The sequence below is a fragment of the Chelativorans sp. J32 genome, assembly GCF_000518985.1.
In the GTDB taxonomy this organism is placed as follows: domain Bacteria; phylum Pseudomonadota; class Alphaproteobacteria; order Rhizobiales; family Rhizobiaceae; genus Chelativorans.
The window spans coordinates 1-653,793 of the sequence record NZ_JAEQ01000001.1 but is presented as its reverse complement, the minus strand read 5'-3'; the positions used below and the strand labels follow the sequence as shown (position 1 = coordinate 653,793).

Annotated in this window: 600 protein-coding genes, 8 tRNA genes, 1 other RNA gene, 10 pseudogenes, 1 riboswitch and 1 other annotated feature; of the genes and pseudogenes, 301 read left to right on the top strand and 318 right to left on the bottom strand. The window is 61.4% G+C overall.

Annotated features, from left to right (window positions below; translation table 11 throughout):
- The coding region (locus CHEJ32_RS0103175; protein WP_028032551.1) for a cbb3-type cytochrome c oxidase subunit I at positions 1-425 on the bottom strand (425 nt) is incomplete at its 3' end.
- A 635-nt stretch (positions 426-1,060) separates the two neighbouring features.
- Here CHEJ32_RS0103175 and CHEJ32_RS23790 point away from each other — a divergent pair.
- A complete protein-coding gene (locus CHEJ32_RS23790; protein ID WP_156936576.1) occupies positions 1,061-1,795 on the top strand; it encodes a hypothetical protein in 735 nt (244 codons plus the stop codon).
- Between the two features lie 124 nt (positions 1,796-1,919).
- On the opposite strand, the gene CHEJ32_RS26075 is transcribed toward CHEJ32_RS23790, so the two are convergent.
- Complete coding sequence (locus CHEJ32_RS26075; RefSeq protein ID WP_051469372.1) at positions 1,920-2,366, bottom strand: c-type cytochrome; 447 nt, start codon at positions 2,364-2,366, stop codon at positions 1,920-1,922.
- Between the two features lie 269 nt (positions 2,367-2,635).
- Here CHEJ32_RS26075 and CHEJ32_RS23780 point away from each other — a divergent pair, with 269 nt between their 5' ends.
- From CHEJ32_RS23780 to CHEJ32_RS0103140, 5 genes are read left to right on the top strand one after another with little or no spacing between them, the layout of a single operon-like run.
- The gene (locus CHEJ32_RS23780; protein ID WP_034657718.1) at positions 2,636-4,402 is read left to right on the top strand and encodes a PQQ-binding-like beta-propeller repeat protein; all 1,767 of its coding nucleotides are present in this window, start codon (positions 2,636-2,638) and stop codon (positions 4,400-4,402) included.
- 60 nt (positions 4,403-4,462) lie between these two features.
- On the top strand, positions 4,463-5,308 hold the full coding sequence (locus CHEJ32_RS0103155) for a transporter substrate-binding domain-containing protein (protein ID WP_028032550.1): 846 nt from the start codon (positions 4,463-4,465) through the stop codon (positions 5,306-5,308).
- On the top strand, positions 5,305-6,252 hold the full coding sequence (locus tag CHEJ32_RS0103150; protein ID WP_028032549.1) for an ABC transporter ATP-binding protein: 948 nt from the start codon (positions 5,305-5,307) through the stop codon (positions 6,250-6,252). The genes CHEJ32_RS0103155 and CHEJ32_RS0103150 overlap by 4 nt, the downstream gene beginning before the upstream one ends.
- Positions 6,249-7,094, top strand: coding sequence for an ABC transporter permease (locus tag CHEJ32_RS0103145; protein ID WP_051469370.1), 846 nt, complete (start codon positions 6,249-6,251; stop codon positions 7,092-7,094). The genes CHEJ32_RS0103150 and CHEJ32_RS0103145 overlap by 4 nt, the downstream gene beginning before the upstream one ends.
- Positions 7,095-7,096: 2 nt before the next feature.
- Complete coding sequence (locus CHEJ32_RS0103140; RefSeq protein ID WP_028032547.1) at positions 7,097-7,885, top strand: ABC transporter substrate-binding protein; 789 nt, start codon at positions 7,097-7,099, stop codon at positions 7,883-7,885.
- A 3-nt stretch (positions 7,886-7,888) separates the two neighbouring features.
- Here CHEJ32_RS0103140 and CHEJ32_RS0103135 read toward each other — a convergent pair whose 3' ends face one another.
- Entirely contained in the window at positions 7,889-8,524 is a 636-nt protein-coding gene (locus CHEJ32_RS0103135) for a hypothetical protein (protein WP_028032546.1), read from the bottom strand.
- A gap of 242 nt (positions 8,525-8,766) precedes the next feature.
- Between CHEJ32_RS0103135 and araD (CHEJ32_RS0103130) the strand changes: the two genes are divergently transcribed.
- From araD (CHEJ32_RS0103130) to CHEJ32_RS0103120, 3 genes are read left to right on the top strand one after another with little or no spacing between them, the layout of a single operon-like run.
- Positions 8,767-10,434, top strand: a complete 1,668-nt coding sequence (araD, locus tag CHEJ32_RS0103130; protein WP_371179761.1) for an L-arabinonate dehydratase — start codon at positions 8,767-8,769, stop codon at positions 10,432-10,434.
- Positions 10,435-10,447: 13 nt separating this feature from the next.
- Positions 10,448-11,173 (top strand): ribonuclease activity regulator RraA, encoded by a 726-nt coding sequence (locus CHEJ32_RS0103125; protein WP_028032544.1) that lies wholly within the window; start codon positions 10,448-10,450, stop codon positions 11,171-11,173.
- Positions 11,174-11,183: 10 nt separating this feature from the next.
- Positions 11,184-12,116, top strand: coding sequence for a 2-hydroxyacid dehydrogenase (locus CHEJ32_RS0103120; RefSeq protein WP_028032543.1), 933 nt, complete (start codon positions 11,184-11,186; stop codon positions 12,114-12,116).
- Positions 12,117-12,122: 6 nt separating this feature from the next.
- On the opposite strand, the gene CHEJ32_RS23775 is transcribed toward CHEJ32_RS0103120, so the two are convergent.
- From CHEJ32_RS23775 to CHEJ32_RS0103085, 7 genes are all read right to left on the bottom strand, one after another.
- Positions 12,123-12,986 (bottom strand): DMT family transporter, encoded by an 864-nt coding sequence (locus CHEJ32_RS23775; RefSeq protein WP_051469367.1) that lies wholly within the window; start codon positions 12,984-12,986, stop codon positions 12,123-12,125.
- On the bottom strand, positions 12,983-14,623 hold the full coding sequence (locus CHEJ32_RS0103110) for an ABC transporter ATP-binding protein (RefSeq protein WP_028032542.1): 1,641 nt from the start codon (positions 14,621-14,623) through the stop codon (positions 12,983-12,985). The genes CHEJ32_RS23775 and CHEJ32_RS0103110 overlap by 4 nt, the downstream gene beginning before the upstream one ends.
- The gene (locus CHEJ32_RS0103105; RefSeq protein ID WP_028032541.1) at positions 14,620-15,549 is read right to left on the bottom strand and encodes an ABC transporter permease; all 930 of its coding nucleotides are present in this window, start codon (positions 15,547-15,549) and stop codon (positions 14,620-14,622) included. The genes CHEJ32_RS0103110 and CHEJ32_RS0103105 overlap by 4 nt, the downstream gene beginning before the upstream one ends.
- Positions 15,546-16,469, bottom strand: coding sequence for an ABC transporter permease (locus CHEJ32_RS0103100; protein ID WP_028032540.1), 924 nt, complete (start codon positions 16,467-16,469; stop codon positions 15,546-15,548). The genes CHEJ32_RS0103105 and CHEJ32_RS0103100 overlap by 4 nt, the downstream gene beginning before the upstream one ends.
- Before the next feature lie 87 nt (positions 16,470-16,556).
- Positions 16,557-18,029 (bottom strand): ABC transporter substrate-binding protein, encoded by a 1,473-nt coding sequence (locus CHEJ32_RS0103095; RefSeq protein ID WP_034657716.1) that lies wholly within the window; start codon positions 18,027-18,029, stop codon positions 16,557-16,559.
- 145 nt (positions 18,030-18,174) lie between these two features.
- Positions 18,175-19,140, bottom strand: a complete 966-nt coding sequence (locus tag CHEJ32_RS23770) for a dihydrodipicolinate synthase family protein (RefSeq protein ID WP_156936575.1) — start codon at positions 19,138-19,140, stop codon at positions 18,175-18,177.
- Positions 19,141-19,210: 70 nt separating this feature from the next.
- Positions 19,211-19,948, bottom strand: coding sequence for a FadR/GntR family transcriptional regulator (locus CHEJ32_RS0103085; RefSeq protein ID WP_245260931.1), 738 nt, complete (start codon positions 19,946-19,948; stop codon positions 19,211-19,213).
- 98 nt (positions 19,949-20,046) lie between these two features.
- Here CHEJ32_RS0103085 and CHEJ32_RS0103080 point away from each other — a divergent pair, with 98 nt between their 5' ends.
- The 7 genes from CHEJ32_RS0103080 (at position 20,047) to CHEJ32_RS0103050 (ending at position 26,877) form a co-directional block, all read left to right on the top strand.
- A complete protein-coding gene (locus tag CHEJ32_RS0103080) occupies positions 20,047-20,730 on the top strand; it encodes a GntR family transcriptional regulator (RefSeq protein WP_371179754.1) in 684 nt (227 codons plus the stop codon).
- A gap of 184 nt (positions 20,731-20,914) precedes the next feature.
- Positions 20,915-21,907, top strand: a complete 993-nt coding sequence (locus CHEJ32_RS0103075) for an ABC transporter ATP-binding protein (protein WP_028032536.1) — start codon at positions 20,915-20,917, stop codon at positions 21,905-21,907.
- Positions 21,904-22,713 carry an ABC transporter permease gene (locus tag CHEJ32_RS0103070; protein ID WP_028032535.1) on the top strand — a complete coding sequence of 270 codons (810 nt, stop codon included), beginning with the start codon at positions 21,904-21,906 and terminating at the stop codon, positions 22,711-22,713. Before CHEJ32_RS0103075 ends, CHEJ32_RS0103070 begins: the two co-directional genes overlap by 4 nt.
- Positions 22,710-23,432, top strand: coding sequence for a hypothetical protein (locus tag CHEJ32_RS0103065; protein ID WP_028032534.1), 723 nt, complete (start codon positions 22,710-22,712; stop codon positions 23,430-23,432). Before CHEJ32_RS0103070 ends, CHEJ32_RS0103065 begins: the two co-directional genes overlap by 4 nt.
- A 180-nt stretch (positions 23,433-23,612) precedes the next feature.
- Positions 23,613-24,137: a c-type cytochrome gene (locus tag CHEJ32_RS26070; RefSeq protein WP_051469363.1), complete on the top strand. Its 525-nt coding sequence runs from the start codon at positions 23,613-23,615 to the stop codon at positions 24,135-24,137.
- A gap of 52 nt (positions 24,138-24,189) precedes the next feature.
- Positions 24,190-25,953 (top strand): PQQ-binding-like beta-propeller repeat protein, encoded by a 1,764-nt coding sequence (locus tag CHEJ32_RS0103055; RefSeq protein ID WP_028032533.1) that lies wholly within the window; start codon positions 24,190-24,192, stop codon positions 25,951-25,953.
- An 84-nt stretch (positions 25,954-26,037) separates the two neighbouring features.
- Positions 26,038-26,877, top strand: coding sequence for an ABC transporter substrate-binding protein (locus CHEJ32_RS0103050; protein ID WP_034657715.1), 840 nt, complete (start codon positions 26,038-26,040; stop codon positions 26,875-26,877).
- Positions 26,878-26,880: 3 nt separating this feature from the next.
- Here the strand turns inward: CHEJ32_RS0103050 and CHEJ32_RS0103045 are convergent, their stop codons facing one another.
- On the bottom strand, positions 26,881-27,486 hold the full coding sequence (locus tag CHEJ32_RS0103045) for a hypothetical protein (protein ID WP_028032531.1): 606 nt from the start codon (positions 27,484-27,486) through the stop codon (positions 26,881-26,883).
- Between the two features lie 223 nt (positions 27,487-27,709).
- Between CHEJ32_RS0103045 and CHEJ32_RS0103040 the strand changes: the two genes are divergently transcribed.
- Together CHEJ32_RS0103040 and CHEJ32_RS0103035 are read left to right on the top strand one after the other, a co-directional pair.
- Entirely contained in the window at positions 27,710-28,678 is a 969-nt protein-coding gene (locus CHEJ32_RS0103040; protein ID WP_028032530.1) for a YihY/virulence factor BrkB family protein, read from the top strand.
- 154 nt (positions 28,679-28,832) lie between these two features.
- Complete coding sequence (locus tag CHEJ32_RS0103035; RefSeq protein ID WP_028032529.1) at positions 28,833-31,148, top strand: Tex family protein; 2,316 nt, start codon at positions 28,833-28,835, stop codon at positions 31,146-31,148.
- 2 nt (positions 31,149-31,150) lie between these two features.
- Here CHEJ32_RS0103035 and CHEJ32_RS0103030 read toward each other — a convergent pair whose 3' ends face one another.
- Entirely contained in the window at positions 31,151-32,065 is a 915-nt protein-coding gene (locus CHEJ32_RS0103030) for an SMP-30/gluconolactonase/LRE family protein (RefSeq protein WP_028032528.1), read from the bottom strand.
- Positions 32,066-32,087: 22 nt separating this feature from the next.
- On the bottom strand, positions 32,088-32,618 hold the full coding sequence (locus CHEJ32_RS0103025; RefSeq protein ID WP_051469361.1) for a gluconokinase: 531 nt from the start codon (positions 32,616-32,618) through the stop codon (positions 32,088-32,090).
- A gap of 235 nt (positions 32,619-32,853) precedes the next feature.
- Between CHEJ32_RS0103025 and CHEJ32_RS0103020 the strand changes: the two genes are divergently transcribed.
- The 3 genes from CHEJ32_RS0103020 (at position 32,854) to CHEJ32_RS0103010 (ending at position 37,289) form a co-directional block, all read left to right on the top strand.
- Positions 32,854-33,762 (top strand): DMT family transporter, encoded by a 909-nt coding sequence (locus tag CHEJ32_RS0103020; RefSeq protein ID WP_028032526.1) that lies wholly within the window; start codon positions 32,854-32,856, stop codon positions 33,760-33,762.
- 111 nt (positions 33,763-33,873) lie between these two features.
- Positions 33,874-34,878, top strand: coding sequence for a deoxyribose-phosphate aldolase (gene deoC / locus CHEJ32_RS0103015; RefSeq protein ID WP_245260928.1), 1,005 nt, complete (start codon positions 33,874-33,876; stop codon positions 34,876-34,878).
- Positions 34,879-34,889: 11 nt separating this feature from the next.
- Positions 34,890-37,289 carry an aldehyde dehydrogenase family protein gene (locus CHEJ32_RS0103010; protein WP_028032524.1) on the top strand — a complete coding sequence of 800 codons (2,400 nt, stop codon included), beginning with the start codon at positions 34,890-34,892 and terminating at the stop codon, positions 37,287-37,289.
- Between the two features lie 63 nt (positions 37,290-37,352).
- On the opposite strand, the gene CHEJ32_RS0103005 is transcribed toward CHEJ32_RS0103010, so the two are convergent.
- On the bottom strand, positions 37,353-37,592 hold the full coding sequence (locus CHEJ32_RS0103005; RefSeq protein WP_028032523.1) for a hypothetical protein: 240 nt from the start codon (positions 37,590-37,592) through the stop codon (positions 37,353-37,355).
- Positions 37,593-37,615: 23 nt separating this feature from the next.
- Positions 37,616-38,905, bottom strand: coding sequence for an isocitrate lyase (gene aceA / locus CHEJ32_RS0103000; RefSeq protein ID WP_028032522.1), 1,290 nt, complete (start codon positions 38,903-38,905; stop codon positions 37,616-37,618).
- A 238-nt stretch (positions 38,906-39,143) separates the two neighbouring features.
- Between aceA and CHEJ32_RS0102995 the strand changes: the two genes are divergently transcribed.
- A complete protein-coding gene (locus CHEJ32_RS0102995; protein ID WP_034657774.1) occupies positions 39,144-40,559 on the top strand; it encodes a short-chain fatty acyl-CoA regulator family protein in 1,416 nt (471 codons plus the stop codon).
- A 46-nt stretch (positions 40,560-40,605) separates the two neighbouring features.
- Here CHEJ32_RS0102995 and CHEJ32_RS0102990 read toward each other — a convergent pair whose 3' ends face one another.
- The 7 genes from CHEJ32_RS0102990 to motA form a co-directional block, all read right to left on the bottom strand.
- Positions 40,606-41,583: a threonine/serine dehydratase gene (locus tag CHEJ32_RS0102990; RefSeq protein ID WP_028032520.1), complete on the bottom strand. Its 978-nt coding sequence runs from the start codon at positions 41,581-41,583 to the stop codon at positions 40,606-40,608.
- 132 nt (positions 41,584-41,715) lie between these two features.
- Positions 41,716-42,150 carry a hypothetical protein gene (locus tag CHEJ32_RS0102985; protein ID WP_028032519.1) on the bottom strand — a complete coding sequence of 145 codons (435 nt, stop codon included), beginning with the start codon at positions 42,148-42,150 and terminating at the stop codon, positions 41,716-41,718.
- Positions 42,147-43,244, bottom strand: coding sequence for a flagellar biosynthesis protein FlhB (gene flhB, locus CHEJ32_RS0102980; RefSeq protein ID WP_028032518.1), 1,098 nt, complete (start codon positions 43,242-43,244; stop codon positions 42,147-42,149). Before flhB ends, CHEJ32_RS0102985 begins: the two co-directional genes overlap by 4 nt.
- A 4-nt stretch (positions 43,245-43,248) precedes the next feature.
- The gene (locus CHEJ32_RS0102975) at positions 43,249-44,259 is read right to left on the bottom strand and encodes a flagellar motor switch protein FliG (RefSeq protein WP_084032650.1); all 1,011 of its coding nucleotides are present in this window, start codon (positions 44,257-44,259) and stop codon (positions 43,249-43,251) included.
- Positions 44,260-44,278: 19 nt separating this feature from the next.
- Entirely contained in the window at positions 44,279-44,644 is a 366-nt protein-coding gene (fliN, locus tag CHEJ32_RS0102970) for a flagellar motor switch protein FliN (RefSeq protein WP_028032516.1), read from the bottom strand.
- 12 nt (positions 44,645-44,656) lie between these two features.
- Positions 44,657-45,598, bottom strand: coding sequence for a FliM/FliN family flagellar motor switch protein (locus CHEJ32_RS0102965; protein ID WP_028032515.1), 942 nt, complete (start codon positions 45,596-45,598; stop codon positions 44,657-44,659).
- A 7-nt stretch (positions 45,599-45,605) separates the two neighbouring features.
- Positions 45,606-46,493 (bottom strand): flagellar motor stator protein MotA, encoded by an 888-nt coding sequence (gene motA, locus CHEJ32_RS0102960; protein WP_028032514.1) that lies wholly within the window; start codon positions 46,491-46,493, stop codon positions 45,606-45,608.
- Between the two features lie 140 nt (positions 46,494-46,633).
- On the opposite strand from motA, the gene CHEJ32_RS0102955 reads away from it, so the two are divergent.
- The 36 genes from CHEJ32_RS0102955 (at position 46,634) to CHEJ32_RS0102780 (ending at position 76,091) form a co-directional block, all read left to right on the top strand.
- On the top strand, positions 46,634-47,410 hold the full coding sequence (locus CHEJ32_RS0102955; protein ID WP_028032513.1) for a DUF1217 domain-containing protein: 777 nt from the start codon (positions 46,634-46,636) through the stop codon (positions 47,408-47,410).
- Between the two features lie 2 nt (positions 47,411-47,412).
- Positions 47,413-48,132 carry a flagellar basal-body rod protein FlgF gene (flgF, locus tag CHEJ32_RS0102950; RefSeq protein ID WP_028032512.1) on the top strand — a complete coding sequence of 240 codons (720 nt, stop codon included), beginning with the start codon at positions 47,413-47,415 and terminating at the stop codon, positions 48,130-48,132.
- Positions 48,132-49,526 carry a flagellar protein export ATPase FliI gene (fliI, locus tag CHEJ32_RS0102945; protein ID WP_028032511.1) on the top strand — a complete coding sequence of 465 codons (1,395 nt, stop codon included), beginning with the start codon at positions 48,132-48,134 and terminating at the stop codon, positions 49,524-49,526. Before flgF ends, fliI begins: the two co-directional genes overlap by 1 nt.
- Positions 49,516-50,151, top strand: coding sequence for a hypothetical protein (locus CHEJ32_RS23760; RefSeq protein ID WP_051469360.1), 636 nt, complete (start codon positions 49,516-49,518; stop codon positions 50,149-50,151). The genes fliI and CHEJ32_RS23760 overlap by 11 nt, the downstream gene beginning before the upstream one ends.
- 169 nt (positions 50,152-50,320) lie before the next feature.
- Positions 50,321-50,698, top strand: a complete 378-nt coding sequence (gene flgB / locus CHEJ32_RS0102935) for a flagellar basal body rod protein FlgB (protein ID WP_028032510.1) — start codon at positions 50,321-50,323, stop codon at positions 50,696-50,698.
- A gap of 2 nt (positions 50,699-50,700) precedes the next feature.
- On the top strand, positions 50,701-51,120 hold the full coding sequence (flgC, locus tag CHEJ32_RS0102930; protein WP_028032509.1) for a flagellar basal body rod protein FlgC: 420 nt from the start codon (positions 50,701-50,703) through the stop codon (positions 51,118-51,120).
- The gene (locus tag CHEJ32_RS0102925; RefSeq protein ID WP_028032508.1) at positions 51,117-51,422 is read left to right on the top strand and encodes a flagellar hook-basal body complex protein FliE; all 306 of its coding nucleotides are present in this window, start codon (positions 51,117-51,119) and stop codon (positions 51,420-51,422) included. Before flgC ends, CHEJ32_RS0102925 begins: the two co-directional genes overlap by 4 nt.
- Before the next feature lie 11 nt (positions 51,423-51,433).
- Entirely contained in the window at positions 51,434-52,222 is a 789-nt protein-coding gene (gene flgG, locus CHEJ32_RS0102920; RefSeq protein ID WP_028032507.1) for a flagellar basal-body rod protein FlgG, read from the top strand.
- Between the two features lie 2 nt (positions 52,223-52,224).
- The gene (gene flgA, locus CHEJ32_RS0102915; RefSeq protein ID WP_028032506.1) at positions 52,225-52,695 is read left to right on the top strand and encodes a flagellar basal body P-ring formation chaperone FlgA; all 471 of its coding nucleotides are present in this window, start codon (positions 52,225-52,227) and stop codon (positions 52,693-52,695) included.
- A 26-nt stretch (positions 52,696-52,721) separates the two neighbouring features.
- On the top strand, positions 52,722-53,798 hold the full coding sequence (locus CHEJ32_RS0102910) for a flagellar basal body P-ring protein FlgI (protein ID WP_245260947.1): 1,077 nt from the start codon (positions 52,722-52,724) through the stop codon (positions 53,796-53,798).
- A 16-nt stretch (positions 53,799-53,814) separates the two neighbouring features.
- Positions 53,815-54,327, top strand: coding sequence for a MotE family protein (locus CHEJ32_RS0102905; RefSeq protein ID WP_028032504.1), 513 nt, complete (start codon positions 53,815-53,817; stop codon positions 54,325-54,327).
- Positions 54,324-55,031 (top strand): flagellar basal body L-ring protein FlgH, encoded by a 708-nt coding sequence (gene flgH / locus CHEJ32_RS0102900; protein WP_028032503.1) that lies wholly within the window; start codon positions 54,324-54,326, stop codon positions 55,029-55,031. Before CHEJ32_RS0102905 ends, flgH begins: the two co-directional genes overlap by 4 nt.
- Positions 55,032-55,045: 14 nt before the next feature.
- Complete coding sequence (locus CHEJ32_RS0102895; RefSeq protein ID WP_028032502.1) at positions 55,046-55,549, top strand: flagellar basal body-associated FliL family protein; 504 nt, start codon at positions 55,046-55,048, stop codon at positions 55,547-55,549.
- Entirely contained in the window at positions 55,549-56,283 is a 735-nt protein-coding gene (fliP, locus tag CHEJ32_RS0102890) for a flagellar type III secretion system pore protein FliP (RefSeq protein ID WP_028032501.1), read from the top strand. The genes CHEJ32_RS0102895 and fliP overlap by 1 nt, the downstream gene beginning before the upstream one ends.
- Positions 56,284-56,461: 178 nt before the next feature.
- Positions 56,462-57,331, top strand: a complete 870-nt coding sequence (locus CHEJ32_RS0102885; protein WP_028032500.1) for a flagellin — start codon at positions 56,462-56,464, stop codon at positions 57,329-57,331.
- Between the two features lie 160 nt (positions 57,332-57,491).
- Complete coding sequence (locus tag CHEJ32_RS0102880; RefSeq protein ID WP_028032499.1) at positions 57,492-58,373, top strand: flagellin; 882 nt, start codon at positions 57,492-57,494, stop codon at positions 58,371-58,373.
- 113 nt (positions 58,374-58,486) lie between these two features.
- The gene (fliF, locus tag CHEJ32_RS0102875) at positions 58,487-60,130 is read left to right on the top strand and encodes a flagellar basal-body MS-ring/collar protein FliF (RefSeq protein ID WP_028032498.1); all 1,644 of its coding nucleotides are present in this window, start codon (positions 58,487-58,489) and stop codon (positions 60,128-60,130) included.
- Positions 60,130-60,750, top strand: a complete 621-nt coding sequence (locus CHEJ32_RS0102870) for a hypothetical protein (RefSeq protein WP_028032497.1) — start codon at positions 60,130-60,132, stop codon at positions 60,748-60,750. The genes fliF and CHEJ32_RS0102870 overlap by 1 nt, the downstream gene beginning before the upstream one ends.
- Complete coding sequence (locus CHEJ32_RS0102865; RefSeq protein WP_028032496.1) at positions 60,747-62,123, top strand: MotB family protein; 1,377 nt, start codon at positions 60,747-60,749, stop codon at positions 62,121-62,123. The genes CHEJ32_RS0102870 and CHEJ32_RS0102865 overlap by 4 nt, the downstream gene beginning before the upstream one ends.
- 14 nt (positions 62,124-62,137) lie before the next feature.
- Positions 62,138-63,319 (top strand): chemotaxis protein, encoded by a 1,182-nt coding sequence (locus tag CHEJ32_RS0102860; protein WP_245260926.1) that lies wholly within the window; start codon positions 62,138-62,140, stop codon positions 63,317-63,319.
- On the top strand, positions 63,316-64,551 hold the full coding sequence (locus tag CHEJ32_RS26065; RefSeq protein WP_028032494.1) for a flagellar hook-length control protein FliK: 1,236 nt from the start codon (positions 63,316-63,318) through the stop codon (positions 64,549-64,551). The genes CHEJ32_RS0102860 and CHEJ32_RS26065 overlap by 4 nt, the downstream gene beginning before the upstream one ends.
- Positions 64,520-65,074: a transglycosylase SLT domain-containing protein gene (locus CHEJ32_RS0102850; RefSeq protein ID WP_028032493.1), complete on the top strand. Its 555-nt coding sequence runs from the start codon at positions 64,520-64,522 to the stop codon at positions 65,072-65,074. The genes CHEJ32_RS26065 and CHEJ32_RS0102850 overlap by 32 nt, the downstream gene beginning before the upstream one ends.
- A 131-nt stretch (positions 65,075-65,205) precedes the next feature.
- The gene (locus CHEJ32_RS0102845) at positions 65,206-65,877 is read left to right on the top strand and encodes a response regulator transcription factor (RefSeq protein ID WP_028032492.1); all 672 of its coding nucleotides are present in this window, start codon (positions 65,206-65,208) and stop codon (positions 65,875-65,877) included.
- Between the two features lie 74 nt (positions 65,878-65,951).
- On the top strand, positions 65,952-67,235 hold the full coding sequence (locus tag CHEJ32_RS0102840) for a flagellar hook protein FlgE (protein WP_028032491.1): 1,284 nt from the start codon (positions 65,952-65,954) through the stop codon (positions 67,233-67,235).
- Positions 67,236-67,283: 48 nt separating this feature from the next.
- Positions 67,284-68,744 carry a flagellar hook-associated protein FlgK gene (gene flgK, locus CHEJ32_RS0102835; RefSeq protein ID WP_028032490.1) on the top strand — a complete coding sequence of 487 codons (1,461 nt, stop codon included), beginning with the start codon at positions 67,284-67,286 and terminating at the stop codon, positions 68,742-68,744.
- A 2-nt stretch (positions 68,745-68,746) separates the two neighbouring features.
- On the top strand, positions 68,747-69,796 hold the full coding sequence (locus CHEJ32_RS0102830) for a flagellar hook-associated family protein (protein WP_028032489.1): 1,050 nt from the start codon (positions 68,747-68,749) through the stop codon (positions 69,794-69,796).
- Between the two features lie 21 nt (positions 69,797-69,817).
- Entirely contained in the window at positions 69,818-70,165 is a 348-nt protein-coding gene (flaF, locus tag CHEJ32_RS0102825; protein WP_028032488.1) for a flagellar biosynthesis regulator FlaF, read from the top strand.
- Positions 70,162-70,599: a flagellar biosynthesis repressor FlbT gene (flbT, locus tag CHEJ32_RS0102820; RefSeq protein WP_028032487.1), complete on the top strand. Its 438-nt coding sequence runs from the start codon at positions 70,162-70,164 to the stop codon at positions 70,597-70,599. The genes flaF and flbT overlap by 4 nt, the downstream gene beginning before the upstream one ends.
- 2 nt (positions 70,600-70,601) lie before the next feature.
- Positions 70,602-70,991, top strand: coding sequence for a flagellar hook assembly protein FlgD (gene flgD / locus CHEJ32_RS0102815; RefSeq protein ID WP_028032486.1), 390 nt, complete (start codon positions 70,602-70,604; stop codon positions 70,989-70,991).
- Position 70,992: 1 nt separating this feature from the next.
- Positions 70,993-71,259: a flagellar biosynthesis protein FliQ gene (fliQ, locus tag CHEJ32_RS0102810; protein WP_028032485.1), complete on the top strand. Its 267-nt coding sequence runs from the start codon at positions 70,993-70,995 to the stop codon at positions 71,257-71,259.
- Positions 71,260-71,322: 63 nt separating this feature from the next.
- Positions 71,323-73,410, top strand: coding sequence for a flagellar biosynthesis protein FlhA (gene flhA, locus CHEJ32_RS0102805; protein WP_028032484.1), 2,088 nt, complete (start codon positions 71,323-71,325; stop codon positions 73,408-73,410).
- Positions 73,411-73,415: 5 nt separating this feature from the next.
- Positions 73,416-74,162 (top strand): flagellar biosynthetic protein FliR, encoded by a 747-nt coding sequence (gene fliR / locus CHEJ32_RS0102800; protein WP_028032483.1) that lies wholly within the window; start codon positions 73,416-73,418, stop codon positions 74,160-74,162.
- A 21-nt stretch (positions 74,163-74,183) separates the two neighbouring features.
- Complete coding sequence (locus tag CHEJ32_RS0102795) at positions 74,184-74,555, top strand: hypothetical protein (protein ID WP_245260924.1); 372 nt, start codon at positions 74,184-74,186, stop codon at positions 74,553-74,555.
- Positions 74,556-74,636: 81 nt separating this feature from the next.
- Positions 74,637-75,176 (top strand): rod-binding protein, encoded by a 540-nt coding sequence (locus CHEJ32_RS0102790; RefSeq protein WP_028032481.1) that lies wholly within the window; start codon positions 74,637-74,639, stop codon positions 75,174-75,176.
- Between the two features lie 22 nt (positions 75,177-75,198).
- Positions 75,199-75,597 carry a hypothetical protein gene (locus tag CHEJ32_RS0102785; RefSeq protein WP_028032480.1) on the top strand — a complete coding sequence of 133 codons (399 nt, stop codon included), beginning with the start codon at positions 75,199-75,201 and terminating at the stop codon, positions 75,595-75,597.
- Positions 75,598-75,605: 8 nt separating this feature from the next.
- Complete coding sequence (locus CHEJ32_RS0102780; protein WP_028032479.1) at positions 75,606-76,091, top strand: hypothetical protein; 486 nt, start codon at positions 75,606-75,608, stop codon at positions 76,089-76,091.
- Between the two features lie 25 nt (positions 76,092-76,116).
- Here CHEJ32_RS0102780 and CHEJ32_RS0102775 read toward each other — a convergent pair whose 3' ends face one another.
- The 9 genes from CHEJ32_RS0102775 to CHEJ32_RS0102735 form a co-directional block, all read right to left on the bottom strand.
- Entirely contained in the window at positions 76,117-77,361 is a 1,245-nt protein-coding gene (locus tag CHEJ32_RS0102775; RefSeq protein ID WP_028032478.1) for a Gfo/Idh/MocA family protein, read from the bottom strand.
- 88 nt (positions 77,362-77,449) lie between these two features.
- Positions 77,450-78,511, bottom strand: coding sequence for a LacI family DNA-binding transcriptional regulator (locus CHEJ32_RS23750; protein ID WP_051469358.1), 1,062 nt, complete (start codon positions 78,509-78,511; stop codon positions 77,450-77,452).
- Positions 78,508-79,500, bottom strand: a complete 993-nt coding sequence (locus tag CHEJ32_RS0102765; RefSeq protein ID WP_034657713.1) for an ABC transporter permease — start codon at positions 79,498-79,500, stop codon at positions 78,508-78,510. The genes CHEJ32_RS23750 and CHEJ32_RS0102765 overlap by 4 nt, the downstream gene beginning before the upstream one ends.
- The gene (locus tag CHEJ32_RS0102760) at positions 79,497-80,483 is read right to left on the bottom strand and encodes an ABC transporter permease (protein WP_028032476.1); all 987 of its coding nucleotides are present in this window, start codon (positions 80,481-80,483) and stop codon (positions 79,497-79,499) included. The genes CHEJ32_RS0102765 and CHEJ32_RS0102760 overlap by 4 nt, the downstream gene beginning before the upstream one ends.
- The gene (locus tag CHEJ32_RS0102755) at positions 80,483-81,985 is read right to left on the bottom strand and encodes a sugar ABC transporter ATP-binding protein (RefSeq protein ID WP_028032475.1); all 1,503 of its coding nucleotides are present in this window, start codon (positions 81,983-81,985) and stop codon (positions 80,483-80,485) included. Before CHEJ32_RS0102755 ends, CHEJ32_RS0102760 begins: the two co-directional genes overlap by 1 nt.
- A 62-nt stretch (positions 81,986-82,047) precedes the next feature.
- Positions 82,048-83,028, bottom strand: coding sequence for an ABC transporter substrate-binding protein (locus CHEJ32_RS0102750; RefSeq protein WP_371179760.1), 981 nt, complete (start codon positions 83,026-83,028; stop codon positions 82,048-82,050).
- 283 nt (positions 83,029-83,311) lie between these two features.
- Positions 83,312-84,337 (bottom strand): Gfo/Idh/MocA family protein, encoded by a 1,026-nt coding sequence (locus CHEJ32_RS0102745; RefSeq protein WP_028032473.1) that lies wholly within the window; start codon positions 84,335-84,337, stop codon positions 83,312-83,314.
- A 26-nt stretch (positions 84,338-84,363) separates the two neighbouring features.
- Positions 84,364-85,542 (bottom strand): mannonate dehydratase, encoded by a 1,179-nt coding sequence (uxuA, locus tag CHEJ32_RS0102740; protein WP_028032472.1) that lies wholly within the window; start codon positions 85,540-85,542, stop codon positions 84,364-84,366.
- Positions 85,539-87,023: a mannitol dehydrogenase family protein gene (locus CHEJ32_RS0102735; protein WP_028032471.1), complete on the bottom strand. Its 1,485-nt coding sequence runs from the start codon at positions 87,021-87,023 to the stop codon at positions 85,539-85,541. The genes uxuA and CHEJ32_RS0102735 overlap by 4 nt, the downstream gene beginning before the upstream one ends.
- Before the next feature lie 165 nt (positions 87,024-87,188).
- Between CHEJ32_RS0102735 and uxaC the strand changes: the two genes are divergently transcribed.
- From uxaC to CHEJ32_RS0102695, 8 genes are all read left to right on the top strand, one after another.
- Complete coding sequence (uxaC, locus tag CHEJ32_RS0102730) at positions 87,189-88,598, top strand: glucuronate isomerase (protein WP_028032470.1); 1,410 nt, start codon at positions 87,189-87,191, stop codon at positions 88,596-88,598.
- A gap of 35 nt (positions 88,599-88,633) precedes the next feature.
- The gene (locus CHEJ32_RS0102725; protein WP_028032469.1) at positions 88,634-89,614 is read left to right on the top strand and encodes a TRAP transporter substrate-binding protein; all 981 of its coding nucleotides are present in this window, start codon (positions 88,634-88,636) and stop codon (positions 89,612-89,614) included.
- Positions 89,615-89,675: 61 nt separating this feature from the next.
- Positions 89,676-90,266 carry a TRAP transporter small permease gene (locus CHEJ32_RS0102720; RefSeq protein ID WP_034657710.1) on the top strand — a complete coding sequence of 197 codons (591 nt, stop codon included), beginning with the start codon at positions 89,676-89,678 and terminating at the stop codon, positions 90,264-90,266.
- The gene (locus tag CHEJ32_RS0102715; protein ID WP_028032467.1) at positions 90,266-91,546 is read left to right on the top strand and encodes a TRAP transporter large permease; all 1,281 of its coding nucleotides are present in this window, start codon (positions 90,266-90,268) and stop codon (positions 91,544-91,546) included. Before CHEJ32_RS0102720 ends, CHEJ32_RS0102715 begins: the two co-directional genes overlap by 1 nt.
- Before the next feature lie 8 nt (positions 91,547-91,554).
- Positions 91,555-92,367 carry a FadR/GntR family transcriptional regulator gene (locus tag CHEJ32_RS23745; RefSeq protein WP_051469357.1) on the top strand — a complete coding sequence of 271 codons (813 nt, stop codon included), beginning with the start codon at positions 91,555-91,557 and terminating at the stop codon, positions 92,365-92,367.
- The gene (gene kduI, locus CHEJ32_RS0102705) at positions 92,364-93,212 is read left to right on the top strand and encodes a 5-dehydro-4-deoxy-D-glucuronate isomerase (RefSeq protein WP_028032466.1); all 849 of its coding nucleotides are present in this window, start codon (positions 92,364-92,366) and stop codon (positions 93,210-93,212) included. The genes CHEJ32_RS23745 and kduI overlap by 4 nt, the downstream gene beginning before the upstream one ends.
- A complete protein-coding gene (kduD, locus tag CHEJ32_RS0102700) occupies positions 93,209-93,967 on the top strand; it encodes a 2-dehydro-3-deoxy-D-gluconate 5-dehydrogenase KduD (protein WP_028032465.1) in 759 nt (252 codons plus the stop codon). Before kduI ends, kduD begins: the two co-directional genes overlap by 4 nt.
- Before the next feature lie 106 nt (positions 93,968-94,073).
- Entirely contained in the window at positions 94,074-94,403 is a 330-nt protein-coding gene (locus CHEJ32_RS0102695) for a cupin domain-containing protein (RefSeq protein ID WP_028032464.1), read from the top strand.
- Between the two features lie 67 nt (positions 94,404-94,470).
- Here CHEJ32_RS0102695 and CHEJ32_RS0102690 read toward each other — a convergent pair whose 3' ends face one another.
- The 3 genes from CHEJ32_RS0102690 to CHEJ32_RS26060 all read right to left on the bottom strand — a co-directional run bounded on the left by CHEJ32_RS0102690 (position 94,471) and on the right by CHEJ32_RS26060 (position 97,068).
- Positions 94,471-95,757 (bottom strand): rhodanese-like domain-containing protein, encoded by a 1,287-nt coding sequence (locus CHEJ32_RS0102690; protein ID WP_028032463.1) that lies wholly within the window; start codon positions 95,755-95,757, stop codon positions 94,471-94,473.
- 130 nt (positions 95,758-95,887) lie between these two features.
- Entirely contained in the window at positions 95,888-96,613 is a 726-nt protein-coding gene (locus tag CHEJ32_RS0102685) for a cytochrome c biogenesis CcdA family protein (protein ID WP_028032462.1), read from the bottom strand.
- A 23-nt stretch (positions 96,614-96,636) separates the two neighbouring features.
- Positions 96,637-97,068 carry a thioredoxin family protein gene (locus CHEJ32_RS26060; protein WP_051469356.1) on the bottom strand — a complete coding sequence of 144 codons (432 nt, stop codon included), beginning with the start codon at positions 97,066-97,068 and terminating at the stop codon, positions 96,637-96,639.
- Between the two features lie 194 nt (positions 97,069-97,262).
- On the opposite strand from CHEJ32_RS26060, the gene CHEJ32_RS0102675 reads away from it, so the two are divergent.
- Positions 97,263-98,180 (top strand): sulfurtransferase, encoded by a 918-nt coding sequence (locus CHEJ32_RS0102675; RefSeq protein WP_028032461.1) that lies wholly within the window; start codon positions 97,263-97,265, stop codon positions 98,178-98,180.
- A gap of 66 nt (positions 98,181-98,246) precedes the next feature.
- Positions 98,247-99,458, top strand: a complete 1,212-nt coding sequence (locus CHEJ32_RS0102670; RefSeq protein ID WP_028032460.1) for a YeeE/YedE family protein — start codon at positions 98,247-98,249, stop codon at positions 99,456-99,458.
- A gap of 64 nt (positions 99,459-99,522) precedes the next feature.
- Here the strand turns inward: CHEJ32_RS0102670 and CHEJ32_RS27000 are convergent, their stop codons facing one another.
- A complete protein-coding gene (locus tag CHEJ32_RS27000; RefSeq protein WP_034657768.1) occupies positions 99,523-99,879 on the bottom strand; it encodes a hypothetical protein in 357 nt (118 codons plus the stop codon).
- A 34-nt stretch (positions 99,880-99,913) separates the two neighbouring features.
- On the opposite strand from CHEJ32_RS27000, the gene CHEJ32_RS0102660 reads away from it, so the two are divergent.
- On the top strand, positions 99,914-100,525 hold the full coding sequence (locus CHEJ32_RS0102660; protein WP_028032459.1) for a hypothetical protein: 612 nt from the start codon (positions 99,914-99,916) through the stop codon (positions 100,523-100,525).
- Between the two features lie 36 nt (positions 100,526-100,561).
- Here CHEJ32_RS0102660 and CHEJ32_RS0102655 read toward each other — a convergent pair whose 3' ends face one another.
- From CHEJ32_RS0102655 to CHEJ32_RS0102640, 4 genes are all read right to left on the bottom strand, one after another.
- Positions 100,562-102,112, bottom strand: coding sequence for a SpoVR family protein (locus CHEJ32_RS0102655; protein WP_028032458.1), 1,551 nt, complete (start codon positions 102,110-102,112; stop codon positions 100,562-100,564).
- Between the two features lie 8 nt (positions 102,113-102,120).
- Positions 102,121-103,434, bottom strand: a complete 1,314-nt coding sequence (locus CHEJ32_RS0102650; RefSeq protein WP_028032457.1) for a YeaH/YhbH family protein — start codon at positions 103,432-103,434, stop codon at positions 102,121-102,123.
- Positions 103,435-103,452: 18 nt separating this feature from the next.
- Positions 103,453-105,402: a PrkA family serine protein kinase gene (locus tag CHEJ32_RS0102645; protein ID WP_028032456.1), complete on the bottom strand. Its 1,950-nt coding sequence runs from the start codon at positions 105,400-105,402 to the stop codon at positions 103,453-103,455.
- A 330-nt stretch (positions 105,403-105,732) separates the two neighbouring features.
- Positions 105,733-106,593: a DMT family transporter gene (locus CHEJ32_RS0102640; RefSeq protein WP_028032455.1), complete on the bottom strand. Its 861-nt coding sequence runs from the start codon at positions 106,591-106,593 to the stop codon at positions 105,733-105,735.
- Between the two features lie 105 nt (positions 106,594-106,698).
- Between CHEJ32_RS0102640 and CHEJ32_RS0102635 the strand changes: the two genes are divergently transcribed.
- Positions 106,699-108,099 (top strand): PLP-dependent aminotransferase family protein, encoded by a 1,401-nt coding sequence (locus CHEJ32_RS0102635; protein WP_028032454.1) that lies wholly within the window; start codon positions 106,699-106,701, stop codon positions 108,097-108,099.
- Between the two features lie 3 nt (positions 108,100-108,102).
- Here CHEJ32_RS0102635 and CHEJ32_RS23730 read toward each other — a convergent pair whose 3' ends face one another.
- Positions 108,103-108,735 (bottom strand): lipid kinase, encoded by a 633-nt coding sequence (locus CHEJ32_RS23730; protein WP_371179750.1) that lies wholly within the window; start codon positions 108,733-108,735, stop codon positions 108,103-108,105.
- On the opposite strand from CHEJ32_RS23730, the gene CHEJ32_RS27975 reads away from it, so the two are divergent.
- Together CHEJ32_RS27975 and CHEJ32_RS0102625 are read left to right on the top strand one after the other, a co-directional pair.
- Positions 108,713-109,024, top strand: a complete 312-nt coding sequence (locus tag CHEJ32_RS27975) for a hypothetical protein (protein WP_371179749.1) — start codon at positions 108,713-108,715, stop codon at positions 109,022-109,024. The genes CHEJ32_RS23730 and CHEJ32_RS27975 overlap by 23 nt on opposite strands.
- 1,099 nt (positions 109,025-110,123) lie before the next feature.
- A complete protein-coding gene (locus tag CHEJ32_RS0102625) occupies positions 110,124-110,456 on the top strand; it encodes a hypothetical protein (RefSeq protein WP_028032453.1) in 333 nt (110 codons plus the stop codon).
- Between the two features lie 7 nt (positions 110,457-110,463).
- Here the strand turns inward: CHEJ32_RS0102625 and CHEJ32_RS0102620 are convergent, their stop codons facing one another.
- From CHEJ32_RS0102620 to CHEJ32_RS0102590, 7 genes are all read right to left on the bottom strand, one after another.
- The gene (locus CHEJ32_RS0102620; protein WP_371179748.1) at positions 110,464-111,354 is read right to left on the bottom strand and encodes a carbohydrate ABC transporter permease; all 891 of its coding nucleotides are present in this window, start codon (positions 111,352-111,354) and stop codon (positions 110,464-110,466) included.
- Between the two features lie 11 nt (positions 111,355-111,365).
- Positions 111,366-112,301 (bottom strand): carbohydrate ABC transporter permease, encoded by a 936-nt coding sequence (locus tag CHEJ32_RS0102615; RefSeq protein ID WP_028032451.1) that lies wholly within the window; start codon positions 112,299-112,301, stop codon positions 111,366-111,368.
- Between the two features lie 80 nt (positions 112,302-112,381).
- A complete protein-coding gene (locus CHEJ32_RS0102610; protein ID WP_028032450.1) occupies positions 112,382-113,695 on the bottom strand; it encodes an ABC transporter substrate-binding protein in 1,314 nt (437 codons plus the stop codon).
- Between the two features lie 107 nt (positions 113,696-113,802).
- Positions 113,803-114,870 (bottom strand): ABC transporter ATP-binding protein, encoded by a 1,068-nt coding sequence (locus tag CHEJ32_RS0102605; protein ID WP_028032449.1) that lies wholly within the window; start codon positions 114,868-114,870, stop codon positions 113,803-113,805.
- An 18-nt stretch (positions 114,871-114,888) separates the two neighbouring features.
- On the bottom strand, positions 114,889-115,665 hold the full coding sequence (locus CHEJ32_RS0102600; protein WP_028032448.1) for an SDR family oxidoreductase: 777 nt from the start codon (positions 115,663-115,665) through the stop codon (positions 114,889-114,891).
- Positions 115,655-116,650: a D-erythronate dehydrogenase gene (denD, locus tag CHEJ32_RS0102595; protein ID WP_028032447.1), complete on the bottom strand. Its 996-nt coding sequence runs from the start codon at positions 116,648-116,650 to the stop codon at positions 115,655-115,657. Before denD ends, CHEJ32_RS0102600 begins: the two co-directional genes overlap by 11 nt.
- A 221-nt stretch (positions 116,651-116,871) precedes the next feature.
- Positions 116,872-116,946: transfer RNA gene (locus CHEJ32_RS0102590), tRNA-Thr, on the bottom strand.
- A 401-nt stretch (positions 116,947-117,347) separates the two neighbouring features.
- Between CHEJ32_RS0102590 and murA the strand changes: the two genes are divergently transcribed.
- The 8 genes from murA (at position 117,348) to yacG (ending at position 122,651) form a co-directional block, all read left to right on the top strand.
- Complete coding sequence (murA, locus tag CHEJ32_RS0102580) at positions 117,348-118,637, top strand: UDP-N-acetylglucosamine 1-carboxyvinyltransferase (protein WP_028032446.1); 1,290 nt, start codon at positions 117,348-117,350, stop codon at positions 118,635-118,637.
- Between the two features lie 58 nt (positions 118,638-118,695).
- On the top strand, positions 118,696-119,133 hold the full coding sequence (locus CHEJ32_RS0102575) for a DUF2948 family protein (RefSeq protein WP_028032445.1): 438 nt from the start codon (positions 118,696-118,698) through the stop codon (positions 119,131-119,133).
- A gap of 13 nt (positions 119,134-119,146) precedes the next feature.
- Entirely contained in the window at positions 119,147-120,439 is a 1,293-nt protein-coding gene (gene hisD / locus CHEJ32_RS0102570; protein WP_028032444.1) for a histidinol dehydrogenase, read from the top strand.
- 9 nt (positions 120,440-120,448) lie between these two features.
- Positions 120,449-120,934: a UPF0262 family protein gene (locus tag CHEJ32_RS0102565; RefSeq protein ID WP_028032443.1), complete on the top strand. Its 486-nt coding sequence runs from the start codon at positions 120,449-120,451 to the stop codon at positions 120,932-120,934.
- A gap of 2 nt (positions 120,935-120,936) precedes the next feature.
- Complete coding sequence (locus CHEJ32_RS0102560) at positions 120,937-121,434, top strand: low molecular weight phosphatase family protein (protein ID WP_034657709.1); 498 nt, start codon at positions 120,937-120,939, stop codon at positions 121,432-121,434.
- Between the two features lie 132 nt (positions 121,435-121,566).
- Positions 121,567-121,785: a translation initiation factor IF-1 gene (gene infA, locus CHEJ32_RS0102555; RefSeq protein ID WP_011579535.1), complete on the top strand. Its 219-nt coding sequence runs from the start codon at positions 121,567-121,569 to the stop codon at positions 121,783-121,785.
- 20 nt (positions 121,786-121,805) lie between these two features.
- Entirely contained in the window at positions 121,806-122,435 is a 630-nt protein-coding gene (locus tag CHEJ32_RS0102550) for a Maf-like protein (protein ID WP_028032441.1), read from the top strand.
- A gap of 3 nt (positions 122,436-122,438) precedes the next feature.
- A complete protein-coding gene (yacG, locus tag CHEJ32_RS0102545; protein WP_028032440.1) occupies positions 122,439-122,651 on the top strand; it encodes a DNA gyrase inhibitor YacG in 213 nt (70 codons plus the stop codon).
- A 181-nt stretch (positions 122,652-122,832) separates the two neighbouring features.
- On the opposite strand, the gene CHEJ32_RS0102540 is transcribed toward yacG, so the two are convergent.
- Entirely contained in the window at positions 122,833-123,114 is a 282-nt protein-coding gene (locus tag CHEJ32_RS0102540) for a DUF1127 domain-containing protein (RefSeq protein ID WP_051469354.1), read from the bottom strand.
- A 182-nt stretch (positions 123,115-123,296) separates the two neighbouring features.
- On the opposite strand from CHEJ32_RS0102540, the gene CHEJ32_RS0102535 reads away from it, so the two are divergent.
- The 3 genes from CHEJ32_RS0102535 to CHEJ32_RS0102525 all read left to right on the top strand — a co-directional run bounded on the left by CHEJ32_RS0102535 (position 123,297) and on the right by CHEJ32_RS0102525 (position 126,745).
- A complete protein-coding gene (locus CHEJ32_RS0102535; RefSeq protein WP_028032438.1) occupies positions 123,297-124,256 on the top strand; it encodes a LysR substrate-binding domain-containing protein in 960 nt (319 codons plus the stop codon).
- A 110-nt stretch (positions 124,257-124,366) separates the two neighbouring features.
- Positions 124,367-125,926: an exodeoxyribonuclease VII large subunit gene (gene xseA / locus CHEJ32_RS0102530; RefSeq protein WP_028032437.1), complete on the top strand. Its 1,560-nt coding sequence runs from the start codon at positions 124,367-124,369 to the stop codon at positions 125,924-125,926.
- 282 nt (positions 125,927-126,208) lie between these two features.
- The gene (locus CHEJ32_RS0102525) at positions 126,209-126,745 is read left to right on the top strand and encodes a Dabb family protein (protein WP_028032436.1); all 537 of its coding nucleotides are present in this window, start codon (positions 126,209-126,211) and stop codon (positions 126,743-126,745) included.
- 88 nt (positions 126,746-126,833) lie between these two features.
- Here the strand turns inward: CHEJ32_RS0102525 and CHEJ32_RS0102520 are convergent, their stop codons facing one another.
- The 3 genes from CHEJ32_RS0102520 to CHEJ32_RS0102510 all read right to left on the bottom strand — a co-directional run bounded on the left by CHEJ32_RS0102520 (position 126,834) and on the right by CHEJ32_RS0102510 (position 128,835).
- Entirely contained in the window at positions 126,834-127,775 is a 942-nt protein-coding gene (locus CHEJ32_RS0102520) for a glutaminase (protein ID WP_028032435.1), read from the bottom strand.
- A 319-nt stretch (positions 127,776-128,094) separates the two neighbouring features.
- A tRNA-His gene (locus CHEJ32_RS0102515) sits at positions 128,095-128,171 on the bottom strand.
- A 220-nt stretch (positions 128,172-128,391) separates the two neighbouring features.
- On the bottom strand, positions 128,392-128,835 hold the full coding sequence (locus tag CHEJ32_RS0102510; protein ID WP_028032434.1) for a phasin: 444 nt from the start codon (positions 128,833-128,835) through the stop codon (positions 128,392-128,394).
- Positions 128,836-129,076: 241 nt separating this feature from the next.
- On the opposite strand from CHEJ32_RS0102510, the gene CHEJ32_RS0102505 reads away from it, so the two are divergent.
- From CHEJ32_RS0102505 to CHEJ32_RS0102495, 3 genes are all read left to right on the top strand, one after another.
- A complete protein-coding gene (locus CHEJ32_RS0102505; protein WP_028032433.1) occupies positions 129,077-132,679 on the top strand; it encodes a PAS domain S-box protein in 3,603 nt (1,200 codons plus the stop codon).
- 208 nt (positions 132,680-132,887) lie between these two features.
- Positions 132,888-133,892, top strand: a complete 1,005-nt coding sequence (locus CHEJ32_RS0102500) for a Fe(3+) ABC transporter substrate-binding protein (RefSeq protein WP_034657767.1) — start codon at positions 132,888-132,890, stop codon at positions 133,890-133,892.
- A gap of 64 nt (positions 133,893-133,956) precedes the next feature.
- On the top strand, positions 133,957-135,657 hold the full coding sequence (locus CHEJ32_RS0102495) for an iron ABC transporter permease (protein ID WP_028032431.1): 1,701 nt from the start codon (positions 133,957-133,959) through the stop codon (positions 135,655-135,657).
- Positions 135,658-135,886: 229 nt separating this feature from the next.
- Here the strand turns inward: CHEJ32_RS0102495 and CHEJ32_RS0102490 are convergent, their stop codons facing one another.
- Positions 135,887-137,845, bottom strand: coding sequence for an acetoacetate--CoA ligase (locus CHEJ32_RS0102490; RefSeq protein ID WP_028032430.1), 1,959 nt, complete (start codon positions 137,843-137,845; stop codon positions 135,887-135,889).
- A 200-nt stretch (positions 137,846-138,045) separates the two neighbouring features.
- On the opposite strand from CHEJ32_RS0102490, the gene CHEJ32_RS0102485 reads away from it, so the two are divergent.
- On the top strand, positions 138,046-139,863 hold the full coding sequence (locus tag CHEJ32_RS0102485) for an AsmA-like C-terminal region-containing protein (protein WP_028032429.1): 1,818 nt from the start codon (positions 138,046-138,048) through the stop codon (positions 139,861-139,863).
- A 10-nt stretch (positions 139,864-139,873) separates the two neighbouring features.
- On the opposite strand, the gene CHEJ32_RS0102480 is transcribed toward CHEJ32_RS0102485, so the two are convergent.
- The 4 genes from CHEJ32_RS0102480 to CHEJ32_RS0102465 all read right to left on the bottom strand — a co-directional run bounded on the left by CHEJ32_RS0102480 (position 139,874) and on the right by CHEJ32_RS0102465 (position 143,915).
- On the bottom strand, positions 139,874-140,692 hold the full coding sequence (locus CHEJ32_RS0102480) for an ABC transporter permease (RefSeq protein WP_028032428.1): 819 nt from the start codon (positions 140,690-140,692) through the stop codon (positions 139,874-139,876).
- A gap of 2 nt (positions 140,693-140,694) precedes the next feature.
- The gene (locus CHEJ32_RS0102475) at positions 140,695-141,606 is read right to left on the bottom strand and encodes an ABC transporter permease subunit (protein WP_028032427.1); all 912 of its coding nucleotides are present in this window, start codon (positions 141,604-141,606) and stop codon (positions 140,695-140,697) included.
- A 2-nt stretch (positions 141,607-141,608) separates the two neighbouring features.
- On the bottom strand, positions 141,609-142,748 hold the full coding sequence (locus CHEJ32_RS0102470) for an ABC transporter ATP-binding protein (protein ID WP_028032426.1): 1,140 nt from the start codon (positions 142,746-142,748) through the stop codon (positions 141,609-141,611).
- A gap of 69 nt (positions 142,749-142,817) precedes the next feature.
- A complete protein-coding gene (locus CHEJ32_RS0102465) occupies positions 142,818-143,915 on the bottom strand; it encodes a polyamine ABC transporter substrate-binding protein (RefSeq protein WP_028032425.1) in 1,098 nt (365 codons plus the stop codon).
- A gap of 430 nt (positions 143,916-144,345) precedes the next feature.
- Between CHEJ32_RS0102465 and CHEJ32_RS23725 the strand changes: the two genes are divergently transcribed.
- From CHEJ32_RS23725 to edd, 7 genes are all read left to right on the top strand, one after another.
- Positions 144,346-144,777 (top strand): two-component system response regulator, encoded by a 432-nt coding sequence (locus tag CHEJ32_RS23725; RefSeq protein ID WP_051469350.1) that lies wholly within the window; start codon positions 144,346-144,348, stop codon positions 144,775-144,777.
- Positions 144,778-144,891: 114 nt separating this feature from the next.
- Positions 144,892-146,319, top strand: a complete 1,428-nt coding sequence (locus CHEJ32_RS0102455) for a glutamine synthetase family protein (protein ID WP_028032424.1) — start codon at positions 144,892-144,894, stop codon at positions 146,317-146,319.
- A 42-nt stretch (positions 146,320-146,361) separates the two neighbouring features.
- Positions 146,362-146,727 (top strand): four helix bundle protein, encoded by a 366-nt coding sequence (locus CHEJ32_RS0102450; protein ID WP_028032423.1) that lies wholly within the window; start codon positions 146,362-146,364, stop codon positions 146,725-146,727.
- A 34-nt stretch (positions 146,728-146,761) separates the two neighbouring features.
- On the top strand, positions 146,762-148,048 hold the full coding sequence (locus tag CHEJ32_RS0102445; RefSeq protein WP_028032422.1) for an FAD-binding oxidoreductase: 1,287 nt from the start codon (positions 146,762-146,764) through the stop codon (positions 148,046-148,048).
- Positions 148,049-148,205: 157 nt separating this feature from the next.
- Positions 148,206-149,678 (top strand): glucose-6-phosphate dehydrogenase, encoded by a 1,473-nt coding sequence (gene zwf / locus CHEJ32_RS0102440; protein ID WP_028032421.1) that lies wholly within the window; start codon positions 148,206-148,208, stop codon positions 149,676-149,678.
- Positions 149,678-150,388 carry a 6-phosphogluconolactonase gene (pgl, locus tag CHEJ32_RS0102435; RefSeq protein ID WP_028032420.1) on the top strand — a complete coding sequence of 237 codons (711 nt, stop codon included), beginning with the start codon at positions 149,678-149,680 and terminating at the stop codon, positions 150,386-150,388. Before zwf ends, pgl begins: the two co-directional genes overlap by 1 nt.
- Before the next feature lie 52 nt (positions 150,389-150,440).
- A complete protein-coding gene (gene edd, locus CHEJ32_RS0102430; RefSeq protein ID WP_028032419.1) occupies positions 150,441-152,261 on the top strand; it encodes a phosphogluconate dehydratase in 1,821 nt (606 codons plus the stop codon).
- An 8-nt stretch (positions 152,262-152,269) separates the two neighbouring features.
- Here the strand turns inward: edd and CHEJ32_RS23720 are convergent, their stop codons facing one another.
- Positions 152,270-153,733 (bottom strand): class I SAM-dependent methyltransferase, encoded by a 1,464-nt coding sequence (locus CHEJ32_RS23720; protein WP_051469346.1) that lies wholly within the window; start codon positions 153,731-153,733, stop codon positions 152,270-152,272.
- On the bottom strand, positions 153,730-153,993 hold the full coding sequence (locus tag CHEJ32_RS23715) for a hypothetical protein (RefSeq protein ID WP_034657707.1): 264 nt from the start codon (positions 153,991-153,993) through the stop codon (positions 153,730-153,732). Before CHEJ32_RS23715 ends, CHEJ32_RS23720 begins: the two co-directional genes overlap by 4 nt.
- Positions 153,994-154,188: 195 nt before the next feature.
- Between CHEJ32_RS23715 and CHEJ32_RS0102415 the strand changes: the two genes are divergently transcribed.
- The gene (locus CHEJ32_RS0102415; RefSeq protein WP_028032418.1) at positions 154,189-155,871 is read left to right on the top strand and encodes a hypothetical protein; all 1,683 of its coding nucleotides are present in this window, start codon (positions 154,189-154,191) and stop codon (positions 155,869-155,871) included.
- Between the two features lie 107 nt (positions 155,872-155,978).
- A complete protein-coding gene (chrA, locus tag CHEJ32_RS0102410; protein WP_028032417.1) occupies positions 155,979-157,373 on the top strand; it encodes a chromate efflux transporter in 1,395 nt (464 codons plus the stop codon).
- A gap of 1 nt (position 157,374) precedes the next feature.
- Here chrA and CHEJ32_RS0102405 read toward each other — a convergent pair whose 3' ends face one another.
- Complete coding sequence (locus tag CHEJ32_RS0102405) at positions 157,375-158,271, bottom strand: bifunctional methylenetetrahydrofolate dehydrogenase/methenyltetrahydrofolate cyclohydrolase (protein ID WP_028032416.1); 897 nt, start codon at positions 158,269-158,271, stop codon at positions 157,375-157,377.
- Between the two features lie 190 nt (positions 158,272-158,461).
- Between CHEJ32_RS0102405 and proC the strand changes: the two genes are divergently transcribed.
- Positions 158,462-159,271, top strand: a complete 810-nt coding sequence (proC, locus tag CHEJ32_RS0102400; protein WP_028032415.1) for a pyrroline-5-carboxylate reductase — start codon at positions 158,462-158,464, stop codon at positions 159,269-159,271.
- Between the two features lie 18 nt (positions 159,272-159,289).
- Complete coding sequence (locus CHEJ32_RS0102395; RefSeq protein ID WP_028032414.1) at positions 159,290-160,129, top strand: purine-nucleoside phosphorylase; 840 nt, start codon at positions 159,290-159,292, stop codon at positions 160,127-160,129.
- A 16-nt stretch (positions 160,130-160,145) separates the two neighbouring features.
- On the opposite strand, the gene CHEJ32_RS0102390 is transcribed toward CHEJ32_RS0102395, so the two are convergent.
- The 3 genes from CHEJ32_RS0102390 to CHEJ32_RS0102380 all read right to left on the bottom strand — a co-directional run bounded on the left by CHEJ32_RS0102390 (position 160,146) and on the right by CHEJ32_RS0102380 (position 164,448).
- A complete protein-coding gene (locus CHEJ32_RS0102390; RefSeq protein ID WP_051469343.1) occupies positions 160,146-160,703 on the bottom strand; it encodes an HdeD family acid-resistance protein in 558 nt (185 codons plus the stop codon).
- Between the two features lie 213 nt (positions 160,704-160,916).
- Complete coding sequence (rhaI, locus tag CHEJ32_RS0102385) at positions 160,917-162,209, bottom strand: L-rhamnose catabolism isomerase (protein WP_028032412.1); 1,293 nt, start codon at positions 162,207-162,209, stop codon at positions 160,917-160,919.
- A 136-nt stretch (positions 162,210-162,345) separates the two neighbouring features.
- The gene (locus tag CHEJ32_RS0102380; protein ID WP_028032411.1) at positions 162,346-164,448 is read right to left on the bottom strand and encodes a bifunctional rhamnulose-1-phosphate aldolase/short-chain dehydrogenase; all 2,103 of its coding nucleotides are present in this window, start codon (positions 164,446-164,448) and stop codon (positions 162,346-162,348) included.
- Positions 164,449-164,631: 183 nt separating this feature from the next.
- Between CHEJ32_RS0102380 and CHEJ32_RS0102370 the strand changes: the two genes are divergently transcribed.
- The 12 genes from CHEJ32_RS0102370 to CHEJ32_RS0102315 all read left to right on the top strand — a co-directional run bounded on the left by CHEJ32_RS0102370 (position 164,632) and on the right by CHEJ32_RS0102315 (position 174,924).
- Entirely contained in the window at positions 164,632-165,441 is an 810-nt protein-coding gene (locus CHEJ32_RS0102370; protein WP_028032410.1) for a DeoR/GlpR family DNA-binding transcription regulator, read from the top strand.
- 44 nt (positions 165,442-165,485) lie between these two features.
- Entirely contained in the window at positions 165,486-166,481 is a 996-nt protein-coding gene (gene rhaS / locus CHEJ32_RS0102365; RefSeq protein WP_028032409.1) for a rhamnose ABC transporter substrate-binding protein, read from the top strand.
- A 130-nt stretch (positions 166,482-166,611) separates the two neighbouring features.
- Positions 166,612-168,156, top strand: coding sequence for a sugar ABC transporter ATP-binding protein (locus CHEJ32_RS0102360; RefSeq protein WP_051469341.1), 1,545 nt, complete (start codon positions 166,612-166,614; stop codon positions 168,154-168,156).
- Positions 168,153-169,127: an ABC transporter permease gene (locus CHEJ32_RS0102355; protein WP_028032407.1), complete on the top strand. Its 975-nt coding sequence runs from the start codon at positions 168,153-168,155 to the stop codon at positions 169,125-169,127. Before CHEJ32_RS0102360 ends, CHEJ32_RS0102355 begins: the two co-directional genes overlap by 4 nt.
- Positions 169,124-170,119 carry an ABC transporter permease gene (locus CHEJ32_RS0102350; RefSeq protein ID WP_028032406.1) on the top strand — a complete coding sequence of 332 codons (996 nt, stop codon included), beginning with the start codon at positions 169,124-169,126 and terminating at the stop codon, positions 170,117-170,119. Before CHEJ32_RS0102355 ends, CHEJ32_RS0102350 begins: the two co-directional genes overlap by 4 nt.
- Complete coding sequence (rhaM, locus tag CHEJ32_RS0102345) at positions 170,119-170,436, top strand: L-rhamnose mutarotase (RefSeq protein WP_028032405.1); 318 nt, start codon at positions 170,119-170,121, stop codon at positions 170,434-170,436. Before CHEJ32_RS0102350 ends, rhaM begins: the two co-directional genes overlap by 1 nt.
- Positions 170,433-171,818 carry an FGGY-family carbohydrate kinase gene (locus tag CHEJ32_RS0102340; RefSeq protein WP_028032404.1) on the top strand — a complete coding sequence of 462 codons (1,386 nt, stop codon included), beginning with the start codon at positions 170,433-170,435 and terminating at the stop codon, positions 171,816-171,818. Before rhaM ends, CHEJ32_RS0102340 begins: the two co-directional genes overlap by 4 nt.
- Before the next feature lie 123 nt (positions 171,819-171,941).
- Positions 171,942-172,508: a YceI family protein gene (locus CHEJ32_RS0102335; protein WP_028032403.1), complete on the top strand. Its 567-nt coding sequence runs from the start codon at positions 171,942-171,944 to the stop codon at positions 172,506-172,508.
- Between the two features lie 102 nt (positions 172,509-172,610).
- Positions 172,611-173,000 (top strand): hypothetical protein, encoded by a 390-nt coding sequence (locus tag CHEJ32_RS0102330; protein ID WP_051469339.1) that lies wholly within the window; start codon positions 172,611-172,613, stop codon positions 172,998-173,000.
- A 3-nt stretch (positions 173,001-173,003) separates the two neighbouring features.
- Positions 173,004-173,507, top strand: a complete 504-nt coding sequence (locus tag CHEJ32_RS0102325; RefSeq protein ID WP_028032401.1) for a sigma-70 family RNA polymerase sigma factor — start codon at positions 173,004-173,006, stop codon at positions 173,505-173,507.
- Positions 173,504-174,274: an anti-sigma factor gene (locus CHEJ32_RS0102320; RefSeq protein ID WP_028032400.1), complete on the top strand. Its 771-nt coding sequence runs from the start codon at positions 173,504-173,506 to the stop codon at positions 174,272-174,274. Before CHEJ32_RS0102325 ends, CHEJ32_RS0102320 begins: the two co-directional genes overlap by 4 nt.
- Positions 174,271-174,924, top strand: a complete 654-nt coding sequence (locus tag CHEJ32_RS0102315) for a cytochrome b (protein ID WP_371179744.1) — start codon at positions 174,271-174,273, stop codon at positions 174,922-174,924. Before CHEJ32_RS0102320 ends, CHEJ32_RS0102315 begins: the two co-directional genes overlap by 4 nt.
- Here CHEJ32_RS0102315 and CHEJ32_RS0102310 read toward each other — a convergent pair.
- Positions 174,921-175,823 (bottom strand): glycerophosphodiester phosphodiesterase family protein, encoded by a 903-nt coding sequence (locus CHEJ32_RS0102310; RefSeq protein WP_051469338.1) that lies wholly within the window; start codon positions 175,821-175,823, stop codon positions 174,921-174,923. The genes CHEJ32_RS0102315 and CHEJ32_RS0102310 overlap by 4 nt on opposite strands.
- Positions 175,824-176,262: 439 nt before the next feature.
- On the opposite strand from CHEJ32_RS0102310, the gene CHEJ32_RS0102305 reads away from it, so the two are divergent.
- On the top strand, positions 176,263-177,048 hold the full coding sequence (locus tag CHEJ32_RS0102305; RefSeq protein WP_028032397.1) for a ThuA domain-containing protein: 786 nt from the start codon (positions 176,263-176,265) through the stop codon (positions 177,046-177,048).
- A gap of 10 nt (positions 177,049-177,058) precedes the next feature.
- Positions 177,059-178,105 (top strand): Gfo/Idh/MocA family protein, encoded by a 1,047-nt coding sequence (locus tag CHEJ32_RS0102300; RefSeq protein ID WP_028032396.1) that lies wholly within the window; start codon positions 177,059-177,061, stop codon positions 178,103-178,105.
- A gap of 72 nt (positions 178,106-178,177) precedes the next feature.
- On the opposite strand, the gene CHEJ32_RS0102295 is transcribed toward CHEJ32_RS0102300, so the two are convergent.
- The 8 genes from CHEJ32_RS0102295 to CHEJ32_RS0102260 all read right to left on the bottom strand — a co-directional run bounded on the left by CHEJ32_RS0102295 (position 178,178) and on the right by CHEJ32_RS0102260 (position 186,932).
- The gene (locus CHEJ32_RS0102295) at positions 178,178-179,689 is read right to left on the bottom strand and encodes a sulfatase (protein ID WP_028032395.1); all 1,512 of its coding nucleotides are present in this window, start codon (positions 179,687-179,689) and stop codon (positions 178,178-178,180) included.
- Between the two features lie 47 nt (positions 179,690-179,736).
- Entirely contained in the window at positions 179,737-180,543 is an 807-nt protein-coding gene (locus tag CHEJ32_RS0102290) for an inositol monophosphatase family protein (protein WP_028032394.1), read from the bottom strand.
- Between the two features lie 7 nt (positions 180,544-180,550).
- A complete protein-coding gene (locus CHEJ32_RS0102285) occupies positions 180,551-181,552 on the bottom strand; it encodes a LacI family DNA-binding transcriptional regulator (protein WP_028032393.1) in 1,002 nt (333 codons plus the stop codon).
- Positions 181,549-182,313, bottom strand: a complete 765-nt coding sequence (locus CHEJ32_RS0102280) for a glycerophosphodiester phosphodiesterase (RefSeq protein WP_028032392.1) — start codon at positions 182,311-182,313, stop codon at positions 181,549-181,551. Before CHEJ32_RS0102280 ends, CHEJ32_RS0102285 begins: the two co-directional genes overlap by 4 nt.
- Positions 182,310-183,368 carry an ABC transporter ATP-binding protein gene (locus CHEJ32_RS0102275; protein ID WP_028032391.1) on the bottom strand — a complete coding sequence of 353 codons (1,059 nt, stop codon included), beginning with the start codon at positions 183,366-183,368 and terminating at the stop codon, positions 182,310-182,312. Before CHEJ32_RS0102275 ends, CHEJ32_RS0102280 begins: the two co-directional genes overlap by 4 nt.
- Positions 183,368-184,192, bottom strand: a complete 825-nt coding sequence (locus tag CHEJ32_RS0102270; RefSeq protein WP_028032390.1) for a carbohydrate ABC transporter permease — start codon at positions 184,190-184,192, stop codon at positions 183,368-183,370. Before CHEJ32_RS0102270 ends, CHEJ32_RS0102275 begins: the two co-directional genes overlap by 1 nt.
- A 9-nt stretch (positions 184,193-184,201) precedes the next feature.
- Positions 184,202-185,506 (bottom strand): carbohydrate ABC transporter permease, encoded by a 1,305-nt coding sequence (locus CHEJ32_RS0102265; protein WP_028032389.1) that lies wholly within the window; start codon positions 185,504-185,506, stop codon positions 184,202-184,204.
- Between the two features lie 85 nt (positions 185,507-185,591).
- The gene (locus CHEJ32_RS0102260; protein ID WP_028032388.1) at positions 185,592-186,932 is read right to left on the bottom strand and encodes an extracellular solute-binding protein; all 1,341 of its coding nucleotides are present in this window, start codon (positions 186,930-186,932) and stop codon (positions 185,592-185,594) included.
- Positions 186,933-187,235: 303 nt separating this feature from the next.
- Between CHEJ32_RS0102260 and CHEJ32_RS0102255 the strand changes: the two genes are divergently transcribed.
- Positions 187,236-188,906, top strand: a complete 1,671-nt coding sequence (locus tag CHEJ32_RS0102255) for a Na/Pi cotransporter family protein (protein WP_028032387.1) — start codon at positions 187,236-187,238, stop codon at positions 188,904-188,906.
- On the opposite strand, the gene CHEJ32_RS27615 is transcribed toward CHEJ32_RS0102255, so the two are convergent.
- Entirely contained in the window at positions 188,893-189,936 is a 1,044-nt protein-coding gene (locus CHEJ32_RS27615) for a polysaccharide deacetylase family protein (protein WP_028032386.1), read from the bottom strand. The two genes, CHEJ32_RS0102255 and CHEJ32_RS27615, sit on opposite strands and share 14 nt — an antisense overlap.
- Positions 189,937-189,949: 13 nt before the next feature.
- Positions 189,950-190,792, bottom strand: coding sequence for an ATP-grasp domain-containing protein (locus CHEJ32_RS27610; RefSeq protein ID WP_245260920.1), 843 nt, complete (start codon positions 190,790-190,792; stop codon positions 189,950-189,952).
- A gap of 547 nt (positions 190,793-191,339) precedes the next feature.
- Between CHEJ32_RS27610 and CHEJ32_RS23710 the strand changes: the two are divergent.
- Positions 191,340-191,818: pseudogene (locus CHEJ32_RS23710) on the top strand (VOC family protein).
- A gap of 79 nt (positions 191,819-191,897) precedes the next feature.
- Here CHEJ32_RS23710 and CHEJ32_RS23705 read toward each other — a convergent pair.
- The 10 genes from CHEJ32_RS23705 to CHEJ32_RS0102190 form a co-directional block, all read right to left on the bottom strand.
- Positions 191,898-195,518 (bottom strand): autotransporter domain-containing protein, encoded by a 3,621-nt coding sequence (locus CHEJ32_RS23705; protein ID WP_028032384.1) that lies wholly within the window; start codon positions 195,516-195,518, stop codon positions 191,898-191,900.
- 821 nt (positions 195,519-196,339) lie between these two features.
- Positions 196,340-197,392, bottom strand: coding sequence for an ABC transporter ATP-binding protein (locus CHEJ32_RS0102230; protein WP_028032383.1), 1,053 nt, complete (start codon positions 197,390-197,392; stop codon positions 196,340-196,342).
- 3 nt (positions 197,393-197,395) lie between these two features.
- Positions 197,396-198,238: a carbohydrate ABC transporter permease gene (locus CHEJ32_RS0102225; RefSeq protein ID WP_028032382.1), complete on the bottom strand. Its 843-nt coding sequence runs from the start codon at positions 198,236-198,238 to the stop codon at positions 197,396-197,398.
- Positions 198,228-199,100 (bottom strand): carbohydrate ABC transporter permease, encoded by an 873-nt coding sequence (locus tag CHEJ32_RS0102220; protein ID WP_198023808.1) that lies wholly within the window; start codon positions 199,098-199,100, stop codon positions 198,228-198,230. The genes CHEJ32_RS0102225 and CHEJ32_RS0102220 overlap by 11 nt, the downstream gene beginning before the upstream one ends.
- Positions 199,101-199,186: 86 nt before the next feature.
- Positions 199,187-200,455, bottom strand: a complete 1,269-nt coding sequence (locus tag CHEJ32_RS0102215; protein WP_028032380.1) for a sugar ABC transporter substrate-binding protein — start codon at positions 200,453-200,455, stop codon at positions 199,187-199,189.
- A gap of 26 nt (positions 200,456-200,481) precedes the next feature.
- The gene (locus CHEJ32_RS0102210) at positions 200,482-202,092 is read right to left on the bottom strand and encodes an FAD-dependent oxidoreductase (RefSeq protein ID WP_028032379.1); all 1,611 of its coding nucleotides are present in this window, start codon (positions 202,090-202,092) and stop codon (positions 200,482-200,484) included.
- 2 nt (positions 202,093-202,094) lie between these two features.
- Positions 202,095-203,129: a LacI family DNA-binding transcriptional regulator gene (locus CHEJ32_RS0102205; RefSeq protein ID WP_028032378.1), complete on the bottom strand. Its 1,035-nt coding sequence runs from the start codon at positions 203,127-203,129 to the stop codon at positions 202,095-202,097.
- Positions 203,130-203,236: 107 nt separating this feature from the next.
- Positions 203,237-204,055, bottom strand: a complete 819-nt coding sequence (locus CHEJ32_RS23700; protein ID WP_034657705.1) for an ABC transporter ATP-binding protein — start codon at positions 204,053-204,055, stop codon at positions 203,237-203,239.
- The gene (locus tag CHEJ32_RS0102195; protein ID WP_028032377.1) at positions 204,048-205,118 is read right to left on the bottom strand and encodes an iron ABC transporter permease; all 1,071 of its coding nucleotides are present in this window, start codon (positions 205,116-205,118) and stop codon (positions 204,048-204,050) included. Before CHEJ32_RS0102195 ends, CHEJ32_RS23700 begins: the two co-directional genes overlap by 8 nt.
- On the bottom strand, positions 205,115-206,107 hold the full coding sequence (locus CHEJ32_RS0102190) for an iron ABC transporter permease (RefSeq protein ID WP_245260918.1): 993 nt from the start codon (positions 206,105-206,107) through the stop codon (positions 205,115-205,117). Before CHEJ32_RS0102190 ends, CHEJ32_RS0102195 begins: the two co-directional genes overlap by 4 nt.
- Before the next feature lie 102 nt (positions 206,108-206,209).
- Between CHEJ32_RS0102190 and CHEJ32_RS0102185 the strand changes: the two genes are divergently transcribed.
- The 12 genes from CHEJ32_RS0102185 (at position 206,210) to CHEJ32_RS0102130 (ending at position 221,702) form a co-directional block, all read left to right on the top strand.
- Entirely contained in the window at positions 206,210-207,130 is a 921-nt protein-coding gene (locus tag CHEJ32_RS0102185) for an ABC transporter substrate-binding protein (RefSeq protein ID WP_028032375.1), read from the top strand.
- Positions 207,131-207,463: 333 nt separating this feature from the next.
- Positions 207,464-208,171 carry a CerR family C-terminal domain-containing protein gene (locus tag CHEJ32_RS0102180; protein WP_051469332.1) on the top strand — a complete coding sequence of 236 codons (708 nt, stop codon included), beginning with the start codon at positions 207,464-207,466 and terminating at the stop codon, positions 208,169-208,171.
- Complete coding sequence (hlyD, locus tag CHEJ32_RS0102175; RefSeq protein WP_028032373.1) at positions 208,161-209,192, top strand: secretion protein HlyD; 1,032 nt, start codon at positions 208,161-208,163, stop codon at positions 209,190-209,192. Before CHEJ32_RS0102180 ends, hlyD begins: the two co-directional genes overlap by 11 nt.
- 10 nt (positions 209,193-209,202) lie before the next feature.
- The gene (locus CHEJ32_RS0102170) at positions 209,203-210,933 is read left to right on the top strand and encodes an ATP-binding cassette domain-containing protein (RefSeq protein WP_028032372.1); all 1,731 of its coding nucleotides are present in this window, start codon (positions 209,203-209,205) and stop codon (positions 210,931-210,933) included.
- Positions 210,930-212,090 carry an ABC transporter permease gene (locus tag CHEJ32_RS0102165; protein ID WP_028032371.1) on the top strand — a complete coding sequence of 387 codons (1,161 nt, stop codon included), beginning with the start codon at positions 210,930-210,932 and terminating at the stop codon, positions 212,088-212,090. The genes CHEJ32_RS0102170 and CHEJ32_RS0102165 overlap by 4 nt, the downstream gene beginning before the upstream one ends.
- Positions 212,091-212,094: 4 nt before the next feature.
- Positions 212,095-213,207, top strand: a complete 1,113-nt coding sequence (locus CHEJ32_RS0102160; protein ID WP_028032370.1) for an ABC transporter permease — start codon at positions 212,095-212,097, stop codon at positions 213,205-213,207.
- Between the two features lie 152 nt (positions 213,208-213,359).
- Positions 213,360-215,405, top strand: coding sequence for a M3 family metallopeptidase (locus tag CHEJ32_RS0102155; protein WP_028032369.1), 2,046 nt, complete (start codon positions 213,360-213,362; stop codon positions 215,403-215,405).
- A gap of 37 nt (positions 215,406-215,442) precedes the next feature.
- On the top strand, positions 215,443-216,726 hold the full coding sequence (locus CHEJ32_RS0102150; protein ID WP_028032368.1) for an FAD-binding oxidoreductase: 1,284 nt from the start codon (positions 215,443-215,445) through the stop codon (positions 216,724-216,726).
- 60 nt (positions 216,727-216,786) lie between these two features.
- A complete protein-coding gene (locus CHEJ32_RS0102145; RefSeq protein ID WP_028032367.1) occupies positions 216,787-218,313 on the top strand; it encodes an aldehyde dehydrogenase family protein in 1,527 nt (508 codons plus the stop codon).
- Positions 218,314-218,545: 232 nt separating this feature from the next.
- Positions 218,546-219,457, top strand: coding sequence for a LysR family transcriptional regulator (locus CHEJ32_RS0102140; RefSeq protein WP_084032644.1), 912 nt, complete (start codon positions 218,546-218,548; stop codon positions 219,455-219,457).
- A gap of 18 nt (positions 219,458-219,475) precedes the next feature.
- The gene (locus CHEJ32_RS0102135) at positions 219,476-219,769 is read left to right on the top strand and encodes a hypothetical protein (RefSeq protein WP_028032365.1); all 294 of its coding nucleotides are present in this window, start codon (positions 219,476-219,478) and stop codon (positions 219,767-219,769) included.
- Between the two features lie 700 nt (positions 219,770-220,469).
- Entirely contained in the window at positions 220,470-221,702 is a 1,233-nt protein-coding gene (locus CHEJ32_RS0102130; RefSeq protein ID WP_156936571.1) for a hypothetical protein, read from the top strand.
- On the opposite strand, the gene CHEJ32_RS26985 is transcribed toward CHEJ32_RS0102130, so the two are convergent.
- The 9 genes from CHEJ32_RS26985 to CHEJ32_RS0102090 all read right to left on the bottom strand — a co-directional run bounded on the left by CHEJ32_RS26985 (position 221,620) and on the right by CHEJ32_RS0102090 (position 230,392).
- Positions 221,620-222,072 (bottom strand): hypothetical protein, encoded by a 453-nt coding sequence (locus tag CHEJ32_RS26985; protein WP_156936570.1) that lies wholly within the window; start codon positions 222,070-222,072, stop codon positions 221,620-221,622. The genes CHEJ32_RS0102130 and CHEJ32_RS26985 overlap by 83 nt on opposite strands.
- The gene (locus tag CHEJ32_RS0102125; RefSeq protein WP_028032363.1) at positions 222,069-223,145 is read right to left on the bottom strand and encodes a hypothetical protein; all 1,077 of its coding nucleotides are present in this window, start codon (positions 223,143-223,145) and stop codon (positions 222,069-222,071) included. Before CHEJ32_RS0102125 ends, CHEJ32_RS26985 begins: the two co-directional genes overlap by 4 nt.
- Before the next feature lie 33 nt (positions 223,146-223,178).
- Complete coding sequence (locus CHEJ32_RS0102120; RefSeq protein ID WP_028032362.1) at positions 223,179-223,502, bottom strand: hypothetical protein; 324 nt, start codon at positions 223,500-223,502, stop codon at positions 223,179-223,181.
- Positions 223,503-223,652: 150 nt separating this feature from the next.
- Positions 223,653-224,549, bottom strand: coding sequence for a sugar phosphate isomerase/epimerase (locus CHEJ32_RS0102115; RefSeq protein WP_028032361.1), 897 nt, complete (start codon positions 224,547-224,549; stop codon positions 223,653-223,655).
- Positions 224,550-224,616: 67 nt separating this feature from the next.
- Positions 224,617-225,555 (bottom strand): ABC transporter substrate-binding protein, encoded by a 939-nt coding sequence (locus CHEJ32_RS0102110; protein WP_028032360.1) that lies wholly within the window; start codon positions 225,553-225,555, stop codon positions 224,617-224,619.
- Positions 225,556-225,634: 79 nt separating this feature from the next.
- Positions 225,635-226,618 carry a ribose ABC transporter permease gene (locus tag CHEJ32_RS0102105; protein ID WP_028032359.1) on the bottom strand — a complete coding sequence of 328 codons (984 nt, stop codon included), beginning with the start codon at positions 226,616-226,618 and terminating at the stop codon, positions 225,635-225,637.
- A 23-nt stretch (positions 226,619-226,641) separates the two neighbouring features.
- Complete coding sequence (locus CHEJ32_RS0102100) at positions 226,642-228,204, bottom strand: sugar ABC transporter ATP-binding protein (protein ID WP_028032358.1); 1,563 nt, start codon at positions 228,202-228,204, stop codon at positions 226,642-226,644.
- A complete protein-coding gene (locus CHEJ32_RS23695) occupies positions 228,201-229,610 on the bottom strand; it encodes an FGGY-family carbohydrate kinase (RefSeq protein ID WP_034657704.1) in 1,410 nt (469 codons plus the stop codon). The genes CHEJ32_RS0102100 and CHEJ32_RS23695 overlap by 4 nt, the downstream gene beginning before the upstream one ends.
- Positions 229,607-230,392, bottom strand: a complete 786-nt coding sequence (locus tag CHEJ32_RS0102090) for a DeoR/GlpR family DNA-binding transcription regulator (protein WP_028032357.1) — start codon at positions 230,390-230,392, stop codon at positions 229,607-229,609. The genes CHEJ32_RS23695 and CHEJ32_RS0102090 overlap by 4 nt, the downstream gene beginning before the upstream one ends.
- A 179-nt stretch (positions 230,393-230,571) precedes the next feature.
- Between CHEJ32_RS0102090 and CHEJ32_RS0102085 the strand changes: the two genes are divergently transcribed.
- From CHEJ32_RS0102085 to CHEJ32_RS0102065, 5 genes are all read left to right on the top strand, one after another.
- A complete protein-coding gene (locus tag CHEJ32_RS0102085; RefSeq protein WP_034657702.1) occupies positions 230,572-231,627 on the top strand; it encodes a class II aldolase/adducin family protein in 1,056 nt (351 codons plus the stop codon).
- Between the two features lie 2 nt (positions 231,628-231,629).
- A complete protein-coding gene (locus CHEJ32_RS0102080) occupies positions 231,630-232,898 on the top strand; it encodes an FGGY-family carbohydrate kinase (protein WP_028032355.1) in 1,269 nt (422 codons plus the stop codon).
- On the top strand, positions 232,895-233,731 hold the full coding sequence (locus CHEJ32_RS0102075) for a TIGR01459 family HAD-type hydrolase (RefSeq protein WP_034657700.1): 837 nt from the start codon (positions 232,895-232,897) through the stop codon (positions 233,729-233,731). Before CHEJ32_RS0102080 ends, CHEJ32_RS0102075 begins: the two co-directional genes overlap by 4 nt.
- Before the next feature lie 74 nt (positions 233,732-233,805).
- A complete protein-coding gene (locus CHEJ32_RS0102070) occupies positions 233,806-234,990 on the top strand; it encodes an acetyl-CoA C-acyltransferase (protein ID WP_305803852.1) in 1,185 nt (394 codons plus the stop codon).
- Between the two features lie 133 nt (positions 234,991-235,123).
- Positions 235,124-235,753, top strand: coding sequence for a LysE family translocator (locus CHEJ32_RS0102065; protein WP_028032352.1), 630 nt, complete (start codon positions 235,124-235,126; stop codon positions 235,751-235,753).
- An 82-nt stretch (positions 235,754-235,835) separates the two neighbouring features.
- Here the strand turns inward: CHEJ32_RS0102065 and CHEJ32_RS23690 are convergent, their stop codons facing one another.
- Positions 235,836-236,540 carry a FadR/GntR family transcriptional regulator gene (locus CHEJ32_RS23690; RefSeq protein WP_051469330.1) on the bottom strand — a complete coding sequence of 235 codons (705 nt, stop codon included), beginning with the start codon at positions 236,538-236,540 and terminating at the stop codon, positions 235,836-235,838.
- An 87-nt stretch (positions 236,541-236,627) separates the two neighbouring features.
- Here CHEJ32_RS23690 and CHEJ32_RS0102055 point away from each other — a divergent pair, with 87 nt between their 5' ends.
- Entirely contained in the window at positions 236,628-237,635 is a 1,008-nt protein-coding gene (locus CHEJ32_RS0102055; protein ID WP_245260916.1) for a bile acid:sodium symporter family protein, read from the top strand.
- A 39-nt stretch (positions 237,636-237,674) separates the two neighbouring features.
- On the opposite strand, the gene CHEJ32_RS0102050 is transcribed toward CHEJ32_RS0102055, so the two are convergent.
- Complete coding sequence (locus tag CHEJ32_RS0102050) at positions 237,675-237,899, bottom strand: hypothetical protein (RefSeq protein ID WP_028032350.1); 225 nt, start codon at positions 237,897-237,899, stop codon at positions 237,675-237,677.
- A gap of 107 nt (positions 237,900-238,006) precedes the next feature.
- Complete coding sequence (locus tag CHEJ32_RS0102045) at positions 238,007-238,216, bottom strand: cold-shock protein (RefSeq protein WP_028032349.1); 210 nt, start codon at positions 238,214-238,216, stop codon at positions 238,007-238,009.
- 735 nt (positions 238,217-238,951) lie between these two features.
- Here CHEJ32_RS0102045 and CHEJ32_RS26050 point away from each other — a divergent pair.
- Positions 238,952-239,572 carry a hypothetical protein gene (locus tag CHEJ32_RS26050; protein ID WP_156936568.1) on the top strand — a complete coding sequence of 207 codons (621 nt, stop codon included), beginning with the start codon at positions 238,952-238,954 and terminating at the stop codon, positions 239,570-239,572.
- Between the two features lie 124 nt (positions 239,573-239,696).
- Positions 239,697-241,256: a glycosyltransferase gene (locus tag CHEJ32_RS0102035; RefSeq protein ID WP_034657697.1), complete on the top strand. Its 1,560-nt coding sequence runs from the start codon at positions 239,697-239,699 to the stop codon at positions 241,254-241,256.
- A 1,657-nt stretch (positions 241,257-242,913) separates the two neighbouring features.
- On the opposite strand, the gene CHEJ32_RS0102015 is transcribed toward CHEJ32_RS0102035, so the two are convergent.
- Positions 242,914-242,989 (bottom strand) — tRNA-Phe (locus CHEJ32_RS0102015).
- A 309-nt stretch (positions 242,990-243,298) separates the two neighbouring features.
- On the opposite strand from CHEJ32_RS0102015, the gene CHEJ32_RS23675 reads away from it, so the two are divergent.
- The 3 genes from CHEJ32_RS23675 (at position 243,299) to hemA (ending at position 245,746) form a co-directional block, all read left to right on the top strand.
- Positions 243,299-243,691, top strand: a complete 393-nt coding sequence (locus tag CHEJ32_RS23675; protein ID WP_034657695.1) for a hypothetical protein — start codon at positions 243,299-243,301, stop codon at positions 243,689-243,691.
- A gap of 106 nt (positions 243,692-243,797) precedes the next feature.
- A complete protein-coding gene (locus tag CHEJ32_RS0102005; protein ID WP_028032345.1) occupies positions 243,798-244,316 on the top strand; it encodes a hypothetical protein in 519 nt (172 codons plus the stop codon).
- Positions 244,317-244,468: 152 nt separating this feature from the next.
- Entirely contained in the window at positions 244,469-245,746 is a 1,278-nt protein-coding gene (gene hemA, locus CHEJ32_RS0102000; protein ID WP_028032344.1) for a 5-aminolevulinate synthase, read from the top strand.
- A gap of 213 nt (positions 245,747-245,959) precedes the next feature.
- On the opposite strand, the gene mscL is transcribed toward hemA, so the two are convergent.
- Positions 245,960-246,376, bottom strand: coding sequence for a large conductance mechanosensitive channel protein MscL (mscL, locus tag CHEJ32_RS0101995; protein WP_028032343.1), 417 nt, complete (start codon positions 246,374-246,376; stop codon positions 245,960-245,962).
- Positions 246,377-246,572: 196 nt separating this feature from the next.
- Between mscL and CHEJ32_RS0101990 the strand changes: the two genes are divergently transcribed.
- Complete coding sequence (locus tag CHEJ32_RS0101990) at positions 246,573-250,064, top strand: PAS domain-containing hybrid sensor histidine kinase/response regulator (protein ID WP_028032342.1); 3,492 nt, start codon at positions 246,573-246,575, stop codon at positions 250,062-250,064.
- Between the two features lie 9 nt (positions 250,065-250,073).
- Here the strand turns inward: CHEJ32_RS0101990 and CHEJ32_RS0101985 are convergent, their stop codons facing one another.
- Both CHEJ32_RS0101985 and CHEJ32_RS0101975 read right to left on the bottom strand, forming a co-directional pair.
- Positions 250,074-250,730 (bottom strand): response regulator transcription factor, encoded by a 657-nt coding sequence (locus CHEJ32_RS0101985; protein WP_028032341.1) that lies wholly within the window; start codon positions 250,728-250,730, stop codon positions 250,074-250,076.
- A gap of 212 nt (positions 250,731-250,942) precedes the next feature.
- Positions 250,943-251,392 (bottom strand): hypothetical protein, encoded by a 450-nt coding sequence (locus CHEJ32_RS0101975; protein WP_028032339.1) that lies wholly within the window; start codon positions 251,390-251,392, stop codon positions 250,943-250,945.
- A gap of 121 nt (positions 251,393-251,513) precedes the next feature.
- Between CHEJ32_RS0101975 and CHEJ32_RS0101970 the strand changes: the two genes are divergently transcribed.
- Together CHEJ32_RS0101970 and CHEJ32_RS0101965 are read left to right on the top strand one after the other, a co-directional pair.
- Positions 251,514-251,861 (top strand): DUF952 domain-containing protein, encoded by a 348-nt coding sequence (locus CHEJ32_RS0101970; protein ID WP_084032643.1) that lies wholly within the window; start codon positions 251,514-251,516, stop codon positions 251,859-251,861.
- Positions 251,861-252,949: a quinone-dependent dihydroorotate dehydrogenase gene (locus CHEJ32_RS0101965; protein ID WP_028032337.1), complete on the top strand. Its 1,089-nt coding sequence runs from the start codon at positions 251,861-251,863 to the stop codon at positions 252,947-252,949. Before CHEJ32_RS0101970 ends, CHEJ32_RS0101965 begins: the two co-directional genes overlap by 1 nt.
- Positions 252,950-252,952: 3 nt before the next feature.
- Here the strand turns inward: CHEJ32_RS0101965 and CHEJ32_RS0101960 are convergent, their stop codons facing one another.
- Positions 252,953-254,215 carry an MATE family efflux transporter gene (locus CHEJ32_RS0101960; RefSeq protein ID WP_084032658.1) on the bottom strand — a complete coding sequence of 421 codons (1,263 nt, stop codon included), beginning with the start codon at positions 254,213-254,215 and terminating at the stop codon, positions 252,953-252,955.
- A gap of 142 nt (positions 254,216-254,357) precedes the next feature.
- Positions 254,358-254,624, bottom strand: coding sequence for a DUF6460 domain-containing protein (locus tag CHEJ32_RS0101955; protein ID WP_198023807.1), 267 nt, complete (start codon positions 254,622-254,624; stop codon positions 254,358-254,360).
- Positions 254,625-255,212: 588 nt separating this feature from the next.
- Between CHEJ32_RS0101955 and CHEJ32_RS0101950 the strand changes: the two genes are divergently transcribed.
- Complete coding sequence (locus CHEJ32_RS0101950; RefSeq protein WP_028032334.1) at positions 255,213-255,902, top strand: outer membrane protein; 690 nt, start codon at positions 255,213-255,215, stop codon at positions 255,900-255,902.
- Positions 255,903-256,310: 408 nt separating this feature from the next.
- Here the strand turns inward: CHEJ32_RS0101950 and CHEJ32_RS0101945 are convergent, their stop codons facing one another.
- Together CHEJ32_RS0101945 and CHEJ32_RS0101940 are read right to left on the bottom strand one after the other, a co-directional pair.
- Entirely contained in the window at positions 256,311-257,360 is a 1,050-nt protein-coding gene (locus CHEJ32_RS0101945) for an IS110 family transposase (protein ID WP_028032333.1), read from the bottom strand.
- A 184-nt stretch (positions 257,361-257,544) separates the two neighbouring features.
- Positions 257,545-257,619, bottom strand: a tRNA-Gly gene (locus tag CHEJ32_RS0101940).
- A gap of 191 nt (positions 257,620-257,810) precedes the next feature.
- Between CHEJ32_RS0101940 and CHEJ32_RS0101935 the strand changes: the two genes are divergently transcribed.
- A complete protein-coding gene (locus CHEJ32_RS0101935; protein WP_028032332.1) occupies positions 257,811-258,614 on the top strand; it encodes a DUF2189 domain-containing protein in 804 nt (267 codons plus the stop codon).
- Between the two features lie 96 nt (positions 258,615-258,710).
- Here the strand turns inward: CHEJ32_RS0101935 and CHEJ32_RS0101930 are convergent, their stop codons facing one another.
- Entirely contained in the window at positions 258,711-259,796 is a 1,086-nt protein-coding gene (locus CHEJ32_RS0101930; RefSeq protein WP_028032331.1) for a 2'-deoxycytidine 5'-triphosphate deaminase, read from the bottom strand.
- A 79-nt stretch (positions 259,797-259,875) separates the two neighbouring features.
- A riboswitch (SAM riboswitch) is annotated at positions 259,876-259,953 on the top strand.
- Positions 259,954-259,991: 38 nt separating this feature from the next.
- Here CHEJ32_RS0101930 and CHEJ32_RS0101925 point away from each other — a divergent pair.
- Positions 259,992-261,182 carry an O-succinylhomoserine sulfhydrylase gene (locus CHEJ32_RS0101925; protein ID WP_028032330.1) on the top strand — a complete coding sequence of 397 codons (1,191 nt, stop codon included), beginning with the start codon at positions 259,992-259,994 and terminating at the stop codon, positions 261,180-261,182.
- Between the two features lie 73 nt (positions 261,183-261,255).
- On the opposite strand, the gene CHEJ32_RS0101920 is transcribed toward CHEJ32_RS0101925, so the two are convergent.
- Positions 261,256-261,861 carry a CDP-alcohol phosphatidyltransferase family protein gene (locus tag CHEJ32_RS0101920; RefSeq protein WP_028032329.1) on the bottom strand — a complete coding sequence of 202 codons (606 nt, stop codon included), beginning with the start codon at positions 261,859-261,861 and terminating at the stop codon, positions 261,256-261,258.
- A 115-nt stretch (positions 261,862-261,976) separates the two neighbouring features.
- Between CHEJ32_RS0101920 and apaG the strand changes: the two genes are divergently transcribed.
- Positions 261,977-262,369, top strand: coding sequence for a Co2+/Mg2+ efflux protein ApaG (apaG, locus tag CHEJ32_RS0101915; RefSeq protein ID WP_028032328.1), 393 nt, complete (start codon positions 261,977-261,979; stop codon positions 262,367-262,369).
- A gap of 17 nt (positions 262,370-262,386) precedes the next feature.
- Here apaG and CHEJ32_RS0101910 read toward each other — a convergent pair whose 3' ends face one another.
- Positions 262,387-263,874 (bottom strand): PLP-dependent aminotransferase family protein, encoded by a 1,488-nt coding sequence (locus tag CHEJ32_RS0101910; protein ID WP_028032327.1) that lies wholly within the window; start codon positions 263,872-263,874, stop codon positions 262,387-262,389.
- Positions 263,875-264,016: 142 nt separating this feature from the next.
- Between CHEJ32_RS0101910 and pgi the strand changes: the two genes are divergently transcribed.
- Together pgi and CHEJ32_RS0101900 are read left to right on the top strand one after the other, a co-directional pair.
- Positions 264,017-265,657, top strand: coding sequence for a glucose-6-phosphate isomerase (pgi, locus tag CHEJ32_RS0101905; protein ID WP_028032326.1), 1,641 nt, complete (start codon positions 264,017-264,019; stop codon positions 265,655-265,657).
- Between the two features lie 84 nt (positions 265,658-265,741).
- A complete protein-coding gene (locus tag CHEJ32_RS0101900; RefSeq protein ID WP_028032325.1) occupies positions 265,742-266,086 on the top strand; it encodes a multidrug efflux SMR transporter in 345 nt (114 codons plus the stop codon).
- 19 nt (positions 266,087-266,105) lie between these two features.
- Here the strand turns inward: CHEJ32_RS0101900 and CHEJ32_RS0101895 are convergent, their stop codons facing one another.
- Complete coding sequence (locus tag CHEJ32_RS0101895; protein ID WP_305803851.1) at positions 266,106-268,358, bottom strand: long-chain-fatty-acid--CoA ligase; 2,253 nt, start codon at positions 268,356-268,358, stop codon at positions 266,106-266,108.
- A gap of 179 nt (positions 268,359-268,537) precedes the next feature.
- The gene (locus CHEJ32_RS0101890) at positions 268,538-269,089 is read right to left on the bottom strand and encodes a DUF924 family protein (protein WP_028032323.1); all 552 of its coding nucleotides are present in this window, start codon (positions 269,087-269,089) and stop codon (positions 268,538-268,540) included.
- Positions 269,090-269,315: 226 nt separating this feature from the next.
- Here CHEJ32_RS0101890 and CHEJ32_RS0101885 point away from each other — a divergent pair, with 226 nt between their 5' ends.
- The 6 genes from CHEJ32_RS0101885 to CHEJ32_RS0101860 all read left to right on the top strand — a co-directional run bounded on the left by CHEJ32_RS0101885 (position 269,316) and on the right by CHEJ32_RS0101860 (position 276,850).
- Entirely contained in the window at positions 269,316-270,911 is a 1,596-nt protein-coding gene (locus CHEJ32_RS0101885; RefSeq protein ID WP_028032322.1) for an ABC transporter substrate-binding protein, read from the top strand.
- Positions 270,912-271,029: 118 nt separating this feature from the next.
- Positions 271,030-272,034: an ABC transporter permease subunit gene (locus CHEJ32_RS0101880; protein WP_028032321.1), complete on the top strand. Its 1,005-nt coding sequence runs from the start codon at positions 271,030-271,032 to the stop codon at positions 272,032-272,034.
- 10 nt (positions 272,035-272,044) lie between these two features.
- On the top strand, positions 272,045-272,971 hold the full coding sequence (locus CHEJ32_RS0101875) for an ABC transporter permease subunit (protein WP_051469394.1): 927 nt from the start codon (positions 272,045-272,047) through the stop codon (positions 272,969-272,971).
- A gap of 2 nt (positions 272,972-272,973) precedes the next feature.
- Positions 272,974-273,828 carry an ABC transporter ATP-binding protein gene (locus tag CHEJ32_RS23670; RefSeq protein ID WP_084032642.1) on the top strand — a complete coding sequence of 285 codons (855 nt, stop codon included), beginning with the start codon at positions 272,974-272,976 and terminating at the stop codon, positions 273,826-273,828.
- Positions 273,825-274,676 carry an ABC transporter ATP-binding protein gene (locus CHEJ32_RS0101865; protein WP_028032319.1) on the top strand — a complete coding sequence of 284 codons (852 nt, stop codon included), beginning with the start codon at positions 273,825-273,827 and terminating at the stop codon, positions 274,674-274,676. Before CHEJ32_RS23670 ends, CHEJ32_RS0101865 begins: the two co-directional genes overlap by 4 nt.
- 284 nt (positions 274,677-274,960) lie before the next feature.
- A complete protein-coding gene (locus CHEJ32_RS0101860; RefSeq protein ID WP_028032318.1) occupies positions 274,961-276,850 on the top strand; it encodes an MFS transporter in 1,890 nt (629 codons plus the stop codon).
- A gap of 113 nt (positions 276,851-276,963) precedes the next feature.
- Here CHEJ32_RS0101860 and CHEJ32_RS0101855 read toward each other — a convergent pair whose 3' ends face one another.
- The 5 genes from CHEJ32_RS0101855 to CHEJ32_RS0101835 form a co-directional block, all read right to left on the bottom strand.
- The gene (locus tag CHEJ32_RS0101855) at positions 276,964-277,470 is read right to left on the bottom strand and encodes a DUF1993 family protein (RefSeq protein WP_028032317.1); all 507 of its coding nucleotides are present in this window, start codon (positions 277,468-277,470) and stop codon (positions 276,964-276,966) included.
- Between the two features lie 169 nt (positions 277,471-277,639).
- A complete protein-coding gene (locus CHEJ32_RS0101850; RefSeq protein WP_028032316.1) occupies positions 277,640-278,440 on the bottom strand; it encodes a xanthine dehydrogenase family protein subunit M in 801 nt (266 codons plus the stop codon).
- A 114-nt stretch (positions 278,441-278,554) separates the two neighbouring features.
- The gene (locus CHEJ32_RS0101845) at positions 278,555-280,903 is read right to left on the bottom strand and encodes a xanthine dehydrogenase family protein molybdopterin-binding subunit (RefSeq protein WP_028032315.1); all 2,349 of its coding nucleotides are present in this window, start codon (positions 280,901-280,903) and stop codon (positions 278,555-278,557) included.
- Between the two features lie 122 nt (positions 280,904-281,025).
- Complete coding sequence (locus CHEJ32_RS0101840; protein WP_028032314.1) at positions 281,026-281,511, bottom strand: (2Fe-2S)-binding protein; 486 nt, start codon at positions 281,509-281,511, stop codon at positions 281,026-281,028.
- Between the two features lie 145 nt (positions 281,512-281,656).
- A complete protein-coding gene (locus CHEJ32_RS0101835; RefSeq protein WP_084032641.1) occupies positions 281,657-282,613 on the bottom strand; it encodes an omptin family outer membrane protease in 957 nt (318 codons plus the stop codon).
- 320 nt (positions 282,614-282,933) lie between these two features.
- On the opposite strand from CHEJ32_RS0101835, the gene CHEJ32_RS0101825 reads away from it, so the two are divergent.
- The 6 genes from CHEJ32_RS0101825 (at position 282,934) to CHEJ32_RS0101800 (ending at position 290,036) form a co-directional block, all read left to right on the top strand.
- A tRNA-Thr gene (locus CHEJ32_RS0101825) sits at positions 282,934-283,009 on the top strand.
- Between the two features lie 493 nt (positions 283,010-283,502).
- Entirely contained in the window at positions 283,503-285,104 is a 1,602-nt protein-coding gene (locus CHEJ32_RS0101820; protein WP_028032312.1) for a peptide ABC transporter substrate-binding protein, read from the top strand.
- A gap of 60 nt (positions 285,105-285,164) precedes the next feature.
- On the top strand, positions 285,165-286,088 hold the full coding sequence (oppB, locus tag CHEJ32_RS0101815) for an oligopeptide ABC transporter permease OppB (RefSeq protein ID WP_028032311.1): 924 nt from the start codon (positions 285,165-285,167) through the stop codon (positions 286,086-286,088).
- The gene (locus CHEJ32_RS0101810) at positions 286,081-287,220 is read left to right on the top strand and encodes an ABC transporter permease (protein WP_028032310.1); all 1,140 of its coding nucleotides are present in this window, start codon (positions 286,081-286,083) and stop codon (positions 287,218-287,220) included. The genes oppB and CHEJ32_RS0101810 overlap by 8 nt, the downstream gene beginning before the upstream one ends.
- Position 287,221: 1 nt before the next feature.
- Positions 287,222-288,856 carry an ABC transporter ATP-binding protein gene (locus CHEJ32_RS0101805; protein ID WP_028032309.1) on the top strand — a complete coding sequence of 545 codons (1,635 nt, stop codon included), beginning with the start codon at positions 287,222-287,224 and terminating at the stop codon, positions 288,854-288,856.
- A gap of 166 nt (positions 288,857-289,022) precedes the next feature.
- Positions 289,023-290,036, top strand: coding sequence for a hypothetical protein (locus CHEJ32_RS0101800; protein ID WP_028032308.1), 1,014 nt, complete (start codon positions 289,023-289,025; stop codon positions 290,034-290,036).
- A 12-nt stretch (positions 290,037-290,048) separates the two neighbouring features.
- Here the strand turns inward: CHEJ32_RS0101800 and CHEJ32_RS0101795 are convergent, their stop codons facing one another.
- Together CHEJ32_RS0101795 and CHEJ32_RS0101790 are read right to left on the bottom strand one after the other, a co-directional pair.
- On the bottom strand, positions 290,049-291,653 hold the full coding sequence (locus tag CHEJ32_RS0101795) for a cisplatin damage response ATP-dependent DNA ligase (protein WP_028032307.1): 1,605 nt from the start codon (positions 291,651-291,653) through the stop codon (positions 290,049-290,051).
- On the bottom strand, positions 291,653-292,660 hold the full coding sequence (locus CHEJ32_RS0101790) for a ligase-associated DNA damage response exonuclease (protein ID WP_034657759.1): 1,008 nt from the start codon (positions 292,658-292,660) through the stop codon (positions 291,653-291,655). Before CHEJ32_RS0101790 ends, CHEJ32_RS0101795 begins: the two co-directional genes overlap by 1 nt.
- A gap of 95 nt (positions 292,661-292,755) precedes the next feature.
- Between CHEJ32_RS0101790 and CHEJ32_RS0101785 the strand changes: the two genes are divergently transcribed.
- From CHEJ32_RS0101785 to pdeM, 3 genes are all read left to right on the top strand, one after another.
- The gene (locus CHEJ32_RS0101785; RefSeq protein ID WP_028032305.1) at positions 292,756-293,730 is read left to right on the top strand and encodes a class I SAM-dependent methyltransferase; all 975 of its coding nucleotides are present in this window, start codon (positions 292,756-292,758) and stop codon (positions 293,728-293,730) included.
- 264 nt (positions 293,731-293,994) lie between these two features.
- Complete coding sequence (locus tag CHEJ32_RS0101780; protein WP_028032304.1) at positions 293,995-296,514, top strand: ligase-associated DNA damage response DEXH box helicase; 2,520 nt, start codon at positions 293,995-293,997, stop codon at positions 296,512-296,514.
- The gene (gene pdeM, locus CHEJ32_RS0101775; protein ID WP_028032303.1) at positions 296,511-297,212 is read left to right on the top strand and encodes a ligase-associated DNA damage response endonuclease PdeM; all 702 of its coding nucleotides are present in this window, start codon (positions 296,511-296,513) and stop codon (positions 297,210-297,212) included. The genes CHEJ32_RS0101780 and pdeM overlap by 4 nt, the downstream gene beginning before the upstream one ends.
- A 7-nt stretch (positions 297,213-297,219) precedes the next feature.
- On the opposite strand, the gene CHEJ32_RS0101770 is transcribed toward pdeM, so the two are convergent.
- The 3 genes from CHEJ32_RS0101770 to CHEJ32_RS0101760 form a co-directional block, all read right to left on the bottom strand.
- Positions 297,220-298,008: a TIGR02186 family protein gene (locus CHEJ32_RS0101770; RefSeq protein WP_028032302.1), complete on the bottom strand. Its 789-nt coding sequence runs from the start codon at positions 298,006-298,008 to the stop codon at positions 297,220-297,222.
- Complete coding sequence (locus CHEJ32_RS0101765; RefSeq protein ID WP_028032301.1) at positions 298,008-298,922, bottom strand: sulfite exporter TauE/SafE family protein; 915 nt, start codon at positions 298,920-298,922, stop codon at positions 298,008-298,010. The genes CHEJ32_RS0101770 and CHEJ32_RS0101765 overlap by 1 nt, the downstream gene beginning before the upstream one ends.
- A 202-nt stretch (positions 298,923-299,124) precedes the next feature.
- Entirely contained in the window at positions 299,125-302,856 is a 3,732-nt protein-coding gene (locus CHEJ32_RS0101760) for a peptidoglycan-binding protein (protein WP_028032300.1), read from the bottom strand.
- A gap of 372 nt (positions 302,857-303,228) precedes the next feature.
- Here CHEJ32_RS0101760 and CHEJ32_RS0101755 point away from each other — a divergent pair, with 372 nt between their 5' ends.
- The 7 genes from CHEJ32_RS0101755 (at position 303,229) to CHEJ32_RS0101725 (ending at position 311,171) form a co-directional block, all read left to right on the top strand.
- Complete coding sequence (locus CHEJ32_RS0101755; protein WP_028032299.1) at positions 303,229-303,666, top strand: MerR family DNA-binding transcriptional regulator; 438 nt, start codon at positions 303,229-303,231, stop codon at positions 303,664-303,666.
- A gap of 185 nt (positions 303,667-303,851) precedes the next feature.
- Positions 303,852-305,648 (top strand): acyl-CoA dehydrogenase C-terminal domain-containing protein, encoded by a 1,797-nt coding sequence (locus CHEJ32_RS0101750; protein ID WP_028032298.1) that lies wholly within the window; start codon positions 303,852-303,854, stop codon positions 305,646-305,648.
- 37 nt (positions 305,649-305,685) lie between these two features.
- Positions 305,686-306,894: an acetyl-CoA C-acetyltransferase gene (locus CHEJ32_RS0101745; RefSeq protein WP_028032297.1), complete on the top strand. Its 1,209-nt coding sequence runs from the start codon at positions 305,686-305,688 to the stop codon at positions 306,892-306,894.
- 19 nt (positions 306,895-306,913) lie between these two features.
- Positions 306,914-309,136, top strand: coding sequence for a 3-hydroxyacyl-CoA dehydrogenase NAD-binding domain-containing protein (locus tag CHEJ32_RS0101740; protein WP_028032296.1), 2,223 nt, complete (start codon positions 306,914-306,916; stop codon positions 309,134-309,136).
- A gap of 63 nt (positions 309,137-309,199) precedes the next feature.
- Complete coding sequence (locus tag CHEJ32_RS0101735) at positions 309,200-309,745, top strand: thioesterase family protein (protein ID WP_028032295.1); 546 nt, start codon at positions 309,200-309,202, stop codon at positions 309,743-309,745.
- A gap of 65 nt (positions 309,746-309,810) precedes the next feature.
- The gene (locus CHEJ32_RS0101730) at positions 309,811-310,428 is read left to right on the top strand and encodes a 2-hydroxychromene-2-carboxylate isomerase (protein ID WP_028032294.1); all 618 of its coding nucleotides are present in this window, start codon (positions 309,811-309,813) and stop codon (positions 310,426-310,428) included.
- Between the two features lie 98 nt (positions 310,429-310,526).
- Complete coding sequence (locus CHEJ32_RS0101725; protein WP_028032293.1) at positions 310,527-311,171, top strand: helix-turn-helix transcriptional regulator; 645 nt, start codon at positions 310,527-310,529, stop codon at positions 311,169-311,171.
- Positions 311,172-311,208: 37 nt separating this feature from the next.
- On the opposite strand, the gene CHEJ32_RS0101720 is transcribed toward CHEJ32_RS0101725, so the two are convergent.
- Entirely contained in the window at positions 311,209-312,870 is a 1,662-nt protein-coding gene (locus CHEJ32_RS0101720; protein WP_028032292.1) for a lysine--tRNA ligase, read from the bottom strand.
- A 184-nt stretch (positions 312,871-313,054) separates the two neighbouring features.
- Here CHEJ32_RS0101720 and CHEJ32_RS0101715 point away from each other — a divergent pair, with 184 nt between their 5' ends.
- Positions 313,055-313,492, top strand: coding sequence for a tellurite resistance TerB family protein (locus tag CHEJ32_RS0101715; protein ID WP_084032640.1), 438 nt, complete (start codon positions 313,055-313,057; stop codon positions 313,490-313,492).
- Here the strand turns inward: CHEJ32_RS0101715 and CHEJ32_RS0101710 are convergent.
- Positions 313,486-314,322, bottom strand: a complete 837-nt coding sequence (locus CHEJ32_RS0101710; RefSeq protein ID WP_028032290.1) for a transporter substrate-binding domain-containing protein — start codon at positions 314,320-314,322, stop codon at positions 313,486-313,488. The two genes, CHEJ32_RS0101715 and CHEJ32_RS0101710, sit on opposite strands and share 7 nt — an antisense overlap.
- A 393-nt stretch (positions 314,323-314,715) precedes the next feature.
- Here CHEJ32_RS0101710 and CHEJ32_RS23665 point away from each other — a divergent pair, with 393 nt between their 5' ends.
- Positions 314,716-316,728: a glycosyltransferase gene (locus tag CHEJ32_RS23665; protein ID WP_245260914.1), complete on the top strand. Its 2,013-nt coding sequence runs from the start codon at positions 314,716-314,718 to the stop codon at positions 316,726-316,728.
- Here CHEJ32_RS23665 and ppk2 read toward each other — a convergent pair.
- Entirely contained in the window at positions 316,650-317,549 is a 900-nt protein-coding gene (gene ppk2, locus CHEJ32_RS0101700; protein WP_028032289.1) for a polyphosphate kinase 2, read from the bottom strand. The genes CHEJ32_RS23665 and ppk2 overlap by 79 nt on opposite strands.
- A gap of 85 nt (positions 317,550-317,634) precedes the next feature.
- Between ppk2 and CHEJ32_RS0101695 the strand changes: the two genes are divergently transcribed.
- Both CHEJ32_RS0101695 and phoU read left to right on the top strand, forming a co-directional pair.
- Positions 317,635-318,900 carry an ATP-binding protein gene (locus tag CHEJ32_RS0101695; protein ID WP_051469324.1) on the top strand — a complete coding sequence of 422 codons (1,266 nt, stop codon included), beginning with the start codon at positions 317,635-317,637 and terminating at the stop codon, positions 318,898-318,900.
- 121 nt (positions 318,901-319,021) lie between these two features.
- Entirely contained in the window at positions 319,022-319,750 is a 729-nt protein-coding gene (gene phoU / locus CHEJ32_RS0101690) for a phosphate signaling complex protein PhoU (RefSeq protein WP_028032287.1), read from the top strand.
- Positions 319,751-319,854: 104 nt separating this feature from the next.
- On the opposite strand, the gene CHEJ32_RS0101685 is transcribed toward phoU, so the two are convergent.
- Complete coding sequence (locus CHEJ32_RS0101685; RefSeq protein WP_028032286.1) at positions 319,855-320,391, bottom strand: GcrA family cell cycle regulator; 537 nt, start codon at positions 320,389-320,391, stop codon at positions 319,855-319,857.
- 375 nt (positions 320,392-320,766) lie between these two features.
- On the opposite strand from CHEJ32_RS0101685, the gene CHEJ32_RS0101680 reads away from it, so the two are divergent.
- The 3 genes from CHEJ32_RS0101680 to CHEJ32_RS0101670 are packed head-to-tail and all read left to right on the top strand — an operon-like array spanning position 320,767 to position 323,899.
- Complete coding sequence (locus tag CHEJ32_RS0101680; RefSeq protein WP_028032285.1) at positions 320,767-321,972, top strand: aspartate aminotransferase family protein; 1,206 nt, start codon at positions 320,767-320,769, stop codon at positions 321,970-321,972.
- Positions 321,969-322,886 carry an ornithine carbamoyltransferase gene (argF, locus tag CHEJ32_RS0101675; RefSeq protein ID WP_028032284.1) on the top strand — a complete coding sequence of 306 codons (918 nt, stop codon included), beginning with the start codon at positions 321,969-321,971 and terminating at the stop codon, positions 322,884-322,886. Before CHEJ32_RS0101680 ends, argF begins: the two co-directional genes overlap by 4 nt.
- Positions 322,883-323,899: an Hsp33 family molecular chaperone gene (locus CHEJ32_RS0101670; RefSeq protein WP_028032283.1), complete on the top strand. Its 1,017-nt coding sequence runs from the start codon at positions 322,883-322,885 to the stop codon at positions 323,897-323,899. The genes argF and CHEJ32_RS0101670 overlap by 4 nt, the downstream gene beginning before the upstream one ends.
- A gap of 22 nt (positions 323,900-323,921) precedes the next feature.
- Here the strand turns inward: CHEJ32_RS0101670 and CHEJ32_RS0101665 are convergent, their stop codons facing one another.
- Positions 323,922-325,718 carry an IlvD/Edd family dehydratase gene (locus CHEJ32_RS0101665; RefSeq protein ID WP_028032282.1) on the bottom strand — a complete coding sequence of 599 codons (1,797 nt, stop codon included), beginning with the start codon at positions 325,716-325,718 and terminating at the stop codon, positions 323,922-323,924.
- 307 nt (positions 325,719-326,025) lie between these two features.
- On the opposite strand from CHEJ32_RS0101665, the gene CHEJ32_RS0101660 reads away from it, so the two are divergent.
- Positions 326,026-326,496: a carbon monoxide dehydrogenase subunit G gene (locus tag CHEJ32_RS0101660; protein ID WP_028032281.1), complete on the top strand. Its 471-nt coding sequence runs from the start codon at positions 326,026-326,028 to the stop codon at positions 326,494-326,496.
- A gap of 43 nt (positions 326,497-326,539) precedes the next feature.
- The gene (gene rpe, locus CHEJ32_RS0101655; protein WP_028032280.1) at positions 326,540-327,214 is read left to right on the top strand and encodes a ribulose-phosphate 3-epimerase; all 675 of its coding nucleotides are present in this window, start codon (positions 326,540-326,542) and stop codon (positions 327,212-327,214) included.
- A gap of 2 nt (positions 327,215-327,216) precedes the next feature.
- Here the strand turns inward: rpe and CHEJ32_RS0101650 are convergent, their stop codons facing one another.
- The 11 genes from CHEJ32_RS0101650 to CHEJ32_RS0101600 all read right to left on the bottom strand — a co-directional run bounded on the left by CHEJ32_RS0101650 (position 327,217) and on the right by CHEJ32_RS0101600 (position 337,953).
- Positions 327,217-327,978, bottom strand: a complete 762-nt coding sequence (locus CHEJ32_RS0101650) for a molybdopterin-synthase adenylyltransferase MoeB (protein ID WP_034657694.1) — start codon at positions 327,976-327,978, stop codon at positions 327,217-327,219.
- 32 nt (positions 327,979-328,010) lie between these two features.
- Positions 328,011-329,186, bottom strand: a complete 1,176-nt coding sequence (recF, locus tag CHEJ32_RS0101645; protein ID WP_051469320.1) for a DNA replication/repair protein RecF — start codon at positions 329,184-329,186, stop codon at positions 328,011-328,013.
- Entirely contained in the window at positions 329,183-330,301 is a 1,119-nt protein-coding gene (dnaN, locus tag CHEJ32_RS0101640) for a DNA polymerase III subunit beta (RefSeq protein ID WP_028032277.1), read from the bottom strand. The genes recF and dnaN overlap by 4 nt, the downstream gene beginning before the upstream one ends.
- A gap of 191 nt (positions 330,302-330,492) precedes the next feature.
- Positions 330,493-332,025 (bottom strand): chromosomal replication initiator protein DnaA, encoded by a 1,533-nt coding sequence (gene dnaA / locus CHEJ32_RS0101635; RefSeq protein ID WP_028032276.1) that lies wholly within the window; start codon positions 332,023-332,025, stop codon positions 330,493-330,495.
- A 785-nt stretch (positions 332,026-332,810) separates the two neighbouring features.
- Positions 332,811-333,077: a 30S ribosomal protein S20 gene (gene rpsT, locus CHEJ32_RS0101630; protein WP_028032275.1), complete on the bottom strand. Its 267-nt coding sequence runs from the start codon at positions 333,075-333,077 to the stop codon at positions 332,811-332,813.
- A gap of 128 nt (positions 333,078-333,205) precedes the next feature.
- Positions 333,206-333,979 (bottom strand): enoyl-CoA hydratase, encoded by a 774-nt coding sequence (locus CHEJ32_RS0101625; RefSeq protein WP_028032274.1) that lies wholly within the window; start codon positions 333,977-333,979, stop codon positions 333,206-333,208.
- Positions 333,980-334,011: 32 nt separating this feature from the next.
- Positions 334,012-334,905, bottom strand: coding sequence for a bifunctional DNA-formamidopyrimidine glycosylase/DNA-(apurinic or apyrimidinic site) lyase (mutM, locus tag CHEJ32_RS0101620; RefSeq protein WP_028032273.1), 894 nt, complete (start codon positions 334,903-334,905; stop codon positions 334,012-334,014).
- A complete protein-coding gene (locus CHEJ32_RS0101615; RefSeq protein ID WP_028032272.1) occupies positions 334,898-336,124 on the bottom strand; it encodes a phosphopentomutase in 1,227 nt (408 codons plus the stop codon). The genes mutM and CHEJ32_RS0101615 overlap by 8 nt, the downstream gene beginning before the upstream one ends.
- Before the next feature lie 113 nt (positions 336,125-336,237).
- Complete coding sequence (locus CHEJ32_RS0101610) at positions 336,238-336,855, bottom strand: TadE/TadG family type IV pilus assembly protein (protein ID WP_028032271.1); 618 nt, start codon at positions 336,853-336,855, stop codon at positions 336,238-336,240.
- A 21-nt stretch (positions 336,856-336,876) separates the two neighbouring features.
- Complete coding sequence (locus CHEJ32_RS0101605; protein WP_028032270.1) at positions 336,877-337,446, bottom strand: TadE/TadG family type IV pilus assembly protein; 570 nt, start codon at positions 337,444-337,446, stop codon at positions 336,877-336,879.
- A gap of 108 nt (positions 337,447-337,554) precedes the next feature.
- Positions 337,555-337,953 (bottom strand): pilus assembly protein N-terminal domain-containing protein, encoded by a 399-nt coding sequence (locus tag CHEJ32_RS0101600; protein ID WP_371179758.1) that lies wholly within the window; start codon positions 337,951-337,953, stop codon positions 337,555-337,557.
- 306 nt (positions 337,954-338,259) lie between these two features.
- Here CHEJ32_RS0101600 and CHEJ32_RS0101595 point away from each other — a divergent pair, with 306 nt between their 5' ends.
- Both CHEJ32_RS0101595 and CHEJ32_RS0101590 read left to right on the top strand, forming a co-directional pair.
- Positions 338,260-338,445 carry a Flp family type IVb pilin gene (locus CHEJ32_RS0101595; RefSeq protein WP_028032268.1) on the top strand — a complete coding sequence of 62 codons (186 nt, stop codon included), beginning with the start codon at positions 338,260-338,262 and terminating at the stop codon, positions 338,443-338,445.
- A 157-nt stretch (positions 338,446-338,602) separates the two neighbouring features.
- Positions 338,603-339,124 (top strand): prepilin peptidase, encoded by a 522-nt coding sequence (locus CHEJ32_RS0101590; protein ID WP_028032267.1) that lies wholly within the window; start codon positions 338,603-338,605, stop codon positions 339,122-339,124.
- A gap of 66 nt (positions 339,125-339,190) precedes the next feature.
- On the opposite strand, the gene CHEJ32_RS0101585 is transcribed toward CHEJ32_RS0101590, so the two are convergent.
- From CHEJ32_RS0101585 to CHEJ32_RS0101545, 8 genes are all read right to left on the bottom strand, one after another.
- Positions 339,191-339,742: a Kazal-type serine protease inhibitor domain-containing protein gene (locus CHEJ32_RS0101585; RefSeq protein WP_034657693.1), complete on the bottom strand. Its 552-nt coding sequence runs from the start codon at positions 339,740-339,742 to the stop codon at positions 339,191-339,193.
- A gap of 63 nt (positions 339,743-339,805) precedes the next feature.
- On the bottom strand, positions 339,806-341,044 hold the full coding sequence (locus CHEJ32_RS0101580; RefSeq protein ID WP_028032265.1) for a lytic murein transglycosylase: 1,239 nt from the start codon (positions 341,042-341,044) through the stop codon (positions 339,806-339,808).
- 12 nt (positions 341,045-341,056) lie between these two features.
- Positions 341,057-341,662, bottom strand: coding sequence for a recombination mediator RecR (recR, locus tag CHEJ32_RS0101575; protein WP_028032264.1), 606 nt, complete (start codon positions 341,660-341,662; stop codon positions 341,057-341,059).
- Between the two features lie 109 nt (positions 341,663-341,771).
- Entirely contained in the window at positions 341,772-343,346 is a 1,575-nt protein-coding gene (gene ubiB / locus CHEJ32_RS0101570) for a 2-polyprenylphenol 6-hydroxylase (protein WP_028032263.1), read from the bottom strand.
- A gap of 6 nt (positions 343,347-343,352) precedes the next feature.
- Entirely contained in the window at positions 343,353-344,129 is a 777-nt protein-coding gene (gene ubiE, locus CHEJ32_RS0101565) for a bifunctional demethylmenaquinone methyltransferase/2-methoxy-6-polyprenyl-1,4-benzoquinol methylase UbiE (protein WP_028032262.1), read from the bottom strand.
- 602 nt (positions 344,130-344,731) lie between these two features.
- Positions 344,732-345,391 (bottom strand): peroxiredoxin, encoded by a 660-nt coding sequence (locus CHEJ32_RS0101555; RefSeq protein WP_028032260.1) that lies wholly within the window; start codon positions 345,389-345,391, stop codon positions 344,732-344,734.
- Positions 345,392-345,577: 186 nt separating this feature from the next.
- The gene (locus tag CHEJ32_RS23660) at positions 345,578-346,447 is read right to left on the bottom strand and encodes a prephenate dehydratase (protein WP_051469318.1); all 870 of its coding nucleotides are present in this window, start codon (positions 346,445-346,447) and stop codon (positions 345,578-345,580) included.
- The gene (locus CHEJ32_RS0101545) at positions 346,447-347,202 is read right to left on the bottom strand and encodes a 3-deoxy-manno-octulosonate cytidylyltransferase (protein WP_028032259.1); all 756 of its coding nucleotides are present in this window, start codon (positions 347,200-347,202) and stop codon (positions 346,447-346,449) included. Before CHEJ32_RS0101545 ends, CHEJ32_RS23660 begins: the two co-directional genes overlap by 1 nt.
- 195 nt (positions 347,203-347,397) lie before the next feature.
- Here CHEJ32_RS0101545 and CHEJ32_RS23655 point away from each other — a divergent pair, with 195 nt between their 5' ends.
- The 7 genes from CHEJ32_RS23655 (at position 347,398) to CHEJ32_RS0101510 (ending at position 357,016) form a co-directional block, all read left to right on the top strand.
- Entirely contained in the window at positions 347,398-348,231 is an 834-nt protein-coding gene (locus tag CHEJ32_RS23655; protein WP_051469388.1) for a cytochrome c family protein, read from the top strand.
- Positions 348,232-348,354: 123 nt separating this feature from the next.
- The gene (locus tag CHEJ32_RS0101535; protein ID WP_028032258.1) at positions 348,355-350,223 is read left to right on the top strand and encodes an extracellular solute-binding protein; all 1,869 of its coding nucleotides are present in this window, start codon (positions 348,355-348,357) and stop codon (positions 350,221-350,223) included.
- A gap of 14 nt (positions 350,224-350,237) precedes the next feature.
- Positions 350,238-352,112: an extracellular solute-binding protein gene (locus CHEJ32_RS0101530; protein WP_028032257.1), complete on the top strand. Its 1,875-nt coding sequence runs from the start codon at positions 350,238-350,240 to the stop codon at positions 352,110-352,112.
- 54 nt (positions 352,113-352,166) lie between these two features.
- Positions 352,167-353,267, top strand: a complete 1,101-nt coding sequence (locus tag CHEJ32_RS0101525) for a microcin C ABC transporter permease YejB (protein ID WP_028032256.1) — start codon at positions 352,167-352,169, stop codon at positions 353,265-353,267.
- The gene (locus CHEJ32_RS0101520; RefSeq protein WP_028032255.1) at positions 353,268-354,419 is read left to right on the top strand and encodes an ABC transporter permease; all 1,152 of its coding nucleotides are present in this window, start codon (positions 353,268-353,270) and stop codon (positions 354,417-354,419) included.
- A complete protein-coding gene (locus CHEJ32_RS0101515) occupies positions 354,416-356,044 on the top strand; it encodes an ABC transporter ATP-binding protein (protein WP_028032254.1) in 1,629 nt (542 codons plus the stop codon). The genes CHEJ32_RS0101520 and CHEJ32_RS0101515 overlap by 4 nt, the downstream gene beginning before the upstream one ends.
- Before the next feature lie 15 nt (positions 356,045-356,059).
- A complete protein-coding gene (locus CHEJ32_RS0101510; protein ID WP_028032253.1) occupies positions 356,060-357,016 on the top strand; it encodes a glyoxylate/hydroxypyruvate reductase A in 957 nt (318 codons plus the stop codon).
- A 110-nt stretch (positions 357,017-357,126) separates the two neighbouring features.
- Here CHEJ32_RS0101510 and CHEJ32_RS0101505 read toward each other — a convergent pair whose 3' ends face one another.
- Together CHEJ32_RS0101505 and lepA are read right to left on the bottom strand one after the other, a co-directional pair.
- On the bottom strand, positions 357,127-359,769 hold the full coding sequence (locus tag CHEJ32_RS0101505; protein ID WP_198023803.1) for a hypothetical protein: 2,643 nt from the start codon (positions 359,767-359,769) through the stop codon (positions 357,127-357,129).
- A 297-nt stretch (positions 359,770-360,066) separates the two neighbouring features.
- Positions 360,067-361,875, bottom strand: a complete 1,809-nt coding sequence (gene lepA / locus CHEJ32_RS0101500; RefSeq protein ID WP_028032251.1) for a translation elongation factor 4 — start codon at positions 361,873-361,875, stop codon at positions 360,067-360,069.
- 325 nt (positions 361,876-362,200) lie between these two features.
- On the opposite strand from lepA, the gene CHEJ32_RS0101495 reads away from it, so the two are divergent.
- Together CHEJ32_RS0101495 and mbfA are read left to right on the top strand one after the other, a co-directional pair.
- Positions 362,201-362,956 (top strand): CerR family C-terminal domain-containing protein, encoded by a 756-nt coding sequence (locus CHEJ32_RS0101495; protein ID WP_051469316.1) that lies wholly within the window; start codon positions 362,201-362,203, stop codon positions 362,954-362,956.
- Between the two features lie 37 nt (positions 362,957-362,993).
- A complete protein-coding gene (gene mbfA, locus CHEJ32_RS0101490) occupies positions 362,994-363,977 on the top strand; it encodes an iron exporter MbfA (protein ID WP_028032249.1) in 984 nt (327 codons plus the stop codon).
- 71 nt (positions 363,978-364,048) lie between these two features.
- Here mbfA and CHEJ32_RS0101485 read toward each other — a convergent pair whose 3' ends face one another.
- A complete protein-coding gene (locus CHEJ32_RS0101485; RefSeq protein ID WP_028032248.1) occupies positions 364,049-364,555 on the bottom strand; it encodes a ferritin-like domain-containing protein in 507 nt (168 codons plus the stop codon).
- 603 nt (positions 364,556-365,158) lie between these two features.
- Here CHEJ32_RS0101485 and CHEJ32_RS0101480 point away from each other — a divergent pair.
- Positions 365,159-365,389: pseudogene (locus CHEJ32_RS0101480) on the top strand (alpha/beta hydrolase fold domain-containing protein); the annotation flags it as partial.
- Between the two features lie 830 nt (positions 365,390-366,219).
- Here the strand turns inward: CHEJ32_RS0101480 and CHEJ32_RS0101475 are convergent.
- The 3 genes from CHEJ32_RS0101475 to CHEJ32_RS0101465 all read right to left on the bottom strand — a co-directional run bounded on the left by CHEJ32_RS0101475 (position 366,220) and on the right by CHEJ32_RS0101465 (position 369,772).
- Positions 366,220-366,579 (bottom strand): DUF1850 domain-containing protein, encoded by a 360-nt coding sequence (locus tag CHEJ32_RS0101475; RefSeq protein ID WP_028032246.1) that lies wholly within the window; start codon positions 366,577-366,579, stop codon positions 366,220-366,222.
- 4 nt (positions 366,580-366,583) lie between these two features.
- A complete protein-coding gene (locus CHEJ32_RS0101470; protein WP_028032245.1) occupies positions 366,584-368,707 on the bottom strand; it encodes a TRAP transporter permease in 2,124 nt (707 codons plus the stop codon).
- Between the two features lie 108 nt (positions 368,708-368,815).
- Positions 368,816-369,772, bottom strand: coding sequence for a TAXI family TRAP transporter solute-binding subunit (locus tag CHEJ32_RS0101465; protein ID WP_028032244.1), 957 nt, complete (start codon positions 369,770-369,772; stop codon positions 368,816-368,818).
- 361 nt (positions 369,773-370,133) lie between these two features.
- Here CHEJ32_RS0101465 and CHEJ32_RS0101460 point away from each other — a divergent pair, with 361 nt between their 5' ends.
- Both CHEJ32_RS0101460 and cydB read left to right on the top strand, forming a co-directional pair.
- Complete coding sequence (locus CHEJ32_RS0101460; RefSeq protein WP_028032243.1) at positions 370,134-371,570, top strand: cytochrome ubiquinol oxidase subunit I; 1,437 nt, start codon at positions 370,134-370,136, stop codon at positions 371,568-371,570.
- A 5-nt stretch (positions 371,571-371,575) separates the two neighbouring features.
- Entirely contained in the window at positions 371,576-372,580 is a 1,005-nt protein-coding gene (cydB, locus tag CHEJ32_RS0101455) for a cytochrome d ubiquinol oxidase subunit II (RefSeq protein ID WP_028032242.1), read from the top strand.
- 16 nt (positions 372,581-372,596) lie between these two features.
- Here cydB and CHEJ32_RS0101450 read toward each other — a convergent pair whose 3' ends face one another.
- From CHEJ32_RS0101450 to CHEJ32_RS0101430, 5 genes are all read right to left on the bottom strand, one after another.
- A complete protein-coding gene (locus CHEJ32_RS0101450) occupies positions 372,597-372,869 on the bottom strand; it encodes a hypothetical protein (protein ID WP_028032241.1) in 273 nt (90 codons plus the stop codon).
- 82 nt (positions 372,870-372,951) lie between these two features.
- The gene (locus tag CHEJ32_RS0101445) at positions 372,952-373,752 is read right to left on the bottom strand and encodes an oxaloacetate decarboxylase (protein WP_028032240.1); all 801 of its coding nucleotides are present in this window, start codon (positions 373,750-373,752) and stop codon (positions 372,952-372,954) included.
- 91 nt (positions 373,753-373,843) lie between these two features.
- Positions 373,844-374,329, bottom strand: coding sequence for a dUTP diphosphatase (gene dut, locus CHEJ32_RS0101440; RefSeq protein ID WP_028032239.1), 486 nt, complete (start codon positions 374,327-374,329; stop codon positions 373,844-373,846).
- 179 nt (positions 374,330-374,508) lie between these two features.
- On the bottom strand, positions 374,509-374,997 hold the full coding sequence (locus CHEJ32_RS0101435) for an SRPBCC family protein (protein ID WP_028032238.1): 489 nt from the start codon (positions 374,995-374,997) through the stop codon (positions 374,509-374,511).
- Entirely contained in the window at positions 374,997-375,311 is a 315-nt protein-coding gene (locus CHEJ32_RS0101430; protein WP_028032237.1) for a helix-turn-helix transcriptional regulator, read from the bottom strand. The genes CHEJ32_RS0101435 and CHEJ32_RS0101430 overlap by 1 nt, the downstream gene beginning before the upstream one ends.
- A 141-nt stretch (positions 375,312-375,452) precedes the next feature.
- On the opposite strand from CHEJ32_RS0101430, the gene CHEJ32_RS0101425 reads away from it, so the two are divergent.
- Positions 375,453-377,051, top strand: coding sequence for a peptide chain release factor 3 (locus CHEJ32_RS0101425; protein WP_028032236.1), 1,599 nt, complete (start codon positions 375,453-375,455; stop codon positions 377,049-377,051).
- A 4-nt stretch (positions 377,052-377,055) separates the two neighbouring features.
- Here the strand turns inward: CHEJ32_RS0101425 and CHEJ32_RS0101420 are convergent, their stop codons facing one another.
- Positions 377,056-377,475: an HIT family protein gene (locus tag CHEJ32_RS0101420; RefSeq protein WP_028032235.1), complete on the bottom strand. Its 420-nt coding sequence runs from the start codon at positions 377,473-377,475 to the stop codon at positions 377,056-377,058.
- 110 nt (positions 377,476-377,585) lie between these two features.
- Here CHEJ32_RS0101420 and ffs point away from each other — a divergent pair.
- The 5 genes from ffs to CHEJ32_RS0101400 all read left to right on the top strand — a co-directional run bounded on the left by ffs (position 377,586) and on the right by CHEJ32_RS0101400 (position 381,879).
- Positions 377,586-377,683: signal recognition particle sRNA small type (gene ffs, locus CHEJ32_RS26540), an RNA gene on the top strand.
- Between the two features lie 107 nt (positions 377,684-377,790).
- Positions 377,791-379,611 (top strand): DNA polymerase III subunit gamma/tau, encoded by a 1,821-nt coding sequence (locus CHEJ32_RS0101415; RefSeq protein WP_028032234.1) that lies wholly within the window; start codon positions 377,791-377,793, stop codon positions 379,609-379,611.
- 12 nt (positions 379,612-379,623) lie between these two features.
- Positions 379,624-379,947, top strand: coding sequence for a YbaB/EbfC family nucleoid-associated protein (locus CHEJ32_RS0101410; protein ID WP_028032233.1), 324 nt, complete (start codon positions 379,624-379,626; stop codon positions 379,945-379,947).
- A gap of 175 nt (positions 379,948-380,122) precedes the next feature.
- Positions 380,123-381,361, top strand: a complete 1,239-nt coding sequence (gene coaBC, locus CHEJ32_RS0101405; protein WP_028032232.1) for a bifunctional phosphopantothenoylcysteine decarboxylase/phosphopantothenate--cysteine ligase CoaBC — start codon at positions 380,123-380,125, stop codon at positions 381,359-381,361.
- On the top strand, positions 381,358-381,879 hold the full coding sequence (locus CHEJ32_RS0101400) for a GNAT family N-acetyltransferase (protein ID WP_028032231.1): 522 nt from the start codon (positions 381,358-381,360) through the stop codon (positions 381,877-381,879). Before coaBC ends, CHEJ32_RS0101400 begins: the two co-directional genes overlap by 4 nt.
- Here the strand turns inward: CHEJ32_RS0101400 and CHEJ32_RS0101395 are convergent, their stop codons facing one another.
- From CHEJ32_RS0101395 to phnG, 17 genes are all read right to left on the bottom strand, one after another.
- Positions 381,880-382,245, bottom strand: a complete 366-nt coding sequence (locus tag CHEJ32_RS0101395; protein ID WP_028032230.1) for a hypothetical protein — start codon at positions 382,243-382,245, stop codon at positions 381,880-381,882.
- Positions 382,242-382,652: a VOC family protein gene (locus CHEJ32_RS0101390; RefSeq protein ID WP_028032229.1), complete on the bottom strand. Its 411-nt coding sequence runs from the start codon at positions 382,650-382,652 to the stop codon at positions 382,242-382,244. Before CHEJ32_RS0101390 ends, CHEJ32_RS0101395 begins: the two co-directional genes overlap by 4 nt.
- Positions 382,649-383,113: an SRPBCC domain-containing protein gene (locus tag CHEJ32_RS26045; protein WP_051469314.1), complete on the bottom strand. Its 465-nt coding sequence runs from the start codon at positions 383,111-383,113 to the stop codon at positions 382,649-382,651. The genes CHEJ32_RS0101390 and CHEJ32_RS26045 overlap by 4 nt, the downstream gene beginning before the upstream one ends.
- Positions 383,100-383,624: an SRPBCC domain-containing protein gene (locus CHEJ32_RS23645; protein WP_051469313.1), complete on the bottom strand. Its 525-nt coding sequence runs from the start codon at positions 383,622-383,624 to the stop codon at positions 383,100-383,102. The genes CHEJ32_RS26045 and CHEJ32_RS23645 overlap by 14 nt, the downstream gene beginning before the upstream one ends.
- A gap of 53 nt (positions 383,625-383,677) precedes the next feature.
- Entirely contained in the window at positions 383,678-384,217 is a 540-nt protein-coding gene (locus CHEJ32_RS0101375) for an SRPBCC family protein (protein WP_028032228.1), read from the bottom strand.
- Positions 384,218-384,234: 17 nt separating this feature from the next.
- Positions 384,235-384,699 carry an SRPBCC family protein gene (locus CHEJ32_RS0101370; RefSeq protein WP_028032227.1) on the bottom strand — a complete coding sequence of 155 codons (465 nt, stop codon included), beginning with the start codon at positions 384,697-384,699 and terminating at the stop codon, positions 384,235-384,237.
- An 18-nt stretch (positions 384,700-384,717) separates the two neighbouring features.
- Complete coding sequence (locus CHEJ32_RS0101365) at positions 384,718-385,188, bottom strand: SRPBCC domain-containing protein (protein WP_028032226.1); 471 nt, start codon at positions 385,186-385,188, stop codon at positions 384,718-384,720.
- On the bottom strand, positions 385,185-385,541 hold the full coding sequence (locus CHEJ32_RS0101360) for a helix-turn-helix transcriptional regulator (protein ID WP_028032225.1): 357 nt from the start codon (positions 385,539-385,541) through the stop codon (positions 385,185-385,187). The genes CHEJ32_RS0101365 and CHEJ32_RS0101360 overlap by 4 nt, the downstream gene beginning before the upstream one ends.
- Before the next feature lie 158 nt (positions 385,542-385,699).
- Entirely contained in the window at positions 385,700-386,185 is a 486-nt protein-coding gene (gene bfr / locus CHEJ32_RS0101355; RefSeq protein ID WP_028032224.1) for a bacterioferritin, read from the bottom strand.
- Positions 386,151-386,462, bottom strand: a complete 312-nt coding sequence (locus CHEJ32_RS0101350; protein WP_028032223.1) for a (2Fe-2S)-binding protein — start codon at positions 386,460-386,462, stop codon at positions 386,151-386,153. The genes bfr and CHEJ32_RS0101350 overlap by 35 nt, the downstream gene beginning before the upstream one ends.
- 309 nt (positions 386,463-386,771) lie before the next feature.
- Positions 386,772-387,398 (bottom strand): DapH/DapD/GlmU-related protein, encoded by a 627-nt coding sequence (locus CHEJ32_RS0101340; RefSeq protein ID WP_028032222.1) that lies wholly within the window; start codon positions 387,396-387,398, stop codon positions 386,772-386,774.
- On the bottom strand, positions 387,395-388,102 hold the full coding sequence (phnL, locus tag CHEJ32_RS0101335; protein WP_028032221.1) for a phosphonate C-P lyase system protein PhnL: 708 nt from the start codon (positions 388,100-388,102) through the stop codon (positions 387,395-387,397). The genes CHEJ32_RS0101340 and phnL overlap by 4 nt, the downstream gene beginning before the upstream one ends.
- A gap of 4 nt (positions 388,103-388,106) precedes the next feature.
- The gene (phnK, locus tag CHEJ32_RS0101330; protein WP_028032220.1) at positions 388,107-388,883 is read right to left on the bottom strand and encodes a phosphonate C-P lyase system protein PhnK; all 777 of its coding nucleotides are present in this window, start codon (positions 388,881-388,883) and stop codon (positions 388,107-388,109) included.
- On the bottom strand, positions 388,880-389,788 hold the full coding sequence (locus CHEJ32_RS0101325; protein ID WP_028032219.1) for an alpha-D-ribose 1-methylphosphonate 5-phosphate C-P-lyase PhnJ: 909 nt from the start codon (positions 389,786-389,788) through the stop codon (positions 388,880-388,882). Before CHEJ32_RS0101325 ends, phnK begins: the two co-directional genes overlap by 4 nt.
- Positions 389,785-390,897, bottom strand: coding sequence for a carbon-phosphorus lyase complex subunit PhnI (locus CHEJ32_RS0101320; RefSeq protein WP_028032218.1), 1,113 nt, complete (start codon positions 390,895-390,897; stop codon positions 389,785-389,787). Before CHEJ32_RS0101320 ends, CHEJ32_RS0101325 begins: the two co-directional genes overlap by 4 nt.
- Positions 390,898-390,899: 2 nt before the next feature.
- A complete protein-coding gene (phnH, locus tag CHEJ32_RS0101315) occupies positions 390,900-391,502 on the bottom strand; it encodes a phosphonate C-P lyase system protein PhnH (RefSeq protein WP_028032217.1) in 603 nt (200 codons plus the stop codon).
- Positions 391,502-391,957, bottom strand: a complete 456-nt coding sequence (phnG, locus tag CHEJ32_RS0101310) for a phosphonate C-P lyase system protein PhnG (protein WP_028032216.1) — start codon at positions 391,955-391,957, stop codon at positions 391,502-391,504. The genes phnH and phnG overlap by 1 nt, the downstream gene beginning before the upstream one ends.
- Before the next feature lie 108 nt (positions 391,958-392,065).
- Here phnG and phnF point away from each other — a divergent pair, with 108 nt between their 5' ends.
- From phnF to CHEJ32_RS0101275, 7 genes are all read left to right on the top strand, one after another.
- Positions 392,066-392,815, top strand: coding sequence for a phosphonate metabolism transcriptional regulator PhnF (gene phnF, locus CHEJ32_RS0101305; protein ID WP_028032215.1), 750 nt, complete (start codon positions 392,066-392,068; stop codon positions 392,813-392,815).
- Between the two features lie 94 nt (positions 392,816-392,909).
- Positions 392,910-394,127, top strand: coding sequence for an ABC transporter substrate-binding protein (locus CHEJ32_RS0101300; protein WP_028032214.1), 1,218 nt, complete (start codon positions 392,910-392,912; stop codon positions 394,125-394,127).
- 103 nt (positions 394,128-394,230) lie between these two features.
- The gene (locus CHEJ32_RS0101295) at positions 394,231-395,910 is read left to right on the top strand and encodes an ABC transporter permease (RefSeq protein ID WP_028032213.1); all 1,680 of its coding nucleotides are present in this window, start codon (positions 394,231-394,233) and stop codon (positions 395,908-395,910) included.
- Between the two features lie 4 nt (positions 395,911-395,914).
- Positions 395,915-396,556, top strand: coding sequence for an ATP-binding cassette domain-containing protein (locus tag CHEJ32_RS0101290; RefSeq protein WP_028032212.1), 642 nt, complete (start codon positions 395,915-395,917; stop codon positions 396,554-396,556).
- A 198-nt stretch (positions 396,557-396,754) separates the two neighbouring features.
- On the top strand, positions 396,755-399,220 hold the full coding sequence (gene hrpB / locus CHEJ32_RS0101285) for an ATP-dependent helicase HrpB (RefSeq protein ID WP_028032211.1): 2,466 nt from the start codon (positions 396,755-396,757) through the stop codon (positions 399,218-399,220).
- Between the two features lie 38 nt (positions 399,221-399,258).
- Complete coding sequence (locus CHEJ32_RS0101280) at positions 399,259-400,575, top strand: ActS/PrrB/RegB family redox-sensitive histidine kinase (RefSeq protein ID WP_028032210.1); 1,317 nt, start codon at positions 399,259-399,261, stop codon at positions 400,573-400,575.
- 69 nt (positions 400,576-400,644) lie between these two features.
- Positions 400,645-401,211 carry an ActR/PrrA/RegA family redox response regulator transcription factor gene (locus CHEJ32_RS0101275; RefSeq protein WP_028032209.1) on the top strand — a complete coding sequence of 189 codons (567 nt, stop codon included), beginning with the start codon at positions 400,645-400,647 and terminating at the stop codon, positions 401,209-401,211.
- Positions 401,212-401,223: 12 nt separating this feature from the next.
- On the opposite strand, the gene CHEJ32_RS0101270 is transcribed toward CHEJ32_RS0101275, so the two are convergent.
- Positions 401,224-401,724, bottom strand: coding sequence for an MmcB family DNA repair protein (locus tag CHEJ32_RS0101270; RefSeq protein ID WP_028032208.1), 501 nt, complete (start codon positions 401,722-401,724; stop codon positions 401,224-401,226).
- A gap of 263 nt (positions 401,725-401,987) precedes the next feature.
- Between CHEJ32_RS0101270 and CHEJ32_RS0101265 the strand changes: the two genes are divergently transcribed.
- Positions 401,988-402,608 (top strand): L,D-transpeptidase, encoded by a 621-nt coding sequence (locus CHEJ32_RS0101265; protein ID WP_028032207.1) that lies wholly within the window; start codon positions 401,988-401,990, stop codon positions 402,606-402,608.
- Positions 402,609-402,678: 70 nt separating this feature from the next.
- On the opposite strand, the gene CHEJ32_RS0101260 is transcribed toward CHEJ32_RS0101265, so the two are convergent.
- From CHEJ32_RS0101260 to CHEJ32_RS0101240, 5 genes are all read right to left on the bottom strand, one after another.
- Entirely contained in the window at positions 402,679-403,248 is a 570-nt protein-coding gene (locus CHEJ32_RS0101260; protein ID WP_028032206.1) for a NifU family protein, read from the bottom strand.
- A gap of 93 nt (positions 403,249-403,341) precedes the next feature.
- Positions 403,342-403,833, bottom strand: coding sequence for a universal stress protein (locus tag CHEJ32_RS0101255; RefSeq protein ID WP_028032205.1), 492 nt, complete (start codon positions 403,831-403,833; stop codon positions 403,342-403,344).
- 87 nt (positions 403,834-403,920) lie between these two features.
- The gene (gene trpS / locus CHEJ32_RS0101250; protein ID WP_028032204.1) at positions 403,921-404,988 is read right to left on the bottom strand and encodes a tryptophan--tRNA ligase; all 1,068 of its coding nucleotides are present in this window, start codon (positions 404,986-404,988) and stop codon (positions 403,921-403,923) included.
- 88 nt (positions 404,989-405,076) lie between these two features.
- Entirely contained in the window at positions 405,077-406,666 is a 1,590-nt protein-coding gene (gene murJ / locus CHEJ32_RS0101245; RefSeq protein WP_028032203.1) for a murein biosynthesis integral membrane protein MurJ, read from the bottom strand.
- Between the two features lie 58 nt (positions 406,667-406,724).
- Positions 406,725-409,532, bottom strand: coding sequence for a [protein-PII] uridylyltransferase (locus CHEJ32_RS0101240; protein WP_028032202.1), 2,808 nt, complete (start codon positions 409,530-409,532; stop codon positions 406,725-406,727).
- A gap of 116 nt (positions 409,533-409,648) precedes the next feature.
- Between CHEJ32_RS0101240 and CHEJ32_RS0101235 the strand changes: the two genes are divergently transcribed.
- On the top strand, positions 409,649-410,617 hold the full coding sequence (locus CHEJ32_RS0101235) for a small ribosomal subunit Rsm22 family protein (protein ID WP_028032201.1): 969 nt from the start codon (positions 409,649-409,651) through the stop codon (positions 410,615-410,617).
- 22 nt (positions 410,618-410,639) lie between these two features.
- Here the strand turns inward: CHEJ32_RS0101235 and mutS are convergent, their stop codons facing one another.
- A complete protein-coding gene (mutS, locus tag CHEJ32_RS0101230; protein WP_034657749.1) occupies positions 410,640-413,345 on the bottom strand; it encodes a DNA mismatch repair protein MutS in 2,706 nt (901 codons plus the stop codon).
- Positions 413,346-413,482: 137 nt separating this feature from the next.
- Between mutS and CHEJ32_RS0101225 the strand changes: the two genes are divergently transcribed.
- The 4 genes from CHEJ32_RS0101225 to CHEJ32_RS23640 all read left to right on the top strand — a co-directional run bounded on the left by CHEJ32_RS0101225 (position 413,483) and on the right by CHEJ32_RS23640 (position 418,083).
- Positions 413,483-415,768, top strand: coding sequence for an NADP-dependent malic enzyme (locus tag CHEJ32_RS0101225; RefSeq protein ID WP_028032199.1), 2,286 nt, complete (start codon positions 413,483-413,485; stop codon positions 415,766-415,768).
- Between the two features lie 17 nt (positions 415,769-415,785).
- A complete protein-coding gene (locus CHEJ32_RS0101220) occupies positions 415,786-416,217 on the top strand; it encodes an EamA family transporter (protein ID WP_156936581.1) in 432 nt (143 codons plus the stop codon).
- 88 nt (positions 416,218-416,305) lie between these two features.
- Positions 416,306-416,434, top strand: coding sequence for a hypothetical protein (locus tag CHEJ32_RS27880; RefSeq protein ID WP_256375642.1), 129 nt, complete (start codon positions 416,306-416,308; stop codon positions 416,432-416,434).
- 89 nt (positions 416,435-416,523) lie between these two features.
- A complete protein-coding gene (locus tag CHEJ32_RS23640) occupies positions 416,524-418,083 on the top strand; it encodes a phospholipase D-like domain-containing protein (RefSeq protein ID WP_034657691.1) in 1,560 nt (519 codons plus the stop codon).
- On the opposite strand, the gene CHEJ32_RS0101205 is transcribed toward CHEJ32_RS23640, so the two are convergent.
- Positions 417,990-418,946, bottom strand: coding sequence for a lysylphosphatidylglycerol synthase domain-containing protein (locus CHEJ32_RS0101205; RefSeq protein ID WP_028032197.1), 957 nt, complete (start codon positions 418,944-418,946; stop codon positions 417,990-417,992). The two genes, CHEJ32_RS23640 and CHEJ32_RS0101205, sit on opposite strands and share 94 nt — an antisense overlap.
- Before the next feature lie 116 nt (positions 418,947-419,062).
- On the opposite strand from CHEJ32_RS0101205, the gene CHEJ32_RS23635 reads away from it, so the two are divergent.
- Positions 419,063-419,863, top strand: coding sequence for an endonuclease/exonuclease/phosphatase family protein (locus tag CHEJ32_RS23635; RefSeq protein ID WP_084032637.1), 801 nt, complete (start codon positions 419,063-419,065; stop codon positions 419,861-419,863).
- Here the strand turns inward: CHEJ32_RS23635 and CHEJ32_RS0101195 are convergent.
- Complete coding sequence (locus tag CHEJ32_RS0101195) at positions 419,837-421,003, bottom strand: Mrp/NBP35 family ATP-binding protein (protein ID WP_028032196.1); 1,167 nt, start codon at positions 421,001-421,003, stop codon at positions 419,837-419,839. The genes CHEJ32_RS23635 and CHEJ32_RS0101195 overlap by 27 nt on opposite strands.
- Before the next feature lie 145 nt (positions 421,004-421,148).
- Here CHEJ32_RS0101195 and CHEJ32_RS0101190 point away from each other — a divergent pair, with 145 nt between their 5' ends.
- The 6 genes from CHEJ32_RS0101190 (at position 421,149) to CHEJ32_RS0101165 (ending at position 428,194) form a co-directional block, all read left to right on the top strand.
- Positions 421,149-422,045, top strand: a complete 897-nt coding sequence (locus tag CHEJ32_RS0101190; protein WP_028032195.1) for a LysR family transcriptional regulator — start codon at positions 421,149-421,151, stop codon at positions 422,043-422,045.
- Between the two features lie 98 nt (positions 422,046-422,143).
- Complete coding sequence (locus CHEJ32_RS0101185; RefSeq protein ID WP_028032194.1) at positions 422,144-422,617, top strand: formate dehydrogenase subunit gamma; 474 nt, start codon at positions 422,144-422,146, stop codon at positions 422,615-422,617.
- Positions 422,614-424,170, top strand: coding sequence for an NADH-quinone oxidoreductase subunit NuoF (locus CHEJ32_RS0101180; protein ID WP_028032193.1), 1,557 nt, complete (start codon positions 422,614-422,616; stop codon positions 424,168-424,170). Before CHEJ32_RS0101185 ends, CHEJ32_RS0101180 begins: the two co-directional genes overlap by 4 nt.
- Before the next feature lie 11 nt (positions 424,171-424,181).
- Positions 424,182-427,055, top strand: coding sequence for a formate dehydrogenase subunit alpha (fdhF, locus tag CHEJ32_RS0101175; RefSeq protein ID WP_028032192.1), 2,874 nt, complete (start codon positions 424,182-424,184; stop codon positions 427,053-427,055).
- Positions 427,056-427,137: 82 nt separating this feature from the next.
- The gene (gene fdhD, locus CHEJ32_RS0101170; protein ID WP_028032191.1) at positions 427,138-427,959 is read left to right on the top strand and encodes a formate dehydrogenase accessory sulfurtransferase FdhD; all 822 of its coding nucleotides are present in this window, start codon (positions 427,138-427,140) and stop codon (positions 427,957-427,959) included.
- A complete protein-coding gene (locus tag CHEJ32_RS0101165; protein WP_028032190.1) occupies positions 427,949-428,194 on the top strand; it encodes a formate dehydrogenase subunit delta in 246 nt (81 codons plus the stop codon). Before fdhD ends, CHEJ32_RS0101165 begins: the two co-directional genes overlap by 11 nt.
- A 1-nt stretch (position 428,195) precedes the next feature.
- On the opposite strand, the gene CHEJ32_RS0101160 is transcribed toward CHEJ32_RS0101165, so the two are convergent.
- From CHEJ32_RS0101160 to CHEJ32_RS0101150, 3 genes are all read right to left on the bottom strand, one after another.
- Positions 428,196-428,888 carry an HAD family hydrolase gene (locus tag CHEJ32_RS0101160; RefSeq protein WP_028032189.1) on the bottom strand — a complete coding sequence of 231 codons (693 nt, stop codon included), beginning with the start codon at positions 428,886-428,888 and terminating at the stop codon, positions 428,196-428,198.
- Positions 428,889-428,958: 70 nt separating this feature from the next.
- Positions 428,959-429,762 (bottom strand): aldo/keto reductase, encoded by an 804-nt coding sequence (locus CHEJ32_RS0101155; protein WP_028032188.1) that lies wholly within the window; start codon positions 429,760-429,762, stop codon positions 428,959-428,961.
- A 69-nt stretch (positions 429,763-429,831) separates the two neighbouring features.
- Positions 429,832-430,866: an aldo/keto reductase gene (locus CHEJ32_RS0101150; protein WP_028032187.1), complete on the bottom strand. Its 1,035-nt coding sequence runs from the start codon at positions 430,864-430,866 to the stop codon at positions 429,832-429,834.
- Positions 430,867-431,009: 143 nt separating this feature from the next.
- Between CHEJ32_RS0101150 and CHEJ32_RS0101145 the strand changes: the two genes are divergently transcribed.
- Positions 431,010-431,459, top strand: a complete 450-nt coding sequence (locus CHEJ32_RS0101145; protein WP_028032186.1) for an RbsD/FucU family protein — start codon at positions 431,010-431,012, stop codon at positions 431,457-431,459.
- On the opposite strand, the gene CHEJ32_RS0101140 is transcribed toward CHEJ32_RS0101145, so the two are convergent.
- Positions 431,456-432,181 (bottom strand): sulfate transporter family protein, encoded by a 726-nt coding sequence (locus CHEJ32_RS0101140; RefSeq protein ID WP_028032185.1) that lies wholly within the window; start codon positions 432,179-432,181, stop codon positions 431,456-431,458. The genes CHEJ32_RS0101145 and CHEJ32_RS0101140 overlap by 4 nt on opposite strands.
- A gap of 158 nt (positions 432,182-432,339) precedes the next feature.
- On the opposite strand from CHEJ32_RS0101140, the gene CHEJ32_RS0101135 reads away from it, so the two are divergent.
- Positions 432,340-433,332, top strand: a complete 993-nt coding sequence (locus CHEJ32_RS0101135; protein ID WP_028032184.1) for an adenosine kinase — start codon at positions 432,340-432,342, stop codon at positions 433,330-433,332.
- Here the strand turns inward: CHEJ32_RS0101135 and CHEJ32_RS0101130 are convergent.
- The 4 genes from CHEJ32_RS0101130 to hrcA form a co-directional block, all read right to left on the bottom strand.
- The gene (locus CHEJ32_RS0101130; protein ID WP_028032183.1) at positions 433,329-433,961 is read right to left on the bottom strand and encodes a trimeric intracellular cation channel family protein; all 633 of its coding nucleotides are present in this window, start codon (positions 433,959-433,961) and stop codon (positions 433,329-433,331) included. The two genes, CHEJ32_RS0101135 and CHEJ32_RS0101130, sit on opposite strands and share 4 nt — an antisense overlap.
- A 118-nt stretch (positions 433,962-434,079) precedes the next feature.
- On the bottom strand, positions 434,080-434,748 hold the full coding sequence (gene grpE, locus CHEJ32_RS23630; RefSeq protein WP_051469310.1) for a nucleotide exchange factor GrpE: 669 nt from the start codon (positions 434,746-434,748) through the stop codon (positions 434,080-434,082).
- An 87-nt stretch (positions 434,749-434,835) separates the two neighbouring features.
- The gene (locus CHEJ32_RS0101120; protein ID WP_028032182.1) at positions 434,836-435,132 is read right to left on the bottom strand and encodes a putative quinol monooxygenase; all 297 of its coding nucleotides are present in this window, start codon (positions 435,130-435,132) and stop codon (positions 434,836-434,838) included.
- Between the two features lie 18 nt (positions 435,133-435,150).
- Positions 435,151-436,221 (bottom strand): heat-inducible transcriptional repressor HrcA, encoded by a 1,071-nt coding sequence (gene hrcA / locus CHEJ32_RS0101115; protein ID WP_028032181.1) that lies wholly within the window; start codon positions 436,219-436,221, stop codon positions 435,151-435,153.
- Between the two features lie 151 nt (positions 436,222-436,372).
- Here hrcA and rph point away from each other — a divergent pair, with 151 nt between their 5' ends.
- Genes rph through hemW form a run of 4 tightly spaced genes read left to right on the top strand, consistent with a single transcriptional unit; the run spans position 436,373 to position 439,312 of the window.
- Entirely contained in the window at positions 436,373-437,089 is a 717-nt protein-coding gene (gene rph / locus CHEJ32_RS0101110) for a ribonuclease PH (protein ID WP_028032180.1), read from the top strand.
- 5 nt (positions 437,090-437,094) lie between these two features.
- The gene (locus CHEJ32_RS0101105) at positions 437,095-437,508 is read left to right on the top strand and encodes a VOC family protein (protein ID WP_028032179.1); all 414 of its coding nucleotides are present in this window, start codon (positions 437,095-437,097) and stop codon (positions 437,506-437,508) included.
- Positions 437,505-438,152 (top strand): RdgB/HAM1 family non-canonical purine NTP pyrophosphatase, encoded by a 648-nt coding sequence (gene rdgB, locus CHEJ32_RS0101100; RefSeq protein WP_028032178.1) that lies wholly within the window; start codon positions 437,505-437,507, stop codon positions 438,150-438,152. Before CHEJ32_RS0101105 ends, rdgB begins: the two co-directional genes overlap by 4 nt.
- Positions 438,149-439,312, top strand: coding sequence for a radical SAM family heme chaperone HemW (hemW, locus tag CHEJ32_RS0101095; RefSeq protein WP_028032177.1), 1,164 nt, complete (start codon positions 438,149-438,151; stop codon positions 439,310-439,312). The genes rdgB and hemW overlap by 4 nt, the downstream gene beginning before the upstream one ends.
- A 4-nt stretch (positions 439,313-439,316) precedes the next feature.
- Here hemW and CHEJ32_RS0101090 read toward each other — a convergent pair whose 3' ends face one another.
- On the bottom strand, positions 439,317-440,525 hold the full coding sequence (locus CHEJ32_RS0101090) for a penicillin-binding protein activator (RefSeq protein ID WP_028032176.1): 1,209 nt from the start codon (positions 440,523-440,525) through the stop codon (positions 439,317-439,319).
- Positions 440,526-440,661: 136 nt separating this feature from the next.
- On the opposite strand from CHEJ32_RS0101090, the gene rsmI reads away from it, so the two are divergent.
- Positions 440,662-441,537, top strand: coding sequence for a 16S rRNA (cytidine(1402)-2'-O)-methyltransferase (rsmI, locus tag CHEJ32_RS0101085; RefSeq protein ID WP_051469308.1), 876 nt, complete (start codon positions 440,662-440,664; stop codon positions 441,535-441,537).
- Positions 441,527-441,904: a YraN family protein gene (locus CHEJ32_RS0101080; protein WP_028032174.1), complete on the top strand. Its 378-nt coding sequence runs from the start codon at positions 441,527-441,529 to the stop codon at positions 441,902-441,904. The genes rsmI and CHEJ32_RS0101080 overlap by 11 nt, the downstream gene beginning before the upstream one ends.
- Here the strand turns inward: CHEJ32_RS0101080 and CHEJ32_RS0101075 are convergent.
- A complete protein-coding gene (locus tag CHEJ32_RS0101075; protein WP_028032173.1) occupies positions 441,889-443,289 on the bottom strand; it encodes a cytochrome P450 in 1,401 nt (466 codons plus the stop codon). The two genes, CHEJ32_RS0101080 and CHEJ32_RS0101075, sit on opposite strands and share 16 nt — an antisense overlap.
- 122 nt (positions 443,290-443,411) lie before the next feature.
- Here CHEJ32_RS0101075 and CHEJ32_RS0101070 point away from each other — a divergent pair, with 122 nt between their 5' ends.
- A complete protein-coding gene (locus CHEJ32_RS0101070; RefSeq protein WP_028032172.1) occupies positions 443,412-443,609 on the top strand; it encodes a CsbD family protein in 198 nt (65 codons plus the stop codon).
- Between the two features lie 70 nt (positions 443,610-443,679).
- On the opposite strand, the gene aztD is transcribed toward CHEJ32_RS0101070, so the two are convergent.
- Both aztD and CHEJ32_RS0101060 read right to left on the bottom strand, forming a co-directional pair.
- Complete coding sequence (aztD, locus tag CHEJ32_RS0101065) at positions 443,680-444,888, bottom strand: zinc metallochaperone AztD (RefSeq protein WP_028032171.1); 1,209 nt, start codon at positions 444,886-444,888, stop codon at positions 443,680-443,682.
- 94 nt (positions 444,889-444,982) lie between these two features.
- The gene (locus CHEJ32_RS0101060) at positions 444,983-445,960 is read right to left on the bottom strand and encodes a zinc ABC transporter substrate-binding protein (protein ID WP_028032170.1); all 978 of its coding nucleotides are present in this window, start codon (positions 445,958-445,960) and stop codon (positions 444,983-444,985) included.
- A gap of 90 nt (positions 445,961-446,050) precedes the next feature.
- On the opposite strand from CHEJ32_RS0101060, the gene CHEJ32_RS0101055 reads away from it, so the two are divergent.
- From CHEJ32_RS0101055 to CHEJ32_RS0101045, 3 genes are read left to right on the top strand one after another with little or no spacing between them, the layout of a single operon-like run.
- Positions 446,051-446,905 (top strand): metal ABC transporter ATP-binding protein, encoded by an 855-nt coding sequence (locus tag CHEJ32_RS0101055; RefSeq protein WP_028032169.1) that lies wholly within the window; start codon positions 446,051-446,053, stop codon positions 446,903-446,905.
- Positions 446,895-447,716: a metal ABC transporter permease gene (locus CHEJ32_RS0101050; RefSeq protein WP_028032168.1), complete on the top strand. Its 822-nt coding sequence runs from the start codon at positions 446,895-446,897 to the stop codon at positions 447,714-447,716. Before CHEJ32_RS0101055 ends, CHEJ32_RS0101050 begins: the two co-directional genes overlap by 11 nt.
- Positions 447,713-448,117 carry a Fur family transcriptional regulator gene (locus tag CHEJ32_RS0101045; RefSeq protein ID WP_028032167.1) on the top strand — a complete coding sequence of 135 codons (405 nt, stop codon included), beginning with the start codon at positions 447,713-447,715 and terminating at the stop codon, positions 448,115-448,117. Before CHEJ32_RS0101050 ends, CHEJ32_RS0101045 begins: the two co-directional genes overlap by 4 nt.
- Positions 448,118-448,206: 89 nt before the next feature.
- On the opposite strand, the gene CHEJ32_RS0101040 is transcribed toward CHEJ32_RS0101045, so the two are convergent.
- The 13 genes from CHEJ32_RS0101040 to cysG all read right to left on the bottom strand — a co-directional run bounded on the left by CHEJ32_RS0101040 (position 448,207) and on the right by cysG (position 461,730).
- Positions 448,207-449,205, bottom strand: a complete 999-nt coding sequence (locus CHEJ32_RS0101040) for a type II secretion system F family protein (protein WP_028032166.1) — start codon at positions 449,203-449,205, stop codon at positions 448,207-448,209.
- A 6-nt stretch (positions 449,206-449,211) separates the two neighbouring features.
- Positions 449,212-450,225, bottom strand: coding sequence for a type II secretion system F family protein (locus CHEJ32_RS0101035; protein WP_028032165.1), 1,014 nt, complete (start codon positions 450,223-450,225; stop codon positions 449,212-449,214).
- The gene (locus CHEJ32_RS0101030) at positions 450,225-451,691 is read right to left on the bottom strand and encodes a CpaF family protein (RefSeq protein ID WP_028032164.1); all 1,467 of its coding nucleotides are present in this window, start codon (positions 451,689-451,691) and stop codon (positions 450,225-450,227) included. Before CHEJ32_RS0101030 ends, CHEJ32_RS0101035 begins: the two co-directional genes overlap by 1 nt.
- 8 nt (positions 451,692-451,699) lie before the next feature.
- Positions 451,700-452,968, bottom strand: a complete 1,269-nt coding sequence (locus CHEJ32_RS0101025; protein WP_028032163.1) for a CpaE family protein — start codon at positions 452,966-452,968, stop codon at positions 451,700-451,702.
- A gap of 10 nt (positions 452,969-452,978) precedes the next feature.
- Positions 452,979-453,656: a CpaD family pilus assembly protein gene (locus CHEJ32_RS0101020; RefSeq protein ID WP_028032162.1), complete on the bottom strand. Its 678-nt coding sequence runs from the start codon at positions 453,654-453,656 to the stop codon at positions 452,979-452,981.
- 11 nt (positions 453,657-453,667) lie between these two features.
- Positions 453,668-455,224, bottom strand: coding sequence for a type II and III secretion system protein family protein (locus CHEJ32_RS0101015; RefSeq protein WP_028032161.1), 1,557 nt, complete (start codon positions 455,222-455,224; stop codon positions 453,668-453,670).
- Between the two features lie 22 nt (positions 455,225-455,246).
- The gene (gene cpaB, locus CHEJ32_RS0101010) at positions 455,247-456,059 is read right to left on the bottom strand and encodes a Flp pilus assembly protein CpaB (RefSeq protein ID WP_028032160.1); all 813 of its coding nucleotides are present in this window, start codon (positions 456,057-456,059) and stop codon (positions 455,247-455,249) included.
- Between the two features lie 565 nt (positions 456,060-456,624).
- Positions 456,625-456,852, bottom strand: coding sequence for a 30S ribosomal protein S21 (gene rpsU, locus CHEJ32_RS26535; protein ID WP_084032636.1), 228 nt, complete (start codon positions 456,850-456,852; stop codon positions 456,625-456,627).
- 200 nt (positions 456,853-457,052) lie between these two features.
- Positions 457,053-457,475, bottom strand: coding sequence for a DUF934 domain-containing protein (locus CHEJ32_RS0100995; protein WP_371179741.1), 423 nt, complete (start codon positions 457,473-457,475; stop codon positions 457,053-457,055).
- A 115-nt stretch (positions 457,476-457,590) separates the two neighbouring features.
- Positions 457,591-458,328, bottom strand: a complete 738-nt coding sequence (locus CHEJ32_RS0100990; protein WP_028032157.1) for a phosphoadenylyl-sulfate reductase — start codon at positions 458,326-458,328, stop codon at positions 457,591-457,593.
- Positions 458,303-459,973 (bottom strand): nitrite/sulfite reductase, encoded by a 1,671-nt coding sequence (locus tag CHEJ32_RS0100985; RefSeq protein ID WP_028032156.1) that lies wholly within the window; start codon positions 459,971-459,973, stop codon positions 458,303-458,305. The genes CHEJ32_RS0100990 and CHEJ32_RS0100985 overlap by 26 nt, the downstream gene beginning before the upstream one ends.
- A gap of 9 nt (positions 459,974-459,982) precedes the next feature.
- On the bottom strand, positions 459,983-460,291 hold the full coding sequence (locus tag CHEJ32_RS0100980) for a DUF2849 domain-containing protein (RefSeq protein ID WP_028032155.1): 309 nt from the start codon (positions 460,289-460,291) through the stop codon (positions 459,983-459,985).
- Positions 460,288-461,730, bottom strand: a complete 1,443-nt coding sequence (gene cysG / locus CHEJ32_RS0100975; RefSeq protein WP_028032154.1) for a siroheme synthase CysG — start codon at positions 461,728-461,730, stop codon at positions 460,288-460,290. Before cysG ends, CHEJ32_RS0100980 begins: the two co-directional genes overlap by 4 nt.
- Before the next feature lie 223 nt (positions 461,731-461,953).
- On the opposite strand from cysG, the gene CHEJ32_RS0100970 reads away from it, so the two are divergent.
- Positions 461,954-462,406, top strand: coding sequence for a host attachment protein (locus tag CHEJ32_RS0100970; protein ID WP_028032153.1), 453 nt, complete (start codon positions 461,954-461,956; stop codon positions 462,404-462,406).
- On the opposite strand, the gene CHEJ32_RS0100965 is transcribed toward CHEJ32_RS0100970, so the two are convergent.
- Together CHEJ32_RS0100965 and CHEJ32_RS0100960 are read right to left on the bottom strand one after the other, a co-directional pair.
- Complete coding sequence (locus CHEJ32_RS0100965; protein ID WP_371179740.1) at positions 462,403-463,173, bottom strand: SDR family NAD(P)-dependent oxidoreductase; 771 nt, start codon at positions 463,171-463,173, stop codon at positions 462,403-462,405. The two genes, CHEJ32_RS0100970 and CHEJ32_RS0100965, sit on opposite strands and share 4 nt — an antisense overlap.
- A gap of 65 nt (positions 463,174-463,238) precedes the next feature.
- Positions 463,239-465,407 (bottom strand): transglycosylase domain-containing protein, encoded by a 2,169-nt coding sequence (locus CHEJ32_RS0100960; RefSeq protein ID WP_028032151.1) that lies wholly within the window; start codon positions 465,405-465,407, stop codon positions 463,239-463,241.
- 538 nt (positions 465,408-465,945) lie between these two features.
- Between CHEJ32_RS0100960 and CHEJ32_RS23615 the strand changes: the two genes are divergently transcribed.
- A complete protein-coding gene (locus CHEJ32_RS23615; RefSeq protein ID WP_084032635.1) occupies positions 465,946-466,380 on the top strand; it encodes a YidH family protein in 435 nt (144 codons plus the stop codon).
- Here CHEJ32_RS23615 and CHEJ32_RS0100945 read toward each other — a convergent pair.
- The 6 genes from CHEJ32_RS0100945 to CHEJ32_RS0100915 all read right to left on the bottom strand — a co-directional run bounded on the left by CHEJ32_RS0100945 (position 466,377) and on the right by CHEJ32_RS0100915 (position 471,490).
- Positions 466,377-466,772 carry a nuclear transport factor 2 family protein gene (locus tag CHEJ32_RS0100945; protein ID WP_034657687.1) on the bottom strand — a complete coding sequence of 132 codons (396 nt, stop codon included), beginning with the start codon at positions 466,770-466,772 and terminating at the stop codon, positions 466,377-466,379. The two genes, CHEJ32_RS23615 and CHEJ32_RS0100945, sit on opposite strands and share 4 nt — an antisense overlap.
- A gap of 80 nt (positions 466,773-466,852) precedes the next feature.
- Positions 466,853-468,349 carry a bifunctional diguanylate cyclase/phosphodiesterase gene (locus tag CHEJ32_RS23610; RefSeq protein ID WP_051469304.1) on the bottom strand — a complete coding sequence of 499 codons (1,497 nt, stop codon included), beginning with the start codon at positions 468,347-468,349 and terminating at the stop codon, positions 466,853-466,855.
- A gap of 138 nt (positions 468,350-468,487) precedes the next feature.
- The gene (locus CHEJ32_RS0100935) at positions 468,488-469,105 is read right to left on the bottom strand and encodes a ribonuclease D (protein WP_028032149.1); all 618 of its coding nucleotides are present in this window, start codon (positions 469,103-469,105) and stop codon (positions 468,488-468,490) included.
- Positions 469,106-469,313: 208 nt separating this feature from the next.
- The gene (locus tag CHEJ32_RS0100925) at positions 469,314-470,312 is read right to left on the bottom strand and encodes a BMP family protein (RefSeq protein ID WP_028032148.1); all 999 of its coding nucleotides are present in this window, start codon (positions 470,310-470,312) and stop codon (positions 469,314-469,316) included.
- Between the two features lie 168 nt (positions 470,313-470,480).
- Positions 470,481-471,143, bottom strand: a complete 663-nt coding sequence (msrA, locus tag CHEJ32_RS0100920) for a peptide-methionine (S)-S-oxide reductase MsrA (RefSeq protein ID WP_028032147.1) — start codon at positions 471,141-471,143, stop codon at positions 470,481-470,483.
- Between the two features lie 26 nt (positions 471,144-471,169).
- Positions 471,170-471,490, bottom strand: coding sequence for a hypothetical protein (locus tag CHEJ32_RS0100915; protein ID WP_028032146.1), 321 nt, complete (start codon positions 471,488-471,490; stop codon positions 471,170-471,172).
- 202 nt (positions 471,491-471,692) lie between these two features.
- On the opposite strand from CHEJ32_RS0100915, the gene CHEJ32_RS0100905 reads away from it, so the two are divergent.
- The 3 genes and pseudogenes from CHEJ32_RS0100905 to CHEJ32_RS0100895 all read left to right on the top strand — a co-directional run bounded on the left by CHEJ32_RS0100905 (position 471,693) and on the right by CHEJ32_RS0100895 (position 472,838).
- Positions 471,693-471,782, top strand: a tRNA-Ser gene (locus CHEJ32_RS0100905).
- A gap of 319 nt (positions 471,783-472,101) precedes the next feature.
- Positions 472,102-472,296 (top strand): annotated as a pseudogene (locus tag CHEJ32_RS0100900) (transposase); the annotation flags it as partial.
- Between the two features lie 50 nt (positions 472,297-472,346).
- Positions 472,347-472,838: an N-acetyltransferase gene (locus CHEJ32_RS0100895; protein ID WP_034657686.1), complete on the top strand. Its 492-nt coding sequence runs from the start codon at positions 472,347-472,349 to the stop codon at positions 472,836-472,838.
- A 96-nt stretch (positions 472,839-472,934) separates the two neighbouring features.
- On the opposite strand, the gene CHEJ32_RS0100890 is transcribed toward CHEJ32_RS0100895, so the two are convergent.
- From CHEJ32_RS0100890 to istA, 6 genes are all read right to left on the bottom strand, one after another.
- Positions 472,935-473,324, bottom strand: coding sequence for a hypothetical protein (locus CHEJ32_RS0100890; RefSeq protein WP_028032143.1), 390 nt, complete (start codon positions 473,322-473,324; stop codon positions 472,935-472,937).
- Positions 473,321-474,655: a recombinase family protein gene (locus CHEJ32_RS0100885; RefSeq protein ID WP_028032142.1), complete on the bottom strand. Its 1,335-nt coding sequence runs from the start codon at positions 474,653-474,655 to the stop codon at positions 473,321-473,323. The genes CHEJ32_RS0100890 and CHEJ32_RS0100885 overlap by 4 nt, the downstream gene beginning before the upstream one ends.
- Positions 474,652-475,161, bottom strand: coding sequence for a DUF2924 domain-containing protein (locus CHEJ32_RS0100880; protein ID WP_084032655.1), 510 nt, complete (start codon positions 475,159-475,161; stop codon positions 474,652-474,654). The genes CHEJ32_RS0100885 and CHEJ32_RS0100880 overlap by 4 nt, the downstream gene beginning before the upstream one ends.
- Before the next feature lie 414 nt (positions 475,162-475,575).
- The gene (locus CHEJ32_RS23605; RefSeq protein ID WP_210164586.1) at positions 475,576-476,457 is read right to left on the bottom strand and encodes an ImmA/IrrE family metallo-endopeptidase; all 882 of its coding nucleotides are present in this window, start codon (positions 476,455-476,457) and stop codon (positions 475,576-475,578) included.
- A 326-nt stretch (positions 476,458-476,783) separates the two neighbouring features.
- Positions 476,784-477,518, bottom strand: coding sequence for an IS21-like element helper ATPase IstB (istB, locus tag CHEJ32_RS0100865; RefSeq protein WP_028032140.1), 735 nt, complete (start codon positions 477,516-477,518; stop codon positions 476,784-476,786).
- Entirely contained in the window at positions 477,451-479,019 is a 1,569-nt protein-coding gene (istA, locus tag CHEJ32_RS0100860) for an IS21 family transposase (protein ID WP_028032139.1), read from the bottom strand. Before istA ends, istB begins: the two co-directional genes overlap by 68 nt.
- 198 nt (positions 479,020-479,217) lie before the next feature.
- On the opposite strand from istA, the gene CHEJ32_RS0100855 reads away from it, so the two are divergent.
- A complete protein-coding gene (locus tag CHEJ32_RS0100855; protein ID WP_028032138.1) occupies positions 479,218-479,472 on the top strand; it encodes a hypothetical protein in 255 nt (84 codons plus the stop codon).
- Between the two features lie 2 nt (positions 479,473-479,474).
- On the opposite strand, the gene drmC is transcribed toward CHEJ32_RS0100855, so the two are convergent.
- The 9 genes from drmC to CHEJ32_RS0100810 all read right to left on the bottom strand — a co-directional run bounded on the left by drmC (position 479,475) and on the right by CHEJ32_RS0100810 (position 495,435).
- Entirely contained in the window at positions 479,475-480,236 is a 762-nt protein-coding gene (drmC, locus tag CHEJ32_RS0100850; protein ID WP_028032137.1) for a DISARM system phospholipase D-like protein DrmC, read from the bottom strand.
- The gene (drmB, locus tag CHEJ32_RS0100845; RefSeq protein ID WP_028032136.1) at positions 480,236-482,077 is read right to left on the bottom strand and encodes a DUF1998 domain-containing protein; all 1,842 of its coding nucleotides are present in this window, start codon (positions 482,075-482,077) and stop codon (positions 480,236-480,238) included. The genes drmC and drmB overlap by 1 nt, the downstream gene beginning before the upstream one ends.
- Positions 482,074-486,063 carry a DISARM system helicase DrmA gene (gene drmA / locus CHEJ32_RS0100840; protein ID WP_034657682.1) on the bottom strand — a complete coding sequence of 1,330 codons (3,990 nt, stop codon included), beginning with the start codon at positions 486,061-486,063 and terminating at the stop codon, positions 482,074-482,076. Before drmA ends, drmB begins: the two co-directional genes overlap by 4 nt.
- Positions 486,064-486,065: 2 nt before the next feature.
- Entirely contained in the window at positions 486,066-490,193 is a 4,128-nt protein-coding gene (locus CHEJ32_RS23600; protein WP_198023802.1) for an Eco57I restriction-modification methylase domain-containing protein, read from the bottom strand.
- Positions 490,190-493,309: a DISARM system SNF2-like helicase DrmD gene (gene drmD / locus CHEJ32_RS0100830; protein WP_051469295.1), complete on the bottom strand. Its 3,120-nt coding sequence runs from the start codon at positions 493,307-493,309 to the stop codon at positions 490,190-490,192. The genes CHEJ32_RS23600 and drmD overlap by 4 nt, the downstream gene beginning before the upstream one ends.
- Positions 493,300-493,740 (bottom strand): very short patch repair endonuclease, encoded by a 441-nt coding sequence (locus CHEJ32_RS0100825; protein WP_028032133.1) that lies wholly within the window; start codon positions 493,738-493,740, stop codon positions 493,300-493,302. The genes drmD and CHEJ32_RS0100825 overlap by 10 nt, the downstream gene beginning before the upstream one ends.
- Complete coding sequence (locus CHEJ32_RS23595; RefSeq protein ID WP_051469293.1) at positions 493,712-494,809, bottom strand: DNA cytosine methyltransferase; 1,098 nt, start codon at positions 494,807-494,809, stop codon at positions 493,712-493,714. Before CHEJ32_RS23595 ends, CHEJ32_RS0100825 begins: the two co-directional genes overlap by 29 nt.
- Positions 494,802-495,053, bottom strand: a complete 252-nt coding sequence (locus tag CHEJ32_RS23590) for a helix-turn-helix domain-containing protein (protein ID WP_051469291.1) — start codon at positions 495,051-495,053, stop codon at positions 494,802-494,804. Before CHEJ32_RS23590 ends, CHEJ32_RS23595 begins: the two co-directional genes overlap by 8 nt.
- Before the next feature lie 181 nt (positions 495,054-495,234).
- Positions 495,235-495,435, bottom strand: coding sequence for an AlpA family transcriptional regulator (locus CHEJ32_RS0100810; RefSeq protein ID WP_245260912.1), 201 nt, complete (start codon positions 495,433-495,435; stop codon positions 495,235-495,237).
- Positions 495,436-495,908: 473 nt separating this feature from the next.
- Between CHEJ32_RS0100810 and CHEJ32_RS23585 the strand changes: the two genes are divergently transcribed.
- Positions 495,909-496,736, top strand: coding sequence for a hypothetical protein (locus CHEJ32_RS23585; RefSeq protein ID WP_051469289.1), 828 nt, complete (start codon positions 495,909-495,911; stop codon positions 496,734-496,736).
- A gap of 184 nt (positions 496,737-496,920) precedes the next feature.
- Here the strand turns inward: CHEJ32_RS23585 and CHEJ32_RS0100800 are convergent, their stop codons facing one another.
- Positions 496,921-497,400: an SRPBCC family protein gene (locus CHEJ32_RS0100800; RefSeq protein WP_028032131.1), complete on the bottom strand. Its 480-nt coding sequence runs from the start codon at positions 497,398-497,400 to the stop codon at positions 496,921-496,923.
- Positions 497,384-497,734, bottom strand: coding sequence for a helix-turn-helix transcriptional regulator (locus CHEJ32_RS0100795; protein ID WP_028032130.1), 351 nt, complete (start codon positions 497,732-497,734; stop codon positions 497,384-497,386). Before CHEJ32_RS0100795 ends, CHEJ32_RS0100800 begins: the two co-directional genes overlap by 17 nt.
- A gap of 110 nt (positions 497,735-497,844) precedes the next feature.
- Between CHEJ32_RS0100795 and CHEJ32_RS23580 the strand changes: the two are divergent.
- A pseudogene (locus tag CHEJ32_RS23580) lies at positions 497,845-498,476 on the top strand (dihydrofolate reductase family protein).
- Positions 498,477-498,541: 65 nt separating this feature from the next.
- Here CHEJ32_RS23580 and CHEJ32_RS27875 read toward each other — a convergent pair.
- Complete coding sequence (locus tag CHEJ32_RS27875) at positions 498,542-498,667, bottom strand: hypothetical protein (protein ID WP_256375640.1); 126 nt, start codon at positions 498,665-498,667, stop codon at positions 498,542-498,544.
- A complete protein-coding gene (locus tag CHEJ32_RS23575) occupies positions 498,657-499,598 on the bottom strand; it encodes an AraC family transcriptional regulator (protein ID WP_034657737.1) in 942 nt (313 codons plus the stop codon). The genes CHEJ32_RS27875 and CHEJ32_RS23575 overlap by 11 nt, the downstream gene beginning before the upstream one ends.
- A 96-nt stretch (positions 499,599-499,694) precedes the next feature.
- Between CHEJ32_RS23575 and CHEJ32_RS0100775 the strand changes: the two genes are divergently transcribed.
- The gene (locus tag CHEJ32_RS0100775; RefSeq protein WP_028032129.1) at positions 499,695-500,444 is read left to right on the top strand and encodes an SDR family oxidoreductase; all 750 of its coding nucleotides are present in this window, start codon (positions 499,695-499,697) and stop codon (positions 500,442-500,444) included.
- Between the two features lie 152 nt (positions 500,445-500,596).
- Entirely contained in the window at positions 500,597-500,989 is a 393-nt protein-coding gene (locus CHEJ32_RS26530) for a GFA family protein (protein ID WP_084032633.1), read from the top strand.
- 19 nt (positions 500,990-501,008) lie between these two features.
- Here CHEJ32_RS26530 and CHEJ32_RS23570 read toward each other — a convergent pair whose 3' ends face one another.
- The 4 genes from CHEJ32_RS23570 to CHEJ32_RS23565 all read right to left on the bottom strand — a co-directional run bounded on the left by CHEJ32_RS23570 (position 501,009) and on the right by CHEJ32_RS23565 (position 505,867).
- Entirely contained in the window at positions 501,009-502,853 is a 1,845-nt protein-coding gene (locus CHEJ32_RS23570) for a right-handed parallel beta-helix repeat-containing protein (RefSeq protein ID WP_084032632.1), read from the bottom strand.
- Between the two features lie 185 nt (positions 502,854-503,038).
- Positions 503,039-503,218, bottom strand: coding sequence for an EF-hand domain-containing protein (locus CHEJ32_RS27605; protein ID WP_245260941.1), 180 nt, complete (start codon positions 503,216-503,218; stop codon positions 503,039-503,041).
- A 480-nt stretch (positions 503,219-503,698) separates the two neighbouring features.
- Positions 503,699-504,949, bottom strand: a complete 1,251-nt coding sequence (locus CHEJ32_RS0100760; protein WP_028032127.1) for a S41 family peptidase — start codon at positions 504,947-504,949, stop codon at positions 503,699-503,701.
- Positions 504,950-505,093: 144 nt separating this feature from the next.
- Positions 505,094-505,867 (bottom strand): helix-turn-helix domain-containing protein, encoded by a 774-nt coding sequence (locus CHEJ32_RS23565; RefSeq protein ID WP_371179757.1) that lies wholly within the window; start codon positions 505,865-505,867, stop codon positions 505,094-505,096.
- Between the two features lie 134 nt (positions 505,868-506,001).
- Here CHEJ32_RS23565 and CHEJ32_RS0100750 point away from each other — a divergent pair, with 134 nt between their 5' ends.
- A complete protein-coding gene (locus CHEJ32_RS0100750; protein WP_028032126.1) occupies positions 506,002-507,216 on the top strand; it encodes an MFS transporter in 1,215 nt (404 codons plus the stop codon).
- A gap of 53 nt (positions 507,217-507,269) precedes the next feature.
- On the opposite strand, the gene CHEJ32_RS0100745 is transcribed toward CHEJ32_RS0100750, so the two are convergent.
- Positions 507,270-507,839 carry an NADPH-dependent FMN reductase gene (locus tag CHEJ32_RS0100745; protein ID WP_034657680.1) on the bottom strand — a complete coding sequence of 190 codons (570 nt, stop codon included), beginning with the start codon at positions 507,837-507,839 and terminating at the stop codon, positions 507,270-507,272.
- Between the two features lie 514 nt (positions 507,840-508,353).
- On the opposite strand from CHEJ32_RS0100745, the gene CHEJ32_RS0100740 reads away from it, so the two are divergent.
- The 5 genes from CHEJ32_RS0100740 (at position 508,354) to CHEJ32_RS0100720 (ending at position 512,590) form a co-directional block, all read left to right on the top strand.
- Positions 508,354-509,466 (top strand): glycine betaine/L-proline ABC transporter ATP-binding protein, encoded by a 1,113-nt coding sequence (locus tag CHEJ32_RS0100740; protein ID WP_245260911.1) that lies wholly within the window; start codon positions 508,354-508,356, stop codon positions 509,464-509,466.
- Positions 509,466-510,419 carry a proline/glycine betaine ABC transporter permease gene (locus tag CHEJ32_RS0100735; protein ID WP_028032123.1) on the top strand — a complete coding sequence of 318 codons (954 nt, stop codon included), beginning with the start codon at positions 509,466-509,468 and terminating at the stop codon, positions 510,417-510,419. Before CHEJ32_RS0100740 ends, CHEJ32_RS0100735 begins: the two co-directional genes overlap by 1 nt.
- Positions 510,420-510,491: 72 nt before the next feature.
- On the top strand, positions 510,492-511,529 hold the full coding sequence (gene proX / locus CHEJ32_RS0100730) for a glycine betaine/L-proline ABC transporter substrate-binding protein ProX (RefSeq protein WP_028032122.1): 1,038 nt from the start codon (positions 510,492-510,494) through the stop codon (positions 511,527-511,529).
- A gap of 192 nt (positions 511,530-511,721) precedes the next feature.
- Positions 511,722-511,973 carry a hypothetical protein gene (locus CHEJ32_RS23560; protein ID WP_034657678.1) on the top strand — a complete coding sequence of 84 codons (252 nt, stop codon included), beginning with the start codon at positions 511,722-511,724 and terminating at the stop codon, positions 511,971-511,973.
- Positions 511,970-512,590 carry a disulfide bond formation protein B gene (locus CHEJ32_RS0100720; protein ID WP_245260910.1) on the top strand — a complete coding sequence of 207 codons (621 nt, stop codon included), beginning with the start codon at positions 511,970-511,972 and terminating at the stop codon, positions 512,588-512,590. The genes CHEJ32_RS23560 and CHEJ32_RS0100720 overlap by 4 nt, the downstream gene beginning before the upstream one ends.
- Here CHEJ32_RS0100720 and CHEJ32_RS0100715 read toward each other — a convergent pair.
- From CHEJ32_RS0100715 to CHEJ32_RS0100700, 4 genes are read right to left on the bottom strand one after another with little or no spacing between them, the layout of a single operon-like run.
- Positions 512,577-513,878 (bottom strand): MFS transporter, encoded by a 1,302-nt coding sequence (locus CHEJ32_RS0100715; RefSeq protein WP_028032120.1) that lies wholly within the window; start codon positions 513,876-513,878, stop codon positions 512,577-512,579. The genes CHEJ32_RS0100720 and CHEJ32_RS0100715 overlap by 14 nt on opposite strands.
- A complete protein-coding gene (gene otnC, locus CHEJ32_RS0100710) occupies positions 513,875-514,525 on the bottom strand; it encodes a 3-oxo-tetronate 4-phosphate decarboxylase (RefSeq protein ID WP_034657677.1) in 651 nt (216 codons plus the stop codon). Before otnC ends, CHEJ32_RS0100715 begins: the two co-directional genes overlap by 4 nt.
- Positions 514,522-515,790, bottom strand: a complete 1,269-nt coding sequence (gene otnK / locus CHEJ32_RS0100705) for a 3-oxo-tetronate kinase (protein WP_028032118.1) — start codon at positions 515,788-515,790, stop codon at positions 514,522-514,524. The genes otnC and otnK overlap by 4 nt, the downstream gene beginning before the upstream one ends.
- Positions 515,790-516,719, bottom strand: a complete 930-nt coding sequence (locus tag CHEJ32_RS0100700) for a 2-hydroxyacid dehydrogenase (RefSeq protein ID WP_028032117.1) — start codon at positions 516,717-516,719, stop codon at positions 515,790-515,792. Before CHEJ32_RS0100700 ends, otnK begins: the two co-directional genes overlap by 1 nt.
- Positions 516,720-516,982: 263 nt before the next feature.
- On the opposite strand from CHEJ32_RS0100700, the gene CHEJ32_RS0100695 reads away from it, so the two are divergent.
- On the top strand, positions 516,983-518,455 hold the full coding sequence (locus CHEJ32_RS0100695) for an MmgE/PrpD family protein (RefSeq protein WP_028032116.1): 1,473 nt from the start codon (positions 516,983-516,985) through the stop codon (positions 518,453-518,455).
- A 61-nt stretch (positions 518,456-518,516) separates the two neighbouring features.
- A complete protein-coding gene (locus tag CHEJ32_RS0100690; protein ID WP_245260909.1) occupies positions 518,517-518,870 on the top strand; it encodes a non-heme iron oxygenase ferredoxin subunit in 354 nt (117 codons plus the stop codon).
- Positions 518,871-518,890: 20 nt separating this feature from the next.
- On the opposite strand, the gene CHEJ32_RS0100685 is transcribed toward CHEJ32_RS0100690, so the two are convergent.
- Positions 518,891-519,790: a LysR substrate-binding domain-containing protein gene (locus CHEJ32_RS0100685; RefSeq protein WP_028032114.1), complete on the bottom strand. Its 900-nt coding sequence runs from the start codon at positions 519,788-519,790 to the stop codon at positions 518,891-518,893.
- A gap of 130 nt (positions 519,791-519,920) precedes the next feature.
- On the opposite strand from CHEJ32_RS0100685, the gene CHEJ32_RS0100680 reads away from it, so the two are divergent.
- The 8 genes from CHEJ32_RS0100680 (at position 519,921) to CHEJ32_RS0100645 (ending at position 529,138) form a co-directional block, all read left to right on the top strand.
- On the top strand, positions 519,921-521,201 hold the full coding sequence (locus CHEJ32_RS0100680; protein ID WP_028032113.1) for a Rieske 2Fe-2S domain-containing protein: 1,281 nt from the start codon (positions 519,921-519,923) through the stop codon (positions 521,199-521,201).
- Positions 521,202-521,265: 64 nt separating this feature from the next.
- A complete protein-coding gene (locus tag CHEJ32_RS0100675; RefSeq protein WP_028032112.1) occupies positions 521,266-522,504 on the top strand; it encodes an NAD(P)/FAD-dependent oxidoreductase in 1,239 nt (412 codons plus the stop codon).
- Complete coding sequence (locus CHEJ32_RS0100670) at positions 522,504-523,229, top strand: SDR family NAD(P)-dependent oxidoreductase (RefSeq protein WP_028032111.1); 726 nt, start codon at positions 522,504-522,506, stop codon at positions 523,227-523,229. Before CHEJ32_RS0100675 ends, CHEJ32_RS0100670 begins: the two co-directional genes overlap by 1 nt.
- An 83-nt stretch (positions 523,230-523,312) precedes the next feature.
- Complete coding sequence (locus tag CHEJ32_RS0100665; protein WP_028032110.1) at positions 523,313-523,756, top strand: hypothetical protein; 444 nt, start codon at positions 523,313-523,315, stop codon at positions 523,754-523,756.
- A gap of 353 nt (positions 523,757-524,109) precedes the next feature.
- Positions 524,110-525,633, top strand: coding sequence for an ABC transporter substrate-binding protein (locus tag CHEJ32_RS0100660; protein WP_028032109.1), 1,524 nt, complete (start codon positions 524,110-524,112; stop codon positions 525,631-525,633).
- Positions 525,634-525,666: 33 nt separating this feature from the next.
- Positions 525,667-527,334 carry an ABC transporter ATP-binding protein gene (locus CHEJ32_RS23555; RefSeq protein ID WP_084032631.1) on the top strand — a complete coding sequence of 556 codons (1,668 nt, stop codon included), beginning with the start codon at positions 525,667-525,669 and terminating at the stop codon, positions 527,332-527,334.
- A gap of 4 nt (positions 527,335-527,338) precedes the next feature.
- Positions 527,339-528,262, top strand: a complete 924-nt coding sequence (locus CHEJ32_RS0100650; protein WP_028032108.1) for an ABC transporter permease — start codon at positions 527,339-527,341, stop codon at positions 528,260-528,262.
- A gap of 18 nt (positions 528,263-528,280) precedes the next feature.
- Entirely contained in the window at positions 528,281-529,138 is an 858-nt protein-coding gene (locus tag CHEJ32_RS0100645) for an ABC transporter permease (protein ID WP_028032107.1), read from the top strand.
- Between the two features lie 71 nt (positions 529,139-529,209).
- Here the strand turns inward: CHEJ32_RS0100645 and CHEJ32_RS0100640 are convergent, their stop codons facing one another.
- The 3 genes from CHEJ32_RS0100640 to CHEJ32_RS0100630 all read right to left on the bottom strand — a co-directional run bounded on the left by CHEJ32_RS0100640 (position 529,210) and on the right by CHEJ32_RS0100630 (position 531,418).
- Positions 529,210-529,869, bottom strand: a complete 660-nt coding sequence (locus CHEJ32_RS0100640; RefSeq protein ID WP_028032106.1) for an aspartate/glutamate racemase family protein — start codon at positions 529,867-529,869, stop codon at positions 529,210-529,212.
- A gap of 68 nt (positions 529,870-529,937) precedes the next feature.
- A complete protein-coding gene (locus CHEJ32_RS0100635; protein WP_028032105.1) occupies positions 529,938-530,618 on the bottom strand; it encodes a substrate-binding domain-containing protein in 681 nt (226 codons plus the stop codon).
- Positions 530,619-530,737: 119 nt separating this feature from the next.
- Complete coding sequence (locus CHEJ32_RS0100630) at positions 530,738-531,418, bottom strand: RraA family protein (RefSeq protein WP_028032104.1); 681 nt, start codon at positions 531,416-531,418, stop codon at positions 530,738-530,740.
- A 148-nt stretch (positions 531,419-531,566) separates the two neighbouring features.
- Here CHEJ32_RS0100630 and CHEJ32_RS0100625 point away from each other — a divergent pair, with 148 nt between their 5' ends.
- Both CHEJ32_RS0100625 and CHEJ32_RS0100620 read left to right on the top strand, forming a co-directional pair.
- Positions 531,567-532,484 carry a LysR family transcriptional regulator gene (locus CHEJ32_RS0100625; RefSeq protein ID WP_028032103.1) on the top strand — a complete coding sequence of 306 codons (918 nt, stop codon included), beginning with the start codon at positions 531,567-531,569 and terminating at the stop codon, positions 532,482-532,484.
- 93 nt (positions 532,485-532,577) lie between these two features.
- A complete protein-coding gene (locus CHEJ32_RS0100620; RefSeq protein ID WP_028032102.1) occupies positions 532,578-533,378 on the top strand; it encodes a hydroxypyruvate isomerase family protein in 801 nt (266 codons plus the stop codon).
- Positions 533,379-533,475: 97 nt separating this feature from the next.
- Here CHEJ32_RS0100620 and CHEJ32_RS0100615 read toward each other — a convergent pair whose 3' ends face one another.
- The gene (locus tag CHEJ32_RS0100615) at positions 533,476-533,784 is read right to left on the bottom strand and encodes a septal ring lytic transglycosylase RlpA family protein (protein ID WP_245260936.1); all 309 of its coding nucleotides are present in this window, start codon (positions 533,782-533,784) and stop codon (positions 533,476-533,478) included.
- Positions 533,785-534,109: 325 nt separating this feature from the next.
- On the opposite strand from CHEJ32_RS0100615, the gene CHEJ32_RS23550 reads away from it, so the two are divergent.
- Positions 534,110-534,739, top strand: a complete 630-nt coding sequence (locus tag CHEJ32_RS23550; protein WP_084032630.1) for an SH3 domain-containing protein — start codon at positions 534,110-534,112, stop codon at positions 534,737-534,739.
- A gap of 216 nt (positions 534,740-534,955) precedes the next feature.
- On the opposite strand, the gene CHEJ32_RS0100605 is transcribed toward CHEJ32_RS23550, so the two are convergent.
- The 6 genes from CHEJ32_RS0100605 to CHEJ32_RS0100580 form a co-directional block, all read right to left on the bottom strand.
- A tRNA-Leu gene (locus CHEJ32_RS0100605) sits at positions 534,956-535,040 on the bottom strand.
- A gap of 72 nt (positions 535,041-535,112) precedes the next feature.
- On the bottom strand, positions 535,113-535,910 hold the full coding sequence (locus tag CHEJ32_RS0100600; protein ID WP_028032100.1) for an ABC transporter permease: 798 nt from the start codon (positions 535,908-535,910) through the stop codon (positions 535,113-535,115).
- Entirely contained in the window at positions 535,907-536,788 is an 882-nt protein-coding gene (locus CHEJ32_RS0100595) for an ABC transporter permease (RefSeq protein WP_028032099.1), read from the bottom strand. Before CHEJ32_RS0100595 ends, CHEJ32_RS0100600 begins: the two co-directional genes overlap by 4 nt.
- Positions 536,781-537,848, bottom strand: coding sequence for an ABC transporter ATP-binding protein (locus tag CHEJ32_RS0100590; protein WP_028032098.1), 1,068 nt, complete (start codon positions 537,846-537,848; stop codon positions 536,781-536,783). Before CHEJ32_RS0100590 ends, CHEJ32_RS0100595 begins: the two co-directional genes overlap by 8 nt.
- Before the next feature lie 48 nt (positions 537,849-537,896).
- Complete coding sequence (locus tag CHEJ32_RS0100585) at positions 537,897-539,021, bottom strand: extracellular solute-binding protein (RefSeq protein WP_028032097.1); 1,125 nt, start codon at positions 539,019-539,021, stop codon at positions 537,897-537,899.
- A 149-nt stretch (positions 539,022-539,170) separates the two neighbouring features.
- On the bottom strand, positions 539,171-539,929 hold the full coding sequence (locus CHEJ32_RS0100580; RefSeq protein ID WP_245260935.1) for a tetratricopeptide repeat protein: 759 nt from the start codon (positions 539,927-539,929) through the stop codon (positions 539,171-539,173).
- A 169-nt stretch (positions 539,930-540,098) separates the two neighbouring features.
- On the opposite strand from CHEJ32_RS0100580, the gene CHEJ32_RS0100575 reads away from it, so the two are divergent.
- The 3 genes from CHEJ32_RS0100575 to CHEJ32_RS0100565 all read left to right on the top strand — a co-directional run bounded on the left by CHEJ32_RS0100575 (position 540,099) and on the right by CHEJ32_RS0100565 (position 542,747).
- Positions 540,099-541,466, top strand: coding sequence for a M17 family metallopeptidase (locus CHEJ32_RS0100575; protein ID WP_028032095.1), 1,368 nt, complete (start codon positions 540,099-540,101; stop codon positions 541,464-541,466).
- A gap of 76 nt (positions 541,467-541,542) precedes the next feature.
- On the top strand, positions 541,543-541,893 hold the full coding sequence (locus tag CHEJ32_RS0100570; RefSeq protein ID WP_028032094.1) for a MarR family winged helix-turn-helix transcriptional regulator: 351 nt from the start codon (positions 541,543-541,545) through the stop codon (positions 541,891-541,893).
- Positions 541,890-542,747 (top strand): NlpC/P60 family protein, encoded by an 858-nt coding sequence (locus CHEJ32_RS0100565; RefSeq protein WP_028032093.1) that lies wholly within the window; start codon positions 541,890-541,892, stop codon positions 542,745-542,747. Before CHEJ32_RS0100570 ends, CHEJ32_RS0100565 begins: the two co-directional genes overlap by 4 nt.
- On the opposite strand, the gene CHEJ32_RS0100560 is transcribed toward CHEJ32_RS0100565, so the two are convergent.
- From CHEJ32_RS0100560 to CHEJ32_RS0100545, 4 genes are all read right to left on the bottom strand, one after another.
- A complete protein-coding gene (locus CHEJ32_RS0100560; protein ID WP_051469281.1) occupies positions 542,748-543,245 on the bottom strand; it encodes a hypothetical protein in 498 nt (165 codons plus the stop codon).
- 80 nt (positions 543,246-543,325) lie between these two features.
- On the bottom strand, positions 543,326-543,964 hold the full coding sequence (locus tag CHEJ32_RS0100555) for a nucleoside triphosphate hydrolase (RefSeq protein ID WP_084032629.1): 639 nt from the start codon (positions 543,962-543,964) through the stop codon (positions 543,326-543,328).
- Positions 543,949-544,638 carry a D-lyxose/D-mannose family sugar isomerase gene (locus CHEJ32_RS0100550; protein ID WP_028032090.1) on the bottom strand — a complete coding sequence of 230 codons (690 nt, stop codon included), beginning with the start codon at positions 544,636-544,638 and terminating at the stop codon, positions 543,949-543,951. The genes CHEJ32_RS0100555 and CHEJ32_RS0100550 overlap by 16 nt, the downstream gene beginning before the upstream one ends.
- Before the next feature lie 63 nt (positions 544,639-544,701).
- Positions 544,702-544,938 (bottom strand): Lrp/AsnC ligand binding domain-containing protein, encoded by a 237-nt coding sequence (locus tag CHEJ32_RS0100545; RefSeq protein ID WP_028032089.1) that lies wholly within the window; start codon positions 544,936-544,938, stop codon positions 544,702-544,704.
- A 145-nt stretch (positions 544,939-545,083) separates the two neighbouring features.
- Between CHEJ32_RS0100545 and CHEJ32_RS0100540 the strand changes: the two genes are divergently transcribed.
- The 4 genes from CHEJ32_RS0100540 to cml all read left to right on the top strand — a co-directional run bounded on the left by CHEJ32_RS0100540 (position 545,084) and on the right by cml (position 552,272).
- Positions 545,084-545,515: a Fur family transcriptional regulator gene (locus tag CHEJ32_RS0100540; protein ID WP_156936564.1), complete on the top strand. Its 432-nt coding sequence runs from the start codon at positions 545,084-545,086 to the stop codon at positions 545,513-545,515.
- 66 nt (positions 545,516-545,581) lie between these two features.
- Positions 545,582-546,997, top strand: coding sequence for an NADP-dependent phosphogluconate dehydrogenase (gene gndA, locus CHEJ32_RS0100535; RefSeq protein WP_028032087.1), 1,416 nt, complete (start codon positions 545,582-545,584; stop codon positions 546,995-546,997).
- Between the two features lie 823 nt (positions 546,998-547,820).
- Positions 547,821-550,757: a DNA polymerase I gene (gene polA / locus CHEJ32_RS23545; protein ID WP_034657675.1), complete on the top strand. Its 2,937-nt coding sequence runs from the start codon at positions 547,821-547,823 to the stop codon at positions 550,755-550,757.
- A 309-nt stretch (positions 550,758-551,066) separates the two neighbouring features.
- Positions 551,067-552,272 carry a CmlA/FloR family chloramphenicol efflux MFS transporter gene (gene cml, locus CHEJ32_RS0100520; RefSeq protein WP_028032086.1) on the top strand — a complete coding sequence of 402 codons (1,206 nt, stop codon included), beginning with the start codon at positions 551,067-551,069 and terminating at the stop codon, positions 552,270-552,272.
- 131 nt (positions 552,273-552,403) lie between these two features.
- On the opposite strand, the gene CHEJ32_RS0100515 is transcribed toward cml, so the two are convergent.
- Positions 552,404-553,405: a D-glycerate dehydrogenase gene (locus tag CHEJ32_RS0100515; RefSeq protein ID WP_028032085.1), complete on the bottom strand. Its 1,002-nt coding sequence runs from the start codon at positions 553,403-553,405 to the stop codon at positions 552,404-552,406.
- A gap of 226 nt (positions 553,406-553,631) precedes the next feature.
- Between CHEJ32_RS0100515 and CHEJ32_RS0100510 the strand changes: the two genes are divergently transcribed.
- Positions 553,632-554,177: an SH3 domain-containing protein gene (locus CHEJ32_RS0100510; RefSeq protein ID WP_028032084.1), complete on the top strand. Its 546-nt coding sequence runs from the start codon at positions 553,632-553,634 to the stop codon at positions 554,175-554,177.
- Between the two features lie 113 nt (positions 554,178-554,290).
- Here the strand turns inward: CHEJ32_RS0100510 and irrA are convergent, their stop codons facing one another.
- On the bottom strand, positions 554,291-554,734 hold the full coding sequence (gene irrA / locus CHEJ32_RS0100505; RefSeq protein WP_084032652.1) for an iron response transcriptional regulator IrrA: 444 nt from the start codon (positions 554,732-554,734) through the stop codon (positions 554,291-554,293).
- Between the two features lie 267 nt (positions 554,735-555,001).
- On the opposite strand from irrA, the gene fabA reads away from it, so the two are divergent.
- Genes fabA through fabI form a run of 3 tightly spaced genes read left to right on the top strand, consistent with a single transcriptional unit; the run spans position 555,002 to position 557,636 of the window.
- Complete coding sequence (fabA, locus tag CHEJ32_RS0100500) at positions 555,002-555,514, top strand: 3-hydroxyacyl-[acyl-carrier-protein] dehydratase FabA (RefSeq protein ID WP_028032082.1); 513 nt, start codon at positions 555,002-555,004, stop codon at positions 555,512-555,514.
- Between the two features lie 48 nt (positions 555,515-555,562).
- Complete coding sequence (gene fabB / locus CHEJ32_RS0100495) at positions 555,563-556,783, top strand: beta-ketoacyl-ACP synthase I (protein WP_028032081.1); 1,221 nt, start codon at positions 555,563-555,565, stop codon at positions 556,781-556,783.
- Positions 556,784-556,790: 7 nt separating this feature from the next.
- Positions 556,791-557,636, top strand: a complete 846-nt coding sequence (gene fabI, locus CHEJ32_RS0100490) for an enoyl-ACP reductase FabI (protein ID WP_028032080.1) — start codon at positions 556,791-556,793, stop codon at positions 557,634-557,636.
- Between the two features lie 14 nt (positions 557,637-557,650).
- Here fabI and CHEJ32_RS0100485 read toward each other — a convergent pair whose 3' ends face one another.
- The 10 genes from CHEJ32_RS0100485 to rimP all read right to left on the bottom strand — a co-directional run bounded on the left by CHEJ32_RS0100485 (position 557,651) and on the right by rimP (position 570,475).
- Entirely contained in the window at positions 557,651-558,661 is a 1,011-nt protein-coding gene (locus CHEJ32_RS0100485) for a class I SAM-dependent methyltransferase (RefSeq protein ID WP_028032079.1), read from the bottom strand.
- Between the two features lie 166 nt (positions 558,662-558,827).
- Complete coding sequence (gene pnp, locus CHEJ32_RS0100480) at positions 558,828-560,975, bottom strand: polyribonucleotide nucleotidyltransferase (RefSeq protein ID WP_028032078.1); 2,148 nt, start codon at positions 560,973-560,975, stop codon at positions 558,828-558,830.
- Positions 560,976-561,230: 255 nt separating this feature from the next.
- Positions 561,231-561,500, bottom strand: coding sequence for a 30S ribosomal protein S15 (rpsO, locus tag CHEJ32_RS0100475; protein WP_028032077.1), 270 nt, complete (start codon positions 561,498-561,500; stop codon positions 561,231-561,233).
- Positions 561,501-561,644: 144 nt separating this feature from the next.
- Positions 561,645-563,384 carry a sensor histidine kinase gene (locus tag CHEJ32_RS0100470; RefSeq protein ID WP_034657674.1) on the bottom strand — a complete coding sequence of 580 codons (1,740 nt, stop codon included), beginning with the start codon at positions 563,382-563,384 and terminating at the stop codon, positions 561,645-561,647.
- Between the two features lie 71 nt (positions 563,385-563,455).
- Positions 563,456-564,391, bottom strand: coding sequence for a tRNA pseudouridine(55) synthase TruB (truB, locus tag CHEJ32_RS0100465; RefSeq protein ID WP_028032075.1), 936 nt, complete (start codon positions 564,389-564,391; stop codon positions 563,456-563,458).
- Positions 564,392-564,419: 28 nt separating this feature from the next.
- Positions 564,420-564,824, bottom strand: coding sequence for a 30S ribosome-binding factor RbfA (gene rbfA, locus CHEJ32_RS0100460; protein ID WP_028032074.1), 405 nt, complete (start codon positions 564,822-564,824; stop codon positions 564,420-564,422).
- Between the two features lie 119 nt (positions 564,825-564,943).
- Entirely contained in the window at positions 564,944-567,529 is a 2,586-nt protein-coding gene (infB, locus tag CHEJ32_RS0100455) for a translation initiation factor IF-2 (RefSeq protein ID WP_028032073.1), read from the bottom strand.
- Positions 567,526-568,161, bottom strand: coding sequence for an RNA-binding protein (locus tag CHEJ32_RS0100450; protein WP_028032072.1), 636 nt, complete (start codon positions 568,159-568,161; stop codon positions 567,526-567,528). Before CHEJ32_RS0100450 ends, infB begins: the two co-directional genes overlap by 4 nt.
- A gap of 38 nt (positions 568,162-568,199) precedes the next feature.
- Entirely contained in the window at positions 568,200-569,807 is a 1,608-nt protein-coding gene (gene nusA / locus CHEJ32_RS0100445) for a transcription termination factor NusA (protein ID WP_028032071.1), read from the bottom strand.
- 2 nt (positions 569,808-569,809) lie between these two features.
- Positions 569,810-570,475: a ribosome maturation factor RimP gene (rimP, locus tag CHEJ32_RS0100440; RefSeq protein WP_028032070.1), complete on the bottom strand. Its 666-nt coding sequence runs from the start codon at positions 570,473-570,475 to the stop codon at positions 569,810-569,812.
- Positions 570,476-570,714: 239 nt separating this feature from the next.
- Between rimP and CHEJ32_RS27335 the strand changes: the two genes are divergently transcribed.
- Positions 570,715-570,879 (top strand): hypothetical protein, encoded by a 165-nt coding sequence (locus CHEJ32_RS27335; protein ID WP_198023800.1) that lies wholly within the window; start codon positions 570,715-570,717, stop codon positions 570,877-570,879.
- Here CHEJ32_RS27335 and CHEJ32_RS0100430 read toward each other — a convergent pair.
- The 14 genes from CHEJ32_RS0100430 to CHEJ32_RS0100360 form a co-directional block, all read right to left on the bottom strand.
- Positions 570,876-571,574 (bottom strand): tRNA (guanosine(46)-N(7))-methyltransferase TrmB, encoded by a 699-nt coding sequence (locus tag CHEJ32_RS0100430; protein ID WP_028032069.1) that lies wholly within the window; start codon positions 571,572-571,574, stop codon positions 570,876-570,878. The two genes, CHEJ32_RS27335 and CHEJ32_RS0100430, sit on opposite strands and share 4 nt — an antisense overlap.
- Before the next feature lie 8 nt (positions 571,575-571,582).
- On the bottom strand, positions 571,583-572,860 hold the full coding sequence (gene metK / locus CHEJ32_RS0100425; RefSeq protein WP_210164587.1) for a methionine adenosyltransferase: 1,278 nt from the start codon (positions 572,858-572,860) through the stop codon (positions 571,583-571,585).
- 93 nt (positions 572,861-572,953) lie between these two features.
- A complete protein-coding gene (locus CHEJ32_RS0100420) occupies positions 572,954-573,376 on the bottom strand; it encodes a helix-turn-helix domain-containing protein (RefSeq protein ID WP_028032067.1) in 423 nt (140 codons plus the stop codon).
- A gap of 625 nt (positions 573,377-574,001) precedes the next feature.
- Positions 574,002-575,063 (bottom strand): hemolysin family protein, encoded by a 1,062-nt coding sequence (locus CHEJ32_RS0100410; RefSeq protein ID WP_028032066.1) that lies wholly within the window; start codon positions 575,061-575,063, stop codon positions 574,002-574,004.
- A 27-nt stretch (positions 575,064-575,090) separates the two neighbouring features.
- Entirely contained in the window at positions 575,091-575,576 is a 486-nt protein-coding gene (gene ybeY, locus CHEJ32_RS0100405) for an rRNA maturation RNase YbeY (protein WP_028032065.1), read from the bottom strand.
- A complete protein-coding gene (locus CHEJ32_RS0100400; RefSeq protein ID WP_051469379.1) occupies positions 575,569-576,567 on the bottom strand; it encodes a PhoH family protein in 999 nt (332 codons plus the stop codon). The genes ybeY and CHEJ32_RS0100400 overlap by 8 nt, the downstream gene beginning before the upstream one ends.
- 44 nt (positions 576,568-576,611) lie before the next feature.
- Positions 576,612-578,060, bottom strand: coding sequence for a tRNA (N6-isopentenyl adenosine(37)-C2)-methylthiotransferase MiaB (gene miaB, locus CHEJ32_RS0100395; protein WP_028032063.1), 1,449 nt, complete (start codon positions 578,058-578,060; stop codon positions 576,612-576,614).
- 51 nt (positions 578,061-578,111) lie between these two features.
- Positions 578,112-578,900, bottom strand: coding sequence for a 1-acyl-sn-glycerol-3-phosphate acyltransferase (locus CHEJ32_RS0100390; protein ID WP_028032062.1), 789 nt, complete (start codon positions 578,898-578,900; stop codon positions 578,112-578,114).
- Between the two features lie 24 nt (positions 578,901-578,924).
- On the bottom strand, positions 578,925-579,419 hold the full coding sequence (gene rimI, locus CHEJ32_RS0100385; protein WP_028032061.1) for a ribosomal protein S18-alanine N-acetyltransferase: 495 nt from the start codon (positions 579,417-579,419) through the stop codon (positions 578,925-578,927).
- 2 nt (positions 579,420-579,421) lie between these two features.
- On the bottom strand, positions 579,422-580,096 hold the full coding sequence (tsaB, locus tag CHEJ32_RS0100380; RefSeq protein WP_028032060.1) for a tRNA (adenosine(37)-N6)-threonylcarbamoyltransferase complex dimerization subunit type 1 TsaB: 675 nt from the start codon (positions 580,094-580,096) through the stop codon (positions 579,422-579,424).
- Between the two features lie 27 nt (positions 580,097-580,123).
- A complete protein-coding gene (locus tag CHEJ32_RS0100375; protein ID WP_034657673.1) occupies positions 580,124-580,573 on the bottom strand; it encodes a GNAT family N-acetyltransferase in 450 nt (149 codons plus the stop codon).
- Positions 580,548-582,743 carry a malate synthase G gene (locus CHEJ32_RS0100370; protein ID WP_028032058.1) on the bottom strand — a complete coding sequence of 732 codons (2,196 nt, stop codon included), beginning with the start codon at positions 582,741-582,743 and terminating at the stop codon, positions 580,548-580,550. Before CHEJ32_RS0100370 ends, CHEJ32_RS0100375 begins: the two co-directional genes overlap by 26 nt.
- A gap of 188 nt (positions 582,744-582,931) precedes the next feature.
- Complete coding sequence (locus CHEJ32_RS0100365) at positions 582,932-583,291, bottom strand: hypothetical protein (protein ID WP_028032057.1); 360 nt, start codon at positions 583,289-583,291, stop codon at positions 582,932-582,934.
- A gap of 311 nt (positions 583,292-583,602) precedes the next feature.
- The gene (locus CHEJ32_RS0100360; protein WP_028032056.1) at positions 583,603-583,911 is read right to left on the bottom strand and encodes a hypothetical protein; all 309 of its coding nucleotides are present in this window, start codon (positions 583,909-583,911) and stop codon (positions 583,603-583,605) included.
- 213 nt (positions 583,912-584,124) lie between these two features.
- On the opposite strand from CHEJ32_RS0100360, the gene CHEJ32_RS0100350 reads away from it, so the two are divergent.
- A tRNA-Arg gene (locus tag CHEJ32_RS0100350) sits at positions 584,125-584,201 on the top strand.
- Positions 584,202-584,339: 138 nt separating this feature from the next.
- Here CHEJ32_RS0100350 and CHEJ32_RS0100345 read toward each other — a convergent pair.
- Positions 584,340-584,939: a TetR/AcrR family transcriptional regulator gene (locus CHEJ32_RS0100345; RefSeq protein WP_028032055.1), complete on the bottom strand. Its 600-nt coding sequence runs from the start codon at positions 584,937-584,939 to the stop codon at positions 584,340-584,342.
- A gap of 50 nt (positions 584,940-584,989) precedes the next feature.
- Between CHEJ32_RS0100345 and CHEJ32_RS0100340 the strand changes: the two genes are divergently transcribed.
- The 4 genes from CHEJ32_RS0100340 (at position 584,990) to CHEJ32_RS0100325 (ending at position 587,001) form a co-directional block, all read left to right on the top strand.
- Positions 584,990-585,430, top strand: coding sequence for a VOC family protein (locus CHEJ32_RS0100340; protein ID WP_028032054.1), 441 nt, complete (start codon positions 584,990-584,992; stop codon positions 585,428-585,430).
- Positions 585,431-585,451: 21 nt separating this feature from the next.
- On the top strand, positions 585,452-585,751 hold the full coding sequence (locus CHEJ32_RS27595) for a cupin domain-containing protein (RefSeq protein ID WP_245260908.1): 300 nt from the start codon (positions 585,452-585,454) through the stop codon (positions 585,749-585,751).
- A 574-nt stretch (positions 585,752-586,325) separates the two neighbouring features.
- Positions 586,326-586,610 carry a hypothetical protein gene (locus CHEJ32_RS26035; protein WP_051469278.1) on the top strand — a complete coding sequence of 95 codons (285 nt, stop codon included), beginning with the start codon at positions 586,326-586,328 and terminating at the stop codon, positions 586,608-586,610.
- Between the two features lie 4 nt (positions 586,611-586,614).
- Complete coding sequence (locus CHEJ32_RS0100325) at positions 586,615-587,001, top strand: VOC family protein (protein WP_028032053.1); 387 nt, start codon at positions 586,615-586,617, stop codon at positions 586,999-587,001.
- Positions 587,002-587,089: 88 nt separating this feature from the next.
- Here CHEJ32_RS0100325 and CHEJ32_RS0100320 read toward each other — a convergent pair whose 3' ends face one another.
- The 13 genes from CHEJ32_RS0100320 to CHEJ32_RS0100255 form a co-directional block, all read right to left on the bottom strand.
- Positions 587,090-587,647, bottom strand: a complete 558-nt coding sequence (locus CHEJ32_RS0100320; protein WP_028032052.1) for a DUF2076 domain-containing protein — start codon at positions 587,645-587,647, stop codon at positions 587,090-587,092.
- Positions 587,648-587,678: 31 nt separating this feature from the next.
- On the bottom strand, positions 587,679-588,398 hold the full coding sequence (locus tag CHEJ32_RS0100315) for a Bax inhibitor-1/YccA family protein (RefSeq protein ID WP_028032051.1): 720 nt from the start codon (positions 588,396-588,398) through the stop codon (positions 587,679-587,681).
- Positions 588,399-588,421: 23 nt separating this feature from the next.
- The gene (locus CHEJ32_RS0100310; protein ID WP_028032050.1) at positions 588,422-589,195 is read right to left on the bottom strand and encodes an anti-sigma factor; all 774 of its coding nucleotides are present in this window, start codon (positions 589,193-589,195) and stop codon (positions 588,422-588,424) included.
- Positions 589,179-589,718 (bottom strand): sigma-70 family RNA polymerase sigma factor, encoded by a 540-nt coding sequence (locus CHEJ32_RS0100305; RefSeq protein WP_028032049.1) that lies wholly within the window; start codon positions 589,716-589,718, stop codon positions 589,179-589,181. Before CHEJ32_RS0100305 ends, CHEJ32_RS0100310 begins: the two co-directional genes overlap by 17 nt.
- 138 nt (positions 589,719-589,856) lie before the next feature.
- Positions 589,857-590,879, bottom strand: coding sequence for a TerC family protein (locus tag CHEJ32_RS23530; protein WP_051469276.1), 1,023 nt, complete (start codon positions 590,877-590,879; stop codon positions 589,857-589,859).
- Positions 590,880-591,190: 311 nt separating this feature from the next.
- Positions 591,191-594,985, bottom strand: coding sequence for a methionine synthase (metH, locus tag CHEJ32_RS0100295; protein ID WP_028032048.1), 3,795 nt, complete (start codon positions 594,983-594,985; stop codon positions 591,191-591,193).
- 345 nt (positions 594,986-595,330) lie between these two features.
- The gene (locus tag CHEJ32_RS0100285) at positions 595,331-596,347 is read right to left on the bottom strand and encodes a DNA-directed RNA polymerase subunit alpha (RefSeq protein ID WP_028032046.1); all 1,017 of its coding nucleotides are present in this window, start codon (positions 596,345-596,347) and stop codon (positions 595,331-595,333) included.
- Positions 596,348-596,506: 159 nt separating this feature from the next.
- Positions 596,507-596,893 (bottom strand): 30S ribosomal protein S11, encoded by a 387-nt coding sequence (gene rpsK, locus CHEJ32_RS0100280; RefSeq protein WP_028032045.1) that lies wholly within the window; start codon positions 596,891-596,893, stop codon positions 596,507-596,509.
- An 85-nt stretch (positions 596,894-596,978) separates the two neighbouring features.
- A complete protein-coding gene (locus tag CHEJ32_RS23525; RefSeq protein ID WP_051469274.1) occupies positions 596,979-597,527 on the bottom strand; it encodes a hypothetical protein in 549 nt (182 codons plus the stop codon).
- Between the two features lie 219 nt (positions 597,528-597,746).
- On the bottom strand, positions 597,747-598,184 hold the full coding sequence (gene rnk, locus CHEJ32_RS0100270) for a nucleoside diphosphate kinase regulator (protein ID WP_028032044.1): 438 nt from the start codon (positions 598,182-598,184) through the stop codon (positions 597,747-597,749).
- 305 nt (positions 598,185-598,489) lie between these two features.
- The gene (locus tag CHEJ32_RS0100265) at positions 598,490-598,954 is read right to left on the bottom strand and encodes a group III truncated hemoglobin (protein ID WP_028032043.1); all 465 of its coding nucleotides are present in this window, start codon (positions 598,952-598,954) and stop codon (positions 598,490-598,492) included.
- A gap of 119 nt (positions 598,955-599,073) precedes the next feature.
- Positions 599,074-600,234 (bottom strand): cystathionine gamma-synthase, encoded by a 1,161-nt coding sequence (metB, locus tag CHEJ32_RS0100260; RefSeq protein WP_028032042.1) that lies wholly within the window; start codon positions 600,232-600,234, stop codon positions 599,074-599,076.
- 170 nt (positions 600,235-600,404) lie between these two features.
- The gene (locus tag CHEJ32_RS0100255) at positions 600,405-601,265 is read right to left on the bottom strand and encodes a LysR family transcriptional regulator (RefSeq protein ID WP_028032041.1); all 861 of its coding nucleotides are present in this window, start codon (positions 601,263-601,265) and stop codon (positions 600,405-600,407) included.
- Between the two features lie 119 nt (positions 601,266-601,384).
- Between CHEJ32_RS0100255 and CHEJ32_RS0100250 the strand changes: the two genes are divergently transcribed.
- On the top strand, positions 601,385-602,038 hold the full coding sequence (locus CHEJ32_RS0100250) for a 5-formyltetrahydrofolate cyclo-ligase (RefSeq protein ID WP_028032040.1): 654 nt from the start codon (positions 601,385-601,387) through the stop codon (positions 602,036-602,038).
- Between the two features lie 27 nt (positions 602,039-602,065).
- Here CHEJ32_RS0100250 and CHEJ32_RS0100245 read toward each other — a convergent pair whose 3' ends face one another.
- A complete protein-coding gene (locus tag CHEJ32_RS0100245) occupies positions 602,066-602,416 on the bottom strand; it encodes a DUF488 domain-containing protein (RefSeq protein ID WP_028032039.1) in 351 nt (116 codons plus the stop codon).
- Between the two features lie 333 nt (positions 602,417-602,749).
- Between CHEJ32_RS0100245 and CHEJ32_RS0100240 the strand changes: the two genes are divergently transcribed.
- Positions 602,750-604,015, top strand: coding sequence for a Glu/Leu/Phe/Val dehydrogenase (locus tag CHEJ32_RS0100240; protein ID WP_028032038.1), 1,266 nt, complete (start codon positions 602,750-602,752; stop codon positions 604,013-604,015).
- Between the two features lie 338 nt (positions 604,016-604,353).
- On the opposite strand, the gene CHEJ32_RS23520 is transcribed toward CHEJ32_RS0100240, so the two are convergent.
- Together CHEJ32_RS23520 and nth are read right to left on the bottom strand one after the other, a co-directional pair.
- Entirely contained in the window at positions 604,354-604,884 is a 531-nt protein-coding gene (locus CHEJ32_RS23520; RefSeq protein WP_245260907.1) for an NUDIX hydrolase, read from the bottom strand.
- Between the two features lie 620 nt (positions 604,885-605,504).
- Positions 605,505-606,287 (bottom strand): endonuclease III, encoded by a 783-nt coding sequence (gene nth / locus CHEJ32_RS0100225; protein WP_028032036.1) that lies wholly within the window; start codon positions 606,285-606,287, stop codon positions 605,505-605,507.
- Between the two features lie 21 nt (positions 606,288-606,308).
- Between nth and CHEJ32_RS0100220 the strand changes: the two genes are divergently transcribed.
- From CHEJ32_RS0100220 to trxA, 15 genes are all read left to right on the top strand, one after another.
- The gene (locus CHEJ32_RS0100220) at positions 606,309-606,794 is read left to right on the top strand and encodes a DUF2244 domain-containing protein (protein WP_028032035.1); all 486 of its coding nucleotides are present in this window, start codon (positions 606,309-606,311) and stop codon (positions 606,792-606,794) included.
- 114 nt (positions 606,795-606,908) lie between these two features.
- The gene (locus CHEJ32_RS0100215) at positions 606,909-607,793 is read left to right on the top strand and encodes a bifunctional helix-turn-helix domain-containing protein/methylated-DNA--[protein]-cysteine S-methyltransferase (RefSeq protein WP_028032034.1); all 885 of its coding nucleotides are present in this window, start codon (positions 606,909-606,911) and stop codon (positions 607,791-607,793) included.
- Between the two features lie 78 nt (positions 607,794-607,871).
- Entirely contained in the window at positions 607,872-608,765 is an 894-nt protein-coding gene (locus CHEJ32_RS0100210; protein WP_028032033.1) for a ribokinase, read from the top strand.
- Positions 608,766-609,065: 300 nt separating this feature from the next.
- Positions 609,066-609,767 (top strand): response regulator transcription factor, encoded by a 702-nt coding sequence (locus tag CHEJ32_RS0100205; RefSeq protein WP_028032032.1) that lies wholly within the window; start codon positions 609,066-609,068, stop codon positions 609,765-609,767.
- 12 nt (positions 609,768-609,779) lie between these two features.
- A complete protein-coding gene (locus tag CHEJ32_RS0100200; protein WP_028032031.1) occupies positions 609,780-611,549 on the top strand; it encodes a sensor histidine kinase in 1,770 nt (589 codons plus the stop codon).
- Positions 611,550-611,560: 11 nt separating this feature from the next.
- A complete protein-coding gene (locus CHEJ32_RS0100195; RefSeq protein WP_198023805.1) occupies positions 611,561-612,028 on the top strand; it encodes an HPr kinase/phosphatase C-terminal domain-containing protein in 468 nt (155 codons plus the stop codon).
- A gap of 232 nt (positions 612,029-612,260) precedes the next feature.
- Positions 612,261-612,662, top strand: coding sequence for a PTS sugar transporter subunit IIA (locus CHEJ32_RS0100190; RefSeq protein WP_028032029.1), 402 nt, complete (start codon positions 612,261-612,263; stop codon positions 612,660-612,662).
- Positions 612,659-612,964: an HPr family phosphocarrier protein gene (locus CHEJ32_RS0100185; protein WP_028032028.1), complete on the top strand. Its 306-nt coding sequence runs from the start codon at positions 612,659-612,661 to the stop codon at positions 612,962-612,964. The genes CHEJ32_RS0100190 and CHEJ32_RS0100185 overlap by 4 nt, the downstream gene beginning before the upstream one ends.
- Positions 612,965-613,187: 223 nt before the next feature.
- Entirely contained in the window at positions 613,188-614,585 is a 1,398-nt protein-coding gene (gene ahcY / locus CHEJ32_RS0100180) for an adenosylhomocysteinase (protein WP_028032027.1), read from the top strand.
- 187 nt (positions 614,586-614,772) lie between these two features.
- Positions 614,773-617,295 (top strand): PAS domain-containing sensor histidine kinase, encoded by a 2,523-nt coding sequence (locus CHEJ32_RS0100175; protein WP_028032026.1) that lies wholly within the window; start codon positions 614,773-614,775, stop codon positions 617,293-617,295.
- A gap of 1 nt (position 617,296) precedes the next feature.
- Positions 617,297-618,793, top strand: coding sequence for a tRNA (adenosine(37)-N6)-threonylcarbamoyltransferase complex ATPase subunit type 1 TsaE (gene tsaE, locus CHEJ32_RS0100170; protein WP_028032025.1), 1,497 nt, complete (start codon positions 617,297-617,299; stop codon positions 618,791-618,793).
- Positions 618,790-619,512: a nucleotidyltransferase family protein gene (locus tag CHEJ32_RS0100165; protein ID WP_028032024.1), complete on the top strand. Its 723-nt coding sequence runs from the start codon at positions 618,790-618,792 to the stop codon at positions 619,510-619,512. The genes tsaE and CHEJ32_RS0100165 overlap by 4 nt, the downstream gene beginning before the upstream one ends.
- Positions 619,509-622,637 carry a double-strand break repair protein AddB gene (gene addB, locus CHEJ32_RS0100160; protein WP_028032023.1) on the top strand — a complete coding sequence of 1,043 codons (3,129 nt, stop codon included), beginning with the start codon at positions 619,509-619,511 and terminating at the stop codon, positions 622,635-622,637. The genes CHEJ32_RS0100165 and addB overlap by 4 nt, the downstream gene beginning before the upstream one ends.
- Positions 622,634-626,155: a double-strand break repair helicase AddA gene (gene addA, locus CHEJ32_RS0100155; RefSeq protein ID WP_028032022.1), complete on the top strand. Its 3,522-nt coding sequence runs from the start codon at positions 622,634-622,636 to the stop codon at positions 626,153-626,155. Before addB ends, addA begins: the two co-directional genes overlap by 4 nt.
- A gap of 513 nt (positions 626,156-626,668) precedes the next feature.
- Positions 626,669-626,992, top strand: coding sequence for a thioredoxin TrxA (trxA, locus tag CHEJ32_RS0100150; protein ID WP_028032021.1), 324 nt, complete (start codon positions 626,669-626,671; stop codon positions 626,990-626,992).
- A 466-nt stretch (positions 626,993-627,458) separates the two neighbouring features.
- Here trxA and CHEJ32_RS23515 read toward each other — a convergent pair.
- The 3 genes and pseudogenes from CHEJ32_RS23515 to CHEJ32_RS0100135 all read right to left on the bottom strand — a co-directional run.
- Positions 627,459-628,361: pseudogene (locus CHEJ32_RS23515) on the bottom strand (YifB family Mg chelatase-like AAA ATPase); the annotation flags it as partial.
- Positions 628,362-628,438: 77 nt separating this feature from the next.
- Positions 628,439-628,530: a sequence feature (AL1L pseudoknot), on the bottom strand.
- Positions 628,440-628,811: pseudogene (locus CHEJ32_RS0100140) on the bottom strand (transposase); the annotation flags it as partial. Its footprint overlaps the feature before it by 91 nt.
- A 576-nt stretch (positions 628,812-629,387) precedes the next feature.
- A complete protein-coding gene (locus tag CHEJ32_RS0100135; RefSeq protein WP_051469269.1) occupies positions 629,388-630,557 on the bottom strand; it encodes a mandelate racemase/muconate lactonizing enzyme family protein in 1,170 nt (389 codons plus the stop codon).
- A 329-nt stretch (positions 630,558-630,886) separates the two neighbouring features.
- On the opposite strand from CHEJ32_RS0100135, the gene araD (CHEJ32_RS0100130) reads away from it, so the two are divergent.
- Positions 630,887-632,614 (top strand): L-arabinonate dehydratase, encoded by a 1,728-nt coding sequence (gene araD / locus CHEJ32_RS0100130; RefSeq protein WP_028032018.1) that lies wholly within the window; start codon positions 630,887-630,889, stop codon positions 632,612-632,614.
- A gap of 12 nt (positions 632,615-632,626) precedes the next feature.
- Positions 632,627-633,337 carry a hypothetical protein gene (locus CHEJ32_RS0100125; protein WP_028032017.1) on the top strand — a complete coding sequence of 237 codons (711 nt, stop codon included), beginning with the start codon at positions 632,627-632,629 and terminating at the stop codon, positions 633,335-633,337.
- Between the two features lie 115 nt (positions 633,338-633,452).
- Here CHEJ32_RS0100125 and CHEJ32_RS23510 read toward each other — a convergent pair whose 3' ends face one another.
- The 6 genes from CHEJ32_RS23510 to CHEJ32_RS26030 form a co-directional block, all read right to left on the bottom strand.
- Complete coding sequence (locus tag CHEJ32_RS23510; RefSeq protein ID WP_051469268.1) at positions 633,453-634,316, bottom strand: ABC transporter permease; 864 nt, start codon at positions 634,314-634,316, stop codon at positions 633,453-633,455.
- On the bottom strand, positions 634,313-635,230 hold the full coding sequence (locus tag CHEJ32_RS0100115) for an ABC transporter permease (protein ID WP_028032016.1): 918 nt from the start codon (positions 635,228-635,230) through the stop codon (positions 634,313-634,315). The genes CHEJ32_RS23510 and CHEJ32_RS0100115 overlap by 4 nt, the downstream gene beginning before the upstream one ends.
- 69 nt (positions 635,231-635,299) lie before the next feature.
- Positions 635,300-636,166: an ABC transporter ATP-binding protein gene (locus CHEJ32_RS0100110; RefSeq protein ID WP_028032015.1), complete on the bottom strand. Its 867-nt coding sequence runs from the start codon at positions 636,164-636,166 to the stop codon at positions 635,300-635,302.
- 6 nt (positions 636,167-636,172) lie between these two features.
- Positions 636,173-637,177, bottom strand: a complete 1,005-nt coding sequence (locus CHEJ32_RS23505) for an ABC transporter ATP-binding protein (RefSeq protein ID WP_245260905.1) — start codon at positions 637,175-637,177, stop codon at positions 636,173-636,175.
- 3 nt (positions 637,178-637,180) lie between these two features.
- Positions 637,181-638,419: an ABC transporter substrate-binding protein gene (locus CHEJ32_RS23500; RefSeq protein ID WP_084032626.1), complete on the bottom strand. Its 1,239-nt coding sequence runs from the start codon at positions 638,417-638,419 to the stop codon at positions 637,181-637,183.
- A 9-nt stretch (positions 638,420-638,428) separates the two neighbouring features.
- On the bottom strand, positions 638,429-638,680 hold the full coding sequence (locus tag CHEJ32_RS26030) for a hypothetical protein (protein WP_051469262.1): 252 nt from the start codon (positions 638,678-638,680) through the stop codon (positions 638,429-638,431).
- 144 nt (positions 638,681-638,824) lie between these two features.
- On the opposite strand from CHEJ32_RS26030, the gene CHEJ32_RS23495 reads away from it, so the two are divergent.
- Positions 638,825-639,592 (top strand): FadR/GntR family transcriptional regulator, encoded by a 768-nt coding sequence (locus CHEJ32_RS23495; protein ID WP_051469259.1) that lies wholly within the window; start codon positions 638,825-638,827, stop codon positions 639,590-639,592.
- Positions 639,593-640,308: 716 nt separating this feature from the next.
- On the opposite strand, the pseudogene CHEJ32_RS23490 reads toward CHEJ32_RS23495, so the two are convergent.
- From CHEJ32_RS23490 to CHEJ32_RS0100050, 8 genes and pseudogenes are all read right to left on the bottom strand, one after another.
- Positions 640,309-640,515: pseudogene (locus CHEJ32_RS23490) on the bottom strand (transposase); the annotation flags it as partial.
- Positions 640,516-640,580: 65 nt separating this feature from the next.
- Positions 640,581-640,712: pseudogene (locus CHEJ32_RS0100080) on the bottom strand (transposase); the annotation flags it as partial.
- 104 nt (positions 640,713-640,816) lie between these two features.
- Positions 640,817-641,986 carry a mandelate racemase/muconate lactonizing enzyme family protein gene (locus CHEJ32_RS0100075; RefSeq protein ID WP_028032012.1) on the bottom strand — a complete coding sequence of 390 codons (1,170 nt, stop codon included), beginning with the start codon at positions 641,984-641,986 and terminating at the stop codon, positions 640,817-640,819.
- 23 nt (positions 641,987-642,009) lie between these two features.
- The gene (locus CHEJ32_RS0100070; RefSeq protein WP_084032625.1) at positions 642,010-642,690 is read right to left on the bottom strand and encodes a GntR family transcriptional regulator; all 681 of its coding nucleotides are present in this window, start codon (positions 642,688-642,690) and stop codon (positions 642,010-642,012) included.
- Positions 642,677-643,666 (bottom strand): NAD(P)-dependent oxidoreductase, encoded by a 990-nt coding sequence (locus CHEJ32_RS26520; RefSeq protein ID WP_084032624.1) that lies wholly within the window; start codon positions 643,664-643,666, stop codon positions 642,677-642,679. Before CHEJ32_RS26520 ends, CHEJ32_RS0100070 begins: the two co-directional genes overlap by 14 nt.
- A gap of 4 nt (positions 643,667-643,670) precedes the next feature.
- Positions 643,671-645,149 carry a tripartite tricarboxylate transporter permease gene (locus CHEJ32_RS0100060; protein ID WP_028032010.1) on the bottom strand — a complete coding sequence of 493 codons (1,479 nt, stop codon included), beginning with the start codon at positions 645,147-645,149 and terminating at the stop codon, positions 643,671-643,673.
- Between the two features lie 6 nt (positions 645,150-645,155).
- Positions 645,156-645,692, bottom strand: a complete 537-nt coding sequence (locus CHEJ32_RS0100055; RefSeq protein ID WP_028032009.1) for a tripartite tricarboxylate transporter TctB family protein — start codon at positions 645,690-645,692, stop codon at positions 645,156-645,158.
- Positions 645,673-646,614, bottom strand: a complete 942-nt coding sequence (locus CHEJ32_RS0100050) for a tripartite tricarboxylate transporter substrate binding protein (RefSeq protein ID WP_028032008.1) — start codon at positions 646,612-646,614, stop codon at positions 645,673-645,675. The genes CHEJ32_RS0100055 and CHEJ32_RS0100050 overlap by 20 nt, the downstream gene beginning before the upstream one ends.
- A gap of 192 nt (positions 646,615-646,806) precedes the next feature.
- Between CHEJ32_RS0100050 and CHEJ32_RS0100040 the strand changes: the two genes are divergently transcribed.
- From CHEJ32_RS0100040 to CHEJ32_RS26510, 4 genes and pseudogenes are all read left to right on the top strand, one after another.
- Positions 646,807-647,448 (top strand): hypothetical protein, encoded by a 642-nt coding sequence (locus tag CHEJ32_RS0100040; RefSeq protein WP_156936561.1) that lies wholly within the window; start codon positions 646,807-646,809, stop codon positions 647,446-647,448.
- Between the two features lie 27 nt (positions 647,449-647,475).
- Positions 647,476-649,131, top strand: coding sequence for a recombinase family protein (locus tag CHEJ32_RS26015; protein WP_051469253.1), 1,656 nt, complete (start codon positions 647,476-647,478; stop codon positions 649,129-649,131).
- Between the two features lie 233 nt (positions 649,132-649,364).
- Positions 649,365-650,083, top strand: a pseudogene (locus CHEJ32_RS26515) (IS3 family transposase); the annotation flags it as partial.
- Positions 650,084-650,419: 336 nt separating this feature from the next.
- Positions 650,420-650,662 (top strand): hypothetical protein, encoded by a 243-nt coding sequence (locus CHEJ32_RS26510; RefSeq protein WP_084032622.1) that lies wholly within the window; start codon positions 650,420-650,422, stop codon positions 650,660-650,662.
- A gap of 1,112 nt (positions 650,663-651,774) precedes the next feature.
- Here the strand turns inward: CHEJ32_RS26510 and CHEJ32_RS27590 are convergent.
- Both CHEJ32_RS27590 and CHEJ32_RS0100015 read right to left on the bottom strand, forming a co-directional pair.
- Positions 651,775-651,909 (bottom strand): annotated as a pseudogene (locus CHEJ32_RS27590) (SOS response-associated peptidase); the annotation flags it as partial.
- Positions 651,910-652,052: 143 nt separating this feature from the next.
- Positions 652,053-652,808: an oxidoreductase gene (locus CHEJ32_RS0100015; protein WP_028032004.1), complete on the bottom strand. Its 756-nt coding sequence runs from the start codon at positions 652,806-652,808 to the stop codon at positions 652,053-652,055.
- A gap of 85 nt (positions 652,809-652,893) precedes the next feature.
- On the opposite strand from CHEJ32_RS0100015, the gene CHEJ32_RS0100010 reads away from it, so the two are divergent.
- Both CHEJ32_RS0100010 and CHEJ32_RS0100005 read left to right on the top strand, forming a co-directional pair.
- Positions 652,894-653,439 (top strand): TetR/AcrR family transcriptional regulator, encoded by a 546-nt coding sequence (locus tag CHEJ32_RS0100010; protein ID WP_028032003.1) that lies wholly within the window; start codon positions 652,894-652,896, stop codon positions 653,437-653,439.
- Complete coding sequence (locus CHEJ32_RS0100005; RefSeq protein ID WP_028032002.1) at positions 653,420-653,653, top strand: hypothetical protein; 234 nt, start codon at positions 653,420-653,422, stop codon at positions 653,651-653,653. The genes CHEJ32_RS0100010 and CHEJ32_RS0100005 overlap by 20 nt, the downstream gene beginning before the upstream one ends.
- Positions 653,654-653,793 lie beyond the last annotated feature (140 nt).

Genomic DNA, 653,793 nt, shown 5'->3' with positions numbered 1-653,793 from the left:
AGGATGAAGGCCGGCGGCAGCAGCCAGAACGAAATGTTGTTCATGCGCGGGAAGGCCATGTCCGGCGCGCCGATCATGATCGGCAACATCCAGTTGGCAAACCCGCCGATCAGGCCCGGCATGACCATGAAGAAGATCATGATCAGCCCGTGGGCCGTGGTGAACACGTTGTAGAGTTCCTTGCCGGCATCGATGGCCGCGGCACCCTCATAGCCATAGACCATGGAGGCGAGACCGTGGAAGATCTGGATCCCGGGCTCTGCAAGTTCCCAGCGCATCATCACCGACAGGAAGCCGCCGATGACGCCTGCGATGATCGAAAAGATCAGGTAAAGAGTACCGATATCTTTGTGATTGGTGGAGTAGACCCAGCGCACCCAGCCCTTTGGCTTGTGGTCATCCATATGCACTGCAGCGCCTGCCATATCCTACGCTCCAAATTCCCTTGATGGCCGCCCGCCGTATTCCTCCGGCGAACGCGGACTGTTCCTGATTTGCCGTTTCTCTTTCATTTCAACGGCGGGGTTTTTATTTGCCACCCCTTTACCCCCTTCCCATGAAGAAAGGTAAAAAGCAAATCTCCTGCCCGACCCTTTCCAAACATTAAAAAGCACCTTCAGATACGCAGCCAAAAAAACCTTGATCTTTTCCTATTTATGCGCGATTCAAACTTCCTTATTTTTCCAGTGTTTCGCAACGGGATTTGCATATTTTCTATCAGTTCCTATCTGTTCTTTTATTTTCTTGCGCGTCGCGCGTCATCTAGCCGCACGCGTAACAAGGTGAAGGGTCATCGGTTTTCCGGGAAACAGATGCAGCATCAGCCACGTAGAAACGGATGGTCCGACAAGCAAAAGCTGCCGATTTTGAAGCAGATCCGCGCGTTTGTGATTCCGAATATCTGCGCGATCTTTCCATTGCTCGCCGGAACCAGGGCAAACAATGGGTTTGGGTTGCTGCGTCCCGCGAAGAGGCGCAGCAACCCAGAGACCTCCCAAACGAAGCATATCTGACGGGCAGCCAAGCAGTCGGCGACCCGAATAAATCGCTGGGGATGAGCATGGAAATGTGGGCCGAACTGGCAAGGGCCGGCAATCAGGCCGGCGACGAAATCATTTTACGCAGGAGAGGCGACATTTACGAAATCCGCTACAATGGATGGGAGTTGATGTCGAACTTCAATCACCGGTCCGAGGTGCTTCTGGCGGAGCGGTCCCTGAGACTTCTCGGCCGTCCTGCAAAAAGGGTGCTGATTGGCGGATTGGGGATGGGGTTCACCCTCGGAGCCGCGCTGGAGTATCTCGGACCTGACGCCAAGGTAACCGTCTGCGAACTCATCCCCGAAATCGTCGGATGGCACGATGAACATTTAGGCCAACTGGCCGGGCATCCCCTCCGCGACCGGCGGGTGGAAATCTATCTAGGCGATGTAATGGACGTCCTCAGGGATCGCCACGCGACCTACGATCTCATCCTCATGGACACGGACAACGGGCCGGACAGTACGGTTCGCGACGCGAACAACCAAATCTACGGCCATGATGGGCTGGGCGCGGTCGAACGATCATTGAAGCCCGATGGGATCGCAAGCTTCTGGTCGGCGACAATTTCTCCAAAATTCGAAACGAATCTGAATGCGCGCAGCCGGGCCTGGAGGCGCGACGACGTCCTCCTTGCCGGAGGCAGAGCGGACGCCTTCCACTACATCTACTTCCTAGGCCCAGGCAGACAGGCCGCCGCGGACTCCCACGAAAGATTCGGCAGCAGAAGCTTGGAAACGGCGATATCGTTTTGAACAGAGCCACGACAAGTCGCATCCGAGCGCCTCTCGGAAACCGAGAAGCGCGCTCGGATGCGCTGCCGGCGAACTGCCGGGAGGCCGTTGGCCGAGGCTTTGGGACTGGCGCCGAGGATAAACCTCAGCGGATTTCCACCTTACTCAAGGCTTCGCTGTCGGCGGGAAGCTCGGCCGCACCTGCCTGCAGGCCGTTCCGGCTGAGGATATAGGCCACGAGATCTGCATAGGTCTGGTCGTTGAGAGCGCCGGGGCGATCCGGAGGCATGGTGGCCTTCACGAAATCGAACAGGCCGTCCGCGGTGTTGTTGAACCACTTTTCCTTGAAGCTCATGCCCTTGAGAGGCGGCCCACCAAATTCGCCATCGTCCAGATTCGCTCCATGGCAGTCGACGCAATTGGTCTGGTATGCGGACCGCCCACGATCTGCCTGTGCAGTCGTAAAGCTTACAACCGGAAGCTCAGCTTCCTGTCCAATGGCAGGCATACCTGAAAGAACGGTCGTCGCTCCCGTAGCCACGAGCAAAGCGCCTCCACCGACCAGCGCACGAAACGAATCTACAAGCTTCAACTTCACTCCTCCTCGCAGTTTCTGAACTTCGAAATGCAATAAGATCTAAGTATCTCACCAGAAACGGGCCGGCAATCGCATCATTATCGAGGCCGGCGCCGACCGCCTTTCCCGATGCGACGGAAAGTCGCGTTATCAAAGAAGGAAAGGAGCTAAGGGAGACTTATTGACGCAGCAGGTAACGAGATGCATGATCATGCGGTCGACGGGCGGGGTTCCCATCGATGCCATCAATGCTCGCTCCATAAACCTCGGAGGAGGAGGTTCCAATGCAAAGACGGTATCTACTTGCGGCCTCGGCTGCGGTATCGCTGCTTTTATCCACAAGCAGTCATGTGTTCTCACAGGATTCGCAGGAGAAGAATCGGCTTGATTCGTTCACTCCGGTGACGGACGATGTTCTTCTCAATCCGCCTGATGGCGATTGGCTGCACTGGCGCCGCACTTACGACGGCTGGGGCTACAGCCCTCTCGACCAGATCAACAAGCAAAACGTAAAGGATCTTTCCGTCGCGTGGACCTGGTCGCTCACGCCGGGCGCGACCGAGACGACGCCGATCGTCCGTGACGGCGTGCTCTACATCCACAACAATCTCGACAAGATCCAGGCCCTGGACGGGGCCACGGGCGATCTTCTCTGGGAATACACGCGCGACCTGCCGGAAGCCGTGGTCGAGGCTGGCGGCAACACTGCCACCAAGCGCAATATGGCGATTTACCAGGACAAGCTTATCGTCGCCACGTCGGACACCCACATCATCGCGCTTGATGCGAAGACCGGACAGCTCGTCTGGGACGTCCAGCCGGCCGACTGGAACAAGGGCTGGCGCTATTCCTCCGGCCCGGTCGTGGCCGATGGCGTGATCATCCAGGGCATGACGGGCTGCGGCAACGCACAGCCCGGCGGCTGCTTCGTCACGGGTCACGATCCGGAGACGGGCAAGGAACTGTGGCGCTTCCACTCGATCGCCCGTGACGGCGAGGAGGGCAACAGCTGGAACGGGCTGCCGCTCGAGAGCCGCTTTGGCGCATCGGTCTGGATTGCAGGCACCTATGATCCGGAAACCAAGACCGTGTTCACGGGGGTCGGCCAGCCTTATCCCTGGATCGCCGAAATGAGCGGTCTTCTGCCGGCGAGCAGCGAACCGGGCGTCACGAACGAAGCCCTCTATTCGGACTCCACCCTAGCGCTCGACCCGAAGACCGGCGACCTCAAGTGGTATCACCAGTATCTGAAGAACGACACTTGGGACCTCGACTACGTCTATGAGCGCATCCTCGTCGACCTGCCGTTCCGCGGATCCGACAGGAAGCAGCTGATCACCACCGGCAAGCTCGGCATCATCGAATCGATCGATCGCGAGAATGGCGACTGGCTGTGGGCAAAAGAAACCGTGCCGCAGAATGTGGTGGCCTCCATCGATCCCGAAACGGGCGAGAAGACCATCAATGAGGAAGCCATCCCGCATATCGGCCAGACCACGCTGAACTGTCCGGCCGACCCCGGTGGCCGCGGCTGGCCGGCGACGGCTTATAGCCCGCGCACTCAGACGCTCTACCTGCCGCTGGCGGAGTACTGCTCCAACACCACACCGCAGCCGCTCGACCCCGGGCAGGTCTACACCGGCGGCGGTCGCGCCACCTTCGCCCGCATTCCGGTGGAAGGAAGCGACGGCAATATCGGTCGTGTCGACGCCATCAAGCTGACCGATCAGTCGACGCTGTGGAGCCATCGCCAGCGTGCGCCGATGACAAGCGCACTCCTGCCGACGGCAGGCGGCGTCGTGTTCGGTGGCGATTGGAACCGCTACTTCTACGCGTTCGACGACGAGACCGGGGAAGTGCTGTGGAAGATCCGCACCAATAACGCCATCAACTCGTTCCCGGTCAGCTACGAAGCCGACGGGAAGCAATATGTGGCCGTAGCCGTTGGAAACGGATCGAGCCAGGCCCGCTCGCTCGCGACGCTCACGCCGGAACTGCGCAATCCTGCCGCCGGTTCTGCCCTGTGGGTCTTCGCGCTCCCTGAGAACTAATGATCGCGGCGCAGGCGCCCCGTGCGCCTGCGCCCGTCCATCCCGCAAAGGATCGTGCTTATGGCAGTACCGCGTGCCGCCGGCCGACGGCTGATCCTCTGTGTTCTTGCGATCCTTGTTGGAAACAGGCTGGCGCTAAGCCAGAGCGGTCTCAGGCCGGAACTGCCCGACGAGGAGAAATTCGGCCGCCCCGCAGATGAATTCGCCTTGAGCTATTGCGTCGATCCGCGCGATCCCGGCTGGGAGATGGACAATGCGATCGGCCAGGCCATCGCAGATAGGCTTCTCCTGGAAGCGCGCCCTCATATCGTTGCGGATACGAGCCAAAGGGCAGAGATCGACGACCTCTACCGGCATCTTCTGGCGGACTGCCGCATCTATTTCGGATTCAAGTTGATCCCCGGCGCCTATCCGGACTGGCTGACGGTGACGCGTCCCTATTACGAGACGGGCTATGTCTTTGTCGGACCGGCCTCGGCACCGTCCCGACTTGCCGATATTCCGGCGCACGAGCCGATTGGCTCGACTCTCGGGTCCAGCGGTGATTTCCGGCTGGTCCAATACAACAACAGCCTGCCCGCCGACCGCCGCTGGAAGCGTTTCCCCTTTGGGAGCGACGCATCGGCGATGGAAGCGGTGGTGGACGGCACGGTGACGGCCGCTCTCGTTTGGGCGCCGGCCTTCGCCCAATCTCGCAAGTCCGATTCCGCCATAGGGGCCTTGAAGGTGATCGCGTCGGAGCCGCTCAATATCCCCGCAATGCAGGTGGGCGCGGTGCTCCTGAGCGAAGACACGTTTTTGAGGTCGAATGTGGATAAGGCCATAGAGGCCATCGTAGCCGATGGAACGGTGGAGAAGATCCTGAAGGACCAGGGCATGCCTGGTACCCCGCCGCGCTCGCAATGATGGACATTCCTGCTGTCGAATTCCAGGATATCGGCAAGCGATATGGCCGCAAAGTCGCGCTCGAAGGGATCACCTTCACGGTAGAGCCTGGCACAGTCTTTGCGCTTCTCGGGCCGAATGGCGCGGGGAAAACCACGCTTCTCCATATACTTTGCACGATCCTGCCGCCGGATAGCGGGACGGCGAAGATCATGGGCGCCGATGTCGTGCGCCAGCCCACCCAGGCTCGCCGCAGGCTGGGGGTGGTCTTTCAGCAATCGAGCCTCGACGGCCGGCTTACTGTCGAAGAAAACCTGGAATTCCACGGCATCGTCTATGGCGTGCCGCGCGCGCTCCGCCGCAGGCGCATTGCGGAAATGCTGGATGCGGTGGAGCTTTCGGATCGCCGCGCCGCCCTTGTGCAGACGCTTTCGGCCGGACTGCGCAGGCGGCTCGAGATCGCCCGGGCCCTGATTCATGACGCCCGCATTCTGATCATGGACGAGCCGACAGTCGGATTGGACGCCCGATCACGCGAGAATATGTGGCGCTACGTTGACAAGCTTCGCGCCGAGCGCGGCCTCACCGTCATCGTGACCACACACTATGTTGAAGAGGTCGAAGGCAGCGACAAAGTCTGCATCATCGACCACGGAAAAATCCTCGCGCTTGATACGCCCGAGCGGCTCAAGGCAATGCATGGGCAAGAATATATCAGGCTTGTGCCCGTTGATGCCGAGGCAGGAGAAGCCATAACCAGCCGTTTTCCGGATCTGGTGACGCCCGCCCCGGACGGCCTCCTGGTTCGCATTCCCGATGAAGGGTTTCGGCGGAGCTTCCTGCTGGAATTTGGCGATTCCATCAGCCAGCTTTCCTTCGACCGGCAAAGCCTAGAAAGCGTTTTCCTCGCCATAACGGGGCGGCAACTCGCTCCCACGGCGACCACGGGAGGAACGGGCAAATGAGCGCCCCCGCTTCCACGGAAGAACAAGCCGGCCCGGGCATCATCGCCCTTGCTCTTGGGGTCTACGCCATCTGGCTCCGTGAATTGAAGCGGGCCATACGCGATCGCGGCCAGCTGATCGGCGGTGTAAGCCGTCCCTTGCTGTGGGTCCTCATCTTGGGAATAGGCCTCAATCCCTATTTCAGAGGCGAGGTCTATGGACAGGTCCGGTTTGTCATCCCCTTCACCTATTTGCAGTTCATCTTTCCGGCCGTCATCGCCCTTAACATCATGTACACGTCGGTTCAGTCTGCCGTGTCGCTGATATGGGACAGGGAATTCGGCTTCCTGCGGGAAGTCTTGGTCTCGCCCATGCCGCGCGTCCTCGTGATGCTTGGCAAAGTGCTCGGCGGAGCGACCGTCGCGATGCTGCATGGCTGCCTCGTGCTCATCCTGGCCCGTTTCGCCGACGTGCCGATCTATCCATCGAGCATCGCGTATGGATTGCTTTTGATGTTCCTGCTTTCCTTCGGGCTTACCTCGCTCGGCGTGCTCATTGCCAGCAGGGTACGCAGTTTCGAGGGCTTTGGCGTCTTCTCGAACGCGGTCATCCTCCCCCTTTATTTCCTTTCGAGCTCGATCTTCCCGCTGGACCCGGCGCTCTCGCGCGCTCAGGCGGCCATCATCTATCCCGAGTGGCTTGTGTTCCTGATCGAAATCAACCCGATCACCTATGCGGTGGATGCTCTGCGCGGCAACTTCATCGGTTTCAACCAGTTCGCCCCGGATCTCGGCCCGATGGTGCTGGTGGGCATGTGTATCGTCTTCTTCGCCCTCGCTTATCTGGATTTCCGTAGAGGTTAGCGATGCGAGTTGGGCTGGCCGACGTTGCCAAGCGCTATTTATGGCTTCTGGCCGGAATAGCGCTCCTGGGCTCGGTCTATCTTCTGCCGCCGGATACATCGCTGAAGCAGGTGCAGAAAAACGGGCTGCTGACCGCCTGCATTCCCCCATCGCGGCCACCGCTCGTCATCAACGAGGCCGAACGGCCCGGCATGGAAGTGGAATTGTTGCAGGCAATAGCGCGGGAAATCGGTGTGGAACTCAATCTGTACCGGGTTACCGGCATGGATCGGGGTTTCGACCCGCGCAGCTGGGGGATCACGCGAGCACAATGCTCGATTATCGCCGGTGGCGTGGTCGATTCAACACTCACCCGCTCTTTCCTCGACGTCACCCCGCCCTTTGCGGAAACGGGGCTTATCGCTCTTTCCCGCGCTCCGATCGAGACGATCTCCGGCTTGCGGGCCGCGATTCCCGTCACCCTGCAGGGCGTGGACAGGCTCGCCCTTTCCGGCTTCCTTCGAAGTGAAAATGTTGTCACGCATCTGGTCCGTGGGGACGACCAGGCGGTGACAGCCGTTCTCGACGGTACCGCCGATTTCGCCATTGTAGAGGCGGCCGAGGGTAGGACAGCGGTGATGGAACATGCGCTGGAGACAGTCGAACTGCCGCCGCGTTTTGCCTCCCAGCCACTCGTATTCGGGCTGTGGAAGGGAGACCTCACCCTCAAGCGCGCCATCACTTCCGCTCTGCGCCACCTATCGGAAAGCGGCGACGTGGAGAAGCTCATCCAGAAATATTCGGACGCCTGACCTTCAGCGCAGCGTCGAAACCATGGGGGCGCCGCGCGAGAGGAAGCGCAGCAAGTCTTGGTTGACGGGCGCAAGCGCACGACCCGGAAACGACGTGGCAAGCAAGGCGAGCATCACCAGCCCGACAATCGTCCGGCGAGAATCAAGCGCTGCACAAAGCCGCGGATACACGGAAAACAGGAACTGCCCCGCCGTGGTTGGCGGCAGTGGCACAAGGTTGAAAAGCGCAAAGCCCACCGCAAGGCGCGCCAAAACCACCAGGAAGCCGCCGACCACCGGCGCACCCGAATAGGAGAACGTCGTCGCGGCCCATGGCAGGAGCAGTATGGCTATCGACGCAAGCAGGAGCAGTGAAAGGAAACCACAAAGAAGCACAAGGAGGAGTCCTGCCGCATTCCATCGCAATGTGCCGGGATCGACGGAAAACGGGCGCATCCAACCCATACCGAAGATCAGGAACGCGATCGCGCCGAGAATATCGAGATGGGCGAAGGGATTGAACGTCATCCTCCCATCTTCCGCCGGGCCGGGATCGCCCATTCTGGCTGCAGCCCAGGAGAGCACAAGGCCATATACGGCGAGAATGACGAACAGGGCGACTATTCGCGTCAGCAGTGTGGCAAGCGTAATGTCGTGCAAATGCTACTCCGGCAAATCACGTCGTGGCCTAGGAGTTATACCTAACAGCTTGAGGATGCCCACGCGTTTTCCGTGCGTTCTCCGCCGAGAGCGCCTCCCAACCCGCCAGATATGCTTTACTCTGCAACACTAATACATTAGTGTTGCAGAGTTGAAGGAGGGGGAGAATGGCTGAGAAACCGATGCGACGGAATGCGCAGCTGAGAAGCGCCCGCTGGTTCGCCCAGGACGATCTGCGTTCCATGGGGCACCGCTCACGTATGCTCCAGATGGGCTATGACGAGGCGGATTTCACCGGAAAACCGGTCATTGCGATCATCAACACCTGGTCGGACACGAATCCCTGCCATGCCCATTTCAAGCATCGCGCAGAGGACGTGAAGCGAGGGATACTGCAGGCCGGCGGCTTCCCGGTAGAGCTTCCCGGCCTTTCGCTTTCGGAGAGCCAGCTCAAGCCTACCTCCATGCTTTATCGCAACATGCTGGCGATGGAGACGGAAGAGATGCTGCGCGCCCATCCAGTGGACGGCGCAGTCTTGATGGGCGGCTGCGACAAGACCACGCCCGGCCTTGTGCTGGGCGCCGTCAGCGCGGGGTTGCCCTTTATCTTCCTGCCAGCCGGGCCGATGCTGAGAGGGAACTATCGTGGTCAACCGCTGGGTTCCGGCTCGGATGCCTGGAAGTATTGGGACGAGCGCCGGGCAGGCGTGATCGGGGCCCGGGAATGGCGAGAGGTGGAACAAGGCATTGCCCGTTCCTATGGCCACTGCATGACCTTCGGCACAGCAAGCACCATGACGGCCATTGCCGAGGCGTTGGGCCTAACATTGCCGGGGGCGAGCTCGATTCCGGCCGCGGATGCCAATCACATAAGGATGTCCACCCAGACGGGCCGGCGGATCGTCGAGATGGTGGCGGAGGACCTGCGCCCGCAGAAGATATTGACGCGCGCGGCAGTGGAGAACGCCGTCACGGTAGCCATGGCCACCGGATGCTCGACCAATGCGGTCATTCATCTGCTCGCCATGGCCAGGCGCGCCGGCGTCGATCTCGCTCTCGAGGATTTTGACACGGCGAGCCGTACCACGCCGGTGCTGGCTAATATCCGCCCTTCGGGCAAGCACTATCTGATGGAGGACTTCTACTATGCCGGCGGCCTGCGCGCTCTGATGAGCCAGTTGGTGGACCGGCTCCACCTTGATGCGCTCACCGTGTCCGGCAAGACGCTCGGCGAAACGCTGGAGGGTGCGGAAATCTACAACACCGACGTCATCCGCCCCATCGATAACCCGGTCTATCATGAGGGCTCCCTGGCGGTGCTCAGGGGAAACCTGGCGCCTGACGGCTGTGTCATCAAGCCTTCTGCTTGCGAGCCGCGCCTGCTCGTCCACGAAGGCACTGCTCTTGTCTTCGACAGCTATCCCGAAATGAAGGCGGCAGCCGACGACGAAAATCTCGACGTCACGCCCGACCATATCATGGTGCTGCGCAATGCCGGTCCGCAGGGCGGCCCCGGCATGCCGGAATGGGGGATGCTGCCGATACCGGTTAAGCTGCTCAAACAGGGCGTTCGCGACATGCTGCGCATTTCCGACGCGCGCATGAGCGGCACGAGTTACGGTGCCTGCATTCTCCATGTCGCACCGGAAGCCCATATCGGCGGTCCGCTTGCCCTTCTCAGGACGGGCGATCGCATCCGGGTCGACGTGCCGGCACGACGCATCGACATGATGGTGGACGACGCGACGCTCGCGGAGCGCAGATCCGCATGGATCCAACCGAAGCCCCGCTTCGAGCGCGGCTTTGGCTGGATGTATGTCCGCCATGTTACCCAGGCCAATGAAGGCTGTGACTTCGACTTCCTGGAAACCCGCTTCGGCACCGCCGCCGGCGAGCCGGACATCTACTGACCCCGGAGAAACCATGACGCATACGCCGTTGAGCGCGGAGACGCGTGAGAAGCTTAGATATGTCAGCACCGCCACACTCTCGACGCTGCTTTTCAAGCGCGGCTTGAGGAACCAGTTCATCCAGGATGTGCGGCCGCTCAGCCCAAAGCCGGAGAACATGGTGGGCGAGGCCTTCACGCTCCGCTACATCCCCGCCCGCGAGGACCTGAACCCGCTCAGCGTGTTTCAGAACCCGCAACATCCCCAGCGTCTTGCCGTCGAGCAGGCACCGGCCGGCAGCGTCATGGTGTTCGACAGCCGCAAGGATCCCCGTGCCGCCTCGGCAGGCGCCATCCTGGTCACGCGCCTCATGGCGCGCGGCGTGGAGGGTGTTGTAACCGATGGGGGATTCCGCGACAGTCCCGAGATCGCGCAGCTGGCGATCCATGCCTATCATAACCGCCCGTCCGCGCCCACCAACCTCACCCTGCACCAGGCGCTGGATATCAATGTGCCGATCGGCTGTGGCGATGTGGCGGTATGGCCCGGCGATGTGATCGTGGGCGATCAGGAGGGGGTGATCGTCATCCCGCACGAGATCGCCGGCGAGATCGCGGACGAAGCAGTCGAGATGACGGCTTTCGAGGATTTCGTGATCGAGCAGGTCGGCAACGGTGCCAGCGTCATCGGGCTCTATCCGCCGACCAGGGAAGAAAGCGTCGTGGCATTCCGCGAATGGCGCAGCAGGAACGGCCGATAGGAGGGTGGGCATGTCCAACCGGGTTTCGATCCTGAAAGCCGCGATCCTGCCGGAAAAGACGACGGCAGAGCTCACCGCCCGTTTCCACGTGCATGAGTTGCCCCAGGACGCGTCATCACGAGACGAGTTCTTTCACGCGTTCGGCCCCGAGATCCGTGGGATCGCCGTGCGCAAGACCTATATCGACCGCGCCTTCATCGACGGTCTTCCACGGCTCGAGATAATCGCCAGCTACAGCGCGGGCCTTGAGAACGTCGATGTGGCTTATGCGCAAAGCCGCGGCATCCGCATCACCAACACCTCGCATATCCTTGCCGAGGAAGTCGCCAATCTCGGGCTCGGGCTGGTGCTGTCGCTTACCCGGGGGATCGTGGCAGGCCACGCCTTCGTGCAGACCGGACGCTGGGAGAGAGGTAGCTTTCCCCTGGGCCGGTCGGTGCGGGGGATGCGCGTCGGCATTGTCGGCCTCGGCCATATCGGCGCCGCGCTCGCGCTGCGGCTTGAGATGCTCGGCGCACGGATTGCCTATACAGGACCGCGCCCCAAGGACGTGGACTACACTTTCCACGCCGACATCCTTTCGCTTGCCCGCTGGAGCGAAGTGCTCGTGTTGACCTGCCCGCTCACGCCGGAGACGCGCGGGCTCATCGGACGCGAGGTCATCGAGTGTCTCGGCCCTCAAGGCTATCTGGTCAATATCGCTCGAGGCGGCGTGGCTGATGAGCGCGTACTGATCGAAGCGCTGGCCAGCAACAGCATCGCAGGCCTCGCCCTCGACGTCTTCCAGGGGGAGCCGCATGTGCCCGAGGCATTGCGGGCCGATCCCCGTGTTGTGCTGACGCCGCATATCGGCAGCGGCACGGTGGAGACCCGCCTGCGCATGGGCGACGCCGTGGTGGATGCGCTGTCCGCCCATTTCGGCCTGCCGCCGGTCGAGCGATAAGCGCTTTCAAGCCTGTCTGCTTCTGTGTCTCTCGCGATAGGCGCTGAAGAGCACGCCGGAGAAGATCACGGTGCCGCCCAGGAGGACCCAGATCTGGACGGGCTCATGGAACAGGGCAAGCCCCAGGATTGCAGCGATCGGCAGCCGAATGAAGTCGACGGAGATGATGAGGGAAGCATCGGCCAGCTTCATCGCCCGCGCGAAGGAAATCTGTGCAAAGAGCCCGCCCACACCCTGCAACGCCATCAGGCCCAAGGCCATGGGGGAGGGCCAGGTCCAGACAGGCAGCGCCAGAACAAGCGCGAGCGGGACAGTCAGCAACAGGTTGTACCAGACAATCCGCATCGGATCTTCCTGGCCGGAGGTCACTTTCATGAGGAGTGCCACCGCGGCGAGTGCCATGGCCGAGGACAATGCGAACACCAGCCCCATGCCGAACTCAACACCGGGCGGCTGCAGGATGATGAGCATGCCGAGCAGTCCGGCAAGCAATGCCGCCGCCTTATGCGCGCTCAGCCGCTCACCGAGAATGAGCCATGAGCCGAGCGTGACGAAGAGCGGCATGGTGAAGGCCACGGCCGTCACCAGTGCGATCGGCAGCATCGTTATGGCCATGAAATAGAAGATGAGGCCCGCAAGCTTGAGCACGGCACGCGCCCCATGGATCGGCCACAACCCGTTGGCGTCGAGGTTGCGCTCCGCCGGCTTGAGCATGAATAGGAGCGCCACAAGGCTGAAGAGATTGCGAAAGAACGCGATTTCCAGCGCATGAACCTCACCGGCCACCAGCCGCACGAAAACCGTGTCGAGCGCTGCCATGGACGCGTTGAAGGCCATAAGGGCAAAGGCCGCCGTCGCCGGAGACATCATGAGGCCATGGCTTGCGCTTGGTCCCATTTGGGTTTGGGAGCGGCCTGGATAAGCATGCGCGTGTAATCCTCGCGCGGGTTCCGGAAGAGAGCTTCTGTCATACCCTCCTCTACCACACGCCCCGATTTCATCACGAGGATACGATCCGCAAAATTGCGCACGATCGGCAGATCATGGGTGATGAAGATATAGGCGAGGCCCAGGCGGTCGCGCAGATCCGCCAGGAGCGAGATGATCTGCATCTGGATGGAGACGTCGAGCGCCGACACCGCCTCGTCGCATACCAGCACTTCCGGATCGCAGGCGAGTGCCCGGGCAATGGCGATACGCTGCCTCTGTCCACCGGAAAACTGGTGTGGGAAGCGGCGCGCGTGTTCCGGCCGAAGACCCACCAGTTCCAGAAGCTCTGCGACCCGCTCCTCCCACCGCGGCTTTTCCAAGATGTCGCCGTGGATGCACCACGGTTCCGAGATGATGGAAAAGACGTTCATCCGCGGGTTCATCGAGCTGTACGGATCCTGGAAGACCATTTGAACCCGCCGACGAAAGGCCAGGAGTTCTCGGCGATCCATCTCGAAAATGTTGCGGCCGCGGTAAAGAGCGGTGCCAGCGGTCGCCTCCGCAAGCCGCAGGAGCAGACGCGCCACCGTCGACTTGCCCGAGCCTGATTCGCCGACAATGCCCAGCGTCTCGCCCGGACGAAGCACAAAGGAAACGTTGTCGAGGGCCTGAAGCGCCTTCTTCTTGCCGAACATCCCAGGGGAGAGCTGATATATTTTGGTGAGGTTGCGAACTTCCAGAACCGGGGCACCCTCCGCCTCGTCAGCGCGTTCCTTATGCTCGTCGTGATCGGGAAGCGCGCTCATCAGTCTTTGCGTGTAGGCGTGCTTCGGTGCCGTGAAGACCTCCCGCGCCGGCCCCTCCTCCACGATTTTCCCGCTGTTCATGACCACGATGCGGTCGGCCATGTTCGCCGCCACCTCCAGATCATGCGTGATCATGACGATCGCAAGCCCCTCCTCCCTCTGCAGCTTCTTAAGAAGCTCGAGGATCTGCGCCTGGACGCTGACGTCGAGCGCGGTCGTGGGCTCATCGGCGATCAGGATCTCCGGCCCAAGCGCAATGGCCATGCCGATCATGATGCGCTGGCGCTGGCCGCCGGAGAATTGATGAGGGTACCAGTCCATCCGCGTTTCAGGATCGGGAATGCCCACCCGGCGCAGGATATCTATGGAGCGTCGGCGCGCTTCCTCGCCGCCGGCGATTCCATGGACTGAAAAGACCTCGGCCAACTGCCAACCCACCGTATAGACCGGGTTCAGATGGGCGAGCGGGTCCTGGAAGATGATGGCTATCCGCCGGCCGTTGAGGTCGCGCCGGCGTTCGGCCGGCATGTCCACGATGTCCTCGCCGCGATAGCGGATGCGTCCAGAGACGATTTCGCCCGGCGGCGTGTCGATCAGCCCCATGATGGCGCTGGCGCTGACCGATTTGCCCGAGCCGCTTTCGCCGAGAATAACGAGCGTTTCGCCTTCGTGGACATGGAAGCTTACGCCGTCCGTCGCCCTGAAGCGCCCGTCTCCGGAGAGGAAGTCGACTGTCAGATTCTCGACGGCGAGGATAGGAGCCGTGCTCATTTCCTATGCCTCCGCGCAAGCTCCAATCGCCAGCGTTGTTGCGGGTCGGAATAGGTACGCCACCAGTTCGACAGTATGTTGAGTGAAAGGGTGGTCAGGAGGATCATCAGCCCCGGCCAGAAGGCAACCCACCAGGCATTGGCGAGATAGCCTCGCCCGGTCGCCACCATCGAGCCCCACGTGAATTGCGGCGACTGGATTCCAAGCCCCAGGAAGCTTAGCGAGGATTCGGCCAGCACAACCGTGGCGAAGTCGATCGCCCCGATTGTCAGCAGCGTGGGGATCACCATTGGCGCGATATGGCGGAAGATGAGGCGCGAATGGCTCGCGCCAAGCGCGACGGCGGCATTGACGAACATACGCTCGCGCACTTCCAGAACCTCTGCCCGCGTGGTGCGCAAATAGATGGGTATGCGGGTGATCGCGAGCACGAGAACCAGGTTGGGAACGGATGGGCCTAGGCTGAACAAGACCACCAGGGCCAGAAGCAGCGAGGGGAAGCTCATCACGATATCGGTCGCCCGCATGATGAGATTGCCCAAGGCGCCACGCGAATAGCCGGCAATCAGGCCCAAAGTCCCGCCGATAACGAGCGAACAGAGCACCGCCGCGGTGGCGATGCCGAGCGTATTGCGCGCGCCGACGACCAGGCGCGCAAGAAGGCTGCGGCCCAAAGTGTCTGCGCCCAGAATGTAGGCGAAACCCTGCTCCAGGCTGAAGGGCGGCATGTTGCGCGCGCGGAAATTGGGCTTCTCGATCAGATCGCCTATGAGAAATGGTCCGGCCACCGCGCAGACCACCACGACGACCAGAAAGGCGAAGGCGAGCGTGGCGAGTGGATCGCGCAGCAGAAGCCGGAAAATCCGAGCAGGGCCGGAGGCGGTGCGTTTCTCAGCGTCGGGAGTTTGCAGGGAGAGCGTGCTCATGCGGTCTGATGCCGGATACGCGGATCGAGCGCGGCGTAGACGAGGTCGATCACGATGTTGAGGAAGAAGATGGCGATTGCCGTGATCAGCACCGTGGCCTGGACCAGCGCGAAGTCGCGCCGCACGATGGCATCGATCATCAGTTTGCCGATTCCCGGCCAGCCGAAAATCGTTTCCACGACCACGGCGCCATTGATGAGGCTGGCCGCCAGATCGCCGGCTACGGTGATGACGGGGAGAAGCGCGTTGCGCAACGCGTGCACGAAAACGATCTTCGTGCGACGCACGCCCTTCGCCTGGGCGGTCTTTATATAAGGCGAGGTCAGCACGCCCATCATCGAGCCGCGCACCACCTGCGTGAGAAGGCCGAAGGGCCGCAGCATCAGCACCCCGATTGGCATGATCCAGTGCAAGGGTGTTCCCGTGCCTGATGTGGGCAGGAGGCCGAGCGAAACAGAGAAGAAGAGGATGGCCACGATCGCCACCCAGAAATCCGGCGCGCTGGCGCCCGCAAGAGAGATGGTGGTGGCCAGCCGGTCAAAGATGCCACCGGGCTTGGTGGCGGCAAGCGCGCCCACGACAATCGCCAGGACCAACGAAAGCGTCATGGCGATCGCGGCAAGCTTCAGGGTTTCCGGAAAGGCTTCGAGCGCCACCTCCATGGCCGGCCGGTTGCGGCTGAGCGCGGTACCGAAATCAAAATGCAGAAGATCAGCAAGATAGCGGCCGAACTGTATGTAGAGCGGGTCGTCGAACCCGTGCAGTTCGTTGAAAGCCTGGCGCTGTGCCTCCGTCGAATCGAGCGGCAGATAGAGATAGGCCGGGTCGCCGGTCAGCCTGGAAAGGAAGAAGACGAGCACCAGCAAGCCGGCAACGGCAACGAGGCTTTGCAGGGAACGTTTGAACACATAGCCGAACATTGTGCACTCCCCTCCCCGCTAGAACGGACTGCTTTGCAGACCGGGCACCATGGGCGGCCACCCCCGGTGGAGCGGCCGCCTCAAGGTTCACTGTTTGAACTTGATTTCCGCCAAGCGGATTTCGCTGTTGGTCTTCAAGTCCGGAGTCCAGTCCAGCCGAGGGCCGACACGGACATAGCCAATCATGTGGTACATAGGCACGTCGGCGATGATCTCGTCGTGAACCACCCGGAACGCCTCCTGGAAGAGCTTTTCACGCTCCTCGCCCGTGGACGACATGGCTTTCGTGATGACCTGGTCGAGGTCCTTGTCGGCAATGGTCGAGTACTGACCTTCGCTCGTATACATCACCGGCACCGTGAAGCCAGCGTCTCCGGTATTGTTGTCATGCTGCTGCTGGAACAGGGTCGGCCCGCGCCCTTCCGGGAAGGGCTTGTCGAGATAGCGGACCCAGTCCGCAGCTTCCATTTCGCGGATGGTCACGTTGAGGCCGATCTCCTGCCAAAGCGCCTGCATCGCCTCCAACGATTCCGACGCATTTGGGAAAAAGCCGTTGCGGCCGATGATCGTGATCTCGGTATCGACGGGCACTCCATCCGCTCGCGCCTCCTCGATCAGCGCCTTGGCTCGTTCCGGATCATAGGGCCAGGGCTTTATATCTGGATTGTGGCCCAGCACGCCGGGAACCACCATTTGGGACGCGCGAAGCACGTCCGTGCCGAACAGCGCCTCGCCCATGCCGTCCCAATCGATGGCGAGATTGAGCGCCTCGCGGACGCGAATATCGTCGAGAGGCGCGATCTGCGCATCGATGCGCATGCGTGTCGTCTCGGAATTCAGATAGGCGAAATCGGTCTCTGGATTGGTGGCATCCTGAACGGCGATCGCCGGCGTGAGGTCGGTCTCGCCCGACTCCACCATAGCGGCACGAATGGCCGACTCGCTGCGCCAGCGATAGGTCGCTTTCGTGACTTCCGGAGCCTCACCCCAATAGTCGTCACGGCGCACAAGCACGATGTGCTCGTTATCCGCCGCCTCGAGTTCGTATGGCCCCGTTCCGACCGGTTTGTTCACTTCCTGGTCGAAGGGCATGTTGGGTGAAACGATTTGCACCGTTCCCATGAGCGTCGGCATGATCGGAATGGGAATGTCCGAGACGATCTCAACGGTGCCCTCGTCCACCGCTTTGGGCGTGAGCGTAACATCACCGAACTTGGAACGGCTATCGCAAGTGAGCTTCGGATTCATCAGGCGATTGATGGATTTCACTACCGCCTCGGCGTTGAAGGGTGCGCCATCCTGAAAGGAAACGCCCTCACGCAGCTTGAAGCGCCAGGTCTTGTCATCCACCTGCTCCCAGCTCTCGGCCAGATGCGGCGTGACCTGCGCGGTCTCCGGCTCGATGATCGTGAGGGTCTCGGTGATGTTCATGTTGATCACCCGGCCGATATCGGCGCGGATGGAGCGGCAAGGCTCCAGATTGGCCGGCTGTTCCGGCAAGACGATCGTGATTTCCTCGGCACCGGCGGCCGACAGTGATGCGGCCAGGGCTAACACCATTCCCCCTGCCAAACAGACTGGCTTGATCCTCATTCTTTCCTCCCGATCAACTCCGCTGATGCGGAGCTCCACGTCCTTATGTGTGACGTTTCCGTTGCGCGTTTGCCCGCTGCAGTCCACACTAGAGCACTAATGCATTAGCGAGTCAACTCGTCGGCTCGACCCCGGGCGCCGCCTGTGGCCGGGCCGTGCGAGCTTCCCGCTCCACCTGCTGGAGCGCCTCGACCAGCGGCGCGATGGCAGCCTTCCCCGCCTCGTCCAAGTTGGAAACCATGGGTGAAAGGCATCCGCAGTCTGCGATGCCGGAAACGGTCACCGCGTCGTGGAGTACGGCAATGCCCCCGAGCCTGGCGCGCTCGCGCTCGAAATCGAGGAAGGGCTTGGCGAGGCGGTCGGCCTTTTCGGTCTCTCCTGCGCGATAGCTTGCAAGCAGCGCATTGGCAGCCGCCGGGGCGATGCAGACCGCACCCGAGGTAAAGGTGGCGAGTCCCCGCCTGCCGATATGGTCATGGATCGGGGTTTCGCCCATGCCGCTGGCGATCATCTCCTTTCCGAGCGCAGCGATAAGAGCGTCCAGGTAGGAATCCGCCTCCGGCCTCTCCCTCTCGACGGCATATTTGACGAAAGTGACGGCGCCTTCCTCCGTGAGACGGGCAAGATCGTCCGGCGCGACATAGCCATCGCGCTTCACGTAAAGAACGATCCCTGTGCCCAGCTTTTCCGCGATCCTGCGCACGCCTTCCGCCACGCCCTTTGCGTCAGACGGAAAGGCGGTGGGCAGCAGCATGACATTGTGCACGCCGGCTTGCCGCACCGCCGGGACCTGATCCATCGCCTTGCCGAAATCCGGCCCGATGGAGAACAGGAGTTGCACGCGCCCGGCACAGGCTTCTGCGAGGACGGAGAGCGCTTGGCGGAAGGCGCGATCACCGAAGTGATAAAGGTTCGCGTTCCCGCCATAGAGTAGCGTGGCGATGCCACCAGCCGCAATATGGGCGACGATCCGCCTGTTCTCCTCAACGGACACGGCTTCGGATGCCTCGAAGGCGATGGGCGGGACCGCGACGACTGATCGCCGATAATCAGCCGCGGTCAACAGATTTGATGGCACGTCGAGCACTCCCCAATGTTGTAGGGAATGTTTACATGTTGCGCTGACAACTTGTCAACTATTTGCGCATCTAAGGTGCGAGCGACCTATCCAGCATGCGCCGGCGGGCTTGGACGATGTGGAACTCCATCGCGACCCGAGCGCCTACGCTGTCACGCGCCCGGATGGCGTCAACGATGTTGGTATGTTCGCGAACGACCAGCTGCCCGCGTTCGGCCGAACGAGAGCTGGTGAGGGAGAGCGAAACGGTCATGAAGTCTTCGAGCGAGACCTCCGGCCCCTCCAGACTGCGGGGGAAGAACTCGTTGCCCGATGCTTCAGCGATAGCGAGATGCACCGCTCGGTCGGATTGCCAAAGAAACTTGCCTTCAGCGACTTCCCGCACGAACCGATCATGGGCCGCCTGGATGCTCTGCATGGCGGCCTCCGATCTCCGCTCGGCAGCAAGTGCGGCAGCAGCGCCCTCCACCACCAGACGAAATTCCTGGTAGCGCTGATAACGTGCCACCTGCGCCAGGTCTGCCACCGAGGAAAGATCCTCGGGGGGCGTGGCAAGCACGAAGCTGCCGCTGCCCTTCCGGGATTCGATCAGGCCATCCCGCTGCAGGCGGCTCAATGCAACCCGCACGACCGGGCGGGAGACACCGAATGTTTCGCCGAGCTGCTTTTCCGACGGCAAGCGCGCGCCCTTCGGATAGACCCCTGTCATGATGGCCGAAAGGATGCGGCCATAGACTTGATCGGGAAAGGTTGATGGCCTTCCCTCGAAATTGTCCTTACCGCTCATATGGTCGTCGGGCTTCAGCAAGTTTACTCCAAGGCTCCATGGTGGCTGGCATTCGCCGCGCTTAAGTAGTAATGCATCAGTCGACCTCAACGCAATTGCGTACCGACCGAATGACCTCCTTGGCCTCCAAGAACCGCGTCCAGCTCGACCGTACCCGGCAGATCGCGCCGCAGATTGTGGAGTATCTGCGCGAGCGCATTCTTGCGCTTGAATTGGCCCCCGGCACCACACTTTCCCGCACAACGCTGCAGCAGCAGTTCGGGTTGAGCCAAACGCCGGTGCGCGATGCGCTTATAAAGCTGGAAGAGGAAGGCCTGATCACGGTCTATCCGCAATATGCGACGCTGGTCTCCCGGATCAATCTCGATCTGGCGCGGCAGACTCATTTCATGCGCCGTGCCATCGAGACCGATGCGGTGCGGCACCTGGCGGAGCACTCGACGCCTGAGATCGTCCACGATCTTCGAAAGGCCAATGACGAGGTCGCCCTGCATGCCGACAGGAAGGATTATTCCCAATTCCTGATTGCGGACCGGCAATTTCATTATACGATCTTTTATCATGCCAAGCTTCTGGAGCTCTGGCCCATTCTCCGTCGTCACAGCGGTCACCTGGACCGCCTGCGCCGGCTGAACCTGCCCAATATCGGCATGGATCGCGTCGTTCGCCTGCATGGGGAAATCATCGACGGAATCGCCGCCGGCAGCCCGGACGAGGCAGGCCGAGCGTTGCGGGAGCATCTTTCAAAGACATTGGCCATGCTCGATTGGGTGGCCGAGAACTATCCCGAATACATCGAGTAACACCCCCGCTATCTGGCCCGCGAAGAGCAGTCCGGCGAGCACATTAAACTGCACGATCGTTAGCCAGGACATGTCTTCTTTCAAGGAAGAGGCCGCATGGATATTGAGCCGCCCTTCTCATTAGACTATGCCGGGGCATGAGCCTCGCAAAGTCGCGCCAAAAAACCCACTTTCCAAAGCCGAAATGACGACACAAGACACACCCGCAGAGCCCGCCGTGCTCGTGCAAGGAGTATCGCTGCGCTATGGGAGCCAGATCGCGCTCGAAGACGTTTCGCTGGAGATTTCCCGCGGAAGCTCCTTTGCGCTTCTTGGCCCCAACGGTGCGGGCAAGACCTCTTTGATGTCGGTCTTGGCCACTCTGCGCACTGCCGACGCCGGCAGGGTCGTCGTCGCGGGTCATGATGTGAACCGAGCGCCGCGCAAGGTCAGGGAATCGATTGGGATGGTCTTTCAAGATGCCAGCCTGGACGATCGGCTTACCGCAGAGGAAAACCTGGATTTTCACGGCCGCGTCTATGGCATGCCCGGGAACGCGCGACGCTCGGCCACCGACAGGGTGCTTGAACTTGTCGAGCTTTCCGAATGGCGCGAGGCGCCGGTGCGTACATTCTCCGGTGGCATGAAGCGGCGGCTCGAGATCGCGCGGGCGCTGATGCACGATCCCGAGATCCTTTTCCTGGATGAGCCGACCGTCGGGCTCGATGCCCAGACGCGCGAGCGGATCTGGACCTATCTCGACAATGAGCGCCACACGCGCGGCCTGACGCTGCTGACCACGACACACTATATCGAGGAGGTCGACCGGGCTGACTGGATTTGCATCATCGACAAGGGTCGGGTGATCGCCCAAGGCTCGCCATCTGACTTGAAACAGAAGCACGGCAAGCCTTACCTGCATGTGGTCGCCGCGCTGCCCGAAATCCGCTCCGCACTGCTCGACACCTATCCGGACGCTCGCACGACCGGCCCCGAGCAGATTTCCATACCAGCTGACGGCGAGGAGTTCGTGCCGGAATTCCTGTCCCGCTTCGGCAGCCGCTTGCATGAAATACGTTTCGAGGCGCCGACGCTCGAAGCCGCATTCCTCAACCTGACGGGCCGAACGCTCCGGGACCGGGCTGACGGAGAGCGCGAAGCACAGCGAGCCGCGGGCCGGAGGGCAGGACGGCAATGACCGATTTCCTCCCCATTCTCCGCGGCATCCATGGCGTCTGGCTGCGCGAAATCATGCGTGCGACGCGCGACAGGGGCCAGCTTCTGGGCGGCGTGAGCCGGCCGCTTATATGGCTCCTGATCCTGGGTGTCGGGCTCAATCCCTATTTCCGCGGCGAAGTCTTCGGCGAAGTGCGGCTGGTGTTGCCCTACAACTACCTCCAGTTCCTCTTCCCCGCCGTGATCGTGCTCAACATCATGTATACCTCGATCCAGTTCGCGGTGTCGGTGATATGGGACCGAGAGTTCGGCTTCCTGCGGGAAGTCCTCGTTTCCCCCATGCCGCGATGGGCTGTGCTGCTGGGAAAGGTTCTGGGCGGGGCGACGGCGGCAACCGGCCATGGCATCCTCGTGCTCATCCTGGCGCGCTTTGCCGACGTGACCCTCACGCCGTTGGAGGTCGTCGAGGCCATCATCTATATGTTCATGCTCTCCTTTGCCCTGACCTGTTTCGGGGTCGTTCTGGCGGGCAAAGTGCGCAGCTTCGAGGGCTTCGGCGTATTCTCCAATACGGTGATCTTGCCGCTCTATTTCGCTTCGTCGTCCGTATTTCCGCTCGATCCATCGCTCACGCGCACACAACTCGTGGTGACCTATCCGGAATGGCTGGTCGCGCTGATCCGGGTCAATCCGATTACCTACGCCGTCGACGTGCTGCGCGGGATCCTGATCGGCTTCAATCAGTTCCCGCCTTATATCGGCCTGGGTCTGGTGGCTGCGGGAATGGTCGTCTTTTTCTTCATGGCGCTTAGAGGTTTCGGCAAGTGACCGGTGGCTGGAAACGCTGGCGCCGCCCCGTTCTTGATATTGGCCTGATCGCGGCGTTGTTGGCGGCGTTGAACTTCCTGCCCTCCGACAACTCTCTTGCCGACCGGAGAAAGCAAGGCGTCCTACGCTATTGCGTGTCAGAGAGCGCGAACGCCCTCGCCGAACCGCGTGAGCTGCGGCTTGCCGAAGGAATCGCCCGGCAACTTGATCTCAGGCTCGAGGTTCAGACGGTGGCCAATATCGGCCGCTCGTTCAACCCGCGCGACTGGAACCTCAGCCGCGGCCAATGCGACATGATCGGCGGCCTCGCCAATACCGAAACGAACCGCAATTTCCTGACGCTCCTGCCGAACGGCAGCCGAATAGCCCTTGTGCGCGCCGGCCCTGCCGAAGCTCCTCCGCGCGGCGCGGAAATGGGGGTCTATCTAAGGGCTCCAGGGCTCGACCGGGTCAGGCTCGCCTCCTATCTGCGCGCACAGGGCTGGCGCGCGCAACCTTTGCGCACACCGGAGGCGCTTTCCGGCTGGCTCGCCGGTGGCGGACAGGCCATCGTCTCCACGCTCACACAACTGCCGCCGGACACAGGGACAAATCCCCTGCCCCCGGAGGCCGGAGAAAGCACCGACCTTGCCTTCGGGCTATGGCGGGGAGACGTGACGCTCACCCGCGCCATAAGGAATGCGCTGGAACGGGAGCTCGATCATATTCCTCCGGAGTGAGCATCTCGCTCTTTCCTCCCCGTCCTCAGCTTTGTATACAGATTGCTCAACTCGGTCTGGCTGCGGCAACCCGTTTCTGTTACTTGGCCCATGCACGAATCAAGACGACCAGCTATGGACGTCCTGTGGGCCCAGACTCGGGTGTACGGGTGTTCCGGGTCTTTTAGAGGGAGATTTTTGATGCGAGCTATTCACTTGGGACGACCTTACGTCCTGGCCAGCGCTTCAGCCCTTGTGCTGGGCTTCTCGATCGGGTCTGCATTCGCAGGCGGCTTCACGGCGGAGCAGGCCGAGGCGGGACGCACCGCCTATCAGGCGGAATGCGCTCAGTGCCACGGCGCACGCCTTGAAGGTCCCGAGGCGCCCGGCCTCATCGGCCAGGACGTCATGGGCAACTGGTCGACCGCCGGTGGCCTGTACGATTTCATCTCGGTTGCCATGCCCCCTGCAGCCCCCGGGAAGCTCGGTGAGGAAACCTATCTGAACATCGTGGCCTACATCATGGAAATGAACGGCGCGCAGCCGGGCGACGAGCCGCTGGTGGCCGATCCGGACAAGCTTGCCGCCGTCAACCTGGTGGAAGAGACCAAGGAAGGCGCAGCGCAGAGCGCCGCCGCCAATCAGGAGACGACCATCGAGGCCGGCGACACGAACGTTCCCCAAGCCTATACCTGGGGCAAGGAACTCCCCCAATACAAGCCGTGATCCGTTTGTTGCAGGAAGAACCCATTCGGCGCCTGCCTATTGGAGAGACGATATGACATTGAACATTCGCAAGACGATTTTGGCCGCATCCATTGCGCTGGTTTCGTTCGCGCCCCTGGCGTCGGCCCAGAGCGTGCTTGACAACTATTCGCCGGTCACCGCTGACCTTCTGGCCAATCCGCCCAAGTCCGATTGGCTGTTTTGGCGCGGCAACTACGCCAATCACGGCTTCTCCCAGCTTGATCAGATCAACAAGGACACCGTGAAGGATCTCGAGCTTGCCTGGGCATGGCCGATGGCCGACGTGGGCATTCAGGAAACGGTGCCGCTCATCCATGATGGCGTGATGTTCCTGCAGACCTCGAACGGTATCGTCGAGGCGCTGGATGCCAAGACGGGCGACCTCCTGTGGACCTACCGCCATGTCCTGCCGGAGCTGCCGGCCTCCTGGTCGTACCAGGCCAACCAGGCGCGCCGTCAGAAGAACTCGATCGCCCTTGCCGGCGACAAGGTGATCCTGACCACGCCGGACGCCAAGCTGGTGGCTCTCGAGGCCAAAACCGGCAAAGTGGCGTGGGAAAAGCAGGTGCTCGACTGGCAGAAGGGCTATTCCTACACAATCGGCGCGCTCATCGCCGACAACAAGATCATTTCGGCGATCTCCGGCTGCTCCATCGCGGGCACCGCGGGCGGCTGCTATATCATGGCGCACGACCTGGAGACCGGCGAAGAGATCTGGCGCTTCAACACGCTCGATGACCCAAAGAACCCCAAGCAGGGCGAGTCCTGGGGCGAAGTGCCGCCGGAAAACCGCTGGGGCGGCACGCCCTGGGCGACCGGCGCTTATGATCCGGAACTCGGCCTCACCTTCTGGGGCGTTGGCATGCCCGGTCCTTATGCCGAGCTGATCCGCGGCTCCGGCGAAGGCGAGGTGCTTTACACCAATGCCACCATCGCGCTCGACGTAAAGACCGGCGAGCTGAAGTGGTATTACCAGCACCTGCCGCGCGACAACTGGGACCTCGACAGCCCGTTCGAGCGCGTGCTGGTCGACCAGGAGATCGACGGGAAGGTCCACAAGCTTCTGATCTCGGTGCCGGGCAAGAACGGTATCGCCTTCGCGCTTGACCGGGAGACCGGCAAGTATCTCTGGTCGAAGGAGACGGTCAAACAGAACGTGGTCAGCAAGATCGATGAGGACGGTACGGTTCACATCAATGAGGAGCTGGTTCCGACCGCGGTCGGGCAGCCGGTCCTCGCCTGTACCTCGGTTTCCGGCGGCAAGCTCTGGCAGGCTGGCGCATATAGCCCGCTGACGCAGACTTTCTACGTGCCGCTGACCGAAGCCTGTAACGAGGTGACCCCCACGCAGTCCGAGTTCACCGCGGGCAATGCCGTGGGCTCCGTCAAGTTCGGTCCGCGCGTCCTGCCGGAAGGCATCGACCAGGCCGGCCTGTTCGAAGCCCTGTCGATCACCCCGACGGCGGGCGATCACAAGTGGCAGCACCGTCAGCGGCCCACGCCGACCTCTTCGGTCCTGGCGACGGCCGGCGGCCTGGTTTTCGGCGGCGATGCCGGCCGTTACATCAAGGCCTTCGATCAGGAGACCGGTGAAGTCCTTTGGCAGCAAAGGCTGAACGCGCCGATCGGCGGCTCGCCTGTTTCCTATGAGGTTGATGGCGAGCAGTATCTGGTGGTCCCCACCGGCTATTCGAACTCGGCTTCGTCGATCTCCTCGGCCTTCCCCGAGGTGCCGCTTCCCAACGGCAACGGCAACTCCATCTTCGTGTTCAAGCTGAAGCAGAACGCGCAGTAAGACGAAGAACCTCTGGAATCGAAAAGGGGCCGCTCGGCCCCTTTTCTCTTTGTATGCCCGCAGGCTGAAAAGGAGATGCATGTCATGATCAAGTGGCTGATTGCAGCAATGCTGAGCCTGGCGGTCGGCACCAGCGCGCTCGCGCAAAGCTACGGTGTACCTTCCGAGTTGCTGAAGAACACCCGCCGCCTCGAGGGCGACACGTTGCATGTCTGCTCCGATGCGTCCGGCAAGATCCGCGACTTCGACCACAGGGTGGCCAGTGCCATTGCGGAGATGCTCTTTCTCAAGGCCGAATTCCATGAGGGGTTCGGCGGCTATCCCACCAGCGGCGACGGCTTCCTGGACGAGCTCCAGATCGCCATGACGAATACATGCGACATCATGATGGGCATGACGGTGCAGGAGAACTCGCCATTCCCGGAATGGGCCGTGCTGAGCCGCCCCTATGTCAGCCTGCCCTATGTGCTGGCGGTGAAGGACGAGGAATACACCCGGCTCAGAGACATTCCTGTAAGCCGGAAGCTCGGCACCGCCCTCTCTTCCATGGGCGAGCGGGTCTTCATCACGTGGAATCAGCAGCAGCCCAAGGAGCGGCGCTACACGCGCCTGCCTTACGCCGACATGGACCTGATGACGAAGCGCGTCGCCGATGGTTCAATTGGCGGCATGATCGTTTGGCAGCCGGTTCTTGCGGCGCTGCGCAAGAACAATCCCGAGGCGGCGCAGCTGCGGACAATCCCGATGGACCCCGTGCCGGAAACGGTGACTCGGGTGGGCGTGTTGATGAAGGCGCGCGATACATTCCTGCGCAGCCAGATCGACGAGGCCATTGACGCACTGGTCGCGGACGGCAGCATCGCCGAGATCATGGACGAATTCGGCTATGAGGGCGTGCCAGGCGATGCCCGCGGTGTGCAGTAGAGGCTAAACCACCCGCAACAGCGCCACCAGCGGCGCGACATTCGGGAACCAGCCGATAATGAGAAGCATCGCGACGAGCGCGCGGCCGATCCCAGCCGCCTTGCGGTAACGTTTCTCGATCACCGGGAACATCGGCGGGAGGGCCGAGCCGAGCAACATCCCCGGCAACGGCAACAGGCCCAGGCAAACCGACCCGACCAGAACGATCTGCAGCGTATCGATCGTGGAAAGCACCGCATATCCTGCCGTTCGCGGCAGGATTTCGTGAAGGGGCGCGCGCGCCAGATCAAGCAAGGGCACCAAGGCCAACAGAACTGCGAAACTGACGAGCAGAGCCGCCAGCGGCCGCAAACGCTCTGCCCACCGCCGCCCCGGCGCAAACGGCAGTGGCTCGAGCCAGTTCATCCTGAACGCGACCGTGAGGAAAATACCCGACAAGAGCACGTGATTGAACGGGTTGAAGGTCATCCGCCCGTTTTCCGCTGCGCGACGATCCCCGGCGATCCGCAGGAGGAGTGCCAGCAGCCCGCCCTGCAATCCGGCATGGATGAGCGCAGCCAAGATCCGGCGCAGGATCTCCGGCATGGTCAAGTCGTAGAGGAATGTCATTTCACCTCGGTATCAAGTCGTCCAGGACACTGCGGCGCGTGCGCTCGCGGCGACACATGCGACCTAATAGTGCTTCCGGGAAATCCTGAGAAGGGCAGGCTCCTGCCTTCCCGGACTGTTCCACGAAGTCCGGAAGAATGCCGCGCCCCGCATGCTTGGCCCCGGATGACAGTCGGAACGTTTCTGCCTCGGTTCGATTTGGAACGCATCATCGAGGCGAGGCATGGCAGGCGCAGCGGATCACCAGAACGAACGAGGGCGGAACGCGCGTTGGCCGTCCGACATACCCGTTTCCGGGTGGAAGGACATCGGCTGGCGCGTCTTCAGAGAAATCGGAGAAGATCGCATTCTGCTGATTGCAGCAGGTGTGACGTTTTATCTTTTGCTGGCGCTCTTCCCCGCGCTGGCCGCGTTCGTCTCCCTCTACGGGCTTGTCTCCGACCCGGTGACCGTGGCCGATCACATCGCCTTTCTCGGTGGCCTCCTGCCACCCACCGTGATTGACGTTGTGCGGCAGCAGCTGCAGTCGCTCGTCACCGAACAGGACCGGTCTCTTGGAATAGGCTTCCTGATAGGATTGGCCGTCGCCCTTTGGAGCGCGAACAATGGCATCAAGGCACTCTTCGAAGCCATGAACATCGCCTATGATGAGACGGAGAAACGAGGCTTTATCCACCTCAATCTGCTCTCGCTTTCTCTGACGCTTGGCGCACTTGTCCTGGGAATCGTGCTCATCCTGGCCGTCGGGATTGTTCCTGCGATTCTGGCCGTCCTCGGACTGGCGCCATGGGCGGAATTGCTGATCAGCCTCGCACGCTGGCCGGCACTCATCATCGTAAGCATTTTTGCCATCCTGCTGCTTTATCGCTTCGGGCCAAGCCGCGAGAGGCCGAAATGGCGCTGGCTCACCTGGGGTGCGGTATTCGCCGCGGTGGTGTGGCTCGCTGCTTCCATTGCCTTTTCTTACTATCTTCAAAATTTCGCCGACTACGACGCCACCTATGGATCCTTGGGAGCTGTCATCGGCCTGATGATGTGGACCTGGATTTCCGTCATCGTTCTCATCGTGGGTGCTGAGATCGATGCCGAAATCGAACACCAGACCTCCCACGATTCGACCACCGGATCACCGGAACCCATGGGACGGCGGGGCGCAGTGGTCGCGGACACCCTCGGCGACCCCACCGACTAGACTGGACGATCAGCGACCACGCCGGCTCTTCGATTGGCCGGCTGCCTAGCTCCGCTGTTACAATCACCGGCTTGCCAATTGTGGATAAGCACTGCTGGCCCGGGCAGCCGAATGCCACTATGTTCGCCGCCCAAAAACAGATTCAGGGACTGGCATGGCTACAGATAAAAACCATATCGCCGCACTCATTGCAGCCGAGATTGGCGCCCGGCCGGAGCAGACCCAGGCAGCCATAGCATTGTTGGACGAGGGAGCAACCGTCCCCTTTATCGCGCGCTACCGCAAGGAAGTGACCGGCGGACTGGATGACACCCAGCTTCGGCTTCTTTCCGAACGCCTGGTTTATCTGCGCGAGCTGGATCAGCGGCGCGAAGCGATCCTTTCCTCGATCCGTGAACAGGGCAAGCTTACTCCAGAACTCGAAACCAAAATTGCGGCCGCCGCCACCAAAGCGGAACTTGAGGACATCTATCTGCCCTATAAACCCAAGCGGCGCACCAAGGCCGAGATCGCGCGCGAACGCGGACTAGGCCCGCTCGCCGAAGCTATCCTTGCAGATCGCGCCGCCGTGCCCACGGAGTTGGCGCAAGCCTATATCACTGAAGATGTGGCAGATGTGAAAGCCGCGCTGGAAGGCGCTCGCGACATCCTGGCGGAGCAGTTCTCGGAAAACGCCGACCTCGTCGGCCGCCTCAGGACCTATATGAAGGAGAAGGCCTTCCTGCGCTCACGCGTGGTCGAAGGCAAGGAAGAGGCCGGCGCGAAATTCTCGGACTATTTCGACCATGTGGAGCGTTGGTCGGGCGTGCCGAGCCACCGGGCGCTTGCCATGCTGCGCGGCCGTAACGAAGACGTGCTCACATTGGACATCGAGGTGGATGCGGACGATGCCTCGCCCGTGAAGCCCGTGGTGCGCATGATCGCCGAAGCCTATCAGATCGGCAGCGCTCTTCCGGGCGACCAGTGGCTCATGGAAGTCGCGGGATGGACCTGGCGCGTGAAGCTCTCCCTGCATCTGTCGCTCGACTTGATGCGGGACCTGCGCGAGCGGGCAGAAGAGGAGGCCATCAATGTCTTTGCGCGCAACCTGAAGGATCTGCTCCTGGCAGCGCCCGCCGGTTCCCGCCCGACCATGGGTCTGGATCCCGGCATTCGCACGGGCGTCAAGGTGGCGGTCGTGGATGGCACCGGCAAACTGGTCGCCACAACCACCGTCTATCCCTTCCCGCCGCGCAACGACATTCGGGGCGCACAGGCCGAGCTTGCCTCCCTTATCCGCAAGCATGGCGTGGAACTGATCGCCATCGGCAACGGCACCGCAAGCCGCGAGACGGACAAGCTCGTTGCCGACATGCTCTCCGACATGCCTGCGCCCAAGCCTTTAAAGGTAGTGGTCTCCGAGGCGGGAGCCTCGGTCTACTCTGCCTCCGAGACCGCGGCGGCCGAATTCCCGGACCTCGACGTATCCTTGCGCGGAGCGGTATCGATTGCGCGCCGGCTGCAGGACCCGCTTGCCGAGCTCGTCAAGATCGAGCCCAAATCCATCGGGGTCGGGCAGTATCAGCACGATGTCGATCAATACAAGCTGGCACGGTCGCTGGACGCGGTGGTGGAAGATGCGGTGAATGCCGTCGGCGTCGACCTCAACACCGCCTCTGCCTCATTACTCGCCCGCGTCTCCGGTCTTGGTGCCTCGCTTGCGGAAGCCATTGTTGCGCACCGCAACGCAAACGGCCCCTTCGCCAGCCGCCAGGAACTGCTCAAGGTGGCAAGGCTGGGCCAGCGCACCTTCGAGCAATGCGCGGGTTTCCTCCGCATCGCGGATGGAACCGAGCCGCTTGATGCCTCCTCCGTGCACCCGGAAGCCTATCATGTGGCGCGTAAGATTGTGTCGGCCTGCGGCCGCGACGTGCGTTCGCTGATGGGCGACAGCGCAGCCCTCAAGGCGCTCGATCCGCGCGTATTCGTGGACGACCGCTTCGGCCTTCCTACCGTGCGCGACATCATCGCGGAATTGGAGAAGCCCGGCCGCGACCCGCGCCCGGCCTTCCGCACCGCGACCTTTGCCGACGGGGTTGACGACATCAAGGACCTGAAACCCGGCATGATGCTGGAGGGAACCGTCACAAACGTCGCGGCCTTCGGCGCCTTCGTCGATATCGGTGTGCATCAGGACGGGCTGGTGCACGTGTCCCAGCTCGCCGACCGGTTCGTGAAGGACGCACACGAGGTGGTGAAGGCCGGCGACGTGGTGAAAGTGCGCGTTCTCGAAGTCGACATAAAGCGCAATCGCATCAGCCTTACCATGCGGAAGGATGGCGATACCGGTGCCCGGCCGCAACAGCCGCGCAGCGGGAAGCCCGCCCAAAGATCCGCACCGCGCGAGAACCGGGCTGGTTCAGGCGGCCAGGGTGCCGCGGCGCAGGGCGCCTTGGGTGCAGCGCTCATGGAAGCACTGAAGCGCAGATAAGGTCAGTAGGTCTTAAGACCGTTCACCATCAGGGCCACACGGTAAAGCGAGTTGGTGGCGGCAATATAGAGGCGATTGCGCTTGGCCCCGCCGAAGACGCAGTTGGCCACCACCTCCGGCACTCTGATCTTCCCGATCAGGGTGCCGTCCGGATGGTAGCAATGGATCCCGTCCCCTGCGCTGGTCCAGATACGGCCGTCTTCATCCAGTCGAAAGCCGTCGAACAGGCCTGCCGTGCATTCCGCGAAAACGTCGCCCCCGGACACGCCACCCGTCTCGTCCACCTTGAACACGCGAATATGAGCGGGGTTCTCCGCTCCGTGCGTGCGGCCCGTATCGCCGATATAAAGCTTCGTTTCGTCGGGTGAGAAGGCAATCCCGTTCGGTTTCACCATATCGGTTACAACCGCCTCGACAGAGCCGTTCAGGGGATCTACGCGATAGACATAGGAGGCGCCCATCTCGCTTTCGGCCCTATGGCCTTCGTAATCGCTATCGATGCCGTAAGTCGGATCGGTGAACCAGATGGAACCGTCAGACCTCACCACAATATCGTTCGGCGAGTTGAGCCGCTTGCCTTGCCAGGCATCGGCTATGACGGTGATCGTGCCGTCATGTTCGGTCCGGGTGATTCTGCGATTGCCGTGCTCGCAGGTGATCAGGCGGCCCTGCCGGTCGACGGTGTTGCCGTTCGAATAACCCGCCGGCTGGCGGAACACGCTGACAGTTCCGTCGGTCTCATCGAAGCGCATCATCCGGTCGTTCGGAATGTCAGACCAGACGAGATATCGGCCCGCGGCGAACCAGGCCGGCCCTTCCGACCAGGCGCAGCCGCTGTAAAGGCATTCCAGCCTGGCGTTTGCGCTGAAGAGACGGCGAAATCGCGGATCGAGAATCTCGTAAATGCTGTCAGGCATAATTTCCTCCTCCCCCGGAGCGTCAGGGCACGTGCTCTGCTGCCTTTTTCCGCAGAAAATCGACCGCGACGGAGACCTGCTCTTCTACCGGCAGAAGGCCGTCCACCGACAGGACCAGCTCTTCCGCCCTCGCCGGCTCCAACGTGGCAAACTGGCTCGCGACGAGGCTTTGCGGCATGAAATGCCCTTCGCGGCTTGCGACGCGCTGGCGTGCCGTGTCCGGACTGATTTCCAAATGAATGAAAACGAGTCCGGGATTGAGGCTTCTCAACTGATCGCGATAACGGCGTTTCAGAGCAGAGCAGGCGGCCACAGCACCACCGTTCCGGCGCATGTTTCCGGCGATCGCCCGACCGACCGAGTCGAGCCAGCCTGCCCGATCCTCGTCGGTCAGAGGCTCTCCCCTTGCCATTTTCGCGACATTTTCCGGCGGATGCAGATCATCCCCCTCAACGAAGGCAACGCCGAGCGCCTTGGCAAGCGCGGAACCGACGACCGTCTTCCCGCTGCCCGCCACTCCCATGACCACCACCGGCGGCGTCGGATTTTCCAAGGCTCTCCCTTCTCCCGCGCATGCACGCAGGCCGCTGACAAGTGCATCGACTCTAGACCAGCAGCCTCGTTTTTCCAAATCGGATGAAGAGGATCCAGCGACCGTCGGACTTCTGTTCCGCATGGCCGATACTGGCCCAAGCAATCCTTCCGGCAGCGCCCTTCCCAGCAGCACTGCCGGCGTATAAGTCGTCATGGACAGGCTCTCACAGGGTCCATCCGCATCGAAAGGCAGCATGACTACCCAACCGGCCGCGCCATTAGCTGAAACTCACGACACGACGCGGCTCGGCATCCTCGTCATGCTCGCGGCGATGCTTCTCTTCTCGCTTAACGACGCGCTGGGGAAATGGCTGGTTGCCACTTACACGGTGGGACAGGTTCTGTTGCTGCGGAGCATCGCCGCCCTAATCGTGCTTTCCCCCTTTCTCTGGAAGGTCGGGCTGAAGCCCCTGCTTCAGGTGGAGCGGCCCGGCCTCCAGGCCCTGCGCGTTGTGATTTCTGCCGGTGAAAGCTTCGGATTCTATTTCGCGGTTGCCTATCTTCCGCTGGCAGATGTGATGACCTACTGGCTTGCCGCACCCATTTACGTGGCGGCTCTTTCCCCCCTGCTTCTCGGTGAAAAGGTGGGCTGGCGAAGATGGACCGCAATCTTCATCGGCTTTATCGGGGTGATGATCGCGCTCGAGCCATCGGCGGCAGCTCTCAGCCCGCCCGCCATCATCTCCATCCTCGGAAGCCTCGCCTTCGCATTCATAATGCTTTTGTCACGCACGCTACGCGGGACTCCCGATACGACGCTGGTCTTCTGGCAGATTCTCGGCGCCGGAGCCCTCGGGCTTTTCACCGCCCCCTTCGAGTGGGTGACACCGAGCGCGGGCGATCTCGTCCTGCTGGGTCTCGTTGGGGTCGTGTCGATGCTCGGACATATGGGCGTCAACCGCGCCATGAAGCTGGCCGATGCCGCGACGGTCGTACCCTTCGAATATACATTGCTGCCGTGGGCGGTGATCTTTGGGTGGGCCTTTTTCGGCGATGTGCCGCGTCCGTCGGTTCTCATTGGCGGAGCGGTCATTATAGCCGCAGGTCTGTTCATTTTCTTCCGCGAGCGCAATATCAAAACTCCGGTCGTGGCCGAGCACTAAGCTCCAGTTCAATGCCTCTCCACCTTGCTCAGATTGTCTATCCAAAGGGGATGGCCGGCCTTATCATCGCGTCGACCGTCCGCTCAACGCATGACATTGGAGGGATCGAGCATGATCCTGCCGGAAAAGCACCCGACCATCAAAGCCGTGCCCGCGCCCGAGGAGCATGAAGCCCGGAACAAAGGCACTGCGCTCACCCCCGAGTGGTTCGAGGATGTGGCAGTAAACCTTTCCGCTGCAGAGAGGCGTGCGGCGACGCTGACCACGCGCCGCACGGTGAAAAAGGAGTGGCAGGCGGCCTGGCTGGTGCGGGCCATCACCTGCATGGACCTCACAACGCTTTCAGGCGACGATACTGCAGGCCGTGTGCGCCGGCTCTGCGCCAAGGCGAAGAAGCCGCTTTCTGACGAATTGCAGACGGCCCTCGGCCTCGCTGAGGAGCGGATCACAGTGGGTGCTGTCTGCGTCTACCCCACCATGGTGCCCCATGCGGTGAAGGCGCTGCAAGGTTCAGGCATCCCGGTGGCCTCCGTCGCCACCGGCTTCCCGGCGGGTCTCACGCCCCTCCCGCAGCGGCTCGCCGAGATCCGTTATGCGGTGGAGGAAGGTGCGGGCGAAATCGACATCGTGATCACCCGCGAGCATGTCCTGACGCAGAACTGGCAGGCGCTCTATGACGAGGTGCGCGCTATGCGCGAGGCCTGCGGGCACGCGCATTTGAAGGCTATTCTCGCCACGGGCGACCTCGCCACGCTCAGAAACGTCTACCGCGCCTCGATGGTGGCCATGCAGGCGGGCGCCGATTTCATCAAGACTTCCACCGGCAAGGAGGAGGTGAACGCCATCCTGCCGGTGGGCCTCACCATGGTGCGCGCCATCCGCGACTATCAGGAATTCTCCGGTGAGAGCGTAGGCTTCAAACCCGCCGGCGGCATGCGTACCGCCAAGGATGCGCTAGCCTGGCTTATCCTCATGAAGGAGGAGTTGGGCACTGCCTGGACCATGCCGGACCGTTTTCGGCTGGGCGCGAGCTCCATGCTCGGCGATATCGAAAGACAGCTCGAACATTTCGCCACCGGGCGCTACTCCGCGTCCTACCGGCATCCCCTCGCCTGAGGAAGAAATCCATGGAACAGATCAGGGATATCATGCGCAGCATGAAATACGGGGCCGCGCCAGAGGCCAACGAGGACGTGGTCGCCTGGCTGAAGGCACGCGCGGGCGGGATCGGCCATTTCATCGGCGGAAAATTCACTTCCCCCAGGAGTGAGGAAAGCTTCGCCACCATCAACCCGGCAACCGAGGCGGAGCTTGCGCGCGTGGCTCAGGGGACCGCCGCGGATGTAGATGCTGCGGTGAAGGCCGCGCGCGAGGCTTATCCCAAATGGGCAGCTCTCTCCGGGCATGAGCGGGCGCGCTACCTTTACGCGATTGCACGGCATATCCAGAAGCGGGAGCGCTTCTTCTCGGTGCTCGAGAGCATGGACAACGGCAAGCCGATCCGCGAGACGCGCGACATCGACATCCCGCTTGTGGCCCGCCATTTCTATCACCATGCCGGCTGGGCGGAGATGGTGGAGAGCGAGTTCGAAGGCTTTTCACCCGTAGGCGTGTGCGGACAGATCATCCCATGGAATTTCCCGCTGCTGATGCTCGCCTGGAAGATCGCCCCGGCGCTCGCCGCTGGCAACACCGTGGTGCTGAAGCCGGCCGAGCTGACGCCCCTCACCGCCGCGGCCTTTGCCGAAGTCTGCCTGGAGGTCGGCCTTCCCGCGGGGGTGGTCAACATCGTCCATGGCGATGGGCGCACGGGTGCCGCGATCTGCGAACACGAAGACATCGACAAGGTCGCCTTCACCGGCTCGACGGAAGTGGGCCGCATCATCCGCAAGCAGCTTGCAGGCTCGGGCAAGAGGCTTTCGCTCGAACTCGGCGGCAAGTCGCCCTTCATCGTCTTCGAGGATGCGGACTTGGACGGCGCGGTGGAAGGCGTGGTCGACGCCATCTGGTTCAACCAGGGCCAGGTCTGCTGTGCCGGCTCGCGCATCATCGTGCAGGAGGGCGTTGCGGAGCGCTTCTACGGTAAGCTGCGTCGGCGCATGGAGACGCTGCGCGTGGGCTGCCCGCTCGATAAGGGCATCGACGTGGGTGCGATCGTCTCGGCGGAGCAGTTGAAGCGCATCATTTCACTCGTGAGAAAAGGTGAGGAGGAAGGCGGCACGCTGTGGCGCGCTTCGGGAGATCTTCCGGAAAAAGGCTTCTACTTTCCCCCGACCTTCTTCACCGATGTGGACCCGGCAGCAACCGTCTGCAATGTTGAGATTTTCGGGCCGGTGGCCATCGCCATGACCTTCCGCACGCCGGCCGAGGCGGTAGCGCTCGCGAACAACACGCGGTACGGGCTCGCAGCCTCCATCTGGTCGGAAAACATCAATCTCGCGCTGGACACGGCCGCCAAGGTGAAGGCCGGCGTGGTGTGGGTGAACTGCACCAACATGCTCGACGCGGGCGCTGGCTTTGGCGGCTATCGCGAAAGCGGTTTCGGTCGCGAAGGCGCGCGCGAAGGCCTTTACGAATACCTCGTCAGCGATGTCGAGAAGGCGCTGAAGCCGGCCGAGGAATTGGCTCCCTTCAAACCGGGCGGCGCGGCGGAGGAAGAACGCCGCTTCGCGGGTCTCAGCCGCATCGACCGCACGGCGAAAATGTATATCGGCGGCAAGCAGGCGCGGCCGGACGGCGGCTATTCTTATGACGTGCTGGGCAAAGGCGGCGCCGTCATCGGCCAGGCACCGCTGGGCAACCGCAAGGACATCCGCAACGCGGTCGAGGCAGCAGCGAAGGCTGGAAGCTGGGGCGTGGTAACCGCACACAACCGTGCGCAGGTGCTCTATTATGTGGGCGAGAACCTCGATGCGCGGCGCGAAGAATTCATCGAACTCCTCTCCGAAAGCACAGGCCAGAACGCCAAAGCTTCAGCTGCCGAGTTCGACATCGCTCTGCGCCGCATCTTCTATTACGCCGCCCAGGCGGACAAATATGACGGCGCGGTACATGCCACGAAATCGCGCCACGTCACGCTCGCAATGAACGAACCCTGGGGCGTGGTGGGCGTGGTTGCGCCGGAAGAAGCGCCGCTCGCCGCCTTCATTTCCCTGGTGCTGCCGGCGATCGCCATGGGCAACCGCGTGATTGCGGTGCCGTCGACGCGGCATCCGCTGATCGCCACCAATCTCTACCAGGTTTTCGACACCTCAGACGTTCCGGGTGGCGTGGTGAACATCGTCACCGGGGAGAAGGATGTGCTCGCCAAAACGCTTGCGGAACACGACGAGGTGGCGGCCATGTGGTATTTCGGCGGCAAGGATGGCAGCGCTATGGTGGAGCGCGCCTCCTGCGGCAATCTCAAGGCCACCTGGGTCAGCGGCGGCAAGGGGCGTGACTGGCTGGATGACAGGCAGGCCAAGGGCCGAGAGTTCCTCCGTCGGGCAACCCAGGTGAAAAACATCTGGGTGCCCTACGGCGAATGAAGCTTTCCGACCCCGCGCAAGTGAACGAGGTCGGAAAGCGCCAGGTTCGTGGACTGGCTGGGGTTATTCGCTCGATCCCGCATTCCTCACGATGATGGGCATCAGGAGATCGCCCCAATTGCCGTCACCGCCATGGTGGCGAGCCGTGCGGATCAGCTCCACCGACAGGCCGGCCTGGACCGCCTCGACGACGGCCTGATTGAGCCGGTGCAGATCATTTGCGACCCGGCGCATAGCCACCTGTTGCATATCGCCCATCTCGGTCGTCTGCGCCTCGATACGTTCTTTGACTGAGATCTTCATGCTTTGCTCCTTCCCGGCAGCCTTCACTCGGCCGCCTGAACGAATTGGTCATGTTCGGTCGATTCACCCATGGCGGTGGTGGAGGACTGACCTCCAGTGATCGCCAGGGAAACGGCATCGAAATATCCCGTGCCTACCTCGCGCTGGTGCTTGGTGGCCGTGTAGCCGCGCGATTCCGCGGCGAATTCCGCCTCCTGCAGCTCCGCATAAGCTGCCATCTGACGCTCCCGATACCCGCTCGCCAGCTCGAACATGCCGTAGTTGAGCTGATGGAAGCCCGCGAGCGTGATGAACTGGAACTTGTAACCCATGGCACCCAGTTCACGCTGGAACTTGGCGATGGTGCCGTCGTCCAGGTTCTTCTTCCAATTGAAGGAGGGCGAGCAGTTGTAGGCCAGCATCTTGCCCGGATGATGCTTGTGTACGCCTTCGGCGAATTTCCGCGCCTGCTCCAGATCGGGTTTCGAAGTCTCGCACCAGATGAGGTCGCTGTAGGGCGCGTAAGCAATGGCACGGGCGATGCAGGGCTCCAGCCCGTTCTTTACCCGGTAGAAGCCCTCCACCGTGCGGCCAGCCTCGTAATCGACGAAAGGCTGATCGCGCTCATCGATATCTGAGGTAAGCAGCTTCGCCGCCTCCGCATCCGTGCGGCAGATGACGAGCGAGGGCACACCTATCACATCTGCGGCAAGACGCGCGGCGGTGAGGTTGCGGATATGGGCCGCCGTGGGGATCAGCACCTTGCCGCCGAGATGGCCACACTTCTTCTCCGAAGCGAGCTGGTCCTCGAAATGGACGCCGGCAGCACCCGCCTCGATATAGGCCTTCATGATCTCGAAAGCGTTGAGCGGGCCACCGAACCCCGCTTCGGCATCGGCCACGATGGGCGCAAACCAGGTTTCGACCGAAAGCCCCTTCCCCTCCGAGACCTCGATCTGGTCGGCGCGCTGCAGGGTGCGGTTGATCCGCCGTGCCAGCTCCGGCCCGGCATTGGCCGGATAAAGGGACTGGTCGGGATACATGGCCGAGGCAGTATTGGCGTCGGCGGCCACCTGCCAGCCCGAGAGATAGATTGCCTTCAAGCCGGCCCGCACCATCTGCATCGCCTGGTTGCCCGAAAGCGCACCCAGTGCATTCACGAAATCGTCTTGATGCAGGAGCTGCCAGAGCCGGTTGGCGCCCTCCTCCGCAAGAGTATGGCGGATGGCCACCGAGCCACGCAGCCGGCGCACATCTTCTGCCGAATAGGTCCGCTCAATGCCGTCGAAGCGGCCCTTGGGAGCTGATGGGACAAGGCTGTAAAAGTCTGTCATAGTGTCTCCGCCAAATCGTGGGTTCGCGTTAAGGATGGACCCAGGCAGTTCTGCCCTGATCGTTGTGACAGGATTTACGACGGGCACCTTGAAAAGGCACGCAGATGGCGGGATAAAAGAAGGCATTTCGGGTGATGATGTCTGATCTTGTCACACCCGAGGCCGTAAATTTGTAAATCCTGTAAAGGCGCCGAAAGCTCAACAGCGCTTGTAAAGGGATGTAAAGGAACACCGATTGCTGAATGCGCAGAAGATTTTCGCGGGCGCCCGCGTCAGGCGTATCCGTCACGCCAAGGGCCTGACGCAGACTGCAATGGCCGAGGGGTTGGGCATTTCGCCCTCCTATCTCAACCTCATCGAGCGGAATCAGAGGCCCTTGACCGCGCAGTTGATCCTCAAGCTGGTCTCGGTCTACAGGGTGGAGCCTGAGGAATTGCAGGCGGAGTCCGGCGCCTCGCTTGGCGCTCTCAGGGAAGTCTTTTCCGATCCGCTGCTTGTGGGCGAGCTTCCCGGCGAGAGCGAGTTGCTCGACCTTGCCGACGCCGCGCCCAATGCCGCTGCGGCCCTGATCAAGCTTTATCGCGCCTATCGCGAGCAGGCGACGCGCCTGTCCGACCTCTCCGGAATGCTCTCGGAGGAAGGCCACACAGCTGCCGTTTCCGCCACAAGGCTGCCGGTGGACGAAGTCCGCGATGTTCTCGAGCGACGCCCCAACCACTTCCCTGCACTGGAGGAGGAGGCTGAGGCTTTTCACCGCGTATTGGATTCCGGGGGCGATTTGCCCGGCGCGCTCAAGGCATGGTTCGCGCGGGAGCATGGCATTAGCGTGCGCGTGCTCCCCGCCGCAACCATGCCGAACTGGCGGCGGCGTTACGACCGCCATTCGCAGCGGCTCTTCATCTCCGAACGGCTTTCACCGGCCGACCAGCTGCGCGAGATCGCGATCGAGGCCGCGCTCATCCGCATGCGGGCTGCCATTGCCATTGAGATCGAGGCGCTCAGACTGCATTCGGACGAGGCGAAGCGGCTCGCCCGCTTTGAGCTCGGACGCTACGCCGCCCATGCGCTCATGATGCCTTACGAGCCGTTCCTCGCGGCAGCCGAGCGGTCGCGATACGATATTTCAGTCCTTTCCGCGAGGTTCCAGGTCTCGTTCGAGCAGGCGGCAAACCGTCTGACGACGCTCGGGCGGGAAGGCACGGCAGGCATCCCGTTTTTTCTGCTCGAGGTGGATGCTGCAGGCAACCGGCTGAGGCGTGCCGGCGCGCAGGGCTTTCCAGCCAATCGTTTCGGCGGCGGTTGTCCCAAGCTTACCATCCATGCCGCCTTCGCCCAGCCGGGACAGATCCTCGCCGACGCAGTGGCGATGCCTAATGGGGAAGCCTACCTCACGATCGCCCGCACGGTGGACGGCCCTCAGGCTGCATTCAGCGAGCGGCCGCGTCGCACGGCGCTGCTGCTCGGTTGCGAAATAACGTACAAGGACCGGGTCATCTACGGCGATGCCCTGCCAGCTAATCTCGTCACACCCATTGGTCCTGCCTGTCGGCTCTGTGAGCGGCAGGGATGCCTTGCAAGGGCAGAACCGCCCCTCACCCGCCCTCTTGGGCTGGACGAAATGGTGACCGGATTCAGCGTCTACGATTTCCAGTAACCTTTTAGGGTGCGCTCCGAAGCCCGCGCCGGATCCTCAGGCCGCGCTAGCCGCCGAACCGCTCCAGCGCCTGCCGAAACAGTGCGGCATCCACATTGCCGCCTGAGGCGACCACAATTGCGGTGTCCCCGTCGATCTCGCTGCCATGGAAGAGAGCTGCCGCGAGAGCCACCGCACCGCCCGGCTCTATGACGATTTTTAACCGGCTAAAGGCAATTGCCATTGCGTGCAACGCCTCGTCATCTGTCACCACGATCCCTGCACCGCATATCCGCCGCATGATCGGAAAGGTGATTTCACCCGGCGACGGCGTCACGATAGCGTCGCAGATCGAACCGGCCATCTTTTCATTGCGTTCAAATTTTCCCGAGGCGAGGGAGCGTGTGGTGTCGTCAAAACCTGCAGGTTCGCAGGGATGCACCTTGAAGCCCGGCGCGCAGGCCTCAAGCGCGAGCGATATGCCCGAAGTAAGCCCACCGCCACCGCAGGGGACAAGTACCTCGGCGCGCTCTATGCCCGCCTCCCTCGCTTGATCCGCGATTTCGAGGCCGATCGTGCCCTGCCCGGCGATGACCAAAGGTTCATCGAAAGGCTTGATCAGCGTGAGCCCCCTTTCCTGAGCAAGGTGGGCGCCGATTGCTTCCCGGCTCTCATTCGCGCGGTCATAGAGCACCACCTCGGCGCCATAGGCGCGGGTGTTCTCCACTTTCAGTCTGGGCGCATCGGAGGGCATGACGATGACACAGGGCACGCCGTGCATACGCGCGGCAAGGGCCACACCCTGCGCGTGATTTCCCGAGGAGAAGGCAATCACGCCGTTCTTTCGCACCTCCTGATCAAGGGCGGAAATAGCCGACCATGCTCCACGGAACTTGAAGGAGCCGGTAAGCTGCAGGCACTCGGCTTTGACGAGCACACGACGCCCTGCGATTTCGTCCAGAAAGGGCGAATCAAGAAAGGGCGTGTATCGAGCATGCCCGGAGATGCGATCGCGGGCGGCTTGGATCATCGCGATGTCTGTCATGTCGGCTGTCCTGGAGTTCGGCAATGGCAAGGGGTTTAGATGCCGATATGCCTATCGCGAACGGGCGCCAATGTCATGTCCCGCCCAGGCAGAACCTGGCGCGATCCATTCTCCCCGGGGCGCGAAACAGGCTCAGGCTCTCATGCTTGCCGCCCTGCGAATCCGGGAGGCCTCAAGGGCCCTGGCCAGAAACGCTGAATTGGCCTCCGGATCTTCGGAAGGTTCATCGAAAGCGACGTATTTGACGTCGACCGAAGCGTCGGAAGCGCTCAGGGTCAGCGTGAAATACACGGTTACCCCTGTCGGGCGAAGTTCCAGATCGAGCACGATGCGCGGCGCTTCCGTCCAGCCGACATGGGCTTCACAGCCGTGCCCCAGCCGCAATGTGCCGGGCACGAAGTAAAGCTCGGCGGCCGATTCGACGATGTCGGCTATGCTCGCCATGCTCTCCAGCCGAATGAAGGCCACGTAATCGGCAAGGTCGATCAGCCGGAGCTCGCTTGCCACCCCTTCGATAGCCTTCGCCACGATGATCTCCCGCTCATATGAATGGGGCTGCCGGTTCATGCTGTCGCCTTCATCATTGTCCTCCCGCCGCCTCCCGCCATGTAGACGCGCCGGACAAGCTCGGCGACCGCCTTGTAGAACTGAGGCGGGATAAGACTATCCACTGAAACTTGTTTGTACATGGAACGGGCGAGCGCCGGCTCCTCGAAAACGGGGATGTCGTGTTCTTGCGCGATCTCCCGGATGCGCAATGCTATCAGGTCCTGCCCCTTGGCAACGACGACGGGTGCGGCGTCCTTATCACGCTGGTAGCGCAAAGCGATGGCGTAGTGGGTAGGGTTGGCGATGACCAGCGTTGCCTGAGGTACCGCAGACATCATGCGCTGCCTCGCGCGATCCCGCGCCACGGAACGCAGGCGCGCCCTTACGAGCGGGTCGCCATCCGTCTGCTTTTGCTCGTCCTTCACCTCCTGGCGCGTCATGCGCAAGTCCTGCCGCCAGCTGAAGCGTGACCACACCAGGTCCGCGACGGCCACCAGGGTCATGAAGAGCGCGATGGCGATGAGGATGTTGACGGCCAGATCGCGGATCGTGACGGTGAAGACGACCGGGTGCGTCATCATGCCGGAAAGCAGGCGCGTGTCTGCATGCCGCAGCGTGAAGGCGACGAGGCCGCCGACCACAAGCATCTTGCCGATGGATTTGGCGAACTCGACCAGCCCGCGCCCGCCGAAAAGTCGCGACCAGCCCTTGGCAAGCGAAATGCGCGAGAGTTTGGGCTGGATGCGGTCAAGCACGAAACGGGGTGTGTTCTGCAGGATCGAAGCCGAAATGCCGGCGGCGACCAGCAGCACCATCACGACGCCCGCGACCTTGCCGACCTCCAGGAAGACGATCCGATAGATCGCGATCGCATCTGTCTGGGTCTCCAGCGACCAGCCATCGGCTCTTTCGATGAAGACGGCGAGGAAGCCGGCAAGCTCAGCCGCCCGTTCCTCCGCGAAAAAGATTATGAAGACGAGGATCGCGAGAAAGGACGCAAGCACCGGCGCTTCGCGGGAGAACGGCAGTTGCCCCTTCTCGACCGTGTCCCGGACCTTCTTCTCCGTGGCCTCTTCGGTCTTGCTTTCCTTGTCGGCTCCTCCCTCGGCCATCGCCTTATGCGGCTATCTTCGAGGTGGAAGGGAGCTCGATCGCCCCTTGCTGTGCGAGCTGTATAGCGGTGGCTGCGATGCGCTTGCGCGCGCCGGCGACAGCTTCTGACGATACGCCATCCATGGGTGCTGCAAGTTCTGCCTCGATCATGCGCCGTGAGCGGGCACCAAGAGCTGATAGAACCGCTTCCACAACCTCGGAAGGCGCCTCCCGCAGGGCAAGCGTGACGAGATCCGTCGGCAGGCCGTCCAGAAGCGCGACGCGTCCTTTCTGGGACAGGTGAACGATTTCCTCGAAGGCGAAGAGCCGTGCCCTGATCGCATCCACATCCGGCGTGCCCACCGCCTCCAGATCGCGGATCACCTCGTCGGCTTCAGCCTTCTCAAGCTCGTTGAGCAGACGCGCAACACGCGCCTGGCCAGCGGAGGCATCCTTTCCGCTCGCTTCGGCGCGCAGGATCTCGGCAATGCGCCGCTCGATGATCGCCCGTGCCTCAGCACCCACCTGCCCCATCGACGCCATCCGCCGCAGCACGTCCCCCCGCTGCTGGCGATCGAGCGCCACTGTCACCCTTGACGCGACCTGGGGCGAGAGACTGGCGAGGATAACGGCGATGGTCTGCGGGTGTTCGAGCGTGAGAACCTGCGCCAGCCGCTCCGGCTGGAGCTTTTCCAGTTTTGCCCAGACGTCCTCGGCTACGGCGCTCTCGGCGGCACCGCCGCCCATGAGGAAGCTTACTTCCTCGGGCGGCAATGTCTCGCTCAGGATGTTGCTCATGCTATCCGCCGAGTCGAGGAGGCCGGCGCCTTCGGCGAACTCCCGCTCGAATTCCTGGACAACCTTTTCAAGCTCGGCCTGCGGAATGGTGCGCAAACGCCGCGCCGCCTCTATGAGTGCCTTCAATTCCTCCTGCTTGAAAAACTTAAGCAGCCTGCCCGCGGCAGGCTTGCCCATCGCCACGAGAATGGCGGCCGCCTTTTCTGCCTGGGTCAACCTGACGGGTGTGTTCACCATCCCTCTCCCAAACCGCTGCTCATTCGGCTCGCGTGGAGCCGCCGATCTCGGTCAGGCGCACTCCGAAGCGGCTCGGGTCATCCTCAAGGATCGTAATCTCACCGCGGGCGATCCGCCGGCCATTGACCACGATATCGACCGGTTCGCCAATGCGCCGGTCGAGCGACACGGTGGAGCCACGCTGCAGCGCCATCAGCTCGGAGACGGTCATTTCCGCGCTGCCCAGAACGATCTGCACCTCGACTGGAATGTCCATGACAAAGCCCGCGCCGCCGGCCGCGTTCGTCCGCGACTCCTCTTCATGAAGGGCGCTGCGCATCTCCTCGATCGCCTTGTCCAATGTCTCGCCTGCGCTCTCACTGGGGGCGGTTCGGGTCTTGCTCATAAGGATTCTCCTTCAGCCGGCCAGCAGACCATCGAGGACGGCCTGCCGGTCATCAAAAGGCTGCCTGATGCGGACGGTGTAATTCTGGCCGAGGCGGCCAAACTCGCATACGAAAACCGGACGGTTGCGCACCGAAAGATGCGTTTCCTTCGGCGCATTCTCCTGCAGTTCGAGCACCTGGCCGGGCTTGAGATCGGCAAGCGCTGCAAGCGGCAGCTTCATCAACGGGATCGTCGCTGTCACCTGCACCTTCGAGCGGCGCACCTCGTCGCTGAAGCGTTGCCGCCATTGCACGGGCGCGGGCGGATCGCCCGCACCGCCGCCAACCGCAGCCCGGGTCTGGAGAATGACCCGGTGAGGAATCCAGGCCGTGAGTGAGCCCGCCTCCGGCCCCGTTCCGAGCGAAAAGCTGATGCGTATGCCCGGCCCGTCCCGGACAACCAGCCGCTTTAATTCACCAGGCCCGGCCACAGGCTGGGGAGCGGGCAAGCGCAAGCCCAGGGAGCGCGTGCCCGTGCCGTTGAGAGCGCTTGCGAAGACGTCGAAGACGAGAGCGGCCACATCGAGCTCGACCCTGGAAGGCGGCCGGTTGAGAGGCGGCGGCGGGATGTCCGGATCGCCGCCGAGGACGACGCTCACGAGAAACGACAGTGCTCGCGCGTCGAGGCGCATTGTGAGCGCGTCCCGCGAAGCGGCCGAGGGGACCACCACCAGTGCATCGAACGAATCGGGCTCGGGCTTTAGCTCCGCCAGCCTCACGATGTCGATCCCTGCCACATCAAGGGAAAGCGGGGCGGAAAACTTCTCCTGGAATGTCTCCTGCACCACCGAGAGGGCGCGAATGGCCGTGTTTCGTGCAGCCTCGACGACGAGACGCGGGTCTCCAGTGGCGCCCACGAGGCGCTCGACCACGAGGTCCTGCATCAGTGCCGGATCGCTTGAGAGTGCCGTCATCCGCCGCTCAAGCCGCCTTCTTCTCTGTCGCCGCGCCGCCGGGTATCTGTCCCATCGTCTTCTGCTCGACAGCATCGATGGATGGGCGGTCATAGGCCGAGATCGTCTTGCGGCCGAACTCCAGCGCCACCTGCGGCAGCGAGCCGTTCATATAGGCAAGCAATGTCTGCTTCACGATCACGTAGAGCCTGTTCTTCTTCTCGCGCACGATCTTGATCTTGGTCGCGATCGGGCCGACCACCGCATAGGACAGAAAAATGCCGAGGAACGTGCCGACCAGCGCGGCACCGACCAGGGCCCCAAGTATTTCCGGCGACTGGTCGAGCGCACCCATGGCCTTGATGACGCCTAGCACGGCAGCCACGATGCCGAGCGCCGGCAAGCCGTCCGCCACGGCCTGAAGCGCGTGGTAGGGCTTCAGCTTGTCGCGACGGATCGTCTGGATTTCCTCGTCCATCAGCGCTTCGATTTCGAAGGGCCGCGCATTGCCGATGATGATGATGCGGCAGTAGTCGCAGATGAAATTCGTGAGATCGCGGTTCTTGAGGACCGTCGGAAAGGCCTGGAAGATCGTCGATTCGTCCGGATTGTCGATATGCGCCTCCACCTCGCTGCGCGACTTGGAGCGCAACTCGCGCATCAGACTGTGCAGCACGCCCAGCGTCTCAAGATACTCGGTCTCCTTCGGAACCTGATTCTTGAACGCTTCCAGGCACGCCTTGCCCGCATCCTTCACAATCGCCATTGGGTTGGCGACAAGGAAAGTGCCCAGCGCGGCGCCGCCGATGATGACAAGCTCCCATGGCTGCATGAGCACATCGATGTGGCCGCCCATGGCCATGAAGCCGCCGATCACGCAGCCCAGGGTGACGACAAGTCCCAGCAGAATGCCCACTTCACACCTTCATCAACCAACATCCCTTCCCGCAATACCTGTCGTGGCTTGCGTGAGGCTTGAATGGGCTGAAGCGATGCGAACAGCCTCGCGCAAGGCAAGCGCGCTAGCCTTCGCGTCAGACTGGCCGGAGGCTCCGCGTGATCAACACCTATACGAGCTATCAGCTTATCGTGCGCGATATCGGGCGCTCCATCGACCGTGTTGAACAACAGCCGATGGTGAGCCGCGAGACGGCCTATTATCTCGAAAACATCGGCAAGGTGAAAAGCATCGAGGAATTCGTCGCGGACGAACGGCTGTTCCGCTACGCGATGAAGGCCCATGGGCTGGAAGACATGGCCTATGCGAAGGCGTTCATGGTGAAGGCGCTCGAAGGCGGCCTCGACGATGAGGAAAGTTTCGTAAACAAGCTCACCGACAAGCGGTATAAGGACTTCGTCGACACCTTCAATTTCGCCCGCTACGGCGACAAGACGACGACTTTCCATAGCTCCACCACCGGGACGGTGGAGAAGTATCTGCGGCAGACTCTGGAGGAAGATGCTGGCAAGCAGAACGAAGGCGTGCGCCTTGCGCTCTATTTCCAGCGAAAGGCCGGCGGCCTGAAATCCTATTACGAGATCCTGGCCGATCCCGCGCTTGCACAGGTCGTTCGCACTGCACTTGGCTTCCCGGAAGCGCTGGCCCAAGCCGATATCGACAAACAGGTCGAGATGATCAAGGAGCGGCTGGATCTTGAGGATCTGAAAGATCCGCAGAAGCTGGAAGAGTTCCTGAAGCGTTTCACGACCCTGTGGGAAATCGATAACCCCTCCTACAGCCCGCAGAGCTCGATCGCTGCGCTGTTCAGCCAGCCTGCCGAATTCGGCATTTCCACCGACATCCTGCTCACCATCGCGCAGATGAGAAAATAGCCATGCAAACAGGACTTTATGTGGCGCTGTCTTCCCAGATGGCGCTGGAGCGGCGGCTCGCGACTCTCGCCGACAATGTCGCAAATGCCGGTACAGTCGGCTTCCGGGCGGGCGGCGTCACCTTCAGCGATGTGATGACTGGCCTTTCGGAGGAGTCGGTGAGCTTTGTTTCCGCCGGCAACAACTTCTACGATACCCGGGCCGGCGGACTGCAGGAGACCGGCAATCCCTTCGATTTCGCCGTGCAGGGTGACGCATGGTTCGCGGTGGAGACCCCGGCCGGCCCGATGATGACGCGGGACGGCCGCTTCACCATGCGCGAGACCGGCGAATTGGTGACGCTCGAGGGACACGCCGTCCTGGACGCTGGCGGGGCACCATTGGTGCTCGACCCGCTGGCCGGCCCACCAGAGGCCGGCGCGGATGGAATGCTGCTCCAGAACGGACAGCCCGTGGGTGCGATCGGCCTCTTCTCCTTCACCCCCGGTCCGAATGCCACCCGCTACGGCAATTCCGGCTTCCTGCCGGGTACTCAGCCCCAGCCGGTGGTCGACCAGCCGGATGTCGGCGTCGCCCAGGGTTTCCTGGAAGATTCGAACGTCAATCCCGTGAACGAGATGATGCGGCTCATTCAGGTCCAACGCACCTTCGAGCAGGTGACGGCGCTCATGCGCGATAGCGACACCTCTATGGAGGATGCGATCAAGGCCATGGGCTCCTGATGAATGAGAGCAGGACTGAAGCCCTCGAGCAAAGGGTAGCAGAGCATTCCAACCCTCTCGCTGCACTGGAATCCCTTTATCGACGCTTCAGTGAGCCCGAACGACTGGTTAGGCAGGGCGGCCGGATCTGCGAGGTCACGCCCATGCATTATCGTGTGCGGGGTCTTTCGAAGACGGCGCGGCTCGGCGAGATCGTTGCCTACCGCCACCACGGCGCCGAATACCGGGGCGAGGTCGTGCGAATTTCCGCGGACGATGTGGTCGTCGCCCCGTTCGAACACACGGCCGAAGCAAGCCTGGGCCAGGCGGTTTTTGCGACGGGAGCGCTGGATATCACGCCCCATGCGCGCTGGCGCGGCCGCGTGATCGATGCGCTGGCGCGCGCGCTCGATGACGGCCCGGCACTGCTGCGCCCTTCCAGAAGCGAGGTCCAACCGCGAGGAACACCGCCCGCGCTGCGCAGGCAACGCGTGGCCGAGCCGTTTCTCACGGGCGTGCGAGTGGTGGATCTGTTCGCGCCGCTTTGCCTCGGACAGCGCATCGGCATCTTCGCTGGCTCCGGCGTCGGGAAATCGACGCTGCTGGCCATGCTCGCCCGAGCCGAAGCCTTCGACACGGTCGTGATTGCCATGGTCGGCGAGCGCGGGCGCGAGGTGCGCGAGTTCCTGGAAGACACGCTCGGCGAAGCCGGGATGAAGAAGACCATCGCGGTGGTCGCCACCAGTGACGAGAGCGCGATGATGCGCCGCCGGGCTGCCGATACGGCCATGCGCGTGGCCGAGCATTTCCGCGACCGCGGCGAAAAGGTGCTGTTCCTGCTCGATTCGATCACGCGCTATGCCCATGCAACGCGGGAAGTGGCGGCAAGCGCGGGCGAGCCACCTGTCGCGCGCGGCTATCCCGCCTCCGTTTTCACCGACCTGCCGCGCCTGCTCGAGCGGGCCGGACCGGGCGAGGTGGGACATGGCTCGATCACCGCCATTATCTCCGTCCTGATAGACGGGGACGACCACAATGATCCAGTCGCCGACTGCGTACGCGGCATCCTCGACGGCCATCTGGTGCTCGATCGGGCGATCGCGGAACAGGGGCGTTTTCCTGCCGTCAACCCGCTCGCCTCCATCTCGCGCCTCGCCGAGCGGGCGTGGACGGAGGACCGGAAACGCGTGGTCCAGCGTCTCAAGGCGATGATTGCCCGGTTCGAGGAGACGCGGGACATCCGGTTGCTCGGGGGGTTCCAGGGCGGGATCGATCCGGAACTCGATCTCGCCGTGCGCCAGGTGCCCGTCATCTATGAGGTTTTGCGGCAATCGCCGAAGGATCCAGCTGCGATGGACCCGTTCGGAGACCTTGCGGCCTATCTCAAGGCTAAGGAGGGCGCCCATGGCGGATAGGCTCGCAGGCCTCGTGCTGCCCGATACGACTCCGGTGGAAGCAGTAGACGATAACGTTCTGCCGGAAAGGTCCGAACGGAAACCGCGGCGCAATCCCACCCCGATCCCATCTGCCGGGCTGGCCAAACGCATTGCCGGACTTCGCATCGGCGATTGGCTGCTGGCTGCCGGCGGCATAGCGCTGGCGGGTATCTGCGCGGTTTTCCCGTGGTACATTTTCTTCCACCAGGAACATTTCGGCATCCGTCCCCTCACCTTTTCCGAGCAGCGGGGTGGCCGCGGTACGCCAGGTACCGATCTTCGGCAGGAGTATCTGGACGACCAGGCCGAGCTCGGTCTGGAAGGCATGCCGCAGCTCGACTTCGCGCCAACCGGAACCGTGCCGGACAGGCCGATGCAGATGTCTGCCAGCCTGCGCGAACAACCGTTTCCGGGCGACCGGCGCAATTTCCATTTCATCGCAGCAGAGAATGGCCGAGGAATCATCGAGGATGATGACGGCTTCTGGATGGTGCAGCCGGGCTCGCTTCTGCCCGACGGCAGCCGCGTGGTGCGCATCGAACAACGCCCTAGGACCTGGGTTCTCGTCACGAGCGCCGAGACGGAGATCCCGCTCGCGCGCTGACCAGGAGCAATCCGGGAAAAGTGGGAACCGTTATCACGCGCGAAACCCATAGATCCAACAGCTTCTACCATCTTGGACTTCTCGCTGGAGCGCTGAACGGATCGAGGCGCAAGGCCCGCGCAAGACTGACGCCCTACCCTGCCGGCAGTCGAATCTTGGATGAGAGCTGATGGAACCCGTCAACCTGTTCGATCTGGCCACGCAGCAGGCGCGGTGGCTTTCGGTCCGCCAGGCGGCCGTGGCTGGCAACATCGCCAACATCAACACGCCGGGCTACAAGGCATTGGACGTGGAGCCCTTCGAGAAGGTGCTCGACGGCACCCGCGTCGCCATGCAGGCGACCCATGGCCAGCACCAGCACACCGGCGCCACACCCGCTTCCTTCTCGCTCGACAAGAGCGAGGACCCGAAGATGCTGCCGTCGGAGAACAGCGTGGTGCTCGAAGACGAGTTGGTTAAAGCAGGCGAGGTTCGCCGCGCCTTCGAGCTCAACACGGCCATTGTGAAGGCCTTTCACCGCATGATCCTGATGACGGCGAAGGGTTGAACATGGATCCGCTTTCCACCGCGGTAAAGATCGCAGGTTCCGGCCTCACCGCCCAATCGGAGCGCCTGCGCGTGGTCTCGGAAAATCTGGCCAACGCACAGTCGACGAGCGACGTGCCGGGCGGAGACCCCTACCGCCGCAAGACGATCAGCTTCGCCGCCGAGCTCGACCGGGCGAGCGGCGGGTCGATGGTGGAGGTCTCGGCCATCGCGCGCGATCCAACCGAGTTTCCCGTCGAATACATGCCTGGCCACGAGGCTGCCGACGAGTTTGGCTACGTGAAGATGCCGAATGTGAACATGCTGGTTGAGATGGCCGATATGCGCGAGGCCAATCGCGGATACGAAGCGAACCTCCAGACGATCAAGCAGGCGCGCGAACTCATCTCCATGACGATCGATCTTCTGCGGAGTAACGGATGATCTCCGGTATCGGAAACATTCCCCGTCTTTCCTCGACCGGCACGGAACCGCTTCTGCCCGCGGTCACAACCGCGCCGGCAGACGGAGACGCCTTTTCGGCTATGGTAAGCGAACTTGCCACCAATACCGTTTCACGGCTCACGAAGGCGGAGAATCTTTCGCTTGAGGCGCTGCAGGGCGACGCTGACACCCGTGCAGTGGTCGACGCGGTGATGGATGCCGAGCAGTCGCTGCAGGCGGCAATCGCCATCCGCGACAAGATCGTCTCCGCCTATCTGGAAATCAGCCGTATGGCGATCTGAGGAGTAGCCTGTTGAAAGCCCTTTCCATCGCCGCGACCGGCATGTCCGCCCAGCAGACCAATCTGGAGGTCATCGCCAACAATATCGCCAATATCAACACCACGGGCTTCAAGCGGGCGCGGGCAGAATTCTCCGATCTGCTCTACCAGGTGGAGCGGCTACAGGGTGTGCCGGAACGCGCGAACCAGAACATCGTGCCGGAAGGCGCGAATATCGGGCTCGGCGTCAAAACCGCCGCCGTGCGCAATGTGCACGTCCAAGGCTCGCTAACCAATACGGGCAACAAGCTTGACGTCGCGTTGGTTGGCAAGGGCTGGTTCCAGATCGAAGGCGCCGACGGCGAGCCGCTCTATAGCCGAGCCGGAGCCTTCAACACCAATGCGAACGGCGAACTCGTCACCGTTGACGGGTTTGCCGTGATGCCGGCCATCGTCGTTCCCGCCAATGCGGTGGAAGTGATCATCAACAAGTCTGGCCAGGTCTTCGCCCGTGTCGACGGCCAGGCAAACTTACAGGACCTTGGCCAGCTGACGCTCGCCAATTTCTCGAACGAAGCGGGGCTTGCGCCGATCGGAAACAATCTCTTCCGCGAGACACCTGCATCCGGCCCGGCCACGATCGGCGTCCCCGGAGATCCGGGCTTTGCAACGGTCGAACAAGGATATCTCGAGGCTTCCAACGTGGATCCGGTGAAAGAGATCACGGAGCTGATCTCGGCTCAGCGAGCCTACGAAATGAATTCCAAGGTCATCAAGGCGGCCGATGAAATGGCCGCGACGGTGACACAGTCGATGCGGTAGCAATGCGTAGTCGGCGGCGCACGAAGCGGACTTTTCTTGGCGGGCTGCTTGCTCTCGCCTTTCTTGGAGTGCCCGCCGGTGCCCAGGAGATTGTCGTGGTGCCGGCGCGCGTCATCTATCCGGGCGAGGCGATCTCGGCAAACGCGCTGCAGGAGATGATGCTGCGCCAGCCCCCACGCGGGGCCGCCTCGATCGCCCGCGCCGCTGCCGATTTGGAAGGCAAGGTGGCGCGACGCACCCTCCTGCCTGGCCGATTGATCCCCCTCTCCTATGTGCGCCCGCCCTATCTTGTCGAGCAGGGTTCGACGGTAACGGCGGTCCTCACGTCAGGCGCGCTGACCATCTCCGTTCTCGCCGTGCCGCTGCAGCCAGGCGCTGCCGGCGACCTGATCAAGATGCGCAACATCGACAGCGGCGCGATTTTTACCGGCATCGTCATGCAGGACGGAACCGTAAGGGTCGGCGCATCATGATCTTCAAGGCCTTCCTTTCGGCGCTGATGCTGCTCGCTGCCGTTGTTCCATCGGCAGCGAACAAAACGCAGATCAAGCATGTCGCCCAGCTTCAGGCTGCGCGCGACAATCAGCTCGTCGGCTATGGGCTGGTGATCGGCCTCAACGGCACCGGCGACAGTCTCCGCAACGCCCCTTTCACCGAACAGTCGATCCGCGCGATGCTGGAGAACCTCGGCATTGCCTCGGAAGGCGGCCGTGCGCGCGCGGAGAATGTCGCGGCGGTGATCGTGACCGCCAACCTGCCGCCTTTCGTGCAATCGGGGGCGCGTATCGATGTGTCGGTGTCTTCCCTAGGCGATGCGACATCGCTTGCCGGCGGCACGCTGGTGATGACGCCTTTGCGCGCAGCCGACGGCGAAATCTATGCCGTGGCGCAAGGCGCGGTCATCGTCTCAGGGTTCAATGCTCAGGGCCAGGCGGAAACACTGACGCAGGGCGTGCCCACCTCCGGACGCGTGCCCAACGGCGCCATTATCGAGCGCGGCGTGGCAGCCTCTTTCGACGACCTCCTGGCGCTGACGCTGCAGCTCAGGAACCCGGATTTCTCGACGGCCGTGCGCATCACCGATGCCATCAACGCCTATACCAGCAGGCGCTTTGGCGCGCGGCTCGCCAGCGAGCGGGACTCCCGGACCGTCATCATCCAGAAGCCGAAAGGGATTTCCGCGGCCCGTTTTTATGCCGAGCTCGAGAATCTGCCGGTCGAGGTCGATGCGCCGGCTCGCGTCGTCGTCGATGAGCGCACCGGAACGGTCGTCATCGGCAACGACGTGCGCATTTCACGCGTGGCCATCAGCCACGGCGCGCTGACGGTGCGCGTCACCGAAATGCCGCGGGTCATCCAGCCGGAGCCCTTTTCGCGCGGCGAAACGGAAGTCGAGCCCTACACGGTGATCGACGCCGTACGTCCCGACGCGACGGTCGCAGTGCTCGACGGGCCGGATCTCCAGACGCTCGTCTCCGGCCTGAACAGGCTCGGGGTCAAGCCTGACGGTATCATCGCCATCCTGCAGGGGATCAAGTCGGCCGGCGCCCTGCAGGGCGAACTCGTTCTGCAATAGCGGGGGAACAGAAGATATGGGCCTCCTCACCTCACATCGCGGCCGTTCTGGAAGCCTGCGCGTGATCATCCTGGCGGCGGCCTTGCTCGCGCCATCCGTCAGGAGCGGAGCCGCCGAGACAGACGCAGCGCCCCAGGACGAGGTGCAGCGCTTCTGTACGAACATCGCGGACGAAGCGCGCGACCGCCGCTACGCCATCCAGGCGCGACAGCTGGAAGAGCTCAAGGGCGAGGTCGATGCGCGCATCGCGGCCCTGGAGGAAAAACGTGCAGAATATGAAAGCTGGCTTGCCCGGCGCGAGGCCTTCCTCGCCGAAGCCGAGGGCAACCTCGTGCAGATTTATTCCAGCATGCGGCCGGATGCAGCGGCCGAACGCCTTGCGGAGGTCAGGATCGAGCTTGCCGCAGCCATCCTGATGAAGCTCGAACCGCGCACGGCGGGCATCATCCTCAACGAGATGAACAGCAAGGCCGCAGCCGCACTTACAGGCATCATGGCGAGCGCGGCGCGCCCCGAGGACCCCTCATGAAGAAGAAAACGGGAACTTCGTTCCTCCTCGCCGTCCTGACGCTGGCGGGCTGCGCCACGAACGAAGAGATCGGCAAACCTCCCGCGCTTTCTCCGGTCGGTTCCGGAGCGGAGCCGACCGTCTTGCAGGCCTACCACTATCCGCAACGACAGCCGGAACATGTCAGCCGATACTCGCTCTGGAGCGACCGGCAGAGCCGCTTCTTCACGGACCCGCGGGCGTTGGAGGTGGGAGACATCCTGACCGTCATCATCTCGATCAACGACAAGGCCGAGTTCGAAAACGAGTCGGAACGATCCCGGCGGGCAACACGCAATCTCGGCATTGCCGGCTCTTTTGCCATCGGCAGAGCCACGGGCTCGGCAGAAGCGGATGCCGATATAGGTTCCGGCACCTCAACGGTCGGCTCCGGTGCAACGAAGCGTTCCGAGGACATGCGGCTGGTGGTTGCAGCCATCGTTACCGAGAAGCTGCCCAACGGAAACCTGAGGATCTCCGGCACGCAGGAAGTACGCGTCAATGCCGAGCTCAGGGTGCTCACAATTGCCGGGCTCGTGCGGCCGAGCGATATTGGCCCGAACAACACGATCTCCTATGAGCGCATCGCGGAAGCGCGCATCTCCTATGGCGGGCGCGGCAGGCTGACGGAGGTGCAGCAGCCGCCATGGGGCCAGCAGGTGCTCGATAACGTGCTGCCGTTCTGATCGGAACCATAGCCATGGCCATCGTCGCCCAAGAGGAAGAGAAAAAGAAGGGGCCTCCGCTGGTTATGCAGGCGGCGGCTCTCCTCGTCGTCACCGTGCTTGCAGCGGGAATGGGCTGGCTCACGGGCAGCTATCTGGAAGAGCGCCGGGACCCTGTCTCCGAGGCCGAGCCCGAGGGGATCGCACCCGAGACATCCCAGGGGGAGCAGGAGGAGGCGGCTGGTTCGGCGACGCCTTCAACGATCATCCAGCTCGACCCGATCACAACCAACCTGGCTGAGCCGACGAATGTCTGGCTCCGCATGGAGTTGGCGATCGTGTTCGAGGGACCAGCGGATCCGGCCCTTGCGCGTGCCATCCACCAGGACCTCCTCGCCTATATGCGTACCGTGAAGCTCAAGCAGATCGAGAGCGGAAGCGGCTTCCAGCATCTCAAATCGGACCTTCTGGAGCGTGCCCGCATCCGCAGCGACGGCCGCGTGAAGGAGGTCCTTATAATGGCCTTCCTCTACGAATGATGCGCGCGGGCCTTCTTCTCCTGGCGATCCTTGCCGGCGCTCCCCCGGCCGCGGCTCAGACGCTCGACCTCGGCGCGCTAGCCGGCCAGGCGAACGGCACGAGCGTCGGCTATATCATCCAGCTCTTCGGCCTGCTGACGGTGCTTTCCATCGCGCCGGGAATTCTGATCATGGTGACGAGCTTCACCCGCTTCGTCATCGTCTTCTCCATATTGCGCACCGGCATTGGCCTGCCGTCCACGCCTGCAAACCTCATCCTGGTCAGCCTCGCGCTCTTCATGACTTTCTATGTGATGGCGCCGACATTCGATCAGGCCTGGAACAACGGCGTCCAGCCGCTCATGAACAACGAGATCACCGAAGCCGTGGCCGTGGAGCGGATCGCGGAGCCGTTCCGTGCCTTCATGAGCGCCAATGTGCGGGAGGAAGATTACAGCCTCTTTGCCGATCTGGCAGCCGAACGCGGCGGGATCCAAGCCGAAGCCGGGCAGGCGGACATGCGCGTGCTCATCCCCGCCTTCATGATCTCCGAAATTCGGCGAGGTTTCGAGATCGGCTTCCTCATCGTGCTGCCTTTCCTGGTGATCGATCTTATCGTCGCCACGATCACCATGGCCATGGGCATGATGATGCTGCCGCCGACGGTCGTCTCGCTTCCCTTCAAGATCCTGTTCTTCGTGCTCATCGACGGCTGGAACCTGCTCGTGGGAAGCCTCGTTCGCTCCTTCTCCTGATTCAAAAAAATTCTGCCGGTCCTGCCGCGATTATCCTTTTGGTAGCAAATGGGCTGCATAAACACTGCCGATGCATGACGGAGTGGGTTGGGACCAACCCACGGCATGATGCCTCTCCGTCATCACCGGTTGAGCCCGGTATGTCCCTCGTCAGTTCTGTTTCAGGGGCGTTATTCCCATGGCTAGCATCAATACCAACGCGTCGGCGATGACGGCGCTGCAGACCCTCAACACCATCTCCAAGAACATGGCCACCACGCAGTCGCGCATTTCGACCGGCCTGCGCGTGGCAGAAGCGTCCGACAACGCCGCTTACTGGTCCATCGCGACCTCCATGAAGTCGGACAACAAGGCCCTCTCCAGCGTGCAGGACGCGCTTGGCCTGGGCGCCGGCAAGCTCGACACGGCCTATACCGGCATCAACGAGGTGATCGAGACGGTCGACAAGATCAAGCAGAAGCTGGTGAGCGCCCGCGGCGCCAGCCAGGAAGACCAGCAGAAGATCCAGACCGAGATCGAAGCGCTCCAGGAGCACATCACCTCGGTGGTCGGCAATTCGAACTATGCCGGCTCGAACATCCTCCAGGATGGAACGGACGTAAACATCGTATCGTCCTACAACCGCAACGGAACGACCGTCTCCATCGACCAGATCACGATCACCGGCACCGATGTGCAGGTGCTGAGTGAGGATGGTTCCGCCGGTATCGTTTCGGGCATCGTTGCCAGCACGTTCTTCGACGCAGGCACTGCGGTGGTGGATGACGCGACGATCGACACCGCTCTCGGTACCGTCGAGACAGCGCTTGCCTCACTTGCCGAACAGGCCTCCGTCCTGGGTGCGGCCAAGTCCCGCGTCGATCTTCAGAAGGACTTCGTGTCGAAGCTTTCGGACGCGATCGACCGCGGCGTCGGCCAGCTGGTGGATGCAGACATGAACGAGGAATCGGCTCGTCTTTCGGCTCTCCAGGTTCAGCAGCAGCTTGGCGTGCAGGCGCTTTCGATCGCCAACCAGAACACGCAGAACATCCTCTCGCTGTTCCGTTAATCGCGGCACGAGACGTTCCGCAGCAACGAAAGAGGCCGCCTTCCGGGCGGCCTTTTTTTGTTGCCGGATTTTCCAGTTAAGATGCCGTTAACCATAGGCCTGTACCCATTGTTAACCAATCCTGCCCGCCGGGCATGGGGCTGAGACAAGGGGCAAGCACGTGGCAAGCATCATGACGAACACCTCTGCGATGGTGGCGTTGCAGAGCTTGAAGGCAACCAATAAGGCGCTGGATGTGGTCCAGGGCCGCATCTCCACCGGTTTTCGCGTGGCGCAGGCCAGCGACAATGCCGCGTATTGGTCGATTGCCACCACGATGCGGTCGGACAACAAGGCTCTTTCTGCCATCCAGGATTCGCTTGGTCTCGGCGCCGGAAGGATCGATACCGCCTACACTGCGATGAACAATGTCATCGAGGCAGTCGATGCGATCAAAACCAAACTGATCAACGCACGCGGCGCAAGCGCGGAAAACCAGGAAAAGATCCAGGCCGAAATCGATATCCTGCAGGATCAGATCAAGGCGGCAGCGGTCGGGGCCAATTATGCCGGCACCAACATACTGGCAACAGACAATGCAGGGCCGCTGGAAATCGCCGCATCCTATAACCGGGCCTCCGACGGCACCGTCAGCATCGGCACCATCTCGGTGGAGCTCGCGGGGATTCGGCTCTTTGCCGCCGATGGCACCACGACAGACGCCACGCAGCATCTGGCGCACGACGTCATGCAGATCGACATCGTTGCCAACGGGGATGATGCCAATATCGATGCTTATCTCAAAGACATCGAGACAGCGCTTGCCGCAATGTCCACCGCCGCGGCAAATCTGGGCTCCGCCAAAAACCGCCTCGACCTTCAGAAGGACTTCGTCTCCAACCTCATGGATTCGATCGAACGCGGCGTTGGCCAGCTCGTGGACGCCGATATGAACGAGGAGTCCACGCGTCTCCAGGCTCTGCAAGTTCAGCAGCAGCTTGGCATTCAGGCGCTTTCCATCGCCAACCAGAACGCTCAGAACATCCTGGCGCTGTTCAAGTAGCGGTTGGAGGGTCTCCCTCCGCCCCTGATCACGACGGTCCTCAACCCGTCGAAGGGTTCGCACAAGCTTCACCGCCTAGGCTGATTGGAGAATTCCGCCTGGGAGCGAACGCTTTGCCTGAGCAGCTTCGGACCATTGTCGAAAACCTAAAAAGCCTGGGAGCGCGCCGGCTCGCCATGATGGGCGGCGTCCTTGCGCTCACGCTGGCCCTGGTCACGGGCGGCGCGATCTATCTCAATCGTCCCGCCTATGAGACCCTTTACGTTGGGCTCGAACGCTCCGACGTGAATCAGATCGGCCTCGTTCTGGGCGAAGCGGGTATCGGCTTCGACGTCGTCTCCGATGGCACGGCCGTGCTTGTGCCTGCGGGCAAGACCGCCGAGGCTCGTATGCTGCTTGCCGAGAAGGGGCTCCCTTCGAGCGCCAATGCCGGCTACGAGCTGTTCGACAATGTGGGCTCGCTCGGGCTCACCACCTTCATGCAGGAAGTGACCCGCGTCAGGGCGCTCGAAGGCGAGATCGCCCGAACCATTCGTTCCATCGCCGGCATCAAGGCTGCGCGGGTACATATCGTCATGCCGGAGCGGGGCAACTTCCGCCGCGAGCAACAGGAACCCTCCGCCTCCGTGGTCATCCGCACTTCCGGCATCGATGCTGCCGCGAAGGCCTCAAGCCTCCGCTATCTGGTCTCCGCCGCAGTACCCGGCCTCAACGCGGAGAAGGTTACCGTTCTCGATTCCTCCGGTACGTTGCTCGCAGCGGGCGACGACCCGGCCAACAGCACCGCGCAGCGTTCCATCGGAATCGAGCGCACGGTCGAATCGCAGGTGGAAGAGAATATTCGCCGGGCGCTCGCTCCCTATCTCGGTCCCGACAATTTCCGCGCAAGCGTGAAGGCGGAGGTCAACACCGATACGCGTCAGGTGGAAGAGGTCATCTACGATCCCGATTCGCGTGTGGAGCGCTCGGTGCAGATCGTGCGAACGGCCGACAGCGCGACGCGGGAGACTGCGGCCACGCCGACCACCGTCCTGCAGAATATCCCGCAGGAGGAATCGCCTTCTCCCGAAACGCCGCGTTCTTCGGAAGAGAGCGAGCGGCGCGAGGAAACGACTAATTACGAGCTCAGCACAAAGCGCATCGCCACTGCCAGCAATGGCTATCAGGTGACGCGGCTCTCGATCGCCGTGGTGGTGAACGAGGCGCGGCTTGCCGCTATCCTTGGAGAGAACGCAGCGCCAGATGCCCTTCAGGCCCGCATTGCCGAAATCCAGACCGTCGTCGCGTCGGCAACCGGCTTCAACGAAGCTCGCGGAGACATGCTCAATGTCGCAGCCGTCGAATTCATCGACGGGCTGGACGGCGTGGAGACGCCCGAACCCGGCTTGCTCGACACACTGGGCCAGCATCTGGGCACGATGATCAACGCGCTTGCTTTCGTGCTCGTGGCCTTTCTCGTCACCTGGTTCGGGCTCAGACCGCTCACCGCGGCCGTCATGCGCGGCTCCGCCGCGGAGGAGACGGGAACCGAGGAGACCGTCCGCGCCCTGCCTCAAGGCGCAGCCGGCGAGCCAAACCTGTCGCTTCCCGGCGTCGAGAGCGCCAGCACATTGGCCGAGGATACGGAGAGCGCACCGCAACTGAAGATCCGGCCGGCACCGCAGGCGCGTCTTGAGCGCATGGTCGACCTCAATGAGGAGCGCACCGCCGATATCCTGCGCAAGTGGGCGCGGGCCGAAGTGGAGGCAGCGGCCTGATGCGGGCGATCGCGCTTGCCGACCTATTGCCGGACTTCGGTGCGGGGAATGCCCCGCAAGGGCATTCAATCAACGGGTCTACCCGGAATGAGCCGGAACACACCCCTGCCGAGACCATCGAAGAACGCGTCGCACGCGAGGTGGCACAGGCACAGGTCGTTCTCTCTGAAAAACTTGCCCGCGAGCGTGAACAGGCGCTGGCTGCCGAGCGCGAACGGCATGCGGCGGAGATGCAGGAAACCATCGCGCGCCTCGCCGATCAGGCCGCCGCGACCATCGCGACACGCTTCCATGAAGCGGAACAAGAGATCGTGTCCCTTACCAGCGCGCTTGCCGCGCGCGTTCTCGGCCTGACACTGACGGAAGACATACGCAAACGCGCGGTCGAAGACCTTGCCCGCGTTATCAGCGAGGCCTTGAGCGACCGTGAGGCGGTGCGCATCCGTGTGCGCGGCCCCGAATTGCTCCGCGAGGCGCTCAAGGAAAAGCTCGGCGAGCGCTCGCGGCAGGTGGATTTCAGCGAGGGCCCCGATTTCGACCTTTCCGCCGAAATCGAGGAGAGCCTGTTTGAAACCCGCATCGCCGAGTGGTCCGAGGCTCTAGCCGAGGTGTTGTCGTGACTACCGGCAATACGGACGAGCGCCAGCCCGAAATCATCATCGTGCGCCGGGGAGGCGACGACGAGGACGAGGGCCATCACGGCGGCGTCTGGAAGATCGCCTTCGCCGACTTCATGACGGCCATGATGTGCTTCTTTCTCGTGATGTGGCTCATCAATGCCGCCAACGAGCAGACGCGGGCGGCACTTGCCAGTTATTTCAATCCCGTCAAGCTCATCGACCGCAACACGAACCGCAAGGGGCTCGAGGAACTCGGCCAGGGCCCACAGGTTTCCACGCAACCCGACGACAGCGAGAAATCGACGGACCAGCCATCAGGCGAGAACGACAAGACCTCAGGCCCCGCCGACTTCCAGAACGCGGCCGACCTTGCCGATACGCGCAAATATTCCGACCAGAATTTCTTCTCCAATCCCTATGCTGTGTTGGCAGAGATTGCAGCCGATGTCGGCAGGGACCAGAACGTGTCTCAAAAAGGAGAAGGCGGCGTTCAGATCGCCGGTCCTTCTTCCGGGGCTTCGGGTGGCGAGGCCTATCGTGATCCCTTTGCGCCCGATTTTTGGACGCAGCAGGTCGCGACGCCTCGCATCGGCGTAAAGGGAGATCCTGACGAAGTCCGTGAGCAGCCCGCTGGCGCAGACGCCAAGGCGGCGGAAAGCGGCCTCTACGAACTCGCGGGAATCGAGCCGAAGGAGCTCGCACCGGAACCGAGGTCGGGTTTCGAGCCGCAGGGACCCGCAGACGCGATCAACCTGAAGCCCGTTCCGCAGGTGGAGCCACTGGCGCCCGGCAACAAAGAGCCGGCTAAAGAAACTTCCGCCGAAGCTGAAGGGGAAGCCATCGCGCAAGAGAAGGAGGCGGTGGCACCGGCTGCCGGCGGGGACGCCACGGTGCGCGAAAAAGCGTCCGCAGCGCGGGAGAATGCAGCTGACAACCTGCGTAAAGCCCTGACCGAAGCTCTGAAGGGAGAGGGCCTGGCCGGTTCCGTCACAGTCTCGGCGGGTGAGGACGGCGTGCTGATTTCCGTGACGGATGATGTCCGCAACGGGATGTTCCCGGTCGGCTCGGCGGTGCCTGCGCGCTCGCTGGTGCTGGCGATGGAGAAGATCGGAAAAACGCTCGCCGGGCAGCCGGGTGCAATCCGCATCCACGGCCATACCGACGCGCGACCCTTTCGTAACGAAACCTATGACAATTGGCGCCTCTCAACCGCGCGGGCTCATGCGGCACAGTACATGCTCATACGTGGCGGCCTGGATGAGACCCGGATCGAGGAGGTGGCGGGCTTTGCCGATCGCCGCCTGAAAATGCCCGACAATCCGCTGGCCGACGCCAATCGCCGCATCGATATCCTGCTCGAGGTGCCCCAATGAGGCGCCTTCCCGCGATGGCTTTCGTTGTGTCGGCCATCTCCACCCTACTCTCCCCCGCCGCCGCGGCCGAGGGACTTGAGCCCTACCAGATGCTGCGCTCGCTGCAGCTGGTTCAGGATCGGATCGCAGACGGCGACCACGCGGCGCTTCCGATTCAAAGCAAGCTGCTCGCCATCGTCGATCAGCGGCTGCGCAACATGCCGGCGGAAGGCTTCCAGGACCGACGCAATCTCGATGCCCTCTTCGTCTACGGTGCCAGCGGTGGCAATCCGGAGACGTTGGATCTGGTCTTCTCCCGGCTGGAGCTCGACGAGGACGACCGTAGGCTAAGTGAGGGGCTGATCCGCTATGCCCGCGGCGATCTTGCCGCTGCGCGCGAATTGCTTGCGGGTGTGGAGCCCAGCGCCGTCGATCCCAAGGTCGCGGCTCCCCTCGCGCTTGTGATCGGCTCGCTGCTCGTGCAGCAAAATCCTACGCAGGCGCTGAAGCTTTTCGATCAGGCCAGGCTCTTCAGCCCCGGGACCCTGATCGAGGAAGCGGCGCTGCGGCGCTCGGTAGCCGTGAGTGCGGAGCTGCAGGACAAGGAGCGCTTCTCCCGTGCATCGATCCAATACGTAAACCGCTTTCTGCGATCGCCCTATGCAAGCCAATTTGCAGAAGCCTTCGTATCCGGCGTTATCGCCCTCAATGGCCGTATCGAGCTCGGCGTGGTGGAGGAAGTTGCCGCAGGTATGAAGCCGGACCAGGCGCATGTCATCTATCTGCGGATCGCGCGCCAGAGCGCCATCGAGGGTTATGATCGGCTACTCGCTTTCGCGTCGGAGAATGCGGAGCGATATGCCGCGGCAAGCGATGAGGAGGACCCGCGAGCGCTGCTCTATGCGAACATCGCCTCGGTCGCCTCCGGGAATGTAGACGGGGTCCTGAAGACGCTCGACGGGATAGATGAACGGCGCCTCTCAGCTAATGATCGCAAGCTTCTGGAGGCGGCGAAGAAGGTCGCGAGGAGCATTCTGGCTCCTCCGCTCGATGCGTCTCCGAAGGACGCAGCGCCCCTGCATCAGGCCTCGTTTTCCAATGGCAGAGCGCCCAATGCGGAGCCGACGGATGATAGCATGGCCGGCGAGGGCTTCGTCGCGGAAACGCGCCGGAAGCTCGAGATCATAGACGCGCTGTTAGAGAGGAAGCGCCCGTGACGGATGCCATCAAGCCAGGAATGGCCGCATCTTCCACACGGCCGGAGATCGGGCACGAACGCAAGGCGTTCCGAAAGACAGACGCCTTTGCGGACGCCCTCCGGGATAAGGCCCCACAGGATGCGCCGGAAAATGGGAAACGCACCGTGCTGCCGCAGTCACGGCATGGGTGGCATCTTGCCGATCGGGTCCTGGAGATTTCCCTCCCCTGGAATCGAACGGTAGCGAAGGAAAGTGACGGCGCAGCCGGCAAGAATGAGGAGACCGACCCTCTCGCGGCGATCCCAATCCAGCCGGCCAATGTTCCGGAGCAGGTCCTGATTCAGCGCGCGGAGAGCGCTTCGGAGGCCGCACCTGGGCCCAAGGACGACCTTCTGGCTCCGCCTTCCTTGCCGGCCGATACGACGCACATCCGACAGCCAAACCGACATTTTGTAGTGGGCGGTGCCTCCCCTGACGGAATGCAGCGGAATGAACAGCCCGCCATTGAAAGGCTGGAAATCCGCACAGAACCCGCGCCATCGGAGCGAAGCCATCTGTCCAGCGTCCGGGAAAGCATCATTTCCTCACGCGGAGGCGCGGTCCAGGCAGGCTTGTCACCCGGAGATGACGGCCAGCATGCACAGCCGTCGTCGAAGGATTCCATAGCTTCCTCGCTGGCGATGCGGGTCGTCAGCACACAAAACATTCCTGCGCCGACACCTCCTCCAGCCGCAGGAGACTCCATCACGGCGACTGTACTTGCTTCCTTGAAGGCGGATTCAGGCTTCCGGACTGCAGCCGCGGAAGCAGCCGTCGCCATTGCTCAGGGGAGCGCCAGGACCAACCAGCCGCTACACACCTTAAACATCCAGCTCCATCCGGCCGAGCTCGGCACGGTAACGGCAAGACTGAGCATTTCCGGAGAGCAACTCACGGTAGAAATTCATGTCGAGAGTGCCGAAGCCAGGCACAAGCTGCAATCGGACCGTGACGGCATGGTTCAAACGCTGCGTTCTCTTGGCTATGACGTGGACCGCATTACCATCCAGCAGGCGCCGAACAATACCTCCGCCCATGCGGGTAGCGGCGGGGCCGGACGGGATCCGTCTTTCCAGGCGGGTTCCGGTCAAGGACAAGAGCGCAGCCCCAACCATCCGCGCGGCGATGCTGGCGGGAATCCGTTTGCCGGGAGCGGCGAAGCGATCGAGAGGCGGCAGGATGCTGCGGCTGGCAACGGTCTTTATATCTAGCCTCCTCGCCTCCACCCTTGTTGCCGCAGCAAATCCTTGCGAGGGAGAAATCCTGCGCGCATCGCAGAAATACGGCGTGCCAGCCGGCATCCTTTATGCTGTAGGCCTCACCGAGACTGGGGTGAAAGGCAGTCTGCAACCCTACGCGCTGAATATTGAAGGCAAGGCTGTCTTTGCACGGAGCAAGAGGGAAGCGGCACACGAGTTCGCGAAGGCGCGAGAGCACGGAGCGAAGCTGATCGACCTTGGCTGCATGCAGATAAACCACCATTACCACTCGAACCACTTCCGCAGCCTAGCCGACATGCTCGACCCTCGGCAGAACGTCGACTACGCGGCACGCTTCCTCTCGGAACTCAAGCAGCAGCATGAGACATGGTCGATGGCCGTCGCACGGTATCACGCAGGGCCGAACAACGACCCGGCGCAGAAGCGCTATCTCTGTCGCGTCATCGCGAACATGGTTGCCACCGGCTTTGGTTCGTGGACGCCTGCGGCGGACAAATTCTGCAATCAAGAGTAGTTTTCGAGAAAGAAAGTGAGTCTTCTCTGCAACGCCCCAAACTTTCTTAAAATTTTATTAAAAAAGGTAGTTGTGCGTGATTCCGTCCACCATGTACCACTTGGGTAGACAACTGATTCGGGGGCGGGCCGATGATAGTGGTGGTAGACGAGCGAGAGCTCGTCACTGAAGGTTATACTTCGCTTTTCAATCGAGAAGGTGTCGCGACGGCGGGCTTCAGGCCCGGCGAATTTGACGAATGGGTCAAATCCGTAGCCGACGAAGATCTGAGTTCGGTGAGAGCGTTTCTTCTCGGCCAGTGCAGGACACCGGAAGCGCCGGCCAGAACGATCCGGGACCGTACGCGAGCGCCCGTGATTGCGCTGGCCGAGCAGCATTCGCTCGAGGACACGCTGCGGCTCTTCGAGTGCGGCGTCGACGACGTGGTGAGAAAGCCGGTTCATGTGCTGGAGATCCTTGCTCGCATCAGCGCCATCAGCCGGCGCGCACAGCAGCAGGAGGAACGTTTCACGCAGGTGGGACGGATGCGCATCTTCAGCGATGGTCGCGATCCCGAGATAGACGGCGAACCCCTGCCGCTGCCGCGACGCGAGCGCCGCATCCTGGAATATCTTGCAAGCAACGCTTCACGGCGGGTGACCAAGACCCAGATTTTCAACGCCATCTACGGGATCTTCGATGAAGAGGTCGAAGAGAACGTGGTCGAAAGCCACATCAGCAAATTGCGCAAGAAGCTGCGGCACAAGCTGGGTTTCGATCCGATCGATTCCAAGCGGTACCTGGGCTACCGGCTCATCACATGAGCGTGTGCGGAGGGGCCAGCTTCGCGCAAGTCCCGGCGGTTAGCCTGCCGACAGGCGAGCAATAGGAGAACCCGATGAGCCTGTACGGGATGATGAGAACCGGCGTATCCGGAATGAACGCCCAGGCCAACCGCCTGTCGACGGTTGCCGATAACATCGCCAATTCCAGCACCAATGGCTACAAGCGGGCAAATACCGAATTCTCGACACTGCTGGTGCCGAGCACGCAGGGCTCCTACAATTCGGGCGGCGTGACCACTACGGTACGCAACGCCATCTCGACTCAAGGTGTGCTGCAATACACGACCTCGGTCACCGATCTGGCGGTCAACGGCAACGGCTTCTTCGTGGTGCAAAATTCCGGTGGCCAGCCCTATCTGACGCGGGCCGGCTCCTTCGTGCTGGATGGCGACGGGCGACTGATCAACGCCGCCGGGTTCCAGCTCATGGGCTACAGCTACGCCAATGGCGTGCCTACGCCGGCGGCAAACGGCTATGCGGGGCTTGAGCCGATCGCCATCACCCAGCCTGAACTGGTGGCCACGCCGTCGCGGAACGGCATTTTCTCGGGAAACCTCCCGCTCGGCGCATCCATCGTCGACAATACGCCGCCTCCTGCAGGCGCCGGAGAGGCCACGGCGGGCGACAACACCAGCGGCTCGCAATATTCGGCAAAGACCTCGCTTGTCGCCTACGGCAACCGGGGCGAGCAGGTTCTTCTCGACGTTTATTTCACCAAGACGGCGGACGACACCTGGGAAGTGGCGGTGTTTAACCGGGCCGATGCAGCGCCCGATACGTCCTTCCCCTACACATCCGGACCTCTCGCCACCGAAATGCTGACCTTCAACCCCACAACCGGGAAACTCGAAGGAACCAGCCCAACAGGGATCGCCATTCCAGTGCCCGGCGGTGACAGCCTCGCGCTCGACCTTTCCAAACTGACTCAACTCGATGCCGGATTCCAGGTGGACAATGCCAAGGTGGACGGAACACCGCCGAATTCGATCGAAGGCATTGAGATCAGTTCAGACGGCATCATCTACGCGCGGTATGAAGACGGCTCGCTCGAGCCGCTCTACCGCATTCCGCTCGCAAATGTGCAAAGTCCGGACCAGTTGAAGGTCCTTTCGGGCAACATTTTCGCCGAAAGCGCGGATTCCGGCGGGGTAAGTGTCGGCTTCGCCGGGTCCAAGGGTCTGGGGGAGATCACATCCGGCGCGCTCGAGAACTCCAATGTCGACATCGCGGAGGAGCTCACGAGCATGATTGAATCCCAGCGCAGCTACACCGCCAACTCCAAGGTGTTCCAGACGGGTTCGGACCTGATGGAGCTCCTGGTCAACCTTAAGAGATAACCGAGGCCAACGAGGAAACTGACGCAAGAGGCGTCAGAAAGAGATGAGATGTCGCTTACGAATGCCCTAAGTATCGCCCAGTCAGCGCTGTTCAATAGTTCGCGCCAGACCAGCATTGTGTCACGCAACATCTCCGAAGCTTCCAACCCGGACTACGCCCGCCGCGCCGCCATCATCTCCAGCACCGCGCCGGGCGCACGTGTCACGGGTATCCGCCGCGCAACAAATGATGTCCTGTTCCGGCAGAATCTCTCCGCCTTGTCCGGTTGGCAGGGACAATCCGTCCTTTCGCAAGGATTGAATACGCTGCAGATCAGGGTGAACGGAGCGGACAACACGTCTTCGCCCGCCTCAGCACTTGGCAAGCTGCAGACCGCTTTGCAGACCTATGCCTCTACGCCTTCCAACAGGACATTGGCGGAAAACGCTGTCGAAGCGGCGCGGCAGGTCGTGCGCTCCCTCAACAACGGCACAGCCGCCATCCAAGCCCTCCGGGCCGATACCGACCGCGACATCGCCCAGTCGGTCAGCGAGTTGAACCGCCTGCTCGGCGAATTCGAGAGCGTCAATGCGGAAGTCGTGGCGGGAACGCGTACGGGCCGTGATGTTTCCGACGCGCTGGACCGCCGCGACGCGCTGCTCAAGCAGATCTCCTCCTATGTTCCGGTCTCCACGATCACCCGTGCAAACAACGATATGGTTCTCACGACGACCGGGGGCGTGACGCTGTTCGAAACGGTCGCGCGGCCGGTCACGTTCAATGCAAATCATACCTACACCGCCGGGATGGCCGGAAACGCGATCTATATCGATGGCGTACCTCTCTCGCCGGGCAGCGGCGGCAACACCACGGCCTTGGGTAGCCTGGCCGCCAATCTTCAGGTTCGAGATCAGGCCGCCGTGCAGATGCAGCGGCAGCTCGACGAGATCGCCCGTGGTCTGATCACGGCATTCAGGGAGACGGATCCGAACGGCGTGCTGGCAGATGCCGCAGGCCTATTCACCTGGGCCGGCGGCCCAGGCGTCCCAGCAGCCGGTACGCTGGTGGACGGTCTCGCTGGCTCCATCCGCATCAACGCGGCCATGGATTCCAGCACCGGCGGCAATCCGGAGCTTCTGCGCGACGGCGGGGCGAATGGTGCAGCTTATATCCGCAACGCCACCGGCGCAGCTTCCTATGCCGATCTGCTCAACTCCCTGCTCGGAAGGTTCGACGAGCCGCAAGCTTTCGACCCGGCCGCGTCGCTTGGCGATTCAGGTACCCTCCTTTCATACTCCAGCGAAACCATCGGCTGGCTGGAAAGCCTGCGCAAAGATGCCGCGAGCGGCACCGAGGCAAAGGAGGCGCTGGCGAACCATTTAGCTACTGCGCTTTCCAACGAAACGGGCGTGAACATGGACGAGGAAATGGCGCTGCTCCTTGAGCTTGAGCATTCCTACGAAGCCTCCGCCCGACTCCTTTCAGTCATCGACGAAATGATCGGAACGCTGCTGGAGGCAACGCGCTAGCCATGAAGGTTTCCTTCGTATCCACCAGCGCCATCTCTCAAACGCTCCGCTATCAGATGATGCGGATGCAGTCGGACCTTCTGAAAAACCAGGAAGAGATGACGAGCGGGAGACTGGCCGATCCGGGCGCCACGCTGGGCGCACGGGCCGGCTTCAGCTTCTCCATGAGCCGGGAGATCGACCGGCTGAAGGGGCAGATCGATGCCAACAGCATCGCTAAAAACCGGCTCTCGTCCACCCAGGACAGCCTCATCCAGCTCAGCAATATCAGCCAGGAACTGCTTTCCACGCTGACAGCCGCCATGTCCGGGGTGAACGACACCTCGATCGTGCGGAGCGGTGCCAAACGCACGCTGGAATCCATGACCAGCGTGCTCAACAGCAATCTCAACGGCGAATACCTGTTCGCCGGCATCAACACGGATGTGAAGCCGCTCAACGACTTCACTGATCCTTCCTCCGCCAGCAAGGCGCAGTTCGACGCCCAGTTCCTCGCCTATTTCGGCTTCAGCCAGAATGACCCTGCCGCAAACGGGATTACGGCCGCGCAGATCGAAGATTTCCTCGACACGGTAATCCAGCCGAGCTTTATGGGCGCAGGCTGGCAGGGCACTTGGTCCAATGCCTCGGACCAGAAGATCAGCAGCCGCATCGCGGCCAATGAAACGGCGGAGACATCCACGACGGCGAACGGCGCCGGCATGCGCAAGCTCGCCATGGCGGCTGCCGTGCTGACGGAATTTCTCGACATTCCACTCGGCGACGAAGCGCGCCAGGCGCTCTATCAACGCACGACAGGCCTTGCGGGCGAAGCGGTTTCCGACATCGCCTCCACACAGGCGGAAATCGGCCTGGCCGAGACGCGCGTTCAGGATGCGAGCGAGCGCATCTCCTCGCAGATCGATCTGTTCAAAACCTTCATCTACGATCTCGAAGGGGTCGATCCCTACGAGGCTTCGACGCGTGTGAACGAGCTCCTGACGCAGATCGAGACCTCATACGCCCTTACCGCACGCATCCAGCAGCTCAGCCTTCTGCGCTATCTGCCCTGACCACAGCGAGACGAACGCTTCATGTACCAATTTTCCTACAGCGAGGTTCAGACCGACTCGGTGGCTGATGCGAAGGATCGCGAACGCCAGTTGCTGACGCGATCGATAGACCTCCTGATGGCTGCGCGGGACGCCGGACCGCAGTCGCGCGAGGCGATCGAAGCGATCCTGTTCATGAACCGCGTCTGGACGTCCTTGATTGAGGATCTCGGCCATGCCGACAACGCGCTGCCAAAGGAGCTGCGTGCCAACCTCATCTCGATCGGGCTGTGGCTCCTGCGCGAAGGCGAGGAGGTTCGTCAGGGGCGGTCCGAGAATTTCGATGGGCTGATCGAAATCTCGCAGATCATACGCGATGGCCTGCGATGAAAAACACGCTGAAGATCTCGCTCAAAGCCGGTGAAAAGATCTACGTCAACGGCGCGGTCATCAAGGTGGACCGCAAGGTCTCGCTTGAGTTCCTGAACGACGTGCAGTTTCTTCTGCAGCAACATGTGCTCCAGCCTGAGGACGCACGCACGCCGCTGCGGCAGCTCTATTTCATCGTCCAGGTGATGCTGATGGGGCCGGAAGGGACGGAAAAGACGCGCCGGCTCTTCCGCGACACGCTTGCCAACCTTCTCTCCACCTTTCGTGACGATCGAATCCTGGCGGGACTGAAGCATATCGACTCGCTGGTCGGCGGAGGCGAGGTCTATGAGGCGTTGAAAGCCATCCGTGCGCTCTATCCATTCGAGGAGGAAATTCTCGATGGGCCGCGCCGGCAGGACGAACCGGTATTCGCCAAGGCGGTGGGAGAATAGGGATGAATGTTTCAACCGTAACGTCTGCTCCGCAGAACCAGCAGACGGCCGCCGCGCCGCAGACGGTGGATTACCAGTCCTTCCTTCGGCTGCTAGTCGCCCAGATGAAGAACCAGGACCCGACGAGCCCCATGGATTCCACCGACTATGTGGCCCAGCTCGCCACCTTCTCGCAGGTGGAGCAATCGGTGCAGATGAATTCCAAACTGGAGCAAATCCTTGCCGCTTCCTCGCTTTCCCAGGCGAGCGGCGTCGTGGGCCGGGAGATCACCTCCGCCGATGGCACGGTGACGGGCATCGTCAAGGAAGTGAAGCTTTATAGCGACGGCGTGGTCGCGAAGCTGGAGAATGGGCAGGAAGTGATTGTCGGTCCTGGCGTGACGATCCGCTGAAATGAACGAGGCCGACGCACTCGACATCGTCCAGTATGCGATCTGGACGGTGCTTGTGGCCTCCGGTCCTGCAGTGATCGTGGCCATGGTCGTCGGCGTCGGCATCGCGCTTGTCCAGGCACTCACCCAGGTGCAGGAAATCACGCTCACCTTCGTGCCGAAGATCGTCGCGATCCTGCTCATCGTCGCGCTTTCCGGTCCCTTTGTCGGAGCGCAGATCTCCTCCTTCACGACTGTAATCTTCCAGCGCATCGAGAACGGGTTCTAATCCGGCCCTGTCCGCCTTCGCACAAGCTTCACCGGCTAGTCTCCGCTTTCAATGGAGGCTCGAATGGCAATCAGCGAAGGCATCACGGGGCAGCAGACAGCAAGGCACGGGCGGGATATCGGCTTCGCCATCGGCGTCGTCATCATCCTTTCCGTGCTCTTCCTGCCCGTCCCGGCATTCCTGATCGATATCGGTCTTGCCTTCTCGATCGCTTTCTCCGTTCTCATCCTGATGGTGGCCCTCTGGATCCAGCGGCCGCTCGACTTCTCGTCCTTCCCCACGATCCTGATCATCTCCACCATGTTGCGCTTGTCGCTCAACATCGCGACGACACGCATGATCCTGTCGGAGGGACATGAGGGGACCAATGCTGCGGGCTATGTGATCGGCGGTTTCTCCAAGCTCGTGATGAGCGGAGATTTCGTCATCGGCCTCATCGTCTTCCTCATCCTGATCGTGGTGAATTTCGTCGTCATCACCAAGGGCTCCACCCGCATCGCGGAGGTGGGCGCCCGCTTCACGCTCGATGCCATTCCAGGCAAGCAGATGTCGATCGATGCCGATCTTTCGGCGGGCATCATCGACGAGAAGGAGGCGCAGCGCCGCCGCCGTGAGCTGGAGGAGGAAAGCGCGTTTTTTGGCGCCATGGACGGTGCCTCGAAATTCGTGCGCGGCGATGCGATCGCCGGCCTCATCATCACTGCCATCAACATCGTGGGTGGCATCGCCATCGGCTATGCGCGTCACGGCATGAACCTGGGCGATGCCGCCGACGTCTTTACGAAATTGTCGGTGGGCGACGGCCTCGTTTCGCAAATCCCCGCCCTGATCGTCTCTCTCGCCGCGGCTCTCCTCGTCTCCAAGGGAGGCACGCGCGGCTCGGCGGACCAGGCCGTGTTCGGGCAGCTGAGTGCATATCCACGCGCCCTTTCCGTAGCGGCGATGCTGCTCGGCCTGCTCGCCATCATGCCGGGCCTGCCTGCCCTTCCCTTCCTCGTTTTAGGCGGTTCGATGGCGGGCCTTGCCTATGTACTGCCCCGGCGCGAGAAACAGCGTGCCGCCGAGGCGGAGGAAGCAAAGCGACAGCAGCAGCTGGCCGCCACCGAGGAAGAGCAGAACTCGGTCAAGTCCTCCTTGAAGACGGCTGAGATCGAGCTTCTCATCGGCAAGCAGCTTTCCTCGCGTCTCATAGCCTCGCATCAGGAACTCGCCTTCCGCATGAACAAGATGCGGAAGAAGTTCGCCACCCAATATGGTTTCGTCGTGCCCGAGGTGCGCCTTTCGGACGATTATTCCATTTCGCCAAAGAGCTACCAGATTAAGATTCACGGCACCGTGATCGCCGAATACCAGCTGCGCGTCGGAGAATTGATGGTGCTGCTTGGCGGTAAGCCCGCGCCCGATCTTCCCGGCGAGGAGGTAAAGGAGCCCGCTTTCGGCATGCGCGCCTATTCCGTGCCGGAAATGTTCGCCGAGGATCTCAAGAACGAGCACCTTCCCTATGCCGACAATATGTCGGTGCTGCTCACGCATCTCTCCGAGGTCATCCGCAACAACCTGCCGCAGCTCCTCTCCTACAAGGACATGAAGGCGCTGATCGAACGGCTCGACCCGGAATACCGCAAGCTTTCCGACGAGATCTGCTCGTCTCACATCACCTATCCGGGCCTGCAGGCCGTCTTGAAGCTGTTGCTTGCTGAACGCGTGTCGATCCGCAACCTGCATCTGATCATCGAGGCCATTGCCGAGATCGCTCCGCATATCCGCCGCACCGAGCAAATCGTCGAACATGTTCGCATCCGCATGGCGCAGCAGATTTGCGGCGACTTGAGCGATGCAGGCGTGCTCAAGGTGCTCAGGCTCGGAAATCGTTGGGATCTCGCCTTCCATCAAGCGCTGAAGCGTGATCCGAAGGGGGAGGTTCGCGAATTCGACATCGATCCGCGCCAGCTCGAGGAGTTTGGCCAGGAAGCGGCCAAGGTCATTCGCAGCCATTTGGATGCCGGCGAGCGCTTCGTTCTGGTGACTGCGCCCGAGGCCCGGCCCTATGTGCGCATGATCATAGAAAGGCTGTTCCCGACGCTGCCCGTCCTCAGCCATGTGGAGATCGCCAAGGGCGTGGAGATCCGGGTGCTCGGCTCGATATCGTAAGACAGATGCCGGAGACCGTCGTCCTCGCCGCTTTCCTCGCATTCTGCCGCGTCGGGGCCTGCTTCATGCTGATGCCCGGATTCGGCAGTGCGCGGGTCCCTATGCAGGTGAGGCTTTTCGTGGCGGTGGGTGCGTCCCTCGCACTGCTCGCCCATTTGTGGGACGTGATTGCGCCTCACGCCTCCGACCGGCCTGGCACGCTCTTACTTCTGATCGGGTCGGAGATTCTGATCGGCTCGCTCATCGGTCTCGTGGCGCGCCTCTATGTGCTTGCCGTGCAATTCATCGGTACCGCTGTTGCAACCATGATCGGATTCGGGATGGCTGGGGGTGGGATAGCGATCGAGGAAAACGAACTGCAGCCTGCCGTGGCGGCGATCATCTCCTTCTCGGCGCTGATGCTGCTTTTCGTCCTCGACTTCCACCATGCGATCATCGAGGCGCTGGTGACCTCCTATCGCCTTGCGCCCATCGAAGCGCTGTTCAACCCGCAATCGGCCCTCACCGATCTTGCCGATACGCTCTCCCAGGCTTTCTTCGTGATGATCCGGCTCGGCAGCCCCTTCGTGGCCTATGCGATCCTGATCAATCTAGCCTTCGGTTTCATCAACAAGCTCACGCCCCAGATCCCGATCTATTTTATCTCGCTGCCCTTCGTCATCGCAGGCGGACTCCTGCTCCTTTATTTCGGCATAGGCACCTTCCTCGCCCTCTTCGCGGACGGCTTCTTCCCCACAACCATCGGTCGGTGAAGAATGGACAGGCGACGCAGATTGGCAAAGCTCCTCACCCTGCAGAAGCGGGTGAAGGAACTGCATGAGGCCCGGCATGCGGCCTTCCTGAAGGAGGCAGCGGCTGCCGAACGCGAAGCAACAGAGATTGCGAGGCGCCTTGAAGCGTCGGAAAGCCTGGCGGCCCTCTTCCCCGACCTTTACCACCGGAGGATCGCGCAGGCGCTCGCCCGGCGAGAGGCGAACGAAGACAAGGCTGCCCAGGAAGCAAGGAAGATCGCGGCGGCAGATGCCCGAGCGAACATAGTGGAACGTGCTCATCGGGAGGTGCTGAAAAAGCACGAGCGTAACGTCGAAGAGAAAGCAATCCTTGAGTTCATCGAACAGCGGCTGAAGCCCGGAGCTTCGGATTAGCCGTCTTCGCAATCCAACCAAGGGCAAGTCTGCCGCAAGCTTCCCCTGTCATATTCGATGTTGAAAGGATCGGACCAACTCGTGGCAATATCACTTCCCGGCGATATCCTCCTTGATGTGGCGAAAGCCGCAGACCCGGACAGGGCCGCGGCCGCGCGTGCGCGCCTGCAATCGCTGGCCAGCACAACGCCCTTCGAAGATCCTTCGGTCATCGGGCATACCGACCTGCGTAAGGCCAGCCCCGTCCGTGCAGGAAGACCTGAACCCTTCGTGCAATTCGAAGCCATGGTGCTGCAGAATTTCCTGCACTCCATGCTGCCGGAAGAGGGAGATGCCGTTTTCGGGGAAGGACTATCCGGTGAGATGTGGCGCAGCCTGCTTGCCCAGGAATTGGGCACTTCGCTTGCGCGGCGCGGAGGCGTCGGCATCGCCGAGCGGATCCTCGGCGACCATTATATCGTCGATGGCAGAAAAATTCCTGTCGCAGGCGTTTCATCGGGGCCTGAGGCGCAGGAGTCAGCCACCCAGGCTGCGCTTTCGACGGCCCTCGTGGAGGAAATCGAGCGCCAGGCCGCCAAGACCCTGGCGGGTGATGTGCCACCCGCCGAGAGAAAGAAGTAGTCTAAACCTATGCGGAATGTTCATGCATAATCTGATCCAAAACACTCAGGCGCCGGATCTCGCTTCAGCCAATGCGGGCAGCGCGGGCCTTCTCAACCTTCTCCAGCGGATCGAAAGAAGCATCGAAGCGGAAACCGTGGCGCTACGCGCCGATCCCCGCTTCGACATAAAGGCGTCCAACGCCCGCAAGAGCCGGCACCTCCACGAGCTTACCAAGGCATTCAAGAACATCGGCGAAGCCGATCTGGGCGCCGATCATCGCGCTGCGATGCTGCGTTTGCGGACCAAGCTGGCCGCGAACGAAGCGGCGATCCGCGCCCATCTCAGTGCGGTGGGAGAAGTGGCTGCAATGCTGCAGGATGCGATCCAGCGCTCGCAAGCAGACGGCACCTATTCGGTGCGGGAATTCGGCGCGAAATAGGCTCCGCCATGTTCAAATTCGTCCTCGCCGCCGTCTGGATCAGCGCCGCCACACTGGCGGCCGTGTTTTACTCGTTCCAGGCGTCGCAGGCGCGGAACAGCGCTGAACCGCCACCGCCATTTTTCGGCGGGCTCGATTATGTGCGGACCAAGGTGATGTCCGTACCGGTGGTGAAACAAGGCCGGGTGGATGGCTACTTTCTAATCCGCCTCGTTTACACGGCCGAGCCGGAGCGGTTGAAAGCGCTTTCGGTGCCTGCCGACATCCTGCTTCTGGACCAGTTGCATTCCTATCTCTACGGCAATCCGCAGATCGATTTCTCGAACCGGCAAAGCGTGGATCTCGACGCACTGCGTAACGGGATACGTGACAGTATCAACACGCGCCTGGGCGAGACGCTCGTCCACGAGGTGCTGGTCGAGCAGGTCGATTATCTTTCCAAGGCCGACATACGCGACAACGCCATCCGCCGCAGGCTCGGCCCGGAGGAGTGAGCATGGAGAGCGCGTCTCGCCGGTTTCAGCCTCGAGGGCGAGCCACCGGCGGAACGTAGTCCTCCAGTTCCGGCGCGGGGAAGCGTACCGTCTCACCAAGCTCGGCGGAGCGGTAGAGGCCCATCAGGATCTCGACCACGGCGACGCCGTCATGGAAGGTCTCGAGCGGTGTCTCGCCCTTGCGGAAGCATTCGACCATGTGACGGTTCTCGTCCGTGTAGCCGTAGACGCCCGCCTCATCCTCCAACACCGGCATCAGCCCCTGCTCGGCGTTCTGCTTCTCGACCAGATCCTCGCCCTCCGAACCGGTGACGGCGCGTGACATAAAGACCTTGAGCCCCGTGCCGAGCGAATTGAACTCCATCGCGTATTCAGGACCGAGCAATTCGAGCTGGATGCGCAAGCCCGCGCCCACATAGGCCCAGGAGGTCGTGGCTTCGATCATAAGCTCGTTGCCTTCCTCGTCCTCCAGCTCGACGACGCCGCGAGCGAAATCCTCCGAGGGGCGGTTGCGGTAGTCGACCTCGGCCCCATAACGCTGGCGCAGAACGTCTGCATAATGCGGCCTGCTCCACTTGAGCGTGGCGACCGTGCCGTTCACCGCCTTCACCTTGAGCGAATTGCGCGGTGCACCGGGCGCTGTGAGCAGATGGCGCGCCACCTCCACGCTGTGGCACATCATATCGGAGAGGACGCCGCCGCCTTGCTGCTCGCCCTGCCAGAACCATGCTTCGTGCGGCCCGGAATGCTCTTCCGCCGCACGCGCGAGATACGGACGGCCGGTCGTAGAAGCGGCGCGGCGCCAGACGATTTCCTTCCCGCGCAGCACGGGCGTACAGAAGACCTGGTTTTCCAGATAGCCATGGTTGAGGCCGGCATCTTCGGCCAGCCGAAGCATCTCGCGTGCCTCCGCGATCGTGCGGGCAAGCGGCTTCTCACAGGCGACGGCGAAAACCCGGCTGCGGCCGCCCTTCACTTCGCCGTGCAGCCGGCGCATGACATCCAAGCGGGTATGGTTTGGCGAAAGAATCCATATCGCGTCCACGTCATCAGCCTGAAAAAGGCTTTCCAGGCTTTCATGCGCCCTGCATGTGCCTAGGCCGAGCTCGTCCACCAAGGAGACGATCTTGTTGCGCTTTTCCGCGCTGCGGCTAAAAACGCCGGTCACCTCCACATTCCGCACGCCGATCATGGAGCGAAGGTGGAACTGCGCGATAAAACCGGAGCCGACAAATCCAATCCTGAGTTTTTCCTTCGGCAGATCGGTCATTGTTCGTCTCCTCTACTCTGTTTTCAAGCCGTGGTTGCAGCACCGCGCGTCCTTTGGGGACCACACCCGGCGCTGTAAGTTAGTGAACTTATGCATGGCGCTTTCCGAAAACGGTTTCGCCCGTTCGGGCCGAAGCGCTTGCGCCGCGCAGCGGCGCCGTCGAGGCGCGCGTCTGGAAGGTCGTCGGCATCATGATGATCTCGCCGGTGTGGCTCTCGCCATGCATCACTTCGAGCAACAGGCGCATGGCCTCGCGGCCGATCGCGGTGCGCGGCTGGCTGACGGTGGTGAGCGGCGGATAAAAGGCTTGGCTGAGAAAAATGTCGTCGAAGCCCACGATCGAAACTTCCTCCGGTACGGAGACGCTCATACGTCTCAACTCATTGATGGCACCGAAAGCCATCTCATCATTCGCGACGAAGATCGCCGTGGGCGGCTCGGAGAGCGAAAAGAGCTGCCGGCAGTGCCGCTCCCCTGAGGGAAGCTGATAGTCGCCGATCACCTCGTAATCCGCCCGCAGCTCCAGTCCCGCCCCCTGCATCGCCCTGCGATAGCCTTCCCGGCGCAAGGTCGCCATGGCCTCCGGAATGGGTCCCGCTATGTGCGCAATGCGCTTGTGGCCAAGCTTGATGAGGTGTTCCACGGCCTCCCGCGCTGCCCCGATATTGTCGATCATGACATGGGGAAGGCCACTCTCCTCGATCGGTTCGAGCGCGACCACAACGGGCAGATCATGCAGGGCCTCCGGCAGGCTCTCCGCATCCGGCAGCTTGCCCGTGATCAGGATCATGCCATCGGCATGGCCGTCGCGCAGCATGTCGAAATACTCGACCTCACGCTCGGCATTGTTTTCCGTGTTGCCCATCAGGACGGAATAGCCCGCCTCACGGGCTGCCGCCTCCACGCCCTTCACGATGTCGAGATAGAAGGGGTTACCGATGTCGCGCACCACCATCAGCACGGCCATGGAGCGCTGGGTACGCAGGTTTCTCGCGCTCACATTGGGCCGGTAATTGAGGCGCTGCGCCGCCTCCCGGACGCGGCTGCGTGTCGGCTCCGCCACCAGGCCGGAGTCGCTCAGCGCGCGGGACACCGTCGCCGGCGAGAGGCCGAGCTCCGCCGCGATATCCTTGATGCGGGCTCGGCTCATGCGCGCATCGCCCGCCCACGGCCATAGAAAAGCATCAGCACCAGCAGCGTCAGGCCGAAAATCACCTGCCTGCCGGACTCCTCGATATTGATGGTGGTGAGGATGCTTTGCAGGATCACAAGCAGAACGGCGCCCGCCATCGTACCGGTATAGCCTCCCTTTCCCCCCGAAAGCGGAGTGCCGCCGAGAACCACAGCGATGATGGAAGGCAGCATGTAAAGCTCTCCCACATTCGCGAAGGACGTGCCCGCATAGCCGATGAGGCAAAGCCCGGCGAGGCCTGCGAAGGCGCCGGAAAGCGTGAAGAGCGAGACGCGGATCAGCCGCACCGGCACGCCCGCAAGGAGCGCCGCCTGTTCGTTGGATCCGATGGCGTAGACGCGGTAGCCGAAGACGGTACGCCTCAAGAGAAAGGCCATGAGCAGCCCGATCAGCACCCAGAGCCAGATGATGCCGGGGAGGCCGAGGAGGAACGGCCGCGTGACGAATTCCGACAGCGCCGGCGCCGCCCGTCCGGAAGGGACGCCCTGGCGGATGACCACGAGCAACCCTTGCAGCACGCCGAGCATGCCCAGCGTCATCACCAGCGGCGGGATGCGCAGCAGAGTGACGCCGACGCCGTTGAACGTGCCGAACAGCGCCCCCGCAGCGACACAAGCGAGGATAGCGGGCAGGATGCCCCCATCCGAGCCGTTCATCACATTGCCCGCGATGATTGCGCTGAGCGAGACGATGCCGCCTACCGAAAGGTCGATGCCCTCACGGCCGCCGAGAATGACGAGGTTCTGGCCAGCGGCGACGATGCCGAGAAGCGCGGCCACGATGAGCAGCCGCAAGATCTGCTGCGGCGAGGCGAAGCCGGGCGACAGCATCTCCCCCAGAGCGAGCAGGAGCACGATCAGGATCAGCGCCACCAGAAGCGGCTGGCGGATCAGACTTGCCGCGGCTAAGCGCGAAGCCTCCGCCCTTCCTGCGGTTTCCACGCTCATGGCCGAACTCTCCGCGTCACCAGCACGCCCAGCATCAGCGCCAGGAGGATCGCCAGCCCCTGCACGAGGTTCTGCCACTGGGAAGGCGTGCCGACATAGAATACGAGCGAGTTGATCAGGCCGATGATGAGCGCGCCGAGCACCGATCCCACGACCGAGCCGCGCCCGCCGGAAAGCGCGGTGCCGCCGAGAACCACGGCCGCTACCGAATAGAGCGTCATGGCCCCGCCCACGAGCGGGTCGCCGCTCGCCGTGTCACCGGTGATGCAGAGCGCCGCTAAGGCCGAGAAAACACCACAGAGCACATAGCCCTTGAGCCGGATCGCGGTCACCGGCAGGCCGCTCTGGAAGGCCTTGAAGGGATCGTCGCCCACCGCGAGCATCTGTGTCGTCAGTCGCGCGCGGACTGCGATGGCAAGAATGATGGCAAGCGCCACCACCACATAGAAGACGAAGGGGATCTCGAAGAACCGGCCGCCATAGGTGCGCCAGTAGACCGTCGGCGCCGGCGTGCCTGCCACAGGCAGCACATAGAGCGCAAGCCCGGTGAAGAAGATGCTGGTGGCGAAGGTGGCGACGATCGCCTGCAGGCGGAGCACCGCCACAACGATCCCGTTCAGGAGTCCGCAGGCGAGCCCCGTCAGGATGCCGATGGCGATGGCGCCAAGCACCGCCACTCCGCCACCGCCCCAGCGCTCCATGAGAACGATGATCACGCAATTGACCAGCGAGAGGATCGCCCCCACCGAGAGGTCAACATCGCCCGCATAAACCACATAGGTCTGGGCGACGGCGAGCATCATCAGGGCGAGATAGGTGCTGATCAGCCCCGTGATCGCCCGAAAGCCCAGGCTGTTCGGCTGAAACCAGCCATTGAGCGCCAGGAGCGCTACAAGGATGACGAGCGCCGGCAGGAATGGGAATCGCTCCACCAGTGCACCAAGGCCAGAGCGCGACGAAGATCTTGTCTCAACCGCGCTCATCATGCGGCCTCATATGCGGCGTGATAGAGATTGTAGCGGGTGCGGTCGGCGCCCGTGAGCTCGCGGCTTACCGACCCGCTGTTGAAGACCAGAATACGGTCCGCATTTGCGAGCAGCTCCGCATCCTCCGACGAGTAGAGCACGATGCCCATCCCCTCTGCCGCAAGCGAACGGATCAGCGCAAAGAGATCCGCCTTCGCCTGAAGGTCGATGCCCTTGGTCGGATCGTCGAGCAGCAGCACGTCCGGCCGGTCGATCAGCCAGCGCGCGATGACGATCTTCTGCTGGTTGCCGCCGGAAAGCGCATTGACCGGCTGTTCGTAGCCGGCAAAGCGCGTCTTCAGCGCAGAGAGCGGCTTAGCCGCCCGCTCCCGCAAGCTTCCCGGACGCACCAGCGAAAGCCTGTTGCGAAGGAAGTGGATGGGCGTCACGTTTTCCAGAATTGGACGGCCGTGCACCACTCCGTCCCGCCCGCGGTCGCCGGAAACATAGGCAAGCCCGCAACGGATCGCCTCGCGGGGTGAGCGGATTGCCCGCTCTTCGCGGTTGATCCGGATCGAACCTGCAGCGGCGGGACTGACACCGAAGATCGAGCGCAGCACAGCGGACTGTCCTTGCCCGTGCAGGCCGCCGAAACCGAGGATTTCGCCCCGTCGCACCTCGAAGCTCACACCGGCAAAGCCCTTGCCGCTCAAACCGGCCACGGACAGAACGGCTTCGGCCTTTGCCTCCACTGTGGCGGGCGGTGCGCCCTCCGTCACGGCCAGCTCGGTTTCTCCGACCATTTGACGGATGATGTTTGCGGGATTCGTCTCCGAAATCTGTGACGTGCCCACCGTCTCGCCGTCACGGATGACCGTTACGCGGTCGCCGACAGAGAAAATCTCGTCCATGCGGTGGGAGATGAACACGATCGCCCTTCCCTCCGCCTTCAGTTCACGCAGGATCTCGAAGAAGCGCTCCACCTGAGCCCGGTCGAGAGAGGAGGTCGGTTCGTCGAAGATGAGGATGGGGGCCTCGGTCGCAAGCGCCTTCATGATCTCGACCAGCTGGCGCTGGTCTTCGCGCAGGTGCTCAACCCGCGTATCCGCCGAGAAGCCCTCTCCGGCCACATCCGCAAAACGGGAGATATGACGCTCGGCAATCGCGTTCAGCCTTGCGCGATCGACAAAGATGCCGCCCTTGCCCGGCAGTTCGGGTAGGCCGATATTTTCCGCCACGGTGCGGTGGGCGGCGAGGCTCAGCTCCTGGTAGAAGGTCGCAATGCCCAGCGCGCGCGCTGCGCGCGGGCCGTCGATGGAAACCGGCTTGCCGTCAATCAGCACCTCGCCAGCATCGGGCCGCACGCTTCCGGAGACGATCTTGCAGAGCGTGCTTTTTCCCGAGCCGTTCGAGCCAATGAGAACGTGGACTTCGCCCTCCTTCAGGTCGAAGTCTCCCCGGCTGAGCGCGACCGTCGCCCCATAGGCCTTCCGCGCGCCTCGGATCGTGAGATTGGCCATGAGCTGGTACCTGGGATCAAACGCGGGAGCGGACCTGTCGGCGCGCTCCCGCTTCGGATCGCTTACTTGAACAGCGCTTCGGCTTCTTCGATCGAAAGCGAGCTCGTGTAGGAGTAGTAGCCCGGCTTGCCTTCAAGCTCGGCATGGACCTGCTTCACATTCTCGCTGTCGATGAACGGGATCGGCAGATACATGGCGTTGCCATACTGCCCCGCGGTCGCCGGCTCCTTGAGTTCCTTGCCCTGCAGCATGAGCACGGCCACGTTGAGCGCGCTTGCCATTACGCCCGGAGGGTTCACGGAAGCACCGGAGTTAAGGTTGTTCTCCACCCAGAGGTCGATGAAATCCTTGCGGATCTCGCCGGTTGCGGCGATCTGGTCTGTCTTGCCGGCATCCATGATCGAGCGCCAAGCGCCCGCAGCCATGCCGTCCTGTACCCAGACGCCGTTGATGTTGGGATAGGTGGCAAGGATGTTCTGCATGGCCTGCTGGCCCTTTGCCTGGTCCCAATCGGCGTTGACTTCGTTCACCACCTTGATGTCGGGATAGTCCTTGAACACGCTGCGGTAGCCCGCCACGCGCATCTCGTTGGCCGGATGGCCGGCGACGCCGTTGATGGCGACCACCTCGCCCTTGCCGCCGAGCGCTTCAGCGAGCCACTTGGCGCCGGCAGCGCCCCAGGCGGTCTGGTCGATGCCCACATAGATCGCATCGGGGGAAGAGACTTCCGCATCCGTCGAAATCACCAGGATTCCGGCTTCCTTGGCCTGCGCGAAGACCGGATCGAAGGCGGTCGGGCTGTTCGGGTTGATGATGATGGCGTCGACGCCCTGATTGATGAAGTTGCGCACATGGGCGATCTGGCCGGGCACGTCGACATTGGCGCTTTGAACCACCACCTCGACGTTTACGCCCTTGTCGGCCCACTTCTTGGCGGCCTCCTCGGCCTCCTCGATCATCTGTGTGCGCCACTCGCTTCCCACCCAGCCGTTTGACAGGCCGATCGTGAAGTCCTGCGCCTTCGCGCCAAGCGCGGAGAGCATCAAAGCCGCTGCAGCGGCGGCGAGAATTCCGGTTTTTCTGATCATATTCTCCTCCACTGAACCCGATGAAATCGATTTCAGTCCCATCGTGTAGCAGATGTCAGCGCTCTGATCCAGAGGATGGGTGCGGGATTCTTGATCTCGTTGCAAAGATGGGGGCCGGCGGGCTGGTCCACGAACCCGACCACACCGGTGTCTCGGTCATGTTCGGGGATGGATTTCGGATGGAGCCCAAAAGGATTATCAGCCATCCGCTGGCTGCGAAGGCCTCAAGTTGGAGCTTCTACACGACCTTCTCGCGCCTGCCCGTTTCAGCGGATCGCAGCAGGGCGTCGATCACGCGGTGAACCTTGAGCGCTTCGCGGCCACTCACTTTGGGCTGCGTGCCCGCTTCGATGGCGTCGAGGAAATCCGAGAGCACCGCTCGATGATGATCGTGCGGAAAAGCCATGGGGTCAGCGCCGGCGCCACCGCCAAGCACTCCGTCGTCCTGCCGGATCTCCGTTCCGTCGTGGAATTGCGCGACCATCGACGCACCTTCGATGCGTGCAGTGCCTCTGGTTCCGATGAACTCTATCGAGTCGGGGGAACCCGGATACGCGCAGGTCGTGGCGCTCACGGTGCCAATCGCACCATTCGGGAAGCGGATCGCCCCGGCGACAAGATCTTCGGTCTCCATGCGATGGACTTTCGTGGTCACCGCATAGGCGGCCACTTCCTCGGGAAGCCCTGCAAGCGAGATCAGGAGGTCGAGCGTGTGGATACCCTGCGTGAGCAGGACTCCGCCGCCATCACGCGCCTTGGTGCCTCGGCCCGGCTGGTCGTAATAGCTCTGGGGCCGCCAGTTCGCGAGCTTGGCCGAGACGCCGACCAGTTCGCCCAACCTGCCTTCTTCGATGAGGCGGGCAAGAGCGACGCTTACCGGCCGAAAGCGATGCTGCAGAACGACGCCGAGCTTCACGCCGGCCCTTTCGGCCGCCTCGACCATGTGCAGCGCGCGCTCCGTCGAAATCTCCAGCGGCTTTTCGAGGAGCACGTGCTTTCCGGTTTCCGCCGCACGTTGCACAAGTTCACCATGGCTGTTAGGCGGCGTCAGCACCATCAAGGCGTCGATGGTTTCGTCGGTGAAGATGGGTTCCAGATCCGAAACGACCGGGAGGCCCCAAAGCTCCGAAAAAGCCTTTCGGCGCGTTTCCGTGGGGCTATAGGCAGCCACCACCTCCACGCGGTCCTGAAGATCGAGCAGGCTTTTGGCATGTGGCGTCGACGCCATCCCCAGGCCGACGACTGCGATACGCCTTGTTGCCATGTTCCTCCCCTTCGTTTCATCGCCCCCTAAAAAGCAAACCGCTCCACCGCACGCATCACGCCGCGCAATTCGGCGAGACCCTTCAGCCTTCCGATACAGGAATAACCCGGGTTCACCTTCTTGCCGATGTCGTCGACGATGACGTGGCCGTGATCCGGCCGCATCGGGATCACCGCATCGGCCCGGCCCTCCTCAGCACGGCGGCGCTCTTCCTTCAGAAGCTCGTACACGACTCCCACCATATCGATATCGCCGTCGAGATGCTCCGATTCATGAAAGGAGCCGTCGGGCTCATGGCGCACATTTCGCAGATGCGCAAAATGGATGTCGGGCGCAAACTCCCTCGCCATCGCGACAAGATCGTTCTCGCGGTTAGCCCCGTATGAACCGGTGCACAGCGTGATGCCGTTGGATGGCGACTTGACCGCCCCGATAAGCGCGCGAGCGTCGGATGCCCTGCACACGACGCGCGGAAGTCCGAAAAGGGGGAAAGGAGGATCGTCCGGGTGGATGGCGAGCTTGATACCTGCCTCCTCTGCCACCGGGACGATCTCACGCAGGAACGCGAAGAGGTTTTCGCGAAAACCTTCCTCGGTCAGATCTCGGTAGACGTCCAGCATGCGGCGAAAGCTTTCGCGGTCATAGACGAATTCACGCGCCGGCACCCATTCGATGAGGTTGCGCTCCACACGAGCAATATCGCTCTCGCTCATCGTGGCGAGACGCCTGCGGGCAGCATCGATGCGCTCGCCCGGATAGTCGGCCTCCGCTCCGGAACGCTTCAAAACCAGCACGTCATAGGCGCAAAATTCCACAGCATCGAACCGCAGCGCAGTTCCGCCATGCGGCATCGGGTAATCGAGATCGGTGCGCGTCCAATCCGTGATCGCCATGAAATTGTAGCAGACGGTCGGGATACCGGCCGCCGCCACGGCACGGATGGAGCTCTTATAGTTCTCGATATATGCTCGATAATCACCGGTGCGCGTCTTGATGGCTTCGTGCAGAACGATGCTTTCCACCACGCTCCATTCAAGGCCTGCGGCTTCGATCACGGCCTTGCGCCTGGCAATCTCCTCCGCGGGCCAGGGCCTCCCGTCATTCAGGTGGTGCAGGGCCGTTACGACACCCACCGCACCTGCCTGGCGGACATGCGCCAGTGTCACCGGATCGTCCGGCCCGAACCAGCGCCATGTCTGTTTCATCGACTTGCTCCCTGTTCCAAAGCCATGTCGATCGCGGCCCGGGCACCTTTTTCATGAATGTTTTGTAGATGGCGGCCCGCGATCTGCGCCAGTTGCGTTGACGCTTCTCCCGTTACCGCATCGAAACCGGCGATCGAGAAGACCTGGCGGACGGCTTCCACGGCAGAAGGGCTGCCGGCGAGGACTTCTTCCAGATTCCTGTCCATCGGATCGGTAAACTGGCCCGCCGGAAGCGACTTTCCGCGCGCTTGGCAGCAGGCGATCCAGGCGGCAACGACCAGCATGAGGTGGCCGACCTGGCCTCCCCCTGCAAGGCGTGCTCGGGCAGTAGCCAGGATACGCTGAGGCAGTTTCTGACTACCGTCATTGGCGATCTGTGCCGTCCGGTGAACGAGCGCGGGGTTGGAGAAGCGCTCCGAAAGCGCAGCGATATAAGCCTGCGGCTCGAGCCCTGCGCCCTTTGGAAGGCTGGGAATGGCCTCGGCCCAGAGCCTGTCGACGAAACCGCGGATCGCCGGATCGGTAAACGCTTCTGACACGCTTTCGCGGCCGCAGAGAAGGCCGAGATAAGACAGGCCCGAATGCGCGCCGTTGAGCAGTCTCAGCTTCATCTCCTCGAAAGGCCGCACGTCTGAGACCATGGTGACGCCCGCCCGCTCCCATTCGGGCCGGCCAAGGGTGAAACGATCTTCCACAACCCATTGCATGAATGGCTCGGTCTTCACCGGCCAGGCGTCATCGAGGCCGATAGCGGCTGAAATCCGCCGGCGGTCCTCGTCCGTCGTGGCGGGCACGATGCGGTCGACCATTGTGGAGGGAAAAGCCACCTCCTCCTCGATGAAGCGCGCGAGTTCGCCATCTGCGGCGCCCGCGAACTGCAACACAAGCTCCCGCAGCGTCTCCCCGTTCGAAGGAAGATTGTCGCAGCAGAGCACCGTGAATGGAGGAATGCCCGACTGCCTACGCTCCTTCAGAGCCGCCAGCAAGAAGCCGTGCACGGTGCGCGGATTGGCGAGATCGGCAATATCGGATGCCACATCCGGGTGGGAGAGGTCGAGAGCGCCCGCAGCGTTACGCATATAGGCTTTCTCGGTGACGGTGAGAGTGACGATCCGCGTCGAAGAATGGGACATGCGCGAAACGAGAGCCGCCGGATTCTCCGGCGCTACAAGGAGCTGCCGCAGCGAGCCGATGACCCGCAGATTTTCTCCCGCCGCATTCTGGATGGAAAGGGTATAGAGCCCGTTCTGGGGAGAGAGAGCATCCCTCGTATCGGCGCTGCGGAGAGAAGCGCCTACGATACCCCAACCCCGTTCGCCGGCAGCCAGGCAACTATCGATATAGGCCGCCTGATGCGCGCGGTGGAACGCGCCGACGCCGAGATGGACGATACCCGGCTCCACCTCGGAAAGGTCGTAACCCGGCAATTCGTAGCCTGCCGCCCGACGAAGAGTTGTCTCCGAAAGCCGCTCTCGGCCCATGAAAGCCTCCTCCCTACGAACCCAGGCATTGCGCCAAGTACAACGGCTGCCCACGGCGCGCAATCCAAATTCATCATACAACTTTGGCGAATTTTGTATGTTGACATGAAACTTTACCGCGCTTAGCGATAAGAAAGAAACCGGCCGAAGGGAGGAGCGGCGGGTATGATGTCACTCATCCATCGTGATGTGCTCTTTCCGGCCGAGCCTACGGTGCGGTCGTTGGCGCGCGCTCTCTACGAAACCGTAGCGGGCCTGCCGATCATCAGCCCGCATGGGCATACCGACCCACGCTGGTACGCACTCGATGAGCCGTTTCCCGATCCCGCGCAACTCCTGATTGTTCCTGATCACTATATCTTCCGCATGCTCTTCAGCCAGGGGTTCGGGCTTGAGCAGCTTGGCATTCCCAGGCTGGACGGAACGCCCGTGGAAACCGACGGGCGGCGGATCTGGCGGCTCTTCGCGGAAAATTTTCACCTCTTCCGCGGAACGCCGACGCGGCTCTGGATGGATTACGTGCTGTCGGAACTGTTCGGGATCGAGGAGCCGCTTTCGGGCGCGACTGCCGACGCCAGTTACGACAGAATATCAGAGCGGCTTGCCGAGCCGGCCTACCGGCCGCGGGCTCTCTTCGAGCGCTTCAACATCGAGGTGATCGCCACTACCGAGGGCGCGCTGGACGATCTCTCCTGGCACAAAAGGATCAGGGAGAGCGGCTGGAGGGGCCGGGTCGTCACCGCCTATCGTCCGGACGCCGTGGTCGATCCAGATTTCGAGGGATTTTCAAAGAACCTCGACCGAATGGGCGAGATCACCGGTGAGGATACCGGCAGCTGGCAGGGCTATCTGGACGCGCATCGCAAGCGCCGCGCCTTCTTCAAGACGTTCGGGGCCACATCGTCCGATCATGGCCATCCCGACGCGGCGACGGAGAATCTCAGCACGTCGGAGGCGGCGGCCCTCTTCGACCGCGTACGCACGGGCAAGGCCGATCCCGCCGAGCGCGGACGCTTCCGCGCGCAAATGCTGACGGAGATGGCGAAGATGAGCCTGGAGGACGGGCTTGTCCTGCAGATCCATCCCGGCTCCCGGCGCAATCATTCACCGGCTATGATGGCACGTTTCGGCCGCGACAAGGGCTTCGACGTCCCAACCCGTACCGACTATGTGACAGCGCTCAAACCGATGCTCGACGCGATTGGGCTTGAGCCGGGGCTGACCGTCATCCTCTTCACGCTCGACGAGAGCACCTATTCGCGGGAGCTGGCCCCTCTGGCCGGGGTCTATCCCGCACTGAAGCTGGGACCGGCCTGGTGGTTCCATGACAGCCCGGAGGGCATGCGCCGTTTCCGCGAGCTCACGACAGAGACGGCGGGTTTCTACAACACGGTCGGCTTCAACGACGATACCCGCGCCTTTCCGTCCATTCCAGCACGGCACGACATCGCACGGCGCGTGGACTGCGCGTTCCTGGCGCGGCTCGTGTCGGAACACCGCTTGAGGGAGGAGGAAGCCTTCGAGCTGGCCGGGGAGCTTGCCTATACGCTCGCCAAGAAGGCGTATCGGCTTTGAGGAGCAATAACGCCTAACGCAAACGGGAGGAGATCATGTTGCGTTTTGCCAAACTTGGTTCCGCCGCGACTGTCGCGGCATTCATACTCACGGGAATGGCGAGCGCCCAGACGGTGCTGCGCTCATCCGACACCCACCCCGACGGCTATCCAACCGTCGAGGCGGTGAAATATTTCGGCGAGCTCATCAAGGAGCGCACCGACGGCCGCTATGAGGTGGAGGTCTACCATTCCGCCCAGCTCGGCCAGGAGGCGGACACCATAGAGCAGGTCCGCTCGGGCGTGATCGATCTCAACCGCGTTTCCATGGCACCATGGAACAGTCTCGTTCCAGCGACGCTCATCCCTTCCCTGCCCTACCTGTTTCGCTCGCCCGAGCACGCCCGCAATGTGATGAGCGGGCCGATCGGCGATGAGATCGCGAAGGGCTTCGAGCAGCATGGAGTTGTGCTGCTCACCTATTACGACGGCGGCGCGCGCTCCTTCTACAATTCCACGAAACCGGTCAACTCGCTGGAAGACCTGAAGGGCATGAAGTTCCGCGTCATCCAGTCGGACGTGTTCGTCGACATGGTGGCCGCGCTTGGCGCCTCGGCGACCCCGATGCCCTATGGCGAGGTCTATTCGGCGATCGAGACGGGCGTCATCGACGGCGCCGAGAACAATTTCCCGAGCTATGAATCAGCCAAGCACTTCGAAGTGGCAAAGAATTTCTCTCTCGATGAACATACGATCGTGCCGGAAGTCTTCGTCATGTCCAAAGTCTCCTGGGACAAGCTCACGCCGGAAGACCAGGAGATCTTCAAGCAGGCGGCCCGCGAGTCCATGGAGCGGCAATGGGAGCTCTGGGACGCGCGCGTAGCCGAATCGCGCAAGATAGTCGAAGCAGCCGGATCGCAGATCACGACGCCCGAAAAACAGCCTTTCATCGACGCCATGAAGCCGGTTTACGAGAAGTATGTGAACACGCCGGAGCTTCAGGACCTGGTCAAGCGCATCCAGGAAACGGAAGGTTAAGGCCTGGTCTGGCGGGCCGGACTAGGTCCGGCCCAATCTTCCCGGAACCAGGAGACGCGAAATGTCTGAACCGCTCAGCATCGGCGAAGCTCCCACGGCCGGCGAAAGCCGTGAGCTTCCAAAGGCAGCCAAGGTCTTTTCCGCAGTTTCGAATGCCGCGCTCTATATCGCAGGCGCAGGCCTGGTGATCATGTCGGTGATTGTCCTCTGGCAGGTCATCCTCCGTTTCTTCCTGAACTGGAACAACAGCTGGACCGAGCTCACGGCCATCTTGATCATGAGCTGGTTCATCTTTCTTGGCGCTGCGGTAGGGGTGCGAGAGAATTACCATCTCGGCTTCGACGTTCTCCTCTATGTCTTGCCGAAAGGGAGCAAGAAGATCCTGCGCACCATCTCGGACGTGATGGTGATCTGCTTTGCGATCGGCATGATCTATTACGGCTGGCAACTCATGGTGTTGCAGTGGGATGAACGGATGCCGGCCCTCGGCATCTCCGGCGCTTATCGCTATCTGCCCCTGGCCGTCGGCGGAGTGCTCATCCTCTTGTTTTCGGCCGAACGCATCGCTCTGCGCTGGTCCGGCGTGGATGTCGACCAGGATGTCCATGACCAGGACGAAGTTCCGTCCGTCGCTGACGTGAAGGAAGTCTGATGGCAAGCTGGATTCTTTTTGGCACCTTTACGCTCCTGATGCTGATCGGAACGCCGATCGCGTTCTGCCTGGGCATCGCGAGCTTCGCCTGCGTTCTCTATCTCGGCCTGCCGCCGCTGGTGGTGTTTCAGCAGATGAATTCAGGCATGAATGTCTTCACGCTGCTCGCCATCCCCTTCTTCATCTATGCGGGCGACCTGATGGTGCGCGGCGCTATCGCGCAACGGATCGTCGCCTTCGCGGGATCGCTTGTCGGGCACATGCGCGGAGGTCTCGGCCAGGTTAACATCGCCGCCTCCACGCTCTTCGGCGGCATCTCGGGCTCGGCAGTCGCCGAAGCGGCTGCCGTCGGCGGCCTGATGATTCCGCAGATGAAGCAGCGCGGGTACGGTGTCGACTATGCGGTCAATGTCACATCGATGGCCGCGCTTATCGCGCTTCTCCTGCCGCCATCCCACAACATGATCATCTATTCGATCTCGGCGGGCGGAAAGATCTCCATCGCGGACCTGTTTACTGCCGGGATCATTCCGGGCCTGCTGTTCGCCGCGGTCCTCATGGTGACCGCCTATTTCGTCGCCCGCCGGCGAGGGTATCCCGTAGAACCTTTTCCCGGCTTTTCACGCGTCCTCTGGTTGCTGATCAACTCGCTGCCGGGACTGCTCCTCATCGCCATCATCTTTGGCGGTGTGCGGTCCGGCGTCTTCACCGCGACGGAAAGTTCCTGCATCGCGGTCTTCTACGCGCTTCTGGTGACGCTTCTTATCTATCGCTCGATGAGCTGGCACAATTTCCTCCACGCGACACTCGGCGCGGTGCGGACCACGGCCATGGTGCTGCTCATCATCGGCACAGCGGCCTCCTTCTCCTGGCTGATGGCATTCTTGCGGGTACCGGCACAGCTCACGGACTTCCTGACGGGCATTTCTCAGGACCCGTTCGTGATCCTGCTCCTGCTCAACGTCCTCATGCTCTTTCTCGGCACCTTCATGGATATGGGGCCGACCATCATCATCACCACGCCCATCTTCCTGCCGGTGGTCCAGGCCTATGGCATCGATCCGGTCCATTTCGGCGTGGTCATGATCCTCAATTACGGGATCGGCCTCAATACGCCGCCGGTGGGAGCCGTGCAGTTCGTGGCCTGCGCCGTAGGCAAGATCACCGTCTGGCAGGCCATGCGCTCGATCTGGCCCTTCTATCTGGCAGGGATTGTGGTGCTCGGGCTCGTGACTTATGTGCCGGCCATTTCGCTCTGGCTGCCGAGCGTGTTCAAATAGGAGAAGGAATGGCCACCCAACCGTCCGCCGATATCCGGTTGCAGCGGAAGCCCAAGCTTTCCGAACGTGTCGTTGCTGCGGTGAAGGAGCAGATCCTCTCGGGCACCTACCGTCCGGGAGAAAAGCTTCCGACGGAGAACCGGCTGACCGATCTGTTCGGCGTAAGCCGGACCGTCGTGCGCGAGGCGATCGCGACGCTGGCGGCCGACGGGCTGGTGGAGTCGCGCCAGGGAGCAGGTGTGTTCGTACGCGAACGATCCGCCCTGGCCTTCAGCCTGATCACCGCAGAAATCAACCACAAGATCTCGCATGCGCTGAACGTCATAGAGGTGCGCATGGGATTGGAGATCGAAAGTGCGGGCCTCGCCGCGCTGCGTCGCAACGGGGCTCAGGAAGCGGCCATCCAGGAGGCTTTTTTCGAGTTCGACCGCCTCCTGGAACTGGGGGAAGCGACGGGAAAGACTGATTTCGAGTTCCACCGGGCCATCGCCTTGGCCACCAATAATCCCTTTTATGTCGAGGTGCTGGACGCCTTGGGCATGCGCGCCATACCCTGCGACGTCACCTCTCCTTGGGGTGCCGACAGCTTCCTGACGCGCGAATATCAGGAAGAGCTTCAGGTGGAGCATCTGGCCATCCTCAGGGCCATCTCCGCCGGCGATGCGGACGCCGCCCGCCAGGCGATGCGCCAACATCTTTCGGCCAGCCAAGAGCGCTACCGCGCTCGCCTGAACGGTCAACAGGCAGACTACCGCCCGGGCCGTGGCATCACCCCACGGCAGTATGACCAGAAGCAAGATCAAAAGCGGAGATCGCGATGAGCGACACCCATCTGGAATACTCAATCCGCCACGCAATCGATCCGCTCGCGGCGGCACGCATGGGGACGGAGGAACTGCGCGCCAATTTTCATGTCTCCGGGCTTTTCCAACCTGGCAGGATCAGCCTTACCTACACGCTCTATGACCGCATGATCGTCGGTGGTGCCATGCCGGCCGGCGAGGCGTTGACGCTCGAGGCGATCAAGCCCGCCGGGACGAAAGGCTTCCTGGATCGGCGCGAGCTCATCGCCGTCAATATCGGAGGTTCCGGCAAGATCGCGGCGGATAGTGAGAGCCATCACCTCTCCTCCCGGGATATGCTTTATGTGGGGATGGGGAGCGACGTGACATTCGCTTCGGACAACAGCAACAACCCGGCGAAATTTTATCTGCTCAGCGCCCCGGCGCATATGAAACATCCTACAAAACTGATCCGCATAGGGGATGCCAAGCGCCTCGATCTGGGTAGCCAGGGGACGTCGAACGAGCGCTCCATATTCCAATTCATCCATCCCGACGGCGCTCGGACATGCCAGTTGGTCGTGGGGATGACGACGCTTGCGACCGGCTCGGTCTGGAACACCATGCCAGCCCATGTGCACGACCGGCGGATGGAAGCCTATCTTTATTTCGACCTTCCGGAAAACGCGCGCGTCTTCCACTTCATGGGTGAGCCCAGCGAGACGCGACATATCATCATGGCCAATGAAGAAGCGGTGATCTCGCCGCCATGGTCCATCCATTCCGGCTGCGGGACAGCGAATTACAGTTTTATCTGGGCCATGGCCGGCGACAATGTCGACTACACGGATGTAGATCCGGTGCCGCTGGAGACCATGCGATGACGTCCTCCTTCAGTCTCGAGGGGCAGAGGATCATGATCACTGGCGCGAACACCGGCATCGGCCAGGGAATTGCAGTAGCGGTGGCGCGCGCAGGAGGGTCGGTGCTCGGCGTCGGCCGTTCGTCGATGGAGGAGACGGCGAAACGTGTCGTAGCCGAGGGGGTACGGTTCACGACGATCTCCTGCGATCTTTCCGACGCTTCTGCGACGCGGGCCATGTTCGCCCGGGCATGGGAAGAGCACGGGCCGATCAACGGCCTCGTCAACAATGCGGGCATCATCCGCCGCGCAGACGCGATCGACTTCACCGAAGCCGATTGGGACGAGGTCATGGATATCAACCTCAAGACGCTCTTCCTGCTCAGCCAGGCCTTCGGCAAGAAACTGATCGGCGGCGGCCGGCGGGGCAAGATCGTCAACATCGCGTCGATGCTTTCATTCCAGGGCGGAATCCGCGTCGCCTCCTACACGGCCTCCAAGCACGGCGTGCTCGGCATCACGCGGCTGCTTGCCTGCGAGTGGGCGGCCAAGGGCATCAATGTGAATGCGGTGGCGCCGGGATATATCGAGACCAACAATACCGAGGCCCTGCGCGCCGACGCGGATCGCAGCGCCGCGATCCTGGCCCGCATTCCGGCCGGGTGCTGGGGACGTCCGGAGGATATAGGCGATGCGGCTGTCTTTCTGCTTGCGCCGGCCTCGGACTACATGCATGGCGCGACGATCCCCGTCGATGGCGGTTGGCTCGCAAGATAGGAGGGCCTTGGAGCGCCGGTGGCGCTTGACGTTCCGGCATGGATCCTCGGGAATACACGCCTGAAGGACCAAACCGCAGCGGGTCGAAGCTAGTTGGGAGACTTTCATGACGCAACACGTTGCCAGGCGGGCCGAAGGCGAATGGACTGACCTCGGAGGCGGCAGCCGCCGCCGGGTGCTCGTCCACACAGATGAGCTGATGCTGGTGGAATTCACGTTCGAGGAAGGCAGCGTGGGCGCGCTTCACTCCCATCCGCATGTACAGGCATGCTACGTGGCGGAAGGCCGCTTCGAGGTAACGATCGGGGATAGGACGACAATCCTCTCCGCGGGCGATTCCTTCATTGTCCCGTCAAACACGGTCCATGGCGTCAAGGCTGTCGAGGCAGGCCGACTGGTGGACAGCTTCACGCCGAAGCGCAGGGATTTCCTGTAATGCCGAATGGAAAGTCCTTTTCACATGACGAGCCCGCATGCTCCGCGCATGCGGGCCCATCCTCGGGTCAACTGCGTTTGAAAGCGCCGTTTTCCCAGCCTTGGAACTTGCCCGTAAAGAAGTCTACGTCGCGATAACCAAGCAGGTTCAGCACGGTGTAGGTGTGTGAAAGCTGCAGGCCGCCACGGGTGAAAAGAATGACCCGCTTGTCCGGAGAGACGCCCGCCTGTTCGTAAAGCGCCTTCAGCTTTTCCGCCGGGAGCAGCACGCGGTCCTCATCGAAAGTGGCATCCCAGAACACATTGACGGCCCCGGGGATGTGCCCAGCCGCATAATCCGAGGGTGAGCGCACATCCACGATGACCACATCCGGATTGTCCGCAAGCGCCTTGATCTCGGCCTCGTTTAAGAACTGCGGCGCGCCGTCGGCCGTCGCCGCCGTTGCTCCATCCTCGAAGGTGTAATTGGCGAGCGAGACCTGCTGACCGGCGCGGGGATCACGGCTCCATTCGTCCCAGCTCGCATCGTAGAGCACGACATTGGTGTAGCCGAGATTCTTCAGCGCCAGGTAATTGTTCGCAGCCGCCACGCCGCTGCCGCAATAGGACACGACTTCCCGATCGGGGGTGACGCCTTTGGATTGCAGCAGCGCCGTCAACACAGGCTCAGACTGGAGCGTCGCTTCCTTCGTCAGCAGGCTTGAGGCAGGGACGGCCTGCGCGCCGGGTATGTGGCCGTCGGCGTAAGCATCTTCGTTACGGCCGTCGATGATGATGGAACCGTCCGCCCCCACCTTGCTTGCGACATAGTTCTTGTCGACGCGGATATCGTTCTTCCGTTCAAGCTTGAAGGAGGTGGCGGCAACCTCAACCGGCTCCGTCGAAAATCCGTCGGTCCAAGCAGCGGCGCCACCATCGAGCACGTGCGTCTTATCGCCCAAGCCGGCATATTCGAAGGCGACGTAGGCGCGGCCCGGAAGCGCTGTGGTGTCGTAGATGAGGATCGTGTCGCCGTAGCTGATGCCGGCAGCGCTGAGTTCCTTCTCGAAGACGTCATCACCTGCAAACTCGTTGCGGATGCCGTCGCTTTCCGAGACATTGAGGCGCTGCCAGGGCAGATTGATTGCTCCGGGGATGTGGCCCTTGGCGTAGGCTTCCGGCGAGCGGACGTCGATTACCTTGGCGCCACCCGCTATCAGCTTTTTCGCCTGCTCTGCGGATACGATGATCGGGAAGCGTTGCGTCTCGGCATGGGCCGCGGGGGCGGCCAGAAATGCGTCGGAGCCCGGTATTATAGCGCCCGGGAGCACCAGAAAACTGGTCACGAAAAGAGTGGCGATAGCGGATTTGGACATGATCTGACCTCAGCAGGAGTGGAAGCATGAATAGACTACCGGCGCAGTAGAGATTTCAAAGCGGCGCTATTTCAAATTTACTGCTGCGGAGAGTACGTTTTTCTTCGACGCGCCTGCTTCGCGCACGTGCTCAAAGTCCACCCGGCCGAGGCTCCCAGCCGGTCAGCGCCTGCTCCCAATTGGGAAACCAGGTCAAAAGCTGGACCTGGATCGCACGATCCCAACCGGCAAAGATGGAAAGGCCCGTCAGGATCAGGAGGATCCCCAACACGCGCTGAATGGTCGAGGCATTCGCCTGGAACCAGTAAAGCCGCTTAACGATCCGCCTGCCTCCGGCCATGACTGCGGCCATCGGTATCGCTGTCCCAAGGGAGAAGGCGAGCGTGACCGCCACCGCCCCGAGTGTCACAGTCTGGTTGAGGGCAAGCGTGATGACGGATGCCATGATCGGCCCGACACAGGGACTCCAGGCAAGGCCAAGGCCGGCGCCGACAGCCAACCCCCCGATGAAACCGGGATCGCCATTACCGGCCGGCACTTTGCCCGCCATCCCGCTTGTCCAGCGTTCGAAGGCGCTGTGGAGCGGCGGTACGGCCAGGATCAAGCCGAGCAGGATCAGGATGGTTGCCGCGAGCGTGCGGTTCAGATCGGGCGGTACGCCAAGAGAGCGGACGAGGAAGCTCAAGGCCAGGGTCGCCAGGCTGAAACTTCCCACGAAACCGATCACGACACCGGCTGGCCGGCCCTTCCCCTCCTGAGCAGCAGTGGCCAAGATCACCGGCAACAGGGGCAGCACGCAGGGCGACAGCACCGTTATGATGCCCGCGAGGAAAGCGAAGCCGAGGGTGACCAGCATGGCCGATACGCGCCGTTCAGGCGCTAGAGCTTCGAGTTGGCGTTGAGACCGTCCACGCCCCCGCCATTCCAGGATTTCACGGCCTGTGCATTGGAATCGAGAAGGACGAAGGTGTCCTGATAGGTGACGCCGTATTTGCTCTTGAGCTCGGTCTCCTTGTCGTAATCGGCGATAACCAGCGTAAGCTCGGGGTTTACCTCCGCCCAGCGGGCGTTGAGCTCCGTCACCGTGGCCCGGCAATTCGGGCACCAGCTGGCGAAGAAGAAGACGACCGTCTTGCCTTTTTCGGCAAGCGTCCTGAGCTGCTCCTCGCCCTGGAAGTCCAGGACCGTGGCTCGCGGGGCAGAAGCCTCGGCCGGGCTGTCTGTGGTTTGCGCAGTGTTTTCCGCGACCGCCGGAAGCGCAGCGAAGGAAAGAAATCCGATTATGACAGCTAGATGGGCCCAATTTGGCATGGTGAGGGTTCCTTTATGCGGTGCAGTAAAAAGCGGCGAGGGATTTGATGGAAGGGAGAATTTTTTGTCGTAAGGCAGTAAATGCGGATGAAAATTCCAAGCGACCGCCAGATTTAGAGGCTCTTGCGTTTTACGTAGCGAGCGGCGGTGCAAATATGGGTCAGCTTCTTCCTCACCAACTGAATGGAAATCTCATGCGATCCGCGATAATCGGTTCCGTCCTCGCGCTCGGGCTATTGCTGACCGGCGCCGCAAATGCCGAGCGCCTAACCGACAAGCCCTTGGTCGATGCCGCATGGCTCACCGAAAATCTGGGCCAGGAGGATTTGGTGGTCCTCGACATCCGCGATGCGGCCAACAATGTCGATCCTTATGCCGAAGGCCATGTGCCGGGCGCCATCAGCGCGCGCTACTCGGAAGCCGGCTGGCGTACGACGGTGAACGGCATCCCAGGCATGTTGCCTCCGACCGAGCAGATTGAAAAGGTGATCCAAAACCTCGGGGTCAACGACGACAGCCATGTGGTGATCGTTCCCGCCGGCACCAATGCGTCGGAATTCGGCGGCGCTACCCGCGTCTACTGGACATTCAAGGTTCTCGGCCATGATGCCGTTTCGATCCTGGACGGCGGGTATGCCGCGTGGGCCAAGGCCGGCGGCGAGGTCTCGAAAGAGGTCACCACGCCAGAGCCGGGAAATTTCACCGCGAATTTCCGGCCCGAACTCCTGGCCGATGTGAAGGAGGTTCAGGAGGCGATCGCGGGAGACACCAATCTGATCGATGCGCGCTCAGTCGCCCAGTTCATCGGTCAGGAGAAGACGAACACCGTCAAGGCGCTCGGCACTGTGCCAACTTCGGTCAATATCAACTTCGACAAGTTCTACCATCCGGAGAAGCCGGGTTTCGCGAGCGCGGAGGAGATCGCACGGCTCGTCAAGACCGCTAGCGTGCCTGATGACAAGGGCCTGATCACCTTCTGCAACACCGGTCACCTGGCCTCCATCGCCTGGTTCGGCCTGTCGGAGGTCGAGGGCCTGCAGAATGTGCGGCTTTATGACGGCTCGATGTCGCAGTGGACTGCCGACGCTTCGCGGCCGGTGGTCGCGCAGTAGCTTTCCTTCCATTCTGCCGATCTGCCCGGACGGCATCCGGGCAGATCGCATTTTCGGGTATGCTTCATGACTGATATTACCGCCGGCGGGAAACTTGCCCGCACCATCCCAATCGACCGCGGGCCTGTTGCAACCGTCCTCGCGGTGCTTGCCATAGGCACGGCCGCTATCGGCACCCTTGTGGATCTCCGCCAGGCCGTCCTTTTCCTGATCGGCGGCCTCCTCGGGCTGACCCTCTATCACGCCTCGTTCGGCTTCACCGGTGGGTGGCGCCGTTTCGTCGTGGAGAAGCGCGGTTCGGCGCTTCGCGCGCAGATGCTGATGATCGGTGCTGCAGCGATCGTCTTCATCCCCCTCCTTTCGACGGGGAACGTCTTCGGGCAGGCGCTCGTGGGCGCGGTGGCACCGGTCGGCATGTCCGTGCTCTTCGGCGCGGCCATTTTCGGCTTGGGTATGCAATTGGGCGGCGGCTGCGGCTCCGGCACCCTGTTCACCGTGGGTGGCGGTAGCTCACGCATGCTGGTCACGCTTCTGTTCTTTATCGTCGGAGCGGTGCTCGGCACGGCTCACCTGCCCTGGTGGCTGGAGCTGCCATCGCTGCCGGCCATTAGCCTGGGGACGAGCCTGGGCGTGCCGCTTGCAATCGCGGTGACGCTGATGGGACTTGGCGCAGTGGCCTGGATCAGCGCAACAATAGAACGCGGCGCGCATGGCTCGCTGGAAACGCCAAAGCCGGCCCCGACCGCCGGCATCACGCGCCTTCTCCACGGGCCATGGCCATTGATCGGTGCTGGTCTTCTTCTCGCACTGCTGAACATCGCCACCCTGCTCATCGCTGGGCACCCCTGGTCGGTAACCTACGGCTTCGGCCTGTGGGGCGCGAAGGTCGCGGCGGCTGTCGGCATTCCGGTCGCCGAATGGACCTTCTGGACCTGGCCGGCTCAGGCCAAAGCGCTGCAATCGAGCGTGCTGCAGGACGTCACGTCGGTGATGAATTTCGGTATCATCCTGGGCGCGGCGCTCGCCGCCGGTCTTGCAGGCAAGTTCGCGCCGAAGGTGCATGTGCCCTTCGCTTCCTTCCTCGCTGCAGCGATCGGCGGCATCTTGATGGGCTATGGCGCGCGGCTTTCATTCGGCTGCAATATCGGCGCGCTCTTCAGCGGCATTGCTTCGGGCAGCCTGCATGGCTGGCTCTGGTTCGTGGCTGCATTTGCCGGTAGCCTCGTCGGCATCTATCTGCGTCCCTTCTTCGGTCTCGACGGGTTCAAGTCAAAATGAGCGCCAGAAACACCCTCCTGTTCGGTACGGGCCTTCTCGTCGCCACGGCGGGCATAGCTGCGGATCATATCGCGGCGGCGGGCCGCGCCGCCGCGCCTGCAGCCGTCGCCACGCCAGCAAATCCCTGTGCTGCTGCACCGGTCGCCAATCCCTGCGCGGCGAACCCGTGTGCCGCAGCTGCTCCTTGCGGGGCTGGAAATCCATGCGCGGCTGCTCCTGTTGCAAACCCCTGCGCGGCAGGAAATCCGTGCGCGGCGGCGAGCCCCTGCGCTGCTTCTCCGGCCTCCAATCCCTGCGCAGCTTCAGCACCTTGTGCAGCGGCAAATCCATGCGCAGCGGCGGCGCCGGCCGCAAACCCTTGCGCGGCGGCAGCACCGGCAGCGAATCCCTGTGCCGCGAGTGCTCCCTGCGCGCCGTTCAATCCCTACGCCGCCGGGGCGCAGTGAGGCGTTCCGATGGCCGAGGAAGATCTTCGCAGGGCTGTGCAGGAGGCGCTCTACTGCGAGCGTATTCTCGCCAAATCGGGCGAGAATATCCTGCGCGAGACGCTGACCGACGCCAACTCGGTGGAGGCCTGGTCGCATTATCCGCCGGGCGATGTGTTCGACCCGACGAGCGGCGGGCAGTGGTACTATCACTGCCATATCCCTCCGGCAGACGAAGTGGAGCACGGGCATTTCCATTGCTTCGTGCGGCCTCAAGGTGCCGGTGGTCCCGTGCATCACCTGATCGCCGTGGGGGTGAACCCTTATGGAAAGCTGCACCGTCTTTTCACGGTCAACCAATGGGTGGTCGGTGATATCTGGCTGGATGCCGAGCAGAGCATCGCTCTGTTGCCGCGCTTCGACATGGACCTTGCGAAGCCCTCCTACCTCGTCAATCGGTGGCTCACCGCCATCGTGCGGCTCTATCAAGCGGAGATTGCCGAGCTCATCCGGGAGCGGGACCGTGTTCTCTCGGCGCATGCTGCTCCTGACGGCGTCCAAGCCCGCGAGGATCGAAGCCTGGAAGTCACGTCGTCGCTGCTCGTCGACCTGAACAAGCGCGCACAGGAACTGGGCGCTTAGGGTCTTCCGAAACCCTGGCCGCCAAGGCTGGTCGGGCTATCCAGCCTTGGCCGATGTTTCGTAGAGCCTGGAACCAGTCTCGGCATCGACGCCCGCAAGGCTCACGTCATAGCCCCAAAGACGGCAGACGTGACGCAGCGTCGCGTCGCGATTCTCCTCGTCCAGGAGGACGCCGCTCTTCACATTGTGCTGCAGGCGCAGATGCCGGTCACCCAACAGATCCACATCCACCACTTGGATATCTGGCTGACTCACGCCGATGTCATAGCTGCGGGCGAGCGATGTGCGGATCGCTTCATAGCCGCGCTCATTATGGATCGACGCCACTTCGCAATAGGGGTCGCTCGACTTGTCCTTCAGCAGGAAGAGCCGGAAATTCCTGATGAGCGCAGGGCTCAGATACTGCAGGATGAAGGATTCGTCGCGGTGGTTTGCCCAGGCATCCAGTAGCGTGTCACGCCAATTGCCGCTGCCGGCAATCTCGGGAAACCACTCGCGGTCTTCCGGCGTGGGCTTGCCGCAGATGCGCTGGATGTCCTGCATGAGCGCAAATCCCAGCGCATAGGGGTTGATCCCTGGAAAGCGCGGATCGTCGAAGTCGGGCTGGAAAACCACATTCGTGTGGCTCTGGAGAACCTCCAACATGGCTCCTTCGCTGATCTTCCCCTGATCGTAGAGCCGGTTCATGATGTAATAATGGACGAAGGTGGCGCAGCCTTCGTTCATCACCTTCGTCTGCCGCTGCGGATAGAAGTACTGGGCGATGACGCGGACGATGCGCAGGAGTTCCCGCTGCCAGGGTTGGAGGATCAGGCTGTTCTTTTCCAGGAAATAAAGAAGGTTTTCCTCCGGCAGATTCAGCCTCTTCTTGCGCTCGGCAACCTCCGCTTCCACCTCGTCGTCGTCTTCTTCCGACGTGCGCGGCGGCAAGGTTCTCCAGAGATCGTTGAAGGTCTGCTCTTCATATTCCAGCCTCTCGCGGGCGCGTTCGCGCTCCTTTTCGGAGGATAGGCGCGGCGGCCTGCGGTAGCGGAACACGCCCTGATCCATGAGAGCGTGTGCGGAATCGAGGATGGCTTCAATCGCCGCCGTGCCGTATCGCTCCTCGCATTTGGCAATGTATTTCTTGGCAAACTCCATATAGCTCAGAATGGCGCTCGCATCCGTCCATTGCTGGAAGAGGTAATTGTTCTTGAAGAAATGGTTGTGGCCGAAGGAGGCATGCGCCGTCACCAGGGCCTGCATGGCCATGGTGTTCTCTTCCATGAGATAGGCAATGCACGGGTTCGAATTGATCACCAGCTCATACGCCAAACCGCGCCGCCCGGAGCGATAAAGATGGTCCTCGAAGACGAAGCGCTTGCCGAAGGACCAGTGCTGGTACATCAAGGGCATGCCGACCGACGAATAGGCGTCGAGCATCTGCTCCGAGGAGATTATCTCCAGCTGGTTGGGATAGACGTCGAGGTGCAATTCCTCCAGCGCAATCTTCTCAATGGCGTCGTAGGTGCGAGACAGGGTTGAAAAATTCCAGTCGGAGCCGTCGAAGAGAAGCGTCGAGCCCGGGGCTGCTTTCGTAGCGGACATCGTTCCAATCACCTGCGCGTCTGGGCGGCGTTTTGCCGAGCGAAGAGCTTGCGGAACACGGGATATATGTCCGCCGGACGGGCTATGCGCGTCATCTGGAAGTTCGGCCATTTCTCACCGACGGTGCGGTAGGCTCTCCAAAGGGAGGTGCCATTATCGGTGGCCCCGAAGATCTCGGTTTCCCGTTCGTCGATGATTTCGACATAGGCATAATACTGGCAGAGCTCCATCAGCTCGTCGCGCAGCATGGAGGCGCACCGTTCCGAATCGCCAGCGATATTGTCGCCATCGGAAGCTTGCGCGGCATAGATGTTCCATTCGCGCGAGGGATAGCGCTCGCCGATAATGCGCTGCATTTCCTCAAGCGCCGTGGAAACGACCGTGCCGCCACTCTGGGTGGAATAGAAGAACGTCTCCTCGTCTACCTCCCGCGCTTCATGGGTGTGCCGGATGAAGACGATGTCGATGCGGTCATAGCGCCGCTTCAGGAAAAGATGCAGAAGCACGAAGAAGCGCTTTGCCAGGTCCTTCTCGCGCTCGCCCATGGAGCTCGACACATCCATGAGGCAGAACATGACAGCGCTCGCGTTGGGAAGAGGCTGCGGCTCGAAGCGATTGAAGCGGACATCGACCGGATCGACATAAGGGATGCGCCGGCGCTTGCGCTCCAGCGCCTCCAGTTCCGCCCATAGTGCTTCAAGCTGCTGACGTTTTGCCCATTTGTTCGGATCGGCCTCCAGTATTGCAATCTCTGTGGCAAGCCTCTCCACCTCTTGCCTGCTCGGCCGGTGGAGCGCGATGCGCCGGCCGTAGCTGTTGCGCATGGTCCGGCCGACATTGATGTTGGTGGGGGAACCACTCGTTGCAAAACCCGCGCGGCGCGGCTTGTAGGCCACCGCCTCCTTGAGGTTCATCTTCACCATGTCGGGAAGTTCGAGATCCTCGAAGAAGAGATCGAGCACCTCCTCGCGTGAAAGCACGAACTGGAAATCGTCGTCCGCGCCTCCGCGGCCGGCCCCGGTGCCGCCGGCGCCCCCGGAACCACCAGGCTTGGGAAGGCGGTCCCCCTGGGAAAACTCCTTGTTTCCCGGGAGGATATAGGCTCTCTCTCCGCTGGAGCGATCAGGACGAAAAGTAGGCTCGCTCGTCCCGCGGGCCGGCATCGGCACGCGATGCTCGGCGTCCACGTCCGTTATCTTGCCGGCCTTGACCTGCTCCTTGATCGTCCGCTTCAGCTCTTCCCTGGCCCTTTTGAGGAAGCGCTGCCTGTTTCCCAGGCTCTTGTCCTTGGGATTAAGCCGGCGATCGATATAAATCGGCATGAGGAAACCCGCGCATCGTCAGCCTGCCTTATTGACCCGCATATACCAGTCGACGAGGCGCCGGACCTGACGCTCGGTATAGCCGCGCTCGACCATGCGCTGAACGAATTCCGCATGCTGCTTTTCGGTCTGTGAATCCTTCTTCGAACCGAAGCTGATCACCGGCAGCAGATCCTCCACCTGACCGAACATGCGCTTCTCGATCACTTCACGCAACTTCTCGTAGCTCGTCCAGGATGGATTGCGGCCATTGTTCTTGGCGCGTGCCCTAAGCGTGAACTTCACCACTTCGTTGCGGAAGTCTTTCGGATTGGCGATGCCGGCCGGCTTCTCTATCTGCGACAGCTCGCTGTCCAGCACCTGCCGATTCAGGATCTGGCCGGTATCGGGATCCTTGAAGTCCTGGTCTTCCAACCACGCATCGGCGTAGGCGATGTAGCGGTCGAACAGGTTCTGGCCATATTCGCTGTAGGACTCCAGATACGCCTTCTGTATTTCATGACCGATGAATTCGGCGTAGCGGGTCGCAAGCTCCGATTTGATGAAATCGAGGAAAGACGTCTCCTTCTCCTTCGCGAACTGCTCGCGCCGGATGGCCTGTTCCAGGATATACATGAGATGGACCGGATCGGCGGCCACCTCTTTGGTATCGTAATTGAAGGTCTCCGAAAGCACCTTGAAGGCAAATCGCGTGCTCACCCCGGTCATGCCTTCGTCCACGCCCGCGGCGTCACGGTATTCCTGCACCGACTTCGCCTTGGGATCTACGTCCTTGAGGTTCTCACCATCATAGACCCGCATTTTGGTGTAGAGCGACGAGTTCTCATGCTCCGTAAGCCTCGTCGCTACGGTGAAGCGGCTCAGGATCTCCAAGACCTCGGGAGCGCAGGGTGCATTCTTCAGCTCGCTTTCACGGAGAAGTTTGTCGTAGATCATCTTCTCCTCGGTGACCCGCAGGCAATAGGGCACCTTCACGACCAGGATGCGGTCGAGGAAAGCTTCGTTGTTCTTGTTGTTCTTGAATTGCAGCCATTCCGACTCGTTGGAGTGGGCAACGACAATGCCTTGATAGGGGAAGGCGCCGAAATTTTCCGTTCCGTTGTAATTGCCTTCCTGGGTAGCAGTCAGCAGCGGATGGAGCACCTTGATCGGTGCCTTGAACATCTCGACGAATTCGAGCAGGCCCTGGGTGGTGCGGTTCAGGCCGCCGCTATAGGAGTAAGCGTCGGGATCGTGCTGGCTGAAATTCTCGAGCTGGCGGATATCGACCTTGCCAACCAGCGAGGAGACGTCCTGATTGTTCTCGTCCCCGGGCTCCGTCTTGGCGATGCCGATCTGCCGCAGCCGGGACGGCGTGAGCTTGACGACACTGAACTTGGAGATGTCCCCGCCCACTTCTTCAAGGCGTTTGGCCGCCCACGGGGAAATCAATCCCGTAAGCCGGCGCCGGGCGATCCCATATTTGTCTTCGAGCAGGTCAGCCATCCGGTCGGGGTGGAAGAGCCCCAGCGGAGACTCGAAGATCGGACTCACCTTGCCGTTGACGGAAAGCGTGTAGATCGGCCGCTGTTCCATCAGCTTCTTGAGCCGCTCGGCGAGCGAGGACTTGCCGCCGCCTACAGGCCCAAGGAGATAGAGGATCTGCTTGCGCTCCTCGAGCCCCTGTGCGGCATAGCGGAAGTAGCCCACGATCCTTTCGATCGTGTCCTCCATGCCGTAGAAGTCCGAGAATGCCGGGTAGATCTTTATCGTCCTGTTGGCGAAGATCCGGCCCAGCCTTTCGTCCATGCTGGTATCGATCAGGGTAGGCTCGCCAATCGCCTCAACCATCCGCTCGGCGGCGGTGGCATACATGGATTTATCGTCCCGGCACGCGAGGAGATATTCCTGAAGGCTCATCTCTTCCCGCGCCGCGCTGCTGTAAATCTCCGAAAAGAGATTAAAGACGTCAGATTCGCTCCTGTGCATCGCACCTTCTCCCGACAGGCCGGTTGGTTGCAACGGAGATCGCTGCCTGTCGGCTCCTGCTTGGAGTGAACGGTTTCCCCCACCCAAAGTTCCTTCCGGAACTCCCGAAGCCAGCTACCCGTGCATTGCCGTGCGCGATCATCGTTCGAAACCAGACGATAACATGATCGAACGTTTCAAGCTGTGCTATTAAGGCACTTCCATACATGCACGGCTTGGTTGTCCCCCGCTATTATGCGCAGCTCTATGACATGAATGGGGCTATGGAGAAAAAACCGGGAGATTGTAGGCAGATCTCAGTCTCTACGAATCAGTCGACAGGCACGCGGATTATCGCGCCGCCCTCTTCGCGGCGATCACGCACAAAATGACGCCGGAGGCGACGGCGACCATCATTGGGCTTACCGCTTCCCCCAGGAACAGACCGGCCATGCAAAGCCCAAAGAACGGTTGCAGCAGTTGAAGCTGGCCAACGGCGGCGATGCCGCCCTGCGCGAGCCCGCGATACCAGAAGATAAAGCCGACGAGCATGCTGAAGATCGAAACATAGACGAGGCCGATCCAGGCCTGCTCGCCAATCGCCTGCAACGAAGGCGGAAAGACCAACACCGTCAGCGCGAGCATGGCCGGCAGCGCCAGAACCAGGGCCCAGGAGATCACCTGCCAGCCGCCGAGCCGGCGGGAGAGCTTGGCTCCTTCGGCATAGCCAAGACCGCAGACGATAATGGCCACCAGCATCAACAGGTCACCCTTCGCCGACGCGGAGAAATCCTGCGTAAGCGCAAAGCCGGAGACCAGAAGAGCTCCCAAAGCAGAGAAGAGCCAGAAAGCGGCACGCGGCCGTTCGCCTGCCCGCAGCACACCGAAGGCCGCAGTCGCCAATGGCAGGAGACCGATGAAGACAATGGAATGAGCAGACGTCATGTACTGCAATGCCAGAGCGGTGAGCAACGGAAAGCCAAGGACCACGCCGAACGCCACAATCAAGAGCGATCCGAAATCGCCGCGAGCCGGCCGCTTTACGCGGAAGATGAACAGCAATCCCAGCGCAAGCATGCCCGCGATAGCGGCGCGCGCCACAGTCAGGAACAGGGGGTCGAAATCCAAGACCGCGGCGCGAGTTGCTGGCAGGGAGCCGCTGAAAATAAGGACGCCAACAAATCCATTCGCCCAGCCGCTCGCCCGTTCCATTGAATGCTCCGCATGATTTCTCTCCTCATGCGGCCCCGGGGGTAGCAATACCAGAGACAGAGCAGTACAATTGAAGAAAACTGTCCAGATGCTGGAGCAGTACAGTTGGATCAGGTTGTCTCAAAGACGAGCCGCGGCACGCGAACGGGTGACGTCGTGGAGAGCATCCGCAATCGCATCGCCTCACGCAGCCTATTGCCGGGTTCACGTCTGCCTTCCATCCGCGCCTTTGCGAAATCTATGCAGGTCTCGAAGTCGACCGTGGTGGAAGCCTATGAGCGGCTCGTCGCCGAAGGCCTGATTCGCTCGCGGGCCGGATCCGGCTTTTATGTCACCGCGCCGCTTGCGCCCTTATCGCTGGCTGGGATCGGCCCCAAGCTGGACCGGGAGGTCGACCCGCTCTGGATTTCACGCCAGTCGCTGGAGGCAGACGAGCTTGTGCTGAAACCGGGCTGCGGGTGGCTTCCGGCAAGCTGGATGCCAGGCGAAGAATTGCGGCGGGCCTTGCGCGCGCTGTCCCGCGCCGAAGCGTCCGCTCTCACGGACTACGGAACGCCGCTCGGACTTTCTGCACTGCGCGTGCTCCTTGCCCGTCGGATGTCGGATCACGGTATCGAGGCGTCCCCGGACCAGGTCATGCTCACCGAATCGGGAACGCAGGCCATCGATCTCCTCTGCCGCTACCTGATCGAACCCGGCGACGCGGTAATCGTCGACGATCCCTGCTATTTCAACTTCCATGCCCTGCTTCGCGCGCACCGGGCGAAAGCGATCGGCGTTCCCTACACGCCGAACGGCCCCGACATCGCTCGTTTCAAGGAAGTTCTAGAGAAGCATCGGCCGAGACTCTACATCACCAATTCTGCGCTGCAGAACCCGACCGGGGCGACGCTTTCCCCGGTAATCGCCCACAGGATCCTGAAACTGGCGGAAGAGGCGGACCTCACGATCGTCGAGGATGATATCTTCGCTGATTTCGAATGGACGCCCGCGCCGCGGCTTGCCGCATTCGATGGGCTGCAGCGGGTGGTGCATATCGGCAGCTTCTCGAAAACACTTTCAGCATCCGTGCGCTGCGGCTTCATCGCGGCCCCTCGCCCCTGGATCGAAGACCTCGCCGACCTCAAATTGGCGACGAGCTTCGGCAGCGGGCGCATAGCTGCCGAACTCGTCCTGGCGCTGCTTAAGGACGGCAGTTATCGCAGACATCTCGACAGGTTGCGCGGCAGGCTCTCCCAAGCCATGGAAAATACGATAGCTAAGCTGAAGCCTCTCGGGATCGAGCCATGGCTGACACCGAAGGCGGGACTTTTCCTCTGGTGCAAGCTCCCCGAAGGCATCGATGCGGCTTCGGTTGCGCGGCGTGCGCTTGCTGAAAATGTGGTGCTTGCGCCGGGGAACGCCTTCAGCCTGTCGCAATCGGCCAACGGGTTTCTGCGCTTCAATGCCGCTCAATCTGAAGAGGAGCGAATCTTCCGGGTTCTTGAAAAAGCCATGCAGGCCTGAATGTCAGCGTGCCGGCGCGAATACTGAGATCGCGCTCGGGTGGACCTTGAAGTGGGCCGGCGTGGAAGTGACGATTTCGCCATCGGCGTTGACCGGCATGGGGACCTCGGTCTCGATATCGAACTCCACGCATTTGGCCGTGCGGACTTCCTTCCACGCACCATGCGTGCCCGCCCGGAAGGACCGAAGCATCAGCGCCAGCTTCCAAAGATTTTTCATCTCGAGACTGTATAAATCGAGATGACCGTCATCGATCTCCGCATGCTCCTGGACGACATTGCCGCCACCATAATGCACCCCGTTGCCGACGGCGATCTGATAGGTGTCGACCGTAATTGCCGTTCCCTTTTCCAGGATACGCGCCTTGAAGTGCCCGGCCTTTGCAAGCACCTTGATGGCCGCAAGCGCATAGCCCAGGCGCCCGAATCGCTTTTTCAGCACCGGATCCAGTCCTTGTGCCAGATCACTGCTGAGGCCGATGCTCGCCACGTTGAAGAAGGCGTGCCCGTTGACCGTGCCAACATCAACCGGACGGGTCGATCCTCCGACAATCACATCCGCGGCTTCGAGCAAATCCATTGGGATATCGAGCGTACGGGCAAGGTCGTTCGCCGTGCCAAGCGGGATAATTCCCATTGGCAGGCCGCTTTCCATCACTGCGAGGGCGGCGGACGAGACGGAGCCGTCTCCGCCCCCCCACGACAACCAGATCCGCACGATCGCGAAGACGCATGATGTCTCGCGCAATCTCTGGAAGAGCCGAAAACGGCTCGAACGTGACCGACAGCCCTCCTTCCTCCAGGCGCTGCATGACCGGCTCAATCGCTTCCTGACCACGGCGCGCCTTGTTGTTGACGAGCAACAAGGCACGCCTTTGCTGACCTTCACTCATATCCGACCCGCGATTTCCACCCCGCGGAGATAGGATCGTAAGTTCCGGATTTCGACAGCAATGCAGCCAATCCAGCATATTAAATCTTTGTAACTGGAAGCGCGCTTGGCGACCCGCTCGAAACCGGCAGGCGGGTATCTGCAATTTCCATACGATATTTTTCTCAAGTTATAGTTGTGGGCTATTTAAATATAAGTGCTGAATCGGGAGATAAGGGGTGCGTCAGATCAAAAGCCGCAACCAAGGGCGAGCACGATGCACCAGGTAGACAACTACACGCCAGAGCAACGGAAGAGACTGTCTCGCTGGTGGTCTAACTTCAGCCGGGCAGAAAGCGGTGCCCGATGCGTGGAGATAACGCTGCGCGGGCGCTGGCACCTGGCGGAGTGCAAACGGCGCCATCTAATGCGGCGCAATGAAAACCGATCCCACCGCGCACCGGATCGGCTTAGCCCCAGCCCCAGCTTCGGTATCTTCGGTACCGAAAAACGGAGGCTTGAGAGCCCATAAACTGCGCATGAGCAATAGCCGGTCCTCCCGCCCCCCGGACCGGCTTGGTCCAAGGCCCTGCTCGGCAAGAGATTGTTCGAGCGGGGCCTTGGAACCCCGAACAATGCCGCATGCATGCGGCCAACCCATGTCTGTCCTCCCGCCCCCCGGACCGACTGTTCCCAAGGCCCTGCTCGGCAAGCAATTGTTCGAGCAGGGTCTTGGAACCCCGAACAATGCCGCACCTCATGCGGCCAACCCATGTCGGTCCTCCCGCCCCCCGGACCGACTGTTCCCAAGGCCCTGCTCGGCAAGCAATTGTTCGAGCAGGGTCTTGGAACCCCGAACAATGCCGCACCTCATGCGGCCAACCCATGTCGGTCCTCCCGCCCCCCGGACCGACTGTTCCCAAGGCCCTGCTCGGCAAGCAATTTGTTCGAGCGGGGTCTTGGAACTCCGAATAGCGCCGCACCTCATGCGGCCACCCATGTCGGTCCTCCCGCCCCCCGGACCGGCTTCCCCAGGGCCCTGTTTCGGCAAGCAATTGCTGGAGCAGGGTCTTGGACTGGAAAAACGCGGCGCGACCTACCCGCCGAAAGGATGCCCGGTTATCTTCGGCCAGCCCGCATCAAACGGATGGCCCATGACGCCGACGAGCTTCGCACTTCTGATCCTCTCCACGACGATTTTCATCGCTGCCGCCAGCTCGGCCAAGACCTGGGCTCTTTCGAGCAACAGCCTCGTCTGGCTTGCGCTCACGCTCGTGCTCTACACGATCGGCAACCTGATCATGCTGAGGCTCATCCGGGACGTGGGCATGGCGTCAGCACTCAGCCTTTCCGCTGTCGTCCAACTGGTGGCGGTGAACGCGGTGGCCCTGTTCTTTTTCGGGGAGAAGGTGACGGCGATGCAGGGCGCAGGCCTCGTGCTTGCAGTGCTCGCCGTCGCACTGATCAGTCTGCCGCTGGGAGAATGAACCCACTTTATTCCTTAACGGCCCCCGTCATGGACGAGACGTAATAATCCACAAAGAACGAGTAGAGGATCACAACGGGCAAGGAGCCAAACAGAGCGCCCGCCATCAGTGCGCCCCACTCGAAGATGTCGCCCCGCACCAATTCGGTCAGCACACCAACCGGGATGGTCTTGTTCTCGGAAGACTGGATGAAGGTGAGAGCGTAAATGAACTCGTTCCACGAAAGGGTGAAGGCGAAGATGCCGGCCGAAATCAAGCCGGGGACCGCAAGCGGCAGGATGATCTTGGTCAGGATTTGCCAACGCGAGGCGCCGTCCACCAACGCGCTTTCCTCCAGCTCGAAGGGTATCGAGCGGAAGTAACCCATCAGGAGCCAGGTACAGAAGGGAATGAGGAAGGTGGGGTAGGTGAGGATAAGCGCCAGCCTGGTATCGTAGATGCCGAGCTTGAAGACGATATAAGCGAGCGGAATGAAAAGGATCGACGGCGGTACGAGATAAGCAAGGAAAATCAGCAACCCGACAGGCCTCGCGCCCGTGAAGCGGATGCGCTCGATGGCATAGGCGGCAAAGACGGAAGCCGCGATCGAGAGGAATGTCGAAGCAACGGCGACATACATGGTGTTCAGCAGCCAACCTGGATAGGAGGTTTCAAAAAAGAGAAACCGGATGTGATCCAGGGTCGGCTGGACCACCCAGAAGGGGCTGTGATTGTTGTAGTCGGTCAGCTGCGCGTTGGGTTTGATCGCCGTGATCGCCATCCAATAAAACGGGAAAAGCAGCACGAAAACGAACACCGCAAGCGGCAGATAAAGAACCACCACCTGCCGCGGCAGCCGGTTGAGGTAGCTCATCCCCTCGTTGGTGTCCGTCAGGATATCTGTTTGCGCCTGGCTCATCATGCGCCTCCTCAATCCCGCCCGCCCTGCTGCCACTTACGGCGTTGCAAGCCAAAGAAGCTGAACATGATGGCTGCTAGCAGGAAGGGGATCATGGCCACGGCGATCGCCGCGCCCTCCCCGAGCTGCCCGCCCGGAATAGCCCGCTGGAATGAGAGCGTCGCCATCAGATGCGTGGCATTCACCGGCCCGCCCTTGGTGAGCACATAGATCAGTTGGAAATCGGTAAAGGTGAAAAGAACCGAGAACGTCATGACGACGGCGATGATCGGCGTCAGCATGGGAAGCGTTACATATCGAAAGCGCTGCCAGCCGGTCGCTCCATCGAGTGCCGCGGCTTCCTGGAGCGATTGGGGAATGGTCTGCAAACCGGCAAGCAAGCAGATCGCCACAAAAGGAATGCCACGCCAGACATTCGCGGCGATCACCGATGCGCGCGCATTGTTGGGATTGCCAAGGAAATTGATCGGGCTGTCGATGAGGCCTAGTTGCATCAGCGACCAGGAAATGATCGAAAACTGGGAATCGTAGATCCACCAGAAGGCCAGTGCCGAAAGGACTGTCGGCACGACCCACGGCAAAAGCACGATCGCGCGGAAGAAGGATTTGAAGGGAAGTTTTTCGTTCAGGAGCAGCGCCAGCCAGAGGCCGAGCGCGAATTTTAGGATCGAAGCGACGATCGTGTAGAGAAGCGTATTGAAGACCGAGAGCCAAAAAACTCCATCTCGCGCCAGGAATTCGTAGTTCTCCAGCCCGATGAAGATCCCCTCCCGTCCGATCCTTGTATCGGTGAAACCGAGCCACACCCCGAGGCCCAGCGGATAGGTCAGGAAGCAGAGCAGGAATGCAGCCGCCGGCAGCATGAACAGGACGGCAAGCACACCGCCGCTTTGCATCAAAGCGGGAAAGCTGAAGCGGGGCGTCGTTTCGGTCGTCAAAGTGGACATCGCACATCTCCGGCCGGGATGGGATCGCGCACCGGCATCAGCGATACCGGTGCGTCATGGCAGCGCGCCGAAGGCTGGCACTATATCCGATAGTATCGGTTCGCCCGTCTCTCGGCTTCGGCTGCGGCGTCTTCCGGCGTCGCCTGTCCCGTCACCGCTGAAGCGAACATGTCCACAAGGACATAATCCGCCATCACCCCGGCCGAAGCATAGCCGAGCGGTCCCGCATAGCCGTTCGGCCTCAGCGTCTCGGAGGCGCGGGCATAGGGCGCGTGGATCGGATCCGACGTCCATACCGGATTGTCGGCAAAGGCCTTGAGAGGCTGGCAGCAATAGGCGCTGGAGCCCTCGATCCAGGCATTCATCTGGTCCGCCTCCATCATGAACTTGATGTAGGCCTTTGCGGCTTCCGGATATTGGCAATGATTGAAGACGAGCAGCGAGCTCGTTTGGTGCAACTCCACGCTTTCGCCGACCGGCCCGATCGGGAAGTTGGTGGTGCGGATATCCGCGGCCATTTCCTTCAGCGCCGGGTCGTTCTTGGCCGCGTAGTAGAGGGAAACGCCATTCGCCGTCAGCGATACCTGCCCTGCGAGGAAAGCGCGGTTGTTGTTGATGTCCAGCCAGCTTTCCGTGCCGGGAATGAAAGTCTCGTAAAGCGCCTTTGCATAATTGATCGCGGCGATCGTCTCAGGGCTGTTGATGGTGACCTTTCCTTGTTCGTCGACCATCTTGCCGCCATGGCTCCAGAGCAGCCAGTGGGCATAGTTGTTTCCATCGCCGACTGCTTTGCCGTGCGGAAAGCCGGCCGGCGTTCCGTTGGCCTTCAAGGCTTTGCAGAGCTCCAGAAACCCGTCTGTGTCCTTCGGGAATTCGCTGAAGCCCGCAGCCTTCACTTGGCTGTCGCGGTAGCAGATGGCGTTTCCGATCGCCGTCAGCGGCATCGCGATGAACTTGTCGCCTCGCGAGGCATAGCCGCGCAGGCCGTCATACCAGCCGCCGTATTTTTCGCCGAGATAGTTGGCGAGTTCCGTGAGGTCGACCAGCTTGTCGGGATATTGATGCGCATCGTCGAACCAGCACATCACCATGTCCGGGCCGCTGCCCACATTCGCGGCAACGGCTGCCTTGGGGCGGATATCCTCCCAGCTCTCCTGATCGATACGGACCTCGACACCCGTTTGCTCGGTGAATTTTTTCGTATTGGCGTTCCAGGCGTCCTCGTCGCCCTTCACGAAGGGCACCCAGCGCAACAGCCGGAGGCTTGCCCCCTCCTCTGGCGTGTAGCTCGGCTCGGACTGCGCGAATGCCGGGCGAAGCCCAAACGCATTGAGGCCGGCCATGCCCGCCAGCCCCGCGGAGCCAGCCAGAAAGTCACGTCTCCTGATCGTCATTGTCTCCTCCACTTCATTGCGGGGTTCCCACACCGGCACCCTCCCCGCAAAGGGATGCCGAACACGGCTCGGGGTGGTCCTCCCCCATCCCGAATGCCTGCTGTCTGCTAAGCTGAAAGCCTCTTTCCCGTCTCCTTGTCGAAAAGGTGAACCCGGTCGGCATCGATGCCGACCGTGATCTTCTCTCCCGGTCGTGCCTGCACGCGCTCGCGGAACACGCAGTTCGCCTCCACGCCGCCAAGCTTGACCATCATGTGTGTCTCGTAGCCGGTCGGCTCGGTTACGATCACCTCGACCGGAAGACCCGCCGGGTCGAGCCTGATGAATTCGGGTCGCAAGCCGTAGACAAGATCGCGGCCGGCTGCCGCAGGGCCATGGTCTGCGACCGGCAATTTCGTTCCGTCCTCGGACACGAAAACGGTTCTGTCCCCGGGGTCAAGACGGCCAGGCAGCATGTTCATGGCAGGAGAGCCGATGAAGCCGGCAACGAACAGATTGGCCGGTCGGTCATAGAGATCGAGCGGTGCGCCGATCTGTTCGACGATCCCGTCATGCATGACGACGATTTTGTCGGCCATGGTCATGGCTTCTATCTGGTCGTGCGTCACATAGACGGTGGTCGTCTGCAGGCGCTGATGGAGCTCCTTGATCTCCGCCCGCATCGCAACACGCAGCTTGGCATCCAGATTGGACAGCGGCTCGTCGAACAGGAAGACCTGCGGATCGCGCACGATCGCTCGCCCCATGGCAACACGCTGGCGCTGCCCGCCGGAAAGCTGTCGCGGATACCGGTCGAGCAGATGCGAGAGGCCGAGAATTTCGGCCGCCGCTTTGACCCTCCGGTCCTTTTCCTCCTTGGGCGTGCCCTTGAGCTTAAGAGAAAAGCCCATATTGTCGGAGACGGTCATATGCGGATAAAGCGCATAGTTCTGGAACACCATCGCGATGTCGCGATCCTTGGGCGGGACCGCATTCACCACCCGATCACCGATGCGGATGGACCCGGCACTGATGTTCTCCAGCCCCGCAAGCATGCGCAGCAATGTCGACTTGCCGCAGCCAGACGGCCCCACGAGGATGACGAATTCGCCGTCGTCAATCCCGATATTCACGCCCTTGATGACAGGGACGGTCCCGAAGGACTTCTTCACATCGAGGAACTGAACTCCTGCCATCTGCTCCCTCCCGAACTGCTAACCTCGCCCAACCAGCGGCATTCCGGTAGCCATCACGGTCATTGTCAGCACATTGGCCTCGAGCGGGAGGCTCGCCATGTAAACCACTGCCCGCCCCACATGCTCGACCGACATCGTCGGCTCCGCCGCGATCTCGCCGTTCGCCTGCAGCACGCCCACGCTCATTCGCGCGGTCATGTCCGTGGCGGCATTGCCGATGTCGATCTGCCCGCAAGCTATGTCGAAGGGCCGGCCGTCCAGCGCGGTGGCTTTCGTGAGGCCGGCGATGGCGTGCTTGGTCGCCGTATAGGGCGCTGAGTGGGGGCGCGGCGTCTGGGCGGAGATCGATCCGTTGTTGATGATGCGTCCGCCGCGCGGCGTCTGCGCCTTCATGAGACGCATTGCCTGCTGGGTGCAGAGGAATGCGCCTGTGAGATTGGCTGCGACAATCGTGCTCCACTGCTCGAAGGTGATTTCTTCCATTGGAACTGACGGCAGGCTCATTCCGGCATTGTTGACCAGAAGATCGAGCCGGCCGAACGCATTTTCGATCTCGCGGAAAAGAGCTTGAACCGAAACAGGATCGCCGATGTCGGCGCGCATAGCCTTGAGGGCACCTCCCGTTTCCGCCGCGATTTCGCCGGCGGCTCTCTCAAGTATTTCAGCGCGCCTGCCAGTGATGGCGACGGTGTAGCCCTCTCTACTCAAGGCCCGCGCTATGGCGCGACCTATCCCGGTGCCCCCACCCGTTACCAGTGCAATCTTCCCTTCGCCCGATCTTCCTTCAACCGCCATGCGTGATTGTCCCGCCTAGTTCATCGTCTATGTGGATTCTGATGATTTCATCAAAGCTCTTCTCGGCCCGGAAACCAAGACCCTCGGCACGCCGGGCATCGAAGTCCGTCGGCCAACCCGCCACGATCTGCCGGATGAGCGGGTCGGGTTCGCGGCGAATGAGACGCACGGCCCTTTCTCCGGCAACCCGCCTAAGCGCCTCGATTTCTTCACCCACCAGGGCCGAAAGGCCGGGCATTGTCAGGTTTCGTCTCGCGCCCACCCGATCGAGATCAAGCGTGGCTGCGTGAATGAAGAAATCGACCGCCGCACGTGGGCTTGCAAACCAATGACGTACGTCCTCGTCGACCGGCAGCACGGCTTCTTCCCCCACGAGCGGCTCACGAAGGATGTTGGAGAAGAACCCTGAAGCTGCCTTGTTCGGCCGTCCCGGCCGAACGCAGATCGTGGGAAGTCTTATGCCTATCCCGTCGAAGAAGCCCCGCCGCGAATAATCGGAGAGCAGAAGCTCCGAGATCGCCTTTTGCGTCCCATAGCTCGTGAGCGGCGTGGTGAAGAACTCGTCGCCGATCTTTTCCGGAAAGGGCGCGCCGAACACGGCGATGGAGGAGGCAAAGACGAGACGGGGGCGGTAAGGCTCCTTTAGCCCCTCGAGCCTGATCGCATCGAAGAGCGCACGGGTTCCATCGAGATTGATTCGATAGCCTTTGTCGAAATCCGCTTCTGCTTCGCCCGAGACGATCGCGGCGAGATGGAAGATGATGTCGGGGCGCAGGCCCGCGAGCTTGGCCGCATTGCCCGTTTCGGAAATATCGATGGCGAACGCCCGCGTTATATCGGAGAGGGCCGGCGGCATGGGCGTTTCCACCACGTCAACGAGCGAGAGGCGGCGGATCTCACCACCCAGAATTTCTTTGCCGGCAGCGAATCGCTCGACCAGCTTGCGGCCGATCATGCCGGCCGCACCGATCACCAGAACATGCATTCCGGAAGTCTCCTCCCACGACCGTCAAACGCGTCCCAGAGTTGTAGAGCGGTTATCCTCCCCGCATGGAACGTCCCTCCGCGCCCTGCTCCCACGGCAATTGAAGCGGGGCGCCTGCTCGCCAAAGTAGGGCATTCAAAATGCAATGAGTCAACGCGGTTTGGATTCCAAGGCTGCAGAACCTGGGAATGATACCGATTTTGAACAATTTTAGACGATGATGGTGCTGCCGGTGAGGATTGAACTCACGACCTCTCCCTTACCAAGGGAGTGCTCTACCACTGAGCTACGGCAGCGTCGCGTTCGGGCGGCCTTCTGCCATATCGGTTGCCCCAGCGCAAGCACTAGCTCCATTATATATGGAAGATGTGCAGAAGGTTGGCGGATGCGGACTGAAGGAGTGGGCGAGTGACCTCGAAGGAAAGGACAGAAACCAAGGATCAACGGCAGAAGCGGCTTGCGGCGGAGCTTCGTGCCAATCTCGCGAGAAGAAAGGCACAGGCTCGTTCCCGCCGAGGCGGCAGTGCCGATGAACGCGCGGAAGGGCTTCCATCCGCAAAGGAACCCGAGCGCAAGTGAACACCGCGGCTCGTCGGGAGCCGACGCAATTTCTTGAACCGGGCGCGGGCTTGCTCTAGGACAGGCAGGACTTGCGACGTCAACGCCGGGATTCGTCTCTCCCGGGAAAGAGATATTCATGGACCGCATACGCATCCGCGGAGGCAGCGAGCTCAACGGAACGATCCCGATCTCCGGGGCGAAAAATGCTGCGCTGCCGCTGATGATCGCCTCGCTGCTTACCGACGATACGCTGACCCTGGAGAATGTCCCGCATCTGGCGGATGTCGAGCAGCTCATCCGCATTCTTGGGAACCACGGCGTCGATTATTCGGTGAACGGTCGGCGGGAGAACCAGGACAAAGGGTATTCGCGCACCATTCATTTCACGGCGCGCAGCATTGTCGACACGACCGCCCCCTACGATCTCGTCTCCAAGATGCGCGCGAGCTTCTGGGTCATCGGCCCTCTTCTGGCCCGCATGGGCGAAGCCAAAGTATCGCTGCCGGGCGGCTGCGCGATCGGCACACGCCCGGTCGACCTCTTCATCGATGGCCTGCGTGCGCTGGGTGCCGAAATAGAGATCGAAAGCGGCTATGTGGTCGCCAGGACAAAGAATGGTCTTGTGGGGACCCGCTACCGGTTTCCAAAGGTTTCCGTGGGAGCTACCCATGTCCTGATGATGGCAGCCTCGCTCGCCAAGGGCGATACGATCCTGGAGAACGCCGCCCGCGAGCCGGAGATCGTCAACCTTGCCGATTGCCTCAATGCAATGGGGGCGAAGATCACGGGTGCTGGAAGCTCCACCATCACGATTGAGGGTGTGACCAGCCTTTCCGGCGCGCGTCATCGGATCATTCCGGATCGCATTGAGACCGGCACCTACGCTTTGGCCGTCGCTATGGCAGGCGGAGATGTCATGCTGGAGGGTGCGCGCGCAGATCTTCTAGATTCGGCGCTCGACGTTATCGAGCAGACCGGCGCGGAAATCACCCGCGCCAATATCGGCATCCGCGTGAAGCGGAATGGTGCGGGGATTAGCCCGGTCGACATCACCACGGAACCCTTTCCGGGTTTCCCCACCGATCTCCAGGCCCAGTTCATGGCCCTGATGACCAAGGCCAAGGGCAAGTCCCGAATCACCGAAACCATTTTCGAAAACCGCTTCATGCACGTGCAGGAGCTCGCCCGGCTTGGCGCACGCATTTCCCTTTCGGGTCAGGAAGCGATGGTGGAAGGTGTTGCGCGCCTAAAGGGTGCTCCCGTGATGGCGACGGATCTCAGGGCATCCGTATCGCTTGTAATCGCCGGTCTGGCCGCCGAAGGCGAAACCATGGTCAATCGCGTGTATCACCTCGACCGTGGGTTCGAGCGGCTGGAGGAGAAGCTTTCGAATTGCGGCGCCGAAATCGAGCGCATCTCCGGCTAACCGAATTTCGGGATAGCAGGAGCAGTCATTCGTTTCCGGCCATCCTTGAGGAATGTAGATGTTGAAGCTCGCTGCACTCGATGAGGAGGACCTGAAGATCATCTCTGCGCATGTCCAGGACGCGGTGATGAAAACAGGCGAGCTCACCTATCTGAAGCGTGAAAAGCAGTTCACACTGGCCATGCGCCGGTTCGCCTGGGAAAAGGCGGAGAAGAGCTTCTTCTTCAGCCGGCGACCACATGAGCGGCGGCTTTCGGCGCTCACATTCAACCGGGTCTTCACCGTCCGCTCTTCTGGTATCGACATAAAGAAGCCCGACGAGGTTCTTTCGTTACTGGCAATCCGGTTCCTGCCGGGTGAGCGGCCGTCGGGCACGATCGAGCTTGATTTTTCCGGGAATGCCACCATCCAGCTCGATGTCGAGTGCATCGAGGTCCGGCTGAGCGATCTGGGTGCGGCCTGGGAAACGCCGGTGCGCCCCCGGCACAGCAATTGAGAGGCTTTCACGCATGCCGATAAGGCTTTCCACCGCCGACGCGGATTTCGAAACGCGGTTTACTGCGTTCCTCTCGACCAAGCGCGAGACCTCCGAGGAGGTGGATGCCGCCGTGCGCGAGATCATCGCGCGTGTGCGCGCCGAAGGGGATGCCGCAGTCGCCGATTATACCAAGCGTTTCGATCGTTTCGATCTCGCCGAAACCGGCGTGCGTATCTCGCGCGAGGAGATCGAGGCTGGATATGGGAAGACGGACGCCGCAACGCTTGAAGCCCTCAAGGTTGCGCAAGGCCGCATCGAGGCGCATCACCGCCGGCAGCTCCCCTCCGATATGCGCTACACGGATCCGCTCGGGGTTGAACTCGGCTGGCGCTGGACCCCGGTCAGCGCCGTCGGTCTCTACGTGCCCGGCGGGCTTGCGAGCTATCCAAGTTCAGTGCTCATGAATGCCGTGCCTGCGCGCGTTGCGGGCGTTGAGCGTCTGGTGATCACCGTCCCGTCGCCTGATGGTGCCATCAACCCTCTGGTGCTGGTTGCGGCTGATCTTGCGGGGGTAAGCGAGGTCTACCGGATCGGCGGCGCGCAGGCAGTGGCCGCGCTTGCGTACGGTACGGAGACCATATCGCCCGTCGACAAGATCGTGGGCCCGGGCAACGCCTATGTCGCCGCCGCGAAACGCCAAGTCTTTGGACAAGTCGGGATCGACATGATCGCAGGTCCCTCCGAGGTGCTCGTGGTTGCCGACCGCGACAACGATCCCGATTGGATCGCCGCCGACCTTCTCGCGCAAGCGGAGCACGATGCGGCTGCGCAATCAATTCTCATGACGGACGACCCGCAATTCGCCGATGCGGTCTGCGAAGCGGTCGAGCGGCAGCTGAGGCGGCTCTCGAGATCGGAAATCGCGGGTGCGAGCTGGCGGGATTTCGGCGCGATCGTTCTGGTGCGCAGTTTTGACGAGGTGCCGGCGCTCGTCGACCGGATCGCCCCGGAGCATCTGGAGCTCGCCACCGAAGAAGCTGAAGTGCTGCTTTCGCGCATTCGTCATGCAGGCGCGGTCTTCCTGGGCCGGCATACGCCCGAAGTCATAGGGGACTATGTCGGCGGATCGAACCATGTGTTGCCGACCGCCCGTTCGGCACGGTTTTCCTCCGGACTTTCCGTCCTGGATTTCATGAAGCGCATGTCCATCCTACGGCTCGATGCCGAGCAGCTGCGAGAACTCGGTCCAGCGGCAGTCGCCCTCGCAAAGGCGGAAGGGCTGGAGGCGCATGGCCGCTCCGTCTCGATACGGCTGAACATCTAAGGACCACCGATGGGTGAGCGGAGTTCCGGCAAGGCACGCCTTATCGATGTCGAGCTGGACGATACCGTCGGACGGGCGACGCCGGACGTCGAGCACGAGCGGGCCGTCGCCATCTTCGACCTTGTCGAGGAAAACAGTTTCCAGCCCGTGGGAGATGCAACGGGCGGTCCGTACAGGTTGAAGATTTCGCTGGTCGACAAGCGCCTCGTGCTCAACGTGACGCGGGAGGGAGGTGATCCCGTCGTCACCCATATGCTGTCGCTCACGCCGTTCCGACGCATTGTGAAGGACTATTTCCTCGTCTGCGAAAGCTACTACCAGGCGATCCGCTCGGCCACGCCCAGCCAGATCGAGGCGATAGACATGGGGCGGCGCGGGCTTCACAATGAAGGATCACAAACTTTGATGGACCGCCTCCGCGGTAAGATCGAGGTGGATTTCGATACTGCGCGGCGGCTCTTTACACTGATCTGTGTCCTGCATTGGCGAAGGTGATCATGACACCGCAGCCGGCCGAAGGTGATCCGGGCGCACTGCCGGGCGAAGCAGCCGGCGCAAGGCTGCGCGCCGTGCTCTTCCTTTGCGGGCAGAACTCGATCCGCTCGCCCATAGCTGAGGCGCTCGCCAAGCGCATGCTGCCGAAATCGATCTTCATCGCCTCCGCGGGAGTGCGCAAGGGACCGCGTGACCCGTTTGTCGATGCGGTCCTGGCCGAAGAGAATCTTGCCTTGGAGAACTGGTTGCCGCGAACGCTCGAAGAGCTTGAGGACAGTTTTTTCGACCTCATCGTCACGCTTGCGCCCGAAGCGCACCATGCCGCGCTCGAGTTGACACGCACCATGCCTGTCCAAGTGGAGTACTGGCCGACGCTCGATCCTTCCGTCGTGGAAGGAACGCGCGAGCAGATCATGGCCTCGTATCGAGATGTGCGCGACCGTTTAGCCGAGCAGATAGCGGAGCGTTTTGGCGCGGGAGCATTTGCTGACGAAACGTGACAGTTGCTTGTTCACAAATGATGGAGGATGGGCTAGGTTCCGCGCGATTTCGGCCCGGCCATTTACATTTCCACAGATGCAACTGTAAGGAACCGGCCGGGGCCGACTGGATCGCCAAATTGAAGGTATCGGATGCCGAAGGAAGAAGTCCTGGAATTTCCCGGTGTTGTCACCGAGCTTCTGCCCAACGCGATGTTTCGCGTGAAGCTTGAGAACGACCATGAGATCATTGCCCACACCGCGGGTCGCATGCGCAAGAACCGCATTCGCGTCCTGACCGGGGATAAGGTTCTTGTGGAGATGACGCCCTACGACCTGACCAAGGGCCGGATCACCTATCGTTTCAAATAGCCGCGCATCCTGGCAGGGCAATGAGCGCACCCGCAAAACTTATTCTGGCGTCGGCTTCGCCCCGACGGGTGCAGCTCCTGCAGCAGGCGGGTCTCGAACCGCACCGGCTCATTCCTGCTGAAATCGATGAAACGCCCCTCAAGGCGGAGCATCCGCGCTCGCTTGCCAAGCGGCTCGCGCGCAGCAAGGCCGAAAAGGCGCTGGAGCGGCTGAAGAAGGAAGGTGCAGAGCGCGAGGCCTTCGTGCTCGCAGCTGATACGGTAGTTGCCGTGGGCCGTCGCATCCTCCCCAAGACGGAACTGGCGGAGGAAGCTTCGAATTGTCTTCGCCTCCTATCGGGCCGCTCACATCGAGTCTATACGGGCGTGTGCCTGTTCACGCCGGCCGGCAAGCTGCGTCACAAGCTGGTGGAAACCCGCGTGCGCTTCAAGCGTATTTCGCGTGAAGAACTCGATGCCTATATCATGTCGGGCGAGTGGCGCGGAAAGGCCGGCGGATACGCCATCCAGGGGCTCGCCGGAACCTTCGTCGTCAAGCTCGTGGGATCCTACACCAATGTGGTGGGACTGCCGCTTTACGAGACCGTGAACCTGCTTGCAGCAGATGGCGTGAAGGCCTACCTCAACTGGTCAGCAGGAACAGACGTCTGAGCAATGGCTGGTGGTACAGGAAACGGCGAGAAGATTACGCCGCTAAGGCCCAAACGGCCCTGCCCTGAATGCGGCAAGCCGTCGGCGCGCGAGTTTTACCCATTCTGCTCCAAGCGCTGCAAGGACATCGACCTCAACAGATGGCTTTCGGGTGCCTATGTCATTCCAGGTCGTCCGGTCGAGGACGAGGAAGAGGAGCCGGGCTCCTCTCAATAGAGCCGGGCGTTCGGTCAGAATGAAAGCCCTCTGCTATCGGTGTGGGCGCGCTCATCCGGACCAAACCGCATTTTCGAGACGGACGAAAAAAGCCCGGCTCAGGAGAGCCGGGCCAGGTTTGCAGGCAGCCGGGGGGAGCCGGCGTGATGGGAGTAAAATGCCTGCATGGGAGAAGCGATAATCAGGGGTGGCGACGTGTGGCGTTGTCTTCCTTCGCCCGTTCGCGCGCAATCTGTGCAAGGCGCCGTGTAGGATCGTCCAAAATAGGCCCGTCATAGGCGAGCGCGATATCCTCGCGGGTCAGGCCAATATCGACGAGTTCCCATTCCGTAAGCTCATTCAGCTGGCGCATTGCGCGGCGGTTCGACCAGGAGCGCAGAATGTGGGACGCCGTGCGGACGAGGCGCATCGCGAATCCCTGCGTTGCGGCGGCACTTGGCAAGACTGTCTGTTCTGCACGCATGGCAAATCTCCTTCGAGCCATTCGCTGATAGCTATTCCGAGGCGACAGCACAGCCGCCGACGTATCCGCCGCGACCAAACCTGCCGTCCTTTCAGGAACGGCGCCCTTGTCTCACACAGGCATTGATTAGTCGAACGAATGTTTTTAATCTTTTGCATCAACATCGCTTATAGGAGCCCGCCATGTCGGCACCGCTCGATCTCGACCAGCTCGTTACCTTCATCGCTATCGCCGATACGGGAAGCTTCACGCGTGCTGCCGAGGAGGTGCATCGCACGCAGTCGGCCGTCTCCATGCAGATGCGGCGCCTAGAGGAGCGGATTGGAAAACCGCTGTTCGAAAAGGACGGCCGCTCCAACCGTCTTACCGATGACGGGGAGAGGCTGCTTCTTTATGCGCGCCGGCTCCTGCGTCTCAATCGCGAAACGCTGGCCGCTTTCGACGATGAGAGCCTTGAAGGACATGTGCGCATCGGCATGCCGGACGATTACGCCGAGCGCTTCCTGCCCGAGATCATGGCTCGCTTCTCGCATTCGAATCCGCGGGTAGAAATGTCCGTTCTCTGCGAGCCTACGGCCAATCTCGTGCACCATGTGCGGCAGGGCAATGTGGATCTTGCCCTGGTGACGGACCAGGAAATGGCAGAAACGGTGCGTCACGAGCCGCTGCTGTGGGTCGGCTCGGCCAATCATTCCACCCATGAACGCGAAGTGCTGCCGATGGCATTCGGGCGGCCGACCTGCAACTGGCGGCGGATTGCCTGCGATACGCTGCGCGAAATCGACCGCGACTATCGGATCCTCTTCACGAGCTTCTCGGCGACGGTCATCACGGCTGCCGTCCTCTCCGGCGCCGCAATTTCCGTATTGCCCGAATGCGCTCTGCGTCCCGGGATGCGCGTTCTTACCGAAAAGGACGGATTTCCAAAGCTGCCGGATTGCCACATCGGCATCATGCGTGGGCGCACCAACCAGACGGAGCTTGTAGATGCGCTGGCCCGCCACATCTCGGAGAGCTTGGACAACATCTCGATGCCGATCCCCGTTGTGGATGAGACGGAAGGACTGGATTTCGCCGGCTTCACGCACCGGATGAAACGCGGGAAGCGCCTGCGGCCGAACCACGTTCTGCCGGGATGGTGAGGCTGCGATAGACGCGATTTCCCCGCCCTTCTCGGCCCGGCGGGAACAGATGCCAAACCTGCAGTCTGGCGCGGGTTGACCCCACCGCCTGCAAGCTGCTCAATCGGACCATGGTAGAAATACGGAAAGACGATTCGCTGAGCAATGTCGCCGAATATTCGGTAAGCGAAATCTCGCTTGCCCTGAAGCGGACCGTCGAGGACGCCTTCGGGCATGTTCGCGTGCGCGGCGAGATTTCCGGTTTTCGCGGCGCCCATTCGTCCGGTCACTGTTATTTCTCGCTCAAGGACGATCGTTCGCGCATAGAGGCGGTCATCTGGAAAGGAACCTTCGCCAGGCTGCGTGTTCCGCCCCAGGAGGGGTTGGAAGTCGTGGCTACCGGCCGGCTCACGACCTTTCCCGGCTCGTCGAAATACCAGATCGTCATCGAAAGCCTGGAGCCTGCCGGAGCGGGCGCGCTCATGGCGCTCGTGGAAGAGCGCAAACGCCGGCTGGCGGCTGAGGGCCTGTTTGCGGAGAACAGGAAGAAACCCCTCCCCTTCATGCCGCATGTGATCGGCGTCATCACATCGCCTACCGGTGCGGTAATACGCGATATCATCCACCGCATCACCGATCGGTTTCCGGTACATGTCATCGTCTGGCCCGTGCGTGTGCAGGGGGAAACGACCGGGGCCGAGGTCGCCGCAGCGATTACAGGTTTTAACGCGCTTCAGCGCGGTGGAACCATCCCTCGCCCCGATCTGATCATCGTGGCACGCGGGGGTGGCAGCCTCGAAGACCTTTGGGGCTTCAATGACGAGGTGGTCGTTCGCGCAGCTGCCGCTTCGGCGGTTCCTCTCATCTCGGCCGTCGGCCACGAAACGGACTGGACGCTTATCGATTTCGCCGCGGACCGGCGGGCTCCGACGCCAACAGGGGCCGCCGAAATGGCCGTGCCCGTGAAGGCGGACCTGGAAGCAAATCTCGCCCGGCTCTCCGCAAGGCTAAAAGGCGCGGTTTCCCGGTGCCTAGAGCGCCGCCGCCAGGAAATGCGCAGCCTGTCCCGCGCGCTTCCCTCGCCCGATCAGCTCTTCGCAATGCCGCGACGGCGCTTCGATGAAGCGGCAGGCAGGCTGGGCCGTGCGCTCGAGACCTCAACGCAGCGCAAACGCCTTCATTTCAGCGGGATCCGACTATCCATCGCCACGCTCGATCGACGTATCGCGCAGGCGAGCCGCGACGCAACGCAGTGCGGCGAACGGCTCCCGGCCCTCTATCAGAGCCTGGTGCGCCATCGCCGCACCCGGCTAGATCGCGACGCCGCGCGGGTAAATCCGCGCGTTGCGCTGCAGCGCATCACTGTGCTCAGCGAACGGCTGAAAGCCGCCGTGGGACGGAAGGACCGAGCCGTCTTGCTCAGGCTGGAGCGGAGCCGGATCGCCTATGAGCAGTCTGCCAGGTTAGCCGAAACGCTTTCCTATAAGAGCATCCTTGAACGCGGCTTCGCACTGGTGCGGGATGCTGACGATAGGCCGCTCAAGCGCGCGAGCGACGTAAAAGCAGGCGAGGCATTGCGCCTGCAGTTTGCTGACGACAGTGTTGGGGCAATCGCTACCGGAAAGTCCTCCGGCGGGAGTCGCAAGAGCGCCCCCACCCGCGAGCCTGGAAAACAGGGAACGCTGTTCTAGCGCATCGGAAACACGATGCGTAAACCTGTGCTTACCGCGCGTTTGCTGCACGCACGTTACTGTAGTCATTTCTACAGCGCCATGCGTCCACTCGGACGCACAAAGGACGCTGTAATTTATTGGATTGACGCATCGTGCTTTCCGAAAACCGATTCCGGTTTTCGGGCCGATGCTGTAGAATGCGACATATGCCCTTGAGCAAGAATTAATCCCGCCCGAGTATAGCCAGAAGATCGGGCTCTATTGTGCGCATATTTAGTCTCTTTTTAACTGGAGCACTTCATGAAAAAATATATTGCCGCAGCCGCCATTCTTTCGTTTTGGGCGACGAACATGACTTACGCCGCCGAGAACATGTCCGCGCGTCAAATCCTAGACAAGGAGATCAGCGAAGTCGGCGTATCCACCTTTACCGGCGCGGACTACAAGCCGGGGCTTATCCGCCACATCGTCCTGTTCCGCTATAAGGACGGAACGACGGCTGAGCAGCGCCAAGAGATCCGGGATCAGTTCATGGCTTTGGCCAAGAAGGCCACCCGTAACGGCAAACCCTATATCGTTTCGATCGAGTCCGGCGCCCAGAACAGCGGCGAGGGCGTCAGCGGCGGGTTTGAAGAAGGCTTCATCGTCACTTTCAGCTCCGAAGGTGACAGGAATTATTACGTAGGCACGCCCGTCGTCACGGAACCCAAATTCTTCGACCCCCAGCATCAAAAATTCAAAGAGTTTGTCGGTCCCTACCTCGCCGATTCCGGCGTTCTGGTGTTCGACATGAGGATAACCGACAGCACCAGGCTGGGCGCTACTTCTAGGAACTGAAGAACGGAAACGGATGAGAGTTCAGCCTGGGTTCACATGGCTGAACTCTCCCCGCGATGGTGCCGGGTCCGCGTGGTGCCGCCACCTGTCATGCATGCGCTCTCGGCGCGAATACGGACCAGTCCATTGCCTGGACGAGTTCTTCCAAGGCGATCGTGCCAAGATGCGAATTGCCGCTGGAATCCAGACCGGGCGACCAGACCGCAACAGAAGCCACGCCGGGAACAATGCCCAGAATACCGCCACCGACACCGCTCTTGCTCGGGATCCCGACGCGGAAGGCGAAATCTCCAGATGCGTCGTAATGGCCGCATGTCAGCATAAGTGCATTTATGCGTCGGGCGCGCAAAGGGGAGATGACCGAATGCCCCGTCAAAGGATTGCGGCCGCCCGCTGCAAGAAACAGGCCTGCAGCGGCCAGTTGGCGGCAATTCATGTCGATCGCGCAGTGGTGGACATATGTCCCCAGCACCCGTTGCGGTGCGTGCTGCAGGTTGCCGAACGAATGCATGTAGTGGGCCAGAGCCATATTGCGGCTTGCGGTGGACTGCTCCGAGGCAGCTACGGCCCGGTTTACGGAGATCGTATCGTCATCCGCAAGGAAGCGAACGAACCGGAGAATTTCGCCGATGACTTCCCGAGGCTCGTGTCCCGCAAGCAGGCTGTCCGTCACCACCAGAGCGCCGGCATTCACGAAGGGATTGCGGGGAACCCCCTTCTCATACTCCAACTGTACGATCGAGTTGAAGCGATTGCCTGAAGGCTCGCGCCCTACACGGGTCCAGAGCATGTCTCCGCATTTTCCAAGCGCCAGCGCAAGCGTGAACACCTTCGAGATGCTCTGGATCGAAAACAGTTCATCGGCGTTACCCGCAGCGACCACGGAACCGGCGAGCGTGGCGACAGCAATCCCAAACTTGGTGGGGTCGACCTTTGCGAGTTCCGGGATATAGGTGGCAACGCTGCCGCGATCCGATCGTGCTGCCAGGGATGATACGAGTTTTGGTAAGATCTCTTGGAGATGGGGCATAAACAGCTCTACTCGCCGATCGATACTCTGCTCCGTCTGCCCGCGCACTTACACGGAAGGCAGGAGGGCGTCCGCAATAACCCGCGTTTATGCATATTTCGATGGAATATTTGCGCCGTGCGTTCACAAAATGATTCAAAACGTGCGGCTGGCGGACCAATAAGCCTTTTACGGTCGGGTTATCGCTCCACGACGCCAACGCTGGACCGCCTGCTTAAAGCGCTGCCTTCTCCAGTTCGCGCTCGCCCTTCAGGGCCGCCTGTCACAGCAGGGCATCCGAAAAAGTAGAGCTCGATTGGTCCGGAACGAAGTGGAGGGGTGGTACGGTTGGGTGGATTCGAACCACCGACCTCAGGAGCCACAATCCTGCGCTCTAACCAACTGAGCTACAACCGCCCGACGTCAACGTCTTGCCCGCGTCCCTTACGGGCAAATCCATTCATTTTCAAGAGCGATACTGCCAAAGCGGCACACCGCGCAAAGAAAAAGACCGGGGGGAGGAACCCCGGTCTTTAAAAAGGGACCGATGGGAGGAGGAGGAGTACCGGTCCCAATGTTCTAGCGAACGGCTGGCATATAAATCCTGCCCATTCAAATTGCAGCGCGACGCATCGCCTCAGGCAGGTTGCTTGATCGCCTTCTCGAACGCGTCCTTCACCGGCTTGGTCAGCTCGATGGTCGCTTTCTGAGTAAGCGCCTGAAATTCGCGGGCTTGATCGAGCGCAAATTCCATCTGCTTGCGCAGGAACGAGCTCTGCAGCTCCACCACGTCGGAAAAGCTCTTGGCGGTAACGAGCGCTTCCACCTGCGCGAGATTGGCCTCTGTGCCGGCGCGTACTGCGGCGACAGATTTGAGCACAATCTCGTCACCCACCGTCTTTACCGATTCCATTGAGGCTTCAAATGCTTTGCGGGCGTCGTCGGCGCTCGTTTTCAAACGCTGATAGGTTTCTTTGGCCTGCTCCGCGGTCTTTTCGGTGAAGTTGCGAAGCTGCTCTGTGGCCGCCGACGGGTCGAAGGTCGGAAACTCTTCGGCCGCTTTGTTGCTGGTCTTCGTCATCTGGTTGTCCTTTACCCGGGGCTGATTGCCGGTATTCTCACTCAGATCAATATAGTGACTTTTATTGTGCGCTGCAACATTTTTGTGGCGATGCAGCAAAACCACATCAGAGGGCGCTTTTGATTAACCAAGCCGCGATTTCCCGGTGAACGCCCAGAGAAGGTTTGTGGACGACGTCGGATCGTGCTCTTATTAACGAGAGGTTAACTTGGGCTCCTCGTTGTGTTGATGGTCGGGCTGAATGGCGTCCTCATCCTATTCATTTCTCGACATAGTTGTTCTTGATGGAGTGCGTGAGCGGTTCGCGGCCGGCGACGCGCTGGCGGTTCTGTCCACGAGCCTCGAGGAGATCCTGTGGGCCAATGGCCCAGGTGCCGCCTGGCTCGGCTTTCCCAATATCGAGGCAGCTATAGGGGAGCGCCCCCGGCTGTCGGCAATCGCTTTGCGGCAGATTGCGGCTACCCCTGGGTTCCCGCATGTCGGACGCGATCGTACGATTGCGCTCAGGGTTACGAGTGGGCTCACGAGCAAGATCGTCGCGGTGCAGGCAAGCGCGATAACGCTTCCGCATGGCGAGGAAGCGCTCCTGCTCGCCGTTCCCTCCACCACTGAGGCCGCAGAACCCGCGGAACGGACGATATCAGGACTCAGCGAGCCCGGTCATTTTGCAGCACTGCTGGAGGCGGACGGCTCCATCTCTGCAGCCTCCGCTGGCTTTGAGCTCCTTGGCATCGAACGCGAAACCCTTCTCGGCCTGATCCAGGACGTGAGCCGTGAAGCGGCGCGCCTTGTGAAGAAGCGCATCCCTGCCCGAACCCAAGTCGCCGCTGGGCTCGCCCGCCTCACAGACGATCCTGCGCGCCATCTTCTCGTCGTCGTTGAGGACGGAACCGCGGGACCCTCCGCTTCCGATCACCTGCCCGCTTCTTCCGAGACCACGGCACGCGAAGCTTCTCCCTCGGATACAAGCAGGTTGCAGTCGCCTCAGCCGCTCGGCCCGACACCGGAGCCCCAGGGATCGGAAGCCCCTCCCGCACCGCGGACAGTCCGTTTTTCCTGGCGCACGGACGCGCATGGTCGTTTCACCTCGATTTCGGAGGAATTCACCGAGTCGATGGGCAGGAACGCGACGGACGTGATCGGCCGCACCTTCCGCGAAGTTTCGAACGCTTTCGGACTTGATGCCGATGGTTCGATTTGCCGGTTGCTGGAACGGCGGGATACCTGGTCCGGGCGAACGGTGATGTGGCCGCTTCAGGGCACAAATCTCAAAGTGCCCGTGGACCTCGCAGCACTACCGATTTACGGGCGCGGGCGCGTTTTCGAAGGCTTCCGCGGCTTCGGCATCGCTCGCCTGAGCGACGCGGAGGTGGATCCGGAAGCAATCGGCGAGGTGCTCGCTCCACCCCTTTCCGAACCTTCCGGCGCCGAGACCCTCGCGGGGAAAGAGGACGCGCAGGAGCCGGTTGGGTCAATCGATCCCCAAGCTGGAGAAAAGGCGGTTCCTTCCAGCCTATCGGGGGAACCAGATCCCGTCCCGGCCGAAGCGCTGACCACCACAGCCACGCAAACTCGCTCGAACGAAAATGTCGTCCAGCTGGCGGAGCATCGTGAGAGCGGATGGAATGGAAGTTTGTCTGCAAGTGAGCGGACGGCCTTCCGTGAGATCGGCGAGCGATTGCGCCGCGCCAGCGAGAGCCGGGCAACGGCCGCTGGTGTCGAGGAAGGAAAGATCGGCGAGCTTTCCCCACACGGCCGGCTGGAAGAGAGTCTGCCAAATGACGATCTGCCGGCTGCGGCCTCCCTTTCGGGAGACGCGCTGGGCCAAACAGAGCGGGAAACGCAGAAGGGAGATCGGGGCGAAGATTCAGCCGATAAGCGCGGCGATCTGCCCTCGCAGCCGCAATCCACTGAGGCGCCGGAAGCGCCGGTTTCCCTTGCCGAAGACATGGAAGGGGCCGGCGAAACGGAGCAGATCGTTCCCTTAGAGCCGGCTGGCTCCGTCGATGCGACGAGCCAGAAGGATATCACCCATATAGACTCGGAGCCCGAGCAAGCAGAGCGGGAGACCGAGCCGGCTCCAGCCGAAGAGGTCTCGGCCGAGCCTGTTTTGTCCACCGAAACGGACACGCAACAGGAGGCGACGGCAGCGCCGCCGGTGGAATCACACACCGATGCTGACGGCCACGAGCCGCAAGCGGGTTCCGGAGCGGAGCTATCGGAGGAGGTCACTGCAACGGGTGACGAAGGACAGATCGAGCCCGAGGCAACCGAGGAAGCGAAACCGAGTGTGCCCTCACCCGATGGTGAGAGAGTTCCGGAGCGAAGCTCCCAGATCGCCTATCTACCCTCTGCCTTCCATCGCCCTGATGCGGAGCGGAGGCAGGCGGAGGCTGAAACGATCCTGGCCCACTTGCCTCTCCCCGTGCTTATTCATTCCGGTGATCGGCTCCATTATGCGAACTGCGAGTTTTTCAAGCTTACCGGCTATTCCGATCTCGACGAACTGGAAGCGGCAGGGGGTATCGGCGCGTTGTTCGATGAGCCTGCCGCCGGTGCGCCGGAAAGAGAGAGGCTTCTGCTGCGCAGGGCTGACGGCACGGACGGCCCGGTGGAAGCGCATCTCCAATCCGTTGCCTGGGCCGGCAAGAAGGCGCTCATGCTGGCCTTGAACCCGGCCGGATTGAGCGAACGGACGCCTGAGGAAGCTGTCAAGGCTGCGGAACTGGAGTCCAGCCTTTCGGAAATGCGCGCCATCGTCGATACCGCGACCGATGGCGTTGCGGTGATCGGCAATGACGGTACGATCCGCTCGATCAACCGCCCGGCAGAAGCTCTTTTCGGCTTTGATGCGGAGAACGTCACCGGCAAGCCATTTACCTCGTTGTTCGCGATCGAGAGCCAGCGCACCGTTCAGGATTATCTTGCCGGGCTATCGGACAATGGCGTGGCGAGCGTGCTCAATGATGGCCGCCAGGTGATCGGGCGCGAGGCGCAGGGTCGCTTCATCCCCCTCTTCATCACCATCGGGCGGTTGCCGAATGGCAGCGGCTATTGCGCGGTGCTGCGCGATATCACTCACTGGAAGCGAGCCGAGGAAGAGCTCACGCAAGCGCGGGCACAGGCCGAACGCGCTTCCTCGCAGAAGAGCGAGTTCCTCGCGCGCGTCAGCCATGAAATCCGTACGCCCCTCAACGCAATCATCGGCTTCTCCGAGTTGATGATAGACGAGAAGTTCGGTCCGATCGGCAATGACCGGTATCGCGACTATCTGCGGGACATCAACCGTTCCGGAAATCATGTGCTCGATCTCGTCAATGATCTTCTCGACATTTCCAAGATCGAGGCCGGTCAGCAGGAGATGGCACACGAAGCTGTGCCGCTGAACGATACGCTTGCGCAGGTAATCGCGATGATGCAGCCGCAAGCCAATCGCGAGCGTGTGATCATCCGCTCCTCGCTTGCTTCGCGCCTGCCGGATGTGGTGGCCGATTTGCGAAGCGTGCGCCAGATCGCCATCAACCTTCTTTCCAATGCGGTGCGCTACACCCCTGCTGGCGGACAGGTGGTCGTTTCTACCGTCTATGAACGGGATGGCTCGGTCGTTTTGAGGGTACGTGACACCGGCGTCGGCATGAGCTCTGCGGAACTGGACGAAGCGCTGAAGCCGTTCAGGCAGATCAATGCGTTGCGGCGCAAGCGCGGCGATGGAACAGGCCTCGGCCTCCCCCTAACGCGCGCCATGGTCGAGGCAAACCGCGCCCAGTTCTCCATCGCCTCGACGCCGGGAGAAGGCACGCTGGTGGAAATCACGTTTCCACCCACTCGCGTCCTGGCGGAGTAGGAAAACTTGACAACAGCAGTTTAGAATTATTCTAAACTGCTGTTTTTGCTAACATTTTCCTTGACGCACCCGGTGGTTTTCCACATTAGTTCCATGCGCCGCATGACGGCTGGATGGACTCCTGGGACCTTGCATCCCAGCGAAGTGGAGAGAGACGATGTTCGATACTGCCTTCAAATTGAAGACCGGCTTGGCTGCCTTGGCCCTCATGGCCGGCACATCCTTCCTTGCTTCCGCCGCGCAGGCGGATGGTGTGGTGAATGTCTACACCTATCGGGAGCCGGGACTGATCCAGCCGCTGCTCGATGCGTTCACCAAGAAGACCGGGATCAAGACCGAGGTTCTGTTCCTCAACCAGGGGCTTGAGGACCGTATTGCGGCAGAAGGCCAGAATTCTCCTGCGGATGTGGTGTTGACCGTCGATATCGGCAGGCTCGTCAATGTGAAGGAAAAGGGCGTCACACAGCCGGTCGATGACGAGGTTATCAACGCCAATATCCCTCAGGAATTCCGCGATCCCGAAGGTCACTGGTTCGGACTGACCACGCGCGGACGTGTGGTCTACGCGTCGAAGGAACGTGTCCAGCAGGACGAGATCACCTATGAGGAGCTTGCCGATCCGAAGTGGAAGGGCAAGATCTGCATGCGCAGCGGGCAGCACATGTACAACATCGCGCTGATCGCTTCGATGATCGCCCATCATGGTGAGGAAAAGGCCGAGGAGTGGCTGAAGGGCGTAAAGGCCAATCTGGCACGCAAGCCCGACGGCGGTGACCGCGATCAGGCTCAGGCCATTTACGCCGGCGAGTGCGACATCGGCCTTGGCAACACCTATTATGTCGGTCTCATGATGACCAACGAAAAGGAGCCGGAGCAGAAGGAGTGGGCCAACGCCATCAAGGTGCTCTTCCCCAACGCGAACGACCGCGGCACGCATGTGAACATTTCCGGCATGGCGCTTGCCAAATATTCGCCCAACAAGGAAAACGCGCTGAAGCTGATGGAATTCCTCTCCGGCCACGAAGCCCAGCAGCTTTATGCCGAGAAGAACAACGAATACCCGGTGATGCCCGGTGTTCCGGTATCCGAGGTCGTGGCCTCCTTCGGTAAGATCAAGCCCGACACGCTTTCGCTGGCGGAGATCGCAAAATACCGCAAGGCGGCTTCCGAGATGGTCGACCGCGTCGGCCTCGACGATGGTCCGTCGAGCTGATCCTTCCAGAGACGCAGCTTGAGAACCGGGCCGGTGACGCACCGGCCCGGTTCTCTCTCAGGCCATGACCAGCCTCACCCTCGGGGACTCGCTTCCAAATCCTGAAGGCTCTGCGCGCGAGGCACGCAGGCCAAGCCATCCGGTTGCTCTCATCATTGCGCTCATCACGGCGGCGATCGTGCTCCTGCCGATCGCAACGATCATCGCAGTGGCACTCTCCAGCGGGGGAGCGGATTGGCCGCATCTGGTCCGGTACGTCCTACCGCAAGCATCTCGCACCACTGCGGTCTTGCTTGCTCTGGTCGCGTTCGGGACGGCCTTTATCGGTATCGGCTGCGCATGGCTGGTGGTGGCCTACGACTTCCCCACGCGCCGCCTGCTTGCCTGGGCACTCGTGCTGCCGCTCGCCGTGCCCCCATATCTAGCGGCCTATGCCTTTGCCGAGTTTTTCGACTATGTCGGTCCGCTGCAGAGCATGATCCGGGGGATTTTCGGATTTCAAAGCCGCAACCAATACTGGTTTCCTGAAATCCGCTCCACCGGCGGCGCAGCCCTGGTGATGGTGTCGGTGACATTCCCTTATGTCTATCTCACCACGCGCGTGGTCTTCCTCATGCAGGGGAGGAACATTGCCGACGTGGCACGCACACTTGGAGCAGCGCCAGCCCGCGTCTTCTGGCGCGTGCTCTTGCCCGTAGCGCGCCCGGCCATCGCCGCCGGCATCGCGCTTGTGCTTATGGAGACGATCAACGATATCGGCGCTGTCGAGCATCTCGGGGTGCGTACACTGACGCTTTCGGTCTATTCCACATGGCTCAACCGCGGCAGCCTCGAAGGGGCAGCGCAAATAGCGCTCGTGATGCTGCTTCTGGTCATCGCCTTGCTTGCCGCTGAGCGGGCGGCCCGCAGCAGGCAGCGCTTCCATGCACCGCGTGCCACGCAAATGAAATCCCGGCCCCCCCGTATCCGCCTTTCGGGATGGCGTGCGGCGGCGGCGGCATTCTTGGGTGTCATCCCGATCCTTTTCGGCTTCGGTATTCCGCTCCTCATCTTCGGCCGTTACGCCCTGAACAGGCTCGAGCAGATCATGGATCCCAAGCTCGCGCAGGCCTTCTTCACCAGCCTTTCCGTCGCGCTCGCAACGGCAGCGCTCACGGTTGGCATGGCGCTGGTATTGCTCTACGCGGTAAGGCTCTCCCGCTCGCGAAAGATGGCCGTTCTCGTCCGCATAGCCAGCATCGGCTATGGTCTGCCCGGAACGATCTTGGCGCTCGGCCTTCTGATTTCTCTCGCCCGCTTTGACAATTTCGTCGATGCCCTGGCACGCGAATATGCCGGCTTCTCGACCGGTCTCATCTTTACCGGATCGGCAGTTGCCGTCGTGCTCGCCTGCTCCATACGCTTCCTCGCGCTTGCAGAAGGCGCAGTTCATTCAGGCCTGGAAAAGCTTCCGCCTCATCTCGACGAAGCGGCGCGAAGCCTCGGACGCTCCGCCGCCTCCAGCACATTGACCGTGCTTCTGCCGCTTCTGAAGCCAGCAATCCTGACCGCCTGCATTCTTGTCTTTGTCGATACGGTGAAGGAGCTTTCAGCAACGATCCTGTTGCGCCCCTTCGGCTTCAACACCCTCGCCACCTTCGTTTACGAGAACGCCTCCCGTGGCGTGGTTGAAGATGGCGCTATGGCCGCTCTCGTGATCATAGCGACCTCGATCGCGCCGGTTATCCTGCTCTCGGGGGCTCTTATGCGGGACCGCGAAGCATAAGAAGAAGGCGCCCGAAGGCGCCAAGTGAAAAGTGCTGAAAACGGCTTGCCGAAATCTCTTCCCGTCCTGCGGGTCGATCCGTCAAGTTGCTCTGGACTATTGGCCTCAATCGTTAACGGGAGCTTACCCGGAACCGTAAAATTCGAGTTACGGGCCGCGCCGATAAATCTCGGTAAATTCCAGGGGAACGCTTCATTAACCATGGTGCGCACATACGCTGACGCCGAGCTTACTCCTTGAGTTCTGGCAGGTCGCGGAAGCAGTCCAGCGCTTCTGGATTGGCAAGCGCCTCTTTGTTCTTCACGTCCCGGCCATGGATCACATCGCGAACCGCAAGCTCGGTGATCTTCCCGGACTTCGTGCGCGGAATGTCACGCACTGCCACGATCTTCGCTGGCACGTGCCGCGGACTTGCCCCTGTCCTGATGCAATCGCGAACATTCTTCTCAAGCGCCTGGTCGAGCACCACACCTTCAGCCAGCCGGACAAAAAGCACAACGCGCACATCGCCGTCCCATTCCTGGCCGACGCAGATCGCCTCAAGCACCTCCGGAAGCTGCTCTACCTGGTTGTAGATCTCCGCTGTGCCTATGCGCACGCCGCCAGGGTTGAGCGTGGCATCCGACCGGCCATGAATGACGATCCCGCCATGCGCCGTCCACTCGGCGAAATCGCCGTGGCACCACACACCGTCGAAACGGTCGAAATAGGCGGATCGGTATTTCTCGCCGGACGGATCGTTCCAGAACGCAACGGGCATGGAAGGAAAGGCTCTGGTGCAAACCAACTCCCCCTTTCCCGTCATAAGGGATCTGCCCGCCTCGTCCCAGACGTCGACGGCCATCCCAAGTCCCGGACCCTGGATCTCACCACTCCAGACAGGCCGAAGGGGAACACCGAGCACGAAACAGGACACGATATCGGTTCCGCCCGAGATCGAGGCCAGGTGCACGTCCTTCTTGATCGAACGATAGACAAAAGAGAAGCACTCCGGCGAGAGCGGAGAGCCTGTCGATGAGATGACGCGGATGCTGGAGAGGTCATGCGTCTTGATCGGCTCCAATCCCGCCTTGCGAACGGCGTCGATGAATTTCGCAGAGGTTCCAAGATGGGTCATCCGTTCAGAAGCCGCGAAATCGAAAATCGCGTTGCCATCCGGATGGAAGGGCGAGCCGTCATAGAGCAAAAGAGTCGCGCCCGAAGCGAGGCCGGAGACGAGCCAGTTCCACATCATCCATCCGCAGGTGGTGAAATAGAAGAAGCGGTCGCCGTTCAGAAGGCCGGCATGCAGGCGGTGTTCCTTCACATGCTGCAGCAGCGTGCCGCCAGCCGAATGGAGGATGCATTTGGGAATTCCCGTCGTCCCCGAGGAAAAGAGGATATAGAGCGGATGAGCGAAGGGCAGCCGCTCGAAAAAAAGGGGGGCCGGCGAAAGGGGAGCAATCGCTTCGTCCAAAGCCACCGCGCGGTCGCTGCCCGACGCAACCTCCCGAGCCTTTCCGAGATAGTCGACGATGAAAGCTTTCCTGACGCTTGGCAGCGCGGAAAGGATCTCGCTTGTTTTCTGCCCGACTTCGAAGGCTTTACCGCCATACCAATAGCCGTCGGGAGCGATGAAGAGCACCGGCTCGATCTGGCCGAAGCGGTCGAGGACACCACGCACGCCGAAATCGGGTGAACAAGAGGACCAGATGGCGCCCAGCGAAGCCGCGGCCAGCATCGCCGCCACTGCTTCCGGCATGTTCGGCATCATAGCGGCGATCCGATCGCCGGGCTTTACCCCCTCTGCCCTGAAGAGCTGCTGCAGGCGCGAGACCAGTCCCCTCAGTCCGTCCCAGGAGAGCGTCCGCCTCACCTTATCCTCGCCACGGAAGACGATCGCATCCTCCGGGCCTGATTTTTGCAGCAAGTTCTCAGCGAAATTGAGCTTTGCATCAGGGAAGAAAGAGGCGCCTGGCATCTTGTCGCCATTGACGAGCGTGCGGGCACCTCGCTCCCCGACAAGCCCACAAAAATCCCAAACGAGGGGCCAGAAATCCTCCCGGCTTTCAACGGACCAGCGGTGAAGTTCCGCATAATCTTGTAGTGGTCGGCCGCTGCGCTCCGAAGCCTGCTCCAGGAACGCCTTCATCGGCGCATGTTCGATCCTATCGGCAGAGGGTGTCCAAAGCGGCAGAGCCTGAACCATTTGCGTCTCCCCTTCGATCTTGCCGGTTATGCACGGCTTGAGAGAAACGGGCAAGCGCACAGCCTCGTGCCAACTCTGACGGATCGCAGGTCTCTAACAGCTGCTAACAAACTGTGTTACAAGGGTTTGAAATGGGAAGCCCATCGTTTAAACCCGCCGGGAATGGTTCGGATCGAAGCAGGGAACCACGACGAGGGGATATGCCGACATCACTGGCGAAGAAAGGCATTTGGGCTGTCGCCACCGTTGCCCTCCTGGTAATTCTCATCGTGGCCGTGCTTCCCCTGGTCGCCTCCACGCGAATCGTGCGGAACAGCATCGCCTATCAGATGCGCGCGTGGAGCGGCTATCACGTGCGGCTGGACGACACGCCGGAGATTCACGTCTGGCCGCTTCAGGCTGTGCTCCACGATGTCACTTTGCTCGATTCGGCCGATGAAAACGCTCAGACGGTGCTTGAGGCCGAGCGGATCGATATCGATCTTTCGGCGCTGGCAGCCCTTCGGGGCGACGTCGTCTTCACCCGCATGCGGCTGATCCGTCCTGTGCTGCGCGTCAGGCAGGAAGGCGACGAGCTCCAGCCAATTTCTCCGCAGGGCTGGGGCAAGGTCCCACAGTCCGTCGAAGCCGCAAAGCAGGCGGTCTCTGCCGCGCCGCGTGAACCGGACACCGCATTCCTGCCCAACGATTCCTTCGGGAAAATCGAGTTCGTCGAAGGCAGGGTCATAGCGGAGGATGGCGAACTCCAAAGCGACATACTCACCAGCTTTTCTGGCACGCTCGACTGGCCTGCGCTCAACCGACAGGCCTCGCTCTCCGCCAACGGCATCTGGCACGGGGAGAGCGTGCTGGTTACCGCCTCCATCGCCGAGCCCCTGCTTCTATTCGGTGGGGGTAACGCGGCCGTGAGCCTTTCCTTGAAAGCCGCGCCTGCTACGTTTTCTTTCGAGGGCATCGCCAATGGCTCGGGCAATGGATTTCTCGGCGGAGACTTCGAGTTATCGGCTCCTTCTCTCAGCCGGCTGATCGAATGGACCCATTCGCGTTCGCCCGTGGCCGGCAAGATCGGCCCTTTTTCGATTTCCGCGCGAATGGTCGGCGACATGAAACGCCTCAAATTCGAGGGAGCGTCGCTCAATTTCGATAAAAGCGCCGGCGAAGGCCTTCTTGATGTGAGCTTCGAATCGAGCAGGCCGATGATTGCCGGCACTCTCGCCTTCAACACGCTTGACCTGCGCGCCTTCTTCAACGGCTTCAATCCGCTCTCCTTCGATGCCGCAGGGCAAAACACCTCCGGCGCGCAGACGCAGTTCGACTTCGATTTACGTTTTTCAGCCGCGTCCGCCAAATATGACAATGTGATGCTGACGGACGTAGCTGCCGCGGCAATGCTGCGCCAAGGCCTTGCGGCATTCGACGTCTCGGATGCGACGGCATTCGGCGGTACGCTGCAATTCGGCGTGCGCAGGAACAACAATGATGCCGTTGAGATCAGCGGTAGCGGCGAAGAAATAGCCGTTGGAGAATTGGCCGCCGCATTCGGTTACGCCAAACCCATGCCGCAGGCGAGCGGGAATTTTTCCGTCATGCTGAAGGGGACCGGCAAGGATCTGGACACCGTCCTGCAATCGGCAGAGGGCAGCGTTTCGGCAAGTCTCGGCAAAGGGAGCGTCACGGGGCTGAGCGTCGATGCATTTCTGGAACATAGCGCAGCCGGCGACTTCTTCCCTATGGCGGCGCTGGAAGAAGGCAGCCTTGCGATAGACGGCATCCAGCTGAAGGCGACCGTCAAGAAGGGAGTGCTGCAGATCGATGGCGCCGAAGTCAAGTCCGGCCCTTATATGATCGGGATGGATGGCTTCATCCCGCTCGCCGGCCGCGGGTTGGCTCTCTACGGAACTCTTTCCGCACCGGAAGGAGCCGATTCACGGCTCAAGTCGCCCCTCCCGTTCTTTGTCGGCGGCTCCTGGAACGCTCCATTCATCGCCTCCTTCCTTCCCAAACCTGCAGAAGAATAGGCGCGCGTCCTCATCCAGCGAAGGCCAGCCTTTCTTCCCTCTGCCGCCGCACCTCGCGCCGCTTGTTCACGACCGACGCCGCGATGACGCCAAGGGTCACGATGCCTATCAGGATCGTGCAGACCGCATTGATTTCCGGTGTCACGCCAAGGCGCACCTGGCTGTAGATTTTCATCGGCAGCGTGGTTGCACCCGGCCCCGAAGTGAAACTGGCAATGACCAGATCATCGAGTGAGAGGGTAAAGGCCAGCATCCATCCCGAAATCACCGCGGGCAGGATGATCGGCAGCGTAACCTGGAAGAATGCCCGCAGAGGCGTTGCGCCGAGATCCATTGCGGCTTCCTCCAGCGACCGGTCGAAGGAAACGAGCCGCGACTGCACCACCACCGCCACAAAACACATTGAAAAGGTGATGTGAGCAAGGGTGACGGTCATGAAACCGCGGTCGAAACCAATAGCCACGAAGAGGAGCAGGAGGGACAGGCCGGTGATCACTTCAGGCATCACGAGCGGAGCGAAGACCATTCCGGAGAAAAGCAAGCGGCCTCGAAACCGGGTGTAGCGTGTGAGCGCGACCGCAGCCATGGTGCCGAGCACTGTCGCCACGGTGGCAGAGATGAATGCGACGCGCGCCGTGACCCAGGCGGCATCCATCAGCCCGCGATTGGAGAAGAGCGACACGTACCATCTCGTCGAGAACCCGGCCCACACCGTTACGAGACGCGACTCGTTGAACGAATAGATCACGAGGAGGAGGATCGGCAGGTACAGGAAAGCGAAGCCCAGCACCAACGCCGTAATATTGAACCGCCCCCATGTGCCTGCCATGGCTAGCCCGCCCTTTCCTGCGCCCGTGCTTGCGCCCGCTGGAAGTAAACGATCGGCAGGACCAGGATGAGCAGAAGCACGATCGCCACCGCCGAGGAAACCGGCCAGTCACGATTGGCGAAGAACTCGTTCCAAAGCGTCTTCCCGATCATAAGCGTCCCTGAACCGCCCAGGAGATCAGGGATGACGAACTCGCCCACTGCCGGGATGAAGACCAGCATGCATCCGGCCAGCACGCCGGCCAACGAAAGCGGGAAGGTGATCTTCCAGAAGGCGGCAAGCGGCGTGCAGCCGAGATCTTCTGCCGCTTCGATCAGCGAGTAATCCATCTTCTCGAGCGTCGCATAGAGCGGCAGCACCATGAAGGGCAGGTAAGAGTAGACAATGCCGATATAGACCGCGGTCGTCGTGTTGGCGATGACAAGCGGCTGATCGATAATGCCGAGGAACATAAGGAACTGATTGAGAAGCCCTTCCGGTTTCAGGATTCCGATCCACGCATAGACGCGGATCAGAAAGCTGGTCCAGAATGGCAGGATCACCATCATCAGCAGGATCGGCCGAACGGCGAGCGGCGCACGTGCCATTCCATAGGCCAAAGGATACCCGACGAGCAGCGTGAGAAGCGTCGAAACGGCTGCGATTCGCAGACTGGACAGATAGGCGTTCACATAGAGCGGATCGTCTGCCAGCCACAAATAGTTGTCGAGGGAGAGCGCTCCGAGCTTCTGGAAAAACCCCGCCAGCCCGTCCTGCCAATTGAAGACGGGAATATAAGGGGGAATCGCGATCGTCACCTGCGAAAGCGATATCTTCAGCACGATGAAGAAGGGGACCAGAAAGAAAATGAAGAGCCAAAGATAGGGAACGGCGATGACGGCCCGCCCGCCGAGGCCTGAAACAAGCTTTCGCATGATCATTCCGCCAGAACCACACCGGCATCGGCTGGAAAGGAGATCCAGGCCCGGTCGTGCCAGGTGAGCGCATCCTCCAGCCGGCGCATGCTGTTGATCATGCTCGCCTTGACGATACGCCCATCATCAAGCTTCACATTGTAGATCGTCATATCCCCCAAATAGGCGATGTCCCAGACTTCCCCGTTCAGCGCATTTTCCGCCTCCGGCGGGCGCTCTCGGGAAACGCGCATCTTCTCCGGACGGATGGCGAGCCAGACAAGGTCTCCCGGTGCAGCCCGAGCCGGGGCCGCCACACGGAAATCCGCACCGCTCGTGTCGCGGATCTCCGTCATGCCAGCGCTCTCCTTCACCAGCGATCCCTCGAAAATATTGATCGAACCGATGAAATCCGCCACGAAGCGGGAGGCTGGCGCCTCATAGATTTCGGCTGGCGTCGCCACCTGCAGCACGCGCCCCTTGTCCATAATGGCGATCCGATCCGCCATGGTCATGGCTTCTTCCTGGTCATGGGTCACCACGACGAAGGTGAGGCCCAGATCGTGCTGAAGATCCATCAGTTCGAACTGGGTCTCCTCCCGCAGCTTCTTGTCCAGAGCTCCGAGCGGCTCGTCGAGCAACAGCACCTTCGGCCGCTTGGCAAGCGAGCGGGCGAGCGCCACCCGCTGCCGCTGACCGCCGGAAAGCTGGTGTGGCTTGCGTTTTGCAAACGGCTCGAGCTTCACGAGCTTGAGCATCTGCCTCACGCGCTCGGCAATCTCGGCCTTAGGCATACGATCCTGTTTCAACCCGAAAGCGATATTGGCCTCGACGGTCATATGCGGGAAAAGCGCATAGGACTGAAACATCATGTTCACCGGGCGGCGGTAGGGCGGCACGCCGCGCAAATCCTGCCCGTCGAGGAGGATGCGGCCAGATGTCGGCTGTTCGAAGCCAGCCAGCATGCGCAGAAGAGTGGTCTTGCCACAACCCGAGGCGCCTAGAAGAGCGAAGAACTCCCTCTCGTAAATGGAAAGGGAGAGGTCATCGACGGCGACGAAGTCGCTGAAGCGCTTGGTTACGTTCTCAAAGCGGATATAGGGCTTCGCCTTGGGGTCCGCCCAAGGCGCAAAGCTCCTGCGAATGCTGCCAAGCGACGCCATGGCCTGCTCCGTCCCTGCCCCACCCCGAGGCGGTAGAAAGCCCGGCGGTTGCCGGGCTGCGATTTACCGTTACTGCCCAGTGACCACCTTGGTCCACATCCGCGTGAGCAGGCGCTGCGCGCGCGCATCATATGGCTTCGCCGTGAAAAGTTTTTGCAGCGTAGCCTCGTCCGGGTAAACGGCCGGATCATCGACCACCTCAGCGTCGAGCAGTTCCTGCGAGGCCTTGTTGCCGTTGGCGTAGAAGACGTAGTTCGACGCTTTGGCGATCACTTCCGGGCGCATCATATAATTGATGAACTCGTGGGCTTCTTCCACATGAGGCGCGTCGGCGGGAATGGCCATCTGGTCGAACCACATCTGCGCCCCTTCCTTCGGAATAGAGTAGGCGATCTCCACGCCCTGATCCGCTTCTGCCGCCCGGTCGCGCGCCTGGAAGATGTCGCCCGAATAGCCCACCGCCACGCAGATGTCGCCGTTGGCGAGTGCATTGATATATTCGGACGAGTGGAACTTGCGGATATTGGGCCGGACGGAAAGCAACAGCGCCTCGACCTTTTCAAAATCCTCGGGCTTGTCGCTGTTGGGATCGAGGCCGAGATAATTCAGCGCCGCATGCGCAATCTCGGACGAGGCGTCCAGCACATGGATGCCGCAACCGGCGAGCTTGGAGGCAACTTCGGGCTTGAAGATCGCGTCCCACGAATCGATCACATCGGTACCGAGCGCCTCTTTCACCTTAGCCTTGTTGTAGCCGATGCCTGTCGTGCCCCACATGTAATTGACTGAATATTCGTTACCGGGGTCGTAGACCGCCGTCCGCTCGGACACGAAATCCCACATATTCGCAAGATTGGGCAGCTTCGACTTGTCGAGCTTCTGAAACACGCCGGCCTCGATCTGCCGCGCCAGGAACTCGCCGGAGGGAACGACGACATCATAGCCCGTGCCGCCCGCGAGGAGCTTGGTCTCGACGATCTCGTTGGAATCGAACACATCGTAGACTACCTTGATTCCGGTTTCGGCCGTAAACTCCTGCAGAATCGACTCGTCGATGTAATCGGACCAGTTGTAGACATTAACGGTGCGCTCCTGCGCCACGGCGCCTGCGGCAAACAACACCGCTGCGACGGAAACGGCGGAGAGCAGAGCAGCTTTCGGGTTCATCACCTATCTCCCATAGTCGACCAGTTTCGGCCCGCCTCCCGCCCTTGGGAATCCGGGGAAATTAGCGGCAAACCTATTGTCGTTTGCAAAGTGCCACAAGGGGCGAAATTAGCTGTGGAAGCATACATTTCCACTGTCGGTTTTCCGCGGATCTCGATCGCCGCTGCCCGCCGGAATTCTTCCGGCAGTTTTTTCAACCTGCGCAGGAACACCTAAGTTCCGTGCCGATTTGAAGCCGGCCTGCACGAGGCGCCTCTCACGTGCCAATACCTTCTTAAGGAGGAATTGAGCGCGGGAGAGCGAACTTTTATTATTTGCAACCCGTACGATTAAGCGGGTTGACATGAGCCCTCCTATGGCGAGTATGCCGCCGCATAAACGCAACCATGCATTGAACCCGGCGTTTCTGCCGAAACCAGGTGAGGAGAACATGGGACGAAACGGCCTTGGAGGTTCAGGCCGAGCCACCCCTTCCGTCGGGTGCGCGGATCACAGCCGAATTCTTGTCGTTGCTGCTTCACCGGTTAATCGCATCGTCATCTCCCGCATGCTCGAGCGCATTTACCTGAAACCAACCGCCGTGGATCACGAAGCGGCGCTAGAAGCATTCGTCGCGAAATGTCCGGCAATGGTGATCATTGACGAAGGGCAGCAAACTAACCTGGATGCGCTAATTGAAGAGCTTGCCAGCCGACGGCAGTCGCATATGAGCAATCTCCCGCGCATCGTGCTCATCGCCGAGCCTTCCCAGCAAGGCAGTGTGCGCTATGAGGGGCTCGTGGATGCGGTCGTCGCCAAGCCGATTACGCCGGAAATACTGCAGCCGGTTGTGGAACGACTTGCAAAGGATGGTGCGATCTAGCCATTCAATTGCGGGTGAGAGCGCCTCGCAATCGAACGTTCCGCAATCGGTCCCCCTTCCCTTCTGCTTTGCGCCAAGGCTATACTCCCGCCATTAAAGCATTCCTGGTGATTGATGTTAGACGACAGCAAGGCAAGCCGCACCAACAGAGGCGGACGCCGGACTCCGGCATTTTTGAAGAATTTGCGCGGTGTGAAGGGATGGAAGGAAGCACGGGCCTGGCTCGAATGGCGCGGCATCGAGGACATCGAATGCATCGCGCCTGACCAGGCGGGCGTCGCACGCGGCAAGATGATGCCGTCCAAGAAGTTCATATCCAATACGTCGCTTGCGCTGCCTTCCGCAGTCTTCATGGCGACGATCTCCGGCGAGTATCCGGAAGATGGCAACGGGTTCACCTATCCCGAGGATGACGGCGACCTGAAACTTGTGCCCGATCTCTCAACGCTTTCGGCGGTGCCGTGGGAAACCGACCCGACTGCCCAGGTCATCTGCGATCTTGCCCATCAGGATGGCCGTGTGGTCGAGTTCGCCCCGCGCAATGTTCTGAGGCGGGTGGTCGCCAAATATGCCGAATACGGCCTGAAGCCCATCGTCGCGCCTGAGATCGAATTCTATCTCGTTCACAAAAACCCGGATCCCGACTATCCGCTCACGCCACCCGTCGGGCGATCCGGAAGGCCGATCGGAGGCGGACAGGGATATTCCATCGCGGGCGTCAACGAGTTCGACGAGCTGATTGACGACATCTATCATTTCTCCGAAAGCCAGGGGCTGGAGATCGACACGCTGATTCACGAGGAGGGTGCGGGGCAACTCGAAATCAACCTGCGCCACGGTGATCCGGTCGAGCTTGCCGACCAGGTGTTCCTCTTCAAGAGAACGATCAGGGAAGCGGCCCTCAAGCACGATATGTACGCCACCTTCATGGCCAAGCCGATACAGGACCAGCCGGGTTCGGCCATGCACATCCATCAGTCGGTCGTCACGTTGAAGGGCGGCCGCAACGTTTTTTCCGACGAAGCCGGGGAAGAGACGGAGATGTTCCGCCATTTCATCGGCGGGCTGCAGCGACACGTGCCGAACGCACTGATCATGCTTGCGCCCTACGTGAATTCCTATCGCCGGCTGACGCAGGGCGGCTCGGCGCCGGTCAACACGCACTGGGGTTACGACAACCGCACCACCGCGTTCCGCGTGCCGCGCTCGGACCCGAGCTCCAGGCGCGTGGAGAACCGCATTCCCTCGTCCGACGCCAATCCCTACCTCGCGCTTGCCGCCTCGCTTGCCTGCGGCCTTATCGGCATTCTTGAAAAGATCGAGCCGGATGCGCCGGCCGGCACCGCAGTGAATACCGACGTGATCGACCTGCCGCGCGGCTTGCTCGAGGCAGTCGCCCTTTTCGAGGGCGATGCGGCGCTCTGCGATATGGTCGGCGAACTCTTCGCCAGTACCTACGCCGCAATCAAGCGGGCAGAATTCGAGACCTTCATGAAGGTCATCAGCCCGTGGGAGCGGGAATATCTGTTGTTGAATGTGTAGGGCAGTAGGGCAGTAGGGCAGTAGGGCAGTAGGGCAGTAGAGATGTCGGCAAAGATCGAGTCCTACAAGGACCTCCTCGACTGGCAGCAAGCTATGGATCTCGCCGTGGCAACTTACCTGACGAAGGGTTGGCCCAAAGAGGAGATCTATGGCCTTACCAGTCAAGCGAGCAGGGCTGCAAGTTCGGTGCCTGCCAGTATTGCGGAAGGTTACGGGCGTGAGAACTCCGGCTCGTATCAGCAGTTCTGGAGAACCGCGCAGGAGTCGCTGAAGGAGTTAGAAACGCATTCTCTTCCTGCTGAACGGATTGGCTTTGCAACAAGAGGAGCGATCGCACCGTTGATGACGTGTAGCGAAAGCGTCGGAAAGCTCCTGAGGCTTCTCATCCGCAAGCTCTCAACCTGTTGAGCACATTACCCTACTGCCCTATCTCCCTCATCCCATGCCATACCAATCCCCGATCTCACCCGGCCTGTCCTGGTACGAAGCGACTGTGGGCGAGAGACCGCAGTACCCGCGGCTCGACGGTGACAGGCGGGCGGACGTGGCAATCATCGGCGGTGGCTTTACCGGTCTTTCCGCAGCCGCCCACCTGGCTCAGCTGGGTGTGGACGTCGTTCTGATCGAAGCGCATCGGGTAGGTGACGGCGCTTCCGGCCGCAATGGCGGCCAGTTGGGCACAGGCCAACGCGCCTGGGCGGAAGAACTCGAGGCCGATCTGGGCTATGCGAGATCGAAGGTACTCTTCGATTTGGCTGAAGAGGCCAAGGCGCATCTCCTCGACTTCGCGCAGACAAACGGGATCGAAATCGACTACGTGCCCGGGCATCTCTCAGTGGCGCACAAGCGGCGCTATCTGGAGGCCTATCGCACGCATGTCGATATCATGCGCGAGCGCTATTCCTATCCCCATCTTACCTTCATGGATGGCCGGGAGACCGCGGAACGCTTGGGCTCGACGCGCTATTTCGGCGGCCTTCGCGACACCGGGACGGGGCATATTCACCCTTTGAAGCTCGTGGTGGGCACCGCGCGCGTGGCAGCGGCTGCGGGCGCCCATCTGTTCGAGGAAACGAAGGCCACGCACATCAACACACTCTCGGGGAAAGTGCGGATTACGACCCCCTTCGGTTCGATCACCGCCGACAAGTGCCTGATCGCAACTGATGCCTATACCGGCAATCTGGAGCCCTCGACGGCCGCTCATCTCCTGCCCATCGGCTCCTTCATTGGGGCTACCGTGCCGCTCAGACCGGACAGTCCCGTGCTTCCCGGCGGAGAGAGCGTGGACGATTCCCGCTTTGTCGTCCGTTATTTCAGAAAGACAAAGGACGACCGGCTGCTTTTCGGCGGACGCGAGGTCTATTCCAAATCAAGCCCGCGAGAAATCCGAAGCCAAATCCGCCGCCAGATCGCGGAAGTCTACCCGGATCTCCGCGATATCGAACTCACCCATGCCTGGGGAGGCTCTGTCGGCATCACCATGCCGCGACGGCCATTTGTTCGCGAAGTGATGCCAAATGTGATCACCGCCGGAGGATATTCGGGCCACGGCGTAATGCTGGCAAATTTCATGGGACGCCTCTACGCGGAAGCAGTTGCAGGAAACCGGGAACGCCTGCGGCTGTTGGAAGATCTGAGAATACCGGCTTTTCCGGGCGGAACACGCTTCCGTCACGCACTGTTGTTCCTCGCTCTCAATTGGTACGCACTGCGTGATAGGATCTAGGCCGGCGACGTGCCCGGCTTGCAAGACGAGTTTTCACGCCTATCCTCTGCTTGACGAGCCGTCCTGCTGCACTGCGGCAAAAGGACGGCCACAGGGCTCTGGCCTTATTAAATCGATTAGACTATGTAGCGACCACGACAGAACGGACGCAAAGCCAATGACAAGCCAGACTATACCGGTCGACCCCTTCGACCTCATCGTCTTCGGGGCAACTGGTGACCTCTGCGAGCGCAAGTTGTTGCCGGCGCTTTACCAGCGCCAGCGGGCTGGCCAGTTCAGCGGACCGACGCGAATCATCGGTTCCTCCCGCTCCGAGCTGAGCGACGAGCAGTACCGCTCCTTCGCGAAAGAGGCGATCAACGCCCACGTTTCCAGGGCAGACATAGACGAGCGCGAACTCGAGCGCTTTCTGGCCCGTCTCTCTTATGTATCGGCGGATGCAACCACCGGACGGGGCTTCGAAGACCTCAAAGCGGCGGTCGGAGACAGCACGAATATCCGCGCCTTCTATCTGGCCGTCGCGCCTTCCCTTTTCGGCGTCATCGTCAGCCAGATCGACGCCCACGGCATCGCTACCCCTACGTCCCGGGTCATCGTGGAGAAGCCCATCGGGCGCAGCTTGGAGACTGCCAAGGAGGTCAATAACGCGATCGGCCGGGTGTTCGATGAAGCCCGTATCTTCCGCATCGATCATTATCTCGGCAAGGAGACGGTTCAGAACCTGATGGCCTTGCGCTTTGCCAACGCGCTCTACGAACCGCTCTGGAATTCGGCACATGTCGACCACGTGCAGATCACGGTCGCCGAATCCGTCGGCCTTGAGGGGCGGGCCGACTATTACGACAAGGCAGGCGCGCTTCGCGACATGGTCCAGAACCACATCCTGCAGCTTCTTTGTCTCGTTGCAATGGAGGTTCCCGCCTCTCTTGAAGCCGATGCCGTCCGCGACGAGAAGCTCAAGGTCCTGCGCGCCCTCAAGCCGATCGACGCATTCAATGCGGAACGCGTAACCGTACGCGGACAATACCGCGCGGGCGCCTCGAATGGCGGCGCCGTTAAAGGCTATCTGGAAGAACTTTCCGCCGGGGTCAGCGGTACGGAGACATTCGTCGCCGTGAAGGCAGAGATCGGCAATTGGCGCTGGGCGGGCGTGCCATTCTACCTGCGCACGGGCAAGCGCATGGCCACACGCGTTTCTGAAATCGTGATCGAGTTCAAGCCAATCCCGCATTCAATCTTCGGAGAGGCCGCGGGGCGGATCTTCGCCAACCAGCTCGTCATCCGCCTGCAGCCCGACGAAGGCGTGAAGCAATGGATCATGATCAAGGATCCCGGCCCCGGGGGAATGCGGCTGCGTCAAATACCGCTCGATATGAGCTTCGCGGAATCGTTCCATGAACGTAATCCGGATGCCTATGAACGGCTCATCATGGACGTGATCCGGGGGAACCAGACCCTTTTCATGCGTCGTGACGAGGTGGAGGCCGCATGGCGCTGGATCGATCCGATCCTTGCGGCATGGGAAGAGCGTGGGCAGGCGGTGCAGGCCTATACCGCCGGCACCTGGGGCCCTTCGGCCTCGATCGCCCTCATCGAGCGCGACGGCCGCACATGGCACGAGAGCTTTTGATGGCGGACGTCCTCTGGCATGATTTCACTGGAAGCGAGGTGCTGGCGGAAGCGCTCGCCGAAACCGTGGCGATGCATCTTGCCGACGCGATCGAGAAACGCGGTGCGGCAAGCATCGCCGTATCGGGTGGCAGCACCCCGCCCCCCTTCTTTCGCGCGCTTTCGCGTCAGGAGATCGATTGGACGCGGGTAACCATCACGCTCGTCGACGAGCGTTTCGTGCCTCCCTCCTCCGAACGTTCGAATGCCGCTCTTGCCAGCCGGCATTTACTGCAAAACAACGCCGCAAAGGCGAATTTCATCGGTCTTTACCAGCCGACCGAAACTGTCGAAGACGCCGCTGAAAGAGCGGACGAAAAGATCGGGGAGATCCCCCTCCCATTGGATGTGGTCGTGCTCGGCATGGGTCCGGATGGACACACCGCTTCCTTTTTTCCGGACGCGGAGGACATCGCGCTGAAGATGCAGGTGCAAGATCGGCGTGTGCTGCCGATTTACGCGAAAAGCGCCGGCGAACCTCGCCTGACACTCTCCATGCCGCTGATCTCCCAAGCGCGTTTCATCGCCGTTCATATCGAAGGGGAGGAAAAGCGTCAGGTGCTGGAAACGACCCTCTCGGCAGACGGCGCAAAACTGCCCATCCGAATTGCGGTGGAACAGGCAGCCGCCCCCGTTTCCATCTACTGGGCGCCCGGTCGAACGACGCCCTGACATCTCGATATTCCCAGAGGCTCGGCCAACCGGGATCGTGCAGGACAGGACCATGACAGCAAGGCGAGAAATCGAAGCCATCACAGCCCGTATCCGCGAGCGTTCGCGTGCAAGCCGCGAAGCCTATCTCAGCCGCGTGGACGACGCAGCGTCGAAGGGGGTTCATCGCGCCACTCTCTCCTGCGGAAACCTCGCTCACGGCTTTGCCGCCTGCGCACCGCACGATAAGCAGGCGCTTGCCGGCGACACAGTTCCCAATTTGGGGATCATCACCGCCTACAATGATATGCTTTCCGCGCACCAGCCATACGAGACCTTTCCCGAGCTCATCAAGGAGGCCGCACGTGAAGCGGGCGGGGTCGCGCAGGTCGCCGCCGGCGTGCCGGCCATGTGCGATGGCGTCACCCAGGGCCAACCGGGGATGCAACTCTCCCTCTTCTCGCGTGACGTGATCGCGCTGTCGACGGCTGTCGGCCTCTCGCACAACATGTTCGATGCCGCCGTTTATCTGGGCATATGCGATAAGATCGTGCCGGGGCTCACCATCGCGGCCCTCACTTTCGGCCACTTGCCCGCTGTGTTTATTCCCGCGGGACCTATGACCACCGGTCTTCCAAATGACGAGAAGGCGAGGATCCGCCAACTCTATGCGGAGGGCAAGGTCGGGCGCGAAGCGCTGCTCGACGCCGAATCCAAATCCTACCACGGACCCGGCACCTGCACCTTCTATGGGACTGCCAACTCCAATCAGATGCTGATGGAAATCATGGGGCTGCACACACCGGGCTCTTCCTTCGTCAATCCCAACACGCCCCTGCGCGATGCGTTGACAAAGGAAGCCGCGAAGCGCGCTCTCGCGATCACCGCACTCGGCAATGAATTCACACCTGCGGGCCGCATGATCGACGAGCGTTCCGTCGTCAATGGGGTGGTCGGGCTCAATGCGACCGGCGGATCGACCAATCATACCATGCATCTGGTGGCGATGGCTGCGGCTGCAGGCATCAAGCTCACCTGGGGCGATATCGCAGAAATTTCCGAGCACGTTCCGCTATTGGCGCGGGTCTATCCCAACGGCCTGGCAGACGTGAACCATTTTCATGCCGCTGGCGGCATCGGCTTTCTCATCCGCGAGCTTCTCGACGCCGGGCTCCTGCATGAGGACGTACTGACGGTCTGGGGCCCGGGCCTGCGGCAATACGCGATTGAAGCAAGGCTCGGCCCTGATGGCTCGGTCGTGCGGCAACCCGCACCGAAGGAAAGCGGTGATGAGAAGGTCCTCGTACCGGTGACGAAGGCGTTCCAGCCCACGGGCGGCATCCGCGTGCTCAAGGGCAATCTGGGTCAGGCCATCATCAAAACCTCGGCCGTCAAGCCGCAGCACAGGATCATCGAGGCGCCGGCGATCGTCTTTCACGCCCAGGAGGAGCTTCAGGCCGCTTTCAAGGCCGGCGAGCTTGATCGCGACTTCATCGCCGTCCTCCGCTTCCAAGGGCCGAAGGCCAACGGCATGCCTGAATTGCATAAGCTGACGCCCGTGCTCGGAGTGCTGCAAGACCGGGGTCACAAGGTAGCGCTCCTCACCGATGGCCGGATGTCCGGCGCATCCGGCAAGGTTCCCGCAGCCATTCACGTCACCCCCGAGGCGGCGGACGCAGGGCCCATCGCACGAATCAAGGATGGCGACATCGTGCGGCTGGACGCCGAGGCGGGAACGGTGGAAGCCCTGGTCGACGCAGAGGAATTCGCCGCACGAGCCCCTGCTTCAGCCGACCTCTCACACGAGCATTACGGCATGGGACGGGAACTCTTCGCAAGCTTCCGGCAGATCGTTTCACGGGCTGATCAAGGTGCGGCGATCTTCGCCGAATGACGCCGTCTCTATCGCACTGTGGCGAAGTAGATGTGCCGCTTTCCACCCTTCAGCGGCTGCTCTGATTGAATATCGAACCGGGCCGAGAGAAGGTCGCGGAAGATCTCCGGATGGTAATCGTCGTACTGATCGTCCTTGTTGGCGAGCAGTGTCTGCACCATCTCATCCTCCCGGCCGACGAACTCGATCACGAGCGAGGTTCCCAAGCCTGCAAGCCAGCTGATGAACTCGGCAAGCGGAATATTGGCTGAAATGACGATGTGGTGGACAAGCGCCAGACACAAGGTGAGCTCAGGTCTTCCCCTCTCGGTGATTGCCTTCCGCTCGGCGTTGCGCCAGCCCTGGCTTGGCGATGCGTCCGCCAGATTCATCACCAGCGGCAAAATGTTCTCGGACGCGTCCGCGGCTTTCTGGCGCTGATACAGGTGCTCAATGGCCATCCAGTCGCCGTCCATCGCAACGACATAATCGGAATGCTCGGCCACGAGCCGGGAGAAGGTGCCCGTGTTGCAGCCGAGATCCCAGGCAAGATGCCAATGGCGCGTTGCTGCCGACCTGCGCACGAACTCGATCTTCTTGGTCAGTTCGGCGTCGTCGTAAGAATGCGTGCGGTCGTAATCGGCCCAGGTGGTTTTGGTATTTGCCGGTTGGAGCCCTTCGACGAGCTTGGCAAGCTTTCCGACATTGCGCTCTATCAAAGCTTTGCCGAAACCCGCCTCTGCAAGCGCGCCGCGAACGTTCTGCCCTCCCCCCGAATAACGTTTCTGCAGCGCCGCCTGAGCGGCAACATGCAGAAGAACACCCGGCCGCAGCAGATCACGCGATGACATCAGCCCCCGCATGTCCTCAGCCGGAATCCCGTCCACCCTGCCGCGCAGCCAAGGGCGGAAATCCGCGCCTTTATACGCCTGCAGCATCAGCGGATAGAGGAAGAGTTCGCAGAACTGGCGGTAGCCCACCCATGGCTCGCCCTGCCGAAGCGGCTCGAAGGAGGGAATGTCGATGAAAACGGGCCGGACGCCGTTCCATTGGACATTGTAGGCCGAAGAATCCTTCAGGATCATATCGGCCGCCAATGCCTGGCGCATCAGTTCCAGATGCAGCAGCGCCGCATCTTTCAGCATGCCGAAGGACCACTCGTACGGGTAGGAGATGAACGGTATCCGCGCATGCTCCACTATGCCTCCCCATCGTCCGAGATCGACTCCTGCGGCCAATGGATCGACCGTGTGTGTCTCCACCACACGGCCTTCGTCGCTGAGTTTTTGAAAGAAAGGCGCCTGCTCCAAGCGGCGCCAATTGTCGAGCGCTCGCGGGCTCAAATATCTGAACACGCGCTCGCCGCGATAGAACACCGCGCCGTTGCGATCTCGATACGAACCTGGCTCAGGCTCTACTGACGCAACCTGCGTGGCCGCGATGCTTTCGGCGATGATTGCGGCGTCTCTCTTCAGCGGGCTTGACTCGTTCACCTATCAGCCTGCGCGTTGGAGACGTCCTTCTTGGCTTCCAGCGCCTGAGGGTCTTCGCGGCGGACACCTATGGCGATCAGGAATTTGTGCCAATAGAGCTTTCCGGCGATCGCCAGACCGGCCAGGCCGCCCAGCAGCACCTGGAGAATCATGCTTCCCGTTCCGGCATCCAGATATGCGTGCGCACCGGAAGTGGAGATGCCGACGAACAGCAGCGAAAGCGTGACCGGAAATAGATGAGATGCAATCTTGAGGTGCATCTGCCCTGCCTTTCTTCTGATGACGTCGTCCCAACTGTGCTGGAACGCGATCAGCGTTCGGACGTTCCCTCTAGCTTTGTAAAAACGTCATGAAATTGTCACATAAAATGTGAGCCGGCTAGATGCATCCAGAGAAGCTGATAAGTTTTCCAGAGGACATGGCCGGCCTCCGCCGGCCACCGCAGAGGTTTCGACATGGCCGATATTGAACAGCCGATGGGGGAAGCAGCGCCGGCGGCGAAGAAGAAGCGACACCGTTTCATCCCTACGGATGGCAGCTATCCCTTCCACCCATTCCTGTTCGCGGCGGCGTCCGTTCTGGCCGTCATGGCCCGCAATCTCGACCATGCCGGTCTCGCGGATGTCCTTCCATCCCTGGTAGGCGTGCTTCTCTTTGCGCTGGCGGTTTATCTGTTGGTGGCGCTCCTGCGCCGGCGCCTGGACCGGCTGACCACGATCATTTCAAGTATATGGGTGGTGGGTCTTCTCTTTTACGGGCAGCTTTTCAAGGACGTGAACGGCATCGTCCAAGGCAGCTTCTCGATGGCGAAGACACTCCCCTACGCCTTCGCAATTCTCGTGGCGGTCACGGCGCTTGCCATCTTGCTGCGAAGAGCCTCGGGCCTCGTCCACAGCGTCCTGACCGGCATCGCCGCCGTGCTCCTCATAACGCCCATATGGAACACAGTCAGCTACGAATGGCGAAACGGGGCCGCGCGCGAGATTTACAACCTCGACCGCGCCATGGCGGAAATCGATCCATTCATAGCGCCGGCAGGGGAACGCATTTCGAGCAAAAGGCCGCCCGACATCTACCACTTCATCTTCGATCGCTATGCTTCTGAGCCGATCCTGCAGCAGCATTTCGGAATCGACAACAGCGCGATTGGCCGGTTCCTGGAACAGCGTGGTTTCTATGTCGCTCGCGACAGCAACTCCAATTACCAGAAAACCGGCCATTCCCTGGCTTCTACGCTCTATATGGACTACCTTAACCTGCTGGGTGACGACCCGCGGGCAAAGGGCAGCAACTGGCGCCCCATCTATGAGATGCTGGACGAGACCCGCGCGAGCAAGTTCCTGATATCCCAAGGCTACGACTTCCTGCAGTTCGGCTCGTGGTGGGTCGGCACTTACGACAATCCGCTCGCGAAGGAGAATCATCCGCACGGGTTCAGCGAGTTCGAGATGATCTACCTCCGGACGACGGCCGCACTGCCCGTATCGCACATTCTACCGCGAAGACCGCTGACCATGCGGCTAGATTGGGACAATGCGCAATGCCAGCGCGTCGGCCCGCAGGTAGAAGAGATCAAGGCGATCGGCGAGCGTGACAAGCCGGTCTATGTCTTTGCGCATTTCCTGGTCACGCATGGGCCTTTCGTTTTCACGCCGGAAGGCCGGTGCCTCACTCTGCAAGAACAGATCAAACGGGGCGAAGATCAGGGCTATGTCGATGGCATCGCATATGCCAACAAGATCATTGAGGAGATCGTCACCACGCTTCAAAGCCCTGACCGGGAACCGCCAATCATCATCATCCAGGCCGATGAAGGTCCCTTTCCGGAGCGGGACTGGAGCATACCCTGGCAGGATTCGCCGGTCGATGGTCTCCGGATCAAGACCGGAATACTCAATGCATATTTCTTCCCGAACAAGGACTACGGGTCCTTGCGTTCCGACATCACGCCCGTGAACAGCTATCGCGTGGTGTTCAACAACTATCTGGGAGCGAATTTCCCTATTCTCCCGGACCGCATCTTCTTCTTTCCGAACGATGCGAATATCTACGAATTCCACGATGTAACCGAGAAGATCCGCCGGCCGGCCAATGTCGCGGGACGTGCGATCGACCAACCCTTGCAGCCGGTGAACTGAAGCCTGAAGGACATCGCCAACCTCTCTTGACCGCTTGCAATACTTGGGCCACGCCTAGTGGCGGTTCTGGGAATCTTGCTCCTATGGGCTCTGAAACGCCTTCCCCCATGCCCAAGGCCTCACCCGAAGAGGCAAGGCAGCCGGCTGCCCAGGATCACGGCATTCCGTTCTCGGAGGGCGTGAAAGTGTGGCTCAGGGTAGCGGCCCTGAGCTTCGGCGGCCCCGCCGGCCAGATCGCCGTCATGCATAGGATCGTTGTCGAGGAGAAGCGCTGGATCGGTGAGACCCGCTTCCTCCACGCGCTCAATTACTGCATGCTGCTTCCCGGACCGGAGGCGCAGCAACTCGCAGTCTATATCGGCTGGCTCATGCACCGAACGGCGGGAGGCGTCGTCGCAGGCACGCTCTTTGTACTGCCCGGGTTTTTCTCCATCCTGGCGCTCAGCTATGTCTATGCAGCTTTCGGCAATGTCAGGATCGTCGAGGGCCTGTTTTTCGGGCTGAAAGCGGCGGTGCTCGCCGTCGTTCTCGAAGCGGTGGTACGCATCGGCAAGCGTGCACTGAAGAACATGGCCATGCTGGCCCTTGCAGCGGCCGCGTTCATTGCGATCTTCTTCTTCGACATACCCTTCCCAATCATCGTCCTTGCAGCGGCCGTCATCGGCTATGCCGGTACACGCGCCGGCTCGCGCCTCTTCCAGACGGGCAGCCACGGCAAAGCCGCCGGCGCGCTCGCTGACCGGGAATCCGTCCTGGGAGAACGTGTTCCGACGCAAACGAGGCCGGACATCGCCTGGTTGATCAAAATTTCGGCGTTCCTGCTGACGCTCTGGCTGGTACCCGTCGGGCTGATCATCGCAACCATGGGGCTGGACAATGTCTTCAGCCAGATAGCCCTTCTCTTCAGCCAGATGGCGGTTGTTACCTTCGGTGGTGCCTACGCGGTGCTGGCCTATGTGGCGCAGCTTGCCGTCGAACATTACGGCTGGCTGCGGCCGGGGGAGATGCTGGACGGTCTCGGAATGGCGGAGACCACGCCAGGTCCGCTGATCATGGTGCTTCAATTCGTCGGTTTCATGGGTGCTTTCCGCGATCCCGGTCCGCTCGACCCGATGGTCGCAGCTACACTCGGCGCGGTGCTGACCACCTGGGTCACCTTCGTACCTTGCTTCCTCTGGATCTTCCTCGGCGCGCCCTTCATCGAAACTCTTCGGGAGAACCGCGCGATAACAGGCGCAATGTCGGCAATCACGGCGGCTGTCGTCGGGGTCATCCTCAATCTTGCGATCTGGTTCTCGCTGCACATGCTCTTCGGCGAGCTCGTCCTCTGGAAAGGCTATGGCATCAGTGTCGAGGTGCCCGTCTGGTCGAGCGTGAACGAGCCGGCAGCAGTGCTGACGGCTTTTTCCATTTTGGCGATTTTCCGACTGGGAATGCCGCTGCCGGTCGTTCTGCTTTCTGCTGCTGCCGCCGGACTGGCCTGGCGAATGCTGGCCCTCTGAATCAGAGGTCAGGCGTGTCCCGGCCGGAAGCCCTGTTTGCAGCGGCCAATGTATTGGCCATCAGCATGGCGATCGTCATCGGACCGACACCTCCCGGCACCGGCGTGATGGAACCGGCGACCTTCTCCGCTTCCGCATAGTCCACGTCGCCGACGAGCCTCGTCTTGCCTTCGCCCTTCTCCGGCGCGGGTATTCGGTTAATGCCGACATCGATGACGGTGGCGCCGGGTTTGATCCATTCACCCTTAACCATCTGAGGCCGCCCCACCGCGGCTACCACGATATCGGCATTTCGGCAGACGGCGGCCAGGTCGGCCGTGCGGCTGTGGGCGATCGTAACCGTCGCATTCGCCGCCAGCAGCAGATTGGCCATGGGCTTGCCGACGATATTCGAGCGGCCGATGACGACGGCCGACAGGCCCGAAAGATCCTTGCCGCGTACTCCCTCGATCAGAAGCATGGCACCGGCCGGCGTGCAAGGCACCAGGGCCTTTGCGATCGCTCCTGTTCCCAGCATGCCGACATTCAGGATGTGGAAGCCATCGACGTCCTTTTCCGGCGCGATCGTGTAAATGATACGGTCGGAATTGATATGTTTGGGCAGCGGAAGCTGGACCAGGATGCCGTGGATCGCGGGATCGCGGTTAAGGTCCTCAACCAACGAGACCAGTTCGTCCTCGGATGTGTTCTCCGGCAACGAATGCTGTACCGAATGGAAGCCGCACTCCGTCGCCTTCTTCGACTTTGAGGCGACATAGACCTGGCTTGCCGGGTCCTCACCGACGATCACCACCGCGAGACCGGGAGTGACGCCGCGCGTCTTCAGCTCTTCGGCTCCCTTCGTGACGTTCTCCAGGATTTTCGCTGCGGCGGCCTTTCCATCAATAATCTGAGCCATCGACACTCGCTCCCTTGGATGTCTGCCCATTCGCATAGGCGGCGATGACCGTAAGTGCAATTCGTTGCCATGATTTTTTTCAAGCCACGTTTTGTCGTTGAAAAGTGGCATGCGCGAAGGAATGCCATCGAAATGGTTGCATCCCGCTCGCCGCCGCGTCATTCCTTTGGGCCAGCATCAGGAGGGATTGATGAGTAAGCGAGTGGTTCTCGTCGGTTGCGGCAATATGGGATATGCCATGTTGAAAGGCTGGCTCGCCGCCGGAAAGCTCTCAGCGAGTGAGATAAGCGTGGTTGAGCCGAACAGCGATCTTCGCGCCCGCGCAGAAGGGCATGGGGTGAGCGCGGCCGCCGAGCCGGGAAGTTTGGGGCTCACTGAAGCTGATCTGATCATCTTTGCGGTGAAGCCGCAGATGATCCGCGATGTCGTGCCGAATTACCGCTCCTTCGCACCGGATGCCACCTTTCTCAGCGTTGCGGCAGGGACGGCCATGGCAACCTTCGAGGAGTTGCTTGGCAGTGAAGCGGCCGTGATCCGCTGCATGCCGAACACGCCGGCTGCCATCGGTAAGGGAATGCTGGTGGTTTTCTCGAACCGGAACGTTCGCGCTGAGGTCAAGGCGTTCGTGAACGATCTCCTTACTGCCAATGGTGCCGTTGCGGGGGTTGAGGATGAAAGGCTGATGGACGCGGTGACGGCTGTTTCCGGTTCGGGCCCTGCCTATGTCTTCCACTTCATCGAATGCCTGACGGCTGCTGGAGAAAAGGCAGGCCTGCCCGGCGAAACGGCCAAGCTTCTTGCGATGCAGACCGTGTATGGGGCGGCCGTCCTCGCCAAGGAAAGCGGCGAAGAGCCGGGCAAGCTCCGGGAACAGGTCACCAGCCCCAATGGCACGACTGCGGCGGCTCTTGCGATCCTGATGGGCGAAGAACGGCTCCAGACACTTGTCACCGAAGCGGTGGATGCAGCCCGGCAACGCTCGATCGAGCTTGGAAAATAGGCGGCTTGGGTGGAGACCATGGCGGAAACCTTGATGGAGCGTCTGAACCGGGCCGACGGCTCCATTGCCGCGCGTGCCGGCGCCCCGGCCGAGATTGGCATCATTCTCGGCTCCGGCCTCGGCGATCTCGTCCAATCGGTACGGGAAGCGGTGGTGATCCCCTACGCGGAGATCGAAGGCTTCCCCATTCCGACCGCCCCTGGCCACAAAGGAAATCTCGTAACCGGGATTCTTCACGGACGGCGGGTGGCGATGATGCAGGGCCGGCTGCATCTCTATGAAGGATGGACGGCACAGGATATCGCGCTTGGGATTTATCTGCTGAAGCGGCTCGGCTGCACCAGCCTGATCGTGACGAACGCGGCGAGCGGCCTCAACCCGGAATACCGGCCGGGAGACGTGATGCTGATCGAGGATCATCTCAACTTCACGGGCTCGAACCCGCTAGTGGGGCCGAACAGCGCCGAGATGGGCCTGCGCTTCCCCGACATGTCGCGCGCCTATGACCCCGATCTTCTGCAACTTTCCGCCGAGGCGGCGGGGCGCGCCCTGCAGCAGGTCCATCGCGGGATCTATGCTGGCATTCTCGGTCCTTCGCTGGAGACGCTGGCGGAACGCCGTTTCCTGCGCGCCACCGGATGCGACGCTCTCGGAATGTCGACCGTCACCGAAGTAACCGCGGCTGTCCATGCCGGGCTTCGCGTCATCGGGCTTTCTGCGATAACCAATGCTGCCACGAGCGATGACCGTCGGACGGATACGATTGAGGAAGCGCTTTCCAGCGCATCCCTCAGCGTTGAGAAAATCGATGCCATTCTGCAGGAGCTGCTACCGCTCCTGCCCCACCGGTCGCGGTGAAGCAGAACGGCGCCGGTTATGCGTTGCGCAACGCCAGTCCAGCAGCGATCCAACCCACACCCGCGAAGACGAGATCCACTCCGAGGAAGATGCCGAGCACATAGAGGCTCGTTGTGGGCCAACCTCCGACGATCATGAGACCGACGATCACCGTGATGATCGCGGAGAGAAGAATCCAACCCCATCCAGACGTGCCGCGCAATTGAACCGCAAGAACTCCCCGCACGATCCCGGCGGCGATCAGTCCGATACCCAGCATCAGGGTCAACACCAGCGAAGCCAGCAGCGGGTTGGAGAAAGCGATAAAGCCCGCAACCACATAGAGGGCGCCGATCAGGACCCACAGGAAGAAACGGCCCCAGCTTCTCATCTGGAAACCATGTACAATCTCTGCGATACCAGAGAGCGTCATCATCACGCCAACCACGAACACGCTCGCCACCGTCGCCGTCACAACGCTGCCGAGCGCAATGATGCCGGCGATCAGGAAGATCACGCCAAGCGCTACGACCCAGCCCCAGCGCATTCTCAGTTCAGAACCGCGGTCTGGAGCCCATTCCGTCATGCCAACCATTGCAGCCTCCTTTATCCAATAAACGAAGCAAACCGCCACGACTTGCGGGGCAATCGCAGTCCGGCGTGGACAAAGGCTCTCACTTCGCCATCACACTGTCAAACGAAGCTGCGGTCGAGCGTTTCCGAAGTTTTTATAGGACGGAGCGCCTTTGTGATGAATCGGCGCCAGCGTCCCGCAATTTGCCCGTTTGGGCACGCCATCCTTACGGCCTCAAACAATTCCTCCACCGCTCCCGGTTACCGGCGGGCGTTCCGCGGCGGCCCTCAGACGGTAGCCGCTTTCGCGATAGACCGACACCGGGTCAGCGGCGCCGTTTCGCTCGAGGCGCGCCAAGGCAAGGATCGGCTCCACATCCGTGCGAAATGCCGTCTTTAGCGTTTGCGCCGCCATCAGAGCATCATTCTGCTCCTGGAAACTCTCCAGCGCTGTGCGATCGACCAAAAGGGCCTGCGCATAAGCGCGCTGCACTTCCGTCGCGGAGACCATGAGGCTTTCGATAGGGTCGGTGACGTTATGGCTCTGGTCGAGCATATGGGCCGGGTTGAAGCCCGGTTCGTTGCGGTGCTCCGCATCAACCAATTCATTGAAAACGAGGAACAGCCGGTAGGGATCGATCGAACCAGCATCCAGGTCGTCGTCGCCGTATTTCGAATCGTTGAAATGGAAGCCGCCGAGCTTGCCGAACTGGATCAGGCGCGCCACGATCATCTCAATGTTCACGTTCGGCGCATGGTGGCCGAGATCGACGAGACAGAATGCCTTCGGCCCGAGTTCCTGCGCGATGAGGTAGTTGGTTCCCCAATCCTGCACGACCGTGGAATAGAAGGCAGGCTCGTACATTTTGTGCTCGGTGAAGAGGCGCCAATCTTCCGGCAGCGCGGCATAGACCTCGTGCATCGAGGCGAGATAGCGCTCGAAAGCTTTCGTGAAACTGCTCTGGCCCGGAAAATTCGAGCCGTCGCCGATCCAGACCGTCAGTGCCTTAGACCCGATCGTCTTCCCGATCTCGATGCATTCGATATTGTGCTCGATCGCCTGCTGACGCGTGGCGGCGTCCGTGTGCGAGAGCGAGCCGAACTTATAGGAATATCTGTCGCCCGGATGATCCTGGAAGGTGTTGGAGTTCATGGCATCGAAGCGCAGGCCGAAACGCTCCGCTGTTTCGTTCAAGCGACCGGGGTCGGCCTTATCCCATGGAATATGAAGAGAAACGCTTGGCGTGGCGCGGGTGAGTTGTTGGATCACCGCGCAGTCCTGAAGCTTGTCGAAGATGTCGCGCGGCTCGCCCGGGCCAGGAAAGCGCGCAAAACGCGTGCCGCCAGTGCCCACGCCCCAGGACGGGATGGCAACGCCAAAGCCCGCCACTTTTTCCCTTATGGCATCGATCGAAACACCGCGGCGGTCGAGTTGCTCGCCGAGGGTCTCGTAGTCGCGCTTTAGCGCGGGCATGCGAGCGTTGTTGTGGCGCTCCAGCAAGCTCGGATCGATCACATGCTCGGACATTTTTCCTCCCGCATTCTTCGCCATCTTGCCTTTTCCCCGAGCGCGGCACCTTCCCGCCTCCTGATAGCGAGAAGGCTCCCTCCATCACGGGCAGCAAAGGGATGGTGGCAACGTAATCGTCACCACACGGACCCAGTCACCTTGTAAAGCTCTGCGCATTCCCTGCATCGACGTTCAAAATGTTGCCGGTCGACTTCGCCGCCACATCCGAGGCGAAAAAGGACACCGCCTCGGCCACGTCCTCGGGAAACACGTTGAGCTTCAGAAGCGAGCGCTTGCGGTAATGCTCCTCCAACTCGTCCGGGCTCATATTGTAGGCGGCAGCGCGCTGCTCGCGCCACTCTCCCGACCAGATTTTCGAGCCGCGCAGCACCGCGTCCGGATTCACCGTGTTCACACGGATGCCGAACTCCGCCCCTTCGAGAGCCAGACAGCGCGCCAAATGGATCTCCGCGGCCTTCGCCGTGCAGTAGGCTGACGCGTTCGGCGATGCTGCCAGCCCGTTCTTCGAGGCGATGAAGACGATCGACCCGCCCGTCTTCTGCCGCTTCATCAACCGGAAAGCTTCACGCGAGACGAGGAAATAACCGGTGGAAAGTATATCCATGTTGCGGTTCCACATGGATAGCTCCGTCTCGTCTACGGGGGCGGCGGAAGAAATGCCGGCATTGGAGACGAGGATGTCGAGCCCGCCATATTCGCGTGCGGCGAAGGCGAAGGCGGCGACCACCTCCTGCTCCTTGGTCACATCGAGACGGACGCTGCGCACGACGTCCGCCGTGTACTGGCGGCCAAGCTCGGCGTCGGTTTCTTCAAGAGAGTTCCCGTCAATGTCAGCCAGCACCACGCAAGCGCCGTCGCGCAAGAGCCGCTCGGCGCTCGCCTTGCCGATGCCGCCGGCCCCGCCCGTGACGAGCGCCACCTTACCGGCGAGCGGCTTCGGCTTGGGCAGGCGCTGGAGCTTCGCCTCCTCCAGCACCCAATATTCGATGTCGAACGCCTCCTGCTCGGGGAGGCCCACATAGGAGGAAACGCTGGAAGCTCCGCGCATCACATTGATAGCATTGACGTAGAACTCCCCCGAAACGCGGGCGGTCGCCTTGTCCTTGGCGAAGGTGATCATGCCGACCCCCGGCACGAGATAGACGACCGCGTTGGGATCGCGCATGGGCGGGCTCTCGGGCCGCTTGCAGCGGTCATAATAAGCGGCGTGGCCTTTGCGATATTCCTCCACCGCCGCACTCAGGCCCTCCAGCGTTTTTTCGATATCCGGATTGGCCGGATCGAAATCCACCACCAGCGGGTTGCGCTTGGTGCGCAGGAAATGGTCGGGGCAGCTCGTGCCGAGCTCGGCGAGCCGTTCCATCTCTTGCGAAGACACGAATTCCAGCACCGCGTCGGAATCGTCGAAATGGCCGATTTTGCATTCGGAAGCCGAGATCATGCCGCGGATCGCGGGCATCAGCTTCTCGGCGATCGCGAGCCGCTCCGCGGACGACAGCCTCGGGCGCACGGAGCCGCCGAAGGCCTGCTTGCCGGCGGTCTTCTCCTCGAACCACCCAATGGCCCGGTTGATGATGCGAATCGTGGTTTTGTAGCACTCCTTCGCCGTATCGCCCCAGGTGAAGAGACCGTGCCCGGCAAGCACGACGCCATTGGCGTCCGGGTTCTCACGGCAGAATTTTTCGAGCCACAGCCCGAGCTCGAAGCCCGGCCGTTTCCAGGGCAGCCAGCCGATCTCGCCGCCATAGATCTCCGCCGTCAGATCCCGACTGTTCTCCGCCGCGGCAATCGCAATCACCGCATCCGGATGCATATGATCGACGTGCTTTCTCGGCACGAACGCATGCAGCGGCGTATCGATTGAGGCTGCGCGGGGGTTCAGGTTGAAGGTGCAGTGGGGCAGATATCCCACCATCTCGTCCTCATGCTCCACGCCGCGATAGAGCTTTTTCAGGCTCTCGAGCTTCTCCATATACAGCGTCGCAAAGCCATTGAGCTTGATCGTGCCTACGTCGCCGCCGGAGCCCTTGACCCACAGCACCTCGACGGTCTCACCGGTAAGCGGATCCTGTGCCATCACCTTGGCGGACGTGTTGCCACCGCCGAAATTCGTGATCCGCTTGTCGGAACCGAGCAGGTTGGAACGATAAAGCAGTCGTTCCGGCTCAGACATCGGAGCCGCCTTGGCTTCATCCCAGAGATTGTCGAGCCGAGCAGCGCGGGTGTTGTCGAGCATCAGGAATCCTCCCATGGACCTCCGAAAGGAGGCGCAGCAGGATTTAGATCACAACGAGAGGTCGCGATTGTCAATCATAAACGATCAAGAATGATCACACTGTAGCACATCAAGCATAAATATGATCGAATTTGATTGACAATGCCGATATGGGCGCCCTTAATACGTGCAGTGGGAGGAAGCATGCACGAAAAGGAACGCCATCGGATCATCCTGTCGGCCGTCCAGGAAAAGCCTGTTGTGACGGTGCAGGAATTGGTCGAGATGACCTCGTCGTCCGAGGCGACGATAAGGCGTGACATTGCGGCACTCCATGTGCAGAAGCGGCTTCGGCGCGTGCGCGGCGGGGCGGAGGCCCTCAACCCGCCGCAGATTGTAGGGCTTGCCGGCCGTCCGTTCAGGGTGAACGAGGCCTTGCATTCCGCCGAGAAACGGGCCATCGCCCGGGCGGCGGTGGAGCTTTGCCAGGACGGCGAGCCGATTATCATCAATGGGGGCACCACCACCTTCCAGATGGTGCATTTCCTTAGCAATCGGCGCATGCCGATCTTCACCAATTCCTTTCCGATCGCAGAGCACCTGCTCAAGCATTCCAAGAACACGGTGATGCTGTCCGGCGGCACGATCTATCGCGAGCAGAACATCATCCTTTCGCCGTTCGACAATGACGTAACGCGCAATTTCTACGCGCGGAGGATGTTTATGGGGGCGCAGGGGCTCGGGCCGCTCGGCCTGATGGAGGGTGACCCGCTCCTGATCCAGGCAGAGCAGAAGCTGATCGACCAGGCGGACGAGCTTGTCGTGCTCGTCGATTCCTCGAAATTCCGTCAGCGGTCGAGCCTCATTCTCTGCGGCCTGTCCCGCATCTCCACCGTCATTACGGATGAAGGTATCGAGGATCGGGAGGCCAAGATGCTGGAGGAGGCCGGCGTCTCGCTCATCATCGCCGGAATGGGCCAGCCGAAACGGGAGGAAACGTCGCTGCCCGCCTGAAGGCGGGCGGCTGTTCAGGCAAGGACAATCAAAGGGAGGAACAGATGTCTATTGTCAGGAAATTGCTTGCCGCGGCGGCCGTCACCGCTGCGCTCGTGGCGACGCCGGCCATGGCTGAGCCGGTCAAGATCGCGCTTGTCGTCAAATCGCTCGGCAATGGCTTCTTCGACGCAGCGAATAAGGGCGCGCAGGAAGCCGCCAAAGAAATCGGCGATGTAGAGGTGATCTATACCGGCCCGACCTCGGCGACCGCCGAAGGCCAGATCGAAATCATCAATTCGCTGATCGCCCAGCAGGTGGACGCCATCGCGATCTCCGCCAACGATCCGGATGCTCTTGTGCCCGCGCTGAAAAAGGCGATGGACCGCGGCATCACCGTGATCTCGTGGGACTCGGGCGTGGCGCCGGAAGGCCGCGAGATGCACCTCAACCCGTCCGACACGGACCTGATCGGCGAAACGATCATCAAGCTTGCGGCCGACTATCTGCCTGAGGGCGGCGACGTCGCCATTCTCTCCGCCTCTTCCACGGCGACGAACCAGAACGCCTGGATCGAAGCAGCCAAGAAGGTGCTGCCGGAGAAGTTCCCGAACATCAACCTGGTTGCGGTCGTCTATGGCGATGACGACTCGGTCAAGAGCACCAACGAGGCGAAGGGCCTCATCGCCTCCTATCCCGACCTCAAGGCCATCATCGCCCCAACCACGGTAGGCGTCGTCGCCGCGGCGCAGGTGGTGACGGACCAGAACCTGATCGGCAAGATCAACGTCACCGGGCTGGCGCTGCCGTCCGAGTTCAAGAAGTTCATCGACAATGGCGCAAGCCAGGCCGTGGCGCTCTGGAACCCGATCGACCTCGGCTATTCGGCCGTCTACCTCGCCCACCAGCTCGCCACGGATAAGGCGGAGGCCAAGCCCGGCGCGAAGCTTTCCATCGGCCGCGTCGGCGAGGTGACGTTGGATGATACCAATGCGGCGGCCATGGCGGCGCCCTTCCAGTTCGACAAGTCGAACATCGAGGAGTTCTCGAAGATTTACTGATCTTCGAGCGTACGGGCGCGGCGGTGACTGCGCCCGTATCCCTGATGGGATCGTTGGAATGTCTTCGCCCTTGGCACTCCCCTTTCAGACAGGCGGGCATCCCGCAGCCGATTCTACGGGCTCTAGCCATATGATCCATACCTCCGTAGAGAGCCCAAAGCCCCTCCCCGCTGGTGGTGAAATCACGCCGCTCCTCACGCTCTCCGGCATCAGCAAAAACTTTCCCGGGGTTCGCGCGCTTTCAGGCGTGAGCCTGTCGCTTTATCCGGGCCAGGTGACTGCGCTCATAGGTGAGAACGGCGCCGGCAAGTCGACGCTCGTGAAGATCCTCACCGGCATCTACCAGCCCGACGAGGGCGAGATCCGCATCGGCGGGCAACCGGCGAAGCTGCCGACCGCGCATGCGGCTTTCGAACAGGGTATAACAGCCATCCACCAGGAAACGGTGCTCTTCGATCATCTCACCGTCGCCGAGAACATCTTTCTCGGACACGCACCGCGCACGCGTTTTGGCATGATCGACTGGCGCACCATGCGCGCCAACGCAAAGGAAGTGCTGGAAACCCTGGGCGCGGGCCATATTGACGCCGATGCACCCCTCTCCGATCTCGGCATCGCCAACAAGCATCTGGTGGCGATCGCGCGGGCGATGTCGATCGACGCGCGGATCGTCATCATGGACGAGCCGACGGCGGCGCTTTCCGCCAAGGAGATCGAGGAGCTTTTCCTGCTCATCGAGTTCCTGAAGAGCCAGAAGAAAGCGATCCTCTTCATCAGCCACAAGTTCGACGAGATCTTCCGCATTGCGGACCGCTATACCGTCTTCCGTGATGGACAGATGGTGGGCGAAGGACGTCTTGCCGGCACGACGCAGAACGCGTTGGTGCGCATGATGGTGGGTCGCGCCGTCGACCACATCTTTCCCGAGCGCCAGCCGAAGATCGGCGGCCCGCTGCTCGCCGTCTCCGGTCTTTCGCATCCGACCGAATTCGACGACATCAGCTTTGAACTAAGACAGGGCGAGATCCTCGGCTTCTATGGCCTCGTCGGCGCCGGGCGGAGCGAGGTGATGCAGGCGATCGCCGGCATGACTCGAACGAGCCGCGGCACGATCATGCTCCGCGGACAGGAGATCGCACCCAGATCCGCCGCCGACGCCATTTCCGCCGGCATCGTCTACGTGCCGGAGGAGCGCGGCCGCCAGGGCGTCGTCATCGGTATGCCCATCTTCCAGAACGTCTCCCTGCCCTCGCTCAAGCGCACCTCGAAATCCGGTGTGCTTCGGCTCGCGGAGGAGTTCCGCCTCGCACGCACCTATACGGAGCGGCTCGACCTCCGCGCCTCCTCGCTCAGCCAGGATGTGGGCACGCTCTCCGGCGGCAACCAGCAGAAGGTGGTGATCGCCAAATGGCTTGCGACCAAGCCCAAAGTGATCATTCTCGACGAGCCGACCAAGGGCATCGACATCGGCTCGAAAGCTGCCGTGCACGGCTTCATGGCCGAGCTCGTGGCCGAAGGCCTTTCCGTCATCATGGTCTCCTCGGAACTGCCTGAGATCCTCGGCATGTCCGACCGCGTGGTCGTCATGCGTGAGGGTCGCATCGCCGCCATCCGCGAGAATGACGGGCTCGACGCCGAGATGCTGGTGAGGCTCGCCGCGGGGATTGCCCAATGAAGACGCTTGCCAAACACAGGGAGATTTGGCTGCTGGCGGCGATTGTGCTCCTGATCGCGATCATCGCTCTGCGCTTTCCCGTTTTCGCTCGGCCGGGCAACCTGCTCAACGTTTTCAATGATTATTCCATCCTGATCATCCTGGCGCTCGGCCAGATGGTGGTGATCCTCACGCGCTCCATCGACCTCTCGATGGCTTCCAACCTCGCCTTCACCGGCATGGCCGTGGCCATGACGAACGCGGCATTCCCCGAAATTCCCGTGGTATTCCTGATCCTGATGGCCATGGCGATCGGCACCGCACTCGGTGCGTTTAACGGCGTCCTGGTGTGGAAGCTCGGGATCCCGCCCATCGTAGTCACGCTCGGCACGCTCACCATCTTCCGCGGGGCGACCTTCGTCCTGTCGGGCGGAGCTTGGGTGAACGCCGACCAGATGAGCCAAGGCTTCATCGCGCTGCCGCGGATCGTGTTCCTTGGCCTGCCAGTGCTCTCCTGGTCCGCGATTACCGCGATCGCGCTCTTCCATCTCTTGATGACGCGAACGGCTTTCGGCCGGTCCATCTACGCGGTCGGCATCAATCCCACCGCTTCCGTCTATGCCGGCATCGATGTGGGCCGAACGAAGTTCCTCGCCTTCTGCCTCTCCGGCCTGGTGGCCGGGCTCTGCGGCTATCTCTGGATCTCGCGCTACGTGATCGCCTCAGTGGAGGTCGCGAACGGTTACGAACTCAGCATCATCGCAGCCTGCGTGATCGGCGGCGTCTCCATTGCCGGCGGCATCGGCACTGTGGCCGGCGCGGCGCTCGGAGCTCTGTTCCTCGGCATCATCGGCAGCAGCCTTCCCGTCATCAACATCTCCCCCTTCTGGCAGCTCGCGATCTCCGGCAGCGCCATCATCCTGGCCGTCGTGCTCAATGCGCGCGGCGAGCGCCGGCAAGGCCGTATCATTCTCAGGAGAGCCGAGGCATGACGACCGACACCGCGCGCCACATCCCCGACCGGCTGGACAGTCCGTTCAGATCGGCGGTCTTCAGCTGGGAAATGTTGCTCGTGCTGGTCGCGATTGCGATCTTCGTCATCAACAGCATCGCCTCGCCTTATTTCCTCAATGCGTGGTCGCTCTCCGATCTGACCTTCAACTTCACCGAAAAGGGGCTGATCGCACTTGCCATGGCGATGCTCATCATTGCCGGCGAGATCGACCTTTCAGTGGCGGCGATCATTGCGCTTGCCTCGACGCTGATGGGCATGGCCCTTCAGGCCGAAGCGGACACGCCGACGCTCGTCCTTATCGGCGTTGGGGTCGGTCTTCTCTGCGGCGCCTTCAACGGCGTCCTGGTGACGCGCCTCGGCCTTCCCTCCATCGTGGTCACCATCGGCACGATGAGCCTCTTCCGCGGCGTCGCCTACATCATTCTCGGCGACCAGGCCTATAAGGGCTATCCGGAAAGCTTTGCCTTCTTCGGGCAGGGCTATGTGGGCTGGGTGATCTCCTTCGAGCTGGTGCTGTTCCTCGTCGCCGCGCTTGTTTTCTGGTTCCTCCTGCACCGGACAAGCTTCGGCCGCACCGTCTTCGCCATCGGCAACAACCCGATTGCAGCGGCCTTTTCCGGCGTGCGCGTAGAGCGCGTTAAATTCATCCTCTTCTGCCTCACCGGCCTGATGTCCGGCATAGCCGCCGTGCTCATCACCTCCCGCCTTGGCTCCACGCGGCCCTCCATCGCACAAGGCTATGAACTCGAAGTCATCACCATGGTCGTGCTCGGCGGCGTGAACATCCTGGGTGGCGCAGGCTCCATCCTGGGCGTGGTGCTTGCAGCGGTGATCATGGGCCTCGTCACCTTCGGCCTCGGCCTGATGAACGTTCCGGGCATCGTGATGTCGATCTTCATCGGCCTGCTTCTGATCGTCGTGATCGCGCTGCCGATCATCTGGAACAGGCTTAGGGAACGGAGTGCCTGATGCCGGAGAAATACGCATTCAAGATGAAGCTCCATCCGGGCATGCGGGAGGAATACAAGCGCCGGCACGACGAGATCTGGCCGGAACTGGTCACCCTGTTGAAGGAAGCCGGCGTTTCGGATTACTCCATCCACCTCGATCCTGAGACGAGCACGCTCTTCGGCGTGCTCTGGCGGACCGACGGCCACAGGATGGCGGACCTGCCCCATCATCCGGTGATGAAGCGGTGGTGGGCGTATATGGCCGACATCATGGAGACGAAGCCGGACAACGAGCCGGTGAGCATTCCGCTTGAAACCGTCTTCCACATGGAATGACGATGCGCCGGGTCGCCGTCATCGATATCGGCAAGTCGAACGCCAAGCTTGCCTTGGTCGATATCGAAGAGCTAGCCGAACTTTCCGTGCGGAAGGTGCCGAACAGGCCCCTCAGGACCGGCCCCTACCCGCACCACGATGTGGAGGCATTGTGGACGTTCATTCTCGACAGCCTGGCCGAACTAAGCCGCCAACACGGGATCGATGCGATCTCCGTGACGGCGCATGGCGCTACGGCCGTGCTGCTCGGGGAAAATGGCAGCAGCCTCGCGCTGCCCGTGCTCGATTATGAGCATGACGGGCCGGACGGGCTGCGCAGTGACTACGAGGCCGTGCGCCCGCCTTTTGCGGAGACCGGATCGCCTTCCCTACCGCTTGGGCTCAATCTCGGCGCGCAGCTCTATTGGCAGAGCCGCACCTTCCCGGAGGATTTCGCCGCTGCCCGCGCAATCCTCATGTATCCGCAATACTGGGCCTTCCGCCTCACGGGCGTTGCGGCAAGCGAGGCGACCTCGCTTGGCTGCCACACCGACCTGTGGAACCCGGAAGCCGGCGGCTTTTCTTCGCTTGTCGAGCGGATGCGTTGGCAGCAACTTTTCCCGCCCTTGCGCGCAGCAGGCGACGTACTCGGCCCCATCCTGTCGGAGATTGCCGATCGGACCGGCCTCGATCCTGCTACGCCCGTGCTCTGCGGCATCCACGATTCCAACGCCTCTCTATTCCCGCACCTTCTCTGGCGCCAACCTCCCTTCGCCGTAGTCTCGACCGGAACATGGGTCGTCTCCATGGCGGTGGGCGGGAAGAAGGTCGCGCTCGATCCGGCACGCGACACACTCGTCAACGTAGACGCGCTCGGCGAGCCCGTGCCGTCGGCCCGCTTCATGGGCGGGCGGGAATACGAAATCCTGATGGCAGAGCACAGCACCGACTGGAACGAGGCCGATATCCAAGCGGTCCTTGCCGAAGGCATCATGCTCCTGCCCTCGGTGCAGAGGGGCTGCGGCCCGTTCCCAAACTCGGCATCGCGCTGGGTCGCCCCAAGGGAACTTTCCCCCGGCGAGCGCACTGTTGCCTCCGCCTTCTATCTGGCGCTGATGACGGCCACCTGCCTCGACCTGATTGGCGCCGCGGGAGCTATCCTCGTCGAGGGCCCTTTTGCCGAAAATGGCGTTTACATCGACATGCTCGAAGCCGCGACCGCTCGGCCTGTTATTGCCCAAACCGGGCAGGCGACCGGCACGAGCGTCGGCGCAGCACTTCTGGTGAAGAGGCTTCGGCCTGCAGGCCCGTCTGAAGGCTTACGGCAAAGCCGCGCCGATGAAGAATGGAATGTCTATGCCGAAAAATGGCGGACAAGCGGCAGCAGAAGACTCGGCCAATAGAACCGGCCGCAATCCGTGCTCCTTCGCCCCGCCATCCCCAAATGAAATCTCTGGCTCCCGGGATTATTCACTTCAGCCGGGTGTTTTTGCTCCATGCCATTCCCGTCCTGAAGGACGTTACCCATGTTCAAGATATCATTGATTGCGGCAGGGTTGCTCATTTGCGCAGCGGCCGCCCATGCTCAAACCCTCTCCGATCTTCGCGGCCGGTATGCGATTGCGCCGTCGTCGCAAATCGCCTTCTCCGTGGGCCAAGTGGGCGGCGGAGGGATCAACGGCCGGTTCTCGCGCTTCTCCGGCGCGTTCGAGCTTCACCCGGACAATGTCGCGCGCTCAAACATCAACATCGAGTTGGAGCCAGCAAGCGTTCAAACCGGAGAACCGCGCGTGGAGAATTTCCTGCGCTCGGATGCGGTTTTCGATGTCGCTGCGCATCCGACGATCACGTTCCGCTCCACCAGGGTTCGCCAGGACGGTCCGAACAGCGCCGTAATAGAGGGGACCCTTACGGCGCGTGGCATCACGCGCCGGGAGACTTTCCATGCGACTTTGGCCGGGCGTGATGGCCGCGCTCTTGCATTCCATGTGGTGGGCGACGTGTTCCGCTCGCCTTATGGAATGGACGTGGGAACCCCGCTTTATTCCAATGTCGTTCACTTCGACATGATGCTTCGCGGGCAGCGGCGGTAGGTAAATTGCGTATTTTATCGGCAAACCGGGATTAAACAGCCGACACTACTGTTTTTCCCATGCGGATTGAAACCGCGTCCATAACCAAGAAAGGTTTTGAGCATGCGTACTCCAATCGTCATCGCCGCCGCTATGGCAGTGGCATTACCCGTTGTCGCATACGCCGCCGATTTTGCCGGCGGCGCGATCAAGTCTGCCGAGACGTCCAAAGGCCGGGTCCTCACCGACGCCAAAGGGATGACACTCTATACCTTCGACAAGGATACATCGGGTGTGACGAACTGCTATGACGACTGCGCGGTCAAGTGGCCGCCGCTAATCGCTGCCTCCGGCGCCAAGGCTGGGGGAGACTTCAGTCTGGTGAAGCGTAAGGACGGAAGCGAGCAGTGGGCCTATAAAGGCATGCCGCTCTATCTCTGGCAGAACGACAAGAAGCCCGGCGACACTACGGGCGATGGCGTGGGCGGGGTCTGGCACATCGCCAAAGGGTAGGCCATGCCGCAGATCCTGGACGAGATCGAGGAATGTGTGCCGGCGCTCAGACGTTATGCTCGGGCGCTGACGCACAATCCCGACCTCGCGGACGATCTCGTCCAGGACTGTCTGGAACGTGCGATCCGGAAGCGCGCGCTCTGGCGCCCCTCAGGTTCCGTGCGATCCTGGATGTTCCGCATCCTGCTTAATGTCTACCGCAATGATTTGAGGCGGCGCCGCCGGGCGCCCGACCTGCCGCTCGACACGCTCCAAACCGATCCGCCCAGCCTCGATACGCAATCGGGCCGGCTGGCGCTTGCCGAGACGGCGCAGGCCATGCAGGCGCTCCCCGTGGAGCAGAGGGAGGTGCTTCTTCTCGTGGCAGTCGAGGAGATGAGCTATGCCGAGGCGGCGGAGGTGCTGGCCATCCCGCTTGGCACGTTGATGTCGCGCCTGGGAAGGGCGCGCGCCACGCTGAGACGCATGACGGAGACCGGCGCGCCGAGATTGAGGTCCGTGAAATGAGCCGCGGGAAACGCAAGATCACCGAGCACGACCTGCACGCCTATACCGACGGTGCGCTCACAGGCGCGGCTCGCGAAGCTGTAGAGGCAGAGCTTGCCATCGATCCCACCGCAGCGGACGAGGTGGAGATATGGCGCCGTCAGAACGAGGCGCTGCGCGCACTCTATGGTCATGTGACGGACGAGCCTGTGCCGCCACGTCTCAGCGTTCAGCGGGCCGATCGGGAGTTGCGTGCCAGCTCCTGGCACTGGAGCCGCATGGCGGCGGCAGCCGTCATCCTCCTCGCGCTCGGTGTAGCTGGCGGCTGGTTCGGGCGCGATCTCGCCAGCACCGCACCGACGGAAGCGACACTCGTGGCCGAAGCGGTGGAAGCCCACCGTGTCTACGCCGTTGAAGTCCGCCATCCCGTAGAGGTGTGGGCTGACGAGAGGGACCACCTGCAGACATGGCTCTCCAAGCGGCTCGACCGGACGATCTCTGTGCCAGACCTCCGAGACTATGGACTTACCCTGGTCGGCGGTCGGCTTCTTCCTGCCTCCAACGGCCCTGCCGCACAGTTCATGTACGAGGATGAAACCGGGCGCAGGGTGACGCTTTATATCACCCCCTCGCGAAGCGAGGGAGAAACCGCGTTCCGCTATGCAAGGCTCGAAAGGCTCGATGCCTTCTTCTGGAGCGACGAGGGGATAAGCTGCGCGATGGTGGGGGATCTCCCGCGCGACAGACTGAGGGAGATCACGGCCCGCGCCTACGAACAGCTGGTATGAGGCTTCGACCGAAGGCCGCAAGCCTCAATCGGAACCGGGCGGTCTACTGGAAGAACGATGCCATGTTGCGGAATTCCCGCCTTTCCTACGGCCTCGTCGCCATTCTCTTCCACTGGGCGATCGCAATCCTGTTCCTCGGTCAAATAGGGCTGGGCTACCTGACCCAAGCCACCGCCGATGATCCGCGACTCCAGTTCAACCTCTACCAGTGGCACAAATCGGTGGGCTTCCTCATCCTCCTGCTTGCCCTCCTCCGTCTTGGCTGGGCACTTTCCGGTGCCAAGCCGAAACCGGTCGCGGGTACGTCTGTCTCCGAAGCTCTGGCTGCCCGCATCGCTCATTCCACCTTGCTCGCCATGACGATCCTCGTGCCCCTCACCGGCTGGGCAATCGCATCCACCTCCCCGCTCATGATCCCGAGCTTCGCCTTCAATCTCGTGCTTGTGCCCGACCTGCCGCTTGCCCGCTCCGATGAGGCGGAGGCGTTATGGTCGAACATTCACGCCGTTCTGGCCTATGCTTCGGGCATTCTGGCGGCTGCCCACGCGGGGGCCGCTCTTTATCACCAGTTCGCCCGCCGCGACGGCACGCTCATGCGCATGTTCACGCCGTCACGGAACACCGGGCCAGGCAAGAGACCCGCCCCCTAGCCGCCCATCCGCAGCAGGTAGGCGCGTTCGGTGGCCACGGCTTCGTCCGTGGTGATCTGATCAATGCCGAGCTCGAGGAGCCGCTCCAGCTTCCGCCATTCATCGTCGCTGAACCCGCCATCCGGATCGGCAAGGGTGAACGTCCAGGCATCGACCCGCGCACCGTGATCGTGGCAAATGCGGACGAGATCGATGCCGTCCGCATAGGCGTCCAGCAGGAGCTTCCAGTTGAGATAGACGATATAGGGCCGAATGGGCCCGCTCAGTTCGCGCGTGAGCTGACCGCCAACTTCGCTCTTCCGCCCCGCCCTGTGCAGGTCCATCAGGCGAAAGGAGGGTTCGAGCCCTCGCTTGGCCGCCGGCAATCTGTCGGTGATCGCCAATGTCAGCTCGGTGTCATCTCCACTGACCACCAGATGCTTGTCACGGTCTGCAAATAGACCCTCAAGCCGGTCGAGTGCCCCTTCTCCGACTGACGCAAAGTCATCCTTCATATCGAACTGAAGCAATGCGTCCTGTTGGGCCGGACCCAAGAGCTCGGCGAGGTCTTCGGCCGTGAGGACGTGGCGGACCGTGCCGTCCCGCGCCGGCTCGGTATAGAGCAGTCCTCGGATGTCGTCGCCGGTATAGGCAGAGACAGGTCCGGAGCCGTTCGTCTCGCGGTCAAGGGTGCGGTCGTGTAGAACGGCAAAGCTGCCGTCACGCGTCGCGCGGAGATCGATTTCCATCGAGGCTCCCAGCTTCAGCCCAGCGGCGAGAACCTCACCGCTAAAAAGCGGGTCCTTCATCTCGCGCCGAAGCCTGTGCCACTTGAGAAGCACGCGTTTGCCGCCATGATCTATTGCCACACCTGTTGCGGCATTGGCGGTATTCGTGGCTGCGATGTTTTGGCTCGGCATGGTCTTTCCCCAAATATCGTCAAATTTCGATGTTCTTGCAGCCGTGGGCGCGAGACAACAGACGCCTATGTTAGCGGCAAAGTACTTCGTAAGAGTGGCAGGAATCACACGCCTTACGACATCCTCGCCGCGGTCTTTTGAACGTTCTTGACTGAGGAGCAGAAAGGGAACAGAACGAGACTGGGGGCGCAGCGTGTCCTCGGCCAAGAGCCGCAAAAGGGCTGTCCGAATGGAAGACAGGCCCGGCATTGCCGACCGAACCACTGCACCGCTGGGTGCCTAGGGCGGGTTCATATCCGAGTTTAGATATCCGGCCCACGGCTTTCCATCAGGTTACAGCTAGGCGCGTTCCACCAAGTGGCACGTCTGAAAAGTGCGCAGGAGTCCGATGCGGGGTGTCCTGTGCGCATGATCCAACGAAAAGAAGAAAAGGATGCTCATGAGCATCAAGGTTACGGTGTGGGGTGAGAATGTGCACGAGCAGCAAAGCGAGCTCGTGCGCTCGATCTATCCCGAAGGAATGCATACCACCATCGCCAAGGCCATTGCCGCCGAGGGCGACCTGCAGGCGAGGACAGTGGTGCTGCAGGACCCTGAGCATGGCCTGACCGAGCAGGTTCTGGCCGAAACCGACGTCCTCGTCTGGTGGGGCCATAAGGCGCACCGCCAGGTGGAGGACGAGATCGTCGAGCGCGTGGCAAAGCGCGTGTGGGAAGGGATGGGCCTCATCCTGCTTCACTCCGCCCATTTCTCGAAGATCTTCAAGCGCCTGATGGGCACGCCCTGCGCGCTGAAATGGCGCGAGGCGGGCGAGCGCGAGCGAATCTGGGTCGTCAACCCCGGCCATCCGATCGCCCAAGGCCTTCCGCCATATTTCGAGCTCGAACAGGAAGAGATGTACGGCGAGCCCTTCTCCGTGCCGGAGCCGCTCGAGACGGTGTTCATCTCATGGTTCCAGGGGGGCGAGGTGTTCCGCTCCGGCCTCACCTATCGCCGCGGCGCGGGCAACATCTTCTATTTCCGGCCGGGCCACGAGGCCTATCCCACCTATCACGATGAAACGGTGCACAAAGTGCTGAGGAACGCGGTGCGCTGGGCCTATTCGCCCATGCCGGCCTACACCGCCGTCCATGACGCGCCGAACGTGCCGGTCGACAAGGCGCCCGAGCCGATCACCGAGCGTGGCCCCAAGCTGCACAAGCCCGGCGAGGCCGGTTTCAAATAGGAAATTTCATATGCGTTTGCTCATCCTCGGCACTGGCAAGATGGCCAACCAGCATGCCACACGCTTCGCGGCCATCCCCGGCGTCCACCTCGTCGGCGGCGTCGACACCAACGCAGAGCGCCTCCAGGCTTTCTGCGACGCGCACAAGATCGAGCGCCAATTCGCGACCACAGAAGAGGCGCTGGCTTGGGGCGAATTCGATGCGGTCACGAATGTCACGCCCGATGCGGCCCATTATTCGACCAGTATGGCCTGCATAGCCGCCGGCAAGCATGTGCTTTGTGAGAAGCCGCTTGCGACCAATTTCGCCGAAGCTTCCGCAATGGCCGAAGCCGCGGAGAAGGCCGGCGTAGTGGCGATGGTCAATCTGAGCTATCGGAACGTAGCGGAGATCCACGCCGCACGCGACCTGGTGCTTTCCGGCCGCATCGGCGAGGTGAAGCACATCGAGGCTTCCTATCTGCAGAGCTGGCTCGTGTCCAAGGCCTGGGGCGATTGGCGGACGGGCCCGTTGTGGCTTTGGCGGCTTTCCAAGGGGCACGGCTCGAACGGCACCCTGGGCGATATCGGCATCCACATTCTCGATTTCGCCTCCTATGGCGCAGCGACCGAGATCGAGACGATCACAAGCCGGCTGAAAACCTTCCACAAGGCGGAAGGCGACCGGATCGGGGAATATGTGCTCGATGCCAATGACAGCTTCGTCATGACGGCCGGTTTCGCCAATGGCGCTCTCGGCACGATTCACGCCACGCGCTGGGCCACCGGCCATATCAACGACCTGCGCGTGCGTATCTACGGCGACAAGGGCGGCATCGAAGTGCAGCACACGCCTAAGAGCTCGCAGTTGCGCGTCTGCCTCGGCGAGGATGCCGAGACGGCCACCTGGCGGGATATGGAGGCTCCGCCGGTCGCGACAAATTACGAGCGCTTCGTCAACGCCGTGCGGCTGAACATGCCGACGGAGCCGACCTTCCGGCATGCCGCCGCCCTGCAACGGATCCTCGACATGGCATCGGCCTCGGACGAGCCCACGCCGGCGCCAGCCCACGCATAGGTGTTCTACTTGCGCATCACCGTCTCGGCTTCGCCCGAGACGGTGTAGGCCACGGCGGCGGGAGGTGATGGGTTATCCCACCTCCTCCAGCGTTTCCAGCCCGAGCCGGATGAATGCCTCCGGCGGCGCTTCGTTCCGGATCATCAATTCACGCATCAGCCGGATCATCCCCGCCTCGACGGCCTCGTCCCTGATCGGCCGCTCCTGCCCCGGATCGCTTAGAAGATCATAAAGCCTGGTGTCGCTCTCGAGCAGCGAACCCGGTCCATAATTCGCGTAGATGGGCGAGCGCTTGATGACGGGGACCTTCAGGAGCGGCACCTCCTTCGTCCAGCCGAAGGGCTTTGCCAGCGTGGCGGTCGAAAGCTCTTCTGGTGTGAAGCGCTGCGCCATATGGGTCGGCATCACGGTGTATTGATAGATTTCCTGATTCTCGAGATCCTCTGGAAAGCGGTGATAGGTGTAGCGGCCGTCCGTGACATTCACCGCGCCGCCGAAATAGCCGAAAATGACGGCCTCCCGGTTTCCATCACGCAGCAGCGATAGCCCTTCCGTTTCCGGCGGCGGCTCGACGCCGTAAAGATCGAGGAAGGTCGGCGCCATGTCGATCGACTGCGTCAGCCGGTCGATCCGCCCCGCCTGCGGATTGCGCGGGTCGTAGATGAAAAGCGGTATGTGGACGATCTCCTCATACATGTTCATCCGGTTCTTGGCCCAGAAATCATGTTCGCCCAGCAGGAAGCCATGATCGGTCGTCACGATCAGCGCCGTGTCCTTCCAAAGGTCATGCTCGTCGAAATAATCGAGCAGCCGGCCGAGCAGGTGATCGCACAGCGCAACGGTCGCATAATAATTCGCGCGCAGTTCCTCTGCCTCCTCCGGCAGTTCGTCGACGCGACCATAACGCGGCCAGTCGCGGATCGGCCCGTTCCAAGCCGTCCTGAAAGGCGCTTTGAAGCGGTCCGGCGCGAAGAAGGGTTCATGCGGATCGAAAGTCTCGATCTGAAGAAGCCAATTGTCCGCGTTGCGGTTCATGTGGAGGAAGTCGAACCCGTGGGCGAAGCATTGCACGGAGGGAAAATCCTCTTCCCTGCGAATGAATTCGCGATTGATGATGTGGGTCGAATATTTGCTGATCGCGTCGCCGCCGCCGGCCTGGCGCTCGTGATATTTCTCGCGCAAGCGCTCCCAGGGCGGCTGGACCATGGCTTTCCAGGCGTCGCTCTCCTGCCCTCGCACGAATTCATAGGTCGAGTAGCGGTTGTGATAGGTGGCGCCGCCATCCTCCCAATAGTGATAATGGTCCGTCACAAGGTGGGTGTGGATGCCGTGGTCCTTGAGCAATTCGGGAAAGGCATTGTCGAAAGGCTCCAGTGGCCCCCAGCTGCGGTGCAGAAAGGTAAGGCGCCCGGTAAGGAGATCGCGCCGGGCTGGCATGCAGGGAAGCGACCCCACATAGTGCCGATCATGCACCATGCTTCGTGCAGCAAGCCGGTCGAAACTCGGCGTCGGCACACGCCTGCCGCCATAGCAACCGAGGATATGGCGATTAAGAGAATCGAAGAGGACAAAGACGGTTTTCAAGCAAGGCCTCCCTTCTGCCATATGCCGACCAAGCACGACGAGAAGCGCTAGGCGGCTGCCTCCACCAGTTCGTGCAGAAATCCGAGATGCGGCCCGAGACCCGGTGCGTAAGCAGCCAAGGGTCCCCCCTGCTTCAGCATGACATCAAGTAGCGGCATCTCAACCACCGCGCCGGCCTCGCGCGCGATCAGCGCGCCGGCCATGATGTCCCAGGAATTCACATGCGCCTCGTAATAGAGATCGGCCACACCGCTCGCCACGCGCACAAGGCCGAGGGCGGCCGAGCCCAACCGGCGGTAGTCCATGCCCAGATCATGGAGCCTGCGCTGAACGGCCTGGTAGTCCGCAAAGCTGGTACGCCGGGAACAGCCCAGGATCGCAAGCCCCTCGGCGGGATCTCGACGCCGGGAAACCGCGACGGCCCTGTCCTCGCAGAACGCGCCCCCACCGCGAACGGCAGAATAGACCCAACCGGTCGTGGCGTCATAGATGCACCCAAGCTCGATCTCGCCCGCACGCACGAAGGCAATGGAAACGCACCAATGGCGCAGGCCACGGATATAGTTCGTGGTGCCGTCTATGGGGTCGACGACCCAGAAACCATGCATGTCAGGCACGCCACCCGTTTCCTCTCCGAGGAATCCGTCTCGCGGGAAGGCCGCGGCGAGCGCACTCTTGATCGTCTCCTCACCCCTCCGGTCGGCGGCAGTCACGAAATCCTGAAGACCCTTGCGCTGGAACGCGACCTGAGCCTCTTCCCGGAACATCTCGATTTCATGCCCTACGGCTACGGCAAGGGTGCGCGCCAGCGCCAGTCGCTCCGCAAGTCCGTCCTCGTCCCGAGTGCCGCTCATCAAAGCCTCATACCGTTGCACGCCGCACGAGCGAGACGGGCGTCACCTCGAACCGTTCGGCGGTCGTAGGATCATCCATGCGGCTTATGAGGAGGCTCACCGCCTGCTCCGCCTGCACGTCACAGGGTTGGCGAAACGTCGTCAGCTCATAGGCGGCCCAGGACGCCTGGGGGATATCGTCGTGGCCGATTACTCGGACATCGTCCGGCACTTTCCCGCCGAGCCGACGCAAACCGTCGATCAGTCCGCAGGCCATGTAATCGTTGATGCAAAAGACACCGTCCACACCCTTCAGCGCCTCGGCAACAGCAAGGCCCTCCCTGTAGCTGTTGTGCTCCACCGGGATCACCCGCGCTTCGACATCGAGGGCGTAGCAGGCGCCCATGAAAGCCTGCAGGCGACATCGGGCCGTGTAGGAAGGCCCGGGCGCAGCCACCACGGCCAATTGCTTCGCGCCGGCTTCGACAAGTGTCGCGGCCGCCAGCTTGCCGGCGGCATTGGTATCGGAGACGACGCGATCCACCGATGGGATCGTGTCGGCCTTGTTGATGAGAACAATCGGGACGCCGGCAGCCGCGAATTCGGCGCAAAGAGCGGTCGGGGGCGCATCGGAGGTGACCAGCACACCGGATACATTGTAGTGCAGCAGCTGATCCATCACGTGATCGGCACTCTCGCCCTGGTCGGCTGGCAGAAGGATGGGTCGGAAGTTGCGCCTCACCAGGCTCTTTGTGATCTGCTCGATCTGCAGAGCTCGAAAAGGGTTGTCCATGCCCGCAGCCACGACGCCCACGAAGTCCGAGCGCCGCGTGGTGAGGCCCCGCGCGAGATAGTTGACCCGGTAACCCAGCTCCTTTGCCGCCTTCACCACTTTCTCACGCGTTTCCGGGGAAACGCTGGCGTTCGGAGTGAAGGCTCTGGAAACCGCTGCGCGCGATACGCCGGCTCGGCGCGCCACGTCAAAAGACGTCACCTTGCGGCCACGCGATGGCTTTTCCGGCCCGCTCATGCGGCCACCCTGTCTATGGCAAAGCGCAGCCGCTCCGGAAGGTCCGAGCAGATACCGAGCACCGGCAGTCGGACGAGGTCGTCGATGATGGCGGGGCGCTCCTCGTGCCAAAGCACGATCTGCCGACCGCTCTCCAAAATGGCGCCGGTGAGTTCCGGTGTCACGAGATCCTGCGGGCGCTCGCCTCCGCGCTCCCAGCACAGATGCACGATATCGGCGCCGGCGCGCTCGGCTTCGTCCATCGCATCGGCCCCCAGCCTCACGAGCACCGACAGCGGAAAATCGCAACCTTCCTCGCGCAATGCGCGCACAGGCTCCGGATCGAAGGAACCGAGTGCCGCGAAGCGTTGATCCTGCTCACGTAGGTGGCGCCAGGCGAGCGGAGCAGCCTCGGGCGCCTTGATCTCCACATAAACTCCAGCGCCGCGCTCGCGCGCGAGCGCGGCCACTTCGGCGAAGGTGGGCACCTCCACACCCGGCAGGCCCTTCAGCTCGGCTGCCGTAAGCTGCGAGATATGCGCATCCACGCCGAACACCCGCTCCAGATGATCGTCATGACTGACGACGCATATGCCGTCACGCGTGACCTGGGCATCGAGTTCCCACATCTGCGCCCCCAGATCGGAGGCTTTCGCGAAGGCCGCGAGCGTGTTTTCAGTCAGATGCCCGCTGGCGCCTCGATGGCCAATCACCAACGGATAACTAAGTCTCGCGAGCCATTGAAAACGCCGCGCAAAGGCCGATAAGCCGCAATCTTTCAAAGCCGCTCCCCGTTTTCGGCAAACACAAACAAGCGGTCGCTGCGGACCCGCCATTCCACCTCGTCATCAAGCGAAATATCGTCGCGCACGCGCTGGATGGAGCGCAGGACGCTGCCGTTTTCGAGCTTTATGTCGTAGAGATTTTCGCGTCCTTGCGTCTCGATGAAGCTGACGCGGCCGCGAATGATGGCATCCCCTTCGGGCCCGAGATTTTCCGGCCGGATACCGATAATAACGGGCGTCCCGTCAGGCGGCGTGACGGCATCGGGGGGCACTGGCAGGCGGATATCTGCGTTCTTTACGGCAAGCATGCCGTCCCGCGCCTCGGCCTCGACAAAAGCGATGGGGGGATTGCCGAGAAATCCGGCGACAAAGGTCGTGCGCGGATTGCGGTACATCTCCTTGGGCGTGGCGATCTGGATGATTTGGCCCGCATTCATGATGGCGATGCGATCGCACATGCTCATCGCCTCGACCTGGTCATGGGTCACCAGAATGGCCGTGATGCCAGTCTCGAGCTGGATGCGGCGGATCTCGGAGCGCATTTCGAGGCGCAACTTTGCATCGAGATTGGCGAGCGGCTCGTCAAGCAGCAGCACGTTGGGCCGGCGCACCAGAGCGCGGGCGAGCGCCACGCGTTGCTGCTGGCCGCCGGAAAGCTCTGCAGGACGGCGGTCAAGCAGGTTCCCGATATGAACCAAGTCCGCCATCTCGTCGACGAGCCGCTTGATCTCAGCCCCCGGCAGGTTTCGGATGCGCAAGGGAAACGCGATGTTTTCCGCCACGTTCATGTGGGGATAGAGCGCATAGGACTGGAAGACGACGCCGACATTGCGCTCCTGCGATGGGAGGTCGGTCATGTCCCGGTCGCCGAAATAGATGCGCCCGCCCGTCACCTTGTGGATGCCGCAGATGGCGAAGAGCGTGGTTGATTTCCCGCAACCGGAGGGCCCCAGGAGAGCGAGCATCTCGCCATCCTTGATCTCCAGCGTCATATCCTCGATCACCTTCACAGCGCCAAAGGACTTTGAGAACTTGTCGAGCAGGATACGCATCAGCCCTTGCTCCCTCCGCCGTAGATGTTCATCAGGTAGTTCTGGAAAACAAAGAAGAGGATCAGGACGGGTGCGATGTAGAACAGCCCGACCGATTTGAAGAGCGCCATGTCGAAATTGTTGTCGTCGGCGATCAGGGAGGCGAGATAGACCGAGAGCACCTGTACGTCTCCGCTCGGCGCCAGAACCTGCGGCAGGATGAATTCGCTCCAGCCGAGCAGGAATGCGAAGAGCCAGAGTGCGAAAATGCCTGGCTTCACCTGCGGGAGCACGAGCTTGCGCCAGACGGTGAAGCGGCTGGCACCGTCTTGGATCCCCGCCATCTCGATCTCCCACGGAACCGTGTCGTAGAAGCCTTTCATCAGCCAGATGCCCAAGGGCATGTCGATCGCCGCCTTCACGAGGATCACCCCGATCAGCGTGTTGTAGAGACCGATCATCTGCAGCACGAGGAAGATGGCCACGATAAGGGTGATCGCCGGAAACGCGTGCAGCACCATCACGCCCGCCAGGAAGAAGCCACGCGCCGGCACGTTGAGCCTGGAGAGCACATATCCCGCCATTGACGAGACGACGATCACGAGCAGCGATGTCGAGGCGGCGAAGAGCAGGGAATTGAACGTGACGCGCCAGATGCTGGGGCGTCCGGGCGGCGTGTGCCATAGGAATGCCCAATGCTCCAGCGTGAACTCGTTTGGGATGAACGAGCCGGGCGGTGAATTCGTGACGGTGTCGATGAACAGATAGGCATACATCAGCACCAGCGGTGCGCTCAGGATGGAGAGCGCGAGGATGATTGGCCAGGTCTTCAGGTGTCCGGTCATCGCTCCCCCTCAATGCTCGATGCGCGGCTTGATGATCAGCGCGCGGTAATTGAAGAGCCGCAGATAAAGAAGCGACAGCACGATGCCGATCACTACAAGCACTAGCGCCATTGCCGCGCCGTAACCGTATTGAAGGTTGCCGGCATAATTGTTGAGCGCGGTGTGATAGATCGCCAGCGACCAGATCTCGGTAGCCCCACCGGGGCCGCCATCGGTCGAAAGCAGCGTCTGCTCGATCGAGGTGAGGAGCGAAAGCGTCTGATAGCAGGTCACGAACAGGATCGGCCATTTCAGATGCGGCAGGATGATGTGGCGGATCTGCTGCCAGCGATAGGCGCCATCGACGCTTGCCGCATGGAAGAGCGACTGGGGAATGGCCTTGATCGCCGACGCAAAGATCAGCATCCCCATCGACGCACCGACGAAGCCGTTGATCAGGATGACGAACACCCAGGCGTTGAAGGCGCTGTCCAGCATCCAGTTGCGCGGCCTGATACCGAAATTGTCCAGGAAGGCGCTCAGGAACCCGGTATCCCAGGCCAGCCATTTCCACAGAAGCACATAGATCACGGCCGGCGAGATACGGGGCAGGAACCAGATGATGCGGAAAATGCCGGCTGGGCGATCGGGAATGTAGTGGGTGGCGATCGCCAGCAGCATCGCGAAGCCGGTGTTGAAGATCAAAAGCGTCGCCGCCACGAAGAAGATCGTGTTGAAGAGGATGCGCATCGTCTGCGGGGATGTGATAAGCCGACGGAAATTGTCGGTGGTCCAACTCCAGCCCGTATAGGTCGCTTCCCGCAGCGCCGCCTTCTCGTCGTCCGTGAGTTCAGGATCGATTGCCTCCGCGGCGGACATTAGCGCTCCCGCGCTTGCAAACCGCGCATTGGCCAGCGACCTGCTGAAAGCATCGGAAATGCGCTTGACCGTGCGGGTATTGGGCCTTGTCGGCAGGTCGCGTATGACGCGTTCGAAATCGCGGCGCGAGGAAAAAGTCTCGCCTAGACGGCGCTTCAGCCCGTCGATGATGTCCTGGTCGATCTCCATTTCCGCGAGGGCGGCGAGACCTTGCTCATCCACGACATAGGTGGGCTGCCCCAGCCGCTCGGCAAGTTCACCCATGCCGTAGCGGTCGGTGAGCACGCGCAGTGCGCCCGGTGAGATCTGATAGGCTCCGCCGGTGATCCCCGTCGCCGTGCTCATATTGGTGAAGGCGAACACGCCGGTCAGAATCACCGGAGCAAGGAAAAAGGCGATCACCAGCAACAGCGCCGGCATGATCAGCACCAGGCCGAGCCCTTTGGAGCTGTTCAACCAGGCAAAGCGCGGACGAGCGGGGGCGGCCCGGGTGCCGATGCGTGCCGGGCCGCTTTCCACGATATCGCGTGAGGCGCTCATCTCAGCGAATGACGATCGCCTCGCCGAGGCCGTTCTTCAGTTCGGCCTCCAGGTCGTTGACCGCCTGCTCGGGCGTTTTCTGCCCTGTCCATGAAGCTTCCAGCCCGCTCCACATCGCGTTCCAGTAGGTGCCGAAATCCGCGTTGTTGGGCATCGCATTGGCGTACGGGAGCAGCCGCTCGGTGGCCTCACGCGTCCAGCGGTCGTCGGCATAGATGTCGATATTCGACTCCTGCTTCGTGATGCCGAGATGGGCGGACTTCACTGCATGCAGCGCATTGATGCGCGGCTCGGATGCGATCTTCACGAGATCGGCGGCAATCGCCGTTGCGCGTTCGTCATGACCCGAAGTGAGCAGATAGACCAGCGGATGCGTCAGGGTGTTCGGCTCGCCGCCATCGCCGGCAGGAATGAGCGAAAAGGCGACGCTGCCGAAGAAGTCCTTGAGGCCCTCCTGATTCACATAGCGCGCATAATGCCAGGTGCCGCCGTGCCAAATGCCGGCCTTGCCGCTCGCCACCTCGGCCCACCATTGGTCGTTGGGCGTGCCGATATGGTTCTTGCGCGTCACGCCCGCATTCACCGCATCCACGAAGAACTGGTAGAATTTCTGCATGGCGGCCTTGTCGAGGACGAGCTTGCCGTCCTCCTCCATCACGCCGCCGAAGCTCTTGTAAAACTGCCAGTAGTCGGGACCATTGTTGGGGCGCGGGTAGAAACCATAGCCCTGCTGCACCAGGCCCTGGTCCACCATCTTCTTGGCGTCTTCAAGCACATTGGCGAGGGTGTATTCTCCAGACTGGACCTTGTCCGGAAGCGCGTCGATGTCCGCGTCCAAGTAGCCGATCTGGCGCATATAGTCCTTCCAGAAGAAGAAGGGCCGCGCTTCGGCATCCTGCGGCAGGCCATAGAGCACCCCGCCATAGGACGATATTTCCAGAAGGTTCTCGTAGATGTCGTTGATCGGCCAGGCGTCGAGATTGACATAATCCTCGATCGGCACGATGAGGCCGGCCTGCGCCCATGGCGCGATGTCTTCGTGGCCGGTGACGAGGATGTTCGGCGCGTTGCCGGCCTCGGCGGCGAGGGTAACCGCCTGTTTGAAATCGTCCCAAGTATTGGTGGGTTTCTTCTCGACCGTGATCTGCAGGTCTTCGCCACGGACGGCCGCTTCCCGCTCCAGGAGATCGGCTGCGATATCGATCGCATCGACACGGTAGATGTCGTTGGGACTCGTCCCGCCCGACCAGACGCTGATCTTAACCTCTTCCGTCGAGGCCAGGCCTGCGCTCGATACCAGCATGACCGCCGCGACAGTGGATTTCAAAAGATGCTTCGTCATCTCGTACGTTCCTCCTTGCGTTCCCTGTCGGACGAAAGGCAGCAACCAGGACTGGTGGCGAACCCGCCCAACCAGTTTCCTCCCTAGGGCCTTTCTCTGACAGTCAGATGACAGATGTGCACGTGTGCATTCTTTTATTTCTGGCGCTTTCCTCTATATTGTACACGTGTACACTCCCATGCATGGGAGCTGTCGTCAAATGTTTTCAAGAAGCGGCAGCTTTCTTTGCCGAGCTGCGTTTTCAAGGCGGGAAAAATCTTTCCTGCCAATGCCTTCTTGCTGGCACGAACGGGGAAATACTGAATGAGCGGGTCTGTCTTCTTCTTGCACATGGCAGGCGCGATCGCGCTGCTGCTCTGGGCTACGCACATGGTCCGCTCTGGGGTGGAGCGGGCCTATGGCGAGCTTCTGAAGCAGCGGCTGCGCCGCACGCTGGGCCATCCGCTGCTTGCGGCGGCGACCGGGCTCGCACTCGCTGTCGCTTTACAAAGCTCCACAGCCGTAACGCTCCTCGTGGGATCGTTCGCGGGCTCAGGCATCGTGACGGGTCTTTCCGGGATCCTTGCAGTGCGCGGGGCGGAGGTGGGATCGGCGCTTGTCACCAAGATCCTGAGCTTCGATCTCGCGCTGCTCGTGCCGCTCTGCCTCGTGGCAGGCACGGCGATCTTCATGACCACCGAAAGACGTGCATGGCGGCAGTCCGGGCGCATTCTGGTAGGTGTCGGCCTTTTGATCCTGTCCCTGGAGATGATGGGCGAGGCCTCGGAGCCGCTTCGCCAGAGCCGGGTGGTCCCGTTGATCGCCGGCTACCTTTCCGACGACCCTATCACCGCCTTCCTGATCGCTGCGGCGGTGACATATGTCTTTCATTCCAGCATTGCGGCCGTCCTGTTGCTTGCCACCTTTGCCGAGCGTGGAATCGTCTCGCCGGAACTCGGCATCGTGATGGTGCTCGGCATCAATCTGGGGAGCTCCTTCATCGCCCCCATGCTCACGCGGCGCTCCAGTCCGGAATGCCGCGTTGTGCCGCTCGGAAACCTCCTGATGCGCGGCGCCGGATCGCTTGTGATGCTCGTGGGATTCATCCTCATCAAGCCGCCGATCGGCCTCTTGGGCGGCAACGCGGCAGACCAGGTGGTCAATGCCCATATAGCGTTCAACCTCTTCATCCTGCTCGCCGGAATCCCGCTTTCCCGGCTGGTGCTCAAGGCGACGGAAGCGCTGGTGGCTCTCTCCCCCGGGCCCACGCCCGAGGAAAGGCAGAACGCGCTTTTGAGTGAAGTCAGCGCCCTCGATGAGGCCGCCTTGGACAATCCGCAACAGGCGCTCGCCAATGTCACGCGCGAGGCCGTGCGAATGTGCGACACGGTCGACTTCATGCTCGTGCGCGTGCTCGAGCTCTATCGGGAAGCTGATAAGCACGCGATCCAGGCGCTTGCGGACCTCGATGACACGCTCGACCGCCGCCATGCGGCAATCAAGCTATACCTCGCCCGCATCAGCCGCGAGAATATGTTCGAGGAAGAGGCACGGCGCTGCCAAGACCTGCTCAGCGCCTGCGTTAAGCTCGAGCAGGTGGGCGACATCATCGTCCGCAACCTGCTTGCGCATGTCCGGAGCAAAATGGAACGCAAGGTGGATTTCACGCCCGAAGGCTGGCATGAGCTTTCGAGCTTCCATGCCGCTGTGCTTTCGAACGCACGCCTTGCTTTCAACCTTCTCGTGACTCAGGATCCCGTCACGGCGCATCGGCTCGTCGCCGAGAAGGATCGGATGCGGGAAATCGAGAAGGTGCTGAGCCAGCAGCATTTCGAGCGCCTGAGGCAAGGATCGGAACAGAGCGTGGAGACGAGTTCCATCCATCTGGACACGATCCGTGACCTGAAGCAGATCAACGCGCTCCTGGCGGCCATTGCCTATCCGGTGCTGGAAGCGGAAGGCCTGTTGCGCGACACGCGCCTCAGATCAGCTTGAAGGCGAGCCCCGATAGAAGCGAGTCCACATAGCGCTTCTTCTGGAAATGGCCGTTGAGCGAGACGCGGCCGACGCCGGTCGGCCGGTTCAGCGTGTCCGGCCCAAGCACGCCTGGCTGAGTCGTTACGGCGATTGCGAAGCCAGCACTGGCAGCGGCTTCAATCTCGCGCTCACCAACGGCGGCAGCAAAGCCATAAGGATAAGCGAAGGCGCTTGGGTATCTTCCTACATATCCCTCCACGGCCTCGGCGGAAAGTTGCAGTTCCTCCTCAAGGCGTGGTCCGCCGACCCGGCGCAGATTGACATGGGTCAATGTATGCGCGCCGAAACGGACCAACGGATCTTTCGCCAGCTCGCGCAGTTCGCGCGCGTCCATGGTCAGTTCGGCAGTTATGCCAAGCGGATCGATGCCTGAGCGCTCCGCAAGTTCATCGAGTCGGGCCACAGCCATATCTTCGTCAGCCGTTTGGATAAAAGCGGCAAAGCGGTCAAAGACCGCCCGCTTCTGGGCGACCGTCTTTGTCTCCAGCGTTTCCGGCCCGGCGCCGAAATCGAAGGTAAGACAGTCTTCATTCGCCGTCAGGAGCGCCGCCGTCTCCCACCACAGCGAGCGCGTGCGCTCGACGAAGCCGGCTGTGATGAAGATGGTGTAAGGCACGCCATATTTGCGGAATACCGGCGCTGCATATTCCCCATTGTTGCGATAGCCGTCATCGAGCGTGAAGCTGACGAACCGCCGTTTGTCACAGGGCTCTGCAAGAAGCTTCGGCAGATCCTCGACGGCAACGGGAACGTACCCGGCCTCCAACGAGGCTTCTATCGCGACCGCCAGGAATTCCGGCGTTACCGACAGAAGCGCGTTCGGGTCGTAAGCGCTCCCGCGCGCGGGGCGGACGTGGTGCAGGGTGAAGATTACGCCCCGGCCGGCAGCCGAAGGGTAGACCCGGCGAGCGCCGGAAAAGGCGATCAGGTCGAGAGCGCCTCGCATGAGTGCGTATTTCAGCGCCTGCCTTGCCGGAATGTCGGGCATCGCTCCGCTCTGCTTACTGGATCTTCAGGAAACGCCGGGTCAGTACACGCCACGCCGTCAGTGGAATATCGGCCATTGCCGGTATCGGATCGGAAAGCGAGAAAGTTGCCCACGCCCGCACGCCTGCAAAGGAACCTAGGTATTCGCGCACCGAAAGGCGCCCGGTAGAGATCAGCCGTAAACCCGCGGCGACGTCGCGGATCAGATACATCCAGGATACGCCCGGCCGCGCGCCGTCCGCACCCGTTTTGTCTCCCGCGGCAATGGTCCAGAGCATGCCACCCAGATCCAGACCTGCCGCTGCTGCCAACCCGAACCAGGACCAGGGGCGCGGATTGACGTCGAGCACGCGCATCCTGTCGTCGCGCTTATCATGCTTGAACTCCACCTCCACGAGGCCGCAATAATCGATGGAGGCCAGAATGCGGCGCGCGGCCTCGATCACGCGTGGCTCGTCCACCACCTGCACAAAAGTGCTCGTATACCCGAAATCGACCGGAAACTGCCTTCTTCGGCGAGCTGCAAACTCGGCCACCGGTCTGCCTTCGTGCCAAAGGGCAGCATAGGAAAACTGGCTTTCACCCCCGCCGGGTATCAATTCCTGGACCACCACATTCGGGAAGCCGATCTGATCTGCCGCTGCGCGATAGGCTTCCAGTAGCGAACTCCTATCGTCAGCGCGGATGACCTTGGCGCGTGAAAACTGGTCCCGGCCGCCGCCCATATTGGGCTTGAGGATCACCGGAAACCGGATTTCGGCTCGCGACGCTTCCTCGAGCGAAGAGAACGCGTAAGTGGGCGGAATATCCACGCCGATCTCGGCGGCGCGCTGATAGAGGAGCGGCTTTTCGCACATCCATCTAAGACGATCCCAATTCGGGAGGATGATTCTATATGCCTCCGAAAGCGCTTCACGTGCCTGAGAAACGAGGCGCACCTCCGCATCTGCCGCGGGAATCAGGAGAAACCCCCTCAGGCGGTGTTCTTCCGCAGCTTTCAGCAGAAAGGCTGCCGCGCTGGAATCTGCCGCTCCTGGCCAAGAAAGGGAGCGATGCACGTGGCGTGACCACCTGGGCAAGGGATTGTCATTCGTTACCAGCCAGACGGGCACCCCGGCTCGGCCTAGATTTCGGGCGAGTGCGAGCGTGCCATGGGCTCCGCCGAGGATCACTACCCCGGCCGGGCGCTCCACAAAGCCCAAATGTTCTTGTGGCGCGTCGGTTTGCATCCCACCCCGTTGGATATCCTGTCCCGCACCCGAAAGCGCCGGCCGTTTCGTTGCGGCGAACAATAGTCATCGCTCGTTAAAAAAAAGCTCCCGGATGCCCGGAGTCGGGATGCCCCTCCTCGGCACGTCCTAGGAATATGCGGTGAGCGGCTGGGAAGGAATGAAAGGAAAAGCCATGAAAGTCACGCAGCATCTCTGGTTCGAGAAGGACATGGAGGCGGCTATCCGCTTCTATACCTCACTTGTCACCGGCTCGTCGGTAAATTCCATCTCCGCTCTTCCGGTTGAGACGCCCAGCGGTCCTCCCGGCAGCGTCAAGATTGCGGAATTCACGCTTGGCGACCAGAATTACATGGCGATCGAGGCCGGTCCGCTGGATCCATTCAATCACAGCTTCTCCATCATGGTCGAATGCGACACCAAGCCGAAGTCGACCGGCTCTGGGACGCGCTCAGGCAGGGAGGATCGATCGAGCAGTGCGGGTGGCTAAAGGACCGCTGGGGGTTGTCTTGGCAGATCGTGCCGAAGCGCCTTGGCGAACTCATGAAGGATGAAGACCCTGCCAAGGTGAAGCGCGTGTCGGAGGCCATGCTGAAGATGGTCAAGATTGACATCGCGGGCTTGGAAGCCGCCGCCAAGGGGCGGAACGGTTAAGTTCAGTAAAGAGCCATGAAGAAAAATCCCCAGCCTGAGCCGGGGATTTTCTTGCGACGGAATCCATGACCGCACCGTTTCACCATCTGTAATTCAGGTCACCGCGGAGGTTATGAAACTTGACATCATTGGTGTACTGGCCGGCATAGGACATACCTATGCCCCAGTGCTCGCTGAGATTGGCATCGAGGCCGATTTCGAGAATACCGGCATCAACAGCCTGGGGCGTACCGAAGACCGTAAACATGCTGCTGCCGTCGAAGCGATGCGTGGCCGACGGTTCGACATCGCTGAACGCACGACGCCAAGCCGCCATGCCGTGCAGCGTCAATTGCATTTCATATATCTCGAATTCCCGCGCCGCCCGCAGACCGAGAGTGCCGTAGCCCAAACCAAGAGACTGATCGGCCCCACCGTAGAGAGCCGCATATCCGCCGACCTCGTCATAGCTGCCTTGCTTGTTGTTCACATAGGCAAGGCCGAGGAATGGCTGGAGACGCAGGCTCGGCAGGCCAGCCGGATGGAAGGTGTAATTCAGGTCGCCGTAGATTTGAGCCGTTCCCGCGTCAAATTCGGAACTGGCGCTCTCTGCAAAGCCCGGGAACACGATCTGGCGCGACACCTCGGCCTTGTGCCAAGTATAAGCCGCACCCAGCTGAAGTGCGAGCTTCCACCATTCCGCGCCGCCGTATACCCCGATGTGGTAGTTGTTGCTTGCGGCGCTCGAATTTCGCTCCGCGACATCGTAATCGGTGCGGTCATAGCCTGCCAGCAAACCGATACGGAAGACATCGAGGAACGGCATATCCGCGCCGACAAAGAGGCCGCGGCCATCCCGCTCGAGCCGGGCTGCGTTGCCGTCGCCGTCGATCGCGCCCCAATTGCCAAAGCCCCGCGCCCAGATGACCGGGCCTTCCTGATCATTGCCATAGACAGGCTGCGGCGTGGGATCCTTGATGTCGATCCCGGGAATATAGCCGACGATCTTCTCCTCATTGTCGCCAAAAGCCCTGCGAATGCGGTCTCCCATCACATCGCGAACCATACGGCTTTCCTCAAGCATCGCACCCTGCACGGAAGCGTAGATCTCACCTGAAATCTGATCGAAGGCATAGCGCGCCTCTTCGTCCGTCGGCAGATAGGCGATCGCGCGGAACAAGGGATTGGTGGGGCGACCATAGGCATCGCGCGCCGCCTTCAGCTCCTGTGCGCCCGTTGCCGCGGCGATCTGGTTGCGTGTCCGGCCTGCCTCCGGGAACAAACGGTACTGGGCCACATCGAGATAGACATTGTTTGCGTCATAGTGGTCTTCCAGACGATAGAAAGTCGAAACGAAGGTGTCGCCGGCCAATATGTAATCGCCGGTTACACCTCCGTCAGCCGTAAGCACGGTATAGCGCTGCTCAAGCTCATATCGGGCAGGATCGACTTTCGTAACGTGCAGGACAGCGTCGTTCGATATCGCGGCGGTGCCTGTTACGTGTATCAGATCGGACTGCCCTGTCGAAAGCACATCGGTTTTATAGAAGGAACCTGCTTCCTGAACGAGGTTTCCGGCGATGGTGAGGGTGCCGATCCTCTGCATGTTGGGATCGGTGGAGTTGCCCGGTGCTATGGTGCCGCCTTTGCGAACGGTGGTCGTTCCCACCTGGCCCAATCCTTCAAGCGTGCCGGTGTCGTTCACGTCCACGGTGCCTCCGAGCCTGCCATTTACGGAAAGAGTGCCCGCATCGATACGGGTCCGGCCGGTAAATCCCGAATTGTCGGCCGTCAGTCGCGTGAGACCCGTGCCGATCTGCGCGATCTGGCCTGTTCCTGTGATGGTGCGGTCGAAAACCTTGATGTCCGACCGGTTGAAGGCCAGTGTGCCAGCGGCGTCGATCATGACGACGGAGGTATGGTCGATGGAGCCCGTTGTGCCGCCGTCGCCGAGCTGAAGTGTTCCGTTCTGGATGCGCGTCTGGCCGGTATAAGTGTTCTCGCCCGTGAGCACCGTTGTACCAGTTCCAATCTGCTCGACCGCGCCAATGCCGCTTATGACGCCGGCGTAGCGCGATGTGTCGGCGCGGTTGAACTGAACTATGCCGTTGTTGACGATGTTGTTCCGTACCTCTCCCGTCAGCCCATTCCGGTCGCCTATACGCAGGATGCCGTTTAGATCCACCGTGGCGGATCCCGCGAATATATTGTTGATCACCAGAGTCCCGTTCAAGACATGCGCATTGCCTGTGAAGGCGGAGGAGTCCCCATCGAGAACAGTGAAATTTCCATAGTGATTTATCTGGCCGTAGCCGATGAATCCGGCCTTGAAGCGATAATCCTGCGCTTCCGTCTCGGTGTGGTTGAAATTGACCGTGCCAGTGCCGGCGCCGAATTGCACGAATGCTGCATCGAGTGTGCCCGCCGCGAGTGGAGCCGGGCTATTGACATCCTGGTTGAGTGAATTGCTACTCACATAAGCGGCCACGTCGGCAGCAATCGGGAACCCCAGCCCGGTTGGAGGATAGGCTCCGCCAATGTTCAATATGCCGGTCGAGCCTGCTTTCTCGGCAATGGTGAGCGTCCCGTAGCCCTGCCTGATCTGTACCTCGCCATCATTGTTGATGGTGAGAATGCCGATAGACTCGGCTTCGCCACCCAAGGTCAGCGAGTATTGACTGTCCCAGATGCTGGTCGCGTCGGAAACGAGCACATAGCCCTTGCCACCTCGCTGCCGCCCTACGACGCTTTCCCTATCGGTGACGCGGGCACCGTCGTGGACGATCATATAACCCTCGCCCTGGTCACCGATGTCGAGGCGCCCGGCATTATCCATCGTGCCGCCCCGGACGGCGACAAAACCTTTACCGGTGGCTGTTTCGCCAACTACGACATCGCCGGTTGTGATTGTGGTAGCATTGCTAGACGTGAGGAGCCGCCCTTGCCCCATCGCGCCCACCACCATCTTGTCATGATTGATCATCGTGCCACTATTGCTGACTATGCCTATTCCAGAAACGCTAGTGCCGAGCGTTACCCTGCCGGTGGTTTCGGCCCTCGCTTCAGTTCCGATGACGAGTGTGCCCTTTCCATGTTCACCCACCATCATGGTCCCACCGGTGGTGAGGCTGCTGGTATTTCTCAGCGTGATAGCACCGATGCCCGCCGCATTCTCGCCGATGGCGGTGTTCCCGGTGACGGCGATCGTGCCAGCGTCGTTGTTGTTGACCGTTCCCTGGCCAGATTCGCCTACCGTGAAATTCCGACCCACCGTGACTGTGCCGCTGTTAGTGAACTCACCCTCCGCCTCAAAACCGACGATGAAGTTCCCTTCCGCCGTGACCGTACCGCCTGTATTCGCAAACACGCCTTGCGCGCTCTGGCCTACGGTTATGTCGCCTTTGACCTCGACGATATCGGTATTGTTGAGAGTACCCTTGGCATTTGCACCCACCGTAAGGTTACCACCGACATCCATCCTATTGGTGTTCGTGACAGTACCGTTCCCCTCCCCTCCAATCACAACATTGCCACCAACAGTCGTGGTGCCGGTCGCGATATACGTGCCGACACCGGTCTGACCCACGACCATATTCTGGATGACGGTCAGACTGCTCTCGTTGGTTAGATGCCCCGGGCCACCGGAGTTGTATTTCAGACCACGGTCCCCAGCGAGGCCTATATAGAGGTTTCGGGCATTTCCTGCTTGGCCCGTGAGCATGACCTGATCCCAGCCACTGCCGGGTCTTAGAGAATCGTAGATGTTTTCGCACCAATCCAGATCGGGGGCGGGCCCGGGCCCATTACAGGAGTACCGAACGTAATATTGATCCCGCGTTGCGAGCCCAATGCTGACGTCGACACCAGCGTTCGGCGTGCCTCCTCCCCAGTTAAGAGGGTTATGCCAAAGATTATCGCCGATTATCGGCGTGCCCCCACCGGCGCCGCCGGCGGTAGGTGCGTTCGTGTGAAAAGAACTACCTCCAGTCCAACCCGTAGCAGTTGTTTGAGCATCGGCTTGCGAAACTGCTGCCGCGGTAAGAGCAATCAATGAACCGCTCAGCTTCAGATATGCAGTGGCTTTCATAACGTCCTCAAAATGGGCTTGGGCGCTCTGAACGCAGCGCGCGCCATCAACGATCGACTGTGCTGAAACGCGTTTACAAGCAGAACCGGGGACATACGCTTGACCAATCAGGGCTTTGACGGCAGCATTCCCGCATCTCTTTGCTGAAGAACCAGCATTGGTTGGCGGGCACGATCCGACGATGAGCTTCATGCTCAAGCGGGGCGACCGCCGATGTACCGATTGACGCACCAAGGGCAGAACGCCCCCGGTAATTTTCGCATAGCCGCCGCGGACGTTATATGCCGCTCGACGACATTATATTGCTACACTGACATCAGGGGTCATAGACAAATAAGCATCTTGTCAGAACCGGCGGAAAATCAACCGGCACGGCAGAGTATTCACGTCGCAAGCAAAACGCCCGCTCAGCTGAATAAAGGCAGCCTAACTTATCAGGCTATACGAAAAACCACCTAGTTCGCGCGCTTGCCTGAATCGCTATCGAAGAGATGAACCGAAGCGATCTCCGGCCGGACGCGGATCGTTTCGCCGGGCTCGGCGCGTACACGCTCGCGGAAGGCCCCGATCACCGGCGTTCCTCCAAGGCGCATGGTTACCTGCGTCTCCGATCCCATGGGCTCGACGAGTTCGACCGTGGCGGCGAGGCCCTCAGACGTAAGGGCGAAGTGTTCCGGGCGAATGCCGTAGAGCATGGGGCGCGGGGGAAGATCATGAGCCGCCTCCGGCAGCGGCAGCAGTGCGCCATCGGCGGCGAAGCCGCTCGCGGTGATTTGGCCGGGGATGAAATTCATGGCAGGCGAACCGATGAAGCCGGCCACGAACTTGTTCGCCGGCCGGTCATAGAGCTCTAGCGGCGCTCCGATCTGTTCGACCCGGCCACCATTGAGAACCACGATCTTGTCCGCCATGGTCATGGCTTCGACCTGGTCATGCGTGACGTAGACCGTGGTGGTCTTCAACCGCTGGTGCAGGCTCTTGATCTCGCCCCGCATGACGACGCGAAGCTTTGCGTCCAGATTGGAAAGCGGCTCGTCGAAAAGGAAGACCTGCGGGTCGCGCACGATCGCCCTCCCCATCGCCACGCGCTGACGCTGGCCGCCGGAAAGCTGGCGCGGATAGCGCTCGAGCATTTCGTCGAGGCCCAGGATTTCCGCCGCCCATTTCACGCGCTTTGCGATTTCGGCCTTTGGGGTGCCGCGATGCTCCAGCGAGAAGCCCATATTGGCGGCCACGGTCATGTGCGGATAAAGCGCATAGTTCTGGAAGACCATGGCGATGTCACGGTCCTTGGGCTCAAGATCGTTCACCACCCGGTCGCCTATCAGGACCTCGCCGCCGGTGATACTCTCAAGCCCGGCGATCATGCGCAGAAGCGTGGACTTTCCGCATCCCGAAGGGCCGACCAGAACGACGAATTCGCCATCTGCAATCTCGACATCTACACCGTGGATGACATCCATCCTGCCGTAGCTCTTGCGAAGTTTGGAAAGCGTGACTGAAGCCATGGATCAGCCTTTGAGACCGGTGTGGGCGAGCCCTTCCACGAACTGCTTCTGGGCTATGATAAAGACGATGAGCACGGGAACGGCGGTGAGCGTCGCGGCGGCAAGCTGAATGTTCCACATCGCGCCGCCATAGGCGTCGGTGTACTGCGTGAGAGCCTGAGGCAGCGTAAACATTTCCGGAGACGAGAGGAAGACGATCGGCTCCAGATAAAGGTTCCAGCTGTGCAGGAAGGTGAAGATACCGACTGCGGCGAGCGCCGGGCGTGCAAGCGGCAGCGCAATGGTCCAGAATATCTTGAAGCGCCCCAGCCCGTCCACGCGTGCAGCCTCTTCCAACTCGGCGGGAAGGGCAATGAAGAACTGGCGCATCACGAAAGTGGCAAAGACCGAGGGCGCGCCGAAAATAGGCACCAGAATCAGCGGCCAATGCGTGTTGATCATGTCCCAGGCGAGGAACATCTGGAACAAGGGCACGATCGTCACTTCCGAGGGTATGAGAAGCCCCAGCAGCACGACCATGAACAGCGCATTCGCAAAGGGAAAGCGGATGCGGGCGAAGGCGTAGCCCGCCATCGATGAAAACAGCATCGTCCCGGCCGTCACCACTGCCGCGATATAGGCGGAGTTCCAGTATTGCCGAGCGAAAGGCTGAAGCTCGAACACCTTGGCATAGGTGCTGAAATCGACGCGGCGCGGAATCAGATCTGGCGGGAAGGCGAAGATGTCGGAGATCGGCTTCACGGACGAGGTAATCATCCACCAGGTCGGAAAGACGAAGGGGATGAGGAGCACGCTCATCAGGCCGTAGATCGCGACCTTGGCGCCGGGAGAAAGCTCACCTCTCATAGAAAACGAGCCTCCTGCGCATCTGCCATTGTACGAAAGTCAGCACCGCGACGATCACGAAAAGCAGGATCGACAGCGTAGAGCCATAGCCGAAGCGGTGGAACTGAAAGGCCTGCTGGTAGAGGTAATAGACCAGCACCGTCGTTGACATTCCCGGCCCGCCCTGCGTGAGCACGGCAATTTGGGCGAAGACCTGCAGCGAACCCACAATGGTGATGATGGAGGTGAGCAGGATGGTCGGGCTGATCATCGGCAGGGTGATTCGCCGGAACTGCTTGAAGCGCGGTGCGCCATCCACCCGTGCGGCCTCATAGAGCTCTCTCGGCACGCCCTGAAGCGCCGCCAGGAACAGCACCATGTTCAAGCCCACATTCTTGAACACCTGCACCACGATCACCGAAATCATCGCCGTTGTGGGGTTCCTGAGCCAGTTGGGCCCCTCGACGCCCGTAAGCAGGAGGATCGAGTTGATGCCGCCATTGTTCTGCAGCAGGAAGCGCCAGACAATCGTCCAGGCGACGAGCGACACGACGACGGGGGAGAAGAAGAGCGTGCGGTAGACCGTGATGCCCTTGAGCTTCTGGTCGAGCAGGACCGCAAGCAGAAGTGCAAGGCTCAGGTTGAATACCACCAGACCCGCCGAGAAAATCCCGGTTGCGCCAAGGACTTCTAGGAGAGCCGGGTCCGACAGGAGCTGTTCATAGTTCCTGCTGCCGACATAATTGAACCGCGCACCAAGCACGTTCCACTCGTGCATGGAATACCAGAACACGAGTCCCAGCGGGATCAGCACAAAAGTGATGATCCCGGCGAGTTGCGGCGCAATGAAGAGATAGCCGGCCAGGCTGTCGCGGCGCTCCATGGTCCAGAAGGGGCGCTTGCGCGCCACCTTCCGTTCCTTGGCAGGGGTTCCGTTCGCCGCGACGGTGCTCATACTGGCCTACTCGCTCAAAGCAGCGGGCTGATGCGGCTGCAGACGGATTCCAGCACCGCCTTCACATCGGCATCCGGCCGCCAGAGCGCATCGAGCTCGGCGCGCACGGTCTGTTGGATCTGCGCGAAGTCCGTATGCCCAGGGATCACCGTTCCTGTGGCGATGCCTTTGATCACCACCGTCTCGAGCTGCTCGGGCGAAAGGAGTGGGTTGGTCTTGCTGAGCGCCGCCACATTGAGGAGCGACTGCCGCGCGGAGGGGAAGAACTGCGCCAGCTTCGCGGAATTCGCCGGATTTGTCATGAAGGCGAGGAATTGCGCAGCTGTCTCCGCGTTCTTACCGGACTGGAAGACGCCGATCCCGGCCTGGCCGATCAGCGCATATTCGCCGGCAGGCCCCTGCGGCAATGGCACCAGATCCCATTCGAAGGCATCCTCGCCCTTGGGCAGCAGCGAAGCGCGGGAGATCTGCGTGATCGTCATCGCCGCATTGCCGGCGAAGAAATCGACATCCTCGCCGGGTCCGGGCATCGCATGCTTGTCGAAGATCGCGTCATGGATGAAGGTCATCGCCTCGACCATCGGCTGCTCCGCGAAGGTGCAGGTCGCGCCATCCTGGCTCCAGGGTGCCGCGCCCCAGCCGCGCCAGATCGAGGCAAGATTCTGCCACATCTGGTAATTGAAATCGCGGACGATGAGGCCCGCTTTTCCGTCCTTGGCGGATGCAGCCGCCACCTCCATCGCCTTGTCCCAGGTCCATTCGCCGGCGGCGATCAGCTCGGCCGGCGTCGTTTGCCCTGCCGCACGAATCAAATCGTTGTTGACGAAGATGCCGAAGGGCGATGTCGAGAAGGGATAGGCGTAAAGCGTGCCATCCTGCTGCCAGATTGCCGTGGCGCCTTCGGAAACTTCGCCTAGATTGTAGCCCTCGGTCGCCTCGAACGTCTCCGTCAGCGGATAAAGCGCGCCGGAACTCACGAAATCGGCCGCGCCCGTTTCGAAGATCCAGGCGAGATCGGGCGCGTTGCCACCGGCGATCTGGGTGGTGAGCGTGGTCATATAGGTGTCGAACGGCAGCGAGTCGTAGGTGACGGTGACATTCGGGTGCTCTTTCTTGAAGTCGGCCGCGATCTCGTTGAACAGGTTGAGATGAGCCTCGTTCGCGCTCCAGATGGTCATGCGCAGGTTGACCGCATCCTGGGCGAGTGCTGCGCCCGAGAAGAGCACCGGCGCGGCCACTGCCAGTGCTGCCGTCGCGGATTTCAGGTAGGCAAAGCGTTTCATGATCTCCTCCACAATGATGATCGTTCTCAGTAACCCTTGACCTCGGGCCAACGGATCTCGATGCCCTCGCGATAGAGCAGCGCCTGGAAATCCGCGAGCCTGCCGTCACCTGCCTGCACGGCGTGCGGCGTCGTGCCTTTTTCCAGGCACCAGGCGGCGAGCAATCCTGCCACTTCGCCGATATTCCATTCGACCGGATGAAGCCGGTAGCAGCCATTGGTGATATGCGTCGTGCCTATGTTCTTGCTCGCCGGCAGCAGGTTCTTCATGCGCCGGGGAAGGAGCGCGCCGAGCGGAATCTCGAATGGGCATGAGGCCACGTCGATATAGTTGTCGCCGCCCGTCGAAGGATGCAGATCGATCCGATACATGCCGACGCCGATGCTATCGCGGTAATTGACGGCGCCCGCCTCGCCCCGCACGGCATAGGAAAGGTCCTGTTCCACGATCGTGGTCACGGCGCGGATGCGGCGGCTCTCGCGGATATAGGGCGCCATCGCCAACCCATGGTCCGTGCCGGTGATATCGCCCCGCAGGCGCAGGCCCGGAAAGCCCTGCCCCCCATCGGCGCGCGGTGCTTCCGTTTGCAGCCAATAGAATACGGCGTAAGAGAGATCGGCGGCCGCCTTCAGCCTCTTCTGGTACTCCTCCTCGCTGCAATCGATGATCGGCGCCTCGAAATAGTCGATCATCGGCCAGTTCACGAGACAGATGTCGGATTCGTAGAAACCCGGCACGAAATTGCGGCGCGCAGCAATGCGGCGGAAGGTCCAGAGATTGGCGTCGCCCGGGTTGCGGCGCTGGTCCGCATCTACCAAAAGCGGATCGTCGTCCGGATTGGGCGTGAAGCTGCGCTCCACGATCTCCAGCGTGCGCGGATGCGGCCCCTTGAAGCCGATCAGCGGCCCGCCCCAGAACTCCGGTTCGACGCTGCGCCAATGATCGTAGTTCTCAGGCTTGTCGATCACATGGTTGCCGTCCACATGGTCGACGGCAAAGCAGATCGACACGGCTTGCTGGTTGTCCGGCTGCGACTCGGCGGGCGCGCTCGGCTCGCCCGTCTCCGCCTGGCTTTCGAAACCGGTGACATAATCCGTGCCGGTGATGGGCAGGAGGTCGCCCAGCTCGGTCGCGTCGATGAAATAAGGCGCGGTAACAATAATCCTCTCGCCGCTGTCGCGGTGCTTCAGCGTGACGGAGCGCACCCGGTCACCATCCACCTCAGCCGCCACCGGCCGATAAGGCTGCAGGATCGTGAGGCGGCCCGCGCCGATATATGGCGCGAGCATGGCTTCCATGACGGCAAGCGAGACGCGCGGCTCGTGGCAGAGCCGGCTCACCCAGCCAGCGCCGGGATTGAGATCGCTCCAGGCGCGCGAAGCCTCGGTGAGCGGATAATGGTCGCGATAGTACTGGCGGATACCCCGGCGCAATGCCTGATAACTGCGGGTGACGCCGAACTGCTCCACCCAGGAGTGCTCGTCCGGCGGCACGGCCTGGCTCGTCATCTGGCCGCCGATCCAGTCGAACTCCTCGGTCATCACCACGCGCCGCCCGCTGCGCAGCGCGCCGAGAGCGGCCGCCACGCCACCAAGTCCACCGCCGATGACCGCAATATCCGTCGAGATTTCCTTCACATTCACACCTTGGATTTTGAAATGGGGCCGAGGGTCTCGCCCTCGACCGGTTCGCAGTTGAGCAGTACCTGCTGGACGCCGCTCTTTTCTTCGAGCATGGCGACGAGCACCTCGGTCGCCCGGCGCCCCATCTCCTCGCGCGGCACGGCATAGGTGGTGAAGCGCGTACCGGTATCGGTGGGCCGGATATGGCTGCCCAGCACGACGATGGAGAGATCTCCCGGCACCGAAAGGCCGGCAGCCACCGCCGCCCGCTTGAAGGGAATGGCGTCCGCGAGCTCAGTGAAGAAGACCGCCGTAGCCCCGCTCGCGCGCACTTTTTCCAGCGTCTCCCGTTCTGGACCGCCGGCAAAAGGAATATGGAGCACCAGTTCCGCCGCCTGCTCGGCGAGCGCCCTCTCGAAGCCGCGCCACCGGTCGACGGTAGATTCGGGGCCCTCCGAAGGGCCGACATAGGCAAGCGTGCGGTGTCCCATACCCGCTGCACGCTCGACCAGGCCGGCGGTGGCTGCCGCGTAGTCAGCTCCGACATAAGGCACAGGAGCCCCCGCATCATCGCGGCGGCCGACAGCGACGAAGGGAAAATCGCCCGCCATGAGGCGAACCAGCTCGGCGCGGTCGAAATCCCGCCCGAGCACCACACAGCCGTCGGCAAGTCTCAGCCGATTCTTCTCGTCGAAGATCCTCTTGCGCCCGTCCTCCCCACGCGCGGCGGCGGTGAGCAGCAGAAGATCGTAGCCGAGAGCCTGCGCCGCATCCTCGATGCCGAACAGGAAGGGCGCGAAGAAATCGGCCTGCGCGCTGGGGAATGCGGGCTCATAGGTGAAGACGCCGAGGATGTTGTTGCGGCCCTTGGCCATGCGACGGGCGACGGGATCGGCCACATAGCCGGTTTCCTGGATGATCTTCTGGACGCGCCGCCGCGTCTCCTCCGGGATGCGGTCGGCGGCGTCGGCCCCGCCATTCAGCACGAGCGAAACGGTCGCCTGGCTCACCCCTGCCAGTTGCGCGATGTCACGCTGCGTCAGCCGCTTCACTCAGGCCTCCAGATAATGCGTATTAGCAAGCTTGTAATGCGTATTAGCAGCCGTCGTCAAGTCTACAGGTGCAGCATGTTATGTGAGACTTTGAGAAGGTCTGCCGGTCAGCCCTGCACTTCGAAACGGGGCGAGGAGTTACGCATGGGGATGCAAAGCGGGCGGTCGTGCACAGGGTCCTCGATGACGCGGCACTGGATCCCGAAGACGGATGCGATCAGCTCTTCCGTCATCAGCTCCCGCGGCGAGCCCGCGCTCACGATACCGCCATCCTTCATGAAAACGAGAAGGTCCGCATAACGGGCAGCCAGGTTGAGATCGTGCAGCACCAGCACGACCGTGCGCCCGTGCTCGCGGTTCAAGCGGCTGACGAGATCCAGACAGTCGATCTGATGCGCCATGTCCAGGTGATTCACCGGCTCGTCCAAGCAGATAATGTCGGTCTGCTGCGCCAGCACCATGGCGATCCATACACGCTGCAACTGCCCCCCGGAAAGCGAGCCGATCCGCCGGTCCCGCAGATGGCCCACGCCCGTGCCGAACATGGCATCCTCGACGGCCGCGGCGTCGTCCTTGCTCCAGGGCTGCAGCATCGCCTGGTGCGGGTAACGGCCAAGCCGCACCAACTCCTCGACCCGCATATCCTCCGGCGCAGAAGGCGATTGCGCCAGAAGCCCGATCTCGCGCGCGATCTCCTTCTCGCGCATCTTGCCGATGTCAGTGTCGCCCAGAAGCACGCAGCCCGACTTGGCCACGTGCAGCCTGCGGATGGCACGCAACAGGGTCGACTTCCCACAGCCGTTCGGCCCCGCGAGCACGGTGATCTTGCCCTTCGGGACGGCAAGCGAAATGGCGTCGACAGCGAGGCGCGCGCCATAGGCGACCGAAAGCGTGTCGACCGTCAATCCGTTGAGCGCCTTATCCATTGAGGCGATCCTTCCGCAAAAGAAGATAGAGGAAATAGGGAGCGCCGATCACCGCAGTGATGGTGCCCGCCGGCACTTCCGTCGGCGCGAAGAGCACCCGCACGACCAGATCAGCGCCCATCAGTATCACCGCGCCGCAGAGGGCACTCGCCAAAATTCCCGCGATGGCGGAACGGCCAACCAGAAGCCGCGCCATATGCGGTGCAAGCAGACCGATGAAGCTCACACCGCCCGCGAACGCTACCGAGATCGCCGTGAGTGCTGCGGCAAGTGCGAAGATTACGAGGCGAAAGACAGGAAGATTAAGCCCCACCGACCGGGCGGAGACGTCGTCCAGATCGCTCGGCGGCAGGCGCGTCGCGGCGATCAGCGCCAGAACCAGCGCCGGCACGAGAAGCAGCGCCGTCAGCTGCACCTCGCCCCAATTGGTCTCGTTGACCGCGCCGGCGATCCAGCGCGCCGCTTGCGTGGTGCGGTAAATCGGACCGGTCAGCAGCAGCACCATGATCACGGATTTGGCCGCGGCGGCCACCGCGATGCCGAACAGCAGGAGCCGCACGGCCGAGGACGCCTGCCGCCCGCTCAACGCGAAGACCAGCGCTACCGCCGCGCACGCGCCCAGCGCGGCGGCGAGCGGCTGCCAGCCGATGCTGACGATCAGCGCATTGCTGTCGTTCGAGAGCAGGGCGAGGAAAATGACGACGCCGAGCGCGGCTCCATCCACGACCCCCAGCACGCTCGGCGAGGCAAGTTCGTTGCGCGTGACCTTCTGGAGAAGAAAGCCCGACACGGCGATGGCTGCGCCTGCAAGGACTGCGAGCAACACGCGCGGCAACCGCAATTGCAGGATGATCAGCCTTTCCATGCGTTCGCCGCCACCGGAGAGCACAGCGACGACCTTCTCCAGCGGCACCCAGGTCGAGCCGAAGGCCGCGCTGCCGAGCAGCATCAGGATTGTAACGACGAGCAGGAGAAGGACGATGGTCACCGCCCTTGCGCGGTCGCGTGCGAGGTTACCGAGAACCGGTGCTCTCCGCGAAAGCTTTGCCGCGCCGCCCGTCATGCGGCTCGCCTGCGCAGGAGGACGAGGAGAAGAGCCGCGCCCACGACAGCCGTGATCGCGCCCACCGGCGCCTCTGTGGGATAGATGACGAAGCGGGCGAGGATATCGGCCGCCGTCGCATAGACAGCCCCGACAAGCGCCGCCGCGCCGAGCTTTTCAGAATGCCTTGAACCCACGAGCGCTCGGGCCGCGTGCGGCACCACGAGCCCGACGAAGCCCACGGGCCCCGCCATGGCAACCGAGGCGCCGGTGAGCAGGGCCACGGCGACGAAGCTTGCGATGCGGATCACCCGAACCGGTGCGCCGAGGCTCTGCGCTGTGGCGTCGTCCGTCTGCAGCGCGTCGAGCGGGCGGGCAAGCATTGCCGCCATCAGACCTCCCACCGCCAGAAGCGGCAGGTTTCGCGCCACCAATGTCAGCGGCCGGTCCACGAAAGCTCCGGAAAGCCAGAACAGCAATTGCTGCAATTCGGCCTCGTTGACGGTCAGGATCACCTCGACCATCGCATTCATCAGCCCGGCGAATGTCACGCCCACGAGCACGATGCGCAGCGGCGAAAGCCCGCCTGCCGTCGCGGCGAGGGCGAAGACGAGCACGCTCGTCAGAAATGCGCCCGACGCCGCCGCGAACGAAAGCCCAAAAAGGGACGAGGTGCCGAAAGCTGCGCTCACGGCCACGACGGCCAGCGACGCACCGGCATTGAGCCCCAGCGTATCCGGCGAGGCGATGCGGTTGCGCGAAAGTGTCTGGACGATCACCCCCGCCACGCCGAGCGCAGCCCCTACCAAAGGCGCCACGATCGCGCGCGGCAGGCGGTATTCGCGGATGACCGTGTCGGCTTCGCTCGTTCCGGAGCCGGCGAGCGCGTCCCAGAGCTCACCGGGCGTGTAGATGGTGTAGCCCAGCATCAGGCTGCCAAGCACCGCCACCCCGAGCAGGAGTACCAAGCCCCCATAGATCAGCGGCAACCGGTTCGCGGTCGCAGTCAAGGCTATGGGCGCGGAGCTGTTCAAAGGTGATGTTGACAGTCAGGTTTGCTTCTGCTCTTGCTCTCACAAATTCCGACCGTCCTTGTCAAGTTAGGTGTCCGCATGATCCGCCGCCGGCTGCTCTCCACTCTCCTGGCCCTGCCGCTTTTTCTTGCCGCTTCCGGCGCGCTTCAGGCCGCGGAGATCACGCATTCAATGGGTACGACCGAAGTGCCTGAAAACCCGCAGCGGGTCGTGGTGCTCACCAATGAAGGCACCGAGGCGCTGCTGGCGGTCGGAATCGAGCCCGTCGGCGCAGTTCGTTCCTGGCTGGGCGATCCTTGGTACGCGCATATCGCGGATCAAATGAAGGGGGTCGAAGTGGTGGGCGAGGAGTCGGCTGTCAATCTCGAGCTCATTGCCGCTCTGGAGCCGGATCTCATCCTCGGCAACAAGATGCGTCATGAGAAGATCTACAATCAGCTTTCGGCGATCGCACCCACCGTCTTCGCTGAGACGCTTCGCGGCGACTGGAAGATCAATTTAGCGCTTTACACCAAGGCGGCGGGCAAGGAGGCTGAAGGCAAAGCCGTCCTCGACCGCTATAATGCCCGGGTGGCCGCTCTCAGCGAGGCGCTCGGTGACCGCAAGGCGGAGAAGATCTCGCTCGTCCGCTTCATGCCGGGCCGCACGCGCATCTATTACAAGGACACCTTCGCTGGGCTGATCCTCTCCGAGATCGGCTTCGCCCGGCCCGCGAGCCAGGATAAGGACGCCTTCGCCGACGAGGTGACGAAGGAACGCATTCCGGAAATGGACGGCGATCGCCTCTTCTATTTCGTTTACGAGACCGGGGACGGCAGCGCCAAGGGGCTTGCCGAGGAGTGGACCAAGGAACCGCTTTGGCAGAACCTCAACGTGGTGAAGGCCGGCAAGGCCATGGCCGTCGACGACGCCATCTGGAACACCGCCGGCGGCGTGATTGCGGCCAACCTCATGCTTGAGGAGCTCGCAAAGATCTACGACATCTCGCTGCCGGAGTGATCTGACCGGCGGCAGATTGAGCGCTTGCGGCGTTCGGCGTTCAGGCGATCGCACACCCTATTACAAGCAGGGCAGCCACGCACTGATCTTCTCACCGCCCCGACTTTGCCAGGGCGACGGCCGGAAGATGCCGGCGTCGACTAAGGCAGAACCGATCAAGATCTCCGGCTCGCGACCGCCCCCCTGCATAGACACACACTAAGCCGCCCCGCTCGGGTCCCCGAAATCGCTGCGTAAAGTTTCAGCCTGGTGCTGCGGCAGCTCACATTTCATTCGATTGACTTAATCATCGATTAAACTAATCTTCTGCGACTTTCCGCAGAGGCTTTATCCATGCCCGATGAAAAGCGTCCCACGCGTCTGCAGGACCGTACTGTCCGGCGTGCCGATCCACGCCAAAGGCTCCTTAGAACCGCGGTCGACATTTTCGGCCGCTACGGCTTCGACGGCGCGTCGACGCGAATGCTCGCGGACGCGGCGGGTGTAAACCTGCAAGCGATCCCCTATTATTTCGGTGGCAAGGAGGGGCTCTATATCGCCGCTGCGGATTATATCGGCACCCTCATTTCCGCCCATGTGGCCGGGCTTCGCGATACGGTGCGCGGCCGTTTCGAAACCGCCGACCGGGACGGCGAGCCGATCGGGCAAGCCGAAGCGCAAATGCTTCTCACCAGGATCGCGGAGACCATGGCGGCCCTCTTTATCAGCGATGAATCCGAGCCATGGGCGCGCTTTCTCATCCGCGAGCAGATGGAACCCACGGAGGCGTTCCAGCGTGTCTATGGCGGCGTCATGAAGCCCATGCTCGAAGTATCGGGCAGGCTCGTGGGCATCCTCGTCGGGGAGGATCCGCAGTCGAACCATGTCAAGCTTCGCACCCTTTCCCTGCTCGGCGGCATGATGGTCTTCCGCGTCGCCCGCGCCGCCGCCCTCGCCCAGCTCGGATGGAGCGGGTTCGGCAAACCCGAAACGGAGGAGGTTCGCCGACTTGCCGCGGAGCTGGTGGCGTCCCTGAAACTGGAGCAGCGCCATGAAGCATAGGCTCCCTCGCATCGCGGCATTGCTGGTCGTTGCCGGGGCAGCCGCCGCCGGCTGGTGGTATGATCTCCCTGCCCGCTTTGGCTGGACGCAGACGGAAGAAACCGACCTCACGCTCTATGGCAATGTCGATATCCGCCAGGTGCAGCTCGGCTTCCGTGTCAGCGGGCGCGTTTCGGAAATGCTCGTCGACGAAGGCGATCGGGTGGAGAGCGGCCAATTGTTGGCGCGCCTGGACAATCAAACCTATGCCGATGCGCTGCGCGCGGCGGAAGCAGAAGTCGCGAGCCAGCAGGCGAATCTCGCCAAACTCAAGGCTGGTCCGAGGCAGGCGGAGATCGCCCAGGCGCGGGCGAGCCTTGCCGAGCAGACCTATAACCTCGCGAATGCCGAGCAGGCCCTGGAGCGGGCGCGTCAACTCAGGCCCGGGGGTGCCATCTCGCAGGCAGCCTTGGACCAAGCCCAGGCGGCGCGCGATATGGCGGCCGCGCGTGTGGATGCCGCGAATGAGGCGCTCCGCCTTCTCGAAGAAGGCACGCGGGAGGAAGACATCGCGGCTGCTCAGGCGAGCCTGCATGCGGCCGAAGCCAATCTTGCGTCGGCCAAGACCGCGCTGGGCGATACCGAGCTTCATGCGCCCGCAGAAGGCGTGATCCTGTCACGCGTTCGCGAGCCCGGCGCGATCCTTTCCCCGGGAGATGCCACCTATATCCTCTCGCTCGATCGGCCCGTTTGGGTGCGGACCTATATCGAGGAGCCTGATCTCGGCCGCATCCATCCGGGCATGGCCGTCGAAGTCATCACCGACAGCGCACCCGACAGGCCGTATCGCGGTCAGGTCGGTTTCATCTCGCCGGTGGCCGAGTTCACGCCGAAATCGGTCGAGACTCCGGAGCTTCGGACCGACCTCGTCTACCGCCTGCGCGTTGTTGTGGAGGAGCCGGACACCGGCCTGCGCCAAGGCATGCCCGTGACGGTTCGCGTGCTCGAAAACGGCGACGTCGAGACCTCGGCAACCAATTGAGGATGGACCTATGGGCGAGGAATTCGTCCGCCTTTCCGATGTCACCAAGAGGTTCGGCAGCGCGGCTCCCGCTCTCGACGCAGTGTCCGGCTCGATTAAGGGCGGAGAGATCACCGGGCTTGTCGGGCCGGACGGCGCCGGCAAGACTACGCTGATCCGACTGATGACAGGCCTCATGCTGCCCGACACGGGCAGGATCGAGGTGCTGGGGTTCGACACGCGTAAGGATGCCGCAAGCATTCAGGCCGCGATCGGCTACATGCCGCAACGCTTCGGGCTTTATGAAGACCTCTCCGTCCAGGAAAACCTCGATCTTTATGCCGATTTGCGCGGCCTGCCTCTTGCGGAACGCCCGGAGGTTTTTGACGAGCTCCTAACCTTCACCGATCTCAAGCGCTTCACCGGCCGGCTAGCCGGCAAGCTTTCGGGCGGCATGAAGCAGAAACTCGGCCTCGCCTGCGCACTCCTGAAAAAGCCGCGTCTGCTCCTTCTTGACGAGCCCGGCGTGGGCGTCGACCCGATCTCGCGCCGCGACCTCTGGGCTATGGTCGAGAACCTGACGAAGGAAGGCATCGGCGTCCTCTGGTCCACCGCCTATCTTGACGAGGCGGAGGCCTGCCATCGTGTCCTCCTTCTCAACGAAGGAAAGCTGCTCTTCACGGGAACGCCCTCCGAACTGACGAGCCGGGTGGACGGCCGCGTCTTCAGGCTTGGCGGCATCGAAGGCCGACGACGGCCGATCCTGACCAAGGTGCTGGGCGAGGCCGGCGTCGTGGACGGCGTCATCCAGGGTGAAGCGATCCGCCTCGTTCTCGACGCGCCGGAGCCTCAAGGGTGGAAAGCCAAGGACATCGCCGGGAAAGGTGCAGTCATAAATCCCACGGCGCCGCGTTTCGAGGATGCCTTTGTGGACATGCTCGGCGGCGGCCCTGGCGGGCAGTCGAAGCTCGCGGACGCCGCCGTTCCTCGCGACCGGACCGAAGGCGGCGCCGTCATCGAGGCGCATGGCCTCACAAAGCGCTTCGGCGATTTCACGGCGGCAAGCGACATCACCTTTTCCATCCCGCGCGGGCAGATTTTCGGCCTTCTCGGCCCAAACGGCGCCGGCAAATCGACCACTTTCAAGATGCTCTGCGGGCTTTTGAAGCCGACCGAAGGAGAAGGGCGGGTCGCCGGTTTCGATCTGCGCCGCGACACGGCCGAAGCACGCAACCGCCTCGGCTATATGGCGCAGAAATTCTCGCTCTACGGCGACTTGAACGTTGCCCAGAATCTCGCCTTCTTCGCCGGCGTCTACGGCCTCAGCGGTGCCGGCAAGCGCGAGCGCATCGCGCTCATGACGGAGATCTTCGATTTCAGATCCATTCTCGGCATGTCCGCGAAAGACCTGCCGTTGGGGTTGAAGCAACGGCTGGCGCTTGCCTGCGCCGTGCTGCACGAGCCCGAAGCACTCTTCCTGGACGAGCCCACCTCCGGCGTCGATCCCATCACCCGGCGAGAGTTCTGGACCCATATCAACGGCCTCGTGGAAAAGGGCGTCACCGTCCTCGTCACCACCCATTTCATGGACGAGGCGGAGTATTGCGACCGTATCTCGCTCATCTATCGCGGCCGCTCGATCGCTCTCGGCTCGCCGGACGAGCTCAAGGCCAGTGTGGCAAGCCCCGAAAACCCCGATCCCACGATGGAGGACGCCTTCATCGAACTCGTCAGGAACTCCGACCTGGCGGAGGCTGCATGAGCACGGAAGCGCTTGTCGGGACGAAAGAAACCGCGCCACCAACCGGTCGGGCGCGCCGCTTTACCGCCCTCGTGCGCAAGGAGAGCCTGCAGGTGATCCGCGATCCGAGCAGCATCCTCATCGCCTTCGTGCTGCCGCTCATCCTGCTCGTCATCTTCGGCTACGGCGTCTCGCTCGACGCCACCCGCACGCGCATCGGCCTCGTCATCGAGAACGCCACGCCGATTGCCCAGGATCTTGCCGCAAGCTTCCAGGCCTCGCGCTATTTCGAGGTGGCCACCGGCCGCGACCGGCGGGAATTCGAGGAAGGCCTGATCCTCGGCCGCGTGCGCGGCATCGTCGTCATCCCGACGAATTTCACCGATGTGGGCGCCGCTGGCAGCTCGCCGCAAATCCAGGTGATCGTAGACGGGTCTGACCCGAACACGGCCAATTTCGTGCAGAACTATGCGCAGGGCGTGGTGGGCACATGGATGGCGCAGCGTGCGGCGGAAATCGCCATGCGGCCGCCGCCGATCTCCGTCGAGCAGCGCTTCTGGTTCAACCCGGAGCTTGCCAGCCGCAACTTCCTCGTTCCGGGCTCGATAGCCATCGTCATGACGCTCGTCGGCACGCTTCTTACCTCGCTCGTGGTGGCGCGGGAGTGGGAGCGCGGCACCATGGAAGCCATGATGGCGACGCCCGTCACCGCGACGGAGTTGCTGGCGGGCAAGATCCTGCCCTATTTCATCCTCGGCCTTGCCTCCATGTCGCTCTGCGTGCTGATCGCCGTCTTCATTTTCGGCGTGCCGTTCCGCGGTTCGGTGCTGGCGCTCTACGCGCTTTCGGCAAGCTTCCTCATGCCGGCGCTCGGCCAAGGCCTCCTCATCTCGGCCGCCACCAAGAACCAGTTCCTCGCCTCGCAGCTCGCGCTGCTCTCGGCCTTCCTGCCGGCCTTCCTGCTCTCGGGCTTCCTGTTCGAGATCAATTCCATGCCGTGGATCATCCGCATCGTCACGACCATCGTGCCCGCGCGCTACCTGATCCCCAGCCTGCAGAGCGTGTTCGTGGCAGGCGACATCTGGCCCATGTTCCTGCGCTCGATCGCGGTCATGCTCACGATCGGCGTGGTGCTCTTCATCCTCGCGGCCCGCAGCACGCGCAAGAGGATCGGATGAGATGATGTGGTGGATCCGGCTGAAGGCCCTCATCATCAAGGAACTGCTCGCGATCCTGCGCGACCCCAGGGGGCGGCTCATCCTGGTCGGCCCGCCGATCCTGCAGCTCCTCGTCTTCTCCTACGCGGCGACGCTGGAGGTGAAGAACGTGGACATCGTGCTGCTCAACCAGGATTCGGGGGCCTGGAGCCAGGAGCTCGTCAACCGCATCGCCGGCGCGCCCACCTTCCGCAGCATCGAGAGGGTTGGAAGCTCCGAGGCGCTACGCGCGCGCATCGATGCGCAACAGGCGATCGCCGCCGTCCATATCGGCCCGACCTTCTCGCGCGACATCGCCGCCGGCCGGGCTGCCGACCTGCAGATCATCCTCGACGGGCGGCGCTCCAACGCAGCGCAGATCGTGGCGGGCTATCTCAATCAGATCGTCAATCAGTTATCCGCCGACATAAGCGCCGGCCGGCGTGGCGCGGGCCAAACGGTCATCGTCGTCCCGCGCAACTGGTTCAATCCGAATCTCATCTTCCAATGGTTCATGGTGCCCAATCTGGTGGCGGCCATCGCCCTTCTCATCGGTCTGGTGGTGACCGCGCTCTCCATCGCCCGCGAGCGCGAGCTCGGCACCTTCGACCAGCTCATGGTCTCGCCGCTCAGGACGCACGAGATCCTGATCGGCAAGGTGATCCCGCCCATGATCATCGGCACCTTTCACATGACGATCTACATCCTGGCGGCTGTGTTCGTCTTCGGCGTGCCGCTCCGGGGCTCGCTCCTCATGCTCTATGGCAGCAGCATCTTCTACCTGCTCTCGGTCGTGGGCGTCGGCCTCTTCATCTCGGCCCTTTCGATGACGCAGCAGCAGGCGATCCTCGGCGCTTTCCTCTTCATGGTGCCGGCAATGCTCCTCTCCGGCTTCGCGACGCCGATCGAGAACATGCCGGACTGGCTGCAGCCGATCACCTATGCGAGCCCGCTGCGCTACTTCCTCGTCATCGTTCGCGGTGTTTTCCTGAAGGATCTGCCTCTGGATGAAGCGGTGAACAACACGCTCCCGCTTGCCCTCATCGCCTTCCTTACGCTTGCTGCGGCGGCCTGGCTGTTCCGGCGAAGAATGGAGTGAGTTCGAGCTCGGTCGCTAGCTGTCCTAAGGTTGGGGAGAGGAGTGATGGTGCCTCGCCTTCACGCTAGGGGAAGACTGTTGCACGAGGAAGCTGCCAAGCTTACATCGGGAAGGACCAGCCCAATCCAGCCTTCCCGCCCCGCGAGGTTTTCATGGCTTCCATCGATCTTTCGACGCATCCGCTTACCGCCTGGAACGGCCAGCTCGGCCTGCCGGAATTCGATCGCATCGAAGATCCGGCCTTTGCCCCGGTGTTCGACGCCGCTCTTGCGGCACACGAAGGAGAGATCGCGGCGATTGCCGGAAACAGCGAAGGGCCGACCGTAGAGAACACGCTCGTAGCCCTCGAACTTTCCGGCGAAGCGTTGTCGCGCGTTTCCGCCATATTCTGGTGCCGGGCGGGCGCCCATACGAACGAAGCGATCCAGAAGCTGGAGCGCGAGATCTCGCCCCGCATGGCGCGGCATTATTCGCGCCTTTTCATGAACGAGGCGCTCTTCAAGCGTATCGACACGCTCTATGCGGCGCGGGCCACCCTTGGCCTCGATAAGGAGTCAGCGCGCGTTCTGGAAAAGACCTGGAAACGCTTCGTACGCGGCGGCGCCAAGCTTGATGCGCAGGGCAAGGCGCGGCTTGCGGAGATCAATGAGAAGCTGGCCGAGCTCGGCGCGCGCTTCGGCCAGAACGTGCTTGCCGACGAAAGCAAGTGGGCGCTCTTCCTGGATGAGGGGGATCTGGCGGGACTGCCCTCCTCGCTCAGGAGCGCCATGGCAGAGGCAGCGGAATCGCGGGGGCAGAAGGGGCGCTATGCCGTCACGCTGTCGCGTTCCATTGCCGAGCCTTTCCTGTCTTTCTCCACCCGGCGCGACCTGCGCGAGACGGTACTCGACGCCTTCACCCGCCGCGGCGCCAATGACGGCGAGGCGAACAACGCCGAAATCGTGCGGAAGACGCTTGAGCTGCGCGCCGAGAAGGCACGTCTCCTCGGCTACGAGAATTATGCCGCCTATAAGCTCGACGACACCATGGCGAAGACTCCCGACGCGGTGATGGAGCTGCTCGAACCCGTCTGGGAAAGGGCACGGGAAAAGGCCGCTGCTGACGAGAAGGAGTTGCAGCGGCTTGCCGTCGCCGAGGGTCATAACCACCCGATCGCCGCATGGGATTGGCGCTATTACGCCGAGAAGCTGAGAGCGGAGCGCTTCGCCTTCGACGAGGGCGCGCTGGAGCCGTACCTGGCCCTGGAGAATGTCGTTACCGCTGCCTTCGACGTGGCAAACCGCCTCTTCGGCCTGACCTTCGAGGAGCAAAGGGGTATTGCCGCCTGGCACGAGGATGTGCGAGTCTTCAAGGTGAAGAACGCCGATGGCAGCGAGCGCGGCGTGTTCCTTGCCGATTACTTCAACCGGCCCTCAAAACGCTCCGGCGCATGGATGAGCTCGTTGCAATCGGGCCATAAACTCGGCCTTGGCGAAAAGCCGATCATCTACAATATCATGAACTTCGCCAAGCCGCCCAAAGGCAAGCCAGCGCTGCTCTCGGTGGACGACGCGCGCACGCTGTTCCACGAGTTCGGTCACGCGCTGCATGGCCTCCTCTCCGACGTCACCTGGCCATCCATTGCCGGTACATCCGTCGCGCGGGATTTTGTCGAGCTGCCCTCGCAGCTCTACGAGCACTGGTTCAGCACGCCAGAGGTGCTTTCAAAGCATGCACGGCACGTCGAAACAGGCGAACCGATGCCAGAGGATCTGCTCGAAAAAATGCGCGCTGCGCGCAATTTCAACGCTGGCTTCGCCACAGTGGAATTCGCCGCTTCGGCGCTGGTCGACATGGCCTATCACGCGCGCCCGGAGGCTCCTCAAGACCCGCTCGCCTTTGAGACAGAAGTGCTGGAGAAGCTTCAAAAACCTGCCGCCATCCCGATGCGCCACGCCACCCCTCATTTCCTCCACGTGTTTTCCGGAGAAGGCTATTCAGCTGGCTATTATTCCTATCTCTGGTCGGAGGTGCTGGACGCGGATGCCTTCCGCGCTTTCGAGGAGGCCGGCGACCCCTTCGCCCCGGAGACCGCCGAAAAGCTGCGCCGCTACATCTATTCCGCCGGCGACTCGGCTGATCCGGAAGAGCTTTACAAGGCCTTCCGTGGCCGTCTGCCGAGCCCTGACGCGATGATGGAGAAGAAGGGATTGGTTTGAGCTTAGCCCGGCCAGGAGGGGCAGGAGAAATCAAATCATGCAGAACGATCCCTTCTCCCATGGGCTTTGGGAAAGAACCGCTCCGCCCGCACCGGCGACTGGACCCCTGAGAGGTGAGAAGCGAGCCGATGTCGTCGTGGTCGGCGCCGGCTTTACCGGCCTTTCCGCCGCGCTTCATCTCGCCCGAGCCGGGGTTTCGGTCATTGTGGTCGAGGCGGCAGAGATCGGGTTCGGGGGCTCCGGACGCAATGTGGGACTCGTCAACGCGGGCCTATGGATCATGCCTGACGAGGTTCCCTCTGTCCTTGGCAGTGATTATGGCGAGAGGCTGCTTGCGGCGCTCGGCGATGGCCCGCGCGTGGTCTTCGACCTCATTCGCGAACATGGCATCGACTGCGAAGCCGAGCATCGTGGAACACTGCACTGCGCGGCGGACGCGAAGGGGCTTCGCGAAATCGAAGAAAGAGCACGCCAGTGGCAGGCGCGCGGCGCGCCGGTGCGGCTCCTGGATAAAGAGGAGACTGCAGCCCGCATCGGCACATCCGCCTATCTCGGCGCATTGCTCGACGAACGGGCGGGAACCATCCAGCCGCTCGCCTATGTCCGAGGTCTCGCCCGGGCGGCGATCGAGGCAGGCGCTGAGATCTTCACGGCCTCGCCGGTCGTAGAGGCGAAACGTTCGCTAAACGGATGGCGGGTAGATACGAAACAGGGAAGCGTGGAGGCGGATTGGATCGTCGTTGCCACGAATGCATATACAACCGCTCCATGGCCGCAGGTTCGCGCTGAGCTGGTTCACCTGCCCTATTTCAATTTTGCCACCGCCCCGCTTCCGAAAGAGATCTTGGAGCGCGTCCTGCCCGGCCGCGAAGGCGTATGGGATACGAGGGAGATCCTGAGTTCGCTTCGCCGCGACCGGCAAGGCCGGCTCGTCTTCGGCAGCGTCGGCGCTCTGCGTGGAACAGGCGCCGCTGTTCATGGCGCGTGGGCGAAACGATCGCTGCGCAAGCTCTTTCCGTTTCTCAGCGACGTTGCCTTTGAAAGCGCCTGGTACGGCAAAATCGGCATGACCGCCGACGCGATCCCGCGCTTTCATCGGCTGGAACGGAATGTGATAGGCTTCAGCGGCTATAACGGACGTGGTATTGCGCCGGGAACGGTGTTCGGGCGATACCTTGCCCGCCTGATCACCGGCGAAATCGGCGAAAAGGACTTGCCGCTACCGTTGACCGATCCGAGGGAGCAAAGCTTTCGGCCTTTGCGCGAGGCCTATTATGAAGCCGGCGCCCAGCTTGCCCATCTGGTTGGAGCTCGGTTCTAGCCAGTGCTTGCGGTTGACCAGGACCATTCACTTGAAAGAACAAGAACAGGGAGCAGACCGATGACCAACAATGTCGATGTGAAGAGGGAGACGGAGCGCCTTCTCGACAAACTCGGCGTGCCCCGCGAAGCCTGGGCTGCCGGTGATATGGCGTCCAACAGCCCCATCAGCGGCGAGGAGATCGCGAGGCTGAGATCCACTTCCGCTGCGGAAGCCGCAAAGGCGATCGAGGCGGCCCACCAGGCCTTCATCTCGTGGCGCAATGTGCCGGCTCCGAAACGCGGCGAGCTGGTGCGCCTTTTGGGCGAGGAACTGCGCACCGCCAAAGCCGATCTCGGCCGGCTCGTCTCGATCGAGGCCGGCAAGATTGCCTCCGAAGGGCTCGGCGAAGTGCAGGAGATGATCGATATCTGTGATTTCGCGGTCGGTCTCTCCCGCCAGCTCTACGGCCTCACCATAGCGACCGAGCGCCCGGGCCACCGCATGATGGAAACTTGGCACCCGCTCGGCGTGGTTGGCATCATCTCCGCCTTCAATTTTCCCGTTGCGGTCTGGTCGTGGAACGCCGCGCTGGCGCTCGTGTGCGGAAACGCAATCGTGTGGAAGCCGTCCGAGAAGACGCCGCTTACCGCGCTTGCAACCCAGGCAATTCTGAAGCGCGCCATCGAGCGCTTCGGGGAAGCACCGGATGGGCTTTCCCAGGTGCTGATCGGTGACCGCGCGGTTGGCGAGGCGCTTGTCGACCATCCCAAGGTGGCGCTCGTCTCGGCCACCGGCTCGACCCGCATGGGACGCGAGGTCGGCCCGCGGCTTGCCAGGCGCTTCGCCCGCTCGATCCTGGAACTCGGCGGCAACAACGGCGGCATCGTCTGTCCTTCCGCCGATCTGGATATGGCGCTGCGGGCCATCGCCTTCGGTGCGATGGGCACGGCGGGCCAGCGCTGCACCACGCTGCGCCGCCTCTTCGTGCACGAAAGCATCTACGACACTTTCGTTCCCCGCCTGAAGAAGGCCTATGAGAGCGTTTCCGTCGGAAACCCGCTCGAAACGTCTGCCCTTGTCGGCCCGCTGATCGACAAGGCAGCCTATGACAATATGCAGAAAGCACTGGAGGCCGCAAAGGCAGAAGGCGGCTCGATAACCGGCGGCGGGCGTGTGCCCCAAGCCGGGAAGGAGACGGCCTATTACGTACGTCCCGCATTGGTGGAGATGCCGAAGCAAGCCGGGCCAGTCCTGGAAGAAACCTTCGCCCCTATTCTATACGTCATGAAATACAGCGACCTTGACGAGGCGATCACCCTTCACAACGCGGTGGCCGCCGGCCTCTCCTCCTCGATCTTCACCCTCGACATGCGTGAAGCCGAACGCTTCCTCTCGGCCGAAGGTTCGGACTGCGGCATCGCCAATGTGAATATCGGGACCTCGGGCGCGGAGATCGGCGGCGCATTCGGCGGGGAGAAGGAAACGGGCGGCGGCCGCGAATCCGGCTCGGACGCGTGGAAAGCCTATATGCGGCGGGCAACCAATACCGTGAACTATTCTACGGCCCTGCCCCTCGCGCAGGGCGTCTCGTTCGAAATAGAATAGCGACCACCGGACAGCTTGCGCGCCAAAGGGCGGAGCACTTGCCCGCCCTCGCGCCTCCCGCTACATATTCACCCAGTAAACAAAGCATCATTGCGCTTGGTAAACACAACCTGTATAGCACCATAACCAGCAACCGTCGCGGGCATTTTTTGGCCCGCACGCAACCAAGCGGGATGCCGTTTCGGCAGCTTTTTGATTATTTATTTTTTTAGTTTTTGAATGGATTTTTTGAATGCGAAATATCAGTATCAGGAAGATGTGGGTTTTCACCTGCGCCGTAGAGGAGGGTAGCTTCACCGACGGCGCACGGCGCGCGCATATCTCACAGCCGGCCGCGGTCAATATCATCGATGAAATAGAAGAAACGGTGGGTGAGCCGCTTTTCGAGCGCTCCGGCAAGACACGCCGCGCGACGCTGACTGCCCGCGGCAAGGAGGTTTACGAAACCTTCGTGCGCACTCTTTCCGTATACGAGCGAGCTTTGGAAAGCATCTGCTCGAGCAAGCGGCAGCCTCGCGTGCAGAAAATCCTCATCCAGAGTCCCTATGTCGGCTCCGTCTCGGCGCTTTGGCTGCATAGGTTGACTGCCCACCAATCCGATACCCAGCTTTGCATCCGCTGTGCGGCTTGGCGGGAGATCATCACGGCAATCGAAAACCGCGAAGATTGCATGGCGCTCATCGACGGCGATATCAGGACGAAGAACAGCGAATATTTCAACATCGGCAATGTGGAGATGGTCTTTGTCGTCCCTGAGACCAATCCTTACTTCGCAACGGACATAAAGGAGATAATGTGGGAAGATGTGCCGGCCGACACGCTGATCTTTTCCGATATTTCTCCGGGAGCGCTCGAGCGCACATACGACAATTTGAGATCTGCCCAAAGCGCTGCAGGCTCATTCACTGAAGTAAGCTGCACGACCATCTTGAAGAATGTCTGCAAAGAAGCGGGCGTTCCAGCCATAGTGCCAAAGAGCCTCATCGATATCTTTGACGATGAAGTGAGATTCTGCTGCCGGCCGTTTGCCTATTCGAAACTATTCATCCCGCTTGGGCTTTCCATTTCGCACGGGAACCACATGAGGGGGAAGATCATCGGTCGGAACGTCGAGAATGTTTTCGACAACCGGTTTTATGTTTGAGCAGAGGAGAGCTGCCGTATGAGCAATCCGAATAAAGGCTCCAACTCTATCGATGATGAATTCGGGAAATTCCCTCGTTATATGAGCCTTGTACCGGATGTTTTCTCGTTTTCTTATGAGGAAGCTCTCAAAGCCGCGAGCCGGTTCAGGACGGAAGCCAATCTTTCCCAGGCATTCAATGCACTTCTCGAATTCATCCTCGCCTCTGACCTGCCGGATGAGCAAAAAGAGAGCCTAGCCCAGCTGATTTCCGAAGAGATGGAGGTCATCTCCTACGCGGTAGTGTCGCGCACTTGCGTCGTCTCGATATAGTTCTCGGCGACATCTGGAGAGCCTTAGGAAAGCGGTGCCCAAGCGCTGCTTTCCTCTCTGTCTTGTAGTTTCCACACTCGTCTCTACTCATTGCCCTGAGGGATAGCTATGTTTAGCTGCCCGCTGCGGCATTCCATTTTCCCATATCGCTATCCAAGCGCATGACGATACCACTCATTGGTCTAGCTCATAACCAATGTCAGGTGAAGCCATGCCAAATCCAACTTCTTCAATTCCCATGCAGATCTTGTCCCGTCCGCCGGGGCCCGAGCTTCCGGCTACCTCGCAGCGAGGGGCGCTGCATCGCTCCAAGAGCCTGCCAGCCCAGACGGCCGAAAGAGAGTGTGAAGCAGATCGCTCCGCAATTTCGGCGATTGTGGGCGGCTTGGGCTGGGCGCTCCCGGAATCCAGCGAGACCTCGCTGGCCGCGCCGATGGTCAATGCCTTTCTTCGCAAGAGCGGGCTTCCCATAGAGATGCGCGAAGACCGTCTCGTGCTTACGCGCCATCACGACATCGAGGCGGTCGAGGCGCAGCGACCGCCATCAGTGGGGGATCTCACGGAGGTCTGCCATGCCTTGATGCTGGCAGAGGACACGCCAGGAAAGCTGGAGATCGCTGAGTTGCTTCTGCCAGCGGTCAACAGGCAGCTCATCGAGCACGCCGAGGCCAGAAAACCCGAAGGCGACCTGAAAGATTGGGTGAAGGGTGCCGCAAAGAGCTATTGTTCTGTGCTGGGCGGCAGAGACCTGGCGATCGATGACACGATCGCAGCAATCAACGCTTATTTCTTTGACAAGATCGGCTCGGACAAGGCGCTGAACACGTCCAACATCGCAGCCGCGTCTTTGACTGCGATAATGATGCTCGTGCCGACGATCGGCAAGAACCTGCCGATCGTAGCAGAGGCTCTTCGCGAGGGCCGCTATCAGGAAGCGCTGCTTCCGGCAGCGACGATCTGCGCCATGGCAGCCATGACACTAAACCCGACGATGGCGGCCTTCGGTTTTGATCGGGCTTCGGCGATCGCCGGCGCCGCCGGAAACGTCCTGATGATGGTTAACCTGCCGCAGGTCCTGCACCACAGCTACGAGTGGGGCATGCTCAGGAAGGCGCATTTCAGCCACGAAACCCATCCGTTTACCTGCTTTGCGCGGGATGAAGGATTGGTCGATGGCGGGCTCCACACTGCACTTGATTTCGTGCATGAGATCGTCGCACAGGCAGACTTTCTCGGACTGAACATTAAGAACGCGGTCCAGGCACCGGAATCGGCGCGCAATCCGGCGGTCTTCCCGGTGCTCTCGCTGCTTCTGGGTTCCTTTGTGCTGGATACCGCCAGGGGCGACCGACCCTTCGCTGATTTCGGAGTAAATTGGCGGGAGTTGGCCGGAGAACTGGCATCGAGGGAGCACAACGGCGATGCCTGCAAACAGGCCGCCAGATTGTTGCTCCAGCAAAAGATAGCGGAAACCTATGATGCAAATTACGGAAAGATTCTGGCTCCTATTTCCAAACGGTCGGTTACGACACAGATGGCACGCCAGCTTGGCGGCAATACGCTGAACGATCACGAGGAAAAGACATTCCTCAAAGGTCTGATTGCCCGGTTTTATACTGCCGAAGAGGGGAGGAATGCTGTTCGGGTCGCGATTGACAGAATCTATCGGTTCGATCGTTTTGACCCGGCTGAATATGCAGGTGGCGATCGGAACGTGGGGGAAATCCTCCGTTTTGTTCAAAGCGAAAGGAACAAGGATAAGGGCTATCTACGGGCCTCACGCGGGCAATTTCACGCCGATCATGTATATTCCAGCGTTATTGCTCACGCCATCAATGTGAAGGACACGCTCATCGGATGGCTCCCTTTCCGGTCTGATACTGGTTGTCTCCACGACCGAGAGCAGCCGCACATTCGTCGACGACGATGCTGACGGTCTGCAACGCCGCTTCGGCTCGAAGCAGGCCTTCGTCCAGATATGCCTCACCCAATCCGAGGGCGCGCTCGAGCCGGCCATCCTGCTGCAAAAGATAAAGGTGGAACGCGAGCGCCTCGTCACGATTGACAGAGGCATAGAAAGCACCCGTCTGCTCCAGCACGTCGATGCCGGCGGAAAAGTCCCCAAGGGAAAAGAAATACATGGCCTCGATCAGGAAACCGCCGGCGTTTTCCGGACGGAACTCCTGAATAAGCTTCCACAGTGGGCGTGCGTCCTCACCCAACCCTATGAGCGTCGCCAGCGAGGCAATATTGCCCAAGACGAAGACATCGTCGCTGGTAAGTTCCACCTGGGGCGTGTTCATCTCACGATCACTTTCTGCTGCCGCCCGTCTACTTCCACGAGAAGGTGTTTGCTGGTGATGGAGACCAGTTTCACGTCATGCTCGAGAGCGTCACCCGGGCGGACGATGGCTCCATCTTTCGTGACGACATAAGGATAAGCACCCACCCAGACGCCCGTTACGCGCTTGGCCATGGATTCCAGATCCACCGGAGAGGCCACCTCGAAGCGCACCGCGACAAGGCCCGGCACGTCCGTTTTCAGGGTTCCGGCAAGTTTTTCGCGGAGCTTCGTGTCGGGAATCGCCGAAAGCGTAATGATACCGTGCTCGTTGCGAAGGACACGCGCCTCGATCCCGAGATTCGCCGCGATCAGTTCCGTGACACTGGCAATTTCCTTATCCGCAAAAACATCTGCGGACAGGGGTACCCGGATATCCTTCAGCTTTGCCTGGACCCGCTCGCGATCCGCTACGTCATCCACACGGAGCGTGGCGTGGCAGCTTTCGCCCTGGCAATTTACGCGTTCTATCCTGGCGCCGAGCGCCTGCAGTTCACGCGTGACAAGCGCTTTGTCGAGAGATGGTGACGAGGCGATCGGGTCAGCCGCGGCAAGTGGTTGAAGCGCCCGAGGAGAAGCGTTGGCTGCCGGGGAGTGACGCAGGAACAGCAAGTTCGCGATAACCGCAAAGCAGACGAGAAGGATAGTTGCGATAGCAACGACGCGGGAAGGCCAGGCCTTCCACAGCCTTTGGACAGCTCCGCCTTTCCCCGGTCGTTCCGGCTTCACGCCATCGAGTTCGAGCAAAATATCCGCGAGCCTGAGCCGGTCGCCCGGATATAAAGGTGTCCAGGCTTGCGGCTCGGCAGGAATGCTCCTTTGGGCGGCGCCCCTGAGGAGTGTGACGAGTGCCCCTTGATAGGGGCTAAACCACGCTGCCCCCTCGCTTACTCTGAGGGTTAGATGCTCCGGGGCGAGCTCCGGATGAATCAACGCGATTTCACAACTGAAATCCGAGCCGAGACGATGATCGCCCGGCTCCAGTTCGCAGAGCTGGTCCTCGTATCCGGGTCTGGATAGCTTCACGATGATCATTCAACCACTCCGCTCTGGATGCTTCAGGCGCATTCAGGCTTGCGCTCTCTGAAGCGCCTCGCTCGTGCGATCCCGCACTTGCCGCTGGTGGCGGAGGCCTTCCATCACCGCATGAAGATCCGTCTGCTTGATCCTCTCGACCAGTCGCAGAGCGTCATCGATCACTCCCACGACTCGGAGGAAATCCGCCGGATCTTCGTGTTGCAGGGAAGCTTGCGAACAGTCGCGCAAGAGCATTTGCCGGCGCAGTTGCAAATATCGGATAAGCGTATCCGTATCGCCCCGGCTATCGAGAATAAACTGCTCGAAGCTCGCGCTCCGCGAGGGGGAAAAAAGAGCCTTACCCGCGTTGACCATCTGCCACTCCTTGATCGGACCGGCAGATCACCCCGCATTTATGTTATGGGAAAATCGGTTTTTTCGATAACTGCGCTGAAATCTTTTCCAGCACCGCTCTCCTAGCCGAGTCGACGGTGCCTGCCAATAACCATGTATACGCTTGAACCCTCAATCGGGTTTCTGCGCGCTGCCAACGAGTTCTGCCTTGCGGCGTGCCGTCTCCAGGCCGAGGGAGATGAATGTCCGAGCATGGCGGGCAAGATCCACATTGTCGGACCACAGATTGCGCCAGATCGCCGTCTTCAGCGACAGGTCCTTGTCTACGATTTCCGACGAGAAGGATTCGAAAGTGACATAGTCGTCATAGCCGATGGCGACGAGGGCATCGAAGATGGCGGCAAAATCGATGCCGCCGGTGCCGAGATAGCCGCGATGGCTCTCGCCGATGTGAACATAGCCCACCTTGTCGCCAGCATTTCGGAGGGCAAGGCCTGGATCGGCCTCCTCGATGTTCATGTGGAACGTGTCGAGGTGCAGGAAGACATTGGTGGCGCCGGTGTCCTCGATATAGGCCAGCCCCTGAGCTGCGGTGTTCAGAAGATTGCTCTCGAAGCGGTTGACGATTTCGAGGTTGAGCGTGACGCCAGCCGACTTGGCACGGTCCGCCACCTTGGCGAGGTTGGCGACGCTGCGATCCCAAGCAGCCCTGGTGGGAGCTTGCGGAGAATAACCATGGGCCGAGCTCAGGATGCCGCCGAGCTTCGTGCCACCGAGATCACGCGTGAGCGCAACCGCCCGATCGAGGATCGCGACCCCGTTCTCTGCGATGTCCTGATCCGCGCTGGAAATATCGCCGTCGACCGGAAGCCCCATGCTGATCGCAACGCCAAGCCCAAGTTCTTCAAGCCGGCGCGCGAGCCACGGGATATCGACCACCTTCGGGTCCAGATAGGAAAGCTCGATCAGGTCGAAGCCTGCTTCCTTGGTGCGCGTCAGCGCCGTCTCGATCTCCTGCCGGGAGGAACCGGCGCTCCAGACGAAGGAGTGAATGCCAAGCTTGGACATCGCATATGACCTTTCGGAAAGAGCGGGCGCAGCCGGCTGAACCGGCTGCGCGATGGCTTAGGATTGATCAGCGTGGCGCCGTCCAGCCCTTGTACTCGTTGACGTTGTCCGCCGTGATCAGTTGCGGGTCCAGGAGCACGGTATCCGGATCGGGCTTTTCGCCCTGCAGCACCTTGTAGCCCATCTCCAGCGCCTGGCCGGCCATGACATAGGGATCCTGCGAGGCGGACGCCTTGATCATGGAATTGCCGGTCTTGAGAGCCTGCTCGATATCAGGCGCGCCATCCACCGCGGTGATGATGAAGTCCGTGCGGTTGAGTTGGCGGGCGGCAAGCTCCGCGCCGATGCCCGTCGGATCGTTGATCGCGAAGACCGCGTCGACATCGTCGAAGCGCGTAAGCAGCCCCTGCATCACATCAAGGCCGCCTTCGCGGGAGCCCTGGCCGTTCTGGTCGTCCGAAAGGATATTGATGTCCGGGTTCTTTTCGAAGACCGCCTTGCAGCCCTTGACGCGGTCGACGATCGAGGATGACTGCGGGCCGTTGATGATGATGACGTTGCCCTTTCCGCCGAGCTGGTCGACGATATATTGGCAGGCGATCTCGCCGGCCTTCACATTGTTCGTCATCACCGTCACGTCCGCCCCGGGAGCCGACACGTCGAAGGCGGCGACCACGATGCCCGCGTCCTTCGCCTTCTGGACCGCCGGCGCGATGGCATTCACGTCGACCGCGTTCAGCATGATGATGTCAACGCCGGCGGCGATGAAGCTATCGATCTGCGAGACCTGCTTGTTGAGGTCGTAATCGGCGGAGACCGAGGTGATCTTTACGTTCGGGTTGATCTCCTTGGCCCGGTCCTCGATGCCCTTGATCGTAGCCACGAAGAACGGGTTGCCGAGCAGACCGACGGAGATGCCGATGCTGTTCAGATCCTTTGCCGCGGCCGAGCCGGCCATGGCGGCGGCAAGTGCCGCACCGCAAAGCAGGTTTCTCACGATACGCATGGAACGCATTCCTTTTCTCCTCCATGATGACGGCGCGAGGCGCCCCTTGTTCCGGTGCGAGACCGGACTCGATCATCGATCAGGTTCTGCTGACGCCCTGGAGCCGATAGCGGTCGAGCGCGACAGCTGCGATGATGACCAATCCCTTGATGATGTACTGCCAGATGTCCGAGACCCCGACGAGGATGAGCCCGTTGGAGAGCACGGCGATGATGAGCGCGCCGATCAGCGTGCCCCAGATGGAGCCGACGCCGCCGACGAAGCTCGTTCCTCCGAGGATCACGGCAGCAATGGCATCGAGCTCATAAGCCTGGCCGAGCTGGAGGCCGTTGGCGGCGAAGAGGCGCGCGGCCGACATCGCCCCGCCCAAGCCGGAAAGAAGGCCGGACATGGCATAGACGAAGAGCAGCACCAGCGAGACCTTGATGCCCGTCAGCCTTGCCGCCTCCATATTGCCGCCCACGGCATAGATCCAGGTGCCGAGCACGGTGCGCCGCAGGATGAACCAGGAGATGAGCACGACGGCGATGGCGATGATGGCAAGCCAAGGCACGCCGAAAACCGTGCCGTTGCCGATGAAGGCGAAGGGGAGTGCCGGATTGAAGACCGTCGTGTCTCCTCCCAAAAGCCGCGCCAGACCGCGCACTGCAGTAAGCGACCCCAATGTGACGATGAAAGGCGGCAGCTTCAGATAGGCAATGAGCACGCCGTTCGCGAGGCCGCAGGCAAGGCCCATGCCCAGGGCGGCCAGAATACCGAGCATGCCCCAATCCGGCACCAGGGAGACGATGACGGCCACCATGGCGGAAGCGGCGAGGATCGAGCCAACGGAAAGATCGATGCCTCCCGTCAGGATGACGAAGGTCATGCCGGCGGCAAGCACGATGTTGATCGCCGCCTGCTGCATGACGATCGAGAGATTGTTGAAGGTGAGGAACCTGCCGGTCAGCATCTGGAAGCCGATCACCAGCAGCACGAGCACGGGCAACATGCCGAGCGCCGTGATCATGACGCGGAGTTTGATCTGGCGGTCTCTCTCTGTCTGGGCAACGGCGTCGGTCATCGCGTTTCCTCGGTCCTTGATGCTTATGCCGCCGGGGCGTTTGCTTCGGCATTGGCAGCTCCGGTCGACAGGGCCATCACGGCCTCCTGATCGATCGGCTCCTTCGCGCTGGCGGTCACCTCGCCGGCGATCCTTCCTTCGCGCATGACGAGTGCTCGGTCGGCCACGCCGATGATCTCCGGCAGCTCGCTGGAGATGATGATGATGGCGATGCCCTGTCGGGCGAGCTGATCGATCAGGCGGTAGATTTCGGATTTCGCGCCGACATCCACCCCGCGCGTCGGCTCGTCCAGGATGATCACTTTCGGCGCGGTTTCGAGAAGGCGGGCGAGCAACACCTTCTGCTGGTTTCCGCCCGAAAGCGAGCCGGTGTTGATCGACACGCTCTGGGCGCGGATGGAGAGCGCTTCAACGGCCTTCGCGGCCCGGCGCGCACCTGTCCTGAAATCGATGAGACCGGCCGGCCGCGCATCTTTCTCGATCACGCTGATATTGACGTTTTCGGTGATGGACATGTCGAGGAAGAGGCCGAGCGCCTTACGATCTTCTGTAAGATACGCGATGCCCTGGTCCAGCGCCTCGCGCGGTGAACCGATCGCGAGCTCTTTTCCGTTGAGCATCACGGTGCCGGAGGTGCGCTTGTCCGCGCCGAAGATGAGCCGCGCAAGCTCCGTACGTCCGGAGCCCACCAATCCAGCGATTCCCAGGACCTCGCCGCGATAGACGTCAAAAGAGCAGTCGTGGACTCGGACGCCATCGCCCAGATTGCGCACCGACAGGATCACCTCGCCGCTTTTGGGCGTGTAGTGTTCCTTCTTGTAGAAGGAGGAAAGATCGCGGCCCACCATCATCGACACAAGCCGGGAAGCGGAAAGCTCTTTCCGCTCCAGCGTGCCCACATAGGAACCGTCGCGTAGCACGCTGCAGCGATCGGCGAGCCGGTAAATCTCCTCCATCCGGTGGCTGATATAGATGATGGCGATCCGCTCCTTCTTGAGGTTCCGGATCACCTCGAAGAGCTTTTCCGTCTCGCGCGTGGTAAGCGATGTCGTCGGCTCGTCCATGACGATGATGCGCGCATCCGCGCTCAGCGCGCGAGCGATCTCGACGAGCTGGCGCTCGCCGAGCGAGAGGGTGCCCACCTGTGTCGTCGGGGAGAAGTGCACCCCCAGCCGCTCCAGGATCGGCTGCGCGGCCCTCACCATCGCACGGCGATCGACCAGCCCGAAACGCGAGGGTTCGTTGCCGAGAAAGATATTCTGAGCAACGGTCAGATTGGGCGAGAGCGAGAGTTCCTGATAGATGACGGCGATCCCGTTCGCGCGAGCGACCTTGGGATTGCCCGTTACCATCGGCTTGCCGCCGACGAGAACTTCGCCGCCGGGATCGGCTACATAGGCGCCGGAAAGAACCTTCATCAGCGTGGACTTGCCTGCGCCGTTCTCACCCATCAGCGCATGCAGTTCGCCGGGCCAAACGGTCAGAGAGACGTTTTTCAGGGCATAGATGGCCCCGAAGGTCTTGCTGATGTTGCGCATCTCCAGAATGGGCGCGCTTTCGTCTTGGGGGGCTGCCGCGGGCATCATGATACGGCTCCCGCGGTTTGGCTTGCGGGCCCTTTTTGCTCCTTTCGCCTCTTCTCAACCATCTCGCGCCAGCGGGCGCGGTAGTCTTCGAGGCCGCGAAGGCTCGTCGGCTTTGCCTTGGTGCAATCGACTGCCTTCGGCTTTATTCCTTTGGCTTCGAAGGCGAGGATAGCCGCGCCCACCGCGGAGCCTTCGGGATTGTCGCTTGCAAGCAGGCTTTGCCCCGGGCGAAGCTGCGCGAGCGCTTCGACATAGATGCCGGTCTTCACCAGCCCTCCATCGACGATGATCGTGTTTCGCGAGCCGATGAGGTCGAGAGAATAGTCCGTCATCAACACGACATAGAGCAGTGCGAGCGCGGCGCGCTCGGCATCGGAGCCGACGGGACCGACGATCTCGCCTCCAACACCGGGCACCGGGCCGCCGGCGGCGAAACTCGGCAGCGCGACGGCTCCTTTATCGATGACGGCCTGAAGATCCTCCAGCCCTACTTTGGGAGGAGCGCCATCCCGGATCACGTCGAACTCGCGCCCGCCCATGAAACGGATCGTCGGCATCGGCGCGCCGTCCACGCTCACATTGGCGAGCATGTCGCGCCGCTCATCAAGGGCGGAGAGCGGGCAATCCGTGTTGAAGATGATGACCCAGGTGCCGCTGGAAACGAGTGTGAAGGAACTGTGGCCCGCCGCCCGGTAGCAATGAAGCGCCGCGTTCGAATCGTGCACGCCGTTGTGAACTACTATCGCGCAGCGTTTTCCCGAGGGAAGCGTCAGTTCGGTCTCGCCGAGCGCCGCTCCCGCCCGTGCCAAGGGCGGCATCTTTTCCCGCCAGCCACGCCTGTCGACAAGCGAGGAGAAATCCTTCTTGAGCGGCGCCCAGAGATGGGAATGGCAGCCGAGATAGGAAACCTCCGAGACCGGCACGCCGGAAAAGCGCCAACTCCAGAATTGCGGGTAGCCTAGAATATGCCGGGCACCTGCCGCCGCCTCGGGAGCGACCTTTTCAAGCCATAGAATGTGGCGACCGAAATTTAAGCCGAGCGGCAGCCGCGGCGAATAGGTCTCGGAGAAATCCGGGATGAGCCCATCGATCTCGTCTGCGACGTTCTCCGGCGGCTCCTGCTCGTAATCGAGGATCGGATGGGTCAACGCGTCACCCGCAGTTAGCGCGAAGGTGCAGCCATGGCAGGAGAACATGACGCTATCCACGCCGTGCTTCTCCACGGCCAAGGCCAGGGCTTCGCGCATCCAGGCTTCCAGCGCCCGGACGTCGAGAACCCTCATTCCATTATGGTCGCGCCATTCCGGCGCGCGCCTTGCCTGCCCGAGGATCTCGCCCGAGGGAGAGAAGACGAACAGCTTGGAGTTCGTCTTGCCGAGATCGAAGACGGCAAGCGGCGCGCTCATGCCTGCTCCCCCGCGGGCCGAGCGATCATCAGCGTGATGCCGGCATCTTCGATCATTTTGGCATTCTTGTCGGAGATTCCCTCGTCTGTCACCAGCGTGCTAACGCGCGAAAGCGGAAGAACAGCGTTGCGAGGCCGCAGCGTGAACTTGCGGCTGTCGGCGAGGACAACGATCTCATCGGCGCATTCGCTCAGCGCGCTGATCGCCCGGACCAGGAGCGGATGCGACTCCAGCATCCCCTCTTCGCTGATGCCCTGCGTACCCAGGAAAAATTTCGAGGCGAAGAAGGAAGGCTGCTGCGGCTGAACGGCATGGATAATGCCGGGCTCGCGATGCAGTTCGCCGCCCGCGATCACCAGTTGGCAGGTGCCATGCTCGCCGAGATAGGCGGCTAGCGGCATGGAATTGGTGTAGATCTTCAGATTGCGACGGGCGAGCCGCATGCCAAGATAATAGCAGGTCGAGCCGGCATGAACGATGATGGAATCCCCGTCGCGCACAAGCCCTTCAGCCACTCGAGCGATGGCTTGCTTGGCTTCCACCGCGATGTCCCGGTTCTCGTCGTAAGGCCGGGCCGACGCGCGCGGCGCCGCACCATATCCATCTTTGGCGGAAACGCCGCCATAAACCTTCTGAGCGATGCCGGTTTCATGAAGCTTATCGATGTCGCGCCGCACGGTTGCGGCGGACACGCCAAGCACCTTCTGCAGGTCGCGCACCGAAGCGAACGGGCGCTCTTTCAGCAGATCCTTGATGATCTTGTGACGATCGAAGTCGCTCACAATCTCCTTCCTCCCCGGCATCTTCATGCCTTTTGAGCGGATATAATCAAAGCTGCGCAATATATGCAAGCGACTTTGCTCACAGTTGACGAAGCTGGATCATCCTGTGTAGGACTGATGCGCAGCGCGGCCGAAAGCAGGCCGCGCGCCTTCAATGCCGTCAAAACGGGAGGGATGCGGTGCCCCAGGTTACGGCGCTGCCTGCGCTCAAGGAGCTTTCGGCGCGGCTGGGAAAGGATATCACACGTACGCAGGGTGCAGGCGGCAACACCTCGATCAAGGTCGATGGGACGATGTGGGTGAAAGCCTCCGGCACCTGGCTCGCGCAGGCTGAGGAGCGGGAAATCTTCGTTCCGGTTGCCGTCGAGCCGCTGCTGGCTGCCCTTGAGGCCAATGACATACGCGCCGACAAGGCCACCTACTTCGTGGTGGAAAAACTGAACGAAAGCAAGCTGCGTCCCTCCATAGAAACGAGCGTTCATGCGGTCATGCCGCAGACCGTCGTTGCCCATTTTCATTGCGTGAACACAATCGCCCATGCGGTTCGCTCCGACTCCGATGTGGTCGTTGCGGAGCGGATGAAGCACCTTCCTCATCTGCGCTGGGGTATGATCCCCTATCGGCGACCCGGGATGCCGCTTGCACGCGAAATCGCGCCGGTGGCGAAGGAGAGGCCAGATGTGCTCATCCTGCGCAATCACGGCATCATCATCGCCGGCAAAACCGTGGACGAGGTTAGCGAAAGGATCGAAACGGTCACTCGCGCACTTGCGATCGAGCCTAGAATCACATCTGCACCGGATATCGAGCATCTCTCCCGTATCGCTGCAGGCTCCGAATATCGCCTGCCGGAAGACCAAGCCACCCACGCAGTCGCTCTAGACAAGGATGCGAACCGCATCGCACGGATGGGCTCGCTCTATCCGGATCACGTCATTTTTCTTGGAACCGAACTCGGGCTTCTTGAAGAAGGGCAAGCAGTGGATGGTTTGCTGGAGGCCGCGCAACGCGCCGGTAGGCCGCACCCCAAAATGATCCTTGTTCCCGGCCGCGGCGTGGTCGTCTCAAAGGAACTCTCGCCTGGCGGACTTGCCATGGCGCGGTGTCTGGCCGAGGTGGCGCTGCGCATCGAGCCCCGGGCAGGGATCGACTATCTCGATGCGTCACAGGAATATGAACTGACGCACTGGGAGGCGGAGCAGTACCGGCAGAAGCTCGACCGGGCGGGAAGCTGACCATGGTTTCCGAATCGAAGCAGCCGTGCGTTCTGGGAATCGATGTCGGCACGTCCGGTGTTCGCATCGCGGCGCTCGATGCAGAAGGCCACACCTGCGCGGTCGCCGCTTCCGGCTATGAAGGTGCGGAGCGACGGGACGATCCCTTCGCCTGGTGGCGCGGGGTCGAAGCCTGCTTTGCCGATCTCTCGCGAGAAATCTCCCTGAACGGCATTGCCGCTGTCGCGGTCGACGGCACGTCCGGAACGGTGTTGGCGCTGGATGAGAACGATGCGCCGGTCGGCCGGGCTCTGATGTATAACGCAGTTTGCCCCGACAGGGAGGTTGTCGCCCGGCTGGAAGTGATCGCACCCGAGGACAGTCCTGCGCTCGGGGAACATTCCGCGCTTGCGCGTGCAGCCTTCCTGGCGCGGCAGCCCGGAGTGGCTCGCGTGGTGCATCAGGCCGATTGGATCACCATGCAACTAGGCGGGGGGGCGGTAAGCGACGAGAACAATGCTCTGAAAACCGGCTACGATCTTTCCGCTGGGCGATGGCCTGACTGGATCGCGGAATTGGGATTCGATCCCGGAATCTTGCCGGACGTGGTGCCAGCCGGCCGCCTCCTCGGGCTGGTCGGCGGGCGTGCGTGCGCTCTCGGCCTGCCTGCATCGACGGTTATCGTCAGCGGCACGACAGACGGCTGCGCCTCCTTCCTGGCCACTGGTGCGTGCGAGATCGGCGACGGGGTTACCGCGCTCGGCTCGACGCTCGTGCTCAAGCTGCTCTCCGATCGAGAGATCAATGCGCCGGCCTATGGCATCTACAGCCACCGTATCGCCGGCATGTGGCTAGCCGGCGGCGCGTCCAACACGGGTGGGGCTGTCATCCGGGCGCACTTCCCGGACGATGAACTTGCCGATCTCACGGGGCGGCTCGAGCCTGACCGCCCGACGGGCTTGGATTATTACCCGCTGCTGCGCGCCGGCGAACGCTTTCCCATCAATGATCCGCACCTTGCGCCGCGGCTCGAGCCCAGACCTTCCGACGATGCGTTCTTCTTCCAGGGCATATTGGAGGGTATCGCCGCGATCGAGAAACAGGGATATGCACGGCTCTCGGAACTGGGAGCCCCGCCTTTGAAGTCGATCAGGAGCGTAGGTGGGGGCGCCGCCAACCCGGCTTGGACCCGCATCCGTCGGGGCCTCTTGAACGTCCCCTTCCTCGATGCTTGCTCCGTCGAAGCGGCGGCCGGCACCGCCAGGCTTGCGCTGAGGGCGCTCACCCAATGACCGTCTCGAAGGAACTGCAGGAGATCATCGCCCGCTACGATGTCTTTTTCATCGACCAGTTCGGCACCCTGCATGACGGCGCAAAACCCTATCCGGGCGCGGTGGAAACCCTTCATGCGCTCCGAGCGGCCGGCAAGACCATCATCATCCTGTCGAACTCCGGCAAGTCCGGAGCAGATAATGCCGCACGTTTCGTCCGTCTCGGTTTCCCTCCGGATTCCTTCGACCATTTTGTGACGTCGGGCGACGTGGCTGTCGATATCCTGAAATCCGGCGCGCTGGAATTGTCAGTTTCCCCGGCTATCCGGTGCTTCACGATCTCGAGCGGCGACGATACCAACCTCGCAGATCGCCTGGAACTTACCAAGGTCCATCAAGCCGCCGAGGCCGATCTGGTGGTGATTTCGGGGAGTCAGGCGGATCGGATCGGGCTCGATCGTTACGCGCAGATGCTGCGCCCGGCTGCGAAAGCCGGCGTGCAGGCAATCTGCACCAATCCGGATATCGAGATGTTGACCCCAACAGGCCTTGCTCCGGCAGCCGGCAGCATCGCAAAGCTCTATGAATCCTTGGGTGGCGACGTCCTTTGGGTCGGGAAGCCCCACCTGCCCATGTATGAATATGCCCATCGCCTCTGCGGATTCCCGCTGAAGAAGAGGATCGTCGCCATCGGCGACAGCCTCGAGCATGACGTCGCTGGTGGCTCCGGGTTCGGCATCGAGGCCGTCCTGGTGCATCTCGGCGTCAGCGGGAAATCCACTGAGGAAGAGCTTCATGCGGCGGCCGAGAAGGCGGAGATCAGGATCACGGCGATACTAAGCCGCCTTACATAGTTGGGCATGTGCTCGCGCTGCCGAGACCGCCAGACGTGACTGCTGCTAAAGGCGCAGCTTCATGGTAACGAATGATGACCGACCACAGGATCATCACCATGGCTCACGATCCCATCGTCATAGCAGGCGCCGTTCGCACGCCGATGGGTGCGTTTCAAGGGAATCTGGCGTCCTTATCAGCCACCGATCTCGGCGCGGCGACCATTCGAGCAAGCCTCGCGCGATCCGGCATGGAGCCGGGCATTGTCGACGAAGTCTTCATGGGCTGCGTGTTGCCGGCGGGCCTTGGCCAGGCACCCGCCCGACAGGCGGCCCTGGGCGCTGGGATGCCGGATTCGGTCCCCTGCACGACTGTCAACAAGGTGTGTGGATCGGGCATGAAGGCGATCATGCTTGCCGCGGATGCGGTTTCGGCAGGCTCGGCCGATATCGTTGTCGCCGGCGGTATGGAAAGCATGTCGAATGCCCCTTACCTGCTCGGCAAAGCCCGCGCCGGCTACCGCCTCGGCCATGGGCAGCTCATCGACCATATGTTCCTGGACGGCCTGGAGGACGCGTATGACCGGGGCCGGGCCATGGGCACTTTCGCAGAGGATACCGCAGAGCATTACCAGTTCACGCGCGACGCGCAGGATGCCTACGCGCTCGAATCGCTCCGGCGTGCCCGCAGCGCTATCGCCACCGGCGCATTCGCGGAAGAGATCAGCGCCATCGACGGCATGTCACAGGACGAGCAGCCCGGTAGGGCAAAGCCGGAAAAGATCCCGCACCTGAAGCCGGCCTTCCGCAGGGATGGCACCGTCACTGCTGCAAATTCCTCCTCGATTTCGGACGGAGCGGCCTCCCTCGTCGTCACGCGCATGTCCATCGCGGAACAACGCGGCCTCACGCCTCAAGCCGTCATCCGCGGTCATGCGGGCCATGCACAGGAGCCGGCATGGTTCACCACCGCGCCAATCCCCGCCACCCGCAAGCTTTTGGAGAAGACAGGGTGGGTCATTCAGGAGGTCGATCTTTTTGAGATCAACGAGGCCTTCGCGGTCGTGGCCATGGCCGCCATGCGCGATCTCGACCTGCCGCATGAGAAGGTCAATGTGAATGGCGGAGCCTGCGCTCTTGGGCACCCGATCGGCTGCTCGGGGGCCCGCATCGTCGTCACACTGATCGCGGCGCTCAAGGCACGCGGGTTGAAGCGCGGTATCGCATCGCTCTGCATTGGTGGCGGCGAAGCGACCGCTATTGCGGTCGAACTCGTTTGATTCCGGCACTCTTGACAGGGATCAGGTGCGTCAACGCCCTCAGTGAGAGCGAAAGGACGCTGAATACGTGCGCCTGACCATTGTGCTTCGGTCCCACAGATGCTTTCTCTTCACACGCCTTAGGAGTTGGCAGATGATCGACACGACAACGGCGATGACATATATCGCGATCGTTCTTGGCTTTGTTTTCATTCCCGGTCCCGCAACGCTTCTGACGATCGCGCGGGCGATGAGTTCGGGAACGAGGGCGGGCATCGCGACCGGGGCCGGGATTGCGGCCGGCGATGTTGTTCACAGCCTCATGGCAATCCTGGGCATTTCCGCCATCATAGCTGCATCGGCGATACTGTTCAGCATCATCAAATATATGGGGGCCGCCTATCTGGTTTATCTCGGCCTCAAAGCACTCCTGGCCAAGACACCCCCTCGTCTCACCGCCAGCCCCGCACTCCCCATCAATGCCCGGCAGGCCTTCCGGCAGGCAATCACGGCCGAGTTGCTCAATCCCAAAACGGCGATCTTTTTCCTAGCTTTTCTGCCGCAATTCCTACGGCCCGAAAATGGTTCGGCCACCCTCCAATTGACTATTCTCGGCCTGCTCTTCGTCCTGCTGGGTTTCCTAAGCACCGTGGTATACGCCCTTTCGGCCGGGATAATCGGCAATTTCCTTCGCCGCAACCCGGCCGTGCTGAAGTGGCAAGGCAAGGTGGTTGGCGGCATCTACTGTGCATTGGGTGTCCGTCTGGCTCTGCAGGACCGCTAGCCGAGATTGCTCCGCTAAAAGAATCCAACGGCCCGATAGAGGGAAGTTCCTTGTCGAGCCGCGGATTGCATGCCAACGCTCCTCAGTCCCGCTGCTCTGCGCTTTGGACCAACTGCCTGATGATGGAAAGGTGCGCGGCCATCTTCGCACCCGCGGTTTCCGCGTCCCCGGCCGCGATCGCCTCCACAATGCTCATATGCATGGCGCTTTGCTGTGAGGCATATTCCTCCCGCTTTGCTCTGCGAAAGACGGCATCGTGGCGGCGCTGCCAGCGCATGCGACCCCGGACGGCAGCAAGTGTCCCAAAGACTGCGGCAAGCAGCGGATTACCGGTAATATTTGCAACCTCCCTGTGAAAGGCATCGTCTGCGGCTTCGTACTCCCGCCAGTCGCGAACCCTGCCAGTATCCTTCGCAAGCTCGGCGAGGCGCTTGATATCCGCCGGCCCCGCCGACAACGCGGCTGCCGCCGCCAAAGCGGGCTCGATTACAAGCCGCGCCTCCATGAGATCGAGCGGCGACGCCATGTCATAGAGCAAAAGCGGGGGAATGACCTCGCCTTTCGGGCGGGGGCCAATAAAGGTACCCCTGCCCTGATGCCGCCAGATGACGCCCTCTCGCTCCAGGATGTCCAGCGCCCGACGCAAGGTCTCACGGCTGCAGCCCAACCGCAGGGCGAGAAGGCGCTCGGGATCGATCCGCTGCTGCGCCTCGAATCGGCTTTGATCGAGATACCGCCTGAGTGCCAGAACGGCCTCATCCACTCGCATCCGGCTCTTGTCCGGCATATCGTTTCCTACCTGCGCAAACGAAAATCCAGACCAATTTGTAGACCATTGTCAGATGGCTGTAACGGCCTGCTGATCGGGTCGGCGATGACGCTGGCCACAACCACATTGCCGGAGGCTATCCATTCCATGAAATTGCGTCTCGATCCGTTTCTCGGGCTGATGTTGGCGGCAGTGGTCGTGGCCACTTTTCTTCCTGCGACAGGCGCGTTTGCCGGCATCATCGATGGAGCCGGAACCTTCGCCGTCAGCCTTCTCTTCTTCCTTCACGGGGCGGCTCTTTCGCCGCGTTCGGTACTCGACGGGCTAAAGCAATGGCAGCTCCATCTTTTTATTTTTGCGACCACCTTCATTCTCTTCCCGCTTGCCGTCCAGCCCTTGGGCCTCCTGCCGGAAAGCGTTCTGCCCGGCAATCTTCGGCTGGGCTTCATCTATCTGGCGGTCCTGCCGTCGGCTGTTTCGTCATCGATTGCCTTTACCGCCATGGCCAAGGGAAACGTGCCTGCAGCCGTATGCAATTCGGCCGGATCGAATGTGTTCGGCCTCCTCATCACCCCGCTGCTGATGACATTGTTCCTCAGCACGTCCTCCCCCATCGACCTTGAAAGCGCGTTCAAGGATATCGTCATCCAGCTTCTCCTGCCCTTCGCGCTCGGCCAGGCCCTTCATCGATACGCAGGCGGCATGCTTTCGCGACACAAACAAAGGCTGGAGCAGTACGATCAGTCGGTGATCGTGCTCATCATCTATTCTGCGTTCTCGCACTCGGTGACGGCCGGGTTGTGGGAGGAATTGCCGGTCGGCTCCATCCTCGTGGCGGCAGCGCTCTGCACGGCGCTGCTCCTCGCCGTTTTCGCCTTTACGATTTATGGCACGCGCCAGCTGGGCTTTTCACGGAGCGATGAGATTGCGGCCGTCTTCTGCGGTTCCAAGAAGAGCCTTGCAACTGGTCTGCCGCTGGCGCAGGTCCTTTTTGCGGGATCGGCAGGCTTCGGCATGATCGTTTTGCCGATCATGCTCTACAACCAGATCCAGATAATTATCGGCGCAATGCTCGCCCGCCGCTACGCGACAGATCAGCTGACGCGCGCATGAATGCGGCCTGTTGCTTACTCAAGTACGAAACGCGCTGGACTAGCTGCCGCGCGCCTTGCTGGAACGTTTCGGCTTTTCATTTGCGGGCGCGATGGAAGCCTGCTGGGCCTCGTGCTCAAGCCGTGCATTCCGCAGTCGCGCAGTCTTGGCTTCCCTGCTGCGCGCCTCCGCCTCGATGATCTCACGGAAGGCCTTGTCGGTCGTGGCGGCTTTATTTTCCGCGCTCGTCCCCTTCTTCCGGAAGAGGTTGTCCTTTGTGACCATAGTGCTCGCTCCATACTTGAAAAACAAAAAGGCCGGGCGAACCCGACCTTTTCTCAGCCTCGACGGCCAGTGCCAGTACATCCGTGGTCAAAGGCCGGAGACCAAGCTTAGGCGGCATGCAGATTCTCAGCTGCCGATTTGCCCGATTTCGGGTCGCGAACAACTTCGAAATTGATCTTCTGGCCTTCAGCGAGGCTGCGCATGCCTGCCCGCTCGACCGCTGAAATGTGCACGAACACATCCGGCTGGCCGCTGTCAGGTTGAATAAAACCGAATCCCTTGGTGGCGTTGAACCACTTGACGGTTCCTGTAGTCATGACGATTTCCTTTCAAATCGTTTCCGCGCCGCACGATGCGGCCGGCAATAAATCGAAATTGAGAGGGAAAGCCGTCGAACGCGTTTGGCGCGCCATAACAAACTTGGTCAGCAAGATCGATATCGGAGATATAGGTGCTGCTCGGGGAAGTTCAAGGCTCACCATTTTAATGAACGCACGGCGCGAACTGCGAGCGCCATCGGTGCTGCAACTATCGCATGATGGTTGAGGCTTGGCATTGGGCGGGATATAACCCGCCACCGGCAGAACATGGGACCAGGGTCTTTGCTGAAGCGCATCACCGTCATTCTACCTATAGCTTATCGTGGCGGCTCACTTCGCGTGGCCAAAACGATTGCGAGAATGATCAAGAAGGGCAGCGCGGAGGCCGACGATAACTGCGGCGTACGTCTAGCCGTAATTCAAGGAAAATATGATTTACAGTCGGACTTCCGCGACCTGCACGAGACGAGATCGAAGTCCGTGAATTTGAATGGGAAAGAATTGAGAAACAGAAAGCAGAGAACATAGCTTTTATCCAAGGTCAACGCGCGGACCTTTACGCAGCAGAGTATCAGATCCCAGTTGGCGGATATGACCGTCTGGAACTTCCTCTTGCGCCAGTAAAACCGTTTGTTGTTTTCGCGACTGACTATATCCAGCGCTATGTTCCCGAGATATTCCCGCGTGATGGGTGGGGCACCGTTGGACATGCCCTTTCTAACAGCGGCTCGCATGGCAAAGGCAGTAGTTGTTACGACGCCTCAGACCCGCATGGATGCAATCTCTTATGCGGGGGTTCCTGCATCCAAAGTACATCTCGCGCCGATGGATTTTGATCCGACCTGGATGCCGGAAGCTCTTAAGGAAGACTTGGAGGACGATCAGCCATATTTCGTTTGGCCCACCAACCCAACGCAACACAAGAATCACATTCGGGCCTTCGAAGCACTCGCCGCCTACTATCGGAAATTTGACGGGAAACTAAACGTTCGGGTGACTGGGGCGAACACACACTGGCTAAATCCGTTGCAGAAGATCGAGCGCTGGATTGCAGAAATTGATCACATTGCGGAAACGCGGAAGCTCGTGTCACGTTCCTCGGTGTTCAAGGATCGTGCTAGGTTCATGGGTGAGTTGAGCGACGACCTTTACGCTCAAATGCTAGCCAACGCCGAGTTCCTTTGGCATCCTACGATATACGACAATGGGACTTTCGCCGTCGCAGAAGCTGCATGGTACGGTTGTCCTTCACTCTCCAGCGGTTATCCGCAGATGCGATACATTGGGGAACGCTTCTCCATCCCATGGAGTTCTTTAGTGCCCGCTCTGTTGATGAGATGGCCCGTGCACTAAAAGCCATGGAAGAGAAGACACCCGCACTACGCAAGGGCCTGCCCGATAGGGAATCTCTTTCCCAGCATTCTTGGGAACACCACGCATTCGAATACTGGGGCCTACTCAAGGGGATCGCCGCACAATGAAGCTGGGGATATTTCTTGGGTATGGTCCCCGTCAGCTCGATCCTCATCAGGGAATCTCACGGCTTATCACGTTCATTGTGAAGGGTGCGCTAAAGTCACCTGATACTAGGATTATGATAGCCGGGTCCGGATGGATCAAGGACGGCATCAACGAAATTCTGGACGACGCCGGTATCCCTCGCTCGTCCGTCGAAATCGTCACTACACGAGGAGAACCTCTAGCGCTGAAAATATATGAAGGAGTCCGAAAACTTCGCCTTCGTCCGCCTACGGCTCGTCGACGCCGACGGCTTGCTCTGAGAGCTATCAGCAAGGCAACTGAAGTAGTTTCAGACTGGCTTGGGACAGCAAATCCGGTGGTGTTCGTGGCGGGCTTAGCCGCGTTTTCGTTGCTGGCCATCGTCGCAGCGATTCCTGCGGCAATCCTGCTGGTGCTTTTGGGCGTGTTCTATGCGGTAAGAGCGGCATGGCGTCGTTTCTTCCGGCGCTACGGCCACCTCATCAATCGGACATACAGAGCCTTATTTAAGGTGGTGATGGCCGTTGAACCTACAGAACGCATTCGAGAAAGAGAATTGCATCGCCTGGTGAAGCTGGCGAACCGGCAAAAAGACATCAATGTCTGGTATGTGCCATCAATGTTTTGGCCCGAAGTCGCGAAGCTTCGCGGCAAGGTCGTGATGGGTGCTCCGGACATCGTTTTTTATGAGTTTCCCGTCCAGTTCGGAGATGAAAGCGGTAGGCGTGCGCTTAAGCGTATCTCCGGCAGCCTTGCCGCAGCGGACCATCTTATTTGCTACAGCGAGCACGTGAAACAGAAGCATCTCGTGCAAATGAACGGGGTTTCGCCAGAGCGCATTTCTGTGATCCGGCATGGCATTGTGGATATGAAGGCCGCTGAGGAATACAGTCGACAGGACGCTCTCGATGTTCTCCACGCGTACATTGAGAAGAGCAGACGAAAGCTACCTGATTACCTTCATAGGTTCCGATTTGACGACGTGGATTTCCTTTTTTACTCATCGCAGATCCGGCCTTACAAGAACGTAGAGGCTTTGGCGCGGGTCTATGAGAAGCTTCTGCGTGAGCGTTACAGACCGCTTAAGCTTATCCTTACGGGAAACATCCACAGCAATAAGCGGCTCCAGGACTTCATTCGTTCGCAAGGTCTTGAACGCGATATACTCAGCCTCCATTCGGTACCCAACAGTGTTCTCGGAGCGCTTTATAAGCTTGCGGCACTTTCCGTCACGCCAACGCAGTTCGAGGGCGGATTTCCCTTCACATTCTCAGAGGCTTATTCGGTCGGAACTCCATCTGTCATGAGCCGCATTCCAGTCGTCACGGAAATGATTGATGACCCCGCTCTCCTTGACCGGATGACCTTTCTTCCACACGATCAGGAGGACATGTTGCGCAAGATCGTCTGGGGCCTCGACAACCGTGACGAGCTACTGCGATTGCAGGGCCCATTGTATGAGCAGCTTTCTGAGCGGTCTTGGGGAACCGTGGCGTCTGAATACCTGGATGTGATAAAGGCGGTGGCGAGCGGCTGACAGGAAGAGCTTGGAACAAGTCATGCGCGAGTACCGCGCGCAGATTGTAAAGGTGCAGGTCGAAAGCATGGCCGTTGGAACGCTGAGGCAATTTTTTCTCTAGCCGAATACCTTCCGACAATCCGAGCAAGCCCCGTCACCTTGGTCACCTGAAAGGGCCCACCAGTGACCAATTAAGTGCCTCGCGGCGAGATTTGTTAACGGGGAGGACGCTTAGCTGAGGGCTAAAGCGTCAATGGTTTCAAAGGATCTGGGCGCGACAAAGGCTATTGCGTATGCTTTGATGCGCCGCACCATAGCGCTGCCTATGGCTCGCCAACCCAGAGTAGGGGCTCCGAATGCGCCGGTTCATTGTAGGGCGACGTCTGGGTCTTAGAAACAGAGGCGGGGTTGACCGCGGTCTTGAGAATTCAATCTTCTACTGGACGTAAGTTTCAAATGGATGACCCGGCTTGAACGCTATGAATATGCTGCGCCGATCATTCAGATCAGGAGTAGGCAATTCCAGTATCGTTTCGAGCCCTGATCTTTTAGAACGGCATGCATTAGGAATTCACGCCCCAGCCGTTCTGAGGGAAGCCCGGTGCGGCCTTTTCGCCACGGTAGAACACCATGGCGGGCTTCGAAGGCTCAGCTAAATCCATGTGCGTCTCAATTGTGAGAACGTGTTTGGCTATTCTCGCCATATTAAGTACCGCCTGCATGGGGTCTAGTATATGATATATAATGCTGTTGAATAGAGCGATGTCGAACTGACCTAGGTTCTCGTTCATCAATGTCGAGGCGCCTGTCCCCCACGTTCGAATCGAGTGCTTCCTTGCTAAGCCACAGGCAGCTTTTGTACCTCACCCCCGCCGTCCCAGCAGAACTTATCAACCGCCATAACCCGAGATGCGCGTCGGCGCTCAGCCTCGAAACTATAAAAGCCATCCCAAGCGCCCACATCAAGAACCCCGTGACCGTCCAGTCCCATTTCAAAGTATATGAACGCTCGTTGTTTCAGAACTTCGAGGCTGGCACTATCAGGAGCTCTAACTCCGCGACCTAATCGATTTCGTAAGGCCGGCACTTTATATCGTTCAGGCGGGATTGCAGCTCCTCAGGCGTCATATTCCCTCCACCCCTTGTTTAGAAACGAGTTGATAGCGAATCGATCACCAATTGCAGCCTGTGATACCCATGAATTTGAAACACTTAAATCATTACGAGCGGAAATTTCTTTACCTGCGCCGTCCCCGCCGGAGCGGCGATCCTGTTTGATTTCAATCGCAAGACTGGTCGGGCGAAAGGATCGAGTATGACGTGATCTATGCCCTTGAGCAGCACAAGCTTGCGAAGCCGCTCACCAAACATCACGATCGGCGAGATCGTGGACGCGCAGAAAGCTTGGTCGGAAAACCGTGGCCCCACCGCGGCGGCTATCAGCCACGCTGATCAATCCGTCGAAGCAACTGCGTCTACGCGGACAAGATCTTTCATCCGACCTTGAGGACCGGCCCGGCTACCACCTGAAACGCGAGCTACGAAAACCTCATTGCTGCCTTATGGATGAAAGCCCCTGGAAATCAAGGAACCGGCTTTGCAACAATGCGCGACATGAAATGAGGGCCTGACACCGGTATATTACCCGCTGAAGCATTGATTTTATTGAAATTGATGGTGCCCAGGGGCGGAATCGAACCACCGACACGCGGATTTTCAGTCCGCTGCTCTACCAACTGAGCTACCTGGGCTTTCCGTGCCTCGCATCGGATATGCAAGACCGAAGGCGGGGTTGGCGCGCCGCCGAAAGCGCGTGGGTTATAGCATGAGAAATCGGTCTGTCCAGCGCATCCGACCCTCACATGAAGAGTTTTTTGCAGGCCCTGGACCTTCCTTGCACAACGTTCCAAAGCGACGGTTCCCGTCTCGCCCCACGGAGCGCCGGAAACGCACCCGCGTCCCTTCTGTCCGCCCGCCGCGTCTGCGGCGGCGATGGTGAACATTGCCGTGGAACAACCGCGTGTTCTGACCATTCGAGGGTGATTGCAAAGGTGAGGACTATGAGAAAGTCAGCTTCAAACGACAGGCTTGCCTATGGCCTCGGATGGTTCTCGATCGCGCTCGGCGTCTCCGAAATTGTGGCGCCCGGGCCGCTCAAGCGGCTTTCCGGGGTATCCGCCCCGAAATCGGTCATGGTCATCTACGGTTTGCGGGAGATCCTCTCTGGCGTGGTGATTCTGAGTTCTCCAAGGCCAGCCCGATGGGTTTGGCTCCGGGTGGCCGGTGATGTCCTTGACCTCCTGACGCTTGCCCCCAGTCTCCGCGGCAGCAACGCGCGCAGCGGGCAGGCGACCGCGTCCTTTGCCTCCATCTTGGCGGTCACCATGGTCGATCTCGCTTGTGCTGCCATGGCTGAACAAACCGGCAGAAGAAGACGGTTCCGATGGTATTGAGCCCGAGGAAAAGATCACGTCACCTCAATTCGTCTTTTCTTCGTAACGCCTCCTTTTCCAAATGTTTGTAGGCTTCGGGCCGGCTGCATTTTGAAAAGGCAACGAAATGACACGATCCTCCCTGCTTCTCGGGCTCTCGCTTTTGTCTGTCTCCCTCGCGCCGCAAGCTGGTTCTGCTGAGCTGCAGTGGTCGGACAAGAATTTGCCTGCACCCGTTCAAACGATCGTCAACGGCTACCGGCAGATGTGCAGCGACATCGATGGTAAGCTGGCGGCAGGGTATGACATGCCCATGATCATGACCGGCGACGTGGATGGTGACGGCATCCAGGATTTCGTTTTCAATCCGGAGAATATGCAGTGCAGCGCCGCTCAGACCACCTACTGCTCCAATGGCGGTTGCCAGATTTCCCTTGCTCTGTCGGGAAACAAGTACGCAGAGCCCATCGAGATTATGGGTGGTGCGCCTTTCCTCTCGCAGAGCGACGGCAAGGCCGTGCTTAATGTGTGGGTGAGTAACAGCGAATGCGAAACAACCGAGACGGAAAGCTCGTGTCTCGGCCGGTTTTCCTGGAAGGACGGAAAGCTCGACACGACCCACCTGGCCCGGCAGTTCCAGGACTGACGACGGTGAAAACCCCGGGCGATCCGCCCGTTCGCCAGTGATATCAACGGTAACATCCCGTACGCTTGCGCACGTGGCATTTTGCCCGTAACGCGGTGATGGACGCTCGCGCGGCGGGCGTTTATGATCCGCGCGCAACGCAGGAAGGCGGCATGGACTATCAGCGGTTCTTTTCCGAGGCGATCGATCAGCTCCACGCGGAGCGGCGCTATCGGGTTTTCGCAGATCTGGAACGGATTGCGGGAGAGTTCCCGCGCGCCATCTGGCGCTCCAATGGCAAAGCGCGCGAGATCACCGTTTGGTGCTCCAATGACTATCTTGGCATGGGGCAGCATCCGGATGTGATCGCCGCCATGCAGGAAGCGGCGGGGCGGATGGGCTCCGGCGCCGGAGGCACGCGCAACATTTCCGGCACGAATCACCCGCTTGTCGAGCTCGAAGCGGAACTTGCCGATTTGCACGGCAAGGAAGCCGCCCTCGTCTTCACCTCCGGTTTCGTTTCCAACGAAGCATCGATCTCCACGATTGCCCGTCTTCTCCCCAACTGCCTGGTGCTTTCCGACGAACTGAACCATGCCTCGATGATCGAGGGTGTGCGTCGTTCCGGCGCCGAGAAGAAGATATTCCGCCACAACGACCTGGAACATCTGGAAAGCCTGCTCAAGGCTGCGGATCCCGATCGCGCCAAGCTGATCGTCTTCGAATCCGTGTATTCCATGGATGGAGACATCGCGCCGATCGCGGCGATCGCCGACCTGGCCGATCGATACAATGCGATGACCTATATCGACGAGGTGCATGCGGTTGGCATGTATGGTGCGCGCGGCGGGGGAATCACCGAGCGAGAGGGCTTGGCTCATCGCATGGATGTGATCGAGGGTACGCTGGCCAAGGCCTTCGGCGTCATCGGCGGTTATATCACAGGCTCTGCGGCCATCATCGATGCGGTTCGCTCCTATGCACCGGGCTTCATCTTTACGACGGCCCTGCCACCCGCGATCGCCGCGGCGGTGACGGCCTCCATCAGGCATCTGAAGACGTCCAATCTCGAACGCGAGGCGCAACAGCGCCAGGCGCAGCGCACGAAGGATGTGTTGCGTGCGGCGGGCCTGCCCGTGATGCCGTCGGAGACGCATATCGTACCTGTGCTGGTTGGCGATCCCGAACTCTGCAAGAAAGCGAGCGACCGTCTTCTGGAAAAGCATGGGATCTATATCCAGCCGATAAACTATCCGACTGTCCCCCGCGGGACGGAGCGTCTGCGAATCACCCCCACGCCGTTCCATACGGATGAGCTGATCGAGGGTTTGAAGGACGCGTTGCAGGAAACCTGGGAAGCGCTGGGCATCAGCTTCAACGAGGCCGGCCGGCCGGCCGCCGCGCGCACCGACCGAATCATTCCCTTGGTGGTTTCCAAATCCGGAGGATAGGACCAAGGCGAGGACCTCGATCAAAGGCAGGTCCCGCCAGTCCCACAAAGCGGTCGCAGTCTCACGATCCAGGTGAATCCCCGCCAGCGAGGAGAGGTCGAATGATTCGCGCCCTGCCCTCGGCCGCTATCCCCTTCGGTATGCAGCTCCGGCTGACCGCCTCGGTTTGAAGAACGAAGCGGCTGCCAGATGGCTGCAATCTTGGAGTTCCGTTTATCTTCTGGCTAGAAGATCCCGGATTTCCGTCAGAAGCTGGACGTCCTGCGGTGGCGCTTCCGGCTCCGCCGGCTGCTCCGCCTGCTGGCGGCGCAGGCGATTCACGCCTTTGACCATCAGGAAAATGATCCAGGCAAGAATGAGAAAGTTCAAAACGACGGTGATGAAGTTGCCATAGGCAAGTACGGCTCCCTGTTCGCGCGCTTGTGCAAGCGTGTTCGCCGTCACCCCGGAGGCCAGTGGCAGAAAATAGTTGGAGAAATCGAGGCCGCCAAAGATCGCCCCAACGATCGGCATGATGATGTCGTCGGTCAAAGAGGAGACGATGCCGCCAAAAGCGCCCCCGATGATCACGCCTACGGCCAGGTCCATTACATTGCCTCGGGCGATGAATTCCTTGAATTCATTCAGCATCCCGTTTGCCATTCCAGTCCCCCTCGTGCGGTTAAGACGAAGCGGGTGACAGACACCCGCCCCGCTCAGAATAGCAAAAATGGGCATACAGGGCATTACCCATGTGTTTCCCATTCGCTGGGTGACAAAAGAAGAATTGCGCGCGCCGTTCTGCTGTGCTTCGCTCCCGCCGAGTGGAGGAGTGAGGTCGGCGGCCGTGCAAGGCTGGGTCATCGCCATCATCGCCATCGGCTACGTCACATTTCTTTTCGTGATCGCGAGCCTTGGAGACCGGCGTGCTGCCGCCGGCAAGATGTCGGGTACGCGCCCGCTCATCTATGCACTCAGCCTCGCAATCTACTGCACGTCGTGGACCTTCTTCGGCTCGGTAGGGTTGGCGACCGAACGGGCGTTCGAGTTCCTCACGATCTATATCGGGCCTGTTCTCGTCTTCGTCTTCGCGAACCGGCTGCTCGGGCACATTATCCGGCTGGCGAAGCGGGAAAAGATAACCTCCGTCGCCGATTTCCTGGCGGCCCGCTACGGCAAGAGCTTCACCATCGCGTCAGTGGCCGCGATCATCGCCACCTGCGGCACGATTCCTTATATCGCCCTGCAGCTGAAGGCCATTTCGGCCTCCGTGCGCCTCATGATGGAGCATTATGACGGCGCCCTACCGTCCATCGATTTCTTCATCGGAGACATTTCCCTCCTGATTGCGATGCTGCTTGCGCTCTTCGCAGTGCTCTTCGGCACGCGCCATGCCGATGCGACCGAACATCAGAACGGCCTCGTCCTGGCCGTGGCGGTAGAATCGACCATCAAGCTCGCCGCCTTTCTGGCGGTAGGCATTGCGGTCACGTTTTTTCTTTTTGGAGGTGTGGACGAGCTCGCAAACAAGGTGGCCGGCGAAGCCAAGGTGATCGATTCGTTCACCCATCCCACATCGCTTGCCACCTGGTTGGTCATGACGACGCTCAGTGCCTGCGCCATTATCATGCTGCCGCGGCAATTCTATGTGACCATCGTCGAAAATAAGGGGCCGGACGAGTTGAAGCGGGCGGCATGGCTCTTCCCGCTCTATCTCGTGCTGATCAACCTCTTCGTAATTCCAATCGCCTTCGCGGGAATATACGCCGTTGGCGACCGCACGAACTCGGACCTCTACGTACTCGCCGTTCCGCTTCTTGCAGGACACGACGCGCTGGCACTCATCGCGTTCATCGGCGGCCTCTCGGCGGCAACCGCCATGGTGATCGTGGATAGCGTGGCGCTTTCCATCATGATCTCCAACGACCTGATCATCCCGCTTTTCGTGCGCCGGTTGTTGCACCCGGAAAATGGCGAGAAGGAAGACTGGTCTGCGGTGATCCTCAACACACGCCGCGCGGCAATCTTCATCATTCTTTTCGCCGCCTTCCTCTATTATCGCGAGAGCACCAACAATGCCCGTCTCGCAGCGATCGGCCTCATCTCCTTCGCTGCGATCGCGCAATTCGCGCCCGCATTCCTGGGCGGTCTCATCTGGCGCGGAGCAAACAGCCGGGGCGCGCTGCTTGGCATGGTCGCAGGCTTTGCCATCTGGGCCTATACCTTGTTCTTCCCCTCGGTGGCGCCGGCGGGGACCGAGATCATCACGCATGGTCCGTTCGGCATCGAAGCCTTGCGGCCACAGGCCTTGTTCGGCACTGTGGCCGAGCCGCTCAATCACGGCGTGCTGTGGAGCCTTGCGGTCAATACCCTGTTCTTCGTCCTGGGCTCCCTTTCGCGCGCCGCCAAGCCTCTGGAGCGCATCCAGGCTGCGATATTCGTGCCGCGCGAGCCAACCCCGATGCCCAGCCTTCGCCGGCTGCGGGCAGCCGTCACCGTCAACGACCTCAAGGACACGATCTCCCGCTATCTCGGCGTGGAACGGACGGAGCGTTCCTTTCTCACTTTCGAAAGCGAGCAAGGCATAAGACTGAATGGGCACGAACAGGCGAGCATGCCTGTTATCCGCTTCTCCGAACAGCTCCTGACGAGCGCGGTGGGCTCCTCCTCCGCACGTCTCATCCTGTCACTCCTCTTCCAACGCAACGAGAACTCTCCACGGGACGCCCTCAAGCTGCTCGACGACGCCTCTATCGCGCTGCAGCATAACCGGGATCTGCTGCAGACCGCGCTCGACCAGATGGAGGAGGGTATCACCGTCTTTGACGAGGATTTCCGCCTCACCTGCTGGAACAGGCAGTTCCGCGCCCTCTTTGAGCTGCCTGACATCATGGGTCAGGTGGGCGTTTCCCTAGGCCAGATCGTCAATCATCTGATCGCCCGTGGCGAGCTTCCCCGCGAGGCGGAAAAAACGGTGCTTGAGCGGCTGGCGGTCTTTGGCACGCCATGGGAACTGCAGTTGAAGAAAAGCGGGCGGATCCTGGAAATCCGCTCCAATGCGATGCCCGGCGGCGGCATGGTGGCGACCTATACGGATATTACAGCCCGGGTCGAAGCCGATATGGCGTTAAAACGTGCCAATGAGACGCTTGAACAACGCGTTGCGAGCCGTACGGCGGAACTGGTGCGGGTGAACGAAGAACTTGCCCAGGCGCAGATGCTGGCCGAGGAAGCCAATCTCGGGAAAACGCGATTTCTTGCGGCGGCCGGTCATGACATCCTCCAGCCCCTCAATGCCGCCCGGCTTTATTGCGCCCCACTCAAGGAAAAGATCGACCGGCAGGACCTGCGCGCACTGGTGGAAAATGTCGAATCGTCGCTCGATTCGGTCGATTCGATCCTCGGTGCGGTGCTCGACATTTCCCGCCTCGACACGGGCGCGCTCAAACCCACCGATAGCGTGTTCCGGTTCGATTCGTTGTTGAACCAGATCCGTACCGACTTCCAGCCGCTCGCGGCGGAAAAGGGTCTGGAGCTGGTGATCGTACCCTCTTCGATCGCCGTGCGAACCGATCGCAACCTTTTCCGACGCCTGGTTCAGAATCTGGTGTCGAACGCCATCAAATATACCCGGGAAGGCCGGGTGCTCGTGGGAGTGCGCCAACGCGGCGACCTGGCTGAGCTGCAGGTGATCGACACCGGAATTGGAATAGCCGGAGATAAGCTTAACGCCGTGTTCCGCGAGTTCACACGACTCGAGGAGGGAATGCGGGAGGCACAGGGGCTTGGCCTCGGGCTTTCCATCGTGGATCGGATCGCTCGGGTGCTCAGGCTGGAGATCCGACTGGCGTCCGAGCCTGGAAAGGGCACCCGCTTCTCCGTCATCCTGCCGATAAGTGCCGCACAGCCCGAGGCCCTGCCCGATCAGCATCCCCTGGCGGTTCACCCGAACGTCATGCTTTCGGGTCTCAATGTGCTTTGCATCGACAATGATCAGCAGATCCTCGACGGCATGCGCATTCTTCTCGAAGGTTGGGGGTGCCGTGTCCACACGGCTTCCGGGATAGCCGGCCTTGGCGCGCTGCGCATGCCTGGCAACCGCCCGGACCTCATCCTGGCGGATTATCATCTCGACAAGGAGAACGGGCTTTCGGCGATACGCCATCTCCGGCATGTCTGGGGCATGGAGATCCCAGGTGTCCTGATCACCGCCGACCGCACGAATGAGGTTCGTGCCGCAGCTGAGGCTATGGGAGTCCCGGTTCTCAACAAGCCTATCAAGCCGGCTTCGCTCCGCGCGCTCCTCATGCGCTATCGCCAGGTGCTCGCGGCGGAATGACGGACGCGTCTACATACTCTCGGATAGGGAACCCGCGCCTATACGTGAAAGGCAGATGACCGCCTGCGTGCGGCTGTCGACACCGAGCTTCTGCAAAATGGCCGAGACATGCGCTTTGACCGTCGCCTCCGAGACATTGAGCTCATAGGCGATCTGCTTATTCAGGAGGCCCTCTGCCAGCATCGACAGAACCCGCGTCTGCTGCGGTGTGAGAGAGCGCAAACGGGCAATCAGGTCGGAGATCTCTGAATCGCCTTCCTCTCCGAGATCGACGCCCTCTGGAGTGTAAATCCCACCATCGAGCACCGTCTGCACCGCGTTCCGCAACTCGTCGATGCGCGCAGATTTGGAAATGAAGCCGGAGGCACCGAGTTCCAAGGCGCGCCTGATCGTCTGTTGATCATCATGTGCCGAGACGATCATGATCGGAACAGCCGGAGACAATCCGCGGAGGGCCACCAGTCCGGAAAGGCCGCTTGTGCCCGGCATGGCCAGATCGAGCAGCACGAGATCGATATCCAGATCCTCGGCAATCAATGTCTTGGCGCTATCGAAATCGCCGGCCTCGAGGATCGTGCAATCCGAGCCGAACCCGCTCAGAGCCTGCTGCAACGCTCCCCGGAAAAGCGGATGGTCGTCCGCAACGACGAAACGATAGCCCGGCAAAAGATCCTCCCCGACCAGCCGGCTCGCTTGTTTTCTTTTTCGAGCGGCTTCCGTGCCGATTATGCGACGATCGGTGCAGTTTGCAAGGCTACCGCATCGGCCCGAATACCGGAATCGGTTTTCGGAAAGCACGATGCGTCGATTCAATTACTTACAGCGTCCTTTGTGAGTCCGAGTGAACGCACGGCGCTGTAGGGCCGATTCGCGCCCCATCAGGTGCGCTGAGGGGGCGCAGTGTGCTGGTTGGGGGACTGGTCTCCAGGTGTCTCTTCCTGCTCCAACCCCCTCACGATGTCCACGAATCGGCGGAAGAATCGTTCCATCATGTTGAGCGATTGCTCGAATTCCTGTTCGCCGGGAAGGGCCCCTGCCCGTTCGCCTTCAAGCGCCTTCACGCGGGCCTCGAGAGCATCGATCCTCTCCCGCAGCGTCTGCGCATCGTCGGTTTCGACCGCAGCCGCCGATTCATCCGTAGCGGGCCGGCAGACGAGTTCCCCCCCGCGCTCCTGGCACAAGGTCATGGTCCCGGTTTCGGTGTCCATCCGCACATAGCCGTTCTCGGTGCGCTCCAGGCGATAACGCTCCTCGTTTTGGGCGAGTGCTGTTCCTGTCAAAAGAGGCAGGGTGCAGAAACCGGCAATGGCCGCTGATGCGAATCGCATGGTTGGTACTCCTCGATCGACTGTTGCTAACAGCCCAATACGCCCTCATTGAGGTGCAAAAAGATGGCGCTCATCGAGGAGGCCACTTCCACCTCTGCTCCATACGCATTATAGCGCGATCATGTCTCGATTGATCTACAAGATATGCCCTGCTCCTTTGTGGCGCCAAGCCGAGGAGCGCGGTTTTTTTGCCGGTGCTCCGGTGGATATGGAGGATGGTTTCATCCATTTCTCCACTGCAACTCAGGTCAAGGAAACCGCCGCAAAGCATTTCAAGGGGCAGTCGGACCTGCTCCTCATTGCCGTCGAGGAAGAACAATTGGGGGAAGCCCTGAAATACGAAGTGTCGCGCGGCGGCGATCTTTTCCCGCATCTTTACGGTCCGCTTCCAGTGGCAGCCGTGAGCCGGGTGGAGCCACTGCCGCTTGGTCCCGACGGTCAACATATCTTTCCGGCGATCGACACATGATGGGCATCCTCGACAGGCTCGCGCAGCCATTTCTCTTCGCGTTCGACCCGGAGCGAGCGCACGGACTTTCCATCGCCGCGCTCAAGACAGGGCTGCCCGTCTGCTCTGCTCCCGCCACGAACACAAAGCTCAAGGTTTCTGCAGCCGGGCTGGATTTCCCCAACCCGCTCGGTATAGCGGCGGGTTACGACAAGAATGCGGAGGTGCCGGACGCGCTGCTCAATCTCGGTTTTGGTTTTGCCGAATGTGGTACCGTTACCCCCAAACCCCAGGCCGGCAATCCTAAGCCGCGCATCTTCCGCTTGATGCGCGACCAAGCCGTCATCAATCGGCTGGGCTTCAACAATGAGGGTCATGCGAGGGCGCTTTCGCGGCTTTCGGCCCGCCAAGGCAGAGGCGGCATCGTCGGCGTCAATATCGGCGCCAACCGGGACAGCCCTGATCGGATCGCGGACTACGAGGAAGGGGTACGCACCTTCGCCCCTGTCGCCTCCTATCTGAGCGTCAACATCTCGTCACCGAACACCTCCGGTCTTCGTGCGCTGCAGGATCGGGAAAGTCTTTCCGAACTGCTGCAACGCGTTATGCGCGCACGCGACGAGAAGGCCGGGCAGATCGGGCGGAGCGTTCCAGTTTTTCTGAAGATCGCGCCCGATTTGTCTGAAAAGGGTTTGGCCGACATCGCCGAAGAGGTGCTGGACAAAAAGGTGGATGGTCTTATCGTTTCCAATACGACCCTTTCGCGCGAGGGGCTGAGCGACGCTTCTGCGAAGGAGGCCGGGGGCCTTTCGGGCAAGCCCCTCTTCGACCTTTCCACGATGGTTCTCGCCAGAATGCGAAACCTGGTCGGCCCAGGCCTTCCGATCATCGGCGTGGGCGGTGTCCACTCGACCGAGACCGCGCTTGAAAAGATCCGCGCAGGCGCCGATCTCGTTCAGCTCTATACAGGGATGATCTTCACCGGCGCCGGCCTTCCCGCGCAGATCGTGCGCGATATGGCCACCTATGCGGACAGCAACGGACTGACCTCGATTTCGGAAATCAGGGATAGCAACCTGAACGCTTGGCTCAATCGACCGCTGGTTTGAACTTCAGGCGAAGGTCTTCCGCGCGCGCCGCGGTAGGATCGCCAGCAGGCTCAAGCCTCGAGCGATCAGGAAGATGTGAAGGGCAATCCAGAGTCCGGCATTGCCGAATGCACTCGCCGCCGTAAACAGCCACAAGGCGAACACTGCCAGCGATAGGAGCATCATGTTACGCATATCGCGTGACCACGTTGCTCCGATGAAGACCCCGTCCATCTGGAACGCGAGGACACCGGAGAGGGCGGTGAGCGCCGCCCAAGGGAGGAAGGCGATGGCTATATCGCGCACCTCTGGCGAAGTGGTCAGCAGGCGAATGAACGCATCGCCGAAGGCGAGAAGAACAATTGTCGCCACACCCGCAAGCGCAAAACCCCAAACAGAGGTCAGCCAGACGGACCTGCGAAAAGCCGGTTCATATCGCGCACCAATGGCGCGGCCCGCAAGCTGTTCGGCGGCGGTCGCAAAGCCATCCAGGAAATATCCGGTCACAAGGAAAAAGTTCATCAGGATGGCGTTGGCGGCCAGGGTCGCCGTCCCAAGCTGTGCCCCGTGCCGGGTGAACAGCGCAAAGGCCGCGAGAAGCGAAAAGGATCGGATCATGATATCGCGGTTGAGTGCCAACATGCGCACGACACCAGCCGCATCAAAGACGCGGTCGAGCTTGATGCGTTCCCGTCCTGCAAAACGATGCAGAAGCACCGCCAGACCGACAAGTGCGGCAGCCAGCTCACCGACGACCGTACCCCACGCCACGCCTTCGAGCCCCCACGCCAGGCCAAGCCCCAGCCAGATGGAAACCACGATATTGATTCCGTTGAGAAGGAATTGGAAGAGAAGGCCTAGCACTCCTTCTCCCCTCCCCAGCACATATCCCAAAATGGAATAGTTTATGAGCGTCAGCGGCGCCGCCAACATCCTGATGTCGATATAGCGGCGCATCGACTGCGCCACACCCGGCTCTGGGTTTACGAACCAGGCCCCGAGCGCAGCGATCGGCGAGGTGAGGAGGACAAGGATAAGGCCGATCGAAACGGCCGCGAGCAAAGATCGCAGCACGACCGCCTGTTCCTCGCCCGCATCGCCTCGGCCATGTGCTTGTGCAACGAGGCCGGTTGTGCCGGATCTCAGCGAATTGAACGTGCTGAAGACGACATCGAACACGAGGGCGCCTGCCGCGAGTCCCCCGAGAACGACCGGATCGCCGAGCCGGCCGACGACGCCAGTATCCACAACGCCAATCATGGGCGTCGTCAGATAGGCAAGCGTCATCGGTATGGCTACCGACAATACGAGCCTGTTGGTCACTTCGAATGGTGCCGTTGCAGGCGTTTTGTGGGTGGCTTGATCCAAGGTGTGCCCAGAGCCGGTAGTGCCGGAGATATCGCCTCCGGCCGATTTCGCTCGCAGAAGCTTAGCGCCTGAGACTTAGAAGTCTCAAAACCAGGAATGCCGGCACCACGATGACCGCACCGAGAACGATGTAGCCGAAGAAATCCGCGACCGCCGCAAAGCCCATGTTCCAAAGCCGCAGGATCGTATCGCGCAGGGCATGCAGGACATCCCAAGGCGTCCAATTGAAGACGCTCATGACGAAGCCTACGATCAGTGACACGACCAGCAGCTTGATGAGGACACGCAGCGGGCTGTCGCCCAAGAACCTCGCCAACCCCGACACGATCTATACTCCATCAACGTTTCCGGCTTGAACGACATATGGGTTTGAGTCGGCGAGCGCAACCTCGCCGGATGGGAAGATCTCGGTGCGGTATGGGCTGCGTGTCCGCACGCATCGCTAGATCCGAATCAGTCTAGCCTCCTATGCGACGCGCCTCGGTAATCCGGGCCGGATCGCGTGTTCTTGCTGGGCAAGCCTCAGCATGCAGTCCCCCGTTTTCTGCATTGCCGGCGCAAAAACTGCAGCTCGGACAGCGCTTCCTCTTCGGCATAAGGCTTCCTGAAAGGCCCGCTATCGCATGCCTCGATAATTTAGCCCCCGAGCTTCCGCGAAAGGTTCTGTACACCTTTGGGATGCAAATAATCAATCACAGGTTGTGCATGTGCCGGTTATTGGATTATCAGCCCCGGTGATCGCCAATGTAGCGGCCCGGAGCTTCGATTAGCGAATGGCTTCCGAGGACTTCAACTAAGTCAGGGCAGTAAGTGTGATGTTGAAACAGTCATTTGTTCGTCATGCGGAAGAACCGTACTCGCATGTCCTGCCGCGACTGATCATCCGAACAGGTCACATTTTAGGAAAGGGAAATTGATGAAACTGCTTGTAGCAACCGCGGCGGCTTGTGTAATTTCTTGTTCCGCATTCGCGGCTGACATCGTCTATGACGACCTTCCAACCCCTCCTGTCGCCCCGCCCCCCCTGCCGGCAAAATTTGATTGGTCCGGCGCTTATATCGGCGTATTCGGCGGAGTTACTACGGGCGATTTCAAATATAACGTCAGTTCCGCGAATTTTGGCTTGGGCCTTAAGGGTAGCGGCTTTATCGGCGGCGCTCAGGTCGGTTATGATTGGCAGATGAATAATTGGGTTCTGGGCGCAGTTGCAGATATCGCCGCCACCAATCACAAGGCCGACGTCTCGCTCGATGCAACGAGCCCTCGCTTGGATGCCGCGCCGAAACTGAAATACCTTGGAACGGTCCGTGCACGCGCAGGCTATGCATGGGACCGAACCTTGTTCTATGGGCATGGAGGATTTGCTTACGGTAAAACCGAGCTGTCGCTAACCGCGGCTGGAAACACGGCCAAGGCAAGCCAGAATAGAACCGGCTGGACGATCGGTGCTGGCGTTGAATATGCAATGACGGACCGCATCTCCCTGGGAACGGAATATTCCTATGTCGACCTGGGCAAGAAGGACATATTCAACTTCGGAGCGAACTCCTTAAAGGAGGACGTGACTTTCCACTCCTTGAGGGCACTTCTAAACGTGCGGTTCTGACCTCCACCAGGCGGAGCAAGCCAGACCGCACATTTCCAACAAGGCTGCTCCGCCGTTTTTCCGCAGAAACAGATTACCAGCGAGGGGCACTAGCTAGAAGATCGCGCGGGAGTAAAGCCGCGACAATGCCGGACGGCATCCATATTCCCGTAGACGTCTAGCAAAAAATGTATGACCTGCCCCGCCCGGGCAAGGATCGATTTCGTTCTGACGAAGGCAGTCCGCCTAAATGTATCCGGCCTCTCGCGAGTGGACCGCTGTTGCGGCCAGGCCATGATGAGATCCGCGCGCATGGTTCTCAATAAACGGTCCGTGCAGGAGCACGCTTTTTTGGGCAGAGTTTACAATGCGCTGGTCGACTTTTTCGTCATCACTATCCCGAGCCTCGCTTTCAGCAGGCCGGCGCCCTCAGGCGACAGCCGGATCTCGTCTATCGTACATGGCGCCGGGCCGCACGATTATGGCCCACGCCATCCTTGCCATCTTTGCGGCCATGGCCACGGCGACCTTGTTGAGGTGCATCCTGCTTTCAAGAGCGTCGAGCCATTCCCCAATCCGGTCTTTTGATCGGTTCATATGGGTGATGCACGATCTGGCGCCGTGAACCAGAAGCTTCCTCACGTAGCGGTTGCCCCGCTTGCTGATCCCAAGCAATGTCGTTTTGCCACCTGTTGAGTATTCTCGTGGCGTCAACCCTAGCCAGGCAGCGAGCTCTCGAGCGCGTCGGAACTGACGGCCGTCCCCGATGGCCGCCAACAATGCTGTAGCTGCCAGTGGTCCAATACCCGGGATGGTCATGAGCCGCCTCGCCCTGTCCTCCCGATCTGCGAGAGCTTCGACCTGTCGGGTCACCGATACGATGCGTCGATCAACGTGGGCGATGTCTTCCAGAATCTCAGCCAGCATCTGTCGCATCATTGGAGTGAGATCGTTGCTGTCATCGGCAAGAACGCGCGGCAGATCGAGCCGGAACACTCCCACGCCTTGTCGCATAGCAACCCCGTACTCGAGGCAAAACGCTCTTGCTTGATTGATCAGGCGAGTTCGGCTTGAGACCAGCTGATCTCGCATCCGATGCAGGGCCTGGATGTCGATTTGCTCGACGGTCCGAACCTGCGCAAACCGCATGGTCGGCCGGGTGACGGCTTCCGCGATCGCCTCGGCGTCGATGGTGTCGTTCTTCTGGGATTTCACGAACGGCTTTACGAACTGCGCCGGCACGATCCGCACCTGGTGCCCGAACGCCTGCAGCTTGCGTGCGAACCACTGGGATCCGGGGCACGCCTCCATGCCGACCAGGGTCGGCGAGGCGCGCTGGAAGAAGGCCAGCACCGTATCTCGCCGGAACTTGGCCCGCTGGATCACGAAGCCGCGCTCATCCAGGCCTACAACGTGGAAAAGGTTCTTGCCGAGGTCGACGCCGAAGACGGCAGCTGGCTTAGGTGCATTCCTGATCATTTCTACCTCCTCTGTGCAGCACCACAATGTCTCGGAGGGTGGGGCAGGTCATCCCATTAACACCGACCGCTGCCGCTGCCAGAGAGGCAATGACGCCCGAGAACGGCGAAGCCGCGAAGCGGAAGTCCACGATAGCAACGATCGTGGCGCCGTGAGAAATGCTTGAGTGCTTCAGAGAATCATCTGGAGCGGGCGATGGGGATCGAACCCACGACATCAAGCTTGGGAAGCTTGCGTTCTACCACTGAACTACACCCGCGCACCCTGTAGATTGCCTTTCGTCACCGGACTGTCAAGCCACTGCTCTATCGATTATGTGGACGCGAGGGGGCGACAAGGGCGGTCCAAACAGCTATATTCGATGGATTGCGGAAAGCGGCCCCGGCTTCCGCGTTTGTTCGCGCCAGGCGCCAGGCACCGCTTCCGCCAACCAGCGCGGAGGATCGCCACATGGCCACATTCCACGTTATAGCGGGCGCAAGCGACAGGCCCGTCTATCCCGCCGTTCACAAAATCCGGATGTCAGATGTTTTCGAGTGCCTCGGAAGGGGCGTGGAAGACTTTTGGGAAAAACCCTCCCACTACGTCTTCGTTGCACTGATCTACCCCATTGCCGGCCTGATCTTTGCCTATTGGACTTCCGGCAACAATGCACTGCCTCTCCTATACCCGCTGATGACAGGCTTCGCGCTGGTGGGCCCCTTTGCTGCGATCGGCCTTTATGAAATCAGCCGCAGACGTGAGCTTGGCCTGGACTCCTCCTGGCGTCACGCATTGGAGGTGCGCAGATCTCCTGCCCGTTATTCGATCGCCGTTGCGGGCGTGTTGCTCGCGATCATCTTCCTGCTCTGGCTCTATGCGGCGAGTGCTCTTTACAACGTGATCATCGGCACGACCGAGCAGGTCTCGATCGGTGCGTTCCTGCGCCAGGTCCTCACCACCCGGGAAGGCTGGACGCTCATCATTGTCGGAAATGTGGTGGGGCTCTTGTTCGCCATGGTCACACTGGCAGCCACCATCGTCACCTTTCCCCTGCTGCTTGACCGAGACGTCGGAGCCTATGTGGCGATCCACACCTCCGTGAGGGCTTTCCTGCGAAACCCGCTGGAAATCCTGGTTTGGGGGCTGATCGTCGCAGTGCTGCTCGTGATCGGAATGCTGCCTCTCTTCGCCGGGCTTGCAGTGGTGCTGCCGATCCTCGGACATGCGAGCTGGCATCTTTATCGGCGTCTCGTCGAGAGACCGGTCTCCTAGCTACGGATCCAGGAAAGCGGCTTCTTCGTCCGGAATAGCGCACTAGGTGGAGACCATTTCGTCGTGCCAAGACACGATGAAATGGTCCGGTGCCGCTTAGCGGAAGTGCTTCGAGAGTTTGAGGGCCTGGCCCTGGTAGTTGGACTTGAGGTCCGCGCCATAAAGCGCCCGTGGCGGGGCGGCCATGTGTTCATAGACCAGGCGCCCGACTATCTGCCCATGCTCCAGAATGAATGGCACCTCATGGCTACGCACTTCGAGCACGGCGCGACTTCCCAGTCCACCAGCTGCTGAATGGCCAAAGCCTGGGTCGAAAAAACCGGCGTAATGAACCCGGAATTCACCGACGAGGGGATCGAACGGGGTCATCTCCGCGGCATAAGCAGGCGGAACGTGAACCGCCTCACGCGAAACGAGGATATAGAATTCATCCGGGTCCAGGATCAGGTCGCGCGAGCCTCGATTAAAGAGCGGTTCCCAAAAATCCGGCACCTCATAGCCGCCCTTGCGGTCCACATCGATCAGACTCGTATGGTGCTTGGCACGATAGCCGACGAGGCCATCGGGCCCACCTTCAAGATCGATCGAAAGCGCAATGCCGCCGCCGGAAATATTGGGCTTCTCGGCTGCAACGAGCACTTCGCGCTCATGGAGATCCGCGAGATCGCCTTCGGTAAGCAGGGCATTCCCCCGGCGAAACCGGATCTGCGACAAGCGCGAGCCGGGGCGGACGACGATCGGAAAGGTGCGCGGGCTCACTTCCAGATAGAGCGGCCCGCGATAACCCGCCGGTATCTTGTCGAATTCCTGGCCGTGGTCCGTCATCACGCGGGTGAAGATGTCAAGGCGTCCCGTCGAGCTCTTCGGGTTGGCGGAAGCTGCGACATCGGTCGGGAGGGCAAGGCCCTCCATCAGCGGCACGATATAGACACAGCCCGTCTCCAGAACCGCACCCTCGCCGAGAGGGATCTCGTGCAGCTTGAGCCTATCGAGCTTTTCGGCGACTTTGGAAGCGGGTCCCGGGAGGAAGCTCGCCCGCACACGGTAGGCGACCTCGCCCAATCGCAGATCGAGGCTCGCTGGCTGGATCTGGTCCTTGTCGAGCCCGCGCGGCGCGGCAAGCGCCCCGCTCTCGAAGAGAGCCGCAATCTCCCTGTCCGGCAATATGCCCGTGCTTACCAATCCTTTTCCCCTTGAGAAGGCCTGAGGGAGCTTTACTGTGCCCAGCAATTGACGCAAGCAAAAGGCGGGTCTAAAGGGACGTTATCCCCGTGGTGATTTGGCCGGTCGGCTTGCAGCCACGTTAAAGAAGTCGCTAAAAGGCCGTGCTCGATGCTCCGACCGGCTTTCCTGCGGCCGTTTTTGTTGAGCAGAGCGATGAAGAAAAGATTCAACGACGACTGGACCCCCCAAACCCGCCTCGTTCACGGCGGTACGCTGCGCTCGCCCTTCGGCGAGACCTCGGAAGCACTCTACCTGACGCAAGGCTTCGTCTACGAAACGTCGGAAGCGGCAGAAGCCCGTTTCAAAGGCGAGGACCCCGGCTTCATCTATTCGCGGTACGCCAACCCCACCGTCGACATGTTCGAAAAGCGCATGTGCGCGCTTGAAGGGGCGGAGGATGCGCGTGCGATGGCCTCCGGCATGGCGGCCGTTGCTGCGGCTCTGCTTTGTTCGGTCAAGGCGGGCGATCACGTCGTAGCTGCCCGCGCGCTCTTCGGCTCCTGCCGTTGGATCGTCGAGACGCTGATGCCGCGCTACGGCATCGAGACGACGCTTATCGACGGATCGAAGCTGGAAGCCTGGGAGGCGGCGGTGCGCAAGAACACCAAGCTGTTCTTCCTGGAAAGCCCCACGAACCCGACGCTGGAAGTCTGCGACATTGCCGGTATTGCCAAGCTTGCCGACAGCATCGGCGCCAAGCTCGTGGTCGACAACGTCTTCGCCACGCCGCTCTTGCAAAAGCCGTTGGAGCTGGGAGCGCATGTCGTCGTCTACTCGGCCACCAAGCATATCGATGGCCAGGGCCGATGTCTCGGCGGTATCGTGCTTTCCGACAAGCAGTGGATCGACGAGAACCTGCACGAATATTTCCGGCACACGGGACCAAGCCTCTCCCCGTTCAACGCTTGGACGCTGCTGAAAGGTTTGGAGACGCTGCCGGTGCGCGTGCGCCAGCAGATGGAAAGTGCTGCGCGCGTGGCCGATTTTCTTGCCGACCATCCGAATATCGCCCGCGTGATCTATCCCGGGCGTGCCGATCATCCGCAGGCGGATATCGTGAAGCGGCAGATGAAGGGCGGCTCCACGCTTGTCTGCCTCGATCTCAAGGGCGGCAAACCGGCGGCCTTCGCGTTCTCCAACGCGCTCGAGATCATCCGCATCTCCAACAATCTGGGCGATGCCAAGAGCCTGATCACGCATCCGGCCACCACGACGCACAAGAATCTCTCCGAGGAGGCCCGTCTTGAAGCCGGCATCCAGCAGGGAACGCTGCGTCTCTCGCTCGGGTTGGAGGATACCGATGACCTGCTGAAGGATATCGAGCAGGCTCTGGCGAAAGTGTAGGCTCAGCCCAATTGAGGGGGCGCCGCTGGAGGCACCCCTTCTCCGCCTGCGCACCGGCGCTCGAAGCGTCCTCTCATCGAAACAGGCTCGCCGCAAGTACGATGCGCGAAACGGTCGTATAAAACGTGATTGCCGCAAAGAGATACGCAATCACCGGGAACCAGGACGGGAACAGGCAGGCGAGCATAAACACGATCAGGGTCTCGCCCGCCTCCGCAAGCCCGGTGGTAAAGAAGAAACTCTTCTCGCCGCGGGCATCCGTCACCAAACGGCGTTTTTCCGCAATCGTCGAAAAAGCCAGGAAGCTTGCACCATTCGCGTAAAAGGCGAAGAGCAAAACGCCACCGGCAACGCCGTTGCTCGCGGGATCGTGCAGCACGAAAGCCAAGGGGATGACACCGTAGAACGCGAAGTCGAGCACGATATCGAGATATCCGCCAAAATCGGTGCTGCAGGATAGGCGCGCGACGGCTCCGTCCAAACCGTCCGCCAGACGGCTCAAAAGAATGAGGGCGAGCGCAACCCAGAACCAGCCGGCGATCACCGCAACACCGCCCATGAGGCCGATCAAAAATCCGGCCATGGTGACTGTGTCCGGCGAGACACCTGCCTCGACCAGACGCCTGGCCAGCATCGAGAGAAGCGGCTCAAGCCTTTTTCGTCCCCAACCGTCGATCAAGGCCCGTGCTCCACGTCCACCTTCGTCATTGATCTATAGCCCTGCCCGATCCATATCAGATGTAACATTGTCGTCATGCGCTGCCCGCGCCAAATGGCTGCCAAGACGGTGGATCATGTATCGAGCGATCACTCACGGCATAGAGGTATGTGTCGAGCCCTTCTTCCTGCCCGATCATTCCGATCCGGAGGAAAGCCGCTATGTCTGGGCCTATCAGGTGACGATCGCCAATTACTCGCCGCAGACAGTGAAACTGCTCTCGCGCTACTGGCACATCACAGACGGGATGGGCCGAGTGCAGGAGGTGCACGGAGAAGGCGTGGTCGGCGAGCAGCCTGAACTCGATCCAGGCGACAGCTACCGCTACACCTCCGGCTGCCCGCTCAGCACCTCATCCGGCATTATGGTCGGCCGCTATACCATGCAAACCGAACGCGGCGACGTGCTCGAGGTGGACATCCCTGCCTTCTCGCTCGATTTTCCCGGCAATGAAGTCTCGCTCAACTGAGCGCCTCAATCGTCTACTCAGGCGGCAAGACGCCTGACGGCGACGGCGGCCAGCTCGCGAATGCCTGGCTCGATATGCTGGACGGCGATGGAGGAGATGCCGAGGCGCATGTAGCGCGACGGGCCCTCCGGCCCATCGAAAAAACGTCCGCCAGGTTCGATGATCACTCCTCGTGCCCGGGCCGCGCTCGCCAAGAGGCTGGTGTCTGTCCCCTCCGGCCCCTTGAGCCAGATGGAAGTGCCACCTGGCACATCCGCAGCTTCCCATTCGGGCATGAAACGGCCGATCGCTTCGAGCAGCTTCCTGCGCCGCTCCTCGAAAGCTGCGGAGAGCCGCCGCACGAGCGCATCATGATGCCCGAGCGACAGGAAGAGCGCCACGGCACGTTGGTTGTTGGCGGGTGGGTGACGCAACATGAAGCGGCGGAGCGCCCTCAGTTCGGCCACGAGTTCGGCCGGCCCGACCAGATAGCCGAGCCGCAGACCCGGCGCCAATGTTTTGGACATGGAGCCAAGGTAGACAACCCGGCCCGTATGGTCGAGCCCCTTCAGCGCCGCCTGCGGGGTCTCGTCGGCCAGCTGACTGTCATAGTCGTCCTCGATAATGACCCAGTCGTTTTCCTCTGCCCGCGTAAGCAGCGCCTGCCGCCGCGGGTGACTGAGCGGCACCATGGTGGGGCAGTGATGGCTGGGGGTGACAAAGACGAAATTGGAATCCGACGGGATCGCATCCACATTCATCCCGTCGCGGTCCACCGGGACCGCCAAGGTCTCGGCGCCGGCCAGCCTGAAGATGGAGCGCGCATCGGGATAGCCCGGATTCTCCATGGCCACACGCGTGCCCCGACCCATCAGCAGCGTGGCCAGCATATAAAGTGCGTGCTGGGCGCCCAGGGTGACCATGATCTCGTCCGGATTGGCAAAGATGCCGCGGCGCGGGAGAAGGCGCGCCTGGATCTGCTCGATCAGGAGCGGATCGTCCTGGTCGACCATATCCGCGGCCCAATTGCGGATCTCCAGGACGGCAAGCGCCATACGATTGCATTCTCGCCACTCCGCTGTCGGAAAGAGCGCGGGATCGAACTGCCCATAGACGAAGGGGTAGGAGGACTGCATCCAGTTCTCGTTCTTCGGCGCACCGGGAAGCTCGCTCGCCATCATCCGTCGTCGCGCCTTCCAATCGATCTTCGCCGCATCGGGGTCCTTGTGGAGCGAGCGAGGAGGTGCGGTCAGCACCTCGGGATTGACAAAATGGCCACGCCGCTCGCGCGCGATCAGGAACCCCTGATCGACCAGCTGCTGGAAGGCGAGGACGACGGTTCCGCGCGCAACGCCGAGCTTGTCCGCCAGGATTCGGCAGGAGGGCAGCGGCAAGGACGATGCGATCTGCCGGTCAAGAATGGCCGATACGATCGCCTGGCGGATCTGCGCCTGCAATGTCTGCGTGGAATCACTGGAGAGTTTTATAAGGCTGGCCCAAAGTGCGGCGTCATTTCTGGTCGGCATGCTATCCTCCGGCGCGGCGGAGCCTACGCCCAAGCAGCCGCCGCTGCAAGCGTGGTCCAAGCGATTAAGCCAGCGGCATCGCTTCCCTTTTGCTGCGGCGCACCCTAAGTTTCACCTCCGCAACGAACAGGAGATCGGGATCATGAGCGCCTACGCCCAAGCCTTGGATGCGCTGCGGCAATACCGCGAGGAGAACGAGAATTTCGACTTGCGCAAGGCTTTTACCCAGGATCCCGGCCGTTTCACGCGTTTTTCGGCGACGCTGGACGACATGCTTCTCGACTATTCCAAATGCGCCGTCACCGATGAGACGCTCGCGCTTCTCGAAAGCCTCGCTGAGGCGGCGGGCGTGGCGGAACGCCGCGAGGCGATGTTTTCCGGCGCTCGAATCAATGTGACGGAGAACCGGGCCGTGCTGCACACGGCGCTGCGGAACGATGCGAACCGGCCGGTGATGCTCGATGGCAGGGATGTGATGGCCGAGGTGGAGGGCGTGCTTGCCGCAATGAGCGCCTTTGCCGAAGGGATCCGCTCCGGCACGATCAAGGGTGCCACGGGTAAGCCCTTCACCGATGTGGTGAATATCGGCATAGGCGGCTCCGATCTTGGGCCGGTGATGGCGACGCTGGCGCTCGCGCCCTATCACGATGGGCCTCGACTCCACTACGTCTCCAATGTGGACGGCGCGCATATCCATGACACGCTGAAGGGCCTCGCCCCGGAGACGACGCTCTTCATCATCGCCTCCAAAACCTTCACCACGATCGAGACCATGACGAATGCGGGCACAGCCCGTGCCTGGATCGCCGGAAAACTGGGGCAGGACGCCGTCGGCGCGCATTTCTCGGCCGTCTCGACCGCGCTCGACAAGGTGGCGGCCTTCGGAATAGACGAGAACCGTGTCTTCGGCTTCTGGGATTGGGTGGGCGGTCGGTATTCGCTCTGGTCCGCCATCGGCCTGCCGATCATGATTGCGGTGGGGCCGGAGAACTTCCGCCGGTTCCTCGCCGGTGCCGAGGCGATGGACCGGCATTTCCGCGAGGCGCCGGCGCGCGAGAATCTGCCGATGATGCTGGGCCTTGTCGGCTTCTGGCATCGCGTGATCTGCGGCTATCCGGCGCGTGCCGTTATCCCCTATGATCAGCGGCTTGCACGGCTACCAGCCTATCTTCAGCAGCTCGATATGGAATCGAATGGCAAATGCGTCACGCTGGAGGGCGAGCCGGTCGCCACGCCGACCGGGCCACTCGTCTGGGGGGAGCCGGGCACCAACGGCCAGCATGCCTTCTTTCAGCTCCTGCATCAGGGCACGGATGTTATCCCCGTCGAATTCATGATCGCCGCAGAGGGGCATGAGCCGGAGCTGAAGCATCATCACGACCTGCTCATCGCCAATTGCCTTGCACAATCCGAGGCGCTGATGAAGGGCCGCACCTTGGAACAGGCGAAGGCACAGCTTCTGGCGAAGGGCATGAGCGAGGCGGAGGCGGAAAAGCTCGCGCCGCATCGCGTCTTCCCCGGAAACCGGCCGTCGCTCACGATCCTCTATGCGAAGCTAGACCCGTTCACCCTCGGCCGGCTGATAGCGCTCTACGAACACCGGGTGTTCGTGGAGGCGGCTCTCTTCCGCATCAATGCCTTCGACCAGTGGGGTGTGGAGCTCGGAAAGGAGCTCGCAACGGAACTCCTGCCGGTGGTGGAGGGCAAGGAGAGCGCGGCCGGACGTGACAGCTCCACGGCAGGCCTGGTGGGCCGGATTGCGGAATTGCAGCGCCGGCATTGAGCGCACACTCAACCAAGACAGTCGACCATCCAGAGCTGTGACGTTTCCTTTGGCCGCTCTTCAACACTCAAGGAATCTGCCCGGATGAGGCCTGCGATAATCACCTATGCTGCGCTCGGAATAGCGATCGCCTTGGAGGTCGTGGGCACGACCTTCCTGCAGAAATCGGAACAATTCACCAAGGTCCTGCCAACCGCGATCATGGCGGTCTGCTATCTGGCCGCGTTCTATTTTCTTTCCGTGGCGCTGAAGACCATTCCGGTCGGTTTGGCCTATGCGATCTGGAGCGGCCTCGGAATCGTCCTGATTTCGGCGATCGGCTATATCGTATTCCGCCAATCCTTGGATCTGGCGGCGATGGTTGGCTTAGGCTTCATCATCATCGGCGTGGTGATCGTCAACGTCTTCTCGCAATCCATCTCGCACTGAGAGGATCTGGGAGAGGCGGTCACCTGAGCTCCCGCCTCAGGATCTTCCCCACATTCGTCTTGGGCAGCTCGCTACGGAATTCCACGTGCCGCGGCCGCTTGTAGCCGGTCAGGTTCTCGCGGCAATAGGCGAGGATGTCCTTTTCGGTGAGGGATGGATCCTTCTTGACCACAAAGACCTTGGGCACCTCGCCGGAATGCTCGTCCGGCACGCCGATGGCAGCCACCTCCAGCACGCCGGGATGATGCGCCAGCACGTCCTCGATCTCGTTCGGATAGACGTTGAAGCCGGAGACCAGGATCATGTCCTTCTTGCGGTCGACGATCCTGATGTGCCCGGTCTCGTCCATGGTGCCCATATCACCTGTCTTGAGGAAGCCGTCCGGCATGATGACCTTTGCCGTCTCTTCGGGCTGGTTCCAGTAGCCGGGCATCACCTGCGGCCCACGGATGCAGATTTCGCCCACCTCGCCGAGTTTCACGTCACGTCCATTGTCGTCGCGGATCGCCACCTCGGTGGAGGGGAGCGGCAAACCGATGGTGCCGGTGAACTCGTCCCGGTCCAGGCGGTTGATCGTGGCCACGGGTGACGTCTCCGATAGGCCGTAGCCCTCCGAGATCGTATGGCCGGTCAGCGTCTTCCAACGTTCGGCCACCGAGCGTTGCACAGCCATGCCGCCGCCCAGGGTGAAGTGAAGATGCTCGAAATTCAGCTTCCGGAAGTCCTTGTTGTTGAGCAACGCATTGAACAGCGTGTTGAGGCCGATGAAAACATTGAAGGGATATTTGCCGACTTCCTTCACCAGCGCCGGAATGTCCCGCGGATTTGGGATCATGATGTTCTCGGCACCGAGCTTGATGCCCGTCATCGCGTTCACGGTCATTGCATAGATGTGGTAGAGCGGCAGGGCGCAGACGAAGACAAGCCGTTCCGGCTCCTTGCGCTCGCTGAGATAAGCCGTCCTGAGCCAGATCTCGCTCTGCATCACATTGGCGAGCACATTGCGATGAAGAAGTACCGCGCCTTTGGCAACCCCGGTGGTGCCCCCCGTATATTGCAGGAAGGCAATGTCATCGAGCGAGACTTCCGACTGGGAGAATCGAGCGGCAGCTCCCTGCCGCATCGCTTGCCGGAAGGTCGCATGACCGGGAATGCTCCATGCGGGCACAAGCTTCTTCACCCGGCGCACGACGAGGTTCACGACATGCCCCTTGATGCCCAGCATGTCACCCATCGAGGCGACAATCACGTGCTTCACATTCGTACCGCCGATGGCCGCCTGCAAAGCCTTCGCGAAATTCTCCAGGATCACGATCGCCTCGGCGCCGGAATCGTTGAGCTGTTGCTCAAGTTCGCGTGCGGTATAGAGCGGGTTCACATTCACGACGACATAGCCCGCGCGCAACACAGCCATAATGACGACCGGGTACTGCAACAGATTGGGCATCATGACGGCTATGCGCGCGCCCTTCTTCAGCCCTGTTGACTGCAGATAGGCGGCGAAGTCGCGGGAGGCCTTCTCCAGCTCTGCAAAACTGATCGACTTACCCATCGAGGTAAACGCCGGCCGGCTGCCGAAACGGCGGCAAGCCTCAAGCAGCATGTCGGCGATCGAATTATGGCGGAACGGCTCGATTTCGGCGGGAATGCCCTCGGGATAGCTCTTCAGCCAGGGCTTTGAAGCTGCGATATCCGCCGGATGTGAATCTGTTTTGGCCGCCTTGCTATTGGCGGAAGCCGTTTTGGTTCCGGACTTGCGCCCGGATTTCGATTTCGGCGCGCCCTTTTCCATGGCCGCTTTTTCCTGCGCGGCGGGTGCATTTTTCAACGCGCCGTTGCTGCCGGCGGCTGGTTTGTTAGAGGCGGTTCTTGTTGGACGCGACTTCTTCGGAGAGCTGGCTTTCTCCGTGGCGGCAACGGTCGCCGCAGGTGCTGCCGAGACAGGCGCGGCTTTCGCCTTCTTGCCAGAACTTGCGCTGCGCCTTCCCGCGCCCACCTGCGTCTTTGGCTGGTCGGCCGCGCGACGGATGGCCTTGTCCTTTGGTGCGGCCTTGCTGTCCGTCAGCTCTGCCGGGGCCCCGCCTCCCGCCACCGTGGCCGAGCCTTCAGATATTTGCTTCCTGCTCTTGACCGCTTTCACGGCAGCAGGCTCGTCCTTCCGTGTTCCGGCCTTCGCTTCCTGGCCGGGCGCCTTCGGCGGGTTCTTCTTAAGGCTCGAAGCCTTGCTTGCCCCGGTCTTCTTGGCAGCTCTGGCAACCGTTTTCACCGGCACTTCAGCGGCTCCCTTATCAGAGCCCGCAGCATCATCCTTTCGGCCACTGCCGATTTTCGCCAATTTTCCCTCCCTCGGATACCTCCCCTGGAATTCCGCAGCCGGGCGGCGCGAGCGAGCCCGGCACCCCACCCGATATTCCCATTATGGTACGGTCGTGCGGCAGGGCAAGAGGCGCATCACTGGCCGTATCCTTTATGCCCTTCCAGAAAGGCCAGCTCGTCCTGGGTGCTCTCGCGGCCAAGAGCCCGGTTTCGATGCGGGAACCGCCCGAAACGCTCTATGATGTCGCGGTGCTCGATCGCGTATCGCAGCGCCTCCTCGTTGCCGAGCGCCTTGAAGAGCATGACTGCATGCTCCTGGTCCGCCGAGACCTCCGAATGCATGAACGGCATGTACAGGAACTGTTTCTCACCCGGCGTGAGACCGTCATCGAAATTCCTGTCAAGCGCGTCGCGGGCGATCCGCAGCGCGAGATCGTCGGTCACGAAGGCGGCGGCCGTGCCGCGATACATGTTACGCGGGAACTGGTCAAACAGGATGACCGCCGCAAGCGCCGCCCGCTGATCCTTTATGGCTTTGTCGGGTAGGTTTGCCGCAAGGCGCTCATACAGAGCTCCGAAACGGTCCCGAATGGCCTGGTCGAGTTCCGGCGAAGAGTCGAACCATCGCTTCTCACCCACTTCCTCGAACCAGAAGGAAAGAATTTCCTCGATCCATTGATCGGTCATGAACTGCTCCCGGCGTCGTCTTTGCTTCCGTCGTGAAGCGCACGCCCCAATGTGGGGGCGAGAGGCGCCGACTGTCCACCTCTATTTGGCCACCACATCAAAAGTTGCACAATGAAAAGATTTGTAGGCCCAGGTTGCGGGGGTGTTTCCTTGGTCGGAGAACTTTGCTTATATGCGGCCCCAAGAGCCCCTGGGAACGGCTCGAAATAACACTGGGAGAACCCACATGAAAACCAAAATGATGTTCGCGGCAGCCCTGCTGGCCGCAACGACTTTGAGCGGCGCGGCGGGCGCGAAGACCTTCGTATATTGCTCGGAAGGCTCGCCTGAAGGATTCGACCCTGGCCTCTATACGGCCGGAACGACGTTCGATGCCGCAGCTCACACGGTCTACAACCGGCTGCTCGAATTCAAGCCGGGCACGACCGAAACCATCCCGGGGCTTGCCGAAAGCTGGGAGATTTCGGACGACGGCCTGCAGTATACTTTCAAGCTGCGGCCGGGCGTGAAGTTCCAGACCACGGATTTCTTCACCCCCACGCGCGACCTCAACGCCGATGACGTGATCTTCTCCTACGAGCGCCAGCTCAAGAGCGACAATCCCTGGCACCAATATGTCGCCGGCGCTTCCTGGGAATACTTCAACGGCATGGGCTTCCCGGAGCTTATCCAGTCGATCGAAAAGGTCGATGACATGACGGTGCGCTTCACGCTCAAGCAACCGGAAGCGCCGTTCCTGGCCAATGTGGCCATGCCCTTCGCATCGATCATTTCCAAAGAATATGCCGACAAGCTGGAAGCAGACGGGCAGATGCAGTTGCTCAACCAGCAGCCGCTGGGAACAGGCCCCTACGAATTCGTCGCCTACCAGCAGGACGCGGTCATCCGCTACCGGGCGCATGAGGATTACTGGAACGGCAAGCAGAAGATCGATGACCTCGTTTTCGCCATCACGCCGGACGCATCCGTACGCTATCAGAAGCTGAAGGCGGGCGAATGCCACCTCATGCCGTTCCCCAATGCGGCGGACGTGGAGGAGATGAAGGCCGATCCCAATCTGAAGGTGATGGAGCAGGAAGGCCTGAACGTCGCCTATCTGGCTTACAACACCCAGATGGCACCCTTCGACAAGCCCGAAGTGCGCAAGGCACTGAACATGGCGATCAACAAACAGGCGATCGTCGACGCAGTGTTCCAGGGCATGGCGACCCCCGCCAAGAATCCGATCCCGCCGACGATGTGGTCCTATAACGACTCCATCGAAGACGATCCGTACGATCCCGATGCAGCCAAGAAAATGCTCGAGGAAGCGGGCGTCAGCAATCTTTCCATGAAAGTGTGGGCGATGCCGGTGAGCCGGCCCTACATGCTGAACGCGCGCCGGGCGGCCGAACTGATCCAGTCCGACTTCCAGAAGATCGGCGTCAATGTCGAGATCGTCTCCTATGAGTGGGCGGAATATCTCCAGCGCTCGAGCGACGTGAAGCGCGACGGCGCGGTGATCCTCGGCTGGACGGGCGACAACGGCGACCCGGACAACTTCCTCCACACCCTGCTCGGCTGCGACGCTGTGGGCGGCAACAACCGCGCACAATGGTGCAACGAGGAGTTCAACAATCTCGTCATGCAGGCAAAGCAGGCCTCAGACCAGGCGGAACGCACGAAGCTTTACGAGCAGGCTCAGGTCGTCTTCAAGCGTGAAGCCCCTTGGGCGACGCTCGACCACTCGCTCTCGGTCGTGCCGATGCGCAAGGAAGTCGAGGGCTTCGTGCAGAGCCCGCTCGGCGACTTTGCCTTCGAGGGCGTTGACCTCGCCGAATAGAGATTCCATTCCGGGATATAGGGAGGCGCGCCGGGAAACCGGCGCGCTTCTTTGCAAATTTGAGTAGAATATGGCCGCCCTTGCGGCCTCCATGTTTAGTTCAGGAGATCGAAAGCGTATGTTCCGGTTCCTGCTCCGGCGGCTTGCGGTTCTCATCCCGACCTTCATCGGCGTGTCCATCATCGCCTTTGCCTTCATCCGTGTCTTGCCTGGTGATCCGGTGATGCTGATGTCCGGCGAACGCGTGATGTCGCCTGAGCGCCATGCAGCGCTCACCCATGAGCTCGGGTTCGACCGTCCGCTCTGGATTCAATATCTCGACTATATCGGCGGCGTCGTCCGTGGCGATTTCGGCAGTTCCATCGTCACAAAACGGCCGGTGCTGGACGATTTCCTCGCGCTCTTCCCCGCCACGCTCGAACTTTCGATTTGCGCCATAATCCTGGCGATCGTGATCGGTGTGCCGCTCGGCGTTCTGGCCGCGGTGAAACGGGGTTCCTGGCTCGACCAATCGGTCATGGGCTTCGCGCTTGTCGGCTATTCCATGCCAATCTTCTGGTGGGGGCTGCTGCTCATCATCTTCTTCTCGGGCGTGCTGCAATGGACGCCGGTATCGGGACGGATCTCACTCCTCTATTTCTTCCCTCCCGTTACAGGATTCATGCTGATCGACAGCCTCCTTTCCGGCCAGTCCGGGGCCTTCAAATCCGCACTCTCGCATCTGATCTTGCCGACCATCGTGCTCGCCACGATCCCGCTTGCCGTCATTGCGCGGCAAACCCGTTCGGCCATGCTCGAAGTGCTGGGAGAGGACTATGTGCGCACCGCGCGCGCCAAGGGCCTTCCGCCCCGACGCGTCATCGGACTCCATGCCCTGCGCAACGCGCTGATCCCGGTCGTCACCACGATCGGGTTGCAGGTGGGCGTTCTCATGGCGGGCGCTATTCTTACAGAGACGATCTTCTCCTGGCCGGGCATCGGCAAATGGATGGTGGATAGCGTGTTCCGGCGCGATTACGCCGTGGTGCAGGGAGGCCTACTGCTCATCGCAGCCATCATCATGGTCGTGAACCTGATCGTGGACGTGCTCTACGGTCTCATCAACCCGAGGATCAGGCACTGACATGGCTACCATGAACGTAAAAGAAGCTAATGCCGCGATCGGGTTGGAAGGTGGCCCGAGCGTGGATGCCAGCCGCCGCGCGAGATTTGCCGAGTTCTGGTACTATTTCCGCCAGAACCGCGGCGCGCTGGTCGGACTTGCGGTTTTCCTCCTCATCGTCGTGGTGGCGATCCTGGCACCAGTGATCGCGCCACACAGCCCCACCGCACAGGTGCGTGGCGCCTTCCTGGTGCCTCCCGTGTGGGAAGAAGGCGGCAGTTGGGAATACATCCTGGGCACGGACGCCGTCGGTCGGGATATCCTCTCCCGCTTGCTCTACGGAGCGCGTTTCTCCCTCTTCATCGGCGTGGTGGTGGTCACGTTGGCAGTGGTGGTGGGCGTGGTTGTCGGTCTTATCGCCGGCTATTTCCGTGGCGCGGTCGACACCGTCATCATGCGGCTGATGGACATCATTCTCGCCTTCCCGTCCCTGCTTCTCGCCCTGGTACTGGTCGCGGTGTTGGGACCGGGCCTGATGAACGCCATGATCGCCATCGCCCTGGTGCTGCAGCCGCATTTCGTGCGGCTTACGCGCGCGGCCGTGATGGCGGAAAAGACCAGGGACTATGTGACGGCTGCGAAGGTGGCGGGTGCAGGCCATTTCCGGCTGATGTTCAAGACCATCCTGCCGAACTGCACGGCGCCGCTGATCGTGCAGGCGACGCTCTCCTTTTCCAACGCGATCCTCGATGCAGCCGCCCTGGGCTTTCTCGGCATGGGAGCGCAACCTCCCACGCCCGAATGGGGCACCATGCTGGCCGAGGCCCGCGAGTTCATCCTGCGCGCCTGGTGGGTTGTCACCTTCCCGGGTCTTGCCATCCTCATCACGGTGCTCGCCATCAATCTCATGGGCGACGGTCTGCGCGACGCGCTCGACCCAAAACTGAAGAGGTCGTGAGCATGGCTTTGCTCGAAATCGAAAACCTGTCCGTCGAGTTCGAAACCGCGACCGGCAAGCTGCGCGCGGTGGACGGTATCTCGCTATCCGTGGATGAGGGAGAGGTGCTCGCCATTGTGGGCGAATCCGGTTCCGGCAAGTCGGTCTCCATGCTCGCCGTGATGGGGCTCCTGCCCTGGACGGCGACGGTAAAGGCGGACCGGATGACGTTCCAGGGACGAGACATACTCAACCTCTCGCCCAAGGACCGCAGGCGCATTATCGGCAACGATATCGCCATGATCTTCCAGGAGCCAATCGCAAGCCTCAATCCCTGCTTCACTGTCGGCTTCCAGATCGAAGAGACATTGAAGACGCACACGGATCTCAGCCGCAGCGAGCGGCGGAAGCGAACGATCGAACTGCTCAAATCCGTCGGCATCCCTGACCCGAAAGAGCGGATGAAGTCCTTCCCGCACCAGATGTCCGGGGGCCAGTCGCAGCGCGTGATGATCGCCATGGCCCTCGCCTGCAATCCGAAGCTGCTCATCGCGGACGAGCCGACGACGGCGCTCGATGTGACGATCCAGAAACAGATCCTGGATCTTCTGATGGACCTGCAGGCCAGGACCGGCATGGCAATGATCCTCATCACCCACGATATGGGCGTGGTGGCTGAGACTGCCGATCGCGTGATCGTGCAGTACAAGGGGCGCAAAATGGAAGAGGCGGACGTGCTCTCGCTGTTCGAGGCACCGAAACATGCCTACACGAAGGCGCTGCTCTCCGCCCTTCCGGAGAATGCGGTGGGGGACCGCCTGCCGACCGTTTCCGACTTCGCACTGGAAGAAGCGCCATATACGGGAGCGGTCTCATGAGCGAAATCGTTCTCGAAACGCGCAATCTCGTGCGTGACTATGAGGTCGGCGGGGGGCTCTTCCGCAAGGGCCATGTCGTCCATGCCGTCAAGGGCGTGAGCTTCAAGCTGCAGAAAGGCAAGACGCTCGCCATCGTCGGCGAAAGCGGCTCCGGCAAGTCCACGCTTGCCCGCATGATCACCATGATCGACGCACCGACCTCCGGCCAGATCTTCATGGATGGCGAGGAAGTGGACATCGTGAAAAAGGGACTGACACCAGAGCTGCGCCGAAAAGTGCAGATCGTGTTCCAGAATCCCTATGGGTCGCTCAACCCGCGCCAGAAGATCGGCGACGTGCTGATGGAGCCGCTCATCATCAATTCGGGTATCCCCGCTTCCGAGCGGCGCGACCGGGCAATGGCCATGCTTAAGAAGGTCGGGCTCGGGACGGAACACTTCAACCGCTACCCGCATATGTTCTCCGGCGGCCAGCGGCAGCGCATCGCGATCGCCCGCGCCCTGATGCTCAATCCGCGCCTTCTGGTGCTGGATGAGCCGGTCTCCGCCCTGGACCTCTCCGTCCAGGCGCAGGTTTTGAACCTGCTTGCGGATCTGCAGGATGAGTTCGGCCTCACCTATGTCTTCATCAGCCACGACCTCTCGGTGGTGCGCTACATCGCGGACGAGGTGATGGTGATGTATCTGGGCGAAGCGGTCGAATATGGCACGCGCGACGAGGTCTTCTCCGACCCGAAGCATGCCTATACCAAGACGCTCTTCGCCGCTACGCCGCGCGCCGATCCCGAGGCCATTCGCGCCCGCCTCGCACGGCGAGCGGAACGGAAGCGATCACCCCTACAAGCGTAAAGTTCTGCAGGAAGCGCCTGGCACACCAGCCCGAAAACGGAATCGGTTTTCGGGCTGGTGCGGCCGCTTCAATAACTGAAACATAGGTTGCGCTCCCAAGAGGCGCTCAACGCTGTCGCGAATCCAAGTTCCGCGTCACACAGGGCGCGGATCATGGCATTAGACCAAAGTCATAGTTCCAAAGTCTCGGTGCATTTGCGGCTCCGACTCTGGCATTTCTTGCAAGGGTAAACGGCGCTCGCGGAGGACATGCTCGCGTCGCTTTCCATACTTGGGAGGACACCATGGCAGTTGCATCGACGGTCGACACCGGCCATCGCGGGATGACGCGCGAGGAGAAGAAGGTCATCTTCGCCTCGTCGCTCGGCACCGTGTTCGAATGGTACGACTTCTATCTCTACGGTTCGCTCGCCGTCTTCATCGGCGCTACCTTCTTCAGCCAATATCCGGAGGCAACGCGCAACATCTTCGCGCTGCTCGCCTTTGCGGCAGGCTTTCTGGTGCGCCCCTTCGGGGCATTGGTCTTCGGCCGCATCGGCGATCTCGTCGGGCGCAAATACACCTTCCTGATCACCATCCTGATCATGGGTCTGTCGACGTTCCTAGTCGGCCTGTTGCCGGGCTCTGCCTCGATCGGCATCGTGGCACCGATCATCCTTATCGCGCTGCGTATGCTGCAAGGCCTCGCCCTTGGCGGCGAATATGGCGGCGCCGCAACCTATGTGGCCGAACATGCGCCCGACAACAGACGCGGTTATTACACGTCCTGGATCCAGACCACGGCGACGCTCGGCCTCTTCCTTTCGCTTATCGTAATCCTGCTGGTGCAGGTTTCGATGGGCCGGGAGGCTTTTGCCGCATGGGGCTGGCGCATACCCTTCCTGCTCTCCTTCATCCTGCTGGGCATCTCCGTATGGATCCGGCTTTCGCTCAATGAATCGCCGACCTTCCAGCGGATGAAAGAAGAGGGCAAGGGCTCAAAGGCACCTCTTTCGGAAGCCTTCGGCCAGTGGAAGAATGCGAAGATCGCATTGCTTGCCTTGCTCGGTCTGACCGCGGGCCAGGCGGTGGTCTGGTACAATGGCCAGTTCTACGCGCTGTTCTTCCTGCAGAACGTGCTCAAAGTCGATGCACAGTCCGTCAATATCATGATTGCCATCGCCCTGGCGCTGGGCACGCCCTTCTTCGTCCTTTTCGGCTGGCTGTCCGATAAGGTGGGCCGGAAAGTGATCATCATGGCGGGTCTCGCACTTGCCATCGTCACCTATTTCCCGCTGTTCAAGGCGCTGACCTGGGCCGCCAACCCGGCGCTCGCCGAAGCCCAGGCACAGGTGCGGGCGACCGTCACCGCCGCGCCGGGCGACTGTAAGTTCCAGTTCAACCCCACCGGCACGGCTAAGTTCACAACATCCTGCGACATCGCGACCTCGTTCCTGACGCGTGCTTCCGTGCCCTATGACGTGAACCTGACGGCAGCGCCGGGAACGCCGGCCACGGTGAAGATTGGAGATACCACGATCGAATCTTATGATTCGATTGCCGCAGGTGCCGACGCGAAGGCGAAGGACGCTGCCTTCTCGCACTCCGTCAACCTGGCTCTGCAGCAAGCGGGCTATCCGTTGGCGCGCGATCCGGCAAAGGTGGCGGAGCCGAAGCTCGATGCCTTTATCGCGGCCAATCCGGAACTCAACCTCGACGCAGCCGCCATCCGCGGCGGGGAGAGCACGATGGTGCCGGCCGAACAGGCGGTGAAGGACGGGCTCCTGACCGCTGACGAAGCGACCGCCGCGGGCAGCGAGGTACCGGTCTATACCATACCGGACGCGGGCGCGTTCAAAATGGTGGCGGACCCGGAAGAGGTGAGCTGGCCGCTGGTGATCCTCATCCTGCTGGTGCTCGTCATATACGTGACCATGGTCTATGGCCCAATCGCCGCCATCCTGGTCGAGATGTTCCCGACCCGCATCCGCTACACCGGAATGTCGCTGCCTTACCACATCGGCAATGGCTGGTTCGGCGGTCTGTTGCCGGCAACTGTGTTCGCCATGAGCGCCTACAAAGGCGACATCTATTTCGGGCTCTGGTACCCGGTCGCGATTGCGGCGATGTCGCTTGTTATCGGCACGCTCTTCGTGCGGGATACCCTGGGCACAAATCTGAACACCAAGGAGTAAGTCCCCCTCCTTCCCTGCTTTAGCCCGGCGCGATGCGCCGGGCTTTTTGCTGCCAAGGGGGCCGTCAAGCGTTTGCTGCAAAGGGGACCGTCTGCGCTGGCGGGACAGGCTCCTCAGCCGCGTCCGAAGAAATCAAGCTTGCCCAGCGGCACGCCCTTGTGCCGCAAGATCCCGTAAGCCGTGGTTACGTGGAAATAGAAGTTGGGCAATGCGAAACCGAGCAGGTAATCCTTCCCCCTGAAGGTGGTCGAGAAATGCTGCGTCTTCAGCGTCACCTCGATATCCTCGCCCGCATTGATCGCATCGGACGGCACCCCTTTCAGGAAATCCACGGTCCTTGCGATCCGCTCCTGAAGCTCTCCGAAGCTTGCTTCCGTGTCCGGCATCGGAACGGCTTCGATCTGAGCGACCCGAACGGCAGCGAAACGCGCAGTATCGCTCGCGCGCTGGACCTGAGCCGTCAGTGGCGCCATGTCTGGAAAGAGGCGCGCGTCGAGCAGTTCGGAATGGGGGATCCCTTTCTCATCGGCGAAGGCGCGGCCTTTGTCGAGGAATTTCGAGAAGTGACCGAAGGTGCGAATGAAGACGGGGATGCTGACGTCGTAAAGCGACACTGGCATGAGATTTTCCTTTGAGATGGGAGTAACCGGCCCGGATGAGCGAACCATATCTCCGGGCCCGGCGCAGTCAATTGCGGCGGCAAATCCTGCTGACATGCGCCGTCACCATCGCATTCGCATAGAAAAGGGGCCAGCAGGCCCCTTTGTCCAAACTCAGCTTCGATCCTGCTCAGCCGTTTGCCGCCTGCACAGCCCGCTTTGCCATGACGACGATAAGATTGGCGCGGTATTCGGCCGAGGCGTGGATGTCCGACATCAATCCGTCCGCGGGCATGGCGATGCCGTCGAGCACGGAAGGCTCGAAGGAGCGGGAAAGCGCATTCTCGATAGCCGTAGCGCGGAAGACGCCGTCCTCGCCCGCTCCGGTCACCGCGACGCGCACGCCTTCCGGACGCTTGGCCACGAAGACGCCGGTAAGCGCGTAGCGGGACGCCGGGTTCGGAAATTTCGCGTATCCAGCCTTCTCCGGCGCGGTGAAGGACACCGCCGTCACAATCTCGTCCTCGTCCAAGGCCGTACCGAAAAGGCCGGTAAAGAATTCGTCAGCCGAAAGGGCACGCTTGCTGGTGTGAATCATGGCATTGAGCGCCAACATGGCGGAGGGATAGTCCGCGGCCGGATCATTGTTGGAGATAGACCCGCCGATCGTTCCCATATGCCGTACATGCGGGTCACCGATATGGCCGGCCAGGTAGCAAATTGCGGGGCAGACGGCGGCAAGCCCGCTATGATTGGCTACCTCCTCATGGGTGGTTCCGGCTCCGATTCGCACATCCCGCCCACTCACGGTGATGCCCTTCAGCTCAGCAATATGCCTGAGATCAATGACATCGGAAGGTGCGGCGAGCCTCTGTTTCATGGTGGGTATGAGGGTCTGGCCTCCGCCGAGGAACTTTCCATCGGCGGCTTCGCCCAGCATCCTTACAGCCTCGGCGACCGAGGAAGGACGGTGATAGGTGGTTTGATACATTGGGTTCTCCTCTTAGAGGTGAATTACATGGTCAATGGTGACCGGTGAATGGAAATCCGGTTGACGGCACCAACCACTGTCGCCCGGATTTCCAGCCATTCACCATCCCACCATTTACTGAGCCTTCCGGAGCGCGGCCCAAACCCGTTGCGGGGTGGCCGGCATCGTCAGATCATTGTTCCCGATGGCATCCGTAATCGCGTTGATGACCGCCGGCGGGGAGCCGATCGCTCCCGCCTCTCCACAGCCCTTGATGCCGAGCGGGTTGCTTGGGCTCGGCGTCGAGGTGGTGGATACCTTGAAGGAAGGCACGTCGGCCGCGCGCGGCATGGTGTAATCCATATAGGAAGCGGTGACGAGCTGGCCGGAGGTCGGATCATATACGCATCCCTCGAGGAGAGCCTGGCCCACGCCTTGAGTAATGCCGCCGTGAACCTGCCCCTCCACGATCAACGGATTGATGATCGTGCCGAAATCGTCGGCCGCGACGAACTGCACGATCTCGGTCACGCCCGTTTCCGGATCGATCTCCACCTCACAGATGTAGCAGCCCGCCGGGAAGGTGAAGTTGGTCGGATCATAGAAGGCGGTTTCCTTGAGGCCGGGCTCCATGCCGGCCGGCAGGTTGTGGGCCGTATAGGCCGCTAGCGCCACCTGGAACCAGGGCAGGCTGCGGTCCGTGCCTGCGACCTTTACCTCGCCGTTCTCGATGACGATGTCGCCTTCGTCGGCTTCCAGCAGGTGAGCGGCGATCTTCTTCGCCTTTGTTTCCACCTTGTCCAACGCCTTCACGATGGCTGAGATCCCGACCGCGCCTGAGCGCGAACCATAGGTGCCCATGCCCATCTGCACCTTGTCCGTGTCGCCATGGACGATGGAGACCTGATCGAGAGGAAGTCCCAGCCTGTCGGCCACCACCTGCGCGAAGGTGGTTTCGTGCCCCTGCCCATGGCTGTGGGATCCGGTGAGCACCTCGATCGTGCCCGCGGCATTCACGCGGACCTCGGCCGATTCCCAAAGGCCAACCCCTGCACCGAGGCTGCCAACGGCTTGAGACGGAGCGAGACCGCAAGCCTCGATGTAACAGCTCATCCCGATACCGCGCAGTTTCCCGCGGCGCTTCGCCTCCTCGCGGCGGGCTGGGAAGCCGGCATAATCGGCAGCTTGCATCGCCGCGTTGAGTGAGGCTTCGTAGTCACCTCCATCATAGTTCATGATGACCGGCGTCTGGTGCGGGAATTCGCGAATGAAATTCCTGCGGCGCAATTCCGCCGGCGACATGCCCAGCTCGCGCGCCGCCGTCTCCATGACGCGTTCGAGCACATAGGTGGCTTCCGGCCGGCCGGCACCGCGATAGGCATCCACTGGCGCTGTGTTCGTGTAAACGGCCCGCACATTGCAGTGGATATGCGGGAACGCATATTGGCCAGATAGAAGCGTGGCGTAGAGATAGGTCGGCACGCATGAGGAAAAGAGCGACATATAAGCGCCGAAATTGGCAATCGTGTCCACCTTCAGGCCCACGACACGATTGTCCGTATCGAACGCCATCGCCACCTCGGTGACGTGGTCGCGCCCATGCGCATCGCAGAGGAAGCTCTCGGTACGGTCTGCAACCCACTTCACGGGCACACCCGTGCGCTTGGACGCCCAGAGGCAGACGACTTCCTCGGGATAGATATAAATCTTGGAACCAAAGCCGCCGCCGACATCCGGCGCGATGACGCGCAGCTTGTTCTCGGGCGCGACATTGTAGAACGCGCTCATGACGAGACGTGCCACATGCGGGTTCTGGCTCGTCGTCCAGAGGGTGAAATGGTCTTCCGCTGGATTATAGTGGCCGAGAGCGGCGCGCGGCTCAATGGCGTTGGGAATCAGCCGGTTGTTGACGATCCGCATCCGGGTGACATGCGCCGCGCCCGCGATCGCCTGATCCGTGGCCGCGGCATCGCCGAGTTCCCAATCATAGATCAGGTTGTTCGCGGCTTCCGGGTGAATTTGCGGCGCGCCGGCCTCCAATGCCTTCACGGCATCCGTCACGGCGGGAAGTTCATCATATTCGACCGCCACGGCCTCGGCTGCGTCTCGCGCCAGGCTGCGGCTTTCGGCCACGACGATGGCGACTGCATCGCCCACATAGCGCACCTTGTCCGTGGCAAGCGGCGACCATGCGCCCATCTTCATGGGACTGCCGTCCTTGGAATGGATCATCCAGCCGCAGATCAGGTTGCCGATCCCGTCGCTCTTCAGCTCCGGCCCCGTGAGCACGCCGATTACGCCCGGCATGGTCTTCGCCGCTGAGGTGTCGATGCTCCTAATCGCCGCATGGGCGTGCGGGCTACGAACGAATACCGCGTATTTCATGCCGGGGACGACCATATCGTCCACATAACGGCCGAGACCGGTGACGAAGCGCTTGTCTTCCTTACGCGCAACCCGCGCGCCGATACCTTCGATTCCCATATGTTCCTCCCGAGATCAGGGCAGTAGTGGAATAGGAGCGCAAGCCGGAGGGTAAGACCGAAACCGTTTCATTGCCCGCCCGCACCCTATAGTCTCGTATACTGCCCAAGTGCCCCACCGCCTTAGGCAGCAACCGCTGGCTTGCTCATCGCTTCAGAGGCGGCCAAAACCGCCTTCACGATATTGTGATAGCCAGTGCAGCGGCAGATATTGCCCTCCAGCTCGGCACGCACCGTCTTCTCGTCCAGTCCTCCCGGATAACGACGAATCATATCGACCGCCGCCATGATCATGCCAGGCGTGCAGAACCCGCACTGTAGACCATGATGCTCCTTGAAGGCCGCCTGGACCGGGTGCAAATGGCCGTCCTTCGCCAAGCCCTCGATCGTCGTGACTTCGCTGCCCGAGGCCTGCGCGGCGAGCATGGTGCAGGACTTCACGGCCTTGCCATCCACATGCACGACGCAGGCACCGCATTGGGACGTGTCGCATCCCACATGGGTACCGGTCAGACCCTGGTGTTCGCGAAGGAAATGGACGAGCAGCGTGCGGTCCTCGACGCTGCCGCGCACCTCGCGGCCATTGATAACCATTGAAATATCCGCCATGCGTCTCCTCCTGAGTTCCGCCTCGCGCCGGCTGCATATGTGCCGGCTTCCTTTGAGCTTACCTCAGGAACGTCAGGAGTCCATAACCTCTAATAGAGGGGACCAAGGATGTCCGGCAGAGGTGCCACGCAAGGCGGAGGTTGCCTTAGAACCGGAACTTCAAGCCAATCCCTACATTGATCGTTTGCAGCGAGGCTCCCGCGCCGTCCCTCCCCGACGAGCTAGTACCATCGCTGAAATCTGTTATGTGGAGATCGCCTCTCATACGGAAATGCTTCTCGTAGCGGGCCGACAGGACCGCTTCTCCCCTGTCCGTTACGGGCACGCTCGCGCGCATCTGCAGGGCCAGATAGGGTCTCGAGTCGAAATCTGCCTTGTAGACGGCTGCTCTATTCCAGTGATTGTCCTTATCCCGAGCCCAGACGGTCAAGCCGCCAAGGACACTCGCGTCGAGATGGAGGCTGCCGAACTGCCGCGCTGCACCCAGCCCTCCATAGATGACCGGGAGCCTCTGGCGGTAGGTGATGCCGCGTTCGCCATCGGGAAAGTTGCCGACTTCGCTACGAAAATCGCCGCCCTCGGGTGTGTAGATATATTCACCGCCATAAGTGCTCATCTTGATGTCGGTATACCGTAAGCCGCCGATGGCCTTCATCGTCGTGTTATAGGTTTTCCAGAAAGCGTAGCTTGCCCCGGCGTCGACCGCGACATAATGATCGAGCCGCGTGTCCCATGAAAGCGACCGGTCGGACCAGTCTGGCGAGTCCGTCAGCCAATCGTACTCGACCATGAAGTTGTCGTAGTTGATTCCAATCGTGGCCGAGCCGGAGAGCTGCCACCGCGGGCTCATGCTCATTTCGGCGCGACCGGTGATGCTTGCAGCTGAATTGACGTCCCAGATGAGCTCGCTTACCGTTCGGCCATTGTCGTAGAGATACTCTTTCGCCCTGGCGCTCAGATAGCCCACCTCCAGGGCTACACGCACCCTGTCGTCCTCCCCGAACGCGCCGAACAGAACCGGATCTGCGGCATGGGCCGTTGCAGTGGGCTGATAGAGATAGAGAACCAGAACGCCTGCGTAATACAAATTACGTCTGTCCATGAGATCCCTCGCTGTGATCCGAGTTGTGTTCGGCCTGAAATGAAGTCAGGATGTCGCTCAACGAACCGCATCGAGGCTACGAAACGGCCAGATATATCAGCAAATACTCGAGCCGTTATGCGAAAACCCAAGCTGTGGAAGCTTTCGACCCCTCTTGAAGCGAAGTTGTGCACGCTCGCCAGCAGCCGTTGATTGCGCCGGAATGGCGGCGCCTGGTGTTATGAACAACACCAGAAAAACGAGGGGCCGAGCGCGACTCTTTCTCTTGATATTCCGACACAATGTCTGTATCAGCCGGGCACCGATGGCCTTTGGCCTTTGCCGCATTAGCTCAGTTGGTAGAGCACGTCATTCGTAATGATGGGGTCGCTGGTTCGAGTCCGGCATGCGGCACCACTCCCCATGGTTCCTTCAGCTTTGGCTATCCCGCAAGGTGGGCTAGTTTGCCGTTTGCAACATATCTGTGCAGAGACACCGGGTGGGCCGAAAGTTTATTGCGAGCGAACCGCCTCTTCCCGGCACGTTCTTGCCACCTTTGGACGAGTCCTAATTCCATTTGACGTACGCGTCATTTCCATGCCTAATCATGCCTTCACTGGCTCATTGACGCGCGGCCTTGACCCGCGCGAACCAAGAACCAAGAGCGGAGGGGGAACAGAAGGAAATGCAATCCGCGTTTTCGACCGACGAGATTGGCGAAAGCGGCAGCTCCTTCCGGCAACTTCCCTGCCGCCGCGCCCGATGGCGATCTCTTCCTGAAAAACAACACCACTCGGTCGCCTGTGAGCGGCCAGACGCATGCTAGACGGAGGGGATGGCAGCAGCAGCTGACGGCGCGTTCCAAGCAAGCAACAAGAACATGAACGCGAAAAGTGATGGGAGTTCAATCATGTTGAGAATGGCAGGAATCCGGCCGCTGGTGGCCGGCGCCCTCTTGGTGGCCGGGGTGTTTGCAGGCGCCAGCACAGCGCTCGCCCAGGTGACCTATGTGCGCGGCAACGATGCCAATCCCGAAACGCTGGATCAGCACAAGACCTCGACGATCGCCGAGGCGAACATCCTACGCGACCTCTACGAGGGACTGGTGATCTATAGCGCCAAGGCGGAGGTGATCCCAGGCGTTGCCGAAAGCTGGGAAACGTCCGATGACGGGCTCACCTGGACGTTCAAGCTGCGGGACGCAAAGTGGTCGAACGGCGATCCGGTGACGGCGGAAGACTTCGTCTTCTCCTACCAGCGCATCCTCAATCCGGAGACCGGCGCGAAATACGCCAACATGCTCTACGTCATCAAGAACGGGGAGAAGGTGAACAAGGGCGAGCTCCAGCCAAGCGAACTTGGCGTCAAGGCCGTTGACGACAAGACACTGGAGATCACGCTGGAGAACCCGACGCCCTATTTCCTCCAGCTTCTCACGCACCAGACGAGCTATCCGGTGCACAAGGCGAGCGTGGAGAAATTCGGCTCGGACTTCGTAAAGCCGGAGAATATGGTCACCAATGGACCATACAAGCTCGTCTCCTTCGTGCCGAACGACAAGGTGGTGCTGGAGAAGAACCCCGAATTCCGCGAGGCCGACAAGGTGGCGATCGACCGGGTCGAGTTCGTGCCATTCGAGGAGCGCGCGACCTGCGTGCGCCGCTTCGAGGCGGGCGAAGTGCTGAGCTGCTCCGACCTGCCCGCAGAGCAACTCCAGTCACTAAAAGATCGCCTCGGCGAGCAGGTGCATGTGGTGCCATATCTCGGCACCTATTATTACGCGCTCAACAACAAGAGGGACGACCTGAAGGATCCCCGGGTTCGCCAAGCGCTCTCGATGATGGTCGACCGCGAGTTCATAGCCAACGAGATCTGGTCGGGCGCCATGCTGCCGGCCTACACCTTCGTGCCGCCGGGAATCGGCAATTACGAAGGCGGCGGCCCCAAGGTGGAATGGGCCGATCTCGATCCGCTCGACAAGGAAGACCAGGCGATCGCGCTCATGAAGGAGGCGGGGTTCGGCCCCGACAATCCTCTGGAGCTGGAGATTTCGTATAGCGCGGGCGAAAACCACAAGAACACGGCGACGGCCATTGCCGACATGTGGAAGCCGCTTGGCGTCAACGTCACCTTCAACGTCCGCGACGGCTCGGCGCACTACTCGCATCTTCGCGACAGCGACGACTACGAAGTGGCGCGCGCGGGCTGGATCGGCGACTTCTCGGACCCGGTCAACTTCCTTCAGCTGTGGGAAAGCGACAATACCGGCTTCAACTATTCCAAATACGAGAATCCGGAATACGACAAGCTGATGGATCAGGCGGCAGCCGAAAGCGACCTTGCCAAGCGCGAGGAAATCCTGCGTCAGGCAGAAGCCCTGCTGGTTAAAGATGCTGCCGTCATCTCGATGCTCTATTATTCCTCCATGTCGCTCGTCTCGCCCAAGCTCAAGGGCTGGGAGGACAATATTCAGAACGCTCACGCCACGCGCTGGATGAGCATTTCCGAATAGATCCCGTTCCGGAGCCGTGCAGAACGTGCGGCTCCGGAATGCAACCGAGAGTGACGGCCGATGTTTGGCTATGTTTTGCGGCGCCTCCTCGGGGCGATCCCGACGCTATTTCTTATCATCACGCTATCCTTCTTCCTGATGCGGGTAGCGCCTGGCGGTCCGTTCGACCGCGAGCGCGCGCTGGAAGCGAAGGTGTTGGAGAACCTGAACCGGGTCTTCCACCTCGATCGTCCCCTATGGGAGCAGTATCTCTATTATCTCGGCAATCTCGCACGTGGCGATCTGGGGCCGAGCTTCATTTATCGCGACTTCTCCGTACAGCAGCTTCTCGGCAGCGGATTGCCGATCTCCATCCAGCTCGGCGCGACGGCGCTGCTCCTGGCCTTGCTGATCGGCTCGGTGCTCGGCACCATCGCGGCGCTGCGCCAGAATTCCTGGGTTGATTACGGGGTGACGGCGGTCGCCACCTTTGGCATCACGGTGCCGAATTTCGTCGTCGCGCCACTCCTGTCACTCGTTTTCGGCGTATGGCTGAGCCTGTTGCCGGCCGGCGGCTGGGGCAATGGCGGCCCCGCCAACATGCTTCTGCCGGTAATAACGCTGGCGCTGCCGCAGGTGGCCGTCATCGCACGGCTTATTCGTGGGTCGATGATCGAGGCGCTAAGGTCGGACCATGTCCGCACCGCCCGCGCCTACGGACTCCCCGCGCGGATGGTGGTGATCGTTCACGCCATGCGCGCCGCCTGCCTGCCGGTGGTCTCCTATCTTGGGCCCGCCGCCGCGGCATTGCTGACGGGCTCGGTGGTTGTGGAAACCATTTTTGGGCTTCCGGGCATCGGCCGCTACTTCGTGCAGGGTGCGCTCAACCGCGACTACACGCTGGTGATGGGAACGGTGATCATCATCGCTGTCTTCGTCGTGGTCTTCAATCTGGTCGTGGACCTGATCTACGCCGCCCTGGATCCAAGAGTGCGCTATGACTGACATTGCAACAAACACGCCCGAGGTGGCCGCCGGAGCACCCGTAAAAGGCCGTTCGCTCTGGGCAACGGCCATGATGCGGCTACGCCGCAACAAGGCCGCTATGGCGAGCCTCGTCATTCTCGTCGTCTATATCCTTGCCGGTCTTTTCGGGCCGATGATTTCACCACACCATTACGCGACGGTTTATCCGGATTATGTGCGCGTGCCGGCGAGCCTGGAGGCTTATCCGCGGGAGGACGAGATCGTTCCGCAGGCCGAAAACGTGCTTGCCCGTACGCGGCTCGACATCAACTCCATTGAGGTCGACGGGAATACGCTGCGCGTGGAAGCCTCGTCCGAACGCGAGATCGATCCGCGCGTGACGCGTTATCTCGACCGCTCCGACATTTTCTCCAATGCGCGCATTACGGAAACCAGCGCGGATGGGCGCTCGGTAGTGATGGAAGCGGATGTGGAGCGGCTACGCTTCATCTTCGGCACGGATGGCAACGGGCGCGACCTGCTTGCCCGCATTCTGATTTCCATCCGTATCTCGCTGATGATCGGCGCACTCGCCACCGGCGTGGCGCTGATCATCGGCGTCGCCTGGGGAGCGACGGCGGGCTTCCTCGGCGGGCGGGTGGACAATGTCATGATGCGCGTGGTGGACATTCTCTACGCCCTCCCCTTCACCTTCTTTGCGATCCTGCTCGTCGTCTTCTTCGGGCGCAATGTCGTGCTCATGTTCATTGCGGTGGGGGCGGTGGAATGGCTCGACATGGCACGTATCGTGCGGGGTCAAACCATTTCGCTCAGGCGACGCGAATTCGTGCAAGCGGCCGAAGCGCTCGGCGTGAGTTCCGGCGGCATCCTGCGCCGGCACATCATCCCCAACACGCTGGGACCGGTGATCATCTATATGACGCTGCTCATCCCGAAGGTGATCCTGCTCGAAAGCTTCCTGTCCTTCCTCGGTCTCGGCGTGCAGGAACCACTGACGAGCCTCGGCGTGCTCATCTCCGAAGGTGCCCGCAACATGCGAAGCGCCCCTTATATGCTGCTCTACCCCTCGATCGCGCTGACACTGCTGCTCTTCGCCCTCAATTTCCTGGGCGACGGCCTGCGCGACGCTCTGGACCCGAAGGATCGCTGACATGAATTCGGGCGAACGAATCTTCGACATCCGCAATATCCGCGTGACCTTCGACACGCCGGACGGGCCGGTGAAAGCCGTGCGCGGCGTGGACATGCATGTGAATGCGGGGGAGACCGTTGCGGTCGTGGGCGAATCCGGATCGGGCAAAAGCCAGATCATGATGGCCACGATGGGGCTCCTTGCCTCCAACGGCCGCGCGGAAGGATCTGTCACCTATCGCGGGCAGGAGCTCATCGGCTTGCCGCGGGAAAGGCTCAACCGCATAAGGGGTGCGAAGATCACGATGATCTTCCAGGAACCGATGACCTCCCTCGATCCGCTGTACACGATCGAGCGGCAGATCTCGGAGCCCATCATGGTGCATGGCGGCCTGTCGGCTTCCGCTGCTCGCAAAAAGGCGCTGGAGCTTTTGAAGCTGGTCCATATCCCGGATCCCGAGCGGCGGCTCAAATCCTATCCGCACGAGCTTTCAGGCGGACAGCGCCAGCGCGTGATGATCGCCATGGCGCTCGCCAATGACCCTGACCTTTTGATCGCGGACGAACCGACGACCGCGCTCGACGTGACGATCCAGGCGGAGATCCTCCGGCTGCTGGCCGAGTTGCAGAAGAAGCTCGGTATGGCCATCCTCTTCATCACACACGATCTGAGGATCGTGGAGGCTTTCGCCAGCCGCGTTTATGTGATGCAGAAGGGCGAGGTGGTGGAGGAAGGGACGACGGACGACATCTTCCATCGCCCGACCAAGGCTTATACGAAAATGCTGCTTGCCGCCGAACCGGAGGGATCGAAGTCGCCGGTTTCTGCCGGAACGCCCATCCTGCTCGACGCGAACAAGGTGTCGGTGACCTTCAGCTCGGGCGGTGGTTTCTTCTCCCGCTCGGCTTTCGAATTGAAAGCGGTGCAGGACGTCACCCTTACGCTGCGTGCCGGGCAGACGATCGGCATCGTGGGTGAATCGGGCTCCGGCAAATCCACGCTGGGAAGGGCGATCCTCCAGCTCCTGCCTTCGGAAGGACGCGTGGTTTATCAGGGCGTGCCGATCCAGGGCCTCGACCGCGCGGGCATGCGGCCATACCGCAGGAATCTGCAGATGGTGTTCCAGGACCCCTATGGGAGCTTGAGCCCGCGCATGACCGTGGGCGAGATCATCACCGAAGGGCTTCTGGTGCACGAACCGACGCTTTCCGCACGCGAGCGCGAGGAAGCGGCGATCAAGGCGCTGGAGGAGGTCGGGCTAGACCCCATCATGCGCAACCGCTTCCCGCATGAGTTTTCGGGAGGACAGCGCCAGCGCATCGCGATCGCGCGAGCGGTGGTGCTGAAGCCCACCGTCATCGTGCTCGACGAACCCACTTCGGCGCTCGACCGCTCGGTGCAGAAGCAGATCATCAACCTGCTGCGCCGTCTTCAGGAAAGCTATGGGCTTTCCTACATCTTCATCAGCCACGATCTGGCGGTGGTAAAGGCGCTCGCCGACTACACGATCGTGATGAAAACGGGCCGGGTGGTTGAACAAGGCCCGACGGAAGAGGTGTTCCGCGATCCGAAGAGCGACTACACGCGCGCTCTCATGCGCGCTGCCTTCAATTTGAAGGAGGTGTTGAAGCGACCGACGGAGGCGCACGCCTGAGAAGCGGCTCTGAAATTGCCGAAATAGCACTGGGCGGACGGGAAGCGCCGCAGAAGCTTCGGCATGGCAATCCAATCGGCATTCCCTCATGCGCCCGCTCAATCTCCGTTGATTGAGTCCGCGCGTAAGGTTAACCATGGTTTAACGACAATATGAGGGATCCGATTTGGAAGCCGTCAAAAAGGCGATCAGAAGCGCTCTGCAAAAGGGTGACGCAAATGACCGGGCGTTTCGGGAGAAAGTTTATCGGCAAGTCTTCGCCGCGCTTGAACGCTCGCTCGAAGCGCGCCGCGATCTGACGGAAGAGGATCGGCGTAACCGCCGCGAACAGATCAAGGCGGCAATCATAGACGTCGAGCGCAGCTTCGTTTCCGTCGAGGCCGTCGAGGCGCAGCCTTCCCCTATGGCTCCTTCCCCTGCCGACCGGCTCTCCGTCGAGGCGACCGAAGCGGATTTCGTGCCTCGCATCGAACGTGAAGAACGCCTGCAGGGGCGCAGTCCTTCACGGCCCGACTATTCTCCACTCAACGAAGTGCGTACACCCGTTGCCGGCGAACGGAGGAGACGACGTCCCCTCGCCGCGGCCGTGATCATCCTCGTCCTGCTGGCCGCAATTCTTGTCGGGCTATGGTGGATCGTGGGTGGAGTTCCGCGTTCCGCACAGGCGCCGCGCGACACGGCTACACCCTCAAGCAACGAAAATGCGCCGCCGCGGCTTGCTGAAAATCCGGCAGAAGACCGTGCGTGGATCACGATCTTCTCTCCCACTGATCCCACCACCGTCGATGCACCCGCAGGCGCGAGCGCCGAAGCACTTCGGGAAGGCGAGGAGGCCTATCTTCAGATCGGGGCCGAAGGTGCGGAGACTGCCGTCTCGTTCGATGTGGGACAGGGGGTGCTTGAGCAATTGGCCGGCCGGCGCGCCGTCTTCAGCCTGACCGCCAGGGCGACGGAGGGCGAGACGCAGATATCGATTTCCTGCGATTTCGGCTCACTCGGAGATTGCGGACGCACGCGTTACGCCGTTGGCAGCGCACCTTCGGAATATCTCTTCGAGGTGCAGCTTCCGGATCAGCGGCCAAGCGCCGGCGGAAGGATCTCGATCTCGCCCGATGTCGAGGGACAAGGCAGGATGCTCGACATATTCTCCCTGCGGGTCCGCGAAGCGACGAGCCAATAGCGCACCAGTCCCTTATTTGCTGCTCGCAATCAGTGCTTCGAGCGTCTCGATCCGGTCCGCCTCGTGTGCCGGCTTGTCCCAGCGCAAGCGCGAAATGCGGGGAAAGCGCATGGCGATCCCTGATTTGTGCCGCGTCGAGCGGGCGAGGCCCTCGAACGCCACTTCGAGCACGAGCCCGTGGTTGCGATCGGCCCGGACCGCACGCACCGGGCCGAATCGCTCGACGGTGTTGTCGCGCACATATTTGTCGATCTGCTTCAATTCCTCGTCCGTGAAGCCGAAATAGGCTTTTCCGACTGGCACCAGTGCCGGCTCCTCCTCGGGTCCTGCCCACACCCCGAACGTATAATCGGAATAGAAACTGGAACGCTTGCCATGGCCGCGCTGGGCATACATGAGCACGGCATCGACCGTGAATGGATCGCGCTTCCATTTGAACCAGGGCCCCTTCGGCCGCCCCGGCAGATAGGGTGAATCCTTCCTTTTCAGCATCACCCCTTCGATGATGGGATGCGGCGGGTTGCAACGCTTCCCGTCCAGCTCCTTCCAAGTGCCGAAATCGATGGTCGGCGAAAGGTCGAAGCGATCGGGTGCAAGCGTGGAAAGGAAGTCCTTCAGAAGTTCCCGCCGCTCCGTATAAGGCAGCGGACGGGTATCCTCAGCGCCAACCGCAAGGATGTCGTAGCAGCGCATGAAAACCGGATAATCCCTCAGCATCTTCTGCGAGACCGTCTTGCGGTTCAGCCGCTGCTGCAGGTCGGAGAATGTGCCGGTACGCTCCCGGGGATCCCCCACCAGAAGCTCGCCGTCGAGCGCGGCATCGAAGTCCATCGCCTCGGCCAGATCCGGAAAGGCTCCGGAGATGTCATCCCCCGTGCGAGAATAGAGCTTGCGCACCCCACCCTCGCTTACGGCCTGCACACGAATGCCGTCCCACTTCCATTCCGCCGCGTATTCATCGGGCTTCAGGTTCGCGAAATCCGTTTCCTCGGCGGCGTGCGCCAACATCACGGGCCTGAACGGCGCCTTCGCGGCATTCTCCGGTTTTGGCCCGCGCTTTTCCAGCCACGCGAATAGTTCGGTATAGGGGGGCCAGAGCCCATGCCAGAGCTCCTCGATTTCCTGGACATCCACCTGACCGAAATCGGCCAGCGCCTGCTTCGTCAGCCGCGCCGAGACGCCGACGCGCAGGCCACCTGTCGCCAGCTTGATCGCCGCGAAACGCCCGGAAGGGGAAAGCTGGTCGAGCAGGCGCGCGACCACCGCAGGGGCATCGGAGCGGCTTGCCTGTGCCAGCCGCTCCACCACTTCCGAAAGCGCCGGTGCCTCCGCATCTTCATTTTCCCCCGCCGGCCAGATCAAGGAGACCGTTTCGGCGAGGTCGCCCACATAGTCATAGGAATAGCCGAAGAGCACCGGATCCACGCGCTCCATCACCAGCGCACGCAACATGGCTGGCTTTACAGCCGGAAAGCCGATGCCGCCGGTGAGCGCGGCCAGCCCAAAGCCGCGGTCGGGGTCGGGCACGGTGGCAAAATAGTCCGTGAGCAATCGCAGCTTGCCGTTGCGGGAGGGGGTCAGCACCAGCCGGTCGAGGAGTTCGGCGAAACGTTCCACTATTCCGTCTCGTCCTCATAGCCGGCAATGTGCAGCGGCCTTGCTGCAATGCCATTCAGCTCGCACCAGCGCACGAGCGCTTCCTCACGCCCATGTGTGACCCAAACCTCGCCGGCACCCGTTTCGCGGATCGTCTGCGTGAGTTCCTCCCAGTCGGCATGGTCCGAGATGATAAGCGGAAGTTCGACCCCGCGCTGGCGCACTCGCTGGCGGATGCGCATCCAACCCGAAGCGAAGCAGGCGAGCGGGTCGGCGAAGCGGCGCGACCAGCGGTCGTCGATGGCGGCTGGCGGCGCGACCACGATCGAGCCGACCGGAGGTGCCGCCCCTCGCTCCTCCATCGTCGCCGGCTCCAGGATGCCGAGCGGCACGCCCGCGCTCTCGTAATAATCGCAGAGCTTTGCGAGCGCGCCGTGTATGTAGATCGGCTCATTGTGGCCAGCCTCGCGCAGGAGCGCAATCACGCGCTGCGCCTTCCCGAGCGTGTAGGCGCCCACGATATGTGTCCGCTCGGGAAATTGCCTCACCGACTTCAGCAACTGTCCAATCTCGTGCGATGCCTCCGGATGCGTGAAGACCGGCAGGGCGAATGTGGCTTCAGTGATGAAAATATCGCAGGAAATAGGTTCGAAAGGCGCGCAAGTGGGGTCCCGGCTGCGCTTGTAGTCGCCCGAGGCCACGATCCGCGTGCCGCCGCCTTCCACGCAAACCTGCGCCGATCCGAGCACATGGCCAGCGGGATGAAAGGTCACCTCCACGCCGTTGATATTGATCGTCTCGCCGAAGCGCGCTTCCTGAGTCGAGCCGGTAAAGCCTGGCCCGTAGCGCAGTTCCATGATGTCGAGAGTCTCGCGCGTCGCAAGCACTGAGCCGTGACCTGCGCGTGCATGGTCGGAATGCCCGTGCGTGATCAGCGCGCGTTCCACCGGCCGCACGGGATCGATGAAAAAGCCACCTTCGGGACAGCAGAGGCCGTCCGGCCGGGAGCGTAGAAGCTGCTGGTTCATGGCCAGAAGATAGGCATTTTTCCACCGAGCGGAAGGTGCTTGCAAACGCGCGGCTTCTTCAGCATAAATTTCGCCTTCCTCCGGAACTCCTCCGAATGAACCCGCTTTTCTTCTCCTCGGGCAACCTGCTCGCCGATCGACGTGCCGAATATTCTGAAATGCTCTTTTCCGCCGGCGACCACAGTGCGGCGGCCGAGGTGATGCGCGCTGCCCTGGCGCTCGCACCCGGATGGATAGCTGGTCATTTCCGCCATGGCGAGATGCTGGTGGCAGCCGGCGAGCTTGCCGCAGCAATCGAGGCATGGCGCACCGTGCTCAGGCTCGATCCGGAAGATCGGCTGGGGGCAACGTTGAAGCTCGAACTCCATGGTGCATTGCCTGGGCTTGACGCAGCTCCCAGCGCTTTCGTGGAAACGCTTTTCGATCAGTATGCCGGCAGGTTCGACGAAGCGCTGGTGAAGAAGCTCGACTATCGCGTGCCGGAATTGCTCTGGAACGCATTGAAGAGACTGGGGCGCGAACAGTTTGCCCATGTGGTTGATCTAGGCTGTGGAACCGGCCTTATGGGCGAGCGGCTGAGGACATCGGCAAGCTTTCTCGAAGGCATGGATATTTCGGGCGAGATGCTGAAGAAGGCCGAAGCCAAACGCATCTACGACCGGCTTTCGCGCGAGGACCTCCTCAAGCTGGCCTCACTTCCAAGCGAGGCGGATCTCATCACCGCCGCGGATGTGTTCATGTATGTGGGGGCCTTGGCCCCCATCTTTGATTTGGTGGCGGCAAATCTTCGATCGGGCTCCGTATTCGCCTTCTCGGTGGAGAGCCATGACGGGACTGAAGAAATGGTGCTGCGCCCCTCGCGCCGTTATGCCCATTCACCGGCGCATGTGCGGATGCTGCTTGGTGCTACGGGCTTCGACATCGTCTCATTCGAGAAGGCCACGATCCGAATGGATCGCGGGGAGCCGGTGGAAGGCCTGATCGTGGTTGCTATCCGGAAGGGGGCCGCCGCGGTGGCAGGTGATGTCGTGGAGATCGAGGAGGCGGCCAAGCAGCCGGAGGTGCATTAGGCTCAAGACCGCTCCTCTCGCGATTCCTGTCACTCGGCTTTCGCTCCGCTCCAGCTGAGATGCTGTAATCGCTTTCTCTCCCGCCAAGGAGGAGGTAGCGCCGGCATCGATTTTCCCGCTATTCTCGTGCTGCGGGCCTATCGGCGGGGGAGCAAACGATTTCCTGCACTTGCAAGCGGACTTGTCGGGCCTGAGATCATTCCACCGAACGGGAACACCTCTTCCCACTTGGCCGCGGGTCTGTTCTGCATTAGTTCTAGCTCCTTGGAACAGACGGATCTCATCGCCGGCGATCGCGCCGCCCTTCTTCCCGCGCCCTTCCGGGAATGGTTTGCCGCGCGCGGATGGGCGCCGCGCCCGCATCAGCTGGAGCTTCTGAACCGCACGCGCGAGGGCCGCTCGGTGCTCCTAATCGCGCCTACGGGCGCGGGCAAGACGCTTGCCGGTTTCCTGCCCTCGCTCACAGATCTTGCCGTGCGGCCGATGCGGAAGCCGGGAGAAGCCCATCGCGGCATCCATACGCTCTATATCTCTCCACTCAAGGCGCTTGCAGTCGACATCCAGCGCAACCTCATGAAGCCGGTCGAGGAAATCGGGCTCGATATCCGCATCGAGACCCGGACCGGCGACACGCCGGCGCACAGGCGCCAGCGTCAGAAATACGCGCCGCCGGACATCCTGCTGACAACGCCCGAGCAGCTTGCCCTGCTCATCGCGTCATCGGATGCGGACAAGTTCTTCAGCGGGTTGAAATATATCGTGCTGGACGAACTCCACTCGCTTGTCACCTCCAAGCGTGGGCACTTGCTGGCGCTGGGTCTGGCGCGGCTCAGGCGCCTGGCGCGCGGTACCATCAGCATCGGCCTCTCTGCAACGGTTGCGGAGCCGGACGGGTTGCGCCGCTGGCTCGTGGACCAGAATCCGCCGGACATGATGGCCGACATTGTGACTGTCGCAGGCGGTGCCAAGCCGGAGATCACCATCCTTGATACCGAGGCGCATGTCCCCTGGTCGGGGCACTCGGCTCGTTATGCCATTCCATCCGTCTACGAAGCGATCAAGCGGCACAAGACGACGCTGCTTTTCGTCAATACGCGCAGCCAGGCGGAGATGCTCTTCCGCGAACTCTGGCACATCAACGAGGATAACCTGCCCATCGCCCTGCATCACGGCTCGCTCGACGTGGCGCAGCGGCGCAAGGTCGAGAAGGCGATGGAGACGAACAGCCTTCGTGCCATCGTCGCTACCTCGACGCTCGACCTCGGCATTGACTGGGGCGATGTCGACCTCGTGGTCCATGTCGGAGCGCCGAAGGGCGCAAGTCGGCTCGCACAGCGCATCGGGCGCTCCAACCACCGCATGGACGAGCCGAGCCAGGCGATCCTCGTGCCGGCCAATCGCTTCGAGGTGATGGAATGCCGCGCCGCGCTCGAAGCCAATTATCTCGGCGCGCAGGACACCCCACCCTTGGGCGAAGGATCGCTCGACGTTCTGGCGCAGCATGTGCTTGGCCGCGCCTGTGCCGGTCCCTTCGATGAGGACGAGTTCTACGAAGAAGTAAAGAGCGCCGCGCCTTATGCGGGGCTCGGCCGCGCCACCTTCGCCCGTGTGGTGGAATTCGTAGCCACGGGCGGCTATGCGCTGAAGACCTATGAGCGCTACGCCAAGATCCGAAGGATGAAGGATGGGCGCTGGCGCATCTCCCATCCCAATGTGGCGCAGCAATATCGGCTCAATGTCGGCACGATCGTTGAAGCGCCGATGCTCAATGTGCGGCTCACGCGCAAGCAGGGCGCCGGCGGGAATGTGCGCGGCGGCTTGCTGCTCGGACAGGTGGAAGAATATTTCCTCGAGACACTCGCGCCCGGCGACACGTTCATCTTCTCGGGCCGCGTCCTTCGCTTCGAGGGCATCCGCGAGAACGAAGCTTTTGTCACCAATGCCGCGGGGCAGGATGCGATGGTGCCGTCCTACGCCGGCGGAAAATTCCCGCTTTCCACCTACCTAGCAGCCGAAGTGCGGGCGATGCTGGCCGATCCGTCCCGGTGGAAGGCGCTGCCCAACCAGGTATCGGATTGGCTGAGGATCCAGCAGGACAAATCGGTTTTGCCGCGCAAGGAGGACCTCCTGGTCGAGACCTTTCCGCGCGGCAATCGCTTTTACATGGTGGCCTATCCCTTCGAAGGCCGCCTCGCGCACCAGACCCTCGGTATGCTCCTCACGCGCAGAATGGAGCGTTTCGGGGCACGGCCGCTTGGGTTCGTGGCAACCGACTATGCTCTCGCCATCTGGGCGCTGGAGGACTTGGGGCATATGATTCGCCGCCAGAAGTTCTCGCTGGGCGCTCTGTTCGACGAGGACATGCTGGGGGAAGACCTTGAAAGCTGGCTTGCCGATAGCTGGCTTTTGAAGCGCACTTTCCGTAACTGCGCGGTCATTTCCGGTCTCGTGGAGCGGAACCACCCCGGAAAGGAGAAGACAGGGCGGCAGGTCACCGTTTCCGCCGACCTCATTTACGACGTATTGCGCACCCATGAGCCCGATCACATCCTGCTTCAGGCGACCTGGCATGATGCGGCAACCGGCCTTCTGGATGTGGCCCGTCTCGGCGAGATGCTGTCGCGCATCCGCGGCCGAATCATGCATAAGGACCTGGAGAGGATTTCGCCGCTGGCGGTGCCCATAATGCTGGAGATCGGCAGGGAGCAGGTGCCCGGCAGTGCGAATGAATCATTGTTGGGCGAGGCTGCGGAAAGCCTGATCGAGGAGGCCATGGGGGCATGAATCTTGCGCAGAGGATCGCGTGGGAGGCGGTGGAAATAGCCATTGCCGGAGAGCGTGCGGTCTGCGACCCTTCCGGAGCGCTCTACCTTCCCGCCGACCGGCTTCTGGTCGTCTCGGACCTTCACCTGGAAAAAGGATCCTCCTATGCACGCCGCGGCAGCTTTCTGCCGCCTTATGACACGATCGCCACTCTCAAGCGCCTCGCTGCAGTTGTCGCGCGCTGGCAACCTTCCATTGTAGTGAGCCTCGGCGACAGCTTTCACGATGCGGGCGGCTCCGGCCGCATGCCGGAGTCCTTCCGCGAGCATCTCCTCTCCATGATGTCGGGCCGCGACTGGTATTGGGTAGCGGGAAACCATGACCCGGCGCCGCCCGAAAGCCTGCCCGGTCATTGGGTGAGCGAACTGGCCTTGGGCAGCCTCGTCTTCCGCCACGAACCGGCGCGGGGCGCCGCAGGTGAGATCGCCGGTCATCTCCACCCGGGCGCACGCATCGTGCAGCGCGGGAGATCCGTACGCCGCGCCTGCTTCGCCTCCGATGGGCTACGCATGGTGATGCCCGCCTTCGGCAGCCTCACCGGCACGCTCAATGTGCTCGACCGTGCGTTCGCGGGCCTGTTCAGCCGCGATATGCTGACTGCCTATATGCTGGGACGCGACCGCGTCTATCCGATCGCGGGTGAGCTTCTCAGAGCCTGATTACCTCTCAATCGCGCCTGAAGACCAGCCTGCCGATCCAGCCGGTCAGGATGGCGAGCAGTACGGCGAAGACGCCGTAAAGGAAGCTTTCCTGCTGCGCGAATTCAAAGATCCGCTGCTCGACGCCGGCCTTGCGGATCGTGAGCGGCGCGGATGTTTCCCGAAGGAACACGCCATTCCGGAAGAGAAAGGCGCGGGCCTTGTGGGTGCCCACCGGCACATGCGGCGCCAGGTAAAGCGTGGCGCGGAAAAGTGTGCGCGAGAGGAACTGCACGCCGCCCACATTCTCGGCATAAAGACCTGCCGCTTCCTTTTGCTCGCGCAGCGCGGCCGTAAATTCCTCGACCGTCATCGGAGCATCACCGGAATCGAGTGGCCGCAGATGGATATTGTCGACGCCGAGCGCCAAGCGGCTATAGCTGGCGGGGTCGGTGATGTCCTGGGGCGGGCGCGTCAGAGCGACGGAATAGGAGGCAGGCACATCCTTGAATTCCACCGATTCGGTGTTGATCCACATGCCGAGCACGCGCGTCTTCTTACGAACCACCGTCGTGCGGGGCGGACCCTCCAGAACCACGATCACGTCGTAGCGCCCCTGTCTGCTCACCATGGGATCCGCGTTGTCGAGCGCACCGAAGATCGTGAGATTGGTACCGGTGAAGTCCGACGTGATCGCAACGCTGTCGGTGGAGAGCCCGATCTGGATGCCCTCAGGCGGCGCCTCCTCCTGCTGGGCGGCAGCGTGGCCGGCCAGCAGAAAACCGAGCATCAGGACGACGAGGCGCGGAGCAAGCATCAGACTCCTCCGGCCAGGGAATAGAGGCTGGCCGGCCGCACGAAAAGATCGAACGCAAGCCTGAGCGCCACGGCGAGCACCAGCAGGGCGAGCAGCGCGCGAAGCTGCTCGCCGCGGAGCTTCTGCCCGACACGGGTTCCATATTGCGCTCCGGCGACCCCGCCGACCATGAGCAGGAATGCAAGAACGACATCCACCGTCTGATTGGCGGTGGAGTGCACGATGGTCGTGTATGCGGCGACGAAGATGATCTGGAACAATGAAGTGCCGACCACGACATTCGTGGGCACCTTCAGGAGATAAATCAGCGCCGGCACCATGATGAAGCCGCCGCCCACACCCATGACCGAGGCGAGAAACCCGATGGCGGCGCCGATGCCCAGCACGGGGATGATGCTCACAAAGAGCTTCGAAGCACGAAAGCGCACCTTGAGCGGCAGTTTGTGAATCCAGTTGTGCTGCCCTGAACGGCGAAGCGGTGCTTGCCCTCCCCGCGACCGCTGGATGGCGCGAACGCTTTCCACCAGCATCAGACCGCCAATCGAGCCAAGCAGGACCACATAGAGCAGCGAGACCATGAGATCGAGTTGGCCGAGGCTGCGCAGATAGGCAAAGACATAGATGCCGATACTGGATCCGACGAGGCCTCCCGCCAGGAGAACGAGGCCCAGCTTCACATCCAGGGTTCCGCGCTTGAAATGCGCAAGCGCACCGGAAAAGGAAGAGGCGATCACCTGATTGGCGCCGGTGGCAACGGCGATTGCCGGGGGCACATTGTAAAAGATCAGCAGCGGCGTGATGAGGAAGCCTCCACCGACGCCGAACATGCCGGAGAGGAATCCCACGGCGGCGCCCATGGCGAGGAGCACCACCATATTGACCGACATTTCCGCGATCGGGAGATAGATGCCCACCCGCGACACCAATAGAGCTAAATAAACAGCACGCAGCAGGACCGCCGCGCTTTGACCAATCGACTATTTCGTTCTTGCGCCGACAATAGGGCGAAGTCAAACACGCAGATCAGAAAACCTTGAAAAGTCGCGGGAATCCGGCGGACATACGAGACAAAGCCGCCGGATGGTTACCATGAGATTGACCTCAGCGACCCCTGGTTCAGGCTCCCGAATTGTTCTGGTCCAGCAGGGCCCTCACCAAAGGCTCATCTATCTCGCCCGTTTCAGCCAGACCGTTCTGCCGCTGGAAGGCGCGAATGGCCGTGCGTGTCTTTTCTCCCATCATGCCATCGGCAGGACCGGGATCGAAACCGATCTTGGTGAGGATGAGTTGGACATTCGAGATCGCCTTCTTCATGTCGACAGTCGCGGTGATCTCCTGAGCCGGTGTCCACTCCGAGGGAATGGAGACCACATTGGCCATGGGATTTCCTTCCCGACTTGTCCAGAGCTTCGCCTTGCCCTGTGCCTGCGACAGGTCCGCGTCCGACATGGTCTTGGCAATCTCGTCGCGCTTGGCAGCCGCATCCGAGTCACCCGTGCGGGCAACGATGTCGAACCACTTGTAAGCCTCGACCAGGTCCAAGGGGATGCCTACGCCCTTCGCGGCAAGGATGCCAAGGTTGAACTGGCTGTCGGTGACACCCAGGTCGGCCGCTTCCTGGAACCAGCGGGCCGCGGACGCATTGTCGGCCGTTCCATCCACGCCCATGGCAAAGAGCACGCCCAGATTATGCATGGCGTTCGCGTTTCCCTGGTCCGCAGCGAGCTGATACCACGTCTTCGCTTTGGTGAGATCGCGTTCCACCCCCATGCCCTTCTCATAGAGGTTTCCGATGCGATACTGTGCCGGCGCCAATCCCATTTCCGCAGCGTATTCGTACCACTTTGCGGCCTCGCCCATATTGACGGGCACGCCACGCCCTTCGGCATAGCGGCTGGCGATCTCATAGAATGCTTCGGGCTTGCCGCTCGCCGCCGCATCGCGCAGTGCAGCCGGCTGAATTTCTGCCGGAATATCCAGGTTCCGGGCTTGGGGCGATACGATCGGCTCGGAAACCGTCGTCGGCGTGGAGTCTTGCAGACGCTGCGAAGAGGCGAAAGGAAGCATCTGCTCTTGCGGCAATACCGGTTGCTCGGAGATCAGTCTGGCAACACCATCCGCTTCATGCGGGTTCGGTTCGGAGCTCGGTTGAGCAATCTCGTGCTGGTGCTCCATGGCCGCCTGCGGCGCAGGTGCGGGTTCCTCGGTCTGGACGGCGTCCGTTTCCGCAACCGATGACCCGGCGGGTTGCGCGGCCGGGCTTTCCGGTGCCAGGTTTGCCGCTTGAGGAGCCTCCGGTTTGGTGGCCGGTGGGGTGGTCTGAACCTTCATCGGGTCGATGTCGAGCGCGGCCGATTGGGTCTCCGGCTCGGTCTGCGACGGCGTGCTCTGCTTTGTCGGTACGCTCGCCACATCCGTGTGGATGACCGTTCCGCCGAAATAAAGGCCACCGGCGATGAGAACTGCGGCTCCCATCGTCAGCAGAAGTTCCTTCTTGTGCCGGCTAAGCACCTTGGTGGCGCTGCTTTTGCGGCCCTCTTTGCGCGGGTTTTTCCTTCCCTTACCGGTGGCCTCAGCCTCGGCGGCGGCGGCTTGCGCAGCCCTTCGCGCCGCGGCGATGAAGTCTGCCTTCGTGACCTCTTCAGCGGGCCGCTCGCGCGCTTCGTATTGCTCGCGCACCCGGCGCATGATTGCATTGATGTCGGGCTTCCCGGAACCTGGCTCGAGCGGCTCGTCCAGCTGTTCCAGGTCGAGCTCGAGCGCTTCATCGGTAAGGACGGGCTCCTCGCGGTGAGCTTCGTTCTCCTCACGCCTTGCCGAGAATGCGCGGGTAAGACCGGCGAGCAGCTTGCGGGGCTCCTGACCATCGTCATCCGACATCTCACCATTCTCAAGCGCCGCCGCGGCAGCCGAAGCGGCTTCCACGGCTGCACGCTTGGATGCAGGCGCCGCTTGTGGTGGCGGGACCCGCTCATTGAGCAGGCGTATCGCGGAATCGAGCGGAGGCAGGCCCTCGGCATCGGTTTTCTCGGTCCCGGCCTCCAGCGAGCTTAGGCGATTGACGATCTTGAGAAGCGTGTCGTGTATGGCCTCGAACGTTTTCGTGTTGCGCTCATCCGACTTCTTGGTGAGCGTTTGCAGCTTCTCGAGCTCCGCCTCGAGCCTATCGTCTTGCGACCGTGCAACCGTCAGACGCTGCGCAACCTCCTCGGCGGCAAGGCGCGCTGCTTCCATCACGGCAGCACGGTTTTCCTCAATCGACCGTTCGATCTTGTCCAGGCGCGGGCGCAGATCCTTGAGCACTGGCAGGTCACGGCCGGGCTGGTTGAGATGCGCCGCGAGGCTGGCAACCTGTTTTTCCAGGTTCCTGATCACCTCGGGATCAACCGAACCTCCGGCGGCCGAGTTCTGAAGACGCCCGGAAATATCGTCGAGGCGAGCCTCCAAAGAATGCAGCTTGTTGTCTCCCGATGCATTGTGGCGCGAATTGTCCAAATGAGCCGCAAGCTCTGCGAAACGATCATCAAGGGCTGCGATCAGTCCGTTTTCCGTGTCGATGGTGCTGGCGCCCTGCTCGAGGCGATCGGCCATCTCCTCGAGACGTCGCTCCAGATCCTGAAAAAGCACATGGCCCTGCTGAATGGCCTCATGCGCCCGGCGGGCGATCAATTCGGAAAGGTGCGAGAAACGATCTTCCAGGCCGCGAAAGAGCCGGTCCGCCTGACGCTGTGGCGGGGTAGCATCGAGCTTCTCGCTGATTTGGGCCATCAGCCCGGTCACGCGATCCATTGCCTGCTCGGGCACATTGATCCGGCGAGCAATCTCGTCCACTCGCTCTGAAAGCGCGCCGAGCCGCTCGGCGATGACGCCTTCAGAGCGGTTCTGCACGAGTTCCTCCAATTGTGACGCCAAAGCGGAGATGCGCGCCTCGATACGCTGCAACTGGCCAGCGTCGAAAGTCGGTGAATGGGCGATTGCGGCCGACGCGGTGATCGCGCGCGAAATCTCGTCCAACCGCTCTTCTATCAGCGCATAGAGATCGGGGCCGTTCTTGTCGGACTGCTCTATGAACCTGTCGAGGGCGATGGCCAGCATATGGACACCCTGCTCCAGTGAGCGAAGCGAGAGTGAGTCCGGGAGGGAATTGATTGCGGCGCTGATTTCCTCTAGGCGGGCACCAAGCCTGTCTAGCACGGGATCTGCTCCGTGCATGCGGCCCTCGAGCGAGCGGACAGTGTCCTCGCGTGCCACATTGGAAAGAGCCGATCTCACCTGCTCGAGTTCGAGACGCATGAGCTTCGCGCCCTTATCGTCGCTCCGCTCCGCCACCCGCTCCATTGCGCTCGACAGGCGCTCGAGTTCCCCGCTCAGCTCGCGCGGCAGTGAAGAACGCGGTGCAACGGCGGCAACCCGTTCCATCTCTTGCCGCAATGCGCTCAATTCGCGACGCAGATCTGAATTCAAGGTACCGTGCATTTCCTCTCTAAGCGCCTTCAATTCCGTGGCAATGCCGCCGATCGAGGCGAGTTCATCTTCCTGCCGGCGGGTCTTTTCGATCTCCCGGGCGATGCGCTCCAAATTGGCGCGTGGCGAATCGGTGTGGCCGGATGGTTGTTGCTCGTCAGCTCGGCGGAGCATGCCGAAACGGTCGGAGAGCCGCTCCAACCGTTGGGCAATATCGCTTTCGGTGTAGCCGTCACGCGTGCCCCCATCCAGCGCACGCCCCAGCCTGCCTTCCAGCTGGCTCAGGGTTCTGCTGATATTCTGGCTGGCACTTTGGGGCACGGGCCCGGGCCGGCGCTGCCGCCCGGCATTGACATTCTCCAGGTACGACCGCTTCGTTTTCATCGAGTTGTCCGCTTTTGCGCGGCTGACGGTCGCCGCAGTTGGAACGCCACGCAGGGTACTTGGACTGCACCGCGAGCGGGCAGACATCCTGGAGACAATTCCCCCGCGATCGGAACACCGTGAATCGACGCGAAGCACACTGGCAGTCCGATGCGCAGACTTTCACCAATCATGGTAAACAAGAAGTTAATTTTTGCTCCCATACACCGGAATGTGAGCGATGGGGGCCTGTCTAAAGCCTTGAATTAATGCGGCGATAAATGAAGACTGTCCCTATGGGCAGTTTCGTCGCCCGTATTTTTAGCGTCGGCCCGGGAATTATCCCCACCGCGAATCGCGGCACAAGGCCATTAACCCGAAAGGGAACAAGTCATGGAACCAGATATTGCAGGACGAGCCAATAGCGCACCCGTACACAAACCTGCCCAGAAGCAGGCTCCCCATATCCGCATCGGCGAACTGGCGCGAGAATTCGACGTGACGCTCCGCGCGCTTCGGTTCTACGAGGACAAAGGGCTTTTGCATCCTAAGAGAAAAGGCCTGACGCGACTCTATAGCGACCGTGACCGGGAAAGGCTCAAGCTTATCCTGCGCGGAAGGAAGATCGGCTTCACCTTGCGCGACATGAAACAGATCCTGGACGTCTACGGCTCCGAGCGGGCCACCGCGCAGCAGCTGCGGGTGTTCCTGGACGTAGCGAGAAAGCAAATGGAATGGCTGGAGCAGCGGCATCGCGAAACCGAAGAAGCCGCGCGCGAACTCTCGGCGATGATCCGCGACGTCCGCGACCGGATCTCCCGTGCGGCCTAAAATCGACGCGGTCCGACTCCCGAAATGACAACATAGGATTGCGAGGCAAACCCTCGCAATCCCCGCAGCCCCGCACTGCTCAGCCGCCCCTTGACCAATCTTCGCACGTGACCTTGACGTTTACGCAAACGTCAATAATTGCTACCTATCATGCCGTTCGTCGTGCGAGATCCAGGGAGCACTTCATGAGCACTTACCGGGCGCCAGTACGGGAGACCGCGTTCATCATTCGCGATGTGCTGAACTATCAGCGCTTCGGCAATATCGCCGGTTACGGCGAGCTCTCGCCCGACGTGCTCGACGCGATCCTGGAGGAAGGTGCCAGACTGGCCGAGAATATCATGCAGCCCCTGAACCGTACGGGCGACATGGAAGGCTGCACGCGGCATGAGGATGGCACTGTCTCAACGCCAAAGGGTTTCAAGGACGGATACCGCCAATATTGCCAGGGCGGCTGGATGGGTCTCTCCGCGCCCGCCGAATATGGCGGCCAGGGCCTGCCCTATCTGGTTCACACCGCTGTCGGCGAATATCTCTCCTCTGCCAATATGGCGCTGATGATGTATCCGGGCCTTACGCAAGGCGCGATCGCGGCAATCCTTGCCCACGGCTCCGACGAGCAGAAGCAGACCTATCTGCCGAAGCTGGTGGAAGGAACCTGGACCGGCACCATGAACCTGACCGAGCCCCATTGCGGCACGGATCTGGGTCTTCTGCGCACCAAGGCCGTGCCGAACGGCGACGGCAGCTATAAAATCTCCGGCCAGAAGATTTTCATCTCCGCGGGCGAGCACGACATGGCGGAGAATATCGTCCACCTCGTGCTGGCCCGCATCGAAGGGGCGCCTGAGGGGACGAAAGGCATCTCGCTCTTCATCGTGCCGAAGCTGCAGCTCGATCAGACCGGCAATCCTGCCGGTCCCAACGGCGTCTCCTGCGGCTCGATCGAAGAAAAGATGGGCATTCACGGCAACGCCACCTGCGTCATGAACTATGACGAGGCGCAAGGCTACCTGCTTGGCGCGGAGAATGGCGGGCTGAAGGCGATGTTCACGATGATGAACGAGGCGCGCCTTGGTGTTGCTCTTCAAGGCCTCGCCGTGGCCGAAGCGGCCTACCAGAATGCTGCCGATTATGCTCGCGACCGCCTGCAGGGACGCTCGCTTTCCGGCGCCAAGGTACCGGACAGGCAAGCTGACCCAATCATCGTGCACCCGGATATCCGCCGCAACCTGGCCACGATCCGAGCCTTCAACGAAGCCGGCCGAGCGCTCCTTCTCTGGACCGCGCTGCAATCGGATATCGCGCACCGCAGCGAGGACGAAAAGGCGCGGCAGATGGCCGAAGACCACCTTGCCCTCATGACGCCCGTGCTGAAGGGCGTCCTTACCGACAAGGGTTTCGAGCATGCGGTGATGGCGCAACAGGTCTTCGGCGGGCACGGCTATATCGAAGAAAACGGTATGAGCCAGTTCGTGCGCGATGCCCGCATCGCCATGATTTATGAAGGCGCCAACGGCATCCAGGCACTCGATCTTGTAGGCCGCAAGCTCGCCCAGGACGGGGGGCGTGCGGTGCAGACCTTCTTCAAGACGGTCGGCGACTTCTGCGAGGAGCACCGTTCGGACGAGAGGATGGCGCCCGATACCAAGGCGCTCAAAAAGGGGCTGAACGACCTGCAGGCGGCCACGCTCTGGCTCATGCAGAACGCGGTGCAGAAACCGGACAATGCCGGCGCCGCCTCCTACGACTACATGCACCTTTTCGGTCTCGTGGCGCTGGGCTTCATGTGGGGCCGCATGGTCAAGACAGCGCGGGACCAGTTGGCGGCGGGCGCCGACGGCGATGCAAGTTTCCTTGAGCAGAAGCTGCTTCTCGGCCGCTTCTTCATGGAGCGAGCGATGCCCGAGACCTCCGCACATCTTGCACGGATATGTTCCGGCGCCGATACGATGATGGCTATTCCGGCAGAGGCATTTTAGGGTAGCCCCGAGCAGGCGAGGATAAGGGAGACGGGAAATGGCTCAGGCATATGTCTATGATGCCGTGCGCACGCCGCGCGGCCGCGGCAAGAAGGACGGTTCACTGCACGAGGTGCCGGCGGTCCGGCTAGCCGCAAAGACGCTGGAAGCCGTCCGCGATCGCAACGCGCTCGACACGAGGCTTGTCGACGACATCATCTTCGGATGTGTCGATCCGGTTGGCGAAGCGGGCTCGGTGATCCCGCGCTCGGCCGCCTTCGAAGCCGGCTACGACAACAAGGCGCCGGGCATGCAGATCTCGCGCTTCTGCGCCTCCGGCCTTGACGCCATAAATCTCGGTGCCGCCAAAATCGCCGCCGGCTCCGACGAGATCGTGATCGCGGGCGGTGTGGAGTCCATGTCGCGGGTCGGGATGGGCATGTCGGGCGGCGCCTGGTTCATGGACCCGTCCGTCGGCCTGCCCGCCTATTTCATGCCGCAGGGCGTTTCCGCCGATCTCATCGCCACCAAATACGGCTTTTCGCGCGATGACGTGGATGCCTATGCGGTCGAGAGCCAGAAGCGGGCGAAGAAGGCCTGGGACAAGGGTTATTTCAAGAACTCGGTCATCCCGGTCAAGGACCAGAACGGCCTCACGATCCTCGACCACGACGAGCATATGCGCCCGGAAACGAACATGCAGGCTCTGGCTTCCCTCAATCCCTCCTTCGTCATGCCGGGCGAGATGGGCGGTTTCGATGCGGTGGCCGTGCAGCGCCATCCCGAGCTTGAGAGCGTCAACCACGTTCATCATGCCGGCAACTCCTCGGGGATCGTGGATGGTGCAGCGGCGGTGTTGCTCGGCTCCAAAAGTGCCGGCAAATCAATGGGCTTGAAGCCCCGGGCGAAGATTCGCGCCTTCACCAATATCGGCTCCGAACCTGCCCTCATGCTCACGGGTCCGGTGGATGTGACGGAGAAGCTTTTGAAGAAGGCCAAGATGAAGCTCTCCGACATCGACCTTTTCGAACTCAACGAGGCCTTCGCCTCGGTCGTGCTTCGTTACATCCAGGCCTTCGACATCGACCGCGAGAAGATCAATGTGAATGGCGGCGCGATCGCCATGGGCCATCCCTTGGGTGCCACGGGGGCCATGATCTTCGGCACGGTGCTAGACGAGCTGGAGCGGCGGGACCTGAACACCGCATTGGTCACGCTCTGCATCGGCGCCGGCATGGGCACGGCCACCATCATCGAGCGCGTCTAGAGGGAGGGGAAAGAGCATCATGGCCGACTACAAGAACTTCACCGTCGAGACCGATGCCGACGGCATCGCGCTCGTCACCTGGGACATGCCCGACCGCTCCATGAATGTCTTCACCGAGGAGGTGATGGACGAGTTGGACAGGATCATCGATCAGGTCGCCGGCGACGCCACGATTAAGGGCGCGGTCTTCACCTCCGGAAAGGATAGCTTTTCGGGCGGCGCTGATCTGACGATGCTGCAAAAGGTGTTAGGCCAGTTCCACAAGGAGAAGACGAAGAATCCCGAAAAGGCGATGCGGGAACTCTTCGACAATGCCGGCCGCATGAGCTGGCTTTGGCGCAAGTTGGAGACCTGCGGCAAGCCCTGGGTCTCCGCTATCAACGGCACCTGCATGGGCGGCGCCTTCGAGCTTTCGCTTGCCTGCCACGGCCGCGTTGCGGCGGATGATGAGACGGTGAAGCTCGCCCTGCCCGAGGTCAAGATCGGGATCTTCCCGGGCGCCGGAGGCACCCAGCGCGTGCCGCGGCTCGCCAACACGCAGGAAGCCCTGCAGATGCTCACATCCGGCCAGAACCTTTCGCCCACGCGGGCGAAAGCGATGGGCCTGGTGCACGAGATCGCTCCCCGGTCGAAGCTCGTCGATACGGCGAAGAAGATGATCAAGGACGGGTTGAAACCGGTGCAACCTTGGGACGAGAAGGGGTTCAAACTCCCTGGCGGGCCGGTCTACTCGGCCGCAGGTGCCAATCTCTGGCCGCCCGCGATCGCCATCCTGCGCCGCGAAACCTATGGCAATTATCCCGGCGCCACCGCCATATTGAAATGCGTCTATGAAGGGCTTCTGGTACCCTTCGATACGGGTCTCCGCATCGAACAGCGCTATTTCACCGAAATCATGCGGAGCAAAGAAGCGGCGGCCATGATCCGCTCGCTTTTCGTCTCGTTGCAGGAACTCAACAAGGGCGCGCGCAGGCCGAAAGAAGTCCCGGCCAAGAAGTTCCGCAAGATCGGGGTTCTCGGCGCGGGTTTCATGGGCGCCGGCATCGCGTATGTCACGGCAAAGGCGGGCATCCCGGTGGTGCTGATCGACCGCGATCAGGAATCCGCCGACAAGGGCAAGGCTCATTCGGCCGACCTGATGGATGGCCTCATTAAGAAGGGGCGCGCCACGGCGGAAGAGAAGGAGAAACTCCTCTCCCTCATCACGGCGACGCCGGATTATGCCGCGCTTGAAGGCGCCGATCTCGTGATCGAGGCGGTATTCGAGGATTCCAATGTGAAGAAGGAGGCAACGGAAAAAGCGGAAGCCGTTCTCAAATCCTCTGCCATCTTCGCCTCCAATACCTCGACGATCCCGATCACCAGCCTCTCAAAGAATTCGGCCCGGCCGAAAAATTTCATCGGCATCCACTTCTTCTCACCGGTCGACAAGATGATGCTCGTGGAGATCATCCTCGGCAAGAAGACGAGCGAAAAGGCTTTGGCGGTCGCGATCGATTATGTCCGTGCGATCAAGAAGACGCCGATCGTCGTGAACGACACGCGCGGCTTCTATGTGAACCGCTGTGTGCTGCGCTACATGCAGGAAGCCTATTCCATGCTGATCGAGGGCGTGCCCGCGCCGATGATCGAGAACGCCGCTAAAATGGCCGGCATGCCCGTGGGGCCGCTCGCGCTCACCGACGAGACGGCGATCGACCTCGCCCAGAAGATCATGAAGCAGACGATCCGCGATTTGGGCGAGAATGCAGTCGATCCGCGCCATATGGAGCTGATCGACACCATGGTCGACAAGCATGGAAGGCGCGGGCGCAAGAACGGCAAGGGATTTTACGAATACCCGCAGAAGCCGGCGAAGAAGTTCCTCTGGCCGGGACTCAAGGATCTCTACCGTCAACAGGATCCGGACAAGATCGATGTGGAGGAGTTGAAGGCCCGGTTCCTCTATGTGATCGCGCTGGAGGCCGCACGCGTGATGGAGGAAGGGATCGTCACCGACCCGCGGGAAGCGGATGTCGGCTCCATACTCGCCTTCGGCTTCGCGCCTTATACCGGCGGCGTCCTGTCCTTCATCGACGGCATCGGCGCCGCCGAATTCGTCAAGCATGCGCAGCGCCTGCAGAAGAAGTATGGCAAACAGTTCAAGCCGCCGAAGCTTCTTGTCGATATGGGCGACAAGGGCGAGACATTCTACGCCCGCTTTGCATCTGCAACCGCTGGCGACATGAAGAAGGCCGCCTGACGGGAACCGGCTCTTCAGTCGCGGAGAGCCGGCGCCTATTCATGGAAAGGCGAAGAGAAACACATGTATGTCTGGTTCAGACTCCTCCGCGTGGCGCTGACGGGCCGCCGCCGGGGACGCTTCAGGATGGGCGATGAAAGCAGGATCCCGCTCCGCTGCCTGCCCTCCGACATCGACATGAATTTCCATCTCAACAATGCGCGCTACATGATGCTGGCCGATCTCGGACGGATGGACATTTTCTTCCGCAGCGGGCTCATGGCTGCAGCCCGCAAGCGTGGTTGGGGGCCGATGCTCGGGGGCCTGCAGGTGAGCTATGTGCGGGAGATCCGCCCGTGGCAGCGCTTCGAACTGGTCTCCACCGTCGAGACTTGGGGCGGCACGCAGATCATCGGCCGCCATCGCTTCGTGCTGGCCGATGGCCGCACGGGGGCGATCATCCTCACCACCGGCGGCATCTATGATCGCCGAAACCGGCGCTTCGTGGAAATCTCCGAGGCCATGGCCGCGATCGGCCATGACCAGCCGCCACGTCCACCGACCGCGGAAGAGAAGGCCTTCATGGCCTCGCATCAGGGCCTGCGGGCGCTGGCAAAAAGCTTGAACTAGGCCCTTTCCCGCTGCACGTCGCCCCTCTACTTTCCAGCCAGCAGTCAAGCCGACCTGGAGACCTCATGCCCACCATCATCGACTATTATATGACGTCCGTTTCGCCCTACACCTATCTCGGGCATCAGACCTTTCGCGCGATCGCGCATAAACATGGCGTGTCCGTTCGCGTAAAGCCGGTAAATATCGGGCCCGTTTTCGAGAGTTCGGGTGCCCTGCCCGTTGCACAGCGGCCAGCGGTGCGGCAGCGCTACCGCAAGATAGAACTGCAGCGGGTGGCGGACTATCGCGGAATGCCTATCCACGTAGTGCCCAAATTCTGGCCGGTGGACCCGACCCTTGCCGATCACACCATCATCGCCGTGATCGAGGCCGGGCACGATCCCCTGAGCTATATGGATCGGGTGCTGGCCTCCGTCTGGGCCAATCAGGAGGACATCGCCGATGCCGGAACGCTCGCCTTCCATCTGAAGGCGGAGGGCTTGGATGCCGACGCCGTCCTGGACGCCGCTGGCAAGCCGGAGACTGCGGAAATCCGCGCACGGAACACTCAAGATGCAATCGCGGCCGATGTGGTGGGGCTGCCCGCCTGGGTGCTGAACGGAGAGCCATTTTGGGGCCAGGACAGGCTTGAATATCTCGATCAGGCCCTGGCGAGCGGTCGCAAAGCTTTCACTGCGTGAGCCAAGCGTTTATGGACAAGCCATTCCGCAAGGGTTAGAACAGCGGGTCCGAGGGTTTTTCCAGCCTTGGAAACGACAGACTGCGGAGGAAGAGGGGCGTGCTTTCCCACGAGAAGGTCTGGGCGGCTATTGACGCGCTTGCTGCGCGCCATTCGTTGTCCGCCTCAGGTCTTGCCAGGAAAGCAGGGCTCGATTCCACCGCCTTCAATCGGTCCAAGCGTTACTCTCCTGATGGCAGGCCGCGTTGGCCCTCGACGGAATCGCTCGCCAAGATCATGGATGCGACCGGCGTTTCGCTTGGCGAATTCACGGCCCTGATCGAAGGAATGGCGGAGCCGGCGCGGCGCAGGAATGGCCGTATCAGCGTGCCGCTGATCGGTTTTGCCCAGGCGGGAGCTGGCGGATATTTCACCGATGCCGGTTTTCCCGTGGGCCAAGGATGGGAGGAGGTGGAACTCCCCGGCCAGGTGAGCGAAGCTGCCTATGCACTGGAGGTGCAGGGTGATTCAATGCTGCCGCTTTACCGCAACGGCGATCTCTTGGTGGTGGAGCCATCCGCTCCGGTAAGGCGGGGCGACCGTGTGGTGGTCAGGACGCAGGAGGGCGAGGTGATGGCGAAGATCCTGCTGCGGCAGTCGTCCCGGCAGATCGAGCTCCTGTCGCTCAATCCGGATCACCCGAACCGCGTGCTGGACAATGAAGAAGTGGACTGGATCGCCCGCATCGTCTGGGCGAGCCAGTAGGCAAATGCCCTCCCCCCTTCGAGGGAGGGCAGATCCATTATACCGCGAGTTCTCCGGCCAGAGCCTTCTCGATCAAAACGCGTGTCTCTTGAAGTCCGTAGAGCGCGGCGAAAGACCCGAAACGCGGTCCCCGCTCCTGCCCCAGCAGAACCTGATAGAGCATCTGGAAGAAGGCGACGGAAACACCGGGGCCGCCGCTCGGACTCTGCTTTGCATGATCCTGGTAGCGCTCGATCCCACGCGCCACATCGAGCACCGCATTCTGGATCTCTTCGCCATCCGCGCTCTCCGGAAGAGCCGCAAGCTTATCCCGAAGCGCTTCCAGCGCCTGTCGCTCAACGGGATCCGGTTCGCGGAACTGCTTCGACGGCTTCACGAAATCGTCGAAATAGCGGATTGCATATTCAGTGAGCCTATCAAGCTCGGGATGAGTGTCGGGGGTCACGCCCGGCGCATAACGGGAGATGAAGCCCCAGAGCACGCCTTTCTCGCTCGCGTTGGAGGCGCTGACGAGATTGAGCAGCAGCGCAAACGGCACCGGCAGCTCAATCGCCGGCGGGTTGCCGTCGTGAATGTGCCAAACCGGGTTGCCCAGCCTGTTTTGCCAATCCTGACGGGGGTAGGCGGAGAGGAACGAATAGTAATCGTCCACGGCCTTCGGAATGACATCGAAGTAGAGCTTCTTCGCCGTCTTCGGCTTCTGGTACATGTAGAGCGATAGGCTCTCGGTCGGCGCGTAGGTCAACCACTCGTCGATGGTGAGCCCATTGCCCTTGGACTTTGAAATCTTCTGTCCCTTCTCGTCCAGAAAGAGCTCGTAGTTGAAGCCTTCAGGCGGCGTCCCGTCGAGCGCGGTGCAGATCTGCGCGGCCAGCTTGACGCTGTCGATCAGGTCCTTGCCCGACATTTCGTAATCAACGCCGAGGGCCGCCCAGCGCATCGCCCAGTCGGGCTTCCACTGCAGCTTGGCCTGTCCGCCAGTCACGGGCGTTTCGAAGCGCTCGCCGGTTTCGGGATCGCGCCAGACAATGGTGCCTGCATCAAGCTTACGCTCCTCGATCGGCACCTGCATTACCACCCCACTCTTCGGATGGATGGGCAGGAAGGGCGAATAGGTCTGCGCCCGCTCCTCGCGCAGCGAGGGCAGCATGATCGCCATGACCTCGTCGAAGCGCTCAAGGACCTTGAGCAAGGTCGCGTCGAACCGGCCCGATGCATAATATTCCGTCGAGGAAGCAAACTCGTAATCGAAACCGAACTGGTCAAGAAAGGCTCTGAGCCGCGCGTTGTTGGCTGCGCCGAACGAGCCGTGCTCGCTCCCGAACGGATCCGGCACGCGCGTCAAAGGCTTGCCGAGATACGCGCGAAGCATTTCCTGGTTCGGTACATTGTCAGGCACCTTTCTCAGGCCGTCCATGTCGTCCGAAAAGCAGAGGATTTTCGTCCTCACTTTGTCTTCGGTGATGATGCGGAACGCGTGCCGCACCATGGAGGTGCGAGCCACCTCGCCAAAGGTGCCGATATGCGGCAGCCCGGACGGGCCGTAGCCGGTTTCGAAAATCACCGTTTCAGGGAAGCTCTGTCCCTCGTAGCGTTTGACGATTTTCCGCGCCTCCTCGAAGGGCCAGGCTTTGCTTTCCGCAGCCGCCTGCAGCACTTCCGGGGTTAAGTCGAGCGCGTTTCCAAGCGTGATCGTCATTTGCTGTATCCGGTGAATGGTAGATGTTACCGCGTCCGGCGGCCACAAGGGCGGATTATGAGGCCGGATCGCCGTCTGGCGTGTAAGCCCACCAGCGCCATGCGTCAATCTCAACGCGATTCTTCGTTGCAGCCTGCTGGCGGCGTACCTACTTTCGTCGCTCACCGGAATGGAGAAGGATCGTATGACCGACAAGCCGTCGCCACAGGAAGCGCTGATCTATTTGATGGTCGTCATGTCCGCGGCTGACCGAGATATGACCGATGCCGAATTGAGCAGTATCGGACGGCTCGTGCGGACGCTGCCGGTCTTCGACGGTTTCGACCAGGAACGAATTCTCCCGACGGCGCGGCAATGCCAGCAACTTCTGCAGCAGCCGGATGGCCCCGAACGCGTGCTCGACCTGGTGCGCGACACCGTTCCACCGAGCCTTTACGATACTGCCTACTCCTTGGCCGTCGATGTCGTGGCAGCCGATCTCTATGTCGAGCCTGAGGAGATGCGCATGCTGCAGATCATACGCCGCAGGCTGAAGCTTGAGCCGCTGGTTGCTGCGGCGGTCGAACGTGCCGCGCGGGCAAGGCATCGCACTCTCGAAACAGCCCTTCAAGCTGCTCAGTAGAAGTTTACCGGGAAGTAACGGAGGTAGAGATCGGAAAGGGTTCCGTCCGCATCGATCTCCTGCAGCGCATAATTTAGCGCCTGGGCCAGCGTGGGCTGATCACTCCGCACCGCGATCGCGAGTCCTCGGCCCAGATATTCCGGCGCGATATACGCACCTCCCACAAAAACGCAGCAATTCTTGGCCGCCTCGCTCGGTAGCCAGAATGACAGGCGCATGCCGTCTCCGAAGATGGCGTCGACACTGCCTTGCGTCAGGGCGTTCTCGAGTTCCCTTTCGCCCGGAAAAGAGACGAGCGTGGCCTGCGTGAAAAGGTCGCGCAGCATCGTCTCATGCGCGGTTCCCGAAACCACGCCAACCCGTCTGCCCGCGATCGCCTTGTAGATGGGTTCACTGAGTTGGACATCCCGGCGAGTCACAAACCGTGCCGGAAACATCATATAAGAACGGGAGAACAGAAATTTCTCCCGACTTTCGGCAGTAATGGCCAGCCCGGCAATCACTGCCTCCCCGTCGCCGCGCTGGAGCGCGGATTCAAGCTCCTCGAAGGGGAGCGCCTGTATCTGGCATCGATTAAGCATGCCAAGCTCGCTGCAAATCGCCCGCGCAAGATCGATGTGGAGCCCGTTCAGACGACGATCCGTGTCGAGAAAGTTGAAGGGGAAGAAATCGGTTGTGGTCAGAAACCGCAACCGCTGGAAGGGCGTCATGTCCGGCTTTGCCAGGCGCTGTTTGGCATCCCAGAAACTCGGAATGTCCGCACGGGCGGCGGGCTGCCCGGCGGCAATGGCCAGCATGAGGGCCAAGACGAGACTCTTCGGGTTGCGCAAGCACAAATCTCCATTCACCAGCGCTTTTATATTCGAAAATTCTTTTCCCTCAACGCAATGAAAACGTGAGTGCGGCAGAGACCGGCAACCCGCATGCGGAGCAGAAAGCAAAACATTTATACTTTTGCGTGCATTCCCCATTGACTGTGGAAAACTTGTTAAACAATATGGACACGCAGGCGACCAACAGGGGTGGGAAATTCTTGGTCGTCAAGGGGGGTAATTATGCAAACGGAGCCTTTGGCCCGCCGTGGATGCGTAAGCATTCGCGCCGGGGGTATTTGGCCGCATCTTTCTAGCCGCTTCGAACGCGTTATGGCCAAATAGGCTTCAGGGCGTCTCCGCCCCACGTCAACGTAACGTATCCTTGATATTCAGCGGAGTTAGGGCCTCATGTATATGAGTGGCTCAGGCAGCATTTTGCGCGCCGAAATGATTTCGAATCCTACCGATCTTCCGTACGAGATCGACGGATCGTTCCACGTATCGCCATCGGGTCTTGCCCATTGGCGGCCGATCCTGGAACAACTGGGCGTGCCTTTTCGCGAGATGGAGAATATCGAGCGGAAGGCGCAGCTCGCGGGCGTTCCCTTCCAGATTGAACTCCAGTCTTCAGGGATTGTGCGCGAAGAAGCCCTATTTCAAGCATTCGCGGCGCATCTGGGCCTACCCTTCGATGCGGAAATCGCCCCTGAAAGCCTCTTTCTGCCGGAAGGAAAGGGGTTGGAGGCACTCCGCCTACCCTATGGTACCGGCCCCGTTATCGCGCTGAAGGATAGAGGTCGGACCACCTATCTCGTCGCGCCGGAGCGCCTGGATATTTCGGCAATGCAGCGTTTTCTCAAGCAGCACAACGATATCGCAAGTTGCATCCGCATAGTGCCGCCGACGGTATTGCGCAACGCCCTGAGACATCGCGCCAAGGAAAGTTTGGCGCGCATGGCGGTCAATGGCTTGTTCGAGGCGATGCCCGAATTTTCCGCCCGCAACGTGCTCAATGCCTGGCAAGGCTTCGCGCTCGGCAGTGTCGGCGCCATTCTCGTGATGCTCGTCATGCTCGCGCCGTCATCCGCGCTGATCGGCCTGCATCTTCTGCTTTCGGTATTGTTCCTCGCCTGCGTTTTGTTACGGGTGGCAGTCAGCCAGGAAGCGCGACAGCCTTCTCCCCCCACCAGTCTCACGGCAATGCGGCCGGACGAAATGCCTGTTTATACGGTGCTGGTCGCACTTTACCGGGAGGCCGAGGTCGTCCCGGATCTGCTCGTGGCGCTGGGCCGGCTCGTGTGGCCTCGCAGCAAGCTGGAGATCAAGCTTGTCTGCGAAAGCGACGACCACGAGACTCTTGCCGCCATCCGCGCACAGCAGTTGCGCTCCTATATCGAAGTCATCGAAGTGCCGCCGTGCGGCCCGCGCACGAAGCCCAAGGCACTATCCTTTGCGCTCCCTTTGGCCACCGGAGAGTTCGTCGTCCTGTTCGATGCCGAAGACCGGCCGCACCCGTTCCAGTTGGTCGAGGCTTGGGAGCGTTTCCGCAGTGAAAGTGATGACCTCGCCTGCCTCCAGGCACCGCTGGTGATCACGAACAAGGGAGAAAGTTGGATCGCGTCGATGTTCGCCTTCGAATACGCGGCCCTTTTCCGCGGCATTCTGCCCTGGCTGGCCAAACGCGGCCTTGTCCTTCCGCTCGGCGGAACGTCCAACCATTTCCGCCGCGCAGTGCTCGAGCGTGTCGGCGGATGGGACCCGTGCAATGTGACCGAGGATGCCGATCTTGGACTGAGGCTCGCGCGGATGGGCTACAAGACCGGAACGATAAGCCTGCCCACCTATGAGGACGCTCCAGCGACTGCGCGCATCTGGCTGCCTCAGCGTACCCGCTGGTTCAAAGGCTGGATGCAGACCTGGCTGGTGCATATGCGAGACGTGCCCAGGCTCTATCGGGAACTCGGAAGAACGTCATTTCTCATCACCCAGATCCTGACATTGGGCATGTGGATCTCTGCCCTCGCCTATATCGGTTTTCCGATAAGCGCGGGCACCATGCTGACCATCATGGCAATCCAAGGCGACTTCCTGAGCCACTACACGGCACTTCTTGCGCTCGATATCGTGAATGTCGTGTTCGGGCATGGCGCCTTCCTGGCGCTAGGCTGGCGAGCCCTGCCCAAGACGGAGCAGCAAGGCCTGTGGTGGCACATGCTCTGCATACCCTTCTATTGGCTGCTGCTTTCTGCCGCCGCGTGGCGAGCGCTGTGGCAACTCTACCGATGCCCGCACGCGTGGGAGAAAACGCCGCACCGCCCCAGCCGGTGGAAGACGCGAGAGGTTCAGCGCAGGAAACCTGGCCCGAACCCGACGATGGTGGGGTCCTCTTCGCCAATCGCTTCCTCGTCCCGACCGGCATAAGGCAGGGAAAGGAGGATGCGGCGGATGACGGCAAGCCGGGCGCGCCGCTTGTCATTGGCAAGAATAATGGTCCAGGGGGCGTAGTCCGTGTGCGTCCTCTCGATCATGATATCCCGCATACGGGTATAATCGTCCCACTTCTCCATACCGGCGATATCCATCGGAGAAAATTTCCAACACTTCAGCTGGCTGTGTACACGATCGTGGAATCGCTTGAGCTGCGTTTCCCGGCCGATGTTCAGCCAGAATTTGAAAAGCGGAATGCCCTCGTTCACGATGGAGCGCTCGAAGTCAGGCGTTTCTCGAAGGAAATGCTCGTGCTGGGCCGGGGTGCAGAAACCCATCACCGGTTCGACCGTGCCGCGGTTGTACCAGGAACGATCGAAGGTGACGAACTCTCCTGCCGTCGGGAAATGCGTGATGTAGCGCTGGTAGTACCATTGGCCGAGCTCGGTCTCGGTCGGCTTCGGCAGTGCCACATTGCGCGCAGTACGCGGATTCATGTTTTGCCGGAGATGATGGATCGAGCCGCCTTTGCCTGCCGCGTCGCGGCCTTCGAAGAGCGCTATCACGCGGCCGCCGGTCGCCTGCAGCCAGCCCTGCAACTTGACGAGCTCGATCTGCAGCCTCTCCAGCTCCTTCGCATACTTCCTGCGTTTGAGCTTTTCCTTATATGGATAGCCGCCGGCGCTCAGAGCCCGCTCCTCGATCCAACGCGGGAGCTTGGGATCCGCGATATCGAATTTGCGCTTCACTCCATCGACATCGAGCAAAAGCGGCTTCGAAGCAGGGAGCGAAGACTTATCCAGAGGCTTGTTCATAAACTTTATTCCTTGCGGCATTAGGCTCGATGCTAGTCGCGGCGGCTGGGACGGTCTAGTAGCGGGGCAAGGGCGCGGGAGATTGATGAACATCAGGCTGAAGTCTTTGTTACCAGACCTGTTCACATCTGCGGGCAAGCGGCTCGTCCGCCACCGTTTTGTGCTGGCTTCCTCGGTGATCGCGTGTTTGACGCTCGATCTTGCCTATGGAGGCAGAGGGATCGGCGCGGCGATCGCGGTCGCCTTCATCATGGCAGCAGCTCTGCTTGTACCCGGCAGAACCGCCGAGAAGCCAAGGGAAGAGCGTCGCGACGGCGCCACGAGGATTGAAACGCTCCTTGCTACGGACCTGGCGGAAGCTGTCCAGGATCCTCTTTTCGTCTCCAATGCGAGTGGCGATATCGTGTATGCGAACGAGGCCGCGTCGGTTGCGTTCGGGACTGTTGCGCCCGGAATGCCCCTGCAACTCAAGTTCCGCGCACCGGAGATGCACGATTTCATCGCCCGCGTGATGGAAGGGGGAGCCGGCCCCTTCGGAATAGATTACGTAGAGCGTGTGCCGCTCGAAAGGGCCTACCGGGTATCCGCCACACGGATCGGCGACGGTTCCGGGTTGTTCGTGCTCTTGTTCCGCGACCAGAGCGAGGCGCGCCGCATCGACCGGATGAGAGCGGATTTCATAGCGAATGCGAGCCATGAGCTGAGGACGCCCTTGGCATCCATCGCCGGCTTCATCGAAACGCTGCGCGGGCCGGCTCGCGACGACCCGAAGGCGCGCGAAGCCTTCCTGCAGATCATGCAGGACCAGACCTCGCGCATGGCCCGGCTCATCGATGACCTGCTCTCGCTCTCGCGCCTGGAGGTAAAGCCTTATGGAAAGCCCAGCGAGAGGGTGGATTTACGAATGGTGGTGGGTGGAGTGCGCGATGCTCTTGCCGCGCGTGCCAAGGATTCAGGGGTGGAAATCGAACTCGACATGCCGCCCGAACCACTCGAAGTGCTGGGGCATCGCGACGAGCTCTTCCAGGTATTCGAGAATCTGCTCGAGAACGCCTGCAAATATGGCAGTTCCGGAGGGCGCGTTGTCGCCTCGGCCCGCAAGGCCGCCGATGGATCGGAAAGGATCGTCACCATTCGGGATTTCGGTCCCGGAATCCCGGAGGAGCATATCCCTCGCCTGACCGAGCGCTTCTATCGCGTCGAGATAGGCGCCGGCCGCCCGCAGAAGGGCACGGGCCTCGGCTTGGCCATCGTGAAGCACATTCTTACGCGCCACGACGCACGGCTTTCCATCCGCTCGAAAATGGGAGAGGGGTCCTCCTTCACCGTCCATTTCCCCGCGCCGGACTAACCGCGAGCGCGCCTTTTCTTTATTGCGCGGCAAATCTTCTCTTTCAGCCAGTTTCTTTTTTCCGTCATGTAGATAGCCTAGCTATGATGGTTACGGGGTGATTTGCTCCAGGAGGCCCCAGATGCAAAGCCAACACATCATGCGATCCTTCGATGAGGAGTTGCGGTTTCTCGCCAATCAGATCGGCGGGATGGGCGGCTATGCCGAACGCATGGTGGACGAAGCCGTTTCAGCGCTTGTGACCGGCGATCCCGCGCTGGCCCGAAAAGTCATCGCCGATGACGCCTTCCTCGACCAGAAGGAGCGCGAAATCGGCGAGAAGGCGGTGATCATCATCGCCAAACGCCAGCCCATGGCACGGGATTTGCGGGAAATCGTCGGCGCAATCCGTATTTCCGGCGACCTGGAACGCATCGGCGACCTTGGCAAGAACATTGCGAAGCGGGTCGTCGCCATCACTGAGACGCGCCAGCCGGTGCGGCTCTTTCGCGGGCTTTCCTCGCTCAGCGATCTCGCGTTGACGCAGCTGAAGGAAGTGCTCGATGCCTATGCTTCGCGCTCGGCGGAAAAGCTCGGCCTGGTTCGCGATCGCGACGAGGAAATCGATGCCATGTACACGTCGCTCTTTCGCGAGCTCCTGACCTATATGATGGAGGACCCGCGGAACATTACGGCCTGCACGCATCTGATTTTCTGCGCGAAGAACATCGAGCGGATAGGCGACCATGCGACCAATGTGGCCGAGACCGTCTATCATATCGTGACCGGCACCACGATGCCGCCCGAGCGGCCCAAGGAAGACCAGAGCCACAAGGTGGTGGCGCCCGTGCCGACGGAAACGTCCGAATAGAAGCCGGCCCTTCCGGCTTCCCGTTACTCCGCTACGCCCGCTTCAAAAAGGAAGGCGGCTGACGCCGCCCAAGAAGGTTGGTCCGCTCGTTATTGCCCGTCCCTTTATTTGCTGCGGCGACGCTCCCATGCGGGCTGATAGGCCAGCCGGGAGTGATAGGTGCAATAAGGGCCTGAATCGCCCGTATCGCCCCCACAAAAACTGAAATCGTCCGCAAGCGGATCACCGTTCGGCCACTTGCAGGTGCGCTCAGTGAGCTCGACCAGCTTCAGATTCCGCGAAATGGGAACCACCACATTCTCGACCGGACGCAGGAACTGATGGGTGACCGCTTCTTCCTCGAACTGCATCTTCAGCGCGGTGGCGCCGATGGAAGTGGCAACCGGCCGAGGGCTGGTGGCATGTTGCTTACGCGCGCTTGCCGCAGCGGCTGCGCCGCTCGCCGCAGCGGCGGTTGCCGCCTTCTTGCGGCGCGCAGGCGCAGCCGTGGCCCGCCCCCGGGCCGAAAGTTTCAGACGGTGTACCTTGCCGATGACAGCGTTACGGCTGACGCCGCCCAACTGTGCGGCAATCTGGCTGGCACTCAGCCCCTCCGACCAAAGCTTCTTCAAAAGTTCGACGCGCTCGTCAGTCCAGTTCATCAGGACAGGCTCCTGTGCAAGCGTGCGGAATCCCTGCCCCCTCTACCAGGCCAACGCCTGGTAGACACCACATCTACATGGGTCTGAAGGTCCGCCGCACGAAATCTAGTCGTTACCCGGTCAAACTACCTTATCGGTTGACTCGGTGACAAGAGTCCGACTCCGATCGCGAATCGGTTTTTGTGGTTTTCCCCAACTTGGGGCATTTCCGATAATCTTTCCTTCACATTCCACTTCGTCCCGGCAAACCGTCTTTTCGTTGACTTCGCGGGGGAAAACGCTGATAAAAACACCGCGTGCCGCCCCTGGGGCGGCATTTTGGTTTCATCAACCTTGCGGCCTGACGCCGTCGAGAATATCCCGGAGAACGTGTCCATGAGCGGTTCGGCGCTTTTCGATACTTTTGCGAGGCTCCCCCTCTCCTTCGAGCAGGGGGAAGGTTCGTGGCTTATCACCGCCGACGGGACGCGATACCTCGATTTTGCGGCGGGCATAGCGGTAAATTCGCTTGGACACGGCCACCCGCATCTCGTCGCGGCTCTGACGGAGCAGGCGAACAAGCTCTGGCATGTTTCCAATCTCTATGAGATCCCCGGCCAAAGCCGCTTGGGCGCACGCCTCGTGGAGCACAGTTTTGCGGACAAGGTGTTCTTCACCAATTCCGGCGCGGAAGCACTGGAATGCGCCATCAAGACGGCGCGGCGCTATCACTATGTCAACGGACAGGAAAGCCGGTTTAGGGTCATCACCTTTGAAGGTGCATTCCACGGGCGAACCCTCGCCACAATAGCTGCGGGCGGTCAGAAGAAATATCTGGAAGGCTTCGGCCCGAAGGTGGAAGGTTTCGACCAGATCCCCTTTGGAGATTTGCAAGCGGTCGAAAAGGCGATCACCCCCGACACCGCCGCGATCCTGATGGAGCCCATCCAGGGAGAAAGCGGCATCCGCGTGCCGCCGGCACAATTCGTGCGCGGCCTGCGTGACCTCTGCGATAAGCACGGCGTGCTGCTGATCTTCGACGAGGTGCAGACGGGCATCGGCCGCACCGGCAAACTCTTTGCTTATGAATGGACCGGCGTTACGCCCGATATCGCGACCATAGCCAAAGGCATAGGCGGCGGTTTCCCGCTCGGCGCTTGCCTTGCCACCGAAGAGGCTGCGAAGGGCATGACGCCGGGTGTCCACGGCACCACCTTCGGCGGCAATCCTCTTGCGATGGCAGTTGGGAATGCGGTGCTCGACGTTATCCTCGAACCCGGCTTTCTCGAGGAGGTCGCCCGCAAAGGCCTGCTCCTCAAGCAGGGCCTTGCCGCGATTGCCGACGAGTTTCCGCAGGTGGTTGAGGAAATCCGCGGCACGGGACTGCTATTGGGCATTCGTTGCAAGTTTCCACCCTCGGCCCTGCAACAGACCATGCGCGACGAGAAGATACTGGGTGCGCCAGCCGGCGATAATGTGCTTCGCCTCCTGCCTCCGCTCAATGTCACCGACGAAGACATCCAGGAAGGGCTGGAGCGCATCCATCGCGCGGTGGAGGCCCTGGCCTCGGCTCCCGCCATGACGGCATCGGCAAAGGTATGACCGCCGTGGCACGCAATTTCATCGATCTTTCGACCGTTTCAGCCACCGAACTCCGGTCCATGCTGGACGACGCGCGGGAGCGCAAGGCTCTGCTGAAGGCGGGCCAGGCCGACAAGCCCTTCGAGGGCAAAGTGCTTGCCATGATCTTCGACAAGCCGTCGACCCGCACGCGCGTTTCCTTCGACGTGGCCATGCGCCAGCTCGGCGGCGAGACCATCATGCTCACCGGCGCGGAAATGCAGCTCGGCCGCAGCGAGACAATCGCCGACACGGCCAAGGTTCTCTCGCGCTACGTAGATGCGATCATGATCCGCACAACGGCGCATGAGCGGCTGCTTGAGCTTGCCGAGAACGCGACCGTGCCCGTCATCAACGGGCTCACGGACGACACGCATCCCTGTCAGATCATGGCCGATATCATGACCTTCGAGGAGCATCGCGGCAGTGTGAAAGACAGGCTGTTCGCCTGGTCGGGCGACGGGAACAACGTTCTGCACTCCCTTCTGGAGGCCTCCGCGCGGTTCGGATTCCGATTAAATGTCGCGACGCCCGTTGGCAGCGAGCCTTCCGCTCACTATGTGGAGTGGGCAAAGGCCAATGGCGGGCGCATAACGCTTACCCACGACCCGGAAGCGGCGGTGCGCGACGCAGACTGCGTTGTGACCGATACCTGGGTCTCGATGGGCCAGGAACACCGCGCCCGCGGCCATAACGTGTTCCAACCCTTTCAAGTGAACGAGAGGCTGATGAGCTTCGCGAAGAAGGACGCACTTTTCATGCACTGCCTGCCCGCCCATCGTGGCGAGGAAGTGACGGACGCCGTGATAGACGGGCCGCACTCGGTGGTGTTCGACGAGGCCGAAAACCGGCTGCACGCGCAAAAAGCCGTTCTCGCCTGGTGTCTCAGCCAGTGAACGACAACACAACAAAATTGGGCGATTTCGGTTTCGCCGGTGACGATCACGTCGTGCCCTTCGAGGTGGAGGGGCTCGACGTGCGTGGCCGCGCCGTGCAGGTCGGTGCCATGCTCGACCAGATCCTGGAACGCCATGAATACCCGGAGCCGGTCTCGCGGCTGCTGGCCGAAGTCGTAGTGCTCACCGTCCTGCTCGGCAGCTCCCTTAAATTCGACGGCAAGTTCATCGTCCAGACGCGGTCTGACGGCCCGGTCGATATGCTCGTGGCGGATTTCTCCACCCCGGGTTCGGTACGCGCCTATGCCCGGTTCGACGAAGCCCGGCTTGCCGAAGCCGTTGAGCAGGGAGCAACTTCGCCCGAAGCCCTCCTCGGGGCAGGCGTTCTGGCGCTGACGATCGATCAAGGCCCCTATATGCAGCGCTATCAGGGGATCGTGCAGCTTGACGGCTCCACGTTGGAGGATGTGGCGCGCAGCTATTTCCGCCAGTCGGAGCAGATCCCGACAGAAGTGCGCCTCGGCGTTGCACGCATGGTCGTTCCCGGCGAGAGTGGCGGAGGGCGGTGGCGCGCTGGCGGCCTGCTTATTCAGTTCCTGCCGTCCGCGCCTGAACGTGCCCGCATGTCAGACCTGCCGGGCGGCGATGGCGACGATGAGAACGAAGGCAACGGTCATCCCGAGGACAATGCCTGGCAGGAAGCGCTGGCCTTGCTCAACACGGTCGAGATCGATGAGCTGCTTGATCCCACTGTGGGCGCCGAAAGGCTCCTCTACCGGCTCTTCCACGAGCAGGGAGTGCGGGTCTATGAGGGCGTGAACGTCATCGATAACTGCTCCTGCTCGCGCGAGAAGATCAAGAGCATCCTCGACGGGTTCACCGCCGAGGAAATCAAGGAAAGCACCGAAGACGGCGTGATCCGGGTCAATTGCGAATTCTGTTCGAAGGAATATCTCTTCGACCCCAGGGAGTTCGAGGAGGAGCAGAATTCGGGAGGCTCGGCCGACAGCTGAGCCCCTCGCGGCACTTTTGCCCCTAATGATTGTCGCGCGGCGTTCCCTTCTCGGTGGCGATGCGCTGGTACCGGACCGCCGGCTTCAACACCATGCCCTCGGAAAGCTGATCCACCATTGACCGCTGGATTTCCTGCCAGGGCGTCTGGTGACCAGGATAGTGATAGCCGCCGTCGGCCTTCAGAGCCGTCCGGCGGCTCTCCAGTTCCTCGTCACTCACGAGCATGTTGGCGGTTCCGGTCTTCAGGTCGATCCGGATGCGGTCGCCTGTCCTGAGCAGAGCCAAGCCACCACCCACCGCCGCCTCGGGGGACGCATTCAGGATGGAAGGCGAGGCGGAGGTGCCAGACTGCCTGCCATCCCCGATGCAAGGCAGCGAATGAACGCCGCGCTTGATCAGGTAAGCTGGCGGGCGCATGTTCACCACCTCGGCCCCGCCGGGATAACCGACCGGGCCTGTGCCACGCATCACGAGGATGCAATATTCATCGATATCCAGTGCCGGATCATCGATACGGTGGTGATAATCTTCAGGGCCGTCGAAAACGACCGCCCTGCCCTCGAAAGCTTCCGGATCATTCGGGTTGGAGAGATAGCGCGTGCGGAATTCCTCCGAAATCACGCTGGTCTTCATGATGGCGCTGTCGAAAAGATTGCCCTTTAGATTGATAAAGCCGGCGCTCCTCTTGAGAGGTTCCGAGACAGGACGGATCACCTCTGCATCGATCGTCACCGCGCTCTCGCAATTCTCCCCGAGCGAACGCGCATTCACGGTTTTCGCCTCCGGATGCGGCAGGAGATTGGCTCTCATCAGCTCCGCCACCACGGCCGGCACGCCGCCCGCGCGGTGAAAATCCTCTCCAAGATACTCGCCCGCGGGCTGCAGGTTTACGAGCAACGGTATGTCATGCCCGATCTCCTGCCAGTCATCGTTGTCGAGCGCTACGCCCAGATGGCGGGCAATGGCGTTCAGATGGATCGGTGCATTGGTCGAGCCGCCGATAGCGGAATTCACGACGATGGCGTTCTCGAACGCCTCCCGCGTCATGATATCGGAAGGCTTCAGATCCTCGTGCACCATTTCGACGATGCGTCGCCCCGTCTCGTAGGCGATCTGGCCTCGCTCGCGGTAGGGTGCAGGAATGGCCGCACCACCGGGCAGCTGCATGCCAAGCGCTTCGGTGAGCGAGTTCATGGTGGAGGCTGTGCCCATCGTGTTGCAATAGCCCACGGACGGCGCCGAAGCCGCGGCGAGTTCCATGAACTGCTCGTAATTGATCTCGCCGGCAGCAAGTCTCTCACGCGCTTCCCAGACGATCGTGCCTGAGCCGACACGCCGCCCGCCATACCAGCCATTGAGCATGGGGCCGACCGACAGGGCGACTGCGGGGATATCAACGGTGGCAGCGGCCATCAGCAGGGCGGGCGTGGTCTTGTCACAGCCGATCGTAAGCACCACGCCGTCAATCGGGTAACCGTAGAGCACCTCGACAAGCGAAAGATAGCTCAAGTTCCTGTCCAGAGCGGCGGTGGGGCGCTTGCCGGTTTCCTGGATCGGGTGGCAGGGAAATTCGAGCGGGACGCCGCCCGCCGCCTCGATGCCGGCGCGCACGCGCTTGGCGAGTTCCAGGTGATGTCGATTGCAAGGCGAAAGGTCCGATCCGGTCTGCGCTATGCCGATCAGCGGCTTGCCCGACTGCAATTCCTGCCGTGTCAGGCCGTAATTCAGGTAGCGTTCCAGATAGAGCGCGGTCATCCCGGGATTGTCGGGATTGTCGAACCAATCTTGCGAGCGGAGCCGCTTCTTGCCTTCCGTCATGAACGAACCTTTTAGGGCCAGGACCTGTTAATCTGGTCGGGATGGTATGAGCGCATCTGTTCGGATACAAGGAGCGAGGGCGAAGGAAATCTCGACTTCGAGCCTTCGCGGCCTGGGCACCAGATCCTTCGGCTGCCGAAAACGGCTGTGATCCACCCCGTGGAGCTGCCAAGCCGATGAAACGACGCCGGCCAGCGCGCCTCTCCTTTATTTCATCACGGCCGAAGCGACAAGTGCAGAGAGTTCATTGATGGACAAGAAGCCTTCGCTGAGCTAGCCAAGAACGGACGATGGGAAAGGATAGGCCATGGCGATGATCATCGAAGGAGAGGAGAAAATCGCGGCACCGGTCGAGGCGGTTTGGCGCGCCTTGAACGATCCTGCGGTTTTGAAAGAATGCATCCCCGGCTGTGAATCGCTGGAGAAGAAGTCGGACACGCAATTTTCCGCCGTCGTTTCCCTAAAGATCGGCCCGATCAAGGCGCGGTTCAACGGGGAGGTCGAGCTCACCAATCTCAATCCGCCGCATTCCTATACGATCTCCGGCGAGGGAAAGGGCGGCGTGGCCGGCTTCGCAAAGGGCGGCGCCGACGTCGCACTCAAGGAAGACGGTCCGGAGACGACGATCCTGTCCTACCAGGCCAAGGCCGATGTCGGCGGCAAGATGGCGCAACTCGGAGGACGGCTGATCGAATCCACTTCGAAGAAGCTTGCCTCGCAGTTCTTCGCCGATTTTAACACCCGCGTGAGCGGCAACAACGACGCTGAGAGCGCCTGACCGGACAAGGTCGTCGCTACCGCCCCAAACAAGGAAATTACTGATGGAAGCCACCCGGCCGATCAAAATCGCGCCCTCTATCCTTGCATCCGATTTTTCTCGCCTGGCGGAGGAAGTGGCCACGGTTGCTGCGGCCGGTGCGGATTGGATTCACCTGGATGTGATGGACGGCCATTTCGTCCCGAACATCACGTTCGGGCCGTCCGTGGTGAAGGCAATCCGGGATCGTACGGACAAGGTGTTCGACTGCCACCTGATGATCGCGCCGGTCGACCCCTATCTCGCGGCCTTCGCGGAGGCGGGGTGCGATATCCTGACAGTGCACGCCGAGGCCGGGCCGCATCTGCATCGCTCGCTGCAGACGATCCGCAGGCTCGGCAAGAAGGCGGGCGTGTCGCTCAATCCCGCCACGCCGGAGAGCGCCATCGAATATGTGCTCGACGATATCGATCTGATCCTGATCATGACGGTCAATCCTGGTTTCGGCGGGCAGGCCTTCATTCCATCCGCTTTGGAGAAGATCCGGAAGGTCAAGGAGATGATCGGCAGCCGCCCCATCGATATCGAGGTGGACGGCGGCATCACGGCCGAAAATGCGGGCGCGGTGGTTGCCGCCGGGGCCAATGTGCTCGTCGCCGGCTCCTCCATCTTCAAGGGAAGCAGCGAGCAAACCTATCGCCGGAACATAGAGGCGATCAGGAAGGCAGCCGGCGCTTAACCTCAGGCTGGCTTCGGCCCGTACCGCACCGTTTCAAAGCGGCAGGCCAGCGCATCATAAAGAAGCAGGCGCCCCACCAATGGCTCGCCTATGCCGGTGATAAGCTTGATGGCCTCCATGGCCTCAAGCGTGCCCATGACGCCGGTCAGAGCACCGACAATGCCCGCTTCCGCGCAGCTGGGCACGAGCCCAGGGGGCGGCGCTTCCGGGAAAAGATCGCGATAGGAGGGCAGCAACCTGCCATCTGCGGCCTTCTCATATGGCTTCAGCACTGTGAGGGAGCCGTCGAAACGCCCCACTGCCGCCGTGATAAAAGGCACTTTCTTTTCCGCACAGGCGTCCGCCAGGGCATAGCGGGTCTCGAAATTGTCGGAGCCGTCGACCACGAGGTCGTAGCGGGCGACAAGCGCGCCGGCATTCGTGGAGTCGAGCCGCAGGAGGTGCATTTCCACCCGTGTATGGGGATTGAGACGTTCGATGGCAGCTTTGGCGCTCTCGGCCTTGGACACGCCCACGGCGTCGGTCGCGTGGATGATCTGCCGCTGCAGGTTCGACAGAGACACATGATCGTCGTCCACGATGCCGAGGGTCCCAACTCCGGCGGCGGCGAGATATTGCAGCACAGGAGCACCAAGCCCGCCAGCCCCCAAAACCAGAACCCGTGCACGCTTCAGTTTCTGCTGGCCCGCTCCGCCGATCTCCGGCAGCACGATATGGCGCGCGTAGCGCTCCAGCTCTTCATCGGAAAGGATCGCATCTGTCATGGGCCGAACCATACTTCGCAGGACGCGACTTGTCAGGGTGCCGGTTCGACGGCGCCACCCGAAACGGTAAGGAATAGCGCCTTGCCTTCCAGGCTTGAAAAAAGTGCCCGTTCGGTGCCCGTCATGAAAGCCTGGCAATTGAGGTCTTCGAGTATCTCGAAGAGGGCGGCCCGGCGATCTCCGTCGAAGTGCGCGGAAATCTCGTCCAAAAGCAGGATCGGCACCATTCCGGAAAGTTCCGAGGTCAAACGCGCATGCGCAAGCACAAGCCCGACGAGGAGAGCCTTTTGCTCGCCGGTCGAGCAGCTTTCCGCCGGCATGTCTTTCGGCGCATGGCGCACCAGCAGCTCACTGCGATGCGGACCTTCAAGGGCCCTTCCCGCAGCCCTGTCCCGCGGACGCTCCTGGCGCAAACGGGCGCGGAATTCCTCTTCGACATCGACTGCAGGCTTCCGCGCGATCGACTCGTCCACTGTGCCTTCAAGCGCCAGAACTGCTTTCGGGAAGGGGCTGTCGGCCGGCAGTCGGTCGATCATGGCCGCGAGAAGCCTCAACATCTCAGCGCGGGCGGCGGCAATCGCCACGCCCGTCTCAGCCATCTGGGTCTCGATCGCGTCGAACCATGCGTCGTCCCGTACATCATCCGCGAAGAGCCGATTGCGGGAACGCATGGCCTTTTCGTAATCGGCGGCACGACGGCCATGCGCGGGGTCGATTGCAAGCACCAGCCGGTCCAGAAAGCGCCGGCGGTCCGCCGACGGACCTGTAAAAAGCGAGTCCATGGCAGGCGTAAGCCAGATGACCCGTAGCCAATCGAGCATGGCTTCGGCGCTGCGCTGGGGCTCGCCATTGATGCGCACGCGTCGCACAGATTCCGGTCCCTCAGTTCCCGCGCCAGCCGTTCCGGTTCCGATCCGGCACGTACCAAAGGGCCCGTCGACTTCCGCATGCACCGCAAAGCCATCGCTGGAGCCGCGGCGCGTCACCTCCTCCAATTTGGCGCGCCGCAGGCCCCGGCCGGGCGAAAGGAACGAGACGGCTTCAAGCAGATTGGTCTTGCCAGCGCCGTTCTCGCCGGTAAGCACCACCGCACCCGGCCGCAGGCCAAGCGACAGCGAAGCATAATTGCGGAAATTGGAGAGCGTCAGCCTGGTGAGATGGACCTGCGCCGGACGCCCGCTTTCAGTTCCTGTCGTCGCCGTCGTCACACCCGCATCGGCATCAGGACATAGAGAATGCGCTCGTCGGATGTGTCCTGAATAAGGGTCGGCGAGCCGGCATCCGCCAGCAGGAACTTCGCTTCGCTGCCCGAAAGCTGCGCGGCAACATCCAGGAGATAGCGTGCGTTGAAGCCGATCTCGATCGGGTCGGCGCTATATCCCGCCGGAATTTCTTCGGTGGCACTGCCGGAATCCGGATTGTTGACGGTGAAAGTCACCTGCCCATCGGAGATGGAGAGCTTGACCGCCCTTCCCCGCTCGGAGGAGACCGTGGAGACGCGGTCGACGGCAGCAGAGAAGCTTTGCCGGTCGATCAGCAGTTCCTTGTCGTTGCCCGTGGGAATGACACGCTGATAGTCCGGGAAGGTGCCGTCGATCAGCTTCGACGTGAGCACCACGCTGCCGATGGTGAAGCGGATCTTCGTGTCCGAAAGCTCAACGGTAACCGCGACGTCCGGATCGTCCACGAGCTTTTGGAGTTCGCCGACGGTCTTGCGCGGAATGATGATCCCGGGCATTCCTTCCGAACCTGAGGGGGCCTCGATCTCCGCTCGCGCGAGGCGGTGCCCATCCGTCGCCACAGCCCGAAGCTTGAGGGCACCGGACGATTCCAGCGTGTGCAGAAAAATGCCGTTCAGGTAATAGCGCGTCTCCTCGGTGGAGATGGCGAACTGCGTCTTCTCGATAAGGCTGCGCAGCGCGGCAGAATCCATGCGGAAGGTGTGCGAGAACTGTCCCGCGGTAAGGGATGGGAAATCCGCCTTCGGGAGACATTGCAGGCGGAAGGTTGAGCGACCCGAGATGACAGACATGGTCTGGCCGTTCTCGTCCAGTTTCAACATCACTTCCGCGCCATCCGGCAGCTTGCGGACAATGTCATAAAGCAGATGCGCGGGCACCGTGGTGGCTCCGCCCTGCTCGATGGATGCGGGAGCGGCCTCCGTCACCTCAAGATCGAGGTCGGTCGCCTTCATCTCGAGATTGCCGCCATCGGCCGAGAGGAGCACGTTTGACAGGATCGGAATGGTGTTACGCCGTTCCACCACGCGATGAACATGGCCGAGCGACTTCAGAAGATTGGAACGTTCCAGAACTACGCGCATAATCTCTGTTTCTCGCCTGGTGAGGAGCGGCGTCGGCGAATGCCTTTCGCGGTCTGCCTCGACATGATGGAGTTGCGCCAAACTGACAGGAAAACAGAAAGAAAGGCAAGCCCGCGGAAGGGGCTAAGCCAATTTCCGCGGGCTTCCTGGGGATAACGCTTCTACGAGCGTTTCAATGACGGCACTCCCGCCTAGGCCTGCTCACTGATCAGCCTCTTGAGAAGCTCGATCTCCTGCGCGAGCTGCTTGTCGTCCCCCGACATGCCTTCAATCTTGCGCACCGCGTGCAGCACGGTTGTGTGGTCGCGGCCACCGAAGCGGCGTCCGATCTCCGGCAGCGAGCGCGGGGTCAAGACCTTCGCCAGATACATAGCGACCTGCCGTGGCTTGACGATGGAACGCGTGCGCCGGTTGGAAAGCAGCTCCGTCTTGGAGACGTTATAATGGCGCGCAACGATGCGCTGGATGTCTTCGATCCGCACGCGCCGCGGCTCGCCCGAGCGTTGAATAGGACCAAGGATCTCGTCAATGCGCTCCAGCGTGATCTGCGGCTCGAAAGAGTGGCGGAAAACCAGTTGGTTGAAAGCACCCTCGAGTTCCCGCCCGCTGCCTGTCACCACCTGCGCCACATGCTCCAACACATCCTGCGGGATGTTGAGGGAAGGATCTTCCACCCGCGCCGCGGCGAGCCGCTGCCTGAGCATGGCGAGCCTGAGGTCATAGTCCGGCGAAAGGATTTCCAGCGAGACGCCGCCATTGAGACGCGACTTCACGCGAGGCTCAAGCGATTCCAGCTCCGATACCGGCCGGTCGGCAGCCACCACCACCTGCCGTGCGCTGTCGAGCAGCATGTTGAGCAGATGGCAGAACTCGTTCTGGATCGACTTGCCCTGCAGGAACTGCATGTCATCGATGATGAGGAGGTCGATATCGCGAAGCTGCTCCTTAAGCGTCAGCGCGTTGTTATCGCGGATCGCAGTGGCGAAACGCCACATGAAATATTCGGCGGTGAGATAGACCACGCGCGACTGCGGACGTTGCTTGAGCGATGCCGCAGCCACGGCCTGCAGCAGGTGGGTTTTGCCAAGCCCCACCGAGGCGTGAATGAAAAGCGGGTTGAACCGGACGGCACCCGCGGAAGATTCCGCCACCGTGCGGGCCGCCGCATAGGCAACGCGGTTGGATGTTCCTTCAATGAAAGATTCGAAGGTGAAGCGGCTGTCGAGCGGAGAGCCGAACATGCTCGGCCGCATCCCCTGGTCCGTCTTCGCCGAAGGCAGAGGGGTGACCCGAGCGCCGGCGGCAGTGCCGGCCGCAAGCATCTGTTGGGACTGGCTTGCCCCCTTACGCGCCGGAACGGGCTTAACATCCGTCCTGGCCGGCGAATTGCGGGTAGCGGTGCGGACCACGATCTCCACCTTCAGTGTGGATGGATCTTCGGCCTTCCAGAGGGTGGTGATCAGGTCGAGATAATGGCCATTGATCCAGGCCCGAAGAAAAGCCGTCGGGACCGAAATGCGGACGACGCCCTTGGAGGCCTCGGCCAATTTCATGCGTCCGAACCAGCTGGAATAGACCTCCGTACCAAGCCGGGCCTTCAACTGCGCCCGTACACGTTCGAAAACTGCCACAGCCTCTCCGGAGCTCCCCGCGTCCTCATCGTGAGCCGCCGAGCCATGAAAAGAGAACCCTCCCCCAACTTCCCTCTCAACGCCGCTTTGCATCCTCGTTTCCCTGTTAAAAAATGCTTCTGTTTTAATTCAACGGGCGGTCTTCTTATGTTGCCGCGCCGCCCGCAAAGCTTCCCTGATCGGCACTGATGCCTCTTCTTACCTCCAACGCTGGTAACTGAACTTGCTGAACCTCACCCCCGCCCGCAGACCGACACAGCCATGGATCGGTCCGGTTTTGACCGGATCATAACCCCTCATCGTACAAATCCGGCACCCCATCTCCGAGGACAGCCGACCTCGTGCGCGAATTGCTCCGCGCCCGCAGTAGCTGCGTCTTTTTCTGGTTTTCTGGGCGGCCGAGCCTGCCCTCGTGACGGCTGGGACATTAGCGAAACTACTGCTTACAGAGCAAGTGCGAGACTGAGGCTTTTTTGCCGCTCCTAGGCCATTGGACAGGCCATGGCCCTGCTTGGCCGCGAGCGCAAAACCCTTAACCTGTTTTGATTCCAACCGCTTTTGCCAACAGGTTTTCCGGGCCGTCCGGCCAGAAAAAAAAGTGAAAAAATCTGCTTGACATTCGCTTGCCTCATTACCCCGCCACGCGATACTTTTTTGCTGTGGATAAACTTCTGTAAGCGATTGATTATGCTATAGAAACTTTTCTGCTCGCTGATTGCGAACAGGCGTCCGTATGACACTTTTCCTAAGGCTGGAAGAAAAACGCCGGCAAACGAAAACAGATCGCCTCCGCGCCTTTTGAAAGGCGCAAAGCCAACCCATTGCACGGCAAAAGGAAAACCCGGCACAAGCCGGGTGAAGGATCCCGGGCGGGATCCTTAGGCGTTAAGGGTCTTAACGCGACGAGCGAGTCGCGAAACCTTACGCGCAACAGTGTTCTTATGAAGAACGCCCTTGGTGGCGGCCCGCATCAGCTCCGGCTGCGCGGCCTTCAGGGCAGCTTCCGCTGCCGTCTTGTCGCCAGAGGCGATCGCCTCTTCGACCTTGCGGACAAAGCTGCGGACACGCGAACGGCGGGTCTTGTTGATCGCCGTACGACGGGCGATCTTGCGCACCGCCTTGTTGGCCGAAGTGGTGTTGGCCATAATTCCTCTCTCGTTCTAATCCTGACCGCCGGCCCGTCCCGATAAGGCAGAGCCTCGGCGCAAAACAAAAGGGCAGCCCCAAGGGCTACCTCAGTCGAGGCGGCTTATAGTCGAGGCATCCCGATGCGTCAACGGTTACGGAATTGCGGAGAGCGCTTTTCCGTAAAGGCGGCCATGCCTTCCTTCTGGTCGTCGAGCGCAAACATGGAATGAAAGGCGCGCCGCTCGAACCGCAGGCCTTCCGAAAGCGTGGTTTCATAAGCCCGGTTCACCGCCTCCTTGGTCATCATGACGGCGGGCATGGAGAATTCGGCGATCTTGCCGGCCACCTGCAGCACCTCGTCGATCAGTTCTCCCACGGGCACAATTCGAGAGACGAGCCCGCAGCGTTCTGCCTCGGCGGCATCCATCATGCGGCCCGTCAGACACATTTCCATGGCCTTGGCTTTGCCAACGAAGCGAGCGAGGCGCTGGGAACCTCCCATGCCGGGCATGATGCCCAGCGTGATCTCCGGCTGGCCGAATTTTGCATTGTCCGCAGCGATGATGAAGTCGCACATCATGGCAAGCTCGCATCCCCCGCCCAGGGCATAGCCGGCCACGGCGGCGATCACCGGCTTGCGGACGCGCGTCAGCCGCTCCCAGCCCGAAAAAAGGTCTCCCATATACGCATCGATGAAAGTCTGCGGCTGCATCTCCTTGATATCGGCTCCCGCGGCAAAAGCCCGCTCCGATCCGGTGACCACGATGGCACCGATCCGGGGATTGGCGTCGAAGGCCTCCGCTGCCGCGACCAACTCCTCCATCACCTTGGAATTGAGCGCATTGAGCGCCTTTGGGCGGTTGAGCGTGATCAGCCCTACACGTCCACGCGTCTCCACCAATATCGTTTCATAGGCCATCGGTTTCTCCCCTGCTGAAACACCGTCGGCAGCTAGCGCTGGCAGACGGGACAATAAAATGTAGAGCGCCCGCCCTGGACGATCCGGTGGACCGTGCCTGAACAGCCTTCTTTGCGGCAAGGCTCGCCCTCACGATCATAAACGCTGAAGCTGTGCTGGAAATAGCCGAGCGAGCCGTCCGCCCGGACGTAATCCTTCAGCGACGAGCCCCCTGCCGCGATCGCGTCCGCAATCACCGCGCGCACCGCTTGGGCCAACCGATTGCTGCGTTCGGTCGGTTTGCCATGTCCGGTCACGATCGTCGAGGCGATGCGGCGGGGGGAAAGGCCCGCGCGCCAGAGGGCTTCACAGACATAGATGTTGCCTAGCCCTGCCACGACGCGCTGGTCCATGAGCGCCGATTTCAGAGGCGTGCGCTTCCCCGCGAAAAGCCGCGCGAGAAGTGCGCCGTCAAGCGCGTTACCCGTCGGCTCCACGCCGAGGCCTGCGAGCAGCGGGTGTTCCTCCAGGTCTGTCGCTTCGGCGAGAAGCATAAAGCCGAAACGCCGGGGATCATTGTAGATGACGCGTGCTTCGCCCCCGCCGTCCCGTCTCAGGTGGAACACCACGTGGTCATGCTTCTCGGATTTCGAACGCGCATGGTGGAAGTCGCCCGGAGCCACCGCTGCCCCGCCCTCCTCGACGCGGAACGAGCCGGACATGCCGAGATGACTGATGAGCACCGCACCGTCTTCCAGGTGGACAAGAAGATACTTCGCCCGCCTCCCGAGGGCCGTGATCGCGCGGCCTTTCACCCGCTCGGAAAATCCGGCCGGAAAAGGAAAGCGCAAATCCGGGCGCCGCTGTTCTACCTTGACGATGCGCGCGCCCTCCATCACCGGCTCCAACCCTCGCCGGACGGTTTCGACTTCTGGCAACTCAGGCATGTTGTGACGTCAGGAAAGAAACGCCGTGCCGGCCTGCAGGAAGGCCAAGATGGGAGGCAACGGTCTCGCCGATATCCGCATACGTGCTCCTCAGCCCGATCGAGCCGGCGCGGCTGCCCGGCAGCATGCCCAGGATCGGGACTCGTTCCCGCGTATGGTCCGTGCCCTTCCAGGTGGGATCGCAGCCGTGATCGGCGGTGAGGATCAGGAGATCGCCCCGCTTCAATCTGGCAAAAACTTCGGGCAAGTGGCGGTCGAAGGCCTCCAGAGCCGCGGCATAGCCCGCGACATCGCGACGGTGGCCAAAGAGCGTATCGAAATCGACGAAATTGGCGAAGACCAGATCGCCATCCTCGGCATCATCCATTGCGCCCAGTGCTGCCTCGACCAGAGCCATGTTGCCGGCCCCCTTCCGCACCACCGAGACGCCCTGATGAGCGAAGATATCCCCGATCTTGCCTATTCCGATGACGCGGCCGCCTGCGGCCTCCACCCGATCGAGCAAAGTCGGCTCCGGTGGGGGAACGGCATAGTCACGCCGGTTCGCGGTACGCTCGAAGGTCTCGGCACTTTCTCCGACAAACGGTCGCGCAATAACCCGCCCGATCTTGTAATCGTCCACCAGCCGGCGCGTGGTTTCGCAGAGGGCATAAAGCCGCTCCAGGCCGAAATGCCGCTCATGGGCCGCGATCTGGAAGACCGAGTCCGCCGAGGTGTAGCAGATCGGCTTGCCCGTCCGTACATGCTCCTCTCCCAATCGCGCGATTATTTCCGTTCCGGAGGCATGACAATCGCCGAGAATGCCGGGCAGCTCGGCTTCCTCTATCAATCTGGCCGTCAACTCCGCCGGGAAAGCCGGCACGGTTTCGGGAAAATAGCCCCATTCGAAGGGCACGGGGACACCGGCGATCTCCCAGTGCCCGGAGGGCGTATCCTTTCCAGTGGAGCGCTCCTCGGCGGCGCCGAAAAACACCCCGGTTCCGAAATCCCGATCGGGTTCACACCCGGCAGCCACGGCTGCCGCAGCCCTCAGGCCGAGAGAGTACATGTTCGGGAGGTGGAGCGGCCCCTGCCTCAAACCGGCTCGATCCGCTCTTCCTTCGGCGCAAGCCGCCGCGATATGTCCGAACGTATCTGCGCCCTCGTCGCCGAAAGAGGCTGCGTCTGGCGCGTGGCCGATACCGAAAGAATCGAGGACGAAAAGAAAGGCGCGCGCCATCAGCTCAAAAATCCGTGTCGTGCCAGAAATAGGGGCACGCAACCCGCTTGGCAATCGCACCTACAGCATCGGCCGGAAATCGACCCTGCCTTTGGACGCGGGCTGCAATCGCTTCAGCAGTTCCCACACGGGATAGAGGGTGTCTGGCGCGGGCGGAGATAATAACGCTTGCTCATGGAAATGCTGTCGAACGCTGCCTCGAGCCCCAGAGCTTCCTTGGCCGACGCCCGCCAGAGAATAACCGGACGATAATCCAGGTTCGCCTCCGCACGGATCAGAAAAGCGCCGCGCACGAGAAGGCTCTCCGGCACTTCCGTTATATCGCCGGGTCTTTCGGCATAAACCAGAGCATCATCCAAAAGCGCGCGCGACCAGACCACTTTGGGTCGGGGATTGGGCTCGTCCGTGATCTGGATCGAGGTGACCGTTATGACCGGCTCGCTGCGGCGATAAGGCACGAGCGCAGCCTTGCCGATCGTCATGAGCGAGCGGAGTTCGTCTTTGGTCAGTTCGCGCTGCTGCGTCACCAGATCGGCCACCTGGCTCGCCAGCCGCCCAACCCTTCTGTTGGCGTCGATCGCCTGCGAGAATTCCAGCGTCAGAAAATAGAGGGCCAGCAGCAACGGCACGATGAGGGCAAACTCCAGCGCTGCCGCCCCTCGCTTGTCCCTTAGGAAAGAAGTAAGGCACCTTACCGCCTCGCATCCTGCCCGCCGAAATTGCATGTTCATGGCCCGCCGCCCCTCAGCCCGCTACTGCGCCGCAGACGCAGACGGCTCGTTCTGCCAGGTGTGCGTGGCGAAAAGCAGCATCTTGCCATCCGGAAGATTGGCCATGCGGTCATGCATGAAATTCGTGAGCACGGGCCAGAAATAGTAGACGCGCAGCACATTCTTTTCGCCCGCGTCACCGGGATCGAAGAGATAGGTGTTTGGCAGGAGAGGCCCTTCGAAGACTTCTGCGGCGTCCTCGAAGGTCCCGAAATGCTGCAGATCGATCTGCAGACCGGGGCAGTCGGCCGGGAAGAGCATGCTCATACGCTCGCACATGAGGTCCCGGACGATCTGCTCGTTCGCAGTGCCGACTTGCAGCTGGCCGGTACGAAATTTGCGTCCGACATCGTCGGCGGCGTTGGTCAGCATTTCTTGGGCCACAAAGGCCACACAGCTTTCCAGGATCGCGAAGACCAGAAGGAAGAACGGCAAGGCGAGGAGGGCGAATTCCACCGCGGCTGCGCCCTTCTTTTCATGCCAGAAGCGGCGGAGAAGGTCCCTCACCCCGATACCGCCGGCTCGCCGGAAATCTGCCCCAAGACCACCCATTCTCAGCCCCTTGTCGTGAAGGGACTATCGCACGGGGCCCGTTGCCGCCCCGTTTTGCTGATCGTTAAATTTTGAAGTGTCTGAGCAAGGTCTGGGTAAGCCGGACCGTTATCGGTTGATCATTTCGGCTTCCGACAGGCGCTCGGCCTCGCTCTTATATGCGCTTTCACAAAATGGCGTGCATGAGAGGGTCTGCACTTCCGAGCGGCGATAGACGCGGACGGAGTCGACTGCCTGCCGAGAGACGATCACCTGCTCATCCACGATGGGATGACCTTCCGCATCAAGAGCGACGATATTGGTCACGCCGAAGCCTTTGCCGGTGAGCACGATCGTCCTCGCATCCTGCACCACCGCATCCGCAATATTGGGGTTGCCGATCACAACCGTGTCGGCAGGACGCGCGATCTTGATGATCTTCGCCTGGTTCATCACGACGCTGATGCCCTCCGCGTGTGCGTCCGCAATGGGCCCAGCGATAGCCGCCGCGAAGACTGCAACAATCAGCGCACTTCTGCAGAAAGGCTTCACGCATCCGCTCCCAGGATTCTCACCGAATTATGAACGGCATTGGTGAACCAGCAGTTAATACGTGTCGCTTCAGATCAGTTTCGAAAAGTGGGGCAGCAATATGCAATTTTATCTATGGCCTTATGGATTTCATAACCTTCTTATTTGGATCACCAAGTAAATCTTTTGGTAACATTGTTTCTTAAGGGGCCCGAAAGTGCCGCAGCGTAAGTCTCTCGCCATCCGATCGACACGAGAGAAAGTCGGCGGGGTGCTGAAAATCGGAGCTGAAGGAGATCTCTTATGTCACAGCTTTTTGCGCGCTTTCTGAAGGATGAATCTGGCGCGACGGCCGTCGAATACGGCCTGATCGTGGCCCTCATCGCGGCAGGCATCATCACCGTGGTCGGCACGCTGGGCGACCAGATCACCGGCGCGTTCACCACGGTCTCTGAGGGACTTAACGGCGAAGGTATCACGGGCGAATAATTGAGCCGTCAATACTTTCTTCCGGAGGCCGTCCGCACAACAACGGGCGGCCTTTGTCGTTTCGGCATCATTGAAGCTGTTCAGCCGAGGCGGCGCATCTTCATCGGCGGTTAACGCCGCGAGCCTATTCTTTACTCATCTTCGCGCGAGTATTGTCATGCTTGAAGCAGCGATCTTCGTCATCTTTCCTTTCTGCATGGCCTTCGCCGCCGTTTCCGACATGATTTCGTTGACGATCGCCAATCGTGTCTCGGTCCTGCTCGTCCTTTCCTTCGCGGCACTCGCGCTTTTCATCGGCATGCCCTGGCCCGAGATCGGCATGCATTTTGTGGCTGGAGGACTCGTGCTCCTCGCCACCTTCCTGATTTTCGCGATCGGGGGCATGGGCGGCGGGGATGCAAAATTGATGGCCTCGAGCGCCCTGTGGTTCGGCCTGGATGTCGGCCTCGCTAATTACCTGATGACCACAGCACTCCTTGGAGGAGCTCTCACGGTCGCGCTGCTCTTCTTCAGGCGCTCGGGATTTTCGCCGCTGGTGGCCAACCACGTCCTGCTGCGGCATTTCGCGGAAGAAAAGGCGGGCATTCCCTACGGGGTTGCCCTCGGTCTTGGAGGCCTGATCTGCTTCCCGCAAACGCCGTTCATGCAATGGGCGATGGAGCGCCTCGCCGCCGGATAGGGCGGACCGCATCGCCCCTGAAAAAGAGAGCCGCGGCCTCCATGGCCGCGGCTCTTTCCTATCTGATCAGCACTCGCCTCTGCGAATGATACGGTAATCCGCCGATTCCGCCTCGCACGAATTGCCGAAGGTGCGCATCCGTCCGTTCCTCACTCCGCAGACGGGCGCATATTCCCGTGTGCAGAAGCGAGGACCGTCATCCACCGGCGGGCGCCCGCCCCCGCATTGGCCGGGATGAACTGGCCGGAACCCCTCGGCCTCGGCCGTGCACGGGTTGGGGAATGTGCGCTCGCGGCCGTTACGCACGGCGCAGACCGGCCGGTACTCGCGCGTGCAGGCCTGCTGGGGCCTCTCCGGTGGGCGCGAGGGGCGGCATTCACCCGGATGCAGCGGACGAAAACCCTCGGACTGGGCGATGCAGGCATTTGGGAATGTTTGCTCCCGCCCGCCGCGGGTGGCGCAGACCGGCTGGTATTGCTGCGTGCAGATACGCGGCTCGCTCGGCGGCAGAGGACGCGGGCGACCCGGCTCCTCATCTACGACGACGGTGCAGCTCCACAGCAAGAGGCCGGCACAGGCGAGAGCCGTCAGCCGGACGAGATTCTTGAAGAAAGTCACGAAAAGCCCTCCTATCGCGATGCGGCTGAACCCGCGTCCCCAGCCGGCCGCCGCGAATCCTCCTTACCTGATTTCGCGGATGAGGTCTCCATCAGGAAAGCAGGTCGGAGCGCGGCCGGCCTTCTCCTGCCACCGGCCGATCGATCGGCGTGTCTTGAAACCCGCAAGCCCATCGGCGCCGCCGACATCGTAGCCCTGTCCCTCCAGAACACGCTGCATGGCCGCGATATCGGAGCGGCGCATAGTGTCGACCTTGCGCCAGGGCTGCATGAAGCCGCCGCTACCATAGATGATGCGATCACCTGCGTGACCGACGAAGAGGGCATAGAGATCGCTCTCGTTGTAATCCTTGAGACGATAGAAGTTCGGCGTGACGATAAATGCCGGCCCGTGGCGCCCGGCGGGCATCATCAGATAGCCTTCCTCGCGCAATTCATGGCTCGGGAATGGCTTGCCATTCGCGCGGGTTATGCTCAGTTCCGCCCAATCGGCGATGCGCCGGCCCTGATCCGGGCCTTCGAGCGCACAGGAGACCTCGTTGGGAAGAACCACCTCGAAACCCCAATCGCGCCCCTGGACCCAGCCGTGGCTGGCCAGATAATTGGCGATCGAGGCGAGCGCATCCGGGACGGAATTCCAGATATCCGCCCGACCGTCCCCATCGAAATCCACCGCATATTTCAGGTAGGAGGTGGGCATGAATTGCGGCTGTCCCAGCGCACCGGCCCACGAGGAACGCAGCATCTGCGGGCCTATGCGGCGCTTGTCCACCATCTCCAAGGCCGCAAGCACTTCCTGGCGGAACATGTCCTTCCGGGTGGCAAGGAAAGCCTTCGTGCCCAGCACCTCGAAGGCGTTATACGGGATCTTGGCGCTGCCAAAGCCCGACTCGCGCCCCCAGATGGCGAGGAGCACGCCGGGCGGAACCCCGAAGCGCTTTTCTATGGCCGCGAGCGTAGAAGCATGAGCCTTTGCCCTGCTCCGCCCTCCCGAGACGATACTGTCGACATGGGCGAAATAGGCGGATGGAGCACGGAACTCCGCCTGATGCTGCTCGGTCGAGCGTGGCGCCTTCTCCCCGGGAAGAACGAGGTCCGGCAGCTTGAGATTGGGCTGCACGCCCGAAAAGGCGGCCCGAAAGCTAGCCTCGGAGATACCGCGCGCACGCGCCTCCGGCCAAAGGTCGCGCGCCAGCCAGTCCTGGAACAATGCGTTCACATCAGCCCGTGCAGGAAGCCCCGCAAGGCAGAGCGCCGCCAGCGCAACTGCAAGCGTGACGATCCCGTTTGCTGCCCGCTGCATCTGCCCCTCCGCCTAGAACGTCGTGCGTGACTTCAGCGCCGCCGAAAGCGTGCCTTCGTCGAGATAATCAAGCTCGCCCCCTACCGGCACGCCATGGGCGAGCCTTGTAACCTTTACATCGAGCCCGGCAAGCTGGTCCGTGATGTAATGGGCCGTCGCCTGCCCCTCGACCGTGGCATTCACGGCCAGGATGATTTCCGAAATACCGCCTTCGGCGACCCGCCCCACCAGGCCTTTGATGTTCAGGTCGTCCGGGCCGATGCCATCGAGCGGCGAAAGCGTCCCGCCAAGCACGTGGTAGCGGGCATTGATGGCCGCGGCTCGCTCCAGCGCCCAGAGGTCGGACACATCCTCGACGACGATCAGAATAGCCGTTTCGCGGCGTGGATCGGTGCAGATGGTGCAAGGATCGGACGTATCCACATTGCCGCAGACCGAACAGACGCGTACCTTTTCGAGAGCCTCCGCCATCGCCGCCGTGAGCGGAGAGAAAAGCTGCTCTTTCTTCTTGATGAGGTGAAGGGCGGCGCGCCTGGCCGAGCGCGGCCCCAGCCCCGGCACCTTGGCCAGAAGCTGTATCAGGCGTTCGATCTCAGGACCGGCGATGCGTTTGGACATAAGCGATCATGATTCCCGGATGGGAGAAAAATAGCATTCTTCGGCGGTGAAAGCAGGGCTGGCCCGGCCGTTCCGGCCTCATAAGCCGCTCGGGCCGTGGCGGCAATCCTTAAAGGAGCCGCCAGGCGAAGAAGAAAAGGAGAAGGGCGATGACCCAGAGAGCCAGATGCCCGAGGCGCTCGGATCTCGACCGCACTTTGCCCATCGCCCGCGTCGTCTCGGGTTCGAGCCGAAACCCGTTATCGAGAAGCGCTTCCATATCCCGGCTGACCCGATCAAGGCGCATCGCCAGTTCGGGCGCTTGTCGAGCCAACATTATGAGCGCATGCGCTCCCTCGCGTGCGTCCTGAAGAAGCCCTTGTGGACCCAGATTCTTCTTGATCCATTCGGAAACGACCGGCTCCGCTGCCCGCCACATGTTGAAGTGCGGATCGAGCGTGCGGGACACCCCTTCGACGACAACCATGGTCTTCTGCAGGAGCAGAAGCTCCGGCCTGGTCTGCATGTCGAACAATTCGGTTACTTCGAACAGCAGGGTGAGCAGGCGCGCCATGGAGATCGTTTCGGCGGGTTGGCCGTGGATCGGCTCGCCGATAGCCCTCAGTGCCTGGGCGAAGGCTGCCACGTCGTGGTGGCCGGGCACGTAACCTGCCTCGAAATGAACCTCCGCCACCCGCCGGAAGTCTCGCGTGATGAAGCCATAAAGGATTTCGGCGAGGAACCGCCTCTCTTTCCTGCCGATACGGCCGACTATGCCGAAATCGACGGCGACGATCGTGCCATCGGCTTCCACGAATAGGTTGCCGGGATGCATATCGGCATGGAAGAAGCCATCCCGCAGCGTGTGCCGCAGGAAGGACTGGATCAGGGTCGTGGCGAGACGCTCGAGATCGTGGCCCGCAGCGCGCAGCGCCTCGGTATCCGACATCTTGATGCCATCGATCCATTCCAGCGTCAGCACGTCGCGACCGGTACGCTGCCAATCCACCCATGGCACCCGGAAGCCCGGGTCCTCCTTGGTGTTCTCCTGGATCTCGCAGATCGCGGCTGCCTCCAGACGCAGGTCCATCTCGATCTTGGTGGTTTGCGCCAGCGTCTGCGTCACCTCCACCGGTCTCAGGCGCCGCGAATAAGGGATGAAACGCTCCTGCAGACGGGCGAAGAGGAAGAAGGATTCCAGGTCATTATAGAAACGGCGCCGCACGCCCGGCCGGATCACCTTGACCGCGACCTTCCGGATCTCTCCTTCATGCACGACCTTCGCCGGATGGACCTGAGCGATCGATGCCGCAGCCACCGGAGGCCCGAAATCGCGGTAAAGCGAATCGACCGGAACTCCGAGAGACGCCTCGATCGCCGCCCGTGCCTGCTCCTGCGGGAAGGTATCCATCCGGTCCTGCAGCGCCGCAAGATCGAACGCAAGATCGTGGCCGACAACGTCCGGACGCGTCGCCAGGAACTGGCCAAGTTTCACGTAAGAGGGGCCGAGCCGGTCCACCGCGATCGCCAGGCGCTCTGTCCTGCCACGACCGCTGGAATGGCGGCGCGACACGATCCGCGCCACGCGCCAGCCGAAACGCGGCATGCCCTCGAACTGATCGCCCGGGAAGGCCGCGACGACGCCTTCCCGCAGCAAAATCCAACCCGCACGGCAAAGCCGGAGATATGCGCCGAGCGTGCTCATCGGCGATCAGATTTTCCAGCCGGAATGGAGAGCAGCGATCCCGCCGGAATAGTTCCGCCAAGTGACGCGGGAGAAGCCCGCTCGCCGGATCATGGCCGCGAAATTCTCCTGATTGGGGAATTTCCGGATCGATTCCACCAGATACCGATAAGGTTCTCCATCACCAGCCACGGCTTGGCCAATTCGCGGAATTGCGTTGAAGGACCACGTCTCGTAGACCTTGTCGAGAACGGGCATCTCCACCTCCGAGAACTCCAGGCAGAGGAAGCGTCCGCCCGGCCGCAGTACGCGATGGGCTTCAGACAGGGCCCTGTCTATGCGCGGCACATTTCGGATGCCGAAGGCGATCGTATAGGCATCGAAGGATCCGGCCGAAAAGGGCAGTTCCTCGGCATTGGCCTCGACAAAGCTCAGATTGCCGGCAAGCCCGCGCTTCTCGGCGCGATCACGACCCACTCCCAGCATAGAGCCATTGATATCAAGCACAGTGACCTCGGCCTGGCCGCCGGAAGCTTCGACGATGCGAAAGGCGATATCACCGGTTCCTCCCGCCACGTCGAGCGCCTTGAAGCCTGGCCGCTTGGAAGGAGAAAGCCAGGAGACCATCCCGTCCTTCCAGAGCCGATGCAGGCCGGCGGACATGAGATCGTTCATCAGGTCGTAGCGTTCCGCGACACGATGGAACACATTGTTTACGAGGCCCTGTTTCTCGCCTTCATCGACTTTCCGAAAGCCGAAGGCGGTCTCCATCCCTCCTGAAGCCGTGGTGCGCTGTCCCGACATGTCTTCTCGCTCTTGGATTCGGCGCGACCATAACCGAATGCCGGCTGCAGCGCTATTCCCATCAGAGCGGCCTACAGCATCGGCCCGAAAACCGGAATCGGTTTTCGGAAAGCACGATGCGTCGATTCAACAACTTACACGTCCATTGTGCGTCCGAATGGACTCACGGCGCTGTAGGGCCGCATTCCTGCTGAGAGTTTCGCGCATGCTCCGGACCATATCCGCCGAGGCTCGCGTCGCTAAGGATGTGACCTGAGAGTCTCAGCCGCCCGGTCCACGTATCATAGCTGCAGAAGGAGGACCGATATACGCCGTCGATCTTGGATTTGCCTTGAATGATCGCCAGCTCCCAACGCAAGCCCCGTACCGGCATATAGGTGACTCGCACGGTCGATGGCAGGAATTCCCGTGAGGCTACGGAGATACAATCCTCCATGGCCTGGGGGTCCGGGTTTTGCAAGGGAAAGGCCTGGAAGGCAGAAACGGCCACCCAAATAAAGGCCGCAAGAAGAGTACCGACAATAAGAAATTTCACAAAAAAACTCCGTCCAAAAAAATCGGACGGAGTCTCTCATCATGATGGCCGATCTATGGAGCGGGACTCACGCTGTCGGCTGCTTGGTCTTGCGCAAATACGGAAGAATGGTCTCGAAGGCGCCGAAACGCTTGATGGCATCCTCGTTCGACACCGCGGCTGTGATGATCACATCGTCGCCCTGCTTCCAGTTGGCGGGCGTCGCCACCTGGTGCTTGGCGGTAAGCTGGATCGAATCGATCGCGCGCAGGATTTCATCGAAATTACGCCCGGTGGTCATCGGGTAAGTGAGGACCAGCTTGATCTTCTTGTCGGGACCGATGACGTAAACGGAACGTACGGTGGCATTGTCGGCAGGGGTGCGGCCCTCAGCCGAATCTCCCGCGTCCGCCGGCAGCATGTCATAAAGCTTCGCCACCTTCAGGTCCTTGTCGCCAATCAGCGGATAATCGACGCGGAAACCGGTCGCCTTCTCGATGTCTGCCTTCCAGCGGTCATGATCCTCGACGGGATCGACAGAGATGCCGATGATCTTGACGTTGCGTTTCCTGAACTCATCCTCGATACCCGCCATGGCACCGAGCTCGGTCGTGCAAACGGGCGTGAAGTTTTTGGGGTGGCTGAAGAGGACGGCCCAGCCATCGCCGATCCATTCATGGAAATGGATCGTGCCATGTGTCGTCTCGGCGGTGAAATCCGGTGCGGTGTCATTGATGCGAAGGCCCATGGCACATTCTCCTGCTCAGAACTTTCCCTTAAGATAGGTTCCCGGCGCCCAACTATTGAGCATCGAAATATGCGCCAAAAGCCGGCCGAGAGAAAATCATCCCATCAAATTAGAAACAGCGGGAACATTTTTCCTCAAAATAGCTGAGCCACCTACCCTTCCAGCGTAGCGCTCCCAGAGCGGCCGTCACTCGTCCTCGCTTTGGGTCGCGCGGAATGGATGGCTTTTATAGACACCAAGGATGCGCACTTCATGCGAAAAGAAGCCCAGCTCCTCCAGCGCCAATGCCAGATTGCGGTCGTCCGGATGCCCCTCGACATCCGCATAGAATAGGCTGGAGAAGAACTTTCCGCCGAGCTGGTAGCTCTCGAGCTTGGTCATGTTCACGCCATTGGTGGCGAAGCCGCCGAGTGCCTTGTAGAGGGAGGCCGGAACGTTGCGCACGCGAAAAATGAAAGTGGTGATCATGCGCTGGTCCGGCGAGCGGCGCTGCGCCCACGCCTTCTCTTTGGAAAGGACGACGAACCGCGTGACGTTGTTGTCTGTATCCTCGACATTCTCAGCGACGATATCGAGGCCATAGAGCTCCGCCGCAAGCCGCGGTGCGAGCGCCGCATTCGTGGGCACCTTTTCCTCGGCCACCATTCGCGCAGCCCCAGCGGTGTCCCCGGCAACCATCGGCTTCCAGCCGTGCTTGCGAATGATCTTGCGGCATTGCCCGAGTGCGTGGATGTGGCTGTAGACGGCTTTGATCTGCGAGATATCCACTCCCGGCAGCACCATCAGCTGGAACTGGATGGGCAGGAAATATTCGCCGACGATGTGCAGCTCGGACTGGGGCAGAAGATAATGAATATCGGCTACCCGGCCGGCGATCGTGTTCTCGATCGGGATCATCGCCAAATCCGCCTTCCCTGCCTCCACCGCATTGAAGGCGTCTTCGAATGTCGGGCAGGGCAGCGGCTCCATGTCGGGAAACATGTTGCGGCACGCGGTGTCGGAATTGGCTCCTGGCTCTCCCTGGAAGGAGATCTTGTTGGTTTTTCGTGCAATCATCACTTGTTTTCGGTTTTTGCGGACAGAATCTGGCGAGCCCGTTCAAGATCGGCAGGCGTATCGACCCCGAGCGGCACTGAACGGACAATCTCGACGTCGATGTGCATGCCCGCTTCCAGGGCACGCAACTGCTCGAGCCGCTCGCGTGTTTCCAGCGCCCCCGGCGGGAGCGCAACGAATCGCTCCAGCGCGGCGCGCCGGTAGGCGTAGATACCGATGTGATGGAAGAGTGGGCCTTCGCCCCACGGCGCCGTCGCTCGGGTAAAATAGAGCGCGCGTAGCCGGGTCGATTGGCGGGCTCCTGCGAGGGGCACGCCCACGATCTTCACCACGTTCGGATTTGTCTTCTCCTCCTCATCCTCGATCTCGACGCCGAGCGTGGCTATCTCGGTATCCGGATTGTCCAAGGGGCGCGTGACGGCCCGAATATCCTCCGGCGGGATGGTCGGCAGATCCCCTTGCAGATTGATCACGATCTCGGCCTTGCCCTCGGGATCTATCCCCTGCAACGCCTCGAAGATGCGGTCAGATCCCGATTGATGGTCGGCGCGCGTCATCACGGCCTCCACGCCCTCGGCTCTCGCCGCTGCGGCGACTTCCTCGGTGTCGGTCGCCACGACCACGCGCCCTACCCCGCTTTCAAGCGCCCTCGCCGCAACCTGGGCAATCATGGGCTTTCCGGCGATATCGGCCAATGGCTTGCCGGGCAGGCGGGTCGAGGCCATTCGGGCGGGAATAAGGATTATGGTGGTCATGGAGAATTGTCGCGGCAGGTTTTAGAAAGTGGCAAAAGGTCTCAGTTACGAACAGCCTTATATGTGTTGCTTTGGTCGAGCAAAAGACCTAGTTTCCGCGCGATTTTTGGCAGAAGCCGAATGCGGGACGCGGGGCGCCGGCGGTAGATGGTGCACGACCCCGCAGAGGATACGGAGAAGGGAGCCTCAGGGCGCATGGATTCTTTCGAGCTTAACAAATTCATCGGCGCATTCCTCGGCGTTGTTTTCATCGTCTTCTCCATCAGTCTTATTTCGGACGTGGTCTTTTCCTCTCCGGAACCGGAGACGCCCGGCTACGCGATTGCTGTGCCCGAAAGCGCCCCCGAGGGTGGTGGTGAGGCCCAGCCAGCGGCCGAATCGGTATTGCCGCTTCTGGCTTCGGCGGACGCATCTGCCGGCGAGTCGGTCTTCAAGCGCTGCGCTTCCTGTCACACCGTCGAGAATGGCGGCCCGAACAAGGTCGGCCCCAATCTGTGGGACATCGTGGATCGCCCGATCGCCACGCATGAAGGCTTCAGCTACTCGGGTGCGCTGAAGGAATACTCGGAAGGCGGCCAGAAGCACTGGACATATGAGGAGCTCGACCACTTCCTGGCCAACCCCAAGGGCCTCGTTCCCGGCACGGCCATGTCCTTTGCAGGCCTCAAGAGCGTGCAGGACCGCGCCAACCTGATCGCTTATCTGCGCACGCTGTCCGATCAGCCGGCCGCGCTGCCGGAAGCCGCGCCTGCCGGTGGCGAGGGCGCTGCTGCCCCTGCAGAAGGCGGCGAACAGGCTGCTCCCGCCGAGGGCGGCGCACAGGCTCCGGCCGAAGGTGGCGCACAGGCTCCGGCCGAGGGTGCAGCCCCGGCGGCTCCCGCCGAAGGTGGTGCCGCACCTGCAGAAGGCGCGCCTGCCGAGGGGGCGCAGACACCGGCACCTCAGCCGGAAGGGAGCACCGCTCCTTCCGCTCCGGCGGGTGGAGCTGCCGGCGGTGCTGGCCAGGCCCAGCCCGCTCCTGCCCAATAGGCAGCGACGGATATTTTATAAAAGAGCCGGCATCCGCCGGCTTTTTTATTTTTGCCGGCCTTCCCGATTGCCATCAGCCGCAGATGAACTACCTTCGGCGAAAACAGACGGGAGATCTGCTGCATGCTGGCTAAAGTCATTTGGCACGGGAAGAGGATAGCCCTTGCCGGTCTTGGGGTGCTCCTACTGGCCGCTGGCGCGGGGGCGCAGGAGTGGCGGACGACGAGCTCGCTGATCAATCCCGAGGCAGAGACGAAGCCCTTCGAACGCTACAGCTACGTCAATCCCGAAGCGCCCAAGGGAGGCACGCTGAACTCAGCCGTCTTCGGCACTTTCGACAGCTTCAATCCATTCATCGTGCGAGGCACCCCGGCGGCGGGCCTCACCTATTTCGGCGGCATGCTGTGGGAGACCCTCATGCAGCAATCGCCCGAGGATCCGGGCACCAGCCACCCGCTGATCGCCGAAGCGTTTAAATATCCCGACGATTATTCCTCGGCCACATATCGCCTCAACCCGAACGCTCGCTGGCATGACGGCACGCCGATCACGGTCGAGGACGTGGTCTGGTCCTTCAACATGCTCAAGGAGATCAGCCCGCAACACAATCGCTATTTCGCCAATGTCACAGAGGCTGTGGCACTTTCGGACAGTGAAGTGGAATTCCGCTTCGACCAGGGCGGCAACCGGGAACTGCCGCATATCATGGGAGACCTGCCCGTACTCCCGAAGCACTGGTGGGAAGGAACGGACTCCCAGGGCCGCAAACGTGATCTCCGGAACCCAACGCTGGAAGCGCCGCTTGGCAGCGGGCCGTATAAGATCGGAAGCTTCCGCCCCGGATCGGAGATCATATGGGAACGGGCGGAGGAGTATTGGGGAGCGAACCTGCCGGTCAATATCGGGCGATATAATTTCGACCGCATCCGATATACCTATTTCCAGGACGACAATGCCGAGTTCCTGGCCTTCCAGAAGGGCGGCATTGAGGATGTGCGGCGCGAACTGAGCACGCGACGCTGGTCGCAGGAATATGACTTCCCCGCAGTGCAGAATGGCGACGTCATCAAGCGTGAATTCACCAGCACCGCCATAGAGCCCATGCAGGCCTTCGTCTTCAACATGCGGGAGCCAAGATTCCAGGACCGCCGGGTGCGCGAGGCGCTGACCTTCGCCTATAATTTCGAGGAGCAGAACCGGACACAGTTCTTCGGGCTCAACAAGCGTTTCAGCAGCTATTTCGAAAAATCCGACCTGGCATCGAGCGGCCTCCCCCAAGGGCAGGAGCTTCAGATCCTGGAGGAATTCCGGGACAAGCTGCCACCGGAGCTTTTTACCCAGGAATTCAAGCTGCCCGTCTACGATTCGCCGCAGTCTGAGCGGCAATATCTGCGCGAAGCCGTTCGGCTCTTCAACGAGGCAGGATGGGAGATTCAAAACGGCCGGATGACCAACAGAGAAACAGGCGAGCAATTCCAAATCGAGTTTCTCGGGGCATCGCCCACGGCCGAGGTCATCACGGGCGGCTTCATCGCCAATCTGCGGAAGATCGGGATTAGTGCGACGCTGCGCATCGTGGATACGTCCCAATATATCCAGCGCGTCCAGAACTTCCAATTCGATGCCATCACGGGCCGCTTCGCCCAATCCAACTCGCCGGGCAACGAGCAGCGGGACTACTGGAGTTCCGAAGCCGCCGACATTCCGGGATCGCAAAACGTCATCGGTATCAAGGACCCGGTGGTGGACGCTCTGGTCAACAAGATCATCTACGCCAAGGACCGCGAAGAACTGGTCGCGACAGTGCGGGCGCTCGACCGCGTGCTCCTGTGGAACTTCTACTCGATCCCGCAATATTATCAGCCCACGCTGCGCTACGCCTACTGGAACAAGTTCGGCATTCCGGAAAAGCAGCCGGCGTATGCAGGCGTGGATGTCGATTCCTGGTGGATCGATCCTGAGCTGGCCGCCGCGCTAAGCGCGAAATACTAAGCCGGAATCGACACATGAATTTCTCTTCGCTGACTCGCCGCAAGTTTCTCGAACTCTCCGGGGCGGCCATCGCCACCCCGCTTGTCGGAGGGGTTGCATTCGCTCAAGTGAAAACGGAAACGCCGCTGCACGGATTGTCTGCCTTCGGCGACCTGAAATATCAGGCCGGTTTCGAGCATTTCGATTATGCGAGCCTCGATGCCCCGAAAGGCGGTACTTTCAATTTCTCGCCCGGCTACTGGTTCTTCAATCAGAACACCCAAACTTTCAACACGCTGAACAGCTTCGTCCGCACCGGCGACGCGCCGCCGCGGATGGAAATGTGCTTCGACTCCCTCATGATGAGCGCCTGGGACGAGCCGGATGCCGTCTATGGTCTCGTGGCGGAAAGTGTCACGATCTCCGAAGACCGCAACAGTTTCACCTTCAAGCTCAGATCGGATGCCCGCTTTCACGACGGGTCGCCGATCACTGCGGAGGATGTCGCGTTCAGCTACAATCTGCTGAAGGAAAAGGGGCATCCGACATTCGTTCTGACCTTGGCGGAAATGTCTGCCGCAGAGGCGGTCGGTCCGCAGGAATTCCGGCTTTCCTTCACCGGCAAGCAATCCGAGCGGACGATCCTCGAGGTGGTCGGCTTTCCCATCCTGTCGAAGGCCTCGCTGGAAGGTAAGAGCTTCGACAGCTCCACCCTGGAACCTCTGCTCGGGTCTGGTCCGTACAAAGTCGGCAAACTCGCCGCAGGACGATATATCGAATATGAGCGCGTGGAAGATGATTGGGCGCGCGAGCATCCCTCCCGTCGCGGCCTCTATCATTTCGATCGTATTCGCATTGAGTTCTACGGCGACCGCAATGCGGCTTTCGAGGCCTTCAAGAAGGGCGATATCTCCTGGCGCGGCGAGTTCACATCGCAGGTATGGGCTACCGGCTATAATTTCCCGGCCGTGCAGAACGGCCGCGTGGTCAAGCGGGAGTTCCCTTCCGAACTCCGTCCCTATTTCTATTGCAAAGCGCTCAACCAGCGCCGCGAGCGGTTTCGCGACGCGCGCGTCAGGGAGGCTATCGCACTCTGTTTCGATTTCGAATGGATCAACAAGAACCTGTTTTACGGGCTCTACGACCGGTCGCATTCCCCGTTCGAACAGTCCCCCTATAAAACGGAGGGACTTCCGAGCGAGGAGGAACTCGCCTTGCTCGAGCCCTTGCGCGGTAAGATCCCCGATGAGGCGTTCGGAGAGGCCGTCATGCAGCCTGCCTCAGACGGGTCCGGCCGCGACAGAACCATGCTGCGGCGCGCGCGGGAACTGATGGAAGCAGCTGGCTGGCATGCGCGCGACGGCGTCCTCCACAATGCGGCCGGCGAGAGATTCACACTCGAATACCTCGTAAATGACGAGATCTTCCTGCGCGTCGAGCCAAGTTTCATCGGCAATCTGCGGGCCATCGGGATCGATGCGCGAATGCGGCAGGTCGATCCCGCCCAATATCAGCTCCGCCAGGTAAGCTTTGACTTCGATCTCATCGAGATCGCGTTCTCCCTCGGTGCTACTCCAACCTATGACAGCCTCGTGCAATTCTTCCATTCGCGTACCGCGAATGTGGAAGGATCCTACAATTATACTGGAACGGCGGACCCTGCGGTCGATAGCCTCGTCGAGGCTGCCGGCAAGGCGAGGACGCGCGAAGAGTTCACGATCGCGATGCACGCACTTGATAGGGTCTTGCGCGCCAGGCGCGACTGGATTCCAAATTGGCACACGGCGAATCACCGGGTTGCCTATTGGGACATGTTCGGCTTCAAGGAGCCGAAACCCGATTATTTCTTCCCGGTCGAGGCTCTGTGGTGGTACGACGAGGAAAAGGCCAAAGCGATTGGGAAAGCGTAACATCGGCGTGACTGTCATCCTCGCTGGAACATCACCGAATGGGGCAATCGGCTGATGGGAGCCTATATTCTCCGTCGCCTGCTTCTGATGATCCCGACCCTGTTCGGTATCATGGCAATCTCCTTCATCGTCATCCAGTTCGCGCCGGGTGGGCCGGTGGAGCAAGTCATAGCCCAGGTCACGGGTCAGGGCGGCGGTGCAGACGCCCGGATCGGCGGCGGCGGTGGCGACATCGGCGCCCAGAGTTTCGAAGCGGCGGGCGGCGCGAATTCCCGCTATCGCGGGGCGCAGGGGCTCGATCCGGAATTCATTGCCCAGCTTGAAAAACAGTTCGGCTTCGACAAGCCTCCTCTGGAGCGCTTCGGGCTGATGCTCTGGAACTATATCCGGTTCGATTTCGGCGAGAGCTATTTCCGAGATATTTCGGTGGTCGACCTCATTCTTGAAAAGATGCCGGTCTCGATCTCACTCGGCCTCTGGATCACGCTGCTTTCCTACGGCATCTCAATCCCGCTCGGCATCCGCAAGGCGGTGAAGGACGGGACACCCTTCGACGTCTGGACCAGCGGAATCGTCATCGTCGCCTACGCGATCCCGAGCTTCCTCTTCGCGATCCTTCTCATGGTGCTCTTTGCGGGGGGGTCCTTCTTTGACTGGTTTCCTCTGCGCGGGCTCACATCGGACAATTGGAGTTCGCTGTCCTGGCCGGAGCGCATCCTCGATTATTTCTGGCATCTTGCCCTGCCGCTGACGGCGCTGGTGCTTTCCGCCTTCGCAACGACGACCCTGCTCACCAAGAACTCCTTCCTGGATGAGATCCGGAAACAGTATGTCGTCACCGCGCGTGCAAAGGGTTTGTCGGACCGGCAGGTGCTTTACGGACATGTTTTCCGCAACGCCATGCTGCTCATCATTGCCGGGTTCCCCGGCGCCTTCATCTCCTCCTTTTTCACCGGATCGCTTCTGATCGAAAGTATCTTTTCGCTTGATGGTCTGGGCTTGCTCGGCTTCCGATCGGTCATCGACCGCGATTACCCGGTCGTGTTCGCGACGCTCTATATTTTCTCGCTCATGGGACTGATCATCAGCCTCGTCTCGGACATCACCTACACGCTCATCGACCCGCGCATCGATTTCGAGCGGAGGGATGTCTAGATGTCGGAGATCCAGGCGAAAGCACAGGTGGAGCGGGTACGCGAAGAGGTTTCGCGGCCGTGGCTCTCGCCCATCAACAAGCGGCGGTGGCAGAATTTCAGGGCGAATAAGCGCGGCTTCTGGTCCCTTTGGATTTTCCTGGCCCTGTTCGTGCTGTCGCTCTTTGCCGAGTTCATCGCCAACGACAAGCCGATCATCGCTTCCTACAAGGGGGAGATGCTGTTCCCGGTCCTGGTCGATTATCCGGAAGAAAAATTCGGCGGCTTCCTTGCCATCACCGATTACAGGGACCCCTTCATTCAGGACGAGATCGATGCCAATGGGTGGATGATCTGGCCGCCGATCCGCTATTCCTACCGTACGGTGAACAGTGAGATCCCGGAGGCGGCGCCTGCAAAACCTTCCTGGCTCTACACCGAGGAGCAGCGGTGCAGCCGCTACCCGCAGGGCGTCAACGATCCCAACTGCGTCATCGGCAATTGGAACTGGCTGGGCACCGATGATCAGGCTCGGGACGTGCTCGCGCGCGTGATCTATGGCTTCCGCATCTCCGTCCTCTTCGGCCTGGTGCTCACCGCCTTGTCTGCCGTCATCGGCGTCTCCGCCGGTGCGGTCCAAGGCTACTTCGGCGGCTGGACGGACCTGCTCTTCCAGCGCTTCATCGAGATCTGGTCATCCATCCCGGTTTTGTACCTTATCCTCATTATAGCCGCCGTGCTGCCACCGGGCTTCTGGATCCTGCTCGGCATCATGCTGCTTTTTTCCTGGGTGGCCTTTGTCGGTGTGGTCCGGGCGGAATTCCTGCGGGCGCGCAACTTCGAATATGTGAGTGCCGCTCGCGCGCTTGGCGTGCGCAATCGCACGATCATGTCCCGCCACCTCCTGCCCAATGCCATGGTCGCGACGCTTACCTTCCTGCCATTTATCCTGAACGGCTCAATCACCACGCTCACATCGCTCGACTTTCTGGGTTTTGGCCTTCCTCCCGGCTCCCCCTCTCTCGGCGAGCTTCTTCGCCAGGGGCAGCGGAACCTCAATGCCCCCTGGCTCGGCATAACGGGCTTCCTCACCTTGTCGATCATGCTCTCTCTGCTCATCTTCGTCGGCGAGGCGGTGCGTGACGCTTTCGACCCGCGGAAGACATTCCGATGAGCCGGCCCCTCCTCTCGATCCGCGATCTTTCCGTCGCCTTTGCGCAGGGCGGGCAGGAATCGATTGCCGTCGACCGCATCTCCTTCGATATCCAGCAGGGGGAGACGGTGGCGCTGGTGGGCGAGTCGGGTTCCGGCAAATCCGTTACCGCCCTATCCGTTCTGAAGCTCCTGCCGTATCCATCCGCGAGCCATCCATCCGGGCAGGTTCTCTATGAAGGACAGGATCTGCTCGGCAGCAGCGAACGGGACCTTCGCCGGGTGCGCGGCAACGAGATCAGCATGATCTTCCAGGAGCCGATGACCTCGCTCAATCCACTGCACACGATCGAGCGTCAGGTGGGCGAAGTGCTGAAGCTCCACCGCGGAATGAGCAATGATGCCGCGCGCAAGCGCACGCTGGAACTGCTCAACCAGGTGGGCATCCGCGAGCCGGAAAAGCGGCTCGACGCATTCCCGCATCAGCTTTCCGGTGGGCAGCGCCAGCGCGTGATGATCGCGATGGCTTTGGCGAATGAGCCGAAGCTTCTCATCGCCGATGAGCCGACGACCGCGCTCGACGTGACGGTGCAGGCGCAGATCCTCGAACTGCTCGCAGAACTGAAGCGCGAGAAGAACCTTTCCATGCTCTTCATCACGCATGATCTTGGGATCGTGCGCAAAGTGGCGGATCGCGTCTGCGTGATGACCAAGGGCAAGATCGTCGAGAGCGGGCCGACAGAAGCGATCTTCTCCAATCCCCAGCACGAATATACGCGGCATCTGCTTGCCGCCGAGCCGAAAGGCGAGCCGCCCAAGGCGAATCTTGCGGCCGAGAAGGTGATGGAGGGCAACGAGATCAAGGTCTGGTTCCCGATCAAGAAGGGATTCCTGCGGCGGGTGGTCGACCATGTTAAGGCTGTTGACGGCGTGGACGTTACCGTCAGGGCCGGTCAGACGCTCGGCGTGGTCGGCGAATCCGGTTCCGGCAAGACCACGCTGGGCCTCGCGCTCTCCCGCATGATTTCCTCGGACGGCGAGATCCGTTTCAGGGGAGAGCGGATCGACGGCCGCTCGTTCCGGGATATGCGGCCATTGCGCCGGCATATGCAGATCGTCTTCCAGGATCCTTTCGGATCCTTGAGCCCCCGCATGTCGGTGGCTGAAATCATCCAGGAAGGCTTGAAGGTTCATGAACGCGGCCTTTCCGCCGAAGAGCGCGACGCGCAGGTGGTGGACGTGCTGAAGGAAGTGGGGCTCGACCCTGAAGCACGGTTCCGCTACCCGCACGAGTTCTCCGGCGGGCAGCGCCAGCGCATCGCGATCGCCCGTGCAATGGTTCTGAAGCCGAGCTTCGTGATGCTGGACGAGCCCACCTCGGCGCTCGACATGAGCGTACAGGCGCAAGTCGTGGATCTCTTGCGCGACCTCCAGAAGCGGCACAACCTCGCCTATCTCTTCATCAGCCACGACCTCAAGGTGGTGCGCGCGCTCGCCAACGAGGTGATCGTGATGCGCAACGGCAAGGTGGTCGAGACGGGTACGGCGGATCAGATCTTCCGCGAGCCCAAGACCGACTATACGCGGGCACTGATCGCCGCCGCCTTCGAAATCGCGACGGCGCCGACAGGCGTGGTGAGCGAATAGCAATCAGGGGACATCATGACAGAGAAACCGGCCTTCGGCCGCATCCTGCTTTCCGTTACGGGCATGTATCCGCAGCGCTGGCTCGACGCGCTCTCGAAGGCACGTCCGACAGTGCTGGAACCTGACGGCGAGGCGGATCCCACCATCGAATATGCGGTGGTCTGGAAGCAGAAGCGCGGCGTCCTCAAACCGCTTCCCAACCTGAAGGTGATCTTCTCAGCGGGCGCGGGCGTCGACCACCTGCTCGCCGATCCCGATCTGCCGGCCGACGTACCCATAGTGCGCGTGGTGGCGGAAAACCTCACGCAGTATATGGTCGAATACGTCACCTGGCGGGTGCTCGACCATCATCGGCAGGGCCGCACATATCGGGCGCAGCAGGCGCAAAAGATCTGGCACGAGCCTCCCCAACCGCCTGCGAACGAAGTCACCGTGGGCATCATGGGCCTGGGCGAACTCGGGAGTGCCGCAGCCAGGGCGCTTCTCTCACTGGGTTTCAAAGTGAATGGCTGGAGCCGGCGCGAGAAGCGGGTCGACGGTGTGCACACCTTCCACGGCGAGGCAGGGCTGACGCCCTTCCTCAATGCCACCGACATCCTCGTCGTGCTCCTGCCGCTGACGCCGGCGACAGAAGGGCTTGTTGATTTCTCCGTGCTCGAGAGGCTCAGGAGGAACGGGCCGCTCGGCGGCCCATGCCTTGTCAATGCGGGGCGTGGGCGGCTTCAACGGGAAGCAGATATCCTGCGGGCGCTCGATCAGGGCGTTCTCAAGGAAGCGAGCCTGGATGTCTTCGAGCAGGAGCCGCTCAATCCGAAGAGCCCGCTCTGGGCGCATCCGAAGGTTTTCATCACGCCTCACGCAGCTGCGAGTTCCGATCCGGCGCATCTGGCGCCGCTGATGATCGCGCAGATGGAGGCTTTCGAACGCGGCGAGCCACTTACGAACCTTGTGGACCGCGAAGCGGGCTATTGAGGCGACCGCCTCCCACATGAGCGGAGGCACTAGCTCAACCCTCCAGCCAACAGGCCATTACAGCGTCCTTCAAAATGGACGAAGGACGCTGTAATGGTACTTACCGATAGCTAGACGGCGAAATCTCGGAAGTCGTCGGGATTGTTGCGAATATCTTGAGCCGCAAGTCTGCGCAGGTTTTGTATATTTGGCGCATTGTCTTGCTGGCCGAGGCCCTTCAATACCGCTCGGAAGAGGCAATCACCATCTCCATCCACGACCACCTGCCTTCCTCCAATCAGCACATTATAATGATCTCCCGTATAGTATAGCCGGATCGGAGCACCGGTGGCTCCGCCACGGGAAGCAAACGGGGCAATGACGGTGGGGACGCGATCGGGATCCGGATAATGAATTTCCAGCGGCCGGCGCAAACTGTTGGCGACAGCGTGCGTTGCGAAATCTCCGGCATCTGCATCCCAGTTTCCGGGCTGCTCCAGGAAATTGGCAGCATTCTCGACTGGCGATGACTGCGGCTTGGGATTGCTGCTCGCAAGTTCCCGGCGATGGTGTTTGGCTTTGATAAAATACCGCCTGCCGATACGCTCGACTGTGCCGTGCTCCGCTTCCGTATATTTGTAAACGGATTTGAACTTTGCGTTCTTGCCGTACCAGGCAGGCTTTGAAAGAATAATCGCGTCTTCCGCTCTGGGAATGATCTCGTCAGGGCCGCGAGGAAGTCCCGAATAAAATGCGTGCTTTGCCTGAGTCGGATCCGCGAAGTCTTTATACTTGATGAGATAGTCCTTGGCCGCATCGTGGAATTTCTTGGCCCATCCCGCCTCGGTGTCGATGACGGCGTCCTTTATTCCGATCTCATCATACTGGGCTGCAGTCACATCCACCGCATACTCGAAATTGTCTTTCTTCGCGATGACGACGAAGTGATTCTCGGGAAAGAGGTCATCCACACCCTCCCACCAATACATTCCGCGGCTCTGGGTCGTGTAGCCGGCATCTTTCAATGCCGCGACAACAGGCTCTAACGAATCCGCGCAATGGTCCGTCGGTTTGCAAATGAGCTGCCGCAGACCCGGATTTTCCCTTATGAGCCGATCGAGTTTCGCCAGTTCCCTTTGCACCGCTGGCGGATAGGACGTGCTCACGCTTTTGGGGAATCTCCTGATGAGTTCCACCGGTTTCCGCGACTTCGGAGCACGTCCCAGAGAAATCTTCTCAAACAGAGCCGACAGTCCGGACTTCCCGACAGGTTTGGACTGCTCAGTTTTCCCGGCAGGCACCGGACCCTTTTCACCTGCAGCCGCTAGCTTCTTGGCGTTACCAGCCGCTTTTACCGGCATTGCTCCCTTCGCGAGCCGAAAATAGTCGGACATGTCCGATACCAGGGAAATAAGATCTACAGCACACTTCTCCAGCAATTCGTCACGAGTCTTGATGTAACATGGCACCAATACTTCCCTGGCATTGTGAATAGCTGCTTCCATATTGGTCTCGCCATAGGCGTAATCTTTCAGGAAGGACTGCCGCGGGATCAGCAACGCCTTGGAAAGGTCCTGCAGCGCCTCATGAACCGGTGCCGGTTCTGTCATGCGCGTAAGCGAGAAATCTCGCCCCTGGAGACCATCGAGAGCCGCCCTAGAAAAGAAGCTGTCCTTGTGACGGGCAATCCAGCTGCCATTTGCAGTGCGTTGGGATTCTTGAAGTTCTTCGAGCGGCACGCGCTCGATTTCTATTTCTCCCTCCGCCAATGAGATCGAAAAGGCTTCCTTGTCCGGCTCTACGGAAATGATGAAGCTGCTGTGCCCGGCCAATTGCCGGAAATCTTCAAGCGGCACTCTTTCTATTTCGATTTCATCTTCCGCTAGAAGAACGGAAAAGGCCTGCTTTCCCTGATCGATGAAAACAATGAAGCCGCGATGTCCGGCTATGGAGATGTCTTCGATCTTGGAATCGGGCTCTCCAAGCTGTCCCTCGCCCACATGTATCCTGACGGGCCGGCAGCACGCGACGGTCTGATAAAGCGTGGCGGTGCTCGCGTTCAGATCGACGCCGATCGACGACAGGCGCGAGCTTACGATCCTCGCAACCTCGTTCAATCTGTCCTGCCAATAGTTTTTGAATTCTTCGAAGAACATTTCGTTCTTCGGGCAATCCTTCAGGCGTTCGCGTTCAGAGGTCGCAAAATTCAGTGGAAAGGTCGAAAGCTGATTGTCGAGACAAATATCAAGCCTCGACTTCTCTATATGGCTTACCCTCGGCGCGCCGCGGAGCCCTCCGGGCATCGTCTGCGTTACATGGACGAGTTCGTGGGGATTCAGTTTTGATTTTTCCAGCTCGCGAATGAAGATCTCGCGCCGAACCGGAAGCCTGTCGAGTATGCCGAGATAGGCCACATACTTCTCACCCGCATTCCTGCCAGACTTCGCTTCATCAGCATCGCTGCGTGCGGCACGAGGCTCACGCGGTCGGTCCAGCCGTTCGAGATCCGCCGCCTGGTCGGAATCAGCAGACGTTTCCTGCGAGGCTTCAGCGAAATCGCTGTCGGGAAACAACGACTTCATGAACTCTTCGGCTTCTGCGATCACCCTTCCCCACTCCGCTTCGGCGTGAGGATCGGGATTGTAATGAGCGGGCCCCCTGAGGCCTTTCGACTGCGGTTCCCAGGAATCCGGCTGATGTGGTGAGGAAGAGGAGGCCTCCTGATCAGGGTGCGCGCTGCCCGTCACCAAGGCCGAAGTAGAATTCAGATTCATCATCTTCTTCTTTGAAAGGTCGATTTCCTATGAGGCCGATAGCGACAAGCTATGCGCCGCCACTGCGACGCAAATTCCCATCAAAAAGGTCTATAAGAAAATCGCTTCTGCTGGTTTTGACCGGGGGATGCCGCTTCGGTCTCCATCGCTGGCAGAGCAGAGGCCGAAACCCTGACCAGAGGTCAAGGTTAGCAGGGATGCGGAGTCTGGCGGAGCCAGGTCGCGCCAAGTTATGAACGAAGGCGAGCGAGGCAGATTGCCCTGCTCGCGCAGCTTGCTAGAAGCTAGCCGGTTCTTCTAATCGCCCATCTTCAAGGCCTGGATGAAGGCCTCTTGGGGAATCTCGACCTTGCCGAACTGGCGCATCTTCTTCTTACCTTCCTTCTGCTTCTCAAGAAGCTTGCGCTTACGGGTAACGTCGCCGCCATAGCACTTGGCCGTCACGTCCTTGCGGAGCGCCGAGATGGTTTCGCGCGCGATGATGCGGCCGCCGATGGCAGCCTGGATCGGGATCTTGAACATGTGCTGCGGGATCAACTCCTTCAGCTTTTCGCACATGACGCGGCCGCGCCGCTCGGCCTGCGAACGGTGGACGAGCATGGATAGCGCGTCGACCGGCTCGTCATTGACGAGGATGGACATCTTGACGAGGTCCCCCTCGCGATAATCGGTCAGGTGATAATCGAAGGAGGCGTAGCCGCGGCTGATCGACTTCAGCCGGTCGTAGAAGTCGAACACAACTTCGTTGAGCGGCAGGTCATAGACCAACATGGCGCGCGTCCCCGCATAGGAAAGGTCCACCTGGATGCCCCGGCGATCCTGGCAGAGCTTCAGGATTCCTCCCAGATGCTCGTCGGGGGTGAGGATCGTGGCGCGGATCCACGGTTCCTCGATCGAGGTTATCTTCACCGGGTCCGGCATATCGGCCGGATTGTGCAACTCGATTTGCGAGCCGCTGGTCAGGTTGATGCGGTAGACGACCGAAGGGGCGGTGGCGATGAGGTCGAGGTCGAACTCGCGGGTGAGCCGCTCCTGAATGATTTCCAGATGGAGCAGGCCCAAAAAGCCGCAGCGGAAGCCGAAGCCAAGGGCAGCGGAGGTCTCCATCTCAAACGAGAAGCTGGCATCGTTGAGGCGCAGCTTGCCCATCGCGGCGCGCAGATCCTCGAAATCGGCGGCATCCACGGGAAACAGACCGCAGAAGACCACCGGCTGGGCCGGTTTGAACCCGGGCAGCGGCTGGGCCGTCGGGCGCTTATCGTCGGTGATGGTGTCGCCCACGCGGGTGTCGGCCACCTCCTTGATGGAGGCGGTGATGAAGCCGATCTCGCCGGGCCCGAGCGTGTCCACCATCACCATCTTCGGCGTCATGACGCCGACGCGATCCACCGGATAGCGGGCGCCGGTGCCGATCATGCGAATGGTCTGGCCTTTCTTGAGCACGCCGTCGATGATGCGAACCAAAACGATCACGCCGAGGTAGGCATCGTACCAGGAATCGACGAGAAGGGCCTTGAGCGGCGCGTCGGCATCACCCTCATGCGGCGGCGGGAGGCGGTTGACGATGGCTTCGAGCACTTCATCCACGCCCATTCCGGTTTTGGCCGAGATCGGGATGGCATTGGAGGCATCGAGGCCGATCACCTCCTCGATCTGAGCCTTCACTCGATCGGGTTCGGCGGCCGGGAGGTCGACCTTGTTCAGGACCGGCACGATCTCGTGATTGTTGTCGATCGCCTGGTACACATTGGCGAGCGTCTGGGCCTCTACGCCCTGAGAAGCGTCGACCACCAGCAGCGAGCCTTCGCAGGCCGCCAGCGAGCGGGAAACCTCGTAGGCGAAATCGACGTGACCCGGCGTGTCTATGAGGTTCAAGACGTAGTGTTGGCCGTCACGCGCGTCATATTCAAGGCGCACGGTGTTCGCCTTGATGGTGATGCCGCGCTCGCGCTCGATGTCCATGGAATCGAGCACCTGCTCCTTCATCTCGCGCTCTTCCAGCGAGCCGGTCATCTGGATGAGCCGGTCGGCGAGCGTGGATTTCCCATGGTCGATATGGGCGACGATGGAGAAGTTGCGGATGTTCTTGAGCGGCGTGTTCGTCATGGGCGGCATGTAGCAGCGCGGACATGGGCAGGCAAGGAGGGAGGGAGGCTGAAGCATATGGATTGCAAGCAGAAGCGCCGTTTTTTCGGCTGCACGTTACCCGGCCCTCTTTCAGCCGCACTCCCAAGCCACCATCTTTGGAGCGCGGCGGGCGGATTTGCTCCGCCGCACCTGCGCTTTGCCAGCTTGCGCCGGGCGCGCTTCTCACGAGGAACTTGAGCCCGTTCTCCTTGGCCATGCGTCCTCTTCCGGAATCATTCAGAGCCTGCCAAAGGGGCCAGCGCAGGATCATTGACCAAAACAATCGATTGATTAAAGGACGCATATGGACCTCGTGTTCGGTAACGGCGATTTGGGAAAGCCGGTTCGGCTAAGCAGTGCGGAACGGACGCGCGAAGCGTTGATACGCGCGGGCCTCAAGCTCTTCGGACAGCAGGGTTTCGACGCCACGTCCACGCGGGCGCTCGCTTCGGAGGCGGGAGCGAATATCGGCTCGATCGCCTATCATTTCGGCGGGAAAGAGGGCCTCCGCGAGGCCTGCGCCCGCTATATTGTTGACAGGATCTCCAACATCGCAGACCGCACTCTCGGCGATTTCCCCAATGGCGAGGAAAGGATCACTGCCTCGCCGGAAGAAGCCCGCGCCATGCTCTGCCAGACAATCGACACGATGGTCGGCTTCATCGTCGCATCGCCGGAAGCCGGTGAATTCGTGCAGTTCCTGTTGCGTGAGATGACGCATCCGACAGCGGCGCTCGACATCATCTATGATGGCGTGTTCGAGCCGTTGCATCTGAGGCTCTGCCGCCTATGGGAGGCGGCCACCGGCGAGCCTGCCGAAAGCGAACGCACGAAACTCGCGGTCTTCACCGTTCTCGGCCAGGTAATCTATTTTCGTATCGCGAAAGAGGCGGTTCTCCGCCGCATGGAGTGGAAGGCAATCGGCCGTCGCGAGACAGCTGCGATCACCGAAATCGCGAAAGAGAATCTGAGAGCCGTCTTGGATGCGCGGCGTTGGAAAGGGCAGTTCTTCGGCACGCGGCCCCATCCCATCCTTGACGCCGATGGAGAGGATGCCTAGTTTAGAATTATTCTAAACTAACTGGATTTTCTCCGTCATGTTCAACCGCCTCTTCGGGTTCAACCGCCGGCCTTTCTCGTCTCTGTCGGAGCAGGAAATTCTGGCTCTGGCGATCTCATCCGAAGAGGACGATGCGCGGATCTATCGGGCCTATGCGGACGGGCTGGCTGAAGAGTACCCACATTCTGCAGCCATGTTCGAGGAAATGGCGGCGGAAGAGGATCGTCACCGTGCTTCGCTGATCGAACTCCACCGCAAGCGCTTCGGGGAACGCATCCCGCTCATCAGACGGGAGCATGTTCGCGGCTACTATCAACGCCGGCCTGACTGGCTGGTGCGGCCATTGGGGCTGGAGCATGTCCGTGCGCAGGCAACGCTGATGGAGGAAGAGGCGCAGCGCTTCTACACGGAGGCCGCCAAGCGCACGCAAGATGCCGCCACCAGAAAGCTTCTCGGCGATCTGGCGGCGGCCGAGCAGAAGCACGAGACGCTTGCCGGACAGCTCGAGAAGAAGCATCTGGGGCCCGAGGCGCGCGGCGAGGAAGATCGGACCGAGAGGCGCCGGTTTATCCTGACCTACGTACAGCCGGGGCTGGCGGGGCTGATGGACGGCTCCGTTTCCACGCTGGCTCCCATTTTCGCAGCCGCTTTCGCCACTGGCGATACCTGGCAGACATTCCTGGTGGGCCTTGCCGCCTCGATCGGCGCAGGCATCTCAATGGGCTTTACGGAAGTGGCCTCCGACGACGGGGTGATCTCCGGCCGAGGGTCGCCTGTCAAACGGGGCTTGACCACCGGCATCATGACGGCGGTCGGCGGTCTCGGCCACGCCTTGCCTTATCTGATCCCGCATTTCTGGACGGCAACCATCATCGCCTTCATCGTGGTCTTTATCGAGCTGTGGGCGATTGCCTTCATCCAGAACCGGTACATGGACACGCCCTGGAGCCGGGCAACCTTCCAGGTGGTTTTGGGAGGGGCTTTGGTTTTCGCAGCCGGGATGCTGATCGGCAACGCCTGAAACCGATTGACTGCACAGCATAGCCCCTCCCCGACTGGAGTCGGAGAGGGGCTTCCGGTCAGCAGGGGAGACTATTCCGCTGCGGCTAGGTTGATGCGGCTTTCCGCCAGTTCGGTGAGTTTCTGGTCCGTCGCCTTTTCCTCGGCAAGGTTGCGCTTCAGGATATCCGCGCATTCATTCTTGCCTAGCTCCTGCGCCCAGGTGATCAACGTGCCATAGCGGGTGATCTCGTAATGTTCCACGGCCTGGGCGGCGGCGATCAGAGCAGCGTCGAGCACCTTCGGATCGTCGACATCACCGGCAACTTCCTTCGATTCCTCGATGATGCCATCGATGGCCGGGCAGTCGACACCTTTCGGCTCCATATTCATCATCTGGAACACCTGCTCCAGATTGCGGATATGGCCTTCGGTTTCCCTCAGATGCTGTTCGAAACCCTGCTTCAGCTGCTGGTTGCTGGCCTTCTCCATCATCTGCGGCAAGGCCTTCGTGATCTGATTTTCGGCATAATAGATGTCCTTGAGCGTGTGCACGAACAGGTCGTCCATGCTCTTGATGTCTTTCGAAAACAGACCCATCGCTTCATTCCTCTTCCTGTCGAGTTGCAACCTCGCGGCTCTCCCCGCGCGGTCCTATGGGACTAACCCTTCTCGCGGCGGTCTGTTCCATCGCACCGGGCGCCGGATCTTGCTTCGCTCAGTTCAGAAATCGGCCGAAACTCCCTTTAATCACACCAGACGAGCACTATTATATCCAATCTAGCAAATATTATTCCATAATCATAAATTATATATAACACCCATAAAGAAGATTGCTTTATTACCAGCCAAATTTTTTGATCATTATTGAGCCTCTACTTCGAGATTATCTGATTATGCTATGCAATCGAGTTTGATATAAAAAATCCTTATCCCCAACCCTGATGCCGATTCTGCGGCGCGTGAGGACAGCCCCAGTTGCAGACCTGCCTCGATCCCCATCTCGGGGTCGCGCGCAGCCTTTACTGCGATGAACTCCGAACGGAATACACCTCCATCACGCTTGCGGCCGCGGCGATCTATCCATACCGAGGGCCGCAGGCTCTCTCCAGGCACGTCTCTACTGTGACGGAACAACCGGTCCCGTGATCGTGTTCGTGCACCGCGGCGGCTGGGTCCTCGGCTCAATCGACACCCCACGACGATTTGATGCGCCGGGTCTCCTGTGCGAGCCACTGTGCGGTGCTCGGCATCGACTACAGTCTCGCACCGGAACATCCGTTTTCCCCGCCGCTCTATGATGTTCTCAATTCCATCCGTTTCGTTGCTGATGGCGGCCTCGGTGCAAATTACCTTCGCGGCAGTGTCGCGCTTGCAGGAGATTCCGCAGGCGCCAATCTTGCGCTTGGAACTCTCCTCACGCTCAGAGTGTGAGAGCGGCCGCGTTGTTCTTCGGCTGTTATGCCCTGGGCTTCGAGAGCGACAGCTATAGGCGCTGCGGCGATGGTTCCTGTGGGATTTCCATTACGCTTATGCGCGGGTTCGGGGCCCGATATCTCGGCAAGGCCCCCTCCCTTCTTGCAGTCCCGCGACACGCGGATCTCGCTGGCCTGTCCCCACTCCATCTCTGTGCAGGCGGTCTCGACCCCCTCCTTGACGATACGCCTCACCTGAGCAGAAGGGCTGGCTCATGCAGGCGTTCCCTATAGGCTCGACTTCCATCCGGGGGTTGGGCACGGCTTTTTCCGGATGGCAAGCGAACCGCCGGCGGCGACGGCGGCCATCAATGCCGCAGCCAAGTTTCTTGGGCTTGAAATGGCACGAAGGTGGCTCGCAGAAGTACCGAATAAGATCGGATAGCCATCACCACGCCAAGCCCTCAGATGTGCCACAGCTCCCTATCGGCTGTGGCATTTCAGGCACAGAGGGAGGAACAAAGAGGCCTGCCACAGGGCCGCCAAGATCGCTCCCATTTTCCGCCACGGAGCGGTGGTGTTTCTGGTCTCAAAGAAACAAACGTTCACCCGGCATTCATGCGTTTTGCTTAGGATTGCTACGGGTCGTTCAAAGAGCCAGGACACGGACCATGGGGTTCATCAAGTTGATCGTTGCCTGCGTAAGGGTCGTTCGTGATTTCTTTGCACCACGCTACCATCCGGAGCGTCACTACATGCGCGGTCCGGGGCCGGCCTGCGCGCAGCGTGAGAGCCGCAGGGGCTCGGCGCACGCTTGAGCCGTCGAGGATATCGGCCGGGGACCGGAGGCTAAGGGCATGGTTTAAGCAGGACCGGCTCTTTGGCCTGCACACCAATCTGCCGACACTCCTCACCTGCGCACAAGCGCCAGCCGCTCCCTGTCGCACCGGACGCGGCAAGACGAAGCTCGGGAATTGGCCCAAGCTCAGGCACATAAACCCACCAACCGTCTCTCAGACGTGCATCCGGAGGCGGCTCCATGCCAGCTCCGGATCCCTTCACCCGCGCTTCCACAATTTGTAATCCTACCGGCGTTGCGCGCCAGGTCTCCTGCCATTCGACCCTCTCGACCGAATGGGTCCAGGACAGGGTGAACAGGCCGGCGGCGAGCGTCATTGCCTTGCCGCCGACCAGAAGGCAGGCCGACACCCCCCTACTCCTCGACCAGCGTCTGCGGCGGCTCCGTGCTTCTGCTGCGCGCGCGGTACCAGTGCTGCCCCAACAGGAGAGCGGAAAGCAGAAAACCAAGTTCGTCCGTCCATGGCAGCGCCAATACAAGAAGCAGGCCCGCGGCGAAGGCGGCCACCCGCTCCCAGATCCCCATGGGGCGGAGCCAGAAGCCCACGAAGGCCATGCCCCACAGCGCCACACCGAGGCAGGCTTTGAAGACGACGTAGACGACCTCGACCGGATAGCCCCAGGCCGCAGCCATCGCCCCACCCTCCTGCAGCATCAGTGCGGGCGTGTAGACGGCCATGAACGGCACCACGAAGCCGGCGACGGCAAGCTTCGTCGCCTGGATTGCGATCTTGAGGCCGGACGTCTTGGCCATCGGCGCCGCCGCAAAGGCAGCGAGCGCCACTGGCGGCGTGAGATCGGCCATGATGCCGAAATAGAACACGAACATGTGGCTGACGACGAGCGGCACGCCCAGTTCGAGTAGCGCCGGGCCGGCCAGCGACGACGTGATGATGTAGTTCGGGATGGTCGGAATGCCCATGCCGAGGATCAAGCAGGTGATCATCGTCAGGATCAGCGACAGGAACAGGTTGTCCCTGCCTATGGCGATGATGGCGCCGATGAAAGTGGAGGCGATGCCGGTCAAGGTCAGCGTGCCGATGACGATCCCGACGATTGCACAGGCGATGCCGACCGGCAACGCGTTCTTGGCACCCTCCGCAAGGGAATCGCGGCAGATCACCAGCGTCTCGCGCCCACCTTTGAAGGCGAGGCAGCCAAGGATCAGAGCCGCTAGGACAATCGCCAACAGATCGACGCCGTATTTCATAAACGAGGCTGCCCCCAGGCCAAGCGCAATCCAGAACACCACACGGAAGGCGAGCGGGCCGATTAGGGCAGCAATTGGCATGCCGAGGATGAGGACGATGGTGAGCGCCAGGCCCATCGTGCCGGCGAAGATTGGTGTGTAGCCGGCAAACAGCAGATAGACCAGAACGGCAAGCGGTAGCACGAGCGGCCAATGCTCGCGGACGGCAGTCCACGGATTTGGCAGTTCCGACTTGTTCATCCCTTTGAGACCAGCCTTGCCGGCCTCCAGATGCACAGTCCAAAAGCAGACGCCGAAATAGAGGAAGGCGGGGATGATCGCCGCCTTGACGACCTCGGCATAGGGAATGTTCAGCGTCTCGGCCATGATAAAGGCGACCGCTCCCATAACCGGCGGCATGATCTGGCCACCCATCGAGGAGGTGGCCTCCACGCCTCCCGCGAATGCGGAGCGGAAGCCGAAGCGTTTCATCAGCGGAATTGTGAACTGGCCGCTCGCGACCACATTGGCAACGCCTGAGCCGGAAATGGTGCCCATCAGGGCGGACGACAACACACAAACCTGGGCGGGACCGCCGCGCGCCCCGCCGACGAGGCCGAGCGCGAAATCGTTGAACAGCGCGATCATGCCGGCACGTTCGAGGAAGGCGGCGAAAACGACAAAGATGAAGATATAGGCAGCCGATACGTAGATCGGGGTGCCGTAAATACCCTCGGTACCGAAGCTGATATGCTCGATGATCTGCGCGAAATCGTAGCCGCGGTGGACAAACGGGCCGGGCATATACTGGCCGAAGAAGCAGTAGGCGAGAAAGATGCCGGAGATGATGGTCAGCGGCAGGCCCATGAGCCTGCGCGCACCTTCGAACACCAGGGCTATCAGCACAACGCCGACGACCAGATCAGGCACGGTGTGGAAGCCGCCGGCGCGCAACAGCAGTTCCCGGTAGAATATCCAGTTGTAGACGCCGGTGAGAAAGCCGAGCACGCCAAAGATCCAAAGGATGGAGCGCGTGACCTTGCTTTCGGACTTTAGATTGCCGAGCAGCGCGAATCCCAACAACAGCAGGAACCCCACATGCATCGCCCGCACAACCTGGCTCGGCAGCGTGCCATAAGCGGCTGTCCAGAGTTGAAAAAGCGAAAAGGCGATCGCGATGGAATACGCCGCTGTGCCCCAGAAGCCGGCGCCCCAGCCCGGCGGGAGACCCTCGGTCGGGATCTCCTCGGTGGGCGCGGGCGTGTTCTGCTGATGAGATGTATCGGTCATGCGGTCCTAAACCTCTCCGGAATAGGGATGCAATGCTCAAGCCTGCCGGCGGCGAGCCGACAGGCCGAACAATGTCGGTTACAAGGCGAGCACGAACGCCCGGCGACCCTACAGCAGGCCCTTTTCCTTATAGTAGCGCTCGGCGCCCGGATGCAGCGGGATCGGCATGCCCTCGGTCGCGCCTTCAAGCTTGATCTCCTTGGCGGCTGCGTGCGCCGCAGTCAGCCGGTCGAGATTCTCGAAGAGCTGCTTGGTCATCTGATAGGCCGTTTCTTCCGAGACATCGGCATGGGTGACCAGCATATTGCCGACGGCGGCGGTGTTCACGTCCTCCGTCTGGCCCTCATAGGTTCCGGTGGGGATAGTGGCCGACATGTAGGGCGCGCCGATCTTCTCCACGACTTCCGCTGGTACCGCCACGACCGTGATCGCAAGCGAGGTGGAGAGGTCGCGGATCGAGGCCACGCCAAGACCGGCCGACTGCAGCGTCGCGTCGAGCTGCCGGTTCTTGATCAGCTCGACCGATTCGGCGAACGGCAGGTATTCGACCTTCCCGAGATCCTCATAGCTCATGCCCGCGGCCTCGAAGATCGCGCGGGCATTCAGCTCGGTGCCGGACGCCGGTGCGCCCACCGAGAGGCTCTTGCCCTTCAGGTCCTCCAGCGTCTTGATGCCGGATTCCTGACTGGCGACGATCTGGATATAGTTCGGATAGATCGCTGCGATGCCGCGCAGCTTGTCGAGCTTGCCCGGGAAACCTGCCTCTGTATCGCCCTCCCAACCGAGCTTGACCGAGTCGCCCAGCGCAAAGGCGATCTCACCGCGGCCTTGCTGCAGCAGATTGAGATTCTCGACCGATGCCTTGGTGGCCTGCACCTGCGTGCGCGAACCCTCGATCGTTTCGCCATAGATCTCGGAAAGGGCGACGCCGAGCGGGTAATAGACGCCGGATGTGCCGCCGGTCAGCACATTGATGAATTCCTGCGCGCCGCTGGCGGCAGGATGAAAACCGAATCCCAGCGCCAGCACCCCGGCGGCCACATGTTTTTTGTTGAAACAAAGCATATCTTCTCCTCCGATCTCCTCACATGCCCTTGTTCAGACAAGGGCACCCCATCGAGTGATGCACACGATGATTGCGCGCCAACATAATGGCAAGTGCAACAGGTGGACAACCGCTGATGGTCTCCGACTTTCGGCTTGCTTCAGGCGAGCGCTCCAAAGCGGCATGCACGCTGGCCGATGTCTATCCCTGCTGCCTTGATTTCCCGTCTGAGCGCCCGCCTAAGCTGATCGCGGTAAAAGCTTATTGGCTATTAAGCTCCTCCCTGAGCCAATTTCGCGCACCGCTCCGGGGTGGACTTTGCACGTGTTTACCCCATTATAAACAAAACTGATCACCGCACGGACGGTGGTGGAGAGCGCCATGGAATTCGATCCAGTCCTGCTCGCACGCATCCAATTCGCCTTCACCATTTCCTTTCATATCATCTTCCCGGCTTTCACCATCGGACTTTCCGCCTTCATTGCGGTGCTGCTTCTTGCCTGGCGCTGGACGAAGGACGAGAAGTTCCATCGGCTCGCCCGGTTCTGGACCAAGATCTTCGCCGTATCCTTCGCCATGGGAGTCGTGTCCGGCATCGTGCTCAGCTATCAGTTCGGCACGAACTGGAGCCGCTTTTCCGAATTCAGCGGCAACGTGATCGGCCCGCTGATCGGCTATGAGGTGCTGACGGCGTTTTACCTGGAAGCGACATTCCTTGGGATTCTCCTGTTCGGCTGGAATCGGTTCCCTCCTTGGCTGATCACGCTCGCGGCCTGCCTGGTGGCTACCGGGACCGCGATCAGTGCCTTCTGGATCCTCTCGGCGAACAGCTGGATGCAGACACCTACCGGCCACGAGATCCGCGACGGCATCGCCTATCCCGTGGACTGGCTGCAGATTATCTTCAACCCGAGCTTCCCCTACCGGTTCGCGCATATGGTAAACGCCGCCTATCTCACGACGGCGGTGGTGGTGCTGGCGGTTGGCGCGCGGTATCTGCTTGCAGGACGCCACCTCGAGGAAAGCCGCACCATGCTCCGGATGGCGGTGGGCATGATTGCTGTCTCGGCCACCCTGCAGCTCGTCATCGGGGACATGCACGGCCTCAATACGCTGGAGCACCAACCGGTAAAGGTCGCCGCCATGGAGGGACATTGGCACGGGCGGGATCCTGCATCCCTGGTTCTTTTCGGCATTCCTGATGAAGCGGCGCGGAAGAACCATCTGGAAGTTGCCATCCCCAAACTGGGCTCGCTGATCCTGACCCATGACTGGAACGGCACCTATCTCGGAATGACGGACTTTCCCGAAGATCAGTGGCCACCGGTCGCAAACGTATTCTTCACCTTCCGGATCATGGTGGGCATCGGCCTGCTCCTGATTGCAGTCGGTTTCTGGGGTCTTTATCTCTGGTGGCGGGGACGGCTGTTCGAAACACGGCTCTTCCTGCGGGCCACCTCGCTCATGTGGCCGTTGGGTTTCATCGCGATCCTGGCGGGTTGGTTCGTAACGGAACAAGGCCGCCAGCCCTGGCTCGTCTATGGCCACCTGCGCACGGCTGACGGCATATCGCCGGTGCCGGGTGCGAGCGTTGCCGGTACGCTGGCACTGTTCGTCTTCATCTACGGCATCGTGTTCGCCACAGGGGTTTATTACATCAACCGGCTGATCAATGCGGGGCCGAAGGGACAGGCAACGGAGGCCGCGGCCGGCGTCCCGAATCGCCCGCTTTCGGGCGCCGAGGAAGCCGCCCGCGAGGCCCTTGGACGGTCACCGGGCCAGGGACCGGGCGCTTCACTCACCGCACCGAGGAGGTAACAGCGATGGAATGGTATCTTCCGGTCATCTGGGCGGGTATTATCGGCACTGCCGTTGCCATGTATGTGATCCTCGATGGGTTCGACCTCGGCATCGGCATCCTTTTCCCGTTCACCCATGACGAGGGCGAGCGGGATCAGATGATGAACTCCGTCGCTCCGTTCTGGGACGGTAACGAGACCTGGCTGGTGCTGGGTGGCGGAGCTCTCTGGGTAGCCTTTCCCACAGCCTATTCCGTGATCATGCCGGCGCTTTATCTGCCGGTGATCGGAATGCTTCTGGCGCTCGTCTTCCGCGGCGTTTCATTCGAATTCCGATGGGTGGCGAAACCCAGCCATCGAATGTGGGACATCGCCTTTACCGGGGGCTCAATCGTGGCCGCCTTCCTGCAGGGCGTGATCCTCGGTGGCCTGCTACAGGGCATAGAGGTAGCCGACGGGCAATATGCCGGCGGCGCGTTCGACTGGCTGACGCCATTTTCGATCTTCGTCGGGCTCGCGGTCGTGGCCGGCTATGGTCTTCTTGGTTCGACCTGGATCCTGATGCGCACGACTGGACCGGTACAGGAATTGGCACGCCGCCTCGCACCCTCATTTCTCGCCGCCGTTCTGGGCGGCATGGCAGTCGTGAGCCTCTGGACCCCCCTTTTCATCGACCGGATCGCGGAACGGTGGTTCACTCTGCCCAATTTTCTTTTCCTATGGCCCGTCCCGGTCGCAGCAGCGCTGGTCGGCTACGGGACCTTGCGCTGGCTCACCACAGGTCGCGAAAGCCTCCCCTTTATAGGATCGATAGCCCTCTTCCTGCTCGGCTATGCCGGACTGGTGATCTCCACCGTGCCCTATCTCGTACCGCCGCACCTCACCTTCTGGGACACTGCTGCAGCGCCGGCCTCGCAGATCTTCCTGCTCGTCGGGACAATCTTTCTATTGCCGCTGGTTCTCGGCTACACCGCATTCGTCTATTGGGTGTTCCGCGCCAAGATTGGCCCTGGCGAAGGATATCACTGAGCGCCAGCGCTGCCGCTCAGTGATCGCCGATCAGCAAGGACGCACCAAGCACGCCCAGAAAGACCAGGCCGAATCCGAAGACCGTGACGAGAACATGGCTATGGGCCAGACCGATCGGGGCCCATCGGCCATAGAGGGCCGGATAATAGATCGCCGCGCCGAGGGCAGACCAGCCGCCGGTCGCCACCGAATAAAGCCGCTCGATCAGTCTCGCATTGCGGCGAAAGCCGCGCAGCGCGGCAAAAGCCATCATGATCGCTGCGCAGATGGCAGCAAGGGCAGGAACCATTTTCCTTCGCCTCCTATCGACCAAAAACACTGAGGCCGATGGTCCCTTACTACGGTTTTCCCGCCTTTGGGAACAGCGAAGCTCAATCGCCGTCCGAAAACATCTTCTGCAGGCGGGCGAAAGGCATGACCTCGCGGGCGTAAACGAAACTGCCGCGCGAGAGCATCTCCACCGCGGCACGTTCCACGGCGCCGTAGGCGAGCGTCGTCAGCTTCGAGCCCAGTGAAATCCGCTTGGCGCCAGCCTCCGCAAGCTCCGCGATCGTGAAGCTCGCGACGGACAGAATGTTGACGGGCTTGGTCACCGCCTCGCAAACCGCCTGCACCTGCTCGATATCGCTGAGACCCGGCGCGTAGAGCACGTCCGCGCCGGCCTTCTCGAACGCCTGGAGGCGACGGATCGTGTCATCCTGGTCGAGCCTTCCGTGAAGGAAGTTCTCAGCGCGCGCGGTAAAGACGAAGTCCCGCTTGAGAGCCCGCGCTGCCTCGGCAGCTGCCGCGACTCTCTCCACCGCGTGGGAGAAATCATAGATCGGCTTAGCGGGGTCGCCCGTCGCATCCTCGATGGAGCAGCCTGCGAGCCCTGCCGCTTCGGCAGCGAAGATGGTCTCAGCGGCGCTATCGGGACTATCACCCTTGCCATGCTCCAGGTCGGCGGAGACCGGCAGCGGAGTGGCGGCGACGATCTCGCGGCAGTGATGCATCATTTCCTCGAAGCTGACGCCGCCATCCGGCAATCCGCGCGAGAAGGCGTAGCCGGCGCTAGTGGTGGCCAGAGCCTTGAAACCGAGGGATGCAAGCAGCTTCGCCGTGCCGATGTCCCATGGGTTGGGAATGATGAAGATATCCCGATGCAGGGCGCGAAAAGTGGAGCCTATATCCATGGCCGTCCCTCCCGATAACGAAGTGCAATGAGGGATCCAGGCCCGGCTCAAGTCAAGGGCCAGATCTAGCCGTGCGACGGGTCAGGAAAGGTCAGACGGTGCCGGTCGAACCGAAGCCCCCGGCGCCGCGGATCGTCTCGCCCGCGGTGGCGCGCTCTTCGACCGTAGCACGTGTGACCGGCGCGATCACCAGTTGGGCGATGCGCATGCCGCGCGTGATGGCAAAATCATCCTCGCCAAGGTTGATGAGCAGCACCTGCACTTCGCCGCGATAATCACTGTCGATCGTCCCGGGCGTGTTAAGGCAGGTGATGCCGTGGCGTAACGCGAGCCCCGAGCGAGGCCGGACCTGCCCCTCGAATCCCTCCGGGATCTCCAGAACGAAGCCGGTCGGCACCAACACGCGCCTACCCGGAAGGAGAATAATCTGCCGATCCTCTGCAACGGCCGCTCGCAAATCCATGCCGGCAGCCCCGGCGCTCTCATAGGAAGGATAAGGCAGGCCTTCCGCATGAGGCAGACGCACAACGCCGATGATGGGGCCGATGACGGGCATTGAAAGCGGAGAACTGGTCATACCCCTATCTGCCGCCGCCAGGCGGGGGCGTCAATTCCGCGTCAGCTCTTTTTTCAACGCTTTTTGAGCTGTCTTGGAGCTTTGGTTCTCACCTATGCCCCTTGCGGCCCACTCTCACCGATTGTGAAGCGTCATTTTTTCACTGCTAACCGAAACCGGAAGAGCGATCCTGCACGTGGCTATCGGTCCCGGCGGGCCATGAGTTCGGCATATCGCCGCAAGTAAAGGGGCCAACCCTGGTCGCCGCCAACACCATCGCGAACGCCTTCCCAGCCTTCCCCATGGCGTTCCAGGTTTCGATGCTCGATCTCGACGCGGGTTCGTTCCGCTGTCGCGGCGATGAAACGCACTTCCCACTCGCTGGTTTTGTTCGGATCGGGTTCGGGCCGCCACTGCGGGCTGATGTCCCAGCTCAGCAGCACTCGGTGGGGCGGCTCGTAGGCCAGCACGCGCGCCCAGCGGCATTCGCTGCCGTCAACGCCACGGTCGTAGATATAACCGCCGACCCGCGGCTCAAACACCGTTTCGGCGATCGGGACAGCCAGCAAGTTATGCTCGGCGGGTTTGAAGCTTCCGAACTGCTCGGTAAACACCTTGAACGCGCGTTCTATCGGCGCCTCGACCACAACGGAGTGTTTCACGGACGTGTCTGCTGCACGGGTGCTCATCATGTCTCCTCCTGTGTTTGCTCGACGGCCACCTTGTAAGCCGCGAGGGTCTTGCTCCAAAACCGGTCGAGTTCCGCCCGAAGCGCGGCCAATCCGTCGGGATCGATATGATAGATGTTGCTGGCGCCCTTGGGTTTCGCTCGGACAAGCCGGGCTTCCCGCAACACCTTCAGATGCTGCGAGACCGCCGACTGCGTGACCGTCAAAGCCCTCGTGATTTCCGCAACCGAGCGTGGCTGCTCCGCCACAAGCTCGAACACCGCCCGGCGCGTGGGATCGGCAAGGGCCGCAAGCTGAGCATTTCCATTAGTCATAACTAATGATTAGCACATACTAATGAGAAACTCAACTCACTGGATGCAAGCTGGGCGAGAACTGCCTATATACGGGCCGATTTCCATTCGACAGCGGCGGCCATGACTGATAAGAGGCCGCGATCAAAAGGATCTCCGGATATGCCAGAGAGTTTGGCCGACGCTGTAGCGCGCCGCCGCACCTTCGCGATTATTTCGCACCCCGATGCGGGCAAGACGACGCTTACTGAGAAGCTGCTGCTTTTCGGCGGCGCGATCCAGCTTGCCGGCGAGGTGAAGGCGAAGAAGAACCGCATCCAGACGCGCTCGGACTGGATGGCGATCGAGCGGGAGCGCGGCATCTCGGTCGTCACTTCGGTGATGACCTTCGAATATGGCGGCCATGTCTTCAACCTGCTCGACACGCCCGGACACGAGGATTTCGCCGACGATACCTACCGCACGCTGACCGCGGTCGACTCGGCGGTCATGGTGATAGACGCTGCCAAGGGCATCGAGCCGCGCACGCTTAAGCTTTTCGAGGTGTGCCGGCTGCGCGACATTCCCATCATTACCTTCGTCAATAAGCTCGACCGTGAAAGCCGCGACCCCTTCGAGATCCTCGATGAGATCGAGCAGAAGCTGGCGCTGGACACCGCGCCCGTGACCTGGCCGATCGGACGGGGCAAAAGCTTTTCAGGCACCTATCATCTGGCGAACAATACGATCCGCCACTCCGACGATGACGTGGAACCGATCAAGGTGAACGGCCCGGAGGCGGAGGCGGTTTCAGGGCTCCTGCCCGAACATGAGCGCGATGCCCTCACCGAAGAAATGCTTCTCGCAAAGGAGGCGTGCAGGCCTTTCGACGCCCAAGCCTTTCGGGAAGGACATTTGACGCCGGTCTATTTCGGCTCGGCGCTCCGGAATTATGGCGTGCGTGATCTGATCGAGGCGCTGGGAGCCATAGGCCCCGCCCCGCGTGCGCAGGAGGCGGATTCGCGCAAAGTGCAGGCGACGGAGGAGAAGATGACCTCCTTCGTCTTCAAGATCCAGGCCAATATGGATCCCAACCACCGGGACCGCATCGCCTTCGTGCGGGTCTGTTCGGGCAAGCTCGAGCGCGGCATGAAGGCCAAGCTCGTGCGCACGGGAAAGCCCATCAGCCTGTCCGCACCGCAATTCTTCTTCGCCAAGAACAGGATCACCGCGGACGAGGCCTTCGCCGGCGACGTGGTGGGCATTCCCAATCACGGCACCCTACGCATCGGCGACACGCTGACCGAAGGCGAGGACATCCTGTTCCGCGGCGTGCCGAACTTCGCGCCCGAAATCCTGCGCCGCGTCCGGCTCTCCGATGCGATGAAGGCAAAGAAGCTGCGCGAGGCACTGCAACAGATGGCCGAGGAGGGCGTGGTCCAGCTCTTCACGCCCGAGGACGGCTCGCCTGCCATCGTAGGTGTGGTCGGTGCGCTGCAGCTCGATGTGCTCAAGGAGCGGCTCAAGAACGAGTACGCCCTGCCGGTCGATTTCGAGATGGCGCGATTCACCATCTGCCGCTGGATATCGGCAGAGGACAAGACCGAGCTGGAGCGCTTCATCACCGCCCATCGTGGTGACATCGCGCGAGATCTCGATGAGGACCCGGTGTTTCTGGCACCTCACGAATTCGGCCTGAAATACGAGGCGGAGCGCTGGAAAGCGATCACCTTCACGGCGGTGAAGGACTATCAGGTTCGCGAGGCGGTCAAGGCGGCCTAACTGGCTAAAGTCCGCTTTTGATCTTCTCGGCGAGCTGGTGGAGCTCCTCGCGACGGTACGGCTCGCGCGCGCCGTAGCCCCAGACCGGACCGGGCCAGGCATCGTCGCCCTCGGTGCGGGCGATAATATGGATGTGAAGCTGGCGCACGATGTTGCCCAGCGCCCCGCAGTTGATCTTGGTGCAGCCCGTCAGATCCTTGAGAGCCTTCGATACCAGATTGGTCTCGAAGCTGAGCATTGCCTGATCGAGCGGGGTCAGATCGTGCACCTCCTCTATGCCCGGCCGCTGAGGGACAAGAAGCAGCCAAGGCCAGCGCCGCTCATCGCGCAGGCGCAGCTCGCACAAGCCGAGCCACGCTACGGGAATGCTCTCCCCTTCCAACCGCGAATCGAGAACAAATCCTCCCTTATTGCCGGGCAGCATTGCCTTCCTCTCCTGCTTCAGCGAGAAGCTAGAGTGGCGCACTTGGACCTGCAAGCTTTTCCTTGAATCGCGGCTTGCATTTGGCCTCCGGATTGACGATATGGGGTACGGGAGGTTGGTGGTGGACGCGCCACTCGCCAACCGGGTCAGGTCCGGAAGGAAGCAGCCCTAACGAGCTCCGGCACGGGTCGCCGTGCCAGCCTCCCACCTTTCCTTCCCGCTGCCCATTGACGCAGCTCCCCCTCCAAGGGGAAACTCGCCGTCGGGCGAGGACTTCGCCGTCGAGGCCATCATCACGGGAGCGTGGACGAGCAGATGAACGATGTCGCGCAGACGGCAGGAGGCAAGACCGGCGCCTATCGCGTGCTCGCGCGCAAATACCGCCCCCGCGACTTCTCCCAACTCATCGGCCAGGAGCCGATGGTCCGCACGCTTACCAACGCTTTCGCCGCGGGCCGCATCGCACAGGCCTGGATGCTGACCGGCGTGCGCGGCGTGGGCAAGACCACGACCGCCCGCATTCTCGCTCGCGCACTGAATTACAAGACGGATCTGGTGGACCTTCCGTCGATCGACCTCTCCGTGCCCGGGGACCATTGCGAGGCGATCCTGGAAGGCCGCCATGTCGACGTGATCGAGATGGACGCGGCGTCGCATACCGGCATTGACGACATCCGCGAGATCATCGAGCAGGTGCGTTACGCACCCGTCTCGGCGCGCTACAAGGTCTATATCATCGACGAAGTGCACATGCTTTCCAACCAGGCCTTCAACGGCCTGTTGAAGACGCTGGAGGAGCCGCCGCCGCACGTCAAATTCATCTTCGCCACCACCGAGATTCGCAAGGTTCCCATCACGATCCTCTCGCGCTGCCAGCGCTTCGATTTGAGACGCATCGATGCTGCGCTCATCAAGCAGCACCTGGCTCACATCGGAAATCTGGAAGGCGTGGAGGCAGACGACGAGGCGCTGGCGGCGATCGCACGCGCCGCGGAAGGCTCGATGCGTGACGCGCAGTCCATCTTCGACCAGGCGATCGCCCATTCCTCCGGTCGGGTGACGGCGGAAACCGTGCGCGACATGCTGGGGCTTGCCGATCGTGCGCGCGTCATCGATCTGTTCGAGCACCTCATGAAGGGCGACGTAGCCGCGGCACTTGCCGAATATCGCGCGCAATACGACGCCGGAGCGGATCCGGCCGCTGTGCTTACCGATCTCGCTGAGTTCAACCATCTCGTCACGCGCATGCGCTTCGTGCCGGAGGCGGCGAACGACGGGTCGCTTTCGCAGGAAGAGCGGACGCGCGGGCTGGAATTTTCCAAAAATCTATCGGTACGCGTTCTCTCGCGCACCTGGCAGATGCTCTTGAAGGGCATTCAGGAAGTGCAGGGATCGAGCCGGCCCATCGCGGCGGGCGAGATGGTGCTGATCCGTATCGCACATGCGGCGCACCTCCCAACGCTCGACGAAGCGCTGAAGGCGCTGGAGGATATGCCTACTGGGAATGGGGGTGGACGACCGTCAATGGGTTCGCCCGCACCAGCTCCCTCCATGCCCACGGGCAATGGCGGCGTCCAGGCCGTCTCGACCCAACGCATGTCTTCGAGCGGCGGCGGACAGACCATGCGGCTGATCCAGACTTCGCCGGCGGAATATGCCGCGCCTCCGCAATCGGCCCCAGTGGAAGCCGAGGCGCCGAGCGTTCCGGTGAAATCGCTGTCCGATATCGCGGAATTGGCGGACGCCAACCGTGATATCGCCTTCAAGGTGCAGTTCAAGCGCTGCGTGCGGCTGGTGCAGATCGAGCCCGGAAGACTTTCGGTCAATCTCACGGAAGATGCCCCCAAGACGTTGCTGGGCGACCTCACCAACCGGCTGCAGAAATGGACGGGGAGGCGCTGGATCGTCTCGCTTTCCAACGAGCCGGGCAGCAAGACATTGGCCGAGGAGGAGACGGGACGGCGCGAGACAGCGCTTGCCGATGCCCGTGCAGACCCTACGGTAGCCGCCATCCTGCAAAGCTTTCCGGGCGCACGCATCCTTGACGTGCGGATACCCGACGCGGTTGACGCGGAGCAAGCCGATGGCGCTCCGCCCGAGCCGGACCTTGGCGATGACGACGATGATGATCTCTGATTGGAGAAAATGATGCGTGACCTGATGAACCTTATGGGCAAAGCGAAGGAAATGCAGGCCAAGTTCCAGGCCATGCAGGAAGAGATTGCCCAATTGGAAGCGGAAGGCCAATCCGGCGGCGGCGCGGTCAAGGTGACGCTTACCGGTAAGTTCGAGATGAAGAAACTTCAGATCGACCCCTCGCTCTTCAAGGAAGGGGAGGTGGAGATCCTGGAAGACCTGATCCTTGCGGCGCATAACGACGCGAAGAGCAAGGTCGAGCAGACGATTCAGCAGAGGACGCAGGAAATGACTGCCGGCCTGCCGCTGCCTCCGGGAATGAAGCTGCCGTTCTGAGCGGTTCCCGAGAGCCGCAGATGATGCGGCAAACGCAAATGAGGAGCACTCGATTGATTTCGCCAAATCAGGGAGTGCCCTGTGTGCGTTAAGCTCAAGAGCAGCAGCGCTTTTCAATCCCTCGGATTTCGGCCATATCCTATGCTCTGATTGCACGGGCATAGAGGAATATCCGTTGAGCCTTTCCGGGAAGCGCATCCTCCTCATTATTGGCGGCGGAATCGCCGCTTATAAGTGCCTCGACCTCATCCGCAGGCTCCGAGAGCGCGGAGTAAAGGTGCGCTGCGTGATGACACAGGCCGCGCAGGAATTCGTCACCCCCCTTTCGGTCGGTGCGCTTTCGGCGGATCACGTCTTCACCGATCTCTTCGACCGGCAGGACGAGCAGGATGTCGGCCATATCCGGCTGTCGCGGGAGGCCGACCTGATCGTCGTGGCGCCCGCGACTGCCGACCTGATGGCAAAGCTCGCAACCGGGCTTGTCAACGATCTTGCCTCGGCGGTGCTGCTCGCCACCGACAAGCCGGTCCTAATGGCGCCTGCCATGAACCCGCGAATGTGGATGCACCCGGCGACGCGCCGCAATCGCGCCACCCTGGAGGCTGACGGCGTGCACTTCGTCGGGCCCAACCGCGGCGAGATGGCCGAAAGCGGCGAGGCGGGCGAAGGCCGGATGGCCGAGCCGCTGGAGATCGTGGCCGCCGTCGAAGACCTTCTCAATGGCGGCGGGGAAAGGCCGCTCGCCGGCAAAAAAATCATCGTCACCTCGGGGCCGACGCACGAGCCGATCGATCCAGTCCGTTACATCGCCAACCGCTCGTCCGGTAAACAGGGGCATGCGATCGCCGCAGCACTTGCGGAGCTGGGGGCGGAGGTTCACCTCGTTTCCGGCCCGGTGACCATTCCGGACCCGAAGGGTGTCGCGACGGTCCATGTGGAGACTGCACGCCAAATGCGCGACGCTGTGGAAGCTCTTCTGCCAGCCGATGCAGGCATCTTCGTCGCCGCGGTTGCCGATTGGCGCCCGCTGTCCGAAGCCGGCGAAAAGATCAAAAAGGAGAAGGGCGCGAACCCGCCTGCCCTCAAGCTTGCGGAAAATCCCGACATCCTGGCCGGTATCGGCCACCACGAAAGGCGACCGCACCTCGTGATCGGCTTTGCTGCCGAAACGCAGAATGTCGTCGAGAACGCCCGCGCGAAGCTCGCCAAAAAGCGCGCCGATATCATCGTGGCCAACGACGTTTCGCACGACAGCGGGATCGGCGTCGGTGGTGTCATGGGGGGCGACCGCAACCGCGTCCATCTCGTAAGCCGCGAGGAAGTAGAGGAATGGCCGGAGGCGAGAAAGGACGATGTAGCGCAGCGGCTTGCGGCGAAAGTAGCGGACCTGCTGTGCTCTAGAGGTGACAAGTGAGCGGCATACCCAAGCTTGAAACAGAACGGCTAATCCTGCGCGGGCATCGGCCGGAAGATCTAGAAGCCTATCATAGGCTCTGGTGCGACCAGGGTGTAACCCGCTTCACCAGCCGAACCAGCATGAACCGTGAGCAGGCGTGGAGCCGGATCATGCAGTTTCACGGCATGTGGAAGCTTTGCGGTTACGGCATGTGGGTTGTGGAAGAGAAAGCGACGAACAGCCTGATTGGTGAAGTGGGTCTCCTGGAGCGGCGGCGCGAAATCCAGCCATCCCTCGACGGCACGATCGAGGCCGGCTGGATGCTTTTGCCCCGGGTGCACGGCCAAGGTTTCGCGCAAGAGGCGATGGAGGCCGTGTTCTCCTGGGCCGGCCCGACATATCCGGGTGCAGTCTTTTCATGCATAATCGACGTGGAGAACGAAGCCTCCCTTAAGCTTGCCCGGCGGCTCGGGTTCACCGAAACCATCCAAACGACTTATCAAGACCATCCGACGGTGATCCTGCGCCGCGGCTGATCACCACGAGCCGGGCTTTCCATCCACCAGATGGACGATGGATGCCGGGCTCGAAATCCAGAAGCCGTCGAAGTTCCGGCCCAGGTTCTCGATTTCGTCACAGCGTACGATCCCTGCCGCGGCAAGATGCTCTGCAGCTTTGTTCGTGTCATCCGTCACGATTTCCAGCCAGAGCTCTGCCTGGCTCATGCCCGGGACTCGATCGATCCAGAGCTGGTTCGAACCGAAACGGAAACCTACAGCCGGCAGGAGTTCCTCGATCTGTTCGAGACCAAGCACGTCCTTGTAGAAGCGCACCGTCGCTTCGTATTGATGCGGCGGCACCTTCATGGCGATGTTTCGCCCGCCTTCGAATTTTGGCATCAAAAATTCTCCCTTACCGGAAGAGTGACCTGCCACGACACGCCGAATCGGTCGTTGCACCAGCCGAATCTCGGACTGAAAGGATAGGTATCGAGCGGCATCAGGATCGCGCCCCCTTCCGAAAGCTTGCCGAAAATCTCGTCAACCTCTTCCGCCGTGTCGCATGTCAGGAAAAGGGAAATCGAGGGCGTAAAGGTGAAGCCATGAGAAACGGGGCTGTCCATGCACATGAAGGTGCGGCCGCCCAGCGTAAAATGCGCCAGCTTCACCGAGCCGTCCGCCCCCTGCTCTCCCGGCCCATAGCGCTCCATCCAATCGATCCGCGAATTCGTGACGACCGAGAGGTAGAAGCGCATCGCTTCCTCTGCCCGCCCCTCGAACATCAGAAAAGGTGCAATCTGCTCTGTCATGCTTGCTCCTGTTTTGCGACGGCCTCGGCCAGTTGATCGAGCCAGTGAGACCAGCCCTCGCGCACGCTGTCCGTGGCTTCTGTATTTAGCCCGTCGCCATCCCATCCATTGACGAGCGTAAGCTCAGTCTGGTCTTCGCCTACCGGCCGCAGCGTGACCTCGAAGAACTCGTTCACGTAGGGGCTAGGTCCGGAGAGCTCCGGCTCGCTGAAGCCGGCACGAAAGCTCTGACGAATGCGATGATGCGGCTCAAGCACCAGGTATTCGCCCACATGGAAGAAAACGCCGCCCTCGCCATCATCGTTCTCGATGCGATAGCGGCCGCCGATGCGGATGTCGGCTTCCACCTTGGTGCCCATCCAGCGGCGCATCACCGCCGGATCCGTGAAGGCGGCGTAGAGTGCTTCCGGCGGGGCCGCGAAAACCCGCGCCAATGAAATGGAATGCTCAGGCGCCTTCATTTTGGGCCGGTCCATGCATCGGGTTCTCGACGCCATAGAGCGCACCGTTGCGCCGCATCGCTTCGTCGGAATTTTCCAGCTCTTCACCGCGAAGCAGGGCGGCAAGGAGATCGAGGAAGGTATGCCAGCCCATCAGCGTATAGGGCTGGAAGGGCTTGCCGATCGGTCGATGCGTGAGGACGAGAAGCACCTCGCCATCTTCCCGCGGCTGCAGTTCGAAGGTGAGGAAGGATTCCGGAAGACGCTCTCCGTGCGGTCCCGAAAGGTTCCAGGTATAGGAGAGGAGGCTCGGCGGTTCCCATCGCGTGACCACGCCACGGACATGGCCGTTGGCCAAGTCGACCTTTCCGCCTTCCCCTCCCTCAATCTCGTATTTCATGCCGCTCCCGCCGAACCACAGCGGCAGGTGCTCGGAACCGGTCAGGTGCTCCCAAACCCGTTCGATCGGGCCCGGAAGCACGCGTTCGAAGCGCGCCGCCTTCTCCTCGATCAATATGCCTTTCTCGGTCATTGTCTCCTCCCATGGGCTAAGCCGAGCGTCCGTCGAGACGCATCCGGGATGCACTAGTGAGCGCTGAACTTGACGGAGTATTCCTTTTCCAGGGCGGCATGGGTGGACCAGAAGCCACGCGGCGGCCTGCCGGAAAGCTGGTCCTCCAGAATCCCCAGATGCGCCTCCCAGCCGCTGGCGACGCTGATCATCTGGTCTGTATCCGGCAGGCGGCGATGCGTGAGGACCAGCCGCACGTTCGGCCCTTCGGGAAAAAGTTCGAAGGTGACTTCGCTCTTTCCTCCATCGCCCGGCCAGCTATAGGTGAGAAGACGCGGCGGATCGCATTCGATCACCTCGCCGAGCATGGCAGGGCGGGTCTCCATATCCTTATACCGGTCGGGCGTGGGCTCCGCAGAAAGTTCGCGGTGGCGGAACAGAAGTTCGACCCCGCCGCCCGGAAACAGCTCCATTTCGCCTGCGGCCAGCCAAAGCCGGCGCTTTTCCGAGTTCGTGAGATATTCCCAAAGACGCTCGGGCGAGCCGGGCAGCACCCGCTCGATACGGACTGCACCAGGGGCGATCACCTCGCCCATCGTCGTGAAACCTGGCATTGGAAGGGCCTCCCGAATTATGCGCCCAGGCCATCCGGGAAGCGGTCGGCGACAAGGTTCAGTTGAACGCCGTGCTCCAGATAGGCCTTCAAGCCGGCAAGCACGAACGAGAAGCCTTCGGTGGACCCGATGGCTTGTTCCACGCGCTCCGCGTCATCGCCCACGAAACCCGAATTGGTGATGCTGACGAAGGTCGAGCCATCAGGGCGCGGCGTGAAAACCCACTCGACTTCGGTCAGGTCCTCGCCTCCGGGCCAGTCGATGAGGATGCGCCTGTTCTCCTCAATCGCCTTGGCTTGTACCGGTATGGAGAATCCATACATTCCCCATTCCCAAGTCACGGTCTTTCCCTCTTCAAGCCTGCCGCTGCCGCCAGTGAACCAGAATTTAGACGTGATCTCAGGGTCTACGAAGGCGTCGAATACCTCCGAAACGGGTCTGCGGATGAGCATTTCCGCCTTCGCGCGCGGGTCGATCCCCATATCTGTCTCCCTTCGATCCTAACCCTCAGCCGAGCCGCCCAGCAGCTTCCCGATCTGGGCGAGCATCGTGCTCCAGCCCTTTTCCGTCTGCCTGGCATATTCGGCCCACTTCGGATTCATCTCGTGGACGAGCGTGACGAGGCAGCCCGGGCCATCCGGCTGCAAGGTGATGGTCACGGTGGAATCGTTCTCGCGCTCCTCCTCATCGGAGGTGAACCAGGTGAAGACGAGTTTCCGCGGGCGGTCGATGACCAGATAGGTGCCCCAATGGATTGCCTCACCCTCCGGCCGCATGTCGGAGAAGGTGAAACGACCGCCCACGCGTGCATCCACCTCCACACGGCGGATATCGGCCGTAAGGCCGGATTCGTTGAGCGCCATTTCCGACCAGGCACGAATCTTCAAGGGATCGAGCCAGGCATCGAACACGCGCTCGGCCGAGAAATCGAAGTGCCGCGTCACCGTCACGGCGAAGCTTCCGGCAGTCATTTCCTCTTCTCCTCCCTCGCTCGTTCATCCTCGGCGCGCAGCAGCGCCTCCAGCGTATCGAGGCTCCGGTTCCAGAAACGCTCGTAATAGCGCAGCCAGGCCTCCGCTTCCGCAAGACGGGCCGCTTCGAGCCGGCAATAATGCGTACGACCGGCGACGCGGCGGCGCACAAGCCCCGCCTGTTCCAGCACTTTTACATGCTTAGACGCGCCCGCAAACGACATGTCGAACGGAGCGGCAAGCTCGCCGATGCTGCGCTCACCATCCGCCAGTTCGCGCAACATCGCGCGCCGGGTCGAATCCGACAGCGCGTGAAAGATCGAATCCAGAACTGCCGGATGTTGCTCAACCATATGGTTGAAAATAGCGCGAGTTCCAGATTAGTCAACCGAAAGGTTGAGGATTTTTCGTATCGGGAGTCCCAAAAGCCAGCTCCAGCTTTTCGGGCCGATATCCGGCACGAAAAAAGGCGGCTCCGAGGCCGCCTTTTCTTCAGGGAGAAACGACTGGTTTATTCCGCGTCCTTCGCCGAATCCGCGTTCAGGAGGCCGTATTTCTCTTCTCCGATGGCGTCGAGCAATTGTAGCTGCGTCTCAAGGAAGTCGATGTGTCCCTCTTCGTCCGCCAGAAGCTCCTCGAAGAGCTTCATCGAAATATAATCGCCGGCCTCGTGGCAGATCTCGCGCGAACGCTTGTAGGAATTGCGCGCGTCGTATTCGCCGGCCAGATCGGCCTCCAGCACTTCCTTGACGTTCTGGCCGATGCGCAATGGCGCAAGCGTCTGCAGGTTCGGATGGCCCTCCAGGAAGATGATGCGCGCGACGAGCTTGTCGGCGTGGTGCATCTCCTCGATCGATTCAGCCCGTTCCTTCTGGGCGAGCTTGGTGTACCCCCAGTCTTCCAGCAGTCTGTAATGCAGCCAATATTGATTGACGGCGCCAAGCTCCAGAAAGAGAGCTTCGTTAAGCCGCTCGATGACCCTTGTATCGCCTTTCACTGAATTTGCTCCCAAATTTATCACGCAAAGCGCGGACACGATCCAAATATGTCACGATCTTCTCATCGCCAGTATCGGCAGTGCGGTGATAATTTTCGGTTACCCGAATGATGGTTTCAACCACGTTCGGGAAGCAGCCGCAGCACCGCCCGCGCTTGGCCATAGCATGATAAACCTTGGCCGGAACGATGAGTTGCCAAGGATCCTCATCGAGCATCGCGACGATAGCCGCCTCGATTTCCTTTTGTGTGATGAGATTGCAGTGGCAAACGAGCATGATACGAAAGTCCGGTCAGGAGCAAGCTCCGGGGCTTGTGCCCGATGGGACCTTAAGACCCTGAAGTGCCTTCCGCACAAACCGCATGAAGCAGCTCTTGCCGGTCGGCGTTCTTCAATCGAAAGGGTTCAAGGCCCAGACATCAAAGGACGCATTCCTCGGATCGGCCGCATAAAAGCGTTTCAACGGGCGGTATGTCAACACAAAGTTGACTATCAGGCTCATAGTTGAAGACTTAGGTAAAGATCGGCCCTTGCCGGTGGCCGGATGAAGCCTGAAGGCTATGCCGTAGCAGAGGGGCGGTTGCCGTCAGCCCTCATACTTCTCCAGAAAGGCCTCTGCCGAAAGGTTGCGGAAGTCATCCAGAGCAGCCCTCAGGCGCTGATGGTCCCAGTCCCACCAAGCAAGTGCCTGCATGCGCTCTGCCACCCGCCGCTCGAAACGCGGCCGTATGACGCGCGCCGGAACGCCGCCGACGATGGTGTAGGATGCGACATCCTTCGACACCACTGCGCCGGCCCCTATCACCGCGCCGTCTCCGACGGTGACGCCGGGCAGAATGGTCGAGCCGTGGCCGAGCCAGGTGTCGTGGCCGATATGGACGGCGTTCTTGCGCCGCCATTCGAAGAACTCGCCTTCGTGCTCGGCATCATCCCAATAGTCCGAGGCACGGTAAGTGAAGTGGTGAAGCGTCGCCCGCCAGGTCGGGTGGTTCGTCGCGTTGATGCGCGTGGCGGCAGCGATGTTGGAAAATTTGCCGATCACGGCGCACCAGACGCCGCAATCCTGCACGATATAGGAATAGTCGCCCAGCTCGCTCTCGTGCAGGCGGGTGCGCGCGCCGATCTCGGTGTAGCGGCCGAGAATGGAATTGGACACTTCGGCGGTCGGATCGATGGTTGGCGCTTCGGAAAGCTTCGCCTGTTTGATACTCATGCGGCAGCCCTTTTCGGTGCAAATTCGGTGACGTCGACGACATGATCGGCCACCGCCTCGCGCACTTCCTGGTCATGAAAGATGCCAAGAAGCGCAGTGCCGGAAGCCTTCTTTTCGGCGATCATCTCGATCACCACCTGCCTGTTGGCCTTATCGAGGGAGGCGGTGGGTTCATCGAGCAGCAGGATGGGATGAGCGGTGATGAACCCCCGCGCTATGTTCACGCGCTGTTGCTCGCCGCCCGAGAAGGTGGCCGGCGGAAGCGCCCATAGCCTTTTCGGAAGGTTGAGCCGGGCAAGCACGGCCGCTGCGTGCTCCCGTGCGGCCTCTTGCGTCTCGCCGGCCGCCAGCAACGGCTCGGCAACGATATCGAGGGTGGGAACGCGCGGCACGACGCGCAGGAACTGGCTCACATAGCCGATGGTTTCGCGCCGAACCGCCATGACGGTTCGCGGGTCTGCCGAGACGAGATCGATCAGGTCGCCGCGATGCGTGACGATAATCTGGCCTGAGTCCGCGCAGTAATTGCCATAGGCCATCTTCAGGATCGAGCTCTTGCCCGCGCCCGACGGCCCGCCCAGCACGGCGCATTGGCCGGCGCGCACCGCGAAGGAGACATCCTCCACTACGGGAAGGCGGATACCGCCCTGCAGATGCATGGTGAAGCTTTTGGAAAGTTCCGAAACAACGAGCGGAGTGGCCATCGGTTCACACCTGCAGGATCGAGGAAACGAGAAGCTGGGTGTAGGGTGCCTGCGGGTCGTCCAACACCCGGTCGGTGAGGCCGGTCTCGACCACATGGCCTTCCTTCATCACCATGATGCGGTGGGAAAGGAGCCGCGCCACGGCCAGATCATGGGTGACCACGATCGCGGCAAGTTCCATGTCCTGGACGAGCCCGCGCAGGAGATCGAGCAGGCGGGCCTGTACGGAAACGTCGAGGCCGCCAGTGGGTTCGTCCATGAAGACCAGGCGTGGGCCGGTGACGAGATTGCGGGCGATCTGCAGGCGCTGGCGCATGCCGCCGGAGAAGGCGCGCGGCTGATCGTCCACGCGATCCTCGGCGATTTCGACACGACCCAGCCAATCGACTGCCGTGCTGCGGATGCGGCCATAGTGCCTCTCGCCCAAAGCCATCAGCCGCTCGCCCACATTGGCGCCGGCCGAGACGGTCATACGCAGGCCGTCGGCCGGGTTCTGGTGCACAAATCCCCAGTCCGTGCGCATCAGGAATCGCCGTTCCGCCTCGCTCATGCGGTAGAGGTCGCGGAACGCGCCGTCGCGCATGCGATAGGAGACGATGCCTGCCGTGGGCAGGAGCCGTGTGGAAAGGCAATTGAGCAGCGTGGTCTTTCCCGAGCCCGATTCGCCCACCACGGCGAGCACTTCGCCCGGCCAGAGGTCAAAGGTCACGTCGGCGCAGCCGATCCGGTTGCCGTAAAATTTCGAGAGCGAACGGACGGAGAGAAGGGGTTCGTCAGTCATCGATTTTCCTCCGCGAGAGCGCCGGCAGGCATGGTCCGTTGCTGCGGCCCGTTATGTCCGTCCGCCTGCCGCTTTTCGCAATAATCCGTGTCGGAGCACACATACATGTGGCCGCCGCGGTCATCCAAAATCACCTCATCCAGATACACGCCGGTTGCGCCGCACAGCGCGCAGGGCTCGCTGAATTTCTGCACCTCGAAGGGGTGATCCTCAAAATCGAGGCTCACCACGCGGCTGAAGGGCGGAACGGCATAGATGCGCTTCTCACGCCCGGCGCCGAAGAGCTGGAGCGCCGGCGACATATGCATCTTCGGATTGTCGAACTTCGGCGTGGGCGACGGGTCCATGATGTAGCGGCCTTCGACCTTCACCGGATAGGCGAAGGTGGTGGCGATGTGGCCGTGACGGGCGATGTCCTCGTAGAGCTTCACATGCATGAGCCCGTATTCCTCGAGCGCGTGCATCTTGCGCGTCTCGGTCTCGCGCGGTTCGAGGAAGCGCAGCGGCTCCGGAATCGGCACCTGATAGACGAGCACCTGGCCGGCCTTGAGCGGCTCCTCCGGGATACGGTGGCGCGTCTGGATGATCGTGGCCTTGCGCGTTTCCGTGGTCACCTCGACATTTGCCACCTTCTGGAAGAAGGCGCGGATGGAGACGGCGTTGGTGGTGTCGTCCGCACCCTGGTCGATGACCTTGAGCACGTCTTCGGGGCCGATAATGGAGGCGGTCACCTGCACGCCGCCCGTGCCCCAGCCATAGGGCATTGGCATCTCACGGCTGGCGAACGGCACCTGGTAACCTGGGATGGCGATGGCCTTGAGGATCGCCCGCCGGATCATCCGCTTGGTCTGCTCGTCCAGATAGGCGAAATTGTACTGGGCGATGTTCTGGGCCGAAGCGCTCATTCGGCGGCCTCCTTGCGTTCTGCCTGATCTGCGGCCTGGCGGCGCTCCTCGAATTCCCGCCGCATCTGGCGCACAAGGCCGAGTTCGGCCTGGAAATCCACATAGTGCGGCAGCTTCAAATGCTCGACGAAGCCCGTCGCCTGCACGTTGTCGGAATGGGAAATGACGAACTCCTCGTCCTGCGCGGGCGCAACGATGTCCTCACCCAGTTCCGCCGCCCGCAGTGCACGATCGCAGAGCGCCATCGCCATGGCCTTGCGCTCCGATTGGCCGAAGACGAGGCCGTAGCCGCGCGTGAACTGCGGCGGCACCTTCATCGAACCCTTGAACTGGTTGACCATCTGGCATTCGGTGACCCGTATGCGGCCGAGCGGCACCGGAAAATCAAGCTCCGGCACGTCCAGCTCGATCTCGACCTCGCCAATCCGGACCTCGCCGACAAAAGGATGGTTGCGGCCGTAGCCCCGCTGCGTCGAATAGCCGAGCGCCAGCAGAAAGCCTTCATCGCCGCGAGAAAGCGCCTGCAGGCGCGCGTCCCGCCCCTGGGGAAATTCCGGCGGCGTGCGTGTGATATCGGCAGGCTCCTCGGCCTTCGTCAGCGTGCCATCCTCTTCGATGAGCCCTTCGTGAGCCAGGATCTCGCTCACGCGCGGCATCCCATCTCCCTCCGGCTCGCGGGTCACCGGCGCTTCCGGCTCTGCGTCGGCCGCAAGTTCCGGATCGAGCAGGCGGTGCGTGTAATCGAAGGTGGGACCCAGCACTTGTCCGCCCGGCAGATCCTTGTAGGTGGCGGAAACGCGCCGCTCCACCAACATCTTCGCCGTGTCGAGCGGCCGGGAATAGCCAAAGCGCGGCAATGTCGTGCGATAGGCCCGCAACAGGAAGATCGCCTCGATCATATCACCGCGCGCCTGCTTGATGGCGAGCGCGGCGAGCCCCGTGTCGTAGAGCGAGCCCTCGGCCATGACCCGATCGACGGCAAGAGCCAGCTGCTCGGTGATCTGCTCCAGCGTGAGCGAGGGGACGGAGCGGTCGCCGCGGCGCCGATGGGCAAGCAGCCGATGGGCGTTGCGGATGGCGGCCTCGCCCGCTTTGACGGCAACATACATGCTCAGCCCTCCTTGATGATTCGAGTGGTGCGCGGCAGGGCCGCCAGGCCTTCGCGGCTCACCAGGATGAGATCTATCCCGCGCGGGAAGCGGGCGCGGTTCTGCGCCCACTGCTCGACGAAATGCCGCGGGAGCGAGCGAGGAGCGAGCGTGGCAAAGGTCTCGATGCCGGGCCCTTCGAGCTTCAGCGTTTCGCCGCCCGTAAGGCTGTCGACCTGAAGAATGAGCGTGGCAGAACGGTCGGGATATTCCTGACTGCCTTGCGCGAAATTCTCGAAGGCCGGCAGGTTGGCAGGATCTGCAGCGAAGACAAAATCCGCTTCGGCCGGTTCACGCAGAATGGGCGCCCCCGTCTGAAATCCGAGCCAGCCGGAGACGGCGTTTTCCTCTTGAAGCGCGGCGTCGAGCCAGATGGGCGTATCGGGATCGCAAAGGGCAAGCGCGACAGCACCAGCCTCCGGCGTGAGTGGCGCCGGGGGATGCGGCAGGCGCGGGTTCCTGATCACCGTGCCCGGCCTGGCCATGGCATCCATAATTGCACGAAAGGTCGCCTGCGCCTCGAATACCGGGGCGGCGAAGCCGCCTTCTACGCTGATCGCATCCATCAATCCTCTCCCCTCGTCATGGTGAAGAACTCGACGCGGGTGGCCGCGATCTCTGCCCGGCGGCGCTCGTCCTGCTCGCGCAAATTCCTTGCAAGCGGTTCCAGGATCTTGCGATCGACTTCAGCGACCATTTCCGCCTTCTGGCGCAAGGCGTCGATGGTGGCGGAAATCCGTGCCTTTTCACGGCCGCGGCCAAGCGCATAAGCATGGCCGATCTCCCCCGAGGGCAGTTTGACGCTGGCGCGCGTCACCGTCGCCTCTCCGAAATTGAAAGGTGATCCTCCTCCACCGACGCGCCCGCGCAACGCCACAAGGCCCGTTTCGGGTCCCCGCAGCAGCATCCCGTCGTCGGGGAGCCCGCTATCCCGCCAGAGCTGCACCAGCGCCTCTTCCGGAGCCGCGGCCAGCACTGCGAAGGCCTCGCGCCGGGGCAGTCCCGCATCTTCTCCTCGCATCTCGCTCTTTCCTTCTCACAAATTTGTCTATTGCTCTAGACAATTATACGAATTATAGGACCTCCCTAACGATTGTCCATGACAGACGAATGACAGCGAGCCGGGGCAGTGACGGAAACAAGCATCGAACGACGCAGTGGCGTGGCGCTTTGGCGGCAAATCGCCGACCAGATCCGGCAGGGCATCGGCGCCGGACTGGGAGATGAGACGGGTCGTCTGCCCACGGAGGTGGCGCTCGCGGAGCGCTTCGGGGTGAACAGGCATACCGTGCGCACAGCGATCCAGGCGCTGGTCCAGGAGGGCGTGCTGCGCTCCGAACAGGGCCGCGGCACTTTTGTCGTGCGGCAGCCGCGGCTTTCATACCCTATCGGCTCGCGTACACGCTTTTCGGCGGGACTGGAGGGGCAGGCGCGGGATCTACGCGGAAAGCTGCTCGACCATGCCTATGAAGACGCGTCGGCTCCAGTTGCGGAGGCGCTGGAGCTTGTCGTCGGCGCGCCGGTGCTGCGCTTGGAGACGATGTCGGAAGCGGACGGGCGGCCGATTTCACGCGCTCGCAGCTATTTCGATGCGCAGCGCTTTCCGGGCTTTGAACGGCACTTCGTCCGCACCGGCTCCATCACCATGGCGTATCGGCACTTCAATGTGGGCGATTACTTTCGCCGTTCGACCACCATTTCGGCGCGACACGCCGATTCGGCCGATCTCGAAATATTGAAGCTTTCCCCCGGTGCAATCGTGCTGGTGGCGCTCGGCTTCAATGTGGACCAGTCGGGCCGACCCATTCAATTCTCCGAGACGCGCTTTTCCGCGGACCGGGTGGAACTGCAAGTGGGCGGTGCTGGATTTACGGTATGATCGCCGGTCTCACGGCGTTGTGAGAACAGCCTCCATTGATTTGACTGCCGGGACAGTGCTCTATCCATCTGATGTCCGGGAAGAGGAAGCTGCTGTGCTGAAACGACTTCTCGCGGCCGCGCTTGCCTGCGCGGCGAGCTTTGCCGCGCATGCCGAAGAGGTGGATCCCGCAGACTGGGACCAGGTGCTTCAGCAAGCCCAGGGCCAGACTGTCTATTTCAACGCCTGGGGCGGGGCGGAAAACATCAACGCCTATATCGAATGGGCGGCAGGCGAGCTGAAGAAGCGATACAAGGTCACGCTGAAGCACGTGAAGCTGGACGACACGGCCCATGCCGTCGCAACCGTGGTGGCGGAAAAGGCGGCAGGACGCGACCAAGGCGGATCGGTTGATCTCGTCTGGATCAACGGCGAGAATTTTGCCGCGATGAAGGAGCGGGGCCTGCTCTTTTCTCCTGGTTGGGCGGAAAACCTGCCCAACTGGCGCTATGTGGACTACGAGAACAAGCCTACCATTACAACGGATTTCACCATTCCCGTCGAGGGACTGGCGAGCCCGTGGGGCATGGCACAACTCGTCTTCTTCTACGACTCGGCTCGCATGGAAGCGGCAAAACTGCCCCGCAACGCCGACGAACTGCTCGCCTGGGCTGAAGCCAATCCCGGCCGCTTCTCCTATCCCCAACCGCCGGACTTTACCGGCTCGTCTTTCCTGAAACAGGTGCTCTTGGAGAAGGCCGACCGCTCGGTACTGGAGAGGCCGGTGGATGAGGAGATTTTTGCCGAGGCGACGAAACCGCTGTCCGATTATCTCGACGCTCTGCACAAGGTCGCCTGGCGCAGCGGACGCGCCTTTCCGCAGAATTATCCCGCCATGAAGCAGCTTCTTGCGGACGGGGAGCTCGATATCATCTTCGCGTTCAACCCGGCGGAAGCTTCGAGCGCGATCGCCAATGGAGAGCTGCCGGATACCGTGCGTTCCTTCACCTTCCCCGGCGGCACGCTGGCCAACACACATTTCGTTGCAATACCTTACAACGCGAATGCGAAGGCGGGCGCGCTGGTGACCGCGAACTTCCTCATCTCGCCCGAAGCGCAGGTTCGCAAGGAGGATCCAGCCTATTGGGGCGATCCGACGGTGCTTTCGATGGACAAGCTGGAACCGGACGCACGCGCGGCTTTTGCGTCCATCGATCTCGGCGTCGCGACGCTGAAGCCGGAAGAGCTGGCCCCGGCGCTCGGCGAGCCGCATCCGAGCTGGATGGAGCGCATCGAGGACGAATGGAAGCGGCGCTATACGGCGGAGAATTGAAGAGCGGCGGTCTGACAATCCCCGGTGCTGTCCAGGCACGGCCTCTTCCCTCATCCTGGCCGGTCTTGCCGGTTAAGCCATCGTTCAATGGTGAGCGCCGCCCATGCTGAACCGTCTGGGCCCCACGCTCACCATCCTCCTTCTCACCGGGCCGATCGCCTTCGGGCTTGCCGGCACGGTCTTGCCGGCATTGGGCTTCCTGCCGGCGCTGGACGGCATGAAGTTCACGCTCGCGCATCTCCGCGACCTCTTCTCCGAGCCTGCCATCCTCATATCGGCAGGTTTGAGCCTCGTGGCCGGGGTGGTAACTGCGTTTCTTTCCCTCCTGGCCGTCATGCTGTTCGTCGCGGGTTTTGCGGGAACGAGAGCCTTTGGCCGCGTACAGCATCTGGTCTCTCCTCTCCTTTCGCTTCCGCACGCTGCGGCGGCCTTCGCCCTCGCCTTCCTCATAGCGCCATCGGGCATGCTTGCGCGGCTCGTCTCGCCGGAAATGACGGGCTGGGAAAGACCGCCGGACCTGCTGATCGTCAATGACCCGATGGGCCTTTCCATGATGGCAGGACTTGTCGTGAAGGAAATTCCCTTCCTCCTGCTCATGACGCTTGCGGCCCTCCCTCAAGTACCGCTCCGCGAGACCAGGATGCTGACTGCTTCGCTAGGCTATGGCCGGGTGGCGGGCTTCGTGCTGGGCAGCTGGCCGGCCATCTACCGACAGATCCGGTTGCCCGTCTTCGCTGTGATCGCCTTTGCCTCCTCGGTCGTGGATGTGGCGATGATCCTTGGGCCGACACGGACGGCGCCGCTTGCGGCGCGGCTGGTAACCTGGATGAACGATCCGGACCTTTCCATGCGGTACCTCGCCAGCGCGGGCGCGCTGCTGCAGCTTGCGGTGACAGGCCTGGCGCTCGCTTTCTGGCTGGGGCTAGAGCGGCTGGGGGCGGCACTCTCGAAGCGCGCGGCCATCCGGGGATGGAGGTTCAACCAGGATGCGCTTCTGCGGGCAGCCGGACTGGCAATGATGATCCTTTCGGCAGGCATCGTCTTCGCAGGCCTTGCCACCCTTGCACTCTGGTCATTCGCCGGGCTGTGGCAGTTTCCGGATGCGCTGCCCGCTTCCTTCACGCTCAGGACCTGGATGCGGATGCTTCCCTCGATCCTCGAGCCGCTGCAGACGACGCTCCTTGCCGGGCTTCTTTCCACTCTCATTGCCTCCGTGCTCGCGATCCTCTGCCTGATGCATGAGGAAGAGACCGGGAGAAGGCCGGGGCGCGGGGCGCTCACCTTGCTTTATCTGCCCCTGCTCGTACCGCAGGTGGCGTTCGTATTCGGTCTGCAGCTTTTGCTAATTTATGCGGGCGTGCTCGCCACTCTGCCCGCACTGGTTCTGGCGCATCTCGTCTTCGTCATGCCCTACGCGTATCTGTCGCTCAAAGAACCATGGTATGCCTTCGACCGCCGCTATGACTGGATCGCGGCCAGCCTTGGGAAAGGCCGCGCACGGCGTTTCTTCTCCGTGCGCCTGCCCGTGATGACGCGCGCCGTTCTCACCATGGCGGCAGTGGGCTTCGCCGTCTCGGTAGGGCTTTACCTCCCCACGGTTCTGGTCGGCGCAGGACGGCTCACGACCGTGACTACCGAAGCGGTCGCGCTCGCCTCCGGCGGCAATGGTCGGGTGATCGGCGTCTATGCTTTCTGGCAGATGCTTTTGCCGATGATGGGCTTTGCCGTTGCAACCTTTGTGCCGGCGCTGATATTCCGGCGCTTCCGCGGCATGCAGGTTTAGAGCTTTGGGCGAAGAAGGACTCTTTCTCGATGGCGTGAAAATCGCGCTGGGCGGGCGCGTGCTCGTGGAGCTTACGCGCGAGGTGCCCCCGGGTGAGGTGCTCACCGTAATGGGCCCTTCGGGCTCCGGAAAGTCGTCCCTGCTCGCATATCTCGCCGGCTTCCTGGATCCGGCCTTCGGGGCTTCCGGCCGGGCATGGGTAGACGGCATCGAGATCACGGCCTTGCCCGCGGAAGAGCGCCATGCCGGTGTCCTCTTCCAGGACCCGCTGCTCTTTCCGCATATGGATGTTGCGGGCAATCTGATCTTCGCCCTGCCCCAAAGCCTCAAGAGCCGAGCCGCGCGCAGGGCGCAGGCGGAAGCGGCTCTTGAAGGTGTGGGGCTTGCAGGTATGGGAGATCGCGATCCCGCGACGCTTTCCGGCGGGCAGAAGGCACGCGTGGCGCTCGCGCGGGTGCTCCTTTCCGCCCCGCGCATGTTGCTTTTGGACGAACCCTTTTCCAAGCTCGACATGGAACTGCGCCAGCAGATGCGCACCCTCGTTTTCGACAAGGCGCGCGAACGGGGCCTGCCGGTGCTGCTCGTCACCCATGACGAAGCGGATGCGGAAGCGGCGGGCGGCGAGATCGTGCGGATCGGCTCATGATTGCGATGGACAACAGGAAGCCGGGCTCCCTCGCTTGCGTTTTCTCCCCCGCGAAAGGGGAGAATAGGCACCTCGCGCCAGCGCTTTTCCGGATCGCCCGCATCGGCAATTGGAGAAGAGGTCGATGCCGGCGCTATCTCTCCCTTGGTGCGGGAGAACGCAATTTCAAAATTTTAGCGCGCAAAAGAGGGGGTTCAAATGCCTGCCGGCACTAGACCTCTTCCCGAATTGCCCGTGACAGCCGTGCTGCCAGCGCTGAAGGAGGCTCTGGAGGCGCAAGGGAAAGCCGTGCTGGTGGCCCCGCCCGGTGCCGGCAAGACCACGCTCGTGCCGCTTTCGCTATTGGACGCATCATGGAGTTTGTCCGGCCGAATCGTACTTCTGGAGCCGCGGCGGCTCGCCGCCCGCGCTGCAGCAAGGCGCATGGCCGCGCTTCTGGGCGAAGAGCCCGGCGGCACCGTCGGCTACGCCATGCGTATGGAGCGGAAAATCTCCGCGCGCACGCGCATCCTCGTCGTCACCGAAGGTGTGCTCGGCCGCATGATCATTGATGACCCGGCACTGGATGGCGTCTCGGCGGTGATCTTCGACGAATTCCACGAGCGCTCGCTCGACGGGGACTTCGCGCTGGCGCTTGCGCTCGACGTGAAGGGAGCCCTGAGACCGGACCTGCGCCTTGTCGTCATGTCGGCAACGCTCGACGGTGCACGGGTGGCGAGCCTGCTGGACGGCGCGCCGGTGCTGGAGAGCGAAGGCCGCAGCTTTCCCGTCGAAATCCGCTATGCCGAGCGCACGCCTGATATGGCCATCGAGGAGGCAGTAGCAAATGCGGTGCGGCAGGTCGTGGCGGAGGAGAGCGGCAGTGTGCTCGCCTTTCTGCCGGGCCAGCGCGAGATCGCCCGCACCGAGACACTTCTGGCGGGCCGCTTTCCCGGAAATGTCGACGTCGTGCCGCTGCATGGTGGGCTCGAAGGCGCGGCGCAGGACGCGGCCATCCGCCCAGCGCCGCCCGGCCGGCGCAAGGTGGTGCTCGCCACGGCCATCGCCGAAACCTCGGTCACCATTGACGGTGTGACGGCGGTGGTGGACAGCGGGCTTTCAAGGCTTCCGAAATACGAGCCGGACACAGGCCTCACCCGGCTCGAAACCGTCCGCGTTTCCCGCGCCTCAGCCGACCAGCGTGCAGGCCGGGCTGGCCGAACGGCACCGGGCATTGCGCTCAGGCTCTGGCGCAAGGAGCAGACGGCGGCACTGCCCGCCTTCACACCGCCGGAGATCCTGGAGGCCGACCTCTCCGGTCTTCTGCTGGACTGCGCCGCCTTCGGCGTCACCGATCCGACCACGCTCGCTTTCCTTGACCGCCCACCCGAGCCGGCCCTGAACGAAGCGCGGGCGCTTTTGAAAACGCTCGGCGCGCTGGATGATGCGGGCAGGCTGACACCAGAAGGCGCTGCCATGCGGCGGCTGGCTCTTCCTGTGCGGCTCGCGCATATGGTGACCGTCGCTGCGGGAAAGGCCCAGGCCAAAGCGGCGGCGCGCCTTGCCGTCCTCATCTCCGAACGCGGCCTCGGCGGCAACGGAATCGATCTCGACGAGCGACTTTCACGCTTTGCCACCGACCGTTCTCAGCGCGCCCAGGCGGCGCGGGCACTCGCCGACCGCTTGGCCGAGGCGGCTGGAGGCGAAAGGCAGGATGTCCAAGCAGCGGCCGGCCCGTTGCTTTTACATGCATGGCCGGATCGCGTGGCCAAGGCGCGTGGGGAGTATGGCCGTTTCGTACTCGCCAACGGACGCGGCGGGCAGGTCGACCCGGCCGAAAGGCTCGCCCGCGAGTCCTATCTCGTCGTGGCCGACCTGCAGGGCCAGGCGCGCAACGCCCGTATTGCCGCCGCCGGGGCCATCAGCGAGGCGGAGGTCGTCGAGGGTCTTAGCCATCGGATCGAGACCCAGACCGAAACCATCTTCGACCGGGAGAAGGGCACCGTGCGGCAGCGGGAGACGCGCCGGCTAGGCGCCATCGTGCTTGGAGAGCGTGCCCTGCCCGCTCCGAAAGGCGAGGCGGCGGACCGTGCCATCATCGACGCCGTGAGAGCGCATGGACTTGCCATCCTCCCCTGGAACAAGGAGGCGGAGGGCGTGCGCGCCCGCCTCTCCTTCCTGCATGCGGCCGAGGGCGGCCCATGGCCGGACGTCTCGGAGGAGGCGCTGCTTTCCCGGCTGGAAGATTGGCTGCTGCCCTATCTCAAGGGCGAGCCATCCCTTTCGGCCATTTCCGGCCATACGTTGGCGGAGGGATTGATGGCGCTCGTGCCCTATGACTTGCAGCGCAAGGTCGACGCCGAGACGCCCAGCCATTTCACAGCGCCGACGGGAAGCCGCCTGCCCATCCGCTACGAGAACGGCGAGGCGGTGCTTGCAATCCGTGTCCAGGAGCTTTTCGGGCTCAAGGAGCATCCGACGGTAGGCAAAGCCATTCCGCTTACCCTGGAGCTGCTTTCCCCGGCCCACCGGCCGATCCAGAAGACGCGCGACTTGCCGGGTTTCTGGCGCGGCTCCTGGGCAGATGTGAGGGCGGACATGCGGGGGCGCTATCCCAAACATGTCTGGCCAGAAAATCCTGCCGAAGCGGCGCCGACCAATCGCGCAAAGCCCCGGCAAAAATAATGCTTGGTCGAAGCGTTCCCTGGGCCCATAAAGGCCCCATGCTGGAAGAACAGAGAACGCCGAACAGCCGCGCTAACCGGAGCCTCAGGCTCAAGACGCTTATCCGGCTCAGATGGCTTGCCGTGGTCGGCCAGAGTGCCGCTGTTCTCGTCGTATGGCTCGGGCTCCGCTTTCCCCTGCCCGTCACTTCCTGCTTTGCGCTGATCGCAGCTTCCGCCTGCCTGAATATCTATCTGACCTTCCGTTACCCCACCGCCCATCTCGTGCCACCGACGGCCGCGCTTGCGATCCTCACCTTCGATGCCTCGCAACTTGCCGGGCTGTTGTATCTGACCGGCGGGCTCACAAACCCGTTCTCGCTTCTGATGACGGTTCCAGTCGTCATTTCCGCGACGTCCCTGCCGCTTGTCTGGACGGGTGTGCTCGGAGCCTATGTGGTGATCGTGGCGTGCGCGATCGCATTTTTCCATCTGCCGCTTCCATGGTTCCCCGGTACGGAACTTGCCATGCCCACGGTCTTCGTCGTGGGCATGCTGATCGCCGTCGTCTCGTCCATTGCTTTTACGGGAATTTACGCCCACCGGGTTGCGGAGGAGGCACGGTTGCTCGCAAACGCGCTTGCCGCCACCGAACTGGTCCTGCAGCGCGAGCAGCATATTTCCGCACTCGACGGGCTGGCCGCCGCCGCCGCCCATGAGCTCGGGACACCGCTCGCCACCATCGCGCTGGTGGCGCGGGAGATGGAGAAGACGCTCGGAGACGATCCGCGTTTTCGCGAGGATGTGACCCTGCTGCGATCCCAGAGCGAACGCTGCCGCGAGATACTGAAGCGACTTACCAGCCTTTCCTCCGAAAGCGAGGAGCATATGGCCCGGCTGCCGCTCACATCGCTCATCGAGGAAACCGCCGCGCCGCATCGCGATTTCGGGATAGATATCAAGCTGGAGGCGGGTGAGACCGTTGGGCCGGAGCCGATCGGCCGGCGCAATCCGGGCGTCCTCTATGGGCTAGGCAATCTGGTGGAAAACGCGGTGGATTTTGCCCGACGGAGCGTCAGCATCAAATGGTGGTGGAACGCTGAAGAGGTCCGTATCTCCATCACGGACGACGGACCCGGCTTCCCCGCCGAGATCATAGACCGGATCGGCGAACCCTACATGTCCCAACGGCCGACAGGCCCTTCGAGCGGCGGGGGATTGGGGCTGGGCGTTTTCATTGCAAAGACGCTTCTGGAGCGCTCCGGCGCAACCGTGCAGTTCGCCAATGCGGGGGGCGAGGGAAAGGGCGCCACGGTGGAAATAAGCTGGCCACGCGAAAGATACCTCGCCGGGGGCGAGGCATTCGGCCAAGGCTGAACGGCAGTAACCAAGGCTGGAAAAACGCGGTTTCCTTGCCTAAATCTGGTATATATCAGTGGGGCTATGATGAACGACACGATAGCCGAGCAGGCCAACAATATTCCCGGCGAAGATCGCACCCTTCTTATCGTAGAGGACGACCGTCCTTTTCTCGCGCGGCTTGCCCGCGCCATGGAAGGCCGAGGCTTCATCGTCGACACCGCCGAAAGCGTCGAGGAGGCGATCGTCAAGGTGAAGGTGGCGGCACCTGCCTTTGCCGTGATCGACATGCGGCTCGGGGACGGCAACGGCCTCGACGTGGTCTCCGCGATCCGCGAAAAGCGGGAGGACGCCCGCGCCATCATTCTGACCGGTTACGGCAACATCGCGACCGCGGTGACGGCCGTGAAGCTCGGAGCCATCGATTATCTCTCGAAGCCGGCGGATGCGGACGAGATCTATGCGGCGCTCATGCGCATGCCGGGCGACAAGGCGGAGCCGCCGGAAAACCCGATGTCCGCAGACCGCGTCCGCTGGGAGCATATCCAACGTGTCTACGAGATGTGTGACCGGAACGTGTCGGAGACAGCGCGCCGGCTGAACATGCATCGCCGAACGCTTCAGCGCATCCTGGCAAAACGCGCCCCGCGCTGAGCTTTTGCTGGACTAAAATTCCTCGCCATCGAGCGCAGGCACCGGCACCCCGGCAAGTTCCGCTGCGGTGAGTCGGGCTGCGCCTACACGGGCGAAACGCAGCATGAGCGCCTTTCGCGTAGCCGGTGGCAGTCGATGCTCGGGCGCATCGCGGAGGATCTCCGCGCCATATCCGTCGGAGAGGATGAAGCCGCACTCCTGCGGAAAGATTTCGCCCGGTACATCTGGATGAGACGCGAAGAAGAAGCGGTCGGAGTGCAGCCGGTAATCCGGCCATTTCCGGTCCACCCGGAAATCTTCCACCGACGATTTGATTTCAATGATCCAGACGTCACCTTTCGCGGTGAGCGCGACCAGATCCGCGCGCCGACCCGTGGCAAGCGAAAGCTCCGGCAGGACGACCGCGCCCATCTGCGTCAGCAGGCGCTGTACGCCGCGGCGGATGACAAGGGCTCTTTCGGATTGGCGGCCATCCGAGAGCGGATTGAGGGCAACTGGTGAAACGATCGGCATGGTCGGAAAATGCCAGCAATGTCCGCCAGAATAAAGGCCTGACGCGAGCATCGGCCATGCTCTGACATTTATCGCTTCAGCTCATCCAATGCCCTGAAGCTTAGCGGCCTGACTGTTGCTGTAATGCCATAGCAGCCCAGCAAATAGCCACCATGACATCATCAAGGAATTAGAATCTTGGCAGCTTGTTAACCCTGATTTTAAGAATAACGGCAAAAATCAGACATTGTTAACACCCTGGGTAATCGGGATCGGGATCTTTCATGAAATCGAAAGCTGTTCTTCTTGCCGCCGTGTTGGGGCTTTCGGCGGTGCTGGCCGGTTGCAGCATCGACGGTACTCAACGCATTTTCACATCAGAATACGGTTCCGTGAAGGATGCCGGCTATCAATTGCCGCGCATCCCGATCTCCAAGGTTCCGCGCCAGTATCATCGCCAGATCGTAACCTACCAGACAGACGAAAAGCCGGGGACCATCATCGTCGATACAACGGAGAAGTTCCTTTACTTCGTGATGGATGGCGGCAAGGCCATGCGTTACGGCATCGGCGTTGGGCGTGAGGGCTTCTCCTGGTCCGGCACCGCGCGCGTGGCACTGAAGCGCGAATGGCCGACATGGACGCCGCCGGCGGCCATGATCAAACGCCAGCCGGAGCTAGCGAAATGGGCCGGCGGGATGCCTCCGGGCCTCTCCAATCCGCTTGGCGCCCGTGCGCTCTATCTTTTCAACAAAGGCGGCGATACGGGCTACCGTCTGCATGGCACGCCGGAATGGTGGTCGATCGGGCAGGCCATGTCCTCGGGCTGCATTCGCCTCCTGAATCAGGACATCATCGATCTCTATAACCGTGCCGAAGTCGGCGCGAAGGTGATCGTGAAGTAAGCCTACGGCAAGAGGCTTCAAAGGAAAACCGGGCTCTGCGGCCCGGTTCTTTTTCTGCCTGAAGCTTTGCTCAGCCGACCTGCTCGACGTGCTGCACTTCCGGTACGAAATGGTGCAGCAGATTCTGAATGCCATGCTTCAGGGTCGCCGTAGAAGACGGGCAGCCGGCACAGGCACCCTTCATGTGAAGGAACACGGTTCCGTTCTCATAACCCCGGAAGGTGATGTCGCCGCCATCCTGGGCGACCGCCGGGCGGACGCGGGTTTCAAGGAGCTCCTTGATCGTGGCGACGATCTCTTCGTCAGCTTGATCATAGAATTCGCTGCCGGTCGCCTCATGTCCGCTGCCGTCATTCGCAGCCATGACCGGCTGACCCGACATGAAGTGCTCCATGATCGTGCCCAAAATCGCCGGTTTCAAGTGCTGCCAGTCGGCACCATCCTTGGTGATGGTGATGAAATCGAAGCCGAAGAAGACGCCCGTCACGCCGGGAATATCGAAGAGGCGTGCCGCAAGCGGCGAGACCGCGCGAGCGGACTCGGCTTCGCGAAAATCCGCCGTGCCTTCTTCCAGGACCACCCTGCCCGGCAAGAACTTCAAGGTCGCGGGATTAGGGGTCGCTTCTGTCTGGATGAACATCGGCGGAATCTCCATGCTGCCGTTCTTTGGAATAATTCTAAAATAGGCCGATCGGCGCGGCCATTCAAGCGGCATATGGGGCCTGGCGCCCGCTTATGCCAGGCTTTCGACTTCCTCGTCCGTCAAGCTGTGCGGTACGACGGTCACCGGAATCGGAAATGCCGCGCCCTTTCCGGCGATTGAGGAGACCAGGGGTCCTGGGCCTTCCTTAGCCCCACCGGCGCCCAGGACCAGGATCGCGATGTCCTGATCTTCCTCGATGAGCTTATGAATTTCCTCGACGGTTTTGCCTTCACGCACCACAAGTTCGGGCTCGATGCCCACTGTCTCGCGGATCTTGGCCGCATATGAGTTGAGCGCAGACTGAGCATTCGTCATCGCTTCCTCGCGCATGATCTGCTCAACACCCAGCCAGTGCTGGAAATCGCCCGGCTCGATCACGAAAAGCAGAACCACCGAGCCATTCGTGGATTTCGCGCGCCTTGAGGCATAGGCGACCGCGCGATCGCATTCCGGCGTTTCGTCGACGATCGCCAGGAACTTGCGTTTATGGCCGGCTTCCCGGCTCAACCGTTTTGATACCATGCATGTCCCTTCTTGCACGGGGGCTGCCGCCCGCGGTGCAATCTGCCACTGAGCGTGGCGGGCGGCAAGCTGGAGAGTTGCGACGGATCAGTTCGCGAGCAGGCCGACGATCTCATGCACCTGCTTCATGGTCGCTTCCGCCTTGACGGATGCGCGTTCGCCGCCATCCCGGAGGACGCTGTCGATATAGGCCGGATCGGCCTTGAGGCGGCGCATCTCCTCGCCGATCGGGGCGAGCTTTTCCACGGCAAGATCCGCCAGAGCGGGTTTGAACTCGGAGAACTGACGTCCGCCGAATTCCTCGATCACATTTTCGCGTGAGACGCCGGCGAGAGCCGCATAGATGCCGACCAGATTGTCGGCCTCGGGCCGCCCGGCCAGGCCTTCCACATCGCCGGGCAGCGGCGCTGGATCGGTTTTGGCCTTCTTGATCTTGCGCGCAATCGTATCGGCGTCGTCCAGGAGATTGATACGCGAGAGATCCGACGGGTCGGATTTCGACATCTTCTTGGAGCCGTCGCGCAGGCTCATCACGCGCGGTGCGGGTCCTTCGATCAGCGGTTCGGTAAGCGGGAAGAAGCCGTTCACCTGCTCCTCGCCGACCATCATCTCGACGCCATAGCCGAGATTGGCGATCTTCTCGGAAAAGTCGTTGTTGAACTTCTGGGCGATATCGCGGGTCAGTTCCAGATGCTGCTTCTGGTCTTCGCCCACCGGCACATGGGTGGCGCGATAAAGAAGGATGTCGGCGGCCATCAGGCTCGGATAGGCCAGCAGACCTAGCGACGCATTCTCCCGATCCTTGCCGGCCTTGTCCTTGAACTGCGTCATCCGGTTCATCCAACCGATGCGGGCGACACAGTTGAAGATCCAGGCAAGCTCCGCATGCTGCGGTACGCGGGCCTGGTTGAAAATGATGTTCTTCTTCGGATCGAGGCCACAGGCGAGATAGGCCGCGGCAATACCCCGGGTCTGCTCAACGAGATCATCGTGGACCAGCGTGGCCGTGAGCGAATGCATGTCCACGACGCAGTAGATGCATTCATAAGTGTCCTGAAGCGCGACGAATTTCTGCAATGCACCCAGATAATTACCGAGATGGAGATTCCCGGTCGGCTGTACTCCGGAAAAAACGAGCTGCTTGAATTCACTCATGGGAACACCCTGAAACCGCCCCTAGCGGGGGCTTTTAAACCGTGGCGCTTATGAACGAGCGGAAAAAGGCAATCAAGTCCCAAGCCAATCAACCTTGCTGCGCTGCGGGCTGTTCGCGGCGGCGACGGCGCCTCAGGGCGGATGAGAGTTCCGCCCGGTCTACCCCGCCGGTCATCACGGCAAGCGCGAGATAAACCGCGCCAGAAACGGCGATGATCGCGAACACGCCGACCGCGCGGATCGCCGCGGATGCTTCCAAAAGCGAACCCTCAAATGCGATCTCGAGGCCGTGTGCGACCGCGCCCATGACGGCACTCGCGAACACGATCATGGCGATGCGGCGCCAGGTGACGGCAGAAGGGCGGAAATCGTTTCGGGACCATAGCACGCCCGCAAGCAGCACCACGTTGAGCCACGAGGAAAGGGAGGTCGCGAGCGCTATGGCCACATGGCCGTAAAGCGGAAACATCATCAGGCTCAGTCCGATATTGGCGACCACCGACGCGAGAGAGAACCACATGGGCGTCTTCATGTCCTCCCGGGCGAAATAACCGGGCTGGAAGACCTTGATCAGAACATAGGCGGGCAGGCCCGAGGCAAAGGCCGCAAGCGCTGCTGCCGTCATTTGCGTGTCCAGCGCGGTGAATTCGCCGCGCTCGTAAAGCAGGCTGACAATCGGGCCGGGCAGAACCATAAGTCCCACTGCAGCTGGCACCGTGAGACCCAGCGCAAATTCCAGCGAGCGGTTCTGAAGATGCTGGGCATCGGCATGATTGCCGGCTTTGAGGGAGCGCGAAAGCTCCGGCAAAAGCACGACGCCCACCGCCACCCCGATGACGCCCAGCGGGAGCTGATTGATGCGGTCGGCGAAATTGAGGAGGGAGATCGCATTGTCTTCGGTCGAGGCGATGATCTGCCCTACCAGAAGATTTACCTGCATGATGCCGCCGGTCAGCAGCGCGGGTCCCATCAGGACGAGGAGGCGGGAGACGGCGGGCGTGAGGCGCGGCATGCGCAGGCGCATGGAAAATCCCGACCGGCGCACGGCCACCATCAGGATCGCGAGTTGGGCAAGACCCGAGAAAAACACGCCCCAGGCGAGCAGCAGGCCCGCTTCCTGTTCCGACAACGATCCGAAGATACCGACCAGGAGCACTGCGATCAGAATAACGTTGAGCAGAACCGGCACGAGCGCCGCGAGAAAGAACTTCCGCATGGAGTTCAGGATGCCCGAAAGCATCGCCACCAGCGACATGCAGGTAAGATAGGGGAACATGATGCGGGTCATGGCCACCGTGATATCGAATTTCTCCGGCAGGTCCGCAAAGCCCGGAGCAACGATCGTGCCCACCAGTAAGGGCATGAAGATCATGGCAAGCGCGGAAAGCGCGATAAGCGCCGCAAGCAACACCGCCAGCACGTCCTCGCCGAACCGGCGCGCTGCTTCCATTCCGCCGCCCTCCATCTCCTTGGCGAAGAGAGGAATGAAAGCGGTGTTGAATGCTCCTTCCGCGAAAAGGCGGCGGAAAAGATTTGGAAAGCGGAAGGCTGCGTAAAAGGCATCGGTGACGGGCCCGGCACCAAGGGCTGCAGCGATCAGCGCCTCGCGCGCGAAGCCCAGGATGCGGCTGGCCATGGTGGCGCTGCCGACGCTGGCGAATTTCGCGACGAGGCTCATGGGCGGGAGGTCATGCAGTTTAGAACGAGGAGACCTCTAGGCGACCATCCTTCCACCATCATGCCGCCACCGTCTTGGACTTGCTGCGATGATTGCGCCGGGAAGGCCCGTTCTCGATCGTCTCGATGAGTTGACGCCGGATCGTGTCCAACCGGTCGGGATTCTCGATCTTGGAGCCGGTCAGGTCCGTCACATAGAAGGTGTCGATCACTTTCTCTCCGAAGGTGGTGATATGGGCGGAAGCGATGTCGAGGGAGAGGTCCGAGAGGACGCTGGTGACCTCCGACAAGAGGCCCGGCCGGTCAAGACACTCTATCTCCACCACCGAGAAGCGGTTTGAAAGCGTATTGCGGATTTCCGCCCGCGGCTCGATGCGGAAGGCCTTCGAACCGCGGCGCGGCTTCGTGCGCTTCTCGATCACCTCGGGGAGATAGGCCTGCCCGGACAGCACATCCTCGATGAGGCGGCCAACCCGCTGCGCCCGCCGCAATTCATCCTCGTCCATATCGAATTCGCGACTGATCAGGATCGTGTCGAGCGCCCGGCCGTCGGTCGTCGTGAAGATCTGCGCATCGACGATGTTCGCCCCTGCCGCCGCACATGCACCGGCAATCACCGAGAGCAGGCGCGGATGGTCCGGCGCCAGCACGGTGATCTCCGTAACCGCCTCGAACGCATGCGGTTTGACCATGGTGGAAAGCGCCTTTCCACCGCGATCAGCAGCGCGGATGAACTCGGCGTGGCGCACCTGATCCTCTGCATCGACGGCGAGCAGGTAATTCTCGTAATGCAGCCCGATATAGTGGCGCGCCTTCGGCTCGTCCCAGCCGGCGGCTTGAAGCCCCTCTGCCATGACGGTTCGGGCCTGGTTTGCCCGGGTCTCGCGCGAGCCTTCGGAAAAGCCGCCGGTGAGCAACAGCTCGGTCTCGTAATAGAGGGTGCGCAGGAGCTGGCCCTTCCAGCCGTTCCACACACCAGGGCCCACACCGCGGATATCGCAGACGGTGACCACCAGGAGCAGCTTCAGCCGATCGACCGACTGCACGATATCGGCGAAGTCCTGGATGGTCTTGCGGTCGTTGAGGTCGCGCGTTTGCGCCGTCATGGACATTGTGAGGTGCTGTTCGACAAGCCACGAGACCATTTCGGTCTCCGCAGCATCGAAGCCCATATGCGGGCAGAGCCGGCGGGCAATGCGCGCGCCTGCCTCCGAATGCTCCTCCGGCCTGCCTTTGGCAATGTCGTGGAAGAGGAGAGCCGTATAGAGGACGGCCCTCCAGGGCTTGAGGCTCGGCATGATCGAATGGGTGAGCGGATGAATCCGTTCGCTGTCACCGTGCTCGATCTCGGCCAGAACCCCGATGCAGCGGATCAGATGCTCGTCGACCGTATAGTGGTGATACATGGAGAACTGCATCATCGCCACGACCTTGTTGAAATCGGGGATGAGCTTTCCGAGCACGCCTGCCTCGTTCATGCGGCGCATATTGAGCTCGGGATCGCGGTTGGAGGTAAGCAGGTCCATAAAGAGGCGGTTCGCCTCCTTGTTCCGGCGCAAATCGCGATCGATCAGGTGGAGCGAGCGCGTGAGCAGCTTCAGAGCGTCCGGGTGATATTCAAGCCCGTGCCGGTCCGCGAACCAGAAGAGCCGGAGCATGTTCACCGGATCGCGCTCGAACACGCCTTCGTCCGCCACATTGATGCGGTGATTGTCGATGATGAAATCGCTGGTGCCGGCGAGCTTGCGCTTGCGGCGCGAGAAGGTGGGCAAAATCCGGTTGAAGCCAGGTACATGCTTCGCCTGTTCCTCCTCCAGGGCAGCGCAGAAGATGCGGGTGAGATCGCCGACCGTCTTGGCGGTCAGGAAGTAGTGCTTCATGAAGCGCTCCACCGCTGACATGCCCGGATGACTTTTGTAACCGAGCCGTTCGGCGATATCGCGCTGGATGTCGAAATGAAGCCGCTCTTCCGCCTTGCCGGTCAGGAAGTGCATGTGACAGCGCACCGCCCACAGGAAATCCTCGGCCTTGGCGAACTGCCTGTATTCGTTGCGAGTGAAGACCCCCTTCTCCACCAGTTCCTCGGCCTCGCGCACGCGGTAGTAATATTTGCCGATCCAGAACAGCGTGTGCAGGTCACGCAGGCCGCCCTTGCCGTCCTTCACATTCGGCTCGACCACATAGCGGCTCTCCCCGCCCTTGGCGTGGCGCGCATCGCGCTCGGCGAGCTTGGCCTGGATGAATTCCGCGCCCGTGTCCTTCACGATCTCCTGGTCGAACCGGGCGATCAGGTCAGCAAAGAGCGCGTCGTCACCACAGATGAAGCGCGCCTCGAGCATGGCAGTGCGGATGGTCATGTCGGAACGGGCCTGGCGGATGCACTCGTCCACGTTTCGCGTGGCATGCCCCACCTTCAGGCCAAGGTCCCAGAACATATAGAGCATATATTCGGCGATCTGCTCGCCCCAAGGCGTCTGCTTATACGGGAGGAGGAAAAGGAGGTCGATATCCGATCCCGGCGCCAGCGTGCCGCGGCCGTAGCCGCCGACGGCCACAACGGCCATCCGTTCGGCCACAGAAGGGTTCCTCATCGGGTAAACGTGGTTTGCCGCAAAATCATTGAGGGCGCAGACGATCTCATCCATGAGATGCGAGAGGCGGGCAGCACAGGCCGTTCCGCTGCCATCTTCTCCCAGCATCCTCTCGGCAGTCTTCCTGCCCTCGGCGAGGCGGGCTTTCAGGAGCTTCATCACCTGGCCGCGCGTTTCGGCCGCTGCCGGATTGCCTTCGGCTGCGATGATATCGAGCTCCGCCTGCAAGCGTGCAGGGTCAATGATCTGATCGAGTTTCAGAGGAACCTTGGCCATTCCGTTTCCGCTGTGGGGTGAGGCTATATAACGCGTTTCCGTTCGACACGGAACGGCGACTTGCACCGGCCAAGGGCAGCGACTATTGGCGGCCCTTTCAGGAGACCGCTTCAGATATGGAACTTCCCCCAAGGCTGCGCCAGGCCGTCGACAAGATGCTGGAAGGCACACCGCTCCCCGCCCTCCAAGCCGCGGCGAACCAGCTTTCCCGCCGCTATCGCAGCGAGACCCGCGATGGGCGCTTGCATGTGGGGGAAATGATCGCGGCGAAGGCTTACCTGGCGGCGCGCCTGCCCGCCACCTACGCTGCCATTCGCCGCGCCATCAGCGATGTGGCCGAGCTTAACGCGGGAGATGCGCCCCGAACGCTGATGGATGTGGGCGCCGGACCGGGAACCGCCCTCTGGGCGGCTTTGGAAGAATGGCCGCAAATCGAAGAGGCCATTCTTATCGAGGCGAGCGAGGCGATGCGGCAGGTGGGCGAAAGTCTGGCGCAGGAGATCGGGCCGACGCGGCTCTCCTGGCGCGATATGAAGATTGAAGGAGGCCTTCCCGGGATCGAGCCGGCCGATCTCGTCACGCTCTGCTACGTGCTGGACGAGCTCGAGCCGGCAACCGCCGAAGCCCTGATTGGTCGGTTATGGGCACTGACCAAAGAGGTGCTGCTGATCGTGGAGCCGGGCACACCCGCAGGATGGCAGCGCATTTTGAAAGCAAGGCGGGAATTGATCGAAGCCGGCGCGCATATCATGGCGCCTTGCGTGCACCAGATCACCTGCCCGATTGTTGAGCCCGACTGGTGCCACTTCTCCCGCCGCGTCGCACGCTCCCGGATACACCGCCTGGCCAAGGGTGGGGAGGTGCCGTGGGAGGACGAGAAATTCGTTTATATCGCCGCCTCACGCCTTCCAAGCTCCGCGCGCAGAAGCCGTGTGCTTGCCCCGCCAAAGGTGGCGAGCGGCATGGTGCGGCTTAAGCTCTGCAATCCCGAGGGTGAGGTTGAGGAACGGCTCGTTACCCGGCGGGAAGGCGCAGGTTTCAAGGCTGCGAAGCGACTCGCGTGGGGGGATTCCCTGGAGGAATAACGGCCTTCTCTCCTTCTGCCCTTCACCCCTCCACCGCAAGGCGCTTCAGATGGTAAAGCGCCTCCAGCGCTTCACGCGGTGTCATGTCGTCCGGGTTGAGCGCGGCAAGCTCTCCCTTGAGCCGGTCGTCCGTTTTTCGCTTGGGCGGTTCCTGTCGCATCGCGGCAGCGGAGAAAAGCGGCAGGTCATCAACAATGCGCGCCGCCTTCGTTCCCGTCTCTCCCTCTTCCAGCCTGTGCAGCACGTCGCGCGCGCGATCCACCACAGCCTGCGGGAGACCGGCAAGGCGCGCCACCTGGATGCCGTATGAGCGGTCGGCCGCGCCTCGCGCCACCTCGTGCAGGAAGATCACGTCGCCCTCGAACTCCTTCACCCGCATCGTGACATTGACGAGGCGCGAAAGCTTTTCGGTGAGCGCGGTCATCTCGTGGAAATGCGTGGCGAAAAGGGCGCGGCAGCGGTTCTTTTCATGCAGATATTCGACCGCCGCCCAAGCAATTGAGAGTCCGTCGAACGTGGCCGTGCCGCGGCCGATCTCGTCAAGAATGACCAGTGACCGCTCGCTTGCCTGGTTGAGGATCGCGGCCGTTTCGACCATCTCCACCATGAAGGTCGACCGCCCCCGCGCCAAATCGTCCGATGCGCCGACACGGGAAAAGAGTCTGTCGACCACGCCGATGCGGGCCGAGCGCGCCGGCACGAACGAGCCCATTTGCGCGAGAACGGCGATCAGGGCGTTTTGGCGGAGGAATGTGGATTTACCGCCCATATTGGGGCCGGTGAGAAGCCAGATGGCGCCCGCCTTCTCGCCTTCAGCAGGCGAAAGGTCACAGTCATTGGCGACAAACGGCTCGCCAAGCTGTTTGCGCAGGGCCTGCTCCACCACCGGATGCCGCCCCCCTTCGATGTGGAAATCCAGGCTCGCGTCCACCACCGGCCGGCAATAGTCCTCGCTCTCGGCAAGGCAGGCGAGTGCGGCGGAAACATCAAGTACAGCAAGTGCCTGCGCCGCCGCCCGCAAGGGTTCGGATGCCGCGACCACCTCCTCCACCAACCGGTCGAAGACGGCAAGCTCGATTGCGAGCGCCCGGTCGGCGGCGTTGGCAATCTTCGTTTCGAGATCGGCGAGCTCGGTGGTGGTGAAGCGCATGGCATTGGCCATGGTCTGGCGGTGGATGAAGCGGGCTTTCGCTTCGTCACTGCCGGTGAGCGCTCCCGAATTGTTGGCTGTCACCTCGATATAGTAGCCGAGAATGTTGTTGTGCCTGATCTTGAGCGAGCGGATGCCGGTTTCCTCGATCAGGTCCCGCTCCATGCCGGCGATCACGCGTCGCGACTGATCGCGCAGCGCCCGCATCTCGTCCAATTCCTGATCATAGCCCTCATGCACGAAACCGCCGTCGCGCTTCAGGAGCGGCAGGTCGTCGGCCAAAGCCCGATCGAGGTGGGACACGAGCGCCGCGGGGAGCGCCTGCAAAGTGGAAACGGAAGCTGCCAGTTCGGAAGGCAGTTCCTTGCCGGCAAGCAGGTCGGCAACGGCAGCAGCCGCCTCGAGCCCCGTCGCAAGAGCGCCGAGATCGCGCGGGCCACCCCGATTCAGCGCAAGCCGCGACAGCGCCCGCGTCATATCCGGAACGCCCTTCAGCAGCTCGCGCAGGCCGTCCCGCAGATTGGGTCCGTCAAGGAAAAGAGACACCGAATCAAGGCGCAGGCCGATCGCCAGCGGGTCCGTGAGGGGGGACATGAGGCGCTCGGCCAGAAGCCTGCCGCCGGCCCCGGTCACCGTCCGGTCGATGGCTTTCAGGAGGCTTCCCTCGCGGCTGCCCGAAAGCGTACGCGCAAGCTCCAGATTGGCACGCGTCGACGGGTCGATGAAAAGGCTCGTCCCATCCTCGTCCCGCTCGGGAGCGGCCAGTGGCGGACGTTCCGCCTTCTGCGTCTTCTCCACATAGGCGACGGCACCCGAGATGGCGGAAAGCTCGGCGCGGGAGAACCGGCCGAAGCCGTCCATGGTCGCTACGCCATAGAAGCGCGCGAGCCGCATGGCGGCGCTCGCCGAATCGAAGAAGACCGCTGGTTGCGGCACCACGATCCGGCCCAACAGGTCAAAGATCGGGCGAAGCTCGGGATCGTGGCACAGGGGCTCCGCCACGATCAGCTCGCGTGGGTCGATGCGGGAAATGTCGGCGAGCAGCCGATCGACAGCAGTCGAGGCCACACGGAACACGCCCGTGGAAATATCGATCCAGGCGAGCGCGAGCTGCTGTTCCTCGCCGCCCTTCACACGCCCAAGGGCCATGAGATAATTGGCCTGTGCGGGATCGAGCAGCTTCTCCTCGGTAATGGTGCCGGGCGTAACCAGCCGAATCACGTCGCGGCGGACGACGGCCTTGTAGCCACGCTTCTTGGCTTCGGCCGGATCTTCGAGCTGCTCGCAGACCGCGACGCGATGACCCAGCCCTATCAGCTTCTGCAGATAATCGTCGGCCGCATGCACCGGCACGCCGCACATGGGGATGTCTTCGCCCCGATGTTTGCCCCGCTTGGTCAAGGTGATGCCCAAGGCCCGGCTCGCTATCTCCGCATCCTCGAAGAAGAGCTCGTAAAAATCCCCCATGCGGTAGAAGAGCAGGGAATCCGCGTTGGCGGCCTTGATCTCGATATATTGCTGCATCATGGGCGTCGCGCCCTCGGCGGCGGGCAACGGCGCGGCCTGCTCAGCACGCATCGGCGTTTCGTCGTTCAAGAAGCGCCCCTCAAAAAGCAGTTTCGCGTTGGATGGCCATTTACCTAACGGAAATGTAGCCTTATGCACCCGTCTTCGACAGAACTCCACAAGAAGCCGGGTGGGAGGCGGTAGGGAAAATGAGCGAAGCTGACAAGAGCAACAGGATGGGGCCTTCGGTGAGCGCGCAGGAGGCTCTCGAATTCCATGCGATGGGCCGGCCGGGAAAGCTGGAAATCTCGCCCACCAAGCCGATGGCAACCCAGCGCGACCTCTCGCTTGCTTATTCCCCAGGCGTAGCCGAGCCCGTGAAGGCGATCGCCGAAGACCCAAGCCGCGCCTTCGACTACACCACGCGCGGCAATCTGGTGGCGGTCATCTCCAATGGCACCGCGATTCTCGGCCTCGGAAATCTTGGCGCGCTCGCATCCAAGCCGGTGATGGAGGGCAAGGCGGTGCTCTTCAAGCGCTTCGCCGACGTGGACTCGATCGATCTCGAAGTGGCTACGGAGGACGCGGACGAATTCGTCAATTGCGTGAAGCTGCTCGGTCCCTCCTTCGGCGGCATAAATCTCGAAGACATCAAGGCGCCGGAATGCTTCATGATCGAGACGCGCCTGCGCGAACTCATGGACATCCCGGTTTTCCATGACGACCAGCATGGCACGGCCATCATCGCGATCGCCGGTCTCATCAATGCGCTGGACCTCACCGGTCGCGACATGAAGACGACCAGGCTCGTCTGCAACGGCGCAGGTTCAGCGGGCATCGCCTGCATCGAGCTTGCAAAGGCCATCGGCTTTGCGCCGGAGAACATCATTCTCTGCGACACCAAGGGCGTGGTCTACAAGGGCCGCGCCGAGGGGATGAACCAGTGGAAGTCGGCTCACGCGGTGGAGACGGACAAGCGCACCTTGGCCGAAGCCGTGGAGGGGGCCGACGTCTTCTTCGGCCTGTCGGCCAAGGGAGCTCTGACACCGGCCATGGTGCAGTCCATGGCCAAGAACCCCATCATTTTCGCCATGGCCAATCCCGACCCGGAAATCACGCCGGAGGAGGTGGCGGAAATCCGCACCGACGCCATCATGGCGACCGGCCGCTCCGACTACCCCAACCAGGTGAACAACGTCCTGGGCTTTCCTTACATTTTCCGCGGTGCCCTCGATGTAAGGGCGACAACGATCAACGACGCCATGAAGATCGCGGCGGCGGAAGCCCTCGCCGCGCTCGCACGCCAGGACGTGCCGGACGATGTGGCCGCTGCCTACCAGGGTAACCGCCCGAAATACGGTCCCAATTACATCATCCCCGTACCATTCGACCCGCGGCTCATCACGGCGGTGCCGGTGGCAGTGGCCAAAGCGGCCATGGATTCAGGTGTCGCCCGTCGCCCGATCCTGAATCTCGAGCGCTATGAGCAGGAGCTTTCCGCCCGCAGGGATCCGATCGCCTCGACGCTCCAGCGCATTTACGACCGCGTGCGCCGCCAGCCGAAGCGCATCGTCTTCGCCGAAGGCGAGGAAGAGCAGGTGATGCGGGCCGCGGTTTCCTATGTGAACCAGCGGCTCGGTACCGCGATCCTGCTCGGACGGGAGGAGCGCATCCGCGAGACGGCAGCCAATGCCGGCGTCGATCTTTCCCGGTCGGGCATCGAAATCATCAATGCGCGGCTGTCGCGCCGGAACGGCATCTATGCCGATTATCTCTATGAACGCCTGCAGCGGAAGGGCTATCTCTTCCGTGATTGCCAGCGGCTCATCAACAATGACCGGAACCATTTCGCCGCCTGCATGGTGGCGCTGGGCGATGCCGACGGCATGGTCACCGGCGTAACGCGCAATTATTCCACCGCGCTCGACGACGTCAGGCGCGTGATCGATGCGCGGCCGGGACATCGCGTTATTGGCGCCTCGATCGTGCTGGCGCGTGGGCGCACCGTCATTGTGGCCGATACGGCGGTGCATGATATGCCAGATGCCAACGAGATCGCCGATATTGCGGAAGAGGCGGCAAGCTTCGCGCGGCGCATGGGCTATGATCCGCGTGTCGCCATGCTCGCCTACTCGACCTTCGGCCATCCACCCGGCGAGCGTTCGGAACGCATCCAGGAGGCTGTAAAGATCCTCGACAAACGTCGGGTGGATTTCGAATATGACGGCGAGATGGCCGCCGACGTGGCGCTCAATCCTCGGCTCATGCAGCAATATCCGTTCTGCCGCCTTTCGGGACCGGCGAACGTTCTTGTAATGCCGGCCTTCCATTCGGCCTCCATCTCCACCAAGATGCTTCAGGAATTGGGGGGCTCGACGGTGATCGGCCCGCTGCTCGTCGGCCTCAACAAGCCGGTGCAGATCGTCTCGCTGAACGCGAAGGACTCCGACATTGTGAACATGGCCGCAGTCGCCGCTTACAGCGCCGGCGGCTAGGGATCAGCAAGGTGAGAATGCTTCTCGGCCAGTGGCAGTTCTGGGCGGTGCTTTCCGCCCTTTTCGCCGCGCTTACGGCAATACTCGCCAAAGTGGGCGTCGAGAATATCGGTTCCGACCTCGCGACCTTCATCCGCACCATCGTCATAGTGCTTATGGCGGGCCTCATCGTCTGGGGCACCGGCCAGTGGCAGGGAGCCGGCAGCATCAGCCCACGAAGCTGGATCTTCCTCGTTCTCTCTGGCATCGCCACCGGCCTTTCCTGGCTGTGCTATTTCCGTGCGCTCAAGCTCGGCGACGTCTCCCGCGTCGCGCCCATCGACAAGCTCAGCGTGGTTTTCGTGGCCGTCATCGCCTTCCTTTTCCTGCGTGAACGCCTCTCGGGCATCAATTGGCTCGGCGTGCTCTTGATCGCGGCTGGCGCCATCCTCGTCTCCGTCAGGGCATAGGCCGGGCGCGCTGGAACTTCGCGCAAAACGCGCGGTTCCGTTGTCAGCGGCGCCGAATGTCGCGGCATTGAACGGAAGGCAAGCCCCGATGACCAGGAATGTCGTCATAGCCGTCGTGGTCGCGATCGTTGTCATACTCGCCATCGTGCTCTTCCTTCAGCCGAGAGGCGGCAATGAAAGCGGCGGCCAACCGCCGCACGCCACAACAAACGGATAGCCATACCTCGGCTCCAGCCAGCCTCAGGCGAACTTATTTGCGCCTAACCGCGTTGAACGCTCGAGATTCACGTGGGTGAAGGGATCCGCATGAAGACCGAAGCAATGCAGGAGGGTGCGCCTGCGGGCAGGGCGCTTGGAACAGTGCTGATGCCGGGGCGCAACTGCCGGCAGATCGTGACCGCGAACAGAGCGGCCTTCCTTATCGACGCCGAAGCCTATTTCGCAGCGCTGGAAAATGCGCTGAGGCAGGCGACCCGCTCGATTTTCATCATCGGCTGGGACTTTGACGCGCGCATCCAATTGCGCCCGCAGGACGGAGAGGACGCGCCTACGCTCGGAGAGATGTTGCGGAAGCTCGTGGAGGAGCGGCCCGAGCTCGAAATTCGCATCCTGGTCTGGAGTCTTGCGGCATTCCATGCGCCGGGAGCAACCATTCCGCTGATTTTCGGCGCGGAGTGGGAGAACCATCCGCGCATCCATCTCCGGCTCGACACGCATCACCCCATTCATGCGGCACATCATCAGAAGATCGTCACGATCGACGATACGCTCGCCTTCATCGGCGGGATGGACCTCACGATCGGCAGATGGGACACCCAGAAGCACATCAAGAAGGATCCGCGCAGGAAATGGCCGGATGGAACCTCCTATAATCCCGTCCACGATCTGCAGATGGCATTGGACGGCCCTGCAGCAAAGGCGATCGCCCGCGTGGCCCGGGATCGGTGGCAGGAAGCAGTGGGTCAGAAGATACCGTTCACCAAGCCGGCGGAGCTGTGGCCGGAAGGCCTTTCCCCCGGTTTTCGCGACATCCAGGTGGCCGTCGCGCGAACGCTCCCCGCGCGTGGCCGCCGAAAAGGTGTCGAAGAGATAGCATTCCTCACCGACGACCTGCTCAGGTCAGCCGAGCGGAGCGTCTATATCGAGGCGCAATACTTCACCGCCAAGCGCCTGAGGAAGACGCTGAAAAAACTCCTCTCCCGCCGGCGCGGACCAGAGATCGTCGTCGTCTGCACGCGCCACGCGAACGGGTTCGTCGAGCGTTTCATCATGGGTGCCAATCGTGAGCGTCTCCTGCGCAGGATAAAGCGCTGGGACAGGCATGGACGTATGCGCATCTACTGCCCCGTGGTCGACGGCCATGAGGACGATGGAATCATGCTGGTCCACGCCAAGCTGATGATCGTCGACGATCGCTTCCTGCGCATTGGCTCGGCCAATCTCAACAACCGCTCTATGGGCCTGGACACCGAATGCGACATCGTCATCGAAGGGAACAGGCCTGACGTACGCGATGCCATTGCCCGCTGCCGCGATCGCCTTTTGGCGGAACATCTCGGTGTCGATCCAGCCTTGGTCCGCGAAACGATGGAGCAGGAAAATTCCCTGATCCGGACGATCGAGAAGCTGAACCGGGAGACTGGCCGCTGCCTCTGCCCCCTCACCGTCAAGCCGGGACCGATCCATTCGTTTCCCGGAACGCGCCTGCTCGATCCGGAGCGGCCCTTCCGCTTCGTCGAATGGGCGCGTGCCAAGTGGCGGAGCGCCTTTGCTCAGGATGCCGTTTCCGTGGCCTCGGGACGGGACAACAGCGCCTCTGACAGGACGAGCAGTATGCTGCCCATCAAGAGCGGCAAGAGGAAATAGACGAACCGGAACACCAGGACGGCACCGATGAGATGGGCCTGCGGCAGGAGATAGAGGACGACGCTTTCAATCACGCCGAGGCCGCCGGGCGCATGGGTGATCAAGGTTGCCACGTTTGCACTCACATATACGGTGGCGACTTCCAGATAGGGCACCTCCGCCAGGGCGGAGATCGCCTGGTGAAGCGCCGCCGCAACAAAGGCGAAGTTGAGCGTGCCGATGATCGTCTGCGGTATCGCCAGCCGCACGGTCGGCATTTCCAGCCGACGGCCGCGGATGTGCATCGCACGCCCGCCGAAGAGCCCCGCGAGCAGGAGATAGGCTGCAGGCCAGGCAAGGCAGATGCCGCCGATCAGATAGACAACTCCCGGCGATATGCCGATCACTCCCTTCGCAAGCTCAGGATTGGCGATCAGTCCTGTTCCGCCGAGCACGGAGAGACCTAGGCCCACCGTAAATCCGCAAAAGACGATCACCTTCGCCACCTCCTCGGCATCCAGTCCCCAGCGCGAATAGAAGCGGTAGCGGATCGCACCGCTGCTCAAAGCGGCAAGGCCGATATTGTGGCCGAGCGAGAGGCTGGTGAAGGAGGCGAGCGCCGCGCGGGGATAGGCGAGCGGTCGACCGGCATAGCGAAGCGCCAGCCAATCAAATCCAGTCAGGCAGAGATAGCTTGCGGCGGTGAAGGCCACTGCAAGGAGAAGCCTGCCGAGGGAGACGGAGGTGACCGCCTCCACCACCTCTTCCCACTTGTACTGCGAAAGCGTGCGATACAAGAGATAGCCGGCGAAGAGAACGGCCGCCCCTGCTAGCGAATAACCGAGATAACGCCGGACTGGGCTGCTGACAGAAAAGGACTTCAAGAAGAACCCTCGCGGTGGATCATGCCGGCACAACGCGCGGAAATGTATTTCCGATCCCGGTGGAAAAAGTAGCCGCGCAGCCTCAACGATCCCGCGGCTCATGCGTTGAGCGGGGAATGACCGTGCCTGACGCGCCCCATCCATCCCAGCCCTCCGGCCGCGATCCGTCCGCGGAAGGGGATTCCTCGGCCGTGCGAGCCGGCGTCGTGCGCGTGATGACGTGGAACATCCATGGCGGAGTGGGTCCGGACGGACGGCGCGACCTGCGAAGGATCGTGGATCTTGTTCGCAAGCACGATCCGGATCTCGTCGCATTGCAGGAAGTCGGCTCGCGCCGCGAGGTGGCCGAAGCAGCCGAAGCCTTCAAGTTCCTTTCCGAGGCGCTCGGCAACCATGTGACCGAAACCCGGCTCATCACCGCCCCGGATGGGCATTACGGCCACGCCCTGATCTGCCGGTGGCCTCTCAGGAGCACCGTCTGCCACGACCTCTCCTATCGCAGGCGGGAGCCGCGCGCAGCCATCGAGGCCATTGCAGAAACACCATATGGGCTCCTGCACGTGGTCGCGGCTCATCTCGGACTGAGTTTTGCGGAACGAAGGCACCAGGCACAGCTCCTCGCGGAGGTGGTGCAATCAGGGCCGGAGCCGGCCGTCCTGATGGGCGACCTGAACGATTGGGTTTGGCGCGGCTCGGTGCAGAAGATGCTCAACCATCTTTTCCCGGGCCACACCCATTTCAAGACGTTCCCTGCTTTCTGGCCCGTCTTTGCCCTGGACCGGATTTATTGTCGGCCAGGCAAGATGCTGACGAGGCAGTGGACCGACCCTCAGGCGCGAACCGCTTCCGACCATCTGCCCGTGATCGCCGAGTTGCAGATGAGGGGCGCGTTATTCGAAGATGATAGCGGGGGCTGAACCAGTGGCTGCCTTTTCTGCCTTCAGCCGCTCCGAAACCTTCTCCGCTATCGCCCGATAGGTTTTCGCCTGATCGCCTTCGGGATCGGAAACCACGACCGGCGCGCCTGCATCCGACATTTCGCGCACATCCATGGTGAGCGGCACTTCACCCAGGAAAGGGATTCCCAGCCGTTCGGCCTCCGCCCTCGCCCCGCCATGACCGAAGATATCGTAGCGCTTGCCGGTATCCGGTGCGATGAAATAGCTCATGTTTTCGACGATCCCCAGGACCGGCACTTCCACGCGGCGGAACATGTTGAGCCCTTTGCGGGCGTCGATGAGGGCAAGGTCCTGCGGAGTGGACACGATCACCGCTCCGGCCAGAGGCACCTGCTGGGCCATGGTGAGCTGCGCGTCACCAGTGCCGGGAGGCATGTCGACAACCATCACATCGAGCGGGCCCCAGGCCACATCTCGCATGAGCTGGCGAAGTGCCGACATCACCATCGGCCCCCGCCAGATCATTGGTGTCTCTTCCTCCACGAGGAAGCCGATCGACATGACCTGCAGGCCGTAAGCTTCCATCGGCTTCAAGGTCTTGCTGTCGACCATTTCCGGCTTGCCCTTGATTCCGAGCAGGCGGGGCATGGAGGGCCCGTAAATATCCGCATCGAGGATGCCAACCTTCAGGCCCTGCGCCTGCAGCCCAAGCGCAAGATTGACGGCGGTGGTGGATTTTCCGACCCCACCCTTGCCACTTGCGACTGCAATGATGGCATCGACGCCGGGCACCCCTGCCTTTGCGGGCTGGTGCGCCTGCGGGGTGGCGGGCCGCACCGGCGATTGCGGACGGGGCGGCTGAGGCCTCGCCGCGGGCCGCTCCTGTGGCGCAGCGCCCATGCCGCCCTGCCTCTCCGCGGTGAGGGCGACAACGGCGCCCGTCACACCGGGCACCGTCTTTACCGCCCTCTCCGCCGCCTCGCGCAAGGGCTCGAGCTCCTGCGCCCGCTCTGCGGGAACCGTGATCGAGAAAAAAACCTTCCCATCCGCAATGAATATCTCGGAAACAAGCCCGAGCGAGACGATGTCGCCTTCCAGGTCCGGCCCTCTGACAGTGCTGAGCTTTTCGATGACTGCTTCGCGGCTGACGGCGCTCATTGCGGCTCACTTTCTCATGCGTTCTCCTGCCAGATAGTCATATCCGGCGGAAATACCAAGCGTTACAAGCCCTCGGGATGGAACGGCGCACGCTGAATGAGGGGCAATGGTGCAGGCTGACGCAAAACATGGCAGACATTGAGCCATGATCGACAAGCTGGAATTCTTCATCGCGCTCGCCAAAGAACGGCATTTCGGCCGGGCTGCGGCGGAACTCGGCGTTACGCAGCCCACGCTCTCGGCGGCGATCAAGCAGCTGGAGGATCAGCTCGGCGTCATGCTCGTCCAGCGCGGCTCGCGTTTCCAGGGGCTGACGCCCGAAGGCCAGCGCGTGCTCGAATGGGCGCGGCGCATCGTAGGCGACGCGCGCACATTGCGCGAAGAGATGCGCGCGGCCCGGCGCGGCCTTTCGGGTCACGTGCGGATCGCCGCCATTCCCACCGCGCTTGCCATGGTGCCCACTCTCACCACACCCTTTCGCGAGAAGCACCCTGAGGTGACCTTCTCGGTCGTTTCCTGCACCTCGCTCGAAGTGCTCGCGCTGCTCGAGAATTTCGAGATCGACATCGGCATCACCTATCTCGACAACGAGCCGCTCGGCCGTGTCGTCACCGTTCCTCTCTATTCCGAGCGCTACCAGCTCATTACCGCCGTCGGAAACCGCTTTTCCGATCGCAAGGAAGTGACCTGGTCGGAGGTCGCCGAGCTGCCGCTCTGCCTGCTCACCCCCGACATGCAGAACCGCCGCATCATCAACAAGCATCTGGAGGAGGTTGGCGCACGCGTGCAGCCGACGCTCGAATCGAACTCGATGATCCTGCTCTTCTCGCACATCCGCACCGGCAAATGGGCTTCGATCATGCCGCTCAATCTGGCGGAAGTGCTCGGCTTCTCAGAGCCCATCCGGGCCATTCCCATCATCGAGCCAAACGCCAGTCACCTTGTCGGCGTCGTGGCGGTTGAGCGGGAACCGCATACGCCCATGGTCTCGGCCTTGCTGTACGAAGCGCGGCTGGCTGCCGAGACTTTCGCCAAAGTCTGATAGAAATTTTCTATCACTCAACGGATATGCTATATTGATAGAGAGCGGTGATACCGTATTTCCTCCAAAGCGACTTTATCCAGGGAGGGCGCTGCAGGATGCAGCACGCAGGTACCGAGATCGTTTCCGCCGTCATGCCGATCATCGAGCGGTGGAAGCATGAAGAAGGCCCGCTCCTGCCGATCCTGAACGGCATTCTGCGGGAATTCGGGTATGTGCCGCGCGAGGTACTTCCTGCCATCGCGGACGCCCTGAACCTTTCGCGTGCCGAGGTCTACGGCGTCGTCTCCTTCTATCATGACTACCGAGAAAACCCGCCGGGCCGGCATGTGCTGAAGGTGTGCCGCGCAGAAGCTTGCCAGGCGATGGGCGGCGATGCGGTCGCGGAGAGGCTTCAGGAGCTTCTCGGCATCACGTTCGGCGAAACCGCTGCGGATGGCTCGGTCACGCTGGAGGAGGTCTTCTGTCTCGGCCTTTGCGCATGTTCGCCTTCCGCCATGCTCGACGGCGAAGTGATCGGCCGTCTGGATGAAGACAAGGTGCAAGAGATCGCGCGGGAGATCCGGGCATGATGCGGAAGATCTATATTCCCCGCGACTCCGGCGCGCTGGCGCTCGGCGCCGAAAAGGTAGCGAGGGCGATTGCGCGGGAGATCGGGCTGCGGGGCGTCGAGGCGCAAATCGTTCGCAACGGCTCACGCGGGCTCTATTGGCTGGAGCCCATGGTTGAGGTGGAAACACCGACGGGGCGCGCGGCATATGGGCCGGTGAAGCCGTCGGACGTGCCCTCGCTCTTTGATGGCAATTTTCTTTCAGGTGATGCGCATCCGCTTTTCCTCGGCAACCCGGAGGAAATCCCCTTCCTTGCGCGCCAGACCCGGCTGACCTTCGCGCGCTGTGGCATCACCGATCCTGTATCGCTCGCAGACTACGAGGCCCATGGCGGCCTTCGCGGCTTGAGAAACGCGCTTTCGATGACGCGGCTTCAAATCGTCGAGCAGGTGACGGAATCCGGCCTGCGCGGGCGTGGCGGCGCGGGCTTTCCTACCGGCATCAAGTGGAAAACGGTGCTCGATACCAGCGCGGCGCAGAAATACATCGTCTGCAATGCGGATGAGGGCGATTCCGGCACCTTTGCCGACCGCATGATCATGGAAGGCGACCCCTTCGTGCTGATCGAGGGGATGGCGATCGCCGGCATCGCGGTGGGGGCCACAAAAGGCTACATCTATTTACGCTCCGAATATCCACATGCGGAACAGGTGCTCAACGAAGCGATCGCCGTCGCACGCAACGCCGGTATCGTCGGCAAAAACGTGCTTGGGTCGCAATATGCTTTCGACATGGAAGTACGCATGGGCGCCGGCGCGTATGTCTGCGGCGAGGAAACGGCGCTGCTCGACTCGCTTGAAGGCAAGCGCGGCATGGTGCGCGCGAAACCGCCACTGCCGGCGCATGAAGGCCTTTTCGGCAAGCCCACCGTCATCAACAATGTAATCTCGCTCGCTTCCGTGCCCATCATCATGGACAAGGGCGCGGCGTACTACCGCGACTTCGGCATGGGCCGCTCGCGCGGGACGATCCCGATTCAGATCGCCGGCAATGTGAAGCATGGCGGCCTGTTCGAAGCGGCCTTCGGCCTGACGCTCGGTGAGATCGTCGACGAGATCGGCGGCGGGACGGCCACCGGCCGGCCGGTGCGCGCGGTGCAGGTGGGCGGGCCTCTCGGCGCCTATTTCCCGCGCGCGCTGTTCGACACGCCGTTCGACTACGAGGCTTTCGCGGCGAAGGACGGCCTGATCGGCCATGCCGGGATCGTGGTCTTCGACGACACGGTGGACATGCTGAAGCAGGCGCGCTTCGCCATGGAGTTCTGCGCGGTGGAAAGCTGCGGCAAGTGCACGCCCTGCCGCATCGGCTCGACGCGTGGCGTTGAGGTGCTCGACCGCCTCGCAAAAGGCATCGAGCCGTCAAGGCAGATCGAGATCGTCGAGGATCTCTGCAACACCATGAAATTCGGCTCGCTCTGCGCACTGGGCGGCTTTACGCCCTATCCGGTCATGAGCGCACTCACCCATTTCCCCGAGGACTTCCGCCCGCAGCCGGTGCGGGAAGCGGCGGAGTAGGAGGAAGAACCATGTGTTTCGTGAACGAGATCGATTACGGCACGCCCGCCGCGAAATCGGACAAGACCGTTACGCTCAGCATTGACGGCAAGGATATTACGGTGCCCGAAGGCACCTCCATCATGCGCGCGGCGCGAATTGCCGGCATCGAGGTGCCCAAGCTCTGCGCGAACGACATGGTGAAGGCTTTCGGCTCTTGCCGGCTCTGCCTGGTGGAGATCGAAGGGCGCGGCGGCACGCCAGCCTCCTGCACCACGCCGGTCGCGGAAGGGATCAAGGTCTCGACGCGCACGGAGCGGGTGCAGGCGATCCGCCGCGGCATCATGGAACTCTATATGTCCGATCATCCGGAGGATTGTCCGGCTTGCGCCGCCGGCGACTGCGAGATGGTGAAGATGGCCGAGACCGTCGGCCTCAAGGAGATTCGCTACGGCCGCGCGGGCGAAAACCATATCTGGCCCGCCCATGACGGGGTCGCAAACCCGCATTTCATGGAGCCGGACCTCTCCAACCCCTATTTCGCCTATGATGCCTCGCAATGCATCGTCTGCTCGCTGTGCGTGCGCGCCTGCGAGGAGCAGCAGGGCACCTTCGCCCTCACCGTCGAGGGCCGCGGTTTCGAAAGCCGCATCTCGGCAGGCATGCACGAGCCTTTCCTGGAATCGGAATGCGTGTCCTGCGGCGCCTGCGTGCAGGCCTGCCCCACCGGCGCGCTGCGTGAAAAATCCGTGATCGAGAAGGGCATGCCCGAATGGTCTGCCGTCACCACCTGCGCCTATTGCGGCGTCGGCTGCTCCTTCAAGGCGGAGATGAAGGGCGAGGAAGTGGTGCGCATGGTGCCCTGGAAGGAGGGCAAAGCGAATCGCGGCCATTCCTGCGTGAAGGGCCGCTTCGCTTATGGCTACGCCACGCATAAGGACCGCATCCTCAATCCCATGATCCGCGAGAAGATCACGGATCCTTGGCGCGAGGTCACCTGGGAGGAAGCCTATGCCCATGTGGCAAAGGAATTCCGCCGCATCCAGTACCAATATGGCAGGAGTGCAATCGGCGGCATCACGTCCTCCCGCTGCACGAACGAGGAGACCTATCTGGTCCAGAAGCTCGTGCGGCAAGGGTTCGGCAATAACAATGTCGATACCTGCGCACGCGTCTGCCATTCGCCCACTGGCTACGGGCTGAAAACCACGTTCGGCACCTCAGCCGGTACGCAGGATTTCGACTCGGTCGAACATGCCGATATAGTGATGCTCATCGGCGCAAATCCGACCGATGCGCATCCAGTGTTCGCCTCCCGGATGAAGAAGCGGTTGCGCCAGGGCGCGAAGTTGATCGTCATCGATCCGCGCCGGATCGACCTCGTACGCACGCCGCATGTCGAGGCGTCCTACCACCTGCCGCTGCGCCCCGGTACGAACGCGGCGGTTCTCAACGCGCTCGGGCATGTGATCATCTCCGAAGGCCTCTTCGATGAAGCCTTCATCCGCGAGCGCTGCGAGTGGGACGAGTTCCAGGACTGGGCCGAATTCGTGATGCAGCCGGAAAACAGCCCGGAGGCGGTGGAGAAATTCTCCGGCGTTCCGGCCGATCTGATCCGCGGTGCGGCGCGGCTCTACGCTACAGGCGGCACCGCCGCGATCTACTACGGCCTCGGCGTGACCGAGCACAGCCAGGGCTCGACCACGGTGATGGCGATCGCCAATCTCGCCATGGCCACTGGCAATATCGGCCGCCCAGGCGTGGGCGTGAACCCGCTGCGCGGCCAGAACAATGTGCAGGGCTCCTGCGACATGGGCTCCTTCCCGCATGAGCTGCCGGGCTATCGCCACATTTCGGAGGACGCGACACGCGCGATTTACGAGGCGATCTGGGGCGTGAAGCTCGATGACGAGCCGGGCCTGAGAATCACGAATATGCTGGACGCCGCTGTCGAAGGCTCCTTCAAGGGCATCTACATCCAAGGCGAAGACATCCTGCAGTCGGACCCGAACACGAAACACGTGGCGGCGGGTCTTGCCGCCATGGAATGCGTCGTCGTGCACGACCTCTTCCTCAACGAGACGGCCAATTACGCGCACGTCTTCCTGCCAGGCTCGACCTTCCTTGAGAAAGACGGCACCTTTACCAATGCCGAGCGGCGCATCAACCGCGTGCGCAAGGTAATGGAGCCCAAGAACGGCTATGCCGACTGGGAGGTGACGCAGAGGCTCGCCCAGACGATGGGGCTGGACTGGAATTACCAGCATCCATCGGAAATCATGGCCGAAATCGCCGCCACAACGCCGAGCTTCGCCGGCGTCACCTACGAACTTCTGGAGCTGGAGGGCTCGGTGCAATGGCCGTGCAACGAAAAGGCTCCCTTGGGAACGCCGGTGATGCACATGGATGGGTTCGTGCGGGGCAAGGGCAAATTCATCCGCACCGCCTATATCGCCACGGACGAGAAGACCGGACCGCGCTTCCCTCTCTTGCTCACCACGGGCCGCATCCTCTCGCAATATAATGTCGGCGCACAGACGCGGCGCACCGACAATGTCGTGTGGCATGAGGAGGACCTGCTGGAAATTCACCCCTTCGATGCTGAAAACCGCGGCATCCGCGACGGCGACTGGGTGAAGCTCGCAAGCCGCGCGGGCGAGACGACGCTGCGGGCCAAGATCACCGACCGGGTCGCGCCGGGCGTGGTCTATACAACTTTCCATCACCCGGACACGCAGGCGAATGTGGTGACCACCGAGTTTTCCGACTGGGCGACGAACTGCCCGGAATACAAGGTGACGGCCGTGCAGGTGACACCTTCAAACGGGCCCACCGAGTGGCAGCGGGATTACGACGAGCTTTCGCGAAAAAGCCGCCGGATCGTGCATGTGGAGGCGGCGGAATGATAAGCGCGCGTCCTCGCTCCCGCGAAGTGGGCGAGATGCCCGGCAGGGCGGACGGACGCGCGAAAGGGGGCCCGCTCCTCCGATGACCTCCCCGCTTTCAAACGTGCTGCGGACGGCGCAACGGATGGATGGCACGCGAGTAGCCGCACGCATCCTTCCCAAGGAAGCCGCCGTGGCGCTTTCCTACGGGGGCACCACGCATGCCGTGATGATGGCCACGCCTGATGATCTCGAGGACTTTGCCTTGGGATTCAGCCTGACGGAAGGAATCATCTCATCACCGGACGAGATCGAGACGATCACGGTGCAGGACATCGGCGCGGGCTTTGACGTTCAGATCCGCCTTCATGATACCGCCAACAAGCGCTTCGAGGCGCGGCGGCGGCGCCTCGCCGGCCCGGTGGGCTGCGGCCTTTGCGGCATTGAATCCATTGAGGAGGCCATGCGCGACGTGCCGGATGTGGCTGGGAATTCGCTGCGGCTCACGGCGCAGGATGTCGTGCAATCCGTGCAGCTTCTATCGGAGAAGCAGACACTGCACAGGCAGACCGGCGCTGTTCATGCGGCGGGATTTTATATGGCCGGCAAGGGGATCGTGGCCGCGCGTGAGGATGTCGGCCGTCATAACGCGCTGGACAAACTCGCGGGCGCATTGGTGAAAACCGGCGCCGAAGCAGCGGCGGGCGCGGTCGTCATCACCAGCCGCGTTTCCGTGGAAATGGTGCAGAAGGCGGCGGCGATGGGCGCTCCTGTCGTTATCGCCGTTTCCGCGCCGACGGCGCTCGCGGTCTCCACGGCAGAGCAATGTGGCCAGACGGTCGTGGCTCTCGTCCGCGGCAACGAGTTCGATATCTTTACCCACCCGGAGCGCATCGAGATTGGAGCGGTCAGGAATGTCACATGAAGGCAGCATGACGGGAGACGAAAAACTCGTCTACATGGCAAACCAGATCGCGTCCTTCTTCGAGAGCATGAACCAGGCGGAAGCGGTCGACGGCATCGCCGATCACATCAACAAATTCTGGGAGCCCCGCATGCGTCGCCATTTCTTCGACATTGTCGAACGCGGTGGCAAAGGCTTGAAGCCTGTCGTCGTCGAAGCGGCAGCAAAGGTGAAACGGCCGAAGGAGGCCGCCTGACTCAAAGGGACTTAATCAGCTCCGGCAGTTCGCCGAGATGAGCGATCTTACGGAAGCGCGGCTCTCCGACCGGCGGCTCTTCCTGCTCGAATACCCAGGTCAATTCGTGTGGAACGAAGACGCCCCACGCGCCGGCACGAAGCGCCGGGATGACGTCGGACTTGAGCGAATTACCGACCATCATGCTGTTTTGCGGTCCGTCTCCGTGGCGTGCGAAGATGCGCGCATAAGTGTCAGCCGTCTTGTCGCTGACGATCTCCACCCCGTCAAAATGATCTCCAAGCCCCGATTGCGCGAGCTTGCGCTCCTGATCGAACAGGTCGCCTTTGGTGATGAGCACCAGCTTGTATCTGCCGGCAAGCGCTTCCAGCGTCTCCGTGGCATATGGCAAGGGCTCGATCGGATGCTGGAGAAGATCGCGTCCGATTTCCATGATGCGGGCGATGACCGAGGAAGGAACCTTTCCTGCGGTTACATCGAGCGCCGTCTCGATCATCGAGAGCGTAAAGCCTTTGATACCGAACCCGTAGAGCCTCAGATTGCGCATCTCCGCGTCCAGCAGGCTCTGTTTCAGGTGCTTTGCCTCGGCGAAATCAGCAAGGAGCTCGGCAAAACGATCCTCCGTAAGGCGGAAGAACTGTTCGTTCTGCCAAAGAGTGTCATCGGCATCGAAGCCGATCGTCGTGAGCTGCATGGCCTCTCTCCCAGAAGCACACTCGGTCACGCATAGCGGGGGATTCCCACAAAGTCCACGACCGCGCGGCTCACACGTAAGGCAGGCGCCCCAGGGAAGAGAAGTGCTCGTTGAGGGAGTCCAGTGCGTCGAGGTCGTCCTCATCGAGAGCAAAGTCGAAAACAGCGATATTTTCTTCCAAATGCCTGCGCTGATTGGCTTTCGGGATGGGGACGGTGCCACGCTGCAGGTTCCACCGGATCATCACTTGGGCCGGTGTCCTGTCGTACTTTTCCGCGATCTCCAGGAGCCCCGCATCGTCCAGCCGCGTGGCTCGCGTAAGCGGACTGTAGGCCTGGATGACGATGCCGCTGAAATCCGCATGCTGCTTCAGGTCGAGATCATGCCCGAACGGGCTCCATTCGACCTGGTTGACGGCCGGTAGCTCACCGGTTGCTTCGATCAGTTCCTCGATCAGTTCGATGGAATAGTTGCTGACCCCGATATCGCGCGAGAGGCCTTCCTCCCGGGCGCGCACAAGCCCCCGCCACAGTTCCTCGCCAGCGCCATGCTTCGGAGGGCGGTGGATCAGAATGAGATTGGCATAATCCAGTCCCAACTCATTCAGATTGTTCCGCGTCGCGGCATAGGCGTCATCGGTCTCCTCGACCTTGGTGACGATATAGATTTCGTCACGATCCAAATTGCTCGCGCGGATCGCCTCGCCGATGGCGGCCTGGGTTCCATAGTCGCCTGAGGTATCGATCATCCTGTAGCCAAGATCCATCGCCGTGCTGACCGCCTGTTGCGTATCGTCCGTCAGCTGCCATGTTCCCAGCCCCATGATCGGCATCTGATTGCCCGAATGAAGCTGAATGCGCGATGCGGGATCCAAGCGACCGTCCTCCGCTTGTGTAGAAGAAGCTAACGCGGTGGATGGGCCTGTGTTCCGCTGGAAGAATGCCTATCGGCTTGCCGCGCCTGTGGGTGCATCCTCCCGCATAAGACCTTCGCTCTTCAAATCGGCCCAAAGTGCTGCCGGGATCTCCTTATCCAGGATGGCGCGATTGGCCTTCACCTGCGAAGCACTCTGACCCCCGGGAATCACCGAATAAACAACGGGGTGGAGCAAGGGGAAGCGAAGTGCGGCCTCGATCAACTTCACGCCATGACGCGCACAGACTTCTTCGATGCGGCTTACGCGTTCGAGGATCTCCCGCGGCGCTTCATCGTAATTATAGTATGCCCCGGGAATGGGGCCCGTCGCCAGAATGCCGGAATTGTACGGAGCGCCGAGGATGATGCCGATGCCGCGTTTCTCGCAAAGCGGCAGGAAGCTTTCCAGTGCCTCCTGTTCGAGAAGGGTGTAACGACCGGCGAGCAGGAAGAGATCGAAGTCGCCGCGTTCGGCGAGCCATTGGCAGGATTGCCATTCGTTGACGCCGGCACCGAAGGCCCTGATCACACCCTGGTCCCGCAGCGACAGCAGCGCGTTGTACCCAGAGGCCATCAGCTCTTGCAGCTTCGCCTGCAGCACGTCATGAGCCCCATGGGTGAATACATCCAGATCGTGCGCGTAGAGGATATCGACGCGGTCAACGCCCAATCGCTCCAACGAAAATTCCAGGGAGCGCATCACTCCGTCATAGCTGTAATCGTAGACTTCCACGCGGGAAGGTGTTTCGAAGAATTTGCCGATCCCGGTGCGCTGTTCGGGTGGGCAGGCTTTCAGGAGGCGGCCGACTTTGGTGGAAAGGACGTAGTCCCCACGCTTTCGCCCACGCAGGAAGCGATTGAGACGGGTCTCCGACAGGCCCAGGCCATAGAGCGGCGCGGTATCGAAATAGCGGCAACCCGTTTCCCAGGCGGCCTCCAGCGCGGCATGTGCTTCGTCCTCTGAAATCGCCCTATAGAGGTTACCGAGCGGTGCTGTCCCGAAACCGAGCTCCGTGAACGGAATAGCGTCATTGCCGTTTCGGTCGAAAAACCGCGTCTTCATCCTTCTCCTCCCCTCCGAATTGTCCCGGAAAATAACACAGCTTCGAAGGGAGGGAACACGCCTCTACCAGGTCGATGACGCCGTTGACTTCCGCCCGGCTCTCGTCTCACGTGGAAGCCTGCATCAGATCTATGGGAGGAAGGATGCTCAAAGGGATCAGCCCGCTTCTCAATGCCGATGTGCTGTTCGCGTTGAGGGCGATGGGTCACGGGGACGATCTCGTCATCGTGGACACGAATTTTCCTGCCGAATCGATCGCGCGACAGACCAGCCTTGGAAGGTTGCTTCGTATCGACAATGTTTCGGCAGCAGAGGCGGCTGCGGCCGTTCTTTCCGTCTATCCCCTGGATACCTTCATCGATGACGCGGCGGCGCGCATGGAGGTCGTCGGAAAGCCGGACGAGATCATGCCTGTTCAGGAGGAAGTGCAGCGCGTCGTCAGTGCAGCCGAGGGAAGGCACTGGCCCCTGGTAGGCATCGAACGCTACGCATTCTACGAACGCGCGAAACAGGCATTCTGCGTGATCCAGACCGGCGAGCGGCGCTTCTATGGCTGCTTCGCCTTTCGCAAAGGCGTCATTCCGCCGGACTAGGCCGTTGCGCCCCTGGAAAGAACTCTTTCGCGCGCGCTGATCATCTTGTGCAGATGCACCATCATCGCCGCGGCGAACAACGGCGTGAGGAGATTGAGGAGGGGCACCGCCAGAAAGGCGGCAATCACGAAGCCGGCAAGGAAGACCGTGCCCGCGTGACGGCGGCGCAACGCCTTGGCATCGGCCTCGCTGCGGAAGCGCATGGCAGCGAATTCGAAGAACTCGCGGCTCAGCAGATAGGCGTTGATGATGAAGAAGGCGATGAGGTTCACACCGGGTACGAACAGAAGCATTAGCGCAATGATGTTGCCGACGATGACGACCCCGAGAAACTTGAGCGACAGGATCATAGCCGGAAGGAGCGGTACCGCCTTGCCGGGCGGGTCCTGAGGATAGCTTTCCTTCTCCACCGCCTCTGCCACGTCGTCCAGGAAGATTCCCGCGACAATGGCCGTAATGGGCGCCACCAGCAAGGCGAGCGCGAGCGCGAGACCCACGCCGGCGATGATGGCGGCGATCAGCCCCAACCAACCCGCCCAGGAGGGGAGCCCAGGCAGAAGCGCATCCAGCCATGGCATGGCGTAGATATCGAATGCCTCCCTCAAGCCGAACCACAAGGCGACCAGGATCAATAGGGTAAGGCCGAGTGTCTTCAGGAAAGCTCCGCGGAAGGCGGGAGAGAAGAGCTGGCTTGCTGCGGCACGCGCGGCATCGAAAATCATCGGTGCGAAGGCCCTTTCATCGGCGGTATAGCCTGTGGTGGCGAAATAGGGGCTCGCTCAATTTCGTGCAAGGACCGGGCGCACTTGCACAAATCACGATCAAGAAGGTAAACCCCTTAAAACCCCCGCTCGCCGATCGGCCATTTCTGGAGTTCCTCATGAGCAAATATGACGTCCTATGCATCGGCAATGCCATCGTGGATATCATTGCCCGGTGCGACGACGCCTTCCTGGTCGAGAACGGCATCATAAAGGGGGCTATGAACCTGATCGACGCCGAGCGCTCGGCACTCCTTTACGAACGTATGGGCCCGGCGATCGAAACTTCAGGCGGCAGCGCAGGCAACACGGCGGCGGGCGTGGCGAATCTCGGTGGCAAGGCAGCCTATTTCGGCAAAGTGTCAAACGATCATCTGGGCGATATCTACAGGCACGACATCCGCGCACAGGGTGTGGCGTTCGACACCTCCCCGCTCAACGGCAACCCACCAACTGCACGCTCGATGATCTTCGTCACGCCGGACGGCGAGCGTTCCATGAACACCTATCTGGGCGCCTGCGTCGAACTCGGGCCCGAGGATGTCGAGGAAGAGAAGGCGCGAGACGCCAGGATCACTTATTTCGAGGGATATCTCTGGGATCCGCCGCGGGCCAAGGAAGCGATCCGCAAAACGGCGGAAATCGCCCATGCAGCAGGCCGCGAAGTCTCGATGACTCTGTCGGATCCCTTTTGTGTCGATCGTTATCGCGCCGAGTTCCTCGATCTCATGCGATCAGGCACCGTGGATATCGTTTTTTCCAACGAGCATGAGGTCATGTCGCTCTACCAGACTTCCTCGCTGGAATCTGCCCTCGCCGCGTTCCGAGAGGACTGCAAGCTCGGTCTCGTGACACGTTCCGAGCAGGGCTCCATTGCTGTGACGCGCGAGGAGACCATCACTATCAAACCCGTGCCGGTCGAAAATCTGGTGGATACGACGGGCGCCGGGGACCTCTACGCGGCCGGTTTCCTTTTCGGCTATACCCACGGCCGCAGCCTTGCCGACTGCGGCAGGCTGGGTTCGCTTGCCGCCGCCCTCTGCATCCAGCAGGTCGGCCCGCGCCTGCAGGTCAGCCTCAAGGAAGCGGCTGAACAGGCGGGGCTCCTCTAGACGATATCTTCCGGCCTGCGCCCTGGACGTGGCTTGTAGCGCGGAAAGGTCCAGCCGAATTTTAGTGCACCGCCGCGTACGGCGAAGGCCGTCAGGCAGGCGATCGCTGCGCTGGCCGCCACCGGGGCGCCCGCAAGATCGGCCAAGGTGAAGACTGCGGCTCCCGTGAGCGCCGCGGTGATATAAATTTCCGGCCTGAGCAAGACCGACGGCTCTCCCGCCACAAGATCGCGCAGGATGCCTCCGAAGGTTCCCGTCATCGTGCCTGTTACCACGGCCACCGTTGGAGATCCGGTGGCCGCAAGCCCCTTGGCTGCGCCCATCACGCAATAGGCAGACAGGCCGACTGCATCCAGCCAGAGCAGCAGCTTGTAGCGCGACTCCACCAGATGGGCGGAAAAGTAGACGACAACAGCCACCACCGCACAGACGACGAGATAGGCGGGATTTATGACCCAGAACACGGGGACGCCGAGGACCAGATCGCGCAACGTGCCCCCGCCGGTTCCGGTTACGCCGGCAAAAAACAGGAAGCCGATGATGTCGAGCTGCTTGCGCGAGGCAGCAAGCGCGCCCGTTGCGGCGAAGACGGCCACGCCCGCATAATCGAGGAGAAGAATCGGATTCATCGCTGCCTCCCGCCAAGGGCTAGCGCATGGCCACGCCGAAGGGAAGCCGGACGGTAGGTCGGACCCGGCTCAGCAAGGGGCGCGAGCCGGGCGGAGGTGCGGCGAAGCGAACTTCGCTTTAGGAAGCGCCACCCGAAGCGGCGTCTGTGGAGTTTTCGGCTCCGGCAGCCCGGGGCGCGTCGGCAGGTGCCTCGCCCTTCGATCCGCCTTTCGCCACTCCAACCATTGCGGGCCGCAAAACGCGGTCGCCGATCACGTATCCCGCCTGGACGACCTGAACCACCGTGTTGTTCGGGACTTCCGGGTTCGGAACCTCGAACATGGCCTGGTGGAAATGGGGGTCGAACTTCTCCCCCTCGGGGTCGATGCGCTTGACACCATGACGCTCAAGCGCGGCAAGCATCGCGCGCTCGGTCATTTCAACGCCTTCCACAAGGGCCTTCAGGCCGGGATCGGCCTGCGCGCGGTCTTCCTCGGAAACGGCCTGGAGTGCACGCTGCAGGTTGTCGGACACCGTGAGCATGTCACGCGCGAAATTGGCAATGCCATATGCCCGCGCGTCCGCGACATCGCGCTGGGTGCGCTTGCGCAGGTTCTCCATCTCCGCGGTCAGCCGCAGAGCGCGCTCCTTCAAATCCTCGTTCTCCTTGGCGAGCCGCAGGAGCACATCTTCCTCGGAAACGGCCGCGGCGTCCGACGACTGTGCTGTCTCCGCGCCATTTTCCACGGCCACATCCTCCGTCTGGCCCTGTTCTGGCGCGCGTTCGTCCTTGGGGTGAGTATTCATTGCCTATCCGTCAATGTTCTTCCAAAGTCGCGCCGGATATCGAGGTTTGCAACCGTAAAATCAAGGGGTCGGAAGAGAGGCCGGCGCTCACCTGGGCAGCCCCACCCCTCCTATAGGGGCCGTGCGAACATGGCTTTCAAAACCGGCGATCAGCGGGCGCGCCTTGGAGATGGCCTGTTGGACCTGAGGAAGGGAGAGAGACGCCTTGTGATTTTCCTCCGTGTCCCAAACTTCCGTGATCCAGATCACATCTTCATCATCTTCAGCCTTCGCGATCACATAGCTGAGACAGCCCGGCATTCCGCCCGTGGAAGATGTCAGGATTTCCAGCAATGAATCCCGCATGCCCGGTTGGGCGCGCATTTTTCCAATAAGGCCGAACATCCTGACTCCGATCGGTTGCTAGCGAAGAAGGCGGCTGACGAGCTGGGCCGTGTAATCCACCATCGGCACGATCCGCGCATAGTTGAGGCGAGTCGGCCCGATAATCCCCAAGGCCCCGATCACGCGCGAATCCTGGTCACGATAGGGCGCGACGATGAGGGATGAACCGGACAGGGAGAAGAGCTTGTTCTCCGAGCCTATGAAGATCCGAACGCCTGGCCCTTCTTCTGCGAGTTCCAGCAGCTGGATCAGGGCTTCCTTGGTCTCCAGATCTTCGAAAAGGTGCCTCAGGAGCTCAAGATCGGCCTGGGCCGTGACATTATCGAGCAGATTCGCGCGGCCGCGAATGATGATGCGCGCCGGGGAATCGGTCTCGCTGCCCGCCCAAATGGCAAGCCCCTGTTCCACCAGCGATTGGGAAAGCGTGTCGAGGGCGGCGCGTGTCTCTTCTCGCAAGCGCGCCATTTCTGCTTTCGCTTCCGCAAGGGTGCGACCGCGAATATGCCCGTTCAGGAAGTTGGATGCTTCCATGAGTTGCGAGGCCGTCACGCCTGCCGGCAAATCGACGACGCGGTTTTCCACGTCGCCATTGCGGGAGACGAGGATCGCCAGCGCCTTCTGCGGTTCCAGCTGAATGAACTCGATATGCTTGAGCGGAGTCTCGGTCTTGGCGGCGAGCACGAGGCCGGCGCCGCGAGAGAGCCCGGAAAGCATCTGGCTTGCTTCCGTCAGCATGTGCTCCAGGGATTGGCTGCGTCCCGATGCCTTGATCTGGGCCTCGATGACGCGCCGCTCGTCCTCGGAAAGATCCCCCACCTCCATAAAGGCATCTACAAAGAAACGAAGCCCCTGTTGCGTGGGAAGCCGGCCTGCAGAAACGTGCGGTGCGTAGATTAGCCCGAGCTGCTCGAGATCGCTCATCACGTTGCGTACGGTCGCCGGAGAAAGCTGGCTCGGCAAAAGACGCGACAGGTTGCGCGAGCCCACTGGCTCGCCATGCTGCAGATAGCTTTCGACGATCAGACGAAAAATGTCGCGCGAACGCGCGTCAAGGGATTGCAATGTCTGGTCAGCGACAGGCTTGGTCATGCTCGTGCCTCCGTCCGCTGAAGATATAAGATGGACGATGGCGAACACAACTGTTGGCGGTGGACAGCGAACATGCTTTTCCTTTGCGTCCAGGAATACGGAAAGCTACAAGCCGCCCCAATGTCCACCAATACGAGCGGAGACCCGAAAAATGCGACCATCAAGACGGCAACCGGACGAGATGCGCGCAGTCAGCTTCGAGCGCGGCGTGTCGAAACACGCCGAAGGTTCCTGTCTTGTGAAGTTCGGCGATACGCATGTGTTGTGCACCGCAAGCCTTGAGGAGAAGGTGCCGGGGTGGCTGCGTAATTCGGGCAAGGGTTGGGTGACGGCGGAATACGGCATGCTGCCACGCTCGACCGGCGATCGCATGCGCCGCGAAGCGGCCAGCGGCAAGCAGGGCGGACGCACGCTGGAGATCCAGCGCCTGGTTGGCCGCAGCCTGCGCTCGGTCGTTGATCTGCAGGCGCTCGGCGAAATGCAGATCACGGTCGATTGCGACGTGCTTCAGGCCGATGGTGGAACGCGTACCGCGGCCATCACCGGCGGGTTTGTCGCGCTCCACGACTGCCTCTCCTGGATGCAGGCGCGGCAGATGGTCTCCGTCGAGCGTGTTTTGAAGGACCATGTCGCGGCGATCTCCTGCGGCATCTATGAGGGCACGCCGGTGCTGGACCTCGACTATGCTGAAGATTCCGCTGCAGAAACCGATGCCAATTTTGTCATGACCGGGAAGGGCGGGATCGTCGAAATCCAAGGGACTGCCGAAGGCGCGCCCTTCACGGAGGAAGAATTCCAGAAGCTCCTCGGGCTCGCCAAGAAGGGCATCTCCCGGCTCGTGGAGCTGCAGAAAATGGCGGTATCGTAGGAAGAATGAAGCCTCAAGCCATACTCGAAGCCGCACTTTATGTAAGCGATCTGGCCGAGGCCGAGCGCTTCTATGGGGAAGTGCTGGGCCTCGAGCTCCTGGCCAAGGCGGAAGGGCGACACGTTTTCTTCCGCTGCGGCGATGGCGTTCTGCTCCTTTTCCTCCCCGAAGTGACGGAAGTCTCGCCCGAGCCCGACGCGCGCCTGCCCGTCCCGCCGCATGGCAGTCGTGGACCGGGGCATCTGTGCTTTTCGGCAAGCGGTGATGAGATCGAGCTGTGGAAAAAGCGGCTCGAAGATCACAACATCGCCATAGAAGCCGATTTCGAGTGGCCGCGAGGTGGCCGGTCCATCTATTTTCGCGACCCATCCGGCAACTCGCTGGAATTCGCTGAACCGCGCATCTGGGGTTTTTCGTGAGGCCCATCGAAAACAGGAAGTTTGTGCTCGCCAGTCACAATAAAGGCAAGCTGGCGGAGTTTGCTGGCCTGCTGGCACCATTCGGGTATGAAGTTCTGTCGGTGGCGGAGCTCGGCCTGCCCGAGCCGGAAGAGACCGGGACGGAATTCGAGCAGAATGCCTATATAAAGGCCCATGCCGCCGCGACGGCGACAGGCCTGCCAGCGCTGTCGGACGATTCCGGAATGTGTGCGGACGCTCTCGGCGGCGCGCCTGGTGTCTATACCGCCGACTGGGCGACGCAGCCCGACGGCAGCCGCGATTTTGGCATTGCCATGGAGAAGGTCGAGAGGCTTCTGCGTGAAAAGGGCGCGCTTGCGCCCCAGCAGAGGCGCGCGCGCTTCGTGGCAGTCCTTTGCCTGTGTTTTCCCGACGGCAAGGCAGAATTCTATCGGGGCGAGGTAGAAGGCCATCTGGTTTGGCCGCCTCGCGGCGAACTCGGATTCGGATATGATCCGGTGTTCCAGCCCGATGGCTATGAGAGGACGTTCGGCGAGATGACGGCCGAGGAGAAACATGGCTGGAAACCGGGCGACACGCATGCTCTTTCGCATCGGGCCCGTGCGTTTCAGAAATTCGCGCAGGCAAGGCTTGGAGTGAGATGAACGAGGCGCTCGACGAGGGGCCCGGCTTCGGTGTTTACGTTCACTGGCCCTTCTGCGCGGCCAAATGCCCGTATTGCGACTTCAATAGCCATGTGCGCCATCAGCCGGTGGATCAGGAACGCTTCGTCGCCGCCTTCGCACGGGAGCTCGCCGCCATGCGGGCACGCACCGGCCCCCGCAGCGTTTCCAGCATCTTTCTCGGCGGTGGCACTCCCTCTTTGATGGAGCCGAAGACCGTCGGCGCCATCATCGACGCCATTGCCGCGAATTGGCGCGTCCCGATTGGCGTGGAAATCACGCTGGAGGCCAATCCCTCCTCCGTGGAAGCCGACCGTTTCCGGGGGTATCGCTCGGCCGGCGTGAATCGGGTTTCCATGGGCGTGCAGGCGCTGAACGACAAAGACCTTCGCTTCCTCGGCCGCCTGCACAATGTGGAAGAGGCGCTTCGTGCGATACGGCTTGCGCGCGAGATTTTCCCGCGAATGTCTTTCGACCTGATCTATGCACGACCGGGGCAGACCGTGGATGGCTGGAAAGCGGAGTTGCAGGAGGCGATAGGCTATGCCGCCGATCATCTCTCGCTCTACCAGCTCACGATCGAGGAGGGCACGCCATTCTACGCGCTGCGCGCAGCGGGGAAGCTGGTGGTGCCCGATGCGGATCTCGCCGCCGACCTCTACGAGGCAACACAGGAGGTGACGGCGGCCAGCGGGCTTCCGGCCTATGAGATTTCCAATCATGCGAAGCCTGGATCAGAGAGCCGCCACAATCTCATCTATTGGCGCTATGGCGAATATGTCGGCGTCGGTCCGGGCGCGCATGGCCGTTTTGTCGAGGACGGGCGGCGCGTGGTCACCATCACCGAAAAGAACCCCGAGAGCTGGGCGGCGCTGGTGGAAGCGCGCGGAACCGGCGTGACAGGCGGCGAGATGCTCACGCGCTCCGAAGAGGCCGACGAGTTCCTGCTGATGGGATTGCGATTGGTCGAAGGTATCGACCTCGAACGTTATGAAAAACTTGCGGGCCATCCGCTTTCTCCGCAACGCGTTGCCATCCTGCGCTCGGAAGGATTGATCGAACCAGTCGGGAACTCGCGCCTGCGTGCCACCCCCGCGGGCATGGTGGTGCTGGACGCCCTCGTGGCCGACCTGGCGCGTTGAAATCTCAGCTCGCGCCAGCGAAGCTCGAAGGCGCGGGGCTGATGAGCCGGGCGGCCCCCTCCGTTACCTCGTAGATCGCGTAGCCACGCTGGTTGGTGCCGTCGGGGAGGAAGCGGAATGTTCCGGTGGTGCCGGCAAATCCTGCGGGAATCTGGAGGTTTGCTGCAGTGAAGGCCGGCTTGCCGCCCTGGCGTGCAAAGGCAGCGGCGAGGATCACCGAATCATAGGCGAGCGAAGCGGTGACCGACGGCTCCGTTCCAAAGCGTTGACGATAGCGGCCCTTGAAGATGTTGAGGCGCGCCTGATCCACATCGGCAAACCAGCCACCTTGAAGGGATGGATCAGTCAGGTTGGCGCTGGTCCATTGCCCGTTGCCGAGAAGCCTCTTGCCCGAAAGATCAATCCCCATGCCCTTGAGCGCGGTGGTGATGACACTTGGAGTGTTGCCACCATCGGGAATGAAGATCGCATCGGCTTCGCCGATCGCAAGCGCGACTTCCTGCAAAGCCGCCATCACCGAGGCATTGTCGTAGCCGTACCGGCCAATCGCCGTGACATCGCCGCCGGCTGCCTGAAGGACACGCCGTGCTTCGGTTTCCGCCAGATCGCCGGCGGGGCCGTTCGGCACCAGGGCCACAACCTTCCTTACGCCTTGCGAAGCTGCGTATGAAATGATGCGCCGGACAAGATCCTCCGGCAGGAAGGAATTGAGATAGGTGCCTGGCGCGGCCACCGTTCGGTCTGACGAGAAGCCGAGGACGGGCGCATGGGAGGGACCGAGCGCAGCCGACACCGCGCGCACTTCGGCGGCGAACAGCGGTCCGATGATCATGGCCGAGCCTTCGGCTGCAGCACTTGCTGCTGCCGAAGCCGCGCCTGTCTCCGTGCCGCCGGTGTCCTTCACCACGATCTGAAGCGAATCGAGCCCTGCATCCGCCAGGGCGAGCTGTGCCGCGTTCTTCAGTTCGGCCCCGATCGCACGGCCATTGCCCTCTGCACTGAGCGGAACGAGGAGCGCGACCCGCGTCTCTCCGGTACCGATGACCTCTCCCTGCACAGGGGCCGGGATTGCCGCCGGTTGCGGTTCGGCAATCGGGGCCCTTGTCGGCAGTCCGGAAGGAACGGGCTGCCCCGCGCAGGCCGTAAGAAAAGCTATGCAGGCAAGCGCTGCAGCGGAGGAAATCCTAGCGCGAAGCGCCTGGGCCAAACTCATTGCCTTCCTTTCGAAGCCAGATGCGTTCGTGCGGGAATTTGCAACCTGCAGGTCACCATGTCAAAGAAGTTGGCCAGCAAGATGTGGATCGCCCAGGGGCAGAAACGTGGATTCCGACAAAGAGCGCAGGTCGTTCATGATAGGCGGGGCGGAGATAGCTGCCCCCCGCCTCGAACCGGCGCTCTATCTTGTCGCGACGCCCATCGGCAATCTTGCCGACATCACGCTTCGTGCGCTGGAGACACTCGCCGCTGCCGATATCCTTGCCTGCGAAGACACGCGGGTGACCCGTGTCCTCCTCGATCGCTACGGGATCCGCCGGCGCATGCTTGCCTATCACGAGCACAACGAGGCTGAGGCCGCCCCGCGCCTGGTGGCGATGGTGGAAAGCGGGCAGAGCGTGGCGCTCGCCAGCGATGCCGGCACGCCGCTCGTTTCGGATCCCGGTTTCCGCCTTGTTCAGACGGCGCAGGAAAGAGGCATCCGTGTGGTGCCGGTGCCGGGCCCTTCGGCCGTGCTCGCCGCGTTGACAGCCGCAGGTTTGCCCACGGATTCCTTCATGTTCGCCGGCTTCCTTTCCTCTAAGGCCGGCCAACGCAGGAGCCGCCTGGAGACGATCCAGTCCGTACCCGCGACGCTCGTCTTCTTCGAATCGCCCCGCCGGCTCGCCGAAAGCCTTGCAGCCATGTCGCAAACCCTAGGAGACAGGCAGGCGGTTGTGGCGCGTGAGCTGACCAAGGCATTCGAAGAAGTGCGGCGGGGAAGCCTGGGCGAACTGGCAGCCCATTATGGGGAGGTAGGTGCTCCGAAGGGCGAAGTCGTGATCTGCGTCGCCCCGCCCGGCGAAGAAACGACCACAGGCGCAGAGGAAGTGGACAGGCTGCTCCTCGCGCTCGCGGCCGAGATGCCCGCTTCCAAGGCTGCGGGCGAGGCCGCCCGCATGACCGGGGGAAAGAAATCAGAACTGTACCAGCGCCTGCTCGTTTTGAAGGAAGAGGGAAATGCGCGGTGACGCCGCCCGCCTGAGCCGTCTGCGCGCCTACCGCAAGGGCCACCGGGGCGAATGGATCGCCGCGATCGCCCTGATGTTGAAGGGTTATCGCATCCTCGCGCGCCGCTTCCGCACGCCGCTGGGTGAAATCGACTTGATCGCGAGGCGCGGCGATCTGGTTGCGATCGTAGAGGTAAAAGCCCGGCCGACTTTGGCAGAAGCGATGGAGGCCGTCTCCTTCACCGCCCAAAGGCGCATCGACGCGGCTGCCGATCTATGGTTGGCACGGCAGCCCGATTACGCCCGTCTCAGCCTTCGCTACGATCTGGTCGCGATCGTGCCGCGCCGCTGGCCGGTGCATGTGAAAAATATCTACGCTCCGCGCTGACGGCGGCTCACCCGCATCGGCAGGCCACCTTGCGGCTGTGTCGTAAGCTTCTGCACCGGCCATGGTTTGGTTTCGGGCAGGAGATCGAACCGGTAGCGCGACATGAGCACCGCGAGCGCGATCACCGCCTCCTGCATGGCGAAGGTTGCGCCGATGCACACTCGGGGACCCGCTCCGAACGGCAGATACTGGAAACGATTGATTTTGTCGCGGTTCTCCGGATGGAACCGAGAAGGTTGATAGGCGTCCGGGTCATCCCATAGCTTGCGGTGCCGATGCACGGTCCATGGCATGACCAGCACCTGGGCGCCCTTCGGGATCTTCAGATCGGCATAGGTATCGTTTTCGATCGCCTCGCGATTGATGGACGGCGCTGGCGGATAAAGGCGCATCGCCTCCTCGAAGGAGGCACGCGTAAACGGCATCGCGTCGAGCCACTTCACAGGATCCGGCTCGCTTGAAAGAACCTGGTCGATCTCGGCCTCGATCCGTGCGCGCTCCTCCGGCAGGTTCGCGAGGCAATAGAGGGTCCAGCCCAGCGCGCGGGCCGTCGTCTCATGGCCGGCGCCGATAAAGGTGATGATGTTGTCCTCGATCTCTCCGCGCGAAAGCCCTTGGGGGCCCTCGGCGCGCAGAAGCAATGTGAGGAAATCCTCCGGGGCATCCGCCTGGCCACCAGCAAGCTTCTCCTTCCGCAATTCCATCGTGCGCGCGACGATGTCGCGAAAGAAAGCAAGCGAGTTCCGCCCAAGAATGCGCGTGATTCTCGGAAGCCAGTCCGGTGCGCCGAGAAGATCGAGCGGATCGACCCTGCCCATCGTCTCGAAGAGGCGGTCCACCTGATGCGCGAAACCGCCGGGATCTCCCGCGACCTCACCGGAAAAGAGCGTTTCGGAGAGGATGTCGAAGGTGAGCATCGTCATGTCGCGCGAGACATCCACCGTGCCGCCTATCGTCTGTTCGTAACGCTCGGCGAAAGTCTCTGCCTTTTCCAGCATCGGCTTTGCAAATCCGGCGATGTGGCGAGGCGTGAAGACGGGCGCCATCGCCTTGCGCGAGCGGCGCCAGACCTCGCCTTCTGCCGTCAGAAGACCGTCGCGCAGGATCGGCCGAAGGATTTTCTGGCGCACGCGCGCCATCTTGTAGTTCCGGGCATTGTCGACCAGCACATGGCGGATCAGGCCGGGATCATTGGCGATGAGAAGCGGGCCGCCAATGCCGCCGGTCACCAGAACCCAGGGCTCGTTGTAGGAGGGTTCTCCCCAGAGCTCCAACGGGTTGCGATAGACGATCCGCATCATCTGAAGCGTCGAGGGGGGCTTCTGGCGTGGGCAGGGTGCCGGCGGACGGAAAGAAGCGGCGGCTGAATCGGTCAGTGTGGCCATGCTCCTTAGCTAGTCCCTCGCGACCTCGGCTTCAATCGGCCAAGCTTGGGAACGGCCGCAACAGCGTCGCGTTTACCTCATGTGCAGCGCCTCCAAGGCGCCCAGTAGAAAGGAGTGCTCTTATGAACTGGAACCAGATCGAGGGGAATTGGGAGCAATTCAAGGGAAAGGCCCAGCAGAAATGGGGCAAGCTCACCAATGACGACCTCGACGTGATCAAGGGCAATCGGCGTGAACTCGTCGGACGCTTGCAAGAACGTTACGGCAAGACGCAGGAAGAGCTGGAACGGGAGGTCGATGACTGGATGTCTCGCCACTAGCCGTCCTGGTCGAAGCAATAAAGGCCTGCGGCTTGCCGCAGGCCTACTTTTTATTGGATTGGCGCGTCGTCTACTCGTGCACGGCCCCGGAGCCCCCAACCGCCACGATCTCATACGGTGCTCCACCGGTGACGATCTCGCGCTTCTTCTCCAGCGTTTCGGCGTCGAGCGCATGGATCAGACCCTTGAGCGGGTCGGTGATCATGATCTCGTCTCCGGCGACGGCGATTCGCGGACGGGGGTCATTCCAGTGGCCGTCCATGGAATAGGGCTCTGTCACCGCGACCGAGTTGGCGATTTTGCCCGAGAGAATGTTGATCTGGTGCAGCCGACCGTCTTCGGTGAACACATAGGCGAACCTGGTTCGTACCGGATCGATAGCGAAATGTACGCGACGGACCGGAAGCTCGATAAGTCGGAAGGCGTTCTCGTCCTCGGGATCGATCAGGGCCACGGCCTTCTGGCCGAAATTGCCGAGGAAATATTGCATCCCCTTGCCGCCAATCAGGGTTGAGACTTTCCCATCCTCCGGCAGCCCGTTGGCATAAGGCAGATGCCTGATCTCGGGTGTCCCTCCTTGCTCTGTCACGATCAGCAGGCCCGTCTCGCAGGCCAGCGCCACGAGGCTCCCGGAGGAGGCTTCGCCGTGTAGACCCGGGCACTGGGCCACCTCACCCAGCTGATTGCCCGAACGATCCACCAAGCGCACGCCGGTTGGAAGCTCTGAAGGGTCCTGCTCATGAGGAACGGACATCACAAAGTGATCTCCGAGCGGGATGGCGACGCCGTGGTGCGGGGCCCCGGTTTCGATCGAGTCGCCGCCAGCCTCTCCTTTCAGAACGTCCGCCTCGCTCATGATGCGGGCAACGCCGTCGCCATCGTAGAAGATCGCGATTTCCCCGTGGTGCGACACGAAATGAACCGGCTTCTTGCCGGAGATCTCCACACCCAGAGCCCTCGGCTCGGTGACCTCCAGATCGGCATGGTCCCCGTGGTCGTCTATATCGATACCGGTTGCAAAACCGGTCGCGATGTTCGCATCCGCCTGCACCGCGAAAACAGCCCTGCCGCTCTCCGTCGGATAAAGCCGCCCCTGGCTCTTCAGGCCGAAACTCCGGATGACCTTGCCTTCCGCAGCGTCCAATACGTGCATTACCGGATTGTTACGATCCGCGACGAATAGGCGCCACACGACTTCCGCCTTCTCCTCCGCGCGGGCGGGAAGAAGCGTAAGGCCGAGAGCGATCCCGAGCGCGAGAACTGAGACGAGTTTTTTCATTTTACCTCCTTAAATGTGATAACGTAACATTTTGCATGCCGAGAAACGCCGCTTACCGATTATGGCGAGCGGCGTTCCACCTTGTCCGGGATCGTTATTTCGCGCCGGACAAGCAGTCTGCGAGAGACGTCGCCAGATTTCTGATCAGGGTGAAATAGAGTTCCGGCCCTTCGTCGAGACCGGCGCCCTCGGGATCGAGCACGCCGGTGCCGGCGCTCGTGCCTTCCTTGACAACGTCGGCGAATTTCGAATCGAACTGCGGCTCGGTGAAGATGCAGGCAGCATTGAGTTCCTTGATCTTCGCATGAATTTCCTCAAGCCGCTGCGCGCTCGGCATCTGATCGGGACTGACCGTCAGGGAGCCCGCCGCTTCCACGCCGAACCGGTTTTCGAAATAGTGGTAGGCGTCGTGAAAGACGATGAACGGCTTGCCGCGCACCGGTGCGACGGTCTTCTCTACCTCTGTGGCCAGTTCATTAAAACGCTGGTCGAGTGCAGCAGCGTTCTTTTCATAGAGTTCAGCGTTTTGCGGATCGGCTTCGGCCAAGGTCGATGCGATCCGGTGCACCATCAATCGTGCATTCTCGGGATCGAGCCAGACATGCATATCCTTTCCATGATCGTGACCAGCGTGCTCGTCATGAGCATGATCGTGTCCGTCTTCCTCGGAGTCATGTGCGTGTCCGTGCTCGCCATGATCATGCGCTTCGAAAGTTCCGCCCTCGCGCATGTCGAGCAGCGTTATGCCGGGTGTTTCCGACAGCTTCACCACCTTGGCGCCGCCGGCCAGAGAGTCGAGCGGCTTTTCCAGGAAGGTTTCGATCCCCTCTCCTACCCAGAAAATCACCTTGGCGTCCTGCAGCATTCCGGCTTCCGACGGGCGCATCGTGTAGGTATGGGGAGAAGCCGCACCTTTCACCAACAATTGCGGGCTGCCACTGCCCTCCATCACCGCCGCCACCAGCGAATGGACAGGCTTTATCGAGGCGACAACCCCGTCCATCGCCATCGCCTGCGTTCCGGTGAACGCTGCCGACAGCGCCAATGCAAAAGCAAGTCTCCGTGACCCCATGAAACCCTCTCTCTAAATGTTATGACATAACATGCAATTGCGTTACGCTATAACGTGTGCCATAGGGGTTTGCAAGAAGGTGCCGATCGAATGTTGCAATCAACGGGAAAGAGCGGGGAACCGCTGGTCGAGATGAAAAACGCGGGCGTTCACCGCAGCGGGCGATGGCTTGTGCGCGGCGTGGACCTCACCGTTCGCCGCGGCGAGATCGTAACGCTCATCGGACCCAACGGCTCCGGGAAAAGCACGACCGTCAAAATGGCAATCGGACTGCTTCAGCCGGACGAGGGCACCGTGAGACGGGCACCTTCGCTGAAGGTTGGCTATGTGCCGCAGAAAGTCACGGTCGACTGGACCCTTCCCCTGAGCGTCGAACGCCTGATGACGCTCACCGGCGGATTGGACAGGAAGAAAATTGCGGAGGCGCTGGAGGCGGCCGGCATCGCGCATCTGGCCCGCGCGGAAGTGCAGGCGCTCTCAGGCGGCGAGTTCCAGCGCGCCCTTCTGGCCCGGGCGCTTGCCCGCGAGCCGGATCTGCTTGTGCTCGACGAACCGGTGCAGGGCGTCGATTTCACGGGTGAGATCGCGCTTTACCAGCTGATCAGCGAGATCAGGGATCGCACAGGCTGCGGCGTGCTTCTGATTTCCCATGATCTGCATGTGGTGATGGCCGCCACCGACACCGTGGTCTGCCTCAACGGCCACGTATGCTGCCGGGGCACCCCGGAGAACGTGCTGAAGAGCCCCGAATATGTACGGCTGTTCGGCGCGCGCGCCGGGGAAACACTGGCGATCTATCGCCACCATCACGATCACACCCACCTGGCCGATGGTCGCGTGAGACAGGCGGACGGCAGGATTGTCGACGACCCCCACATGCACCATCATGGCCACGACCATATCGGGAGTGATTGCCCGGACGGAGAGCACGATCATGCTCGATGATTTCTTCACAAGGGCGCTTGTCGCCGGCATCGGGCTCGCGCTGGTGGTGGGGCCGCTCGGCTGCTTCGTCGTCTGGCGCCGGATGGCCTATTTCGGCGACACGATGGCGCATTCGGCGCTCCTCGGCGTGGCGCTCTCCTTCCTGTTCGAAATCAACCTTACAGCCGGCGTCTTCGTCGTTGCTGCCCTTGCTTCCGTGGCACTGCTTTTCCTGCAACGGCATGGTACGCTTTCAACCGATGCCTTGCTTGGCATCCTGTCTCATTCGACATTGGCGCTGGGATTGGTCATGGTGGCCTTCATGAGCTGGATCAGGATCGATCTTATGGCCTTCCTTTTTGGCGATATCCTTACCGTCTCGCGTCTGGACATCGCGATGATCTATGGCGGCGGGGCGCTGGTGCTTCTCGTGCTCGCCTGGCTGTGGCGGCCTCTCCTTGCCGCCACGGTCAATCAGGAAATCGCCGAGGCAGAAGGCATGCGGCCGGAGCGGGCGCGCTTCATCTTCATGCTCCTGATGGCAGCCATGATCGCCATCGCAATGAAAATTGTGGGAATCATGCTGATCACGTCTTTGCTCATCATCCCGGCAGCTGCCGCGCGGCGCTTCGCATCGACCCCGGAGACTATGGCGGTCGCCGCCTCCCTCGCCGGCGCGATCGCCGTCATTGGCGGGCTGAACGCATCCCTGCAATTCGATACACCGTCGGGGCCATCGATCGTAGTAGCGGCCCTTATCCTCTTTCTCCTCAGTCTTGCGCCCATATCGCTGCGCAAACCGGCAGCACTGAAATCCGGAGGGAAGACATGACCGGCCATCCGGAACTCACACGCAATCAATCGCTGGTGCTGAAAGCACTGGACAAGGCGGAAGGCCCGCTGAGCGCCTATACCATTCTCGATCTGCTGCGGGACGATGGCTTCCGTGCCCCGCTTCAAGTCTATCGGGCGCTCGAAAAATTGCAGGAATTCGGGCTCGTTCACCGCCTCGAAAGCATCAATGCCTTCGTGGCCTGTGCCGATCCTCATTGCCACCGCCATTCGATGATCGCATTCGCGATCTGCGAGAACTGCGGCCGCGTCGACGAGTTCTCCGACGAGACGGTCGAGGCGCGGTTAGGGGAATGGGTCGCTGCAAACCGCTTCAAGCCGGCTAAGACGACGATCGAAATCCGCGGCAATTGCGCCGCCTGCGCGGCTCAGGCGCAATAGCGTATCTGAAAGCTGGTGACGGGTCAGCGCTCACGCATTGGCCACCGGCATTCAATTGACCATCCCACAGCCGTCCATTTGGAACGGCATCAGTTCCCGAACAGCCCATCCTTAGAAAGCTGGATCGCTGCCGGCCCGAGAATGATCGCGAACAAAACGGGCAGGAAGAACACGATCATCGGGACAGTCAGCTTCGGCGGAAGAGCTGCGGCCTTTTTCTCCGCCGCGTTCATGCGAGCCTCACGGCTTTCGTCAGCCAGCACCCGCAACGCCTGGCTGACGGCTGTGCCATAGCGTTCGGCCTGAATCAGCGCCTGGGAAACACTCTTTACCGATTCGAGACCGGTCCGCGCAGCCAGATTTTCATAGGCTTGTTTCCGTTCCTGCAGGAAGGAAAGCTCTGCATTGGTGAGCACGAATTCCTCGGCCAGGGCGACCGATTGCGTACCGATCTCATCCGCGACACGCCGAAAGCCTTGCTCGACCGACACACCCGATTCAACGCAGATGAGAAGCAGATCCAATGCATCAGGCCAGGCAAGCTGGATGGATTTCTTGCGTTTGGTCGCCTGGTTGGAGATGTAGAGCACCGGGAGATAGAATCCGGCATAGGAGGCCAGGACGCACGCGAAGATCCGGATCATGAGCGGCTGCCCGCCGAGGCCGCCCATCACGAAGATGTAGAAAACGCTGAGAGCCAACCCGACGAGGGGCAGAACGAGCCGGAAGAACAGGAATCTGGTGAGCGGACTCTGGCCGCGGTAGCCTGCCGTTCGCAACAGGGCGATCGTCGATTCGTCGGCCAATGCGCGCCTGAGATCCAGGCGGTCCACCACAGCGCGCATGCGAGAGCGATCTTCCCGGCGCAATCCGCCACGGCGCCTCCGCTCCGCCTCGGCGGCGAGGCGCGCACGCTGCTTCGCCCGCAGTTCCTCCCGCTCCAGGGCGACCGCCTTCATCCGCGTCTTGAGGGCGTCCCCGCCACCGACCGGCACGACGGTGAAGATCGTGGCGAAGACGGCGATCGATACCAGCAGCGCCAGCAGGAAGCTCGGATCGGTGAGAGTCTGGACCAGGCTTTCCGTCATCGCGGGTCAGACCTCGAAATTCATCATCTGGCGCATGACGAATATACCGATGCCCATCCACACCGCCGAGAGGCCGAGGACCAGATGGCCGACGCTTTCACGGAAGAGCGGCATGATATAGCCCGGGCTCGTGAGGTAGACGAGGACGGCGACGACGACAGGCAGTGCCGCGATAATCGCGGCGGACGCTTTGGCCTCCATCGAGAGCGCCTGTACCTTGGCTTTCATCTTCTTTCGCTCGCGCAGCACACGCGAGAGATTGCCCAGCGCTTCGGACAGATTGCCGCCCGCCTGAGTCTGGATCTGTATGACGATGCCGAAGAAGTTCACTTCGGCGCATGGCATGGTTTCCGACATGCGCATGGCCGCTTCGGCTAAGGACAGCCCCAGTTGCTGGGCTTCGACCAACCGTTTGAACTCGGTCCGCACCGGTTCCTGTGCCTCGGCAGCGATCATACGTACCGCGTCGTTGAGCGGCAGGCCGGACCTGACGGCGCGCACGATGATATCAAGCGCGTTAGGGAACTCGTCGAGGAAGGCTCGCACCCGGCGCTTGCGCAGATAAGCGACCACCCAGCGCGGTATTCCGAGGAACCCGGCGACCATAGCCCCTGCCACCACCAGAAGCGGCACGCCGGCGGCGAATGTCGCAACCATCAGCAGGAAGCCGGAAAGAGCGGATAGCAAATAGAAGCGTTCCATGCCGATCTCCAGGCCGGCCTGGCGAATCTGGATCTTCAGCGGGGGGCGTGTGATGAAACGGTCCCGGTCCTTTTGTCTCGCCTCCAGGTCCTTCAAGCTTTCCTGGATCGACTTGCGCCGCTTGGCTATCTCCGCCGCCCGATCCCGCGCCGCCCGCACCACATTGCCATCGGCCTGGATGCGCTTGACCGCCTCCAGCCTTTTCTCGACTTTCCGCTCGCTGGCGATGGTGTTGAACATGAGCGCATAAGCGAGCGCGCCCGCGCTGCAGGCCGCCAGCACGATGAAGGCCATGAGGCTGAGCGAGAGGCCAAACATCAGATCGCCTGCTTTTCCATGGCTTCAAGAGCCGCCGCCAGCCGCGCCTCCTCGCCGTAATAGAGAGCGCGTTCCCAGAAGGCGGGCCGGCCGATGCCGGTTGAGACATGCTTTCCGATGATACGACCCGACGCGTCCTCTCCCGTGATATCGAAGAGCACCAGATCCTGGGTGATGATCACGTCACCCTCCATCCCCAGCACCTCGGTGATGTGCGTGATGCGGCGGGAGCCGTCACGCAGGCGGGCGGCTTGCACGATCACATCGACGGAGCCGACGATGATCTCGCGCACGGTCTTCTGCGAAAGGGAAAAACCGCCCATGGCCACCATGGATTCGATGCGGTTCAGGCATTCGCGCGGACTATTGGAATGGATGGTGCCCATCGAGCCGTCGTGGCCGGTATTCATGGCCTGGAGCAGGTCGAACACCTCCGGGCCGCGCACCTCGCCCACGATGATGCGCTCGGGCCGCATGCGCAAACAGTTGCGCACGAGATCGCGCATCGTCACTTCGCCCTCGCCTTCGAGGTTTGGCGGCCGCGTTTCAAGCCGCACCACATGGGGCTGCTGCAGTTGTAGCTCGGCCGAGTCTTCGCAGGTGATGATACGCTCGTCCCGATCGATGTAGTTCGTCAGGCAGTTCAACAGCGTTGTCTTGCCGGAGCCCGTTCCGCCGGAAATGATGACGTTGCAGCGCACTCGACCGATGATCTTGAGCACCTCCGCGCCCTCGGGCGAAATGGAGCCGTAGCGCACGAGCTGATCGAGCGTCAGCTTGTCCTTGCGGAACTTCCGGATGGTCAGCGTCGGACCGTCGAGAGCCAAAGGCGGTGCAATGACATTGACTCGGGAGCCGTCAGGCAGGCGTGCGTCGCAGATCGGGCTCGCCTCGTCCACCCGCCGCCCGACCTGGCTCACGATGCGCTGGCAGATATTGAGGAGCTGCTGATTGTCGCGGAAGCGGATATTGGTCTGCTCGACCTTCCCGTTCACCTCGATATAGACGTTCCGCGCTCCGTTCACCATGATATCGGCGATTTCGTCGCGTGCGAGCAGGGGCTCCAACGGACCGAAGCCCAGCACGTCATTGCAGATATCCTCCAGCAGCTCTTCCTGCTCGGATATCGACATCGCAAAGTTCTTGATCGCGATGATGTCATTGACGATATCGCGGATCTCCTCGCGCGCGCTGTCGGCATCGAGCTTTGCCAACTGGGAAAGATCGATCGTGTCGATCAGCGCGGAGAATACCTGGCCCTTGGTGTCGTAATAGCTGTCACCCCGCACACTTGGCGCGGCGGGCGGACGGGTAGGATTGGATGCAGCCCTCTCCTGGGCCGTGCTGGCAAGGGCCTGGGCAACGGGCTCCGGTTCGGGGAGTTCGGCTTCGGAACGGCCAATAGCCGCGGCAGGCGCAAGCCGCGGGCTGGTGGTGTTAGTGCCTGTTCCTCTCTTGCCGAACATGATGCTCGCTACTTCTTCAACCGACGCAGAAGCGCTGCGAGAGTGGATTTCTTTTTCGGAGTAACCTCACGCCGGCCCGCAAGCACATGCGCAACCTCATTGATGGTCTGCACGATGGAATGGTTGCGGTCCGTTTCGCCAAGCATGCGTCCATTGTTTGCGGCGGTGCCGAAAAGCTGCGGCTCGAAGGGGATCACCGCGAGGGGGACGATGCCGAGCGGTTCGGCGAAATCCTCCGGCTTGATCTCCGGCCGCTTGGGAACATTCGCCTGATTGATGATCAGCTTTGGAGCTTCGTCGTTCGGCCGCAACATCTTCAGCGTGTCGACCAGGTTTTTCGTATTGCGGAGATTGGCGAGTTCCGGCGTCGCGGTGATGACGATGTCGTCTGCTCGCATCAAGGTCGTCCTGGCCCACCCGGTCCAGACATGCGGCACATCGAGCACGACCACAGGTGCGGTGCGCTGGGCAGTGTCGATGACGGCGGAAAAGGCTTCCCCATCGAAATCATAAACCTGGTCGAGCGTGGAGGGCGCGGCCAGCAACGACAAACGATCCGCGCACTGGGCGAGCAGGCGGTCCAGATAGACTTCGTCGATGCGCTCCGGCGCGAAGACCGCTTCTGCGATTCCTTGGGGCGGATCCTGGTCGAAATTGATATTCGCGGTGCCGAAGGGAAGATCGAGGTCGGCGACGACCACTTCGCTTTCGAACAACGAAGACATCGCCCAGGCCAGATTGTGCGCCAGCGTGGAAGAACCGACGCCGCCCTTGGCACCCACGAAGGCGATGGAGCGGCCGAGCGGCTCCGCATTCGGATCGACGAAGATATTCGCGATCACGGTCACCACATCGGCCATCGAAACCGGTGCCACTATATATTCGGAGATGCCGGTGCGGATGAGCTCCCGATAGAGCCAGACGTCATTGTGGGTTCCGATCACGACGACTTTTGTGGTCGGGTCGCAAACCTCCGCGAGGCTCCCGAGCTGGGCAATCAGCTCTTTGGATTCCGCGCGCGATTCCAGAAGGATCAGGTTCGGCGTGGTCGCCGTCTGGTAAAACTCGACGGCCGCCGGAATGCCGCCCATCCGGATCTTCAGATGAGCCTTTGCCATCCGGCGATCCTCGGCGGCGCGGCGGATTGGCTCGGCGACACCATCGGTCTCGCAAAAGGCTTGGATCGAAATGCGGGGTATCGGCCTGAGCGATTGAAGCGGACCATCCTGGTCACCGTTCCAGCGCTCCAGATCGTTTTCTACGGCAAGGCTGCTCATGATCGCGATCCTAGTAGTCGACTTCCGAGCGGACCCAGAAATCATCAGCAACCTGGCCGGTTTTGTACCGTCCAATTGCCGTATCCCGGTTCTCCGCATCGATCGGAGTGGTCTTGCGTGGTCCGAGAAGATCCATGGGGTTGGCGATCTGCGCCGCCAAATTGTTTTGATAGGAGCACCCGAAATTGGCGTAGTGCTTGTTCTCGACCGTATCGAGCAGATCTTCCGGCCATCGGCCGCAAGGACCCGTCGCTGCCTTGACCACCGGGTAAGTGATGCGAACCGGCGCAGTCTGGTCGGTGGGCGCATGGTAGGACAGGGTCTGGACGTGCCCTCTCGGCACCCCCCTTGCGTGGAGGAAGTGGGTGATGTCCTCCGAAACGCGGCGCGCGGCCTGGCCATTGGCGGATCCTGCGGGCACGAGGATCGTCACGATAGCGTTTCCGCTATCTCCATAGTGCTCCATGAAGCCGTCGACCGCCACCTTTTGCTGCGGCGTCATCCGGTAGGAAAGCATGCCCACGGGCAGGTCAAGCGTCTGCTCCTTTTCCGTGAGCACGATCGGATGATTGGTGCGGTAGTCGTCCGGCACCGCACCAACCGTAATGGAATCCTTTTTTGCGCAGCCCGACGCCGCCGCGATAACGAGGACCAGGAAAGCCGCTGCACCCCGCCTTACGATGGACATAGGCATCCCCCTCATTTGTAGATGTAACCGACCACGCCGTGGTAGCGGCCATTGGGCAGATCGGTTTTCATCGCCCCATAGATCCGGTTCACTCGGCCCAGGAATACGCCTGCCCCGTCGCTTGCCGCATTGAAATTGTCGTCCGGCTTCGCCAGGACCGTCCGGGCCACCGGGCGGGCCAGATAGGGCGTGATGATGATCACGAGCTCCGTTTCGTTGCGCACGAAATCGCGGCTGCGAAAGAGGGTGCCAAGCACCGGGATCTTCGAAAGGCCGGGTAGTCCGTTGACGGTCTGGCGTATGTCATCGCGCACTAGGCCGGCGATCATCATCGAGCCGCCGGACGGCAATTCGACCGTGGTATCAGCCAGACGCTTGCGAATGGACAGGGCGTTCATGCCGGGATGGGCGTATCGGCCGCCGATCGAAGGCGATCCCAGGGAGAATGAGCCCTCGAAAGTCGGCTCCGAGACAGAGGTACGCACCTTGAGGCTGATGCGCCCCGGCGAAAGCACGGTCGGGGTGAATTCCAGGCCGATACCATATTCGATCTTCTCGACCTCATAGGTGAGCTGGTCCGACTGCCCCTTGGTGATGTCGCCCTGCTCCACCTTCTGGCCCGTGACCAGGTTGAATTCTCCACCCACCTTGAATGTCGCCTTCTCGCCGGAGATGGCGGTCAGCGTAGGCTCGGAAAGCGTCTTCATGACGCCGGCCTGTTCCATGGCATTGAGATAACCCTGGAGGAGCGATCCTCCGAGCGCCAGTTGCGATGCGGATGCAGGCGCGCCGAGGCCGTAAGGCGTGTCGACGATGGCCCCCCAGCTGATCCCGTCGAGGCTGCCAGAGCCGATCATATTGACGCCCAGCTGCTTCATGACCGAGCGGCTGACCTCGGCTACCGTCACCTTGAGCGTGACCTGATCCTCGCCGACGATCTGCAGCATGTTCACGATCCGGCTGGTCCGGCGCTCGAAATCCGGGTTGTCGATATCGACGCCCCCGCCATCGGTCGGTGCCGCGGCCGTCTGGGAGTATTGACCGGTCGTCGCTTCGCCACCGGTCACGAAAATGGTTGCGAGTTGCGCGGCCCGGGAGGCATCCAGCGGGGTTTCCACCGTACCGGTAAGCACGACGTTGTCATTGATGAGCTCAACGTCGATATCGGAGTTGGGAATGAAGCGCTTGAGATATTGCTCCAGTCCGGCAACGTCCCTTTCAACCGCCACATCGATGCTGGCGATCTGTTCTCCGCCGGCTCCAAAGACGAAGATGTTGGTTTCCCCCACCTGCTTGCCGAACAGATAGATGCGCCGGGCGGTGCGGGTCACCGCATCCGAGACTGCGGGATTGGCCACCAGGATGTCATAGGCGTCGGAGGGCAGGTCGAGAACCAGCGACTTGTTCAAGCCGAGCTTCAGGCGCTGCGTTCCGCCTCCGCCGATCTGGATCACGCCTTCGCCACGCGCGAAAGACGGCGTAAGTGCCTGCGCAGCGGACGCAAGCACCAGGGCAGCAATAAGCAAGACCCGAGTGCGCCATCTTCCCCCTGCCCCGCAGGATGTCATCGCTTCCGCCCCCTTCAGATCCCTATCGTTTTGTCCCGACGATGCTCACATCGCCGGATTTGATGAGCTTCACGCTATCACCGCGCCCCATGCCGGTAACGAGGTGAAGACCACGGTCGGAAGCGTTCTCGTTCGAATCTGCGATGGAACGCAGCGAAAGCGTCAGCCGATCCGCCATCTGCTGCGCCACTGTCATGACTTCCGCCTCTTCGGGCGTGAGCTCGAGCGTCGCCGTTTCCCCAACCTTCACCCGGCGGCCTTCCTCGTCCTCGTGAATGGTCTGATCGATGGCGAGCACACGGATATTCTCCAGCACCGTCTCGGTGATGAAGCCGTTGGGGCTCGAAACATCGTCGGCGCGGCGTGTCATGATCACGTCGACACGGTCGTTGGGCAGGATAAAGCCGCCGGCCGAGGTGTCTGCGGCGATGCGGGTGGCAACCGCTCTCTTCCCGGGTGGCAAGATCGCCGACAGGAAGCTTTGGCCGTCAATGACAAGTTTGGAACGGCGCACCGGCTCGCCGGCATAAAGCGGCAGGCGAGCGACTGCGTTCTTTACTTCTTCGAGCGCATTTGGCTCGCGCTCTCGCGTGATGAACGCATCCATCACACCCTCTACGGGCCAGGGCTGCCAGGCCGCCGAGCTGCCAAGGCGCTCCCCGAGCGGCACGTCCTGCGTGAGCACCAGAACCTCCATGAGCCTTGCGGCCGGCTGTTCTGGAGTGGGAGCTGCGGCTACGGTCTTTGCAGGCGAGGCGAGATTCTTGGCCAGATAGCCCGCTCCCACCGCTGCCGCGACGGCAACACCGAGAATGACAATGCGGGATTTGCTCATGTGACCGCCGCTTACCCACGGACCGGATGATCCGCGTCTGGACCATGAAGGGGAAAGGTCAAATTATGGTTAACGAATTCGATACCGACATGATTAACAAAAGACTGACGGCCTCTCGTTTCGCCATCCGGGATGCATTTAGCCGTTTGACCAGAGGCCGAAGAAAAGAAAATTTTATGGAAAATTTACTTTAATGCCTTGCAATTCGAACGTGTTAGGAACGTTTTCCGCTCAGTTTGGTTAAGTCTGCAAGTGGAAAATACAACCAGGCCTTGCGAGTGGAATAATGCCGCGGAGAAATGAAAAGGCGGGAAATTCGCCCCGTACCGCGCAACTCATCAGCCGGCAGCTTCGCAACGCTGATAACGCGCGGTTTTTGCGCCGGCTGCCCGGCTTTGAACTGCAACGTGAACTGCCGTCGCAACTGCTCGATCTTCTTTGCAAGCTGCAGGAGACCGAGGGTGCTTATTCGTCGGCGCGGCTAAGACAGGGCGACTCCGCCTGAACCAAAAGAAAAGCCGGGCGGCACAGCAGCCGCCCGGCTCTTTCTCGTGCACTCCAGATGTCAGGCGGCGCGCTTCTTGCCCGGAAGAAGGCCTTCGCGCTGGGCCTGCTTACGCGCAAGTTTGCGAGCGCGGCGAATGGCTTCAGCCTTTTCGCGCGTACGCCGCTCGGACGGCTTCTCATAGGACCGCCGCGCCTTCATTTCGCGAAATATGCCTTCGCGCTGCATCTTTTTCTTCAGGACCCGGAGGGCCTGATCAACATTGTTGTCACGTACGACGACCTGCAATGCTTCCACCTCACTCGGTTGGATGTTTCTGAAAATGTCCGGCACGCGCCCCGAAGGCGCTAAAGGCGGCAGTCAGCCGCCGGCTCGGACGACTCGGAATGGCGCGAGCTATAACAGCAATTGCGCCGCGTGTATCCCTAAAACGGAATATAGTGCGATCCAGGCCGTATTGAAGTGGCAAGCAATACGTTCCGGCTCGACTACTGCGACGCGCGCCGCCACGAATACTTTCCGCGGCCCGCGGGAGCAGCCGCACTTGGCTGGTAGTGCAGTGGGACGCCGCCGCGCCGCCCGGCCTCCAGCCGCCGCAGCGTGGTTTCGTTCTTTACCTCGAAACTTGAAATGCCACAGCGCAGCATGTGCGGAATTTGATCGATAAGCACATCCCCGGTCGCCCGAATATCGCCCCGATAGCCAAATCGCGAACGCAGCAACTCGGCCTTCGAATAGCTGCGCCCGTCATTGAAGGCCGGGAACGCCAAGGCGACGACTGGCAGGCGATCAAGGAAAGGAAGCAATCGGTCTAAAGCTTCTCCGGGCGACACCTCGACGGCGCACCGCGGGAGCAGATTTTCCTGCAAGGTGGCTTCGAGCGACAGGAAGAACTGGAGCGGCAGGATCAACTCGCTGTTACCGGTAAGCGCCTCAGCCTGATCGACGCGCTTCCACGTGTTTTCACGAAAGCCGTGCGCCGTCCAAAGCCTGGGAGCAGGGCTTGCTGATACGGTCATGTCCGCCTCATGCCGCATTGGTGAGCTCTTCGAGGCCGGGCAGATGGATCCCGCACTCGGTCTTCCCGGAACCCGCCCAACGGCCACTGCGCTCGTCTTCACCCGGTTTCACGGGCTGCGTGCAGGGGAAGCAGCCGATCGAAAGATAGCCGAACGCAACGAGCGGATTCTCCCGCAAGCCGTTTGCCCGCATATAGGCTGCCTGGTCGGCGGTGGTCCAGCGCGCGAGCGGATTGATCCGCATGCGCGGCCCGACCGCCTCGAACACCGGCATCTGGGCACGGGTGGCGGCCTGGCGCCGCTTGCGGCCGGTGAACCACGCAGAATAGGGCTCGACGGCCCGTGCCATCGGCTCGACCTTCCGGATCTCGCAGCAGAGATCCGGATCATGCTTGTGAAGGTCGCCGTTCGGATCGCCTGCCGTAAGCGAGTCCTGTTTTGGCTGGAGGATGATCAGGTTCTTCAGACCGAGATCGGCAGAGAGCTGGTCCCGATATTGCAGCGTCTCACCGAAGTGCTGCCCGGTATCGAGGAAGAGCACAGGCACGTTCCGATCGACGTGAGCGATCATATGGAGCAACACGGCCGAATCCGCTCCGAATGAGGAGACGGAAGCGATGCCGCCCGCATCACGGAACCGCTCGACTGCCAGCTCGACAATGGCCTCGGCCTCGAGGTGGCCATAGCGACTGTCGAGTTCCAGCGCCTCGATTTCGACATCAAGCGGCTTTGGCTTCGCTGCCATAAAGTGCCTCCTTGAAAGGTGCAGAGCCAAGCCGGCGATAAGCGGCAAGGAAGGTTTCCGATTTGTCCTGGCGCAGGCCGAGATAGGTCTCGACGATGGTTTCCACCGCGTCAACGATCTCATCCGCTCCGAAGCCGCGGCCAATGATCTCGCCCAACGTGGTGTTCTCGTCACCGGAGCCGCCCAGCGTGACCTGGTAGAGCTCGGCGCCCTTCTTCTCGACACCGAGGATCCCGATATGGCCCACATGATGATGGCCGCACGCATTGATGCAACCGGAGATCTTTAGTTTCAGGTCGCCGATCTCTTCCTGCCGTGACTGGTCGGCAAACCGGATGGCAATCTGCTGGGCAACGGGGATCGAGCGGGCATTTGCCAGCGCGCAGTAGTCGAGTCCCGGACATGCGATGATATCCGTGACCAGTCCGGCATTGGCAGTGGCGAGGCCGATCTCGACCAGCCCCTCATAGACTGCCTTGAGATCCGCCCGAGCCACATGGGGCAGAACGAGATTCTGCTCATGGCTCACACGGATTTCACCCTGGCCATAGCGCTCCGCAAGGTCTGCCACCGCCTCCATCTGATCCGCCGATATATCGCCCGGGACCTCGCCGATGCCCTTGAGCGAGATCGTGACGCAGGCGTAATCCGGGTGCTTGTGAGTGTGCAGGTTGCGCCGCACCCAGGTGGCAAAGCGCGCATCGGTCGCAGTTGCGGAGGCCAGAAGAGCCTCGCCCTCGGACCGGACGGGAAGCAGGGGCGGCGCGAAATATTCTCGAATTGCCTGGATATCGTCCTCCGGCAACTTCAGCTCGCTTTCCCTCAGCGCCAGGTATTCGCGTTCCACCTGCTGTGCCAGCTCCTCGGTTCCCGTTTCATGAACCAGGATTTTTATGCGCGCCTTGAACTTGTTATCGCGGCGGCCATGGAGGTTATACACGCGCAGGATGGCGGTCGTGTATGACAGGAGATCCTCTTCCGGCAGGAAATCGCGAATCTTTTTGGCTATCATCGGGGTACGGCCAAGACCGCCGCCGACATACACGGCAAAACCGAGCCGGCCTTCCGGGCTCTTCTTCAAATGCAATCCAATATCGTGCACCTGTACCGCGGCTCGGTCGCTCTCGGCTCCAGTCACCGCGATCTTGAACTTGCGTGGAAGATACGAGAACTCGGGGTGCAGCGAAGACCACTGGCGCAGGATCTCGGCATAAGGTCTGGGATCGGCGACTTCGTCCGCCGCCGCACCTGCGAAATGGTCGGCCGTGACATTGCGAATGCAGTTGCCGCTCGTCTGGATGGAGTGCATCTCGACAGAGGCGAGCTTCTCCAGGATCTCCGGAACGTCCTTCAATGCCGGCCAATGGAACTGCAGGTTCTGCCGCGTTGTGAAATGGCCATAGCCCTTGTCGTAAGTGCGCGCGATATGGGCAAGCATGCGCATCTGCCGCGGCGCTAGGGTTCCATAGGGAATGGCGATCCTCAGCATATAGGCATGAAGCTGTAGGTAGACGCCGTTCATGAGGCGCAGCGGCTTGAACTGTTCTTCCGTCAACGCGCCGGAAAGCCGCCTTTCCACCTGATCGCGGAACTCGGCGACGCGTGCTTTCACGAAAGCGTGGTCGAATTCGTCGTATCGGTACATTCTCAATCCTTACACAAGGGAGGCGGCTTGCTTGGCGGCCTGCTTGCCAAGCTCGGGATGAATGGAAGGTCCGGCAGCACGGATGCGCTCGCGAAGCCTGAGCGGGCGCACGGCACCGTCAACGACGTCGATATCGATGAGCTCGATATCGAGCACCAGATTGCGAGCCACCGCCTCACGGCCAATTTGCTCCAGGCGCGCCTCGGCATCCCCGTCGCGGGCGATCTCTGCCTGCCCGATGTCCTCGACCCACACTCCGTCAGGCCCGGCCCAGACGGCTACTCCGTCGAGCAGTCTGTTTGCTGCAAGCAATTTCATGAACGTTCCCCTCGTACCGCGAGCCGCTCTTCGCTTTCGCGATAAGACGCGAGCGGCTTCGAGCGCGCAAAATTGGCGCCGGCGACAGCGTCGCCGATGATCGTGAGCACCGGGCCGGCCAGATCTTTCCGGCCTCCAAGCGCGGGCAAATCGGCAAGCGTACCGTGGAAGAGGCGGCGGCTTCCAAGACTGGCATTCTCGACCACGGCCACGGCCGTATCCGGCGAGAGGCCTGCCTGCTGAAGTAGGCCGGCCACCTCGGCGGCGGTAGAGCGTCCCATATAGACTGCTACCGTCGCTCCACCGATGGCGAGCCTCGCCCAATCGGGCAAAGCTTTCCCCTTGAGGTCATGACCGGTGGTGAAGACGAGGGACGAGGAGATCCCGCGAAGGGTCAGCGGCAGCTCGAAATCGGCGGCGGCCGCAAAAGCCGCCGTGACGCCGGGCACGATCTCATAGCTGATCCCAGCGTCCCTAAGGGCGGCCATTTCTTCCCCGGCACGACCGAACACCAGGGGATCGCCCGACTTGAGGCGGACAACTCGCTTGCCTTCCTGGGCAAGCGCCACAAGGAGCTCGTTGATCTCTCTCTGCGTCTTGGAATGGCAGCCTTTGCGCTTGCCTACGGAAATACGTTCAGCGTCACGCCGGCCCATGGAAACGACAGCCTGGGGAACCAGCGCATCATGCATGATCACGTCGGCCTCCATGAGCAAGCGTTGGGCGCGCAGGGTCAGTAGGTCTTCCGCCCCCGGACCGGCCCCAACCAGAGCCACGTGGCCACGCTCTGCTCCCCTCGTGCGCAGGAGGCGCTCCGTCGCTTCGATTGCCTCATGCCCGTTGCCGGATTCCACCGCCCGCGCAGGGCTTCCGGTGAAAAAGGATTTCCAAAAGCGGCGACGCTCCACGCCCTTCGCGACCTGCCGGTCGACTGCCTCGCGATAGGAAGCGGCCAGGAGGGCAAGACGTCCAAGCGAAGGCGAGAGCATCCGATCGATTCGCGCCCGCAACATCTGGGCGAGAATGGGACCGGCACCTTCGGTGCCGATGGCGACCGCCACCGGAGCACGATTGACGAGCGCCGGCGTGAAGAAATCGCACAGTTCCGGGCGATCGACTGCATTGACGGGGATATGCCGCGCTCGAGCTTCGTCCACCACGCGCGCATCCTTCTCGAGATCGCCCGTCGCGGCAAAGACCAGCGCAGCTCCTTCGAGAAAATCCGCATCGGGGCGGACGACCTCAACTTCGTTCGCCGCAGCCCAGACCGCCAATGCCGGTTCCGCTTTCTCGGCGACGACGAGAATCTCCGCGCTCGATTGCGCCATCAGCCGCGCCTTCGCCAGAGCCTCGTCGCCAGAACCGACGATCACCACGCGCCGCCCCTCCACCCGGAGGAAGATGGGGAACGCGTTCAGTTTTTCGGTTTCACCGGCCATGGAAGTGGGTAGCTCCTGATCAGGAGCCAGATTGTGCCCGCCACGCTGCAGTTTCAGAAGAAACCCACTCGCGTGACGACAAAGCCCGGCGCAATCGCTTTTTCCCCTGGAAGCGCGGCCAGGGAAAAATAGTTCGCGGGGTTTCTCACCTCTCAGGAGTGGAACGTCACCAGTATTCGGGGGTTCTATCGGGAAAGATCAGAGATGAAACATGGAGAGCAAAATGGCGGGCATCTGGCTCGATCACGGGATTTGGGTGATTGTCGCGGATGGTGAAAAGGCCTTGTTCCTTCGCAACAAAGGCGATGCGGAATATCCCAATCTGGAAGTCGTACGCGAAATGCGCGACGAAAACCCACCCACTCGCGAGCAGGGCACGGACGAACCCGGGCGTTACACGAATGGCCAGTCGCCGCAGAAGAGCGCGTTCTCTGAGACGGACTGGCAGCGCTATGGCAAAGAGCGTTTCGCGGAGGAGATCGCCGAGCGGCTTTACAAGCTCGCCCACCGCGGCGAGTTCGAAAAGATCGTGCTTGTCGCACCACCCGTCGTGCTCGGCGCAATGCGCAAGGCGCTCCACAAGGAGGTCGATGCGCGCGTCGCCTGCGAGGTGCCTAAGACCCTTACAAATCACACGGTGTGGGATATCGAGCAGCTGCTCAAGAACAATGCCTAGACGTGCTGTCCGCCATTGATGTGGATTTCGGCGCCGGTGACATAGGACGCGTTCTCCGAGCAGAGGAAGAAGATCGTGTCCGCTACTTCCGAAGTCTGGCCCAGCCGGCGCAGCGGAATCGTTTCGACCAGCTTGTCGGTGCCGGGTGAGAGGATCGAGGTCTCGATCTCTCCCGGCGCGATCGCGTTGACGCGAATGCCGTGAGGGCCGAAATCCGCCGCCATCTCGCGCGTGAGCGCAACGAGAGCCGCCTTTGAGGTGGCATAGGCGGTCCCTGCAAAAGGATGGACGCGGCTACCCACTATCGACGTGACGTTGACAATCGAGCCCTTGCCGGCGGCAAGCTCCTTGAAAAGACCCCGCGCCAGCATGATGGGGGCGAAGAAATTCACCTGGAAGACATCACGCCAGACATGCATCGGCGTATCGATGGAGTTCATACGCTTGCCCCCGTCGAGCTTGGGGGAGATGGCCGCGTTGTTGACGAGCGCATGGAGCTGGCCGCCATTGGCAGCGAGTCGGTGCCGGATCTCGGCAATCGCAATACCCACCCCCTCCTGATCCGAGAGATCGAGCTGGATGTGATCCTCGGGCCCCGCCGGCCAAGGACAATCCTCGGCGAATGGCTGTCGAGAACAGGTGATCACTCGCCATCCCTCACGGGAAAAGCGCTTGACGGTTGCATGCCCGATACCGCGGCTCGCGCCGGTCAGCACCAAAGTCTTACGCTGGTCGATCTTGCTCACATCGCTCTCCATTCCCCTCATATGTAGCCTCTGAGCAGAGGGAATGCGATAGGCTCTGCCTCCAGCGTCGAACGTCCTTCTCTGTGCTAGTTGCCGAGGATGATGTCCAGGATGGACTGATGTCGCCGCTGCGGCGCGCCGCCCACATCGGCCGGGGGGACAGGGCGGCCTGGCATTTGTCCGCCAGACATGGAGGAAGGGATCGGCTCAGGCCTCGCCCCTTCTCCGACCGCATTCTGCGGCAGAGGCATGGAGCCGTCGAGCGGCTGGACGACCTCCATTTGCGGCTGAGGTCTCCAATCGCCCGGAAGCCCCGCTACGGGCACGCCCTTATGTGCTGCCGTCATGAATTCGCGCCACGCCTGAGCGGGCAACGAACTGCCCGTCGCCTTGGTCGGACGGCTGTTGTCATTGCCAAACCAAACACCGGTGACCAGATTTGCGGTATAGCCGACAAACCAAGCATCGCGGGAATCCTGCGTGGTGCCGGTCTTGCCGCCTGCTGGCCAGCCGAACGCGGCGGAACGCCCGCTGCCATAGTCGATCGTACCGGTCATCATGTAATTCATCATCGCGATGACTTCCGCGCTCGCCACGCGGGGAATGCGATCCGCCTTGTATTGATAGAGGGTCTTGCCGGATGCGGTGGTGACCTGCTCGATGAAGTGCACGTCGGGCCGAAAACCGCCATTGGCGAAGGGCACGTATGCCGCCGTCAGCTCGAGCGGCGTCACCTCCGACGTACCGAGCGCAATCGAGGCATTCGGATTGAGATTCGATTCCACGCCCATCCGATGGGCGACTTCGACAACCGCGCTCGGCCCCACTTCCATGGCCAATTGGGCAGCGACCGAGTTGAGCGACCGCGCGAGCGCCTCTGCCAGCGTAACCTGGCCATGATACTTGCCCTGATAGTTCTCCGGGCGCCATTTGCCGATCCTCACAGGAGCGTCGTTGCGCATGCTGTCCGGCGTCCGGCCCTGTTCGAGCGCTGCCATGAAGACAAACGGCTTGAAGGCGGAACCCGGCTGCCGGCGTGCTTCGGATGCGCGGTCGAATTGGCTATGCGCATAATCATACCCGCCCACCATCGCGCGAACCGCGCCGGTGCCGTCGATGGAAACAAGCGCGCCCTGGCTCACCTGGAGTTGCTTGCCCTTTTCGTCGATGAGCCGGCGGATCGATTTCTCAGCGACTTTCTGCAGGTGCAGGTCGATCGTCGTCTTGACGATGACGTCCCGCTCCACCGTGCCGATCAGCGTTGGCAGCTCCTCCATGATGCGGTCGGCGACATAATGCTCCGAGCCGGTCCAATAGGCGGCTGCACGCGTAGCGGGCGCGCTGATCGCTGCCGCCAGCTGGCTATCGCCGATCATGCCCTGCTCACGCATGGCGGAAAGCACCACCTGGGCACGATCCTCCGCAGCTTGCGGATCGCGAGCCGGCGAAAGCCTGGACGGAGCTTTCAGGAGGCCCGCCAGGAGCGCCGCCTCGGAAAGCGTCACGTCGCGGGCAGATTTGTTGAAATAGCGCTGTGAAGCGGCTTCCACGCCATATGCGCCAGACCCGAAATAGACCCGGTTCAGGTACATCTCCAGAATCTGGTTCTTGGTGTATTTCTGCTCCATCCAGAGTGCGAGAAGCATCTCCTGGATCTTGCGCTCGAGGGTGCGGTCGGGCTTCAGGTACAGGTTCTTCGCCAGCTGCTGGGTTATTGTGGATCCGCCCTGGGACAGCTCGCCCTGGCTCAGGTTCTCGACCATGGCGCGCGCCATGCCCACGGGATCGACTCCCCAATGGGAGTAGAATCGCCGGTCCTCGATCGCGACGACCGCCTGCGGGATGAAGGGCGACATTTCGTGCAGGCCGACCGCTTCTCCCCCCGTCATGCCCCGATTGGCGATCAGGGTACCATCCACCGCCACGATCTTCACGTTCGGCGGACGATCAGGGATCGCCCAGGTGGTGAGGCTCGGCATTTGCGCGCCGTAATAGACGATGAGCCCCGCTGCCGCGATACCGCCCCAGAGGGCAAGCACGATGGACCAGTAAACAAGGCCCTTCAGCAAACCGCCAACACCCATTCGCCGGGAACGGCTGGACCTGCGGGCCTTCTTCTTGCCCTTCTTCCGGCTGGGCCGGCGCGCAGGAGGCAGAACGCGATCGGACGGGCTTACCGACAGCGTTCCGGCGCCCCGCGAGCGCGGTGCGTCGAAGCTCGGTTCGATGCGTTTTCCCCGATTGGACTTTGCCATGAAAGTTCCCGATCCCAAGCTGCGAGGCAGCTTCTCGTTCCCGCCTGTAGGCTAAAGATGGCAATTTAAGGGGGCGTTAATGGCAAAAGTCAGCAATTTCTCATTCTTTCAAAGACTTAGGCCCGCACGGCTGCTTAAGCCGCTGCTTTCGCTCGATGCTTGGCCAAACGGAAGTGCAGGTCGTTCATCAACTCACAAAACATTTCAGCTTCGTTCTTGGAAAGGCCCATCAACACCTGCCGGTCCAGACATGCCGGCTCTTCCTTCGCCTTGTCCCAGACAAGCCAAAAATCGAGAGGGTCCGAGAAAGATTCATATCTGGGCCCTTCAGTAATCATCCGTACACACTCACTCGCTGTTTTCGCACGCTGGGGCGTAACCCGAGGTAGTAAACAGATGCTGAAGGGGGCACACGGAAGTTGGGGAACTTAACTCGATGGCTTTCATTTCAGTTGGATAGCCGGAGGCCGAGGCTGGATACGGGTCCCGCGACGGCTTCCAACCGAAACAGAGGAATACGCGTTCTCGCCGGTTAGAAATGCCAGCCTCCAACCACAGCGGCGATTCCGGATCGGAGGCCCGCTCCGGCAACGGCGCCACTGAAAAGCAAGCCTCCGATCGGAGGAACGAGCTTGCCGCGGATCGAACCGTATTTGCCGCTGAACGGACCTATGCGGCATGGGTCAGGACCGGGCTTGCAGCGCTGGCCAGCGGCATAGGTGCAAAGGCACTTTTGGAAAACGTGGTTCCGGAGTTCCTGATCACGGCGACAGGAACGATTCTGGTGCTGTTCAGCGCGTTCTGCTTCGCGACCGCCGTATGGCGTGAAATCAATCCCGGACCTCCTCCCCCACCTCACGAGGTTAAGCGCCTGCCCCCCATTCTCCTGGTATTCGTGAATGGCTTTCTGGTGCTGGTGGCCCTCGCCGCTCTTTTAGGCATCTGGTTCGGCGAGACCGGCAGCGGCGGTTAAGTAGCCGGTTTTTGCGCATCCGCGTGACGATGGATAAGGGTCCAATTCCCATTTTCGCGGCGAAATACTTCCGTGACCCGCAAGGTCATCGGCATTCTGTTTCCACCCACCTCCACCTCGGCCATCTGCAAGCCTGTCCAGAAGCCGAGATCCCCGTCAGAGGTCATCTGCATCACCTCGAAGCCGCAGTCCCCGCCCGGCCCGAAAGCGCCGGAGGCGCTTTGGTAATCCTTGCGAACCGCTTCTGCCCCTTCCACCACCTTTCCGTCCGGGCCAAAGAATGTGGCAGGGTCGGTTCGGGCCGAGAGGTCGACAACCCTGCTTACATCTCCCCGGCAAAAGGCCCGCGCCGCCTCTTCACGCCGAGCGATGAACGTTCTGAAATCTTCCATGATGCGCTCCTTTCCGGGAGCAAGATATGGCCCTTGTAAAGCCCGGCAAGCCGGGTACGGCCGGTGTCCTGACAGTCTTGTCAGGAGGCGAACGGTCTCGGATTGCGCATGGAATTGAACTTCGCGACCAAGGTCTCCCCAGATATCGGCCGGGAGAACAGATAGCCCTGCATTTCCTGGCACCCCAGCCTGATCAGCAGGTCGCGCTGTTCGGGCGTTTCCACACCCTCGGCGACGACGTCGAGCCTTAGGGCCCGCCCCATCTCGATCATGGCGGAAATGATCGCTTCGCCGGCATTTCCCTGCGAAAGTCGGTTCACAAAGGAGCGGTCGATCTTGAAGCGGTCGATCGGGTAAGTGTGGAGATAGCTCATCGAGGAATAGCCGGTGCCGAAATCATCCAGCGCCACGCGAACCCCCGACTTCTTCAAGGCGTGGAGCATGGCTCCGGCAAGTTCCGGTTTTTCGACGGCAGCGGCCTCGGTGACTTCGATCTGGATTCTCTGCGGCGCGATCCCATGGCGGTGGATTATATCAAGGCACCGTCTTGTAAACCCGTGATCACAAAGCTGGACCGGAGAAACATTGACGGCAACCCACGCGATGGGCACGCGTTTCGCCATCCGGCAGGCTTCATCGAGTACCCAGTCCCCAATTTGCGCGACGAACCCGCTCTCCTCGGCCACGGCAATAAGGCACATCGGCGACACGGATCCATACACCGGATGATTCCAGCGCAGCAACGCCTCGGCCCCAGTGATCTCGCCCTTGGCCGAATAGAGCGGCTGATAGGCCAAGTATAGTTCGGTTCCCGTTGCAAGTGCCCTCCGCAGACCGATTTCGACCTGTCGGCGCTGTTTCACCATATCGTCAAGTACCGGGGCGAAAAAGCGGTAGCGGCCGGCGCCTCGTTTCTTGGCATCGTGAAGGGCGATATCCGCCCTGCGCAAGATCTCTTCTCGTCGCGTTCCCGTGTGAGAGGTGACCGCTATTCCTATGCTGACGCCGATATGCGCCACATCCTCGTCGAGGTGAAACGGCGACGCGAATGCCGCAAGCACCTGCTCCGACACGGTCCGCGCCGCCCGGGATGCGTTGTCGGAGACCTTGACGATGGCAAACTCATCGCTGCCCAGTCGGGCCACGATATCGGGCGGGCAAACGATCGCCTCCAAGCGTTCCGCCACCTCCCGGAGGACCTCATCTCCCTCCATATGGCCGAGCGTGTCATTGACATCCTTGAACCGGTCGATGTCCAGGAGAAGGACCGCTGCTTCGGCCTCGCGCGGTCTCACATTGCTGAGGATTTCATCCAGCCGGGCCTCCAGGCCCGCCCGGTTCGCCAGTCCGGTCAGCCAATCGTGGGAGGCGAGATGACGGGTTCGGTATTCGCTTGCCTGCAGCGCGGCAGATGCTTGGCGCAGCCTGTGCGCCTGGTAGAGAACCGCCGATGCCACCAATGCAAGCCCCAAGGCCGCCGCATATGGGATTAGTCCGGAGGCTGCCGCGACGAGCAGCATGATCGTCATGACGGCGGCGGCAATCCGCGGGGACAGCAGTCCGGAAAATCGGCGCATATCGAATAGCTAAAATAAAGCCTATGAACTCCCCTACATAAACCCAATAGCCGAAAGAACCGTAACCGCAGACGGTCAAATAACTCCATATTCAGCCAACCCCGCCCGCGGTAACTCGGCCGTGAAGCGGTCCATCCGCTAGCTATGGGCAAAAATGTCCTGCTCGTCCCATCCCATCAGGTCGAGCTTGGCTCGCGTGGGTAGAAACTTGAAACAGGCCAGCGCTTCCCGCGCACGGCCGTCCCGCTCCAAACGCTGCTGCAGGACATCGCGCAGGCGGTGAAGGTAGAGAACATCAGAGGCCGCGTATTCGAGCTGTTCCGGCGTCAGCTGCTCCGCTGCCCAATCGGAGGACTGCTGCGCCTTGGAGAGATTGATACCCAGAAGCTCATAGCAGATGTCCTTCAGGCCGTGCCGATCCGTATAGGTTCGGGTTAGCCGCGAGGCGATCTTGGTGCAAAAGACGGGGTCGGGCATCACGCCGAAGGTATGATAGAGCACGGCGATATCGAACCGGGCGTAGTGGAAGAGCTTGGTTACCTGTCGGTTGCGAAGGAGCGCGACCAGGTTAGGGGCGCGTTTCTGTCCCGCGGCGATCTGCACCACATCCGCCGTTCCGTCTCCCGGCGACAGCTGCACCACGCACAGCCGGTCGCGATGGGGATTTAGCCCCAACGTCTCCGTGTCGATGGCCACCGCATCCACATCATAGCGTGAGAGATCTGGCAGATCGTATTGATGAAATCGGATCGTCATCGAGTATTCCTTAGTCAGTCAGAATCGGCGCCCAGGAGTGGAGCGTAGTCATAGAAATGCACGCGGTGTCCCGGTCGATCGTCTGATCGATATGGTCGGGTTTCAGCGCGGCATCCGTCATGGCGGGTTTCCTTCCGCTTCAAACGCAACAGGCTCCCAGACAAGAAAAAGGGCCGCGAACGGCCCCTTTCCGTCCTTATGACGTCGCTTACCAGTAAGGACAGCTGTTGTCTTCCAGGTAATTGTGGACGGTGACGGCACCCGAAATGATATCGGCCTTCGCCTTTTCCACCGCCGTCTTCATTTCATCCGTGATGAGGGAGGCGTTGTTCTCGTCGAGAGCGTAACCGACCCCGTCTTCCTTCAGACCCCAATCCTCATGGCCAAATGTGAATTCGCCATTCTTGGCGTCCATGAAGGAGTCGTAGACCGCCTGGTCGACGCGCTTCACCATCGAGGTCAGCACACTGCCGGGATGCAGATGGTTCTGGTTGGCGTCCACGCCAATGCCGAGCTTGCCGGCGTCAGCCGCCGCCTGCAGGACGCCGACACCCGTGCCGCCGGCGGCATGATAGATCACATCTGCGCCCTGATCGATTTGCGTCCGGGTGATCTCGCCTCCCTTCGTTGGATCGTTCCAGGCGGCAGGCGTATCGCCGGTATAGTTGCGGATCACCTTGGCGTCGGGATTGGCGGCCTTCACGCCACCGACATAGCCACACTCGAACTTGCCGATAAGCGGAACCTGCATACCCCCGACAAATCCCACCGTTCCGGTCTTGGAAGCGAGAGCCGCGAGCATGCCGACAAGATAGGACCCTTCCTGCTCCTTGAAGGTGATGGAGCGGACATTGGGCTGGTCCACCTTATCGTCGATGATGGTAAAGCTCACCTCAGGATATTCGGGGGCCACCTTGTTGAGGAACTCCACCCAGGTGAAGCCTGCCATGACGATCGGGTTATGACCGTTCTCGGCGAAACGGCGCAAGGCCTGCTCGCGCTGGGCATCGTTGGAGATCTCGAACTCGGCATATTCGATGCCGGTCTCCTCCTTGAACTTTTCCGCGCCCATATAGGCCATTTCATTGAAGGATTTATCGAATTTACCGCCTAGATCGTAGAGGATTGCTGGCGATGTCTCCTCCTGCGCCATGGCTGTCGTCGCCATTGCGGTTGCGGCGAGGAGGCCGAGAACGATACGCTTCATTTGATCCACACCCTGTCGGTTGCTCTGGCGTCGGCCCCGCGTTTAAGGCGGGGACGTCCTGTTATGGCAGGATTTTCCATCCTGCTTGGAGCCACTCTGGCATGGGCATTGGAAAATTTCCACGCGGAAAATTGCCGGCGCTGCGGTGGTTGTGGGCCGGTTCCGCGGTTACTGAATTGCCGCCACGCCCGGTGCGGGACAGCTCACGCCCGTTCCCTGAAGCCCGCAATAGCCGCCGGGGTTCTTCGCCAGGTATTGCTGATGTTCCTCCTCGGCGAAATAGAGGGCCGGAGCCGGGCCGATCTCCGTCGTAACCGGTCCGCGCCCGGCGGATGTGAGCGCCTTTTCGTAAGCATCGCGGGATGCACGGGCTTCGGCGAGCTGTTCGTCGGTCGTCGTATAGATCACCGACCGGTATGTGGTGCCCACATCATTCCCTTGCCGCATGCCCTGGGTCGGGTCATGGCTTTCCCAGAAGACCTTCAAAAGCGCGGAAAAGGAGACGATCTTTGGATCATAGACGACGAGAACAACTTCGGCATGGCCGGTGAGACCCGTCGTCGTCTCGCGATAGGTGGGATTGGGCGTGAGGCCGCCGGCAAACCCTACCGCCGTCACCCATACCCCTTCCAGCTGCCAGAAAAGGCGTTCCGCACCCCAGAAACAGCCCATACCGAAGAGGACCTGCTCCGTCCCCTCGGGGTAAGGACCCTTCAACGGACGCCCGTTGACGAAATGCCGCTCGGAGGTCGGAATGGGCTCCGGGCGCCCCGGCAGAGCCTCCTGCGGAGAGGGAAGCCTGAGCTTCTTTTCCGAAATTTGGAAGAACATGAGATCACTCCTCGATCTGGTCGGGCCTAGCGGGCCGCCAACAGGTCGCCGGGCCTGCGCCTCCGATATCCAAGGGCATGGAGAACGAATGCGAGCACGGCAAAAACGAGCCAGCCGGGCAGCGAGAGAATGGACGTCATCACCGGGTCCCATAGAAATGGGATGGTGTGAGCTTCGACGAAGCGCTGGAAGGAAAGCAGCGAGTCGGGAAAGTTTGCCTGCCAGCTTTCACTCAGCGGCGTATAGGTCCACGCATCCGCCGCGATCGTGCGCGTTGCATCGACCACCGCCATCACGACAGCAACGGCGAGAGCGAAAAGCGCGAGAAGGCGAAAGATGAAGCGCATTGTGTATCCGGCAATGGCTGATAGGACTGAGATAGGCCTACGGAGGCGGATTGGCAATCGCTCCGGTCAGCTTGTCGCTGCAGAACGCGCAGAAAAGCTGTTTCGGCATCTTGGCATCCGGGGCCATTTCGACTAGATGACGCCCCGGGCATTAATGATGCCCCCTGCAGCGGGCCGCAGTTCATGCGGCCTCACTGCCGGTGGAGAGGTGGCCGAGTGGTTGAAGGCGCACGCCTGGAACGCGTGTATACGGGAAACCGTATCGAGGGTTCGAATCCCTCTCTCTCCGCCATTATCTTGCAGCGAACCCGAAATGAGGCTCCCGTGGGGGGGCTTTTTCTTTTTGTTTCAAAGGCGTTTAGCGGAGGCATCCGAACCTCGGAGACTGGCGCCGGGTTCAATTTCCGTCTCCGAATGCCCTCTCGTCTCTAACCGAGCGAACCTCGCCCGGCCCGGTTCGGCTTCACGAAGCCCAGCGTTTCCAGCGGGTTTCGCAGTTCGCTCAACAATGCATTCAACGGGCGTTCTTCCGGTTGGCGTGGCTGCCGGGAAAACACGCGGTAGGCATATTCGGGGGAAGCCGTGCGCAGCCCGTCGTTATGCTAGGGATCCCGGTGATCCCCGGCCGCAAGAACCGCAAGCGCAAAATCCGATACGATGAGAAACGCTACAAGGACCGCTGGCGCGTTGAGGCCATGTTCTGCCGCCTCAAGGATTTCCGCCGCGTCGCCACACGGTACGACAAGCTCGCTCGGAATTATCTATCTGCCGTCATGCTCGCAGCAGCAGTTGCGTACTGGCTATGATTGAGTCTCAACCCTAAGGTCTTCAACAAAAGATATGATAATGGTTCTGCATGAGTGAGGTCCGGATCATACCCTACGATGAGACCTATCGTGACGATGTCCTGGCCATCACCATCGCGGCATGGACGCCGGTGTTTGAGAAAACGGCATCTGAAGTTCCCCGCTTTGTCTATGACTGCTTCTACCCCTCGGGCTGGAAAGCCAGGCAGGAGCAAGAGGTTCGATCGCTGCTCCAAAGCGAGCCGGACAACATCTGGCTGGCTCTGGCTGCGGACAAGCCGGCAGGGTTCGTCGGCATCAGGCTCCATCCCGAGGACATGATGGGGGAGATATATATCCTTGCAGTAGCACCGCCGTTGCAGCGGCAGGGTATCGGGCGCCGCCTCATGGTTCATGCCGAAAACCTCATTCGCGCTTCGGGAATGAAAATGGTCATGGTCGAGACGATCGCAGATTCGGGGCATCAGCCGGCACGCAGGAAGTATGAGGCATCGGGATATGTGCAATGGCCTGTTGCCAGATATTTTAAGAGCCTTGATTGAAGGTCCAGCCAGAGAACGGGCGGCAGGCGTTCCACGGCCAGTATGGGGGCAAACGCCCGCATTGCTTCGTAGCTAGCAAGATGTGATGGCGTCTATTCAGCGGGCTTCGAACACTATCCCCATCTGTTCCGACCAAGGCTGATCGGCAACTGCAACGAGGTCGTTCAGCGAAAGCGCCGGTGGTACGCGCCTGATGACGAGGTGATCGAGCACTTCCGGCGACAGATAGGCGAGCCGCATCATTCGGCTCACGAACCGGTCGGAGACTTTCTCGGCCGCCGCGATGTCCTGGATCGTGGAAGCGGCGCCCGTTTCCAGCTGCCGCCGCCAGCTCCAGGCGCGGGCGATGGCGCGCAGCACATGCGGATCCTGCGTCCGCCCATCCCGCAAGATCACCTCGTCGGGCGGCAGGATCTTCGGCCGCCCATTGCGTTTGCGGATCGTCAGGGGGATGACGACCCGGATGGTGTTCGTCGAGTCGGTCATGCGTGGGCCTCCGTCTGGCGGGGGGCCATCATTTCCCGTAGGACCGAGCCCAGTCCGTCGTGGCGCAGATCGACGGCGATGCCGTCTTCGCCGACGGTCACCCGCTCGACCAAAAGCTGGACGATGCGGGTTTGCTCCGCCGGGTAGAGCGCCGCCCAGAGCTGGTCGAACTCGCCGAGCGCCTGGACGACCGCCTTCTCATCGACGGTCGAGTTCTCGTCGCGAAGGGCCTTTATGGTCCGCGCCGCGACTTCGGGTGCGCGGATCATGCGGCGGATTTCGCCGACGACGGCATCCTCGACCATGCCGGCGGGCAAGCGCAGCGGCCCTGAGGCGTCTCCGGTCGGGCGGTTTCGGATCAGGTCCATCGACGCGTAGTAGCGGTAGAGGCGCGTGCCCTTCTTCGTCGCGGTCGGCGTCATCGCCGTGCCTGTCTCGGTGAAGATGATCCCCTTCAGCAGGGCCGGCGTCTGGCGGCGGGTGTTCTTCGCCCGCAGGCGCGGGCTCTCCTGCAGGATGCTGTGAACCTTGTCCCAGAGGGCCTGATCGATGATGGCCTCGTGCTCGCCCGGATAGGCCGTGCCCTTGTGCACGGCTTCGCCGAGGTAGACCCGGTTGTTGATTAGTTTGTAGAGGAAGCCCTTGTCGATCGGCTTGCCGCGCTTGTTCAGAACGCCCTCGGCCGCGAGCGCTTTCGCCAGCGTCGTGGCGGAGCCGATGGCGACGAAGCGCTCGAAGATCAGCCGGACCGTCGCGGCCTCGGCCTCGTTGACCACCAGCTTGCGGTCGCGCACGTCGTAGCCCAGCGGGACGTGACCGCCCATCCACATGCCGCGCTTGCGGGATGCCGCGACCTTGTCGCGGATGCGCTCGCCGATCACCTCCCGCTCGAACTGCGCGAAGCTGAGGAGGATGTTCAGGGTCAGGCGGCCCATCGAGGTCGTGGTGTTGAACGACTGCGTGACCGAAACGAAGGTCACCTGATTGCGGTCGAAGATCTCGACCAACTTGGCGAAGTCCATCAGCGAGCGCGACAGCCGGTCGATCTTGTAGACCACGATCACATCGATCAGACCGGCTTCGACGTCCTGAATGAGACGCTTCAAGCCGGGGCGCTCCAGCGTGCCTCCGGAGAAGCCGCCGTCATCGTAGCGTTCGCGAATGGTGGCCCAGCCTTCCGCCTTCTGGCTCGTCACGAAGGCCTCGCAAGCCTCGCGCTGGGCGTCGAGGCTGTTGAACTCCATGTCGAGCCCTTCCTCGCTCGACTTGCGGGTATAGATGGCGCAGCGCTGGCGGCGCGGCGTGATCGCGACGGCTTCCTGACGGTTCATCGGTCGTCCCTCCGGGCCTCACGTAGGCCGAAGAAGCGGTAGCCGTTCCACTGCGTGCCGGTGATCGCCCGCGCCACCGCCGACAGCGACTTGAACTTGCGCCCCTGCCAGTCGAAGCCGCCCTTCATCACAGTGACGGTGTGTTCCACCCCGTCCCATTCACGCACGAGGCGGGTGCCGACCACCGGGTTGCGGGAATCCGCGATGATCGTCTTGCGCCCGACCCGGCCCTCGATTTCGTCGGCCAGCAGGTCCAGCGTCCGCCGCGTTTCGCGGGACAGGCCGCCGAGGGTCAGTTCCTGGACCCGGTAGCTGAGCCTCAATTCGAGGTAACTGCGGCTGTTGTTCGGTGCGGGCGTGCCGAAGAGGCTTTCCCACTTCGCCTTCAGTGCGATCACCTTCATTCGCTTCAGCGCTGCAAGCTGTGTGACCACGCTCGCGTCCGCCGCATCGCGTTCACCCACCCGCCATGGCGCGGCGTCAGTCTTTCTTTTTGTTTCTGGCATCATTGCCCTCCAACTCGGTTGCTCGGTTTGCGACGACCAACACGGCGTTTGAGGGCGAGAATGTCGAATGAACTGTCTTCGCCAGGTGCAGATAAAGAACTGGACTGTTCCGGCAGAATACGCCTCAGCCCCGCGGCAAGAATCTGCGCGAGCTCATCGAGGCGTTCGCCCGCCGACAGACGGACGGGCAACAGAGGGTTCGGACCGGATCGGGCGTCTTGCATGAGACCGTTCGCAATAGAAGATGACTGGCGAAACGGTAGTCGCAAAACGAAGATACACAATACGATTCAATGGCTTATCGCGCCACGGCGGAATCATTAGAAGTAGATCGAAGCCGTTCGTCAGGCCTTTCCAGCGTGAACATCTGTGCAAGTCGCCCGGAGCGGCGCTGCCCGCTGCATTGTCGGGTCGTTACCTCGAATCATCGTGGGTGAACTGGTCGTAGCTATCCCAAGGTTCTTCGTCCTCGACCTCAGCTCCATCGATGGCGCGATCGAACTGCAGAAGAGACACCGCCAAACCGAGCCGGTCAGAGAAGAAGGTCAGTTCTCGGACGGGTTCGGAGCCCCGACTAAATGTCCAGATGCCGGCGGGCAAAGCCACCGGGCGCTGAGAACTGGTGTGCTGCGATGCCGACCCCATGGCCATGATGGAGCCGTCGGGAATCGGCATGCCCGATTGAATGAACACACCGCTTCTGTAGGCGCGGGTGCTCGCTCTGCCCCACAACGCGAATCCGTCTCGCGCAACCACCATGGCCGCCCGGGTGTCGGTGAATTCGATCCACTTGCGCGCGGCCGCAAGAAGCGAAACTCCGTATCGGTCAGTCACATGGCCAAGGAGGTCGCGAGTTACCTCCTGACTGCCGACCTGGTTCCGATAGTCGTCGATCGGCATCAACAGGAAGGAGGCGAAGGTATCGGCCTCTTCTTCACGCTGCTTCTCCGCGTCCTTCCAGCCGTTGGCTTGCAGCGGAAGGCACTCGAAGTCGAAATCGTCCGAGAGCTCGCCGTTACGGTAGTGCGCTGCGGTCAGTGGGCGCCGGTGCAGCAAGTAGTGCCCGAACTCATGAGCGAGCGTGAAGCGCTCGCGTCCGCGGTAGCGGGGCTGAGTGCTGTAGAGAATCTGCCAACCGGGCTTCTTGCGCCGTGCGCGGAGCATGCCCTCGAAGCCGTCGATGTCGACGCCCTTCACTGCCGTAATCGGGTCTTCGTGGTTGCGGGAGACTTCGAGCGCCAGCGCCTCCACGTCCACGGGGAACCGGTCTTCTCCCAGCACGGTGCGGAGAAGCACAGTCAGATCGTTCGCGGCCCTTTTGGGCGATTTTCTGCCGCTATTACTCATTCATCCTCATCGTCCAGGATCTTGAGCATCTCGCGAAGCTTCTCTTTGCTCTTCGGCTTCATCTTCTGATACTTGCGAAAGAAGGCAGTGTCTGTCGCGTCCGCTTCGGTGACTTCGTCGGCAGATGTCAATGACCGTGGAAACGGGACCCCGCCTTTTCGTGTAAAAGGGACCCCGGTTAGAGCTTGTGAAGGGCACGCCGGTTAGCGCCCGATCAGGCGAAGCTGGTCGGGGTTGCACAGCCTGATCGGGCGCGGCTGATTGGCTTTTCGGCTTTAGCTTTGAGAGCGGCTTTTGAAGCGCCAGGATTCGTTTCCGGTCTCGACGATTTCGCAGTGATGCGTGAGCCTGTCCAGCAGTGCGGTCGTCATCTTGGCGTCGCCGAAGACGCTGGGCCATTCACCGAAGGCCAGATTGGTGGTGATGATGACGCTGGTACGCTCGTAGAGCTTCGAGACGAGGTGGAAGAGCAGTTGCCCGCCGGCCTGGGCGAAGGGCAGGTAGCCGAGTTCGTCGAACACGACGAAGTCGAGCCGGGTCAGATGATCGGCAATGCGGCCCTGCCGCCCGGCGCGGGTCTCGGTCTCCAGCCGGTTGACCAGATCGACGACGTTGAAGAAGCGTCCGCGAGCACCGTTGCGGATCAGCGCCCGGGCAATGGCGATGGCCAGATGGGATTTGCCGGTGCCGGTGCCGCCGACCAGGACGACATTGCGCTGATCGGCAACGAAGGTGCCGCCAGCAAGATCGCGGATCAAGGGTTCATTGACCGGAGTGCCGGTGAAGTCGAAGTCTTCGATGTCTTTCGCCAGTGGCAGCTTGGCGATCGTGAGCTGGTATTTGATGGAACGGGCCTGCTTCTCGGCAATCTCGGCCGATAGCAGATCGCCGACGATCTTTGGCGGCTCGTGCTGACGCTTGATGGCGACGCCCATGATCTCATCATAGGCCGACCGCATCCCGTAGAGCTTCAGCGCTCCCATCAAGTCCAGAACCTCGATGCGTTGCATGATTGCTTGTCCTCCTGAGACTGTCATAGCGGGCGCAGTCGGCGATCGGCTCTTGAGCCAGCTTCAGCGCCTGGGGAATGGAAAGGATCTCGCCTGGAGCCGGATCGCGGCTGCGGGCCAGGATGTTGAGGATCATGTCCGCCGACGAAACGCACTGATCGAGCGCCTCCTGGCAGGCGGCCTCGACGGCGCTTATCCCGTCGGTCAGCACGCAGGTGAGGATCTTCACCATCTGCCGGTCGCCATCGTCTGCTGCCTGGAGCTTGCGGCGTATCTTCTCCATGGCCGACGGCAGGACCCATCCCCGGAACGGCGCGCCGTTGCGCAAGCCGCCCGGCTTGCGCGCCAGCACCGGCACGTAGTGCCAGGGATCGTAGATCACCTTGCCGCGCCCGAACGCACGGGCATGATTGCCGACGACTACACCGTCCTGGCGGATGACGATCCGGTCGGCATAGGCATGGACCTCGACCGGCCGGCCCACGGTACTCGAAAGCACGGAGTATTTGTTGTTATCGAAGCGCACGGTGCAAGTCTTCGACACCGAGGCGGGGACGCTATGGAAGCCGTCGAAGCGCCCGGCATAGGGAATGAGGCTGGAGCGTTCTTCCTCGAACACGTCCCAGATCGTGCGCTCGCCCTGCTCGGGGTGTCGGCGCGCCTTTGCCCAGGAGACGCATTTGTCGGCCAGCCAGCCGTTCATATCCTCCAGCGATTTGAAGCGCAGCCTCGGCGTGAAGAAGCGCTCGCGCACCAGCCCAACCTGGTTCTCGACCTGACCCTTCTCCCAGCCTGCCGCTGGCGTGCAGGCCTCCGGCTCGACGAGGTAATGGCCACACATCTGCAGGAAGCGACGGTTGTAGCGGCGATCCCTGCCGATGAAGATCGCGTCCACCGCCGTCTTCATGTTGTCGTAGATCCCGCGCGTGCACGTGCCGCGGAAGAAGGCGAATGCCCGGTCGTGCGCGTCGAACACCATCTCCTGACTCTCGCGCGGATAGGCTCGAACAAAGAACATGCGACTATGACAAAGCCGCATGTGCGCCACCTTCACCGTCGTGGTCACACCGTCGAGAACAACAATCTCGTGGCTCCAGTCGAACTGGTAGGCTTCGCCCGGCGCAAAGCTCAGCGGGATGTAGGCATCGGCAGCAGCGCTGCCGCGTTCCCGTTCCCACGCCTGCGCGTGCCGCCACACCGAACTGTAGCTGCCCTCGTAGCCGAGGTCGCGAAGCTCCTCGAAGATACGGATCAGTGTCAGTCGTTCCCGCCGGGGCTTGGCCACGTTCGTCGTCAGCATCCGGTCAAGCTCTTCGCGCCATGCCCCCATCCGCGGATAGGGCTGATGCTTGCGCTCGTAGCGGAACTCGGTCTCGTCCGAGCGCAGCACCTTGCGCACCACTTTCCGTGAAACCTTCAACTCGCGGCAAATCGCCTTGATCGACTTGCCCTGAACCCGCGAAAGCCGGCGTATCTTTGCAATCGTCTCCACAATCAACATCCAAAACACAAATGCCTCCGATAAAACCGGAGGCATTTTGATGACCCCACGTTAAGGGGTCCCGTTTGGACGAAAATCACCCCTTAAACAGGGTCCTCATTCCATGAAAAATCACACTCCTGTTCCTGCTCGCGCTGCGGCGCTCTGGCGAGCGTGCGGGACGGCTGGCGGAACGCCTCGAAACCTCGGAGAAGACCTATGACGTCCAACGCCGGATGCTGGAAGCGGCGGCTCGCCGTCCTCGCGATCGCAGCGATCTCGCTGACCGCCTGCGCGACGGAAAGTTCTGAACCTCGCATGGCCACTGTCTGTCCGCCGGTTGTTGAGTATAGCCGCGAGTTCCAGGCGCGTGCAGCCGACGAGCTCGATCTGCTGCCGGAGGAGTCGGCTATCGCCCAAATGCTCGCCGACTACAGCGTCATGCGGGACCAGGCGCGCATTTGCCGAGTGTGATTCTAGATTTTCCGAATGACCTTCGTCTCGATTAGAGCATGAAGATGGGCACGCAGTCCTGCGGGGACGTGTCCACCGCTGATCACGACGCCGGCCTCCATATTCTTCTCCAGCGCGTGCCCAGTCAGGTTGGCGCTGGTCAAGAAGGCTGAATTGCCGTCGGCAACGGCCACTTTCGCGTGAACCCGTCCTTCGGCGAACGGTGCCGGCCGGTCGGTCCAGACATACAGCGCTGCCGAAGGAACACACCGCCGCATCGTAGCAATAGGATCGACGGATAGGCTCCCGCCATGGCTCGTGGAGGTCTCCAACAGAATTCGGATGTCGATGCCGCGAGTGCTTGCAGCATTCAATGCATCGACCACCGAGGAGACGTCGTATGCAACAAAGCTAACGAGAAAGAGGTCACTTTGCGCGTGACCGATGAGATCCAAGAGCACCTGCTCCGTGCGGCGGGTGGCGACGAATGGTGTCGTCGGGCCGGTCCAAACTAGTTCGACGCTGTTCTCGCGCTGCGCCTGTTGGCGGGCGAAGGCTGCGCCGACCAAGATCCCGGCCAGAACATCGCCTGATATTTCCGTCTGTTTCCAAGCGGCGATCAAGCGATCAAGCGCTGCGCGAGCAGCCGGCGTGCTCACGAGCTGATGCAGGCTTCCGTATCGTTCGACCGGCATCAAGCCGCGGACACGATCAGCGAGTGCTTCGATCCTCGACGGAGATAACATGGCCACGAGGTCTGTGGCCGCGACCAATATCGCTTCCATCAGACGGTCTCGAAGAATGCCGCGTCGGGATTTTCAAGCGTGGGTACCACGAGAGAACGATCGAGATGGCGGTTTCCCCGCTCACAGGACGTTTCCGAGACGAACGAACAGGCGTGACATGCTGCGCCGTGAAGTGACTGGTCCTTGCTCGGATCGTGTTCTGAACAGAGTGGATCGGAGGCGCAAATATGGGCGCGATCCAGCGCTTGACGCAGAAGTCTCCCGAGATTTTCAGGCTTTCCTAGCTCTACGAGCCCCCCCAGAGTGCCATCGGAATCTGCTGCAGCCGTGTAGATGAGAAATCCGGCTTGATCCCTCCCGTCCTCGACGTCTGCATATATACGCTCACGAATACTCGCAGCGTTGTAGCCGCACTCCAAAGCCAGTTCCCGTATCAGCATGTGCGCGAGCGTGTGTAGCATGACATAACGAACGCCCGGGTAACCTTGGTTTGGGTCCAGGTTCCTCTTTTGCCGCCCTCCGCGATGGCCTTGCCTTAGCCGAGAGTCGAGAGCCTTCACTGGGGCTTTATTCGCCCAAGCCTTCAATGCATCTGCATCGAAGCGAACGAAAATTCCTTCACCGTGAACTTGAGTGGCCGGGACCCAGTTCGGTGCTGCGCGTGCGAGTGGGGCCCGTGGGGCTGCCTCATCTCCCGTTCCTTCATCGGGAGACTCGACTCGTGTGAATCCAAGGAGGGCGTTCACCTCACGAAGCCGCTCAAGCAGCAGAACGCGTGTGATCGCCGCACCGAAGCCAGAGGGTACGCCCACCTTCTTACTCATGAAATGCGGATAGTCGGTGGGTGGGTTCTCGGCTGTGAGGACATCCCATTCCGGCCCTTTGAGGTCGCTCTGTTCGACGCCCGGTCCGCCATTGCGATGGGTTTCGATTGCGGACCAAATCTGCTCGTCAGTGAACTGCTCGATGCCAGGCAGCTGCGCCGTCTTCTTCAGGGTCTTGACGACGAACGCCACTTCGGCCGCCGAAGTGACGTCTTCAAAGAACGTCCAGCCATCCGCGACCAGTTGCGCCAGAGGGCTTCCCACCTGTGGGATCGCGAGAACCGAGAGTGTGACCGGGAACCAGCTATTCGTTGCGCCGAGGAGAATTGCGCGAGGTTCCTCGGTGCAATCGTCCTCAAAGCGATCCACGTGTGGATGTCGTCCTCGGCAGGCTGGAAGGTTGTCTCGACCTGCCTGACCAAACGCCTGCGCCATGTTCTTCGATGCGCCGCAGCCATCGCATTTGACCCACAGGTTCTCGGTTTGAAGTGACGCGCCGCTCTCGAAGAACCTCAGCGTCGCACGACAGGTGCTAGGTCCACCGTGAACGAACCAGTGCCAGGCAAAGTCGTCCAGGTGGCCAGCCCGACACGCCATGAGAAAGCGTGCCGGGACCGCATCGGCATCCCTGGCCCTTTGATCATTGTTCGATCCACGACAGCCCTCATGGACGAAACGCGTCAGTTCAGGGCGATATCTGTTTTCCTTCAGCTTGAACAAGCCGGCGTCATAGGGTGATAGCAACCCGCATTTGACGCAGCGCAGCCACCGCGGGAAGGGCTTTACGGGCACGCCGATCAGCGCGGCGGCCGAAAACGGGTCTGCGATTTCCCTCTCGCCCACGGGCGGCATACGCAATGATTCGACTTGGGGTCCGAGCACGCCCCGGACGTTGGCGAGCAACCGTGCCTCTTGTATCGGCTGACACCTGTCCTTTTCCCAGCGGTCGATCCCCATCGTGACCACCGACATGTTCGGGAGGTCGATCAAGGCGCCCGGGCCGTAGGTCCAAAGCAACTGGCTCGGTCGAATTTCTCCTACGGGTGTCCTGCTCATTGCTGATCCTCCTGGGGCTGCATCACCCGTGGTCTCCAAGTCGGATCACTCGTCGAACGATCGTCCTCCATCACGAGCCTGACACCAGGCTCGACTTCGCGCATGGACATCGGGACCGTCCAGTCGGTCCAAGGCTTGATGCCCGGCGCCGAAAGCAGCGGATAGGCGGTGGGTCCTGCGCCGTGCTTTTGGTAAACGAGCGTGCGGCCCCCTACGCCCGCTTCTTTGGCCCAATCGTCAGCGCGGCTCTTCATCTCGGCCTCGGTCAGGGTCTTCTTCCCCGAGTCTTCCGTGACTTCCCAGGTGCGAGCGGCGACGGCGCCAATCGTATCCAACATCTCTTTGCGGCTCGGACTGTTCATGGCGCCAGCGCCGTCATTTGCCGCGAAGGGGTCGTAGGAGTGACGCATGATGGAGAGCATCGCGCCGGTGAGCCCTCGGTCCAACGCCCGTGGCGAGAACGGGGTGACGGATTGAGCTTCGACGTGCTGGTAGAAGGTCGCGTGGTAATGCTCGAAGGTCTCGTAATGCGACAAGTCCCGAGGCCGCGCCCACGTCAGCACAGTGGCCACCAGTCCTGGCGGCGTTCGGCCCACACGGCTGGTCGCCTGGATGTACTCGGCCGTTCCCTTGGGTTGGCCGTTTACGACCATCACTCCGAGACGATTCACGTCGACACCGACCGACAGCATGTTCGTCGCGAGAACGACATCGATCGGGCGGGCCTCCCCGGGCTTCCTGTTGGTCACCCATTTGCCTAGTGCCGGGTCGAAGGTGCCACCGAAAGGAACCTCGAGCTGATCAAGGTACCGCGGGATGTCCTGACTCGAGACGCGCGACGTCAGTTCGCTGATTTCCTCGACCCGCCGTTGCGAGAGCCCCGGTCGGTCCACCAGGCTCATCTCGACGCGGAAGGAACGCGTTTGGACGTCGTCTTCCGCCAAACGCTTCATCCCTCCGAGTTCTCGCAGCGAGTTGAAGTAGCCGACGAGGGTCATATAGGGGTCGGCCACCGGGCCGAACCGATCGAACAGCGCCTGCGCGGCGGTGAGGAACGCCGTATAGGTCCTGATCAGCACCGCAGGGCGAGAGCTGCCGGGTGCGCAGATACCCATGTACCGTCGGCCGGGTTTCTCGCGGATGGGTCTCTGGACCGAGAAGAAATTGTCTTCGACGTCCAGGCCCGAAGGGGGAAACACCGAAATGCGGCGCATGAACACATTGCGCACCTGGTTATCGGCCCGCCGCACGGTCGCGGTGGAAGCCACGACCTTGGGGCGAACCTTCTTGTCACCCAGAGTCCAGCTGCTCAGCTCGTCGACGGCCGTTTCGTAAAGACCCACCATGGTGCCCAGCGGGCCGCTGATGAGGTGGAACTCGTCCTGGATGATCAGGTCGGGTGGTCGGATTGCGCGGACCGGCTTCACATTGGCGGCCGGATATGCCCCCCTCGCTCGGTGCCCCGTGCCGCAGTCGTGACTCGGCCAGAGCAAACCATGGCGTCCGCATTCCTGCTCGACGCGGCCGAAAAGGTTCCGAACCTCGGGACGCCACGCCATCATCGCGAACTTGTCGACGGTCGCGATCATCATCGTCGGCGGGCGGTGATAGATTTCCTCATCGACGACTTTCACGGGAAGCCCCGGGTGAGGCTGCCCAGTGGATTTCGCCTTCGAGAAATCGCAGCCGCCCAGCTTGTCGCCGCAGTGGATCAGCGTTCGGCCGGCGATCCTGTCGACCTCGATGTCGCGGCCACCGGAGATCTCCGAACCGCACCAAGGGCAGCTGGTCAGCTGTGCAGGCGAAGCGATGCCCGCCTTGTTGCGATCGTTGTTTCGAATGGCCTCGACAGCCTGGTGAGACGCTTCGGTCGTGCCCGGTGTCACGCGATTGCCGACCCAGAGACCGAGCGTGAAAGGTTCCTTGCCCCAGGTCTTGTCGTCTGCACGACGGATGACCTCCATCGCGCAGAGCAGCGTCGTCGCCCTCTGGAACTGCTGAAGAGTAAGCAGTCGCAGCGTGTAGCGCATGATGACGGCGAGACCGCGTGATGCGTCGAGGCCGCCGAGATCATTCTTCAGTCGGCGCATGGCCATGGCGAAGGCCGCCACACCGAGATAGGCCTCGGTCTTGCCGCCACCCGTCGGGAACCAGAGGAGATCGGCGAACGCCTCGACCGGCTTCGTCCGGTCCGGGTGTGTCGGGTCGGCGAGCGACGGGATCGACAGCAGCAGGAACGCCAGCTGGAACGGGCGCCAAGATCTGTTCTTCGGCACGTCCAAAGTGGTCACGTCGACGGCTTCGTTCCGTCGGCGCTTCAGAGCGTAGATGCTTCGGACACGCTGCATCGCCATGGACCGGTTGGCAAAGCGGAACGCCTCCATCGCTTTCGGGTCGGCGAAGAGAGTGTCCATGCCCTCTCGGAGGCGGCGCAGGATCTCCTCGCAGCGCTGAATGACGTCCTTGCCCGGATCATCGAAGCCGGTGATCTCCGACCCCAGCCGGGTTTTCTGTTCGCCGATCCAAACGGCGTAATCGTCGACGAGGCACGAAAGGGCGTCGCGCAGCGCGTCCGGCGCCATCTCCGCCAGCCGCTTCATGTCGAGCCAGCCCTCGTCGACCATGCGCCGCATGGCAGGGCGGTCATTGGGATCGAGGCCGGGCGTTTCGGTGACGGCGACTTCGTAACGCGGGATGATCTCTGTTCTGACGCGATGGGCCTTCGTAGGGTCCTCGGGCGTCGTATCGGCGTGAACGGACACCCCGTGTCCGACCGCGAACTCCAGCCTGTTGCGATAGATGAGAGCGAGACGGTCGCGTTCCGGGTCGTCGACGACCACTTCGTTGGAGGGGCGACGCCGAAAGACCGCCTTGTCCCCGTGATCTTCGGTGGCCTCGACGGTGATCTCCGGCTGGAACAGCCAAGCGCGGTCCTTATTGTCTTCTGGTTCCAACTGCCCGTTGACGAGGAACAAAGTGACCAGGCGCTCCCCCTTGTTGTTCGTCCGAACCGTCCCCTGCAGGCGGACGTCCGGTTGATCGGGGTCGGGAGTGGACGGCTTGATCGGCCCGTCGACGAGCGGAACCGTGACAACGCCACCACACGGGATGCGCTGCCAGACCCTGACCTTCACTTCCTCCTGGTGACCGGTCTGGCGATTCTTTCGCGTCTTGAAGATGTCGTGTTCATCGTTCGGGACCCGCTCGTACCGTCCCCAGCGCGCATCGACGGCCAGCTTCCCGACATCGGGCGCCACACAGAAGGTGAGGCCCATGCTGGAGGGAACCAGCGACTGGTTGTTCGTTGTGTCGATCTCGTCGAGCGCGTCGTCTTCGGGCTCCACCCGGCCCGATGCACTGGCGAACTCGGCGCCGGGCTCGTGGAGTGGCGCCGCCCGCTCATCCTCGAGGTCGCCAGCCTCCTCGGCTGCCGAGGCTGGTTCGACTCGTGCCGCCTGGTCGTCATCCGGCCGACGCGGCGCCAGTTTGCCGACCAGATAGCGGTCGCGGACGCTCATGTCCTTGATCAGCTCATGGGGCCCACCGGCGGGGCCGAGCAGATCGTCACGTACGGCGAGTTCCAGGAGATCGCGGGTGTAGACGACATCGTCGATCAGCGGAACTGCGCCGGGGTCAGGAACGCCGAGCAGCGGTAGGATGCGGAGGAACTCGTCCCATGGGAGCCGTACAACAGGGCCGGTCGGCGCGGTCAAACCGAGATCTGCGAGTGGCACGGATGGATCGGTGGCGTGCCAATGGTCGAAATAAATCGTAGCATCTTCGAGGTCCGAGCGAATGCGAAGGATCCGGCCTACATCCGAGACTTTACCTTCATCGTCCAGAACAACGGCCCAGTGGCCCTCCTCGATTGCGCCGTGAATGGTCGATCCGACGTCGATACGCACGGAATAACGGGGAGAAATGGACGTCCTCTTGACGATCCAGGCGCTGATGGATGGCTCGGTGGTCGCGGTCAGATCGGCCATGGTCAATCGCCCCCCCCAGTGGTCGTCGGAATAATGTCGTCGAGGTCAAGGGTCGGCTCCGACGCAGAAACACCGCGAGATCTGCGGCCACGCGCCTTAGCTGGGCCTGGAGTCCCGCCGTGCAGACCTTGATCGACTTCTTCCTCGTATCGCCGCCGGTTCAGCTCGGCCAAGCGGCGCAGCACCTCTATTCGAGCTGGCTCGGCGATCGTGAACCGCACCCGATCATTCTCTGGAAGGTATGGCACCTCATGAAAACCGTGTTCCAACTCCAGATCATGCCAGCAGTAGATCTCTGCAAGACTGCGATCGATTTCGCGATGCAGCTCTCTCATTCGGTCAATTTCGGAACTTGATATGTCAGGCGTGTGCATTTCGCCGTAAAGCTTCGTAAGACCGAAGCTTCTCTTCGTCATGATCGCCCGGCGGAGATCATCAAGTTCCATCGCCAAAGAGTGAAGCTCGTTTTGGTTCGCAGAATAGGGGAACGGAAAGGGTTCCAGGGCGTCAGTGGGTGAATACCTTAGGTCATTCTTCAGGCGCGACGCGTGCTGCCAAGCGAATGCAGCGTGAATGTTGCTTTGCAGTATCGCGAAATCAGAGGGACGGTCCGTCGCGAATACCACTGTTGCATCCGAATAGACCCACTCCGAAGAGATGAAACTGAATGCCAGTGTTTTGCTAACGCGGGTAACAGCGAGGACCTTCGATAGGCCGGGTTGATCTCGGTCCCAGCCAACCGGATGCCGTTCGAAATGGTGACCCCGTCCGATCGCATGATAGAGGGCGGGGCGGGCGTTCCAATGCAGCCACCACATCGACATAATGTTCTTGTAGGACTTCTGTTTACTCTTTTCGAGCCGCTCCGGATAGACATGCTGCTTGAGCCATTGATAAGGAAGTGCATATTCCTTCGCTCGCTCTTCGGGCCAGTCCCAAAAATTGATGACGTAGCGTGATGGCTCTTGGTACGGATCGGAATTAAGTTCTTGGCCGTTGAGATAGGGAAAAATAACTTCGGCGTTTCTAGGGTCGGCATCTAGCATTCGATTGGCCTCGTCCAGGCTCAATACGAAGCCCATTCCGTTAACAAATGAACCGATATATGCGAGTTCAGAATTTCTGTTGAGCTTCGTCGGGCTCCACTCTTCTCCGGGGGTTAAGAACGGCGATATTTCTTTTACCACTTTGTCAAAGATCAGTCGCTGCCCGCGCCATGCCCCTTTTCGTAGGTGAATCCTGCTCGTAACCACAGCTGCCCGGCCAGGCCAAGGTTCGCTGGGATAGGCAGCATAGATGGTGGCTCCGTCATGTACCATCCATTCAAGCCCACTTTGCCGGGTATCGCCTTCGGCGATCGTGTTGGTTGCGAGCAGCCCAAGCCCTCCTCCCGGGCGGAGCATGCTCCACGCACGTCGAAAGAAGTGCGCCACGAGATCCGCGTTCCTACTGCTGCCTGGATGTGAGGCGGCCAGCCAGACGTTGTAGGCAGGGCCAGCGATACTGCTTATCCGTTTACCGCCGATGAAAGGCGGATTTCCAATGAAGGCATCGAAACCACCACGTTCAGAGGTGAAGGCTTCGGGGAACTCCAAGGGCCAATGGAACGGGGCGCGAGGAAGGCCGTCGGGCGCATCGATACGAAGGTCCGTCAGCGCGTCGCACCGCATCCGGTCGATTGCAGATTCGTTCCCGTTCGCCGCAGCGTCCGCCAGGGCCTCAAGGGCCTGCAAGCGGTCGGTTCGCTCCGTCGCGCGTGCTTCTGCCAGAATGATCCCCACGAAGGCATCAGCTACTGCCTGCGGCAGAAGCAGCGCCCGTCGAGACTCGGCATCAAGTGCGGCCATTGCATCCACATCCCCGATGTCCCGGATGGGGATGGAGCGCAGCCGGGTACGCAGCTTGATGGCCCTCTCCACGGCGGTCTCGATGCTTCGCCCGAACAGCCTGAGCTGTTTCGACCCTTTCGGGGCCATACTGAGCTCGGTCAGCTGCCGAATGTCGTGGATCCCGAGCAAGCTGTCACCGCTGCGCAGATTGTGGTCGAGGAAGCCGAAGGGCCGTCCCTTCGACATCGTGGTCAGCCAGAGCGATAGCTTGGCCAACTCTACTGCCAGCGGGTTCTTGTCCACACCGTAGAGGCATCGCTCGGCTACGAGACGGCGGGCGACGATGGCCCGTTCCTCCGAGTCCTGCGACAGGGGATCGAAGCCCTCAGCGGTGGCATCCTCGACGATGCGCCCTTCGCTGTCGATCCGTTTGCCGCCGGCCTCGGTCACCGACCAGGCCTCGACCAGACGATCCGAGAGCCAGCGGCACGCCTGCACCAGGAATGCTCCGGACCCCATCGCAGGATCGCAGATCTTCAGGTCGAGCAACTCCTCGGCGCTCTTCAGCTCCCAGTCCTCGGGCGCCTTGCCCTCGGCCGGCCCGCGATAGGCGACCGGCGTCAGCGTCTCTTCGACGATCTTCTCGGTGAGACTCTTGGGCGTGTAGTGCGTGCCGCTCTCGCGCCGGTCGGCGCCGAGCACGACGACGAAGGCACCCTTGTGGTGGACGAGCGGATAGCCCCAGGGGTCGGTCCGCAGGAGGGGCGCGTAGGGCAGGATGCGGTCGCGCAGACCGATGTCGCCGCGGCAAACGGTGAGTAGGCGCGCGGCGAGACGATCGTCGGCTCCCCGCTCGAGGGCGTTGCGGATGGCGGACTCCGAGCGTTCGCTCCGCTCCTTCAGTAGTTCAGCAACCCTCGCCGGACCATCCAGGCGCGCCGACTCGATCTCGCCGAGCGTCACGCGCGGGCTCTTCGCCTTCGCGCCGCTGTCGAGTTCCAGCGTGACGTCGTCGACGCGCTTCACGGTGCGTTCGAGGAGGCCCTCGTAGACGTGCCCGATCTGCTCCACGTCGAGCGCGCGGTAGGACAGCGTGCGGCCTTCGAAAGTCTGGATCGCTTCCAACAGCAGCAGAACGGTGCGGTCGTCGATCGGCAGCGGTTCGGCCGGATCACTGCGCCAGCTCGTGCCCTTCTTTCGCCCTTCGAGGAAGGGGTAGCGATCGGGGTCGAACAACGAACCACCGAGCGCGGGCAGCCGCAGCGTCGGATGATCGATACCGCCATACACGCCACGAAACAGGGCGAGCAGCCGAGACCAGGCGGATCTGCGACGCTCGAGGATCTCTTCGGAATCCGCGCGTAGCTGCATCCGCAGGCTGGAGATGGCGTAGAAGGAGTCGTAGCGGGGATCACCGAGCAGGAGCAGGGCACGTTCCTCGGCCGATAGCAGGAATACGAGCCGCATCATGACCGTCAGACCGGCCTCGTAGAGCTCTCGCGGATCGACGTCGCGCAGGAGTTCGCGATTGCGATCCTGGTCGGCGCGGTCGAGGGCCTGAACGAGCACTTCGACGGCGCGCCGGACCTGTTCCCCGAGCGCCTCCGTCACGTCGTCCTGGTGCTTCAGGGACCGCTCATAGAGCGCCGGCAGCTTTCCTTCGTCGGGTCCGAAAAAGCGGCGGATGCCCAGAAGGCTGACGCAGGCGCGCAGTGTTTCCGGTTCCTGGCCCCAGAGGCGCGCATACCAGCTCGCGAAGCCTGCCACGGCGCCGACGGGCGCGTGGACGAGCATCCAGCGCTCGCCATTGGTGACGATGCCAGTCGGGCATCCCGTCGACCTGAGCAGAGCGACCATCCGGTCGGCCGGGGTGATTGCGAGGCCATCGAAACGGCGCGTCGCGTCCAGATCGGTGTCGGGCTCGTAGACGTGGATGAGCAGAAGCGGTTCGTCGGAGTTCGTTGGATTTACGACCGCCAGATCGGGCGCGACCGTGACTCCGTGTTCGGGCATCGAGACAGTCAGCTTCTCAGGCAGTCTCGCGCCCCTGCGCAGCACCGTCTCATCCATTTCCAGCGCGGTGACCAGCACGTCGTCGATCCAGGCCGCGTGCAGCGCTGGAAGGTCGAGGTCGTCCATGTCGACGGCATCGCGCCATTCCTCATAGGTCCGACGAAGCCGCTGAGGCCGCCCGGAAGGCAGAGCTTCAAGGCCTTGCGGGAAGACTTCCCGCAGCACGGGCACCGCCAGAAAGGGCCCAGAGACTTCGATGAGGTTCAGCCACTCGTGATCGTTGCTCATCCGCGCTTCTCCGTCGCAAGGGAGTTCGGAACCAGCAGCACCACGGCCACGGGGAAGGTATGCTCGACGGCATTGGAGTGCCGTTCCTCGATCGCGCGTAGCTCTTGCTCGCGCTCCTTCGGGATCCGGGCCAGGCGTGCTTCGAGGGCCGCTCGGTCACGCTTGAGCTGAGTGCGTTCGTCCTCGGAGAAAAGAGAGAGCTGCACGGGTTGCTGTTCCGCCGCGATCTCGGTCTTCAGCGCTCGTTCGAGATCGTCCAGGACTTGGCGGATGTCCTCGGCCTCCTTGCGCTTCCGGGTCTCGATCGTGTTCACGAGGAAGCGTAGCCGGTCTTTCGAGCGTGCCTCGACGGCTGCCAGAACGGAATCACGCTGTTTGTCGAAGCGCGTCCTCAATGCGTCGAACGTCGCATCCGACAGGGCCGCGGGGTGCGACTCCTCCAGCCATCGTCGGACCTCCGTGACCCGTTCCTCCCGCCGGAAACCGGCATCGCGCAGATAACCGCCAGCCTCCGTGAGCTCCTCGTGCAGACGATGATGGTTCCCGCCGGTCACGACGAGCCGCGACATCACCACCACGGCCGGTCCCTCGATCCGCCCATCCGGAAGCGACCGGACGGTCACGCGGTGAAGCTTCTTCACGTCGTCACGGGCCCAGATCTCCGCGCGCAGGAGCCGCAGACTCATTTGGACAAGCCGGTGGTTCAGGTGGACGAGGACGACGTCGTCACGGCCCTTGGCGACCTCGTGGTCGAAGGTGATCGGGCGGACCTTCTGCGTGTAGGGGTGTTCTAGACCCTCGAGGCATCGGGACCAGGAACCCGAGAGCGGCGGCATTCGGAAAACCGTGCCATCTGGTGCACCGGCCAGAGAAACGGGCTCCAAGTCGGGTTTGTCTGCTAGACGCAACGCGGTGCGTACCGCCCGCTCGATGTGGTCGGGCACGAGGCTCTGTTCGTGCCGGGTCTCGTTCAGCCGCTCATGGAGTTTGGCCACACGTTCGCGTAGGTCGCGCTCCGCCTTCACGAAGCGGCGAGATTTCTCCATCCGGGCTTCGGCTTGTCTTGTGTCGAGATCGCGGCGGCGCCCCTCGAGGAGGTCTGGCAGTTGAGGCGCGATGACCGGGTTCACGCTCCCCATGTCGGCGCGCATCGCATCCAGTTTGCGAAGCGCGCGCAGGATATCGTCGCCGTGGCCACCCTCGGCATCCACCGGGTGCCAGATGACGACCTCGCTGGCGCGTTGCCCATGGCGGTCGATGCGGCCGTTCCGCTGCTCCATCACATTCGGGTTGTACGGAATTTCGAGGTGGATCATCAGGTGGCAGTGGTTCTGGAGATCGATGCCCTCGGAGGCGGCATCGGTCGCCAGCAGTATCCTCACCGGGGATTCCGCGGGGTTGGCCTGGAACGCGGCTTTCACGCCCTCGCGTTCTTTCGGGTCCATACCACCATAGATGAGAGCCAATCGCTCGCCCCCGAAGCCGTGGGATGCGAGGATCTCCTGCATCCATTGCTGAGTGGCGCGATACTCCGTGAACAGGATCACCCGCTCGTTCGTCCACTGGTCACCGTCCTTCAGGTGACTGGCCAGCCAATCCAGCACGGCGGTGGCCTTGGCGTCTTTTCGACGAGCCGCCTGCTGAGCCCAGGACCGCAACTGGTCGAGCATCCGGCGTTCTTCGTCGGTCGGTGGCCGGACGTGCTTGCCTGCTTCCTCAATCGCTTCAGCCTCGGCGGCGTCGCGCTGTGCATCGTCGGCGTAGTCTTCTTCGGTTTTCGCTATCGCCCGCCGAAGGATGCGGTCATCGAACTTCTTCTGGCTGCGATCGCTAGCCGCCCGACCTTCGATCGTCGCGATATGTCGCTCCAGTGTCGCTGCGAAGGCTGCAGGTGACGACGACAGGCGCTTACGCAGCAATTGGTGCACGAAGTGATCGACGGCCCGCCCTCCATCAGCACTGCTTTCGCGACTCTTGATGTATGTCTCCAGCTGCCTCCGGGCGTTCCTCTCGTCCTCGCTATACTCAACTGGCAGCGCCTCAAGCCGCCGTTTGGGGTAAATGGGCTTGCCCTTCGCATCGACCAAATCGCTCTTCAGCCGACGGACCATCACTCTGGCGAGCTGGGAGTCACTCGGGAGGACGTTTCTCGCAAACCGCTGATCATCAAGGAGTTCGAGGAGCGCGGTGAAGGACTCGGTGTAACCATCGTGCGGCGTGGCGGTGAGAAACAGCTTGTGCTGGAAGTGTGGCGCGGCCAGACGAACCAGCCGCGTCCTGAGGCTTTCGACAGCGTAGCGGCCGACGGTCGGGGCAACGTTGTGCGCCTCATCAATGATAAGCAGGTCGAACTTCCTGGGATGGCTGACGTGCGAAGGCAATGCGTCCCGCAGAAGGCGCAAGCCTTCACCCTGCTTGGCCCAGTCCATCGACGTGATGAGACGAGGAAAAGACGTCCACGGATTGGCGTGGAGACCTCGCTCACGGCGCAAACGCTTGACGTAGTCCGTATCGACGATCCGGAACTCGAGTCCGAACTTCTCCTGCATCTCGACGCGCCACTTTTCCTGCAACGAGGCAGGGCAGAGCACGAGGACAGTGCGGGCGCGGTGACGCAGGAGCATCTCTTGAACGACGAGCCCTGCCTCGATGGTTTTCCCGAGGCCGACGTCGTCAGCGATCAGAAGATTTGTGCGCGCCATGTCGATCGCGCGCACGAGCGGATCCAGCTGATAGTCCTCGATGCTGACACCGCTGCGGAATGGAGCCTGCAGATATCCGCGATCGGCGTTCGTCGCAGCCCCCCAAACCACCGCATCGAGGAAGGCTTGAAGTGTCGAAGGGTCATCCAGTCCGGTCATGCGCGGCAGCCCGGCCCGCTCGATCACATGAGCTCCGGGCTCCAGCTCCCAGAGCACTTCGATCTCTTCACCCAGCGCATCCTCGTCGATCGAGGCCAGCCGAACGAGATGCCGCTTAGGAAGTCCAGGGGCAACCGAACCGCCTTCGACCTCGGAGACGATCCATTGTCGGCGGCGAGCCTCGACCAGCTGGCCCGGCTCAGGCGCAGTGGCGTGAGCGACCTCGGCCACTATTTCATCTGCGGTCATCGACATAGATGGGCCCCGTTCTTTCTGCGCGCGTCGACGAGTTCGGCGATGCGGTTCGCGGCTTGGGTGGCGTCTTCGTGTTCCCAGATCCGGACCGTCTCCCAACCGAGAGCAATCAGCCGCTGATCGGTATCGGCATCCCTGGATCGATTGGTTTCGATCTTCTCCCGCCAGAAATCGGCATTGCTCTTCGGCCAGGAAGCGTGCTCGGGGCAGCCGTGCCAAAAGCATCCGTCGACGAACACGGCCAATCTCGCGCTGGGGAAAACGATATCGGCGACGCGCCTGGGCTTAGTCAGGAGCGGAACGTGGAGGCGATAGCGCAGCCCCTTGGCATGCAGAGCCTTGCGGAGGTCGATCTCCGCACGCGTGCCCTTCTGTCGCACGCGTGCCATGCGACGACTGGCGTCATGCGACGAGGGACTTACGCGCGTCATCCGGCACGGCTCCCTTCTTCTTTCTCTTCGCCTTCTGGACCTTGATCCCCAGATGGGCAGCAATGCTCCGGCCGATCACCTCGCCCAGAGTGACCGGAACGGCGTTTCCAATCATCCGACCCAAGGCCTTGAAATGAACGGGAGCTCCGTCGGGTATGAAGGAATAGGACTTGGGGAAGCCCTGAAGAATTGCGCCTTCTCGCAGAGAGATGGCTCGGTCCTGCTCGGGGTGTCCGAACCGACCGTTCCCGAAGCCGTAGAACTGGGTGGTCAAAGTCGGAGCGGGCTCATCCCATACCATCCGGCCATAGACGCCCGGATAGGTACGGCCCGTCTCACGCCGGTGGCAGTCGGCAATGAGATGTTTCGGCCAGTCTCGCCATGTTCCACCCGGTCGAGAGGCGCGAATTCTTTGAAGATTTAGGTCTGAGAGCTTTGATGCGGCATGCAGCACATCCTTGGGATGGGCTTCGCCGTGAGCGATCGGCGCGAGGATGCCGATCGCCTCGCGAACGGTCTTCGGGCGGCTGTGTGTCGGGGCGAGCAGCTCGATTGGTCCAAGCCGAGAGGCCAATAGCACCATGCGCCGCCGGTTCTGCGGCAATCCATAAAGGGAGCAATCGACTACCGCTTGGTGGACGTAGTAGCCCGATTTCTGGAGAGTCTCGACGAAGTCATCGAACACCGTGTGTTTGGCTACCGAAGGCACATTCTCCATAGTGACCAAGTCGGGGCGCGTGGCTTTGATCAGCCGCCCGAACTGGTAGAGAAGACCCCAACGGGGGCTTCCAACGACATCGTAGCGCTGGGCGTAGGTGGAAAATGGCTGGCAGGGGGCGCACCCGGCCAACACCCGGATTTCGGCGTCGCCGAACAGGTCATTCAGATGTTTCGGAGCCAGGCGCCCCACATCTTCATTTATAAAGCGCGCTGCGTTATTGGCTTCAAATGGGTGGCGGCAGGCTTCATCGACGTCAATGCCCGCGACGACCCGAACGCCCTCCGAGATCAGGCCATGCGTAAGCCCGCCGGCTCCACAGAACAAGTCGACGCACGCGACATCAGCCATCAGCTTTCTCTCCCCCCGCATTTTCCCCCTTCTGTGAATCGGCCTCGGCCGCCTCGCCTTCCTTTTGATCGTCCGATGCTTTCCCGTGCCTCACCCAGTCATCAACTTCGTCGGTTTTGAACTTCCAAAGCCTCCCGACTTTGTGGGCCGGCATCTCCTTCTTCGCGATCCAGCCGTAGACCGTGTCTTTGCTGACACCGAGATATTCAGCGATCTCCTCCACGGAGACCCAGCGATCGGACATGGTGCGGCCCTTTCAGCCAGCATGATTCAAGCATCCAGTATCTCACCGACACAAGCAGGAGTAAACCAAAAGAAGTCTGATTTGACCCGGTTTTCTTGTATTTGGTCGGATGGCTGATGGAGTGTTTCGGCTGATGATGACGACCCCCAAGCGCATGTGAGGCCGCCATCATCCAGCTCGGTCAAGCGTCGGCTTGCTGAGCCTGGCCAGGGTCGGAGGTGCTGGAACGGATAATCGACTGCTCGTATTCCTCGACGTCGGACAGGCGATAGACCACCCGGCCGCCCACCTTGAGGAACTTCGGCCCCTCACCGGTCCAACGCCACCGCTCAAGTGTGCGATGGCTGATCCTCCAGCGAACTGCCAGTTCAAGTTGGTTCAAATGAGTTTCCTTCATTTCCGCTTCTTTTCGCTCAGGCCAGTTTGACTGCGACACGACGAAGGCGTGGGCGGAAAACACTATCAAGGTAATACTGTCCGGAACGCCAAACACAGGGCACTGCGCTTCCCTGTCTTGAACAGAGAATTTCTGCGGTGGCGAAGATTCACTTGCGAATACGAAGGCGTGCTGGCGCGATGTGGGGCATACTTCGAGCGAGTTTGTCGAAGAGTCCTCCCGCTCCGCCATTTCCGCCGATTGTCCCCCACGACACGATGTTATCGCCACCGCCGCATTCGCACCAATGGTGCTGAGAACTGCCGATTAGGCCAAGCGTGCGGACTACGTCCTGCAATAACCTCCGCTGAGCAGCCGGATAGCTTGCCGGCGATACAGCCATCGTCAGCTCGCGTGAGAATAAGTTGCGATGAGGAGATCCTCTCTTCTATTCTGAGGTGCTGGCCAGGAGAATCAAAATGCCCAGCAACCTTCCTCTAGCTCATGCCACTTTCCTGGAACGCATTCGGGGTGCGGTCACATCCGATGAGCGGTTCAGCGCCCTTCTGATCGGCGGCTCGTACATCCATGGCGGGCTCGATGAGCATTCCGATCTGGACTTCGTCGTCATCGTCAAAGACGAGAGCTATGCCGACGTCATGGCTTCGCGCATGGACTTCGCAAAGGCACTGCCCAATTTCATCAGCGCATTCACGGGGGATCATGTGGGAGAGCCGCGCCTTCTGATCTGTCTTTATGGGCCGCCTCTTCTGCACATCGACCTGAAGTTCGTTCTGGTTTCAGACCTGGACCATCAAATAGAACAACGAGCGGTTCTGTTCGCCCGTGAGCCGGCGGAGATAGAGAAACGCCTCGAAGCCGGCACGATCGCATGGCCTAACCTTCCCTCCGAGTGGTTCGAGGCACGTGCTTGGATCTGGCTGCATTATGCAGCGACAAAGCTCGCTCGCGGCGAGCTCTACGAAGCGATTGGCATGCTCGGCTTCTTCCGCGAGCAGGTCCTGGGCCCGTTGCTCTATCGCCGCGCCGGCAAGAACCAGCGAGGAGTGAGGCGCTTGGAAGCCCTCCGGTTAGATGAACAAGGAAAACTGGCCGCTACCGTTGCGCGGCATGACGCATCGTCTGTCAAGGATGCCATCGAGGCGTCGATCGATTACTATCTGGATCTACGATCTGACGATCCTTCGTTGCAGACGACAAGAATGATGCCCGAACTCCTTCGCTGCTTCATGGAGAACGGCGCGTCCAGCGCTGCTAGGCCCTCAGTAGCGACCGGATCAGAATGATGCGGCAGCGAATTGCCCCTGGTGCAGGAATACGACGAGGCGATCGCCTACGCCGCAGCCCGATAGGGTCAACACCGGAGCTGCAATGACCTCATTTCGGCCGTTTCCCGTTGAGGCGCAAAATCCTCGAAGCGGTCGAACATGGGGCTACGGCGCGGCGACCCCAAAGCTCCAGATGCAGCGTTCAACGATCCAGCCAAGCGGCCAGTCCGTCCAGCGTTTGCAGCCCATACTCCACCGCGCCGAAACCGACGACCACCTGGCGGCGTTCGCGGCTTGGGTGAAGCTGGCGCATCGTCAGAACCGTCTTGCCGTCTGTCTGCTCATCGAATGTGATCGCCATGTAAAAGCGCTCCGGATCGTTCGGGTCTGGCGTACCATAATCCACCACGATCAGCTCGTTTGGCACGATCTTCAAGAAGCGCATGAGGTTGGGAAAACGCTGCTCCTGGCCTTCGAAAATGCCCACCATGTCGAAGCGCCATTCCCCGCCCTCGCGGATGTCGGCGCTATGGTTCTCTATGCTGAGGCCCGCCGGGCCATACCATTGCGCCAGCGCTTCCGGGTCCATCCAAGCAGCGAAGACCTTGGGGCGCGGGTGCTTCAACACCTTGACCAGCACGATCTCACGATCGAGTGACCAGGTCTCAAACAGTTTTTCCATCATCGCTCCCTTCTGTCTTGTCCAAATAGGCTTCCAGCCGGTCGAGCCGCTCGGTCCAGCGTCGGCGCTCCGCTTCCATCCAGTTGGCCGCTTCCTCGAAGCGCGCCCGCTCCAAGCGGCACCAGCGGCTGCGTCCGCGTTTCTCGCTTGTGATCAATCCGCAATCTTCCAGCACCTTGAGATGCTGGGCGAAGGAAGGCAGCGTCATGTCGAAGGGCTCCGCGAGGACGCTGACCGGCATCTCTCCCTCGGCCAGACGTGATACCACCGCTCGGCGTGTCGGATCACTGAGAGCGTGGAAGGCTAGATCGAGTGGAGTTGAGTGGAAAGGCATACGGCTGGGTAAAGCGAGCTGGCGTGCCAGTCAAGGATAAAAAGGTACTTGCCTTAGTTTCGCTCCACGAATACAAAGGCACATACCTTAGTTTTTTGAGGAGCACTCCGGTGGCAGTACGTGTCGATCTTCTTATCTCGCTGGACGGTTTTGCAACAACCACGGACCAGACTCCCGATGACCCGTTCGGTCCCGGCTCGTTGAAGCATATGTCGCCACGAGGACGTTCCGGGAGCGTGTGCTCAAGGACACCAGCGGCAAAGGCACCACAGGCATTGATGACGCGTATGCAAAGGATTACTTCGCCAATATTGGTGCTGAGATCATGGGCGCCGGCAAGTTCGGGCTGCACAATTTTCCCCATGATCCCGACTGGCGGGGATGGTGGGGCGATGAGCCGCCATTTCACTGCCCGGTCTTCGTCTTGACGCACACGCCGCGGCCTTCCATCGAGATGGCTGGAGGCACGACGTTCCACTTCCTAGCGGCAGACCCGGTTGATGCACTGCAGCGGGCGGTGAGAGCGGCAAACGGCAAGGATGTTCGCATAGGTGGCGGACCAACCGTGGTCCGCGACTATCTCAAGGCCGGGCTTGTGGACCGCTTGCATGTGGCCATTGCTCCGATTCTGTTGGGGCGTGGTATAAACCTCTGGGAGGATATGCGCGGCCTTGAAGCGGGCTATACGGTGAAGTCGGAAACAGCCGAGAGCGGGACTGTCCACCTCACATTTCAGCGCTAGCCGCCAGGCCATCGTAGATCCTGCCCACCTGGCCGCCCCACGCCCCTTCTGCTCCCGGACAATGTCTACTTTGCCTGGCTGTCAAATCCGAAGAGGAACGCATCCCCCGCCCGTTCTCGCATGTCGCGCGCCTCGAAATAGAGGGCTACAGCGTAAACATAGTCCTCTCGTTCCTTGGCGTCACCGGCCATTTGGCATCCGATCAGCGCACTTTTCAGGCTGATTGGCGAAGTCGCGCGCAAACTTTCCAGGCGCAGTGCCCAAACGTTTGCGAAATGCTGTGCTGAAGGCACTGGCGGATTCATAGCCGATCTGGTCGGCGATCCGATCCAGAGACTTTACGCCGCGCGTGAGGGCATCCTTGGCAAGCGCCATTCGCCAGCGGGCGAGATATTCGATCGGTGCACAGCCCAGCGTCGCACCAAACCGTGCCGCAAAGGCCGATCGCGACATGCCAGCAATTCGTGCGAGCTCGGCGACCGTCCACTTCGCCCGGACATCGGCATGGATTGCGCGCAGCACGTGCGCAAGGGCGGGGTCGCGCAATCCACTCAACAAGCCGGCTGCCGCTGGCTCATTTCCAACGCCCTGCCAGCGCAACGCCTCGACCAGGAGCGCCTCGAGCAGGCGCTGGATGATCAATTCCTTGCCAGGATAGTCGGAGGCGCATTCCTCCGACAGGAGCCCGATCAGACGGCCGAACCGCGTGGTTCGGCCTTCCGACGCCGGGATATGGATAGGATCGGGCAGGAGCGCGAGCAGAAGCGGTGCATTGACCCGCTCGAACATGAAGCTCCCGCCAAGCGCTTGAAAATCAGGTTCATTGTCCTGCTCGCCGTGCCGGACAGCCTGGTTCCGGGGCTCGACAGGAACACAGGGGACACCCGGATGGCTGTAGAGCGCGAAGGCGGGCGTTGTCGGAAGCAGGAGGAAATCACCCTTGACGAGCCGCTTTGGCTCCCTGCCCTCGAACGCGACCCAGGCCTGGCCTGCGAGCACGATCATGAAGCCGGGCGCGTCATAGGACTGGTAGCGGACCCCCCAACGCCCACGGGCGCTGATCGGCTTCGAAACGGCAGCGCCAGGCCGCAACAGGGTGATGATGTCGCTTAGTGGGTCCACGGTTTGGACGATCAATAATGAACTGTGGATCTTAGGTTATAGAGCGTATCGATATCTCCGTCTATCTCCGAACCATCGATTGCAAGGAGATGGATGATGGCCAACACAATCCTGATAACCGGAACGTCGTCGGGCTATGGCAAGGCAACGGCTGAACTCTTTCTGTCGCGCGGCTGGACCGTCATCGCGACTATGCGCCGTCCCGATCCCGCTCTGTTGGACGGCCCTGCCGACCGGCTACGCGTCCTGCCGCTCGATGTGGCGAGCGAGGGCAGCATCGCCGCGCTCATGGAAACGGCAGGGTCGATCGACGTGCTGGTGAATAATGCCGGCATAGGTGGCGTCGGCGCATTCGAGGCGATGTCCATGTCGTTCATCCGCCGGCTCTTCGAAACAAACACGATCGGTGTGATGGCGATGACCAAGGCCATCATTCCTCAAATGCGGCAGCGCCGCTCGGGCGTCATCGTCAATGTGACGTCGAGCGTCGCGCTCGCCGACTTCCCGCTCGCCGCTCTCTATACAGGCACCAAGCTGGCCGTCGAGGGGTTCTCCGCCTCGCTTGCACTAGAGCTTGGCCATTTCAATGTGCGCGTGAAGCTTGTCGAGCCCGGCTATGCGCCGACAACCCGTTTCGGTGCGAACGCGATCGTTCCACTCGATCAGCTACTCCCGGATGAGTATCAGGACTTTGCCCTACCGATCCTCGAAAGTTTCGCAAATCCGGCCATGACCACCAAGGAAAGCGACGTCGCGGAAGCGATCTGGGAGGCCGTCCATGATACCTCCGGCCGCCTCCGCTTTCCCGCCGGTCCGGATGCCGTCGCGCTGGCCCAGGCACGCTGACCGCCCCTGCCGATCCTGGCCAGATCTCCACCCAGGTCCGCAACGGTATAAAGGAGCGATGCAAAAGTAGCGTCGGCGCGAAACCGCATGCCCGGTTGTGTTTGACGAAAGACCGGATGCCCGCTTACCATCCATATTGGAGGAACCACAGAATGGATCGATTTACCGGCGGATGCTTGTGCGGCGGCGTTCGAATCGTGGCGTCAGGACAGCCGTACCGGGTCGGCCTTTGTCACTGCCTCGATTGCCGCAAGCATCATGGAGCCCTCTTTTCCGCATCCGCAATATTCCCTCAGGATGCAGTCACCATCGCCGGGGAGACGCGCGACTACGCCGGCCGTTTCTTTTGTCCCCGCTGCGGCTCACCGGTCTTTGCACGCAGCGGAGACGAGATAAAAGTGAACCTGGGATCCCTGGACACGCCCGACCAACTGGCGCCAACCTACGAACTCTGGACCATACGCCGAGAATCCTGGTTGCCGCCGTTCCCGCTGAAGAGAGGATATGAGCGTGATCGTGACGCCGCGAGTCGCTTCGAGGAGTAGCCCGTAAACACGCCGAGGCTCAATCCGTCATCTCAAAGGCGCCTCGGTCGATGGCCGTCCCGCTAACACGCGCGTTCATTGACTTGTCCCACAATCCAATGTCCACGACGGCCGCATCCCCGCCGCTGTCGATTGCAGGCGAATTCCGCTGGAGCCGCAAATCCTGCCCGGCGGGACTCACAAATGCGGGGTCCTCCACCAGGCCTCCCACTTCGCCGCTTGCAGATCGGAAGGCCAGGAAGTCGCCGTCGCTCTCGTCTCTGTTGTAGAAGTTCCGGTCGACCCAGAACCAGCGCACATTCTCCCCGCCGAAAGCTGAGAAATAGAGATTGTATCCCAGTTCCACGGATCCCGAGGCCAGGGGCGAGAATTTCGTGACCACGTACGCCTTGGGTCCGGCATAAAGAATGTTGTTCCGAAAGCGGATATCCGTCGTGTGGTGGCCGATCTGAAACTCGCCCGCATGAATGCCGGACACATCGCGTAGATTGTTTTCGAAGAGGGTGTTGTTGGTGATGATGCAGCGCTCGGCCCCGCCGGACTGGCGATCGTCATAGCCCCCGACGAGGATGCCAGCGTCGCGATTGAACCGCACCAGATTGTTCCTCACGATAACGTCGCTGGTGCTTTTGCCGGGATGCTCGCTCAAGAGCCAGATGCCGCCGTCATTGGCATCGACGGTGTTGCGTTCGACAGTGATGTTTCTGCCGCCATCCACATAGATCCCGACAGCGGCGGCGGCAAAGGTCAGCGCCTGGTTCTTCTCGCTGGACAGATTATAGACCGTGTTGCCCGCGATCCATCCTTGGCGGGCACGGTCGTGCTCGGCGCCATCGACATAGTAGCCGGTCGCATCGATACCGATGAAGTTGTTGTCGTGCACGGCGTTGTTGGTGATCTGCCACCCTTCAACATTGCCGCCAACCGTGAGCGACTCGCTCGTACCGGTCTTCAGGCCAAAAAGCTCGTTACCGTCGATAATCACGTTTCGAATGGGAGTAGGATTCCGGCCGTAGACCGCAATGCCCAGCGCATCGGCATTGCCGCGCGAGGGGAGATTGTTGGCCTCGATCCCGTGAATGGTATTGTTGCGCAGTTCGATGCGCTCGCCCGAACCTTCCACGAGAATACCGATGGGAATGAACTCGCTGTCCGACTTGTAGTTGCGGATCTCGAAATCCTTGATGCGCACGTAGCTGACATCGGCGAGCGTGATCAGACCTCGCATCCCGTAAGGCCCGCGCACCAGGCCCTCGCCGTCGATCACTGCGTGCTCACCTGGAGCTTCCATCAGGGTGATGAAGCCATCTTCCGATGATCCCGACCGGGTGATCAAGACAATCTCATTGTAGACGCCGCCATGCACGAGGATGGTGTCGCCGGGTTCGGCCCGATCGATGGCGTATTGTATGCTGCGCCAGGGCGATTCAGCGCTTCCCGGATTGCTGTCCGCCCCCGCCGCTGAGACGTGAAGAGTTCTGCCCGGGCGGATGTAGATGTCGTTGCAGACGGAAACGGTTTTCAGCGGGGCTGCCTCGCCCTCCAAGGCCGCCATAATTTGGACTTCGAGCGCTTCGTCCATATTGGCGGGCGCCGTATAGAGCCCCTCATCGGTGATCGTCCCGATCTCCGGCGCGCCACCCGGGACGCCCTCGACCATCCACACGGGCTTCGTCTCGGCTCCGTCGGGAATGGCGAGGTGGAACTGGTGCTCCTCGTTGGGCTTCAGGGAGAGACAGTCCGACGCGCCCACGGCTTCGAAAGGCAGCAGTGCGATCAGCGCGGCGGCCGGCACTGACCGCTTTAGAAGTCGCCGCGGGCGCCATCCGGTGACCATTGTCATCCTGTTTTCGTAACCTGCCATGCGCCCCTCGCACGCCAGCAAGTAACATGCGGGATTGCGGTCTGACCAGAGCCCCCGGTCTGCGACATGTAATGATATCGACCGCGGCCACTGCCCCGGTTTGCCGCCTAACACACGGGCGATCGAGAGGTCGGCTTGCCGGCGCGTGGATGATCGCCGGCGAGCGCGCGGCAGAACTTTTGCCCTCAGTCGCGTCCGCCACCATCAGTGCCGGAGTGGAAGAAATCCTCGATTTCCTCCATCGTCACCGCGCCATCGCCATTCTGATCGACCGCATTGAATATCCGGCTATGGAAATCATTGATCTCGTCAAGTGTGAGCGCACCATCACCATCCGCATCGACGATCGCAAACAGAACCTTCATCCGAGCCGCGTGAAAAGCCGGGCCCATTCCGCCGCGCCGCTCGAACCTGCCGGCTCCTGCCATCCGCTGATCGCCGCGCATCTGCCGCCGCTCTTGTCTCTCGCGGTCTTGCGCTTGCCCGGCGCGCCTCATCTCGTCAGACGACATCTCGCCGCCAGCCCGTCGCCCGCCGTCTCGCATCATCTCCTGCATCATCTGGCGCATCATCTGGCGCATGGATTCGCGGTCGGCCGCCGGCCCGTCATCCCGAGGCAAACCGGATCGAGGACCACCGTCCGGCCCTGGGCCACCTGGGCGGTCCGACTGGGCTGAGGCCAGACCAGGCGCGAGCGTTATGGCGAGGGCTGTAAAGAGAGGAACCAGCTTGCCCATGATGAGCGCTCCTAATCGCTGACATTGAGAGCCTCCGAACCTTGGCTTCCGCTTACTTGTTCCAGCCGAGCATCGGCTGATGGCGGGGCTCCCTCGTCCGCCGGATCGTCAGCGTTCCTCCAATATCCGCTCCATCTCCTGGACAGCCGCAGCGAGTTGGGCATCCTTTCCGGCGGCATAAGGAAGCACGAATGCTACAGGCATATCGGGGGTAATGCCGCGTCCCTCGAGGCGTTCATTCTCGTCGAGAACAGCGTCGAGAACCGCCAGTTCGAGAAGGCTGTCATCGGGAAGGAGATAGGCGCGGCCGGCGAGAAGCGCGCCCGCCGTCTGTGCTCCGACCAGCGGGATGCCGTTGGCTTTCAGAGCATAGGCGAACACTTCGAGGCCGCTTCTGGTCCCTTCGTCGATGATGGCGACGACCGGCCGATGCCAGCGCACATTGGCAAGGATGTCATCACCTTTCCGCGGGATGAGACGGAAGGGTGGCGTGTCGCCAACGAAAAGCTCGGCTGCGTCGGAACTGCCGCCACCCCAGCGGCCGCGAAGATCGACCACGAGTCCATCCACATCTTTCAATCGGCCGGCCCCGAGTTCCCTGGCAACCGTTTCCATCCCCTCGGGGCTGGATAGCGTCCAGAGCCGGACATAGCCGATATGCCTCCCGCCGCGCTCGATCACCATCACGCTGTCCTTGATGGCTTCGGCGAAGGTATGGAGCGGCCTCGACCGCTTGACGGCGACTTTGACCGTGGTCGGCGCTGCGCCTTGCGCGCGGCGCAGTTGAAGTTCGACGGTCTGCCCGACCTTTTCCTGAAAGGACTTGATCTCGTGATACGGCGCGCCATCCACCGAAAGGATTTCGTCGCCCACCAGGATACCGGCCTTATCCGCGGGCGAGCCATCATAGACGTCCGTCACGAAGCGAGTACCGTTTTCCTCGCTCGTCACCATACCGATGCCCGGATAGCTGGCTTCGCCTCTTGGCGGAAACAGCCGCTCCATGTCTCTTCGGACGGCGAAGCGAAAGATATCGATGAGCTCGAAATAATCGATCGTATTCGGCTTGTAACGGCCGGTATGAGATGCTTGCAGGCTCGCGAGTATGGCATCGATTGCCCGGTCCACTCGCGCGTTTGGACTATCTTTGGTCAAAGGAGAGCCTGGATCCTCGATTTCGCGCTTCACGGCTGAACGGAAGCGATCGAGCGCCGAGACGTCATAGAAATTTTCGATTACGAGATCGACCACGCGATCGAATACTGGATGGGCGGATTTCGGCGGGTCATCAGCCAGTCCATATGGCGAGCTGAAGAGCAGAAACACAATGGCGAAAGCGCCGGGCCTGATTGTCTGCATGGGTCGCGTCCCATCCTGTCGGAGACAGACTCGGGCCAAAGTGCGGCTGCAACGAGGCATATCCTCCGGGAACGTCGCCACGGATGATCGAACATGGTTCCTTCCGCTCGGTCTACGGGAGGTCCGACGTATCGCCGCATCGCTTTATGTGCGCTTGCGCCAGGATCGTGGGGTCTCGCCCGTCATGCGCCGAAACATCGTTATGAATGCCGCAACGCTGTCATAGCCGAGATCGAGGGCGACCGTGGTGACAAGCTCGCCGTCGGCCAGGCGCGGCAGCGCGGCGAAGAGGCAGGCCTGCTGCCGCCACATGGAAAGGCTGAGGCCGGTCTCGCGCTGGAACGTTCTGGTGAAATTACGCCGGCTCATGCCCGCCGCTTTCGCCCATTCGTCTATTGTCGCGCGCGGCGAGGGTGCATCCAGGAAACGCCGGCAGAGCGCGGCAAGCCGCCGGTTTTCCGGAAATGGGAGCGCCAATGGCCGCTCCGGCAGCTTCGGGATCTCGTGCAGAAGCAGGTCCAGGATGAGTGCGCTGCGGCCGACGGGCTGCTCGTTGGAAGGCAACGCCATTGCCTCCACGATCAGGTTCTGCATCAAATTCGTTACGGCGAAGACCCGAAGCGTGTCGGGCAGACCGGCAATCGCGCCCTGGCGTACGTAGATCGAGCGCATCTGGACATCGCCGAGCATGTCCACGGCGTGCTCCACGCCGGCCGGCAGCCAGATCGCATGCTCGGGCGGCACCATCCATCGGCCACCGCCTGTCCTCACAACGGCCACGCCGGAAAGGGCATAGAGAAGCTGCGACCGGCTATGGCGGTGCTTTTCCACGTGATACCCGTCGGGATAATCGGTCGGCAATGCGAGCACAGCGGCCTCGGCGGCATCGATCCACTCACGCCTCGTCCGGTCCGCGATTTCCTCCCCGCCAGCTTCGCTCACGATGAGATTTCCATGCGCCTGGCCCACTCTCGAAACTTTTGGACCAAAACACGAAAGAAGCACGCGCGCAACGGGACTATGAGTGGCGGCAAAATCTCTTGGAGCCGATCTTGACCGATACGCCCGCAGTCTCCGCAAGGCACCCCGCCGAGACCACCGTTTTCGCCATCATCCTGGCGGTCAGCCTCTGCCATCTCATCAACGACGTGATGCAGTCCCTGCTCGCGGCCATCTATCCGATGTTGAAGCGCGATTACGGGCTGGATTTTTGGCAGATCGGCGTCTTGACGATGACGTTCCAGGGCACCGCATCCCTGCTCCAGCCGATGATCGGGTTTTATGCGGACAAACGTCCCATGCCCTATTCGCTGCCGGTGGGCATGGGCGCCACCTTCATCGGCCTGATGTTTCTCGCCTATGCCGGACAGTATGGATTCCTCGTCCTGGGGGCAGCCCTGATCGGTATCGGTTCGGCGATCTTCCACCCTGAATCCTCGCGCGTTGCCCGGCTCGCCTCGGGCGGGCGCTATGGCCTTGCACAATCCCTGTTCCAGGTGGGCGGCAATTTCGGCTCCGCGGTCGGCCCGCTGCTCGCTGCCTTCGTCGTGGTGCCGCGCGGCCAGGCGAGCGTTGCCTGGTTTTCGGCTGCAGCGCTCCTGGGAATGATGATCCTCTGGCGGGTCGGCAATTGGTATGCGGGCCAGCAGGCCGATGCCGCGCGGCGCCCGAAAGCGAAGCAGGCAGCCTCTCTTCCGCGGCGCAAGGTCGTCACCGCGCTGGTCATTCTGACGCTCCTCACCTTCTCGAAACACATCTACCTGACCAGCATTTCGAGCTTCTACACCTTCTATGTCATCGACAAGTTCGGCGTATCCGTACAGGCCTCGCAAGTGCTGCTCTTCGTTTTCCTGGGAGCCGCCGCCGCCGGGACGATCCTTGGAGGTCCGATTGGCGACCGGATCGGCACGAAAGCGGTCATTTGGGTATCCATTCTTGGAGTCGTGCCGTTCACACTCGTGCTACCCTATGCAAATCTTGAATGGACTGTCGTGCTATCGGCAATTATCGGCCTCGTCCTCGCCTCGGCGTTCCCCGCAATCGTCGTGATGGCGCAGGAACTGGTTCCCGGTCGCGTGGGAATGGTGGCCGGCATCTTCTTCGGCTTTGCGTTCGGCGTTGCTGGCATCGCAGCCGCATCGCTCGGCTTGGTGGCGGATGCGAAGGGCATCGAGTATGTCTACTGGCTCTGCTCGTTTCTGCCGCTTCTCGGACTCCTGACGGTGCTCCTGCCGGATGTGAAGCAGGCGAAAGCCGCAGCGAAATAGGCGCTCAAGAAACGACGCGCAATTTGGCTGGGCGGCAGCAGTCCCCGCCGCCTTCAGCGCTTCCTTGGGAGGGCGGTGTACACACGCTCGATGAAGCGGTGGAACTCCGCCATGTAATTGCGCAAAAATTCCTCGGTTGACTTGTTCGCGACGTCACCTTCGTCAGTAATGAGGCCGGGAGTGAACTGGATATAGGCTTCCGGAGAGTTCATTTGCGGCGAATTGCAGAAGCTCAGCACGCTGCGAAGGCTCTGCTGCGCCACTGCCGTGCCGATCGCACCGGGCGAGGTCCCGATGACGGCCGAGGGCTTTCGCGTAAATGAATTCTGGCCATAGGGGCGGCTTGCCCAGTCGATCGCGTTCTTCAATCCGCCGGGAATGGAGCGGTTGTATTCGGGCGTAACGAATAGAACCGCGTCGACATGGGAGATCTGATCCTTGAATTGTCGCGCGACCGGCGGAAAATCATCGTCATAGTCATAGCTGTAGAGCGGCAAGTCCTTGAACGGGATTTCGACCATGTTCAACTCGGCCGGCGCTAGACGGACCAATGCGCGCGCCAGTTTGCGATTGATCGAATTGGTCGCGAGGCTACCGACGAAATAGCCGACTTCCCATGACATTTTTGCCTCCTGGAGCATCGGCGTCCGGTGGTTGTGAGGGAAGCCCACCTACAGGCGCTGCTAGGCAGTCGGGCACCTGAGACGCCGTTTTCGCACAACAAATCGAGCGGGATATTTGTTCCTTTGACACCACATCAGCGCCGCAGCCACTGCGGCCCGAACCCCCACATTTTCCAAGGTTCGCAAGGGCCGTTTGAAGCGGATCGCCGGCAACCACCTGGCCGAGCAATTGAGATCTGAATACGATTAATTTCCACCCTTGGGTTGTCACCCTTGGTTCACATTCGTATAAACAGCCCACCAAAATCATCAAATATGACATCTTTGGGGATTAAGATGGTATCACCGAGATACATATTCTGGAGTAGAGGCCAAGTGTGTTCACATTTGATTCCTCCCCTACCAAGGTGTATTATAAACCGACAATGCGAGGTTTAAAACAATACAGAACATGACTTCTAAGATAATATGCTCATCTGTTTCCAAGATCTTCGGAACCGAGCCAGAGCAAGCCTTGGCTCTTCTCCGGCAAGGTTTGGACAAGGACAAGATTCACTCTGAGACCGGGCAGGTCGTCGGTGTCGAGAATGTAAATTTCGAAGTTTCGGACGGCGAGATATTCGTCGTTATGGGTCTTTCTGGCTCCGGAAAATCTACGCTTGTCCGGATGATAAATGGGCTCATCAAACCGAGCTCGGGAAGAATACTTATAGACGACATCGACATCGCTAGTTGCAGCGAAGAAGAGCTTCTTTCCTTAAGGCGCAACAAGGTTTCGATGGTGTTTCAGCATTTCGCGCTGTTCCCCCACAAAACCGTCGCGGAAAACGTCGCCTTCGGATTGAAGATCAAGGGCGTACAAGCAGCGGAGCGCCGCGAGCGCGCCCATGCCGTGCTGGAGCAGGTGGGGCTTGCAAACCGCGCCGACAGCTATCCGGAGGAGCTTTCCGGCGGCATGCAGCAACGCGTCGGGTTGGCGCGCGGGCTTGCCGCGGATCCCGAAATCCTGCTGATGGATGAACCCTTCGGCGCGCTCGACCCCCTGATCCGCCGCGACATGCAGGCGGAACTGCTGGAACTGCAGCGAAGCCTGAAGAAAACCATCGTCTTCATCACCCATGATCTGAACGAGGCGTTGATCCTGGGTAACAGGATCGCGATCATGCGCAATGGCCGGTTCGTCCAGGTAGGCTCGGCCGAAGAAATTGTCGGGTCGCCGGCAAACGACTATGTCGCAGCCTTCACGGCCGATATCGATCGCTCGCGCGTGTTCCGGGCCAAAAGCATAGCTGTCGAGCCACAAGCGATAGAGGCGGGTGCGCAGGTGGATGATGCCGCGCGCCGCATGGAAGATCTCGAACTGGACGCGCTTTACGTGACGGATGGCGACAAGGTGGCCGGCATTCTCACCTATCGAAGCGCCATCGAAGCCTGCCGCTGCGGGACGAAGATCGTCCGCGAGGTGGCGTCGCACAGGTTCCCGGCTGCATCCCCGGATGCATATCTGAACGATCTCTATCCGATGGCGAGGATGGGCCTTCCCATCGCGCTTCGTGATGCACACGGGCGGCTCACAGGGGTCGTCCCGCCCCAGGCGGTGTTCGACAAGCTTGCGGGGGCTGCATAATGGATTGGTTAAGTCCCTCGGATTTCCTCGCCATTCCCTTCAACGATTGGGTGAACGCCTTTGTGAAAGGGTGGCTCGTCCCCAATTTCAGGCCCTTCTTCCGCGCAATCCAGTGGCCGGTCGTTCAGGTTCTCGACGGTCTCGATTACGTGCTCAATGCCGTGCCAATGCTGCTCTTTACGGCCATTCTCACCACGGTCGCTTGGCGGGCGGCAGGGCGCGGCGTCGGCATCTTCACCCTGGCGTCTCTTTTCTTCATCGATCTCATCGGCCTTTGGAGCGAGACGATGACCACTCTCGCAATGGTCGTTACAGCGGTCCTATTTTGCGTGATCATTGGCGTGCCCCTGGGCGTCGCCGCCGCGCGCAGCGATCTTTTCGAGAAGATTCAACGGCCGATTCTCGACGTCATGCAGACGATCCCTTCATTCGTCTATCTCGTGCCGATCGTCATGCTGTTCGGCGTCGGAATGGTACCCGGCATCATCGCTACGATCATATTTGCCCTGCCCCCGATCGTCCGGCTCACGAATCTCGGCATTCGAAGCGTCCGCGCCGACCTAACGGAAGCCGCCACTTCCTTCGGAGCCACGTCTTGGCAGGCGCTCGTGGAGGTCCAGTTCCCGCTGGCGATACGCACCATCATGGCAGGGCTGAACCAGACGCTGATGCTGGCTCTTTCCATGGCGGTCATCGTCGCGCTGATCGGCGGCGGCGGACTAGGACTCACCGTATTCACCGGCCTCGGTCGTCTCGACGTCGGAAACGCGACTGCCGGGGGCGTGGGGATCGTGCTCCTCGCGATTATCCTCGACCGCATCAGCCAGGCCGTTGGCGAGCGGAAAGCAGTCCACACCACATCTCTGGCCGCCACGCTGAAATCCTTCTTCGCACCGGCGACGCGCAGCGAGGCCGGCGCCAATCACGAACGGGCTGCACCCAAGGGCCTGTAGCGCATCCGCCCGCAACGGCGGGTCGATCGAGGGCCGCCCTTGCGCGGCCCTACCAAAACAGGGGAGACCTTCATGAAAATATCCAGAACAACCATTTCCGCCCTTGCTCTTTCAGCGGCACTGGCCTTGCCGTTCCCGGCAACTTCTGCCGCGCAGGATCAGCCAGGAGAAGGCACGACCATAAGGATGGCGCAGGCAACCTGGGATACGGGATGGTTTGAAGCCGCTATCTACAAAAAGCTTCTGGAAGAACTGGGCTATACGGTTGAAGGACCGACGACACTCGACAACCCGCCCTTCTATCAAGCCGTGGCCCAAGGCGATCTCGATCTCTGGGTGAATGGCTGGTTCCCGCTTCACAACACCTATGAAAGCACCTTCTCCCAGGGCGCGGAGAAGGTAGGCTATGTCGCGAAGGGTGGTGCCCTAGAGGGATATCTGGTCGACAAGGCCTCGGTCGAGAAGTTCGGGATCAAGACGCTTGACGATTTCAAGCGAGACGAGGTGCGCGAGGCGTTCGATCGCGACGGTGACGGCAAGGCGGATCTCGTGGCGTGTCCGCCAGGCTGGGGCTGCGAGGTCACCATCGAACATCATCTGGATGCTTACGAATTGCGTGACGTCCTGAACCCCATCAAGGCCAGCTATTCGGCCTCGATGGCGGACGCTGTCGCTGCCTTTGGTGAAGGCAAGCCGATCCTCTTTTACACCTGGACGCCGAACTGGACCGTCGACGCGTTGAAGCCCGGGCAGGATGTGATGTGGATCGAGGTTCCGCGGGTCGATCTCCCTAAGGACCAGAAGGATCTGGAAGACGCTGCGACGCTTGAAGGCGTGGAAGGCTGCGTGGCCGATCCGTGTAAACTCGGATTTCCGGCAAACGATATACGTCCGGTGGTCAATTCCACTTTCCTCCAGGAAAATCCCGCTGTGAAAGCCCTGCTTGAGGCGGCTTCGATCCCGGTGGAAGACATCTTTGCTCAAAACGCCAAGATGAATGATGGCGAGGGAAATCCCACGGATATCGATCGCCACGCGACGGAATGGATCGAGGCACATGCCAATCTCGTGAATGGCTGGCTCGAACAGGCCCGCGCCGCCGCGCAATGATGCTGTTGGGACTGCGGCGGCCTCGCTGTAGTCCCTCCCTCTCTCGTTAGGCCATCTTAGATGCGTGGCCGGTCTCGATCGGGTCTACGAGCTTGACAAAGACAGCACACCTATAAGATATATTTGCGTCATACACATTAACTGTAAGTTGTATTTTTTGAGCTTCTATCATGGCCAAAAAGGAGGTTGACCATGATGGTAGCCGTTTTTGCCTCGCTGTCGCTGGCACTTTTGGTGTGCTGGTTCGGCAGCCGCTTCTTCGCCGTGCTTTGTATTCTTGTCTGCTTCGTTCTTACGACGTCGAACTTTCTTTTGGTGATTTACAATCCCGAATACGGATTCCGTATGCCGTGGATTCAAACCCAGTACATCGATAATCCGCTGACTGCGGACAAACCACTCGTCTTTCACCACGTCCCGCAAATGGCTGGAGACTGGGCATGACCAGCAACAGCACTTTCAATCGTATAATGGGGCTTGACCCTTACGAATCGGGACACTTGCCCGTGGTTCTCAACTATCTCTACCTGCTAGCGATGATGGCCGTCATTGCAGCTATTCTCACTGCGGCGATGGTGATGCAATATGCGATGGGTGAATTGCCCTGCTCGCTCTGCCTGCTGCAGCGCCCGGCAATGATCGGTGTCTGTTTCGGCATCCTGCTGCAGTTCCGCCATGGGTTTTCTTATCAGTACACCGGCGTGAGCCTGCTGTTCACGGTCCTCCTGCTGATCGTGTCGGTGCGGCAGACATTGATCAACATCTATCCTAGACCCGGTCATGCATTTCCCGGCAGCGCCATCTTCGGACTGCACCTCCCGGTATGGTCAGTCGTTATTGCGGTTGCGTTGCTGATTGCCTTTGCAGTTCAGTTGGCTGTCTTGGGCGGCAAGGATATTCAAGGCGCTCGTGTTTCTCACTATCCTTTGATAAGCAAAATTGCGCAAGCGCTCAGCTTTTATGTGATCCTCGTCGCACTGATAAATTTTGTCTCGGTGGTTCTGCAGTGCGGCTTTGGCGCGTGTTATACCACTGGTTATGCGCTGCTCAATTGGATGTGAAATCAGGATGGCCCCCCGCGACTGGCCGGGTCTCACGCAACAACAGGATGCAGCCGAAGGACAGCACCGTGGTGAATATCGATAGCCAAAGCGCAGCATTGTAGGTGCCTGTCCATTCAAGCGAAGCGCCGCCGGCGTAAATACCGGCGGCAGCTCCTACCTGATTGAACACATAGGCGCTTCCCAGAATGGCGCCTATCGAACGCCGGCCGAAGATTTCAGAGGCCAGCGCGCCGATCACGCCGATCGCGCCATATCCGAGCAGCCCGAATGCAATGATGAAGGCAAGGAAGGACAACAGGCTGGGCGCAAGCACCAGCGAAAGTGTCGTGATCCCACGCGCTGCGAAGAGGATCAGCAAAACGGTGCGTCGCCCCATGCGATCCGAGAGTGCGCCGGTAACCACATTCCCGACGATCCCGATAGCACCGAGGACGGCAAGACCGGTTGCGGCCAGGGCCTCGTCGTAACCATGGCTGAGGACGAAGGAGGGGAGATGGATGAAGACCAGGTTCATGATGAACCCGTTGGCAAAGAGGCTGACCGCGATCAGCCAGAAGGCCGGCGCCGTCAGCGCGGTCCATAAGGTAGCATCCGCATCGGGAGCCAAAGGTCCATCCGCCGCATCGCCCACCAACTTGTCTTTGCCCGCCAGATCCTTGGTCAAACCGGATGCGGCGCCGGGGGCGGGTTTGACGAAAAAGAGCACCGCGGGAATAAGCAGCCAGACAATCAGGCCAAGGACCAGCATGGCGGTTCGCCAGCCAAAGAACGCTATCAGCGCCGCCACTGCCGGGGGAAGAAAGATCATCGCCACCTTGGTACCGGACGTGGCCACCCCGAGAGCCATGCCCCGCTTCGCATCGAACCAGCTCGACACGATCGAGGTGATGGAAACGGGACTCACAGCCGCATAGGCGACCGAGCTTCCCAGGCCCATGAACAGCGTCATTTGCCAGAGTGCGTTGGAAAAGGCGGTGCCGCAGAGCGCCAGCCCCGCAAAGCCAAGTCCAAACGATAACACGATCCGGCTTCCCCAAAGATCCAGAAACCAGCCGATCAATGGTTGGGCAATGGCCGCTCCGAGCATGGAAATGGCGAGCGTCGCCGAAACCGCTGCCGCAGACGTGCCGAGGCCCTCCGGCAGGTGCGGCAGGAAAAGGCCAAGCGAAAAGCGCGAGCCGAACACCATGGCCATGGATAGAAAGGCGATCGCGACGATCACCCAGCCATAGGCCGAGCCGGCTCGGCTCCCGTCGGAAATTCCGGCGGATTGCTCCGAACTCATGAGCCGAACCGGGATTTAAGGTCGGCCACCTGGTCGGCGGTCAAGGGCCGGACCGGCCGATCCTTGACCATAAGGAAGAGCTTCGCCGTCTCCTCAAGCTCCTCCACGGCATATTGCGCGTTCGCGAGAGAAGAGCTGGAAACGACAGGGCCATGATTGGCGAGGAGCACGGCGTGATGGCGCCCTGCCTTTGCACCCACCGCTTCCGCCAGTGCCTTGTCCCCCGGCGCGAAATAGGGGATCAGCGGCAGCGTGCCCACGCGCATCACGTAATAGGCGGTCAAAGGCGGCAGGACGTCTTCGCTATCTAGACCATCCAGGATGCTGACCGCAACCGAATGGGTGGAATGCAGGTGCACCACCGCATTGTCCCCGCCGCGCGCGCAGTACATGCAGGTGTGGAGAAAAGCTTCCTTGGTCGGCTTATCGCCGGAGATATGTACGCCCTGCTTGTCCAAGAGGGACAAGCGCGCGGGATCGAGATCGCCCAGGCTCGCATTGGTCGGCGTCATCAACATCGACCCATTGGAGAGCCGTACGCTGATATTGCCTGTGGATCCCCCGGTCAGCCCGCGGTCGAATATCGAGCGGCCGACCGCAACGATTTCGTCGCGCAGCTTCGTCTCTTCGGAAAGCGTTCCAGTCATTCGAGCTTCTCCCACGCCTTCATAAAGATATCGTCAGCGCCGAAATTGCCGGATTTCAGCGCCAGGGCGACTGCATGTCCACCGCTTGTCGCCTGCATCCAAGGTACGCCTGGGTCGATCTCCGGGCCAACCTGGAGGCTTCTCACACCAAGCCCCTTGATGACAGCGCCGGAGCTTTCGCCTCCCGCGACGATCATCCGGCAAAAGCCTCTTTCGACAAGCTCGGCGGAGAGCTCGGACAGGAAGTCCTCGACCACCGCTCCCGCGCGCTCCCGACCGAGCACGCGCTGGCTTTCGGCAACAGCTTCCGGGGCGTCGCTCGCGTAGATGATGGGTATCGCATTCCCGGGCGTAGCCAGGGCGAAAGCAGCGGCATCTTCGACCGCCGTCGCCCCCCTGGCAATCGCAAGCGGGTCCAGTTTCAATCCCGGCATGCCTGATTTCAGAGCGGTCTGGATCTGCCGTCGCGTGGCCGCCGAACATGAGCCCGCAAGCACGACGGCGCGGCCATGCGGTGCCTTGAGGGCGAAAGTCCGGGCACACCGTCGCTCAATGCCGAAATTGTTCGGCAGGCCGAGCGCAACTCCGGATCCCCCGGTAACGAGGCGAAACGTTTGCGCGGCCGCACCGATGGTGCGCAGGTCCTCGTCTTCCAACGCATCGACGATCGCCACACCTTCGATGGCCTGGAGCGCCGCCCTCAGAACGTCGATGCCGGCTCTTACCGTCTCGATCGGCACGAGAGAGACCGGCAGACGCATCTGGCGCGCAAGGACACGGACGAGATTGGAATCCCGCATCGGCGTCAGCGGGTGATCCTTCATGCTGGAATCGGAAAGGAGCTGGTCGCCAACGAAGAGATGGCCCTTGTAGACCGTGCGCTTGTTGGTGGGGAATGCCGGGCAGGCGAGAGTTCGCTTTTCCCCCAGCAGTTCCAGAAGCGCCTCGATGACCGGCCCGATATTCCCATCATCGGTGGAATCGAAGGTCGAGCAATATTTGAAGAAGAGCTGCCGGGCCCCGACGTCCAGCAGGGCTTTCGCGGCAGCGATCGATTGCCCGACGGCATCTTCGGCGGGGATGGTGCGCGACTTCAGCGACACCACGACGGCGTCAGCCCCTTGCAGGTCAATGTCGCTTTCAGGTGCGCCGACCACCTGCTTTACCCGCATTCCGCCCCGGGACAGCATCAACGCCAGATCGGTGGCGCCGGTCAGATCGTCGGCTATGGCGCCGATGCAGAGCGCTGCAGCGGCCTCAGCCATCACGCGACCCGCGAGGGAAGAGGACGGCCCTCGAAATGCGCTATGATATTCTCCGCAACGAGTCGTCCCATGGCTTCCCGCGCCTCCTCCGTACGGCTGCCTTGATGGGGCGAGACAATAACATTTTCGAGCGTGAGAAGCTCGGCCGGCACGTTCGGCTCATCGTCGAAGACATCCAGCGCCGCGCCCCCCAATTTTCCCGACTGCAACAGCTCGATCAGAGCAGGTTGGTCGACCAACGATCCCCGGGCGACATTCACCAGATATCCCTCCGGTCCCAGCGCCTCCAGAACCTGCCGCGAAACGATCTTGTCCGTGGCCTTTCCGCCCGGAGCGATCACCACCAGCCAATCGCATTCATGCGCCAGCGCGACCGGGTCGGAAATGAACGCATAGGGCTGATCTTCTTGTTTCGTGCGGCCGCAATAGACGATCTTCATCTTCAATGCGGCGAGCCGCCTCGCAATCTCCTTGCCGATGCGCCCCAGCCCAAGGATCCCCGCCGTCTTCCCACTGAGTTCGTTGCGGAGCGGAAACATCCGTTCCTGCCACTTGCCCTCGCGCACGAAGCGGTCTGCCTGCGGCACCGAGCGCGCAAGAGCCAACATCAGGGCGATCGCAAGTTCAGCCACGGAATCGTTGAGCACACCCGGCGTGTTCGTGACGGCGATGTTGCGCGCCTGTGCGGCGTTGAGATCGATGGAATCGACACCAACCCCTGAATTGGCAATGATTTCAAGATTGGGGAGTTGCTCCATCAAGGAGCGAGGTACCTTTCCTCCAGCTATCGCGCGCACCTCGGCACCATGCTTCGCAAGCACCGCGTCCGGCTCCGGAACGCCCACGAGCATGTGCACCGTATAGTGGCGTTCAAGTGCAGCGATGCAGCTCTTGGGAAGCGGTTTTGTAACTAGAACGGCCGGGCGAATTTTTCCTCTCCCTTCGGACCTAGATGGACTTCCTACTGATTACGCCCGCCGCTCCGAGGGTGTCCAATATCAAAAGGGGTCTATTTTATTCTGGTTTGCAAATGAAACTCGCGACCTCAGTCATTTAATATATGGAATAAATGGCGAGCCCATTGATATTGGACACAGGTAGTCACCTCGGATAACTCCAGCAGAGAGCGTGGCCGTCCCGATCCCATCCGATCGGCGCGGCCGAGGTTAATATCTGAGGCTGGAGAGTATCGATGGCAGAGACAATCACCTATCGCGACGAAGTGGCGGAGCTTTTGGCCGATTTCACGGTCAACGTTTCCGGCGAGCTCGACGAGAATACGCGGCACGCTGCAAAACGTGCCTTAAGCGACTCCGTCGCCGTCGCCCTCGGTGCGCTCGACCATCCCGCCTCCCACATCGCCCGCAAATTCGCAGCCCAGTTCGCCACGCCAAATGGGGACGTGATCTGGGGCACTTCGATGCGCGCGAACCCTGATCTGGCCGCCTTCGTGAACGGCTCTCTCCTCCGCTGTTTCGATTATAACGACTTCTATGTCGGCGAACGCAACTCCGGGCATCCGAGCGACATGGTGGCCGGCGTCATTGCGGCCGCGGAATGGACCGGCGCCAGCGGTGAAGACCTACTGGTAGCCCTATCGGTGGGCTATGAGATGGTTGGCGCCGTATTCGATGCCTTCTCGACTGCTCCCGGCGGCTGGGACTACACAAATCTCACCGGTATCGGCGCATGCGCAGCCATAGCGCGGCTGCTGAAGCTAGATGTCGAGCAGGCACGCGAGGCCTTCGGCATCGCCGTCATCCCGCACTTCGCCTCCGACGAGGTGGAATCCTGCGAGCTCAACAAGCGCGGTGACCTCACGCTCTGGAAGCGGTTCAATGGTTCCGATGCGGTTCGCAACGCATTGCAAGCCTGCTTCCTGGCACAAGCTGGTGTGGAAGCGGCGGTGCGTCCCTTCACCGGCAACAATGGCTTTATCGCCAAGCTTGCCAACAAGCACGATCCCATTCCGGTGCTGAAGGAGCGTTTGCGGCCCGAGATCAAGCTTTCCAGGATTGCCGAAACCTATATGAAGCTCTGGCCGGTGGGTTCGGTCGGGCAGAGCGCGATCCGCGCAGCGCTTGAGGCGCGCAGCAAGATTTCCGATCTTAGCCAGATCAAGGAAGTGCGCGTCTTCTCGGAAGAGGGTGCATACGACCATCTGGTGGCCATACGTCAGGATCCTTACCGGCCGATCTCCCGCGAAACCGCCGACCATTCTATGCCCTATATCGTCGGGGCAGCCGTTCTCGATGGCTATATCGGGGTCGACAGCTTTGATATTGAGAAGGTCCGCGAAGCAAAGCGCCAGAAATTCGTTGCGGAGAACGTCAAGGTGTTCCCGGCACCGGAACTCGGCACGCTTGCCAGCGGCAAGCTTGCCCGCGCCGCAGCCGGTTACCTGTCCCGCGTCGAGATCGAACTCCAGGACGGCACCGTGGCACATGGCGAGGCCAAGCCTTTCCCCGGCCATCCCAAGAACCCGTTCTCCGATGCGGACATCGCTCAGAAAGTGACCCAGAACGCCGAACCATTTGCGGGACGTGAGGTTACCGAGCAGATCATCAAGGCACTCGTGAGCTTCGAAAAGCTTTCCAATGTGAAGGACTTCACCAAGCTTCTGGCCTTCGATTGGGCGGCAAAAAAGATCGACGCCGCAGCCTGAGGCTAAACCCGCGCACCCGCGGTAGGCGGGTGCGCCTTCATGGTGGAACGAGAAGATGACAATGGCGCAGACGAAAGAGGCGATGACCACCGGCGCGCTGACGCAGCTTTGCCGTCTTGAAGATGTCGATGAGGACATGCCCTTCCGGGCCGAGATCGACGGCTTCGCCTACGCCGTATTCAAGGTCGGCGATATGTTCTATGTGACGGCCGATCTCTGTTCACACGGGCCGGGATCGCTTTCGGAAGGTTTTGTGGAGGACTGTCAGGTCGAATGTCCCTTCCATCAAGGGAAGTTCGATCTGCGGACAGGGATGCCGACCGAACCGCCCTGCGAAATCCCGATCAAGACCTGGACTCCGATCGTCCGTGACGGCGCGATCTTCATCGACGTCGCCTCGCCGAATCCCGTGTGAGAGGTGGCGCTACAGCCGCCTCAGCCGACATCGATCGATGCAAAGCGCTTGACGAAGCGCTCCCGGATCGGATTGGTGTTGTTCTTGTTGTAGATGAGCAGGATGCGGCTCCTTACGTTCGCGTCCGCTATCTCCCGCCACACGACGTCGTGGACATTGATGCAGCGCAACGCTTCGGGCGCGACCGTGATGCCTACACCCGCGGCAACGAGGCCCAATGTCGTCGTGGCCTCAACCGCCTCCTGCACGATCTGCGGCGAAAACCCGGCTTCCGCGCACATATCGAAGACCTGTTCGTAAAAGCCCGTTCCGCTGCCGCGCGGCCGCAGCACAAAGAGCTCGTTCTTGAGCTCGCCCATCGAGATCGGGCCGGATTTCGCGTTCAGTGGATGATCCACGGGCAGCACCGCCTTCAACTGATCCTCATAAATCGGGATCGCGGTGAGGCTGCTCGGCAGGATCGTCGAGATCGAAGGACGCGTGAAGCCGAGATCGACGGTGCCAAGCAACACGTCATCGATGATCTTCACCGAGGAACAGCTGCGAAGTTCCAGATGCACATCCGGAGAGGCCGTACGAAAGGCGCGCACCGCGCTCGTGAACACATTCACCAGCGGCGCCGAGGTGATGAAGCTCATGCGCAGCGTGCCCATTTCACCCTTGGCGGCACGTGTTACGGTTTGCACGGCGCGATCGGCCTGCAGCAAGGCAAGTCGCGCCTCCTGCAGGAAAAGCTGTCCAGCCGGTGTCAGCTCCACATTGCGGCGGGTTCGCTTCAGAAGATTGACGCCCAGTTCGCGCTCGATCGCCTGGATCTGCAGACTCAATGGGGGCTGGCCGATATTCAGCCGGGCTGCAGCCCGCGTGAAATGCAGTTCCTCGGCCACGGCGACGAAATAGCGGAACTGACGCAGGTCCATTTATGTACTTGTCCTAATAATAGCATCCGCAATTGATATTGGACAGCAAATGTCATGGGTGTCAACTTCCTTCCATTCACATGACGCTGGAGGCGCCGATGGGGGCGCGGTCAATCGAAGGAAGTGCAGCATGATCAGTGAAAAGGAAAACGAGTATCTGACCCGCACCGGGCCGGGAACTCCGATGGGCGAGATGTTCCGGCGCTACTGGATTCCTGCATTGATGGCTTCCGAGCTTCCGGAGCCCGACTGTCCTCCCGTGCGCGTTTCGCTTCTCTCCGAGCGCTTGATCGCCTTCAAGGACACGAGCGGGAAGATCGGACTGATGGACGAGTTCTGCGCCCACCGTGGCGTATCGCTCTGGTTCGGCCGCAACGAGGAAGGGGGGTTGCGTTGCCCCTATCACGGCTGGAAATACGACACCAACGGCCAGTGCATCGAGGTGCCTTCCGAGCCGCCATCCAGCGGTTTCTGCCAGAAGATCAAGCTCAAGGCCTATCCATGCGTCGAATTCGGCGGCGTGATCTGGACCTATATGGGCCCGCCGGAGCACAAACCGCCGCTTCCTGAATTCGAGTGGGCTCACGTTCCGGCCAGCCATCGCTACCTTTCCAAGCGCTGGCAGCAGAGCAATTATCTTCAGGCGATGGAGGGCGGCATCGATTCAAGCCACGTCTCCTTCCTTCACTCCGGCGACATCAACCGCGATCCCCTGCATCGGGGCACCGACGGCGCGAAATATGCGCGTTCGACGAACACGACCTTCGATATCCACGAATCTCTTGGCGGACTGATGATCGGGGCGCGCAGAAAGGCCGAGCCCGGTTTCCATTACTGGCGTGTCACGCAGTGGATGATGCCCTGGTACACGCTGATCCCCCCCTATAAGGGCAACGCGCTCAACGGCCATGCCTGGGTGCCGATGGATGACGAGAACTGCATGGCTTGGACCATGACCTTCCATCCGACGCGCCCCCTCACGCCGCAAGAGCTCGAAGCGATGGAGAACGGACACGGCGTTCACTGCGAACTGATCCCCGGCACCTTCCGCCCCGTCGCCAATATAGACAACGACTATCTCATGGACCGTGAGGCCCAGCGCCAGAAGATCTATTATTCCGGTATCAAGGGCATCGCCATCCAGGATGCTTCGCTTCAGGAAAGCATGGGGCCGATCGCCGATCGCACGAAGGAGAACCTCGTTTCGACCGACAATGCGATCATCATGGCCCGCATGCGCCTGCGCAAGGCCGCGCGGGCTCTGGAGAAGGGCACGCCGCCTCCAGGCCTTGAGCCGGAGAGCCATAAGGTGCGTTCCGCATCCTTCATTCTGCCGGAGGATGGCCCCTTCAAGGAGACCGCCCTCGAAGCGACCGCCATGAAGATCGGCGAGCCTTTTGTCGCCGTCTGATCGCTTCGGAATCCGCCCGGCAGGGCATGCGGCGGATCCGCAATCCGGGACTCAGGGAGCATAAATGTCCAGAACCACGGATCCCGTCGTCATCATCGGCGCTGGTCAGGCCGGCGGCTGGGTGGCACTGACGATAAGGCAGCTGCAGCCCGACCGCGAGGTCGTGCTTATCGGCGAAGAAGACCATCCGCCATACGAACGTCCGCCGCTGTCGAAGGAGGTCCTATCGGGCAAGACCGCGCCGGAAAGCACCTACCTGAAACCACTGGATTTTTATGCCGAGAACCGAATAGAGCTTCGGCTGAAAACAACGGCTAGCGGTATCGACCGGGATCTGAAACAGGTCCGGTTGTCCGATGGTGCGTGCCTGGCCTACGGAACGCTCGTGCTGGCGACAGGGATGCGGCCGCGCCCGCTCTCCGTACCCGGCGGTGATCACCCGCGGGTGCGTGCCTTGCGGGCAATGGCGGACCTTCCGGAGATTCGAGGTCATTTGACGTCCGGCAGAAGGATCGTCGCGATCGGTGCCGGTTTCATCGGGCTGGAGGTCGCGGCAGTCGCGGTTACGGCCGGCTGCACGGTAACGGTGATCGAAGCGGCCCATCATCCGTTGGGCCGGGTGGTCGCACCCGAAGTCGGCAGGGCAATGGCCGCGCGCCACGAGCGCCGCGGCATCTCTTTCCGATACGGTGCAAGCGTTGCCTCCATAAGCGATATTGACGGACAGGCTGCGGTGCATCTGGCAGATGGTGAAACCATCCTTGCCGATCTCGTTCTCTGCGGGATCGGGGGAATACCCAATGACGATCTCGCGCGCAGCGCCGGTCTTGAATGCGACAACGGCATCCTCGTCGACGAGGCAGGCCGCACCTCCGATCCCTTGATCTATGCTGTCGGTGACGTGTGCAGCCAATGGAGCATCGCGCTTGGGCGCCGTATCCGGTTGGAAAGCTGGCAGAACGCACAGAACCAGGCGATCGCTGTGGGCAGGCATATCGGCGGAGCGCCACGGCCCTATACCGATCTCCCATGGTTCTGGACAGATCAGTACGAGGACAATTTCCAGATCATCGGCGCGCCGGAACGCTGGGAGCGCATAATCTGGCGCGGTTCGCCCGAAGATGACCGCTTCACGGCGATCTATATGGACGGCAACCGGATCGTGGCCGGCAATACGCTCAACAATGCCCGCGATATCCGGCCTCTAAAGCAGATGATCCTCGAAGGAACACCGGTGGACGACGCGCTGCTGCGCGATACCTCCACCCCTCTTCAGAAACTCCAGAAAAAACAGGCCGCCTGATGAATCTCTCCGTATCCAGCTCCGCCGCCGAACTCGCAGCCGGTCTCAAAGGACAGCGGGCGCTTGTGGTCGGCGCCAAGCATGGCGTCGGCCCTGCCGTGGTCGACGCGTTGAAGGAAGCTGGTACGCTCCTGGCGGTGGACTCGGCCGAGAGCGAGGGAACGGCCTTTCTGCCCGGCGGCGATCCACTGGACTTGATCGACCGCGCTTTCGAAGCCTTGGGCGGCCTCGAAATTCTCGTGGTTTCAGCTCCGCCGGTCCGCAACAAACCCGTGCTCGAGATGACGCCGGAGGAGATGCGGGCCGTGGCCGAAAGCGAACTCGTCGTTCCAGCGCTGCAGATGCAGGCAGCCGCTCGGAGGATGAGCGCTGCCAAATACGGCCGCATCATCGCCTTCGCCTCGATGTCGGGAAAGGCCGGAGTCCACCATCACGTGGCACCCTATGCGGCGGCAAAAGGCGGCATGCTGACCTTCATGCGGGTTCTGGCAGCGGAAACCGCCGCCGACGGCGTCACCGTGAACGGAATTGCAACCGCTCTCTTCGAGCCGCAAACGGCCACCATGGCGCCAGAAAAGCGCGAGCGGCTGCGCACGCAAATCCCCGTCTGCCGCTTCGGCTACAGCGAAGAAGCCGCGCATGCGGTTCTATTTCTGGCATCCCCTCTCGCAGGCTATGTCACCGGAGAATGCCTCAATCTCTCGGGTGGACGCTTCATGGATTAACCGTCCCAAAAGGGTGCCGGTACCAGTCTGCATATGAACAAAGGCCATGACGCCAAAGACGTCTTCACGCAGGAGTTCCGTCGATGATTACCCAGACCGTCATCCGCCGCTATCCGGGCAAAAGGATCGAGGGCTACCGAAATTCGTCACCAAGGGTGGTCAAGGTCCTGGCTGTCGGTCAGAACGCGCGTCAGATCGTCGAACAGATCAATGAGGAGCATCGAGACAATGTCGTGATGAGCGGCGGGGTCGATCCCGACCGCCGACTGCCGATGGACGAACCGGTCAACGGACTCAAGCCCGATGCCGTCGTCGTGGTTCATCAGCAGGGTGAGCCGGCTGCATTCCCCTTTGCCATCGAACGCACGGCTTCCATGCTTTCCTTCATAGTGCTCGAGACCAATGGCATGCTCCGGGAGCAGACGGAGAATAAGAAGGTGCGCGATCTCCGTGCGATCGCCGACCTGTTCGTGACCACTTCCGACAGCGGCTTCGTCAAGGAACTTGTATCCAATCTCGCAAGCTGATGTTCTGCCTGGCGACCAGCCCCGCCGCGACCGATCTCGTACAGAAGAGACGTTGCGATCCAATGGTCGATTGAATCATTTGGTCACAGGCTGTTTGATCAGCGTCTTTATATCCTGAATATATAAGATGGGGGTCATTAAATATTGGACGAGCACTGAAAGTCGTCCCTAACATGAATCCGTCGCAGTTCTTGAAAGAACGCGATGGGGACTGGGCCAAAGCCAGACCGCCGAAAAGAGCGGCGCCCGATCGAGGCCGCGAATGCCTCTCGGAGATAAATGGGCAAGCCTGGCAGACGCAGGCCGTCACGTGTCCGCTGTGGTGCCAACCGTGGCTAATGGGAGATAAGATCATGGAAGTGAGCAGGCGTTCCGCATTCAAACTGCTTGGGGCGGGTATCGTGCTGGTAGCCGCCCCGCGGATCAGCTTCGGCCAGGAAGCGAAGGCACTGGTCGTGGCGCTCGACGAAGTTCCCCGGCAATTGGATCCGCTGCTTTACCAAACCAATCCGGGCTATCGGGTCATGCAGAATATCTACGATACGCTGCTGACCGTCGATTACGCAGGAGACGGCGCCATCAAGCCGGCGCTGGCCGAAAGCTGGAAAAGGGTCGACGGACGCACGATCGACCTCACCTTGCGCGAGGGCGTGCGGTTTCATGATGGTTCCCCCCTCACGGCAGAAGACGTCGTCTTCAGCTTTGGGCCGGAGCGCCGCACGGATCCGAATTCCCCCGGTTTCGGCACGGCCCAGCAGTTTCTGAGCGCAATCGATACGGTCGAAGCTGTCGATGATCGCACGATCCGCGTTAAATCCTCGGTTGATGACCCGGCGCTGGAATTGCGCCTGTCGGCCTGGGGCAGCCAGATCGTCAAGAAGGCGGCCTTCGAAGCCGCAGGCGGATTCGAAGGTTTTGCCCGGGCTCCGGTTGGGACGGGCCCGTTCTCGGTGGCCTCCTTCACCGCTGATGCGGTCGAATTGCAGGCATTTGCCGACTACTGGGGCGGAACTCCCGACATCACCCGGCTGACATACCGCCTTGCCCCGGAACTCTCCTCTCGCATTTCCGGCCTCGTGAGCGGGGATTTCGGGATCATCGCCGATGTGCCGCCAGATCAGTTCGGACCCATCCAGGGCGACCCGGAACTCGAGATCGTCGGAGGCACGGTAGCGAGCATACGTGTCATCAAGTTCGATACCCGCAATGAAACGCTGAAGGACCCGCGTGTCCGCAAGGCATTGGGGTTGGCCATTGATCGCAAGGCGATCGTCGATGCTCTATGGGCCGGGCTCGTCAGCATTCCCAACGGGCATCAGCTGCCTGCCTTTGGTGCTTTGTACGATCCGAATCGGCCGGCCTATCGCTACGATCCCGAGGAGGCGAAAAAGCTGCTTCAGGAAGCCGGCTACAATGGCGAGGCCATACCTTACCGCGTTCGTGTGGCTGCCTATGGCCCGGAGCTGGCGACCGCGGAAATCGTCGTGGCAATGTGGCAAGCGGTCGGCGTCAAAACCGATATGCAAATCGTCGAGAACTTCGGCCAGATGATGCAATATCCGGGGACGGGCATGCGCAACGGCGTGGATCCGATCCTCGTTCCCGATCCGCTCTTTGGGCTTTGGCGCTCCTACAACGAGTCTGAGCGCGAGGTCTGGTCCAACGAAGAGTTCTACAAATGGGGACACGTGCTGGAAGCGAGCCTCGACCCGGCAGAACGCAAGGAAGCGTTCAATCACATGATGGATATCTTCGACGAAGATCCCCCGGCGATCATCCTGCACACGATGGGCGTGTTCTACGGCAAACGGCGCAACGTGCAATGGGAGCCGATACCATCGGTCTACATGGACTTCCGCAAAGCCCAGATCGTCTAATTTCGTTCACCAGCTGCTGTAATGGGTCTCTCAATGACGATAGACGCAACCGATGATCGGATTTGTCGGGTCGAGAATCTCGGTATTGCGATAGGCGGGGCAACGCCCGTTCCGCTCGTGAAAGACGTTTCGTTCGAAATCCGGAGAGGGGACTATTTCGCTCTTGTCGGCGAAAGCGGTAGTGGCAAGAGCCTCACATGTCATTCCATGATGAGGCTCTTGCCATTCCAGCCCAAGATCGATGGCAGGATCATCATCGATGGGCAGGACGTCTGGTCTCTCAATCACAAGCAGCTGGTGAACTTCCGACGCAAGTCCGTCGGCATGGTCTTCCAGGATCCGTTGGCGGCACTGAATCCGGTGCGCACCATTGGCTCCCAGATCCTCGAGACGCTGAAGATCTACTATCCCAATGCCGACGACGACGAGTTGCGCAATCGTGCGATTCAGGCCTTGCGCGAGGTGCACATCCCTGAGCCCGGCGCGCGTCTCGGGGTATACCCGCATCAGCTTTCAGGCGGCCTGAACCAGCGCGTGATGATCGCACTCGCCCTTCTCGGCGAGCCCAAGTTCCTCATCGCCGACGAACCCACCACCGCGCTCGACATGAGCGTACAAGCGGAAGTGCTCGACCTGATCGATGAATTGCGCCGCAAGAACAATCTTACGGTTCTTCTCGTCACACACGATCTGGGCATCGTGCGTGATCGCGCAACCGACATCGCCGTCCTACAGCTTGGCAGAATCGTGGAGCAGGGGCGCACGGCCGAGATCGTCCGCGCGCCCAAGGCGGCCTATTCCAAGGAGCTGTTCGAAGCCTCCTCGGTCGAATGGCCCGGGCGTAACGAAAAGACCCGCAAGGCAACGCCCGTCTGCCTTACTTTCGACCGAGTGAACAAGACCTTCTTCGCGTCGAAGCGCGACCGCAGGAACGGCGTCGGCATCCCCGCGGCGAAGGATCTCTCCTTCACCGTGCGCCAAGGCGAGATCGTCGCGCTGATCGGCGAAAGCGGCTCGGGAAAGACGACGGCGGCCAAGATGGCGATGGGGCTCGAGAAGCCCGATTCCGGCGCGATCATCGTTCACTCCTCCCCACGCGATGCCAGCAAGAAGCTCAATATGCAGATGGTGTTCCAGCATCCGCGGGATTCACTCGATCCCCTGATGCGCGTGGAGGACCAGCTCCATGAGGTCCTCAAAGTGCACGGATGGCGGGATCGCGCAGTGCGGCAGGAACATATCCTGAAGACAATCGCGGATGTCGGGCTGGGAGCGCATGTGCTCGGTCGGCGCCCGACCTATTTGAGCGGCGGCGAAGCGCAGCGCGTGGTCATCGCGCGGGCACTTCTTCTCGAGCCCGACATGCTGATCGCCGACGAGCCGCTCTCGGCGGTTGATGTACGCATCCAGAAACATATCCTCGAATGCCTGCAGCGCCTGCGTGACCGCCTGGGCATCGCCATCCTGCTGATTACGCACGACCTCCGCGTCGTGTTCGAGATTGCCGACCAGGTTGTGGTGCTGCGGCACGGCCGCGTCGTTGAGGACGTTCCGGTTTCGATGTTCGCCGATGGCGCGCGCGATGCCTATACGCAAATGCTGATCGAGGCCGTCCCCGGCAAAATCCGCAGCTCAAAGCAGGGCCGCGGCGCTGCAATGACCGCGGCCTTTCCCGGCGGGGCGGCAATGGTGACAGGGTGATACGATGACTTTGGCCCTTCGAATTCTTCGCGGTTTTCTTTCCCTCTGGCTGATCGTCACGCTCGTTTTCGTCGCGCTCCGGGCCACCGGAGATCCGATCACGGCGATCTTCGACCCTGACAACACGCCCAAGGCAGCGCTCGAAGCCTACCGCCAGCAATGGGGATACACAGGTACCGTTTTCGACCAGTACCTCGTCTATATCAGCAACATCCTGCACGGCGAGTTCGGCTTCTCCTCGATGAGCAACCGCGACGCCTATTCGGTGGTGATGGAGCGCCTCCCCGCGACCCTGCAACTCGTCGGCTGCAGCGCATTGCTGATGATGGCGATCGGCATTCCCGTGGGCGCCGTCGCAGCTCTCAATTCCGGTGGGCGCCTCGACCGTTTCGTGATGACCTTCTCCACGGTGGGCTTTGCCCTCCCGAATTTCGTTCTCGGCCTGGCACTCATTCTGCTGTTTTCCGTCAATCTGCGGCTGCTGCCTTCCAATGGCATCGGTACCGCCGCACACCTGATCATGCCGGTGCTGACGATCGGCATCTCCAAGGCGGCGATCTTCACCCGTTTCGTCCGCTCAGCGATCCTGGATGCGCTCAAGCTCACCTGCGTGACCTCGGCCCGTGCGCGTGGGGTAAGCGAATGGCAGATCTTCTGGCATCACGTCATCCCAAACGCGATGCTTCCCCTCGTGACGATCACGCCGCTGCTGGTGGGAGCCATGGTGGCGGCGAGCGCGGTCGTCGAAACCGTATTCGGGTGGCCGGGCGTGGGGCGCCTCATCGTCGAATCCGTGGCGCAACGCGATCTGGCCGTCGTGCAGATGATCGTCATGATGATCGCGCTGGTCATGATCGTGACGAACCTGCTCGTCGATCTTGCCTATTCCAAGCTTGACCCGCGTACGGCCCTGGCGCCAGCGCACTAAGCCGAGGGAGAGAAAGGGATGTCTATAGCAACGATGGTTCGCAAGGGCGGCAGGGATTTCCTGCTGGTACCGCCGGGCGTTCTGCTGGCCATGTTTTGGCTCCTCGCCTGCCTCTCACTCGTCATCGTGCTGCCTCTGGTGTCGCACCTCGACGTCACAGCGATCGACTTGCGTGCCAGGCTTTCGCCGCCCATCGGCTTTGGCGGCGATTGGGCCCACCCGCTGGGCACGGACGATCTCGGACGCGATGTGCTTGCACGTCTCGTCGCGTCGTTGCGCACCAGCCTTGCGATCGCGCTCGGGGCCGTCATCATTTCAGCAACGATCGGCACCCTGATAGGCATTCTCGCCGCGCATTTGCGCGGATGGGTAGACCAGGTCGTGGTTGCCGCCGTCGACGCGCAGGTATCCGTTCCCTTCATCATTATCTCGCTTACCTTGACGGCGATCTTCGGCAACAATCTCTATCTCTTCATCTTCATTCTCGGGATGTTCGGTTGGGAGCGCTACACCCGCCTTGCACGAGCCATGACCATGGCCTCGCGCGGCCGCGGATATGTCCTAGCCATGAGCACGCTTGGTTTTTCCTGGCCGCGCATCTATCTACGGCACGTCCTGCCGAATATCGCCAGTACGCTTCTGGTGACCGCTACCATCACATTCCCGGAGGTGATCCTGCTTGAAACCTCCCTCTCCTTCCTTGGCCTTGGCATCCAGCCGCCGATGACGAGCCTCGGCAACATGCTTGGCTTCGGCCGCAGCTATCTCCTGACCGGCTGGTGGATCGCGGTCGCCCCGGGGCTTGCCATCTTCTTGTGCGCGCTTTCGGTCAGCATTATCGGCGACTGGGCCCGTAGCGTGATCGGGCGCATCTGAGACGGGACGAGATGCAGCAGAAAGGCCCGGCAAATGCCGGGCCTTTTCTTTGGAGCAAGCGCCTTGCTTAGCTAAGCGATCAATTCGCGCAGGCGAGCAACCGCAGCGCCGGGTGCGGAGAGAACGGGAATAGAAAGTTTCGAAGCCAGGGCGGACGTTGCCCGAGAAGTGGAGAAGTGCGCCAGCATTACGGTATCGAACTCTTCGAGCTCTGGCGCATGTTCGGCGATCAGGCGGTTGTGAGTCTCAGCATCACCTGCGCGTAAAGCGGCCATCGCCGGCTCCACGACGATCGTCGTGAGAGTGGCATCGCTGCCGGTCTCCGATACATATTCCTTGAATTCGGCCTCCATCGTCACCACTGCCGGGCGAAAGGTCGCCACCATCGCGATCTTGCGCCCTTGCGTGACTGCGGCACGGAACATCGCCTCATTGGGCTTGAGCACGGGTATCGGCAATTCGCGCCCCATCTGCTCGATGGCGGGCCCGAATGCCGAGCAGGTAACCAGGATGGCATCGGCTCCCGTCGAGTAGCCATATCGCCCAAAAGCGACGAACCGCTCGATCAGCGCATCGGTGAGGTCTTCGGACTTGGCCCGGTCGGGGCTCAAACTGTCATCAAGCAGGTTGACAAGCTCCGGCTCCGGCCAGAGCTCGGCAAAGGCTGCCTTGACGGGATCCACCGCGACCGGGGTCGCATGAAGCAGTACGATTCTGGGTTTGGCTGCCATCGAAATCCTCCCAATGCCACCACGGCCAACACGCTCTTTAGGCGTATTCCCAACGGAAGCTTGTCCGCTCAGAATCGCACCGCCAGCCCACGCGCCAGATATGCCTCGCGCGCGGCCGGCGTGGTCAGGGCTGAGATGAACGCTTCCGCTCCTGCGCGGTCCTTTGCCTCCGAGAACACCGCGGCAGAAAAATCGGTTGTCTGCTGCACTTCCGCAGGGAACGGGCCGACTATATCGATGCCCTCAACGGCTCGCAGCTCGCTCATTTGCTGGATGGCCAGCACCGCCTCTCCATCGCGAACCTTCTCTCCCGTCAATCCGGCGGGAATGACGAGGCTCTTTGCGCGGATCTCTTCTCCGATGCCAAGCCGGTCTATGAGCTTCTCGAAATAGATCCCGCTTGCACCCGAACGGGAATAGACGATCGAAGGCGTTCCAAGCAGCAGGGCTTTCAAGGAAGCGACGTCCGACGGCGCGGCAAGGCCGGTGCCGCGCTTCACCGCGATTCCGAACTCGGCCTGGACAATCGGCCTGCGGGTCGAACCCTCGATAAGGCCTTGCGCCTCGAGCTCGTCCAGCGGCCCGTCGATGGCAAAGATGCCGTCGGCGCGCTCGCCCGCTTCGATCCGCTTCATCAGCGCTGCCGTAGGATCCCAGATGATCTCCGGCGCCGCTTGGCCAATCCGCCACAACAAATCCTTGACTGCATCGACGATCACCAAGGCGCACATGAAGCGCGTGTTCGCCATCCTGCTCTCCCTAGTCCATGGCGATGTGCGCCCTTAAGGACGCACACAGAGCCATTGAATGCGCATCCTGATTCCGAAAACCAACTCGGGCTTTCCAAGGCCTTCGCTGGCTGCTTCGCCTATTCGATCTCGATCGTGTATGGCGCCGCCTTCAGTCGGTCATCGATCCAGGTGCGATCGACAGTGCCGTTACGCACGCGTTCGCGCTGGGCGTTCTCGCCCTGGTAGCGCTTGTAGGACTCGGCATAAAGCTCCTCGACCTGATCGTAGGGAATGCAGATCACCCCGTCGTCATCGCCAAGCAACAGGTCGCCCGGCTCTATCACCATTCCGGCAATGCTGATCGGGACGTTGATGTAGCCCGGCCCATTCTGGAACGGGCCCCGAAGCGTCACCCCCGTGGCGTAAACCGGAAACGGATGGTTCCTTACATGACCTGAGTCGCGGATCGCGCCGTAAATTACGACACCGCCGAGGCCGCGGGTTTCCGCGTGGGTGAGCATCATTTCACCGACAATGGCGTTGTCGAGCGTCCCCCCTGCATCCACCACGATGATGTCCCCGGGGTGCGCGAGATCGATCGCCTTATGGACGAAGAGATTGTCACCCGGGCGCGTCTTGACCGTGTAGGCGGGACCCGCAAGCACCGTGCCGCCGGCGTGCATCGGGCGAAGCTGCGCTCCACCCGCCTGAATGCGGACCATGCAGTCTCCCACCACCGCTGCAGGAATTTCACGGAACTTATCGACCATCCCGGCGCTCACGCGCCGGCTGGGCTGCTTGATTTTGAGGCTGACCATCTCGCTCTCTGCCACTCTTGTCTGCGGCGCAGCTGCGCCGGGAAACGCACCTTCAGGTGCGGCTTTCGTGGTTGTATCCGGCCACAGAACCAGCCTGAAAATACAATTTCCTGAGGCAGGGCCATAGAATTTCTGTATAGTCAGCAGCATGAACGGCATTCTCGATTTTCGCCGCCTCAGATATTTCCTGGCGATTGCCGACTGTGGCTCCATATCGGCCGCGGCGCGTCTGCTGAACGTCGCCCAGCCAGCACTCAGTTATCACATGTCGGAAATGGAGCGGCTTTTGGGACAGCCGCTGTTCGATCGCAGCCGGGAAGGAGTCAGGCTGACCGAAGCCGGGGGCGCGCTTCGCCGATATGCACGCGAAATCATCGACAAGGTGGATGAAGCCGAGACGGCCCTGCAGGGGCTTACGCGAAAGCGAAAAACCACCAGACGCATACGCATTGCGGTCATCTCATCCCTTGCCGCCGACCTGGTCCCGATCCTTCTGGAAACCATGGCGCGAGAGTGCCCGGATGTCATCCTCCGTATCAGCGAGGGCGGCACGCGCGAGATCGAGCAAAAGCTTGAGCGCAACGAAACCGATCTTGCGGTTTATCTGACCAGCACGCACCGGCCCGGCGAGCAGCCATTGGCGACAGAGCAATTGTATTTCCTCGCTCCTGCTGCCGAGGGACCGGAGAATGAAACCATCACGCTTCGGGAAGTCGTCCGAAACCGGCTCGTGCTGCCCGCCTCCGGCAATCCCCTCCGCAGCTTTGTCGAGACAGCCGTGCGCCAGAACGGACTGTCGCTCGACATAGTTCTGGAGATCGACGGCTGGCGTTCGCGCCAGAGCGCCGTGCTCAAGGGAATTGGATGCACAATTCTTGGCGCGCATTCGGTCGCTACAGAAAATCTCGAGGGACTTGTTGCGCGTGAGATCGTCTCCCCGCGCCTTTTCCGGCCGATTTATCATGGCGTAAGGCGGGATCTGGACCCGGAGCTGGCGGCCAGCATGACAACGGTCTTGAAGTCCGCCCTGCGCGCTCTGGGATTACATGCCCCGAGGAATGGATAAGCCGCTTCTTTATAGCTATGGTCATCAAGAATAAGTCGCCAGAAACTTATTCATTATTGAGAAAGAATGATTTGTTCGGGAGAGGAACGAAACATGCTACGCTTCGACGCCAACCTGACCACCATGTATGCAGACCTGCCATTGCTTCAGGCCATGGCGGCCGCCCGTGCAGATGGTTTCGAAGCTGTCGAGTGCCGCTCGCCTTTCTTCGAGCCAAAGGAAAAAGTGGCCGAAGCTTTAACCGAACTCGGCCTCAAGCTCGTTCAATTCAACTGTCCAATGGGCGATTTCGCCGCCGGCGAACGCGGTATTGCCTGTCTTCCGGGTCGGGAGGATGAGTTTCGAGCCTCGATTGCGCTGACCATCGAATATGCAGAGGCTCTCGGCTGCAAGCAGGTCAACTGCATCGCAGGCATCAAGCCTGCGGGACGGAGCGATGCCGAACTGGAGGCCATTTTGGTCTCCAATCTCAAATACGCCGCGCAGCGGCTCGCGGAGATTGGGGTGAAGCTGCAGGTCGAGCCGCTCAATCCAATCGACAATCCAGGTACGTTCCTCACGACCACGGCCGAATTCGAACGCATCTACGACAAGGTAGGCGAGGACAATCTTTATCTTCAGTACGACTTCTATCACATGCAGATCGTCCAGGGCGATCTGACGCGCACTTTCGCGCGCTTGAAGGACCGTATCAACCATGTCCAAATCGCCGACAATCCTGGCCGACATGAGCCCGGCACCGGCGAAATCAACTATTCATTCATCCTGGCTGAACTTGAGCGACAGGGATATTCGGGCTGGGTAGGCTGCGAATACATACCTCGGACCACCGCTCGGGAAGGTCTCGGCTGGATGGAACGACATTATTCCAACGCGGCGGCAGCAAGGCGCTAGACTAGCAGGCTGCCGGTCCTGTCCCACGGTTCGTGATACGAGCAGCCTCGATGGACCCCATTCCGCTTTGCTGGACAATGCCCGCCCTATTGGAGGGTCAATTCACTTCCAGGCAGACGGGAGTATGCCCCGAGCGAAGAAAACCAAGCTTTGCAGCAGCGGCTTTCGACAGATCGAGAATACGCCCGCGGACAAACGGTCCGCGATCATTGATGCGCACCACGATAGCCTTCCCGTTCCGGCGATTGATCACCTTCACCTTGGTTCCAAACGGAAGGTTGCGATGCGCAGCCGTCAGCGCAGATGGGTTCATCCGTTCACCTGACGCTGTTTTAGATGTGAGCGCGTACCACGACGCACTGCCGCACTGAGCCTGGGCTGCTTCTGGCGCAAAAGCAAAGATCATCACAGCGGCAAGGGTGGCACCCTGCCGGCGCAGAAAGTACTTCATCATATACGACCCCCAAACGAGATAAGGATCTCTTAAAAACGAAATGCGGCAGAGAATCGGCAATAGTGGGAAATAGAATCGGATAGGCTCGGCGGGAGAGTACCGGTGCGCTTTCTATATTTTTCTTAACTCAAATTCACTGTAGTATTAAACCGATTTACAATATGTGTATTTGGGGTCGAAGACGACCCGATCCGCTGAGGGGAACGGGGGCAAGGGAACCGTCCCTTAATCAGTGATGTTCTTTATACGAGAAGGGATGCGGAATAGGAGCTTGACGATGAGTACACGTCTTCTAATGGCAGCTGCCGCATTCGGAGCCATGCTGGCTCTGCCCAGCATGGCAGCAGCGGCCAATGCTTTCACGACCGGCAATGTCAACATGCGTGCCGGCCCGAGCACACAATATCCGAGAGTGATGACACTTCCTCGTGGAGCCTCTGTGGAGGTCTATGGCTGCACGAATGGCTGGAGGTGGTGCGATACGAACTGGCGCGGCTATCGCGGCTGGGTCAGCGCCTCCTATTTGCAAATGATGTACCGCGAACGCAGGGTTTATGTTCCCGAATACGCGCCTCGCTTGGGTCTGCCTGTCATCTCGTTCGAGTTCGGTTCCTATTGGGACCGCTGGTATCGGGACCGGCCCTGGTACCGCGAGCGCGACCGCTGGAGCCGCGGCGACTGGGATCGCGGACGGTGGGCGCGTGACCGTGATCGGGATCGCTGGGAGCGTGATCGCGATCGGGGCCGCTGGGAGCGTGATCGCGAGCGTGACAGAGTGCGCGTAGAGCCCCGTCCAGAAGGTGAGAGGCCGGGCGTCATGATCGGCGGTGATCGGGTGATTCCCACTCCGCGATCTGAAGGCATCGTCATCTGCCCGCCGGCTCTTGCCAGACAGGGCAGCTGCTGAGCCAATAGGTACGGCTTGCGCCGTTCGCATGCAGAACGGCGCGGCCGCCTGGTTTTAAGAGCCGTTGCTGATCCGCTCGAAGGATGCGAGGCGCCTGCATGCGAATAGCAGGCGAACGAATAGATTCTGGCGCGGTCGGTTCCGGGAAACGGGCTATGCCCGGCTGTACCAACAGTTACCAATGCGAGGAAAATAACCAGAAAAACCAGCGATTTCTGGTGCCCAGGAGAGGACTCGAACCTCCACGCCTCGCGGCACACGGACCTGAACCGTGCGCGTCTACCAATTCCGCCACCTGGGCTAGGTGCGCAGCCGATGTAAGCGGCAGCGCGCCGGCTGTCAACGCGCTTTATTTGTTTTTCATCAATGCCGATCAGCCGGCGGGCTGTGATCGCCGTCGGACGATCTCATAAATGATCGCGCCGATGATCGTCACGGCAATCATGACGAGCGCCAGAGCATTCACCGCGGGCGTCAGCCCCGTTCTCACCTTCGTGGCTATATAGACTGTGAGAGGCGTATCAAAGCCGCGGACGAAAAGCGTGGTGTTATAATTTTCGATCGACTGCAAGATGGCGAGGAAACCGGCCGCGAACAAAGCGGGCTTCAGGAATGGCAGCATCACGCGCCGGAACATCATGAACCTCGAGGCACCGAGGCCGATGGCAGCCTCCTCCTGCGTCCGATCGAAGCGCTGCAAGCGCGCGGCGACCAGGAGCATGACATAACAGATGATGAAACTTGCTTGCGCGAGCACGATAAGGAAGATGCCCCCGCCGACGCCGAGCTGACGCCAGAGCACCAGGGTCGCAATACCGATGACCACGCCGGGCGTGAGCAGAGGCGAAACCATCACGGCGTAAAGAAAGCTGCGCGCCCGCGCATGGAGGCTGGTGAGCAAAAGGGCTGCCGCAGTGCCGATCGGAAGCGCCACCGCCACGACGAAGAAGGCGACGATGACCGAGGTCCAGAGCGAACGCCACATGCCGGTATCCGCTGCCAGCTGGTTGAACCAATCAAGCGTGGTGCCCTGCCAGGGCGTGATGGTAGGAAAGCGGCTCGTGTTAAAGGTAGCAGCCACCATGATCGCAAGCGGCGCGAAGAGATAAACGAAGAACGCCACAAAATAGAAGCCGAAAAGGCCGCGAGCGATGCGGTCGGCCGCGTTCATTTCGCCACGTCCGTCAGGTTCACGCGGAAGATCCGCAGCGTGACGAGCACGACGGTGAGACACAAGACCAGAAGCACCAGGGCATACGCGGCGCCCCTGTTCCAATCTCCGCCCTCGAAGAACCAGTTGTAGATGATCTCGGTGAACCATCGGCTACCGGGCGCGCCAAGAAGCGCCGGCGCCACATAGCTTCCCGCAGCCAGCATGAAGGTGAACACACAGCCCGTCGCTATTCCCGCCTTCGCATGCGGGATGACGACGCGCCAGTGAGTGCGCCAGGTGGATGCGCCGAGGTCCCGAGCCGCCTCGATCTGCGACCGGTCGAGTGATTCGATCGAGTTGTAGATCGGGAAAAGCATGAAGAGGATATAGGCGTAGACCATACCTGCCAGCACCCCCACATCGCCATACCAGCGCACCGGCTGGTCGATGACGCCAAGCGAGAGAAGCAACGCATTCAAAGGGCCGCGAAAGGCCAGCAGGATGTACCAGGCAAGCGTGCGCAGCACCTCGTTTATCCAGAAGGGGATCGTCAGCGCAAGCAGAACCACCGCGCTGCGGTTGGGCGTCGCGCTCTGGGCAAGCCAGTAAGCCAGCGGATAGCAGACCACGAGCGTGAGGAACGCGACAAGCGCGCTGGCCCACACGGTCTTGAAGAAGATCGCCCGATGGACGCTCTCATTAGCAAGATAGAGGATATTGTCGAGCGAATAGACGTCGCGCGGACCACCGATGTCGGCCGGCGGCAGATTGGGCCGCAGGGCATAATCGATCATCATCAGATTGGGCGCAAGCACCATGCCCCCGAGCCATATGGCGACCAGCGCCAGAAAGAGCGTTCCCATTCCGCTGCCGAAGCGCCGGTAAAGCTCATTCATCGGGGAGGACCACCGCATTTTCGTCGCGGAAGCTGAAGCTTGCCGGCACCCCTATGGCGGGTGCACTGGCGAGTTCCGTACTGGGAATGGAAGCGATTAGCGCAATCCCGTTTTCCAGCCTGCCATAGGCGAGGGCGAAAGCGCCCTCGAAATCGATGCGGTCGATGGTGGCCGTCAGGCAGTTCGCGCCTTCTTCACCATGCGCCAACGCTTCGGGCCGGACATAGAGCTTTGCCGAAGCTCCGGGCGAAAGGCCGTGGCCGATGCGGCCGCGCAAACGACCTTCCGCGGTTTCGACAATGGCCATACCACCATCAAGGGAAATAACCCGGCCGGAAATCGCGTTGGTCTCGCCCACGAAGCGCGCCACAAAGGGGGTTGCCGGATCGTCGTAAAGCTCGCGCGGGGAGCCCACCTGCTGCAGGACGCCCGCACTCATCACGGCCACCCGGTCGGACATGGCGAGCGCCTCCGACTGGTCGTGCGTGATGTAGATGAAGGTGACGCCGGTCCGCTTCTGAAGCGCACGAAGCTCAGCCCGCATACGCTGCCTCAGCTTGAGATCGAGCGCCGAGAGCGGTTCGTCCAGCAGCAAGACTTGAGGCTCCACTGCAAGCGCGCGTGCAATGGCTACGCGCTGCCGCTGCCCGCCCGAGAGTTCGCCCGGCATGCGCTCGCCAAAGCCCTCGAGCGCGACCAGTTTGAGAAGCTCTTCCGCCTTGGCCTTCCGCGCCGGCTTCGCCACGCCGCGTGCTTCGAGCCCGAAGGCGATGTTTTCCCAGACCGGCATCAGCGGAAAGAGGGCGAGGGACTGGAAGATCATCGCGGTGGGACGCTGGTCTGGCCCCAGCCCCTTCATGTCGCGGCCACCGATCAGGATCTTGCCTTCAGTCGGCTGCAGGAAGCCAGCGATCATGCGAAGGATGGTCGTCTTGCCGCAGCCGGAAGGCCCAAGAATGGAAAAGAACTCGCCGCCTTGAACGGTGAGGGAGACATCGGTGACGGCACGGGTTCGGCCAAAGGCCATGCCGACATGTTGGAGCTCTACGGAATGCGACATCGTTGCCCGAAATGTGGCGAGGGCGGTTTCCCGCCCTCGTTTGCGGCGTCAGGCCGAGAGGAACCGATCCTGGTATTCATTGCGCTTGGCAACGAACCAGTTCTCCTGGATCGGCCACCACCAGAGCTTCTCGAGCGCATCGCCCGGGTAGGCTGCTGCAAAGAAGGCCTTGGCTTGTTCTGAGATGTGCTGCTCCGCGCCAACGGCTGTCGAGTTGATCGAGGTGGCATTCGTGTACATGGCGCCAGCTTCCGGCGTCAGGAACCAGTTGATGAATGCATAGGCCTGATCGAGATTCTGTGCCCCCTTGGGAATGGCCACGCCCTCCATCCAGGTGAGCGCACCCTCTTTCGGCGCGACGAAGCCCACCGGGAGCCCTTCTTTGGCCAGGGCGGCGGCGGTCGAATCCCAGGTCTGACCAATGGCGCAGCCATTGACGCGGAAAGCACCCTGCGCCTCGTTCTCATTGTTCCAGAACTGGGCGATGTTCGCCTTTCGGGCGATGGCCTCGGCGAGGATCACGTCATAGATCTTCACCATGTTTTCTTCGGACTTGAAAGCATCCACCATCGGCATCGGCAGCTTCCCTTCCGCCTCCAGCCAAAGGCCGAGACCAACCAGTCCCGAATGGGCGCGTACCGTCGCCTTGCCCTGCATCTCTGGCTTCCAGATATCGCCGTAGGAGGCGGTGCCGTATTCGAGCGGCGCCTGATCCTTGTCGAAGGCAATCGCCTCCGTGCCCCAATCGGTGGGCACCTGGTAGCGCTTGCCATCGACCACGGCGCCGAGATTCTTGGAATTCTCCCAGGCGCTCGGCAGGCATTTCGCCACGTCAACCTTGGATTCGTCGATCGGCTGTACAAGATCGAATTCGACATAGTTCGGCACGCGGTCGACGGTCGGCCATATGATGTCAAAACCGCCGCCATTGTTGGCGCGTAGCTGATTGAGGAGTTCGTCATTCGTGCCGTAGGGCGTGTAGTTCGCCTTTATGCCCGTTGCCTGTTCGAACGCGCCGAGCATCTCATCATTGAGGTAGCCTGCCCAGGCGAAGATATTGACCGTTCCGGAAGAGCCCTGCGCGTAGCTACGCGAGATGAAGGGGGCAGCCAGCGCCAGGCCTGCGATGGAAGCCACGCCCTTGGTAAAATCACGCCGTGTGATCGATTGCATTGGTAAGTCTCCCCTTCAACCCGTTGCTTGGTGCGCGCAGCGGTTACGCCCGTCATGTTACACCGAGATGAAAGAGGGGCAACGAAAATACGTGAAGGCGGAGGAAAGCCGGCAAAGCACCGCTTGAGAAAAGCAGAAGGGCCGCGGCCCTAGCCCGCGTTAGCGGCATCTTCCCGGGCGATCTCCGACCAGCCATCACGCTGTGCGAGCATTGCGCGCAGATAGGCGACATTCGCCTGCGCCTGCTCGGGTGAAAGTTCCCGGCGGGCGATCGCCTCCGCTTCGGCGAAGCGGCCCTGAAGGCCCACGACCAGTGCCAGATTTTGCCGGACCCGGCTGTCCGCGCCGGGCGCAGCGGCGGCCTTGCCCATATATATCTCAGCCGTCCTGAGGTCCCCTTGCAGCAGATAGGACATGCCGAGATTGGAAAGGACAGAGGCTTCGTTCGGCTGCAGGTCGAGAGCCCGCCGATAGAGCGCGCGCGCTTCTTCGGGCTTTGCCAGCTGGTCGAGAATGGCGCCCTCGGCGGAAAGAAGCTTCCAGTCGGGATATTCGGGTGTCTGGGCGCGGCGGATCGCATCCAGCGCCGGCTCGAGCTCCCCAACGGACGCAAGAGCCTTTCCATAGGCAGCCAGCACGTCGCGGTCCTTAGGATGATCGATGGCGAGCTTGCGCATCACCGCCAGAGATTGGTCCGCGCGTCCGCTCATCTGGAGAATGTTCGCATAACGCAGCGCAACGGCCTTGTCTTTTGGATCCCGGATGTAGAGCCTGCCGACGCTGTCGGCCGCTGCTTCGAGTTCGCGCGCCGACATGGCGGCGACGTTCTGCTGCGCGGGCGCTCCGGTCGAGGCTGTGGTGACGTTGCTGACCTTGTTTCGGGCCGTTTGGGCACACCCAACCAGCATTCCAGCGAGAACCAGGGCAACCGCCGTCGAGACGATTCTTCCCCTCCGCACCGCCCCTTGCATCTGCTGCCCCCGTGGTGGATTTCCGGCGAACGCTGCCTTTCCCTCGCAAGAAGTAATCTGTTAACCCTAATGGAATGTTAATCCCGACGCCGACCAGGAACCCGTCATGCCCTTGACCCTCGTGGACCATAGAGCCCCCGCTTCACTGCCCGTTTTTCTGGTCGCCGGAAAAGCCATCGAAGAATCGGGTGCCGATGCAGCTGCTTGCGCCTGGGCGCGCGGGAACGGATTTTCGGGATCGGAAGGCGCCGTGCTCACGATTCCCCGTCCCGATGGTGCGTTGGCGGGGGCCTTCTTCGGCATAGGCAGCAATGGATCTTCGCCGCTGATTTACGGCAAGCTCGCGCGCACGCTTCCGGAGGGCGAATGGCATTTTGCCACGCCGCCGAAAGATCCTGCTCTTGCAGCTTTGGCGCTTCTCCTCGGGAGCTATGCCTTTACCACCTATGGAGCGAAGGCGACGGCGGCTATCCGTTTCGCCGCGCCCGAGGGGGCAGATGCGGAAGGGGCCCGCCGGGTCGCACAGGGCGTCTTCCTTACGCGCGACCTGGTCAATACGCCAACCAACGACCTGGGGCCGGATGCATTGGAGCGCGTCGCGCGGGAACTGGCCGAACAGCATGGCGCAAGCTTTTCCTCGGTCGTGGGCGAAGATCTCCTGGCCCAAAACTTTCCGATGATCCATGCGGTGGGCCGTGCAGGTGCCATCGCGCCAAGGCTCATCGATCTTTGCTGGGGCGAGGAATCCGCGCCGAAGGTGACGCTCGTCGGCAAGGGTGTCTGCTTCGATACCGGCGGCCTCGACATCAAGACTGCAAGCGGCATGCTTCTCATGAAGAAAGATATGGGTGGGGCGGCCAACGTGCTTGGCCTCGCCTCCATGATCATGGATGAGAAGCTGCCGATCCGGCTTCGGGTGCTTATCCCCGCCGTCGAAAACTCAATCGCGGGGAATGCCTTCCGCCCTGGCGACGTTCTGAAGAGCCGCAAGGGCATCACGGTCGAGATCGGCAATACGGATGCCGAAGGGCGGCTGATCCTGGCCGATGCTCTGGCGCTTGCCGATGAGGAGGAACCGGAGCTTCTGGTGGATATGGCAACGCTCACAGGGGCGGCGCGCGTCGCCCTGGGACCCGATCTGCCGCCCTTCTATACGCGCGACGACCTCTTTGCTTCCGCGCTGGCCGCAGCCGCCGAGCAAACGGCCGATCCGCTCTGGCGCATGCCGCTCTGGCAGCCCTATGCTGAAAAGCTTCGCTCGCGGATCGCCGACATCAACAATGTCACGAGCGACGGCTTTGCGGGATCTGTCACGGCGGCTCTGTTCCTGCAGCGCTTCGTCGAGAAGGCAGAGACATGGGCCCATTTCGACATCTTCGCCTGGAGCCCCGCCGAGAAGCCCACCTGCCCGGTCGGCGGCGAGGCACAGGGCATAAGGGCGCTCCTTGCGGTTCTGCGGGAACGCTACCGATAGAACGCTACCGATAGAGCTTTCGCCGCGCGAGGGAACGGCTTAATGATACGGGACCGAAACGAATTCGGACCCCTTCATGCCGATCGCGTTGCGACCCATTCAGGCGCTCAGGCTTTGGCAGCAGGTCTGCCTGGCCGAAGTTCGAAACGACATGCCGGATCTAAGCGAGCGGCAGATCGCCATCCTGCTGACCATCTATCTCGACCCGCCGCCGCACACGGTGCGCGGATTGGCGGAAAGGTTGAAAGTGACCAAGCCCGTGATTACACGTGCGCTCGATACAATGGGGGCCTTGAAGCTCGTGTCTCGCCATCGCGACGATCATGATCGTCGTAACGTCCTTATCCGCCGCACCGTCGAAGGAGCGCTCTTCGTAGAGCGTTTCGGAGACGTGATCGTTGCCCGCGCCGAGGAACTTCCACTGTGAACACGCTTGATCGCCGCCTGAATGCGTTCCGCCCCGATCTCGCCGATGAGCGGCTCAAGGGAAAGGTCGAAGCCTCCCGTTTCGTATCAGGAGTTCCGGCCGTCATTGTTGCGCCCGTGGCTGACGTCCATTCTGCTCCCGATCCGTCGGCGGGCATCGACACGCAATTCCTCCATGGCGATGATGTGCTCGTCTTCGAAAGGAGGGACAGCTGGGCCTGGATTCAAGGGGAACGGGATGGATATGTCGGGTATGTACCGGAAGCCGCGCTCGGCGCGATCGGTCCCATGCCCACGCATGTGCTGGCCGTCCCGCGCAGCTTCGTCTATCCCGAGCCGGAGCTAAAGACCCCACCGCACGCAGCCCACAGCATGGGGGCACGCTTTTCAGTCGACGGCGAGGTGGAAAAGCGCGGAACGCGCTACGCGCTCCTGGCATCGGGCGGAGCCGTGATCGCAAAGCACCTCCGGCCGATCGGGGAAGTGACGGCGGATTATGTCTCGGTGGCCGAGAAATTCCTGAACACGCCCTATCTCTGGGGTGGGGCGAGCGGATTCGGGATCGATTGCTCCGGGCTGGTTCAGCTTTCTATGTTCATGGCCGGCCACAAGACACCGCGCGACACAGATATGCAGGCGGAGCGCATCGGCTCTCCCCTCAATCCGGAGGACGGTCTGAAACGCGGTGACCTGGTGTTCTGGCGTGGGCACGTGGCCATAATGACGGATACCGAAACCATCCTCCACGCGAATGGCTACACCATGACCGTTTCCCAGGAGCCACTTGCAGAGGCGATCAGCCGAATCGAGCCGCTTTACGGAAAGCCGACCGGCTTCCGCAGGCCCGAACTCTAGTCAGCGCTCGTCGCCCGTAACGAAGATCGTCGCGCTATCGTCCGAACTGAATTCCACGGCCACCACATCCTGCAGCAGGATCTCCCGCGAATCGATCGCGTGATAGAACATGGCGCTGCCCTCGATGGAATCGCGGAGAGCCTCGATGTCTTCCTCGTGCTCTTCAATGGCCTTTTCAATCGCTCCGCTTCCCTTCCCCAGATCGGGAAGGAAAACGATTTCGAGCGCATTGACCGTAAACGCCTTGCGCACGCGCTCGGCGCTGTCCTGCGTCATCTCGATGGCAGCGAGAATACGCTCGACCTGCGCGTTCTTGGTGGTTTCCTCGGTCTTCACATCGGAACCGACAATGGCGTCAATGGATTCCTGGCTTTGCAAGCCCTGAGCGAGCGGCGGCTGCGACAAGGGCGGAAGGACGAACGCAAGCGCCGCCGCGAGAAACAGCGCTCTTTCGGCTGAGCCCAGCAAAACGGGCCGATGGATATCCGCGCGAAGCATCCTTCCTCCTTGCGACGAACAGCTTTGACCGCAACGGCAAGAACATGAAAGTGTTCCAAACCGCGTGCGGGCGAATTCCTTCAAAGGATTATGTCAGCGTTGCGGCGGCAGCTTGCAACCCGCTCCGCATTCGGAAGATCATTGGTGTCGATCCACTCGCGTGCCGCCTTCTCATCACGGCCATGATACCGCCAACGTTCGAGCAGCCTCTTTTCCAGCTCCTGGCGACCCAAATCGAGATAGATGGAAAGGTCGAACATGTCTTGAAGGCCGTTCCAGGGGTCCTCATCGAGGAGCAGGTAATTGCCTTCCACGAGTACGAACCGAACATCACGGTCGATGATTGCTGCCGCGGCGCGCGAGACTTCCATGGAACGGTCGAAAAGCGGGATCGCGATCTCCGGTTCGCGAGCCCGCAGACGTTGCAGCAGAACTCTGAGGCCTCGAAAATCGAATGTCTCCGGAGCGCCCTTGCGGTGCGACAGCCCGCGGGCCCTCAGCACCACATCGTCGTAATGGAAGCCGTCCATCGGGACGATGGCCGCGCTCTCGCCACGCGCGATGAGTTCCGCAGCCAGCCTTTCCGCAAGCGTCGACTTTCCCGAGGCCGGCGGCCCCGCGATCGCCGCCAGGAAGCGCGGCTCGCGGGCGGCACGCGCGACGATCTCATCCGCGAGCCTGCCCGTCATGTCTTCCTGGCTGTTCAGGATCCGAGCCATTGCGGGTAATCGGATACGAGGAGGCGATACGGCTCCTCGTCCTCCTCGATGCTCGAGAAACGGTCGATCGGCTCGGCAAAGATGTTGTCGGTCAGATCGTCATTGACGGTGGAGACCTCGCCGATCAGCACGTCCGACCCTTCGCCCCAGAATTCGTGCCAGACGCCCGGCAAAAGGGTCACGCTCTCACCGGGAGAAAGCCGCAATATGCCTCCCGCATCGAAGCGGCGGACGATGCCGTCGGTGGGCACGGAAACAGGTGCCTCGTAGTCGATGCTGCCATCGGGCGCCGAAGCGTAGAGCTTGATGCAGAGGCTGCCGCCACCGCGATTGATGATGTCTTCCGCCTTTATCGCGTGGCGATGCATGGGCGAGATTTGATCGCGGCGCGAGATCATGATCTTTTCGGCATAAAGCATGCCGCGACCTTCCTTCAGCGCCGCAGCGTCACCATTGCGCACCGTGAAGAGGAAAAGCCCCTTCCTGGCGAAATCCCCTACGCCGTAATCGGTGATATCCCAGCCGAGACGCGCATTGACGATGCCGTCGATTTCCGCGCGGCGCGCCCTCATTTCGTTCGGCGTCCAATCGGCGAAAGGCGGCATGACATAGCCAAACGAGCGGATAAACCCCGCGCCTTCTCGCAAGATGTCGTTGACCTTCGATCGTTTCATCGCAAGCTCCTCCTCCTTGTGAACGCGGGATTGCCATGCGCCCTATAGAGCTGTGGACCGCTTCTAGAACGCCTTGAAGGTGAGTGTGGTCAGCGAGCGGACAATACCAGGCACATTCGCCACGTTCTCGTTGATGAATTTGCCCACATCAACACCGTCGTCGATATAGACCTTCAGAAGAAGGTCGTATTCCCCGCTTGTGGAATAAAGCTCGGACGCGATTTCGCGCTTGTAGATTTCGTCGGCAACCTCATAGGTCTTGCCGGGCACACACCGCAGCTGAACGAAAACAGCTCTCATGACGTCCTTCCCAAAATTTCGGGGTCTTGCGAGAAAGTCGGGCTTGCGCGGCTGCCTGTCAACAGGTTTGGCGGTTGCTTGCGGGGGTGTTAAAGACCCGGCACCGACTTTGCAAGGAAGGGCGATTTGGCGCATAGTCTTTGTCATGAGTGAAACTATGCCGAAGAAGGCAAAATATGAGGAAGAGCTGCGCCGCGCAGGGGTACGGATCACACGCCCCCGCCAGGTGATTCTCGGCATTCTTTCCGAAACGGAAGACCATCCGGATGCGATGGAGATCTTCAATCGGGCATCGGAGGTCGACCCAAGCATTTCGCTGTCAACGGTCTACCGCACGATGAAGCTCCTTGAGGAACTGGGTGCGATTCATCGCCACGCGTTCGAAGGCGGCCGTGCGCGCTTCGAGCAGGCAAGCAGCCAGCACCACGATCACCTGATCGATATTGATACCGGCGACGTCATCGAGTTCCATTCCACGAAGATCGAGGCGCTGCAGGACGAAATCGCCCGCTCTCTTGGCTACGACATCGTCCATCACCGGTTGGAACTCTATGGCAGGAAGCGGCGCAGCCGTTGACGCGAAGCGTCTAGACGAGACGTGCGAGGACTGCAGCGCCCAAGCACAACAATGGGTGTTCATCACATGGAAAAAGCTGACATCGGCCTGATCGGCCTTGGAACGATGGGGGCGAATCTCGCCCTCAATATCGCGGAGAAGGGCTTCCGCATCGCGGTGTACAATCGCACGACCGAGCGCACGCATGAGTTTGCCGCCGAGGCTGGCCCTCTAGCCGCCAATATCATACCCTGCGACAGCCTTCAGGCGCTGGTGGATGCGATCAAGCCGCCCAGGCCGATCATCCTGATGGTACCCGCCGGCGCGCCGGTGGACGAGCAGATCGCTGCCCTCGACCCGCTGGTCGCGCGGGACGACATCATCATCGACGCGGGCAATGCCAATTTTCGCGATACACGCAGGCGCATGGCGGAACTGGCCGAGACCGGCCCGCGCTTCATCGGCATGGGCGTCTCGGGCGGGGAAGAAGGCGCGCGCCACGGTCCGTCGATCATGGTCGGTGGGCCTGAGGATTCCTATCGCCGTATCGAGCCTGTCCTTGAGGCGATTGCCGCGCGCTACGAGGGGGAGGCCTGCCAGGCATGGCTCGGACCCGACGGCGCCGGCCATTTCGTGAAAACCATCCACAATGGCATAGAATATGCCGACATGCAGATGATCGCGGAGATCTACGGCATCCTGCGTGACGGCTATGGACTCGAAGCCCGCGATATCGCTTCCATCTTCGCGCGATGGAACGAGGGGCGGCTCAATTCCTATCTGATCGAGATCACGGCAGAGGTGCTCGATGCGATCGATCCGGAGACGGGGAAACCAATCGTTGACGAGATCCTCGACCGCGCCGGACAGAAGGGGACGGGCCGCTGGTCTGCCATCGAAGCTCAGTCGCTGGGGGTTCCGGCCACGGCGATCGAGGCGGCCGTCGCGGCACGCAGCCTCTCCGCCATGAAGTCTGAGCGCGAGGCCGCCGAGAAACGTTACGGCATCCCCACCTCTTCGGCAGGCGCGCCAAGTGAACAAGCGCTTGCGAGCCTTGAAGCTGCGCTTTTCGCCGGCAAGATCGTCGCCTATGCCCAGGGCTTCGCGGTCATGGCTGCTGCTTCGCGCGAGTTTGGCTGGAACTTGCCGCTCGGTACGATCGCACGCATTTGGCGGGCCGGCTGCATCATCCGCTCGCAGTTTCTCGGAGCTATCGCTGACGCTTTCGACGGGGCGCCGGAAACGGAAAACCTGCTGATGACGCCCACCTTCTCTCAATATATGGAAGCGGCCCATCCGCACCTGCGGCGGGTGGTGGCGCAAAGCGCTGAAGCTGGATTGCCCGTGCCTTCGCTCTCAGCCGCTCTGGCGCATTTCGATACCTTCCGACGCGGACGCGGAACCGCGAATCTCATCCAGGCGCAGCGCGATTTCTTCGGCGCGCATGGCTTCGAACGCATCGACCGGGAGGGAAGCCACCACGGTGCATGGAAGAAGGATTGAGCAAAAAGCAACATCCGGAGACCGTTGAGGAAATCACCGGCATGTCTCGTGCGGATCTGGATACCGTCGACGCAATATTGCAGCAACACGTCAAGGGGTGTGGTCGACGAAGTCAGGAGCGAATTAGGAGACCGTCTTTCGGCTGTTATCCTGCGCGGATCCCTCGCCATGGGCACCTTCTATGCCCAGCCGGGGAAGGAAGAAGCTAGTATTGGGCAATCTCGCACCTGCCGGGCGAACTGAGAGACATCGTCGCCCAGGCGCTCGCCGCCTATCGCGGCTCCGATTGGCTGCATACGATACGCGAAAGGCAATTGTCGGGTGGCCCTGGGCGTCGCACCTCGCTCATCAACTTCAGGGATCAATGCGCGCCCGGTACGGAACTCAGGAATGCACCAGAACGGCAGCCCGGGAGTGAACAGAAATGCAGAGCGGACTTCTCCCTCGCCGACCTCGAGCAACCTGAATATATCTGGATCGCCCGGGCACTTTTCTGCCGCTTGTGGTCATTCTCATAGCCACAAAAAAGTGCCGCCGTGGTGGAGGGGAACCACGGCGGCCTTTATATTATGTGCGGCAGCCCGGAGAGGGGGATAAGGCTGCCGCTTGTTTTGTCCGGTTCGGCGGGGGACGAGCCTTTCCGGACTTCGGCGGAAAATATTGCCGATGCATTGATATGTTGTTCGCCAAAATGGCTATTCAAGGGCCACAAGGTTACACATTGTTAATATTTCGCGATCAACTGCCAGGATTTGGCGGCAGAGACCGGTGCCTCACGCCTTTGTGATGGACTCGGCGAAGAGGTCGCGCTACCCGTTGCGCCATGAAAAAAGGCGACCATCTCTTTCTTGTAGACGGCTCGGGTTACATTTTTCGGGCTTATCACGCACTTCCACCGCTCAACCGCAAGTCGGACGGTCTTCCCGTCAGTGCGGTTCTCGGCTTCTGCAACATGGTTTGGAAGCTCCTGCGCGATGCGAGGGACACGGCCGTCGGCGTGACACCCACGCATTTTGCGGTGATCTTCGATTATTCGTCCAAAACCTTCCGCAGCGAAATCTACCCGGAATACAAGGCCAATCGCACCGAACCGCCGGAAGATCTCATCCCGCAATTCGGCCTGATCCGTGAGGCCACGCGCGCCTTCGATCTGCCATGCATCGAGATGGAGGGATATGAGGCGGACGATCTGATCGCCACCTATGCCCGCCTTGCCTGCGAGGCCGGGGGTGACACCACGATCGTCTCCTCCGACAAGGACCTGATGCAGCTCGTCGGTCCGACGGTCTCCATGTACGACCCGATGAAGGACAAGGAGATCCAGGTTCCGGAGGTCATCGAGAAATGGGGTGTTCCGCCCGAGAAGATGATCGAGCTGCAGGCGCTCACCGGGGATACGATCGACAATGTTCCGGGCGTGCCGGGGATCGGACCAAAGACTGCCGCGCAGCTCCTGCAAGAATATGGTGACCTCGATACGCTTCTTGCCCGGGCGCATGAGATCAAGCAGCCGAAGCGCCGCGAAAATCTTATCGAATACGCCGAGAAGGTGCGAATCTCCCGCGAACTGGTCCGGTTGAGGGACGATGTGCAGGTGGAGGTGCCGCTTGACGCACTGGCGCTCAATCCGCCGGATGGGCCGAAGCTCATTTCCTTTCTCAAGGCCATGGAATTCTCCTCGCTTACCCGCCGCGTCGCCGAGGCGACGGGAGCGGATGCATCGGCCGTCGAGCCGGCATATCTGGAGGTCCAGAAAGGTGCCGAGGCCCACGGGCCCGACCTTACCGTCCCCGCCACGGGCATCGGAGAGCCGGGCGCTGAGGGCGAAGTGGCGCCTGAAAGGGACGATAGCGCCGCCACACCGGAGAAACTTGCGCGCAAGCTGGCCGACGCTGCTGCGCATGAAGCCTTCGATCATTCCCGCTATGTCTGCATTCGCGACCTGGAAACGCTGAACCAATGGGTCGCGGAGGCGCGAGAGACAGGTGTTGTCGCGATCGACACCGAGACCACCTCGCTCGATCCCATGCAGGCTGAGCTTTGCGGCATCGCGCTCGCGATCGCCCCGAACCGGGCAGCCTATGTCCCCCTCTCGCATAAGAACGGAGCGGAAGACCTGCTCGGTGGGGGCATGGTCGACGGGCAGATCAAGGTGGAAGCGGCTCTCGCTTTGCTACGGCCGCTCTTCCAGGACCCTTCTGTCCTGAAGATCGGCCAGAACCTCAAATATGACTGGCTGCTGCTTTATCGCCACGGCATCGAGATCGCGCCCTATGACGACACGATGCTCATCTCCTACGTATTGGAGGCGGGCACCCAAGCCCACGGCATGGATGCCCTGGCGGAGCGTTGGCTGGGTCACACGCCGCTCTCCTATAAGAAGGTGACGGGTTCCGGCCGCTCGAAGGTGACCTTTGACATGGTCGACTTGGAGCGGGCGACCCTGTACGCCTCCGAGGACGCCGACGTCACCCTCAGGCTCTGGAAAGTCCTGAAGCCGCAGCTTGCCGCCAAGGGTCTCGTCTCCGTCTACGAACGGCTGGAGCGGCCGATGATTTCAGTCATCTGCCGCATGGAGCATCGCGGCATCATGGTCGACCGGCAGATCCTGTCGCGCATGTCCGGCGATTTCGCTCAGACGGCTGCGGCGATGGAGGAAGAGATATATCAGCTTGCCGGAGGCCGCTTCACCATCGGATCTCCCAAGCAATTGGGCGACATTCTTTTTGGACGCATGGGTCTTCCCGGCGGCGCCAAGACCAAGTCGGGCCAGTGGTCGACCTCAGCGCAAGTGCTCGAGGAACTGGCCGCCGCAGGGCACGAGTTGCCGCGCAAGATCGTGGACTGGCGCCAAGTCACAAAGCTCAAATCCACTTATACGGATGCGCTGCCCGGCTACATTCATCCCGACACGGGGCGGGTGCACACGTCCTATTCGCTGGCTTCGACAACGACGGGCCGGCTCTCTTCCTCCGAGCCGAACCTGCAGAACATACCGGTGCGGACGCCGGAAGGCCGCAAGATCCGGACCGCATTCATCGCTGCGCCCGGCTACAAGCTGATCTCGGCCGACTACAGCCAAATCGAGCTGCGCGTGCTGGCGCATGTGGCGGATATCCCGGAGCTGAAAAAGGCGTTCGCGGACGGAATGGACATCCATGCCATGACGGCCTCCGAAATGTTCAGCGTGCCGGTGGAGGGCATGCCTGGCGAGGTGCGCCGACGCGCCAAGGCCATCAATTTCGGCATCATCTACGGCATATCCGCTTTTGGTCTTGCCAACCAACTTGCGATACCGCGCGAGGAAGCCGGCGCCTATATCAAACGCTATTTCGAGCGCTTCCCGGGCATTCGGGATTACATGGAGCGCACGAAAGCTTTCTGCCGCGAGAAGGGCTATGTAGAGACCATTTTCGGCCGTCGCGCGCATTATCCGGAAATCCGCTCGTCCAATCCTTCCGTCCGCGCTTTCAACGAGCGCGCGTCCATCAATGCCCCCATCCAAGGCTCGGCAGCCGATATCATCCGCCGTGCCATGATGCGCATGGAGGCGGCGCTGGCCGATTCAGGCCTGGGCGACGTGAAGATGCTTCTTCAAGTGCATGACGAACTGGTGTTCGAGGCTCCGGAAGATGCCGTGGAACGTGCGATCCCGGTCATCCGCACGGTGATGGAAGGGGCGGCCTGGCCTGCCCGCTCGCTCTCCGTGCCGCTGAAGGTGGACGCCCGCGCCGCCGACAACTGGGAGGAGGCCCATTAGGCGTCATCGCCAACGAGTCGCTTCCGGCTCACCATTGGCGGCCGCCATGGCGAACCGTGAGCTGCCGCAGGAGCGCGGCAGCTACCGCTCGCGGTAGCGAAGCTGGCGTTGCTGGCTCGGGGCATGTCTGGTAGAGAACACCCCATATTTTTGCCGATCCTCGAAGGCTCCTACCCGATGGAACCAAAAATCTCAGACCGATAGGCCGCAGCAACGCGCTTTCGTTGCTGCGGCGTCTGCCAGGTTCCGATTTGCCACCCGAGAGCCCAGACCGCCGCCGAATACAATCATTCGAGCGGATTCTTTCCCATGTCTAAAAATATCCGGCTGTGGAGCTACAGCCTGCCGGTTGCGTTGATGCTGCTGGCGCCCTTCAACATTCTTGCCTCGCTCGGCATGGACATCTACCTGCCGGCCATCCCCACCATGCCGGGAGTCCTCGGCACTACTCCCGCCGTAGTGCAACTGACGCTAACCCTTTACATGATCATGCTCGGCGTGGGGCAGATCGTCTTCGGGTCGCTTTCGGATCGTTTCGGCCGCCGACCGGTCCTCATCGGCGGGGGTGTCATTTTTGCCGCCGCCTCCCTCGCCCTTGCCGCTATATCATCGGCCGAGTTGTTCCTGCTTCTCCGGCTGGTGCAAGCCACGGGTGCAGCCGCCGTGCTGGTGGCGCTTTTCGCCACGATCCGCGACGTCTATGCGAGCCGGCCAGAAAGCACCGTCATATACGGCCTCATGAACGCTATGTTGGCCTTCGTACCCGCTGTCGGTCCGGTCGCTGGCGCGCTTGTGATGGACTGGTGGGGGTGGCGCGCCATCTTCCTCGCGCTGGGCATCCCGGCTCTCATCGTGCTCGCCCTCATGCTGCCCGCTTGGCACGAGACGCGGCAAGTGAAGGAGGGGCAGCAAGGCGCGGGGTTCGGGTCGGTGCTGAGGAGCCCCGCCTTCTGGATCTATACGATCGGCTTCGGGACTGCCATGGGCACATTCTTCGTGTTCTTCTCAATCGCCCCACGCGTACTGATGGATCGGGCAGGCTTTTCCGAACTCGGTTTCAGCTTGGCCTTTGCAACGGTGGCTATCGCCATGATCATCACCACACGTTTCGCCAAAGCCTTCGTGGCGCGATGGGGCATTCCGGGCAGCGTGATACGCGGAATGGTGATGTTGATCCTGGGGGCGTGCCTGCTTGCGATCGGCCAGCTGGTTCTGGCGCCGTCCTTCTGGTCCTTCGTCGTGCCGATGTGGCTGATCGCGGTTGGGATCGTCTTTACAACCGCCGTCACAGCCAATGGTGCCCTGCAGGAATTCGGAGAAACTGCGGGCACCGCCGTCGCCCTGCACTTCTGCATCCAGAGCCTTGTTGTCGGCATTGTCGGCACCGGCTTCGTGATTATGCTGGATGGCAGCACCGCATGGCCTCTCATCACCTACGCTGCCGGCATGGCGGCAACCACCCTGATCGCGCTGTTTTGGCTCGGTCGTCGCGATCCGCATCCGCAAACGGCGTGATGCTAGACCTGAGCGGTCGATGCCGACCGCTCAGGAAGCCTGTTCATCGGCTTAAGGTCTCGTGCGAGCATGCTTCTATTGTTGGGACGCGGATGGTGAACCACACGGAAGCCAACACGACGTCAGGGGCATCAGGCCTTTCGCGGCAGCACGCGGTCCGGCGGCCGGTGGCCGTCGAAAAAGGTGCGGATGTTGATGATGACCTTCTCGCCCATGTCGATCCGGCCTTCCATCGTGGCCGATCCCATGTGAGGAAGGATCACCACTTTCCCCGCCTCGGCGAGCTTCACGAGCCTCTTGTTCACCGCTGGCTCGTGGGCGAAGACATCAAGGCCTGCTCCCGCGAGCTTGCCCTCCTCGACCATGCGGATCAGGGCTTCCTCGTCGACGATGTCGCCCCGCGCCGTATTCACGATAAAGGCTGAGGGTTGCATGAGCGCCAGCCTGCGCGCTGAAAGCAGGTGATACGTGGCGGGTGTGGAAGGGCAGTTCACGGAAATGATGTCCATCCGCGCCAGCATCTGGTCAAGGCTGTCCCAATAGGTGGCCTCCAACTCGTCCTCGATCATCGGCGCGACCCGGCGGCGGTTATGATAGTGGATAGAGAGACCAAAGGCCTTGGCGCGGCGTGCTACGGCCGTGCCGATCCGCCCCATGCCGACAATGCCGAGGCGCTTGCCCCAGATCCGCCGACCGAGCATCCAGGTGGGTGACCAGCCGGCCCATTTTCCGCCGCGCTTAAGCAGCTCCGCCCCTTCCACCAGCCGCCGGGGGACGGCAAGCATCAAGGCCATTGTCATGTCTGCGGTGTCCTCATTGAGGACGTTCGGCGTATTGGTGACGGTGATGCCGCGTTCGGCCGCGGCGGTGACGTCGATATGCTCGACACCGTTCCCGTAATTGGCGATCAGCTTCAGGCGCTCCCCCGCTTGGGCGAGGAGAGCCGCATCGATGCGATCGGTGATGGTGGGAACCAGGACATCCGCCTCTTTCACGGCCGCCACCAATTCCGGCTGCGTCAGTGGGCGATCGTCGATATTCAGCCGCGCATCGAAGAGTTCCCGCATGCGCGTTTCAACCTGGTCCGGCAATTTCCGGGTAATCACGACGAGAGGTTTCTTTCGCCCCGTCATTCTTCTTTCCTGCCTCCGCGTTGAGACCCCGTTAACCAAGACGAGAGAAACTGAAGGGTGCCGCGCCCTGCTTCGATGCCTCAGCCCGATGTCTAACAAGCAGGCGCAAGGAAGACAAAGAAAAAGACCGTATGCGCTGCGTGGGTCCCAAACCAAATCGCTGCCACCGGTGCGCTATCGCGCTGTCGGCCGCGAGCGCGGGACAAAGGGGTAAAATGTTTCAGTCATGAAGGGCCAGAGATTTCTTTCCTTCCTCATTGCCGCCGTCCTCACCACGTTCCCGGCCATCGCCCAGGATCAAGTGCAGCCCGGCGAGGCCTTGAAGCGCGGCCCGAGTGGATTGCCGCTGCCGCGTTTCGTCAGCCTGAAGTCCGGTCGCGTGAATATGCGGGTTGGGCCGGGGACCCAGTATGCTGTCTCGTGGCTCTATCTGAAGCCGGGCTTGCCCATCGAGATAATCCAGGAATACGACAATTGGCGCCGGGTGCGCGATGCCGATGGGGCAGAAGGCTGGATCAATCAGGCACTGCTTTCCGGGCGGCGCACCGCGGTCGTGGCTCCCTGGTTCAAAGGCAAGGAAAATGCTGCCGTGCCGCTTCTTGCAAACCCTGAAGAGAACGCACGGGAAGTAGCCCAGGTGGAGCCGGGTGTCGTTGGTGAGGTGACGCTCTGCAATGGCAGTTGGTGCCGCATCAATTTCGCCGGCCACGAGGGCTGGATGGACCAGAGGGCGATCTGGGGCGTCTATCCTGGAGAGACCATCAAGGAATAGGCCGTTCGCGGCTCAGATCGGCCGCGGCTTGCCGGCGGACAGCACCGGCCGTGATTCGCGCGTTGAAAATATCGCGTCCCTGGCCACCGGGCCGGCCGAACAGCTAACCTGAATCAGCGTCGATTCCTGGCCTTCGGACGCAGGCGAACCAGAATATCCACGTGGGCGATTTCCATGTCTTCGGGCGGCGTCGGCAGATTGGATACGGTCACCGGCCCTTCGGGGATATCGACCAGCCGGTTCTCGCCCTCCAGGAAGAAATGATGATGGTCCGACGTGTTGGTGTCGAAATAGGTCTTCGAACCCTCCACCGGCAGGATCCTCAACATACCCGCCTCGGTGAATTGGTGAAGGGTGTTGTAGACCGTCGCGAGGGACACCCGGACGCCGGCGCGCAGCGCTTCCTCATGGAGTTCCTCAGCCGAAACATGACGGTTGCCGGCCGCAAACAAAAGCTCAGCAAGCGCCACGCGCTGTCTCGTCGGGCGCAACCCAGCCGCTCTCACGCGGCATCCGAGCACGGACTGCTCCAGTTCTTCGGCACTTGCTGCGGTCAAGGAAAACCTTTCCTGTCCCTGCGGATCGAGGCGGCAAAGCCGCGCATAGTTGTCCAGACATATATTCTGCCCGCACCGTCCGATCAATAGCGGCAAAAGGTCCGGTCGGATCTTGTCTATCATCGTCGGGATAATCCTCTCCGGGCAGTTTCCCACGGGAAACAAGCTGTGATAGGGAGAGTTTCCAAAATGCGGTGCCTGATCGGGCTAACGCGAAAAGGTGAAAGTAGGCCGGAAGAACCGGTCGCCAGGTGAGAACGGGAATTCATGGCGCAGACGAAATCCAGTTACGATTACGAAGACCTTCTGGCCTGCGCCCGCGGCGAATTGTTCGGCCCGGGCAATGCACAGCTTCCGGCTCCTCCCATGCTGATGTTCGACCGCATCACGGAGGTGCAGGCAGAAGGCGGCGAATTCGGAAAAGGCTTCATCCGCGCCGAACTCGATATCAAACCCGACCTTTGGTTTTTCCCCTGCCACTTCATCGGCGATCCGGTGATGCCCGGCTGCCTCGGCCTCGATGCGCTCTGGCAGATGACAGGCTTCTTCCTCGGCTGGCTGGGCGAGCCCGGCAAGGGGCGCGCCATCTCGACAGGCGAAGTGAAATTCAGCGGCATGGTGACCCCCAGCGTCAAAAGGGTCGAATACGGTGTCGACCTGAAACGCGTGATGCGCGGACGCCTCGTGCTTGGGATCGGAGATGGGTGGTTGAAGGCCGACGGGGAAACCATATACAGGGCCTCCGACCTGCGTGTCGGCCTTTTCAAGCAGGAAGCCTAGGCCGCCCGCTCATCGCAACACCAGCCTTGAAGCCCTAAGGAGAGCCATATGAGACGCGTCGTAGTCACCGGCCTCGGCATCGTTTCCTCCATCGGCAACAACGCCCAGGAAGTCACGGCCTCGCTGCGCGAAGCCAAATCGGGCATTAGCTTCTCGCCAGATTTCGCCGAGCACGGCTTTCGGTGCCAGGTGTGGGGAGCACCCACACTCGACCCGACAGAGCTCGTGGACCGCCGCGCCATGCGTTTCCTTTCCAAGGGCGGCGCCTGGAACCATGTGGCCATGGAACAGGCAATCGCCGATGCAGGGCTCGAGGAGAAGGACATCTCCCACGAGCGCACCGGCATCATCATGGGATCAGGCGGCCCCTCCACACGCGTGATTGTGGAGGCCGCCGATACAACCCGGGAAAAGGGTAGCCCGAAGCGCATCGGCCCCTTCGCGGTGCCGAAAGCCATGTCGTCCACGGCGTCGGCAACGCTGGCGACCTGGTTCAAGATTCACGGCGTGAATTACTCGATCTCTTCCGCCTGCTCTACGTCCGCGCACTGTATCGGCAACGCCTATGAGCTGATCCAATGGGGCAAGCAGGACATGATCTTCGCCGGTGGCCACGAGGATCTCGACTGGACGATGTCGAACCTCTTCGATGCCATGGGTGCAATGTCATCCAAGCATAACGATACGCCGTCCACGGCCTCGCGTGCCTACGATGTGACGCGCGACGGCTTCGTCATCGCGGGCGGGGCAGGCGTGCTGGTGCTTGAGGAACTGGAGCACGCCAAGGCGCGCGGCGCGAAGATTTACGCCGAAATCGTTGGTTATGGCGCCACTTCGGACGGCTACGACATGGTGGCGCTGTCCGGCGAAGGTGCGGTCCGCTGCATGCGCCAGGCGCTTTCCACCGTTCAGGAGAAAGTAGACTACATCAATACGCACGGCACTTCGACACCGGTTGGCGATTCCGGCGAGATCGGGGCTGTTCGTCAGGTGTTCGGGAACGAAATCCCCCCGATTTCCTCGACGAAATCGCTCACCGGCCACTCCTTGGGAGCCGCCGGCGCGCAGGAATCCATCTACTCGATCCTGATGATGCAGGAGGGTTTCATCGGCGAGAGCGCGCATATCACCGAGCTGGATCCCGAATTCGAAGGGGTTCCCATCGTGCGCAAGCGCATCGACAATGCAAAGATAGACACCGTGCTGTCGAATTCGTTCGGTTTCGGCGGCACCAATGCGACGCTGGTGTTTCAGCGATACGCGGGCTGAGGGGATTATGGAATCTCTTATGAAGGGGAAGCGCGGCGTCATCATGGGCGTCGCGAACGATCATTCGATCGCCTGGGGCATCGCTAGAAAACTGGCCGAGCATGGGGCGGAGCTTGCATTCACCTATCAGGGCGATGCGTTTGGCCGTCGCGTCAAGCCGCTTGCGGACCAGGCGGGAGCAAAGCTGCTTCTGCCCTGCGATGTTGAAGACAGCGCCTCGATCGACCAGGTTTTCGAGACCCTTTCGTCGGAATGGGGCTCGCTCGATTTCCTCGTGCATGCAATTGGATTTTCCGACCGCAACGAATTGAAGGGACTTTACGCCAACACCACGCGGGAGAATTTCATCCGCACCATGGTGATCTCCTGCTATTCCTTCACCGAAGTCAGCCGGAAGGCGGCTGCGATGATGGATAAGGGGGGCAGCCTTCTTACACTCACCTATGCCGGGTCAGTGCGCGTGATGCCCAATTACAATGTGATGGGTGTTGCGAAGGCGGGCCTCGAGGCAAGCGTTCGTTATCTCGCCAATGATTATGGCCCCCGCGGCATTCGCGTGAATGCGATCTCGGCAGGCCCGGTGCGGACGCTTGCCGGTGCGGGGATTTCGGATGCGCGCCACATGTTCAGCTATCAGCAGCGCAACTCCCCACTGCGCCGCACCGTCACGATAGACGAGATCGGCGGCTCGGCGCTCTATCTTCTGTCGAACCTCTCCTCAGGCGTGACCGGCGAAATCCACTATGTGGATTCAGGTTACAACATTGTTTCCATGCCGGTTCTCGAAGAGTTGAAGCGGTCCGGCGAAGCCTCGGAAAAGGCTGAAGCCGAAGGGGAAGCCAAGGCCAAATAACAGCCCTGGCTGACCTATTTCCGCCCCCAAAGCACCTTGTAGCTCTCATCCCGGGCAATTTCGCCGACCTGGCGGAAATGCTCCTCCATCGCGGCCTCATAGGGCAGGCCGCGATTGGCGACGAGAAACAACCTCCCGCCTGGCTTGAGGGATTTCGCGGCCGTCGCGACCATCCCTCGTCCCATATCCGGCTCAGCCGCACGGCTGCGATGGAAGGGCGGGTTCATCGCGATCACGTCATAACGTCGTGTAACCGGTTCACCGAGAAGATCGTGCCAGAAAAACCGGCAATTCGTCTCCGAGGCCCGGGCGGCCATGTTGCGCTTGGCCGCTTCCAGCGACGGAAGATGCGCCTCATAGAGATCAATCAGCGAAACCGCCGATCGCTCGGCCAGCCGGAGGGACAAGTAGCCCCAGCCCGCTGCAAAGTCCGCCACCTCGCCGGAAATATCTGAAGGCAGATTCTCGGCGAGAAACCGCGAGCCTGCATCCACCACTCCCTCCGAGAAGCCGCCGACCGCAGTGGCGTATCCTTCGGAGGTCACCTCTGCGGGTGACGACAAGGACGCAAGGAACCCTTCTTCGAGCAACCCCGGACGTCGAAACCAAAGCGCCAGTCCGTGATATTTCGACAGATGATCTTCGATGGGAAGAAGTTCAGCAATGCGCTTTCGAAAGCCCGGTGCACCATCCTGCTTGCTGCCGGCGGCAGCAATGAGTCCGCCCGGACGAACGCGCCTCAGCGCTTCGGCAAGATGCGTTTCGTTCTCCCGCCTGTTGCGGCCGAGGAGCAAGAGCGCGGCATCGTAGCCCTCCCCCTGCGCTTCCGAAAAAACCGAAAAACCATCCCTCTGCAGCGCCAGGAAGTCCGGACGAAAGTCCGACACCACGTCGGCCTTTGCATCCGTTTCGGGGAGCCGCAAATCCCCAGATGCTCCGAGCACGAGTATGCGTGCGCTGCTTCCCGGCATTTCCAGGATTCCGCGGTCGAAGGGATAGAGGAGGATCGGCAGGGCTTCGTGCATGGGATCCGCAGCACGCTAGAGCATTTTGCAGGCAAGTGGAATCACTTGCGGTCGTGCGACGAGAAGATCGCGCGAAGAAATGTGAGCGCATTCCGCTCCAGAAAGGGCGGGATACAGGAACGGGCGCAGCTATTGCCGCGCCCGCTCAAGAAATAGGACGAGAAGATCAGCCTTCGGCTTCCTGCTTCTCTTCCTTCTTCTCCTGCACGATCTCCTTGCCGGTCTTCTGATCGACGACCTTCATCGAGAGACGAACTTTGCCGCGCTCGTCAAAGCCCATGAGCTTGACGAAGACCTTGTCGCCTTCCTTCACGACATCCGTCGTCTTCTGGACGCGCTCGGGCGCAAGCTGGGAGATGTGCACCAGCCCGTCGCGCGGGCCGAAGAAGTTCACGAAGGCGCCGAAATCGGCTGTCTTGACGACCGTGCCCTCGTAGATCTCGCCCACCTCGGGCTCGGCCACGATGGAGTGAATCCACTTACGGGCAGCTTCGATCTCCTTGCCGTTGTTGGAGGCGATCTTAACCGTGCCGTCGTCCTCGATATTGATCTTGGCGCCGGTCTTCTCCACGATCTCGCGGATCACCTTGCCGCCGGTGCCGATAACATCGCGGATCTTTTCGGTCGGGATGTGCATCACTTCGATGCGTGGCGCAAACTCGCCGAGTTCGCCGCGGCTCTCGGAGAGAGCCTGGGCCATCTCGCCGAGAATGTGCAGCCGGCCGTCCTTTGCCTGCTCCAAAGCGACCTTCATGATCTCTTCGGTGATGCCGGTGATCTTGATGTCCATCTGCAAGGAGGTCACGCCATCGGCGGTGCCGGCCACTTTGAAATCCATGTCGCCGAGATGATCCTCGTCGCCAAGTATGTCAGACAGCACGGCAAAGCGATCGTCCTCCTTGATGAGGCCCATGGCGATACCGGCCACCGGCTTTGCAAGCGGCACACCTGCATCCATCAGGGCGAGCGAGGTGCCGCAGACAGTTGCCATGGAGGAGGAGCCGTTCGATTCCGTGATCTCCGAGACAACGCGGATCGTGTAGGGGAACTGCTCCGGCGCCGGGAGGAGCGGGTGCACCGCGCGCCAGGCAAGCTTGCCATGGCCGATCTCACGACGGCCCGGGGAACCCATGCGGCCCGTCTCGCCCACTGAATAGGGCGGGAAATTGTAGTGCAGCATGAAGGTTTCTTTGACGGTGCCGGTCAGCGAGTCGACATATTGCTCGTCTTCGCCGGTTCCAAGCGTTGCGACCACAAGCGCCTGCGTCTCACCGCGGGTGAAGACGGCAGAGCCGTGCGTGCGGGGCAGCACGCCCACTTCCGCGACGATCGGGCGAACGCTCTTCAGGTCGCGGCCGTCGATGCGGGAACCGGTGTCCAGGATGTTCCAGCGAACGATCTTGGCCTGGAGAGCCTTGAACACCGTGGCCACCTGCTCAGGTGTCCACTTGTATTCCTCGGCGCTTTCCGGAAGGAAAGTCTCCTTCACCTTCGCCTTGGCAGCGTCCACCGCGTTATAGCGGCTTTGCTTGTCGGTGATCTTGTAGGCTTCGCGCAGATCGGTCTCGATGACCTTCAGCATCTCCGCCTCGAGCGCGGACAGATCCTCCGGGAGGAACTCGCGTGGCTCCTTCGCCGCGACCTCGGCGAGCTTAATGATGGCGTCGATGACCGGCTGGAAGTTCCTGTGGCCGAACATCACCGCGCCGAGCATCACATCCTCGGGCAGCTCGTGCGCTTCCGACTCCACCATCAGCACGGCATCGTTCGTGCCGGCGACGACGAGGTCGAGCTTGGTCTCGGCCATCTCGTCGAGATGCGGGTTCAGGATGTATTCGCCATTGACATAGCCGACGCGCGCGGCACCGACAGGCCCCATGAAGGGAACGCCCGAAAGGGTCAGTGCAGCGGAAGCGGCGACCATGGACACGATGTCCGGATCATTCTCCAGATCGTGCTGGAGAACGGTGACGATCACCTGCGTGTCGTTCTTGTAGCCCTCAACGAAAAGGGGGCGGATCGGGCGATCGATGAGACGGGAGACCAGCGTCTCCTTCTCGCTCGGCCGGCCCTCGCGCTTGAAGTAGCCGCCGGGAATCTTGCCGGCCGCGAAGGTCTTTTCCTGGTAGTTGACGGTAAGGGGGAAGAAATCGATCCCGGGCTTCGGCTCCTTGGCCGACACCACGGTGGCGAGCACGACCGTCTCACCATAGGTGGCGAGAACAGCGCCATCGGCCTGGCGAGCAATCTTGCCCGTTTCCAGGATGAGCGGACGCCCACCCCATTCGATTTCCACTTTGTGTTGCTTGAACATGTGTTGTCCTTGAATTCCGAAGACAGGCTTCATGAGCCAGCCTCCGCTTTCTTCCTTGTTAGGACGAGCCACGGGCAAGACAACGGGGCACTTGATTCAAAGCCGGTCGGCGGCTCACAAGCACCCAGCAATCCTGCCCCATGACCTGCCCGTCGGCGGCGTACCGGAGCCTGCTCCGGAGGCCGTATGGCCCATGCCTTTGGCGGGGCCAAAACGCTGGCGGCGGGTCCTCCAACGAGGACCCGCCAGCCAGAACTAGCGACGCAGCCCGAGCCTTTCGATCAGCGTCTGGTAGCGGGCTTCGTCCTTCCGCTTGACATAGTCGAGCAGACGACGGCGCTGCGAGACGAGTTTGAGGAGACCACGGCGGGAATGGTTATCCTTCTGGTGCTCCTTGAAATGCTCGGTCAGGTTCTTGATGCGCTCGGTAAGGAGAGCGACCTGGACTTCCGGCGAACCGGTGTCGCCGTTGGCGGTCGCGAATTCCTTCAAAAGCTCCTGCTTGCGCTCGGCAGTAATCGACATCGGGGTCCTTTCTATCGGTATTGGTGAATGGGCCGCCCAGAGCCGGGATGTCGTCCAGCAAGGGCCTTCTCACAAAGCCTTAAATGCGCTGTGATGCCGCCGCATATAGTGCATAATCCGGCCAATTGCCAGCCAAAAGGGTAATCAGAGCGGAGGCGCTGGGTGGCCCCGCTCCGGAACCAGACGCTTCAACGGAATACGGAAAATGCACTCCAGGCCGTCGCGGTGGAACGTCCGGGAGATCTCGGCATCGAGGGTTCCTCCCAACATGCGCTCGATGATCTCCGTGCCGAAGCCGCGGCGCATCGGCCGCCTGCGCAGAAGCGTGAGGTGCTCGCGCCACGTAATGACCAGCGTCTCCCCTTCGATCGCCCATGTCACGGAAAGCCGCCCCGTTCGGGTCCCGAAGGCTCCGTATTTGGCGGCATTTGTCGCAAGCTCATGCACGGCAAGTCCGATGGTCTGCGCCGCCTGATTGGAGAGGCGGAACGGTGGCCCGGAAATTTCAAGGCGCTTCAGATCCTCGGGCCGGAACGGTTCGATCTGCGCCATGAGCAGTTCCCGAAGCTCCACACCGGTGGCGCCGCCCGCGATGAGAAGGTCTGTCGATCGGGCAAGGCCATAGAGACGCTTCTGAAAGGAATCCAGAAAGGCGGGCAAGGAGCGCGAACTGCGCGCAGTCTGCTTTGCCATGGAGGAGACGACCGTGAGCTGGTTTTTTGCACGGTGGGCCACCTCCCGCATGAGGAGCCTAATTTCGTTTTCCGCGGCCTTTCGATCCGTCGCGGCCTCGGAAAGCGCGGCGGAAACCGTGGCTACCTCGGCGATGGGATAGCGCATGGCGTCGACCGGTTGTCCGGCGCCCAGCCGGCGAGCGTCATAGGCCAGGCGGCGGATCGGACGGGCGATCTGCCTTCCGATCAGCCAGGCGGCAAGCGTACCGATTCCGATGATGATCAGGCTGGCATTGAAGAGCGAGCGCAGGGCCCGGCGCGTGGGCTCCTCGACGGCGGCGGTGGGGGCCCAGACGACCACCTTCCAGCCGCTATAAGCGGACTCATCCACGATCGCCACATAGGATTGCGAATCCACACTTTCGGAGATTCGCGCCGTCTGGGGAGCGCCACTGCTGCTTATGTCGAGAAAGAATGGCTTTCCTATGCTGGACGACATGAAGGAGGAGGCGATTACGATTCCATCGCGATCGAGCAGAGAGGCGTTCCAGCCGCCGCGCAGCATCTCCTGGGAAAGGGTATCGCCCATGCTCTCCGCGTCACGCGTCAGCACCAGCAGAAGCGGCGGCTGGTTTTCGCGCAGGAAAGGCAGGACGGCATTGAAGACCCATTTCTGCGAGACCTGACCGAGGAAGACGCCGGAAACGACGGCCGCCCTTGTGTCCAGCGCCTGCTTTGCAGAGACAGGGTCCGCGGTAGGACCGAGCGGCGTGCCATACGGCACGCGCGTGTTCAAAAGCTGCAGGAAATTGCCATCGAGCACGATGAGATAGGAACCGGTACCGGCAAGGGCCGCCTTTGCCCGTTCGTAGAAGTCGTGCAGGTTTCCGGTCGTGAGCGAGCGCGTCGTGGACAGAACCCTCAGCGTCGTGACCATGCCGCTCAGTTCGCGATCCACCGCCTCCGCAATGGAACCCGCCATGGCTTCCGCGAGCGTCTCTACAACAGCGCGCTGCGCCGCATCGTTGCGCTGCAGAAGAACCGTGGAGATGGCCAGCGCCGGAACGACGGTGACGATGATCAGCAAAAAAAGATAAAAGCCGATGGACTTCGGACCCATCAGCCGCGCGCGCAGCTTTCGCCCGAACCCGTGCTTTGCATCAGGGCTACTAGCGCCGGTCTCCACGTCGCCCAAACCTTGCCGATCCAACCCGCATTCTCTCCTTCAATGCGAAACTCGGACAAGCGTTGCAACAGAAAGCTGAACGACCTCTTTCTGCGTCAGAAGCCAAACACTCTTTTCGGCTTGAACATTCCGGCTTCCACCATGCCGATCGCCACCAGGCGGCCACGCGCGCTTGCCCATGCTTCGGGAGCCTCCGCAGGCGCGTCCCGCCCGCGAACGATCACTGGATTGCCGAGCCTTATCCTGCTTGCCGCATCGTCGCTCAAAGCGATTTCTGGCAAACCATCAAGAGCCGACTCCGTATTTAGAAGGAATGGATCGAGCGCTGCAAAGCGCTCGTCTTCCGCCGCGGCCTCGGCGGCCGCTTCCAGGTCTTTGAGGGGAACAAGCTGCGTGGGCTCGAAGGGATAAACCTCGGTGCGGCGCAGGTCCGCAACATAGCCGAAGCAGTCCAGATCGCGGCCCATATCCCGGGCGAGCGAGCGCACATAGGTGCCCTTGCCGCATTCCATCTCGAACACAGCCTTGTTCGGGTCGGGAATTTCAACGAGCTCGAGCCGTTCGATCTCCACCTCGCGCGCCGCGATTTCCACCACTTCGCCCTCACGAGCTAAGTCGTATGCGCGCTCACCACCGATTTTCACCGCGGAGAACTGAGGCGGGATCTGCATGATCACGCCCGTATATTTGGGCAGGAGCGCGCGTATGTCGTCTTCGGCGGGGACTTTGTCCGACGACCGCGTGACAGGGCCCTCAAGATCATCGGTGGAGCGCTCTTCTCCCCAGGCGACGGTAAAGCGATATACCTTCGCCCCTTCCATCACATAGGGGACCGTCTTGGTGGCGTCGCCGAGGGCAATGGGCAGCATGCCGGAGGCAAGCGGATCGAGGGTGCCGGCATGGCCCGCCTTCTGCGCCCCGAACAGCCATTTCACTTTGGAGACGGCTTCGGTAGAACCAAGCCCGGCCGGCTTGTCCAAAATCAGCCAGCCGGAAATATTCCGGCCCCTCTTTTTTCCGCGACGCGCCATCTGGCACCCTTCTTCTTGTTATGTCCGGTTATTTTTCAGCGTCTTCGTCATCGCTGTCGCGGCGCAGATCCCGCTCCACTTCGGGGGAGCGCAGAATCCGATCGATCTTCTCGAAATTCTCATAGCTCGTGTCGAGCCTGAAGCGGAACTCGGGCATATATTTCATCTGCCGCAGGGCAGGGCTGACCCGCCCGCGAATGTAGCGCGCGTTGCGATTCAATGCTGCAATGATCGCTTCCTTATCGCCGTTCAGTGGCGACACGAACGCTGTCGCGATCTTCAAGTCCGGCGACATGCGCACTTCGGATACCGAGATCACGGCCCCTTCGAGCGCCGGATCACGCATGTCTTCGCGCTGGAGCACTTCGGACAGGGCGTGACGAGCCTGTTCGCCGACACGCAGCTGCCGTTGGGAGGGAGCGGAATTGGACATGGCAAATGGGTTATCAAAGTTTGAGCGGAGATCGCAGATCTTCCGCTACGCATCAATCGGTATGCCGCAGCAAGCTCAGCCAGGAACGGCCGGCGGCCAATCTGGCCACCGGCGCGTTCTTAGAGTGTACGCGTCACATGCTCGACGCGGAAGGCCTCGATGACGTCGCCCACGCGGATGTCCTCATAATTTTCGAAGGCCATACCGCATTCCTGGCCGACGGGAACTTCCGCAACCTCATCCTTGAAGCGCTTGAGCGTCTTGAGCTTGCCTTCGTGGATGACGACGTTGTCGCGGATAAGCCGCACGCCCGCACCACGCTCGACCTTGCCTTCGCTGACACGGCAGCCGGCCACCTTGCCGACCTTGGTAATGTTGAAGACCTCGAGAATCTCGGCGTTGCCAAGGAAGGTCTCGCGCCGCTCGGGCGAGAGAAGTCCGGACATAGCCGCTTTGATGTCATCCACCAGGTCGTAGATGATGTTGTAGTAGCGGATTTCGATCCCCGCCTGCTCGGCCGCGTCCCGCGCCTGCTTGTTGGCACGTACGTTGAAGCCGATGATGGCGGCATTCGAGGTCTCGGCGAGCGAAATGTCGCTCTCCGTGATGGCGCCGGCGCCCGAATGGACGATGCGCGCACGGACTTCGTCATTGCCGAGCTTTTCGAGCGCGTTGACGATCGCCTCGATCGAGCCCTGCACGTCACCCTTGATGATGAGCGGGAACTCCTTCAGGCCGCTCGACTGCAGCTGCGACATCATCTGCTCGAGCGAGCCGCGCTGGCCAGCCTGGCGAGCCACGGCCTTTTCCCGAGCCTTACGCTGACGGTATTCGGAGATCTCGCGGGCCCTGGCTTCCGTATCCACCACGGCAAAGCGGTCACCGGCCTGGGGCGTGCCTTGCAGGCCCAGAACCTCCACCGGCATGGACGGCGGAGCTGCCTTCACCATCTCGCCGCGGTCATTCACCAATGCGCGGACACGACCCCATTCATTGCCGGCCACGATCACGTCGCCCGGCTTGAGGGTACCCGCCTGGACGAGCATGGTAGCCACCGATCCACGGCCCCGATCGAGCTTCGCCTCGATGACCACGCCTTCCGCGGTGCGGTCCGGATTGGCCTTAAGCTCGAGGATCTCCGCCTGCAGGAGGATGGTTTCCAGCAGCTTGTCCAGATTGATGCCCTTCGTGGCCGAGACTTCGACGTCAAGCACGTCGCCGCCCATCGATTCCACGAACACTTCATGCTGGAGCAACTCGGTCCGCACCTTCTGCGGATTGGCTTCCGGCTTATCGACCTTGTTGATGGCCACGATGATCGGAACACCCGCCGCCTTGGCATGATTGATCGATTCGATCGTCTGCGGCATCACGCTGTCATCGGCCGCCACCACCAGCACGGCAATGTCGGTCGCCTGCGCACCGCGAGCCCGCATGGCGGTAAAAGCCGCGTGGCCGGGCGTGTCGATGAAGGTGATCGTATGCCCGTCCTGCACGACCTGATAGGCACCGATGTGTTGGGTAATGCCGCCGGCTTCACCAGCCACCACATTGGCCTTGCGGATGGCATCGAGCAGAGAGGTCTTGCCGTGGTCAACGTGGCCCATGATCGTGACCACGGGCGGACGCGGCTTCTCGTCCTCCGGCCTGTCCTCGATGTTGAAGAGGCCTTCCTCGACGTCGGATTCCGCGACGCGCTTGGCTGTATGGCCGAAGTCCACCGCTACCAGCTCGGCCGTATCCGCGTCGATCACGTCGCCGGGCTTCATGATCTGACCCTGCTTCATGAAATACTTCACCACGTCCACGGCCCGCTCAGCCATACGCTGCGCAAGCTCCTGGATCGTGATCGTCTCGGGAATGACGACCTCGCGCGAGACCTTCTCGCGCTGCTCCTGCTGCATAGCGCGCTTGAACTTCTCCTGCCTGCGGCGCATGGAGGAAAGTGAGCGGCTGCGGGTGCTCTCCTCGTCGGAGAGCGCAGTGTTGAGCGTGAGCTTGCCGCGCCGACGTTCTTCTTCTCCGCGAGGCTTGGCAGGGCGCACGGGCGCCTCCACCTTCACGGCACCCCGCTTGGCGGGCTGTCCGCGGCTTCCGCGCTCTTCTTCCTCCTCATCATCAGCCGCCTCGACGACCGCGGGAGTTTCGACCACCGGAGCCCGGCGCTTGGCCTCTTCCTCGGCGCGCTTGCGCGCTTCGGCCTCGGCCTTCAGACGAGCTTCTTCCTCGGCCTGACGGCGAGCAGATTCCTCGCGCTCGCGAAGACGGCGCTCCTCTTCCTCGGCTCGACGCTTTGCCTCTTCCTCGGCGCGCTTGCGCTCCTCGGCCTCACGCAGCTTCGCACCCTGCAGGGCGCGGCGGCGAGCCTCGATCTCGTCGGCCGACAGCTCGTTCAGCACCACGCCCGAGCGCGGCTGCTGCGGCTGAGGCCTGGGCGGCTCACGCCGCTGTTGAGGGGCAGGCGTAGGCGCGGGTGCGGCAACAGAGGGTGCGGGCGGCTTGGGGCGCGCAGGCGCCACAGGCTCGACGCGCTCGTCCGGCCTGGAAAATTTGCGCTTCTTGGTTTCGACAACGACTGCCTTCGTCCGTCCATGGGAGAAGTTTTGACGCACAGTACCCTGCTCCACGCCGGGTCGTTTCAGAGTCAGCGTCTTCTTTGGATTGACGCTCAGCGTCTTGTCGTCACCGGTCTTCGTATCAGTCATTCCATATCCTCTGCGGCATCCGCCGCGCTCGACATGTCCCGCTCCGGGACAATGCCTCGATATCGAGCAAGCGCGTCGATGCGCCTCAGCGCTGCCTCGCCCGGCCCCCGGTCGAGCACGGCAGCATGTATCACATTTGTTGCCCCCAATGCCAAACTCATTTCGGTCTCCGAAAAGAGTTTGTATGCCGGCACCATCGGTCCGCCGACATGAGCTATCGATTTTCGCGCGTTCGCAATCTTGCGAACGCCGTCCTCGGAAGCCTCATCTGCGTGCAGCACGGCCAATGCCTTGCCGCTGCGCACCCCGGCTTCCACCTTCGCTGCTCCCAATGCCACGGCTCCCGCCTTGCGCGCAAGGCCAAGAGCACCGAGAGCGGTGCTTACGAGCAAAGATTCGACCATTTCGGCCAAGCCCGGCGGCACCGTCACCGGTGCCTTCAGCGCGCGAGAGAAAAGATTCTTCGCCGCCGCCCTTTCGACCAGGCTCCGTTCAGCGCCTACCCAGCAGCCACGTCCCGGCAGCTTTCGCTTCAGGTCCGGAACGACCGTCCCGTCCGGAGCTGCGACGAAGCGGATCAGCCGATCCGGCTCCAGCGCTTCCCGCGTCACGATACATGTGCGGTCGTTCATCGCTTTTCACAAGACCCCTGGGTAAGCAGGCCGACATATCAGCCTTCCACCGGCTGGGCTTCCTCGCCCTCGGTTTCTTCGGCTTCGGCCTGCAGGTCTTCCTCGCTGATCCATCCCATCTTCAGGCGCGCCGCGACAACCATCTGCTCCGCCTCGGCACGGCTGACATCGAAATCCGAAAGCACGCCCGGGAAGAATTTGTTCTCCCCATCCTTGCGCTCTCTCCAGCCCACGAGATCATCCACCGCGTAGCCCGCGAAATCCTCGATGGTATTAACGCCGTCCTCGCCGAGCTTCACCATCATGGCCGTGGTCATGCCCGGAATCTCGCGCAGCTCGTCGGAAACGCCGAGTTCCCTGCGCTTCGCGTCCTGCTCGCCTTCGATACGATCGAGGTATTCGCGAGCGCGCGTCTGGATTTCTACGGCCGTGTCCTCATCGAAGCCATCGATCGAGGAGATCTCGTCCGCGTCTACATAGGCGAGTTCCTCGACGCTGGTAAAGCCTTCGGAAGCCAGTACCTGGCCGACCATCTCGTCCACATTGAGAGCTTCCATGAAGAGGTTCGAGCGTTCGGTGAATTCCTTCTGCCGGCGCTGGGATTCCTCTTCTTCCGTCAGGATATCGATGTCCCAACCGGTGAGCTGCGACGCCAGGCGCACGTTCTGGCCGCGACGGCCGATAGCGAGCGAAAGCTGATCGTCCGGCACGACCACCTCGATGCGCTCGGCATCCTCGTCGAGCACCACCTTCGAGACTTCCGCCGGCTGCAAGGCATTGACGATGAAGCTCGCCGCGTTCTCATTCCACGGAATGATGTCGATCTTCTCACCCTGAAGCTCCGCCACGACGGCTTGAACTCGCGAGCCACGCATACCCACGCAGGCGCCTACGGGATCGATCGAGGAATCATGGCTGATCACCGCGATCTTGGCGCGGCTGCCCGGATCGCGGGCCACCGACTTAATCTCGATAATGCCATCATAGATCTCCGGCACTTCCATGGTGAAGAGCTTCGCCATGAACTGCGGATGGGTGCGGGAAAGGAAAATCTGGGGCCCGCGCTGCTCGCGGCGCACATCATAGACATAGGCACGCACGCGATCGCCATATTTGAAGGATTCGCGCGGGATCAGCTCGTCACGGCGGATGATGCCTTCGCCGCGGCCGAGATCGACAATCACATTGCCGTACTCAACGCGCTTGACCGTGCCGTTGACGATCTCGCCGACGCGGTCCTTGTATTCCTCGTATTGCCGGTCGCGCTCGGCCTCGCGCACCTTCTGCACGATCACCTGCTTGGCCGATTGCGCCGCAATGCGGCCGAAATCCATCGGGGGAAGCTGCTCGGCGATGAAATCGCCAACCTGGGCATCTGGATTGCGCCGGCGGGCGTCCACGATAGAGATCTGCCGTGCGGGCTCCTCCAGATCTTCGACCACTTCCATGAGCCGCTGCAGCTTCATCTCGCCCGTTTGGGGATTGATGTCGGCGCGGATATTGGTCTCCTGGCCGTAGCGCGAGCGGGCCGCCTTCTGGATGGCATCGGCCATGGCCTGGATCACGATGGTCTTATCAATCGACTTCTCGCGGGCCACCGCATCGGCGATCTGCAAAAGCTCCAGTCTGTTTGCACTGACAGCCATATTCATTCTCCTTCACTTGCAGAGTGGGGCCGCGACCCTCCCTCTGCCAAATCCGATTGCTCCTCGCCTGTATCATCGGCAGGTCCGGCAAGCTCCTCCCCGCCGCGGCGGCGCGCCTTCTTCCGCTGCCGCCTCTCCTCCTTGTCCTTCTTCAGCGCCTCCCGGATGAGTGCATCCGTCAGCACCAGCTTAGCCTCGCTGATCGCATCGAGCGGAATCTCGGCAATCGGGTCTTCGCCCTCGGCCACCTTGTCCCGCTCGATCGTCAGGCTTTCGTCCGAGCAGCCAAGGATTTTACCACGAAATCGCTTGCGTCCTCCAACCATCACCGAGGTTTCCACCTTCGCCAGATGGCCTATCGCTCCCCGGAAATCCGACACGCGCACCAAAGGCCGGTCGATTCCGGGAGAGGAGATCTCAAGCTGGTAGGCACTGTCGATCGGGTCTTCGACGTCGAGCGCCGGCGAGACCGCCCGGCTGACCTCCTCGCAATCATCGACGGTCATCGTGCCGTCGGGCCGCTCGGCCATAATTTGCAACGTCAGGCCATCCTGCGCCGAAAGGCGCACGCGCACGAGCCGGTAGCCAAGCGCATCAAGCACCGGCATGACGATCGCCGCCACACGGGCGTCCACGCCGGTTTCGCGAATGATGCGGTCGTCCTGCATAAATTAGGTCCTCTGGGGTGGCCAGCTAACAAAAAAGAGCGGGACCGGATGGACCCACTCTTCGTCGTAAATGACCAAGAATTTCCTTCGATATAGCCAAGACGGCGGCCAGTTTCAAGCACAGTCCGAAACTTGCTTATTGCTGCAATGCACAATTCACATGGGTGCATTGCACAAAAAGCTATAGCGCAGGCCCGCTTGCATGCTTATCTCTCATGACATAGCCAGTGGAGAGAAAAATGCGCAGACGCAGCTTTGTCAGCGGAATCAGTGAATTTTTTGGCGTGATGGACAGCGCGATCCGGGTTTCGAACGCCGTCCGCAATCATGCTCAGCCGCAGTCGGCCGATCTTGTGAAACTCGGCATCGATCCCGAGCGCTTCCGGGAAATCAGGTTCCGTTAAATACGGACGAAGGTGAGATACGCGGGCCGTCGACCCTCGCGTATCGCTTTCGCCTCGTAACGCGTACCTGGCCAGCCGTCATACGCTATGCGCCAGTTGTCGGCACTTCGAACCTTCCATTCGAATGCGGGATGGGCTCTGCACGAAAGCAGGGTCCAGTTCACGTAGCCCTCTATATCCGACGCAAAGCGGAACTGGCCACCAGCGCGCAGCACCCGCGCAAAGCGATCAAGATTGGCTTTGTTGACGAAGCGGCGCTTCCAATGACGCTTCTTCGGCCAGGGATCGGGATAAAAAAGATCGATTCCCGAGATCGCCGCGTCCGGCAGCCAGTCGAGAAGCGCCGTGGCATCATCGTCATAGAGGCGCAAATTCGCCGGCATCTCTCCTTCAAGCCCCGTAACAAGCTTCGCCATGCCGTTGACGAACGGTTCCACACCGATGAAGCCGGTTTCGGGGTACCGCCGGATTTCATTGAGCAGGTGTTCCCCGCCGCCGAAGCCGATTTCCAGGCGAACGTCGCGGACCGGGCCCTGGAAAAGATTTTTCAGTTCGCCGGGAGGCGGGGCGGTGAGATCGATCTTCAGCCGGGGAAGCAGCTTTTCGACAGCGGCCGACTGCTGCGGGCGCAAACGCTTGCCGCGCCTGCGCCCGAAGAATGCTTCTGTGGCACGTTCAGGATGGCTTTCAGCCATGGCTTTGTCTAAGCGGCCGCAGCCATCGCCTGTTTGAGAGCCTTCACCAGATCCATCCGCTCCCATGAGAAGGAGCCGTCGCGACCACCCGGCTTGCGGCCAAAATGGCCGTAGGCTGCCGTCTTCGCGTAGATGGGCTTGTTGAGATCGAGATGCCGCCGGATCCCGGAAGGCGACAGGTCCATCACCTGCCGGATGGCAAGCTCCACCTCTTCCTCGGAAACGCGGCCGGTGCCGTGCAGATCCACATAGATCGAAAGCGGCTGCGCCACGCCGATGGCATAGGAAAGCTGGATCGTGCAGCGATCCGCCAGTCCTGCAGCGACGACGTTCTTCGCCAGATAACGCGCAGCATAGGCTGCCGAGCGATCCACCTTGGTCGTGTCCTTGCCCGAGAACGCTCCGCCGCCATGGGGTGCGGCGCCACCATAGGTGTCGACGATGATCTTGCGCCCCGTGAGCCCGGCGTCACCATCCGGACCGCCAATCACAAACTTGCCGGTCGGATTGATGAACCAGCGGCAATCGTCGGCTATCGCAAGCCCGCCATCGGAAAGCGCCTTGCGAATATAGGGCTCCACGACGTCGCGGACCTTTTGTGAGTCCCAAGAAGCGTCGAGATGTTGTGTGGAAAGCACGATTTCGGTCACCGCGCTGGGCTTGCCGTCCACGTAACGAACCGTCACCTGGCTCTTGGCATCGGGCCCGAGCCTTGCGACGTCGCCCTTGCCTTCCCGACGTGCTTCGGAAAGCGTCTGAAGGATGCGATGGGCGTAGTAGATCGGGGCGGGCATGAGATCAGGCGTTTCACGGCAAGCATAGCCGAACATGATGCCCTGGTCGCCCGCACCTTCTTCGCCCTGCCTATCGGCGGCATTGTCCACGCCTTGACCGATATCGGGCGACTGGGCGTGCAGGAGCACATCGATCTTCACGTTCTTCCAGTGAAACCCGTCCTGCTCGTAGCCGATGGCCCGAATGGCCCGGCGTGCGGCTGCGCGGAATTTCGACGGATTGACGACAGGATGTCCCCGGCCATCGGTAAGGACATTCCCCTCCTTATCGCGCTTGAGCAGGCTGTCGGGAACCCGAACCTCGCCTGCTATGATGACACGATTGGTGGTGGCCAGCGTTTCGCAGGCGACACGGACCTTCCATGGGTCCATGCCTTCCTTCTTTGCCTCACGATAGACCAGGTCGACGATCTCATCCGAGATTCTGTCGCAGACCTTATCGGGATGACCTTCCGAAACGGATTCACTTGTAAAGAGATAGCTTCTGCGCACCACGGGTAACCCCTCTGAGAAAAGCCAGCGCATGCCAGCAGCTGGCGGCTTCTAGTTAGCCACCACCATCGAACCGGTCAAGAAAAGTTGATTTCAATCCGGCAAGGGAGCTTCCGCCGCAAGCGCCTTCACCAGGTCGAGCACCCGGCGACGGACCTTCGGATCCGTGATCTTCACGAAGGCACGGTTGAGCTGAATTCCCTCTGAACTGTTCAGGAAATCAGCCACATAAGCCGTCCCCTCCTCGGAAAGCCCCGCGACGGCTTCCCTCTCTTCGCCGGGCGCACCCTCGAAGAAAAAAGAGACAGGCGCGTTGAGAATGGAGGCAATTGCCTGCAGGCGGCTGGCGCCTACACGATTGGTCCCCTTCTCATACTTCTGAATTTGCTGAAACGTGATGCCCAGGCTCTCGCCCAGCCTTTCCTGGCTGATCCCGAGCATGTTCCTGCGGAGCCTGATTCTGCTGCCGACATGAACATCGATCGGGTTCGGCCTCTTCTTGTTGTTAGTACTCATTCATCCCTCGCCGCTCGGGATCGTTGACTGCACGAAAAACCGACGAGGTTCACGCCCCCTCTGCCGGGACTCCCGGCCTGCGCGAATAGTCGGCTGCTGCATATGCGTGGCGCGCTTGGCCGATGTCAATTCGAGGACCGCGCGCGCCATACCCATGCATAACGTTACAGGGAATATCCTAAACTATCAAAAATGTAAGGTCTTAGATGAGGTTTTTCCCAAGTTCGGAATTTTCAGAACGAAAAAGACTAAGGATGCAACATTGCAGGCGCATCCTATGAGAAAACGGCGCCTATACAGCTGAAACGAACGGCACTGCGAGTCCGCGGCATTTTGGCTCGGGACGCAGGTCGAACCGCACCATTGGCCGCCATTGCGCCATTTTTTGACAGGCGGGAATGACCTCTAATCGATATTTTTTGATATACAAAAAAATTCCTTTGGGTGACCAGGCTGCTGCCGACGAGAACGGTTCATCGGGGCACCGGTGATATAGATCACGGCTCGATTCTCGCAGGGACCGGAAATGCAGCTCATTCAAGCCGAGCGGGAGTGATACGCGGCAATTTGCCGCATATCTCGACCGTGCCGGCATAGGTCTGCGAATTGCCGATAAAGCCGTGACTCAATCGGCCGACGGCTCTGGTGCCTTTATCATTCGGCGCCGGCGCTCCGCCGTCCGCCCCTGCACGATGCGCACACGCTTCACCCGTCGTGGATCGGCATCCAGAACATGGAATTCGAACCCCGGCACCGCTTGGACGACTTCTCCGCGGGCAGGAACCCGACCGAGTATATTGAAGATCATGCCGCCTATCGTGTCGACGTCTTCTGCATGCTCGCCCGGCTTGAAGCTTTCGCCGACGGCTTCAGCCACGTCATCGATTTCGGCGCGCGCGTCGACCAGGAAGATCCCGTCTCCGGTTTTCTCGATCAGCGGCTCGTCTTCGTCGTGCTCGTCCTCGATATCACCGATGACCATCTCGACGAGGTCTTCCAACGAAACGAGGCCGTCAGTGCCGCCATATTCGTCAATGACGAGCGCCATCTGGATCCGCGCCGCCTGCATCCGCGCCATAAGGTCGGAAGCAAGCATGGAAGGGGGCACGAAAAGCAGCGGCCGCACGATATCGAGTTCACCGATCGTACGGTTGAGATCCACATTGCCGAGCAGAAGCGAGGGATTCGCCGGGAGTGTCTTGCGGCCGCGGCCATTTTTCTGACGCGCCGCGCGTATCAGGTGGGCGACGACATCCCGAATATGCACCATGCCGCGAGGGTCATCGAGGCTCTCGACATAGACCGGGATGCGCGAGTGTGCTCCGCGCTCGAACTGATTGAGAAGATCACCGAGGGTGGTGGACATCTCCACCGCCTCAATATCCGCGCGCGGCACCATCACGTCTTCAACGCGAAGTTCGCGCAGGCGCAGGATATTATTGAGCATGGCCCGCTCGGCCAGGGTAAGCGGCGCGGCATCCGTCGTGTGCTGGGCCAGGGCTTCTGCCAACTCGTCCTGCAGTGTTGACCCGTTGCGCGAACGGAAGAGACCCGCAATGCGCTGAAACAGCGTTGGCCGGCTTTCAAGGCGTTGCGGAGGTCTACTCGAGCCTTCTTCCCCCTCCTCGGGGGATGCGGCTGCGCTCTCCGGCGCGCCGCCGGGGGCGATTATAGAAGCTTCAGTCATGGTCCTTCGATCATTGCTACCGCAAAATTAGGCGTAGGGATCGCCAATAGCAAGGCTTTCCAGGATTTCCCTTTCAAGTTGCTCCATTTCAACGGCTTCTTCCTGGGTTTCATGGTCGTAGCCCATCAAATGGAGGAAGCCATGAACTACAAGATGCGTAAGATGATGCTCAAAGAGCTTATCTTCTTCCTTCGCCTCTCGTGAAACTGTTTCGTAGCCGAGCGCAATGTCGCCAAAATGACGCGGCGCGCCCGGTGGCCACGCACTTTCCAGGGCAGGAAAGGACAACACATTGGTGGGCTTGTCCTTCCCGCGAAACTGGGCATTGAGCGCCTGCATCCGAGCATCATCGGTGAATAGTACGCTCAGGCTGCCGGCAGATGAGTTCTGTATCCGGGCGGCGGCGGCCGCTACCGCGCGTTCGGCGAGCGGCTGAAGGGCTTTTTCAACCGGCCAGTCTCCCGCCTCTATCGTACAGTCGATCTCAATGGCCGATGCTTCGCCGTCAGCCATCGCTCTGCGCCGCCCTTTCCTTTGGGCCGCGCGACTGGCGGTCATAGGCATTGACGATCGCTGCCACCAAGGGATGCCGGACCACATCCTTTTCGTTGAAGCGTACGGTGACGATCCCCGGCACGTCCTTGAGGATGTCCAAGGCCTCGACCAGACCCGATTTTGTATTGGGCGGCAGGTCGATCTGGCTTGGATCGCCGGTCACGATCATCCGACCGTTCTCGCCCAGACGAGTGAGGAACATCTTCATCTGCATCGGCGTGGTGTTTTGCGCCTCGTCGAGGATCACCACGGCATTCGCGAGCGTGCGTCCGCGCATGAACGCGAGTGGCGCGATCTCGATCACGTCGGCAGACAGCGCACGTTCCACTTTGTCCGCGGGCATCATTTCGTAGAGCGCATCATAAAGTGGCCGCAGATAGGGATCGACCTTCTCCCGCATATCGCCGGGCAGGAAACCCAGGCGCTCGCCTGCTTCCACCGCCGGACGCGAGAGCACGATCCGGTCCACCATGCCGCGCTCCAGCAGCATCGCCGCATAGGCGACGGCAAGGAACGTTTTTCCGGTGCCCGCCGGGCCGATGCCGAAAACGAGCTCCGAGCGCTCCAGAGCGCGCATATAGGCGTCCTGATTGGCAGAGCGCGCATATACGGTGCGTTTGCGCGTCGAGATCTGGGCCGCGGCGAGTTTGCCCTTCCCTTCCAATGTGGGCAAGCTCAACTGATCGTCGGTGGCTTGAGCAAGCCGGACTGCACCATCAACTTCCGAAGCGGAAAGCTCCGTGCCGCCTTGAACAAGACCATAAAGATAGTCCAGGGCCCGCCGGGCCTGCTCCGCGGCAGTGGATTCGCCTTTGATTGACAGCTGGTTGCCCTTGGAACGGATATCCACGCCGAGCTTCTGTTCGAGACGGGCGAGGTTTTCGTCAAACGGGCCGTAAAGCGCGCCGGCAAGCTTGTTGTTGTCGAAGGTGAGCACGATATGTGCCATGTCGGACGCCCCGGAGGGCGCGTTCTTCAGCTCCGGACCACCTGTCAAACGCTATCCCCCCTCGCAGCTTCCATCAGGCCTGCTTCCCGCACCGGCTCGCAAAACAGGCTATGGCTGCCCGCCTGCGTAACGCGCACACGAATGATATCGCCGATCGCTCCCGCCGATTCATCGACGACCACCGGCTGCAACCATGGCGAACGGCCCACGAGCTGGCCCGCCTGCCGCCCCGGCTTCTCGAGCAGCAGATCGATGTCGCTGCCAACCAGGCTTTGCGCGAATGCGCGTTGTTGCTCCGACAAAAGCGCCTGGAGCCGCTGCAGCCTTTCGTCCTTCACCACGTCCGGCACCTGAGCCTCCATATCCGCACCCGGTGTTCCCGGTCGCGGAGAATATTTGAACGAGAAGGCCTGAGCATAGTTCACGTCGCGCACGATGCGCATCGTATCCTCGAAATCCTCATCCGTCTCGCCTGGAAACCCGACGATGAAATCGCCGGACATCGCGATATCGGGCCGGGCAGCACGGATGCGCTCGATCAGGCGCAGGTAGTCGGCCCCCGTATGCTTGCGGTTCATGGCCTTCAGAATTCTGTCTGAACCTGCCTGTACCGGCAAATGCAGATAGGGCATCAACGTGCGCAGATCGCGATGGGCGGCGATGAGCTCGTCATCCATGTCGCGGGGATGGCTCGTCGTGTAGCGTAGCCGGTCCAGGCCGGGAATTTCGGCCAGCCGAAAGAGCAGGCGTCCGAGACCCCATTCCTTTCCGTCCGGCCCCTCGCCATGCCAGGCATTCACGTTCTGTCCGAGCAACGTGACCTCGCGCACACCGGCTTCGGCAAGCCGTTCGGCTTCCGCGACGACCTGCGAAACGGGCCGCGATACTTCCGCACCGCGCGTATAAGGAACGACGCAGAAGGTGCAGAACTTGTCGCAACCTTCCTGGACGGTGAGAAACGCGGTCACCCCGCGATTCCTGACGGTGCTGCGCGCCGGTGCCGGAAGATGTTCGAACTTATCTTCGATTGCGTATTCCGTCTCGACGATCTTTTCGCCGGACCGCGCCCGTGTCACGACCGAGGGAAGGCGATGATAGGTCTGCGGTCCGATCACGAGATCGACCACCGGAGCACGGCGCAGGATCTCCCGACCCTCCGCCTGTGCGACACATCCAGCAACGCCGATGACTGTTTCTCGGCCCCGCTTCGCCCGCTCATCCTTGAGCACCCGGATCCGTCCAAGCTCGGAATAGACCTTTTCCGCCGCCTTCTCGCGGATATGGCAGGTATTGAGCAGCACCAGATCGGCTTCCTCGATGACATCGGTCGGCCGGTAGCCGTCCGCCGCCAGTGCGTCAGCCATGCGCTGGGAGTCATAGACGTTCATCTGGCAGCCATAGGTCTTCACGAAGACCTTTTTGTCCGAATGCGAACCGGCGTCCGGTCGGTTGGAGAATGTGCCTGAACGTTCTGTCGTCAAATCCTGTTCCATAAGCGCGTAACTAGCGTCTTTCCATGTCAAAAAACAGACGAATCTTCTGCCTCAGCGTTGGCGCAGCGCAGCGGTCAACATGCGCCGCACATCTGCCTCAGCTCTTCGCGCCACCGTCTTCCGGTCTGCTTCCGCCGAAAAGGAAATAGGATCGCCGAAATACACTTCCACGTCGATCGCCTTGAGTTGAAGAAGCATCTTCAGATGCGGCACGAAATCCATGTCTCCAATCCAGGAAAGCGCCGCGCGCTCGCGCCGGTCCAGCTGCAGCCCGTTTCGGCGCAGATAGGCGATTGCCACCGGCTGCACAATGACGCGATCTGCCTTGCCGCAATCGAGCGCGAGATAGGCCGCGCCGAAGAGAGTGCTCTTGAACGCCATGACGCGGTTCCCATCGCCTGTCGTGCCCTCGGCGAACAGCACCATCGGATCACCGCCGGCCAGCCGTTCGGCGATTTCGCGAGCCTGGGCCGAGGCGGTCCGCTTGCGCTCCCGCTCGACGAAGACCGAGCGCTGCAGGCGGGCGAAAGTGCCCAGGACCGGCCAGTTCCGCATCTCGGCTTTCGCCACGAAATGAACGCCCGTGATGGAGCCCAGAACGAGTATGTCGGTCCAGGAAACGTGGTTTGAAACGATCAGCAGCGGGCGTTCCGCCGCTGGCGCGCCCTTCACATGCACGCGGATGCCAAGAACCCTCAACGTCAGCCGGTGCCATAGCCGCGGGGCGATGCGGTCGCTCCACCAGCGGGTACGCAGCGCCAGTTCCTGAAAGAGGATCAGCGGCAGCGTATAGGCCGCCACAAGCAGCAATTTTCCGATCAGGCGCATCTTGCCGAGCACGTCGCAAATCCCCGCAAGATCGGACTAGCTGAGATCCCGCCGCATGACCAGCGCGTTGCTCCGCCTGGCGGTTGCGTCCCGATAGTAATCGCGCCTATGCCCCACCTGCCGAAAGCCCAGACGGCGGTATAGCGCAATGGCAGGTGCATTGTTCTCGTCCACCTCCAAGAAGAGAGCCTCTGCCCGTTCGGCGTGAAGCGTGCGGAGGACCGCATCCATCAGCATTCGGCCGATGCCGCGGCGACGCAAGGAGCGGCTGACGGCAATCGTGAGGATCTCTGCCTCGCCGGCTGCATGCCGGGCGAGGACGAAGCCGCATGGCTTGCTGCCCGGGGTGCCCTCTTCGATCGCGGCGAAGCCGAACACGGTTTCTTGCGACAGGAGTGATTCGAACTCGCCATCCGTCCATGGCCGCACGAAATCCTCCCGGTGCAGCGAAGCAAGGATGCGGCCATCCGAGATTTCGAGTGGCCGCACGACAAAGCTCTTCCGCAGAAGACGGGAAAGGGAAAGCGCCATTATCACCCCTTCAATGGGAGGGCAAAGCCACTCTGGGGCTTTGCGTCCGGTGCGCGCAGATAGAGCGGCTTGGGTTTTTCCTGGCCCAGTGGCCGCGAGGCCGCCACGCGCGCATAAAAGAGTATATCCGCGGTCGCTGCCAGCGGCCCTTTCTCAAAATCCCCCCCGGCATTCTCCGCCACAAGGTCGGCTACATCGCCCGCAAGAACCGGTCGGCCCGTCAGCGCAGCGTTCACCAGATCCTCCATGCCTGCAAGCCGGGGACCGTCGAGGATTTTGCCGGAAGGATCGAACAGCCCCATCGCAAACGGCTCGGTGCGTCCGACGGCACAAAGAACCTGCCGGCCAGGAAAGCTTGCTCTTGTCTGAGCCGCCAGTGCTTCGAGCGTCGTGATGCCCATAGCCGGTATTTTCAGGGCGAGCGCGAAACCACGCGCGGCGGAAACCCCGACGCGAATGCCGGTGAACGAACCCGGTCCGACCGAGACCGCGATTGCACCGATGTCGTTGAACGAGAAGCCGGCCTGTTCAAGCGCGTTCTCAACAACGGCCATGACATGTTCGGCGTGGCCCTTGCCGAGGTCCAGCACAACGCGGGCCCGTTCCGTTCCTGCTTCGGTGTCATAGATGCAGGCGGCACAGAGTGCGGCGGCCGTATCAATGGCAAGGATGTTCATGCGCTACATCTATGGCATTCAAGCGGCTCACGCCGTGCCAAGCTGGAGTTGAAGCCGGGGCAGAAAACGGCCGGGAATGGAGCCGGACGGCGAACGGCCGACAATCACCGCTCCCATCTTCTCGTAGAATGCCACGGCACCGGGATCGGCGTCGAAGGCAAGCACGCGAGCGCCGCATTTCATCGCCTCGGCCTTTGCCCATTCGAACAGCGTGCGACCGAGCCCCTTTCCTTGGAGATGCTGCTCGACAAACAGCTTCTTGAGCTCGGCTTCCGTACCGGTGGCGGATATTTCCGCCATTCCGACGGGAACGCCCTCCAATTCGGCCACGACCAGGTGCGGCTGCAGCGGGTCCACCGTCAGCTCTGCCCGGCAGGCCTCGATGAAGATCTCATCATAGCCATGAGAAGCCTTCGAGCGGAGGCAGAGCTCCGTCAGGGCCGGCCCCTCGTCAGCTCTTGGCGGCCTCAGCAGCATGTGACCTATCCCGCGCCTTCTTCTCGAGACGCCGCGCATGAAGCACGGGCTCAGTGTAGCCGTTTGGCTGCTCGCGTCCTTTGAACACGAGGTCGCAAGCCGCCTGGAATGCAACCGACTTGTCGAAGTCCGGCGCCATCGGCTCGTAGTTCGGGTCACCGGCATTCTGCCCGTCGACCACCTCGGCCATGCGCTTCATCGTTTCCATCACCTGCTCGCGGGTCACGACGCCGTGATGCAGCCAGTTGGCGATGTGCTGCGAGGAGATGCGGAGGGTGGCGCGATCCTCCATCAGCCCGACATTGTTGATATCCGGAACTTTCGAGCAGCCGACGCCCTGGTCGATCCAGCGGACGACATAACCCAGGATGCCCTGGGCGTTGTTGTCGAGTTCCTGCTTGATGTCCTCGGGCGACCAGTTAGGCCGAACAGCGACGGGAACGGAGAGGATATCCGCAAGCTTTGCGCGCGGACGCGATTTGAGGCTCTCCTGAACCGCCTTCACGTCCACCTTGTGATAGTGCGTCGCGTGCAGGGTGGCGGCCGTTGGTGAAGGCACCCACGCCGTATTCGCGCCAGCCTTGGGATGAGCGATCTTCTGTTCGAGCATGGCCGCCATCAGGTCCGGCATGGCCCACATGCCCTTACCGATCTGCGCGCGGCCCGAGAGCCCGCATTCGAGGCCAATGTCCACGTTCCAGTTCTCGTAGGCGGCGATCCACGTCGACTGCTTCATGTCGCCCTTGCGGATCATCGGGCCGGCTTCCATCGACGTATGGATCTCGTCGCCCGTGCGGTCGAGGAAACCGGTATTGATGAAGACCACGCGCTCGGACGCCGCGCGGATGCACTCCTTCAGGTTGACCGTGGTGCGGCGCTCCTCATCCATGATGCCCATCTTGATGGTGTTGGACTTCATGCCCAGGGCGTGTTCCACCCTGGTGAAGAGATCCACGGCGAAGGCGACCTCCTCCGGCCCATGCATTTTGGGCTTCACCACATACATCGAACCGGTGCGGCTGTTCATGCGCCGGCCGTTCGGGCCGATGTCATGCAGCGCGATCATGGCCGTGAACATGGCGTCCATGATGCCCTCCGGCACCTCCTGGCCGTCACGGTCGAGAATTGCCGGGTTGGTCATCAGATGACCGACATTGCGCACCAGCATCAATGAGCGGCCGGGCAGCACGACTTGAGAGCCATCCGGAGCCGTCCGGCTGACATCCGGGTTGAGCCTTCGCCTGACGGTCTTCCCATCCTTTTCGAAGCTCTCTTCGAGATCTCCCTTCATCAGGCCGAGCCAGTTGCGATAGGCGAGCACCTTGTCCTCGGCGTCGACCGCGGCAACGGAATCCTCGCAATCCATGATCGTCGTCAACGCGGCTTCAAGGATCACATCGGATATGCCGGCCTTGTCCGTGCTTCCGATCGGGTGGCTCCGGTTCACGACGACGCGGACATGGAGGCCGTTCCTGGCCAGCGCGACTTCCTGCGGGTCTGTAGCGTCGCCGCGATAGCCCACGAACTGCGCCGGATCCTTGAGTGCGGCCAGGGCGTGCTCCGTCCTGACGGCCAGCCGGCCATTCTGCACCACAAGGCCCGTCGCGTCGGCCCAGCTGGCGCCATCGAGCGGCGCGCTCTCGTCGAGAAAGCGGCGTGCCCAGGCGATGACCTTTTCCCCGCGCTTCGGGTTGTACCCAGCGCCACGATCCGCGCCATCCGCTTCGGCGATCGCGTCCGTTCCATAGAGCGCATCATAGAGCGAGCCCCAACGAGCATTGGCCGCGTTCAACGCATAACGGGCGTTCGTGATGGGAACCACCAGCTGCGGCCCCGCCACCTCTGCGATCTCGGAATCCACATCCGATGTGGAGACCTTGAAATCCGGTCCCTCCGGAAGAAGATAGCCGATCTCCCGCAGGAAGGCTTCATAGGTCTCCAGATCCGCCGGAGCGCCATTCTCACGGTGCCAAGCGTCGATCCTGGCCTGCAGTTCATCCCTGTGTGAAAGAAGCGCGCGGTTGCGCGGTGAAAGCGCGTGAACGATATCTGAAAGCGCATCCCAGAAAGTCTGGGCGTCGACGCCCGTTCCCGGCAGAGCTTCGTTTATCGCAAAATCATGCAGCTCACGGGCAATCTTGAGCCCATTGATTTCCACGCGATCCTTCATGCGGCACCTCGGCAATTTCGTACTGCAGGGGTTTGATCATGGCCGGCGTGCCGGGTCAATCATCATGGAGGAGCTTTTGCCGGCGAATCGATTACCCGCCAAAGCAAAGGCCGTCCCGGCCAGAGCCGGAACGGCCTTGATCTTACCCGGCGGGAAAAGCGGTGAGCCCACCGGAGACAAATGGTCTGTTATCTCATCGTCTGATCTTGAGGAGGCAGGTTTTCGTCCTGGACGGACGGGGTCTGCGTCTCCTGCCCCGCCAGAGGGCGAAGGACCGGAGAAGCGGCCACCGTGCTACCGGTATGTATCTCGTTGTCGAAAAGGTCACCTTGCCGCATCGAGTAGGGAAGGTTGTCCTCGTCGCTTGTGCGGAACTGCTCGTTCATGTGCTCGCCTCGAGTCAGGTAGCGCAGCGGACCAATGCTGCCGGTGGTCACCGAAGCATCCACCTCCTGATTGCCGGCAAGGTCGGGCGGTAAATCATCTGACAAACTGGCGCCTGCACCCATCAGGAGCAGAGCCGAAGTCGCAACAAATAGCTTACGCATTTCGGTTCTCCTTCAAGTGTCTCTCTAAACATGAGGTCGCCCACCCCTGCTCGCCTAACCCCTGAGCAGAATCAGGGTTCCGATTTTTGTGCGCCTTGCCCCTCACAAGACCTTGAAGATCGGTGATCCTGGCAGCCAATGAAGCCTTTCGCCGCACGATTTCCGGAGTGCCTAGAACACCCGGCACACCAAACTCTTGGAGAAAGTCTGCTTAAAAATTTTCGAGGGCGCCCCCGGGACGGCCTCCTGCGGCGAACGCATGAGGCCTGTCCCGGGCGTGCAAAACCGGCTTGGGAGCCGGTCGCTACGGCTTAGTCGTTGCTGATCTTGAACTGCTGGGTCGCAGCGTCAGAGGTTGTCCCGGGAACGCCGGAAGTCACGAAGCCGCTATCGATATTGCCGGCGGACTGCCCAGCACCCACATTGCGGGCCGGGAAAGCGTCCTTCGAGCTCAGACGGAAGTCATCGGCGGCCGAGTATCCACGCTCTACGGTCCCGGTGTATTGGGAGGCGGGGGCGGTGAGCTTGGGCGTCGCAAAGGGGGAGGCGTCATTGCTTGCCAAGGCCGGGCCGGCAACCAGAGCAGCCAGAGCGGAGGCGACGAAAAGGGACTTACGCATAATCGAATCTCCATTGCTGAACACGACGATCGTGCTCTTCACTCAATAAAAATGGGCACTAGAATCCAAATTTCTAGATCTGCATGATCACTAATTTGTGATCGGTCCATCATTCGCGGGAATGTGCGCAATAGCGAAGCCGATCGGCAGATTGAAGATTGATGCCGCAGCCCTCATCCGCTATGAAGGCCCGCGCGGTCCGAAGCGGCCCGAGCACCCGTAGCTCAGTTGGATAGAGTGCTGCCCTCCGAAGGCAGAGGTCACAGGTTCGAATCCTGTCGGGTGCGCCATTTCCAGATTCGATCTTAAACACCGAGGCGGGGCGCTGATTGGCGCTACAGCAATTCCCGTTCGCGGGTTCGAATTCAGCTGGCCTGTGTGCCAGGCGCGGATCGCCCGCCTGCGATCTCATTCGCGACTTAGCTGCCTCATCCCTTCTGCCGCACCTCCATTATGGCAAGTGCCGCCCTCACCACGCTGTCGGCAAATTCAAGACTGAGCGGGAGGTGCCCCAGCAGAAGTCGATAGAACACCGGCGCATAAAGCATATCAAGCAGGACTTCGATATCCTCTGGGGCCGGCATGCTGCCGTGGTTCACCGCCCCTTCAATAAGTTCGCGGCCACGTTCGCGGCTTGACAGGATCACGCGATTCCGAAAGGCCTTGGTCATCTCGCTCTCGGGGTCGGATGCTGCCAGCGTGAGAGCGATCTGGCGGCCCCGCGTGGTGGCAAAGGCGGTGACGAGCGAGCGCATCTGGGCAAGCAGTTGGTCCTCCAAGGAGCCGCCACCACCTGTCTCGCCGCCGTCATAGCCGATCATCAACGCAGCCATGGCCAGCTCGCTGGCGTTGGACCAATGGCGATAGATCGTTGGCTTGCTGACCCCCGACTTTGCGGCCACCGCTTCAATTGTCAGCCGACCAAAGCCCTCGTTCATGAGGATGTCGTGCGCGGCTCGCAGGGCTTTTGCGCGTGCAGCCAGGCTGGGCGGTCTGCCGCGCTTGCGTTGTTCAAGATCTTGACTCATTTATTTACGATACGTAACGTAAATAGAAAATCACTTCAAGGCAGCTTCGAATGTCCACGATTGCCTCTCTCATTCCCTACATCATCGTCAAGGACGCCAATGCGGCCATCGCCTTTTACAAGGCTGCTTTCAAGGCGACCGAGCTTTTCCGGATGACCGATCCGAACGATGGGCGAGTGGGCCATGCGGAGCTGAAATTCGGCGAAAGCATCCTCATGCTTGCCGACGAGTATCCGGATTTTGGTGCGGTTGGACCCGAGACGATCGGAGGCTCGCCCGTCACCTTGCATCTGAAGACGGGCGCCGTCGACGACGATGTTGCCTGTGCCGTCCAGCACGGAGCAACGGTGCTGCGTGCGGCAACGGACCAGAGCTTCGGTGAGCGGAACGCTTTGATCCTCGACCCCTTCGGTCACCGTTGGATGTTGTCGCAAACGATTGAAGATGTCAGCCCGACAGAGATGCAGCGACGCTGGGACGAGGAGGCTTGACGCCAGAAAGGACCCCTACGCATGGAATCGGCTCGAGAATCAAAGCCCGTGATCCTGCTGGCCCAGGATCAGGGGCGGCGATATGGCATGGGGCGGGTGACCGCGATCTTCAAAGCTGACGAAGCCGAAACCGATGCGCGCTACTCGGTGTCGGAGTGGATTCTTGAACCTGGTTTCGAAGGCGTGGGCCCGCACAGCCACGACACAAATGACGAGCTATTCCATGTAGTAGACGGCAAGCCGGAGATCCTCGTCGGGCGATGCTGGACAGCGGCTGGGAGGGGGACGTTTGTTCGCAAATCCGGCCGGCGTGACGCATGACTTCCGCAACCGGCACTCTGCCGTTGCACGGCTTCTCAACATCTTCATTCCCGGCGGATTTGAACGCCAAATGCCTAGCATCGTATCCTGGTTTGAGGAACAATCCGCAGGGAACTGCGGTGAATGTGCGGGACCAGGCGATCGCCCGCGGCAGGGGCGTTGGAGGGGAGCGTGTCATCTGATAACCTTCCAGGGATGACAGCGCATCTTTGACGATATGCGGAAAGCCACGTGCCCCCACGCATATTTCGCCAACTCTTCCGGGAAGCTGAGCGGGCCGCTCGCGGCCGGGCGGAAGCCGAAGACCTCTTTCAGACGGTTTGGCTCGCCGCGATCGAGGCCGGCAGAGGCGACCTCTCCTCTCCGGCCAATCGCCGATGGTTCGTCGGCGCACTTCGCAAGCGGGCCATGTTCGACGCACGCACCGCGATTCGCAGGCGCGCACGCGAAGAACGCGCGGCTCTCCGGCACGTACATACCATCCAGACAGTGGAGATCCCGGCGTGGTTTCTGGAACGGCTGCCGCCGAAGCTGCGCACCACGGCGATGCTGGTTCTGACAGGCCATAACAAGAGTGAAATCCTCTGGCTCCTGCGTATCCAAGGAGCCTGCCTTCCGCCAACGCGTCGCCGATATCCGGCGGCGCTGGCGCGCCGAGGGCGGCGGCTCGCTGGACGGTCTCTCGGTGCTCGACGGTCCGCTCAATTTCGGCGTCATTCGTCGCGCGCTTCTGCCGGCCGTTCGGCGCCGGAGCGTCGTGCTCGGCGGCCACGATCCGGACGGACACCTTTTTGTCGTAGGCACCTCACAAATACCGGCTGCTCGGCAACTAAGGACGGTTAGACCACCTGAGGAGTAGATCCATGTTTACCACGAGCCGGCTCGGCGCCGTCTGCTATTATGTCAATGATGTCGACCGAACCGAAGCGTTTTACCGCGATGTGCTCGGCCTGCAGGTCGAGCGGATGGAGGACGACGGTGAGGGTAATCCCTGGCTATCCGCCAGGACGGCCAACGGCGTGGAATTGATCTTCATCAAGCAGGAGTCGCGGCCAGGCAACACACCGATTGTCGTGTTCGAGATCGCGGAGGGCGGCATCGACGACATCTTCTCGGAATTGGCGGACAAAGGTGCAACAATCGTGACACCGGTCAGTCACGCGCCGGGGGGCTGGTCCGCGGAATTCAAGGACCCTGAAGGGCACGTCCTTTCCATGTATCAATCAGCGGACAAGCCGCGAAAGCGCTGACGCCTGTATCGGAGGGGCGGCCCGGAGCGCTAACTTGGCCGATAAAGGGGAGAGACGCGTCCGCGCCTCTCCCGAAAGGTTCTGCGGGTTAGATCTCGAAATCGTCGCCGCCGTCGAACCCAGCGTCATCGAAGCTGGCGTCCTCTGCTTCCAGGCTATCCGCCGCGGGCTCGGCGGCTTCTGCCTGGCCGCCGCCGTCCAGCATGCCTGCGATCATGTTGCCGAGCAGGACGCCGCCAGCCACGCCCATGGCAGTCTGCGCCGCGCCAGCGAGAAAACCTCCGCCCGCGCGCTGCGGTGCCGCAGAGAACGGCTGAGGAGCCGCTCCGGGACGTCCTATACGAGGAACGGACCCTGACGGCCGGGAAGGCCTGCGACTGTCGCCGAAAATCCCCGAGAAAAGACCACCTGCAGACTGCCTGGACTGAGCTTGGCGCTCCAATTCCTCAATTCGGGCCTGCGCCGCGTTCAGCGCCTGCTCCTGCACCACTATGGTCTGCGCCATGTAATAGGGCGCGCCGGGCTGGCGAGCGATCTGTTCGCGGATGAAGGCTTCCGCCTCATCGTCACGAGCAGGCGATTGCCGCTCCACATCGGCGAGCTTTTCAAAAAGGCTCTCGATGGCTTGCTGGTCGTTTCGATCCATAGGCGACGAACTCCTTATCTGCCGACCGTGATTACTCTTCCTGCTGGCCGGTGAAGTGGAGCAGCAGCCGGAAGATGTTGACGAAGTTGAGATAGAGCGAGAATGCGCCGAATACGGCGAGCTTCTGCTTGGATTCGGCGTCGAAATTCTCGGCATACTGCTCCTTGATCGTCTGCGTGTCCCAGGCTGTCAGGCCAAGGAAAACGAAGATGCCGATGACCGAGATCGCGAACTGCAGGGCAGAGGAAGCGAGGAAGAGATTGACCAGGCCGGCGATAACGACACCGATCAGGCCCATGATCAGGAAGGACGAGAACTGGGTCAGGTCACGCCTGGTCGTATAGCCATAGAGGCTGGTCGCACCGAACATCGTGGCAGCGATGAAGAAGGTCCGCGCGATGCTCGTTCCGGTGAAGACCAGGAACACGGAAGAGAGCGACAGGCCCATCACGCCGCAGAAGGCCCAGAACATAGCCTGGGCGCCGGAGGCGGACATGCTGTGGATGCGGAAAGAGAACAGGAAAACGAAAGCGAGCGGCGCGAGCATCACGACCCATTTCAGCGGGGTCGAGAAAATCGGCACATAGAGCGCCGGAACCGAGGCCACCGTGAAGGCGACCACGCCCGTGAGCACGAGGCCGAGCGCCATATAGTTGTAGACGCGCAGCATGTGCTGCCGCAGCCCTTCATCGAAGAGGGCCGCGCTCTGCTGGCCGAAGCTGGTGCGATACCCGAATTGCGGGGTGTTCATGGAAAACTCCTCATGTTGCTTGATCAGTAAAGGGTGTCGGCAAGCCGTTCGGCGGCGCGATCGAGCTTGCGGGCGTCGCCGCCGGCGACCACCGCATAGGCGACCTCGCCGATCTGGAAATAGGCGGCAGACGTTCTGTTTCCGGGCGCAACCGTCGGCTTGATCACGTCGAAGGTGCCCGGGCGGACGGCGAAGAGCGAGACCGGCCCGAATTCCTTCGTGTCGGCCGAGAGTTCCACGCTGGGTCCATAGCGCGACGGAAAGACCTGCACGTCCCGCACCTGCCAGTCGGTTGGGAGGGCTGGCATCACGATCGCTGTCATGGCCCTGATCTCCTCGGGATCATAGGCCGAAGCTTGAAGCTGCGAATCCATGGCGGCCCTCAGCACCGAAGTGTCGTGCGCGCGCATCGCGTCCTCGACATAGGCGGGTGGCGGAGCGGAGGCGACGGACTTCGAAATCGAGAGCGGCCCGGAAAGCTCGTTCGCCGCCCATCCGGCGGCGACGAAGACGGCGATGGCGGCCACCTTCTGCAGACGGGAAAGGATGCGGCTGCGAGCAAGCCCTCGTTCGAGCCGGCGTGCGGCATCGGTGGTTGCCGGATTGCCGTAAGCACCGGACAAGGCGAGCGCCAGTCGCAACTCGTCGCGCAGACGCAGGTCCGCCATAACCCGCGCAGCCTGCTCGGGCCGTGATGCGAGCCATGCCTCGACCTCGACGCGGCGGCCTACATCGAGTTGGTCGTCTACATAGGAATCCAGATCCTGGTCGGTGAGGGGATCATGGTTTTGGGGCATCACGGCCTCCGACGATCCTGAGGGAAGGAAGATCGCGCGGCTCTTCTTCGAGCGCTCGAAGTGCGGCACGTGCCCGGCCGATGCGCGACATCAACGTGCCGAGCGGGATGGAGAGCGTGTAAGCCGCCTCTTGGTATGTCAGCCCCTCGATCGCGACGAGATGGAGGGCGGCTCGCTGTTCCTCGGGCAAACTCATGAAAGCTTGCCGCACCTGCGCCAGACGGACTGCGTGGTCCTGCGGCGCATCGATCAGTTGCGGAAGAAGCTCGGCGGCGCGCTCGGCACGCGCCGCCTCCGACCTGCGGCTGCGGGCACGATCCACAAAGGCGTTGTGCAGGATAGACAAGAGCCATGCCCGCATGTTGCCGTCGCGCCGAAAGGTCGAGCGACGTTCATACGCACGCAGGAGCGCGTCCTGCACCAGATCCTCGGCATCCGCACCGTCGCGCGTGAGCGAGCGCGCATAGCGCCGGAGCGCGCCCAGCTGGCCAACGACATCAAATCGCGAACGAGTCGTTATCATGTGCGGTATACGAAGCGATCCGGAATTTTCATCCAGCGGGCGGTGATTTTTTTCGCAGATTTGCGGTGGTGCCCCAAAATGCTCAGGAGAGGCCCGCGTCCTCGAGGGGACGCGGGCCGTGGTGGAAGCGGTCCGTACCTAATCGCTCCGGGCCACATCCTCGGAGCTCATACCCGCTGGCCAGTCCTTCTCAGGTTCGTCCTTCGTCTTCCATAGCGAGTAGCCGATGCCGGCGGCGATCAACGTCAGTGTCACGCCCAGGCTGACCGCGGGCGGGAACTTGCCGCCGTCCAAGACGAAGTCGGCCACGAATATCTTGACGCCGATGAACACCAGGATCGCGGCGAGCGCATATTTGAGATAGTGGAAGCGGTGCACCATGGCAGCGAGCGCAAAGTAGAGCGCGCGAAGGCCGAGGATGGCCATGATGTTCGACGTGTAGACGATGAAGGTATCCGTCGTGATTGCGAAAATGGCGGGCACACTGTCCACGGCAAAGACGAGGTCAGCCAGGTTGATGACGACCAGGGCCAGAAAGAGCGGCGTCGCCGCCGTGACCATCTTGCCCGTCCGGGAATCCGTGGTCCGCACGAAGAAGCGCTCCCCGTGCTGCTCTCGCGTAACCCGCATATGGGTGGAGATGAACCTTATGGCCGGGTTCTTTTCCAGATCCACGGGCTCGTCCCCGGCGAAGAACATCCTTATCCCGGTGAAGATGAGGAAGGCCGCGAAGAGGTAAAGCACCCAGTAGGCCTGCTGCACGAGAGCAGCGCCGCCGGCGATCATCAGCCCTCGAAGCACGATGACTGCGATGATGCCCCAGAGCAGCGCGCGGTACTGGTATTTTGCCGGAATGGCGAAATAGGAAAAGATCAGGCTGATCACGAACACATTGTCGATCGACAGCGCTTTCTCGATGAAAAAGCCGGTGAAATACTGCATCCCGGGTTCGGGCCCTCGCGCGTACCAAACCCAGGCTCCGAACAGCATCGCGACACCGATATAGAAGGCGGAGAGCTTCAGGCTCTCCCCGATCCCCATCTCGCGGTCCTGCTTGTGGAGGATTCCAAGATCGAATGCAGTGAGGGCTGCCACCAACGAAATGAAGGCCAGCCAGAACCAAGCAGGCGTGCCAAGCCAATCCATGAAAAGGAAGTCCAACGTATCGCTCCTCTCGACTGATGATGACGATCGGAACGACCAGACCTGGGCAGCCGGTGAGCGTTGGGCGTCACAGCATCGGATCATTCCGATGCGGCCCGACATCACGGGGCTTGTACAGCACCCGTCAGAGGGGCCCGGTCCGCCCCCCTCATTTATTATCTCGTGGACCGCAGTCAACGGCCTGAGAAAAATTCTCAGCGCTTGCGCCAGGACGCAGGTGCGCCGAGTTCGACTGCGTTCGTACTCTGATGCCTGCCAGCGCAGACCTAGCGGTTCACGGTATTTTCCGCGTCAGGAAGCGGAGATCGCTACTCGGCCGCCTCGGCGAAAGGTGCCGGAACATAGTTGAGAACCGGTCCCAGCCAGCGCTCGACTTCAGCGATTTCCATGCCCTTGCGGCGCGCATAATCCTCGACCTGATCGCGCTCCACCTTGGCCACGCCGAAATAATAGCTTTCCGGATGCGCCAGATACAGGCCGGATACGGACGAGCCAGGCCACATGGCATAGCTTTCCGTCAGCGTCACGCCTGCGTTCTTCTCGGCATCCAGCAGCCGGAAGAGCGTCGTCTTCTCGGTATGATCCGGCTGGGCGGGATAGCCCGGCGCCGGGCGTATTCCCTGATATGGCTCGCCGATCAGCTCCTCTGGCGTGAAAGCTTCATCCGGGGCATAGCCCCAGAATTCCTTGCGCACGCGCTCATGCATACGCTCGGCAAAAGCTTCCGCGAAACGGTCGGCCAGCGCCTTGACGAGAATGGAGGAGTAATCGTCGTTCGCGCGCTCGAAGCGTTCTGCGATCGCCACCTCCTCGATGCCCGCCGTCACCACGAAACCGCCGAGATAATCCGGCTTGCCGGTGCTATGGGGTGCGACGAAATCGGAAAGCGCCATATTCGCCTTGCCGTCGCGCTTGGTGAGTTGCTGGCGAAGCGTGAAGAAGGTGGCCAGCTCGTCGGTCCGGCTTTCATCGGTGTAGAGCCGGATATCGTCCCCGACGGCGTTGGCCGGCCAAAAACCGATAACGCCGCGCGGCACGAACCACTTTTCGCCGATGATCTTCTTCAGCATCGCCTGGGCATCGTCGAAAAGCTGCCGGGCAGCCGCGCCCTGCTTCTCGTCTTCGAGGATCTTCGGATAGCGGCCCTTCAGCTCCCAGGTCTGGAAGAAGGGCGTCCAATCGATATAGCGCGCCAGTTCCGCCAGGTCCCAGGTCTCGAACGTCTTTGTTCCAAGGAACGCCGGCTTCGGCGGCTGGTAAGCCGCCCAGTCGATCCGGTGGGCGTTCTCGCGCGCCTTGGCGAGCGGCAGGCGCTGCTTCTCCGCTTCCGAACGCGCATGTGCTTCGGCCACCTTCCGGTATTCCGCGCGAAGCGATTCGACATAATCGGCCCTGGTCTCGGGCGACAGGAGATTTGAGACGGTGCCGACCGCACGACTCGCATCGGTGACATAGACAGCCTGGCCGCGCTCGTAGCGGGGATGGATCTTGACCGCCGTGTGCACGCGGCTCGTCGTCGCGCCGCCGATCAGAAGCGGAATGTCGAAACCTTCACGCTCCATCTCCGAGGCAACATGCACCATCTCGTCGAGCGACGGCGTGATGAGACCGGAGAGGCCGATGATGTCCACCTTCTCCTCGCGCGCGGTCTGCAGGATCTTCGTGGCCGGCACCATCACGCCGAGATCAATAATCTCGTAATTGTTGCAGGCGAGTACAACCCCGACGATGTTCTTGCCGATGTCGTGTACATCACCCTTCACCGTTGCCATCAGAATCTTGCCGGCGGCTTCACGCTCGCCGCCGCCATTGGCAAGCTTCTCGGCTTCCATATAAGGCAGAAGAACGGCAACGGCCTGCTTCATCACGCGGGCCGACTTGACGACCTGCGGCAGGAACATCTTGCCGGAGCCAAAAAGGTCTCCCACCACATTCATGCCGGCCATCAGGGGACCTTCGATGACGTGGAGCGGCTTTTCGGCCCTGAGGCGGGCTTCCTCGGTGTCCTCCTCGATGAACTCCGTGATGCCGTTTACCAGCGCGTGTTCAAGCCGCTTTTCCACGGGCCACTCGCGCCAGGCGAGGTCCCGTTCCTTCGCTTCCTTTCCGCCCGCACCCTTGAAGCGTTCCGCGATTTCCAGCAAGCGTTCGGTCGCGGTGCCGCCTGCTTTGGGCTGGCGGTTGAGCACCACATCTTCGCAGGATTCGCGAAGCTCGGGATCGATGGATTCATAGACGGCGAGCTGGCCCGCATTGACGATGCCCATATCCATGCCGGCATGAATCGCATGGTAAAGGAACACGGCGTGCATCGCCTCGCGCACTGGCTCGTTGCCGCGGAACGAGAAGGAAAGGTTCGAAACGCCGCCCGAGACATGCACATGCGGCAGGGTCCTGGTGATCTCCCGCGCGGCTTCGATAAAGTCGACGCCGTAATTGTCATGCTCCTCGATGCCGGTCGCCACAGCGAAGATGTTCGGATCGAAGATGATGTCTTCCGGGGCAAGAACTGCCTTTTCGGTCAACAGCTTGTAGGCCCGGGTGCAGATCTCCACCTTGCGCGCCTTGGTGTCGGCCTGCCCCTTCTCGTCGAAAGCCATGACGACCACGGCGGCACCATAGGCCCGGCACAGCCTGGCATGTTCGAGAAAAGCCTCCTCGCCCTCCTTCATCGAGATCGAGTTGACGATCGGCTTGCCCTGGATGCATTTCAGACCGGCCTCGATCACCTCCCACTTGGAGGAATCGACCATGATCGGGACGCGGGCGATGTCCGGCTCGGCGGCAATCAGGTTCAGGTACTCGACCATCGCCTTCTTCGAATCGATCAGGCCCTCGTCCATATTGACGTCGATAACCTGGGCGCCATTCGCCACCTGGTCGCGCGCCACATCGAGCGCGGCAGCGTAGTCGCCGGCGGTGATCAGCTTGCGGAATCTGGCCGAGCCGGTGACATTGGTGCGCTCGCCGACATTGACGAACGGAATATCCTTGGTGAGCGTGAATGGCTCGAGGCCGGAAAGACGCATCAGCCGCGGCGGCTTCGGCAGCTCGCGCGGCTTGTGCCCGGCCACCGCCTTGGCGATGGCGCGGATGTGCTCGGGCGTCGAACCACAGCAGCCACCCACCACATTGACGAGCCCTTCGCGCGCGAACGCCTCGATCTGCGCCGCCATAGCCTCCGGGCTCTCGTCATATTGGCCGAATTCGTTCGGCAGCCCCGCATTCGGATAGGCGCAGGTGAATGTCTCGGCAACGCCGGAGATCTCCGCCAGATGCGGCCGCATCGCGGCAGCCCCGAGCGCGCAGTTGAGCCCGATTGTGAAAGGCTTCGCATGGCGCACTGAATGCCAGAACGCCGTCGGGGTCTGGCCGGATAGAGTGCGTCCGGAAAGGTCGGTGATCGTGCCAGAAATCATCACCGGCAACCGCACGCCCTTTTCCGCAAAGATTTCTTCGGCCGCAAAGATCGCCGCTTTGGCATTCAGCGTGTCGAAGATCGTCTCGATGAGGATGATGTCGGCCCCGCCGTCGATCAGCCCGCGCAGCTGCTCACCATAGGCGATCCTCAGGTCATCGAAGGTGATCGCGCGATAGCCGGGATTGTTCACGTCGGGTGAGATCGAGGCCGTGCGATTCGTGGGCCCGAGCGCACCGGCAACGAAGCGGCGCTTGCCGTCCTCCTGTTCGGCGCGCTTGACCGCACGCCGCGCCAGCCGCGCGCCGTCGCGGTTCAACTCATAGACCATCTCTTCCATGCCGTAGTCCGCCTGGGCGATACGCGTGGAAGAAAAGGTGTTGGTCTCGATGATGTCGGCGCCGGCGATCGCATATTGGTAATGGATTTCTTCGATCGCCCTCGGCTGCGTCAGGATCAGGAGATCGTTGTTTCCCTGCTGGTGGCAGGCGCAACCGCCAAAACGGTCTCCGCGAAAATGATCTTCATCGAAGCCCAGCCCCTGGATCTGCGTGCCCATCGCGCCGTCCAGGATCAGGATGCGCTCGCGCGCCGCCGCTTCGAGCGCGGCGCGAATTTCCGATCCGTTGGGTTTCGGAGCCGTTTCGCCGAAAAGCCCATTAAGCGACGTGTTTGCTTGCGACATAAATCCAGACCTGCAGGAGAATGCGATATTCATCACATAAAGATATCTTTATGTCAATATGTGCAGCGGTCGGGGCCTTCTGCAAAACCGCTGGGCACTGGCCAAAGCGATCGCTGAGGTTGCGAAGGGCCAGACTCCCTTGAATTCGATGAAAGAGGTGCAATGCGCACCGGAAGGCGGCGCGAAAATCAGGCGTCGGCAAGCATGGTCCGACGGTTTGCCGTCGGCCGGGCTGCATGAGAAATATTGCTGAGCAGTTGCGCCGGACGCTGGGCCGGTTCTTCGCCGGATCTTCGCGATCTGGCAAACCCTGCAACGGTTCAATACCGGCGGAGGGCTGTAGGCTCAGGACCATTCCTTGCTATATCGGGCCGCCATCTCCCCCAAATCGACGGGAGGCCATTCCGGGATTTCCATCCCGAGGCGTAGACCCAGCTCCGCAAGCAATGCCTTGATCTCGTTCAAAGACTTGCGGCCAAAATTGGGAACCCGAAGAAGCTGCGCCTCGGTCATGGACACGAGATCGCCGAGATAGACGATATTGTCGTTTCTCATACAGTTGCTGGAACGGACGGAGAGCTCAAATTCGTCCATCCGTTTCAGCAGGACAGGATTGAACGGCAGTTCGTTTTGAGGAGGCTCCGGCTGTTCCAGTTGCGCTTCCTCGAAATTGATGAACACCGAGAACTGGTCGCGAAGGATCTGCGCGGCATGGCTGAGTGCGTCGTCTCCGGAGAGCACGCCATTGGTGACCACGGTGAGGATCAGACGGTCATAATCGAGAACCTGGCCATGGCGGGTGTTTTCGACAACGACGTTCACGCGCCTGACGGGCGAATACAATGCATCGATCGGAATGAAGATCGGCCCGTCGTTCTGCTCGAGAGCCAGGGGCTCTGCCGGTTGGTATCCCCGCCCGTAGCCGACCATCATTTCGAGCGTCATTTCGCAGCCGGGCTCGACGACGCAGATGGGATGATCCGGGTTCAGAATCTCGATGCCGCCTGAAGCTCGCGCGTTTCCGGCCAGGACCGCGCCGGGGCCGCGTTGCTGGATGATCAACTGCCCCGGCGCGCTTTCCACATCCATGCGCAACGCGATTTCCTTGATGTTGAGGATCAGTTCGGTAATCGCATCAAGGCGCTCCTCATCCGAAGCAAAGACCTTCGGGGACCCCGCTATCCGGACGGATGTGACGGCTGCACCGGGCAATGACGACAGGAGGACGCGACGCAAGGAATGCCCCAGCGTATAGCCGAAGCCGCGTTCAAGCGGCTCCAGGACGAGCGTCGTGATGTTTTGCTCGGATCGTAGATCCGGCTTGGTTGGCTTGACCAGCTCCTGCCAATTCTTCCGAAACACTGTCTTCATCCACTTCTACAGCACCAGCCCGAAAACCTGAATTGGTTCTCGGAAAGCACGATGCGTCGATTCAATAACTTACAGCGTCCTTTTGCGTCCGAATGGACGCACGGCGCTGTAACGTCAGACTGCGGGCGGAATGCGGGATCAGGCGCGTTGCTACACGCGCCGCTTCCGGTAACTCCTGCACCCATTGTGGGGAACGGGCGTAACATCGGTGATTGAAGTGATCGTGAAACCTGCCGCCTGCAGGCCGCGAACTGCCGATTCCCTTCCTGAACCCGGTCCGGAAATCTCGACCGCCAGCATGTTCATGCCGTGCTCCTTTGCCTTTCGCGCGCAGTCTTCAGCAGCGGTCTGGGCCGCGAAGGGAGTGGATTTGCGAGAACCCTTGAACCCGGCCGTGCCAGCGGACGACCAGGCGATGGTGTTCCCCTGCTCGTCTGTGATGGTGATCATCGTGTTGTTGAACGAGGAGGAAATATGGGCAACGCCCGAGGAGATGTTCTTTCGCGCGCGGCGCGCGATGCGGGTTTCTTTGGCCATGTCTTAAATCACTCTTTTCCCATGCGGCCGCAGCGCGCACCCGTGCGGATACGCTCCAGCTCGCATGAACGGGGGTTTCGGGGTGTCAGGCTGCGCGCGGCCCGGGATCGTCGTCGGGGTCGAATGGTCCTTCGATAGGCATTCTCGCCGACGTCTTCCTGCGCGCCGCAAAGCTGATGACGGGAGGCTGCCTATCCGACGCGGTTTCGGCGTCCGCCTGCTGAAGCGATCGCTCGCGCCTGTCGGCTTCCGGCTGGAACGTCACCATATTCAGCCTGATTTCTTCGTGACCGCCATCGGCGCGCTCGACCACAATGGCATCGCCGGCCGTAAGACCAAGCAAAGCCAGCCCGCGGAGCGTCGTGATGGGCAAGGTCATTCCCGTCGAGGCTTCTTTGCTCTCGTTGACGAGAATGCGGTTTTCACTCAGCCTGCCGTCGATGGTGAAATCGACGAGGCTGTCTATGGTCGCGACCTGAGGGTCGATGTCGTCCTGGAACAGGACCGTTGCGGTCGAAAGCTTCCGCCGCAACAGGCGAAGGTAAGCTTCGTCATTGTTGACGCCGCTTTGAAGAATCACCTCAAGGATGCTGAAATCCTTCGCCGTCAGGTGACAACGAGAGGTAGTGGACATAGCACTTCTCCGCCGCACCGCGTCGTGAACACGATGCACCGAGTTAGATCCGCTTGTCGTGAAGGAATGTCCCCTGGCCCCGGCGTGCGTCTCCTTGACGCCGCGCCAGGGGCTACGTGCCTGCGATCAGACGACCTGAGCGGAACACCAGCTTGTTACCGATTATGAAATTCCGCATCCATCCAACCCAATCATTCTTTCTCTGACGATAGCAGAGAGCTAGCCGTTTTGGGAGACCGGGTCGGCCATGGCCGGATTTGGCTGTTCGACGCGCACAACCGTCAGTTCGTGTTGGCGGCCGTCCCGCGCCGTCCAGGTGATGGACTGGCCTGGCGACAGCCCGATGAGGGCAGCGCCAATCGGGGTGAGGATCGAGATCCTGTTCTGTGCGATATCCGCCTCGCCGGGGAAAACCAGCGTGACCCGCCGCTGCTGGGCATTGTCCGACTGGAACTCCACCGTCGAGCCCATCTGGACGACATCCGCCGGGACGGAACCCGCGGGGACCACCTGGGCTCTGTCCAGTTCGCCCTGAAGCTCCTCGGCAACCTCAGGACTGCGGCTGAGCGCTCCCGCCGCGAGGTTTGTAAGCCGCCTGTAATCGATGTCGCTGACGACGATCCTCGGCTTGCGGCTGCTCTTCTTCGAGTTGGTCATGATTCGGGCTTCTCCGTATATGCATGCAGGCGAAAGCTGCGCGAGCCGGTGCTGCAGGCATGTGATGCTGGTTTGGAGGCGCCTGAGACAATAACTGCAGGAATTTGCAGCCTAAATGCACCCCCGGAGCTCGGGGCGCTAACTGCCGAGCCCCAGGGGCTAAGATTCCGCGATCGGACGAACCCGAAAAATGGCAGTGTGCATTCTATTCATGCCGACAGTTTGGCTGCTTCTTCTACTTTGTCAAGCCAGCGCGCAGTAAAGCGCAGGAAACGGCGCGTATACGGGGGTACTCGCTGGCGAGTTCACAAGGTTTCCTCGCGGATCGGTTCCACGGAAAGCGAATCTTCGCCCCGATGGAACGCGATGCCCAGCCTGAAGGAATGCGCAACGCGCAGAGCGCGGCTCATGAAAAGAGCCGCGACATCCGGCGTGCAAAGCTCCTGCACCGTCTCCCTGAAGAGACCAAGCCAGCGCCGAAAATGAACCTCCTCCAGGCCCGGAACGGCGATATGTGCCGGCAGCGGGCGTCCATTATAACGACCGGTACGCAGGAGGGTGGCCGACCAGAAATCGCACATCTTCGCCAGATGACGCGGCCACTCATCCGGCGCGATCGCCTTGCTGAAGATCGGACCGAGCAGTTCATCCTTGCGGATCCGGTCGTAAAAGCCATGCACGACGGCCTCGATCGTCGCCTCGTCCAGCAATTCGGGCAGAACTTTTCCATCCACCACGATGGAGCGCTGCGGTGCCGGGCGTTCTCTCATCTGGTCTTTCCCCACCAATCGGTAACGGGCTCCCACACATATATAGCATCTCCGACCCGGGTGTGGCCGGTGGGGGCGGTGTAATAACGCCGCAGCCTGATGCGCAGGCGACAGCGCCTCTAATCAGGAATCGCGGAAAGAGCCTGCTTCAAATCGGAAATGAGGTCTGCTTCGGCCTCGAGGCCGACGGAAAGGCGCAGCAGGCCATCACCGATGCCGGCTTCCCGTCGCGCTTCTTCGCCCATGCCGGCATGGGTCATCGTGACAGGGTGCGCAACAAGGCTTTCGACCCCGCCGAGTGACTCGGCCAGAGTGAACACCCTGACCGCCTCGACAAAACGGCGCACCGCCTCCAGCCCGCCGGCCAATTCGAAGCTCAGCATTGCGCCGAATCCCATCTGCTGCGCGCATGCGATCGCATGGCCGGGATGGGTGGCAAGGCCCGGATAATACACAGCCGACACCGCCGGATGAGCCGCCAGATACGATGCGACGGCGGCCGCATTCGCTTGTTGACGCTCGATGCGCGGATAGAGCGTTCGCAGCCCGCGCAACGTAAGATAGGCATCGAAAGGCGAGCCGGTCACACCCGTTATATTGGCCCAGGAATGCAGGGGCTCGGCATCGGCTGCATCGCCATAAATCAAGGCTCCCCCGACGACATCGGAATGCCCGTTCAGGTATTTCGTGGTGGAGTGGACCACGAAATCGGCGCCCAACCCTATCGGCCTTTGCAAAGCTGGTGAGAGGAAAGTGTTGTCGACCGCCACGCGTGCGCCCACTTCCTTGCAGCACACGGCGATCTGGTGGATATCGACAACGCGCAGCAGCGGATTGCTCGGCGTCTCGATCAATACCAGCTTCGGCTTCCGTGCGAGAGCCGCGGCCAGCGCTGCGCGGTCAGACTGATCAACGAAAATGACGTCGAACTGCCCCTTGTCACGCCGGGCCGAAAGCAATCGGTAGGTGCCCCCATAGCAATCATGCGGCGCGATGACGAGGTCGGCGGAACCTGCGAGTGACAGGACGAGATCGACCGCGGCCATTCCCGAGGACGTGACGACGGCACCGGCACCCCCTTCGAGCTTCGCCAAAGTGTCGGCGAGGAGATCCCGGCCGGGATTGGCGGTACGGCTATATTCATAGCTGCGGTTCCGCTCAAAGCCCGCAAAGGCGAAGGTGCTCGACAGGTAGAGCGGTGGCGCCACCGCGCCGAACACCTCCTCGGAGGCGACTCCGTTCGCCGCAGCGATCGTGCGCGGATCCCGTTCTTCGGCCATGCTCACATCGCCCCATCGCTAACGTTCAATGAAATCTTTCGGCCAGCCTGAGCATGTCGCCCACTCGGCCTGGCGCGGAATAAACGATGGTTTGAGAGGGTGACAAATGAATGATATTGGGGGTTTTTTGCAATAAAATTGCATCAACGTTGTCAATTGCAGCCAGGCTTTCATCGCATCTGGTTGAGAGCCACCTCCTTCAGCCCGCGCAGCGCATCCTTCACTTCGCCCCGTTCCTCAGCCGATTCCGGATAGACCGCATAGGCAGGATAGGTGAACTCCGGAGCGCCATCGACACGCTCCAGCTCGCCTGCGTCGACATGGGGAGCGACGACACCCTTGCGGAAATATCCCATGCCGCCGGCGCGAAGGATGTAGCTTAAGCCGAGCGGCCCGAGCCCCACCAAAAGCCCTGGCTCGCCAAACGCGGCCGGGCCGAAGCCGCGCTGCGCGGCGAAGTGCGGTCCCCAATCAACATGGACGTAATCGTCATGTTCAGTTTCAGATTCGCTGCCCTGACGGACCTTCCGCACGAGAACAAGCTGCTCCTCTTCGATGAGCTCGACCTTGAAACCGGGCAGCAGCTTCGGCGCATAGAGGACCGCTAGATCGAGGGCACCCGTTCGCAATTGCTCGAGCAACTGATCGGGAACCCCGACATGGGCGTGGAGCGCGATCTCCGGCCGGTTGCGCTTCATCCAGATAAGCCAGTCAAGCAGGAGCGGGTTCCACAGGCTGAGTTCACCGCCGAGAGCAACGACACCCGTTCGGCCCGGAGGAATCGTAAGCTGCTGACGGGCCCGCTCCCAAATCTGCACGAAAGACTGGGCGAAACGCTCGAATTCCCGCCCCGCCGCCGTAAGCGTCGCCCCGTTGCGGTTACGCACGAACAGGCGGCGGCCAAGCTCCTCCTCGAGCGTTCTGATGCGGGCGCTGACCGTGGTCTGGGTGACATGAAGACGGTTGGCCGCCTTGAGAAAGCTGCCGGTATGGACGATCTCAAGGAAGGTCCTCGCCCGATCTATGTCCAACGCTGCCTCCGATTAGCGCAAAAATTTTCATTTCATATAGCAGTTAATTCCGTTTGCCTTCGCCTTTTATGCTACGTTTTATGTCCTCGTTCTTGACACGAAATCGGACGCAAGCGGCGATGTGCGACCAGCCGGAAAACGAACCGCATGAATACGCATCCCCACCCTGTTTCATGCACGGGCTCACCCCCGGATACGGTGCCGAGCCTAACCGGTCGGATGCCTGGAGCGATGTCGCGCGCTGGCGCAGGGCAGAGCGAAAGCGCCTGATCGACCACCGCCTCCTGCTGAAAGCGGAGGACCGCCAGGCCCGGTCCGCTCACATTGGCGGCGTACTCGACCTGATCATTGGCAAGTATAGCGGACGCATAGTCGGCACATACTGGCCCTTTCGCGGCGAACCCGACCTCCGCAACTGGGCGATCAGGGCGATCGAGCGCGGCGGGCGCATCGCGCTTCCCGTCGTCATCCGGAAGGGGTGGCCGCTCGAATACAGAATGTGGGCGCCGGGCGACCCCCTGGAGCGCGGGATCTGGAACATTCCCGCCCCCTCCCGCGGTCCCGCCGTCCAGCCGGATATCGTGATCGCGCCCCTCGTCGGCTTTGACGAGGCGCAATACCGCCTTGGCTATGGAGGAGGCTTCTTCGACCGGACGCTGGCCGCCATGCCGCGCAAGCCACTCATCGTGGGCGTCGGGTATGCACAGGCCAAGATTGCCACCATCTACCCGCAACCCCATGACATCCCCATGGATGTGATCGTCACGGATTGAGCGGGACACAGCGGAAGCCGGCTCAGCTCACTTCCGGTGCTCTATGAACTCCTTCAGCACGACCGCCTGATTATGTGTCTCGTCCTTGGCCGCAAAGAGAAGCGTGACCCGGTTCTTGGCCGCCTGCTGGAGCAGTGTCTCGACCTCATCCTTTCGGTTGCCGAGTTCGGCGACATAGCGGCGGCGAAACTCGGGCCACTTTTCCGGATCGTGCTTGAACCATTGACGCAATTCGGCGCTCGGAGCGATCTCCTTCAGCCATAGATCGATGGCCGCGTCCTCCTTCTTGAGGCCGCGAGGCCAAAGGCGGTCGACGAGAATGCGTATGCCGTCATCCTGCGCCGGCGGCTCATAGACACGCTTAAGGCGAAGCTTCATGGCACCTTCCCTTTCGCGCCCCGGATGGTCCGGATTGGATCGGCCCTGGACGCAAGCCGTCTATCCGTAGCATGACAACGCCTCGCCATGAAATCCAATCCAGCCCGGGTGCGAAGCAGGAAATCCGTGGCCATTGTCCTATATGCAAGCGCGGCAAGCTGCCCCTGGGCAGCATTCGCGGAAAATTGACGCGCCATAAGCAAAAGCTTGACGGGTCCTGCCAGTCAAATGCATTACATGGCCGCAATTTTGAAGGGGGGCGTGACCAGATAACCTACCGTCCTTCGCGCCCGGCACACCATCCTATCGATGGAACAATCTGAAGGAGACATGATGGCAGAAGACAGTTTGCTCGATCACGCGCTCGTCCGGTTGGACGAAGCGACCGCCCACCTGAACATCGACCCGGATGTCATCGAGAAACTGAAATTCCCGCGTGAAACCACCAAAGTGCGTCTGATGATCCGCATGGATGATGGGTCGCGGAAGTCCTTCCTCGCATGGCGCTGCCGGTACGATGACACCCGGGGTCCGACCAAGGGCGGTATCCGCTTTCATCCCGATTCCACGGATGACGAGGTCGAGACGCTGGCCTTCTGGATGACGTTCAAATGCGCCGTCATGAACCTGCCCTATGGCGGTGGCAAAGGTGCCGTGCAGGTCGACCCCCGAAAGCTCTCGAAGGCGGAGCTTGAGCGCCTTTCCAGGGCCTATATCCAGGCCTTTGCCCGCATCATCGGGCCCGACCGCGACATCCCCGCACCGGATGTCTACACCAATTCCATGATCATGGGCTGGATGGCTGACGAATACGCTCAGATCGTCGGCCACGCGGAGCCGGCCGTGATCACCGGCAAGCCGATTGCGCTCGGCGGATCGCTGGGACGGGGTGATGCAACGGCGCGTGGCGGCTACTACCTGGTCCGTCATCTGGCGGAAGACCTTGGCCTCGGAAACCCCATGCGCGTTGCGGTCCAGGGCTTCGGGAACGCCGGTCAGCACATTGCCCAGCTTCTGGCGGCAGACGGCCACAAGATCGTGGCGGTGTCGGATTCCGAAGGCGCGGTCAGAGCCGATGCGGGCCTGCGCGTGGACTTGCTGATGGAAGCCAAGGCCAATGGCCGGTCGGTGATAAGCACGGCAGGGCAAGCCGGGCATGAAATCCTGCCTGCAAGCGAGCTCGTAGGCGTTGACTGCGACCTCTTGGTGCCGGCCGCCCTGGAGAACATGATCCACGAGCGGAACGCCCATTCGGTCAAGGCCAAACTGGTGCTCGAACTCGCGAACGGCCCCGTGACGCCGGAGGCGGACAAGATCCTGGCGGCAAACGACGTGGTGATCCTTCCCGACATCCTGGCAAATGCCGGCGGCGTGACCGTGTCCTATTTCGAGTGGGTTCAGAACCGGCAGGGCTTTTACTGGACCGTGCGGGAAATACACGAGCGCCTGCAGGCCATCATGGAGGCCGAGGGACGCGCCATCTGGAACATCTCCAAGGAGAAGGGCATCACGATGCGTACGGCGGCCTATGTGCACGCGCTCGGTCGTCTTGCCGATGCCATCGAGGCCCACGGCACCCAGAGCTTCTTTACGAGCTGATTGAGGTCCCGCGCTGCTTCTGCACCCGCCCCGTCAGGCGGCGCCGTGACAGGCGCGTGCAGAGGCAGTCGCGGGCCGCTCAAGGTCCGTGTTGCCAGGGTCCGTTTCGCACGGCAGAGCGCTTCACCCGGGCGCCAGAATGCGCTCGAGGTTTTCATCCGTTGCCTGACGATATGCGCGTCGTGACCGGACGAACTCTCTCCAGAACCGCTCCCTCGCCTCCGTGTCGAAGAGACCGGACGTCCGGAAATGAGCCATACAGGCGTCACGGAGCGGCTCGGTGCAGATTCCCTGCGTTCTCAGAGCAAGAAATGTCGATGAAAGCACCGTCGACTCCTTCACCTCAAGCCTGACATATCCTCCGGGCTCTGCACAGACGGCGCCGCCTCGTCGAGCTTGGTCAAAACCCGAAGATTAGACCCGACGCTTCTCACCAGACGGGCGAGTTCGGGATCGGCTATCAACTCGGCGGCTTCCTTCAGCGAGACCCAGCGGCGTTTCCGCTGGCCGATCTCCGGCCAATTCAGCAGCGTCCCGCGAACATGGAGACTGAACAGCGTGACACGGCAGCGTTGAGACAAGCCCTCTCTGCCGTTTTTCAGGTAATGATAGTCGCCGATGGGGTGGGGATAGACTTCCCCGATCACGCCAGCCTCTTCGAAAGCCTCTAATGCCGCTGAAAGATAGTCCGGCCGGCCTTTCACCGGCCAACCCTTAGGGATGATCCAGCGCATCCGGCGGCGTGACGTGATCAAAAGGATTTCGATCTCGCCGCGACGATTTCTCCGCCAGGGCAATGCACCATATTGCTGCAATACGTCAGGCGACAGATGATCCGCTACGATATCCATGCTCTCGATGCTGTTCACGGCCGCCCCCCTTCCGTACTGGCCCAGGCAGGATGTAGCCTGCCAGCGCCCAGTCGCTTGCGGCCGGTCATCGGGCTTTCAATGCCGGGAACGATCGGGGCCTTGCACCACGGACAGCGTCTCGCCGCGCGCGGCAAATGACGGCTGCACAAAATACAGATATTCGCAGGATGGGGATGTCTCATTGGATACGCTCCATTGACGCGACGACATCGGCGCCGCGGAAAATGAACCGCATTTCGTAGAAGAGACCCGGAGCGCGGAATTATGAGCGGTGTTCAGGGTTTGACGGACCGCCGCTCCGGGCGGAGCAGCGGCCGTTTCCGGCGAGCCTCGACATCCTGATGAAGGTTTCCATGCACATGACTCTCAATATAGTGAAGAATTGGGACTAAACAATGTCTGCGGTTCTTCGCTCTCTCTATATTTTAGCGCGATCTGCACTGACTTGCGCAGAAAGAAAAAGACAGTAAAATTCTTCCCTGGCTCTGCGGCAGGCTCGCCCAATACGCAGTCGAGCCAGCATGTCGAGCTTGCGGCTGCAATCACGCGAGGCCCAGGCAGCAATGGGGCGGAGTGAGTTTCAGGACGCCATGTAACTCACCCGGCGAGAGGAATGCTCACGCCTCCTCCGGCTCCCGCCCCTCTTCAAAGGACTTCCAGGGTACGAGAGGCGCCGGCACATCCGTCGTCTTTTCCGGGGCCTTGCAGAGATCGGCGATCACACAGGCCGGGCAATCGGGCTTCCTTGCCTTGCACACATAGCGGCCATGCAGGATCAGCCAGTGGTGGGCATGCAGGAGATATTGTTCGGGGACGACCTGGAGCAGAGCACGCTCGACTTCCTCCGGCGTCTTTCCCGGTGCGAGCAGGATCCGGTTCGAGATCCGGAAGATATGCGTGTCCACCGCCATGGTTGGATGGCCGAAGGCGACATTCAGCACGACATTGGCCGTCTTCCGGCCTACGCCCGGCAGCTTGGTCAGGGCGTCCCGGTCTTCCGGCACCTCGCCGCCATGGTCGCGGATGAGCGCCTCACTCAGAGCGATCACGTTCTTGGCCTTGTTCCGCCACAACCCGATCGTGCGGATATATTGGCCGACCTTCTCCTCTCCCAATGCCAGCATTTTCTCCGGCGTGTCGGCGATCTTGAAGAGCGGTCGCGTCGCCTTGTTCACGCCGGCATCGGTCGCCTGCGCGGAAAGTACAACCGCCACCAGCAGGGTGAACGCGTTCACCGATGCCAGTTCGCCCTTTGGCTCGGGCCGCTGCACGCTGAACCGGCGGAAGATTTCTTCCACCTGCTCCGGGCTATAGGCGGTCAGCACCTTCCTGGATGCCTTTTTGCCGGGTGAACGGGTGGCCGCCCCCATTGCGGCACTTTGGGACTTGGGCTTTTGCATTCAGCCTCTATAATCTGTCTCATGGATGAAAAGAATGCCATCGACGCGCCTTTCTTCAAGGCGCTTCTGGTACCCCATCGATCGCTGGGCCCAACGGGGTTCTACGTGCTGATGGGCGGAATGGTTTTCATCTGGCTCACCATTGCCGCGATCTTCTGGAGCATGGGCGCATGGCCGATCATCGGCTTCTTCGGGCTGGACGTGCTTGCGCTCTATATCGCCTTCCGCGTGAACTATCGTGCAGCCCGCGTCCGCGAGGAGGTCTCGCTTTCGCGAACGAACCTCCACATCCGCAAGGTGCCGCCCTCGGGCCGGATCGAGGAGCATAGTTTCAACCCCTTCTGGACGCGTTTCCGTGTCCACCGCCATGCCGAAATCGGAATCACCGACATGGCCGTGGAGATGCGTGAGAAAAGAGTGCTGATCGGCAGCTTCCTTAATCCGGACGATCGCGAAAGTTTCGCAAAGGCATTTGGCCAGGCGCTGGCTACGGTGAAGGCGCGCTAAGCATCGTCTCACCGGACAATCGGGACCGATTTTTCAAGCCGCTACCATAAGAGCAAGAATCGGGTGGAGAGGCGCTGCTTTCATGCGCATATTGGCACGCAAGGAGACAGTGTCATGAATGCAGAACTAGCCGTTCTCGAACGCGAGATCACCCCTGTCGGCAGCGATTATGAGATTATTCGCCGTGTGATCGAGAAGATCAGCCTCGACTATCGGAGCCAGCCTTCACTCGACGATCTTGCCGCGGAACTCGGCGAAACGCCGACCGGCCTGCAGAAGCTCTTCACCCGCTGGGCGGGGCTGTCGCCAAAGGCCTTCCTGCAGGCGGTCACCCTCGACCATGCGCGGAGGTTGCTCGACAGCGGTATGCCGCTTCTCGAAACCGCTCTTGAACTGGGCATGTCGGGCCCCGGTAGACTGCACGACCTGTTCGTCACCCACGAGGCGATTTCGCCCGGTGAGTACAAGTTGCGCGGCAAGGGTCTTACCATTCGTTACGGTTACCATCTGTCGCCCTTCGGGATAGCGCTGGTGATGGTGACCGACCGCGGGCTGGCGGGCCTTGCTTTCGCAGACCACGGGGAAGAGCAGGCGGCCTTCACCGATATGAGTTCGCGCTGGCCCAACGCCAAATATGTCGAGGACGTTTCAGCCACCGCTCCTTTTGCGGGCCGCATCTTTGATCCGGCGCGCTGGCGGTCGGAAGAGCCGCTGCGCGTGGTCCTCATCGGCACGGATTTTCAGGTGCGCGTATGGGAGGCGCTTTTGAAGATCCCCATGGGGCGCGCACGCGCCTATTCCGATATCGCCACCGAAATCGGCTGCCCGACCGCTTCGCGGGCCGTTGGTGCCGCTGTCGGCGCCAACCCTCTATCCTTCGTGGTGCCCTGCCACCGCGCGCTCGGCAAGTCGGGTGCGCTTACGGGCTATCATTGGGGACTGACACGCAAGCGCGCGATTCTCGGCTGGGAGGCAGCGCAGCTTCAGCACCAGGCCTGACGCTGCGCTCCCGGAAATCAATTCCGAACTTCGAGCCGATGCGCTAGCTTCCGACGAGATTCGCCGGAGGCTCCCCTAGTGATCACGATTATCGGCTCGATCAATCTCGATCTCATAGCACGCGTCGAAAGGCTGCCCGCACCGGGCGAAACGGTACCGGGGTCGGCTTTTTCAACGGCGCCGGGCGGCAAAGGGGCAAACCAGGCTCTCGCTGCCAGACGCGCCGGTGCCTCCGTACGCATGATCGGCGCGGTGGGAAGCGACGCTTTTGCGGCCCAGGCATTGGCGCTACTGGAAGAAGCCGGCGTGGAGCTTTCCCGTGTCGGAAAGGCTTCCTCCCCGACAGGAATAGCCATGATCCTGGTGGGAGGCGACGGTGAGAACGTCATTGCCGTCATTCCCGGCGCGAATGCGCAAGTCTCGCCCGCCAATGTCGAAGCGGCCGGGTTCGATCAAGGCGAATTCTTGCTGCTGCAGCAGGAAATCCCGTTAGCGACGATCGACGCTGCCCTTCGAAGAGCGCGCGCCTCCGGCGTCATCTCGCTTCTCAACACCGCGCCCTTTCACAAGGAGACGGCGGATTTCCTTCACCTGGCGGATTATGTGATCGCCAACGAGAGCGAGTTCGATCTCTATAGCGGCGTGCTGGCCCTGGTGGGAGACAGCCGTGAGGAGAAAATGCGTGCCTTCGCCGCGGCCACAGGCCGCGTCATCGTGGTCACGCTCGGATCTGACGGGGTGCTGGCGGCAGCACCGGAGCAGTTCCTGAAAGTGCCGACGCTTCCGATAGCTCCGGTCGACACGGTCGGCGCGGGCGACACTTTTTGCGGTTATCTAGCGGCTGGACTATCCGAAGGCCTCTCACTGGAGGTCGCGCTCCGACGTGCGGCGGCAGCCGGCGCGCTGGCTTGCCTCAAGCCGGGCGCGCAGCCATCGATTCCGTTTCGGACCGAGATCGACTGTAAGTTGTAAATTCACCTAAGCCACCCTTGTTGTTTGACAGTGGAGCTCCATCAGCGCATAAGGCTCGAAATGAATGCCCGGAGGCCCTTTGATGAAGGCCGAGGCAGATCGAGAAAGACGTTCAGGAGGGCAGAAACGCGTGTCTGACACGTCGCGGCCCGGTATCTTTCTTGCGTGAAACCGTCGCACTGGACAGACCGAAGTGACTCCACGTGGAGAATGTGCCACATTTTGTACCCAATTTGTCCTGCATCTGCGGCCCATTAGCTGCAGAAGGGACGCCAGCCTATGACGAGGGAGCCACTAGACATGGCAACAATCGCGCTCGTTGACGACGACCGGAATATCCTCACGTCCGTCTCAATCGCGCTGGAATCGGAAGGCTATCGCGTCGAAACCTATACGGACGGCGCGTCGGCACTGGAGGGACTGAGCTCCCGGCCGCCGTCGCTTGCCATCCTCGACATCAAGATGCCGCGCATGGACGGCATGGAACTGCTGCGCCGTCTGCGTCAGAAGACCGACCTTCCCGTTATCTTCCTCACCTCCAAGGATGACGAGATCGATGAGCTTTTCGGCCTGAAGATGGGCGCGGACGACTTCGTCCGGAAACCGTTTTCCCAAAGGCTGCTGGTGGAACGCGTGCGTGCCGTCCTTCGCCGCGCCAGCGCGCGGGAGAACGGCGCCAAAGCCCCCGACAAGCAGTCACGCTCACTGGAACGTGGGCATCTGGTCATGGATCAGGAGCGCCATACCTGCACCTGGAAGGGCGAGCCGGTCACACTTACGGTCACCGAGTTCCTGATCCTGCATGCGCTGGCGCAACGCCCCGGTGTGGTGAAGAGCCGCGACGCGCTCATGGATGCGGCCTATGACGAGCAGGTCTATGTGGACGACCGCACGATCGACAGCCACATCAAGCGCCTGCGCAAGAAGTTCAAGGCTGTTGACGGCGAATTCGATATGATCGAGACGCTTTACGGGGTCGGGTACAGGTTCCGCGAGGTATAGCAGCGTCCCTGAATGGCCATAGAGGCACAGGATAAAAGAGCATTGATGGGGCAGGCGAGGCAGGGGCGCTCCGGTTCCTGGTCGCCAGGGCGTTTTGCCGTGCCTATCCGCCGGCTGCTGGGGCACTATATGTTCTCCAGCCTGACCCGGCGCATTCTGATCCTCAATCTCACCGCCATCGGCGTTCTGGTGATCGGGGTTCTCTATATCAACCAGTTCCGGGACGCTTTGGAGGATGCCCAGATCCAAAGTCTCAGAACGCAGGGCCGCATCATCGCCGGTGCGATCGCCGCCTCGGCCACTGTCGAGACCGATGCGATCCTGATCGACCCCGAGAAGCTCCTCGAAATGCAGGCCGGCGAAGAATTGCCGCCCGGCTCCGACCAGCTCGAAAGCCTAGAGTTCCCTATAAACCCGGAAAAAGTCGCTCATCTCCTGCGGCGCTTGATCAATCCGGACAAGACGCGGGCGCGCATCTACGACAGGGATGCCATGCTGGTTCTCGATTCCCGCCAGCTCTATTCGATCCTTCGCTATCGGCTACCGGCAGTGGATGGCGATGAACGGAGCTTTCTGGAGAAGATCGAGGACTGGATCGGATCGATGTTCCAGGCGAACGACCTGCCCATCGACCGGGAGCAGCCCGGTGGAAGCGGCGTGGCCTATGAGGAGGTGACGGCAGCGCTGAAGGGCAGCGAGCCCGAGGCGGTGCGGCGCAGAAGCCCCGAGGGAGAATACATCATCTCGGTGGCTGTCCCTATCCAGCGCTACCGGGCCGTCGTGGGCGTTCTGCAGCTTTCCACTCAGGGCGATATCGACCGCATCATCGCCGCCGAGCGCCGGGCCGTCTTGCGCGTCTTCGCCGTCGCTGCCCTTGTGACGGCCATCCTCTCATTGCTGCTCGCCTCCACCATCGCCAACCCGCTACGCCGGCTCGCGGCTGCCGCGATTCGGGTCCGCCGGGGGACCAATACGCGCGAGGAGATCCCCGATTTCTCGCACAGGCAGGATGAGATCGGTAATCTTTCGATCGCCCTGCGTGACATGACGAAGGCCCTCTACGCGCGCATCGAGGCCATCGAGAGTTTTGCCGCAGACGTGGCTCATGAGTTGAAGAACCCGCTCACCTCCCTTGGAAGCGCCGTCGAAACCCTGCCGCTTGCAAAGGATGAACGCTCGCGCGAGCGGTTGATGGAAATCATCCAGCATGACGTTCGTCGTCTGGACCGGCTGATCACCGATATCTCCGACGCTTCTCGTCTCGATGCGGAATTCGCGCGCGAGGATTCGGAGCCGATCGATCTGCAGAAATTCCTGAGGGATCTGGTCTCCGGCGTGCGCGATGTCGGCAGCAAGAAGAAGAAGGTCGACATCGAATTCAACATCGAAGGAAAGCCGGGCCAACACTACATCGCCCAGGGGCACGACCTCAGGCTTGGGCAGGTGGTCACCAATCTCATCGAGAATGCGCGCTCCTTCGTACCGGAAAAGGGCGGCCGCATCACCATCACGCTTTCGCGCAGCCAGCGGCGCATCATCATCACGGTGGACGACAACGGGCCCGGCATCCGCGCCGACAATATCGAGCGCATCTTCGAGCGCTTCTACACGGATCGCCCCGCAGGGGAGGCCTTCGGCCAGAATTCGGGCCTTGGCCTTTCGATCAGCCGCCAGATCGTCGAGGCTCATGGAGGCACCCTGACCGCCGAGAACATCCCCGGCACCAAGCCCGGCGAGGTGCAGGGTGCACGATTCGTGATCTCCCTGCCGGCAGAAGGCTAGCTTTCTTGTCCGTGAATCACCACGGGTCCCTCATTCTAACCGGCGATCGCGGCATCTTCATCACGGGACGCTCAGGCTCCGGCAAAACAGGTCTGGCGCTGGCCCTTCTGCGACATTGCGTCGCCCATGGCCATTTCGGAAGGCTGGTCGCGGATGATCAGGTCTTCCTTTTTGCCCGGAACGGAAGACTGATCGGCCGCGCGCCTGCGGCGATCAGCGGGCTCGTGGAGGCGCGCGGATTCGGTCCGGCTTTACTGGACTATGAGCCGACTGCGGTCATCGATCTGCTCGTGGAACTGGTGCCGGCGCAGGCAGCACCGCGATATCAGGAGATCGCGACCACACTGCTCGAGAATGTGGAAGTGCCAACTGTTCGGCTTGCCGAGCACAATACGGACGGAGCCATTTGGGCGATCGCGGCTCATCTTTCGCTACCACCGTTCGGCCCCGGTGTCATCAAACCGTCAAAATCGGTTTGATCGTGGCAGTTTTGGGCTTGTCAACGTCTTCGGCGTTGACAACATAGTGTTCTTGTCGTGTGTGAGGCAGCCGTCGTGACCGGCGAAGAAATGGCAGGGCATTCGCGTTTGAACTGCGTGGGCCATCGAAACGGAGTAGCGGTGTGAAAGCCTCGGGGCAGGATGAAGGGGCACAGCCGGACCCTTATAAAACGGCAATCATGGCGCAGGGTCGCCGAGAGGCGATCGCTCTATGATCGGTATCGTGCTTGTTACCCACGGCCGGCTGGCCGAGGAGTTCCGGTATGCGCTTGAACATGTGGTGGGGGCTCAGAGCAATCTTGAGACCGTCTCCATCGGCGCCGACGACAATATGGAACAGCGACGGAACGACATCATCGAGGCGGTGGCCCGGGCGGACACAGGAGCGGGCGTCATCATCCTGACGGACATGTTCGGAGGAACGCCTTCCAATCTCGCTATCTCCGTCATGGAGGCGGGCCGCGTGGAGGTGATTGCCGGCATGAACCTCCCGATGCTCATCAAGCTCTCCAGCGTGCGCACCGATGGTGACATGAAAAAAGCGCTGGAAGAGGCCCAGGCCGCAGGCCGCAAATACATCAACGTCGCTAGCCAGGTGCTCAACGGCAAATGAGCAGTTCGCATACAAATCCGCCGGCGGAAGAGGTGATCACACGCGATTTTCCAATCGTGAACCAGCGCGGGCTGCATGCGCGCGCCTCGGCGAAGTTCGTTCAGCTGGTCTGCAGCTACAATGCCACGGTGTCGGTGGAAAAGGACGGGATCTCCGTCGGAGGCACGTCCATTATGGGTCTGATGATGCTCGCGGCCAGCCCGGGCTGCAGCATCCGGGTGAGTGCGAGCGGGCCGGAGGCGGTGGAGCTTCTTGATGCGCTGGGTGAGCTGATCAGCGAGCGCTTCGGCGAGGAAGCTTAGAAGTAAGTGCGATAAGGCGGTAGGGGAGCAGCAAAGCCGTCCTCCTTCCCACCGAACAAAGGGATGTCCCAGCGGATCCCCCGCTACGTCTTACTGCCCGCTTCCATATGCACGGATAAAGATTTCTTTATATCGTTGTCGCCGGCTGGATGATCTGGTAGGCAGGCAGACAGTCGTTTTCGCCTTTACGGCGCCATATTGTACACAAGCTGGAGCTCAAGCCATGGCTGCCAATGACTATGTCGTTGCCGATATGTCCCTTGCCTCGTGGGGGCGGAAAGAAATCGAGATCGCCGAAACCGAGATGCCGGGCCTCATGGCCTGCCGTGAAGAATTCGGCGCCGCGCAGCCGCTGAAGGGCGCACGCATCTCAGGCTCTCTCCACATGACGATCCAGACGGCCGTTCTGATCGAGACCTTGAAGGTGCTCGGTGCCGAAGTCCGTTGGGCTTCCTGCAATATCTTCTCCACGCAGGATCATGCGGCCGCGGCCATTGCCGAGACCGGCACGCCGGTCTTCGCCGTCAAGGGCGAGACGTTGGAAGAATACTGGACGTATACAGACGCCATCTTCCAGTGGCCCGACGGTCAGCCCACCAACATGATCCTCGATGATGGTGGCGACGCGACCATGTATATCCTGATCGGCGCGCGTGCCGAAGCAGGTGAGGATGTTCTGTCCAACCCGGGCAGCGAAGAGGAGGAAATCCTCTTCAAGCAGATCAAGAAGCGCATGGCGGAGACGCCGGGCTTCTTCACCCGCCAGCGCGAGGCCATTCGTGGCGTGACGGAAGAGACGACGACTGGCGTCAATCGTCTTTATCAGCTCCAGAAGAAGGGGCTTCTGCCCTTCCCCGCCATCAATGTGAACGACTCGGTAACCAAGTCGAAGTTCGACAACAAATATGGCTGCAAGGAATCGCTGGTCGACGGCATCCGCCGCGCCACGGATGTGATGATGGCCGGCAAGGTCGCGATCGTCTGCGGCTATGGCGATGTGGGCAAGGGCTCGGCTCAGTCCCTCGCCGGCGCCGGCGCGCGCGTGAAGGTGACGGAGGCTGACCCGATCTGTGCGCTCCAGGCGGCAATGGACGGATTCGAGGTCGTTACGCTCGAAGAGGCAGCCCCCACGGCCGACATCATCATCACGGCGACCGGCAACAAGGATGTCGTGAGCCTCGACGACATGCGCAAGATGAAGGACATGGCGATTCTGGGGAACATCGGCCATTTCGACAATGAAATTCAGGTGGCCTCCCTGCGCAACTTCAAATGGGTGAACATCAAGCCCCAGGTGGACATGATCGAGTTCCCCGACGGCAAGCGCATCATCCTCCTTTCCGAAGGGCGGCTGCTCAATCTCGGCAATGCCACCGGGCATCCGAGCTTCGTGATGTCTGCTTCCTTCACCAACCAGGTGCTGGCGCAGATCGAGCTTTGGACCCGCGGCAGCCAGTACGAGAACAAGGTCTATGTGCTGCCCAAGCATCTGGATGAGAAGGTGGCGCGGCTCCATCTCGACAAGCTGGGCGCGAAGCTGACCAAGCTTTCCGCGGAGCAGGCCTCCTATATCGGGGTTACGCCCGAGGGACCGTTCAAGCCCGATCACTACAGATACTGATACGCGTTGATCAAACCACAATATGTTGATGCCGGGCCTTGACATTTGGCCCGGCATTATTTTTGTCGCGCGATCTTCTTCACGCAGATTCGGCGAACGAGTACAGTGCACTGATTCGAGAGCGCCGACCGTACCGTACGGCGTGCGTCGGGGCAGTCTTGATTGTCATGCGCGGAGAGGAAAAGGCATGCCGGGGCTGAACCCGCTATGCGGCGGGGCTCACGGGCCTCAAGCCCATAGAAGGATAGGATTCCGAAGCGCGGCTCGATGGGCCATGGCTTCCGTGGCAGCATTGGCTTCGACGGCTCTGAGCGCGACCATGGCTGGCGCGCAGCAGGCAGGCTCGCGCGTCGGCTTGTCCATCACGACCATGGAAGTCATTCAGCTTTCGGTCTTTGCCGGGGTCCTCGGAGCCGCATTCATTTCAGCCATCTGGCTCATCCGCGAGCGCGGCCGCACAGCTTCGGAAAATGTCGAACTGAAGAACCGGTTGGCCGAGCTTTCCGGCGCACTCTCCCGCGCGGAAGCTCTCCTCAATCTAAAAGACCAGCGGATCATCGTTTGGCAGGGCAATCAGCGACCGATCGTTCTGGGCGATCTGGCGCCTGAAAGCGGCGTGCCGCAAGACCGGAGCACCTTCCTTGCTTTCGGCCGCTGGCTCACACCACGATCAGCCTCCGCACTCGATCGTGCAACGGCGGCGCTTCGCGAGACCGGCTCGGCCTTCGACCTGGTGGTGGAAACCCGCGAAGGTCTTCTGTTCGAGGTGCAGGGCCGGAAGTCGGCGTTGCATGCGATCGTCCGTTTCCTGTCGCTGTCGGCAGTCCAGGCGGAAAATGCCCGGCTCAAGCTTGAACACCAGCGACTGCGCGCCGACCAGGAAAGCATGCTTGGTCTCATCAATGCGCTCGACATGCCTTTCTGGCTGCGCGACGAAATGGGCCGGCTCAAATGGGTCAATTCGGCCTATGCCCGGGCAGTCGAGGCGGAGGAGCCGCTAACGGCTACGGCGGAGGGGCGCGAGCTTCTTCCATCCACCGCGCGCGAAGCCATCGCCCGCCACCACAAGGACCAGGCTGTTTTCAGCGAGCCGCTCTCCACGGTGGTCGGCGGCGACAGGCACCTCTTTGCCATAACCGATTTTGCCGGTCCGCAGGGCAGCGCGGGCATCGCCCTCGATACGAGCGACGTCGATGCGCTGCGGCGCGAGTACGAACGCACCTTGCGCAGCCACGCGGACACTTTGGACCAGCTCACGACAGCGGTCGCCATCTTCGATGCGGAACAGAAGCTGAAATTCTACAACCAGGCTTTCCAGAAGCTCTGGTCGCTCGATACGCGCTTCCTGGATGCCGGGCCGGAAAATGCATTGCTGCTGGATCGCCTCCGCAGCGAGGGGAAACTTGCGGAACAGCCGGAGTGGCGGCGCTGGAAGGAGCAGCTCCTTTCCGCCTATCGCGCTGTCGAACCGCAGGAGCATTGGTGGCATCTGCCGGATGGCCGAACCATCCGCGTGGTGGCGACCCCACAGCCGAAGGGCGGCGCAACCTGGGTCTTCGAAAACCTGACCGAGAAAATCGACCTGGAAAGCCGCTACAACGCCATCGTGAAGGTGCAGAGCGAGACGCTGGACAATCTTGCAGAAGGCGTCGCGGTGTTCGGTCCGGACGGTCGCCTGCGCCTGTCAAACCCCGCCTTCCGCACGCTCTGGGGAATCCCGGAAAAGCTGATCAGCCCTGATATCCACATCGCCATCCTCAAGGCCGCCTGCGATCCGGTTGCTCTGGAGAGTCCGTGGGCCGAGTTCGTCGGAGCGGTGACCGGCTTCGATGACGAACGGCGCGACAGGCATGGCAGGACCGAGCTCATCAATGGCACGGTCCTGCACCATGCGATCGTGCATCTGCCCAACGGGCAGGTGATGCTCACTTTTGTGGATGTAACGGACAGCGTGAATGTCGAGCGCGCGCTGAAGGAAAAGAACGAGGCCCTGGAGAAGGCCGACAAGCTGAAGAACGATTTCGTGCAGCACGTCTCCTATGAGCTGCGCTCGCCGCTGACCAATATCATCGGCTTCACCGAGCTTTTGGGGCTGGAGACGACCGGGCCGCTCAACCTGCGCCAGCGGGAATATGTGGACCATATCGGCTCCTCGTCCTCGCTTCTCCTGACGATCGTGAACGACATCCTCGATCTCGCGACCGTGGATGCCGGCATCATGGAGCTGGAGATCGGCGAAGTGGAAATCCGCCCGCTCATTAAGGCGGCCGCGGATCTTGTGGCTGAGCGTCTGCGCGAACATGACATTCAGCTCGAAATCGCGGTCGAAGCAGCGCCGGCGAGCTTCCACGCCGACGAGCACCGCATCCGTCAGATCCTGTACAATCTCCTGAGCAACGCGGCGAACTACACGCCGGATGGCGGTCGGATCGCGCTTTCCGCCAAGCGCACCGGCAATGCGGTGGAGTTCTGCGTGCACGACAACGGGCCCGGTATCCCGCCGGAGGTGCTTGCCACCATTTTCAAGCGTTTCGAGCCCAGCGGAAAGGGAGGCCGGCGGCGCGGCGCCGGTCTGGGGCTTGCCATCGTGAAGAGCTTCGTCGAGCTCCATGGCGGCACGGTCGACATCGACACCGGCCCCGGCCGCGGCACGGCGGTGACCTGCCGCTTCCCGGTGGCTCCCAGCGGTTTCCGTGCCGCGGCGGAATAGCATGCCCTCCTTCACACGCTTTCTCCCCGACGAGACGGCAAGCATCCGCCTGGGTGAGGACCTCGCCCTGGCGCTCCGTCCCGGAGATGTCGTCGCCCTCCACGGAGATCTCGGCGCGGGCAAGTCCACGCTCGCCAGGGCGATCATCCGCGCGATTGCAGCGAACCCCGAATTGGAAGTGCCGAGCCCCACATTCACGCTCGTCCAGAGTTATACCCTCCGCATCCCAGTTCACCATTTCGACCTCTACCGTTTGTCGGGTCCCGAGGAATTGGAGGAACTCGGGCTATCGGACGCGCTTGCGGACGGGATCGTCCTTGTCGAGTGGCCTGAACGCGCGCCGGGCGCCTTCCTGACCGCGATAAAAGTGAAGCTGAGCGAGCAGGGCGAAGGCCGGCAGCTCGAGATCGAAGCGCCGGCAATCGCGGCGGAGCGGATCGCCCACTCCTTCGATATTCGAGGCTTTCTGGAGCAGGCCGGCTATCCGGATGCGCAGCGAACCTATCTTCTCGGCGATGCCTCGATCCGCGCCTATGAGACCATCGCCACTGGTGGCAAACGCCTGATCCTGATGGACGCTCCGGAACGCCGTGACGAGCCAATCGTCCAGGACAGTCTGCCCTACAGCAAGATTGCGCGGCTGGCGCAGTCGGTCACGGCCTTTGTCGGCGTTGCCAATGCGTTGCGTGCAGCTGGTTTTTCAACTCCGCAAATCTATGCGCAGGACCTGAAAGCGGGGCTGCTCCTTACAGAACATCTGGGGGATGAGCCTTTCCTAGGCAGCGGTGGAACCCCGATTCCCGAGCGCTATCTCGCCGCCGCAACGCTGCTTGCGGAACTGCATGAGCAATCCTGGCCGAAGCGCTTTCCTGTCGCCGAAGGAACCGATTACGTGCCGCCGCCCTATGACCGGGCAGCGCTCGCCATCGAAACGGAGCTTCTGCTTGACTGGTACCTGCCTTACGTGAAGGAGCGCGCGGCAAGCGAAGAGGAGAAAGAAGAGTTCCGGCAGCTATGGTCAGGCCTGTTCGGACGCCTCGAAGCTGCGGAACGGAATCTTGTCCTGCGCGACTATCACTCGCCCAACATCATCTGGCGAGGCGAGAGAATGGGGCGCGATCGGCTGGGCTTGATCGATGTGCAGGATGCGGTCTGGGGACCGGGAGCTTATGACGTCGCTTCGCTCGCCCTCGATGCCCGCGTCACCATCTCTGAGGAGCTGGAACGCAGCGTGGTTGAGGCTTATTGCTCGGCCCGCCGTTCGCCAGGCTTCGATCGCCGCTCCTTCGAGGAGGCATATGCAATCACCGCCGCGCAGCGGAACACAAAGCTGCTCGGGATTTTCGTGCGACTTTGCCAACGCGACGGCAAGCCTGTCTATCTGCGCCACCTGCCGCGCATCCGCGCCTACTTGAACCGCGCGCTCGCCCATCCCGCACTCGCCGATCTGGCAGCGTTCTACCGGCTGCAGGGCTTTCTCGACGGAGACACCGAATGAAAAGGCCGGAAAGGGCCATGGTGCTTGCGGCGGGACTTGGCCTCCGCATGCGGCCACTCACCGAAACGAGCCCGAAGCCTCTCATTCCCGTGGGCGGCAAGCCCCTCATCGACTGGAGCCTCGACGCGTTGCAAAGAGCAGGCGTGCATGAGGCGGTCGTCAATGTCCACTATCTGGCGGACATGATGGTCGAGCACCTCAGGGGTCGCACCGCACCGCGCATCCTGATTTCTGACGAGCGGAAGACACTGCTCGATTCCGGCGGCGGCATCGTCAATGCGCTGCCCCTTCTTGGGGACAACCCCTTCTTCGTCCTCAATGCAGACACATTCTGGATCGATCGCTCGCAAGACAATCTCGGTCGGCTCGCGCTTGCATGGGACCCCGGCCGGATGGATATTCTGATCCTGCTTGCGGATCTCGCATCCGCGACGGGGCACACGGGGAAGCTGGATTTCACGATGGATGCGGAGGGGCGGCTTGAGCGGGCGGTCGGCAGTCCGGAGGGTTATATCTATGCAGGCGGCGCCATCCTGAACCCCCGCATTTTCACTGGCACTTCGGCTTCGCCGCACTCTCTCAATCTCCATTTCGACCGCGCCATTGAAGCAGGCAGGATGTACGGGCTGCCCCTCGAAGGCCATTGGATCACCGTCGGCACGCCGGACGCGATTGCGCCTGCTGAAACGGTGCTGCGGAAGCTTCACGTGGTGTCGTGAGCACGGACCGGACAAACCCGCACGTCTTTTCGATCCCCCCCGGCGTGCCGTTTTTGCCGACACTCGCCGATGCTCTCCTGGAAGGCAGCCTGGTGCCTGGATATCGCTATGACGGCGACCCGCTTTCCCTGGCCGATGCCACAATATATCTGCCGACCCGCCGTGCGGCGCGCGAACTGAGAAGCGTCCTGGTCGACCGCCTTGGCGGGGCATCCGCCATCCTCCCCGTGATCCGCCCGCTCGGTGAGTTCGAGGCGGAGCTTACCGACCTGAGCGGAGAAGGCGGTGCGGCTCAGCTCGACCACGAGCCCCCGATATCCAAGCTCGATCGGATTCTGCTTTTGGGACGGCTGGCGCAGGCGTGGAAAGCACGCGTGCCCGCGCATGTGGCGGCGCTTTTCGAGGAAGGCGTGGTCGTTCCCGCGTCCGTGAGCGACGGCCTCTGGCTTGCCCGCGATCTCGCCGCGCTGATGGACGAGGTCGAGACGGAGGAAGCGGACTGGAGCAAACTTGCCGAGCTCGTGCCGCAGGAGCTTGCCGGCTGGTGGCAGGTGACGTTGGAATTCCTCACCATCGTCACTAAGGTCTGGCCCGAACTTCTCGCGGAGCAAGGGCGCTCCAATCCGGCTGCGCACCGGAATGCGATGCTTGCAGCGGAGGCGGCGCGGCTCAGGCGCAATCCCCCGCACGGACCAGTGATCGCCGCGGGCTCTACCGGCTCGATTCCGGCGACCGCACGCCTGCTTGGCACGATCGCCCGGCTTGAGAAAGGCGCAGTGGTGCTGCCGGGGCTCGATTTCGAGCTGGATGAAGACTCCTGGCGCTCGGTGGGCGCCAGCGATCAGCCTTCTGCCTGCGGCCACCCGCAATTCGGGCTCAAGAAGCTTATTGGAACAATCGGCGTGCCTCGCGGAGAGATCGTCGAGCTCGCATCACCGGTTCCGTTGCTTGCAGCTCGCCGGCGCCTCGTGAGCGAGGCGCTGCGTCCCGCCGACACCACAGATCTTTGGGCGACGAACCGCCCGGTAGTCGACCAGGCGCTGACGCAGGGGGCGCTTGAAGGTGTGAATCTGATCGAGGCGGCGAACGAGCGCGACGAAGCGGCCGCGATCGCCGTTGCCTTGCGCCATGCCATTGCACGTGATGGGACGACTGCAGCGCTTGTAACACCGGACCGCGCCCTGGCGCGCCGGGTGGCGGCCGAACTCAGGCGCTTCGGCATCCGCGCTGACGATTCCGGCGGCAGCCTGCTTGCCGATAGCGTGCCCGCCACGCTCTTTCGCCTGATGCTGGAAGCGGTCTGCCGGCCAAAGGAACCCGTCGTGATCGTGGGCCTTCTGAAGCACCCGCTGCTTCGGCTGGGCCTGGCGCGTGACAAAGTGCGAAGGGCTGCGGAGATCGTCGAGCTGATAGGTCTGCGGGGCGGAACGGGGCGGCCCGATGTGGCCGCCCTGTCCAGCCTTTTCAGCCAGCGCCACGAAGCACTCACGCGCGCTCCGCGCAAACCCTTTTGGCTGAGCCGGCTCAGCAGCAGTGATCTGGCCGATGCGCATCAGGTGCTTTCCTCCCTGGAGCGGGCCTTGCAACCCCTGGCCGCGCTGCGAGATGCCGGTGAGCTTGATCTTCCGGCCCTTGCTCGCGCTTCGGTCGAAGCGGTCGAAGCGCTGGCGCGTGACGAAGAGGGAACGTGTAGTGAATTTTATCGGGGCGAGGCGGGAGATGCCCTCGCCCGCTTTTTGCGCGAGCTGGTAATTTGCCGCCACGGCACCAAAGTAAACCTTTCCGAATGGCCGGACGTCTTCGCCGCCCTGATCGCTGGCGAGATCGTAAAACCGGCAATGGGGGCTGACCAGCGTATCGCCATCTGGAGCACACTCGAAGCACGCCTGCAAAGTGTCGATTTTCTTGTGTTGGGCGGGCTCAACGAAGGCATATGGCCCGAGGCGCCGCGTTCCGACCGTTTCATGTCGCGCCTGATGAAAGGCGAACTCAAACTGGAGCCGCCGGAGCGGCGCATCGGCCTTGCCGCACACGATTTCATGATGGCGCTCGGTACTCCGCAGGTGGTGCTTGCCCGCTCGACCCGTGCGGAGGGTGCGCCGGCCGTAGCTTCCCGCTGGCTGCAGCGGCTCGCCGCTTGCGCCGGCCCATCGCAAACCGCCGCTATGCGCAGGCGCGGCCAGCGCTTCATCGCCTGGGCGCACGCCCTCGAAGCGCGGGACGATGTGCCGTTCGCACCCCGCCCCTGCCCCAGGCCGCCGCTCGAAGCCCGGCCGAAACGGTTCTCGGTCACCGAGATCGAAACGCTGCGTCGCGACCCCTACGCCGTCTACGCCCGGCGTATTCTCGGGCTGATGCCGCTCGATCCGCTTATCCGCGACCCGGGTGCCGCGGAACGCGGCACGCTCTTTCACGACATCCTCCAGGCCTTCATCCAGTCAGGCGTCGACCCGACTGCGCCGGATGCACTGGAAAGGCTGCTCGATGCCGGGCGACGGCTTTTCGCCGAAACGAAGCTTCCGGTCGACGTCGAGACGGTATGGTGGCCTCGCTTTGAGCGCACGGCCCACGGCATCATCGGCTGGGAGCGCGCCCGTGCGGAGGGTATTGCCGAACGCCATGCGGAAATACGCGCTTCGGCGATCGAAGTCGGGATCACGGGCAAGCTCCTCTCGGGTCGTGCCGACCGCATAGACATCCGCACCGACGGGCGCGCCGAGATCATCGATTACAAGACTGGCTCCAACCCCTCGAAAGTGCAGGCCCATCGGCTTCTGGCACCACAGCTCGCACTTGAGGCGGCACTTCTTGCGCGCGGCGCCTTCGCCGAACTGGGCCAACCGCAACCGGCCGAACTCTGTTACGTGCGGCTCAGGGCGAATGGCTCGGTAGAACCGGAATCGATGCTGAAGATCAAGGACAGCGAGAAGACCGGGCAGGAGCTTGCCGAGGAAGCCTGGCAGAGGCTGGAGCGGCTGCTCGCCTGGTACGATATGGAACTGGCCGGCTACCTTTCTCGCGCTCTTCCTTTCAAAGAGGGAGATATGGAAGGCGACTACGACCATCTGGCGCGCGTGCTCGAGTGGTCGGCCGGCGGTGATTCCGAACAAGGCGAGGCGGGATGAAGAAAATCTTCCGCATTCCCGAAGACACGTTGCAGGCCCAGGCGCTTGCTTCGGACCCGTCGCTTTCGGCCTGGGTGTCGGCCAATGCCGGCTCCGGTAAGACGCATGTATTGGCGAGCCGTGTCATCCGGCTTTTGCTCAAGGGTACCGATCCGTCAAAGATCCTCTGTCTCACCTATACGCGCGCGGCAGCGGCCAATATGGCGAACCGCGTCTTCGAGAATCTGGCCAAATGGAGCCTGCTTTCCGACGCGGAGCTTGCCGAGGAGATCGCGAAACTCGAAGGAACGAGGCCTTCATCCGGGAAGCTCCGCCGCGCCCGGCAACTTTTCGCCCGCGCATTGGAAACGCCCGGCGGCCTTAAGATCCAGACCATTCACGCCTTTTGCGAAGCCATCCTGCACCAGTTCCCATTGGAGGCGAATATTGCGGGACATTTCCAGCTGCTCGACGAGCAGATGGAAGAGGCGCTGTTTGCAGAAGCGCGGCGGGATCTCCTGACGAGCATCGCCGCCGAGACCGATGGTCCATTGGAAGAGGCCTTTGCGGAAGTGCTGGAACGCGGCGGCGAAAGCGGATTGCAGACGCTGCTCACCGAAATCGTCGCGAGGCGCGACGAGCTGCGCCGCTTCATCGATGAAATCGCCGATGACGGCAAACCCTATTTCGCGCTTCTTGCCGAATTTGGCTTCAAACCGGGGGAAACGGCCGAGGCGATCGCGAGGCAAGCGTGGCCTGTCCCCGGCTTTGACGCAGGGGCATATTCGCTCTTCGTCGAAGCGGCTCTGGAGACCGAGGCAAGCCGCGTGCTGACCGGCATTGTGCCGGCGGCCTCGCAGGCTTTCGGAGAGGCTGATCCGGTCCTCCGCCTTGATCTGATGGCCAAGGGTTTTCTCAAGGCCGACGGAGATCCCTACGGCGAGACAACCTTCAAAGCCGCGCTCAGGAACCGGCTGCCCGGCATTTACGAACGATATCTCGAAGCAGCGGAATTCCTGCGCAGAACATGTGACCGCCTCGCGCTTTTGCGTATGCTTACCGCCACAACGGCAGCGCTAAGCATCGCCGACGCCTTGATCACCCGCTACGAGCGGCTCAAGCGCGCACGTGGCTTTCTCGACTTCAACGACCTGACCATGCGGACTGTTCGGCTGCTGGCGAGGCCGGATGTTGGCCCATGGGTACAATATAAGCTCGACCGCGGTATCGATCACATCCTTATCGACGAGGCCCAGGACACAAGCCCCGAGCAATGGCGCATCGTCCGGCATCTGGCAGACGAATTCTTCGCCGGCGAAGGATCCCGGAATGTCGAGCGGACGATCTTTGCCGTCGGCGACGAAAAGCAGTCGATCTACTCCTTCCAGGGGGCTGAGCCTGAAGCCTTTGCCGAAAGCGGGTTCACCTTCCAGTCGCTTGTGCCGGCTGCGGGCGGCCGCTTCGAGCGCGTTCGGCTTACCCGGTCTTTTCGCTCGGCGGAGGACGTGCTGCGCGCGGTGGACATGGTCTTCTCGCGAGAAGAGGCCCGCCGTGGGCTGACGCGCGATCGCGAGCCCATCGAGCACAAGGCCATCCGGGATAACGCCCCGGGTTATGTCGAGGTCTGGTCGCCCCTCAGTCCCGAGATCGTGGAAGAGCCCGATGATTGGACACAGGCGATCGATCACGCTTCAGCGCCGGCTGCAAAACTCGCCGAGGTGATCGCCGGGAGAATAGAGAGCTGGCTCAAAAGCGGCGAAATGCTCGAAGGCAAGGGGCGACGGCTGAGACCCGGCGACATCATGGTGCTGGTGCGCAAGCGGGACCGATTCGTGCATGCCTTGTCGCGCAGCCTCAAGAACAGGCGGATTTCGGTTGCAGGCGCAGACAGGCTGCGGCTGACCTCACATATCGCGGTGAAGGACCTGACCGCGCTCGGGCGCTTCCTGCTTCAGCCGCACGACGACCTTTCGCTTGCAGCCATCCTGAAGAGCCCGCTGTTCGGGCTCGATGAAGATGCGCTCTTCCAACTCGCCTGGCCCCGCGAAGAAAGCGTCTCGCTTTTCCAGGCTCTTCAGGCAAAAGCTAGAACCGAACAACAGTTCGCGATCATCCGGGACACCTTGCTTGAGTGGCAGACGGATGTGGCTTTCAAACCCGTATTCGAGTTTTATGCCGGCGTTCTTGCAGGCACAACCGATCGCGAGGGGGCGCGCGGTCGCTTCGTGGCGCGGCTCGGCCATGAAGCAAACGACATCCTCGACGAGTTCCTCTCCTTCTGCCTGACCGCCGAAAGGACCGGCCTCGTCGGCCTCGAGGCACTGCTTGACACGCTCGAGGGAGCGGCGCCCGAGATCAAGCGCGAGATGGATCAGTCGCGCGACGAGATCCGGATCATGACCGTGCACGCAGCCAAGGGCCTCGAGGCGCCCGTGGTGTTTCTCGTGGACCCTGGAAGCGCACCGGTGAGCAACAGCCATCTGCCGTGCCTCATGCCTTTCCGCATGAAGGAGCTTCCAGTAAGAGGCTTTCTGTGGCGGCAGGGCAAAGATCTTGCCAACTCTGTCGCGCGCGGTTTTGAGGCCGAGGTGCGGGAAAAGGCGGAGGAAGAATATCGCCGCCTCCTTTATGTGGGGATGACCCGCGCGGAGGACAGGCTGATCGTCTGCGGGTATCACGGGGTGCGCGGCCCCGCCCCCTCCACATGGCACAGCCTCGTTCACCAGGCCTTCATCGGCCAGCCCTGCACGGAAGAGCTGAGCACGCCGGAAATCTGCGCACCGGTGCTTCGCTTCCGCGTGACACCCCCAGTGGAGATGCCGCAAGAGGAGGGCGAAGGGGTCGAGGCGGAAACATTCGACCTTCCCACCGAACTGACCGAGGCTCTCCCGCCCGCACCCATCATACCGCGGCCGCTCTCACCCTCGCGCGCAGCCGTGCTGATCGAGGACGGATACGAACCGGCCGTCCTGAAGCGCTCGCCCGTTCTGGATGATCCGGCGGCACCCGGATTGGCGCTCGGAAGGGGCAATGCAGTGCATCGGCTTTTGCAGGTACTGCCGGAACTTGCGCCCGTGGAACGGGAGGATGCCGCCCGAGGCTATCTTACCCGCGTGGGCGCTGCCTGGCCCGGCGACGAGGTGGAGAACGCCTGCCGCTCAGTCCTCGCAATCCTGGAGGACGACCGCTTTTCGCCCATCTTCGCACCCGGATCCCGCGCGGAAGTTTCCGTGATGGGTAAGATCGTTCTTCACGGCACCCCGCGCGCCGTGAGCGGCAAGGTGGACCGCCTCGCCGTGACCCAGGACCAGGTCCTTCTGGTCGATTATAAGACCAACAGGCCTGCGCCTGAGTCCCTCTTCGAGGTGCCTGAGGCCTATATTGCGCAGCTGGCGCTTTACGCCGAGCTCTTACGCCCGCTCTACCCGGGGAAAACCATCTCCGCCGCGCTGCTCTTCACGGAAGTTCCGCGCCTCGTACCGGTCAGCGAGAACGCCATGGCCGCGGCACTTGCCCGCTTAGGCGGGTCAAGACAATGAGTCGAAATCTGCCCTGTTGGCACAGCCGAGCAACCGACGCCGATGGCGCCCCAACCTCCCCTCAGGACAGAACTGGAACGATCGAGAATAGATCATTGAAGGATCGGATGTAGCTCGGCGAGCAATATGCGCGGCAGCCCGGAGAGGGGGATGAGGCTGCCGCTTGTTTTGTCCGGTTCGGCGGGGGACAAGCCTTTTCCGGACTTCGGCGGAAATCGGGCGTCCCCCCGGCAACAGTTATCAGCGCCTTGCTGAACCTGAAGAGCGGCCAAGTTACCCCATGCGGCGGGCGCCTACCTGAAGCCTCGAATTCCGCTCTTGTGGGAGGCCGCTGTCAGAATGGGTCCGACCGACCATGAAGATCCGAGCGTCTCGGCCGTTCAGCTCGGGCTCGCTCTCCACAAAGGAGTTGCATGCTTGCCTCACTCACGGGAGCGTGACAAAAGTACTTCTTGAACTTATTTCCGCGCGGCCCCACATCGTGGAGGACGATTTCGAGACAAGGAGAGCCTGATGGCCACCGTTAAGGTCGATACCGGCAATTTTCAGACTGATGTTCTGCAGGCAAGCGAGCCGGTCGTCGTGGATTTCTGGGCGGAGTGGTGCGGTCCCTGCAAGATGATCGCCCCCGCTCTCGAAGAGATCTCAACCGAGATGCAGGGCAAGGTGAAAGTCGCCAAGCTCAATATCGACGAGAATCCCGAACTTGCTGCGCGCTATGGCGTGCGTTCCATCCCGACGCTCATGCTCTTCAAGAACGGCGAAGTCGCGGACATGAAGGTGGGCGCGGCTCCGAAGACCGCTCTTTCGGCTTGGATCGGCGGCGCAGTCGCCTGATCAGCAGACAATTCGACTTTAGGAAGCCCGGTGAAAACCGGGCTTTTCCTTTTTCGGCCCCCGCCGACTGCCATTCACCGCCGTTCCGCTGTTTTGATGCACTATTCAGCATCGGCCCGAAAATCGGAATCGGTTTCGGAAAGGAGATACGTCGATTCAACAACTTACAGCGTCCCTGTGCGTCCGAATGGGCGCGCGGCGCTGTAGTCGCCCTACTTCAGCAGGGCCGCACCTCCGGCTCCCCCTTCGCCGTCGCTTCCCGGCACCTGCGATCCGGGAGTCTCCTGCGGCATTCAGGACGATTGCCTACTTGCACCGTAGGGCCTGCAGCGCCGTGCATTCCTCGGCGCGCATGATGGACGCAGCAAGTGATCTACGCACCGTGCTCTCGAACCGAATTTCGGCTTCTCGGCCGATGCCTGAAAGCAAGGTGCCGCATGCATGAAGGCCGTGCTTTCCTGTCCGTTCACGCCGCCTGGGGGACCCGTTCCCCTGCAAGCCTGTAGGATATGGCTTCGGCGAGATGGATGCGGCCAACCTTTTCCTGCCCCTCGAGATCAGCCAGCGTGCGGGCGACCTTGAGCACCCGGTGATAGGCGCGGGCAGAAAGCCCCATCTTCTCACTCGCCTCCTGGAGCAGGGACAACGCATTGGGGTCGGGCGCAGCCACCTCTTCGATAAGAGCTGCCGAGCAGCGTGCGTTGGTGGTCGAGGACGGCAAACCGAGAGCCGTGTACCGTTCTTCCTGGATCTTTCGAGCACGTGCGACGCGTTCCGCCACAACGGTGCTCGCCTCGGCCTTGCTGGGCCGGATCAAATCGCTCGCGGAAACTGCCGGAACCTCGATCCGGAGATCGATCCGGTCGAGGAAGGGACCGGAGATGCGGGCCTGATAGTCCGCCTGGCAGCGTGGTCCCCGTGCGCAGCGGTGCCCCGGCTCGCCCGCCATGCCGCAGCGACACGGATTCATCGCCGCAATGAGCTGGATTTCCGCCGGATAGCTTACCCTATGATTGGCGCGTGCAATCACGCATTCACCGGTCTCGAGCGGCTGACGCAGCGAATCGAGCACCTGCGGCGTGAATTCCGGCAGCTCGTCGAGGAAAAGCACGCCGCGATGGGCAAGCGAAACCTCACCGGGTCGAGCTCTCAGCCCTCCACCCACCATCGCCGCCATGGAAGCGGAGTGGTGTGGCGCTCGAAACGGCCGCCGGTCGGAAAGGCGTCCATCGGCCAACTCGCCCGCGATCGACGCGATCATGGAGACTTCCAGAAGCTCGCGCGGCAAAAGGGGCGGCAGGATGGATGGCAAGCGCTGCGCCAGCATGGACTTTCCCGCGCCGGGAGGACCCACCATCAGAAAGTTATGATACATTAATCAAGAGCAGAGAGAATGCGACATGGCAAAGGTATATTCCTACGTCCGTTTTTCCACGCCTGAGCAGGCGAGGGGCTCGACCCCGTATTCTCCGCGGTAATCGTCGATGAACGCGATCATCGTCTATGGGCGGTCGAGCTCCGCCATCGCAAAATAAGCACTCGCCTTGCGCAGGATCTCATTGGCCTGCCGCAGCTCGCGGTTCTCGCGCTCCAGGGCCTTCAGCTTCTCGGCAACCTCGGTGGGAATGCCGGCGCGCACGCCGCTGTCCACCTCCGCCTTCTTCACCCATTCGTTGAGCGTCTGCGCCGTGCAGCCGATCTTGGCCGCGATCGACGAAATGGCCGCCCAGCGCGACGGATGCTCCCCCTCGTGATCCAAAACCATCCGAACCGCGCGGGCCCGGACCTCAGATGAAAATCGATTCGCCGTATTGCTCATGATGGCTCCTACTTCTCAAGAGTTGGAGCCTGCGGCAATCCCGGCGCGGTTCATTGACTTGCTCTCGTTGAAATGAAACCAGCGGCACAATAAAGGTAATACCTGGAATTTGAGCGCTTGATGAACTTTCCCATTCGGACACAACTCCCCCCTTGGCCTTAATACCAGCCTATCGCTCCAAACTGGTTCGCATCATGTTACTAAAGAGCAGCGGTTGGAACCCCGCCAGCAGCGTTGTCTTGATCGATTATCGGACCAGCAACTCCGCGAACTGCGGCGCTTCCAGACTGACGCAGCGCGGCGGTTTTCCGGTCTGACAATGCCCCCTTGTGTCTGATTACGCCCGCTAACGCTTGAGCTGCGCCGCCAGTTTGGGTAATGACGCTTCAGCGATGGAGAGGATTGATACAGGAAGTCCACTGGGAGAAATTCCCGTCCATTCCTGTCTTGCATCGAGTAGTTGTGGCGCTGTTCAGCCCCGTGCAGGACGGAAATGAACGATCGCCGCATAAACTGCGAGCGGAGCATGCTGCCGGCGCGTTACGCGCGGCTTCGACCCCGCAGGTTCGGAAACCCTCAGCGAACCGTGAATCGCTCTAGCACCGAGCGGTTGAGGCGAACGCCCAGGCCGGGGCCCGTCGGCACGGGGAGCTTTCCGTCCTTCAGATCCTGCCGTTCGCCCACCACCGGCTCGCAGAGCTCCGACCTCAGCGGATTGTCGTAATACATGCACTCATAGGTGAGGAACGTCTCGGCCGCGGCCGCTATGTGAAGGCTGGCGGCGGCGCAGATCGCGCCCGACAGGCCCATATGCGGCGCGAACGCCGTGTGGTGCGCGGCCGCAAGTTCCGCGATCCGCCAGGTTTCCGTGATGCCGCCGGAGCGGGCGATGTCCGGCTGGATCAGGCCGACGGAGCGGTCGTGCAGCCGCACAAGCGCCTCGCTTCCCACATAGTCGGCCTCGCCCGCGGCGAGCCGGATCGGCGAACGGCGCGAAAGAAGGCGGTAGCCCTCGCGGTCATGGGCGATGATAGGCTCCTCGAAGAAGAGGAAGCCCGCATCGACCAGCCCATGCGCCACGCGCAGCGCATCGTCCACGTCGAAGGCCCAGTTGGCGTCGGCATAGAGCTTGATGCCGTCGCCGACCAGGCGGCGGACGAAATGCGCCCTCCTGATCGCGTCCTCCACGGGCTGGCCGATCTTGATCTTGATCTCCTTGAAGCCCGCGTCGAGCACCAGCTGGACCTCCTTCTCGACCGTCGCCTCGTCGCTCCACGTCACGGAGGAGGCGTAGGCGCGCAGCTCCGTGCGGCCCATGCCGCCGAGGAGCCGGTGGACGGGCTGGCCGGCATGCTGGCCGGCGATGTCCCACAGGGCCATGTCCACCGCCGCGATGGCCTCGACGATCTGGCCGCCGGGCTGGCCGGAGATGGCGGCGCGCATCGCCTTCCAGAGCGCGCGGCGGTCGCGCGCGTCGCGGCCGACGATGCGCGGGGCAAGAAGCTGGTCCACGAAGGCGGCGTGTATGCGCGAGCTGATGCGGCAGAAGCCCTCCCCGAGCCCGACGATGCCGTCGCTCGTCTCGACCTCGACCACCAAGATCTCGGACACCTGATGCGCGCCCTTGGCAGAAAGCTGCGGCTGGGCGAGGCGGACGCTGAGCGGGTGGCTCCTGACCGCGGTGATCCTGAGCGGGCGATCCTCCGAATCCGGGCGGCTGGGTTGAGCGGCTGCGAGGTCTGACACCCTGATCTCCTTCTGCTCCGTGGCGCGCTCCTCCTACGGAAGGAGCAAATCTGTTACGACGATATATTACAGACATGTCCTGTCAAGCGCGTTCGGCGCGACGGCGGAAGTTTGAACCGGATAATCCACGATCGCGGCGAACATGCCCCTCGGCACACGGGATCGGCGCCATTTCGTCCCAACAATGAAGGTTTTGGCGGCTGCGGCCGCTTTTCCATGTGCCGATGGAAGGCGGAGAGACCGCGCCAAGTTGGTGTTACAAATCTGCCCAGATGGTTGACAGGTCTGAAACATCTTGCAAGAACAGTGGAGCGGAATGGAGGAAGCCAGTGAAACGACGGATTGAGATCTCGGAGCTGAGGAGCCAGCGCTGGTTCGATTCGCCAGGGATACGCTCCTTCAACGTGCGGACGCGCGCGCTGCAGATGGGCTATTCGCGCGAGGATTTCGAGCACAAGCCGGTGATCGGGATCCTGAACACCTGGAGCGACTTCGCCCAGTGCCATTCGCATTTCCCCCAGCGGGTGGAGGAGGTGAAAAGGGGCGTCTGGCAGGCGGGCGGGCTGCCGATGGAGCTGCCGTGCATGTCGCTCAGCGAGACGATGGTCAAGCCGACCTCCATGCTCTACCGCAACATGCTCGCCATGGAGGTCGAGGAGCTCATCTGGAGCCATCCGGTCGACGGCGTGGTGCTGATGGGGGGCTGCGACAAGACCACGCCGGGGCTCGTCATGGGGGCGGCGTCGGCCGGGGTTCCGGCCATCTATCTGCCCGCCGGGCCGATGCTTTCGGGCCGCTACAAGGGGCGGCTCCTGGGCAGCGGCAGCGACAACTGGAAGTACTGGGACGAGTACCGGGCCGGCAGGCTCAGCCAGCGCGAGTGGCACGACATGGAGGCGGCGCTGGCGCGCTCCCCCGGCCACTGCATGACAATGGGCACCGCCTCGACCATGACCAGCGTCGTGGAGGCGCTCGGCCTGACGCTGCCGGGGGCGGCGTCGATCCCGGCGGCCGATTCCGCGCACGCAAGGCTTGCCTCCGACTGCGGCCGGCGGATCGTGGACCTCGTCTGGCAGGGGACGAAACTCGAGGACATCGTCACGCGGGCGTCCTTCCTGAACGCGGTGACGGTGCTGATGGCGCTCGGCGGCTCGACCAACGCCGTCATCCACCTCATCGCCATGGCGGGGCGCCTCAGGGTTCCGCTTGCGCTCGAGGATTTCGACGCGATCTCGCGCCGGACGCCGGTGCTCGCCAACCTCCGGCCTTCGGGCAAGTACCTGATGGAGGACTTCTACTACGCGGGCGGGCTTCGCGCATTGATGCGGGAACTCGCGCCGATGCTCGATCTGTCCTGCAGCACCGTGAGCGGAAGGCCGCTGGGGGAGACCCTGGAGGACGCGGAGATCATCGACAGGGACGTGATCCGGCCGCTGTCCGATCCCATTCAGGCGGAAGGCGGGATCGCGGTGCTCAAAGGGTCGCTCGCGCCACGAGGCGCGGTGATCAAGCAGTCCGCCGCATCGCCCGAGCTTCTGCGCCATAAAGGGCGCGCGGTGGTGTTCACGGACCGCGACGACCTCGCCCGCCGGGTGGACGATCCGGAGCTCGAGGTGGAGCCCGACAGCGTCCTCGTCCTCCAGAACGCGGGGGCGGTCGGCGCGCCGGGCATGCCCGAATGGGGGGCGCTGCCGATCCCCAAGAAGCTGCTCGCGCGCGGCGTGCGCGACATGGTCCGCATATCGGATTCGCGCATGAGCGGGACGAGCTTCGGGACGTGCGTGCTTCATGTCGCGCCCGAAGCGGCACGCGGCGGGCCTCTCGGGCTGGTGCGGGACGGGGACCTCATCGAGCTCGACGTGCCGGCCCGCAGGCTCGAACTTTTAGTCGAGCCGGCCGAGCTGGAACGCCGCCGCGCGGAATGGGTGCCGCCGAAGCCCTTCTTCACGCGCGGCTACGGCCAGATTTTCATGCAGCATGTGCTGTCCGCCGACCAGGGCTGCGATTTCGATTTCCTCCTGGCGGGCGAACCCACCCCTGAGCCGAAGATCTACTGAAGGAGGACATCGGTGAAATCCGACGAAACTCTGTTCGCACTCCTCAGCCGCGCCTCCACTGCAAGCTTGACGGCCGTGCTCCTGCAGCACGGCATCTCGCGCGCGTTCATGTATGGCGTCGCCCCCCTGCCCCATTCGCGCCCCCGCGTGGTGGGCAGAGCCTTCACCATGCGCTCGGTCGCCGTCCGCGAGGACATTCTCGCCACGGATCGCCAGCGGCCTCCCGAGGTGAACCTGCAGCGGCGGGCGGCCGAAGAGTGCCCGCCGGGGCACGTCCTCGTCATCGATTGCCGTGGAAATGCGTCTGGCGCGAGCGGAGGGCTCATCCTGTTCGAGCGCATGCGGATGCGCGGCTGCGCCGGCGTCGTGTCGGACGGCGGGGTGCGCGACGCCCACGATATCGTGGCGACCAAATTCCCCGTCTATGCGAAGGCCGTGTGTCCGCCCAACAGCCTCGTGGCGCACCGCTTCGTTGACCTGCAGGTGCCGATCACGTGCGGCGAGGTCGCCGTCTATCCCGGAGACATCATCGTCGGCGATCCCGACGGCGTGGTCGTCGTGCCGGCCGCCCTCGGGGAGGTCGTCGCCGAGGAAGCCGCGATGATCGAGGAGAAGGAGGAATTCATCCTGCGCAAGATCCGGTCGGGCGCCAGCATCTTCGGCACCTACCCCCTCTCGGGAGATGCGCTCCGCGAATTCGAGACGACGCGCAAGCGGAGTTGAGATCGCAACCGGGAGGCGCTGGAGCGGCCCGGATCTCCGGCTTTCCGTATTCACGGAAGGCTCGTTTCATTTCCCCGCATTGTTGCCCTAACGCAGCGACGTATCTGCCGGACAATCACAGCATCGTCCAGCCAGCCTTGGTCAGGCGGCGCCGCAGCACCTCGCTCGCCAGGCCGATGCCGATCACGACAACCGCAATTGCAAGGCCCGGCAAAGTGGCGATCCACCAGGCAGTGTCGAGGTAATTGCGCCCCTGGGAAATGATCCGACCCCAACTGGTGACGTCGGACGGCGTGCCGATGCCAAGGAAGCTCAAGGCCGCCTCGGCCAGGATCAGTTCACTCACTTCCGCCGTGATGACGACGAGGAGCGGCGCATAGAGGTTCGGCGCCACGCAGGTCGACAGCACCTTCCAGAGCGGGAAACCCGAAACCAGAGCGGCCTCGACATAGCCCTGCTTGCGCGCACGGACGGTGATGGCGCGCGAGAGCCGGGTGATCATGGCCCAGCGCGTGATCGCCAATACCAGGATGACCGAAATGAGGCTCGGCGTCAGGAAGGCTGCCAGGAAGACGGCGATCAGGATCGAGGGGAAGGACAGCTGGACGTCCACGATCCGCATCATGAAGGAATCGAACCGCCCGCCGATCCAGCCGGCGGCAACCCCGAGAACCGCCCCGAACGCAGCCGAAATGAGCGCCGCGCTGAGCGCGATGAAAAGGGAGGTCTGAGCGCCTTCGATCACCTGCCGAAACACGTCCCTGCCAATCTGGTCGGTGCCGAAGATCGCAAGCGAACCGTCCTGCAGGACCGAGAACGGCGGCAGGAGGCGGGCGCGCGTGTTCACCCGGGCGGGCGCGAGTTCAACCGTCGCGAAAAACCAGATGCCCAAGGCAATGACCAGGAGGGCAAGCGCGAGCCAAAGCCAGCGCGTCTGCCAGGCATCGCTTTCCGAAACCGGCGCTGCAGACTGGGTCATGTGCGAAACCTCGGGTCGATACGCCGATAGGCGATGTCAACGATGAGATTGGCCGTGACGACCATCACGGTGATCACGATGATGCACCCCTGGACAACCGGATAATCGCGCCCGTTGATGGAGCGCACGAGCAGTTCACCCAATCCCGGCCAGCCGAATACCGTCTCCACGATGGCCGCGCCCCCGAGCAGCTTTCCGAACTGGACGCCCATCACGGTCAGCGCCGGGATGATGGCATTGCGCAGGACATGGCGGCGCAGCACGGCGCGGTGGGACAGTCCCCTCGCACGCGCGAGTGTAATGTAGGGCGCGTTGAGGACGTTCAGCGTCTCGTTGCGCATGAGACGCAGATTGAGCGCGGCGAGCGGCAAGGCGAGCGTGACCGCCGGCAGGATGATCGAGGACGGCCCGACGAAGCCCGCACTGGGCAGCAGATGCAGCCAGCGGGCGAAAACGAGGATGAGGACGATGCCGACCCAGAAGTCCGGAAGGGACAGGGCCACGAACGAGCCCCCCGTCGCCACCCGGTCAAGAGGGCGATCCTGCCGCACGGCGGACATCATGCCGAGCGGCACCGACACGAGCATGATCAGCACCATCGTGACCGTGGCAAGCAGAAGGGTCTCAGGCATTCTGCCGAGCACGATCTGGGCGACCGGAATGCCCTGCGTGATGGACTGGCCGAAATCGAGCCGCAGCGCCTTCCAGACATAGATGGCCAATTGCTCAAGAAGCGGCCGGTCGAGCCCGAATTCCGCCCGCGCGGCCGCAATCTGCTCCGGGGTGGCGTATTCGCCGATCAGGATCAGAACCGGATCACCCGGCGCAAAGCGGACCATGACGAACGTCGCCACCGCAGCGATCATGACCGTGAGGATGGCGGTGAGCAGGCGCTTCAGAACGTATCGCCACATTATGCGATCACCTCCTCCTGCGGACGCCGGAAAAACCAGGCGCCGTGCATGAAATTTGGCCGAAGCGGATCACCACCAACCTCCTGCAACGCTTGCCGAGCGGTCCGACATGCGCGCCTCGCGCGCCGACGCTCCGGCTGCAAGCAGCGAGCCGCGATCGGTCAGCCGCGGGGCGGCAGCGATGAGAAGCCGCGTGTAGTCTTCGCGCGGATTCGACAGAATCTGCTCGGCCGACCCCTCCTCGACGATCCGGCCCTGCCGCATCACGACGATCCGATCGGAAATCTGGCGCACCACGGCGAGGTTGTGCGAGATGAACAGAAGAGCCTGCCCCTCCGCCTTGAGCCGCGCGAAAATCGCAAGCACCTGCGCCTGAACCGACACGTCGAGCGCCGAGGTCGGTTCATCGCAGATCAGAAGACGCGGGCGTGCCGCGAGCGCACGGGCGATCGCGATCCGTTGCCGCTGGCCGCCGGAAAAGGATTGCGGATAGCGGTCGAGAGCGTCCGCGCCGAGCCCTACCTCGGCCAGGAGCCTGGCGGCCGCGTCACGCCGCCCGTCCGCCGTCAGCTCGGGCCGGGCGAGCAGCAGCACATCCGCGAGGTTGCGCCATATCGTCTGGAACGGGTTGAGCGTAGACGTCGGGTCCTGGAAAATCATCTGCACCCCGAGTCTCGCTGCGGCCCCCCTCTGAGGGGGGACCTCCCGGCCGTCTATGAGGATGCGCCCGGCGCTCGGCCGCTCCAGGCCGACCACCGCACGGGCAAGCGTGCTCTTGCCGCTCCCCGACTCTCCGACGATGCCGACAGCCTCGTGCGGCGCCAGGCGCAGCGACACGCCTGCGAGCGCGTGCACGGTCCGAGCGACCTGGCCGGAAAGGTCGGGCACTTCGAACCGCACGGAAAGGTTCTCGATGGCGAGCAGGGAGGAGGTCATACGCGGCTATCCGGACAAAGGATTGAGGCAGCGCACCAGGCGGCCGGAGCGAAGCGGGGCGATCGGCGGCACGCTGGTCCCACACGCCGGAAGGGCGCGCGAACAGCGTGGGCGGAAGGCGCAGCCTTCCATCATCGCACCGAGGCTGGGCGGCGCGCCCGGGATCGCCGCCACCGCTCCCGACCGACCTTCCAGATCGGGCACGGACGCAAGCAGCCCGGCCGTATAGGGGTGCGCCGGCGCCCTGCACAGGCGTTCCGTCTCACCCTCCTCCACGACGCGCCCGCCATACATCACCACCACGCGATCGGCGATCTGATAGACCACGCCGAGGTCATGGGTAATGAGGAGGACAGACATGCCCATGGAACGCCTGAGGTCATCGATCAGCGCAAGAATCTCGGCCTGAACCGTCACATCCAGGGCCGTGGTGGGCTCGTCCGCAATGAGCAGGGCGGGCTCGAGCGCGACCGCGCCTGCGATTACGGCCCGCTGCCGCATGCCGCCGGAGAAGGAATGCGGATAGTCGAGCGCCCGGGAGGCCGCGGAAGGGATCCGGACGAGGTCAAGCAACCGGACCGCCTCGCGCTGCGCAGACTTCCAGTCGAGTCCGCGATGGGTCACGAAAATCTCGGCGATCTGGTCTCCGACCGTCATCGTCGGATCGAGCGCGGTCGAGTGGTCCTGCATGACGTAACCCACCGTCGTACCGCGCAACCGGGCGAAATCCCGCTCGTCCAGAGACGTCAGGCTCTCGCCCGCCACGTCCAGCCGCTCCACGGAAACATCGTAGATGCGGCTGTCGAGGAGCCCCAGCAAGGCGGAGGCCGTCAGGCTCTTGCCGCTGCCCGATTCGCCGATCAGGGCGGATACGGTTCCACGCTCGCAAGCAAGCCCGACGCCTTCCACCAGCCGCAGCGGCGCCTCCCTGTTGCCGGCCGCAATCGAGAGCCCCTCGAGGGTCAGGACAGGCGTGCGGCTCGCCACCTCTGAAAGAACTCGCGATCGCACCATTCAATCCGCGATGGATACGTTGCGGAAGTGTGGGGCATAGATGGCCGACAAGTCGAGTCCCTTGACGTCCCGCCGATTGGCGTAGACCGCCTTGAGCTCGGCCGGGAAGATCCCCACGGCGTCGTTCCAGATGATCTCGCCCGCGCGCTTGTAGAGCTCTGCCCGCTCCGCCTGGTCGACGGATGTACGTGCGCGCATCAGGATCTCGTGCAGTTCGGGGTTTACATAGTTGTTCTCTTCGTTGACGCCGCCCGGCGAGGCATAGAGTCGGCCGAGCGTGTAGTCGGCGTCCTCCGTGAAGGTCGGGTTGGTGGCCATCATCATGTCCCAGTTGAGCGCACGGAAATCGTCGGTGAAGACGGCGTGCTCGAGCTGCATCGGACGGATATCCACGCCGATCTCGCTCCAATAGGCGGAGAACGTCTGGGCGATCTGGTCGATGGAGGACCCAAAGTTCACCGAATATTTGAGCTCTGCCGAGAACCCGTCCGCATAGCCGGCTTCGGCGAGGAGCTGCTTGGCCTTCTCGGGATCGTACGCGTAGGGCTGCTGCTCGGCCCAGCCGAATACGGTGGAGGCGATCGGCGCCTTGGCCAGCGTGCCCGTCACGGGCAACAGATCTTTCACCACCTGTTCGACGTCGACCGCATGCCAGAGCGCCCGGCGCACGCGTGCATCATCGAACGGCTTCCGGCCCGCATTGAACCAGCTGTAGAGGTAGAACACCGATGGCGCGAGCTGGACTTCGACATCGTTGCTGTCCTGCAGCACGCCGAGCTGGTCGTCGGGGATGTTCCAGGTGACGTCGATTTCGTCGTTAAGCAGCGCGGTGATGCGACCGGACAGTTCTGGGATGTTGACGATGCGCACCCCCTCGAGCGCCGGCGCGCCGTCCCAGTAGTCCGCGTTCGCCTCCAGTGCCAGCGTCTGGCCGGGCGTGAAGCTGGCCACGCGGAAGGGCCCGCTTCCCGGCAGTTGGACAGCCGCGCCGTATTCGCCGCCCGCAGCCTCGATCGCCTCGGAGGGCGCGATCTGGAGGAAGGAAAGATTGCGCAGGAAGGGACCCACCGGCTCCGTCAGCTTGATTTCGACGGTCGTGGGATCGACGGCCTGCACGTCTTCGAGCTGGCCCCACAGGCGAGCGAGCCCCCCGGGGCCGCCGGCCTGGCGCTTCAACGTGGCCACCACGTCCGCCGCGTCGAAAGCGGAGCCGTCATGAAACTTCACCCCTTCGCGCAGGTTGAACCGCTAGGTGCGTTCGTCCACCTGCTCCCAATCTGTCGCCAGGCGACCAACCGGTTCGCCATCCTTGAACTCGACCAGCGGATCGAAGATCTGCCGCACCGCCATGATGGTGTCGCGCAACACCGAATTCGGGCCATGCGGATCGATGTCCGTCACGGCGGCGGACGATGCGACCCGAAGCACCTCAGCCTGCGCCATCGCGCCGAATCCAAGAAGTGCAATCGCCGCGGTCGTGGCCCTCAACATACCGATCATTGGTTTCCTCCCGATGCTCATCTGCTAGACTGATAACAACACGCGCGGATGATGCACAGATTGGTTCAGTCTGTCAAATCCTGAAGCGTAGAAACCTTGACAAATCCGTTTCGAACTTACATATCTGTAATAAAGAGCCTGACCATGAGCGCAGCGGACGAGACACAAATTGGCTTTCAAGCCTCGACGACGGAGACGGGCGGGCCCCTGCGGCTGACGGAGTTCGTGCATCGTACGTTGCGGGACCGCATCAGCGGCGGCCAGTACCCCCGGCGCACGCGCCTGCCCTCGGAACGCGAGCTCGCCATCGAGTTCGACGTCTCCCGTCCCGTCGTGCGGGCGGCCTTGGCGAAGCTGAGGGAAGCGGGTCTCGTCGAGTCGATAAAGGGCTCCGGGACCATCGTTCTGCGCGAGCCCGCCTTGCGGGGCCCCCAGGCCAGTTATTCGGGCGCCACCGTCCGCGATCTGCAACGGTGCTTCGAGTTCAGGCTGCTCATCGAGGGCGAGGCCGCCTTCTTCGCCGCCCGGCGCGCCACGGAGGCGACGCTCGAACACATCCGGAAGGGGCTCGACGCCTATGACGAGACCATAGCGCGGGGCGAGGACCGGCCGGGGGAATCCTTCGAGTTCCATCGCAGCGTGGCGCAGGCCTCGGACAACCCGTACTACGTCAGCGCTCTGGACCTCATGAACAACGAACCGGCCTTCAGGATCTACCTGGGGCGCTCGGTCGGCAACCCGTCGGCAGGCGCGCACGTGGCCAAGGTGGCGGCCGAGCACCGTCGGATTTTCGAGCTCATCGCCGCCAAGGAGGCGGAGGAGGCGCGGATCGCGATGCGCGCTCATATCGAAAGCGCGCGCGACAATTTCATGGAGTGCCTCCCCCTCGCCGGTTCTCCTTCAACGAGCTGATCCGTACGGCCAGTCTCGCCGAGCGCCTTGGGGGCTTCATAATGGGCAGCAGCGCACGCCGCTGCCGACGCATATTGCGCCGGTTGCGGCGGGAGCCACGTGCACTCTCGGTGACAATCTGATAGGCGGGTCCGGAAGCTATGCGGCCGCTTCCACCGCCCGCTGGTTGACGCCGCCTTCGCCCAGCCGACATGGCCGATGAAGACCTCGCATTCAGGCCCAGGCAGATGCCGGATCGCATCGAGCAGGACGCTGATCGTATCGTCGGAGAGCTCGCCGAAATCATGGCTTTTGGACCATGCGGAGTTCGACCTCGCGGTGTGGTCCCACTACGCCTCGGGAGGCAGGACGCCGCTGCCGGGGCCGGGCAGGAAGCGCGAGGAGGCTGGGTATGCAAGGGCTGCATGAACGGAGACAGGAAGGCGAGGCTCTGCCTCGCGCTTCGAGGCGGCCCTGCTGGCCGCGAGGCGCCATTCTGAACGCGACGAGCAGGTCTTCGCCGACGCGCTCGACTTCCTTAGGAGCGACCCGTCCGCGTTCGACAGGGAGAACCTGGCCCGGCATTTCACCGGTTCGGCGCTCGTGGTTGATCCCACCCGGACGCTCGTGCTGCTCACGCTTCACGCCAAGCTCGGGCGCTGGCTGCAGCTCGGAGGGCATTGCGACGACATCCGCGATCCCTTCTTCGTAGCCTGGAAGGAAGCCTATGAGGAATCAAGCTTCTTCAGCTTCGCGTTCTCCTCCTCCAGCGCCTTCAGTCGCTTGGCCTCCGACACCTCCATGCCGCCATACTTCTTGCGCCATGTGTAGAACGTCGCATCGGAGATGCCGTGCTTGCGGCACAACTCAGGCGCAGACAGTCCCGCCTGATGCTCTTTCAGGATGCCGATGATCTGCTCTTCCGTGAACCTGGATCGTTTCATTACCCGTCTCCTCTTTCAGGGAACAGGCTAACCTCAAAACGAGGACTTTCCAGGGGAGCAGGTCACTTCTTCTTCCAGTTGAAGTAGGTCGCCTGGCCGATCCCCGCCTTCCGGCAGATCTCCACCACCGTCGTCCCGTCCTCACCCTGCTTGATGATGAACGCCTTCTGCGCGTCCGTGAACTGCGATGCCTTCATCGCTTCCGCTCCTCTCCCAGCCAGGAAATGGCGCGGAAAACTCTAACCCGATTCGAGGGCATTCTCGGGAGGCAGACCACTCCATGCCGAATGAACATCATCACTCAGCTTTGCTGGTAAAACGCAACTGCCCCCTCGGGCCGAATGTTCGTGAGAGTGCCCCTGTAATGGCGAAGCTCGTAGGGTTTATATGGATATTTGCCGCACGCTTCTTCATCGATATCTACACCCAGCCCCGGCGCGGTCGGTATGGACATCATTCCATCCTTGAACGATACGCTTTCTCTGACAACTTCTTTGCGCCAGGGAACATCGGTAAACATTGTTTCAAGCCACGAAAAGTTGCCGGTAGAGGCAGCGAGATGTAGCGTCATTGCATTAGCGATTGGTCCAATTGGGTTATGTGGGCAAATGGGAATATAGCGAGCCTGGGCAATCGAGGCGATTTTCTTGGCTTCCAAAATACCTCCGACATGGGAAATATCAGGTTGAATGTAATCTGCAGCACCTTGATCTAGAAGTTCAGTGAATCGGCCAGGGTCGAAGTAGCGTTCTCCCGTCGCGATCGCGACCGGAGATTTCGAACGCACTTCCGCGACAGCACCTATATTTTCGGGAGGTATAGGCTCCTCAAACCACGTGATTCCGAAAGGAGCAATATCGCGGGCAACATCGATGGCTGTAGGGACATCGAATCTTCCATGCCCCTCAATCATTAGATCAATGCCGGGTCCCACCGCCGAACGGACCGCCTCGACGATTTCGATACATGCTAGACGTTCTGCCCGGCTCATGGTGAGGTAGTGACTGCCGAACGGATCCCATTTTAATCCGAGAAACCCAGCTTCTACAGCAACCTTCGCTTTTTGCGCAAATTCGTCGGCTGTCTTGGCACCCGTGAACCAGCCATTCGCATAGCATCTAATCCGATCGCGGTGCGCACCGCCCAACAATTCGTAAACCGGAACACCGAGCGCCTTGCCTTTGATGTCCAGCATCGCTGCTTCCACCGCTGCAACAGCGCTCCTCAAAACTGGTCCTGATCGCCAATAGGAGTCCCGGTTCATCATCTCAACGTGGTGATCAACCTGAAATGGGTTCTTTCCAATCAGGTAGTCCCCCAACCGTTCAATTGCCGTGGCAACTGTCAATTCCTTCATTTCCAGTGTGCCTTCACCTACGCCATAGATGCCGTCATCGGTACCGAGTTTTACGAACACATAGTTCGCGCGATAGGCATCGACCACGAAGGTCTTAAGCGATGAAATTTTCATATCTGGTCCTTTGGAACTGGCGGTTACGCAAGCTGCGCGAGAAGATCGTCGCGCGCAGCGCGGCAGTGCTGATCGGAAATCTTTACCGCTTTTTCCAAATCAGCCTCCCTCATGGCGGCTACTAAGGAGTCATGCTCCTCGATGATCTGTGCCACTCTGGTGGGGCCAAACCCGAACCGTAGTCTCAGCGCAAAGATCAGGTCCCAGCCGCGATTAAGTATTCGGATCGCTTCGGGGTTGTCGCCGGCCTGGTTGATAATGGTGTGAAACGCTGAGTTGCACCGTAGCATCTCGCTGGCGTTATTACTCGCCGCAGCACGCTTATAGTCTTCAGACGCATTCTCAAGTCGCTTAAGATGGTCCGCGCGAAAATTGCTCATGGCATGACTGAGCAGCATCGCTTCAAGGACTCTGCGGATCTCGTACATGTCATAGATAAACTTGGAATCGACATTTCGAATTACAGCGCCGCGATGGGCCGAAATTTCCAAAAGCCCTTCACCTTCCAATTGGTAGAGTGCCTCGCGAACGGGCATCTGGCTGGTTCCATACCTCATCGCTATGTCGGCGATTTTCATCCGCTCTCCTGGATGGAGGTTTCCAGCGAGTATGTCATTCCTGATCAACGACTTTACTCGGCTGCTGGATGTAAGGCCGTCCACTTCATCGGTCGATCTTTTCCGGGACTTGTTATCGGCGGTCATTCACAATATCCCTTGGAATCTCTCCCCGACGCACACGTTTAATGTTCTCACAAATACTTTGCCAGCGCCGGTCGAAGGTCCCATCAGTTCGGCCGGAGGCGTGCGGCGTCATAATCACGTTGTCTAGTTCGTGGAATGGAAAGCGAGATGGATAGATGAACTCATTCTCACTAGTCGGATAGTTATACCAAACATCTATAACTGCCTTGCGAATCGCGCGACTTTTCAAGGCCAAGAAAAGTGATTCTTCATCCACAACCCCTCCCCTGGCCACATTGATCAACATCATGTGCGAACGAGCCGCCTCGAACCATGCCTTGCCGACCATCCCTACTGTTGCATCAGTTAGGGGGACGGTGACTACAAGATAGTCCACTCTCTTCAAGAAGTTCATCCAGTCCGCGGTCATCCAAGCCATGCTGAGCGGTCCGGACGAAGTATCAGGTATACCAGAAGACCATCTAGATAGTGCGTGGACATCCATGCCCAGAGCATGAGCGCGAACAGCTATTTCCCTGCCTACTCCGCCATATCCGAGGAGACCGACCGTCCTCCCGTACAGTTCTGCATGTCGCGGACCTTTGATCCAGGCCTTTTGGGACCATTTCCCGTCCTCAAAGGCCTGGGGCATGCCGCTCATCCCGATGGCGTCATCGAGCATGGCACAGCATACATATTCGGACATTGGAATTTCATGGCCTACCGCAACAGCAAGAAAGGCGCCATCGGGGACGGCGGAGATATCAATTTTTTCAATCCCGGCCGAGGGACTTTGCAAAAGCTTACACCTTGGCGCTGGAGGAAGCGTCGCATCAAAAAAATTGGAAACTATAACATCAGCGTCAATGAAAGCAGAAGCAACCTCACGGTTTGACGCATCGTCAGTTAAAGCCATTACCTCGTAGTCATGGCCGAGCAGATTAATGACTCTTTCCCTCTGTAGTGACGGATAATCTCCGAATAGAACAATCTTCATAAGACTAACTCTCCCTACGTCGTAAATGGTTGATTGATTTTCGAATTAGTGGCCAAAAACAAGTCAGCATGGCAATTACGAGAAGACTGGCCGCGACCGGTTGCGTCCATAGTGGTTCATAGGAACCACGCGAGGCCATCAACCCCGAACGAAGAGACGATTCCGCAATAGGAGCTAGGATAAATCCGATTGAGAACGGACCTAGCGGTAATCTGAGCAATATCATGATATATCCCAAGGCCCCAGAACCTAGCATAACCCACACGTCAAATAGACGATTGTTCACGGCGAAGGAGCCCACAATACTAAGGATCATTACTGCCGGCATGACATATATTCGGGGTATGTTTACAATTCTTGCAACCCATGGGCTCGTAATAGACATGAGAGTGAACATTACGAAGCTGGCTACAAGCATTGTCCAGATGATTCCCCACGCATATTCGGGATTATTTGCGAAGAGAAGTGGTCCCGGCGTCACCCCGTGCAGGATGAGGGCCGCAAGTAGTATGACATCCCCAACACTTCCTGGAATTCCAAGCGTAATAACGGGGATGAGACCACCGCCGATGTTGGCGCTGTTCGCTGCCTCCGAAGCGACAATACCGTCGTCAATGCCAGACCCGAACTCTTCAGGGTTTTTCGAACTGTTTTTTGCAAATGAATAGGCGACCAGAGAACCGATTGTGGTTCCAAGGCCGGGGAGAACTCCGATCCAAGTACCGATAACAGAAGATCGAATCAAATTTACCGCCTGTTCCTTTATGGTTGCAAGTTTCGGGAGCGTAACTCCAACCGAATTAGACATGCGCGGTTGATCGGCGATTCGCAGGCAATCTTGAATTACCTGGCTTATTCCGAACAAACCGATCAACACCGGAAGGATGTGGAACCCACCCGACATCTGCTGGTAACCAAAATTAAGTCTCAGTTGCGCCGATACCGGATCGATCCCCGGCAGCGCGAAGAGCATGCCCAACAAGCCTGCCATCAAAGCCCTGACCATCGAACCTTCGCTGAGTGAACTGATCAGAACCAACGCCATCATCACCATGGCGAAGTAGTCAAAATGGTTGAACTGGAGCGCAAAAGCGGAAAGGAGAGGAGCAAAAGAAACCAGAATAATCCAAGAGATTACGCTTCCAACGAGGGAAGCGAAAATACCGAGACCGAGCGCCCTTCCCGCATGGCCTTTCCTGGTCATCGGATAGCCATCCCAAGCGGTAACAAGATTTGCCGGCGTGCCTGGAATATTGAGGATAATCGCGGTTATCAGTCCGCCGGCGACTACACCAACATAAATTGAAACCAGGAGTACAATCGCGCTATTGCCGGACATATAGAACGTGAGTGGCAGAGCCAATGCAAGCGTCATGCCCCCCGACAGGCCTGGGATCGCTCCCATGACAACACCGACCGCAACCCCGATAATAACCAGAAATAATGCCTGGAGCTGGAACAGCGCGAAAAGTGCTTCCCACATACTGACCTACCTTAATGGAACAGCGAGAAGCTGGGTCATGGCAAAATGAACACCAACAGACATCGCCGCTGCAAAGATGAGTGTAGGGATCAATGGCGGCAGCTTGAAACCATTGAGAATGGTGACACCGGCAACCGAGATGATAAAAGCGACAGGTCGATAACCGGATATTCCGACCGACATCACAATGACACCAAGAACGCTCAGACTAAGGAATGCTATTGTACGTCCAACGTAAAGCATATCTCCGCTATCGCTGCCTGATTGGTCTTCTTCCTCAACTTCTTCATTGGTGCCTGCCGCGTTGAACCCATGATTGAAAAAACTCCAGGCCACGGCGAAAATCGACAGAGCGATCAGGGTGTAGGCTATAATGTTTGGCAAACTGCCGGGTCCCAGGGGCTCCCATCGGGGCTGCGGCAAATCCGCAGCCCCCCAGAGCGCCACCGCGGCGATGGTTGAAACAAAACCACAGAGGAGGAGAGCTTCTTGAAACGAAGCTCTCCTCCTTTTCTGACGCTTGTCAGTTGGGCTGGAGATCATAGTCAGCAACTAGCTTTTCAATACGCCCAGCCACTTCGCTTACGTAAGCCTGTAGTTCTTCACCCCTAGAAAATACCGGTTCAATAAACCTATTTTTGAACTGCTGGAGGATCATTTCATCTTCCATCGCCGCCTCAAGTGTGTCGGCAAATGTGTCGATCACATCCTCGGGAGTGCCTGCCGGCATCCACCACATATGATTCAATTCGGATTTCGCATCATAACCGAGCTCCACTGTCGTAGGTACGTCAGGGAGTGCTGCAACGCGTTCATCAGACATTACAGCAAGCGTTCTAAAGTCTCCCGACTCTATATATCCCACAACGTCCGAAGGGACGCTAAAGATCACGTCTACATGGCCACCGAGCAAAGCCGTAACCCACTCAATACCGCCAGGGTAGTGCACGGGCGCAAACTCGACCCCGCCAGCCTCTGCCGCAATCAAGGACGTCAAATGGCCCAGCCCGCCAATATTGACTGCGGTGACCAACTCTCTCTCGGCGGCCTCTTGGTAGAGTTCCTCTAGCGTTTCAATTCCTGAGTCTGCACGCACCGTTATCGTGTAGACATCTCGCCCCGTTTGCGCCACAGGTACCAGCGAGCGGTATCCCAAATCAAACACGCCCAGAGCGGAAGCTGTAATCATCGCTTCGTGCATCATAAGTACGGTCTGCCCGTCGGCAGGGGAAGTGGCTACTTCGCGAGCACCAAGTGCCGTCCCTCCGCCAGGCATGTTCAGTATGACGAACGGTTCTCCCATTTTGTCGCCGACTGCCTGCTGGAAAAGCCGTGCAACGATATCAGAAGCTCCTCCCGCTACCGATGGGACGACGATGTTGATAGGCCCTGAAGGGTAATTCTGCGCTGCGACGGGACTAGCCCCAAGAAGCAGCGAGAGCCCTAGGATCAACGGTAGCTTCATATCCAATTCCTCCATTTTTGATCATCGTATCTCTATTTTGATCAAATTCGGCTGTCAAGCTGCATATCAGAAATCCCCGGTGATCCTCGCTAAAGCGTTACAGGCCTCACACGACGCCGCCCGGCACGCCCTGTCTACACGCCGGATCTCTTCATCGTCGATGAAGAGCAACATCGTGCTTTGCTCGTCGACATGAAGCGATCGCTTGCCTCCTATCCGGAGCGCAGGCTCGACAGCTTGCGCCGACGCATGATGGCAGCAGCCCTGATCGCCGCCGACTGGCTTTACATTGAGGGTGGGATCGCAGGCGTCACATCGGTCGAGGTTGCCATCATCGATGGTTCAAGCGAGCGGCGCGACAGGGCGAATGGGATCTTCGCCCTCGACGAGATCGGCGAGCTGATCGACGTCGAGGTTGCCGGAGACGCCATGCTGTCACTGCGGGCAAAGTTTGCCCAACGCGTCCAGGAGGAGATCGGTGCTGCCTGTTTGCGTGCGATCGGCATCAAGACGACAAGGGGCTCGGGCGGCTGCGAGGCGGGGGTAGGCAACGAGGGCCTCACTGACACCAAAGAGATCGGTGAGCGGCCCGCAGCCATCAATGAGAGTGATTACCGAGATTCCGGCATCAGTGCTGATGCCGAAGAGAAGGGGTACTTCAGGCCCGGCGCCGATGAGCTTCTTCTTGAGGCGAACGGCGAGGGCGATGGAGGTTCCGGACCAATAGGGACAGCTCGACAGCAACCAGAGACGACAGGCGGGCCGGACATGGCGCCAGCGGCGATAATCGGCTTTGCGCGGCGGCCACACGCTGAGAAAGTTATGATACATTAATATACGAGCAGAGAGAATGATTCCGACATGGCAAAGGTATATTCCTACATCCGTTTTTCCACGCCTGAGCAGGCGAGGGGCGATTCCTTGCGACGGCAAATTGAAGCAGCCGAAGCGTGGTGCAAAGAGCGTGATCTTGCTTTGGATGACACACTTAGCGACTTAGGCCTTTCAGCTTATGACGGCGCGAACCATACTATCGGGGCCCTGCGAAGATTCCTCGATCTAGTAGAATCTGGCCAGATCGACCGCGGCTCTTATCTCATTGTGGAAAGCTTGGACCGTCTTTCTCGCGAGACTGTTATTGACGCTGCATCTCGGCTTCTTGACTTGATTCGAGCCGGCATCACAGTTGTCACTTTATCCGATGGCCAGGAGTACTCTGCCGAACGTCTCCGAGGTGACTGGACACCGCTGATCATTTCACTAGCCGTTATGGCACGCGCTCACGACGAGAGCCGCATAAAATCCGAGCGTGTCGGCCAAGCGTGGCGAAGAAAGAAAGAAGCGGCCCGTTCCGAAAAGAAGCCACTAACCCGGCGCTGCCCGGAGTGGCTGCAGCTTGTTGACGGGAGATTTATTGAACGGCCTGATCGCGTGGCAATTGTGCGTCGGATATTTCAGGAGACAATTGAGGGAGCAGGCCGACGAGAAATTGCCCGCCGTCTGAATGCGGAAGGTATCCCGCCTTTTCGGGGCAAAAATGGGTGGCAGACGTCGAGTATCGCGAAGATCATCGAGAGTCGAGCTGTGTTAGGTGAGTATCAGCCCCACAGTGGCACTCACAAGGCGCGGAACCGAAAACCGGATGGAGACTCCATTTCGGATTACTATCCATGCATCATTGACGAGCAGACGTTCTGGCGGGCGCAAGCTGCTGTTCAAGAGCGACGGAAGGATGCGTCTGGGAGAAAAGGAAATGTTGTCCATTTGCTTCAAGGACTGGGGCGTTGCGGTATCTGCCGCAGTCCGATGCACATCGTCAATAAGGGACGCCTCCCGAAAGGAGGCGTCTATCTTTGCTGCTCTAGCAACCTAAGAAACACGGGCTGCACCAATTCGCGCCGATGGCGTGTCGAGAAACTGGAAGTGGCTGTCTTGACCGGATTGGGTTTCCTTGAAGTCGGCGCGTTCGCTCCCTTAGATGAGGATGCTTCCAAGGCAACTGATAAAGTTGCTGCTCTTCAAGCGGAGCTAGCCGATGCCGAGGAGCGGCGCAAACGTCTTCTTGCCCTCGTCGAGACAGGTGATGACGCAGCCGTCGAACGCTTCACGGCAGTGGCAAATGAAGTCAAGGCTTTGAGAAAAAGACTTCGCAAGGCTGAGGAAGAGGCATCGAAACTCGCCGCAGACCCAGGGCTCGTTCGACGCCTCACTGACGTGGCAGACCTCACTCGGCGAATCGAAAGTTCATATGACCCAGAAGGTCGAAGAGCCCTCAGGATTCGGCTTTCCAATCTTATTCGGGGTTTGATTGAACGTATAATTTGTCGCCCTGACATTGGTGCCGTCATGGTTCTGAAACCGCGTCTTGGGCCGCGCTTCTTGGCGGGGGTGGCACCCTTCGCTTGTCGGGGAGAGAAAGGTATTTGGACAATGCTTCTTGAGGCGGAAGCTGATAAACAGACGGTGGATTTATTTTTTAGCTTGTCGGCAGACACCTGGGAGTGGAAGCAGGACTGATCAGATAAGAGTGGAGTTCCTACGCAGCACCTAATCTGCCGCCAGAATCATCCATAGCCAATTACGATCCTCCATTTGGATGCCGCGTCCCCGTGATCGGTTGGGAGACGAGCGAGCAGCTTCGTCATCGACAGCGACAGTACCCGACAAGTTCTGGTCTGCCTCCCGAGAATGCCCTCGAATCGTGTTGGAATTTTCCGCGCCATTTCCTGGCTGGGAGTGGAGCGGAAGTGATCAAGGCATCGCAGTTCACGGACGCGCAGAAGGCGTTCATCATCAAGCAGGGTGAGGACGGGACGACGGTGGCGGAGATCTGCCGGAAGGCGGAGATCAGCCAGGCGACCTACTTCAACTGGAAGAAGAAGTATTCCGGCATGATGCCGTCGGAGATGAAGCGGCTGCGCGAGCTTGAGCAAGAGAATGCCCGGCTGAAGAAGATCGTGGCGGACCTGACGCTCGACAAGGAGATGCTGCAGGACGTCATCAGGCGAAAGCTCTGAGGCCTGGCCGGAAGAGAGCGCTGGTCGACGCGCTGCGTGCCGAATGGGCCATATCGATCCGCCGAGCCTGTGCGGCGATCCGGTTTGACCCGAAGACGTATCGGTACAAGTCGCGCCGTCCCGGTCAGGCCGCTCTGGAACAGCGGATCAAGGAGATTTGCCAGACCCGCGTACGCTTCGGCTACCGGCGCGTGCATGTCCTGCTGCGGCGGGAGGGCTGGGCCATCAATCGGAAGAAGACCTACAGGCTCTACAAGGAGTTGGGCATGCAGCTGAGAAACAAGACGCCGAAGCGGCGGGGGAAGGCGAGGCTGCGCGAGGAGCGTGCTGAGGCTGTCGGCCCGAACGATGTCTGGGCCATGGACTTCGTGCACGACCAACTCGCCACCGGCCGCAAGATACGGGTGCTGACGGTGGTCGACACCTTCTCGCGCTACGCGCCGGCCGCAGACCGCCCCTCTCATTCCGCTCATCCGCAACCTGGCAGATACGGGAGACTACAGGAGACGTCAGATGGTGATGTTCGAACCTCATTCCCGCAAGCAGAGCGAGGTCTTCGACCTGGAGCTCGAGCGGCTTTCCAATATCGTCTCGGACATGCACCGGATCCGGGAAGGCATTCCGGTGGAGGAGCTTGCGGGGAAATCTCCCCCATTCCTTGACAACTGGTCCCGCTCCGAGCGACCCGCATCCTGTCTCGTGGGGTCCTGCAGCGGCCATCCGAGGCTCACCGGAACGGGCAGGCTGATCGTCACCTCGGATCTCTGGCTGATGTCCTCGGACGGGAAATGGGCGCGGACCCTCTCGCGCTGGTATCGTCTCGGAGACCCGGTGCCGTCGTCTTCCCCTTCCTCTGCTTCTTCCGACACTGGACCTTCCGCTTCATCTCACCCGCATCCGGATGGGGAAGGAGGGCGATCGCACTGAAGGAGACGGCACTGCGCGAGAACAAGGAGACGCCGACGCCGCATTGCATCGGCCTGCCCGAAGCAGCCGTAGCTGCCTCGGCGCAGCATCGCGGCGGGCGGTGAGTTATCGGAGGGTTGGTCAATGTAGGTGGGGCGACAGTTGTAACGATAAAGGTCGGCTTGGCTGATGCGACAGCCAACGCTTCTCCTCTTCATGTCGATTCAGAATCGGAGGCAGGCGATTCAGGAGCCGGGGAATTCGATTCAGGGACTGCGTGCCAGCGATTCAGCTCTCGAGGCACGCGATTCAACGCTCCGGACGGGCGTTGCAGTGCGACAGCCATCTACTGAACAAGCGAGCACGACGACGCCGTGCAGGCAATGTGAGGTGACGTGCCCGCACGTCATCTCAAACCGATATGCATTGAGACAATTTACGTTAATCCGATTCAGAACCCGAATCTCTGCCAGCGATTCGAGGCACCTGACGGTCGATTCAAAGCTCTGGAAAAGCGTTACATCGCGGACGGCGTGTGCATTGGGGAGAGGAGGGGGACGCGGTTGCAGCGGCTGCGTGCGGCCTGGGAAGCAGCGTGGAGGAGCGCCGAGACGTCGGACATTTCCCAACAGCCCAAGCGGAAGAAGAGGCCGATGAAGCGGGCGGTCTAGGCGGCATAAGAAGAGAGGCGTCAAACAAGCGACGGCTTTAGGCGGGTGACATCTCAAGCGGCTGAAGAAGTCAGCGGCTGGCGTGAGAAAGGATCGAGCAGGTCGGAACCAGATCGAAGTCGGATGGTTCGCGATTGACCCGTGGGGGTGGCGTCGAGGCCAGTCTTGTCCGGCTTCAGTGGGATTGTGAGCAGCTTCGTCATTGACAGCGGCAGTACTGAGCACGTTCCGGGATCGGGCCCTGCCTCGACGTCTGGGCGTCTTTGGAGTGCCCGCTTCCTCCATCAGACGCCGCCTGAGCCGCCTGAGCCGCCTGCGCTGATGAGCAGGGTCTCTGTCGGCATCCTCAGCCGCCCGCGTTGCAAACTTCGTTTGCGCTTCTAAGGACGCTTTCTCTCCCCATTACTCCCTGAAACGCCGTTTGTTGGGCGAGCGATTCAGAATTCTGGAAAAGCGATTCAGGTTGCTCGGAGGAAACGAGGTGAAACGACGTCCCTGGTGCCACCATCGCCTACGTATTGTCGTGCGTGAGCAAGTTGGCGACGGTTCCTTCGAGTTCTGCCCTGCTACAGCAGCAACGACTGCGCTTCCTCGTCCTGCGGCAGGACCGGGGCGTCCACAACGGTCAGCATGTCGTCGGGCAGGGGACGCTGCAGGGCCTTTGCCTCCTCCCAAGGCGCCGTCAGCCATGTCTCGATCTCGGGCGTGACCTCCGACCCGTGTCCTCTACCTCAACCGCTATCCCGCGCAGCGGGTTCTTCGGCCATTGTCGGTCGATCAGGATTGTATCCGCTCTCCTGGTATCGGACGGACGGCTTCCAAATGGACCGCCCGTCCCGAGGTTTCAGCGGGCCGTCATACCCCCGTCCACAGGGTAGTTAACGCCGGTCAGGAACTTGCCGCGCTCCGATGCAAGCAGTACCACGACCTCCGCGATGTCTTCGGTAGCTCCGATGCGGCCGAGCGGGACATATTGATTCCACTCATCGCCCGAGATCGGAAACTGCTTACGCAGTTCATCGGAGTTCGGCGTCGATATGGGGCCAGGAGTCACTACGTTGACCCGAATGCCTGTGCTCCCAAGCTCTACGGCGAGCGTGCGGGAATAATAGTCCAGCGCAGCCTTCGCCGCGCCGTAGTGCACGGAAAAGGGGAATGGCATCGTCGCCGCCGAAGACGAGATGTTCACGATCGATGCGGCATTGGAAGCTCTCAGCGCCGGGAGCGTGGCGTTCGTCAAGCGCACGGCGGCAAGAAGGTTGAGCGCCAGATCATGCTGCCACTCTTCATCGGGGATGGACTCGGTGCCGCCCAGAAACGCTTTGGAACCACCCGCATTGTTCACGAGGATGTCGAGGCCACCAAGGGCCGTCAGTGCCTGTTCGGCGATCGCCTTGACGCCTTGGTTCGTACTAACATCCCCGGCGATGAACGTCGCTGATGCCGGGATGTCGTCGGTGCGCGAGCGCCCGACCACAGCGACCGCCGCTCCTGCATCAAGAAAGCGCTGGGCAATTGCCGCGCCTATTCCTCGCGTGCCACCGGTGACGAGCGCCTTGCGGCCTTTGAATTCCTGCGAGAGATCGAGCTTGTTGGACATGCTGGTTCCTTTCGTCGAGAAAACGCGCTATATCGGAGCGCCGCTCCATATATGCGGAGCAGTGATCCGTTTATCAAGGAGTGCCATGCGGGCCGACGCAAAAAAGAACTATGATCGCCTGCTGGCGACCGCTCGCGAAGCGATAGCCGAGCATGGTGCAGACGCTTCGCTGCGCGATATTGCACGTCGAGCGAATGTCGGGCTTGGCACCTTGTACCGTCACTTCCCGACACGGGAGGCATTGCTCGAAGCGCTGCTTCGCGCAAACCTCGACGAGCTGACGCGACAGGCCGAGCGGCTCGAAACATCAGATGCACCTGATGTCGCGCTCACTTCGTGGTTTCGCGCCGGCCTTGCCTTTACCCGAACCTATGGGGGCGTCGTCTCGCTGATGGCGGCCGCGCTCGAGGATCCCGATTCCGCACTCCACAAATCATGCACGGACGTCCGTTCAGCGGGCGCGCGACTTCTCCAACGTGCCCAGGCCAAGGGGCTGGCACGAGCCGACATAGACGGAACCGACCTCTTCGCTTTGATGGGCGCGCTTGCTTGGGTAGGCGATCAACCCGCCTTTTCCCGGCGCGTGGATCATCTTGCGGAGATCATCGCCAATGCCCTTCTGGAGAGGTAAGCCGGACGGCCAATCGTCCGATGGCAGTGGATATTGTGGGCGCGCGCTGGAGCATTCGGTTATCGACGGCTATGCTTTGATTGTCCTGAATTGGTCGGTGCCGGCGCAAATTTCGCTCGACCCCTATTCAAACATCCGCGCCTATATGGAGCGGCTGGAAGCGCGTCTGGCAATCCGCCGTGTGCGTGAAGCCGAGGGGCAGATTTCCTGGTAGGCGTGCTGTCAACGGCGGTGCAAAATCCGGCCACGCGGCGGCGCAAAACCAGGCCAGGTGGCAGTGGCCTGCGCCATGGCGCGCGCGCTTACCAATAGCTGGCGCGTGCCATGGCGCATTGGCCTCTTTGGGCCAAAACG

Bases quoted from the DNA above. Each gene is read 5' to 3' on its own strand.
- infB (WP_028032073.1), bottom strand. From the start codon at position 567,529: ATGACTGATACGAAGACCGGTGACGACAAGACGCTGAGCGTCAATCCA.
- rpsO (WP_028032077.1), bottom strand. From the start codon at position 561,500: ATGTCGATTACTGCCGAGCGCAAGCAGGAGCTTTTGAAGGAATTCGCG.
- CHEJ32_RS0101080 (WP_028032174.1), top strand. From the start codon at position 441,527: ATGCGCGGTGACGCCGCCCGCCTGAGCCGTCTGCGCGCCTACCGCAAG.
- ahcY (WP_028032027.1), top strand. From the start codon at position 613,188: ATGGCTGCCAATGACTATGTCGTTGCCGATATGTCCCTTGCCTCGTGG.
- zwf (WP_028032421.1), top strand. From the start codon at position 148,206: ATGACAAGCCAGACTATACCGGTCGACCCCTTCGACCTCATCGTCTTC.
- CHEJ32_RS27615 (WP_028032386.1), bottom strand. From the start codon at position 189,936: ATGCCCGACATTCCGGCAAGGCAGGCGCTGAAATACGCACTCATGCGA.
- CHEJ32_RS0102135 (WP_028032365.1), top strand. From the start codon at position 219,476: ATGAGCAATCCGAATAAAGGCTCCAACTCTATCGATGATGAATTCGGG.
- mscL (WP_028032343.1), bottom strand. From the start codon at position 246,376: ATGCTGAATGAATTCAAGGAATTCATCGCCCGAGGCAATGTAATGGAC.
- CHEJ32_RS0101130 (WP_028032183.1), bottom strand. From the start codon at position 433,961: ATGAATCCGATTCTTCTCCTCGATTATGCGGGCGTGGCCGTCTTCGCC.
- CHEJ32_RS0102395 (WP_028032414.1), top strand. From the start codon at position 159,290: ATGGCGGAAACCTTGATGGAGCGTCTGAACCGGGCCGACGGCTCCATT.
- CHEJ32_RS0101970 (WP_084032643.1), top strand. From the start codon at position 251,514: ATGTCTCGATTGATCTACAAGATATGCCCTGCTCCTTTGTGGCGCCAA.
- CHEJ32_RS0101280 (WP_028032210.1), top strand. From the start codon at position 399,259: ATGCTGGAAGAACAGAGAACGCCGAACAGCCGCGCTAACCGGAGCCTC.
- edd (WP_028032419.1), top strand. From the start codon at position 150,441: ATGACAGCAAGGCGAGAAATCGAAGCCATCACAGCCCGTATCCGCGAG.
- CHEJ32_RS0100695 (WP_028032116.1), top strand. From the start codon at position 516,983: ATGGCAGAGACAATCACCTATCGCGACGAAGTGGCGGAGCTTTTGGCC.
- CHEJ32_RS0100070 (WP_084032625.1), bottom strand. From the start codon at position 642,690: ATGACCGCCGATAACAAGTCCCGGAAAAGATCGACCGATGAAGTGGAC.
- CHEJ32_RS0102870 (WP_028032497.1), top strand. From the start codon at position 60,130: ATGCGGGCGATCGCGCTTGCCGACCTATTGCCGGACTTCGGTGCGGGG.
- CHEJ32_RS0100545 (WP_028032089.1), bottom strand. From the start codon at position 544,938: ATGAGAGCTGTTTTCGTTCAGCTGCGGTGTGTGCCCGGCAAGACCTAT.
- CHEJ32_RS0101460 (WP_028032243.1), top strand. From the start codon at position 370,134: ATGGAATTCGATCCAGTCCTGCTCGCACGCATCCAATTCGCCTTCACC.
- CHEJ32_RS0101610 (WP_028032271.1), bottom strand. From the start codon at position 336,855: ATGAACATGCAATTTCGGCGGGCAGGATGCGAGGCGGTAAGGTGCCTT.
- CHEJ32_RS0103010 (WP_028032524.1), top strand. From the start codon at position 34,890: ATGGAACAGATCAGGGATATCATGCGCAGCATGAAATACGGGGCCGCG.
- CHEJ32_RS0102340 (WP_028032404.1), top strand. From the start codon at position 170,433: ATGACGATGCGCCGGGTCGCCGTCATCGATATCGGCAAGTCGAACGCC.
- CHEJ32_RS0101410 (WP_028032233.1), top strand. From the start codon at position 379,624: ATGCGTGACCTGATGAACCTTATGGGCAAAGCGAAGGAAATGCAGGCC.
- rhaS (WP_028032409.1), top strand. From the start codon at position 165,486: ATGTCTATTGTCAGGAAATTGCTTGCCGCGGCGGCCGTCACCGCTGCG.
- CHEJ32_RS0100625 (WP_028032103.1), top strand. From the start codon at position 531,567: ATGAACGGCATTCTCGATTTTCGCCGCCTCAGATATTTCCTGGCGATT.
- CHEJ32_RS0102660 (WP_028032459.1), top strand. From the start codon at position 99,914: ATGGCCGAGGAAGATCTTCGCAGGGCTGTGCAGGAGGCGCTCTACTGC.
- CHEJ32_RS0101370 (WP_028032227.1), bottom strand. From the start codon at position 384,699: ATGGGGATCGACCCGCGCGCGAAGGCGGAAATGCTCATCCGCAGACCC.
- CHEJ32_RS0100205 (WP_028032032.1), top strand. From the start codon at position 609,066: ATGGCAACAATCGCGCTCGTTGACGACGACCGGAATATCCTCACGTCC.
- CHEJ32_RS0102510 (WP_028032434.1), bottom strand. From the start codon at position 128,835: ATGACGAAGACCAGCAACAAAGCGGCCGAAGAGTTTCCGACCTTCGAC.
- CHEJ32_RS0100115 (WP_028032016.1), bottom strand. From the start codon at position 635,230: ATGTGGCGATACGTTCTGAAGCGCCTGCTCACCGCCATCCTCACGGTC.
- apaG (WP_028032328.1), top strand. From the start codon at position 261,977: ATGTATCGAGCGATCACTCACGGCATAGAGGTATGTGTCGAGCCCTTC.
- CHEJ32_RS0100590 (WP_028032098.1), bottom strand. From the start codon at position 537,848: ATGTCGCATTCCGTAGAGCTCCAACATGTCGGCATGGCCTTTGGCCGA.
- CHEJ32_RS0102225 (WP_028032382.1), bottom strand. From the start codon at position 198,238: ATGAGAGGTGAGCTTTCTCCCGGCGCCAAGGTCGCGATCTACGGCCTG.
- CHEJ32_RS0101860 (WP_028032318.1), top strand. From the start codon at position 274,961: ATGGCAGTTGCATCGACGGTCGACACCGGCCATCGCGGGATGACGCGC.
- CHEJ32_RS0102925 (WP_028032508.1), top strand. From the start codon at position 51,117: ATGATCTCCGGTATCGGAAACATTCCCCGTCTTTCCTCGACCGGCACG.
- CHEJ32_RS0103110 (WP_028032542.1), bottom strand. From the start codon at position 14,623: ATGAGCACGGCTCCTATCCTCGCCGTCGAGAATCTGACAGTCGACTTC.
- CHEJ32_RS0101810 (WP_028032310.1), top strand. From the start codon at position 286,081: ATGACTGACATTGCAACAAACACGCCCGAGGTGGCCGCCGGAGCACCC.
- CHEJ32_RS0103055 (WP_028032533.1), top strand. From the start codon at position 24,190: ATGACATTGAACATTCGCAAGACGATTTTGGCCGCATCCATTGCGCTG.
- CHEJ32_RS0102065 (WP_028032352.1), top strand. From the start codon at position 235,124: ATGATCGACACGACAACGGCGATGACATATATCGCGATCGTTCTTGGC.
- CHEJ32_RS0102780 (WP_028032479.1), top strand. From the start codon at position 75,606: ATGTTCAAATTCGTCCTCGCCGCCGTCTGGATCAGCGCCGCCACACTG.
- CHEJ32_RS23745 (WP_051469357.1), top strand. From the start codon at position 91,555: ATGGCCACCCAACCGTCCGCCGATATCCGGTTGCAGCGGAAGCCCAAG.
- CHEJ32_RS0101685 (WP_028032286.1), bottom strand. From the start codon at position 320,391: ATGAACTGGACTGACGAGCGCGTCGAACTTTTGAAGAAGCTTTGGTCG.
- CHEJ32_RS0102750 (WP_371179760.1), bottom strand. From the start codon at position 83,028: ATGCTCTCCGCGCTTGGCGCGAAGGCGCAGGACTTCACGATCGGCCTG.
- CHEJ32_RS0102670 (WP_028032460.1), top strand. From the start codon at position 98,247: ATGACTGATATTACCGCCGGCGGGAAACTTGCCCGCACCATCCCAATC.
- CHEJ32_RS0103030 (WP_028032528.1), bottom strand. From the start codon at position 32,065: ATGCCTGACAGCATTTACGAGATTCTCGATCCGCGATTTCGCCGTCTC.
- CHEJ32_RS0101145 (WP_028032186.1), top strand. From the start codon at position 431,010: ATGCTCAAAGGGATCAGCCCGCTTCTCAATGCCGATGTGCTGTTCGCG.
- CHEJ32_RS0101680 (WP_028032285.1), top strand. From the start codon at position 320,767: ATGAGCGGTTCGGCGCTTTTCGATACTTTTGCGAGGCTCCCCCTCTCC.
- CHEJ32_RS0100325 (WP_028032053.1), top strand. From the start codon at position 586,615: ATGTTTACCACGAGCCGGCTCGGCGCCGTCTGCTATTATGTCAATGAT.
- CHEJ32_RS0101785 (WP_028032305.1), top strand. From the start codon at position 292,756: ATGAACCCGCTTTTCTTCTCCTCGGGCAACCTGCTCGCCGATCGACGT.
- CHEJ32_RS0101975 (WP_028032339.1), bottom strand. From the start codon at position 251,392: ATGCGATTCGCATCAGCGGCCATTGCCGGTTTCTGCACCCTGCCTCTT.
- CHEJ32_RS0102350 (WP_028032406.1), top strand. From the start codon at position 169,124: ATGACGACCGACACCGCGCGCCACATCCCCGACCGGCTGGACAGTCCG.
- CHEJ32_RS0102840 (WP_028032491.1), top strand. From the start codon at position 65,952: ATGAGCCTGTACGGGATGATGAGAACCGGCGTATCCGGAATGAACGCC.
- uxuA (WP_028032472.1), bottom strand. From the start codon at position 85,542: ATGAAACAGACATGGCGCTGGTTCGGGCCGGACGATCCGGTGACACTG.
- CHEJ32_RS23555 (WP_084032631.1), top strand. From the start codon at position 525,667: ATGACGATAGACGCAACCGATGATCGGATTTGTCGGGTCGAGAATCTC.
- CHEJ32_RS23660 (WP_051469318.1), bottom strand. From the start codon at position 346,447: ATGATTGCACGAAAAACCAACAAGATCTCCTTCCAGGGAGAGCCAGGA.
- CHEJ32_RS0100340 (WP_028032054.1), top strand. From the start codon at position 584,990: ATGTCCACGATTGCCTCTCTCATTCCCTACATCATCGTCAAGGACGCC.
- ubiE (WP_028032262.1), bottom strand. From the start codon at position 344,129: ATGTCGGGACAGCGCACCACGGCTTCAGGAGGGATGGAGACCGCCTTC.
- proX (WP_028032122.1), top strand. From the start codon at position 510,492: ATGAAAATATCCAGAACAACCATTTCCGCCCTTGCTCTTTCAGCGGCA.
- CHEJ32_RS0101190 (WP_028032195.1), top strand. From the start codon at position 421,149: ATGATCGACAAGCTGGAATTCTTCATCGCGCTCGCCAAAGAACGGCAT.
- CHEJ32_RS0102560 (WP_034657709.1), top strand. From the start codon at position 120,937: ATGACACCGCAGCCGGCCGAAGGTGATCCGGGCGCACTGCCGGGCGAA.
- CHEJ32_RS0102830 (WP_028032489.1), top strand. From the start codon at position 68,747: ATGAAGGTTTCCTTCGTATCCACCAGCGCCATCTCTCAAACGCTCCGC.
- drmC (WP_028032137.1), bottom strand. From the start codon at position 480,236: ATGGAAGCGATATTGGTCGCGGCCACAGACCTCGTGGCCATGTTATCT.
- fdhF (WP_028032192.1), top strand. From the start codon at position 424,182: ATGTGTTTCGTGAACGAGATCGATTACGGCACGCCCGCCGCGAAATCG.
- CHEJ32_RS0102075 (WP_034657700.1), top strand. From the start codon at position 232,895: ATGACCGTCTCGAAGGAACTGCAGGAGATCATCGCCCGCTACGATGTC.
- grpE (WP_051469310.1), bottom strand. From the start codon at position 434,748: ATGAATACTCACCCCAAGGACGAACGCGCGCCAGAACAGGGCCAGACG.
- CHEJ32_RS23675 (WP_034657695.1), top strand. From the start codon at position 243,299: ATGAGAAAGTCAGCTTCAAACGACAGGCTTGCCTATGGCCTCGGATGG.
- CHEJ32_RS27335 (WP_198023800.1), top strand. From the start codon at position 570,715: ATGCGCAGACGCAGCTTTGTCAGCGGAATCAGTGAATTTTTTGGCGTG.
- fdhD (WP_028032191.1), top strand. From the start codon at position 427,138: ATGACCTCCCCGCTTTCAAACGTGCTGCGGACGGCGCAACGGATGGAT.
- CHEJ32_RS0100185 (WP_028032028.1), top strand. From the start codon at position 612,659: ATGAGCAGTTCGCATACAAATCCGCCGGCGGAAGAGGTGATCACACGC.
- CHEJ32_RS0100050 (WP_028032008.1), bottom strand. From the start codon at position 646,614: ATGAAGCTACCGTTGATCCTAGGGCTCTCGCTGCTTCTTGGGGCTAGT.
- CHEJ32_RS0102905 (WP_028032504.1), top strand. From the start codon at position 53,815: ATGGGCCTCCTCACCTCACATCGCGGCCGTTCTGGAAGCCTGCGCGTG.
- CHEJ32_RS0101945 (WP_028032333.1), bottom strand. From the start codon at position 257,360: ATGATCAGGAATGCACCTAAGCCAGCTGCCGTCTTCGGCGTCGACCTC.
- CHEJ32_RS0100855 (WP_028032138.1), top strand. From the start codon at position 479,218: ATGACGTCCAACGCCGGATGCTGGAAGCGGCGGCTCGCCGTCCTCGCG.
- CHEJ32_RS0100345 (WP_028032055.1), bottom strand. From the start codon at position 584,939: ATGAGTCAAGATCTTGAACAACGCAAGCGCGGCAGACCGCCCAGCCTG.
- CHEJ32_RS0101090 (WP_028032176.1), bottom strand. From the start codon at position 440,525: ATGAGTTTGGCCCAGGCGCTTCGCGCTAGGATTTCCTCCGCTGCAGCG.
- CHEJ32_RS0101960 (WP_084032658.1), bottom strand. From the start codon at position 254,215: ATGACGCTTGCCTATCTGACGACGCCCATGATTGGCGTTGTGGATACT.
- CHEJ32_RS0102050 (WP_028032350.1), bottom strand. From the start codon at position 237,899: ATGGTCACAAAGGACAACCTCTTCCGGAAGAAGGGGACGAGCGCGGAA.
- CHEJ32_RS0102360 (WP_051469341.1), top strand. From the start codon at position 166,612: ATGATCCATACCTCCGTAGAGAGCCCAAAGCCCCTCCCCGCTGGTGGT.
- CHEJ32_RS0102355 (WP_028032407.1), top strand. From the start codon at position 168,153: ATGAAGACGCTTGCCAAACACAGGGAGATTTGGCTGCTGGCGGCGATT.
- pdeM (WP_028032303.1), top strand. From the start codon at position 296,511: ATGAATCTTGCGCAGAGGATCGCGTGGGAGGCGGTGGAAATAGCCATT.
- CHEJ32_RS0102760 (WP_028032476.1), bottom strand. From the start codon at position 80,483: ATGAGCGCGGTTGAGACAAGATCTTCGTCGCGCTCTGGCCTTGGTGCA.
- CHEJ32_RS0100890 (WP_028032143.1), bottom strand. From the start codon at position 473,324: ATGACCGACTCGACGAACACCATCCGGGTCGTCATCCCCCTGACGATC.
- CHEJ32_RS0102315 (WP_371179744.1), top strand. From the start codon at position 174,271: ATGAGGCTTCGACCGAAGGCCGCAAGCCTCAATCGGAACCGGGCGGTC.
- CHEJ32_RS0100560 (WP_051469281.1), bottom strand. From the start codon at position 543,245: ATGCTTCGCGCGGATATCCATCGGCCCGTTTTGCTGGGCTCAGCCGAA.
- uxaC (WP_028032470.1), top strand. From the start codon at position 87,189: ATGATGTCACTCATCCATCGTGATGTGCTCTTTCCGGCCGAGCCTACG.
- CHEJ32_RS26520 (WP_084032624.1), bottom strand. From the start codon at position 643,666: ATGAAGATTGTTCTATTCGGAGATTATCCGTCACTACAGAGGGAAAGA.
- CHEJ32_RS0100175 (WP_028032026.1), top strand. From the start codon at position 614,773: ATGCCGGGGCTGAACCCGCTATGCGGCGGGGCTCACGGGCCTCAAGCC.
- CHEJ32_RS0101545 (WP_028032259.1), bottom strand. From the start codon at position 347,202: ATGACCACCATAATCCTTATTCCCGCCCGAATGGCCTCGACCCGCCTG.
- CHEJ32_RS0102180 (WP_051469332.1), top strand. From the start codon at position 207,464: ATGCCCGATGAAAAGCGTCCCACGCGTCTGCAGGACCGTACTGTCCGG.
- CHEJ32_RS0101160 (WP_028032189.1), bottom strand. From the start codon at position 428,888: ATGCAGCTCACGACGATCGGCTTCGATGCCGATGACACTCTTTGGCAG.
- CHEJ32_RS0101790 (WP_034657759.1), bottom strand. From the start codon at position 292,660: ATGAACCAGCAGCTTCTACGCTCCCGGCCGGACGGCCTCTGCTGTCCC.
- CHEJ32_RS0102290 (WP_028032394.1), bottom strand. From the start codon at position 180,543: ATGAGCGGCACTCGGGACGAGGACGGACTTGCGGAGCGACTGGCGCTG.
- CHEJ32_RS0102115 (WP_028032361.1), bottom strand. From the start codon at position 224,549: ATGTCCAAGCTTGGCATTCACTCCTTCGTCTGGAGCGCCGGTTCCTCC.
- flgA (WP_028032506.1), top strand. From the start codon at position 52,225: ATGCGTAGTCGGCGGCGCACGAAGCGGACTTTTCTTGGCGGGCTGCTT.
- CHEJ32_RS0101275 (WP_028032209.1), top strand. From the start codon at position 400,645: ATGAACGACACGATAGCCGAGCAGGCCAACAATATTCCCGGCGAAGAT.
- CHEJ32_RS0101835 (WP_084032641.1), bottom strand. From the start codon at position 282,613: ATGGACAGACGTAATTTGTATTACGCAGGCGTTCTGGTTCTCTATCTC.
- CHEJ32_RS0100800 (WP_028032131.1), bottom strand. From the start codon at position 497,400: ATGGAAAAACTGTTTGAGACCTGGTCACTCGATCGTGAGATCGTGCTG.
- CHEJ32_RS0101950 (WP_028032334.1), top strand. From the start codon at position 255,213: ATGAAACTGCTTGTAGCAACCGCGGCGGCTTGTGTAATTTCTTGTTCC.
- CHEJ32_RS0102195 (WP_028032377.1), bottom strand. From the start codon at position 205,118: ATGACGGGCGGCGCGGCAAAGCTTTCGCGGAGAGCACCGGTTCTCGGT.
- oppB (WP_028032311.1), top strand. From the start codon at position 285,165: ATGTTTGGCTATGTTTTGCGGCGCCTCCTCGGGGCGATCCCGACGCTA.
- CHEJ32_RS0100040 (WP_156936561.1), top strand. From the start codon at position 646,807: ATGAAGCGATCGCTTGCCTCCTATCCGGAGCGCAGGCTCGACAGCTTG.
- CHEJ32_RS0102220 (WP_198023808.1), bottom strand. From the start codon at position 199,100: ATGGAGCGCCGCGACAGCCTGGCCGGCTATCTCTTCATTGCGCCGCAA.
- CHEJ32_RS23495 (WP_051469259.1), top strand. From the start codon at position 638,825: ATGAGCGCAGCGGACGAGACACAAATTGGCTTTCAAGCCTCGACGACG.
- xseA (WP_028032437.1), top strand. From the start codon at position 124,367: ATGGTAGAAATACGGAAAGACGATTCGCTGAGCAATGTCGCCGAATAT.
- CHEJ32_RS0101255 (WP_028032205.1), bottom strand. From the start codon at position 403,833: ATGGTATCAAAACGGTTGAGCCGGGAAGCCGGCCATAAACGCAAGTTC.
- hrcA (WP_028032181.1), bottom strand. From the start codon at position 436,221: ATGACCAAGCCTGTCGCTGACCAGACATTGCAATCCCTTGACGCGCGT.
- CHEJ32_RS0100595 (WP_028032099.1), bottom strand. From the start codon at position 536,788: ATGAATGAGCTTTACCGGCGCTTCGGCAGCGGAATGGGAACGCTCTTT.
- phnL (WP_028032221.1), bottom strand. From the start codon at position 388,102: ATGGCCACTCCGCTCGTTGTTTCGGAACTTTCCAAAAGCTTCACCATG.
- CHEJ32_RS0102045 (WP_028032349.1), bottom strand. From the start codon at position 238,216: ATGACTACAGGAACCGTCAAGTGGTTCAACGCCACCAAGGGATTCGGT.
- CHEJ32_RS0101015 (WP_028032161.1), bottom strand. From the start codon at position 455,224: ATGACATCCTGCGGGGCAGGGGGAAGATGGCGCACTCGGGTCTTGCTT.
- CHEJ32_RS0101520 (WP_028032255.1), top strand. From the start codon at position 353,268: ATGTCGGAGATCCAGGCGAAAGCACAGGTGGAGCGGGTACGCGAAGAG.
- CHEJ32_RS0101935 (WP_028032332.1), top strand. From the start codon at position 257,811: ATGGCCACATTCCACGTTATAGCGGGCGCAAGCGACAGGCCCGTCTAT.
- CHEJ32_RS23690 (WP_051469330.1), bottom strand. From the start codon at position 236,540: ATGCCGGACAAGAGCCGGATGCGAGTGGATGAGGCCGTTCTGGCACTC.
- CHEJ32_RS0100885 (WP_028032142.1), bottom strand. From the start codon at position 474,655: ATGAACCGTCAGGAAGCCGTCGCGATCACGCCGCGCCGCCAGCGCTGC.
- CHEJ32_RS0100430 (WP_028032069.1), bottom strand. From the start codon at position 571,574: ATGGCTGAAAGCCATCCTGAACGTGCCACAGAAGCATTCTTCGGGCGC.
- CHEJ32_RS0101740 (WP_028032296.1), top strand. From the start codon at position 306,914: ATGGCCGACTACAAGAACTTCACCGTCGAGACCGATGCCGACGGCATC.
- CHEJ32_RS0101505 (WP_198023803.1), bottom strand. From the start codon at position 359,769: ATGAATCTGAATTCTACTTCGGCCTTGGTGACGGGCAGCGCGCACCCT.
- CHEJ32_RS23585 (WP_051469289.1), top strand. From the start codon at position 495,909: ATGCCCAGCAACCTTCCTCTAGCTCATGCCACTTTCCTGGAACGCATT.
- CHEJ32_RS23705 (WP_028032384.1), bottom strand. From the start codon at position 195,518: ATGCTCACGGGCCAAGCAGGAAATGCCCGAAACCTCTATATAGGCCTC.
- CHEJ32_RS0103120 (WP_028032543.1), top strand. From the start codon at position 11,184: ATGTCCAACCGGGTTTCGATCCTGAAAGCCGCGATCCTGCCGGAAAAG.
- CHEJ32_RS0100540 (WP_156936564.1), top strand. From the start codon at position 545,084: ATGAGTGAAACTATGCCGAAGAAGGCAAAATATGAGGAAGAGCTGCGC.
- CHEJ32_RS0101425 (WP_028032236.1), top strand. From the start codon at position 375,453: ATGCCAGAGAGTTTGGCCGACGCTGTAGCGCGCCGCCGCACCTTCGCG.
- CHEJ32_RS27605 (WP_245260941.1), bottom strand. From the start codon at position 503,218: ATGAAGGTTCTGTTTGCGATCGTCGATGCGGATGGTGATGGTGCGCTC.
- CHEJ32_RS0100775 (WP_028032129.1), top strand. From the start codon at position 499,695: ATGGCCAACACAATCCTGATAACCGGAACGTCGTCGGGCTATGGCAAG.
- CHEJ32_RS0102320 (WP_028032400.1), top strand. From the start codon at position 173,504: ATGAGCCGCGGGAAACGCAAGATCACCGAGCACGACCTGCACGCCTAT.
- CHEJ32_RS0100690 (WP_245260909.1), top strand. From the start codon at position 518,517: ATGGCGCAGACGAAAGAGGCGATGACCACCGGCGCGCTGACGCAGCTT.
- CHEJ32_RS0101415 (WP_028032234.1), top strand. From the start codon at position 377,791: ATGAACGATGTCGCGCAGACGGCAGGAGGCAAGACCGGCGCCTATCGC.
- CHEJ32_RS23750 (WP_051469358.1), bottom strand. From the start codon at position 78,511: ATGAGCCGAGCCCGCATCAAGGATATCGCGGCGGAGCTCGGCCTCTCG.
- fliP (WP_028032501.1), top strand. From the start codon at position 55,549: ATGCGCGCGGGCCTTCTTCTCCTGGCGATCCTTGCCGGCGCTCCCCCG.
- CHEJ32_RS23760 (WP_051469360.1), top strand. From the start codon at position 49,516: ATGGCGGATAGGCTCGCAGGCCTCGTGCTGCCCGATACGACTCCGGTG.
- CHEJ32_RS0102035 (WP_034657697.1), top strand. From the start codon at position 239,697: ATGAAGCTGGGGATATTTCTTGGGTATGGTCCCCGTCAGCTCGATCCT.
- lepA (WP_028032251.1), bottom strand. From the start codon at position 361,875: ATGACGAACACGCCGCTCAAGAACATCCGCAACTTCTCCATCGTCGCC.
- pgl (WP_028032420.1), top strand. From the start codon at position 149,678: ATGGCGGACGTCCTCTGGCATGATTTCACTGGAAGCGAGGTGCTGGCG.
- CHEJ32_RS0101760 (WP_028032300.1), bottom strand. From the start codon at position 302,856: ATGAAAACGAAGCGGTCGTACCTGGAGAATGTCAATGCCGGGCGGCAG.
- CHEJ32_RS0100010 (WP_028032003.1), top strand. From the start codon at position 652,894: ATGCGGGCCGACGCAAAAAAGAACTATGATCGCCTGCTGGCGACCGCT.
- CHEJ32_RS0101510 (WP_028032253.1), top strand. From the start codon at position 356,060: ATGACAGAGAAACCGGCCTTCGGCCGCATCCTGCTTTCCGTTACGGGC.
- CHEJ32_RS0101135 (WP_028032184.1), top strand. From the start codon at position 432,340: ATGAGCAAATATGACGTCCTATGCATCGGCAATGCCATCGTGGATATC.
- CHEJ32_RS0102755 (WP_028032475.1), bottom strand. From the start codon at position 81,985: ATGGCCAATCTCACGATCCGAGGCGCGCGGAAGGCCTATGGGGCGACG.
- CHEJ32_RS0102975 (WP_084032650.1), bottom strand. From the start codon at position 44,259: ATGGTGAACACACCCGTCAGGTTGACCCAGGCAGAAAAGGCGGCCGCC.
- CHEJ32_RS0100315 (WP_028032051.1), bottom strand. From the start codon at position 588,398: ATGAACACCCCGCAATTCGGGTATCGCACCAGCTTCGGCCAGCAGAGC.
- CHEJ32_RS0102720 (WP_034657710.1), top strand. From the start codon at position 89,676: ATGTCTGAACCGCTCAGCATCGGCGAAGCTCCCACGGCCGGCGAAAGC.
- CHEJ32_RS0102495 (WP_028032431.1), top strand. From the start codon at position 133,957: ATGACCAGCCTCACCCTCGGGGACTCGCTTCCAAATCCTGAAGGCTCT.
- CHEJ32_RS0100190 (WP_028032029.1), top strand. From the start codon at position 612,261: ATGATCGGTATCGTGCTTGTTACCCACGGCCGGCTGGCCGAGGAGTTC.
- CHEJ32_RS0101220 (WP_156936581.1), top strand. From the start codon at position 415,786: ATGCTTCTCGGCCAGTGGCAGTTCTGGGCGGTGCTTTCCGCCCTTTTC.
- CHEJ32_RS0102690 (WP_028032463.1), bottom strand. From the start codon at position 95,757: ATGTCCAAATCCGCTATCGCCACTCTTTTCGTGACCAGTTTTCTGGTG.
- CHEJ32_RS0101120 (WP_028032182.1), bottom strand. From the start codon at position 435,132: ATGTTCGGCCTTATTGGAAAAATGCGCGCCCAACCGGGCATGCGGGAT.
- CHEJ32_RS0100555 (WP_084032629.1), bottom strand. From the start codon at position 543,964: ATGGCTCGGATCCTGAACAGCCAGGAAGACATGACGGGCAGGCTCGCG.
- CHEJ32_RS0102535 (WP_028032438.1), top strand. From the start codon at position 123,297: ATGTCGGCACCGCTCGATCTCGACCAGCTCGTTACCTTCATCGCTATC.
- CHEJ32_RS0102300 (WP_028032396.1), top strand. From the start codon at position 177,059: ATGCGTTTGCTCATCCTCGGCACTGGCAAGATGGCCAACCAGCATGCC.
- cpaB (WP_028032160.1), bottom strand. From the start codon at position 456,059: ATGAGCAAATCCCGCATTGTCATTCTCGGTGTTGCCGTCGCGGCAGCG.
- nusA (WP_028032071.1), bottom strand. From the start codon at position 569,807: ATGGCTGTCAGTGCAAACAGACTGGAGCTTTTGCAGATCGCCGATGCG.
- CHEJ32_RS0102260 (WP_028032388.1), bottom strand. From the start codon at position 186,932: ATGACGAAGCATCTTTTGAAATCCACTGTCGCGGCGGTCATGCTGGTA.
- rimP (WP_028032070.1), bottom strand. From the start codon at position 570,475: ATGCAGGACGACCGCATCATTCGCGAAACCGGCGTGGACGCCCGTGTG.
- CHEJ32_RS0102055 (WP_245260916.1), top strand. From the start codon at position 236,628: ATGACGCTGGCCACAACCACATTGCCGGAGGCTATCCATTCCATGAAA.
- CHEJ32_RS0100585 (WP_028032097.1), bottom strand. From the start codon at position 539,021: ATGCAATCGATCACACGGCGTGATTTTACCAAGGGCGTGGCTTCCATC.
- CHEJ32_RS0102565 (WP_028032443.1), top strand. From the start codon at position 120,449: ATGGGTGAGCGGAGTTCCGGCAAGGCACGCCTTATCGATGTCGAGCTG.
- CHEJ32_RS23700 (WP_034657705.1), bottom strand. From the start codon at position 204,055: ATGGATAAGGCGCTCAACGGATTGACGGTCGACACGCTTTCGGTCGCC.
- CHEJ32_RS26030 (WP_051469262.1), bottom strand. From the start codon at position 638,680: ATGATCGGTATGTTGAGGGCCACGACCGCGGCGATTGCACTTCTTGGA.
- fliI (WP_028032511.1), top strand. From the start codon at position 48,132: ATGAATGAGAGCAGGACTGAAGCCCTCGAGCAAAGGGTAGCAGAGCAT.
- CHEJ32_RS0102540 (WP_051469354.1), bottom strand. From the start codon at position 123,114: ATGCGTGCAGAACAGACAGTCTTGCCAAGTGCCGCCGCAACGCAGGGA.
- CHEJ32_RS0100630 (WP_028032104.1), bottom strand. From the start codon at position 531,418: ATGGTCAGCCTCAAAATCAAGCAGCCCAGCCGGCGCGTGAGCGCCGGG.
- CHEJ32_RS0101470 (WP_028032245.1), bottom strand. From the start codon at position 368,707: ATGACCGATACATCTCATCAGCAGAACACGCCCGCGCCCACCGAGGAG.
- CHEJ32_RS0101615 (WP_028032272.1), bottom strand. From the start codon at position 336,124: ATGGCGCGCGCCTTTCTTTTCGTCCTCGATTCTTTCGGTATCGGCCAC.
- CHEJ32_RS0102120 (WP_028032362.1), bottom strand. From the start codon at position 223,502: ATGGTCAACGCGGGTAAGGCTCTTTTTTCCCCCTCGCGGAGCGCGAGC.
- CHEJ32_RS0102445 (WP_028032422.1), top strand. From the start codon at position 146,762: ATGCCATACCAATCCCCGATCTCACCCGGCCTGTCCTGGTACGAAGCG.
- CHEJ32_RS0103075 (WP_028032536.1), top strand. From the start codon at position 20,915: ATGACGACACAAGACACACCCGCAGAGCCCGCCGTGCTCGTGCAAGGA.
- CHEJ32_RS0100240 (WP_028032038.1), top strand. From the start codon at position 602,750: ATGGCAGAAGACAGTTTGCTCGATCACGCGCTCGTCCGGTTGGACGAA.
- CHEJ32_RS26050 (WP_156936568.1), top strand. From the start codon at position 238,952: ATGGCAAAGGCAGTAGTTGTTACGACGCCTCAGACCCGCATGGATGCA.
- CHEJ32_RS23715 (WP_034657707.1), bottom strand. From the start codon at position 153,993: ATGCACCTCAAGATTGCATCTCATCTATTTCCGGTCACGCTTTCGCTG.
- CHEJ32_RS23610 (WP_051469304.1), bottom strand. From the start codon at position 468,349: ATGCGCCGATTTTCCGGACTGCTGTCCCCGCGGATTGCCGCCGCCGTC.
- CHEJ32_RS0100515 (WP_028032085.1), bottom strand. From the start codon at position 553,405: ATGACGGGGCGAAAGAAACCTCTCGTCGTGATTACCCGGAAATTGCCG.
- CHEJ32_RS0101225 (WP_028032199.1), top strand. From the start codon at position 413,483: ATGAGCGAAGCTGACAAGAGCAACAGGATGGGGCCTTCGGTGAGCGCG.
- polA (WP_034657675.1), top strand. From the start codon at position 547,821: ATGAAAAAAGGCGACCATCTCTTTCTTGTAGACGGCTCGGGTTACATT.
- dnaA (WP_028032276.1), bottom strand. From the start codon at position 332,025: ATGCAAAGCGGCGTTGAGAGGGAAGTTGGGGGAGGGTTCTCTTTTCAT.
- CHEJ32_RS0101770 (WP_028032302.1), bottom strand. From the start codon at position 298,008: ATGCTTGCTCCGCGCCTCGTCGTCCTGATGCTCGGTTTTCTGCTGGCC.
- CHEJ32_RS0101525 (WP_028032256.1), top strand. From the start codon at position 352,167: ATGGGAGCCTATATTCTCCGTCGCCTGCTTCTGATGATCCCGACCCTG.
- CHEJ32_RS0101660 (WP_028032281.1), top strand. From the start codon at position 326,026: ATGGCGATGATCATCGAAGGAGAGGAGAAAATCGCGGCACCGGTCGAG.
- CHEJ32_RS0102100 (WP_028032358.1), bottom strand. From the start codon at position 228,204: ATGATGCCCGCGGCAGCCCCCCAAGACGAAAGCGCGCCCATTCTGGAG.
- CHEJ32_RS0101420 (WP_028032235.1), bottom strand. From the start codon at position 377,475: ATGCTGCCCGGCAATAAGGGAGGATTTGTTCTCGATTCGCGGTTGGAA.
- CHEJ32_RS0100960 (WP_028032151.1), bottom strand. From the start codon at position 465,407: ATGGCAAAGTCCAATCGGGGAAAACGCATCGAACCGAGCTTCGACGCA.
- CHEJ32_RS0100665 (WP_028032110.1), top strand. From the start codon at position 523,313: ATGATTACCCAGACCGTCATCCGCCGCTATCCGGGCAAAAGGATCGAG.
- CHEJ32_RS0101295 (WP_028032213.1), top strand. From the start codon at position 394,231: ATGCTGAACCGTCTGGGCCCCACGCTCACCATCCTCCTTCTCACCGGG.
- CHEJ32_RS0101185 (WP_028032194.1), top strand. From the start codon at position 422,144: ATGCAGCACGCAGGTACCGAGATCGTTTCCGCCGTCATGCCGATCATC.
- miaB (WP_028032063.1), bottom strand. From the start codon at position 578,060: ATGGAACAGGATTTGACGACAGAACGTTCAGGCACATTCTCCAACCGA.
- addA (WP_028032022.1), top strand. From the start codon at position 622,634: ATGAAGAAAATCTTCCGCATTCCCGAAGACACGTTGCAGGCCCAGGCG.
- CHEJ32_RS0102005 (WP_028032345.1), top strand. From the start codon at position 243,798: ATGACACGATCCTCCCTGCTTCTCGGGCTCTCGCTTTTGTCTGTCTCC.
- CHEJ32_RS0103105 (WP_028032541.1), bottom strand. From the start codon at position 15,549: ATGAGCACGCTCTCCCTGCAAACTCCCGACGCTGAGAAACGCACCGCC.
- CHEJ32_RS23730 (WP_371179750.1), bottom strand. From the start codon at position 108,735: ATGGGAATTATCCCGCTTGGCACGGCGAACGACCTTGCCCGTACGCTC.
- CHEJ32_RS0101320 (WP_028032218.1), bottom strand. From the start codon at position 390,897: ATGTATGTTGCCGTCAAAGCGGGCGAGGCCGCCATCCGCAACGCCCAT.
- CHEJ32_RS0102985 (WP_028032519.1), bottom strand. From the start codon at position 42,150: ATGAACCGGCAGCCCCATTCATATGAGCGGGAGATCATCGTGGCGAAG.
- CHEJ32_RS0102480 (WP_028032428.1), bottom strand. From the start codon at position 140,692: ATGGCAGGCACATGGGGGCGGTTCAATATTACGGCGTTGGTGCTGGGC.
- murA (WP_028032446.1), top strand. From the start codon at position 117,348: ATGGACCGCATACGCATCCGCGGAGGCAGCGAGCTCAACGGAACGATC.
- CHEJ32_RS0102270 (WP_028032390.1), bottom strand. From the start codon at position 184,192: ATGACCGGACACCTGAAGACCTGGCCAATCATCCTCGCGCTCTCCATC.
- CHEJ32_RS0100985 (WP_028032156.1), bottom strand. From the start codon at position 459,973: ATGTACCGATACGACGAATTCGACCACGCTTTCGTGAAAGCACGCGTC.
- CHEJ32_RS26060 (WP_051469356.1), bottom strand. From the start codon at position 97,068: ATGCCAAATTGGGCCCATCTAGCTGTCATAATCGGATTTCTTTCCTTC.
- CHEJ32_RS0102685 (WP_028032462.1), bottom strand. From the start codon at position 96,613: ATGCTGGTCACCCTCGGCTTCGCTTTCCTCGCGGGCATCATAACGGTG.
- CHEJ32_RS0100055 (WP_028032009.1), bottom strand. From the start codon at position 645,692: ATGATCTCCAGCCCAACTGACAAGCGTCAGAAAAGGAGGAGAGCTTCG.
- CHEJ32_RS0101025 (WP_028032163.1), bottom strand. From the start codon at position 452,968: ATGAGCAGCCTTGCCGTAGAAAACGATCTGGAGCGCTGGAACGGTGAC.
- CHEJ32_RS0100570 (WP_028032094.1), top strand. From the start codon at position 541,543: ATGCCGATCGCGTTGCGACCCATTCAGGCGCTCAGGCTTTGGCAGCAG.
- CHEJ32_RS0101050 (WP_028032168.1), top strand. From the start codon at position 446,895: ATGCTCGATGATTTCTTCACAAGGGCGCTTGTCGCCGGCATCGGGCTC.
- CHEJ32_RS0101910 (WP_028032327.1), bottom strand. From the start codon at position 263,874: ATGCCGACCAGAAATGACGCCGCACTTTGGGCCAGCCTTATAAAACTC.
- CHEJ32_RS23670 (WP_084032642.1), top strand. From the start codon at position 272,974: ATGGCTTTGCTCGAAATCGAAAACCTGTCCGTCGAGTTCGAAACCGCG.
- CHEJ32_RS0100965 (WP_371179740.1), bottom strand. From the start codon at position 463,173: ATGAGGGGAATGGAGAGCGATGTGAGCAAGATCGACCAGCGTAAGACT.
- pnp (WP_028032078.1), bottom strand. From the start codon at position 560,975: ATGTTCAAGCAACACAAAGTGGAAATCGAATGGGGTGGGCGTCCGCTC.
- istA (WP_028032139.1), bottom strand. From the start codon at position 479,019: ATGTTGATTGTGGAGACGATTGCAAAGATACGCCGGCTTTCGCGGGTT.
- CHEJ32_RS0101075 (WP_028032173.1), bottom strand. From the start codon at position 443,289: ATGGCCACACTGACCGATTCAGCCGCCGCTTCTTTCCGTCCGCCGGCA.
- CHEJ32_RS0100795 (WP_028032130.1), bottom strand. From the start codon at position 497,734: ATGCCTTTCCACTCAACTCCACTCGATCTAGCCTTCCACGCTCTCAGT.
- CHEJ32_RS0102380 (WP_028032411.1), bottom strand. From the start codon at position 164,448: ATGCTCGACAACACCCGCGCTGCTCGGCTCGACAATCTCTGGGATGAA.
- CHEJ32_RS0102845 (WP_028032492.1), top strand. From the start codon at position 65,206: ATGATAGTGGTGGTAGACGAGCGAGAGCTCGTCACTGAAGGTTATACT.
- CHEJ32_RS23615 (WP_084032635.1), top strand. From the start codon at position 465,946: ATGCCAGCCTCCAACCACAGCGGCGATTCCGGATCGGAGGCCCGCTCC.
- flgB (WP_028032510.1), top strand. From the start codon at position 50,321: ATGGAACCCGTCAACCTGTTCGATCTGGCCACGCAGCAGGCGCGGTGG.
- CHEJ32_RS0100660 (WP_028032109.1), top strand. From the start codon at position 524,110: ATGGAAGTGAGCAGGCGTTCCGCATTCAAACTGCTTGGGGCGGGTATC.
- CHEJ32_RS0101845 (WP_028032315.1), bottom strand. From the start codon at position 280,903: ATGGGAATCGAAGGTATCGGCGCGCGGGTTGCGCGTAAGGAAGACAAG.
- CHEJ32_RS0101030 (WP_028032164.1), bottom strand. From the start codon at position 451,691: ATGTTCGGCAAGAGAGGAACAGGCACTAACACCACCAGCCCGCGGCTT.
- CHEJ32_RS0102125 (WP_028032363.1), bottom strand. From the start codon at position 223,145: ATGATCATCGTGAAGCTATCCAGACCCGGATACGAGGACCAGCTCTGC.
- truB (WP_028032075.1), bottom strand. From the start codon at position 564,391: ATGGCGCGTCGCGGAAAAAAGAGGGGCCGGAATATTTCCGGCTGGCTG.
- CHEJ32_RS0101350 (WP_028032223.1), bottom strand. From the start codon at position 386,462: ATGCTCGTTTGCCACTGCAATCTCATCACACAAAAGGAAATCGAGGCG.
- CHEJ32_RS0102610 (WP_028032450.1), bottom strand. From the start codon at position 113,695: ATGACGATCAGGAGACGTGACTTTCTGGCTGGCTCCGCGGGGCTGGCG.
- phnH (WP_028032217.1), bottom strand. From the start codon at position 391,502: ATGGATGCGATCAGCGTAGAAGGCGGCTTCGCCGCCCCGGTATTCGAG.
- CHEJ32_RS23600 (WP_198023802.1), bottom strand. From the start codon at position 490,193: ATGAGCAACGATCACGAGTGGCTGAACCTCATCGAAGTCTCTGGGCCC.
- CHEJ32_RS0103150 (WP_028032549.1), top strand. From the start codon at position 5,305: ATGATGGACATTCCTGCTGTCGAATTCCAGGATATCGGCAAGCGATAT.
- CHEJ32_RS0102625 (WP_028032453.1), top strand. From the start codon at position 110,124: ATGACGCCGACGAGCTTCGCACTTCTGATCCTCTCCACGACGATTTTC.
- CHEJ32_RS0101750 (WP_028032298.1), top strand. From the start codon at position 303,852: ATGAGCACTTACCGGGCGCCAGTACGGGAGACCGCGTTCATCATTCGC.
- CHEJ32_RS0102910 (WP_245260947.1), top strand. From the start codon at position 52,722: ATGCTGCTCGCTGCCGTTGTTCCATCGGCAGCGAACAAAACGCAGATC.
- CHEJ32_RS0102215 (WP_028032380.1), bottom strand. From the start codon at position 200,455: ATGAAACGCTTTGCCTACCTGAAATCCGCGACGGCAGCACTGGCAGTG.
- CHEJ32_RS0101590 (WP_028032267.1), top strand. From the start codon at position 338,603: ATGCTTGAAGCAGCGATCTTCGTCATCTTTCCTTTCTGCATGGCCTTC.
- CHEJ32_RS0100485 (WP_028032079.1), bottom strand. From the start codon at position 558,661: ATGCACGAAGCCCTGCCGATCCTCCTCTATCCCTTCGACCGCGGAATC.
- mutS (WP_034657749.1), bottom strand. From the start codon at position 413,345: ATGCGTGCTGAGCAGGCCGCGCCGTTGCCCGCCGCCGAGGGCGCGACG.
- CHEJ32_RS0101180 (WP_028032193.1), top strand. From the start codon at position 422,614: ATGATGCGGAAGATCTATATTCCCCGCGACTCCGGCGCGCTGGCGCTC.
- CHEJ32_RS0101485 (WP_028032248.1), bottom strand. From the start codon at position 364,555: ATGGGTCTGTTTTCGAAAGACATCAAGAGCATGGACGACCTGTTCGTG.
- CHEJ32_RS0100645 (WP_028032107.1), top strand. From the start codon at position 528,281: ATGTCTATAGCAACGATGGTTCGCAAGGGCGGCAGGGATTTCCTGCTG.
- CHEJ32_RS26070 (WP_051469363.1), top strand. From the start codon at position 23,613: ATGCGAGCTATTCACTTGGGACGACCTTACGTCCTGGCCAGCGCTTCA.
- CHEJ32_RS0102885 (WP_028032500.1), top strand. From the start codon at position 56,462: ATGGCTAGCATCAATACCAACGCGTCGGCGATGACGGCGCTGCAGACC.
- CHEJ32_RS0103100 (WP_028032540.1), bottom strand. From the start codon at position 16,469: ATGTTCGGCTATGTGTTCAAACGTTCCCTGCAAAGCCTCGTTGCCGTT.
- CHEJ32_RS0101165 (WP_028032190.1), top strand. From the start codon at position 427,949: ATGTCACATGAAGGCAGCATGACGGGAGACGAAAAACTCGTCTACATG.
- CHEJ32_RS0102275 (WP_028032391.1), bottom strand. From the start codon at position 183,368: ATGCGTATCCTGCTCGACAAGTTCTCAAAGTCCTTTGGCGCTGTGAAG.
- CHEJ32_RS0100635 (WP_028032105.1), bottom strand. From the start codon at position 530,618: ATGGCGAACACGCGCTTCATGTGCGCCTTGGTGATCGTCGATGCAGTC.
- CHEJ32_RS0102140 (WP_084032644.1), top strand. From the start codon at position 218,546: ATGCGAAATATCAGTATCAGGAAGATGTGGGTTTTCACCTGCGCCGTA.
- CHEJ32_RS0101515 (WP_028032254.1), top strand. From the start codon at position 354,416: ATGAGCCGGCCCCTCCTCTCGATCCGCGATCTTTCCGTCGCCTTTGCG.
- CHEJ32_RS0101755 (WP_028032299.1), top strand. From the start codon at position 303,229: ATGGAACCAGATATTGCAGGACGAGCCAATAGCGCACCCGTACACAAA.
- CHEJ32_RS0101020 (WP_028032162.1), bottom strand. From the start codon at position 453,656: ATGTCCATCGTAAGGCGGGGTGCAGCGGCTTTCCTGGTCCTCGTTATC.
- rhaI (WP_028032412.1), bottom strand. From the start codon at position 162,209: ATGTCCGAGCATGTGATCGATCCGAGCTTGCTGGAGCGCCACAACAAC.
- CHEJ32_RS0101265 (WP_028032207.1), top strand. From the start codon at position 401,988: ATGAAATCGAAAGCTGTTCTTCTTGCCGCCGTGTTGGGGCTTTCGGCG.
- trxA (WP_028032021.1), top strand. From the start codon at position 626,669: ATGGCCACCGTTAAGGTCGATACCGGCAATTTTCAGACTGATGTTCTG.
- CHEJ32_RS23510 (WP_051469268.1), bottom strand. From the start codon at position 634,316: ATGACCCAGTCTGCAGCGCCGGTTTCGGAAAGCGATGCCTGGCAGACG.
- flgC (WP_028032509.1), top strand. From the start codon at position 50,701: ATGGATCCGCTTTCCACCGCGGTAAAGATCGCAGGTTCCGGCCTCACC.
- CHEJ32_RS0101530 (WP_028032257.1), top strand. From the start codon at position 350,238: ATGAATTTCTCTTCGCTGACTCGCCGCAAGTTTCTCGAACTCTCCGGG.
- CHEJ32_RS0100575 (WP_028032095.1), top strand. From the start codon at position 540,099: ATGCCCTTGACCCTCGTGGACCATAGAGCCCCCGCTTCACTGCCCGTT.
- CHEJ32_RS23665 (WP_245260914.1), top strand. From the start codon at position 314,716: ATGTATATGAGTGGCTCAGGCAGCATTTTGCGCGCCGAAATGATTTCG.
- CHEJ32_RS0100735 (WP_028032123.1), top strand. From the start codon at position 509,466: ATGGATTGGTTAAGTCCCTCGGATTTCCTCGCCATTCCCTTCAACGAT.
- CHEJ32_RS23640 (WP_034657691.1), top strand. From the start codon at position 416,524: ATGAAGACCGAAGCAATGCAGGAGGGTGCGCCTGCGGGCAGGGCGCTT.
- CHEJ32_RS0100365 (WP_028032057.1), bottom strand. From the start codon at position 583,291: ATGCGTAAGCTATTTGTTGCGACTTCGGCTCTGCTCCTGATGGGTGCA.
- CHEJ32_RS0103020 (WP_028032526.1), top strand. From the start codon at position 32,854: ATGACTACCCAACCGGCCGCGCCATTAGCTGAAACTCACGACACGACG.
- CHEJ32_RS0102735 (WP_028032471.1), bottom strand. From the start codon at position 87,023: ATGGGCCGAGAGCGGCTTTCGGAGACAACTCTTCGTCGGGCGGCAGGC.
- CHEJ32_RS0100670 (WP_028032111.1), top strand. From the start codon at position 522,504: ATGAATCTCTCCGTATCCAGCTCCGCCGCCGAACTCGCAGCCGGTCTC.
- CHEJ32_RS0102575 (WP_028032445.1), top strand. From the start codon at position 118,696: ATGTTGAAGCTCGCTGCACTCGATGAGGAGGACCTGAAGATCATCTCT.
- CHEJ32_RS0102775 (WP_028032478.1), bottom strand. From the start codon at position 77,361: ATGACCGATCTGCCGAAGGAAAAACTCAGGATTGGATTTGTCGGCTCC.
- CHEJ32_RS0102470 (WP_028032426.1), bottom strand. From the start codon at position 142,748: ATGGCGTCGCTTGGCAGCATTCGCAGGAGCTTTGCGCCTTGGGCGGAC.
- CHEJ32_RS0102525 (WP_028032436.1), top strand. From the start codon at position 126,209: ATGAAAAAATATATTGCCGCAGCCGCCATTCTTTCGTTTTGGGCGACG.
- CHEJ32_RS0102330 (WP_051469339.1), top strand. From the start codon at position 172,611: ATGCGTACTCCAATCGTCATCGCCGCCGCTATGGCAGTGGCATTACCC.
- CHEJ32_RS0102860 (WP_245260926.1), top strand. From the start codon at position 62,138: ATGGCTTTCGTTGTGTCGGCCATCTCCACCCTACTCTCCCCCGCCGCC.
- CHEJ32_RS26530 (WP_084032633.1), top strand. From the start codon at position 500,597: ATGGATCGATTTACCGGCGGATGCTTGTGCGGCGGCGTTCGAATCGTG.
- CHEJ32_RS0101375 (WP_028032228.1), bottom strand. From the start codon at position 384,217: ATGCCAGGTTTCACGACGATGGGCGAGGTGATCGCCCCTGGTGCAGTC.
- drmB (WP_028032136.1), bottom strand. From the start codon at position 482,077: ATGAGCAGGACACCCGTAGGAGAAATTCGACCGAGCCAGTTGCTTTGG.
- infA (WP_011579535.1), top strand. From the start codon at position 121,567: ATGCCGAAGGAAGAAGTCCTGGAATTTCCCGGTGTTGTCACCGAGCTT.
- CHEJ32_RS0101495 (WP_051469316.1), top strand. From the start codon at position 362,201: ATGGACCTCGTGTTCGGTAACGGCGATTTGGGAAAGCCGGTTCGGCTA.
- CHEJ32_RS23595 (WP_051469293.1), bottom strand. From the start codon at position 494,809: ATGGCTGATGTCGCGTGCGTCGACTTGTTCTGTGGAGCCGGCGGGCTT.
- CHEJ32_RS0103095 (WP_034657716.1), bottom strand. From the start codon at position 18,029: ATGGTGTTAGCCCTGGCCGCATCACTGTCGGCCGCCGGTGCCGAGGAA.
- CHEJ32_RS0100720 (WP_245260910.1), top strand. From the start codon at position 511,970: ATGACCAGCAACAGCACTTTCAATCGTATAATGGGGCTTGACCCTTAC.
- CHEJ32_RS0102765 (WP_034657713.1), bottom strand. From the start codon at position 79,500: ATGAGCGTGGAAACCGCAGGAAGGGCGGAGGCTTCGCGCTTAGCCGCG.
- CHEJ32_RS0102450 (WP_028032423.1), top strand. From the start codon at position 146,362: ATGTCGGCAAAGATCGAGTCCTACAAGGACCTCCTCGACTGGCAGCAA.
- CHEJ32_RS0100580 (WP_245260935.1), bottom strand. From the start codon at position 539,929: ATGCTGGTTGGGTGTGCCCAAACGGCCCGAAACAAGGTCAGCAACGTC.
- CHEJ32_RS0102745 (WP_028032473.1), bottom strand. From the start codon at position 84,337: ATGGCAACAAGGCGTATCGCAGTCGTCGGCCTGGGGATGGCGTCGACG.
- tsaE (WP_028032025.1), top strand. From the start codon at position 617,297: ATGCCCTCCTTCACACGCTTTCTCCCCGACGAGACGGCAAGCATCCGC.
- flhB (WP_028032518.1), bottom strand. From the start codon at position 43,244: ATGGCCGAGGGAGGAGCCGACAAGGAAAGCAAGACCGAAGAGGCCACG.
- CHEJ32_RS0102655 (WP_028032458.1), bottom strand. From the start codon at position 102,112: ATGTCCGCTACGAAAGCAGCCCCGGGCTCGACGCTTCTCTTCGACGGC.
- CHEJ32_RS26510 (WP_084032622.1), top strand. From the start codon at position 650,420: ATGGGCGCGGACCCTCTCGCGCTGGTATCGTCTCGGAGACCCGGTGCC.
- CHEJ32_RS0102500 (WP_034657767.1), top strand. From the start codon at position 132,888: ATGGCCGGCACATCCTTCCTTGCTTCCGCCGCGCAGGCGGATGGTGTG.
- nth (WP_028032036.1), bottom strand. From the start codon at position 606,287: ATGCAAAAGCCCAAGTCCCAAAGTGCCGCAATGGGGGCGGCCACCCGT.
- CHEJ32_RS0101820 (WP_028032312.1), top strand. From the start codon at position 283,503: ATGTTGAGAATGGCAGGAATCCGGCCGCTGGTGGCCGGCGCCCTCTTG.
- hemW (WP_028032177.1), top strand. From the start codon at position 438,149: ATGAACGAGGCGCTCGACGAGGGGCCCGGCTTCGGTGTTTACGTTCAC.
- CHEJ32_RS0102170 (WP_028032372.1), top strand. From the start codon at position 209,203: ATGGGCGAGGAATTCGTCCGCCTTTCCGATGTCACCAAGAGGTTCGGC.
- rpe (WP_028032280.1), top strand. From the start codon at position 326,540: ATGGAAGCCACCCGGCCGATCAAAATCGCGCCCTCTATCCTTGCATCC.
- CHEJ32_RS0100060 (WP_028032010.1), bottom strand. From the start codon at position 645,149: ATGTGGGAAGCACTTTTCGCGCTGTTCCAGCTCCAGGCATTATTTCTG.
- CHEJ32_RS0100410 (WP_028032066.1), bottom strand. From the start codon at position 575,063: ATGACTGAAGCTTCTATAATCGCCCCCGGCGGCGCGCCGGAGAGCGCA.
- CHEJ32_RS0101900 (WP_028032325.1), top strand. From the start codon at position 265,742: ATGAGGCCTGCGATAATCACCTATGCTGCGCTCGGAATAGCGATCGCC.
- hisD (WP_028032444.1), top strand. From the start codon at position 119,147: ATGCCGATAAGGCTTTCCACCGCCGACGCGGATTTCGAAACGCGGTTT.
- CHEJ32_RS0102310 (WP_051469338.1), bottom strand. From the start codon at position 175,823: ATGCCGAGCCAAAACATCGCAGCCACGAATACCGCCAATGCCGCAACA.
- CHEJ32_RS0101260 (WP_028032206.1), bottom strand. From the start codon at position 403,248: ATGTTCATCCAGACAGAAGCGACCCCTAATCCCGCGACCTTGAAGTTC.
- CHEJ32_RS0102415 (WP_028032418.1), top strand. From the start codon at position 154,189: ATGGCCGATATTGAACAGCCGATGGGGGAAGCAGCGCCGGCGGCGAAG.
- murJ (WP_028032203.1), bottom strand. From the start codon at position 406,666: ATGAGCCTCGTCGCGAAATTCGCCAGCGTCGGCAGCGCCACCATGGCC.
- CHEJ32_RS0102965 (WP_028032515.1), bottom strand. From the start codon at position 45,598: ATGACGGCACTCTCAAGCGATCCGGCACTGATGCAGGACCTCGTGGTC.
- CHEJ32_RS0100375 (WP_034657673.1), bottom strand. From the start codon at position 580,573: ATGCTGCTGAGGCCGCCAAGAGCTGACGAGGGGCCGGCCCTGACGGAG.
- CHEJ32_RS0100550 (WP_028032090.1), bottom strand. From the start codon at position 544,638: ATGAAACGATCGAAGGTCAACGACATCTTGCGAGAAGGCGCGGGGTTT.
- CHEJ32_RS0101535 (WP_028032258.1), top strand. From the start codon at position 348,355: ATGCTGGCTAAAGTCATTTGGCACGGGAAGAGGATAGCCCTTGCCGGT.
- CHEJ32_RS0102715 (WP_028032467.1), top strand. From the start codon at position 90,266: ATGGCAAGCTGGATTCTTTTTGGCACCTTTACGCTCCTGATGCTGATC.
- CHEJ32_RS0100620 (WP_028032102.1), top strand. From the start codon at position 532,578: ATGCTACGCTTCGACGCCAACCTGACCACCATGTATGCAGACCTGCCA.
- CHEJ32_RS0101890 (WP_028032323.1), bottom strand. From the start codon at position 269,089: ATGACCGATCAATGGATCGAGGAAATTCTTTCCTTCTGGTTCGAGGAA.
- CHEJ32_RS0102605 (WP_028032449.1), bottom strand. From the start codon at position 114,870: ATGGCAGGAGTTCAGTTCCTCGATGTGAAGAAGTCCTTCGGGACCGTC.
- rpsT (WP_028032275.1), bottom strand. From the start codon at position 333,077: ATGGCCAACACCACTTCGGCCAACAAGGCGGTGCGCAAGATCGCCCGT.
- dut (WP_028032239.1), bottom strand. From the start codon at position 374,329: ATGACCAGTTCTCCGCTTTCAATGCCCGTCATCGGCCCCATCATCGGC.
- CHEJ32_RS0101390 (WP_028032229.1), bottom strand. From the start codon at position 382,652: ATGACAGAGCAGATTGCACCTTTTCTGATGTTCGAGGGGCGGGCAGAG.
- CHEJ32_RS0100685 (WP_028032114.1), bottom strand. From the start codon at position 519,790: ATGGACCTGCGTCAGTTCCGCTATTTCGTCGCCGTGGCCGAGGAACTG.
- cydB (WP_028032242.1), top strand. From the start codon at position 371,576: ATGGAATGGTATCTTCCGGTCATCTGGGCGGGTATTATCGGCACTGCC.
- CHEJ32_RS23725 (WP_051469350.1), top strand. From the start codon at position 144,346: ATGGGACGAAACGGCCTTGGAGGTTCAGGCCGAGCCACCCCTTCCGTC.
- rph (WP_028032180.1), top strand. From the start codon at position 436,373: ATGCGACCATCAAGACGGCAACCGGACGAGATGCGCGCAGTCAGCTTC.
- istB (WP_028032140.1), bottom strand. From the start codon at position 477,518: ATGCAACGCATCGAGGTTCTGGACTTGATGGGAGCGCTGAAGCTCTAC.
- recR (WP_028032264.1), bottom strand. From the start codon at position 341,662: ATGTCCAAACGCATCGCCGGTCCTGAGATCGAACGCCTGATACAGCTT.
- CHEJ32_RS0103040 (WP_028032530.1), top strand. From the start codon at position 27,710: ATGGCAGGCGCAGCGGATCACCAGAACGAACGAGGGCGGAACGCGCGT.
- CHEJ32_RS0102335 (WP_028032403.1), top strand. From the start codon at position 171,942: ATGTTCAAGATATCATTGATTGCGGCAGGGTTGCTCATTTGCGCAGCG.
- yacG (WP_028032440.1), top strand. From the start codon at position 122,439: ATGGCTGGTGGTACAGGAAACGGCGAGAAGATTACGCCGCTAAGGCCC.
- pgi (WP_028032326.1), top strand. From the start codon at position 264,017: ATGAGCGCCTACGCCCAAGCCTTGGATGCGCTGCGGCAATACCGCGAG.
- CHEJ32_RS0102455 (WP_028032424.1), top strand. From the start codon at position 144,892: ATGTTAGACGACAGCAAGGCAAGCCGCACCAACAGAGGCGGACGCCGG.
- CHEJ32_RS0100760 (WP_028032127.1), bottom strand. From the start codon at position 504,949: ATGCAGACAATCAGGCCCGGCGCTTTCGCCATTGTGTTTCTGCTCTTC.
- proC (WP_028032415.1), top strand. From the start codon at position 158,462: ATGAGTAAGCGAGTGGTTCTCGTCGGTTGCGGCAATATGGGATATGCC.
- CHEJ32_RS23570 (WP_084032632.1), bottom strand. From the start codon at position 502,853: ATGGCAGGTTACGAAAACAGGATGACAATGGTCACCGGATGGCGCCCG.
- gndA (WP_028032087.1), top strand. From the start codon at position 545,582: ATGGAAAAAGCTGACATCGGCCTGATCGGCCTTGGAACGATGGGGGCG.
- kduI (WP_028032466.1), top strand. From the start codon at position 92,364: ATGAGCGACACCCATCTGGAATACTCAATCCGCCACGCAATCGATCCG.
- CHEJ32_RS0101735 (WP_028032295.1), top strand. From the start codon at position 309,200: ATGTATGTCTGGTTCAGACTCCTCCGCGTGGCGCTGACGGGCCGCCGC.
- CHEJ32_RS0100715 (WP_028032120.1), bottom strand. From the start codon at position 513,878: ATGAGTTCGGAGCAATCCGCCGGAATTTCCGACGGGAGCCGAGCCGGC.
- CHEJ32_RS0101875 (WP_051469394.1), top strand. From the start codon at position 272,045: ATGAACGTAAAAGAAGCTAATGCCGCGATCGGGTTGGAAGGTGGCCCG.
- CHEJ32_RS0102230 (WP_028032383.1), bottom strand. From the start codon at position 197,392: ATGGCTTCAGTCACGCTTTCCAAACTTCGCAAGAGCTACGGCAGGATG.
- CHEJ32_RS0101650 (WP_034657694.1), bottom strand. From the start codon at position 327,978: ATGACAGATGCGATCCTTTCCGATGAAGAGCTGGAGCGCTACGCGCGC.
- denD (WP_028032447.1), bottom strand. From the start codon at position 116,650: ATGCATGTTCTGGTGATCGGTGCGGCCGGCATGATCGGCCGCAAGCTG.
- flgF (WP_028032512.1), top strand. From the start codon at position 47,413: ATGCAAACAGGACTTTATGTGGCGCTGTCTTCCCAGATGGCGCTGGAG.
- CHEJ32_RS0102405 (WP_028032416.1), bottom strand. From the start codon at position 158,271: ATGGCTCAGATTATTGATGGAAAGGCCGCCGCAGCGAAAATCCTGGAG.
- CHEJ32_RS0101195 (WP_028032196.1), bottom strand. From the start codon at position 421,003: ATGAGCGCCGTCAGCCGCGAAGCAGTCATCGAAAAGCTCAGCACTGTC.
- CHEJ32_RS0102505 (WP_028032433.1), top strand. From the start codon at position 129,077: ATGGCGTCCTCATCCTATTCATTTCTCGACATAGTTGTTCTTGATGGA.
- CHEJ32_RS0102325 (WP_028032401.1), top strand. From the start codon at position 173,004: ATGCCGCAGATCCTGGACGAGATCGAGGAATGTGTGCCGGCGCTCAGA.
- CHEJ32_RS27595 (WP_245260908.1), top strand. From the start codon at position 585,452: ATGGAATCGGCTCGAGAATCAAAGCCCGTGATCCTGCTGGCCCAGGAT.
- CHEJ32_RS0102145 (WP_028032367.1), top strand. From the start codon at position 216,787: ATGACCAACAATGTCGATGTGAAGAGGGAGACGGAGCGCCTTCTCGAC.
- CHEJ32_RS23590 (WP_051469291.1), bottom strand. From the start codon at position 495,053: ATGTCCGATCGCTGGGTCTCCGTGGAGGAGATCGCTGAATATCTCGGT.
- CHEJ32_RS0101720 (WP_028032292.1), bottom strand. From the start codon at position 312,870: ATGACGATCACGCTTGGAAACGCGCTCGACTTAACCCCGGAAGTGCTG.
- CHEJ32_RS0100680 (WP_028032113.1), top strand. From the start codon at position 519,921: ATGATCAGTGAAAAGGAAAACGAGTATCTGACCCGCACCGGGCCGGGA.
- CHEJ32_RS0101730 (WP_028032294.1), top strand. From the start codon at position 309,811: ATGCCCACCATCATCGACTATTATATGACGTCCGTTTCGCCCTACACC.
- CHEJ32_RS0100510 (WP_028032084.1), top strand. From the start codon at position 553,632: ATGAAGGGCCAGAGATTTCTTTCCTTCCTCATTGCCGCCGTCCTCACC.
- trpS (WP_028032204.1), bottom strand. From the start codon at position 404,988: ATGAGTGAATTCAAGCAGCTCGTTTTTTCCGGAGTACAGCCGACCGGG.
- CHEJ32_RS0102725 (WP_028032469.1), top strand. From the start codon at position 88,634: ATGTTGCGTTTTGCCAAACTTGGTTCCGCCGCGACTGTCGCGGCATTC.
- msrA (WP_028032147.1), bottom strand. From the start codon at position 471,143: ATGTTCTTCCAAATTTCGGAAAAGAAGCTCAGGCTTCCCTCTCCGCAG.
- CHEJ32_RS0102105 (WP_028032359.1), bottom strand. From the start codon at position 226,618: ATGACCGACGCCGTTGCCCAGACAGAGAGAGACCGCCAGATCAAACTC.
- CHEJ32_RS0101340 (WP_028032222.1), bottom strand. From the start codon at position 387,398: ATGAGTATCAAACAGGCGAAGCTTTCCGAAGCGCCAACCATCGATCCG.
- CHEJ32_RS0101040 (WP_028032166.1), bottom strand. From the start codon at position 449,205: ATGACGGAAAGCCTGGTCCAGACTCTCACCGATCCGAGCTTCCTGCTG.
- CHEJ32_RS0102620 (WP_371179748.1), bottom strand. From the start codon at position 111,354: ATGAGCCAGGCGCAAACAGATATCCTGACGGACACCAACGAGGGGATG.
- CHEJ32_RS0102390 (WP_051469343.1), bottom strand. From the start codon at position 160,703: ATGGTTGGCATGACGGAATGGGCTCCAGACCGCGGTTCTGAACTGAGA.
- mbfA (WP_028032249.1), top strand. From the start codon at position 362,994: ATGTTCAACCGCCTCTTCGGGTTCAACCGCCGGCCTTTCTCGTCTCTG.
- drmD (WP_051469295.1), bottom strand. From the start codon at position 493,309: ATGTCGATGACCGCAGATGAAATAGTGGCCGAGGTCGCTCACGCCACT.
- aceA (WP_028032522.1), bottom strand. From the start codon at position 38,905: ATGACAGACTTTTACAGCCTTGTCCCATCAGCTCCCAAGGGCCGCTTC.
- CHEJ32_RS23550 (WP_084032630.1), top strand. From the start codon at position 534,110: ATGAGTACACGTCTTCTAATGGCAGCTGCCGCATTCGGAGCCATGCTG.
- CHEJ32_RS23560 (WP_034657678.1), top strand. From the start codon at position 511,722: ATGATGGTAGCCGTTTTTGCCTCGCTGTCGCTGGCACTTTTGGTGTGC.
- CHEJ32_RS0100320 (WP_028032052.1), bottom strand. From the start codon at position 587,647: ATGGATCGAAACGACCAGCAAGCCATCGAGAGCCTTTTTGAAAAGCTC.
- CHEJ32_RS0101435 (WP_028032238.1), bottom strand. From the start codon at position 374,997: ATGAGCACCCGTGCAGCAGACACGTCCGTGAAACACTCCGTTGTGGTC.
- CHEJ32_RS0102475 (WP_028032427.1), bottom strand. From the start codon at position 141,606: ATGCGAAAGCTTGTTTCAGGCCTCGGCGGGCGGGCCGTCATCGCCGTT.
- flgH (WP_028032503.1), top strand. From the start codon at position 54,324: ATGAAGAAGAAAACGGGAACTTCGTTCCTCCTCGCCGTCCTGACGCTG.
- CHEJ32_RS0102080 (WP_028032355.1), top strand. From the start codon at position 231,630: ATGGTTTCCGAATCGAAGCAGCCGTGCGTTCTGGGAATCGATGTCGGC.
- CHEJ32_RS0101450 (WP_028032241.1), bottom strand. From the start codon at position 372,869: ATGGTTCCTGCCCTTGCTGCCATCTGCGCAGCGATCATGATGGCTTTT.
- CHEJ32_RS0102990 (WP_028032520.1), bottom strand. From the start codon at position 41,583: ATGACAGACATCGCGATGATCCAAGCCGCCCGCGATCGCATCTCCGGG.
- CHEJ32_RS0101885 (WP_028032322.1), top strand. From the start codon at position 269,316: ATGAAAACCAAAATGATGTTCGCGGCAGCCCTGCTGGCCGCAACGACT.
- CHEJ32_RS0101240 (WP_028032202.1), bottom strand. From the start codon at position 409,532: ATGGCCAAGGTTCCTCTGAAACTCGATCAGATCATTGACCCTGCACGC.
- CHEJ32_RS0102465 (WP_028032425.1), bottom strand. From the start codon at position 143,915: ATGAACCCGAAAGCTGCTCTGCTCTCCGCCGTTTCCGTCGCAGCGGTG.
- fabB (WP_028032081.1), top strand. From the start codon at position 555,563: ATGAGACGCGTCGTAGTCACCGGCCTCGGCATCGTTTCCTCCATCGGC.
- CHEJ32_RS0101595 (WP_028032268.1), top strand. From the start codon at position 338,260: ATGTCACAGCTTTTTGCGCGCTTTCTGAAGGATGAATCTGGCGCGACG.
- CHEJ32_RS23775 (WP_051469367.1), bottom strand. From the start codon at position 12,986: ATGATGTCTCCGGCGACGGCGGCCTTTGCCCTTATGGCCTTCAACGCG.
- CHEJ32_RS0101695 (WP_051469324.1), top strand. From the start codon at position 317,635: ATGAACATCAGGCTGAAGTCTTTGTTACCAGACCTGTTCACATCTGCG.
- CHEJ32_RS0102640 (WP_028032455.1), bottom strand. From the start codon at position 106,593: ATGGAACGGGCGAGCGGCTGGGCGAATGGATTTGTTGGCGTCCTTATT.
- CHEJ32_RS0100825 (WP_028032133.1), bottom strand. From the start codon at position 493,740: ATGACGCGCGTAAGTCCCTCGTCGCATGACGCCAGTCGTCGCATGGCA.
- CHEJ32_RS23780 (WP_034657718.1), top strand. From the start codon at position 2,636: ATGCAAAGACGGTATCTACTTGCGGCCTCGGCTGCGGTATCGCTGCTT.
- CHEJ32_RS0101805 (WP_028032309.1), top strand. From the start codon at position 287,222: ATGAATTCGGGCGAACGAATCTTCGACATCCGCAATATCCGCGTGACC.
- phnG (WP_028032216.1), bottom strand. From the start codon at position 391,957: ATGCGAGGAGAAGATGCGGGACTGCCCCGGCGCGAGGCCTTCGCAGTG.
- CHEJ32_RS0103050 (WP_034657715.1), top strand. From the start codon at position 26,038: ATGATCAAGTGGCTGATTGCAGCAATGCTGAGCCTGGCGGTCGGCACC.
- CHEJ32_RS0102485 (WP_028032429.1), top strand. From the start codon at position 138,046: ATGCCGACATCACTGGCGAAGAAAGGCATTTGGGCTGTCGCCACCGTT.
- CHEJ32_RS26985 (WP_156936570.1), bottom strand. From the start codon at position 222,072: ATGAACACGCCCCAGGTGGAACTTACCAGCGACGATGTCTTCGTCTTG.
- CHEJ32_RS0100675 (WP_028032112.1), top strand. From the start codon at position 521,266: ATGTCCAGAACCACGGATCCCGTCGTCATCATCGGCGCTGGTCAGGCC.
- CHEJ32_RS0102185 (WP_028032375.1), top strand. From the start codon at position 206,210: ATGATCCGCCGCCGGCTGCTCTCCACTCTCCTGGCCCTGCCGCTTTTT.
- CHEJ32_RS0102155 (WP_028032369.1), top strand. From the start codon at position 213,360: ATGGCTTCCATCGATCTTTCGACGCATCCGCTTACCGCCTGGAACGGC.
- rnk (WP_028032044.1), bottom strand. From the start codon at position 598,184: ATGACCAACTCGAAGAAGAGCAGCCGCAAGCCGAGGATCGTCGTCAGC.
- CHEJ32_RS0100450 (WP_028032072.1), bottom strand. From the start codon at position 568,161: ATGAACGACCGCACATGTATCGTGACGCGGGAAGCGCTGGAGCCGGAT.
- CHEJ32_RS0101665 (WP_028032282.1), bottom strand. From the start codon at position 325,718: ATGACGGAAGGCAAGAAGCGGCTCCGCTCGCAAGATTGGTTCGACAAT.
- flaF (WP_028032488.1), top strand. From the start codon at position 69,818: ATGTACCAATTTTCCTACAGCGAGGTTCAGACCGACTCGGTGGCTGAT.
- CHEJ32_RS0101840 (WP_028032314.1), bottom strand. From the start codon at position 281,511: ATGGCGGATATTTCAATGGTTATCAATGGCCGCGAGGTGCGCGGCAGC.
- CHEJ32_RS0103140 (WP_028032547.1), top strand. From the start codon at position 7,097: ATGCGAGTTGGGCTGGCCGACGTTGCCAAGCGCTATTTATGGCTTCTG.
- CHEJ32_RS0101060 (WP_028032170.1), bottom strand. From the start codon at position 445,960: ATGGGGTCACGGAGACTTGCTTTTGCATTGGCGCTGTCGGCAGCGTTC.
- CHEJ32_RS0101865 (WP_028032319.1), top strand. From the start codon at position 273,825: ATGAGCGAAATCGTTCTCGAAACGCGCAATCTCGTGCGTGACTATGAG.
- CHEJ32_RS0101045 (WP_028032167.1), top strand. From the start codon at position 447,713: ATGACCGGCCATCCGGAACTCACACGCAATCAATCGCTGGTGCTGAAA.
- cml (WP_028032086.1), top strand. From the start codon at position 551,067: ATGTCTAAAAATATCCGGCTGTGGAGCTACAGCCTGCCGGTTGCGTTG.
- CHEJ32_RS0103035 (WP_028032529.1), top strand. From the start codon at position 28,833: ATGGCTACAGATAAAAACCATATCGCCGCACTCATTGCAGCCGAGATT.
- fliR (WP_028032483.1), top strand. From the start codon at position 73,416: ATGCCGGAGACCGTCGTCCTCGCCGCTTTCCTCGCATTCTGCCGCGTC.
- otnC (WP_034657677.1), bottom strand. From the start codon at position 514,525: ATGACTGGAACGCTTTCCGAAGAGACGAAGCTGCGCGACGAAATCGTT.
- ybeY (WP_028032065.1), bottom strand. From the start codon at position 575,576: ATGGCTGACGGCGAAGCATCGGCCATTGAGATCGACTGTACGATAGAG.
- CHEJ32_RS0101035 (WP_028032165.1), bottom strand. From the start codon at position 450,225: ATGTTTGGCCTCTCGCTCAGCCTCATGGCCTTCATCGTGCTGGCGGCC.
- CHEJ32_RS0103070 (WP_028032535.1), top strand. From the start codon at position 21,904: ATGACCGATTTCCTCCCCATTCTCCGCGGCATCCATGGCGTCTGGCTG.
- metH (WP_028032048.1), bottom strand. From the start codon at position 594,985: ATGTCGCAAGCAAACACGTCGCTTAATGGGCTTTTCGGCGAAACGGCT.
- CHEJ32_RS0102490 (WP_028032430.1), bottom strand. From the start codon at position 137,845: ATGGTTCAGGCTCTGCCGCTTTGGACACCCTCTGCCGATAGGATCGAA.
- CHEJ32_RS26015 (WP_051469253.1), top strand. From the start codon at position 647,476: ATGGCAAAGGTATATTCCTACATCCGTTTTTCCACGCCTGAGCAGGCG.
- CHEJ32_RS26045 (WP_051469314.1), bottom strand. From the start codon at position 383,113: ATGAAGGCGCCTGAGCATTCCATTTCATTGGCGCGGGTTTTCGCGGCC.
- CHEJ32_RS0101855 (WP_028032317.1), bottom strand. From the start codon at position 277,470: ATGCCAGTGTCGCTTTACGACGTCAGCATCCCCGTCTTCATTCGCACC.
- CHEJ32_RS0101070 (WP_028032172.1), top strand. From the start codon at position 443,412: ATGAACTGGAACCAGATCGAGGGGAATTGGGAGCAATTCAAGGGAAAG.
- dnaN (WP_028032277.1), bottom strand. From the start codon at position 330,301: ATGCGCGTAGTTCTGGAACGTTCCAATCTTCTGAAGTCGCTCGGCCAT.
- hlyD (WP_028032373.1), top strand. From the start codon at position 208,161: ATGAAGCATAGGCTCCCTCGCATCGCGGCATTGCTGGTCGTTGCCGGG.
- CHEJ32_RS0102615 (WP_028032451.1), bottom strand. From the start codon at position 112,301: ATGTCCACTTTGACGACCGAAACGACGCCCCGCTTCAGCTTTCCCGCT.
- CHEJ32_RS0102160 (WP_028032370.1), top strand. From the start codon at position 212,095: ATGTGGTGGATCCGGCTGAAGGCCCTCATCATCAAGGAACTGCTCGCG.
- CHEJ32_RS0100945 (WP_034657687.1), bottom strand. From the start codon at position 466,772: ATGGAAGATTTCAGAACGTTCATCGCTCGGCGTGAAGAGGCGGCGCGG.
- drmA (WP_034657682.1), bottom strand. From the start codon at position 486,063: ATGGCCGATCTGACCGCGACCACCGAGCCATCCATCAGCGCCTGGATC.
- CHEJ32_RS0102370 (WP_028032410.1), top strand. From the start codon at position 164,632: ATGCACGAAAAGGAACGCCATCGGATCATCCTGTCGGCCGTCCAGGAA.
- CHEJ32_RS27880 (WP_256375642.1), top strand. From the start codon at position 416,306: ATGACCAGGAATGTCGTCATAGCCGTCGTGGTCGCGATCGTTGTCATA.
- flhA (WP_028032484.1), top strand. From the start codon at position 71,323: ATGGCAATCAGCGAAGGCATCACGGGGCAGCAGACAGCAAGGCACGGG.
- CHEJ32_RS0102785 (WP_028032480.1), top strand. From the start codon at position 75,199: ATGCATAATCTGATCCAAAACACTCAGGCGCCGGATCTCGCTTCAGCC.
- phnK (WP_028032220.1), bottom strand. From the start codon at position 388,883: ATGACTGACGAACCCCTTCTCTCCGTCCGTTCGCTCTCGAAATTTTAC.
- CHEJ32_RS0100265 (WP_028032043.1), bottom strand. From the start codon at position 598,954: ATGAGAGAACGCCCGGCACCGCAGCGCTCCATCGTGGTGGATGGAAAA.
- phoU (WP_028032287.1), top strand. From the start codon at position 319,022: ATGCAAAGCCAACACATCATGCGATCCTTCGATGAGGAGTTGCGGTTT.
- CHEJ32_RS0102850 (WP_028032493.1), top strand. From the start codon at position 64,520: ATGCTGCGGCTGGCAACGGTCTTTATATCTAGCCTCCTCGCCTCCACC.
- araD (WP_371179761.1), top strand. From the start codon at position 8,767: ATGGGGCACCGCTCACGTATGCTCCAGATGGGCTATGACGAGGCGGAT.
- CHEJ32_RS0100600 (WP_028032100.1), bottom strand. From the start codon at position 535,910: ATGAACGCGGCCGACCGCATCGCTCGCGGCCTTTTCGGCTTCTATTTT.
- CHEJ32_RS0101055 (WP_028032169.1), top strand. From the start codon at position 446,051: ATGTTGCAATCAACGGGAAAGAGCGGGGAACCGCTGGTCGAGATGAAA.
- CHEJ32_RS0100400 (WP_051469379.1), bottom strand. From the start codon at position 576,567: ATGGCACATATCGTGCTCACCTTCGACAACAACAAGCTTGCCGGCGCG.
- hemA (WP_028032344.1), top strand. From the start codon at position 244,469: ATGGACTATCAGCGGTTCTTTTCCGAGGCGATCGATCAGCTCCACGCG.
- CHEJ32_RS0100615 (WP_245260936.1), bottom strand. From the start codon at position 533,784: ATGATCTTTGCTTTTGCGCCAGAAGCAGCCCAGGCTCAGTGCGGCAGT.
- CHEJ32_RS0100980 (WP_028032155.1), bottom strand. From the start codon at position 460,291: ATGAAATTGCTTGCAGCAAACAGACTGCTCGACGGAGTAGCCGTCTGG.
- flgK (WP_028032490.1), top strand. From the start codon at position 67,284: ATGTCGCTTACGAATGCCCTAAGTATCGCCCAGTCAGCGCTGTTCAAT.
- CHEJ32_RS0100990 (WP_028032157.1), bottom strand. From the start codon at position 458,328: ATGGCAGCGAAGCCAAAGCCGCTTGATGTCGAAATCGAGGCGCTGGAA.
- tsaB (WP_028032060.1), bottom strand. From the start codon at position 580,096: ATGAACATCCTTGCCATTGATACGGCCGCCGCACTCTGTGCCGCCTGC.
- rsmI (WP_051469308.1), top strand. From the start codon at position 440,662: ATGATAGGCGGGGCGGAGATAGCTGCCCCCCGCCTCGAACCGGCGCTC.
- metB (WP_028032042.1), bottom strand. From the start codon at position 600,234: ATGGCCGAAGAACGGGATCCGCGCACGATCGCTGCGGCGAACGGAGTC.
- aztD (WP_028032171.1), bottom strand. From the start codon at position 444,888: ATGAAAAAACTCGTCTCAGTTCTCGCGCTCGGGATCGCTCTCGGCCTT.
- CHEJ32_RS0100935 (WP_028032149.1), bottom strand. From the start codon at position 469,105: ATGACGATCCGATTTCATCAATACGATCTGCCAGATCTCTCACGCTAT.
- argF (WP_028032284.1), top strand. From the start codon at position 321,969: ATGACCGCCGTGGCACGCAATTTCATCGATCTTTCGACCGTTTCAGCC.
- CHEJ32_RS23695 (WP_034657704.1), bottom strand. From the start codon at position 229,610: ATGAGCGCGCCGCTTGCCGTCTTCGATCTCGGCAAGACGAACTCCAAG.
- CHEJ32_RS0102645 (WP_028032456.1), bottom strand. From the start codon at position 105,402: ATGCACAGGAGCGAATCTGACGTCTTTAATCTCTTTTCGGAGATTTAC.
- kduD (WP_028032465.1), top strand. From the start codon at position 93,209: ATGACGTCCTCCTTCAGTCTCGAGGGGCAGAGGATCATGATCACTGGC.
- CHEJ32_RS0101880 (WP_028032321.1), top strand. From the start codon at position 271,030: ATGTTCCGGTTCCTGCTCCGGCGGCTTGCGGTTCTCATCCCGACCTTC.
- CHEJ32_RS0101605 (WP_028032270.1), bottom strand. From the start codon at position 337,446: ATGGGTGGTCTTGGGGCAGATTTCCGGCGAGCCGGCGGTATCGGGGTG.
- CHEJ32_RS0100250 (WP_028032040.1), top strand. From the start codon at position 601,385: ATGTGCGACCAGCCGGAAAACGAACCGCATGAATACGCATCCCCACCC.
- CHEJ32_RS0100215 (WP_028032034.1), top strand. From the start codon at position 606,909: ATGAATGCAGAACTAGCCGTTCTCGAACGCGAGATCACCCCTGTCGGC.
- fabI (WP_028032080.1), top strand. From the start codon at position 556,791: ATGGAATCTCTTATGAAGGGGAAGCGCGGCGTCATCATGGGCGTCGCG.
- CHEJ32_RS0103045 (WP_028032531.1), bottom strand. From the start codon at position 27,486: ATGACATTCCTCTACGACTTGACCATGCCGGAGATCCTGCGCCGGATC.
- CHEJ32_RS0102110 (WP_028032360.1), bottom strand. From the start codon at position 225,555: ATGCGTATCGTGAGAAACCTGCTTTGCGGTGCGGCACTTGCCGCCGCC.
- CHEJ32_RS0100970 (WP_028032153.1), top strand. From the start codon at position 461,954: ATGGCGGGCATCTGGCTCGATCACGGGATTTGGGTGATTGTCGCGGAT.
- CHEJ32_RS27610 (WP_245260920.1), bottom strand. From the start codon at position 190,792: ATGTGCGAAAAGCCGCTCCTCTATCAGCGCGCCGCCGAGATCGGCGTG.
- CHEJ32_RS0102550 (WP_028032441.1), top strand. From the start codon at position 121,806: ATGAGCGCACCCGCAAAACTTATTCTGGCGTCGGCTTCGCCCCGACGG.
- CHEJ32_RS0101745 (WP_028032297.1), top strand. From the start codon at position 305,686: ATGGCTCAGGCATATGTCTATGATGCCGTGCGCACGCCGCGCGGCCGC.
- fliQ (WP_028032485.1), top strand. From the start codon at position 70,993: ATGAACGAGGCCGACGCACTCGACATCGTCCAGTATGCGATCTGGACG.
- mutM (WP_028032273.1), bottom strand. From the start codon at position 334,905: ATGCCTGAGTTGCCAGAAGTCGAAACCGTCCGGCGAGGGTTGGAGCCG.
- CHEJ32_RS0102285 (WP_028032393.1), bottom strand. From the start codon at position 181,552: ATGAGCGGGCCGGAAAAGCCATCGCGTGGCCGCAAGGTGACGTCTTTT.
- CHEJ32_RS0103005 (WP_028032523.1), bottom strand. From the start codon at position 37,592: ATGAAGATCTCAGTCAAAGAACGTATCGAGGCGCAGACGACCGAGATG.
- CHEJ32_RS0100370 (WP_028032058.1), bottom strand. From the start codon at position 582,743: ATGAAGGATCGCGTGGAAATCAATGGGCTCAAGATTGCCCGTGAGCTG.
- CHEJ32_RS0100915 (WP_028032146.1), bottom strand. From the start codon at position 471,490: ATGCGCTTCATCTTTCGCCTTCTCGCGCTTTTCGCTCTCGCCGTTGCT.
- CHEJ32_RS0101715 (WP_084032640.1), top strand. From the start codon at position 313,055: ATGACCGACAAGCCGTCGCCACAGGAAGCGCTGATCTATTTGATGGTC.
- CHEJ32_RS0100650 (WP_028032108.1), top strand. From the start codon at position 527,339: ATGACTTTGGCCCTTCGAATTCTTCGCGGTTTTCTTTCCCTCTGGCTG.
- CHEJ32_RS0101270 (WP_028032208.1), bottom strand. From the start codon at position 401,724: ATGCCGATCGTTTCACCAGTTGCCCTCAATCCGCTCTCGGATGGCCGC.
- flgD (WP_028032486.1), top strand. From the start codon at position 70,602: ATGAATGTTTCAACCGTAACGTCTGCTCCGCAGAACCAGCAGACGGCC.
- CHEJ32_RS0100075 (WP_028032012.1), bottom strand. From the start codon at position 641,986: ATGAAAATTTCATCGCTTAAGACCTTCGTGGTCGATGCCTATCGCGCG.
- CHEJ32_RS0101850 (WP_028032316.1), bottom strand. From the start codon at position 278,440: ATGTATCAAACCACCTATCACCGTCCTTCCTCGGTCGCCGAGGCTGTA.
- CHEJ32_RS0103125 (WP_028032544.1), top strand. From the start codon at position 10,448: ATGACGCATACGCCGTTGAGCGCGGAGACGCGTGAGAAGCTTAGATAT.
- CHEJ32_RS27875 (WP_256375640.1), bottom strand. From the start codon at position 498,667: ATGGCCGGTGACGCCAAGGAACGAGAGGACTATGTTTACGCTGTAGCC.
- CHEJ32_RS0100880 (WP_084032655.1), bottom strand. From the start codon at position 475,161: ATGCCAGAAACAAAAAGAAAGACTGACGCCGCGCCATGGCGGGTGGGT.
- CHEJ32_RS0102650 (WP_028032457.1), bottom strand. From the start codon at position 103,434: ATGCCGATTTATATCGATCGCCGGCTTAATCCCAAGGACAAGAGCCTG.
- CHEJ32_RS0102150 (WP_028032368.1), top strand. From the start codon at position 215,443: ATGCAGAACGATCCCTTCTCCCATGGGCTTTGGGAAAGAACCGCTCCG.
- CHEJ32_RS23645 (WP_051469313.1), bottom strand. From the start codon at position 383,624: ATGACCGAGAAAGGCATATTGATCGAGGAGAAGGCGGCGCGCTTCGAA.
- CHEJ32_RS0101965 (WP_028032337.1), top strand. From the start codon at position 251,861: ATGGGCATCCTCGACAGGCTCGCGCAGCCATTTCTCTTCGCGTTCGAC.
- chrA (WP_028032417.1), top strand. From the start codon at position 155,979: ATGCCCAAGGCCTCACCCGAAGAGGCAAGGCAGCCGGCTGCCCAGGAT.
- CHEJ32_RS0100305 (WP_028032049.1), bottom strand. From the start codon at position 589,718: ATGATAACGACTCGTTCGCGATTTGATGTCGTTGGCCAGCTGGGCGCG.
- CHEJ32_RS0100200 (WP_028032031.1), top strand. From the start codon at position 609,780: ATGGCCATAGAGGCACAGGATAAAAGAGCATTGATGGGGCAGGCGAGG.
- CHEJ32_RS0101360 (WP_028032225.1), bottom strand. From the start codon at position 385,541: ATGGTTGAGCAACATCCGGCAGTTCTGGATTCGATCTTTCACGCGCTG.
- CHEJ32_RS0103155 (WP_028032550.1), top strand. From the start codon at position 4,463: ATGGCAGTACCGCGTGCCGCCGGCCGACGGCTGATCCTCTGTGTTCTT.
- CHEJ32_RS0102165 (WP_028032371.1), top strand. From the start codon at position 210,930: ATGAGCACGGAAGCGCTTGTCGGGACGAAAGAAACCGCGCCACCAACC.
- CHEJ32_RS0100925 (WP_028032148.1), bottom strand. From the start codon at position 470,312: ATGAAGCGTATCGTTCTCGGCCTCCTCGCCGCAACCGCAATGGCGACG.
- CHEJ32_RS0100640 (WP_028032106.1), bottom strand. From the start codon at position 529,869: ATGGCAGCCAAACCCAGAATCGTACTGCTTCATGCGACCCCGGTCGCG.
- CHEJ32_RS0101365 (WP_028032226.1), bottom strand. From the start codon at position 385,188: ATGACTGCCGGAAGCTTCGCCGTGACGGTGACGCGGCACTTCGATTTC.
- fabA (WP_028032082.1), top strand. From the start codon at position 555,002: ATGGCGCAGACGAAATCCAGTTACGATTACGAAGACCTTCTGGCCTGC.
- CHEJ32_RS0100110 (WP_028032015.1), bottom strand. From the start codon at position 636,166: ATGACCTCCTCCCTGCTCGCCATCGAGAACCTTTCCGTGCGGTTCGAA.
- CHEJ32_RS0102255 (WP_028032387.1), top strand. From the start codon at position 187,236: ATGAGCGGGTCTGTCTTCTTCTTGCACATGGCAGGCGCGATCGCGCTG.
- deoC (WP_245260928.1), top strand. From the start codon at position 33,874: ATGATCCTGCCGGAAAAGCACCCGACCATCAAAGCCGTGCCCGCGCCC.
- CHEJ32_RS23655 (WP_051469388.1), top strand. From the start codon at position 347,398: ATGGATTCTTTCGAGCTTAACAAATTCATCGGCGCATTCCTCGGCGTT.
- CHEJ32_RS0101140 (WP_028032185.1), bottom strand. From the start codon at position 432,181: ATGATTTTCGATGCCGCGCGTGCCGCAGCAAGCCAGCTCTTCTCTCCC.
- flbT (WP_028032487.1), top strand. From the start codon at position 70,162: ATGAAAAACACGCTGAAGATCTCGCTCAAAGCCGGTGAAAAGATCTAC.
- rimI (WP_028032061.1), bottom strand. From the start codon at position 579,419: ATGGCGCTTTCCCTTTCCCGTCTTCTGCGGAAGAGCTTTGTCGTGCGG.
- CHEJ32_RS23525 (WP_051469274.1), bottom strand. From the start codon at position 597,527: ATGTCCACTACCTCTCGTTGTCACCTGACGGCGAAGGATTTCAGCATC.
- CHEJ32_RS0101925 (WP_028032330.1), top strand. From the start codon at position 259,992: ATGAAGAAAAGATTCAACGACGACTGGACCCCCCAAACCCGCCTCGTT.
- CHEJ32_RS0101105 (WP_028032179.1), top strand. From the start codon at position 437,095: ATGAAGCCTCAAGCCATACTCGAAGCCGCACTTTATGTAAGCGATCTG.
- CHEJ32_RS0102305 (WP_028032397.1), top strand. From the start codon at position 176,263: ATGAGCATCAAGGTTACGGTGTGGGGTGAGAATGTGCACGAGCAGCAA.
- CHEJ32_RS0102070 (WP_305803852.1), top strand. From the start codon at position 233,806: ATGACCGACCACAGGATCATCACCATGGCTCACGATCCCATCGTCATA.
- CHEJ32_RS23790 (WP_156936576.1), top strand. From the start codon at position 1,061: ATGGAAATGTGGGCCGAACTGGCAAGGGCCGGCAATCAGGCCGGCGAC.
- CHEJ32_RS0101625 (WP_028032274.1), bottom strand. From the start codon at position 333,979: ATGGCCTATGAAACGATATTGGTGGAGACGCGTGGACGTGTAGGGCTG.
- CHEJ32_RS0101445 (WP_028032240.1), bottom strand. From the start codon at position 373,752: ATGGATATAGGCTCCACTTTTCGCGCCCTGCATCGGGATATCTTCATC.
- rhaM (WP_028032405.1), top strand. From the start codon at position 170,119: ATGCCGGAGAAATACGCATTCAAGATGAAGCTCCATCCGGGCATGCGG.
- CHEJ32_RS0100220 (WP_028032035.1), top strand. From the start codon at position 606,309: ATGGATGAAAAGAATGCCATCGACGCGCCTTTCTTCAAGGCGCTTCTG.
- CHEJ32_RS0101465 (WP_028032244.1), bottom strand. From the start codon at position 369,772: ATGCTTTGTTTCAACAAAAAACATGTGGCCGCCGGGGTGCTGGCGCTG.
- CHEJ32_RS0101325 (WP_028032219.1), bottom strand. From the start codon at position 389,788: ATGAGCGCTTCGGCCCAGAACATCGCCCAGTACAATTTCGCCTATCTG.
- ubiB (WP_028032263.1), bottom strand. From the start codon at position 343,346: ATGAGCACGCTCGGCGCATATCTCCGGCTTTGCCGTGCGGGTTGGATT.
- ppk2 (WP_028032289.1), bottom strand. From the start codon at position 317,549: ATGAACAAGCCTCTGGATAAGTCTTCGCTCCCTGCTTCGAAGCCGCTT.
- CHEJ32_RS0100005 (WP_028032002.1), top strand. From the start codon at position 653,420: ATGCCCTTCTGGAGAGGTAAGCCGGACGGCCAATCGTCCGATGGCAGT.
- CHEJ32_RS0100165 (WP_028032024.1), top strand. From the start codon at position 618,790: ATGAAAAGGCCGGAAAGGGCCATGGTGCTTGCGGCGGGACTTGGCCTC.
- CHEJ32_RS0100745 (WP_034657680.1), bottom strand. From the start codon at position 507,839: ATGTCATGGGAAGTCGGCTATTTCGTCGGTAGCCTCGCGACCAATTCG.
- fliN (WP_028032516.1), bottom strand. From the start codon at position 44,644: ATGAGCAAGACCCGAACCGCCCCCAGTGAGAGCGCAGGCGAGACATTG.
- CHEJ32_RS0102895 (WP_028032502.1), top strand. From the start codon at position 55,046: ATGGCCATCGTCGCCCAAGAGGAAGAGAAAAAGAAGGGGCCTCCGCTG.
- CHEJ32_RS0102695 (WP_028032464.1), top strand. From the start codon at position 94,074: ATGACGCAACACGTTGCCAGGCGGGCCGAAGGCGAATGGACTGACCTC.
- CHEJ32_RS0100420 (WP_028032067.1), bottom strand. From the start codon at position 573,376: ATGAGTACTAACAACAAGAAGAGGCCGAACCCGATCGATGTTCATGTC.
- CHEJ32_RS0101150 (WP_028032187.1), bottom strand. From the start codon at position 430,866: ATGAAGACGCGGTTTTTCGACCGAAACGGCAATGACGCTATTCCGTTC.
- CHEJ32_RS0101235 (WP_028032201.1), top strand. From the start codon at position 409,649: ATGGAACTTCCCCCAAGGCTGCGCCAGGCCGTCGACAAGATGCTGGAA.
- rbfA (WP_028032074.1), bottom strand. From the start codon at position 564,824: ATGTCCAATTCCGCTCCCTCCCAACGGCAGCTGCGTGTCGGCGAACAG.
- hrpB (WP_028032211.1), top strand. From the start codon at position 396,755: ATGCCTGCCGGCACTAGACCTCTTCCCGAATTGCCCGTGACAGCCGTG.
- CHEJ32_RS0100895 (WP_034657686.1), top strand. From the start codon at position 472,347: ATGAGTGAGGTCCGGATCATACCCTACGATGAGACCTATCGTGACGAT.
- CHEJ32_RS0100360 (WP_028032056.1), bottom strand. From the start codon at position 583,911: ATGCGTAAGTCCCTTTTCGTCGCCTCCGCTCTGGCTGCTCTGGTTGCC.
- CHEJ32_RS0101430 (WP_028032237.1), bottom strand. From the start codon at position 375,311: ATGACTAATGGAAATGCTCAGCTTGCGGCCCTTGCCGATCCCACGCGC.
- CHEJ32_RS0102600 (WP_028032448.1), bottom strand. From the start codon at position 115,665: ATGGCGGTTGAAGGAAGATCGGGCGAAGGGAAGATTGCACTGGTAACG.
- cysG (WP_028032154.1), bottom strand. From the start codon at position 461,730: ATGGCCGGTGAAACCGAAAAACTGAACGCGTTCCCCATCTTCCTCCGG.
- CHEJ32_RS0101555 (WP_028032260.1), bottom strand. From the start codon at position 345,391: ATGGGCCTTCGCATCAATGACACCGCACCGGATTTCACCGCCGAGACG.
- CHEJ32_RS0100245 (WP_028032039.1), bottom strand. From the start codon at position 602,416: ATGAAGCTTCGCCTTAAGCGTGTCTATGAGCCGCCGGCGCAGGATGAC.
- CHEJ32_RS0103145 (WP_051469370.1), top strand. From the start codon at position 6,249: ATGAGCGCCCCCGCTTCCACGGAAGAACAAGCCGGCCCGGGCATCATC.
- rpsK (WP_028032045.1), bottom strand. From the start codon at position 596,893: ATGGCCAAAGAAACCCGCATCGCGCGCCGCGCGCGAAAGAACATCTCC.
- CHEJ32_RS23635 (WP_084032637.1), top strand. From the start codon at position 419,063: ATGACCGTGCCTGACGCGCCCCATCCATCCCAGCCCTCCGGCCGCGAT.
- otnK (WP_028032118.1), bottom strand. From the start codon at position 515,790: ATGGCTGAGGCCGCTGCAGCGCTCTGCATCGGCGCCATAGCCGACGAT.
- CHEJ32_RS0100015 (WP_028032004.1), bottom strand. From the start codon at position 652,808: ATGTCCAACAAGCTCGATCTCTCGCAGGAATTCAAAGGCCGCAAGGCG.
- CHEJ32_RS0102520 (WP_028032435.1), bottom strand. From the start codon at position 127,775: ATGCCCCATCTCCAAGAGATCTTACCAAAACTCGTATCATCCCTGGCA.
- CHEJ32_RS0101580 (WP_028032265.1), bottom strand. From the start codon at position 341,044: ATGCAGCGGGCAGCAAACGGGATCGTCACGCTTGCAGTTGCGCTGGCG.
- CHEJ32_RS0102675 (WP_028032461.1), top strand. From the start codon at position 97,263: ATGCGATCCGCGATAATCGGTTCCGTCCTCGCGCTCGGGCTATTGCTG.
- CHEJ32_RS0100310 (WP_028032050.1), bottom strand. From the start codon at position 589,195: ATGCCCCAAAACCATGATCCCCTCACCGACCAGGATCTGGATTCCTAT.